The organism is Gracilimonas sp. B-17 (assembly GCF_056857935.1).
Map to the genome: position 1 here is coordinate 519,044 of NZ_JBSXOA010000012.1, position 922,746 is coordinate 1,441,789.

Here is a 922,746-nt window from a genome sequence, read left to right on the forward strand (position 1 = left end):
GGTCACCGGATGGAAAACACATCGCTTATTGGAGCGATGCGGATGGAGAATATCAGATCTATCTGCAGGATCCGAATGGATCGGAAGCTCCCAGAAAATTAACCTCCAGGGAAAAGGGGTACGGATATTCATTATTCTGGTCGCCTGACAGTAAACACATCGCCTTTATTGACGAGACCAATACGATCTACAGTATCAATGTTGAAAATGGGAATACCACTGAAATTGGTAATACCCGGTGGAATGTTGGTCATGGAGGAAGAGATGGGTATCCGATCTCCTGGTCGCCGGATTCCAGATGGATCGCCTTTACCGCCGGACTGGATAATGCAAATTATGCCATCATGCTGTATGATACTGAGGAGCAGGAATTGCATCAGGCTACAACCGGATTCTATACTTCCTCAAACCCGGTCTTCAGTAAGGATGGGCAGTATATGTACTATACCACAGACAGAAATTTTGATGCGGTTTATTCTGATTATGACAATACCTGGGTCTATCCAAATGCCACACATTTGGTTGCAGTCAGCCTCACGGAAGACGCCCCATATTTGTTAGAACCAAAAAATGATGAGGCTCCGGCAGATGAGACAAATGGAGAGGAAACTGAAGAGGAAGAAAAAGAGGAGGAAGAACTGAGGGTTGAGATCGATCTTCAGGATCTTGAAAAACGTTTAACGGTTCTTCCTGTCAGTCCCGGCAATATTGGGTCCATCCTTGGTGAATTTGGGGAGGGAATGATCGTTTACATGCGGTATGCCAATACGGGCTCTGAAGGTGGTCCACCCAAGCTGGTGGCTTATGATGTAGATAAGCGGGAAGAAATTACCATCATGGAAGGGGTTGGTGCCGCTGTACCAACAGCTGACGGTAAAGCGATCCTGGTTCAAAGCAATGGGCAGTATGGGGTTATTCAGCCTCAACCCGATCAAAAAATTGAGAAGCCGGTGCCAACCGATGGACTGATCATGGACCTCATTCCAAAAGAGGAGTGGAGGCAGATCTTTACAGACACATGGAGACGTCACCGTGATTTCTTTTATGACCCAAATATGCATGGTGTGGACTGGGATGGTTTAAGAGATCAATACGGAGCCCTTATCGAGGATGCGCGCACCCGCTGGGATATTTCCAATCTTCAGTCAAATTTAGCAGCGGAACTGAGTGCCGGCCATACTTACACCTTTGGTGGAGATGCAGAAAGCGTGGATTATCGGGGTACCGGTTATCTGGGAATTGATTGGGAACTGGAAAATGGGTCATATCGGATCGGAAAGATCATTACCCCGGCTGTATGGGATACAGAGATCCGTTCGCCGTTCGACCGCCCCGGAAGTACAGTTAATGAAGGTGATTATATTCATGCTGTGAATGGTGAAATGCTTGCCCCGGATAAAGACCCTTATGCAGCCTTTGAAGGATTAAGCGGCGAGACCGTCGCTCTGATGATCAGTTCAGATGGCAATGCTCAGAATGCAGAAAAAGTAGTTGTGAATACCCTCAGTCAGGGAGAAGAGGTACAACTTCGGTACCTGGCCTGGATAGAGAATAACCGAAAGATGGTGGAAGAACTATCTGATGGGAAACTGGGATATATCTATATGTCCAACACCTCTTCACAAGGACAGCTGGAACTCGTGCGCATGTACTACGGTCAGCTGGATAAGGAAGGGTTCATCATCGATGAGCGATTCAACGGCGGTGGTCAACTGGCAGACCGCTTCCTCGAACTGATGCAGCGCCCGGTGGTTTATAACCTGCACTGGCGGCATGGAAAAGATCATACGCAGCCTATTCATACGAACACCGGACCCATGGGCATGCTGATCAATGGCTGGGCCGGATCAGGTGGTGATGGCTTGCCGTGGGCTTTTCAGGAACTGGAAGCAGGGCCGATCGTAGGTGAACGAACGCTTGGCATCCTTGTGGGACCGGCCACCGGACATCAGCTGATCGATGGCGGCGGGATCACCGTGCCCGGCGCTCGGTTGTACGATAACGATGGTCACTGGTTCTGGGAAGGAGAAGGGGTAAGACCTGATATCCCGGTTTGGGATAACCCAAATATGCTTATGCAGGGGCGTGATCCTCAGATGGAACGTGTGGTTCAGGAAGTCTTGAAGATGGTTGATGAATCATCGAATGAAATGACACCGGCACCGCCTCTTGAGGATCGCTCTGCTCAAGGATTGAAGGAAAACTAAGTTTGGATCATTTTAAGTTTTGTCCGGGAGTGACATTGCACTCGGGCCGGGAGTTCCGGGCAGTCGTTCCCAACCGGGTGGTTGGGAACGAGTACGAATAGGAAAAGCGAGTCATCCTGATCCGCCGGCTGGCGGATCAGGATCTTGCCTATTATTGGCAAACTGTACACAATTAAATTAATGTTTCTTCAGCGTTAATTTCCGAAAACTTCATTAATAGTTCATAGCAAGAACCGTTATTAGGTTTTGGTCAGGAACACTTTACCAGATAAAATGATCGAGCGGTTTAGTACAATATTTGGTAAATAACCGATCCTCGATCCGGGATAGTTAACTGGCTAAAGGTCTTAATCCAAAGGTTCTGAAACGATGATCAATAAAGGAAAAATTGGGCCTCGGGTATTTTGGGGAATCTCTCTATTAGTTATCCTATTGTGGCTTACAGCGTATCCTGAGACAACCGTTAAACACAGTGCCAAAGGTTTTTTTATCTATTCCAGTCAGATATCGGCACTTCTTGGGTTTGCTTTATTTGCAGTCACTTTTATTCTAGCGGCACGGATCAAATGGCTGGAACCGTACTTTGGCGGATTGGATAAAATGTACCATACCCATCATCAGATGGCAAAAGTGGCATTCATATCATTATTACTGCATCCGATCTTATTAGCAGGCAGATGGATACCTGAAAATGTCTCTAAAGCACTATGGTATTTCTTTCCGGTACACCGGCGCTTAGCCATCGATCTCGGCAGCTGGGCATTATGGGGGCTGATCATACTGATGGCGCTGACCCTGTTGATCAAGCTGCCTTACGACAAATGGAAACTATCGCACAAATTTATGGGAGTGGTTTTCATTGTAGGAGTTCTCCACCTCTTCTTACTGGATAACCTGGCGACGGCTAGTCCGGTATTATTTGCCTATCTGCTTTTGATATCAATGATTGCTGTAGCAGCATGGATCTATAAATCATTCCTGCTGGAACATGTATTGAACAAGCATAAATTTAAGGTAGTGAATGTTGACAGGTTGAGTGAACACGTAATGGAAATTACGCTAGAGTCAGACAGGGCGGTAAATTTTATACCCGGTCAATTTTTCTTTTTCACCTTTATATCTTCCGGTATAACACGCGAGTCTCATCCCTATACGGTTTGCAGTAAGCCGGGGCAAAATACAATTAAAATAATGGTAAAGTCCCTGGGTGACTATACCCGAGATCTTTTTAAGAATTTGGACAACGGTGCAACAGCATTGCTTGAGGGGCCTTATGGCCGGTTCGACTTCAAACATGAGATAAATGATCAAGTCTGGATAGCGGGCGGTGTTGGTATTGCCCCTTTTCTGAGCTGGGTCAGAAACCTTAAAGGTCAGTCATCCGATGTCCATGTAGATCTATATTACTGCGTAAATACCATGAAAGAGGCGGTCTACTTAGATGAGTTTAAAGAATTTGAAAAACTAACCACAGGCTTCACTATTCATCTGGTCTGTGCTGACAAAGAGGGTTTCCTGAACGCCGCTGATATCCCGGATCTGGGTGAGAAAGCTGTGTTCATTTGTGGCCCCAAAGAGATGAGGCAAAAATTATTAAGAGAATGCAAAAGCAAGAATGTGCCAAAGGAAAAGATCCATTTTGAGGATTTCGATTTTATTTAGGGGCTAATATCTTAATTGCGCTCAAATGGGGAACGAGTCATCTCAAGGGATCTTACCATTTATAGTTCACAAGATAGTTTTGCACTCGGACCGGGAGGTCCGGGCAGGCGTTCCCAACCGGGTGGTTGGGAACGAGTACAAGCGAGTCATCCTGATCCGCCGGCTGGCGGAGAAGGATCTTAGCTATTAAGGGCAATTTGTCGGCAATCAATTCAAGTGCCTGATTCTACCTCAGCTCGCAATGATAGAGCATTAAACCCCGGTACTATACCCGGGGTTTTCTATTTCATAACAATAGATTAATCCATTCAGCAAGATTTTTCCTTATCAATTAATTAAGTTTTCGGTCAATCCGGAATCAACCATTGTACTATGACTTTTCGATCTATTGCTTTCCTCCTGTGCGTTGGCTTTTTACTTCTATCCCAAAATACGCATGCTCAGCTTACGGCAAGTGGCGTGGTATATGAGGATGCAAATCGCAATGGATCATTTGATCAGGGTGAAACAACGCTTAAAAATATTGCGGTTTCCAATGGGGAAGAGGTGGTGCTAACCAACAAAGATGGGCGGTATACCCTGAAGATAGATGAAAAAGATGCCACGGTTTTCGTGATCAAACCGGCGGGATATGAATTCCCTTTGAATCGGCTGAATCAGCCTCAGTTCTTTTATATCCACAAACCAAACGGTTCCCCAGATCTTGAATTCAAAGGAGTGGAACCGACAGGACCATTACCTGCAAGCCTGAACTTCCCGTTACACAAAAGTGAGTTTAGCGAGGACTTTAAAGTACTTTTATTTGGGGATCCACAGCCCTATAACCGACAAGAAGTGGATTTCTTTGATCGCGATATCGTCAATGAACTGGAAGGAGCTGAAGGCTATGAATTTGGCATCACACTGGGGGACATCGTCGGGGATGATCTTAACCTGTTTAAGCCATACAACGAGTCAATTGCCAGGATCGGGACCCCCTGGTTCAATGTATATGGCAATCACGACATGAACTTCGACGTGGATTCGGATTCACTGGCAGACGAAACCTTCGAGGCTACTTTTGGTCCGGCTACCTATTCATTTGATCACGGGAATGCGCATTTTATTATCCTGGATGATGTGGTCTACCCCAGAACCGATGGCCGTTCCGGCTATATTGGCGGGCTTACTTCCAAACAGCTGACTTTCATAGAAAACGACCTGCAATATGTCCCCAAGGATAAACTCGTGGTAATTGCCTTTCACATTCCGATATTTACCCCGAACACTCCGGATCAAACCTTCCGTATTGAAGACCGGAGCCGATTGTTTGAGTTGTTGAAAGATTATCCGAATACCCTGTCGCTTTCGGCTCATACCCACCTGCAGCGCTTTCATTTCTTTGATGTTGAGGAAGGGTGGCAGAGGCTGCAACCACACGTGCATTACAATGTAGGCACCACCGGGGGAGACTGGTGGTCGGGTGAGTTCGATGAACGAGGTATTCCGACCACATTGATGAGAGATGGTACTCCAAACGGATATGCGATCCTGAATATCAGCGGCAATGACTTCACCATAGATTACAAGGTGGCCAATGCTGATGAAAATGATCGAATGAGTTTGTGGGGGCCAAAAGTCGTTCCCCAGAACCGATGGCACGGAGCTCAGCTTTACGTCAACTATTACCTTGGCAATGAATACACAAAGGTTGAATACAAATTACAGGGCAGTGATGCCGAATGGAGAACCATGAACCGGGTAGCTGAACAGGATCCCTTTGTAGCTAAACTGCGGCAAAAATGGGATACGATGGAGCAAATGCCTGAGCAGGGTAGGAGGCCTTCTAACCCGGTGGAATCCGATCATTTGTGGAAAGTGAATGTACCGAATAATTTGTCTATTGGTACCCATGTGATCAGTATTAAAGTTACGGATATGTTTGGACGGATCTTTCAAGAACGGTTTAGTTATGATGTAGTTGAGCCAACCTATGCCAGGTAGTTACCTGAGCGATCTGTTTAAAGCGGAAGCAATTCTCCGTCATTACTTTTACATTGGGTGACTTAAACCTGAATAAGATCACATCATTATGGCAAACTTCCCAAACCCTTTCTTCCGATGGAGGCCTCATCCCTGGCATGGTCTTGAAGTTGGTGCAAATCCACCCGAGATCGTAAATGCATTCATTGAACTGACACCTTTTGATACCATCAAGTATGAGGTGGACAAGAAGACGGGCTATATGCGTGTAGACCGCCCACAAAGAAGTTCATCATTGCCGCCATCTTTATATGGGTTTATTCCGAGAACCTATTGTGGTGATCAGGTTGGAAAATTATCCAAACAGGAAGTTAAAGGAGATGGAGATCCCCTTGATATCTGTGTATTGAGTGAACGACCCATAGATAGAAATGAGGTTATTTTGAGTGCACGGGTGATCGGTGGTTTACATATGGTGGACCATGGTGAAGCAGATGACAAGATCATCTCCGTTTTGGATAATGATATCTATTATAAGGATGTGACGGATGTAAATGACCTTCCTCCGGTACTGATCGAACGACTTAGACACTATTTTGGAACGTACAAGTTGATCCCCGGTCGTGAGACCAACGATGTATTTGTGGAAGGTATCTATGATGCCGGTCATGCCAGTAAAGTGATCCAAGCCTCTATAGAAGATTACGAAACGATGTTTGGAGAATGATGCAACTGTTTCTCAAAAGGGAATGATCGTTTGGATACTACATCCGTGAATAAAGGAAGGGAAAACATCCGGGTACAGAAATTCATTGTACTTGTGGCCGTGGTGTTATTTGTGCTTAAGATGGCGGCCTGGTATTTCACCGGCTCGGTGGCGGTACTCACTGACGGCCTCGAAAGTATCGTGAATGTGATCAGTGGATTCATTGGGTTGTACAGCTTATATCTTTCAGCAAAGCCCAAAGATTCGAATCATCCCTATGGCCATGGTAAAGTTGAATTCATTTCTGCAGGGATAGAGGGAGCCCTTATCACGGTTGCCGGTTTACTCATTATCATGGAGGCCATTCAAAGCTTCATCGATCCTGAGCCGCTTCGGAGCCTTGATCTGGGGATCATTCTGGTAGCTATTTCAGCTGTTATCAATTATGCCTTTGGGTATTGGGCCTATGAGACAGGAAAACGAAATGATTCTTTGGCATTGCAAGCCAGCGGAAAGCACCTCCAAACCGATACCTATACGACCCTTGGTATCATAGCCGGTTTGGTATTCATTCGTTTCACAGGTATTGAATGGTTTGATGGGGTAGTGGCCATCTTTTTTGCACTATTGATCATGAGGATGGGCATCAGGATCCTGAGGCAAGCTGTTGCCGGCATCATGGATGAATCGGATGAAGATCTTCTGGAGGATATGATCGATTATTTACAGCAGAATCGGGATCCTAAATGGATAGATCTGCATAATCTCCGCATCATAAAATACGGGCGTATACTTCATGTAGACTGCCATCTTACATTGCCATGGTATCTGACTGTTAAGCAAGCCCATGCCGAGCTCGATAAGATAGAAGAACTGATCGCAAAAAAATTTGGGAACCGTATAGAGATCTTTATTCACACAGACTATTGTATGGAATTTTCATGCAGATTATGTCAGGTCGAAAACTGTGAGGTGAGGCAACATGAGTTTGAAGAAGCCATTACCTGGACGGTTGAGAATGTGGCATCAGACGGAAAGCACCATTTGCCAAAAGAATAGGTTGAAGCAGCATATAGTTGTGAAATTGGAAATTTAAGGGGCAGTTAAAGTTCAAACTATAGGATTCCCGTTTTCACGGGAATGACCAAAAAACAGTTCTTTGAGCTTACAACCTTTTCCAATAAATAAACTGACTTGATCAGAATTAAGCTCTGATCAAATAAATTCACTGAGATCCAGCTGCAGTTCATTTGAGTATTTACGCAGCAAGCTGATCTTATAATCGGGCATCAGCTCAGTTTCACCTGCTACGATCTCCTTGGCTAATCGGTTGGGAAGGATGAATGATTTTGCATGTGTCCCAAAATCCTCGGCTATTTTATTTTGAATGGGTTTGATGAGCCGGTCCTTGAGGTCGTTTATCCTGCTTTGCTCCCGGCGCATTGCCAGATAATCATCCTTGCTCATGGAATAGGAAGCTTTCTTGTCTTTCGATAAATTCTGATCTTCAGCTTCCTGAATGGCCGTTTCTATAGCTTTGATCAGGTCAGCTTTGAAGTTTTTATTTTTGATCCTGCCAAAAATGCCTTTGGTATTTTCCCAATTGTCAGCTTTCGATGGATCCATTGCTATTTCCTGGATCAGTTTTTTATTCGCCAGATGATATACCGGTTTATTGTATGACCTGGCAACTTCATCAAAAAATTCCATCAGTTTCTTGTACAGGTGCCACTCAAACATGGTCAGGTTATTTTTATCTTTTTCCTTGATCAGGTTGTTGTGGTCTTCATCACTATAATCCAGATGATTGAATATCCTGTTTTCCTGATGGATCCACTCCAGTATTCCCTGTTTCTCAGCAATGTTGTTCAGTTCTTTTTTGAACTCAAGGAGATATAAAACATCATCAGCTGCGTAATGAAGCTGATCGTCAGATAAGGGCCGGCGAAACCAATTGCTTTGCTGAGAGCTGCTGTTAACCTCAATATCCAGTACTTCTTTGATCAACTTCGTCAGTGATGCAGGCTGAAAGTTTAGAAGACTGGTTGCCGCATCCAAGTCATAGAGGTTTTTGGGGAAGCAGCCCATAGAGTGAAAGAGTCTCAGGTCTTCCCCGAAAGCGAACACTACTTTTTGAATATCAGGGTCTTCGATCACCGGGTAGATCCCCTGAATATCGATATCACTGCTCAGTGGGTCGATCACATAGCATTCATTGCCATCATAGACCTGCATCAAACACATATTGAAACCATAGCGGTATCGGTTGCGGTCGAACTCCAGGTCGATGGCAAATTCGTCAGTTTTTCCTAACTCGTTTACAACTTCATGTAAAGCATTATTATCTGCGATATATTGAATAGCCATAAATATTATCTGATTTTTCCTAAAGATATCAGAATTCAGGAAGAACTGTAGTTTATCTGTGATTTTCGTACAAATTGGGTTCAAATATATCCGATAGTTGATCTAATTCTGCCTCTGTAACAGATCTATGGCAGGCATCAAGAATTTCATCGAGTTGTGATTCCGTTCTTATTCCCAGTACTGCAGAGGCTACTGCCGGATGCCGAAGCACATGATCTATGCAGGCCCTGATGGGTGAACCGGTTCTATTTACGGCTTCTTTCATTTTTTCCACCTGTTCTGCAGTATATCCGAGATGATCCTCTCCGGGCTTATCTATTAGCATTCCTTTGGCCAGAGTTCCCCGGGTGATCACACTGATATCATGTTCAGCCAGCAGGTCCAAAACTTCCTCCTCAGGCCTTCTATCCAATAAGCTGTACTGCATCATCACCACATCCATATTTGATCGATTTACCCATTCCCGGATGGTATTGGGACGGATTGAGGAAATTCCATAAGCTCCGATCTTGCCCTGTTTCTTAAGGGATTCAAAGGCCTCAACGGCTTCATCAATAGGGTCGGCAATGGTTCCTCCATGCAGCATATACAGATCGATATGATCGGTCTGTAACCTTCTAAGACTTTCATTCACGCCATTGAGGATATGTTCTTTAGAGGGATTCCAATCCCAACCTGAGCCATCTTCACGCCAAACGTTACCAACTTTTGATGAGATAAAGACCTTATCCCGAACGGGTCCTAAAGCGGTTCCCACCATTTCTTCGTTCATACCTTTATCATAAAGATCAGCCGTATCAAAGAAATTGATACCACCGTCAAAGGCTTTCCGGAGCAAAGTATTGACATACTGTTGTCCCTTTTCTAACTCAAGCGACATACATCCGAAAGAGATCTCGCTGACTTCAATATTTGAAGTGCCTAAATTGTTATGCTTCATAGTTTTGTCCTGTTAGTATTCAATAATATAAACATAAGCCATTCAGAAAGATTCCTGATTTGATTCATTGCTTCAAATGATGCATACTTATCCGGAATAAAAACCTATGGAGGTCACAAACATATGTCGGAAAGGGATTTAAAAGGCTATTGGAAGAAGAATTTAAAGTATCTGGGAGTCCTTCTCAGTATCTGGTTCATCGTCTCATACGGATTCGGGATCCTGTTGGCACCCACTCTGAATGAGATACAGGTTGGCGGATTTAAGCTGGGATTCTGGTTTGCGCAACAGGGATCCATTTATACCTTTGTGGTGCTCATTTTTGTGTATGTGTATCTGATGAACAAACTGGATCAGCAGTTTAAAGTGCGGGAGGACTGATCATGGATGTGCAATTATGGACCTATATTTTAGTCGGATTGACCTTCGCCATTTACATTGGAATTGCGATCTGGGCAAAGGCGGCATCCACCAGTGATTTTTATATTGCAGGGGCTCATGTGAGTCCACTTACGAACGGAATGGCCACAGCGGCCGACTGGATGTCTGCGGCTTCCTTTCTATCCATGGCCGGACTGATCTCATTCATGGGCTATGACGGTGCCGTGTACCTGATGGGATGGACCGGAGGATACGTATTACTGGCGCTACTGTTAGCGCCGTATCTCAGGAAGTTTGGTAAGTTTACCATCCCTGATTTTATAGGAGACCGTTATTACTCCAACTTCGCCAGAACCATTGCGGTTATCTGTGCAGTCATTGTTTCATTTACGTATGTAGCCGGGCAGATGCGGGGAGTGGGATTGGTGTTCTCCAAATTTCTGGAAGTGAATATCGATATCGGTGTTTTGATCGGGATGGGTATTGTTTTTTTCTACGCCGTTCTTGGCGGAATGAAGGGCATAACCTACACGCAGGTGGCTCAATATTGTGTGCTTATATTCGCCTTCATGGTGCCGGCCTTTTTTATCTCATTTCAGCTGACCGGTAACCCTATACCTCAGCTAGGATTCGGTTCAACACTCTCCGATGGAAGCGGACAATTTCTCCTTGAAAAGCTGGATGAGTTGCATACCGAACTTGGGTTTGCAGCCTACACAAGCGGGACCAAAAGCATGCAGGATGTTTTCTTCATCACAGCGGCCCTGATGATCGGTACGGCAGGCCTTCCACATGTTATTGTGAGGTTTTTCACGGTACCTAAAGTTCGTGATGCCAGGATATCTGTTGGGTATGCACTTATCTTTATTGCCATTCTGTATACTACAGCTCCGGCCATTGCGGCCTTTGCCAAGTATAATCTGATGGAGACCGTGAACGAAGAAGCCTATACGGAAATGCCGGAATGGTTTGGCACCTGGGAAGAAACAGCGTTATTGACCTGGGTCGATAAAGATGATAATGGGATCATTACTTATGCTCCGGGTGCTGCCATTGAAGGATTGCCGGATATACAAAGAAATGAGGCAGGAGAGATCATACGTGGTGAACATGGAGAGGTGAAGGTCAATAACCAGATCACTGAAGGATCAAATGAACTGTATGTGGACCGGGATATCATGGTGCTGGCCAATCCGGAGATCGCAAATTTACCGGCATGGGTGGCAGGACTGGTAGCTGCCGGTGGTCTTGCAGCAGCTTTATCAACCGCAGCCGGACTTTTGCTTGTGATCTCCACGGCCGTATCTCATGACCTCATCAAGAAACAGATCAAAACGGATATCTCGGATAAGAGTGAATTGATGTGGGCCAGGATATCTGCTGGAGGTGCTGTGCTGGTTGCCGGATATTTTGGTATCAATCCCCCGGGCTTTGTTGCTGAGGTGGTGGCCATTGCCTTTGGGCTCGCAGCTGCATCTTTTTTCCCTGCTATCATTCTGGGGATCTTTTACAAGAAGATGAACCTGCAGGGAGCCATTGCCGGAATGATCGCCGGATTGCTTTTTACCCTGGCTTATGTGGTGTTCTTCAAGATCGCATTCCCTGAATATAACACCCCGGAATATTGGTGGTTTGGAATTTCACCTGAGGGAATCGGAACGCTTGGAATGCTGCTTAACCTGACGGTTTCCTTTGCTGTGGGAATGATATTCCCGGAGCCCCCTGAGGATGTGCAGAATATGGTTGAAGAGATCAGGTACCCTCAATAAAAAGCAGATAAATAAAAAGCTCCTGCATTGATGCAGGAGCTTGGTTTTTAAAAATTTCTTCAGGAATAGGTTTTAGAACCAGCCAGATCCTAGACCACGGAATGGCCATGGGATGGAAGCGATCATGATCAGCAATGCAATACCGTAGGTGACAGCCACTCTTTTGTGTTTAGCAAGCGAGGCCTCCATTCGTTTGGCAGAGCTGAAACCAAAGGTGATCAGGGCAATAGCCACGATCATCATCGTGATATGTTCAACGGTATAGAACCGAAGTACGGAACTTTCCATGACGCCTGATTCAAAAGATACTTTAGGACTGATAAAATAAAGGACTAATCCGATAAGCAGCTGAATATGGGTAAAGATCAATGCCAACAGAGCAGAAATTCGATCGGATTTTTGATAGTCCTTCTGTCCCATCCATCCTGAAACAGCTTTGATGATCGCCCAAACGATCAGTACCAATAAGATCCATCGAAGACCTGAGTGAGCGTGTAATAGTCCGTTGTACATAGTTAAGTAATTGAGTTAAAATTTTTGGTAAATATAGCGAAGTATTAGTTCTTAATCTTAGTCTGCAGTTTGTTGAGGATCTTTCGAACGCGGCGCTTGTTTACACCCAGGTCATATTCACCAACACGACTTGCACTGCGTATATAAACCACGGTTTTCCCATCATTTTCATTAAGGATCACATTTACATCATCCTTAAAACCAAACACCGGGATCCGGTAAACAGCATGTATTTCAATTCTTTTAGGGTCTTCGATATCAAATTCATGTGCATCTTCTTCAAAGATCTGTGACAGATACTCAAAAACCATTTCCATACCTGCATCAAATGCTTTATGAGTTCGGATACAATTGGGTGAATCGGGGCATTCAGGAAGAGGATTATTATTTGGATATTCGGCCATGATGACAAAAATAAATAAACGATCAATTGTTGGCTAAGAAAATCAATCCAGCTCAAAAAATCGTTCCATTTGACGCATAAAGTCATCCACATCTTCACAAACGGTAAATAGAGATAAACTTTCTTTATGGATGAAATCGTGGCTTACTGCTTTATTTGTGAATTGAAGCAACCCATCGAAGTACCCGTCTGTATTTATGATAAAGATGGGCTTGTTGTGGATACCAAGCTGTCTCCAGGTCAAGATCTCGAAGAATTCATCCAATGTACCAAATCCACCGGGAAGCACCAGGAAAGCATCTGACAGGGATTCCATAAGTGCTTTTCGGGTATGCATGTCCTGCGTTTCGTGCAGATCGGTTAGTCCCTTGTGAGCTACTTCTCTTTCTTTCAGCTGTGTTGGGATCACACCAACTACATCACCGCCTTCGGTTAAGGCTGCGTTAGCGACTTCGCCCATGATGCCAACACGTCCACCACCATAAACGATACCCCAGTCGCGACGGGCGATCTCCCGTCCGGCTTCCATGGCAACTTCAGGATACTTAGGGTAGTTTCCTTTTCTGGAACCGCAATAAATACAGATGTGTTTTTTCATCAGGCAATGGTAAACATTCGCTTCAGAACCGTATCCAGTTTATCAACAAAATAAGTGATGTCTTCCTCGGTATTTTGTTTACCTAAACTGACTCGGATGCTGGAATTGGCCAGATTTGGCTCCATTCCAATACCAGCGAGCACGTGAGAAGGCTCTACTGCACCCGAGGTACAAGCCGAACCGTTCGACACACATATGCCTTCAATATCCAGGTTCAGCAAAAGCATTTCACCGTCAATATGGTTGTTGTCTTCATCGCTGAAGGAAAGGTTGATAATGTGAGGGACCCCCTCATCCTGAGGTCCGTTAACAGTAACTTTCACGGGAAGCTTTTCTCTGAGTTGATCTAGCAGAATTGAACGCAGTTTTTTAAAGTGAGCAGTGTGTTCATCCATTTCCTCAATGGCCAGTTCCAGTGCTTTTGTGAAACCTACTATGCCGGGCACATTCAGGGTTCCTCCACGCCGTCTTCTTTCTTGTGAACCGCCGATCATCCACGGTACCCATCGGGCTCCATTTCTAACGTACATGATACCGGTACCTTTGGGGCCGTATATCTTATGGGCACTGCCACATAGAAAATCGACTCCGAGATCTTTCACGTTAACAGGCAGTTTACCCAGACTTTGAACGGTGTCTGAGTGAAAAGGTACATTATATTCCTTGCAGACTTCTGCGATCTCTTTAAGTGGATTGATGGTACCGATCTCATTATTGACGTGCATTAAGCTGACTAATGCTGTATTCTCATTGATGAGTTCTCGAACAACGCTGGCTGTGATCTTGCCGGTTTTGTCAGGTTCAGCAAATACAGGTTTGATACCATGCATCTTTTCCATTTCCACCGTATGAAGAACAGCATGATGTTCGATCCCGGAAGTGATCACTTCTTTTTTATCACCCGATACTGCAAGCACGCCTTTGATCACAGCATTGTCACTTTCAGTGCCACCGCTGGTAAATACGATCTCTGATGGTTCGGCTCCAATCATAGTAGCTACTTTTTCGCGAGCATCCTCGACCACTACTTTGGTCTTTTGACCAAGATGGTGAGCGGAATTAGCATTACCGTAATTATCTTTCAAATAAGGCATCATGGCTTCTAAAACACGCTCATCCAAAGGTGTTGTTGCTGCATGATCGAAGTAAACTGTTTTCATCAATTCGAGATATTTTCAGATTAGAATTCAGTGGGTTAAAAATATTCAAATTGACGATGAAAAGCAGGGGGTAATCCGGGTTCATGAAAACTTCATTTCATGATCAGATCTTGGTACCTTTAGGCAATTAAGAAACTTTAAATGACCAAATAACTCATGGCTAAACTCACTCTCAACGATGTCGAAGTAAAAGGTAAAAAAGTACTGATGCGCGTGGATTTCAACGTGCCGATCGAAAATGGAAAGATCACCGATGATAACCGTATTGTTCAGGCTTTGCCATCTATAAAGCATGTGATCGAAAATGGAGGCCTTCTTATCCTGATGAGTCACCTTGGCCGACCTGCCGGAGAATTCGATCCTGAATTTTCTCTCAAACCGGCGGCAGATCACCTTGCAAAACTGATCGACGCTGAAGTGCATTTTGCTGAAGATTGTATTGGAGAGAAAGCCGAATCTGTGATCAGTAAAGCTGAGTTTGGAGACGTGATTGTTCTGGAAAATGTCCGTTTTCATAACGAAGAAAAGAAAAATGATGAAGAATTCAGCCAAAAATTAGCGGCTCATGGGGATCTGTTCGTAAATGACGCCTTTGGAAGTTCACACAGAGCCCACGCCTCGGTTGCCGGAGTTACGCGGTACCTTCAGCCTGCAGTCTCCGGTTATTTGCTTGAGAAAGAGATCAAGTATCTGGAGGAAAGTATCAACGATCCTGAAAGACCATTTGTGGCGATCCTGGGTGGAGCCAAGGTATCTGACAAGATCGGTGTGATCGAAAACCTGCTCTCGAAAGTGGACACGATCATTGTGGGTGGAGGTATGACCTACACCTTCTACAAAGCCAAAGGTTGGCCAATAGGAAACTCACTGGTTGAGGAAGACAAAGTAGGCCTGGCAGGTGAGTTACTTGAAAAGGCTGAAAAAGCAGGCGTCAAGTTCATGTTACCCATGGATTCTGTGGTAGCCAAAGAGTTTAAAAATGATGCTGAACATAAGGTAGTGGATGAGGATGGGATCGAGGATGGCTGGATGGCCCTCGATATTGGACCACAATCAGCTTTAGCGTTTGGTAATGTGATCAAAGGAGCCAAAACCGTGGTTTGGAACGGACCAATGGGGGTATTTGAGATGGAGAACTTTGCAGACGGAACTTTTGCCGTGGCAGAAGCTCTTGCCGATGCAACTAAATTCGGTGCTACCACGATCATCGGGGGTGGTGATTCCGCTGCTGCGATCAAGGCTGCCGGATTAATGGATAAGGTATCGCATGTTTCGACAGGCGGTGGAGCCAGTCTCGAATACCTTGAAGGCAAGGAGCTACCAGGTGTAGCTTCATTGACAGATAAGTGATCTATTTAGAAAAAAATATTTAAGGCCGGTTCAGAGAATCGGCCTTTTCTATTTGGTTAAGATGTTTAAATTGCGATTCTTAAATCACACGTATGACCAGAGTTCCTGATTAACCTGATGAATCAATACCCACTTTTATTGAGAAGCACCATCCGGCTGGCATTTGCATTCCTGCTTATCGCTGCATTGATCCTTACGCGTCAGCTTTTGGTTCCGCTTTTTCTAAGTGTGATGCTGGCTTATCTGTTATTTCCCTATGCAGAATGGCTTGAGGAAAAGAACATTCCCCGAATTGCCACAAACCTGATCGTGATCCTTGGGTTTGGTATCTTTCTTGGTGTAATTGGCAGTGCGATAGGGATATTAGTTTCCAATTTTACCAGCGATTTTCCGCAAATACGGGTACAGTTTGAACACAACCTTCAGAATATATTAGGGTCCATTACCGGTTATACAGGAATTTCAGAAGACGGTATCAATACCCTGGTTAGGGATATTGGTGAAACAGGGCAATATCTCTCCGAATTCTTTACGGCCACAACCAACACGCTTTTAACATTGGGACTGTTGCCTGTTTATACGTTTCTGCTGCTTTTCTATAGAGACAAATTCAGGGATTTCGTATCTATGCTCATCAATGATGAACACGAGGGTGTCTTCCAGAATATCATTGTTCAGGCATCGGAGGTGGTACCAAAATACCTGAAAGGTCTTGTCATTGTGTGTTTTATACTAATGGGTTTGAATTCATTGGGATTTTACCTGATAGGACTGGAGTATGCCCTTCTTTTTGGGATCATTGCGGCCTTGTTCAATTTGATCCCTTACCTCGGGACCATTCTGGGATATGGGGTCGTACTTTTATTTACCCTTGGAACACAGTCACCTTCTCTGGCACTGGCTGTGATCATACAGTTTGCGATCGTTCAATTTCTGGAGAATAACATCCTCACACCAAACATCACAGGATCTTATGTGGAGATAAATCCTCTGGTGATCATCTTTTCTTTGATCGCAGCCGGAATGATTTGGGGACTTCCCGGCATGTTGATCATAATTCCTTATCTGGGATTATTCAAGATCGTATGTGAGAATGTGGAAAGTTTAAAACCGATCGGTTTCTTATTGGGTACCAAAGGAACAGAAGGACATTCTATTACCATAAAATCTCTTCAGAAACGGTTTGGATGGATGAATGATGATTCCAACTGACTGAAGTTTTTTAGCCTACACTGTTAAGTACTTTTGCTACATTTCATGACTTATTCAATCAAATAATGCCACATTATGTCGGACCAAATAGAGGACATTCGCAAAAAACTGGACGATATAGACCGTACGATCTTAAAAGCACTGGCTCAGCGACAGGGTTTGGTGAAAGAGGTTTCAGAACTTAAACTTAGAAACGATAAGGGGATCCGAGATCTGGAAAGAGAGGAGCAGTTGTTGAACCGTATTCGGGACATTGCTCATGAGGTTGGTTTAGATCGTTACTATGCAGAACATTTATTCAGGGAGATCATCACCAACTCGGTGCGTTTTCAAACACAATCTCTTGTGGATCATCAGAATGCAAGATCCGGCGGTGATATGATCAGGGTTTCCTATCAGGGGACGGATGGTGCATATAGTCACCTTGCGGCAACCAGGCATTTCAGTGAACGGTATGCTCAGGTAGATGCTATCGGCTATGATACCTTTCAGCAAGCTGCGCAAGCCCTGATGGATGAAAAAGTAGACTATGCGATCTTACCTATCGAAAACACGACGGCCGGTTCCATAAATGATACCTATGATATTGTTGGCAATGAAAACATCCATATTGTGGGTGAGGAAATTCTGAAAGTGGTGCATTGCCTGATGTCGGTTGAGCCGGTGGAGCTTTCAAAGATCCGGCGTATTTTATCTCACCCTCAGGCAATAGCCCAGTGTTCTTCCTTTTTATCCGGTCTCCCCAGATGCAAGGTGGAATCCTATCTAGATACAGCCATGTCAGCCAAAAAAATTCTGGAAGATGGTGATATAACCCAGGCAGCCATTGCCGGAGCCCATGCGGCTGATCTTTACGGTTTACATGTATTGGAAAGTGATATTGCCAATCAAATTGATAATTTTACCCGTTTTGTTGTAGCAGCCAGACAACCGGTAAAAGTTGATAAACAGATCCCCGCAAAAACATCATTGATGATGGTCACTTCGAATGAGGAAGGTTCATTGATCGAATGCCTGAATGTACTGCATAAGCATAAGATCAATATGGCGAAACTGGAATCGCGCCCAAGAATGAATGAGCCTTTCAGGTACACTTTCTATCTGGATATTCATGGAAATATTGAGGATCGGGAAGTTGCCACCGGGCTTGAGGAGCTGGGTAATAAAGCTGAAGAACTGAAGATATTAGGATGTTACCCAAAACAGCAGAATTAGGTTTGTAGAAGAATCGGACAATCTGACAATTCTTGGGTTTGATAAAGGAGATACTCAGGAACCAAACACGATGAGTTGTGATATAAAGCCTCACAACAAAACCTCCAAGCAGCTTTATCATCCATGAATTCACGTATAATTAAGAATCTGCTGTTCATTTCTATAGGCATCATTGGCATGAACTCCTGCGATGTTATCGGCTCTGATAATGAAGAGGGATGTCTCATACAAACCGGAATTGCCAGTTGGTATGGGCAAGATTATCACGGCTCACAAACAGCCAATGGTGAGATCTACGACATGGAATCAATGACAGCCGCTCACAAAAGGCTTCCGTTTAACACAGTTGTTGGTGTGAAAAACCTGGAAAATGGCAAAAACGCCATCGTGCGGATCAATAACCGCGGACCGTATGTTGAAGGGAGGGTGATCGATCTGTCACGGAAAGCAGCCAGAGAGATCGGTATCATAACTGTAGGTTTAGCCGATGTTGAACTTTACCTGATCAGAAAAGGAGAGGCTGAAGTACCTGAAGATCTTAATTGTCAGTGAATTGTAAAGCCCTATTGTTCAAAATGTGGTTCAGGTTTTCTATTAAAGTTCAGGGTTCACACCCGTTGTGTTGCTTCCACATTTCCGCATCGTGACCTACGGGAATTTTTTCACAAGGGTCATTGGTCGTATAACCACGTAATTCATTGTAATGTTGCACCTGCTCATCCGTTAAAATTGAGACCATTTGCAGGTGGGTTTTCAGGTGCGTATATCGTAGTTCAGCATAGATTTCAGCACTTTTATTAATGAGTTCCTTTAGTGAATCATCAGTTACGTTTTTTTCTTTAAATGCGTTATCGATCTGCGTTTCCAATGCTATGACCTTTTCCCCAAGTGGAATAGCTGTTTGCTGCATATCATCAAATAATTTTTGAATGATATTTAATTGATCGTCAGTGAGCTCAAATTCACCTGCTTCGTGGGCATCAAGAACATGTCGTGGGCCGGGGTAACCATTAAGTTCTGCCGGTTTAGCCATACCATTAAATGGAGTACCGGAACCGGATCTGAGTCCTTTAATATCCTCTGGGGTTAGGGATTTTATTGACTGATGCTGTTGACCTGCATATTGTGAATGAATCGAACCTTGATGTTCATGTTGAGCCTGAACACCAAAACTTACCAAGAGCAGGAATGTTATACTTGTGATGAAAGATCTGATCATGGAATTCTGTGAAATTGTTTTCGACTCCTTATTCAAGGCACAAGATATCGAAAGCCACACAATTATAATCAATTAAAAATATGTCAGTCTAAGTTTATAAAATAGGAGTTTAACTCACTACCAGGTATTCTAATTCAGGATACATCTCATTCAGGTCCAGTGAACCTATCAATTCCTCAATACCATGTTTATTCAGCAGCTTATGTGTGAGAAAATGCCCATCCATAAATACACCGAATGTACCGTATGGAGATCCTGATCCTCTTGCTTGTTCAGGTGTCTGCACTCTATGCAATTCTACGTTAAAACCCATGTCCTCAAAGATCACCTTCATTTCGTGGATGTAATAATTCACAAAGGCACTTTGGTCAGCATAGCTGATCTTGATACCGTGTAAGTTCCGGGAGGATTTTGTTTCCGAAATTGGGATGGAAAAAGCCGGAGCCGGAATTTCTGTTTTGAATCTTTTGACCAGCATGGTAAATCCGGGAATATGTGCATGTTCGAGATATCCCCGTTGTATAAAGAAATCACGGTCTTTATTAAAAACCTCATTTTCCAGCATTATGACCATACCATTAGTCTTACTGCTATTGGTCTCTGCGGTTTGAAGTAACTCTGATTTCAGCCATTGTTCGGGGCCATCTTCTGCCACATACACATGATTGATCAATGTGTAGCCCGGAGCATATATTGGTTTCCAGGCAAACTCGGCAGGTACAAATTCTATAAAGGCATCTTTTGGGGTGTCCAATTTAATGATGACCATACCTTCCTCAAAACGGTCCAATAACCAGTCACGGTTGTAAGTAAACAATTCGGAACTGTTTGGATTTTTAAGATCAACGCAGGGCAGGGTACCCTTTTCAATGGTTTCAGCATTAAGTTTGATGAGTGTCATGGCAGCCTCCTGAGTTTTTTGGATGCTACCCTAATTTCTTAAAGAACGTATGAAGAATTGTAACTTTTAGATCTTTTTGGAGCCGTCTGCCCACTGCAACTCAAAAGATTCATTTTCTGAAAAGGATTCAGACTTACGGATCCATTTCTTGTTTTGCCAGACCCTGACAAAACCTTTTTCAAGTGGTACGTTTGGATCCTGTTTCTCAAGAGCATGAGAAAATGAAGTTAAAAGTTGCTGCCTGCTTTTGAGCTGTATTTCAGTTTTATGGGCAAGTTTTTCTCTTAAATTCTGTATGGTTATACGAGCAGAGTTCATTTTCTGTTTAACCACCTGAAGGGCATGCGATTTGGCCAGGTTTGATACCTGATCTTTGTACAATTGTATGGCTCCAATTGTGTGCATTTCAAGTTTCTTTGCTTTGTCTTCCACAAGAAATCGGATCTCATTGATGTCAGGAACTGCAACTACAGCCGCCTGGGTAGGAGTGGCTGCCCTTGCATCAGCTACAAAATCTGATATGGAGAAATCCACCTCATGACCCACGGCACTTATCACTGGCACTCTGCTGTCGAAGACGGCACGGGCAACGGATTCTTCATTAAATGGCCAAAGATCTTCGAGTGAGCCGCCACCTCGCCCAATGATCATCACATCCACACTATTGCTGGATGAAAAATACTCGATCCCTTTAACGATCTCAGGAGCTGCATTCACTCCCTGAACCGAAGCATGATACAGTTTAACGTTTGCAAGAGGCCAGCGTTTTTCCAGTGTGGACCTGATATCCTGAAAAGCTGCCCCGGTGGCTGACGTTACAACCCCAATGGTTTGGGGAAACTTGGGAAGAGGCTTTTTGTGATGATCCTCAAACAAACCCTCGGCCTTTAGCTTGGCTTTCAGCTTCTCAAAAGCTTGCTGAAGTTTTCCGATTCCCGCCTGTTGTACCAAACTTACGATCATTTGATATCGCCCGTGAGGGGCATAAACCTGAATATCACCGCCAACTACTATTTGCTGCCCGTCAGTTAGGTTCAGGTCCAGGCGCTGAGCCGTACTTCTCCAAATCACACAGGGAAGGGAAGCATTCGAATCCTTAAGTGTAAAATAATAATGACCGTTTCTGCTCTGATTTACATTGCTTGTTTCCCCTTCAACCAGAATGTCAATGAAGTTCTGCTCAAGTACATTTTTGATCTTATCAGTTAGCTGAGAAACACTTGGAATATCAAATAAAAAAGGGATCTGATTTTCAGACATAGTAATTATAAGGGATCGTTTCAGATTTGAATGACAAGGTAAGAATGATTTCAATCCTTCAATAAAAAATCCGTGCTGGAATGGAATTTAAATAGTGTGTATATTTATACACACTAAAATTCACACTTTTGAACTAAAGTATTGTCAGAGAAAAATATATCTATTTCCGTGATCTGGGATAAATTGGGGCTGAGTTTATCAGCACTTTGTGCCATTCATTGTTTATTTGTTCCGGTTGTTATCGCCCTGTTACCATTAAGTCCGGTTGCACTTTCCATCGAGCATTGGTTACACCCGATATTTGCGGTATTGATCGCACCAACGATCTTTTATGCAGTAAGGCGGAGTCATTTTAACAAACATATTGTATCCCTTTTATCGATCGGATTTTTACTCATCATTGCAGGATGGCTAATAGGTGACTATTGGCTGGGACATGAATTTGAAACGGTAACTACTTTGATCGGTAGTATATTTTTGATACTTGGGCACTGGCAAAATTACCGTCACCACCAAACCTGCAAAAACGATACACACCATCATCATCCACTTGAAGAATCGTTCTTTAATCAGGAGGAGGCACATGAAACGACTTAATTTTACCTTAGATGATGCTACTGTAGAGTTGTTGAATAAGTTATCTGCCAAGTTTTATGGTGGTAATAAATCCCAGACTGTTCGGGCAGCTCTTGAGAGCCTGGCCGCCCATCAGGGGCATGATGGCTGGGTGATCACAGGCTATACCATGGCTCAAACCGACCATAATGTGAATTGTCATTCTTGTGGAGCTGAACATCAGGAAGGCAACATTGTTTTTAAGCCGGTTTTTGAAAAAGGAAACAGTCCTGCCGCCATTAGTCATATCCCCAAAGAAGAATGGGTGGAATGTTCGGATTGTGTGGAAAGCAGATAAAGCTCCTTTATTATGACAAAAACACAGATCGAACAGTATCTTTACAAACACATTCCAATAACCAAGGCGTTGGGAGTGAAAGCCATCTCTTTCTCAGAGAATGATGTGAAACTAAAGGCTCCTTTGTTCAATAATATTAATCACAGGTCTACGGCATTTGGCGGTAGTATAAGTAGTTTGTTGATCACCACGGGGTGGTCGTATTTGCGGTTATTGTTTGATGATCATGACCCTGTTCCTGCCATAGTGATAGGCAGAAGTTCGACAGAATATCTTAAACCGATCAATCAGGACTTCGTAGCTGAACTCTTGATCCCGGGAGAAGAGCAAAAAGAGAGATTTCGTGAAATGTATGATCGTTTTGGTAAGTCGCGGATCACTCTGAAGGCTCAAATAAAAGTGGGTGAACAAATTCAGGCTGCATTTGAGGGAGATTTTGTGGTGATGAAGCATCGGAAGCAATAAAACTGTTTTTGGCTTTTGTGCATTGACCGTTAAAGACGGTATATTTGCAGGCAAATTAGAAAGCCAAAAATTAGATATATGCTCCTCAAAAATGTAAAACCAGTAAGTAATTCCCATGACGGTAAAGAGACCATTGACATCCGCATTGAGGGGGATGTGATCACAGAGATCGGAAGTGGCTTGAAGGCCGGGAAAAAGGAAGAAACCCATGATCTGGGAGGGGCCTATGTATCCCCGGGTTGGATGGACATGCATGTTCATTTACGTGAACCGGGTTTTGAACATAAGGAGACTATTAAGACCGGTTGCGATGCGGCTGCTTTTGGTGGATTTACTGCAGTTGCATGCATGCCAAATACCAAACCTGCCACACACACCCGTGATGTGGTCGAATATATCATAAAGAAGGCACAGGACCTGCCGGTGGATGTTCACCCAATTGCCTGCGTTACAAAAGACCGCGCGGGTAAGTCGATTGCCGAAATGGCTGATATGAAGGAGGGAGGTGCTGTTGCTTTCAGTGACGATGGTGACCCGGTATATGATTCACAGGTCATGAGAGTAGCATTGGAGTACTCATCAATGCTTGAAATGCCGATAATCAACCATGAGGAAGACCTTGCTCTGTCGCGACCCGGCCACATGAATGAAGGGAAAGTGGCTACCCGGCTTGGCTTAGATGGAACGCCCGGAATTGCAGAAGAGGTCATGATAGCAAGAGACATCATGCTGGCAGAGTATACCGGAGGTCATATTCATGTAGCTCATATCAGTACCAAAAATGCGGTTGATCTGGTTCGTCAGGCTAAGAAAAAAGGCATCAATGTGACCACTGAAGTTTGTGCCCACCACTTTGATCTAACTGATGAGGAAATTGAAAGAACCAACTTCAATACAAATTTTAAAATGCATCCGCCACTCAGAACTCAGGAAGATGTGGATGCCATGGTAGAAGGCCTGGTAGATGGTACGATCGACGCGATCTGTACTGACCATGCTCCCCATGCCATTGAAGAGAAAGAAGTAGAATTTATTTATGCACCCAATGGGATTATTGGTCTTGAAACGGCCTGGTCTATCACCAATAAGAGGCTTTTTCAAACAGGTAAACTGAATCTTCAGCAATTGGTGGATAAACTATGCACTAAACCCCGTGAGATCCTTAGTCTTGAGGTACCAGAGATCAAAGAGGGAGCAAAAGCCAATCTTACTTTCTTCAATACGAATGAAGAATGGACTTTCACTCCAAAAAATGTACGATCCAGGTCAAAAAACTCACCTTACCTCTATGAGAAGCTGGTAGGCCGTGCGGTTGGAATTTTCAATAAAGGTCAGCTGGTACTAAATGAGCTTCGGTAAGATCCTTGCCATAGAAACGTCCACCCAGATCTGTTCTGTTTGTTATCAGGATGAGAATGGTGTGATACAAGAAAAAAGAACGGAAAGGAAGGGTTCACATTCTGAATTACTCTTTATTTTTATAAGGGAACTGATGCAGGAACATGGTTTTAAGATCAGCGACCTGAATGCCGTGTTGGTAAGTATCGGTCCGGGTTCCTATACAGGGTTACGAATAGCAGCCAGTGCGGTCAAAGGTTTGCTATTCGGGCAAGATATTAATGTTTATGCCGGAAACACGTTGGCGGGTTTCGCACAAATGGCAGGAAAAGGCAGGATCCATGCGGTGATAAATGCAAGAAGAAAGCATCTTTACCATCAGTTGTTTGAAAAAAACGGTGGGATACAGCCCATATCAGAGCCAAAAATTCTTGAATTGAAAGAGATCGAAGCTAATCTTGAAAGTGGAGATCAGATGATCGGCACAGGAATTGATCGGTTGAATGAGGATTTGGTTAATAGCCTGAATATATTGAATCCCACTTCGATTTCTGCCAAAGGATTGATAGAACTTTACCACAGTGGGTCAAAAGATGAGTTTTTCAGTAAAACGACGCCTGAAGATCTGGAATCAAATTATTTAACGAGCAGTCAGGTAAACAATACAAAATTGAAAGAGGCTAATTCTAACTAAAACAGATTCAGAATTAAGCATTAGAATCTTTATTTTTAATGCCTCAGAATCATAAAAAACTGCATATGTCCTGGTTTAAAAGAAAAGACGAAAATATACAGACCAACACACGTAAGGAAATGCCTGAAGGTGTTTGGATCAAAGTACCTACAACAGGCGAAACCATTCATAAGCGGGAGCTTGAGGATAATCTTTGGGTTGATCCGCTAAGTGGGTATCACTTCAGGATCGGAAGTGAGAAATATTTCGAGATCATATTTGATAACGGGAAATTTAAAGAGTTGGGACAGGAGATCCAGCCAACAGATCCATTAAACTTTGAAGACCGGAAAAAATACAAGGACCGCCTGAAGGAATATCAGGATAAGACGGGGCTTTCTGATGCCGCTCGCGTAGGCGTTGGTAAAATGAATAAGTTGGATCTGGTTGTAGCTTGTATGGATTTCTCTTTTATAGGTGGAAGTATGGGGTCTGTAGTTGGTGAAAGACTTGGTATTGCAATAGATCATGCCCGGGAGAATAAGATACCCCTGATGATCATTTCACAGACCGGCGGAGCCCGCATGATGGAAAGTGTTTTGAGTTTGATGCAAATGGCCAAGACATCAGCCAAGCTGGCCCAGCTTGAAGAAGAAAAAATACCGTATATCTCATATATGACCGATCCGACAACTGGTGGAGTAACAGCAAGTTATGCGATGCTTGGTGATTTCAATATTGCAGAGCCGGGAGCGTTGATCGGATTTGCCGGCCCGCGTGTGATCAGGCAGACCATTGGTCGTGATCTTCCGGAAGGATTCCAAACCGCTGAATATCTCCTGGAACATGGTTTTCTTGACTTCATTGTACCACGAAACAAGATGAAGTCTAAGCTGACTAAATTACTTAAGATCATTCAGCACAAGAATTAAAACACTCCATTTTAGAGTAAAATTCACAGAAAAGAATGCTTAATGCGTTCTTTTCTTGTTTTAACCCAACCTAACATCCTTATGACAAAACTCAGGTTATCACTTCTCTTTGCGTTATTGTTTACAGTTACAGCCGTAGCACAGGATCAGGTTAATAAACCGATCGAATTCGAGCACTTGCTTGACGGTACGTTTTCACCTCAAACAGTTCAAAATGTTCGCTGGATGAATGACGGGCAGTTCTACTCTGCTACCCGTGATAACAAAGTGATCAGGTACGACATCATTGATGGCACTGAAACGGTTTTGTTTGATGGGAATGAGTACAGCCTCAGTAACGGAGATTCTCCATTCCCAATTCAGGGATATCAATTTTCCGCTGATGAGTCCAAGCTGTTGCTTAAAACTGAGGTTGAGCAGATATGGAGAAGAAGCACACGTGAAAATTATTACGTATACGAAATTGAAACGGGTGCTCTTACTAAATTGACAGCAACAAGTGAAAAGCAGCAGTATGCTGAACTCTCGCCACAAGGTGACAAAGCTGCATTTGTAAGAAATAATGATCTTTTTTGGGTCGATCTCAATAGCGGTGAAGAAATTCAGATCACTGATGATGGTGAATTTAACAAGATCATCAATGGTGCAGCTGACTGGGTATATGAAGAGGAATTTGGTTTTGCCAAAGCATGGTTTTGGTCACCTGAAGGGGATAGAATTGCATTTTACAGGTTCAATGAAGAGCGTGTCAGAGAATTCTTTATGACCGATTGGGGTGGGTTATATCCTGAACCGATCCGCTTTAAATACCCAAAGGCCGGTGAACAAAATTCTATTGTAAGTATTCATGTCTATGATCTGGAAAACGGTGAAACCACAACAATGGATATTGGTGAAGAGACCGATCAATATATTCCCCGTATAAATTGGACCAGAGATAACGATCTACTGGCGATCAGAAGAATGAATCGTCTTCAGAATGAACAGGATCTTTTGTTTGCGGATGTTCAAAGCGGCACAACCGAGTTGATCTTGACCGAGAAAAGTGACACATGGCTGGATGTTCATGATGACCTGTATTTTCTTGAAAATGGTGTGCAATTCATAACGACGAGCGATCGAGACGGATATAATCACATTTACCTTTATGGAATGGATGGAGAACTGGTCAAACAGGTAACTTCAGGTGAATGGGATGTTACAGATTTCATCGGGCATGATGACAGAAATTATCGATTGTATTATATCAGTGCTGAAACCTCACCACTTGAAAGAAACCTGTACAGTGTTCGGGTGGATGGACGTCGTAAAGAAATGTTGACCAATGGGGAGGGATGGCATAGTATCAATATGAGTCGTGATTTTAAGTATTTCATTGACACCTACTCTGACCATAACAAACCCCCCGTTATTTCTCTGAACAGACAGGATGGCCGGCAGATACGAATACTGGAGTCTAATGAAGCATTGGTAAACAGGCTAAATGAGTATAGCTATGTTGAGAAAGAGTTTATGAACATTGATGTAAACGGAGCAACTTTAAATGCTTATATGCTTAAACCGGCGAATTTTGATTCAACAGGATCATACCCGGTTTTAATGTATGTATATGGTGGTCCGGGAAGTCAGACCGTAACAAAAGCCTTTGAAAGCGGGATCCGCCCCATGTGGCATCAATTCCTGGCCAATCAGGGGTATATAGTAGTATCTGTGGATAATCGTGGAACAGGAGCCCGGGGCCGTGATTTCAAAAAGCAAACGTATAAGAAATTGGGACAGTATGAAACTGAGGACCAAATAGCAGTTGCCAATTACCTGGCAAACCTGTCTTTTGTTGATGAAGACCGAATCGGAATTTGGGGATGGAGTTACGGAGGGTATATGTCATCTCTGGCACTTGCAGAGGGTTCGGATGTATTTAAGACAGCTATAGCAGTTGCACCGGTCACAGATTGGAGGTTCTATGATACTATTTACACGGAACGTTTTATGCAAACGCCACAAATGAATCCGGAAGGGTATCAAAATGGATCACCCCTTGAAAAAGCCGGGCAGATCAAAGGAAATTATTTATTGATCCATGGTACCGGAGACGACAATGTTCACTTTCAGAATACTGTCGAAATGATCGATGCATTGGTCGAATCTGATGTGGATTTTGAAACCATGATCTATCCGAACAGAAATCATGGTATATATGGTGGAAATACCAGACGACACCTGTACCGACTGATGAATGACTTCATCCTGGAAAACCTGTGATCGTTTTAAACCGAATCTTTATTCATTTTTAAATTCATAATACAAGCATGCGCTTTGCTGATTACGCTAAAATTTATGTAACTGCCGGAAGAGGAGGGGATGGATCCCTTCATTTCAGGAGAGAGAAGTATGTTCCGAAAGGAGGGCCTGATGGTGGCGACGGTGGAAAGGGGGGCGACGTAGTACTTGTAGGCAATGAGCAACTCAATACGATCCTTGATCTTCGTTATCGAAAATATATCAAGGCGGCAGCCGGAGAGAATGGAGCCAAACAAAGAAGTTCGGGTGCTGATGGACAAGATGAGATTCTGGAAGTACCCTTAGGTACAGTGGTCTTTGACGCTGATACAAAGGAACGTCTTGGTGAGATCACTGAACATGAAGAGAAACTTGTGATCGCCAAAGGCGGGAAAGGCGGGCTTGGTAACTGGCATTTTAAGAGCTCCACAAATCAAACTCCTCAGTATGCTCAGGAAGGCAAACCAGGTGAAGAACGTGTGGTTGAGCTTGAGCTGAAATTGATCGCAGATGTAGGATTGGTTGGCTTCCCCAATGCAGGAAAAAGTACTTTGCTTTCGGCCCTGTCTCATGCGAAGCCGAAAATCGCTGACTACCCTTTTACCACCCTGGAACCAAATCTTGGAGTCGTTAAATTCTCTGATTACCGCAGTTTTGTAATGGCTGATATTCCGGGCATCATTGAAGAAGCTCATGAAGGCAAAGGGCTTGGAATTCAATTTCTTCGACATATTGAACGCAACAATGTATTACTATTCATGGTGAGTGCAACCACCGATATTGAGTACGAATACAAGGCCTTACTCAATGAGTTAAAGTCGTATCGTAAAGATCTGCTTGATAAACCCAGGGTTCTAGCCATTACAAAGATGGACCTGAAAGAAGGGTATGAGTTGGATCAGGAACTTCACTTTGATGATGAAATTCCCGTTATTCCTATTTCGTCGGCTACCGGTCATGGTATCGATGAGCTTAGAGAGAAACTTTGGGAATTGATTCAAGATGTTAAAAAACAAGAAGAAACTTAGGGTACTATTAGCGCTTAGCATCATACCGGGGTTTGGTTGCCGGCGCGTTTTTAATCTGCTTAAACAAACTGAAGATCCGGAAAAGATCTTTCACCTGGGTAAGCGTGAACTTAGAGCTGTAGAGGGAATTGGTGAGGCCTCAGCTTTATCTGTTTTGTCATTTGACGACTGGGAAAAGGTTGATCATATCTTAGAGAAAACAGAACATGATGGTTCGGAGATCATTTCACTGGCTGATCCAGAATATCCGGACCTGCTAAAGCAGATCTATGACCCACCCATACTTTTTTGGTTAAGGGGGAATGCAGAGGCTTTGAAGCAACCCGGTGTTGCTGTAGTTGGCACCCGTAATACTTCACCATATGGAAGAAAGATGGCCGGGAAATTTACCGGAGAACTGGCAGAAAAAGGCTTATGTATTTTCAGTGGGCTGGCGCATGGTATTGATGCTATTGCTCATAAAACTGCACTGGAACACAATGCAAGAACGGTCGCTGTACTTGGTTCAGGCATAGATAATTTATATCCCCGGAAAAATGCGGGTTTAGCTAATGAGATCGTCAGATCAGGTGGGGCTGTGATCACAGAATACCCGCTTGGAACAAATCCGGATGCCGGTAATTTTCCGGTTCGTAACAGGATCGTAAGTGGAATGAGTTTGGGTGTGTTAGTGATCGAATCGGGAGTGAAAGGTGGCAGTATGATAACAGCTGATCTGGCATTGGATCAAAACCGGGAGGTATTTGCTGTTCCCCATCCTGTTTTGAGCCCCTCAGGAACAGGTTGTAATTATCTGATCAAGAGAGGTGCCGCAAAACTCATACAAACAGTGGATGATATCCTTATGGAGCTGCCTGTTGGCATGGATTCAGGAACTCAAATAGGATCCATTCAGGAAAGCAAAAAAAGTGATTGGCGCAATGAAGACCTAGACCAAAGATCGCAAAAGATCTGTGAAACACTTGAAGAAAAAGCTTATCAGATAGATGACTTAAGTGATATAGTGGGGATAGAAACCAGTCAACTATTAGTGGCTCTGTTACAGCTTGAGATGGAAGGGCTTGTTAGCCAGAAAGCAGGCAAGATATTCGAGTTAAAATAAAAAATACCGATCCCATTGTAAAAACTGCTACAACGGAACCGGTTATTTATTTACGTTTTATATCGATAAATGGCTGCCAGGCCGGAGTTTTCCGGCACTTCCTTTTGAGGAAGTCCATATAGCGTGCTGCCATTTCGTATCGCCGATATGGCTGCAAAATTGATCAGGTCAATGGTTTTGCCATTCATCTTATCAGAGATCTCAACCTGATTTTTCTCTGGGTCAAAAATACCGTACTGATGAAATCCCATTGGAACAAATAAGGTGTCCACTTTTCCAAAGTAGGCACTCTTGATCACATCACCAATATCAGTTGAGATGAGTTCACTGCCTTTCAGGTTATTAAAGCGTTCAATATCACTGTCGATCTCCTCACGGAAATACTCTTCAACGATCTCCCATGATTCATCCTCGATCTCTTTAACGCTTTTGTTATCACAATTCCCGGCAATATTATTCTCCAGTACATTAAAGTACTTATTAGCTTTCCGGTAGTAAGAAACCATTTTTTCTGGCCCAGCCAATACCAAAGGACCATTCACCTTTTTGAGATACTTAGTGACCTTATTCTCTATATGCTTAAGGAATAGCTCCAGCTCTTTATTGTTCTCGTCCATTTCACTTCCCTGACCATGGAATACGGCTCCACCGCCCCGGGCACCGGAGTGATGTTGAACTGAGCGTTCGTGTACATGGTATTTCAGGTGATCTTCCATGCTCGTTGGCACACTTTCAAAAGTGATCTGTTTGGTCTCATCAGGCTCAATCTTGAACATTTTTGTCTCATTTTGGCTAAGAACCAAAACATGATAGGAACTATGATGGTTTTGGAGTTCCAGAAGAGGGGTGATCAGGAAGTTTTCCGAGATGTAGTAATTTTCTTTTGGTGAAACAGGGATCTTGAAAATGTCGAAATAATCTTCGTTTGCATAGATCGCCAGACCTTTATCCTGATGCAGCCAAAACTGATTTTCTTCAGTTTTGTCAATTACAGGCTTAAAGAGATCATCCACCTTATTTTCTTTCCAGCCGAGATCGATGAGATCCATTTTGGCTTTTTGTATCAAATTTTTGAGCCGTATAGAATCTTGTTTAGCCTCTTCTCCTGTTTTATGGGTTGGCAGGAAGATCGTGACATTCAAATCTTGGGTTTGACCAAGTAATTTTTCAATAGTTTCTCTTCTTACTACACTCATTTATAACTCCTCTTTTATTTTAGATGTAGTTGTATATCTATATATCACAACACATTCTGGGACTCAGTGTTCCCGAAGTATGCGGTGATCACTACACGCAATTAATGAGGTTTGGCAATTAAAGTAAAGCGGATTTACTGCCCGAAAGATATTTTATAGGATCAGGAACTTAAAGCCTCTATCATGACGTCGATTTTTTTGTCAAGAGTGGCAACAGCGGGGCCATAATCATCCGCACTCATTAGGTTTACATTGACGCTGCAATAGAATTTGATCTTAGGTTCTGTTCCGGATGGCCTAACGGATACCATACTTCCATCCTCAGTGATGAACTGAAGTACATTGGATTTAGGTAATTCAATGTCTGTGATCTCACCGGTAGCAATATTCTTCTCTTTAGAACTTTGATAATCCTTGATGGTCACAACCTGAGAACCGGCCAGTTTTTTGGGGGGATCTGACCGAAAGTTCATCATCATTTTCTTGATCTCTTCCGCTCCCGATTTCCCTTTTTTATAAACTGATTTGAGAGCTTCCCGGAACAGGCCGTATTCCACATACATATCAAGCATGGCCTCATAGAGACTACTTCCCTGATCCTTGTAATAGGCCGCCATCTCTGCGATCATGGCGCAGGATATTACTGCATCCTTGTCTCTGACATGCTCCCCTATGAGATACCCATAGCTTTCCTCACCGCCGGCAATGAACTGCTTCTTACCTTCCAGTTTGGTCATGAGTTCACCGATATATTTAAACCCGGTAAGTGTATTGAAACACTCCACACCTTTATCTTCGGCAATTCGATCAATGATATAGGAGGTTACGACCGTTTTTACGATATATTCATTTCCTGTGATCTTTCCTGCTTTTTCCCAGGCATCAAGCATATAATTTATCAGAAGGGAACCTGTTTGATTACCGTTCAAAAGCACTAATTCTCCTTCAGTATTACGAACGGCAATTCCAACACGATCGGCGTCAGGATCGGTTGCCATGACAAGGTCAGCTCCTACAGCTTTGGCTTTTTCAAGAGCCATGTCGAGTGCTTCTTTTTCTTCTGGATTAGGAAAGACCACAGTTGGGAAATCACCATCCGCGGTCATTTGTTCATCAACTAAGATCACATTCTCGAATCCAAAACGTTCTAATACCTCAGGCACCAGTTTTCGGGAAGTACCGTGAATGGGTGAAAAAACGATCTTCATATCCTTTTGACGGCTGATGGCATCTTTTGATACAGATAGCTTTTCAAGTTCTTCAAGGTATCGTTCATCGATCTCTTTGCCGATCACCTCGATCAGGCCATCATTGCGTTCAAAATTAACTTCATCAATTGAGTTGATGTTCTGAACTTCTTCCATCACCATTTTATCGTGAGGAGCTACCAGCTGGCCGCCATCCGCGCCATAAGCTTTGTATCCATTATATTCTTTAGGGTTGTGAGAGGCGGTCAACATAACGCCACTGTGACAGCTCAGTTCACGAATAGCAAAGGACAATTCAGGGGTTGGCCGCAGTGCATCAAAGAAATAAACTTGGATCCCATTTGCAGAAAACACATTGGCCACAACATTGGCTAACTCAGTGGAGTTATTACGGCAATCATGAGCAATAACTACTTTTATATCTTCATTGGGATATTGCTTTTTCAGGAAGTTCGAAAGGCCCTGTGTGGCCATACCAAAAGTGTATTTATTTACACGGTTTGAACCGACTCCCATGATCCCGCGTAATCCTCCGGTTCCAAACTCCAGATCTTTGTAAAAGGCATCGGTCAGTTCATCAAATTTTTCATCATCCAATTTCCTACGGATCTCAGTCTTTATGTCTTCATCGTAACTGCCGGAAAGCCATTGATCAATTTTGTTTTGTACAGCCGAATCTAATGCGTCCATCTTTTGAAAATATCTGTGTTTTTGGATTCTTTATTTAGAGCAGTAAATATAATTAATTAAAGCAGGGGTTTCATTAAAACATTATTCATTAGATGAGGTAATGTTAGATATAATTGAAGCCTCATTTCCGCTCCGACGCTGAGCGTCAGGAGCGAGTGAAGTAGAAAATCGTTAAGCCCAAGTAATACTACCTGACAAAATTCTCAATAAAGCGTCCCCTTCGACTGGTTCCACACGCTCTGCGTTGTAACCAAAATGGGGCTTATTTTGTAAGACGGCCTCAACTGGGACCCATCCTTGTTCCTTCCCTCCGTGACGTTGACGCTCCGCAAGGAAGGAGACGCTTGTATGATTAGTGATATTGTTTTACCGCTAAGCTTAAATTACATTACCTGACAAAACCCTCACCAAAGCGTCCTCTTGCCCTGCGGCTGTGAAAAGAGGGGATGGTTTAATTCTATGTGCCGTAGGGAAAGGGCCAGGGATAGGGTCCGTTAAGACATGGCAACCAAACTTGATCTGACCGATAACCGGTCTGTTCGATAGTTAAGGTTTGGTAAGTTGAATCAAACCATCAGTCAGACGGGCATGGAGTAGTCAGACCGGGATACTGAAATGTTTTGGGTACTTACGATACCATGGGATGGAATGATCCGTCAGACCGAAAAGTCGGTGCTATTTCTTCTCTTCTGAAATATCCAGATCCTTCAAAGAAAGTCCGTCCATCAGTGTTTCATAATTTGAGATGTCCTTAGGCAGTATAACCTGATTCTCATCCCGCCCAAGGCCGGATAATACTTCGATATATTTTTCAGAAAGTTGAAGCTTCATGGCTTCTTTTCCTTTTGGCTGAGATAGAGCAGAAGCAACCTCTTCAATAGATTTTGCTGTAGCTTCAGCAATTGAAAGTATTTCCTGGGCATAACCTTCAGCTTCATTGATGCGGCGCTGCATCTCTGCTTCCGATATGTTGATGATCTCTGCTCGCATACCTTCCGCATCATTGACCTTTGAACCCTTCACTCCCTCAGATTTCGCTATAATAGCCCGGCGATCCCGTTCTGCGGTCATCTGACGCTCCATGGCTTTCTGAACCGTTCGGGGTGTGACAATATTCTTGATCTCATAACGGTGCACTTTGATCCCCCACACTTGTTCAACTTCACTAAGTACATTGACTACTTCACGACTCATGGAAGCTCGCTCTTCAAAGGTTTCGTCCAGATCCATATTACCTAGAACTGATCGGGTAGTGGTTTGGGCCAGCTGAACTGCAGCATACCTATAATCCGTGACACCATAACTTGCGTTCACCGGATCGACCACACTAAGATAGATCACGCCATCCACTTCAACCTTAACGTTGTCTTTGGTAAAACATTCCTGAGGCTCTACCTCTATGGTCTCTTCCCTAAGATCCTGCTTATAAACTACTTTATCTAAAATAGGGATGAGTGCATGAAAGCCTGGTCCGAGGGTTTTGTGATAATTCCCAAGACGTTCAACGATAAAGGCAAACTGATTGGGTACCAACCTCAGTGAACGGATGAATTGATACATCACGTAAATGGAGAAGAGTCCTAATAATACTTTACTGATTGTTTCGATGATTTCCATTGTACTTCTCCTTATTTACCTGTTTGGGTTGATGTATCTTTAGTATGATCACTGATCTGACTGACTCCTTCAAAGAAGGTCTTCAGGTTAGCAGTTTCAGTAGGGAGGACGGATACATTCGATTTTTTGATGATATTCCCAAACTGTTTGATGTATTGCTCCACCAGTTTCGTTTTAACAGCCAGTTCACCCCCCGGTTTTTCAATGGCCTCTGCCACACGGCGAATTCCTTTAGCCGTAGCCGTGGCAATGAGTTCAATTTCTTTTGCCCTGCCTTTGGCTTCGTTGATACGTTTTTGACGATTAGCCTCAGAAACCAGCACCTGACTTTGCTGCTCACCTTCTGATTCATAGATACGTGCCTGACGATGTCCCTCTGAATTGGTGATCTCGGCACGTTTTTCACGTTCGGCCTCCATTTGCCGTTCCATGGTATCCACGATCTCATTGGAGGGGTTGATATTCTTTAACTCATATCGCATCACTTTAACGCCCCATGGATCGGCTGCTTTGTCGATTTCACGAACAATATTTTCATTCATTTTATCTCGTTCCGAAAAGGTATCATCCAGGGTCATCTTACCGATCTCTGATCGCATGGTGGTTTGAGCCAGGTTTACGGCTGCTGCCTGATAGTTCGAGATCCCGTAACTTGCTTTGTAGGAATCCATTACTTTCAGGTAAACCAGCCCATCTACGGATACCTCAATGTTGTCTTTAGTGATACAGGTTTGGCTGGGAACATCGATAACCTGTTCACGCATTTCCTGACTGTAAGCCGGACGGTCAACGAACGGAATTAAGAAGTGAAACCCGGGTTTCAGAGTTTTTTTGTATTTACCCAGGCGCTCCTGAATAACTTCTTCCCGAAACTCCACGATCTGGAATAATCGGGTTAGTATGAAATAAGATAAAACGATAACGATCAGTATTGTGGTCCAAATCATGTCAGTTTTTATTTGATTCTTTGAGTTGATTTCCTGTTTGGTCAATGAGGTCAACAGGTTCCACGATCCATGTGGTATTGTCACGGTATTTGATGCGGACCTGAACTCCGGCCGGAATATCCCCCTCCATTGAACGGGCCTGCCACGATATTCCCTGGAAGCGAATTCTGCCATCATTATTGAATTCGTTGATCGGCTCGGTCACTTCAACAACCTGATCCATGGCCTCAAAATCTTCATCAGCTAATTTGTATGAGCTTTCACCTTTGAAATATTTATTGATAAATGGGCGAATGGCAATGGTCATGACAGTTGATGAGAATAACCAGATAAAAGTGGCGGTCAAAGGATCCTCTAAAAAACCAAAATATCTCAGGATTCCGACTCCCAAACCACTCAAACCAAGTAATATTGCAACACCGCCGGGTAGAACCGCTTCAAGTAATATCAGAAGTATGCCCCCGATAAGGAAGATCCAAGTAAGAATTTCACTATCCATTTGTAACACCTTTTTAATTTGTATGATAGATAGGGATTTGAGATCAAAAATACATATCAGATTTTGATTTATTTTAAGTTAAAATAGGTTAGGACAAATAAGGATCAATTATTTTAGTTAGAAGGAGATAGTGCAAAAAGAGAATAAATCCATAAAATCGCTTTGGCTGACCCTGAAGCAGATCTTTGCTTTGAGCAAACCTTACCGGTTACGTTTTTATGCGGCCACGGTAGCAGCCCTGATCGCGTCAGCTGTATGGCTTACAGTGCCATTGGGTTTGCGTGAACTGTTAGACGCTGTCTTTGAATCCGGTAATAACGAATTACTGAATTGGCTGGCTGTTGGGTTATTCGGGCTGTTCATCTTGCAGGCCGCATTTTCATTTTTTGGGAATTACCATTTGGAATGGGTTGGTGAGAGGGTTATCACTGATCTGCGTAAGAAAGTTTACGAACACCTACACCGGCTCGGATTTAAGTTCTTTGCTGAAAGACGCCTGGGGGAGATCACCTCACGACTTACCAATGACGTCGGATCGATTCGTACAGCCCTGACGGATTCACTACCTCAATTACTGACGATCACATTTTCCTTGATCGGTTCTGTTTCTCTGATGGTTGTTCTGAATTGGCGCTTGAGTATGGTGATCTTTGTGACGGTTCCTTTTGTGACCCTGGCTACAAGATATTTTGGCCAAAAGATCCGGCATCTGTCAAAAGATATTCAGGATGAGTTGGCTGACTCTACTGCTGTGGCTGAGGACGCTTTAGGGGCTGTTCGCCTGGTAAAGGCATTTGTTCGGGAAGATTACGAAGTAACGCGATATAAAGAGGCTGTGGAGAAACTGTTTACCACGGCGCGACGGAAGGTTGTACTTACTCAGTTTTTTTGGTCCGGAGTAGGGATCATGTTCATGAGTACACTGGTCATCATCTTTTGGTATGGTGGAAAGGAAGTTTTAGCTGACCGGCTTACTGCAGGTGACCTTGTAGCCTTTATCATTTATGCGTTGAATATTTCAAGATCAATCAGTCAAACTTCCAGACTATATACGGCTGTTAATACTGCAGCCGGTGCATCAGAACGTATCTTTGAGCTACTTGAAGAAACACCCGAGATAGAGAATAACCCAAATGCGGTAGAGTTAGATTCAGTAACAGGGGAGGTTATGGTTCAGAACCTATGGTTTAGTTACGAAGGGGAAAAAGATGTCTTGAAAGGGATCTCATTTACAGCTGAAGCCGGTAAAACGGTGGCTCTGGTTGGGCCAAGCGGAGCCGGAAAGACCACACTTCTCAATCTGATCCCACGTTTCTATGATCCTCAAAAAGGATCGATCAGCGTGGATGGAATAAATATTCAAAATGTGAGGTTTAAATCTCTCAGGCATCATATTTCTATTGTACCTCAGGAAGTTCACTTATTTGGAACCTCCATTCGAGAGAATATCATCTATGGGAAATTGGATGCCACTGAAGAGGAGATCATTCAGGCGGCTAAAGATGCCAATGCACATGAATTCATTCTTGAAACAGAACAAGGATATGAATCATTGGTTGGTGAAAAAGGTGTGAAACTGAGTGGCGGACAACGACAACGACTGGCTATTGCCCGGGCAATTCTTAAAGATCCTGCCATTCTATTACTGGATGAAGCAACATCTTCATTGGATTCAGAGTCTGAGGCTCAGGTTCAGGAAGCATTGAACCGGCTCATGGAAAACAGAACCACCTTTGTTATTGCACATAGGTTATCTACCGTTCAGCATGCAGATAAGATCCTGGTCATGGATGAAGGGAAGATCGTAGAAGAAGGTACTCATCTCGATTTACTCGAGAAAAAAGGATTATACAGCCACCTGTATGAACTTCAGTTCAGGGATCTGGATGAACCAAAAAGTATGATTGGAGACAGATTTTAGTTAGTTGTCAGCCTCAAATGCGTTTACAACATCCGGAAAACTCATTTGCTGCAATAAACCGTTTTCATTAAGCTGATCCAGAAATTCTGGAGTAACACCGGCTTCGTAATAGGCAACTACGGCAGGAAATGATGAGATCTGCAGGTAACCTGCCTGATTTAACTCATTAAGGTACTCCATAGTAACTCCGCTCTCATTAAAAGCGATGACAGCTGGGAATGATTGGGTTTGTAAAAAGCCTGCTTCATTCAAAGTGCTTAGATAATCCATGCTAACCTCACTTTCATAAAAAGCGATGACTGCAGGAAAAGATTGGTCAGTGATCCCGGCATCAGAAAGCTGATTCAGGTATTCAATTGTAACACCGGCTTCGTACATGGTTTGAAGACCTATATTACTATAATACTCATTTAATCCACTCGCATTGGCTGCGGCAAGAAATTCTACAAAGCCTTCTCCTGCAACTTCACCCGGGGCCATGGGGTTTTCCGGTATGGCGGGAATTGTGGGAATGTCAACGGATGGCACTTCAGGTGCGGTAACGAATGTGACTTCGTCATTGCCAAAGATGTTATTCCAGGCCTGGCCTATGCTCCAATCATTGATCCACAGATAAGAAGCTGCAAAAACCAGAAAAATGAGTACAGCGTTTTTGAATTGGGATCTGTCATCCTCCTCCACAACTGTATGAGTTTCAGGAATTTGACCTTCACGACTCATCCTGTTTATGTATTCATCTAAATTGAAATTTGGGTCATAGTCGGCATGACCATCAATTTCTGATTCGAAGGAGTAATTGTTGTGCTTATTTTTTTGTCCCATGAGCAAATGTTTTCACTTAAGACGTTAAAAACAAGGCAAAAGTTTCACATTGTTAAATAATTACCAGGGTAAATTATCAAGGTCCACATTTCCGCCTGTAATTATGATACCAATTTTTTTACCCTTGGTCTCAATTTTTTTATCGAATACAGCAGCTACAGGAACAGCACAAGAAGCTTCAATGATCATGTTCATACGCTCCCAGATAAACCGCATTGATTCAATGATAGATGTCTCACTGACCGTGGCTATGTCATCTACTTTTTTTGTGATGATGGAAAAAGGCAACTGTCCCAACGAGGTTCTTAACCCATCTGCTACCGTGTCAGGATCTTTGACCGGAATGAGTTTTCCGGCTTTAAAAGATCGATAGGCATCATCAGCCATTTCAGGTTCAGCACCTATCACTTTAATATCATGTTTAATAGCTTTAGCTGCAATAGAGGTACCGCTAAGTAGTCCTCCGCCACCTACAGGGGTGATTATCATATCAAGGTCAGGGTGCTCTTCCAGGAACTCAATGGCTGCAGTTCCCTGACCAGCAACAACCCTTGAATCATCGTAGGGATGAATAAAAGTGGCGTTGGTTTCCTGAACCACTTTTTCTAACGTGGATTCTCTTGCTTCAAGCGTTGATCTACAGAAAGTAACGTTGGCTCCATACCCTTTTACAGCCTTTACTTTAACTTTCGGTGCATTTTCAGGCATTACTACGTAGGCCGGGATGCCTCGCATTTTAGCAGCCAGGGCAACCGCCTGGGCGTGATTGCCGGATGAATGCGTTGCGACTCCTTTTTCAGCTTCTTCATCGCTCAATGAAAATATAGCATTGCATGCCCCCCGGAATTTAAATGCACCCACTCTTTGAAAATTCTCACACTTGAAAAAGATGCTTGTCCCGGCTCTTTCATCCACACTTCTGCTTGTAAAGACAGGAGTTCGATTAGCGTATTTCTTTATTTTTTGGTGGGCTGTTTTAACGTCATTAAAATCTGGCTTAGTTAGTAATGGCTTCATAAATACGAGTACTACAAGAAGTTTCGGGTGGCCTTTATCTCATTTGGCAGATAAACAGGCTTATTTAAGGTTACAAAGAATTATAAAATTGAATTTATAAGAGTGATGTTTGTAAGACATTAATAGGCATCTCAAAATACGAAAATAGGTGGCAACTTTATTTTTAAAGAATCATTTCAATTAAGGTTGATAAAGTCTGAATATTCAATTCTAAAAAGTTACACATCAATTTTATACCCTGCATTTTCAATGTTTAACAAACCTTTTCCCATTATTAGAAATATCAGTCGTTTATTTGACTGAATTATTAAATACTGTCCTCGTTAGTTGTTGAGTCACAACGCAATAAAAAATTTGAGTCTATAAATGTGGTGTAAAGTTATCTGTGGTTGTTTTATAACGTTGATACTGACCGGAAAAAGTTTTTCACAGTCTGCAATTAAAATTCAACGGTTATCGGAACCTATTACACTTGACGGTATCATCGATGAATCGGTTTGGAATGAGATCCAACCATATCAAATGTACCAATATGAGCCTGTCTATTTAGGGGAGATGAGTGAGCGTACAGAGATTAGAACTGCTTATGATGATGAATTTTTATACATATCAGCTAAAATGTTTACTCAAGACCCAAATACCATTACTGCCAATAGCTTGTACCGTGATAGATACAGTGGGGACGATGTTTTTGCAGTGATCTTGGATCCATTTAATGATGATCAAAATGGGATGCGCTTTTTTACCACTCCAGCCGGAACTAGGTTTGACCAATCAATTTCAAATGATGCAAATACCATTGGAGGGAACAGACCAATAAACAGTAGCTGGAATACGCATTGGGATGTTGAGACAACGCAAACGGAGGAGGGATGGTTTGCCGAAATGAGAATCCCTTTTTCCAGTATTGGGTTTCAAAGTAACGAAGGAATTGCGGAGATGGGTTTGATCGTCTATCGATGGTTGTCTCATCATAATGAAAGGCATATTTATCCAAAGATACCACCCAATTGGGATGAAGGTAAGATAAAACCCTCCAAGGCAAGGGATATTATCCTGTCCAATGTAGATGCTCCAAGACCGGTATATTTCACCCCTTATGCATTAACAGGATTTCTTCAGCAAAACACGAACACTTTAAATGATTCAGGCACTTCATTTAAGTATGATGAGGATTTTAAAAATGAGTTTGGGTTCGATATCAAATACAACGTTACCAATAACCTGACAATGGATCTCACTGTCAACACTGATTTTGCACAGGTAGAAAATGACGAACAGCGTTTAAATTTGACGCGTTTTTCAATCTCTTATCCGGAAAAAAGGCAATTCTTTCAGCAGCGATCATCAATTTTTGATTTTAATTACGGGGATACACGTCTTTTTTACAGCAGAAAGATTGGTCTTGATAATGCCGGTAATCCGGTTAGAATACTTGGAGGTGCTCGCCTGACTGGAAGAGTCGGAGACTTGGACGTAGGTTTTTTGAACCTACAAACTGCGGCAAGCCCGGCCTTGCCCTCTGAGAATTTTGGTGTGCTAAGATTGAAAAATGGTGTGCTAAACCCCAGTTCATATGCTGGCGGTATCTTCACCAGTCGCGTTGGTGCTGATGGCAATTCAAATATTGTATTAGGCCTTGATACCGACCTGAATTTATATGGAGATGATTACTTTACATTCAGAATGAGCCAATCGGTAGACAGCGATGTACCGGAAGGTAGAAGAAATAATTTCAGTGATAACAGCATATTCAGAATTGCCTGGGAACGAAGAGCAAGTACGGGGATATTTTACCGATTTTTTATAAACCGCACAGGACAGGATTTTAATCCCGGCATTGGGTTTTACAAGACTATTAATACTTCAGATTATTTCTATCTATTGGGATACGGATGGCGACCGGGGGAAAATTCTACCTTCAATCAGCATTCATTGAATATTGAAAGTTATAACATTTTAGAAAATGATACTTATGATCTAAGGAGTCGCTTCATTGCTTTTAATTGGAACAGCAACTTTAAAAATAACGGATCTATAAGGTCTGAAATTAAGTATAATCAGGAGCATTTACTATCTACAGAAGCTTTTAATCTGGCAGGTAAGATTTATATTCCAGTCTCAAATTATGAATTTTATGAAGGATCGATCAGTTATAGTTCCCCGCGTACAAGAAGATTTATGAGTCGTGTAACCTTTGAATACGGAGAACTTTTTGATGGGACCCGTAAGCAGTATAGAATCGATCCCCGTTGGGTGGCAAACCTTCACCTCGAGATCTCAGGCAGCTACCAATTAACGATGCTGCGGTTTCCTAAAATTAACGAGCGTGGTCAAACGGAATTTGACGCTCATGTTGGGCGGTTGAAAAGTGAATATGCGTTCAATAAAAAGATATCAACCAGTGCATTTGTTCAATACAGTAACTTAGCTGATTTGATTGGGGCTAACTTTAGATTTCGTTATAATTTTCGAGAAGGACAAGATCTTTGGATCGTTTTTGACCAAACTATAAACACTTTACTTGATGGCTCCCGATATGGTTTAAATGATTTACCAAGGAATGAAAATCGATCAATTCTAATCAAATACACGCATACTTTTAAAATTTAGAATGTGATTTATTCTAAACGAAATACCTTTATTTTAAATATCAAATTAAGCGAACCGGCTTTAACAAATCCCTTTTCAATATGAAATACTTAATGACATTTCTCACATTAATGCTTACGCCTGCACTTGCTTTCGCTCAGCAAGATGCCTTCGAACGTTTTCGGTTTCATCCGGACCTGAACTATGATCAGGATATTACGTCTCCACAGGATTTTCTGGGATATGAGGTCGGGGCTGAATACACTTTCCATCATCAGGTTATGGATTATTTCAAACTTTTGGATGAAGAATCTGATAAGATCTCTCTTCATAAGTATGGCACAACCTATGAAGGTCGGGACCTCTATTATGCGGTTATCAGTTCTGAAGGGAATATGAGTAATATCGAATCTATAAGAACGGCCAATGTTGAACTGGCAAATGATCCGGAATCCGGTTCAATAGATGGTAAGCCGGTTGTGGTTTGGATGAGTTATAATGTGCATGGTAATGAAGCCTCCAGCAGTGAGGCTGCCATGCAGACCGCTTTTCGACTGGTTGCATCAAATGACAGTGAAACCTCAAGCTGGCTTGAAAATTCCGTGGTGATCATAGATCCAATGATCAATCCGGATGGTCGGGATAGGTATGTGTATTGGTACAAATCATCCCGGGCCAATATCCTTAATACAGAGGCGAATGATCTGGAACATGATGAGATCTGGCCCGGTGGCCGTACCAATCATTATTGGTTTGATCTGAACCGTGACTGGGTTTGGTTGGTCCACCCGGAATCACAGGGGCGTATTGCGGCCTATCAGGAATGGATGCCACAAGTTCACATGGATTTCCACGAGCAGGGTTTCAATAACAATTACTTTTTGATGCCGGGAACCACACCTCGCAATAAAGAATTACCGGATGCTTATGAAAATTGGGCCGACACGTTTGGAAGAGGAGCCGGAGAAGAATTTGATGAAGCCGGTTTGAATTACGCAACGCGTGAGTCCTTTGATTTCTTCTATCCTGGATATGGTTCTTCCTATCCAAGTGTTATGGGAGGCATTGGAATGTTGGCTGAACAGGGCGGTCATAGACGAGGAGGACGTGCAGTTACCACTGATGACGGGTATATACTGACCCTTAGACAGCGTGTTTTCGATCATTACATCAATGGAGTATCGATCGTAGAGACTGCAGCTGAGAATAAAGAAGGCCTACTGGGATATTTCAGGAACTCCGTTTCACAGTCAACTCAAAGAGGTAATACCAAAGCATATATTCTAAAGAACAATGCCAATGACTATACCTATCAGGTCATCAATATGCTACAAAAGCATAATGTGCGGATCGAGCGGGCTACAGAGGACTTCGATCAGCGAAATGCCTTCAGCTATTGGAATGGAAGTTCTACGAACCGGAGTTTTGAAGCCGGTGATTTTATAATCAAAACCGATCAACCAAAGCATCTTTTTATAAACACATTGTTCAGAAACCAATTACAGATCGAAGATTCTGTGATGTATGACATGGCTACCTGGTCAGTACCCCTTGCATATAACCTGGACGCTGCCTGGACAACCAATGGAATTGGCGTTTCGACTGAACCGGTAACTGAAGAACTCAGGTATCCCTCAGGCATTGAGAACAATGATCCACGGTATGCTTATGTCATTGACTGGAATCAACGGCATGCTCCGAAAGCCTTGGCGAAACTCTGGGATATGGGTTATAACGTCCGAAGTGCAGGGCGAACCTTTTCCTATCAGGGAAAAACTTATACAGCAGGGAGTTTGATCGTACTTGTTGGGCGTAACTATGAGAAGAGAAATGAAATAAATTCAGACATGAGGAAGTTGATCAACGAAGTGGATGTGGTGGTTGAGGGTTTTGATACCGGCCGCATGGATTCGGGGATGGATCTTGCTTCAAGTGACAGTGAACCAGTCAAAAAGCCCAGGGTAGCCTTGATGATCGATTCTCCTTTCAGTTCTTATACTGCAGGTCAGCTATGGTTCTTATTTGATCAGTGGACTGAATTTGGTATTGACCGCATCCGATCAGGCAGCTTCAACCGTATCGATCTGGCTGAATATGATGTGATATTGATGCCGGGTGCCTGGGGTGGTTTGAATGATGTTTGGGGTGAATCTCAGATCGAGGATCTTAAAACATGGGTAAGAAATGGAGGTGTACTGATCGGTACCGAGGGCAGCGGCTCTTGGCTCACAAAAGACCGCTCCGGTTTTACCGATGTGGAACTTTTTGAAGCTGAAGAAGAAGACAGTACAGAGATCGATGAAAAAGCATATACACAATACGAAGATCGCGAAGATGTATTTGGACTCGAAAGAATTCCAGGATCTGCGTTCAAAGCCATAGTTGATAATTCCAATCCGCTGGCATTTGGATTACCGGATCAGCTTTACTCGTTGAAATTTGGAAACGATGGGATCATGCCTTCCAATTCACTACAAACGGTTGGTTATTATGTGAAAGAAGGTGAAGTATTGGCTTCGGGTTATGCATCAGAAGAGAACAGGGAAAATGCCAAAGGAAAAGCATTTGCAGCTGTTCAAAATATGGGCAGTGGTAAGGTGGTATTCCTGCTGGATAACACTCAGTACCGCATGTTCTGGGTTGGCCCAAGTCGTATGGTACAAAATGCGGTGATGTTGCTTCCCGGTTTCTAAAAAACCTGATAGTTCAGATCGCGGCTTAATAACCACAGAGTTACACGGAGGCGATCTCCCTGTAACTCTGTGTGTTGTTTAATATATCAGCCTTTAGCCCTTCGTTCTTCCAGTCTCTTTTTATTTCTCTTTTTGGCAAAGTAGGGAACAAAGAACAGATATATCCCGGTGATCCAAAGTATGGTCACTACGATACCCGAGGGCAGAAAGATCCACAGTTTGGCTGAATCATGAAACCATGAGCCATCGTGCAGCGATTCAAGTAATTCGGATCTTCGATATGCTACCTGCAAAACCTCGGCAGTTTCGGTATCGATCTGAATTTCCCATCGGTTCACAGCCCTTACTTTAACAATTCCTTTATCAGGGCGGACATCCAAACGGTCAATATCCTCCCAGGCAGATATTTCAGCCTCAGGGATTGAGCTGGAGACTGATAAGACCTCATCGAAACTGATCGATGGTATAGTGGAAACGCCTGTTTGTGAAGGAGGTTGTATCCAGTTGACCTCTTTTTTGACCTGCAGAAATAATCCTGTGATCAAAACTAAAAGAAAGGGGAGGGCGATAAGTGCGCCTCCCCATCTGTGAATTTTTCTAAGGTCCCGGCGTGAATTCCAGCTCATTTCTCACGGTTTAATTTTATTTACCAATCCAATCCGGGTTGGGTGATCTTATCATTTCCTTCTGCTTTAGCTGCTTCAACCATGTCAGCTACATCCTTTAGAAGGTCTTTGGCGTCAAAAACAATACCGTCTTTGATTGTGTATCGGACTCCACCTTTGCGAACAGGAACATTATCCTCATTCACATAAATAGCACCAGTTCCGTAAAGTACTTTTAGATTTTTCATTGGGTTGGCATCCACGATGACCATGTCGGCCAGTTTACCTACTTCGATGGTTCCAAGATCATTATCCACTCCAAGCACTTCAGCTGCTTTAAGTGATGCAGATTGAAAGATCTCAAGGGGATGGAAACCGGCTTCACGCATCATTTCCATTTCCTGAATGTACCCGAATCCGTAGAGTTTATAGATATAACCGGCATCTGAACCCAGGGTAACACGCCCACCTTTATTTTTGTATTCATTGATGAACTTCATCCAGAGCCTGAAATTTTCTTTCCAGGCAATTTCCTGTTCCGTACCCCACTCCAGCCAATAGGATCCATGGGAGATCTTACTGGGCTGGTAGAATTCCCATAAAGAGGGCAGCGTATAACGTTCGTGCCATTCGGCTCTTCGTTGCGCACTCAGGTCACGATTGGCTTCATAGATGGTAAAGGTGGGATTCATGGTCAGATCCAGGTCTATCATTTCATCCATAACCGAATTCCATGTTTCAGATCCGGGTTCTGCAGCTTGTTTCCACAAGTTACCTGCTTCCTCAAATCGATGTTGCTCATTATTGTAGTTGTAATCCAATGGATAATCCTGAATCACCCTGTCCTCAAAGAGTGATTCCGGGAGTCCGTACCAATGGGTGAGTGAGGTTAGTCCGTATCGGGCAGATTGCAGGGCATTATTGTAGACCACACGGGTTTGGGCATGATGAGTCATCGTTCCCAGGCCGCGTTTATTGGCTTCATCAATGGCTGCTTTGTAAACCTCAGGCGAAGCCCCAAAAAATTTAATACCATCGGCGCCTGCCTCATCGATCATCTTTACCCAATCACGAGCTTGTTCTGCTGTTGTTATTTCTTGTTCAGCACCCATGCCAAAGCCGATCCAGGCTGAGATCCTTGGTGCCGTGATCTCATTATTTGAGCTGAGTTCTTTATGACGCAGGGTCCAGTCCATGCCATTAAATGAACCCGGTTCCCGAATCGAAGTGATACCATGTGCCAGCCAAAGTTTGTACACGTATTCAGGAACCGTACCCTGTGCACCTCCACCGGTATGCGCATGCATGTCAAAAAAGCCGGGTAACATGAACATACCTTCAGCATCCAACACCTTTGTATTTTCATCAGCACGGGGTCGTCGATCTTCGTTGATCGGAAGTCCGGGATATCCAACCGTGTTGATCGAAACAATTCGATTTCCCTCTACCACAACATCAACCGGTCCTGTGGCCGGTGAACCGGTACCATCTATCAAATTAACGCCACGAATGATCAAGCGTTCGTAGGGACCATCGCCTTCGGATCGCTGTGGAGCATCCGGCATTTGAGCAAAAAGGCTGACACTTCCTATAGTGAAAAAGAATAATAGTAACTTCAGGGATCTCATAAGATTGGATTGGATTTAATTGTGAAGTGAATGATCGGAATGTACCACTATCGGTACATTCCATCCGTAAAAATTAGTTAGATAAGCAGGGCGCCTTCATGTTTCAAAAGCCATTCTTTTCGATCCAGTCCACCGGCATAACCGGTTAATTTGTTGTCTGAACCGATCACTCGATGGCAGGGAATCACAATGGCGATCGGGTTTTTGCCATTGGCTCTGCCAACAGCCTGTGAGGCTTTAGAATCACCGATCTTTTTGGCGATGTCTCCATAACTGCAGGTTTTTCCATTGGGTATCTCCAATAGTTTACGCCACACAGATTGCTCAAAATCAGTTCCCTCAGGCTCCAGTGTTAGCTGAAAATTATCTCGTGTTCCCTCGAAGTATTCACGAAGCTGTGTCCTGGCTGATTCAGTATGGGCATCAGGGTCTTCCGGGCCATCAGTGTCTATGAACCTGATCTCCTTGATGGCTTTTCCATTTGAAAGAATACGGATGAAACCGATCGGACTATCTAAATAACTAACGTAGGTCAAAGTGGGAGCATTTAGTTTTGGTTTACTTTAGGATATCGACTGAACCTGATTTATCAAAGTCAAAATTTGATTTTTTGAAGTAGGGAAGGTCAGAGCCTATAAGGGTAGAACCGGTAAGCCTGTAATCAAGATCTTCATCATTGTTCAAAAGGCGATAAGCCGCCATTCCCGCATTCAAAAAACTGATATTGAACGGTAATTGTATGGTTTGAGCCGATTTTCCATCAATGTTAATATCATCTTCGATAGTGCCGGAAAACGATCTCAATCCATTGACCTCCAAATCAAAATTAAGGTCATCTATCATTAACTGAAAGGCATTGGGATTCTGAATATTGAGTTCAACGAGTAAGTCGGCACCAGTCAAGGATAGGTTTTCAACAGAAAAGCGGTTAAGTGAAACACCCGGTTTTTTAACAACCGGTATCTTGCCGTTATACTGAACCGGAACATTGACCGTACCGAGTACAGGCAGATCAAAGCCAAAATCAGCAGAAAAACTATAGTCTGACTCATCCCGGTCTTTCATACTTTGAAAGGTTTGAAGCAGTTCAGTATAAGTAAGTGTGACCGGCACTTGAATGATACTTCTGTTCTTAGCTTTTATGGTCATTCCACGCTGTTCATCCCCAGCTGCAAAATTCGTGTTATTGATATCCAAAGCATAGCTATATGAGCTCAGATCTATTCCCACATTATTTGGATTGTTTATCTCGACGTCAGCAGTCAGTTCAATATCCTGCAAAGTTAAGCCTGTGATATTCATATCCACTACGGATAAAGAGGGTTTACTGATATTTGCCAGCTCACTGATCTGCGCACATGAATGAATAAACCCCAGCAATAATACCAATGAAATAAGTTTAATTGTCCAACGAAACTGTGATCCAGTTGCTTTCATGCTCATATCAGTTTACAAATTATGTATTGTGATGCCTTGGAATAAAGGTATATAAATGTTGCTTTCAACCCTAATCCGTGACTCTGATGATATAAAAAATGCCTCAGATGGCGTAAATATGGGTCTTTAGAAAAAAGTTGTAACAAAATGGAAAAACCTCACTCTTGTATATAGCTTTGAAGTTGAGATTAATGTTTATACCCTAACAGTTAGTCGATTCTAACTCCTTAAAGCTGAAAACTAAAGCCCCGGTCCTGAACCTTCCGGGGCTTTTTCTTTATCTGTAATTTTTAAAAATAAACCCTGTAGAGTAAGCTAACATTGATCCCGGGTTCAGGTCGAAGGTCCTTTATGCGGGAAAGGTGATCGTAATATTCCTGATTCAGGAGATTATTGGCATTGAGTGAAAAGGTATGGAGTAATTTACCTCCCTCTAAGCGATACTGAGCAAATAGGTCAAGAAGGGTATATCCCTCAGTTGGAGTTTCAAATTCACCGGTTCGATCCTGTTCAGCTGCCAGACGAACGCGTGATCCCAACTCAATACCGTCCTTACTGTATTTAATTGATACCTTGGATTTCAGTGGAGGGATCATTGGTAGCGGCCGGGTATCACTGTTATAACCGGTAGTTTGCTGTTCACTTTCAGATACATTTCGTTCTGCCAGTGTATAACTCATAGAGGCGTTCAGTACAAAATTTGACCTCAATATAAATTCGCCTGATAATTCAGCACCATAAAGTACGGCTTCTTCACCCACAAATTGATAGTTATTCAAGTCGGGTCTGCTATTATTAGGTTGCCCTGTGTCCCTGGCGTACAGGTAATTATCAAAACCGTTATGAAACACGGTGAATTCTGCATTGGCTTTAGCCTGCTGATATCGCAGAAATATTTCTTTGGCCAATCCTCTTTCGGGATCCAGTTCAGGATTTCCGATCTCGTAGGAATATGAGGCGAGGTGTGGTCCTTCTGAATACAGTTCTTCGAGTGATGGAGCCCTGAACGAGTGGAGAAAGCTTGTTCCAACAGATAAGGTGCTGTTCAATGAATAAATTGCGGCGAAAGAACTTGAAAGTGCCGGAAACGTTCGTTGCCGGATATTACCGATCACAGAGTTTGGGTCATCTTCTACCGGTTTGTTCATAACCCAATCGAACCGCAGTCCTGCCTCAAGATGCAGCTTATTGAAGTCTGTTTCCTCGACTAAATAGGCAGCCATTTTATAACTGTTGGCATCCGGTGTGCTAGCTCCTATGATGGCATAATCCTCCATTTCTGCCCAAATGCCAAACGATCCTTTATCGATGAAGCCGATCTCGCTGTGCCTGGCTTTGATCTCAGCATTTGTAGTCACCAATCCGAACTGAGTTCCAAGGGCTCCACTGGATTCAATTTCTCTGTGAGTATAGTTTTTAAGGGAAAAGCTTCCTTCCAATACACTAAAGAGATCATTATTCAGGATGATCTCAGATTTCAGGTCGTATTGAAATTTTTCCATTTCAATATCTACACCATTAGGATGTCCTTGCGGATCGGGTGGAATTCCGTAATGATTAAAATAACTACTGAATGCTCCTCCAATATATCCCCAATCTTTTACCCAGCTAAGACCCAATGCATTGTTCGTGGATCTATAATAGGTGTTGTCTGTTTGGCCGATAGGAGTGGAAATATCCTGAGCGGAACGTCCATTGAGACTAAGGCTAATGGCAAGATCGTTGACCGGTGCGGTCAGATCCAGTGCTCCGGAAACTCCCCGATTCACCGTTTCTCCGTTCAAAGTAAAATTTCCGGTGGTTCTTGATGGGGTATTTGTAGCGATCTGATTTCGTACAACATTTATGACTCCGCCAATGGCATTGGCTCCGTAGGCCAAAGCTTGAGGGCCTCGAGCGATCTCAACTTCCTGGGCTGAAATGGGATCGATTGTAACGGCGTGATCTGAGGACTGTGAGGATACATCGCCTGAACGCATCCCATCCTGTAAGATCAAAACCCGTTCACCACCGAGTCCACGAATGACAGGTCTTCCGGGTGCCCCGCCCATTTTACGTTCATCAAATCCGGGTAAATTAGCGAGGGTTTGAGAAAGTGTGTTTCCCAGATTTTGCCTGAGATCTGAGCCAAAGACTTTCTTTGAGGCATGCTCCAGATTAGAGCCTTCAATATTTCGGTCGTTTTGTCCGACAACCTCCACCGATTGAGAACCAAGCACAGTGGGGGAAAGAATAATATTGACCGTCTCATCAGCTTCCTTGATAGCGATCTCTTTGGTTTGAGTTCGGTATCCGATCCTGTGAATAGTAAGCGTAAAGTTACCAGCCGGTACATTTTTCAGTTCATAATAACCGTCGGTATCCGCAACGGCTGTACGATTGAGTTCTTCAATGTGGACATATGCAAACGAGACCGGATCACCCGTTTCAGCGTCGGTTACAGTTCCGGATAAAATGTATCTGTTATCAGCTAGAGCTTGCTCGTTAAGAGAAGCTCCGGCCAATAACAGAATGGAAATCAGTAGAGATCTCAATTAATTACCTGCTTGTGATTTTGCTGGCGGTGAAACAACTGATATGTTTATAGCCGGGCTCTCAAAATCAGGGTGGTCATCATGCATAAGTAATAGAGTGAGATCCGCAGATCCTTCCTGAAGTCCCTTCACGTGGAATTCCCAGAGTTCGCCATCATGCTGTTCGATCTCTATGATGTTGGCGTCTGATACCTCGAAACCGAGATAGACTTCAGGTTCATCAGGTATGAATTCGTTTCCGTCATCGTCAATGAAGAAGATCTCGATCAGAGCAGTTTCATCGTTGACTTCGATCTCAGGAAAGTTATTGACAAGATCCTGATTTGGATATTTCTCAACAATATTGTCTCCGTTAAGTTTTAAAACAAAGCCTTCTGCATCTTGATGAACTTCTTCCTCAGTAGAGGCAGAATTAGAACATGAAATACTAACGGATGCAATTATTAGTAATACAAAAACATTCTTAAATACCGAATATAGGTTATACTTTTTCATTGGTGTATATGATTTAATAGTGAAATAATAAATTTTGATCCTGTTTTTAAAGGTGAAACAGGTAGGCTTTCAAGTATTAGATCACAGAAGGAGGGGCACGTCCAAGAAGGGAATTATGAACTTCAGTGCTAAGAAGTAACTCCTGTACATCTATCAGGGTTTGCTGATATTGAAGCAGGAGATTGTAATCAGATGGGGTTTCATCAACCTGAACAGCGACTAGTCCGGCAACGGGACATAGAAGTTCATTGTCAGTATAGTGTTGTTCTTCAGCGTGATGTACACAAAGCAAACCCTCACTATGATAATGCATCATAGATAGCATGATCCCGAACACACCGAGTGTTAGGAATAGAGCAGCAATGTAATTTTTAGACCTCACGCCGATCGATTATATATCAGGTTTATGTGTATAAACTAATAATCGTAATAAAATAGTTCATTATTGTGCCATATATCAAAACTATTACACTTTTTTAAATACTCATTTTAGAGCTTAATTGATTTGTATATAAAGATATTAATCAGGTTTGAAAGCGCTTTTCAGGGCTACATATTTACTTCACATTAGAATTGCATTTTTTGGACGTTCAGTTCAGGGTCCGGCAGGATGTAACAAATGGATCTGGATCTGATTCTCAATAATACTAACAAAATGAGGTGATGACATGGGTCTTTCAGACAAATTTGTGTACCGCTTTGGAAAGCTGCACACAGACGGTAACCGTAAAATGAAACAACTTCTTGGTGGGAAAGGTGCTAACCTCGCTGAAATGAGCACTATCGGGATTCCTGTACCACCGGGTTTTACCATATCCACAGAAGCCTGTAAAGCTACGATCGATAATAAAATGAATTGGCCGGAAGGTCTTGATGATCAGATCAGAAAAGGGGTAGAACACGTTGAGTCTGAAATGGGGCTAAAATTCGGGGATGAAAAAGATCCTCTTCTTATATCTGTGCGATCAGGAGCGGCAGTTTCCATGCCGGGTATGATGGATACTATTCTGAACCTGGGAATCAATGATAAGGTGGTAGAAGGTATTATCCGTAAAACAAATAACGAACGTTTTGCATACGACAGTTATCGACGTTTTATTGATATGTTTGGTGATGTTGTGATGGGAGTCAGCCATGACCATTTTGAGGAAGCTATTGAGAATATGAAGAATGAGGTAGGGGTCGAAGATGACCTGGACCTAAAAGCAGAGCACCTCAAAGAACTAACTGAGCGATATAAGGCCATCTACAGGAAGAATACCGGCCACATGTTTCCTGAAGACCCGATGGAACAACTTAAATTTGCTGTTAATGCAGTCTTTAATTCCTGGAACAGTGCCCGGGCTGTCAAATACAGACAGATCAGTAATATTCATGGGTTGATCGGGACAGCTGTGAATGTTCAGGCTATGGTCTTTGGTAATATGGGGGAAACCAGTGGAACCGGTGTGTGTTTTACCCGGAACCCTGCCACAGGAGAAGCAAAACTTTACGGTGAATACCTGATCAATGCCCAGGGTGAAGATGTGGTTGCAGGTATCAGAACACCAAAACATATCGAAGAGCTGGAACAGGCAAATCCAGAGAAGTACAATGAACTTCTGAGTTATACCAGAAAACTGGAAGCTCACTATAAGAATATGCAAGATATTGAGTTTACCATTCAGGATGGAGACCTTTATATCCTGCAAACAAGAAATGGTAAACGTACGGGTACCGCAGCTGTAAAGATCGCCGTTGATATGGTTAATGAAGGTGTTTTAACCAAAAATGAAGCCATTAGAGACCTTGTTGAACCGGAGCATATTGAGCAGTTATTGCATCCTCAGTTCAAGGACCTGGACGATGCGACCAAGATCATTGGTAAAGGGTTACCCGCTTCGCCCGGTGCAGCTGTCGGTAAGGTTGTATTTGATTCGGCGAAAGCAGAGAAATCTGATGACCCTGTGATATTGGTTCGTATTGAAACTAGCCCTGAGGATGTTGGTGGTATGTCTTCTGCTGAAGGTATCCTGACCTCTAGAGGGGGAATGACCAGTCACGCTGCGGTGGTAGCTCGTGGTTGGGGTAAACCATGTGTAGCCGGATGTAGTGATATTGTCATCAATTACAAAAATGGATCATTCACAAATGGGAATATTACCGTTAAGGAAGGGGATTATATTTCCCTGGATGGTAACAGCGGTAATGTTATACTGGGCAAAAAAGAACTGACTGAGCCTGACTTTGGTGAAGAATACCAAACATTCATGAACTGGGTGGGCGAAGTAGAAGAGATGAAAGTTCGGGCCAATGCAGAGACACCGGAAGATGCTGAGGCAGCTCGCGGACATGGAGCTGTAGGTATAGGACTTGCAAGAACAGAACATATGTTCTTTAAGCCGGGTCGTGTTAACTTCATGCGCAAGATGATCATCGCCAATGACAGGGATGAAAGGGTAGCGGCGCTGGATAACTTGCTACCATTCCAAAAACAGGATTTCATCGAGATCTTTGAAGCAATGAAGGGGCTGCCTGTAACGATCCGTTTATTGGATCCACCCCTTCACGAGTTCCTTCCACAAGAAGAGGATGAGATCAGAAAAGTAGCAGCCGAATTAGGAGTAACAGCCGAAATGTTGCAGAATAAGGTGAATCAGCTCAAGGAATTCAACCCTATGTTGGGGCACCGTGGTTGCCGATTGGGGATTACCTATCCTGAGATCACTGAAATGCAGGCACGTGCAATCATAGAGGCAGCCATTGAACTCAAAAAGGATGGTAAGGAAGTCCTCCCGGAAATCATGATCCCATTAGTAGGGGGCATCGAGGAATTCAGGCATCAGCGTAAAGTAGTTGACAGCATTGCTCAAGAGATCTTGAAAAGAGAAGGTGTTTCTGTTGATTACAAAGTGGGTACCATGATAGAAGTGCCAAGAGCTGCCATTCTTGCTGATCAGATAGCAGAGGAAGCAGATTTCTTCTCCTTTGGCACAAATGACCTGACTCAAATGACCTTTGGTTACAGCCGGGATGATGCTGTTAAATTCCTTCCAGCCTATGTTGAGAATGGAATTCTAAAACAGGATCCTTTCCAGGTTCTGGATGAAGAAGGGGTTGGCCAGCTGGTGCAAGCCGGTGTAAGGTTAGGTCGCATGGTCAACAAAGATCTGAAGATCGGTATTTGCGGAGAGCATGGTGGTGATCCAAGCAGTATCAACTTCGCCTATAATACAGGTCTTGATTATGTATCCTGTTCACCTTTCAGGGTTCCCGTTGCACACATAGCTTCTGCACAGGCAACTTTGAGAAAGCAAGCTGATACACAGGAGCAAGAAGCACCAAATGCCCTTGAAGTCTAAATTAGACTATCAATCATAATTCAGGAAGCAGGCAGGGTCATTACCTTGCTTGCTTTTTTTATGGGAGAATTTACGCACAACACGTTCCGACGCAGAGCGTCTGAACGAGGTGGAGAGAGTGTATAATAGAAATAGTGTGTATTGTGGCGAAGTAACTTCAGAAGGTATAATCTCGAAATAGGGGAGAATCTAAGTTTCGACGCAAAGCGTCTGAACGAGACACTGATGTTTGCATAATTTGAGAAAAAATTGCGGGTAAATAAGACAGTAAACGAGATCTTACAATACAGCAACAAGAGAAGATCTGCCCAAACAACCACCTCGCTCAGACGCTCTGCGTCGGGGCGAAACAGGTTAAAAAAACTGTAAGGAATTACCATCATACTGCTCTAACTCTGAAAAAGGGAATGTAAAATGGGCAGAAGCAGATTCAAAATACTGGATGAGAGGTATCCTTATTTCATTACTTCTTCAATAGTAAATAGGTACCATATTTTTAAGGATAAGAGTTGTTGTGAAGTAATTATCGATGGGTTGAATTTTCTAATAGGAGAAAGAGGGATAAGAATACATGCCTATGTCATTATGCCTGATCACATTCATATTATCTCACAAGGAAAAGATCTTGGGAAGCATATTTCAGGCTTTAAATCATATGCAGCCCGCCGGATAATTGACTTACTGGAGGCACAAAATAACGAAGCTTGGTTACAGAGATTTAAGTACAAAGGGCCAAGATCCAGAAAGGACAGAGAACATCAGATCTGGATGGAAGGATTTCACCCAAAACAAATTATGTCTGCTAAAGTAATGGAGCAGAAAATTTATTATATCCATTATAACCCGGTTAAAGCAGGTTTAGTGGAGATCGATGGATTCCGAGGTTGATATTACGTTCCGACGCAGAGCGTCTGAACGAGGCCAGAGAGTAGGCACATAGGTTAGGTTAAGTTAGAGTGAGATAATAGTAGAATGTAAAGTCTTAAGACAAGTGTAGTACCTAAACATAATATTTAGGTGGATGTGATCAAGATGCAGCAATTTTAAACTTCCCTCCGTCTCGCTCAGAAGCTCAATCCAAACAACCACCTCGCTCAGACGCTCTGCGCCGGGGCGAATGTAAAATTATAAAGTCCATTTTAGGAAATATTCAGTTTGATTTATCAATTTTTTAATGTCAATAGAATAACAGACACCCTCGTCTTGCTCAGACGCTCTGCGTCGGAGCAAATAAAGTCTACTTTGGCGGTCCTGCCTGTATCTCATCCAATTTGTTCATGGCACGATCGCGCAGGTTATTGAATTGGTCTTCCGGAATATGTCCGGCAGTGAATTCAAAATAAAGCCAGACAATATAGGTAGCCATTACATCCTCATAGCAGTAATGCTCTATCAGGTCAAGTTCCCCGCGTTTATACATGGCAAATACTTCATTGCCTTCTCCGGTTTGTTTAAAAGGTATACCGATCAGCTGACCAAGGTGCTTAAGTTTGGGCCAGGAACTTGCCCCATAATTACTGAATTCATCTACAAGATCTACATTATGTTTGCTGTAGCGGTAGCGAATATCATAATCATTCATCCGAACGGGCATTTGGAGCCCATGTTTCATGGCACGGTATGTGAGAACAGGGATATCAAAACCTTTGCCATTGTGATGGATAAGCCCGAAATCCTTATAAGTTCCAATGGCATCGAAGATCTTCAATAATCCTTCTTTTTCATCCTCTCCGCTCCACGCAACTTTTTGTTTGGGCCCTCCGGTATTCTCGATCCAGAGTCCTACCCATGAGACCATCCGGTGGTACATTGGCGGAAGGAAGCCTGAGGCATTACGGGCTAATTCCTCACTGGCTCGGTCAAGTAATTTATCCTCATCCATTTTCGGTTCATTCAACACCTGACGAATGAAATCGATATCAGGAATGGTCTCAAGATCAAAAATGAAAAACATCAATTAAGGTTTTAGGTGTTAGTAATGAGGTGTTAGGTTTTTAGTGCAATACTTTTCTAAACCCTTGCACCAAAAACCTAACACCTGTATTAAAGTTCTCCAACTAACGACTTCTGGAATAATGCCTCAATATCGGTTTTGGAGTTGTAATGTGCTAATAAAAACATAAGCTTGGTAAGAGCTGCCTCAAGGGTCATATCGTTTCCGCTGATGGCTCCATGTTCAAGGGCTGCACGACCGGCCGTGTATTGGGTGAGGTCAACGGAATCAAAATCGGCTTGTGACACTATTGATACAACCACATTATGTTCCCGGCATTTATCCAGGAAAGGAAGAAGGCTATATTTTCCTTTTATGCAAAAATTACCGCTTCCAAAGCCACGTATTATGACTGCCCTGATCTTGCCCAGATTCAACCCATTCAACAATTCCGGGTTTAAGTTAGGGTGAGCTGTTAGTACAAATACCTCATCAGAGTATTTTGCTTCGTTTCTTAAATTACCGGAGCCAAATTGCTCAAGTACCCTGGATTGTATTTGAATACCAATATCTGCCAGTGGGGTAAAATTAGGTGAGCCAAAAGCATCGAAATCTCCAATACTCATTTTGGTCGCGCGGTTGCCACGATAAAGCGCATCATTGAAGCAGATGCCCACTTCCTTGAAATCCATTGTGGCAAGCTCGATGGCATTAACCAAATTTCGTCTGGCATCACTGCGGATAGAACTCATGGGTAGCTGACTTCCCGTAAAGATGACCGGTTTGTTGAGGTTTTTAAGCCCAAAACTGAGTGCAGAGGCCGAGTAGGCCATGGTGTCGGTTCCATGCAGGATCACAAATCCATCAAACTCGTTGTATTTATTTTCGATACAATCGGCCAGCTGAATCCAATGGGAAGCATTAAGGTCTGAACTATCTTCAAAGAACAGGGGAAAGGTGGTGATCTCAGCTATTTCACTGAGTTCAGGAATTTCTTCATAAAGAACCTTTGACCAAGCTTCAGGATCAAGTTCCACCCCGGCTCCCTTTGCATTCATGGCGATGGTTCCACCTGTTTGTATCAGCAGTATCTTTTTCATGTTGATTTATTCGAGCTTCCGATTATTTTATTTCTTCACATACTGTTCAAGAAGTATGGCTACTGTTCATTGGCATGGTTGTTAACCAAATGCATTCAGAAGTTAAAATCTGTTTCCATCAAAACACACTTTAATATTTACTGTTCAGAGCTTTGGTTCCGGTACAGAGCTGTCGGCATCAGGTATTCAGAAACCAGATCTCGTTTCTATCGCTTTGTATTTGTACGAATGTGATGACCTTAAGACAGTAAGTGGATAAGTGCTAAAAAAGGAGATCCTATGAAAGTTTACGATCCAACCCGTATCCGAAATGTTGTACTGTTGGGCCATTCCGGCTCCGGAAAAACAACGTTGGCTGAAACGATGCTTTTCGAAGCCGGAGCCATAAATCGTCGCGGTTCAGTTGAAGAAAAAAACACAGTATCAGACTATCATCCTCTTGAAAAGGAAAAAGGAAAATCAATTTATTCTTCATTTTTAAACCTGGATTGGAGGGGCCACAAGATCAATTTGATCGATACCCCGGGTACCTCTGATTATATTGGTGAGGTAGCAGGAGCCGTTCGGATTGCCGATACGGCTATTTTTGTGCTTAATAGCGAACAAGGTGTGGAAACAGCCACCGATTCCCTCTGGAATTATGTGCAGAAGTATAATGTGCCATCTATGTTTGTTGTAAATAAACTGGATACCGATCAATCTGATTTCTGGAAGACCGTTGATGAAGCCCGTGACCATTTTGGCCGTGAAGTAACGGTAGTTCAGTTCCCATTCAGTGAAGGGCAGGATTTTCATGCGATCATAGATGTTTTACGCATGACCATGTACGAGTTCCCCAAAGAGGGTGGAAAACCCGATAAATTACCGATACCTGATTCCATGAAGCCCCAGGCTGAGAAACTGCATCAGGAACTTGTAGAGACCATAGCAGAGAATGATGAAACATTAATGGATATCTACTTTGAGCAGGGTGAACTGGATGAAGAACAAATGGAAAAAGGGCTTCATATTTCTCTCGTAAACGGGCAGATCTTCCCTCTATTTTGTTCAACAGCGTCCAAAAATATGGGAACCGGCAGGGTGATGGGCTTTCTGGATGATGTGGCTCCAAACCCGCTTCAGGGCAATCCACCCAAAACCGTTGATGGCGACGAATTCAAACTTGACCCAGATGGAAAGCCTGTGATGTTCCTCTTCAAGACGCACTCCGAATCTCATGTGGGGGATCTGATCTATTTCAAAGTATATGGAGGAAATATCAGGCCTGGAATGGACCTGGTAAATAGTTCAAATGATACGTCTGTTCGTTTAGGCAGCTTATTTATCACAGAAGGTCAAAAACGATTGGAGATCGGTGAAATCAGAACGGGTGATATTGGCTCGGTTGTGAAACTCAAAGACAGTGATGTAAATGACACCCTTCACGAAAAAGGTCACGAGATAATGCTTCAGTCAATCGAGTTCCCTCCAACAACTATAAGAACGGCAGTGAAGCTGAAGAAAGAAGGAGAAGAGGATAAGCTGGGGCATGCACTCCATCAGATCCACAGAGAGGACCCTTCAGTAGTTATCGAACACAGTCAGGAGCTGCGGCAGGTCATCATTCATGGACAGGGTGAAGAGCATCTAGCGGTTATTGAAGATCAGCTCAAGAATCGATTCAATCTTGATGTTGAATTTATAACCCCTAAGATCCCCTATCGGGAAACCATTACGAAGGGTGTCCGCGCAAACTACAAGCATAAGAAACAATCCGGTGGTGCCGGGCAATTTGCTGAGGTCCATTTACTGGTGGAACCTTACGAGGAAGGCATGAGTACGCCGGACGACCTGAAGGTCCGCGATGTTAAAGAACATGATCTTGACTGGGGCGGTAAGCTGGTTTTTCAGAACTGCATTGTTGGCGGTGTGATCGATAATCGGTTTATGCCTGCTATCCTGAAAGGTGTAATGGAAAAAATGGAAAATGGTCCAATGAGCGGTTGCCGGGCACGAGATATCCGGGTGTCTGTTTACGACGGTTCCATGCATTCTGTAGATTCAAATGAAGCGGCTTTTAAAACAGCCGGTCTGATGGCCTTTAAGGATGCGTTCATGCAGGCAGGACCAAAACTAATGGAACCTGTTTACGAGATCGAGGTGAGAGTTCCTGCCGATTACATGGGAGATGTGATGAGTGACCTGAGTTCCCGAAGGGGACAGATACAGGGTATGGATGGTGAGGGTTCCATTCAGAAGATCAAAGCGCATGTACCTCTGGAAGAACTGGACCATTATTCTACTAAACTAAAGTCAATGACGCAGGGTAGTGCCACCTATACCAGAAAATTCTCTCATTATGCGCCGGTGCCTCACGATGTTCAGGAACGGGTTGTGAAAGAGAACCTTCAGGAAGCTTAATTCTGACAAACCACGGCTCAAAGAGCCGTGGTTCTTTTGAAGTTAAATTCAGGTGTCGAATTTCCCACTGAAAAGATCCGGATTCCATTTTCTGCTGCTCTTCAGAGAGGTATTTCTCATTTAAGTCCAATTTCATCACACGGATCTACTTAAACACAAAATGAACCATGCAGAGGTCATCGGGAGAATAATTGCTGAAAACTCCGGACCAATATAAGGTAGCAGACCATGAACCAATTACAATTTAATCACTGAACTCACTTCAGAATATTCCGTCAATTTGTATCTTTAAAGTGTAATCTATATTCATCAAATCAGAGAAAATTTTAAAGATGAGCGCAACCGATTCAACCAAGGAGAAGTCGAATACAGGTATCCTTATCATGGCGCATGGAGGAGGTACCACCTGGAATAATATGGTGAAGCAAGCGGCTAAACCATTGTCTGAAACCTACCCGGTGGAATATGCCTGGGGGATGGCCAATTATGTTTCCCTTCAAAAAGCAGTGCAAAGACTGGAAGCAAATGGCGTAGAACGTATCATAGTTATCCCATTATTTATATCAAAGCATAGTCCGATTCTGAGGCAAGCTGAATTTTTGTTGGGTGTGAGAGATGAACTGGAAGATCAGCCCATGCCTGTTATGCATTACACGGATGAATTCGCAGAACAGGCCGGGGTGGAATTAAACGAGTCAAATTTCATGCATAACATGATCTTTCCACCAACACTCAATCAAATTGAGATAAATACCCCGGTTCAGTTTACAGATGCATTAGATGATCACTCCAGTGTAGCTGATATCCTGAGAAGGCGGATCTTATCGCTGAGTGAGGATCCTGAAAACGAGACGGTGGTATTGGCCGCTCATGGACCTAATGGTGAAGAAGATAATATCGGTTGGGTGAAAAGCATGGAGTCACTTTCGAGACAGGTACAACAAAAACAGAAAGAGGAAGGGTTATTACTTTTCAGGAATATTTTATCACTTACCGTTCGGGATGATGCACCGGAAGATATTCATGAACAAGCCAAACAGCATTTGAGGGCAGTAGTAAGGCAGGGAAATATTTCGGGTCAGGTTATCGTAATACCGGTATTCCTTTCACCGGGTGGAAGGGAGAAGTCTGTGGCTCAGCGTCTGGAGGGACTTGATTTCAAATGGAGCGGTGAGACATTACTCCCTGACGATAATCTTACATCTTTCCTGATCAATTCAGTTGAACAGGCTATTGGATGAGATATTGTTTCAGGAAAAAAGGAAATCCACAAAGTATAGAACCTGTGGATTTCTTCATTAGAAATGATCTAATAACTGGATCAGTTCGCCAATTCCACTTCCTTGCTTGAAGTAAATGGATTCCAGCTAACCGCTTTAGCTTTCTCTAATATGGTGTCGGCTGTAACATAGACCACCGGAATAAATACCAGGGTCACAAGTGTGGAGGCTGTTAATCCGCCGATAACCACCCGTGCAAGGGAAGCTTGAATTTCGGCTCCGGCACCAAGCCCAAACGAGAGGGGAAGTAATCCCAAAACGGTTGTCAGGGTAGTCATTAAAATTGGCCGGAGTCTGAGCCTCCCGGCTTCAACCACAGCTTCAAAGACCGGCAATCCTTTTTCACGTCTCATAAGGTTGATGTAATCAACCAAAACAATTGCATTATTTACTACAATACCTACAAGCATGATCATTCCCATCAGGCTTTGAATATTGATGGTTGTACCGGTGAGAAGGAGGGCAGGGATCACACCTATCATAGCCAAAGGAACAGAGAACATGACGATCAGTGGATCCAGAAAACGCTCAAACTGTCCGGCCATAACCATATAAATAAGGATCAGAGCCATAATAATAGACATACTGAAATCAGCAGCTGCCTTTTGCTGTTCCTCATATTCACCACCGTAAACAATACTGAAACCTTCAGGAAGTGGGAAATCAGCGAGTTCGGCCTGTATGGTCTCAACAGCCTCACCCAAAGCCACACCCGATTCAAGGTTGGCAGTGATATTGGTCACGCGCTGTCCATTGATCCGATTGATGTCTTCAGGGCCACGTCCACTTTCTTTTACGATTACAGCCGAAACAGGTATAACCCCACCATCCGGCAGGTTTACTGAAATATTGTTTATATCTAGAGTTCCAAGTCGATCTTCAGGTCGCAATCGTACAGTGATCGGATATTCATCACCACCTATGCGGTATGAACCGGCGCGGCTCCCGCCAATATTGGTTTGAATGACCTGTGCCACCTGCCTGACAGAAAGACCAAGGTCTGCGATCTTTTCACGATCAAATAATATTCTTTCTTCAGGAGTACCTTCGGACTGTCCGGACCGAACCTCAACGATACCCGGGAGTTTTTCTACCCGAAGTTTGATCTCCTGAGCAAGTTCATAGGCTCTTTCAAGATCGTAACCACGCAACTCAAACTGTAGATCCTCAGCTCCACCTCCTCCGAAGATCCGGCGCATGATCCATAGGCCAGATTGAGCACTGACTCTGATATCGGCACCCGGAATTTGTCCCTCTAGGTTTTTACGAATGTCCTCCGCAAGTTCTGAGGTGCTTTGAGAACGTTCAGACTGGGGTACCATAGCGATCTCAACCTCTGCACGCCCATCCCGAACCTCCGTGGTAAAGTACTCAACGTCATCCATAGGTAAGGTAGCCCTTACTATATTTTCCAATTCTTTGAGATAGATGTTCTGAACGGCGATGTTGGTTCCATCTGCCATCTGGAGATCGATATCAATTTCATCGGCATCGGTTTGGGGGGCCAGCTCAACAGGGATAATTGGGATAGCCAGAAAACTTCCAATGATCAGAAACCCGGTGACTCCGAAAACAGCAGGTTTATGGTTGAGAACTTTTTCCAATCCCAGAGAATATCGTCCTTCCATCCGGGCAAAGAATTTTTGAAAACGCCCTTTTTTGTTATCAGTTCCTTTTTTTACTGTCAGGAACCGACTTGAAAGCATCGGAACAAGTGTGAGGGCAACCAGAAGGGAACAGGCGAGAGCAAAAACTACAACAAGAGCCAGTTCCTGAAACAGAAGTCCCGATACGGTTTGCATGAATACTACAGGTAAAAAGATCACACAGGTTGTTAGGGTTGATGCAACAATTGCACCTGCAACCTGTTTGGTTCCGATCAATGCACTCGGTTTCAGGTCTTCACCTTCTTCTTCCCGCAGTCTTATGATATTTTCGAGTACAACAATAGCATTATCTACAATTAGTCCCACACCAAGGGCTAACCCCCCAAAGCTCATTTGATTCAACGTGAGGTCACTAAAGTAGAGTAATGCAAAGGTGGCAATAATAGATATTGGGATGGACACTGCAATAATGAAGGTTGAAGATCCATTCCTGAAAAAGATATAAAGGATAAAAACTGCCAATAACGCTCCCCATAAGGCAGAATTTTGTACGTTATCGATGGAGCTCTGAATAAATTCACTTTGATCGGTTGTGACAAAAAGTTCAAGATCATTTCGTTCTTGATTTATCTGCTTCACTTCCTGCCTGATATTCTCAGCAACGGCGACTGTATTTGCCCCTGTCTGTTTACGTATACCAAAGCGAGCCATTGGTTGCTCATCAATATATACCACTCGGTCAAGATCCTGATAACCGAATGAAACTTCAGCAACATCCTTAACACGAATTGGCTTCTGATCAATGGTTGTAATGACCGTGTTTGCGATCTGCTCAATAGAATCATACTCACCAAGTGTTCTAACATAAAGCTGTTTCACACCTGAATTAACATTACCACCGGGAAGGTTGGCATTTTCACCTGCTATCGCCTGTTGTACGTCAGCAGTTGAAAGTCCACTTGCTATCAAACGATCTCGTCTGATATTGACTTTAACCTCTCTTTCGATACCACCCCAGATATCTATAGAACCAACGCCATTTATTTGCTCAAATCGTTGTAAGATCTCGCGATCCAACACCGTAGTAAGTTCCGCAAGGTTCATGTCAGAATTAGCCCCAATGATAACGATAGGAAAGTTATTGGGATCGAATTTCCAGATCCTTGGAGGGTCAGCTTCAGGAGGGAGGTTGTCCCTTACACGATCTAGTGCTGCACGAACATCGTTTGAAGCCACGTCAACATCCACGCTTTGGGCAAATTCAAGAGTTACACGGCTGCTTCCCTCGCTTGAGCTGGAACGCACACGCTCAACTCCGGGAACACCGGCTAAGGCATTTTCAATAGGTTCAGTTATGATCTGCTCCATTTCAGCAGGCCCTACATTAGCGTAGTCTGTTGAAACGGTTAGTTGTGGATATTCGATTGGGGGTAGCAGGTCGACCGGTAGAAATCGAAATCCGATAACACCAAGTGTGATGATGATCAAAAAGACCATCGATGTAGCAATGGGTCGCTTGATCGAAGTTTCTGTAATTGGCATGATGTATCAGATTATAGATTCATATTGTTGGCAGACCGATCACGCTCCTGCATGATCTGTTCAAGCAGATCCTCGCGTTGGAGATTTTGCAACTCATAGATTCGTTCCCATCCCATACTTCGAACTCGGGCCTGTTCCCTTCCTTCAGCTAGAAGGTCTTGACCGATCGTAACTACCCACTGTCCGCTTTCAATACCGGTAACTCCCAGTTCCATCCTTCCCTGTGCAATAACGTTAATGGGTACAAATTCAACAGGTGTTGGGGCAGACATAGCTGCAGGCCTGGAGGAGTTATTTGAAGAACTGTCACTAACCGGTTCGATCTCAGACCCAAGAGAACTGGCCAGGAAAACACCGCTCTCACCGGTCTGAGTATTAGTATAAAGAGCACTAACCGGTATGAGGGTCGCCTGTTCACTTTCGCCAAAAAGGATATCAACCGGCACGAACATACCGGGCCTTAATAGCCCTTGTTCATTATTGACATCGATCTCTGCTTCGGTGCTTCTGGTGACTTCATTTAAGAAAGGTGAGATCCGAGAGATCTTTGCATCGATGGCTATTTGCTTTCCTTCGTTGTTGTTAACAAAAACCCTCGCCGTTTGCCCCACATTTATCTGGTTGAGCATTTCTTCAGTCAAAACGATCTCGACTTTAAGTTTAGAGAGATCACCGATCAGGAATAATTGTGTACTGGTGTTGGCCTGCATGCCGATCTCTGCATTCCTTTGCCCGACCGTACCTGATATTGGAGCTTTGATAATTGCCTTACTTAGTTCTTCTCTTCTCTGTTCAACCAACGAAGCGGATTGGTCTCTCTGTGCTTCAGCTAATTCAACATCCGCTTCGGCTGAAAGTAATTGTCCTTCGATCTGATCAACTTCAGCCTGACTGCTCAGGTCTTTTTCTTCAAGTTGTTTAACTCTGCGATACTCGCTTTGTATTTCGTTTAACTGAGCCTGCGCCTGTTTTAACTGTGCATTACTGATCTTGAGATCTGCTTCAGCTTGCTGTAATTGCTTTTCGAGTATGCCTGTATTTAGTTTAACGATCGGTTCACCCTGTTCTACAAAATCACCGTTCTGTACATACACTTCCTGAACCACACCTGATATCTCTGGGTAGAGGGCTACCTGATTTTCAGATCTTACATTACCACTGAAGCGCTCTACAAGTGGCAATGAGCCAAATCGTGCCTGAACTGCTTCGACAGATGGGATCACACCCGATTGATTTTGTTGTTGATTGGAATTGCTTCCTTCATCTCCAGAACAGGCAGTGAAACCTGAAAAGAGAATGGCGACTATAATTTGTCTGATCAATTTTGAAGAATTTTTCATTTGCTCGATTTGTGTGATTTGACCCTTTAACCTGTTTTACGACAAAAGCTCTCCCAATAAATTGTTAAATGCTATTAAAAGGCTTTACAGATGGTAAACGATCCTGATACCCTTTAAACTTTTAGAAGTGAACCTGCATTCCCTCTTATATGTAAAAAGTATCAATAAAGCTTTGTTAAAAAGCTTATTTGATTTGGAAGGAGGGGTTTTTGCTTTGCTTGAGGCGTTCCTGATTCAGTTTATCCTTAAATAACCTTTCAACGTCTTTGAGGGTGTCCACATCATCCGGTGAAAGATCCCAGCGAATAGCTTTGAACCGGGGAAATCGCAGGGTATAATTGGCTTTAGTTCTTTTATTGATCTGAATGTCATCAAACTCAAGTTCCACAACAATGTCAGGATAAAGGCCTAATGTAGGCCCATACTTTTCTGCTACGATCTCTTTGATCCTGTTATTGAGTTTTTTTAATTCTTCATCAGTGTACCCACCATAAGCCTTTCCTATGGGGATGAATTCTTCTTCATATCTATCATCATCTTTTACAGAAACTCCCAGGGTGAAATCTGAATAGGTACCACCACGTTTGCCACTACCTGCATGAGCATACATCATAATGGTATCAATGGAACCACCCGGTTTCTTGACCTTTAGCCACGATTTTCTTCTTTGGCCATATTCATAAGTGGAATGTTTGTGTTTTAGCATTAAGCCCTCGTTTCCATGTGCCAGGGCACGTTCAAAGAGAGTTTTGATCTCATCTTTGTGATTGATCGTATGCTGGGTAGTGACCGGAAAATTATGTTGCCTGGATAATTTCATCAGCAGGTTACGCCGTTCGATCAGAGGAAATTCAAAAACGGGATTTCCATCATGAAATAATATATCGTAAGAGATCAGTATGGTTGGATGCTGTTCCTGGATCTTTTTTGAGGGACTTTTCAATCCCATTCGCTTTTGTAAATGCTGAAAAGGCATAATGGTGTCATCCTTGAATACGCAGATCTCTCCATCCAGTACCATGCCGGGTAAATTACGTTCTGTAAAATATGAGACGATCTCAGGAAAGGAATGGGTGACCTTGTTAAGATCCCTTGAAAAGATCTGAACCTTTTTATTTTTTATGTGGATCTGACACCGCATACCATCAAATTTTTCTTCAGCCAGGTATTCTGAATAATTTTCAACAGATCTGCTTTCTATCGGTGAAGCCAGCATAAAAGATATGGGCTGAAACAGATTGAATTGTGCTTCATCAAGTTGACTGTTGCGTGCAAGTACGGCAGTTTTACCAATGCTGCCTGTGATCATGTGAGCATACCGAACATCCTCCACCTTCTTTTTAAATGCCTTGGCAATAGATGAGACGATACTTTTTGATTCAAACCCTATTCGAAGCGAGCCCCTACCCATGATGCGAAGAAAATATTTTACTTCAATAGGAGTCATCCTTATCCAGGCGTTGGTAAGTATTTGCTGTTTATCTGCCCTTGAAGAAACAGCCTGCAGATCTTCAAAAAAACCTTCTATTTGTTTGAGCGACAGGTTTTGTGGCTGCCACTTCTTTCTTGCTTCGGGGATGTTTGTGAAGAGTTTTTCTATGGTTTCAGATGAACTGCCCAATGCCGTTTTACTGGGTTTGAATACCTTATCATAATCGATCTCACAGATTTCTGCTGCCAGGGTAGAGTAAGTTCGGCTTCCTACAGAAGCCCGTTTACCGGAGAGATCTGAAAAGGCCCCTTCTCCAAGAAATTGTGCTGCCAGCCTGAGATCATCGTCATCATCGAGCGATCTGAAGTAATCTGCACAGATCCTGATCTTAGCGTTACTGCCACGAGTTTCATTTATTTTCTGAGCCGTTGTGGCCAGTTGCAGGAAGGTATGGTTTTTCGATCTACTCACGTGTTTATGGCCTTGTGCAATTCAAAATTAGAAATGAAAAATTTAAAATTGGTGCCAATGCTATTAAAGCAGATGAAGTTGTTTTAAGTATCTCAGATGGAAGAGCAACCAGTGCCTCATTTTTCATTTCTAATTTTAAATTTTGAATTATATCAAACATCCTGTTGGACCTCCATGTCTAAAAACCGTGCCGGAATATTCCTTTGATCCAGGTAGTGCTTTACAACATTGGGATTGGGTGTGTGCGTGATGTACGTCATTTTGGGACGAAGTTGTTCGCAGAGAGAAATGAGCTCAAAGAAATCAAGATGATCCGAGATCGAGATCAATTTATCCACGGTAAGTTGTGACCGCCTTGATTCCATCGCTGCCCAGCCGCTGCAATAGGCAATGCGTTTCCTTCGCACGTTGGAAGCAAAACCGTTATTAATAGCCGAGCTTGGGCAAACCAGGATCTTTCCTTCACAGGTCTCGCGATCATAGGTTTGGTAATTGCCCAGGTCGATACCTTCCTCTTCGTAAACATCACAAAGCTTGAAACCGGCACCGTGAATTTGAATGGGGTGTTCCAGGTCTTTTACCAGATGCATGATCTCTTGCGCCTTACCCAGATTATATGCCAGGAAGACCGGTGTGTAATCCTCTTCTAAAGCAGACCTGGCAAAGTCCATGATATCCGCTTTCAGTTCCTCATAATCGGCCCAGCGGTACACAGGAAGGCTGAAGGTGGCCTCGGTGATAAAGTTATCGATCTCGGCATCGGGGAGCTCAAAGCCCTCTGTGGCTGGAGATGGTGGAGTTCTGTAATCACCGGTATACAACAGATTCCCAAATTCGCTTTCCACAAAGGTCATGGCTGAGCCGAGAATATGTCCCGCCGGGTAAAAGGTGATTTTGGCGTTTTCGGTTTCTACAGATCGCTTAAAGGGAAGTTCCTGCACCTCGTATTTGGCGCCCCGCCGGTTCATAAATTTTTTGGTAGGGGGAGTGGCGTACACCACTTTGGCTTTGGAGCTCCAGGGAATGTGATCGGCATGCCCATGGGAGACAAACACGTGTTTTGCCTTTTTTCCGCTATAGTCTAGTCCAATACCTAATTGGGGCAGCAGTATTCCATGATTTCCGGCCTTTGTGATCTTGAGCATGTGAGTATCTTATTGGAGTCATTCTGAGGATACTTCCGAAGAACCTTCACAAGTGAATACTTTGTAGGTTCTTCGTTTTCGCTTAGAAGGGTTTTTCAATTCCTATATACCCTAAACTAAGAAGAGAGGGTGACAGTTCGTGGCATGCCAAATTCGAAATTTTAGATTTAAAATTTTGAATTGGATGGATTCACATATTATCAAGAACTAAAAATTGCAATTTAAAACCTTCCACTCCCGGTGTACAATTGCTTATTGCGCTTGTTTTCTAAAATTCTTAGTTAGGTGACACCCTAAATTAATATGGATAATATGAAACGAACGATTTCTATTGCACTTCTTATTGCCGGTGTGCTCCTTCTCTATTTTGGATACCAGGAATACAACTCACTGGGCTCAGAGATTGACCAGGCCTTTGGCGGGGCAGGTTCTACCGAAGCCATCCTGATGCTCGTTGGCGGAGCTTTATGCGTTGTTTTGGGCGGATCCGGGTTGTTAAAGAAAAAGTAGCTTCAGATTAACAAACCGTCAATCAAGCTGTTGAAAACGATCGGGGCAAGTAAGCTTTGTTCCCTTACTCAATTACCATCTTTTCTTCCTGGGTACGCAGGTCTTCCGGGATAGAATCTTGTATAACTTCTGCAAATGCTTCGATCAGATTTTTTTTCAGGAATTCACGGCTGTATACCAGGCGAATCTTTCTGGATGGAATGGGATCATTGAAGTTTTTGATCACACCATTGGCACATCGTTTGTCAATATCATTAAGGGCCAGGTAAGGCATCAATGTGACCCCGAAATCTTGTTCAACAAGACGCTTCAGGGTCTCAAGATTTCCGCTTTCAAAGATGATGGGAGACTTATTGAGCTTCTCGTTGTTTTTCTTGCATAGCTTTATCGTTTGATCACGAAAACAATGCCCTTCGTTCAGTAACCAAAGGTCTTCCTGATACAGATCGTCTATGGTGATCCGGTCTTTTGTGGCCAGTTCATGATCTTTACTGACGTACCCCATAAATGGTTCAAGGAATAGGTCTTTCTCAAATATATTCTGATCGGTAGGTGTAGCTATGATCCCCACATCAAAATAATCCTCGTTAAGACCTTTGAGTACTTCAGCAGTCAACGCTTCTTCAAAGATCAGCTCCACATCCGGATATTTGTCAATAAACGGTTTTAGAAATAATGGAACCAGGTAGGGGGCTATGGTTGGTATGATGCCAACCCTGAAAGTACCCTTCAGTGTATCGCCCTGAACGGCCACCATGTCCTCAATGTGTTTGGCTCCACTTAATATTTGCTTGGCTTCCTCAATGATCTGTTCACCCATAGCCGTTGGCACAACGGGAGATTTTGACCGGTCAAAGATCAAGACACCGAGTTCATCCTCCAGTTTCTGTATCTGCATACTGAGAGTAGGCTGTGTGATATAGATCTTTTGTGCAGCAGTAGCAAAGTGACGATATTTATCGACTGCTACGATATAAGAAAGTTGAGTTAAGGTCATTTTTCTGGATATTGGTGAACTCTAAAGGTAATGATTCCTTTGTATTAAATAGAAAAGGAAAATAGAATTTAAATTGTAAAAAGTAAGCTGTCTGTGAAAAAACATATATACATAACCGGTAGGGTGCAGGGTGTTGGCTTCAGGCATTTCACCCGTAAAAATGCCGAAAGACTGGGCGTTAATGGATGGGTGAAGAACCTGCAGGATGGCAGGGTGGAAGCTGTTTTTCAGGGATCTGAAGATAAAGTTATGGAACTCATCGAGCGCTGTAAGGATGGACCAATATCAGGCTACGTCAAGGATATTGAGGTCAGGGATTCAGAAGAGTCCAAAGACCACAAATCTTTTGAAGTGATCCTCTGATATTTTGGCTATTAATTTATTTGATCGTAGTAGTTCAATAGTGCTACCACATCCTCCTCTGACCTAAGACGAAGATCGCTGGATTTGATGAAGTCATTCAGAGCATCCTTATGATCGCCAATATCGCGTAGAATATTTCGTTTTCGTAAACGTGTTTCGGTCAGTTTGCCGTCTTTCAGCAGAAAATAAGTTTTGGTCTCATCGTATTCACTGTATCGTTTATTAGTGACAATATCACGACCTCTGTTTCGGATAAAAATTGTTTCGTGCCGGGCAAAGAACTTAGTATCACCATTGTAGATCACGCGGAGCAGGTCATATGGATCTATTCCATGTTGTCGGTCAGAAATACCGGTAACAAATTCCTGAGTCTTATTTCCTGACTCATCCACAAATTGAAATCCCCTGACCTGACTGGGATCATAAGCTTTCATAACATCACCGTCTCTGAAAATGATCTTATCCTCGTAGGTATTATAATTGATGTCATGAATTTCAGTAATGCTGTTGTCCCGTAAAATAACCCTGCCGGGTGTCCAGTCTTCCCGGTACCACTGTGTCCCTCTAACTTCCTCATTGCTTCCCTGCACGATCGGAGTTTCGCTGTTCCATATATCAACATGGACATTGGTGCCAACAGTAGACTGGGCAACTAAGCCATGCGTTGATAGAAGCAGAAAAAGAGTAAAAAGTAATGGTTTAAATGGTGTGGATAGGATCAGGTCTTTCATGGTGGCTAACGTTTATTGGATACGAAACTCGATATATAAGCTACAATGTAATAAAACTATGGTAGATGAGAAATTGTATTGCGGCATGCAGGTTGGATCCAAAATGTGGATAACTCGTGTGGAAATAACTTCGACATGTAGGGGAATGAATAGTATATTCAATCTTCGAAGTTTTATTCAATGAAAGCATCTATATGTATCTGATATTTGATACCGAGACGACCGGGTTACCTCAGGATTTTTCAGCACCAATTTCTGACCTGGATAACTGGCCAAGGCTCGTTCAGCTTGCCTGGCAGCTGCATGACCATACCGGGAAGCTGATCAACAGCGGAAATTACATTGTTAAGCCCGAAGGTTTTACCATTCCATTTAACTCTGAAAAGATTCATGGAATTTCTACAGAGCGTGCTCATGAAGAAGGAGTAGAACTCGATTTTGTGCTGAAAGAATTTTCCAAGGATATAGACCGTGCTTATTTTTTGATCGGTCATAATGTCAGTTTTGATGAAAAGATCATGGGGGCAGAATATCTCAGAAAGAAGATATCATCTGCTATCCTCGATAAACCCAAGATCGATACCAAACTGGACGGAACAGATGTAGCCAAGATCGAAGGAGGTCGGGGTGGAAATTATAAGTGGCCTTCCCTGGGAGAACTTCACCATGCTTTATTTGATGAGGGGTTTGAGGATGCCCACGATGCCGCTGCTGATGTAGAGGCAACGGCGCGTATTTTCCTTGAGATGGTTCGTATAGGTGCCACCAATATCAATTTCCCGATGGATGCCAGGTTGTATGAATCGGCACAAAGTTATATGAAAAGGGATGAATACATCGATCTAGTTTCCCCATCCCGGTTCAAGACCAAGCAAACAGACGAGCAGCTTGAGGCTCAAAAAAAAAGTGGAAACAAAGAAGAGACAATTGGTAGTGAGGTAATTGAGAAGGCTACTTTTACTCACCTTCATAATCATTCAAAATTCTCAGTACTTCAGGCTACCGCCGGGATAAAGGACCTGGTAGCCAAAGCCAAGGAGGAGGGCATGTCTGCTGTAGGCCTCACCGATCTTGGAAATATGTACGGAGCTTTTGCTTTTGCATCGGCGGCGCATGCTGAGGGAATCAAGCCGATCATTGGATGTGAATTGTATGTGGTAGAAGACCGGCTCCAAAAGAAATTTACCCGTGATAACCGGGACCGCCGGTATCAGATCCCGATCTTTGCTAAGAATCAGAATGGATATAAGAATCTGTCTAAGATCAGTTCAGTAGGATTTACTGAAGGTTATTACTACAAATATCCACGTGTGGATAAAGAAACGATCGCCAAATACTCGGAAGATCTGATCTGTCTGAGTGGTGGAGTAAGAGGCTGGCTGGCTGACCTGATCCTGAACAAGGGACAGGAATTTGCTGAAGAAGAGTTACAGTGGTGGATCGATACATTTGGGGATGATTTTTACCTTGAAGTACTAAATCACAGGCTTGAGGAAGAGAAGAGGGTCAATGAAGTGTTCAAGTCATTTTCTGAGAAATATGGGGTGAAACTTGTAGCCTCGAACAATGTGTTCTACCTGAATGAAGAAGATGCCAAAGCCCATGATGCCCTGATCTGTATAGATGATGGCGAATTGATGAGTACTCCAAAGGGTAAGGGACGTGGTTATCGCTATGGTTTCCCAAACGATGAGTTTTATTTTAAAACTCAGGATCAGATGAAGGAGCTGTTTGCAGATATGCCTCAGGCTATTACAAGCACTCAAGAGATCGTGGACAAGGTTGAGCCGATCAAACTTGAAAGGGATATACAGTTACCGAGATTCGAACTCCCTGAAGGGTTTGAGACCGAGGACGAATATCTGAAACATCTGACCTATGAAGGTGCTAAGCCTCGTTATAATGAAATTGATGAAGAAGTCACTGAGAGGATCGAGCTGGAGCTCGGAATTATTCGGGAGATGGGTTTTGCCGGATATTTTTTGATCGTTCAGGACTTTATTGCCGCCGCCAGGGATATGGGGGTTTATGTAGGTCCCGGCCGTGGTTCTGCGGCAGGTTCGGTGGTAGCCTATTGTACGGGTATTACCAATATTGACCCATTGAAATATGACCTGCTCTTTGAGCGTTTCCTGAATCCTGAACGTGTATCGATGCCTGATATCGATATTGATTTTGATGATGACGGCAGGCAGCGTGTCATAGAGTATGTAGTTGATAAATATGGAAAAGATCAGGTTGCCCATATTATCACGTTTGGTTCGATGGCTGCCCGTTCTTCCGTTCGTGATGTAGCCCGGGTACTCGACCTTCCGCTTTCAGATGCTGACCGCCTTGCAAAACTGGTGCCTGAAAAACCCGGAACATCATTGGATGATGCATTTTCTGAAGTGAAAGAACTCAGGAATATCAGAGATGGCGAAGGTCTTGAAGCAGAAACACTGAGAATGGCTCATGTATTGGAAGGGTCGGTACGCAACACCGGGATCCATGCGGCAGGAGTGATCATTGCTCCTGACAAACTCACAGAATTCATTCCGGTCAGTACAGCCAAAGATGCTGATCTTTATGTGACCCAGTTCGATGGCAGTGTGATCGAAAATGCCGGTATGTTGAAAATGGATTTCCTGGGGCTTAAAACCCTCTCCATTCTAAAGACCGCCATCGGTTATGTGAAAGAGAATTTTGGGAAGGAATATGATCTGGATGATATTCCCCTTGATGATGAGAAGACCTATAAACTCTATCAGCATGGTGGTACCTTGGGTACCTTTCAGTTTGAAAGTGAAGGAATGCGTAAACATTTGCGCAACCTCAAACCCACAGGCATCAATGACCTGATCGCTATGAATGCCTTGTACCGTCCCGGTCCAATGCAATTCATTCCAGATTATATTGAACGGAAACACGGACGGGAAAAGGTTGAATACGATCATGAAGATCTGAAAGATATTCTTGAACCGACCTTCGGTATCATGATCTATCAGGAGCAGATCATGAAGGTAGCCCAGAGGATGGGGGGATACTCACTTGGAGAAGCGGATGTGCTTCGCCGTATCATGGGTAAAAAGAAGCCTGAATTACTGCCACCTGAGGAAAAGAAATTTGTAAGCCAGGCTATTGAAAAAGGCTATGATGAGTCTACCGCTAAAGCGGTTTTTGAAAAGATGGCGATGTTTGCGGGCTATGGTTTCAATAAGTCTCACTCTGCTGCTTATTCTGTTGTAGCCTACCATACCATGTATTTCAAGGCAAATTACCCGGCTGAGTACATGGCTGCAGTGATGACGCACAATATGAGTGACGTTAAGAAGATCGCGTCTTTCATTGAAGAGTGTCAGCGTATGAATATTCCGGTTGATCCGCCAAATATAAATACAGCTCGTGGAAAATTTCGGGCCAAGGATGGCAGGGTACAATATGGAATGTCTGCCATTAAAGGCGTTGGTTCATCAGCCATTCAGCATATTGTTGAAGAGCGGGAGGATAATGGGGATTTCGCTTCCATTTTTGATTTTGCCACACGTGTTGATCTCAGGGTTTGTAATCGAAAGACCTTCGAAAGCCTGACCATTGCCGGCGCCTTCGACACTCTGAATGATAACCGTGCCCAGCTTCACGAATCACTCGAAGATATTTTATCGTATGCCGTTCGTAAGCAGGAGGAGATCCGATTAAACCAGGGTAATTTGTTTGGGGGTGAGAGTGGCGGGCCCGGATCGCAAGAACCAAAATTGCGTGAAGTGGTCCGGTGGTCACAGATCGAAAGATTGAATAAGGAACGTGACCTGATCGGACTTTATCTGAGCGGGCATCCCCTGAGTCGTTTCAAGGAAGAGATCAGGCTGTTTGGTAAACAGGACCTTAGTGATGATGTGATGAGCCGGATGTCGGACCGGGCAAGTATACGGTTCATAGCTATTGTTACCGGCATCAAAAGAGTGACTGATAAAAAAGGGCGCCCTTTTGCATTTTTACAGGTTGAGGACCTGAATAGCTCATCAGAGGTGATCGCATTCAGTAAGACATTTGATCAATATGCAAACCTGTTGCAAACTGATAATGTATTATACATTGATGGCGTTGTGGATAAGCGGGGGGGTGAGCCAAAAGTGATCGCCAACAGTTTTGAAAGGGTGGAAAATCTCAGGGAAAAATACCAGGAACAGCTGAATATCAGGATCGATCTTAAAACCTCAGATATTGACAAGAATGACCTGAAGCGTGTGGAAACCTTGTTTTCGTTAAATAAAGGAAGTTCACAGGTTCGGTTGCAGATTCACAGTGAAGAGGCTAATGCCCCCATCCGCATGAATGTGAGAAATTTTGTGGTTGAACCTAACGACGAATTGATTCGGGGATTAAGGGAAGTATTGGGTGAAGAAGCGGTTCAACTGATACATGGTAAGTAAATTATGACTGACAACATCCAATTAATTAAAAGGACAATATTCAGTTACTATAAAGGTCTGCTATGGACCCAATAACTTAAAAGAATGTGATATCTTGAATGATTTATTCCGATATTTGTTCAGAATTTAAAGAAACCAATAAATCAATAAATACAGCATTATGGCTAAACCAATAGAATTTACAGACTCAAATTTTGAAGACGAAGTGCTAAAATCGGATAAACCGGTATTGGTAGATTTTTGGGCTGAATGGTGCGGACCTTGCAGAATGATCGGACCGATCGTAGAGGAAATGGCTGAAGAGTATGATGGAAAAGCCAAGATCGGTAAAGTTGATGTTGACAGCAATCCTGAAGTATCTGTAAAATATGGGATCAGAAGCATTCCATCACTTCTCATTTTTAAGGACGGTGAAGTTGTAGACCAGATCGTAGGTGCGGTTCCTAAATCACACCTAACTAAGCAACTTGAAGCCCAGGTAGCCTGATCCTTATAACATATTGATCGTAAAAGCGGTGTTTGGAGACAAATGACCGCTTTTTTTATGCACTTTTACAATGCTTTTCATCAACAAAGAATTCTTACTGCTGCTTAGTAGTTATCTTTGAACGAAATGAAATAATTCAACATAACCTGATACATGAAGCGAGTATTAATAATAACCGGTGTAATTGCGGTTCTTGCACTGCTGGCCTATCCAAAATTAACAGAACAGTCTGCAGGTGAAGGGTCTTCATCTGCTCAGAATTCGGGAAATGATCCACTTTCTGTAGATGTCCATGTGGTTGAACCGCAGATCTTTGAAAATAAGATCTTTACAACCGGAACATTAATAGCCAATGAATCGATTGAACTGAGGAGTGAGATCTCAGGTAAGATCGTTGAATTAAAACTTGAAGAGGGCAGGCAGGTTAAGGCCGGTGAAAGGCTAATCAAAATAAATGACAGTGAACTTCAGGCTCGTCTTGAACAGTCTGAATTTAGAATTGGGTTAGCTGAAGTCCGTGAAAGACGTCAACTGCAACTGTTGGAACGCGGAGGTATAAGCCAGGAAGAATATGATGCAACCCTTAATGAACTGAATATCCTGAAAGCCGAAGCTGAATTGATCAAAGCTCAGATCGATAAGACTGAGATCAAGGCCCCATTCAATGGGGTTGTAGGCTTGAGATATGTAAGTAATGGGAGTTATATAAGCCCGACAACAAATATAGCCAACTTTCAATCCATTAATCCAATAAAGGTGGAATTTTCAGTTCCGGAAAGATATGCCGGTGTTGTTGAAGTTGGAGACCGAGCTGTATTTAATGTTCAGGGTCAGGATGAAGATTTTAAGGCAGTGATCTATGCGATCGAGCCTCGTATAGAAACCCAGACCAGAACCATCCGTATCAGGGCCAGGGCCAATAATGACAACAGTAAATTACTGCCCGGTGCTTTCGCGAATATTGAATTGATCCTTGAAGAGATCAATGATGCATTAATGATCCCAACCATAGCGGTCATTCCTGAATTGCAAGGGCAAAAAGTATTTGTTCTAAGGGATGGTAAGGTTGCTGAACAGCAAGTTACTACCGGTATCCGGACTGAAAGTGATGTTCAGGTTGTGGAAGGACTTGCTCCCGGAGATACGGTATTGACAACCGGTTTGCTACAGGTGAGAACTGGCATGCCTGTTCGCGTTGATCAGGTTGACAAATATGAGGAGGGAGAATTGTGAGTCTGTCATCATTAAGTATTAGAAGGCCGGTACTTGCTACTGTTATGTCTTTGGTTATTCTGATTCTTGGGATCGTAGCTTTTACTTTCCTTGGAATCAGGGAATACCCGGCGACTGAACCTCCTATTGTGACTGTTAGTACATCATACACGGGTGCTAATGCTGAGGTCATTGAATCACAAATAACGGAACCGCTTGAAGAAGAGGTGAATGGTATTGCAGGTATTAGAACCATTACCTCAACCAGTCGTGAAGGCCGCAGTACCATAACTGTTGAATTTGAACTCGAGATAGACCTCAATGATGCCGCCAATGATGTTCAGTCGAGGGTATCACGTGCTGTCAGAAACCTCCCGCCGGATGCTGACCCACCTGTTGTTTCCAAGGCTGATGCCGATTCGAGTCCCATTGTGTTTTTGAATGTAAGAAGCGATAAGAGAAGTTTACTGGACTTGTCGGATGTTGCCTTCAACGATTTTAAGGAACGGGTACAGACCATTCCGGGGGTGAGTAGCGTACAGATCTGGGGTGAAAAGGAATACTCAATGCGCCTTTGGATGGATCCGCTAAGGTTAGCTGCCTACAGGCTTACACCGCTTGATGTTCAGCGCGCACTTCAACGTGAGAATGTGGAACTGCCATCAGGCAGGATCGAGGGCAATTTAACGGAACTCACAGTTAGGACCCAGGGAAGACTTTACGAACCAGAGGAGTTCAATAACCTGATCATTGCAGAGTCTGATGGTAATGTGATCCGCTTCAGGGATATTGGCAACGCTGAACTGGGAGCAGCTAACGAGCGGACCATCCTGAAAAGAAATGGTGTGCCTATGGTGGGGGTGGTTATTGTACCACAACCCGGAGCTAATCAGATCGAGATTGCCGATGAATTTTACAAGAGAGTTGAACAGATCAAACAGGACCTTCCGGAAGATATCCAAACGGCTGTTGGTTTTGATACCACAGAATATGTACGGGCATCCATCGATGAGGTACAGCAAACTATTTTTCTGGCCTTGGGATTAGTAGTACTGATCATATTCCTATTTCTACGTGATTTCCGGACCACCGTTATTCCGATCATTGTAATTCCAATAGCTCTTATTGGAGCATTCTTTGTGATGTACATTGCCGGATTTTCAATTAATGTGTTGACCTTACTTGCGATCGTACTGGCAATTGGATTGGTAGTGGATGATGCCATTGTGGTTCTTGAGAATATTTACGCTAAGATCGAAAATGGAATGGATGTGATCGAGGCCGGTATTCTTGGCTCACAGGAGATCTTCTTTGCGGTTGTTGCAACATCACTGGCTTTGGTTTCTGTTTTCACTCCGATTTTGTTTCTTGGTGGCCTTACCGGAAGACTCTTTCTGGAATTTGGTGTTGTGATGGCCGGGGCCATAATTATTTCATCTTTTGTGGCCCTCACGCTCACTCCGATGCTTTCAACAAAATTTCTGAGATCGGATGCTAAACATAGTTGGTTCTACAAAAAAACCGAACCTTTCTTCATCAGGATGAATGAGGTTTATAAATCCAGTCTAGAATCCTTCATGAGGAAACGCTGGATGGCATTTGTGATCACGGTTCTGTGTATTGGTGGAATATGGGTGTTTTTTAACAATCTTCAGCAAGAACTGGCACCGCTTGAAGACCGTGGCCGTCTAATTGTTAGTTCAACAGCCCCGGAAGGCGCCACCTATGACTATATGGATCGGTATATGAATCAATTGACCAATTTTTTACTGGATGAAGTTCCTGAAACTGAGGGGCTCATCACTGTGACATCTCCCGGATTCGGTTCTTCAGGGTCAGTCAATTCCGGTTTTGGCCGACTTATTTTAACCGACGCCTCAGAAAGAGAAAGGACTCAGCAAGAGATCTATAATGACCTTTCTACGAAGATTCAGGATCTAAGTGGTGCCCGTACCTACATTGCTCAGGAACAAAGTATTGGCGGAAGCAGGGGTGGACAACCTGTGCAATATGTATTGCAGGCTAATACCATTGATAAGTTGAAAGAGGTTATTCCTGCCTTCATGGAAAGAGCGAGCCAGGATCCGACATTTGCTTTCGTGGATGTGAATCTGAAATTCAGCAAGCCGGAAGTTGAGGTAAGTATTGACCGTGACAGGGCACAGGCTTTGGGTGTATCAACAAGGGATATAGCGGAGACGCTTCAGCTGGCTTATAGTGGACAACGTTTTGGATTCTTTTTAAAGAACGGAAAACAATATCAGGTGATCGGGCAAATGTCCAGAGAAGACAGGAATGCGCCGATCGACCTAAGGTCACTCTATGTGCGAAATGATGAAGGAGAGATCATTCAGATGGATAACCTTGTGACACTAAGAGAAACAAGTAGTCCACCTCAATTATATCGATTCAATCGATATGCATCTGCAACTGTATCGGCAAGTCTTTCACCTGGTAAGACCATTGGTGATGGAATCAATGCAATGGATGCTATTGCTGATGAAGTGTTGGATGCTTCCTTCACAACGTCGCTGTCAGGTCCGTCCAGAGACTTTGTTGAAAGCTCTTCAAGTTTGATCTATGCATTTCTGCTGGCACTGATACTTGTCTATCTGGTGCTTTCTGCTCAGTTTGAGAGTTTTCGGGATCCTTTGGTGATCATGTTTACTGTTCCGCTGGCACTGACGGGAGCATTACTCACCCTTTGGTATTTCAATCAAACTCTGAACATTTTTAGTCAGATCGGTATGATCATGTTGATCGGTTTGGTAACCAAGAACGGAATATTGATCGTTGAGTTTGCCAATCAAAGACAAGTTCAGGGATTATCAAATCTTGAGGCGATCAAAGAAGCTGCCGTAGCTCGGTTCCGGCCTATCCTGATGACAAGTTTTTCAACGGTCTTGGGTATCCTTCCAATAGCCCTGGCCTTGGGGGCAGGAGCTGAGAGCCGGAAATCAATGGGTATTGCGATCATTGGAGGACTGATTTTTGCCAGTATCCTGACTCTGTACGTAATTCCGGCTCTTTACAGTTATATCTCGGCCGAGCGATCTGAAAAAGGAGCTGTAGATGATGATAAATTGGAGAAAATAGACAACATGGAACCCGCAAAAATATGAGATCAGTTACATCGAAGAAGACCGATTTGGTAATGAAAGGTATTGCACTCATTCTGTTCATTGTAACAGGTTTTTCAACACAAGTGCAGGCACAGGTTCTTCTGGAGCTTGAAGATGCAGTGAGAATCGGTCTTGAAAATAACTTTTCAATTCGGATATTTGAAAATCAGGCTCGTATCTCAGAGAACAATAATTCGATAGGGAATGCAGGGTTTTTACCGGTTATTTCAGCTGATGGCTCTATAAATGAAAGGGTACAGGATAACGTGACCGTTTTTGGAAACCCGAATATTGCAGACCGAAATGATGAAGGAGCAGTCACCACTGTCTACGATTATGGTGTAAATGCAACCTGGAGGATCTTTGATGGGTTGACCATGTTTGCAACACTTGACAGGCTTTCAAATGAAATGGAGATCAGTGAGGCTGAAGTACAATTACAGGTTGAAAATGTATTAGCTGAGATAATCTCCGGATACTACCAGATCGCCGGGCAACAAAAAGCAGCCGAAGTACTTGAGAATACAGTTGAGATCTCAGAGGAACGCATCCGTATTGCTGAGACAAAACGGGATCTTGGTTCCGGTTCAGAATATGAATTACTTCTGGCTCGAGCCGACTTTAACACAGATCGTACGGCTTTGATCCGTGCCAATACAAGTCTGAATCAGCTTAAGGTCATGTTAACATCTGTTCTTGGAGATTCAGTTAGGGTAGAATTTTCTGTACAACCTGATATAAAATTGAATGAGCGACTTGATTATCAGAAACTTCTAAACGAGGCTCTTAAGGAAAATCAGGAACTCAAGATCGCTCGTTTGAATGAGCAGGTTGCTGAGGCTGAGATCCGCGAGATCCGTGGTGACTGGCTGCCAAATATAGATGTAACGGGTGGATATGGCTACTCCAGAACAGAGGCCAGTTCCGGGTTTTCTGAGTTTTCTGAGTCCAAAGGCTGGCGTTATGGGATCAGTGCTTCGATCAATCTGTTTGATGGGTTTAACAAGAACCGGCGTATGCAAAATGCACAGATCAGGCTTAAAAATCAGGAGCTTTCAAAACAAGACCTTCAATTACGGATCACAGCTGAAATAAGCAGGATATATGCACAGTATACAGATGCCCTGGATCTAATAGATCTTGAGCTGGAAAACCTGGAGATAAACAAAGAGACGGTAAGTATTGCATTAGAACGTTTTGAGCTGGGTACGATTAATTCATTGGAATTGCGGGAAGCACAACAGAGTCTCTTGAATGCAGAGAACAGACTCATTGAAGCACAAATAGCAGCTAAATCAGCAGAAACAGAGTTACTCAGACTTAGTGGCAGACTCATTCAAAAGAATTAGGGAAAGCTATACATCCAGATTAAAAGAAAGGGTGAGTTTGCTTCCATCGTCTTCAAAAAAGACCTCATCCGCATATTCTTTCATTAAATAAACGCCACGGCCACTGGTATTGAAAAGATTTTCTTCAGCAATGGGATCTGGCAGTTCCTCCGGCTTGAAACCCTCGCCTTCATCTGTGGTGATAAATGTTAGTTTATTGTCATCAAGATAAGCAGCCACTATAGCATTTTTTGATTCGTCCAGTTTGTTGCCATGGACTATTGCATTTGTTGCTGCTTCACTGACAACTAACATCAGACGGGCATAGAATTCGTCATCAAATCCCAGCTCTTCCTGTAGTTTGTTCAGCAGTCCTTCAAGTCTTTCTACTTCTTCGAAGGCAGATCTAAGAGTAAGTTTATGTAGTAATTTCATTGATTATGCATAAATACCACGCAATTTCAGCGTTGTGGCAACACGATCGATCGCGTACACATACGCCGCCTGTCTTAGCGTAATACTATACTTTTCACTTACCATAAACAAGTTGTCGAAAGCTTCACGCATCATACGGTTGAGTCTTCGGTTTACCCGTTCTTCAGTCCAGAAATAACCGTGTCTGTCCTGTACCCATTCGAAGTACGATACAGTGACTCCACCGGCGTTAGCCAGGATATCAGGAATTACCATAATGCCATTTTCTTCGAGGATCTTATCAGCGTTGGCCGTAACCGGTCCGTTAGCTCCCTCGGCGATGATACGAGCTTTAATATTGGGAGCATTATCCTTATTGATCTGATCTTCTTTGGCTGCAGGTATCAGAACATCACACTCCAATTCGAGTAGTTCTTTATTTGTGATCTTTTCCGCCCCATCAAATCCTTCAAGTGAATTATTATGGGTCTGGGAATAATTCAGTGCTTCAGGGATATCGATGCCATCTTTATTATAATATCCTCCACTAATATCACTAATGGCCAAGATCTTGGCACCCTGTTCATACATAAGCTGTGCCGAGACAGACCCAACATTGCCAAATCCCTGAACCACAACTGATGTGTTACTTGGGGAAATTCGGAGTTTACCTAAAGCAGCTAATGTACAAGTCACAACTCCGCGCCCGGTTGCTTCCTTACGACCTTTGGAACCACCAAGAATTATAGGCTTACCGGTTACAACAGCTGTTTCAGTTTTTTTCTGTTTCATGCTATATGTATCCATGATCCAGGCCATTACCTGTTCGTTGGTGTTCATATCAGGAGCAGGAATATCACGGTCAGGTCCAAATACATCCAGCATGTTGGCTGTATAACGACGGGTCAGTCTTTCCAGCTCATTTTGGGAAAGTTCTTTGGGGTTGACACGTACGCCTCCTTTAGCTCCACCAAAGGGAACGTTGACAACAGCGCATTTCCATGTCATCCAGGCAGCCAGGGCTTTGACTTCATCGATCGTTACATCCTCTGAATATCGTATTCCACCTTTTGATGGGCCTAGAATACTGTTATGTATCACACGATAGCCGTCAAAAACTTCAATACGTCCATCATCCATAGTTACCGGAATAGAGACCATGATCACTTTCTCAGGACTTGATAGATATTTGAAAATACCTTCATCCAGATCAAGAATTTCTGCTGCAAAACGAAATCTTTCCATCATCGATGCGAAGGGGGAGTCGTGCGCGATGTGAGGAGTTGGTTCTTTATAATAGCCGCTGGAAATAGAGTCTTGTTTAGACATTGAAATGTGTTAATAAAAATGTTGTGATTTTAGGTCAAAAAAGCGGTTCCAAATATAATGGTAAAACTTAAAACTATCGCTTTTTTTGAATAAATATCAGGTAATTATAAACTTTTTCATTAAGTGTGAGGATGAACAGATTTGTATCCGGTCTTTCGGGAGTATGATGTTATCTAATTGTTAAGTATGGCGGGAAACACCTTATCGTAATACTGTCTTAACATTTACTTTTTACACTTGGGCTCAAATCAGCACACATACAAAAGTAAATGTCAGAATCTTCTAATAATAACGGCACAAGTCCAATCGAAAAGTTTATTCCAACCGGTTTTTATGACGTCATAAGGCAAGAACGAGTTTTTATCGGACTCATTGGTGTTTTCTTTTTTATTGCGGGAGTAGCTTTTCCCTATGCTGAACTAGCCATGTGGGTAGGTTTTTTCTTTGCAGGCTATTCGGCAATTGCAAATGATAGCATACAAACCATAGGTACCTTCCTCGCTTCCAACATGGATAAAAAGTGGTGGGTCTTATGGCTTTGGATAGGTGGTATATTTTTAATAACGGTAACAGCTAGTTGGTATATTTATGATGGGGATGTAACCTATCAGCGATTGACCTCCAAAGGATTCTCTGAAGCGCCTACCAATTTTTCATTTTTACAGGTGGCTGCACCGATCTTTCTTTTGATACTGACTCGAATGAGGATGCCGGTTTCCACCACTTTCCTACTTTTAAGTGCGTTTGCCACTTCTGCTGAAGGCATTACATCAGTTCTCGGAAAGAGTTTGTCCGGTTACGGCCTTGCGTTGATAACTGGGCTTGTGGTATGGTTAGTGGTCACAAAAACAGTTGAAAAGAAATTTAATGGGGAACCAAAAAAATATTGGCTTCCTCTACAGTGGATCATTTCCGGTACCTTGTGGGCAGTCTGGGTGATGCAGGATGCTGCAAATATCGCTGTTTATCTTCCAAGGACTCTTGATGTTAGCCAATTCCTTGGATTTTCACTCTTTATATTCTTCGGGTTGGGATTACTTTTCTATCTGAGAGGAGATAAGATACAGGAGATCGTAACTGAAAAATCCAGAGTCACCGATATCAGATCAGCAACCATCATTGATTTTGTGTATGCAATACTGCTTGTTTATAAATTGACCGTAAGTACCGTACCTATGAGTACCACCTGGGTATTTTTAGGATTACTGGCCGGTCGTGAACTGGGGATCAGTATCATGGATAATAAAGAAATGGGACGTCCGCTGAGTAAAGTGTTTATAATGGCCTTTAAAGATCTTAGTTATGCACTCATTGGTCTGGCAGTATCTATCATTCTGGCAGTTTCAATTAACGATGAAGTAAGGAGGGAACTGCTCCAATTCATTGGCTATTGATATTTTGAGCCAAATATCTCATACTAAGGCGTCCCGTTTGAAGGTTTTATAAACGGGACGCCTTTTTTGTTTTAACAACTGCATTCTCCATGAAAGAGTTAAATATTGACATATCATCAACAGAAAATAAAATGGATGCTCTATGAATGCGAATGTTTTGGTCTTAAATCAGGATTACCAGCCTTTAAGCGTTTGCTCCGTGCAACGTTCCATGAAACTGATATTTTTAGAGAAAGCAGAGCTTTTGCATGATGATCCTGAAAAGGAGTTAAGGACAACCCGAAGATCCTTCCAATTTCCATCGGTTATTAGGCTGAGAAATTATATTCGGGTTCCATACAGTAAGATCGTCCTATCCAGAAGGAATGTGATGAGAAGGGATGATTATACTTGCCAGTATTGTGGTAAGAAATCTGATCTTACTATTGACCACATCATGCCTAAAAGTCGGGGAGGAAGGGACACATGGGAAAACCTGACTACAGCTTGCGATCGGTGTAATGTTAGAAAAGGTAACCGTACCCCAAAAGAAGCAAAAATGGAACTTAAGAGTAAACCTTACCGGCCTGTTCCAATTACTTTTTTCAGGGACTCCAACGGTGGCGTGCAAGAGCCGTGGAAGCCATACCTTTATATGACCTGATCTTTCAGTATCAGTTGAAAACCAATGGTACGTATCCATTTTGAACATGCGTAGTAAATACCGTAAGCATGGATAGCCCCAATGCAACCTGATCATAGATCTCAGTATATTCATATTCTCTGGCAATTAAAGATTGCCCGCAAACAAAAATTCTGAATCCTGCTTTATGCAGTTCGTTGATGAGTGCGATGTTTGGATTATCCATCTCATATCTTTTTTGATAGGCTTGGTGGGTCAGGGTTACGTCAGTTGCACCACCATGAATGACGACACTCACATCCAGCTTGTCATGTTCAACGCCTCCTAAAGCATGTAGGTTGACCAGTCTGGCCACGTTATTTAGCCCCGGGTTGATACTTGACTTATCTCGTTGAAGGGTTTTCAGGTCTATCACGATCTTGTAATCACGGTCACTTTCTGGATTGATAGAATTCGGTATATCATAAATTCCACCATGGTTTTTGATAATGGGAAATTTTGCATCCTGAGCTTGAAGGGTACTTAGAAAAAGTGGGGAAAAGAGGAAGATGGCGAGAAGCAATTTCTTGGTCATAGATCAGTTATTAGTTAGTCTGTATCATGAGATTGCTCCATATATAAGAGACTATTGGTCAAATAGCCATTAACAATTATCGATCATCGTCCTTCACCTAAAAAAACCTTATCTTTCAGTTTGGCTTCTGCCATAAAAAGTTTCAAAAATAGTACTATGAGTAAAAAAGGAAGAGTTTTAGTAGCCATGAGTGGTGGCGTGGATTCGTCAGTCGCTGCCGTAATGTTGCAAGAACAAGGCTACGAAGTAATTGGAATTACGATGAAGACCTGGGATTACCACAGAAGTGGTGGGAATTCAGGGAAGGAGACGGGTTGTTGTACCGTTGAATCTATGAATGATGCCCGGCATATTGCAGTCAATCATGGCTTTAAGCATTTTATTGTGGATATCCGTGAGGAATTTGGTGATTGGGTTATCGATCGTTTTGTAGATGATTATATGGGTGGGAGAACGCCCAACCCTTGTGTACTATGCAACACGCACATTAAATGGGCTGCTTTGCTTAAACGGGCTGATAACCTTGGGTGTGATTATATCGCTACCGGACACTATGCTAAAGTTCGTGAAGAAAATGGCCGTCATGTGATCTCCCGAGGACATGATCCCAAAAAAGACCAATCCTATGCATTATGGGGGGTCGATCAAAAGCACCTGGCCCGAACCATATTTCCACTGGGTGAGTATCCTAAAACAGAAATTCGTCAGATAGCAGAAGATCACGGACTGATAAATGTAGCGAACAAACCTGATTCTTATGAGATCTGCTTTGTACCTGATGATGATTATCGAAGATTTTTGAAGGATCGTGTAGACGGTCTGGAAGAAAAAGTTTCTGGAGGTAAGTTCGTCGATCAAAAAGGGAATATTGTTGGAGAGCATGAAGGATATCCTTTCTATACTATTGGGCAAAGAAGGGGACTTGATCTTGCTATGGGTAAACCTGTATATGTAACACATATAGATCCCATATCCAATACCATAACCATCGGTGAGAAGGAGGACCTGGTAAGTTCCACACTTATTGCCGGTGAAATGAATCTGGTGAAATACGACAAGATCCCGGAAAACGAGATGGAGGTCACAGGGGCTATTCGTTACAATGATGATGGGGCTATCGGGCATCTTACTCAAATAAGTGACACTGAAATGAAAGTACACTTCCCTGCGGGTCGTGAGGCGATCACACCGGGACAGGCAATTGTATGCTATGAAGGTGATGATGTCCTTGCCGGTGGGTGGATCAAGAAAGTCAGTGTTGGAATGGAAGATCTAATTCCTGCATGATTGTAACAATTACTTCCTGCCAACGTTAAAGTTTAGACTCCCAACATCAAATTAATCTAATTATGCTATCAAAAAAATTTTCTATTTCAGGGCTGTTGCTCATATTTAGCCTTGTCTTTACAACCGGAACAGCTTTTGCTCAATTTGAAGGGCAGATCACCATGGATGTGTATTCTGATGAAGATGGAAAAATTGAAGTAAGTCAGATCAATTTATTTGCCACATCTGACAGAATTATGCTTCAGGGGGAAGAAAATTTTTCAGTGATGGACCAAATGAGTACCGATGGACTGTTGATCAGAAATGATATGAAAGACTTTGTGATCATGACCGGAAAAGATCAGGCTCTTCAGGTTACCAAAGTGGAGATCGAGGGATTGATTGAAATGCTAAGCAGTTGGGGAGGTAGTTCATCAACGAAGCAGCAGGACACTCCAAAAACTGAATATAGTTTTTCTGACCGAACTCAAAACATACTTGGTTACGAAACCGCAGAAATGATCGTTACTGATGCTGAAGATCCAAATAAACATCTGTCTATATGGCTGGCACCTGAAATCGATATCAATTGGGGAATGTTAGCTGAAAGATGGAATAATATGCCGGAAAGTATTGATTCAGAGATCAATGGGGTAGCTCAGGATGTCGTATTCAAAGGGAAGAACTTTCCTCTATTGATCGAAGCAGTTGAAGGAAATGAGCGTAAGACCATCATGAAAGTGAATAATGTAAACAGGTCTTCTGTGGCTAAAGCCATGGTTGAAATTCCTGCAGGAGTCTCACTGATGAGTTTTAAGGATTACGTATTCAAAATGATGATGGAACGTTAGGCCGAAAGATATACTCCGATTCAAAAGCTCTCCTTTAACGAGGAGAGCTTTTTTTATTGATGTAATGTGTTAAGCATTTCTTCAAGGTCGTTGATAGGCTGTTCACAAGTGAAATTTGTGCATACGTAAAGGGTGGGTTTACCCTCTTTTAGATCCTGATCCTTAGTATAAGATGCAATCTCAGAAAGTTCAGAGGCATTATCAGGGTGTTTCACATGCACTACGCTGAATGGATCGAAGTTATCTCTGAAAACAGGCTGAATAAGCTCATCTTCATTTGCAGGCGTAACCAGGGTAATTTCTTTTGGATCTGCATGTATGAACTGAATAGCCTGCATGCTTTGTGTGATACTTGAACCGGACCTGATGAGGTCTGATGAAAAAGCTTTGCCAATTTCGTTGGCTTTATCTTCCAGCTCTGTATTGCCGGTCAATCGACTCAATCTGATGAGATTATTCAGTGAAACTGAATTTGAAGACGGGACCGCTCCATCATAAAGTTGTTTCTGCGGGCCATAGACCTGGTCCTGATGGTGTATACTGAAATAGTACCCGCCATTTTCTTCATCCCAAAATGCTTCAGAAAATTCAGAATTCCACTTCAAAGCCAGTTTCAGGTATTCTGGCTTGAAGGTAGCTTCGTAACATTCTATACATGCCCAAATAAAAAATGCGTAGTCATCTGCCATAGCTTGTATACCGGCTTCTTCATCCTTGTATCTGTGCAATAACTCTCCGTTTTGGATGAGGTTTAAACGTATAAACCGGAGGCCTTCTTCAGCCGTTGAGATTAACTGCTCGTCATCAAAGATAGCTCCGGCCTTTGCAAGTGCAGCGATCATCAGACTATTCCAGTCAGTCAGGGTCTTGTCATCCAAAAGTGGTTTTTCACGGCGCTCTCTTTCAGTAAACAGATGTTCTCTAATAGAACGGAAATCATCCATTTCACTTTTATTGAGAGTGGAATTCAAGTGTGGGATATTGGCACCCGTCAATTTTTTGGTAGCTTCATCCTTGAAGTTACCTTCATCTTTGATATTGAACCTATTGGCAATGAATTCATATTCATTCTCTTTTAAAAGATCATTCAGTTGTTTAGAGGTCCAGACATAGAATTTACCTTCTTCACCCTCACTATCCGCATCCTCGGCTGAATAGAAGCCTCCCTCAGGATGGCGAAGCTTTCGCTTTACGTAATGGATGATCTCGTAAGCGGTGTTCTTATAAAGCGGGTCCTTGGTCACCTGCCAGGCTTCTGCGTAAGCCATCAACATTAGCGCCTGATCATATAGCATTTTCTCGAAATGGGGGAGAAGCCATTTATCATCGGTTGAATACCGGTGAAATCCATATCCTATATGATCCCACAAACCTCCCAATCGCATGTTGGTCAATGTTTTGGTTACGATGTCAAGGAAACGTTGATCGTTACTAATCTTCCATTGACGAAGTAAAAACATTAGGTTGTGAGGACTTGGAAATTTCGGAGCTGATCCAAAACCACCATGTTCTGTATCAAAACTCTTGGCAAGCTGTTCAGCTGCAAAGTCAGTAGCTTCGGTTCCCGGAAAATTTCCTCCTTCAAATTTCTGAGATCTTTGGAAGCCTTCTTTTATTTTCTCGGTAGCTTTTTTCACCCTTTTAGGTTCATTCTTCCACATACCGGTCACCCCGGGAATCAATTGCCTCAATCCGATCCTGTTGAACCTTGCATCCTTTGGAATGTATGTACCTGCAAAAAATGGTTCCTTATCAGGAGACATGATTATCGTCAAAGGCCAACCACCCTGGCCGGTTAACATCTGGCATACGGTCATGTACATATTGTCAATATCCGGCCTCTCCTCACGGTCAACTTTGATATTCACAAAGGCTTCATTCATCATTTCAGCTATCTCGGGATCCTCAAAGCTTTCGTGAGCCATAACATGACACCAATGGCAGGTAGCATATCCAATAGAGAGAAATATTGGTTTATTTTCCGCCTTTGCTCTTTCAAAAGCTTCATCACCCCATGGAAACCAATTTACAGGGTTGTCTGCATGTTGTTGTAAATATGGGCTTTTTTCCTGGGCTAATTTATTCGACATCGAAATCTTTTTTGAATCGTTGGCTGTAGTCTACGATGAACCGGTCATATTTTGAATTCATAAGGGGAGAGGTGATCAAAAAGTCTGCTGAAGACCTGTTACAGGCCATAGGAATGTTATACACTATACTTATGCGCTGCAAAGCCTTAACATCCACATCATGAGGCTGAGCCTGAAGCGGATCCCAAAAAAAGATCATTACATCGATCTCATTCTGTACAATAGCAGTTCCGATCTGAAGGTCTCCACCCAATGGTCCGCTTTTGAATCTGAATACAGGAAGGCCTGTTTTTTCTGACACCAGTTTTCCTGTTGTTCCGGTTCCAAAAAGGTTATGGTCAGACAGTTTTTCACTGTTGTATTCAGCCCAGTCGAGAAGGTCCATCTTGCGATGATCGTGAGCGATAAGTGCAATATTTTTCTTAGGCTTCATAGGCTGAACGGTGTCAGCTATGGATGGATGCATTTTATTTGCAGGCATTATGTTATTCTTTGAGTGAGAGTTGTCCTGAAAGATGTAAAGGTAAGGACTATTATAAAAACAATTCTAAGCTGAGTCCTAAAATGAGAGGGGGAGCAAACGAGTATCTTAAATAACCAATCGCATGGGGGGACGTTCGAGGCGGATCTGTTTAACCTTGAATTCTTCTTCACTGAAGCCCTTGAGTTCTTTCGAACTATCTTTTACGAAGAAGGTCTTGGAATTTTTATCCAGATACAGCTTAATGTCAGGATGCTCATAGAGGGCTTCTGAAAGCATGATCTCTTTCTCAGAAGCAGCATCTACAAGGCGGGATGCCAGATTTACGGTAGTACCAAAGTAATCGATGCGCCCATTGAGGTTCACGGCCGTACAATCCCCAAAATGGACCCCGGCTTTAATTTTGAAAGCATTACCTACAGCAGAAGAATTGCTGAATATTTGCTGTATTCGCTGAACGGCTTTTAGGGCAGATACAGGTTCCCAGAAAACAGCCATGACCGAATCCCCTATAGTTTTTATAATGCCACCCCGTTCTTCAGCAATGATCTGTTGAATAACCCTGAAATGTCCCATCACGCGTCCGATCGCTGTTTCATCCCCTTCCTTCACATAAAGTTCAGTTGAATTCATCAGATCTGTAAACAACATGGTTACCTCTGAGGCCTTTACCTTACTGGTTTCCTTAAGTGTTTCATTAGGAAAAAGTGAATTGAAGTCTACATTAGAACAAACCTCAGTTGCGTAAATTGCTTCTTCCTTCCAATTTAATTTATCAAAGAAACAAACCATTGGTTGCGAGGAATGATTGAATATCCCAAGGTTCGGGTTTTTAGAAATGGTGATACTCTGGCTGTGAAATTCTTCATCTGTAACATAAATATTTACGTTATCAGTACCATTTTCCCGTACATGGAATACCAGGTGTCCCTCATGGTTATGAGTTCTGAAAAGATAAGTTCCTTCCTCAAGCTGTAATTCCGGGTAGCGTTCATCTCCGATCGCCAGATTTTGTTGAACCACTCGATGAGGTTTACTGCCCGGCCCACCCAAACAGTAGGTTTTGTCCGAAATATTACGGATTAGGGGATGTGGTTTAAACACGAGGTGCGTGTTCTTGTTGAAATCCATTATGTAATCGTCGTTGCAGTCATCACAATACAGGTGTCCACGTGTGTCTTGGAGTTTTCTGAAATTGTTTTTGGGGCTTTTGCACCGGGGGCAGCAAATATCCCAGCTGAAGTCAAGCAGATCCAGATTGGTGGCGTGTAGAAACACATTCAATACAGAGTATTTCTTTTCACCCCAATACTCAGCTAAACTGTATGGATGAATACGTTCCAGGTCTTCATCTTCAGCTTTACGTATCAGTTCAATGAGGTGACGAACGATCCGTTTACGTTTGGTCTTTTCAACCAGTTGTTTAGAGATCCTTTCAATTTTATGGTCAGCCCCTCTTATAAGCGTTTTGGGTTCATTCAATTCATACGGATGTAATCCCTGACTGACAGCTTTGTCTACGATCTTTAGGTAATCGGCCAGTTTCTTTCTTAAAACATGGTTCACATACAGCTTGATAGGATAGTAAAGTAAGGAGTTAGAAGGATCTACAGTGACGTTTACGATCAGTTTAGTTCCCTCATCCGTTTCAATGCATTCCGTTAGTATGGACATGTGTTCAAGAAACCCGACTTTATAATTCCGGGTGACTTTAAATCGAAAGGGGATCTCCCATGAAAATGGTTCTTCCTGCCAGGTAACCTGAGAATTCAGAATACTGTGGGAAAGTTCTAGGTGTCCTTTGGGGGTATTTCTGGATAGGGGCATTTCTTGAACCGGGGGAGCTCCAAGAATTCGGAATATACGGTTGGTGTCAGACACATATGGCCATAACCTGGCAGGGGGGGCTGCCAAATTAAAAACCCAACGATGTATTTGTTGTCCTTCCTTCATGAAAAATAAATAACAGGATTTCTTAGCCCAAAAAGTACTAAAAGTTCGAAACTTGATCTACGAACCCGTATCTTCAAGGTAAAGAAATAGAGTATCTCTATAACTAAATGTTACAAAAATATAAGACACAATAATAATGGCAAAAGAAAGAACACTGACTATTCTAAAACCTGATTGCGTAAAAAAAGGGCTGATCGGAGAGGTAACCAAACGAATTCAAGAAGCCGGATTTAATATTCTGGCGATGAAAATGACCCGCTTGACCAAAGATACTGCCGGGGGATTCTATGCAGTTCACAAAGAAAGACCATTTTATGATGAGCTTTGTGAGTTCATGAGCAGTGGTGCCTGTGTACCAATGATCCTAGAAAAGGATAATGCGATCGCAGATTTCAGAGAATTGATAGGAGCCACAAATCCTGCCGAAGCTGAAGAGGGAACTATTCGCGCTGACTTTGCTGATAGTGTTGGAGAAAACATTATCCACGGGTCTGACTCAGTCGAAAATGGCAAGATCGAAGCCGCATACTTCTTTGCTGAATCTGAGGTAGTTGCAAATCAGGCTTGATCCAAGTGGTATTTTGAATACTTTAAAGCCTCGTTTAATTATTTTAAGCGAGGCTTTTTTATTTCAATGATAAAATGACAATGAGAACATCACCCCTGATATTAATTTCAATTTTACTCCTGCTGAGTTGCAACGATACCCGGAGTCAGTCTGCAAATGTGGTTAAAACCGGAGCTGAAGTTTTACTGGATCATCATATTGATGAGCTTAAAGGACGCAAAGTGGGATTGATCATGAACCCAACATCGATGGTGGATGGGGTACATATGCTTGATACATTAATAGACCTGGGAGTAGATGTTAATGCATTATATGCTGCAGAACATGGCTTCAGGGGCGAGGCAGGGGCAGGAGAGGTTATTGAAGATGGTGTGGACCAAACCACAGGCTTGCCTGTTTTCTCTTTATATGGCAGTACAAAAAAACCGACTCCAGAAATGTTGGAAAAAGTTGACCTTCTATTGTTTGACCTGCCGGATATGGGGGTTAGATTTTATACCTTCAGTGCCACATTGGGACTGATCCTTGAGGCTGCCTGGGAAAATAATATAGAAGTATGGATCCTGGATAGGCCGAATCCATTGGGCGGAGACTTTATCGCCGGCTGGACGTTAGAAGACGAATACAGGTCTTTTGTCGGTTACTATCCTATGCCAATTGTATATGGGCTTACAATGGGGGAGATTGCAGGTATGGCTATCGGTGAAGGCTGGATCGAAACCGGAAAAGGACTGAACTATAAAGTTATCAGAATGGCCGGTTGGGACCGAAGTATGATCTGGCCAGAAACCGGGTTACCGTGGATCGCACCGTCTCCAAATTTACCCTCGTTTGATCATGCCTTTGCCTATACCGGAACTGTGATCTTTGAAGGAACAAACCTTTCAGAAGGGAGGGGAACAAAAGATCCATTCCTCACTATAGGTTCTCCCGGGTTTAATTTTGTGCCATCAGAAATAAATGAGATAGAAGATAAGTATCAGGTTCAGCTTGCTCCGATAAATTTCACACCGCGATCAATTCCCGGAAAAGCCATGAGTCCAAAATTGGAAAATGAGCCTTCAAAAGGTATAAAGATCAAATTCCCAAATGGATATAAAAATATTGATCCACTGAATTTAGGGTTGGAGCTATTGCTGTATGCAAGAGATCATACAGATAACTTTGAGATCACCGACTTTGCCAACAAACTATTTGGTATAGACCTGAAGTCGGTCATTGAAAACAAAGAACCAATTCCGGGCTGGGAGGATGATGTGCAAAGTTTCAGAATAAAGAGAGAACCATATTTACTGTATTAAACAGTTTTCAGAGCTTTCGTCTTCTCTTCCATTCATATGAAACCAAGGCTGCACTTACTGATGCGTTTAATGACTCCACATCATTTTCCATGGGGATCTTAACCAAAGAATCACATCTTTTAAGGTTCTCAGGCAGAATACCCTCTCCCTCGTTTCCTATCATGAAAGCAACGGGTCGGTCAAGATCTGCTTCCCAGAGTTCTTTGTTTGCACTGCCATCTAAACCAACGATATCAAAACCTGTTGCTTTGAGATCTTTTATTCCCTGATTTAAATTATGCACCCGAATGATGGGAATTCGTCCTGCTGTTCCTGCAGAGGTTTTAAAAACGGTAGCATTAACAGGGGCTTGATTTTGCATTGGGATGATCACAGCATCAATTCCGGCTGCTGCAGCCGAGCGAAGGATCGCTCCAAAATTATGAGGATCCTCGATCCCATGGAGTAGTAAAACGGCAGGATTCTGACTGAGGATCAAAGTTTCAGCCCAATCATAGAATTTCGTGTATCGTGCGGCACTTATCTGGGCTACAAACCCCTGATCGTTTACTTTCCCCACAAGCCCATAAATTTTGGCACCGGGAACTTTTACAAGGGGAACTTCATTTTGATCTGCAAGCTCTGTGATGTCCTGGTAAGTAGAAGGTTTGATATTATTTTTTACAAATATCTTATCCACCTCATGCGGCCTGTCTTTCAAGGTTTCTTCAACTGGATTACGACCGTATATGAAAAAGTTATCAGTATTTGGCATAAATTATTTTAAATCCATCTTACTTTCATTATAATGAATGAAGGAATAGATTAGTTATGGGTTAATAAGTTAGCAAGAAAGATAAAGGTTATGTTTGAAGAAGAAGAATTTAAAAATCCTACCGTAAGCAATGATCTTCAGGATCGGATAAGATCAAACAAAACATCGCGAATCTCGGTATTTATGGATAAGGTGCATTCGGTTGATGGACTTTATTTTGTATCTGCACTTTTGCAATTATTTTTGGGGAGTGCTGTGGTAGCGCTTTCCCTGGTTGGCAGTATTCAACCTGTTTGGGTCGCAACTCTAATGACTGTTTTTGGTTCCATTACACTGATGAGTGGATTGTTTATGCTTCACCGGACCATAGTGTATGCAGGTACATTTGATTCACTGCTTCAAAAAGCGATCAAACGGGTCATCAACAATCAAAATTGAAAATTCTGAATAGCAGATGCCACTTAAGCCCCTATATCGGTAAAGCGGGTTTAGGTTGCTTTGTGTTCCTTTCCCTACTTCTTCTAAATATTTCAGTTAATGCACAGGTGAATGATATGCCTCTTCCTGTATCATTGTATTCAGACAATAAAGATAATTTTGTGATCATAGGGCACCGGGGGGCAAGTGCTTACTATCCTGAAAACACAATGAGTGCATTCAGAGCTGCTTATGAAATGGGTGCAGAGATGATCGAGCTGGATATATTACTGAGCAAGGATGGAGTTCCCGTTGTAATACATGATGAGTCATTGGAGCGGACGACAAATGGCACAGGTAAGGTAATGGAGTACACATATAAAGAGTTGAGCAAATTGGATGCCGGCTCATGGTTTGGGGATGAGCATACCGGTGAGAGGATCCCATCTCTGGAAGAAGTTCTACAGTTTGCTAAAGGTAAGGTCGCGGTTAACATTGAGATAAAGACGGAAGCCGTTTCCAATGACCTTAGGGAGGGAATTGAAGAAAAGGCTTATGAGATCGTAAAAAAATACGATATGCAGGAATACGTGTTATTCTCAAGTTTTGATTATCGGGCCATTGCTCATTTAAAGGAATTAGATGTGAATATCGCAGTTGCATTGCTGTACGAGAAGCAACAATCAAATGATAAAGACCCAAAGGAATTGGTAGAAAACTATAATGCCGATGCCTTTAATTGCAGTTATCGTCAATTCTCAAAAAAGTGGGCTGAAGTGACTTCAGAAGCAGGAATTCCGGTTTTTGTGTATACAGTGAACAACCGGAGAAGAATGAAGAAAATGATAAAACGGGGAGTAAACGGAATATTCAGTGACAAACCGGATGTATTAAAGCAGCTTGTGGATAACATGTGGAAAAGTAAGGGCGGTTAATTCCTGTTTTACATTGAATGAGGATAGGGAACCCCCTATATTTTACATCCATCAACCATACTCACATCCCGCATGTCCACTAAATATATTTTTGTAACCGGAGGGGTTACGTCTTCATTAGGTAAAGGTATAATCTGTGCTTCTTTGGGCCGTCTACTTGTCGCTCAGGGGCTTAAGGTAACCATTCAGAAACTCGATCCATATATCAATGTCGATCCGGGTACGATGAATCCATACGAGCACGGCGAAGTATATGTAACCGACGATGGAGCCGAAACAGATCTTGACCTGGGCCACTACGAACGGTTTCTGGATATTCAGACCTCTCAGGATAATAATGTCACCACGGGTCGTATTTATTATGACGTGATCACTAAAGAACGTCAAGGGGCCTATCTTGGCAAGACCGTTCAGGTCATTCCTCATATTACAGATGAGATCCAATCTCACGTCCTTAAACTCGGACAGTCAGGAGACTATGATGTTGTGATCGTGGAAATAGGTGGAACCGTGGGTGACATCGAGAGTCTGCCTTACATAGAGGCTGTACGTCAGCTTCGGTATAATGTAGGCCGGCACAACACACTCTCTATTCACCTTACATTGGTCCCTTACCTTGCTGCTGCCGGTGAGTTAAAAACAAAGCCAACGCAACATTCTGTAAAAACATTATCTGAAAGCGGACTTCAACCGGATATTCTGGTTTGCAGAACAGAACACCATTTGGATGAAACGATCCGCAGAAAGGTTGCACAGTTCTGTAATGTGGATCTGGAAGATGTGATCGAATCGATCGATGCCAGCAGTATTTATGAAGTGCCGTTGCTGATGCAAAAAGAGGGGCTGGATAAACGGGTCATCGAAAAGCTGAAACTGGAAACGAAAGAGCCGAATCTGGATAACTGGCTAGGTTTTGTGGAAGCTGTTTGTAATCCGTCCGGACAAATTGAGATCGCTTTGGTTGGGAAATACGTTGAGCATCACGATTCATATAAATCGATCGTAGAAGCCTTTATACATGCCGGTGCTGTCAACGATTGCAAAGTAAAAATTCGTTGGGTTCAGTCCGAGGAATTATCCGGGGATAATGTATCAGACCACTTGAAGGATGTTGCCGGTATTTTAGTTGCTCCGGGCTTTGGCGGACGTGGAATAGAAGGTAAACTGGCAGCTGTAAATTTCGCCCGGGTAAACAAAATTCCATTTTTTGGGATCTGTTTAGGTATGCAATGTGCTGTAATTGAATTTGCAAGGAATGTTTGTGGCTGGGAAGATGCAAACAGTTCAGAGTTTAATGAGGATGCCGAATATCCAATTATCGATATCATGCAAGACCAAAAAGATATTGAAAATATGGGTGGAACCATGCGCTTGGGTAAATACACCTGTAAACTCGATAAAGACTCTAATGCTTACAAAGCGTATGGTCAGGAGATCATAGAAGAACGGCATCGCCACAGGTATGAGGTCAATAATAACCTCCGATATAAGCTAACTGAAAATGGGATGAAGCTTTCAGGAATGAATCCCGAACGGGACTTGGTAGAGATCGTTGAGATCCCTGATCATCCTTGGTTTGTGGGTGTTCAATTTCATCCGGAATTGAAGAGTACGGTTAACAATCCCCATCATCTGTTTGTGGATTTCGTCAAAGCTAGTCTTCAGAATGCCAAGGAATCAAACCTCTACAGTTCTTTAAAAGCAAAAGAAGTTGCTAAGTAACCATAATGGGCAGGAATAAATATTCCGGTAAAATCAGAATTCGTTCTTGTGGAATTCTGATCGAGGAAGAAAAGATCCTGCTCGTAAAACTTCATTCTCCTGTCACAAATGAACTGATCTGGATACCGCCAGGTGGTAAAGTAGAATTTGGTGAAAGTCTCAGTGAAGCTCTTAAAAGAGAATTCAATGAAGAAACAGGGGTGGAGGTATCTGTCCGCGAACTGCTAAATGTGAATGAGCTGATAAAGAATGACATTCATGCCATCGAGTTCTACTATCTGGTGGAAAAGACCGGAGGGGAATTGAAAATGGGGTCAGACCCTGAGGTCAGTGAACAAGATCAGATCATTAAAGATCTGAGATATTTTACTAGGCAACAGCTCAAACACATTAACACTGTTCCCGATTTTATTTCGGAAGGCTTGTGGGAAATGATAAAGGCAAAACAAGCTAATTAAATTACTCTGGACCATATTCAGGTCAACTTTTGTAAAATTGCCTTCTCTAAAGGCATAAATTTGGTGCACATTTATCATATCTGCATTCAATGCTTATATTCAGTAAAATTCTAATCAAACTATGAGTATGAAAAAACTAATAATTTCTGTTTTTGTGTTATCTGCGTTGCTTACAGCCTGTTCGGATAATACGGATGTGAAGACCTTTGTTAATGCGAATGGGTATACCTTTTATAACGACTCATTGATCACTTTTCAAAAAATGATCATCGAAAATGGTAAAGTGAGACAAGTTGGTGGCGATGAGCTAACTAGTCTGGGTGATGTAATTGATGTTGAAGGAAAAACTATTTTACCCGGATTGATTGACGCCCATGCCCACGTTATGGGACTTGGGTTTCAGGAGTTAAATATTAATGTTGCAGGTATCGAGTCTCTCGAAGCTACTTTGGATTCCATAAAAGCATATGCTGAAGCAAATCCGGAACTTGAATGGATACAGGGGCGTGGTTGGAATCAGACTTTATGGCCTGAAAATGAATTTCCTACGGCAGCAGATCTTGATAAAGTTGTCTCTGATCGACCGGTCTGGTTGACCAGAGTTGACGGTCATGCAGGCTGGGGGAATACAAAAGCCATGGAGATAGCGAATATCAGTCAGGATACACCTGATCCCCAGGGTGGAAAGGTAATTCGCGATAGAACCGGTAAGGCTACAGGAGTTTTCATTGATGCTGCAGAGAGCTATGTGACTCAACACATTCCTGAACCAACTGAAGAGGAGAGAAAGCTTGCACTCGAAAAAGCACTCGAAAAAATGTCGAGTGAAGGAATTACATCTGTACATGATGCAGGTATACCGACACAAACCTGGGAATTATATAAAAATTTCGCTGATGAAGGTAAGATGATCACACGGATCTATGCCATGATCGGTGGTACCGGAGATGATTTTGATGAACTATCTGAAAATGGACCTATTAAGTCGTATGCTAATGACAGGCTGGCACTGAGAAGTGTTAAGATCTCTGCTGATGGAGCCCTGGGGAGTCGTGGAGCAGCAATGAAAGAACCATATTCTGATGATCCCGGCAACCGGGGTTTATTGTTCTATGAACAGGATGAATTGAATGCAATGGTAGATAAATCTATCTCAAATGGTTATCAAACCAATATTCATGCAATTGGTGACAGAGCAAACGATGTAGTATTAAATGCATTTGAACAAGCCATTGATGAGTTTGGTGATCAGGGACTTCGCCACAGAATAGAACATGCACAGATCGTTTCACTTGAGGACATTCCCAGATTTAAGGAACTTGATATCATTGCCTCCATGCAGGCCACACATGCTACCAGTGATATGAACATGGCTGAGGACCGTGTAGGATCAGAACGTATAAAAGGAGCCTATGCCTGGCAGAAATTTCTTGATCAGGGCACTGTGATAGCCAATGGTTCAGATTTCCCGGTTGAGCATGTCAATCCTTTCTTTGGACTGTATTCTTCTGTGACCAGACAGGACCATGAAGGGAATCCACCGAATGGTTGGTATCCGGAAGAAAGACTAAACAGAGAAGAGACGCTCAGGTCTTTTACTTTAGATGCAGCCTATGCAGCCCACCAGGAAGAAGTGCTTGGAAGCCTTGAACCCGGAAAATGGGCTGACTTCATAATCATTGATCGTGATTATTTTGAAGTGCCAGCAATAGAGATATGGCAGACCAATGTACTAGAAACCTGGGTTGCAGGTGAAAAGGTATACAGTGAATAATATTTGAATTGACGGTTTAAAAAGGCACAGATCTGTGATCTGTGCCTTTTTTATTTTCTGTTTGTATTGGGCTGATATTGATGATCATCTTACATATATTATATGTGCAATATATGTAAGGTAATTATGATTTCAGAAAAGAATGCTATAAGAGGACGAGGTGCATCCGATAATCCAGTAAATAGGTTTGAAGGAAACTATGTGGATTATGAATTGGATGAAGAAACCGGAGAGAAACCGGCTCCAAAAACCCAACTAATACGGGATGCATCAAAATCATTGATCACATATAACAAAAGTCCGGACATTGGTTTTAATGCCGGCATCAATCCATACAGAGGATGTGAACATGGTTGCATATACTGTTATGCCAGGCCTTACCATGAATACCTGGGGTTTTCATCAGGGTTGGATTTTGAGAGTAAGATCATGGTCAAATATGATGCCGCCTCGATCCTGAGAAAAGAATTACGGGCTGATAATTGGAAACCTCAGGTCATTGCCATGAGTGGAGTGACGGATATCTACCAGCCTATCGAGAAAGAACTGGGAATAACCAGAGAATGTTTAAAGGTATTGTCTGAGTTCAGAAATCCTGTTGGGATGATCACCAAAAATCATTTGGTAACCAGAGATATCGATCTGCTTGTTGAACTCAGCCAGTATAATTGCATTAGCGTGACGATATCGATCACGAGTTTGGATAATAAACTTACCGGTGTAATGGAACCCAGAACCTCACGTCCGGCCAAAAGACTTGAAGCTATACGAAAACTCTCAGAAGCAGGAATTCCTGTAGGAGTGAATGTAGCTCCTGTCATTCCCGGTATTACAGATCATGAGATGGTATCTATACTTGAAAAAGCGAAAGAGGCAGGGGCAGGTTTTGCAGGATACAGTATTGTTAGATTGCCATATAAGGTCAAGGATATGTTTGTAGAATGGTTGGAACAGCATTATCCGGACCGCAAGAACAAAGTATTAAACAAGTTACTCGATATCAGGGATGGAAAATTGAACAATGGTAAGTTTGGAGAAAGAATGAAAGGTAAAGGATCGTATGCTAAGCAGATACGAGATATGTTTCATGTTCAGGTAAAAAAACTGGATTTGAATAAACGAAATCTTGATCTATCAACCGATCATTTTATCAGGGATACAGGAAAGCAACTCAGGCTGTTTTAAATAAATGTTAAATAAAATAGAAAAATGAAACTCTTCGGTAAAAATTTACGTCCTTTAGGTGTTAGATGAGCCCGATATCACTACACAAGAATTTTAAAGTAGCTTTTTTAGTTCTTGGTCCTCAGACAAGTAGATATCGGGTTTTTTTGTAACCGGCTGATCCCCAATTCACTCAATCTTCATTTTGAGATCGTATTTCTAATTTGACATTTGATTACTTGAAAATTACAATTCAGGTGCCAATCTAAATACTCAGTTGAGGAGGATACGTCATGAATAATGAAGCATTTCTAGAAGCCGCAGAAGCCGGCGACATCGAAACAATTTCCCGATTACTTAACGAGGGAATAAATGTTGATACTAAAGATAGCCATGAAAGAACCGCGCTTTTAAAAGCGGCTAAACATGGACATATGGATATTGTAGAATTATTAGTTAAAAATGGGGCAGAGGTAGATCACAGGGATAACAGAGGAACGTCGGCTTTGTATTGGGCTTCGACAAACGGACATTTTAAAATCGTACAGTTTTTGATAGAGCACAGCAGTGATGTGGATGTCCATGATGACAGAGGCTGGTCAGCAAAAGATCAGGCTATAACACATCATCACGATAACGTTGTGGAGTTATTAAACTCTGCAGGAGCTCATTGAGCTTTACACATAATATTTTTAAAACAATAAAAAAGCAGTGATAAGTACTTATCACTGCTTTTTCTGTTTTAGGCTTTAGGCCATTCTCAATTAGTTATCAATTGGAATTGAACGTTGTTCAATTTCCTGGATCAGGTTAGGCAGCTCACCCTCAAAGATCGGAGCAACTTTTTCTAACTGTGCATCAACTTTTGCTGCTAGGTCAACATACACTTCGTACTGTTGTTGTGTAGGTCTGCCGTCACCGGTTGCAACTGTACTGGCAAGTGATGCTAACTTGTTGTTTAGCTTGATCGGGAAATTAAGAACATCCTGATATGACTCCGCTTTAGTTTGCATGAGTTCACTTTCCACTTCTTCAAGGACTTTCAGCATGGCATCGGCCCTTTCCTGAATTTCAGTATTGCCGGAAAAGTCTGATTTCACATCATTGATCTGAGTCCGAACATCTCTGATTCGGTTGATCGTCTTATGAGTGGTATCGAGTTTGGCAATAATGGTTTGATGCAGATCGAACTGTGCCTGGAAATCTTCCTGTGTGGTTTCAATTCGAGGATCTTTTGTGACCTCAAAATTTTGAGTTCCAACTGTTTCTCCATCAACTATGAGGCGAACCTGATAGGTTCCCGGAATGGCTCTCGGTCCGGACGTATTACCGGCCCAAAGTATCTGAGTTCCATCAATATCGGTAGCACCGGGGTATCTGAGGTTCCAATCGAACGTATTATTACCCATCTTTGTGGTCAGTACATCACCGGGCACATTATGTTCTTCCTCATAGAAGTCCTGTGATTCTTTAACGGGTGTTCCGTCAAGTCTTTCTTTATTTGAGAAAGTTCTGATCACAGATCCATCATCTTCAAGAAATTGAAGTTGTACTTCAGATTCAGGCAGTTCATTGAGGTTATAGTATACAACTACACCTGTTTTTGGATTTTCGCCAAACGTTTCTCCCGGTGCAGGTTCAGAGTGTCGTCCGAAGAGGTAGGTTGTTTCAGGCTTATATAGATAATGATCAGAATTTTTAACCTCATCACTTAATTGATGTAACACAGTTAAATCATCGAGGATCCAGAAGGAACGACCCTGAGTGGCAATGATCAGATCTTTATCTCTTTTGTGAACTGTAAGATCCGTAATTGGAACTGCAGGCAGATTCAATTGAAGAGGTTGCCATTTTTCACCATCATTAAATGATACATACACTCCTGTTTCGGTTCCTGCATATAGCAATCCTTTTCTGTTAGGATCTTCACGAATAACGCGAGTGAAATCCCCTTCAGGTATTCCATTTGTGATCTTGGTCCAGCTTCTTCCGTAATTGGTAGTTTTATACAGCATTGGTGAGAAGTCATCAAACTTATACCTGTTTGCTGCAAGGTAAGCCGTTGCAGGATCATGCGGTGATGGGTCAATGATACTTGCCATAGCTTCCGGCATTCCGTCCGGGGTCACTTCTGTCCATGTTTCACCATTATCACGGCTAACGTGGATCAAACCATCATCGGCACCGGTCCATAAAACGCCAGGCTCAACAGTGGATTCTGCAAACGTAAATACTGTATTGTAATACTCAACACTGGTATCATCTTTGGTAAGCGGTCCACCTGATTCACCCTGTTTGGATTTGTCATTTCTGGTTAGATCATCACTGATGGTTTCCCAACTCATTCCTTCATCAGTTGATCTGTGCACATACTGAGAGGTAGCATATAATACATTAGGATCGTGAGGGGAGATGTAGATCGGGAAGGTCCACTGAAATCGGTATTTCAGATCTTCCGCTCCGGCACCCATGGGGTTGTCCGGCCATACATCAATACGGTCACTTTGATCAGTGAATTCATTGAATTTGTTGAAATAACCACCGTAACTGCCACCATAAGTTACATTAGGATCTTCAGGGTCGGGAGCAATGTAACCACTTTCACCACCTGCAACAGGGGCCCAGTCTCTTTCGGTAATGCCTGAACCGGATGTGCGGCTCAAAATTCCTACGGTACTGTTATCCTGTTGGGCACCATATATCCGATATGGAAACTGATTGTCTGTAATTACCTGATAGAACTGTGCAGTAGCATATTTGTGGTAAGAAGACCAGCTTTTTCCACCGTTGTAACTGACCTGTGCTCCACCGTCATCAGCTACTACCATTCGGTTACCATCCTCAGGTGAGATCCATAGATCATGGTGGTCACCGTGTGGGGTATTTAATCTTTCAAAGGATTTACCACCGTCAATCGACTTATGGAATCCTACGTTCAATACATAAACTTCGTCTTCACTGTCAGTTCCGGCAACAACATGAGTATAGTACCAGGCACGCTGACGTAGATTTCGGTCAGCAGTGGTTCTGGTCCATGTTTCGCCACCATCGTCAGAACGGAAAAGGCCACCATTATCAGCTTCAATGATCGTCCATACACGGTCTGAATTCAGGGGTGATATAGCCACTCCGATCTTACCTTTCATACCGATCGGTAGTCCGGGTCTCTGTGAAATGTTTTCCCATGTTTCACCACCGTCAACACTTTTGTAAAGGCCACTTCCTTCACCGCCACTAGACATTTCCCATGCGTTACGATAAGCTTCCCACATAGATGTATATAGTATGCGCGGGTTATTAGGATCGATCTCAATGTCAACGGCACCTGTTTTATCATTGTGGAATAGTACTTTATTCCATGTTTCACCGCCATCGGTGGTTTTGTAGACGCCACGTTCAGAGTTTCCTTCCATGCCAAATGCATGACCCAGAACGGCAACCCATACAACATCTTCGTTATCAGGGTGAACAACGATCTCTCCAATAAAATGAGAATCACCTAAACCAATGTGTTCCCAGGTTTTTCCACCATCAACCGAACGATACATTCCGTCTCCGGCTGACATGTTTCCCCTGATACAGGTTTCACCCATACCGGCATAAATGACATTATAGTTTGAAGGGGCCACCTGGATGGCACCGACAGATCCTGTTTTGAAATACCCGTCAGATACATTGTACCAGTTATTTCCACCGTCGGTAGTTTTATAGACACCACCACCGGTAAAGCCTCCATAATAAGTGTGAGGCTGATCAGCATGTCCTGAAACAGCAACTGAACGGCCGCCACGGAAAGGGCCAATATTTCTGTATTCTAATTCCTGCATGATGGAATGTTCATAATCGGGATTATCAATATCCTGACCATGCCCAAATATCTGTGCCTGAGCAGGTGTAATGCCCCAAACAAACAGAGCAGCTACACATGCAAATATGTAGGCACTGACTTTAAATTGTAAATTATTCGGTATCATAGATAACTAATTTTATTGAAGATTTATGCTAAGCGCATGTAGCCCAATGTATAAAAAATAAAATGAGAGCAGCGTAAAAAGATGTGAACCTCAATTGGTTTCACAAAAAAATTAATTTGTTTAAAAAAAGCCCCGATTACTCATCGGGGCTCTGTTTTTAGAATCGCCTAAGTATTAGTTATAGGCAGAGTTCTGCACCATGTTTTCGTTTGAATCCATATCCCGGGATGGAATAGGAAACACCTGACGACCGGGGGTTGTCAGAGAAACCGGGTCACCATTCAATCGGTCAATTCCGGTTAATGTGCTTAAGGCATTTCCGGTTCTTGTAAGGTTAAACCATCTGTGGCCTTCCATGATGAATTCGATCCCACGTTCAAGCTCGATGGCTTCGAGGATTTCTGCTTCAGTGTCAACTCCTGTACCTGTTGTGTCAGCCATGCCTGCACGGTTGCGAATCTCATTGAGATCAGCAAGTGCCCCTGGAATATCAGAAGGCGTTTTACGTACACGGGCTTCGGCTCGGTTAAGATACATTTCGGCTAAACGAAGAACCTGTATGTTATCATCACCACCGGCTTTGGCATATTTCGTTGGATAGTAAGCTCCAACATTTGCATCAAATCCGATGAGATCACCTCGTTCATCATTTGCACGGGATGTAGCCAATGCTTGCATTTCATCGTGAAGAGCAATATCACCACGTCCACCGGCACTTGATGGGAAATACCAGAATCTGATATCGTTGCCATCGGTTGTAGTGTAAGTAAGCTCAAAGATGGCTTCATCTGTATTTTCATCTCTGAAAATGCTTTGGAACTCCGGTACAAGCTGAAAACTATAATTATCGATCACATCAGTAGCATAGGTTTCCGCCATACCAAAATCTTCGATATAAAGTCCAAGTCGGGATTGAAGCGCTTTAACGGCTGCTTCGGAAACCCGGTTTGGGGAATCAAATCCAGATAACAGGCTCTCTGCCATGTCAAGGTCATCCTGTACCTGTTGATAGGAATCAACAATGGAAGCCCTGCTTGGGAAACTGTTTTCGTTGATCTCTCGCGATGGAGTCGTAACAAGAGGTATCCCAAGTTCGCCGTAAACGCCATCTACACCACCAAAGGTTCTGGTCAGATCAAAAAAGGCAAGAGCTCGTATGAAGTAAGCTTGTCCTAATATACGATCTTTTGCAGCCTGTGGGATCTCATCAATTGTTGGTACGTCAGCGATAAGATTATTTGCATGATTTACAGTTGAATAGGCCTGAGACCAGAGGTTCCTGTTCTCAAGGTTTCCGGCTGAAGTAACGTAGGTATCCATCTCTCGATAGAAATCCCAGGTACCAATACTTTGTGATACGTCAGCAGTTACATCTGCCATGATCAGTAGATTACTGCCATAGTAATCCGTTGATTGCAATTGACTATAGAGACCGTTCAGTGCAGCTTCTGCACTTTTCAGGTCCCGGATAGCTGTTTCATCCGATATTGCCGTTTGTGGCTCCTGATCGAGAACGTCGCACCCGACTGCCACCAGCAATGTTATGAGTAATATGTTTCTAAAGTTTTTCATAGGTAATAATATTTTCAATTAAAATGAGATATCAATTCCACCGAGAATAGAGCGGGCTTGCGGCATAGTGTAGAATTCTATACCACGTGTAAGTGATGTAGAAGCAGTTGCCGTAACCTCAGGATCAAGTCCACTGTAGTTTGTGAACGTGAGGAGGTTTTGTCCACTCAGGTAAATACGAGCTCTTGAAATTCCAACTCCAACTTTGTTTAGAATCTCTACAGGTATCGTATACCCGATGGTTGCATTTTTGAGTCTCATATAAGATCCGTCTTCAACAAAACGTGATGGTCGCAGGTTACCCGCGTAATTTGAACTCGTCATGCGAGGCACCATGGTGACATCACCGGGTTGTTGCCAGCGATCAAGCTGTGAACTCAGGTATCCGGTATTTCTGGTTCCGCCATGCTCCTGGAAGAATCGGTTCCAGTTCAGCTGGTCGTTACCATAACTATACTGGAAGAACAGAGACAAGTCAAAGTTCTTGTAGTTCACTTTGTTTGTGAAACCACCAAAGAAATCAGGGTTGGCGTCGCCAACGATCTTACGGTCAACATTTGGATTAAAGGTTCCATCACCGTCAACATCTGTAAAGATCGGTTCACCCGTCTGAGGATCAACTCCGGTCTGCTCGTGGAAATAGAAGGAGTACATTGGGTATCCTTCCTGATATCGGTAGATATCACGATTGTATACGTTAAATGGAGCCGCAAGCTTCAGGATCTTATTTCTGTTTCCTGAGATGTTAAGACTCAGATTCCAGTTCAGATCTTCTTTTTGGATCACATCTGCAACGATCCCGAATTCCATTCCTTTATTCTCAACTTCACCGAAGTTTTGAACGAGCTCTTCAAAGCCTGTTGAGAATGGTACCGGTACTGCTAACAGAAGATCTTCGGTTTTCTTGTAATAGTAGTCATATACAAAGTTCAGACGGTCGTCAAACAAACCTAGATCTACTCCGATATCCAATTGCTTGGTGGTTTCCCATTTTAAGTTAGGGTTACCAAGCTGGTTTGGACTGGTTCCGGGACTGTCACCGTAACTTTCACCACCCCACAGACCGCGAGATTGGAAGTCGTTGATACCACTTTGGTTCCCTGTGATTCCATAACTGGCACGAAGCTTAAGTTCTGAGATATCATCGAAGTCAAAGAAATTTTCCTCTGACACAACCCAGCCCAAAGCAACGGATGGAAAGGTACCCCAGCGGTTGTTGGCACCAAATCGGGAAGACCCATCATGCCGTACTGTAACAGTGGCCAAATATTTGCTGTCATACTCGTACTTAACTCGTCCAAAGAATGAGGCAATACCCCAGCTGCTACCCGTAGAGGAAGCCTGCTGTACCGCTGCATCCTGAATGCGACGAAAGTCATCACTTGGAAATTGTTCACCTTCTGCAGTAGTTCTTTCAAACTCTGATTCCTGTACGGAAGTACCTATCAGTGCACTTACATCATGATTACCAACATTAAATAGGTAACTCAGTGTGTTTTCAGCAGTCCAGTTACGAATTGTAGCTACAGTGGAAAGCGCACTTCCGTTAACAGCTGCCCCGTTATTAAGTAAGGTGTTGTCGTAACGGTCTTCCTTGATCTCGTTATAGTCAAGACTCCAGCTTGTTCTGAAGGTAAGACCCGGGAAAAACTCATAATCAGCAAATACATTACCGATGATCCGGTTTGTATCCATGTTGAAGTCCACTTCATTGGCAGCTGCAACAGGGTTTTCAAAAATACTGAATTTGGTATAGTTACCGTTTGAATCATATATCGGAAGGTTTGATGGCAGGAAATAAACACCTCCAAGAACCCCTGTAATATTATCATTATTACGGGCACGGTTACGATTTGAAAAGGAATAGGTTGAACTGGTTCCAAATGTCAATTTTTCAGATGCCAGTATATCCAGATTCAGTCGGGCACTGCTTCTTGAGAAGGTTGCAGGTTTGACCACACCATCCTGACCATAATTGGAACCTGAGACAGAGTATTTAACATTTTCGTTACCACCGCTCACAGTTACATCATAGTTCTGAACAACACCTGTTCTGAAAACGGTATCAGCCCAATCAGTATCAATAGCATTTTGTGGATTGGCATATGGTTCAGGTTCACCATTGTTTGCTGCTGCCTCGTTCATAAGCATTTCAAATTCGGGACCGCTTACCAGGTCCGGTGTGTTTACGGGCTCTTCATACCCACGATAGATATTCACGTTTACTCTCGGTTCAGAGAAGCTACCACGTTTTGTTGTAATCAAAACCACACCGTTAGCCGCACGGGCTCCGTAAATAGCTGTGGCAGAGGCATCTTTCAAAATTTCGATCGATTCGATATCTGAAGGATCAATATCAGCAAGGGCACTTGTGGTCTCACCGCCAAGTCCAAGCCCATAATTTCCTGTTTGAATGGGGATACCATCAACGACATAAAGAGGATCACTTCCACCTGAAATCGAGGAGGTTCCACGGATCTTTACGAAAATTCCGCCACCGGGAGTACCGGAGTTAGTACTGATCTGTACACCCGCCGCTCGACCCTGCATAAGCTGGTCAGTACTGGCTGAAGGTGTATTTTGAAGTTCTTCAGAACTAATAGAAGAAACCGCACTGGTTAATGTTTTACGGTCTTGTTCACCGTAACCCACAACAACTACGTCCTCTAAAAGTTGCACATCTTCAGAAAGTTGAATGTTGATCGTGGTTCTGTCTCCAACAACAACTTCCTGTTTGACAAAACTGATATAACTGAATTCCAAAACGGCGTCTTCAGTTGAAACTGTGATCTCGTAATTACCATCTGCATCTGTACTGGTACCATTCAATGTTCCTTTTTCCAGAACATTTACACCTGGAAGTGGGTTGCCGTCCTGTGCAGATGTTACGGTTCCTGTAACTGTTATCTGAGCATAGCCCAGTGTACTAATTCCAAACATGAGAAGTAACAGGCAAGCAAGTTGCCGGGCCGTACTCCGCAATTTTTGGAATTTACTGTTTGGGTTGGGTGCATTTATCCCTGCACCTATATTGTATCTGTAGGTCATATTATACCTTCTTTATTGGTTAGTGATTTGATGTCAGGAGCCTGTTTATTTAATGTTATTGAATAGGAGAGTCAGGCTGTTGACTTGTTACATTTCTTGCAAGTGACTATCTCACAAACATTAATGTCCTCTAATAATTAGCCTTAGGCTACTTAATCAGAGTGATAAGTTCAATTTTTTAAATTGATTATATATGTGAGGTAAAGGAGAGGTTAAGTAAAATAAAATCTGACTTATACAGATATAATGTGAGTAAATGGAATAGTAAATCTTTGTAAACAATCAACTATCCTTCACAATAATTTAACATTAGAACCAGCAAGACAACCTGTTATTTTCCGTATAACAAAAAGATAGTAGGCCGCTTATGAAGATTGGGTAATGGCTTAGAATTCCACTCACTGATATAGGCAGTTCGGATGTCTTCTGAGGGTAGTGTGATATCCGTTGCAGTACATAAGCTTGTGGTTGGAGAGGCCGTTTTCAGGATGTCTTTCAGTAACTCATTATTTCGGTAGGGTGCTTCCATAAATATCTGAGTTCTGTCATGGCGCCTTGATTCTCCATCCAGTTGTTTGATCATGGATCTCCGTTTGTTTTGATCCATAGGCAGGTAACCGTGAAAAGCGAATTGTTGTCCGTTGAAACCTGATGCCATTAAGGCGAGTAAAATCGAAGAAGGGCCAACCAGTGGCACCACTTTGATCTGGTACTGATGAGCTAGTTTGACCAGTCGGGCTCCAGGGTCAGCAACACCGGGTGCTCCTGCCTCTGACAAAACACCGGCATCCCGGCCATTCAGGATCGGCCTGAGGAAAGAATGAATTTCCTGGTCCGGTGTGTTCTTATTGAGTGGGTAAAAGTCGATCTCGTATTCAGGGACAGTATCTCCAACCCATTGCAGGAAAGAAGAAGCAGATCTGATATTTTCCACCATCATAACATCCAGATTTCGGATGATCTCTAAGGTGTATTCAGGTAGTGTATTGTTTTCCGGTGTTTTACCGAGAGTTGTTGGAATAAGGTATAAAGTGCCTGACATTAGTCTACCCGTTCAATTTCAAATTCGTCGGCATGTTCGTCTGCAGAACGCCGCTTCACAAACCTGTTTAGAAGTATTCCGGCAATAAAAGTCACGATCAGGCCAATTCCGGCCACGCTCATGTTGAATAAGGATGTACTTTTTTGAATTTCATAAGTGGGGAAGAGAACGATCTCCTGAAAGGCTCCTTTTTGGTACCTGATAGGGATAGTGGAGGATTCCATCAATTCCTGAGCCATCTGTACAGATAGTGAAAGCCTACGTTCTATGATCTCACCATCCACTTCAAATCTGATATCAACATAGCCGTTACTTTGGGCAGCAATTTGTTTAATATCAAAATCTGTTACTTCTGCCAGATATGATTCGCCATTATCAAAGGTATCAATTGATCCCTTGTATACCATACCCTGTTGGAAAACAAGAAATAACAGGTAAGCAGGAACAAGCCAGTAGGCGTACAAAAATCGGAATTTACTCATCTTCAGGTGTTATTGCTTTAAGGGTAGTTTCATAAAGAGCCGGATCCCATATCAGGCGTTGCTGAAAATCTTCCTGCATATAATTGGCTGACATGTGAACCCAAAACCCAACAGGCAATCTATCAAAAAAGACAGCCTGAACCGAAGTGTGGCCGTCATACGCGGAAGTGCCAAAATCGATTCCTACCAATAGCCCCATTCTATTGTCATATATAGCTCCATAATCTTCAAAACTGCGGGCAATAGGTTCAGAACCCATTGGCCATCGCAGCTTGGTTTTAACCCGTTCAGAGATCTCTTCACTTAATATATTATCATTCCATAGGCGTAGCATCAGGTCAGTCAACTCTCTGGTTGTTGCCTGGGGGAAATATTCTAAAGCATCACGTTCTTCCATAAAGGTCAGAGAGAGCCTGTCTTTATCGAACTGTTCCTTGACCGAACGATTGAAATCGGGATCGTTTTTAAGTTGTTCAGCGATCCTGATGACTTGTTCAGAAAACTGCTCAAATGAGATAGAACTTAGATCTGATGTGTCATTTAGAGAAGGATTGATCCGAGAATACATTCCGCTGAATGGGAGAGGGAGCAAGTATTCAGAGACATCCAAAGAATCCATTAAAGTTCGGATATTATCCTCACCGAGTTTGAACCAGATGTAATCAGCGGAAACCAGATCACTGTTTTCTAGCATAGCCTTGATGACATCATCAAGCGGAGCCGTTTTATTTTCAAATTCATTTATCAGTTGATCGTGATTGTTTTCGCTGATCTCAGGCAAAGCAAATTTATTGATCTCTTGCAGGGTGATCTCCTCGGTTGGATCCAAAATGCCCTCAGCCACCTGACGTTCATATTCGATCAGCAGAAACAGATTTGCTGTGGCGCCTAAGGTTCTTGGTACATCAGATTGATAAAAAAATCCTGAATCAGGATCATTGACGTTGTATGAAGTGATAGAAACCCATTCGGGGTGATCACCCACAAATTCGGCAAGGCCTTTGAGAGAATAGGTACTTTCAATGAATTCACTGCCTTCGGCCATACCTTCTTCATTCTGAAACAGGGTTTTGAAACCGGAATAGTTCAACCCTATAACCATTGCAAAGACAAGGGCGGCCACAGCTAAAAAGACGAATAGAAACTTTAGTGCTCTCTTCAAATAGATCAAATTTGTTACTGAGGTTAATTTCAGTCCCAAAGATACAAAGAAGAAAAGAGCTTATCCCGAATTGTTAATGGTAAAATCCTATGTACTCAATTGAGACAACAATAGCTGGAAAGGCTCAAAATCCTGAAACAATGCGCATCATTTCTGCACTCAACCAGGCTCCATAGGTACCAAGGGCATATCCCAGTACAGCTAGCAATACTCCCACCGGGGCCAGTGCTGAGTGAAAGGCAGAAGCCACGATCGGAGCAGAAGCCGCACCCCCAACATTTGCCTGACTTCCCACTGCAACGAAGAAGAAAGGTGCTTTTATAAGTTTTCCGACCAATAGTAGGATAATAACATGAATGAGTATCCATACAGCACCAATAACAAAATATCCGGGGGCATCGAGCATGGAAGCTATGTTCATCTTCATACCGATGGTCATCACGAGTATATAGAGGAACAGGCTTCCCATTTTTGATGCACCGGCACCCTCAAGATTTCTAACCTTCGTGAAGGAAAGGATCAGTCCACCGGTGGTTGCAACAACAATGATCCAGAAGAATGATGAATTAAGACTAAGTTGCGAAAGGGTCGGGGCATTTTCTGTGATCCACGGAGCAATGGTATCTCCGGCAAGGTGACCTATGGCAACCAGGGAGAAAGCAACCGCAATGATCTTGGTAAAATCGACCAGGGTTGGAACTCGGGCAATGCTTGCCTGATAATCAGCAATATTGTGTTTCAACTCATCAATAGCTGATGAGTCGGCTTTGAACCAGGTATCCACACGATCCGAGATCCCGGCACCATAGAGCAGGAAGGCCATCCATATATTAGCCACAATTATGTCGACAGTGACCATTGCACCAAACAGGTCCGTACTTGGTTCATAGATCTCCAGCATGGCTGTTTGATTGGCTCCGCCACCGATCCAGCTACCGGCAATAGTTGCCAGTCCACGCCATACTTCCTCCGGTCCAGTTCCACCAATGATCTCAGGGTTGATGGTTCCTACGATGAGGATAGCGATAGGTCCGCCAAGCATGATACTAAAGGTTCCGGCCAGAAACATGATCACCGCTTTCGGGCCAAGGTTAAGAATACCTTTTAAATCGATACTTAAGGTTAACAATACCAAACTTGCCGGTAACAGATAACGGGATGCCACATAATAAAGGTTGGAGTCAGCCTCTGAAACTACACCAAAAGTTGTCAGTAATGAGGGAATGAAATAGCAAAGAAGCAATGAAGGGACAAACTTGTAGAATTTTTTCCATTTAGGACTATCACTATGGGATGTGATGAAGATCCCGGCTAAGATCGCCATTAGAAGACCAAACGTTACGGCATCGCTTGTGATAAGAGGTGTTGATTCCATGCTTCAAATTAATTTCATTCTTATTGTCGAAAGAGAATACAAAAAACTGAGCTTTCCATCATAGGAGTTTTACAGTGAAAAAAAGTGTTTAAAACATATAAATAGAGCTTTTCTATAAGGGATTGGTCTGGAGTGTGCTTATTTTCAAGACTTCACTCAACTCAATTTCAAAGTTTAATTTTTTATAAATGATCGTTTCGAAATTTGGCGGTACAAGTGTAGGCACGTATGAGGCTATGCAACGCAGTGCCGAAATTGTAGCTGCAGAACCTGAGAGAAAAATTGTGGTGATCAGTGCAACCTCAGGAACCACCAACGATCTTGTGGCTCTTTCGGCTTCTGAACTTGATTCCACTTCTAGGGAAGAAATTCTTGGAAGGCTTGAAAAACGGCATATCGATATAATCAAACGGTGTGATAAGGCGGAATTCCTTGAAAAAGAATTTTACTCACAACTTTCTGAACTCAGAGAGCATCTTGATTTTGTAGGGCGTGATAAACGCTGGAAAGACCGATTATATGCTTTCGGTGAACTTATGTCCACTAAGATCTTTGTAGAAGTTTTAAATGAGAAAGGTATTGGTGCTGAATGGCTGGATGCCCGGGATGTGATCAAAACAGATTCAACATTTGGAAATGCTGAGCCGGATCGTGAGGTTATCACCAAGAAGGCAAAAAAACTGATCGACTCGAATAAGATCTATCTCACCCAAGGATTTATTGGATCTGATATCTTTGGAAATACGACAACTTTAGGCCGTGGGGGGAGTGATTTTTCAGCCTCACTCTTTGCTGAGGCTGTGGGTGCGGATACCCTGGAGATCTGGACCGATGTTGCAGGGGTATATACAACAGACCCAAGAATCGTTTCAGGGGCTTTCCCTATTCATGAAATATCGTTTGATGAAGCAGCTGAGCTTTCTGTTTTTGGAGGAAAAGTTCTCCATCCGGCTACTTTAAAACCTGCGATAAGGGGAGGAGTGAATGTACGGGTAGCCTCAAGCAGTGATCCGGACATGCCGGGGACACTCATTGTTAAGGAAGCAACTAAAAAGCCAGCTATCAGGGCAATTTCACTTCGAAAGGATCAAACATTGCTTACTGTAAATAGTTTACAAATGCTTCATCAGCATGGTTTTTTGGCACAATTATTCAAAGTACTGGCCGAACACAGGATTTCTGTTGACCTGGTTAGTACCTCAGAAGTAAGCGTGGCTCTTACATTAGATACCGCTGTTAACGCTTCAAACAAAGTGGAACTCACTGATAAAGTTCTTGAGGAGTTGCGTGAATTTGCAGAAGTATCTGTAGAAAGCGACCTGGCCTTGATCGCCTTGATCGGAAATGACATGCAAAAAACATCCGGCTTAGGTGGTCCATTGTTTACCGCCTTGGAAAAATATAACATTCGGCTGATATGCCATGGGGCAAGTTCAAATAATTTATGTTTTCTGGTCGATCATGATGAGGCTGAGCATATTGTACGTAAGCTGCACGATAAATTTATCACAGAATAAAGTATGGATAAGAATATGAAAATTTCAGTAATAGGAACTGGTAAGACAGGTGGAAGAGTAGTAGAGCTCCTTGGAGATGAACTCTGCGAGGCTTTTGATGAAGGTAATCCGCCAACCGTAGATAAACTAAAAAATGCGGACGCTGTAATTATTTTTGTTCCCGGAGATGCCGTACCCGAAATAATAGATGATGTGATCGAATCAGGGGTACCGGCAGCATGGGGCAGTACCGGTTACGATTGGCCTGAGGACCTTGAAAAAAGAATAAAGAGTAATAACTCCAAATGGGTATTGGCATCTAATTTCAGTCTTGGAATGAATATCATTCGTAAAAGTATTGAAGCCATTTCAGCCGGTTCAGATATACTGAAAGATCCGGAATTCCATATTCATGAAGTACACCATGTACACAAAAAGGATGCCCCAAGCGGAACAGCACTTTCGTGGAAAGAATGGCTAGATAAAGAAGCTGAGGTTACTTCAGCAAGAGAAGGCGACGTGAAAGGTATCCATGAACTAACATTGAGAACAGGAACGGAAGAGATCACTCTAAAACATAAAGCTCTTGACAGAGCCTTATTTGCAGAAGGAGCAATTTGGGCTGCAAAGCAATTGATCAACAATTCGAGTATAGAAACAGGAATTTGTACCTTTGGTCAATTATTTGACCAAGTAATGGAGGAACAGTAATTATGGAAAATTTTCCACTTTGGACCGCAATAGTGACCCCGATGAATACTGACGGGAGTATCGATTATGGTAGCTTTGAAAATATTTTGAAAAAACAGGAAGAAGCCGGAAATGGCGTTCTGGTTTTGGGCAGTACCGGTGAAGGATTGAACCTGAATGAAGAAGAAAAACGTGAAGTGGTCACCTTCACTAAAGACCTTGATCTGGAAGTTCCGATGATGGTTGGGGTTGGGGGATTTGATCTTCCGGCTCAGGCTGACTTCATTCATTTTTGTAATGAAATTGAACCGGATGCCTTACTTCTGGTGACACCACTTTATGCCAAACCCGGAGCGGAAGGACAATTTGAGTGGTTCAGTGAGCTGATGGGCGAAACTGAGATACCATGTATGTTGTATAACGTTCCATCAAGAACCGGAGTGAAGATGCATCCAAGTGTTCCTGCCCGGTTAAGCGAGGAATTCGATCACTTAATGGGTGTAAAAGAAGCAAGCGGAAGCGTTGAAGAATTCAAGGAATTCCGTAGGCAGGCACCAAAAGTTAAATTTTACAGTGGTGATGATGGACTGACACCTGCATTTTCAAAAGAAGGTGGAGTCGGACTCGTTTCGGTTGCATCCAATGTATGGCCCAAGGCGACTCACAAATACACGGAACTATGTCTCAAAGGTGAAACAAATGACCTTTTCCCACTTTGGAAAAATGCTACTGATGCTTTATTCAAAGCTCCAAATCCGGTTCCAGCTAAAGTTTTACTGAACCGAAAGGAATGGATCGCAAATGATACGGTTAGGTTACCGCTCTCACTTGGGGATATTTCTGATGAAGTGGAACAGGAGTTATTAAAAGCAGACAAAGAGATAACAAACTGGTTTTCCGGAAAATAAAGAACATTAACTGAATACTGAATTAAACAGATACATGAATTACGAAGAAGTTTTAGATAAACTGGAAGAAGGTACGCTAAGAGCGGCTAATAAGAATGAAAACGGTTGGGAAGCCAATATTGAGGTTAAAGAAGCCATTCTTGAATCCTTTAAGAATGGCGAGAATACCTCTTATGAAGGTATTTACGAAGGTTTTGTAGATAAGCATAATTTACCTCCTCGCTTTTTTGCACCTGAAGATGGTGTAAGATTGGTTCCCGGTGGTTCTTCTGTTCGAAGAGGAGCCTATGTAGCCCCAAGTGTGATCATTATGCCACCGGCATATATCAATGTTGGTGCCTATGTGGACGAAGGATCAATGGTGGACAGTCACGCACTTGTAGGCTCATGTGCTCAAATAGGAAAGAATGTGCACCTTTCAGCCGGTGTACAGATAGGTGGAGTATTGGAGCCGGTGGGCATGAATCCGGTGATCATTGAAGATGATTGTTTTATTGGTGCAGGCTCTGTGGTTGTGGAAGGGATACTGATCAAGAAAGGGGCCGTGATCGCACCCGGAGTGACCTTATCAAAAGCTGTACCTGTCTATGATATTGTTAACGAAAAAATGCTTGAAAGGGGAGCGGATATACCTGAAAACGCAGTGGTAATTCCCGGAACCCGTCCTGTAAATAATGAATGGGCCAAAGAAAATGGCTTGAGTATGGCATGTCCTATCATCGTAAAGTACAGAGATGAAGGTAGTAATGCCTCGCTCGAACTAGAGAATGCTTTGAGGTGAGTGGAAAAGGGATAAGGGATATGGTGTAAAGGTTGATTAAATAGATATTGGGAGAGCAATAGAATTACTTTTTATAGTTTTTCTTTTGTCTCTTTTGGTAATTGATAAATCCGTTCACTAGTTTTTTTGCTTCTTCAATTAGCGGAAATCCCTTATCCAAAACTTCTCTACCCACATAGTTAAAATCATAGCATGATATTAGATGATCCTTTAGTTCATAAAGGGATCCTAGGGATATTCTGTAATATTGAATTCCTTCCTGAAAATGGAATCGCCCATAAACTTCTGCTATGTTTGCAGTTGTACTTACAGATGCTTTTCGAATTTGTATATCCAAATTGAATTTTTCTTCAGAAGGTAAATTTGGAGGAACATCCTTATAGAAGAATAATTTAACTTCTCTACACTTTATCCAAGCCTTTAAAGTGGTAAAGTCTTTATCAGCTGATTATTCCTCACCAGATTCATTCACTGAAATAAATATATCATCCATAATAGTTAAGCGTGTAGTTTTAGATACTTAAAACAAGAGTATGGCCTAACCCCTTATCTCCATATTCCCTATACAGCCAAAGCCTTATTTGCTACGGCAAGGCCTTTCACAAATGCCTGTATAACGGCTTCCAGGGTATCAGGTGAAGCACCTTTAGAGGTAAATTTGTGACCCTCTTTTTCGAGAGTGAGTGTCACAACAACAAGGGAATCAGTATCAGGACTCAGTATCTCTACTTCATGATTTATCACTTCTAGCGGTAAGAAGGCATCGGTTTCAGCTTTAATGGCTGTAAGAATGGCGTCAATTGGGCCTACACCCTGATCCAGTGATATTACTTCATCCCGATCCTGAATCTTAAGTTTTACTGCGGCACTGACTAATCCATGTTTGCGCATGGTCAATTTGTAATCAAGTACCTCCACAGGATGAGTGAGATCTGTATCCTCATTATAGACCAACGACCGCAACACTTTGATCTCTTCCTCTTTTAGAGTTTTACCTTTACGGTTGATGTTGTGGACATACTCATCATACAATTTGCTATGCCCTTCGTCCATGTTCACGTTCTCAAAACCATTGTTCCGTGACTGTCCCCAGCTGTTCTTTTGCATTTCTGTAAAGCCGGATTCGATATACTGCTGTATTCTGTCAAGATTTGGAGGTAGTACCGGTGAGGAAAGTGAATATTTTGCTACGATATGTGCACTCTTTAAACCGGTACCTGTGAGTACAAAAAGGCATTTTTTGTCTTTAAAGGTGTCCAGATTATTCTTGAATGTTGCAAGGGGAATGGCACATGCTGGTTCAGTGAAGTAACCTTCCTCAACCGTCATTTCTTTCATGGATTCAAGCAGCTCATTCTCAGTTGCTGTAAAAGCCAGGCCATCGGTTTCTTCAATTCCCCGAAAAACCTTATAAAAATCGAGAGGGTCTGCAACAGCTACGGCATCCGCCATTGTATTTACGTGATCTTTCACGATCTTATCTTTTTTGAAGATTCCCTCTACCACCGGAGAACTTTGCTCGGGTTGAACCGCTACAAAACGAGGGATCCTCTCGATGAGTCCTGCAGCTTTAAGCTCTTTGTATCCCTTATAGATCGCGGCAAAATTGGTTCCGGCGCCAATTGGAACAAAGATAAAATCAAAGTCTGTCAATCCCTGTTCCAGCAATTCATAGGAAAATGACTTTTGACCTTCCTGCCGGAATACATAATCCCCTGCCAGATAATAATTTCCGGATTTAGCAAATTCACGGCAAAGCTTTTCACACACCATGAAATCACCCTTGATCTTGATGATAGTGGCATCATAGATGGTTGCCTGTGCCAGTTTGACCTCAGGCGTTTTTTCCGGCACAAATACAAAACATGGGATCTTGAAATAGCAGGCATAGGCAGCAACGGATGCGGCCATATTTCCGGTTGAAGCAAGGCAGATCGCATCTGCACCCAATTCAAGTGCCTTTTGTACCTCTATATAACTTCCACGGTCTTTAAAACAACCCGTTGGATGTTCAAATTCAAGCTTTCCATACAGTTCTGCATCATATGTTTCAGAAAGCCGGTTAAGTTTCTTAAGTGATGTAAAATGGTTTTTAAGCGGATCCGGTTTGATCTCCTTAAGTGGGTACTGGATCTCTTTCCGGGCTTCGTTGTACTCTATTTCAAGAACACCTCCACACTCCGTACAATATGTACTCGTTTCGTTCTCATCGTTGATCTTGCCGCACATAATGCAGCTCATTGTATATCCGGAATTGGTCGCTTTCATTAACAAGTTGGTTGTGGAATTGCTTTGATTTTGAGTTTCAAATGTATCAAAAATTTAAGAAAAAAGCGCTTTTTTAACGATTCAGATCACAATGGAAGTAATATGATCTCTTCAAAATCAAGGTCAAGCTCAGAAAGTACCGGCCCAGCAATTTCCTCGATCTCACCTTCAGTGTAATCGTTAAGTCCTTCCAGTTTAACATAAAGGATCTCATTTTGCTCGTCTATGAAAAATTGAGCATCAGTGGATTCAAAGCTTTCCTTCAGGGTATTGATCAAAAACTCAACATCCTCAACAAATGCTTTGATTTCGTCTTCGGTAGGTTCACTCATTTTTATTAGGTTCTTACTTAAAAGTTAGACCTGAAACTATGAATAAATACATCACAAAACTGAGTGAAATTTCATCAAAAACTGAACGCATGATCATTGGGTTGATGTCCGGTACATCATTGGATGGATTGGATATTGCCTTATGCAAATGTAGAACGGATGATATTCAAGTGATCAATTTCCGTTCTATTCCATATTCGGATGAATTAAGAAAACGTATATCAGCCATTCAGTCGCGGGAATTAACAAATACGCGTGAAATGACACATCTCCATTCAGAGCTGGGAGAATATTATGCTGAAGCCTTAACAAAGGCTTTAATGGATTGGACCATTCCGATGGAGGAAGTTGATCTCATCGCAAGTCACGGGCAAACGGTCTATCATGCCCCAGCTCAAAACAAAACCGGCACCAATGCCACATTTCAGATCGTGGATGCTGATCACGTAGCTCAGAAAACAGGTATCATTACGATATCGGATTTCAGGCAGAAACATACGGCGGCAGGAGGCGAGGGAGCCCCATTGGCTGGCATTTTTGATGAAGCCGTCTTCAGACATGATACCCGGCATCGACTACTTATAAACCTGGGAGGGATTGCGAATCTCACCTGGTTACCTTCCAAAGAAAGTGGCAATGACATGGTAACCGGCGATACCGGCCCGGCAAATACGCTCATAAATGAAGCCATGCAAAAGTACTTTGACAGGCCCTATGATGAGGGAGGTAAAGTGGCTGCATCCGGCATGGTTCATTCAGAACTGGTCAGATACATTTTGTTGGAACCGTATTTCAGGAGATCATTTCCAAAAACAACCGGACAAGAATTATTCCGGCTAACATACATTGAAGAATTGATGCAGGGGCATGGTATTGAATGTTCTGATGAAGACCTGGTTGCTTCACTGACTTCACTTACAGCTCAAAGTATCTCTAGAGCAATAGATGAGATCTCTGACGATAAGCCGTTTGAATATTTTGTGAGCGGAGGGGGCGTTCATAATAAAACTCTGATGAATGAATTGAAGGAGCGGTTAACTAAGGGTGAATTTAAAAACTTTGATGAATTAGGCCTTCCTCCCGATGCCAAAGAAGCTGCCATGATGGCTTTTTTCGCCAATGACCTTTTGGCGGGCGATGGATTTTCCATTCCCGGAGTCATGGACCAGAACATTCACTTTGGAAAGATAAGTTTGCCGTGGTAGGGTATCTTAGAGTCTTAATTTGAAGTCTGCTCTAAGGCCATTACGAGTACATCCACGATCTTTTCGATCTGTTCTTTGGTGATCACAAGTGGAGGTAAAAATCTTACGACTGTTCCATGGGCGGCATTACCCAAAACATGATATTCAAACATCTTATCAACCACAGGGCGGGCGGGCCTGTCAAGTTCAACGCCGATCATTAGCCCTTTACCTCGTATATCAATTACTCCTGGAATTTCCTTTAGTCTTTCTTCAAGTAGTTCCATCATGAATAACCCTTTTTCGGCAGCTTGTTCGGTTAGTTTTTCCTCTTCAATGGCTTCGATAGCTGCATTGGCAACATGGCAGGCAAAAGGATTTCCGCCAAACGTCGTACCATGGTCACCAAAGCCAAATGCGGATGCAACGTCTTCTTTTGCCATGACAGCACCAATGGGAACTCCACCGGCCAATGCTTTTGCAGAGGCCACGATATCCGGCACCACATCAAAGTGTTGATAGGCATAAAATTTACCGGAACGGCCAACACCGCACTGCACTTCATCAATGATCATTAGGATATTGAGTTCGTCACATAAAGCCCGTGTTTTCTGCATGAAATCAGCATCGATCACATTCACACCACCGGATCCCTGAATGGTCTCAAATGCAATTGCAATTGTGTCTTCATTGGCTGAAGCTTTTAGGGATTCAAAGTCATTGAAAGGCACTTGCTCAAATCCTTCAGGAAGGGGATCATAACCTTCGGTATATCCCGGCATACCCATGGTAATGGTTGCCAGGGAACGCCCGTGGAAACCTTCACTCAGCGTGATCAGATTTCCGGATTTGCCATGTTTCTTACCCCACTTGCGAGCCAGTTTTATTGCGGCTTCCATGGCTTCCACACCGCTGTTACAGAAAAATACACGATCCAAGCCTGATACCTTAGCCAGTTTTTCAGCCAGGAGGCTTTGAGGCTCGTTATAAAAGAAATTGGAGGCATGCAGTAGCTTCTCCGCCTGCTCCTTAATGGCTGCTACGATCCTGGGGTGGCAATGTCCCAGGTTATTCACGGCCAGTCCGCCAAACGCATCCAGGTATTCGTTACCGTCGGTATCCCAAACGAGAGCGCCTTTTCCATGAGATAAAGTGACCGGGAGTCGGTTATAAACCTGAAAGTGATACTGCTTTTCGAGCTGCTGTGCTTTGTTCATGCGTGAGGTGATAATTTATTTGTTATTAATGTCAACAGAATGGAACCGGCGGTTCCGTCATGCATTCCGAACGGGCCGTTCGGAACGAGCATTTCTAAATTCAAAAATTGAGAATGCTCGTTACCAACCGTCCCGGTGACTCGGGAGTAATGCATGCGTGAAACTCTGGTCAAAATGGTTCTATCCGTTAACTAATTTCAATCCAATTCGTCCTCGTTCAAGATCCAGGGTAATAATTTCAATACTTATGATATCCCCAACACTAATCACATCATGTGGGTCTTCCACTTTCTTTTTGTCACTCATGTTGGATATGTGAAGGAGGCCGTCCTGTTTCACACCAATATCCACAAAAGCACCGAAATCCACCACATTTCGGACGGTTCCTTCCAGTTGTTGACCTTCTTTGAGGTCCTCCATCTTCATTACATCGGTTCGGAGCAATGGTTTTGGCAATGATTCACGAGGATCACGGCCTGGCTTCTGCAGGTTTTCGATAATGAGCTCTAAAGTTGGAACACCTACGCCTATTTGCTCAGCGGTGTCTTCCAGGTTCACACCTTTGAATTTACCGGTGATCTTATCTTTTTCTTCCGATAAATTATCCAGATTGATACCGAACAGGTTACATAGCTTCTCAGCGGCTTCGTAACTCTCGGGGTGAATGGCTGTATTGTCCAATGGGTTCTTGGATTCGGGAATTCGCATGAAACCGGCGGCCTGTTGGAATCGGAAATCGCCTACACCATCTATATCTCGAATTTGTTCACGGTCAATGAAAATACCCTTTTCTTCCCGGTGTTTCACGATATTTGTAGCTACCCGCTTGCTCAGTCCTGATATATGTGACAAAAGTGGAGCAGAGGCAGTGTTTAAATTGACTCCAACTTCATTTACACAACTTTCCACAACGTCATCCAATTTCCCAGAAAGTTGATTTTGATTGACATCATGCTGATATAAACCGACCCCGATGGATTTCGGATCGATCTTCACTAACTCTGCCAGTGGGTCTTGTACCCTTCTGGCGATAGAAATATTACCTCGCTGTGCAGCATCGAGTTCAGGAAATTCTTCACGAGCTACCTTAGAGGCAGAGTAAACGGAGGCTCCGGCTTCATTAACTATCAGATAGTGAAGATCCTCGTCAGGATGTTTCTGCTTTCGTTTTTGAAGAAATTCAGCTACGATCTGTTCTGTTTCACGACTGGCCGTGCCATTTCCAATAGCGATCAATTCCACACCATATTTGTCAATGAGTGTTTCGAAAACAACTTCAGCTTCGGCTACCTTGTTTTGAGGAGGTGTGGGATAGGTGGTTGTACCTTCAAGGTACTTTCCGTGCTGATCCACTACTGCCACTTTACAACCGCTTCGGAAAGCCGGGTCAATGCCCATTACTACCTTATTATCCAGTGGGGGCTGCATAAGCAGGTTACCAAGGTTAGTGGCAAAGGTTTCGATAGCGTGGGCATCGGCTTTGTCAGTGAGTTCATTCCGGAGTTCCCGTTCCAGTGAAGGGAAGAGAAGCCGCTTATAGGCATCTTCGACGGCATCCTGTAAGTATTCAGTGAAGATGCTCAGGTCATTGGTGATAACCGTATCATCAATATTTTCCAAAGTTCGTTCTTCCCACAGATCTACATTCACAAAGAGGATATTCTCTCTTTCACCACGATTGATCGCCAGGATCTGATAGGGTTTTAATTTGTTGGTTTTGGCAGAAAAGTCGTAGTAATCTTCAAAATTGGTTCGATCTTTAACCGTGGGATTTTTCTTGGTAACAATGCTAGAGTGTTCTGAAAAGACCTTTCTCAGCATCTCTCGAACCTCAAGGCTCTCGTTTATCCATTCTGCAACAATATCAGTGGCTCCGCTAAAAGCATCCTCCACAGATTCCACCTCTTTTTCCGGGTTGATGTATTCCTTAGCGTATTCCACAGGATCTCCGGATTTGATTTCCTGTTCCCAGATCAGCTTCGCAAGAGGTTCAAGGCCTTTTTCTTTGGCTTTATCGCCACGGGTTTTACGCTTTTGTTTATATGGCAGATAAATATCTTCCAGCGTTTTTAGATCGGTACAGTTCAGGATCTGTTCTTCAAGCTCAGGAGTCAGTTTCTCCTGTTCTTTGATCGATTTTAGGATCGTATCCTTACGGGCTTCCAGAGTACGCTGGGTTTCAAGTCCATCGCGAATGGCACGGATCTGTTCTTCATCAAGACCATCAGTTGCTTCTTTCCTGTAACGTGCCAGAAAAGGAACGGTTGCCCCTTCATCCAAAAACTTGGCAACGGTGCTGATCTGTTTGTTTGAAAAATTAAGTTGTGATGCTAAAAAGCTAAAGATCTTGGTATCGCTCATTGATGATATTCAGTTGTAGTAATTATTTTTCAAGGGAATGAAAATAAGGAGACGTAAGGGAAAGTTTGAATATTAAATGATGATTTTTTCAGATCATTTAAATCCGTCTTCATAAGGATGATGACCATAACGACAAGTGAACATCAGTTGTGGAAAAAATTTTATGTAACCTTTTTCCTTCTAATCAGTGTATAAGAGTGAAAACACTAAACAAGGGATCTGAGTGAGATCAAATTCAGATAAAACATTAATGATGAAGGTAAGGAACGGTGATCTTGATAAGCTTGGCTTATTGTTTGAGCGTTATCACCGTGGGCTATACGGATATTTTTTTCGTATGTGTAAAGATCAGCAGACCAGCGAAGATCTGGTTCAATCTGTTTTTGAGAGACTTTTGAAGTATCGGCACAGTTATTCTGGAGATGGCAAGTTTTCAACCTGGCTTTTCAGTATAGCACGTAATCAATTTATTGATCACTATCGCATGGTCAAAAGAAATGGTGTTCCTGTTCAAATTGATGAATCTCGAATTGAGATGCCTGAAAGTGTGGATGAACCAATTCATCAGAAGATGAAAAAGAGAGATATCCTTGAAATGGCGATGAATGAATTACCTTCTGATAAAAGAGAAGTGATCATATTGAGTCGCTTTGAAGGACTTAAATACAAAGAGATCGCAGAGATCCTGGAAACAACAGAAGGAGCTATAAAAGTTAAGATGTTTAGGGCAATGAAAGAACTAAAAGACCTTGCAGCGTCTTTTGAAAAGGAATACAGTTATGAATGAAGAATATGAAAAACTGATAGCCGACTACCTGGCCGGTGAGCTGAACAATGAGGGCAAGGAAAAACTGGAAACTCTTATTGCAGAAGGAAAGATCGATTTTGTAGAGTTTAGGGAAGTAGAGGATATTCACGATAGACTTTCCGAACAAACAGTACCCAAAGCCACTGAATCGGTTAGAGAACGTTTTTACACGATGCTTGAGGATGAAAAACGATCGAATCGAATCGGTCTGAAACAATGGATCGAAGATCAGTTATCCCGAGTCGTTGAGTCGTTCTCGTTACCCAGAATGGCCTATGCCTTTGTCTTATTGTTCATTGGTGGATTCATTGGTTCCTATATAGATCAGGATAAAACTGAGATCGATCAGTTGAGCCAGGAAATGCAAACATTGAAGGAAATAATGATGGTAAATATGCTGGAAGGTTCATCTGCTACAGATCGCCTGAAAGCAGTGAATATTAGCTCAGAGTTGCCAAATGCTGATCTGGAGGCTATTAATGCGTTGCTCTTTACCCTGAATAATGACCCCAGCGTGAATGTGAGAGTCCAAACCATTGAAGCCTTGAGACGATGGGGAGATAATGAACGGGTCAGGCAAGGATTGGTGAGGTCTATCGCAACTCAAGAATCTCCGATCGTTTTGATCGAACTGGCTGATGCCATGACGGAACTTGAAGTGAGATCATCCGCCAGAGAGTTTGAAAAAATATTACAGGAGCGGGAGCTCGATTATAATGTTCAACAAAAATTACAAAGCAGTATTGCTGTACTTATGTGAGGAATGAGACCATGAAAAGAATATACCTGATACCATTAGCCCTTTACCTCTTAACTATAGGGGTTGTGGCTCAGTCCAATATAATGACTGAAAGAGTTACAGAAGATGTGGAGATGAGGATCCCTGCATCTGAATTGACGCGAGAAACCCTGTTTCATTTCAATAATATCAACGGAGACCTGAATGTAGAGGGTTATGATGGGGATGAGATCCTGATCACCGGCAAAAAGATCATAACAGGGAAGCCAAACGTAAGGCGGAGTTTTAACCCTGAGGACTTTTATCTGGACAAAATATCAAATTACGGACACTTGTTTGTATTTGTTCGTCACCCCGGGCTTGAAGTGGAAATTGAAGATAATAAATTGAACTATCGCTCAAATAGGCAAAATGATTGGGAGGAGAGAATTCAGGGTTTTGAATTTAATATTCAAATGAAGGTGCCGCATTATTTGATGTCAGAGATATCTACTATCAATGCGGGTGAGGTGGTTGTTGATGGAATGAGTCACGGTTTGGATGCCAGTAATATCAATGGTAGTGTAATTATCAGAGATATTTCAGGTGGTGTGATAAATGCAGAGACCGTAAACGGAAATATAAAAGCGGTGTTTAGTGAGAATCCAGTTGAGGATGTAGAACTTCATACGGTCAATGGAAATATTGAAGTATCAGCATTAAAAAGTTTTTCAGCTTATGTAACCTTTAAAAGTTTACAAGGTGAACTATATACTGATTTTGACGATAAAAGCTTTCGTTCAGATCGGTCAGGAAAAAAGGATGGGATGAGCCGGTTCGGCATTGGAAGTTCTGAAACCATTCAGTTCGGACAAGGTGGGCCAAAGGTGCTGCTTCGTTTACTTAACGGAAATGCATATATCAAACAACTGTAATCAAATAATATAATACCATGAGAAGTATCAAGATCAATTTATTTACAGCATTATTTTTATGCATCCTTTCCGGTCCTTTATTTGCCCAGAATACAATCGAGGTTCCATTGACGGATCCGGGAGAACCGGGCAAACTAAGCATCAATGCCATGTTTTCAGATGAGATCACAGTAAGAAGTCATGATCAGCAAAATGTGATCATTAATTATAGCGGTGATGGAATTCGAGAGGATGAAAGTGAAGCTATGAAAAATGGTATGAAACGCATATCCGGAGGCGGAATGGGCCTGGAAGTAGTTGAAGACAACAATGAAGTGGAGATATCAACAGGTCCGTTCCCAACCGATGATCTGGAGATGACCGTATATGTACCCCGTAACTTTTCTATCAAACTTAGTACGGTACAGGGTGATGTTAGGGTATTTGGTGTGGAAGGAGAATTGGAGATCAGCGCCGTTAATGGAGATATTGAGCTTGGCGATATCAGTGGGACAGTTCTTGTTAATTCTGTAAATGGTGATATGAATGTGGACTTTAACAGGGTCACACCGGGATCGCCCATGTCGTTTACAGGTGTGAATGGCGATATGGATATTGCTTTCCCGGCTGATGCCAGGTTCACCGCTAAAATGAAGACTGAATGGGGTGATGTCTATACTAATTTTGATATGGATATCGATCGTGAAGGTACCAGGTCAGAGTCAGATAGCAACGAAGGTTTTAAGATAGCTATTAACAAATGGATCATTGGGAAAGTGAATGGAGGAGGACCTGAATTTTTATTCAAAACTCTTCATGGAGACATTTCCATCAGGAAAAAGTAAAATAAACAGTAACTTTTTCTTTTACTCTTCGTGTAAGACCTAAACCTAACCAAGGAGCCGTAACATGAAGCTACATATTGTGTTGCGGGGATAGGACTCCTTTTAACAAAATCAAATTTACTATGAGATTCGTATGTCTAACCCTGGGATTACTATGTCTTGCTGTCGGAGCAAATGCCCAGAATTCTTATCAGGAAAGTAAAGTTATTAACGCGCTAAAGGAGCAAAATATCCGCTCGGGTAGAGTGGCTTCCCCTTCACTCACCGCCATCAAATTAACTGACCTGTCAAATTTACAACTGGATGGCCTGGTTAACGAAAGTGTTTGGAATAATATCCCTACTGCGACACAGTTCACACAAAGGTCGCCTGACGACGGGGCACCGGCAACCCAACGAACCGAAGGCCGCATATTATACACCGATACACATGTGTACATTGGGATAAAGGCATATGATTCTGCTCCGGACTCAATAGTTGCTCCATTGTTTAGGAGAGATGGTACCGAATCAAGTGATTGGGTAACAATAGGCTTTGACAGCTATAATGATAAGCGAACGGCCTTCATTTTTGCTGTAAACCCCCGGGGAGTACAAAGAGATTTTATGATCATCAATGATACCAACGAGGATGATACCTGGGATGCCGTATGGGAAGCAAAAGCACAAATAACCGATTATGGTTGGTCGGCTGAGATGAAGATCCCTTTATCACAGCTCAGGTTCGATTCCAAGGCTAATGAACAGAGATGGGGTATCAATTTTCAGCGCAGTATAGCAAGAAGCGGTGAAGAAATGTTTTGGAAACCCACTTCGCAGAATGCCTCAGGAATTGTATCTAATTTTGGAGAACTAAGTGGTATCAAACAACTGTCTGAACCCAGAAGGCTTGAGATCATGCCTTACGTTTCAGCCGACTTTACCCGTATTCCTGAACAGTCTACCTCTGATCCTTACTATCAGCGAAATGATCTCTCGGGGAGGGTAGGAGCCGACATCAAGTATGGAATAACTTCAGATCTGACCCTTTCTGCTACCATAAACCCTGATTTTGGTCAGGTGGAAGCGGATCCTGCAGTTATAAATCTGACAGCTAATGAGAATTTCTATTCAGAACGACGTCCTTTCTTTTTAGAAGGAAGAGATATTTTTCAATTTGGTCAAACCAAAACCTTTATCAGATATAATTCACCCACGCCATTTTATTCCAGAAGGATAGGGCGTTCGCCACAAGGATCACCGGGACGTGCCGGGGTCAATTCTGAATACAGTACCATTCCTGATCTCACTACGATCGCAACAGCTGCAAAATTGAGCGGTAAAACCAAAAATGGGTGGTCGATTGGTCTGATGGATGCTTATACCCTTCAGGAAAATGCAGATTATACTTTGGGTAATGGTAATGATGGTTCTATTGCAGTTGAACCGGCAACAAATTACCTGGTGGGCCGGGCCAAGAAAGACTTCAACAAGGGAAACACCTATGTGGGTGGATTTGCAACAGCTGTTAATCGTTCTCTGAATGGGCGCTACTTTGAAGATTTCCTGCATAGTTCGGCTTATGTGGGAGGAATCGATTATGAACATCAGTTTGCTGATCAGAATTGGGTAGCGAGTGGTGCTTTCTCAATGAGTAGTGTTCACGGTAGCAGTGAGACAATAAGTAGAACACAGCGATCACCGGTAAGGTATTATGATAGAATAGATTCTGATGTTCTTTCTGTTGACCCCACAAAAAACTCATTACAAGGATTTTCAACTGAGATGAGTATCAAGAAACAGAGTGGCGATGATAACTGGCTTGCTGCGTTGACCTATTCGCAAACATCACCTGGTTATGAGATCAATGATCTTGGATTCCAAACACGTGCAGATTTAAAATGGATTGGAGGAGTGGTGGTCTATCGTGAGATCGACCCGGAATTCGTAAGATACTATGAGTTCTTTGGAGGATATGATTCCGGCTGGAACTATGACGGTGATCAGATCCGAAACAGTATTTTAAATGGGGGATATGTATCCTTCGATAACCAGTGGTCATTCAATTACAATTTTGGATATAACTTTAAGCAATATTACGACCGGATAAGTCGTGGTGGGCCGGTGTTAGAACGACCAAAGGACTGGAATTTGATAGCTAACATTAATACCGATCGAAGTAAAGATATCAGCTTCAATGTAGGTGGAAATTTGCGTCGTGAGGTTGCCGGAGAATATGACAATGCAGTTTGGTTTGGAGTAAATTATAGACCGACCAGTTTTATTCAGCTAAGTTTTGGCCCTGAGTACAGGCATCAGGTAGATATCGATCAGTACATTACGGCTGTTGCGGATGTAAATGCTACACAAACTTACGGTAATCGTTATGTGTTCTCTGATATTGAACAACACACCATTATTGCAAACCTGCGTTTGAACTGGACCTTCAGCCCAACAATGAGTCTTCAAACCTACATAAGACCATTTGTATCAACCGGGGATTTTTCAAGATTCAAGGAAGTAGCAGAACCATATTCGTATAATTACGACGTATATGGCGAAGACATCGGTACCATAACTGAACAGAATGGAACCTATTCGATCGATCCGGATGGAAATGGAAGTTCATCTTCTTTCACAATTTCTGATCCAGATTTTAATTTCCGTTCACTTCAGGGCAATGCTGTGTTCAGATGGGAATATACCCCGGGTTCAACTCTGTACTTTGTATGGCAGCAGCAACGAGAGGACTACTCGCGAATTGGAGCATTTGATCTTGGTGACCAGCTAAATGACATGTTCAACGCTAAACCAACCAATGTTTTTCTTGTCAAACTAAGCTATTGGTTTGGAAGTTGATAATATTAACCTGGTTATAGCTGACATGAAAAAGGGCATATTTAATTATATGCCCTTTTTTATTTATTAAGTTCAGACCTGGTCAGGCATCTGTTTTACAGGTACTCAATCCAAAAGGAGCATACAGCGGACAAAAACTTATCAAGCTTGTCAGTACAAAAACGGCAGCCAGTACCAATAATACAATGCCTAAGGTTCCGCTTACTGTACCGGTAAAGTAAAGTATTACGAATATTGCTGCGAGTATAAACCGAATGATCTTGTCTGTGGAACCCATATTCTTTTTCATAAAAACCTCAACTTAATTTTAGATTAAAGGAGCCATTCAAATAAATAAACTAAACCCGTAACTATGAGAATACATAGTATACAAACGCCGATGAATTTTAGTATTTTATTCATGCAATATTTGCAGATTATCGTGGTTTAGTAATTTTATTCAAACACGCTCAATTTTAAACTAATTATTTATCATTAAGAAATAATGAATACACAGCAATTAACAGCAGAGCAGGTAAAATCGATTCAGGCTACCTTTATAAACAAAGTCTATGGCTGGATGGCTCTTGCTTTGGCAATAACCGGATTTGTAGCACTCAGGGTGGCGAGTTCAGAATCACTTGTTAATACTATAGCAAGTAATCAGATCCTGTTCTTTGGGATTATCTTAGCCGAATTAGGTCTTGTCATATGGTTGTCGAGTGCTATTGAAAGTATGAACGCCACCCGGGCAATTACCTTATTTTTGCTGTATTCAGCATTGAATGGCCTTACATTCTCTGTACTATTTTTGATCTACACAGCTGCCTCAATCGCTTCTACCTTTTTTGTGACAGCAGGTACTTTCGGTGTGATGAGTGCCTACGGTTATTTCACCAAAACAGACCTTTCAAGTTGGGGAAATATTCTCTTTATGGGGTTGATTGGAATCATTATCGCCAGCATCGTAAACATATTCTGGCACAGTGAAATGCTGTATTGGGCAGTTACATACATAGGTGTTCTGGTTTTTGTAGGACTAACCGCATACGACACTCAAAAGATAAAACGCATGAGTCTTGAAATGGATGTGGAATCGGATGAGGGAAGTAAAGGGGCTATCATGGGGGCATTGGCTCTTTACCTTGATTTCATCAACATGTTCATATTCATGCTGAGAATATTTGGGGACCGAAAGTAAATAACGTATCAAAATTAATTGAAGATTTAAGCTCTTGTCTTAATCGACAGGAGCTTTTTTATGGATTGAATTCTATGTGAGAATTGTAGTATTCAAAAACTATTTACTATGAATAATAGAGATACTTTATCTAAGGTCGATAAAAGCAGGATCATTGAAATGGCATGGGAAGATCGCACACCCTTCGATGCTATTGAGTTCCAGTTTGGATTGAATGAGGAGGAGACTATAGAACTGATGCGTTCTGAAATGAAGCAATCTAGTTTTAAAATGTGGCGCAAACGCATGTCGGGCAGGGATACCAAACACCGAAAAAAAAGAAAGAATTCTGTGGATCGATTTCTAAGCCCAAAAAAGTATTAAAAAGAAATATTTAAAGGGAGATTTTTAAATGCCGCACAGGTTCTTCAATAAGAGTCCAGAAACTTATTCAGGAATAATATATTTGATCTAGCCATTGTTCGAATCTAAAAGATCGATCACTTTTTGGGCACAACCCCAGCTTAATGTAACTCCGGCTCCACCATGCCCATAATTATGGATCACTAACTTATTTCCAATTTCTTCAGCCTCAATTCTAAGCCCGTCACTATCAGAACGAGTGAAACGATAACCCAATTTTGATTGCATTTTTGAGATAGGAGGTAGATCAAAATCAAAAGAATTCTTTAGAATTTTTTTATGAAGATCAATGATCTGAGAAGGTAATTCCAGTCCATTTACTTCGGTAGTCGGACGCATATTTTTTTCACCCATCCACCGGCCATCTTTATTAAGGTAACCCTTTTGTCTGCTTCCTCCCAAAACCAGGCCATCCTGACGCGAGTAGCAATAAACGTCTTGCTCAAAGCCTTGTTCAGTTTGATAAACTTGTTTACCGGGAGAGTAGTTATAGGTTACAATATTATTTTGAGGATCTTTCATTGACGGTGCACCCGGAAGGTTGATCAGGTGCCCACGGTGGATCATGATCCCAGAATTATCCTCAAAAAGTTCAATGCTTCCAATCTCCGTACAATTTATAATAATATCAAAAGGGAGGTCATTCAGGTCTTCTTTCTTTAATCTCCTTATCTCAAAACCTGTAACATTTGTAAGAACTTTACGGGTCAGGGCTGGAAAATACACCGGCCAGTCAGCAAAATATGCGTTGAACCTCCATCCATTTTTTACTTTATGAACGGGATGCTCAGGGTAGAACCCGTTCCTGAATTCATCCAGGGTCTGGAATTGATCCATTTCAAAAGCATATTTCGGTATCTTTTTTTCATGTGAAAAAAGCTCGAAATGCTGAGTTGTCCTGACGCCCGGGAATTGCTCAGAATGAAGTCTCTTAAAATGAGCTTTGCTTATCCTGAATATTTCAATGAGTTCATCTGAGTTAACAGCATGAGGAATGATAGATGCAGCAGGAAAAAGACTGGAGAATTCGGGCTTCAATGTTGTCGTTCTTGGATCCTCTTTTGTTATGATATGTACCTGATAACCTAGCTTTAACAATCGTAAAGCTGTACTTAATCCACTAACGCCGGCACCCAGTATACAAATGCTCTTTTTGTTGGTCATGGTAAAATATATGAGCTTTTGAATTTAATCACCTGCCGAAATGATAGTTATCACTGTTGTTTGACCGTACTTAAATTGGTACTTTATGTCATCATCAATTAGGTATCAAAGGCGTGCAAAAAATCATTCCAATCTTAATAGTGGCAGCAGGACTTCTTTCAATTTCTGCCTGTGATATGCTTACCATCAGTGATGATGCCCTCGAATATCCAACAGTATATTCCAAGGTAGAACTTGGTGAACTTCAATCGTTGAACGAAGAATATCATGAACTTAACAATGGACGATTGTGCTCCACACTCAATGAGTATGGATTCACCGGATTCAGTGAGGTTTTGTTTATTGATGGGCAGAACCCATGTGAACGCGTTAACCGTAATGTAGTTCGGGTTGAAATGACCAATACCGATACATTGCTGAGTGCTGCAAAACGGGTGTTGTATAAAAATCGAGAGTTTACGGGAATCCAGGATACTAATCTGCTCAGACTAAAATCAATGTCTCCACAACCCGGTTGCATAAATTGTGGTCGCCCTGATGAATACAGTGCCAATATAGAATGGAGTCTGACCTTTGAAAATCAACTCGTTGACTCTGCCGAAGTACTAGGTACTGAAATAACCGTGTTTTTAGACGCACTTGGTGTGAACCGGATCTGGGGCAATTGGTACTCTAATTTCAAGGTACCTGATTTTATCAATTTTGGATATGTGGATGTGAAAGAGGAAATGGCAGGTATGGAAATTGAACTTCAGGGCTATACCGGAGTAGATTCCATTTATACTGTACAGGCCCGGGACTTGCAGGAAATTCCAACTAAAGTTCATTATCCGATCGAAAGTAATAATGGCCAGGAATTAAAAATAAGAACCTGTTGGGCAGTGCCGATCAGTTACGGAATCGATGAAACATTCCCTGGCTGGATCGCATATGTAGACATAGAAGAGGGAATAATGGTAGATCTTGTAACCAGGTTTTCAAATGAAGAAAACTTTTTCTCAACTCAGCAAAATAAAAGTGTAACATTTGACCACCTTTCTCCTCTTTAGTGTTAGGGTAAACAAGATTAATCTCAAGCTTTTTAAGGAAATACATTGGCAGAACCAGTAAAGAAAATTCTTATCGTTGAAGATGATATGATTATTTCACTTGTTGTCGAAAACATGATCAAAAAATTAGGTCATGACCTTGTTGGTAAGGCAGCTTCAGGTGAAGATGCGATCAAACTCGCTGAAGAACACGAACCGGATATAATTTTGATGGACATCAGATTAAAGGGAGATATTGATGGTATTGAAGCGGTAACGCGGATCAAAGAAAAGATCGATACGGCTGTTATATATTTAACCGGTAATTCTGATAAGGTTAACTACGACCGAGCCAAGGCTACCAATTGCGTTGATCTCATATCTAAACCATTTACAATAGGGGAACTGACCCGTTCGCTGGATCTGGTCGATTAAATTTCTAACGTATCTTTTTAGAACTATTATCGTAGGTTCCCACATAACAAATGGGTATCACTATGAGTACAAAGTTTAAAAATCTGAAAAATGACCTGAAGGACCTGGAAGAAGGCGGTGGATTTCAAACCGTTGAAAGTTCGACCACACCTGAAGGAAACTCGGGTTCAAAAATTGCTAATTACATTCTTCTTATTGCATTCATTGCAACACTGGTTTTTTATGCCGGTTCGAAAATTAATTTTCCCACTTTCGATATTAATCCGATCGAATCAATAGTACAGGAACTCAATCAGCCGGATGAAGATCTGCTAAACCGTATGGGAGCCTGGATGGAAGAAATGGGATATGGAGCTTTGACCCATGAAGAACTAATGGAGCTTCGTGAGGAAGGAGTTACGGCAACCTATACTTCTCAGATCAGAGACATAGGGTACACTGATGTAACCCTTGACGAACTGATAGCTCTGCAAAATGCTGACGTAAGTGGCACTTTTGCAAGAATGATGAAGGAACTTGGTTACGATCTGAATATTCAGGATCTCATCGATCTCCGAAATGCTGATGTTACAGCTTTCTTTACCAGCAACATGCTTGACCTTGGTTACACCATGGAAGACCTTTCCAAAGAAAACCTCATCAGGATGAGAGGTATCGGAGTGACTCACCAACAGGCTGCGCGATTGATGAACGAAAGGGGAGAAAGGCTATCTATTGATGAACTGATAAGAGATCGTATCAGTAATCAGTAATATGAGGAATCGGAACAATTAAGGCTGAGATCATTAAAAGTAGTGAAGTTGAATCAAACACTACAATAATGAAAAAGTTAATTGCAATTGTATCAGTAATAGCGTTCACAAGTCTGTTCACCCAGGCCTTTGCTCAACAATATATAATAGAGGATGGATCAGGAATTGGCCCAAAAATAGGGTATTACAAAGCCCCTGATGCTGAAGATGGAACCATGTTTATTGGTCTTCAATCCCGTTCAAAAGGAAAATATCTGGGCGGTGAATTCTCGATTGAATATAGGGGTGAACAAACGTACACTACTACCGGCGGTGAATTATCCGTTAAGCAAGTGCCTATTACCGGCTCATTAATGCTTTTTGCCCCCCTTGCAAGAAATTTTTCACCCTATGGTTTAGCAGGTCTGGGAGCTTATTACACTTTTTATGATTATGACGGTGGTTTTGTTAACCCAGGGGATGACACAGAGGTAAAATTTGGATACCATCTTGGTTTTGGAGCCGATGTCGCGATATCAGAATCAGCAGCTTTCAATTTTGATTATCGTTACCTGTTTCTTGATGGAAGTGAAGATCTCACAGAAAAAGAATTCAGTGGTAATGTCATATCAGCCGGACTTACATTTTATTTCTAATTGAGAATAACCTATTTTCAAAGCCTGCATCTGAGAAGGATGTGGGCTTTTTTTATTTGAACCAAATCACCGAATTAGAATATGGCGGAAATAACTCTACCTGAAGTTGAACTGAATATCTATTCTCCCAAGGATCCGACCGAGATCACAGTCGTTGAAAATTATATTTGCACCAAGGAAAGCAGTCCCAACTTTGTCCGTCATGTGACTTTTGATGTTTCGGGAACCGACCTTGAGGGAAGAGTGCGAGTTGGGCAATCGATCGGTATTCTGCCTCCTGGTGAGGATGAAAGAGGAAAGCCCCACAAGTTACGTCTATATTCGGTTTCATCACCAACGGTAGGTGAAAATGGTAAGTCGAATCTTATCTCAACAACAGTAAAAAGAACTATAGAAGAATTAGACGGGAAATTATATACCGGTGTGTGTTCAAATTACCTTGCAGATCTCAAGCCCGGTGATAAAGTTAAAGCCACCGGTCCTAGCGGTAAGCGGTTTTTACTGCCTGAGCATCCGGAAGATTTCAATTTTGTTTTTTTTGCGACAGGTACCGGTATAGCTCCATTCAGAGGAATGATCATGGAAATGCTCGAATCCGGTTATAAAGGAAGTATCGCACTTGTTTTTGGCGCAGCCTACCGTACAGACCTTATCTATCCCGATTATTTCATGGAAATGGAAAAAAAGTATGACAATTTTCATTACATCGCCAAGATCTCCAGGGAAGATCGCCGGCCTGACGGGTCGAAGTACTATGTGCAAACAGCAATTGAAGATGAGGCAGAAATTCTGGATCCAATTTTCAGTCAGGACAATACATTGGTCTACATCTGTGGTATCAAAGGAATGGAATCGGGTATCTACAAAGGTTTGGCCAAGAAAGGGTATCCTGAATACCTGCTGGTTAAAGGAGATTATGTAGATATGGATCCGGATGAATGGGATTGGGAAGACATGCGCCGAAAGGTTAAGCCCGGCGCACGTTGCTTTGAGGAAGTTTACTAAGGCATCAGGTGTGAATTTTAGTTACACCTCCGGATACCACAAATCGCATGAAGTTGGTTGGATCGGTCTTGATGGGAGTGACTTTATCTCTAGGAACAATATATAGGTTGCCGGAAACATTATAGGAGTGTGGGCAATATACGGCTACTTCATTTTCCAGCCCAAAATGGGAGAGGGAATCTTCCGTTATAAAACCAAAACGCTTCATGCCAACCGGTTCACTGAATTCCACTACCACCGGTTTTGTGAACTTCTTTCGTTCTCCCACAAATGCTTCCGTAAGATCCTTAAGTGAGTTATATACTATGTTAATGAATGGGGTTTTGGTCATAAGTTTTTCAAACAGGTAGACAATCGGCCTGGCAAAAGTCCTGGACATCACGTAACCAAAAATAGTAGTTAAAGTGAATCCTGTAATGATACCTAAACCCGGAATTTCATAATCGAACCAGCTGAACAGTAAGTTATTGAAAAGAGAATTTGTCCAGATAATGGTGGAATAAGCGAGGTAGGCCGTAAGGGCTACCGGAAAAATGATAAGTATGCCACGGAAGAAATAATTGAGGATGGTTTTCATAATTGGATCGATTAGTTGATTTGATAAAATCTAAATGTAAATCACCAAAGATGTTGAGAACTTGTGGCCTTAATTTAAATTGTTGCTTAGTCACTACTTTTGATCTTGTCAAAGATATGATAGGCACTGTGAATGGCACCCTCCATGTAACCGGGGGCGATCTCCGATGTTTCAGCTCCTGCAATAAATAATTTATCATCTAAATAAGGTTCCCGGAAGATCTTGTGCCCATTATTTTGGTGTGGCAACACGTGGTTGCTATAAGGTGTAAAAGTGAATGGCTCGTTAGTCCACACCATTTCGAAATATTCCTGGTAATTATTTACCACAGTACCATAATACTTTCTGAGTTGTTCAAGTATCATGTTCAGGCGCTCATCTTTTGAAATTGAAAAGTAGCTGCCATTCAGAAATCCTTTTATGGCATGTCGGTTACCATCACTTGTGGTATGATCATACATCTCATTGATCGGCCCTACATTACTGAAAACTGTTCCACTGGTGTCTTTCTCTAGCCAGAAAGGTTCATTAAATGTAAACCCAAATTTGATGGATTCACCCATCCAGGTATGTGTGCCAGACAAAACCTTCAAGATGCTTTCAGGTAGTTTCGGTTCGATCTCAATCTTTTCAGCCAAAAGCTTTGGAGGAAGGGTGGAGACTACCTGATCTGCTTCAAATATGGTATTGGAAGATTCCACAAGCATTTTGTTAACCCTACTTATTATCTTGTTTACCTGTTCTCCAACGACGAGTAATTCATCGTCTAAATAGGAGACTAGGGTATTGATCAGGGCTGAGGTCCCACCCTCAATTCTATAACTTGCCTGCTGTTTCTTTGGAAGAGTAACCAGCTGATGCGGACTCATGGAAGTTGGTTCATAAATGGCTTTACTTCCCAATTTTTGTTGAAAGGTATTCAGACCTAATTCATTCAATAGTGCCTTGAGATTTGAGTGAGCCTGACTGAGCCATGTAGCACCCATTTCAACAGTTGCCTGATCCTGACCACCAACGGTCAAAATTCGTCCACCTATTCGATCCCGTGCCTCAACTACTATCACTTTTCGGCCAGTATTCCTGAGTAAATACGCAAGCGTTAACCCGGTTAATCCACCACCTATGATGAGAATATCAGTCTTAATCATTCTGTGATGAGCTCAATGCTGTCAATAAGGAGTTTAAATGACTCGGACCTGTTGTTACCGATCAGAAACCGAATTTCTTCAATAGAATCATGATCAAAATCAGGACGGTCCAGTTTCCTTCCACGAAAGGTTGGATAAAGATCTCCAAGCCGGAATTCAACATCCTGCCATTCTCCGGTTGTTTCGAAATAGCTGGTGTAGGATGCATAGTCGCTGACTTCGTGCTTAACTCTAAACTGATATCGTTTCCCATCCCCTTTAAGCCGGATACGTATCAACTGATCATTGTTGACGGTAATAGAAGGAAACTCGTAGCGAACCGAAGAAAATCCACCATTATTCTCAAGAGAGATATCTCCTGAAAAAATGCCGTGTCCTTCAGGGTTTAAAGCCATTGAACCACTTGAGCGGCCACCCATGACCACATCATCCACGATAATCCAATTCTTAAGGTCCGAGCCCTCTTCAAAATTGAATATAAGTTGAGTATTCATAGAAAGAGTGAAAAATAATATTCCGATTACAAACTTCATCGTTTATTTAATAATGTACGATCATTACATGGTGAACTAAACCAAGAGGCTCATAAATCGTTCCTGCTTATCTGATTTAAGATTGTTCACCTGATCCCTTTTCATCGGCATATTTGAATAGTAAAGCAGACACTATAAACCACGTGATAAAGAAGCCGTTCACGGCAATGATCTCCGAAACGGAACTGTGTGGAAGTTCAGCCATGCCGGTAAATATTGCGATAATAGTCAGAATCAGTTGTGTGGCAGCCATAGCAAAAAGGGTAAGGAATAACCTCCAGGCTTTTAGTTGTGAGGCAAATAATCCAATGATCCCCACAAAGATCACCAAAAAATAAAGGATGTTGAAGTCGTTATTCTCAGAACCGATGATTCCAACGGCACCATTGGCCCAGATCAAAAACAAGCCACTACCTAAAGCACTGGCAGATGCTATCTTAAATAGGTTTGAAGAGGCATTCCGGGTCACGATCTTAAAGGTCAGCCCGGTTCCAAAGAGGAGGGTTCCGGCAAATAGGAAATCTGAAAAGGTCCAGTTGACCTCTGTACTGAATTGCATGGCAATTAAGGGGATCATAAGTAAGAGTATGGTTGCAATGGCAATATAGATCAGGTGTCGGGATAATTTATTCTCAGTTGTCATGATAGGGTCTCCGTTTAATTCATGTGTTGTACTTTGAAATACAAAGTGAAAGGTTAAATTTTTTATTTCTTTTTCTTGGCCATTCTAAATCGAATAATGGTAAACCAGATGGTTCCGCCGATAATAAGAGCCAATGGCAAGGCTCCCGGTTCATCTTCTACAATGATCATGTAGGCCATGAGTGCAAGGCCCAACAGAATGATCAAAAGTGAGATTGTAAGTTGTGATCCTGATCTATCCATGCTTGCTTTGATCTATTTTTGAGTTTTTATGATCTGTTCCATCACATTCAGATGATCATTGAAAGCCTTTCTGCCTTCGGGAGTCATTGAATAGCTAGTGTTGGGCTTATTGTCTATAAAGGACTTCTGAACTTCCACAAATCCTTCCTGTTCAAGCTTCTTAATGTGAGTGGCCAGATTGCCATCCGTCACACTCAGGAAATCCTTGAGTGCTGTAAAATCAAGGGCATCGTTTACTGCCAGGGCTGACATGATGCCCAGCCTGACGCGGCTTTCAAATGCTTTATGTAGATCGTCAAAAGAGATTTTCAATACAGATCACCGCTCATACCTAAGGTGCATGAAAATTCCATAAAGAATGTGTACGAGGCCAAATCCCAGCGCCCAGAAAAGGAGTCCATATTCCATGAAGGTAAGGTTCAGCAGGCCAAGAAGCATTTGTATCAGCCCCATGATCCTAACTTCTTTAACGGTATAAAACCCGGCGTTAAATAATGAAAGCCCATAAAATAAAAGGGTCAAAGGAGTGATCAAACCGAGTAAACTTCTGGAGATCAGGATCACGATAAGGAATCCTCCCGCGAAGAGGGGGACAGACATTGCTGACAACATTTTGCGTGAAGTAGGATTCCATGCTTTTTCATCTCGTTTGCCTGCTTTTTGGTGAGAATCAAAAATGGCCCCAGCCAGTGCAAGAATTAAAACACCGAGAGAAAGAAGTATCAGATCAGTGAGATCAGGGTAGGGATATAAGATCTCATCCGGCCTGAAATCCATAACAAAATGAGCAATGGCTGCCCCTGCTAATGCAGCCATACCGGCTATGATACCTGCCCATCCGGAAAGGGACAAAAATTTGGAAGATCGCTCCATCATGGAACGGATCTCAGCAATATCCTGAATGTAGTCTTGTTGATCTTTCATGCAAAGTACTTTTTATTTAAAAGTACAATTGAATTTTATGTATTGCAATAGTGGCATAAAAAATAATTGAATGGAACGCGGATGAGGCTGATGTTGCGAATGATCGCAGATTTGGTGGATTTATGGATTGCCCGGATTTTTAAGGCTCCCCGACTCCATAGGAGTCAAACTTAAATAGCCCCGGGTTTCAACCCGGGGTAAATGATGGAGAGGAAAATTTTTGCCCGGTGGGTTTTTGTGCAGAGATCGTTAACCAAAAATTAGGCTTGGTGCTAGTTTCAACGCATTTGGACCTGGTGGTCCATAGTTGCATTCCCAACGGGGTCGTTGGGAACGAGGTTAAATTATTAATCGATAATTCGGTCCATCGGTCCATCGCAAATCCAGCCCCATATATTTTCGATGAACCGATTTGCGAATAACGACCAACGAATCACAATCCAAACATGAGTTCAAACCATATTTTTCCTATCTTTAAGGCTCTGTAAAATTCAACACTCACACATCGTAATTAATGTCGCACAAGACTTCCGCCCAGATCCGTCAGGAATTTTTCGATTTCTTTGCTGAAAAAGAACACGCCATTGTTGACAGCGCTCCTGTTGTTCCCAAAAACGATCCCACTTTATTGTTTACCAATGCGGGGATGAACCAATTCAAAGCTATTTTTCTTGGAGAAGAGGATGCACTCAAACACGACGGAAAACTGTGGAAGCGTGCGGCCGATACTCAAAAATGTATTCGGGTAAGCGGCAAGCACAATGATCTCGAAGAAGTAGGTCATGATACCTATCATCACACGCTGTTCGAGATGCTGGGTAACTGGTCATTTGGTGATTACTTTAAAAAGGAAGCAATAGGTTGGGCGTGGGAATTATTGGTAGACAAATGGGGACTCGATCCGGATCGTCTTTATGCTACTGTTTTTGAAGGTGATGAAGCAGACGGTCTGCCCGTTGATGACGAAGCAATTGCGTTGTGGAAGAGTGAAACAACTATTAACCACGATCATATCCTGAAGTGCAGCAAGAAAGATAATTTCTGGGAAATGGGTGAAACCGGTCCGTGTGGTCCTTGTTCTGAAGTACACATCGATCTACGCTCGGATGAAGAACGAAAACAAAAACCCGGTCGCGACCTGGTGAATATGGATGATCCTCGCGTGATGGAGATCTGGAACCTGGTTTTCATTCAGTTCAATCGTAAGCCGGATGCTTCTCTTGAAAAATTGCCTGCACAGCATGTAGATACCGGGATGGGTTTTGAACGAATTTGTGCGGTATTGCAAGATAAGACCTCCAATTACGATACAGACGTTTTTACTCCGGTGATCGATGAGATCGCCGAATTGGCCGGATTGACTTATGGGGAGGATGAGGAAAAGGACATAGCCATGAGGGTGATCGCAGATCATATTCGGGCTGTGACGTTCTCCATTGCAGACGGAGCTTCTCCCGGAAATGAAGGGCGAGGTTTTGTGATCCGCCGAATTTTACGACGTGCTATCCGCTATGGCTGGGACGTGCTGGATTTCAAAGAGCCATTCTTCTATAAACTGGTGGATGTATTGGCTGAGCAATTCAAGGATATCTTTCCGGAGATCAAAGCTCAGAAAGAATACATTGTGAATGTGATCCGCTCGGAAGAAAAGAGTTTCCTTAAGACATTGGGGCAGGGGATTGAGCTATTCAACGAAATGGTGGAAGGTAAGAAGAAGCTTTCCGGTGAAGATGCTTTCAAGTTACATGATACCTATGGATTCCCGATCGACCTTACTGAATTGATGGCTCGTGAGCGCGGGGTGGAGGTGGATACAGAAGAATTCAACAAACACATGAAAGCCCAGAAAGAAAGAGCTCGGGCCGCCGGTAAGTTTTCGGTGGATCAGAGTAATGTTTTAAAATTTAAAGCTGTATATCACGAAAACACCGATTACACGTCTGAATTTGTAGGATATGACAATGCGGAAGTAGAGACTGAGATTCTAGGTTATAAAAAAGAAGGTGATAAATTTGCTATTCACCTTGCGAAGACTCCATTCTATGCTGAAAGTGGTGGTCAGATTGCTGATACTGGGACCATATCGAATGGTAAGAAGTATTTGAAAGTTTTAGATGTTCAAAAGGGGATAGATAATTTTCACATTCATTATGTGGATAAACTTCCCGAAGACCTTTCAGGTACCTGGACTGCATCCATTGATCTTGATAGACGCATAGAAATTCAAAAACATCACTCAGCCACACACCTGGTTCATGCTGCACTGCGCGGTATTCTCGGAGAACATGTGGCACAGAAGGGATCATTGGTGGATGAACACCATTTGCGGTTTGATTTCTCTCATTTTGAAGCCATGACGGATGAGCAGCTGGATGAAGTAGAGCAGTTGGTAAACGAGAAGATACAAGAAAACATCCTGCTGCAGGAAGAGAGAAACGTTCCCATTGATGAAGCCAAGGAACGAGGAGCCATGATGTTGTTCGGTGAAAAATATGGTGAAACGGTTCGTGTGATCACTTTTGATGAAGATTATTCGGTAGAATTATGTGGAGGAACCCATGTTGGCGCCACCGGTGAGATCGGGTACTTCCGGTTCACCAATGAAACCTCGGTGGCAGCCGGTATTAGACGAATTGAAGCGGTTTGTGGAACCCAGGTAGATGAGATCCTTCGGAGCGAAAAGCGATTATTGCAGCAGGTGAAAGGAGCTATAGGTCAAACAGAGGATCTGGCTGCCGATGTATTGAAGCTGATCGAGGAGAAAAAAGCTCTCGAGAAAGAACTCGAAAAAGTGCAGATGCAAAATACCGGCGCCAAATTGGATGAGCTCATCCAGGGAGCCGGTGAGCTCAATTCAGGTATCAATTTAGTCAAAGGTGAGATCCCGGGCGCAGATATGGATGCATTGAAACAACTTGGGTACGATGGTCTTCAGAAAGTGAAGAAGAATTCGGTGATCGTTTTAGGTGCTAAAGATGAAGAAGAAGGGAAAGTATACCTGATGGTGGCAGTTACAGAAGATCTTATCAAGGATAAAGGATTAAAAGCCGGAGCGTTGGTTGGTCAGCTTGGACGACTGGTTGGCGGAGGTGGAGGTGGCCAGCCAAACCTGGCAACTGCCGGTGGACGCCAGCCTGAAAAACTCGCTGAGGCCCTCGAAAAAGTGAATGAAATGATCGAGGAAATTATTCAATAAGTGACGGTTGGACAGCTCGAAAGGGTGTCATCCTGAACGCATGATAGGCTATATAGATTGAGGCTGTATTCCGCGAAGGATCTCAAATTTGAAATCTTAGCAGTAGTTAAAATTGAGATCCCTCGTGTTAGACACATTGGTCACACTATGTTTTAAGGCACTCGGGATGACAATCTAATGCCAGTTTTAGCAGCTGGAATCAAATCACAAAATCTTCATAAAAAATGGATATATTTGCAACCTTTGATGCAAAGAATGATCTCAAAACAATATTATGGCTAAAAAGAAAACAGACGAAATTAATTTTGCCCCACGGGGAATAGGAAGTGAGAAAGAAGGCGCTGTCCAGAAAGGTGTTGATCTCCCCAATCCCACTAAGAAAAAGCATAAATCACTAGGCTTGAGTGAGGATAACCTCAAAGCCATGTATGAGCAGATGTATCTTCAGCGACGATTTGAAGAACGTGCCATGCAGCAGTATCAAAAAGGGAAATTCGGTGGATTCTTGCACCTTTATATTGGTCAGGAGGCTGTTTCGACCGGAACAGTGTTTGCACTGAATGATGACGATGATATTATCACGGCTTATCGCGATCACGGCTGGGGATTGTGCCGTGGCATCACTCCTAATGAAGGAATGGCCGAATTATTTGGGAAGAAAACCGGATGCTCTAAAGGCAAAGGTGGTTCTATGCACTTTGCCAAAACTGAAAACCATTTTTGGGGCGGTTATGGAATTGTTGGTGGTCATATTCCGATCGGTGGCGGGCTTGCATTTGCAAATAAGTATAACCAGAATGGTAGAATTTCCGCGACTTTCTTTGGGGACGGCGCAGTGGATCAGGGGGCTCTGCACGAGACCTTTAATATTGCGAACCTTTGGAAATTGCCTGCCATATTTGCGGTAGAGAATAATGGATACTCTATGGGTACCGCTGCTCGCCGACATACGGTTACCGAGATCGTTGACCGTGCCAAAGCGTACGGAATGAAAAGCAAGGTTGTTAATGGGATGGATGTATTTTCAGTCTATGAAGCTATGAAAGAGGTCTCTGAAGAGGTTCGGAAATCATCAGAACCATACTTCCTGGAGATCAGAACTTATCGTTACCGTGGTCACTCAATGTCAGATCCTCAGAAATACAGGACCAAAGAGGAACTGGAAGAATATCAGAAATATGATCCTATTGAGCGATTGAAAACATATCTGAAAGATGAGAAGATCCTCAAGGACAAAGAAATTGAGGAAATAGAAGAAAAGGTGGAACAAGAAGTATTGGATGCCGTGGAATTTGCTGATAACTCGGACTTCCCGGATGAGTCGGCCCTTTACGATGATATGTTTGCCGAAGACGAACCTTATTTCCATAACTAATTTTTAAAACTGAGCACATAAAGTAATGGCTGAATTACAATTTAGAGAAGCAATACGAGAGGCAATTGACGAGGAAATGGCCCGTGAAGAAAAAGTCTTCATCATGGGTGAAGAAGTTGCCGAATACAATGGCGCATACAAAGCCACCGAAGGACTTTTAGATAAATACGGTTACAAGCGTGTGATCGATACCCCGATCTCAGAGCTTGGCTTTGCCGGCATTGGAGTGGGGGCTGCAATGAACGGTCTTCGTCCCATTGTGGAATTCATGACCTTTAATTTTGCGGTTTTAGCTGCTGATCAGATCATCAACCACGCTTCCAAAGCAGGCTATATGACAGGCGGACAAATTACGATGCCTATCGTATTTCGCGGACCCAATGCCTCCGCTGGTCAATTGGGTGCTACGCACTCCGTGGCTTACGATTCCATGTACGCCCACTTCCCCGGCCTGAAAGTGATCTACACTTCCGAGCCGGATGATGCCAAAGGGCTCTTAAAATCCGCAATCCGTGACGACAATCCCGTATTGTTCATGGAGTCGGAGCAGATGTATGGAATGAAAGGCGAAGTTTCAGAAGAAGAAGATTACATTATTCCCATTGGGAAAGGTAAGATCAAGCGAGAAGGAAGTGACGTTACAGTTGTTGCTCATGGTAAAATGTATCATGTCGCAAAACAAGCTGCAGCTCAGCTTGAGAAAGACGGTGTGGATGTGGAAATTATTGATCCAAGAACGGTAAAACCACTGGATCTGCCTTTGATCGTGGAATCGATCAAGAAAACCAATCGTTGTGTGGTTGTGGATGAAGCACATCCATTTGCCGGTTTTGCAGCTGAGATCGGGTTTTTGATCCAGCGTGAAGCTTTCGATTATTTGGATGCTCCCGTTCAGCGTGTTACACTTCCGGATGTGAACGCACCATTTGCCAAGAACCTGATGGATGCCTGGCTTCCGGATGCAAAGCAGGTGATCGAAGCGGTAAACCAGGTTACCTATAGAAATTAGGTGAAAAGTGAAAGGTCAAAAGTGAAAAGTATTAGACACACATTTCACTTTTGCATTTTGCCTTTTCACTCCAACACCCGTTAAATTAGACGAAATATAAAATTAGGAACAACTCACTCAACAGTTTAGAAATAAGATTATGGCGATTAAGATTGAAATGCCGAAGCTCAGCGATACCATGGAAGAAGGGGTGATCGCTTCGTGGAATGTAGAAGAAGGTGATAAAGTAGAAGCCGGTGATATTATTGCCGAAGTGGAGACTGATAAAGCCACGATGGAAGTAGAAGCTTTTGATGAAGGAACTGTACTTAAGATCCTTGTGGAGGCGGGTGATGCCGTACCATTGGGTGGACTTATGGCCGTTCTGGGTGAGGAAGGTGAAGATATTTCCGATATCCTTGAAGGTGCTGGCTCTTCAGACTCTAAAAAATCTGAAGATAAGTCAGAAGCCAAAAAAGATGCTTCCGGTGGCAGTGCAACACTGACTTCCCCAAGATCTGAAACTTCATCTGATAAAAGTAAGACTTCTTCAAAAGCGGATGATGGCAGGATCAAAGCTTCTCCATTGGCTCGTAAAATGGCCGAAGATAAAGGTATTGAACTCTCTCGTGTAGATGGGTCAGGACCAAATGGTCGCATCATCAAGGCAGATATTGAAAATTATAAAGAGACAGCTCAACCTGCTGTAGCCTCAGCTTCAACACAAAGTTTCGAAAGTCTGGAAAGCAAAGAGGTGAAGATCTCTCAGATGAGGAAGACCATTGCACGCCGCTTATCTGAAAGCAAGTTCACGAACCCACATTTCTATGAAACTATCGATATTGACATGAAAGCGGCTATTGCAGCACGCACGTCAATGAATGAAGCCAATGATGTTAAGATCAGCTTCAATGATATTGTCGTGAAAGCTTGCTCAGTTGCGTTAACTCGCCATCAGGCAGTAAATAGTTCGTGGCATGGAGATGTGATCAAAGAGCATGGCGATGTACACGTTGCTGTGGCAGTAGCTATAGACGAAGGATTGATGACTCCGGTTATCCGTCATTCAGACAAAAAAGGCCTGCTGCAGATCTCATCCGAAACGAGAGAGCTGGCCGGATTGGCACGTGACCGGAAGTTACAGCCTGAGCAAATGGAAGGCAGTACCTTCACGATCAGTAACCTGGGGATGTTTGGCATTGAGGAATTCACGGCCATCATCAACCCACCTAATGCTTGTATCTTAGCCGTTGGAGCTATCCGTGACGTTCCGGTTGTTGAGAATGGAGAAGTGGTTCCCGGCAAGCGCATGAAAGTGACGCTTTCCTCCGACCACCGTATCGTGGATGGAGCCAAAGCTGCAGAATTCCTGAATACCGTTAAGAATCTGCTGGAAAATCCACTTTCGATGTTGCTGTAATAAATACTGTAATCAAAGTTATTGAAAGCCCCGCATTTGAATAAAATGCGGGGCTTTTTTGTATCTGGTTGAAGCAATTGAATGGAACACGGATTGGACGGATTATCACGGAAAGATTTGTTTTTTAGCTACTATCCGCAAGATCGGCGTCATCTGTGTTCCGGTTGGATGGCAACTAAGGAATGGTACATGGATAGAGCGGATGCTTACCGGTTATTAATTATCAGGTATTGTCAATCATAAAAAGGATCAACCCCAATGAGTGTGCCTAATAACATATCCACCTTATTCTGACTTTTAAATTCAATTACATCTTCTTACAAACTTCTCAGATTTATTTACGTAATTGTGGCTGAACCATTAACCATGAAAAAATCTTATGAGAATGAGACTTCTATTACTATCGGGCATACTGCTTATGAGCGGAATGCTCCAATTCGCAAATGCACAGACTTCGCAAGAGATCGAAGTACAGGAAACCATAGACCGGCTTTTTGTAGGGATGTCAGCAAGTGACAGCAGTGTTGTCGCTTCAGCTTTCAAAAGGGATACCATCATGCAGACCATCAGAACCCATGAAGATGGCAGTGTGAGTGTTGCGGGCGGAGATCTGAGTCAATTCCTGTCTGATATTCATCGGGCTGAACCCGGTGTTTTGAATGAAAAACTGAACGGATATGAGATCAAGGTAGATGGCGATCTTGCCTCAGCATGGACACCCTATGAATTCTATGTAGGTGAGGAATTCTCTCATTGTGGGGTGAATTCCTTTCAGTTGCTTAAAACAGCTGATGGATGGAAGATATTTCATATTGTAGATACCCGTCGCAAAGATAATTGTGTGGAATAAGCGTCGTCCCGACTTTAGCTCTCGTACAAGTAATAACCCCAAACATAATTAGAAAATTAGATGAAAAAACTAAACATACTATTGTTGATCATCCTTTTTGGAGTACAACATATCAATGCTCAGGTAAGTGAAGCGCAACGGGAGATAGATGTGCAAAGCATCGATAATCTAATGGAAGCCTTGTACGCTTCAATTTCCGGTGAGAAAGGTGAACCCCGGGATTGGGATAGATTTCGTAATCTGATGTTACCCGGTTCAAGGCTCATACCAACGGCGAGTGGCGAGAGTGGAAAAAATACTTATCAGATCATGACTCCTGAAGAATTCGTTCAAAACACGGATCCCTATTTTGTTGAAAACGGATTTTACGAGTATGAGATCAACCGGGAGGAGCATCATTATGGGCGAATTGTGCATGTGATGAGTACCTACGGCTCAAAAAGAAGCAAGATGGATGCAGAGCCGTTCAACAAGGGAATAAATAGCATTCAGCTGTTTGATGATGGTGAACGCTGGTGGGTAGTTACGATATACTGGGCTCATGAGTCAGAAGATAATCCAATTCCTGAGCGATATATGGGAAAAGATTAATCAGCTGATTTCAATAGCTGATCGATCAATTTGGCTTTATCAGGATCCACATAAACGCCATATGAGAGGATCAAGACCCCATTAACGCCCTGGTCAGACTCAATAGCGTGAACGGTGGATTCACTGCCGGGATCAGTACCCTGGCCAAAGCTGTGTGATTCAACTATACTGAGTTGATCAGGTGTATACTTAGCATTGGTAGTGCTGCAGGTAATGTGGTCTTCTCCCAATTCAAATACATGATCAAATCCTTTCTCTTTAAGCGATTCAACGGCGTCGGCTAAGTCTTTGTACATAAGTGTATTAGTTGATTTGTTTACTATAATATACAAAATAAAAAAGCCGCTCGTTCAAGCGGCTTTATACTAAAAATAAAAAGCTGTAATGAATCAGTCTTTATTCTTGATGTCCTGGATCTCAAGGCGAATTTCCTGGGCCAATTTCTTTAGTTCTTGTAGGCCTTTACGTGCACGAGTACCTGCAGCTTTGTTGCCTTTGTCGTAGAATTTTTCCATTTCAACTGCGGTTTCTTCTACGAGATTTTTGATTTCTTCAACTCTGCTCATTAATAGCTCCGTTAAATTATTATTGGTTAATATTTTCTGTTTTCAGAAAGTGCGTTGAAGCTATTCAATCGGGGGTATTGAGTCAAATTAAAAGTGCAGTTTTTTACCTAAAAGTGAACTTTTTGCACTTTTATCTGAACTATCCCCGAAATTTCAGGCGAACTATGCCTGACTTTTAGCTTTATTTCTGATTTTATGGGAAAATATAAGAAGGAAGTTAGGCGATTAAATTAGAAATAGAACCCGAATTTATTTTTTCAGGGAGTCGGAAGTGAAATTAAATGGCAATAGGTCATTCATGAAATGTTCCGATATAGTCTTGTCAGCATGGTGGAGCACGATCTTACTGGTTGGCATGAATTCCGCAATAACCTGCCGGCAAGAACCACAAGGGCTGCTTACCTGACCTTTTTTCGTAAGGATCTCAAAGCGTTTGAATTCTGTGTGACCTGCTGTGACGGCCTTTGCGATAGCCACACGCTCAGCACATAGGCCTTTGGTCCATTCACTTACTTCAATATTCACTCCTTCGTAATACCCATTATCAGTAAATAAAAGAGCTGCAACCTGGAAATCAGAGTTAGGAACCACAGCTTTTGAGAGTAATTCCTGCAGTTTACTCGAGGCTGTTATTTGATCAGTATCAGGTTGTAAAAGGTATTCTAAGTTATCTGTGGGTAGATCTGTTTCAAATATGACCTCAAGTTCAAACTCGTTTTTCCAGAAATGGAGTTGTTCGTAGTTAGACTCATTTAAGTATAGCTTGGACGGGGTATCACCCTCGCTTAAACAGATGGTACAGGCTGCCTGAACGGCCGGTATGGTCAGGGGATAAGAGATATTTTCTATTCTGACTCCGGCATAAAACCTACCTGAGCTGCCCTCAACTACACAGGTTCTTGGGTTTTGAGAGTATGGAACATAGGAATGGGTTGTGAAAGTATCTGGCATAATTTATCAATTCATTATAGCTGAGTAGGCTGCATCTGCCACCCGAGCTCTGATCCTGCTGATGCGACCGCCATACGAACGGTTGGGGTATGTGCGATTGGTCAATAGAATGACCGCCATATTTTTTTCACGATCTATCCAGAAACTGGTGCCGGTAAAACCAAGATGTCCGAATGTGTCATCACTGGCATTACTACCTGCAGTCGTGAAACCGGTAGAGCTTTTGCGGTCAAAACCGAGTCCCCGGCCACTAAGTTCAGATTGTTTGGACGTGAAGAGTTGAACGGTCTCGGGTTTCAGGTATTGTTGCCCTGCATAAGTACCATTGTTAAGTAACATGGTGCTGAATTTGGCCACATCAATAGCAGAGGAAAATAAACCGGCATGGCCGGCAACACCATCCAGGTAATAGGCCCGTTCGTCATGTACCTCAGCCTGAACCAATCCGCGCTCATAAACTGTATCAATTTCTGTCGGTGGTATTCTGCGTGTTAACCAGCGGCTGTTCTTACTTGGATTGAAGAAGGTACTGTACATGTTCATTGGAAAATAAAATTCACTTCGCGCATACCGGTCAAGCGGTTGGCCAGATACATCCTCTATGATCTCAGCCAACAAGATCATTCCAAGATCACTGTAAACGTATTGAGTACCCGGTTCGTAGGTCAGGGGTTCATTCTTTATGGCTTCAATGATCTCACTGCGGGTTTTCAAGGAGTCTACATATACCCTGAAAGGGGGTAGTCCTGTTTGGTGAAGGAGGATATCCCGAATGGTAATGTCTTTTTTGTCAGGAGTGTTGAATTCCGGAATAAATTTAGCGATTGGGTCATCCAAATTGAGTTTGTCTTCATCGATAAGCTTCATGGTGGAAGCGGTGGTAGCCAATACTTTGGTAATGGAGGCCAGGTCATATACATCCGTGTTCTTGATGGCATTGGTTTTCTCATAGGTCTGATAACCATAGGGTTCATTGTAAGCCAAAACGCCATCTTTAACCACTGCAACCACTGCTCCCGGAAATACCGAATCACGGATAGCCTCATTTACGATCTTGTCGATCTCAAATAACTTATTATGGTCCATTCCCACTTCTTCGGGGGTGCCGAATCGAAGAGTGGTATGTGGGATCTCAATGCCCTCACCAAGGTCATAGAGTCCGGGGATCTCAATGGGTAAGCGGGCTTTTACTTCTGTTGCGCCAAAGATGGCAGGAACCACACCGCTGATCTGTTGTGAGGAATTATACCATCCAAGAATATGAGCGTCCGCATTTTTGAGGTCACTAAGTACATAAGGATTTCCGAATGATACCAATATGGAAGGTTTATTGGTTCTGAGAACGCGATTCAGGAATGAGATCTGACTGTCTGACAAATGAATGGATTGTGCAAATCGCAAATATATAAATGAACTGATGATAACAAGGTCCACGTCTTTGGCTTTTTGAAGCATCTCACGTTTATCCTTTTCACCGGTGCGTTTGTCATATACATGGAAAGAGACATTTGGGTGGTAATCTCTGATCTGACGGGCAAATGAAGAACCGGTATCCCCATCACTGTCATCGGCTACTGAAATGACCATGATCTCAGGATATTTTGAAGGAAGAAGAGGGATCAGGTCTTTTTCGTTCTTCAAAATGGTTGTGGATTCACGGGCAATACGATCGGCCTCAGCCCTGTGGAAAGCCGTATTGATCTTCAGGTCCAAAGAAGAGATATCCACCTGGTTAGTTTTATTCAATAACCCATACTGTTGCTTCCAGGCCATGAGCTTACGGAAAGATTTATCTATGCGTTCTTCAGTTATCTCACCATCTTTAACCGCTTGCTCCACTTCATTGATAGCTGTAAAAACATCCGGACTTATGAGCATGATATCGGCGCCGGCATTCAGAGCCTTAACAACAGCCTGTCCCGGTGAATACTTGGATGATATCCCATTCATTTCCAGTCCGTCTGTAACCACCATGCCATCAAAGTTGAGAGAGTCGTTCAATATCTCTTCAAGTATAAAAGGACTGAGCGTTGCCGGTGTATACGTTCCTCCATTTAGTTTCGGAAATGCAATATGTGCACTCATTACGCTGCTGATACCACCATCGATAGCCGCCCTGAAAGGTTTCAGCTCTAAAGAATCAAGCCGCTCGTAGCTATGATTGACCACGGGAAGGTCGGTATGAGAATCTGTGTCGGTGTCGCCATGGCCCGGAAAATGCTTAGCGGTTGCTACAACTCCCTCACTCTGGACTCCCTGGATGAAAGCAGTTCCAAAATCAGAAACCATCTTTGGATCACCTGAAAAAGAACGAACGTTGATAACCGGATTATCCGGATTGTTGTTCACATCCAATACGGGGGCATAAACCTGATGAACCCCAAGAGCCTTGGCCTCAAGGGCCGTTATTTTGCCCATCATAAAGGCATTGCGTTTGTTACCGGTGGCAGCCACCCCCATTGCAGGTGTGAACCGGGTAGTGCCCGATATACGCATTGCTGCTCCGAACTCCATATCCTGTGAGATCCACAGCGGAAATTTAGCCATTCGCTGCAGTTTATTGGTAAGTACAGCCTGACCATAAATATCACCGCGCATGAAAATGATGCCACCAACATTATAATCTTCAACCAGTTCTTCCAATAGCTTGAAATTTCTGGAATCACGATTGGTAAATCGGCCTTCAGCAGGAACAAAGAATAACTGCCCGATCTTTTCCTTGAGAGGAGTATTAGCGATAACAGAATCGAGGTATGCCTCAGAGTTGACGTCGAGTCCGGGATCTGAATAGGACTTATTTACTCTTTGACCGAATAGAAATTCAGTCAAGCTTTGCGCACTCAGTGAGGTACTCATTGTAAGTGCAAAGAAAGCACAAATGGAAATGATCTTAATAAAAACCTTCATAATGACGTCTGTAATACTATCTGAATTCTTTGGAATATATTCTATCGAAATGTACATGTTAGTAACAGTCTAAACCAATTGATTATTTTAAGAATAGTTAAACTGATACTGTATCATCTTACCAATATATACACTCGAAAGTGGATAAGGATCCGATTCAGAAAAAATCAGCATGAATTCATAATTTTACTTTATTCCGAGCCATTAAATGCTCATTATTAAGTATGATAAGTGACGATAAAAAAGAGGAAGTACGGGCGGCTGCAGATATTGTAGAGGTAGTGCAAGACTATGTGAAGCTGAAGCGGTCTGGCAGCGGTTTTGTGGGGCTCTGTCCTTATCATGATGAAAAGACACCTTCTTTTAATGTGACGCCCAGGTTGCAGATATTCAAGTGTTTTGGATGTGGAGAATCAGGGGATGTCTTCAAGTTTGTCATGGATCAGGAAGGTATAGGATTCACAGAGGCGGTAAGGCAACTGGCTGAACGCTATGGAGTCTTTATTCCTGAAGAAGATAACGAAGAGCATACCGAAACCACCCAGCTAAGGGAAGGGATCCTTCATGCCCTTAAATTTGCAGGGGTCTATTTTTACAGAAATCTGATCGAGAATCCCGAAGCAGAGAAAGCTCTTAAATACCTTGAAGATAGAGGGTATAACAGGGAAGTTTTTAGAAAATATGGCCTCGGTTATGCTCCGGCAGGTGGTGATGAATTGATCAAAGCTGCCAGAAATGCGGGTATCGATGAAAATTATTTACTGGAAGCTGATCTCATAAAACCGAGTAATCGGGGAGATGGTTATTACGATACTTTCAGGGGTCGGTTAATGTTCCCGATATTCAATCCCACCGGTAAGGTGATTGCTTTTGCCGGACGGGTATTGGGCACCGAAAAGACGGCGAAGTACATCAATTCCTCTCAGACCAAGGTATATAACAAAAGTGAGGTTGTTTACGGCGTGAATTTTGCGAAGAATGAGATCCGTAAGCATAAAGAGGTGTTACTGGTTGAAGGTTATACCGATGTGATCACCCTGATGGAAAACGGGATCGGAAACGTGGTGGCAAGCAGTGGTACCTCTTTGACGCCCGGACAGTTGAAGATCCTGCATCGTTATGGAGACCGTATCGTGATGATCTATGATTCCGATGATGCAGGTCAAAATGCGATGAAGCGGGGCATTAACATTGCCCTGGCGGAAGGTATGGAAGTCCAGCTGTTGGAGTTGCCGGACGGACAGGATCCGGATTCTTTTGTGAAGCAATTTGGTAAAGAGTCTTTTGATGATCTTAAGAATGAAGAAGCCGGTGATTTTGTGGATTTTCTTCTGCTAAAGGCCGGTGAGGAAGGGCGATTGGATAAACCAACCGAAGTGCCGAAAGTTATAACAGAGATCCTGGAGTCGATCGCAAGCATTCAGGATTCCATTCAAAGGCAGGTCTATGTTCAGTACCTGCATCAAAAGATACAGAAATTCCAGAAGGTCAAGGAATCGGATCTCTATGATCAGCTGGAGCGGGTAATGAACGATAAGCGCTGGGAAGAGAAACGTTCTGAAAGAAGAGAGGAAGTTCGTCAGCGTATTCAGAATCAGGAAGGACCACAGGATGATGCACCGCCGATCGGAGAAAAAAGGCTTTCGTCATCCAAAGACTCGGGGAGATTCAATGCTGCATCCAGGAAAAAACCCCATTTTGAGAAAGAACTGATACGTCTGATGATCACTTATGGTCGCAATATGGTGGAATACATTTGCTCATTCACGAATTCCAAGCTATTTGAGGATGACGAACTTCGGATGTTCTATAATGATATCATTGAGCGGTATAAAAGTGAAGAAGATTTTTCGATGAATACATACACCGGCGAAAAAGAACCCTTTCCAAGATTGGTAGGGGATGTTTTGTTGGAACAACACTCTGCCAGTGACCGTCACGAAGAAAAGATCGGCCTGAAGTATGAGAAGGATAAAAATCCATATAAGACAGCGAAAAGTTCAATTCGGGCGTCTCAGATCAGTTTTTATCGCAGAAAACTGAATGAACTGGCAGACCGTATAGGAGAAGCTGAAGGAGATGAAAAACTGAAACTGATGGAAAGGCAGAAGGACGTGAAATCGAAGTTAACCCGCCGTGAGACCACCGATCCTGACGATCTCTATCCTGATCCCGAAAAAGGCGTTAGTAACGAAGTCAACGAAAAGGTCTTTACCTACAAGATGAAGAATGAGAAGTAGGTAGTGATTTAGCTATATATCATGATTTAGTCACTCCCGTGCTGACGGGAGTCCATTACCTGCCAAAAATTCAAGACTTGATTCAAGATCAACCCATCAGATTTCGGGCCTGTTTCTGTCGGCAGAAAGGCATTCGCCGCGAAATGTTTTCAAACCATCTTCAAAAGTAAGGGCTTTGTCCAGCGTGATCAGTTTTTAGTGAGTGCGAAGACTAAAATATTGGCCCCCATTTGAAGGGCTCTCTGCCTCAGATCCTGTGGGGTATTGTGGATCTCAGCGTCCGCCCAGCCATCTCCCAGATTGGATTCGTAGCTGTAGAATACCACTAATCTGCCCTTGTAAAAGATACCAAAGCCTTGTGGTGGTTTTCCATCATGTTCATGGATCTTGGGAAGACCTGAATTGAACTCGAATATCTGGTCATATATGGGGTAGTTGAAGGGGATCTCTACTAATTCTTCTTCAGGAAAGATCCGTTTTAATATTGGCTGGATATACTCATCAAGCCCATAATCATCATCGATATACAGGAAGCCTCCATTTACTAGGTATTCCCGGACGTTCCGAATTTCTGCATTATTAAGCGTGATGTTACCGTGACCGGTCAGAAACAGAAAGGGATAGGAATGCAATTCGGCACTTCCAAGATCCACATCGTTGTAGGAATCTGAAATGCGGATCGGGATATTATTCTTGGTGAACTGAATAAGATTTTCGAGTGCCGAGGGGTCATTATACCAATCGCCACCCCCGCGGTATTTTGCCCGTGCGATCTCGAATTCTCCCGAACTCTGAGCCAGGATCGGCTCAGCCCAAAAGCAGGTTGCTAAAATTATCAATAATATCCTTGAGGTCATATCAGGAACCGGGACGTTTAATGTATACTTGTACCGTATCGGAAGCTAAGGCTCCAAACACACCAATTCCACCTTCGATATTATAAATTACATTTTGGATCTCTCCCGGCGAAAGGGTTGATCCGCCAAGTTGTGTTTCCTGCGAACGAATGAAATCATAGACGTTATCATCTATGGTGTTGGCAACGATCAAGTTGTCTTCGTAAAAAGCCACCCCTATCCACGGATATTGCACGGTGGCGCTTCCATCAGGGTTAAATTCAAAACCGCTTTCGTTGATGATCCCCGAGCTGTTGTTTGCAAATTCCTCAAGGTCTTCTTCGGGGTCATCGCTATTAGAAAGTAACTCAGCATAAAAAGGGGTGAGATTTTTAGAAAACGGCTGCAGGCTCACAGCATTAAATACATAGATATTCTGTCTTCCCGGATAGGAACTTTCACTGAGGGTGAATTCAAGCTGTTCGGTGGATTGATAAACGATAGAGTCCTGCACCTCTCCGATGATCTCGAAAGCCTCCGGTACGGTTGTCGTGGAGGTAATCCGTTCTGAAGTAACGGGCAAGGTAATATCAAGTTTGTAGGTTCTGCCCGGGATCACATTATGATCGGTCTCGGGTAAATAGATCCCGGGGGTATCAAGTCGATATACCCAACTTTGTACAGTAGCACTTTCCGGTCCACTTTCAAGTAACTGTATTTGAATGTCTGCATCGCTGATGGCAGCATTCTCAAAATCATAAAAGGCATCTGCCGGTACGGTGGTTGAAAGCCGGACCTGTGGAAGCAGAGCATTAGCGATCAGATATGACTCCACGATGTAGTATTCCTCGTATTCGTCCTGTCCATAGGGATCGCAGGAAGATAAGATCAATACAAGAGCGATTAACGGTATGAACAAATAATGCTTCATATTCTAAAAATTAACAGTGTATGATATGGATGGCAATATGGGCAGCATATTAACCTCATTGATCTCGATCGGATTTTCATTGAAATCGAAGTTATAAAACCATGTGTTGCGTCTTGAGTAGACGTTGATAAGCTGCAGCTGAAGTTCGGAATCACCCAGGTCAAAGAACCGTCCGGTTCTGGAAAATGAAATATCAAGTCTATGATAATTAGGGAGTCGTGAGGCATTCACTTTGCCAACGGTAAATGCATTGCGGTCTTCATTGGTCCATGGCAGATCGTATTGTACATAACGCCCCAGTACCTTAGTATAAGACTGACCGGTGGCAAAATTAAAGGAGGCCGTAAATTTCCAGCGGTCATTGAGCTGGTAGTTGCCAACGACATTAATATCGTGCCGGCGATCATATTTAGGCGGATAAAATCGAGCCGTTTGCTCCTGATTGGAGATCTCAGCATTAAAGCCGGGGAACTTACGCCATGTAAAGGCCAGCGTATATCCGAGGAAGCCGGTAAACCGTCCGGCTCTCTTTTCAAAAAACACTTCGGTTCCGTAGGCATATCCTTCCCCAAACCTGAATACATCCTGGTACGGTAATCCGCCCACGTCCGGAAGGAAGGGGTCCAGTTCGAACAGGTCATTCATGCTGCGATAATAGAGTTCTATATCGAGTCCATAATCTTGAAATGGGATAGTTTTAGCCCCAATCACAAATTGATCACCGTAAGCCGGTGAAACCCCCTCAGCGGAGGTCAGCCAGACATCAAAGCCGGAAAAAGCTTCGTTTGAAATAAGGGTAATGAACTGGTTGTAACGGCCATAAGCTCCCTGCAGGCGTATGCGGTTGGTTGGACGGTATTCGACAGCCACTCTCGGTTCAACCCGAATATATTCTCCATCTGAAAAATAATTGAATCGTGCACCGGGAGTCAGGATCCAGCGGTCCGAAGGCCGCCATTCGTCCTGAACATAAAATGAGGCATACTGATTTTGAATGCGACTTTGAAAGGTGGTTCTGTCATCGAAAATATCATTTAATTTGAACGTAAAAATACCTGACCAGAATCCCAATTTCAGGCGGTGATCATTATTTGGAAGATACTCCAGGTCCGATTTGAGAGAAAAATCATAAATATTATTTTCCCGGCTGAAGGGTGTACCGGCCAGATCAAAATCCGGATAGTTGAAATAGCGGGAACCGGTTAAAACGGTGTTGGCAAAAAGTTTTTCGGAGAAGATGTGTGTCCAGTTTCCGCTAACCGTCTGGTTGCCATAATCCAATTCAAACACAGCATCATCAGTAAAGGGGAAGGTTACCCGGTCTTGCCCGGCATAGAAAGCCAGGGAGAATTTGTTGTTGGCATTAGCGTCGAAATTGATCTTCCCATTCACATCATAGAAATAGAACTTTGATGGGATGTTATCAACAGACTGACGAAGACCCGCAAGCAGGGGTTCGAGTGTTGAGCGGCGAACGGCCAGCATCCATGACCCTTTCTTATAAGGACCTTCAATACTGGCACGCGATGCCAGCAGTCCTATGGTGGCAGAGCCAACCGTTTCTTTACGGTTTCCATCCTTGTTATAGATGGTGAGTACCGAACCGAGTCGCCCACCATATTCAGCAGGATATCCTCCTTTATAAAGCCTTACATCCTTTATGGCATCGGGGTTAAAGGTGGAAAAGAAACCAAAGAAATGACTTGGGTTGTATACCGTGGTCCGGTCGAGCAGGATGAGGGTCTGGTCCGGACTTCCGCCACGTATATAAAGTCCGCTTGAGAAATCAGAGGCAGCTTTAACACCCGGTAAAAGCTGCACGGAACGGAATACATCGGCTTCAAATACGGAGGGCAGTTCCTTTATAAGTTCGGTATTAACCTGTGCGGTTCCAATGTTCTTTTGTTCCTCAAGTTCGGCCTGAGAGCGCACTTCGATCTCTTCAAGTTCTATACTTTCGGGGATGAGTCCGATGTCGAGACGGAGGTTCTCGCCCGGTTCCAGGGAGATCTGACGACTGTAGCTCTGGTAGCCAATATAACTTCCGACCAATGTATAGGTGCCGGGTTCGATGTTAGTGATAGTATAATAGCCAAGAGTGTTGGTGGAAGCCCCGAGTCGTGTTCCCTGAAACCCAATATTGGCACTGATAAGAGTCTCACCGGTCTCAGAGTCAGTTACGTAGCCGCTGACCGAGGCCGTTTGTTGTGCGACCACTTCGGTTGTACTCCAGATGAATAGCCCCAATAAAATTAGAATAATGCGATGCATTGATGACTGAATAACGATGAATAGTTTATGACCGACTTACACGAATAATAACAATGAAAGTTATTGCAATGGTATTTTCTTTTCAGGGATGAAAACTATAGTTACATTTATTGCCAATTTAAAATTCCCGGAACCAAGATATGTGCGGCAGATACGTCCTTTATGAAGAACTTGATGAGATCGATCACTTTTTGGGTGTGATGGAAAGGCATGGGGAATATCATCCAAGTTATAACATTGCTCCGTCTAACGTGATGCCGGTAGCTTTTACCGGAGAGGGTGGAAGGCGCATGCTGGAGTCCATGCATTGGGGATTCATGGGATGGCAGCCCAAACCCGGCGAATCTCCTTTTTTGCCCATCAATACGCGGGATGATTCGGTGGCTAAAAAGCCCATGTGGACCAAAGCCTTTGCCGAGAGGCGGTGCATCATCCCGGCCAACGGTTTTTATGAATGGACGGGCACGAAGGGCAATAAAACGCCTCACTATATCTATCCTAAGGGGGAACCGCTCTTTGGCTTTGCAGGACTTTATTCTGATCTGGCACCTGATAACCGTCCCGCTCGAAGGTCGTATTCCATCATTACAACCTCAGCCAATCAGGTGATGGAGAAGATCCACGACCGTATGCCGGTGATCCTGCATCCCTCAGAATTTGGCAAATGGCTGGACCCGGCGCAACATGATCCCGGGTATCTGCAGGAATTTCTGCAACCCTATCCCGATGACGGCCTGCAGGAGCATATAGTTCCCAAAGCGGTGGGGAATGTCCGGAATAACGAGCCGGGGCTCATTGCCAAAGCAGATCTGTTTGGATAGTGAGAGATCACTATCGCACAAAAAAGAATTCCTCATCCACTTCCTGTATCAGGCGCCAGTCCATTTCATCGAGGATGTATACCAAATGGAAAAAACGCTGAACATCGGTTTCCACCACATAGTGCAGCTGCTTGGTGATCATGACATTCTCCATATGCTTGGTGGGAATATTGGTGATCTGTGCTGAGTTGATCTTTCCCGACTGAAACCGATAGGGCTGCATGCGCTGAACCAGGGGCAGTTCAATGCCCGGCTGTTCCTGTTGTATCTGTGACCTGGGAATGATCTCAAACCGGTAAGGCACAATACGATGCGCCCGGGAGGGCAGATGTTTATGCCGCTGTATCAGCGCCAGCATACGGTCCACGACGTAATCTTTCATCTCCGAATTGGGATCCAGCGACCACAGCAGTTCTTCCTCATTAAAAATCAGTTCCAGTATAGGTCCTTCTTTAGTTTCCACACTGTAGAACGACTTCCGGACCCCACCATCCACCTTACTGTGGCAGGAGCGTACCCGTGCCAAATGTTTCACATATGGTTTCCTCCAGTCAGGCTTTTGAGCCTGCGAATAACGGCTGAAAAAAGCGATCATCTCGACCAGTGGAAATTTGTTCATGACCAGTGATTTGGTTTGGTCGTTTTAAACTATACACATATTTTATACATATCAATATGTAAAGCAGAAAAATGTCGAAACATAAGCCCCATCCATATCAACCAGAGCAGGATCTCCATCGGATCACCCTGTACAACACCGTATATCCTGAGCATCAGCATACCTCGCGGAAAGAGCGGCTGTATCTGCATTTTGACTTCGCTTGTTTTTACGCACAAGTGGAGCAGCTGCGGAAGAATATCTATGGGATACCGCTGATCATAGGCGGGTGGCGCAAGGAAAACGGACAGGTCAAAGGTATTGTGGCTACCGCCAGTTACGAGGCCCGGAAGATGGGGATCAGTACAGGGATCAGTGCCTTTGAGGCTTTTCAGCTTTGTCCCTACGTATGTATGCTTCAGGTGGATTATGATGCCTACACAGCCATTTCCAAACAGGTGCATTTCATCTTTAAGGAGTTTGCCCCGGTGGTGGAGCGCTATTCCATGGATGAGTACTTCATGGAGATCGATTTTCTGAAGGACCGCTCGCGCAGGGAGATCGATGATTTTGCATTGAGGCTGCAGAAGCGGATCTACGAAGCCACGCGTTTGGTGGGAGCCGTGGGGGTAGCCCGGTCCAAGACCTACGCCAAGCTCTCAAGCAGCCTGAATAAACCCAAAGGCCGAACGCTGATCCTGACGGATGAGGATGAACGCAATGAGATATGGCCGCTGCCGCTGAAGAAAGTGTGGGGCGTGGGCCGCCGCCGGCATGAGCACATCCTGGCTGAAGGCTACAAGACCATCGGTGATGTGGCCGAGCGGGGAAATAAACAGACCTTTATTCGGCTGTTCGGGGCGAACTTTGGAAAGATGCTATATGAAACCATTACAGGGCAGGATCAGGGCAGAGTAATGGAGGAGATCTCTGAGGACTATAAGCCCAAACAGGGGGTCAGCTATGGACACACGTTTTCTGAAGGTTCAACGGAAGTGGACCGCATCAAAGGGGAGTTTGCCATCGCCGTACAGAAGGTCTGTTACCGGATGCGGGCGTATGGTATCCGGGCCAGCAGTTATTCGGGGATGTTCGGCTTCAATGAGCAGGGTAAATCGGGCGTGGGCTTCCGGTTCGTGACACCGGCTCACACCAATATCGATGATTATGTGTATCAGGCCTGTATGGATGCGATCCTGCCCTCTATAGAACAGGCCTGCCGGAACGGTCAGGAGATCCGCAATATCGTGTTAGGCACGCACGATATTGATAAGACGAGCCAGCTAAATGTGTTCTTTCAGGATGATGAAGAGAAGGCTGCGAGGATCAAGGCAATGGATCAGATCAAGAACCGGTTCGGGCAGCAGTATATCACCCGGGGAAACACCCTGCACCGGGTGACCGGGAATACTCATTTTTTAAGCCGGAATGCCTGATCGCACAATAAAAGGCAGGGTTATTATGTTATAACAGGGTTAAGAGATGAGCGTAAAATTTCGTATATTTAAAGTAGTTCATTGACGTATTGGGGGTGTTCTGGATTCGACGGGTTGAGTATCACCGTTGGTTGCGTGTCGAGATTGTCCAATGATTCTCGTAATAACAATCATTATGGATCAAAAGTAATTGACAATAATTACTCATACCGCTTAGCAGCTTAAACTGTTGAGCCGTCCCGCTGGTTAAGTGCCTATCATTGCCAGCCCGGACGTCATACAAGATAGGATAGCGTAAGTGTGCTTTCTGTCGCATTTACGTAAAACTTTAACAGAATAGTTTGAAGTCGCTTAGGTACTGGGCTCGGCTTCAGGCGAATGTCAATCAGTACCTACACATGTAGATGCTAACAGGTCTACCTTCCCGGACCGGGGTTCGACTCCCCGCACCTCCACCATACAGTTAAAACATAAGCCAAAGTGCCTTCAAAGCGCTTTGGCTTTTTTATTGGGCTACATTTTGAGCGAATGTCAGTGAACCATTCGGTGACCATTACACCACGAAGCAGAGTTCCGGAACGAGGACAGGCTGCCATATATCGTACCTACGGCGCGAGGGTAGACTGGGGTACATGGTGGTTACAAACGTGCTGCTCCGATGGAGCAGGGTTAGTGTGCTTGACGTTCTCATAGATGTGTTAGCGGGGCCGGGCTGACCGTTTGGTTCTCATGATGAAAAGGGTGTATAGCTTAAAAGCTTTTTAGGTTTGAAAGTACTCTGATCCTGTCCCGCTAGGGACAACATGTTTATAAAAAAGGATATGAGATTCCAAAGCCACGTCCCATAGGGACGTTATGTTGAGTTAAATTAGGGCTTTGCACCTCATCACGGAGCTCTGCTCCGTGATCCTTAATGGAGGCTCTGCCTCAAGTTGAAGTTTTAAGAGGATTCGTTTCTATTAACTTCCATGGTATGATGCGGAGCCTCGGCAAGGCATTTTGGAGCAGAGCTCCAAAACGAATTGGGGAAAAACCGGTTGTTTTTATAGATGAGGTTTAGCTAATTACTCAGGATCAGTTAACCTAATCCATAGCTATGAAACGCATCATTATTCCTCTTGTATTAGTGTTTATCCCAATGATGTTACTCAGCTGTAAACCTGAGAAACCAGTTCCGGCAGATAACCCGGAGATACAGGCATTTCTCGAAAATTATTACCAAACCTTCAGCGATAGGGACTGGGAAAGATTTGAATCATTATTCACCGATCAGGCCGTTCTGACAACCATCTGGCAAAGTGAATCAGATTCGGTGCCTGTATTATTTACCAATACGATCACTCAGTTTCTGGAGCAAACAGGATCGGGGCCCGATAGTCAGCCGATCTTTGAGGAACGCATGATAAGTTCTGAGGTCTCCGTCAGAAATGGACTGGCCAGTGCCTGGGTGGAATACGATGCAAGATTTGGTACTGAAGATAACTTAATGGAATGGAAAGGGTATGATCTGTTCGCTCTCATACAACATGAAGATCGCTGGTATATAACTTCATTATCCTATATAGCTCAATAGTAAAATATAGCCTTACTGAGATTATATCTTATCAAGACCGCTTAATATGTTATGGCAGGCTGCATGCATTCGATAGATACCAATAGAAAAATTAAGGGGTTCATTTTTTACTAAGTATTCAGATTATGCATACTGATCCTTAGGGTTGAAAATCAGTTTTGATGCTCAAAAGAGAGAAAAGAACAAGGTATAAAGGAATTGACATGAACTCATTTATCGAAAAAAAATGTAAATGGTTCCAATTTTGAACTATTTGAAGAGTTGCAAAATTTCGGAAATACAGAATAATTTCAAATGAAATAAAAGCTAATACTTAGTGGCTAAATTTTATCACTCGACAACGGCTTATCCCAAAAACTTATTTTGTAAAGAATAGTTAAAAGCGCTTCCAATTGAGCTGATCGTCTCCAAACGTATTTTTTCAACGAAATAGTTTCTACATATTCTACAGCAACGAGTTACAAGAAATTATTTAGTTGGATCATATTCTATGAAGCTTCCATTTGTACTAGCCAAAAAATTCGTTGCCGGAGAATCCTTTTCTGAAGCAAAACCTGAGGTTAAAGTACTTAATGAAAAACAGATCAAAGTGACCCTTGATCTGCTGGGTGAAAATGTAAGTGATAAAGAGACGGCAGATCTGACCGTCCAAAGTTACATTGATCTCATTGATGAAATTCATGATGCTGGTTTAGACAGTAGCATCTCCATCAAACTTACCATGTTGGGACTGGATATTGATCGGTCATACTGTAAAGAAAACCTATTTAGACTATTGGAAGTAGCCAGGAGGAACAAGCAGTTTGTTCGAATAGATATGGAGGGGTCAGATTATACAGATGTTACCATCCAACTATTTAAGGAAGCATTCAGTGAATTTGGCGAACATGTTGGTATAGTTATTCAGGCTTATCTCCATCGTACCAAATATGATATTAATGAGCTGGCTGGTTTAGGTGCTGATGTAAGGTTATGCAAAGGAGCGTATAAGGAACCCGCCGAAAAAGCTATTCAAGACATGAATATTATAAGAGCCAAATTTAAAGAGTATGCGGAAATATTATTTGAGAAAACCAATTACCCAAGAATAGCTACCCACGATGATCAACTCATAAACTGGGTCAAAAATTATACTCAGGACACTGGAATATCCAAAGAACAGTTTGAATTTCAGATGCTTTATGGTCTTAGGCAAGAAACCATGGAAGACTTTGTCAGGGATGGATACAATGCCAGGGTTTATGTGCCATACGGTACTATGTGGTTTCCTTATTACAAGCGAAGGCTAATGGAGCGCAAAGAAAATGTTTGGTTCATTCTTTCAACAATATTTAAAAATTAACTGACCGACCAATTTTCAGATACCAATTCATCAACCATACCATATCATAACAAAATCAGAAACATGTATACCTCTATCATTAATTATAAAAATAGCACGCTCTTAGCTATCGTAATTGTTTTAATATCATCTTCTATTTCTGTAAAAGCACAAAAAAGGGCATTACCTGCTGATACCACGATCATATCTACAGATGAAGTAACGGTGAAAGGACAAAAAGTTCCTTACAGAGTTACAGTTGGTACTCAACCTGTATACGGGGAGGATGGGGAAACTGATGCCGCTTTATTTTACACATACTATGAAAGGACTGATGTAAGAAACAATGAGAACAGACCTATTTTTATTTCTTTCAATGGTGGTCCGGGAGCAGGCTCATTATGGATGCACCTTGGTTACACAAGTCCAAAAAGGCTGAAAATAAGTGATGAAGGTTACCCTGTTCAGCCCTATGGTGTTGAAGACAATCCACATTCAATTATTGATGTAGCTGATATCGTCTATGTTAATCCTGTTAACACCGGGTTTTCAAGGATATTGAATGATGGTGAGCCTGAACAGTTTTTTGGTGTTAACGAAGACCTGGCGTATCTGGCTGATTGGATCGATACGTTTATCTCACGGAATGAGCGTTGGAAGTCCCCAAAATATCTCATTGGTGAAAGTTATGGTACCCCACGCGTTTCTGGATTAGCTGGCCAATTACAAGGAAGGCATTGGATGTTCCTTAATGGAGTTATTTTAGTGTCGCCAACAGGATTGGGACTCGAGCCAGAAGGTCCTATGCCACGTTCGTCTGTACTGAAATTGCCTTACTATACAGCCGCCGCATGGTATCATGAGCAGTTAACCCCGGAACTGCAAAATAAGGATCTAACCGAGATACTTCCTGAGGTTGAGCGATTTACCATCGAAGAATTGTTGCCAGCTTTGTCTTATGGTGGATTTATAAGCCAAAATAGAAAAGATCAATTAGTTGGGCAGATTGCACGGTACTCAGGGCTTTCTGAAGAATTCGTAGAGGATTACAATTTAGCAGTGCCTTCCAATGCTTTCTGGAAGGAGTTATTAAGAGATGAAGGCCATACGATCGGTAGGCTTGATTCGCGTTACATTGGGATCGATAAAACAGATGGCGGGGAAAACTATGATTATCCGGCGGAATATTCCTCCTGGAAGCATTCGTTCACACCTGCTATCAATCACTATGTTCAGGATGTACTGGGCTTTAAAACAGACCTTCAATATTACGTTTCAGGACCTGTCAGGCCATGGAACAGAGATGGAAACGAAACCGGTGAAATGTTGCGTGGCGCAATGGCAGAAAACCCAAATCTTAAAGTAATGGTACAAGCCGGATACTATGATGGGGCAACTGATTACTTCTCGGCCAAATATACCATGTGGAATATTGACCCAAGTGGCAAAATGAAAGACCGTTTTAGGTTCGAAGGCTATAGAAGCGGACATATGATGTATCTGAGAACTGAGGATCTGGAAACATCAAATCAGCATATCAGAGAATTTATAGAAGAATCATTACCCGAGATAGGTGCGCCTGCAAAGTATTGATTTAAACTGATGTCAAGAGAAATAAAGAATAAGGACAAATTAAATGTGCAACAAAACTCTAACCATTAACAACTAACCACAACTCAAATGAAAATACAGATACCAAATTTCATAATTATGGTTGTTCTGATGTGCTTGCCAGGAATGGCTTTAGCACAAAGCGGAACAATAGAAGGACAGGTTACTGATCAATCAGGAGAAATTTTGATCGGTGTAAACGTAACGTTAAGGATCGATGGAAGAACTCTGGGAGCTTCAACTAACGTCGATGGAAATTACCAGATCACAGGAGTTCCTGCAGGTACCCATGAAGTATCCGCTCGATTTGTTGGATTTAGAACTGAAGTAGTGGAGGTAACTTTACAGGCCGGACAGACCTTGGTTCAGGACTTTATTTTATCTACTTCTACTCTAAATCTTGATGAATTGGTTGTGACCGGTACTGGTGGAACAGTGCAAAGAAAATCGTTGGGCCACACTATTTCGTCGGTTGAATTTGATGGAATTGAAAATGTGGCTACCACATCCATTCAGGATGCCCTGACCGGGAAAATTGCCGGTGTAAATATCAATGCACAAAGTGGTGCTATTGATCAGGAACCTAAGATTCGAATCAGGGGTACATCCAGTTTATCTATGACCAATCAGCCTTTAATTTATGTTGATGGGGTTCGCGTGAATGGAGGAGGAGGTTTTGCTCCTGGTTTCGGGGCCGGTGGTTTAGGTTCTCCATCAGGTTTGTCTAATATTAACTTTGATTCTATTGAAAGGGTTGAGATCCTGAAAGGGCCTGCAGCTGCTACATTATATGGATCACAAGCAAGTTCAGGGGTGATCCAGATCTTTACCAAACAGGGAAGTCAGGAGTCTGAGCCACAATTTGATGTAGAGTACGGTACTACATTGTATCAAATGCCTGATCGCTTTAAGAAAAATGCCGGTTTTGCAGAAAATGCTACTGAGCAGCAGAATATCAGTGATATACTCGGTGTGAATGTAGATCTCTATGAACCGTTTGAAACCCCGATTAACCTCATAGATCTTTATGATGTTGGTGTTGGACAAGAGATTTCTGCCTCTGTGCAGGGAGGAGGTCAGTCTATGACATACTTCTCAAACCTAAGATATACATATACAGATGGTCCATTTAACCCAAAACCTTCTGTATTTAACGGAGGTGAGGTTGGGGAAGCTTCTGACATATATAAGAAGTTATATTTTACCGGTAACCTAAATTTCATGCCTAGTGATAAGCTTACATTCAGAGCTCAAACCTCTTATACCAATTCCGATATAAGTATTTATGAAAGTGGTATCACTATATATACACCTACCAGTACTTCTAGATATGCAAAACCTGAAAGGGTTGGCCAAGCTAGCCAGTATGATACTTTTGGTATTCCATTTTTTGCAACCACTCGAGAAGGTACTTATCCAACGGTAACTGACCTTACAAACCAAGGTCGTGTTGTACTTACTATCGATTATTTCCCATTGGATGGGCTTTCTTTTGATGCCTCATTTGGATTGGATTACAGAGATCAAAGAAGTGCAAACTTTCTTCCCTTTGGTTATAACGTAGACGGTGTAGCACCAACTGGTGACGGTCAAATTCAGATCGGAACAAGACAGCAAATGGTAAAGTCTCTGGAAACTAAAATGAACTGGATGAAGGATATTAATCAAGATCTTCGTTCAACATTTGTAGCAGGTTTTCAGGCCTATCAGGAAGAGCAAAATACAGCCAATTCAACCGGTACCGGTTTTTCTGGCCCCGGTCTTGAGGTTTTAGGCGCAACTGCTGCTCAAACATCAGATTCCTACTTTCAGGAAGTAGTAAATGCAGGAGCTTTCTTGCAAGAGCAACTTGATTACAAAGAATGGTTATATATGACTGTAGGATTAAGAATGGATGCAAGTAGTGCTTTTGGTGAAGATTTCGACTACGCTACTTATCCTAAGTTTTCAGCTTCATTCATTCCATTTTCTGCGCTTGATCTAGAAGTTAATAATGTTTCTTCTTTTAGAATTCGTGGAGCGTGGGGACAATCCGGGCAACAACCGGGTGCGTTTGATCGGTTTACAACCTTTGTGCCGGTTAATTCAGCAGAAGGTGCCGGTGTATTACCCGGAAACCCAGGAAATCAAGACCTGAAACCGGAAGTAGCAACCGAGTGGGAGCTTGGTTTTGAAGTAGGTTTATTTGAAGACCGGGTTGGTTTTGAAGCAACCTATTGGGACAGAATTGTTGAAGATGCCTTAATTGACAGAACTTATGCACCATCAGGTGGATTTACCACAGCACAGTTAACAAATGCCGGTAGATTGGCCGCAAATGGTTGGGAATTTGGGTTGAACAGTAATGTTGTTCAAAACCAAAACTTCACCTTAAATGTATTTGCAAATGCAGCTTACTTGAGTGAAACAGTTGAATCACTTGGAGGTCAGCCACCGATCAAGATAGACGCCTCATACATACGTGACCGTATGTTTATTAAAGAGGGCTATGCCCCGGGTTCCTATTTTGGAACCATGCTACCAGCGGGTATCGCATTTCCATTTGACAGTAATCAGGATGGAATTCCTGACAGCCAGGCGGAACTGGAAGCATTCTTTGCCAACCCTGTTGATCCGGGAACATTTAACTCGGCTATAATGGTAGCGGGTGCTAATGGGGATGCATTACCTGGTGGCTCAACTTACCTGGATCACTATTTAGGTAAACCAACTCCTGACTGGGAAGGATCATTTGGATTTACAGCAAATATCCAACAGAATATAACAGTGAGCAGTAGGTTCCAGTATGCATTTGGAAATTACTACCATCATAACCTGACGGATGCGTTCCGTAGAGTTAACGGGGCAATTGGCCGAAATACACTGAGCTCCTCAACTTTAGAGTCCATTCTTAAAAACCCTGCCAGTACTGTTCAGGAAAGAATTGATGCCGCACAGGAGTGGGTAACCAACAATGTTTCCCTGTCTCCTTTTGATGGTTTGAATGAGATCGAAAAAGCTGATTATTTAAGATGGGCTAATTTAAGTGTCTCTTATCGAATACCATCCGATCTGGTTGAAAGAGTTGGATTAAATAATGCTTCACTGACACTTTCAGGAAATAACCTGGCACTTTGGTCAAAATATGGTGGTGTTGATCCATTAGCGACGGGTGAGGCAAGTTTGGGTCAGGGAGCTTCACTGCAAGAAAACTTTGGTGGAGGAATGGATACTTATGGTACTCCTCTGCTTAGAACCTATGCATTGACTCTGAAGTTTGATTTCTAATCAGAGAATCCAACAAAGAAATTTCACTCAAAAATATTTCAGTTATGAAAAATACAAAGACCAATATAGTAATTAGATATGGCTCCTTATTTATGCTGGGAGCACTCCTTTTCTTCATGGGGAGTTGTAATCTACTCGAAGTAGAAAACCCAAACAGCCTGACAGTTGAAGATGTAGGTGCACCTTCATCAGCAGAGGGCTTGAAAAATGGCCAACTCAGTGCCTTGATGTCAGGTATGGGTTGGACTTTTGCTGCAACATCAACAATTAGCGATGAAATATATTGGACAGGTTCATATGAATCGTACAAGATATTTAATGAAGGAAGTGTAGCATTCGATGCCAATGAGATCTTGGTTGCGGGCTTTCCTGAGATTAGTCAGGCAAGATATATGTCAGATTTTGCGATCGAGAAGCTCGAAGAATTCGATTCAAATGATGAACTAACCGACCGATCAATACTAGTCAAAAGCTACATTTATGGAGCTTTAACGAGAATAGTTATTGCCGATTCATACGATAACTTTGTGTTCTCAGATGGAATAGAAACATCATCGGCAATTGGTGAAAGTCAGATGTCAACACTATATGACCAAGCCATTTCGATGTTGGATAATGCACTTCCTATAGTTCAATCTCTAAACAATGACGTACTTGAAGCTCAGGTACTTGGTTTGAGAGCAAGAGCTAAACATGCTAAAGGCGTTTGGAATAAATTGAATCCAAAAGGAACCATACCTGCTAACCCACTGGTATCTGGTACAGGTGCTGTGCAGGACGCTGAAGATGCTTTGGCTTTAATGTCTCAGGACTATAAGGCTACTATTGACTATTTAACACCCAATGTGACCAATTATTTAGCCGGACAGGTTAACTCACGTGGTGAACTTACTTTGTCACCTCCGTTCAATGACATTGTGACTGGTAATACAGATCCAAGGGCAGAGGCAATAATAAATGATTTCTATGATACTCAAACGTATACAGAAAACTACTCGCCATTTACTTGGTTATCTGCCCGAGAAATGCATTTGATCATTGCAGAAGAATTAGTTGGATCAGATGATATCAGAGCCAGAAACGAGATCAATGTTGTCAGGGACCTGGATGGATTACCTAATATGCAGCCGGGCGATGATTTTGAGTTGTTTATCGAGCACGAAAGAAGAGCAAACCTTTTACTTCAGGGAAGACGCCTAAACGACTTATATCGTTTTGGCTCTCAATCATCTAACTGGCTACCTAATGAAGATGCTGTTACAACTCCGGGCATCTTACTTCCAATTCCAAGAAATGAGCAGTTAGCTAACCCTGACCTCTAATCTTTAAATAATTAAAAACATTTAGCTTATTATTATGAAAAAATACAACTTAAAAACACAGTTATTAACCATGGGGGTTTTGATACTCTCCATGGTTGCTAACATAGCGATTGCACAACCTTCAGATCCGGCACCGGATCGATCAGAGGGCGAGGGACCATATGAGCGCCTAATAATCAGGGGCGCAAATTTGATCGATGGCACCGGGGCACCTATGACGGGTCCTGTGGATATCGTAATTGAAGGAAACAAAATTGTTTCTGTACATAGGGTCGGATATCCGGGGGTTCCTATAGACGAGGAAAGACGTCCTGACGGAGCAACCAAAGAATTGGATGCTTCAGGAATGTATGTGATGCCCGGGTTTATCGATATGCACGTTCATACCGGTGGTAAACCTAAAGTGCCTAATGCGGAATACACCTATAAGCTTTGGATGGGCCACGGTATCACAACTGTTCGTGGAGTACCGTTTGATAATCTTGAATCTTCTTTGAGTGAAAAAAGAAGAAGTGAGAGAAATGAGATCACTGCTCCAAGAATGTTTAGTTACCACCGTATAGGTTCAGGATGGGATAAGCCTGTTAATACTCCAGAAGAAACCCGGGAATGGGTGAGATGGGCAAAGGATCAAGGTATTGATGGGTTAAAAGTTGGTGCTCATGATCCGTTAATTATGGAGGCGTTACTGGATGAAGCTGAAAAATTAAACCTGAATAGTACGGCTCACCTTGATCAAATTGGCGTGGTTCGAATGAACACAGCTGATGCGACAAAGTTAGGTTTAGGAGCTCAGACCCATTACTATGGCCTGTTTGAGTCAATGTATGATGACCATGACCTGCAACCTTATCCCAATGATTATAATTATCAGAATGAGCAGGACAGATTCGGCCAGGTCGCGAGACAATGGAATAAGATCGTTGAACCGGGTGGCGAAGAGTGGAACGCACTCATTGATCTGTTTCTTGAACATGATCTAACCATGGATCCAACCATGACTATCTACGAGGCGAGTCGTGATGTAATGAGAGCAAGAAATGCAGATTGGCATGAAGACTATACACTTCCAACTCTGTGGGATTTCTATAAGCCAAACAGGCGTGCTCACGGATCTTACTGGTTTGACTGGACGACAGAAGATGAAGTGCAGTGGAAAAACTTCTATCAGCGTTGGATGCAATTTCTTGATGACTACAAAGATGCAGGAGGACGTGTGACCACCGGTTCTGATGCCGGATTCATATATAAGCTATATGGATTTGATTACATTCGAGAACTTGAATTATTGCAAGAGGCAGGATTTCATCCATTAGAAGTCATCAGATCTGCTACTATGAACGGCGCTGATGAACTTTATAAAAAACTTGATGAAGAACCTCCTTTTGGAATTATTCGCCCCGGCAAACTTGCCGACCTGATAATAGTTGAAGAGAATCCTTTGCAGAATTTGAAAGTCCTATATGGAACAGGGGCGATAAGAGTAGAAGGCGTAGATGATATAGTACGTGTTGGTGGTGTTAAGTATACCATCAAAGACGGAATAGTTTACGACGCAAAGCAACTTTTGAAGGATGTGCGTGATATGGTTGATGCCCAGGAAGCAGAGCTTGGCAAGAAAGACAAATACTAAATCTGTTTATAACATATAAGTAGCTTTATATGATAACATACAAACCCCTGTTCAAAGCAGGGGTTTCTTTTTAAAAATAATTTTAGGTGTAATTATGAAATGTATCAAAATAGCAGCGTTACTTACCTTAGTGGCGTTAATGGGCTTTAGCTCAAGTTTGATGGCTCAGAAACAATTTGGAGATCTTGCGGAAGGTCCCTACGATAGACTTGTGATTCGAAATGCAATGGTTATTCCCGGTCATGGCGGACCTCCGGTTGGTCCTTATGATATAGTGATCGAAGGAAATATGATCACTGAGATGATCCCTTTTGATCCGGTGACAGCAGAAAGAAGAGGTGACAGTAACAGGCCTACCGGAAACAGAGTAATTGAGGCCAATGGGAAATATGTAATGCCGGGTATGATCGATCTTCATATGCACCTGCGTCAGGATCCAATGGAAATTGAATATGTATATTATACAAAGCTTGCACATGGTGTGACCACCATGGTACCAGCCCCTGATAGAGGTTTGGATAATGCCATGAGTGAAGCCCGAAAAAGTGAAAATAATGAGATTCTGGCTCCAAAAATGTTCCCAATTTGGGGATGGGGAACAAATACCGGTTTTGATCGTGAGTTTATCGAAAATCCGGAAAATGCTTCACGGGTTGCTGAAGAAATGTTTCGGAAAGGAGCACATGTAGTTAGCGTTGGAAGCCTGGGCTGGAATCAGGAATTATTAGGTGCTGCAACTAAAGCAGTAACCGATGCAGGAGGGATTACTACCTATCATATTCCACCAAACACTACTTCAGTTACACAGGCCGTGGATGCCGCTAGATTGGGAGTAACCATGATAGAGCATCATTATGCATATGCTGAGTCTTCACTTGACAGATCCGTTCAGGATTACCCGCGTGATTATAATTATAACGATGAGAATGCCAGATTTCGACATGCCGGTAAGGTTTGGACTGAAGCTAACAAAGAAAGATTATTGGGTGAAGTGGCTGACTCATTATTTGCCTATGGTGTTCATATGCTGCCCACAAGAGTTGTGTATGAAGCAAATAGAGACATTTTAAGAGCCTCAAGTTTGCCATGGCATGAAAAGTATACCCATCAATCCCTGATCAATTGGAATTTACCAAATCCCGCTTATCATGGTTCTTACCATTATGATTGGACTTCTGATGATGAATACTATTGGACATATGCATTTGACCTTTGGGGTGACTTGATCTATGAATTCAATAAACGAGGTGGCCATGTTTCTTATGGCACGGATGATAACTATATCTGGGCAACACCGGGTTTTTCTAATGTGAGAGAATTACAGCTCATGCGGGAAACCGGTATGCATACCTTAGAAGTGTTAAAGGCGGCTACTCATAATAGTGCTGTTACTTTAAGACAGGAAAAACTTGGCCTTGTCCGACCGGGATATATCGCTGATTTGATCATAGTAGATGAAAGTCCTCTATATAATCTTAGAAATATGTATTCATTTGGTGCTGTTAACACCGATGAAAATGGTGACATGTATAGAACAAAAGGGATTATTCACACTATCAAAGATGGTGTAGTAATAGAAAATGCTCTTTTAATGAAAGAGATCGAGCGAATGGTAAAAATGTCGAAAGAAGGAGTTGATCCTGAAAATATCATGACCTCGCCCTTTTTAGTAGACTAAAAACAGTTTCTATGATCAGGTCTTTTCAATCTGTTGATAGGACCTGATCCCTTATTATTCATCTCTTCCAAAATATTATGATCATGGTTTTTACAAAGTACACCCCGGGTTTTTTAATCCTGTTTCTGTTGATCGGATTATTCAATACCATTTCAACAGATCTAATAGCTCAAAAGAAATTCGGAGATCTTGCCGAAGGCCCATATGACAGATTGGTTATTCGCAATGCAATGGTCATACCCGGGCACGGTGGTCCTCCGGTTGGGCCATATGATATTGTGATTGAAAAAAATATGATCACTGAGATGATCCCTTTTGATCCGGTAACAGCAGAAAGAAGAGGAGACAGTAACAGACCTACCGGTGACAGGGTTATTGATGCTGAAGGAAAATATGTGATGCCGGGATTAATTGATCTCCATGCTCATTTACGACAGGAACCCATGCCTTTGGAATATATTTATTATCTGAAACTGGCGCACGGTGTTACCACACTTGGTCCTGCATCTGATCGGGGAGTAGAATATGCGATGGATGAGGCCAATAGGGCTGAGAAAAATGAAATACTTGCTCCAACCATGTACCCATTGTGGTCATGGGGTTCTACTTTAGGTTATGATGAGATCTTTCTGAATGATCCAAAGAATGCCCCTCGTGTTGCAAAGGAAATGGTTGAGAAAGGTGCTCGTCAGGTCTATTTAAATGGAATTGCCTGGAATCAGGAATTATTTAAAGCGGCTGCGAGATCTGTCTGGGATAATGGAGGTGTTACCGGTGTGCATATTCCACCATCATACACTGCTGTTATAGATGCAGTGGATGCCGCCCGTCTTGGTGTTACATTTATTCTTCATCATTATGGGTATGGGGAATCTTCACTTGAAAGATCTGTTCAGGACTATCCAAGAGATTACAATTTTGATAATGAAAATCATCGTTTCAGAGAAGCAGGTAGAGTTTGGCAGGAAGCGGATAAAGAAAAATTACTTAATGAAGTTGCTGATTCTCTGGTTGCCTACGGTGTTATGATGCAACCCACACAAGTGGTTTATGAAGCAAATCGAGATATTTTAAGAGCTCAAAACCTTCCATGGCACGAAAAATATACCCACCAATCATTGATAGAATGGAACCTTCCAGATCCGGCTTACCATGGTTCATTCCATTACGACTGGACTTCTGATGATGAACAGACCTGGTATGAAGCTTATGATCTTTGGGGTGATCTGATCTATGCATTCAATAAAAAGGGGGGAACTGTAGCCTACGGAACCGATGATAACTATATCTGGGCAACCCCTGGTTTTTCGAATATTCGTGAACTTCAGCTATTACGTGAGTCTGGAATGCATACCCTTGAAGTTTTAAAATCTGCTACACATAACAGTGCTAAAGCATTAAGAATAGAAGATAAAACAGGATTGGTTCGTCCGGGATATGAAGCGGATCTGATCCTGGTTGATGGCAGCCCATTATATAACCTTCGGTTTCTATACTCATTTGGTGCTGTGACTTTAGATGAAGACAACGAGATGTATAGAACCAAGGGTATCATCCACACCATAAAAGACGGGATCGTGATCAACAACGATAAATTGATGGAAGAAGTAGCCAGAATGGTTAAAGAATCCAAAAAAGGAATTGGTTCAAACATTGCTGATGAACCATTTCGTATTCATAATTAAATTGTAATAATTGATACCAGAATTTTTAGAGTTCATATCTATGACCACACAGAATATCTTCTTCAAATTTCAAATAAGAATGAATAAATATTACAGGTTTAAACTCATTGGATTGCTCTTATTATCTATTATTCTAGCCTCCGCTTGTGGTAAGAATGCACATAATAATGCTGATAACCTAACCACAGCCACCCAGCAATTAGCGCAACAACGAACCCAAACCCTGCAGGTGCTGGAACAAGGGGTGACCCATAATGATGTTCAGAAACTTGTGGAACTTGGTTTATGGGATGAGGCAGAGGGTTACCTGGATGATTTGGGGGATTCTGACGAGACGAAACTGATTAGGGCCGGTCTCAACTACAAGAAGCACCGATACGAAACGGCAGAAACATTGGTGAATGAAGTTCTGGAAGGTAATCCCTCAAACAGGGAAGCCCGTCTATTGAAAGCGGATCTTGAGATTCAGGCATGGAGATTGGATAATGCCGGGGAGATCGCTGATGCAATATTACGTGAAAATGAATCTGATGCAAAAGCAGGATATGTGAAGGGCAAGGTTGCACTATTGAATCGTGATTATGATGAAGCCCTTAAGTGGGCACAGGATATTCAGCAATGGGATCCGGCTCTTGCTGAAGGATTCCTATTGGAGGGAGAGGTATTATTTTGGGATCAAGACCCCGCTGCAGCTGAGCCTGCGCTGCAGAAAGCCCTGGAGGTCAACCCATTTAATGCAGATGCTCGTTTCAGTTATGGATATGCCGTTTGGAGAAGGGTTGACGCCACTCAGCTTGATAATATGGCCGGCCATTGGAATCTGGCTTTTAAGGTAAACCCTTTGCATTACCTGACACACTGGCATTTTGGAAACGGACATACAAATCTGACCTATGCTGATTACACCCATGAATCGGATGAGGCCGTTCGTGAAAAACTAGAGAAAGCTGATGCTTTACTGGCACAGGACCGAGTGGAGGAAGCGATCGAATTGACGCGTGAGATCGGTGAAGATCATCCGGAATCTGTACTGCCTGAGATGATGAGAGGATCATTCTATTATATGTATTACAGCATGGATAGAGCCGAGCGACTCGATTCTGCAGAGGTACATTTCCGCCGTATCCTTGAGAGAAAACAGAATTATGGTCCGGCGCATAATGCATTGGCAGCTGTCATCAAACAGCGGCAGTTTCAGTATCTGGAGGAATATGAGGAGCTTGAACAGATCATAGAGAACACTGAGATCCCTGAGGAAGAGTCTGTATTTTATGATGTCTTTAAGGATGCAGAGTATTATCCGGGTAACAGGGTTAAAAGGATGATAGCCCAGCAGATCGGCCCCAGTAAAGCCTATCTGGAAATGATCCGGAAATTTGATTCGGATTTTGCCATTCCTCCGCTGCATATTGATCTGGCCATAGCCATGGATCGTAACTATTTCAGATTTGGAACCACCTTTGATAACCGGCAGTGGATGGATATCCGGGGTGTGGGAAGCGGGGCTACCGGGATCGAGTATCTGGAAAGGGGGGCTCATTTGGAAAGGAATGTTCTTGCCCATGAGTATGCCCATTTATACCATGGAAGGATACTGACAGATGCTGAAGACCGAAAGATCCGGGCCTTGTATCATGAGGCAATGGCCAATAATAAAACCCTGGATTATTATGCCTCTAATAATGAAAGTGAATTCTTTGCACAGGGCTACGCAGGATTTCTGGCAGAGAAAAAGGTTCATCCCTTGAATCACAAATCCATGAACACAAAAGAATTTATTCAGGAGAAAGATCCGGACTATTATGCATTTCTGGAAGAACTTTTGAAGAAGCAGGAAGAGTATCTTGCCGGCAATGAAAGCGTATTGGCTGAAAATTGGTCACAGACCTATCTGACTCTAGCTGAAAGAGAAAGTAATGACCACACTCTTGCAGCATCCTATCTTGACACAGCATTGACCTACAGCCGGGATTATGTGCCTGCTATACTGGAATATTCGCAAGTTCATGCCCGACAGGGAAATTACGAAGAAGCTTTTACATACATTCAAAGGGCAAAGAATATTGATGAGACATATGCCCCTGTTTATATCAATGAGGCAAATATCGTTCATTATCAGGCTCTAAGTGGCGAGGTTGGTTTTGATGAGGCACTTAATAAACAGGATGGACTGCTTGAACAGGCTAAGATATTGGAAGAAGATCTGGCTGAGGCTGCACAATTAAATCGTTTGATGCGTCAACGATATCTTGAATATGGAAGAATTGCCAAGGCTCTTAATACCGCAGAAGCCTATGTTGCCACCGCCCCAACCATTTCTACCTATCTGACTGATCGAAAGGAGGAAGCAGAAACCTTTACCAATGAATTGAAGAGTCAGCTTGGATACTCGGCTGATGTTACCCCGTTTTTCAGGGATTTGTTAGATCAGAATCCACAGAATTTTGATCTTCGTTCAACCTATGCTGATGTATTAATGCGACAAGAACTCAATGATGAGGCTCTGGGAGTTCTGGAAGAAGGTCAGCGTATACTGGAATCAGCGGGTAATAATATATCAGGATATCCTATCAGGATCGCCCGGATCCATGTCCTTAATGGTAATAATGAACAAGCCAGGGAATTTCTTGATAAAATTGAAGTTGAGGGGCTTAACAGTCGGGACAAAATGCTACTTGCTGAAGTTCACGGGTTACTTTCTGAGGTTGACAACGGAATGGAGATCCTGAATAAGCTGGAAATGGAGGTAAAACTGCCTCTTCATAGGGCTGAGGTATTAGCCTTGAAGGGAAAGTTAGCTCATACACATGGTGATACTGATGACTCACGAGGCTTTTATACGGAGGCACTTGAGTATAATCCATATCATCTTCAGGCTAGATCTGCTTTGGTTGTTTTATTGGATCAAGCCGGTGAAACGGAAGCAGCCAACCAACTGATCGAAGAAGCCGGTGAACTGGAAATACCATTGGGACCTGATCTTTCCGCAGATATCAACTAACGGTTAATACTACACTACATACTTTATGAAAAACTTATTGAACCTCACTTTATTTCTTATTCTATTTGTTAGTCTGAATCATTGTACATCAAAAACTTCTCAGGAGAAAGCAGATCCTGAAACTGAGGTCACAGTACAAAAGGTCTATGAAAATGAAATAATGGAACTGACCGATCATGATAGGGTCCAACAAGCTTTGGCACATATTGAGGCTGTAGATGAAATTACTGTCAGAAATCAGATCCTGATCACTGAGATCCCGGCTCCGCCGTTTTTGGAACAGCAACGTGCGACAAAATTTTCAGAAATGATGGCAGAACTGGGGCTAAAACAGGTTAGAGTTGATAATGAGGGTAACGTGATCGGTATTCGGCCAGGAACAGAAGGAGAGCGAAATATTGTGATCTCGGCTCATTTGGATACCGTATTTCCCGAAGGAACAGATGTTGAAGTTGAAGTCAGAAATGATACTTTATTTGCTCCGGGTATTACCGATGATACCCGTGGCTTAGCTGCACTACTTACTTTGGTCGATACCTATGAGACCCTTGGGATCTCGACCCGGGATAATATCTGGTTTGTAGGCACCGTAGGTGAAGAAGGTATTGGAGATCTTAGGGGTGTGAAGCATCTGTTCGAAACAGAAGGTGAAAATATCGATGCTTTTATTTCCATTGATGGAAGCAGTGATTCCAGGATCGTTAATCAGGCACTTGGTTCACATAGGTATCGTGTGACTTTTAAGGGGCCCGGAGGACATTCATGGGGAGCCTTTGGGATCGGGAATCCGGCTCATGCATTGGGCAGAGCTATTGCGATCTTTGAAGATATGGCTTCTGATTTCGTCAAGAATGGAGCAAGAACCAGTTATAATGTTGGAAGAATTGGAGGGGGAACGTCAGTTAATTCAGTTCCCTTCGAAAACTGGATGGAAATAGATATGCGATCCGAAAGTCAGGAAAGCCTGAAGCAGATCGATGCCCTTATGCATGAAGCGATCGATAAAGCTTTGGCGGAAGCGAATAGCATCAAAACGGAAGGACCTGATCTATCTGTTGAAATTGAGATGATAGGGAATCGTCCCTCCGGAACCATTGATCCATCCTCACCTTTTATTCAGAGAGCTATCGCGGCCACAAGATTTTTTGGAGAAGACCCGGAACTGGCTCGTTCATCAACAGATAGTAATGTTTCGATCTCTATGGGCATTCCTTCTATGACCATAGGTGGAGGTGGAAGTAGTGGAAACTCACATTCACTTGATGAGTGGTGGTTCAATGATGAAGGCTACAAGGGAATTCAAAGAGCTTTTTTGATCTTAACGGCAGAGGCAGGTTTAGCAGACTGATGAAAAGGCAAAACTATAGCTCCGGAGCGGAGTGGGAAAAGAAAGTTGGTTATAGCCGGGCTGTTCGTGTAGGTGATCAGGTGTTTGTTTCAGGAACCACGGCTATAAATGAAGAGGGCAAAATAGTGGGAAAGGGTGATCTCTATACCCAAACGGTTCAGTGTATCAAAAATATTGAAAAAGCTCTATTGAAAGCGGGTGCTTCACTGAATGATGTGGTCAGAACCCGAACATTTGTGACCAATATTGAAGATTGGGAAGCCTTTGGTAAAGCCCATGAAGAGTATTTTGGATCAGTCAAACCGGCGGCTACACTGGTTGAGGTCAGTAAACTTATAGACCCGGAATTGATCGTTGAAATGGAAGTGGATGCCGTGGTTTCCGAATCAGATCAAAACCAAACCTGAGCACTGAAAGAAGGCTGAAAACCCAGATCATAGACATCCACAGGTTGTGAGGTAAGGCGTCGCTCATTTTGAGGGACCGAGGTATCGATCACCAGATTCAGTTCGCGATACCATGTGTTTTTTCTATCCAGAACATTAAATACTGATGCTTTAAGTTCAATTTCCGCCCGCCCGATAGCTCCTGAGTATTCAATGCCCACATCCAGCCGCTGATAATCAGATAGCCGTTTCTGGTCTTCAACCTGCAAAAAATACAATCGATTAGGGGATCCGGAAGCATAGTTGAAGCTAAGGAAAGTAGTGAGATTCGAGGTAATGCCGATATCTGCAGAGCTGTTAAAACTATGAGTCTGGTCCCACTGGGCATAGAATTCCTCGCCGTTAAGGATATCAGGGTTGCTGAAGGTAGCTTCCGACAAGGTATATGAATTCGTGAGGGTTACCGGTCCCAAACGGTTTCTGAGCAGTACCTCAAGGCCTTTCGAAATACCATCGTTATCATAAAGCCAGGGCAGGGCTTCAAAACTGTTGGTAAGTGTTTGAGAATTGATCTCAAACAATCGGGCATTATCAAGCATTTTGTAATAGCCCTCTACCTGAAGCAGTGTATTTGAACCCATGCGGGCATAGATCCCGGCTGTAAAATAATCTGATGAGGTTGGTGGTTGCTGATCGGTACTGATCACCCATATATCGGGACTGCTTACGTTGTAGAATGATAACCGATGCATGAATTGATAGTTTTTACTATAACCAACGCCAAGTGAAAGTGGTCGCTTATCCAAAAATTTTAGTTTGATGCGCGGGGAAAAGTATACTTTTGATACATCAGTATAGTAATGCAGGCGACTTCCCAGGTGCAGGTCTAACAGATCCCAATTGGTAAGGTCCAGTTGCCCGTACACATCAATAAGATTGGATTGGAATTCATTGAGTAAACCTGGACGATCAAACGATTCCTCAAAATATTCACCAAAGAAATATTGATAGGATGCACCAAAGGTCCAAAACCCTGAAGGCATGCTAAGGTCAAAGCTCTGATCGAACTTGATCTCGTTGAATACACTCTTATTCTCCAGTGGAAAAGTAAAGACCTGTATACCTGTTCCATCAGAATTCACCCGGTTGTAAACAAAATCATCTTTTTTGAATTCGGTATTGTATATACTGACAGCTGTCAGGGTTTGACTGTATAATCGGGTTGACAGCGGAGATTTATAGGAGATGCTTGAGCTGAAGTTACCCCATTTATTCAGAGTTTCAACCTCTTGTAAACTAAAGCGTTCAAGAGGTTGATTCGGGTTGAACCTGCGCACCAATCGTTTGGCATCCTGAGAAACATTATCTGCACCGTAATATGCCCCAAAGGTCAACCGGCCTCCATTCTTATTTTCAAGATAGATCTTACCATGCAGATCATAAAAAGCAGCATTATAGTCGCCCGGTGTTACCAGGCGTGACTGAAGTTCAGTTAAATTATCGGCTATGACCTCACTGGGGCGGTCAATATTCAACCCATAGGCAATCAGCTCTTCATTACCCAGCCAGTTGACGGTATTCATTGTGGAAGTTCTGCCTGAAAAGAGAAAGCTGCTGCGTCCTTTTTTCAGTGGGCCTTCGACTGTAGCATTAAAAGCAGTATTACTAAGTCCGGCTGAGCTGTTAAATTGATTCAGGGAACCGGATTTGGTTAGCATGGAAAGGGTACCACCTGGAGAGGAGGGCAGTTGGGCCGGTGTTACATCATAGAAGAAACCGGATGTTTGAAGAGCGTTGGGGTTGAAGCTGTCCAATAATCCAAACAAGTGACTTTGGTTATAGATGGTGATGCCATCAAGGAGGATCTGTGTGGCATCAGGTGAACTCCCTCTTACAGTGATTCCATTGTTGACAGCCGGTCCTGTAGAAACTGAGGGAAGGGATTGCAAGGCGCGTGTGGTATTGTTTTCCCCAAAAGGACTCAAAACACCGGTATTTATAAAACTTCGATAGATACTGTCAGAACTTGATGGAAAGGTGATACCGGTGATGACAATATCCTGTCCCTGAACTGCGGTTGGGGTGAGCCGAATGGTCACATCCTCGAATGAGGTCCCATCGCGAAGGTCAAGTTTTATTTCGTTGGTTTCGTAACCCAGGTAGGAGCTTTGAAGCGTGAAATCAGGACTTCGAACCGTTGTATTGATATTGAAAACTCCAGAAGAATTACTTGCTACCCCATACGTTTTACCGTTTCCTTTCCAGAATATAGTGGCGTATGGGAGCCGTTCACCGGATTCATTGTCTACTACCTGCCCACTGATCGTTAAAGTAGGTGTTTCACTGTTCCTTTTGCGATATAAAACGATCTGTTTTCGTACCTCATCAGATTCTATAGAGATCTGGTAAAAGGCCAGTTCTGTTTTCAGATCCTGTATGAAATCATTACGGTTCGTTTCAAGTGTGACCTTTATACCGGAGACCTGTGATTCTCTGTACAGGAACCTGTAATCAGTTTCATTTTCTAAGGTGGTAATTACATCGATCAGCGGTGTTGACTGAAAACTGAACTGAGCTATGGCAGGAGAAGATAATCCTGACAAAATGATCCCCAAAAAGGCCGAACAGATTAAGTTTTTGATCATTGATTAAGAATCGGTGTTAAACTCGTATGAATTGCCGTCAATTTTTGTGAAGCTGCCACCCAGTACCAGTTCGAAATCACGCAGTACAGCATCAATTTGGCCTAGCTCTATCGAACCGCTAAGCGTTTCATTTTCGATGGACTCTGAACTCTGAATACGAATATTGAAATGTTGTTCAAGTTCATTGAAGATATCTCGAACCCGATCATTATCAAATATAAGTTCATTGTTCAACCAATCGGTGAATATTTGAGGATCTTTCTGAGAAACAACTGGTGTTGAGGTCGTGTTATTAATTCTGGATGACTGGCCCGGTTCAAGTACAACTGAACTGCCTGAGTTCAACGATTCAAAACTTATACGGCCTTCTTCCAGATACACATCCGAGGAATTACCCCATGCACTCAGAATGAACTTAGTTCCAAGAACCTGCACTTTGGATTGCCCGGTTTTTACTGAAAATATTCTTTGGGGATTCGAAATAACATCAAAATAGGCTTCTCCCTCAAGTTTATAAGACATCTCACCCTCATGCTCATCAACCAGATAGATCCTGGAGTAGGGGCGGAGGCTGACGCTTGAGCCATCTGTTAATGTGACTCTTGAAATAGTAGCAAAGCTTTCACCGATGAGGGTTGGCTGCATTTGTTGCTGAAACATATAACTTCCAACAATGGCAGCTATCAGGATAGAAGCTGCAATAGCAAAGCGTTTTATAGCAGGTGAGAAGTTCAGGATCCTGCTTTTGGATTTTACAGAGCCTGAATCAATAATGCTATTTTCTATGGTATCCCAAATGGCATTAGAATCAATGGTATCCTTTACGTCTGCTTCTACTGATCTCTTATAATTGAATAGTTCGTTGAGCAAAGGATCTTTTTCTGGATCTAAGGTATACAGATCAGGTAAAGAATTGCCTATTCTTTTAGCCAGGATCAGATCAGGATCATTGGGAGGTAATATGTTATTGTTGTTTGCCATAGAAATAACCGGGTAAGAGTTACTTACCCGGTGTTGTGTTGTTCTTTCTTATGATTTAGTTGTCACTGTCATCATCATCATCATTGTCATCGTCGTCATCGTCACTGTCTTCGCCTTCGTCATCATCCTGATATTCGAATTCGATCTCATCTGCGATGAAACGTGAGTTATCCTGAGGACTGATATAACCTTCAACATCAGCATAAACGGTGGTTCCGGCTGCTAGTGCGGCGGCTACTTCTTCCAGGGTTTCGATGCCATCATCGCCTTCAACTTCGGTTCGGCCTGTAACGATCACTAATATATCATTGCTAAGTAAGACCGTACGTTCAACAGTATCCACTTCACTTACAAGAGCTTCCATTTCATCTTCATCGTCAGTTACTATACCAGATTTAAGATTTACTTTGAAAACTTTCGTTAGATTTTCGAATCGGAGTAGGGCAGTTCCATCACCATCCATCTCAATGGTTCCTGAAACAGTTTTGGTTGACTCATCACCATTATTGTTCTTATAAAGACTCATTTCATAAGTGAGAGTTCCGGTTACACCTTGCTCGAGGGATCCATAATACGCTACGGTATCCTTATTGATCTGTACATCGAGTAAATTGATCTCGTTTACAAACGAACGTTCAAAGGTATCGCCGTTTCCTCGTACTCCTTGTATGGAGCCATTACCGGTGTGCTTACCATCCAGAGTAAGGATAGATGAAGCGTTGCTCACGCCGGTGATCGCAAAGGTATCAGCTCTGCTGAATTCAGAAGAACGGAAGTTACTGGTTTTGTCTCCGTTTCTGTTTGCGGTAAACTCAATATTTTCGATTCGCTCTTTATTAGCGCGTGGAAAAACGATGAATTGATCATCCACGTCTGTAAAGATATAGGTCAGCAGGGCCGACATATTTTTCTCGAAATTTGGTTTTACCACACTACGTTCGAAACTTAGAGTATGAGTACCTGTGGCAGGGTCGTATTCATAGCTGAAGTTGCGCTCATTACCACGTCCTGAGTAGTCGTCGTCATCATCGTCATCACTTTTGAAGGCGGTATTGCCTGCGGAAAAACCATCACTTGAAACGGTAGAAAGGGCGTCATTCAAACTCGAGAACACCCCATCGTTATCATCAGAAAGGGCTTCTCCCATGATCTGACTGGCTGCTTCAATTTCTTCCGGGGTTAATTCATTATTGTTTAGTTCACTGGATACATCTCCAAGACTACAAGCTGAGAAGATCAGTGCAGAAGCCAGAAATAATCCCGTTGCTTTTGATAGGTGAGTAATTACTGTTTTCATATTTTTGTTATTTGTTGGTGTTCAATGGTATTACACTTCACATTGCACAAACCCCTAACTGATAGTAAAAATAATTTAGTTCAATTAAATAAAAAAACCCTGCCACGTTTCAGGTGGCAAGGTTTATGGGTTATGTTTAAGTATTAATTATGATGATCAGTCATCGTCATCGTTATCGTCGTCATCATCATCACTTTCATCATCATCGTCGTCATCATCATCACCTTCTGCATCAAATGATTTTTCGATATTATCCTCAATGATCTCTTTGTTTGAAGGATCACTTGGATCTAATGCATTGCCGTTGGAGTCAACAAACCAGCCCGCAGGATCAATATTGATAGCAACTGATGGTGAACCACTGGTTTCACTGATCTCCAGAGGTGGATTCAGGTCCATTTCGATCTCGAAATCAGTATCTGTTCTGAACATGAAGTCCTCACCGTTATAAGATCCCTTAATAACCATGGAATAGCCGTCATCATCACCATCTTTTATGAAATCCGGGTCGCTGACATTGTTACCGTCATCATCATGTTCGATCTCCATTTCGAACTCATCATAAAAACCGGATGGAATATTCTGGGAGGTTAGTTCTATTACGCTTCCATCTAAAGGCAGGTTTACGATCAGATCTTCGACCTCAAAGTCAGCGGAGTCATCTGATACGCTTTCCAATTCCAGTTCTTCAACCAGAAATTTGATCTCTGTGAGTGAGTCGAGTGAAACAGCTTTATATTTGGCAGCAGTGGAGCTTGTATTCAATTGCATTTTGACTGCCACATTTTTAGGGCCGTCGTTCCCGGAATTTGCGAGGTCACATCCCGTGGTAATTAACAAAGCAGCAATTAGTAGCGTTAATGGGGTAGTTAATCTTGATAAATTCATTGTATTGATCCTTTCATTTGCAATTAATTGGTTAAGTGGACAGTATCATCTGTCTTGTTTTCACCATTATTACACTTGCAAAGGAAAGTACCCCTAAAAGAAATTATAAATAATCTTTGGCTACCTGGGAAAGAGAAGCTCGAAGGTCTTTTAAAGCCAGCCCCATATGATTTTCAATGGTTTTGACTGATACCTCCAGGGTTTCAGCAGCTTCTTTATAGGTGAACTCCTGAAGAAAGCACAGTCTGAAGACCTCTTGCCTTTTGTCGGGCATGGAAGAAATCGCTTTTTCAATGGTCCGGTTCAATTCTTTCCGGTTAAGTGGAGCATCTGCGGAATTGTTAGACTCTGCCACATCAGGGACTTCCTGATTTTTATCAAACTTGGAATTGTCTCTGAATAAATTAAGCATTCTGGTATAGGCGATACGGAAAAGATAAGCCCGCAAAGATCTGGTCTCATCAATGCTGTCACGGTTTTCCCAAATATAGACAAAGGCTTTTTGTATCAGATCCTCAGCTGCTTCTTTAGCCAGTCCTTTTTGTTTTAAATAGCGATACAGTTCATCATGATGATCATCAAAGAAGGTTTTGAATGCTTTTTGATCCCCATTTTTTATTCTGAGGTAGATCTCAGAATCAGCGGAACCCTGATCGAGAGTTGCACCTAACAGCAGTAAAATTTGAATTAGCGATAATTCCATTTAAGATGATATCTTGTTTTTTTCGATATTTATGAAGTCAATTTCAAAAAGAAATGCATATGAAAACGATCTTGTTCCTTTTGATATTCATGGTCACCGGCCTGACCCAAGATAACAGTTCGGTGAATGTTTACCGAATTGAAACAGAGACCGGTATCGAAATTTATGCAAAGAATTCGAACTTGTATCCGGTTACGATCGAATATATGGTGGATTATAAGAACCTGAAACCTAGTAAAGAACTTCCGCTTGTTCAGGTCCTTCAACCAAATATTGAAGAAAAGCTCATGGTGTTTGAATACACGGATCTTTCAGCAGGGTGGGATTACAGTTCCCGATACCGTTATTATATGGGGAACATAGGCGTTAGTCACAACGATTCCTTTGCGTATCGATTACCGTTTCCGATCGGGGAAGAGTATTTACTTACACAGGGGTTTAATGGATCATTCTCTCATCAGGGTGAGTTACCTCATGCCCTTGATTTTGCTATGCCGGAGGGTACACCTATTTATGCAGCACGCCATGGAAAGGTAGTTATGATGGAAGGTGGGAATACAAAGGGAGGGCCAACCGCAGAATTTATGGAATATGCAAACTTCATAACGGTTATGCATGATGATGGTACCTTCGCTGATTATTCTCATTTAAAACATCGGGGGGTGAATGTTCGGTTAGGTCAAAATGTACGAATGGGGCAGCTTATTGGATATTCGGGTGCCACCGGGTTTGCCACCGGACCTCATCTCCATTTCGTTGTCAAAAAAGCAAAAAGAGGAGGCGGATTTATCTCAATTCCGGTCAAATTTGCCACCCGGCGAGGTATCAAAGAGCTGCAGGCTGGAGAAACCTATATAGGCTATTAGAGGAGGAATAGATGTTAGACGTGAGATTTTAGACATAAGAACACATCTAAAAACTAACACCTAAAACCTAACACCTAACACCTAACACCTAATGCCTAAAACCTATTCCCCCTCTTTAAAGTATTCATTCACCAAAATAGGTTCTCCAAAACCCAGCTGTTCAAGACGGTCCATCTGAGTTTCTGCATCACCTACTACCAGCCAGATCATTTTGTTGGGATCTGCATAGGTTCGGGCCATTTCCTGAATTTCGTCTATTGTGATCGATTGAACGGTTTCCTGACGGTCTCGCACATAACCAGGTTCCCATCCATAAGAGCTAATGTTTGCCAACATGTTCAGTTTAGAACCGGATGTTTCAAACTGACGGGCAGAACTTTTAATAAGATAGCTTTTGGTATTATCCAGATCTTCATCCGTAAAGGTTTCCGGATACTCTTCCAGGATCTGTTTTACCAGGGCTGCAGATTCATAGGTAACATTTGTTCTCACCCCACTGGAGATGCTAAATGGGCCGGCGATATCAGAACCCGAGAAACCGGAGCGAATGCCATAGGTATAGCCTTTGCCTTCACGTAATTCCTGGGTCAATCGTGAGGCAAATCCGCCTCCGCCAAGCTTATAATTCATGATCGTGGCCTTATAGAAATCCGGATGGGTCTCAGGCATTGCAAGGTATCCAAACCGTAAGACAGATTGTTTGGCATCGGGAACATCGTAAAAGTAAACGGTGGATGATTCAGGGGCACCCGGTATATCAAATTCGGGAATTTCGACAGCTTTGCTATTCCAATTCTCTTCTAATGGAGCTAATGAAGCAACGACCTCATTCTTGCTAATTGCACCAACGATATGCATATCTGCCACAGAAGGAGAGAAATTGGAACTGTAGTATTCCTTCAGGTCTTCCAGTGTGATGTTCTCAACGGTATTTGTAGTACCGATAGGATTATAGGATAGAATGTGATCTTCACCGTATAAGAGCTTATTGAAGGTATTGGATGCAATGCTGTTAGGGTTGGCACTTTGCTGTGCGATCTGGCTGAGCGTACTTTGTTTGGCAAGTTCAAACTCCCGTTCATCCCAGCGAGGTTCCAACATGATCTCTTCAACCAATGCCAGGGTTTCTCCATAATTTCTGGCAAGCGAATTTCCCCGTATGGTGATTGATTGTCTGCCTGCATAAACATTGATGTTAGCTCCCAAAAGGGCGATCGCTTCTTCAAGTTCTTCAGGGGTTCTATTGGCGGTTCCTTTGGTCAACAGATCAGCCATGAGATTTGAAATTCCGATTTTATTTGGTTCCTCAAGCATCAAGCCGCCTTCCAACGTGATTTCGAACTCTACCAGGGGCAATTCATAGCTTTCTATTCCATAAACGTTCATGCCGTTCGCCAGTTCTGTCTCCCAGACTTCAGGAATGGCAGGAACCGGAGTCTCACCGTAAGGTGGCTCCACAGAACGGTCAAAGCTGGACGAGGTGCGTTCGTATGCAGTTTCTTCAGGTAATTCAAACTGTTCACCACGACCTTCAGCCACGATCTGCTCTTCAACTACTTCAGCTTCATTGGATTCTTCCAAGATCAGGTCAGTTTGACCGCGAGGCACAAAACTAGTGGCTACAAATGGCTTGTCCTTGATATATTTTTCATAGACACGCATCACGTCATCTTTGGTGACGGCCAGTGTTTTTTGAATATCTTCATTTATATAACCGGGGTCGTTTGCAAATATGTTGTACTGAGCCAGCTGAAAGGCTTTTCCGAGCACACTTGAAAGGCCGTTGTAGAAATTCGTTTCAATACCTGCTTTGATCCTTTTTAGGTCATCATCCGTGAATCCTTCTTCCTCAAAACGTGCAAAAGCCTCATTCAGACCTGACTCAACCTCGTTAAGGTCGGTGCCGGGGTATGCACGGGTTATCAGTGTTATCTCGCCGGCAATTTCTGAATTACCATTACGCATGAATACATTCGAGGTAAGCTCTTTTTCTTCAACCAAAACCTGGTAAAGCGGTGCCTTTTTCCCATCAGAAAGAAGTTGGGTGAGAATATCCAGGGCATAGGCATCTTCATGATACAGATCAACACCCGGCCATACCATACGAAGCTCTGGCAGACGTGCAAAGTTATCCTCATAGTACAGCTTCTTAGTTTCATTCAGGGAAGCAGGTTGGTCGGCCAACGGTTCAATTCCCTCACCACGGGGTATCTCATCAAAATATTTATGTATCCATTCCTTAGCCTGCTCACTGTTAAAATCTCCGGCAATCACCAGTGTAGCATTATTGGGTACATACCATCGGTTGTAGAAATCTTTAACATCCTGCAAGGTGGCATTTTGGAGATCCTCAAGTGAGCCGATCACTTGCCAGCTATATGGATGTCCTTCAGGATATAGATTTTTATCTATTACATAACTTGCATGTCCATAGGGCTGATTATCTACGCCCTGACGCTTTTCATTCTTCACTACCTGTTTCTCTTTGGCAAGAACTGCATCGGTCACAGTGTTGATGAAGTAACCAAGTTTATCCGCTTCAGCCCATATCATCTTTTCAAGCGCATCATTGGGTACTGTCTGGAAATAATTGGTTCGGTCACGACTCGTAGAGCCATTAGCTCCGGAGCCGCCGATACGGGAACTCATCTCATCCAATCCGCCTTTTCCAAGATTTTCGGATTCCAGAAATAACAGGTGTTCGAACAAATGAGCAAAACCGGTTCTTCCTTCAATTTCCCTTGCTGAACCCACATGGAATGTTAAAGCTACTGCAGTCACTGGATCAGAATCATCTTTATGGAAAATAACCTCGAGCCCATTGTCTAAAGTGAATTTCTCGTAATCGACTGAGAATTCAGCTTGTTCTTGCTGAGAGCAGGAAGTGGTTAGAAAAGCCAGGAGGAGAAAAGAAGAGAGGAAAGAGAAAATACGTGATTTCATACGAGATTGATTTGGGATAATTTTCATCAAATATAACAGCACAGCCTGTACGTGTTTGTAAATGTTTTGTTGCTATTTACGGGACCCTAACCCTGTCCCTTTCCCTCCGGCTCGCCAGAAAGATTGACTTGGCCATGGCGTGGCCGCAAGGAAAGGGGACGCTTTGAAGACGATCTAGGTTAGATAAAAGAATCTGATTATGAATCGGCACCTATTGAAACATCACAGGATGAATAGGTAGCTGTGCAAGCTAAGGCGTCTCCTTCCTTGCGAAGCGTCAGCGCCACGCAGGGAAGGAACAAGGAAGGGTCCCGGTGGGGCGAGCTTGCAGTTTTTCACAAAATGAAGCTAATTCAGGAATGAAACTAACGTGGAAATCCATAACAGAAATAGCCAGGGAGCTAAGAAGTAACCCAACATCCTCAGAAAAACGTCTTTGGAGATATTTGAGAAAACGTCAGCTTGGTGGATACAAATTTCTTCGTCAAAAACCATTTGTCTATGAAAAGCGTGATAATCAAAAATATTTTTTTATTGCCGATCTTTACTGTGCTGAGCTAAAACTGGTGATCGAGATGGATGGCAAAATTCATGATTTCCAAAAAGACCATGATTATCAAAGAGATCTTGTATTGAGTGGACTGGGATTGAAAGTGCTTAGGATAAGGAATGAGGAACTCAAAAAACCTGACGAAGTTTTGGATAAGATCAAGGAATTTTCAGGAATTTAATTGGTTTTCCTATCCCTGCCTCTTTTGACCCTAACCCTGTCCCTTTCCCTCCGGCTTGTCAGTAAGGTTGAATTGCCCCTGGCGTGGCCGCAAGGAAAGGGGACTCATTTATGACGATATCGGTTAGATCAATAACCTGATATTGCATCGGCACCTATTGAGACATCACAGGATGAATAGGTAGCTGTGCAAGCCAAGGCGTCTCCTTCCTTGCGAAGCGTCAGCGTCACGTAGGGCAGGAACAAGGAAGGGTCCCGGTGGGGTGACCTCATTCTTTCATCACACCTACTCACCGGGTACCAAATGCATCGTTTTAACATCAGATCCCTCAAATAATGCCGTTGAATCCTGGTAGAGCCATCGGTATTCACCATTAAGCCACATGTTGGTCTGATTACCAAAGTGATCTGAAAGTGGGTTACCGGACTGTCCGGTCGGAAGGATGCTTTTGCTCTTACTCATATCAGAAAGATCAGAGATACGTCTGATCGAAGGACCAAGGACCATCTCGAAGGGGGCATCCCAGTTATACTGACCATTGTTGACGCTCATACCATGGCTTTCTACCTCATAAGGACCTTTACTTAAAACATTATTTGAGATCAATCTGAGTGCTGTGGGAGCATCAGGGTCTTCAGCTGCCTGTGAGAATAGAGGGGGTTCAAAGGTGATGGTATGAAGCTGTTCCCATCGCCATTCATAGGGTTCACTACCCAGTGAATCACTAAGAAACAGAATGGCATCCTGCATGCTTTTAACGACCATCTCATCCCTTGTTTCAATTATATTTGTTGAAATATCATCAAAGAGTGAGCTTTCGGTTTGAATGAGTGAGCTCATGGTACGGACCGGAATCGTTTCATGGTGAATGAAATTATTATAGGCCACTTTACCAAAATCATCCTGAAGTGAATTCTTACTGAGGTTCAGGAAAAAGACATCGAATATTGAAGCCGCTGTAGAACTCAGGCTATATTCAAAATTCCAGTTTTCGAGGTAGGATATAGGGAGCTCAAAGTTGTAGGCATCCTGATCACGCAGGATCTCCAGTATAATAGGGGTGATCTTAGCAGCAAAATTAGAATAGGAATCATTTTGAAGGGACTCGAAATCCTGGTAAGTAAAATTATCTTCATTTAACAGGATCTGTTCGATGCGTTCAATTCTGCTGGGTGGTTCCCAGAAAGTTGCAATGTAGTAAGGGTAGTTATCCGTGGTCAGTTTGTTGTTGGCATTGGCGATCCACCCATCTTCAGGGTTAATAACTCTCGGTAATTGCTCGAACGGTATGAAACCCTGCCAATTGCTTGCGGGATCCCAACCTGCCCTTAAAGTAATTGGGTCACCGGTTCTTAAGGGTAGTTTTGCTACTGAATACATGGCAATATTTCCTTCAACATCTCCATACATGAAATTCAAACCCGGAACCCCAAAAGTGGGAAGGGCCTCTTTGAATTCCTGAAAGTTATCAGCCCAATTGATGTTATAGAGAGTTTTCATCTCATTTGTGAGCTCAAATCCAGTCCATTGCATCGAGATAAGTTTACCATCAGTCAGTTCAGGAACAGGGTAGATGTCTGAAATAACCGGACCGTGCTGTGTATAGCGTATTTCTATAGACCTATCATCACCGCCCTTAACTTTGATGATCTCACGAACCCGTTCAAATGATTCGAATGCAACCTCTCCACCGGATAGAGAGTCCACGACATATCGCCCACGATCCTGAGGGTCCTGTTGTTCAAGGAAAAAATCGGTGTCATCACTCATTATTGAAGTGAAACTCCAGGCCATATGATCATTCTGCCCAATTATAACAGCGGGCACACCGGCCAGGGTAGCTCCGGATACGTTCTTGTCATTCAGATTCAAGTGTACCTCATACCATTTGCCGGGCATGTCCAGTCCGAGGTGAGGGTCTCCGGCTAATAATGGGTATCCGGATTCAGTCAGTGAGCCATCCACAACCCAGGCATTGCTACCAACATGAGTTCCTTCCATTTCAAGCAGCTTTCTCTTCTGCATCTCCTGTTTAAGCATGGGTAATAGGGCAGAGGAATACCCCAGGGATTCTGAATCATCTAACGAGGTGGGGGCATTTTCCGGAAAACGAAGCTGAAGTTGATCGAACTGCTGAGCAGGAAGATTTTCCTTGAGATATTGGTAGGTGACTTCACTCCACCATCCCATATTTAGCTCCCAGCCCATCAGTCGGCTTACAGCTAAGGAACGAACCGGGGTCCATTCCAAAGGCTCTACTTCAGCCAAAGAGAACTCAACAGGAAGTCTATTTGAATTATTATCAATAAAAGCATTTACACCGTTTGAATAGGCATTGAGTACTCTTCGTTCATCCTGCCCCAAAGTGTCGACCAACTGTTGTGCGATCTTCCAGAAACCAAGGGTCCGCTGATATTTATCAAGTTGTATGAGTTCTTCATCCTCTCCAAAGAATTCCGCAAACCGACCTTCCGCCATGATCTGTGTCAGGGTCATTTGCCATAACCTGTCCTGAGCATGAACATACCCCAGGGCATAATAGAGGTCCTGCTCATTTTTGGCATAAATATGAGGTACACCGAATTCATCCCAGTGGATATCAACCGCATCATTTAATCCATTCAGGGTGATGGTTTCCTCATAGTCGGGCAGGGGTTTGTAGAAGGTCCAGTAAAAAGCGATTCCGGCAAAACCGATGAACAGGATCAGGAAAAAGATCAGCAGTTTGAATATGGTATTCATGTGGCAAATTAATGGATGAACGGTTACAGCTGAAATTAATCATTCTGAAGGGTTTATAAATGAATTATTTATGTTACAAAAGTACTCCCCCCCTAGGGCTGTCATATCGAGCGTAATGTAAGGAGCGAATGCGAGTGAAATGCAGTCGAGAGATCTTCGGGGGTGGAACAGGCATTGGTAGTGTTGTCACGCCTCGAGGATTTCTCCGCTCCATTCGTTCGCCTTGAGGGCGCTCTCATTCCGGTCGAAATCACAAGTGGGAGTGAATGTAAGATCTCTATTCGCTATAATTACATATGCCATATTATACCTACATAGTCACAAATTCCTCCAAAACTACATTGTATGTTGGTATGACAAACAACTTGCCATCCAGAATTTTAGAACATGGTCTAAATGCAGGATACTCGAAAACATTCGCAGGTAGGTATCGGTGTTATTTTGTGTTGTGGTATGAAGAATACAAGTATGTTCAGGATTCAATAAACAGAGAAAAGCAGATCAAGAGATGGAGTAGAAAGAAAAAGCTTGAGTTGATCAAACGTTCAAATCCAGATTTAAGGTTTTTAAATGAGGACCTAGGGTTGTACCCATTCGGGGATTTTGCTGATCAACGGAATATTCGGTTGAGTAAGAGGGGAAGGCAATAATAATTGCCCCCAGAGCCTGTCATCTCGAGCGAAATGTAACGAGCGAATGCGAGTGAAATGCAGCCGAGAGATCTGCGGGGATTGAAATGGAATGTGTAAGCTTAAATATACCCCGTGGATTTCTCCGCTCTATTCATTCGCCTTTGGGGGCTCACTCATTCCGGTCGAAATGACAAGTGGGTAGAGAGGGAGTAAGATATTGACTCAGTAACATACAAACCCCCTTTGCCTGTCATCTCGAGCGTAGTGAAGCGAGCGAATGCGAGTGAAATGCAGCCGAGAGATCTTCGGGGGTTTAAATGGAATATGGAAGCTTAAATACACCCCGTGGATTTCTCCGCTCTATTCGTTCGCCTTTGGGGCTCTCTCATTCCGGTCGAAATGACAGATAGAAGGAGTAGACTAAGAAATTATCTTTGAATGATTCTCGCACAACACGTATCTATAGGGTGAACCAATCAAAGAATTATATCATGGAAGTAAATTCACATCGTATCACAAGAGAACAGATCGTACAGCAGCTGGAAGGGGGGCAAGCATTTTTGAAGATCGAAGAGTTGCTGGAGGAAATAGATTTCGATGATCTTGGCAAAAGACCGGCCGGCTTACCCTATTCATTTTATGAACAGTTTTTCCATATGCGTGTGGCTCAGTTTGATATCCTGGATTTCACCCGAAACGCATATTACGAACCAAAGGACTGGCCTGAAGAATACTGGCCAGTAGAAGCTGCTCCGGATTCCAAAGAAGAGTGGGAGGAGCTTAAAGCCTCCTTTTTAAAGGAACGGGATGAAATGATGAATTTGGTCCTGGATGAGTCAAATGGCCTGAATAAACCATTTAATCACGGCGATGGCCAAACCCTGTTACGTGAAGTCTTGTTGGTGTTGCAGCACAATGCGTATCATACAGGACAGCTTGCCATTATTTACAGGTTGCTGAACAAGGATCAGGATCATTCTTCAGAATCGCAGGGATAAGCAACTCAGTCCACCATCCAGTTTTTCAAACTCGGTCATTTCGATCTGAATGGTATCATAACCGGCTGCTTCTATTTTTTGTTTGGTTATTGGGAACCCGGCTGGAACCAGAACGGTACCATTGATCCAAATACCATTTGCGGCATAGGCTTCTTCATCAGGTACAATGATCGTTTTAAACGATGAAAAAAGATCAAGTGCATTCATTTCAGCAGTTAGTAGGAGAGTGTTATCCTCCAAATATGAAAGACCGGTCTTGAGGTGAAGTATATCACCCAGTGGAACCTGAATTACTGAATAATCATATTTCTCCATAATACAGCGGAACTGATCAATTCCTGAGGTATTGGTACGGTCAGATAAACCTACATAAAACGTGGTGCCCACCATCATTACATCGCCTCCTTCAAGGGTTCCGGGTTCCTTTATCGATTCAACGTGATCAAAGTTAGACCGGATAACATCTTTGATGAGTGTTATTTCATTCCTTCTGGAACCGGCTCCGGGCCTGGTGATCACCCCAAGGTTTCCTGTACATACAGCGACATCCTCCACAAATACGGAATCAGGAAAACGATTATCAGCCTCCAAAACCGTTACCTCTAGACCAAGGTCCTTTAGCGCGTCTACGTATCTGGAATGCTGTAACAGAGCTTTATGATAATCAGGTTTGCCAAGATCAGCTGTGGTGATTCCAGATACCAAATTCGGACAGGGTTTTCGAACAATGGCTTTTTTAAACATAGATTGAGTGCTAATATTTATGGGAAAATGTGGGTACCTTCAATCTTATCATTTGAAAGCCACATAGCAAGCTAATTAATTTGAGCCATATCCATCATAGAGTTGATGCAAAAATTTAAACTGACCATTGAATACGACGGAACCGACTTTTCAGGATGGCAGATCCAGCCCAAAGACAGAACCGTTGAGGGGGTGTTAGAGAGTGCATTTTCCAAGGTTCTACAGCAGGATATCGATCTGATCGGGCAGGGACGTACAGATGCCGGTGTGCATGCCAGGGGACAAGTAGCGGACGTCCTGTTACCTGAGGACACGGATATTGAGAAGTTGCTAAACGGAGTCAACGGGTTGGTGGGAGATGAGGTCCAGGTGACAGACTACGAGCAAGTTCCGGAATCATTTCATTCCCGGTTCGATGCCATAGGAAGGGAGTATGAGTATACCATTACGACCCGCCCCATGCCACTGATGCGTCACAATAGCTGGGCATTGCGGCATCCGGTAGACCTAAATCTTTTGGAAGATTGCGCAGCCCTTCTAAATGGAGAATTTGACTTTGCGGGATTTTCAAAATTCAATGAGGATAACTTTACTACGCTTTGTGAAATACACAGTTCGTTGTTTGAATCAGAAGGAGAGGTGATCCGATATCGTATCAGAGCCAATCGCTTTCTTAGGAATATGGTGCGCCGATTAGTGGGTACCATGGTGCGGGTCGCACAGGGAAAAATGTCGATGAATGAATTTAAAACGGTACTTAAAGAACCCGGTTCAGATATTCCAACTTATACGGCTCCGGCGCGGGGATTAGTGCTTCAGAAAGTTTTCTATAAAAAGTGAAGAAAAGTGTTGAAAGTAGGTGATGAATGTCATTATATTTGTCGCCCCTTCAACAAGGGAATTCACTGATATTCCTCGGTAGCTCAGTGGCAGAGCAGTTGACTGTTAATCAATTGGTCGTAGGTTCGAATCCTACCCGGGGAGCTAAAGCCTGATTCGCGAAAGCGGGTCAGGCTTTTTTCTTTTGGGAATGCCCCGTTCTCCAGTCTGCCCCATCATTGCGCAGTTCTCATCTTAAGTCCTTTTTGGTAGAAAGATTCGGGAGAAGCCGGGGCTGAATTTCCTGAGCATTCCACAGAATTGACCGAGTGGGAAGTAGGGGTTTTACGTTTAATCATTGAGGAGTATACAAATCAGAAAATAGCCGAAGAGCTGTACATAAGTAAGCTTACCATGGATACTCGTTGAAATAATTTGTTAAATAAAACGGTTTCTAAGAATACAACAGCTCTAGTCAGATATGCCCTTAGAAATGACTTAGTTTAGCGTGAATTTGAGACCGATCTTTATTGTCACTAATCTATTGTTATGATAAAAGGATAGGGGTAGTATCTTAGGACCTCAAACAATTTGTCTTTGGCAATTTCCATTTGTGTAAAGTTTCCCACAATGCACTTGTATAGTTGATCCTTCTCATTAAATAATATTTTGACGGATTCACCGATAATTTCAGAAGCAGTCTGAGCAAATTTATCAGCATTATTTTGCTTTTTGAACGCGCCAATTTGAATGGCAAATAATCGATCCGGTTGTGGAGCTGAGATTTCTTTATTTAAGTCGCTAACAGTGAAGTTTATTTCTTGAACAATGTCTCCATCCACGGTGGAGGATACTTTAAACAAAATGGAATCCTCTTCCACTGCCAATGAGCGATTTTGTAATTGTTCCTTATCCAAGGTTGCTATATAGCGTCCGGGCATCAATCCTAAATAATAATAATGCCCCCCTGTGTATGTTTGAGTTGTCTCTGAAGCACCGCTCTCTTTAGAGGTGATATTGACAATCAAACCATTTACATCTGTTGATTGTCTGTCACTATTGACCACACCACTGACCTCTCCAACAACAACTACAGGTATATTTAGAGTATTTACCATATTCGGCAATACCTGAATAGATGATGAAATATCTTTAATCCGATAGAAAGGATCATTCAAACTTTCCGGATTAATATTTACAGTATAGTATTCATAGGGTACCAGGTTTTCGATAAGACGATCTTTAGTTTGTAATTTCTGATGTCTGGATTCCCGAGTTAATGTGGCTGATATTTCATCCAAAACCTGTTCTTCGGCATCTTTTATGCCATTATTATTTTTATCTAAAAAGGGATTCAACACAAGAGATGCTCGCCCAATTTTACGGCGGTCATCAAAATTAATACCTGTTTGTGAATTTAATAATATGGAGCCGCCCGTATTTTGATTTAAGGTGATTGTCCCGTTTCTTTCACTTACATATGATGTGTGTCTTGCAAATGGCATATCCAGCCTAAATCTTAGCATAAATTGATTCGTCTTAAATAGATTATTCCTTTGCATGGATGCGTCAAATCGAAATTGCGAATTTATACGGTAATCGAGCTTGATCCCCATATTTATAATATCATTATGCGAGTGAGAATATTTGGCGTTAGCCCGGAGAAATGCTCTTTTTAGAATACGTCTTGAAATTTGTACATCGATCATTGATTGTTCCGGCATAAAACGTTCTATATTAACGTCAGTGAATTTAAACCGGCCATTAACTCGAAAATTTAATTGAAGGGGTAGCAAAGCCGAAATTCCACTGTTTATGCTCAGTTGTTGACGGGAGTTTACGTATTCTATATATCCGCTGTTTACGTATGTTGAAAATTTTAAAAAGGGAAGGTCAACCGGAATAGAAGTATTAAAGGAGGCCTCATGGAGTTTTCTGCTCCTGTTAAGCAAGTTGTTTTGTTCATATTTTTTGAAACTGAAATTTATTGTCTGCGACTTAGGCAGAGTATACCTAATAGTACCTGATGCCAGATGATTAAACATGTAATTTCCCGTCAATAACATTCTTTTGCCTACCCGAAACCAAGTTTGGATATATGGATATGAATGATCATCAACGGCATTATCCAAACCTTGAAATAGGCCGCCTCCAATAGTTAAACTTGAGCTCAGCCCTGCCCGGATATTGGACCGGGCATATTTATATCCCGACAATGAAGCGTATTCACCGGCTGAAATACCATATTCTACTTTTCCCGGCTGCAAAAATTCATAGGGAATTTGGATTAGATATTGTTTTTGGTGATGAAATCCTTTGGCATCATAATATTTTAACTGCACATGATTTGCACCATACAAAAGGGGGGAAGTAAAATTGTAATCCCCTTGCCGCTCCCCCAATTCATAGTCCATTAAATTTCTGTTTAAATAAAATTCAACATCCCAGTCATCCTGTAAGTTCCCTTTAAATATTTGGTCATTAAAATACACAGGTCTCAGGTTCGGCTGATTACTTATTAAAAATCCTCTAAAGCCCGACATAGATGGCTCCATAGTACCTGACTGCTGTATATCTCCAATTTGAATCTGCTGTATCAGGGGTGCTGAATGGATCGGGTAGGTCCAATTTCCTCGCATGCTTCCCCAATGCATACCATATTTTTTGGAGGCTGAACCATTTACGTTAATACTCCCTCCCAATAATTGCCCGCCTAATCCAAGGTTTCCCGAAATATTCGGCTCTCCCTCAAGGTTAAAACTATTATTAATGTTCCAGTCGGCTAAAAGACCATTAATGAGATACCTTCTGCTGTTAACTTTTTGACCGGTAAAAATTGAATTGTCTTTTTGGTTAGGATTGCTATCTACATGGTTATAGCGCTTTTTTCTGTTCAGTTCGTCAATCAAGGGGATATTATAGCTGGAGCTGAGGGTAAGTGACATTTTACGAAAGTCAAAATTGAACTTGAACCCAAATGTTTCTTCCAGGAATGAAGTTGCAAGATAAGCATCCCCTTCTGCCCATATTATTTCAAGAGAGTCATTTCTGCCATCTATTGAACCTGGTCCTGTTTTTAAGTCAACAGGAACAGGATTATTCTCATTTGGAAATTCAACATTGTACCCGGTACCGTATTCTTTAACGGAATACCTGATTTTTAGCAGATCAAAAATATAAGGGGCAGGGACAAAAATATGTTCACCTTTCATGTAGGCGTCAATATCGTAACTGACTTTATTTTCAATAATCAGTCGGACTAATATTAACTCCCCATCGGATTCATTAGCAGTATAGGGTTGGCCGAATATTGCATTATTTACCAAGAGTAAGGGTACAATTATCAGCCATATTTTTATCTGCCCCAAAATAATCATTAGTGAACAGTAACTGTGGCAGATCCGGTCGTCTTGCTGGTTGGTAATATTTCTTTGTTCTTCTCTTCTCTGTTTTCAGAATCTAATGTAAGTGTGATTTGGTAGGTTCCTTTCTCAAGATTCTTGCTTATATCAAATATGCGAACCTGATCTCTATAAATCGCAATTTCTTGTCTTTGTCGATGCACCTCCTGGCCGTTTTGAAGAACCGTTATAATGGCTTCTCCTAAATAAGCCGCGTTTCCTGTGCGCTGAATACTTGCTTTTATTAAGATTTGGCCATCATCATTTGTGGAAGCTTCAATATCTTCAATATCGATACCGGTGTGCACCCTTCCATGTCTATAATTAAGGGATAGAATGGTTCTTTGTGTCAGGTTAAATTTTGTGGATATAGTTTGCCCCCCATTTTCTTCATCTTCTTGTTGTACCGGGCTACTTGAAATAGCAGGCCTTGCCCAATATTCCCCGGGTTGTAAATGGGAGGGAGGACGGACTAAAAACCTAATAATTTGTTGTTGATTTGGCGGGAGAATTAATTGTCGTGGATAAATTCGAGTGAATTCAAGAGCAGAGGGGGCTCCATCCGGTATATCATCAAAAATGTTCAAATATACTTTCCCGTTTTCATCTGCATCGGGATATCCGTATAACAACTCGATATTTAACTCCTGGGGCTGTTCCGAGGAATTGTGAACTGTAATTTGTCCTGAAGTATTGTTGTTGTTTAAATAAATTCCTGTGGGGGCGATATGCACCTGTGCATTAGCTACAGGATTGCATATAAGTAGAATTACAAATACTAAAAGTGTATTTGATTTAAAAGTTAATTGAGTTCTAAACATGAATTATTTAATTAATTTGCGTAGCTGACATCAAGGATCAAACTGCCTTGATATGGATTACCCGATTGGGTATGCAGAGGAATAACAGTAGCTCCTATCCATACATAAAGTTTACCCTCGCTATTCAAAGTAGCTGTTGCTCCGTTGTTTGGATTAAAGACCGTGGCATCCATAGGATCAGCTGAATTTGAATTATAGCCTGCATCGGTTGAATTAAAGTCAATATCCAGAGAGGTACCGTTCTGATCATTCAAAGCGGGTGGAAGTTGAAATAAAATGATCACTTGCCGGTTGGAATCACCTGTAATTTCGAACTCGGCCGCATTTAGATCAGTAAAAAGGACGGTTTTTTCTACTCCGGGAAATATTGAATCACCAAAATCTATCTCTTGTATCGTATTTACAGACAAGCTTTGCGAAAAAGCAATATTGGTTGTCCATAAAAGAAGCCATAAAAGTATATATACTTTATGCACCGTGAACTTCCATATTTTAAATCACTGAGGAAAGAAAATTAAAAACAGGATACTGGTATCAGACCAATATCCTGTTTCAGAATTATTGAAGTTGCATACTGATTATTGGCCTGTATAGGCAACATCTACTTGCAGGTTGCCTGTATATGTACCTGCAGCTTGATTAACGGTTGGAGTTACTTCAGCACCAACCCAAAAGTAAAGATCACCTGAAGTAGCTTCCAGATTTGCGGTAAGCTGAGTACTTGTGTCATGATTACTTGTTCCGGTTGGAGAAGCAGAGGTTCCTGATTCACCTGAATATGTTACATTTATTGGATCTCCAAGACCTGTAATGGAAGGATCTAAAGTAAAATCAAGAGTAACTTGTTTACCGGGTTCACCACTGATAATAAATTCAGCAGCTCCGGCATCATTAGTAGCTATGGTGGTGGTTATTTCTTGTATCATTTCTCCTAAATCAAGAGCTGATACAGTAGTTGTAATTGGGGTAACAACCGTTCCTGAAATAGTGGTGGTTTCTGTTACTTGTGCTGTAGCAATGGTAGAGACGGCTAAAAAGGCAAGTATGCCAACCGCTGTTTTAAATGTTTTCATTGATTTATCTATTTGTTTATGTTTTTATATACACAAGTCTTCTAAATGAAGAGAGTGTGACCTGTGAAATTATTAGTAATTCTTAATGTTAAGAATTAAGAATATCTCCAATGCCCCTTCTAATAACATCGGTGTTAATACCTAAAATTCAGATTACGACTAAAGACGTATTTCAATATCCAAAGCCTGAAAAGAGCGGGTAACCTTCAAGTATGCTACGAAGTAAGGAATCATTTTGCCTTAAGTAATGAGGCTGAAAAATTGAGGCAGTAAACGTTTTAAACTATAAGAAACCCAGAGGCAAGGATTGAGGAGTAGGAAGTGATTGTAATGGAGAGACCTTTGATGTTGGTTCTTTCAAAATTAAAGTAATGAAGCAAGTAACAACTCAAAACATCAGTAACCCAAGCTCGACTAACCCCAAACTTCCTGGCAAGAGCAGCCTTGTTTTTTACCTTCCCGGAGTCTAGTAATTTCTGATACACTTTAGCTAGCTCAGCAGAGGAGAGCTTCTTCTTTTCTGGTGGCTTTTGGTTAACAGAAACACGTGGTTTTCCGCCAGCCGGCGAATCACATGATCCAAAAAAGGGTAGATTTCGAGCAATTTTTCCCAGTCAATTTCAAACTTAATTCCGTTGCGACCTCTGTTTAAAGCCTTAAGAGGCCATTTTATGGAGAAGAAAATTCGCAAGTCTGCTATTTCCGGGGAGCTAAAGCCTGATTCGCGAAAGCGGGTAAGGCTTTTTTAGTTTTTAATGGGTGAATAAAGTTCTCCAGTTCCCTGTGTTGGAAATAAAAGTCTTGCTTTAAAAGTACTTTAATATTTAATTAGATGGTCTTTCGGGTTATATGAGGTGCGGAATATTAATTTATGAGGGAAAAGTGCAAAAGCTGACAAGTGAATATCTGAATTTCGAAAAAGTAGGGTTTCTGGAGTCTTTTGTAAAAAAAACATTGGCCCTGGATCAGATATCAGAAAGTTTTTCTTGCCTGACCTGGCTCTTCCAAAATGAGTTTATTTATATTAGCAGGGGTATTGAAACGGTGTTGGGGCATCCTCATAAAAACTTTGAACGCTATGGTTTGGTTCGATTTCAGCACCTTATTCCTGACGATCAGATCCAGCGTATTTATTCAGGGTTAGATAAACAATTATTGGAAATGGAAAAAAGTGATGAATCCATATTCAGTGATATTATTTTCAAAATAGACGGTGCGATACTGGATGTCAATAAAGTAGCAAGGAAGGTATTGTTTCATGCCTCTTTAATGGATGTTCGCTACACTGAAATACCAAGCTATCTGATGATCGGAACATGGACGGTGGTTGAAGGTAAGTCAGATCCGGAAGTCACTGATCTTTCTAACATAATAAAGGAAAAGTTGCTGGAATTGAAACGGATATACATGAAGGCTAAGCCCGATCATTTCAAAGTGTTGAAGATCCAGAAACAGATCTCGGCAAGAGAAAAAGAAGTTGCCTGTCTTATTGCGGAGGGACTGAGTACCAAAGCTATCAGTGAGCGTCTACATATTAGCTTCAACACGGTTGAGACCCATAGAAAAAACCTGCTGACCAAGCTGGAAGCCAAGAATTCAGCGGAGCTGATCTATAAGGTGGGTAAGTTCATGAACATTAATTAGCATATGAGAATCCCTGAATTCAGGGATTGACTTAGCGGGTATGGAGTTGGAAGTTCATCTGATCTATTCATCCAAATTCATGATATGAAAAAAACACTGCTCTTCCTCCTTCTTGTAATCTGTTGTCATGGAATGGTCAATGCACAGAATACGGAATCGCTCTATTATCAGGGTATCGTTGACAGTCTTTATTCGGAGATCCTGAATGAAACCCGCTACTTTTATATATACGAACCGCAGAGCACAAGACAGCTGGAAATGGCTAAAACAGAACACCCCGTTCTGTATTTACTGGATGCCAACAGTCAGTTTGCATTAACCTCTCAGATCGTTAAGAATCTGAGCTTTGATGCCATCCCATCGATGCTCATTGTGAGTATACTCAACACTAATCGAACACGGGATCTTACGCCCACACATGTGCCATCTGATCCCTCAGGATTTGATCTTTCTCAGTCGGGAGGAGGAGACCAATTTCTGGATTTCATCGAAAATGAACTTATTCCATATATCGATCAGAAATACAAGACGACTCCTCACAGGACATTTATCGGACACTCGCTGGGAGGGTTACTTTCGGGTTATACGTTGGCTAAAAGACCTCATTTATTTAATAATGTGATCTCACTTGATCCGACTTCCACCTGGGATAATGAGCTAATGTTTAGAAGTTTGAAAGAAGCCGGGGATAAAGGCAAACTAGCCGGAATAGGGTATGCATTGGCTGTGGCAGATCCGGAACCCACAGGTAATGAAACTATCGATTCTCTGTTGGCGACCTTTCGGATTCCAAATGAAAAATTGGCCAATTACCTGGATCAAGTGGAAGGATTAAATTTTCAGTTTAAAAATTATCCAAATGGCAATCATACTGACATGGTCATTCCCGGCACTTACGATGCATTAAAGTTTCTTTTTTCCTGGTATGCTGATCTGAACCAACAAATGATAGATGCTGCAGATCCATTTATCAGTAAAGATCTGAGTGATCAGGAACTGATAGACCGGATCGAAGAGATCCACCATCAAATGTCTGAACATTTTGGGTATGAGGTTAAACCAAAAGAAGGGATGATCAATGCATTAGGATATTGGGCTATACAGGCCGGAGATATGGACCGAAGTAAACTTCTGTTCGAAATGAACCTCTCCAATTACCCTGAAAGCGCCAATGTGTATGATTCTATGGGGGATTATTATATGGCTGCAGGTAATTCGGAAGAGGCAGCCAGATATTTCAGGGAAGCATTAGAACGGGATGAGAACCCGGGTACGAGGGCAAAGCTGGATCAGATCGATAACAAGGATTAAGGAGGGTGAACAACCAGGTATTTTATGTGCCCATTCTTTTTTGGTCTATAGAAATGATTTCAGGGTATAAAACGGGAACGGAACACACAGGGCGATAAGTGTGGTAGAAGTTCTCATGAAAAAGAGCTTAGTTTTTTACCAATTGATGATGGCGCTCGATCTCAGCCTGTGATAATCCCAAAAATCGAGCGGCATTGTTATACAGGATATCTCTTTTCTGGTCATCGCTAAGCCAGTCGATATCCAGGATCACCTGCAGGTGTTGCTCCACGGTACCGAAATAGTCTGAGCCAAACATGAGCCTGTTGCCCAGGCCGGCTTCGTACAGCTTTTTGAGGTTGGGTTCCCACACACCTTTGGGCATAAACAGACTAACGGCTGATATTTCTGTATAGATCTGCGGATAGGCTTTCATGAGATCAATAGCCTCATCGGAGTATTCGCCACCAAAGTGCATCAGGTAGATCTTCAGATCCGGGTATTGCTCCAGGATCGGTTTCAGTAATTCGGGGTTGGCGTAGGCGGGATTGTAATTGGGATGTTCCTTTTTATTCACCCGCTCCATCGGGGGACCGAGTTCAGCATGAATGCCCACCGGCAGATCAAACTCAGCCGCGATCTTCCAGTAGGGAGCCAACCGCTTGTCCGTGGGAGGGATGCCATAGTAGTTGAACATTGATTCCCCAAGAATTTTTAGGTCGCCCTTGCTGTAGATCTCCCTCACTGAAAAATTCGCTTTCACAGGGTTGGTCCTGTTTTACGAGCTTGTTGAAAGGAAAAATGAGTCCGGCAGCAAAAAGGTCATCTGCTTCCGCGTACATCGTGGCGTATTTCTGATTGCCGCCTCCCAAAGCAAGCACCATATTATTTTCGGTGAAATTCTGCACCATCCATTCCAGCTTTGCCAGGTCAATATCCGGGTGCAGATCGCGGTACGATTCATTGTCTTCATACCCCTTGGTAATGTGAAAATGCATGTCGATCACGGGCTGGTTTTTGAGGAAAGATCGGAGGGAATTCTGTGGAAAAGCACTATTTTGTACAATTATCCATAGAAATGCGAGATAGAGGTATTTGTTCATTGTCTGGAATTTAAACTGAATAGCCGGGTGAATCTAGTTCTCAGGCTTAGTAAACGGTGGTTCAGCAATGTACTCCACGTCAAATTCCGCAGCCAGCTCGGCGATGGGTTTTCCGGGGTCTCCGGTAGCCTCTCTTTTTTCTCCTCTTGCAAACATGGCTTCCCAGAATTCAATGACATTCTTTCCCTGATCAAAAACATGCACCCATTTAGTGTTCCGGTCAGGAGCACAACTACAATAAGCCACCGGGGTGTTTGCAGGTACAAACGCAAATGAACCTGGGACCAACCGGTGGACTTCATTATTTATGAATAATTGAAACTCACCTTCCAGGACATAAAAAGACATGTCTGAATTTCTTTGGTGCACCGGCGTTCTGAACCAAAAAGGTTTTTCAGTGATGGTAAACATATATTCCCCGGTTGTGTTCGGTGTAGCTTTGAGTTCGGCTTTAAAGCCTCGTTCTTCTTCCACACCCTGATCCGGGGAAAGGATGTATGCTTTATGTTGTCCCAGGGCTGAGGAAAATCCTGCCACAGTCAATAGTAGGGTTATGAATATGGTTTTCATGGTTTGTTTTTATTGGTTTAAAAAAATTATAGTAAGTAAGCTATAAGGAGGGTTCAATCTCTGAATTCAGGTACTTGCTAATCCCTCGCTACAATTCCAAAAGCCGCCAATATTTTCTCAGGATCATAGACAGCTCCCTCTTTCACAACAAGTGTGATCTTTCTGATATCACTGATATTCTCCAGTGGGTTTCCATCAACCAGAATCAGGTCGGCTGTTTTTCCCGTTTCGATGCTTCCCAGCTTTGTATCCAGGTTCATAATTTTTGCGGCTCCGAGGGTCGCAAGTGAAAGCACATCCGCAGCAGGAATACCGGCCTCCACAAAAAGCTCTAGTTCGCGTGCCAGTTCAAATCCACCAAAAAAAGCATCACTGCCTACAATAAGTGGTACGCCGTTATCATGGAGGGATTTCAGTATCAATGGTCCGTTTTGCATCCATGTTCGATAGGCTTCTTCACTTAGCGGCGGGCGTATAACCGGCCCCCTATTAAAACGAACTTCTCTCGACACTTGGGCAGGTAATTGGTAACGAATGTGTTCTGCATATGGGAAGGGGAGCACTCCCATGGCTTCTTCCATCACCATGGTGGCATCGATCGCAATGTTGTGTTCTTTAAGTTTAGATATAGAATCACTCCAACCCGATTGGCTGGGAGCCACTTCTGCGATTGGAGATATACCTTCTTCAGTAAACCATTTGGAGGGAGTCATGGTCTCATTGGTCATTACAACCCTTGTGTACATCAAATGCTGAAACTCATCAAAGCCGGCATCAATAGCTTCACTACCGGTGATCCCATTTGGTAAATGGCCGCTAACCCTCATTCCGGCACTCCGGGCTCCCTGCGCAATGATAGGAAGGATACTGTCAGCTACACTGTTGTATATTTTGGCTTGTACATAGCCCATTTCACTATATCTGGCTATAACATCCACAGCTTCTTCCCGGGTTCGTATGTTGGCTCCCAAAAGTGCCGGTCCGGGATTTCCATACAGGATCACGGACTGAAGTATATTTGGAGCTATGGTTTTACCCAGAGATGTTTGTTCCCTGAGGTGAGAGGTCAGCCAGTCTCTGCCGCCCAGATCTCTGACGGTGGTAATGCCACGAGCCAGGAACAACGGGGCGATCACCTGATCACTTTTTCCGGGATGAAAATGCACATGCATATCCCAAAGACCGGGAAGTACGGTTTTTCCTTTCGCATCAATTCGTTTTAGACCAACGGGAAACCCATCCGGTATCTCTTTTTCTGTGGATTCGATCTTTCCGTTTCGGATCCAGATGCTGGTTTCCTGACTTACTATTTTGTTCTCCGGGTCAAAGATCCGTGCGTTTTCAATGAGCATATATTCACCGGGATTTCCTGTTTTGATCAGGGGATCAAGTTTTCGGGAGACATATCGGGATATTTCTTGCTGTGTGATCTGATACAGCTCCATAAACTGATCTTCCCAACCTCTCTGAATGGATATGCGATCGGCAAAAACCCGATTTTCAGCATCAACCCAAACAAATTCCGGACCTAAGCTAAGGCCATGAATGGCAAACAACCGAACATCTGCTGTAGCTTGCTCACTTACCACCCGGTGGTCCCTGACATATTCAAGTGAGGCTTCCCCTGCAGGAAGGAGTGGAATTGATGTATCACCGGATAGGTGTAGGGCTTCGAAGATGATGTCCAGGTAGTACGGTTTTTCGATGGCCACATAGAAGCTTCCCCCGGAATAGGCGATGGAGTCGGTTTCTCCGGGATGCTCCCACCGGGCCCTTCCGCTTTCAGAAGTAAATGTCTCATTCCATGGAAACCCATCCGTTGAAAAACCTGAGATCTCAATTTTAACGGGTAATCCCTTCGAGTCGGTTTTTACCCGAGATTCAAAGGCACGATTCCCCATCGGGATAACGTGATGATATCCGTCCGCTGTTTTGATCGCAATGCGCTGGCCAACGGGGATGCCCTCAATGATGGCCGTGTAGATCAAAGTATCAGAGGTTGCGGCTTGAAACTCATCAATAGCGAATAATTCTGTGGAGCAACAACTAAGCAGTAATAAAATAATGGCTTGTTTCATGAGGTATTTTTTTAAAATAATCTTGGGTTAAACCTCATCAATATCAATCCCTGAATTCAGGGATACCTAAAGTTCAATCTCATCAAATTCTCTCCACAAACTGCAGGAAATTTCCATCCGGATCTTTAATGTTAAATGCCTTGATCCCCAGTTTCTTATCTGTCGTCAACTCGAAATATATATCTACATCCATAGCTTTTAGGTATTCATTAAAACTTTCAATGTCTGTCACCTCAAAAGAGATCTTATAGTATCCCCGAATCGGTTTTGTTTGAATATTATACCCATCGACCAGTTCTTCAGGACGGTAAAATGACTCCCTTCCAACCAATTCAAAGCGTAAACTTTCATTGGCCAGGATATTCACCCGCATGTTGTCATATTCCGGGAATGAGAATTGCTGTTCCAATTCCACATCAAATATTTCCTGGTACCATCCGGTTGCTTTTTCCAGATCAGTGACGATGATCCCAACCTGATAGGGTAGAATTTTTACTTGATTCACGACATTTTGAGCCAAAAGACCAAATGGAAAAATGGACAGGAATACGATAGTAAAGTATGGTTTCATAAGTAAAATGGTTTCGGGTTAACGCCAGAGTTTCTTTACATAATTTATTCTCATTCACCAAAAGTGCACCTCATTCTATAGATCCACTATATTACCCGCCTTAAGCACTGTGTGTACGTCCCATATATTAAAAATTCTATCCACCGGGTTTTGGTTAAGAATGACCAGATCAGCTCTTTTGCCCACTTCAACCCAACCCGTTTGATTGTCTATTCCTAACAGTTCTGCATTAGTGAGTGTGGCTGCTTTCAGTGCCTGAAGGGGAGTCAAGCCTAGTTCTGTCAAAAAGATGATCTCATCCTGTATCCATTTTATTAGAACGGTTTGGTCTGTTCCCGCCGAAATGTTTACACCTTCTTCAATGGCTCTTGCCGTTATTCGGCGGTTCCAATCCACAATAGCTTGTCGGTCTAATTTGCTTGCAGCTCCTTCGATGTTTGCAGGGGTGGGCGTCCTGGTAGCCGGCCGCTGATGATCTGTATGCTCCCAGGCAGAAATAGTAGGTTCAAAAATGATCCCCCTTTCTTTCATTTGTTCAAATATTCTGGAAAATCTCTCATCCTGCTCATCAACTTCGCGGATCTCATTTTGAGGCAGCCAGTTGCGAATTGCGTCGTTGAATTCATTCGGCACATCTTCATACACTTCAAAAGCAAGGGATAAGGCATGAGTAATTCCATCAGGGGATGCTTGTACAAAATCGGAAGGTTTGGAGGGAAAAATGGTGGCATGCCCCCATATCATTAACCCTTGTTGATTCGCTTCTTTGGTTATGGTGATAATTTGTTCAGGAGTAATAGAAGAATAGAGTTTTATCCCTGTGGCTCCCGCTTTTTTGGCGTCCGAAACGATCTGTTTGATGTCTGAGTCAGGCTCAATAAGTCTCATCCAGGGTGATTTTCCGGGCTCATGGGATCCCGCAGCAAACTTCACACGCGGATCGATCATATAGGAAGGCCCAAAAACGGTCGCCGAAAAATAGATGTCCGGAAGCCGTGTTCCTTCAGCATCTGCATCCGACTGCAGTTTTTTATAGACCATGGCATTTCCACCCATATCACGAACGGATGTAATTCCTGATTTCAGCATTGCCTGAAGGTCCTCTTTGCGGTTCTGGTTTGCAGATAAATGGGTATGGCCGTCAATGAGCCCAGGCAGCACATATTTGCCGCTACCGTCTATTTTCCGGTAATGTTCTCCGGCAGTTATTTTATATGAGTAATCAATATCTACGATCAGGCCTTCACTGATCAAAATAGATTGTCTCGGATTAACGGAAAGATTTTTAACATCAATAATTGAAATATTTTCTATTAGCAGGGTATCAGGTTCTTGGGCATATAAAGATTGAACCCAGATCAGAGAAAGCAGGAACAGATAAAAGAAGCGGGATAAGAAATGTACTTTTATGTTCAATTGAGTGATGATCAATATAAATATGTGGGTTTGAAGGTCAATCTTCATTTAGCTGAACTAAAAAGTTTTTCAAAGGGTCTATGATTAATTCCGGACTATCTCGATAGGCATAATCAATGACAATGGGTATGTTCAGCTTAATGAGGTGAAGATTATCGCCAAATGCTTCTTTCATCCGGTTCTGAGCGGCAATTAAAGTTGGATAAACTGTCTTAATTTGAAAATCCAGCACCTCACGCTGCATCACGGTATCTGCGGCCAGTTCGAAGAAAAAGGCTCTGGCAGTGGAGTCCTGAATTATGTTGAATTGTTGCTCCCGATACTCTTTATCATAAACTCTGCGGTCTAAATCATCTCGCAGCGGCGATGGTGGAAAGGCTTTTCTGACTTCATCCATCAAAGGAGACCCTGCGACCAACAGTGCAGCCACATCCTTTTCATATCCTAGTCTTCCATCCTTATTGGTGAAGAACAGGGCTGGGACCTCAATCGAAAATTCTCGGATAAAATGTTCAGGCCTGTAGCTTGCTCTTGCTTGTAAGATTTCCTCAGCTTTGTCCTTCCGTGAGTTGGTTTGGGAGCCGTCTTCATTTAGTTCCTCGATTGGGTCTTCCGAATAGGCTGATCGGGCATACATTTTATTGGTTTGATGAGGATCCCTGGACGTAACCATTTCCCAGGCCCAAGGTGTGGAAAGTCCGGATAAGTAAACGGCACCAGCCACACGATCAGGATAGTTTTCGGAGAGATAAGTGATCTCTGAAGTGGCAGAGGAGTTACCGGCAAAGATTGCCTTATCAAATTCCATAGCATCCAAAAAACCAATCAGGTTATCACCCTGACTCGGTACATCATAGGTTTCACCTTCAGATTGGCCATAACCGGGCATGGTAAGGGCAATTACCCGATTGTTTTCTGTTAATAGTGGGCCAAAATCTTTATAAACTGAAGCCGCCCAGGTACCTGAGGGGATCAAGATTAAGGGCATTCCTTCACCTCCAAAATCGAGATAGTGTACCTTAAGGCCATTTAAAGTGATAAAATGATCTGTAATACGATTTTCTTTCTGGATTTGCACTCTAGCAAATGATTGGAGCCCAACACAGAAGGTGAAGAATAAGAATAAACCTAACCTCATAAGTATATTTTTTTAATCAATCTGGACTTTGTTCACCAGAAAAACAATCCCTGAATTCAGGGATTGCATCTCGTTGTTTTTAGAGGTAATTCAACAGCTAAATAAGTTTCGGTGGTACATTCGATATCATCAAAAGTAAAACTGCACCTATGAAGAGCCTCTTCTTTTTCCCATTAGTTCTATTTGTGTTCAGCTGCCAGGTATCGGCACAGGAACGTGTTTTTTTTAGTTCATTTTCGCCGGAGACCTGGGAGGTGTATCTCTCCGAAGATGACGGCAAGACCTTCAAACCTATTACGGATCATCCCGCTCTCGATTACGATGCTGTGATCTCGCCGGATGAACAATGGGTGGTTTTTACCTCTGAACGAAGCGGACTCCCACAGCTTTATGTTCAGCCTTTGGATGGAAGTGGACCTGCCCGGAAACTGCTCCATTCCGATTCGTTTCAGGATCAGGGAGCATTTTCTCCTGACGGCTCCAAACTGGCTTTTGTCGGATCTCATGAAGGAAATGCGGAGATCTACCTGATCGATTTTCTGCCTGAAACGACCCAGGATATATCTCGGGCAAAGAATATTACAGAACATCCGGGAGGAGATTTCCGACCCAGTTTTTCACCGGATGGAAAATATTTGGCCTTTTCAAGTGATCGGGGACACGATATCGGTCCCCATAGGGCTTTCCCTTTTGCCATGGATCGCATTGGCGATATTTACACCCTGAACCTGGAAACAAATGAGCTCAAGCGTTTGACTGAGGAGGATGAGTGGGATGGAAGTCCCATTTGGTCGAAAGACGGAGAGGAGATCTATTTCTATAGCCTTCGTCACGGTAACCAAGCCGCCGTCTTCAAGATGAATGCTGATGGCACATTCCAACAGGTATTGTCTGATACTACCCATCTTGGTATTTCTCCGGTATTGATGTCAGAGGGTCGGTTGAGTTACACGACCCTGAATCTAGGTGATGACCGTGTTCATAACCTTGTCCTGGATATCAATTCCGGCCGTTTGGATACACTGTATAAAGGGGAGCTTGACCTGTTTAATCTGCATAGAAGTCCCGGCGGTCTTTGGGTAGCTCATGGTGCGGTAACGGCAAAGGAAGTTTCCAGTAATCGGGGTGGATTTGCCGGGGGCTTGATCGGTGCCGGTTTTCCGTATGTGTGGAACGGGGATTCTCTAAACGTAGAATTGACAGCGATTCGACGGGCATTTGCTGCTCCGCCGGATCCCAACGGTCCTTTTCTGATATTTGATTTTTTGGATCAAAGGGAGCCTCTTCAGTTCTTACTAGAATTTTCTACGCCTTTTATATGGCCTTTCCTGCTTTTAGTTCTCTTATCGATATTTATGGTTTTAAGAGGGTTTTATTTGGGTTTCAGTTATCGAAAGCAAATAAAAATGTGGAAGTTTCTATTGGCAGGATCTACTGTTTTGGCCGGGTTGATAGTAACTTTAGGTGTCTTTATTAATTTTTTCCTGATCAGTTTTGAATCCTTTGATTTGATGCTGCCGGTAATGGCAATCCTTATGATCTTATTTTTATTGATGGGAGTTATGTTCAACAGGAAAAAAACCCGGGTCAAAATGACGGTTCCAGCTCAGTCCACACTTTATAAATATCTTACAGGCAGTTATGCACTATTGAGTGGATTGGCCTTTTATCTGGCCTTCTTTTCAGCAAACCTGGTGCAAACTCAATCCGAACTGGTACGGGTAAATTATGAGACGCTGGAAACGGAAACGATCCATATACTTGATAAAAATTATGGTGTACACCCCGCTTTTAGTACCATCATAGATATGAAATTTGTGAAAGACGGCTCCGGCCTTCTGATCACAACGGGACCATTCAGAGGGGGTGAAGGTACTAAAGCCACGGTATGGCAATACGATCTGGAGTCAAAAGAGCAGGTTGGACTTACCAATTCAGACCATAACAGTGGGTTTGGAGATCTATCCTTATCCAAAGAAACCTTCGTGTTTAGAAGTAACAGGGATGGCGATCAGGATATATTTGTAAAAGAGAACGGCTCGTTGATCAACCTTACGAACAATCCGGCCAGGGATAATTTTCCGGTCATTTCACCGGATGGAAATACCATTGTATATGTAAGTGACCAGAATGGAAAAAATGTTGGACAAGGCATAAAAACTATGAACCTGCACATAATTGAGCGTACCGGTGATGGGTGGTCGAAACCGGAGCAACTTACTTCTGGTCAGGGACAAACCGGGCATCCTTATTTCTCACCCAATGGGGAATGGATCATGTACACCAGTGAGGCATATGGTATCAATGATGAACAACCTATTTCTCAGAGTTTTATATTTTCTCCCCAAATGTATGGTGAGATCGTTGCTCTTCGGCTAAAAGATGGAAAGCGGATTCGTGTGACTCATAACAAATGGGAAGAGGGAGCCCCTATCTGGGTGAAAGCCCTCGATCAGAAGTCATCTTTCTTTAGGTAAATAAGAATGATCATTTATAAGAGCTTTTGATGGTTTTAAGATATCCTGTAACACCAATCACATAATTCTTACCAAGAATATGTTACAGTTGTGACAGATCGACTGCAGGTTTAAAAAATAAAATTGCACCCCAAAAGAACCCGGTCTCAAAACAAAAAGCCAACGATTTCCTTACGCCGGAATTGTCCGGTTCAAGTAATGGAGGTTCGTTCTCAGCCCTGCTATGCAAAGCACCCTCAATCGCTGGCCAAATCGCCGACACCCTGTTAATGTCAACAAAACCGACCGTTGCACACATATAAGCCTTCGGGATGGAGGGTGTATATGAAGGTTCGGTCAATGATTCAGACCTTATCACCACAAGTATCGTAATACCTATAGCGACCGTGCAATGTCATTAAGTCAAAGGTTCTCTCTTAACACTTATTAAAAATATAAGCTCAAACTGATCAGGGTTGTCAGGAAATGATTCATTGTTATGTAAAACATTTACCTACAAACCAACCGGGTCAGGTTCTTAATCTTCTAATACAAAGGTTACTTTTGCATTCACCCGATATTTTTGGATCCGATCCTTAGAGACTATACCCTGAATATTTTCACAGTTAACGCTCTTAATATTGTGCACGGTCTTAGACGCCTGCTTAACGGCATTTTCAACGGCCTCTTCCATGGAATTACCTTCGGCAATAACTTCAATGACTTTTGCTAGTGACATAATGCGTTCTCCTTTTTATTCTATTCTACCAGAATTACAATTTCTGTTGTTTTACAGAATACTGAACAGAATAATCGGGTCTTGTCGGTTTTTACCTTGATCCTGTGTAGGAGATTCTCTTTATCTGAAAGATGATATGATCGATCAGAGAGCAAAATTCTTACACCTGTTTTATCATTTGGGGAATGAAAAGGGAAGAATGGTCAATTATTCATCATGTCTGCCAAGCAGCATATGCAGGTACGCTCTTCTGATCTCATGACCGGTGTCCCGATAAGTATCAAAGCTTACATGATTATTAGGCTGGGTTGAGTCTATAGTAATACCCCATAAGGGAGATAGCGTGGTTGGCAGCATGGAATACCGTGCATCGCCTATTACGTCGGTATACTTTGGATGTTTGATAAGCCATCCGTCAGAAAGTTTGGAGAATCTTTGAATATCATCGTACAGGGTTGTGTTTTCAAAATCCGAAAATGCATCTTTCCAATTCAACAGAGGAGCCGACTCACCGGTATAAATTTTTGGTTTTGAAAAAGGCATTAAACGCACGCCATAACTATATACGGTATCATCACTTATATACCTGACATTCCAAAGTAACTGGTTGGCGATGGTCGGTTTCGCCACAATCTTTTCCAAAGGATGCGTAAGGTTGGCTGTGATCGATTCAATAGAGTCTGTGGCTCTGTTTTGTTGAATGAAGCCAAGGGAAAGGTAAACAACTATCTAGATCAGTGAATACCTGGCAAATCGCTTTTCATAATTATAAAAGGCAATAACGGTAAGGGTGAGGATCCCAAGGGTAAATACAGGATCAAATACTGAGATGATGTCAAGTGAATATCGTTCGTCAACAAAGGGCAAGAACAAATGCACACCATAGCTGGTCACATAATCCATTAGAACGGCGGAAGTATAACCGAGTAAACTTAAGAGATAGGTTTCCATGAACGTGAGTCTTTTTCTCACCAAAAACCAAAGTAAAACTGAAGCAACGAGTGTTCCAACCGGTGTGAACAAAAATGAATGCATAAAATGACGGTGCATCTCAATATTAAACAGGGGATCGGAAGATGACGATATAAACACATCTGCATCTGCAAGTAAAGCTGATGCAAAGCCTGTCAATGAAGCAGCACGAAACTTACCTTTATCTGCAAATGATTGAGAAAAAGTAGCTCCAACAAGGCCGTGTGTTACAGGATCCATGGTTTGTTTATTAGCTAATGATATAAATTAAGGCAATCTTAAAATTAAAGATATCAGATCGATCTGAATGCAGATCGGTAATTCACCGTTCATTACCAATAGGTTTGCATGAGTCATCATCTATCATGGGACATGTGTTACCTGTAGCTCTGAAGTATCATATAATTTAGTGTTTATGTGTATGATAACCACTTAGAACCTTTGTAAGAAATTAAAGTAAAAGAACGTCTGTGATAATAACGAACAAAAATTTATTGACAGGATCTGTATGGAATTAGAACTAATAAACGAATGGTTGATGGGACTTTCAGCTAACTATAATGTAAACCCGTACATATTTGCCGGGATCTACGTCGGAGCTATTCCATTTTTCACACTTTCTGTTGCCTGGTTGATACGCAATAAGAAAAAGAACAGATCTATAGCGCTTCCCGTCATCTCAACGGGATTCTTCTTGTCCTCTGCTTATCTTTATTTGATGGTAGCAGGTGAGAATGTACCCGCATGGGTTTATGTGCTCATGATCGGGCTACTTGGATATGGGATCTATTCTACAATTAAAAAGATAAGATCAACTCAAAAGGACAAGGTTACAGGATGAGGTATCAATATGATTTTATTGTGATCGGAGGCGGAGCTGCAGGATTAACGGCAGCAGGTATGGGAGCCAACTTTGGAGCCAAAACCCTGATGATAGAATCCAGTAAACTTGGTGGGGATTGTACGTGGCATGGATGTGTTCCGAGTAAAACATTGCTGCATATCTCAAAACTTGCAGCCGGAATCAAAAAAGCAGAGGCCTTCGGACACAAATCAGCGGAGACCCTGGATTTTGATTCAGTTCTTGAACATGTCAGGTCGGTACGAGAGGATGTCTACGAAGAAGCAGATGATCCGGACATATACAGGGATATGGGCATTGATATTGAATTCGGTAAAGCTCGCTTTAAGGATGATCACACACTTACTATTCAACATGATGATAATACAACTCTGAAAGAAGTTACCGGACGAAAAATTCTCATTGCCACTGGGAGCAAGCCTTTGATTCCACCTATTAAAGGTTTAAGTGAAGTGGAATACCTGACAAATGAGACCCTATTCGAGCTCTCCGAACAACCTAAGAAATTATCTGTTATTGGGGGAGGTCCGATTGGAATTGAAATGGCTCAGGCATTTCAGCGACTGGGTACTCAGGTAACAGTATTTGATATACAAGATCGAATATTATCAAATGATGATAAAGAACTGACCGATATGCTGAAGAACAGGCTGGAGAGTGAGGGAGTGAATTTCCATCTTTCTTCTAATGTGAGTCAGGTTGAAACGTCAGGTAATGGATCGATCCAGATAAAAACTGTTGTTAACGGTGAACAAGTCACAGTTGAAAGCGATGCTATATTGGTGGCGGCAGGGCGAACTGCAAATTTGCAATCCCTGGCACTGGATAAAGCCGGGATCACTTTTACTTATAAGGGTATAACGGTTGATGATAGGTGCAAAACCAATAAGAGTCATGTCTTCGCAGCAGGTGATGTCACCGGAAGATATCAGTTAACGCATATGTCGGAACATATGGCTAAGGTTGCAGCAAGTAATGCCATATTGAAAGCACCCATGAAAATTGATGCCAAACATGTTCCATGGAGTACCTATACCGATCCGGAACTGGCCGGTATTGGCGCCACAGAAAAGCAATTAGAGGAATCAGGTACAAAATTTGAAACCTACCGATTCCCATACAGCAAAGTAGACCGGGCTATAACCGATGGGGATACGGATGGTATGATCAAGATATTTGCCAGGAAATGGAATGGAAAAATTCTCGGGGCTACCATATACGGAAAGCAGGCCGGGGATCTTATCAGTGAATACGCGCTGGCTATGAAACACGGCATAACACTGAGAAATATTGCTGATACCATCCATCCCTATCCTACCTATGGTTTGGGTGTACGCCGGGCTTCAGACCAATGGTATGTTAAAAATCAGGCAGAATGGATGAGCAAAGTGGTTAAAAAGGTATTTGGCTACCGGGGAGAGATACCGGATCTGTCAGATAAGGACCGGATCGTTTGAAATGTTACCAGGTTTCAACTCAAATTAATGGGAAGTAGAAAAGCATGGTTTCTGATATGATGGAAGTTCCTGATAGCTAAAAATAAAACCTGAAGCAGAGGGCACTACTATCGATGAGTCAGTGGGTAGCTGCATTTTGATTATTGACAGTTTTCTAACCATGCTTCAGGTTTGTTCATCTAACCATAACTGGCTCAAAGTAAAGCATCGTTGATTACTGCAATGTTAAAATGCTGTTATGAAAGCATCATACTTTAGAAACGAGTAAAAGAGATCTTGAGGTGCACTTGTCAAGTATTCATATGTGCACATTTAAATAATATGCTGAATTATTGTTCACTCAAAGCCTTATTCATAGCCTCATAATAAACTGTGCCCATGATACTGTACCCCTCACTATTCAGGTGTACACCATCCCCGGATAAATGTTGGCCCGGATCCATTGCTGCTTCCATATCTGCAAGTATAATTTTATCGCCCTGAGACCGTCTGTTTTCTATGTGATCTCGTAGCGCTGCATTATAATGTTGTACCAAAACAGCACGGTCTCTTATCTCCATTGTAGATTTACCTACGTTACTGGAACTAACAGGGGGGATAGTTGCGGCAAGAATGTAAGTTCCCTGCTCTGAAGCCGAAAAGATAAGGTCGATCAGGTCATTCCACCGATCGGCTATTTCCTGCCCTGTTTCATCAAAATACCAAGCGATGTCATTGGTACCCACCATAAGGGCCACATATTTAGGTTTGTGAGTTTGCATCAGGGATTCAGCCTTGTCCATGATACCTTCGATCTTGATACCGCCAACACCTTCATGATCGGGGTCGGGAATAGAACTGCTTTGTTGCTGGTTTCCTACATAATCTAATTCATGTCCATCACCCTCCAGTAAATTCCAGAATTTAACTCTGGGGCGTGAGTCATTTGTCATACTGTCACCCAATGGCATGATGACCAGTGTTTCATCAGAAGGTGGAGGATTATAGGTAATTGGTTCGATCCGGTAATTTAGTTCAGTTTCCAGGGTCTGGTCATCAGAATTCATGACAACCACATCAATAATATGATCCCCTGAGAGGTCTTCAGATTGGCTCAATACAAAATGATTGTTTCCGACAGGCTCAATTGTAATTGCATCAGAAAACATCTCAACTGAGGTGATCTGGGCCTCACTTTCAAAGTAGTTGTCTATGTTAATTTCAGTACTTGTTCCTTGCTTACCATCAATATTATTCCTGATCTTGAAAATTTGAGCAGGTTCATCTGTATTAGTTTCGGGTTCATTGACTGCATAAATAAGTTCACTCTCAAGAGTATAATCATCTTCATTAGTCACCTCGGCATTTAATAGATAATGACCAGCCGAGTCATTTAATTGTGATACGCGAAATGAATCATTAGGTAGGGCTGTGACCTCTAAATGGTCACCATAAAATTCTGCAAACACAAAAGGTGCATCGCTTTCGAAATAATCTGTTAGATGAAATTCATAGACTTCGCCATTCTGGGCATATAAGGTATCAGCTAACAGCGTAATAATTTCGATATCATCATCCTGCTGCTTTTCTGAGGCCGGTTCATTAAACAGTTGATCGCAGCCGATCAACATCATTGCTGTGGCAAACAATATTGTTAACATAAGTTTTTGCATGAGTGTCAGGGATGATTTAAACCGTGGTTAAATGTACTAAAATGAGGATCAGATAACTGATTTGTTACATTTGTGAGATCTCTTTAACCATGTAACACATTTTCCGGGATTTTGTTCCTCTATAAACGCTTAACTTCGTATCCTATGCAAATTTTTTGATTTATCAAACCTTAACATTGACTTTGTATTTAGCAAATTGATCGGGTTGTAAAGATTTTTGAACCAGATTCTATCGAATTTTAATTTTTATCATCAATAGTTTTCATGTCTGACCCATTTTTTTCTCCAAAAGGTGTAGCAGTAATCGGAGCTTCTCAGGATGCCCACAAACTGGGCCATGGTGTGCTCAGAAATCTTATTCAATACAGATATAAGGGTGGCATATATCCGGTGAATCGGAAAGCGTATGAGATCCTGGAACGGCCATGTTACAGTTCTGTCAGTGAAGTTCCGGACCCGGTGGATCTTGCTATCATCGTGGTTCCGGCTCGTTCAGTGGCTGATTCTCTCAGGGAATGTGGTGAAAGGGGGATAGGTCATGCCGTTATCGTAACCGGAGGTTTCAGCGAAACGGGTGAGGAAGGCAGGGAACTTGAAGAAGAGTTATTGAAGATAGCAGATTCGTACGGGATGAAGATCATAGGTCCTAACTGTATAGGCACTATAGATACGCATACCCCGGTAAACACGACCTTTGTGGTGGGTATGCCTGAACCCGGTGAGATCGGGTTTATTTCTCACTCCGGCGCCATGGTGGCGGCTATCATTGACTGGGCCAGCGGGAGCGGAATAGGATTTTCAAGGATCGTAAGTCTCGGAAATCAGATCGATGTCAATGAAACAGACATGATAAGGTCCATTGCTGAGGATCCAAATACCAAAGTGATCACCGGGTATATAGAAGGGGTGGCTGATGGAATTAAATTCATGGAACAAGCAAGAAAAACAGCGAAAGAAAAACCCTTTCTCATGCTGAAGGGAGGTAAGGGAGAAAGCGGTGCAAAAGCCGTAGCCTCCCATACGGGTGCCCTAGCAGGAAGTTCAGAAGCTTTTCGAACAGCATTCAAATACAGTGGGATTCAGGAGGCTGAAACCATTGAGGAAATGTTCGAATGGGCTCGTGCCATGGCCTGGCAGCCCCTGCCAAAGGGTAACCGGGTGGCAGTGCTGACCAATGCCGGAGGCCCGGCCATTTTAGCAGTGGATGCTTTGGAAAAACAAGGATTGCAGATCGCATCTTTATCCGAGGATACAAAGTCGTTTTTGAAAAAGCGCCTTCCAAAAGCGGCCAGTATCAATAATCCTGTGGATGTATTGGCCGGATCAGGACCGGGAACCTATACGCTTGCCCTAGAGGCTTTGCTATCTGATGATAATGTGGATTCAGTAGTGGTCATTCAGGCTCCTCAGGACTGGTTTCTACCGGTTAGTCTTGCTGAGGTGGTTGGCGAGGTGGCATGGTCACACGATAAAACGGTGATCACATCCATTATGGGGAAAGCTTCAGTGGGTGATGCCCTGAAGATCCTGCAAAAACGCCGAATTCCAAATGTTGCATTTCCGGAGCGATCGGCCTCGGTACTGTCTGCAATGATAGAGCGCCGTAACTGGCTCCAAAGTGTAGAGAAGGAAACCGGTTCAACCTATGATGTAAATGTGGATGAAGCAGATCATGCTGCTAAGGAGTTGGATTGGAAAAAACTCCTTGAATTGTATGGTGTGAGATTTCCGGAAGAATTCATGGCAGAAACGATCAATGAAGCCGTTGATCATTCAAATAAGATCAAGGGGCCGGTTGCCGTAAAATTGGTTTCGGATGATATCTCCCACAAATCAGACATTGGAGGGGTGATATTGGGGGTGAATAATGATGAGGAAGTCAGGTCAGCCTGGAATAAGATCGAAACAGCAGTTAAAGCCCATGACGGGTCTATGAAGGGAGTGATCGTTCAGGAAATGGTCCCGAATGCACCGGAGGTGATCACCGGTTTTGTCAGGGATGATCAATTTGGGCCTATGGTATTATTTGGGTCGGGTGGTACAGATGTGGAATTATACAAAGATGTGGATATGGGTATTGCTCCATTATCTGAATCGGCCGCTTTGGATCTGATCAAACGTACACGGATCCATAAAAAGTTAACCGGTTGGCGACAATATCCTGAAAGTGACATCAAAAGTGTGATCAATGTATTAATGGCATTGGGTCAGATCGCCATAGACTACCCTCAGATCAAAGAGCTTGAAATCAATCCATTATCAGTTTTGCCTAAGTCAGAGGGGAGCAGGGCATTGGATGTGAGAGGATCACTAAAATAAAAATGGGAGAAAGCCTTTCAGACCTCCTCCCATGTCTTTATGGACCTAATGTGTCTTACGACTCATTTTACAGATGAGTTGAGTACAATAATTCTTACTTCCTGAATCGTAGTTTATAAGGATGTGGTAGGTGGTTTATGGTATCGTATGTCCAGATCTTAGAGGTGCTTGGAATTATTTATCAATCGGATATATTGATTTAGTAAGAACATCGAACATCATAACGTCTGTTTGACTGAATAATGACGCATCAATTATGGATACTACAACAACTCCCAAAGATCAGGAACCACAGGTTACTCATGCAGCGCAGTTTCGTTTTACGAAGGAACAGCTCATTTCAAAGTTCAAAAAAGTTCGGGCATTTACAGAAACCATTACCGAACCGCTTGAGATTGAAGATTATGTGATTCAGGTTACAGAAAATGCGAGTCCTGCAAAATGGCATCTGGCCCACACCACCTGGTTCTTTGAGACCTTTTTGCTGGAAAAGGAACTTGAGGATTATGATCCCATCCATCCACAGTATAGCTATCTGTTTAACTCCTATTACTTACAAACAGGAGTTCCACACTGCCGTGCACGCCGCGGAAATATATCACGGCCAACCGTAAAGCAGGTATTTGAGTACCGTGACAGTATTAATGAACATGTAGAGGACCTGATCAGTAATGCCACAGATAAGCAGTTTCGAAAATGGGGTCCCATTGTTGAAATAGGAATACATCATGAGCAGCAGCACCAAGAGTTGTTGATGACAGATCTTAAATATATGTTCTCTCAGAACCCGCTGGATATAGCCTATAAAAAAGTTGAACGACCACGTGTGAAATCAGTTCCGGATCTCAGTTGGACCTCATTCCCGGAAGGTGTTTATGAAATAGGTCATGAAGGAGACGATTTCGGTTATGACAATGAATTTCCAAGACACAAGACCTACATACATGATTTTGAGTTGGCTAACCGCCTGGTGACCAATGCTGAGTTTATTGAGTTTATCGAATCAGGTGCCTACAGGGAGCCAAAATGGTGGCTGGATGAGGGCTTTTCTACCGTACGTGATGATGGTTGGCAAGCCCCGCTGTACTGGAAAAAGAAAGATGGAGCATGGTGGCAGTTTACCTTGAGTGGGATGCAGAAAGTTGACCCAAATGAACCGGTTACACATGTAAGTTATTTCGAGGCCGATGCCTACGCTAGATGGAAGGGATTCAGGCTACCAACCGAGCAGGAATGGGAGGTGGCTGCTCAACCTTTACCTATTGAGGGCAATTTCGCAGATAAGGGCCATCTTCAGCCTGTAGCACAACAAAATGCAGAAGGCGGTTTGCAACAAATGTTTGGCGAAGTTTGGCAATGGACTCAAAGCTCCTATGCTCCTTATCCGGGATATGAGCCCTTACCAGGGGCATTGGGGGAGTATAACGGAAAGTTTATGTGCAACCAATACGTTCTGAGGGGTGGATCTTTCGCAACATCAAGATCTCATTTCAGAAAGACTTACAGGAATTTCTTTCATGCAAATGAACGCTGGCAATTCAATGGAATACGCCTGGCCAAATAATTCAAACAAAAAAGAAAATCATGATCCCAGCGGTACAAATGGAAGAAAGTAGCCGGAACATTCTCAATGAGGTAATAGCCGGATTAGGTAAAACACAAAAGACTCTGCCAAGTAAGTACTTTTACGATAAAATAGGTTCAGAGCTGTTCGAGAAGATCTGTGAACTGGATGAGTATTACCTGACAAGAACAGAGCTTTCCATTATGCAAAGTAACATAGAGGAGATCAGTGATGAAATTGGGAGTGATGTCAGTCTTATTGAGTTAGGAAGTGGCAGTAGTCTGAAAACCAGATTGATACTTGATCATGCAGATAATATTCATTCTTACATTCCGGTGGATATATCTGAAGAATTTTTAACGGATATTGTAAAGGATCTGCAAAGGGAATATCCCAATTTAAAGATCCAGCCCGTTGCAGCAGACTATACGGAAGGCTTCTCAATACCGGGAAGCCCTGAGAGTGGAAGCCGGAAGATCGCTTACTATCCCGGTTCAACGATCGGGAATTTTACGAGAGATAATGCCAGGAATTTTATTGGGTCGATCTCTCAGTTAGTAGGTAAGGATGGTGGTTTATTGATCGGTTTTGATCTCATTAAAGATCGCAAGACATTGATCGAGGCCTATGATGATTCTGAAGGGGTGACAGCCGCTTTTAATAAGAATATTTTAAACAGGATCAACAGAGAACTTAATGCTGATTTTAACATTGATCGATTTGAACACCGGGTACTTTTTAATGAAACAGAAAAACGCATTGAAATGCATTTGGTTAGTACCAATAACCAGAGAGTAACGGTTGCCGGAAATGAGTTCTATTTTGAAGAAGGGGAAACCATTCACACTGAAAATTCTCATAAGTATTCAATGCAATCATTCCGGGAATTAATCCGACCATATTTCAAAAAAGTAACCTCATGGACTGATGCAGAAGATCAATTCTGTATACAATTTCTACATAATGACGCTGCTATATCCTAACATCAAGAAATAAACTAAAAAATAATGATACGTATGTATGAATAGCCGAAAGATAAAATTTAAGGGGAGTCAGGGAGATCTTCTTTCTGCCAGGATCGATGAGCCTGATAATGGAATAAGTAAAGGCACCATTCTATTTGCTCATTGCTTTACCTGTAGCAAAAATTTAAAGGCCGTAGGTCATATCAGCAAGGCTTTAACAAAAGAAGGTATTGGCGTTTTTCGATTTGATTTTACGGGCCTTGGAGAAAGTGAAGGAGACTTTTCAGACACTAATTTTTCTTCGAATATTGAGGATCTGGTAGCTGCTTCTGAGTACATGAAAGATGAATGGGAATCGCCCCGAATGTTAATGGGGCATTCGCTGGGTGGAGCTGCGGTATTACAGGCTGCTCACCTTATCGATTCTGTGGAGGCTGTGGTGACCGTTGCAGCACCGTGTAATCCGGAGCACGTTACACAGCATCTTTTGGATAAAAAAGATGAGATCGAGCGAAAAGGAGAGGCGACCGTTCAGCTTGCAGGGCGCCCGTTCACCATCAAGAAACAGTTTTTGGATGATCTGGAAGAGCAGAACATGGATAATATTATTAAAAGTCTGGATAAGCCACTGCTGATCTTTCATTCACCCATCGATAAAACAGTTGGCATAGACAATGCTGCTCACATCTATAAAATGGCCAAACATCCGAAAAGCTTCATTTCTTTGGATGATGCTGACCATTTACTGACCAATGAAGAAGACGCCAGATATGTGGGGTCTGTAACGGCTGCCTGGGTGCATCGGTATTTTCAGGAAAGTTGAAATCGGTTTTAACTTTTTTCAATGCGCATCATCACAAATCAGTTAATGTGCCAGAAGTCACCTATTTACAGCTACGGTTGATGTCTTTTCATAGTTGAGTTTACGATCATATTATTAATAAAATCAGCCATGTAAGCTCACCGATTAAAGTGAATACTTCAGGATTTTTTAGTTCCCTGCCATTGGCTCATTGAAAATTATTTTGAACTTTTTTGACCTGATACTGAAATGTTTCTCGTAAGTATAGGTGAGTGCAACTATCAACTTTAGAGAAACTGTATCATTTTGCAGGGGAAAATCACTTTATTTATGGGGGTATTGTTGATCTTTGGGGTCAGCGGATTTGCGGTAGCCCAAACAGATCCGATACTGGAAGGAACGGATATTAGACCGTTTACTGCATCTGGAAGTATCGGTTTTAAAGCAAACGGTTATACAGCCAGTGGTATACAAAATCGAAGAGCACCGGCATCTTTACAAACCACTGCAAATCTTAATTTTTCCCTTTTTGGGTTAAGTTCTGGATTAAATCTTTTGTACTCAACAGATCAGTCAAGTTTGAGGCAAAACATGAATAACCTGAGTTTTAATGCTTCATGGGAATGGGTAACCGTTCAGGCAGGAAGTGTAAGTCCGAATTTCTCAGAATATGGATTGAATGGAACTGCGATCAGAGGTGGATATGTTTCGGCCACACCTGGAAATTGGCTCATTGAATTGTCAGGTGGTCAGGCAAGAAGGAAGGTTGAGTTTCAGTCAGAACAAGGATTCAGGGATCCGGCTTTCGAACGCTGGACTGCAGCCGGTAAGATCGGATACAGCGGAGATAATAATTCACATTTCTATCTAAGTTCACATTACTCAATAGATAGGGTCAGTGATCTAAACAGTGGGAGTAATGCTCTTGAGATCACACCTGCTGAAAACCTCACTTTAACTCCAGATGCTCAAATAGCCCTGTTTGATGATATTCTGACGGTATCAAGTCAGGTTACAGTATCAGCTTATACCAGAGATCTAAAAAGTGCCTCCCTTCCGATCGGATCAGCAGGTATCCCTTCTTTTTTAAATAATATTTTTACACCGAGAACCAGTTCGAGGGTCAATTTTGCAGGAAATGCAGCTGCAAATTTAAATCTTTCAAAATTCGGGTTACAGGTTGGTTATGAGCGAATTCAACCCGGTTTTAGGTCGCTTGGTATTGGGAGAATGAGAGATGATCAGGAAGAGATCCTGATAGCTCCAACCGCAAGGTTACTGGACAATCGATTATCACTTCAAGGTTCATTGACATTGGGTAGGGATAACTTACTGGGTACTCGTTTACAAACAAGGAGAAATACAGCTGTAGGGACCAATGTTCAGTATCAGTTGACTGATATGATCATGTTGAGTGCCAACTATAATTTAATGGTCAATGATTTTTCTTCCAGTGCAGAAGCTGATTCGCTACAACAAGCTGGGTTAGGGCAATTACAGGTTTCACATACCTTTATGTTACAACCTAATTTTACGGTTCAGCAAGGTGATCTGATGCACAATTTTGGTGTTTCTGGTTCATATTTCAAGATGGATAATGAGTTCAAAGCGACATCAAACCCGAATCAAAATAATTTTTCATCTGATACATATTCGGGATCACTCAATTATTCTCTGAGTTTTCCATCAGGTTTTTCAGTGAATGCGATGGGTAACTACCTGGTGTACAATTCCGCCCGAACAGATAATACAACACTTGGCGCTAATGCCGGAGCTACTTATTCCTTTTTTGATAATAAGCTGAGTATGAATTTAAATCTGGGTTTTAACCAAAACACTAATGAGTTGGATCGAAGCAGTCAGAATATGGCTGATGCGATCTTTAAAACCCGGCAAATGATGGTCAATTTATCATCCAATTACAGGCTTTATGAAAAGGGGACGCTTTCTCTCAACCTAAGAAGCAGAACAAATAATGCGATAGAGGGGGCAGGTACAAGATATACAGAGCTTGAAGGGACCATAAATTTTCAACACCGGTTTTAATACAAGGATCTTAAATCGAGGTTATGTTTAAAAAGTCAATCAATAAATCAGGGTTAGTAGCTTTTATAACAGTTTATCTGTTATTGTTAGGATTAACACCCGGATCCACAGAAGATGTCAATGCTCAGGGAGTTGCCAATATAAATGTAACCGGTATACCAGGTGTCATAAGCGAACCTTTCACCGATCAATTTGAAGAAAATTTCAGGAATGGTCGTTATCAGGTCATCTTCACTTATAATAATACCAACACACAAGCAGTAGATTTTCGGTTCGAATTCAGTTTGTTAAAAGATGGAAGAGAAGTCATTGAAGTTAATTCTGAACCTCAAAGTTTTGCACCGGGTGCCTATGTTTTTACTTCTGTGTTTGATGAGCTATTGTTCAAACAGACTTTTGATGATGTGTTGAATCAATTAACCAGTGAAGAACGAAATCAGGTTATTCAAGGGGGTACCATACCGGAGGGGAGTTATGTGTTGAATATTCAGGCAATTCCTGAAGACAATTCCGGGATGATCTCTTCAATGCCCTCAGTAAATCCCTTTACGGTCATATATCCGGAGGCTCCTATTTTAATTAATCCTCCGAATGAATCAAATCTTGCCCTTGAAACACCGGTGTTTAACTGGACACCTGTGCCATTATCAGGTTACAGCATAGACTATAATTTTTTATTGGTTGAAGTATTGAAACAGCAAACTCCTCTTCAGGCGATCAAGAGTAACAGGGCACATGCTGAAGCAAGACTGACTGGTCAAAACACTTTGATTTATACTCCAGAGTACCTCCCACTTGAAAAAGGCAAGGAGTATGCATGGAGAGTAGCGGCAACAAGCCCGAATGGTGAACTGCCAATAAAGAATGAAGGAGAAAGTACTATAAACACCTTTATCTATAAGCAAGGAATCGAAGCAGAAACACTCGCTGAGGTCAGGGAATTAGATGAATTACAGTTGATACCAAATTTTGCAAGTCTTGTAGACCTGAGCAGTATGGACGTTGAGGAAGGTACCAACTACTATTCATTGAATGGTAAGGCCACTTTGGAACTGGACTTTTCTGCTAAAGGGGTTCAAACCTTTGATATTATTGCCAATGATATAAGAATTCAAAAAGGCTCATTGGACTCTCCCATATTAATGGGTGGATCCCTAAGTGGGGGCGGAAAAGATCTGGGTTCAGTAATTGGTATAAATGATGAATTATTGGGTTTCAGTGATATTACCTGGAAAATGGGTGAAGGTGTCACTGCTGGTGCCATAGTATCGATACCTGATGGGGGGACGATTAAAGCACAGGGAAGAATCGTTTTGGACTCTCAGGGTGCCAGAGGCACAGTAAGGGCCTCAGGAAGTCCATTGTTTTCTTATCAGGATGAACTGATCGATGCTGAGATAAACACCATTGCGGCATCTTTTCCAGAAGGAACGGTTCGTGGAGAAGGGTCTGTGAAAGTATTAGGTAAAGAAACCGGGTGCGAAGTTAGCCGTTTTGCATTTGTAAACGGGGAATTGTTCACTTCATTCAGATGTACCTCACCGATGGTCATTCCATTGGTAAAAGATAGTAATCGATTAACCATGATCGCAGACCGTTTGTATGGTGATCTGATCATAGATACAGATACAGGATCAATGGACTATGACCTTGATCTCAATGCATCTATAGGTTTGCAAACCGATGATGGCCAGGCTTGCTCTGCTGATGCCAATATTAAGTTAAATAGTGAGGAAGGTCTTTCAGTAAATGACATTTCACAAAACAGTACGTGTAAGTACATAAAGCCAAAGGTAGATCTCGGTTTTTTCACACTGGAATTAAGTCAGAGCCGGTTGGACCAGCTTAGTTATGATCCTGAAATAAATGATTGGGATTTTGCACTGACACTTGGGGCTCGTTTTGAAATACCGGATTTTGGCAAATGGGGATCTCAGGAGATCAGAAACCTGAGGCTTACTGACGAAGGATTGCAAGTTGACGATATAGACTTTTCTGAGGAAATAGCTGACCTTCCACAATTTGGCATCAACTCATATAATATTGAGCTGGAAACACTGGAATTGGCTGAAATGTTATTTCCAATATTTGATTGGGATCAGACCGGACCAGGGCCGTGGGACCTTAGTTTTTCAGGAAAGGTGGGAGTTCCAAATAGCCCGGATTACCCTGAATGTATAAGAGGACAGCAATTAGGGTTGAGAGCCGGAAATGTAAGTGGCGATGAAGTTTCAGCATCCATCGTACCGCAAAATTTTGAAGGATGCAGTTTTGAGTTCGGTGCCGGTTATGCTTTCAATATTGATGAGCTGGCCGGTAAATTTGGAGTCCGGTTTACAGATAGCGGAGAAGAGCCCATTGGTCGCCTCGATTTTGGTGGAAGTCTGACACTCGGTCAGCCTTTTGCCTGTGAGGTAAATTCGGATCTGGACATTGGCAGCACTCAGCTTTCAATTACCACCGGACTGGTTGGCGAGATCGAAAATATCATCCCAAGTTGTGATGTACGGGTTGGGCCTTTTATGGCAAATATAACCTCCTCACAACTAAGTTTTGATCACACACCGGAAACCGGACAGGAGGCATCGTTGATAGCCTCAGCAGATCTGGACCTGAATGATGGGCAGACCGCATCGGGTAGTTTTGAGCTCAATTTGATCACCGGTCGTTTTAATTCATTGGATTTCCTGATCGATGAACCATTCGACTGGAATATTCCGGCTGAAGATCCGGTATTGAGTTTCCGACTGAATGAAGCCCGGTTAACAGAAGAAGGTTTCAGCGTGGATGGCCGGCAGCAGTTTAACCTGGGTTCAGATCAGGTAATGGGAACGACTTTTGACAGTTTGCTGATCGATATTGAAACCCTTCAGATACAACGTGGGCGCATATTGTTCGATAGTGAGTTTGGGTTTGCCGCCGGAATTGATCCCAACGACCAAAGTCTGAGTTATCGGGCCGTGCCATTAGATTCTGAGCTGCTACAAGACCCTGGTATGTATTTGGGGATGTCGGGACAGATCCAGATCGATTCACAAGGCATTCAAACAGAAGGACAAGCCGATGCAACCCTCAGGTTCAATGGTGAGGATTACGACCTGGCTCAGGTGGCCTATTCCGATGGTTTCCGGTTCAGATTGTTCCCTTTTGAGGTTGGCAGTGGTCAGGCTGATATCATGTACGGAGACAGCCGCATAGCCTGGCTGGATGAGGATGGTTTCCATCCCTCGCCGGGATTTTTTGCGGACCTGTTGATCCCTGAACATCTTCCATTACCAACGATGGATATTGCCTATCTGACACTTAAGGAAGAGGGTGAATTATTGGTAGAGATCACAGAAAATGAGGATGGAAATTATGCGATGTCAACCTTGCCCGGCAAAACACTGACTCTAACAGCTCCATATTTTGATCCGCAGGGTAGTCCTTCACTTTCAAATGTAACCCTGAATAACGTGGTGATCTCAGGAAATCCGTCAAATCCGGAGATCCTTGAGGGGAGCATCGAAGTGACCATACCTCAGGGCGATCCAATGTGGCAGTTAAAAGATCGTCAGGTTCCGATCACATTAAGAAAACTTCAATTCGGATCCAGGCCGGTAAATGGAACCCCATTGACGGCATTGCATTTAATGGGCGACCTCCATTTGTTTGAAAATGACCTGCCTGATGCCCAACAGGAATTTGGCTTCTTTATTCAAAGTAATGGGGTGTTACAAGCCGATCTGAATATCACCGGTATGGATGCTCAGGTGCCTCTTTTACCTGAAGACAAAGCCTTATTAAAAGTGGACGGGATCAGCGGAACGTTCACATTACTTGAAGGGGCTAATTCACCCGGTTTCGACTTCACCATAGACAGTGGTTTTGAACTGAATACTGAAACCGGGATCTCAACCGGAGCGGAATTTGACCTGAGATTGACCCCCGGAAGTATGAGTCTTGAAAATTTGGTTACTGAAGACCTCGAGGGGTTACCTGAATTTGATTTTGGCGTGTTTGGCCTAAAACTGAATACGATCGAGAGTATACCCCAGTTTGATTACACTCCGGGAGAAGGATTTGATTTTGCTTTTGCTCTGGATGCCGATATTCGGATTCAACCTGAAGGAGCTGAGGAGATCATATTCCCACTTCAGGGATTTGAGATCAGAGATACGGGTATTCAGATCCCAATACAGGACATCAGTTCGGCAAGTATTCCGGGCTTGAGTTTGCCGGAATTTGATATTGCCAGTTTCAACTTTAAACCGTTATCGCTTAAAACTACGTCTCCGTTCTCGTTCAACTGGGGAGAAGGACTTGATTTCAACCCGGATGTGAACATGAGTTTTGAAGTGGATCTGCCAGAGTTTGAAGGTACGGGTCTGAATCCACCGGATGGTCTCACATTCAATGATGTAGGGCTGGTTGATGGATTTTTAACCGGTTCCATTGAACCTTTTCAGCCATTGGGGGGAGCAGAAATAGATCTGATTCCGGGTATGCCGGATTCACCAACTCTAATGATCAGTGAATTATTTGGATCACTGGATGCGGGACAGGATGAAAATGGAGATCTCTTTCAGGCCGTCAATATCGACCTGAACGGTGAGTTGGGTAACCTGCCGGCTTTTAACATTGACGATCCGAATGCTTGTGTGGAAAACGGATCCTTTACATTGAGTCTGGTTCAAAGTAAATATTTTGAAGGTACGGTGAGTGGTATTCAGCCTTGTGGTTATCTGGAACTGGGTCCCGCCCAAATTGCGGTCACCAATGCAGATCTTAACTTCAGCGTTTCTGCCGATCAGCAAATGGCAGAACTGGATGGTGGGGTAATGGTCACCTTACCTGCAACGGATCAGGGTTCTGAAGTGACCGCCAACGGAAACCTGGTACTCGATCTGATCGAAGGTAAGATCAATAATGGTTCAGTAACGATCAATCAACAATTTGGTTTGGAATTCCCTCACGGGGCAAATGACCCTCTGTTTACCTTTGGGATCAATCAGGCTGTGCTGAGTAAAGATGGTCTACTGGTGAATGGAGGCGGAAATCTATCCGCAGACGGAGTTCAGTCTACCGTTCAGTTCAACGACCTTTTAATTGGGTTTAATCCGTTCGGGGTACAATCCGGTAATGCCTCCATAGCAACTAACTTTGCTATGGAGGTTGGAGTACAACCTTTGGCTCTCAAGCTAAAGGACCCTGCTACCGCAATGCCGGCAGACAATGCTATCGAATTAGGACTGAACGGCGATATCATTCTCGATAACAACGGTTTGAATCTAACCGGAAGTTCTACTGCTACCATCAGATTTCAGGGAGAAGAATATGCCGCACTGGAAGTTGCCTATGAAGATGGTTTTGCCCTGAATGCGGGTGGATTTGCCGTAAATCAGGGACGTGCTTTATTCTATGAAATTGAAAATGGAGTTCGGTCTCAGGATCCATTGGCTGTGCTCAGTCAGAATGGGTTTGATCTTGGGGAATTCATAGCCTCTTTGTTACCGTCCAGGATTCCATTACCATCAGAGGATATCGCTTATATCGACATAAAGGATTCCAACGATAGCCTGCTAGTGGATGTCACATCCAATGAACAAACAGGTGGCTATACTATCACCACTAATCAGTCCACATTGCCGATGGTGATCGCAGCACTTAAGGATCAAAATGGAGACTCCACGGAAGTCAATGTCGGATTCAGTTTGACCACGGACGGTTCTTATAATATCACGGGTGGATCACTTTCACTGGAAAGCAACTATTCTCTGGAATCTCAGTTAGACATTCCGGTCAGCATCACGGAATTCAGCATTGGAAATGATGGCAATGGCATGGAACTCAAAACCGGTTTGAAGGTCGATCTTCCGGGACCACTTAAAGGTCATGACGCCATTGCAAACGCTGTGATCGATCAGAATGGGTTATCTCAGGCCACAGTTTCGGTAGGGACACACTTGACAGCCTATCAAGACGGTATCACTCCGCTATTTGCCTATGAACACTCAGGCAACATAGATGGAAGTCAGGAGACGGATGTCTTTGAGGCCGAACTTTGGGGAATTGAAGCAGAGTTTGGTGGAACCAACAGTGTTGCCGTATCAGGAATATTGAATAGCAGTCTGATCTTTGAAGTAAGTGGAGGAACGGATCCGATCTTTTATACAGCATCGTGGTCTGATACCGGCTGGGATTTTAGCATAGACCCCGGATCAATCGGAGACCTTTCCATGGGAGATGCAACACTTGCTCTCAACCAGCAAGATGGAATTGACGTGGTAAGTACTGATGAGGCATTTTATCTGGTATTGAGTGGCCAGGTATCCATGGAAGATGTAATCGGCGAGCCGCTGGATGTTTCGGTACAGGATCTTGAAGTGGGGGTTGATGGGCTTGGTTCAGATCCCGCTCTGCATTTTGCTATTGCTGGAGCCTCAGGGACAATGGATCATCAATCCTTTAGCTTATTTGAAGGGGCCTTTACTGGTCAGATCAAAAACCCAACTATTACTTTGAATGGGAGAAATGTCGCAGTCAGTTCAGATTCCGGTCACGTAAACTTTTTAGATCGTGATATAGAATATCTGGGGCTTATGATCAATACTGATGGTGGATTTACTTTCTCAAGTTTTGAGGCACAGAATATTGAGTTGATCCCAGAGTATGTAATGATGAATTCATTGACATTATCCGGTGATGATGGACTAAGGCTCGACAGTGAGTTAGCTATCACTTTACCGGCACCTGTTGATCAAACCTCATCCTCTATCATTAGTATTTATCGGGATGATCAAAATGTGGTACAAATAGAAGCGACCGCTCCTGCCTTTGATATTGATCAGCAATATGCTCTGGGTGACTTTGGATACTTCCAGCTGAACGAACTACAGGCCGATATTGACCCTTATGATTGGGCAAAATCAGGCATTTATGCCAACGGGGATCTCTACAAATCGGGAGATACATCTCCCATCATAAGTTTTGGGGAATCCGGACAGATCACGCAAAATCCGGGAATTGGATTGTCTGCTGAATCACCGTATGTGCAATTCAATGCTACCGGGAATGTCGGTTTCGATTATGATTTCAGTGTATTCAGGGTAGCCGTCAATTTTGATGAGATCTCAACCACACCAGATGGATTTGAATTGGAGTTGAGTGGAAGTTTAAGAATGAGTGATGACGTTGATGCGTTGACAGTACGGAGTTCTATCAATTACGAGAATTTTGTAATAGACCATACCGGGGTTAAGAATTACGGAAATATTGATGGGTCCGGAGAACTCGAAATGGATGGAATCGGTAAAATTGGGATCGGTCAGTTCATTTATGAAAAATATGAGAACGGCAGAGATATTGAGATCGCAGATGCTTCTGAAAAGAAACCGAATGAAATTGATGGTGACCAAACTGGAATACCTACCCGCACAGAGACAGGAGTGACCGAATTACTGTGTTTTGGACCTTGTCCGGTTAGCACCAGTCAAGGAAGTGTGTCTCAAAGTGCACTCACGGTATCTATTGGAGGAGGCACAGACAGTGAAAGCGGAGGTTTTACAGGAGGTGTTAAAACCATATTCTTCATGAAAAAATCCACAGGAGAATATGAACTATTGATAGATAGTTTAAATGTTTCACTGATAGATAATTTTACCATCACTGCCAATATGCATTATCTGAATACAAATGACGGATTTCTGTTAAGAGCGGCAGCTAGTGGAGATTTTACTTTTGGCAATCAAAATGTTTCAGCAGCGGTAGCCGGTAAATTTGCCAACATTGGTGGAGAAATGAGTTATGGATTGTTTGTGGCTGCACAGACAAGTGTGGGTATTCCGATCGTTCCGGGCGTGATAGAATTAACAGGAGCCGGTGGAGGATTTTTCTGGAAGCCAACTGAGAAAGACCTGGATCTTGTTGTAACAGCTGTTGAAGGTATGGGGCACACGATCATCAAAAAAGACAGGTTTTCGCACAGTGATGATCTGTTATTTGCTGCTCAACTTTTCGGGAGTTTTGGTATAGCAGGCTCGGGCACAGATTATGTGATCGAAGGAAGTACTTTTTTACAGCTTACTGATGAAGGATTTTATATGGATGCCAGTGGGGTGGTCTTAGGTATGGATGGTACTTCAGAGGCTCCTGCAAATACGTTATTGAACGGTGGTATGTCACTTGAAGTACAATGGGATCCAAAAATGTTCATCAATGGTACATTCTTTGCGAATGCCAATGTACCGGCCATACTTACTGGTGATGGTGAAATAGAATATTTTGCTGCAGATAACAACGGAGAAACGGTTTGGGGAATAATGGGTAACGCTAACTTCTCCATTTACTCCGGAATTATGACAGGAGGAGGAGAACTCTTAGCTTCAGGTTCGGGCGTACTATTGGAAGTAAATGTTGGCTTTGATGTTGATATTCCGATCCTTGAAGTCAACAGTAATGTGACCGGCTCCATCTGGATGATCGATGATCCGGATTTCAGTATGCCATTTGGAGCCTATGTGGTATTCAGTGCAGAAGCCTGTCTCGGTTTTTGTATCACAGCTGATGCTAAAGCTGCCTTTGTAACAAAGAGATCGGGTGGTTTCCAGCTATATGGTGCTGTGAGAGGTTGTGTAGACCTCCTGATAGATGAAGCCTGTTTATCTGCTTGGGTATCACTGACTGAATCTAAACTGGATGGTGGATTTGGACAAGGTGATCATAACGATCTGATTGCTCAGGCTCAGGAACAGAGAGATCAATTCCGGCAGAGTATAGAAGCAATGAAAAATAGTATAGAAGATGCTAAAAATGCACTTTCAGAACCACCGGTATTCAGTGGTCCGGCATACTCAGAAGAGGATGTTTATAAAGCAGGCGCTAATATCTACTCTCAGGATCATCAGGCAAGAAGGAGCCTGGCAACCATTATCGAAGGTCAGGTTGAGAATAACCGATACTATTCACAAGGCGGGAACTTACCAACGTCATTGCAAAATATTCTAACAGATATGATGGTGAGACCAAAAGTGTATAAGCTGTATGACTTGTTTACGTCTCGGTCTAATGCCCGACAGGAACTTCAAACGGCAGTCAGTAATGCTGAGACAATTTCTGATGCCGTTACAGACAAGTTGAATAATAGTGTTGAAAAAGCTATTGAATTCAGTAATGATGCTGAAACAGCATTTGAAGACATGATGACAATGATGAGTCAATCTCCTGTTTCAAATGTGGTGAAGCCGACACCAAGCAAAAACACAACAGATTCTGTTTCCTTTACTGTAAATGAAACAATGGCTGAAAACCAGGCAAATAGCACAGAATCCTTAAGGGAAGAAGTGGATCAGCTGGATCAACAATTCAGAGAAAGTATTGCACAGGTAGAGGAAAATCTGGATGATATGCAGGATTTGCTTGCTGCGGAATATGATTTCAACTACCGTTCACCTAGTCAGAGTTCACAACTTTCAAGCCTCAATGCTCAGATAAGTGGGGGAAGCAGCAGTACAGAACCTGCTCTTAGTATTACACCAAGTGTTAATGCCCTGGCAAAAGCCTACACTGATGTGTACGAAAAATTTGAAAAGTATTTTGCATTAGAAGCAAATATTAATTGGATGGAATGGGAATGGGCCTATAACCTTAGGGAAGAGTACATCAGTAGTAGAAGTAGCATTCAGAATGGAATCGGAACGTTGAATTCACGATTTAACAATCGTTTAAATTCCCGGAATAGTGGTTCAACCGGTTTAAATGCTTACAGAAACGAAGTCCACAAGGTAGCACAACGTAATCAGGCCATTTTACGCTTCAGTAACTCAAATTTTGATTCCAACTTTCCAGACCCATCATCCAGTAGTGCTCCGTCTGCAGTAAATGATCTCTATTCCGAGCTATTAAATCCAAATTGTGATGGTAGTGGATTAGATTGTGTTCGTGATTCTGTATCAAATATGAATCAGGATTTCTGGTATAACATGCATGTTTTGGGACTTGAAGAACATGGAGATAAATCGGCTCAGGTAGTTGTAGATGAGGTGGTCCCAAATATGAACACGGTTCAAAGTACACTAAGGGAGGGTCACAAGGGAATGACAACTCTGCTTGACTCTTTTTACAGCAATAAGGCACAGTTAACTACCATTCTCTACAACATGATAGACAATTATGTGAATTGGAAAGCAGGTATCAATTTTTCTTCAGATGGGGAAACATTAACTACTTCATCTGATACGTCGAATACCGATTACAGAAGCCGTATACAAGAGTTGTCGAATGACCTGAGACCCCCTCAAATTTCAGATATACTGGCTGAAACGTCTCGCCATTCTGCAAGTGGAAGTACAGTTAATTTTAACACGTTCTTCAATGATACTGAGATTTCCTGGTCGGCTACTCATCCCGTTGGTGTTATAGAGAATAGTGTAAACGTTGAATTGAGTGATCTGGAGAATATGCAGGACATCAATAACACGTCTGTTGCGTTTGGCGATGACAATTACCTGTCGTTAGGGGAGGAAACCTCGTTAAACATATATCCATTTAAAACAGCATTGGGTACAGGTAACGCTGTAAGTGAAACTAAGATGATAAACCTGGGATTAAGAGTCAGAGGTAATGCCGGTAATACAGCTACCAGAAGAGCTCTGTTCTGGGTAGACGTGGGTCCAGAAGGTATTAACTTTTCTGACTCAGGATTCCTGGGTACAGACGGCGATCTTTCGGTATTGAATGAGGATAATTCCAAACCGGATAAGCCTGTTATTAAACTGGGAGATATTTATGGAAGTTCTTCCCGGTATGTTTCTATGGGTAAAGGATATTACGGAACTTATGTTTCAACATATTGGACCAAAGATCCATCAAATCTCACCCTTAAAATTCAAGCTTATGATCCACAATCTGATATCGCCAGTTATGAGTATGCAATCGGTACTTCTAAAGGAGCTACGGATGTGGTTGATTGGACAACCTTACAAGGTACCAGAGAGTTTATATCTGAAATCCCAACTTCCCAGATCACCGGAGAAACTCGGTTAATAAATATGAGTGAGGGTGTTTCCTACTATGTAAGTGCAAGAGCTATAAATGGTGAAGGACTAGTCAGCGATGTTACTGAAAGTTCCACTGCTATTAAACTGGATACTGATAAGCCATCAAAACCGGGAACGGCGTATATTACGGCCCCACTGATTATGACTATGAGTACGTTTGGGTACTCCACTCCTGTAGATCCAATGGTTACAACTGCACCCGACCTAAACATCAGTAACTCTGATAAAGATGACTGGGAGAATGCTCAGGTTCCAGAAATTTCGGCAGCATGGACTGAATCAAATGATTCAGATTCAGGACTGGATAGATATGAATATGTTGTATCCACTTCTGAAAATGTTGCAGTAGCTCAGTTTACTGATACGGATAAATTTACAACCGATGATCTGAATATGACCTACACCGGTGCAATGAAGAATTCCGTATTAGAAGACTTTGATACGGAAGTATTTGTACACGTGAGAGCTGTAGATGTAGCCGGGAATGCGAGTGATATTCATACCATTGGATCAATAAAACCTCGTGACCCAACTCCACCAAAATCCGGAAGGATGCGAGCTAAAGTAAATCCAACTGACGTAAAACTGTACTTTACCGAGTTACCATACGACCCTGAAACAGATCTAAATGGAATACAATACTCAATAGGTACTTCTCCTGGATCTGATGACCTAAGAGCCTGGCCCGCAGATGGAGAGGTAGGTTTTGGATGGAGTCATTATAACAATTATTATTTGTTCAATTCTAATACTCAGTCCTCGGGAACAGTACAAGAATCTTCAGGTGGATTTTATTCCGGTGTTAGTTCAGGTACTACATATACCTCAACAAACATAAATTATGTTTCCAACACCAGTAACTTGAGTGCCGATTTATCACCTGACAGATATTTAACATTGTCCAGATCAGAAATTCCTGAAGGTACAAGCATATACATCAACTACAGATCTGTAAATGGTAACAATAAGGTTTCCTCTGTAAGGTCAACGGGACCGTTGGCAATTGATGAAAGTATTCCGGAAATGCCATCATTGGATGTTACTTATAAAGTATCAAATAACAGGTTGCATATTGAATTAGATGACATAGAAGATCCTGAAACAGGAATAACATCAGTTCGGTATGCAGTATATAAATCAAAAAACCCTCTTCCACTGAAATCATGGGCTGATTTTGAGACTATATACGGTATTAACCATAGTAGTTTTGATGCAGACAGATATGTGTATTTTTCTGATGGGGAAGTTCCTGACTTTACAGATCTTGTTGTTAAGATCAAGATAACTAATGGGGCAGGGATGCAGAGGATCATTAACAGATCATTATCTTATTCGGATTCTTATACGGCCAAGAATTTTCAACCAAGTACAACCTATACGTATCCTAAAATTGGGTTTTAAAATAAATGTTTAAAATAGTTTACATGTCATATTTAAGAATTGGGTTAATCTGTTTGTTGATGATTGCATTATCTCTACTTAAAACAGGTGAATTGAAGGCTCAGTTAAATAATGACCGACAGATCATCGGTATAGCAAGCGAAGAAGGCCAGGCTTATATCTATCATGCACAGCAAATCCCGCTGTCTCACGGCTATAATGTTTATAGAAGTGAGAATGGAGATAACTGGACCAAATTAAACAGCGAGGTCATTTATCCTGCCCGCGATGGCTATGACCTTGAGTACCGTTTGCAGGATCAATTTGAACTGGCGCAGCAGTTAACGGGGCGGCAGGATCCGCAAGCAGTGTATCTGATGCTGAGAAGCGGTACCGGAGCCGGTATCATCGCAAATTTTGCATCACCCGAAATTGCACAGAATATGGGCCGCTTATACATCGATGAGGATGCCCCCATAGGTGAAGAAGTACATTATCGCTTCGAGATCATGGATGACCTGGAACGTTCAACCGGACAGACCATAGAAGGGGAGGTCGATCTCGATGTTGTACAACCACCCGCTCCCACAGAACTTGAAGTAACCAACCGCGGCAAAGTCGTTGACTTCAACTGGAACTATGTGCCGAATTCTGACCGAGATTCAAGATATGTGATCCGTTTTCAGATCTTTTACAGGAAAACAGGTGAGGAAAACTGGCTTCCCTTTCATGATCAATTCCTGGCGAGAACCACACAGACCACAGAATTTAAATTTACCGATGAAGTACCGGTTCTGGGTGAAGAGTATGAATTTGTAGTGCATGCCGTAGATTTCACCGGTGCAATTTCTGATGAAAGCAACAGGGTAACGTTAGATGTGGTAGAGAATACGGCTCCAGATCTTGTCAGAAACGTACAGGCTACTGATCTGGGGAATTACAGAAGTCGTGTGACATGGGCTGTTTCAACGGAATTGGATCTTGGGGGATATCACGTATATCGGGCGAGAGATGATGAGGAGGAATATGACCGTATTACCACGGAATTACTCCCTCCGCTTCAAACGGTTTATGAGGATTCCGTTACAGAACCGGGACATCAATACCGGTATAAGATCACGGCTTCTGATACTATGGGTAACGAAAGTGATCTCAGTAATCCGGCACATATTTATTTTGAAGATGAACGAATTCCTGACCCGATCACAGCTATCGAAGCCACATTGATCGATAATAAAGTTGCCAGGGTTGTCTGGGAGAATGGTGAAGTGCCAGGTGGGTTAAGATCTTATCAGGTGCTTCGGCGGGAAAGAGAGCGCGGGGCGGAGGGACTTTGGAGTTTATTGAATAGCAATGCCCATACTGAGACATCTTATGAAGATACCGGTTTTGGTGGAACCCGCTTTGTTGAGGGGACTACGATCGAATACGGGATCGCGATTGTCAGTGAAAACGGCAACATCAGTGATACCGTAACCACTGCTCTTAAGATACCTGATATCACGCCACCGGGAGCTCCCGGTTTACTGAAATTAACTATGCAGGAGGCCCGAAGAGTAGGGATCACATGGAATGCATCCTCATCTGGAGATGTAACGAATTATCGAATTTATAGACGAGAGTTAGATTCCGGTAATAACGCTGATACCTTGCTTACTGAAATTGGTAAAGGAGACAGGTATTTCAGGGATGAAAATGTACCACTCCATAAAACGTACATTTACTCGGTTTCAGCCGTTGACTCAGTGGGTAATGAAAGTGTTTCTGCCATATCCGATACACTCATCACACGTAACACCCATGCCCCTGACAGGGTGCGAAATGTGCAGGCCGTCAAATTGGATGAGGGCGTTGTATTAGCCTGGGAAGCCGGTGATGAAACAAAACTGGATGGGTATGTTATCTATAGGTCCGGTATTGCAACGGGTGTTTATGAAAAAGCAGGTACAGTGGAACCCTCAACCACACGGTGGACTGACAGGTCAGGTGAAGCCGGTACCTGGTATAAGGTCCATGCTATGGATAAGACCGGTAGGGAGTCAAGAACAGCCAAAGCCACTCAGGCTGTAGAAAGAAATTGATGTTCAGGGTTTATTTCAGAATCTTAGAGTTCAAGTATTTACAGATCTATTAAAGAGTCTATGAGGGCAACCCGAAGTTTGTTGAAGTTATTATTGTTGGTTTTCGCGTTCCTATCGGTAACAACCTTTCCGGGGTACACACAGTCGTTTGAACTGTCAAACGGGATCGCTTTATATCAGAATGGCGAGTTTGAAAAAGCCATTTCCCAACTTGAAAAAGCGGTCGACAAAGATCCCTATAATACGGAGGGATATTACTACCTTGCAGCCAGTCAGATGGGTTTGAAGATGTACGAAGCGGTCTTATCAACTTCAGATAAAGCATTGAAGGTGGCTCCTGAAAATATTCAGATTTTGATTGTTAAAGCCGAAGCTCTGTATCACCTTGATTATCCCAAAGCCATTCCGGTCTATCAAAAAATAACTGAACTTGCCGGGCAGAAGGGCGGGGATGTCATCAATAAAGAACAGGCAGAAGCTTATCTGGGATACCTGTATAAACGTAAAGCAAACGATGCCTTTTTATCAGGAAATGTGGATGGAGCTGTACAGGATCTTAAACGTGCCAGAAATTTAACACCGGACAGCCTGACTGTTCATAATAATCTGTCTTATATACTGATCCAGCAGGAAAGATGGGAAGAAGCAATTGAGGCTCTCGAAATTGGACTGGATAGGTTTCCTGCGAACGAGCAACTGTTGTTCCTTAAAGGACAAGCTTACCGGGGAGTTGGCAACAGTGAAGAAATGGTACAAACTTTTAAGGTTCTCTACGAATTGTATCCTGAAAATATAAATTACGGGGTGATCTACGGGCAGGCCCTGATGGCTGCCAATCAGGCAAGAAAGGCTAATGAACACATGAATCAGTTGATCGAAAAGTACCCCGAAAGTGAGCAATTGTATGAAGCGTTGAAATCAATGAGTGAGCAGCGTTTTGACATGGGGTCAAAACGCAATGTCCTGAAACTTCAAAGACAAGCCTTTCCGAAAAATCGACTGGTAGCCCATGAACTGGCTGATACGCACATCCTGCTTAAAGAATATGAAGAAGCCCGGGAGATTTATGACTCCCTCTATACTGCAGATCCAACCCCTGAACTGGCATTGCGCTCAGCTCGAACATGGATCTATGAGGAGATTGATGAAAATGGAATAGAAGTATACAGACAGCTCGTAAACGAATGGCCCAATAATTTTAACGTGATAAATGAAACAGCAACTGTTCTCAGGGAAGCAGGACTTAATGAGGTAGCTCTCAGGCTTTTTAAAAATGCTTATGAAATCAAAAAGGAGCCCAGAACCGCGATCCATATAACAGAAATCGAGAATCAAACCAAGGATCTGATTTCTGAAAATTACGTTAAGGATCTGATGGGTTCACCATATTATGCATTGGGGGAATATTTTGATTTAAAACACCTGATTCCATCAATCCAAAGGTCTTCAGAAATTAAACAATTTGTGTCATCTATCACCGGAATACTGGATCTGTATTCTGAATCCAGTTCAGCTCTCACCTCACAGACGGAGAAGGTGCTTGAGGGAGAAGTTTCCCCTATGCCTGAAATATTACAGGCAAAACGGTTCACTGAAAAATTGAGTACCTATGTGGATGACTGGTACGACTTGCTTAAAATTAGCTTCAATGCCGAAAAACAGGTTGACATTCTTGATCAGGCACTGAAAGAATATCCCCGTAGTTCACGTCTGTTGTATTTTAAGGGGGTGTCTATGTTAGAATCGGGCAATTTAGCAGAAGCTAAAACCATTCTTGAGGATGCCATTCGAAATGGTGCGAGGGATGAAACGATATTTATTAAGATTGGAGATATCTATTCTACTCATGAAGACCCTGCAAAAGCTATTTTGTTTTATGAGAGAAGCCTTTCTCTGAATGACCGGAATAATGAAGCTTACCGAAAGATCATTGCAATTGCTGAACAAAATAATTCACTGAATGATGTTTGTGATCGTTGGATGCTGAGATTTGAGACTAACAGTGACAATGAAATTCTGAAGAACCATCTCATCGCTGCCCTTCATAAAGCCGATCGTTTTGAAGAGGCCAGAAGAGTCATAGAAGAAGAATAAACTCTCTTCAAATACCGTCAGGGAAAATTTAAGCTAATTTGACCTGTTATTGCTTTCCTTTACGTAAGTATTAAATGAGGGGTACCCCATTTCCGGATAACAACTATTTATTTTAATACTTACATGAAGAAATTAACCGTTTATTTTTTCGCCATGGTGGCTATGCTGATACTGTTTAAGGCAGGCTGCAGTGACATAAACAGATCAGGGTTACAGGAACAGGTCGATGGCATTAAATCTGTAGTGCCGGCTCAGGGACCTTATGGTGCGAGGGTATTGATAGGGGGTGACGGTTTTACAAGTGATCCTCAGGTATTATTTAACGGGGTTGAAGCAGAAATTGAATCGGCCAGTGATTCAACAATTCTTACCAGGGTACCTCTAAATGCAAGTTCAGGGCCTATTGAAGTTATTGCGGGACAAGATATTCTATCAGGACCTGATTTTACAGTAGATTCAACGAAAACACTGTTTCTTTCTATCGATGAAATCAGACCTGAAACCGGAAGATATAGAGATACGATCTATATTGCCGGATCAGGATTTGATCCGATTCCTGAAGCTAATGAAGTATATTTCAATGAGCTTAGGGCTTCGGTGCAAAATGCTTCTGATTCTTTGCTATTAACAACCGTTCCGGTTGGTGCGTCATCCGGTTTGATCACAGTGATCGCGAATCAGGATACAGCGATCGGACCAAATTTTGAACTCTTACGCCACCAAATAGTTGAGATAGATCCTACATCGGGTAGAATAGATACACAAGTCAGAATAACAGGTTCAGATTTCAGTGACATAAGTTCTGAAAACAATGTGTTTTTTAATGGTGTACGATCTGAGATACTGGAATCATCTTCTAGTCAGATCATTACATCGGTTCCGGCTGAAGCTACTTCTGGGCCGGTATCTGTTGCAGTGAGACGCGATACAGTGGAAGGACCAGCATTCAGCGTACAGGAATTACAGATATTGGAAGTAGCTCCTATAAGTGGTGAAGTTGGAACTGATGTGCTGATCTCAGGTAATGGTTTTAGCCCTAATACTAATGAGAATTCTATAGAATTCAACGGTGTGTCAGCCCCTGTGATCAGTGCTTCCGAAACAGAGCTTCAAACACAAGTTCCTGAGGGTGCTACTAACGGACCAATCACAATATCAGTCGGTGGGTTAAGTGTGACCGGTCCGGAATTTACCATAGAGGCCGGAGCACCTGTTATAACTTCAGTTGAACCACTTAGTGGTGCCATTGGTGATCAGGTAACCATATCAGGTAGTAATTTTAGTGCCGATACATCGATAGTCACTGTGTTATTCAATGAAACTGAAGCTGAAATTATCGATGCCACCGAAACCGAGATCTTAACCCAGGTACCACAGGGAGCTGTAAGTGGGCCGATCACAGTTAGTGTGAACGGCAAAACAACAACAGGTCCTGAATTTGAGGTGATAACTACCGGAACCCTTATTGTAGATATTTCAACTACTGGTTCGGATATTGATGCGGATGGATATTTATTGACGATAGGTGCCGGGGACGGAATCAGAACGCAAGTGAATGATACTGTCAGCAGATCAGGACTTAAAGAAGGGACCTATGACATCCTATTAGGAGATATTGAAACTAACTGCTACCTGAATCAGGACCTGCCGAATCCAAGAACGGCTACTATTGAGGCCGGTGCAGCTACGACCGTTGAATTTTTCGTGACCTGTGAAGGGGTTAATGAACCACCGGTAGCTTCTTTTACCGTTTCATGTACCAACCTCACCTGTGACCTTGATGCTTCTGAGTCCACAGATCCCGATGGCAGTATTGCTACATTTGAGTGGATCTTAGGAGATGGAAATACAGGTACAGGTCAATTACTCTCACATACCTATGAAACCTCAGGCACTTATAGTGTAGATCTGAATGTAACAGATAATGAAGGAGCTACAAACTCCATATCACAAGAGGTAACGGTTAAGATACCGGAGATAACGAGTGTATCTCCGCTTTCCGGTGTTCCTGGCTCTATAGTGACAATTTCAGGAAGCAATTTCAGTTCAATAGCTTCTGAGAATAACGTTCAATTCAACGGAGTACGGGCTGAGCTTAACAGTGCATCGGAAACGGAGCTGAGGGCAATAGTACCATCTAACGCAACCACCGGCCCGATAACGGTGACTGTAGATGGGTATACGGCTCAAGGTCCGGAATTTACCGTTGAAGAGGTGCAGCAACCAAAAACTCTTGAAGTGGTAGTTAGTACCCAAGGCACTCTTCAGGATGAAAATGGGTATACCCTTTCAGTTACAGGGCAGGATGATCGAATTGTGAAACCAAATGACAACGTGATGTATAGTGATATCCTGGAGAATTCAGTTCAGGTTGAACTTACCGGGGTAGCTGAAAACTGCGTGGTCGAAGGAAATAATCCCCGAACAGTAGACCTGAATAATTCAGATAATGCAGGGTATACAGAATTTACGATAACCTGTTCTGCCCCTGAGCCTTCGATCACATCAATAGATCCAACTTCAGGAACAACCGGTACTGAAGTGGTGATTACTGGATCCAATTTCAGTTCAACGGCATCTGACAATATTGTGGAATTCAATGGAGTGAGAGCTGAATTGAATGGAGCTACCGAAACTGAACTGAGGGCATTAGTTCCAGGTACCGCAACAAGTGGCCCGGTTACGGTTACAGTAAACGATATAACAGCTAATGGTCCTGAATTCACAGTTATTCAAACCGGATCGATAGAAGTGAACACGTTGACATCTGGAAGCGACCTGGATACGGATGGTTATACCTTAAGTATCGAAGGATTGTCCGATCAATCTATAGGAATAAATGACACTAAATTGTTGAATGCACTGCCTACAGGAAGTTATTTAGTTGAATTATCGGGAATTGCTTCAAATTGTCAACTAAGTGAAGAGTTGCCAAATCCAAGAACATTGGATGTAAGCGCAAATACAACGACGAGAACGACCTACAGTCTGTCATGTTCAACTCCAAATGATCCACCGGCCGCTGTTATTGAATCCTTTTGCCTGGCGTTAGATTGTGGATTCACAGGTACATCCTCAAGTGACCCTGATGGTACCATAGTTGGTTATGATTGGAATTATGGTGATGGAAACGTTGCTTCAGGTGATTCAGTCACACATTCTTATACATCTGAAGGAAGCTATGAAGTTGAGTTAACAGTAACTGATGATAATGGAGCTACTGATACCGCTGTTAAAACTATTGACGTCGTGCTGCCAAGAATAACCGGCATTGACCCAACAAGTGGCCCGGTCGGAACTGAGGTCACGATCACAGGAACAGGCTTCAGTGACATAGCAGGAGGGAATACTGTTGGCTTTACCAGTGGAGAGACCATAATAGCTGCAGAATTGATCTCTGAAAGCACAACAGAACTGATAGCTACGGTTCCATCGGATGCTACTACCGGACCGGTCTATGTGGCTGTTGGAGAAGACTATGTTACTGAAGGACCGGTCTTTACAGTAGAACAACCACTGGAACCCAAAACGCTTGAGGTTTCTGTAACTACAGAAGGCCCAACCGGTGATGGATATACATTACTAGTTACCGGACAAGATGCGAGATTTGTACCAGCTAATGGTTCAACTACCTATACTAACATTCTTGAAAACGAGGTTTCAGTTGAATTAAGTGGATTGGGGGACAACTGTACAGTTGATGGTGAAAATCCACGATTAGTAAATCTCAATAATACAGATAATGCGGGCTTTACGGCCTTTAATGTAACCTGTACAGGGCCGGCGCCGACCATTGAAAGTATTAACCCGACATCAGGCGGATATGGATCCAGTGTTATAATTACCGGGACTAATTTTAGTACCACTTTCAGTGAGAATAACGTGCAATTCAACGGTACCAGGGCTGAATTAAATAGTGTTTCAACTACAGAAATTGATGCAATTGTTCCATGGGGAGCAACTTCAGGTCCTGTAACAGTAACAGTAAATGGTCAAACGGCAACCGGGCCTACATTTACAGTCGTCACCACAGGTACTGTCGAAGTCAACATCACAACGACTGGAACAGATCTGGATCCAAACGGTTATGAACTGTTCCTTGACAAGGATGGTCCAACTCAGGTAGGAATAAATGATAATCATATTTTCTCTGCCGTTCAGGAGGGCAATCATACTGTTGAATTGACCGATATTGCTTCAAACTGTTCAATTAGTAATGCAACTGCTAATCCGTTTCCGTTTAGCATTTCAGCCGGTGAAACACAGCAGATCAATTTTGAGATAACGTGCGATCAAATTGCGTCAGTTGAGAAGATCCTTTTCAGGGGAGGCCTCAATGATTCAGAAATATATATGAATAATCCCGACGGATCAGAGGTCGTGGCATTAACAAAATCAGGTTCCACTTCAGTATATAACCCTTCAATCTCAAAAGATGGAACAAGAATTGCCTACATACTAGGCGGCGATATACCATCATTGATCGTAGCTAACTCAGATGGCTCTGATCCAAAGTCTATTACCCCTGAAACTATAACCGGACCTAGATACCCATCATGGTCACCAGATGGAAATCAGTTGGTGTTTGTTGAGGATAAAGGGACAACAAAGGATCTATTCATTATTGATGCCGACGGATCAAATTTAACCCAGATCACCAAGACAGAGAATCTTGCAGAAGATTACGTGCATTGGTCGCCTGTTAATGATCAAATTCTCTTTAGCCAGAGAGCCCCATCAACGGGTAATAGAGTTTTAGTGGTTATGAATATTGATGGGTCTAACGAAAATGTTATTACGAGTACTCCAAGGTTTTATGGCTATGGACGCATATCTCCATCCGGAAAAGAAATAATATTTACTGATAGACCAGGAGATTGCTTCCAGATATTCAGGGCAAATATTGACGGTACAAATGTGAGAGAACTTACTTCAGAGGCAGAACTGGACTGTGCTGCTATAGATGTAATTGATTGGTCACCAGATGGTAATCAGATCGTATTTCAAAGTCGCTTGGGAGCCTCAACTTACAGTATCAGAACAATGCCGTCAGATGGGACTGCAACTTCAGTTATCATTTCAAATACTCCTGGACACCCTTCTTATTTGTATTCACCAACCTGGGGAGAATTAAAACAATAAGAATTTTTGATCTCATTTTCTCCAGTAATAGGTAAGTCAATAGATTAGGTGTCGATGTATAACTGGGTTTAACTTTAAAGAAGTTATTGGCAATATGAACTGATTCTGATCTCAGTTTCGTATCTAATATTGAGAGAGCGTATAAAGTAAAATAAATGAAAATCACTACCTATGTTAATAAAGCCAGGTTAAGAATTGAAATTTCGTTTCCTATGATATTTATAGGGATCAGGTAGGTATGATGTGTATATCGAATTTTATGTTAGTTTAAAAAGAGAAAATATGCGTTTTGAGTCAACTAATACTCAATGTCATTTATCTTGTCTGTAATTTCCAACGTGGTTATTAAATAAGCAGTAAGAATATATGACTTTGGGTTTGAAGCCATTATCTGAGTAAATCCAGCTCGGTTAATGGCTTTTATTATTTAACGAAAGATCCTGGTCTGCTATTCAACAAAAAGATACAATAAAGTAATTATTAGGAATCCTTCAATAAGTAAACCTGCTAAGAATAGTTGGTCGATCAGCTTTAATTGATCTTCTATTAATTAAGTGAGATAGATAGAGAGAGTATTTCTATGATCTGTGTTTGAGTAAGTAGGTACACCAGGGCAGTAACAGAAGCCACAGTATGTAAAACTGCTGTTATCATAAAATAGATAAGTTTTTCGGGCCCAATATTTCTGGCCGTGTTAAAAGCGGTCAGATAAAAATTAATAAAACCTATGAGTACGTAAAATGTAGCTAATGTAATTACAAGTGCTGTACTAAAGTCTGTCAGATAAAATGAGATCAGTAGGGTCAGGGTCATGTAGTCAGTATATAGTAAACCTGCATACAGGTTGGCGATCTGGCTGACATGATCTAAGTTTTTAGCCGGCAGGTAAAGCCAGAAAACACTTACGAATTGCAAGACGATCAAGGTGATAAAGGCCAATATTGAAATTGAGTAGTAACCGCTGCCAAATATTTCAAGCCAGGGAAGATGGTAATAAAGTGCTTCTAAGCCGGATTCGCTTAATAATAATGCTGATAAAACATAAACAACAATGCCTCCGGCGAATGCGTGAATTACCATCATGATGATACTTTGTGTAGCATATCTTTCCCGGTAGTGTAAAATATCATCCACATAAAAACGGTGTGCAAAATAGTATCGAAGGATCATTGCCCTTGCATTGGGAATAAATTTCACCTGAACAGCAAGTACGATCCAAAATAAAATTAATGCCAAAACAAGCCAGTTTGCTTCCAAGCTAGTTGATCCCTGATGAGGCAGTGGCATCGACCATGAACCTTCATGGCTATACATAGTCAGTGATGTTCTGAATTCAGGAAACTCTCTCACAGCAGTGATAAGCCAGGCGGAATGCATAAACAGGATCTGTTCTTCTGAGCTTTCAACAAACACCTTAAACTGACGATCAAATTTCGTCAGTTCTCCGGTTTCATAATCAGTATCAGTCAGTAATTGACCAAAGGGAAGGTCGGGGTTATCCAGTGAATACCATTTATTATTTAAAAAATGGTAGAGTGTTTTATCAGTTTGGGATGAGAATTGTTCAGAAGCTGAATAAAAAGCTGAAGAAAATTCAGAATTCTTAAAGTGGCTTTGTGAAATAATACCTAAACCGGCTACCCTGGAATAGGGTTTGTAGTCAGCCATTAGTTGATAGACATTTTCCTGAAACGAATTTTTATTGGAATCAAAGGATTCTAAAGTGTAGAATCTATTTTGAGATCTTATGAGAATTGAAAAGTTGCTGTTTTCAAGTTGAGTGAGCAGTTCTTCGGATACCGGATTCTTGATCTCAAGATGCGTGACTCCAAGTTTTTCGAAAAGATGAAGTTGCTGTTCTATACTTTGGCTGTCATTTGGTATATCCCATACTATACCGAGCGTTGGTTGGGCTTGAACAAATTGGCCAAAACTGAACAACCAGAACAGGAGACTAAAAACAAACAGATATGTTCTTTTCAGTCTCACTTATGCTACAACTTCAGCTCCGTAATATTCGGTCAGGGTTGTTTTCCGGATAGGAGTGGCGATCAGAGTAGCTGATGTAGTATCTGTTACTTCTACTTCCACATAATCTCCTGGGGCGTAGTCTTTTCGATCAAACACCACCATTTTATTGGTATCTGTTCGGCCGCTTAATTGATCTTCAGACTTTTTACTGGTGCTTTCAACTAGAACCAGATGTCGTCTTCCGACTTCTTCCTTATTTCGACGCTCTTGAATATCACGCTGTTGAGTGATGATCTCGGACAGTCGTCTCTTTTTGACCTCTTCAGGTACATTATCCTCGAATTTACGGGCTGCCAGGGTACGTTCACGTTCAGAATAGGCAAACATATAGGCCAGGTCATATTCAACTTCTGCCATCAGCGACAGTGTTTGCTTATGTTCCTCTTCAGTTTCATCACAAAAACCGGCGATGATATCAGTCGATAATGATACTCCGGGTATGATCGCTTTCATTTTATCGATCAGTTCCAGGTAACCTTCTCTGGTATATGGCCGACGCATTCTTTCGAGCATACTGTCGCTGCCTGCCTGTGCCGGGATATGTATATAATTACATAAGTTAGGCCGCTCTGCAATCAAATGAAGCAGGTCATCCGGAAAATCTTTAGGATGTGGAGAGGAGAAACGAAATCTCATTTCAGGATCTACCTTGCTTGCTTCATCCATTAGTTTCGTAAACGTGTTTTCTCCATCCAGGTACGAGTTTACGTTCTGGCCCAGTAGTGTGACCTCCTTATACCCTTCATCAGAAAGTTGCTTGATCTCTCGAATAATCGATTCCAGAGGGCGGCTGCGTTCACGCCCCCTTGTAAATGGCACCACACAAAAAGCACACATATTATCACATCCACGCATGATGGATACAAAGGCATTTACGCCGTTGCCGGTTGTTCTGACAGGGGCGATGTCAGCATAGGTTTCTTCAAGTGAGAGAAGCACATTGACTGCTTTTCTTCCATCATCAACTTCTTTGAGTAGTCTTGGTATGTCTCTATAGGCATCAGGACCCACTACAATATCTACCAGGTGTTCCTGTTCAATGATCCTGTCTTTGATACGTTCTGCCATACAACCAAGAACACCGACAGTCATTTCTCCATTTTCTTTTTTTATGGAGCGAAGTTCCTTAAGCCGATTCCAAACCTTGGTTTCTGCGTTTTCCCGTATCGAACAGGTATTCACCAATACAACATCTGCACTCTCAGCTTCATGAACCGGTTTCATGCCATCTTCCAATAGTATGGAATTCACGATCTCTGAGTCAGCAAAATTCATCTGACAGCCGTATGTCTCTATGTAAAAGGTCTTTTGTGCCACTTTATAAATTGTTTTTTGTATTAGATAGCCTGTTAATCTTCTTCAGGTGAATTAGGCCAAATATCAGGATGTTCTCGCCAAGATGAAAGGAGATCCAGATCATCACCATCAATGGTTCCTTTTTCAACCGCTACATTAACCAGCGTTTTATAATCTGTGAGTGAATAGAGGGGTACACCTGCTTCCTTAAAGCGATCACCGGCTTTATCAAAATCGTAGGTAAAGATGGAGAGTACGGCATCAACATTGGCACCAACAAACTTCAGTGCTTCAACGACAGAAATTGCCGAACCACCGGTGGAAACGAGGTCTTCAATGACTACAGTATGCTCACCCTTTTTAACCCCACCTTCGATCTGATTACCCATTCCATGTGCCTTAGCCTTGGCGCGTACATAAGCCATCGGTTTATTCAGGTTGGCCGCAACCCAGGCCGCATGAGGAATACCAGCTGTGGCGGTTCCGGTTACCACATCAATATCAGAAAACTTTTCTTTGATTATGCGGGTGAATTCGTTCTCGATCTTGTTTCTTATCTCAGGATAACGCAGCGTTAACCGGTTATCACAGTAAATCGGTGAATTCCATCCGGAAGTCCATGTAAATGGATCGTTTGGCTTTAAAACTACAGCGTTTATTTCTAATAAATGAGCCGCTAACTCACGTGCAAATGAGGTGTCAAGTATCATCTTAAATTAAATTCTTTTATTTGGTTGCCGTAACGATGAGTGAGATCATTAAACCATCCCGAATATTTTCGGCCACAGGAAAATAAGGGTTTTTAAAGAGATAAGCGCATATAATCCTGCAAGTAAATCATCAGCTAAAATTCCGGTTCCCCCTTTAAGATCCTGAACTTTTTTTATTCCAAGGGGTTTAAGAATATCAAAAAACCTGAACAGTAAAAAACCGGCCAAAAGTACAGAGAGATCGGTTGTGAGCGTCCCGGTAACACCAATTGTCAGGAAAACCAGACTTTGACCGGCCCATTCGTCCATGACTAGTCTACCTGGATCCTTGCCAAATTCCTGCTCAAAATGGGGCGAAACCCATAGTGAGATGAGACTGCATATCACTGAAAAAATTATAATGTAGTACGGGTTCTGTGCTTGCAGGACCGGGTAAAGGAAAACAATAGATACCAGGCTTCCAAAAGTCCCGGGAGCTTTTGGAAGAAACCCAGAATATAGCCCGGTTCCCAGTAAGATCTTCAGCGTATCCAAAATGTATTTACCTGCTAAAGAGTTTTCGGTTTACCCATAAATATTCAATTCCGGAAAAGGCAGTAAGGGCCGTCACAAATAACATTGCGTAATAAAGTACCCCGGAGTTAAAGAATTGTGAGGCTTGATCCGCGAAATCGATATCTGCTTGTTTAAAGACACCCAGAAGTAAAACGGCGTATAAAAAAACCATTTGGACCATCGTTTTGGCTTTGGCCGTGAATCGGGTTTGCATGGTGATATTCTTCCGGCTGGCATATAAACGAAGTGTGGTCACCAGGATATCTCGAATCAGAATAACTGAGATAGCCCACCACGGAAATTGGTTCATATCTAAAAATGGAAGGCAAAGAAATCCTGCAAATGTGAGAAATTTATCAGCAAGTGGATCAATAAAAACACCAAAATCACTCTCAATTTCATAGTATCGGGCGATCTTTCCATCCGCAAAATCAGTAACAGCGGCTACAGCAAATACTGCGATACTCAGCGAGCGCCATATTAATTCATCCTGTATATACATGAACAGGAAGATTGGTGCCAGGATCATCCGGAGTGTACTCAGTATGTTGGGTATGTTTTTCATACGATCGATTCAACTTTATTGACCAAACTTACTAAGTAATTCAATTCATAACATGATTGATTTTTTAGGCTTTTACGGGAGATATATTATCTATACAGAAATATCAGTAATAACTTATTTAACTGTGGAAATTGGACAGGGTATTACGGAATTTATACGCCATGAAAGCACAGATTATCTCGGTCGGAAATGAATTACTTATTGGTGATACTGTAAATACTAATGCCTCCTGGCTTGGAGACTATCTCACACGTGCAGGTTTTGAAGTTACTTATATCCATACTATATCGGATGATCTTGAGCAGATCAAAAGTACGCTTACTTTCGCACTTGAAAATTCTGACCTTGTAATTTCAACAGGGGGGTTAGGGCCCACTCACGATGATATGACCAAGAAAGCTGTGGCTGATCTTTATAAAGTGGGCTTTAAACTAAATGAACCAACCCTCGATTATATAAAAAAAATGTTCAAGGAGCGGAATATTCCTTTTTCCAGTTCCAATCATGCACAGGCAGAAGTGCCGGAAAATTGTGAAGTTTTGATCAACAAAGCAGGGACCGCTCCCGGCATGTGGTTTTATGAGAATGAAACAGCCTTAGCAGTCTTGCCCGGTGTACCTTATGAGATGAAATATCTGATGAAGGAAAGGGTATACGAAAAGATCAGAGAAGTTTTTAGTGAATCAGAATACCTGCTGTCACGATACCTGAAAACTGCTGGAATTGGCGAAAGTACACTGAGTGATGAGGTTCTCGGAGATTTGAGTGAGTATTTCAATAATGGGGTCAGTATGGCTTTTTTGCCGGCACCGGGAGGTGTTACCCTTCGGTTGAATGCTAAAGGGGCTACAAAAGAAGAAGCTGAGGATCACCTTCACAACATTACTCAGGTGATTTATGAAAAGGCCGGCAGGTATATTTATGGTGAAGGTAAACGGTTTCAATTAAGTGAGGCAGTGGGGGCATTACTTCAGGAATCTGACCTCTGCTTAGCCACAGCCGAAAGTTGTACCGGAGGTTTGGTTTCAAATAGTATTACAGATAAATCAGGCAGTAGTGCCTATTTTAAAGGTGGTATTGTCTCATATGCAAACTCAGTAAAAGTTGAACAGCTTGGAGTTCAACAGGAATCCCTTGATAAATATGGCGCAGTAAGTAAGCAAGTAGCACTTGAAATGGCAAAGGGGGTCTCAGAGCGACTAAAGGCCAACATTGGAATATCAACTACTGGAGTAGCCGGTCCAACCGGTGGAACAAATGAGAAGCCTGTTGGTACCGTTTGGATGGGATATTATCAAAAAGGTGGTCCTCATTTTGCTGTAAAGGCTATGTTTACCAAAGACAGACTCATCAATAAAGAACGAAGTAAAATGGTATTGCTGGAAATCACAAGGCGTCAATTAATGGGAATACAAGAAATGCCCTATGACCTAAAAAAGCACTTTTCTTGAGTCGTATTATAGCTATTCATATCGTTTTATTTTTCTCCACCGGTCATGTATTGGGGCAGGTTGTGGATACTATGAAGGTAGCTGAACCTTCAGATTCTATTTCTATTGTGCCTGACACAACTGTTTTTCAGGATACGACAATAAATAAATCAGAACCTGAGGAATTGGATCCACTCATTCCATGGAAAGAGAAATTTCCTGAACAGGCTGATCTCATTACAACAGACAGCTTATTAAGGTGGCAAATTTGGCCAAACTGGGGCGATCATCAGGCATATAGAGATGATGTCATTTCCTTCAGACAGGGAACCATTGGTCGAGTTGATGCCTATCATATCAATGGCTATCAACCTTACGAACAGGAGATCTATTTGGATGGACTTATTATAAACGATCCGGTTACAGGGCTTCCGAATTATAATCTAATCCCTCACAGAAAAATTGGTAAAGCTGTAGAATATTATGGAGGCACATACCGATCAGATATCAGGATCAGGGATTTCTATCTGCTGAAACCACGCAGTTATCTGATCTATGATGAAGCAGGAGGAGCATACCGAAACCTTGAGTTTTTGGTTTCACGCAATTTCTCTCAAAGTACCAATATCGAATTATCTTATTGGGATAGAAGAGGAGGCGAATATTATCCAAACAGCAATGTAAAGGGTAATCAGATCACGGGTAGATTATATCATCATCTTAGTGATAAGTTTTTACTGAGGGCGATGTATTTGAGAAATCAGTACGACAGGGGAGAGTCGTTTGGGTACATAATTGGTAATCCGGCTGAGTTTCCATTTGATGAATTCAGATCTCAACCCAGGAATAACAGTGCCAACTCAGAGATAAGTCGCTGGGATCTTAATACCGGAATTTATCATCGTAAGGATACATCCTCAGCTGAGGATGCGGGTTTAGAGATCTCATATACAAAAAACAGCAAAGATCTGTTTTTTGTGATCGACACTCTTACACAAAACATTCGTTCAATTAATCCAAGAGTATTTAAAAGAATAGAACTTGGGAGCTTGGATTTGGAGTTAAGGGGTAATGCGGCATTCCACAGCGTTGATGAAAAAACCTCTTTGTCGTTGTCGGACTGGTCGGAATATTACGCCGGTGTAAATGTCAGTCTTGGTGTGTCAGATAACGTGTCCATTTTTGGAAATGCAGGAGTTCAATATGATTCCAATGAGAACTCAGGTTATGAAACTGTATTAGGTATGGATATCGGGGTACTGAATTGGGCAAAACTAAAAGTAATTGGCGCCGGATTCAGTAATATACCTTCAATACAATCTCAATTCTGGGATGGAAACAGGTATTCCGGAAATCCTGATCTAGAGAATGAAATGGGTTATTCAGCAACAGGCGACCTGCAACTCATCCTAAACTCAAAACTTAGGTTTGGATTAAAAGGGCGATATAAGATTTCAGAAAATTCGGTATGGATTTCCTCTGACACCACATTTATCAACAGTTCCGAGTACGATCAGATGACCGGTACGTTCTATGGTAATTTTGAGAATCAATTATTTGAATTCAGCAGTTCAGCAACCATTCAGCAGTTCAACTATTCAGAGGCAGATCCATTAAATTCATCCATCAATGAACAGGATCAGGTTCTGTGGGTACGTAACTCAGCCTTTGTGAAAGGATACGTATTCGACCGTGCGGCTTATCTGAAAATGGGATTTAAAACACTTCTTTCACCTTTAGCCTATGGAGCCAGAACTTATAATACGGAACTTGGTATCTGGCAAGGAAATAGCATGGAACAGGATATCCCTCCGTTTTTTAGACTGGATGCTGAATTATCAGCTAGGATCCGGGGAATCATGGTTGTAATGAGATGGGAAAATGCCCTTGACGGATTTGGTCAGGCAGGCTACTTTGAGGCGGCCGGTTTTCCGATGCCACCTCGACGTTTATTAGTAGGAATTAGAGCACAATTCAGAAATTAATATGAGTATAAAATACATTGTTAGGGAAGGTATTTCAGGTATCAAGCGCACGAAACTTGCGGCCACCACATCCATTTTTTCATTGTTTGTCGCTGTTTTGTTGCTTGGTGTGCTCTCGCGCATTGGCTTCAATGTATACAGTCAGGCCATGTCTATTAAGGAACTGGTAGAAGTGGAAGTGTTCTTATTGGATGTTGATGACAGAACAATGAATCAGATCCGTCAAGAAATAGAGGCAGAGGAACTGGTAATTGAAACCACCTATATTTCCAAAGACAGTGCATCTGCTATCATGAGGGAAGAATTCGGAGCAGGTGTGGAAGAACTTGCTGAACTTAATTTTCTGCCGGCCTCGTACAGACTCAGCGTAAATACTGATGCCGGAGCCGAAAGTATTGAAACCATGGTCTCAAGGCTTCAAAATATTCGCGGAGTGGATGAGGTTGAATACAATGCAGCCTTATTGAGAGTGATGGAATCAAATCTGAATACCTTTACATTAGTGGGGGGAGGAATCGGGATACTGATTTTACTGGCTGCCCTGGTTTTGGTTTATAATACCATTCGCCTGACCATATACGCTAAAAGAGACTTGATCAGGGCCATGAAATTAGTAGGAGCTACTCATAAATTTATCAGAAGTCCGTTTATAGTAGAAGGAATACTACAGGGCCTCATTGCGGGTTCCTTAGCTGTTCTCAGTGTTTTCTTTATCTTTGAATTGGCAACGCCTTACTATCTGCCGGATCTGGGTGTTTTGGAATGGCCGTTCGGAAGGTGGTACTTCCTGACAGGAGCCATGTTACTGCTTTCAATGCTCATGGGTTGGTGGGGAAGCCGCTGGGCCGCCCGTAGGTTCATAAAGGAAACCTATATTTCTGAATGACCTTTAGAAGAGTTTATTGGAGTCTAAACCTTTCTATGTGGGTTGAATAAGAGTTTTACTCCTTAACTGAAGCCAGCTTATTATTATTGGCTTTTTTCCGCTCCGCACATGCTTCTTTGTCTGTACAGGTTCCGAAGAAGTGCAAAGAGTGTCCGTCAATATCCATGTCATGTATTTCAGATAACATTCTCTGGATCTCTCCGATCCTGGGGTCACAAAATTCAAGTACATGTCCGCATTCACGACAAATGATGTGATCGTGCTGTTGATAGGCATAAGCACGCTCGTAGTAGTATTGACTCTTTCCGAATTGCTGACGCTGGACCAAACCGCATTCCACAAGTAGGTCAAGGGTATTGTAAACCGTCGCTCTCGAAACCCTGGTTCCACCTTCTTTCATCCTGAAAAATATATCATCGGCATCAAAATGTCCGTCGGCCGTATAGATCTCTTCCAGAACCATAAAACGTTCAGGGGTTTGTCGTTGATTTCTTTCCTTTAAGTAAGAACGAAATATCTCCTTTACAAGATTTACTGTATCTTCGTGTGCTGGATGTGCCATAATACTCTTTTGGTTTGCGTAAATATACAACTTGTAAACATGCATATGAAACTCATGCTTTTGATTTTAAGAGTATTATATTTCAGCGGAGTTAGACCAGGAATAAATTTGTGAAATATGCCAACTGTAGTCCCTTTTGAAACACTGACAGAACTATTTTTGAACCTATCCCACAAGTACAACGGGACGGATAAAATGCCTTTTTACTATAAACCAAACCCTGACCAGCCTTATGAGCCTATTCTCTGGGATCAGGTTACGGATGATGTTTATTCTATTGCTACCTATCTTATGGAGAGAGGTATACAAAAAGGTGACCGGGTGGCCATTCTAAGTGAAAACAGGTATGAATGGGTTGCAGTTGACCTAGCCATACAGTTGGTAGGGGGGATTAATGTATCTCTGTATACCACTTTACCGGCTCATCAGTGCGAATATATTCTTAAGGATTCGGGATCTAAGATCTTCTTTGTGTCGACTGGACTTCAGCTTAAAAAAGCCGTGGAAGTTTTTGAGAATTGTAAAGAATTGGAACAGATCGTGGCTTTTGATGAACCGACTCTGAAGCACTTAATGGATAATGATTTTGTACAAATGTATGATGATATGCTTATTGAAGGGGGGAAGTATATTGAAAAGCATAAAGAAGCCATTAAAGAGCGAAATAAAATGGTTGAGCCCTCTGATGTAGCTACTTTGATCTATACATCCGGTACTACTGGTCAGCCAAAAGGCGCTATGCTGACTCACAGTAATATTGTATCGAACGTTAAGGCAGCTACCCAGCATATTTATTGGGACGATACCGACCGTTTACTTTCATTTCTTCCTCTTTGCCACTCATTTGAAAGAACTGCAGGTTATTATGCAACACTCTCAAGTGGAGTCGAGATCTATTATGCTGAAAGTGTGGATACGGTTTCTCGCAACATGCCGGAAGTGAAGCCAACGATCATGATCAGTGTGCCACGGTTATTCGAGAAGATGTATAACCTTATAGTAAAAAGTGTGGAGGAGGGTAGTGATACCAAGAAAAAGATATTTGATTGGGCAGTAGAAACCGGGAAAAAATATGCCGAAGGAAAACGAGGACTTGTTAGCATTCAGAAGAAAATTGCTGACAAATTGGTTTTCGATAAGCTAAAAGAACGAACGGGTGGCCATGTCAGATTATTTGTTTCCGGTGGGGCTGCTTTACCGCCTGAGATCGATACCTTTTTTCAGTGTGCGGGTATGAATATCCTTCAGGGTTACGGACTTACAGAAACCTCTCCGGTGATGGCTGCTAATCAGCCGGGTAAGGAAAAGGTTGGAGCAGTTGGAACCGTTATTCCGGGGGTTACAGTAGGTATTCAAAGTCTTGAAAACGGAGAAATGCTTGCTGCGATCAGCGGTGAGGACTATCCTACTGATCTTAGTTCCGGAGAAGGAGAGATCCTATGCAAGGGACCAAATGTGATGAAAGGATACTGGAACAATGAGGAGGCAACCAAAGAGATGATCGATAACGACGGTTGGTTGCATACCGGAGATGTGGGTAAATTCGAAGACGGGTTTCTCAAGATCACGGATCGAATCAAGCATATGATCGTAAATGCCGGTGGTAAGAATATTTATCCAGGTCCGATAGAGGATCTGTTCAAAACCAGTAAATGGATCGACCAGATCGTTGTGGTGGGTGAGGCTCAGAATTATATGGCAGCTATCATTGTCCCCGATTTTGAGGCAGTAGGAAAATGGGCCAAAGAACAGGGGTTATCATTTAAAGACAATGAAGAACTTATTGAATTGGAGGAGGTAAAGGATATCTATAAAAAAGAACTGCGGTCTTTCTCCAAAGAACTGGCATCACATGAAAAGGTTCGAGATTTCAGATTAGTGCCAAATGAGTTTTCAGTTGAGACCGGTGAGATCACGCCAACGCTAAAAGTAAAAAGGCGTGTGATTGCGGATAAATACGGTCACCTCATTGAAGATATTTTCAAAGACGATGATTGATCAGACCTTTAAATACGTGAGATTTTAGAATAGATAGAAATAAAAAAGGCCTCAGATGAGGCCTTTTTAAGTGGATAAATTATTAATGCTAATCTTCGTTATCGGTACCTGAGAGGTTTCCGATCGCAGATGCTTTGGAATTTCCATTTGCCAGTTCCTCAAGCTTGGCAACAGCATCCCATAGAGTCATAGCTTTCTTAAGCGTGGTATCAAATACATCATTAACAACAGGGTAGAAGTATTTCATACCCCAAACCTGACGTGCAAGTTCAGCTTTCATTCTGCCTTCAAGTAGCCATGAAATTTCTTCAAAATGTCCTTTTGGTACAAATAAGGTATCATTTCTGAAATCAGGCGTTTCAACTGTATCTGAAATAAACATTCCTCTTTCAACGAGTAGAGATCTTAGTCCTTCAACATTTGTTTCATCCCAGTTAAAATTCTCTCTGAAGTCCTCAAAATCAGATTCCCATTCTGCTCTAAATGTATCACCATTGTCATCAAGGAAATTACGAACATAATCAAATGAAGCTTGTTCACGGATGGCAAAGTTAAATATATAGGCAGATGTAGAGGTATCCGATGGTACAATATAATCAGGTACAATACCGCCTCCACCATAAACCGTTCTGCCACCATCGGTTTTGTATTTGAGTGAGTCCGGTATATGATTAATGAATTCTGAGGCATCATCCATGGCATCATCCCGCCGGTAGATCTCGTAAGCATATTCTTCACCACCCTCAACAAAAGGCTTTTGAATCAATCGACCTGATGGGGTATAATATCGAGAAATAGTTACGCGTACGCTGCTTTTGTCCACCAATTCATACTGTTGCTGAACCAATCCTTTACCAAAGGTGCGTTTACCCACTATCAGTCCACGATCATGATCCTGTATTGCTCCACTTACGATCTCACTGGCTGATGCGGCTCCTTCATCAACGAGAATAATGACCGGTTTGTTTATGTAAGCCCCATCTTTCCTGGAAAAATATTCACCGTCAAACCGCTTGTGTTTACTTTTAGTAGATACCAGTTCAGTACCTCTTGGGAAAAATTCTTCAGCAATGGCAATGGCCTGGCTAAGATATCCGCCCGGATTTCCCCTAAGGTCTAATACAAGGCGATCCATACCTTCTGACCTGAGTTCCCGGGTGGCTTGCATAAACTCATCGTGTGTAGTGGCTGCAAAACGATTGATCTTGATGTAACCGGTTCGTTCATCCAGCATATAAGAGGTATCTACGGTGTAAAGCGGTATATCATCACGAGTTATCGTAAAATTAATGGGTTCCCTCACATTGGGACGTTTGATCGTAACGCCTACTTTGGTGCCTTTTTCACCTCGCAACCTGCGAAGTACCATTTCATTCGTGAATCCCACTGCCGTGGAATCCTCGATCTCGATGATGCGGTCACCTGAGCGGATGCCAAGTTGCTCACTGGGTCCACCGGATATCGCAGTGATCACGGTTATTGTGTCCTGTATGATCTGGAACTGAACACCTATACCCTGAAATTTACCGGCAAATTCAGCCTGTATCTGTTCGTTATCCTCTGCTTCAATATATACCGAGTGGGGATCAAGAGTCGAAAACATACCTCTAATGGCAGCCTCAGTTAGCTTGCCCATATCTTCGTCTTCTCGGTTATTGGCTACATAAAGATAGGCTCTTTCGAAATTCCTGAAAGAATCTCTGATCGTGGCAATATCAACCCCTTTGAATGTGGTGTCGATCGGTGTATCATTGATCTCTAAAGTACTGTCTTTGATGGCTTTGACCATGTATTTGATACTAGAGCGATACATCTCATTGAGATCAGGTTCCCTGAAGTAATTTGTTAAAATACTCCGCTGTGCCTGGTGGTACTTGGTCAGGTTTTCAGTATCGTTATTTTCTGATTGTATGACCGGATCTACCCCTGTAAAACGAAGGGCAGCAAGCAACAACAGTATTAATATGTTTGGGAACAATATCTTTTTTAAATGCATGTAGATCATATTACGTCTTTACTTATAGATCAAAACCAATTCTGGCATGAAAAGTTTCTTTCAGAACGAGTGTACTAAATAATTAAGTATCCCACAATTGTGTGTGTACTTTCATTTAATAACACTTAACATGCTCTTATAGTATATAGTGGCTCAGATCCTTGTCTTTTACAATGTCTGTTAATTGCTTGTCCACATAGGCTTTATCAATAGTGATCTTACCTGAACTGATATCATCAGGAACTGCAAATAGCAGTTCATCAAATAATGAGGACATAATAGTGTGCAATCTTCTTGCACCGATATTCTCAACAGAGGAATTTACCTCAGCGGCAATTCGGGCAATTTCTCTGACCGCATCGTCTTTAAATTCTATTTCAACCCCTTCTGACTTCAGCATGGCAATATACTGTTTGGTCAGGGCATTTTTGGGTTTGGATAATATGTCGACGAAGTCATCTTCAGTCAGTGAGTTTAATTCCACTCTGATCGGAAACCTTCCCTGAAGCTCGGGTATCAGGTCAGACGGTTTTGAAACATGGAATGCCCCGGATCCAATGAACAGAATATGATCGGTCTTGACGATACCGTGCTTGGTGTTTACCGCACTGCCTTCCACAACCGGAAGCAAGTCACGCTGTACCCCTTGCCGGCTTACATCGGGACCACCTTTGCCGCCACCACTTGAAGATTCTGCGATCTTGTCGATCTCATCAATAAAGACGATACCTTGCTTTTGAACCCTCTCAAGGGCTTCCTGAACGGCTGATTCATGATCGATCAGTTTTTCAGCTTCTTCTTCGGTCAAAAGTTCACGTGCTTCACTGATGGGCAGTTTTCGCTTCGATTTTTTATTCCCTTTACCAATATTACCCAGCATATCCTGAAGGTTGATTCCCATCTCTTCCATGCCCTGCGGGCCAAAAACCTGCATCATTGGGCTTTTGCTGGATTTTACTTCGATTTCAATTTCTCGGTCTTCTAATTCGCCGTTCTTAAGTTTTTCCCTGAAGCGTTCCCGTGTACGCTCGTTCAATTCTGAGTCACTGGCATCTTTAGGATCAAAACTTTCGTTACCGGATGTCGAGCTGTTAAAACCAACCCCGCTCTTCTTAACAGGAGGGATGAGGATATCCAGTATCCTTTCTTCCGCTTTCTGTGCTGCTTTCTCTTTCACACGATCCTGCATCTCCTGTTTAACCATGCTAATGGCCACGTCGGTCAGGTCACGGATCATGGATTCTACATCACGGCCTACATATCCAACTTCTGTGAATTTAGAGGCTTCCACTTTCATGAAAGGGGCGTGGGCAAGTTTAGCCAGTCTTCTTGCGATCTCCGTTTTACCGACACCGGTTGGCCCGATCAATAAAATATTATTAGGCACGATCTCTTCACGGATCTCTTCTTCGGCGTTCAGTCTTCTCCAACGGTTACGGAGTGCAATAGAAACCGATCTCTTGGCAGATTGCTGGCCTACTATATATTTATTCAGCTCAGATACGATCTGCTGCGGTGTTAAATTCTTTTCTTCAATAGTTAGCATATCAATCGTCAATTTCTAAAATGGTAATATTATGATTGGTGTATATATCAATGTCAGCAGCAATGTTCAGGGCATCTTCAACGATCTGTTTAGATGTTAATCCCGAAGCATGTTTTACCATGGCACGAGCTGCCGAAAGGGCATAGGAACCACCGCTTCCTATAGTGGCAATTTCATCATCGGGTTCAATGACGTCACCCTGACCGGATATGACCAAAGATTTTTCGTTGTTCATTACGATGAGGAGGGCCTGAAGTTTTTGAAGGAACTTGTCCTTTCGCCATTCCTTGGCAAGTTCAACAGCGGCCCTTTCCATATTACCGTTGTATTCATTGAGCTTTTCCTCATATTTCTCGAAAAGGGTGAATGCGTCAGCAGTGGAGCCGGCAAATCCTGCCAGTATTTTACCATTATATAACTTGCGCACTTTCTTGACGGTGCTTTTCATGACGGTCTTGTCCATTGTTGCCTGACCGTCACAACCAATTGCAGCTTTCCCGTTGTGGATCACACCCACAACGGTTGTTGCATGTAGTTCAGATAAATTCATAAATAATATTTTGGTGAAAGAGTTTAAGAGTTAATCACAAAAACCAAGCCAAGGTCTAATTTGAAGACTTATAGTACTTGGAATTTCCTCTTCCGTTCGAATTGTCATTACGACCTGACGAACTGTTCTCTTTCTTGGATATATCCAGATTATCTTTGTCAGCTTTTCCACTCTCGAGCTCTATAAGCTCTCCTTCACGGTCCAGGACCTCTTCAATAGATTCGTCTCTCATTACAATGTCAGTGATATCTATATCAGAACCAACAAGAGTTGCTCTGAACTCATTCATTGAAACCGTCTCATCTCCGATGAGGGAGATCTTGATACGGAAACGTGCCATCCATTTCCAGCGAGTGCTGATCATTCCTCTGGTTAGAACAGAACGCAGATAAGGATTTACATAGATATCAACTGCACGATAATTAGTGTTGTGCTTGAATTTACTTAACCAGGTTTCGAGGTCCGTCAGGATGGTATCTTCCGTGACCACACTTCCGGAACCACCGCAGACAGGGCAAACCTTAGAGACTGAATTTACTACACTTGGTCTGATGCGTTGTCTTGTGATCTGGACTAATCCAAAATCACTCATACCAATGACATTGGTCTTGGCAGGGTCTTTTACAAATTCTTTCTTGAGCTCATCATAGATCTTCTTACGGTTTTTATCATCCCGAAGGTCGATGAAATCAACAACGATAATACCACCAATATCACGTAATCTAAGCTGTTTTGCGATCTCTCTGGCAGCTTCAAGATTGGTTTTAAGGGAATTATCTTCCTGCCGTTTTTTAGCGGCATAAGGTCCTGAGTTAACATCCACTACATACATAGCTTCCGTTTGTTCAAAAATGAGATAGCCGCCTGATTTCATTCTTACACGGGGGCTGAAGATGGAATTAACATCATGAGCAATCTTCATGTAATCAAAAATATGCTCTTTGCCTTTGTATAGCTGAACATTAGGTACCATCTGGGGTGCGATCTGACTTACATACCCTTTGATCTGTCTGTAAAGTTCAGGATCATCGATCAGAACCCGGTCATAATTTTTAGCAAAAAGATCACGAATGAGACTTTCTGTCATGTTCAGGTCACGATAAAGCAGGGAAGGGGGCTTCGCATCTTCTAACTGGTCGACGATCTGTTCCCACTTCTTAAGAACGTTTCGAAGGTCATCTTCCAGTGATTTCTTGTCCTGACCCTTGGCCACGGTACGTACGATCACACCAAAGCCATCAGGTACCATATTATTCAGAATGCCCTTCAGACGTCGTCGTTCTTTATAGTGGCCTATCTTCTTGGATACTGCAATGTAGTCACCCATCGGGATAAGTACCAGGAAACGCCCTGCAATGGTGATATCAGTAGAGATACGGGGACCTTTTGAACCAATGGGTTCCTTAACGATCTGAACCAGAAGCTTTTGTCCGGTGCGTAACATTTTACCGGCCATGATCTGTTTCTCAATGTTAGAAAGATTGTCTTTGTTAGCGACATCCTTTTTAACATTGTTCGGTATAGCGTCCGGACCGTTTAGTTTGGTTATGTATTCATCAAGGTGGTCACCTGCATCAGAGAAGTGAAGAAAGGCATCTTTAGGGGTGCCCATGTCAATGAATGCGGCTCTGATTCCGCTCAGCACTTTATGAACTCGTGCTACATAAATATTACCAACAGTACGCTGGTTTTCTTCTGATTCTATGAATAACTGCGCTAATTCGTTGTTTTCCAATAGCGCAATACGGGTCTGATTGCCCGAAGAGTGAATAATAATTTGATTCTTCATTAAAATTCTTCCTTTCCCAAATGCCACTGCTTCCCTTGCAAACGAACCATCTGATTAATTTACGATGCAAATCGATTAGGGTCTCATTAGTGAGAGCACGGTTTGAAGCAATCGGTCGAGCGGCTGCTTTGGGTATAATATCTGTTAAAATTGTTTTTTGAGTTGATCCCGTTTCGGAATCTGAAAAGAGTTGCTGCGTAAGATTTGTAAGTAATAATCCGCAGAAAAAGAGAAAATCAATGAGAGCATCTTCAATACGTGTAGACATTGATGCCGTCATAATTTGATTTTGATATGTATTCTGTGCGTTATGCAATCGAAAATTGTTTAAAAAAGCTTTTTTAGGCTGATTTTCTCTTCAATTAATATACATGGGAAAAGCCATTAATGTAAACGCATCTGTAAATAAAAAATATAGTTTTACCAGCCTAAAATGGATCCGACCTTTGAACCCGGGAAGAGGTATAGATCTTTCTTGATAAAAGAAACCGATGCGGTTAATTATTCCTCGTCCACGCGCTGTATCGTTGCACCTACTGCCCTTAATTTATTTTCAAGAGATTCATAACCGCGGTCCAAATGATAGATACGTAGAACCTCGGTCGTGTTTTCAGCGACCAAAGCAGCCAGAACCAGGCTAACACTTGCTCTGAGATCAGTACTCATGACTGATGCTCCTGCCAGTGGCGTTTTCCCTGAAATATGAACACTATTTTTTTCAACATCCAGGTCAGCCCCCAGGCGCGTAAGTTCTGGTACGTAGCTGAAACGGTCAAAATATACGGTGTCGGTCACTTTAGATTCACCATTTGCCTGCGTCATCATGGTTGCCCACTGTGCCTGTAAGTCTGTAGGGAAGCCGGGATAGATCTGTGTTTTGATAGATACCGGTTTAAGGGCATTTGGAGCTATTATATCAATTGTGGTGCCATTGATATCAACGGCAGTTCCAGTTTCTTTAAGTTTTTTAGTAAAGCTTCCAAGATGTTCCGGGTTACAACCGGTCAGCGTTAGTTCCGATCCGGGTAACATAGCACCAAGGATCATGAACGTACCTAACTCGATCCTGTCAGGATCATTGGAGACTTCAATACCTTTTAATTCATCAACCGCTCTAACGGTTAGCGTTTCGGTACCAATACCTTCAATGTGGGCACCCATTTTTACAAGGTGTTCACACAATTGGACCACATCGGGCTCCCTGGCTGCATTTTCTATAGTAAATTCTTTAGCCTTTAATACGGATGCCAGGAGCAGGTTTACGGTGGCCCCAACTGAACTTGGTTCCAGCTTGAAGGTTCCACCATCAACTTTGTCAGGAGCCTTTGCGATCACATATCCTTTCTCAAGTGAGATATCAATGCCCATGGCTTCCATACCTTTCAGGTGAAGGTCAACAGGTCGGGGGCCCCAAGCACAACCACCTGGCAGGGAGACCTTAGCATATCCATATTTACCAACCAAAGCTCCCAGCATATAGAATGAAGCACGCATCTTCCGAACAAGATCATAGGGTGCTTCAAGGTGATTCACATTTTCAGGGTCAATGATAAGGGTATTCTCATCTTCCCTGAAAGTAACCTGAGCACCAACTACACGGATCACGTTGTTGAAGGTGTAAATATCTTTTAGCCGTGGAATATTTTTTAATGTAGATGAAGAACTGCCTAACAGTGAAGCGGCCATCAAAGGAAGTGCGGCATTTTTTGAACCGCTGATAGGAATTGTGCCTTTGAGAGGGGAGCCGCCCTTAATAACGAATTTATCCAATGGTTTCTATCTCCAATATGGGTGAATTTTTTTCTAATGACTGACCAACCACAGCTGAGATCGAGGAGATCGTGCCGCTGATCGGTGCTTTGAGTTCGTTTTCCATTTTCATGGCTTCAAGAATGGCCAAAGGCTGGTCTTTCTCAACCTCATCTCCTTCTTTGACCATGATCTCGAGGATCTTTCCGGGCATAGGAGCATTCAGCAATCCTTCGGCAGCGGCAGCACCGGTTTTGAATCCTAACCGGTCGAGCAGAAGCTCCTGCTCATCTTTCACAGAGATGCTGTGCCAAACACCATTCATGGAAAATTCAATGTTTGAACCTTCCTTACTGATATTATCGATCTTGTAAGTTTTTGTTCCGGTTCTCAAAAAGTAACGGCCATTCACATGTTCAAATGTATAGGAGCCATTCAAATTTCCTGATTTGAAAGTTCCATCCTTGGGGGATAATTCAATATCAAGTTCATTTTCTCCAATCGTTGCCTGAAATTTCATGATTGCCTTTTCATTAGGTTAATGCCTGAGTTGGTGATCCTGTAAGTTGATTCTTTTACGTTATCAGAATCAAAAGAACCGGTCGTATTAGCGTTAGGGTTATCCGGGTCTACGGTTTCTATGAGACGTGAATTCATAAGATTGATAAGGTCATCCCTGATCTCACCATAGGCTAACTGTGTTTCCTCCTGAATAACCTCAAAAGGTTCAGGATACAAAAGCCGATCCAATATTTTTTTCTCTGATGGTGATAATTTTCGCATAGGCTATGAAGATAGAGCCGATCGGAAATTATCACAAATATTATGGCGGTTTATTTATAGTTAACTTTTCCATTTTATTTCGTCTAAATGAGATAATGAAAAAGGTTTCATCGAAAATAGTTCTGTTGATTGTTATCTTGCATCATGTTCAAAGTAAAAAATACCATTTTATCAGATGACATTGCCACAGCCCAGTTTGCCTGTGATCTTCCCAGATGCAAGGGAGCCTGTTGTGTGGTCGGTGATGCCGGAGCTCCGGTTTCGAAAGATGAGATACCGGTACTTCATAAAGCTTATCGGACTCTCAAGGATGAACTAATGCCTGAATCAGTCGAGGTGGCTGAACGCGATGGTGTGGTCATTGGTTCAGAAAAGACAGGTTATGAGATCTCAACGGTCAGAACTGAGGAATGTATCTTTGTAAAATATGATGACAATGACGTTGCTTATTGTGCGATACAAAAAGCTTATTACGAAGGGCGGTTTAATTGGGAAAAACCCATCAGTTGCCATTTGTTCCCGGTCAGGCTTAAGCACATTGCAGGTTTTGATTATGCGAATTTTGAATATGTACCAAAACTTTGTTCCGTTGCCTGTGAAAAAGGAGAAAACGAGAATACCTATTTGGCTGAATTTTTAGAAAAACCTTTGGTTCGCAGGTATGGAAAAGAGTGGTTTGACGAATTCATAGAATCTTGTAAATCATTAAGAGAGAATAAATAGTGCTTCGAAATAAGCAAAATATTGGGCAAAAGCAGCAACAGAGCCTGCAACAAAAATTATCGCCACAGCAGCTACAGTATATTAAATTATTGCAGCTGCCTACTATAGCTCTTGAGCAGAGGATCAAGGAGGAAATGGAAGAGAATCCGGTGCTCGAAGAGGTGGACCCAATGCAAACTGAGATCGATAGTTTAGAGGAGCAGGATGCCCCTGAGGAGGATCAGGAAGAGGCACTTGAAAGTCTGGATGACCATGAAGTCGACTGGGATGAATTCGAGAATAATACAGAATACGATGGTGAGAATTTCAGTACTTCCTATAATCCTGATATAGAAGAGTGGAAAGAACTTCCAAATCCCTATCACGCAACGCTTCTCGAAGAACTTGAAGATCAGGTAGCATTGCTGGACCTTTCAGATGAAGAAGAATTGATCGCAGATCAGATACTCGGTTCATTGGATGAAGATGGGTATTTCCGCCGCGAGCCGGAAGCCGTAGTTGATAATATTGCCTTCAATCACGGTATTCTTCTGAATGAAGAAAAAGTAGAAGAGGTACGCAAGAAGATCCAGCAACTGGAGCCAACCGGTATTGCTTCACGTGATCTGCAGGATTGCTTATTGGTACAGCTTATGGCTTCAGAAAAGAAATTACCGGCAAGGGATCTTGCGATCAGGATCGTTAGGGATGCCTGGAAACAGTTTGAAAAGAAACATTACTCCAAACTGCTTCAAAAATTCGATATAGACAGGGAAGAATTGCAGGATGCCGTTGAGACTATCAAACATATGGATCCAAGACCGGGAGCTGTCTCAACAGGTATGGAACAGTCTCAAAATTATATTGAGCCGGATTTTGAAGTATACTGGAAAGGAAAAAGCAGTGGAGAGACAGAACGTGGCGAGTTTTTAATAACCCTGAATCAGCGGAATGCCCCATCTTTGAGAATATCTCCTGAGTACAAGGAAATGTGGGAGGGTATAAAGGCCAAAAAGAAAAAGAACACAGATTCCGAGACGCGAAACTTTATGAAGCGGAAGATCGACTCTGCACAGTGGTTCATTGAGTCGATCAGGCAAAGGCAGAATACGCTTATGAATATCATGAAGACCATTGTGGCACTACAGGAAGATTTCTTCAAATATGGTGAAAACCTAAGGCCAATGATCCTAAAGGATGTAGCTGAAAGGATCGGAATGGATATCTCTACGGTATCGCGTGTGGTAAACGGGAAATACGTACAAACACATTTTGGTGTATATGAACTTAAATATTTCTTTAATGAAGGGCTTGAAACGGACAGTGGGGAAGAAGTATCGAACCGTGAAGTGAAGAATGTACTTCAAAATATTATTGATAAAGAAAATAAAAGAAGTCCATACAGCGATCAAAAACTTACAGATATGCTTAATGAAAAGGGATATAAAGTGGCAAGGCGAACTGTAAGTAAATATCGTGAACAATTAAATCTACCGGTGGCGCGGATGAGAAAGCAGGTGATTTGAAACCGGGTCTTTACTGATTCTTAATTTCAACCATCAGGATGACCGACTCTGCTGAAACACCTGAGTTTATGACCCGACCTTTAAGCTCATTGATCCGGGACCAGCCCTCCATTAATTCCGAAGTAACAAAGTAGGTTTCCTTGTTTTCATCGAGTAAGACTTTTGTATTGAGCATGAGGGTACTTTCAACCTCACGGCTATATTCAAATGCCTGTTCTTTGGTAGTAAACCCATGAAATAGTAAAATAAACTCAAAACTAAGGTCTGTGGTCTTTACAGGAGGGGCATATCTGCGGATACTTGCATCAGCATAATTATCCAACTGTCCTCTTAGTTCTCTAAGTCTACCTGCTGCTTGCCTCTCAGATCTAAAAGGCCCTATACCAACTCTGACACCAAATCTGTCGCCCGGTATCTCGAGGGCTTTAATGTTACTTACGTCATTCAGGTCACGAATATATCTCAGGGCATTTTCTTCTGTTGCAAACTCTGCAATTTGAATATAGTAGGTCGTGGTTTCCGGGTTTAGGTCAAGATCTGCATAACACTGACTGACAACGGCAGCATTGAAATCATAAACCCGATTTAGTTCCTTCGTAGCTGTGGTTACTCTGCCAAGACTTTGATACTGTATCTCACGAAGTCCATATAACTGATAGGGTGTATTATAAATAGTAAACGTAAGGTGATCTTCTTCTAATCTCCTTGAAAGATCGTCAGCCTGACTTTCCTGAGAGTAGGAAGCAAACTGGATCCCATAGATACATCTACCCGGTGTCAATGATTCTATAGACTCATTGGAACTGAAAGCAGAAGGAATGGCATCAGTTACGTTTTGGACAGGAGTGAATTGATCTGTTGTCATTGTCTGTACAGAATCAGCTGCTTCTGTTTGTTGAAACGGTGGCTGTGAAACTGCAATATCCTCATCTCCAGTGATGTCGTGTTCCATGACGGTTGAATCAGCAGGGATAGACTGAGTAGTATCTCCATCTGCTATTTTGGGATCAGATACTAATGGGAGCTGAACTTCCTCTGCCCCTTCATTAGCTACAACATCAAGTGAATCCACCGTTTGTTCGATATCTTGCTTATTTACGGCGATAATGCTGTCAGCTGAAACTTTTGCTTGATCATCGGCATCACTTAAGGTTGAATCCGCTCCCTGAATAGTTTCTTCATCGATCAACTCTGCTACGGGTACCGATACCTCAGTTTCTTGCAACGAATCAGCTCGAACTGAATCTACAGGAAGGTCGGTTAAACCGGTAACCGGTGGGTTGACAAGGGGAATCACAGGAGGGATGTCGGTATCAATATCTATAGCATCCTGTTCGTCAGTTTCTTGTTGAGTATTCGTCTCTTCTCCGGTTTCGGTTTGTTCTGTATTTTCGTTCGTTTGCTGTGTTTGAGTTAAAGTGTCAGTAACCTCTTCAGTGTTGATGGTTTCATTTACTACGATCACACCTGATGAGTCCGGTATTATGATAGTTTCTGGCTGTATAGGAGTATCGGTAATACCAGTAGTATCAGTAGTAATGGTAGTATCAGTTTCGTTAACCGGTTGTTCTGGAATGTCCTTAACTACTGCAACTTGTTCTAATTCCTCTCGGGCCATTCCGGTTGGAACCAGTTCAAATGAGAGTCCTTCTACGAAATCACCATCTGATAGCCGTTCAACCTCGAAATCAATATTATCAGGTACAGAATAAACATTAAGAATATCAAGCTGAGCTGAATCTACCTGAAGTACATAATTACCCGGCGGGACCTCATAATCATAAAAGCTCCCATCACTGAAGGTCCGAAGTTCTTTACTGTAAGAACTATTTTCATTGGACAGTGATAACTTCAATCCTGCAACACCGGTGGTGTTTCCACTTTCAAGTAAACGCTGAACCGATCCCTCAATAACTCCGGACATATAGAAAGGAACTTCAACTTTTTTGAACCTGTTCGGGTCTGTGATCAAACCGAATTTCTCAAATTCGGGAACCAGCATTGGATTCTGTATTAGGGATTTATTGAGCTCCATATTGTAGTAGAAATATGGCTGCATTTGCGTGTAGTAGATAACCCCATTTTTGACCGTACTGGTGGCTCCCGATCGTTGAATTCTCAGGGCATTCCCGGCTATGGGGTCGTCATCATCTCCAAAATTGCCGTCCGCATTATTATCTACAAAGAGTTTGACCGCTGTTCCGGAACGTCCAACCTGATCCCGGCTTGTAAATATGAAGTTATCATAGTTGGTGTCGTAACCGATCGATCCACGTATATTTTGTGTGAGGTTACCTGCCCCGCGTATATTGCTGTAAGTGGTACTGGTCCGGATCTTGTCGAAGTCCACCACGAGATTGAAGCGAAGGCTGTTATAGTCGCTTGCAAAATTCCGGCCATAAGAAAGCTGAAGGCGCCCCTGTTCAAAAACATTTTGGGATAGCAGGACTTCGGCTGATTCCAGCTGGTTCAAACTTGGTTGATATCTGAATTGCCCCCTTAAAAACACTCCTCTGAGATACACAGGCAGGTTTCGGTTTCTTGATACATTATAAGTAGCAGAGGTTTCAAGGAATGCAGTGTTAGTTGGGTTGAATGGATCAAAACTACCTGTGAATCGATCGGTATAGCCAACTCTGAGATTTAGCTTACTGATCCTTGAGTTCAGATCGAGTCTGAAATTGGTTGAGCTGGAAGAGGTCCTATACCTTGAAAACACTGAAGTTCTAACGTTAAAAGGGACTCCCCAAAAAATAAAAGGGTAGAAAGCACTGGCAACCAGTCGCTGTTCATCATTTGAAGGATTATAGATACTGAATCCCTCATTGTAATTGGTATAATCCAGGGTGAAACTGGCAGAATTTGGGTAGATCACATTTAGTAAACCCCGGTAATAAGCTTCACTGGCAGCTTCCAGGGTCAGGATATAGTTACTTTTGACGCGTGAGGAAAGAGAGGTTGTGAAAGTTGGCAGTGATTCATGATAGCCCTGGTAATATTCTACCCCCGCCTTGGCAGTTAACCATTCATTGATGCCGTAAGCACCGGCCCCCTGTGCAGTAAAATCCTGCGTGGTTTGCCCAAATATTGGATTATCGAGCCGGCCTGCATTGATGGTATAATTGAATACACCGCTTGGTTGAAAGGTGAAAGGAACCTGAAGTCGCTCAGAGCGCTCAATGACTTGTCCTGTGGGACCATAGATCCTCAGATCAAGTTGAGAGGAACCGTAACTGACCGGTGTCAGGAAGCGATAATTACCAAGTTCATCCGCTTGTTGGAAATCTATGAGAGCGTTATTTAAATAGAGTTCGACCTCAGATTGGGGAATGGTTGTTCCCTGAACTTCGAACTCATCAAAAAGGCGCCTGGGTTCAATGGGTTCATTGGACAACCTGATACCGGTGTAAGCATTGCGGGCAAAACCATCTGTAGTGGTTTGTCCAATGGTCAGTTTAGTTAGCCAGGGCTGATCGCGGTACATATAGCGCCATCTGAGATTGTCAGTGGCAATGTTAGAGAAATTCTCCGAATAGCTCCCAAATATTGACCCCTGAAGGTCCCCGCCATATACCTGAAGGCCCAGGTTGGTATTGAAGTTATAAACGTTCTGATTGGCATTTACATTGGCAGAGAGATTGTAATCCACAAAGCCACCATCCAAAAAGGGACGTTCCCGATCATATCTTAAAGGGTACCTTTCCTGTTGCAGCCTGTTTTGATCAGCCACCTGACGCCTTTGTCTCCTGATCGCTTGCTGTATTGCAGGCAGTTCACGCTGGGTTTCCAGGTTAAGGCTTAGGTTATTGAAGTCGATAGTGAAATCCAGCCCAAAAGCCTCATAAAAGATATCTGCACGAAGGTAGGAATCTATTTCTCGAAGGATATAGTCCTCAGTTGTGATCTCTATCCGGTCCTCTCCAAATCGGATCTCGCCCGATTGAAAGTTAATACGATAGGGGATCTGTTCGATACCGAACCGGCCGTCAATAACAAGACCGTTAATTGTGTGGTCGATATTGAAAAGTGAGAAAAGCTCGGAGACCGGCAGGTAGAATTCATCGTTCTTATAGTAAGAAATGATGACTGAATTAATGACGCCACGGTGGCGAAAATCGAGATAGACCTCGATCTCTTCTGTATTATTGCTTTGTGCAGAAAGTGGGCCGGTCATTGAACCGGCGCTCAAAACAATAAGAAATATGATGAATGTTACCGTGAGCCAATTTTTGCACACCTTATGGGATAGTTACAGTGGTTGTTGCAGTGACAGGATCCATTTGTATGATATCACGTGATGACACGTCATTTCTCTGTGATTCAAATTTTACTTCAATAGTGTATTCTCCGGGGTCTACACCTTCAATATTAAGCTCCTGACGCTGGGTACCATCAAAATAGAGGCTGGTTGAAATAAAACCGGATTGAACCACCGAACCGTTTGAATCTTTCAGGTTAACAGAGATGGTACCAAGAAAAGGAGCATTACCGGTACGGCTGTAATCGGTCAGTACGGCCATAATATTATCATCAGTCATTTCCGTTCTGATCTCATCTACATCAATTCCCGTACTGACATCACCGTTTTTATAAAATAGACCGGTTACCTGGTTGATCACAATTCCAACCTGAGCCGTCACGGACTGATCGTTTGAAAGTTCAATGGGCGGACTCTGCGGAGTAGAAGACGTTTTAATTCGGGACCAGTACACACCATCTCCAAGCGTATTGGGTGGGGTTATCCTCAGTCTCACGATCTGCCTCTGATTCGGACTCAAAACAAAATTTCTTGGGAAGGCCCTGATATTTTCAGCGATAGAGTGTTCGTCTGCGATCTCAGCGCTGTCTTCAACTGTGGTTCGGTTACCGTTTTCGTCCGTTTGGGAATAACCAAAAAAGAAATCGATTGAGACTTCCTGGGGGGTATTCGAGTTATTGATCACCATATAAGTCCCAAACTTAGACTGGCTGTCAATAAATAAATTGGTTGGGGCAATTGTTACCTGGGCTACTGAATATATAGGAAGCAGTAAAGCAATTGCTAGCAGTATGTTACGTATGGCAGTCATCTGAGATGATTTAATTCACATTTGTCCAAATTTAGTAAAAAACGAACCAACCTTTGAATTATTTGTGGAAAAAGGAATAGCTAAAAAAAAAGCCATGGAGTTAAACTCCATGGCTAACCTAATACCTAACTTGCTTTAGTTGTAATCAACCGTAACAGTGATAGTGTTACTGTACGGATCACCAGGTACCGCCTGAGAGGCATCTGTAATTTGTCCTCCAACATAGATATACATTGTGTTAGCTGTTGATGTAAATGATCCAGTTAATTGAGTTCCTGACACTGTACCAAATGTTGTTGACCCAGTTGCGTCATTGGTACCATCGAGTCTATAAGATCCTTCGTAATTTCCAAAAACAAGATCATTAGTAGCGTCAACATCTGCGTTATCAAGAGTTGCAGGGTAATCAATAGTCACATCCATCAGTACTCCAGATGAGGCTCCAACGATATCAACTGCACCAGCATTTGCATCTGTGGCAGATATTGTTGGGGTTTCAGTAGTGGTAATTGTACCGAAAGAAAGGTCATTTACATTATTCATGGTAAATGCACTTTGGACAGTTGCACTAGCTGTAACATTGGCATTTTCTTGAGCATAAGCAGTTGTGCTAAACAATGCTACTAAGGCGAAAAGGGTAAGTGTTTGTTTTAAAACTTTCATGTCCGTGAGATTGAGTTTGTTGTTTTATTAATTTCTGATTCAAAATTATCGAACATCTTCATTCTGTCCAATTAGATAGTCTTAATTAAAGCCGGTTAACGTTTGAATTTTGAAGCAGGTAGATGGTGGTATCACGCAGGAATGTAACGACTGAGTCACACATTAAACTTTAGAGTTCTTTAATATTCAGGCACAAAGCCTATTCAGGTCAGTCGTAATCAAGGTTTAAGATAATATCCCCTGTGTATATCCCATTGGGGATGTTCCCGATCACAATAGAACCATACACATAAATATACATTTGTTTCCATACGTCGGCGTCAGTTTCAGGAGTGGTATTTTGAGTGATGGAAACCAGGCCTTCGTTCAAAGGCAGAGGTGTGCTATTTTGCGCGTTGTCGGTACCGGAATTGTTAAAGGACATTCCCAATTCCAGTGGAATATCAGCGGTAACCCCGGGTTCATTGTTTTCCAGGGCATCAGGGTACTGAAGATCGATAAAGATATTTTGAGTATGATAGGCTCTAACACTGAAGATTCCCATATTGGCATCGCCCAGTTCAATACTGGTACGACCAGAGTTGGTGATCTGGGTTCCAAAATCCAGGGGCTGGATCACGGTTGCTCTGAGTTCAGGTTCTACGGTGAGACGGAGGTTGATGAATTGAGCCGAACCAGCAGCAGTGATACCAAGGTTGAACAGAATGATCAGCAATATGTAGGAAAGAGGCTTAGTCATATGTAACAGTCACATTGATCTGACCACTATAGGTACCGGCATTCACATTTCCGACATTGATCGAGCCATAGAGATATAAATAGGCAGTCTCGTTAAATAAGGCCGGATTATAACCTTCAAAAACGGGTGTTGGGGGCGGACCCGGAGGGCGATTACCCCGTGCCAAAACTGGGAATTGAGCACTTGCCACATTGGAAGCCACCTGCATAAGCACGGCCTGATTGGTGTTGTTGCTTCCTCGATTGGCATAGGCAGCCTGCAAGGTAAAGGGAATGCAATTCGAGTTCGTGCCATTGCAACTCACATCATTATCAAGAAACAGGTAATTATCGGCCGTTATGTCGACGATCACATCCAGGTATTTAACGCCCTCTATCATCAATACCTTGGCATCCAGAAGGTCTATGGTCTTTAACCCTTCATTTTGAATTACCATACCAAAGGCCAGATCCTCAGCTGGTATAAGTTCTGTGATCGAAACGGAGTATTTGCTGCTGAAATCACCAAAATTGATCTCCTGAGCTTTTAGAAGGGGGGATGAGAATAAGATGATCACACTAAATACCAGTGAGGTTCTTAGTGACCCTAAAAGCTTTTTAGTAAAAGGATTATGTGCTCCATGTTTTATCATATGTAATCGATCTCGATGGTGAAATCACCTTCGTAATTTCCGGGAGCTGCATTACTGAGGTCAATAAGGCCGCCCACCCATATAAAAAACTGCCCTTCTTCATTAAAACGCAGATTGCGGTTCTCCAGGTCAAGTAATTCGGATGTAGCCTGGTCATCCTCAGAGTTACCGGATATCTGATAATTGAAGATCAGAGAACCGTTGCCGTTAATTTGTGTGAGAATTCGGTCCGGAAGATAATTCAACCTGAATTCTGCTTCAGGATTTCCATTTGCGATCATAAACCCGGCGTTGAGGCTGGTTATGGGGTTGATATAGATCTGTCCGTCCTCAGGCTGAGTATTTCCAAACTGAATGGTGTTGACTGTGATCAGCTCAATTGAGTTCTGAGTTGAGCCTATAACCGTAGCAGAAACATTTATTTCAGCATTGTCATTACTTTGTGCCTTGAGGTAACAGTTCCCTAAAACTAAAAACAGAGCTATTAAAAGCGTTCTCTTCATAACCGATATCGAGTGCAAAAAGTCTTGCTTGTTTATACCACTAAAATATAGTGACTATGATAATGGTTTACCTGTTAGTTTATTTTAACGTCATTTCGATATAAGATCTCGGAAGGTGTCATCCTGAGCGCCTTAAAAGCTATCTGAGTACAATTTGTTGAACGCGAAGGATCTCAAACGATAATGCAACCCAATTTTTTAGACCCTTCGCGGAATACAATATGATCCTAATTCTATGTTTAATACGCTCAGTGTGACAACAAAGGATCAATTTTATCTAGAACTGACGTTTTTTTGTTTTTGAACAGTAGTTACTAATTAGATTCCCGTTTTCACGGGAATCATCAAATCCGTAAGTGTTGGTTAGATTTAGAAAAATATCACCAAAATGATGAAAAATTTAAAAAGAACCGGGAAGGGGAAGCTATTGCAAAATAAAAATCTCCTTTTACCTCAGCCACCGGGCAAAGATAAAAGGAGATAGGGGTAAGCTAAATAAGAACGACTAACTTCTTATTCGTATGTACTAAGTCTTTTATAACGGTTTTGATTGAGCATGCCAGCTGCAGCTGCTTTGGCCGTTTCTTCTGCTTCACAATCATAGCTGACAGTGATATTACCGTTTAGATTTATGTCTATATCATCAAATGAATCGTCTGTTTTACCAACCAGGACCGAACCATTAATATTTACAGTACCTTTTCCATCCATATTATATGCATTTTCAAAGATCACCAGACCATTGAAAGTAAATCCACCTTTAAGATCTAATGACCCGGTGACCTCATCGATCAAACCAGTGGTGTCACCTGATACAGTTCCATAATTACGAACTACCATGATCCCAAAACCTTCTGTATTTGACGCAAACTTAGTGTCTCCCTCTACAAAAAATACGCCAGGATCATCTGCTGACCCTAGATCCTCTTGATATACCCCATCTGGTATTCTGGTAACGCCGTCCATCTGTCCCAAACGGGCAACTAGTTGATCGACCGGTTGGTACGATAGGTCTGGGTCCAGATTAAGTTCTCCACCTTCACCCACTAATCTTGAATAAGTATCAGCATCCCCTGAAATAGCATCATAAGATTGCTGATCTTTAACAGATACAGCTGGTTTAGCAGGGCATGTTCCGCTGTTATCATCCCCTGAAATTATAGAAGATCCCTGTGCGGAAAAAACAAAATCATCATAATCAGCAGCAATTGAAATGGCAGACTGGAATTCCGGCACAAAATGCAGTGCTTGTTTTACGTATGATGTTATAATATCTAGATCTCTTTCTTGACCGTTGATAGGATCCCGATACCATGAACGGGCGTGTATTTCAACCGTATCACTATCCAGTATGGCATAGGTTCCTCCTCCTGAAGAAGGTTTTAGGTCATAATAAAGCGAGATAGAATCTCCATCGATCTCTTGAACCCAGGGGCTGGTACTGGTAGGATGCCAGGTTCCACCACTTTCATTTATTCTTTCCATTGAAACCTGAGCAGCTGTAAAAGCTTTGTTTCTGATCTGAACTTCATACGCATCAATTGCCGAATTTTGAGCAATACCAGTGCGTTTACTTTGTACACCCAGCTGTAAAATTCCTACCGCAATAATGGCTCCGGCAGCGATAATTAACATTGCACGTCCCATATTTTATCTCCTAATCTTTTCTAAGGTTAACCGGCGAAAACCGCTTCTGCCAGGTTGTTGTTACATATCTATCAGGATCTGAAGCCCGATAGTTCAACGAATAATCGTTTTGCATTTCGAATTCGATCTCAATTTGTAGGATATCATCAAAATTAGAGCTGCTGACCGGTGTACTCATTGGAGTACTTGATCCGTACTGATTGTAGTACCTTACTTCAAAATCAGTGATTCCAACCGGTATTTCAGTTGAAACTCCGTCAACGGTTCTGGTAAGCATATCCACGTGTGGATTGTTTGCATGATCCGGAGCGTTGTCGGGATCATACGTCCAGGTTATTATTTCCACATCACCACTGTTGTCAAGATCACTATAAAAAGAAATTTCATGGTCATCGGCTTTTATGAACTTTGTAGCGATAACACTGTCTTTTTGATACCCAATTTTAGGTATATCGTTTATGATCATCTCCTGTACGGCCTGAGAATGTGTTTTCTTGATCAGTGTGGTGGTCACTTCCTGATTACTGAATCCCACGTTATAGTTGATCGTGAAGATCATGATCATTAGAAAGCCCGCAATCACATAACTTATAATGAGTCCAAAGTTCATAATCTAATCCGCGTAATAGCTTCTGATAAAGCTGAAGTTATAATTTGTGTTATCAGATCCCGGGTTCTTATTCAGGAATTCTGATTGTACGTTTACTGTAATTCGTTTGAGGGTTGATTTACTGCCTGAAACGGAAAAAGTATTGTATTGACTATCATGATTTAGGTAATCGACCACTACGTTAATGTCATAGTCAATACCGTTAATTGTCACTGTTTCAGTATACCCGTGAAAGTCATCGAAATCATTGAATGTCGTACGGCCACTTTCACCATCTGGACCTAATGTTGAGAACCCACCTGGTATATAAACCGGAACTACACTATTACCACTACCATCATCTGAAGTTTCTTCATCAAAGGCGAGCGCCCTGGATTCTTCAATGATATCCTGAGCATAGGCGATCACCTGCCCCTCAAGTTGTCCTTCGATCATGGACACATTGTTCACTTGTATCACACGGTTGGCATTGAGCGCCATGGTGGATACAATGACCATAGCAAAAATCACATAAAGTACTTCCGAATATCCTGACATGGCTTATTTCTTTTGTTTGTGTTGCCTATACAAAATATTAAAAAATCTTAATATTTGATAGCTCTTCTAACAACAAGAGCTGTCGTTCTCTCATTTGTTACGATTTAATATCACTACAGCGTGAATCAATACAAATTAGATTTTTTTATGGATACGAAATGAATGGGGGAGTGGATGGGCTATTTGACCAGGGTCATTTTCTTGGTTAGTACTCCGCCCTCGGTTGATAGACGATAAATGTAGACTCCACTGGCCAGTCTATTGGCATCAAAATTGACCTCATGGAAGCCGGCCTGATAATTTTGATCGACCAGTTGTGTGACCTTTCTGCCAAGGATATCATACACGTCTAACTGAACGGGGCCTTCAATTGGAACCGCAAAGCGAATAGTCGTTCTTGGATTGAAGGGGTTAGGGTAGTTATTGTAGAGCTCAAACTGATCCGGAAGTCCATCAGCATCCTCACCCGGAGCCAGAATAAGCACAAACCTTGATTCAAGATCAGCATTTGTTTTTGACCTGGAGGAAGAATTGGTCAGGCTGAAGTTTTGTACGGTATTTGTAGCAACCTTAGCGGCTTGCTGTGACAGATCAAAGGTATAGGTTACCTGATCGATCAGGTCTACGGATTGACCTGTCTGTTTGTCTTTAAGGGTAATAGACCAGCCTTGTGGCAGTTCTTCCAGGTCATGAAGTTGAATGGTATATGAGCCATTTATAGGAAACCCGTTTACATAACCACCAACATGAAGGGGAATTTCGATCTCTTTACCGAAATCACGAGCCAGGTTATTGATCGCCAGCTGAGTTCCATCGTCTAAAGTTGTGAAGAACTCGAGATAACTATTGGTCTCAAATGGAAGCAGGCGAATGGCATCCCGGTCATCTTTTCGGGTTTTGCCACCCGGCGATAGGGTGATGTGGGTCGGTTTGGAATGTTCACCCGTGGAAAGTTCAAGGGTAATTACCTCGGGCTCCTTATTATTCTTGCTCAGAAAGGTGCCACCGGTGGTACGGGCGCTTTGGTCGACGCTCAGTATCGGGTTATCTGCATTGGCCTTTATCCAAAATGCCTGGAAAGGCCGGATGATCCCGTTTCCTAATTTTGTACCGTCCAGATTACCGCCTCCAATGCCATTCCAGTAAAAATAATCGTTGTTTACCGGATCCCACACGTAGAGTACATTATCAATATTGGTTTTAGTCCAACCCGGATTATCCCAGTCAAGGCTAGAAGCAAATGGATTTCCTACAAGATTCCAGCCATCTGAATTCTCGTTGTAGGCTACCTCAGAAAAATTGAATGTACCTGTAGCTGCCGGATATTCCGTTCCTTCTATATCCAAAGTAAGCGGGAGAGGGGTATTGTACCTGGAGTCTGAAGCGATGTCACCAAAGAAGTACACAAAGTATCCGCGACCTGCAGTTGGAGTATCTGTGGCATTGCCGGGAGCTCTCCATCGCTGATTGTCAGTGGTTCCGAGTTCACCTTCAGCTACTTCAAAAGTTGTATCATACCACAGTACATTTGGCTGAAGGGAGTCAGCCGGGTCGTCACCCAAACTGGATCCTGTAAAGCCCTGAGTAACGGTCTTATCTAAAAAGTCATTGAAATCACTTTGAAATGGAGCCGAGATCATCCTCCAGCCACGAGAGGAATTTATATTTCTCAGCATTCTAAGTGTACCATTTACATATGAGATATTTGGTGCGATAAGGCTGTTTCCTGAGCTCAGTATCAAAGGACCGTTTTGAAGGGTCAGGTCACCGGAAATGATAATATCATCAAAGGTTCGAACCCCCTCAGTATTATTGATGATCGCGTTTTGCATCTCGGTGAAATTGGATATCTGCTGTTGTTGAAGATCAGGGTAGTCCACGAAATTTTCATCTAGCCTTATCCCAAAGATCACCGTTCCATCACTGGCATCAATATTTTCCAGACTTGCGTTACCTCTTAATACAAAAGTGTTGTTATTCAATAGAAGGGTGCCCTGACCGGTTAGCTGCTCTGTAATATCAAGAGTCATACCGGCACCGGCCTGTAGTTCAAAGGTGTTTCCACTTGCAATATTCAAAGTATTTACATCAAGAAGATCACCGCCAGTGTTATATGTCACATCATTTTCAATATTCAGGTTCTGAGCAAGAAAATTTGGTGTGGAGATCGTTTGTGGGCTTTCACCATTTAAGGTAATAATAGCTCCCTCATTACGGGCAAGGAAACTGCTAACAGTAATATCCCCACCGACTTGAACATTTGTTTGAGCACCGGCTGTAAACGTACCAGACCCTCCAAAGCCACCTACGGTCGTAAGGTCTGTATTATCTTCAATGTCAAGAATCCCATCCACGATCAGGGCTCCGCTAACAGTAATGGCATTACCTCCAAATAATGTTAAAGAGGCCCCGGTTTGAATTTCAAAAGTTCCCAGGTTGATATTCAGGTCCAAAATAGGCAGGTCAGCGACATCAGGAATGATCACATAGTCATCACTTTGAGGAACGGTTTGTGGATTCCAGTTTTCTGCATTGGTCCAGTCAGTTCTATTCCCTGCAGGGCCACCGGCACCGGAAGTCCATACGATCGGGTTCACAATGTCCACTGTTGCTTTTTGATTGATCTGAGTTGTTGGACCGCTTCCAAAAGCACCTGATATTTCAACGAGTTCGACGGTGTTGCTGGCAGTTAAAGTAGCAATATAATTTTGTTGGGTAGCATTCCAGGTCGGAGCAGACAAACTGGCATTGGCTACACCATCTGGTGATGGATTTCCATTTTCTTCAATTTGAGTCATACTGATTGAGACCGGAACCTGTTCCAATACCCTGTTATTGAAAGCATCACGAAGTACAATGGATATAGTAGACTCGCTGCTTCCCTGGTTTTGTAAGACACTTGGGTCAGCCACTACTGCAGAGGTCACCGGATCCGGATCATTTGCCTTGACAACAAATTCCTCACTTGTTGTTTCTACATTAAAAAGGTCATTGGCCGTAAGTGTGATAGTTGCAGTAGTGTTGCTTAGAGTCAGGGTAATATCATGGCCGATCAATTCACCATTATTGAATGAAGCATTGTTACCGGCGGTGATATTTGAATTAGAACTGATGGTTACATTTCCATTAAAATCAGTAACTACGTTTCCGTAGGCATCAATAGCCTGAACATTGATCGGGAATGGAACACCGGCTGTTTGCGTATCTGGACCTGAACCGGATGAAGGAAGACTGATATTGAACCCCGCTACTTCACCCTGGGTGAAATCAACAGTAGCGTTATCTGGAACCGAAATGGAGTTTACCTCTGCCGTGATCGTAGCCGTTTCAGAAGCATTTTGAGAGGAAGTCAGTAGAGCCGTATAAGTGCCGTCACCCTGATCCACAGCCATAAAAGCAGTGGTATTGCCTGTAAATGTACCAAAATCAGTAAAGACCTCTACCGAATCACCTCCTGATAACAGGTTATTGGAATATTCATCTCTCAACTGTACCGTGATGTCAGATGTACTGCTGCCATTTGCAAGTATCTCAGTTGGATCGGCAGTGATGAGGGTGGTCAAGGGATCAAGAGCACCGGGCAAGATATTGAATTCATTACTCTGACCGGAGCGGTTTAGATCTTCATTCTCAACACTTATCGTAGATAAACCTGAAGTGGTTAATGTAATGGTGGTATCGAGAACTCCATTTTCAAAGGGCAGTGAAGATAATCCTGAAACAGGGGTTCCATTAACTGTGATCTGCGAATTGGAAGTGATTCGAACCGTATCTGTAAAGTCGGTATAAATTTCATTATTACCGTTGATGGCTTTGATCCTGATATCAAAGGGTTGACCTGCTGATTGTTCCGAAATTGGAGTGTCAGAGGTTGATTCGATATCAAATCTTGCAAGAGAATTAAGACTGATAACCTCAAAGATGTTACTGATCTGTGAGTATGATCCGCCTGAATTTTGAACTCTGAGAGTGGCATTACCCAAGTCAGCGGTACTTCCAATTACAATATTATCAAAAATAGCTTTACCGTCTACATTCGTATTAGTTGAGGTTGTGCTGCTACCATCCAAGACTACGCTAGCGTTAAGGTCTATGGTCACGCCTTGTACGTCTGCAATATTTCCAAAAGCATCAACCAATTGGACTTCAACCGGTGGGGTGATAGTTTGATTTTGAGCTGTATTTGCAGGCTGCACAAGGTAAGTAAGTCCGGCCGGTACGTTATGATCTACTACTACTGAGGATGTAGTAAGTGAATTTAAACCACTGCTAATGATAGAAAGATCAATGGTGTTGGCAATATCGGATGAAAGGTCATCAAATGTTATGACCCCATTGACTGCTGTACGGGTGAGTGTTCCGGTTAGCGTACCATTTCCACTGTTGATAGAAACCGTAGCTTGGGTTGAGTTATCAGTGGTTACCAGGTTTCCAAAAATATCCTGTACATGGACGAGAAGGCTGTTAGTAAATACTTCTCCGGCAATGCCCGTAGCAGGTGGTTGTGTATCTATGACGATCCGATCTGCATCCCTTGGCAGAACGGTTATAGTACCGGATGGAATGTTGGTTACTCCTGAAAGTGAAGCCTGAATACTGGCCGATCCTGTCAGCTGAGAGGAAAAAGTGGCACTTTTAAGATTCACAGCAGGATCCAGCGCCGTTGATGGAATATCACCTGTTACATTTATTAGGGACCAGTCGTTAGCATTGGCCAAAGCTACGTTCTCTACAAAATTACCGCCTGTATCTCTTCCAATGGCATAAACGGTCAGATTGTTGCCAGCCAGGATATCCTGGTCAGGGACGACTTGCCCGGTGCCATCTGCAGCTGTTTCCACAGATATTTTTGTTATTGAGCCGGCGACCTTGCTCAAGTTTCCGTAGTTGGCACTTGGCCCGGTGGTTCCGGTATTTGAGATTGTACCGGTATCCGGCACAGTGGTGGTTGCCGGTCTAAGTTGCAAGCCCGAAATCTCTATACGCCCCGGGCCCTGACCATTTCCTTTGGTTTCACTTTCTCTGTCTATAGTAAAGACAGCTTCCTGGGTATTATTGAATCCTGTGAAACTTGCAGCTAATTGTGTATTTGCCGCACCGGTTGGGGTTATTGTCAAAGTGATGTCAGCCCCGGTCAATGCTGTATTCCATTCGTACCCGTTAGGCAGGGTAAGGATTATGGTACCATTTTGAGAGAGTTGCCCGGTGGCTGTTTCCCGTATTGTAGGACCGGTAATGGTGACATACTGACCACTTGAAATGAGATCAATGGACAGATCTGTTCCACCCGAAGCACGGATCACATCCTGTGCTTTAGTTAAGCCGCTTGCTGATAAGATCAGCAGAAAAACCGTAAATGATAATTTTAGTGCTTTGATCATATGCATAATTCCTGCATATAAATATAATCAGTATTCCAACTCTGAACAGGTAAATTAATCAATTCTAACTGCCTGCAGATCATTCATATGATTGGAAGGTAACTCCAAAATATTGATTTCAAATTCATCATCAGAAAGTTTAGTTTTAACCGTTGATTAATAGCACTCACATACTCTTATAAGCAATGAAAGGCATTATACTGGCAGGTGGCACAGGCTCAAGATTGTATCCCCTTACAAAAGTAACCAATAAGCATTTGTTGCCGGTTGGTGATAAGCCCATGATCTATCATCCAATTGAAAAACTAACCGAAGTAGGCATTGATGAGATCCTGATCGTGACAGGTACCGAACATATGGGAGCTGTTGTGAATCTTTTGGGATCCGGAAAAGATTTTGGTTGCCGTTTCACTTATAAAGTTCAGGATGAAGCAGGGGGGATTGCCCAGGCTCTTGGATTGGCTGAGAATTTTGCCGGAAATGATCCGGTTTTAGTGATCCTTGGCGATAATATTTTTGAATCATCTCTAATAAAAGCAGTTGAAGACTATCCAGGTAAGGGGGCTCAGATCCTGATCCAGGATGTTCCGGATCCAAAACGCTATGGAGTGGCGGAGTTAGACGGTGATATGGTGGTCTCTATAGAAGAAAAACCAGAGGAACCTAAGTCAAATTATGCTGTCACAGGGATTTATTTCTATGATCCTTCTGTATTTGAATGCATCAAAACATTAAAGCCTTCCGGCCGCGGTGAACTTGAGATAACGGATGTGAACAATCATTATATTCAAAAAGGCGAGATGAAAAGTTCAATTTTAAAGGGTTGGTGGACCGATGCCGGTACCCCTGAATCCTATCAGATCGCAAACGAATTAATTCGGAGTTGAGCATGAGAATTATGATCACCGGCGGTAATGGTCAACTTGGCAGTGAATGGGTATATTATTTGAATAAGCAGGGAGTGGAGTTCATTGCTTTACCATCATCCGACCTGGATATAACAGATCATTCTGATGTTAGGCGGGTTCTGAATAACTTACGACCTGACCTTATCATTAATTGCGCAGCTTACACCAAAGTAGATCAGGCAGAGGATGAAAGGGAAAAAGCTTTTGCTGTAAATGCAGATGGTGTGAAGAACCTGGCTGATTATTGTGCTGAACATAAAATAAAACTAGTTCATTTTTCTACAGATTATGTTTTTGAAGGAAGTGAGCAAGATATAAAACGCTTACCGGATGGATATCCGGAAGATCATCCTGCAAAACCTATCAGCGTTTATGGAGAGAGTAAATTTGCAGGGGAGGTAAGTATTCAAAATTCCGGTTGTGACTATTTGATCGTCCGTGTATCATGGTTATGTGGCAGGTTTGGAAAGAACTTTGTTAAATCCATGGTACGGTTGGGGAAAGAGCGGGATGAATTAAAAGTCGTGAACGACCAATTTGGCAGTCCAACTTTTGCGGATAACGTAGTAGAGAATTGCTGGCACCTGATCGATCAAAATATTTCCGGTCTTTACCATATAACATCAAGAGGCATGATCACCTGGTACGACCTTGCTCAGGCTATTTTTAAGAAGACCGGAGAGCAGGTTGTAGTGAAGCCGATCTCAAGTTCAGAGTTTCCAACCAAAGCCAAACGACCGGCTTTTTCGTTGCTTTCCACAAAAAAGATCGCAGCGGTTCCGGGTATAACCATAATGGACTGGCAGGAGGGTTTACATAACCTGCTGGCAAACATTGATACATGAATATTAAAGAAACCAGAATTCCAGATGTGAAGATCATCGAACCCAATGTGTTTGAGGATGAACGCGGTTATTTTTTTGAATCCTACCGCCAGTCAATTTTGAAGGATGCAGGAATTAACGAGCATTTTGTTCAGGATAATGTATCCAGATCGTACAAGAATACAGTTCGGGGATTGCATTATCAGATCGAAAATCCTCAGGCCAAATTGGTTCAGTGCCTGAGCGGCACCATTTTGGATGTGGCTGTTGATATCCGTCAGGGTTCCAAATCTTTCGGCAACTATGTGGCATTCAAGCTTTCCGATGTGAGTAAAAGAATGTTGTACATTCCAAAAGGGTTTGCCCACGGTTTCTCAGTGTTATCAGATGAAGCCATTGTAGCTTATAAATGTTCGGACTACTACAACCGAGAAGGAGAAAGAGGTATCAGATGGGATGACCCAACTATTCGCATTAACTGGGATATTGACCGACCGATCCTATCTGATAAGGACCGAAAGTTACCTTTACTGACATCAGTACAGGATAAAGATCTTTTTACGATATGAGAATAATAGTAACAGGCGGAGCCGGATTTATAGGATCAAATTTGATATTGAGGTTATTTGAAAAATATCCTGACTATGAGATCTTTAACCTTGATAAACTGACATATGCCTCAGATCAGTCCTATTTGAAACCCTTGAAAGATTCCGCCCGGTATTATTTTAAAAAAGTGGATCTGGTGAACCGTAATGAAGTTCATGATGTGATCAGGACTTTTCGGCCACAGGGCGTATTTCACCTGGCGGCTGAATCCCATGTGGATAACTCTATAAAAGGCCCTGAGCCATTTATACAATCTAATATTGTGGGAACCTTTAATATACTTGAAGAATGCAGGCAACTCTGGAAAGAGAATGAAGAAAACTGGATCAACAATCGGTTCCTGCATGTATCGACCGATGAAGTATATGGGGAATTGGAGGATGACGGTTATTTTACAGAAAAAACACCTTATGCTCCAAATTCGCCCTATTCTGCCTCCAAGGCAAGCAGTGATTTCATTGTTCGTTCATATTACCAGACCTACGGTATGAATGTAGTGACCACAAATTGTTCAAATAATTATGGACCGCATCAACACGATGAAAAACTAATTCCTGTGGTGATCAGGAATGCCATCGATCAGAATGAAATTCCGGTTTATGGGAAAGGTGAAAATGTACGCGATTGGCTTTTTGTACACGATCATAATGATGCACTGGATGTGGTGTTTCACAAAGGTAAAGCCGGAGAGACCTATAACATTGGCGGCAACAACGAATGGAAGAACATTGAACTCGTACGAATGATCTGTGATATCCTGAATGAAGAGGTAGGTGAGGGCCCCGGCGGTGATTACAAAAACCTGATCACTTTTGTGGAGGATCGTCTGGGACACGATTTCCGTTATGCCATTGATGCCTCAAAGATCAAGAATGAACTGGGATGGAAACCCTCTCAGGATTTTAACGGAATGCTTCGACAGACAATTTTGTGGTACGTAAATAAATACAATTCAAAGTGAAAAATTAAAGATTAAAAATGGAGTTACGATTTAACGGCAATTTTTAATCTTTAATTTTAAATTTTTAAATCTAAAGCGAATAAAATGAGCGATAGAAAATACTGGCTAATGAAATCGGAACCGGAAGATTACAGCATCGAAGACCTGGAAAACGATGGGGAGACTCCTTGGACCGGTGTAAGAAATTATGGGGCTCGTAATTTTATGCGTGATGATATGAATGTGGGTGATGGCGTACTCTTTTATCATTCAAATATATCCACTCCGGTTATTGTAGGAACCATGGAAGTATCAAGTGATCCATATCCGGATCCGCTTCAGTTCGATCCGAGCTCCAAATATTTTGATGAAAAAAGCACTGAGAGCGATCCAAGGTGGCAATTGGTGGATGTGAAATTTGTACAAAAGTTTGATGAGCCTGTCACCAGAGATGCCATGAAAGAAGAAGCAGCGCTTGATGATATGGAATTATTCCGGTTAGGCCGCTATTCCATTACACCGGTCACAGAAAGCGAGTGGAAGAAGATCCACGAAATGGCTGGAGCAGATCCAAAATAAACCGATTTAAAAAAGCTGAGATCAGTTTTCGATCTCAGCATTACTATCATCTCTAAAGCGTTCAGTTCCGCGCTCCTCTTCCAACTCCCTGAATTCCTTAATGGTGATCCCATATCCGATCAGGAAAAGTAAGGTTGTGAAAATACCTGCAAAAAATATTACTGAATCATCCATTTGAACCTCCGTAAATATTTTTTATGTACATGCCAAATCCCAGTAAAGAGGGTACCCAAAGTCCTACAAATAAACCGGCTTCTTTATCAACGGTAAACCAAAGATAGATCGATAGGATCATGGAAATAAGGGCCGAGCCCAAAATGAAATAGTCTGATGTTTTCATAATATCAATTTGATTGATTTTGATATTTAAATGGGTTGAGAATGAGAATCATTCCGTATAGCCTCAATTGCCTAGCCTTTTAAATGATATCGCAGGAAATGGATGTATCTAGCGTTCACCCGTTTGGAACTTTCATTTGAAATTGAAAGTTATGGATCTAACTATTCAACCTTAATTAACGGAGACGCTATGTTGGAGCAACCAACCTTAACCTTTGGAGAGTACACGCTAGTGTACAACATGCTTTCTTTTGCAATAGCAGCCATGATCTTTTCAGGGCTCTTTTTTGTGCTGGCAAGAGACAGAGTAGCACCTAAGTATAGAATTTCGCTTGTAGTTTCAACCCTTGTAGTTGGAATTGCAGCGTATCACTACTTACGAATATTCAATTCCTGGGAAGCAGCTTATATACTGAGTGATGCAGGAAACTATATTGCATCAGGAAAACCATTTAACGATGCTTATAGATATATAGATTGGCTCTTAACTGTACCACTGTTGGTCGTAGAACTGGTTCTTGTTATTGGTTTAGCTAAAAACAAACAAAGCAGCATGCTCACAAAGCTTGTTATTGCTTCGTTTCTGATGATACTGCTGGGATATCCTGGAGAATTATTAATGGATGATTCCATGTTTTCAATGAGAGGACTATGGGGTTTATTGAGCACCATTCCATTCATTTACATAGTATATGTACTTTGGGTTGAATTGGGATCAGCCATGGCAGACCAGTCTGGCAAAGTGCAGGTACTGTTCAGAAACATCAGACTGCTGCTTCTTGCTACCTGGGGTTTCTACCCGATCGTTTATATGGCACCATTCTTTGGATGGACTGGAGCTGAGTCAGAGATAGCTATTCAGGTCGGTTACTCAGTAGCTGATGTGCTTGCTAAAGCAGGATATGGCGTAATGATCTATGCCATTGCAAGAGCTAAATCTGAAGACGAAGGATATGAAGTTGGACAAAGTGCTGTTAGTGCCTGATCCAATCTGTTCATGAAGAGAGCAATCAGCCCCGTCGATAATCGATGGGGTTTTTTATGCAAACAATATTTCAATATCTGCGATACATTATCTCAACTATAAAGATATGAGGTAAGGTAAGTACACTTATTAATATGAAGAGGAGGGCTATCAGTAACTTTTCATTGCCGAAAGCCTGTGTTGCAAAATATAATATAGCTAGTCCAACATAAGACATCACACTTAGAAATAATGTCTTTTTATAGAACCATTTCATTGAGACATTTAGGTCTCTACGGTTAAGGTAGTTCAGCATGGTTTTAGCATGGTTGTAGGAGTGCCACCCTCCGAAATACACAGCAAATGCAAAAAATGGATCTGCAATGGCAAACAAGGACGGTACAACAAAAGCATCAGCGAGGTAAATAAAGGGTGGATTTGTATCAGCTACAAAAGAGATAACAAATAAGTATGCAATGGGATAAATCAATGAAAAGGATAGAGGGATAATGAAATAATTATTTACTGAAGCGATAAGGTTCAGGGAGTCATAACCGGTTATAACTTTAATAACCTCAGAGATATAAATGGGGTCACTTCCATAGACGATCAGTCCAACGATTGTAAGACCCCTGGAATATTGTAAGATCTTTTTGGCTGTTGAGCTCAAATTAAAGCGTTCTGCGTCAGCCTGGCCAAAATGATAAAGGGTAATAGCCAAAAAGATCAGAAAGCTTAATAAAGGCAGCCAAACCCATAGGATTGCATATGCAACCATGATAAAAGTATAGTAGCTATAGAACAAGATCTTTTTTTCTTTCTCTGATTTGTCAGGGAATGAATAGTAAGATATAATGTGGTCAAGAGCCCCGTGAGGCATGCCGATGATCAAAATGATAACGCCAAGAAACCAAAATCTTATAGACTCAATAAAATTGGGGAAAAATAGATTTATTAAGAGTGCAAAAGCTCCAAAGGTAACTTGATGGACAGTGTGTCTAGAATATGTTTTTTCCAAAGTGAAAGCCTGTTTATGTTATCCATCCGGCAAAACTTTAATGATTTGAGATCAGTTCCTTAGTGTATGCGAATAAAAAGAAAATTAATTACGACCTTTCTGGGCATCATATTTCTGCTATACTCAGGCATCTGTGTTTATTTCTATTTCATCCAGGAAGAAATCATCTTTTATCCCAGGGTATTGGATGAAGCTGCAGAGTATGATTATGACTTTCATTTCACCGAACGTTGGTTTGAACCGGAATCAAACGTTCGAATTCATGCAATTCACGCTTTTACAGAAAGGGATTCTGCCAAAGGTTTGGTATTATACCTGCATGGCAATCGTGGTTCCAATCGTACCAGTAGTGACAGATATAAGTTATTTCTGGAAAACGGATACGATATGATCTACCCTGACTACAGGACATTTGGAAAGAGTCGCGGAAACCTTGAAAATGAAGATGATCTGGTTGGAGATATCCAATTTGTATTTGAGGAATTATCAAAAGAGTATGGTCAAGAGAATATCACAATTGTAGGGTACTCTTTGGGTTCAGGTGTTGCTGCACAGGTAGCTAAATTATTTGACCCCAAACGACTCATTCTATGGACTCCCTTTTATAGTTTGGTCGATGTTAAAAATACAGAATTCCCTTTCCTTCCTGATAGACTTTTGAAGTATCCCCTAAGAACGGACCTGGCACTTAAAAAGATTGAAGAACCGGTACATTTATTGTATGCTTCTGAGGATGAATTGCTGCCGGTTGAAAGATCGATCAATCTGACTGATTATCTTAAAGAAGGGGATACGCATACAGTTATCGAAGGTCAGGGGCATGGATGGTTTTATCGCAACAAGATCGTACAACAACATTTAAAGATGATCTTATCAGAATGAATAAAACGAATATGGAATACAGAAAATGTAAGCGATTTGACAAACCTATTAGCAGAATTGGGTTTGGTGCCTGGCAACTTGGGAACAATCAGGATTTTTCCGGGATGTCTGAAAAAGAAGGCATAAAACTTGTTAAAAAAGCGGTAGATGAGGGTATTACATTCTTTGATACGGCTCCAAACTACGCCGGGGGTAAGAGTGAAAAGATCCTGGGAAAAGCGTTGGAAGGTCTTGATTCAGATATATTTATAAATACAAAAACAGGTCATCATCCTAATGGGAATATAGATTTTTCAATAGACAGCATTACAAAGTCCATCTACCGGAGCATCGATGCATTAAACCGTGATAAACTGGATTCAGTGATACTTCACAACCCGGTTCAGGAAGTACTGAAAGGTGAGACGGAGCATTATTCTCGTTTAATCTCGCTGAAACAGCAGGGGGTGATCGATGGTTATGGGGTAAGTATTGACACTCCTGATGAACTGAAATGGGTATTGGACAGCAGTGATGTCGATGTCATAGAGATCATGTTCAACATCATTCACCAATCCCCTAAGGCCTGGTTTGATGAAGTCAGGAAAAGAGGCATCCTTTTAATTGTGAAAATACCATTTGATTCAGGATGGTTGACCGGGAAGTATGACAGAAATAATAAATTCGAAGGAATCAGGTCGCGCTGGACCAGTGAAGACATTGAGTTGAGAGCCGAACTCATTGAAGAGATCAAAGACATAGTTGGGACGGATGACCTGGTACCTTTTGCCTTATCATTTATTCTATCCTTTGAAGCGGTCACAACAGTTATTCCGGGAATCAGGAATATAAGACAGTTACAGTCGAATGTTGACTCACTGAATCACCCACTCAATAATGAAATGAAGAAAAAACTGGAGGATTATTATCAATCCAGATTATCTGGCCTTGAAATTCCCTGGTAAATAGTCACCAACGATTCAATTTTTATTAATGATGCATGAAGTGTCACGATATGTCACTCATCATTATTATATTTTTGTATTCGAAAATACAGATATAATTAATTTTTTAGGTGTTACATGGATTACTTACTGGCATTGGCAGGAATTATATTAGGGGGGATTGCCGGGTTTGCAATTGCTCACTTTAAATCAAGGTCTGAAACATCGAGGTTGGAGGAACGGAATCAGAACCTTAAGGAGCAGCTGGAAGAAACTGAAGCTGACTTGAGCCGTATTCAACAACAAAAAGAGGAAGACCTGAGAACCGAACGCAATCGTGCCAATGAGCTTGATAAACAGCTGGCAGAACGAAATGCAGATTACCGAAACCTTCAGGAACGGCTCAATGAACAGAAGAAGGAGCTGGCGGAGATGCAGGAACAATTAACCACTCAGTTCGAGAATCTGGCAAATAAGATCCTGGAAGAAAAATCAGAGAAATTCACGAAGCAGAATAAAGAGCAGATCGATCAGTTGCTTAACCCGTTGGGAGAAAAACTCGAAGCCTTTAAGAAAAAAGTAGAAGAGACACATAAGGACGAGGTGGAAGCCAGGGGCTCCCTTAAACAAGAGCTAAAGCATCTGATGGAGCTTAATAAGACCATGAGTGAGGACGCCAAGAATTTAACTAAAGCACTGAAAGGAGATAACAAAGCTGTGGGCGATTGGGGTGAGGTCATCCTGGAAAGGATCCTGGAGCGATCAGGTCTCACAAAAGGACGTGAATACGAAACTCAAAAAGGTTTTGCAAAAGAGGATGGTATGGGGCATAATAAGCCCGATGTAGTAGTGTACCTGCCGGATGAAAAGTATATGGTCATCGACTCCAAAGTATCATTGAAAGGGTATGAAAAATTCAGTTCCTCAGATGATGAAGCTGAACAGCAACGATACCTTAAAGAACACGTGAATTCTATTCGTGCCCATGTTAAAGGGTTGAGTGGAAAAAATTATGAACAGATCCATGGGGCAAAAAGTCCGGATTTTGTATTACTATTCATTCCCATTGAACCGGCCTTCAGTTCCGCTTTACAATATGATTCTGATCTTTACTATGAGGCCTTCGATCAAAATATAGTGATCGTGAGTCCATCCACATTGTTGGCTACACTGGCAACTATTGACAGTGTCTGGAAACAGGAATACCAAAATAAGAATGCCATGGAGATCGCTAAAAGGGGAGGCGCCTTATATGATAAATTTGTTCTATTTGTGGAAAGTATGGAAGATATCGGGCAGCGTATCCGGCAGACCCAGGATAGTTATGATGAGGCAATGGGACGACTTTCTACAGGTGCTGGAAATTTGGTTCGTCAGGCAGAGATGATCAGAAAGTTGGGGGCAAAAGCTTCAAAACAGTTGCCTAATGGCCTTACAAATGAATTTGATGATGAATTATTGGAAGATACTACGGAATCTGAGTAAATATTGATGATCTCACTGATTCGAGCATATGGGTAATACTTGCTAACCAATTAATGAATTACCCTATATAGTAAGAAGCTACTTCATAAACTCTTATACAGAAAACTGATCATATAGAAACAATTTCATCCGATCAAAGTATCTCTTTCTTAAAATTGATACCATTGGCTTATGGAAGAACAACAACAAAAACCGATCTCCTGGATTAAATATGTTAAAATAACCGGTGGTGTTATACTTGGCTGGTCTTTTTGGTTTTGCATGCTGATACTGGCTCTTCGATGGGTCGATCCTCCATTTACGGCATTTACATTGCAAGAAGATTGGGATAAAACAGGACGTGAAAGGTATAATTTGAGACAAACCTGGTTACCTGACAATGAGATTCCTGATCACCTTAAATTAGCTGTTGTAGCATCGGAAGATCAGCGGTTTTATGAACATTGGGGTTTGGACCTGGCTGCCATTGATAAAGCACTTGAAGAAAAAGAAAAAGAAGGACGCATTCGGGGAGCAAGTACCATAACGCAACAGGTAGCCAAGAACCTGTTTTTATGGCCGGCTCAAAGTTATATCAGGAAAGGTATTGAGGCTGCAATTGCCGTATCGATCGAACTATTCTGGACAAAGGAAAGGATACTGGAAGTATATATTAATATCGCTGAATTTGGTCCCGGCATGTTTGGTGTGAACACAGCATCAGAATATTATTATGGTAAATCAGGTTCAGGGCTTGATCCGATAGAATCTGCTCGAATGGCTACTGTGCTTCCCAACCCGAAACTCATTGAACCTGAACCACCTTCCGAATATGTGTTGGACAGAAGTCAGTGGATCCTTCGAAATATGGAGCAACTGAGTGGATATTCCTATTTACCTAAGCCGGAACCGGAATCATTTCCTGACTCCATTGGATTTCGTTCAGACTCACTGATCATGATCGATTCTGTTCCGGACATTCAGTTAACAGATACTCTGAATTCTATTGTCTTAGACAGTATTAGACGCTTCTAAGCATTATCACGAAATACTATTCTTACTTTAGCCCTCCGTAGATCCATTTGAGAACCTATTACCATATTTAAAATTACCGGTTTTATGGCAAACCTAGATACTAAAGAGCAGAATCGTTTAGAAACACTTCGTAGTTATGATATTATTGATTCTCCCGAAGAGGAAGAATTTGATCGTTTGATCCAGCTTGCAGCTGAAATTTGTGAAGTACCTTTTGGCAAAATTAATTTTATTGATGAATCTAGAACCTGGAGTAAAGCCAATTTTGGAAACGACATTAAAGAAACGCCGAGAGAGATATCGTTTTGTCATCACACCATTCAAAATGACTCACATCTGATCGTTGAGGATACCCTCGAAAATGAAAATTTCAGGGAATTACCGTTCGTTATTGAAAATCCTAAGGTTCGTTTTTATGCAGGTTTCAATATAAAATCCAAAGGACACAATTTGGGTACTGTATGTGTATTGGGCACTGAACCAAAAAAGCTTTCAGACTCTCAATTCAATGCTTTGTCGATCATAGCCAGTGAAATACAAACCAGATTGGAGCTTAAAAAGAAGAACAAAGACCTTGAAACTCTGACAGCCTTTTTGGAAGCCTCTGTGGAAGCTATGTTGATCGTGGATCCCGTCGATTTTAAAATTCTGCATACAAATTCAAATGGGTCAGACCTGCTTAACCGAATTCTGCCTGATGGAAGAAGCAAAGGACTTTTTAAAGCGCTTCCAGGATGGAATTTTGTTGAAAAGCTTAAAACGTGGAATAAAAATGGAGCTTCAGATCCATTTAATATCGAAACTCAAATTACTGTTCATTCGGGTGATAGGGTTTTCATGGAGGTAAACGCGATCAGTAAATTTGGAAAGTGGCTTATTACTTTTCAGGATATCACCAAAAGAAAATTGGCTGAAGAGGGACTGATCGAAGAAAAAAAACTTAGTGATGCCATCATAAATGCCCTGCCTATTGATTTTTATATGTTTGATGAGGAGATGAATCTTAGCCGGTGGAATAAGAATCTTAGGAATAATACAGGCTATTCAGATGACGAGTTAGGCAAGTTAAAACCTACCGACTTTTTTATAGGAAAAGATGTAAAACGTATACAAGAACATATCCAAAAGACTTTGAATGGCGATGCAGACTTCATTCAAGCAGATCTGGTCAGAAAGGACGGGGAGAAGATCCCATTTTTGTTTAGCGCAGTTAGCTTCAAGGATGGAGATAAAACCTATTTGCTTGGAACCGGTCAAAATATTTCAAATCAGATCGATCAACAGGGCAGACTGAGAAATTTATTAAATGAAAAAGAAGTTCTATTGCAGGAAGTTCACCATAGGGTTAAGAACAACCTTGCGATCATTTCAGGATTCCTGCAATTGCAAGAAGTAGTTTCAGAGCACGAAAGAACAAGATCGGTATTGAGGTCAAACTATAGACGGGTAAAATCAATGTCACTGATCCATGAAGAGCTATACAAAGCAAAAGATTTTTCCGGAATAGAATTTGATCATTACTTGAATCTTATGCTTGAAGAGCTAAAAAATTCTTTTCTTCATTCTGATAAAAATATAGATCTGGTTATTGACTCAGATGCCTTATATATGAATTTGAATCAAGCTGTACCACTTGCTTTGATCATTAATGAACTTGTCTCCAACGCGTTTACTTTTGCATTCGAGGGAAAACATCAGGGAACCATTTCAGTTCAGGTCAAAGAAGAGGATGATATCATTGAGGTCTGCGTAGCAGATAATGGAAATGGTTTACCTGAAGATTTTAAATTTGAAGAAAGCCCAACTTTGGGTACTACGATCGTCATGTCCTATTCAAAACAGTTAAAAGCAGAAGTGGAAATAGAATCAAAAGAGGGAACAAATATCTATTTAACCTTCAAAAACAGACTGGATACCAGGGGAACTTCATTTAAGGTTGAAGTTTGAGATCCTTTTCAATCAGTCAAGCGAAGCTTATCTAATATTCTGCAATTGATAATTTTCGAGTGCATTTTGTTACACTTCCGCAATTTCACACAATGTTCACAATTATTAACTAGTGTGATTTATTCAAAAAGTTAAGCGGTGTGAAGCGTTAAAGACAATTGATCACACAATAACTTATTCAAGGATTCTGAAAAAGTTAGTGTTATAGTAAAAATAGGTTAGTTGTCAGCATTGTGCTTCTATTTAAGAATTAGGCGGATTCGGATATGCGAGACACTGTTAAGGAGTTGTTAATTAGTAAAAATGTAAGGCTTCAATTCGAGCAAATAGAGAGTGTTGATAAATTAGAGAGCTATGTCAGGCCTTGGAATAAACTCTCAGAAAAATTCAGTAACCCTCTGCTTGATGTAAACTGGTATCTCGCTGGTTCAAAAGGTTTTTCAAGTTCCAGTAAACCGGCTATGATCATGCTTACAACCGGTGAAGGGGAATTAAAAGCCATAGCTCCTCTGGCTTCCAAAGGTAAGTTTCTCCCACATCTGGAAATATTGGGTACATCCATACTCCGTGAGCCTTCTGGTCTTCTATATGATTCGGAAAATTCACTAAAGATCCTGCTGAACTCTATTCTGAAACTTCGCAGACCTTTATACCTTAGAGGTTTATATGAAGATTCCCCGGAAGTAAGAATACTGAATAATAAACTTGAGATGAGAGATTCAGAGTTCTACTCCAGGGAAACTTCAAAAATTCCCTATGTGAATACGAACGGTGACTGGTCTTCTTTTGAAGCAGGCTTGTCTTCAAGCAAGAGAACTAATATTCGCAGGTTACAACGTAAGGCCAAAAAACAGGGTGAGGTTTCTTTTGAAGTAATTACTCCTACAGCTTCAAATTTGGATCATTATTTAGATGTAATGTTTAAAATCGAAGCTTCCAACTGGAAAGGGCGAATGGGAACTGCGATTGGAAAACACGAGGCACTTCATGACTTTTTCAAAGAGTATGCCTATCTGATGGCTTCTGAGGGGAAATTGAGATTAAACTTTATGTATCTCGACAAAAACCCCATTGCAGCTCAATTTGCAGTTGAATATGCTAACAGTTTATGGTTATTCAAGATCGGTTATGATGAAATATATAGGTCAATATATCCTGGAATCTTACTTATGAATTATGTTGTCAAGTATTGTTATGATAGTGGATTGAATAGCTGTGAGTTTTTGGGAAACAATGATAAATGGCTTCATCATTGGGCTACAGGGGTCCATGAATTAGTTTCATATCGAATTTATCCCAACTCATTGTATGGTCGTATGGTCAATAGCTGGGATCACATAAACCGTTATTATCATGACCTGAGAAATACTATAACTTACAGATGGGCCCAATTTAAAGAGAGGTAACAATGTTTGATAAGGTACGGCATAATATTGTGTCAAGGATAGCTTCAAGGCATGTAGCGGGTAAAGATTTATCAAAGGCATTGGAAGTATGTCAGTGGGCTGTATCTAAAGGTAACAATTATATACTATCTCCCTGGGTTGATGGTAATAATAGGGATCTCAATGAAGCTTCAAAGGAAAAAAATGCGAATAGTTTTATTCAGGCTCTTAAAGCAATGGAAAAAATTGAAGGCGATGGCTATCTATCCCTTAAACTTGATGCCATAGATTATGACTATGAGCTTTTTATCAGGATTCTTGATGTTGCAAAAAATGGAGGGACACGAATTCATATTGACTCACTAGCACCTGATACCACTGATTTGAATTTTGATTTTTTAGAACGTGCATCAGGATATCAGGATTATCTAGGATGTACATTGCCATCGCGTTGGAGGCGAAGTATTGATGATGCTGAGCGGGCCATTGACTTGAACCTTCCAGTAAGAATGGTAAAAGGGCAATGGGAAGATCCAGAGCACAAGGTCGATTCTCGGTCAAATTATATCGCTATAGTAAATAAAATTGCTGGGAACGTACCTTATATTGGGGTTGCTACTCATGATAAAAAATTAGCAGACACCTCTTTAAAAATATTAAAACGTGCACAACACCATTTTGAATTAGAGCAATTTTTCAGCCTGCCTCTAAATGGTATCGCATTAACAAAGAAATACCACTGTCCGTATAGGATATATGTATCCTATGGATATCCGGCTATACCATATAATTATCGGTTCGCTATGACGCGTCCGATATTAGGCGTTTGGATGGTATCTGATTTTGCTTTTCGTTTTAAAAAGCCCTGGGAGAATTCTTACTGAATATTCTAGAGAATAGATTGATGATCAATACTCAAACATATTCCATGGCTGACCTGTAGGTTTGGGAGCCTTGAGGATCATTAATTCTTTTGTGGTAGGGTGTTCCAGCTCAAGCTTAACGGCCCTTAAAGCTATATCTTTATCACTAGTACCCTTCGAATTACCGTATTTAAGGTCCCCCCAAAGAGGATAGCCTTCTTCTGCAAACTGCACTCTGATCTGATGAGGGCGTCCGGTTATCAGATCTACTTCAATGACACTGTATTTGTCATTGGTCTTAATGGTGATGAATTTCAAACGAGATTCCTTAGCTTTTCCTTTTGGAGATGTAAAAGCCTTCACTGTATTTGTACGGTTGTCTTTCTCAAGAAAGTGGACAAGTTCCCCGAAGACCGGAGTTTGTCCTTCAACCAATGCCCAATAGGTCTTGTTGATAGTTCGTTTTCGGATCTGATAGGAGAGTCGTGAAGCCGCTTTGGATGTTTTGGCCAATACCATTACTCCGCTCACCGGACGATCTAATCTATGCACCAAACCGAGGTACACATTACCCGGTTTGTTATATTTTTTCTTGATGTAGGCTTTACAAAGGTTCAGCACATCCGGATCACCGGTATGGTCTTCCTGTGAAAGTACACCTGCCGGCTTATCAATAACCAACAGATGGTTATCTTCATAAATAATGGGGATGTTGGGGGAAGTTTGAGTTGTTTCCATGAATCAAAATTATGAATTCTAGGAACCAATAATGAATGAAATTTCCCGGAACTGACCTAAGTTGTTAGATCAAAACAGGTGAGATCTTATAACTCCTTAAAATCAAACAATGGAATTGGCCTATATACACAATATATCCTGAACGATGGGATCTGGAGTATTGAATTATAAGGTGAGTACCTGGGGAAATTATATGAGGATTTTATATGTACGAATTTTCGCTTGCCATTAAACCATGATCAAATTTCTCTTATCTTTGAGCTATGAGTAATGAAGGACAAGTTAAACTCTCGGAAAAAGTCGCCAATTTACCCACATCTCCGGGGGTTTATATATATAAAGATACCAACGATTCAGTCTTATATGTTGGAAAGGCAAAAAGACTCAGGAACCGTGTTCGTTCTTATTTTCAGGAATCACGGCCGGTGGATGGTCGCATAAAGACCATGGTGTCGAAGATCGATAACCTGGAGGTGTTTGTAACTGATTCTGAAGCGGAAGCACTTATACTGGAGAATAATCTCATCAAGCAGTATCAACCGCGCTATAACATCATGTATCGGGATGATAAGTCATACCCATACATTTGCATCACTGATGAGACCAAGCCTCGTGTGTATCCCACCAGAACCGTAGTAAAGGATGGCAGTAAATATTTTGGTCCTTATGACAATGTAGGAGCCATGAAAAGAATGCTGGAAACGATCCGAAAAGCATTTGGTCTATGTACATGTGCTGTCTCTCAAAAGAATATTGATAAGACAAAAAGTGTTCCAAACTGGCATTCTTGTTTTGATGATTACCTTGAGAATTGTTCAGGAGATTGGGACGACGAAGTGTATCAGACTACTATCAAAAAAGTAGAAAGAATGTTGAATGGGCAGACCGATCAGCTGATACGTGAGTTGAAAGAGGAAATGCAGATCGCATCAGACGCCCTGGCTTTTGAGGAAGCAGCTCAACTGAGAGACAGCCTTGAAGCCGTACAGCACTACAGTCAAAAGATGAAGATGGTGGTCTCCAAAAAAGTAGACCGCGATGTATTTGCCATCCGAAAAGATGAGGAAATTGGAGAGGCTTGTGGAGTTCTATTCAAAGTTCGGGAAGGAAAGATGATCGGGAAATTCCATCGGTACCTTAAAAATATTGAAGGATTGGAAATGGGGGAGATGCTGCAATCATTTGTTGAAGATTATTATACGGGTCAGTACATGGCCGCTATCCCGGATGAGGTATACCTGAGTCATAAGCTGCCTGAAACGGCACCATTGGAACAATATTTACAGCAGGAACGAGGGAAGATCGTTCCCGTTCATGTGCCACAGATCGGGGAGAAAAAACAGCTTATCAAAATGGCACAAGCTAATGCGAAATTACATCTGAACGAACGGGCCCTGGAAAAGGCCAAAGCAGAACGAGATCGTATACCGCATGCGGTAAAAGAGTTGAAAGAGCACCTGAAATTAGACCGGTTGCCACGAAGAATCGAATGTTTTGACAATTCAAACCTGCAAGGCAGTGACCCTGTAGCCTCGATGGTTTGTTTTGTAGATGCCAAACCCAGAAAGAGTGAATACAAACGGTTCAACATAAAAACGGTGGAAGGCCCGGACGACTTTGCCTCCATGAAAGAGATCCTTACCCGCCGATACTCGCGCGTCATGAAGGATAAACTACAGATTCCAGATCTGATAATTGTAGATGGTGGGAAAGGTCAGTTGAGTTCAGCTGTGGAAGCTTTGAAAGAAATAGGTTTTTACGGGGAATGTGAGATCATAGGTCTGGCCAAGCGACTTGAGGAAGTATTTCTCCCGGGAATGAAAGACCCAATCATGATCCCCAAAAAATCGTCTGCCTTAAAATTATTACAACATGCCCGTGATGAAGCTCACAGATTTGCCATTACATTTCATCGGCAAAAACGAGCAAAACGTACGGTAAAAACAGAGTTGCTTGAAATTGAAGGGATTGGAGAAAAGACAGCTCAGAAACTTCTGACTGAATTAGGGTCAGTGAAGGAAATTCGCAAAAAAAGTCTGCCCGAAATACAAATGGTTGTAGGTGAAAAAATTGGGAAAAAAGTGTACAATTATTTACAGGATTAAACGTAAACGCCCTGATGGGAATTTGCTCGCATTATCATGTTATTTGAATGGGCTGATGTAAGTGTTAGAATAGATATAGCCGAAAGGTTGTTCGTTCAGCTTTAACGTGCTATACGTTCTGACAAAACATATTGAAACATTTAACCGTCAAAATTGTTTGACATGTTAAGAGCAAAATCCCAAATTTAGGGTGACCATTATGAAATTAATTAAAAGACACGTAGATAAACCGGATTACAAGGGTCTTAAAGACCGTGAGCTTGTAAAGTATTTTAGAAAGAATGGGGATGAATCTGCATTCAATGAGCTTATGAATCGACACCAGCAGAAAATTTATTCTTACATCTACAGTATGGTGATGAACCCTGAGATTGCTAATGATCTGTTTCAGACAACCTTTACTAAGGTTATCACAAAGATGGATGATACTTATAACGAGCAGGGGAAATGGATCGCATGGGTTATGAGAATTGCCCATAATGCAACAATAGATTATTTAAGAAAACAAAAACGATATATCGACGTTAGTGGATGGAGTGATGAGGACTCTTCAACCGATTATTTTGATCGTATGGAAGATGAAAGCATTGTGGATGCAGACGAACAGCTGGTGGAAGATGAAACCCGCTCAAGTTTGATGAAACATATTGCTAAACTTCCAGAAGAGCAGCGTTCAGTAGTTCTTTTAAGACATTATTATGAAATGCCTTTTAAGGAGATCGCTGAACTTACCGGTGTATCCATCAATACGGCTTTAGGTCGTATGAGATATGCGCTCATAAATCTGAGAAAATACTTCGAGGAAGAAAGAGAAAAAGAAAAACATGCACAACACGGATGATCATAAGGCTATTCGGTATCTGATGAGGGAAATGGATCCTTCTGAAGAACTGGAATTTGAAAAACTAATGCGGGAAGATGAAGATCTTTTGATCGAAGTTGAAAGTCTGAGAGCGACCAATAAAAAGCTCTCAGCACTTCCCGACCTGGAGCCACCAGAAAATATTGTTGAAAACATATCTAAAGAAGCAGAACGGGCAGCAAGGCAAAATTCTGGATACAACTATAAAAATGTATTTGTGAGGGGGGCTGCTGCAGCGGTTCTTTTTGCATCACTGGCCGGAGGCTATTTGTATTACAGTTCAGTGCCTGTTGAAACAGAGGCAACAAATATTGCGAATGGCCAAACTATTGAGCCTTGGGTAGATCGTAATAATATACTTCGATATGCCGGCGAGGAACCTAGTACTTCTGAAACCACAATTCACCCCGATCTGCTTAAAAGTTATGATAAGCTTCAACTTGTAAGTGAACCAATAGGTAATTCAAGCTCTACAAATCGGATATTGCTAACTGGTTCATCCAACTAAACGATTGCTGGCCAATACATTAAGTATAAAATGTGGAAAACTTCACCTTTAAATGTGAATAAGTATTTTTGTATGGCAGTAGACCTCGCTTTATATTGGAATTTATCATAAAACTATTACAAGCATAAAGCAGGATTTAATGGGAAAAGTAATTTCAATTGCCAATCAAAAAGGTGGAGTAGGAAAAACAACTACGGCAATTAACCTGGCTGCCAGTTTAGCAGCTATTGAACATCCAACACTTGTAATAGATATAGATCCGCAGAGTAATACCACGAGTGGGTTAGGAATTGATACGAAAACAGTTTCAAATTCCGTCTACGAAGTAATGATCGGTAGTACGGAGATCGATGAAACGATCAGGCAAACGGAACTGGATTTTTTGGATCTGGTCCCATCTCATATAAATCTGGTTGGTGCAGAGATCGAGATGATCGACCGCGACCAGCGAGAAAACATATTGAAACGTGCTATAGAAAGTGCCCGTGAAAAATATGATTTTGTAATTATTGATTGCCCGCCTTCTTTAGGACTCCTTACTATAAATGCTTTAACGGCTTCAGATTCTATTGTTATACCTGTTCAATGTGAATATTTTGCACTGGAAGGGTTAGGCCAACTCCTTAACACTATCAAGATCGTCCGGCAACATTTAAATCCTGAACTGGATATTGAGGGTGTTCTTCTGACCATGTATGATACACGAACAAGATTATCGAATCAGGTAGCTGATGAAGTTAAGAGATATTTTGATGACCGGGTATTTAAGTCAGTTATTGCCAGAAATGTTAGATTGGCTGAAGCTCCAAGTTTCGGGAAACCTGCCTTGCTTTATGATTCAACCAGTGTTGGTTCAAAAAACTATCTGGCTTTAGCCCGTGAGATCATAAAAAATAATAAGAAACTATTCAAGAACAGTCCGGTCCTTACTGATTAATACTAAATAATTATGGCTACTAAGAAAGTTTTAGGGCGAGGTTTAGGAGCTTTTTTCCCTGAATACCGAGATGAAGATAACGCTGGTGCAGGTGAAGGATCATCTGATGGGGAAGGTGTAGAAAAGAGTTTTGTCAAACCGGAAGAAAGAGTAAATATCGTACTTTTTGTACCGGTTGATCATATCAGAAAAAACCCACATCAGCCACGCAAGGAATTTGATGAAGAAAGACTCGAAGAGCTTGCTGATTCAATTAAAGAACATGGGCTTATTCAACCCATTACGGTTCGGTATATTGGTGAAAAGAGATTTGAATTAATAAGTGGAGAACGCCGACTCAGAGCGGCCAAGCTCGGTGGGCTTAAGGAAATTCCGGCTTTTATCCGTGAGGCCGATGATGAGCAAAGTATGGCATTTGCACTCATTGAGAATATTCAGCGAGAAGAGTTGAACCCACTTGAAGTTGCCTTGGGATATAAAAGACTCCTTGAAGAATTTGATTATACACAAGCTCAGGTAGCAGAAAGAGTGGGTAAAAACAGGACCACTGTTACCAATATGCTTCGTTTGTTAAATCTGCCTGATTTTATTCAATCAGCTCTTAAAGCGAACAGGATATCGATGGGTCATGCTCGTTCATTGATCACAATTGAAGATGAGGATGTACAAAAGAAGATCCTGGATAAAGTGGTTGAAGACGGTATCTCTGTACGTCAGATCGAAGAGGAAGTTCGAAAGATCAGCGCTCCTTCAAAAAAATCAGGTAGTAATTCTAAGACGGCAAATGATACCACGGATGATCCTTTCTATAAAGATATTTCTGCCCGATTGCGGCGTACATTCAGTACTAAAGTGAACGTGAAACCTAAAAAAGAAGGTGGCGAAATAAGGATCGAATATTATTCAGATGACGACCTTGAACGTATATTGGCAATCCTTGATACGGTCGATTAGTATCGTATTATTTACGTTGGTTATGATACCTATACATGGTATTTCCCAACCCGTGAAGATACAGAGTAACGAACAGTCAATAGTATCGTTCGTTCCTCAACAAATAAATTCAGAATCTTCAGGTGAGGAATACCCGGATCCCAAAAAAGTATTAAAACGATCGCTTATGATACCTGGATGGGGACAGGTGACCAACAAACAACTTTGGAAAGTGCCCATTGTTTATGGACTTTTGGGTGGGCTTTCATACTATAGCATTCAACTTCACAGTGATTATAAGGATTACAGGGCGGCTTATTATAACCTAAACCCTAATACACCTGATGATCTGAAGTTTGGGCCTACACCGGGGTACATTCCCGAAAACTCAAGTCTTGAAGCTTTAAGACAAAATAGAAATTTTTACCGAAACCGGCGTGACCTTGTTTTCGTTTTCATTGGACTATCTTACGCACTGAATGCAATAGATGCCTATGTGTTTGCACATTTAAGGTCTTTTGATGTAAGTGATGACCTCTCGTTGCGTACTGACATTGAACCGGTGCTTATAGCACAAAATTCATATAGATCAGTACCAACTGTATCTTTTTCAATAAATTTTTAGAACAGAACGTATGACCAAAGAAGAAAGAGAATTTCAAAATCAGCACCAATCCAAGGGCTTTGACCGGGATATTTGGAGTGTATTCAAGATCATGGGCGAATTTGTTGAGGGCTATGATAAGCTCTTCCAGATCGGTCCGTGTATATCAATTTTCGGATCAGCAAGAACAACCCCGGAAAACGAATACTATAAGCTGGCAGTGGAAACCGCAGATAAAATTACGAAAAAAGGATTTGGGGTGATAACCGGTGGAGGTCCCGGCATAATGGAAGCTGCTAATAAAGGGGCTGAGCTTGCCAAAGGAAAATCAGTAGGTCTTGGTATTAGTTTACCGTTTGAACAGGGAATAAATCAACATGTTGATCCAGATTTTATGATCAATTTTAACTATTTCTTTGTTCGAAAAGTTATGTTCGTGAAGTATGCACAGGGATTTGTAGTGTTTCCAGGTGGATTTGGCACACTTGATGAATTATTTGAAAGTCTGACCCTGATCCAGACCAGAAAAATTGATCAAATCCCTATCATATTATTTGGCAGCTCTTATTGGGAAGGGTTGGTTGACTGGATGGAAAAGACCATGAAAGAATGGGGGACGATCTCCGATAAGGATTCAGATCTGTTTCATGTAACTGATTCAACCGAAGAAGTTGTGGATATAATTTGTGATTTCTACAGTAAAAAAGAGCCAATGCCAAACTTTTACTTTTAAAAGGGAACATTCTGTTCTCATTTTTGATAAAAAATACTAAAACATTAAAAAAGCAGTTATTAATTTAATATCAGTGTCATTTTTTATTAAATTCGGCGCTGCAACTAACGATAAAACTCAATATAGATATGAAGGTTTTTAAAATAAGTTTATTTGCTTTGGTCTTAGGGCTAACAGCAACCTCTATTCATGCTCAAGACAGAACGCAAGCAGTACAACTGTATAATGCAGGCCTTGAAGAAGCGCAAGCCAATGATTATGAAGCTGCTATCTCTTCGTTTGAACAAGTTATTACTATGGCTAATCAGTTGGGACCTGAGGGTGAGGATCTCAAGCAAAATGCCGAGAGTCAGATTCCTAAGATGTATTTTGCAAAAGCACGTACCTCTTACCAGAACTTTCAACAAAGTAAGGATCTTGCTGATCTTGAAGAAGCGATCAATGACTTTAGAGATGTAATAACTGTAAGTGAAGAGTATGGTGATACACGATACGCGCCAAGTGCTGAGGGTGCAATTCCTCAGTTATACTACAGTAAGTCTGTTCTACTTTACAGCCAGAATGATATGACAGGTGCACAAGAAGCTGTTGACCGCGCATTGAACCTGAATTCCAATTATGCAGCTGCCTACTTTCATAAAGCAAAGATCTTTAAGAAAGTGAATGATACCAATGATGATGGTATCATTGATCAGGGAATTGACGAGATGTTGGAATGGTATGACAGAGCTATTCAAGTTGGTGATGCAACCAATAAAATGAATATTTCGAACAAGGCAAGAGAAGCCGCTCATGATGAGCTTCTTGCCGTAGGATCAAAGGCTATTACAAATGGCGAGATCAACACTGCCGTTGAGACTTTGACCAAGGCTCTAAATTACGATAACAGTTCTGCTGATGTGCATTATCGTTTAGCTGAAGCTTACAATAAGAACAGTAATGCACAGCAGGCTATTGAACATGCAAATCAGGCACTCGAGTTTGAAAATGGCGGTAGAACTGATAAAGCAAAGATTTATTTTGAATTAGGCTTTGCTTACCAAACTTTGGGCAACAAAGCGAATGCTTGTGATGCATTTTCAAATGCACTTTACGGCTCATTCAGAGCTCCGGCTGAGCACAAAATGGAGTTTGAGCTCAAGTGTGATTCAACAGCAGAATAGTATTCTGGTGTAAATGAAATTAAAGCCACGTTCTTAATGGACGTGGCTTTTTTTATGCAATAAATTCAAGAATCCTTTTCTTCCAAAATCCTTAATTGGTATCTTTGGGACCTTTCTCAATCCAATATCCTCAAAATTTAATTACAGCCTTTTATGCCTGCTTCTAAACTAGATCAATTATGTGTCAACACAATCAGAACTTTATCTATCGATGGGGTTGAAAAAGCCAACTCAGGACACCCCGGAATGCCTATGGGGATGGCAGATGTAGCTTACGTTCTTTGGACCAAATTTTTGAAGCATAATCCTGTAAACCCGAAATGGTATGACAGGGATCGTTTTATTTTGTCTGCCGGCCACGGTTCCATGCTTATCTACAGCTTGCTTCATTTAACGGGTTATGGTCTAAGCCTGGACGAGATAAAAAACTTCAGGCAAATGGGAAGTAAGACACCCGGTCATCCGGAATATGGTATGACACCGGGGGTGGAAACAACCACAGGCCCATTGGGGCAGGGATTTGGTACAGGAGTAGGAATGGCGATGGCTGAACATTTTCTGGCATCAAAATTCAATAAAGAGGATCACAAGGTGGTGGATCACTACACATATGCAATAGTGAGTGATGGAGACCTGATGGAAGGGATCTCCCATGAGGCTGCTTCTATGGCCGGTCACATGGGGTTAGGTAAACTAATATATCTTTATGATTCAAACCGGATCTCAATTGAGGGTTCAACGGATATTACCTTTACAGAAGATGTATCAAAAAGATTTGAAGCTTACAATTGGCATGTAATTGAAATAGATGGACATGACCACGATGAGATTACGGATGCTATTGAGAAAGCTCAAGCGGTCACCGATAAACCTTCTCTCGTTGTATGTAAAACTCATATTGGGTTTGGGAGTCCTAACAAACAGGATAGTGAAACATCTCACGGTTCACCTCTCGGAGAAGAAGAGGTGCGCCTAACGAAGGAAGCATATGGGTGGGAAAGTCAGGAACCATTTCATATTCCGTCTGAAGCTTTAAATAAATTCCGAGAAGCCCTGGATAAAGGAAAAAAAGCCGAAGAACAGTGGAACTCAGAACTGGAAAAATATGATAAGAATTTTTCTTCTGAGGCGGAGCTTTTTAAGAACTGGATGAGCCGAACCTTATCAGAGAAACTGGCAGAAGCTCTGCCAGTTTTTGAAACAGATGCAAAAGGTATGGCTACCCGGGCAGCTTCAGGTAAAGTTATAAATGCGATTAAAGATATTGTCCCTAATTTATTCGGAGGGTCAGCTGATCTTGGCGGAAGTACCAAAACGGATATTGAAGGTTATGGATCGTATATTGAAGATTCGCCAACGGGCAGAACCGTTCATTTTGGAGTAAGAGAACACGGAATGGGGGCTGCTGTGAATGGTATGGCTCTACATGGGGGGATGATACCTTACGGAGCAACTTTCTTTGTCTTTACGGATTATATGAGACCTGCGATCAGACTTGCTGCGCTCATGAAAGTACCTTCGATCTTTGTATTGACCCACGATAGTATTGGTTTGGGTGAAGATGGACCTACTCATCAACCTATTGAACATCTAGCCAGTTTAAGGGCTATGCCGAATATCACAATACTCAGACCGGGTGATGCCAATGAAACATCATATGCATGGAAAACGGCCATTGAAAATGAAGATGGACCGACACTGCTCGTTTTAACTCGTCAAAACCTGCCGACCTTGGAACGATCTGATTCAAACAGGGCGGAATTGGTTGAAAAAGGGGCGTATATCTTTTCAGATTCTGAAAGTAAAACCCCGGAGGCTATCATCATGGCTACGGGCTCTGAATTACAATATGCAGTTGAAGCAAAACTAACATTGGATGAAAAAGGAGTGGACACACGTGTGGTAAGTATGCCAAGCTGGGAATTATTTGAGAAACAGGATGCGTCCTATAAAGAAGAGGTATTACCAGGTTCAGTGACAAACCGTGTATCAATTGAAGCAGGGTCCGTCTTTGGATGGGAAAGGTATGTTGGCCCTAAGGGTAAAGCAATTGGAATGCATTCTTTTGGAGAATCTGCACCGTATGAAGAGCTCTATGAGCACTTTGGAATTACATCTGAAGCAGTCGTTGAAGCTGTACTGGCTAATAAATAAACAAGCCAGGCAAAAAGAAGGCTTATTTTGTCATTGGGCGGTGAACACAGGTAAATGTGATATCGTCCAATGGGTCTTCTTCACCTATAAAAGCTTCAAGTGATGATTGTACTTTTCCGATGATCGTTTTTGAATGAAGAGACCCGTAGATCTCCATAAGAGATTCGATCCTCTCCTCACCATATTCCTCGCCATGGACGTTGCGAGCCTCATTCAATCCATCCGTATAAAAGAAAACAGAATCTCCTGGTTTAAAATGAAATTTCTTGACCTCCATGTTTTGATCAAGAAGCTTAGTTGAGGTCATTCCCAATGCAAAACCATTTGACTTGAGCTTATAAGTTACATCGCGGTCTTTATTATAGTAAATAGGGATATTATGGCCGGCTCTTATGTATTCAAAATATTCCTCATCATTGGGGAAATAGGCTACACAACCTGTGACAAAAGTCTTGTCACGACTATTACTTTTAATGTAGTTATTTAATTGAAGGAACAATTCTTTTGGGGACGGTTTTTCCTTTTCAATGATCATACTTACCAATGCCTGTAAACGAACCATATAAAGTGCTGCACTCAAGCCTTTTCCTGAAACATCGGCTATAATAACGTAGGTTCCGTCATCCGTTTCGATGACATCCAGATAATCTCCGCCAACCTCTTTAGCAGTGTGGGCAAAGGAGTAAACCTCAAGGTTCTTCTTATTCAATGATGTGCCCGGTAAAAGACTCAGTTGGATCTCACGGGCAAGGTCTATCTCTTTCTGAACATCTGATTTTTCAAGAAGTTCGATAAGCAGCAACATGAACATGGATATAAATCCAAAGGGAAGAAGAAGGTCTCCAATAAAAAAGTAAGGAAGGAGGCCAAAGAACCCCAGAATGTAGTGGGATAGAAAACTGACGGATCCCAACCCGAATATCAGTCGCCTGGTTGGGTTAAGCCGTTGTGTAAGGTCTGAAAATAACCGGAGAAATTTTACATGACCCGGAAGTTGTTGACCCTGCTGTCTTTCAATATCCTCAACAGCCTCTTTATAGACCAGTTTTAACCGTTCAGTATCGGCACTTAATTCTTTAGAAAACCGCTCCCGGCTCATACCGGATACATATTCCTTATAGAATTTTTTTGTTCCGTATCCGGATTGTGCTTCGTTCTTTAAACCCAATGTTGCCTATGGTTTGCTTTAATTCGTTTACTTGTTCGTAATAATACACAAAAAGTTGAGTATTAATTACCAAGATTTATGCGGGTTCAAATGTAGAAAGAAAAAGTGATCTATCGATCTTCCTTTCGGATCAATTCAATGTTTGCAGTATCTGCAGGTACATTACCGGGTTTGACGTTGTCATATACTACCCACGCATCCTTAAAAAATCTTTTAACGATGTTTGAGAATTCAATCGCCTTATTTCTTTCGTGAAAATCGCCTACATGAACCCTGTAATAGGGGGTTTTGAAGAAGACATACGTTTGAGGCTGATAACCAGAAAGCGTTGTATCGGCCCAGGCTCTGAAATTACCGGCTGTTGTATCAGCACCAACCACATCTTCGCCAGAAAAGATCTGCACTCTGTATCCTTCGTAGATATTTCTTTCATCTTTCCTTTGAACCTTTGTTCGGTTAAAAGCTTCAGGTATATCATTTTGTTTACTTGAGTAAGAGTCTGAAAGAGTGGTTCTCAAAGATTCAAGTTTCAGCATTTTGAATTCTTCACTCGAGGTATAATTACGCTCGATCTCATCCATAGTTTCTTCCAGTGTCTGTTCAGTTGATGAGCATCCAGACAATAACAAGAGTACGTATGGTAATAATATGAGTAATTTTTTCATTTGATCCTTAATATCCTACCGGGTGCCAGGTCGTTTTTACTTCCTGAAAGTCAGTAACAAAATAGGGGGATTGGGCTTCCTTTTCGTACCAATCTTTAATTTGTCGTTTAACAACCCTTTTAACGTTCAGTGAAGCATTTTCATCTATTAATTTTTTCATTTCCTGCGGAAGTTCATCTGTGTAACACATAGCATTTACATCCATATGGGAACTAAAATGTTCCCCTAATTCTTCACGGGAACCTGTGAGGATATTCACAACCCCGCCTGGAACATCAGATGAATTTAATACTTCAGCAAAACTGATAGCAGGAAGTGGAAATTCTTCTGAGGCCAGTATGACACATGTATTTCCTCCGGCAATGATCGGTGCCACAACTGAAACCAATCCAAGTAGTGGGCTCTTTTCAGGTGCAAAGGCAGCGACAACCCCTGTAGGTTCTAGCATACTGAAATTGAAATGAGAACTTGCAACCGGATTGATCGCCCCAAAGACCTGTTGGTATTTATCGGTCCAACCGGCATAGTATATCAACCTATCGATAGAAGCATTAATATCGGCTTCGGCTTCAGCTGTCTTGAAACCTATTGGGCCAAGTTCTTTCATGAATTGATCCCTGCGATCTTCCAGCATTTCAGCTATACGATAAAGGATCTGGCCCCGATTGTAAGCACTTCTGCTACTCCAGTCATTAAATGCAGATCGCGCTGTCTTCACTGCGTCACGAAAATCCTTACGGGAACCCTGACAGGCATTAGCAAGCAGTTTTCCATCTGCATTCAATGCCTTATAAGTTCTTCCTGATTCACTTCGGGGAAAGTCACCGCCGATATACATTTTGTATGTTTTCTTGATGTCAATTCTGTCTTCAGCCATTATTCAGATCTTATTTAATTCTTAATGTATGCTGCCAATCCATGCATTCCGCCTTCCCGGCCAATACCACTTTCTTTATAACCGCCAAATGGGGAAGTTGGATCAAATTTATTGTATGTATTCGCCCAGATCACCCCTGAACGCATTTTACTTCCTACCTTGAAGATCTTGGATCCCTTGTCTGTCCAGACTCCGTTAGCAAGGCCATATGGGGTGTTATTGGCTTTTTCAATACCTTCTTCAGCTGTCCTGAAAGTTTGAACTGTCAGAACAGGGCCAAATATCTCCTCCTGAACTATTAAGTTTGATTGAGAGACATTTGTAAACAGGGTAGGTCGAATGAAATAACCACTCTCTGGAATTTCACATTGACTTTGATAAATGTCTGCTCCTTCTTCAACACCCAGTTCCAGGTACTTATTCACAGTTTCGAACTGTTCTTTGGAATTAATGGCTCCAACATCTGTATTCTTATCAAGTGGGTCGCCGACAATAAGTGTTGCAAGTCGGTCCTTTAATTTTTGAATGACCTTATCTGCTATTCCTTCCTGAACCAACAATCGTGAACCGGCACAGCAAACATGCCCTTGATTGAAGTAAATTGCATTGATAATTCCTTCAACAGCCTGGTCAATAGGAGCATCTTCAAAAATGAGCATGGCTCCTTTACCGCCTAATTCAAGTGTGTACTTTTTATCGGTTCCGGCAAGGGAGCTTTGAATAAGTTTGCCCACTTTTGTTGAACCTGTGAATGCGACCTTGTCGATATCCTTATGGTTAACGATCTCAGCTCCCGTCTGGCCGGCTCCCGTAACAATATTCACAACTCCATCCGGTAGTCCGCAATCTTTGATTAATTCAGCGAATTTAAGGGCTGTCAGGGAAGTAGTTTCAGCCGGTTTTAAAACAACGGTATTACCTGCAGCAAGGGCAGGAGCGATCTTCCAGGCCAGCATCAGCATTGGGAAATTCCAGGGAATGATCTGTCCACAAACACCATGAGGTTCTGGTTTTTTTCCGGGAAACGCATATTCCAATTTATCAGCCCATCCCGCATAATAGAAGAAATAGGCAGCTACCAACGGTATATCAACATCACGTGATTCCCGGATCGGTTTTCCGCCATCCATACTTTCAAGCACGGCAAATTCCCGGGCTCTTTCCTGAATCATTCTGGCGATGCGGTAAATATACTTACCTCGTTCCTTTGCTGAAATTCGTGACCATTCTCCTTCGTATGCTTTTCGAGCAGCCTTAACGGCTTTATCTACATCCTTCTGCGTAGCCTCTGCAAATTCAGTGATCACCTTTTCTGAGGCCGGGTTGGTACTTTTAAAATACCGCCCCTTTGATGGTTTGACGAAATTTCCATCAATGAAGAGATCGTAACGTTCTTTTACTTCAGCAAAGTCTGAATCTTGTGGTGCGGGGTCATACTCCCAGACAGAAGCAAAATCCAGTTTTGAGTTAGGAGAGGTTGGTTTAAAAGGAACTTCTTTAGTTTCAGTGTTGGACATGGCAATAGTAATCTAAAATTGAAAATCTATTATAAGGAGTTTAATCGTTGCTAAAGTAATTCAAGGATTGATATCGACCTGTTTCTTGCTTAACGATCTGCATCAGTATATCATTAGTAAGTGAACTAGCCCCAAATCGAAAGTAATCTTTATTCAACCAGGCTGAACCAAGGGTTTCTTTTACTAATACCAGATATTGGATCGCTTGTTTCGCAGTTCTGATACCTCCGGCAGGTTTCATGCCGATCATTTTGTCTGTGTCATAATAAAAATCCCTGATGGCTTCCAGCATCACCAATGTAACAGGTTGAGTTGCAGCCGGGCTAACTTTACCGGTCGAAGTTTTAATAAAATCAGCACCCGCATGCATGGCAAGATCACTTGCTTTTCGGACATTTTCTAAAGTTTGAAGCTCTCCGGTCTCGAGAATAACTTTTAAGTGAGCTTCACCGCAAGCTTCCTTAACAGCGGCTATCTCATCAAAAACTAAACTGAATTCACCATTAAGGAAGGCACCACGACTGATCACCATATCTATCTCATCTGCTCCTTCATTGACTGCAAAACGTGTATCATCCAATCGGTTGGAAAGAGGAACCTGGCCGCTAGGAAATGAAGTGGCTACACTTGCAACATGAATGTCAGTACCTTTTAGCTCCTTTTTAGCCACACTGACCAATCGTGGATATACACAAACTGCTGCAACTGTTGGCAGTTCAGGTATGGCAGGATAGGGGTGCTTTGCTTTTTTGCACAACTGTCTGACCTTGCCGGGGGAATCACTGCCCTCTAAGGTAGTATGGTCTATCATACTGAGTGCAAGTTTTAGAGCCTGTACCTTTGAACTTTTCTTAATACTGCGTGAGTTTAACCGGGAAACCCGTTCATTAACTCCGATCTCGTCAATTGGTACAGTCTGATTAAAATCAGGATACGTCATAGTGTGTTTTTTTCAGATTTAATACAGCTTTAAAGGTAAGAAAATTAATACAAAAGCTGTGTTAATTACTCATTTAGTACAGCTTTATTTACGGTGTATTGTAGAAGCCGTCCTTTTTTTGTTAATTCCTAATGAAGTGAGGGTTCAATTTGTGTTAATAAAGCGCATAACTACCTCTTCGACAATAAATTAACGGAGGATGTAAATGGAAGGTGTTACAATTAACTGGTTAGCAATTATTGCTGCCTCTCTTGTGGGTTTTGCTGTAGGATTTCTTTGGTATGGTCCTGTATTCGGAAAAAAATGGATGGAAGCTACTGGACTTACAGAAAGTGATATTCAGGGAGGAAATATGGTCAAGATCTTTGGGTTTACCCTGATCTTTCAATTCATAATGGCTTACTGTCTGGCTATGTTCTTTGGAAATGAAGTAGGATTGCAGGAAGGAGCCATTTACGGATTCCTGGCCGGATTTGGATGGGTAGCCATGGCTATTGGAGTTAATGCCCTTTATGAAAGAAAATCTTGGAAATATATTTTCATAAACGGGGGATTCTGGGTGGTCGTCTATACGCTGATGGGGTTGATCCTTGGAGCCTGGAAATAAGCCGTAGCCAAAAAAGAGATATTACTTCAATGTAGCTTTCAGTACGACTTTTTTGTCATTTTTGATGGAATTGTCATCTAGGTCTGTGTTTTCCTGCTTAACAGTTTCTTGTACTGCTTCCGGTTGGTCAGCGAGGGTGGAGGTAGATTTTTGAGGAATTTGAGGGGTAATCAGAAAAATAAAAGCAAAAACTAAGATGCCGAAGGATAATGCGATAAGATCATTCGGGTTTTTATCAAAATATGCTTTGATGGCTGCATTTACCTTTTGTATGAATGAAATAGGTGCTTTTTTCATAACAGGTGATTTAGTTGAATACATAAGTAAGTTAGTAAACTCTAATATTAAAAAAAATTAATATTTATCACTTACATTGCTTTATTTCCTATTAAGAGACATCAAAACCTGATTTGTTCCACAAAGATTTGTAAAAACATTTCAAATCGCACTTAACGCCCTGATTATAGATGTGAAGTGTGAAACTTATATGAAGAAAAATAACATCGATATAAAATAAAGATTATTAAGAGCATAAGTAGATCAGACCTCTTTCAAATCATCTGGCATATTTTTTTCACGGAAGATCTCTGCTGCTTCTGCGAAACGATCGGCAAGCCCAACCATGATGAGCCTGTCACCGGGTTTAAGGGTAAATTCGCCGGCAGGGTTTCCAAAATTATTATCACCCCGATGAACTGTAAGAACAGTGATCTGATACTTATTTCTTAACATGAGTTCACCAAGTGATTTGCCAGCAGCAAAAGATCCTTCACGGACTAATACAGCACGTGTGTGTAAGCCTTCATCGTTCAAGCCCTGAAGTACCATAAGATGAGCTTCTTCAATACTTCCTCTAATTATCTGATAATCTTCTTTTCGCAGTTCGCGTATGTGTTGTTCTATCTCTTCATCAGGGATCATATATGATTTTAACACATTAGAAAAGAGTCTGACCGTAGTCTCCATTTCAGCAGGGACTACCTGATGAGCTCCAGCTTCTTTAAGTGATTCAGCCTCTGACATGTACCTGGTTCTGGCAATTACCTGTATGGTAGGGTTTAGGTAGTTGGCAAGTTTAATGATTCGTGGAGTGACTCTTGGATCATTGATGACAACCACACAGAGTTTAGCTTTGTAAACCCCTGCATGTTCAAGAATGTGGGTTCTGGAGGCATCACCATAAATAGCATTAATGCCATTCTTACGCATTTCATTAACAGATTGTGGATTCATCTCAATAACCACAAACGGAATTTCTGTCTCACTGAATACTTTTGCGAGGTTACGTCCGGCGGGTCCGTAGCCTACCAGGATGACATGGTCTTCAAGGTCGGTGGATTGAACCTCATCCGTTGAATCTTCCCGATTTGACCCCAATTTTCTGAGGGGCGTTTTTGAAAGGAGTTCCCCTACATTTGGGCTCACTTTTAACATTAGTGGAGTGAGCAGCATGAGTAGTACAGATACTGCGATAAAAGTTTGGGAGCCAACTTCGCCAAAACCTCCGGGAGTTAGGCCTGCAGCCCGACCTGCCCGTTCCAGTACGAATGAGAATTCACCGATCTGAGCAAGAACAAGTCCGGTAGCTGCGGCAACCCTGACCGGGTATCCCAAGACCAAAATACTGGCTGAACTGATAATGAATTTGAGAAGTAAAATACCGAAAGCAACTCCGAGTAAAAGCAGAGGGTTATCGAGTACAAACTGAAGGTCAAGAAGCATGCCGACAGAAACAAAGAATACAGCGTTGAAAATGGTTTTCAATGGGAGGATCTCACTGAGGGCATGGTCACTGTAATGGCTTTCACTCACAACCAGACCGGCAAGAAAGGCCCCAAGTGCAAGACTGACATCGGCTAAGTTTGTAAGGGCAGCCGTTCCAAAACAGATAGCCATAACGGTTAAAAGAAAAAGCTCCTGACGACGGGTTTGAGCAACTTTTTCGAGGATCCAGGGCACGATCTTTCGGGCCGAAAATACTACTAATGCGATCAAAGCAATAGCTTTTCCTAATACCCAGAATACATCCGAAATGGAATCACTTTGGCCGGACAAAATTGGTACCAGCAACACCATCGCTATGATGGCAAGATCCTGGAAGATCAGTACTGCCAGTGATAACCGGCCTACAGGAGTATCGGTTTTACCTTGCTCACTTAATAATCCCAAAATAATGGCTGTAGAGCTTAAAGCTACCAGACATCCGGTATAGATCGCGATCTTATAATCAACCTGAAACAACAGCAATATCCCAACGACCGAGGCAATTGTAAAAATTACCTGAAGTCCACCACCTACTAATATGGCATTTCGGATACGAGCCAGTTTTTCCAGGCTGAATTCAATACCAATAGTAAATAACAATAGGATGATTCCGATCTCAGCCAGCATATCCACCAGTTCAATATCCTGAACAAGAGCCAGCGCATTGGGACCGATGATCACCCCGGCAATAAGAAATCCGGCAATGGGAACCAGTTTGATTTTATAGCAAATGTATGCAATGACAACGCTGACCAGAAACAGAGCTACAATTTCATTCAGAAATGGAAGGCTTACCGCAAAGAGCATTCAGTTAGTTTTTGGATGGATATTCATTTTCGAAAAGATATCGATTAGGAACTGTTTTAAGAAGAAAATTTTAAGAGAAAACAATTCTACCCCTAAAAATAAAAGAGTCAGTTCACTTGGTAGCCTGAACTGACTCTTATAAAACTTAAAAAGTTAGATCATAATGAACCTTACGGGAAGGTCATTGCCATAGATCTAATTTTTATACCTGTCGAACCATCCAACAATATAACCAACCTTGCGGATCAGGTTACTTGGTTTGCCGGCAATACCATGACCGGATCCCTGAATTCTAACCATTACGGCATCAATGTCCTGAATTTTGAGTGCAGCATAATATTGCTCAGTTTCACTCATTGGTGTTCTGTAATCCTGTTCACCAGTTAATAGCATGGTTGGGGTTTTTACGTTGCCTACAAGAGAGATAGGGGAACGCTCGAGGTATTGTTCGGGATCTTCCCAGGGTCGTTTAGAAAACCAGTACTTACTGTAAAAAGCAGCACCATCTGCTGTGAGGGCAAAACTATACCAGTTTATGACCGGTTTGGCTACAACGGCAGCTGCAAAACGATCGGTCATCCCAATCGACCATGCGGTAAGTACACCACCACCGCTACCACCGGTGATAAATAAATTATCTTCGTCAATATAACCCTGACCGATCACATGATCCGTTGCATCCATTAAGTCGTTATAATCTTCACTTGGGTAATTGAGATTGATGTAGGAAGCGAAATCCGGACCATAACTGGTGCTGCCACGAGGATTCGTATAAACCACTACATAGCCTCGGCTTGCCATAAGTTGTAATTCGGGCGTGAACTGAGGTCCATAGCTCGAGTATGGTCCACCATGTATCTCAAGGATCATGGGATATTTCTTATTTGGGTCAAAATCAGGAGGAGTGATGATCCAGCCCTGAACTTTGAAATCATCCACAGAAGAATCCACCCAGAATTCCTCGACAGCGCCGAGCTTGTTTGCTTTCAGAAATTGTTCATTCAGGTTCGTCAGAGTTTTAGGTGCCATCCGTGTTGGGAAGTGAGCCACACCCAGTTCGGCCGGTTTTGTGGGGGATCCAACTGAATAGGCAATGCGTCCGTTCTTTGCAATAGAAAAAGAGCCACCGCTGTATGGCCGGCCAATAGTGGCCCCACTCAGGCCTGCCACAACGTTTGAATATTCGCCATTCAATTTAATGTTACCAACTTTACTATCACCTTCCTCAGTGTATCCAAAAAAGATGGAGCGACTATCTGAGGCCCAGTTAATGGATGAAATATCCTGTTCGAAATCATCTGAGATCTTTCGGAGGTTTGAACCGTCCCGGTTCATTATATAAAGATCGGTAAGTTGGTATCCCACAAATTCATCCTTGTACCCGGTGTACGCTATCAGTTTACCATCTGGTGAGATCCTTGGGTTGCTGTGCGGGCCTCGTTTATCAGTGATCTGTGTCATCTCACCAGTTTCAATGTTCATTTCGTAGACCTGCTCATTATTTGGGTCCAGTTCGGCATTTCCTGTTCGATCGGCTGTAAAAATAATATGATTGCCATCAGGAGCCCATGAAGCAGAACCGTGGTCGTAATCACCATGCGTAAGTTGACGGGGTGAACCGCCTTCTGCAGAGATCACAAATATATGATTATACCCCTTCTCAGCATATCCACCTCCATCTCTTCTGTAAACGACATCATCAATGACCTGTGCCGGTTTTTCCCATTCTGCACCTTCCGGAGGTGAAGGTAGTTGTGCTATTCTTTGAGATGAATTAGCCGGAACAAATTTTGAAAAGAGTAACATGCTTCCATCGGGTGACCACCTAAGGTTACCTGGACTTTCTGTTAGATTAGTGAGAGAAGCTGAAATTCCGGAATCCATCCATCGCACAAAGATCTGACTGGATCCTTCCTCACTTGATGTGTATGCGATCCTGTTGCCATTAGGCGACCAGACCACATTACCATAACCTGATTTTCCGGATGTAAGTGGTTTATGATCCTCACCGTTGAACCCAATGGTCCAAAGATTGACCATTCTGCGGTCTGTCATCACATCAAACTGATGCCTTTGATATACAATGGTGTTACCATCTGGTGAGATCTGGGGACTTGCGACCATCTGCAGGTCAAAGATATCCATGTAATCGAAGTAGGATTCATCAACCTGTGCATGTGCATAACTGAAACCGGTTAATAGGACCGCCACAAGTGTCAGAATAGAACGTTGTTTTGTAAGCATAAGTGGGCAATTGGTTAGAGGTTTTGGCTATTATAAGTTCAAATCCTCAGTTCTGAAAGAAATAGGGACCGTTCTTATTATAAATAATGTGAAAAGTAGAGAGTTGTATTACAAATAGGTTTTGTCAGATTCCCCTTTGAAAGGGCCGATGATCTCTTTAGTTACCCAACCACCATAAAATTTTCCCGGTTGAGGCTGTACATGTTCGCCATTCAGATAACAATATAATTTCGAGGGGTAGAAGGCAAAGTGGCTCATAATTTTATTGAATTCTTTTTTGGGCTGAGGATAACACCACGCTGCTTTTTCAGCTACTTTATCATCCACAATTACATCCCAATAAATTGCCTCACCTTTCCACTCACACCTGGATACCCCCTGAGTTTTCTTTAGGTATTTATTATTAAGGTCTTCTTTGGGTATATAAATAGATGGGGGGCTTGCTGTTTCTTTAACCTTAAGGGCATTGGTACTTCTGGCAATGATCTTATTTTCAAAAATGATCAAAACCTCCCGTTCTTCCTTTTCGATGATCGGCGGCCTGGGATAATCCCACACCGATTCCTGACCTTCTTTTGGCACAACTGCAAAATCCGGCCGTTTTTGCCCATAATACTTCAAACCCGATGTATTGGGATCTGCCCCATTGAACTTTGTACTCATTTACCCATAATAAGATTAATATTCATTTCTTACCCATCACTTACATATCGGTAATGTTACAATAAATATATTACTCTATTGTAAATTTTCTTAATCGTCTACCCATTAAAATGAATCACTTTAATTTAGGGTATAGATGGAAAAATTGAGGATGGATGCAAAGCTTACCCACAGTAGATAGGGGATCAACAGCCAGGCAGCCAGAGGTTTGAGTTCTTTGAAGCGGAGTATCGTTAGAATGATCATACCGAGTAAAAGCAGGATCTCAATGAAAGCAATAAGAGGACTTTGAAACCCAAAAAACAGATAAGACCAGATCCCGTTGAGCATAAGCTGGATACCAAAAACAGATAAAGCATGCTTTACATCCTGTCGGTTCATACCAATTTGCCAGATCATAGCAGCTGAGATCCCCATCAGAATGTATAAGGTAGTCCATACGGGGCCAAATAACCAATTTGGAGGATTAAATGATGGTTTGTTGAGAGATGCATACCAGCCGGGAATGGCATCAATGGTAACGGTACTTGCTGCCAGCCCAACCAAATTACAAATAACAATAGCTATAATGATCTTTAGCCAGTAGGGTGGACGATCTGCATTCATATCTTGTGATAAATAATTCAAATAATGAATACAGTAACGTAACTATTTAGTTGGAAAGCAATAGCAGAAAGATAACGGATAGCACCAGAAGAGAGACCTTTATTCTGTACTTGATCTCATCATTCTCGTGCTCCTGTTCCAGGTAATCTTGGATTATTTGTTCACTGATCATAACGGTTGTCCTTTTTTATTTATTTAAAAGAGACACAGAACAGCCGATTGTTACAAAAAATTAGGCCTTAACGAGTTGGAAACCAGACATAATTACCGGATCTATCGATATATCCATAGTTTTCTTCGATCTCATCTTCCACCGGTTCGTAAATGATAACACGGGCTAAACCATTGTAAAATGGTTCAACTTCATCAAATTTTGGTGAAGTGATCTGATTGCCCGATCTATCAATAAATGTCCATTTATCATTGATGAGTACAGGCGCGCGTTCTTCACTAAAAGTTCCGGCCTGTTGGAACTGTTCTTCTATAACAAGTTCACCTGATCTATTGATGTAACCGAAAGAATTTGAGTTGATCCTCGCAGGGGCCAAACCATTTCCAAAGTTTCCAACACTTATAAATTGAGGGGAAATAGTGACATTACCGTTTATCCCAATAAAACCCCATCGGTCACTCACTTTAACGGCAGCCATCTGATCAGAAAATGGTTTTGCCTCTGCATATTTCAATTCAACCACGGTTTTTCCTGATTTATCAATGTAACCAAACAGGTCATTGTCACGAACCAGAGCTCTGCCATCTCTAAATTCACTTTCTTCCACGTAATCAATATTATTAGGTAATCCAATGGCTTCAATGCGGTTACCGTTTTCGTCTATATAGTAATAATTGGAGTAGTCAATACTGCGAACGAAAGCACGACCATCGGAGAAATGAGAGGCATCCCTAAATTTAGGATTTATAACAAAATTTCCTTTTTTATTGATGAATCCCCATCTGCCTTCAAACTGTATAGCAGCTTTACCATCAGAAAAGCGTCGAATGTTACTGAAATTGCCCTCGATGCTTATCTCACCTTTCTTGTTTATGTATTTCCAACCCCAAGAGTGCCTTACGGTAGCCATGCCTTCATGAAAGGCACCGGCATTTTGAAACTCAGGTTCCAGGATGATCTTTCCGTCTTTGTTGATATAACCCCACTCACCGTCGATGCGAACAGGGTATAGGTTGACGGTGTCATCATCGCTTCCTGTGATATTGTCTACAACATCGCAGGATGAAATTAAAAGTGCTAATAATGTGATCGTAATTAATAGTATGTATCTCATGATGTCTAAAATTATTGAGTTGGGTACCAAATGTATTCACCTTTAGTATTGATATAGCCATATCGGATATCATCATCGTTGCCAATACGTACCCTTGCAATACCATTTTTAAAACTATCTGCCTCTTCGTGTGGTTCAGCTATCGATAGCAGTTTGCTGTTCTTATTTATGTAGAACCAATCATTTCCCATCTGAACAGCAGCCATATTTTCTGAAAATGACTTCACTTCATTGAACTGCGGCTCAATGTAGATCTCGCCATTTTTATCAATAAAACCTACGTAGTCACCATCCCTGTACCAGGCCAATCCCTGAGAGAAGCGACCTGCGTCCTGAAAAGAGGGGGTAATTACAGGACTCCCGGACTTATTGATGAAGCCCCATCCGTCACTTGTTTCAATTGGAGCCAGGCCGTCAACAAATTCTCCGGCACTTGAGATCTGAAAAGTAGGGTTTATAATTTCATTGCCTGACTCATCTATATAAACCCAGCCATCAAAGGTCTCCACAGCTGCAAGTCCGTCCGAAAAAGGTCTGGCATCACTATATTTTGGTTCCACAATGGTATTTCCATCTGAATTAATAAATCCCCAGAGTCCATCTATTCTTACTGCCGCTTTGCCTTCTGAGATCGGTTGGGCAAAATCATACTGAGCTTCGATCACAAAATTACCTGACTCATCTATAAAACCATATAGTTGTCCGGGTAACTGTACAGGGGCAAGTCCATCGAAAAAATCACCGGCACTGGTAAATTGAGGTTCTATAGAAAGTTTGGGGGGGGAGGTTTGAATATAACCCCACAATGTGCCTTCACGTACGGCTGCCATTTTCCCGGATTCATCCCTGGCAAGGTCGAATTGTGGGTCCATAACAATATTTCCGGAGGTTGATATATATCCCCAGCTGCCATTAAGGAGTACAGGATGGATCATTTCATTATTATTGTCATCATCATCTCTGCCAAGAGCGGAATCTACTATATCACACCCTGTTAAAAGTACGATCCCAAATAATGCGATCAGCAAAAGTGATAGCAGCTTGGGTTTGAGTCGTTGTTTATGTGAGTAGGTCATTTTATTAAAGTCATTTTTTTAGTTTGAACCCCATCGGGTGTATTCAATTTGTAGAAATAGATCCCGCTAGAAAGATTTGATGCGTCGAACCGAATGCTGTAATCACCGGATGATCGTCGCTCATCGATCAGCGTTTTAACCAGACTTCCCTTCATATCATAGATACTGAGTTTGACATCGGCGGCCTGAGCCAGTGAAAAGGATATCGTGGTAGTAGGGTTGAACGGATTTGGATAATTTTGTTCCAATTTAAAAGACCTTGGTGGCCGCTGTGATATGTCATTGCTGGTAGCCAAACCATCTACAAACCCAAGGTTTTGATAGCCGCTACCTATGACGGCTCCGGTTTCCGTTCCATCCAAACCAAACCAGTCTTCCAGAATGGAAGTATAGACAGAACGATAATCGGTACTGAATACGGGATCTCCTGATCTATCGAGATTAGTCAGATCAGAATGATTTCCATATAGCCCACCGTTCACCGGACCAAAGACCATAACTGGTGCAGAAGAACCGTGATCCGTACCGTTGGATGAATTTTCATCCAGCGTGCGACCAAACTCTGAAAATGTCATAGTGAGAGCACGGTTATCAAGATTATCAGACTCGAGGTCAGAGTAGAATGCTTGAACCGAATCGGCAATATCAGACAGTAGATTTGCATGCCCTCCTTCAGTTCCCCCCTGATTGTTGTGAGTGTCAAAACCACCTTTAGAGACCAGAAATAGTTTGGTATTCAATCCACCCCTTATCAACCGTGCTACCACAGCCAGGCTGCGTGACAAAGATGAATTGGGATAAGTTACCAGGTTGGTGGCATTGTCGGCAGCCGTTTGGATAGATTCAAGGTATCTGAATGAAGAGTTCGCAATTTTACGCGCGAACGAGAGCGAGTTACCAAATTCGTTTTGGGGTACGTTATTTTCGTTATAAAACCCACCTTGTTCGAGAAATGTGGTAAACTGATTCGCTCCGCCAAAGGTGACGCCAAGGTTGCCGAACTCACTTTGAAATACGGTGGCCGATCCTCCAATTCGAACGCCAAGCGGGAATTCGGGTGGATTCATTATGAAATCTGGGTTGTCCTCAACCAAAAAACGACCTGCCCACCCTGAGTTTTCGACATTATTACTGCCGCTCCCGGTGGTCCAGATATCTGTGGCACGGGCATGTGATCGATTGGTGTCTGCATAACCTACATTGTTGATCACGGCCATATTCCCATCACCCCAAAGTGGCTCAAGATTTGCCATGGCCGGATGCATGCCGATCTCATCACTTAGCAGAATGGAATTTTGTTTTCTAATCCCAATGGTTGGCCTTTTTTGATAATAGATGTCGTTTTCAACGGGGATGATGGTATTAAGTCCGTCATTTCCTCCACTAAGTTGGATCATCACCAAAATGCGATCATTATCTGCTCGCGAAAGACGATTAAAGAATTTCGAACGTGCAAAGGTACTCACAGGCATCCCCCCAAGCATCATTGACGAGCCAATGGCTCCAAAGCCAAGTGTACTTAGGAAACTTCGCCGACTCCAGCATTCATGATCATGAGAGTGGGCTTCTTTGTCCTCAAGGCTTGCACCCTTTCGGTCATGAGATAGATCCGGATTTTTATGTTTTTTGCTATTGCACATAAGGCTGAGGCGGTCATTAAAGTTTAAATTAGCTGATATGCCGGTAGTTGTTGCAGATAGGATATATACAGTCTGATATTTTCAGCAAACACCTCCTGGTAATACAAATTACCGTCCTGATCTGTATCTGCATAGAATTCATACCAGGGTATGGTGCCAAGCAGGATCTTCGTCAGGTTGATCTTGTATTCGGGAAAATTGGAGTACCCTGAGACGTTATTGCTTGGATGAAAACTTGGATCACCGGCAAAGTCTTCCTCTACTTCACGTATACCTACCGTATTTAGTGGGGGAGACAACAGGTGTTGGGCCAGATCCTCAGCCAGTGTGAAGGGATTTGAGGGGTCTGAGATCTTTTCTGCTATTCTAATGGGGTCATATCTGTTACCGGAATCATTATACCCATATATGATATCGGTCAAATTATCCCATCTCGAGGGTAATAGATTGGTATTTAGCCATGAAAAATGCCCCGGGGTGCCGTCTGAATAAGGGGGATTGTAACCGGCCCAGCCAAATACGGTTTCAGGCCTGAGTAACTCTTCATTCAGTTCCTGCATACGCAATCGAATATATTCCTTAAGCTGAGAGGTTGGTGTGATCTCAAGTTCTCTCAGGTAAGACATGAAGACTTCAGTAGGGCTTTTGATCCTGCAACCCATGAACTGAGTTTCATAAAAGTGAGCACTGCTCAGTAATTTTTTTAACACAGCAGCTATATCAAAATTCTGGGTCACACAATAATCAGCCAGTTCTGATATCACTGTTTCGTTTGGGGTGGCAGAGACAAAAAAGACATATAATTTTTTTGAAAGGAAATAGGCGACTTCCTGTTCTTTGTTGGAAAAAATAAGATCGATAACCCCATCAAGATCATAATTGGAGGTAGTGCCAAATATCGTTTTAGCAGTACTGTCATGTCGGCTCTCATCAAAATAACCACTTAATGTGTCATTGTTGACTCTCCAACCCGTAACTGCCCTGGCTACTTCAGCAACATCGTTTTCAGTGTAATTATCACTTCCGGTTTTATCTTTTGGCCCCAAAGTGAACAATTCCATGAGTTCCCGGGCAAAATCTTCATTGGGTTGGCCAACCACATTATTGTAGTTATTCAGATAGTATAGCATGGCTGAGTTTTTACTCACTGCCGTTACGAGGTCTTTAAAATTTCCAAACCCGGAACCGTAAAGAAGTTTCCAGTACTTATACATATGACTGGCATAGCTGTTGCTTGCCTTAACCGTAAGCTCGTTCATATTACTGTATGAAACTGCGAAATGATTACTCCAGAATAAGGTCATTCTTTCCAGAAGGCCGCCATTGTACATTTCATCCATCCATCTAAACTGAATGTCATAGACATCATTTACATCTCCTGAGTTGCCACTTGTATACCATTGCGGGTCATCCGGAAGGGGAGTCGAAACCGCATTGTCTACAATAGCATTTACTGCATCCGTTGCATTACTGAAACTGCGCGCATAGTTCAGGTGGTTGATCTTTAAACCAAGGTGTGTACGTCTAATCAAATGTGCTGCCTGGATCTTACCCCATGAACCATTGTAGGATTCTAAACCAGCCAGACTTGCCTGATTGCTGGCAATGGTTACAGAACTACTAAGTTCCTCTTTCATATTATTGTTGATCATAGGTTCCGGATAAATTCTTACCGCTTGTTATTGCCTACAAGAGAGGTATTAGAGCCCAATTGTTACAATAATGTTTTCTAACGCATATAGGCGGTTTAGAACAAATGGTTCCCCAAACCTTTGGAAGTTTTTTTGATACAACGACATGCAGATGAGGCTGAAATGAATAAGAAAACTCAATTCTAATCATTAAGTATGACTTAATGATTGACTGTTTTTTTAAAAATTTTTGTAAGGAATTCCTCTGAACTAACTCTTACATTGCAAACAAATAACAAAAAAACAGGATACGACATGAGTTCACTTAACAAAGCAATGATAATAGGGAATCTGGGTCAGGACCCGGAAGTACGTTATACACAATCGAACACAGCCGTGGCTACATTGAATATTGCCACGAGTGAGAGATATAAAGACAGTAATGGAGAATATCAGGAAAATACGGAATGGCACCGCGTGGTTGCCTGGGGCAGAACTGCAGAGATCTGTCAGCAGTACCTGACCAAGGGTTCAAAAGTATATATTGAAGGACCGATCCAAACCCGCCAGTGGGAAGACAAGGATGGTCAGAAACGCTATACCACTGAGATCAAAGCTCTGCGTATGGTTATGCTGGATAGCAGAGGTGATGGTGGCGGAGCTCCACAAGGTGGAAACCGTCCGCAAAACCAGAATCAGAATCAAGGTGGCGGAAAACCGATGAACAGTAACGTTGAACTGGATAGTAATTTCGACGATATGGATGATGATCTTCCATTCTAGACAATCCATCAGATAACCTAATTAAAGCGGTATGGAGCCCTCTCTATGCCGCTTTTTTATTTGTAGCTACCGTATGCATAAAGTTTTATATTTTGCAGTGCGCCATCACCAGAAACATTAATTAACGAAACTTATTCATTGGATTTACAAGAAGACCCATTTAGTTTGGTTCAGGATTCCGTTCTTAACCTGCCCGTTGATATGGCAATACCGGGTATAGATCCGATGGTACTTGGAATTCAGCTTCTCTTTTTATTTATCGGTCTTGCATTGTCCGCCATCTTTTCGGGATCAGAAGTGGCTCTTTTCTCACTGGCCAACCGAATGGAAGAACTGGATACCAACGGTGGAAACAAAGCAGACCGCCGCATATTCAGAATGCTTGACAAGCCAAGGCGTTTGCTGGCTACCATACTTATTGGAAATACCTTTGCAAATATTGTGGCATCCGTACTTGCTGCAGTTATCACCGGAGATATTGTTGAAGCGTATGGATTATCGGAAGTGGTGGTATTCACGGCAGAAGTTCTGGTTCTGACCTTTATGATCCTGATCCTGAGTGAGATCACCCCCAAGATCATTGCCATCAATAACCCACTGAAGGTATCACGTACGAACAGTGCGTTTATTTATACCATTTTTATTTTACTGAAGCCCTTCGCCAAGCTGATCGCGGACAGTACCATCAGTCTGGAACGTTATCTTCCAAAACCCGCCAGTAAGATGACCTCTGAAGACATCAGAACCATGGCAGAGGTAAGTGAACAGGAGGGATCTATTCATGAGGATGAACGGGAGATCATAGAAAATGTGATCGGATTTGGGGATATCATGGTAAGGGAGATCATGACCTCCCGTGTGAATATCGTATCGGTATCACTGAATGAGACTCTTCAGGAAGTACTGGCTAAGATCAGGGAAAATGGCTTATCCCGAATGCCCCTTATTGATAATGACCTTGATAATATTCAGGGTGTTCTCTATGCAAAAGACGTTCTTCCCTACCTGAATGCCGAAGAAGAGGAGCCTATACTGAACTGGAAGACTATTTCCCGAAAAGCACTCTTTATACCGGCCACCAAGAAGCTGGATGACCTGTTAAGGGATTTTCAGCAGGAAAAGACCCACATTGCCATTGTGGTTGATGAGTATGGAGGAACCGAGGGGATTGTAACCATGGATGACATCCTGGAAGAGATCGTGGGTGATATCACGGATGATTCAGGAGAAGAGGTCAAATTATATACGCGTTTCAAAAGCGGCATCTATATCTTTGATGCAAAGATCGATCTGGATGATATGGAAGAGATCCTGGATCTTGAGATCACGACCGATGACGATGAATATGAAACACTGGGTGGACTGATCTATCACCTGACCGAAAGCCTGCCTATGGTTGGTGAGCGCATCAAGTTCAAGAACATGGAACTCACGGTTCATTCCGTTAAAAACAACCGGATCAAAAAGGTAAGAGTTAAGTTAGAAAACCCGGAAGAAGTAAATACACCCGCTGAATAATTATATGTCCGACGCACCTGAGGTAAAAGAACATTTCGATCTCACTGAATATAATACGATGGGGGTTAGTGCCAAAAGCCGGTACTTTGCTTCCGTGACTTCAGCAAATGAACTCAGACAGTTATTATTGAAGCCGGACTATAAACTGTTGCCCAAACTGATGCTTGGCGGAGGCAGTAATATCCTGTTTGCCAACGATTTTGAAGGCCTCATTATTCACCTGGATATCAAAGGCAGAGAGGTGCTCGAGGAAACTGATGAGCACGTCTTATGGAAGCTTGGGAGCGGAGAGAACTGGCATCAGGTAGTATTAGGAGCTATCGAAAATGGTTGGGGAGGTATAGAGAACCTGTCCCTGATACCCGGTTCAATGGGAGCTGCTCCCATACAGAATATTGGTGCCTATGGCGTGGAACTGGTACAGGTGTTCGATTCACTTGAAGCGGTTAACCTGGATACCGGAGTACTCAAGACCTTTGATCATAAGGACTGCAAATTTGGTTATCGGGACAGTGTATTCAAAAATGACCTGAAGGGGCAGTATGTGATCACATCTGTTACCCTGAAGCTGAGTAAAGAACCCAGGCTAAACACGGCTTACCGGGCTCTCTCTGAAAAACTGGAGGAAAAAGGAATTGGTGATCCATCCATCAAAGACATCAGTGATGCCGTTATTGAGATCAGGCAGAGTAAGTTGCCGGACCCGGCCGAGATCGGCAATACCGGTAGTTTCTTCAAGAACCCGGTTATCCCGGAGTCCGAATTTGAACGTTTGAGATCCGATTACCCGGACATTCCTAACTATCCCGATAAAGAGGGAGTCAAGATCCCTGCTGCCTGGCTGATCGATCAGTGTGGATGGAAAGGGGAACGAATCGGCGATGCCGGAGTACATAAGATGCAGGCTTTGGTGATCGTGAATTACGGAAAAGCTACCGGGGCTGAGATCATTGCACTGGCCGAAAAGATCAGAAAGTCTGTGCATGAGAAGTTTGGAGTCGCTTTGACCCCCGAAGTAAATATTGTGTAATAAGGCTGCATACACTTATTTTATATAGTCTGTCAATTGAGAACTAGACCGTTAAAATTTTAATACACGGAATACCATGAAGATCAAAAAGAAGTTACTCACGCTCATACTAATAGTATCCGTTGGTTTAGGAGGATGTGTTACGCTTGAGCAAAATCCTATCTCGGGAAATAAAAGGGCTTATGGGTACAGTTGGGAACAAGAGGTTCAGATCGGTAAGGAAGCTGATTCTGAGATCATTGCCCAGTACGGATTGTATGAGAATGAAGAGCTTTCCGATTATGTATCTCAGCTGGGACAGGCCCTGGTGGAAGTCAGCCATATGAGAAGAGCGGATACCCCTGAAAAATTCAAAAACACAGAATTTACTTTCAGGGTGCTCAACAGTCCTGTTGTGAATGCCTTTGCCTTGCCCGGTGGCTTTATTTATGTGACTCGTGGACTGCTTGGCCATTTGAACAATGAAGCTCAGCTGGCGGTGGTATTGGGTCATGAGATCGGCCACGTAGCGGCACGGCACGCCTCTCAGCGAGCCATGCAGCAGCAATTTGGTCAGCTTGCCGTGATCGGTGGAGCGGTGCTTGGTGAATCTCTCGGATATGACGGACAAAGCATTCTACAGCTCAGCAGTCAAACAGCCCAACTCATGTTTTTGAAGTATGGACGTGACGACGAACGCGAATCCGATGCGTTGGGAGTTGAGTATGCAGCCATGAAACAATATGAGGCAGCTGAAGGGGCTGATTTCTTTACCTCATTAAAGAGAATTTCTGAAACACAAGGTGGAGGGATCCCAACCTTGTTATCCAGCCACCCGGATCCCGGTGAAAGGGAAGACCGTATTCCTGAACTTGCACGGGAATGGGCTGAAAAAGGATATGAACAGACGATCATAGACAAGCAGGAATACCTCAATATGATCGAAGGTATTGTCTTTGGGAATAACCCCAGAGAGGGATTTGAAAGAGATGGCATGTTCTATCACCCGGATCTGCAATTCCAGTTTCCGGTTCCCAATGGCTTTCAGCTGATCAATCAAACCTCGGCTGTGGTCATGGTGAATGAGGCTCAGGATGCCATCATTCAGTTTACCATCGATAATCAAAATGAAACCCCGGAATCGTCTGTGCGAACCTTTTTGGCGCAGGAAGGTATCACCGTGCTTGAACAGCAGTCATTTTCTACCAATTCACTGAACGGTTATCAGGGCATCGCAACAGCACAGGCTCAGGATGGTACTGAACTTAAGTTGAAGCTATCGGCTCTGAGTTATGGCGGAAATGTATATCGATTCCTGAGTTATACTACCAGTGCCCAGTTTGATACCTACCGTGCTGATTTTGTCAATGTTGAAAACGGTTTTGATCAACTTTTCGATGACAGCATTTTGGATATTGAACCGGTCAGGCTGGATCTTGTGACTGTTTCAAGAACCGCTCCATTCAGTTCATTTTTACCTAACGAATTGCCGATGGATATTCAGGCCATTGATATAGCCATCATCAACCAGGTGGAAATGGATCAAACCATACAGGCGGGAACCGTTCTTAAATTACCGGTTCAGTAAAAGGGTGAAAGAACCGCAAATACGGGCTTAATCTGTTCATTTAAAATCCTATCTTTGGGCCGAACTTTTAATCATCCAAAGTAAGATTACATGATCTCCCGATATTCCCGCAAAGAAATGTCCGACCTGTGGACCGACGAAGCTCAATTTCAAGCCTGGCTGGACGTAGAACTCGCCGCCTGCTGGGCCTGGGCCAAACTCGGTAAGATCCCGATGGATGACGTGGATAAGCTCTACGAAAATGCGGGTTTTGATGTAGATCGGATCAAGGAGATCGAAGCCAAGACCCGCCATGATGTGGTGGCTTTTACAAGAGCCGTTTCCGAAACGCTGGGCGATGAAAAGAAATGGGTGCACTATGGACTTACCTCCACCGATGTGGTGGATACCGCCTGGGGCGTGCGGCTCAAGAAAGCCAATGCCATCCTGCTTGAAGGACTTGAACGTATTGTGGATGTACTCGCTGAAAAAGCCAGGGCTCATAAGTACACCATCATGATGGGGCGCACCCATGGTATTCACGCCGAGCCAACCACTTTTGGATTGAAATGTGCGCTCTGGTATGCGGAAATGAACCGTAACCTGGAGCGATTCAAACAAGCCGCCGCTGATGTGGAGTTCGGTAAGCTGTCCGGATCGGTAGGCACCTTTGCCAACATCCCGCCGGAAGTGGAAGAATATACCTGCGAGAAATTAGGACTGAGTCCGGCGCCCATATCCACCCAGACCCTCCAGCGCGATCGTCATGCCTATTACCTCTCTACACTGGCACTGATCGGCTCCACCATGGAGAAGATGGCTGTGGAAGTACGCCACCTGCAGCGCAGTGAACTGAGGGAAGCCGAGGAGGCCTTCCGCAAAGGGCAGAAGGGATCCTCATCCATGCCGCATAAACGTAATCCCGTCAGTTCGGAAAATATCTCCGGTTGCGCCCGGGTGTTACGAGGGTATATGGTCACCGCCTATGAGAACATTCCGCTTTGGCATGAACGCGATATCTCACACTCCTCAGCCGAACGGATCATCCTGCCCGATGCCACCACGTTATTGGATTATATGCTGAACCGCTTTGCCGGGGTGATCGAAAACCTCGTGGTGTTTGAAGACAATATGGAAGCCAACATCTGGAAGACCCAGGGACTGGTCTTCTCCCAACGCCTCCTCCACAAGCTCATCGACAAGGGCATGCCTCGTGAGCAGGCTTACGATACCGTTCAGCCGCTGGCCATGAAGTCGTGGGAAGAACAAATCCTTTTCAAACCCATTGTAGAATCTGATGAAACTGTTACCGAAGCCCTGACACAGGATGAGATCGACGAAGCCTTCGACCTCGATCACCACACCCGAAATGTGGATGTGATCTTTAAGCGGGTTGGACTAGGGTAGTTTTGAGTTTTTAGTGTTGAGTGTTTAGTTATTCTAACTTGTCTCGGTCTGACGGATCGTTGAATTCGAGTAATACAGCCTTAAGCCATCCATCAGACGGGTGGTCCGTCAGATGTATTTCGTGCTAAAGAGTAACCTTGAAGCGTGCGAAGCTCCTTCAAGCGTTACGGGACTGAGGCCAACACCGAACGCTCCGAGGACCGCTGGACGCTCGGAGGTTCTCAGCTTCAATCCCCTCAAATTATCTTTTCAGTCTTGAGCGTAGCGGAGACTGGAAAGTAGTTGCTCAGGAAGTCTCCGACTTCCAATATGGGCAACGTACTCTATTCTATTTAATACCTGGCTGCCAGTATGCAAATCAGAGACTTGCTCAGCAAAGACTCTTAAGTCAGCGCTCGATAGGTTTGGGATAACGGATTATAATTGTAAGGCTCGCTGTAAGACTTAAGAGATGCTAGAAATTATATTTCGAAGAACGGAAGAACCTCCGAAACCATCTTTTCGTCCGGTCTTAACCAAATGATCATTCTGCAAAGGAGAGGACGGGGTGATGGATGGTGGCTTAAGGTCACAACGGATGGACTTTGGTAAAACAAAATGCTGTAGTGCTTTCCATCACCCGGCTCGTTTTGTAATCAAAGTGTTTTTCCTATTCAGACTGAGCCGAATGATGGGGTGGGTAGGTACCTTTATCATTTGGCTCTACAGATCACAACTTTCGAAAGACTGATTGTCTTCAAAATAGTAGAAAGTGGTTTATTGAAGGGCATAGAGAATATTGTTATATAGAGAAAACCCTCCAAAAATACCGTTAAATGATGATTTCTGAATTAAAATGGAACACAATACGTTTTTATAACTACGAATAATAAATACAAACTAAAACATACGGACATGAAAAAATTAGTGTTATCCTTGACTGTTATTGGTTTAATTGGGTTAGTGAATCCATTGAAAGCTCAGCTTACGGATGGTCATGAGAGATTAAAAAAACACGTGAATACGATAGTAAATGAAGTGGAAGAAACTAAAGACCCGATCCAAAAAAGAATTATATTGGATGAATCGCTTGGCGAGATGATAACCGCCATCGACCGGGTCAGTGAAAGAGGATCGGTTTCAGAAACAGATAAAAAGGGCTTGGCAAAGTTCAAAGAAAAGTTGAATAACCGTAAAGATGAACTAAACGGTATCAATGGCTTTAGCAAAGTTCCCAATAATCAGTTGAACAACTATGCTAATTTTATTCAACAGGAAATAGAGCAGGCAGATGCTGTAACAATTAGCGTAACGACTGCCTTATTGATCATTATCATATTATTATTGCTCTGATCCACCGTTATTTTAAGCGAAAAGCGTGGTTAGTCCCACGCTTTTTTTATGTTTGAGACATGAATAAAATCCTTTCATTTATCTTATTATTCGTGTTGGCCGCTTGTTCAACAGTGGATAAAACAACGCGACAACTTATACCTGAGGCAGACTACACCCTGGTTTTCATGGTACATGGGGATGCCAATTATACTTACCACGAAAACGGTGAAAGGTATCGGGCGGATGAACGGATGATCGATGAAGCCATTGCAAGAGGGAAAGCTTCAGCCAATGGGGAAGTTTTTATCTTTCATCAAAAACCGGAACACAAGAGATTATTCTTATTCCCGAAGAAAGATCGGGTGTGGTATCACTTTAGGGGAGGTAAGCTGACAGGAAAAGGGGCCTATTCACCGAAGGGTGGAGGTTTTGAAGCTGAAGCTGAAATATATAAAGGCATGGCCTCAGAACAGGGGCGAAAAATGTTTTTATATTTTGGACATGAAATACCATCACAAGCTTCTTTTACCTACCACAATTCTCAGCCGAAACAACTGTTCAATACCCGCATCTTTACTGAGGATATAACCTTATTCGAGGCTATGTTTGACCTGGTAGTACTTTCTACATGCAATAATGGAAATCCGCTGATGGCCTCGGAGCTTACCGGTAAAAGCAGATATTTGGTTGCTTCACCCCGGGATCTTCACTTATCTTATCTGAATACGCGGGCATTGCAAGAATTAGAGGAACGCCCATCCATAACAACCGGAACCTTAGCTGACTCTTTAGCTAAAGAGTCATTTAAAAGACTGAGTGAAGAGCTTCAAACCCTGGTAACTGTGGGTATCTATGACCTTGATGTTGTTGATACCTATATTCATTCATGGGCTGACATTTACTCATCCTATCTTGAAAAACTTGATCAGGAATCCCTCTTTCGAGATAATACTGAATGCAGTAAGCTGGATATATTTGCCGATAATAGTATTCCGGAGAGTGGGACTAGCTTATATTTCGAAGCCCCGGCTTTTGGCAGAGAAGCAGCCAGGAGTACACATTCTGTTTGGGGATGTAAGAATTAAAGAAAGGTCTTTTATAAGATTATGGAAGTCATAAAGTACTTAAATAGTAATTTTCCAGAGGCCATGTGCAAAAGGTCTGTGATACATAATATTAGCCGGGAGATGCTAACCTTCGTTTGGCAGGCAAACCAGGGTTAATTGAAAACCTAACCGGATCCGTAAAACCGGGGACGTTAAAAGTCAATGAATTATGGGAATAGATGAATTGTCGTATTGGTTTACATCGGAATTTGATCTTCAGCTAATTCTGAGCAACCTGACACTGCTATTTGTGGCCTTTCTTTTCGCTTTACCCGTTGCGTGGAACAGGGAAAGGACAGCCCGTTCTGCAGGATTACGCACATTTCCATTGGTATCTATCGCATCCTGTGGATATATGCTGATCGGGATATCCATCTTTGATGCAGATGGATCCGTGGCTAGAGTGACCTATGGTATCATTACCGGAATGGGTTTTATAGGGGGAGGGGCCATTCTGAAATCAAAGGGAAATATCATGGGAACGGCCACAGCGGCCAGTATCTGGAACACCGGAGCGATCGGTGTCTCGGTGGCTTTTCGCATGTATGAGATAGCCCTGGTATTATCCCTGGTTAATTTTCTGATCCTTCGTTTTGCCGAACCCATTAAGAACAAAAAACTAAGAAAGGATCAGAAAGGGCAAACTGAAGAGGATGTCGGTTGACTGAAATGAAAGATCAGAAATAAAAATCACCTAACACCTTTTAAAATATAGCGCTTTGATAAACTTTAACGCCCAAAAGTAATAACCTTTACGGGGTCGGTATTGGAGGCTACACGTGCAGGAAACCAGGAGGCTATACCGGATAATAGGAAGGTGACAAGTGTAACGATCACAAAGTCGATAAAATGGGGTTCCACCGGTGCATAACTCATATAATAATTCTCCTGAGAAAGTGGGATAAGCTGATAATTGATCTGTAAGTAATAGAATAGCAGAGATATGAAGACCCCAATGATCAATCCAACTCCTGCTACCAATAAACCCTCAATGAGGAAAACCCTGCGGATTGCTTTAGATTTACTGCCAATGGTTTTTAGGATCCCGATATCACGGGTTCTTTCCAATACCATCATCAGAATGGCACCAATAAGGTTGAAGGCAGCTACAATGATCATTCCGCTGATCACCAGCGGGATCATATTCTCCTGAAGCTCAACCCAGGCAAATATATTTCCGAAGATCGTAAAGATCGTTTCTATGAAGAAGGGAAATATGATGGTTTGTCCAAGGGTCTCTTTAAATACTGCAATATCCGTATCCTCATTAACCCTGATCTCTACCGCATCAGCTTGTGTGTCAGAGTATTTGAATAGGGTACGGGCATGTTGCCTGTCAACCAGCGCAAAGACCCCATCAAACATATCTATACCTGTTTCATAGATACCTGAAAGCCGGAATTGTTTGATCTCGGGTGAATTTATTAGAGAAGGTATACCTTCTATCGTATACACTGTAATTACGGATCCAATATCTGCCTGAAGTTCATCAGCCAGTTCTCTTCCGATCACGATACCGGCAAAACCGGATTCATCCTCACTGAGATCATATTCTCCTTCAGTCAGATAGTTGGCGACACCATGATTTGGAACCTCTTGATCTACGCCTTTTAAGGTGGTTCCGGTTACATTATCACGGGTCTGTATCATAACCTGACCCTGAATAACGGATTGCTTGAAGGTGATCTCAGGGTAACGCTCCAAGTGAGTCAATAAGGTATCGACACGCTCGATAGGACGATTAACAAAAGAATTGATGGTCACGTGAGGCGCAAACTCCATGATCTTACCATTGATCGTGGATTTAAATCCATGAACGATCGACAATGCGATCAAAAGGCCTGCTGCTCCAACGGCAATTCCGGCAATAGACATATATTTGATAAAGGAAAGAAATCCCGAACTTTTTCGGGATCCCTTGAAATATCTAAGTGCGAGATACCATTCAAATTTCATGAAATGATCCCGTTTTCGACATTCTCTATACCTTTTTCAAAATCCAATATTTCCTACTCCGGTTTCATTTGTGGGAAAAAGAGAACGTCACGTATAGAATCCGAGTTGGTCATGATCATAGCCAGCCTGTCAATACCGATACCAATTCCTGCCGTGGGAGGCATGCCGTATTCCAGGGCACGGATAAAGTCCTCATCGATGGTCATAGCTTCCTCGTCGCCACCTGCACGCAGTTTAGCTTGTTCTTCGAGGCGTTCTCTTTGATCGATAGGGTCATTGAGCTCTGTATAGGCATTAGCGATCTCTTTTCCGTTACAAATAGCTTCAAATCGTTCTACCAGACCCTCCTTGGAGCGGTGTTTCTTTGTAAGCGGACTCATTTCGATCGGATAATCCGTGATAAAGGTCGGCTGTATCAATTTGCCTTCCACATATTCACCAAAGATCTCGTCAATGATCTTGCCGGCACCGAATGAATCATCAAGCTCTATATGAAGTTCTTTAGCGACTTTTTTCAATTCATTCAGGTCTTTGCCATACAGATCATGACCGGTTTCTTTTTCAATGGCTTCAAATAGGGGAATTCGTGGCCATGGAGCCTTGAAATCGATCTCATGCTCACCCACCTGTACCTTGGTTGAACCATGAAGTTCGAGGGCTACTTTCTCAAGCATATTCTCGGTGAATTCCATCATCCAATTGTAATCCTTATAAGCCACATATAGCTCAACCTGAGTAAATTCAGGGTTATGGAATCTTGAAAGACCTTCATTTCTGAAATCCTTTGAGAATTCATAGACTCCATCAAACCCACCTACAATCAGTCTTTTGAGATAAAGCTCGTTAGCAATACGAAGGTACAGATCCATATCCAGGGCGTTGTGATGCGTCACAAACGGTTTGGCTGCAGCACCTCCATATATGGGTTGAAGGATAGGGGTTTCTACTTCCAGGTAACCTTTATCATTCATGATATTACGCATGGCCTGAACCATCTGGGTTCTCATCTGGAAAGTTTTACGCACATCCGGATTTACGATCAGGTCAACATACCGCATGCGGTACCGCTGCTCTTTATCGGTGAAAGCGTCATGGATTACGGTCTCTCCATCCTCATTTTCAACTTCTTTCGGGGTTGGGATAGGATGGATGGTCTTTGATAAAAACTCAAATTCCTGGGCATGAATGGTAGTTTCACCGGTTCGGGTTTTAAATACGAATCCTTTGATCCCGACTATGTCCCCGATATCTGCCAGTTTTTTGAATACCGTATTGTATTCTTCAACCCCCACATCATCGCGACGGATATATACCTGGATAGTACCTTCAGAATCTTGAAGATTAAAGAAAGATGCCTTACCCATGATACGTCGCGTCATAATCCGTCCGGCAACACTTACAGAATCAGTGTTGGGATTGGTTTCTTCATCCCGGATCAGTTTCTCATTAGCTAAGATCTGTTTTGAGGTATGGGACACATCAAAAGAATAGGGATATGGATTCACTCCCATTTCTTCTAATTGTTCAAGTTTTTCCCGGCGAATTTCTTCCTGTTCAGAAAGACTTAATTCCTGGTCAGACATCTAATATTTTTAAATTTTATTACAGGTTTTTGATAAGCACCAAAAATACCGAATTATGCTGAGAATTGTGAGTATTAGCATCAATTAGTTTGACATTCAGAAGTATTTACTGTTTAAGAATTATAGACATAGAATTTTTTAAAGCATCCTAACGTAAATTCCGTTAATGCTTTACTACTTTTTAGCCGATAAGTAAGTATCAAAGATGCTATCTTTTCAGGATCGTAAATCACAAACAGTAAAAACCCCACTATGCGTAAAATAATTTTTTCGTTTTTGATGGTTTTTGGAATGTTGTTATCAGGATGTGAAATGCCCGATGAACCAAATTTCAGAACATCACATCGAATCGAAGCTCCTGTCATGTATAATAAGACATTCCAGTTTATGGGGCAGGGTTCAGATGTATTTATTGATACGACCTCTTCAGATTTTGACTCACTCTTTTCTGTTGATGGAGATAACTTTATAACTATTTCTAAACAAGAAGACTTTGATTTTGGCGATCTTAATGATGCCATTCCTGAGGTCAATTTCACACCCACTTCATTTTCAACTTCAGTAGGAGAGATCGAGGTCGGAAGTTTTTCATCGGGAGCAGGTGGTAATTTAGGTGAGGCAAGTTTTCAGGATATCACCGGGCTAGATCCGGCTTTATTTCCAGCAGGAACACCTATACCTGGCGGGCAAACTCCAACACCGGTTAATATTCAGGTTGGGTCAAATACTGACTATTTTGTAAGCGCCGTCATTAAAAGTGGATCGGTTGAACTGACGATCACAAATGATCTCGGATTTGATATTGATGCAGCAGATATTGACCTGAAATCAGGAAATACGATCGTTACTTCAACAACTTTAAACAATGTGACCCATGGCAGTACGACGATCGGGCATTTTGCCTTTACAAACGGTGATGTGCTTCAAGACCTGAATGTAGATGTGTCCGTAACATGGTCAGCCCAAACTTCTCAGGATAACCCCGGAAGCCTGATCGTGGAAAGTCTTGAAGGTAATAACCTTGTTGCTTCACAAGTTGAGGCGGCTGTAGCTGCACAGACCTTTGAGAGCAGTGATGTGACTAATCTTGATAACACTGAATTCCAGTTTACAACCTCAGGTCATTATGTTGAATTGCAATCAGGTGATATGCAGATCTCTGAGATCGTTAATTATATTGATATCACAGTAGAGAATATGTCAATATCCTTTCCGGACATTCGTTCAGCTCCTTATGGAGCAGGAGATTCACTTATTATTAGTTATAGTGGAGTGACTGAGATCACGAGAAATGGAACGGCTCCGGCCAGAAATATTAACCTGAGTGGATATCGAATATATGCGGAAGGAAATCAGGTTGAGTATAATATTTCGGCTTTAACTGAGAATACCCAAACAGGAAGTGGATCAGAAACACGCATAATATCAGAAACCGATAATGTTGCAGCCACCGTTTCGATCAATAATCTACAGATCTCAGAGGCCTTTGGGATCATTACACCAAAGACCGTTTTATTAAGTGATGATGACCCAAATAATGGTATTAATGAGCTTGACCTCTTCAATAGTACAGAAGCTGAACTGACTGAGATCGACGGACTCTCAGATCTTTCTGGTAAACTTGATGGACTGGAGTTCACAGAGCCGACCATTAGTGTGGATTACATTACAAATTTATCTGTTGGGGCCACTATTTATGGAGCGTTTTTGGGGATTAATTCAAAAGGAGAGGAAGTATACCTGACCGGAAATGCAGGAAGTGAATTTGAAGTGACTTCACCTGTGTCTGGTTTAATGGTAAACGGTACTGCATTAAATGAATCTGAGCTTATCAAGTTTGAGATCGATTCTAACACCGGAAGTGGATCCATTACATTTGATGAAACTTCAACAAATGTAGATGATTTTCTTAATAACCTGCCGGACGAGATCCGATTCATTGGTAAGGCTGTGGTCAATGAAAACAATGGGGAGGGCACCGTTACCACTCCAATTCAATTTGACCCAACAATAAATGTGAACATACCGCTCGCCTTCAGAACTACGCAGGCTGCAACGTTCACTGACACAACAGAACAGGATATGGGTGACCTCCCGTCACCTCAAAAAGGAGATGACAGCCGTCTGACAGAAGGTCGAATCATCATTGATTATACCAATGGTATTCCCCTGCAGGTAGATCTTGCCGTTACCTTTTTGGATTCATTGTATAATCCAATAACCAGCATACCGGTATCAGGAGATGAGATCTTGTTAATGGCATCGGGAATCGATCCGGGTACTCAATTCGCTGATAATCCATCCAGCAGTACCATGCAAATAATTCTTACTGAGAATCAGCTGGAGCAACTTTATCAAACACGATATCTGGAGGTATCCGCCTGGCTTTTGACCACCGACACTGATAATGATGGATCAGGCAACGAGGTAAAGATCAGAACAACAGATGCGATCACATTATCCGTGAGTGCAGACCTTAGCATTGAAACGGAGGTAAACTAATGAAGACTTCAGGATATATGACTAAAATTCAGAGATCAGCTCTTTTAGTGATCCTATTTGCAGGATTATTGACAGTCAATACCTACTCACAATCCCGCCATTTTAATGCTCAGTCAACCGGTATGGGTGGGGGAGGTACAGCCTACATAGATGGGTTCAATGCTAATTTCGTGAACCCTGCAAACCTTATGCTGGATACCCATAGAGGAAGAACACAGATAGGTATCGCAAATACAGGGGTTAAAGCTGGCGGAACATTGGCAAATTTGTCGGTTTATAACGATTACCTTACAACCGGTTTATTGATTTCCGGAGATACCAGGGAGAATATGCTTAGCGATTGGTTTGGGGAAAGTTCAGCCAACACCAGGCAAATGGCAGGAACCGTGAATGTTTCTCCTATCGGAATATCACACCGTCGATCAAAGCAGGCTTTCAGTTTAGCAACACGGTTTAGGTTCACCGAAGACTTTAGTGTCAACAAAGGACTGGCAGAATTAGCTGTTTACGGTCTTGATGCCGATAAATTTTCGGATCCAACGCCAATGAATTTTACATCAAGTACGGTTGCTTTTGCAGAGATCTCATTTGGCTATGCCAGAAAGATCATTGAGATCCCGAATTTGCTGTTTGCAAAGGATGTAAAGCTTAATGCCGGAGTAGCTCCGAAATATTTGTATGGTGTATATGCTGCAGATGCAGATTTTCAGTCAACCTTTCAAATGACCAGGGGTGGGCAGGGGTCGCCGTTTACTGTAAATCACGATTTCAGCTATAGTGTAAATACGGTCGGTCAGCTTTCTCAGCAGCTTCAGGCTTTTGAAGCGGCCTATAATCAAGACAGCGATGCAAACATAGAAGACTATGTTGATTATGAGGGAGATGACGTGGGAGATGTTGATGCCACCGGTTTTGGTGTCGATCTGGGTGCTACATTAGAAATGGATGTATCCTACCTGCCTATTCCACTATTTGTTAATAAGGACAAAATACTCAGAATCTCCATGTCTGTGACCGATCTTGGATCCATCAGTTACAAGAAAACCCCGTCACGTATTTTTGCTGAAGGAGAGTTTACATATCAGGGAGCCCAAAACGAGGATTCTTTTAACGATTATTTTGACAATCTGGGCGACAGCCTTAAAACAGATATCTACGGTAATTTCAATGCGGAAGAAACCGAGGGTATAACGCATACTTTACCTGCTATGTACAATTTCGGTGCTTCACTTGAGATGGGCAAATTATTGGTAGCTCTTGATTATGGATTTGGTTTCAATAATGAAGGGGTCAATTCCAGAAGAAGCGTATTAAACTTAGGTGCTCAGTATCGATTATTTGGGTTTGTACCGATACGTGCTGGTACCAGACTTGGGGGGTATTCATCTGTTGCCTACTCAGCCGGAATCGGACTGGATTTTGACTTCCTTGAATTTACTGTTGGAGCGTCAACAGTGGCAAACTCCGCTAATTCAGGAAGTTCAGCAGCAGCAGCCTGGAGTGGATTCGTGATCAGGTTTTAAAGATCTTAAAGTCCCTTTCAGCGAATTATTTGTTACAAAAGCTCGTTATGTGGATCAGATAAAATTGATCTGTATGGCGAGCTTTGCAATTTATGAATTCGTTGCCCTCATCCTGGCATTACCGCTGAGTTATGCTATGGCTTGGCTGGCAAAGAAGTATACTTATGCCACCTATAGGGACGAAGTAGATAGACTTTATACTGCCGTATGGAATGGGGATGAGGAGGATGAACTTAATGCGTGGCTAAAGGTATACCGTATTTATTTGAATAAAAAAGCTCCAAGAAAGAAGAAGTATATTTTAAATAAAATTGAAACGCTGAATAAACAGCCTATTTATAGTTCGGTTATAGTTGATGCCAGTGGTCATCTAAAATACCATTCTGCACCAAATGAAATGGATTCAGGGAATATCTAGATCTCTGAAGAAGAGACCATATTAACACCGGCTTCCTTCATTTCTTTCATTGCGGTCTCTACAGAACCATCGATATCTATACCCTTTACGGCATCCGTGATCAGGTTCACTTCATATCCAAGTTTACGTCCATCCAGGGCTGTCCACTTTACGCAAAAGTCAGTTGCAAGACCTGCTACAAATAACGCATCCACACCACGAGCCTTTAGATAACCGTGAAGACCTGTAACTGTGGACTGATCATTTTCGAAGAAAGCTGAATATGAATCGATTTGTCTGCGGAATCCTTTTCTAATGATGATCTGAGAAGGTTTATTCCTTAGATCAGTATGAAATTCTGCTCCTTCAGTACCCTGAACACAATGATCAGGCCACAAGACTTGTGTGCCATATTCCATTTCAATCGAATCATAAGGTGATTTTCCCTCATGATTAGACGCAAAGGAGAGATGGTCACCCGGGTGCCAGTCCTGGGTTTGTACGATACAATCGAAAGAATCTGTTAACTTGTTGATAGGTTCAATTACCTCATCTCCATCAGGTACCGCCAGGGCGCCGCCCGGGCAAAAATCATTTTGAACATCAACTATAATAAGTGCTTTCATGTTTTAGCTATGCTTTTTTGAGTAATTCAATTTTAAGTTCGCGCAGGTTGTTACTTAAACCAACCTTATAAACGTGTGGATTATCAAAGCGTTTGTGTTCGTCGTTTAGTTTCTTAAGTCTTGATTTTGCGTAGTCAGCACTTTCTGTCAGCCTTGGTTTTTCAATGATCACTTTACCATTCTCTACAACTTTCTTCTGTAATTCTTCGGACTTTAAATGCCCAACATTAGCCGATCGGTGAGAGATATAAGGGTGATAGATCACTTCAGGAGTTTTTTCATTGGCGAGGGCGATACCATCACTATGAAAACTGCCGTCCTGATTATAGTACCTTATAACTTTCTTAGCATCCGGCAGTGTGATCTTCTCTTCATTCTCGGAGATCTTTAGAGTCGGTTGTCCATTTATGGAACTAAGCTTGTAAACCCCATCAAGGGCAGGGTCATCGAAGGCAGTAACCAATTTGGTGCCAACACCAAACATGTCAATTGGTGCTCCCTGATCAAATAAACTTTTTATAAGGTATTCATCCAGCTGATTGGACACTGCGATCTTTACATATTCCAGACCCGCTTTATCCAGCATTTCGCGACTTTTTCGGGCAAAGTAAGCCAGGTCACCGCTATCAAGACGGATGCCCACCAATCTATGACCTTTTTCCTCAAGCTCTTTTGCGACTTTTATGGCATTGGGAACACCGTATTTAAGCGTACTGTAGGTATCTACAAGCAAAATGGATGAATCCGGGTAATGCTGAGCATAGGTTCTGAATGCTGTCAGTTCATCCTCAAACGATTGTATCCATGAGTGAGCCATCGTACCGTTAACAGGGATGTCGTTTTGCATGCCGGCTAAAACGTTAGAGGTTCCCTGGAACCCACCGATCATAGCCGCTTTTGAAGCTTGTAGCCCACCTAATCCCTGAGACCGTCTTAAACCAAAATCTACGACAGGATTCTCACCGGCTGCTTGTTTGATACGAGCCGCTTTGGTTGCGATAAGGGATGAGAAGTTAAGTGTATTCAACAGAATGGTTTCAAGGATCTGGGTTTCAACAAGATTGCCATCAACTCTCAGAATAGGTTCATTCGGAAATACGACCTCACCTTCGTTTACTGAGTGAATGGTAACCTTCAATTCAAAATCCTTGAGATAGGTCAGAAATTCTTCCTTAAAACCCTGAGATCTTAGGTAATCAATTTCATCTTCATGGAATTTAAAATCTTTGATTATCTGGAGCAGATCACTTAAACCTGCAAAGATCACAAAGCCTCCATCAAAGGGAAGACTTCGAAAGAAGTAATCAAAGGTAGCGGTTTGTTCATGGCGACCGGAGAGGAAATATCCCTGTGCCATGGTCAGTTCATAAAGATCGGTGTATAAGGCTGGATTTTTTAAGATCATGCACACAAAATAAAAAGGCTTTCCGTAAAACAGAAAGCCTTTAATGGTTTTAGGAGAAATTAACCCCTGAAATTTCTGCGTTCTACAATTTTCTTGATCTTCTTGTTACCGATCCACACTTTTTGATTGGTTTCAACATTGATCAATTCCATGTTTACGGTATAGAAAACTGAAACCGTACGCCCGCTAGGTGTTTCATCAACAATTGAACTGATATTACCTATCAAAATGAAATCGGCGCCAAGTTCCTGTGCCATTGCCTTCATGGTTTCAGTGGAAGCATATTGTTGTTGCTCCATGCGTTCCTGACGTATCTCTCTGCGCTCATCACTGCTTGCTACGATACTAACTGAGCCGGAATTGACAAAAGCACGTTCGATCTCTTTTGTGATCACATCTGTATCAATGTGTTCCATGCTTTCATTTCTGACATTACCGACTATGACAACAGGTTGCTTCTGGTATTCTCTGCTGTACTGATTTAGCCATGGCTTGGTCATGGCGTCGCTTATCATTTCTTGAGATACCATACGGGCATCGGTTTCATTCCATCGGCCTGAGAGGTCCGTTGTTTCCTGTGGATCTGTACGAGTTACTTTTGCTGTTGGCCTGCACCCCGTGAAAAGGATAACAACGGCCATGGTTATTAATATTGCGTGTTTCATGATTTTAATGGTTGGGTTGATTAATTAATGTGAGTAAATGGATTCTACCAGTAACAACTCATTGGTTCCGGAAACGTTGATTTCATAGGTTTCGGAGTAGAGAAGGGAGTTATTAGCAGATAAATATTCTATTTCAAGTTCATGGGTACCTTCCGGTAATTTCAAAGTATTGACCCAGGCTTTTCCCGGAAGGGTTTGCCAGCCGCGTAGGTCCGCTTTTTCTGTGGTCTCCTGTCCGATCATACCCAATACTTCGAGCAGAAATCCCCAGTTCTTATGTTTCTTCTTAACGCTTGAACTTATCAGGGTTGATCCGGTTGCTTTTACTGTAGCTCTAAGTAATGAACGGGTGTAAATAATGGGTTTCTTAGCTTGATATATCTCAGCCGAAACTTCATCCATTTCCTCAACTAGATAGAGAGGCGAGGAAAGGGTATCAGTTCTTACACGTATCGCACGCACGCGGGAGTTATACATCAATAATTTGGGAAGGGAGAATTTAACATAAAAACTGTCATCATCCCCATCATCGAGCCATAGGCGAAAATCTTCCTGCACTTTAATGGGTGCTTGTCCAGAAAAAGCAGTGATCAATACATTGTAAGTCTGAGGTTCCTGTATATGGCTCAAATGGTCCGGATCAGACTTTAGCAAACTGCCAATGGTGTCTTGTTCCTTAATAGCGGAAGAAAATTTTTCAAATTCTATCCTTGAATCATCAAATTTACCGGTTTTGGCAAACAGTACTGATGATAAGAAATGACTGAAGGCACTGTTCTGTATATTGATCTCGCCTGAACTCCAGGCCTGTCCCGAACTGTCTGATTTTGCAAAAGCATCAACCAACCCTTTTAAACGGATATCAAGTCTCTCCATTTTATAGGACATTCTTCTGGCCTCGACCAGGGCAGATTCAAGATCCTGTTGATGCATGAAGTTGAGGCTTTTGAAGGCGTTCAGGTAAACATCTTCATAAGGTTCGCCATCATAAGTGAGAGTGTTGTCGTTGTTAAGGAAGGAACCAATACCACGGCTGACACTTTTTGTATAGGCGTCTTCGATAAGATATTCAGCATTATTCAGGTAAGTATTTGAACTATCATAATCACCGGCAAAATGATAGATCATCCCACCTTCGAGATTCTTCAGAACAGCATCCTTAGAGCGATAGACTTCATCACTCTCAAATTTCTTCATAAGCTCGGATGCGTTTTCGTAATTACCCGCTGTAAACGTATTTCTGAGATCGGCCTGGGCATCATCCAAAACATAAGCGTGACATCCACTAAGTAAAATGATCACCCCAACGTAAAATAGATGAATTCGGGCATGATTTATAGTTATCTTGGCAGCCATTAAGAGCAGATGAATTTTGAATCAGACAAACTTGAGTTATTAACTGTAGTGAATGTACGTGAATAATAGCCGATTGTTATATCACATGTTGGTGTTAGCTATATTTTTTGGATTTTGGTCCTGTGCAACGCCAATTGCCCCAACTGGTGGGCCACAGGATAAGGCCGGACCGGTTATTGTGAATACCATACCTGAAAGTGGAACCGTAAATTATGATGGCAGTAACTTTGAGTTCTATTTTGATGAATTCGTGAACCGAAATAATGCCAGAAATGCGATCACCATTGAGCCTGATCTGGGTATAAGTTATGAGGTATCCTGGAAGAGGAAGATGATGAGTATTGAATTTAAAGATGAATTTCCTGATTCCACAACGGTGATCATAAAACTGGGGACTGAGATCACAGATACCCGAAATAATAAGATGTCTAAACCATACACTTTAGCTGTTTCAACCGGTGATGAGATAGATAGTGGTGAAATTATGGGCAGAATCAGGCTGGCAGATACCGGAGAACCGGCTGAGAATACAAGAGTGCTATTATACCGTCAACCATTTGACCTGGCCCAGCGTGCAACCTATCAGGCACAGACCGATACCGGTGGAACTTTCAACTTTTCTTATCTGGCAGAGGGAAGTTATAAAGCATTAGTAGTGGATGACAGAAACCGAAATAAGATATGGGACCGGGGAAATGAATCTGCCTATCCGTTTTACGAGGAGATAATCAGGCTTCAGAAGTCTTCATCAGACACCCTGGATGTTGTGTACGTCGCCCAACCTGATACCATAAGGCCGGATTTACAAGGTGTAGGGCTATTTTCTCAAAACAGGATGCGTTTAAGGTTTAGTGAAAATATCACCACGAGTAAAGAAATTTCACTCACCATTGCGGACAGTCTGGAGAATCCCTATACAACAGCTTATCCTTTGTACATTTCAGAAAGTGATCCTTTTGTGCTTTTTGCCCAAAGTGAGGCGCCTTTACTGGAAGATGTTACTTATCTGATAGATCTTCGGGGTGTCACAGATCTTTCCGGAAATTCTCCTGATTCAGGATATGTTGAATTTACGGGCACAGCACAGGAAGACACCACAAAACAGCGCATTATTGGTCGTGACCTGAATAAAGACCTGTTGGTGAATGAGCCCATCACGATAATTTATGCTGCACCGATCACACAGCCGGAGATCGTAGATTCCCTGGTGGTGATAGAGGGCGAAATTGATTTTGATGACTGGCCTGAAATCAAAACAGAAGGCAATCGCTTGATAATAAGTCCTCAGGGAGGGTGGATCGAAGGGGTTGATTATCAGTTCCTGGCGTGGAATCCGGTCACGATGAGAAGGCAATTGTTTGAGCCGAATATCTGGGATTCCACTGAATTTGGTGATATTGATATCAGAATTCTGGATACTGATACAACGCAGACACACATCGTAACTCTTCATGATCCTTCAGGAAGTGAAATAAGATCATTAAATTTCAATGAGCAAATATACATAACTGACCTTCCCCCCATAAGATATACACTGAAAGTGTTTAGGGATGAAAACGGTGATCAGCAATGGAATATGGGAAATGCGGATCCCTATCGTACACCTGAAAAATACTATATCCAACAAAACGTCAATGTTCAGGTTGGTTTTACATCAGAAGTGCAAATTACCTTTGATTAGACATTTATGAGTGACTTATTATCAAATTATATCGATCAAACCTGGCACCTGCCCATTCTGGTAGGGGTGATCATTTTATTGACCATTATAATCGCCTCGGTCACTACCCGGATCATCAATCTGATGATAAAGCGAACCAAGGCAGCAGACGATAACGAGGATGTGACCAATCTTGTCTTTTTTAAACGATCTGTCATAGTGTTGATCTATTTGACAGGGTTCAGCTTTGCGATCTATATGATCCCGCAGTTAAGAGTAATTGCAGCTTCATTGCTGGCCGGTGCCGGTCTATTGGCCGTAGCCGTAGGTTTTGCCTCTCAGGCTGCCTTATCGAATGTGATTGGCGGACTGTTCATCGTGATCTTTAAACCCTACAAGATCGGAGACCGAATATTAGTTAGAATGGATCTCAACGGAGTTGTAGAAGACATAAATTTGCGTCATACCGTGATCAGAAATTTCGAGAACAAACGGATCATCATACCCAACTCTGTTATCAGTAATGAGGTTGTGATCAACTCTAATTACGAGGATAATCAGATCTGTAAGTTCATTGATATGGGAATCAGTTACGACTCTGATATTGATCTGGCTAAAAAGATCATGAAAGAAGAAGTTCTTGCCCACCCACTATTTGTTGATGTTAGAACTGAAGAACAAAAGGAAGCCGGTGAAGATATCGTCCCGGTCAGGGTTATTCTTATGGGAGAATCTTCAGTCAATTTAAGGGCATGGAGTTGGGCCAATAATCCGCCTGATGCTTTCGTTATGGGGTGTGATCTGCTTGAAAGCATTAAAAAACGCTTTGACAAGGAAGGTATAGAGATACCGTTCCCTCACCGAACGCTGGTGTATAAAGAGCCCAAAAATAAGGACTCAGGGCCTGCTATTTGATTTGCCACCTGGTTTAATAAACATCGTAAACAAGCATCGAAAATCCCTAAACAAATCGTTATCTTTTGGAACCGCTTCCAATTATCAAGAATTTAAGTTATGTCTGTAGAAACGAAGTCTAAGTCATCAAAGAAGAAAACTGCTGAAGAAAACGGAACTGTGAATCAACAGCCGTATCAATCAAAAAATAAGATCCGATTTGTTACGGCCGCCAGTTTGTTTGACGGTCATGATGCCAGCATAAATATAATGCGTCGGATTTTGCAGAGTAGCGGTGCGGAGGTCATTCATTTGGGACATAACCGATCTGTTCACGAGATCGTGAATTGTGCCATTCAGGAAGATGCACAAGGTATTGCAATAAGTTCTTATCAGGGTGGCCACGTCGAGTATTTCAAATACATGATCGAGCTGCTTGAGGAAAATGGAGCCGGCCATATCAAAGTATTTGGCGGTGGAGGCGGTGTTATCGTTCAGGAAGAAATTGAAGACCTGCACGATGCCGGAGTGACCCGTATCTTTTCTGTGGAAGATGGAAGTAAGATGGGACTTCAGGGCATGATCAATTTCATGCTTGAAGAATGTGACTTCGATCCTATTGAGGTGAGCAAACCGGATATAAAGAAAGTATTGAAACGTGAAAACGGACAGCTTGCCAGAGCCTTGACGGCCATCGAAAATGACCATACAGATATCCTGACTTATAATGATGGGAAACTGATCGATGATAAGGATAACGAAATCAAGACTGGTGATAAGACCATCCCATTAGTGGGAATCACAGGGACAGGAGGAGCCGGTAAAAGTTCACTGACGGATGAAATTGTTCGAAGATTTCTGACAGAATTTGAAGAAATGACTATCGGAATAATCTCTGTTGACCCTTCCAAGGTAAAAACAGGTGGTGCCTTACTGGGTGATCGTATCCGCATGAACAGCATTGACACTGAAAGAGTGTATATGCGAAGTATGGCAACCCGGGCCTCAAACCGGTCGACCAGCAAAGGATTATTAGGTGCCATCGAATTATACAAAGCTGCAGGTTTTGACCTTATCATCGTTGAAACCTCAGGAATTGGTCAGAGTGGAACTGAGATCGTGGAATACACCGATATTCCAATTTATGTAATGACCAGTGAGTATGGCGCTGCTACACAGCTTGAGAAGATAAATATGCTGGATCTTGCTGAGTTGGTGGTTCTGAATAAATTTGAGAAGAAGGGATCACTTGATGCATTGCGTGATATCCGTAAGCAAATGATCCGTAATTCAGGCAGATGGCATGCCAAGCAGGAAGAGACGCCTGTATATCCAACCATCGCGGCTCAGTTCAACGACGAGGGTGTGAACCGGTTATTCAAAGCTATAGTGGATTACATCAACGACCGATATGATATTGGCTGGAAAACAAAGATATATACCAATCCAAAACCGGCAGAGGATATTCAGGCACAAGCTATTATTCCTGGAAAGCGGGTTCGTTATTTGTCTGAGATCTCTGAAACCGTGCGTGATTATCATGAGTGGGTTGAGGAACAGGTAGATGTAGCTTCAAAACTGGATCAGGTATCGGGAACCATCGATCAGCTTGAGAATTGGAATCCGGATGAAAAAGAGGTCATGAAGGAGAATCTTGCCAAAATGCGAGAGCATTGGTTGACCAAGCTGGATGTACTGCCTAAACGCATCATTGAAGGGTGGGATGAACTGTTCGAGCAGTATCAACAGGAACACTTTGAGGTTAAGATCCGCAACAAGACCTTTAAAAATAAATTGTATCGGGAATCTCTTAGCGGGTTGATGATCCCTCGTGTTGCACTTCCTAAGACCAAGAACAAAGGTGAGCAGCTCAAGTTTGCCCTGAAAGAAAACCTTCCCGGATATTTTCCATATACGGCAGGCGTGTTTCCTTTTAAACGTGAAGGAGAGGACCCAACCAGAATGTTTGCCGGTGAAGGAACACCTGAGCGTACGAACAAGCGTTTTCATTATGTAAGTGAAGGCATGCCCGCTGCCCGGTTATCAACGGCATTTGATTCAGTTACCTTGTACGGTGAAGACCCCGGCTATCGTCCGGATATTTATGGTAAGATCGGTAACTCAGGCGTGAGTATTTGTACACTTGATGACATGAAGAAATTGTACTCCGGATTTGAGCTGACCTCTCCCAAAACCTCAGTATCCATGACCATCAATGGGCCGGCGCCTATGATACTCGCCATGTTTATGAATACGGCCATTGATCAGGAAGTAGAAAGGCACCTGAAGGAAAACGGAAAATGGGAGCAGGCTAAGAAAAGGATAAAAAAATACTTCAAGGAACGAGGAGTTAAGCCTCCTGAGTATGGTATCGAAATTCCAGCAGGCAGTGATGGATTTGGACTTGGTCTGCTGGGAATAACCGGAGACGAACTGGTTGATAAGGAAACCTATGATAGGATCAAGGAAGATACATTAAATGTGGTTCGGGGAACCGTTCAGGCTGATATTCTAAAAGAAGATCAGGCTCAAAACACCTGTATCTTCTCCACTGAATTTGCCCTGAAGATGATGGGGGATATACAGACCTACTTCACCGATCATAAGGTCAGGAATTATTATTCAGTATCAATATCCGGCTACCATATTGCTGAAGCCGGTGCAAATCCGATCACTCAGGCTGCCTTTACCTTAGCCAATGGATTTACCTTTGTGGAATACTATCTGGCTCGCGGTTTGGATGTGGATGATTTTGCCCATAATCTTTCGTTCTTCTTTAGTAATGGACTAGACCCTGAATATGCGGTCATCGGGCGTGTAGCCCGCAGGATCTGGGCCGTTGCCATGAAAAATAAATATGAGGCCAATGACCGATCCCAGAAACTGAAGTATCATATCCAAACAAGTGGTCGTTCATTACATGCTCAGGAGATTCAGTTCAATGATATCCGAACTACCTTGCAGGCATTATTGGCTATCTATGATAACTGTAACTCTCTTCATACCAATGCTTATGATGAGGCCATTACAACACCGACAGAGGAATCGGTTCGCCGTGCCCTTGCTATCCAGATGATCATCAACAAAGAGCTGGGAACTGCTAAAAATGAGAATATCAATCAGGGTTCCTACTTCATAGAAGAATTGACCGACCTTGTTGAGGAGGCTATTCTTACTGAATTCGACCGTATCACCGAACGAGGTGGAGTATTGGGAGCCATGGAAAATATGTACCAACGCGGTAAGATCCAGGACGAGAGTCTCTATTATGAATCCAAAAAGCATTCCGGCGAACTGCCGATCATTGGTGTTAATACCTTCCAGAAAGAAGATGGAGGGGAGGAAGAAGAGAAAACGATCGAGCTTATCCGTTCAACAGAAGAGGAGAAACGACAGCAGATCGAAAACCTGGAAGCCTTTTGGAAACGCAATGAAAAAGAGGCGGAACAGGCCATCGCAAGACTTAAGGAGGTTGCCCGGAACAAAGGAAACTTATTTGAGGAGTTGATGGAAACCGTTAAGGTGGCTTCACTGGGACAGATATCACATGCACTCTATGAAGTGGGCGGGCAGTACCGGCGCAATATGTGATCGCTGATTATATAAATGCAGAAAAACTTTTCGGTCTTAGGCGAAACTAAGATTGAAAAGATCGTGCTCAGGAAGTCTCTGATTTCCAATACAGGTTTTGTGTTTTCTTTAATACAATTCCTGTTATTCTTTATGCAAGTCAGAGAGTTGCTAGAGTTGAGCTCTTAAGTCAGCGTTCGATAAGTATTGGATGTAGTTAATACTTTTTTGGCTCGCTTTAAGTCTTAAGAGATGAAATATTTTCTAGAGCTCTTCATATCATCTTTACATACGAAAAAATGATAGTTACTAAGCATTTCGTAAGATCATTTTAGTAAGTGATGAATAGAGTTAAGCCCACCATTAAAATTCTATTCATAAGTGTAAAAACACAAGATCCTACCTATAATTCATATATACAGTGTAATTTTTCTTAACAAATTAGTAAAGATTTGTTGACATCAAATAGATTGCTTAAGAAACCATAAAAGGGCTTTTTAGGGGTAGAAAAGCGGTTCCATAGGTGGTGTATATACATTGTAAATATTGATATTCCACGTGTCTGATGTTAATGTCTCGAGTGCTGAGTTGATTATAACTGAATTGATGTCCTCTCAGGTACAAATGAACGAACACGACTAAACAAATCAGATATGAAAAAGCCCGTCTTTCTACTCATTGTGTTACTGGGTATTTCCACTGCAATAATGGGTCAATCAGAAGAGGTTACCGTTGAGAAAACGCCAGAGGGTTGGCAACTACTTGTTGATGGTGAACCAGAAATCATTAACGGTATGAACTGGGATTATTTTCCAAGGGGTACCAACTACGCGTACAGTTTATGGAATCAGTCACCGGAGTTCATTCAGCGAGCCCTTGACTATGAAATGTCCCTGTTGAAGAATATGGGTGTCAATGCTATTCGTGTATATACCGGCATTCCAAAACGTTGGATCACCTATATCTATGATAACTATGGTATCTATACCATGCTGAATCATTCATTTGGACGCTATGGTCTAACAATAGATGGTGCCTGGATGGCAAATACTGAATATTCTGATCCAAGGGTTCGAGAACTACTTTTGAGTGAGGTTACTCAGCTTGCAGAAGAATACCAGGATACTCCGGGCTTACTGCTATTCTTATTGGGTAATGAAAATAATTACGGATTATTTTGGGATGGTGCTGAAACAGAAGACATCCCGATGGAAGACCGAAAGTCAACAGTTCGGGCACGGGCCATGTATGAGCTTTTCAATGAAGCTGCCGTCCAAATGAAGAATATCAACGATAGTCGACCAATTGCCTTTGCGAATGGGGACCTTCTGTTTATGGACCTTATCGCTGAATTGGTACCTGACATGGATATCTTTGGAACCAATACCTATCGCGGTATGACCTTTACTGATCTTTATGAAAGAGTAGAAAATGAATATGGTAAACCGGTTTTACTGACTGAATTCGGGTCAGACAGATTTAACGCCAGAACTCTTCAGGAAGCCCAGACCGAACAGGCAAGTTACTTATTCAGTAACTGGAAAGAGATCTACAGGAATGCAGCCGGAATGGGGGGTAATGACAACTCAATTGGTGGTTTTACCTTTCAGTTCAGTGATGGTTGGTGGAAGTTTGGGCAAACAGAAGGCCTTAACACGCACGACACCAATGCATCATGGGCAAATGGTGGGTATCAGTTTGATTTTGCAGAAGGTGAGAATAACATGAATGAAGAGTGGTTTGGTATCATGGCCAAAGGCCCAACCGATCTGGAAGGGTATTACAAATTATTCCCTCGTACCGCTTACTATGTCTTAAAGGATGTTCACCAGTTCAATCCTTATCAGCAAAATACAAGGCCTGAAGATCTTGAACGTTATTTTGAAAATATATCGATTATTGATGCTGACCTTAGGGCAAATGCCGGTGGTGGGCAAGCAGAAGGAAGCTCAGATCTGATCACACTAAGCAGGTTCTCTGCCACATTTGAAACTTTCAATACCGGAGGGAGTCTGATCACAACACCTGAAGATGCAGATCCCGGTACCGTTCAATATCCGGACGAGCAAGGTTTTGATCACATGCAATCCTATTTTATTGGGGTTGAGGCCAAGCCGGCACCCAATATGAGAGCAGAAGTAGTTACCAATATTTTGGGGAATGTGGCCGAAAATCCGATCGATGAGATCTTTTATGAGAACAGAGGTCGTGCGGTAGAATTACTGGGTCAGAACGGAAATATCACGGCTGAATCACTTAACAGAGTAGAAGTTTACAGCGCCAGTTACTCCTGGAATCAGGAATACTTTAATTTGGATGGTTTCTACCGTACAGGCCATTACCACTGGGGTTACGAAGGTGATTTCTTTGGGCTTTATCCCGAAGCCAATTACGGTGAGCAGATCGATATCTATAACGGTATCGCTCCTTTTGGCTTTGAAGCAGAGGGTAAGAAGATGTTCGACGGATTTAAGCTCGCTTTTGGTCCACAACTATGGTGGGGTGCTAACCCGGCGGTTCTGCTGAAGTATTCTACCAATGTAGGACAAACTTCATTGACAGGAATTTACCACGAAGATATTGAGAGACAAGGGTTGACCGGTAGTTCTTTTGCTATTCCTCAACCAAAAACAAGGCGCGTAACACTGGCCGCCGGCCGTGATTTCGGAAACTTCGGTATTGAACTCGGAGGTATTTGGGCAGGTGAGCCATTGAATGGCCGTGAATTCCAGCTGGTACGGGAGCAGGCTGATGGCAGCTACAATGTGTATGTGGATGAGATCAAACCCGAGGATAACTGGGGTGGAAAGGTCAAATTCACTTATACAAAAGGGCTGTTCAACTGGTATGCACAATCGTCTGTGATGGGGCTTGTTGCCAATGGTGGTGTAGACCAAACCATGACCTTTACCGGATGGAGACTCAAAGACAGTGGAAGCGGAAATCAGTATAACGTCCTATCGGGCTTTACCTACAACATCGGTAACATACAGGTTGCTCCAAACTTCCTTTGGCAAAAACCGATCGAAGGACCAATTCCATCTGATCTGGATGCTCCAGCCAGACCCCGTAACATCCTGGATGACCCATTTGTTGTGGGAGGAAACCGAGAGCAAGTAGCCGGTGAACTGCTGTTGACCTATGATCCGACACCGGGTACATACATGTATGAATGGAACAACGATATGGCTGAAGACGCTCGTTTTGCTATGAGCCTGGGCTTTGTGTTCCGTCATCTGCCGACCACCCGTGATGCTGCCATAGGTATTCTCCCGGATGGACGTACCTTCTTCCCATTCCCGGGTGCACCACCCGCAGAAGATCTTTGGGAAGTCCACACAAGGATCGTATCCAAGGTTAACAGAGACCTCGGTATTATTGCAAACCTTTACGGTGGAGATGCACAAGCCAATGGCAGTGATCCAAGACTGATCAGCCGATATGGCGGCGATTTGCGTATGATCTACAAGAAGATGAAATTCAGCGGCTTCGTTAAAGTAGACGATTGGGGGCCATATGACTATCACCGAGATTTCAACCTGACCTTCCCATTACAATTGATGACTGATTTTTCCACTGACCTTGGCACACCAGATTGGTTCGATCTGCCATCCACGAGAATTGGAGTCAGAGGCACATGGAGATCACTCGATCAGTATTCCCCACGGTATGCTCCAACTTATATGATGGATCCAAGTGGTGAAATGGTTCCTGATCCAACAGCTCCCGGTTTTGACAACGGTACTGAGTGGGAGTTCAGAACATACATACAAATTGACATTACGAATTAAGAAGAGGCTAGAAACATGAAAAGAATGGTTTTAAAAAATACCGCACGTACGATACTGGCAGGTTTGCTACTCATGTTCATTGTGCAGGGTTGTGAACGATCTGTAGACGGCCTCGAAGAACCCGGTTTCACTGAAAATCCGGATGTTTTTATTGACGGATTCAGCTCCGGATTAGAATATTATCCTTTTGAAGGATCCAGGCTGGATGCTTTCAGCGTGGATGAAGAAGATACTTACGATAAAACTGCATTATCCATGCGCTTTGATGTCCCAAATGTAGGAGATCCTCAGGGAGCCTACGCAGGAGCCATTTTCAGAGATGATAACGGTGGAAGAGACCTGACATCCTATAACGCCCTTACTTTTTATGCTAAAGGGACCATCGCAGGAACTATAAACGAAATTGGATTCGGTCAGGATTTCTTTGGTAATGCATATGTTGTAACGCGTAACAATCTTAAGCTTACAACCAATTGGGAAAAGTACGTTATACCCATACCTGATGCTTCCCTACTTACTTCGTCACAAGGGTTGTTCTGGTATGCTGAAGGCCCTGAAGACGGTGATGGATATTCCTTTTGGGTTGATGAAGTAAAATATGAGAATCTATCAGGATTAGCTCAGCCAAGACCGGCTATTCAAAATGGTGAGGATGTTGTTGAAACCAGTTTTATTGGGTCAACGACGCAGGTTGTGGGTTTAGCCTATACTATCAATCAGGCCAATGGAATAGACGTTACTGTTGCCGCTGCTCCATCTTACTATACTTTTACATCCTCAGATCCGAGTGTTGCAACTGTTAACGAAGATGGTATTGTATCGGTCGTTGGTCAGGGTACTACCGCGATCACAGCTTCACTCGGTGAAAATCAGGCAAATGGTTCACTAACGGTTGAATCTATTGGAAGCTTCACACCGGCTCCTACGCCGACAGAGGCACCGGAAGATGTGATCTCTATATTCAGTGATGCATACGACAATGTGCCGGTAGATTTCTACAATGGATATTATGCACCATTCCAGACCACAACATCAAACGACTTTGCTGTTAATGGAAATAGTGTGCTGAATTATGAGAATTTCAACTTTGTGGGTATTGAGTTCAATCAAAATGTCCCGACCATTGATGGAAGTGATATGACCAATCTCAGCGTGGATATTTACTTGCCAAATAATGTCCCTGCCGGTTCAGCTTTCAGCGTAAATTTACGAGATTTTGGTGCTGATGACTCATTTGATGGCGGTGACGACACCATAGTATCTACTACTGTTTCAACCTCAAGTAACCCTCCACTGGAATCAGGTCAATGGATCAATATAGATCTCGATATTTCAGGTATGACCAACAGATCAAATCTTGGACAAATTGTATTTGACTCAGATGCAGGGCCTGCGTTGAATGGAGCCACCATTTATGTAGATAACATCTATCTCTATAAGGATGCCACGACTATATCAGAAGCTCCATCAGTCCCAATTTCATTTGATGATCCCAATATTGATTACTCATTTACGGTCTTTAATGGAGCTACTTTTGATGTAGTGAGTAACCCTGATCCTTCGGGTTCGAATGCAACTGCTTCTCAGGTTGGTGCAATCACTAATGCAGGAGTCGCTTATGAAGGAGCCTATGTGGACCTTGAAAACCCACTTGACCTGTCAAATGGATCTAATGTCACTGCAGATGTGTATTCCACCAGTGCCATTCCGGTACTCATGAAGTTTGAGGCCGGGGTAGGAGGAGCTCCTGACATTCAAGTAGAAGTTAACCATACAGGTGGTGGATGGGAAGAACTTACCTGGTCTTTCGGTTCTTCAGATCAGTATGGAAGGGTGGTGTTCTTTATGGATGGCCCCGGAACAACTGCCGGAACATTCTATTTAGATAACATAAGCCAAAACTAAGATTTAGCGGAACAGAAATGCATATCAGGAGGCTAATCTTTTCACTTTTCAAAATGCTCATTTTCGCATCCTTCATTATGGGGTGCGATAGTAATAATGAGCCTGAGAAAACTTATACCAAAGTGGTTTGGCAGGATGAGTTCGATCAGAACGGGAGTCCGGATGAAGATAACTGGGTCTATGATATAGGAACCGGCGTCGAGATATTCGGTCAGCCAGGGTGGGGAAATAATGAACTCCAGTACTATACCGATCGTCCGGAAAATGTTGTGGTTGAAGATGGTATGCTTCGGATCACAGCCAGCCAGGAATCTTTTGAAGGATCTAATTACACTTCCTCCAGAATTCTTACACGAACTAAATTCGAGAGGACCTATGGACGTTTCGAAGCTCGAATCCAATTGCCTTTTGGGCAAGGAATCTGGCCGGCCTTCTGGCTTCTTGGGGATGATTCAGGTGGAACCGTAAGCTGGCCTCAGATCGGTGAGATCGACATCATGGAATACAGGGGGCAACAACCAATTGTAGTACATGGCAGTGTTCACGGACCGGGCTACTCAGGTGGAAATGCAGAGACAGATAGTTACACACTGCCCAATGGCAGATTTGATACAGAATTTCATGTTTTTGCCATTGAGTGGGGGCCGGATTTTATCAGATATTATGTTGACGATACCCTATACAACACCATTACACCTGAAGATGTAAATGGAGAATGGGTTTTTAATGACAACACTTTTTATATCATATTAAACGTAGCTGTAGGTGGTTCATTTGTTGGTCCACCTAATTCCAGCACACCTTTTCCACAAACCATGCTCGTTGATTACGTAAGAGTTTTTGATGAGTGATTTGTGATAGTAAAGGCAAACAACCAATTAATTTCTAAATAAAACTTACTTCAGTATATCGTGCCAATATCACTAAATAAGATCAACGAAGAAGACTGGTTCAAGATCTCAGATTTTGACGAATTGAGACCTTTTTTTATGAGCATCGTAAGTGATTCAAATCATTGGATGTTTATTTCAAGTAATGGCGGGTTAACTGCCGGTAGAAAGAATGCTGAGTATGCACTCTTTCCTTATTACACGGATGACAAGATCACCGAACTTGCTCATACCACCGGAAGCAAAACTATCTTTCAGGTGCCTGTGAATGGGGAAAAGCTGGTTTGGGAACCTTTTTCTGAACGTTATTCTGATCGGTATAAGATCACCCGAAATCTGTATAAGAACAGATATGGAAACAAAGTCATGTTTGAGGAGGTCAATCATGACCTTGGACTTAAATTCAGCTATCAGTGGAATTCGAGTAATTTATATGGTTTCGTCAAGAAGGCTGTACTGACCAATCTCTCCGATCAGGCTAAACAAGTAAGTATGCTTGATGGTATACAGAATATCATGCCATACGGTGTCAGCAGTGATCTACAGATGAGATCCAGTAATCTGGTTGATGCCTATAAACGAAATGAACTTGAAAAGGATTCTGGACTGGGCATATATGCCTTAAGTGCGATCATTGTTGATAAGGCTGAGCCTAGTGAAGCCTTAAAAGCCAATATTGCCTGGTCACTTGGGCTGGATAACCCAAAACATCTGGTATCATCACTTCAGCTCGATCGTTTCAGAAAACTGGAACCGATCAGTGAAGAACAGGATGTTAAAGGAGAGAAGGGCGCATATTTTGTAAGTAAGGATCTTAAAATAGATGCTAAGGCTGAAGCTGACTGGTCAATTATTGCCAATGTGAATCAAAGTCAGTCTCAGGTAATAGAATTAAGTAAAGCAATAAATTCTGACAATGACCTTAGAAATAAGGTGGAACAGGATGTTTTTCGGGGTACCAATAAATTAGTCGAATTGGTAGCCGGTGCTGATGGTCTGCAGCATACAGATGATGAACTTCAGGACGCCCGTCATTACTCCAACACACTATTCAACATCATGAGAGGGGGTACTTTCGATCACAATTACAAGATCGAAAAGGATGATTTTTCCAAATATCTGAAAAACGCCAGTAAAAATGTTTTTCAAAGAAATGAGAGTTTCCTGAATAAATTGGGTAAAGACTTTGATAAGTCAGAACTAGATCAGTTACTGGACCTATCTGAGGATGCGGATCTTATCCGCTTAGGGAAAGAGTACTTACCATTGAAGTTCAGCCGGCGGCACGGTGACCCAAGCCGACCATGGAATAGGTTCTCTATTAATACGCATAGCGAAGAAGACGGGTCTAAGATCCTGGATTACGAAGGTAACTGGAGAGACATCTTTCAAAATTGGGAAGCACTGGCTCATTCATATCCCCGCTTCATTGAAGGTATGATCTTCAAATTCCTGAATGCCTCTACTTTTGATGGTTACAATCCATACCGTGTCACAAAAGGAGGTTTCGACTGGGAAACGATCGAACCTGATGATCCATGGTCATACATTGGATATTGGGGGGATCATCAGATCATTTATCTGCTCAAATTCCTTGAATTCTATGAAAGCCATGTTGAAGGTGGTTTGTCGGAACTGTTTGATCATGATCAGTTTGTGTATGCCAATGTTCCATACCGCATAAAGTCTTATGAAGACATTGCAAAAGATCCGAAGGATACCATTGAATTCGATGACCATTCTGATGCTATAATTCGCGAGAGAGTTGAAGAAATTGGTGCTGACGGAGCCTTGTTAAACAATTCAAAAGATGAGATCCATCATGTAAACTTTACGGAGAAGATCCTTGCTACGGTATTGGCTAAGGTTTCCAATTTTATTCCGGAAGCTGGTATATGGATGAATACACAGCGGCCTGAGTGGAATGATGCCAATAATGCCCTGGTAGGTAACGGGGTTTCAATGGTTACACTGTATTATTTGCACAGATTCCTCAAATTCCTGGAGCCGGTCGTAGAAAACCTTTCTCAAACAGAGCTAAAGATATCCGATGAACTGAAAGATATGTTTGAAAGTATTCTGCACGTACTCCAGAAACATGAAGGTTTGCTCAAAGAAAGTTTTAATAACTCTGACAGAAAAGCCATTACAGAAGGGCTGGGTCAGGCAGGCAGTGATTACAGAACTAAGATATATGAGCAGGGCTTCAGCGGTCAAATGTCTGATGTGAAGGTAGATGATATATCAAAATTCATTTCTACTGCATTGGATTATCTGGAGCATACAATTCGTGCCAACAAGCGGGACGATGAACTGTATCATGCATATAACCTGATGAGCTTTGAAGGTGACGGAATTGAGGTTTCTTATCTCGATGAAATGCTTGAAGGGCAGGTTGCTGTTCTGAGTGCTAACTATTTATCGGCTGAAGAATCATTGAAGGTTCTCAATGCTCTGAGAAACAGTTCACTATACCGTGAAGATCAGAATAGCTACATATTGTACCCTAATAAAGATCTTCCGGGATTCCTTGAAAAGAATATTATCCCTAAAGAGCTGGTTGAAGGATCAGAATTACTTAAAACATTGATAGCTGATGGTAATCAGAAGATCATTAATCAGGACATCGAGGGTGGTTTTCACTTCAATGGTAATTTCAAAAATGCCAGAGACCTTAAACAGGCACTAAATAAGCTGAGTTCAACACCTTATAAAGAACTCGCAGAGAAAGAAGAAGACCTGATACTCGAGATCTTTGAAGAGGTATTTGACCACAAGGCCTTCACCGGTCGTTCAGGAACATTTTTCGGATACGAGGGATTAGGTTCTATTTACTGGCATATGGTGTCTAAACTGTATCTGGCAGTGGAAGAGGTCTTCGAATCTGCTGAGAAGTCTGATGCTGATAAAAATACTCTTGAGGAATTAGCCAAGCATTTCGATGAGATCGGTGAGGGGATCGGTATACATAAATCACCGGAAGTATATGGCGCTTTTCCAACCGATCCATATTCACATACTCCAAATCACAGAGGGGCCCAGCAACCCGGCATGACCGGTCAGGTGAAGGAAGATATCCTGGTTCGAATTGGAGAATTAGGCCTGGATGTCAAAGATGGGGTCATACATTTTAAGCCAACCCTTCTGAAACGGCAGGAATTCACTAAGAGTGGTGCTACGGTAAAACTGGTATCTATCGAAAAAGAGGAATACGAAATAACTACTCCTGATAATTCTCTGGTATTTACCTGCTGTCAGGTTCCGGTTATTTATCAAATTGGAGACTCTGCCAAAGTCGAAGTCATGCTTACGGATGGTTCATTGAAGACCTTTGATGAACCTGAACTGGATGAACAAACCTCCCGTCATATTTTTGAACGTACGGGAATGGTGAAACAGGTCAATGTATCAATCAATAAAGAAAAACTACGGTAACCAAATCAGGAATCATGAAATACTCATTCACTCATCGTTTATTCACTTTTATGATCCTGTTTGGTACCGTTTTTATGATCGGTTGCAACAGTCAAACCGGCAATAACCAAGATAAAACCAACGTGACCGCAGAAGATATACTTAAAGATCCTGTTAACTATCCTGCTATATCATATAGCGGATACAGAGAACTTACACGAGACAGTGTGCCGTGCGTACCGGAATTAAAGGAAGACATGGAGATCCTTTCAGCCATGGGCATCAAGATCGTACGAACCTATAATGTCTACCTGGATGCGGTTCCACGGTTATTGCAGGCTATTCGTGAAATGAAGGAAGAAGATCCGGATTTTGAGATGTATGTAATGATGGGAGCCTGGATCGATGCCAAGAATGCCTGGACAGAAGAACCTGAGCGAATTCGGGATGTAGACAGTCCCCGTAATTCAGAGGAAATTGACCGGGCAGTGGCGTTAGCCAAGGAATATCCTGACATCGTAAAGATCATAGCTGTCGGTAATGAAGCCATGGTACACTGGCAGACCGAATATTATGTTGAGCCGGGAATCATTCTGAGATGGGTCGATCACCTTCAGGATCTAAAAAATTCGGGTGATTTGCCTGAGTCCCTATGGATCACAAGCTCAGATAACTTTGCCTCCTGGGGCGGTGGCAGTGAAAGTTATCATAAGGACGACCTGAATAAGCTGATACAAGCGGTGGATTATATTTCAATGCATACCTATCCGATGCATGATACTCATTATAACCCTGATTTCTGGGGAGTGAGAGAAGACGAGACCGACCTGAGTGATATGGATAAGATCGAGGCAGCTATGCAGCGTTCGCTGAATTATGCAACCTCACAATATCAAAGCGTGGTTGATTATATGAAAAGCCAGGGGGTAGATAAACAGGTTCATATCGGTGAGACCGGCTGGGCCACGGTTTCTAATGAATTTTATGGGAGCGAAGGAGCCAGGGCAACCGATGAATTTAAATCAGCCCGTTATCATGAGTTGATCCGGAATTGGTCAGAAGAAAATAATGTGTCTGTTTTTTATTTCGAGGCATTTGATGAAAAATGGAAAGACGCTCAAAACCAACTCGGTTCAGAAAATCACTTTGGGCTCATTAATTTGCAATCACAGGCTAAATATGTGCTTTGGGATGAAGTGGATGCCGGGGTATTTGACGGCCTTACCCGTGATGGTATGCCTATCACCAAGACATTTAACGGTAACCTTGATTCACTCATGAAAACCGTAAAAGTGCCACCAACAAACACCGAAATACAAGATAGAATAAATGAGGAGGCTCAGTAATAAATATGACTTCATCAATTCGATATATAATCCTGTTAGCTTTGGTTTTTCTAATATCAAATTGCAGTGATATGAACACCCTGAACATTGAAGTATATGAAACTTCTGAAAGCGGCAATAAGCTTACAAAAGTTGAGGAGTTCACACCTTCTGAAACAACGATCAATGTGACTCTGGATCCTGCTGAGACATTTCAGGAGATCACCGGCTTCGGAGGATCTTTTACAGAATCTTCCGCATATTTGTTGAATCAGCTGAGTGAAGAGAACAGAAACAGGATCCTTAAAGCCTATTTTGGAGAATCCGGAGCACGATATTCCCTAACCCGGACACACATGAATTCAAGTGATTTTTCATTGGGTAATTACTCATATGCTCCGGTTCCGGGAGATACAGCCCTTCAGAACTTTTCGATTGAAGAAGACCGAGATGATATCATCCCTATGATCAAAGACGCCATGGCTATTTCAGAGGATGGTTTTAAGATCATATCATCGCCGTGGACCGCTCCACCATGGATGAAAGACAATAATGACTGGAGAGGTGGAAAACTTCTGCCCGAATATTATGATACCTGGGCGCTGTTTTTTTCAAAATACCTAAAAGCTTACCAGGAAGAAGGCATTGACATTTGGGGTGTTACAGTTGAAAATGAACCTTTGGGTAATGACAGTAATTGGGATAGTATGCATTACACCCCTGAGGAAATGAATGAGTTCGTTAAGAATCACCTTGGTCCACAGCTGGATCAGGATTGGCCGGAGGTCGTATTGCTGGGGTATGATCAAAACCGTCATGAAGAGCTCATTGAATGGGTAGACGCTATGTATGACGATGAGGAGGCTGCCAAATACTATGATGGAACCGCTGTTCACTGGTACGCCAGTACTTTCAAGATCTTCGCAGAAGAACTGCAGTATGCCCATGAGAAGGCTCCAAACAAGTATCTGATCCAAACGGAGGCAACGGTAGATGCCGAGGTTCCCAAATGGAGGGACGATGACTGGTATTGGTCAAAGGAAGCCACTGACTGGGGCTATGACTGGGCTCCGGAAGATCGTAAGCACCTTCATCCCAAATATGTGCCGGTTTACCGCTATGCCAGGGATATGATCGGAACCCTAAATAATTGGGTCGATGGCTGGATCGACTGGAATATGGTCTTAGACAGGCAAGGTGGGCCAAACTGGGCTCAGAACTGGTGTGTGGCCCCGGTGATCGTAGATCCGGATCAGGATGAGGTGTATTTCACCCCATTGTACTACACAATGTCTCATTTTAGCCGGTATATAAGACCCGGAGCTAAACGCATCGGATTTGAAAGAACGGGAGATGAAGAACTTTTGCTTACAGCCGTTCAAAATCCGGATGGAACTATTGCCGTTGTTCTGTTAAATCAGGGTGAGTCAACAAAAGGGATCGAATTGGGTTTGAATGGAAACAAAACCTCATTCCAAATACAGGGCAAAGCTATTCAAACAGTAGTTATCCCTGCCAGTGAATGATCAGTTATGAAATTTTAAATAGGTAAAAGATGTCACAGGCTAATGCAGAAAAAAAGATGGTACCCTATCGCCACAAGATAGCATTTGGGATGGGTATGCTCGCCAATCAGATGTTTCCTGCAACATTGGGAATATTTATGGTGGTTCTCGTTCAGAATCTTGGGTTTCCGGGTTGGATGTGGGGTATTGTCTATTTTCTGCCAAGGGTTCTTGATGCCGTCACCGATCCCATAATGGGGTTCATATCCGACAATACACGCTCAAGGTGGGGACGAAGAAGGCAATATGTGATCACGGGTGCGGTGATCATGGGCATCGCGTTCACCATCATGTGGCAACTCTATGCTGAAAACACAGTCAATTATAATTTTGGCTACTTCTTATTCTGGTCCTTTGCCTTCTATATTGGCTTAACCATATTCAGCGTGCCTTATGTGGCGATCGGATATGAAATGAGTGACTATTTCCACGAGAGAACCGAGATCATGGCCATTGCTCAGTGGATCGGTCAATGGGCATGGGTCATTGCCCCCTGGTTCTGGGTGATCATGTATGACCCTGAATGGTTTCCTACGGCTGAAGTAGCTACACGTGAGCTTGCCATCTGGGTGGGGATAATTTTTGCCTTTTGTGCTATGATCCCCGGTCTATTTATCCCCAGTAAATCCACGGTAAATGAGGATTATGAACCACTCACACTGCATAACATTGGCCGGAGCCTGAAAGAGATATTCCGAGGTTTCAAGGAGGCATTTTCATCGGTCCCTTTTAGAAAGCTCTGTATATCAACCTTCTTTATCTTTAACGCTTTTAATACGGTTGCAGGATTTTCCTTCTTCATCATTGTCTGGTACTTATTTGGTGGAGACGCGGGTGAAGCGGGTATTTGGACCCCGCTATTTGGGAGTGCCGGAGCATTGGTCACCACTTTTTTGGTTATTCCAATTGTAGCCCGAATGTCCAGAAAACTTGGTAAGAAAAATGCCTTCATGATCGCTCAAACGATCGCGTTATTTGGGTATGCCAGTTTGTGGTTCTTGTTTGTTCCCGGAGAACCATGGATGTTCTTGCTGGCCTTACCGTTCCACTCTTTTGGGATCGGTAGTTTATTCGTTTTGATGATGTCCATGACAGCTGACGTTATAGATCTGGACGAACTTAAGTACGGTAAAAGGCGAGAAGGAATATTTGGAGCGATCTACTGGTATATGGTCAAATTCGGCTTTGCGATCGCCGGGGGCTTAAGTGGAGTAATATTAACCGTAGTTGGTTTTGATGGTAATCTGGAAGTTCAGCCTGAAGGAGCGATCACAGGTTTAAGAGTATTCTTCTCTGTATTACCAATGGCCGGAACATTGGTCGCACTTTGGGTAATGCGTGATTATGATGTTACTGAAGAAAAAGCAGACGAGGTTCGGGAAATTTTAGATGCCCGTAAAGCAGAAAAAGAAGCTGTTGCTGTCCCATACTCTTATCAGAAAGACCGGTTACTTTCAATGACTTCAGTGGATCCCGAAATTACGGCCATTGATGCTGAGATCAATAACCTCAGTTTGAATAAATTGAGAAGAGCATTCAAAGAGTCTTTGAACAGTGGCATACATGGATTTTGTTTTAGCCCTTACCTGGAAGGCCAAAATCTTAGTGACCAGCTATCAAGAGAACAGATTGAGAAGAGAATGAAAGTAGTGGCCCCTCATACCAAATGGGTGCGCTCATTCTCATGTACTGATGGTAATGAATTGATCCCTGAAGTAGCCAAAGAAATGGGATTGAGCACCTTAGTTGGAGCCTGGATCGATAATAACCTGGAAGCGAACGAAGTAGAGATACAGAATTTAATTAAAGTAGCTAAAGCGGGACATGCAGATATTGTTTCAGTAGGTAATGAATGCTTATTGAGGGAAGAACTGAGTGAAGATAAGATCATAGCATATATAAACCAGGTTAAAGAGGCTTTGCCCGGTGTGATGGTAAGCTACGTAGATACTTATTATCAGCTCCATCAGAGCCCGAAAGTGATCGACGCCTGTGATATTGTGCTAGCCAATTGTTACCCATTTTGGGAAGGCTATGACGCTGACCATTCATCGGTGTATTTGACCAAGATGTATGAAGTAATTAAGGAGGTAGCCGGTAATAAAAAGGTCATTATCGCAGAAACAGGTTGGCCAACATATGGGAAAAGTGTTGATCAGGCTGAACCTTCCATCGAGAATATGATGAAGTATTTTGTCCGCTTAAAGAAATGGAGTGAGCAGGAGGAGATTGAAGTCTTCTACTTCTCTTCATTTGATGAATCCTGGAAAGCCCGACATGAAGGTGATGTGGGTGCCAGATGGGGACTTTGGAATAAAAATGAACAGCTTAAAGTAAACTAAAATGTCTTTCAGAGAAGAAAAATATCTAACCTATAAAAGATCAAGTGATGTAGCCGCATTGAGCTACATTGAGAATGAACCTGATGTTGATCTCAAGCATTTATTCAGAGAGGTATTGAATGATGGTGTTCACGGACTTTGCTTTAGTTTGTATGAAGAAGGACAGGCTCCCGGTGATGTGATCCCGGAGGTACAAATTCGCAAAAGAATGGAAATTATAGCCCCCCATACCGAATGGGTGCGGTCATTTTCATGTACGGAAGGAAACGAAAATATACCGATGGTTGCCAAGGAATTTGGTTTAAAAACCATGGTTGGTGCCTGGCTGGGAAATGATAAAGAAAAAAATGAAGAAGAGATTGATAACCTCATCAAACTGGCAAAAGATGGCTATGTAGATATTGCGGCCGTCGGAAATGAGGTATTGTATCGGGAAGACCTTACTGAGGAAGAACTCCTTAGATATATGCAAAGAGTTAAAGCTGAGATAGGTGAGGTACCTGTGGGATATGTGGATGCCTACTATGAATTCAGTCAGCGTCCGGCGTTGGTCGAAAACAGTGATGTGATCCTATGTAATTGTTATCCATACTGGGAAGGGACAAGTTTTGAACATTCATTCCAGCATATGCGTCAAATGTACCATCAGACTAAGAATGTAGCTCAGAACAAACAAGTTATAATTTCTGAAACCGGATGGCCAAGTAAGGGTGAAACCCTGGGTGGAGCGGTTCCGTCAGAAGAAAATGCCCTTAAATATTTCATAAATACCAATCTCTGGGCTCAGGATGAGGATGTGAATGTGTTCTATTTTTCATCATTTGATGAGTCGTGGAAGAAGAGCAGTGAGGGGGAAGTAGGGGCCTATTGGGGCATCTGGGACCATAAAGGAAAGTTAAAATATTAGCATGAATACATTCAAAGACATAGGCATTTTGCCTGGAAACGCTATATGCTATTCAGGCTACAGAGATGGTCAGCAGCCCGGAGGTGATTTTCCAACCTATTCAGAAGTTAAGGAAGACCTTACCTTACTGAAGGATCACTGGAAGTACCTGAGGTTATTTGACTGTGATGCGCATGCACAAACGGTCATAGATGTCATTCAGAATGAAGGGTTCGACCTTAAGATCATGCTCGGGGCCTATATTGTGGCTGAAGAGAATAATTTCAATTGCCCATGGCAGGGAGGGGTTTATACTCCGCCACAGCTCGAGAAAAACCGGATTCAAAATCAGCAAAAGATCGATCGTTTGATCGAATTTGGAAACCGTTATTCGGATATCATTTTTTCTTTGTCAGTAGGGAATGAAGCCTGTGTAGACTGGACCGATCATTATGTGCCAGAACAAAAGGTACTTCAGTATGTAAATCAGGTGAAGGAAGGGGCCGGGCAGCCGGTCACTTTTTGCGAGAATTACGCTCCATGGCTGGGTAAACTGGAAGAAGTGGCTGGGGCCGTGGATTTTATATCCATTCACAGCTACCCGGTTTGGGAATATAAACCCATTCATGAAGGATTGTCATATACCCAGGAAAACTACCATTCTGTAGCTGATAAATATCCTGATAAACCGGTTGTCATTACAGAGGCTGGGTGGACCACCCGTTCAAACGGCAAAGGAATTGAACCGGCATTGGTCAATGAAGAATTGCAAAAGATCTACATTGAGAATCTGTTAGAATGGGTTTCCAACGATAATATTCTAACTTTTTTCTTTGAGGCTTTTGATGAATATTGGAAGGGGGCACCCGAACCACTCGAACCTGAGAAGCACTGGGGGTTATTTAATATCGACAGAACGCCTAAACTGGCTGCAAGGCAACTGTTTAGATAGAGAGACTACAAATGAAGACTTACCTTAACAAATCAATAATATTTCCAAACAACACAAATAATAAGCTCATACTATCGAGAAAACGCTACAACTCATCAACTCTTTAATTATAAAATCATGAAAACTACAATATTAACGACGCTTTTAATGGCAATATCATTTGTTGGCTTTGCACAACAAGTAGTTGTCCAGGATTTTGAATCTTCTCCTACGGTTGCAGGTTTCGAAGGTTTAACATCAGCTACAATAATCACTGATCCAACAACAGCAGGAAATGGATTGGTTTTCGAATTAGTCACTTCACCAGCTGGTAATCCCTGGCAAGGTGCAGAAGTTATTCTTACTGATGACAGCTCGCTGGATTTAACCTCAGATCTTACAGTTAGTGTAGATGTATGGTCTGATGTTGCCTTCTCTCCAATGTTAAAGGTTGAAACTACTGGAACTGCAACTGCTGCACCATTTGCAGCTAATACTCAGAATCATACCGGAAGTGGATGGGAAACTCTAACATTTACTTTAAATACAGGTGATGATGGAACAGCTACAGCTAATGGGGTCTATAACAAAGTTGTATTCTTCCCTAACAGAAGCTCAGACGGTACAGCCTGGAATGACCCAATAATAGATGGGACTTTTTACTTCGATAATATTACAGGCGTCAAAGGGACTATAAGTGCTGCTCCAACTGGTACACCGCCAAGTACGGCAGCACCAACACCTCCAGCAAGAAATGCCGCAGATGTGATCTCTTTGTTCAGTAACGCATACACTAATATTACTGTCGACACATGGTCAGCTACTTGGGATGATTCTAGTATTGAGGATGTGGTAATTGAAGGAAACGATACTAAAAGAATTACCTTCACCAACTTCTTAGGTGTTGATTTTGCTACGAATCCTTTTGATGCATCTGAAATGACCCATTTCCATATGGACTATTGGACTTCAGAAATAGATCTGGTTGGTAAAGTATTAAATCCGAAATGGTCTAACCATCTTGGCGGTGCTGGTGAAACCAATGCATTTGACCTTACTAACCCAGTGCCTGAAACCGCAACCGGACAATGGGTTTCTGTTGATGTACCTATATCTGATTTTACAGTTGTTACTAATGCAGATATGAGTGCTTTTGCACAATTTTTGTTAACATCGAATCTTGGAGAAGTTTATGTAGATAATATTTACTTGTATAAAGGCGAATCTACTGGTGGAGGAGGAGATACAGCTCCTACTACAGCAGCTCCAACACCTCCTGAAAGAACTGGAGAATTGATCTCTGTTTTCAGTGAAGCATACACTGATATCTCAGGAACTAATTTTAACCCTGACTGGAGTCAAGCCACAGTCGTAACAACTGAACAGATTGAAGGTAATGCAACCCTCAAGTATGCTAACCTCAATTACCAGGGAACAGAGTTTGCAAGCCCGCTTGATCTGACAAATGTGGATAATATGCATATTGATGTTTGGACAGGTGATGCAACTTCTATCAATCTCTCATTGATAAGTGGTCCTGCAGGAAGTACCGTTGAAACAGCTTACTCATTACCTGTAGTACAAAATGAATGGGTAACCTATGATATACCGTTAACAGAATGGAGCAATGTAGTCGATCTGTCTGATGTTGTTCAGCTAAAGATCGATGATGCAGGTGCCGGTGACTCACCAACACTTTTCATTGATAACATCTATTTTTATTCAGGTGTTGCCACTAGTATAGATGGCACGGATGAATTACCTAATAACTTTACATTAGAGCAAAACTATCCGAATCCATTCAACCCAACAACCAATATTTCTTACACACTTCCGGCCAATGCTGAAGTGACTTTGGAAGTATTTAATGTTGCGGGTCAACGAGTGGCAACATTGGTAGATGCTTTCCAAAGCACAGGTTCATATGATGTGACCTTTGATGCTTCTAACCTGGCATCCGGACTTTATACATACCGACTAACGACCGGTAACTCTGTACAAGTCAAGAAGATGATGCTGATCAAGTAAGCATGTGATCGTTATTTTAGATCGAACTAAGCCGGTTCCTTAAGTGGGGCCGGCTTTTTTTGTTTAATGAATATGCATTTCAAGATTCCATAGCTTACATTCAGAACCGACACTATTGCCCAATGAGCAGAACCAATTGGAATGCAGTGCTGAAAATAAACATTGCAGATATTTGTTAACTGAAAGCCAACAGAATTTGGATAATTAATAATACGGCTGATCTTAAAACCGGAAAACCTGATACGTTCTTGCACTTTATCCTGACCTACATATTCTTTGCTTTAACCTTTATTCAGAATCCTACTGTACAGGAACTGCCGGAAAAAGGAGTTCCATATTTAAAGAATTACTCACCAACAGATTATGAACACAATGGTAAAGTCTGGGATATTGGTACAGCAACAAATGGCTTGGTTTATATGGCATCCAATGGAGGGTTGTTAGAATATGATGGAAGGCATTGGAAAAGCTTTGAAGGGAGTAAAGGCATCACCCGCTCTGTTGAAGTCTCAAACGATTCATTGATCTATACCGGCTCTGATCTGGATTTTGGGGTTTGGAAAAGAAATAAGTATCAGGAATTCGAATATACATCTCTGTATCCATTCAGGGAAGACCTAAACCAGATCAGTGAGGAATTCTGGAATGTGCATTCCATTGGTAATAATGTGTTTTTTGTGTCAGCCAGCAATATCTATGTTTATAATGATGAAAACCTGACTAAAATACCGGCTCCCCATGAGATACAAAATAGCTTTGACCTGAATGGTACGCTTTATTTTGTGGATGAGATGAACGGGCTTTTTGTATTGCAAAACCTGTCTCCAAAAAAGGTTTCTGACCTTAATTTCGATCCTGTTCCTGAAATAGTTGGTTTATATGAAGATCAATCCGGTTTGATCCTTGTTTCTCAAAATTCCGGACTATATCGATATGCTCAGGGAGAAGTGAGACCTTTGAACACCGATCTGTCACGTACCCTCAGAGAAGCAAATGTATTCAGTTTTGAGCCAATTGGTGATTCTAGTCTGGCTTTTGGGACCATTTTGCAGGGGGTACTTATAAGTGATAGCGAAGGTAATATCACCCACCATGTAAATAAAAACAAAGGCCTTCAAAATAACACCGTACTCAGTATCCATTATAACTTCAGGGGAACGTTATGGATGGGCATGGACTATGGGATCTCTTACCTGGATCTCGATCATGAGTTCACTTTCTTTTATGATTACCATGGTGATTTTGGTACCGGTTATACCGCTGTTTTAAGAGACGATGTATTTTATCTGGGGACGAATCAAGGATTATATACCACAGCCTGGGAAGAACTGGACGATTCACATGAGGGTTTTAACAATTTTCGTTTGATCCAGGGATCTGAGGGACAGGTATGGAGCCTGAATATCATTGATGGCTCAATTTGGGTAGGCCATGACAGGGGTTTATTTACACTCGAGAATGGAAGACTAAACAGAATTGGAGATCAGCGTGGGATCTGGACCATAGAGCGTTATAAAGATTATATGCTGGTTGGCACCTACAATGGTATTTCGATATATCAAAGGTCGGAAGGGCAATGGGTGTTCTGGAAAAAAATGAGCCTAATTGTCGGATCCTGCAATCAGATCATAGTAGAGGGGGAGAATACAATATGGGTCAATATACCTACGTATGGAATAATTAAGGCAACTCTGGGGGATGAACTGGAACCGGAGGAACGGAGTATTTACCTTACGGACGAGTTTCAGGGAAATGACCATATGCTTGTTAATAATAATGAAGGTGTTCAGGTCATTACAGGGAATAATAAATATGTATTTAACTCTGCAACTAATTCATTTAATGAACCAATTGAATACAATTTCGGTCACGGTTTGGAAAACCTGATGAGGGATAATGCCCACCCTCAATCCCTCACATCAGATTACGAATTTTACCCGATCTACAATGGGTTTGCCCTAAGACATCACAACCTGAGCAAAGAAAGTGTTCCGGAGGAATTTCAGTTAGTTTTCAGGGGTTTAGAGGCATTTAATCGTAATGAAAGCATTAGATCTCATTTTGGAGCAGAGATCCCGTATAAATTAAATAATGTGAGAGTGAATGCACTGGTACCTAATGTACAGAACATCAGTTACCGGTATAGGATGGATGGGGCAGGCCCATGGATAGACATGAATGGTGAAAGCCATATCAACCTGGTAGGATTGGCTCATGGCGATCACAGAATTACAGTAAGAGCCCTAATAAATGATACGATAGTTGCTGAAAACTCAGCGGGTTTTAAGATCGCTGCGCCATGGTTCTTATCATGGTATGCCTACGTGATATATTTGTTACTGACTGTAATATTGATCTGGATAGTGTATTACTGGCAGGACTTGAGCCTGAGAAAACAGAAAAAATATTTACTGACCGATAAGAGAACATCCCTTCAAAAGCAGGAAGAGAAATATCGTCAGCGGCTCAAAACAGCTGAAAAAGCCCGGCTAAAGGCTCAAATTGAACAAGTCAAGGAACAACTTAAAACCAAGACCATTGAACTGGCAACCAAAGCCAAAGAAAATGATGAAAAGAATAAGGTCCTTTCCTCACTGAATCAGAAACTGGAAAGTATAGAAGAAAACCCTGAATCGCTGAAAAGACGGTTGAATGAGATGAAACGGATCATTGATTCCCATATCAATTCTGATGATAACACCTTCGAAATTCAGATCGACCAGCTTCACCAGAAATTTTATGAGACCTTAAGAAAAGAATTCTCTGACCTGACCAGGTATGACCTGAGACTTTGTGCTTACATTAAAATTGGATTCGATTCTAAAGAGATCGCAGATCTTTTAAATATAAAACCATCAAGCGTGTATATCAGTCGTTCTCGGCTAAGAAAGAAATTAAATATTGAGACGGATGAAGATCTGCATAGTTACCTGAATTCGATCTAAAAATTGAAAAATAATCATCAATGAAAACATTACTGCTAACTGTATCGCTGATCCTGTTTGCCGCTTCCCCTTTATTTTCTCAAACACCAAAATCAGGATCATGGAAAGGGATCATTGAATACAGCAATACTGAAGTTCCATTTAGTTTCGAGCTTGAATATCCGGATCAATCCCATGTTCCGATTTTAACCTTCATAAATGGTAAAGACCGTGCTTCATTAGAGGCAACAGTTGAAAATGATAGCCTTATCATTCCGATGTTTGCTTTCGATATCACACTCAAGATGGCTATGGGTGAAGAGCAAATGAATGGCACGCTTATCAAGCACTACAGTAATAGAAGTTATCCGTTCAAGGCAGAATATGGAAAACCGCGTTATGTGATAGTGGAAGAAGAAGATCCTATACAGGTTGGCCACCGTTGGGATATGATCGTTAATGCCGGCCGAAGGGGAGAGTATCCTGCTGTTGGACTATTTGAACAGACTGGAAACAGAGTGACTGGCACCCTAATGACTGAGGTGAGTGATTATCGCTTTTTTGAAGGTAAAGTAGAGAACAATGAAATAGTGATGTCAGTTTTTGATGGAGTGCATTCGTTTGTACTGCAGGGCAGCTATGATCGATCAAAAAACAGTTGGAGTGGGGAGCTCATACTGGATGATGGATATTCCAGGCCATGGGTTGCAACCCGGGATGATAACGCCGAATTACAGGATCCGTTTGAAGTTATAGACCTGAGTGATCGGAAGATCAAACCGGATCTGGATAAGCTTGCTGCTTTAACTGAGCAAAGAGTTAGTTCTGAGCAGTATGAGGGGAAAGTGCTGATCGTACAGCTTATGGGAACATGGTGCTCCAACAGTCAGGACCAAACCCGTTATTTGACCCAATGGATCAAAGAACACCCTGAACATCAAGTTGAAATTCTGGCAGTTAATTATGAAGCCAATTATTCAGTGCAGTATGGATTGGATAGAATTGAGACCTATAAAAAGCGATTGAATATTCCATATGATATAATTCTCGGAGGACCGCTTTCCAAGTCTAAGGCAGCCGAAGCGTTTAGTTTTATAGATGAGATCATGGCATTTCCTACGTTGGTCTTCATTGACAAACAGGGACATGCCCGATATGTACACAGTTATTTCACGGGGCCGGCAACCGGGGAATTCTATGAAGATTTTGATCGCCGGTTCAATACCATTGTAGATGAGCTTTCGGCAGAGTAATTCAGGAATCTCTTGAAACAAAAAAAGGCCTCATTTCGAGGCCTTTTTTAAAATCATTTATGGTCTAAGGGTCAGTTAGCTGCGATCATGCCTTTAAGTTTTTGCGATTCAGCAAACTGATTGCTCTGCGGATATTCTTCAATGATCTTTGTCACGAGTTCATTGGCCTTTTCAGTGTTTCCGGCTCGATAATAGGCCTGAGCCGCTTCAAACAGACTAGAAGGAGTGGTAACCTCATTCTCATTCCAGTTGGCTGCCTCAACGAATTTCTGCCCGGCCGCTTCATAGCTTTCGTTGGCCATCAGCAGGCGCGCATGGAAGGTAAGTGGTCCAACTCCCATAATGCCATCAGGTACATCAAAAGATCCCATGTAATTCAGGGCATTTTCAACATCACCCAACTCAAAGCTGGATACAGCAGCGTAGTATACTGCAATATTACCGGCATTGGTTCTTGGAAATTCGTCTGCAATTTGATCAAAGCCATAGGTCAATTCAAACTCATTGCCATAAAGCGCATTTTCGTAATCACCTTGTGAGTAGTAATCTTCTGCAATGGCCAGTAATTCCTGAGCCTGATTTTCCTGAGAGGTTGAGTAATAATTATAGCCAACAATACCACCGATCAATACAATGAGGGCAATGGCAGTGCTGAGAACCGTAACTCTGTTCTCAAAATAAAAGTTGGCCGCACGATTGTAATTCTCAATTAGCGGATCGGATTCTAATTCTTCTTTTGAAAGCCTTTTCGACATGATTTTTAAATTAACTTACTTTGATTTATTAAGAGTGTAAAAATAGGACAGTTTGAGCTTTTACCAAAACATTAAAATGGCTCAAGTACGCCTTTTTTAAGCTGTAGGATACGGTCTGAACGTCCTGCAATTTCTTTCTCATGGGTTATGAGCAGAACAGATACGCCCATGGCATCTCTGAGTTCAAAAAGCTGATCCAGAATGATGTCTGTATTTTCGGAATCGAGGTTACCTGTGGGCTCATCCGCCAGGATCACCTTCGGATTATTCATCAGGGCTCTGGCCATGGAAACACGTTGCTGTTCACCTCCTGATAATTGGGTCGGCCTGTGATCAGCGCGGGCTTTGATGCCAAACAGATCCAGAAGTTCCTGCGCACGTTTGTAGGCTTCTGAAGAGGATGTGCCGGCGATCAATGCAGGCATGGCAATGTTTTCAAGTGCCGAAAATTCAGGAAGGAGATGATGAAACTGGAAAACAAACCCGATGTATCGGTTTCGAAATTCAGCCAGCTCGTCTGATTTAAGTTCAGTTATATTCTTGCCATTCCAGAATACATCACCGGAATCCGGTGTATCAAGGCCACCTAAAATATGAAGCAGGGTACTTTTACCACTGCCACTTGAACCAATGATGGATGTAATACTTCCTTCCTCAACATCAATGTCCATGCCCTGAAGCACGTGAAGAGCTTCTTTATCCGGCCCACCGGGAAAACTTTTGTGAAGGTTTCGAGCCTTTAAAACGATCTTCTTGGATTCTTCCATCAGTCCTGAATAGAATTATTTAGCCCGGGATAGGTCACGGGTTCAATATGTACACACTTTCCGGTTTCAACATCTACTTTGGCTAACACACCGGAGAGCTGATTATCCCCTTTGGCTTGTTTATACTTTTGATGGACACCGGTCATGAATCGTTTGATCGCTACTTTCTTATCCATGCCAAGGCACGAGTTGTAGGAGCCGGTCATCCCTGCATCTGTGATATAGCCAAGTCCCTGTGGCAGTATCCGGGCATCATTGGTTTGTATATGCGTATGGGTCCCGGCAAGAACTGAGGCTTTTCCATCGATGTGCCAACCCATTGAAACTTTTTCGGCAGTAGCTTCAGCGTGGAAATCAACGAATATGATATGAGTTTCCTCCCTTATCTTTTCAAGTGCCCATTCAGCCGTGGAAAAGGGATCGTCAATGGCTTTCATGAAAGTGCGCCCCTGAATGTTGAGCACGCCTACCTTAATGGATTCGTTACTTTTTAGCGGAAAGATGCTGAAACCCAGACCGGGATTACCCTTGGGGTAATTGAGAGGGCGGAGGATATGATCATGCTCTCTCATATAATCAAATACTTTCCATTTATCGAAAGAGTGATCTCCTCCGGTAACAACATCAACTCCCAACTCCAGGAGGTTCTTAATGATCTTTCGGTTGGTTCCAAAACCCTCATGGGAGTTCTCGGCATTGGCTATCACAAAATCGGCGTTATACTTGGTGATCAGGCTGGGTAAAAAAGTATTGGTCATCTCAAGACCTGCGTCTCCAACAATATCACCTACAAAAAAAATGCTGATGGTATCAGCCAAAATAGTCTCCTGAAAATTAGTCCGTAATTAAGTTTCTTTTATCTCTTTGAGTAAACGCTCGAGGCTGTGGTTGACACGCTCCATCAGAACTTCTTCGCTGTCTTCCAGATCGCTGTTGGTACTTCTCATTTCAAAGAGTTCTTCTGCGATGCTGAGAGCCGCAAGGGTCATCACGGTAGATTCCGGCTGTTTGACCAATTGCTCACGGTAAGTCTTGAATCTTTCATCCACAAAGCGGCAAATACGCAGCATTGCTTCTTCCTCATGATCCTCCACTTTAAGTGGGTATTGCTTACCCATAATGGTCACTTTGATTGATTTCATGAGTCAGCTCCCAGATGATGATCGATCTTGGATATCAGGCCTTTTACATGCTGTCTTAAGGCAAGGCGTTCACTTTCCGTTATGGCCGAGAAGATATCGGTTTGTTTTTCGTGTTCTTCCTCAAGCTTTGCCTTAAGTCTTGCATTATCACGTTTAAGCTCGCGAATCTCAGTCTTAAGGTCATTCACCTCCGAGCCGACTTCGTCTAAAAGCCGCCTGAACTTATCGGTTTGTTGTGCAAGTTTATTCATTTAAGTATCGTTAGAACTAACCTCTCAATACAGCTGAAAATTCTTTTTCGAGGGATTTAACTATTCTCTGAATAATAGGTTCTACTTCTTTGATATTCAAGGTCTTGTTACGATCAAGGAAATGTAGTCTGAAGGCCAGGCTTTTGTTCCCTTTTCCGATCGATTCCCCTTCAAAAACATCAAAGATGCTTATGTCTTCAAGCTGATCACCGGCTTTCTTTTTGATCACGCTCATCATCTCGCCGGCGGTAACTTGTTGGGACACAATCACTGCAAAATCAAACTCAAACGACGGAAATTTCGGAACCGGTTTGAATTTATTTTCGGTAACGGCAGCCAATACTTCAGCAATAGCAGTTACTGATAACTCGGCAACAAAAGTTTCCTGTTCAAAGTCATAGGCTTTCTTGAGCTTATCAGAAGGTAAAAACAGGCTTCCGACTTTTTGGTCTTTCCAGAAATATTCCAGCGTATCGCTATCCAAAGCCTTTGAACTGATATGTTCAGACAATCCCATTTTCACAAAGAAAGCATTTACCAAAGATTTGAGGTCAAAGACCGAATATGGTTGTGCTTCCTCAGACCATGAATCCACATTCCTGAGTCCTGCCAATCCAAACAACAGATGAACTTCTTCCTTGATGCCTTCATAGTATGTTCCTTCTTTGTCGGCATTAAAAACATGTCCCAGTTCAAAAAACCGAACCCCGTATGCTTTACGATTGAAGTTATAAGAGGCAGACTTCATGAAACCATGAAGAAGGGAAGGGCGAAGTGTACTGTTGTCCTTATTCAGGGGATTGAGAGCATTGATCATTTGCTCATTATCACCATACAGGGCAGCATCTTTTTCAGCGATAAGCGAGTTGGAATAGATCTCACGTAAACCCAGCTGCTGTGCGGTTTCTCTAACCTTCTGATTCAGTTTTTCCCAGTCGTTGATGGCTTCTGATGAGACAAATATTCCGTGTTCAGGAGAGGGGATCTTATTATAGTCAAATAAGCGGCCCACTTCCTCGATCAGATCCACTTCGCGCTCCAGGTCAGGTCGGAAGGTCGGGATCTCATACGTAATAGTATCCTCATCCTTTGAGATCACTTTAAGTTCCAGGCCATCTAATATTTCAACAATGCTTTCAGTATCGAAATCAGTTCCTAATAGGCGGTTGGTATAACTTTTTCTGAGAGTCAGTTGATGTGTATCCGTTTTGGTAGGATATATATCGATTGTTTCTTCTGAGATATTTCCTCCGGCTACTTCAGCTATGAGTTGTGCCGCTCTTTCGGCAGCAATAGACTGCAGATTGGGATCAATACCTCGTTCAAAACGGTAAGATGCATCGGTTTGCAATGCCTGCTCCTTTGCTGTTTTACGGATCGAACCAGGTTCGAAATAAGCACTCTCGATAAGGATATCGGTTGTGTTATCGCTAACCTCAGAATCTACACCACCCATGACACCTGCAATAGCTACCGGACCTTCTCCGTCACAAATGAATAATGTGCCGGGAGAACACTTTCGTTTCACATGATCCAGGGTCTCAAAATCGATCTCTTTATCAAAATCTTTTACGATGATCTCTTTGCCTCCAATGGTTGCATAATCAAAAGCATGCAATGGTTGTCCCATTTCATACATCACGTAATTGGTTAAATCCACAACGTTATTTACCGGGCGAACACCAATGGCTTTCAACTTATTTCTGAGCCAGCTTGGTGACTCTTTGATCACGACACCATTGACCATTTTTCCCACATAACGATGACACTTCTCGGAGTTTTCAATGGAAATCTTGATGTCGTCCGAATTTACGGCTGTTTTGCCTGCTGGTACCTCTGGTTTTTTCAATTCCAGGTCCAATGCGGCTGCCAGGTCACGAGCTACTCCAAGGTGACAGGTTGCATCCGGCCGGTTAGGGGTGATGGCAATATCAATGATAGTATCCTCATACAGATCAAAGATCTCAGAGATCGGTTTTCCGATATCCAAACCATCATCGAGTACCATGATACCTGAGTGGTCGGTACCAAGTCCCAATTCGTCTTCGGCACAGATCATTCCTTCTGAAACCTCGCCCCGGAGCTTGGCTTTTTTGATAGTGAGGCTGGAACCGTCATCCAGCTTGATCGGGAGGGTGGAGCCAACAGTGGCAACGGGCACTTTCTGTCCGGCCGCTACATTTTTTGCACCACATACGATCTGAGTTTTGGAATCACCCAGATTCACGTCACAGATCTGAAGCCGGTCGGCATTCGGGTGTGCCCGGACATTCAAAACCTCACCCACGATCACTCCTTCAAGGGAGCTTCCAAAAGCTTCGATCTCCTCAACTTCGAGACCAATGAGTGTTAATTTTTCAGCCGTTTCCTCCGGCGTTAGCGGAAGGTCAATAAATTCTTTAAGCCAGTTGTAAGATACTTTCATTAAAGTAGAGGAGGTATTTAGTTAAACTGTTCTAAAAAGCGAATATCATTGTCATAAAAGGTTCGGATGTCATCAATTCCGTGGCGTAAGATGGCGATACGCTCCACGCCCATGCCCCAGGCAAAACCCGTGTATTTTTCGGGATCAACGCCGGCATGTTTGAAAACGTTGGGATCTACCATACCGGAACCAAGTATCTCCAGCCATTTGCCGTCTTTCTCAGAGCCCCACCAAACATCCATTTCCAAACTGGGTTCGGTAAAAGGAAAAAATCCCGGTCTCAGCCGGTATTTCACATCAGATCCAAACATCAGCTTGGCAAAAGTGATCAGCGTTTCTTTGAGGTCAGCAACGCTTACATTCTCATCAATATATAAAGCCTCAACCTGATGGAACAGGAAATAAGATTTTGGTGAAACCGCCTCATTTCGGTAAACACGTCCAGGCATGATGGCCCGGATAGGCGGCTCTGTGTTTTCCATCAATCGGATCTGAACAGGAGAGGTATGGGTTCTGAGAACGAGGTCCTGCATATTAGGATCATCACTCTTTCGTATGAAAAAAGTATCCTGCTCATCTCTTGCAGGGTGATTGGGAGGGAAATTTAGAGCTGTAAAATTATGGAAATCATCCTCTATCTCAGGACCGTCAGCAATGGTAAAACCAAGACGGTAAAAAATAGACTTCATTTCTTCCAGAGTCTGGGTAAGAGGGTGCAAAGATCCAATGGGATAGGATGGAGGAGTTAGGGTGATATCATCCCTGGCGCTGAGGTCTTTACTTTGGTCTTGTTCCAGTGCAAGTTTAGCATCTTCAAACTTGCCTTCTGCCAGGTTTTTCACCTGATTCATAGCTTTACCAACTTCAGCCCGGTCTTCTTTTGGAACCTTTCCCATATTCTTGAACATGGATTGAACCCGTCCGTTTCTGGATAGAAACTCCAGGCGGTACGCTTCAAGCTGATCTTCATCAGCAATTTCAAATTGCCGAATATCTTGTTCTAATACTTTTATGTCATCAAGCATATGATGCTTTTTCTATGTGATTTAATCATGATTTAATTCCCACAAATAAATGGGAGGACCAATATACAATTCGCTACGACGCTGAGCGTGCGTAGCGAGGAGGTAAATCTGTTACTAATAGGTTTTTTGATGTAAGTCCAGGTCTGGTTCTGACGCTCTGCGTCGGAACCAGGGCTAATGATCTGATAATGTAGCGGCAATTCATGAATTGCCGCTACATTATCAGGATAGCTAAATAATAGTTCCCAAAAATAAAAAAACCGGTAAACCTTATGAAAAAGATCTACCGGTTTATATCATAAATTATGCAATTAAGCAGTGGCTTCCTTTACAATAGTAGCAAACGTGTCAGCATCGTGTACGGCTAGATCAGCAAGAACCTTACGGTTGATCTGCATATCCTTCTGCTTCATCGCGTGGATGAGCTTGGAATAGGTAGTACCGTTTAGTCGTGCAGCCGCATTGATGCGGGTAATCCATAATCGACGGAAATTACGTTTACGATTCTTTCTATCGCGATATTGATACAGAAGACCTTTCTCTACTGCATTCTTCGCAATGGTGTAAACGTTTTTACGCTTGCCCCAGTAACCTTTCGCTTGATTTAAAATCTTTTTGCGACGGCGACGGGAAGCCACAAGGTTTAATGAACGTGGCATTTTGTCGTTAGTTTAAAGATTAAAATTTATAAGGGATCTGCTTTTTAATAGACTTCTCATCGGCTTTGTCAACCAATGTAGCCTTTCCAAGCTGTCTCTTAGTTTTACTACTTTTCTTAGTCAAAATGTGACGCTTAAAAGCTTTCTTACGCTTAATTTTACCGGAACCGGTAACTTTAAACCGCTTTTTAGCTCCACTGTTACTTTTCATTTTTGGCATGGAAATCCACCAACTTTTGTGAAAATTTAAAGACTTATAAAATAGGGAGATTTATAGCCCTTCGCAATGAAGGAATTAACTTTTCGACGGGGTTAGCATCATGATCATTCTGCGGCCTTCCATGTTGGGTTTTGATTCGATCTTACCAACGTCAGATAGGTCTTTAGCAAGCTGCAGAAGCAATAATTCGCCTTTTTCAGTGTATAGCATATCACGCCCACGGAACTGAACTGTGGCTTTTACTTTGTCACCGCCTTCCAGGAATTCGCGTGCGTGGCGTGTTTTAAATTCCAGATCATGATCATCCGTATTTGGACGGAAGCGAAGCTCTTTAACCGAAACAGTATGCTGCTTCTTCTTGGCTTCTTTTTCTTTTTTCTTTTTTTCGTACATGTATTTACCAAAGTCGATAACCTTGCAAACCGGAGGTTTGGCTTTAGGTGCGACTTCTACCAGATCCAGGTTAAAGGATTCGGCAATTTTTATGGCACGATCAACAGTTGTGATCTCATGTTCTTCGTCCGGTTTGATGACTCTAACCTGGGACGCATTTATTTCGTCGTTAATTCGGGGACGATCCTCATTTTGTGGTCGTCTCTGAAAGTTTCTTCTTGCGATAGTAACCTCGTTGTTTTGTTAGTCTTTAGGTAAAGTTTTTGTGTTAATTTCTTCTTTAATGTCTGAAAGAAAATCAGAAAAATTGAAAGTTCCAATATCTCCGTGCTTATGACGGCGTACCGAAACTGTATTATCTTCAACTTCTTTCGCACCAACTATTAACATATATGGTGTCTTGCTCGTTTCAGCATCACGGATCTTTCCTCCGATCTGCTCACTGCGTTCATCTACCGAAACTCTGACACCAATATTCAGTAGCGCAGTTTCAAGTTCTTTGGCGTATGAGATCTGATCATCCGAAATAGGAAGGATCCTGACCTGCTCTGGTGATAGCCACAGCGGAAAATCACCGGCAAAATGTTCGATCAATATACTAGTGAATCGCTCCATGGATCCAAAAGGCGCCCGGTGAATAATAACCGGACGGTGTTTCTCATTATCAGAACCCACATAAGTGAGGTCAAAGCGTTCCGGCATCACATAATCTACCTGTACAGTACCAAGTTGCCATTTTCTTCCTATAGCATCACGGATAATGAAATCGATCTTAGGTCCATAAAAGCTGGCTTCTCCGGGAGCGATCTTGTAATCCAATCCCATTTCATCTGCTGCTTCACGGATCTCAGTTTGGGCGCGATCCCAATACTCCGTATTACCGCCATATTTTTTATCGTTGTCATCACGATACGAAAGCCGGATATCCACAGGCATGCCAAAGGTATTGAATACCAGCTGTGTCAATTCTATGGTGTTCTTGATCTCTTGTTTCAGTTGATCGTGTGTACAGTAGATATGAGCATCATCCTGCGTAAATCCGCGCACGCGTGACAATCCACTCAACTCTCCTGATTGTTCATAACGGTAAACGGAGCCAAACTCAGCAAGCCTGAGTGGCAGGTCCCGGTAACTTCTCATCTCATTGGAATAGATCCTGTGGTGATGAGGGCAGTTCATTGGCTTTAGCATGTATTCCTCATCATCAACCTCCATGGGGTTGAACTGGGAATCCTTGTAATAAGGATAATGCCCTGAGGTTTTATACAATTCGATGTTTGCGATGTGAGGAGTGATAACCTCCTTATATCCACGTTTCTTCTGCTCATCTCTCAGAAAAGCTTCAAGCGTTCTTCGTAAGATGGTTCCGTTAGGTAACCACATCGGCAGGCCACTGCCCACCATGTTATCGATCATGTAGATACCCAACTCTTTTCCGAGCTTTCGGTGGTCACGTTTTTTTGCTTCCTCAATTCGGTTGAGGTGCTCACCCAGCATTTTTTGTTTTGGGAAGCTGATCCCATAGATACGGGTCAGTTGCTTGCTGTCAGAATCACCGCGCCAATAGGCTCCGGCCAGACTGGTGAGCTTCACTGCTTTCACATCACCTGTGGAGGGGATATGAGGGCCACGGCAAAGATCCGTGAAATCACCCTGCTCATAAAAAGTGATAGTTCCGTCCTCAAGATCTTCGATCAGATCGACTTTATATTCATTACCTCTTTCCCTGTAGAAGGAGAGAGCCTCTTCCTTACTGACTTCTCTGCGCTCGAATTCAGATTTCTTTCGAGCCATTTCAATGAATTTCTTCTCGATCTTGGGTAGGTCTTCCTGTGTGACCTGCTTATCCCCAAAATCAATATCATAATAAAATCCACTTTCTATGGGCGGTCCAATACCAAACTTGGCCTCAGGGTATAATTCCTGAATGGCTTCAGCCAGAAGGTGAGCCGATGAGTGCCAAAACGTATATTTACCATCCTCACTATCCCAGGTGTTGATCGTGATGTTCGCATCTTCGGTGATAGGTCGGTCAAGGTCTATGATCTCTCCGTTCACCGTAACACTGAGTGCAGCACGGGCCAGTCCGGCTGCAATAGATTGTGCGACTTCCAAGCCGGTGACACCTGATGAATATTCTCGTTCGCTTCCGTCCGGTAAAGTTAAAGTAATTTTTTGGTCAGCCATTCAATATTTAATTCTCAAAATTCTTAATGTCCGTAAGATAAAAAAAATGGAATGCACACACAGCCTTATTCCTTAGATATTTTCTAATGAAATGTAATTGGAATTGCTAGACTATTAATGTGATATTCGATCGGCACATAACTAAGATACTGTAGCACAGAAACTTCATGATTTTTAACTCCGAAGTAAGTTTCTTTGACGCTCAGCCTATGTTCGTATGCGAACAGGCTACGTTGAAGATCTTGGATGTAAACAAAGCAGCAACGGACCTTTTAGGTTATTCCCGAAAATATATGGTCGGAAAAAAGATCCTGAAGCTTGGTTCAAAAGTGGAACCTTCTGCCCTGAACCTGAGTGCCGGTGCTCAAAAAAAGCTGAATTCAAATGACATTTGGGAGTTTGGCTGTGAGGACGGAGGGCTAAAATACTTTCAGCTGTCTGCCCATATGATCAAATATCAGGGAAACCCATCTAAACTGGTAATTGCGCATAATGTCACCGATCTCATCTCTAAAAAGTTTGTAAGGGGAGAGTTGCTTTCGAGTCAGATCAGCTTTAATAATTTTCCGCTGGCTGAGATAGAATGGGATGCGAACATGAATGTCAGCCGGTGGTCAAAAAAAGCCGAGGAATTATTTGGTTACACTTCTCAGGAAGCGGTTTCAGAAAAGGGATTGATCAGTGAGTTCATTCACGAGAACGATCTGGAGTATGTGATCCATCAGGTAGAAAGAACGATCGATGAAGGAGGGAAGGAATTCACGGTGATTTGCAGAAATGTGACCAAAAATGGAAAGGTCATATATTGTGAATGGTATAATTCCCTGCTATATGACAGTCATAATGATCTGGTCTCTGTGTACTCTTTGACCCATGATGTCACAGACCGTGAAGAGGCACTCCTGGAAACCAAAAGGAGTATGATGAGTTATCAGGACCTCTTTAACTCCATTAGTGATGCCATTTATCTGCTGAATAATGAAGGGCATATCATTGAAGTAAATGAAGGACTGGAGCAAACCTTTGGGTATAAGCGGAGCGAAATTGTTGGTAAGCACAACAAGCTACTTGCCGCTCCCGGTAAATATGATGAAGAACGTATAAACGAGATCATTGAAAAAGCAGAAGAAGGACGAACTTATAAATATGAAGGCTGGGGACGCAAAAAGAATGGCGAGATCTTTCCAACCGAGTTCCTGGTGAATTCAGGTAACTATTTTGGGGAAGATGTACTCATCATCATTGAACGGGATATCAGTGAACGTAAAGCCTCTGAAGAAGCACTTAAGCAGCGGGAAGGGTTATTGAGTAAGTTATTCAATTCTACACCGATCGGTATAACTTTGTTGAATGCCCACCGTGAAGTTGAGATGGTGAATGATGGTTTTGAACAGATGTTCGGATACAGGGAAAGTGAATTAAAGGGCCTGGAGCTTGATAAGCTGATCGTCCCTGAAAGTGAGCATGATGAGGCTGTTAAATTAAGCGAAAGTGAAAAGGTCAAACAGGTGACCCAAAAACGTATCCGTAAAGACGGCACCGTCATTGACGTGATCATATATGTGGTGCCGGTAGTGGTGGAGAGAAACATTGTTGGTATCTATGGTTTATATGTGGATATAACGGACCGGATCGAGGCAGAGAGTAAGATCTATGAATCTCTGCGTGAAAAGGAAATGCTGCTGGCCGAGATCCATCATAGGGTAAAGAATAACCTGGCTGTTATTACCGGGTTACTCGAATTACAGACCTACTCGGCTGAGAGTGAGTCGGCTAAGCGGATCCTTCGGGAAAGTCAGATGCGAGTGAATTCCATCGCGCTGGTACATGAAAAATTATATAAGAGTGAGGATTTCTCTGAAGTAGATCTGGCCCAGTATTTTGAAGAACTGAGTAATGTGATATACCGGACGCTCAAACTAAAGGATAAAGAAATTAAGATCAGCCTGGATGTAGAAGATGTAAAGCTGCCAATTATTCAGGCCATTCCATGTGGCTTGATACTAAACGAGCTGTTGACCAATAGCATGAAGCATGCTTTTGAGGGAATTCCGGAGGGGCAGATCTTAATTAAACTGAGACAAGACCAAAAAAATATCTTATTTGAGATGTGTGATAACGGGGTGGGAATGCCGGAGGAAATGAAAGCTGATATCAACAGTTCCATGGGGATGACGCTGATCAAAACCCTGGCAAAGCAGCTGGGAGCCTCTTACGATCTTAATACTGATAATGGCACCTGCTTCCGGTTCAGTTTTGAAAAGAAAGAGAATGAGAAATTCGACGGCCCGGATAAAGAAAGGCTGTCGAGGGTGGTGTAGATGAGTAGGGATATATTGTAAAGTGCGTCCTACTGGATTCGAACCAGTGACCTCTGCAATGTCAATGCAACGCTCTAACCAACTGAGCTAAGGACGCATTTTATTAGAAGAAAGAGCCCCAAATATAGGCACCTTTTCGGGAGGATTACAACGAAAGTTTTTGAGTTTTATCAGTGGAGCCAGATTCGGTCCATCGGTGAATCGTTATTCAATGCATATGAATTGCGAACGACCGATAGACCGAATCACCGAACTACTTCTTTATAGTGATAAAATTTCCCATCACAGTACACAATTGTTTAAACAATCCCGTATCTTTGGCGCTCATTAAGATTAGTTATTTGGCATGATAAAACGCAGACAAGTTAGAGAAACTGTTCTCAAAGCAATTTACGCTTACCAGCTGAGCAAGGATAACACTCAGCATATTGTGGACACGCTTATCAAAAAGGAAGATTTTAACAAAGATAAAGAGCTGCGGAGATTTGCTGAAAAACTCTTCTTCAGAACGCTGGAGCATGAAGAAGAACTCGATGAGGTCATTATCGAACATATCAAAAACTGGGATATCAAAAGGCTCGCCCTCATCGACCGACTTATACTGAAGATGGCGATCTGCGAGTTATTATATTTTGAGGAGATCCCAACCAAGGTTAGTATCAATGAAGCCATTGAGATCTCAAAACGATACTCAACAGCCAAGTCGGGTCGTTTTATAAATGGAATTTTAGATGCGGCTTTGACCGACCTTAATGAATCAGGACGTATTAATAAAAAAGGACGAGGACTGATTCAAAAAACGTTGGGATCATAAATAATGCAGAAAGACAAAAAGATCATTGCCATTGGGGATATTCACGGTTGTGCCAAAACCACTGAGGTAATGCTTGAAACACTTGAATCCGAGTTTGGTAATCATGTATTCTATGTGTTTTTGGGAGACTACACCGATCGTGGCTCCAATTCAAAAAAAGTGGTAGATCACTTACTCGAATTCAACCAATATCACGATTGCGTTTTCCTGAGGGGTAATCACGATCAAATGTTACTGGATGCCTATGAAAAGGGGGAATGGGATCTCTGGTTGAGTAATGGAGGTGAAACTACCCTTAAGGACTATAATTCAACCCCCGGTGATTTCGATCTGCCTAAGGCACACTACGATTTTTTCAACGAGACTCAGTTATACTGGGAAACGGAAGATTACTTCTTTGTTCATGCCGGTATTTCACCCGATATGACCATACAGGAAAATCTGGACAGTGAATATGAGAGGGAGCAATTCATCTGGCAAAGAAATCATATTTATACGAATAACAATGAGTGGGAAAAAACGGTCGTGTTTGGACACACACCGGTTGAAGAACCATTGATCAAAAATAATATGATCGGTATAGATACCGGATGTGTGTATGACCGACCGGGTTTTGGTGTGCTTACAGCGATCTTACTTCCCGACAAAAAGATATTTCAACAGAAAAGTTTAGACGTTTAAAACAGAATTAGAAGATGAGTTTAAGATGTGGAATCGTTGGTTTGCCCAACGTTGGTAAATCAACTTTATTTAATGCCCTGAGTAATGCAGGAGCGGAATCTGCTAACTTTCCATTTTGTACCATTGATCCCAATGTGGGAATGGTGCCTGTACCTGATGAGCGACTTCATAAGCTGGCTGAACTGGCTGAATCGAAGAACGTACTGCCTGCCAGCATCGAGTTCGTGGATATTGCCGGACTGGTAAAGGGAGCCTCTGAAGGAAAGGGAAAGGGTAATGCGTTTCTGTCACATATCCGTGAAGTAGACCTTATCCTGCATGTGGTACGGTGTTTTGATGATGATGATATCATTCATGTGGAAGGCAGCGTGGACCCTGAGAGAGATATCACTATCATTGAAGAAGAGCTGATCCTGAAAGACCTTGAAAGTGTAGAAAAGAGAGTTGAAAAGCTCAAAAAGGAAGCCAAAAGCGGGGACAGAAAGATCGTTGCACAACTGGATGTGGTACAGCGACTGGCTGATCATTTAGGTGAGGGAAACTCAGCACGTACCTTTGAGGTATCAAAAGAAGAAAGAGAAGCCTATAAAGATCTTTTTCTACTTTCAGCCAAACAGGTACTATATGCCTGTAATGTTGGGGAGTCAGACCTGGAATCGGGTAATGAGTATGTAGATACCGTCAAAAAGATCGCCTCAAAACATGATGATGAAGTGGTGATGTTCTGTGCCAAGATCGAAGCAGAGATCGCTGAACTGGATGAAGACGAAAAGGAGATGTTCCTTGAAGAACTTGGGGTTGAAAGTGCCGGACTTGACCGGTTGATCAAAGGGGCATTCAGGGAGCTTGGCTTGATCACCTATTTTACAGCAGGACCAAAGGAGGCTCGTGCCTGGACCATCAAAGAGGGGACCAAAGCCCCTCAGGCCGCCGGAGTGATCCATACTGATTTCGAGAAAGGATTCATTCGTGCAGAAACCATTGCCTTTTCTGACTATAAGGAACTCGGTTCAGAAAAAGCGGCCCGTGATGCCGGAAAAATGCGGCAGGAAGGAAAAGATTACGTCGTAAAAGACGGGGATGTGCTGTTATTCCGTTTTAACGTTTAAAATACCAGTAGGGGCGTATCGCAATACGCCCTACGTATTTTTAAACCCTTCTATTAATCTTTTGCGTAATTTGTCTTTAGTAGCATCATCACAAAACGCCGCATTAATGGCGTAATGGTTGACCTTCAGGAAATGCTCATTTTGCCAGTCAAAGTGCCGGTTAAGTTTCTCGTATTCTTCGGAGAGGTTTACATTAGAAATGGCCCGTCCGTCAGTATTCACGCTAAGTGAATTTCCATTCTCGTAGATCTCATTTATGCGGTGTTGAGCCACATTTTCATAGATCCCGGTTTGGACATTACTGGTGGGGCATACTTCCAGGTGAATATTCATTTCTTTCAGATCATTCAATAATTTTCGGTCTTCGATACTTCTGACCCCGTGTCCAATGCGAGCGGGGTGAAAATACTCCAGCGTTTCCTTTACACTTTCTGGTCCGCGTGCTTCTCCGGCATGTGCAGTACATGGAATGTCATGTTCCTTAGCATATTCAAAGGCTTTGATGTGATCATCGATAGGAAGCGTTTCATCAGCTGCAATATCAAACCCAACTACATTGGTATTCTTGAATTCCTCAGCCAGTTTAATGGTCTGCATGCTTTGTTCTTCAGAAAAATGACGCAGTGTGCAGAGAATGATCCGGCCTTCCACCCCGGTTTTTTCTATACCTTTGGATGTTGCTTTATCTACGATGTCAACTACTTCCCGGGCCGTTAATCCCTGTTCGAGGTGTTGAAGGGGGGCAAAACGGATCTCGGCATAGATCACATGATCAGCTTTCAATTGCTTAAAGAGGTCGAGTGTGACAGCTTCAATCTGTTCCTTGGTCTGCATTATGGCAATGGGAGCAGCGGCGCACTTGAGGTATTCTTCCAGACTGGCACAATTTTTAGGAGCTATGAAATCCCGTTCGTAGTCTTCTCTTGTGGTTCCCGGACGAAGTTTTTGTACAACATCAAAGCTCAAGGAGCAATCAAGATGGAGGTGCAATTCAATTTTCGGGAGTTCTTGGATGTTCATATAAATTTATTTCCAAACTCCGTAGGGGTAATTCATGAAATACCCCTACGGAGTTTGATCAAGTTCGAATCTTCATTCGTATTTCGGGTCAAAAAAAATTAGTTTCCATCAGAAAATTAAGGCTCTAAACTTAACCAAATTCATGTCGAAAAAACTGCTTTATTTATTGGATGGTATGGCCCTGGCATACCGGGCTCACTTTGCATTTATCAACAGCCGGCTTAAAAATTCGGAGGGAATTCCAACCGGACCTGTTCTCGGTTTTGCCAATACCCTGCAGAAGATGCTGGATGAAAAGGAACCAACCCATATAGCCGTTGCCTGGGATACACATGCTCCCACCTTTCGCCATGAGAAAGATGAGGAATATAAGGCTCACCGCCCTCCACAACCGGAAGAACTTAAGATCGGGATCCCGCTGATAAAAGAAATGGTGGAATCATGGGGGATACAGAACCTGGAACAGGATGGATATGAGGCGGATGATATCATTGGCACGATAGCTAACGGAGCTAATGCTGATGATGTGGACGTCATGATGGTCACACCTGATAAGGATTTTATGCAGCTGGTGCATGATCATATCCATATGATGAAACCGGATAATAATAACGGTGGATTTGATATTATTGACCGGGAAGGGGTGATGGAATACTTTGGGGTTTACCCTGAACAGGTGATCGATGTGCTGGCTATGATCGGGGATACCGCTGATAACATTCCCGGTGTGCCCGGGATCGGTAAGAAAGGAGCCCCTAAGCTCATCAAAAAATATGGGTCACTGGAAGCAGCTATTGAGGATGCCCCAAATATCAAGGGGAAAAGAGCCCGTGAAGGTTTAACGGAGTTTGGAGATCAGGCATTACATGCCAAGGAAATGGTTACGATCAAGACCGATGTGCCTGATACAGTTGAGTGGGAAGAACTTGAATGGACCGGTCCGGATAATAAACAGCTGGGACTCTTTTTCAAGCGCATGGAATTCCGGACATTGACCAAAAAATACCTTGGGGAAAAAGGTCCGGTCGCCAATAAGGAAGGAGATCAGGTGGATCTGTTCGGTTCTTTCAAGGAGGAAGCTCCCAAGCAGGAACTGGATGAGGAGAAGGTCAATTATGCTCTGCTCGACACCCTTGACAAGGTGAAAGGCTTAGTGGATGAATACAAAGACGAAGATCATTTTTGTTTTGATACTGAAACGGATAGTGCGGATCCTGTCACGGCCTCAATGGTTGGTATTTCACTGACAGCTACCCCGGGCACGGCTTACTATATCCCGGTAAATGTTGAGGGTGGGCTGGATGAAAGTGAGGTCATTGAGACCATTACACCATTGTTTGAGGACGATCATATTCTTAAGATCGCCCATAACTATAAATTTGACTTTATGATCCTTAAACGGGCCGGCCTGGAAGTTAAAGGCAACGCTTTTGATACCATGATCGCGGCCTATCTTATCGATGCTAATCAGAGGCTTAAAATGGATGAATTGTCGAAAAGCCTCTTGAATTACAAACCGGTTCCCATTGAAGACCTGATCGGGAAGGGAAAGAAACAGAAATCGATGGCCGACCTGAAAGTAGAGGATGTGTATCTCTATGCCTGCGAGGATGCTGATATTACTTTGCGTCTATATGAGATCCTGAATGAACGGCTTAAAAATGATGAACTTCTTGAGATCGCATACAAGGTAGATTTTCCACTGATGGAGGTATTGGCTGATATGGAATTGAAGGGTATCAAGCTGGATACCGAGATGCTTAATGAGTTCTCAAAAGACCTGGAGACGGACCTTAAGGAACTTGAGGAACAGATCTATGAAAAAGCAGGAGAGGAATTCAACATCAACTCACCCCAGCAGCTGGGTACTATCCTGTTTGATAAAATGGGGTTGCCTGCCGGTAAAAAGACTAAGACCGGACAATATTCCACCGCTGAATCAGTACTTACAAATCTGGCTCCAAAATATGAGATGCCTAGCCTGATCCTGGATTACCGTCAGCTCACTAAGCTCAAATCAACTTATGTGGATGCCTTACCGGACCTGGTGGTTGAGGAAACCGGCCGTATACACACTGAGTTCAATCAAAGTGTGGCTGCTACAGGCCGACTCAGTTCCTCAAATCCCAATCTGCAGAATATTCCCATTCGCACAAAAAGAGGCCGCGAGATCAGAAAAGCTTTTGTGGCTGAAGAAGGTTTCAAGCTCATGTCTGCTGACTACTCACAGGTTGAATTAAGGGTTATTGCTCATATTTCGGAAGATAAGGCCATGATAGAGGCCTTCAAAAACGACGAGGATATTCACGCCAGAACAGCCAAGGAAGTCTTTGACCTGGATAGCCTGGATGATGTAACAGGTGATCAGAGAAGAAAGGCCAAGGAAGTGAACTTTGGGATTCCTTACGGGGTGAGTGCTTATGGTCTTGCCTCACGTTTAGGGATCGAGAACGATGAAGGGAAACAGATGATCGATCAATATTTTGAACGATTCCCAAATATCCTGAAGTACATCAACGACACCAAGGAGTTTGCCCGGGAACACGGGTACGTAAAAACGATGCTGGGTCGCCGTCGTTACATACCGGATATTAAAGCAAGTAACTGGAATGTACGTGGATTTGCCGAACGTACGGCCATCAACATGCCTATTCAGGGTACAGCGGCTGATATCATCAAACTGGCGATGATCGAGATCCACCATTGGCTGATCGAGAATCAGAAGAAAAGTCGAATGTTGCTTCAGGTACATGATGAACTCATATTCGAGATCCATGAAACCGAACTTGACGAAGTGCCTGACAAGATCATCGAATTGATGGAACAGGCTGTAGACCTGGATGTTCCTCTCAAAGTGGAAGCCGGTATAGCGGATAACTGGCTGGAAGCACATTAGCAGTGATCAGTTAGCAGTTAACAGTGATCAGTATTCATTCATGATATTCCATCATTCCGTTTCCTGTGATTCGATCTTTAGGTGTTATAAAGAAAGAAACGGGGTGATGGAGTGTGGCTTTGTTGAGTTATTAACCTTGAAGAAGTCAGGGTGCAATACCTAGATCCATCCATCACCCGGCTCACCCATTTTTAACATCTATTGCTAAAGTAACCTGAGCCGAATGATGGATAACGGATCAATGACTGAAATACGGTAGGATAAACCCTCCATCGCTCAGACGCTCTGCGTCGGAGCGAAAAGGGGTTATGTAATAACAATGCCGTACTTATCCAGTAAACCCGGAAGTCCCTGTAGCGAAAATTTAGCTCCCTCGACCTTATTAAGTTCCGGATCGATGGAGTAATTGTAAGAGGTGGTCAGGTCGGCATTTTGAAGCAGAGTGGCGGAAAAAGTGGCTTTGGCAAGATCACAATTTTCCAAGTCGGTGCCTTTCAAATTAGTTTGGGTGAAATCGACTTCCTGAAGGGTGCAGTCTTTAAACGATCCATTATTCAGTTTCACACCAAAAAATGAAGAAAGGTTGAGGTTGCAAGCTTCAAATTCGGCCGAAAATGAAAAATCATTACAGGTATCAAACTGAAGCCCGATCAGCTTACACTCCCTGAATATGCAATCCCTGATGGATGTACCATACAGTTTGGCCATAGAGAGGTCACATGCCTCGAATTCACATTCAATAAATGCACATTCAGAAAGTTCAGTTTTTGGGAAGTTACAACTGATGAACCGGCATAACTCATAATCACCGATTTCAAATGTCTCTTTGGTGAAATCGATACCGGTGTATGTTTCTTCGAAGGAATAAGCTTTACTCATGCAAACATAGTTTTTTGGTGGAGAATATATGCATAGCATGGATGGAATATTAACACTGAACACCGCTTGATCCAGCTATCCATCATTCCGTTTTCTTTGATTCGAAATTTTGGTGTTATCAGGAGAGAAACGGGGTGATGGAGGGAGGTTTTGTTGAGTTGTCAACTCGGAGCTAGAGCAAATATAGGGTGCAACAGCCTGATCCATCACCCGGCTCAACCCATTTTAATATCGATTGCCCAAGTCAACTGAGCCGAATGATGGATGATTGACGAATCCGCGAATGACCTAAGGCAAGCCCTCCCTCGCTCTGACGCTCTGCGTCGGAGCGAATTGTCCTGGTTTGATGTGATCTTTACATCAATGACCATCCGCCGGATCTGTGTCATCTGCGTTCCATTCGGCGGGAACAATTAGGCCACAAATTCATGTTACACCAACATGAAAATAAATACAGACTACGACGCTATTATAGTTGGTTCAGGTATGGGAGGTATGAGTGCCGGAGCTATGCTTGCCAGGGATGGATACAAGGTACTGATCCTCGAAAAGGCTCATGCTCCCGGGGGGTGCTCTTCCTCATATTACAGGAAAGGATATGTCTTTGAATCAGGAGCAACCACGCTTATTGGTTTTGATGAACACCAGCCGCTATGGAAGCTGGAACAGGAAACCGGCATCAAGATTCCCCGTGAGGAGATCACTCCAAGTATGTCGGTTTGGATAGATGGCGAACAGATCACTCGTTACAAAGACCGTGAAAAATGGATCAAGGAATGCGCTCGCGTTTTCCGAAATGAGAAAGCTCAAAATGAATTTTGGACAGAGGCCTTCAGGGTTTCTGACCTGGTATGGAAGGTTTCCCTGAAAAATCCATTCTTTCCTCCGCAAAAAATGAGAGAGTGGGGCCGGCTTGCCATCAATAACAGTCCACTTGATGTGTGGGTGTTAAAATATGCCTTCAGGTCGGTAAATACAGTAATGAAGAAGTTTGGAGTGGATACCCCCAAATTCAAACGTTTTGTGGACGAGCAGTTGATGATCACAGCACAGGCTAGATCAGAGGAAACCCCCTTTCTATTTGGAGCAGCAGGTCTCACTTATACCAATTATTCAAACTTCTATGTGCCGGGCGGTCTTCTGGAAATGATCAACACAATCAGGGCTTATGTACAAGGCAAAGGCGGAGCATTGCACACAAAGGAAGGGGTTGAGCAGATCATTAAAAATGAAAATGATTATACGGTTCATACCAAAAATAAACGGAATGAGACGTTTACATATCGTGCCCCGATCGTAGTTTCTAATGTTCCGGTTTGGAATATACAGAATATCACTGACGGTGAGATGAGTCAATACTTCAAGTCTGAAGCCAATGACTTTGACGAAGCCTGGGGAGCGATCACTATAGGTATTGCTACCAATGACGTTTATCCGGCCGACCTGCCATTGCACAATCAGATCCACTTGGATAATGGAGAAACCGTGCCCTATACAAACTCTGATTCCATATTTGTGTCGATGTCGAAACCGGGGGATGCCTCGAGGATCAAAGAAGAGGGCATGAGGACATTGAACGTATCAACACATGCCTCTCCTGAAAAATGGTATGCGCTGAACGGAACATACGAAGAAGCCAAACAACAGGTTCAGGATTTCGTCGTTGAAACTTTGCGAAACAAACTTCCAGGTTTTTCGAACGCACAGATCGATGTGATACATACGGCCACACCGGTTACCTGGGAAAACTGGGTATACCGTAAAAAGGGCAGAGTGGGTGGCATACCTCAAAGTATGGCACGAAGCTTGCTCAAGTGGACCCCGAACGAAACTCCATTCAAAGGTTTGTATCTTTGCGGAGATACCACCTTTCCCGGACAAGGAATTCCGGGCGTAACTTTGAGTGGAATCAACGTATATTCACGCATCAAAAAGAATCATCATTAAAGCAGATATTTTTGGATAATTTTTCACCTAATACCCAATTTACTTTATTTCCCCCGGTCATTAAGAACTTGTTGATCATTAATGGTTTGGCTTTTCTTTTGACTAAACAGATCTTTGGAGCCGGTTGGACTCCCATTGGAGCCGCGATAGCACCATACCTGGTACTGAATCCTTTAGGAGAGGGATTTATGCCCTGGCAATTGGTAACCTATATGTTTTTGCATGCTAGTCTTGGTCATATTTTCTTTAACCTTTTTGCCCTCTGGATATTTGGCCAGGCTATAGAGAATCTTTGGGGCTCCAAACGATTTCTGCTTTACTATCTATTAACGGGCGTCGGTGCAGCGGTCATTCATATGTTCTTAGGTGGGTACTTTACGTACACACTGGGAGCATCGGGTGCGGTGTTTGGTATCTTATTGGCATTCGGGATGATGTTTCCGGACCGCTATATCATGCTGTTGATACCGCCCATACCCATAAAAGCCAAATACTTTGTGATGATCTATGGAGCTTTCGAATTGTTCCAGGGTCTTTCCATGCCAAACAGTGGCATCGCTCATTTTGCTCACCTTGGAGGATTGGCTGTTGGTTACGCACTCATTAAATTATGGGGACTGAAAAAACCGGATAACTATGGATAGAGGAAGAGGTTCATTTAATTTTGGTGGCGGTGGTGGCAATATGCGCAACCAGATGCCATTTGATTCTTTTTGGGGAGGCATAAAGTATGGCTTCATGCGCATGCCGGTGGCTATCCGCACTATTATTCTGGCAAATGTCGCGGTATTTATCGTGCAGATCTTTGGCGGACAAAGCCTGAATAACTGGCTGGTAAATTACCTTGGTTTTGACCCCGCTTTCCCAACCTTTTTGACCCAGCCCTGGCGATTGATCACCTACATGTTCCTGCATGGCGGATTCCTCCATATCCTGTTCAATATGTTATGGCTTTGGTGGATGGGAAGAGCCGTCGAAGAAACCGTTGGTCCGCGCACCTTCACGGTGATCTATTTTGGAGCGGGTATTCTGGGGGCTTTACTTGATGCTGCTTTGGCTCTTGTATTTGGCAATGCGCTGGTGATCGGGGCCTCCGGTGCTGTTACCGGTATGCTGGTAGCTTTTGCAATGTTGTATCCAAAAGCACCTATCATGTTATTTCTATTCCCACCGATCGAAGCCCGCTATTTTGTAGCCGGGTGGATAGCGATCGATATTTTATTTGTAGGAGCCGGAGACGGAATTGCCCGGTTGGTTCATATCGGAGGTGCCCTGGGTGGATACCTACTGATCAAAGCCCATAAGAATGGAACTGACCTGAGCATGATCATCCGGTATTTTGAATACCTCTTTGGAAAAGTGAAACCCAAAAGTAAGGGTAAAGGATCGAAGGGAAGGAATAAGAATATGCACATCGTTCAGGATGCAGAGATCGTAGAAGAAGTGGATCAAACAGAACTGGATGCCATTTTAGAAAAGATATCCAAAAGTGGTTATGATGCGCTCACTAAAGAGGAAAAGAAGAAATTGTTTGAACTGAGTAAAAAAGATCAATAATGGCTGATATTCAGAGACGTAAATCCATTCAGGTGATGGTCGGGAATGTGCCGGTTGGTGGTGGTGCCCCGATCGCTGTTCAATCCATGACCAATACAGATACAGCAGATATTAATGAAACGGCCGATCAGATAGAGCACCTTTACCGTTCCGGTTCTGAATTGGTTCGGATCACAGTTAATAATGATGAGGCAGCCAAAGCAGTTCCATATATAAAAGAAAAATTGTTGAAAAGAGGGATCCCTGTTCCCGTTATCGGGGACTTTCACTACAATGGCCACAAACTGCTGACCAAATACCCTGAGATGGCGAGGGCTCTTGCAAAATTCAGGATCAACCCGGGAAATACGGGAACCAAGACCCGTGATGAGAATTTTACAACCATTGTGGAGCAAGCCATTAAATATGATAAACCGGTAAGAATAGGGGTGAATTGGGGCTCACTGGATCAACAACTTCTGGCACAGCGTATGGATGCCAATAATGAACTCGATAAACCAAAAACGGCCAAGGAAGTGATGCTGGATACGATGGTTGAAAGTGCCAAGCGTTCCTCCCAACTGGCAGAAGACGTGGGTTTGCCTTCAAATAAGATCATTATCAGCTGTAAGATGTCAGGTGTACAGGATGTGGTAACGGTTTATAAGCGGATTGCTGAGGAAGTAGATTATCCACTGCATGTTGGTCTGACCGAAGCCGGAATGGGAATGAAGGGCATGGTGGCGAGTGCTTCTGCTTTGGCAGTGATCCTTCAGCAGGGGATCGGGGATACGATCCGTGTTTCACTGACCCCTGAACCGGGAGCCGACCGTGCCCTTGAAGTTCAGGTTGCGCAGCAGATACTGCAATCGCTGAAGATCCGAAGTTTCATTCCACAGGTAACCGCCTGCCCCGGATGCGGAAGGACCAAAAGTACGTACTTTCAGGAACTGGCCCAGGAAATTCAGGAATATATAGTTGAGTCCATGCCGGTATGGAGAAAGGCCTATCCCGGGGTAGAAGAGATGGATGTAGCCGTAATGGGATGTGTGGTGAACGGTCCCGGTGAATCCCGCAATGCCAACATAGGGATCTCATTGCCCGGTACTTTCGAGGAACCGAAAGCCCCGGTATACATCGATGGAGAACATTCCACCACTCTCAGGGGAGACCATATTGGAGAAGAATTCAGAACTATTCTAAATAATTACATCAAAGAAAAATACGGCAGGAGTTCAATTGAACAGTGATCCCTGCATGATGTAAGCCCTTACATAAAATATTTGCCTGCAAGCATTTACAGGGTGAATTATTGAGGTTGATAGCCCGGTCACCATCAATTAAATAAGCCATTCTAGGGTTGTTAGTAATGTGTTAATTGCATAAAAACAATCACCTACCCCAAAGTACTATCAAAATCTAATATCTGGATTAGATTAATGGGTGTTACGGTTTTGTTAAATCTTTCTTGAAAAAATGTAAGCGCTTACATACCTTAATTGGAGAAATGAATTTTAACACTTCAGCCAATTAAAAAACCAACATTGGAGATTTAACATGAAAAAAACAGCGATACCGATATTAGGATCTACTGTCGACTGGTTTAGCTTCAACGCATTCAAGATGCTTGCAGTTATTCCGTTGATGGCCGGATTGCTATTTTCGGAGATTGGAAATACGGAAGCAACAGCGCAAAGCAGGACCACAATTACTGGTACTGTTATTGATGGCGAAAACGGAGAAACTCTTCCGGGGGTAAATATCTTAGTGGTAGGAACTACGATCGGGACCACTACAAACCCGGATGGTTATTATGAATTAGCAGTCCCAAGCTTACAGGATACTCTTGCTTTTTCATTTTTAGGTTTTCAGCGCCAGCTGGTTCCAATTAATGGAAGAACAGAAATTAATGTACAATTGAGATCCCAGACCATTTCCGGAGAAGAGTTGGTTGTAATTGGTTATGGCACTCAGGAACAGGGTGACAACACCGGTTCGGTCAGTAACATCAGTACTGCTGACTTCAATCCGGGTAATATTACATCTCCACAGGAACTTTTCCAGGGTAAAGCAGCGGGTGTAAGTGTTACCTCCGGTGATGGTGCTCCCGGTAGTGGTGCCACCATTCGTATTCGTGGCGGTTCTTCACTTTCAGCAAGTAATGAGCCACTTTTTGTAGTGGATGGTGTGCCTTTGGATGGTACAGGTGTTTCAGGTATGAGAAATCCTCTTAACACGATCAATCCGAATGATATTGAATCGATCAACATCCTTAAAGATGCCTCAGCAACAGCTATTTATGGGTCGCGCGCATCTAACGGTGTGATCATCATTAATACGAAGAGAGGCCGAGAAGGTCAGGCTCTTCAGGTTAATTATTCTGCCAAGGCCTCTTACCAGATCTACGGTGATGGGGTAGACATGCTTGACCCGGATCAATTCCGACAGGTAGTGGAAGATCAGTTTGGCACCAACGGAACACAGCGCTTAGGTAATGCTGAGACTGACTGGCAGGAACAGATCTACAGAAATGCTGTCGGCCAGGATCATAACATAAGTGTTTCAGGGGCTTACAAAACCCTTCCGTATCGTGTTTCATTAGGATTTTCAGGAAACGAAGGTATCCTGTTAACTGACCGTAATGACCGTCTTACAGGATCTGTTGCCCTGAACCCGTCTTTCCTTGATGACGCCCTTAAACTGGACGTTAATTTTAAAGGAACACAGGTTCAAAACAATTTTGGTAACCAGGGAGCTATTGGTTCCGCTGTTATTTTTGATCCAACTCAACCGGTTAAACCTGGTGGAGCTCCATACGACCAATATGGTGGTTACTTTACATGGACTGATGTTAATGGAAACCCAAATCCATTGGCACCTGATAATCCACTGGCGTTGCTTGAGTTGAGAGATGATGAATCAACTGTTTATCGTGCCATTGGTAATGTGAAACTAGACTACGAACTGCCATTTGTTGACGGCCTTAATGCCGTGGTAAATGCCGGTTTTGATTATTCAGATGTCTCTGATGGTAACGTTGTAGTACCTGATTTTGCAGCTTTTGAATATTCAGGTAATCTTTCGACATCAGGTCTTAGATCAAACTATGATCAGCGCAAAGAGAACGAATTGTTAGATCTGTATGTGAACTACGATACAATTATTGAAGACTGGGAAAGTGAAATTGATGTATTGGCAGGGTATTCCTGGGAGCACAGATTCTCAGAAGGATCCAATTATGTGACCAATTTCTACAGACAGGGTACTCTGGATGTTCGTGAAGACACCGATTATGCCACTGAAAACTATATTGTGTCATTCTTTGGTCGCTTGAACTACACATTCAAAGACAAGTACCTGTTGACAGCAACTCTGCGTCAGGATGGTACTTCAAGATTCTCAGAAGATAACCGCTGGGGTCTATTCCCGTCGGCAGCTCTGGCCTGGAAGATCCACGAAGAAAGCTTTATGGATGACTTTGAAGGCTTGAATCAGCTTAAATTGAGAGTAGGATATGGTGTTACCGGTCAGCAACAGATCGGGCAGGGTGATTACCCATATTTACCACAATACACCTACAGTCAGCCTACCGCGAGATATCAGTTTGGCAATGAATTCATTACCACGCTGAGACCGGAAGGATACAACGCCAACCTGAAGTGGGAGGAAACAACCACTTATAATGTAGGGATTGACTACAGTATCCTGAACGATCGCATCTTCGGTAAGATCGAAGGTTACTATAGAGAAACAAACGACCTTCTGAATGTTGTGCCGGTTGCTGCGGGATCTAACTTTACCAATCGCGTTCTTTCTAATGTTGGTACATTGGAAGTGCAGGGACTTGAGTTTGAGATCGCCGGCCGTATCATCAATACACAGGATACGTATTGGGAACTAGGTGTTAACGTTTCGAAAAACACTGACGAGATCACGAAACTCACTACCGTTGATGATCCTAACTATATCGGAGTTGAAACCGGTGGGATTTCAGGTGGTGTAGGTAACACGATCCAGATCCACAGTGTAGGCTTCCCAAGAAATTCATTCTTCGTTTATGAGCAGGTATATGATGCTAACGGAATGCCGATCGAAGGACTGTATGTTGACAGAAACGGTGACGGTGTTGTAAATGATGCAGATAAATACCGTTACGAAAGTCCTGCAGCTGATTATGAATTTGGATTCTCTTCCAGAATGGAATACAAGAACTGGGATGCTTCTTTTGCAGGGCATGCAAGTCTTGGAAACTACGTTTACAATAACGTAGCCTCAGGTAATGCTTTCTACAGTGAGATGCTGTACGAAGGATACCTCAGAAATGCTCCTGCATCAGTACTTGAGACCGGTTTTATGAACTCACAATTCTTCTCAGACTACTATGTAGAGAATGCTTCATTCCTGAGACTTGATAATGTTAACGTTGGCTACACATTCAATGATGTATTTGATGTACTGAACAGCCTGCGTATTTCAGCAACGGTTCAAAATGTATTTGTGATCACAGATTACAGTGGACTCGATCCTGAAGTCTTTGGGGGTATTGATAATAATATCTACCCAAGACCACGAACCTTTGTTCTGGGCTTGAACCTGAACTTTTAATTGAAACCATTTAATAACCAAGATCATGTTTAACAAAACATATATAATATTATTTACTGTACTCTTGGGTTTGACGATGGTGTCGTGCGTCGATGATCTGAGCACCACACCGATCGATGATGATGTTGTTACATCAGAAACGATCTACGAAACCCCGGAGGATTTTAAGCAGGTATTAGCTAAGCTATACGCCGGTTTTGCTACAACAGGACAGCAAGGTCCTGCCGGTAATGCTGATATCCAGGGTATTGATGAAGGCTTTTCCAGCTACATTCGTCAGTATTTTACACACCAGCAAAATCCAACTGATGAGATCGTGATAGGTTGGGGAGACGAAGGTCTGCCTCAATTCAATACCCTGTCATGGACCGCATCCAATGATTTTATCATGGGGATGTACAGCCGCATCTTTTATGAGATCGCGATGACCAATGAGTTCATCAGAAATGCAGAAGGCCGTAACGAAGCTGAAATTCAGGCATATGTTGCCGAAGCTCGTTTCTTGCGTGCTCTCAGTTACTGGCATGCACTTGATCTATTCGGTGGTAACGTACCATTCGTGACAGAAGAAGATGCTGTAGGCGCTCAGCCTCCAATGCCAACCAATGCAGAAGACCTGTTTGGCTTCATTGAAAGTGAATTGCTAGAAGTGGCGGGTCAACTTCCTGCTCCGGGTGATAACCAATATGGACGTGCTGACAGAGGAGCTGCCTGGATGGTACTGGCCAAGCTTTACCTGAACGCAGAAGTTTATATCGGACAGGATCGCTATGACGATGCATTGACTTACGCTGAGAACGTTGTGGACGCACCGGCTTATCAGTTACATGATAATTATGCTGAACTGTTCATGGCCGATAATCATACGGCTGACGGTATTATTTTTCCGATCACTTTTGACGGGATCAACACCACCGGATATGGCGGTACGACTTTTATCGCACACGCACAGGTTGGTGGAAACATGAACGCAGCCAACTTTGCCCTTGACGGTGGCTGGGGTGGTAACAGAGTGACTCCTCAATTTGTTGAGAAGTTTGCTATTGAGGCCCCGGGTTATCAAACACCTAATCCCGACGGTGATGATGTTGTATATGTTCCCGGAGGTTATCAAGGAGCCAGTGGATATACAAGTGACTGGACTCCACTTGAAGCTGCTACGTTAGTTTCTGACAATAATGACGGAGTCTATTCCGGTAATGTTTACTTTGACAGTGGTGCTGAATTCAAGTTCACTGAAGGTGACTGGGGAAGTGCAGAATACAGTAATGACAACGGTAATGTAGTTGCCGGTGGCGGAGGAAACTTCTCTGTTGAGAACGGTGGTATTTACTACATGGAACTGAATACTAACACACTGACTCTGACTATTGAATTGGATATTAATCCTGATGACGGCCGTGAAATGTTTTTCACGGATGGTCAATCACTAGAAGTGGAAGATATCACTAGTTTCGATAATGGGTATGCGGTTGAAAAATGGACCAACAAGACCTCTACCGGGGCTGATGGCAGCGACCTGACCTTCGTTGACACGGATTTCCCAATGTTCCGTTTAGCTGATGCTTACCTGATGTATGCAGAAGCCACTGTTCGTGGAGCATCAGGCGGAGACCTCAATAAGGCTGTTGGTCTTATAAATGATCTGAGATTCCGTGCTTACGGAGATAACTCAGGGGATATTACTTCCGGTGAACTGACTCTTGAGTTCCTTATTGATGAGAGATCGAGAGAACTGTACTGGGAAGGTCACCGCAGAACTGACCTGCGCCGATTTGGACTCTATACCTCAGGCGATTATGTATGGGCCTGGAAAGGTGGTGTTCAGGAAGGTCAGGCTGTGAATAACATCTATGAGATCTATCCGATCCCATCATCAGATGTGAATGCTAACCCGAACCTGACTCAAAACCCAGGTTATTAAAAACCGAGAATATCTAGGATAGTATTATGAAAAAATTAAACCTATTTACACTAATGATCGTCGGTCTGATCGCATTTGCTTCTTGTGAAGAGGCAAATGTGGGACCGAAGCTAAATACAAGCGTGGAACCACCTTCATTTACAAGTTCTTTATCCGGGCAGTCTTATGTGCTGACTGAAGAGAATGCTGATGAAGAGGCCTTTGAGCTATCGTGGAGAGAACCCGGATTGGGTTTCAAAACTGAAGTAAGTTACACTGTTGAGATGGCTGAATCAGGTACTGATTTTGCTGATCCAAAAACATTGGTTCAAACTACGGCAACTTCAGCTTCGATGACGGTAGGGGAGCTTAACAATAAAATGTTGGCTTCAGGATTCCCATCCAACGTGGAAAACAACATAGACCTAAGGGTAAAAACAGAAATCAATGATGATGTTGAGGATATGTATTCTGAGCCTATGTCAATCATGGTAACTCCTTACTATGTGGATGTTTCTTATCCACAGATCTATGTACCAGGAAGTTACCAGAGCGCCAGTGGTTATACGGCTGACTGGTCACCTTCTGATGCGCCTCCGTTGTTCTCAGCTAACAGCGATGATGTATACGAAGGATATGTTTACATGGCCAATGGTTCAAACCAATTCAAGTTCACCCCAGAACGTAACTGGGATGCTGATTGGGGAGATACCGGTGCTGATGGAACATTGGAACCGGGTGGAAATAATATAGAATTGGCAGATGCCGGATATTATAAAATGAATGTTGATATCAATGATCTGACCTATACTGTAACTAATACAACCTGGGGATTGATCGGTAGTGCTACTCCGGATGAGTGGAATTCTGATCAGGATATGACCTACGACCCGGTTGAAAAAGTATGGACCATTACGCTGACCCTGACTGCAGGCGAGATGAAATTCAGAGCTAATAATGCCTGGGATCTTGACTACGGTGACAACGAAGGGGATGGATTCCTTGAACAGGGAGGCGGAAATATTCAGGTTGCATCCGGCGGCACATATACTGTGACCCTGGACCTGAGTGATTATCCATATTCATACAGCGTAGAATAGACACGCAAAAAATTCAATAGAGACTGCTAAAACAGGCAGTCTCTCATTGTGATCAAACAACCCAATTATATTTGAAATTTTGATTCAGGCTGTGAAAGGTCTGTCTCATATCAAAACGACAAGATTTGGCAGCAACAATATACGATATCGCAAAAAAGGCCGGAGTTAGTATTGCAACGGTATCCCGCGTTTTCAATAACAGTGGGAAAGTATCGGATAAGGCACGGGAAAAAGTGCTGAGTGTAGCCAACGAAGTGGGATATCACCCACAAGCTTTTGCACAGGGACTTGCCAGTCGTAAGAATAACACGATCATGGTAGTGGTTCCGGTTATCTCCAATTACTTCTTTATGGAGATACTTGGAGGTATACAGGATAAACTGAGTGAAAAAAATTATGAACTCAGCATATTTAATATCTCACCCAATAAAGACCTGAAGAAACAGGTTGAGCATGTATTAAAACGCCGACTGGCAGAAGGGTATATGTTCATTTCAGTCCACCTTGAAGATAAGGATTGGAAGAGCCTGCAAAAATATAATGTACCCATCACACTCATTGATGAATACTTTGATGGATTTGATTCCGTCAGTGTGGATAACAGTCAGGGTGCCTACAGAGCAGTTAAGGCACTGACAGATTGTGGTTACAAGCACATAGCGATGTTGGGGGCCCTGGAATCTTCGAAACCGATCCGGGACCGGCTTGAAGGCTATAAAAAGGCTCTTGAGGAAGCAGGTATCGAATACGACAGGGATCTCTTTGTGACTGGAGACCTGACCAACCGTGATGGATTTACGGAACGTGCAGGCTTTGAAGCTATGAAGAAGATACTTGAAATGGATCCCATGCCGGATGCCTGCTTTTGTTCCTCTGATATTCAGGCGGTAGGTGCGTTAAAAGCCATGCAGGATGCCGGTAAACGAATTCCTATTATTGGATATGACGATATAGAACTGGCAGAGTATATGGGACTTTCCACCATACGTCAGCCTATGAGAGAAATGGGCTTTTATGCTACTCAGAATTTGATAGACCGGATGAATAACCCGGCAAAAGCCATTTCACAAACAATTTATACTCCTAAACTAATTTCACGGAATTCCACTGCATTGAACGGCAGAAAAGTGAACGCTTGATCTCTTAAAACCATGAAGATACTAAAAACCATTATTCTGACCCTTGTACTTAGCCTGTTTGTATTTGTGGCTTCAGCGCAGATCATTGTAACCGATCCGGCTTTTCCCACAGCAAATGAGTCAGTGACGATCACTTATGATGCTACAGAAGGTAATGCAGGGCTGGAAGGCTTTACAGGTGATGTATATTTGCATACCGGAGTGATCACAAATAACAGTACTAGTAGCAGTGACTGGAAATACGTGAAATTTGACTGGGGCGTAAACGATCCTTCGGTACAAGCGACCTCACTCGGTAACAATAAATGGGAGTTTACATTTTCTCCCAATGTACGTGATTTTTATGGAGTCACAGATCCTAGTGAAGAAATTGAACAGATCGCAATTGTTTTTAAAGGGGTAGAAAACGGTACGGTTGTAGCAGAAGGTAAGGATACCGGTAATTCTGATATTTTTGTGGAACTGTATAATGCTGAAACCAACGCTCAGTTTATTACGCCAAGTGAGGATTTTGAGATACTGGAAGAAGGAAATTCCCTTGAAATGGTTGGGGTTGGTACGGTCGGTGAAGGAACCCTTTCCCTCAGGTTGTTGAAAGAAGGAACGGAAGTCGCAAGTACCACCCAGGACACGTTAAGATATACCTTTACTCCTGCTGCCTCCGAAAACGATGTTCATTTCTCACTGATTGCTGACAATGGACAAAATGCAGCCGATACGGTTTCAGCCTTTGTAACCATTCGCGATAATGTGGGAGAAACGATTGCCCGTCCTTCAGGACTCGAAGACGGCATTACTTTATCAACCGGCTCCATGAGTCTATCCCTGTTTGCTCCCGAGAAAGAGTACGTGTATGTGATCGGTGATTTTAACGATTGGACTCCGACCTCAGAATATCTAATGAACAAAGAAACAGCCGGAACCGATAGTACCTGGTTCTGGATCGAAAACATCAGTCTGAATGCAGAGCAAGAATATGCCTTTCAATACCTGGTGGATGGAGAAATACGCATTGCAGATCCGTATTCTGAACAGGTTTTGGATCCATTCAATGATCAGTATATCCCGGAATCTACCTATCCCAATCTAAAACCCTATCCACAGGACAAAACAAGCGGGTGGGTGAGCCTTGTGAGACCGGGAGCTCCCGCATTTACCTGGGAGGCCACAAGCTATCAGCGACCTGAAAAGACTGAACTTGTCATCTATGAATTGCTGATCCGGGATTTTGTGGAAGCCCGAAATTTCCAGACCCTGACCGATACCCTGGATTACCTGGAAAACCTGGGTGTGAATGCCATTGAACTGATGCCGGTAAGTGAATTTGATGGAAATCTGAGTTGGGGATATAACCCAAGTTTCCATCTGGCACTGGATAAATTCTATGGAACCCCGGAAGCCTTCAAACGATTTGTAGATGAAGCCCATAAGAGAAATATGGCGGTCATACTGGATGTGGTCATGAATCATGCAACCGGGGCAAGTTCACTCTACAGGTTGTACGATTATGGATCTAATCCATATTTCAACCCAACTGCGACGCATGCCTACAATGTTTTTAATGACTTTGATCACTCGTATTCCGGTACTCAATATTATACCAGAAGAATGATCGAGCATTGGATCAATGAATATAATATTGATGGATTCCGGTGGGATCTGACCAAGGGATTCACGCAAAATTGTACCTCTACAGATGAAGCATGTACAGGCAGTTATCAGGCTGACAGGGTAGAAGTCCTGAAAAAATATGCAGATCACCAATGGGCTGCCGATCCTGATTTTTACGTAATATTTGAACACCTTGGCGGAGAACAGGAAGAAGCTGAGTGGGCTAATTACCGACTGAGTGAAGGTAAAGGCATCATGCTTTGGGGCAATATGAATGGTCCTTATAATGAGGCCACAATGGGATTCAACAGTAATGGAAGATCGAATTTGTACGGAGTTCTTTCAGAATCGCGAAGCAGTTTTCAGGCACGACACTTGGTTGGTTACATGGAGAGTCATGATGAAGAACGACTTATGTATAAGAACCTGCTATATGGGGCATCGTCGGGTGATTATAATATCAAAGATTTTTCAACGGCCCTGGATCGGCAAAAAATAGCCGGAGCCTTCTTTTTTACTTTACCCGGACCTAAAATGCTTTGGCAGTTTGGTGAACTCGGATATGAAGTAGGGATCAACACCAATGGCAGAACCGGCGAAAAACCGATCAGGTGGGAATATTTTGATGATACCGATCGCCGAAAACTCTATAAAACATGGAGTGCCCTGTTAGATCTGCGACATTCAAGTCCCGCTTTTACACAGCCGGAAAATGCTACTTATGATCTGGTCAATGCTGTAAAATATATTACCCTGGAACATCAGGACTCGGATGTTGTCATAGCCGGTAACTTTGGCATTGAAGAAACGAATATCACACTGGAATATACTCAGAATGGGACCTGGTATGATTACTTTGATGCATCAACCGTGGATGTTTCCAATTTACAAAGAGACCTGACCCTGAGACCCGGTGAGTTCAGGATCTATACGACCAGGGAATTTACGGCTCCTGATGAAGATATCGTGGTATCCAATGAAACACCGACAGGGGAAGGGGTTCCTCAAAAGTTTGGATTGGGACAGAATTACCCGAATCCCTTCAACCCCACAACTTCATTTACTTTTGATGTGTCCCGAGCCGCGGATGTGAAGCTTGAAGTTTACGATATGTTGGGAAGAAAAGTGAAGGAACTGGTCAATGAACGAAAAGCGGCAGGTACGTATACCATTTCATTTGATGCCAGCGAATTAAGCAGTGGAATGTACATCTACCGCTTGCAGGCAGGTGATATGGTCCTTTCAAAAAAAATGACGCTGATCAAATAATGAAGTTGGAAATAAAATGAAATCATATTTAAATAAGCTATCAGGTTTATTTTTAGCAACGATCATTCTTGCAGGTTGTACGTCTCCTATAGATGCACCAAGGGAATCAGAGATCATTGGGTTGGCTTCACCGGTCACGCTACAGAACGATACTACTGAAATTGTTACGGCCGATTATTTCAAGTCTCACTCACTCATCGATTCAGTTCAGGCACCGTCCGGACTGAATGTAGAATTGAGCATTAACGATTCACTCATAACCTTAACCGGTTCAATTAACCAGCCACTCGGGGTTCTTACCGTTTGGGCTGAAGGCTATGCCTATGATCTTCTGCTAAAGTCATCCAGTAAGAAAATGATCACGATCACTTATGATCCAGACGGTAACAATGTTTCATCCGTGAAGCTTAAGGGAGAAATGAATAACTGGAATCCCAATGCCGCCATTCTGGAAAAAAGCGGGGATATCTGGGAAACTACCATGACCGTGAATGAGGGGGTCTACCAGTATGTATTTGTTGTGGACGGGCAGGAAATGCCTGATCCCGATAATCCCAATACGGTTTCAAATGGAATGGGGGGAACCAATTCTGTTCTGAACGTGGGTGATCCTGATGCTGAAAAACTATACCTGGATACTTATGATCACTCCGGTCCATCTGTTTACTTAAAAAGTGAGGCTGCAGAAAACACCATCGTATTCTGGGAGAATCATCAGTTGGAAACAAAATACCAGGATGGTATTGTAAGTTTTGAGATCCCATCCAATGCCCGGCTCAGGGAGCGCTCTCACCTAAGGGCATGGACCTTTGAAGCGGATGGCAGGGTATCAAATGATGTACTTATCCCACTTAGCAGTGGATGGGTCATTGAATCAGCTGAGGATCTCACCCGTAAAGATAACCACAACTGGAACATGTACTTTGTGTTGATCGACCGTTTCAAGGATGGCAATCCTTCCAATACAAAGAAAGTGGATGATCCGGACATTCATCCTAAAGCAAATTACTATGGTGGTGATTTTGCGGGTATCACTCAAAAGATACAGGATGGTTATTTCGAAAAGATCGGAGTGAATACACTATGGTTATCACCCATAACCTTAAATCCTGAGGGTGCTTATGGTTTATGGGACCGTGGGGGAGTAACGACTAAATTTTCAGGTTATCATGGGTACTGGCCTATCTCGTCCTCAAAACTGGATTATCGTTTCGGTACCGAAGATGAATTCAGGGAGTTACTGGATGTAGCTCATCAAAATGGGATGAGTGTCATACTCGATTATGTAGCCAATCATGTACATGAAGAACATCCGGTATATCAGAAAAACCCGGATTGGGCCACAGATCTATATTTACCTGATGGTACTTTGAATACTGAGAAATGGGATGAATATCGCCTGACTACCTGGTTCGATACATTTATGCCTACCCTGGATTTTTCCAAGGAAGAGGTGGTTGAAACCATGACGGATTCAGCATTATTCTGGGTCAAGGAATTTGACCTTGATGGATTTCGCCATGATGCCACCAAACACATTCAGCTGGAATTCTGGAGAACACTGACCAGAAAGATCAAAGATTCAGTCACAATTCCGACCGGGAAACAGATATTTCAGATCGGGGAGACTTACGGAAGTCGTGAGCTCGTTGCCAGTTATATCAACTCCGGTATGTTAGATAGTCAGTTTGACTTCAATATGTATGATACCGGCCTCAACACTTTTGGGCAGGGAAACACCTTTGAAAACCTGCAGACCCAACTTCAGGAAAGTTTCAACTACTTTGGATATCATAACCTGATGGGCTACATATCCGGAAATCATGACAAAACCCGATTCATAACCCTGACAAGTGGAGAAGTGAGCTGGGATGAGGATGGAAAACTGGCCGGCTGGACACGGGAGATCGAAGATCCTCAAGCCTTTGCCTACGATCGATTAAGCATGTTTCATGCTTTCAATCAAACCATACCGGGCATTCCGGTGACCTATATGGGCGACGAATACGGCCAGCCTGGTGCCAATGACCCTGATAACCGCCGGTGGATGGAATTTGAAGAAAATGAACTTACAGAACCAGAGATCAAAAACAGGAATATCTTCAGAAAACTTACCGATCTCAGAAATAATGAAATGGCGCTCACTTATGGAGATTTCAGGTTCCACACCACCGATGAGGATATCATGGCTTACTCCAGAGCTTACTTTGAGGATCAGGTCATTGTAGTTTTCAATAAAGCCGATACAGACCGTGAGATTGAAATAGAACTTCGTGAAGAATTCGACTATTCGACCCTCTCGGCTCAGTTCGGCAATGATTTTGAAATTCAGGGTGATAACCTGATCATTACTCTACCATCAAATAAATTTGAAATTCTAACACTATAAATCACACTCATGTTTAAACTACCAAAACACCTTCTCACACTGTTTGCGGGGATTCTAATTGTATTTGCTTCATGTGCAGCTCCTGAAGTTGATACTGAAAATGTAACCATAGATGCTATTACAGCTCATCCTGAATGGAGCAAAGATGCCAGTATCTATGAGGTTAATATCCGACAGTATTCTGAAGAGGGAACATTCAATGCTTTCCGCGAAGACCTGCCAAGACTGGAAGCCATGGGAGTTGATATACTTTGGCTCATGCCTATTCACCCGATCGGAGAAGAAAATCGCAAGGGGCCTCTAGGTAGTTATTATTCCGTACAGGACTATAAAGCCGTGAACCCAAACTTTGGTACTGAAGAAGATTTCAAAGCTTTGGTGAGCGAAGCTCATGAATTAGGCATGAAAGTGATCATTGACTGGGTAGCTAATCACACAGCATGGGATAGTCCATGGACTGAGAATAAGGATTGGTATGAATTGAATGAGGAAGGAAATTTCATTCCACCAAGAGGGACTGACTGGACCGATGTGATACAGTTGGATTACGAAAATGAGGAAATGAGAGTTGCTATGACCGATGCTATGGAGTATTGGGTACGTGAATTTGATATCGATGGGTACCGATGTGATGTAGCCGGTATGGTTCCGCTTGATTTCTGGAAAAATGTGAGAACCAAACTGGATGAGATCAAACCGGTCTTTATGCTGGCAGAGGATGAAGGACCTGAAATGCACGAAGCCTTTGATATGACCTATGCATGGAGTTATGCTCATATCATACGTGAAATAGCAGCCGGTAACGATGATTTTGGGACTCTTGACAGTTTGATGAATGTAGAGGAAACCAAATTCCCTGAAAGTGCCTACCGTATGTACTTCACAACCAATCACGATGAAAATTCATGGAATGGTACAGATCCGGGAATGTACGGTGACAACTTTGAGAATTTTGCTGTATTGTCGGCTACTATAGATGGAATGCCACTGATCTATAACGGTCAGGAATCCATATTGGATAAACAGCTCGAATTCTTTGAGAAAGATGAAATTGAGTGGAAAGAATACGCTTATCAACCATTTTATACTATGCTCCTGGATCTTAAGGAAGAAAATAAAGCGCTTTGGAATGGACAGTACGGTGGTGACCTGAATATTTTTGAGTCACCTGACAATACCTTTGCCTACAAAAGAGCGAAAGGGGATGATTGGGTCTTTGTTTATCTGAATAACAGCTCAGAATCTATAAATGTCCCTTTTGAAGACTACGAGATCCCCACGGATGAATCTAGCTATGACATATACTCAGAGCAGTTACCTCCGACCGAGAATAATTACTTTGAAGTTGCTCCAAATTCATGGTTATTGATCGCAAACAGATAAACCTTGTCTTAATTGGCTAAATAATAAAATTACAGGTACCCTCTATGTCTCAAGAACTACTTAATAAACGGCCTCGACTCAGTTTCTGGGAGATCTGGAATATGAGTTTCGGTTTTCTGGGAATTCAGTTTGGTTTCGCCCTGCAAAATGCAAATGTGAGCCGGATCTTTGAGACATTGGGAGCCAATGTAGATGATATCCCAATTTTGTGGATCGCAGCCCCTTTGACTGGGTTGGTGGTACAGCCGATCATTGGTTATTTCAGTGACCGCACCTGGACAAGATTGGGCAGAAGGCGGCCATACTTTTTATTTGGAGCGATCGCTGCATCAGCTGCATTGATCATCATGCCTAATTCACCGGTTCTCTGGGTAGCTGCCGGTATGCTTTGGATCATGGATGCGTCCATAAATATATCCATGGAACCATTTCGGGCCTTTGTGGGAGATATGCTTCCTTCCGAACAGCGTACAAAAGGATTTGCGATGCAAAGCTTTTTCATCGGAACCGGTGCTGTGGTTGCCTCAGCTTTACCATGGATGTTGAATAACTGGTTTGGAGTTGCTAATACTGCACCTGAGGGTATTATCCCGCCATCTGTGAAATGGTCATTTTACCTGGGAGCCCTCGCCTTTATCGGAGCTGTTATTTGGACGGTGGTTAAAACGAAAGAATATTCTCCAGAGCAACTGAAAGCATTTGAGGATGCTGAAAAGGAAGAAATTGAGGATAAAAATGCCCTCAGGGAAGTCCCGATCGAAGCCGGTGACGGGCAAAGAAAGATCGTTATGGGTATCCTGTTTGCAATATTTGGTGCCATTACCACCTGGCTGACCTATGAGTACAGCCTTGACAAAGAAGTATTTGTTGCAACCGGTGGTTTGACTGTGGTTGGGTTGGTTATGATGGTTGCCGGAATGCTTCAAAAAGCAGGGAAAACAGAGCAGGGATTGGTTGTTGTGATGCATGATTTCATTCATATGCCAAAGACCATGAAGCAGCTGGCTTTGGTTCAATTCTTCTCCTGGTTTGCGCTCTTTGCACTTTGGATCTATACAACGGCAGCAGTTACATCTCACATCTATGGAACCAGTGATACCACATCAGCCTTGTATAATGAGGGTGCAGACTGGGTCGGGCTGATGTTCGGTGTTTACAACGGTATAGCAGCTCTCGTGGCTTTTGGATTGGCACCTATGGCGAAATTGCTGAGCCGAAAATGGGTTCATTCCATTTCACTTATGTTAGGAGGGGCAGGACTCATACTAATATACTTTATCTCAGACCCTGTGATGATGATCGTATCTATGGTTGGTGTGGGTGTTGCCTGGGCATCAATTTTAGCCATGCCATATGCTATCCTTGCAGGATCAATTCCGGCCAAAAAAATGGGCCTGTACATGGGCATTTTTAACTTTTTTATCGTTCTTCCTCAGCTTATAGCAGCAACTGTTCTCGGATTCGTAACCAGAACCTACTTTGGTGGAGAGGCTGTTTATGCTTTGGTTTTAGGTGGAATTGTACTCTTTATTGCTGCAGCAACCATGTATTTCGTGGATGATGTGGATGACGTCGACTGATCGATCTTATATGAAACACACAGGCCTATTTATATTATTAGCTTTTATTTTGATAGGCTTGCCTGCGTGTTCAGGCTCAGGCTCTGAGGTCAAAGGGTCTTACAATTCGCCCGAATGGGCCAGAGGTGTAGTTTGGTATCAAATATTTCCGGAACGTTTCAGAGACGGAGACCCGAATAATCAACCTGACAGGTTAAGGGCAAGAGGACCAGAAGGGTGGTTCATTACTGAGTGGACACAAGATTGGTACAAACGGGATAAATGGGAGACAGATCAAACTAACGATTTCTATGCGATCGTCAGGGAAAGAAGATATGGTGGTGACCTGAAAGGTGTTATTGATAAGCTCGATTACCTGAAAGAACTTGGAGTGGGGGCGATCTATTTTAATCCGGTGTTTGATGCCCAGTCCATGCATAAATACGATGCATCATACTATCATCACATTGACAGGAATTTTGGTCCCGATCCGGATGGTGATGTTGTGAAGTTTAAATCTGAAGATCCCGGAGCCCCCCAATCCTGGGAATGGACCTCCGCTGATTCTGTTTTCTTCGAACTCATTGATGAAGCCCATAAAAAAGGTCTTAAAGTAGTCATAGACGGTGTTTGGAATCATACAGGAACCGATTTCTGGGCTTTTCAGGATCTGATCCAGAATCAGGAAGAATCACCTTATAAAGACTGGTACATTGTGAATTCATTTGATGATCCTTCTACTCCGGATACCAATGAATTTGATTATGAAGGCTGGTGGGGATTTAAAGGGTTACCGGTATTTAGGGAAAAAGATGAAACACTTATCAAACCGATCCGGGAACATATTTTTGCTGTGACCAGACGCTGGATGGATCCAAACGGTGATGGAGATCCTTCAGATGGTATTGACGGATGGCGCTTGGATGTAGCTGAAGAAGTTGGTATCAATTTCTGGAAAGAATGGCACGAGCTGGTAAGGTCTTTAAATCCTGACGCTATTACCGTTGCTGAGATCTGGACGGAGAATGCCAAAGAGTACATATCAGGTGATCTTTTTACATCCGTAATGAACTACCGGTTTGCGCATGCAGCTAAGGATCTGCTCATTGATGATAAGATCAGCACTGAAGAATTTGTAAACCGACTGAAACAGATCGAAAGGGATTACCCGGAAGGAGCAGGACATGTACTCCAAAATCTAATGGATAGCCACGATACTGCAAGGCTCGCCTCGTTCACAGTTAATCAGGGAATTGACTATGAAGGGGAAAGTCACCCGCGAGATGGCTTTAAAGTACGCAAACCCAACGAAGATGAACGCCGGTTACAAAAACTCGTTGCCCTATTTCAGTTTACCTGGAAAGGAGCTCCAATGATCTATTACGGAACTGAAAGTGGAATGTGGGGGGCAGATGATCCGGATGACCGAAAGCCGATGGTTTGGGCGGACATGGAATATGAACCTGAAACCCATCATCCTTTTAATGAGGAACGGCCGTCAGATGACAATAATTTTGATCAGCAATTATTTGAGTATTACCAACAACTTGCTCATTTACGTAACAACTCTGACATATTAAAATATGGAGAAGCTGAAATTCTTCATCACAATAATAACAAGAAGATCGTGGTATTCTCACGTTTCCTGGATGATGAGAAGGTCTTTGTTATACTGAACCGCTCTCAGTCTGAAGAAACTCTTGATCTTACAGATTGGTCAAATGAACAAACCATGCAAAATATGCTGGAGGATATTACCTATCAAACTTCCTCTGTTCAAATAAATCCGGTTTCTGGTATCATTTTGAAGTAGAATCTTCTCTATCTTCAAAACAAAAAATTTATGCGTCTAAAACAAGAGCAATTTGTTCCATTCATGATCTCCATAGGTGTGATCACGATGCTCGTAATTATCTATTCATCCTTTCATTTTAAGAACAAACAACAGGAACGTTTCAAAACGAATTTGATCGAATCCGATTCACTGACCATGAAGTTTATGAGGATCATAGGGGAGTCTGATTCATTGCGTATCAGTGACCTGAAGGGCAAGAGATCTGTGGTAGTTTTTTGGGCCAGTTGGTCAGAAAAATCAGAGTTAATGATGGTAGAGATCGAAAAAGCTCAGTTTGAGACAGATTCTCTTCAGGTTGTAGCTGCTCTGGTCAAAGATGCTGAGGAATCACTGCCTGAAGTAAAGACCTATCCCACATTTATCTATACAGATGGTACAGAGATCTTCAATGACCTGAAAGTACCGGGATATCCAAGTTATATCGTATTCAATGAGAACTCTGAGGTGATCAACTCACAGGTTGGATACCGAAAAGGTGTGGGCTATGATTCTCTGAAAGTTTATTTAAATGACTGATGATTCCTATATATCGTTAAATGGATCTCTGACCAAGTCTAACGAAGCTTCAGTAACACCGATTAACCGTGCAATGATGTATGGTGATGGCTGTTTTGAAACTCTGAAAAGCTATCATGGCAGGTTTTTGGCGTGGGATGAACATTACATCAGGCTAATTGGGGGGCTATCCTACCTGGAGTTGGAGTCACCCGTTAACTCAGATGAACTGAAAATGGAGGTCATAGAACTTCTGCATGCAAATAACCTGAAGCATGAAGAGGCTATGGTCCGTATTCAGTTCTGGAGAGAAGGTGGGAGAGGGTATAACACATCCTCACATAAAACCTCTCGTATGGTGCACGCCAGCTCTTATGATTCACCAAAAGGCCCCTTAGACCTGATAACTGCAAAAACGCGCTGTATCCCTTCAGAATCGCTTGAAAGAAAATATAAGCTGACCAATGGCCTAAACTATATTAAGGCCTCACAGGAGGCTGTGAAGCACCGAAAAGACGATGCCTTGATGCTGACCGTCGCTGGTTATGTGAGTGAGACCACCATATCCAATGTGTTTTGGTTCAAAGATGGAAAATTCTTTACACCCTCACTGGAATGTGACCTTTTACCGGGCATCACAAGAAGTATTGTACTGAGGATCATAAAGGAGAATGGATTTGAGGTTGAATTAGGTGAATTTGAACCTGATTCAATATATGATTCGGATGCTGCTTTTTGTACGAATTCACTTATTGAGATCAGGGAAATAAGATCCATTGACGAAACCCATTTCAAAACCGGTTTAGAACCTATTATAAAGATCCGGGATTCATTTATAAACTATAAGCTGGACGCTCTTAAGATATGAAAGCTTTCACGCATATAAGTGATGTTTGGGCCTTCCTTGATAATATTCCAAAATTTCAGGATTCAGGAGTTTCTGCTGCCAATTTTTCCTTTGATAATATCACTGAGTTCCTCCGGCGAATAGGGAACCCGCATCATGAACTTCCTGCTATCCATATTGCAGGAACAAACGGAAAAGGAACTACGGGATATCTGCTTGAGAAAGTATACCATGACGCAGGATATGTCACCGGTTTGTTCACTTCTCCGCATCTTATTCGCTATAACGAACGAGTCAGGATCAGTATGAAGGAGATCCCTGATCAAGATTTGTTAGTTTTTTTCAATCAGTGGAATGATCTTCTTCAGGAAATTGGGCTTAGCTATTTTGAGATCAGTACAGTTTTAGCCTTCTGGTACTTTAAACGAAATGAAGTGGATATCGCTATTTTAGAGACGGGCCTTGGGGGGAGACTGGATTCGACCAATATCATTGAGCCACTATTGAGTATCATAACAAGCGTGGGGCTGGATCATCAGGATATACTGGGTGAAACTATAGAGGAGATAGCCGGTGAAAAAGCGGGCATTATTAAGAAAGGGACCCCTGTTGTTTTAGGCAATATGCCTGAAAACGCAGAACTTGTTTGCAGGAAGTATGCTCAGGGTTTGAAAGCACCTATTACTCACGCAAGATCAACTCATCCTGAATGGAATAATGGAGTTATCACGCTCAAAAAAATGGGATTATCCTTTCAAACCTCATTTAGGGAAGCGGTAAATATGTGGAATGTTGCGATGGTTTGTCAGGCTATAAAGACTTTAAAAGATAGATATCCGATTACTGATGTGAGCCTCAAAAACTCAATCGATGAATTTAAAGGAGCCCCCGGGCGTTTCGAAAAGTTACATCCGGTTTATGAATGGTATTTCAGTGGTTCACATAACAAAGAAGCACTCTCATCCTCGCTGGAAGCGGTAAAAGGATTAAAATCGCCGGAGGCTACGGTGGTTGTTTTCTCAGCAATGAAGGATAAGGTAAGCCCGGAATTTCTGGATAATTTCAGGCATTTTGGAAGCCGATATTTTGTGGAACAAAAGGGTGAAAGAGCAGCAAAATTTAAGGATATCAGTCAGGAGATGACCGTTGAATTGATGGATGAAACCAATGCAGGAATTATTTTAAATGAATTGAAGTCTGAGTTAGTAATTTTTATGGGAAGTTTTTACTTTTATCCCATCGTTAAGCGATGGACAACAAACGTATCATAACCATCATCGCTATTATCCTTACCTGATTGAATATCCATTATAGCCGCTTTGAATGACAGACGGTACGATGTTCACCCCAAATTCAGTAAGAATCATATATTTATAACAGCCACAATTTATGTCAGATAATCAAACTGCCGGAATCTCGGCCGGGGAGTTGGAATCCTTAGAGGGGAAAAAGCTTCACGAATTACAGACTATTGCAAAATCCATTGGTATCAAAAGGGTTACCGGAATTCGTAAAGTACAGCTTATCGAGAGTATTCGGGAAAAAGCTAACGAATTGAAAAACTCCGACTCTTCCAATAATAAAACAGACAATCAAAAGAATGACTCCACCCAAAAGGATTCAGAAATGAAGTCTTATGGAAGTCAGGATCATATTGTGTCTTATAAGAAGAAGGACGAGAACGATAATAAGAAGTCCAAGAAAAAGCATCAGCATAAGAACAAAAAGCGAAGAGCCGGGCATGAGCATAATAAGTTACCGGAGTCTGATGCGAATACCCTGGAAGAAAGGATCAAAGAACTTGAACCCGACCTTGGACCTTACCTTTTTAATGAAGGAACCCTGGAAATACTGCCCGACGGTTATGGTTTTCTTCGGTCAGTGAACTACAACTATAAAGCAAGTCCGGATGATATTTATGTATCACCCTCTCAGATCAAGCGTTTCCGTCTAAAACAGGGAGATTGTGTGATAGGAGTGATCCGCCCTCCTAAAGTAGGAGAGCGTTATTTTGCTTTGTTGCGTATTGAAGGTGTTAATGGGCGTATTCCGCACGATATGGATAACCGTCAGGATTTCGAGGACCTTTTGCCTATACATCCTGATCAACGTTATCGCCTGGAGTTTGAACCTACGGAACATACAACCCGTTTGATCGACCTTTTTGCCCCCGTTGGTAAAGGGCAGAGGGGATTGATCGTTGCACAGCCCAAGACAGGTAAAACCACCATACTGCGTAATATCGCAAATGCAGTGGCTGCAAATCATCCTGATACCAAGATCCTGATCGTTCTGGTGGATGAGCGACCTGAGGAAGTTACTGAAATGGAACGTACCGTTAAGAATGCCGAGGTTGTGGCTTCTACATTTGATGAAAAACCGGAGAACCATATCGGTTTGGCTGAGATCGTTTTTGAAAAAGCCAAACGCCTCGTTGAAAGCGGACATGATGTATTGATGCTCATGGATTCCATCACCAGACTTGCCAGAGCCTATAACGTTGTAGCTTCCAACAAAGGCCGCACAATGAGTGGCGGTGTTGATTCAGAAGCACTGAAGGCTCCAAGACAGCTATTTAGCTCTGCCAGAAACATTGAAAATGGTGGTTCTCTGACCATTATGGCTACCGCTCTAATTGACACAGGTTCCCGTATGGATGATGTGATCTTTGAGGAGTTCAAGGGAACCGGTAACATGGAGATCTACCTGGATCGCAGGATCTCAGAAAGACGACTCTATCCGGCTATCGATATCTTCAGAAGTGGAACCCGCCGCGAAGAATTGCTGGTTTCAGAGGCTGAGCGTGAGAAAGTGGTTCTGCTTCGTCGATACCTGACGAACATGAGTCCGTATGAAGCCATGGACTTCCTGCTCGAGAAGATCAAAGGCACCAAGAACAACGAAGAGTTTCTGATCTCTATGAATAAGTAGTTTACAGTGATCAGTAAACAGAGTTTAGTCGTATTTAGAGCGGTCTGTAAGTTTTAAGCTTGTCAGACCGTTTTTCTTTTCACAGTATTTTGTTGGGTGATGCGACTGTGGAATGAAATAATAGCCTATCAAACAGAACGAGACACTATCCACTTGATCAAACCTCCAAGAAGTAATCCTGCAAATAAAGATAGGATGAATAACATAACGTAAACAATGAGACGGTTTGCTAATTCAAGAGTGCTATATTCAAAGGGATCAGTAATAAAGATCAGTAAAAAAATTATGAGGGAGGGTATACCGATTATAACGGCATTAAAAATAGTGGGATGATCATCTAGAAAAGATTTCAGCATGTCGGTTTTGTATGATAGGGTACTTATTGGTCTTTTTGCAAAATGTACATATTAGCAAGGTCACCCGTTACACGGTGTCCATTTGAGTCCAGTTTTGCGATATAATTTTCCCCCACAAAATACTGATTTGGGACTTCTTCATTTTCCAGAGTGATGGTGTTTCCGGCTTCGTTCCAGCTGAAAGATCCTTGCGTTTCAAACGTATTCGGTTCACCTTCACCAAGGTAGTTCAAGTTCAGGGAATACGAGCCATCTGCTTTCAATACAAGAGTAGTTTTGATGCCTTCACACGAGGCACAGGGTAACATGCCTGAATAGCTGCCACGCCAATCCAGGGAGTTTTGTGATGTATGGCCATCAGGGATGGATTGTGGGGCTTCAGGATCCGTTTGATGTTTCTTTTGAACACATCCTGAAAGCATCAAGGAAAGTATTATCAATATAAGTTTCTTCATATACCAAGATCTTTTACCGATGATCAAATATTTATACTGAGTGAAATGATAAAGTTCCTCCCGGGAGCTGAAACCCCTGAACTGTAGGGTCGGTAACGCTGGTCTGTGATATTTTCAAGTCCCGCGGTAATGGTATAGTTTGAATTCAATTCGTAAAGGGCCTTGAAGTTGAGTGTATACCAGGCCGGTGCGTAAGTGTTGCCATTTTCATCGAGGGCGTATATTTCGGTTTTTCCCTGTTCACTGACTGAAAGATCATTGTGAGCCTTCTCACCCTGATATTCTGAATTCAATTCTAATACCATATTCTGAAGTTCATAGGTAAGCCTGGTTACCCCAAACCAGGGAGCTGCATGCCTCGATGGACTCGTACTTCCATCATCCAGTTCCTCTTCACCTTTTTGAAAGTTTAGATCAGAGATAAGTTCCAGTTCAGGTGAAAGATTGGCTTCCAATCCAAACTGTATTCCATAAACATGTGCTTCTGCTGCGTTTTGAAGGGCCTGAACCCGACTCATAACTCCATCATACATTAAACTGTCGGAACCATTCAAGCTAAAGTTTCTTCGAACAATGGCATCCTCTAAAATGGTGTAGTAGCCGGTAACATCTGTTTTTAGAACATTACCGAAGGTATGGGCGATCCCCAGGTCGGCATTATAGGCATATTCAGGTTTCAGGCCCAGATTGGGAACCACGACTGCACCTGGCTCAGAGTCAAAGATCTTGCCAATATCATCTACGTTGGGTGCTCTGAAGGCAGTTGAAAGATTTGTACTAATGATCCAGCTTTCTGAGGGCCTGTAAACAGCTCCAATGCTTCCTGTCAGCGAACCGTTATTGATATTGGCCTCTTCAAATGGAAAAGGGTAGAAACGGGTATCAAATTCAGCATCTATAATGATCCTATTATACCTGAGGCCACCTTGCAGAGTAAGGTGATCTGAAACTTCGAATTCATCATTGATATAGGCTGCAAGTGATTGCCAGGTAGCCTGCGGATAGCGGGAGGGACCTTCTTGTTCAACACCTGTAAATATCACCTCATTCAAACCTGCAGAGTTTACATCATTGAGTACATATTCAAATCCATAATACAGGGTATTACGTTTTCCTGTGATCTTCAGGAAATCAAGGTTGGCAGAATACGCCTGAACTTCCTCCATTCTGATCTCGCGGTTTGTGCTATTCAGGTCACGGCTGATCCGGCTTTCTTCAAAATATTGATGAGCCAGGTTCAAGCTAAGATTATCATATAGAACAGATGGATTCACTAATTCTGTTTTTAGATGGTTCATCATCCATTTTTGAGGACCATAGTTCCATTCTGCATAACGTGGAAGATCATTTCTGATTCTGTTGTGACGGTCATAGCGGCCGTAAGGTGTGGTTTCAGACAGGTGGAATCCATAGTTGAATTCGAGTTTGTCTGAAGCCTTATAACGAACTTTTTGAATGGCATTCAGTTGGGAATAGGCAGTAGGTATTTGCTGAAGTGGATTATCCTGTAGAATGATATCATCATTGTTGAGCCCCGGTTCAACATAATAAGCCTTCAAGTAGGCTTCAGGTCCATTGCTTCCCTGCCGTAGGTGGCCATAATCAAAATAGGAAAGAGAGCTTAGAATGGCCCATTTTTCAGCACCCACACTAAGGTCAATGTGGCTTGTTTTCTCCTTGTTAGCAGAGGAGTATCGAACTGTTGCTCCCAGATCGCTCTGCAGTTTCTCAGTAGTTGAGTAAGCAGGAGTTAACGTGTTGAAACTCATGACTCCACCAATAGCATCACTTCCGTAGATCACTGAACCGGGACCAAAAAGAACCTCGGTGTTCCGGATAGTGAATGGATCGAGGGAGATCACATTTTGAATGTTACCCCCTCTGAATATGGCGGTATTCATGCGGACACCATCAATGGTATACAGTAAACGATTTGTTGCAAAACCACGGATCATGGGGCTTCCGCCACCTTGCTGACTTTTTTGTATAAATACCTCACCTGAGAGATCCAGAAGATCAGCCGCTGTTTGAGGGTTTTGCAGTCTTACTTGTTCAGGACTTACCGTGGTAATTTTTGAAGGTACGTTTGAGGCACTTTGTGACCACCGGTTAGCTGATACAACCATCTCATTTAGGTCAAATGCTACAGCCTGCATAAATATTTCAAAGTTATCAGCCTCAATTGAGGAATAACTACGAATAAGAGTACGGTAACCCAACATACGAATCTGTATCCGATTTATGTCTTTAAATCGGGAGATCGATGCCTGCCCATTTTCGTCGGTTGTAATGAAGTAAGTTGGGTTTTCACTGCTTATGGTAACTGCTGGTAAAGGCTCACCGGTTTCAGCATCTTTGACAGTCACAGTTTGTGCTGCCGTGAAAAAAGGTATAAAAATTAAAATGGCAAGAAATAAAACGTACTTCATTAACCGGGATGTCTTGAGATGATAAATATTTGATCCTGATATTATCGAAAAGAGAATAGGATATTTATCAAATCTTGAAAAAGATATAGGCAGTTAATGCGATAGGAACTGCTAACGAATATCCCTCAGCGCAAACTTTTTATCCTTATTCAATACCAGCTTACCTGCCTTGGCATGTAGTGAATGATAAAATAATAACACCGCATTTTCTTTGAGAGCCTGTCGCAAGATCAAAGTTTTTGCCTTTTTCGATTCAATGGAGTTCACATCCATTTTACGCATGGCATAATGGTTGAGATGGAATTCGCTGGGGACCAGATCTCCCAAAAAATAAGCAGTTTCACCGGCATCCTGTATTTTAATGATCTGATGCCCGGGCGTATGCCCTCCGGTGCGAATGATCTCTATACCCGGTAACAGCTCAAATTTTTGATCTGTGATAAAAACCAGTTTATCCTCGGCAGCCAGCTTATAGAGTTCATCAAGTTGGTAACCTGCTCCTGGCCGTTGATTTCCCTTGGCTGTTTCCTCCAATGCAAAGTACCATTCCTTTTTTTGCAAAAAGTAGTTGGCGTAAGACATGGTTGGTTGGGTAGTTGTATTATGATCCACATAGGTTGATCCGGCGGCATGATCGTAATGAAGATGACTTAACACCACATGAGTGACATCAGCAGGGGTGAGCCCAAAGATATCGAGATTGGTAAGGAGGTTAGAAGTGTCTGTATATGAACTCTTATGATCCAGTCCCCAGCCAAGTCCGGTGTCAACCAATACGTTATGCTTTCCATCTTTTATCAAAAGCGGATTTATGCCGATGTATTGGGAGGTTTCCTTGAGTCCCGGAAGGTCCGGATCTTCCTTGATCTCTGAAAGGGTTGATTTTTGGATCAACCCATCTTCAAAGATCTCAAAAATTCCTTCACTTAATTGTTCAATTTCAAACCGCCCGATATTCATTGTATCACCTGACTGAGATATCCGTTGGTAAGATCAACCAGTTTTGACCTGCCGGCTGGTCCATCAACATTTTTAGGTTTCTGATTTCTTCATGATTCGTAAATGGGAACCAACTGTTAATGTAGCTGTAAATTTTTGCTTCAGTTCCAGACATCAATACTTCAAATAATCCTTTCTGTTTAGGATAATTTTCAATTCTATAGTCCTCCATATTGGCCATTTCGGCAGCTATGGCAATGGCATCATCAATAGAACCGAGTTCGTCAACCAAACCGACTTCCCGGGCGGCTGCTCCTGTCCAAACCCTACCCTGAGCAAGTTCATGTACCTCATCTCTGGTCATACCCCGAGCTTCTGCCACTCGACTTAAAAATACCTCGTAGCCATTCTCTACATTTTGCTGGATCACTCTTTCCTCAGTAGGGGTAAAAGGAGTTGTAAGATCCAGAAGGTCTGCAAATTGGTGAGTCTTGACCACTTCAAAGTCGAGCCCGATCTTATCTTCTGTAAGTTCTTTTACATTAAACAGCAGGTTAAAGATCCCGATAGAACCGGTAATGGTATTTGAATTTGCCACAACCGTATCGGCACCCATCGCTATATAGTAACCACCGGATGCAGCCACGCTACCCATGGATGCAACAACAGGTTTCTGTTCGGAGGCTGTTTTCAGGGTATTCCAGATCAGGTCGGAAGTTGTGGCAGAACCGCCCGGACTGTTAATATGAATCACGATCGCTTTCACAGACGAGCTGTTTAGGGCTTCATCAATATGTTTTTTTATGTTATCTGAAGTGATAGTTGCTGAATTATCAAAAGGTGTTTCAGATCCCAGTTCAGGCATGATCGGTCCGTCTGCATAAATAACGGCGATCCGGTCAAAGGTTGATGGAGTACTCACACCGGCTGTAGCAGCAGGGATCTGTCCGTATTTTTTGAAGGAGATCGTGTTAAGTTTGTCTTCAGGATTTATCCCAATTCTGGTCTTGATCAGGTCTTCAACATCGTTTTCAAAGATCAAGTCATCAATCAATCCAAATTCTTTAGCTGCTTCTAATCGGTTTATCGGTGCACTGTTGAGAAATTCTGTGATCTCTTCCACGGAACCTCCGGTTTTTAAGGCTACAGCTTCAGTAAAGGTTCCCGTTGCAGCATCCAGGATCTCTGATATTTGTTGCCTGCTTTCAGGTGATGCTGAGGTCTCCAAAAACGGTTCTACTGCTGATTTATATTTTCCAACCCTGAATATCTCAGGTTCAACCCCAATTTTATCGAGCATATCAGTATAAAAGGTAAACTGTGAAACAAAACCGTCGAACTCGAAATTTGTGTTAGGGGGGCTGAAAACACTGTCAGCAACGGTTGCCAGATAATAGGATTGTTCATTCATTCCAATATCATCAGTACTGAAGTAAAGAAACTTACCGCTCTCCTTGTATTCTTGCAGATAATCATAAGCTTGTTGTAGATTAGCCCATGATGCACTCATCAGGTTAGCTTTTACCCATACTCCTTTGATCTTGTCATCTGCAGCAGCTTTGGTCAGGTTTTCTTTAAGGGTTACCAATGATAGCCTGTTACCGGCTGCAGGATCAAAGTAAGTTTCAAAAGGACTCGGGAGTACACGAGCAGGTAGTGTTCCAGTCATCTCAATGGTGAGAATACTGTTATCTTTAACTTCGGGCAGGGGTTGTGAGGAACTGGATACCAAAAAGATAAAGAATACCAGCATCAGCAAGAGGAAACTTACAAATATGCCCAGGCATGAAGCTAAAAAGGATTTAAAAAAAGTCATGATTGTCTATTATTTAAAGTACTTTAGAGAATTGTTCATTGGAATGAATACAGGGGATAATCCTGTTTGCTCAACTTAGTAAAAGTTCCACTTCATTCCATCCAAAAACTCATAATTATATGTCAACATTTGATACCATTGTTATTGGTTCAGGCCATAATGGACTTGTAACCGCCTGTTATCTTGCCAAGAACGGACATAAGATACTTGTACTTGAAAGAGATACCACCATAGGCGGGGCTGTTCGAACTGAGACCATGTTTCAATCTGACGAAAATCCTAATGGTTTTCGGATGGATGTGGGATCATCGGTTCATATTATGATCCATCAAACAGGGATCATTGAAGATCTTGAGCTTGAGAAATATGGATTGGAGTACATAGATATGGATCCGATCATGTCCTATCCGGTTCCGACCGGTAAAGGGGTGATCCATTTCTGGAAAGATGTAGAACGTACCCTTGAATCTATTTCGAAAGTGGCCCCCGAAGATGTTAAGAACTATAAAGATTTTATAGATTTCTGGGGCAAGATCAACAAGGGGGTTCTAAAGGCTTTTATGACAAAGCCAACCACCGGTGGTTTATTTGCTGAAATGACCAGGGCGCAGATCAAGGAAGGCTCAATGTTCAAAAAAGGAGAACAGGCTGCCGGATTGCAAAAGATCTTATCAAGTTATGGAAAGGTGGTGGATGATGCCTTCGAAAGTCCATATATGAAGGCGGCAATTCTTTGGTTTGCTGCACAATCAGGACCCTTGCCGGATCATTCTGCCACAGGAGATTTCGCCGGCTGGCAATCCATGTTACATGAAAGTGGTGCTAAGCATCCAAAAGGAGGTAGCGGGATGCTGACTCAGGCTATGAAGAATATGATAGAGGCTCATGGTGGAGAGGTAAGGGCTGGTCAACCGGTTAGTGATATAATCATAGAAAACGGAAAGGCCATTGGTGTCAGAACTGAAAAGGGGGAAGAATTCAGAGCTGAGACAATCGTCTCTAACGCCCACGTTCAAACTACCATGATGAAGATGGTTGGCAGGGAACACCTGAATGATTCATTGTTCACTAAAGTAGAAAATATAAATGTAGGGAATGGGTTCGGAATGGTGATTAGGTGTGCTGTTGAAGAACTACCTGATTATACAGCTGCTCCGGGTGATCCTGATATACACAATGGAATACAGCTTTTGGCGCCTTCGGTTCAGTATATGAACAATGCGATCGGGGATTACACAAAAAAACTACCGCCGGAAAAACCGGCTGTTCTTTGCATGACCTTTTCCAAAATAGATCCCGAGGTGGCAAAGGATGGGAAACATACATTATTTGCCTGGGCACAGTGGCATCCGTATGAACTGGCAAATGGGTTGCATTGGGATGACATTCGTGAGCGGGAGGCTCAAAAGATCTATGATGTGGTCACAGAATATGCACCAAACATGAAAGGAAAGCTCATCGACTGGTACATTCAATCTCCATTGGATATTGAACGTAAACACGGTTTGTTGAGAGGGAATGTGATGCATGTTGAAATGAGTTTTGACCAGATGTTCATGTTCCGACCAATACCTGAAATGAGCCGCTATGAAACCCCCATTCAGAATCTCTATCTTTCAAGTGCTTCTTGTCATCCTGGAGGTGGAGTATTTGGTGCTGCAGGACATAATGCAGCGCAGGTGATCCTTAAGAAAAAACGTAAAAAATTCTTTTCATTCAGTTAAAGACAGATTTTGAGTTCTACTCTATACATACATCTCAGCAACATCCTCAATAACCTGAACGCTGTTAAAGATAAGGTTGGAAAAGAGGTTAAATGCATGGCGGTCGTAAAAGATGAAGCCTATGGCCATGGTATGTTGCCGGTGGCAGATTTCCTTAAGGATAAAGTAGATTGGTTTTGTACTGCCAGGCTTGAAGAAGCCGTAGAGTTAAGGAATAGTGGGATAGAAAATGAGATCCTGGTTTTTGAGATCCCACCAGAGGGAAGTGAACCAAAATATTTGGATCATGATCTGACAGCCAGTATTTCTGACCTTTCTGTGTTTAAACGACTGAAAGCCGGAACGAAAGCGCATCTTCATTTTGATACGGGTATGTTCAGGCTAGGTATGTTAAAGGATCAAGTTGGTGAGTCTCTTGAAATGATGGAGGCCCATGACCTGAATTACACAGGTATTTACACACATTTTGCCAACTCTGATGTAAAAGGACATCCAAGGGTCAAAGAGCAATTGAAAATATTCAGGAATATTCGTTCTGAATTTCCGCAACATCTTATGACACATACGGCAAACAGTGGGGCCATATTCTATTACGGTGATGAAGACCTTTATTTCGATGCCGTTCGTCCCGGGGTCTGTCTTTATGGGTATGCACCAGGTAAGGATGAAATAAGGGAGCTTGAACCGGCAGTGGAATGGAAATCTAGACTGGTTCAGGTCAAAAAGATCATGAAAGGAGAAATGGTTGGATATGGAAGCCGATGGAAAGCTCCGGAAGATGGCTTGATCGGAGTGGTACCGGTTGGATATGCTGACGGCCTCTTCAGAGGGTTGAGTAATAGTTTTCAGGTAGAAATTGATTCCTCTAAGGTTGACGAAGTAGGAACCATCAGCATGGATTACTTTATGATCTTCACTTCTACATCTAATATCGCTTCAGGAGATGAAGTTACCATCCTTAGAAATAATGATCTGTCTGCAAAAAGCTGGGCACAAAAACTGGGGACCATACCCTATGAGATCACAACGGCTATCTCCCCAAAAGTTAAACGAGTATATCTGAATGAGTGATAAGATCAGTCACTTACGATCTCAGCCAGCTCCACATCGAATCTAAGGGTATCATCACTGAGCCTTGAAGAAGGAGAGTTGCCGTAGCCAAGATCCGGCGGAATAATTAATACACGTTTACCGCCTTCCTTCATGCCAATCAGTCCTTCTCTGAATCCTGCAATGAGGTTTTCAAGTGATGCAAAACTGGTTGGTGTGGTATTTCTGTTTCGGTAAGAGCTGTCAAAGATCTCTCCGGTATTATTGATACGTCCGGTATAAAAAACCCGAACCTGATCGCGACGTTGAACCTGAAATTCACCAGTACCTTCCTCCACAATATAATAAACCAAGCCGGTTTCGGTCTCAACTCGTTCTGCACTGCTGATATCAAAAGGTTCAGGTACGGCAGAATAATCTACTTCAAATGGGTCATCATTATCACAGGACAGTAGCCCAAGGGTCAGGGTTGATAGAAATAAAAGTGAAAATATTCGTTTGCTGATTGTCATTATGAAAATTGAGGTGATTATTTTTTTATATCGCTCTGTTAACTATCCGATAGCTAATTTAGTATGATTGAAGATAAGGCTTAAGGATCATAATACCATATGATGACTTCAATCCTATCCAAAATTTCATTTAGGTTTTAGAGACACCTGTGATAGCTTCGTCAAGTTCTTTTTTACGCTTTTTGTTTGCATACCGACTCACCCAGATCGAGATCTCATAAAGAATGGTAAGTGGTAAGGCAATTAGTATCTGGGATATGGGATCAGGGGGGGTAAGCATGGCCGAAACGATCAGGCACATAACTATGGCATGCCGCCTGTAAGTTTTTAATAACTCTGGGGTTAATAGTCCAATCTTTGAAAGTGAGTAGCTAACAACAGGAATTTGAAAGATAAGACCACAGGCTACCACCCACATAGATACCGAACTGAAATATTCGTTTATGTCAAAATCATTACGGATGATATCCGATATTTGAAACTGAGCAAAGAATTGAAGGGCAAAGGGGACAAGGATCAAATATCCGAAAGCGACCCCCATGAGGAAAAAGAGAGTGATGAAGAATGCACTGAAGAATGTTTTTTTCTTCTCCTTACGCTCCAGGGCAGGTTCTATGAACGACCACATCTGAAAAATGAAAAATGGAGAACTGATGATAAAGCCCATAACAAACAACGTGCCCCAGAATGTGAAGAACTGTCCGGGCAATCGACGACTTTGAAGCTCGAAATTCTCAGCTTCAACTCTGAGTATGTCGTACATGAAAAAGTCTGCCCGGGTAGGTCCAAGCATCACATCTTCCACAAAGAAATCAGAAAAAGCAAAAGCGATCGCGATCCCAACCAAAACACCCACCAAACCTTTGATGATCCTCCATCTTAGTTCCTCCAGGTGTTCGAGGAATGACATAGTATCTGTGCGATCAGCCGGTTTTTTAGCCTCAGGTGGTTTGCCTTGCATTATCTGCCGTTGTTCCAACGCTTCTGATCCTTAAGTGGTTACAAAATCATAAAGTGGGAATTTGTCACAAAGATCTCGTACTTCCTGCTCCACTTTTTTGTGATTTATTTCATTTTCCGGCTTCTGTAATACGTTGTCGATCAGAACTGCTATCTGTTCAAACTCCGCTTCTTTGAGTCCGCGGGTCGTCATTGCTGGAGATCCGATCCTGATACCTGAGGTTACAAATGGACTTTCAGTGTCAAATGGAACCATATTCTTATTGACAGTGATCGCAGCTTTGCCAAGTGCTTCTTCCGCGATCTTACCGTTCAGTCCTTTATTTCGAAGGTCGATCAGGATAAGATGGTTGTCAGTTCCATTGCTGACAATATCATATCCAAGCTCTATAAATTTGTCTGCCATGGCTTTAGCATTCTTCTGTGTCTGGGTCTGATAAGCTTTAAAGCCATCTTCAAGTGCCTCGCCAAAGGCAACTGCTTTAGCTGCGATCACATGCATGAGTGGCCCTCCCTGAGTTCCGGGAAATACCGCTGAATCAAAGATCTCACCCCAGTTCTTGGTACGTCCGGATTTTCTTGCTGTTACACCAAGTGTATTCTCGCCATCTTTACCCACCAGGATCATGCCGCCTCTTGGGCCTCTTAATGTCTTATGTGTGGTTGTAGTGACTACATGGGCATGTGGAAGAGGATCCTTTAAGTTCTTTGTTGCTATTAATCCTGCTGTATGAGCCATATCCATCCACAGGAGGGCACCGACTTCGTCCGCAATACTCCTGAATGCCTCGTAATCATAATCCCGTGGATATGCAGAAGCACCTATTGAGATCATCTTTGGTTTCACCTGTTTGGCTTTATCACGGATCTTGTTCATATCAAGCCGGCCTGTATCCTTTTCAACCCCATAAAACTGAGCATTATAGGTAATACCTGAGAAATTTACGGGTGAACCGTGAGTCAAATGCCCGCCATGAGACAGATCAAAGCCCAATAATGTATCACCGGGATCCATACAGGCAAGATAAACCGCTGCATTAGCCGTGGCTCCAGAATGAGGTTGAACATTGACCCAATCTGCTCCGAAAAGTTCTTTAGCACGATCTCTCGCCACATCTTCGACCACATCCACAACTTCACAGCCACCATAATAACGTTTACCGGGATAACCCTCGGCATACTTATTGGTAAGTACACTCCCCATCGCAGAGATAACTGCCTTGGAGGCAAAGTTTTCAGAAGCGATCAATTCCAGGTTATAATTCTGACGATCGGTTTCTTCTTCAAGTAGCTTAAAGATCCTGGGATCCTGATCCTGTAATGACTTCATGTAAAGCTTTTATTTTGTTAGGGATTCAATTTTATCGATACGGCGCTTATGTCTGCCACCTTCAAATTCCGTGTTTAGCCAGATCTTAACAAGTTCTTTCATCTGTTCTTCGTTAAGTTCACGCCCAGGTAAACACAAAACATTGGCGTTATTATGCAGTCTGGTCATTTTTGCAGATTCCGTTGAGTAAACCAATCCGGCTCTGACCTTGGGAAATTTATTTGCTGTCATGCATACACCCTGACCGCTGCCACAAATAACAATACCCAGTTCATATTCTCCATCATTTACTTTTTGAGCCACCTGCACGGCATAGTCAGGATAGTCTACAGAATCCTCTGAATGCGTGCCATAATCAACAATATCATGGCCCATTTCCTTCAGGATCTTAATTACTTTTTGTTTGGCCGGATATCCGGCATGGTCACTGGCTATTGGAATGATCATTGGAATAATATTTGGATAAGAAATTGGGCTGTGAATATCTTCATTTTTTGCATGATATTAAAGGAGGAATAGGGAATTAACTGCATTAATTGGGATTGACTGCCATAGCGTGATATCTTTGAGATAAACCAATCAAAATAGGGAAGCACCTTGAGTTATAAGAATGAGTTGGAAGTAGCGACAAACGCTGCAAATGCAGCAGCAAAGATCATCCGGAAGTATGCCAAAGAGTCATCCTTTAATGTCTCATTGAAAGGAAAAAATGATCTTGTTACGGATGCTGACCTGGCTTCAGAACAAAAGATCATAGAATGCATCAAGCAGTCTTTTCCCGATGATGAGATCCTTGCAGAAGAATCTGAACAGAAAGATAAATTACCAAACGGTCGGGTTTGGATCATCGACCCTATTGACGGAACCACAAATTTTGCACATGGATTTCCCGCTTATTGTATCTCGATCGCTTTATGGGTTAACAAGGAGCCGGCAGTTGGGTTGGTTATGGAAGTAGCCAATGACGAACTATTTTACGCAGTTGAGGGAGAAGGGGCTTTTAGAAATGGAGAACCTATACAGGTCTCCTCTCAAAATGACCCTGCTTCATCTCTTATAGGAACTGGATTTCCATATAAAGAACTTGATCTGGTGGATAATTATTTGAAACTATTCAAGAGAATGATGGAAGTAACACATGGTGTGAGGAGGCCGGGAACTGCCGCCTGGGATCTCTGTAATGTGGCTTGTGGCCGATTTGAAGGGTTTTATGAATATGGTTTGAGTGCCTGGGATGTGGCCGCAGGTTCACTGATCATAAAAGAGGCAGGAGGAATGGTTATGGACTGGAATGGAGATAATAATTGGTTATATGGAAAAAGGATCATAGCAGGCAATATTGCGACCTGTGAGTTCCTGCTCAGCGAAATAAAACAGAGTTTCAATGACAGTGAACTTTCGATGTAGATAACATCAATATTTATTATTTCATGCAATAAAACATTACTGAACTGAAATTAAAATAAAAGTGATATCATTGGATCTTTAACAATAATAATCACGATATGGATATAAATATCCGACGGGGTACATTAGATGATCTTGAGGCGATCCTCAAGATTGAAAGTAGTACGTTTCCGTTTTTTCAACAAAGTTCGAGAAGGACCCTGCAGCTCTCGCTTAGAAGTAATTTTCAACAGGTTTGGATCGCCGAATGCAAGCCAACAGATGAAGAAACTGAGATATGTGGTGTTCTGATCTTATATGCCTATAAAAGAACCCTGAGGATTTACTCTATTGCTACTCCTCAGGCATATCAGGGCAGGGGAGTTGGTGATGCATTGCTGAAGTATGCGGAAAGGATCGCGGGTTTTAGTGGTATAGAGCGGTTAAGCCTGGAAGCAGAAGCCGGTAATAAGAAGTTGATCGATTGGTATAAAAAAAGGGGATTTGATGTGATTGAACTGATCAAGGATTATTACGCAGAAGGCGTGGATGCTTACAAAATGATCAAGATCATACCCGGAAGCACTTCGTTCGGCAGGATCAGGAACATTATTGTTACGGATACCCCAGATTCCTTGAAAATTGATGTTGATAATCTGGAAGTTATTTCGTCCAAAGATTATATCACCAATAAGGGATTATATTCGGAGAGAGCACTCAGAGTATTCAATCTGTGCAATTCATATCGTTACCAGAGTAAAGGATATTATGTATCGTTATTGGCGTCAGCAAGGGAGCATAGAGCTATTCCAAATGTTACAAATATCAGAGACCTGCAAAATATCTCCTTGATACGATCACTGACAGAGGATATTGATGAACTGATTCAATCCTCACTTAAGACACTTGACGCAAACCTGGTAACCTTAAAAATTTACTTTAGTAATACTTCAAATGATCGCTATAAGTTATTGGCTCACAGTTTATACAATATATTTCAATACCCTTTATTTCAGGTAGAATTTGAGAAAACTGACAAATGGGAGATACGGAAAGTCAGATCTTTGAGCCTCAATAGAATTGATAAGAATGAGATTCCTGTAATACAGGAGATGGCTGCTTCATATTTTAAGGCCAAGCGATATCAAAAAACCAAGATGAAGGCCTATAAATACTATCTGGCTATTCTAACTGACCCGGAAGAACCTTACCCGCCATCAGATAAGAAGGCTTTGAGAAAGCTAAGAAAAGTGGCTGAAAAAATGGGGGTTTATACCGAGTTGATCACCAAAGATGATTTTAACAAGATCACAGAGTTTGATGCGCTTTTCATTCGTGATACGACCAATGTGAACGATTATACATATAAATTTTCCAGGAAAGCATATGCTGACGGTTTGGCGGTTATTGATGATCCATGGTCCATTTTAAGATGTTCAAATAAGGTGTTTTTGCACGAATCGCTGAAATTGAATCATATACCAACACCGGCAACTAAAGTTTTTATGAAGGGGATGGTTACAAAAGAAGACCTGGCTTCAACTCCGTTGCCAGTTATTCTTAAACAACCTGACAGTTCGTTTTCTAAGGGAGTTATTAAAGTTAAAAGCCTCAATGAACTAGATAGTTCACTGAATGCTATGTTCAAAGAGTCGGATTTGGTGATCGGACAGGAGTTCATGGTATCTCGGTTCGACTGGAGGATCGGAGTGCTGGACCATAAACCCTTATTTGCATGTAAATACTACATGGCAAAAGGTCACTGGCAGATCTATAACTGGAAATCAGAATCAAAGAATATGGAAGGGAATGCTGAAACCTTACCGCTTGATCAGGTTCCGGAAAAAGTGGTAGGTACAGCTTTAAAAGCTTCCAGACTGATGGGTGATGGTTTGTACGGGGTTGACCTTAAAGAAGTAAATGGTGAAGTATACGTAATTGAAGTAAACGATAATCCCAATATTGACAGAGGAATTGAGGATAAAGTATTAGGTGATGAACTCTACGAAAAACTCATAAATTCTTTTATTAAGCGAATAGAAGTGGCTCGCAATATTGACCGCTACACCAGCAGCGAGCCGGATACCAGGGCTACCTATAAACTGTAACCCTGAAGTCTTTAAGCATCAAGTAGGCCCCTAAGCAGGATAAAATTAATAACATTGGTATGATGAATATCACCGGTATGATCTCATAACCATTTGCTCCCATGAATAGGATCTTGGATAATAAGGCAGTCATCATAAAGATCAGGAAAACGAGGTAAGCTGTTCCAAATACATATCCCTCAGGTTCTTGTTTATATAGCAAGTAACCAAATAAGAATGATAGAGGAAGTAATAAACTAAGGTCCAATGCCTGCACGATCAATGTTGTATAATGCTCAACACCGGCTGGATAAATTGACCCATCCAAAAGTGGGGGTAAAATAACCCCTAACCATAGAATGGTAATGGCAGTACCATTGACTATCAAAAAAATTCCACCAAATGATGTTTTTGCTTTACTTGAAAAGGCATTTTTAACTTCAGTGAGGTTTAGCGGATATAAGGTCAAGATCAGTACAAAGAAGGATGATCCTGTTAAAAAAACATATACCAGGAAAAGCTCGTTATACATAGCCATTAATTGATACATCAGGTAGCCAACAAAAAAATAGAATGCAGTGCCTGTAAAAATAATGCGTGCTCTCAAAGAACCTTTTAAAGAGTATATAAAGCTGATGATCAAAGCAGGGATGCCAATTATTAGCGTTATCAGGTCTTGAGCAATTCCCTGTATAGCCACTTCATGCGACATATGTTTATAAATTCCTGAGCCGTATATATTAACAGTTTGATCACGTATGGACTGATACTGAAAATTATCCGTGCCTCCGGAGCTAAAAAGGCCGGATAGAGCTGACACAGCACTAGCGACAACTATTCCGGTAACAAGAAATGCAAGGGCCTTTTTATATTTCATTTTGATCAGTAATTGTAACAGATCTTACTGAATTCAAATGAAGTGAATGTGAAGTACCAAAAAAACCGATCGCTTACCGTTTTGGAGCATGTTCAAAGAACACATCCATCGAACTTAAAGGCGTAGGAGAAAGATAGTATTGGAAAGCCTCACCATAGGTGAATCCTGCAAGATGCCCCAGATATCTGGCCCTGGCTTCTAATTGCTTGAAGTAATTCTCAGATGATATATAAGTTTCCGGCTCGTTTCCGTGCTCATCAACATTGAACTGCGTCTTAAATGCTAGAATTGCTTCTTTTTTAGTTTCCCAATGTTCTGAAATATCATAAACAAAATCGGTTTCAATGGGGCGGTCTTGCATATAATGAAGAATGTGGGAAGGCCGCCAGGGCTCTTGAGGGCCACCTGCCTCATTTGAGGTTGGGATCTTTTTCAGGCCTGAATAAAATAGGGCATCTAAAACAAGTTTTGTACCCTTACCATGATCTGGATGGCGATCAAAGGGGGCTCCGGTTATACAAATGTGAGGTTGTGTCTTGCGAACCTGCTCAATGATCTTGATCTGATTTTCGCGGGTGTTGGGTAAAAGGGAGTCGCCCAGGTCAAGATTCACTCTGTAAGAGACCCCCATTACCTCAGATGCTTTTTCTACTTCTTTGGCACGTGTTAATTCGGTACCACGGGTTCCCATCTCTCCTTTGGTGAGATCAACGATACCTACCTTTTTCCCGGCTGAGGTAAGAGAAGCAATGGTGCCTCCACAACCCAATTCTGCATCATCAGGATGAGAAGCAAAAACAAGTACATCTACTTTCATGAGCTAATATTTAGTTTTAAAAAGTTAGCGAAAAGATAACAGATAATGATGTGAGGTTCGTAAATAAAAAATCAATTTTAAGTGCAACGATTTATTATTAATTCCGTAACCTTAGTCTGAACCACTGAATATTTCATATGAGATTATTAAATAGTTTTTCTGAAGGGGCCAGGATCGCCTTTATTGCTCTTAAAACAAATAAGATCCGGTCAACACTTACAGCATTATGTATCATCATAGGTATCACCATGGTTACTGTAGTAGATTCTGTTACTACAGGCATGGATATTACCTTTGAAAAAAGTATGTCGATGCTGGGTCAAAATGTGGTATATGTTGAAAAATGGCCATGGGGTATGGGAGGAGAGTATAAATGGTGGGAATACAGAAATCGAAAGGAAATGGATCTTGATTATGTAGAACAGATCCGTGAATACAGTGAATATGCAGCAAATGTGGCGGCTTCGGCCAGTCGGGGAGTGAGCGTCAGGTATAAAGAAAAAAGCGCGGAATCTGTTGGGTTAGACGGTGCCACAGCAAATTATCTGGAGATACAAGGACTGAATATTGAGGAAGGCCGTATGTTTGTGGATCAGGAGGTCAGGTCTGGTTCTAATGTAGCTGTGATCGGAAATACCCTTAATGAATCACTCTTCGAAATGGAGACACCATTGGGTAAACAGATACGGCTGGGAGGGAAACGATTTACAGTGGTTGGGGTACTCGAAAAGCAGGGTAAATTCATGGGGCTCGAGGATACGGATAACCGGATCATTATACCCATTTCAGCTTATCAGAATATTTATGGCTTAAGAAGTGGCCTTCAGATCGGGGTCAAATTTGAGGATCAACAGGCTCTGAAAGAAGGTGAATATGAACTTGAAGGAATAATGAGAAGAATCAGGCAACTGGATGCGACAGAAGACAATGACTTTTCATTAAATAAGCCTGAGGCTTTTAAGCAGCAACTTGCCGGCATGAAAGCTGGAATTTATGCAGTGGGTTTTATTTTAAGTGGTTTGTCCCTTCTGATCGGCGGCATCGGCGTGATGAATATCATGTTTGTATCAGTTCGCGAACGAACCAAAGAGATCGGGATCAGAAAAGCTGTTGGCGCAAAATCATGGGAGATACTTTTGCAATTCCTGTTGGAAGCCATTGCTATTTGTTTGTTGGGAGGAGTGATAGGAGTAGCTTTAGCGGGTGGCCTTACAATTCTTATTAACCAGGCATTTGTGGCAGTAATGAATGTGAGTGTTGTAATACTTGGGTTCAGCATCTGTACGGCTGTTGGAGTGTTGTTTGGTTTCATCCCTGCATATCGTGCAGCAAAATCAGATCCCATTGAATCCTTAAGGTTCGAATAATATGCAGATCAAAGAAACTATTAGTCAGGCTTACGATTCTATAAAGGCCAATAAACTCAGGTCAGGTTTAACTCTTCTGGCTTTGGTCATTGGTGTGTTTTCAGTGATCGTATCCACCACAGCAGTGGCAGTACTTGATAATTATTTTAAGAATACGATGAGCATCATGGGTAGTAATGTGATCGTCGTAACAAAAACCCCTGCGGTTCAGATGGGGTCGCTTGATGATGATGTTCGCAACAGAAAAGACATTACCTTTGAAACAGCCGAACAGCTGGATGAACAAATGCAACTTGGCCGGGGGATGAGTCCGGATGAATTCTTTGATATTACAGAGGTCTCTTACATGGATCAGGAAACTGAGCCAAATGTTGGCATACGAGGGAGTAACGAGAATTACCTTGATAACAATTCATATGAAATTGAGGATGGCAGGAACTTCAACAGCGATGATATTCAGTATGGAAGAAATGTAGTGATCATTGGTAAGGATGTAGCCAATGTTTTATTTGAGACTCAATTTCCAATAGGGAAAGAGGTCCGTTTTAAAGGCAAACCATTTCAGGTAATTGGTACCTTGAAAGCGAAAGGACAGATCTTTGGCCAATCGTTCGATAATTTTATACTGATCCCTTATACCACGGCTATGAACATGTACGGTAAAAATCGCAGCATTGCCGTTCAGGTTAAAGCTCCTGAGATCGACCTGATAGAACGTACCGTGGATGAGATCACCGGAATTTTGAGGGTTATAAGAAAAGTAGGGCCCGGTGAGAATAATGATTTTGAGGTCTCAACAAATGAAAGTCTGGCCGGGACCTTTGACACATTTACCTATGCTTTGTATGTAGGAGGGTTTGCCATTGGCTTTATTACCCTGTTAGGGGCAGGAATAGGGGTCATGAATATCATGTTGGTTTCAGTTTCGGAACGAACCAGGGAGATCGGTATCCGAAAGGCTGTTGGGGCCACCCGTAAAGCTATAACCAATCAATTTCTCATGGAAGCAGTTTTTATTTGTCAGATCGGAGGAATTATGGGGATGATCTTTGGGATAGGAGTAGGAAACCTTATGGCTGTTTGGATCGAGACTGAAGCAGTGGTTCCAATATGGTCGGTTGTTGGGGGATTTTTGGGGATGCTTATAATCGGTTTACTTTTTGGTGTCTACCCGGCATTCAAGGCAGCAAAATTGGACCCGATCGAAAGTTTAAGGTACGAATAACTTTTTGCAAACGAATGATTTAAGCATCCGTTTCATTTTATTATATTGAAAGAAAAATAGGGCAACATTATGAATGAAGAGATCCTCCAAAATTTGAATGAAAGACTAGATAATGCTATAGAACGGGGACGAGTGATCCTGGAAGATGAAGAGCTTCAGATGAGACTCGATGAGATCAAAAACAGGACGGAAGATACTATACGTCGTAATCCGATAAAATCGGTTGTATTGGGTCTTGCGGTTGGGTTTGTGGTCTCGAAAATTTTCACCTCTGAAGATTAGAAGTTATGGATGACCTTGGAAAACGAATCAAGCATGTTACTCACGAGCTTAAAGAGTATGTAGAAAAGAGGATGGAGCTCACTATTCTGAATATCAGTGGTGGGATCACTTATTGGGTTGGAAGGTCCGTTCAAAGTCTTGTTGGATACACCATATTAGGCCTTGGTCTGGTTTTCGCCCTTATAGCTATATCCATCTATTTAGGAGATCTGGTTGGAGAACAGTGGGCCGGGTTTGCTATTGTATCAACACCGATCATAATTGCCGGCTTAATCTTGGTGGTTGTAAAACCAAAATCGATGGTCAAAAAAATTCAGGATCAAATGCTTGACGAACTTCTGACCTCACTTGAAAAAAAGGAATTGGAAGAGAAAGCACTGCTTACCGAAAAAACTTCAAACAAAGAAACTGAGAACAATGTCTGAAGCAAAATTGTCTAATCTGGAAAAAAAGAAAAAAGAACTTGAAGCCGAATTGGCCAATATCCAAACTGATCTGGATAAGTCAATTGACGATGTGAGAGAGGGTGTATCAAATAATATGGATCCTAAGAATATTATTCGACGGTATCCGCTGCCAATGGTAGGAGCTTCGGTAATTCTGGGGTTTTTTCTGGGTAAAGAGCGAAAGAAATCATCCAGACTATCATCAAATACTCACAGCGGGAGCAGTACCTCTGATTCAGGTATTTCGCGTGAGATCAAAAAAGTACTTGCACGAAAAGGCCTTAGCTTACTGTTAGATTTTTTGGATGAAAAAATTGCTGAATTAAAGCATAAAGACACTTCTGACAGAAATTGACTCGGGGCTAAAAACCGTTCTCTCCTGTAAAAGGATATAAATATCAAAAATAGGGCAACTATTGTGTAACTATTTTTGTCCAAAATCGTGTACCAACCTGTCAACACAAATCGAATACTAATCATGAAAAGATTCATATCATCATTATTTCTTATTGCCCTTCTGTTAGTAACCAATAGCGGCTATGCGCAAGAATCGCGCACTATTACTCTACAGGAAGCGATCGACATCGCGCTGGAAAACAATTATCAGCTGAAACAAGCTAAAAATAACCTGGATCTTTCAGAATACAGGCTAAAAAGTGAGTATGCTGATTTCCTCCCAACAGTAAATAGTAATATAAATGGTTCAAGAAGAACCGGTCAGCAGTTTATTTCTGATCGATTCAGTGAAGGACTTGACCCATTTGTTGATATAACTTCAAAATCTATCTCGGGAAGTATGAGTGCAAGTATTCCTGTATTTAACGGATTTGAGAATATCAATTCATTACGTGCAAGTCAGCAATCAAAAATATCTGAGGAAGAGAGTTATCAAAGGGCAAAGGAGCAGGTGATCTTCAATACGGCTTCTAACTATCTGCAGGTTTTGTTGGATATGGAATTACTCGAGATCAGAAAAGAGAATCTTGAGAATTCCCGCAAACAATTGGAGCAAGTTCAGGCTCAGGTAGAAGTTGGTTCACGCCCGACTGTTGATCTGTATAATCAGGAAGCACAGGTAGCCAATGATGAATTGTTGCTTACTCAACAAGAGAATAGCCTGAAGTTCAGTAAGCTGCTATTGATCAGACAGTTACAGATCGATCCTCTAGGAAATTATGAATTTGAGGTTCCTGAGATCGAATCCCAGGTTTCTTCAGCCAGTATGCAAACCTATTCACTAAGCGAATTGATCGATCAGGCATTACTAAGTCGGTCTGACCTAAAAAGTTCGATATCTAATATTCGAGCATTGGAGTATCAGTTAAATATTGCGAAGGGAAGTTTATATCCTTCAGTATCAGCAAGTTTTGGATTGTCAAGTTCTTATAGTGATCAGTATTCAGTTCTGGGAGAAAATGTTGGATTCGGCGATCAGTTTTTCGATCAGCGAATCAACCGATCATTAGGGTTTTCAGTGAATATCCCAATTTTCCAAAACTGGAACCGGATGACCAATATTCAGTCGTCCAAAGTACAACTAAAGAATGCTGAGTTGAATCTGGATAACTCAAGGTTGCAGGTTATTCAGGAAGTGACTCAAGCCTATAATGACTACAGCTCATACGTTCAGCAGTTATCTGCATCTGAGAAATCACTGAAAGCCAGTGAGCGTGCCTTTGAAACCCAACAGGAACGTTATAATGTAGGTTCAAGTACCTTGATCGAGCTCAGTCAGGCTCAGGCCAACTATGTAAGTGCACAATCTGATTATACACAGGCCACTTATAACCTCATTTTCCAGGAAAAATTACTGGATTACTATTTGGGTAAACTCAGTAGTGAAAACGTAGAATTTTAATAAACGAATAAGATTAGATAGGGTAGGTACACAGAATGGCGAATAAGAAATCATCTGCTAAGAAACCACTTTTTTGGATACTTGGAGCATTGGGCATCATAGTAGCGGTGGGATTAACGCTTCGATTTACCGGTGTCATTGGAAACACTGATGAAGGTAAAGAAGTAGAAACGGCTACCGCAAAATTGAAAACAATTACTCAGCTGGTTTCAGCCTCCGGTAAGGTTCAACCGGAAATTGAGGTGATCATCAGACCTGATGTATCCGGTGAGATCATTGAACTTGCCGTAAAAGAAGGAGATTTTGTTCGTCAGGGTGAACTTTTGGTTCGTATCAAGCCGGATATCTATCAGGCTCAGATCGATAATCTGAATGCAGCACTGCTTACACAACAGGCAAGGTTGGAACAAACCAAGGCTTCCCTGATCCGAGCTGAGGCAGCGTATCAGAGAGACAAGCAGTTGTATGAGAAGGATCTAATTTCAGAGATGGAATATATTCAAACGAAATCGGAGTATGATTCACAACAGGCTAGCCTTAAAGCTGCAGAGTATCAGATCCAAAGCGCTGAGGCCCAATTACGTCAGGCCCGTGAAGAACTTGAGCAAACCGTGATCAGAGCTCCTCAGAACGGTACCATAACCGGCCTTGCGGTTGAAGAAGGGGAACGGGTTCTCGGTAACTCACAAATGGCTGGTACTGAAATGATGAGAGTTTCACTTCTCGACCGGATGGAAGTATTGGTTGAGGTCAATGAAAATGACATCGTAAACGTGGATTATGCCGATACCGCACGGATCGAAGTAGATGCCTATCCTGAAAGGATGTTCAAAGGAGTAGTTACCGAGATCGCTAATTCTGCTAGAATCACCGGAAGCGGGACAAATGAGCAGGTAACTAATTACTCCGTTAAAGTTCGAATTACTACTCCACATAATCTTGACAGCAGTCCAGACCAGATGGTACGAACTGAAGCTTCCGAGGATCCCGAGGAGATGTTTGTACCTAACTTCAGACCTGGTATGTCTGCTACAGTTGATATTGAGACTCAGACTGCTGTGAATGTAGTTTCTGTGCCAATTCAATCAGTTACAGTCCGTGACTTTGCTCTAGACAAGGATTCAGAATCTGATACCACTGATAGTTCTCAGGATGAAGCAGATATTATAATGGCAGCCGATCAGGACAGTGATATTATGATCGAGCAGGAAGATATTCGTAAGGTTGTTTTTGTAGTTGAGGATGGTAAAGCCGTTCGTAAAGAGGTTGAAACCGGCATCAGTGATAATACCCATATACAGGTTCTATCAGGTGTTAAAACCGGAGATGAGATCGTAACTGGAAGTTATCGTATGTTATCCAATCAACTGAAAAATGGTGATAAGGTTACAGTAAATAATTCAAAATCGGCTAATAATTAATCAGGACTTCGTTATGTCAAAAAAAGCAATCATTCAAATATCTGATCTTAAAAAAGTATATCAAATGGGACAGACGGAAGTTCATGCACTTGCCGGTGTCACCTTCGATGTTCTTGAAAACGAATATATTGCTATAATGGGACCGTCCGGTTCCGGTAAATCCACGCTTATGAATATGATAGGGTGCCTGGATACCCCAACTTCCGGAGATTACATCCTGAATGGAAGTAATGTCAGTAAAATGGATGACGCCGAACTGGCTGAGGTAAGAAACCGTGAGATCGGTTTTGTATTTCAAACTTTTAACTTATTACCAAGAACCTCATGCCTTGCCAATGCTGAACTCCCGTTGATCTATTCTGGAATGAAATCAGCAGACCGAAAAGCCCGGGCCAAAGATGTGTTGACAAAAGTAGGTCTCGGAGATCGGATCGATCACAAACCTAATGAACTGTCGGGTGGACAGCGCCAGCGAGTGGCCATTGCAAGAGCCCTGGTTAACAATCCCTCCATAATATTGGCGGATGAGCCTACCGGTAACCTTGACACCAAGACTGGTGAAGAGATCATGATGCTATTTGAAGAGTTATACCGACAAGGAAACACACTGATCGTAGTAACTCACGAGCAGGAGATCGCAGATCATGCCCGGCGTATCATTCGCTTGCGAGATGGAGTTATTGAATCTGATACTCAAGTTGAGAATCCGATTCTTGAAAATCTGGAAGTAGCTGTTTGATCTGAGCAACTTCCAGCTAGAATTGTTTGCAATAAAAAAGGCGCTTACTAAGCGCCTTTTTTATTACTGATAAGATACTAAAGATCATCTAAAGCTCAGTCCCACACCGGCATTAGCAGTAAAATAATTAGCGAGAGTTGCTTCTCCGTAGATCGCAAGGAAGCCTAATTTAAATCTAAAACCGGCCAGGGCATGAACAGATGTTTCACTGTCTAAAGAAAATGAAATTGGGTCTGAGACCACAACATAATCATCACCAGGGGTAAATGGGTTATATGAAGGAACAGGATAATCACCATTCATACTTAGGTCAAAAGTGGCTTTTTGATATCCTAATCCACCGTAAACACTTACCAAGGGGAGCGACTTACCTACTATAGCGTTTAAAACTAAAGTTTCAGTATTTGTCACTACTTCCTGGGAGCTAAAGTCAGGGGTTGGATTTGAGGCGAGGTTAGGATCGTTTGGATCTCTTGTACCTTCTGCATTTAATTCTAAACCAGCATCAACATCAATCTTATTATATCCTAACATTATTGATATATCAACAGGCAATGCATTTCCTGCCGGTATCCATTGTGTTATGTCGTGTTTGATAGCTCCACCTAATACACCGAAACTTCCAAAATCACTTATATCTGTTTGAGGAAAGTATCGCACGGTTATGTCGGTATTTTTGATCAAACCAATACTTGCCTGAATGGTTGGTGCCGGTACAAAAGCGAATCCGGTTCCTTCCGGCATATTGAAGCGAGTCAATTCGTTTCCACTGTCATCAGTTACGATCATTTCCGGGCCCGGAGAATCATTACCCGCAATGGTTGGGGTGATGGAGCTGTTGCCCGGGGCAACTTCCATATTGGTCAGGCCTAAAGTGGATATATCAAATTCCTGGTCTGAAGACGGAACCAGTGCCAGTGAGGACCGGATCTGTAAACTAAATCCAAGTTTCTTTTTTGGAGCGGCTTCTTCATTCCAGCCGGCATTCAACCCGGTACCAAATCCGGTTGGAAAAGGCTTGAGATATTCTTTGGTTAGAATGGTAGCATCATCGGCACCGGCTCTCAGAAAGGCACCGATATCACCCAATTGGGCATACACCGATCCTGTTGCAAAGAAAGCGATAATTATAAATGATAACCCGATTTTTAATAAACGTCTGTAGTTGTTTAACATAGAATCACCTGATAGTTATTATTAGTTGAGTGCAATATCTGTAATTATTGATACAGACAACATTAAGAGTTTAAAATGAACAAAACGTTACGACTTTATTATAGAGACTCCAGCATATTAAGATAAGACTGATATCTGCTTGCAGCAATCTCTCCATTTTCAAAGGCTTCAGCTACACCGCATTTTGGTTCATGATTATGTGTGCAGTTATGAAACTTGCAATGTTCCCTTGGTTCAAGCATTTCCGGAAAGAAAAGGGAAAGTTCGTATGGTTCAATATTAACCAAACCAAATTCTCGGATTCCTGGAGTATCAGCAATATAACCACCGAAGGAGAGTGGGATCAATCGGGCAAAAGTTGTCGTATGTTTTCCCTTATTTGAAAAATCTGAGATCTCCCCGGTTTTTAGGGCATAATTGGGATCAATGGCGTTGATCAGGCTTGTTTTTCCAACCCCGGATGGGCCAATAAAAGCGGATGTTTTATCTTTTAATTGGGTCTTCAGTGCATCAAGTGATCTTTTATCCTCTATACTTGTCTGCAAAACAGTATATCCGAGACCCGAATACAGTTCTTGAAGTTCGTTCGCAAAATCTTTTCCGCCTTGTCTTGCAAGGTCCATTTTATTTATGATGATCACAGGTTTTACTTCGTAAGCTTCACAGGTGACCAAAACCCTGTCAATAAATCCCTCTTTTAAACGCGGTTTCTTTATGGATTGAACCACACAAGCCTGATCCAGATTTGATACCAGGATCTGCTCCCCCCGTTTACCGTGTGTAGCCTGCCGGGTAATATAATTTTCCCGGGTTTCAATGGTTTCGATCGTTCCGGTCCCATCATCATTAATGGAAATGTCCACAAAGTCACCGACAGCTATCGGATTTGTGACTTCTTTCTCATCCAGACGGAAGCGACCCGGTAACCGGCTTTCAACGATACCATCACCGGTATCCACTAGATACCAGCTCCCTGTTGATTGTATGATACGTCCTTTTTGCATGCGCCAAAAATACGGAAGAAGAGGGGATTAACAAGAACAAATCATTACTAAATAATGAGAAAGTGCTTAACTATGGACTATTGAGCTAAATTGGGGTAATTTTAGTTATGATCCATATAGTTCTGCATTTTTTGGTACCCCTTTTGATCGCTTTGATATTCTACAAAAATAGGTGGGTTTATGCTCTATTATTCATGATCATTACCATGCTTGTTGATGCCGATCATTTATTGGCTGATCCTATTTATGACCCGCTGAGGTGCTCTATAAACTTTCACCCATTACATAGCTACGGTGCCATTTTTATTTATGGTTTACTATTTTTTCTTCCTTTTGCATTCAAAGGAAGAACATCCATGAAGACCATTCAAAAGCGGTTAGATGCCATTCAGCTTCTGGGGCTTGGCTTGTTAATACATATGGCTTTGGATGCCATTGATTGTTGGTACTGAGGTGAGATAATAATTGAAGAGTGATCTTTTCATCATCAAGGAAAAAGCACAAAAGATATTTGGGTAGGAGAGGAGGGTAAAATACCTAAGATATTAGCCACAATAATAAAAAGGCAAGCTCATATAAGCTTGCCTTTCTTTAGTTCGTTTATACCGACCAGGTAATTACTTATCCTCATCGGTATCTCTGCTGGCTACCTGAACATCATCCGGAAGTTTTCCATTATTACCGGATACAGCCGCCTTGTGGGCGTCACTGACCTTAAAGAAATCTTTAGGTTCGATCTCAGGTTTCTTCTCCAATACGATATCCAATAAGGGGTCCATACGCTCAAGGTATTCAACTTCAAGATTACCGAGTACATCCTCCTCGATCTCCGCCACATCTTTCTCGTTCTTTTTAGGAAGGAGTACTTTTTTAATTCCAGCTCTTTTAGCAGCCAAAACTTTTTCCTTGATACCTCCGACAGGAAGTACAAGTCCTCGCAGGGTGATCTCACCGGTCATGGCAATGGTGCCTTTAACTTTACGCTGGGTAAAAATGGATGCTATTGCAGACATCAGCGATACACCTGCTGAAGGTCCATCTTTGGGTACCGCCCCGGCGGGTACGTGCACGTGAAGATCCCAGTATTTAAAAGCTTCTTCAGGAATTCCAACCTCTTCAGAGTGTGCCTTCAGGTATGAGACAGCCAACATAGCCGACTCCTTCATGACGTCGCCCAATTGGCCGGTGATATTTAGTTTACCTGATCCTTTTGAGACGCTGGCTTCAATGAAAAGAATGTCACCACCATAAGGTGTCCAGGCCATGCCAGTTGCAACGCCTGGAACGGTGGTTCTTTCGGCAGCATCACTAAAGAATTTACGCTTACCTAGAAATTCTTCGACATCTTCTATACCGACATCGAATTTATCAATTTCATTGGAGGCGATCTTGGCAGCTACTCCGCGACAAACACCAGCTATCTGTCGTTCCAGATTACGGACACCAGATTCACGTGTATACTGATCAATCAAACGCTCTATGGCTTTGTCAGTGAAGGAGATCTGTTCTTCCTTAAGACCGTTTTCCTCGATCTGTTTCGGAATAAGGTATTTTTTGGCTATCTGAGTTTTCTCTTCAAGCGTGTACCCGCTGATATTGATGATCTCCATACGATCTTTAAGTGGAGCCGGTATGGTATCCAGTGAATTCGCAGTGGCAATGAACATTACTTTAGACAGATCGTATTCAAGCTCGAGGTAATTATCAGTAAAAGTATCGTTTTGTTCTGGATCCAGAACCTCAAGCAGGGCAGAAGTGGGGTCACCACGATAATCTGCTCCAACTTTATCGATCTCGTCCAGCATGATTACCGGGTTTCCTTTACCAGCTTTTTTCATAGACCGGATAATACGACCAGGAAGGGCACCGATATAGGTTCTTCGGTGGCCACGCACCTCTGCTTCATCCCTAATTCCACCCAGGCTGAATCTTTCAAATTCACGATTTAATGCTCTCGCAATAGATTTACCAAGTGAGGTCTTACCAACACCGGGAGGACCGTAAAAGCAAAGGATAGGAGCTTTCATATCCTTCTTTAGCTTTAGGACGGCCAAATATTCAACAATTCGTTTTTTGACTTTTTCGAGGCCGTAATGGTCTTCATCCAATACCTTGCGGGCGAATTCCAGATCCAGTTTATCTTTGGAAAATTCATTCCATGGCAGGTCCAGGATCCATTCTACATAGCTATATATGATGCCATAGTTTGGTGAGGCATTTGGCGTCATTTCCAATCGTTGTAATTCCTTTTCGGCTGTTTCTCGTGCCTCTTTCGGTAATTTTTTCTTAGCTAAGCGATCCCGCAATTTTTCTATATCCTGCTGCTCAGCATCCTCACCAAGTTCTTCCTGTATGGCTTTCATTTGCTGACGAAGGTAAAATTCCCGCTGTTGATCATCAATATCCGATTTTACTTTGGTGCGGATCTTTTCACTCATGTCCAGAACCTGAACCTCTTTCTCAAGAAATTCCATGACTTTATCCAGGTTATCGGAAAATTTCCTGATCTCGAGCAGTGTTTGTTTTTCATTTACCGAAACATTCAGGTTCGAAGAAATGAAGTTCAGTAAAAAGGAAGGGCTATTGATATTATCAACGGCAATAGAAGCTTCCGAAGGAATATTCGGAGACATATTGATGATCTTGGCCGCAGTTTCCTTGATGTTGCGAACGGACGCGTCGAGTTCAACCCCTTCGATATCCATCTCTTTTGCATAAGGTTCGACCTTAGCCCTGAAATACGGGTTACTTTGAGTAAAGTCCTTGACCTTGAAATTTGATTTACCCTGGATGACGATACTCTTGCTGCCATCCGGCATTTTAATAAGTTTGAGGATCTGTGCTACGGTTCCAACGGTATGAAGGTCCTTATATTCCGGCTCCTCAATATCTTCATTCTTCTGGGTCACTACGCCAATGATCTTGTCGCCTTCGTAGGCTTCTTTGACGAGTGCCAGTGAGCGGTCCCGGCCTACGGTAATAGGTACAACAACTCCCGGGAACAACACAGTGTTTTTGAGAGGTAAAATAGGAAGGGATTCAGGGATCTCTGCTTCAGTGAGTTCTCGTTCTTCCTCCTCAGACATTAACGGTATAGCTTGTTCAAAATCATCAAAGTTGTCATCAGAGTCACTTAAATTTTGAAATAGCTCAAAACGTTGTTTCATAGGATGTATATTCTAAAAAAGTTTTTTTGTTTTATTAATTAATGGCAAATACAAAGCCATTTACAAAGTTGGAAACAAACCGTCATATATACCCGCTGCCTGTCAGGAAAGTAGGGCAAAGTGTCAGTCTTTAAAAATGAATTCGAAGTGCTGAGACTACAGCTCCTGTTAAAGATGGACGCTCTGACAGCGAATTTGGTTTGAACATTGCTGCTATAGAAATATCAAATCGGTCTGTTTCAATGGCGGTTCCTGCACTTATGAAATCGGGTCTTTGTGCCTCGAATCTGATCCCACCTCTAAGCGGTATATATGATATTGGGCGTACCTCCACGCCAAAAGAGGATACAACCTTGGTTGAATTAAATGCATTATTGGTCAATCCCACACTTACATCACCCATAAGCTTTAGCCAGTTTATTTCCAATAATGCACCACCATGCAATGCCATTGGTAAAAGGGTTGAAAACGTATTGTAATCAACAGTTGTGTTGGTGTTAAATGGATCTGATTCCGCAAAAAGATCAACGAAATGAAGATATTGTCCCTTTGAACCACCAAAGGATTCTGAGGCAGTAGTAATTGGGAGATCTGTACTTTGAGTGGTATCACTCTGTGATGTAACCGAAAGGTCATTTGACCGATAGGATACAAGTCCGATATCCGTCATCGAGAAGGATAGGCGCAATGATCGCCGGGTTGGTTGCCCGTCGCGGCGGATCGCAGAAAGGTCATTGCCAAGGGTAACCAGGTAAGTGATACCAATGTCCAATCCAGCACCGATTCCGTTAATATCAAAAGGATCTTTTGAAAATACCTGATTTGATTGAGTTACTGAGTTTCCGTTCAGGTACCGTGTGGTTGCGGATGCATGCTCACCTGTGGCACTGTAATTAAAACTTTGAACTCGTTCTGCGGTAGGTGAACTATCCTCTGAACGATACACATTTTTCCATTCTGCATTTTCGTATTCAGTCCCAATGATCACCTTAGGTGCAATGCCAATGATGAAATTATCAAGGCGAGAAGTTAAACCGGTCAGGAATTCAAATGATTCTGAGTACCCAAATGAGATCTCATACATACTTTGCCTGCGGTAAATCAATGAACGATCTACAAGGTTTTGTCCGGAAGAGTTGGTTTTATAATTGAGATCGTACCAGCCCAGCCCCACACGAAATGAATTTGAGGTTCTGCTTCGCAATGCAATGGAATATGACCTGTCGTTACGATGCCATTTCACACCGGCAAGGGTAATATCAGATCGAACACGGTTATCAGAAAGCGTGTTACGTCCCGGATAATTATCTTCAATGATACGTTCTCTAAGAGGGTTATCTATGGTGAGATCGCCGGGACGGTAAATATCAAAATGATCTCTGATGCTGTTTATCTGTGAGCGGAATGAAGTGTAGTTGAGCAGGCGGTCTGAGTAGATGCCCGAAATCCCAAGCCCAATCGTCAAACTGCGTTCATTATCTAGAATGAGGAGGTTGGCGGGGTTATAAAAGTTGGCATTGAAATCTGTGATGTATGTACTTCCTCCACCACCCAAAGCCATATTTCGGGGTGTTAAGGCAGGCTGGGCATTGCCCAAAGTATATCCTGCAAAAATAATAAGCAGTGTCGCTATAACCTGCTTCATTTAACCTTCCTTCGCTGAAAAAAACTAATCTATTACTTGCAGAGGCGCTGCTCTTAACATAAGTTTCTTTTGCCCTCTGTTTTTGAAAAATACAACAACTTTTGCATCTGTGCCTGTTCCGGTTCTTGAAATGATCTTACCCGGCCCAAATTTATTATGAAGTACTTGTACGCCAACCTGAAATGGGTCTTCGCCATCCTGATAATCATAATGAATGGTAGCTGAAGGAGACTTATAAGTTTTCTTGGTTTGATCCTGTTTCCAGTCATAATCAACCTCATAATTAGAAGAACCGGATTTTTCGTCGTTGTTAAAACGATCTTTTTTCTGAGTAATAGTAGCCCCCGTCTCAGTCTGTACGACGCCGGCATCCACTTCATCCAGAAATCTTGATCGAGCCTGCCGGGTTTCTTCTCCGAATTTAAACCGGCTCCTGCAATGGCTGAAATACAACCGTTCTTCAGCACGGGTTATTGCGACATAAAACAAACGCCGTTCCTCTTCAATATCTACATCAAAATTGTTTCTTGCGCCCATAGGGAAGAGGTTTTCTTCGAGTCCAACAATGAACACGACAGGAAATTCCAATCCTTTTGAGGCATGAACCGTCATAAGAGTGATAGCCGGCTTATTTTCATCAAATTTATCCTGGTCAGTGATCAGGCTTATTTCCTGCAAAAATGCACTTAAAGAAACATTCGACTTTCCTTTTTCGAAATAAGAGATCGCATTTTGAAGTTCAATGATGTTATCGCGGCGCATCATGGATTCGTGAGAGTTTTCTTCTACCAATGCTCGCATATAACCGGATTGCTCCAATACAGCCTTAGTAGTATCTGTAAGAGCAGCACCGTTTTCGAGGTTATGTCGCAGGCTATTGATCATATCCACAAATTCACGCACCCGGGCTTTGGCCGGTTTGTACACATCAAGCTGTTCCACGTTCTGAATAATGGTCCAGATAGACGACCCTTCTTCCCGGGCTTGTTTTATCAGGTCCTGAATGGATTTATTACCGATCCCTCGACTTGGTTCATTGATGATCCTTAAAAGATTGGTTTCATCATGGGGGTTTACCAAAAGGGTCAGGTAGGCTAACACATCCTTGATCTCTTTGCGCTGGTAAAAGGAAAGCCCACCGACCAGCTGATAGGTCAGATCTTTGCGTCTGAGAGCTTCCTCAAACACCCTGGACTGATAATTTGTCCGGTAGAGAATGGCAAATTTATTATTCTCATAACCTTCGCGCATTTTGAGATTCTGAATATGACTGGCAATCCGGTTCGCCTCATCACGTTCATCAAAATTTTCGAGAAGGGTGATGCGTTCACCATAATCCTGTTCGGTCCAAAGGGTTTTATCGAGCTGTTTGGTGTTTTGCTTGATAATGGAATCGGCACACTGGAGGATGGCCTTGGTCGAGCGGTAATTCTGTTCCAATGGGACCTGAGTGGCATTTTCGTAATCTTCCTTGAAATTCAGAATATTTGAAATATCAGCTCCACGGAATGAGTAGATGCTTTGGGCATCATCTCCAACAACACAAATATTTTCGTATTTGTCAGCTAGCATTTTGGTTACTTTATACTGAGCATGATTGGTATCCTGATATTCATCAATGAGGATATATTTGAATCGGTCCTGATACTTTTCAAGGATCTCCGGGTGTTTTTGAAATAATTCTATGGGTTTCACCAACAGATCATCAAAATCCATAGCGTTACTTTGCTTCAAACGCTTATTATATATCTTATATACACGAGCAGTAATATCATCCAGGGTACTGCTAATGAATTTTTCCTGAAAGGTATCAGCCGTGATCAGCTGGTTCTTGGAATCACTGATCTTGTTGTGGATAGTCTTAGGCTTGATCTCTTTCGGATCGAAATTCAACTCCTGAAGGATCTGCTTAACCACGGTCTGGGAGTCATTAGAGTCATAGATCGTGAAGTCAGATCCGTATCCGATCTTATCGGCTTCAAACCTCAGGATCTTAGAAAATATTGAGTGAAAAGTCCCCATCCATAATTTAGCGGCCTTATCACCGATCAAATTCTTGATTCGTTCTTTCATTTCCCTTGCAGCCTTGTTGGTGAAGGTCAGGGCAAGGATCTGTTCAGGGGCTGCCTTATATTGCTGAAGTAGATAGGCAATGCGATAGGTCAGAACCCTTGTCTTACCCGAGCCGGCTCCGGCTACGATGAGCAGGGGACCGTCAGTATGTGTTACAGCTTGTTTTTGCTGCTTATTCAAAGTGGACAGGAAATCCGGCCGGCCTTTAGGTTCTTCTGATGGAAGTGAAAATGTTTTCATAAAAAATATTTTACCACTCAGTTGGAAAGCTGAAGTGGGTTTTACAACTCATAAGTTAAATTTATTTCTGACGCACATCCCTCTGCTTTGGCTGCTGAAGCAACAAAACGGTCTCCCTTCAAAGGGAGAATTATATCAAACTATATATCTGTGGATCAAAAGTCATTGTCTAACATCATATCAGTAATTCTCAAAGAGAATTCCCTCTTCGAAGAGGGATCGGAAAATCAGCTTGCTGATTTTGCAGGGGGATGTGAGTGGTGCTGTCAGTTCTGATTTTCTCCAACTCACCCCTCAAAATCCTTCAGCTGCTCCCTAAGTTTTGCTAGGCTTTCCTCAGTATCTGCTTTCTTTTTCTTCTCTTTTTCAACGACGGCCACCGGTGCATTATTAACGAAGCCGTCATTGTTTAATTTGCCATTGATGCCTTTGAGGAAACCTTCAAGTCGGTCGATCTCTTTTTGTATCCGATCGCGTTCTTTTTCAAAATCTACGAGCCCTTCCAAAGGAACATAGATCTCATTGCCATCCACCATTGAGGAGGAATAAACTTTTGGTTTTTCAACCTTTGTGCCCACTTCGAGACTTGAAATACTTTCAAGTTTCTCCAGTACAACCCGGTTGGCTATAATAGAATGAGCCGTAGTGTCATCTTTTGTATTGATGAAAACGCTCAATTCTTCTTTTGGTGATACATTGACTTCCGAACGGATATTTCTCAATGAGGAGACCATTTCCTGAAGAATGCCAAAGGTTTGAATGTCTTTTTGGTTCAGTTTGGATTCATCTGCTTTTGGCCATTCTGTGATCAGTAGAGCTTCTTCTGTTGAACGCTTCTGAATGTGCTGCCAGATCTCTTCACTGATGAACGGCATGAAAGGATGGAGGAGCTTCATCAGCTGCTCAAAAAAACCGAGTGCGGTGTTCAATTTTTCCTTCGGGATATTTTGTCCGTACTCCTCAGGCTTAGCCAACTCAATGTACCAGTCACAGAAATCATCCCAGATGAGTGAGTAGATCTTCTTGATGGCATCATTCAGTTTGTAGTTGTCGAAGTCTTCATTCACTCCATTAATAGTTTCCTGAATACGGGCCGACATCCATCGGTCAGAAATATCATCTTCATTAATGTCGGTAGTGGGCTTGTATTCCACACCATCTTCCATATTCATGGTAAGGAACCGGAAGGCATTCCAGATCTTGTTACTGAAATTCCGGCCCTGCTCGCACAGCTTTTCATCGAAGGGGAGGTCGTTTCCTGCAGGAGTAGCAAATAGCATTCCCATTCGGATGCCATCGGCCCCGTATTTATTAATGAGTTCCAAAGGGTCAGGAGAATTTCCAAGACTTTTACTCATCTTACGGCCTTTCTTATCTCGTACAATACCGGTGTAGTACACATTGTCGAACGGTTTGTCGTCCATATACTCATAACCGGCAATGATCATTCGGGCTACCCAGAAAAACATGATCTCAGGGGCAGTTACGAGGTCCTTGGTCGGATAGTAATAATCTAATTCCTTATTCGGTTCCCGCTCCTGATATTCTCCGATATATTTCGGGTCAAATACAGAGATCGGCCATAACCATGATGAGAACCAGGTATCGAGTACATCCTCATCCTGTTGTAAAATTTCAAATTTTAAATTTTGAATTTTAAATTTTTCACGGGCTTCGTTCTCAGTTTTTGCAACTACAAAGTCTCCATCTTCATTATACCAAGCCGGAATTCTATGTCCCCACCAAAGCTGACGGGAAATACACCAGTCACGCACATTCTCCATCCAATGGCGGTAGGTATTTTTGAATTTTGCAGGGTGAAACTCAACCGTGTCATCCATAACGTTTTCAAGGGCAGGCTGTGCCAGCTCTTTCATGGATACCCACCACTGTAAAGATAGTCGTGGTTCGATTACGACATCGGTTCGTTCCGAATAGCCGACTTTGTTTTTATAATCTTCTACTTTCAGCAGGAGTCCGGCTTCATCCAGGTCTTTGGCTATTTGCTTTCGAACCTCAAAGCGGTCCATACCAATATACAATTCACCTTCTTCACTGACGGTTCCATCTTCATTTAGCATATTGATGGTTTCAAGGTCATGCTTCTGGCCGAGATTATAGTCATTCTCGTCGTGAGCCGGTGTCACTTTCAGGCAACCGGTTCCAAATTCCATATCCACGTACTCATCCTGAATGATCGGAACTTCACGATCTACCAGGGGAACGATCACTTTTTTTCCGTGAAGGTGTGTAAAACGTTCATCCTCAGGATTTATACAAACCGCAGTATCACCAAGAAGTGTCTCTGGCCGGGTAGTGGCTATCGTGACAAAGTCATCCTCGCCAACGATCTTATATTTGATATGATACAGTTTGGAGTTGACTTCCTTATGAATAACCTCCTCATCACTGAGGGCTGTTTTGGCAGCCGGATCCCAGTTGATCATCCTTGCACCGCGATAGATCTTTCCTTTTTCGTAAAGATCAATGAACACATCGATCACGCCTTCTGAGTATTCGGGATCCATGGTGAAATTGGTTCGGTCCCAGTCGCAACTGGCACCCAACTTCTTGAGTTGCTCAAGGATGATGCCACCATGCTCGTGCGTCCAATCCCAGGCGTGCTCAAGAAATTCATCCCGTCCGAGATCGCTTTTTTTGATGCCTTTCTCACGAAGTCTTCGAACCACTTTAGCCTCAGTAGCAATGGAAGCGTGATCTGTTCCGGGCACCCAGCAGGCATTGTAGCCCTGCATGCGAGCTCTTCTTACCAACACATCTTGAATGGTGTTGTTGAGCATGTGTCCCATATGCAGCACACCTGTTACATTGGGAGGAGGGATGACGACGGTAAAAGATTCTCGTTCATCCGGCTCAGAATGGAAATAATTGTTTTCCATCCAATGCTGATACCATTTATCCTCAACTTTGGAGGCGTCGTATTGTGCGGGAATTTCTTTACTCAAAACTTCAGATTTGTTTAAACAACTTGGTTCCGACGCAGAGCGTACGGAACCAGTTTATTTCAGTTGAATGTATTAATAAAGAGTAGCTCCTTAAATCAAGAGCATAAATTAATTAAAGATCTCGCTACATACGCTCTGCGTTGTAGCGGATAATGTGGTTAATTACTTAACTCGTTTCAGCAGTACACCAAAGTGACCGTCACAGCCATGCTTATGAGGAAGTGTTTGATAAGACAGTTTGTCTTCAGCAAGTACCTCTTCAGGTAAATAATCTTCTAATGGCTCCAGCTCAAAGTTGTCATACTTCTCGAGGAACTTCGATATTTGTTCCATATTCTCCTCCGGTTCCAGGGAGCAGGTACTGTATACCAGTCGGCCACCACGTTTTACCATGTTGGCAGCTTCTTCCAGTAATTCTTCCTGAAGGGCAACGGCATTTTTCAGGCCTTCTTCATCACGTTGCCAGCGAAGGTCGGCACGTTTACTTAAAACACCTGTTCCTGTACAAGGGGCGTCCAGTAATACCGCATCGGCCAGTCCAAGGCTGACTTCTCTCACATCACCACCGCGGATCTTAATATTTTCTGCACCGTAATTCAGGGCACTTTCAGCCAGTTTTTGCAGGCGTTCTGTTGAAATATCTACTGAGGTGATATCACCTTCTGCCTGCATCAGGTCGGCCATCATAATAGATTTGGTGCCGGGCGCTGCACACAGGTCAAAAACTTTTTCACCGGGTTGTGGATCCAGAATAGTAGGAGCAAAACCGGCAGCAATATCCTGTACCAGGCAAATGCCTTTACTCAATAAACCTTTTTCTATGAATGGTTGAACTGAATCAACTTTGTAATAGAAGGGTAGCCAGTCACTCGCTTCAAAATCCACGTCCATTTTCTCCATTCGCAATTCGAAGTTCTCAGGCTTGGTTCTCAGGCTGTTAACACGAACATAATAGTGAGGACGGGAATTATTGGCTTGCATGAGTTGAAAAGCCTCACGCTCTCCAAATCGTTTTCTCCAACGGGCTACCATCCATTCCGGGTGAGAGAAGGTAGTGGCCACTAACTTATTTCTGTCTTTAAAAGCTGGTTTGGGTAGTTTTTCGCGGTCTCTTTGGAGGTTACGCATGATGGCATTGACCAGGTCACCGGTCTTGGAACCGAGTTTCATCTTAGCGATCTCAACAGCTTCATTTATGGCCGCATAATCCGGTGTGCTGTCCATGAACAGCATATCATAGATGGAAAGTCTCAGGATATTTTTCAGTCCCGGTTTCATTTCCTTGACCGATACACTTGAAAATTCATCGATCAAAAAATCCAGATAACTTCTTTTTCTTAAGATGTTCTGAACATATTCACGCACCTGTGCACGTTCACGGGTTTCAAGTTCATCCGCTTTAGAATAATTCAATCGACCATTTTCGTCGAAATCAATGAGAATGTCTACACTTACTGAGCGTTCTGATAATTCAGTTTCCAAAGGAGTCAGATTTTTAAATTTGTGGTTGCCTGCTATAAAAAAAGGTGATTGAATTCACCTTCTGCACATAGTTCAATTCTTTCCGTGAAACCAATATTCATATTTGGCTTCTATAGCTTGGAAAGATAAAATTTTAACAGGGGAGTTGCTAATGTAAGTGCACTCTTTTACCATAAATTTAGTATCTGATTCGTTCGCCGGATGGATACTCTACCTGATAGTCGAAACGTATAGTATGCGTTGCATTGGGTTCGATATGGATTTTCCAGGTCACAATACCTGTTTGTTTATTCAGAATACCGCCTGAGAGTCGTGTGGCCTCCACATTTATATCCTCATTTCGTGATAGGGGAATTTGATCCTGCACTGATATAGATATGGATTCTGATTTGGTATTTCTGATACTGATCTCCCAGGCATTTTTTTCACGTACTTTATTCCCAAAGAAGTTTCGTTCCTCAAAATCACGAAGTTTATTACGTTCTATAATGATGCTTTCATCCCGGCCGAGTGAAACTGACAGGGTATCATCAAAAGAACTAGGGTTCAGCCTGGTAGTTCCAATAAAATTATTTTCAAAATAAACATTGCCATCACCGGCAATTAAATTCAAATTGTCCCAATTTGACATTTCCCCGATCAGGTAAGCATGGTTGGATAGTTTAGGAACAGTTGAGTACGAATAAGCCGTTTCAACTTCAGTACGATTGACTTCTATAGTTTTAGCCTTTCCATCTGAGGGTATGGTATATGATGTGCTTATCTTATAGCTAAAGGAAGTTTGATTCTGATTGAATTCGGTTATCGGTGCCTCAGCCTCCAATGCCATTTCGTCTTGTTTTGCTGACTCGGATTTGGAATAAGCTGTAACTACAATCTCCCTCAATGCCTGAGGATTTGCACTGATCGGATCTCTGCGAATAAAATCTACATAGGATGGACTGAGGTCAGGCAGTATAACATTTACCGATGGATTTCCTGAGTTGATCGTGATCTGCACATCATTCCAATCGATCCCTGTATTCTGATAAACGTCAGCCTTGTAACTGATATTAAGTGGTTTTGTGATGTCTTCAGAACGAATGTCATAAGAAGGAACCCAGCCGGCTGATCCTGCCAAGTAACTCAGTGTAAAAGTTAAGGTCTGAGGTTGTTCTGAACTTACCTCAGCTATTATTTCTGAGAATCGGGATTGTTGGTTCCCTTTCAAATCATTGATCTGAGATAAGACCTTGTTTAGCTGGTGATTTTTCTTTTTCAATGATTCATTAATCGATATTTCATCTCCTTTAAGTATGCCGGCTCGTTTTCGGTAGAGATCCAGAAACTGGGTCAGTTCTGCAGCTGTCAATTCCTTGTTATTGATATTGGAAACGGTGCTTTCCAATAATTGAAGCTCATTTTGCAGAACGTTAAGATCTGATTCCAGATAGGTTATTTGGTGTTTTAACGAATCGCGTTGACTCTCAAGTAATTGGATCTCAGGTGTGATTCGTTGATCTGAAAAATAATCATACCGCTGGGTTATTGAATTAACCGTGAATTTCCCACTGGCTTTAAGTTGAATACTCTTCTGATCGAGTGTGGGAGTGAGTCGTTTAAAAACAATGATATTCTTTCCTTCTTCTAAATTTACCTCAGCTTTTCTTTCAATTTGAGCCTGTTGCCTGAAAACCGTTACTTCATTTATTGAAGATGAAACTGTTATGGAATCGGTTGGGGTAAGTATATTTGCAGAAAGAAATAGGGTTAAAAGAAGAAAGTTCATAATGCATTTTCATGATTTGTGGTTGATCAAACATGAACATAGCATAAAAGAAATAAACCCGCATTTTGATGTTATGCTAAAATATTGATCAACTATTTTTGAATTTAGATCATATGCCACTCATTTTGGAATAAACCTAAGAATTTTGATTGCCTCTCTTTATGTATCTCCCTATCTTTACCAGCCTTTGCAGTAGTGCATATATTTGCTGCCAAATCAATAAAGCTAAATAAACAAAATCGCGATTTACCACATGAATAAAGGAACGATAGCGCAGGTAATTGGACCTGTAGTTGATGTTGATTTTTTAGAAAGTAAAACACCGCCTGTTCTCAATGCTCTTGAGATCGAGATGACAGACGGATCCACATTAACCCTTGAAGTTGCGCAACACCTTGGTGAAGACCGTGTGCGTACAATTGCGATGGACTCTACTGATGGACTCGTTAGAGGGATGGAAGTGATCGATACCGGCAAGGCTATATCAATGCCTATCGGTGAAGATATTCGTGGTCGCTTGTTTAATGTTGTTGGTGAGTCAATTGATGGGATTGAAGCTCCTGAAGGAAAGGATTCCTATCCGATCCACCGCGATGCACCTGCATTTGATCAACTTGCAACTTCAACGGAGATGCTTGAAACGGGTATTAAAGTAGTTGACCTGCTTTGCCCGTATGCAAAAGGTGGTAAGATCGGTTTGTTTGGTGGTGCCGGTGTAGGTAAAACGGTATTGATCCAGGAGCTTATTAATAATATTGCGAAGCAGCACGGTGGTTTATCCGTATTTGCCGGTGTTGGTGAGCGTACCCGTGAAGGAAATGACCTTCTGCGCGAGTTCATCGAATCCGGAATTATTAACTACGGTGATGAATTCAAAAAATCTATGGAAGAGGGAGAGTGGGATCTGTCTAAAGTAGATAAGACCAAATTAAAAGAATCTCAGGCAACCCTGGTATTTGGCCAGATGAACGAGCCTCCGGGAGCACGTGCTCGTGTAGCCCTGTCAGGATTGACGGTGGCTGAGTATTTCCGAGATGAAGTATCCCGCGATATCCTTCTCTTTATTGATAACATTTTCCGATTTACTCAGGCTGGTTCTGAGGTATCGGCTCTACTGGGACGTATGCCTTCTGCGGTAGGTTACCAGCCAACTCTGGCTTCTGAAATGGGTGATCTACAGGAACGTATTACCTCTACTAAAGATGGATCAATTACGTCTGTTCAGGCCGTTTATGTACCTGCTGATGACTTGACGGATCCCGCACCGGCAACAACTTTTACTCACCTTGATGCAACAACGGTACTTTCTCGTGCATTGACACAGATCGGTATCTACCCGGCGGTGGATCCTTTGGATTCTACTTCCACGATTCTTGATCCTAAAGTTGTAGGGCAGGAGCATTATGATGTCGCCAACCGCGTGACACGCCTGCTTCAGAATTATAAAGATCTTCAGGATATCATTGCCATTCTTGGTATGGATGAACTGTCTGATGAAGATAAGCTGGTTGTTAGCCGTGCACGTCGTGTTCAGCGTTTCCTTTCACAAAACTTCCACGTGGCCGAGCAGTTTACAGGTCAGCCTGGTGTGTATGTAAAAGTTGAAGACACGATCAAAGGCTTCAAAATGATCCTGGATGGTGAATTGGATCACTTGCCTGAAAATGCATTCTATATGGTAGGAGATATTCAGGAAGCCATTGAAAAAGGTGAGAAACTGCTGGCTGAAGCTGAGCAGGAAGAAGCAGCATAATTTAAAAATAAGAGCTGATCATGAGTACTTTTAACGCACAGATCCTGACACCCAACGGTTCCCTTTTTGAGGGTGAAGTAACCGGTGTCAAACTTCCCGGATCAGAAGGAAGTTTCGAAGTCAAGGCCAATCACGCGCCTATTGTATCAACATTGGATAAAGGCAGTGTGCTGGTTCGAAAATCAGACGGAGAAGTGACTTACATTATATCAGGTGGTTTTGTGGAAGTGAATAACAATAAATTAACGCTTCTCGCGGAATCAGTCAGCGAATCATAAGCTGTTTCCATTTAACACTTTTAAAGCCGTTACCTAAGAAGGTAACGGCTTTTTTTATATTTTATATATTCGTCAATACCATCGCAACATTATACGGATGACAATGAAAAGACCCACTTATATCCTGATTATCTTTCTTTTGAGTACCTCTGGGATCATGGCTCAACAAAGACCTGATACCTCATTTGTGGCTGAATTTAGTGATCCATTATTTGAAAATGGGGAAGGCCCAACAATTTGTATTGATGCTGCACATAATAATTTCCATACAACCGAGACCGGTTTTGCAGCTTTTGCAAAGGTCTTAAGGCTTGATGGATACGTGATCAGATCTGTGGATGAAACAATAGATAAAGAAACCACAACACTTGATCGTTGTCATGTCTTTGTAGTCGCTAATCCACTTCACGAAAGTAATATCAATAACTGGAGGCTGCCAAATCCCTCTGCATTCACACAAAATGAGGTCGATCGAATAAATGATTGGGTAAGTGAAGGAGGTAGTCTATTTTTGATCGCAGATCATATGCCTTTCGCTGGGGCAGCCAAAATGCTTGGAAGTTCATTTAATTTCGAATTCATCAATGGGTTTGCTTCCCTTGAGAAGAAACAGAACGAGCCGGATCTGTTCAATCAGGAAAATGGAAGATTGGTCAACGAGAATTTAACTGATAGGAGTATATCAAGTGTCACAACCTTTACGGGGTCAGCATTTAAATATCCTTCCGGGGCAAAACCGATCCTATTATTTAAAAAAGGAGATTTTAGCCTGGAACCGGAGATCGCATGGCAATTCAATGAAGATACCAAGTCTACTGATCTAGAGGGTTATAGCCAGGGTGCTTTAATGAATTACGGTGATGGTAAATTGGCTGTATTTGGGGAGGCAGCCATGTTTACGGCTCAGGTCATAAATACCCCTCAGGGGGAATTCAAAGTTGGATTGAATAATAAAGAAATGGCTCCCCAGAATATTGAGTTTCTAAGGAGCCTTATGAAGTGGTTAGCCGAATAAATGATCACATTTGGGCTGTTACGTGATACTACCAGCCAATTCTGCCTTTATTCTCATCTTTGATCAATTCATTACGGGTCTTTTCCGGATCCTCAGGCATCACAAATCCGGGGGGTGGCTCAAAGGCATCATATTTCCAGTAAGCCTGCTCATCGGCCGTGGCATAATTAATGAATTCACCTACAATCGGCAGGGCGGTTCTGGCACCCTGACCTATGCTATACGATAAATCCTGATTGAACCTAATTCGTCTATCCTCACCACCAACCCAGGCTCCCATTACAACATGAGGCATCATGGCCACAAACCAGTTATCTGCAGCCTCATTGGTTGTCCCTGTTTTGCCGGCAACATCCTGACGGACGCCATAAACGTTCCGTAATCGGACTCCGGTTCCATAAAAATCTTCACCGCCTCGAATGACTCCTCTTAACATATCGGTAATGATATAGGCTGTCTCCGGACTGATCACCTCAGCTGTTAGTTCCGGATGGTATTCTTTAAGGATATTGCCTTCTTTATCTTCAATTCGCGTGATGGCGATCGGCTCAATGTGTACCCCTGCATTGGCAAAGGTTGTGTAAGCACTTGTTAACTCTAACAGGGAGACATTGGCCGTACCTAATGCGATCGAAGGATAGGCAGGTGTATTACTCATATCGATCCCCAGTTTGGAAGCCATATCCTTGATCTTTCTGGCAGCAGGATCCAGTTCCCATAATTTATTGGTACCGGGCGCTCCGGCGATCTCAGGAAGTAATCGAACCGTAACATTGTTCATACTTCTTGCCAGAGCTTCTCTCAAAGGAACTTCAACCGGTCCTTCAGCAACCGTCTCATCTTTGGGAGTCCAGGTTTTTCCGTCACGCTGACGAAAAGTAACAGGAAACTTAGAAAACTTATGATAGGGCTTGTATCCGTTGTCAATTGCTACGGCGTATACAAATGGCTTGAAGGTTGACCCAGCCTGTCGTTTAGACTGATACACATGATCAAATTGAACGTTGCCATAATCGGTACCGCCAACCCATGCCAGGATATTACCGTTGGTGGGTTCAATAGCCACAAAACTGGCCTGAAGCCGGGTTCGTACTCTTTTAACGGAATCTACAAATGCGGTATCAGCAAAAAGGGAGTCAAAAACCACTTTTTCCTGATCAGTATCAAATTTTGAAAAGCCGTTTTTATAGCGATCGGTCTCACGAACGAAGCTTCTGAAAAACAGCGGAAACTCTTCCCAGAGCTTATCCATGTATTCATCACTGCCGGGTGTGGTCCATTCCTGTTCGAAAATAGTTTGAAGTGAATCCAGCTTGGTCTTTACAGCTTTTTCTGCATGCTGTTGAAGCCTTGAATCGATGGTGGTATAAATGACAAGGCCATCCTTGTAAAGATCGTATCCATTTTCCTCCAGCCAGGGGGTTACCTGCTGGCGTACGTATTCACCAAAATACCGGCTTTGTCGACCCGCCTTGGAAGGAGGGTGGTAGTCTAATTCAATTGGTTCGGAAGCAAGAACCTGAAATTCACTGTCCGTCAAAAAGTTTCGTTTATTCATCTGGCTCAAAACAATATCACGACGTGATTTAGAACGCTCAGGAAAGATGCGGGGGTTAAAGTAATAAATAGCCTGAAGAGCACCGATCATGGTTGCGGCCTCAGTAATATTCAATTCTTTAGCGGGTTTTCCATAGTGCGTTTGAGCCGCTGCCTCAATACCGAATGTAGAATTCGGAAATTCAACAGTGTTCAGATACATCTCGGTTATCTCACGCTTGGTATATCGTCGTTCGAGCTGTATGGCTGTGATCATTTCCCTGAATTTCCGTGTCACCGAAAATTCCTGCCCGATCTTTTTATACAGGTTTCTGGCAAGCTGCTGACTGATCGTCGAAGCTCCTTGCCATCTGCCATTTATAAGATGCCAGGGAATTGCAAGAGTTGCATAAGTGTCAATACCCCAGTGATTATAGAAACGATGATCTTCAGTAGCTATGAGTGCATCGATCACGTGTGGTGAAATATCCTCGTACCGTACCCAGTTTCTGTTTTCTACAAAGTATTTATCAAGAGTGACTCCGTCCCGGCTTTTGACCTCTGACGCAATGGCCGTTTCCGGGTTCTCAAATTCATCGGCAGAAGGTAAGCCTGAGATCAAATAGATCACATAGCCAAGAATCAACATCATTAATACTCCGGCAATTCCGCCGCCCCATTTCAGCGCCTTTATAACATAAGGATTCAACCCTTTGGAGTTGCTTTTGCCTTTGGCTTTGCGATCTGCCAGTACTTTTTTACGGTATTCAGGATCACTGAAATATCGCTTGTTATCAATAGGTCCGTTGTGTTCTTCGCTCATAGTTTACTTTGTTTGCCAGAAAATGGGGTAAATAAGTTCGATTCAGCCTTCCATTTAACGAGGTTCAACCCCTTATTGTTATATAGTGCAAGGGTTCTGTTATTAAAGAAGGCACCAAGGTTTATATAGTTTCCTTGAGAAAAAGTTTCTACACGGGGTACGTGATCATGACCACTTATAATATAATCTAAATTATGCCTATCAAATATCTTTTTAGCCTGCCTGTTAAGGGGTGCAGGATTATGATTATTCCTTCGTCGGGTTAGGTTCGAGAATGCCTTCATGGTTGCCAGGCCACGTTCGGGTGTAAAGATCTTCTGATAGACATTGATAAAATTTGGATTACGTAACAAACGATGAAAAGCGGCTCTAGGAAAATCAATTTTTGATGCAGCTACACCGTCACCATGCATCATGAGTATTCTCGCTTCATCGAGTTCAAGCAACCTGAAATTTTCTTCAACATCGAAACCACGGTCTTCAAAGTGCCCAAATGTCCAGTTGTCATGATTTCCGGTTATGTAAAGTGCAGGAGCAACTTTAGTGTTATATAGTTCAAATACTTTTAGAACTTCTGACCCAAGGGTAGGTACAAAATTCTTTTCAGGGAATTCCATCCAGTAATCAAAAAGGTCTCCCAGGATGTTGATCCTGATCCTGTGTTCTGTACAGTATCTTATCAGCCTGATAAGATCTTGTTCAATCCGGCTGTTGGTTTCCTGTGAAAAGGCCCCTAAATGGACATCAGAAATGAAAATATGCTCAGTGATCATTCACTTACTTTTTTCTTGTGATCACAAACTCTATAAGATCTACAAAGTCATTTCTAGCATCTGAAGGCGGTACAGACTTAAGTTTGTCAATAGCTTTGTTGGCATGATCGTACATAGCTTTTTTGGCATACTCCATACCTCCATTTTCGTGTACAAAATTTACGATCTCATCCACATTACCGGATGATTTTTTCCGTTTTTTCATCAAGGCTCTGATATGGGCCGACTTGCCCTTCGGAGCATGTTCCAATGCTTTGATCAGGGGAAGGGTGACCTTTCTTTCCTGAATGTCGTTTCTGGTTGGTTTTCCAATATCATAGACGCCGTAATCAAACAGATCATCACGGATCTGAAATGCAATTCCAATGTTTAAGCCAATATCTCTCATTAATTCATGTACAGCTTCATCTTCACTTACTGAAACAGCTCCACATTCACAGCAAGTTGAGATCAGACTGGCCGTTTTCTCAGATATGATCTGAAAATAACGTTCCTCGGTCATATTGAACAAACCGGCCGTTTTAAGTTGCCTTAGTTCACCTTCACTCATAGCCTGTACCGCCCTCGATTGAACTTCAAGAAGCTGATATTCTTTATTTTCGAGCGCAATAAGTAATCCTTTCGAGAGAAGGTAATCACCTAAAAGGACACCGGCTTTATTTTTCCAGATCTTATTTATACTAACAAAGCCCCGGCGACTATTTGCCTCATCCACCACATCATCGTGTATCAAAGTTGCCGTATGCAACAGTTCTATCATGGTTGCAGCTATATAGCTTTTATGTGTGGCGCCACCAAATAAATTGGCCGTCATAAATACCAGGGTAGGTCTTAATTCCTTCCCTTTTTGACGCAGTAAATACTTGATGATCTGATCCAGCAGATAAACATCAGACTTAATGGTTTGCTTGAAAAAACTCCTGAATTCCGAAAGATTATCTGAAACCGGAGCCGTGATCTCTTTTAAAGATTTTCTGGAAACGGTTTCAGAATTTATCTGTTCTAAGTCTTCGTTATCTGTCATCAATTGTGTTGAAATTTTCTTAAACTTGGCCGTGTAATAATTTACTGATAAAACAGAACAATTATTTACTCACAATCACTCACACTCATTGAAATTTATGACAGACGAATTAATTAAAGTTAAAACGATCGGCGTTTTGACCAGCGGAGGAGATTCTCCGGGAATGAACGCCTCAATACGGGCTGTAGTCCGAACCGCTGAGAAGTATAATATTAAAGTCTATGGTATTAAACACGGGTATTTTGGCCTGATTAATGATGAAATTGTAGACCTGGATACACACGATGTGTCCAATATCATCCAAAGGGGCGGTACGTTCTTGAAATCAGCCCGATCTGACGAGTTCAGAACAGAGGAAGGAAGAACAAAAGCTGCCAAGAATCTCAAAAAATATGATATCGATGCGTTGATCGTGATCGGAGGTGACGGAACATTCACCGGTGCAAACAAGATCAGTAAGGAGCATGATATCAATGTAGTAGGAGTTCCTGCAACTATTGATAATGATATCATTGGCACGGATGAAACCATTGGTTATGATACAGCTCTAAACACTGCTCTTGAAGCCATCGATAAGATCCGTGACACCGCCGATGCACATGAGCGCATGTTTCTTGTTGAGGTAATGGGTAGAGACACCGGTTTTATTGCTTTGGAGACTAGTATTGCCAGTGGGGCCGAGATCGCACTTCTGCCCGAAGAGCTTACCAATGTTGAAGAAGTTAAAAGGCAGCTTCACGATATGTTACAGGCTCAGCGCAGAAGCAGTCTTGTAGTAGTAGCTGAAGGTGATGAAACCGGAGGTGCTCTTAAGCTCGCTGAGAAGATCAAGGATGATTTTGCACAATATGATATGCGCGTCTGTATCTTAGGGCATACCCAACGGGGCGGTGCGCCATCTGCACGTGACAGAGTACTGGCAAGCCGACTTGGGGCTGCTGCCGTTAAGGTATTGCAAGAGGGGCACAGTGACGTTATGGTCGGTGTTGTTAACAATGCTCTCAAATTGACGCCAATGCGCGTTGCGATATCCAAGAAAAAAGATATCGATCACACTTTAATTGATTTAGCCAAAACACTGAGATAACCAATGATCAGAAGTGACATTAGTTTAGCACGAAAATTCATCGATGATAATTCATATCTGCATTCCAGAAAAAAAGCAGATGAAGCCCTTAAACAATTAAAGCATAAAACAGGCCCCGGTTCTGAATGGCTCGGCTGGAGGGATATTCTTGCTGATCCAAATGATGCAGAATTAGAACAAATATCCGAATTAGGAGCTGAGATCCGTTCCAAGGCAGATGTATTTATAGTTTGTGGAATTGGGGGATCTTATCTTGGGGCTAAGGCAGTTATTGATGCGTTGTCTGATCATTTCGATCATGATGGCCCTGAGATCCTGTACGCAGGCCATCATATGGGCGGTAAATATCTTGAACAACTGCTTTCGTATCTAAAAACCCCTAAGGCCGATGGTACACAAAAAAGTATATACCTTAATGTGATCTCAAAATCGGGTTCCACCCTGGAAACAGCACTTTCTTTCAGAATGCTTCGTGAATTAATAGAAGAGATGTACGAAGAAGATGCATCTGAGCATATTATTTGTACTACAGGAAAAGAGGGCGGGTTACTCAATAAAATGATCGATGCCAAGGGATACAGAAAGTTCATTGTTCCGGATGATGTTGGTGGTAGATTTTCAGTACTCACTCCGGTTGGACTCATTCCCATAGCCATTGCAGGGATCGATATACGCACATTATTTTATGGAGCCGTTACTGCCTTCAACCAGTATGAGGAAAATGCAGAGGATCTACTAGAATATGCAGCCCTTAGACATGCTATTCATGAGTCAGGCAAGACTATTGATGTATTTGCTAGTTTCGAGCCTGAGCTTACTTCGATCGGAGGTTGGATCCAACAGCTTCTTGGTGAAAGCGAAGGAAAAGAAGGAAAGGGGATCTTTCCAACGGTTGCCAGTTTTTCTACAGACCTTCACAGTCTGGGGCAGTTCATTCAACAAGGGCAGCGAAGCCTGATGGAGACATTTATCATTATTGAAAAACCATTCTCGAAACTTAAGGTCAATGAGCTGAAAGGGGATGACGATAAACTGAATTACCTTTCGGGTAAATCATTCCATGAAATTAATGCTAAGGCCAGGGAAGGTACTATTGAGGCACATAGTGAAGGGCATGTTCCCATCGTGAAAATATCTATGGAAGCTTTGAATGCAGAAAATATTGGTCAGCTCATTTATTTCTTTGAATTATTGACCGGCATATTCGTATATAGCCTGAATGTGAATCCCTTTAACCAACCCGGAGTGGAAGACTATAAAAAAGCCATGTATCGCTTACTTGGTAAATAAATATTATCTATGGATCAGCAGAATAAATCAAAGTACATCGCAGTAGCCGGAAATATTGGGGCAGGTAAATCATCTCTGACCGGCTTGTTAGCAAAACATTATAATTGGCAAGCCTTTTATGAATCGGTTGACGATAACCCATACCTGCAGGATTTCTATGAGGATATGCGACGATGGAGCTTTAATCTTCAGATCTACTTTTTATCCAGCCGGTTCCGTCATCAAAAGGAAATGCTTAATGATGATGTTAATTTGATACAGGACCGTACCATATATGAAGACGTTGAGATCTTCGCAAAGAATCTGCATCAGATGAATCTCATGAGCGACAGAGACTTTGTTAATTATGAGGCCCTATTCAATGAGATGAGTTTTTATTTGCGACCGCCTGATCTTTTGATATATCTGCGTGCGCAGGTTCCCACTCTCGTCAGGCAAATTCAGCAAAGGGGCAGGGACTATGAGAACACCATCCGCATTGAATATCTAGAGCGACTCAACAATCTATATGAGGACTGGATCGGCAGATATCCGCATGATAAGCTGATTATCGACACCGATGACCTTGATTTTGTTAATGATGACGAAGATCTGGGCAAAGTAATAGACCTGATTGATCAAAGGATGTTTGGTTTATTTAATTGATTGAACCACAGATCAATAATCCTTATTTTAGGTAGCTATTGAGGAGAAGTTCTATGTTAAAATTTAAGATCTTTGAAATACCTGAAGGCCAAAGCGAAAGAACCGTGGATCTCGGATCTGATGATCTGGATCTTGGTGACCTTGCTTTTAAAGGTGGTAAAATACATATAGATTTTTACCGTACCCTTCAATTTGTGAGAGCTCAGTTCAATGTTGTAGCTGATGTTGAATTGACTTGTGATCGTTCTCTGGATACTTACGATCATAAGGTGGATCAGAAATATGAAGTGCTTTTTAAGGCCGATGAGGTTGAGGAATCCGCAGATGAAAATGGAGCCGTAAGAAATTACGACCATGCATCTAAACAAATAGACCTTGAGCAAGATGTGAGAGATACAATCTTGTTAAATCTCCCGACAAAAAAATTACATCCCCGTTACCTTGATGAAGATGGAAATCCCAAAGAAGTTCTACATGAACAATTTGGGGATATACCTGATGAAGATGAGGAATCCATTGATCCAAGGTGGGAAAAATTGAAAGACTTAAAAGAATAACGATAAGGTAAAATTTAATGGCACATCCAAAACGAAGAACATCAAATGCCCGTAAGAACAAGCGTCGTGCACATCACGCTATTTCTGATGTAACATTGGCCAAATGCTCAAATTGCGGCGCATTGCATCGTTACCACCATGCCTGCTCAGAGTGTGGTTACTACCGTGGCCGTCAAGTAATGAAAGCTGCTAACTAAAACACATTTATATGATTGTTGCAGTAGATGCAGCCGGTGGAGATCACTATCCAAAAAATCCTGTCGAAGGGGCGCTACAAGCTGTTGATGAAAATGATGAGCTGACTGTTCTATTGGTTGGCCCTGAAAAGATCATCAAATCTGAGCTTGAGAATCACGATTACGATGAAAGTCGAGTTTTGATACATGATGCCCCTCAAGTCATTGGTATGGAAGAGTCACCTACTCAGGCTGTTAAAACAAAGCAACAGTCATCTATTGTTGTCGGGTTGGGCCTTCACAAAGCCGGTAAGTGTGATGCTTTTGTGAGTGCCGGTAATACCGGAGCTTTACTGGCAGCTTCAATGTTTATTTTAGGTAGACTTGAAGGTGTGATAAGACCAACAATAGCATCTTATTATCCTACATTAAAAGGATTCAGGCTTTTGGTTGACGCAGGTGCTAATCTTGAGATCAAACCGGAAACAGCAGAACAATTTGCGCAGATGGCAAAAATTTACTGCCAGGAGATCTTAAAGATTGATACTCCAAAGGTTGGTTTGCTTAATGTAGGTGAGGAAGAAGGGAAGGGAACTGAAGATATTAAAGAGATTCATGATCACCTCAGATCATTACCAAATTTCATAGGCAATGTTGAGGGCAAAGATATCCTTCCTGGTAAAGCTGACATATACATATCAGATGGATTCGTCGGAAATATTGTACTTAAATTTGGGGAATCTATACCTGAGGCCCTGGAAAAGATGATTGGAAAAGCAGTGATGGATATGGATCTTCCCGGAGATGATCTTAAAAAGGTCACTAAAATACTTAGAACAGCACTTGCACCATTTAATTATGAAAATGTAGGTGGAATCCCTTTCTTAGGCGTTAATGGCGTAAGCATAGTAGGGCATGGTGGAAGTTCTCCACTGGCTATTAAGAATATGATCAAAAGCGCCGTTAAGACCGTTGAAAATGATGTAAACGGTAAAATTGTAGCATCTCTAAACTGAGCAAATAATAGTTAATGGAAGTTAAAAGAGCCAAAATTACAGCTGTAGGTCACTACCTGCCTGAAGATCGTATGACCAATAGCGATCTCGAAAAGCTGGTAGATACCAACGATGAATGGATCAGAACTAGAACTGGAATTGAAGAACGCCGTATTCTCAAGGACCCTGATAAGGCAACAGCTTTTATGGGTACTGAAGCAGCAAAAGAGGTGCTCGAAAGAAGAGGTATCTCTGCTGAAGAGATCGATCTTATCATTTTGGCTACTGTAACCCCGGATTATTTTTTTCCTGCCACAGCATGCCTGGTGCAAAAGAATATCGGGGCTAAAAATGCATTTGCTTTCGATCTGTCTGCTGCGTGTTCAGGATTTTTGTACGCGTTGAGTACTGGGTCTATGTATATTGAATCTGGCAGGGCAAAAAAGGTGTTGGTTATTGGAACTGACAAAATGAGCTCGATCCTTGATTACAGTGACCGAACAACCTGTATCCTTTTTGGTGATGGAGCTGGTGCTGTTTTACTGGAGGAGTCTGATGACGACACCGGTATCATCGATCAAAAACATTATGTTGAAGGTGATACTGAATGTAGCTTATATCAACCGGCCGGCGGAAGCCGAAATCCGGCATCCGAAGAAACTGTTAAAAACAAGCTGCACTACCTGCAACAAGATGGAAAAGCTGTATTTAAAAAAGCTACTACAGGTATGGCAGATGTTTCGCTAGAGATCATGAAGCGAAATGATCTGGAACCTGAGGATGTAGCATGGTTGGTACCGCATCAAGCTAACCTTCGGATCATAGACGCTACTGCCAGAAGAATGGGACTTTCAACTGAGAAAGTCATGATCAACATCAATAAATATGGAAATACTACTGCAGCAACCATACCATTGTGTTTGTATGATTGGCAGGAAAGATTGAATCATGGTGATAATCTAGTACTTGCAGCCTTTGGTGGAGGATTTACCTGGGGTGCGATCTATTTAAAATGGGGGATTAAGTAATATGAATACTGCCTATTTATTTCCCGGACAGGGATCACAATTTGTTGAAATGGGAAAGGCTATTTACGAGACCAACCCGGAAGCAATGAAATATTTTGATCAGGCTAATGAAATTCTGGGGATCGATCTGAAAAAGATCATGTTTGCAGGACCAGAAGAAAAGTTAAAACAAACCGAATTTACACAGCCTGCCATATTTCTGCATTCGGTCGCCTTATTTAAGACTTTGGGTGTTAAGCCAGACATGGTGGCCGGCCATAGTCTGGGTGAATTCTCTGCTTTGGTTGCATGCGGCACAGTATCATTCAAAGATGCCTTGAAGATCGTACGTAGAAGAGGGCAGTTGATGCAGGAAGCAGGAAATTCCAATCCCGGTACCATGGCTGCTGTGATCGGTATGGATGATGAAGATGTTGAAAGTGTTTGTAAAAGAGCCACTGATGAAACCGGTAAGGAAGTGATCGCGGCTAATTTTAATTCACCCGGTCAGGTTGTTATCTCAGGATATATTGAAGCAGTGGAAAAAGCCATTGAATTAGCCAAAGAAGAAGGTGTCAGACTTGCTAAAACCCTTCCTGTTAGTGGCGCTTTCCATTCTTCACTTATGAAGCCGGCATATGATGGTTTGAAGAAACAGTTAGAAGAGCTGGACATCAAAGAACCAATTTGCCCGATCTACAGTAACTATACAGCTGAAGCAACCACTGATGTTGAAGAGATCAGATCCAATGTTTTGAATCAACTATTGAACCCGGTGAGGTGGACCCAAACTATGATCAATATGAAAAATGATGGTGCTGAATCATTTGTTGAAGTTGGACCTGGTAAAGTATTGCAGGGCTTGGTAAAACGAACATTGAAAGACGTAAAAATTTCAGGATATCAATAAGAAAATCATGAGTCTTACTTTAGAAGGAAAAACCTGTTTGGTAACCGGCGGTAGCCGGGGAATTGGTAAAGCAATAGCTATCAGGCTTGCGGAATTTGGAGCTGATGTAGCTATAACCTATGCACGCTCTGCTGATGCTGCTGAGGAAGTTAAAAAGGAAATTGAAGGTTTTGGCAGAAAATGTAAATCAATTCAAGCCGATGCTGTTGATTTCAGTAGGGCAGAAGAAGTCATAGCTGACATTGTTGATGACTGGGGCAAGATCGATGTGATCGTAAACAATGCCGGTATCACTAAAGATAATCTGATCCTGCGGATGAGTGAAGAACAATGGGATGATGTTATTACTACCAATTTAAAGAGTGTGTTTAATTACTCAAAAGCAGCCGCAAAGCCCATGATGCGAAATCGGGGTGGATCCATTATCAATATTAGTTCCGTTGTTGGTATTTCAGGTAATGCGGGTCAAAGTAATTACTCAGCTTCCAAAGCAGGAATAATCGGTTTTACAAAATCATATGCTAAGGAACTAGCATCCAGAAATATTCGAGCAAATGTGGTAGCTCCGGGATATATTTTGACCGATATGACCGGAGAACTGGATGAAAAAGTATTGCAGGGGATAAAGGATGAGACGCCACTTGGGCGAGCCGGAAACCCTGAAGAAGTAGCCGATGCGGTCACATTCTTGTCATCTGATATGAGTTCATACATTACAGGCGAAGTTATTCGTGTTGATGGTGGAATGGCGATGTAATTGACATATTGCAGATACTATACTGAATCTTTAAGTTGAAAAACTTATTTTATCAAAATTATAACTACTAATTAATCACTGAAAAGGACACAAAATGTCACAAGACGTAGAATCAAAAGTAAAAGCTATCATTGTAGATAAACTAGGCGTTGATGAATCAGAAGTTGTTGCTGAAGCAAACTTCACCAATGATCTTGGAGCTGACTCTTTAGATACAGTTGAACTGATCATGGAATTTGAAAAGGAATTCGATCTTAGCATTCCTGACGAAGACGCTGAAAACATTGCAACTGTTGGAGATGCTGTATCTTACCTGACAGGAAAACTATCGTAAATAACATAATTTAATTCATCACCTATGAGCACTCGTAGAGTTGTAGTAACGGGTATCGGTGCTTTTACCCCGATTGGTAAAAGTGCGCCTGATTTCTGGAACGGTTTAGTTTCCGGTAAAAATGGCGTTCGCAATGTCGAACATTTCGATACTTCCAATTTTGCCACAAAATTTGCTGCTCAGATTGAGGATTACGAACCTACTGATTACTTCGATCGCAAAGAAGCCAGAAGATTAGATAAGGTTGCACAGTATGCCCTTATTGCCTCTGAGGAAGCGATCAAAGATAGTAAGCTTGATCTGGAAAAAATTAATAAAGATGAAGTTGCTGTTTTAGTAGGTACCGGTATTGGTGGGATGGAAACATTCTATGAACAATCGGTATCCTTTCATGAGCATGGCCCAAGAGGTGTATCTCCTTTCTTCATTCCTATGTTGATCCCTGATATTGTTTCAGGTCAGATCTCTATCAGGTATGGATTCAGAGGTCCTAACTTCTGTGCCGTTTCTGCTTGTGCTACTGGCTCGCATAACATTGGTCTGGCATACGATTCAATTCGTTATGGCCAGTCTGACTACGCTGTGGCCGGTGGAACCGAAGCTCCTGTAACCAGGATCGGTATCTCAGGCTTCAATAGCATGAAGGCAATGTCTACCCGTAACGACTCTCCTGAAACAGCCTCAAGGCCATTTGATATTGACCGTGACGGTTTTGTATTGGGTGAGGGTGCCGGAATCTTTATTCTCGAAAGCCTGGATTCAGCTCTTGAAAGAGGCGCTCGAATTTATGGTGAGATAAAAGGATATGGCTTCTCGGCTGATGCCTACCATATTACTGCTCCGGATCCAGACGGGAATGGAGTTACTCTTGCTATGTCAAGGGCTATGGAAGCGGCCGGTATCAAGCCAGAGGATGTGGATCATATCAATATGCATGGAACTTCAACTCCACTTGGTGATGTGGCTGAGACCAATACCATTAAAAAAGTATTTGGTGATCATGCCAGAAATATTAATTTGAACTCTACCAAAAGTATGCACGGACATACTCTTGGGGCTGCGGGTGCCATTGAATCGATAGCTACGCTTTTAGCGATCTACCATGGTACTGTTCCTCCAACCATAAATATTGAGAATCAGGATCCTGAGTGTGATCTAAATTACACTGCAAATGAATCCGTGGTTCGAGATGTAAAATATGCGCTTAACAATGCATTTGGTTTTGGCGGACACAACTCAACCTTAGTGTTCAAGAAATACAAGGACTGATACCGCATGCCTAAATGGTTTAGATCACTTTTTACAAAAAAAGAGTCAGATCTTAGCCCTGAACTTAAAGGTAGATTAGAGAAATTAGAAAGGATCGTTGGTTTTGATATCGACGATCCTTCTCTATTTCTAAAAGCCCTAAGACATCGCTCAACCTTGTCTCAGGAGAAATATGAGACCTATGATTCATACGAACGTCTCGAGTTTTTAGGAGATGCTGTTCTTGACCTTATCGCAGCAGAGATCCTTTTTAATGATTATCCGGAAAAGGATGAGGGATTTCTTACCAAGGTCAGGGCAAAACTAGTCAGAGGAGACACTCTTTCAAATCTATCTGTCAGGCTGGGGTTAGATGAACTTATGGAATTAGGTGAAAGGAATGGTAACAGTGCTATTTCAAAGAGTATTCTGGCAGATGCTTTTGAATCTATAATTGCTGCTATCTATATCACTAAAGGATATCAGAATGCGTATGATTTCGTACATACAGTTATTCGCAATAATTTAGACCTATCCAAGCTTATCAACACGACTGATAACTATAAGAGCGCACTGCTGGAACTTGCCCAATCCCGAAAACAACCGATCCCTTATTACGAGCTTGTAAAAGAAACCGGGCCTGGTCATAATAAAACCTTTGAAGTAAAGGTAATGATAGGGGATAAAGAACTTGGAACTGGTAAAGGCAAAAGCAAGAAAAAGGCTGAACAAAGAGCAGCAAAAGAGGCATTGGATGCGTTTGAATCTTAAATGACTCTCTATAGAATCCTTTAAGAAGGGAGCGATTATATTTATTGATTTAATAATTGCATACATTTGTTTTTTGTTCGATTATCTCCGATTCTTAGCCCATCCCAACAAGGAAATTTCATCCGGACAGAATCATGTTTGTACAGCTAATAAAACCAGAATTTGAGGAGCTTATTGCAGCCAAGGACTGGGTTGCTCTCAAAGAGGTTTTAAATGATGTTCCATCAGCTGATATTGCTGACCTGCTACTGGAACTGCCCGGAGAAATAGCCATTGTTGTCTTCAGGCTTTTAAAAAAGCCCATCGCTGCTGATGTCTTCGCCGAACTGCCTACCACTAAAGGGGTAGAGTTGCTTGAGCTGTTCAATAAACAGCAGCTGAGTGATGTTATGGGTAATCTTGAACCTGATGAGCAGGTTTCTATTCTAGAGGAATTACCCGGTCACCTGACCCAAAGGGTCATGAATTCCATCGATCTGGAAGATCAAAAACAACTTAAAAAGTTACTGGGATATCCTGAAGAAAGTGTAGGTCGTTTGATGACCCCAAGGTATGTGAGGGTCAAATCTGACTGGACCATCCGCCGCAGTATGGAACATATCAGGATGTATGGAAAAACAGCTGAGACCATTAATGTTATTTATGTGGTTGATGATAAAGAACACCTGATCGATGACCTTAGGTTAAATCATTTGATACTTGCAGATCAGGAAGATCTAATCGAAACTTTAATGGATCGTAGTTTTGAAGCTCTTTCTGTTTATGATGATCAGGAAGAAGCAGTTAAAATGCTTGCTAAATATGACCGTGTGGCACTGCCAGTAGTTGATTCTGACGGAGTTTTGGTTGGTATTGTAACGGCCGATGACGTGATCGATGTGGCTGAAGAAGAGACCACAGAGGATATGCAGAAGATGGCGGGTATGGATGCCCTTGATGATTATTATTCTCAGTCATCTATCTTTGATCTGGTTAAGAAACGCCTTTGGTGGCTGATCGTGCTTTTTGTTGGGCAGATCCTGACAGCCATAGCCATGGGAGGTTATGAAGAAATTCTTCAGAAAGTAGTGGCTTTATCATTTTTTGTGCCGTTGATCATATCCAGTGGCGGTAACTCGGGTTCACAGGCTGCAACATTGGTTATACGAGCTTTGGCAACTGATGATATTAAACCGAATGACTGGTTACGGGTATTTAAACGTGAATTCACATCCGGTCTCATGCTGGGTGGACTTATCGGAATGCTTGGATTTGTCACATTAGTTGGTTGGGATTATATGATGGGCTTACCTTTGGTTACCACCACATTTCTAACTGCAGGAGTGGTCGGGTTAAGTTTATTTTCCATCGTATTATTTGGTAATTTTACGGGTGCGATGTTACCATTTATACTATCCAAACTTAATCTGGATCCTGCAGTATCATCAGCACCTTTTGTAGCAACTATTGTAGATGTGAGCGGTATCATCATTTACTTTTCAATTGCTATACTACTATTAAGCGGAACACTCCTTTAAACACATATTATTGATTTATGAAACAGTACCATGATCTTGTGAGAAACGTTTTAGAAAATGGAGTAAGAAAAGAGAACCGAACAGGTACCGATACGATCTCTAATTTTTCGGAGTTCTATAAGGTCGATCTGTCAGAAGGATTTCCATTGCTGACTACCAAAAAGGTATATTTTAAATCAGTTATTATGGAGATGCTGTGGTATTTAAGGGGAGAGGACCATATCCGATGGCTACGAGACGAGAATGATGTGCACATCTGGGATGCCTGGGCTGATGATGATGGTCATGTTGGACCGATTTACCCCGTTTTGTGGAGAAAATTCCCCTATTTTGAAAAAGAGTCAGTCCGGTTCGAGGGAAATGGTTCTGCTATAGATAAAGATTGTTGGGTTCAAAAAGAATTTGATCAGGTTCAACGTGCTATTGATATGCTCAAGGATAATCCAAATAGCCGTCGAATTGTGGTGAGTGCATGGCATCCCGGATTGTTAAGTGAGATGGCACTTCCACCATGTCACATCATGTATATTTTTAATGTCCAGAATGGAAAACTAAATTGCCACTTAACCCAACGTTCCGGGGATATCGCGCTCGGTATTCCTTTTAACATGGCATGCTACTCTGCTTTGACGATGGCGATCGCTCAGGAAGTAGGGCTGGAACCGGGTACTTTCGCACATACCATTGTGGACGCTCACATCTATGTAAATCATATTGATGGACTGAAAGAGCAGCTAAAGCGTGAACCAAAAGAACTTCCTACCTTAAAGATCGCAAATAAACCGGTAGATGAACTGACATACGATGATTTCACGTTAGAAAACTATGATCCAGATCCGGTAATAAAGTTTGAGGTTGCGGTATGATCAAAACGATAGTTGCTGCCCATGATCCAAACCTGGTCATAGGCAAGGAGGGAGGACTGCCCTGGAGATATCCTGAAGATCTGAAACACTTCAAGAAAACTACACTGGGACACACAATCATCATGGGTAGAGGCGTATTTGAAGAACTTAATGAGATTCCTTTACCTGGCCGCACAAATGTTGTCTTAAGTACAACTAGATCCTATGAAAATGTAGCTACATACAATTCATTGAGAGAAGCCCTTGATGCTTGTGATGAAAAAGAAGTATTTATCATTGGGGGAGGCGTGCTTTATCGTGATGCAATGGATATAGCCGATAAAATGATCATAACCGAGATTCACAAAGAATATGAGGGAGATACTTACTTCCCGGAGTATAGGGATGATATTGATACCGTATGGAAGGAAATTGAGAGAGACGATAGTGAAGAGCTATCCTTTATAACCTATCAACGTAAGTAACTGATCATTAGTAAAAGCTAATTAAGAAAGCCTAACCTGCTTGCTAACAATCATTATGATAGTTTTAGCCAACATTATTTGAGTAAATATAAAACTCACTGTTGGCTACATACCTTAACTATTAAATCATCGGTTATTATCCAAATACTCTAATGAAATGAGTATTTATAGGGATTACCCTTATCATTATACAGGTAGGAGTATTTAATTTAAATGAAGAATAACATACAATTATCTGAGATAGTTGATAAACTGTCTCATGAATTGCGAACACCTCTCAATATCATTTTAGGGTATTCTGAACTATTAGGTAAAAGTGATAACCTGACTGAAGTTCAAAAGTCGCATATAAGTAATATTTCAGAAGGGGGACAACAACTCCTGAATTTAATAAATGAAATCATTGAGCAAAATCAGGTTAAAACCGGAAAGGATGGATCTAGCAGCAACAATAGTCTGAAAACTGCAGCTGATCTCAATCAAAAAAAACGGCAGCAAGCCATGAGCCTCATCAAGCATGATGTTGCTATACCGGAAACTGAAAATACTCTAAATCCTCCAAAAGCTCTGATCGTAGATGATCTGGTAATGAACCGGACATTGGCAAGGATCATGTTGGAAACAAGAAATTTTCAAACTATTGAAGCTGAAAATGGAGAGGAAGCTGTTCAACAGTTCATCAAGGCTAAACCGGATGTGATCCTTATGGATATATCAATGCCTGTTATGAATGGAATAGATGCAATGCACCATATACGGAAAAGCAGTGATTCAGAATATTCTTCCATGCCGATCATTGCCATAACTGCAGGGGGGCATGCAGGCAGCCGATCCGAATTAATTGAGAAAGGGTTTTCAGAATACATACAAAAACCTTTTCGGGAAGAAGAGCTGATCAATAAAATATCAATGTTCATGCCTGTTCCAGAGCAGAACCTAAGTGCAGTATCTGAAGCTTAAAACGCGGGGTCAATTTCTTTCAGGTGAACACAATAATGTTTGATAACAGGTTCAGTAAGTGCAATGATGTTTTTGGTTTCTGCTGCTTTTGAGAATTCTATGGCTTTTTCATTTTCAAGGATCCAGATACTTTCATTCTTATATTTGTAAGCTTCCGAATAGCTGTTTTCAAAACCAAGGTAGTACTTAATATTACTTTCTGGGTTTGGGATCTTATTCTTTTTTAGCTGTTTCAGGGTCTTTTCTTTGACCTTACTGATTGAGGATTTGCTGAATTTACGATCTGAAAATGTAGTCCTGAACAATCCTCTGTTCAAAAACCTGAAGCTTAGATCAGAAAGCACTTTATCAGGGTGATTCAGCCATAATTTGATCGAAAGGTAAACATCATGATCATCGAGTTGGGTATAATGATCGATCACCTCAGGTGAGATCATCTTTTTTGCGGATGGTTGTTCTTCCATGAAATATTGAAGAGCAGGAGAAGCAAAATTAAGTTCAGATCCGGAATCGATCAGAAAACGTACCCGTTCAAAGATCTTTTTCAGTAAAAAATCTGCACTTAATACAGTTTTATGCTGATACACCTGCATATACATCAATCGTCGTGCGATTATGTAGTTTTCAATGGCATAGATACCCTTTTTTTCAATAACGATATTGCCTTTAAATACACGCATGGTTTTCAGGATCCGGTTGATGCCTACTGAACCTTCTGATACCCCTGTAAAAAAGCTGTCTCTTCGCAGGTAGTCTAATCTATCCAGGTCCAGTTGTGAAGAGATAAGCTGATGCAAAAACTTCTTTTTATATTGGTTGGTAAAAATTGAAACGGCTGTATCCAGGGCACCATCAAATTCCTGATTCAATTTTTTCATGATCGCCAAACTCATCATCTCATGATTGAAATCTTTAATGAGTGAATGCTCAAGTGTATGAGACAATGGACCGTGGCCAACATCATGAAGCAGAATAGCCATCAAAGTGCCATCGTATTCTGGCTGACTGATCGTAGTATCTTTTTCCTTTAGATTATTTAGTACCCTTTGTCCGAGTTCAAGAGCTCCTAAAGCATGTGAGAAACGTGAATGTTCTGCTGCAGGGAATACAAGGTAACCAAGACCAAGTTGGCGTATCCTGCGAAGTCGTTGGACATATGGATGATCAATAAGTTTTAGGATCGGGCCCTTGGGAACGGTGATAAATCCGTGTATAGGGTCATTGAATATTTTATACCGGGTGCTTTTATCCATTGATCATGATAGAATTAGATTTTGAAGCGCTTGAAGATATTTAAATTTGAACACATAAATGAGATATCTATGTATTATTTGAATGCCCCTTCAACCATCATTTTTTCAATATTATCAATGTCAGGAAGTCGGGTCGGTCTTTGTTTAGTGATATCAAACCAGACACCCTTGGTTTCAGCTACACACAACAGACCTTCAGTATCTTTGTTATAGATAGCCTGAAGTGCTGTAATACTTGAATTTCCGATCTTTCCTACCCCGGTACCTACCAAAACACTCGAGGGATATTTGATCTGATCAAGGTATTCAATAGTCGATTTAACAAGTACAAAGGTTTTTCCATCTGTAAATTCACTTTGCATTTTGCCTACTTCTCCTAAAAAACTGATCCTTGCTTCTTCAAGGTAGGTATTGAATAATGCATTATTTACATGATTTAGAGGGTCAAGGTCTCTGAATCGTACAGGGATCTCTTTCCAATGATAAAATAGGTTCTTATCGTATTTGGGTCTGAACATGTATAATATTCTGTTTTGAGTAAAGCTTCAGATTTAAATGAATGATACAATTGTCGTAATCTGCCTTACATAATTGTTATATTTGTAAGAATGAAATTTAACCAAATAAAGAAGTAGATGAGTAACAAAAAAGAGCGAGAATTTTTAGAGGAATTACTGATCACACCAAGTCCTACTGGATATGAGAAAGAAGGGGTTCGGATTTGGAAAGATTATGTATCTGTATTTGCTGACGAAGTGGTGACAGATGCATATGGATCCTGTGCGGCTAAGATCAACATGAGTGGAGATGTAGCCACCGTAATGCTGGAAGCACACTGTGACGAGATAGGTATGGTGGTTCAGCACATAAATGAACAGGGGTTCGTCTATATCAATAAACTTGGTGGCAGTGACTCCACTATTGCGCGCGCCAAGAAAGTTTACATTCACAACAAAAGGGGACGTGTAGTTGGTATTACAGGTAACACAGCAATACATCTTCAGGATAACAAGAACGGTGGTGGGAAGCAGCCATCCTGGAAAGATATTTATGTTGATATCGGGGTATCCTCAAAAGAAGAAGCGCTTGAATTGGTACAGGTTGGAGATCCCATAACCTATGCTACCGATACAGAGTTTTTAAATGATGACCTACTTTCTGCTCGGGCCATTGATAATCGAATTGGTGGATATGTGATCGCTGAAGCATTGAAGAAGATCAGTGCAAGAAAAAAGGATCTTAAAGTAAATGTGATTGCCCTGAATTCAGTTCAGGAAGAAGTTGGTGGTTTTGGTGCACGTATGATGAGTTATAGGTTCATGCCGGATGTAGCTTTGGTAACAGACGTTACACATGCGACCGATACCCCAGGAATTGATCAGAAAGAACATGGAACGGTTGAATTGGGTAAAGGCCCGACTGTTCAGCATGGTGGAGCTAATCACCCAAAAGTGGTTGAGTTTATCGAAGAAGTTTGTGCCAAACATAAGATCGAAGTTCAGCACGAGGCTACCAGTGTGAGAACCGGAACAGACACTGATAGTATTTTCTATCAACAGACAGGTATTCCTAGTGCTTTGCTTTCCACGCCACTTAGATACATGCACTCACCGGTTGAGATGGTTTCGATGAATGATGTTGAGCAACTGATTGACATTATGGTTGAGACTGTGTTGGCGATGAGTCCCGATCAGACATTTTCTGTGTTTGGAGATGAGAAATAATTCAAACTATACATAGCTTTCAATAGAAAAAGCCTGCTCGATATGAGCAGGCTTTCTTTTTGGATCAAATTTGACTTTAGAAACTAAAGTCGCAGATAAGATCTTAGTTTGCAGTATAACTTGGTGGTAACAACACACCATCAATGATGTGAATAACACCATTTGTTCCTTGTAGGTCAACAGTGGTTACACTTACACTGCCATTCAGAGTTACGTTGCCTTCAGCATCAACAGCTACAGTTATATCTTCTCCCTGAGCAGTTGTGACTGTTGTTGAGTTACCGGGAGCAGGTAGATCTCCTGAAAGTATTTCCTGACCCACTGCATGGTACAGTAGTACTTCCTCAACCTGTGCTTCGGAAAGTGTTCCGAGAGTTTCACTTACAGCATCAAATGCAGCGTTGGTTGGTGCAAATACTGTGAAAGTACTATTTTCATCAGAAAGAGTACCAGCTAGTCCGGCATCAGATACCAGTGTCACCAGAGTACTTAAGTCGTAATTCTTAGATGCGATCTGAACGATATTCAGAAACTCATTTGGAAGGATCACTTCGTCGATGGCATGGATGGTACCATTGTTGGTAGCAATATCAGCTTCTATAACACTGGCAGAACCATTGACTGTAACATTTCCATCAGCAGCTGTTACATAAACAGCTTCATCAGTTAATGACGCAGGTGCTTGCTCTGCTGCGAGATCGCCGGAAGCTACTTCAACAGGTAGTACATGGTAGCTAAGAATAGTTGCCAACTGTTGAGTAGTAAGACTACCTAACAAACCTTGTGGAAGAGCTGCAAAAGCATCATCAGTTGGTGCAAATACGGTATAATTGGCATCAGTATCACTTAATGCACCGGCTAAACCGGCATCAACTACAGCACTTACCAAAGTTTCGAAGTTATAGCGCTTGGAAGCAGCATCAACAACCGTTCCATATGCATCTGGTAGAATTACCTGATCAATGGCATGGATCACACCATTTGATACGTCCACATCAGCTGCAACTACTGAAGCTGAACCGTTTACAGTAACATTACCGTTACCATCTTTGGTTACAAATACTTCTCCGCCTTCCAGTGAAGCAGGGGCTTGCTCAGCGTTTAACTGGTCAGCAAATACCTCACCTGAAAGAACATGATAAGTTAGGATCTCAGTAAGTTGAGCATCGCTAAGGCTTCCCAATAATCCCTGTGGAAGAGCAGCGAATGCATCATCGGTCGGAGCAAATACAGTAAAGTCGCCTTTATATTTCAATGTAGAAGTCAATCCAACTTGCTCAATTGCTGAAGCTAGAGTTGTAAAGTTACCAAGTTCAACAGCCTGGTCAATTACATTAGCGTCTCTGTAACCTTCCGGTAAAAGTACAGCATCTACAGCATGAATTATACCATTAGAAGCTTCTACGTCTGCTGTAACTACATTAGAGTATCCGTTAACAAGTACGCCACCGTTAGCTTCTACAAGAATTTCTTCTCCAAGAAGTGTTTCTACATCCTGAGTTGCTGCAAGATCCCCTGATTCAATTTCACCATTTACCACGTGAAATTGTAGGATCTCAGCTAATTGCTCTGGAGTTAAACTTTCGAGCGTTCCTTCCGGAAGGGCTTCAAACGCCTCATCAGTTGGGGCAAATACTGTGAAAATTGGTCCTTCTTGCTGAAGGGTTTCTGCCAGTCCGGCATCTTGAATAGCTTGTACCAATATATCAAAGTTGCCATTTTCAGCAGCTACTTCAACAATGTTTGCTTCAGGTGCAGGACCTAAGCCTCCGCCGTCTTTATCATTACCACATGCCATAAAGGTCATGGACAACACAAATAAAGAAGCAACGAATAATGTAAATCTCGATGAATAGTAATGTGATTTCATTTTTTTCGATGTTTTTATAGTTAGGGTTCAACATATATACACATCGGAATTGGAGTATGACTATTCAATCACAGAAAAAAATCAAAAAGATATCTCTAAAGCGAGAGAAGGGGTAAAACCAGGTAGAGTTTTTCTATTTCTGTTGTAGGAAGTATTGTTAGACGACAGAAGCTGGGGACTTAAAGTATAATAAACAGGGTTAGCACGGTCCAGCATATTTACAAGATCAATTTTCGTCTCAAGTTGAATACCTGAACTGAGCATGACAGAGTAATTAAAACCGATGTCTAATCTAAGGAAATATGGTAAAGTTGTATTCTCCGGAGAAGAAAGATCATAACTTCCAAAATTTGTCTCTCCATGAATGCCCAGGTAATCGTAATAGGCTTTGTTGTATGCCCAATACCTAACAGGAGTCCATTCGAGATTTAAAAGGGCATTGAAATTATTGAAAGCGTTCCAATTAATGAATGAAGACAGGGAGTAGGGTTCACTCCATTCTGTATGAACCATTTCCTCATCGAATCGATCATCGATCCTTTCTTTTGATATATTGACCTGATGGGTCAGGTTTACAGTAAGTTTGGGCTCTTCAAAAACGAATTTTGTTGATAAGGAAATACCATATGCAAAGCCTTCAGATCTTGAAAAATAAGAATTCTGATCTTCAAGGATATTACCAGGCAGTACCTGTGGTTTAAGAAGTTCATGATAATTCAATCGCCAGTTTACAGGTTTCCACTTATAGTAAGATTCAATACTTAACATAAAATAATCTGAAGCAGAAACGGACCACGAAAATGCCGTATGATAGGCTTTTGGAACCTCAGTGGTTTGATCGTTGGCCTGCCAAAACTTATAGGAGGGAACTAATGCACTTGGACCAAAACTGGCAAGATCGAATCGATTGATAAATTGACGGTAAACACCGGCTGAAAATTTAAATGCCTGGTAACCTATTTTCGTCTCTTCTGTCAGAAACTCTGCTGAAAACCTTGGCTCAAAATAGAATGACCTATTATTAGCTAAAAAGGTGCCACGAGCCCCCAGATCAATTTTCGTGTGATTAGTGAAATTATGGGTCAGATTCCCAAATGAACTTAAGATATAAGAGGTCTTCGAAGTAGTTGTTGGAAAGTAAAACAGGTCAGTCAGGCTAAAGTCGTAAGTAACTACTTTTGGATCTAAACCAATTTTGAATACACTATTTGTATTAATGTTATAAGTTAGACCGGTTTCCAGACTATACTCAGAGATATTGTTTTCATTGGCACTTACGCTGTTCATTGTATTTAGGTCCGAGAAATACTCAAATGCAGCCTTTGGGCCAATGCCATTCTGGGAAAGGGAGTCATCACCGATCATCCTATAATCGTTCTCAAATCTTGATAAGGTGTAATATACTTTTATCCAATAATCTGAACGGGCATTTAAGACACCTCTATGCTCAACATTGATCATGGCATTATTTTGATCTGAAAGGTCTTCAGAAAAAACATAATAAGGTTGTTGGGAAACAACATTGCGTCTTTCTGAAAGAAGGCGTGTATCGATGTAGCTTTTACCAATATATGCTGAGATATCAGTGTTGGAATATTGGGCTTTTCTATTTATTGCAAAATGTATGTCATAGAACAGAACGTCAGAATCCTGAACCATTGAATTATAATGTGCAATATCATTTGTGCTACCCATAATGAAGTTTTGGAGAAGTGGGTCTAATTGATTCCATTGATCGAAGGTGTTGTTCAATTCTGGGGCTTCATACACATCCCATAGGTTGATACGGGCAGCAGTCATTGAGCTCCATTTACTATCCGAAGAAAAAGGTAATTCAAGTCGTGTGTTTACCGCGTAAGGGTCGGCCTGAAACGTTGTCAATGAGTTTTTACGGTCTTTGATATCATGGCTAAAATCCACAAATCCTGAAAGTGAACTTCCCTTGTCGGCACTAAATCCTGATTTTGAAATATTTATTCTATCAATTGCGTATGGACTAAATATTCCAAAGGTGTTTCCAGCAATAGTTGAATTATAGATGGGAACACCATCCAGTTTAACAGTATGATCTCTTGAATCGCTTCCCTGGATATTGAAATTCTGTTGTCCTGCTGAATAGGATATACCGGGAAACGCCTTAAGTGAACGAACTACATTTCTGTCTGTTCCAACATAATTGTCTTCAATGGTGCTATAACTGGTTCCCTTTTGCTTGTTACTTGAACCCATTACAGGAGAGTAAGAGCTTACAATAAGAGGTTCCATCAAGTAACTTTTGGGTTGTAACTCAATAACAGTAAGCCCTTCTGAATCCGGTCCTATAATAACGCTGCTTTGTTTGGATTCGTAACCAATATAAGTGGCTCGAACTTCATATTCTCCCGAGATCAATGACGAGATATTAAAATAGCCATTTCGATTTGTTGAAGTTGCACCTCTTGCATCAGTTAAAAATATGGTAGCATTGACCAATGGTTCTCCGGTTTCTGCATCCCTAACATAACCCGCAAGACTCCCATAGTCGGTTCTTTTGTTGGGAGAGGAGGTTATGACATATGTCCCGGTTGAAAGAATGACATAATCAAGATTTGAAAAGGAAAGGATCTTTTTAAGGATCTCATCCACCGGTTTGTTGCGTTCATCCAGATAAACAGGGGCCTGAAGATCGATCTTGGAATCGTAAGCTATATCAATATGTGAAATATTAGATAACTCGATAAGTGCATCCTCAATACTTACATTTCTCAGTGTTAAGGAATATAATCTTGAGTCTTCACTGGCAGATTGTGCAAAAGCAGTCTTAGAGATAAACAAAATTGTTAGTATGAGAAAAAATGTCCTCATATTAACTTTCAGTGATCTTGAACCCATTATGAGTTTTTTGATAACTCAATCCTTTGATCGTACAAATATCCTGTATAATTGACTCAGGGTCTTTTGGATCATGGTAAAAAGCAGTAATACTTTCTTGATCAGCAGCAAAACCTTTATCAAGGTCGATCGTTACGTCAAATCGTCTTTCAAGTATCCCAAATGCATTTAACAGAGTCTCATTTTGAAATGCTATGTTGTTAGACAACCACGCAAGCCTCTTATCAAGTTCAAAAGTAGAAGAGATAATCTCTGAAGATTCATTAATGATGGCACTTTCATTTCCTTGTAGGATCATTGATTCACTGCCACTCTTTTCTTTGATTTCAACAGAACCTTCAATAACGGTCAGTTTAACTTTTGGACCGGTCTTTTCATCCCAGTCAGATAAGTTGAATTCTGTTCCTAATACTTTAATTGAACTATTAACAGTATTTACTGTAAATGGTTTATCAGGATCACTTTCCACATCAAAATAACCTTCCCCTGAAAGGGTCACTTCTCTGGCCATATAGTTATATAGCCTTGAGTAGCTAAATTCTGAACCACTATTAAGTGTGATAGAGGTTCCATCAGGTAAATTTACTGTTGCAAATTCTGCATTTGGAACTTCGACAGTTATCGGAATGGATAAAAAGAATAACATTCCAATAAAGGTGATAGATGCTGCTATAGACATTAACTTCCAATTAAAGGAATAGCCTTTATCAGGTTCTGTATCACGTTCAACATCATCATCTAGTTGTTGAAGAACGTTTTCCAGGGCACCTTCAACTTCAGATTCAGAAAGGGATATCTTCTTATTTTCAGAAAGACGGTAATTCTCTAAGTCATCACTGAGTTCATCCGGTAGGGACTCATTGTCCTTACCTCTTGAACCGTCGTGTTTGTGTATATTCATAAAGCAATTTCTATATCACGTCTATTAAATATCTCATATTCTTCCCGTAATGTATTACATGCAGAAACAATATGATTGTTAACTGTTCTGGCTGAGATATTCATGACCTCAGCTATCTCATCGTGTTGCAAACCGTCAAATCTGCTCAATTCAAAAGCTTCCCGTTGTCTCTCAGGAAGTTTTTTTATGAGTTGTTCTATGATCTGTACTGTTTGCTCAATGTAAGAGTCATTCTTGTTTTGTTCTTGATGAATAATCAGGGCATTCAAAGAGCGATCATTATCGTCAAGCGATTCAAATCTGCTCATGTGATCTCTTATATGATTTAGGCTTAGATTGCGAACGATCGTAAACATATAGGATCTCAATGATTTTGAAGGATCCAACTGTTCACGATTTTTCCAGAGCTTGATAAAAGCTTCCTGAACTAAATCACATGCCTGATCTTTGGATTTAACATATCGATAAGCAAATCGAACGTAGTGCTCGTAACAGGCTCGAAAGAACTCAGAGTAGCTTTTTTTACTCCCATCTTTGATTGCATTACTCCACTCGGTAAACTGATTATCGGTGATGTCTTCCATATTTGTACAGTTAATACACGTGAAAATAGTCTTATGACTATGTCGAATTAACTGAAATGAAAAAAAAACCGTTCTGTTTATCCCAAAGTTTTTCTAATACGATTGATCAAAGCCTCATAATAAGCGGGATATTCTGCTTTATGATCCTCGAATGGTTCAATATGGATACGTTTATAACCTAAATGATCAGCTTGGCGAAAACGGTCATATAATTCTTTTGAAAATCGTTTTAAATCACTATGATAACAGATCACATTGTCTTGATTTATGTCAGGTGCTGATTGCATTAAATACATAGTATGATCATTAAAGGCACTTACACCTTTGTATACTACATGTGCTTCCGGTTTATAATGTGAATACTTCTGGCCGGGGCTTTTAGGTGTCTCATCATTGGTTGAATACTCTTCAATCACCTTAAATCCTGAAACAGATTCGAGTTCATCAGTACCTATCTTACCGGGCCGCATCACGGTAATATGATTTTCATCAAAACCAATTACAGTAGACTCCAGGCCTACATTTGTGGATCCGCCGTCAATAACCGGAAAGTCATTCCCAAAATCTTGCTTTACATGTTCAGGGCGGGTTGGACTTGGTTTACCGGAACGATTAGCGCTGGGGGCAACCAGGGGACCTGTCTGTCTTATAAAATCAAGTGCTAAGGGGTGGGAGGGAATCCGAATTGCAACCGTTTGTAATCCTGCAGTGACAGAATCCAGAACCTCGCTCTTTTTCGCTAATACAAAAGTGAGAGGGCCAGGCCAGAAATGTTTCATAAGTAATTTTGCAACTTCAGGTATTTCCTTGACAAATGTTTCTGCCTCTTCAATGTTTGCAATGTGAACAATTAGGGGGTTGTCGGCAGGTCTGCCTTTGGTCTCAAAGATCTTTTGTATAGCCTCAGGATTCCATGCATCTGCTCCCAGCCCATACACAGTTTCCGTAGGGAAAGCCACGATACCGCCTTCTTTTATGATTTTTACAAATGGAGAAAGATCAGACATGGGCTTCCGTTTTATTTAAATGTTTAAGAAATAATAAAGCTTCTTTAATATCGGGTATCTCCTGAACCACAAAGCGTACAGTATCTTTCTTTTGAATGACCTGAAATTTATCCTGTTTGAGATGCTCAATACTTTCAAGGATCTCCTGAAATTTACCGGAATCAAAGAAGTTTTTTCCGGCATCGGAATCTTGTTTAGGGCAGACCATCCACATCCTATCGGCTCTGATCGTTACTTTAGTGAAAAAATTGAGCGAAGCAAATAATTTAATTTTACTGGCTAGTATCAGATAGTTTGTTTCTTTTGGTATGGGGCCAAATCTATCCTTGATCTCTTCCTGCCATTCGTCAATTTGTTCGGGGGTATCAGCTTTTGAAAGTTTACGGTAAAGGTTAAGTCTTTCTACATTATCTGATACATAATCCTGAGGCAGAAGGGCTGTTTCATCAAATTCAACGGTGGTCTCCGGCCGCTCGATCTCAATATCAACATCATCGAACATATCACTGAATTCTGTTTGCTTCAGTTCGTTTACCGCATCATTGAGGATCTTGGTGTATAGGTCAAAACCAATATCGTTGATAAAACCGCTTTGTTCTGCACCTAGAATATCTCCGGCTCCCCGAATATCAAGGTCACGCATTGCAATGTTGAATCCGGAACCAAGGTCAGAGAATTCCTCAAGTGCAAGTAGACGTTTTCTCGCTTCAGGAGTTAAAGTATTGATTGGAGTCGTGAATAGGTAACAGAATGCTTTACGATTTGATCGCCCCACACGCCCCCTAAGCTGGTGCAGCTCAGCCAGCCCGAAGTGATTGGCATGATTGATGATGATGGTGTTAGCATTGGCTATATCGATACCATTTTCCACAATATTCGTTGAAACGAGTACATCAAATTTATGCTGATAAAAGTCGTTGATGATCTTTTCAAGCTGGGAGCCACTCATTTGTCCGTGACCAAACCGAACCCGAATATCAGGTACGAGACGGCGGACCATTTCAGCTATTTCTTCAATATTCTTGACTCTATTATGGATGAAGAAAACCTGACCGCCTCTTGAAACTTCCTGAAGTATGACATCACGGATCAATTCTTCATCAAAACTATGAATTTCGGTATAAACAGGCTGTCGGTTGGGAGGAGGGGTATTGATCACGCTTAGGTCACGTGCGCCCATCAGTGAAAACTGAAGAGTTCTGGGTATGGGTGTGGCTGTTAATGTAAGTACGTCGACAGTAGCTCTGAATTTTTTAAGTTTTTCTTTTGCGGAAACTCCAAATCGCTGTTCCTCATCCACAATGATCAAACCAAGGTCTTTGAACTTAACATCCTTGGAAAGCAGTCGGTGGGTTCCTATCACGATATCAACTTCACCATCTTCAAGATCATTGATCACCTTTTTCTGTTTCTTTGAACTTCGGAACCTTGAAAGGGATTCGATCCGTACAGGAAATTTCTCCATCCGCTTTATGAATGTCTTGGCATGCTGTTCTGCAAGAATTGTTGTAGGCACGAGAACAGCTACCTGTTTATGATCTAAAACAGCTTTAAAAGCAGCGCGCACTGCCACTTCTGTTTTGCCAAAACCTACATCTCCACAGATAAGCCGGTCCATGGGGTGTTTGCTTTGCATATCTGATTTTACAGATTGAATAGCCTCATACTGATCCGGGGTTTCTTCGTATTCAAAATTTGCTTCTAACTCTATTTGCCATTCGTTATCTGGTGAAAAGTCATATGCTTCCTGAGCTTTTCGTTTGGCATATAACTGGATCAATTCTCTAGCTATATCCTTGACCTTCTTTTTGGTCTGAGCCTTTTTCCGGGCCCACGAGCCTGATCCCAATTTAGTGATCCTCGGAGCTGTGCCTTCCTTACCGGAATATTTTTGCAGCTTATGCAAGCTTGTAACATTAACATACAAAGTGGAATCATCCTTGTATTGAAGTACAACCACTTCCTGCTCAGTATTCTTAACATTGATCTTTTTAAAACCAAGGAACTTGCCTATACCATAATCAACATGAACCACGAAATCTCCCATGCTGAGGTCCTTTAGTTCCTTAAAGGAAATACCGCCATGAAATTTCCTTCTTTTTGTTTTGGGACGGTGATATCGATTGAATATCTGGTGATCTGTATAAGCCGCAATGCCTGCAGGTGGATAAACAAACCCTTCATGGAGAGTCTCAACAGTCAGTATATAATTGAAGTCATCGGAAGCTTCTCCTAATAGTTCTTCAAAACGGTCCTGCTGTCCTTCATTGTCACAAAGAATGACCGTTGTCAGGCCATTCTCTGTGTTTTTCGTGATCTCTTCCCGAAGCAGCTTGAAATTACCATGGAAATCCGGCTGGGGCTTTGCTTCCAGTGTTACGGTCTTTTCATCTTTTGCAGACGCATTTACATCAGCAACGTATAGTGAATCTTCAAAACGGTCCAATTCATCTTCAAATAACTCCATTGACATAAAGAGCTCTTCCGGAAGATCAAGGGAACCGTTATCGCCGTACTCTTCATATGCATTCTCGGCTTTTTTATATAGATCATCGATTCTTGAGACGATAAAAGTTCTGTCTGAAGTGATCAAAAGGGTTCTCTCATCAAAATAAGAGAGAAAACCGGCTTTGGTTTTATCCGGAAGATTGGTCAGATCAGGAATAATACGGGCTTCATTCAAAAAAGCGATCGATCTTTGTGAATCAGCATCAAATTCCCTGATGGTATCCAGTTCATTCCCAAAGAATTCAAGTCGGAGTGGGTATTCACCTGAGAATGGGAACACATCAACTATCCCTCCGCGTACTGCAAATTCACCGGGTTCATCCACAAATTTTACGGGATCATAGCCTTGTTCGACCAGGTCTTCACGTAGTTTTTCAGGGTCGATCTCTTCACCTTTTTTAAGTCTGATACTGACTTCATCAAGGGCAGAGGGTGGGGCTACTTTTTCAAAGATGGCTTCAGCTGATGTAATAACGATCTTATGGTTATTTTCAGTGACTTCTTGAAGGGCCTCAGATCGCTGAACCAACAGGGCTGTGTCCCTTAGCTGTTGATTATCATAGGGTTTGTTATTCGAGGAAGGAAATAATATTACTTTCTTATTTTGTGTGATAGCATTCAGATCGGCATGCATAAAACGAGCACCTTCATCCGATTCTGATATTACTATGATATTGTCATAGTATGCATATAAGGCATCGATAAGAAAACTGTTCAATGCTCCTATACTTTTCTTTAAAGTGATGGAAGAGTCAGAACGTAACCTGGAGTAGATATTCTTAAAAACATCTGACCTTTTAAGTTGCTCTCTTATGAATGAAATGCTCATCTAAAAAGTGGTGGTGACTTTATAATTTTGTTTATTCAACAAAGATAAAGCGAAAGGAATTAGTATGTAATCTTAATTCTTTAAGATTACAATCGATTATCAGAAAGAAGAAAACCTAATCGAGGGGTGTGATAGTCTGTGTGTATGTTATTTTGATCATAAATGACAAGCCAAACAGTATTAAAGACATTCCGAGATAAAAAGGGTATTTATCCTCATAATCGGTATAGATAAGTTCTTCTACTTCGGTTCTCTCAAGTTCATCAATTTCATCATATATACTCTCAAGTTGTTCGCTGTCCGTGGCCCTGAAATAACGGCCTCCTGTCAATTCAGCAACTTGTGTAAGCATCTCTTCATCAATATTGACCTGTACATTTTGGTAACGACGGCCAAATATCGGATCCTGAATAGGGTAGGGAGCTGTTCCTCTGGTTCCTGCACCAATGGTATATATCTTGATGCCATAGGTCAGAGCAAGGTCTGCAGCTGTAACAGGGTCGATCTCTCCGGAGTTATTTTGACCATCTGTCAGTAAGATCACAACTTTACTTTCTGCCGGACTTTCTTTCATTCTATTCACAGCCGTTGCGATGCCCATTCCAATGGCGGTGCCATCCTGAATTTCACCCATTTCAAGGTCATCGATCAGCCTCTTGAGTAACCGGTAATCAAGGGTGGGGGGGACGACCGTAAAACTTTTCATTGCAAATGTAACCAACCCAATTCTGTCTGTTTCACGTTTATCTACAAAATCTTTGGCAACTTGTCGTGCAGCTTCAAAACGATTGGGTTTCAGGTCTTCAGCAAGCATAGATGTTGACATATCCAAAACCATAACGATGTCAATGCCTTCTGCATTACGCTCAACCGTGGTGAGTCTTTCCTGCGGCCGGGCAAGGGCAACGATCAGGAATACTAAGCCTGTCCATTTTAATAATGATTGTACCCAGTGCAAGTGCGCTTTCCAGTTGCCGGGAAGATCACCAAGCAGTTCAAGAGAGGAAAATGAAAATGTAGATTGTTTACCTGTAAAAAAGCGGTATATGTATAACCCTATTAAAACAGGTATAATGATGAGTGCCCAAAACCAATATGGATTTGCAAATTCCATTAAATTTCCTTTTTGCTATTCGGTTCTTCTTCATCAGCTGATGCGTATTTGCTATCATATTCAGCTTTCATCCTTCCCACACGAGACGCATCAGTGAGTTTAGCTCTTTCTAAAAACTCATGAGCTTCATGATATGTTTTCCAGGCATCATCAAGGGTAGGGGTGAATTTAGCAAATTTTACAAGGTCCGCTTTGCTAAGTATACTTCTTGTTTTTTCTGTCAGAATATCGTCAACTCCATACGCATCAAGATATCTAATCAACTCACCGGTTGTGGATTCAAGTGCAGGGATCTTATAAAGTTCTTCAAAATAGGTTCTAATGGCATCACCGATCTGACTATAGAATAACTTGAAGTCTTTAGTCTGTTCAACTTTCGTTTCTTTTTTGATTAGAAAAAGATCTTTTTCAAGTTCTTTGACCGGATCATAAAAGATGGGAATCACTGGCTTTTGAGTCTTAATCTCTTCAGTACCTTGCTCTCTAATTTTAAACCACCATATAAGGAAACCTGTTAATGCAATAAGCGCCAAGATCCATGGCCACCATGGGCGTGGAAACTTATAATTTGGCTTCATTGGTTTTAATGTGCTATCACCCTCGGCAACAATGGTCCTGAAATATATAGTAACAGGATCTGTGTACAATGTCGATGTATCAGATTCACTGATTATTGTCAATGGAAGGGAGGGGATCTGAAGATCTTCATTTCCAAAAAATTGAAGTTCGTATATCAAACTATCTGAAAATTCGGAAAGTTTGAACTGTTTTCGGTTTAGGACCTCAACTGATGATGGGAATGAGTTGGTGTCCGGAAACTGAACGCTTTCATATTCTTCATCTAGTTGTAAGAGTAATGAATAGTTGAAAGTGTCGCCAATTCGAAGAGAATCAGTATCAACTTGTGTTCGTACTGATTGTGCCTGAATATGTCCTGAAAATAAAATAGATAGTGCGACAATTAAGAACGATGCACATCGGTTCAACAGGAGTTTTTTCATTTATGGTAATAGCGACTGATTAATAATTAATGTGGTCAGAAAATATCACTTTGAGATGTAAATATTTTACAAAACTAAAAGTATACATCTGTTTATGAAAGTACCCTATTAATTCTTATTATTTTCTGCGACAATTTAAAAAAATCTACAGTACACGTTGAAGGAAAAGATCAGATCTAAATGGGGGCTCAGTGCGTTAACGCTATGTTTGGTGGTTATATCCGTATTGATCCTTAATTTTACCGGTAATGAACCTGCTCCCGATTTTACCATCACAGAAAATAATGTAATTGAGATCAAGGAAGATGTTCAGCTCGATTCCTATGGTTTTAATATTATTGATGCTGAACTAGAAGAAGGTCGGGTTAAACGTAACCAAAGTTTATACCTTATTCTTCGAGACCTGGATGTTTCTCCCCAAACCATTTATGAGATCAATAGAGAATCAAAAGGGGTGTTTCAAAGTAACCGTGTGAAACCGGGTCAGCGATACATTGTTTATAAGGATGCTGATACATCTCAACCTTACCGCCTGATCCTACATGATGATGCTCTCAATTATGTCATTTTTGAATGGGAAGATGATATAAGGGTCAATTCTGGACAAAAAGAAATCACCAAGGAGATTTCTGAAGCTTACGGAGTTATAAGCTCATCGCTGTATGAGTCTCTTGTAGAGCAGGATAAGAATATTCTTATTGCTAACCGTTTGAGTGAGATATTTGCATGGCAAATAGATTTTTTCAGGTTATATCCCGGTGACAACTATAAATTGATATACGAAAAACAATTCGTTGATGGAAAACCATACGGTATCGGGGAGATCCTTGCAGCTGAATTTGAACATAATGGTAGAAAATATGATGCTTTTTACTTTAATAGTGATGAAAACAATGGCTTCTACGATAGTGAAGGCAATGGAGTTCAAAAAGCATTACTTAAAGCTCCGTTCAAATTCTCCCAAAGAATAAGTTCTTCTTTTAACAGAAATCGTTTTCACCCGGTTTTAAAAAGAAGAATGCCACATAATGGAGTGGATTATGCAGCTCCGATAGGTACCCCTGTATTATCTGTTGGTGATGGTGAAGTAACAGAGGCACAGTATAGAGGGGCAAATGGAAACATAGTCAAGGTTCGACATAATGGAACTTACACGACGGCCTATCTTCATTTAAATGGATTTGCCAGGGGAATCACACCCGGTACCAGGGTAAGACAAGGACAGGTGATAGGATATGTTGGCAAAACCGGCCGTGTAACGGGCGTGCACCTGCATTATATGGTTTATGTGAATGGCCGGCCGGTAAATCCCATGAACATTGACCTTCCACCATCTAAAGCCATAGGTGATTCAGATAGAGATGAATTTGAAACCTTGGTTGAACACTTGAAACAGCAACTAACAGGTATTGACGAGTCAGAGAATGTAGCTGCAGTCATGTCAAAAGATTGATTTTGATTAGATAAGATCAGTAACGGCTTCCTCGTCTCTGGAAAAAATTCATTAAAGGCTTTACATAAGATTCATTGGTTTTCACTTCAACTGCATCGATCTTCATTTTTAGCATCATATCGTGCAGATAGGCTTTTTGTTTCATCCGATTGATCTTATAAGCTTTTCTTACTTTAGTACTTGAAGTATCCACGATCTTTTCAGCACCGGTTTCAGCATCTTTCATTTTAACTAAGCCGAGATCAGGTAGCTCATCCTCATATTGGTCGTTTATGATAATACTGACCAGATCATGCTTTTGATTTGTGATCCTTAGCTGTTTATCAAAATCTTTGTCCATAAAGTCGGATGCCAGTACAACAATGGCTCTTCTGTCAAGTAAGCGGTTGATATAGGAAAGTCCATCTGCTATATCTGTCCCTTTGCCAGTTGGTTTAGTGGTGTACATTTCTCGGATTAGTCTCAATACATGAGTTCTTCCCTTTTTAGGAGGGACGACTTTTTCAATATGATCGCTAAATAATACAAGTCCTACCTTATCACTGTTTTTAATAGCACTGAAAGCCAATACCGCGCAGATCTCGATAGCCAGGTCCATTTTACTTTGGTTTATGGTACCAAAGGTCCCACTTTGGGAAATATCAATGCAAAGCATCAGGGTTTGCTCTCTTTCCTCTTCAAAGATCTTTATAAATGGGTCACCTGTTCGTGCGGTTACGTTCCAATCGATTTGGCGAATGTCATCACCGTAGGTATAAGCCCTGACCTCAGAAAACTCCATTCCACGACCTTTAAATGCAGATTGGTATTCACCACCAAAAAGAGAGTTTACTATTCCCTTGGTTTGGATCTCGAGTTTTCGAATTTTTTTTAAAATTTCCTTTGGGATCATATCGTGTGTTTTATAACCGCACCAAATATAATAAACGGTAGCTTTAATAGAGAATCATAAAAAGTAAAATCTACCCTTAGTTTGATCAAGTCTGAGCGTATTTGATCTACCTCTAGGTCTGATGGCTCCCAGTCCATCTGACCGATTGGTGGATTCGAGCTGCCAAAACTGTCATGCATTCATGTCAAGGCTCCCAAACCTAATTCATCGATCAGACCGATAATCGGTCAGATCGAGTTCGTTGTGATTTCACCTTTATAGACTTGGCAGTTTAATCCGGTTTTTATTAATCTTTTGTATGGAATTTTATCCGGGGCATAGCTATCACGTGTACAATCAGGGTAATAACAAGCAAAAGATTTTCTTTGAGACAAAAAATTACCTGTATTTCATTGAGAAAATGGAATATCACCTAACCCCACATGTTGAGATCTTGGCATGGTGCCTGATGCCAAACCATTTTCACTGGTTAGTGAAAGTAAAAGACAGTTATCCAAGTCCAGCAATACTTGAGAATAAATAGAAAGCCGTTGATCCACTTAATCGCAGCATTGGTTCACTGCAAAGTTCCTATACGCAAGCCATAAATAAAAAATATGACCGAAGCGGGTCGTTATTCAGAACCAGGACGAAAGCTAAATCCTTGAGAGAAGATGTAAAAGGAGCAGATAATTACGGGATAAAATGCTTCTTCTATATTCATCAAAATCCATTACGGGCGGGATTGGTAAAGAGGTTGGAAGACTGGAAATTTTCTTCTTTCCGGGATTATGCAGGTTTTAGAAATGGGAAATTATGCAATAAGGAATTAGCAATGGATTTGTTCAGTCTACCCAAAAATACACATGATTTTTTTAAAGTATCACAACAGACCATTCCTGAGTATTTCATCCAAAAGTTATTCTAATCTCACGGTCTGATTGCTTCAAGCCGTTAGATCGGTATCGAGATTGTTCAACTTGCACCTCGGTCTGATGGCTCCAAGTCCATCTGACCGATTGGTGAATTCGTGCTACCTAACCTGTCATGCACTCATGTCAAGGCTCTCATGCCTAATCCATCGATCAGACGGGCAATCCGTCAGATCGAATCCGAGTATGTTTAAACTAGCCTCTGTCTGATGGCTCTTAGTCCGTCTGACCGATTGTTGGATTATGCCTTCAAGCTGGACCTTTAATCTCCTCATGTTGAAGCTCCTAATCCTGTTTCATCGTCCTGCCAGATGATCTGTCATTTCTGCTAAAGATCATTTAAATAAAAGTTCATAGATCCATCTCAATTTCTGCGTATTCATATCTTTTGCGTTCAAATAGAGGATAAAGTAAGAATAGTATTAATGTGATAATCCCGATCCAATACATACTCCATGCATAGGCCATGTGATCACTTAGTACTCCATTCATAGAAAATAAATTATAAAAATCATGGGCAGATTTTGGCAGGTCACCGATCAATGGCATTCTTCTCGCCATGGCATCGGCTGCATAAGCTGATGATTCGATCCACGCAAAGGCAGTTAACAGAAGGCCGATCTGAGCGGTAAAATGTTGGCGTTTCCACCATCCGAAAATAGCAATGGTAAAGGGCAGGAGTATCTCAAAAAGGGTGCCGCCTAATATGGCTATATACCTGGATCCAAATATGCCAAAAAAAGTGTGACCGGCTTCATGTACGATCAACAGGAAATTATCTATAAGGAAGAAAAATGGCGTTAGAATAAATGGGTAAGTGTAGATCCATGAAAAAGAGATCTCCCATTTCAGAGCCATCCAGTACTGTTCGGTTAGCACCCAACAAAAAGGAATACATACCACTGAAAACCACCACTTTTTGATGTGTGGCAATGAAAGGTCTAAAAAGTTTTCGAAATCGATCTTCTTCATTACGGGTGCCGAGAATAAGAACGTAGTGTTAAATGCTTTTTCACGTTATTTATTAAAGAATTGCTATTTTTCCGGAAGATCGCTCCAATTTCTTATACCCTTTACGAAGTACTGCCAAGCGATACTCAAATTGTACATCGTTTCAGGATCTTTTGGTTCGATCCTTTCTTTTTGAAGCTTTTTCCTCTTTAGATGAATTCTGGGCAGTTTCTTAGCAAAGTGAAAATGAGCATTCACTACCGCCATCCATTCTTTTGGTTTTCCCTCGAACAGAGCTTTCCAGGCGGCCACAGTATCTAAAATAATACGAATAGGTATTCTGGTTAACAGACTTGAGGTCGAATAATTTTTCCAAAGCATAAATAGACTGTTACGAAAATTATAAAATACTTTTCGTGGTGTATTCATTGGCAGGGAACCACCCCCTAAATGGTACACAGTGCTATCAGGGGCATATCCGATGTTGAATCCCTTATTTTGTAATCGCCAACACAGATCGATCTCCTCCATGTGGAACTCAAAATCCTCATCAAATCCTCCACAGTCTAAAAAAAGGTCTTTACGGATAGCCAAAGCAGCACCTGAAGCCCAAAATAGGTTAGTGTCTTGATCATACTGACCAACGTCTTCCTCAACAGAATCAAATATTCTCCCTCTGCAAAATGGAAAACCATATTTGTCGATATATCCTCCCGCGGCACCCGCATATTCGAAATGATCTTTTTGATTATAAGCTCTCAACTTGGGTTGAACTGCTGCAACAGAGCTATCATTAAAGGCCTCATTGATGCCATGAAGCCAGTTTTTATCGACTTCAACATCATTATTCAGGAAGAGTAAAATTTCTTTTGTCGCAAAGGGAACGGCTCTGTTATTTCCGCCACAATAACCGTAATTTCGATCAAAGGTCGCAATTTTTACATCAGGAAAATTTGACCTGACCCAATTTTTAGAACCATCATTAGATGCGTTATCAGCTATGATGATCTCAAAGTTTGGATAATCAGTTTCATATACGGATGGCAAAAAACTCTTGAGGTGTTCAAGAGCATTCCAGGTTACAATTATAATACTGATGCCTTTCAACGAATGAATATAATTTTGTGAGTGTTTTAAGATCAGGCCTTCCAGCTTAAATGTTGGCGGCCATATGAATTAACGTCAGATGATACAAAAAGTATGATCAAAATAGGGCTTATATCTGATACCCATAATTATCTGGATCCCCAGATCTTAGAATTTTTTGATGGGTGTGATGAGATCTGGCATGCTGGTGATTTCGGTAATATTCAGATAGCTGAACAACTAAAAAAGGTTGCTCCTGTTATTGGTGTTTATGGAAATATTGATGGAGAAGATATTAGGAATGAGTTTCCACTTCATCAAAGATTTGAAAGGGAGGGTTTACGGGTTTGGATCACTCACATTGGGGGTGTTCCGGGACGTTACTGCCTTCCTATACGGCAAGAATTGGAGGATGACCCACCTGAATTATTTATCTGCGGACATTCCCACATTTTAAGAATTTCCAGGGATCAGGAACTTGATAATATGCTCTATATGAACCCCGGTGCAGCAGGTAAACAGGGGTTTCAATCGCACCGTACCATCATAAGGTTTCAAATTGACAGTGGAAAGATCCATAATGTTGAGGTCATTAACCTTGATATTGAAGAAGAGGAAGCTGCCGAATGATCTTTGATTATGGAACTAGATCTGTTCGTATCGATTGATCAGCTTCATAGCATTAAAAGCGGATTGAACTACTAAAGGGATACCACCACCGGGGTGCGTTGAGCCACCTACCATATATAACCTTTCAATATCCCGGGATTTATTTCTAGGCCTGACAAACGCTGAAAACAAATTATTAGAAGAAGTTCCGTAAATACTGCCTTTGTTGGACAAATATTTTTCATAGAAGTCGAATGGCGTGATCTGTGAACGATATATTACATGATCAGAAAGAGAATTCAGCCCGCGTTTTTCCAGTTCACCTATGATCTTATCTCCATATAAATACTTATTATCATTCCAATTATATTCTTCACTTAGGTAGGGGGCATTCACTAATATAAATAAGTTGCTGCCATCATCTGGGGCATGTTCGGGATCAGATTTGGAAGTATTGGCAATATAGATTGTCGGATCCTCGGGCATCACTTTCTGTTGGAATATTTGCTTAAACTCAAGCTCATAATCTTCTGAGAAGAATATATTATGATGAGCTAGCCCTTTGTATTGTTTATCTAAGCCAAGTAATAGTACATAACCGGAACAAGAAGGTTCTATGGATCTTGCTTTGTTCTTTTTTGAAGCTCGAATGCACCCATCGGGAATGAGATTGGCTATGGTTTCAGTGGCATCACTGTTTGCTACAATTAGGTCCGCACGTAATGTTTTGTTGTGAGAGAATTCGAGTCCCGCAGCTTTTCCATTTTCAACAATCAATGACTTGACCATACTGTTGAAATGAAACTCAACACCGTTTTTCAGGGCTATATCAAAAAGGCATTCTGCTACTTTATACATGCCACCTTTCACATAATATCCGCCCTGATTCAGTTCAACATGAGGTATCACGTTAAGTGTGGCAGGAGCCTGAAAGGGAGATGATCCGTTGTAGGTTGTAAAACGTTTAAAGAACTTTCTTAGGTATTTAGTTTCGAATTCTCTGTCCACTTTATCTGAAACCGTGCTGAAAGCATCAATACCAAAAAAGCTAAGTATATCGAGTTGTTTCAGGTCTCCAAAGTTGTAAAGTGGATTGAAGATGAAAGCATCTGCTGTCTTATCATATAACTTAGCTGCATGATCCAAAAAATTTGAGTAGGACTGTGCATCTTCCTGAGAAATTGATCTGATCTCCTGAATGGATTCTTGTCTGCTTTCATAATTATTGAAAACAGTTCCATCCTGATAAAAATACTTACAAACAGGATCCAGGGGAATAAGATCCAAATAGTCATTAAGGTTTTCTCCACACTCCAGAAACAGTTTTTCAAGTAGAAAAGGCATGGTCAGTAAACTAGGGCCCGTATCGAATCTGAACCCATCTGACCGGATCTCGTTCATTTTACCGCCTGCAGTTTCATTCTTTTCGTAAACGGTAACATGGTGACCTTTAGCTGCAAGTAAACAGGAAATTGAAAGTCCACCTAAACCTGCACCAACTACTGCAACTTTCATTGTTAATATAGTTTATGATTGAATTTTATGATCTATTGACCTAAGTGTATCCCGGATATCTTTCAAGAGTTCCGTTGTGCTTTCAGTTTCTTCCGTTGCAGTAGACATTTCTGTGACCTTATCCCGTTGCTCAAAGACCAGATTCCTGAAGGCAACCGCATTAACAATTCCGATCAATGAAAGGTCGGCTGAGTTTTGGCCTGTATTTCCCGCAGTTTCAATTTTAAGAATACTAAGCCCAAAAAATTTTAAAAGGGGGCCTTCCTTGAAAGTAAGATCCTGGATCTTATCTAAAGGGATAGTTCGTTCGGTTTGAAAGATATATCCTTTTTTAAAACGTAAAGAGCGTGTTGTTAACTCACACTCTAATCTCTCGAAGTATCTGTTCAAATAAATATTACCTAGAATAAGCCAAAAGGGAAGGAGAGGGATTAATACAACGGAAAGTACCAATATCAGCGAGCCATACCATAAAATATATGATTTGATTCGTGGATTGAATTCAGCTTTATGGAGTACCTTTGCTTTTGAGGTCATATTTCCGGATCTAAGTCTAGTTGGTATTCATACCTAATAATCTCACATCCCTCTAAGACTAGCAACTCAATTATTCGCTGATTGTTCAGTTTGATCTTCAGGGATGAAATTCATTGCAAGTGAATTCATACAATATCTTAGTCCGGTGGGTTCAGGTCCATCATCAAAAACGTGCCCAAGATGACTACCACAATTTGAACAAACGATCTCGGTACGGGTCATAAACCAACTGTTATCCTCTCGTTCACCAACCAATGAATCTGCAAGAGGGCGCCAAAAACTGGGCCACCCGGAACCACTTTCATACTTATGTTCAGAACTGTAAAGTTTTTGTCCACATGCCCCACACACGTAAATACCATCTCTTTTATTACTATTGTATTCATTTACAAAAGGTAGTTCCGTTCCGCGATCCCTTAGGATCCTATATTCTTTTTCTGTAAGAATTTCTTTCCATTCAGCCTCAGTTTTTTGAACAGGATATCTATCCTCAGGTAAAGTATCGGTGTGTGCAATATGCAAAGAGGCAGTTTCAAGTTGTTTATTGACTTCCGGTGAATCCCCATTATTTAACAGGTATAGACTGAAGATTATAAAAGATAAGGTAACAATAGCTGCAACAGTTAACTTCATAGTAAATTCTCGATAAATTTGGATGTATTAACTAAACAACACCTGGAAATGACATTTAGTTTGCACCTTAAGATATTTATTTATACAACTACCATTCTATATCCCAGTTGTTGAATTCATCCTTTAATCTTTTTGGAGCCTGTTGCTTGAACAATCGTATGCCTGCTGTAAAACCAACCCAGAAACGATATTGTCTTCCCTTTGTTTCAGGTGACCATAGGCTGTACCAGGTGTAATCATTAGCGTCACTAACCCTTGTTACCTGGGCATTAAATGATGGTCCACCATAGATAGAGAGGCCATTGGAAAGTCGTTTTCCTAATAAAAATTTATATGAATAGATGAGGTTGAGATCTTCCCTCCATTCATCCTCAAAATGATGAAGTACAGAAAATTCCTGATTTACATACATTGTCTCATTTTCCCATTTTCTAAAAGAATCAGAGATATTCTTTTCTAAACCTACAGCTATCCCAACTCGGTAAACGTCTCTGTCTAAGAGGGGGTTGTATCCAAATATAGCTGAGTTATAAACCCGGTGCGTACCAAGGGTTATCCCAAGGTCTGTAAAACCGCCATCAGAAAATCTTACATCAATGTTTTTACGTCCGTTACCATAGTAACTAATGAAACCAATAGGTACTCCATCAAATTCTTTTGCAAAGTTGATCAAGCCTATTTGTAGTCCTGTTGCTTTTTGCGAAGCATTTAATAGACCCGCGAATTGAAGTCCGGTCATTTCTTTGGCAATATTTGCAATACCTGATACTGATGCCCCTTCAAGGTGTCTTGCATAGTTTAAACCACCGGTTACCAATAATCCACTGGCTGATCCCTTTGCGAGGTTGAAACCACCTGAAACCATTAACCCTTCAATATCACCAATAGCTGCATTACCTCCACCCGAGACCTGCAAACCTGAAGCCTGAGACCCTGCAAAATTTAATAAACCGGTTACTTGCAGACCTTCAATATCATCTCTTGCTACGTTAGTGATACCTGATACCTGAAGTCCGGATATATCTCCATAGGCAGCATTAAATAGTCCAGCTCCCTGTATTCCTTCAATATCCCCTTTAGCAATATTGGCTAAACCAGCGATCTGAATTCCACTTGAATTCTCAGCAGACAGGTTTCCGAAACCGGCAAATTGTATACCTTCAAGTTCCCCCATCGAAACATTAGTGACACCCGAAAGCTGTATACCTGTCATGTCTTTACCGGAGAAGTTCCCAATTCCGGCCAGATTTATACCCTTAAGATCTCCGTTAGTAATATTGGCTACACCCGCCAATTGAAAACCTGAACTATAGTGTTTATTGTAGTTTATCAATCCACCAATCTCTCCGCCATCCAAGCCACCGTGATACCCCCCAAGAATATTGATCGAGTATCTGGCGGTATACCTGGGTGCTTCAACACCATTTGTGCTTAGGGGAGGGAAAAGTGTGATTCTCCATTTTCTATATTCCAGATCTTCGTGATTTTGATCCTGGGCTTTTAGAAAAGCAGGATAAAGATTTAATCCTGCTGCTACGAGTAGTACAGTTAGTAGGTATTTAGCCATGGCCTGAATTTATTCTTAATTATTATGAATTCAGAAACCCATACGAATAGAAGAAAAAAAGGTTATAGTTAAATAACCGAGATCATTGAAAATGTAAAAAATTCAAACTATGGAATCTTTCAGATCTGGGAATTCCTCATCAAGTACTTCATTCCAATTTTCTACTTCACTTATACTTAATAACAAATCTCCAACTTCACCTTCAATTTCGACCGTTTCTATCTTATCACCCTGAACTATCTGATTGACTACTTCCATGTCATTATCAGATATGACTTCGCCAAATACAGCGTGCTTTCCATCTAACCAGGGGGTCGCTGTATGTGTGATAAAAAACTGACTCCCATTCGTATTTGGTCCTGCATTAGCCATCGATAATTTGCCCGGAGAATCGTGGATCAGCTCTTCATGAAACTCATCATCAAAACGATAGCCCGGGCCACCACGACCGTCTCCATTCGGGCAGCCACCTTGAATCATGAAATCATTAATAACACGATGAAAAAACAGGCCATCATAGAACCCTTGTGTAGCTAGATTTACGAAGTTTGCAACCGTTTTTGGAGCTTTTTCAGGAAATAATTTTATGTTGATCTTTCCTTTTGAGGTATTGAAAGTGCAGGTTAAGTCCATAATTATATTAGTGTACAGATAGTTTTAAGAATAAAAAGTTTGAATCAAGGCCGGGATTTTGATTTCCGGTCTGGGCATTTGAAATGTGATGAAACTTATACCCAAATGATAAATCAGAGAATGAATTGATTTGAATGATATTTCCAAAAATGATATCAAAAGTGAAGTTAAGCCTTCTGGCTTCGTCAGTAGGGAAGAAATCATCCATAAAGATGATCCCACCTGTGGTTTGTGCAAAAGGTGTGAACCATCTTGATTTATGATTTTTTACCATAAATCCAGCAGGAGAGATCCCAAAACCACTGTTAGTAGTACGCATATCATTGGCATCTCTTTTAGGATAATCAAAACTGATATAGGGAATGACACTGGCAGTGTACCACAAGGATAAACCTTTTTTCAGATCCTTAAGATGTCTTTGAAAACCAATCCGGAGTATTTGAGTTTGTGAATTATCGGTTTTACCTAAAAACTGTATTGATTGTGCAGAATAACCACCCCAGATTGTATAGCGAGTCTCATATGTTCCAATATTGGGTCTATCCTGTCCCGAGATCTTTGTATTTATAAATAGTAGCAGTAGGCCAGTAAGTATAAAATGGTAAAGAGTTTTATCAATGCCGAAAATTTTCAAGAGATACTTCAGGATTTAGATTTGCTGGTTTTTTGAAAACTTATAACCGAAACAACCCAGATCACGATCCATGCTCCACCTAAATAGAAATTTTCTGCATAGAAAAGTATACCTACTGTCAACCCGTAAATGATATGATAGAATAGGGAAGGAGCAGACGTTTTATTCGCCTTACTATTAAGTGTTGGCATTACAAAGGTCAATAACTTACTAATTAACAGCAATGCTGTGTAAACCCAAAGAATGATGCTCAGTACATCATTGGGATAGACTGCGTATGATGCAATAATAAGAAGTACAACTATGTCGAGATAGGCGTCTTTAAGCCATTTCATCAATATTATTCTGCCTGATCTTGTATTGGATTAAGTGAGACCACTTCTTTAGCATGAAGGCCTTTATCACCTTCGTCAAGAAGAAATTCAACTTCTTCTCCGCGTCTTAACTTTTTAAACCCATCGGCCTGAATTTCTGAGTAATGAACAAAGGCATCTTCGCCTGTATCAGTACTAATAAAACCATAACCTTTGGTATTATGAAACCATTTCACTGTACCCTTTTGCTTGTCTGACATAAACCCAAAAAATTTATTAAAGTTGACTAAACGAATAACTAACTAAAGTTACCCATAACAGCAACTAAAATAATTTTTGGAAACAATACAATCAACAGCAACCTGTAATTAGTTTATACTATCGAATTCTGAGTTCTTCGATCCAGATCGCCATACCATCTGAATTCTTGGTTGAAGTCAGTTCTGTTTCTGAAGTGAGTATTTTATCGCCTTCAGTTTCTACCTCAACAATTAGACCTTTAACATGTATTATGTGTCCTTCGCGAAGAGTCTTTAACTTTTCACTGATATCAGAAGTTGAGGGCATAAGATGCCATAGATCGCTTTCGCCATAAATAGTGTTTAGAGGCAGTGGAGGACGGGTAAGGTCCAATTTAAAAGATCGGTCTTTCAGTGAGTAGAAGATATAATCCAGATTACGTTCATCGGAGAGCTGATTCCAACCAACCATTGCATCAGTAGGCGCATATTTTGTGATATTGTCAAAGAAATAGCGTTTTCGTTTTATGATCAAAACTTCACCCTCTATGACTTTTTTGGGCGTTATTGTAGCTCCTTTAAAAGTAAACGGCTCTTGCCATGTTAACCTTTCTATTTCTGGAGCACTTTTAACCATAACTCCCGGACCACGATCCACTGGAAATGTTGAATAAACTATGTAGCTGGCTGCTACAAATACACAGAAAACTAAATACTTTACCATAACCTTCACCTTGATTTATTTTCTTACAAGAGGGCGCTTAATCATTATCGTTACAGATTTATTATGATCTTATAATATTTACAGTCAGGAATGTTCCGGATTTCTAATGATCAAGCCATTAATTTTGTAAGAATTATTTGTGTAAATACGCTTTGTTATTTACTGATAGGAAACCTTATCTTTGTAGTCTTCAAAAAAGCCAAAGTGGCGGAATTGGTAGACGCGCGCGACTCAAAATCGCGTTCCTCCGGGAGTGTGGGTTCGAGTCCCACCTTTGGTACATAAAGCCTTGCAGAAATCTGTAAGGCTTTTTTTATTTTATACGCTATCGAACTTGGCAATAGTTGCTGAATATCTTCTTAAACAGTCAGTTATTTATAGCATCAGTTTCATTTATTATTATTTTAAGTGAAAACATTAATTAGATCCTAATCAAGTAGGTGTTATGAGTAATTACCATATCAAAAGTTTAGAGGAATATTTTAAAGTTTATCGGCATTCAGTCAGAGAGCCTGAGGTATTTTGGTCTGAGATCGCTGAGGAACATTTTACCTGGAGGAAGAGTTGGGATAACGTTTTGGAATGGGATTTCAAGAAACCGGAGATCAAATGGTTTGACGGGGCAAAACTCAACATCACTGAAAATTGTATTGACAGACACTTACTTACCAAAGGTGATAAGACAGCTATATTATTTGAGCCGAATGATCCCGAAGAAGAGCCAGAGCATATTTCCTATACCGAACTTCACAAGAGAGTCAATAGGTTTGCCAACGTCCTGAAAGAACAAGGGGTTGGTAAAGGTGACAGGGTATGTATTTATTTACCAATGATCCCGGAGCTGGCAGTTTCAATGCTTGCCTGCGCCCGAATTGGAGCCATTCATTCGGTAGTTTTTGCCGGTTTTTCTTCTAAGGCACTCTCAACAAGGATAAAGGATTGCGATGCTAAAATTGTGATCACCTCCGATGGATCATACAGGGGGCAAAAAACCATTGACCTGAAAGGAATTGTTGATGAAGCGTTGAAACAATGTCCGGATGTGGAAAGTGTATTAGTTGCTAAGCGCATTAAATCTGATGTACAAATGGTGGATGGTCGCGATTTATGGTTACAGCCACTTTTAGATGAGGCCTCAGATAAATGTGACATTGAGATCGTGGAAGCTGAGGACCCATTATTTATTCTGTATACTTCCGGGTCAACGGGTAAGCCAAAAGGTATGGTTCACACTTCAGCAGGTTATATGGTGTATACGGCTTACACCTTTAAAAACGTGTTCCAATACAAAAATGATGATATCTATTGGTGTACAGCTGATATTGGGTGGATCACCGGACATAGTTACATTGTATATGGTCCCTTATTAAATGGAGCTACAACCGTAATGTTTGAAGGCGTTCCGAGCTACCCTGATTTTAGCAGATTCTGGGAAATAGTTGAAAAACATAAAGTGAATCAATTTTATACTGCGCCGACTGCCATAAGAGCCTTAGCAAAAGAAAACCTTTCATATTTAGAAAAACATGATCTGTCATCCCTTAAAGTGTTAGGAACTGTGGGTGAACCGATTAACGAAGAAGCTTGGCATTGGTATAATGACAACGTGGGGAATAAAAACAGTCCCGTTGTGGATACCTGGTGGCAAACAGAAACAGGGGGTATTATGATCTCTCCAATTCCGTATGTAACACCAACTATTCCAACTTTTGCAACTATGCCGCTTCCTGGGGTGCAGCCCGCCCTTATGGATGAAAATGCCAAAGAGATAAAAGGGAATCAGGTTGAAGGCAGATTATGTATCAAATATCCATGGCCGGGAATGGCACGTACGATCTGGGGGAATCACGAGCGTTTCAAGAATACTTATTTTTCAGCATACGAGAATATGTATTTCACCGGTGATGGTGCCAGGAGGGATGCCACAGGATATTATAGAATTACCGGTAGGGTGGATGATGTAGTGATCGTATCAGGACATAACCTGGGAACAGCACCGATCGAAGACTCTATCAATGAGCACCCGGCAGTCGCAGAATCGGCTATTGTTGGATTTCCACATGAGATCAAGGGTAATGCCTTGTACGGGTTTATTACACTCAAAGAAACAGGTGAATCACGCGTTCAGGATAATCTGCGAAAAGAGATCAATCAGATACTGACAGAACATATAGGCCCGATCGCCAAGCTGAATAAAATTCAGTTTTGTGAGGGATTACCCAAAACCCGTTCGGGTAAGATCATGAGACGGATCCTTAGAAAGATCGCTTCAAATGAAACAGATAACTTAGGGGATGTGTCTACATTGCAGGATCCTGAAGTTGTCGAAAAGATCATCAAAGGGCGCATTCAATAATATATTTGAGCCAAATAAACTCATTTTTATAAGCCTTCGGCAATCGTCTTCCGAAGGCTTACTTATTATGACATGTTGTGTTTGATCATTCATACTGTTTCATTGGGTTAAACAAGTATGGAGTCTTTACATGAGACCGTTATTAATTTTACTAACATCAGTAATTCTGTTTTCATCTCTAATCTTTGTTGGGTGTGGCGGCAACAATGAAGGAAAAGGTAAGGAAGTGACTATAACAGAGACTGAACGAAACGAATACATGGAAAAAGGCCAGCAACTAGCCATTGAAACCCAAAAAGTTCTCGGTTCAAACCTGGTAAAAGCCATAAATGAAGACGGACCGATCAATGCTCTTGTGTTCTGTAATATTCAGGCTCATCCATTAACCGATAGTATGGCAACGGCTCTGAAAGCTCATATAACAAGAGTGACTGACCAACCCAGGAATCAGGACAATGCGGCCAATGAAGATCAGCTGACATACATCTCTGCAGCCAAACAAAAATTAGCGGTGGGTGAAGAGCTCAGACCTGAGATCAGTGTGAAGGATGGTAAAGTAACGGGATATTATCCCATCATTACTAATCAGATGTGTATGCAATGTCATGGCAGTGAAAACGATCAGATCACTCAAGAAACTCTTGCCAAGATCAATGAGCTTTATCCGAATGATAAGGCTACAGGGTACAATGTGGGAGAGTTACGAGGTATATGGGTCGTTGAAATGGATGGAGAATGAGATCACTTATAGCCCTGTGGGTTTTGTGATTGCCATCGCCAGGTATCCTCACACATTTGTGTGATATTTCGCTTTGCTTTCCAGTTGAGCTCAGTTTCAGCTTTCGTCGGATCAGCGTAGCACTCGGCAATATCGCCGGGACGCCTGCTCGTAAACTCATAAGGTATTTTTTTACCTGATGCTTTTTCAAACGCTTTAACCATATCCAACACACTCGAACCTTTACCGGTACCAAGATTATGTATGATCAATCCTGGATTAGTCTTAAGCTTTTCCAAAGCTTTAAGGTGACCAACAGCAAGGTCAACTACATGAATATAATCTCTTACCCCGGTTCCATCTGCAGTAGGGTAGTCACTGCCAAATACTGACAACTTATCGAGTTTTCCGACAGCAACTTGTGAGATATAGGGCATGAGGTTATTAGGAATATCATTCGGGTCTTCACCAATTAGTCCGCTTTTGTGAGCCCCAACCGGGTTGAAATACCTAAGTATTGAAATATTCCAAGAACTGTCTGCCAAATGAAGATCCTTGAGTATGTACTCGTTAAATAACTTGGTTCGGCCGTATGGATTTGTCGCAGAAAGAGAGGAGTTTTCTGTAATAGGTACGGATTCCGGATCACCATATACCGTTGCTGAAGAGGAAAAAACAAGGTTCTTCACCCCGTATTCATTCATAACGTCACATAATATGAGAGTACTCGTGATGTTATTATTATAATACATTAAAGGCTTTTGAACAGATTCTCCAACAGCCTTGTAGCCTGCAAAATGAATAACAGAATCAATATCGTGGCTTTCAAAGATACCCCTGACAGCTTCTTTATTCAGAATATCTTCCTCATAAAAGATCACTTTCTTATCTGTGATCCTCTCTACACGTTTAATGGCTTCGTAGCTGCTATTGGATAAATTATCTATCACAATTACCTCATGGCCCGATTCCAGCAGCTCCAAAACGGTATGACTTCCTATATACCCGGCTCCACCCGTTACAAAAACTTTCATATAATCTCGCTTATTTTATCTGTAGTTTAAGCTCTTCTATGACCTTATCACATAATCTGTTGACCTTTTTTGCGGAATTTTCGAGATCTGTATCCGGTTTTTCATCCCACAACAAGGTCTTAGCATGCTCATATTCTTCAACGATCTGATCTAACCCCAGCATTTGAGCGACTGGTTTGATTTTATGGCCGGCTTTTCTGAAACTGGTTTCATCACGGATCAACAGGAACTTCTTATAGTTATTGCTGAATTCAGTAAACGAATCTACAGCAGCCTCAGAAAATTCACTAATATATTTCTCTTCGCCGTATAGCATTTCTGACAGACTACTGAAGTCTACCAATGTATTTTTATCTGTCAATTTATTCGTCGTTTACTGGTTCCTTGATATTGTGAGGAGTGGGCTTACCGAATTCGTTGAGATGAACAAAAACGATCTTATCAATAGTAATGATATGTTCTTTAGTAAATTTATTGCGTACCAAGCATTTAACCGTTATTGAAGTTCGTCCGAATTTTACAGTTTCCATACCGATCTCAATAACCTCGCCCAACTTTGCAGAGTTTACAAAATTGATCTCAGACATATATTTTGTCACAATGTTTCCCTTACCCAATTGACAAAGCACATATATCGCTGCTTCCTCATCGATCCAGGAGATAACGGTACCGCCAAAAAGAGTGCCGTGGGCATTCAGATCTTCCGGTTTTATTAATTTCCTGCTGAAAAATCTCATATTATCTTAATTGATTATTAGTACCTTAAAGATAAGGGATAATGATTTAATCAAATAATTTGATTTAAGAATGTTAGAATTAATATGTTCTATTAGATTATCAATAGAAGTTATATTATTGTAACAATTGGTTCTATTTTTACTCTCTATGTAAAAGAAATATCACGGCTAAAGAAATTATGAAGACAATAGCACTGACAAATCAGAAGGGTGGAGTTGGTAAAACCACAACAACGATAAATTTAGGAGCGGGTTTAGCAAAGCTTGGAAAAAAGGTCCTCCTTATAGACCTTGATCCACAAGCGAACCTGACTTACTCACTTAGAACACATTCTCACCGGTTGGATAAAACTATATACCATGCTTTGAAAGGTGTTGCAAGTGTTAAGGATATCCTTGTGGAGCACAATGGGTTCGACTTTCTTCCCTCATCCCTAGAATTGTCCGGTGCAGAGCTCGAACTGGCAAGTGAGCCCGCCAGGGAAGGGTTGCTGAAGAATGTAATAAAAGATATCGAGCGCAATTATGATTATGATTATGTATTGATCGATTGCCCTCCAAACCTAGGTCTTTTAACCTTAAATGCGTTTACTGCAGTTGAAGATATTTTCATTGTACTGCAATCCGAATACCTGGCACTTCATGGGTTATCAAAACTATTGGACCTGGTCAAAATTGTTCAGCAGAGATTAAATAACCAGCTTGAAGTTGGAGGTATCATTTGTACGTTATATGATAGCCGCAAAAATCTTAATAAGGAAGTTGTAGGCCATATCAAAGACTATTTTGGTCCTAAGGTTTTTAAGACTATTATCAGGGATAACGTGGCGCTGGCAGAGGCTCCAAGCCATCACAAGACCATTTTTGAATATGACGGTAACAGTGCAGGGGCCGAAGATTATTTTGCACTGGCAAAAGAAGTTAAAAACGGACAATAGACCGATGAGTAAGAAGAAAAGCTTAGGGCATAACCCGTTGTCTTACAGCACACGGGCACATGCCTCATTCGATTTCATTGCTCCTTCCTATAAGCAAGAGGAAGAACAGGAAGAGTCTGCCCAAAAAGAAAAAAAAGTAAATAAAGTTACGGCCAGTTATTATCTGGAGGAGCTTGTGGTAGATAAAGTCAGAGACCTGGCCGACCAAAAAGAAACTTCATACTCTGCATTAGTTAATGATATTTTAAAAGATTCTCTCCGGGATATTACTTCAGAATCTTAGAACAACATTTTTACGCTTTTCTTTTAATTAATAAGTCCATATTTAATGGACTATGTTTTATAAATATCAATCACATTCAATTACTGATCTTGCGGGGAAATTAGCGGATTTATCCGCTGTTCAGAATAACAATCCAATGATGCCAACCTGGGTTGTTGTACAAAATAACGAAATAAAAGAATGGTTATCCCTTCAGATCGCTGAACAAAAGGGTATCGCAGGGAATATCAGGTTCATCTTTCCTTCTGAGTTTGTCTGGATGATCTACAGACTCAAACACTCTGATATTCCACAAGCTCTTCCCTCAGATCTAAACGCTTTACAATGGACCTTATTTGAGCTTTTTGGAAACGAACCGGAAATACTACGTGGTATTCCGCATGTAGAAGGAGTTGAGGTTTCAAAATCCAAACAATTTCAACTGGCAGGACAAATTGCAGATGTGTTTGACCAGTACCAGGTTTACAGGCCAGAAATGGTCTACAAATGGAAGCAGGGGGAATTAACTACCAATCATGCTGATGAACGATGGCAGTTAAAACTCTGGAGGACCCTTGAAACATTTTGGGCCGGTAAACCAGAAACGAATAATATTCCGTCTCGGGCTTTGGCCCATAATGAAGTTAAAGAATGGTTGTTAAATGGAGATCAAGAGATCCTTGTCGGTTTACCTGAACAGATCTTTGTTTTCGGTTTATCCCACCTAAGCAAACCTTTTATGGACGTAATTGTTGGGATTTCAGGTCACAAAGACATTCACTTCTTCAACAGGAATATTGAAACCGATCAACCTTATGAGGAATGCAAATTATTACTTGAGAACTGGAAGGAGCCTTATGAAGCTCAGGATCAGCTTCTTAACAAGCTTATTAAGGAAAGCGGATACAAGTTTGAGGAAATTGAGATTGGAACACGATCCGAAAACCTGTCAAACATAGAGCTTCACTCTTGTCATGGTAATAGAAGAGAAATTGAGGTCCTTAAAGATGAGGTTCTACGGTTTTTGGATAACCATCCGGATGCTGAAGTTTTTGACATATTGATACTAGTGCCTGATGCTGATGAGTATGCTCCTCTACTGGAAACACATTTCAGTGAAAAAAACACTTCTGAAAATCAAAGTTTACCGCTTTCGAGGTTACACCGAAAACAATCACAGTTAAATGAGCACAGCTTGATATGTTTATTGGATCTTCTGAATTCTTCCTTCAAACCAAGTTCGGTGGTTGATGTGATGAGCCTTGAACCGGTCAAGACGCATTTTGATTTCAATGATGATGATATTGACCTGATCGAAGATTGGATCCTCTCTAATCGAATATACAGAGGAATGGGAGATACATTTAACGGACCTTTCAGTTGGCAAAAAGCGGTAAATCAGTTGATAGCAGGAGCGGTGATGGCCCCCGATTACCTTGAAAGCTTCAGTGGTCTTGTTCCGGTAGTTGAACTATCTACCGGAGATGAAATGGCGCTGGCTGCCAAATTCTCGTCATTCATTCATGCTTTAAAAAATGTGACCGAAGAAATTGAGACCGATGAAACCCCGGAAAAGTGGTTAGCTTTGGTTGAGAAGATGTGCAGGGAGCTTATTATTGATCCTGAAAATGAGAATAAAGAACCTTCAATTTTCAAGACCTTAGCCAGACTCAAAGAGCATATTGCGTATTCAGAGGGTAAAGAGACCGTGCCGTTTTCATTATTCAGGAATTGGTTAAAAGAACAGGTTAATACTTCTAATTCCTCTTCAAGCCGGTTTGGACAGGGAATCACTGTGAGTACATATATTCCGTACAGGTCCGTGCCTTTCAGGTTAATCGCTATTCTAGGATTGAATGAAGGCGTATTCCCCCGCAGGGCTGTAAGACCTGAATTTGATCTGATCTATAAGGAACCTAAGACCGGGGATAGAATTCAAAGCGATGACGATACCTATTTATATTATGAAATACTTTCTTCTGCTTCAGATCACCTGCATATTAGTTATAAAGGGCAGGACCTGAGAAGTGAAATGGATCGCCTGCCCTCCATGCTTGTTCAGCAATTGAAAGAATCTCTCCCTGAGGATCACATCTCTCTATACCGGCATCGACTCCATTCCTTCAGTACGAGTTATTTTAACGACGAAAATAAAATTCAGCAACCAAAGCTTCATAGATCATATAACGAAAAACAAAAATTAGTAGCCGAACAGGTCAGTTCACCTGTTGACAACACCTTTGATTTTAAACTGGACAAGATTAGATCACCGGATGTTTTTAAGGTGTCAGATCTGGCAATAGGTGACCTAATAAATTATTTTACTAATCCCACTAAATATATGATGAAAAGTGAATTAGGGGTTAACTTTGATTTATATAAGAATGAGATCCAGGACAGGGAGATGTTCGATCTCAAGGGATTGGATAAATATAAGATTGATGCCTTACTTTATGAATCGATCCAGAAAGAGATCCCAGATTGTAAAATATTCGAGTATACTAGCACTGCAGGCTATATCCCAGATATGCTAAAAGGCAAACAGGTTTTTCAAAATGAATACGATAAAACCTTAGAGTTACTGAATGAGGTATCAGAACTGACAAAACGGGAAGAGAAAACTCACGAGCTGCGATTTACTTGTGAGGGAGTGCAGGTTTATGGAAGTATAAATGGATTGTATGGGAAGTCCCTTGTTCTGCATCGTGTGGGTCAAAGAAGGGAAAGACATGAAATTGAACAATGGGTGTTACATAACGCATTACTGTCTAGTGGTTACCCGATCAATAACAGTTATTACATATCCTTTGATAAAAATAATTCGATCGAACTAAACAGAATTGATACTAAGTTTATTGAAGAACATGTGTTTAAAATGCTTTTAAATTGGTTTCTGGATGATAAACCGATTTTAGACAAACTTAATTTTTTCCCCAAAACAAGTAAGATATACGCAGAAGTGGTAAGAAAAACCGATGACGAGAATAAAGCTTTGAATAAAGCTCAAACGGCCTACACTCCTGGCAGGTACAACAAATATGCAGAGGGGGGTGAGGAATCCAATAGAGTCGTTTGGCGAGGAATTGATCCTGTCATGAAGAGATCATTTAAACATAATGCTGTTCAATTTTGGGAGCCATATTTAAAGGCATTGGAGAACTCCAATGAGTGATTTGAAGACTTTGGATGTTTTTAATGTCCCACTTAGGGGTATAAGTTTGGTTGAAGCCAGTGCGGGAACAGGAAAAACCTATAATATTGCTTCACTATACGTGAGGGCGCTATTAGAACTGGATCTGGAACCATCCCAAATTCTTGTTATGACATTTACGGAAGCCGCAACTGCAGAATTAAAATTAAGGTTGCGAGATCGTATAAAAGCATCTCTTGCTATGTTAAAAGGAGAAAAAACTCCGGATGATGAGTTCTTTGAATCACTGATTGCCGCAGATTATGAGATGGCCGAAGAAAAACTGAAAAGATCACTCGATACCTTTGATGAAGCAGCAGTTTTTACCATCCATGGCTTTTGTAACCGTCTACTGACTGAATACAGTGTTCAGTTCGACGTTCCTCCTAATGTAGAATTACTGACCAATTCAGATGAGTTATTACAGGAATGTGTTGATGAATATTGGATTGAATTTAACCAAAATGCAGAAGTGGATACCCTGCAATGGTTTACATTGAATTATTTGATCGATAGAGGATTTGGACCGGATGAACTGAAAGATGTTGTAGGGAAGGTCATGGGCAAAACCAAAGCCAGGGTTGTTCCTGATATCAGATTACATTCACTTAAGCCCATACTTGATGAAATGATGGAGGTGTATTTCAGAACCAGGGATCAGTGGAAAGTAGATAAAGAATCACTCAAAGAAATTTTGTTTAGTGGGCATTTAAATGGCAATAGGTATAACAAAAATAAACTGAACGAATATTGGAATGACCTAACCGAATGGATCGAATGTGAAGAATTTACCTTTGAGTACCCGGCAGAATTGTCAAAATTCAGCCTCTATCTCTTTGAATCATTCAATAAATCAGCTCCGGATTATGAAGTCCCCGATGTATGTAGGTCTATAGAAAGGTTCCTTGAGTTGGCAGAAAACCTATCCTCGTTAAAAATAGCGTTTATCAATGAGTCAGTAATGGCTATTCAAGATCGGTTCAATAATCTGAAAAGCAACCGACAGGTATTGAGTTATGATGACATGCTGACAAAGGTTGAAGAGGGGTTATGCTCTGAATCTTCTGCTTCACTGAGACTTCGTCTGGCTGATAAGTACCCATTCGCCCTGGTTGATGAATTTCAGGATACCGATAAAATTCAGTACAACATTTTAAAATCCATTTACCAAAACAGGCCATCTACGGGATTGTTCATGATCGGTGACCCCAAGCAGGCCATCTACAGTTTCCGGGGAGCAGATGTTTATACCTACCTCGAGGCAAAATCTGATGTCACAAATGATCAGGCTTATGGATTGACATCCAACTTTCGTTCAAATAGTAAAATGATTGAGGGCGTTAATCAGCTGTTTTCGGGTTCACAAAATTCATTTATTGAAAAAGATATTCATTTTCAAAAGGCTACATTTCCAAAAAGCAAAGCTGATGAAAATTATCTTTATAATAAATTAGGTCATAAAATTAACCCATTGCAGTTCATTGAAATAGATGAAGAAAGTTATTCAAATAAAACCCAATTAAAAGATGACATCTATTCAGCGTTGACGAGAGAAATTCTGGACCTTCTTTCCGGTGATTACAGGCTAAAAATTGGGGATTCCAAAGAACTGATCAAGGTTAAAGAAAAAGACATTGCAATTTTGGTTTGGAAAGGAGCAGACGGCGAAAAAATACAAGAAGTTTTACGGGAAGCCGGTATAAAAAGTGTACTGCGATCGAACAGCAGTGTATTTTCTACTGAAGAATCGAAAGATCTGTTCCGCGTATTAAATGCTATTCTAAACTTGAGCCATGAGTCAGGAATAAAGGCGGCATTGGTTAGCCCATTGATTGGATATGATGCATTGGACCTGTTGAGTCTGGATGAGGACGAAAATATATGGGCGGGGCTAATTTCCCGGCTTACGGATGTTAGGGATGAGTGGAACAGAAATGGCATTGAAAGTAGCTTGAATTTATTTTTTGAGACATTCAAAGTATTAGAAAATCTGTCTACCCTAAAGAATGCTGAACGAAAGATCTCAAATCTGCTGCATCTAACAGAACTGTTGTCTCAGGAAAGCAGGATCAATCGATTTAGCCCCAAGGCATTATTGAGATGGTATTATTCTAAATTAAATGAAGAGAATAATTCAGGTAAAGCCAAAGATGAAGAGCAAATGCGCCTTGAAAGTGATGAGGATCTGGTGCAAATAACTACTATGCATTCTGCCAAGGGATTGCAGTATCCCATTGTTTTTTGTCCTTTTCTTTGGAGTTCTAAGGTTATTAAAGCGAATGAATCCACTATTAGCTTTAAAAAAGATGGGGAAACATTTATTGATCTTAGTGGCAGTATGGACCACAGAAACAAAGACGAATTTGTTCAGTTAGCCCGGGAACAGAATATGGCAGAAGATGTGCGCCTCGCCTATGTTTCATTGACCCGATCCATTTCTGCCTGTTATGTATTTCTGCCGGAATATAATAAAATTGAGAATTCACCGATTTCGTACATAATGAACGGTAAGGAGGTTTCCCCCTCAGTAGATTTTGACACAATAAAAACGCAGTTAGAAGCAAAGGATCAAATTGATATTAGGCAACCAGTCATTGAGATAAAAAAGAAAAAGGCTGAGGATGAACTAAACAAAATGATCCTCAGGGCTGAATCCTTAAAGCGAAAGGATCTGTTTGATTATCCGAGGATGCTGAGTTATACGGCATTAGTAAGTGGTCACGGAGATGATTTCTCCGGTAAAGATCACGATAGGGCATTTTTTGGAACCCACAATGGATCTGAGGATGCTGTTAAATCATTAAACCGGTTTTCCTTTCCTAAAGGTGCAAATGCAGGGTCATTTCTTCACCAAATATTTGAGGACATGTCCTTTCAAAAAGTGCAAGAAAGGTCTGAAATAATTCGACATAATTTAGATCGATTTGGTTTTTCTGAAGATTGGGAAGGGGAAGTGAGGATTTGGGTTGAGGAAACGTTAAATCAGAACCTAAGCACACCTGATATATCTCTCATTGACCTGAATGAGGATCAAGTGATCAAGGAAATGGAGTTCTTTTTCCCGGTGAATGACCTGCAAGTTCGTGAAATATGGAGGCTGATCCGATTACGTCACAATGAGGAAACAGTACATGAATCCTTTCGTGGATTTTTAAAAGGATATATCGATCTGATCTTTTCCTGGAAGGGTAAGTATTATATACTGGATTATAAATCGAATCATCTTGGTAATAAAATTGAAGATTATACAACTCCAGCTTTAAAGACTGCAGTTAAAGATGCTGGTTACGACCTTCAATATCACTTATACACCCTTGCCCTTGACAGATACCTGGCATCGCGATTAAATGATTACAACTACGAAGATCATTTTGGTGGAGTTCTGTACCTGTTTCTGAGAGGTATAAACCCGGAACAACCTGGTTCTGGCGTGTTTTTTGATAAACCGGATGCTAAGCTAATTCAGAAGTTGAATGAAGTGGTGAAGGGGGGCAATCCATGAACGTTCATGAAAATTTAGTTCGGTGGAAAAAACAAGGAATTGTTGATGACCTTGAGGTTGAATTCGTACGGTTTATAAGGCAGGTAGCCCCTGAGACAGATGATGATGTGCTTTTAGCTGCTGCATCTTGCTTAAATGCCCAAAAACAAGGTCATATTTGTTTTGACCTCAGACAGTGTAAAGATGATTTTCTGTTTGGTGAAAGGAAAACAGAATATGGTCTTGATAAAAAGATCTTAGAGAGATGGGAAGCAGCCTTGATGAATTCTGATCTGGTTAGTCAGAATGGAAAGTTAAAACCATTGGTATTGGAAGAAGGACGTTTATACCTACACAAATACTGGAAATTTGAAGAAGAATTTACTCAGTGGATCCTTAAAAGAGCATCAAAAACTCATCTTGTAACAGAAATCCAAAATGAAGCGATTCGCTATTTTATAAAAGCACGGAAAGACCTTTTTGATGTTAATTGGCAGGAAATTGCACTTTGTCTAAGTTTTATTAAAGATCTGGTTGTAATATCCGGTGGCCCTGGTACGGGAAAAACGTATACCGTATTAAATATTATTGCCGCCCACACCGTTGCTGCTAAAAATGAAAACAAAGATCTTAAAGTGGCATTAGCGGCTCCTACTGGGAAAGCTGCACGAAGACTAGTTGATTCCATTAAGGAAGGCAAGGCAAGTCTCCCGGATAAATTCAAACACCTTTTAGAGGATTCCACAGAAGCCCAAACGGTTCATAAGCTATTGGGGGCAAGTTATCGCGGTAACACATTTAAGTTCGATCAGAACAATCATTTGCCTTATGACCTGATCATTGTGGATGAAGCCTCCATGCTTGATATCAATATGTGGGTGAGACTGATTCGAGCTATTGGGCCAGACACAAAATTAGTGGTCCTGGGTGATAAGGATCAGCTTGCTTCGGTTGAAGCCGGTTCAATTTTAGGGGATCTATGTGGAGGAGTAAATTCCTTTTCTAAAACGATAGTGGAAACTATGCAACAGCTGACCGGAGTATCGCTTCCACAAGCCCCTGCTAAGTCCCCATTCATTAACGATTGCGTTGTCTTTTTGACGAAAAGTTATCGTTTTAAAGAGAATAGTGGTATCCAAAAACTGGCCAGTGCTATAAACAGCCAAAATGGAAAAGAGGTTATAGAACTTCTTGAAAGCAAATCCTATCCTGATCTTCAATGGTTTGAACCGAATGACGCATCATTCGATAAAATTCTGCATAGATATGGGATAAGTCATCACAAGCATTACGAGGGATTTCAGGATGGCAGAAGAATAGAGGCCTCTCACAAAAATAAGATCCTCTGTGCGATCCGAAAAACAAAGCTTGGCGTCGAATCAGTAAATAATGCGGTAGAAATAGGAATTAAAAGAAAAAATAGTTTAATTAGTTCAAATGAGTGGTATGATGGAAGGTTGGTAATGGCGACAAAAAATGATGTCGCACTTCGAATAAGGAACGGAGAAATGGGTATTTACAACAGTAAAGAAGGCAAGATTCAGTTTGAGGGTGAGCATAATGTCTTGATATCTCCATCGAGGTTATCTGACTATGAAAGTGCGTTCGCAATTACTATCCATAAAAGTCAGGGCTCAGAATTTGAAGATGTTGCCATAATACTGCCTGAGGTATACTCTAATGTACTTTCTAAGGAAATTCTGTATACAGCTGTAACAAGAGCCCGAAAAAACACTCTTGTATTTGGAAGTAAAGATATAATACGTAAAACAGTTGAGCGTTCGGTAAACAGACAGAGTGGGGTAAAAGGTAAAATTTGGAGCCCTTAAGACATCTATTTAACAAAGTCGGAACTTTTTTAAAAACAAAAGCTACAATGCATTACACATTGTAGCTCGATTTTATACCCCAAAAAGCCAACGTATCAGGGGGAAACAGTTGATAGCTGTTTCCCCTCATTGCTTTCCTAAATATGTACAACTCCAGGTTAAATCCCGCTTAGATATTTTTAATCGGGATTAAAGAATTCTTATTGTTTTATATGTCTTGATCTGGCTTTAAATAAAAAAAAAGCCTGTTTTACTTAAAAGAAACAGGCTTTTATAATAATAGATCTTCACTAAGTATCAGTTAGAAGCAGGGGCCTCTTTTACTTCCAGTAGTTCTACTTTAAAGATAAGCGTTTCGTTCGGTCCAATTGGACTGCCTTGAGGGGGGCGGGCACCATACGCTAATTCCGATGGAATATAAAACTCATAAGTTGCTCCCTCATTCATTAACTGAACACCTTCAGTCCATCCCGGAATAACCTGATTCAACGGAAACTCAGCTGGTTGTCCTCTATCGTAGGAACTGTCAAATACTTCACCATTGATGAGGCGACCTTCGTAATTAACACGAACAATATTTTCAGCCGAAGGAGATTCACCGTCACCTTCTTCAAGAATTTTATACTGAAGTCCGGATTCTGTCACCATTACACTGTCTTTTCCCTTGTTTTCTTCTAAGAATGAGGCTCCTTCTTCACGATTTTGTGTGCTTCTTTCTTCGTTCAGACGTTGTATATAGCGGTTTACCACAGCATATACTTCTTCCTGGGTCAAAGCTCCTTCTTCAGAGCCTAAGCCGTTGGTCAAACCGGCTGCATAATTACTCATGTCGATATCTGTGATACCTTCTCTGGCTAAAAAAGTACCATTCTGAAATCCAAGGGCATAACTTACACTGTCAATTTCTGTAGATAGGTCTGCTTTTCCGGCATTTCCCATATCCTGATTGCATCCTGTGATCGCAATTGCAGAACATAGTAACGCAACTAAACTTATATTTTTAAAATCCATGTCTATTCTTAGGGTTATTTTTTTTAAATGATTATCGAAGGTCTACAAAATAGGGGAAATCATGGCAAAGTGGAATAAATAATCATTTAATCTGTGTATATTAAAGGATCGATAAAAAATTTTCATTATAGACGAATACATTGACATTTAACGACTTTGACCTAAAAGACGAACTGAAGGCCGGCTTGAGAGACATTGGATATACTGAGCCAACTCCAATTCAGGAGCAATCAATACCCATCATTTTAGATAAGAAAGATCTGATCGGAGCCGCACAAACAGGAACGGGTAAAACCGGTGCGTTTGTGATACCAATTTTGCATCAGATACTTGAAAATCCTTCAGAACATACACAAGCTTTGATCCTGTCCCCAACACGGGAACTTGCTCAACAAATAGACGAACAGATATTTGCTCTTGGATATCATACCGGAATAACATCTGCCACAATCATTGGGGGAGAAGACTTTTCTAAGCAAGCCAAGGCGATCAGATCCGGAATAGATATTATTGTAGCCACCCCCGGACGTTTGATAGATCAGACGAAAGTACTGGATATTGATTTCAGTCATGTTAAGTTTTTGATACTTGATGAAGCTGATCGTATGCTTGATATGGGTTTTCTTCCTGATGTGACGAAGATCATAAAAAAACTTCCACAGGAACGGCAGACATTACTGTTTTCTGCTACCATGCCAGATCAGATCAAGAAACTGGCTAATGATTTCATGAAAGATCCTGAAAAGATCGAGATCGCCATTGAAAAACCTTCAGGAAGTATCACTCAAAAAGCTTATTTCGTTGACCAAAAAGATAAGCTAAAATTGGTTCAGGATGTGTTGGATGAAACCGCCTGGGAATCCTGCATAATTTTTTGTGCAACCAAAAGAGGAACGGATGAGTTGGAACGGCTATTGATTAAAAAAGGTATCAAAGCTGGAAGTATTCATGGCGATAGGGATCAGGACGAACGAAATAAATCACTCCATGATTTTAAAAGTGGAAAGGTTCCAGTAATAGTGGCTACGGATGTCTTGGCTAGAGGAATTGATATTGACAATATCTCGATGATCATCAATTACGATGTGCCACGGCAGGTCGAAGATTATGTTCATAGAATTGGACGAACTGGCCGATATGATAAATCAGGGATAGCTGTCACATTTGTCAATAAAAAAGACAGAAGGGCCTTTTCTGCTATACAAGATAAAGTTGGTGATCAGCTCGAAATTCTTGAAATGGACAAAAAGAGAAGTAAAAGTCCTTCAAAGCCTGATGAGCCAAAGACTAACGATAAATCGTCCGGTAAGAAATCAAATAAGCATGGTGATAAGACGCCGGATCAGGCCAAGAAGGATCAATCTTCATCGAAAGAATCAAAGGCAAAGAATCCTTCAAAAAATGATAAGGAGCCAATAAAAAAGCTTTCGAAAAAAGAAATTGCTGAGGCAAACAAAAAAGTAGAAAATCTTGACAGTGTTGAGGTAGTGCTGAAAGGCAGTCAGGATGGATCATCCAGTAAATCAGATACGACGAGTAAGAAAAATTCAGGAAAGGGTAGATCGAAATCTGAGAAGTCGAAAACCCGAAGGAAGTCATCTGATACTGGTAAAGAGTCGAAGAGTAATGCACCCGTTATACCTGCTGAAAGAATAAAGAAAGCGACCAAAAGGAATCAAAAGGCACTTAAACCGGCGAAGGGGTTATGGGGACTTATAAAGGCCCTATTCTCATAACAGACTGGTTATATAAGCTTAACATTATTCTCTTATTTAAGTTTTAAGTTAAAAATAAAAGACATGAAAAAGTTTTTAGCATTTCTACTGATAACGATCTCATTTACTGCCACTCAGGAAACCAAAAATTATAAGACTGAGAGACTTGAGGTGGCGAAGGAGAATGCCACTAAAGATATTCTGCCATTGGTAGAAGACAGAAAGATCAAAAATGTGATCCTCATGATCGGTGACGGAACGGGCTTGGCTCAGATCTCTTCTGGGCAAATTGCTATTGCAGGTCCTGATGGCCTGTTGCATATGCAAACCATGCCGGTTACCGGGTTTGTGAAAACTCACTCATCAGATAACCTGATCACTGATTCAGCTGCAGGAGCCACTGCATATTCCTGTGGACTTAAAACTTATAATGGGGCCATTGGTGTAACCCCAAAAAAGATGTCGTGTAAAACGATTTTAGAACTTGCTGAAGAGCAGGGACTGAGCACCGGTTTAATTTCAACTTCTTCCATAACCCATGCCACACCGGCCAGTTTTGCATCTCATGTTGTGCAAAGAAGTATGCAGGAAAAAATTGCAGAAGATTTTCTGGATTCCGGAGTAGAAATATTTCTTGGTGGGGGAGTTAAATGGTTTGCACCAGACCAAAGGTCTGATTCCCTGGACCTGATCGGTAAATTCAATAATGAAGGATACGAAATTGTGTTAAATGAGGATCAACTAAATATTACAACCTCTGAAAAATTACTTGGTTTATTTGCAGAGGATGGCTTAGAGAGAAATGAAGGCGAACCCTCTTCAACAACGATGGTTGATAAAGCAATAAAGATCTTAAATAAGAACGATAATGGATTCTTTCTAATGGTAGAAGGCAGTCAAATTGATTGGGCCGGCCACGGAAATAATGTTGAATACCTCAAACGTGAGATCAAGGATTTTGATGAAGCTGTAAAAGAGGCTCTTGAGTTCGCTCAGAATGACGGGGAAACTTTGGTTGTTTTAACGGCCGATCATGAAACAGGTGGAATGACGATGCAAAGACAGGTTGCGAACGGGGATTCACTTGAGATCTTCTGGACTACCGATTACCATACTGGAGTCCCGGTACCTTTAATGGCTTATGGCCCAGGGGCAACTGAGTTTATGGGATGGAGAGATAACACTTACGTTGGCATCAAATTGGCTGAACTCCTTGGATTAGGAGAGCTTCCGGTATTACATTGATAATTATCTTTCAAATGTAAGTCTGAATTCAGTACCGTTTTTACCCTTTCTGTAAGTGTATTGCCCATAAATCTGACTTGAGATCTCTCTGATCAATTGCATTCCAAGTGATTGGTTATTTTCAAGATCTGTATGTTCTATACCTTTGCCATTATCTTGTATGATAATTTCCACTGATCCGTTTCTATCACTTATCTTAAAACTGATCTTTCCCTGTTTTTTGTTGGTAAAAGCATGTTTATAGGCATTAGTAACTACTTCGTTGATCACCAAGGCTGCAGGTATGGCCTTATTGATATCCAGATTAATAGGATCGGTATCATAGCTGATCTCGACAGGTATAGTAGTTTGAAGGGTTGAAGAAATATTTTCAACTAATTTTTCGACCGTTTCTGAAAAATTTAGATCTGAAAAACTGTTTGATTGATATAAAATCTCATGAACCGAGGCAATTGACTTTATGCGAACCACACTGTCAAAAAGTTTACCTTGCAGGGTCTCGTTGTCCGTTTCGAAAGCCTGAAGCTGCATCATTCCTGATACCACGGCTAGGTTATTCTTAACGCGATGATGGATCTCAGCGAGAAGAATATTCTTTTCCTTCAGTGATGCCTCAAGTTCTTTTTCCTTTTCAATCCTATCAGAAATATCATGAACAAGGGAGAATATTGATACGATCTCTCCACTGGAATCAAACATAACCGAATTGTACCATTCGCAATGCAAAATTATTCCATCTTTTGTGTAATTACGATTCACACTAAGATTTCTTGGTATATCTCCCCGTGTAAGTTCGCTTATTTTTTCGTTAACATGTGTCTGGTCATCTTTATGGGTAAATTCCCATTCCTCATTATTCATTTGGAGGACTTCCTTTTCCGTCCAACCAAATAATTCTTCCGCACTTTTTGACCACTCTTTAACTTTAAAGTTCTCATCAGAAACTATGACAGCCAAAGGAGAATTTTGCAAATGAAAAGATAACTGTTGATTAGCAATGTGTGCCAGTTCTTCTGCTTCTTTTTGTTGTGTTATGTCAGTCAAATAACCCTCTATTTGGGTTAATTCTCCCTCGTCATTGTAAATACCTATTCCTGTTTCAAGAACCCACTTCCATTCGCCGGACCGATGCCTTATACGATAGCTCAACTGAAAAGACTCTTTTCTGGAAATCGCTTCATCAACAATAGAATAGATACGTTCTTCATCTTCCGGGTGATAAAGCTCAACAAAGCTAACTTTATTATTGATAAATGCTTTTGAGGGATAACCAGTTAGTTCTTTTACCTGATCATTGATGAAATTCATAGAATAAGTCTCATCATTTTCACATAGATATATAACACCCGGTGTATTGTAAGCAAGCGTTTTGAATCTTTGTTCACTCTTTTTAAGAGCTTCACGTTGGGCTAAAGTCTCAGTTATGTCACGCATAATTACAACAGCACCAATTTTATTCCCTTGTTTGTCAAGAACAGGAGATCCTGCAGTTGAGAGATAACGGATTGGCTGCCCAGTGGCATTAATAGCTATTTCTTCGTTATAGATGGTTTCTCCCTCAAAAGCCCTTTGAAGCGGTATTTCGTGCGGTTCTAACGGGGTCTTTCCATCAAAGTGGTAGAGATCATATGGCTCAACTGCTTCTTTTACAGATATTGGCTTCATATCCTTGCCATGCCACCTCTTAGCGGCTTGATTAAATAAAACAAGCGTTCCATTTTCATCGCATGCAATGATACCGTCAGTTGCAGTCTCTAAAAGTGCCTCATTGAACTTTTGCTCTCTTATAAGTGCTTTTTCAGCTTCTTTTCTGACAGTAATATCAACAGAATTACCAACGATCGTATGAACTTTTCCATCTGGACCAATAACAGGCGTAAGAGTGGTAAGGTAGGATCGCTCATTAAGCCCCGGCATTTCTACATTTTCTTCGTAAGTGATCTGGGTACGTTTTTGTAAACAACGATTATACTGACTCTTAACTTTTTCTGTAAGTTCATCCGGAAATATTTCATGAAAAAATTTCCCCTGCACCTCGTTTCGTTCCATGTTTAAATAATCAAGCTGAGTGCGGTTAAAATCTATGATCTTGAACTCATTTTGATCAGTAACCTGGATCACAAAGATACTTTGAGGCAGGTTATCAAACACAAAATTCAGGTTTTCTATTTGTACATCATTGCTTTTTTGTAGTGCGTTAGATCCGTGATCAGCTACTGTAATTAAGAGTTCGACCGTCTTCGTACGATCAGACCATAACTGAATATTCAATTCTTTATTAAGTGAACTGAAAAATTTGTTATAAGTTTTAGTTTTGCCATTACTTAGTATCTCGTTAACCAGATCACTCCAGTATGCATCTGCTTTAAGATCCGGAAACAAATGGGAAACCGGTTTATTTATGATCTCAGATCGAGATTTACAAGAGAGGTCCTCTAACCTTTTATTAATGCGGGTCACTGTAAGATCAACGCCGGAATGTTTTTTTACGGGTCCAACACTAAGTTCAGCATAACCAATGATTGGGGAGTTGTAAATTTGATCTGTGATTGCCATTAATTGTAAAAGAAACTATAAAGAGGTTAAATGGTGGATCCCAATATCCCTAATGAAATTGGAGAGGTTCATATTTTACTTAAGTAACTGATGAACTGCCAATACCTTTTTTGTCGTCTTGTTTTGCAAATTTGATTTTAAACAGTGTGCCCGCTCCATTTTCATTATTTCCATAGACTTTATCAGCGTTTACCTGATCTGATAGCAAATTGATCAAATGGAAACCTAAAGATGATTCTTTTGATGAGCTGATATCATCAGGCATTCCTGTTCCATTGTCAATAATCGTGATAGAAACGTCTTCACCACTCTGGTCAAGGGTTATGGTTATTTTACAATCCTTGATCCCTTTAAAGGCATGTTTAAAAGCATTTGTGATAACTTCATTGACGATCAGCGAAGTTGGTATTGCCTGATTGATATTCAGTTTAACAGGAACGGAATTAAATTCAACAGTTACCTCTTCTTCAGATTGTAGTGTATCGGTTACGTTTTGGACCAGTTTTTTAAGAGTGTCAGAGAAATCAAGCTGAGAAAAGCTATTTGATTGGTAAAGTAGCTCATGAACAGTGGCCATGGTTTTGATCCTCACAACACTATCATATAATTGTTCCTGAACTGAACTATTATGAGATTCAAAAGCCTGAAGCTGCATCATGCCTGAAACAACGGCAAGGTTGTTTTTCACTCTATGGTGGATCTCTGCAAGAAGTGTTTCTTTTTCTTTTAAAGAGGTTTTGAGTTCTTCTTCCGTGAGTTTCTGTTCAGTTATATCACGTAAGGCTCCGATCATTCTTAAAGCTTCACCATCCTCATTTCTTACTATATAACCATTTTCAATGATGTTTGCGTAGGTCCCATTATCTCGTTTGTATCTGTATTCAATGGTCCACTGATTCATTGATGAGTCATTTAATGTGAATTCAAGGTCCTGTTTCACATCTAATAAATCATCGGGATGAACATGCTGTTTCCATAGATCCAGATTTCCATGGGATAGGGGATCATAACCGAATAGGGCATTGAAACCATCACTCCAAATGAGCTGGTCATTAGCAATATCCCAGTCATAAATTGCGTCTCTTGTGGCTTTTTTAACAAATTCAAACCTTTCAAGACTTGCTTTAAGGTCGTCTTCAACACGTTTTCTGTCAGTAATGTCTGTAAGCGACCCGACAATACCAACAACTTGTCCTTCTTCCTTGATCGGTGCTTCATGCACTTCAACCCAGATGAGCCGATCATCACCGGTAAATAATTCCAGCTCGTAAGGCTCCTGTATCTCTCCGGTTTCGATGGCTTTCAGTGTTTTTTGTTCACCAATAGCATTTAGTGGATGATCCGTGATAAACTCGGTCCACTTTTTCTTCGCTTTATTGGGAGGGTATCCCAGAAACCAGCTGCTTTGTGGACTGACATACGTCAGAACTCCCTGGGTGTCGTGTTGATAGAACATGTTGGTTGAATATTCTACTACATTACGGTATTTATGCTGTACAGACTGAAGTTCTTCCTTTTTCAGTATCTGACCAATTTTTTGGAACAGCTGATAAATAACGGCCTTTAAAAGGTCTTTTTCCTCTTTAAGTATTTTAATATCCTCTGGAAGATCCTTGGATTCAGGATAACCAACCGTAATTCCTAAATTTGATCGTTCCCCCAAAACCTGCTCTGAAATTATATGGGTTGATCCGAAACCTTTAAAGTTAAGGGAAGTGTGTTCAGTTTCATTCCAGGTGATCCGCACCTGAGCAAGTTCTGTTTCCCGCATACCCATTGGAAAGATCTTAACGGCTTGTTTCAGTAGCTCATTAATCTGAAGCTTATTTTCATCCAGATTGGAAATCTTGTATAAACATCGCTGTTCTTTGATCCTCTCTGTGAGTGCTTCGTTTGTTTGAGTTAATTTGATCTCAGTCGTTTTTCGATCAGTAATATCCTGAGTACTTCCATACACCCGTATGCACTTGCCATCTACAAATTCAGGTCTTCCGACAGCTCGTATCCATTTTTCGTTGTTCTTGGCAGTAATGAGGATCAGTTCTTCATCAAAAGATTTCTGTTCATTAATGGCTGATTCAATTGCCTCAGTGATCCGTTTTTTGCTCCAGCCATCCTTATAATAATTTATAGCTGTTTCAAGGTCGGGAGTATGATCATCCGGCACTTCATGTAGTTCCTTTACATAATTAGACCAGATCAGTTTATCATTCAATAGATCTAATTCCCATGTTCCGATCTTAGAAAGCCGGTAAGCATCCGTAAGTTTTCTCTGTAATTCTTTCTCCTGAGTGATATCCATCATTAGCCCCCGTATCAAACTCGGAGTCTCATCCTGTACTTTTACCGTTATCAGGTCTCTAATCCATACATAATGTCCATCAGAATGCCTGATTCTATATTCTAGTTCATGATTTTTCCCTTCTTCTATTCCTTTATGATATTTTTCCAGAGTGGCCTCAATATCATCAGGATATAGTAGTTCTGACCAGAAATCAATGGTATTCAGCCAATCTTCCGGTTTATAACCTAGAATCGCTGATATTTGCTTGCTTATATAGGTAACAGCCAACGATTCAAAATCTACTTCCCAAATGATGCCATCTATGGTATCTATAAGGGATTCATATTTTTCTTTTGATTCGGTTACTTTCTTTTCAGCTTCAATACGCTCCGTGATCTCTCTGAAATTATCGACAATTCCTTCTATAGCCGGATCATGTAGCATATTTGTAATAGTACCATGAAACCAACGCCATTTACCATTCTTATCCTTTAAGCGTGCAGGGGCTACGTTTATTGGTTCTCCGGGTTTATTTAAACATTTACTTATTTCACTTTGAACCATCTCTACATCTTCAGGATGTACTGAACTGAAGATGTCTAATTTCAATATTTCTTCCTGAGTATATCCCAGAACATTCTCTGTAGAAGGGGACGCATATTTTGGATTTCCATTTGGGTCAAGGATCAGAACAATATCATTCCCATTTTCAACCAAAGCCCTGAATCTTTCTTCATTTTTCTTGACCTCTAAACGTGCAACTTGTTCATTGGTTTTTTCCAGTAATGAGATGAAGACCCCTACAATTTCACCATCGTCAATAGCAGGTTTATTTTTGACGGTGAAATACCGTTTTCCTTCGATGACATCTTCAAGTACGGTATCATATTCAATGGTTTCACCTAATAGGACCGATTTATAAAGTTGGGAGAGTTCTTTTTTTCTGTCAGAGGGTACATGATCCAGAATATTTGTGTTTCGTTTTATCTCTTTATCAAAGATGTCTTTATAATTCAAAAAGAATTTAGAATTATAGTCAACGATATCCAGATTAAGGTCCAGGTAAACAAAACTATCTTCAGTATTATTGAGCATGAGATTTCTGGCTCTCTCACTCAATACCTGTTCGGTTTTTGGTGTAGCGGAGTTAATGATGAATTCAACGTTACCCTCTTTATCCAATACAGGAGTGTTGATCACCTTCCAATATATTTCATTGAATCTATCACCATCCAACATAATGTCATATCTGATGGTATCGATCTTATCCGTTTTTTTAGTTTCTAAAACCTTTTCAAAAGAACTTAAAAGTCTTGATGGGCCATGTGGTTCTGCTTCATCCGGATTTGCAGGGAATTTCTCAAATAGACCGGATCCAACAAGTTCCGAGGCTGTTGTTTGAGTCATTTCACAATAAGCATCATTTACCTGAACGTAAATGTAAGCCCCATCTTTTGGTTGAAGAATAGAAGTAGGGGTAGGGGAGGCCTTGAATATCTCTATTATTTTTTTCCGATCAACCATATACTCTCAAAATGCCTTCCTTATTAGATGATAAACAAATGAATTGAGTCCCCTGTTATTAAATTTTGAATAAAATTATTAACCAGCCAATTCATTAAAATACTTCAGGATAAAATAATTCTTATAAATATTGAAGCAAATAAAAAAAGCCACAGAAATACTGTGGCTTTTCCAGGGATCTCTAATATCTGTTTCAGAAATAGATAGATGCTGATACTCTTGCTAAAGTTGATATATTTGTATCACTGTCACCAAACCGTGTACCCAGATTTGCGTCCGTACTTACACTAAATTGATCAGAAAAAAAGTATTCAGCTCCATAACCAATGCCCAGATCAAAATTGGTCACAGAATTGATGTTATTATTACTGAAGGACGTATTTGAAAAACCGAGAGCACCAGTTACATAAGTTGCCAGCGCTCTATCCTGGCTTACATAATAACGAGGCCTCACCCCAAGTGAGAAATTAGTGGATTGGTCTTGGGTTGAATTAATTGCGAGATATGGTGCTAATGAAAGATTATCATTTAGCATGTAAGGAAGCTCGATACTTGCTTGTCCTGTAAAGTTAGCTCTTAGTCCAATTGAACCTGATTCAGGGAGATTCTGAGCTTGTAGTGAAAACGAAGTAAGACTTATGATCGCTGCTAGTATAAAACTCAGTTTTAGTGTTGAATTCATAGGTTTCATATTTATTTATTGAATTAGGATTGAATTTGATCTTTTGTATTAATGTAAGATCATTGGATATCATCTAGTCCATATAACTCAATAACTTGTTGATAGTTCCTGTAATCAACGCCTTTTCCTCGTACAATAGCAGAAGGAGGTATAGCGATAACTCTAAGTACGTCGTTATGAAAGAGGTCAGCGTTTGCCTGGTTGTTGCCTGCAACCTCACCTTCCAGTATGAGATTGAAGCTCCCTATATCAAATTGATACCTGAGATTTACGAGGTCATTCTCAAATGGAACTGAAAAGGGTAGGGCATGCCATGCAGTTGTTCCTTCGAAGCGGAGGTATCCGTGAACCAAACCAAAGTCAACCATCTCTTCATCTAAGTTATCCCACCCATATTCAGCCATTGTTATATAATCATCAACAAAAACAAAATCGTTTGCACGGATATTAATGGTACTTGAATAAACCAGATCAGCTTCACCTTCAACATCATTATCATAAATGGTACAGGAACTCATGGCTAACAGGCTAATAACGAGTAGAAATAATTTCAGAGCTTTCATAATGCCCTCACGCGTTTGATTAATAAAAATTACTTAACTGATACTACCATTCATTTTAATTGCAATGTATCGCATGTTAGGATTAGGCAGTTCATGCGATAGGGCTTTAGTTATTTATCATGATGGTTGTAGGGAAGGAAAGAATCCTATTTATTCATACAAATGAGGTATTTATAAACAAACGGAATATTATACTGATTGGTTTAAGACTTACAGAAAAATCATTAACTTCATAAAGTCAATTTTAAGCAAAAAGAGTAAAGCTTTGAGTAAGATTCTAATGGAGATACTTGGACTATCAACCAGTCCCAGTAGTGGTGGTGCTTATGCCCTGATATTAAGCGAGGCTGAGGGAAACCAACGTCTACCTATAATTATTGGTTCTTTTGAAGCTCAGGCTATTGCATTGGAATTGGAAAATATCAAGCCACCCCGACCAATGACCCACGATCTGCTCAAGAATTTTGTTCTGAATTTCGATGCTGAGATCAAAGAGGTTTACATAAATGAGCTCAATGAAGGAACATTTTTTGCCAAGATTATTTTTGAAAAAGAAGAAGGTGTTGTTGAGTTAGATGCCAGACCAAGTGATGCTATTGCGCTTGCTGTTAGATTCAACGCACCAATTTTTGTGGATGAAAGTGTATTGATTGAGGCTGGTATTAAAACAGAACCTGAACAAAAGACCATCGAAGAAGCTTTAAACAGTGATGAAACCTCACCGGGTCAAAAAGAGTTATCACAACTCGAAAAACTTGAGGCAGAACTTAAAACTGCTATAGAAACCGAAAATTATGAAAAAGCGGCAAAGATCAGAGACCGTATTTCAAAAATGAAAGGATAAGATTTGGATATTTCCGGCTGTTCATTTAGTGAACTATCGTACTCAAAATTATTCACTACCTACCTTAATGATTTTGATAAACTAAAATCTTTTTACCCCTATGATCCATTCTCTGAAGAGGATGTATTAAAGAAAGCAAATAAAGCTTCCATAACAGTTGATAGAAAAAAGATGGTTAAAGCACTGTCTGACTATCACGATAAATTGGGTATAGCTGAAGATCAATCAGTACAACTTGAAAAGTTATCCCAAGATAATGCCCTTGCAGTTGTAACCGGCCAGCAGTTGGGTTTATATGGCGGACCGGTCTTCACCATTTATAAGACATTAAGTGCCATAGCTTTAGCTCAAAAATTTGAAAAGGAAACAGGTAAACCTGTTGTTCCAGTATTCTGGATGGCAGATGAAGATCATGATTTTGAAGAGATCTCATGGGTTGGTATATCCGGACGCGATGATTTTAAAAAGATCTACCTTCAACAACAGGGTAAAGATATACCGGTTTTTAAGGAGGTTTTGGACGATACCCTGGAACAGATCAAAGAGAATTTAAGATCTGAAATGTTTGATACAGATTTTTCAGATGAACTTTGGGATATCCTTGATCGCCATTACAAACCGGGTAGAACACATGGGGAAGCTTTTGCCGGTTTTATCAATGAATTGTTTGCTAAAGAGGGATTGTTGATAGCCGGTAGTAATCATAAGGGATTGAAACAGCTTTTGTCAGATGAACTCGCTAAAAGCATTTCTTCTGCTGAGACGATCTATGATGCCATTGAAGAAAAGAGTGCAGAACTGGAGTCTTTATTTCATAGACAGGTTTTGAATGGTGATTCAAATCTTTTTTATCTGGATGAAAATTCAAAGCGAGTTAAGATCCACAAAAGTGGAGATAACTGGACTGCTCAGGGAAAAAATTGGTCAACCAGTGAATTGGTCAATGATATCAAAGACAAACCTGAGGCATTTTCTCCAAATGTATTCCTGCGCCCAATAATTCAGGACAAACTACTTCCAACGCTAGGCTATGTGGCAGGTCCTGGAGAGTTAGCTTATTATGGTCAAATGCGTTCTCTATATGAAGTGTTTGGACTTGAGATGCCATTGATCCTTCCCAGATACACAGCAACGATCATTGAATCAGGTATTTCCAGGATCCTTGAGAAGTTGCCTTTCAAGGTTTGTGAGTATGATCAGCGTATTGAGGATCTTGAATCAGCTTATGTTGAACAAACCGACAATGTTGACCTTGAAGAGATATTTAGTGAATGGAAAACCAAACTCGAACAAGCTGCAGAGAAACCTCTTAAAGTTATTGATGAGATCGATCCGACTTTGGATGGTACAGTGGGTAAAACAGTTGCCGGTTTCGAAAATGAACTTAATAAACTGAAAGGCAAGGTTTACCGATCTATAAAGCAACAGGAAGAAACGCAGCTGAAAAGGATAGAAAAGATCAAGATCAATTTGTTTCCGGATGGGGGGCTTCAGGAGCGGTCAGTTTCTCCGATCTATTTTATGAATAAATATGGGACAGATATTTGGCACAAATTGCTTAAAGAGATGGATGAGCAGGGGATAGACCTTACTAAACATCATTTGATAGAGTTATGATATGTCTGATACCGGAAATAAAAAATCTGAACTCAGAAAAAAGATACTGAAAGAGAGAGAACAGTTTGACTCTCAAACCTGGCAAAGTAAGTCAGACCTCATTATTGAAAAGGTTCATGAATTAGAAGAATTCAGGAAGGCCCAGTTTATTCACCTTTATGTGTCAATGAACGATAGAAATGAGGTGGCAACAGATTCATTGGTTGCAGAATTATTGGCATCAGGCAAAAGGCTCATCGTACCGGTCACGAATTTTGAAGACGGAACACTTATTCATTCCTTACTAACGGATGTAAACGATCTGAAACACAATAAATGGGGCATAAAGGAACCGGAGACCATCAAGGAAATTGATATATCAAAGCTGGATTTGATCATTGTTCCCATGGCAGCAGCCGATAGGTCTGGAAACAGGTTAGGGTATGGAAAAGGGTTCTATGATCGGTTTTTAAGTGAAAGTGATGCATTTAAAGCAGGACTGGTTTTTAGTGATTTTATCTTCAATGAAATACCCACGGAATCATTTGATGAAAAATTAGATGCAATTATTACTGAGAAAGAAGTGATTTACACGTAACATTATTACTTTGGCAACGTAGTGGAAAACAAAGAAAAAATTATGGCTGAACAAACGAAACAAAGAGCGGCATCCAAAACGGGAACGGCAACGTTGGAATTTGACGAATTTGAGTTAAATACAACCATGCAGGAATTCCTCAAAGATGAAGAAAAAGATACCGGTAAAAGTATCTGGAATATTGCTACGATTTCGGGAATGGTTATGATCTTCCTTGCCTTCACTTTTATCATACAAACCATAGGGTTACCGACTGGAGGATTTCTTTCTGGACTGACAGAAGGATTGGTTGGTTCATCTGTATTGCCATTAGTAGGTGGAGCTTTGATAACCTTAGTTGGGTTTGGTTTTTTAGTGGGAGATAGAAAACGAGCCCGAAAGATCAAAAAAGCCAGAAAAAAAGCCCATAAAGGTAAAAATATCAGCAATTACAGCGATATTCATGGGTCTGAAGATGAAAGTATGAGTTCAGGTTCTAGATTAAATAACGCACTCGATCGTGACCAAAGCCGATCAGCTACTGCTTCATCGTCCTATAGTCTGGATTCTTATGGCTATCGGCATTCAAAAAAATTAATGAAATCTCGTTCTGACAAGAAGGTTTCAGGAGTTTGCGGCGGGTTGGCCAAATATTTCGGTATTAGTTCTACTGTAGTACGATTTATTTTTGCGGCTGCATTTATAATGGGTTGGGGAGCTAGTTTGTTAGTATATATAGGATTGGCTATTGCAATGCCTAAAGAACCTATAGAACTAATGGACGATTTTGATTTTTAGGTCATAATTATTCTGGTTCCGATCTTAATAATGACTTTTTAAAGACATCCCTTTTATAGAGGTGTCTTTTTTAGTTTATTCAGTACTCCTAAGTATGAAGTATATACTTATTAGGAAGGATAATAATATCATCTATAACCACACATCGGCACATGTCTGATATCAAAGATAACCTAATTCTCATTGTTGATGATACAGTTCTCAATTTAAAACTGTTATCGCATGTTCTGGAGAATGGAGGATATAAGCATATAAAGGCTCAAAATGGAAAAGAAGCCATTGAACTTGCTGAGAAAAACCATCCCGATCTGATTTTAATGGATATCATGATGCCTGAAATGGATGGATATGAAGCAGTAAAGCAGATAAAAGCACGGGATGGTCTTGAGGATATTCCAGTAATATTCCTAAGTGCTTTGACAGAAACTGATGATAAAATTCAAGCTTTTAAATATGGTGGTGTCGATTATATCACAAAACCATTCCAAAAAGAGGAGACTTTAGCCAGAATCGATACTCATTTAAAGATCAGAAATTTACAGAAACAACTGAACGATCGAATTGATATACTGAAAGATCGTGAAGTTGAACTTAGCAGGCTTAATAAGAAAAAGGATGATCTTGTTAGAATGGTGAGTCATGACATCAAGAATCCGCTTACCGGTATAATTGGCTTAGTGAAGTTAATGCGAGATACTGATGAGATCACGACAGATGAAAGAAAACATATGCTTTCAGTGATCGAGAATAGCGGCAACAACCTCCTGAATATGGTACGTGAAGTTCTCGATAGGGAAAGTAAAAAGAAGGTACCTGAGTCAGTAGAATTGGCGAATGTTGAGGTAACCGAGGTCATTGAACGTATCATCTCAATGAATAAGGCTAAAGCAATGCTTAAAGATATTGATTTGAAATACAATGTTGAACCGGAAGATCTGCGAGCTAATCTTGATCAAAATAAAATTGAGATAGCTGTAAATAACCTTGTTTCGAATGCTTTAAAATTTACACCGGCCCGTGGTACTGTTTCGGTTTCTGTGAGTCAGATTGATGAGAGCAAATCGATCCTATTTGAAATTAATGATACAGGTATCGGAATCCCTAAAGGTATGAAGGATGATCTGTTTGATAGTGAGATCCAATATTCCAGAATGGGAACCGGAGGAGAAGCCGGTACAGGATTAGGATTGGATATCGTACACCTGTATGTATCAATGCATTCCGGTGAGATATGGGTAGAATCAGAAGAAAATATTGGAACTACTTTTTTTATAAAGTTACCTGTTGACCCTAATATTGAATAATATGGTAACCAAAAATAAAAATGAACGTATCCGTTTATGACCGTAAAAAAATTAAAGAGACATTTGGAATGGTTTGTCTTTAGTCTGGGGCTCATACTATTGGCTGTAATGAGTCCAGATAATGCCGGTACCAGTCTTTGCCTATTTGACTGGGTAGGAATAGATTTTTGCCCTGGAGAAGGTCTCGGGCACTCTATATCATATACATTCAGAGGCAATATAAACGCTGCTTTAGAGTCCCATTTAGCAGGACCTGCAGCGGTAATCATATTAATTTTAAGGATCGTATTTATTTGGAAAAATATGATCACAACTAAACTAACAGAAAAGAAGGAAAAACATGGCTAATGTAATCGACTATTTACCTGAACTGGAAGGGGACGAATCATTATATATTGGAAAACTGATCACTCAGTTAAATGAGGAAGAAGCCGAAAAATTTGCCAATGTGTATCGAAGCAGAAGAAAAGATCCACAAACTATTTTGATCACATGTTTACTCGGGTTCTTTCTGATTGCTGGTGTTCATCGCTTGATACTTAATCAAATTGGTATGGGTATACTATATATTTTAACAGGTGGATTATGTGTAATAGGTACAATCGTTGACCTGATCAATTATAAAGACCTTACGTTTCAGTATAACAGGGAAGTTGCTAAAGAAGTACACTCATACATCAAATGATCATGGACAGGAAAGACTCTATCAATCTATTAAAGGAATACATTGAAAATGAAAACCTTATAAAGCACTGTGAAATGGTGGCAAAAGCCATGGAGGCTTATGCCGAGCACCTTGGTAAGGATAACGAGGAGGTCGAACACTGGTGGCAGGCAGGGCTTCTGCATGACATCGATTGGGAAAAATTCCCTGATGAACATCCAAATAAAGCCGTTAATGAGATCTTACCTGAACACGGGTATACAGAAGATGTTATTGAAGCAGTAAAAGCCCATGCACCGGAACGAACCGGTAAACAGCCTGAAACAGAGCTGGAACGGTATTTGTTTGCATGTGACGAACTTTCAGGCTTTATGAATGCAGTGTCACTTATGAGGCCAAATGCGTTTGACGATATGAAGTTAAAGTCAGTTACAAAGAAACTAAAAGACTCAAAATTTGCAGCCAGTGTCCCAAGAGACGACATTAAAAAAGGGGCTGAGTTGATAGGAGTTGAGCTTAGAGAGCATATACAGTTCCTGATCCAAGTTTTTAAAGCATGATTATGCGATTTTTATTATTCTGTTAGGGTGTAAATTACTCGGAGGTACAAACATCAACAAAACAGGATAATATGAGAGTACTATACTATGCAGTTATCATAATTTTGAGCTATTCAATTAGCGTTGATGCCCAGCATTTAGAGAACAAACTTCATTACTCAGTAGATCTGTATGAAGGATTAGACACTGAATTTTACACAGAAAGTAATTTTGGTGTTAAAAACCCAATTTATTCCGCTTTTCCCGTCACTTCCATGCTACGATATAACCGTGTAGATGGATTATTCATTGGGTATCAGGAAGATAAAATGGACTGGAATAACTCCAATTTTCTGAATGTAGAAAATGTAGATCTGCACGGTCTGGTCGGTTTTTCTACAGCAATGGGTGGCATTCAATATTCACTTGGTGCAGAGAAAAGTATTGGAGATCATCGCAAGTGGTGGTTGATAGGAGGAGAGTTATACCATACCACATCCACCGAAGATTATTGGCGTACGGGGATCTTTGAAAATTCTGTTAGTTCCATTCTCACCGGATTTGATTACATGGATTACCAACAAAGTGAAGGATTTGGAATCTATACCATGTTTAAACCATTGAGAAATGTTGAACTTGGATTAGCCTACAATAATCAGACAGTTAGTTCTGTGCAACAGCAAACAGAATTTTCAATTTTTAGTCGCTATTCAGAATGGAGGCCAAATCCGGCTATTGATTCACAATTTGATGAGATCGGGCAACAGAACCTCACAGTTGGTGTGACACTGAACCCGTACGGAATCAGAAGCAATGCCACATTACAAACCACACTATCGGCAAAAGCTGAATTGGCAAATATAGAAAGCTTCAATAATGATTTTCGTTATAATTCCTACCAAGCTGAAGCTAAATCTTTTCTTCGTTTGGATAGAAGTACCTTACTTAAATGGCGAATAATGGGTGGAAGTATTACAGGTCTAGCACCTGATTATAAAAACTTTGCTTTAGGTGGAATTGGTAGTTTAAGAGCCTTTGGCTATAAAATGTTGAAGGGGAATCAAATGCTATTAAGTAATCTTGAACTTGAATTTGGAAGCAGTAGAGAACATGGCAACTCGTGGCCGGATCTGAGTAACACTACTATCTCAATTTTTATGGACTCCGGTTATTCCAATTATAATTCCAATCTCGAAATGTCGGGCAACCCGTTAGATCATTATGATATTTCGTTCAGTGATCTTTCTCATAATATAGGAATGGGATTAGGGTTGGGATTTTTAAAACTAGAAATTGCAAAGCCTATCTCAGGAACAGGAGGCCAAAGTGTGTTCTGGCTCCGTTTAAATCCGACATTTTAGTCAATGTTTATCAGATCAATAATAAAAAACCCGAATCGTTCAAGACCCGGGTTTTTTCTTTAGGGCATTTGGTGCTTATGCAGCATCCAAAAGCTCTTTGCTCTTCGAAACGTGTTTACGTTCAATGAATCGAATTGTTACAATTCATGTTGTTTAGATGAAATAATGAACTTTATATGAGCTAATTTGGGTCAATTTTAAGACCATTTGTTATCTTTGGGCATGAACATTCAACACTTGACATCCATAAGTAAGGCAGAGCTGATCACAGCGATTACAATATTTCTATTTGTATTGGGAACTGTGATCACTTCCAGGTTAACAAGATTGACCGGTAATGATGCTATTGTATTTAATTCGAATACTTCTATTACATTCACCGGTCTTTCTGATCTGAATGACCTGGAATATAAACTTGATTCACTGGAGGTTAAATATGATTCGGATGAATTGAAATGGGCAGCTAGATTGCTTGGTTGGCGTAAATTTCAAAGAGGCAGGTATGAATTTGAGGGGGCACTAAGTTATAATACCTTCCTCTCTAAAATGACGCGCGGAATTCAAGATCCGGTAGAGATAGTTATACTACCCGGCATTACCGTTGAAAGATTTTCATCAGTTCTTGCAGAAAAATTGCATTTTAGTGAAAGTGAGCTTTTACAGGTATTCTCTGATAGTACTTTTCTGTCTCAAAAAGGATTTACCGAACAGGAATTGTTTGGACGAATGTTACCAGATACATATCTGACTTACTGGACACGGTCACCTAAAGAAATTGTGAATCAGATATTGAAAGAGTTTAACGAGAGAGTTGCTAAACCATATCAAGATCGTATCGATGAACTAAAATTCACTGCTGATCAGGTCGTCACTCTTGCATCAATTGTTGAATGGGAGGCAAAGTTCAACGAAGAAAAGCCAAGAATAAGTGGATTGTATTGGAACCGACTTCAAAGAGGAATGCGTTTGCAGGCAGATCCTACCGTTAATTATGCTTTAGGAGAGAGAAGAAGACTGTTGTTTGAAGATTATCTGTACGACCATCCCTATAATACGTATGTCAACTCTGGTTTGCCTCCGGGTCCCATCACAAACCCAAGTTTAAATACAATAGAAGCAACCCTATATCCGGAACAACATGATTACCTATATATGGTAGCAAACCCGGAGGGAGGGCATGTTTTCACTAAAACCTTTAGTGAACATCAACGTGAGAGTGAAAAATGGAGAATTTGGCTACGGGAACAATATCGAATCAAAAGGCAGATGGAAGCCAAGCAGAATAGTGAAATAGAGTCTGAGAGCTAATCTTAATTATCGTTATAAGTTGATTTCCTGATCTTAACTTCCTGATTGATGTGGGATCCATTGAAACTTACGCGTGTGATCAAGCCTCTATAATTATCAAAAGATTTTAAACCATCTTTCAGATATTCAGGGTTCTGTACTCTGGTCAAGCTTTCAAGCAAAACATTAGCCGCATCATATCCTATATATGCGAAACGATTTGGCTGAGTATCAAACCTTAACCTGAACTCACTTTCAAAATCGTTTACAGCTGAATTAGTAGAGTCTACTTCGAATGTCTTTGTATAATAAACATCAGTTTCAGGCAGCCTGGATGCATTAATATCTGCAGTTTCCCATTCCTCTGAACCTAAAATGGACATTTCGCTTCCCATAGCTTCAAGGTTGGTGATCAAAGCACTCATTAAGGTTTGTGCTATGTTACCAGTAAATGGTGCGTAGACAGCATCGATATTATAATTGTATACAGTATCAACCTCAGGATCAAAGTATTTTACATATTCACTGATATCATAACCTTCTGATGCCAGGTCTTCTACATAGAACCTGACTACTTCTCCGCCGAGTCTTCTTACTTCGTCAAGGAATGCATAGGCTGAAGCCTCACCCAATGAACCTCTTTCAGCAAGTACCGCAAGGGTATCGTACCGGAGCGTTTGTATGGCATACTGAGCCATTTTTTTACCCTGAACGGCAAAGGTCGGATTTAGTTGAAATGTATAGTTCAGATCCAGATTTATATCATCCGAGTTGGCCAATGGGGTTAACAATGGAGTACTATAAAGCTCTGCATATTTAGATAGCTCAAAAGCAACTTCAGAAAATAATGGACCTATGATGGCATCAACATCCTGATTCCAGATAAGGTCGTTGGCAATAAATGGAGCATTATTTACGCTTGCGTCCGTATTACGATAGGTGAGGAAAGCTTTTTGACGAGTATTTTGAGAGTTAAAATTCTCAATGGCAAGTTGTATCCCGAAATATAAATGTTGGGTGATCTCAAACTCATCTGATTCCAATTCAAACTCAGGCAATGCAACTCCAATATTGTAAGATAGACCGGAAGGTGCTTGGGTGTATTTATTGGGATTAAAACGTTGTGCATAAGAAGCAGAATCTTCCATGACACTGAATATATTTTGGTACCGGCTTGAATCAGATATATTAACAGTGTTTGTATAAGCTTCAAAAAGAGATTTTGCAGAAGGATAATCTAAGACCCCAATAACTGCTTCTACCAGGTCAAGCCTAATTTGATCGTAAGAAACGGCCCTGAAAGCTTGGTAACGCTGTTCTAAGGTTAAGAAATTCAACAAGTCTCTATAAAAATTGAAAGCATCTCGTTTTATACTACCTTGCATCGAGAATTCATTAATCTCAAATAATGCATCAAGTGAAGCAGCAAAATTTTCAAGCTCAAAATCGGCCAAAGCTTTTGTGTATTTGGCTTCAGAATACAGATCAGAATAAGTACTGTCTATTTTATTGAGTGATTTTTTAGCCTTGAGGTATTTATTGAGGGCAAAGTAAGTTTTACCAGCATATAAATAGGATGAAGGCTCTTCAATTTTTTCAAATATTCGAAGAGCTTCCTCATAATTACCTTCTTCATAGAAGTTTATACCTGTTTGCAGTGTTTGTGCATTAACAGATACAAATAGGAAACAAAGCGTGAATAGCAGAGAAATTCGTTTCATTATTTCTTTTGGTTTAGGATACATTAAGTTGATACTTAATTGAGACCTAATTGTTCTCGAAATTTTATTCCCACTCAATTGTAGCAGGTGGTTTAGAGCTGATATCATAAACAACACGGTTTATTCCCTTTATTTCGTTTATGATCCGATTTGATACATCAGCTAAAAATTCATAGGGCAGGTGCGCCCAATCAGCAGTCATACCATCCAGGCTTGTAACTGCTCTCAATGCACAAGTAAATTCGTAGGTTCTTTCATCGCCCATAACCCCAACACTTTGAACAGGTAATAGAACGGCTAAGGCTTGCCATACGTCATGGTATAGATCTTTCTTTTTGAGTTCTTCCACGAATATATAATCGGCTTCACGAAGCAAATTTAGACGCTCTTTTGAGAGATCTCCCAATACCCTGATTCCAAGCCCGGGGCCGGGGAAAGGGTGCCGGTCAATGAAATGATCAGGTATGCCCAATGTACGCCCCACATTTCTTACCTCATCCTTAAACAATTCTCGAACCGGTTCTATCAGATCAAGTTTCATCTTTTCGGGAAGTCCACCTACATTGTGATGAGATTTTATGGTAGCAGATGGCCCCTTAAAAGACACGCTTTCGATAACATCAGGGTATAGTGTTCCTTGCGCCAGATATTTAAAATTCGTGTCATGGCCGATCTCTTCATCAAATACATCAATAAAAGTATTACCAATGATCTTTCTTTTTTCTTCAGGATCAGAAATACCCTTAAGGCGTGATAAGAACAGTTCTGAAGCATCAACACCCCGGACAGGTAAATGAAGGTCTCTTGTGTAAAGATGCATCACAGAATCAAACTCATTTTTACGTAGCAATCCATTATCTACAAAAACACATTCAAGCTGGTCTCCAATTGCCTTGTGGATCAAAGTAGCAACCACGGTCGAATCAACACCACCTGACAGAGCACAAAGAACCTTATCATTTCCAACTTTTTCCCTGATACTTTTTATCTGTTCATCAATAAATGATTCAGATGTCCAGTCACCTTTAAGGCCACAAATATCGTAGGCGAAATTCTGGAGTAATTGTTTTCCATGGTCAGTATGGGCTACTTCCGGATGAAACTGAACGCCAAAAATATGGGCACTCTTATGACGTACTGCTGCGACTTTAGCATTGGAAGTATGACCTATGATCTCATAGGAGGAGGGGAGTTCATGTATATGGTCTCCATGACTCATCCAAACCACGCTTTCATTAGGAATATCCTTCAGAAGATCCTCTTTGTTGTCAACTAAAAGATTAGCACGCCCATATTCCCGTTTTTCCGCCTTTTCGACGCTACCGGGAATTTCTGTATGTGCCAAAAGCTGTAAGCCATAGCAAATTCCCAGGATCGGGACATCCCATTTCAGGATCTCTTTTTGAAGGGCAGGAGCATCTTGATCATTAACACTCTTGGGGCCACCGGATAAAATTATACCACCCGGATGAGGCTCCCTTACTGAGTCAAGTTCAACATTGTAAGGATGAATTTCACAATAGATATTCAGCTCTCTAAGCCGACGTGCGATAAGTTGTGTAAATTGTGAACCGTAGTCTAGGATCAGGATCCATTCAGAATGTCGGCTGTGCATGAAATTGTATTGTTAAATAATTTAAGCGATGACCTCTTCGTATTCTTCCGCAGTAAGAAGATCTTCAAGCTGATTAGGATCAGACAATTTGATCTTTACCATCCATCCATCGCCATAGGGGGCATCGTTGACAAGTTCAGGTTCGTCTTCTAATGCTTCATTTATTTCTATGATCTCACCGTCTACAGGAGCATAGAGGTCTGAAACCGTTTTTACAGCTTCAACGGTGCCGAATGTATCATCTTGTGAAAACTCAGTTCCTTCCGGCTCGAGTTCTACAAAAACTATATCTCCCAATTCACCCTGAGCAAAATCAGTTATTCCCACAGTGACTGTTCCATCACCGTTGTCTTTGATCCATTCATGCTCTCTGGTGTATTTTAAATCAGCAGGTATACTCATCTCAGTCTTTTTTAGGTATATATTTAAATTCTCTTTCGAGGTATTTCGTATCGAAGGTTCCTTTTATGAAGTTCTCATCATCCATTAACTGAATATGAAACGGAATGTTAGTTTTTATTCCTTCTATTATGAACTCTTTTAAGGCTCGCTTCATTTTTTTGATCGCCTCTATTCTCGTAGGAGCACTTACGATCAACTTAGCTATCATTGAATCATAAAAAGGAGGGATCCTGTAACCGGAGTAAGCATGTGTATCTAAACGTACACCGTGTCCACCTGGTGGATGAAATACAGTGATCTCACCGGCTGAAGGCCTGAAATTATGCTCAGGGTCTTCCGCATTAATTCTGCATTCGATTGCATGATTTGTAAAATTGAGTGGGTATTCTTCGATCTTTTCGCCAGCTGCCACTCGAATTTGTTGTTCAATAAGGTCAATACCGGTTACTTCTTCTGTAACGGGATGTTCAACCTGAATTCGGGTGTTCATTTCCATGAAATAGAAATTATGGTCATCATCAACCAAGAATTCTACGGTACCGGCACCTTCGTAATCAACTGCCTTGGCAGCATTTACGGCTGCATTGCCCATGCGTTCTCTTAGTTCTTCGGTCATAAGCGGTGAGGGAGATTCCTCTAACACTTTTTGATGACGGCGCTGAAGAGAACAATCTCTTTCACCGTAATGAACAGCTGTACCATGCTGGTCTGCCATGATCTGAATTTCAACATGATGAGGATTCAGAACAAATCTTTCGATATAGACAGCAGGGTTATTGAAGGAAGTTTCAGCTTCCTGACGGCACATTTTATAATTCTTCTCCAGATCTTCCGGTTCCATAACCATACGCATTCCGCGACCACCGCCACCGGCAGAAGCTTTAATGATCACTGGGAAACCGATCTCATCACATATTGTTTTAGCTTCATCATAGCTCTCAACCACACCGTCACTCCCGGGTACTACCGGTACATCATTTGCGATCATGGTAGCTTTTGCTACGGCTTTATCACCCATAGAATTGATAGCTTCCGGAGACGGGCCGATGAATTTGATATCATGTTCACGGCATATGCGAGAGAATTCAGCATTTTCAGAAAGAAAACCATAACCCGGGTGAATAGCTTCAGCATTTGTTATCTCAGCTGCTGCCAATATACTAGGGATCTTTAAATAACTGTCTTTACCAGCAGGAGGGCCAATGCATACGGCTTCATCCGCAAACTTAACGTGAAGGCTATCGGCATCCGCTGTAGAATAAACTGCAACGGTTTTAATACCCATTTCCTGACACGTACGGATTATACGCAGTGCAATTTCACCTCTATTGGCTATCAGAATTTTTTTAAACATGAAAGCCGCTTAGTCTTTTTTAATGATAAATAATGGTTGGTCAAATTCTACAGGTTGTGCATCTTCGACCAATACCTTTTGAACGGTTCCGCTGAACTCAGCTTCGATCTCATTCATGATCTTCATTGCCTCAACAATACACAATGTATCTCCTTTGGAAATATGATCTCCAACTTTAACAAATGGATCAGAATCGGGATCCGGTGCAGTGTAGAAAGTACCAACAATAGGTGATTTCACAGTTTCACCGGCAGGTTGGTCGTCTGAGGTAGAATCAGAAGATTCCCCTGCACTTTGTTGAGGTTGTGGGGCTGCAGCCGGTTGTACCGGAGCTTGAGGGGCAGGATGTGAATAGCTCACCTGCTGAACTTCACCTTGTTTTTTTACTTTGATCTTAAAATCACCTTCTTCCAGTGATACTTCATTAACATCACTTTCAGAGATAAGTTCTAAAATGTTTTTTATGAGTTTTAAATCCATGATTTGTTTATTTAGCTCGTTCTATATATTCGCCTGTTCGGGTATCAACTTTGATCTTTTCATTTTCGTTGATAAATAAAGGTACCTGTACGGTTGCACCTGATTCCAGGGTTGCCGGTTTACTGCCGCCCTGAGCGGTATCACCGCGAAGGCCGGGATCAGTCTTTTCAACTGTTACTTCAATATGGTCTTTAGGTTCTGCATATAATATTGATTCTTCATCAGCATTTACCACAACAGTACAATTTTGACCTTCAACAAAATAACCTTTCCGCTCAACCTGAGAGGCATTTACCGGCACTTGTTCATAGGTATCTGTATGCATTAGGTAGTACAATTCTCCATCATTATAGAGATATTGATAGTCTCTTGTTTCAACACGGACTGATTCAGCATTTTCACCTGAGCGCCATGTTTTATCAATGTTTTTTCCATTCATAATCCCCTTGAGCTTAGTCCTTACAAATGCAGGACCCTTGCCGGGTTTAACATGCTGAAATTCAGTAATTGAATACAATTCACCGTCCAGATCCAGAACCATTCCGTTTCTGAAATCCGATGTTGATACTTTTGACATCCGTTAGTTTCTCCTTAAAATTAAATTCATCCAAAAATAGCACCTGCCTTTATGGATAACAAACGTGTTTAGATGAAATTAGAGATCAAATTATAAAGTATAGCTGCAGGGCAAATGTACTTAATAAATATTGGCCATACTTTTGAGAATAGTGTCTGTTTGATTCCGGCAAATCCGTACTCCATTTCATTGATGGCGTTATCAGTAGTCCAAACATATCCTACGAATAAGCAGATCAGGAACCCACCGAGAGGGAGGCCTATACTGCTAAAGAGATAGTCAAACCATCCGATTAGTACAGGGAAGAAAGCCACACATATAGAAACAGCGAGAATTCCTAATCCCACAGACCAGGCAGCTTTTTTACGTTTTACCTCAAATTCATCTATCACATAAGATACCGGCACTTCCAATAAGGAAATTGTGGATGTCAGTGCAGCAATACTTAACAAGAGGAAGAAGGTAACACCAAGTAACATTCCAACACCTCCACCGATGGTATGAAACAGGGCAGGAAGGATCTGAAAAACAAGATCCGTACTGGAGGCAAGAGAACCTCCGGCATTAATGTTAATACCTTGACTCTGCGCCAGATACATTGCTGGTACAATTAGAAGTCCTGCAAGGAAGGCAATACCTACATCTGCAAGAGTTACAAAGGCAGCTGCTTGCGGAATGTTTTCTTTTTTATTCAGATAGGATCCATAGGTAATAAGTGCACCCATACCAAGTGAGAGTGAGAAGAAAGCCTGTCCCATAGCTGAGAAGATCAGTTCGGCATTGATCTTTGAAAAATCGGGCAAAAGATAGGTTCGAACACCTTCGGCACTGCCGGGTTGCAGTAGTACATATATGATCATGATCACAATAATACTAATGAGCAGAGGCATCATAGCCTTCGTAGCACGTTCTATACCATCGCTCACACCACCTGTGATGATCTTTATAGTTCCCAACATAAATACAGTTGCGATCAGCGCGTTCTTGAATCCATTTCCGGTATCTGTGAGCCAGTCAGCTGCTGCGGCCCAACCGAAGAAGTAAAAGATCTCTTCGAATGCAAAACCAAACGCCCAGCCTGCAATTACGGTATAAAATGATAGGATCATTACACCACAAATCACACCCCAAAGTCCCACAAGGGGAAAAAACTTATTGGATGTTATGGCTTTGAAAGCACCAACAGGGTTTTTGCCAGACTTTCTCCCAATGGCGATCTCTGCCGCCATTACCGGAAAACCGATAGCAAAAGTACATAACAGATATATGATCAGGTAGGCTGCCCCTCCCTGAGTCGCTACTTTTGTTGGGAAAGCCCAGATATTACCCAGGCCAACCGCTGAACCCGCTGCTGCGAGTATAAATCCTAATTTTGAATTCCATGAACCTCTATCAGTGGTGGTTGTTCCAGCCAAGTTTGTTCCTCCTAAGGATGTTTATTGTTGAGACGGCGTAAAATATTTTAAGGATTGCTTACACGCAACTTTCTTAGAATAATTCCGGAGCTTGCCGGCACCATATACTTATTTTTAACGCTTTTTAAAGTTTTATTTCCGGAATGCTGATCGTTTGTTACCAATTCCCAATACCCTTCTGGGAGTATGATCTCATATTCCTGCTCCAAACTTGCGTTCAATGATACAAAGTAATTATACACATCACCTGAACTTTTTCCGTCAATTGAGAAAGTTATATGAAGTGGATCATTGTAAACTTTGAAATTGATATCCTCAGGCTTTGCTTTTCTTAAAGCAGGTGCATTTAAGCGTAAATTAATCAATCCTTTATAGTAATTAAAAAGGGTTTTATTGATCTCAATCTCATTAAAATTTAACCAATTTGTCTGATCATCTTTGTTATATGTGTCCCTGTCAATTTTACCTTTTTGCCGGTCAATATTGTCTGGATCACGGATGATCTTTGAGCGTGCCCATTCTTGTCCGGCATGCATCATTGTAATACCCTGAGATACAAATAAAATAAGAGCAGCGAGTTTAGAGATCGATGCTTCCGTTTCATTGAGATCAACTATATGGCTTACGTCATCAAATATTTTTTCTGACCTGTCTGGATCTAAAGCGATTCTGATATAATCTCCAAGGGTATATCCATCATGACTTTCAAGATAGTTTACTGAATGCCCTGAATACTGAAATAATCCGTCTGCTTCAGATCTAATTGTACCGCGTATCAAGTTCTCAATGGCAAACCTTGTTTTATCTCCAGTGCTGCCAAATATTAATCCCTTGTCTTCCTTTGGGTTATATCCCTTTATGGTATTTCTATATCTATCATTCCAGGAGGGCCAACCATGGTCTGAAAAACCATCCGGTTTATACTCTTTTCCCCATGGTTCAGCAATTAGAAGAACATTTGGATTGATCTTTCGTGCTTCATCTTTGATCAGATCCACTGTTTCCCAATCAATAATGCCAGCAAGGTCAAACCTAAACCCGTCTATGTGATATTCTTTCATCCAATATTTAACAGATTCTACAATTATCTCCCTTGAATATGCAGAGCTTGTATCAATATCATTACCGGTCCAGCTATTGTTAGTGAAATTACCACTATTGTCCAGATCGAAATAGTGATCCTTGGCAGTATATTTAAGTGGGTTAAGGTCATAGTGGGACGCATGATTATACACTACATCCATGAGCACCGAAATATTTTCTTTATGAAGAGCTTTTATAAGTTCTTTAAGTTCATATTCAGCAGCCATCGTTTTACCGATTGCATCGCCGGGATCAAGGGTGGCGTCAGAAGCATATATTGTTTCCGGTGCAAAATGAAATGATGTCATATATCCCCAGTAATTTCTGGAGTAGGGATTCCAGGTATTCCTGATGCCATTTGAAAGTGCTTCACCATAAGGCGGTTCGAAGTAGGCAAATTTTTGTAGAGGTAAAAACTCTACAGCATTGACACCCAGTCTTTTAAGATGATTTATACCTCCGACATCCGCATTTTTAAAATCATTATAGATTCCCTGAACATCTGTCTTTGCTGATGGGTGAGCGACCAAGTCCTTGATATGGGCCTCATAAATAATGAGATCTCTTGGATCCTCGGGAGCTACAAATGTATCGTCTTCCCAGTCAAAATCAATGGAATTACAGATCTTGGTCTTTGGATACTGCAGGTAATGATTTTTTGAGGTTACATGACGGCTTCTTGGGTCTGCTATGTATTCATCGGTGGAAAGAAAGAAGTGGTCAATTTCAGGTCCATCAATTTTATAGGCGTACCATTTTTGATCAAAATGTTCCTGGATCATACAGTTCCATATGCCTTCCTCATCTTTTTCCATTTGAAAACTGAGGCCTGATTCATCTTCATAGTGTTCAAATATCACAAGCTGTACAGAGTGGGCTTTGGGTGAAAATAGCCTGAATATACTGGCAGTATTTGTGACGGTTAACCCAAGGGGATATTCTTCAAGACCAGTAACACTGCATTGTAAATTAGAAGTACTATGCATTAAGTGATCGGGCTTCCCGGTTCTGCATCCGTTTCAACAAATTTGAGTGAGCCATCAGGATTCTCTGCCATCAGTATCATGCCTTTACTTTCCACTCCCATCAGTTTTTTAGGAGCCAGATTGGCAACAACACTCACTTTTTGTCCGGAGAGTTTTTCTGGGTCAAAATATTTGGAAATACCTGATACGATGGTTCTCTTCTCCAAGCCTATGTCAACTTTGATCTCAAGGAGTTTATTGGTCTTCTCGATCTTTTTAGCTGATAAGATCTTTCCGGCTCGCAGGTCCAATTTCATAAAATCCCCAAAATCAATATTTCCCTTTAGTTCTGGAACATCGGGAGTTGGATCTGCTTTCTTTGCTTTTTCGTGTAATTTTTGAATTTGTTCTTCGATGATATCGTCCTCAATTTTATCAAATAAGATGTCTCCCTGTATCACTGATTCACCAACTTTAAGCATTGAATTGGTGATATCTGACCAGGAAAATGTATCGGCAAGTCCTAGTTGCGCTCTAAGTTCCTTCATTGTGTCCGGAAGTATAGGGTCAAATAAACAGGAGAGTGCTGCACTAATTTGTAGGCTTACATGAAGGGTGTTACCGGCTTTTACTGGTTCCGTTTTTCGGGTTTTCCAGGGTTCCGTTTCGGTGAAATATCGATTACCAATACGTGCCAGGTTCATGGTTTCTGAAATAGCTTCTTTAAACCGAAAATTCTCGTACGCCTGAGTGACCTTATCTTTTTGGTGTTCAATAGCTGTGAGTGCTTCAAGGTCTGTTTCAGAAGGTTCAATCAGTTCAGGCACTTTCCCCTCAGCATAATTAACCGTAAAAGAAAGTGACCTATTCGTGAAATTCCCCAATACATCAGCCAACTCAGTGTTGACATGCATCTGAAAATCTTTCCAGGAAAAATCCGAATCCTTGGACTCAGGTAAGGTGGTCCCCAAAGCATAACGAAGGAGATCAGGTTTAAACACCTCCAAATATTCATGTAACCAAACAGCCCATCCACGTGAAGTAGACAGCTTTTTCCCCTCAAGATTCAGGAATTCATTTGCAGGAACATTTTTAGGAAGCACATAGCCCCCGTGCTCCATCAATACCACAGGAAACATAATGCAGTGAAACACGATATTATCTTTTCCAATAAAGTGATATAACTCAGTATCCTCATTCTGCCAGAATTCTTTCCAAAGTTCAGGTTCTCCCTGATCTATAGCCCATTCTTTTGTTGCTGACACATAACCTATAGGGGCATCAAACCAGACATAAAGCACTTTTCCTTCAGCCTCTTCAAGTGGAACCGGAACTCCCCAGCTAAGATCTCTTGTTGCTGCTCGATCAGCTAGTCCGTCGTTAAGCCAGCTTTTGACCTGACCCATGACATTTGGTTTCCAGTTTTCCCGAGTTTCCAGCCACTTTTCCAGTTTTGGCTGAACATCACCTAAAGGCATATACCAATGCTCTGTCTTTTTTAACTCCGGTTTTTCTCCGGTTAATGCACTAACAGGATCGATCAATTCAGTAGGAGAGAGTGACGTTCCACATTTTTCACATTGATCACCATAAGCTTCCTCATACCCACAATTAGGGCAGGTTCCCTTCACATATCGGTCAGGTAGAAACATATCAGCTTTAGGATCATATAGCTGCTCTTCGGTTTTCTTTTTGAAAAAACCTTTATTATTAAGGTTCGTAAAAAACTCTTGTGATGTTTCTCGATGCACTTTTGAACTTGTGCGACCGTAGTAATCGAATGAGATACCAAAATCCTCAAATACCTTTTTATTCATCTCGTGATATCGGTCCACAATATCCTGGGGCGATACACCTTCCTTTTCTGCAGCGATCGTTATTGGCACTCCATGTTCATCAGATCCACATATAAAGGCTACGTCGGCATCAGTTCGGTGTTTGTAACGCACGTAAAAATCAGGGGTCAAATAAGCTCCGGCCAAGTGACCGAGATGTATAGGTCCGTTGGCATATGGAAGAGCCGAGGTTACAAGTATTCGTTTATTTTTGGGCATTAGAGAGAGTTAGTCTGTTTTTTTTCGAAGATAAGAAATGAATGTCTCAATGTTTAAAATGATAGGACAAAATTTGAAGAAGTTCAGTTTTTGAAGGATCAGGCACAGATCTTATTATAATCACTTAAACGAGTTCCTCCATCTGCTTCATCTAATTTTCTTAAAGCTGCTTTCACACCATCATGGACCGTATTATGAAACCGATTTGATTTAACGAATGTACTGATATCAGATTTTCTGATCACATCTCTAACTGGTCCTATCAGTCCCGAAATGTACAGTTCGATACCTTGTTTATTCAATGTCTCTATGATCATCAGTAGAGAATCCATTGCGGAAACATCAAGGTCACCAATAGTTGTTCCGTCTATGATCACATACTTGGGAGCTTCTGACTCATTCATACTTTTATCCAGTATATAGTTTTTAAAGAACTCAGCATTGACGAATGAAAAGGGAGCGTCAACTCGTAGTATGAGTATCCCGGGAATGGTTTTAACTTCTGAGAACCGTTCTTTGTTTTTAAAATCCCTTGTTTCAGGAACAAGCCCCAGTTCTGCTACAGTAGGTTTACTCATTTTCATTAAAAGAGCCAGGACAGAGGTCACTAATCCAATTATGATTCCTTCCTGAATTCCAATGGCTAATACACTGATAAAGGTAATGAAGGCGACAAGGGCATCTCTGCGTTTAGTGTTAATAAGGAATTTTAATTCTTTTATATCCACCAGGCTGCTTACAGAAACCACAATGATTGCACCAAGTAAAGGTTTTGGAAGGACCTCAAAGAGAGGGGTAAGGAATAAAAGGGTAAATAGGATAAGTAATCCGGCAAATACATTATTCAAGGAGGACTGGGCACCAGCCTGCTCTGCTATAGCTGATCGGGTGAAACTGGATGAGACCGGCAATGATTGGAATAAACTTCCGGCAATATTACTGGCACCTACCGCCATTAATTCCTGGTTAGGATTAACGGTATACCCGTGTTTTCGTGCAAATGATTTTGAAAGTGAAGCGACGGTCATGAATTGAATGAGGGCAAGTGTAAAGGCATTAGGGGCTATTTCCCTGATTGCTTCAGTATCAAAGGCTGGCAGAGCAAAATCAGGCAGCCCAACGGGAATGGCACCTATTTGTTCAATACCCCATTGGGAAATACTGATAAATGAAACAATAATGATCGTAACCGTAACTAAAATAACAGATTCCGGTAATTTCGCATAAAACCTTCTCATTAAAACCAGAAAAAGAATGAAGAATACAGAAAGGCCAAAAGAGGGAAGATGTATATTTTCAATATGCTGCCAAAGATCAATAAGGATCACATGGATATACTGAGAGTTTTGGATATCAATTTTCAGTAATGTACCCATTTGGCTGGCTATAATGATAATTGGGGCTGCAATAGTGAATCCAGAAATTACCGGGCGTGAAAACAAATTAAAGACGAATCCAAGTTTCAATAATCCCATAATGATCTGAAAAGCCCCTGTCATTACTGCAATAAGTATGGCAAAGGTGATTTTCTCTGTTGGATCATTACCGGCTAAAAATCCAAGCCCTGCTGCCAGTATTAACATATCTATGGCCACAGGCCCAATTGAAATATGCCTTGAAGTACCAAACAAGGGATAAATAAATAACGGTATCAGCCCGGCATATAAACCATAGATAGGAGGTAAGCCTGCAATAACCGCATATGCCATTCCCTGTGGGATCAAGACAACACCTACAGTTGTGCCAGATATCAGATCAGATTTAAACTTAGATAGGTTATAATTTCTGAGTACATCAAGAATGGGTAAATATTTAAACAGAAAGTTCTGCATTTGTCAGTTTAAAATGGCCAGAAATATGGAATTGCAAAGGTACCAATAATCCAGAAAAGAATGTTAAGAGGAGTTCCAACTTTCACAAAATCCGCGAATTTATATTGTCCCGGACCAAAGATCATGGTATTCGTTTGATAACCAATAGGAGTCATAAAACTCAATGAAGCAGCCATTGTTACAGCCACAAGTAATGGTGTGGCATCTATTCCAATTGTAAGGGATGCCTCGATGGCTATTGGGGCCAGAAGTGCTGCCGTAGCCTGATTTGATATTAAATTTGTTAGCATCATAGATAAAAAGAAAAAAGCTGATAATACTGCCGTAGGCCCAAGGTGTTCAAAATGAGTAATAATTCCATCAACCATCAATTGTGCCGCACCGGTCTTTTGCATGGCAATACCTAAAGGAAGTACCCCTCCCAAGAGAAAGATCACTTTCCAATTGATAGATTGATATGCTTCTTCATTAGACAGGCACCCTGACAGAACCATAAGTATAACCCCGCAGATGGCAGTAGCTACGATAGGTAATACACCAAAGGCTGCAAATCCTACAACTCCGGCAATAATAGCTATTGCCACTGGGATCTTTGAGGTATCGTGATCTGGAAGGTTGATCTCTGTCGCAAGAACAAATTCTTCAGATACCTTTATGTCATTGACTCGTTCCTTTTTTACATAAAGCAGGAGGGAGGTACCGCTTTGTAAACGAATATCAGATAAATGCTCCTGCTCTATTTTACCTTTTTGCCGAATTGCCAGAACTATACCCTCAAAATGGTGATAAAGGCTAAGTTGATTGAGTTTCTTACCTTCATAGGATGATTCCGGTGCCACTACAGCCTCAACAAGCTGGGCATTTCCAAGTTCAAAATCTTTATCTTCCCACGCCTTGGTTGGTTTGATAAGCACATCTTCCCGGTTAAGCAATTTATTAAGCTCTTTAACACTTCCCCGAATTCGGAGCACATCATTGGATTCAAGAGTGATGTTTTCCCGATCAGGTTTGGATTTCATCTTGGCATCAAAAACCTCAAAAATGTCCAGGTCAAGATCTTTAATTAGTTCAGTATTCATCAGAGGTGTACCAACAAAATCTGAATTTGGCTGAAGTACAACGTCGGTAAGGTAACTTTGCATTTCAAATGTGTCAGTAAGAGATTCGTCCTTACGACGTTCAGGGATTATTTTAATGCCAACCGTAAATAGGTAAATAAAACCTATCACAAAAAAGATAGATGCAACGGGAACAAACTCAAACATTGTAAATCCGGTCAGGTCGTTATCTTTGGCGATCGAATCAACAAGAAGGTTTGTAGAAGTACCTATCAATGTGAATACACCGCCAAACATGGCTGCGAATGAAAGTGGCATTAAAAGTTTGGATGCACTTTGTCCAAGATCTTTTGACAAACTTATGATCACGGGAATAAATATCGCTACAGCTGCTGTGTTATTGATGAAGGCAGAGATCACACCGATCACAAGCATGATGATCAATATGGCTACTCTGAAGTTAAGTTTACTTAATTTGTAAAAATATTTACCTACTATATCCAGAGCACCGGTCTTCCTGAGTCCTTCACTCAAAATAAACATGCAGGCAATGGTCACTGTTGCCGGATTACTGAACCCCGACAGACCTTCTTTGGGAGTGAGAATTCCCGAAACCACTAATATGGCTAAAATTATCAGTGAGGTTATGTCAAAAGACACCCGCTTGTTGACAAATAAAACTACAGCCAAAAGAATCAGACCGTATATAAAGAGTATTTCGGGTGCTATACCAAACATTCAGTATTGATTTGATTGAGCTCAAATATCAAGATTCACATGCATTTATGAAAACGTTTTATGAGAATTGCTGAATAAGAAAACAGGTATGGAAATCCATCAATTAAGCTCTTATTTTAAGTCAGAATGCAAATGTAAGTAAAAGCTGCCTGCCATCAGTAGGTTGCTTTTTTTATTTTTAGAAACCGATTAAAAAAAGAGATTATGAGTAAAGTTCAATATCTGACCCAGGAAGGCTATGATAAACTTGACGCTGAGTTAAAAGACCTGAAAACCAGGGGACGTAGAGAGATCGCTGAGGAGATATCTGAAGCCAGAGCAAAGGGAGACCTAAGTGAGAATGCCGAATACGATGCCGCAAAGGAAGCTCAGGGACATCTAGAAGATCGTATCACAAAACTTGAGGATGCCCTTGCCAATGCAAGAGTATTGGATAAGAAAGATCTTGATCTCTCAAAAGTCAGGGTACTTACTACTGTTACCATTTTAAATAAGAAAATGGATAAAGAGATGAAGTACACCATTGTATCACCAAATGAAGCCGATTTCGCAGCTGGTAAGATCTCAATTGAGTCTCCCATTGGAAAAGCACTACTTGGCAGGGAACAAGGTGAAGTAGTAGAAGTTGATGTACCTGCAGGTAAGCTGGAGTTGGAAATTATGAAAATCGAGATCGACTGAGCTCAAATTAAGTAAGACAGATGAAAAAACTCATCGATGTTTACCCTTATAAGATCGTTAATGACAAGGTTCAATTCCTCATATTAAAACGATCCACCAAAAAGATCTATGCCAAGCAATGGAGGATGATTGGAGGCAAGGTTAAACCCGATGAGAACAGCTGGGAGGCAGGATTACGAGAACTGAAAGAAGAGACAGGGAACAGCCCCACTAAATATTGGGTCGTACCTTCAGTGAATCAATTTTATGAACATAAGACCGATCTGATCCACTCGATCCCTGCTTTTGCAGCAGAAATGTCAGAGCAGTTGAAGATAGTACTGGATGAAGAACATACTGACTTCAAATGGATCACAGCTGATAGTGTAGAAGAATTTATAAAATGGCCCGAACAACGACGTTTGATTAAATTAATTGATGATCTTTTGACAAATGAAAATGACGAAATACTACCAGAGTGGATCATAGAAACCTGATACCTTTCCTATTACTGCTTTTTGTTCCATTTGTTATTCAGGCACAAGCAAAGACAGATGAGTATGAGATATCATTTGCTCCTGATGCCTGGTATAACTCAGTGGATGGTGTAAGGCTTGGTTTACGGATGGCAGGTAATATGCAGGGTGAATTCAGAAGTGGTCCTCACCGGCTTGAAGTCGGTTTTTGGGTAGGAACTGCATTCCCTGATAAGCCATTTTCATATTTTGTTTCCTACACAGAGCCCTTACCGGTCATAACATCATATGCAAATGAGGGGAATATTCAACTGATCTCAACGGTTAGAACAGGCTATAGTTTTCATGAGGTCTCTTTCAATAAACGATGGCAACCGGGGTTTGATGAGTTAAGATTCAAAGAATTATCACTTGGTTTCAGTCAGGAGAGAATGATCGATTATGTGTATCGGCCATTTCCTCAGCTGTGGCAAGATAACTGGAAATCCATTCTTGGTTTAGATCTATGGATCAGTGAGAAATGGGAAAAACAAAAATTTGATCTACAGTTTACACTACTTCAGAATGTAAACGAAGCGTCCAATTATTTTACAGTTGGAACTGTTGAGGTCACTGAACAGATATTTTTAAGTGACATTTTTAAAATTCGAATGCGGGGGTTTGGTGGTTATGTAACTGAAGATGGAGCCCCTGAATATTTGTTTGGCTATAGTTTTGGTTTGCCAATGGACTGGCTCAATAATGGTATCTCACGAGCGAAGGGCACCCTGAATGAGACATGGTTAAGTGATGGTTTGTTTAGCATTGCCAGTGGCCCTAACCTAAGGGGATATACCCGGCATGATTTTGAAATCTTAAGTAATGGGGGTATTCCTCAGTATAGGTCGATAGCTGCATTTAACACAGAATTTGAATTCCCAAATTTTGTCAATAAAAAACTTGATAACACTATTTTTGGGGATTTTGTTGAACTGCGATCATATCTGTTTGGAGACGTTGGTCGTACTTTTGACAAAGAAAATACTACGAATTTGCCAATGGTAGAAAATCCAACCTGGGTGGCAGATGCAGGTGTTGGTTTACAGTTTTCTATAAATATACCGGACTACCTCGGAAAAGACCGTGGAGTTGCAATTAGATACGAAGTTCCTTTTTGGATTTCTGAACCTATGGGGACAGAAAAGCATTTTAAATTTCGTAATTTAATAGGAATCGGAGCAGTAATCTCATTTTAACTCACTCATGAAAATTTTAGTCATTAATTGTGGCAGCTCATCAATAAAATATCAGCTTATAAATACAGAAAGTCACGATTGTTTGTGCAAAGGACTTGTTGAGAGAATCGGGGCAGTCACCTCTATCATCAAGCAGGAATTCAAAGGGGAGAAACCCTTTAAAAAAACGATGGTCATTGAAAATCATGCTTCAGCATTAAAAACCATAATGGAGTTGTTGGTTGAGGCTGATAATGATCACCTTCAATCATTGGATGAAATTGAGGCTGTTGGGCACAGGGTTGTTCATGGTGGCGAAACATTTAAGGATTCTGTTTTAATAGATGAAGACGTGGAAGAGGCAATACAACAGGCCTTTGATATTGCACCACTCCATAACCCTCCAAATCTGGATGGAATTAGAGCTGCAAAAAAGCATTTACCGGACGTACCTCACGTAGCTGTGTTTGATACAGCTTTCCATCACTCAATTCCTAAGCATGCATTTCTATATGGAATCCCAAACCGTCTTTACAGAAGATATAAGATCAGAAAATATGGTTTTCATGGCACCTCTCATTACTACGTAAGCCGAAAATACTATAAGGTAACCGACAAAGATAAGGAAGGATCAAAGATCATAACTTGCCATCTGGGCAATGGTTGTTCAGTTACAGCTATAAAAGATGGAAAATCGTACGATACCAGTATGGGCTTTTCACCTTTAGAGGGCCTTGTAATGGGAACAAGAAGTGGGGATATCGATCCCTCCATTTTGTTCTACCTTATTGAAAAAGAGGAATTATCTCTGGCAAATGTTCATGCCTTGTTAAATAAACACAGTGGACTTCTTGGACTCAGCGGATACGCAGCAGATATGCGTGACCTACTTGAGGAAGCTGATAACGGAGATCGAAGATGTATAGAAGCAGTTGATGTTTTTTGCTATAGAGTGCGAAAATACATCGGTTCATATATTGCAGCCCTGAATGGTGTAGATGCGATCATATTTACTGGGGGAATTGGTGAAAATGCGGCTCCAATTCGAGAAAAGATCATGGAAGACATGGACTTTGCAGGTGTTAAACTGGATCTGAACAAGAATAAAGACCGAGGTGATTCAACATTGATCACTACAGAAGACTCAGCCACTGAAGTACATGTTATACCAACCAATGAAGAATTAGTGATCGCCATTGATGCGGCTAAAATTGCAACGGCTTCAAAACAAACTCCATGGGCCTAAAGCATAACATATGGGAATATGCTATTTCTAAGACAGTCTGTTGCTATAGACTGTTTGGCAGGGCATCCTATACTTTATGTTTACTAGCACTTTTACTGCTTACTGCTTCTTGCTCAAGTACCAGTTGGGTAGTAATAGAAGAGGATGCGACAGATATCAACGATTATGAACTTATCGATTCTAAGTTTTTCCTTGATCCAAATGACACAATAACTCCCCAGGCTCCAATATATGATGTAGACCTGATGGCAGTTAACACATATGAATACGCCCAAAGGATCAGAACGGAACGTTATATTCAACGATACCGCCCAAGACTTGGTTATGTAATGCTTGGGGTTGCCGGTGCCGGTATCTCTTATTATGCTGCTTTTTCAGATCAGTTATTACAGCAACCTACAGACCTTCAAAGATATTCTTTGGTAGGTGCTGGTACTCTACTGACGGGATTATCCTTTCTGAATATGAAGCCAGTTGATGAGCCAACTAAAACAGGGGAAACCAGATTACTGCGAAAAACCGGTACAGTAATGGTTGCTGATACTATAGAGACCTTACCCTATACTGAAAAACTCGCTAAAGTTTCCATTTCATTAGGCGATAGTCTGTTGATCAGTAGTAAGAATTATGCATTCAATGAAAATAATATATCCATAAATCTTGCAGAAGAAGTCAACTCAAATCTGTTTGGTGAAGACCCTATTTATGACATTAAGATCACCGTTGAATATGATACTTTAACTACTGTCAAAAATACTCCGGTAGAGTCAATATTTGAACAATTTGTGGTAGTTGACACGGAAGTCACACCTTTGCGTAATGCACCTGATGTGAATTCAGATAATGTATTAACAGACCTTGCAGAAGGCAGTCAACTAAAGCTTGTTGGAAGGGAGGGGGAATGGTTTAAAGTATTATATGGCATATCTGAAACATGGATCTCAGCGAGTGATGTGTACACGATTTGGCGCCCGTCTGAGTTTTCCTCAGATCTGACGGTTGTTACCATACCTAATATTCCTTTTGGGTCAATTGATGTAGAACGGGATATTCCGTTATTAGGAGACTTATCACAAAGCACGGCTGCATTGATAATTTCAAACGATCAATACAAGGGCCAATATAGTGAACGTACTTATGGTGATCGTGATAGCAAGTTAATGGAAGAATATTTCACCCGAGCGCTTGGTATACGTTCAAATAACATTATTAAAAGTTATAATATTGATACTGATGAGCAAATGCATAATGCTACTGACCGACTGGCTAATTTGCTAACAGGAAACCGGGATAATGTGATGGTCTACATGAATGGTTATGCTGTAGTTAAGAACGGTAATTTATATCTGTTTGGCACAAACTACAGTGGTGAAGGGTCTGGTCTTATTGATGTAAGGTCCTTATTTGAGAAAATCTATGAGTCCCAGCCAGCAAAGTTTATTGGATTTATAGATCTGGATATAATAGAGACTGATAATTCGGATCTCAATTATGGTAGTTTGGTATCAAATCTATCAAGTAATGGAACCCCATCATCTATTATCTTTTCCAGCACATTGACCCAAAGGTCCGGTGTTTTTTCTTCTCCAATTGGTGAAAAGAATCGCCATAGTATTTTTACCTATTACCTTGCGGAAGCCCTCAAACAAAATAAAACCGGCATCGGTCAGATCCTAGATCATTTACAGCGTAATGTTCCTTTCAGGTCAAGAAGTATATACGACCGACCTCAAGACCCGGTACTAATTGGACGACTTGATCTTCAATTAGTTGAATAATGGCTTATTTATTCATTTTTCTCAGTATTTGTTGCTCACTTAGTATTGCTCAGATCTTAAAGATCGCGGAGAATAATAAGATGAGAGTGATGAGTATACTTGTTATAAACTATCTGGCGGGAGCAGTAATAAGTTTGATCAATTCGTCAGAATTCGGCACCGGTAATTTGATACAGATTGATCATGGCTTGATCATTAGTATTATGATGATCCTGCTTGGCCTGATCTTTATTGGGAACCTGATCGTTTACAGTCGTTCTATCGATCGTGTTGGGATGGGGGTGAGTATTGCAGCAATGCGGATGTCACTAATTTTTCCAATTGCTGTAAGTTTGTTTGTATTTAATGAAGAACTTGCAACTGTTAGATATTTAGGAATCATACTGGCTTTAGGAGCATTACTTCTGATGGTGCCAAGAATTAAAAAGAAAAAGATATCAGGCTTATCGGATACATGGCTTCCGGTTTTGATCTTTTTGATGACTGGTGCAGCTGATACAGGGTTAAAAGTATATGAACAGTTATTTGAATCTGAGCTGTCTGAAGATCTATTTGTGTCAGGGATCTTTATAATATCATTTTTGACCGGATTGGGGATCTTAATCAAAAGGGGTGAACTTCATTTTACCTTTAAAGAGATTGGGTATGGTATAGCTACAGGAATCGTAAATCTATATTCCTCTATCTTTTTGATCTATGCATTAAAAATGATGCCGGGATCCGTTGTTTTTCCAATAGTTAACGTATCACTGGTTATCTTAGGCACTTTAATTGGAGTTTGGATTTGGAAAGATAGACCATCTAAAAAGCAATGGTCAGGATTGGCCGTAGCAGTAATTTCAATCATATTATTGATAGGATAATGAGTTTTATAAAAGACATAAGAAAGAGAGCCGCATCAAAGCCAAAACGGATCGTTCTTCCGCGGTCATCGGATGAACGGGTAATTAAAGCGGCCGAGTACCTAAAAGAACATAGCCTCGCATTACCGATCTTGATACAGAATGAAGGAGCTTCTATACCCAAACATCTTGATGTAATTGATCCGGTATCCGATGAAAGGCTCAAAGCTTATGCAACTTCATTTTACGAGAGGAGGAAACATAAAGGGATCACTGAAGCCGATAGTATTGAGATCGTTAAGGATCCATTATTCTTTGCGGCCTCTATGCTTGCTGCAGGTGATGCAGATGGTGCTGTAGCCGGTTCTGTGGCAACGACAGGTGATGTACTGAGAGCAGCTATTCAAACCATTGGGTTGAAAAAAGGGTCTAATGTAGTTTCGAGTGTATTTATCATGAGCTTTCAGGACGGAAGGGTATATACTTATGGAGATTGTGCTGTGGTGCCTTACCCAAATGAGGAACAATTGGCTACAATTGCTATTGATTCGGCTCAAACGCATGAAAAAGTAACAGGTACAGATCCCAAAGTGGCTATGTTATCATTTTCAACAAAAGGAAGTGCCAGACACGAACGTATCGACTTGGTGAGAAATGCATTAGAGATCGTTAAAACTCACAATCTGCCATTTCCTGTAGATGGGGAACTGCAATTTGATGCTGCAGTAATTCCGGAGATCGGAAAACGCAAGGCACCCGGATCAGAAGTGGCAGGGCATGCAAATGTATTCATCTATCCAAATTTGGATGCAGGTAATATTGCTTATAAAATCACGGAAAGATTGGCAGGTGCAACAGCAACAGGTCCTGTTATCCAGGGATTAGCAAAACCTATGATGGATCTATCAAGAGGTTGTAGCTGGGATGATATTGTAAATACTGCTTGCGTTTGCGCGCTAATGAATTAAATAATCATAAATAGTGGACTCAGGTCCCATTATTATACCAATATGTTAATCACATTTGAAGGAATTGATGGAAGTGGAAAATCTACTCAGATAGAATTACTGCAACAGTATCTGAGGAATGAAGGGTATGAAGTACGTGTGTTCAGGGAACCGGGGGGTACTGATGTATCTGAGATGATCCGGGGCATGTTATTGAATCCTGAGATCGAAATAGATCCCATTACCGAATTGTTGTTATTTTCGTCAGCAAGATCACAATTGGTGGCAGAAAAATTACTCCCTTTATTAAAAAAGAATGTTGTAGTTATCCTCGACCGGTTCTTTGATTCTACAACGGCCTATCAGGGTTTTGGCAGAAGAAGTATTCCCATAGAGCAGATCAAACAGATCAATGAGGTTGCTACTCACAAATTGATCCCGGATATCACCTTTTATCTTCGTTTGAGCCTGGTAGAAGCGACGGAACGAACAAAACGTTTTGAAAAAGACCGAATGGAACTTTCAGGAGATTCTTTTTTTAAACGTGTTTTTGAAGGATTTGAACAGTTATCCAAAACTGAGGATAGATTCAAAATAATTGACGCAGAGCGGGAAATACAGGTTATTCATAAGGAGATCGTAAGTTACCTGAAAGAACAGTTGGGATAATGCACGGTTTTTGACAACAGATTTTCCGATTAAAGCCTTTTTAATACAAAAAGTTAAAGAAAATAAATTTTTATACCTCTGGATAATTGAGGCTTAGTCATATTATCCGTAAATTTAGAACAATCTGGATGAGTCCTGCCTTTTTCCATGACGACCAGTTCATCATAAGAATACAATTCTAACGATCATAACTACCAAGTATTAAATTATGGCGCACGAAAGAATCGAAATTGATCTACCTCTTGCCAAAGTCTACGAACTCTTAAGCAACCCAGTTGAATTTCCTAAGTTTCTGGAACGCATCGACAAAGTGGAGCGAGTGAACTCGCAAACTTTTGAGTACAAAACAATGATAGGGGACGAAGAGTACAGTTGGACCACTAACTTAATTGACAACCTACGCAATACCCGTTTTGCCTGGATTACCATTAGCGGTAACCTCAATCAAACCGGTACAATTCGTTTTACTCCTCTTGATAACGGAGAACGCACCCGCGTTGAGTTTTCATTAGACTACCGAACATTCTTCGGTGAGCCTGAGGAAGAACTCGCTTCTTTTATTGAAGATTCACCTGCACAGCTTGCTAAAGACCTTAAAAAGTTCAAAGAATTGGCTGAAGGCGGAACTTTCAAAGAAACTCCGATCGAGAACGATGAAGAGAAAGAAGAAGTTACTGCATAAGCAGATCGATATATAAATCATTATTTGATGCGCATCCGAAACGATGCGCATTTTTTTTGTCAATAGATCATTTCTATGAATTTCAGTGAGTTTCTGGCTTCAGAATCGAGCCAATATCCGCATTATTTATTAATTGGGAGCCCCATCAGTCATAGTGTTTCTCCTTTGATGCATAATACCGCGTTGCAGCACTATGGATTAAAAGCAGAATACCACGCGGTTGGTGTTCGACAGAGTGAAATTTCCAGTTTGATAGCACATTTTAATAAACTTGAATTTCTTGGTGCCAACGTTACAATCCCTTATAAGGAGACGATGTATGGAGTTATGGATACACTTGGAATGGAGGCCGCTCAGATCGAAGCGATCAATACGATCGTGAAGCGAGACGGCAAGATAATTGGAGAAAATACGGATGAATATGGTTTCAGAGTCCCCATTGAAGATCATGCAGATGAACTCTATGGGGAACAAGCGATCATATTTGGAACTGGGGGAGCAACTAAAGCTATCTGTTATGCCCTTAAAGAACTAGGTCTGGAAGAGATCATCATGGTTTCGAGAAGACCCGGACAATACGATCCATCCGGTAACATCAAAATGTGTAATTACGATAACTGGACAGCTTATGCAGAAAATGCTTCGATCATAATTAATGCGACCCCACTAGGCATGACACCAAATGTGGATGCTTCTCCTGTTGCAGATGATCAAAAGGAGATTTTATCTGGAAAAATTTGTTATGATGTCGTTTATAACCCACAGGAAACTAAGTTTTTAAAACAAGCCAAAGAAGTAAAGGGTATTCCGGTAGGCGGTTTGGATATGCTGATCCATCAGGCCGCTAAGTCATTCAAAATGTGGACCGGACAGGAATTTCCACTTGGTTTAGTTAAAATGAAATTAGAAGATGTCTTCCCAAATTGAATTTATTCAGCCTGAATTGCTTAATGAGCAGGGTATTTATAGTTGGTTTACACTTAGAAACCATAAGAATGTAAATCGAGATAATAAAATACCCGGTTTAAATCTTGGGTTGAATACAACAGAACCAAAGGATGTAATAGAGAGTAATAGGAACCTCCTTCTTAAAGAATTAGGCATCAATGAAGGTCAGTTGGCTTTTGCAAAACAGGTTCACAGTACAAATATCGAAACGGTTAGTATTGGAGGCCAATACCCTGACACTGATGGATTGGTTACAACCAATGAAGATCTCGTACTTGCTATTCAGGTTGCTGATTGTGCCGCTATTTTATTGGGAGATAGCACTAATCGTGTCATTGGTGCAGCACATGCCGGATGGAGAGGTGCGGCCGGAAATATTTGCGTCAAAATAATTGAAAGAATGAAAGAACTTGGGGCTGATCCTAAACATATCAAAGCTTTTATCAGTCCGTGCATATCATTAAAGAACTTTGAAGTAGGGGAAGAGGTAGCAGTTCAGTTTCCATCCCGTTATGTTGACCTCACATCGTATAAAAAACCACATGTTGATCTAAGTGCATTTATCAAAGGCCAGTTACAAGAACAGGGAATAGTAGAAGATAATATTGAATTAAGTACCTCTTGTACCATTGAAAATGAGAATCTTTATTCTTACCGCAGGCAGAAAGATCAAAGTGGAAGAATGATGGCAATGATAAAATTAGGCAGATAATTTTGAGAGTCAGTTACAGTCCCGGTTATGTTGCGGATATTCCTGATGGACATGTCTTCCCAATGAAAAAATTCAGCGGTTTACACAGCTATTTAGTAAACAATGGCGTCATAACCGAAAACGAAGTAGTGCTGCCATCTTTGGTAGAATTTCCAAGTCTTATCACGGTGCATTCCGATCGATATGCAAAAGCAGTTTGGACCGGTGAACTAAACAGAAAGGAGATCCGAAGGATGGGATTGCCATGGAGCAAATCACTGGCTATTCGTTCAAGATTGGCCGTACAGGGCACCATTAATGCCGGTTTAATGGCTTTACAGGATGGTTTGGCCGGCAATCTGGCAGGAGGAACACATCATTCCATGCCAGATCATGGAGAAGGGTTTTGTGTATATAATGATGTTGCCGTTGCCATAAAAGTGCTTCAACAATCGATGTGGGTTAATAAAGTACTTGTCATAGACTGTGATGTTCATCAGGGAAATGGTACTGCTCATATTTTTGAAAGGGATGATTCTGTATACACATTCTCAATTCACGGACAGAATAATTACCCCTTCAAAAAGCCACCATCTGATCTTGATGTGGGTCTGCCTGATAAAACTAATGATAGAGAATATCACAAAGCTTTGATAAGAGCCCTGGATAGAATTAAAATAGAGTTTAACCCCGACCTCGTATTTTATCTCGGTGGTATTGATCCACTTGAGCGGGATCATTTCGGAAGATTATCACTTACATTAAACGGCTTGAGAGAAAGAGACCGCATCGTAATTGAAATGATAAAGCAATGGAATAAACCGATCACGTTATTACTTTCCGGCGGATATGCACCATCTTTAACTGAAACTGTAATTGCACACGCTCAGATGTTCGAAGTCGCAAAAGAAATGGGGTTTTGAGCTTTCATTCCTTACCTTGAAAGCTGTTAAAAGGGAATTACAATACAATAATATTCATCGTAAAGAGTGGAAAAGAAAAAATTAGTTATTCTCGGATCCACCGGATCCATTGGCACGCAGGCGCTTGAAGTGGTTAGGCAACATCCGGGTCGTTTTGAAATTGCAGCCCTTTCAGCTCATTCAAACTGGGAATTACTTTTAGAACAGATCTATGAATTTTCACCGAAGTACGCATTGATATGTAATTCAGATCACTACTCAAATATTCGGAATCAGGTTGCATCTTCTGTTAAGATCATAAGTGGGGAAGAGCACTTAACTGCATTAGCAACCCTTGATGAGGCTGATATCATTTTAAATAGCCTTGTTGGCTTTGCAGGTTTCGAGTCAACCTTAAAAGCTATTAAAGCCAATAAAAAAGTAGCTTTGGCCAATAAAGAATCCCTTGTTGTTGGTGGCCGGATGATAATGGATGAGTTGAAGAATTCGAATGCTGAACTTATCCCCGTCGATTCAGAACACAGCGCAATGCTCCAGTGCCTGGCCGGTGAGGATAGAGACGATATTGAAAAGATCATTATTACTGCAAGCGGGGGGCCTTTCCGAAATCATAGCCGTGAACAATTACAAACTGTGACGTTAAAGGAAGCTCTTGATCATCCAAACTGGGATATGGGGGCAAAGATCACAATAGATTCTTCAACGATGATGAATAAAGGGCTGGAGATCATTGAGGCACATTGGTTATTTGACATAGATGTCGAGGATATTGAACCTGTCATTCATCCCCAAAGTATCATTCACTCTATTATTACGTTCAAAGACGGTTCAAGCAAAGCTCAGTTGGGACTGCCGGATATGAAGGTACCGATCATATATGCTTTTGGTTATCCTGAACGCCTAACTTTGGATTCACCAAGAATGAATTGGAATAACATACATGATCTAAGGTTTGAACCTGTAGATTTTGAAAAATTTCCCTGTGTACAACTGGCTATGGAAAGTATAAGGAAAGGAGGCTTTGCTCCAGCAGTACTGAACGCTTCTAATGAGGTGGCAGTTGAGAGATTTTTGAATGGAGAAATTGGTTATATTCAGATCCCAAAAATTGTGAAACAAAGTTTGGCGAACATAGATTTGAATGATAGTTTGAGTCTTGAAAGAATTAAAGAAATAGATAAAGAAACGCGAGCATTCGCAGCATCAATATTTAAATAAGTTACATGGATTGGTTTTTAAGTTTATTAAACACATTACTCATTTTTGGCGGGGCTATTATGATCCTCGTTTTTGTACATGAGTTGGGTCACTTTTTAGCTGCTAAATTATTTGGCATGAGAGTGGAACGCTTCTCGATCGGATTTCCGCCAAGAGTTTGGGGGTTCCAGAAAGGAGATACTGATTATTGTATAGGAGCAACCCCATTGGGTGGTTACGTAAAGATCTCCGGAATGATCGATGAAAGCATGGATACGGAACATTTAGAGAAAGAGCCTGAAGACTGGGAATACAGAAGCAAACCGGTTTGGCAACGTATTATTACCATTACGGCCGGAGTTATCTTTAACATGATATTGGCCTTTTTTATTTATTTTGGAATGACCTATTCCAATGGTAAAGCCGTTCTGCCTATACAGGAATCTCAGGGTATTTATGTGCCTGAAACCTCTATACTAAACGAAATCGGTTTTAAAACCGGAGATAAAATTGTAGGTGTAAATGGAAAAGAGGTTACTTATTTCAGTGACCTGGTTTCAGCTTCTGAACTCACTTCTGATAATCTGAATTATACTGTTTTACGGGATGGGCAAAACGTCAACGTTCCGGTAACACCAAATTATCTTGATAGCCTGCAAACGCGGGGATTTCTGGATATAAGTTATATGCTGCCAAGTGAGATCTCATCAGTTCCAGCCGGAAGGCCAGCAGCTGAAGCCGGCCTCAAAGCCGGTGATAAGATCGTATCAGCCGATGGAGAACCCGTCAGCTATTGGGTACAACTGGTAGAGATTATTCAGGAAGCTGATACTGCAATAAATTTCGGTGTGATGAGGGGAGATTCATTATTCTATGCCTCCGTTATGCCTGATCAGGAAAGTAAGACCATAGGAATTGCTTCTCCTAACCCACAATCGTTAGGGTTTGAGAGGATTGAATATGGATTCTTTGAATCTATTGGCGAAGGTTATGACCAAACGATCGAGCAAACAACCGGCATACTTCAGGGATTTGCAAGAATGTTGACGGGAGATATTTCAGTTACACAAAACCTTGGCGGTCCCATTGCTATAGCAAATATTACCCGTGAAGCTACTGACCAGGCAGGTTGGATAGGGTTTTGGAATATCACAGCATTATTAAGTATCACATTGGCCATTTTGAATATTCTCCCAATTCCGGCATTGGATGGGGGGCACCTGGTATTTCTGCTTTATGAGGGTATCACACGAAGGGAACCTTCCGAAAAAGTAAGAATGGTGGCACAACAGATCGGTTTTTTCCTGATGATAGGCCTCTTTATTTTTGTTATGTTTAATGATGCATTCAGGTACTTCGGACTCTAAAATATGATCTCCAGAGAAGGTTACGGTACTATTGGTTTTGTTGTTCTCGTCTCGGTATTGATAAGCGGTTTCGCCGGTTATTACCTGCCGCAATGGATAGCATATAAATTATATGCAGTATTTTTTGTGCTTACAGTGCTTACCATCTTTTTCTTTCGAGATCCGGATAGAACCACTCCCGCCGGGGATAAACTGGTCATTTCACCGGCAGACGGTAAAATAGTGTTTGTAAAGGAAATTGAAGAAAATGTTTATATCAAGGGTAAAGCAACTCAGATCAGCATTTTTCTTTCGCCACTCAACGTTCATGTGAACAGAAACCCGGTTTCCGGCAGCCTTGAGTATGTTAAATATCATCCCGGTGAATACCTGATGGCCTGGACCGAACATGCTTCTGAATTAAATGAAAGAGCTGATTTTGGAGTGTTGCATCCTTCAAATACAAAGATCTTTTTCCGACAGATCACTGGATTCCTGGCACGTCGTATTGTTTACAATATCAATGAGGGAGATGAGTTGAATGCCGGAGAACGATTTGGAATTATGAAGTTTGGCTCAAGAATGGATGTCGTGGTTCCTGAAAATGTAAAGATTCAGGTCAAAGAAGGAGATAAGACCGTAGCCGGTGAAACGGTTCTTGGAATTATAGAATGATGAAATATCCGATACAAAAAAAATATCACTCATTTAAACAGCGTCAGAGACGACGTAAAGAGACAAAACCACCTGTAAATAAGCGTATTGCCGTTCCAAGTTTTTTCACCCTGATGAACCTATTCAGTGGTTTTTTAGCCATAATTTCAATTTCAAATGAGGATTATGTTTTGGGTGCCTGGTTGATAGCTCTGGCAGGTTTGTTTGACGTTTTTGACGGTTTGATGGCACGTCTAGCCAACGCTACCAGTGACTTTGGAATTGAGCTTGATTCGATCAGTGATATGGTCTCATTTGGTGTGGCACCAGGATTTCTGATCTACAGTTGGAGCCTGCATGAGCTTGGTTTTGTAGGGATCATTGTGAGTGCCTTGCCACCATTATGTGGAGCCGTAAGGCTAGCCCGGTTTAATGTGAATGCCCGACTTCAACCTTCCCAGGGGTTTTTCATTGGATTACCAATTCCTGCACAGGCTATTATTTTGGGTTCTTTCTTTTTGACCTTCAAAGATTCTCTACAATTATTTACGTTTCTGGAAAATGGCGTCAATTCAGCCTTGATACCAATAATTGTAGTGATCTCTTTTTTAATGGTGAGTACGCTTCCATTTGATAAAATTCCGAGATTTGACAGAAATACGATCCGTGAACAGCGTGGTACCTTCATTTTGTTTATTACTTACCTGATTCTGATACTTGCTTTCAAGGAGTATGGGTTGATGATCGTTTTTACAATATTTGTACTTAAAGGGATCACGATTGGAGCAATTCAATTCTTTACAGACGACTACGGTCCGGAGGGTACGGATGAATTTCAGGATTACAGCTGACCAATTATAAAATCACGGATCCTTTCAGAAGCTTTTCCATCTCCGAAAATATTTTGCGCTTTAATATCCTTTCCGGACTTCAAAAAACTGGAAACGTGATCCACAATTTGGTCTGTATCAGTTCCTGTCAGTTCTCCGATGCCTGAGTCTATAAGTTCTTGACGCTCGGTTCTGTTTCTCAGTACAAATATTTTCTTTCCTAAGGCTGCGCCTTCTTCCTGTAAACCTCCTGAATCTGTTAGAATGAGGTCGGAGTGTTGTATAAGCCTTATAAACTTATCATACGAAACAGGAGGGATCGTTTTAAATCTGGAATTAATTAACCCATGTTCACTGATCCTTTTCTGAATTTCAGGATTAGGGTGAACCGGCATTAAAAAATTGAGCTCAGGGAACTCATCAAGTAGCTGTTCAACAGCTTTCAAAATATCGTTAATTGGTTCACCAAGATTTTCTCTTCTGTGCACCGTAAGTAATACTGATCTATGGCCTTTTGAGTTGTCAGAATATTCACCGAAGGCATCATTCATATTAGGTCGATGCCTTAAGATCGACCTCAAAGCATCAACTACGGTATTTCCTGTTACCAGAATTCGATCCTTATCAACTCCCTCATTTAACAGATTTTGTTTATTAAGTTCCGTTGCGGCAAAATGATAGCTCGCCAATACCGAAATTTGCCTGCGATTCATTTCCTCAGGAAACGGTTCATAAATAGAATGGCTTCTAAGACCAGCCTCTATATGCAATACCGGGATCCGCAAATAAAAGGCTGAGAGTGCTGCAAGATAGGAGGAGTTCGTGTCACCCTGAACAATAACGTAGTCAGGATTAATTTTAGCTATTGCAGACTTCAACAATGGTAATAACTTTGTCGACAGGTCAAATAGATCCTGACCCTTTTCCATGACTTCAAGGTCAAAATCTGGTTGTATATCAAACAATTCAAATAAAGGATCTGCCAGTTCTCTGTGTTGTCCTGTATGTAGGATCGTCAAATTTGTGACAGGTTTTAACTTATTAATCACCGGGGATAATTTTATGATCTCAGGGCGGGTACCAAATACGATCAATATCTTTTTCATTTCAGCATCTCCCGATATTGATCAAATGTTTTTTCTGCAACTTTTTCCCAGGTGTAATTATTGAGTATATGAACCTTCAAATCCTGATCTACGTCTTGAGATAATGCCTTATTTATTGAATCAAGGATCGATCTGTCTGAACCTGGATCCAAATAAAAACCATACTCTCCAAAATATTCCCTTGTACCTCCAACATTGGTAATTACAATATTTGTACCAGCAAGTCCTGCTTCTAAAGCTGAAATACCGGGGGTCTCATAATGTGATGGAAGAACAAACACTTTAGCAGCAGCATATGCAGAAGACAACAGCTCTGAATTATGATCCAATGACTCAATCAGCAGTACATTATCAGATCTACTAGCCAGATCTAAGCACCTTTTACTGTATTCACTATCATTAAAAGAACCGATTATCACCAGTTTTGATCGTAATTTTTGAGCAACCCTTAATAAACTAATTACATTCTTCCGCTCAGCACTAGCCTGCCCAACGAAAAGCACAAATTCTTCCACCCCATATTTTTCAACAAACGGAGTTTTAACAGCCTGACTGAATCGTTCTTCAACCCCATTAGGAATTACATTCAGTTTAGAGGGTGATATACCAAACCCATATTGAATAAGATCGGCTTCCCGGCCTGTATTTGGCAAGATCAAATCTGCCAGATCACACAAATCCTTTTTTATTCCAAAATCTAACCTGATTCCACTTCCAAAAGCCGATAACAGTTTCTCGATTCTAATTGATACTTTAATATGATTTGAATTCCGATTTGAGTAGAAAACAGGTGAAAGTATGAGAGGCACACCCAAGTTCGAGATCTGTGGAAATATCCCTGAATTCTCTACGGTGGCACCAAATACATGGATGAGGTCTAACTGACTCCGTTTGATGCTATGATCCCAGGGCGAGATCTTTATTGGTTCAACACCAAACCTCTTAACATGCTCAATGGTCATATTTACTTGAGTTCGAAGGCCACCATTGACTGCAGAAATGCTTGCCGGGGCAATATATCCAACTTTCATAAACGCTCCCGGTTTCTGTGATCCATAATTGAGGTTTTAAGCAGGCTTAGCTTGTTAAAAATACCCTGACTATGATCTTGAACTTCGGATGAATAATCTAAGTCATAATGAATATCCTGTTCATATGTGATATCAAAGCTTGATCTTTTGGAAGTTATCAACTGAGATGATCCACGCTCAAAGGAAACTTCAAATAATTGTGAGTTATCTGATACATTATCAAGGTGGACAATATCTTCCATGTTATAGGCTTCGAATGTACACTTTTCTCGTTTATGCCAGAATTCAGCATATTGCTCAAAGGTCAAATTAGTAAGCCCTTCTTCAATTATCTTCTCAAATATTGTGTTAAATAAATATAAACCGGTCTGTAAAGGATGATGGTAAAAGATGATCGGTTCATGTCTGGATAATTTTCTATTCAATACCTCATTAAAATATGAAAGCATATCTGAGGTTGTATATCCTTTTCGATTCAAACTGCCTGTACAGATAGGATGGATTGGTATTTGAAGCCCATTAGAGTTGAAATTAATAGGATATGAATCATAGGCAAAAGTAAATTCCGAAGTGTACATGAAGTCAAATTTTTGAAGGGAATTTTCTAAAGCCCGATTATAGATACCATAGGGGGCACAGAAACCTTTAACTTCAAGGCTCGATTCATTTAACTTTTTTAACCCCTCTGATATATTTTTGGTTACTTTTCTCTCAGATCTGCTGGTTCCATGCTTGTACCCATGTAAAGCCATTTCCTGACCCTCTAACTGATCGAAATGGGATAACCAATCTTCATGGGCTTTTACATGTAAAAACCAAGTGGCACTTATCTGATGTTCATTTAATAAGGAATAAACGTCATTGATATGATCCTTATCACTAAAATCTGAATCAATACGAAAGCAAAAAACAGGTTTATATTCAGGTGATGTCCATTTACGAATAAACGGCAATTTAGCCTTAAAATGGATCTCCCTTAATATTTGAAGAAAAAGATCAGAGATTTGTCCCTTTGATACTTTACTAACTATTTCATCCGGTTTCTTGCCAACCGAACTTTCAAACTGTTTTCTGGAATACTCAGTTCGAAATAAAAGATCTGCCGGATTAAAACCAATTAATGCGATGTGACCACTCATAACCTGTTTAAACGTAATCAGATCCGAAAGTTTGGACCCTCCTTTGGTTTTAACATTAGTAAAAAGGTCTAAGTAGGGGATATGGTGTAAGCCTTCGATCCTGAGATCATTGTAAACCCTTTTTAAAAATATACGTTTGAATGTTTTGTCAGGTATAAACCCATGATCATCATTTATGAAAATTACATTGCCCCCTTGTTTCAGGTAACTTTTTATTTGATGAACGTGATCTCTTTGTGCAGGTTTATTCGCAATGATCAGGCTGAAACTTTTATAATGATCGGTCTCTTTAGAAACTTCCTGATACCACACTCCCAGTTGATCCAAAAGAGAGATCCAGGCAGGGGTTAGATCATAAATACCGATACAAAGTGATGTATTCATCAGAAAAACCTTGTTTTAAGCCATTTAATATCACCTTGAGTCAGTAAGTTGAGTCTGATCATTGCAAAGATCAAAAGAATAGAAGCCAGTAATCCATTTATAACAGGTGGTAAGGGTAGTGACTGAATAATAATATACAAGAAGAGAGTTAAAGATATCACGTATAGAAAAGGTTTTGAATAGTTTAGAGGGAATACCTTTTTGAATGGCAAAAAAACAAATCCCACTATGATCAACTCAGACAATACTACTGAAATGGTTACAAAAACCAGGTTACCAAAATAGGTTGATATTATTAGTAAAATGGCTGAAAGACTGCCCCCTTTTAATGTTGCTTTGAAAAATTCTGTGTCATGATTTGTGGCTATAAGACCAAATGAGAACAAACTGTTTATAAATGTAAGTCCAATAAATATTGATAATATCTTAAGCAGTTCAATAGAGTCGTTATATTCGCCACTAAACATCCATAATATGATCTGATCGGAGCTTAGGGATGTGAAGAGTGCAATTACAGACCCAACGCACAATACGAATCTGAAGATCATAGAAACTTTCTCTCTTGTATCACTTTTTGAAACCGCCCAATGTGATGAAAGATTAGGTATCAACAACTGGACAAAAACTCTGTCGATCATCATTGCAAGGATCACGACTTTAAATGCTACCCCATAGATACCGGCTAGTTCAAAAGACATGAATAGCCCTAGGAGTACGGGGGGTAATAATTGAATAACCTGTGCAGATAATTGGCCTAAGCCTATGACTGAACTGCTTTTAAACAGGTCGGGATAGATCTGTTTTCCCCTCGAAGGTAACGAAAAAGGTTTATCCCTGAAAGCAAAGTATCCCAGACTGACAGAGGCTAATAATACTCCAGCAGTGTAAAAAATAGGAACCAGTTGAATATCCTTTTCTGACTGTACCAATAACACGATCAAAATTAAATATACACTTCCTTGTATAGTTTTTGATAGAGTTATCTTTCCGAAATCCTGTTTACCGGCATAAAACCATTCCATCAGGAACATGTAGGGAACCAGCGAACACATAAACCCCAGGAGTACCTTTTTTTGAATCACTTCGATATTAACTATGTACAAAATAAAAGCTGAAGCCAATATAACTGAAGCTCCGAGTATAAGCCTCAGATTGAATATCTCGATGATCCTATATATGCGCTTTTCTGGGGGTTTAGCTTTTTCTCTGGTACCAATTTGAAATAAACCCATGTCGGAAAACCAATTGGCATAACCGAGGATCGAAATTGCGAAAATAATCAACCCATAATATTCTGCACCAAGTGTTCGAGCAAGATAGATCGAAGCTACAAACGACATTCCCCGACCAAGTAAATCACCTGTCAGGATCCACAAAGCATTTTGTTTATGCCTTGTCATTTTTCCCTATTTCAGAAATGTGAAGTTTGATCATTTCCTTCAACTCGTTCTGATCATTAAATAAATGAATATTTGATTTACCAGTTTCCTCACTCAAACAACCAATATTTGGTGCTATGATGGTTTTGTTAAATGCCAACCCCATATGAAAACTACCGGAAGAAAGGATCTCTCTGTAATTAAAAACCGCGATATCTGAAGCAGAATAGAACCAGCTTACATGGTCTTCTTCAATAAAATGGGGTATGACCAGTATTCTGTCATCAGATTCTTCATAAACCCTCAACTTCTTGTACAACCCTTCATTTCCTTTTTTGATAGGACCTACGATCAAAAGTTTACATTTCAGGTCGTATTCAATGATCAAAGATGCGACAAGGTCCATTCTCTTATACCGGCTGATATTTCCAAACATTAATAAAATGGGGTTATCATCTATTCTTTCCAGTTTGTATTGAGATCTAAGATGTTTCCTGGCTTCGATCTTATTGATCGATTTAAGCGGATATTCAGGATGGGGTATTACATGAAATTTATCTTTCCCACACATCAACCGACTTGCCATAATATCAATTGCTTTATGGCAATGAACGTGAAGAGCCTTAGACCATTTGGCCATTTTACGATGAAGATACAAATGAAGATCTAAGTATTTTCGGTCGTGTGGAAATTCATTGTGTATGGTCCAAATAACCGTTCCTCCCAATTTCTGAAAAACGTAAATACAAAAGACCTTCCAGGGCATGCCTAGCAAAGATTTGAAGTCCTGAAACTCGAACCAGTGGTAATGTAAAATCGAATTTCTATTCGAGAGAATGGCAGCGATCAGTTTAAAATGATCGAAGATGCTTATGGACCTGATCTTATAGTCATTTCCGTCTATCAAATCCTTATAAAGCAAATATAAATAATCGGTTTTTTTATGAGTGAACCGAATGAGTGGCACTACATAGATCTTTTCAGCATCAGGGTTCACAGATCGATAGAGTTCTTTTAATGATGCAGAATTACTCATATGCTAAAAAGTATATTTTATACCTAACGAATGCGCTGTTCCAAATCCGGTTTCAAAAGGAAGAAATGAATAATTGAAATTCAGGTTACCTGTAAATAACGAAACCCCAAAAGAAAAGGGGCGGGCTGTTTCTCCGGTTCTATATCCCGAGTTTAGCTCAATGGTCTCCGAAACGGTCATTGATAATGCAACGTTGAAGTGATCATCAGTAAATTCATTCGAACTCCCGGCAGTAATATTAACTGAAGAGAGTGGATGAACATAGTCTGCTGCAATAGAAATGTCTATTGGCAGTGATTCATTTTTAGGTAAAGTAAAGCTAATCACATCACCGGAAGCCCCAAATTTAAAATGTCCGGGAATATTTGTTGCTTCTGCGTTTAGTTTCTCCATTTCACCCAGGTTATTGAAAGAAAGTCCCAGGTTTAGGCGATTATTAATGACAGATGTTGCTAACCCCAGGTTAAAAGCGTAACCGTTAGCTGTGTAAGTGAATACTTCTTCTCTAAGATATTGAGCAGATGCGCCCATGGAGATATTCCGGATCCTGTACGCGTAAGCAGTGGACAGAGAGAGATATTGTACCGAAAAATTACCGTTACTGGGTCCGGGACGGTTATATTGTTCGTAATCATCTGCTCCTGAATTATAGAAAGAAAATGCGAGGGCGCTGTTATCTCTTAAAATATTGAGACCCCCAAATACATTCTTAATATTTGCCACCCAGAATGTGTAGGACAGATCAAGGGAAGAGGTGCCATTAAGTACAAGTAAGGCTGGATTACTATAAATAGAATTGGAACCATCAGGTATGGATGTAGTTGCCCCTGCTTTAGACAGTGCATATGAGGAGGGGCTGATGGTTAACCATTCCATACCTCCATTTTGAGCTCTTAAATCCTGGGGGAATCCAACAAATATTAGCAAAAACAAGCTTAATATCCTCATATTTTCAGCCTCAAAGTAAACATGTGTATATTTGAAATGCGATATGGTTCTTTAACAAAAGCATAATCAATGGTTGGCTGGAGGTAGTCAAAAGGTAAATGGATTGAAAATCCTGCACTTAGATTCCAGCTATCTGCATTTTCAAATGAGGGCAAACCCCATCCACCAAGAATGGAAAATCTTTCATGCAGAACAATTGAGGTCCCTATTCTTAGTTGAGAAAGGGTAGATGTCACTTCTTCAGTTATTGCTTCGTAGGTAGGTTTACCTTCAATAAGTATGATCTGATCTGTTATATAATCTGTTTTACTGATCACATACTCATACTCAGCTGAAACAGTCCATTTTGAAGCCTCATATGATGAACCTAAAGTCAATCGTGTCGGAAATTCATCAAGCGTATTTTGAGCCTGATCCAGACCGTATAAACTTTGAGAGTTCCATTTATATCCTGCAAACAGATCTTTTATGGTAAAGGCAAAATTAAGATCTGATTTGGTTTTAAGAAGCATTCCAAGGTCAATACCGAAACTTGTAGCTTTATTTAACTCTGGGTGATAATCAGCAAGGCTGAATTTCAATCCAATGCCACCATAAACTATTTCACTTAACCTGATTCCAAAGTCAGCTCTGAGTTGGAGATCCGCGGCATCAAAACGCCCCGTGGGATAACCACTTATACTTCTACCGTCAATATCTTGTATTCCAGAATGGATTATCATGATTGACATTCCTGCACTTGGTGGTAACTGAAAATGAACACCGGCTGTTTGTAAATAGCGATCGAACTCAAGAGATGCAATGGATAGATCAGTTTGTCTAAAATCTGTTTTGGAGGCAGCTAAAGCGGGATTATAGAATGAATAAATTCCTTGCGAAGTGACAGCCGACATGGAATTTCCCATTGCCATTCCTTTGGCACTATATCCCATATGGAATGCCCCACCAGCGAATCCTCCATCCTGCGCATGTAAAATGATAGGGGTGAAGAGCAGTATGAAGAGGTTGATCCACAACTTGAAAGTGGATTGATATGTGGTGTGAGATCTTATCATCCGGCCAGGAGTATTTTTCCTGTGATCTGTTTATCACCTGATTGTATTACGTAAATGTATGGTCCATTTGGAAGAGATCTTCCAAGTGAATCTTTTCCATCCCAAATAGCTTCATATGTGCCCGGATCTAACATTGAACCACCAATTTCTTTTATCAAATTCATGGAGGTATCAAAAATCCTGACCTTTATATTCACTGATTCTGCTATATCAAATTTTATTCTAACGACATCATGTATACGTGGTGAAAATGGGTTTGGATAAGCATATGAGTTCACATGACCTGTGTTAGGCTGATAAACATTACCTCCGTTTAGTGGGAAATCAACTCGGGTAATTTCCCAATTTTGCCCATAATCATCTGATGAAGCAAGACCATCTTCTGTTCCTATCCATATTCTGTTTGTTGTTGAGGCCACAGAATAAAACAGTGCGCTATTTTTTATGAAGGTATTGGGACTTTGTATTTGTGGTGATCTGATCCATGAATTGCCACTATCTTTGGATATAAATAGACCATTATCACCTGCTGCGAAAACATAGTTATCTTTAAAACCAATGTCGTTGATGCGTTCTCCAATTAGGGGCTGTACAAATGTATTACCGCCATCATCTGTAAAAACCAGTCCCTGATCTTCCTGTGGATCTGCAACCCAATTTGTCATCCATATCCTTCCGGAATTAAAATCCTCTCGTATTCGAATGACCCAGTTTCCAAGCAGACCATCAGATAGATCGCTAAACCTTATGTGCTTCCAACTGATACTGTCGACAGGGGCGGTCAAGGCGTTAGTTGATATATTTAATCCACCAGCACTTCCAAACCAAACCTGTCCTTTGGAATCAATCAGCAGCCCAAATCCAAGAAGGTTATTATCAAATCTTGGATCATAGCGGTTAATTTCCTGCCCATTTACCCTTGAAGTCCAGTAATAGGTGTTTGTAGGTAACAATTCTTCAGTTGTATATGGGGGAAGAATGACCCTTTGCCAGGTTTCTCCGAAATCCACACTTCTCAATAGGCCGGATGCCCATGACGCAGCAAATATAACGTCACCTTTGTGAGCAATTGAATATGGTGGTGATTGCTCCCTTACAGTATTCCTGACTCTATTGTAGGTTCTACCACCGTATGTAAAAGTGATGTCACAATCTGGATCATAAGCTTCTGAGTTTTGATCACATTCAGAAGTGGGGAGAGGATCAGTCGGAAACGTTTCAAATCGCCAGTTATCACCTCCATCTGTACTAATGTAAAAACCATAACCTGATGGTACCGAGCCGGAAGCTGTATTTGATGAAAACCCCAAACCGGCAATAACCGTGTCCTGACCAAGTGATAATGAAAAGACTCTGCCAATCCCATTATTAACGCTGTCAGCATTTGGTGAGTTAAACCAACCAGCTTCATTTGCAATGTTTCTGTTGAGTGCCGGACTGATCCATAAAGTATCCCCAAAAGCAGCTATTGTGCTCACACCGTTTTGTCGAATACTGTTAAAGTTATCTTTATTTGGATCCTGAGGCCCATAAATTTGTGCACTGCCGATCAAGGGCAGCAGGACAAACAGAGATATGAATGGAAGTTTCCTGATCATTCGATTAATGAGAAGCTTGTTTTGACTGTATCACTACTAAGACCGCCCCTGTCTGTAGCAAAGTAATGAATATCGTAGGTATCAGGTTGGTTGTCAGAACTTACAGGGAATGTTAGGGTAAACACAGAGTCACTAGCTACCTGATCACCTAAAGATTGCCCGTCATCATATAATTCAAATGGGGAACCTGATGCTTCTCCGGTAGTTCTGCTGATCAATCTTAAAAAGACACCCTGAATGTTATTTTGACCATCTTCATCAATTACTTTGGCCGTAAATCGGATATTCTCAGTTTCTGATTGAGGAATGACATATTCAGTCGGGTTATCAACTTCAATGATCTGAGGTGCGGAGTTTGAGATCCCTTTGATCTTCAGGACACTCTGAGCATAATTGCCATTACCTTTTTTATCTGTTGCAGTAACTACTACTAAAAAATTACTGAATGTTGAAGTCGAGACTTCTATTATAATGTTTTTATCAAAATTTCCGTTTAGTGGAGAAATTGAGGTTAAATTCAAATTACCTTCCTCAACTTGCACATTGTTTTGAATATCAGTTACTGAAAATACTAGGCGGGTATCCTCAGTAATTTTTTTGACCTGCCCCGATATATTAACATTTATCGTTGTATCAATGATTTCAGTTGTGAGGTTATCAAAATTGATATCTTCTGGAGAAATACTAAACTCTGTAATGAAGGGAAGGTCATTGCTAATATTATTGTCAAAACTTGTTTCACAGCTTATGAAAATAATTAAGCATAGAATAAGGCTGCCCAGAAAATTTTTAATCAAATCCATGTAATAAATAAGTGAGTTCTCTTTAATGTTAAGCAATGAAAAAACCTAAGTCCACTTTATCATAAAATGAAACAAAACTGAATTCTGTATTGCATAAACCTGATCAGCCCTTTATATTCGGTGCGTTATGAAAAACCGAATTGCAGAATTACATAATTGGTGGTGGCCTGTTGTTGAATATAACAGTGGGACTGCTATGTAATTGAGTAATTGAGTAAAGAACTTTAAGAAACCCGCTGTTCATTCGAATGGCGGGTTTTTTTGTTTTAAGACGTGGGCTTAGGGGGTTGATATTCGTGTATTGACCCGCATTAACTAATTCCCTAAATGAATTATTAGATGAATAAAGATCAGTTTTTAGAGCTTAGTAAAGAGTATACGGCGATTCCTGTTTACAGAAGATTATTAGCTGATGTTCTCACACCGGTATCACTTTTTATGAATATTAGGGAGGGAGCAGAATTTCCTTTTTTATTGGAGTCTGTAGAAGGAGGGGAACAGCTGGCACGTTACTCTTTTATTGGAAGGAATCCGTATCAGATCCTGAAATTTGATGGAAATGAAACCACGCTTGCTAAAAATGATGAATTCCAAAAAGTAACTAAGTCTTATTTCGAGTTACTGAAAGAACTCACAACAGCCTATTCTGAACCAACGCTACCTGAATTACCAAGGCTAAAAGGTGGGGCTGTAGGTTTTTCTGCTTATGATACATTTAGACAGGTTGAAGATCTCCCTAATGTACCCAATGATGACCTAAACCTTCCAGAAGCTATCTGGGCATTTTATGATGAAGTCTTCGCTTTCGACCATGTGAAACATCAGGTTATTCTGATTAAAACGGTATTTGTGGAAGAGGTAGATGATCTGGAGGAAGGTTTTAATAATGCGCAACTCAGCCTTGATAAAATGGAAGAGGCAGCACTTAGTTCAAATTATGATAATCGCCCGTTCAGTATCGATACAGACTCACTGTCCAGCAATATGAAACAGGATTACTTCGAGCAGATCGTAAATATAGGAAAGGAGTATATATATGAAGGCGATATATTTCAGGTTGTTCTATCTCAACGTTTTGAAGCTGATATGAGCGGGGATCCGTTTATGTTATACAGAGCACTCAGAATGGTAAATCCCTCTCCATATCTGTTCTACTTGGATTTTGAGGATTTTCAATTGGTTGGCTCATCACCGGAAGTTTTAGTCCGGGTTCAGGAAGGGGAAACCAGAGTGCTTCCCATCGCTGGAACTCGACCCAGGGGAAGAACACATGAAGAAGACATCGCTTTTGAGAATGACTTGAAGAATGATCCTAAAGAAATTGCTGAACATATCATGTTGGTCGATCTTGGTAGAAATGACCTTTCCCGGGTATGTAAGCCGGGCTCAGTGAAAATGGAGCGAAATCAGGTCATAGAGCGTTACTCTCACGTGATGCACATTGTAAGTGATGTGGTGGGTGATTTGCAAGACGATCAAACCTCAGTTGATGCGCTCATGCAGTGCTTCCCGGCAGGCACAGTGAGCGGAGCGCCTAAAATTAGGGCCATGCAGATCATTGATGAGTTAGAACCAATCAAACGTGGTGTTTATGCCGGAGCTGTCGGTTATTTCGATTTTTCAGGTAATATGGATACCTGTATCGCCATCAGAACAATGGTTGTAACCGGTAACAAAGCGTATATTCAGGCCGGTGCCGGAATAGTCGCTGATAGTGATCCAAAGAAAGAATTTGAAGAAACTCAAAATAAAGCTGGAGCCCTTATTCAGGCCCTCAGTGTAGCTCTAGATATTCAATAAATATTATTTAAATAAGATCAATGAGTAAGAAAAAAACAATTTTGTCAGGTATTCAGCCTTCAGGTAAACTGCATATTGGTAACTATTTCGGAGCGATCCGGCAGCATATTGCCATGCAGGAGGAAGGGGAGGCCTTTTTCTTTATAGCAAATTATCATTCACTCACATCTTTGAATGATGGCAAGCAACTCTATCAAAATACGATAGATGTAACACTCGACTATTTAGCATTGGGCCTGGACCCAAATAAAGCAACTTTTTTTGCCCAGTCTGATGTACCTCAGGTAACAGAACTGGCCTGGATACTTGGAACTTTGGCCCCGGTTTCTATGATGGAAAAGGGAGTTTCGTATAAGGATAAGATCGCAGCAGGACTTAATCCGAATATCGGTCTTTTCACTTATCCTATACTTCAGGCTGCCGATATTTTGATATACCATTCTGATATTGTACCAGTTGGCGAAGATCAAAAACAAAATATCGAGATCACCCGTGACCTGGCCGGGAAATTCAATCATACTTACGACGGAGAGTTCCTCAAGCTTCCCGAAGAACATATTGTTAAATCAGTTGCGGTTGTCCCCGGTATTGACGGGCGAAAAATGAGCAAAAGTTATGATAACACCATCAATATATTTGCCGAAGGCAAAGCCTTAAAGAAACGGGTGATGTCTATACAGACGGATTCAACAGCGCTGGAAGATCCCAAAGACCCTGATAATGATAATGTATTTGCTCTTATAAAGTTGTTCGCCGACAAGGAAACTCAGGATGAGATCGCTGATAAGTATCGTTCCGGAGGCTATGGATATGGTCATGCCAAAAAGGAACTCCTGGGGATGATAGTAGATCATTTTGAAGAAGCACGAGAAAGGCGAAAAGAACTGGAGACCGATCTTGATTATGTTCATGATGTATTGCGACAGGGCAGTAAAAGAGCCCGTGAACGCGCTGAGGAAGTCATGAAACCTATAAGAGAGGTAACCGGAATTGTACGGCACTTTTAATGATTGAATAACCCCCAGACCATATAATCTGAATATTTTTTAATTAAACCCCTGTGATCTTAATAATCGATAATTACGACTCTTTTACTTACAACCTCGTTCACCTTGTTGCAGCAGAAACGGAAAACTATAAAGTGATTCGCAATGATGCTATGACCCTTGATGAAGTTCGTGATTTGAATCCCTCTAAGATAATGATATCACCTGGTCCCGGTCGGCCACATGAGGCAGGAATCACTGAAGAGATCATCCGTAAACTGGGAAAAGACATTCCTGTACTAGGTGTTTGCTTGGGGCATCAGGCAATTGGTGAAGTCTTTGGTGCTAAAGTTATTCATGCTCCTAAGTTAATGCATGGCAAGGTATCTAAGGTGTCACATGATGATCAATTTATATTTTCCGGTGTAGATAAAGATTTTATTGCAACACGTTATCATTCTCTGATCCTGGATTCCGATTCTATACCGGATACCCTTCAGATCACAGCTTACTCCGATGACGGAGTAATACAGGGTATACGACATAAAGAATTCCCTATTCAGGGAATTCAATTCCATCCAGAAAGCATTCTTACAACAGAAGGACCAAAAATTATTTCAAACTGGCTAAATCAATAATGGATTTTAAATCTATACTAAACAAATTATCATTTTCAGAAGACCTGACACAAGTTGAAGCGGAGACCGCGATGAATCTTATCATGTCAGGTGAGGTTTCAGAGCCAAAAATTGCTTCATTTCTTACTGCAATGCGACTTAAAGGAGAATCAGTAGAAGAACTTACTGCCTTTGTTAAAGTAATGCGCTCAAAGGCTGTCAAGGTAAATGTGGATGTTACCGGAGCCATAGACCTGGTTGGTACAGGGGGGGATCAGTCCGGTACTTTTAATATCTCAACTGCTGCCTCGTTTATCACCGCTGCGGCAGGTGTACCTGTTATCAAGCACGGAAATAGAAGTGCCTCAAGTAAATGTGGCAGTGCTGATGTATTGGAGCATTTGGGAGCCTCTATCGAACTTGGTAAGGATCAGGTAGAGCATGTATTCAACGAAGTTGGAATGGCTTTTATGTTTGCCCCAATGTTTCATCCTGCAATGAAATACGTCATGCCTTCAAGACGAGAGATCGGGTTCCGTACATTTTTCAATATTTTGGGACCTATGGTCAATCCTGCCGGAGTACAAAGATACGTTATTGGTGCATTCAGTAAAGATGTTGCAGAAAAAATGGTTCATATCCTGGCTAATCTTGAAACTGATTTTGCCTATACATTCAATGCACACGATGGTCTTGATGAAGTAAGCCTAACCTCACAATCTGAGATCTTCGAACTTAAGGATAAGGTGGTTTCAACTTCAATAATATTCGATCCTGAATCTATTGGGTTTAAGAAGGTAGAAATGAAACAGCTGATGGGTGGAGGAAAGGAAGAAAACGCAAAGATCCTTACTAATATCATAGCAAATAAAGCTACTGACGCCCAGAAAAATATTGCTATTTTAAACGCTGCATTTGCGATTCAGGCTTCCGGAAAGGTTGAAAAACTTGAAGAAGCCAAATTGATGGCTGAAAATGCATTGGAATCCGGGAAAGCACGTAAATTATTTAATGATTTTGTAGATGTAACTAACGACGCTATGGGAACCTTTAAATTCTAATTTAATTGTTACAGACAGATCTAAGCGACCACCAAACCATTTTTATAATTTTAGATAACATCAATGAGTAACATTTTAGATCGCATAATTGATAAAACAGCAGAGGATATTTCTAAACGTAAGAAAAACGTTTCCTTTTCTGATTTTGATTCATTTGAAGGTTTTGAAAAAGAACGCAGGTCATTCAGGCGATCACTTAGAAAGACCGATTCGGTATCGATCATTGCTGAAGTAAAAAAAGCCTCTCCTTCACAAGGTATCATACGTACTGATTTCGATCCTGTTGATATAGCTCTTAGATATGAAGATGGAGGAGCATCAGCTATCTCAGTACTAACAGATGAGCCATTTTTTAAGGGTGATCTGAAATACCTTGATGCTATATCAAAACGTGTATCATTACCGCTTTTACGCAAAGACTTCATAATCGACCCATATCAGATCAAAGAAGCAAGAGCATATGGAGCTGATGCAGTATTGATCATAGTTGCTATTACAGAGGGAGAACAACTTTTTGAATTGCAACATGCAGCTAAGGAGTATGGATTGGATGCTTTAGTAGAGTGCTATGATCAGAATGATTTTGACCGCTTGGATTTTGAGCAAACCAAAATTTTGGGTGTCAATAACCGTGATCTTAAAACCTTTGAAGTGGATGTCCATCGCGGAATTTCTATTTTACAACAATCCCCTGATGAGACGTTGCTTGTATCTGAAAGTGGGTTATCAAGTGGTAAAGACCTCGCCTTGCTGAAAAATAACGGTATTCATTCTGCATTGATAGGTGAGTATTTTATGCGAGAGACAGATCCGGGGCAAGCAGTCAAAGATCTGATTGAGAAAACTGAAGAAGAATTTGAACGTTTACTGAATAAATGAAACAGAAAACCGATAGAACGAAGATCAAAATTTGTGGAATAACCAATCTTGAAGATGCCCGATTTGCTTCCGGAGCCTTAGTAGATTATCTCGGATTTATCTTTTATGAAAAATCACCAAGATATATCGAACCTGCAGAGGCCGGGGCAATAATCAATTGGCTCGAAGGGCCTGAAAAGGTTGGTGTATTTGTCAATCAACCTCTGGATGATGTCAATCGTACCGCAAGACAGACCGGATTGGATTATGTTCAATTACATGGGGATGAAACACCGGAATACTGTTCATTAGTGGAAAAACCGGTTATTAAAGTCATTCACATTGAAGAAGAATCAGTAGACTATTTGTTAAAGCATCAAATTGAGCAATATTCTGATGTCGCTGATTTTCTTTTATTCGATACCAAGATCGATGGTCTTTGGGGCGGCACAGGAAAACCTTTTGATTGGTCTATGATAACCGATCTGGAAATAAATATGCCATTTTTCCTTTCAGGAGGGTTAAATACCGAAAATATCAGAGAAGCGATTCAAACGGTTCAACCCTATGCAGTTGATGTTTCCAGCAGCCTGGAGCAGAAACCCGGTCTCAAGGATTTTGAAAAGATCGAAGTATTTATGAATGAGATCACAGAATTAAAAGAAAATTAAAATTTAATGACATACTGAGTGATCATGAAGTTCCTTCGACATATCACTTAGTATGACACACGTACTTTACTACTATGAGCACACAGATCAAAAAGAAGACATATAAATTTCCGGACGAAAAAGGATACTATGGACAGTTTGGCGGTAAATTTGTTCCTGAGATTCTGATTCCTGCAATTCAGGAATTGGAAGCTGAATTCAATAAGGCTAAAGAAGATCCGACATTCAACCAGGAATTAGCAAAATTACTTGATGAGTATGTTGGAAGGCCAACTAAACTTACTTTTGCCAATAGACTCACCAAACATTATAAGAAAGCCAAGATATACTTGAAGCGTGAAGATCTTTGCCATACCGGTGCTCATAAGATCAATAATGCCATAGGGCAGGTTTTATTGGCGCGAAGAATGGGTAAAAAAAGGATCATAGCTGAAACCGGTGCCGGACAACATGGAGTGGCTACTGCTACTGCTTGTGCCAAATTTGGCCTTGAATGTATTGTCTATATGGGGGAAGAGGATATGGTTCGTCAAAAACTTAATGTTGACCGGATGAGATTATTAGGGGCTGAAGTACGATCTGTTACAAGTGGATCGAAAACATTAAAGGATGCCACTAATGAAGCAATACGGGACTGGGTGACCAATGTAGATAACACCTTTTATATAATTGGATCAGTTGTTGGGCCACATCCATATCCTATGATGGTAAGGCATTTTCATGAGGTTATTGGTATGGAAACCAAAGACCAGATCAATAAGATCGAAGGTCGTAATCCAGATTATCTGATCGCCTGTGTTGGAGGAGGTTCCAATGCCATTGGATTTTACTATCCGTTTATAAATGATGAAAAAATAGAGATCATAGGTATAGAAGCAGCTGGTTTTGGAGTAGACTCCGGAAAGACAGCTGCAACTATGAGTAAAGGAACCCCGGGAATACTTCATGGTTCCCTTAGTTATTTACTTCAGTCAGATGAAGGCCAGATCGAATTAGCTCATTCCATCAGTGCAGGTTTGGATTATCCGGGCGTAGGACCTGAACATGCACATCTTAAAGATCTAGGCAGGGTCAACTATTATGCAGTCACTGACACAGAGGCTATGGATGCAGTCAAGTTACTTTCAAAAACTGAAGGAATCATACCTGCCCTTGAAACAGCTCATGCTTTTGCATGGCTTGAAAAGCTAATGCCAAACACTTCTGAAGATGAAATTGTGATTCTGAATCTTTCAGGAAGAGGGGATAAGGATATGGGTACCATTTCAGATTATATTCGGGAAAATGAATAAATGACCTAATTTCTATAAACAATTGGCTATAAAGGAATCATTACCAGCAGATATTAATAAACAATTTTAAATGAACCGAATTCAAAGCGCATTCAGGAAAAAAGGAAAAGATGAAAAGCTGATGAGTCTTTTCATTACAGCAGGATATCCAGATATTGCATCAACTGTGGACCTTATTTTAGGATTTGAGAAACACGGAGCGGATATCATAGAGTTGGGGATGCCATTCAGCGATCCCCTCGCAGATGGTCCAACTATTCAATATTCAAGTGATGTAGCCATAAGAAATGGCATCACCATGAATAAGATCTTTGAAATAGTTCAAGAGGCTAGAAAACAGTCTGAAATACCCATAATCCTAATGGGTTATATGAATCCGGTCTTGCGGTATGGTGTTGATGTATTCTGCCAAAAGGCCGCAGAAGCCGGTGTGGATGGCCTTATAATTCCTGATATTCCATTGGAGGAAGATGGGATCATAAAAGATCATGCGAAAAACTATGGATTGGATGTCATTCACCTGGTAACACCGAACACTTCCGATGAACGCATGAAAATGGCCGATGATAACTCTCAGGGATTTGTATATTGTGTATCTGTTACTGGTGTTACCGGTGCGCGAGATGGTGGTGAGGTATCCCGGTCAGTAGATCGGTTCATAAACAGGGTCCGCAATAATATTAGCCAAAATCCTGTCATGGTTGGGTTTGGGATCAAATCTTTTGAAGATGCTCAAAATATCGCATTAAATGCCGATGGATTTATTGTTGGAAGTGCCTTAATTGACAATATCAAAACACATTACCCGAAAGAAGGCTGGCAATCTGAATTGTTCTCCTTCGTTCATTCACTGAAATTTGGAAATTAATATCTTTTTATGATGAGATTTTTACTGATTAGTTTAACCACAGTTTTGGGGATTATGACCATTTCATGCGATGGTGATTACAGACCCCTTGCAGAGGGGAATACCCGTGAGGTTGTGGTTGTAATGGATTCAACTAAATGGGAAAGTGAAACTGCCGAGGCTATTCGCGATGTCTTCGGGCAATGGGTACTTACCGTGCCTAATGGTGAACCTTTTTATGATCTTCAATTCACACAGATCAGGTCACAGGATCAGCTTGAACGTTTGAAAAAACAAAAAAATCTGATATTTGCAGCACCTATTGAAGAAGATTCCAATGTTGGACGACAAGTTCGCGGATTGTTGGATGAAAATATTGAGAATCGCGTCCGTCAGGACGAAAGTTTTGCATTTCCGGTTCAAGATCAGTGGTACAGGGATCAATATGTACTAATTCTCACATCAACCTCTGATTCATCACTGGCTCAAAAGATCCGTAACACTGAAAACTCGTTACTTTCAAATATGCTGGATAAGGAGCTCAAACGTTGGGAGTATTTTGTGTATGAGAAAAAGGAAGTAACTGAATATTCCGATTCATTATGGCAGAACAGGGGCTTTAAAGTTCGTTTTCAGCACGATTATATCAAAAATATTGATACGTTGAATTTTATAAGTTATCGCAGAGCTCTGCCTCAGAATGATCGCTGGATGTGGATCTGGTACCAGAATGATGTCGAAGATATTTCTTTTTTGGATAGAGACTGGATCATATCAACCAGAGATTCTCTTCAAAAGGAATATATCAAAGGAGCCAGAGATTCCATGTATGTGCAAACCTTTGAACGGCCTGACCTTAACAGACCTGTAGAATCAGAATCATTTCAGAAAGGCCGATTACTGGCCTATGAAACAAGAGGAACCTGGCATATGGTTAATGGCTTAATGGGTGGACCTTTTGTGAATTTCACATACTATGATCCTGATACAAACCGGTTATTTATGGTTGATTACAATCAGTTTGCACCGGGAGTCCGTAAAAAACTTCCATTTGTACGTCAATTCAGAGCTATGGGAAGAACTTTTGAGTCAGATTCATCATGGACATCTGAACAAAAGGATCTCACTAGCTAAGTTAACTCTGATAATATAAGACTTAAGAAGATTGAGTTATCACAAAGGAATAAGATCCACGTTTGACCAGGCTGCAGAATCATACGATAAAAATGCTGAGATACAACAGAAAGTGGCTGATGGGCTCATTGCTTCATTGATACCATGGAAAGAAGCCATACCGCCCGAACCAATACTTGAGGTCGGATGTGGAACCGGATTTGTTACAAAAAAACTTATCGATCTATTCCCTGAAAGAAAGATCATAGTTACTGATCTGTCAGAAAAGATGCTTAATAAATGTGAGAATAATTTGATCAAATCCGAATGTAAGCTCACAAATATTTCCTTTAAGGTTTTAGATGCTGATGACTTGCCATCAAATGAGGAGTCTTTTGGTTTGATCATCAGTGGTTTTACACCTCATTGGTTTAAGGATACTTCATTGGCATTGCAGAATCTATCCGAAAAACTAGTGCCCGGTGGTATTATGCTTTGTTCATTTCCGGGAAACCATTCTTTTCCGGAATGGTATGAAAATTGTCTCGAATTGGGTCTGCCACACACTGCAAACCCATTACCTGATGTAGAGGAAGTGGTTGTTAAAATGTCGATGGGGCCTATGCAGATCGATTATTACGAGAACGACCTGTACAAAGAATTTGAAAGTTCTTTGGATTTCTTTCGGTATCTGAAAATGACAGGAGGATCTTATTCCATGCTGAATAAAACTCTGGGGTATAAAAAATTTAAACTGCTTCTTGATCACTGGGATAATAAAGGAAACCTCAAAGTGAAATGGCATATGGTATATATTGCAGCCAAACGCGAATTTGAGTGAGTCTAATTCCTTTTTTGCTTAAAGAACTCTTTCAATAAGTATTCGGATTCAGATTCCATTATACCTTGGATCACTTCGATCTGATGATTCAATTTCCTATTTTCTACAATATTAAAAACACTTCCACAACCACCTGACTTCGAGTCCTGAGCCCCAAAGACAAGTCTACCTAGTTTACTCCAAACTGCAGCTCCCGCACACATAGGGCAAGGTTCAAGCGTAACATAAAGGGTACAATCACTTAAATATTTTTCAGAGATCGTTTCACATGCTGCTGATATGGCAATCATTTCGGCATGTGCGGTAGGATCATTCAACATTTCAACCTGATTATAACCTTTTCCTATGATCTGACCTTTATAAACGACAATAGCCCCAACTGGAATCTCATCATTTTCATAGGCTTGTTCAGCCAGCATAAAAGCTCTTGCCATGAACTTATGATGTTTTTCCATTAACGGAAGATCTGCAATACTCATATATTTTTGTTTGACTGCATTTATTCTAATTACCTTGGTACGAACTTAATCCAATATTGATGAAAAAAGTAGAGAAAAGTATAAAAGATTACATTTCTGAAACTATACGTACCATACCTGATTTTCCAGAAAAAGGTATTCAATTCAAGGATATCACTACCTTATTACAAGACGCACGTGCACTTGAACTAACGTCATTCATGTTACGTCAACCTTATCGTCATATTGATATTGATTTTGTAGTAGGACTTGAATCCAGGGGGTTTTTATTTGGAACCAATCTGGCTCAGGATTTGAATGCCGGATTTGTACCGGTTCGTAAACCGGGAAAATTACCTTCGAAAACCCTTTCAGAAACTTACGCTTTGGAATATGGAGAAGATAACATAGAGATACACGAAGATGCCATATTTGAAGGAGCCAGTATTTTGATACATGATGATCTTATAGCCACCGGAGGGAGTGCTGCTACAGCAACGAATTTGATCAATAGGATAGGGGGTAAAGTGGTCGGATATTCATTCATAATAGAGCTTTCATTCTTAAATGGAAGGGATAAATTAGCGGATGGTGTGCCTGTTGAAAGTATAATTATAGAATAATGGAACATATCTCATTTTGACTACTACAAGTTACTGAACCGAAAATTTCAGTAATAAAACACAAAATGAGTATGAACAAATTAACTCACGCCTTTCTGGGTTTGCTGATTATAGCAGTTGCATCTGCCTGTAATTCCTTTGTTGTGGAAAATGTAGATTATTCCCAACAATTGGAGTCAGTATTAGTCCCTGATGAAAACGGAAATGTGACCGACGTCAGGCATGGAATTTCCTTTAATGTAAACTCATTCAAAGAACAGGAATTCGGAGCTACAGACTCCACCAAACAGATCAGAGAGATCCGTTTGATTCGAAATGCTGATGGATTTTATTTCATCACTGCAGATCAGTTTACAAATGTATATGTGATGGAACCCGGTAAAGGTTCACTAAAATTAAAGAATAAGATCAATGTATCAGAATCTCCTCTGAAAGATCCTGCATTCAATTTAAGAGACTCAGGTGTACAACTCGTTATGAGAGATACAAACGAGATTGTTGAGATGAATGAAAGAGGAATTCTGGAAAATACTGAGGAGGACCAATCATGAAAAAGGCATTAAAAATTACCGGTACGATATTACTCATAATTTGTACTACAACAGCCATATTTGCTCAATCATCAGATTATGAGATCACAAAAGAATTTGAGAATACGTATAGATCACTGGAAGCTTCAATAAACAATGCTACTACATTAGAAGCTGCTGATAGTCTTAATAAAGAGGTAGTTAATCTCAGGGATGCGTATGCCGACCACCAGGAACTATTGGATCATGCATTGTATCCGAGAACCTTTGAAGACTCCATTCAGGACCTCATTGCTGAAGCAAATGAAACTGAAGAGATCCTAATGATCTTGGAGAATCAGGGTGAGAGACTTACTGCAATGAATAAACAGATCTCTGATTATCAGGCTGAAATTGCTTTTCTCAATAATGAGACTGATTCACTCAAAACTCTGATCGCAAAATCTGAGAAAAGTGAAAAGAACCTGTCACGCTTGGTAGAGCAGTACAGAGAGCGTATTGAGAAAAGAGATGAATTTGTACTCAAGATGATGGATTCACTATTCGTAGCTTATCGTGAACTTGAAATGCAAACAGGAGGCAATAATGAAATCGCCTCAAGTGCCATTGCTATTCAGCAAGGAGATAATCCCTTAGAATTCATTGAAGCAACCATTGAGGAAAATATCCAGGTACTCAAGGCAGGTTCTTCAGAACTAAGCACTGAAGATTTCCTGAAAATGCATACCGTTCAAAAGCGTTTTGCAGATACATGGAATAAAGTTGGAAGTGATCTGAGTCAGGTTTACGGTGGTGAGGAATCACGCCAGTGGAGAAATAAGATCGACACTCAACTTAAAGATTGGAAGGCGAGCACATCCAAAAATATGTGGGATTCCATCAATAATTCACTTGAGCAAAACAACGTGGATATTGGTGCTTTTGACAATAACCAAAGCTTTTATACGGCCATAGAGACCTTTATTAACAGCTCTGTGGATAGCAGTGAGGATAAGCTCATTGCGAATGAGAACCGAGAGGAATTCAAATCCTTTTATAACTTCTGGACAAACAAGGTCAAGAACGAATGGGGTAATTACATCCAGGATGGGGAAGTACTTACCATGAGCCAGATCTCAACTATTGATGCCGAGCTCATCAACTGGAGAGATGAAACTCAACCAACTTCTTTTGTAATTCCAATTTTGCTTGGGCTTAGTCTTTTGACTATTGCAGGACTTATCATCGTTCTTACCAGAAAAGATTGATGAATTAAATAATCCCCCATGATACCCATAGGCCGGACAATTTCATTGTCCGGCTTTTTTTGTTGAAACATATTGTACGTACATTCGAATCAGTTTTACATATTTCTCAAAATACAATCTGATACTGAAGCACCATATGAAGACTATATTAATCATAATTCTATCATTATTTATTTCTGCAGATGCAGCAGCTCAACATGATGATAAAACCAACTCAAAAAATGAAACTGTTCTGATCTTTACGCGACACGCTGAAAAAGAAAAGGGCGATGATACGGACCCATCATTGAATGAAGCCGGCCGTAAAAGAGCCATAAAGCTTATGATTCTATTGAAACAGTATGATAGTATAAATGGGATCTACTCAACCGATTTCAATAGAACCAGAGAAACGGCTCAACCTGTAGAAAAACATTTTGAGTTGCCTGTCACAATCTACAACCCGAAAGAACTAGATAATTTTAAAGATCAGTTATTGGAGCTACATCGGTCTGAAACCGTGCTCATTGTCGGTCATTCAAATACAACACCGCATTTGATCAATTTGGTAATGGGGGAGAAAAGGTTAAAGCAATTTGATGAAAATGACTACAGTAATTTGTACATCATCAAAATTGTAGAAGATGGATCACCAATTCTACAGCATTATATTTATTGATCTGCTCTTAATTTCTTGATAATAATCAGGGCAGGGAATAATATTTTCTCAGGAACCACTCAGCTCCAAGAATTAGTATCAATAACAGAAACCAGTATATGGTTCTTACAGGAAAAATATAATTCTCTATAGTTTTAGAATCCTTTGAAAGTATACCGGCCTGACTCAGCTCATCCCAAAAACCATTCAATTCATCATATACATAGTAGAAACCACCGGAGTTATTTGCAATTGACTTGAGTAGTGCTTCATTGCGATTCGTATCACTAAATTCACTACTGGTATTTGAAACAAGGAATTCACCTTTCTGATTTTCTATCAGTCTCCCAGATTTTCGGGCAGTGGCAGTAAAAGTGTAGAGTCCTTCCGAAAGCCTTGGAAGCTCTAGTTGATAACTGCCTTCACCTTTATTTTCCATATTATAGGTTCTGGAGGATGAATTATTGCCTTCGACCTGAATCTCTATCACGGCATTTGATTCAGGTTCACCACGTTCATTTCTTACAAACCCATTTAGCACAGGATTAACAGAGGTGTTGATGATCCGGTTCTCGGGAATAACCCTAAGTAATCTATCATCCGGATTGTTCGAGGTCCATGATACAAGATTAGTGAACAGATCAATGTAGAATTCTCTTATGGTCGGATCTGTACTTTGTGCCATTTTAAACCAACCCCAGGGCAAAACATGGCCACGCCTGACATTACCTAACTCAAATACTGAAATACCCGGGAGGGTTGTCTCTACACCATTAAAAACAAGATGGAAGAGGACTTCGGCTCGTGGATCATTAATGGAACTTCGCCTAGGACTAAAAAGCGGCGGTAAATCATCAGTATTAATTTCCTGAAGCTCGAGAATTGAGTGCTCAGTTCTGTTTTTACTTTGTTTTAATTGAGTTTGAAAAACAGGGGTAAGATTGGAATTTATCAAACGAATAGAATTCCAATCATTTGCAGAATTTTCCTGCGTATTAGATCTCCCCAGGTCAAGAAATAGGGTGGGTGTATTAGACAGATCATTCAAAAGTGGCAATTGAATATTGGAAGTTGGAACTCCATGTACAATTAACAGGTCAATTTCTCCTTGATCCAGATCCGGTATTTCTTCTACATATCGGTTGTTTCCTGCCCACGTTAACGTATATAAAATATTGTTTCTGTCAGACTCAATTAATCCTCTTAATGCTTTCACGTCAGGATGAATGGTATATGCTACATGCAGGATTCTAACCCGGCTATCTATGACGTCAATTGAAACCAAACCTGAGTTATTATCTTGTGTCCATTCGTCCTGTAACGGTTCAGACCGGACCTCATACTGTTTCAAGCCCGGTTCTTTCAGTGGGATTTCGAATGAAACAGGCTTTATTTGATCATTCGTCTCAAAGGAAACTCTCTGTTCGTTTATAAGTTCATCTCCATTAAATAATTGAACATTTACCGCAGAACCTTCAAAACCGGTTTGGGTAATTTCGGCTTCTATCACATGATTGGTATTGGTATATCCGGTCGTATTTGTTGTTAGGTTGGAAACCGCAATATCACGTACATAGGATGTATCACCTAAACCTATAGTATAAATTGGTATTGATGAGTTAAAAGAATTGACTACAGGATTTCGCCCAAATGTAATTATACCATCTGTTATCAAGATTGCTGCCTTTATATTATCATTCATCTCTAAAATCGATTCCACAGGGCCGGAAATATCCGTCATAGATTCTGTCCCATTCAATGAATCAAAACCGGACGAGTGTACTTGTTCACCAAAAGAATAAATATCAAAATTGACATCTGGGATATTTTCAATATTCAACTCTTCAATAAGTTTTTGGTAAGATTCTAATCCGCTATAATCGTTTTTAGTGATGGTGATGCTTTCTGAATTATCATAGAAAATGGCTATTTCAGGGGATATGTCTACCTGACTAGACGAATAGAAATATGGATTTAAAAGAAGTACGAGTATCAATAGAAAGGCAGAAGAACGTAAGGATATTAGGCCCCACCTTACAGTTTCGGATACATTCTTTAGTTTACTGTACGAGAACCATGCCAGGAGTATCAAACCTATAGCAAGAATAATAGCCAGAATTGAAGGAAGGGAGTTTTGAAAACCATGAAATTCCATTTCAAATCCTCCTCAGGTAACTGTTAACCTTCGTCCAATAGCATATTGATAAGCTTAACTGTCGTAAAACCCTCAGCTTCAGCGGCATAGTTATTAACAATACGATGCCTAAGAACCGGGATAGCTAAAGCTTTGATATCCTCTTCCGTGACATGATACCTTCCTTGCGACAAAGCCCTGGCTTTACCTCCTAAAATGAGATATTGAGAGGCACGGGGGCCGGCACCCCAACTCATGAATTTATTGATATAATCAGGAGCAATGGCTGTATTGGGGCGGGTTTTGGAGACCAATTCAACAGCAAAATCCAAAACGCTATCAGGAACTGGAACTTCTCGCACTAAAGCCTGTAATTGTTGTATCTTTTCTTTCGTCAGCAGTGGCTCTATTTGGATATCCTGATAAGCAGTTGTTTTGCTTACGATCTCTTTTTCTTCTTCTAACGAAGGGTAATCCACCCAAATATTGAACATGAAACGGTCAAGCTGTGCCTCAGGAAGAGGGTAGGTGCCTTCCTGCTCAATAGGGTTTTGAGTAGCCAGTACAAAAAACGGCTGGTCCAGATCATAAGTTTTACCTCCGGTGGTCACGTGATATTCCTGCATACCTTCAAGTAAGGCTGCTTGTGTTTTTGGTGGTGTACGATTGATCTCATCCGCCAAAACTATATTCGCAAACACGGGACCTTTAATAAAAGTAAACTCCTTTCTTCCGGAATCTTTGTTTTCTTCTATGACTTCTGTACCGGTGATATCTCCTGGCATCAAGTCGGGAGTAAACTGAATACGATTAAATGTTAAATTCAATGATTCTGCTAATGTTCTGATAAGCAATGTTTTAGCCAGACCCGGAACACCTACTAAAACACAATGACCTTTGGAAAACAAACTTATGAGCAGGAGATCTATGATATCTTCCTGTCCAATAACTGCTTTATGTATCTCAGCCTTGATCTCATGAAACACCTGATGAAAATCATCAGCCAGTTTCACTGAGTCCTTTACATCTCTGTTCATAGAGAATTCTCCAGATCTACGTTGGTATCAGGCCTGTCAATTTTATACTCTATATAAACATCATTTCGAAGGTCATTTAACCATTGTTGCATAACCCTGTTTTGTTTTTGCTGCAGAGCAATATTTTTTATGCGTTCGTAATCCTGATCAAGATTTGCAATATGTTCAGGTATTTGTTGATCAAGCCTCACAATTCTATATGCCTTACTATTTTTACTCTGTAGTGTGAATGATCGAGGTTCAGATATATAACCTTCTTCATCCATTAACAATACGATACGATACATCGCAGGATCGAGCCTGTTAAGTGGTATAAGTCTTTCTCCGGTTTGAGGATCGAAGATCTTACCGCCGTATGGTTTTGTATTTGGATCTTCACTGAATTTTCGAGCCACGGCAGCAAATTTGACATCATCATTTGTCATGATACTGTCTCGTAAGGAATTCAACCTTTCGATCGCAAATTCCTCATCCAATTGCTCTGAATCAACAGATATTAAAATGTGATTTGTCTCTATTCTGTCACCGACTCTGCGATTCAGTTTAATAATATGAAATCCAAATTGCGTTTCAACAACCTTAGAAATGCCACCGGGTTGAAGGGCAGAGGCTGCTGCAGAATATTCAGAAACCAATTCATCAAGTCCCATCAAAGGTAATGCGCCTCCATTTGTCGCTGAACCTCTGTCATCGCTATGGCGACGTGCAAGCTCTTCAATAGATTTTCCGTGTACCACAATTGAATCACGTAACTGTTGTGCAAAATCAAAAGCTGCTTGCTTGGCATCTTCTTTAGCAGGAGGGACGATGACAATTTGAGATAAAGCAACCTGTTCAGGTATGGTAGGCAATGAATCGGTTGGGATCGCATTAAAAAACTCTTCAACTTCAGGTCGCGTTATGCTGATTGATTGGATCTTTTGTTGCTGAACCCGCTGTGCAACCATTTGTTCTCTGAAATCTTCCTTGAAATCAGCACGAAGCTGTATCAGTGATTTACCAAAAGCCTGCTCCAGGGCACGTTCACTTCCTGCTTGTGATACTAACTGTCGGATTCTTTGATCCATTTGGAGGCTGACCTCATCATCTGTGACCGTAATGGAATCGATCTCAGCTTTTTCGAGCATAACATAATTGTTAATGGCAGATTCAAGGAAACTAAACCATAATTCCTTACTGAATTCTATATTTTGTCCTGAAACACGGGCCTGCCTCATATAATCAGCCACACTTTGATCTATGTCTGATTTCAGAATGATATTATCATTCACATGAGCAACAATACGATCAGCCAGAACTGGTTTTTCCTGAGCTTTAAGGTTTAAATGCGTGAATAGGATGATTAAAAGAAGGGGTAAAAATAAAAGCTTATTCTTCATTAGTTATTTGTCTCAATGAAACGGTATCTGCAAAAGCACTTTTGCTTTCGTCAGTATTGTTATAAATTTTAATTTCGTTATTTGCCTGCGCCTGAAGATAAAGATTCTTTACATATGTGTTGAATGCTCTTTTACGTTTTTCCAACGTCAACCATTCACGTATTTGTTCGATCAACCAATCCAGGTCAGGATGGTCGCCCTCAGGTCGTTCCTCTATTAACTGTACAAAGTGATATTCATTGCCCGATCGATAGATCGGAGAAATTTCGGAAGGCCCTATAACGCGTAAGTAACGGTTCAACATATTTACATCACCACCTGATATCGATATAGGCCAGAATTTTTGCGATTCCCTGATCTTTAGATCCGGATACTTCGAGTACCGCTTTGCAACAGTTTCCCAGTCAGTTCCTCTCATTAACTCACGCTTGGCATTTTGAGCTTCCGAGATAGATTCAGTAATGACATGACGATACTGCACATACTGCTCTTCAAGGGTGAATTTTTCTTTATTTTGCTGATAGTAGTTTCTTGCTTCCAGTTCACTTACGCTTAGGTCATCCTCAAATTCACTGATAATATAATCCTGAACAGCTTGAAGTATAAATTCATCCTGAACACGCTGCATGCGCTCTCTAACATCTCTTCTGTTAGTAAAATTAAGGCGGTTTGCTTCCTGCAAAATAACCTGCCTTCTAACCCAGTCTTCCGTGTATTTTTTTAGAACAATTGAACTATCAGTTTCCATGGCATTTACCGGAATGGAAGCAATAGCTTCAGATCGAGTTAACACCTGATTGCCAACCTCCGCCAATACCACCGTGTCACTGCCGTTCTTAGTCTGGCAACCCTGAAATAGGATCAATGTGCATGTGATGAACAGTAAATATATAGTCTTCATATCTAAAATTATAGCTATTTTAGGCTTGCTCCAAGTTATGATAATTCTCCTTCACTTAATAAGCCTGTTCTAAATACTCAATAAAGCTAATTTCTTATTTAGAAAAGCGGTAACTGATTAATTTGTCAAACGCTTCATCTAATGGTCATATTTCGTTATTAAGAGGATCAATTGAGAAGAATGTTTCAGGATATCGGGTCCTGTGATCAACATCAAAATAACATTCCTGCAAAAGTAGCGGTCATTAGATTTGCAAGAGTACCCGCAAATACGGCTTTAATACCAAATTTTGCCAGGTCCGATTTCCTGCTTGGTGCCAATCCTCCAATACCTCCGATCTGAATGGCAATAGAAGAGAAATTGGCAAAACCACACAAAGCAAACGTTGCCATAGCTATGGTTTTGGGAGAAATATTGGCAGCACTGACTTCTTCGGCAAGCTGTAAATAGGCCACAAATTCATTTAACACGATCTTAGTGCCAAGCATGGATCCCATATTGACGGCATCAGCCCAGGGTACTCCGATCAGCCAGGCAATAGGAGCAAATACCCACCCTAATAACATTTCAATAGTCAATGACTCCCCTAACAAAGAAGTAACTCCAAATAGATCACTTCCCCAGCCTAAAATTCCATTGAACATGGCAAGTAACGCGATGAAGGCCAATAACATAGCGCCAACATTCAAGGCAAGCTTAAGACCAACTCCGGCTCCCGTTGCAGCCGCATCAATACCATTTGCGTCAGTTTTTTCCACGTGCATGGAAACTTCACCCTTGGTAACCGGTTCACCATCTTCAGGAATTAGGATCTTAGCGATCACAAGTGCAGCAGGAGCAGCCATCAAGCTTGCACCCAACAATCGCTCAGCAAATAATTGTTGTGCTACTGCAATTTCCAATCCATTAGCTTCTGCGAAGGGAGTGCCCAACATTGCTACATAAGCTGCCATTACACCACCGGCAATAGTAGCCATACCACCGGTCATAACTACCATAAGCTCAGATTTAGTCATTTTTTCAATAAATGGCTTGATAACCAAAGGAGCTTCTGTCTGGCCCACAAATATATTTGATACTACTGAAAGAGTTTCTGCTCCTGATGTACCTAAGAGTTTCTGTATTCCCTTTGATACCATTTTAACTATAAATTGAAGAATACCATAGTGGTACAAAATAGCAGTCAGTGACGCAAAGAATACAATGGTTGGAAGTACCTGGAAGGCAAAAAAGACGCCTAAACTCTCAGGATGCTCAGGTCCCTGTCCCAGGCGCCCAAATATGAATGAAGCTCCTTCAGTAGTGTAATTCAAGACTACCACAAAGAAACTGGCCACTTTTTGGAAAGCCAGCATTGGCCAGCCAAGAGGAGCCCAGAAAGAAGCAAGAACATCTGCTTTGAGAATAAAAATGGCCAGTAAAAACTGAAACCCAATTCCTATTACTACTAGTTTCCAATTGATATTCTTTTTGTTTTTACTAAAAATGAAAGCAAGCCCAAGCAGAGCTACGATACCAATAATTCCACGAATTATATCCATAAGGGTAGTTTAGGTTAATTCTTTTATTCTTGTTTTTCGGGCTGATTTTCCGGTTTATCAGCGTGAGGGTTTCTAAATGGCTTTATAGGCTTTCCTCTCCGCTTATCATGCGGGGGCCTGAAACAGTGTCTGGCTCTAGGTTCATAAGCATCATACTCCCCAACCAACACCTGACCTTCTTTTTCAACTACTCGCTGTGAATAGTGCGCCATGGTTCCACTTTCTGCACAAACAGCATGTAATTTAGTTACATATTCAGCAATGGCAAGTAAATAGGGCATAGGGCCGAATGGTCTTCCTTCAGAATCCATATCTAAACCGGCTACGATAACCCGTTTCCCATCATTAGCTAGAGTATTTGCAACTTCTACCACACGGTCATCAAAAAATTGAGCCTCATCAATACAAACAACTTTTGCATTACTGGTCAATAATACGATCTGGTCAGCGGTATCTACAAGAATTGAGGGTAATGCAGTTTCATTATGAGAAACCACCTCTTCATCGCTGTATCGTTTATCCAATGATGGTTTAACTACTACAACATGCTGTCCGGCAATATGAGCTCTTTTGGCCCTTCGAATAAGTTCTTCAGTCTTACCGGAAAACATTCCGCCACAGACCACTTCGATCCATCCAACTTCTCGTGGAGCCAATGAAGGTTCGTTGATCATTAAGTTCTAATATCCTGTATTTGATCCTTTTGATTTTTGAGGTTGGAATATATCAGGCGACAGGGAGAAAAGGAAAGTTTAAAACAACTGATTTCAATTTCTTGTATTGTTTTGAGAGACCTGCCAAATAAGGTAAATTTTGAAGGGATACATAATTATTACATATACCATCAGATTAGTATCTTGGTGTATGAAAAAATTTATACTGCAGAAGGATGAGCCGTTAAAAAGGCCTGAAGATTATTCGATCGAATATAATGAACTGCTGAATGAGCGTCAGTTTAAGGCTGTATTCCACGACAATGGTCCTGCTTTGGTTGTTGCTGGAGCCGGAACCGGGAAGACCAGAACTTTGGTCCACCGAGTGGCCCGATTAGTGGAAAGTGGCGTTGATCCATCTAGCATCCTATTACTGACCTTTACCCGGCGAGCTGCAAAAGAAATGCTCAATCGTGCAAGTAATATTCTGGATGAACGGTGCAAGCAGGTACAAGGAGGGACCTTTCACTTTTATTGCAGCATGCTTTTGCACAGATATGCTGATGCAATTGGTTATCCGTCAAACTTCACCATTATTGATACTGCAGATTCACTAGAAGTTATTCAATTTGTTAGGACTCAATTGAACCTTCATAAAAAGAAGAAGCGTTTTCCTAATAAAAATACATTATTGAATATCATTAGCACCGGTAAAAACAAGAATCTTGATATCAGAATGGTTCTGCAAGCAGATTATCCTCAATTTCTTGAGCAAGAGGAAAAGATCCTTGAGGTTTCAGACGCGTATCAGAATTACAAAGAGAAGAACTTTGTGATGGATTTTGATGATCTGCTGATCAATACGCGAGAATTGCTTAGCAAAAATGATGACATACGTATTAAAGTGGCTTCTGGAAATAAATATGTTATGGTTGATGAATTTCAGGATACCAATAAATTACAAGCTGACCTGACCGAATTATTTTCGAGTGTACATGGTAATGTAATGGCAGTTGGTGATGATGCCCAAAGCATCTATTCCTTTAGAGGGGCAGATCATCAAAATATTCTCGAATTCCCAAAGCGTTTTGAGGGAACCAAACTTATAAAACTGGAGGAAAATTATCGTTCTTCACCCCAGATCTTACTGGTGGCCAATAATTTATTGAAACAGGCTAACTATAAGTTTGATAAAGAACTTTATTCAAAAAATGAGGGGGGAGAACTGCCTGCACTTGTTCAATCACCGAGTGAACACGACCAAAGCCGATTCATTACTCAAATGGTGTTACAATTACGTGAACAAGGTCTGGATCTGAATGAAATTGCCGTGCTTTTCAGAAATGGAAGAGATTCTTTTGACCTTGAGGTAGAACTAAATCGAAAAAATATTCCGTTTGTAAAATATGGCGGTCAAAAATTTACTGAAGCAGCACATATCAAAGATGTGCTGGCTCATGTAAGGGTATTAGTGAACCCAATGGATACGATAGCCTGGAACCGGGTGTTGATGCTACTTGATGGCATTGGCCCAAAAACAGCCCAGGATATGTTCGAATGGATCCGGCTAGCCAAAAATCCGTATCAACTTGACCTCTCTGATACTACCAGTCAGTCGTATATTGATCAACTGAAAGAGCTAAGCAAATTGCTAGTTGATATAAAAGAAAACGATCACTCGATCCCTAAGGTCATTGAGCTCATTACGAATTATTATAAGGTCTTCTGTAAAAAACGATATGATGATTATCCTAAGCGTATCAAAGACTTAGAGGCTTTTATAAACGTTTCAGAGAGCTTCACATCATTACCTAAAATGCTTGAAGAACTGGCTTTGGATCCAATTGCTGCAACAGCTGTTGACACAGAACAAAAGACAAAGGAAGAATCGCCCTTGATCTTAAGTACGATACACTCAGCCAAAGGCCTGGAGTGGAAGCATGTGTTCATTATCCAATGCCTTGACGGTATCATTCCATCGGCCTATTCGGTTGAAGATGAGAAACAGCTGGATGAGGAATTAAGATTGCTTTATGTGGCGGTGACCAGGGCAGAAGACATGCTGTATTTTAGTTTTCCTGTATTGGCTCAGTCTTCTTATGGGGATTATTTTACGCAGCCCTCTCGCTTTTTAAAAGAGATGAATGATGAACTTGTTGAGGAATGGAAGCTTATTGAAGAAAAGGCTCCCCAACAGTTACCCAAGTCCGCACAGGATAGACTGGAAGAGTCGGGCGGTTGATCATATCACTTATCTTTCATGTACTTTCTTTGCATGTACATATCAAATATCAACCAGGCCACAGGGTAGATAGGTACAAAAACCGCGAGTGCGATTTGCCAGTTGTGTCCTTTCTTTCGGCCTCCATCATAGGGTAAAGTTATACCGGCCATGCCTGCCATCCAGAATATGAAAAATATAAACATAAATACGGCCAGGAATAGAGTACCCAGGAATCCGAAGTTTTCGTAAAAGCTTTGAAGCATAGTATTTTGTGCTGAATAATGCGTACCTTTATTGCTTGTTTTAATCTAAGAATCTAACACTTAAAATGCTTCCAGTAGTTTCAATTGTAGGACGCCCAAACGTTGGTAAATCCACCTTTTTCAATAGAATGATCGGAAAACGTAAAGCTATCGTTCACGATGAATATGGTGTAACACGAGACAGACATTACGGTGAAACGTTTTGGAACGGCCGTGAATTTAGTGTGATCGATACCGGTGGTTATTTACCGGATGATATGAATGTAATGTCTGTTGGTATCAGGGAGCAGGTTCATATAGCGTTAGAAGAATCTGATGTCATTCTTTTTGTTGTTGACGTGGAAACCGGTGTAAATACTTTGGACAAAGCCGTAGCATCATTACTCAGGGAAGAAGACAAACCTGTAATTGTTGTCGTAAATAAAGCTGATAATGAAGAGCGCAGGCTCAATGCCACTGAATTTTATGAATTGGGCTTTGAAGACCTTTATCCTATATCATCCATAAGTGGAATGGGAACCGGCGATCTCCTGGATAAAGTTGTTGAACATCTACCTGAAGCAGAACCGGAACCGGAAGTTGAAACACCAAAACTAGCTTTTATTGGACGCCCGAACGTAGGCAAAAGTAGTTTATTCAACGCTTTACTTAATGATCAAAGAGCCATTGTAACCGATATTGCCGGTACTACACGTGATTCTTTGAATAGTCATCTGCATTATAATGGCAGGGATTATATTCTAGTTGATACAGCCGGCTTAAGAAGGCGAACCAAGGTAAAGGAAAACATAGAGTTTTACAGTACTGTAAGAACTGAAAAAGCAATACGGGAATGTGATGTGGCAATATTAATGGTAGATGCCATGCAAGGGTTTGATGCCCAGGATAAGCGGGTTTTGAAGGAAGCTGAAAAGTTTAACAAAGGCCTTGTGATCGTATTGAATAAATGGGATCTGGTGCCTGAAAAGGATACCAACACAGTTAAAGAATTCGAGGAATATATTTATACTTCTGTTCCTCAATTATCATATATACCTATAGTGACAATATCTGCTCTGAATAAGAAAAGGGTACATAAAGTGCTGGATATGGCACAAACTGTGATAGACGAACGAAAAAAAGAGATCTCAACCTCTGATTTCAATGATTTTATTGAGAATATGCTGGGTGAGCGCCCCTTACCAATGAAAAGAGGACAACAACTTAAGATCACTTACGGAACTCAGGTCAAAAGCAATCCTCCGGTCTTTAAATTTTTCATGAATAGTCCACATGAGTTACCACCAAACTACCGCAAGTTCATAGAAAGTAAGATCCGTCAAAGATTTGGATTTACAGGAGTACCTATCACTATGGTATTTCGTCAAAAATAATCGGCAGGAACTAATAATAATCTTTGATGCTATGACAACAAAGAAGTATTTTCTTCGCAATCGCTCGTGGTTCAGAGCATTCATGGTATGGCTAAAATCAATCAGAATTAATAACAACGATTTAACTCCCGCATCTAACAGCCGGTTTTAGAGGTTTCATTTCGAATGGAGATAAAACAAAGCCAAATTGACTCATTAATTAATGATGTTGCATATCTTGAACATGAGGCTGAAGCCTTAAAATACGTGATCGAATCTGTTCCGTATAACAAAACACCTAGAGAAGGCAGGTCTATTGCTGAAATTCTTCATTTCATAGACCATGCTCAGCAAAAGTACTACCGCCCGGTTATTGAGGATACATTCAGAAATAACAGGCCTATCAACCTGAATTCTTACGTCAAACCTTCAGAAAGTTATGAAAGGGATGAGGAGCTGCTTCAGGATATTCAAAAACTACTTTATAAGATATCTAAACACAGGGTTGCACTACTTAACCTTATTAAAAATCTACAATTGATAGATTGGGAGAGGGAGATTTCTGAAGGCAGGTCAACCGTTACACTGTATGAATTTACCCTGGGTATGGTAAATAACGAAAGGAAAACCTTGAAAGAAATCGCTGACCTTGTATTGACTTATCAAAAACCGGATGAGTCAAAACAAGAACTTGAAAACTGAAACAAAAGTAGTTAATGGAACCAATACAGTGGATTGATCTTGTTGTCGCAGTGACCTTGCTGATAAGTTTGTATGCTTTATTTAAGCAATTCATGCATAGAAGGTCACTGGTAGATCTTTATTTTGGGTCTTCAGCTTTGATATTATTTATTGCTTATTTAATACATCTTCTAGATCTGCAACCCAGGCAATTTTTCATGAACTGGGGTAAACTGATATCCGTTACTTTTTACATAAGCGGTTTACTTGTACTTATAAGAGAATCCAAACCGCTATTTGCACGTTTCCCGTTATATCTGACAGCATTGCCATTCATTAGTTTTCTTTTTTTCCCTTTGATCATCGATTCTATTGTGATCAAAGACCTCGTCAATGGGATATATCAGGGGGGAGCTTTGATCGTAACAATACTTGTCTTTACAGTAAATAAAGTAAAAATAACCGGGCGCAGATATTATATAATAGGACTAACACTGGTAAGTATAGCCTTCACGCTCTATTGGTTTATTTTTAACCGTGAAATGGAAGAAAAAATATGGATCAGTGAAATTTTATTCTCAGCGGGAATTTTATTGGTTCTGTATAGATTTATTCAATCAAACATAACACGAACTGATAATTAGGATATAAGAGATTGAAAGCAATAGATTTTACTTTAAAAGACACTAAGCTTAATGATGTAACACTGAGCACATATGAAGGAAGAAAGAATGTCGTATTACTATTTTTCCCATTGGCATTCAGCAGCGTATGTACAACAGAATTATGCACAACAAGAGATAATATGAAGTTATATGATTCCCTGAATGCAGAAGTTCTTGCCATTAGCGTTGATAGTACATTCAGTTTAAAAGCTTTTAAAGAGGCAAATAATTTGAATTATAAATTGCTAAGTGATTTTAATAAAGATGTGAGTGAGGCATACGGCGTACTTTATGAAGATTATTTTGGAATGAAAGGAGTCTCAAAACGCTCTGTTTTTGTGATCGATAAATCAGGAGAGATCATACACAAGGAGATCCTTGAAAATTCAGGTGACATGCCAAACCTGAATAAGGTTCAGGAAGTACTAGTTGAACTTAACTAATTTGTAAGCATAGGGAAGAGTATTGAATATTAATACACTTAACTTTACATAATATAAATTATAAGAAGTTTGATATAATTATTTAATCACATGGATAAAAATTTTCTTATTATCTGTCAGCTTTAATAATTACTTATGACGGTTGGTTAACTAAATAAATACTATTAAGAATGAAGATAATTGTTGTCGAAGACGATAAAGTATTATCCCTTCTGTTGTCCAAAATGATAGAAAGACTTGGGCATGAGGTTTCATCTATTGTCACCAAAGGATCTGAAGCAATCGATCAAATTCAGAAATTGGCTCCTGATCTCATTTTGATGGACATCATGCTCGAGGACAATATTGATGGTATCACGGTTATGGAAACGATACGGAAAAAAGAACTGCAGTATCCTGTTATATATATAACCGGTAATTCCGATCCAATAAATTTAGAAAGAGCCAAATCAACCAACTTTAAGGAATATCTCATCAAACCGGTAAGTTTTGATGAGCTTAAAAAGAATATTGATTTAGTAGACAAAAATAAGCCTTGAAACTTAATTCAAGGCTTATTGTCTTATTGAACCTTACTTTGACAGAATGGCTAACTATTCTGGTCTTTTAATGTAAAGTTTATTGGCATACTGTATCTGACCAAAACCGGTTTGCCTCTCTGCATGCCCGGCTTGAATTTGATCTTTTTAACGGCATTCAGAGCTACCTCATCACACCCACCTCCAATGCCTCTGATAATTTTAGGATCCATTACATTTCCTTCCTTATCAATAATGAATTCAACAATAACTCGACCTTCGATCTGAGCTCTTCGTGCCATTTCTGGATAAATAATATGCTTATTCAGAGACGCTAAACCTCCGATCAATTCAGGCATTTGTTCAACTACTATGAAGATCTCTTCCTCATTAGAATTATCTTCTTCAACCGGAGGTGGCGGTGGCGGTAATTCCATAAAAGATTCATCCAGGTCTAATTCTGCATCAAGGTCAATAAAATCATCCACAATGATCTCATCATTGGGCACTTCTACAGGTACCATTGGTCTTGGCGGCGGCGGCGCTTTGATCTCTTGTTTTGTTTGCACAATCTCTTCTACAAAAACCTCTTCCTGCCTGTCAATAACCAGATTTTCATCTGGTGATTCAATGTTTATATCTAATTTGAAAGCAGAAATCATCAAAAGAAGAGCTAAAATAAAACCGATCTCCATACGGATCAGGTAACCTCTTTTCAGGTCATTTTTTCTTTCAATAATCTTTACCGGGCCTCTCATAGTAACCTCCTGTTGGTTTTAGAAGTTACATGATGATAAAACCTACTGATGAAGATATTATGAAGCCTTTCGTATCATATGGTCACTTAACGATGACTCTTAAAGCCCCTTGTTTTATCTCGAAACCATATTGTTTCTGCTTTCCCATTTGTTCCCCATCGCTGTGTGCTCTGACGTATTCTGAGCAGTTTATGGACAGATCTTCTCTTAGATCAAATATCTCAATGATTTCCTCTTTAAATGGTATGCCTAAAGAGAGTTTAATAAACTCCAGTATAAGCGATAACCTGGGAATTCCTTTTACAATAACGATCTCTGCCTTACCATCTCCATTATCAGAGGTGGGAGAAATTCTGTATCTCCCTCCTTCAGTTTTTCCATTGGCAACGGCGATCATCCATATGGAATTGAATATCATTTGTTCTTTATTATCAATTCTTAACCCTATATCAAAACGAATAGCATTTATAAGCGCTCTGAGTCCCCCAAAAAAGTACTTAAAAAAGCCGCTTTTGAATATTGACCTTGATGCATAGTAATTGGTTAGTCCATCAACACCAATTCCATATGTATTTATAAAAAACTCATGGTTAGCCTGAATAGCATCAATATTCTTGATTTTACCCTTCAACAGGATCGAAAAATCGTGTTCAAAATCACATTTTAACCCTATATTCTTAGCAAAATCGTTACCGCTGCCCAATGGGATCACTCCCATAACCCTATTCATTTTACCTGCAAGTGAATTTGCCACCTGATTAACAGTTCCATCACCACCACAAGCTACAAAATGAGTGAAACGGTGGAGATTACTATTTACATAATCCTGAATGGAATCTTCAGGCTGAATATATTTGAATACAGCCTCGGGAAGTTCATTCCTGATCTTGTTTTCATGCTTTCTGAAAAGCCCTTCAGAAGCAAACGAATTTGAAGCGCAATTAATTATAAAACAGTATGTGGAAGCATCTGTCAACTATTCTTAATCAAAATGTTTAATATCCAATGAATACTTTCCTTCTTTACTGGATTTTAAAACGATCTTGTCGATCAGTGCATCTTTAGTAATCTCTCCAAGAACTTCCACATACTCGATACCATTTTCATTAATATGTTTGATCGGTGCTTGAATTCTTAGTGGATCCAACACGATCAATAATAATGGCTCACCTGAATACACATTATTTAATATAGTTTCAGCAACCTTACCTGTAAACGTTTTAGATTTTCCATTACCACTAAATTCAGGTGAATAAATGTACTCACTTTGAGCTATTTCACGCCAGTCTGATTTCTTTACCGCAACAAAAAGTAGATCTATTTCCAATTTTCTAAATATTTATTTGTTATATGCATAATGAATAAGGGCATCCCCTTTATTTACTACAGGACAATTATTTAAGCCAATTACCATACCATCATATGGGGCAATGACCCTGGAATTCAGCTCACCGTATGGATCTTTTAACAGCCCAAGAACTTGCCGCTTATTCAGCTCTTCTCCTAATTCTGTTTTTGAGATAAATAAACCAGCATTTTTTGTCCGGATCCAGGTTGATTGATTAAAAACACTCGTTCTATTTGCATCAGGAGCACTTTTGATCATGCCCAGGTGCTTCATTAAACGACGGGCACTATCTATACCTTCTTCAATGCCATATTCATCATACCTGAGTGATTCACCGGTCTCAAATACCATAATTTCAACTCCCTTCTTATGTGCTGCATTTCTGAAGGATCTTGATATCAAACCGGAATGCATCATTACAGGACTGCCCATGGCTTCAGCTAATTTTTTTGCTTTATCGATCTTGAATGAGCATCTGACCTGTGGATAGTTAGACCTTGAGGCACCACCGGTATGATAATCGATACCACAATCAACCATTGGTATTATTTCTGACATCAATGTATAAGCCAATAATTTGGCAAGAGAACCACCACGTGCCCCTGGGAAACTCCTGTTGATATCTTTTCCATCCGGTAACCCGCGAGAGTTCTGAATAAATCCATAAATGTTTACAATCGGTATTGCTATCACCGTGCCTTTATCAGGGATCACAAGCTCCCTTTCGATCATTCTTCTTATGATCTCCACGCCATTAATTTCATCCCCGTGTAAACCTCCTGTGAGTAGTAAAACCGGCCCATCAACAGGTGCCCGGTAAACCAAGACAGGCAGGTCGATATTGGTATAGGTCGGCAAGCGGGCAATATTCAGATTCACTATCTTTTGTTCACCTAATCCGATCTTTTCCTTATTGATCGTTATTTGCTTAGGCATGTTTCTTGGCCTTCTTTTTACGAGCCGGATTCTTTTTACGCTCTTCCACAGCCTTTTCAATGTATTTAATGATTGAGCCGGCAATATCTTTATTTGTGGTCTTTTCAATTCCTTCCAATCCAGGAGAAGAATTAACCTCAAGAATTAACGGGCCACGTTCTGACTGGAGCATATCTACCCCAGCAACCTGAAGGTCCATAGATGAAGCTGCTTTAAGTGCAGCAACTCGTTCAGCTTTGCTTAATTTGATCAATTCGCCGGTTCCACCCTGGTGAAGATTAGATCTGAACTCTCCCTCCTTACCCTGGCGCTTCATAGCTCCAACTACTTTTCCATCTACAACAAAAGCACGAATGTCTGCCCCTTTCGATTCTGAAATGAACTCTTGTACGATAACCCTGGCTTTCATAGCATGAAAGGCTTCGATTATTGATTCTGATGCCTTCTTAGTTGGTCCGAGTACAACACCATGACCTTGTGTGCCCTCAAGTAATTTAACAATAAGGGGAGCTCCGCCAACTGACTCAATGATCTTTTTTACTTCTTTTGAATAGTTAGTGAATACAGTTTTAGGGAGGCCAACTCCGGAACTTGCTAACAGTTGAAGGCTTCTAAGCTTGTCTCTGGAACGTACAAGTGCCTGAGAATGAACCACGCTAAAAACGTCCATCATCTCAAATTGTCGTACAACAGCAGCACCATAAAACGTAACCGATGCCCCGACTCTTGGAATGATAGCATCCAAATAGTCTATTCTTTTACTTTTAAAGTAGATTTTGGGATCATCCTGTTCAATAACAATATCACATTTGAGATGATCAATAACCTCTACCTCATGGCCATGTTCTTTAGCGGCTTCAATAAGGCGTTGGGTTGAGTACAAGGAAGAATTTCTGGAAAGGATTCCAATGTTCATTATATAAGACTCCGGGTCTTTACTTTAAGATTTTATTAAGGTTTTCTTTAGTTACATCCACGAGAAACGGTCCTTTCTGAAGGAATTTTCTTCCAATTAGCAGTGGATACTTCATGGCAGAGCGATCTGTCAGTGAAAATTCTATATCATAGGCCTTATCAAAGAAGATAACCTTAGTTTTTATAAAGTATCTCAGTTCGGTTTCACCGTTTGAAGATTTTACTTCCCGCTGATCATGAACGGGCATGAGAATTTCCTGTTCATTATATGCTTCATGATCAGGATCCAATAAGTAGAATTTTATCCAATTCTTTCCGTCTTTTTGAAAAGCTTCGATATCATGGCAGTGCAGACTTGAAGTATAAGCACCGGTATCAATTTTTGCTTCCAGATCATTGAAATTCCATTCAGGAAGATCAACAAGCTCATTCCGACCAATAATTTTTCGTGCTAAATTTGATTTCATAACATTCAAAAATAAAGGTTTATTCGGGGAATAACATTCTCTTTAAAAATTAATTAGCTAAAGTATTGATTTCATATCTTACGAGTGAAATTAAACCGAATAATTCAGTTTTATATGAAACAATTAGTCTACCTATTTTCAATTTTATTCATCACTTCCTGTGCCACTTCTCAATCAATTAGTACCGATAATGAAAAGAGTCCTGATGATCCGTCTCTACAGGCATCTCTTTGGGTGCAAAATGCCTCTGAATATGACGCACTGAATTATCAGGCTTATAAATCAGCTAAGAGAGTCCTCCCCTTACCTCTTGAAGATTCCTTTTGGTCTGCCTCAGTAAACCAAACAAATGAATCGGTCTATCGTAAACTCCCTCCTGCTATTATTATGGATATTGATGAAACCGTTCTGGATAATTCACCTTTTCAGGCACGAATGATCTTAGAGGATAAGTCATATAATACAGAAGACTGGAACAAGTGGTGTAAGGAAGCAAATGCTAAAGCTGTTCCCGGTGCCCTTGAATTTGCACGATATGCCGACGAGCAGGGAGTCACGATCTTTTTTCTTAGTAACAGAAGCTATGAGGTTGAGGAAGCGACCCGAAAGAATTTGAAAGATCTTGGGTTCCCTGTTTCATCTCGAATTGATAATATTCTTACGAATGGTGAGCAACCAAACTGGAACTCGTCTAAAATTAATAGACGTAAAATGATCGAAGATAATTATAGAGTTATCATGATTTTTGGTGATGATCTTAACGATTTTTTCCATGCTAAAGAGATCAGTCAGACCCAAAGAGACGGGAAAGTATCAGAATACGCAGAGAACTTTGGAAGAAAATGGTTTATCCTTCCTAATCCAATTTATGGTTCCTGGGATGCTGTATTACAGTCAGAAATTGAAGAAGGTAAGTCTACTGACCATGGGTTAGATCCTGTTTATAAAAATTAAGGGGTATACACAAAAAGAATGAGTTCAATGTATCCAACACTTTATCTGGACCTAGAGATAGTTAGAAATAACATCCAAAAGATGGCAAAAAAATGTGAACGGTCTGAAATTTCATTTAGGCCACATTTTAAAACACATCAATCTGCTGAAATTGGGCGAATATTCAGACAATTTGGTGTAACAGGTATAACAGTCTCATCTCCAAAGATGGCAAATTATTTCGAAAATGATGGCTGGAAAGATATAACCATTGCATTACCGGCCAATGTTTTAGCCTCTTCAGTTTACGATGATATCTCTTCCCGTGCAGAACTTAAGACCTTAGTTATTTCTGAAGATGTTGTCAGAATGCTGGATACAAAATTAACTAATGAATTAGGCTTATACATTGAACTAGATCCTGATTATGGCCGAAGCGGAGTACCAATAGGTGACCTCACCAAAATTGATAACCTGCTTAGAACAATTGATAATTCAGACCATTTGTATGCTGCCGGCTTCTATTGTCATGCAGGTTTTACCTATAAAGCCCGTTCTGCTGAACAGATCATAGATCTTATAAATCCAGTTATGGATAAGTTGACAAGCATTAAGGGTAAGTTTCCTGATCTCCCTATTTGTTTTGGAGATACCCCCTCCTGTAGTGTACTAAATGATTTTGGTCCCATAGATCAACTAAGTCCCGGAAATTTCGTTTTCTATGATTGGATGCAGGTTGAAATAGGTTCCTGTACACCTAATGAGATCGCGGTATATATGGAGTGTCCTGTTATAGAAAAATTTGAAGATAGAAATGAAATTTTGATCCATGGTGGTGCTGTACACTTTTCAAAAGAATTTCTTGAGGTCAGTGAAACAAAGAGTTTTGGTGAACCACGTCTTAAGCATTTATCATTAGAAACATATTTGAAAAGTCTATCCCAGGAACATGGGATCATAAAATGCAGCCCTCAGGTATTTAAAGAGATCAATATTGGAGAAATGGTCCAAATTTTCCCTATTCATTCCTGTCTTACTGCTGACCTGATGCATTCATATGTTACAACTGATGGTAAATTGATCGAACATATGTCCGGTAAGAATAAATAACCGGCATAACTACTTACTTAAAACGGCATGTTCTTTAAAATAGAATAGCATATTATCTGCATCCATTTCTGCTTTTATTGCAATAGGAATCGTTAGGTTATTATCCTCGTGACTTATCATTGCCCCGTAAAATGCCGGAATTCCATATGGTTTAATATGGTATTTAAGTACTTCATCAAGTTGAAGACTGTTTGAGCCTGAACTGCATTCTGTACATTTTCCAAATATCAATCCATTGATCACATCCAGAATACCGGCCATTTTTAAGTGAGTTAACATCCTGTCAACCCGATAGACGCTTTCTCCAATATCTTCAAGAAATAAAATGGCTCCTTTAAGGTCAGGTAAATATTCTGTGCCGATCAATGTGGTCAGTACAGAAAGATTACCACCGAATAATTTACCAGTCACCTTACCGGAATTTATTACAAATCCATTACCCATTTCTTCTTCAGGAATGCGATGTTCTACAGATTTAGGTGACATAACTGTGTTTTTGAAAGCTATGGTCGTGTATTCATTCCAAACAGATTTACCAACCGGACCATGAAAAGTATAAAGTCCTGAGTATTTATTAATTGCCATATGAAGTGAGGTAATATCACTAAAACCACAAAATACCTTTGGATTTTTTCGGATCAGGTCATAATCAATTTTCGGCAAAATCCGATTACTTCCCCATCCTCCACGAATACACATGATGCCATTCACCTTGTCATCCTCAAACATTGTCATAAGGTCATTCAGGCGTTCTTCATCTGTTCCGGCCAGGTAACCATATTTCTTTTGGACTGACTTTCCTAATTTGAGATCAAAACCAAGCCCTTCCAGATTTTTGATCATTTCTTCAAATACCTCGTCCTCATAAATGGGACTTGCAGGTGCCACGAGTCCAAGAGTATCCCCCGATTTCAAGGCCCTCGGTTTGATCATATCCGGTTTATTGTCAGAGGCAGCTTTTTCACTGAATAATGTTGAGCCTGTAAGCGTTAAACCTGTGGCCATCATGGAATTACGGATGAAACTCTTTCTTGAAATTGGCATAGATAATTCAGTTTTAAGTAACTTTACTGATAAAGATCATTATCCATAATATACTTATAAACCTTCGGTGGCAGTAAATGATCTACAGCATCCCCTGAAGAGATTAATGATCTTATGGTTGTTGAAGACACCTTAACCGGTTCATGTTTAACGAAATGCACTTTATCAATGATCTTCTGATCAACTTCAATGTGAGAGACACCCGGCCGTTCTGCCACCAAAAGGTCACATTTGGAAAGGATCTTATGATGGTCTTTCCATGTATTAAAGTTTGCAAGGCTATCTTCCCCAATACACAGGTAAAAGTTCATCCCTATATACATTTTTTGAAGATACTCTATTGTTCTAACGGTATAAGATGGTTTTGGAAGCTTTTGCTCAACCGTACAGATCTTTACATTGTTATGATCAATGAATGCTAGGTCAAGCATATGCTTTCTATCTTCATAGGATATATGCTGTTTATCCTGTTTATGAGGAGGAAATGGTGTGAGTATTATCCACAGTTCATCAATTAGTTGGGACTTCAAAAATGAATCTACAATGGCAATATGTCCTGCGTGGACCGGATCGAAAGTCCCCCCAAATAATCCTATCCTCTTAGACATTAGTTATCAGCTGTTTCACTGATCATATTACTTCTCACATCAGATAATTTATTTTGAGCCTCATCGTGCATGTTTTCAACATCGCTCCTGTACTCACTTTCAGGAAAAAGTTGAAGGAATTTATCATAGGTATCCACAGCCTTTGAATATCGCTCTTCCTGCCGCTCGGGCACACTATTATCCGCATAGGTTATATACGTTTCTATGAGGTCTACCAGTGCTTTTTCAGCCCATTCAGATTCAGGATATTGGTCAATTGTCTCTTCCAGATAAATGGTTGCTGCCAGGTACTGATCCGTTCGAACGTAAAATTGCGCCGCCTCATAAGATTTTCGCGCAAGCTTATTTCTCAGTTCATCAATTTTCTCAGCAGCTTCGGTAACTAACTCAGAATCAGGATATCTGTTGTTGAAAAGTTGAAAACGCTCAATGGCATTTCGAGTGGCAGATTGATCCAATTTATATCGGGGGCTTTGATGGTAATAAGACATTGCAGCTTTAAATTCAGCATCCTGCCGTCTTTCCTCGTTTGGATAAAGGCTGATAAAACGATCATATTCTGATGCTGCCAATAGGTACTGTCTGTTCTTAAAATAACTTTCTGCTAGATAAAATTGTGCTTCCTGGCCGTAGTCGGTTCCACGTCCAAGTCGTGTTACTGTGTCAAAGGCGTTTGCGGCTTCAGTGTAATCCTCAGACATATAAAATGCCATAGCTTTCTGATAAGCAACCTGTAGGGTGTCTCCCCTTTTGATCAATTTATCGTTTTGACAGGCTGAAAATATGAACAGCAGTCCAAATACCATTAACAATTTATTAAGCATCGAAATTTTTGATTGGTTTTTAATGATCACGTTTACGTAAAAAGTTAAGAAGTTTTTCTAGCTCTAATTTGTATTCCGAAGATTCAAATTTATTCAATAAATCTAAGGCCTTTTGATAGTGTTCGTCTGTTTGACTTGCCACATCCTTCAAGACATCCAGTTCTCTCATAATGTCAAGAACCTGTTCAACGGCTTCTTCATCAGGATCAACATGTGCCAGTGTGTCACTGATTATCTTTTTCTGGGCTTCATCTGCACGTTCTAACGCAAGAATGGTAAGATATGTTTTCTTTCCTTCATAAATATCTCCACCGGGCCTCTTACCAAATTTTTCGGGATCAGCCACAGCGTCCAAAAGATCATCCTGAATCTGAAAAGCTATACCCATTTCATATCCGAGTTCTGCTAATTCTGCCCTTTTATGGTGTGTTGCATGGGCTGCGACAGCTCCCATCTCAAGTGAACCACTTAATAAGGCGGCCGTTTTTCCGCTTATCATCTGTAAATATTCCTTGTCAGTAACTTCAGATCGATCAACAAATTCCATATCAAGGGCCTGACCTTCGCAAACTGTTATGATTGCCCTTGAAAATATATGGTGCATAGCTGCAAATTCCTGTTTTGAGAACTTATCAGACTCACCATAAAAGTGAAGTTGCTTGTATGCATCAGCAAACATCACATCACCGGTTAGTATTGCTGTATTTTCATTCCATTTCTTAAATACGCTAGGTTCTCCTCTTCTGGTACCTGCACTATCCATGATATCATCATGAACTAGTGTAAAATTATGAAGTATCTCTACAGAAAGTGCTGCAGGAAGAGCATCATTCAGATCCCCGTCACAAAGGCCACATGCCATTAAGGTCAGTATTGGTCGGATCCTTTTGCCGCCTACAGCCATGGCATACCTGTATGGTTCATAAAGAGAAACCGGCATTTCCGGCAGGTCTATTTCCTGTAGCGCCTTCTCGATCTTTTCCAGTAAGATGTGTTGTAATCCGTTTTTGCTCAATGCTCTTTTAATGTGGTGAGTCTGTAAATATAAGGAATATCTTAATGCTTATGGGCTAAGCTTTCATTCTAAGATCACTCTTCTTTAATTCCTTAATATTAGTATGACCCAAGAGTGTCAAAATAGTTTTGAGGTCATTCATCCAGCCCCTATATAATTCATCCAGCCCTTTATAACCATTTTCTTTGATAGCTTTTATGACCGGCTGCGCTGTGGCAGAAAAATGTGCCCCCAAACATAATGATTTGGCAATATCAAAAGCAGAGCGTATTCCACCAGACGCTATCAATTCAAATCCTCGCTCCCATTCAAGATCACTTAGTTCAGTGATGCAGTTAACGGTGGGTATCCCCCACTCATCAAAAGAATGATTAGCCTTTTGATTTGTACTACGGAAATTTTCAACCTTTGCCCAGCTTGTGCCACCGGCTCCGGCTACATCTATAACTTTTACACCTACATTCAATAAACGTCTTGCAGTATGTTCTGAGATCCCGGCTCCTGTTTCCTTAACAATGACGGGTAACTGGGTACCTGAAACCAATTGTTCAATTCCATCTAAAATTCCACTGAAATTTCGGTCACCCTCAGGCTGCATTAATTCCTGTAGTGGATTCAAGTGAACGATCACGGCATTCGCACTAATCGAATCAATAAGTCTTTTAAGTAAACGCTCATTTAAACCTCCGATCAATTGTGCACCGCCTATGTTTGAAGCGATAAATGCAGTAGGAGCTTTTTCCCGAACAATTGAAAATGTATCTGTTAACGATTCATCCTCCAGCATTGCACGCTGGCTGCCGACTCCAAATGGCAGGTTCTCCGCTTCGCAAAATTGAGCTATCACAGCATTTACTGGGCCCGCATCAGCATAGCCGCCCGTCATAGAAGAAATAAAAAGCGGAAAATTAAATGTGCGACCTAACAATTCAGCTTCAGTGGTAACCGAGCTATGGTCTAATTCAGGAAGGGCATTGTGATTGAAATAGTACTGATCAAACCCGGTCAGCGTATTATATTGGGTCCCATCTGTAACTGTTAACTCTACATGGTCTTTTTTGCGGTCTCTAATATCTGTCATACCATAAATTCCTAAAACATTCGGCTAATTGCCATATTAATGCGCATTATTTTAACGGTCAGATAAGATAGGAACCTGAATTAATATGAAATGTTTGACCTGTGGCATGGGGCAATTTACCTTCTGCCAGCAAATTCACAATGTTTGCGATCTGTTCGGGTGGAGCAATGGATTTCAAAGCGAGATCCTTGGTAAGGTAATCTGCTCCATACACTTCAATGGATCCCTGAGCCATGTCCGTATCTACAAATCCGGGAGCAATAGTATAAGCCGTAATACCATATTTACCAAAACTGCGGGCAATACTTTTGGTGAAAGCAACCATCCCTCCTTTACTGGCAGCATAACTGGCATATTCGCCCGTATCTCCCCGATAACCGGCTCGAGATGAAATATTGATCAGCCTCCCTTCAGTTCCGGAGTTAGTCCACTCATTCAAGGCCCACTTTGAGATCAATGCCGATGAACGTAAATTTACCTGCAGTGTCTTATCCCAATTCTCCAGCCAATCTTCGTCAGGGATATCAAACTGTGCCTCTTCAAACATGCCGGCGTTGTTGATCAGTACCTCTGGTATTTTAGTTTCCTGAAAGACTTCTTTAAGCTTCTTTAAGTCATCATTTTCTAAAAGGTCGCATTTTATGTGCCGATAGTTTTCATTTTTTGGAAAATCGTGATCTGTTGAACGGGAAGTACCAATTACTTCATGTCCCTTATCGAGTAACTTTTGAGCAATGGATCTTCCAATTCCGCGGGAGGTTCCAGTAACTAATACCTTCATTTTTATTACTTAAATCATTTTTATTTGAATTAGAAAAGGAAATATAAACTAATCAGTCTAATCATTGAAATTTTAACGAAGTTCTTTTGAAACCTATTCACTTATGCTTCGTAATTCCGGAAAATTAATAATAACAATATTATAACTATGAGCAATTATTTACCTATGACAAAAGTGATGATCATTGTCATCATTACAACATTTTTTTCTATCGACGTATTTGGCTCCGACAAAATCCATACTGATAAAGAACTCCCTATTTTAGTTAGTGACAATCGACTTATTGTTGAAATAGAAATTCAAGGGCTTGGTAAGCAGCATTTTATTATAGATATGGCTGCAAGCGGAAGCGTAATTTCTCCAACCTTAAAAGATCAGATTGATTTGAATCCTAGTGATATAAAAACTGACACAGTTCGCGGAGCTAGCGGTTATAGATTAATGGAATTTATAAAGCTTCCCGAAGTTAATTTTGCCGGATTTCCATTTTCTGGAATTGATGCAGTGGTTTTCGAATCAGGCATTTTTAAGGAATATGAAGGCAAAAATGTACAAGGTATACTAGGTGTTGATGTGCTTCAGAATTTTGATCTATCTCTAAATTTGAAGGACCATACAATCAAAATATCCCCTATCAATGCAGAAAATAATAATGTCGAGACTGAATCAGGAAGCATTTCTTTTCAGTCTAGAGCCATGCCAGGATTTGTAGAGTTTGAAATTACTGTAAACGGCAAGAAAATGAATGCATTTTTCGATACAGGTGGTAAACAATCTATAATAAACTGGAAAGCTGCTGAGATCTTAGGCATTGATAAGCACAATTCATCACTTCGTGTAAAGGAAAACGGAACGAGAGGAATTGACGGAGGTAAAGAGGAAACTTTTCTTTATACTTTTGAAGAACTGAGGATAGGACCTGCCACGTTAAAAGAAAATGAAGTAAAAATAGCCAACCTACCTGTATTTGATCATATGGGATATGGTGATACACCGGTTATTCTTATCGGTATTGACTTTTTGAAGGAATGTACGGTCGATATTAAATACAGCTCTAATACAATTCTGTTATGCCGTAATTGAGTAGTTTGGAATTGAATGAAGTCTTTTAATAGCCATCTTCTTTTACTAAAAGATGGTTATTAAACCTTTTAGATTTTAAAAGCATATATAATTGAATGATTTTTAAATATGCCTCCCTAAAATTTCAGGGATTCAAAAAGCGGTTTCAGCTCCTCCAAACCGGTACATTAGAGCAGGCTTCCCCGTACATTATTTTTTTAGCTCTTTTCATTAACTTATTGGTAGCCAACATATAAATAGAGTCCGGAACGTGCACTTTTCCGCAGCCTTTCAGCAACACGAATTTGCCTTTGTACTGATCCCAGTCATATTCTTCTAATCTTCGTTGATAGAGTTGATGTAGAAAAGCTTCTTTCTTGCCGAGGAAAACTTCGTTGGCAAATGGGCTGGCGTATGAGGTGAGTAACATCCAGGCCCAGGGTGCAATGATGGCATCGGTGCTACAGTACACGCATAAGTTCTTACCTTCATACTGTGACCAGTCAAATTCTTTCAATTGATCCCGAAAATCCTTCTCCTTCAACAATAATTCCTGAAACAAAAACTGTTTTATATCCAGCTGTTCAATCGGAGTATCATCATGGAATTTCTGAAGGTCAAGCGTAACCAGCTTGTTGTTTTGTTGAACCTTATTTACGATCACATCTTCTGACATGGGTAATGTTTATTTTATGTTTAAATGTTAAATGCCTCAAGGACATATAACATTTAGCATTCAACATTTAAAATTATATAGAAAATGATTCACCACAGGAACACGTTCTGGTTGCGTTTGGATTCTTAAAATGAAATCCCTGCCCATCCAAACCATCGGTATAATCTAATTCAGTTCCAGCCAGATATAGAAAACTTCGCATATCGATCAGGATTCTGACTCCATCTATATTGAAAAGCTTATCATTTTCCTGAACTTCTGAATCGGAGTCAAAATCGAGGTTATACGTCAAACCTGAACAGCCACCGCTTACTACACCAACGCGCAGAATCGCTGATTCCGGCACTTTTTTTTCCTGCCGGATCTCATTGATCCTGTTAATGGCTCTATCTGTAACCGTGAGTTCCATGTAACCTTCTAAACCTAATTACTGATCAAACTGAAATAACTTGTATTTCGGGATCGATGCGTTTTACCATGCTTTCAATAGCATATAATGTACCTGTAGTTGCCGTAGGGCAAGTACCGCAGGCTCCCTGGTAATGAACTTTGAGCCGGTTATTCTCGAGACCGAGTACTTTTAATCCTCCACCATCAGCCAATAAATATGGGCGAACCTGTTCATCCAGCATTCTTGTGATCTCCTGTAAACGGGGATCGTCAGATCCTTGAACTTCTTTACTCAGGTGTACGTCTGTATCGTCTTCTTCATCTGTAATCGGCTTAGCTTCACGAATGGGTGGCGCAAGTTTCCTTAGTAATTCTGACCATACAGCCTTTCCATCCTGAGTTACGGTGATATACTTGTCCACATAATAGACGTTGATCACATTATCGACAGCAAACAGTGCCGATGCTAATTCATCGCCTTCGGCTTCAGTCGCATTTTCAAAAGAACGGGTGGTTCCATTGGTCAGCGGTTCAGCCAATACAAATCGCATAGCATCAGGATTCGGTGTGCGTTCTATTTCTTTTATCTTAGCCATCTCTATTCTCCTTGTTAATCAAAAAAATTCTTTTACATATTTAATTCCATCCGCAAGACGATCAATATCTTCCTCGCTATTATAAAAAGATATGGAAGCTCGGGCTGTACCTGGAATCTCAAACCTATCCATGATGGGTTGAGTGCAATGGTGTCCTGTTCTGACTGCAATGCCTTTCTGATCCAAGATGGTTCCAGCATCTGTTGGATGAATATCTTTTAAGAGGAACGAGATAACGGATGCTTTGTTTTCAGCAGTGCCTATGATATTAAGACCATTTATCTGATTTAATTTCTCAGTTGCATAATTTAGCAGTTCCTGTTCACGAGCTGCTATATTTGACATGCCAATTTCTTCCAGAAAAGCGATCGTTTCTGCAAAACCAACCCCGGCTGATATCGGCGGTGTACCGGCTTCAAACTTGTGTGGAAGGTCATTCCAGGTTGTTTTCTCAAAAGTGACTTTATCTATCATATCCCCACCACCTCTATATGGGGGCATATCATTCAATAATTCTCGTTTACCATAGAGAATTCCAAACCCTGTAGGACCGCACATTTTGTGTGCAGAGAAGGCATAGAAATCAGCATCTAACTCTTGAACATCAACTTTCATATGGGGAACAGCTTGTGCCCCATCTATCAAAACCGGAATATTCCTGTTGTGAGCAGCTTCAATGATTTCTTTAACCGGATTGATGGTTCCGAGTGTATTTGAGACATGAACTACGGCTACCAATCTGGTTTTTACTGACAGTAATTTATGGTACTCATCCATCTTCAATTCCCCGTTATCCTTCATGGGAATTACCTTAAGTACAGCACCTGTCTGTTCAGCGATCATTTGCCAGGGAACTATATTGGCATGATGTTCCATTGCGGAGATGAGGATCTCATCACCTTCATTGAAGCTCTTACGACCATAGCTTTGAGCCACAAGGTTGATGGAATCAGTAGTCCCAGTCGTATATATGATCTCTTCTTCGTAACGTGAGTTAATAAATTTATGCATGCGTTTACGAGCCAATTCAAAAGCATCGGTTGCTTTTTGGCTTAGGGTGTGAATACCCCTGTGCACATTCGCATGTTCTTTGGAGTGATAGTCGTTGATCCTATCCACCACTCGTTGTGGCATTTGCGAAGAAGCCCCATTATCCAGATATACCAATTTTTGCCCGTTTACTTCTTGTTGAAGTACAGGGAACTGACTGCGGACTTTATCCCAGTCGATATTGGTTTTGGTATCTGATCTCAGGGTTTCTTGCATAATGTTTTTTATTGTCATCCTGAGACTATTGCCGAAGGATATTGCCTATAAAAGCAAGATTCTTCGATTTCACTCAGAATGACTCTTTTTGGCACTACTCTTTACCTACCGCAACAAATTCTTCGTCGCGAGAGGTGTATTTAACCACTTCGTCCAACAATAACTTGTGAACGGATTCAACTTCCATCGTTTCAATGCTTTCGAGCGTAAAAGCGTAAACCAAGAGCTCACGGGCTTTCTTTTTGGTCAAACCACGACTGTGCAGGTAGAATACCTCATCTTCATTCAAGTGTCCAATGGTTGCACCGTGAGAACACAATACATCATCAGAAAAAATCTCCAGCTGTGGTTTTGTGTGAACAGTTCCATCCACAGAAAGTAATAAATTCCTGTTTTCCTGGAATGAATCGATCTTTTGAGAGTCCTCTCTTACAAAGATCTTACCATTGAAGATAGAATGTGCTTCATCATTAACCACAACTTTATGCAATTGGTGACTTTTTGCATGCCAATGCCTGTGATCGATAGCTGAATGGGTATCCGCTATTTGATCTCCGTCGATCAATACCAATCCATCTATAGTAAAATCGACTTCCTGGTCATTCTGGACCACCCTTGGATCGTTACGGAATAATTTAGCACCTAAACAGATCGTGTATGAATGATATTCAGCAAATTTATCCAAATGCGCTATCGGGCGGGAAATATGGTTCGCCTTTTTACTGTCGCGCTGTATCCGTGCATGATGAACGTGAGCACCTTCAAATAATTTGAATTCATTCACAGTCACATTGAGGTACTCATTTTGAGTCAAAGCAACATGCTCCTCAACAATGGTTGCCTTAGAATACGCTTCACCTACAAAAAGTACGCGGGGTGTGGCATAAAAAGCTTTTTCTGCATCCGTGAAGATATTCAGAATATGAATTGGTGCTTCAACCTTTGTTTCTTTGGGAACATAAATGAATCCGCCATCTTTGAAATTAGCATCATTCAAAGCAGCAAATACATCCTGATCATCATCGTAATTAGTGTATTTACCCAAATGTGTCTCAATGATCTTATGATCACTGTACGCAGCCATATTCCCAACAATTACATTATCAGGAATATCTGATGTTGAGGACAGATCGGGATTGAATTCACCATTCACAAACACCAATCGACTGTTAGTCGCTTCAGGCAGGTAATATTCACTGATATCACCTACAGGATTTGCTCCGGCTTCTGAAACAGGGACAAAGTGATTACGGCTTATGGATCTAAGGTCCGTGAATCTCCAGTCTTCATCTTTCTTGGTTGGAAAAGGAAATTCATTAATATTTCCGGCTCCTTTCTCATTCAATCCTGCAATTACGGGAATGTTTGAAACGGTCCCAAAATCGCCGTCCAAAAAGTTTAATATGGTTTCTTTTTCTTGTACTGCTGTACTCATTACTGAGCCTCTCCGTTTACAGAAAATTCTCTTTCAAGTTGTTCGTATCCCTGATCTTCCAGCTCCAGTGCCAGTTCCTTGCCTGCAGACTTCACGATCTTACCATTCATCATCACATGCACAAAATCAGGAGTTATGTAGTTCAGCAATCGTTGATAATGGGTGATCAGAACGATCGCATTTTCAGGGCCTGCGATTTTATTGATACCGTCTGAAACGATCTTTAAGGCATCAATATCCAAACCGGAATCGGTTTCGTCCATAAAGGCCAGTTTTGGATTCAATACAGCCATTTGGAATACCTCGTTCTTCTTCTTTTCACCACCTGAAAAACCGGTGTTGATGCTTCGTTCAAGAAACTCATCCTTCATGTCGATTACTTCAAGACGTTCCTTCAGGTAATCATCAAATTCAAGCGGATCCAACTCTTCCCGTCCATTTTCACGAGCAATGGTATTATATGACTCTCGAAGTAAGGTTCTATTGGTTATTCCGGGAACTTCAATAGGGTACTGAAATGCCAGAAACAACCCAAGGTGTGCACGTTCATCGGCATCTAATTCAGTGATGTCTTCTCCTTCAAAAAGGATCTCCCCTTCAGTGATCTCATACTCAGGATGACCTGATACTACTTTGGCCAAGGTACTTTTACCACTACCGTTCGGACCCATTATAGCATGGATCTCTCCTTTGTTGATGGTGAGATTTACACCTTTAAGAATCTGTTCGTCTTCGCCTTCAACCGAGGCATGTAAGTTTTTGATCTCTAACACGTTTCTGTTCTTTTTTTCTTTTTTGATTATTTAATTTCGTTTATTTGCCTCTACGTCTGGCGATATACGCTCTGCGTTGTCACCAACCGCTACGACGCTGAGCGTGCATAGCGAGGCAAAAATGTTAAATGAGTACTACTTCATTTAACATTCAACATTTAGAATTACTTATCCTACACTGCCTTCCAGTTTCACGTCAAGTAGTGCATTTGCTTCCGTTGCAAATTCGAGTGGTAACTCTTTCAGCACTTCTTTCACAAATCCGTTGATGATCATGGAAATTGCATCCTGCTCACTGATCCCACGCTGCATCAAATAAAAGATCTGCTCTTCTCCAACCCTGGAGGTCGATGCCTCATGCTCAACACTGGCTGTTGGATTTTGAGATGATATATATGGGAAGGTATGCGCACCACAGGTTTGCCCGATCAACATCGAGTCACAAACCGAGTAATTTCGAGCACCGTCAGCCCCCTTCGCAATTCGTACTTCTCCACGATAGCTGTTATTCGACCTTCCGGCAGAGATACCTTTTGAAATGATCGTACTCTTGGTATTCTTGCCCAGGTGGATCATTTTGGTTCCAGTATCGGCCTGTTGTTTTTTTGTAGTTACAGCCACAGAATAGAACTCACCGATAGACCCATCACCCTGTAAGATCACACTGGGATATTTCAAGGTTACTGCAGACCCTGTTTCTAGTTGAGTCCAGCTAATTTTGGAATTTTTTCCACGGCAAGCTCCTCGCTTGGTTACAAAGTTATAAATTCCGCCTTTACCGTCTTCATCACCAGAGTACCAGTTCTGAATCGTGGAATATTTGATCTCAGCATTATCCATAGCTACCAATTCAACCACAGCAGCATGCAGCTGATGTTCATCGTACATTGGAGCTGTACAACCTTCCAGATAGCTTACATGAGAATTATCCTCCGCAATGATCAATGTTCTCTCAAACTGACCGGAATTCATATTATTAATACGGAAATAGGTAGAGAGCTCCATCGGGCAGATAGTATCTTTAGGTACATAACAGAAAGAACCATCAGAAAACACAGCTGAATTAAGTGCCGCGTAGAAATTATCTCTTACGGGAACCACAGAACCCATGTACTTCTTAACGAGGTCCGGGTGATTCTTAATAGCTTCAGAAATTGAGCAAAATATCACCCCGGCTTCTGCAAGCTTTTCCTTGAAACTCGTAAATACGGATACACTATCAAATACAGCATCGACTGCCACTCCTGCAAGAGCTTTTTGCTCCTCAAGTGGTATACCTAATTTGTCATACGTTTCCCTGATCTTTGGGTCAACATCATCAAGGCTGTCCAATTTAGGTTTATTCTTTGGAGCTGAATAATACTGAAGAGAATCAAATTTAGGTTTCTCATATTCAGCATTGAACCAATCCGGCTCTTCCATTTCGGTCCAGGCTCTGTAAGCCTTCAAACGGAATTCGAGCATCCATTCAGGCTCCTCTTTTCTGGCCGAAAGTTCCCGGATGATATCCTCATTCAGTCCTTTGGGAAAGTCTTCATATTCAATATCCGTAGAAAAGCCATACTTATACTCTTCTCCGATCATTGATTCTAAGGCTTGCGTCTCGCTCATTAGCTGTTTAGTGTTTTAAAAGTTTGGTCTTTACTGCTCCCGGAAAAACAACCTTGTATTGTATTGCGTTCGTTGTTTTTGGAGCCTATTTAGAACGAGTACAAATATACGAAAACTCCCTCTCTTAACTAAACTGAATTGATTGAGAATTTCTATGACATCAATTAAACCCCTTCAAAACATTTCTGGGTTATGATTTGATGAAAAAACAATCCTATTTTAAACTCAAATGATGAAAAATAGTTTAAAACGATAAATCGTATTGAATAAGTTAACAACAAAACAAATTCTGGAAGAAAACCTTTCGAGGAATGCCCCGGATGCCCTTCAAAAATTGAAGATCATCGTTCCTAACATCCGCAGTCTTCATAATGTCGGGTCTATATTTCGATCTGCTGATGCTTTTGGGATCTCTGAGATCATCTTATCTGGTTATACTCCAGCCCCTCCCCGCCCTGAGATCAACAAAACAGCTATTGGTGCCGAAGAGTTTGTTCCCTGGAAATATGTAAATGAACCCATTAAAACTTTGAAACACCTGAGGTCTCTGAATTACTATATTGTAGGATTGGAACAGACCGATAATAGTACTGACCTGCCTGAATTTAATGCCAATGGACACAAAAACCTGTGTATTGTATTAGGAAGTGAAGTTTCAGGAATTGATGATGAAATATTGCCATATATAGATGAATTTGTTTCTATTCCACAATTTGGCAGGAAGCATTCACTGAACGTATCTGTTGCCGCCGGAGTAGTTCTGTATGCCATGCTCGAAAAATTATGGAACAATAATAATTAATAAGCCCATACTTTTAAGATTTAATGACCTATAGATACATTTATTTTATATTCTGGTTATAAAACCCAATTAAATAGATTTCATTTTGCCCTATCCAAAAGAATTGATAGAGAAAGTCGAGCGTTTTTTAAAACAACAAAAAGATACATATGGTGAATTTTCCATTCCTGTAACTGATCCTACAGAAGATTTCAGCAAAACAATGGGCGGGCAGTCGAATATTGATAATGAGTCAACTGGAAATGTAGAAGGGAAACCCACCCCAGTCCAACAGGAAGCGGTTCAGCCGGCAGAACAAAATGAACTCAGTACAGCAGATAAGATCTCAGCGTGCAGCACCTTAGACGAATTAAGATCATTATGTGTGAGATCAGCTGAATTACGAACTGACCTTGAAGGAACAAACCTGGTATTCGGAGTGGGGAATCCGAAAGCTGATCTCATGGTGATCGGTGAAGCCCCCGGATACAATGAAGATCTACAAGGCGAACCATTTGTTGGAGAAGCCGGGCAGTTACTGGACAAGATCATTGGAGCGATAAATTTCGGCAGAGATGATATTTATATAGCCAATATACTTAAGCATCGCCCTCCAAATAACCGGGACCCAAAAAATGAAGAGCGACAACGCAGCCTCCCCTATTTATTGCGCCAGATAGAGCTTGTTGACCCAAAGTTGATCTTATGTGTTGGCAGAATTTCAGCCACTACTCTTTTGGGTAAAGACACCTCCCTTAGTAAACTAAGGGGTAAGTTTCATTCGTTTCATGGCCGGGAGTTGATGGCTACCTATCATCCTGCTGCACTGCTCAGAAACCCCCAATGGAAACGCCCGACCTGGGAAGATGTTCAAAAATTAAGAAAACGATACGACGAGTTAAATGGTCAGTAAATGATTTAAACTGAGGTCAGGGGCTCAATAAAATTAATTAATAGACAGAATTATGTCTGATTTTAGAACTATAATCAGTAAGTATGCCTTTTGTCGGCTAAACTTCAGCACAAGTAAAAGCACAGTGTCCAAATTACCTGATGAACATAAATTCATGGATCTGTCTGATTATGGCAGGCCAGTAGCACGAGTCATTGCCAATTCTCTGAAAAAGACCAAATTCACCCCCATTGATGTCACTATTTGGTTTATTATTTCCGGACTGTTTGCCATCCTTTGTATCCTTAACGGTTACTATTATCTGGCTGCAGTATTCCTTGTTATAAAATCTATCCTTGATGCCGCTGACGGTGAATTGGCACGGGTTAAGAAAACGCCATCCTATACCGGTAGATATCTCGATTCCATTTCAGATTTTATTCTTAACCTCCTGATCATAATTTCTATATGGAGTATTACAAATTTACCTTTTTATACTGCGATCATAGCGTTCTTTTGTCTGCAACTTCAGGGCACCTTATATAACTACTATTACGTGATCCTAAGAACCAATACAAATGGTGACAAAACCAGCCAGATCTTTGAGAGCAACGCACCAAATGCTTTAAAAGGTGAAAAACAAAAGCATGTGAATATTCTTTTCAAGACCTATAAAGCTTTATATGGAATTTTTGATAAGCTGATCTATGCACTGGACCGTAAAGCTTCCAGTTCCACAAATTTTCCAAAATGGTTGATGTCACCTCTATCAGCCTATGGGTTAGGATTCCAGCTTTTACTGATCAGTATTTTTCTGATTACCGGCTTAAAAGAAGTTATCATACCTTTTTTCATCTTTTATTCAGTATTAATTCCTTTTTTTATTGGTGCTCGAAAACTGCTCCTGAAATAGTGAATTATTGTGGATAATGATGTTTAAAATTTGTTTAAAAAGAATCCACATTCGGTCTGTTTTTATACCTATTTTTGATTTCTGAATTTGCACACGATTATTAGGTTTCAGTTTCAAACATGGCGAAAAAATCAGGGTCTTACAATAATAAGTATCAGCAAAACGATACCCAGGAATTAGAAAAAGGTGGGCGCGTACCTCCTCAGGCAGTTGAAGTTGAGGAAGCGGTCTTAGGGGCAATGCTAATTGAGCATGGTGCAGCCACCATTGCCCTTCAAATGTTAAAGCCCACTGATTTTTACAAAACCGCGAACCGCCACATATTTGAAACCCTATCAAATCTTTATGAACGTGACAATCCGCTGGATCTGCTGACGGTAGAAAATGAGTTGAAAGACAATAATCTTCTTGAAGTGTGTGGTGGTACAACTTACCTCTCTGATCTCACCCGCTCTGTTAGTTCGTCAGCAAATATTGAATATCATGCTCAGATCATTATTGAAAAGGCTATCAAAAGAAACCTGATACTTGCAAGTAATGATGTCATTAAGGAAGCCTACGATACAACATCTGACGCCTATGATGTACTGGATCATGCTGAGCAAAGTATCTTTGATCTCTCTAATCAGAAAAGCCGTAGTTCTGCAGTTCCTGTTGAAAAGCTTTTAAAAGATACTCTCTCTTACCTGGAAGATCTTAGAGGTAAAGATTACGGTATTACAGGTGTTCCGTCTGGGTTAGCTGTTGATGAGATGACAGCCGGTTGGCAAAAAGGTGACCTGGTAATTATTGCAGCACGTCCTTCCATGGGAAAAACGGCCTTTGTACTTACGGCTGCTCGAAATGCCGCCATGCACCCGGATGAAAACCTGAGAACCCCTATTGCCCTCTTCAGTCTTGAGATGTCTAATCAGTCTCTTGTTCAGCGTCTGTTGACCATGGAGGCAAGAGTTAGAGCTGATGAAGCTAGAAAGGGTACCCTTAAGGATGAAGACTTCAGAAGGCTTATTGATGCGGCCAGTCGTTTGTTTAGTGCTGAAATTTATATCGATGATACACCCGGTATCAGCCTGATGGAACTTCGAACCAAATGCCGCCGCCTTAAAAGTGAAAAGGACATTGGGTTGATCATTGTGGATTACCTTCAGCTCATGCAGGCCAACTCAAAAGATATCGGTAACCGTGAACAGGAGATCGCTACTATATCCCGTGGACTCAAAGGTCTTGCCAAAGAATTGGATGTTCCTGTAATAGCATTGGCTCAGCTATCACGTGCTGTGGAACAACGCGGTGGTGATAAAAGACCACAGCTCAGTGATCTGCGTGAGTCAGGATCCATTGAGCAGGATGCCGATATTGTCATGTTCCTCTACAGAGCTGAATATTATGGTATTACCACTACAGAGGAAGGTCAGTCTACAGCCGGTCTTGCAGAGGTGATCATAGGTAAGCAACGTAATGGGCCGGTTGGAAGCAAGATGCATTATTTTGTGAAAGAGTATGCACGGTTTGAGAATCTCACCTCCGCAAACAGTAATGCTTTGGGTGGTGGCGAAGGCGGAAATAATGGAAGCAACGGTCCTCAACTGAATAACGGAGATGGCGGTGCCCCACCTATGCCACATAATCCGGCTCCTGATGAAGATGCTCCTTTTTAAAGTATTGAAGACCTTCGAATGAGCTAGTGTTCGAGGAACTTATCTATGGTCGGACTCTGTATAACTTTACCTGAATTTGATCCAAAATTCACTGTAGCAAAGGATCATTCCAAGTATAGCCTGAAGAATTCTGACGGCTTTTTGATTGTGACTTATCGTTCAGGTAAATCCGCACTGCTTTATATGGAATGCATGAACTTTCACTCAAATATGCATTACCTACGGTACGGCTCAACACATCGGTTAAAATGACGGGTCAATTGTGTACCATCTCTTCAAAAAGCTTATCAAAATGTTTGATCCTCTTAGACCATTCCAGGTGTTTATTGATATTCTGAAGGGAAGACTTCGGCAAGGGTTTGGTTTTTCCAGTCAACAGGTCCTTAAGGTGATGGAAAAGATCATCTTCAGTTTCATACAATACATGAGCATGCAAAAGTGGGTCATGCAGGCTTTTTGGGATAAGCTCAGGATAATGCAACGTATTGGGTACCAATGGATGACAGCCACAATATATCGCTTCCATTATAGCCACACAGAAGAATTCATAACTTGCGGTTGAAACAACTATATCACCAGAGTGAAGTAACTTGCTGTAATTCTCTTTATCGTCAACATAACCAAAGTGAGTGATCTGCTGACCGAAGCGCTGCCATGCCTTTTCAAATTCCTCAGGTTTCTCATGTTGCGTGTCACCTGCCAGGATCAGGTCAAATTTCAGGTCAATATCATTTAAGCGATTAAGCACCCTGAAGAACATGGCTGGATTACGGTCAAATTGCCACCTTTGATTCCAAACAATGACAGGTGTTTCATTATTTTCCCTGGTATCAGGCTGAGCATCAAAACTGCTTAGATCTAATCCCGGGTACATAACCACACTTTTTTCACGGATCTTTTCTATCGTGTTATATTGTTTGCCATCAGGGAAGTTATCCAAAAACGAAGGAAGGGCACCTAACAGGTCATCAAGGTGAAATTGAGAAGAAAACACAAGTTTGTCTGCAACCAACATACTTAAATAGTTTATATAGCAATAGGTCAGGTCGCGGCTCTCTCCTTCGGGAATAGGCCTTGTAAATTGATTTTCATGCATATACATGATCACCGGTGTGTGGGCGAACCTTGGGTTTGTAAGCGCCATAAACGCAGGAAGGTTGGTCATACTGCTGGTTAGCAACAGGTCAATATCATCCTGAACCTGATTGGTCATTTCAGTAAGCGTAACAGAATCACCATGCATTCTCCATTTCCAGCCTTTGTAATTTAGCTTAATTGGGATAATATTATGACTAGAGTGCTTCTCTAGACCTTTTAGAAATGCTTTATGAGAACCACTGTAAAAAGGTTCAACCGCCAGGATGTTCATAAATGAATTAGTTTATCGCTAAAATGATATGATCAGGCTTAGTATAGGGAATTTTGCAATGAGCGGATAAAAATATAAATGTTCTTATGGTGAACAAGATCTTAAGTTAGTAGGTTACCTAAATCGCGCCTGCAGTTCGTCCAATGGTATATAGCTAATGGTAGGCTTTTTAAGTGGATCAAGGTAAGGTTGCTCACACGCAAATAACTGGTCAACTAAAGATTCCATTTCCTCCTGTGAAAGCTTCTTACCTCTTGGAATGGCTGCCTTGGAAGCAAAAGCTATAGCTAGTTTTTCACGGGCTTCAAGCTTGATCTTCTGCCCCAGTTCCTGGTATTGGTGCAACATAGAAACCAGGACTTCCTCTTCATTTCCGATCTCGATATCAGCCGGAACACCATTAATCATAGCAGTGTTACCGCTCAGTAGCTGCACTGAAAAACCCATCCTTTGTATGATAGAGTGCAACTCCTTTAATAAAGTATAATCAGAGGCCGATAGTTCGAGAGTTTGCGCAAATAACAGTTGCTGGGTACTTGGCAATGCTTCTTCTGTGGCATTTATCGCTTTCTCAAATATGATACGTTTATGGGCCAGATATTGATCAATGACAGTTAGACCAGTTCTTGTCTGAGTAAGGATATAAGTATTATGCAGTTGCCAGAATCCTTTATCCTGCGAAACGGCATTTTGATCATTTGAATCAAGGTCAGTATCAGATTGTTCAGAAAAATTAAAATTTGAAGAACCCGAAGTTCTATTTCCATATACCTGATCCGCAAACTCATTTCCACGTCCCTTCACGGGATCAGTTCCTTTATTTATCCGCGACGATATCTGAAACCCACTATCTGTTTTACGGCCGGTTGCTGTATTACCAAAGCTGAAACCGGAGTCAAACCCTTTAGTTTGTTCACCGCTTAGAAATACATCTTCATCCGGTTGAATATCGGGTACCTGGAAGTGTTTATTCAAAGCTCTGTTAACCACAGACCGGGCTAACTGTATCACACTTCTTTCATCCTCAAATTTCACTTCCATTTTGGATGGGTGAACATTCACGTCTACTTTTGAGGGATCAATATCAAAAAATAAGGCATAAAAAGGATATTCATTATTGCGGGTCCAGGCATCATATAAACTTAAAATGACATGTGTTAAATACCGGTGCTGAAAAGGGCGACCATTCACAAATAAAAACTGTTCCCCCCTGCTTTTCTTAGCTAGTTTTGGATCGGAGGCAAAACCGTGGATCTTTACATAACTGGTTTCTTCCCCAAATTCGATCAGACTGGCCTTATATGAGCTTCCAAAGATCTGTGTGACCCTTTGTTTAAGATCCTGAACAGGTAAGTCATAGATGATATCTCCATCCGCTTCAACATAAAAGGCCACATCTGTGCTAGCCAGTGCGGCATACTGAATGGTGCGAAGAATGTGGCGTAGTTCCGTTACATCAGTTTTTAAAAATTGACGTCGGGCAGGTACATTGAAAAAAAGGTTTCGAACAGCAATGGTTGTGCCATCTTCAGTAGCTGTTGGCTTTATTTCACGCTCCTCCCCACCCCATACTTCAAACTCCCAGCCATTTTCATCTTCGGCTCGTTTAGTTTTTACAGTTACCTGTGATACTGATGCGATAGAAGCCATGGCCTCTCCCCGAAATCCAAGGGTCCTAATTTTGAAAAGGTCGTCAACGGAATTGATCTTTGAGGTAGCATGGCGTTCAAAACAAAGAGGGAGATCTTCCTTGCTCATTCCGCAACCATTATCAGATACCTGGATCAGGGTTCTTCCGGCATTCTGGATAAGGATCTTTAGTTGGTCTGCTCCTGCATCAATGGCATTATCAAGTAGCTCTTTTACCACCGAAGCCGGTCTTTGAATAACTTCTCCTGCTGCAATTTTGTTACTGATCTCAGGAGGTAACTGATGAATAATTGAATCGCTGATATGCGTGTCGCTCAATGGGTTAATTTATTGATTTTATAATGATATTAGATATACGACCAAACTTAATAAAGCAGCATAAAGAAGAACCCGGGTAAACTGAGCAGGCCTTCTTCGATTATGCGTTTCGAACTTGATACGTTTTTTTCTTTTTTCTCTTTCATCCTTCTCAGGATCATAATACCTGTATTGGTAATCGAATTTCTTTGGCTTTGGCCGGAAGCCGAACATGGGTCGGATCATAACAGCACCTCAAATTTATTGGCTTTGAATGGCTAACGAAGTGAGCTAACCTATCGTGCCTTAATATAGGAAATTCAAGAGGTGAATATCGAGTTTCGAATTCGTTATTAAGTATCCATCGAATATTAAAGATCCTGAAAAGCGACTTTGAATATCATTATCCCATTGATCGATATTCATTATTCAATCTGATGTCCTTTTGCTACGAAATTTTGTAAACTCAAGGCCTTGTCATTCCCTTTTGTATAGCATTGAGGAAGATCAAATTAAATCTTAAACCGATATCAATTTCTTAAAGATGAGCACTGATAAAGCCAAAATATTTTACACTATCACAGATGAAGCTCCTTACCTTGCAACTCATTCTTTCTTACCCATTGTAGAAGCTTTTACAAAAGCAGCCGGCGTGAATGTTGAAACCAAGGATATATCACTGGCAGGGCGAATTCTGGCAAACTTTCCTGATTATCTCAAAGAAGATCAAAAAGTTTCAGATGATCTTGCAGAATTAGGTAAACTGGCCAAAAAACCGGAAGCAAATATAATTAAGCTCCCAAATATCAGTGCATCAGTCCCACAATTGGTAGCTGCGATCAAGGAATTGCAAAACAAAGGTTATGATCTTCCTGACTATCCCGAAGAACCTAAGAATGATGAAGAGCAGAAGATCCAGGACCGATATAATGCCGTTAAAGGAAGTGCGGTAAATCCTGTTTTACGAGAGGGTAATTCAGACCGAAGGGCTCCTAAACCCGTAAAGGAGTATGCCAAAAAGAACCCCCATTCAATGGGTGAATGGAGTTCTGATTCCAAAACACATGTCTCTACGATGGATGATCACGATTTTGCTCATTCTGAACGCTCGGTTACTTTGGATACGGATGATGATGTAAGAATAGAGTTTATTGGAGAAGATGGAAATACTAAGGTTTTAAAAGATAGTACGCCTCTTTTGAAAGGCGAAGTTATTGATGCCGGTAACCTCAGTAAAAAAGCATTGATAGAATTCCTGCAAGAGCAAGTTAAAGATGCCAAAGATAAGGGGGTGTTATTCTCATTGCATATGAAGGCAACCATGATGAAGGTCTCAGATCCGATCATATTTGGCCATGCGGTGAGAGTCTACTTTAAAGATGTTTTCGAAAAACATGGAGAAACTTTAAAGGAACTCGGTGTGGATCCTAACAATGGGTTTGGAGACCTTGAATCCAAGATCCAGGAGCTGGACGAAGCAAAACAGGCAGAGATCAGAGCCGATATCAAAAACTGCTATGAGAATGGACCTGATCTTGCAATGGTAAATTCCCATAAAGGGATCACTAATTTGCATATACCAAGTGATGTCATTATTGATGCTTCAATGCCTGCTATGATCCGTACTTCCGGACAAATGTGGAATAAAAATGATGAAACTCAGGATACAAAAGCTGTTATACCTGAAAGCAGTTACGCCGGCATTTATCAGGAAGTGATCGACTTTTGTAAGGAAAATGGAGCCTTTGATCCAACAACAATGGGTAGCGTTCCAAATGTTGGACTCATGGCCAAGAAAGCGGAAGAATATGGTTCTCATGACAAAACATTTGAAGTACCGGGTAAAGGTATTGTCCGGGTGGTTAACAAAAGTGGTGAAACCCTTCTGGAACATGATGTAGCTACAGGCGATATATGGCGAATGTGCCAAACCAAAGATGCTCCCATTAAAGACTGGGTTGGACTTGCCGTTCGAAGGGCACGAGAAACGGGTGTCCCTGCAATATTCTGGCTTGATGAGAACCGGGCACATGATGCAGAATTGATTAAGAAAGTAAATGGATATTTACCTGAATTTGATACTGATGGATTGGATATTCAGATCATGTCTCCGGAAAAAGCCATGCGCTATACACTGGAAAGAACCAAAGCCGGCAAAGATACGATATCAGTAACCGGTAATGTACTGCGAGATTACCTGACAGACCTCTTCCCTATTCTGGAACTTGGAACAAGCGCGAAAATGCTTTCAATTGTGCCTTTAATGAATGGTGGTGGTTTATTTGAAACAGGTGCCGGTGGTTCGGCTCCAAAACATATTCAGCAGTTCCTGGATGAGGGGCATCTGAGATGGGATTCTCTTGGAGAATTCCTTGCACTGGCTGTTTCACTGGAACATCTTGGTAAAACTTTTGACAATGACCGGGCACTTGTCCTTTCAGATGCACTCGATGAGGCAAATACTCAGTATCTTCAAAATGACAAATCACCATCCCGAAAAGTCAATGAACATGATAACCGGGGAAGTCATTTTTACCTTGCAATGTACTGGGCAGAAGCTTTAGCTCAACAAAGTAAGGATAAAGAGTTAGCCGATCATTTCAGATCGATTGGAGAGGATCTTAAGTCCAATGAAGATCAAATTAATAATGAGTTGATAGGAGCACAGGGTGAACCAGAAAACATTGAAGGTTACTACTGGCCTGATCGAGAATTGGTTTTTGATCGCATGAGACCTAGTAACACATTAAATAAGATCATAGATTCTATTTGATCTGACATTAATCTGCCAGGAATAAATATTTAGTCCGGATACCGTTTGTGTCCGGACTTTTTTATGAAATTGATTTTCTGTTATTAAAAAATGATTTCAGTTTATTCCACAAAAGACGTCTTCCCGCTACGGTTAGTAACAGTGGCAGCACCTTATAAAATCCTATCAGGAGCCCAATAAAAAGTATGATGAAAGGAATAGCAAATTGATCATATGCTTCATACATGTAAAAGATCTCCTGCCCTGCCAACATAGATAACCAAACAAAGATCGGAGTCCAGATAATAACAGTCAGGCCAAAATACAATGTAAACTTCCAGAATCCGGTGCCTAAAATTCCTGCTGTAAGATAGACAGGTAATCTGCTTCCGGGTATGAACCGACTTAAGAATAGAATAAATGGGCCTTTTTTATCAAACCAAATAGCCGAATTTTTAATGCTCTCTTCTTTTATAATCCATCGTAATGGGGCTTTGCCCAACACTGGCCTCCCTAAATATCTTCCAAGAAAATATAGCGAGTAATCTCCAAACAGAATTCCAAGTATAGCACCTAATGCAGCATACCAGAATGGAATAAGATCATTGGCTGCCATAATTCCTGCACCAATTGCAGCGAGATCCTCACTTATCAAAGATGAGGCAGCGATAGCCATAACATATAGTACATTTAGGTCCGTTTGGGAATCTCCTTTTACCTCATCCAAATATGGAAGTAATTTATTCAGGCTGTCTTTAGAAACGGTCTTATCTTCAATGATCGAGACAGAATTTGAATCAGTAGTATCCTGAGCATATAATTTCCCGGTAGAAACTATTGTCCAACAAACGAATAACAAATAGAGTAAGAATGATCTCTTCACAGTTTAAATCTTAAGGGGTTCAAACTCCCCATGTCTTTGATTAAATTCATTCATTTTAACTGTCGGCACCAACTGTTTTGATACCGCCCTATTCAAAGTTTCTGTAAGCTCTTTACGATCACTTCGTGTAATAGTTTCCTCCCCAAATCTCATATTACAGGTAATGGATCTCAGCTTCAGTAAATTATAGAAATGAACAAAGAATGGAGTATCGTCCCACCAACAAACAGATCGATAAGCAGGTGCTTCACCTTCGGGCGTTAGGTAAGACAATGCAACATAAGAAACAGGGAAGCTTGTACTGGCCGGATATTCAAGCAAAGGAGCTCTGAAACGGAGTACGTCTGTCCCGGGGCTGGTTGTGCCCTCTGGAAATACAATGATACCCTGGTTCTCGTTTATGTTTTTAGAAATATTATCATTCACTCTTGTTATATCCCTTTTCCTTTGTCTGTCAATAAATAAAATACCACAGGTCTTTACAATAAATCCGATCAATGGCCAATGTTTTACATCACTTTTTGCTACAAACAAGCATCTTAACTGAGAAAATAAAACAAAGACATCAGCGTAACTGAGATGATTTGATACTAGAAAAAAGGGTGGTTCAGGAACCTGCCCACTTATCTCAAATCTTACCCTCATGATAAAGCAAATACATTTACCCCAATAATTGAGTAAATAACCTCTGTATCTTTCATAATTTACACCGATCAGGGAAAGCACAAGTATGACCATGATAAGTGAATAGAAAAACAATGTAGCTAACAAAAATGCAATCATTTTGATTACAGCCGCAATATGCCTCATAATAATCGAAAATCTTTATCAGGTAATGTTATGATAACAAAAATAGCAAAGCCAACGTAAACTATAATTGTTTCCAAACTGTTAATATGTTTGTTAAATCTTCTTTAAGTATTTAAATAGATAAAAATTATTGCTAAGATTGGTTAATGCTTTATTATAAGAAATATAATTCATCTGAGGATAAGGATTGGGTAGTATTTATCCATGGTGCCGGCGGGAGTTCCTCGATCTGGTTTAGTCAATTACGAGATTTTAAAAAGCATTTTAATGTACTCCTGATAGATCTGCGGGGTCATGGAAAATCTAAGGATCTGTTGCAGAAATATTATGAAGAAGACTATTCTTTCGAATTCATCAGTCAGGATGTGATCGATGTTTTGGATCACTTAGAAATAGAAAAGGCCCATTTCATTGGGGTTTCATTGGGAACCATTATCATCAGAACAATTGGTGAGATAGCCCCTGAAAGAGTTAAGTCAGCTGTTTTATGTGGAGCTATAACCCGATTGAATATTCGCTCTCGTATCCTTGTATTCCTGGGTCACACTTTTAAACGTTTTATCCCTTATATGTGGCTATACAAGTTTTTTGCCTGGATCATAATGCCTAAAAAACGTCATGCTAAATCCAGGAACCTTTTTATTCGGGAAGCCAAGAAACTTTACCAAAAAGAATTTTTAAGGTGGTTTAAATTAACTAATGAGGTTAATCCACTCTTGAGATATTTTAAAGAACGGGAAGTCAAGTCACCTATGTTATACGTCATGGGAAGTGAAGATCATATGTTCCTTCCCCCTGTCAAATCTATTGTCAGGGATCACAAGAATTCCACTTTGAAAGTCATTGAGAATTGTGGACATGTTTGTAATGTGGAAAGGCCTGGAGCATTTAACAGACTTTCAATTGAGTATTTAAAAACTCATTCTTAGTCACCTGATTCATCTGTTATAGCTTATCTAAAGAAATTATCAGTAAAGCAGCCCTTAACTTTAACTTACTTTGTTACCTCTTCAGTATTATCCCTAAGGGTAAATAACCAGGCCTCGCTGTTAAACGAACCCCTTACTTCATAAGTTCTGTCAACTGCCTTATCAAAATCAGCATAGCCTTCATAGGCAACATAGTTGAATCGCGTTTCAGGGTTGAAAAGGATCCTAGTGTCATAACCTTGCTCATCAAGGAGTTCTTTAAACCTTTGAGCGTTACCTGGAACAAGAAACGATCCGCCTATGATGAAATATTTTATATCCGTATTAATATTATTCTCAATGATCTCTTCTTTACCACCATTGGCTTTATATTCCAGATACTCCTCTAAACTGAAGGCCTTGGGTACAACAACCATTAACTCAGGCTTTTGAACCGGCATACTAAGTTCTTTAGCAATTTCTTGCTGTTCTTCAGTTAGCTCTTCATCTACCTCATCAGTTGTATCCTCTTCTTTAGGCTCTTCTGCCTTTTCAGTATCCTGAGGCTCATCTATTATAACTTCTTCAGAGGTATCGATTGCTTCTTCATCAGGACTTAAAAACCGTCCTTCTTCCATAGAAAACACTCTATCAAGATCTGCTCTCATGCCATCTCGGGTCTCATTGAGAATATCCCGCTTCGTTTTCCTGATGTCATCAAACCTACTTCGAACCGGCTCTACTAATTCTGCCTGTACGATAATGATCAATTCATTCTCAAGATAATCCTCTGAATTAAATCCAAAGAGGTATTTTAGAATAGGTACATCCTTCAGTATTGGAATACCCCGGCGTACTGTCGTCTCTTCTGTTCTGTAAAGTCCGGCAACATAGGTTGATTCGCCATTTAACAGAATTGCAGACGTTGTAGCCTCTTGTTTGTTGATAATGGTACTTACAACATCAGGCTGTGCAGTTGATCGTTCCACTTCAAGGTTCAGATATATAAATGAGGTATCTTCCTGAGTTATGATCTGAGGTGTCACTGTTAGAATCGTACCGGTACTCACAAAATTATCAGTCACGTTACCGGCAATATCACGCTGTTTAATGGAAAAATCCTGACCAACCTGGATATTACCCTCTTCACCATCAACAACTTTGATAGAAGGAGTGGCAAGTACTTTACCAAGGTTATCAGCCTCAAAAGCACTGAATAGTGCCTGTACGCTTATTCCGGGACCAAATTCTCCGGTATTGAATATTGCATTGAAGGCATTTTGTGATACGTTTTGCGCATTAAATGAATTCACGGCCACAAACTGATCATTGAATTCTGTATTGGGCAGAGACTCATTACCCTCACCGGCCACGAAATCATTTAATTCATCAGGTACATCACTGGTTAAGGTAGACCAGTCAACACCGATCTCCTGCAGAGCCCGTTTGTTACCTTCAAAGAAAGTGGCATTTATCCTAACTTCTCGAGTTTCAGTGGTAGGCAGTACTATGCCGGATCCACCCTGACCTCCTGCTCTTGCACCACCTGTAGATTGTGTGGTAGCAGCAGTGGTTTTTTGCTCAGGAACAACGATCTCATAATATTCTTCGAATTCTTTTAATTCCAGATTTTGGAACCGCATGATGTATTGCAGGGCATCTTTCCAATGCATGGCAGGCAAATTAACACCAATGGCACCACTATACCCTGAATTATCTACGATAAATTTATTCTCATACTCCTGAGCAAAAGTATCAATGATCTCGATAGCTTCATTGTATGTGGTACTTTTGTTGAAAGTAACTACTTCGTCCGGATTAGTATACTCCCTAAGTGGATCCACGATCTGGGCTGTGGCAAACTGAGGCACTGCATTTAACAGCAATACCGAGAAGAAAGTGAATAACAAACAGTATTTTTTAAAAAGTGCTTTCATTGTGTTCATCGCTCTATCTCCAAGGTAACTAATTCCGTGATGCCACCTTTATTTAAATTGAAAGTGGCAGATTTATTATTGATGTCAATAGATTGAAGAGAGCCAAGATATACATCATCCCCGATGGTCAGCGACTGTACATTTCCTCCCTGATCTACTATAAAGATTCTGGACGCTGTCATTCCAATTATCCTGCTTTGCTCTACGTTGATAAGATTATCGGTGTTTGGCGGTACCGTAGGCTGAATGAGCGGGTAAAATGGATTAAACGTAGATACCTGTTGGTTTCTGGTTAAGACATTAGTTCTGGACGCATTTTCCTGAATAGGAATCCGTTCGTAGTAACTTTCAAGAGTGAAATTGAAGGTGATATCTGTTATTTCCTGTCCCTCATTATTTCCGCCCGGTGGCACCATAGAAAGTGCGGTAACTTTATTAAGTAACTGACTATTTTCTATGGTATTTATAAAGTTAACTACATTTACAAAGTTTCCATAGCCATTCAAATTAGACCGTATGATCCCATATTGATCCTGAGCGGTGGAATCAACAAAATTAAAATCGAAATAGACCCTAAGGTTTTCTGAGCTGTTACTTATATAGTTCAAATAATCAAATACATCATCAGGATTGGGCGTCTTGTAAAGAGATTTATCATAGTTCTCAATGATCGATAATGCATTCTGATAATTCTCATTTAACTGAGGAAAGGCATCACTGATCGCTTTTTTATTATTATAGTCCTGTTGTTTTTCTTGCATACTGGTTTCCAATCTTTCGATCTCAGGAACCTGCACAAACTGGATATAGGCAAAGGCCCCGCCCCCAAAGAGTAAGAGGGCAACTAACAGAATTATGGTATTTCTAACGCCGTATGACAATTTTATTCCCCTATTATTTCTTGGATACCCTGAACACTTTCAGGTGTATAGATATTATCGTCCTCAAAGAAGCTTCCTACCACGTACCTGAATTCAAAAACTTCCTCAGACCTTATCACATTTGTACTCACATTCAACAAAGTTGCATTATTAAACAGATCTGCAAGCATTGGGATCCTATTTCTGTATCTGGCCACTCCCGCTAACTCAATTGCATCATTTTGGTTTTGCCGCATGGCAGTGATCCAAAGTGAGTTAATATTTCGAACACCGCTATTTAGTTGATCTAAGTTAGTGGACCAAGTTAAGGTACCCTGATTAAGTTCACTCAACAGAGCCAGTTTTGACTGAATTTGATTAAGCTCATTAGTGATCTCATTAGATCTTTGAACTGTAGCTTCAAGTGAACGGATCTGAGCATCCAGAGTACTGATATTTCCTTCCAGCCGATCAATTTCAGCTGCGTTCATGGTATAAAAATGATTAGCTACGATCGGTGTAATAAGTATAAGGAACAATAATAGGAAACCGTGCCACTGTAACTTGAAGATCTTTTGACGGTCATCTACATACTTCGGCAGGAATGAGATCTTTGGCAGGTTTTCAGATTGAAAACCGGAAGCTGCCCAGGCCGCACCAATAGCGGTTGTAAAAGAAGAAATAGAAGATTCGTTGATATTTTCAGCATCGAGGAATTCATCCTGAAAATTAAACTCAGAAACATCAACATCCTGAAATCTTTCTTCAAAAAATTCAATAGCTGTATCACCCAGTGAATTGTTACAGATGATAAGTCTATCAAGGTTAGGAACCTCCCCTGTGTCTAACTGAAACAAGATCTTACTGAATACAGTATTCAAAAACTTCTTACTCTGAACTCCTTCAGTTATAACCGGCGAGACGATCCACAACTGGTCACCTCTTAAAAAGATCACTCTGCAAAATTCCTCACCAAACTGTACAACCCCGGAAATACTGTTCTCTTCCAGCTCATAATTGGCCCTGATCAATCCCAGCAGTAATATTTCTTCAGGCAGAACCTGGTTTATGAACAATTTACCTCTATAAAGGTCCTGGGTTTTGTTCAATAAGGTTAATAGTTGAGGCTCATCGTCAATTGATGTAAGTAACAAAGCCCCGTCGTCTCTTACCGTATAGGAATAAAAGTCATCCCCTTTAGGAACGCCATGCAAGGCCTCAAGTCTGTCATCAACTATGACCTGTAAGTCTTTTTTCTTGGTATCTGAAAAATCTGTGTCTTTGAGTATCTGAAATATTGTTTGACCGGCAGGGATACTTATTCCAAGATCAACCCTTTCTGAACTCGTGGAACTTAAAAGATTGTAGAGCAATAGCTCATTCGATGCCGGTGTACCTGCCTCATCCACCATATCGGTGTCAATGATGTCATCTGATGACTCATCTTCAAGGTCGTCAAAGTCAAGATCATTCAGGTCATCATCAAGGTTTTCAAGGTCTAACCCGTCATCTTCTTCCTCATCAGATTCCAAACCAAATATGATCTCTTCATCATCAAGGTCCTGATCCATATCTAAATCGTCAAAAACAGGATCAGCTTGTTGCTTTTGGAGGCTTTTTTTGGTCTTAAGCGGCTCTATCAGCCTGACCTGATCAAGACTTAGCAGCTCTAATTTTTTTCCGGCTACTTTGAGTTTGGCAATCTTAAGTGAATCACCTTCTACAACAATACCTGTATATGTCTTGTTTTGGAACATGAACTATCCGTTAGTAATTAATTTCACTTAGTAATTGCAAGATCTTGGTCTTATTGTTGGCATGATTCACAGCCGTCTCTTTTGAGATAACACCCTGAGTATAAAGCCTTTTTAGGTCTTGTTCCATAGTATTCATACCGCGCTCACTGCCTTCCATCAACATCTGGTAGATCTCACTGATATTATTATTACGTATAGCCGCACGAACGGATGAATTAACGATCAAAACCTCTTTAGCCAATACGCGTTTACCGTCAAGGCTTGGAACCAGCTTCTGACTTATTACACAAGTAAGTACATCAGATAGACGCGTTCTAACGCGATTCTGTTCTTCAGTTGGCACCTCACCTAAGATACGTTCGATACTCTCCATTGCTGAGGAGGTATGAAGTGTTCCAAAGGTTTTGTGGCCGGAGTCAGTGATCTCCAATGAGGTCATTATGGTTTCAGGATCTCTCAACTCACCAATAACGATGATGTCCGGATCCTGACGCAAAGATTGAATAGCTCCTTCTTTGAATGATTCAACATCTCTACCAACCTCTCTGTGTCTCACAACAGACTTAACGGGCTTATGGATCAATTCCACTGGAGAGGCTATGATAACAATATGAGAATCAACAGTACGGTTATTGGCATCAATGATGGTATCCAGTGTTGATGACTTACCTGAACCGGTAATACCTGTGATAAGTGTCAGCCCATATTTATAGTATTTTAAACTTAAAGCTTTGGCTACTTCACTGTGTACACCTAAACTTTTAAAGGGTCTGATCGTATTATCGATCTTACGCATATTCAATGCAAGATGTTCTAGATCAAAATACATATCTGCACGGAAACGCTGATCTTTATCTTCATCCAGCGGAATACTGTAAGAAAAGTCGAGGTTTTTATCTGCTATTAACTTTTTCCTTTGGGTAGGAAGAATGATGTTATGAAGTAATACGTTAGTTTGATCGAATGTCAGGCCGGTTGGGTTTTTGGCAGGGCTTTTATCACCATATATACGATACCATACCATACCGTCACACCCGGGTCCTCCCAAATCAATATCAGATGCCTCATTCTTAAGCATCCTAACCAATAATGAGTCAATAACTTCAGTCAATTTAGACCGGTGCTCATCATCCAGGCCGTCAATAACCTTTCCAATAGCAATATGCCGGTCAACCCCCCGCATTGATCGCGGAACCTGATCTATGACTGGCTGAACTAATTCATTAATTTTATCAGAGATTTTAGCCGTCTCCATATACAAGCCAATAACATTTTAAGATGACACAGTAATAGATGTTTTTGTAGATGATATGTTACAAACTAAATTAATTTAATCTAATAAAACAACATTAAATTAAATACACCCACGAATTTAGCTGTAATTCAAAGATCTATTACCAACTATTACCAATTGGTATCGTTTAACAGACGTTTTTTTAGATTTAATAGCTGAACGTTCATGTTGCTGATCTTTCTTTGCTGTATTTCAATAATGTTCTTGGTAAAAATATTGAACAGTTTTTCAGGTTTTTTACGAAAGAAATTAAGCGCTTCATACCTTTCATACCTTAGCAGTACACAGTCCCCGTCAGCTGTCACCTTAGCCATTCTGTTATTTTTACTGAAAAGAAAAGCTTCACCCAAAAAATTACCTTCCCCTAAAGTTGCCATCTGAATATTGTCTTTCCAAATACTCACTTTACCTTCAGCAACCAAATAAGCTGAATTCACATACTCAGATTCATTCAGTATGACCTCGTCATTCAAAAACCGCTCCTCAACGCCCAGCTGTAAAAATTCCAGCACGTCCTCATAGTGGAAGTTCTTCAGAAGCAAAGGAGGCTCCTTCAGGAATTTCTTAATATAGTCCGTCATTAGTTCGTCACTGGAATTTGAATTATCACTGCTCATAGTAAACCCCTATAATAGTTACCGCTGACAACAAACTGTCGCTTTCCGTAAAGTTAATATTAATTTTCAATTTTTGCCTCTTATTAATCCTCAATAGTTGCTGCTATAACTTCTTCTATTGTTGAAATTCCTTCCTTGATCCTTTCACGCCCTGAACCACGCAATGTCAACATCCCCTGAGACATTGCCAGATCCTTGATCGCACCTTCATCAATATCACCTCCGGCATCCAGGATCATTTGCTTGACTTCTTTTGAGAAATAAAGTGCCTCATGAATACCGGCTCGTCCCTTATACCCTGTATTATTGCATTTTTCACAACCTACAGGTTTATAGAAAGTAGCTGTTTCAAGCTCTTCATCTGTAAATCCTATCCCCTTAGCCATTTCAGGATGGGGCTGATATTCTTCCTTACAGTTATTACATAATCTTCGTATAAGCCTCTGAGCCACAACAAGATTCACGGCATTAGCAATCAAAAATGGCTCCACTCCCATCTTGAATAAACGTGAAATGGCACTTGGGGCATCATTGGTGTGAAGGGTTGAAAAGGTAAGGTGACCTGTGTTTGCAAGTTTGATAGCGATCTCAGCTGTCTTCAGATCACGCATCTCACCCACAAGTACAATATCCGGGTCATGACGTAAGATACCCCTAATAGACTGGTCGAAGGTCATGTGATTACTGATCTTTAACTGCCTGGCCCCTTCAATGATATACTCAACCGGCTCCTCAACTGTCAAAACATTCTTTGTGGGATCTATTACATAATATAAGGCAGCTACAAGTGTGGTTGACTTACCACTACCGGTCGGACCGGTGATGATCACAATACCCGAAGGCTTCTTGATCGATTTAATGAAATTTTCCTTAGCATTCGTCTGGAGACCGAGCTTATCAAGATCACGAATTACATTTCTGTCATCCAGGACACGAATTACAATTGACTCGAACTTACGGTCAAATTGCTTCCCAACAATTGGCATAATTGAGACTCGATAACGAATTCCCACACCATCTATCTGTCTCTGAATGAAACCATCCTGGGAGGCGTCTCTTTCAAAGCGATCAACATTCCTGGTCTTATCCTTAATTACAGCTGAAATTGCCTCAGGTTTAACATTCTTTTGTTGGTACCAAAGCTGAAGTTTACCATCAATTCGAAAACGAATATCTGTAGTTGTTGGCGAGCTTGGCACGATGTGCATATCACTAACTCCCTGCCGAACTGATTCCACTAACATACCTTCAACCAAAGAGTTAAGCATACTTTGGTTGATCTCAGCATCGATCTCTTCTTCGTCAACTTCTTCCTGATCCTTTTCCAGGTCAGGTTCTTCATAATCGATCTCTTCGAGCAGATCCAGGAACTCATTCTTTTGCTCATAGACCTTAGAAAGGATCTCTTCAACCGACTCATACTTACAATAAACAAGTTCGGTTTGTTTGAAATTGATCTTGTTCAGAATATTCTGAATGTTTGGATCGGATGGGTCAGCTGCTGCAATAATGATCGCATCCTGTGTCTTCTGATACGGAACCGCTTTATGATGAACCAACTCGTCTACGATCTCTTTCGACAGTTCATCAATATTTTCTTTAATATGATCTAGAACTTCTCCTGGAATCTCTTCCACATCCTTGAGCACTTCACGGAAAGCATAGATATTGGCGATCTCCTTCATGATCGTATGCCGATTCAATCCGAGATCCTGAGACAGTATTTGCCCTAGCCGGCGATTACTCTCCTTTGGTTCCTCAGATAATATCTGCAACCCTTTCTGAAGCTGTTCATCCGTAATAACCCCTTTGTTGACAAGGATATCACCTATATGTCTGCGGATGTTAATTTTACCCATTTATCACTTCTGATTATTAAACGCCCGTATTTGGTTGAATGATCGCTGACTCAGAGGATACGATCGTAATTGCGATCAAGGCTACCATAATAAATAAATTTATGAATAGATTTATCACGTCAATGACTGACTGCATCTTATAGGTGGTCTGGATCTCATAATATTCTGCCAGCTGTTTGGCATTCTCACGCAAAGCCCCGGACTCGGCACCAAGTCTGAATCTACTTAATGCAGTATTCGTAAATACCCCCGTCGCTTCCATCGATTCGATCAATCCTGCCCCATCCTTCAGCATTCGCTTGATAGCCACGTCTTTGATCTGTTTTTCCATGTACTTATTACGGCAAGCCTCTGCTGCAACCTTAATAACTTCAATATTCTGCCCGGAACCACTGTAAAGCGTGAAAAATACGCGGGCAAAGATCTCAATACTTGTTTTATGTAACAGATCTCCCACTACAGGTATACTGATGATATACTTATCCTTCAGGAGTTCACCTTTAGGTGTTTTTATAAAATAAATGAAGGCCGAGATCGGGATCAGGAAAGACATGACTATGAGAACCCAGTTATCGCTCAACCAATAACTAAGTTCCAGGGTAGCCGCCGTCATAGGCGGAAGTTTAATATCAAACTCGAGGAATAATTCGGCCGTGGCAGGAAAAATATATCCTACATAAAATAAGATAACCCCAATTACAGCCAGTACTGTTACAGCAGGCATCATTAAAGCGCGACGCATATTTTTCTTGAATTCAGCATCACGTTCCAGGAATTTGGCCGTACTTTCAAATACCAAAGCCATATTACCGGAAGTCGACGCAACACTTAACATGTACGAGGCAAATTTTCCAAACACATCCTCGTGCTTGCCATAAACCTCATCCCCTTCTTTACCATCTTTGAGGTCTTTCTGAATGGTCTTAATAACCTCCTTCATCCGCTTGTTCTGAGTATCTTCATAGAGAAGATTCAAGATCTCATCGTAAGGTAACTGCTGTTTAAGGAGATCAGCTGATAAACTAATGAAGGTCACAACTTCCTGGTTCGGGACACTCCCCTTAAAGTCAAAAAGCTTTTTATTGATGCTTTTGACCTTATAGCCTAGCTTTACCAGGGCTTTTTCAAGTTCTTCCTTACTGTAGGCTTCCTGCTCACCGCTAACAACGGCTTTCCCGGCACGCTGTGCTTTGTACATGTATACTTTCTTCTCATCAAGTGCCTGGATCTTTAATCCATTCGTTTTTGATAAGCGGTCAACTTTATTTTGAGCTTCTTTTTTATTGTCAGCTTCAAACTCAGTTTGTACAACTTTACCTTTTTGGGAAATAGCTTTTAGCCTGAATTGTGCCATAGTAACTTTCTCTGCTGCTTATGGGTTCTATATAATTGTAACCCGATTGATTACCTGAAATAAAAAAATATTTGCACAGTGAACAAATTATTTATTCTTCACGTAACCGAAATCACTGTAAATATCTATAGATGATGTGATAAACTACATTATTTTGATAAATAAGCATAATCAATTTGTCACAATTTTGATTTTAAAAAGAAAAACACCTGCTAAATTATTTCGGAAAAAGAGAACTGTGAGAATATGCTTATAGTTACACGAACAAATATTTACTGCTTTTTAAACTGTTGCGGTATATCTTGTACAAAAATCATCCTATGACCAAAAAACAAGACGGCAATCCATACATTATTATATTTGCCTTATGGCTACTGGTATTTGCAGCCAGCAGTCAGGTCATGATCATCTCTCCTATTTTACCGCGCATCAGCGAACAACTTGGCACTCCCCTTGAAATTCTTGGGAACCTTGTGACAGTCTATGCCGTCATGGTTGGTATCTTTGCGATCATCATGGGGCCACTCTCCGATAAAATTGGACGCCGTAAAATTCTTTTGATCGGAACGGGTGGCATTACAATTTCCCTATTCTTGCATGGTTTTGTTGATTCATTTTGGGGGCTGATGGTTGTTCGTGCATTAGCCGGAATGGCCGGTGGTGTTCTCAGTGGAGCCGCAGTTGCTTATGTAGGAGACTATTTCCCTTATGAAAAAAGAGGATGGGCTAATGGCTGGATCATGAGTGGGATTGCCATGGGTCAAATTCTGGGTATCCCCCTTGGTACTTTATTAGCCGATATTTCAGGGTTTCGTATCCCATTCGTTTTATTTGGCGGCATCATGGGACTCACTTTCATACTAACCTATATGAAAGTACCACAGCCTAATGTAGAATTATCGCAGGACAGGATCACGTTCAAAGGAGCTTTCAATAAATATTTAAAATTGCTTAAACGCAGTGATGTTCGTGCCGTAGCATTGGCCTACGTAGTCATGTTCTTAAGCGTATCAGTTTATGTGGTTTATCTTCCAACCTGGCTTGAAGAAACTTTTGGTGTGAGTGGAACCGCCATTGCCTCTTTGTTTTTTGTTGGTGGTATTGCCAACGTTATTACGGGACCCGTTGCTGGAAAGATCTCAGACCGAATCGGGCGTAAGAAGATCATTATCATTTCGTGTATTGGTTTGGCTTTTGTCATGCTCATTACAACCTATGTGATCAAAGATTTTTGGGTAGCTTATGTGATCTTCTTCCTGACCATGGTACTCATAGCTATGAGGATCAGTCCTTTTCAGGCTCTGTCCACTCAACTTATCAAATCAGACAACAGAGGTTCGCTCATGAGCCTGCTGGTAGCCATTGGACAGGTTGGGTATGGTGTTGGCGGATCCATTGCAGGTCCTTTTTATGTAGAAAGCGGCTATGTCAGCAATACGATCATCGGAACATTGATGATCCTGGTAATGGCTTATATTGTATGGCGCCATGTTCCCGAACCGGAGCTAAACAGTCAAAAAAATGAGGCCCACTCTCCTGCCTGATACGACACACTAAAGATCTAAGCAATTATCTCACCTGATTTTATCTTTTTCTAACTTGATATCGATAATATTGTAACTTAGTATCGGCTATCAACTCTATTAAAGAAAAAACTATGCGTAAAATATCACTACTATTTTTTTCGGCACTACTATTAGGTTTCTCATCAGCCTGTACAACGGATGATGATAATCAGGTTCTAATTCAAGGCGTTGTCTCTGACGGGCAGACCGGGGACGGAATTGCAAATGCAACCATTCAGGTTACTTCCCCCCAGGAATTTTCGGATGTCTTTACCCGAAGTGATGAAAACGGAGCCTACTCACTTGCGGATATCGAGGCAAGTGAATTAACATCCATATCCATCACAGCTTCCGCTACCGATTATAATTCCCAAAGCAGAACGGTTCAGGTTGCCGGTGGAGATAATTTAACCAATTTCGATTTTGAATTATCACCGGAAGGTGGCGGTGGTGGCAGTGATGATGGAGGAACCGGCGTTTCCGGCCCATCAGCAGGTGCAGCCGCTATTATTTTAGAAGGAATTACAGAAGAAACCATTAATATTGCTGAAACAGGCGGTATTGTAAACACAAGCTTTACATTTCAGGTACAAGATTCAGCCGGACGAGCATTGGACCTGGATAACTCGGAAGAAGTGGAGTTTTCAATTCTATCAGGCCCCGGCGGCGGTGAAGGGATCACCCCTCTTACTGCAACAACAAATGCCAATGGTACTGTGACATCAAACCTTTTTAGTGGAAATCTGGCCGGTGTTGTTCAGATCCAGGCTGAGATAGTTCGTGAGGATATTGGACTTACCATCCGTTCTAAACCGGTCGCCATTACTATTCATGGTGGTTTCCCGGATCTGGATCACTTCAGTATAGCAGCTGATGCATACAACTTTGAAGGATGGTCAGTCAATGGAAACAGGAATGGTTTGACGGTGATTTTAGGAGATCAATTCGGAAATCCGGTCAAACCCGGTACGGCTGTATATTTTTCAACCACCGGTGGTATTATTCAGGGTTCGGGCCAGGGAAATACAAATGAGGACGGTGAAGTTACTGTTGATCTCATATCTGGAGATCCAAGACCAAATGATGCCGTGGCAGGAAGCGGTGGCCGACCAGGTTACGCAACGGTAACGGCTAAAACCATCAATGGAAATAGTCAAGAGATCGAGAAAGATGTAGTGATCCTATTTACCTCATCTGAAGCATTGATATCCGCGACTCCAACTACTTTTGACCTTCAGCCTAACGGAGGAGAAAGCTTTACTTATACCGTGACGGATATCAATGGAAATCCTATGCCGGCCGGTACTCAATTCAATGTTGAAGCCGGTGAAGGCATTGAAGTAACCGGAGCAACTGATTTCACTTTGGGTAATAGATTATTCCCGGGTCCCGGTTCAACAGAATTCAATTTCTCTATAAGGGATACTGACGAAGAATCATTAGACCCTGCCGATCTGACCATCAAGATCACGGTTACCTCTCCTTCCGGAGAAGAAACGGTTTACGACCAGATATCAGGAACACGGAGAAAAACGGCCAATTAGGTAAGCCAAGGTCGGAATTTATATTCTGAATTTTTGTACAAAGTCCGTTCGGTTCATTCCGGCGGACTTTTTGTTTTAATTGCCCCTTTACATCTGTTACCTTCCTGATAGAAAATCTACAACGAAATTTTTAAAGGACTATTTATGAAAGTAAGTGTAAAAATGGAAACAGCCGGCCGAAGAGGCAAACAAGTTTCCGTTATTCGAGGCATTACCCATAATCCTCAGGTCATCGAAAAGCTTGAAAAGAAACTGAAATCCCAATTGGGGACAGGTGGAACCATCAAAGGAAAGACCATTGAGATTCAGGGTGATCACGTAGAAAGAATCAAGAAGATCCTCGAAAAAGAGGGATATGAGGTGAGTTAGGTACTAGGTTCAAGGTGTTAGGTGCAAGGTGTTAGGTGCAAGGTGTTAGGTGTTAGGTTTTAGGTGTTAGGTTTTAGGTGTTAGAGCTTACAATTTGGTTAAGATCTAATTTTTGGAGCTTTTATTGTAAGGAATATGAATTTCATCGCTCTTACTTCAAAATTATATTTGAATTAAACGAGTGAGGAATGAAAAATTTCAAAAAGTTAATTGTATGGCAAAGAAGTATAGAACTGACTTCAGAAGTCCGTCAAGTTGTATCAAAATTACCAAAAAGTGAACAGTACACCTATCGTGATCAAATAATCAGATCATCTATATCAATTCCTTCAAACCTAGCTGAAGGTAGCAGTCGGGAAAGCAGAAAGGATTTTAAGCGGTTTTTAAGAATTTCTCTCGGATCCAGCTTTGAACTCGAAACTCAGTTGCTATTACTGAAACAAGATGAAATCATTGATCCAACTCATCTTTCAAATGCGCTAAATTGCAACGATGAAGTTCAAAAAATGATACACACTTTACTTAGGAAATAAACTAACACCTAAAACCTACTCCCTAACACCTATAATTTCACCTTACTCTCCTGTTTTGGATCAAGATCATAAAGGGACGAAGCTGTGGCCTGAATGGTTTTATACCACTCGTTGCCGTATTTGTCGTTGATCGTGTAGAAATCAGCAAAATCAGGCTTCCGGATCGTCATTTTCCATTCCTGAGTTTTTGATTTGAAGGTTGGATCCACGTGCAGAAGCTCATGGTAAAGCATCATTTCTTTGGTATCATTATCCAGCATATCCCACAGCTCTCCGGAGATCTCGATCAGATAATCGTTTCCGGAATAATGCTTCACTTCGCGACTGGCCTTCATACACTTGGCTGCACGCTGTTTTGAAAGGTTTGGATAAACAAGGAAATACCCTATTTCAGCCGGACCAAATTCCATTTTATGTTTTTCGATCACCTTCTTGGCAATAGCCTCCACCTCAGGTGATTCCATGAGTTGCTTGGTTGAGTGTATGGTTGGTTCGGCATTAAGAAAATCGTTCTCTGGCATGAATAGAATGTAGTTTATTAATTAAAATTTCTCTTGTACATGAATTTAGTTAAGGCTTGGGAACAAGTATCGTTGTGGCCACAATGGAATATTCTTTTTGTGGTCCTTTTATCAGCTCAGGATCTTGTCCGGCATCTTCAGCATAATGTTTGGCTTCCTTTTCGGTGAGTTCCTTAACCTCAAAGTTGCCGATCAGTTTAACTGTTTTGCCTTTTGAATCGGTTGGGATGAAAAATCCATAATCCTTGAAGGTGATACGAGCAGATACACTTCCGGCATTGGCCACAAAGAAGCATCCCTTTTTCTCGCAAACTTCAGCGATCTCAGTTTCGATCGTAACAACTTTATCCGTGAAATTTTCAGGGGCATTGATCAGATCTTTGAGTTCAAGTGTTGTATCCCATTCATCCACTGGAGCTCCAAACACTTCATAATCTTCAGTTTGTTGAACCGGTTCGGATAAGCGAATGACTTCAGCATCCTGAGCAATAACACCGTTTGAGATAAAAAGAGTACATACAGCTATCAATATCGTTTTCATAGGATATCTTGTTTGATTTTAAGGGAGCCCAAACATACAAATAAGTTTGGGTAAATCTCATCCGATATCTTCTGATAATTATAATTATTGATCTTGTTTTTGTCTGTTCTCACAATAATAGATTTTCCGCCCACCGGTCTTCATTTCAATGATTTCCTTACCACATTTATAACACGGCTTTCCGGTCCGGCCATAAGCATAATGACGATATTCTTTACGAGAACTTCCCTCCCGCTTTAAGGCTTCAACCAGTTCAGGTTCTGTTGTAATACCACCGGTTTTATAAGAACGCCTGGAGAGCTCAAGAGAGTAATGGGCCAGATCCTTGATCTGATCTTCCGAACAATCTTTAGGACGATGTTCCGGGTCGACTTTAGAACAAAATAAGATCTCACTTCGCAGGTAATTTCCAACTCCACTCAGGAATCCCTGATCAAGTAAGAGTGTGGCTAACTTTCGATTTTTGAAATTATCGTCCTTATACCTTTCCAGAACTTGCTCGTAAGTCGTTTCAGGATGTACTACATCAGGACCAAGCTTCTTAATATATGGATGATCTTTGACTTCATCATCTTCCAGCATTTCGATCTCGGAAGCCGAGTATAAAAAAGCCGAACCTTTTTTTGTGCGGATCGCTGCACGCAACGAGCGATTGGTATCAGGCTCCTCAGGGGTCTTGCTGATCAACCATTTCCCATATAATTGATTGTGTGAATAGAGATTCATTTCATTATCGAACGCCGTAATGATAGCTTTTCCCCTTGGCGTGACGGATGTGATCTTTCTTCCTTTCAGTGATTCTTCGAAAGGTTTTAGTTCATCAAATGCAAAAAACAGGTCAACGATCTCTTCTCCTGCAACGGCCTGACTGATCTTATCGGCTGCTCTCCAAATTTCCGGTCCTTCTGGCATTTTTTTCTATGGTTATTGGTTTATAGTTAATAGTTTAGCACTCTTTACAAATCGCATACAAAATACGTTCAATGAAAGCCATCATCACCCTGATCTCAGGTTTTTTTGGAATCCTCTTTTTTGAGGGGTTCGCCAGACTAATCATCACCTTCTATCATCGGGTTGAGTTCAATTTTTACGGGATCTCTCACCTGCCTGCTGATGTTTGGACCTATGTGATCATGGCCTCTGTCCTTGCAAGCACCTGGCTGGCGACCATGCTTGTACTCACGGTTCTAAAAACCAATAGTAAACGCTATGCCCTATTATTTGGAATTATTATCCTTCTCTGGCGAGGCATTGAGATCGCAAATTCCTATAAAATGGAATCCATATTTTATTTTATAGCGGTGATCACCCTTCATCTGATCGGGGTTTATCTGGCATACCTGGTTTATAGCAGACAGGAGTTCGTTTCCTGACTCACATCCCCCTGTCATTGAGCTGAAGCTCAATGCCGGTCCCTCTTCAAAGAGGGAATTTTTCCTGATCAACTAAGTAGATTTACTAGACACCTTTCATAATACTAACAACCCAAGCCGTTAAAGAGAATTCTCCCTTTGAAGGGAGATAAATTATGAGCTTCAGCTCATAATCAGAGGGATGTGAATAAATTGATCTAACCCAAACTATGAGCTAATTGCATGATCCCAATGCACCCATCATTCAGGATGATCATTTTTAGGTTTGATTGGCTTACTAAAGCAGGCAGAACAAAAAACAAATCCATCATTCGGCGCAGTAACCAAGTGATAGATTGTTAGATTCACAGTGAGCCGAGTGATGGATTGGGCTAAGGTTACCATAATTAACACTACATATATGCTGATATAAAACCATCCATCACCCCGTCCCTTCTTTTGAAACTAACTGGACAGAATGATGGAGTACTCAACACATTTAAGCTGTAGAAACAAAGTTATCTCCTGAAAATTTAATGGCAAGCATAATTCCCTCTTTGAAGAGGGACTGTAAATGATCCCCCGATCATTTACAGGGGGATGTACGTTTGCTCAATATCTTGTACATTCATCGCAATGTTCAAAACCAACCATAAGTACATGAAATATTTCGGCCTCATCTGCCTGACCACTACTTTTATCTTAGCAGCCTGCACTACAACCCCTGAAACCCAAATTAAAGAGATCCCCTCTCCCGCTGCAGATAACAGCATCTACCCCCGGCTCTTTACCGATAACACCGGAACTATATTTATGAGCTGGATGGAACAGGATGAAAATTCCATTACTAAACTAAAGTACGCAACATTCAAAGATGAAAATTGGAGTGAACCGGTTGAGATCGCTTCTGACTCTACCTGGTTTGTAAACTGGGCCGACTACCCCGCCATCATTGCCCGTAATGGTAAACCAATGGCAGCACACTGGCTCGATAAGGTAGATGGAGGCACTTATGCCTATCACATAAAGATGAAAGCTTACAATGAAAGCTGGAGTGAATCCTTCACACCTCACACTGACAATACGCCCACAGAACACGGGTTCGTCAGCATGACCCCGGCAACGGATTCCACCTACATGGCCCTTTGGCTGGATGGACGGCAAACCTTAGATCGTGTGGTAGATGATTACGCCAATATGGATAAAGCCATGACACTCAGAGCCGCTCAAATTTCTACCACCGGTGATATTCTGGCAGATTACCTGATCGATGAAATGGTCTGCGACTGCTGCCAAACGGCAATCGTTAAAACCGAAATAGGCTACGCTGCCGCTTACAGAAACCGAACCCCTGATGAAATTCGGGATATCTATACGACAACCCTGATCAATGATGACTGGTCAGAACCAAAAGCAATTCACGATGATAACTGGCAGATCGCAGCCTGCCCGGTCAATGGCCCGGCCATAGATGCTCATAGCAATACCGTAGCCGTTGCATGGTTCACGGGAGCCAATGATGAGGCCCTGGTTAAAATGGCTATCTCACAAGACCATGGACAAACCTATGGAGACCCCATCCTCTTAGATGATCAAGCACCGCTTGGTCGCGTAGATCTGAATATGAGCGATGAATCTCTTTGGGTAAGCTGGCTAAGACCAAATAATGAAGATGCTGAACTGTTGATAAGGAAATATGATCTGAATGGAGAAATGATGGAAGAATACTCAGTTCCGGGAATGTATAAAGATAGAAGCAGTGGGTTTCCTCAGATCACGGTAAATGAAGATGGATTGATGATAAGTTATACGGATTTAACAAATATAACATCAACAGTTAAAATTCGGTTTTTAGAATAAGAAATATACTATTCCTCAGGATTTACAAATTCTATTCTATCTCTGTAAATTACACCCACGATATTTTCACCACCAGCTGCAGGAATAGCCGTAAGAGTGAATGAATCCTGATTTTGTTCTGATATACTAAAATCACCGTGTAAATTACCTTCCTGAATACCTATATGATCAAGTGTGATATTTTCATATGACCTACCACCACCACCAAACATTTTTGATTTATTATAAAACCCCTGTGCTTCGGCCGAAGCATCTAGCATAACCTGCCGAACAGCATCATGATTAGCATTTAATTGGCTTTCTTCCATGGTATTTATGGCAAGCATTGTGGCAACGCCTACCAAGATGGTGACAAGAAGTATTAATATAAGCTGTTGTTGTCCCATAACATTACTTTTTAGACAAAACTATATTAACCTGTCAATAAATACAGTTAAATTTGCTTAATTATAGCTTTTCAAGTCCAAACAAGCCCTGATCCCAAAATCTCGGGTATAAAACTTTATCCGGATATTCTTCGACATACTTATAATAGCCTTCACTTAGGCCCAATATATCGTTGTAAGCTAATGCAACAATGCAAACTATCAGAGCAAAGGCAATATATTTTAAATATTGAAAAGAGTTATTCTCAATTAATGAACAATGTCTTCTATTGATATAGCTTAAAAACCAAGCTAAAATAATAATAAACCAAACCTGGCTCATCGGTGAAATCATAATTCCACTAAAAAAAGCATGAGTGGTGGCCGATAACAAAGACCACAATAATGACAAGTAAATTAATGAATTCTTTTCATTGGAAGTTTTCAAAACTGTATTAGTGTTGGTGTAGATATACTTTATTGTAATTATTAGCATCACTAGAAGTGCAACAAATGCAAAGATTCCCCACTCAGACAGTATCTGTAAATAAAAATTATGTTGACTAGCAAACGTAGGCTCTGAAGTGACATGAGCAAAATGCATAGGGCCTACCCCAAATAGAGGATTTTCTAACCATAAATTTAGAGCTCTTTCCCAAATATCAAACCTTCCACTGTCAGAAGTCCTTAAGATTGGACTTTCGGCCGTATTTGATGGGATTAGCTTATAGAACATAATGTAGAGAAATACCCCTGATAAAAAGGTATAAGTATAGGTCTTAAATAATTTTATAACTTCTTTGCGCCATAAGACTAATAATATTACCAACGCAAAAGTTACAGATATTGTAGTTCCTCTTGCCCCAGATGCAATCACTAGTAACCACCAACACGATACCAATAGGAAAAGTAAAACTCGATGTAAATAGTTTTCCTTTTTAGGTTTAATAAGGGCAAATAAACCAATAATAAGTGGTAAGCTCCAAGTTTGAGTATGATTGAACATTCTTTTGTGTGAAAAGAAAAGTATGTCCCGACCCTTATATTCCACCCCACCATAATTTATGGTGAAATTTAGCTTTTCAGGCCACAGTACTATCATTGGATCTAGGAATGAAGTTATATAGTTTCCCCAAAATATTATCAAGTAGAGAACAGCATAAATAACTGCAGTTATAAAAATAACCTTACCTAAAACAAAATGTCCTCTTAAGGTTTTTGCTGATAACAAAATTGTTAACAACACAATAAGAAGGTAAATGAGGTGTTCAATGAAAGCATATTTTGGAACCTCACTAAATAAGGCAGAAATCAAACCAAACGAAAATAATAATGTTATTGAAATCACGAATGGTTTCATTAACAGTGTACTTGTTATACTAATATTTTTTATACGGTCTTTTCTAAGTACTAAGAATAGTGAAATGAAAAAGAACAGGGTCAGTTCTAAAATTCTTTGACTATCAAAAAATCTTAGAGACGAGATTCTAAGGTAAGGTGCAGCAATTAAATAAAAAGACGTTATTAAGAGAGGTAATCTATATATCATATTAATTTTTAAGATAAAAAAAAGCCTCTCAGTCTAAGATTGAGAGGCTTTGTAGTTTTCAATATTTATATATTTGAATTAACCTGATGTACCAGTGAAAGTCACAGGATCCGCGTCATTAGGTCTTACTTCTGCAGTACCTTCTGAAGTTCCATTTGTACCTCCTGTCAGAACACCATCAGCATCAACTGCACCTGGCGCATAGCCTTCGCCACTAGATGGATACGCATTAACTGTAAAGGCTTGTGCAGCAGCAGGAACAGCTGTACCACCATTTATAACATATCTTCCATTCTCATTTTGGGCAGTCAAACCATCAGTAGTTATACCAGTTGCTGCAAAAGCAAAATCGTTGAACGTTATTCCTGCAAATGATCTACCACCACCACCAAGCATAGTTGGTTTCATGTAGTAGCCCTGAGCAGCAGCAGCGATCTGTGCAACATCCTGACGTACAGCGTCAAGGTTAGCTGAATCTGCAGCAGCTCCGAAGGTGTTAATAGCTACCACGGTTGCGATACCTACGATGATTGTTACGAGTATTACGAGTAATAATTGTTGTTGACCCATGATGATCTCCTAGTGTATTGTTTGTTTGTTTATTTGTGTTGTTAAACTTTTCAATTTCCGTCTGATGCAAATGTTAAGATTTAACGCAACAAAGAAAATTAGAAATTATTTAGTGTTTTAGAATTTGTTTCCGAACACAAGAGGTATGGTTTACCGTCCTGTTACAAAAAATAAAATATTAAAAAATTTTAATATTCCACAATTAATGTTTAAAGCAGTACGTCAATGATCAACCTCTGTGTTGTTTGATCTGCCTCATGATAAACAAAGGTGCAAGACAGTTACTATTAAAATAATCTTAAAATCATATTTCATTGTCTGTCAGGCCACTAGAGCAATATTTATTACATTGGAGGGACTTCACCACCCTGCGGCATCAAGTTTATTTCCTCAACAACCGATCGTTTAGATAGTTGAGAGAAACTTAATATGAGCCTCCCCACATCTTCGGGATCAATGAGATTTTGAGGATCAATGTCCACTCCATCCCAGGATGTTGAGTATGTTTGACCCAGATTTATGGCCGATACCGCAATATTAGACTTCATTAATTCCTTGCGCAGTGACTGGGTGTATCCCAAAAGGGCATGTTTAGAGGCTGAATAAGCCCCGCTTCCTTCCAAACCTTTAAGTGCCCCCATAGAGCTTATGTTTACGATCAGTCCCCTGTCCAACTTATATAAGGAGGGTAAAACGGCCTGGGTTACATTAAAGGCTCCAATAGTGTTTACCTCCAACTGGGACTTGAATTCATCGGTGGTTGTATCCCGTGTGGGTTTATATAAAAAATGTCCGGCGTTGTTTACCAGTATGCCTATTTCATGGTCCTTGATACCGGAATCTTTCAATTGCTTTTCATCGGTTATATCTGCGGCAATGGTATGAACCGTGTTGGCACCTTCCTTCAAACAGACCTCTTTGGCCTTTTTGAGGTCTTCTTTATTCCTTGCCATCAATATAATAGGCCGGTTGGTTTCCCTGGCAAATACTTTAGCAATAGAGAGACCTATCCCCTTACTCCCACCTGTGATCAGTACCGCTGCATCTTTATATGCCATAGATGATAAAAATTAATTGTACTGTCGCAAGGTAACTCCATCATTTGGCTCAGTCAAAGTATTGATGGAAAATATATTTGGGGTTGAGCCGGGTGATGGAAAATTTGTTAATGAAACAAAAACTTGAAATGGGTCATCCTGATCCGCCAGTCGGCGGAGAAGGATCTTGCCTATTTAAGGCACTTAGTGTGATCTATTAAACTATTCAGCTACTTTCTAGTTGGTAAATCATTCGTTCTCCCACGCTCCGCAAAAGGCAAGGTTCTTCGCTCCGCTCTGAATGACTCTTTAGCTGGTTTTGGGGATTAGATTCAATTACCGCATTAACCGCAGAGAGTGCTATGGGTTCGCAGAGTTCACGGTGCTTTTACGTAGCATAATTTACGCTTAATTCAACCAATCCATCACCCCGTTCTCTCTTCGCAAAATCATTGAACAAGTGCCTACCGAACGGAATGATGGATTCTGAGATTGAAAAGCAATTCCATCATTCGGCTTAGTCAAATTTGAGCTCGAGATCTATTTCAACAAGAGCCGGGTGATGGAATGGTAGATTTTACCCACTCAATTAATTTCGGTCATCCTGATCCGCCAGTCAGCGGAGAAGGATCTTGCCTATTTAAGGCACTCAGTGTGATCTGTTTAACTATCCAGTTACTTACTCGTTGTTAAATCGCTAATTCTCTCATGCTACGCAAAAGGCAAGTTTCTTCGCTCCGCTCTGAATGACTGCAATATTAGCCGTTATGGCACCTTCAGGAATTTGTGGGTTTGTAGGCTTATGCCCCACTCCGGGTTTTCTTTGACATAATCCACGATAAGTTCTATGGATTTGGGGGTGTCCCATTCCGGTTGAAGAAGCAATCGGGTTCGTTCCGGACATTTAGCGGCATTCTCTTCGGCCCATTTCAGGTCTTTGTTGGTGAGTACCACCACTTTAAGTTCATCCACATAGGAAAATACTTCCTCAGTTGGTTTCTTGAACCTTTTTGGGGAAAGCGTGATCCAATCCAAAGAACCGGATAATGATGAGGACCCACTGGTTTCAATATGAACCTTCAAGCCGGCTGATTTTAATCCTAAGGTCAATGGCAGCAGATCATGCAGCAACGGTTCACCCCCGGTGATAACCACAAATGGGGCTCCGCTTTCACTGGCTGATTTCACCAATTCTCGTACGGTCAATTTTGGATGCCCTTCTTCCTCCCAGCTGTCCTTAACATCACACCACCAGCAGTTCACGTCACAACCGGCTGTACGGATAAAATAAGATGCACGCCCGGTATGAGCCCCTTCTCCCTGTATGGTGTAGAAATGCTCCATCACAGGATATACCACATCCAGGTACTGCTCGGTTTTCTCTTTAGTGATCTGTGTATCTGTCTTAAACATCCTGATCTGTATATTCAACCCAACTGGTATCTGTTTCCCATACCGTTACGGTCAGGTCGATGCCTTCCGGGATCCGGTTTTTGGTTTCCTTATGGATGTATTCAGCAATTCTCTCTGCCGTAGTATTTTCTGAGATCAGTTCGTTTAAGACTCCGTGATCGAAGCCACCTTTTTCTGAATCTTTGGCAGCCCATTTCAACTCCTTGAAATCGCATACCATGTCTGGGGTATCCAGGTATTGTGAAGGATTGAGTTTATTCGATTTCGCGGTCATCTTCACTTTATAAGAGTGTCCGTGCATTCTACCACATTTCCCATCATAGCCGTCAATGAAATGAGCTGCGTCGAATTTAAACTCGGTGTGTAGTGTCCAGGTTGGCATTATCCGTAATAAATTTTATGATCGTTATCTTGCCTCTTGATGCAATAAAAAAAGCCACGTTTGTGGCATGACCAAAATTACGGTTTTTTTTGGATAATTACTCAGATCGCTTGATACTGCATCCAACGATGCGGGTTTGCTGAGTTTGCACCGGTTCACCACTGATCAGGGCATTCAAAACATCCATCACGTAGGATCTTGAGACTGAAGCTGCGTTATTTGGATTATCATCAATTGCTCCGTGATAGACCAACTGCAGATTCAGATCGAATACAAATACCTCAGGCGAGTACTGAGCCCCAAATGCATCAGCGATCTCGTGGCCCGCATCCAAAGCATAAGTAAAATTATAATTCTGCTTTTGAGAACGCCGATTCATGTCCTCCAAAGACTCTCCCCGATCACGAATTCGTTCATTGGAATTGAGTGCGATCATACCAAAATCATTATTGGAAGCAAAAGTTGAAAGTTCCACCATTCTGTCCTCCCATTTTGCCACCCATGGACAGGTATTTGATGAAAATATCACGATCAGGCCATTATTATCAGCAGCTTGCTGTAGAGAAATATTCCGACCGGAAATATCTTCTACCTGCTTGTCACCTAAGGGTAATGATCCACCAATACTCAATCGACCCTGACCAAAACCGACTACAGAAATAATTAATGAGACTAAAACGGTAAGTGAAAAATATTTGATCAAAATAATCCCTGTTGCGTACTATAAATTTTCATTTATCCGACACCATTATACGTAAAGCCGGTTTAAAGTTCACTCTGTTGATCGATCAGAAAGTAATTCATTTAATCTGTGAAAAGAAGAACTATCGGTATTCTCTAATTTTGAGATCCTCAATGCCTCTCTTCCAAGTGTTTTATATAAATTCTTTAGATCCGGTTCATCCGAAAGTAATTTTAAATGTCCAGAAACCGTATTTACATCCCCCCTGGCTATAGGTCCGGTCAAAGAGTCGGTTACACCCTTTTGTTCAATGTTATCCAGGGTATTACGCATTAACGGGATCAATGCCTTTAAGGACTGATCCTCAGCTATTCCTCCTTTATCTGAAACTCTTGTCATGAGATCAGCCAAGACCACCAGATAATTTGAAGCTATAACAGCCGAAGCATGTAAGTATGATTTCTGCTCAGCCTCTATCTCAATAAGTTTAGCCCCAAGGTCATCGGCGATCTTCCTGAATAATTGAATGAGCTTTTCATCTCCTTCAACATCAAACCATGTATTCGTAAAATCACTTGTTGAATCAGTTATCGACCTGTTCGGATGAAAGGACGCCGTTTTGGCCCCCTTTGCCTTGAGTGCTTTCAGGATCTCAGAGGCATGGGTTCCGGAGCAATGAGCTACCGCTTTACCATTTAATCTGCTAAAATTACGATCCAGATCTTCTACAACATCAATTATGGCATCATCTGGTACGGTGATCAGAATGAGATCCCCAAGATCATTTGCTTTATCAGGGATCGAGCCAAAAAAAGATATATCCGAATACTCTGTTTTTAACGCATTGGGAGCTGAGCCCTTATAAACGGCTGACACAATTCTATAATCGTTGTGCGAAAGCACTTTAATGAGAGCCATACCCACTTTGCCAAGACCGATAATGGAGATCGTAGGCTTGTTCATTTTATGCGGTTTGCAGCTTACTGCGCTTGGCATAACCACAGATATTTGTTGCCGACTCCAGGTGATCCAAAAATGTAACATCATATCCCCAGGAACGGGCAACCAAAATACCGCTCATAAAAGCACGGGCTCCATTTACGGTCTTATCATTGCTATTTAAATAGTGCATGAGACCCGATTCATTGTTCTTTACTACCAGTGACCTAAGATGCTCCAATTCTTCCGGACTATTGGCCGGTACATCACAGCAATAAACAATAAGGGCATTTTTATTCAAAAGAAGTTCATCCAGTGTATAGGCAAGTTCCCTGATAATGGCCGGATCATAATCACCGATCTGCAAACTGACGACATCAAAATCATCAAAAACAGATTGCAGAAAAGGTAACTGAGTATAAAGGCTCATTTCCTTGCTGTAACCTTCGTCTGCAATAAAAAAATCGTCCTCTTCATCACAAAACTCGTTTCGCAGGTAATCGTTGACCTGAACTTCACCAAAGCGGGATTCAAATGTTGTATTGGATGGCATGGCCAGTTTCTTCTGCAGAAGTCCCGTATAAGATTCGATCACCACTATGGTTTCAAACTGCTGCCCTAAGACCGTCTTATAGGTTGTGCAGATCTCACTGAAGTTATCCTCATCAATATGATTGGGTACGAACAGCATCCTGACATGCTCCGAACCGGCGTTCAATTCTCCTGCTTCTTCAATGTGCTTTCTGATCTCTTGTTTCGAAAGGGTTTCAATATTCATAATGCCGCATGCCATGATTTAATTTTCCGTATACAGAAAAAGCCCGAAGACACCATTCCTGTACCAACACAAAATGGTTTCTTTAGGCTTTCCTACTCTATCAAATATGTTTGCTGTGATAAGCTAAGGCTATCTGATGATCTGTTTCCCTAAAACTACAAATTTCAATGAATTTATCATTGTTAAATCTTGCAGAAATTTCTCCATTCTTTTCAATGGAAATATTGACTTCATTTAAATTGGTTCGCAACCCGGTACCAAGGCATTTAACAGCTGCTTCTTTTAAGGTCCAGATCTCAAGTGGCTCAAGGTCTTCCAGTACCTTTCTTTCAGATCTATCTAATACTCTATCCACTACACTTGTAGGAATTATTCTACTCAATAACTCAGTATCAACTCCAATATCCATTGTTTCAGAAAAAGCGCAAAAGACCAACTCCTGACTGTGTGAAAAACTTACAAAAAAATGTTTATCTCCATAGCTGGCAAATGGCTTACCTCCTTTTTCTTTATCCAACTGCACCTTATCCGTATCAATAGATAAGTGTTCCATCATATGTCGAAATAAATACCGGGCAGTCAAATATTCAGCCTGCCTTCCCGGGTTTTTAAAATTTCTGAATTCTGATCTTTCTTTATCTGAGAGAATATGTGTGGTGTACTCTTCTGAGATCGAAGCATAACCCAGTGTAACTTCTTTGGGAAACCTTTTGATCTGTGAAGTATCGATGATCTGCATAACTAAAATTGGATGTGCTGAAGGATACAGAATTTGGTGAATAAACTTAAACAGGAGGGCAAAAATGCGGAGAGGGAGGGATTCGAACCCTCGGTATCCCGTAAAGGATACACTCGCTTTCCAGGCGAGCCCGTTCGACCGCTCTGGCACCTCTCCGTTTTTAGTTTCGATGATAGTCCGTCGAAGGGCGCCTAAGATATAAGTATTTGTATCTTATATCAATGAAATTAATGCCGGTTTTGGTATTTATTTAATGGTGATGGAAATGTAATATTTATTTAATCCATAATTCCGTTCAGTAAGAATCAAAAGTAAATGGTTACAATGAGAGAACGAGGTGATAGATTACCCAATATTTCCCAATTTATATTAATTCTACCCACCAAAATAAATAAAAGAGTCATTCAGAGTGAAACGATGAACCTTGCCTTTTGCGGAGCATGGGTGAAAGTACGAATTAACAACTAGAAAGTATCCGGTTGGTTAAGTAGATCACACTGAGTGCCCTAAATAGGCAAGATCCTTCTTCGCCGACTGGCGGATCAGGATGACCGAAATTAATTGTATGAGTAAAATCTACTTTCCCATCACCCGGCTCGGATAGAAATGAATATTAATCCTGAATTAAAGTGAGCCGAATGATGGAGTTGCTTTGGAAACTCAGAACCCATCATTCCGTTCTGTGATAATCGATACGAGAGGTAGGCAAGGAGAGAACGGGGTGATGGATTGGTTGACATCCCCCTGTCATTGAACTGAAGTTCAATGCCGGTCCCTCTTCAAAGAGGGAGTTCATATCTTCGGATCTTATATTTGATGCAAGTTCAAAGTGTAGTATGGTATTATTCTGAAGGTGGTTGAAAAAATTTAATGTAAGCCAAGAGAAAATCTCCCTTAGAAGGGAGACGGATTTAGAGCTTCAGCTCTAAATCAGAGGGATGTGAGTCAGTTCACTCGTCTACTAAATTACTTACCACCAACCGGCTCAACCCTAAATATATTTTTCTTCATAACTTTGAATGAGCCGAATGATGGAGTGACAACAATTGTCGGTCAAAACCCAATGTTGAAACTGTTTTCCACATAGGTTCTAACCGGTTCACCATCCTGCCTGGCAGGTGAGAATCTCCATTTCAGGGCTGCCTCAATGGTTGCTTCTAACAATCCATATCCGATCTGTTCCACAACACGGTATGAATCACCTTCATACAAACGGATCTCTGAAATAAAGGCATCTTCCACGCTCCCATCGGCGCCAACTAAAAATGTAACATCGATCTGTGCTTTGATATTCTGATCTTTCACCGCTTGAGGTATGGTAGGCTCCACGATCTTTAGCAGCATGGGAGGTGATTGTGGATCGCCTACAAGCTGGGCCTTTCCGAAAGTCTCACCCCTGCCAGGCATTTCAGAAGCGGATTCTTTTGATGGTATGTCGTCAATATCGGGGAATTCAATGTCTTCCGGTATGATCTCATCATTGGGAACCGGAATAGGGACCATAGGTTTTGGAGGTGGCGGCGGAGAATCGGCTTGCTGTGTTATGATCGTGTTGTCAATAAGGATCTCTTCATCGGAATAGAAATCCTGGAATTCTGACTTTTCAGGGGCTGAAACTGGCCAGAGATTGAAAAATGCCAATATAATGATGAGTGACCCGATCAAAGCGATCATATATCTTTGAGCATGATCAAGATCATTCATATATATATTGACAAAGCGTCTTATCAAGTTTCTTTTAATTTCTGCAATTCATCTTCCATTATATGATAGGTATGATCCTTTAGAGATCTCATATCCTCAAAATCATCAGACTCTATCACATCCAAAACTTTTAATTTGAAGTTAACATTCGGATTCAGATAACCGGAACCTGGAGGCATTGCATGATACCCGCCATCGATCACCATTGGCTGAATTCTGAAGCCATGTTCTTTTGCCAAAAGAAAAGCTCCATTCTTGAACGGTTTCAATTCACCATCCATTGTGCGGGTTCCCTCAGGAAATATCATTACCGGAATCAGATCATTTAATGGCGCAACCAGGTTGTCTAACTTTTTGAGAGCGCTTTTACTGCTCCTGTTTATCGTAAGGTGGCCTGTAAGCCAAACCAGCCAACCCATTACCGGAATGTAAGTCAGGCTTCGTTTCGAAACCCATTTCATCTTCCATGGCAAATGATAGATGAATGCCATATCCAAAAAGCTCTGGTGATTACACACAAAAATAGTGGGTTTAGAAGGATCAAATTTTTCTTCCCCTTCAAACGACATCTTCCAAAATGGACTCGCTTTCATCATGAATCTTGCCATGATCGATAAGGTGAAATTGGGTGCTTTCCGATACTTATCAAATGGAAAAGTCAGCAAAAAAACGAGAGATATAATGATAAAGAAGATCAAAAACAGAAAGCTGAAATAAGTAAAAACAAAGATACTGAACAGTAATCGCATAATATTACAGACTTAGAAGTGCTTTTCGTACAAATCCGTTGTGTTGGTTTAATAATTCTTTAGAGGTTGAAAGGTCAACTTTTCCAAGCTCCATCAGCAAAGCCGTTTTAACATGTCCTTCTGCCTCATCTAAAAGTTCAGATGCCCTCTTATAATCGACGCCTGTGAAGATCATAAGGATGCGTTTTGCCCGTTCAATCAGTTTTTTATTGGTAAGCATGAGGTCGACCATCACGTTCTCATACACCTTACCCTGCCTGATCATAGCACCGGTAGTAAACATATTGAGAATCATTTTTTGAGCTGTTCCACTTTTCATTCGGGTACTCCCCATGATCACTTCAGGGCCAACCGGAATGGCTATAAGATGGTCAACGTCAAGATCAATTTGATCGGCAGGTACTGTGGTGACAAGGATGGTCTTGCATCCCCTGGAGGCAGCCTCTTTGATCGCTCCATGCACATAAGGAGTTCTTCCACTGGCTGCAAGGCCACATACAACATCCGGGGGAGCCACTTTCGCTTTCTCAATATCAATTGATCCGTTTTCTTCAAAATCTTCGGCACCCTCCTGAGCCACAAACATGGCCTCCCTCCCTCCTGCAATAAAGCCCTGAACCTGTTCGGGGGAAGTCCCAAATGTTGGCGGACATTCTGCGGCATCCAAAACCCCTAACCTACCACTGGTTCCGGCTCCAAAATAGAGCAACCTGCCTCCCATCTGGAATGCGTCCGCAAGCAGGTCAATTACCGGGGCGATCTCATCCAGGTTTTCCTTGATTTTAAATGCGACCGACTGGTCCTCATTATTGATCAATTCAGCTATCTCAAAGGAGGAAGCCAGATCGATCTCCCCGGTTTTTGGATTTCTCTGTTCTGTAGAAAGCTTCTCAAGTTGCTTATACAACTTTTTTTTATCAGCCTCTGAACTCAATTCAGTTACTCCCTGCGGTTTTTCCACCACATACTTTCAGATATTCCATTTGAGCTAACTACTGTATTGGATGCCTTGTTATTTAAACCTTTCAGGAGAGATGCGGCCAGTGCGGCAACTTCTTCATCACCTGATCGATCCTGCATAAGTTCAGGGGTAAAATGGTCAGGAACGAAATGTGTATCATATTTTGCTGATATGAAGGCAGGATGATTCAGTGTAAACTCACAAAATGGAATGGTCGTTTTGCACCCTGCAATTTCGTATTCATCCAGTGCACGCAGCATTCTCTTTCGAGCCGTATCCCGGTCAGGTCCATGGACACTTAATTTTGAGATCATAGGGTCATAGTTGATGGTAATCTGCTGTCCCTCTTCCACCCCAGCATCAACCCGGATCCCGGAGCCGGTAGGCACTCTGTGCTTTTTCAACAAACCGGTACTTGGTAGGAAGTTATCAGCGGGATCTTCAGCATAGATTCTGCATTCAATAGCATGACCATTGATCTTCAGGTCTTCTTGTTTGAATGGTAATTCTTTACCCTCGGCAACCAGAATTTGCAAAGCTACCAGGTCGACCCCTGAGATCATTTCAGTTACCGGATGCTCCACCTGTAAACGGGTGTTCATCTCCAGAAAATAGAAGTTCATGTGTTTGTCTACCAGGAACTCTATAGTTCCTGCCCCAACATAATCGCAGGCTTTAGCTGCTTTTATCGCGGCTTCCGCCATTTCAGCCCTAAGTTCATCAGTCAATAATGCACAGGGCGCTTCCTCAATAACTTTCTGATGGCGACGCTGAACAGAGCATTCACGGTCAAATACATGCAATACGTTACCATGTGTATCTGCCATGATCTGAAACTCAACATGGCGAGGTTCTTCCAGGTATTTTTCAATGTAGATTCGGTCATCACCAAAAGCATTTTTAGCCTCAGATTTGGCCCCTTTGATACTCGCCTCAAATTCTTCCTTTTTATGTACGATCCGCATCCCTTTACCGCCTCCACCGGCAGCTGCCTTTACAAGTATGGGGTATCCGATCTCATCTGCAACTTTACGGGCCTCCTCTATATCCTTAAGTTCACTTTTTAGTCCCGGAGGGGTCGGAACATTATGTTGGCTCATAAGCTCACGTGCTTCGGTCTTATCACCCATCAGACTGATCGCTTTAGGCTCCGGGCCAATAAAAATGATCTTTTCTTTCTTACATCTTTCTGCAAAGGCTGCATTTTCACTAAGAAAACCATAACCGGGATGAATGGCATCGGCCCCTGTCTTTTGAGCTGCATCTATGATCTTATCGATCACCAGATAACTCTCTGAGGAAGCGGCTTCTCCTATAAATACCGATTCATCTGCGTGTAATACATGAGGCGAATGAGCGTCAGGCCGTGAATAGACGGCTACGGTCTCGATACCTAATTCTTTACATGTATGAATAACTCTGAGTGCGATCTCGCCACGATTGGCGATCAAAACTTTCTTGATTTCAGCCATAGAATCCTGTGTATGAATTTTTGCCTAATGATAGGACTTTACAGCAAGATTCTCCAAGTGAAACCTAAATTAACTTGCTGATTTCATGTCAATAAGAATACGCGGTAATATAGAGAGTTTTTCTGTGTAATTGAGATAGGCACGCGTATCAAATACGTTGAAATCATTCTCTTCGATCTTGTTAAGGATACGACTGTAGTTGTGGCGGGCAAGACAAACAGGAAGTCGACTATCGCTGTTCAGCATAGAAATACCTTTATCAGACATTTCGTAATAATTTCGGGCACGGTCGATCTGAAACTTGAGCATCCGTTTGAACTTATCATCCAGTTTTTTGGAAAACAGTTCTTGTTCTGAAATATCAAACCTCTCGAGGTCTTCCTGTGGCAGATAGATCCTATCCCTATCCAGATCCTCTCCCACATCTCTCAATATGTTGGTAAGTTGCATTGCAATTCCAAGGTCTACAGCATATTTAAGGGCATCCTTAGTAGTATAACCGAATACTTCAGATGTCATCAAACCAACGACAGATGCTACTTTATAAGAGTAATCATATACTTCTTCAAAGGTTTCAAAACGGTCTTTTACCAGATCAGTCTTAACACCTTCCATCAATAAAAATGGAAGATCCATTGAGATGTGATACTTTTTGAGAGTATCTGAAAAAGCTGATAAAATCGGATCATTAACGATCTTGCCGTCATAAACATCGATCAATCGTTGTTTGAATAACTCCAGTTTTTCATCAATCTGATCGACCGTGATCTTTTTATAATGTATCAGGTCTTCTGCTTCATCCACCAGGTCATCCAGGTATCTACACAGTCCATAGATTGCAAAGATACCTCTCTGCTTCTCATTAGGCAGAAAACGCGTAGCCATATAAAAAGTTTTGGCATGTTTCTTAGTAATGGAACGGCAATGGGTATATGCTTCCCTCAGAGACTCATCCTCTACATCATCAATAACAGATGTATGAAATGAGGTTTTCTCGTACAGAGGTCGGAACATGTGGTATGGATATCGAAGTAAGTTTGTCATTGTATCACCATTTCATCCTATAAAGCTTTAAATGGATGTAAATAGTTCCTGAAGAATTCAAATTAATAAACTTATTAGCGCTAACATTTTTAGTATTTGATGTTTATAATTGGAACTTGAAATTGATTATCTTCATGAGGTCACCATGGGTAAAGATATTAGCTTATATTTAAATTCCTATTAATTTTTTCAGGTATAATGAATAAAAAAGTCACAATTTATGAGGTTGCCAAGAAGGCCGAGGTAGCTATATCAACTGTATCGAGAGTTTTGAATGGATCAGAGAATGTATCTGATGCCACAAAGAATAAGGTGGAAAATGCAATAAAGGAGTTGAATTTCAGGCCCCAGGTTAGCGCACGGAAACTCGCGAGTAAGCAGCCGCAAATGCTGGCCATTGCTGTCCCCTCTTTTACAACCCCTTATTTCAATGAAGTGTTAAAAGGGGTGAAAGATGAGATCAAGAAAATGGACCTGGATATCATTTTATATAATACCGGTTCGAAAAACCCGGAGGAAGGTGTACAGAACTTTTTTGACAGAGGCACTGCAGATGCTGTGATCCTGCTCTCTATTGATGTGAGTGATGATGTGCATGAGCGCCTTCAAGCCACCCAAACACCGGCTGTGTTGGTTAATTCCTCCCATCCTGCATACAACTATTTAATGCTGAATGATTATCAAGGCGGTTATATGGCAGGTGAGCATCTCGTAAAACAAGGATTTGAACGAATTGGTATGATCCAGAGTATTGTGACTTCAAATACCTCAAAAGAAAGATTAAGGGGCTTCAAGGACGCTCTGAAAAATTATAAAATGCCCATCGATGAAAATCTTTTCAAAAGCGGAGATACTACCAAACATGGAGGTTTCACGGAGGAAGCAGGATTTGAAGCTATTTACAAATTTGATAAACAAGGCGATTTTCCTGATGCAATATTCTGCTCAAATGATACACAGGCTGTCGGCGCCTTATATGCACTTTCAAAATTAGGCATGAAGGTACCTGATGACATTGCTATCATGGGTTATGATAATATCAAACTGACCAAGTACCTTGATCTGACAACCATTGATCAAAAAATGTATACCATTGGTGTTGAAGCTACCAAGAGACTGGCTGATATTATTCAGAAGCCTGATCATGACCTATATCAGACCACAATAAACCCCGTTCTCATACAAAGAGGTTCAACCGAAAATAAAAATAAGAAGTGAAGTTAGATTTTTCAGCTGAAGAAGCATTAAAACACTGCATAACAGATACTAACGTACCCGGGTTTCCTAAACCTTACAAAGGCAAGGTCCGGGATGTCTATGAACTTGGGGATGACAAACTTGGAATTGTGGTCACTGATCGAATTTCAGCCTTTGATCACATCATGAATCAAGCCATCCCCTTCAAAGGACAAATACTCAATCAGCTCGCTGCATTTTCTTTTGAAAAGGTGAAGGACATAGTGCCTACTCATATTATAGAAGTGCCTCACCCAAATGTCACCATTGCCAAAAAATGCGATACCATCCCAATAGAAGTGGTAATGCGTGGTTACCTGACCGGGCATGCCTGGAGAGTGTATAAGTCTGGTGAGCGAAACCTTTGTGGCGTGGAACTTCCCGAGGGTCTGAAAGAACATGATAAATTTCCCAGCCCAATTCTAACCCCTGCTACCAAAGCACAGGAAGGTCATGATGAGGATATCTCTGAAAAAGAAATACTAAACAGAAAGATCGTATCACCTGATCTCTGGAATATGATCAAGGAAAAAGCCTTCAATTTATTTGAACGAGGAACTGAGATAGCTGCCCGACAGGGTCTTATCCTCGTTGATACCAAATATGAGTTTGGATTATTTAACGGTGAACTTACCCTAATTGATGAGGTCCATACCACTGATTCTTCCCGGTATTTTTATTTTGATGGATATGAGGAACGTCAGAACAAAGGAGTGGAGCAGAAACAACTATCCAAAGAGTTTCTGCGTGAATGGCTAATGGACAATGACTTTCAGGGATTAGATGGACAGATTTTACCGGATCTTCCGGATAAATTCAGAATACAGGTTTATGAACGATACGCTGAATTGTTTGAAATGCTGACCGGTAATACGTTCAAACCCCAACTTGAAACAAACCTCAATGAGGTATTAATCTCAATTTTTAAAGATGCTCAAGGCTAATCTAAAAGCAAAATTCGATCTCTTCGATGAGTATTGGACACCAAAGATCATTGCTGAACTTAACGATCAATATGTAAAGATCGCTAAGTTAAAAGGTGAATTTATCTGGCATGATCATGAACATGAAGACGAATTATTTTATATCGTGAAAGGCTCTCTTTTGATCGAATTCCGCGATAGGAATGACGTTTTACTCAATGAAGGTGATATGTATGTGGTACCGGCCGGAGTTGAGCATAATCCTGTTGCGGAAAATGAATGCTGGGTCATGCTTGTTGAACCTAAAACCACTCTGCATACCGGTTCATCTCAAGATCAAAAATCTGTAGCTGTTGAAGATCAGGAATGGATCTGAGTTAATGTATGAGTGAGCCAATCAACTTCAAACGTATCCGTCCAAGGATATATACTGAGACTCTTTTGACACCTGAGGAAGTGAATCAGCGTATTCGTAAACAACTTAGAGAGGAATGTACGCTATGCAGTGGAGAATCCACCAGGGGTTATGCCACCATTTGCCCTCCTGAGGAAGATCAACACTTCTGGTCACCACAACTAACTATTACCCTAGACACGGATGAAGACAATAAAACACGCATTCGTGGTTTATATGGACCTAAACCTTCTGTCTGGACCATGTTCGTTTTTTTCTATGCCGCAATAGGATTTGCCATCATGATCATTTCCATGATCGGCCTTTCTTATTGGTCTTTGGGAAAACCTGCAACCATACTTTGGCTGGTCCCCATATTGCTTCTGATCTTTCTAAGTCTATACCTGGTGGCTTATTTTGGACAACGCCTGGGTCACAAACAAATGACCAATTTGCACCGCTTTATCGAACGCTGCTTGGATAATGAGATCGATCATTACTGATCAAAATAACTCGCTGGCCACTTCATATACCGAAGCTGACTTACCCATCGAGTAATAATGTAAACTCGGAACCCCAAATTTCATCAATTCCCTTGATTGAGCTATAGTCCATTCAATTCCAACCCTTCTCACTTGATCGTTATTTTTACATTTCTCAAGCTCTTCCGTCAGGTCCATAGGCAGATCAACATGAAATAACTGTGGCAGTATAGTTAGTTGCCTGATAGACGTGATCGGTTTCAAACCGGGAATAATAGGTAGAGTGATCCCATTTTTGCGACAATTTTCAACAAAATCAAAATAGTTTTGATTGTCAAAAAACATCTGAGTCACAATATAGTTAGCCCCTTTTTCCTGTTTCAGTTTCAGATATTTCAGATCGGTTTGCATGTTCGGAGCTGCAAAATGTTTTTCAGGATAGCCCGCTACTCCTATACAAAAATCTGAAGGCTGGGCATTTTCCAGTTCTTCATCCAGGTACACCCCATTGTTCAGTTCCACGACTTGCCCGATCAATTCAGAGGCATAAGCATGACCATCAGGTTCCGGAACGAATTCTCTCTCCGGCTTTCGGGTATCCCCCTGAATAAGCAATACATTGTCAATACCAAGGAAATTGAGGTCGATGAGGGCATTTTCAGTATCCTCTTTGGAAAAACCACCACAAATGATATGAGGAACCGCATCCACTTTATAATGATTTTGAATGGCGGCACATATGCCAACCGTTCCCGGACGTTTACGGACGGTCTTCCGCTCCAATAACCCGTTTTCCCGTTTTTTATAAACATACTCCTCGCGATGGTAAGTAACATCCACGAACGGTGGTTTGAATTCCATTAGGGGATCCATATGATCAAATAAGGATCTGATATTTTGCCCTTTGAGTGGCGGAAGTACTTCAAAAGAAAATAATGTACTGCCATTAGCTTTACTTATATGTTCAGTAACTTTCATTGTGATCCTGATTGATATTCTATAATTGGAGAAAGCCACTTTTCAACTTCCTCTTTTGAAACCGATTTTCGTTTTGCGTAATCTCTTACCTGATCCTCCCCAATATTACCTACCCTGAAATAGCGGGATAGAGGATGGGAGAAATAGAACCCGCTGACAGAGGATGCCGGATACATAGCATAAGATTCGGTTAGCTCTATCTGTACCTCCTCTTCCACATTCAACAAGTTAAACAATGTTCGTTTTTCAGTATGATCCGGGCATGCAGGGTATCCCGGTGCAGGGCGAATGCCGGTGTACTTTTCTGCAATAAGATCCTCATTGGAATATCGCTCTTCATCAGAGTATCCCCAGAATTCTTTTCGCACGCGTTCATGCATTCGTTCAGCAAATGCTTCCGCTAACCGATCTGCTACAGCCTTCACAAGTATGATGTTATAGTCATCATGTTTGGCTTGGAATTCTTTGATGAGAGCTTCGATCCCGATTCCGGCAGTCACCGCAAAGAAGCCCATATAATCTTTGATACCTGTTTCCTTTGGCGCTATGTAATCAGCCAGTGAAGAGTTTGGCTGACCTGTTCTCTTTTTGTTCTGTTGTCTAAGAAAGTGGAAAGTCGAATTATACTCAGTTGAATTTTCTCCTTTAAGAAGCTTAATGTCATCGCCATAAGATACTGCAGGATAGAAACCTACCACTCCTCTAGCTTCTAAAATATCTTCGTCAACTATTCTATCCAGAAGCTTTTGGGCATCTTCATATAATGAGGTTGCCTGAGGTCCAACTTCACTATCTTCAAGAATATTCGGATATTTACCTGTCAGCATCCATGTTCTAAAGAATGGTGACCAATCTATATAATCTCTTAACTCTGATATCGGGTACTCCCTGAAAACCTTCTTACCCAAAAATGCGGGTTTTACTGGATTATATTCATTCCAATCAATTTTTACCCTGTTAGCTTTTGCCTCTTCAAATGAGATGAGTTTCTTATTGGTTTGCCTGCTTTCGTGTTGTTTACGCAGGTCCGCATATTCAAGTTTTATAGTTTGTTTTACGGTTTCCTTTTTCTTTGGGTTGATGACATCTCCGGCCATGGTAACGGCTCTTGAGGCATCCAATACATGGATTATTGAACCATCATACTCCGGATCGATCTTAACTGCTGTATGAAGTCTTGAAGTGGTAGCCCCTCCTATCAACAAAGGAAGGTCCATATTTCTTTTTTTCATCTCACGAGCCACATAGATCATCTCATCCAGTGAGGGGGTGATCAAACCACTTAAACCGATCGCATCAACATTATGTTTCACTGCCTCATCCAGGATCTTATCTGCCGGTACCATGACCCCAAGATCTACAACCTGATAGTTATTACAGGCCAGAACAACGCCTACGATATTCTTTCCGATATCATGAACATCCCCTTTTACAGTAGCAAGCAGAACTTTCGGTTGCTCACTGGTATCTTTGTTATCTGCTTTTTCCTGCTCAAGGTACGGGGTCAAGTAAGCCACAGCCTGTTTCATGACCCTGGCACTTTTTACCACTTGCGGAAGAAACATTTTCCCCGATCCGAAGAGGTCACCTACTACATTCATCCCGTCCATTAAAGGTCCCTCAATGACCTGTAACGGGCTTCCATATTTTTGTCGTGCTTCTTCAGCATCCTCTTCAACAAACTCGTTGATGCCCTTCACTAGGGAGTGTTTAATGCGTTCTTCTACGGATTTACTACGCCATTCAAGGTCAGTTCTGCTTTTGGCAGAAGAGCTTTCTCCCTTATACTCCTCTGCAAGTTCGAGCAATCGTTCGGTTGCATCATCCCTGCGATCAAAAAGGACATCCTCAACCCTTTTTAATAGTTCACCGGGTATATCATCGTAAACCTCCAACTGAGTGGGGTTAACGATACCCATATCCATACCATGCTCAATAGCATGGTACAGAAATGCTGAGTGAATAGCCTCCCTTACCCGATCATTACCTCTAAAAGAAAAAGAAACATTGCTTACTCCTCCAATGATATGAGCACCCGGCAGGTTCTCACGGATCCACCTGGCCGCCTGAAAATAATCCAAAGCATTTCGACGATGTTCATCCATGCCGGTTGCAACTGGAAAAATATTCGGGTCAAGGATGATATCTGATGGGTGAAAGCCCGCTTCATCAGTTAAAAGGCTATACGCACGACCGCAAATTTCTTTACGGCGTTCAAACGTATCAGCTTGCCCATCTTCATCAAAGGCCATACAGATAACAGCCGCGCCAAAGCGACGTATGATCTTTGCTCGCTTCAGGAATTCCTCTTCACCATCTTTTAGGCTTATGGAATTTACAACGCCTTTACCCTGCAGGCACTTCAAGCCGGCTAGTATTACTTCCCATTTTGAGGAATCGATCATAATGGGAATCTTCGCAATATCCGGTTCTGAAGCTATGAGATTGAGAAAGTGCGTCATTTCTTTTGCACTATCCAGCATCCCTTCATCCATATTCACATCCAGGATCTGTGCTCCTCCCTGCACTTGATCCAGAGCAACTTTCAGGGCTTTATCATATTCCTGCTGTTTAATATAATTAAGAAAAGTCCTTGACCCCGTAACATTTGTGCGTTCTCCAACATTTACAAAATTGGAGTCTTCAGTGATGATGAGAGGTTCAAGTCCGCTTAGTGTAAGTGGTAGTGTTTTCATTTAGCTACAACAATATTTAAAATTCCAGCTCATCATTTGTCGACTCCCAGTTCATCCGGCGAATGGTTGTCAACGCTCATGCTTTTTGGTTCATCGGACGACTTAGAAATCTGTTTATAGTTTATAAGGTTAACTTCAGTCGTCAGATAATGTATTAGATCAAATTTCATATCACTTCACCCCTATTTGAAGCTTTCTGGGTTCATACTGAGCTGCGAGTTCAGCCATTTTAGAGATATGCTTTGGAGTGGTTCCGCAACAACCACCGAGAAGATTTACTATACCTTCTTCCAGGTATTTTTTTACTTCATTGGTCATCTCTTCCGGTCCCTGATCGTATTCCCCAAATTCGTTTGGTAGTCCGGCATTAGGATAAGCACTAATATAAAACGGAGAACGATTCGCCAGTTCTTTCAGATAGGGAAACAATTGTTCAGCACCCAGTGCGCAATTAAATCCTACACTCAATATGGGAGCATGAGAAACGGAGATCAAAAAAGCCTCAACAGTTTGACCTGATAATGTCCTGCCTGATGCATCTGTAATAGTTCCTGATACCATCACAGGTATAGGCATCTTAGTTTCATCAAAAAGTTCCTGAATAGCATAAAGTGCCGCTTTAGCATTTAGAGTATCAAATATCGTTTCAACCAATAAAGCATCTGCTCCGCCATCAACGAGACCTCGTGCCTGTTCCTTATAGGCTTCTGCCAATTCATCAAAGGTAATAGCGCGGTACGCAGGATCGGTGACCTCAGGGGAAATTGAAGCTGTTCTATTAGTTGGGCCCATTGAACCGATCACAAATCTTGGTTTATCAGGGTTCTTGATGGTGAATTTATGGGTGGCCTCTTTGGCTATCTCTGCCGACCTTTTGTTTAGTTCATACACAATCGATTCAAGGCCATAATCTGCCTGTGCTACGCTGGTTCCACTGAATGTATTGGTTTCAACCAGGTCTGCACCGGCTTCCAGGTATTCTTCATGAATTGCCTGAATAATATCCGGTTTCGTCAGACTAAGCAGATCATTATTTCCCTGAAGGTCATCAGGATGATCTTTGAAGCGCTTTCCACGAAAATCGGCCTCATCCAGCTTATACCTTTGTATCATAGTGCCCATTGCACCGTCAAGGATCAAAACTCTCTGTTGTAATGCGTCTTCTATATTCACTCTTTCCTAATTAGATTAACTTATACAGAAAGAGTCGGTGAGTGATCAGCTCGCTTATCTTTCTCCTAACATAATGCTCTATGTTTGGAGTGGGAATTGGCACCTGCCTCCTATTTAAAAAAGTGGTTGCCAAGACGTCATCGGGCCCATCCCTCAGTCTTTCTCTATAAGCATTCAGTAAATTCTAATTTAATATAATGCTCTTTGAGCCACTGAGCAACATGTTATAAAGACTGATCCCGGAATTTGAATTGAAACTTAATATGCGGGTGTCAATTGATGGTCTAAGGTTAAATTTTTAAACCAATTCATAGACAAATGAAGCACCAGAATAATCCACTTTAATCTACAACTCCGTTCTGACCCCAAAGTGTACTTTGCCATTGGTAAAATTCTCTTCAGGTGAGATAGCATAGGTAAATTTGAGACGCCCTATTCGAGTTTGATAACTCAAACCAAAACCTAAGGAGTACAACTTACCTGTGCTCATGAAATCGTTGTTGGTTTCATTGAATAATATTGGACGTTGGTAGGCACCATAAGCTCCAAATGCGAATAGGAACGACTGCCTGTCCAATAGAAACTGATATTCCACATCACCCCATAGTAACTGTCCCGCCCGGAATTGGTCTTCCGCATATCCGCGAAAGGAATTGCCCCCACCAAAACGAGTCAGATCATTTAGCGTTACACGGTCAGCCTCCAGTATAAACCCATGCAACGAAAGTGCGATCACACTACGATCAAACACCGAGAAATATTGCCGGGCTTCCAACTCCAGAATATTTTGTGCAAAAATTCCTGTTGAATCATCCTGAAGATCTTTATGTGCAATACCATAGCTTATGGATATGGAATTACCTTTTGTGGGCACATCGTATCGATCAAGGTTCGTGTATTCGAAACCAAGACGAGCCGTGCGCTTACTACCATCCGGTTCCACAACTACCGGTAAACCAGAACCCGATATTGATGACTGAAATTGGATACCACCGATAAGTTTGAAACCCCCTGAGACTCGATAAGATCCTTCTAACTGAAACTGTCGCGATTGATAGGTCGTATCGTTCTGATAAATATTAAAGCCTGCTGAAAGACCAATGGGAAAACTTCCGATCCAATTCTGCCAAATACCCACATCCAGCTCACTGGTTTCGGGTCTTAATCTTTGATATTGAAAACTGAGTCCACTACCCTCTGTTAATACATTCCAGAAAGATAACTCCAAATCACCCACTATCTGCCCATTTCCCTTGGGATTAGGAACGTAACCAAGTAATCCATCCAATTGATTCAGCGTACGTTCCTGTACCTTAAATACGATCACCGGCTCTCCACCTCGTAATAATATCTGTCCTTCTTCAACATCATTAAACAACTCACTGGCAACCAGGTTGGCTCTTAAATATCGAAGATAATCCGGGGTAATGATTTCCCCTGCCTGAAATCTGGATATTTTCCTCAGATACTCTTGTGAATTAGATCGATGTCCGGAGAAATAGATTCCCGCAGCTTCAGATCTTTCTCCTGGATCCAATTGCAGAGTAATAGATATGGTACATTCATGGTAATCGGGTGAAAAACGTTCTATACCACTTTTAGCAAATGGATAACCATCTTGATTCAGTTCAACGATCAACCTTAGTATCTCATTTTGGAGTACGTTTTGGGTATAATCGATCTCCGGGTAAATAGTGCGTACCGAATCCGTTTCCCCTATATATTTGATCGTTATTTTTTGAAGCTGAAATTTGCAATTACGCGTGATCACAGCACAGGTACTCCCAATTGAATCAATTTCAGCATTCAAATAACCTTCTGCGGCAAGCCATTTGATCAAAATTTCACGACTTGTGGCTATTCCCTCAGTTATTCGATTCTCCAGGGAATCCGGATACGTGATCTCGATCCCATTTTCATAGATACGATAATTGGTTTCCTGAGCATTTAAATTGGCCGTGGATAAAATCATCACACAAATAAATAGGAAACCTTGCTTGCTGTACATGTGCCAAATCTACATTGATTTTTGCTTTAGTGCAGAATGAAGGAAGGAATATCCAACACCCAGGGCCCATAGAGTAAAATGAGCATTCGTTATTCTGGGTTTGTTCATGGGTATTCAGAAAAAACATACATAAAAAAATCAACGGCTTGTCAAACCATTGCAATTAACTCGTATATTTGAGTTCTTTTTATCCCGTTATCCCACTAATTAATTACGACGTGCACCCTGCCTAATGAAGAATAACTATTTCGACCTCATTGACCAAACCTACCACTTTCCTCAAAACGGTTTTGAGCTGGTAGATGGTACTCTACATTTCAATGGTGTGGATCTCCATGAACTCATTCAAAAATACGGAACCCCTTTTAAAGTCTCCTACCTCCCTAAGATCAGGGAAAAGATCGCACAGGCACGGCTTTGGTTTAATAAGGCAATCGATGAAAATAATTACTCCGGCAAGTATGAGTTCTGTTACTGTACCAAATGCTGCCATTTTAATCATGTGGTTCGCACAGCTTTGAAAGAAAATGTTTCATTGGAGACTTCATCCTCATTTGATATCGATCTTATCCAAAACCTATATAATAAAGGGGTATTCAATTCGGATAAGATCATTGTACACAATGGATATAAAACTGATGATTATGTCAAAAAGATAGGCCGTTTGATCAACAGTGGTTTCAGGAATTCAATAACTGTTCTGGATAATGCCAGGGAACTCGATAAACTGTCAGAATTAGAAACTGAGCATCCTATTAAGATCGGATTACGAATTTCTATTGAGGAAGACCCACAAGCTTCCTACTATACTTCCCGGTTAGGGATCAATAAACGTGAGATCATTGATTTTATAAAGGATAAGATACTCGATAATAACAACGTAGAGCTGGTGATGGTACATTTCTTTGTTGATTCCGGAATCAATGATACTATGTATTACTGGAACGAGTTCAAAAAAGCGTTGAGTCAATTTACCAGGATCAAGCAACTTGTCCCAACCGTTAAAGCCTTGAATATTGGCGGTGGGTTTCCGATCCAAAACAGCCTGAATTTTGATTTTGATTACGAATATATCACCGGTGAGATCGTAAGGAACATACAGGAAGCTTGCCAGGATGCAAATGTTGAGGAACCGGATATTTTCACTGAATTTGGTAAATATACAGTTGGTGAAAGTGGTGCAGTAATCTTTCAGGTACTTGAACAGAAACAACAAAATGATACCGAGTTATGGTATCTGGTTGATAACAGTTTGATGAATACGATCCCCGATGCCTGGTCCATCAACGAAAAATTCATATTGCTTCCACTTAATAAATGGGAAAACCAATATAAGCGTGTAAATATTGGTGGTATCAGCTGCGATCATTCAGATTATTACAATTCTGAAGAACTCAACCAACAAGTGTTGTTGCCCGCTTATTCCAATGATGAGAAAGAACCACTCTATATTGGATTCTTCCATACCGGGGCTTATCAGGATTCCATTAGCGGATATGGCGGTATCAAGCATTGCCTCATTCCCTCACCAAAACATATTGTAGTTGATAAGGATGAGAATGGCCATATGTTTGATTACGTATATCGTGACGAACAAACCGTTGATAACATGCTTAATATTTTAGGATACAATGACTAACCAAGATCCAGTTTATGCCGGCATTACCGGCGATCATAACAAATTTGAGAACGCATCCGTCCTTCTTCAGTCCATTCCCTATGATGGTACCAGCACTTGGGGAAAAGGAGCCGATAAAGGTTTTGATGCATTTTTGGATGCATCGGAAAATATGGAGATCTACGATATTGAAACAGATAGCGAAGTCTATAAAAAAGGCGTTCATATTCTGGAACCGATCAAAGAGAATTCATCTCCCGAAGCAGTGTTTAAGGCTGTTTATGACCATACAAAAGAACTTTTAAAAACCGATAAGTTTCTGACCTTTTTTGGTGGCGAACATTCGATAAGTATTGGGGTTATAAAGGCTTATTATGAAGCCTACCCGGATGTAACCATCCTGCAGCTAGATGCACATACCGACCTTAGGCCGGAGTTTCATGGATCACCATATAATCATGCCTGTGCTGTTTTTGATGCCTCACAGCATACAAATCTGATCCAGGTCGGTATAAGAAGTATGGATTCTGTTGAACTCCCATATCTGGACAGGAATAAATGCTACTTTGCAGAAGACATGTACGGGCAAACAGACTGGATGGATGATTCCATAAGTAAAATGACCGATCGGGTTTACATCACCCTGGATCTGGATGTATTCGATCCATCTATAATGCCGGCTACCGGCACGCCTGAACCCGGGGGACTGAATTGGAACACGTTAATCAGGTATTTAAAAAAGGTATTCGATCAAAAGGATGTAGTTGGTTTTGATATTGTAGAACTTGCCCCGATCGAAAATTTTACTGCCCCTCAGTTTCTTGCCGCCAAATTATACTACAAAATGCTAAGCTATAAATTTGCTAACTCATGAGTAACAAAGGACCTATTTCAGATTTCATAACTCATCATTACAGACATTTTAACGCAGCCTCATTGGTTGATGCTGCAAAGGGTTACGAGGATCAGCTAATTTCAGGATCAAAGATGATGATCACCCTGGCCGGTGCTATGAGTACTGCAGAATTAGGCCTCTCTCTGGCTGAAATGATACGACAGGATAAGGTACACATCATTACCTGTACCGGAGCCAATTTAGAAGAAGACGTCTTTAACCTGGTGGCCCACGATTACTACAAACGTATACCAAATTATAGAGACCTGAGCCCCGAAGATGAGCAGGAATTACTGGATCAGCATTTTAATAGAGTGACTGACACTTGTATTCCTGAAGAAGAAGCCATGCGGCGCATTGAAGAACATCTTGTAAAACGATGGGTTAAAGCCACTGAGAATGGAGAGCGTCATTTCCCGCACGAGTATTTTTATGATCTCTTGTTAAGCGGTGACCTTGAAGATGACTATCAGATCGATCCAAAGAATTCATGGCTCCTCGCTGCTGCTAAAAAAAATATTCCGGTCATTGTACCTGGTTGGGAAGACTCAACTTGTGGTAATTTCTTTGCATCTCATTGCATTGAAGGCAGAACCATCCCTTCGGCAACCAAATCAGGCATTGAATACATGATGATGCTGGCTGATTGGTATAAAAATAATGCTAAAAACGGAGTTGGTTTCTTTCAGATCGGTGGTGGAATTGCCGGTGATTTCCCTATATGTGTGGTTCCGATGATGGAACAAGATCTTGGTTTAACGGATACACCTCTTTGGTCATACTTTTGCCAGATCAGTGACTCTACAACAAGCTACGGTTCATACTCAGGAGCTGTCCCAAATGAAAAGATCACCTGGGGAAAACTTGGAATAGACACACCAAAGTTCATTATTGAATCTGATGCCACTATTGTGGCTCCGCTAATTTTTGCTTACTTATTGGGCTGGTAAAACTTAACACAAATCAGACCTTGGCGTGGCAATTACCGATAAAAAGATATCCTCAGAAACGGCATTATACATCTATAAAAATCTTCTTCTACCCCGGCGAATAGAAGAACGAATGTTAATGCTGCTTAGGCAAAATAAGATCAGCAAATGGTTCTCCGGAATTGGACAGGAAGCGGTTGGAGTTGGCGTAACCCTTTCAACAGAGCCTGAAGATTACATATTGCCGATGCACCGTAACCTTGGTGTTTTTACCTCCCGTAAGGTGCCACTCTATCCATTATTTTGCCAATTATTTGGTAAAGCTGATGGATTTACCGAAGGAAGAGACCGTTCATTTCATTTTGGCATTCCCGACCATAAGATCATTGGAATGATCTCTCACCTGGCTGCCATGATGCCGGTTGCTGATGGTTTAGCATTATCCAAAAAATTGAAACAGGAAAAGGCAGTGGTATTTTCCTTTTGTGGTGATGGTGCTACCAGTGAGGGGGACTTCCACGAAGCACTGAACTTAGCCGCCGTCTGGAAACTCCCTGCGGTTTTCATCATTGAAAATAACGGATACGGACTCTCTACTCCCACTTCCGAGCAATATGCATGCGAAAATTTGTCTGATAGAGCCAAAGGCTACGGTATGCACGGTTTTAATATTGATGGCAACAATATTTTTGAGGTAATGGAAACGGTCGGTAAAGCAAGGGAACTTGCTCTGAATGGTGAACCGGTACTTATAGAAGCAAAGACATTTCGAATGCGGGGTCATGAAGAAGCATCCGGCACACATTATGTCCCAGATATTTTGTTTGAGAACTGGGCTGAAAAAGACCCTATCCATCGGTTCGAGAATTACATGGAATCGGAAGGTTTATTTAATACCAAAGATTTTGAAGAGATCACAAGGGAGATCGACAGATCCTTCAAAGATGATCTTAACAAAGCTTTGAAGGCTGCAGATCCTGAATTTGATGAATCAAAGGAGTTAAACAGGGTCTACGCCAAGGAACCAGATGAGATACCTGCTCATAAAGATGGTGTGACATACGAACACCGATTCGTAGATGCTATTCAATCTTCTCTCAGGCAGGCATTTGAGGAAGACAGTAAATTCCTGATAATGGGACAGGATGTAGCCGAATATGGCGGTGTTTTTAAGATCACAGAAGGGTTTTTGGATCAGTTTGGAAAAGATAGGATCCGTAATACCCCCATTATTGAATCCGGTGCATTGGGTGCTGCAATGGGATTGGCGCTTGAGGGGTTTAAACCTGTGGTTGAAATGCAGTTTGCGGATTTCATCTCCTGTGGTTTTAATCAGATCGTAAATAATATCGCAAAATCTCACTACCGTTGGGCTCCACCTTTGAATATTACCATACGTGCCCCACATGGCGGTGGCGTTGGAGCCGGGCCCTTTCATTCACAATCTGTTGAAGGGTGGTTCATGCAAATACCCGGCTTGAAAGTAGTGGTTCCGGGTACAGTAGAAGATGCCATGAACCTGCTCTACAGTTCTTTATATGATCCCAATCCGGTTCTATTCTTCGAGCATAAAAAGCTATATCGAAGCTTAAAAGCCCAGATCCCAGACAAGGCTAATTATGAGCCTTTAGGTAAGGCCAAAATTCGCAGAGAAGGCACAGATGCCACGATCATCACCTATGGCATGGGAGTTCAGTGGGCTTTGGAAATCGCTAAAGAATTCGAAGAAAAAGACATTTCTTTGGAGATTCTCGACCTCAGAACTTTGCTTCCCTTAGACAAAGAATCCATTCGTAAAACAGTTCAAAAAACTGGCAGAGTTCTGCTTTTACAAGAGCCCTCACTCACTTTAGGTCCGTTAAGTGAGATCTCGGCTATCATCTCAGAAGAATGTTTTGAGTGGCTTGATGCTCCTGTAATGCGCTGTGCTTCCATGGACACCCCTATTCCTCATGATAAGAATCTCGAAAATGAGTTTATGGCCGATGCTAAACTTCAATTGAACCTTCAAAAACTATTAGATTATTGATGCTTCATTATGGGCCAGAGCCTTACTAAATCGAGAGAATAACTTGGAAGTAAGAAGAGAGGTCTTCAAAGTTTTTTTGGAAACACTGTTTTTAATAACTGACTGATTAACAGGGTATCCTCATGTGGTAATAAATAGCGTTCGGGACTCTAAAGATCGGGCCCCATTTTCAAAAGAACAACAAAGTGTTGAATGATTATTTCCTGATCGGCAAGTATGTTTTGCTTCTTACCGCTATTAGATTTGCAGTCATTACAAAGGAATTAATTCTCAGAAGAAATTCGGGTATTTAGTCTTTCAATGAATCCGTCCCTGGCTTTGATCTCACGATACTGGTCTAGAAGTTTCTTTCCTTCTCTTGCAGAAAATGCGAGTTCCCGAAGATCATCGTCGTTGACGAGTACTTCTTCGAAAGTAGATCTCTCAACAGGATCTAGTTTATCATCTACGTATTCAATGACATAGTTTTCTATGACTGGATGGTACTCTTTGTCTAAAAAATTCTTCATAAAAGGGAGTTTGCTAAGTTATTCCTTACTCCCTTTTATTTCGAAAATTTTAATTTGTTCCCAACTGTACGTAATTCTCTATAAGAGCCTGAATTTGTGCCCTTCCACGGTTGATCCTCGATTTTACGGTCCCCATTGGAATATCAGTGATCTCTGAGATCTCTTCGTAGGAAAGCTCTTGCAGATCTCTAAGAACAATAACTTCGCGAAAATCTTCCGGTAACTCCATCAATGCTTTTTCAAGCTGCTCCATACATAATTTCTCATGGAGTGCATCATCCTGAAGAATTCGCGTATCTTCAATATGCATTTCTCTATCATCAGGATCAGATTCGTCTTTATGGATCGATACCTTGTACATACGTTGCTTCTTTTTATAAAGACTCTTGGCAAGATTCAAAGCAATGGTATACATCCATGTAGAAAACTTTGCGATTCGTTCGTAAGAATGCTTGCTCTTATGAACTCTCAGAAAAGTTTCCTGAACCAGATCTTCACAGTCCTGATGATTGTGAGTATAACGATATAAAAAATTGTGCAAGCGATCCTGATATCGCATCACCAATTCATTAAAAGCTGATTCCTTGCCATTTTGGAAATACTCCATCAAATCTTCATCACTATACTGTTTTACAGATGCAGCTTGAAATGCATTCATCGTTAAACTCCACTTTTATCTTCTGATTAACTATGTGATCGCGAATCGGATTATCCGATGATTCGCTTAACCAGGAAGAATAAAATCGATGTGGAGTCCAGTGTGCTGAAACCTTTTATAGAGCGATCTGCATCTAAAAGAGCTTCGAATATCCGGGGCATTTCAGTATATCGAAAATTTGAGGCATCATCCCAAAGTTTGTTAAAGTACCAGCTACTGCCGATACCCAACTCATTTTGGATCTGATTCTTAGCAATCCCCTTTTCAGAGAGTCGTAAAATTTGCCAGACATTGGTGAACACACTTGTAAAGAACCCCACGAGACGAATTAATTCTCCCGTGTCTGATTTAGTGTGTTGCAACATCTGTTCCGAAATATAAAGTGCCTGTTCCATATTTCGGGCAATGATGGCGTCTTTAAGCTCTATGGCCGTAAATTCGCGGTATGAACCGATAATTTTTTTTACATCGGCTTCAGTTACCGTATCAGAAGTGTCTACAAAAGTGCACACTTTATCTATTTCAGTAGACAGTAACTGTAGATTATTACCGACAAACTGAGATAGTAATTGAGCAGCTGCAGGTTCAATATTTTTGGAATGGTGACTTCTAACCCAGTCAATGACCCAGTCAGGGATCAAATAGTCGGCCATTCTTTCAAATTCATAGAATCCACAATGTTTACTGCTTTTCAAGGATTTACCAACCTTGGTATTACCGGCCGGTTTCTTTTCATCAAAAAGAACAAGTAAAGTTGAAGGATTCGGATTTTCGAAATATTCCACAAAATCATTTATATGACCAGTGGGAGAACCATCTTCTCCCCCTCCCTTATTCAGCTGCATGAAATTGCGAATAACCAGGATCCGTTTTTCAGCCATCATTGGAAAGCTCCGGGCAATGGATATGCCTTTTGCCGGAGTTATATCCTGCCCATATAAAAGATCGAAGTTAAAATCTTTTTGTTCAGGTGGAATTACTTTAGAAAATTGATCCAGTAATTGATCCAGATAAAACTCTTCTTCGCCGCAAAGAAAATACACCGGTTTCGTATTACCGGAATTAATTTCTCCCAGTACTTTCTGATAGATCTGATTACTGTTCTGTTTTCTTGCCATCGGTGGCTAAGATAAGGAATGTTAGTTTTAATGAAATGTATTATTCCTCTGAATTTCTTTGGAACAAAATCATTTCAAATTAGTTTGCCATAATATGATGTTAAATAGAAAATCAACCAACGTGAACACTGAAGTGAGTAACCAATCCCCTGCCATTTCATTTATCAATAAACCCACCAAGATCACCGGCGATATCAATTGTAATGAAGATCTGAGAATTGCCGGTACAATAGAAGGTGAGGTTCATTCAAAAATGAAATTTATCCTTAACGAAACCGGCATTATCAACGGGAAGGTAAATTCTCAACAAGCCGAAATTGCCGGAACCGTGAATGGTGATGTCCGGGTTAAGGACAAACTGACCCTAAAATCCACAGCAGTTATAGAAGGAAAGATCTATACTAAAAAGATCTCGATCGAGGATGGCGCTCAAATTAAAGGCTCCCTGCATGTCGGTCCCAATGTATCGATTGAAGAATCCAGCAGTACAACGAAGTCATCATCTGACTCCAAAGACTCTTCTGATAAGGATAAATCCAAGGACAAGGATGAAAAGTCCGGATCAGGTAAGATCTTTTCAAAAAAATAAATCAACCTGATCCGTGTTAAATTTAGGGTTTAAGGCGTCCCATCATACGAGGGAATGGAATGGTTTCTCTAACGTGTGAGAGCCCGCATATCCATGCCACGGTTCGTTCCAGACCTAAGCCGTACCCTGAGTGAGGAACAGATCCATATCGCCTGAGATCCAGGTACCACTCAAAGATCTCCTTATCAAGTCCTTCTTCAGCTATGCGTTCTTCAAGAACTTCAAGATCATCCTCACGTTGTGAACCACCAACGATCTCCCCATAGCCCTCTGGTGCGAGTATGTCCATTCCCAACGCAAGTTTATCGGTTTCATCCCGCTTCATATAGAATGCTTTGATCTCAGCCGGCCAGTGAGTCACGATCAGCGGTACGTCAAATTGCATCATAAGCACTGTTTCATCACTTCCACCAAAATCATTCCCCCATTCAAAATTACGGGCAGACTCCTTCCAGCTCGGGATGTTTCGCAGATCCTCATCAATCTGATCGACACGGGCATGAATTTCTTTTATACGTTGGTCTATCTGGGCCTTTCTCCATTTCTTTGCTGAACCATGTTCCTTTTTGATCTCCTCTTCTTCTTTTTCAAGATCAATTTTCTCTTGTCTTCTGGATTCAGCCATCTTTTCCAGCATTGAGGCAGTTTCATCACTGATTAGGATCTCAACCGCATCCGTATAGGTCATGCGCTCAAAGGACTTTTCAGCTACTTTCTCAAGAGAGCTCACATCCCTTTCAAGAATCTCAAGCTCATTCCTGCAGTTCTCCAATACTCTGCTAACAATTGCTTTGATCATATCCTCAGCCAGGTCCATGTTCATCTCCAGATCATAATATGCCATTTCAGGTTCTATCATCCAGAACTCGGTCAGGTGCCGCCGAGTTTTTGACTTTTCTGCTCTGAACGTTGGCCCAAAAGTATAGATCAATCCATGAGCCATGGCCATGGCTTCACCGTATAGCTGACCGGTTTGAGCCAAATAAGCTTTATCATCAAAATAATCCGTTTCAAATAAAGTAGTACTTCCTTCAGCTGCATTTCCGGTAAATATCGGGGAGTCCATTTGTACGAAATCATGTCCCTGAAAAAAAGTATGGATAGCAAAAATGATCTCATTTCTAACTCTCATAGCCGCCCATTGTCGCTGACTTCTAAGCCATAAATGACGGTTATTCATAAGAAATTCCACGCCATGCTCTTTAGGCGTGATCGGATAATTTTCCGCGATCTGAATGACCTTAACATCAGAAACATGGATCTCATGGCCTCCAACGCTGCGATCGTCAGCTTTGACCGTTCCTGTGACCTCTAAAGAGCTCTCCTGCTTGAGTGAGGAAGCCGCTTCCCAGGCATCTTCAGAAACATCATCTTTTGCAATTACGCATTGAGTAAGGCCTGAACCGTCTCTCATTTCAACAAACACCAGGCTTCCACTGCTTCTAAAATTATAAACCCAGCCTTTAAGTGTTACTTCTTGATCTACGTGTTCTGAAAGTTTCTTGATGTAAGTCATTGCTAATTTTAAATGCTTTAATTCTTAATGTTAAATGGATTATTAGAAAGATTATACTTCCGGTAAGAGAATAGCTTCCATAAAGTTATCTTCCTCAAAGAAATCCTGTACAAAATCTCTGATCTGATCAGGAGTTACAGAGTCTATATTTTCAACCAGTTCATCCAGGGTTACGAACCTTCCAAAATATAACTCACTTTTTGCCAGCCGAGTCATTCGGTTACTTGTACTTTCCTGAGACAAAAGTAATTTACCCTTCAATTGTGATTTTGCTTCTGCCAGTTCTTTTTCAGGGATACGATCATTTTGCATGATCTTAAGTTCTTTTAAGATCAATTCCCTGACATGGTCAACATAATCCTTGTCAGTACCTACATAAATACCCCATAATCCGGTATCCGTATAGGACTGATTAAAGGTCTGAATTGAATAACAGTAGCCATATTTTTCTCTCACATTTTGATGTAACCGAGAACTCATACCTCCACCTAAAATGGTATTTGCCAAAAGAAGCAGATATTTATCTTTATGATCGTAATTAAGCCCCCTGCGACCATAGATATAATGTGTCTGTTCAATAGACTTGGTCAGCCTGAGGTCTTCTTTTTTAAATTCAGGTAATGGTTGCTCGTTTTCTTCGCGGGATTCTTTTTCCAGTTTATCAAAATAACCAGAAACCAATTCCACAACTTTGTCATGGTCAACATTACCAGCAACAGAAATTAGCAGATTGCCTGCATAATACCGTTCTTTCATGTAATCATAAAGATCTTGCCGACTAAAAGCAGAAACAGTATCCTCAAAACCAAGTACCGGTCTGCCAAGCTCATGTCCTTCAAATATCTTACTATTGAAGGCTTCAAACAGGTAATCGTCCGGTGAATCACGGTACATTTTCATTTCCTCTATCACCACTTTTTTCTCTTTCTCTATCTCCTCTTCAGGAAATGAAGGGTGAAGTACCATATCAGATAAAACATCAAGAGCTTTGTCCAGTTGTGTGTTTACACACCGTGAATAATAACAGGTATACTCTGATGAAGTGAAGGCGTTCAAATACCCCCCAACGGACTCCATACTTAGTGCAATATCATATGATGAGCGGCTTTCAGTGCCCTTGAATAACATATGTTCCAGGAAATGTGTCACTCCCGCCTTCGACTTTGTTTCGTGGCGCCCTCCGGTTTTGACCCAGATACCAACTGTGACACTCTTTACGCTCTCAATATGCTCAGTCACAATCCTGAGCCCATTTGATAACGTGCTTTTGTTTACAAAATCAATTTCTTGTGCGTTTTCCATCTTCATGAATAATCTTTAAATAAAAAAGCTCCGCTCATTGTTTATGAGCGGAGCAAATATAATAAGCTTATAGCCTAAAGACTTACTCTTCTTCGTCTTTAGATAATAATGCCTTTCTGGATAATCTGAGTTTGTTACCCGGCTCAATTTTGAGCAGTTTAACTTCGATCTCATCACCCACGTTCATGTAATCTGTTACATTTTTAACGTGAGAGTGATCGATCTCAGAAATATGCAGTAAGCCATCTCTTCCGGGAGCGATCTCAACAAAAGCACCGAAATCTTTTATAGATTTCACTTCACCTTTGTAGGTAGCACCTTCTTCAAGCTGCCCAGTAATAGCTTTAATTCTATTTTGTGCATCTTCTGCTTTTTCAAGGCTATCAGCTGAAATGGTGATCTTACCTTTTCCACTTTCATCTTCTTCGATCCAGATCTCAGTATCTGTTTCTTTTTGAAGAGTTTGGATCACTTTACCACCAGGTCCAATAACGGCTCCGATCATGTCACCATCTATGGTCATATTGATGAACTGAGGTGCGTATTCAGAAAGCGTTTCACTTGGTGCCGAAATGGTTTCAGCCATTTTTCCAAGAATGTGCAAACGACCTGTATGAGCTTGTTTAAGGGCTTCTTCCATAACCTCAAAAGAGATTCCTTTAACTTTCATGTCCATCTGGCAAGCCGTGATACCATCAGCGGTACCGGCTGTTTTGAAGTCCATGTCGCCCATGAAATCTTCTTCACCACGGATATCAGAAAGCACAACCGAGTTGTTATCTCCTACGATCATTCCCATTGCAATACCTGCAACCGGCTTTTTGAGGGGCACTCCGGCACTCATAAGCGCCATTGAACCACCACAAACAGAAGCCATGGAGGATGATCCATTAGATTCTGTAATATCAGAAATAATTCTGATCACATAGCCAAAGTCATCAAATGATGGCATCATCATTTTAAGGGATCTTTCTGCCAAGTGACCATGACCGATCTCACGACGTCCGGGTCCTCTAAGGAATCCGGCTTCCCCAACAGAATATGGAGGAAAGTTGTAGTGCAGATAGAATTTCTTGTCTTCTTCGTCAAATAAGGTATCAACACCCTGAGCATCTTTCTTGGTACCGAGAGTTACAGAAACCAGTGCCTGAGTCTCGCCACGGGTGAATATCGCTGAACCGTGAGTTCTGGCAAGATATCCAACCTGAGTCCAGATATCACGAATATCTTCAGGATTACGACCATCGATACGTCGTTTTTTCTCAAGGATCATGTTTCGAAGTTCTTCTTTCTCTATATCACCAAGAATATCCTTGATGGTACCTACTTCTTCTTCGTATTCTTCCTCAAGTTCTGCAACTACTGAATCTTTCGCTTCGTTAAGCTTTTCACTGTATTCTTCTTTTCCAAGACCAATGTTTACAACTTCTTTGATCTTGTCAGTCGCCAGCTCACGAACTTTAGATTCAATTTCCTCAGGATAACCTTCAGGTACAAATTCGCGCTTTGGCTTACCGTATTCTTCTCTCAGTTCTTCCTGAAATTCACAAAGGGTAATGATAGAAGCATGAGCGGCTTTGATGGCTCCGAGCATTTCATCTTCAGAGATCTCTCCCATTTCACCTTCCATCATAAGAACAGAATCGGCTGTACCACCTACGATCATATCAATATCACTGTTCTCAAGTTCAGACAGTGTCGGATTGATCACATACTCGCCATCAACACGTCCGACCCTTACTTCAGCCATTGGGCCATCGAATGGAACATCTGACATATGAAGAGCAGCTGAGGCACCAAATCCACCTAGAACATCCCCATCATTTTCTCCGTCAGATGAAAGTACACTTGAGATGATCTGAGTTTCACATAAATATCCTTTAGGAAACAAAGGACGCAAGCTACGGTCTATCAAACGACTCGCTAATACTTCTTTTTCAGAAGGACGTCCTTCCCGTTTCATAAAACCACCGGGGAAACGACCACCGGCTGAAAAACTTTCTCTGTGATCAACAACCAGCGGGAAAAAACCTTGACCCGGTTTCGGTTCTTTTGCACTCACAGCGGTACATAATACCTGGGTATCTCCCATTCGAACCACTACAGCGCCATCGGCTTGCTTGGCAATCCGGCCTGTTTCTACTGATAGCACCTTACCCGGTGCAAATTCTACACTTCTTATTTCTTCTTTCATTTGTCTTCTTTGTCTTTTGGATTTACTGCATCCCGCCAACAACAGATAAGAAATGTAATAGCGGCAGGATAAATTGAAAAAGGCTCCAACATCAGGAGCCTTTTGTAACGTATAAACTTACTTACGGATACCGAGTTCTTTGATAAGTTCTCTGTATTTCTCGATATCGTTCTTCATTAGGTAGTTTAACAACCTTCTTCTTTTACCAACCATTTTCAAAAGGCCACGACGTGATGCGTGATCCAATTTATTATCTTTCAAATGCTCAGTCAGGTCATTAATTCTTTTGGTTAGAAGGGCGATTTGTCCTTCTGTGGAACCCGTATCGGTTTCACTTTTACCAAATTTCTTAAAGATTTCTTTCTTTTCTTCTGCGGTTATGCTCATTGCAATGGTTTAATTAGTACTTGTATAAATCGATTTATAGTTTCGAAAGATAGGGGTTTTTACCGTAATGGACAATCCTACTCCCTATTAATTATTCAAAGTTCACATTGATTTAACTCATAAGTTCCAAAGTCATTTTTTTGTCTTTGGCCAATTGATCTTTTAATTCCTCAATTCCACTAAATTTCATCTCATCCCGAATTCTATCCATAAACCGAACCTGTATGGTCTGTCCGTAAATATCTTCATTAAATGAAAAGATATTCACTTCAAGAGTTCGTTCTTGACCTTCAAACGTTGGCCTGATACCAATATTCATCATCCCACCATACCAAACTCCTTCTACCCTGACCTTCACAGCATATACTCCATTCTTTGGAATAACCTTATTTTCATGTTCGGGTTTTAAATTTGCTGTTGGAAACCCAATAGGTTTTCCTCTTTGATCTCCATGAGTCACAATGCCATTCAGTAAATACCTGCGGTTCAGGTACTCAGCCGCTTGTTTGACATTACCCTCCTCTGATAGTGTTTTTCGTATCAGCGTACTGCTTATGGTAACATCCCCCATTTCTTGCTTCGAGACCACATGTGAATCAAATCCTAACTTTTCACCTAGTTTTTCTATGGTTTCTATGGTTCCTTCTCTATCTCGACCAAATTGATGATCATAACCGATCACAAATTCCGATACACCAACTTTTTTATATATCACATCTCGTACAAACTCTTCGGAGGTAAGCAATGAAAAGTCACGATCAAATGGGATCACAAGTAAAACATCCACACCTATATCTTCCAGCAGCTCACATCGTTCTTTTAGAGTTGTAAGCATCTGAATACCACTTTTACCGGGATTAATGATCTCCCTTGGATGTGGGTCAAAGGTCACGACAACGCTACGTGCATTACGCTGTCGTGCTTTATCAACCACAGTTTCAATAAGAGCCCGGTGACCTCTGTGAACGCCATCAAAAGTACCCACAGTCAACACTGTGTTAGGTACATGATCAATGTTTTTGAGTTCGATCAGTCTAGCCATATTTCCTTAAGTCGGTCTCCCATTTCATGTGGTGTCAAAGCATCGTCTACCAAATAATGTCCGATAGCTGTTCGTTCCAGTTTACTCAAATAAGCCTTTGAATTTAAAGCTTCTCCAAGATCTCTGGCAAGTGAACGTATATAAGTACCTTTACTGCATTTTACTTTGAGAGTTAATTTCGGGTTTTCAAAACCAAGTATCTCAAATTCATGAAATGTAATCTGTCTGGGGGGGCGATCAACAGTTTCACCTTTTCTGGCCAGCTCATATAATTTCTTACCGCCATATTTAAGTGCAGAATACATAGGAGGTATCTGATCGACCGTACCTTTGAAGTCAGAATCAAGGGTCTTCATGATCAATTCCTCACTGATATGATCATAATCTGCCTGTTCATCCACATCACCTTCCGCATCATAGGTAGTGGTCGATTGCCCAAAGGTAATTTCGGCCACATAGGTTTTTGGGAGGTCCTGGATCATTGAAATTGATTTTGTGGCTTTGCCACAGCAAAGGATGAGCAAACCGGTTGCAAGAGGGTCTAAGGTACCCGCGTGGCCTGTTTTCTTGACCCGAATGCGTTTTCTTAAAAACTTAACAACATCAAAACTTGACCATTCAAGCGGCTTATCTATAAGAAAAATGGCCCCCGCAGTAAGATCTGTATCTTTATCCGGTAAATTATGTTTACCAAAAACGGGTATATTCTCTAAAGGAAGTGCTTTCGCCATTTATTCAGAATCAGAGCTATCCTTATCCTCTTCAGGGATATCAATTTTCTTGAAGACTTGCTCGATCTTGTTAACATATTCAGCAGTATCATCCTGATAGAAGTGTAATTCAGGTATTTTACGAACCTGATTCTTTATTTTGGATGCCAGTTCGTACCTGATCTCAGGTATCTTCTCATCCAAAAATTCATATACAGGCTTATCATCTCTTCCGGGAGCAAAAACACTAAGATATACTTTCGCTATTGAAAGGTCATCAGTCATGATCACATTGGTGACGGTCACAAAAGTGCCATCCGGTTGATAGGACCTTTGAATGATATGACCCAAGTCTTTTTTGATTACTGCAGCTAGTCGTTCTGGCCTGAATCCCATTACTATTGTATTAAGTGAGTGATTCGAATGAAATGAATTGAAGGATCCGATCTTTACCTAAAGACAGATCCTTCATGATAATTAACCGGCTGAATCTTCCAGTGTACGTTTCTGTTCGGTGATCTTGTAACTTTCGATCTGATCACCAACTTTGATATCGTTATATCCCTTGATACTGATACCACACTCGTAACCGGAAGTTACTTCTCTTACATCATCCTTGAAGCGTTTCAGAGCATCGATCTCTCCGTCATAGATCACGACACCATCTCGAACCAGTCGGATCGGATTGTTTCGCTCGATCTTACCTTCGGTGACATAACAACCTGCAATGGTACCAACTTTGGATACTTTAAAGGTCTCTCTAACTTCAACTACACCCATCATTTGTTCCTTGATCTCGGGTGAGAGAAGTCCCTCAAGTGCATCCCTAACCTCATCAACGGCATCGTAGATCACGCTGAACAATCGAATATCGATCTCTTCTTCTTCGGCAAGTTTACGTGCCTGTGAAGTAGGTCGTACCTGGAATCCAATAATAATGGCGTCTGAGGCAGATGCTAACAGAACATCGGATTCTGAAATAGCTCCGGCTCCAGTGTGAATGATATTTACTGCCACCTCATCGGTACTCAATTTCTGGAGTGAACCTGAAAGTGCCTCAATAGAACCATCCACATCAGCTTTAACAATTACATTCAATTCTGAAACTTCACCAAGTGCCAGACGGCGTGATATATCGTCAAGGGTCATATGCTTGGTCTTACGCATGGCCTGCTCTCGTCGGATCTGCATACGCTCGTTGGCAACTTCCTTGGCTATCTTCTCATCTTCTGCGACAACCAATTTATCACCGGCTTGTGGCATATCATCAAAACCCATTAGCTGAACCGGTGTTGAAGGTCCTGCCTCCTGCACTCTTTGCCCAAGGTCGTTCTCCATAGCACGAACACGACCAAAACATGGGCCGGCGACAAATGGATCTCCAACTTTAAGTGTACCACCCTGAACCAATACGTTAGCTACAATTCCTTTTCCTTTATCAAGACGAGCTTCAAGAACAACACCATCTGCACGGCGGTCAGGGTTTGCCTGAAGTTCAAGTAATTCTGATTCTATCAATACCTTTTCAAGCAAGTCTTCAATACCCTGCCCGGTGTGTGCCGAAACTTCAGCATACTGAACCTGACCTCCGTATTCTTCAACGATCACATCATGCTCAGCCAATTCGGCCTTAATTCGGTCCGGGTTCACCCCTTCTTTATCCATTTTGTTGATGGCAACAACAATTGGTACACCGGCTGCTTTGGCGTGATTGATAGCCTCAATGGTTTGGGGCATAACGGAGTCATCACCGGCAACAACCAAAATCACAATATCCGTTGCCTGAGCACCACGAGAACGCATTGCCGTAAAGGCCTCGTGACCCGGAGTATCCAGGAAGGTGATCTCATTTTCATTATGAACTACCTGATAAGCACCCACGTGCTGGGTAATTCCACCAGCCTCACCGGCTGCGACCTTTTCTTCACGAATATAGTCAAGTAATGAAGTTTTACCGTGATCGACGTGACCCATTACCGTGATAATTGGGGCGCGCGGCTTAAGATCTTCATCATCATCCTCAGGAATAGTGAGTTCTTCATCGATCTCTTCAGCATCAATAAATTCAACTTCCTTACCAAATTCCTCAGCTACAAGTTCAATGGTTCCAGCATCTAAACGCTGATTAATGGTGATCATCAATCCGATGGACATGCAAACGGAGATAATATCATTAACGCCTACTTCCAGAAGGTCGGCCAATTCATTGGCAGTAATGAACTCGGTCGTTTCAATAATATCAGACTCGAGTTCCTCCATTTCCTGCTGTTTCTGCAGTTCTTCCTCACGTTCCTCTTTACGTTCACGACGACGCTTAGCTCGTTTACTTCCAACCGTTTTAGAAGATTGCATCTTCTTCATGGTTTCACGCATCATCTTATCGACATCGGTCTCATCGATCTCAGTTTTGCGCTTACGTTTTTTCTTGGTTTTCTTCTTAGAACTGCTATCGTCCTTCTTAGAGGAATCGTCGTCTTTTCTGTCCTTTCTTCTTTTTCGTTTCTTACGGGGTTTTCTTTGAGCAATGTCTGACGTGAAGGAAGCCTTACCTAATACTTTTGTTCCTTTGAGTTTTCCAGCTGACCCTCGGATGATCTCTTCTTCCTCATCCTCTTCTTTTTCTTCGTCGTCGTCGTCTTCGTCATCATCTTCCTCCTCGTCATCGTCGTCTGCTTCTTCCTCATCATCCTCTTCATCAGATTCTGAGTCGTCTTCTACATCATCATCTTCTTCGTCCTCGTCCTCATCATCCTCAGAGTCATCACTTTCTTCATCAGCATCAACTTCTTCTTCGTCAGAGGCAGCAATTTTGTCATCCTCATCTTCGATCTCTTCTTCTGCAGGCTCTGATTCTTTCTTTTCATTCTTTTCAACTACAGAGTCATCAGAAGTGTCTTCTGCTTTTTTATCTTCCCCTGAATCTTCTTTGCTATCTGCCTTTGCTTCTTTTGGCGCCTCAACCTCTTCTTCAGGTTCAAGTTCCAGATCCTCTTCAGATTCAAGGTCTTCCTCGGGTTCAAGGTCAGGAGTTTCATCTTCAGGCTCCAAGCCAATACTGTCTTCAATCGGCTCCAGAACATTGTCAATCGTAACACTGTCGTTACTTTTGTTCATCATCTGGTTTCTGCGGCTCTCGTACTCTTCCCTGGCTTTCTCGTGATCCGCACTTTTAGCCTTATCGTCTCCATAAACCTGATCAAGTACCGAGTACATCTCAGGTGTTACCTTGAAGTTTGGACGATTTGTTGCATCAAACCCATTATCTGTCAGAGTATCCACGATTGACTGCGTGGCTACATTGAATTCAGATGCAACTTTAAATAATGGTTTAGGTCTTTTAGACGTCATATATAATTTTTAAATGTGAGCTTAATAAACTAAGAATTTTTATTCGGAATTGCCGATTTAAGCCTCGTCCTCAAATTCGTACGCAATTACACTCATAATTTTCTCAGCAAGCTCTGGATCTATTTCTTCGTTCGTTCTGCTAACTAATTCATCTGCACTCAGTTCAAGCACTGCTCTTGCAGTATCACAACCGATCTCATGAAGCATCTTAATCACATCTTCACCGAAATCAATAGCAAATTCATCAATATCAATGTCATCTTCAGCTTCAACCTCTCGATAAACATCAATTTCAACACCGGCTAATTTTGAAGCGAGTCGAATGTTGACTCCTCCCTTACCGATAGCTTTTGAAACCTCATCTGCAGGTACTAATACATTGGCATGCTTATTCTCTTCATCAAGTTCTACTTTTAAAACTTCAGCAGGTTGAAGAGCTCGTTTTATAAATTCGTGTTTGTCCGGAGTAAAATTGATCACATCTATATTCTCATTCTGTAACTCACGAACTATAGCATGAATTCGGATACCTTTCATTCCAACACAGGCACCAACCGGATCAACGCGTTCATCATGGGAAAGCACAGCTACTTTTGATCGATCTCCCGGTGCACGGGCAATGCGCACCAGTTCAATAATACCATCAAATACTTCAGGGATCTCATTCTCAAAAAGTCGTTCAAGAAATAGCTCTGATGTTCTGGAAATTATGACCGTTGGATTACCATTTTTCATTCGAACTTCTGTAACAACGGCACGAATGGTATCACCTTTGCGGTATCTGTCCTTGTAGATCTGTTCACTCTTTGGAAGCAACAGCTCTACACCATTGTGGTTAACCAAAATGTCTTTGTTCTGACGAACCTGATATACATCACCAAGTATGATCTCACCTACTCGGTCGGTATAATCTTCATAAATATTATCTTTTTCGATCTCTCGAATTCTTTGGGCAAGTTGCTGTCGCGCCATGGTCACTGCACGGCGTCCAAAGTCGGTTATCTGAATTTCCTGAGCCAACTCATCATATAGTTCAATATCAGGATCGATTTTTTGGGCATCTTCAAAAGTGATCTCAGCCACAGGATCGGTCAATTCATCGGCAGGCACTACCTCCTGTACGTGAAGGATCTGAATTTCTCCCCGGTCTGCATTCAGGATCACCTCAAATGCATCATCAGACTCATATTTTTTTCTGATCATCGTTCTAAATACATCTTCCAGTATGGAAAGCAACATATCCTTGTCGATGCCCTTTTCATGAGCTATCTCAGCAAACGAGGAGATGATCTGTTTTGATAATTCGTTCTGCATTAGTCTTGTATAATTAAATTACGGGGATAATTTTGGTTTCAACAATTGCTTCAAACGGAATATTAGTTTCAGCTTCATCTTCATCCGTTATGGCAACCATTTCATCCGTGATGCCGGTAATAACACCTTCTATTTTCTTGTACTCGCCATCTGTATTCTTGAATTTAATTGTTGCAACACGACCTTCGTTCTTACGATACTGACGTATGTCACTCAGCGGCCTGCTTAATCCTGGTGAGGAAACATTTAGCCTATAACCGTTATCGAACAGGTCATGTGCTTCGATCAAAAAACCAAGTTCTTTACTGATTTCGGAGCAGGCATCTATATTGACTCCGCCTTCTTCGTTATCAAGAAGAACCCAGAGTTCTGCCAGACCACTTCCGGTTTTAAGCTCAACATCAACTACAAAAAGACCCTTCTCCTCTGCAAGAGGTTCGGCTAAGTCTTTAATATTTTTTATGATATCTATTTGCATTTACACTAAATTCTGAAACAAAAAAAAGCGAGTGCCTTCCGACGCTCACTGCTCCTCAAAGGTAGGCTTATTTCGCCTAAATTTCAATGAATCAACGAGATTGAGAATATAATGATTTTATTATGATTCTGTTTTAATCTAATTTGTAAACTCTATTATGAAATAAGATCACATCAAAAGGAATGAAATCACCTATGAAAACAAATTATGCTCCCATTATCTTTCTATCAATGATCATATTAATTGGGACCTCCTGCACAACTGAAAAGGAAAAAAATAATGAAACTAAAACCGGCCGTATTCTGAATTTCACGGATACTGTTACTTTTCTTGACACCTCAAATAATGAAATATCTGCCGTAAGAGTTGCAATAGCGGATGATCAGGATGAACGAAATCAAGGCTTGATGGATGTAAATGATCTTCCAAGTGACGCCGGTATGTTATTTATCTTTCCTGAGGAAGAGCCACTTAGTTTTTATATGGCCAATACTCCACTCCCACTTGATATCATGTTTGTAAACTCAGACAGTGTAATTGTACGTATTCATCATAACACTGCACCGTTTGACAGTAAACAACTTTTATCTGAAGCACCTGCCAAATATGTTGTAGAAACTAATGGCGGGTATGCCGTTTCAAAAGATATTAGAGAAGGCCATAAGATCAGATTTTGAGCCTCACTTATTGTCGTTCACGTCTGTTCAGCCTCTTTGTATTCCTCAAGGAACTCCGTGACCTTATCCACATTTTCCCTGGAGCCAATATAGATCGGGGTTTGCTGGTGAATAGAATTGGGTTCAATTTCCATGATCCTTTTGGAGCCATCAGTGGCTTTCCCCCCGGCCTGTTCAATGATAAAGCTCAGTGGATTACACTCATACATCAATCTTAGCTTACCATTTGGATATCTGCTGCTATGTGGATATATAAAAATACCCCCTTTAATTAGAGTTCGATGAATATCCGCAACCATCGAACCAATATATCTGGCCGAGTAAGGCCTGCCTGTTTCCTGGTCTTCTTCCTGGCAATATTTTATATATTTTTTAAGTCCCAGATCCCAGGAGTTATAGCTGCCTTCATTTATACTATATATTGAACCATGCTCAGGCATCTTGATGCTACGATCACTTAAAATGAACTCGCCAATGCTTGGGTCAAGAGTAAATACGGAAACTCCCAAACCGGTCGTGTAAGCCAGTATTGTACTCGATCCATATAATACATAACCGGCCGCTACTTGTTTAACACCGGGTTGAAGTGCGTCATCCTCTCTGAGATTTCCATTAAACCTGGCTTCCCGCATATAAATCGAAAAGATGCTCCCAATTGATACATTCACGTCAATGTTAGATGAACCATCGAGCGGGTCAAGGTAAACGATATACTTACCTCCTTTGCTGCTGAGTTTGACGATACCATCGTTCTCTTCAGAAATTACCATACAAGTGATCAAAGACCGATCCAAAGCCGATATCAGTTGCTGGTCGGCAAAAAGATCCAGTTTTTTAACAGCCTCTCCATGGATATTGGTGGATCCGTCCACACCCAGAATATTTGTAATCCCTGCTTTATTAACCTCACGGGAAATGATCTTAGCTGCCAAACTGATATCCCTCAACAATTGAGACAACTCTCCGGTTGCCCCCGGAAACCTGTTTTGCGATTGAATTATATATTCTTCTAAGGTTTCAAGCCTTTTATTTTTTGAACTGACCATGAATCATTTAATTTTTGGAAGCGCTTTTCTAAGAATATAAGAATGTTTTTCTGACAAAATCTTCTAAGAAATCCTAATCATTAAGAGCTAACTCTTTTAGCTGCTTAAAGATAGTTTGAGCTTTTACTTTTAGTTCCCCTTTGGTTCCATCATTATATACGACAAAATCAGCCAAATGGGTCAGATCCTCAAAATTGGGCTGCTTGCTGATCCTTTCGGTCACCTCTTGTACTTCTGAATTATCTCTTGCTGTTGTTCTCTTTACCCTGATGCTTTCATCTGCAAGTATCAGGATCACATAATCCAGGTCCTCAGGACGTCCGTTATTCAGTAAAATAGCGGCCTCTTTGGCAAAGATATCGAGTCCTTCTTTTTCTTTTTGAGAGGCAAGTTTATCAATTTCCTTCCATAAGATCGGATGCACGATCTGATTTAGTTCATTTACCCTTCCTTTTTGGAAAGCTTCCCGGGCAAGAAATGACCGGTTGAGATCTCCATTTTCAGAGTATGCTTTGTCCCCGAATTTATCCCGGATCTTTTTTTTAAGATCCATGTTCTCTGACATGAGTTTTTTTGCAAAGTCATCTGCATATAGAACATAAGCTCCAAGATCTTCCCATTCCTTACAGAAGGTTGTTTTTCCTGAACCGATACCGCCTGTTATCCCAACCTTGATCATACCATCAGTTCCTTTGGATGTTTAGCTCTCAACCCCCTGAAGAAGATAAGCTTTTATGAATTCATCGAGATCTCCATCCATCACTCCGTTCACATCACTTGTCTCATAATTTGTACGATGATCCTTGACCCTTTGATCATCAAAAACGTAGCTTCTGATCTGTGATCCCCATTCGTTCTTGCTTTTAGAACCTTCCAATTTAGCCTTTTCAGCTTCTCTTATTTCCTTTTCAAGTTCATAGATACGTGATTTCAGAAGAACCATTGCTTTTTCACGATTCTGTAATTGTGAACGCTCCTGCTGACATTCAGCCACTACTCGTTCAGTACTTCCATCAGATAGCTCACCCTCCCAGATCAGTCGAACCCCGGTTTCTACTTTATTTACATTCTGTCCACCGGCTCCACTTGAGTGAAATCGCTGAAGTTCTACCTCACTTTCGTTGATATCAACCTCTATTGTATCATCGATCAGTGGGGCTACAAAAACTGAGCAGAAGGATGTATGTCTTCTGGCATTACTGTCAAAAGGTGATACTCGCACAAGGCGGTGTACACCACTTTCAGCCTTCAGAAAGCCATAAGCGTTATCTCCGGATACCTCTATGGTGGCGCTTTTCAGGCCGGCAACATCTCCGTCTTGATAATCTACTACCGAAACTTTGAATCCTGATTTCTCTGCCCACCGAGTATACATTCGATAAAGCATCTGGCCCCAATCCTGGCTCTCCGTTCCTCCTGCACCCGGATTAAAGGTAACGATGGCATCACGGTGATCATCTTCCCCACTGAGCATATTACGGAGTTCCATTTCCTCCAAAGCTTTATCCAGCTTTTTGTACTCAGCATCCAGATCACTTTCAACATCTTCACCCATTTCCTGAAATTCAAGGAAAACGTTAATGCTTTCCCTCAGGTCATTAAGCTTATCCCAGCCTTCAACCAGACTTTTCTCATGATCAAGTTCCTTCATTATAGATTGAGCCTTTGATGGATCATTCCAAAATTCCGGATCCTGAGTTCGTTCAGTAAGTTCTATTATTCTGACTTTCCGTTTTTCATAGTCAAAGATACCCCCTGAGCGCATCAATTCGCTCATAGAGTTCGTTCAAGCGATCTGTATTTATTGCCATCTGTAATTTTTAAATCAAATTTTTATCTGCGAGTAAGTAAAGCGCCTAGTACCAATCCGGCTACAAAAGCAACACCGAGCCCTTGCTCAGGATGTTTTCTTACATATCGGCGGGCATTTCTATACTCGTGTTTGAGTTCTCTTTCCAAACCATCACGTTCATATTTGAGTCTGTTAAGCAGAGCGTCATATGTCTCTTCAGCCTTATTTTGCAGGGCTTCGGTAGTATCGTAGATGGTTTCTTCGATATCTTGTCTTGCTTTGGAATTCTTTTTTGTAGTAGCCATGATTCCTCCTTTTTGAGTTACTTCAAAATACAAAATAGCAGCCAAAAAGTGTAAGTCTAGTTAACTGATTTATCCTTAATTCTGCATTACATTTACAGCATTGATCAATCGGCTACCAACTGATCCTTGTACTGTAACTCATATAACTTTTTATAGATACCATCCTCTTTCAGTATAAGCTCCTGGTGACTTCCAATTTCACGAATAACCCCTTTGTGCATAACAAGGATCTTATCAACATGTTGAATGGTTGAGAGCCGATGGGCTACCACAATAGATGTTCTGCCCTGCATCATCAAACGACTTGACTCTGTAACCAGGGCTTCCGTTTCTGAGTCAACACTCGATGTGGCTTCATCAAGTACAAGGATCTCAGGATTGTAAACCAAAGCACGGACAAAACAGATAAGCTGTCGTTGCCCCATTGAGAGAGAAGCCCCCCGTTCCTTTAATACATAGTCGTAACTACCCGGTAATTTTTCGATGAACCGATGAGCCTCTACTTTATGAGCGGCATCGATCACTTGCTCCCTTGTAATATCTGGGTGTCCAAGAGTGATATTTTCCAATATAGTGCCTGAAAATAGAGCATTATCCTGAAGCACTAAGCCAAAATGAGAACGAAGATCTTTTAGGGTCAGATCCCTGATATCTACTCCATCGATCTTAATACTTCCTTTTTCAATGTCGTAGAATCTCAAGAGCAGGTTTATAATAGTTGTTTTACCTGCTCCTGTGGCTCCTACTATAGCAATATCCTCTCCCGGTTCGGCTGTAAATGAAATATCTCTAAGTACATATTCCTCTCCTTCATTATACTTAAACCACACATTTTGAAATTCGATCTTCCCTTGCGGATCCTTTATGGTCTTAGGTGTATCTGTTTCGATTACTTGAGTCTCTGTATCCAGTACGCCAAATATTCTCTCAGATGAGGCCAGAGCAGATTGCAGGGTATTGAATTTTTCAGATAAGCCTTGTATTGGCCTGAAGAATTGACGGGCATATTGAATGAAAGCGAGTAATACACCAAAGGTAACGCCATCCATTAGTGCTCTTGCACCACCATACCAAACGATAAGAGCCATTGCCAAACTTGCCGTTATTTCTACGATAGGCCAAAAAATAGCAAAATAGAATATCGTATCAATGTATGCATCCCTATGACCGGCATTGATCTTTTCGAATTTTTCACGCTGCTTTTTCTCCCGGTTAAATAGCTGTACCACATCAATACCATTGATATGTTCCTGAACAAATGAGTTCAGCTGCGCGATCTTATCTCTAACCTCCAGAAATGTTACCCGAACCTTGGCCTTGAACCAGAATGTGGCGTAGAAGAGTATTGGAAGCACAGTCAGTGTGACCAAACTCAGTTCCCAATTCATGCTAAACATGAAATACAGGATGAATATGATCCTGAACATATCCCCAATAATGGCAACCACTCCATCCGATAGTAATTCACTCAACGCTTCGATATCACTGGTTGTCCGGGTGATCAGTTTTCCAATGGGATTCTTATCGAAATATTGAACATTAAGGGTCTGGATCTTCTTGAATACCGTATTTCTTAATGAATACAGAGCATTCTGCCCGAACCATCGAGTGATATAGGTATTGAATACAAGCAGTATGAACTCACCAAGCAAAGCACCGGCCAGCAAGGTGATGATCCACCAAAGTCCCTCAAAATCATCAGTTGCAATATATTCATCAACTGCGATCTGTGTCAGTTTTGGACGGATCGTTCCTAAATAAGAGGCCGATAAGGTAAGCCCAATGGCTAACAATATGAACCACTTGTACGGTTTTAGAAAAAAATAAAGCCGCCGAATCAGTGTGGTATCGACGGCTTTTGAATCTTTAGTGTTACTCACTTATTTACTTCATTAAAATCTATCAAAATCATCATAAGATGACCTTGGAGTAATATTTCGATGTGATGATTCAGAATCTGAATCATCCTTCTTATCTTTTATCTTAGCACTGTACGTACTACTTCCGTAGGTCTTGCGTTTGTAATTATTGCTTCCCCGGCTATCTGAACGACTTGAACTGCTGTTTCGGTTCCCACGATAATTACTTTTTCCTTTGTTTGGGCCTCCTCTTCTGGAACGGAATTTCTTCTTCCCGCCCTTGTGGTTTTTCTTACCCTTATAATTCTTTCCACCAGATTTATCATCCAGTTCATTGATCTCGACTTTTGGAGTTATGATACCTCTTTCGTGCATTGGATCAGTGAAAATTGGTCGAAGTTCATTCGCCAGCCAAGCCGGGTAGAACCCTTCTCTGGCTTCTTTGAGTAAGTCATGGGCATTGGTGTATCTGGCTGAGAAGTGACCGATCACCAATAATTTGGTTTGAGCTTCAGTTGCCACACGGGCTGCATCTGCAGTAGATGAATGACCGGTTTCACTGGCTTTATCATCCAGATCATTTCCAAAGGTTGCCTCGTGATACAGAATATTGGTATTCATAGCCAGCTTAACAGCGTTTGGCGTATACTCGGTATCTGTAACATAGGCAAAACTGTCACCCGGACGGGGATGACCAACAATATCAGATGATTTTACAATTGAACCATCTTCAAGGGTAACATCATTACCGGCCTTGAGTTCTTTGTATTGTTCGTCTTTGGAGATACCCATTTTTACTGCCTTGTCTGCATCCACTTTCCCAGGTTTGTCCTTCTCCTGAAACCGATAGCCAACACAGAATTTTGTATGCTTCAGAGGGCGTGCTTCCACATAAAATTCCTCATCATCCATCACACGATCAACATCAATATCATCCTTGATCTCGTGAAATATGATCTCATAATTTGGCTGGATATCAGCAAATTTAAGATTCCACTCCACATATTCTTTAATGCCAACCGGACCTGTTATGGTCAACGGTTTTTCCCGTCTTTGCAATTGAAGGGTTGCCAACAAACCAAGAAGGCCTGAAAAGTGATCCACATCAAAGTGAGTAATAAAAATACCCTCGATCTTGGATCTCTTAATTCCCGCTTGCAACATGCGCATTTGTGCATTTTCGCCGCAATCAAAAAGAAAGACACTCCCTTCTCTCCATAAAGCAACTGATGGTAAATGCCTTACGGCTGTTGGGGTTGCCGACGCTACTCCTAATGGTACTACAATCATTTTAATTCTCCCGTGAGATATGATTTAAATGGGCATTGCTTTCATACAAATAGCCCTGATTTATTTTATTGTTTTAGATTTCTGCCAATTCCTGTTCAAGAATCTGTTTGTTGTACATGGCTGTATATTTACCATTTTCAGCTAACAATTCTTCGTGCGTACCGGTTTCAGTTATTTTCCCATCCTCAAGATAATAGATCCTGTCCGCATCTTTGATTGTTGAGATACGGTGACTTATCATAATGGTTGTCCTTCCGCTAAGCTCTTGCCTTAAATGTTTTAATATTGCGTCTTCTGTTTTCGTGTCCACAGCACTTAATGAATCATCAAAGATCAAAATTTTCGGGTCCTTGATCAGTGCTCTTGCAATAGCTGTTCTTTGTTTTTGTCCTCCGGAAAGAGTTATTCCTCGTTCTCCGAGCATAGTCTGAAATTTTTTCTCAAAATCCAAAATATTCTCTTTAACCTGAGCCTTTTCAGCAGCCTCTTCAATGATATCTTGAGAAGCGTTATCTACTCCAAATGCAATATTATCGCCAATTGTATCCGAAAATAAGAAGGTTTCCTGAGGGACGAAACCAATGGACTCCCTTATTTTATCCAACGACCAATCTTTAAGATCATGGCCATCAAGCAATACCTGACCTTCTGATGGATCAAACAATCTTGGTATCAACTGTACCAGGGTGGTCTTACCGGCTCCAGTTCTCCCTACCAATGCCACATTTTCACCTGCGTTGATTTTAAAGGATACATCATTTAATACATATTCTTCAGAATCAGGATATTTGAAACTGACATGACGGAACTCAAGATGCCCCTGAATATCATCGTTGATTTTATCACTTTTACTCTCAATTTCGATCGGTTCATCCAATAATTCCCTGATCCTGTCCCACGATGCTAATGACCGCTGAAACCTGTTTGTCGTATAACCAAGTGCGGCAACCGGCCAGGTCAGATAGGCTACATAGATCAAAAACTCTGCAATATTACCTACGGTAATGGTTCCCTCGATCACCATTTCACCACCTTTCCATATCACTATGAGCAGTGATATTCCTATTAGAAAATTAAGTCCTGGATGAAACATCGACTCGATCATATCAAGTCTAAGTTTTTTCTTTCGATAATCCTCACTCTCATTTTCGAACAATTCCTGTTCGTGCTCAACTCTGTTAAAGGACTTGATCAGACGAATGGCCGAAAATGTTTCTTTTGCTCGCCCGGCCATTCTGGAATACTGCTCTTGAATGATCGTGGAGTGCTCATGGATATAACCTGTGATCCAGTAAGCAAAAATAGATATAAACGGTAAGGGTAATAAAGCCCAGAATGTAAGTTCTGTATTTACAATGAACATCATGGCTAGTACAAATCCGGCTCTTGTTACCGTATTAACGCTATACATGATAACAGGACCATAATAATCTCTGACCTTCCCTACATCCTCCGTCGCCCTTACATATATTTCACCTGATGAATTTTCAGTAAAATATCGCTGAGGCAGGTCCATCAGTTTTTTCACAATATCATTTCTGATATCAAACTCGACCTTTCTGGAAGTGACAATGAGTGTTTGCCTTGTTGCAAATAACAGTATGCCGTACAGTACAACTGTCCCGATCAAGATCAATGAATTCTGAGCCAGAACAAGTGAGGCCTCTGTATTAAAAAGTGTTTTTATGATGTTATCAGGGATCTGAAATCCGGCATCAGAAAGGGATTCCACTTCATCCATAGTCTTCCGGATGAGTACCGGGATCCATATCAGGAAAAAGTTAGAAGCTGTTAAAAACAGAACACCCCAAATCATGGTGCTCTTATACCTCTTCAGGTATTTATTTAATTCTTTTATTGCGCCCAAACCGTTCAAGGTGTTTTGGCTTTAGAGTTATTATTTTTTTCAGAAAACTTTTTCTCCCAATGCCTTGAGAGTTTCAGTCCCGACAGGTAAGCTGATTCAACAGTTTTACCTTTCATATAAGAACCAACCAATGCTAATGGAGTGTCGTTTCCACTGATCTCCATAAAGTCATAGGGTAACCAATTCCTGGTTTGACTATATCTCCACAAATGAGTCTGTTTCCACTCAGGGTAATCTGCCCACTTGCCAATTAATGAAATTAGTCTTTCCAGCATCAAATCCGTGACCTTTTCTCTGTCCTTATCTAAATACTTGGTTGCAAAGTCAGGAGATGAATGAACAATTATTGCTGTCTTATCAAGATCACGTTTTTTAGACTCATATGAAATAAAATTTATGATTTCATCATCCACATTCATCATCCCCCAATCGGGTTCATCCTTATGGTTATAAGTCAGCATAAGAGCGAATTGAGGAGCATATTTAACTTTATCCAGTTCTTTGATCATACTTTGGGCGTTAATACCTTTACCTGCAGTACTTAGTAATTCTAACGCTTGAGGAGCCGGAGCAGAAATTATCAGAGCATTGATCTTTTCAATTATACCTGATTCAGATATTAGTCTCCAGTTATGCTGTTTTTCATCAATTGCCAGTCTTTTTATTCTCTCACTAAATCTGATATCGAGATCGTTTCCCAGAAATTTACCGATCGAATTCATTCCATTTGGTGCATTAAATCTCTTAATATCCTGGTTATCAACTTTTTGTTTACCATTCTGATCTCTAAATATGAGCTTACCCTTCCACTCTTTCAATATATTCTTTGCAGAGAGTTTCTCAATGAGCTTACCGAAATCATCAGACTCTGAAATTATGAACGGTACACCATGATCAAGCTTTAAATTCTTATCATTCTCAGCATACCGGGTAGCCATTCTGCCCCCATATCCCCGGCTTTTTTCAAAAATAATTACTTCATGACCAGATTTCTTTAACTCAATACCGGCCGCTAAACCGGAGATACCCGCTCCAATGATCGCAATTTTCATGAAATTATGGGTTTCTCCTTATTTAACGGTCCTCGTAAAAAGATCAATCTATTTCGAAAAGGGTAACACGTGGTTTAACCGCTTTTTTATCAAGCAATGCCGGCCAATAAGCAACAACATCACTGGCTTTAGGCCTGCCCCCTGCAAAACCGGTTACCCCACTTGGGCCCGTAAGGATCAAAGGAGCTATCTCCATCCCGAATCTATTAAGATCTTTTTTACTTTTGCCGGACAAAGATACCCGTAACTGTATCTCATCAAACTCTTTTTCAAGGGCTTCCTCGGTTACAGGTATTTCCGAATTACCATTATATCCTATGTATTCGCTGTGAAATGCATCAAATTCAAGCTCAAGCAGTTCAGCGCGACTCTTTAAGATCTCAGCACCTTTTACTGCTTTTTTAAGAGCATCCGGCCAGCAATAAACCAGGGTGGCCGATAATTTATAGCCGTCATTATAACTTGCGGAAACTTTATAAGTGGGTGTATCAGGGTGCCCTTTTATTCCTGAAATCTTAACTCTGTTCTTATCCGTTTCTTTAACCTGTATTGACGTAAAGTCAGCAATCACATCCGGAGTAATATATTCTGAGGGGTCACCAATTTCGTAAAGGAGTTGTTCTTTTACTGTCATTTCACTGATCAGACCACCGGTATTCTCATGCTTCGTAACATAAAAATCACCATTGGGATAAGCCTCTATGATCGGAAATCCGATCTCAGTAAAATCTTCTACTTTTTCCCAGTCCGTAAAATTCCCGCCGGATACTTGAGCACCACACTCAATAATATGACCTGCTATAGTACCCACAGCCATTTTATCAAAATCATCTGATTCCCATCCAAATTCATGGATCATTGGAGCCAGTGTTAACCCTGTATCCGTCACGCGTCCCGTGATGATCACATCCGCTCCTGTTCGAAGCGCTTCCACAATTGGCCAACAACCAAAATAAACATTGGCGCTAAGCAACTCATCCTTCACTTCAGATATAGGCTTTCCATTGTCCATGTTGTTCAAAGTATGATCATCCTCAATCAATTCGTCAATTTGTTCCAGGATATCATCACCATCTACAACAGCTACTTTCAGATCCTTATATCCCTTTTCCCGGGCTACTTTGAGGATCTCATCTTTACAGGCCATGGGATTTACTCCACCTGCATTACTAATAACCTTGATGCCATCATTTTTGATCTCAGGAAGCACCTGTTCCACTACAGATACAAAATCACGAGCATAGCCCCATTCCGGATTCCGCATTCGTTGTTTTTGCATAATAGACATAGTAACCTCGGCAAGGTAGTCCATAACGAGATAATCAATAGGCCCTTTTTTAGCCTGATTAACGGGAGCGTTTGGCAGGTCGCCCCAGAAGCCTTGTCCTGACGCAATACGAATAAAATCTTTCATTTAAATACTTATTTATAACAACTTAGATTTGAATTGAATATCGGGATATTTTCACTGCTTGTGAAATAAAAAACCCTGCTTATTTATAAAGCAGGGTTTAGTTTTAGAACGTACTAAATCATCTCTGATCATTCGTTGACCGCATCCCTGTCAAGGAACTCATCATATAATTGAGAGTGACGGCTTTGCATTGGGATCTTATAGCCTTTAATAAAAACCTGCTCAATTTTTGTCAGTGGTTCAAAGGGATCTCCGTCAGAGATAAACAAGTTTGCCTGTTTACCCTCTTCAAGTGAACCGATCTTATCAGCTACTCCAAAAAGTTCCGCCGGATTAATGGTCACTGCTTTAAGAGCCTCTTCGGTTCCCATACCATAAGTGGCCGCATACCCTGCTTCAAAAGCAGTATTTCTGGAGTTTTCTGTATCATCAGAAACAATAGCCACCTTAACACCGGCATCAGTCATTAGTCCCGGATTTTGGTAAGGTCGCTGGTAGTTATCATAATCACGACTAGGTGTATATAGCGTAGTGGTAAGTACACCCATACCGGCTTCAGCGATCTCATCAGCCACTCTCCACCCTTCGGTAACTCCGGCCAGAATGAAGTTCATTCCTTCATATGCTTTGGCCCATTCAATGGCATCCAGAATTTCCTGTTCACTGTCTGCCGAAATAACAACGGGAACATCTCCACTTAGAACTTCTCGCATAGCTTCCATTCTAGGATCATGGTCCGGTTTGGTCTTTCCGGAAGGATCATCTTCATAGGCTTTCATCATATTATCATAGAAACGTGCTTTAGCCATAAAATCGTTGATCTCATTGATCTGACGATCATATTGTTTTTTGATCTCTTCCTCGGTGCGGTTATCCCACCAGCCTCCACCTGTTGATGATGGAAGATTCATAACGAGTGCGCCACTCTTCTTAACTGCCATCGAATCGGGTGAATATCCCCATAGATTCATAACAGCAGCTTTTCCTGAAATACTACCTGATCTTGGCTTAGCAAGAACAGTAGTGACACCGCTGACCCTGGTCACCGGAATTGAGGCACTATGTGGGTTGAAGGCTGTGAATGCATACATATTAGGGTTGAACTGACCGACTTCGGCATCATCTACCGTTACCGGTACTGCTGAGATCTCAACCAATCCAAGCCCTGACCAACCATCAATAAAACCAGGATATATGTGCTTCCCGGTTGCATCTATGCGCTTATAATCACCTGTTACACGGATATTATTTCCAACATAGGCGATCTCTTCACCTTCTATGAGTATCACACCATTCTCAATGGTACCATTGGTAACTGTGTGGATAGTGGCACCAGTAATGGCAAATTTACCAAACTCCGGTTTTTCCGTAATTTGAGCCTGAGTTGTTGCTGTTAAACCAAACAGCAGAGCAATGGCTACAATAAAAATATTTAGCTTCTTCATGTTCTGTTCTCCTGTTTAGTTTTGAGTGTTATTTTGCATCAATATAAAAGCATCCTGCAGGCACGCATCTTCTTCACGCCGTGTGACGATCTCTCTAAAATTTGCTCCGTCTTCGAAATCAGTACCCGGATCGATATCAATACGCATGTCATCAGGATCGCTGGAACGGTCGAAATATTTTTTACCGTCAACGAAGGTCATTTCTGCCATACTGTAAATACTTAAAGGGTGTCCGCTCCATACAACCACATCACCGTGTTTCCCTTCTTCAATACTTCCTACATGATCATCTATTCCAAGCTGCATAGCCGGATGCAAGGTGATCATTTTGATGGCATCATTCACAGTGGTATTTCCATATCTCACCACTTTGGCTGCTTCGTGATTCAATGTTCTCAGTAGCTGATTGTTGTCACTGTTGATACTGTTGATCACTCCATTTGCATTCAGAATTGAAGCATTGTAAGCCGTTGAATAGTATACCTCAAACTTGTAGGCCCACCAGTCGGAGAATACTGAGGTCATGGCTCCATTTTTAGCCAGTTCCGGTGCTACTTTAAAAGCCTCATTGGCATGCTGAAATGTGTAGTTTTTGATACCGTAATCGTTGAAGACACGCATCAACATCAGGATCTCATCAGCACGGTAAGAGTGACAGTGCACATAGATCTCTCCTTCAATGATATCATTGAGTACTTCATACCTCAAGTTTTCTGCAACAGGCACGGGAGGAGTTCCACGTCCCCTGCGATCATACTCAGCTTTGGCACTCAGGTAAGCCTCACGCTTACGTTTGTAATCCAGGGCTTCATCAAAGTGATTTCTGACTACCTGCTCAACTCCCATTCGTGTTCTGGGTTGAATGCCGTTACCTTGACCGTGTACCCTTGTTGGGTTTTCACCCAATGCAAACTTAATGGTACGCTTGGCACCTTCAAATCGCATCCCATCCTGAGTGGTACCGTATCGTAATTTTAGGGTTTCACCCTGACCACCGATCACATTTGCTGAACCGTGCATAAGATGAATAGTGGTAGCACCGCCGGCAAGGGCATGATAGATACCAACATCATTCGGATCAACGGACTCTTCCATGGTTACTTCTGCAGTAACCGGATTTCTTGCTTCGTTGATATCTACCCCATTCAAATGAGAATGAGCATCAATAATACCGGGCATCACATACTTGCCGGTTGCGTCTACTGTTTCAACTCCTCTTGGAGCCCTCAGGTCTTTCCCAATTTCTTCGATGATCCCATCTCGGATCAATACGTCGGTATTTTCCAGGTCACCGTTTGTCACAGTGATAACAGTGGCATTCTTGATCAGTACAGAACCTTTATCCTGTGCATGGACAGAGACAACAAAGGCAACTGCGATCACACAAAGTGTTATTAATTTCTTCATTGTGTTACTCTCCATTAAATTCGTGAATAATTCCATTCGTAATGTTGTGGTAAACCTTGGCATCGTCTTCAGACATTTGCTTATCAAAAACTGAAAAACTTGCGTTTTTGCCCCTTGCTATGCTCCCGTGAGTTCTGCTTATTCCCAAAATATCAGCTGTGTTTCGTGTCATAAGCTGCACAAGGTTTTGCTCTGTCATTCCACCTTCATCAAGAAGGGTTTTGAGTTTGCCGTTAAGGTCTTTAAGATCCAGGCCGGAAGAGGCATAACCCACATTTACTCCGGCATCCATCAATTTTTTGATATTTGAAACTTCAGCCTTCCAGGCTTCCAGTTGCTTGGCGCGGTATGCTTTTTCTTCCTCTGAGATCTCTTCTTCAGTCACTTCAGTTTCTGAATCCTCAGAATCATCATTTTCTTTCTTGTCTTCTTTATACCAATCAGGAGCATCGGTAAAGTCTACACTAGCCAATACCGGAATATTTCTACGCTTCAACTCTTCTGCTTTAGCATAGGCTTCCTTTCCGGATACGATCACAAGGCCGAAACCAAATTCGTCCTGTAATTTAAGCAGACGCTCAATATTCTCTTTGGAGTCAACTTCAAAGAAAAGTGGCGTTTCTTTATTTATTACCGGAAACAATGCTTCCAGAACCTGATCCCTGTCAGGAGCCGGCATTTCAGGATTTTGAGAATAGTACTTGATATGTTGCTGCAGTGCAGTAGCATCAAACATCACTTGTCTGAATTTAGCCATCACTCCCATGAGTGTGGAAGGATATGCTCCGCTGCTCCAGCCACCGGGTGCAGTATCAAAAGATCCTGCCATACCAATGTTGTCAGAAATCAATTCTACTTTTTCATGATCATCTGAGAGATAGAAAACCTCAACACTTCCAGGAAGCATATGACCATTAGGATACAATGCAGCCGTTGTGAAGCCTGCTTTCATAGCTGCTTCAAAGTTTTTGTCTTCAGTCAGTAAGTCTGAAGGATCTCTTTCAGTTTGAATACCCGCACGATCATAAGGAGGATTACCAGGGTCATCTAACTCCGGAAGATCAGTAGGGAGATCAGGACTTCCCCAGATCGAATATCCATCAATAAATCCTGGATAGACGTGGAGGCTGTCACCTCCATCTATCTCATAGGCATCAAATGGGATGTTCACGTTTGTTCCAACAGCTTCTATCACACCATCCCGCCAAATTATGGTGGCGGATTCCATGGCAGAGCCATCGGCATTATGAATAGTCACGTTCTTAAGCGCATGTGCCGGTGTGGTTTGTGCAACAACTTGCTGCACTCCCAACCCCAAAAATAACAGCGCTGTCATTAGAAAAGTTTTTCTCATAGCAGACGATATAGTTAAAGTTTTGAATCGTAGAAATAACTGCAATAATTTGATAGTAATAAAGGATATGCTATCTAAATTTTGTAAATATTGTAAGCAGTCTGATCCATACAGCTATCAAAGTGTGCAGCGGATCAAATAATTATTGAAAAATAGACAGAAGAACTACTATCTACATTGCCTCATGCTAGAAGCGCATATCCGGTTATTCGAAAACAGACTCTGAACTGAGGATATTCCAGTATTCCGGATTTGCTTCAAAACCGGAATTAAGTACATTTCGTGCATCCGACCTGGAGATCTTAACTGTCACATATCCCCTGAAATATCCATCCTTTTTGATGGCCGTTTTGTTGGTAACTGATCCCTCATCCTGAATAGTCTGACTGGCATTACGCAGCATAATAAGAAACTCCGGCTTACTTACTGTTTCATTCCCACCTTCTAACAAGCTGTTTCGGGTTTCCTCTACGATCTCAGATACACCGCTTTCAAGGTTGACCCTTGCCTGTACTTCTGCATTTTCAATGGCCATAATGGAATCTGAGGCAACCGCTTCCCCATAACCGGTAAATGATGTAGAATCAGTTTGAAAAGCCGTTTTCTGATACCATGAAGGAGTATTTGAAGCAGCTGGATCAGCAGATCGTTTTGTTGTCGTTTCCTGTGTGGCAGAACAACCGAAAATTCCTGTTGAAATTACTGCTGAGATAACAAGTACTTTGATAGTTTGCATCATTGATGTTTTTCTAACCGAACATATCCAGTTGCCCCTTCTTCATTTATAAATTGAAGGGTGACCGATCTGTTTGTATTTAAATTTTGGGTCAGAAGTTCTTCTAATCTTTCGAGATTCTCAACCTTTTTTCCATCTATTTCAGTGATCTGCTGATCTTCTCTCATTCCTCTATTCCAGGCTTCAGAATAACGATAAACCCGATGAACAAATATATCGTGGTTTTCTGGATTTTCGGGATTTGCTATACCAACCAATCTAAAACCAAGATCGAATTCTTTATATTCTATACCCCCATTATTTCCTTCAGGGATCTCATCCGGGACTATACTTTCTTCATTTGCATCGATCTCGGGTACTTCATCCGGTTCCTGCATTTTTAGGGGAACCTCCCTGTCAAATATGTCACCATCTCTTAATATTGTTAGCAGTACATTTTCGCCAGGACTCAAGACAGCAACCTGCTGCTGTAACTCGTTGGCTTCATTTACCTCTACTCCATTTACCCGGAGCACCACATCACCAGATTCCAGCCCAGACTCGGAAGCTGCTCCATCCCTACTAACTGATATGATCTCTACCCCTCTCACGGTTTCCATTCCTTTCTCTATCGCCCGGTTATAATCAACTGCAGCTATGGATACACCTAACAGGGCACGCCTGACCTGTCCATATTCTATAAGATCGCGGGCTACTTTGATCGCCAGGTTACTTGGTACTGCAAATCCATATCCCTGATAATTTCCGGTCTGCGAAGCAATGGCTGTATTGATCCCAACCAACTGTCCACTGGTGTTAACCAAAGCGCCACCACTGTTTCCTTTATTGATAGCCGCGTCAGTTTGAATAAAACTTTCGATCCTCATTCTGTCATTTATGATCTGAACATCCCGGCTTAAGGCGCTTACAATTCCGGCGGTCACCGTAGATCTAAGTCTGAATGGGTTTCCAATTGCAAGTACCCATTCACCTACATCTATCGTATCTGAATCACCAACGGTTACTTTAGGCAGCTCCGAGCCATTGATCTTTATAACCGCAAGGTCAGTACTGGTGTCGTAACCGATAACCTGTGCAGGATATTCTCTTTTATCACTCAGAACGACATTCAATCCGTTTTCAACCGCTCCTTCAATCACATGGTGATTGGTCAGTATATATCCGTCTGATGTAATCAAAACTCCTGAACCAACCGTGCGAGCTCTTTGTGGCATCAGCCGGTCCCAGATACTTTCTTCATCATCAAGGTCTTCTTCCTCAAACTGGTGATTCTCATCATTGGGAATTGTTCCCTGAATAGGGACGATCGCTTCAATATATACAACCGTTGGTGTCACTTCTTCAGCAATCTTTCTGAATAGAAACCGGGCATCTGCATTTTCAAGGGTCTCATCACTGATGAATGGATCCGAGCTGCGATTAATTTCTGTGACACGAACCTCCGATAAAGGAGCAAGTTCTTTGTTGATAGAATATAGCGCTACCAGAGTACCTATGGTCACTCCTATCATCAGTAATAATATCCCGGTAAGGATCAGATCTTTTCTTTTCATAATAAATCAGATTTATAGCATCTGCTCAAAGATGGAATCAGACTTTCGCTCCTGATAACCTTCAATATGATATTTAAAATATACATCAAGATGATGAACAAGTTGTTTCAATTCACCGTTGCCGAAATGAACCTCAAATATTTTGCTGTTTCTGCCGGCCATAGCCAAAACCATGAATTGAGTTTGAGCAACTGTTAGTTTATAAGATAATTCATCTTCAGAATGTTCCGAAAGGTTTCCACTCGAGATATTTAAATAAGCATTATCAGGAATGTTTTCCATGTTACTAACCAAACCAAATCCAATGATATCCGCTAACCTGATCTGAACGTACGCAAAAAGGCATGGATATGTTTCCTTAGAGTTACCAAGCCATTTTATAAATGTCATAACAAAATCAAAGACCGGTTCATTTACCTCATGCTCATGTACGATCTGTGTTATTAACTCTAATGTAGCATATAAAATTGCAGTCTTTTCCAGGTTGGTTCTGAAGCTATGGTCAGAATAGTAAATGGAAGCCTCAGATAAAGTTTGAACTCCCCTTGACTGTTTATAATAATAAACGACATCAAGTACCGCTCCCGTCTCTAGGATTCCTGAGAGTTTACTCTTGGGCTTTTTTGCCCCTTTAGCAATGAGAGCTATTTTTCCATGTTGTTCAGAAAGAACCGTGAGGATCTTACTTGATTCCTGAAAATCGATGACTTTTAAAACTATTACTTTCGTGTGTACGATCATGATTCAATGAACTCAATCCTGAACCTAAAGTAAATATCCATTCTCTCTTTCAGAACCTCAAAAATCTCATAAATGTCATCCAATTCTTCATTATCTGCTCTTACCATGCGGATGTAACCGTTTTGAGTGATAATATCCAAGGTAAACCATTCGGTCTGCTCCATGCCTTTTCCAAATAATGCTTTCCCACTATCATAATTTGATAATAATATTTCATCTATCTCACCGTAGCCTACTGTTTGGATCCTGAGCCTGAAATAACCAAAGAACTTATAATATTTGGTAATTGTGTAAGTATCAGAATCGAACTCAAATTCGTACCGGGAAAATATCTTCTGTAGCACCGCAAATGCGAATATGAAAAAGAAGAGTGCAAATACAAACCCAAGGATGAAACTCGAAAAAAATAAAAGAAAGTCGATCAGTGTGAAACTGGATTCGACTCCCAGAAATACAATATTTCGGTCTTTATATAGGTCGTAATTCAAAGAATGGGGTTTCTCTTGGTCACTTTGCTTTAGGTTTGGATCACACCGGTTTTGAATTCCTCGATCTCAGGATTCAAATTCGCGCAGCTGATCGCTTTAGATATTCGATCTCTCGTTTCAAGTGGATTGATGATCCCATCCACCCAAAGCCTTGAAGCTGCATATCTGACATCCGTCTGATGATCATATCTGTCACTGATCTTTTTCATGATCTTTTCCTGCTCTTCCTCACTCACTTCTTTGCCTTTTTTCTTCATAGCAGCCACCTGTATCTGCATCAGTGTTTTGGATGCTGAGGCCCCACTCATAACAGCGATCTTTGCCGTGGGCCAGGCATACATGAAGCGTGGATCATACGCCCGGCCACACATCGCATAATTGCCTGCTCCATAGCTGTTACCCACAACGATCGTGATCTTTGGCACCGTGCTGTTACTCATTGCATTGACCATTTTGGCCCCATCTTTTATGATACCACCATGCTCACTGCGTTTACCGATCATAAATCCACTTACATCCTGAAAGAATATCAATGGGATCTTTTTCTGGTTACAATTCATAATGAACCGGGCAGCTTTATCAGCACTGTCAGAATAGATCACTCCCCCGATCTGCATTTCGCCTTGTTTGGTTCGGTTTATATTACGCTGATTGGCAACAATTCCAACACTCCACCCATCGATACGGGCATAGCCTGTAATAAGAGTTTGTCCATACCCTTTTTTAAATTCAGTAAAACTACCTTCATCAATAACGCAGTCGAGAAGATCATAGGTATCGTAAGGACTGGTTCTTGATTCCGGCAAAATATCAAAGATATCACTTGAAGGTCTTTCTGGGTCCTTGGGTTCTTTCCTGTTGAATCCGGCTGTTTCAAATGGCCCAAGTTTATCTACAAGATCTCTGATCGTGGCCAAACACTCTTCATCATCTTCCATTTTATAATCAGTGACCCCCGAGATCTCAGTATGAGTAGTTGCTCCACCCAAAGTTTCGTTATCCACATCCTCACCAATGGCTGCCTTCACCAGGTAGCTTCCTGCCAGGAATACACTACCGGTTCCATCAACGATCAGAGCTTCGTCACTCATAATTGGTAAATAAGCACCACCTGCTACACAGCTCCCCATGATGGCCGCGATCTGTGGAATTCCCTTGGCTGAGATCACAGCGTTGTTCCTGAACATGCGTCCAAAATGATCTTTGTCCGGAAAGATCTCATCCTGCATTGGAAGAAATACACCGGCCGAGTCAACCAGGTAGATCAGTGGAATATGATTTTCTATGGCTATTTCCTGCGCTCTCAAATTCTTCTTAGCTGTGATAGGGAACCAAGCTCCGGCTTTTACCGTGGCATCATTCGCCACGATCATACATTGACGGCCACTGACCTCACCGATACCTGTGATCACTCCACCGGCCGGGCAACCGCCCTGCTCTTCATACATCTCATATCCGGCCCATAAACCCAGTTCATAAAACTCAGAGTCTTCATCGGTAAGAAGCTCAATACGCTCCCTGGCAGTCAGTTTGCCCTTGCCATGCTCTTTATCGATGCGTTTTTGCCCGCCTCCAAGTTTGATCTGGCCTTCAATTTCTCCAAATTCTTCGATTAGTTGACTAAGCCAGTTCTTGGTAGCGCTTCCGGTTGATGTACTCATAAACAGCTGAAATTTACTTTTATAATGATTAATGAAATGGTGCGTTGAAAATAGGGATTATATTTAATCAGTAAACCCCGATATTCAATAAATTCATTCAAAAAACCTTTTAAAGTATGTATAAGTTTTTGGCAGTTCTGTTGATCTCACTAGGGATCACACATTCAGCGTTTTCACAAAGGGTATCCTATCCACAATTGTTAAGTCGTTCTGAGATGCCTCAGATATTTATTAATGATATTATCATTCCAAATAGCGACAGCTCTTCCACCCTTGTGTTTTCTTTTCGTTTCAATAACGATTTCATCCCTTTCAGAAAACTTCAGGCCTCAGAGTTGGATCAAGTACCATCAAACGCTGAATTTTATTCAACCCTAAGGTTCAGTGCCGAGGTATTCGAGGGAAAGATCCGGCGAAGAAACGACCCGGGGACGAATACAGCTGCCAGGGATACATGGACTGATACTTTATATGCAGCCAATTTTGAAGATACCCAAACCAATACAAAGTATGCATCGGGAGCTCTTACTGCGAATCTTGCTCCGGGCACCTACAACTATGTTCTCCAATTATCCATGCTTCAAGAAGTGAATGAGCGAAGCACACAACGCAGGGAAATAAAAATTCCCGCACTCAAAGAAAAAAACAAAGGTGAGATCTACCTGATCAATTCTGTAGATGAAACTTCAAATGGCACAAGTTATACACTGATGAATCTGGATGATAACATCATCTTTGGCAAGGATTTTACTGCTTTGATCCGCATACCGGATTACAAAGAAAACAACACATACAAAGCTGTGATTAATAGATCAGCCGAAAATGGATCAGATAAAAATAAATCAGAACCGGTTTACAATTCTGAAATTTCCAATGATTCTTTCATTAGAAATGCTTCTTTAAGTGTCAAAAAGCAATCTGAACCGGCACTCCATTTCACCAATATGGGCAATTTTACCTATGCCGTTATCAGTGTGCCTTCGAGTAAATTTGATAATTCCAGTTATACACTCACCATTAAAGATTCTATGACTGACAGTACGGTTGCTGAAAGGAACTTCCATACGTACTGGCGGGATATGCCGGCAAGCTTGTATAATTTGAATATTGCAATTGATATGATGAAATTTATTGTATCAAATGAAGAAATAGATAGGATCAAGCAGGGCTCTGATAAAGAGAAGGAAAGAAAGTTCCGTGCATTCTGGGATCAAAGAGACCCTACCCCTAATACTGTTTATAATGAGTTAATGGCAGAATACTATCGAAGGATAGATTATGCGTATAAGGAATTTGGAAGCCAACAGGAACCTATGGGCCATGAGAGTGACCGTGGCGAGATCTATATAAAATTCGGTCCTCCAAATTCAACGGAACGTGTCTTCCCACCCGGTGGAAAAACACGTGAGATCTGGAAATACCCCAATCAATCATTTGTGTTTGAGGCGGTTTCAGGGTTTGGTGATTTTAAACTGATCGGAAAGCAGTAAGGTTATGGATTACAAGCTTTAAATTGTAATTTCAGGTACTTATGCAGACTAAACCAATAATTTCAATTTCTATAGGGGATTTCAACGGGATCGGGCCGGAGATCATACTGAAAGCTCTTTCTGCTCAGAATCTGCAAGGGTCTACCCCCCTCATTCTTGGTCCTGTCGAGGTCATCGAGTATTATTCAGAACTGTTAAAACTGGATATTGACCTCAACATAGTAAAAGATACTAATGAGGTCAGAAACGGCGAGATCAACCTCTTACCTATTGAAGAAAATGATATCAAAATAACACCCGGTACATTATCTAAAGACAGCGGCAAAGTTGCCATGAAAGCAATTGAAACCGGTATAAAGCTATGTATGAGTCAAAAGTCTGATGCGTTGGTGACCGCTCCTATATCAAAAGAATCGGTGAACCTGGCCGGGTATGATATCCCTGGGCATACAGAGTTTCTGGCTTCCTCAACCAACACAGATGCTGTACTCATGATGCTGGTCAGCGGTTCTTTGAGAGTAGCCCTGGTTACAGGTCACATTCCTGTGAAGGATGTTTCAAAAACGATATCCCCATCCCTGATAAAAAGAAAAACCAAATTACTTGCTGATAGCCTGATCAATGATTTTGGTATTAAAGAACCAAAGATCGCTGTATTTGGGCTGAATCCTCATGCAGGAGACGGAGGAGTGATAGGTATGGAAGAAATTGATACGATCATCCCTACCCTTCAAGAAATAAATGATACGACCGGCAATATTCACGTATCTGGGCCTTACCCGGCTGATGGCTTCTTTGGCCAAAAATTGCATGAAGAATATGATGGAATACTGGCGATGTATCACGATCAGGGACTTGCCCCTTTCAAGCTCCTGTCATTCGGTAAAGGTGTTAATTTCACCGCCGGTTTACCGATCATAAGAACCTCACCCGATCATGGTACAGCCTTTAATATTGCCGGAAAGGGCATTGCAAATCCATCCTCATTTAAACAGGCATATAAACTTGCTGTAGAACTTTCAAATAAGAAACTGCGTGAAAACTGATACGACTCCAATTTATACAGCACTGGCTGAATTGTATGATACTCTGATGGATGATGTAGATTACGAGATGTGGGCTGATTTTATAGACGAAGTCATACAAACACATCACCCCAATCCTATCGATGTATTGGAACTTGCTTGTGGAACCGGGGCTATCTCTCTTTGTCTGGCCCGGTTTGATGAATATAATTTAACGGGCACCGATCTTTCACCTGCCATGGTTGAAAAGGCACGTCAAAAAGCGGCTGAGCAGGAACTCAATGTACAGTTTCAAAGTATGGATTTTATGGATATTGATATTAACCGGAAATTCGATATCATTTTCTCAGTTTTTGACAGCGTAAATTATTTACATGATGAAACCGAGATCCTGAAAATGCTACGGGGATGCTATAAGATCCTGAACCCCAACGGACTTTTGATCTTTGATTTCTCAACCCCCCAAAATTCACTTGAAGCCGTAGATTATCTGAATAATGAAGAAGGCAGTTACGGTTCATACCGTTATTTCAGGAAAAGTAAGTATGATCCACATAGTAAATTTCACTACAACATTTTTGATATTGATCTAATGGACCGTGACGGTAAAACCGTTTTGGAAAGTTTTCATGAAGTTCATGAACAACGTGTATATTCACTTGATCAAATGTTGTCAATTTTAGATCAAACGCCCTATCATCGGGTTGCCAAATACGAAGATTTTGATTTGGTTGATGCAGACGAAAACAGCGCACGCGTAACAATGGTTCTTAAATGTCAGAAACAGCAGTAATTGAACTTAAAAATGTGACCCTGAACTTTGACAAGAACAGGGTTTTGGACGATGTTAACTTCAAACTCCATAATGGTGAATTCGCCTATCTTATTGGGCCGACAGGTATCGGAAAAAGCACTTTTTTAAAACTTCTATACAGAGATGTTGTCCCCGATGCGGGCACCGTTCGGGTGACTGAATATCCGGTAAATAAGATCAGTGAGCGGGAAGTTCCGATGCTTCGCCGAAGGCTTGGTATTGTTTTTCAGGATTTTCAGTTACTTAAAGACCGCAATGTGTTTGATAATGTTGCCTTTTCTCTTCAGGTAACGGGGGAAAAACCAAAATTCATCAAAGAACGGGTGCTTGAGGTTCTGACGATGGTTGGACTTAGTCACAGAAGGAAACATCTCCCTAGAGATCTTTCCGGAGGTGAACAACAACGTGTGGTGATTGCGCGTGCACTGGCAAATGAGCCTCGTATATTATTAGCGGATGAACCAACCGGTAACCTCGACCCCAAGGCTACAAAAGAGATCATGGAGCTCCTCAGAACTATCAACAACCGAGGCATGGCTGTACTAATGATCACCCACGATTATGCCGTGGTCAAAAAGTATAAGGCAAGAACCGTACGTATGGTTAATGGTAAAACACAGGATCTTGTATGGAAAGGCGATAAACTGGTTCCAGTCAAATAATTATAATCCCCTTCAGACCTAATTTAAATGATGGTCGATCAGCAACAATTGACGGAGCAGATCAGAGCTTATGCTTTGGAACTGGGTTTCGATGCCTGTGGTTTTGCCAGGGCTCAACATCTGCCACATGAGGAACGACGTCTTTCTGAGTGGTTGAACCAGGATCGAAACGGCACCATGACATGGATGGAGAACCACTTTGAGAAACGCGTGGATCCCACTCTTCTTGTTCCCGGCTCAAAGACGGTTGTTTCAGTTCTGGCCAGTTACTGGCATCCATCCCATGCCCGCCAGATAGGTGATACCAACCATCCACTAATCTCCAAATATGCTCAGGGGCGTGATTATCACAAGGTCTTGAAAAAAAATCTGAAAAAGCTGTTTCATTTTACGAAAGAAAAATTTGGTGGATTGGAAGGCCGAATTTTTACCGATTCAGCCCCGGTGCTTGATAAAGTTTGGGCACAGCGGGCAGGCTTAGGATGGATCGGTAAGAACTCCAATTTATTGAATAAAGATATTGGTTCATTTTTCTTTATCGGGGAGATGATCATTGATGCTGAATTGAGCCCGGATACACCTCAAACAGACCATTGTGGGACCTGCACGCGCTGCATTGATGCTTGCCCTACGGATGCCATATATGAACCATACCGTGTGGATGCCACAAAATGTATCTCCTATCTAACCATCGAGCTCAAAGAAGAAATTGATGAATCTGATCAGGAGGGGATCCAAAACTGGCTTTATGGGTGTGATATTTGTCAGGATGTATGCCCATGGAACGGCAAAGCAACACTAGCCTCTTTCACTGACCTTCACCCCAGAGACTACGTAGTCGATAATGATCTTAATTTCTGGCAAAACCTGACTCAAGAACAATACGATTCCATTTTCGAGGGCAGCGCCATTCGTCGGGCCAAATTTGACAAGTTCAGCCACAATGTATCCGTGGTTTCAGAAAACCTGAGTGTTTCCGATCACAGAAACTGATAGTCCTCAATTCTGATCTTTCGGTCTACCTTATCAATGGAGAGCCCTTCCATTATGAATGTATCCCCACTTTCCTTTTCAGTGACCTCCATATAAAGAACTGAGGCATTCTGCATATCCTTTGGATAATCGTAATCCGGGGTTTTTTCATTATTGTTGAACGATGGAAACATGCCGGAAAAGCTCATATTGATCTCATCAGTATAGTACATAATGACCGTTGATTCGTCCGTTTCGATCTGTTTACCCTCTGCTTCATATCCTAAAATTGTTTTTGAAGGAAGATCCGTAATAATCATGTCTTCATTTTCCATGTCTGAATCATCCTCAGAGCTCATTTCATCCGGAAAGGAATACGTTAATGCCATCTTGTTTTTTTCTTGCTCTATAAAAGAAATGGTGCTTTTAATATCCCCATCCATTACCATGAACATTCCCTCAGCTTCAGGCATCTCATACCCAATATAATTACCATTTGAGGTCATATAATAATCAAGATACATCTCATCACTCATCCCGGCATTTGTGATCTTCATCTTGAACTTCCAATCAAAAGAATAACTTTCAGGAAGGTTTTCGGGCTTCTCTGACCTGATGCTATTTCCATAGGGATTGTTCGGTGATCTTAGTTGAACATCCATCTTTTCCACTATAGCATTAGCTATTCTTTCAGATATCTTATCAGACACCCTGTCCTCTACCTTGGATTTCGTTTTATCCTTGATCTTTTTCCAGATCTGAGCCTCAGCTTGAGTTGCTCCAAACAAACCTGTGATAAGTACTATAACTATTGTTTTGATTGCTTTCATAACCCTCTTTTTTAATTGTATTGCTATTTATGCTACCTACCCTACTTATATAACTGCGTAGAATTTAGCTAAAACAGGTCATTTATTAAAAAAAGAGTATGCTGTGTACTTTACACACTCTTTTTGGATTCAGGTTTTAGTTTCTAAAAGCGTATTATTGCGCGACATTATCTCCCTATTAAAGGTGACCTAAGCCCTTTTTAAAGTGAGTCATTTTATTCATCTCAATCCCGATTGAAAACTACTTCTTGAATATCAGATCTGACTGACCTCATCGAACCATCACCTAACTGCCCAGTATCATTCCTTCCCCAGGCAAATGGTATTGCTCCATTTTTTGACAGTGCTAATGAATGATTTTTATTGGCGTTTAGTGCATAGAAACCAATTTCTGAAGGGGTTTCTAATAACGTAGGTTGAGAAACCGTAGCTGACGTAAACCCTGGACCTAAACTACCGGAACCGGCAGACCCCCAACCCCAAAGTTCATCAGTACTCGCAATTGCTAAGTTGTGAAAATTACCTGCATCAATAGATTCTATCATCAACCCAACAGGCAGGTCAGCTTGTACAGGGGTTGCACTCGAGTTGAGCATACTGCCTCCAAGTTGACCGATTTCATTGCTTCCCCATGTCCAAACGTCACCGGTTGTGGTCAAACCCAAAGAATGATCCTCACCACCTGATATTTCTTTGAATTCAACTCCGGTTGGCATTTCGATCAGGGTAGGTTCAAGTCTGTTTGTTGTGGTTCCATCACCTAACTTACCATCTCTGTTGTTACCCCAGGCCCATACCTGACCGACTTCATCAAGTGCCAAAGAATGAAACAGACCGGCATCCAAATCTGTGAAAACAGTATTTTCAGGTTGCAAGACCAATAATGGTGTCAGACTATTCGTTTCAGTTCCGTCACCCAATCTACCTGAACTGTTTAACCCCCATGCCCAGGCCTGCCCATTTTCATCCAGAGCAAGTGTATGAGCAATACCAGTACTTATTTTAGTGATTGTAATTCCTTGAGGCAGTGCAGCCTGAACGGGTACATTTTGGCCGGTTGTAGAACCGTCCCCGAGCTCTCCTGCAGAGTTATCACCCCAGCCCCATACCTGTCCAGATTCATCGATCGCTAGCGTATGGTATCTGTTAGCGGTTACAGAAGAGAATTTAACACCGTCAGGAACGTCTACGGCTACAGGATATGGACTGTCTGTAAACGAATTATTCCCTAATTGCCCAAATTCATTATCACCCCAACAATAGGCGTTGCCTTCCAAAGTAATAGCACAACTATGAAATTCGCCCGTTGCCACAGACTTTATTCGAAGAATATAGAAATCATTATAGATCTGTGAGGAGGTATTATTGACCATAACTTCTACATCAATGAGGCCTGTATCTCCCTCCGGATTAACCACTTTAGCTACTATCAAGGAATCACTGAACTGAACTACGTTAGCTGTAATATTGGAGATGATCACCGACACTTCGGTGGAATCTACTCCAAAATTATTCCCCCTGATGGTGATCTCCTCCCCAACAAAAGCTGTGTCGGGAGTAATAGATGAGATTTGTGGAGTGGGTTCTTCAACGGTAAACGAAGGACCATCGATCGTGGTACCGCGAACTGTTACAGACACTACTCCTGATGTTGCTCCTTCAGGTACTGTAGTTTCTATACTGGTTAACGTGGCGGATAATATATCAGACTCCGTCCCATTGAATGTAACTGACAACTCTGATGATTCACTGCTCAGATCTGTTCCTGAGATCGTTACATTGGCTCCAACTGGTCCACTTTGAGGTGAAATACCCGTAATTTGGGGATCAAGGTCATTGCCTGTTGGAACCGGATCACTGCTCTTATTACAGCCCGTCCCAAGAATGGAAACCATTATGATGATTATTGTAAATAAATATATCGAATGTCTCATAGTTCTGTTTTTGAGTTCTTAGTATAAATTCTATTCTGCGGTAAAGTTTATTTTTACAGGTAAATAACGATCCGTTCTGGTACTGTCTCCGATCTGTCCGTCATTATTGAATCCCCATCCCCAAATTTCATCATTTCCACTGATCGCCATGGAATAATCCAATCCTGCACTGATCATTTGAAATTGTTCTCCGGATGGCACCTGTACCATAACAGGGGTCGTTTCATCTGCATCAAAGTTTCCATTGCCTATGGCTCCAAAATTATTATTTCCCCAAGCCCAGACCGACCCGTCTGAAGCAATAGCCAGGTTATGTCGCCTTCCGGCTGAGAATGATTCAACAGTTATATTTGACGGCAGATCTACGGGCATCAGTTTAGAACTGTGATCTGTTGTACCGTTACCTAATTGACCATCCCCATTGAAGCCCCATGCCCATAGTTTACCACTGGTGTCGAGGCCTAAGTTATAAGTATCACCAACACTTAATTCAGTCAATGTCACACCACCTGGGAGGATACCTTTCACAGGAACCAGCTTATCTTCAGTAGTGCCGTCTCCGAGCCTTCCATTGCCATTAAATCCCCAACTCCAGTATTCGCCTGATGCCGTCAAGGCCATAGTTCTGCCACCTGCTGCATATACATCGGTGAAGGTCACACCTTCAGGCATTAGAACCTTGACCGGAGTCAAACGATCGGTAGTTGTACTGTCCCCCAACTGTCCACTTCCATTATGTCCCCAGGTCCAAACTTCTCCATTCTGGTCAAGGGCTACTGTATGCCTTCTCCCAGCTTCTACTTTTGTAAAAGTTAATGCTTCAGGGAATACCACCTGTTTCATGAATGGAGAGTATTGAGTTGTACCATCCCCAAGCTGGCCGTCAAAATTAGCTCCCCATACCCAAATATTTCCAGTCAGGTCAATTGCAGCCGTATGATTAAGACCCACACTGATCTGTTGAAATTTTGATCCAAACAACATTCGAACTGCCTGTGGCTCATCTCTTTTGCCACTGGTTACACCGGTACCCAGTTGTCCTTCTGTATTATTACCCCAGCAATATGCATCAGACTCCTCATCCAGGGCACAAGTATGATATCCTCCTGCATCAATTGTCTGTGGAATCAGTGCCGCTTGCTCTACAATAATATCAAACCCGGTATAAGTTGCCGTAATGCTGTTGACCGTAACGGTAATATCAATGGTGCCACCAGACACCCCTTCAGGTATTGAGGTTTCTATAGAAGTATCAGAAATTGAACTTACAGTAGCGGGAATATTATCAAACTCAACAGTAACCGATGAAGGTGAGGTGCCAAAGTCTTCACCACTTATTACTACCTGATCACCGACTTTGCCACTATCCGGTTCAACAGAAGAAATTCCGGGAGCATCGGGCAGGACTTCAAATGAAGGCCCGGTCACTGTTACATTCCTTACCGTAATCGAAATTGGTCCGGTTGTTGCATTTTCAGGAACCCTTGTTTCAATACTACTCAATGTCGCAGAAACAACTTCAGATATCGTACCGTTGAATTCCACTGAGATATCATCTGTATCCGTACTGAAATCAGTACCACTGATTATCACCTGCGTCCCAACTGCCCCTTGTTCAGGGTTTATCCCTGTAATTTGTGGTTCCAGCTCTTCCTCTCCACCTCCTGACCCTGTCCCACTGTTCTGACAAGCGTACATAAAAAGAGATAAGATCAAAATAATGAGCCACTGTATTCGACCATGTAATAGTTTTGATTTGTTCATATCTGACACCCTTATTTATAAAATAATTGAATTGATAGTCTGCCCCGTACATAGGATAAAGCGGGCTTCAATTACTAAGGCGAGATATAATTCAAACAGGGGTCATATTATTTTCACGTTCCCTATAAATGACTGTTATTAGGATTATTTAGTTTTTTTTATAAGATTAGGTCTTGATATCAATGGGTTTGTACAAATATTAGGATGAGCGATAAAAACAATATTACTGCACTTCTGATCGAGGCCGGTAAAGACAACCCAGAGGCATATGATCGATTAATGCCTCATGTTTATGATGTATTAAAAGACATTGCATGCCGTCAATTATCGAATGAGTACAAAAAAAATACCTACTCTAAAACAGACCTCGTACACGAAGCTTACCTGAAACTGATTAACTACGATGAGATCTCCTGGGAAAGCAGGGCTCACTTTTATGCCATTGCCTCTACCTGCATGAGGCAAATTTTGATAGACCATGCACGTAAAAAAATGGCTGAGAAGCGTGGGGGATCCGAACGTGATCTGACTTATGTTGATGCATTTATGCGTCAAAAGGAACAAGCAAAGAATTTGATAGATATTGATGCTGCTTTAGAAAAGCTGGCCACTTTTGATGAAAGGATGGCCAAAGTTGTGGAGTACCGCTATTTCGGGGAAATGAGCGTTGAAAATACCGCGGAGGTGCTGGGAGTTTCACCCAGTACAGTTAAACGAGAATGGTCCAAAGCTCGGGGTTGGCTGCATAAAGAACTGAAAGAATAAATATGAGCTCTTTCTTATAAACTTTACGCCTTTCGGAATAAAAACCTGCTAATACATTACTATGGATAAAAAACGATGGGAAACAATTCACCAGATAATTGATACTCTTCTCACCTTACCGGAAGACAAAAAAGATGATTATTTAAAAACCACCTGTGGAGACGATGAGGACCTGATCAGGGAGGTCCGGGAATACCTGGACCATATCTATGAATCTGAAAAAAGTGGTTTTTTATCTGACATGGCTGGGGAAAACTCTGACCTGGTCAATGATCTATCCAGGCAACAAAAGGAAACTGAAACAGACGGCACCCATTCACTAATTGGGAAAAAAGTTGGTAATTATCAGATCTCAAAGCTTATTGATGAAGGCGGCATGGGTCAGGTATATTTGGGAGAACGCGTGGATGGTGAGTTCGATCAAAAGGTGGCTATCAAGTTCCTGAATCAGAGAAGCATGTCAAAAGACATCAGGTTAAGGTTTAGTCAGGAGAAAAAGATTCTGGGTAACCTGAAACATCCGAATATTGCCCTGCTTTTAGATGGTGGTGTTCTGGATAATGGATCTCCCTACCTCATCATGGAATATATCGATGGGACACCTATCGACGAATATTGTAACAAGAATAAGCTGAATATAAATGAGCGTCTTATTCTTTTTAAGGAAGTTCTGAAAGCGATCGATTTTGCCCATTCAAATTTAGTGGTCCATCGGGATCTTAAACCCTCAAACATCTTAATAAATAAGAACGGAAGGGTTAAGATACTTGATTTTGGTATAGCTAAACTAATGCAGGATGATTCTGCTTCTGACATAAAATTAACAAAACAGGGGCAACGCCTGTGGACTCCCCAATATGCAGCACCTGAACAGATTCTTGAAAAACCGCCTCTTATACAGACAGATATCTACGCCCTGGGTACCTTGCTGCATCTTTTATTAACTAATGACACGCCATTTGACCTATCAGATAAGAGTATTCATGAAGTAGAAAAGGTCATATTGAATGAAACTCCGAAATCACTTACGGCATCACTTTCAGAGGTCACTGAAAAAGAAATTCAAGGTCACTTTAGTATCTCGAAAAAATCTTTGATGAAGACCTTAAAAAGAGACCTGGAAGCCATCGTTTCAAAAACAATGAGGAAGGAACCTGAAGAGCGGTATCATAGTGCACAAGCCTTCCTAAATGACATAGAAAACTATGAGTCTGACTACCCTGTACTCGCCACTAAGGGAAACAGAAAATATCGACTGAAAAAATATATCAAGCGTAATAAGAAATACCTGACCCCCACCCTTGCTATGCTTATTGTTATAACCGGTTTAGTAGCTTTCTATACCTATCAGTTATCAATAAATGAACAGAAAGCACAGTTGGAATCTCAAAAAGCCACTCAAATATCCAGTTTTCTAACCGGACTGTTTTCACAGAATTACCCGGAGATATCACAAGGTGAAGAAATTAGTGCAAGGCAGCTTCTGGATGAAGGACATAAACAGGTTTCAAACCTGAACAATCAGAAAGATGTACAAATTTCGATGCTTAATTTATTCGCAAATATATATCATAGTCTGGAAGTTCTTGATATCTCAGATAGCCTGGCTCATGAAGCTATAAGGATCAATGAAGAACTTGATGATCAGGATGAAATTGAGTTAGCCAGTTCAAATTTCATATTGGCTTTGGTTAATCGTGATAATGGAAATTATGATGAATCATTAAAACACTTTCGACGGTCATTAGAGTTACAGCCACTGACCGGAACAAAGGCCGATACAAGCTACGCAGCCAGACTAAGTGCTATGGCATACGTTCTAAGGGTCAATGATCAATTGGAGGAAGCTGTAGAAGCAAATAATGAGGCCATTGAAGTACAAAAAAGGTTATATGGCGAGTCGGATATCCGATTAGCTGAGACCTATTATATTCAAGCTTCCATCCTTAGAACTTTAGATAAGTATGAAGAAGCACTCGACTATCAAATGATGTCCTACAATATGGTAGACAAGCTTATAGACGGTCCTCATCCCGGTTTGGCCGCTAATTTATCTAATCTTGCCCTGCTCTACTCACAAACTGGTGATCTGATCAAATCGGAGGAGTATAACCGGCAGGCTTTGGAAATGACCAAGGAACTTTATGGGGAATCACATTCTGCTGTAATTACATCTACCAGAAATCTTGGAGCTGTACTAGAAGATCAGGGTAAATACGATGAAGCATTAAAGCTTTTCAACCAGGCCCTTGATCTCACCATAAATAACTTTGGTGAGAATCATATCAATACTGCTTTTTCCTATCGTAATCTTGGAAATCTTTATGTGGGAATGAGCAGGTTTAAAGAAGCTGAAGAAGTGTTATTTAACGCCCTAGATATCCAAAAAGAAAAAGTAGGCGAAAAACATTTATATAATGCAGTGGTTTACAAGATCCTGGGGAATCTGGAACTTAGAAGGAATAATACTGAAACAGCTCGCAAGTACTACAACCAAAGCCTTGACATTAGAATTGAAATATTAGGCAGCGATCATTCTGAGGTAAAAGAAATTCATAAAATTTTGGATCAGATGAATTCCTGAATTAAAAAAACCGACCCTGGACTAGTCGGCTTTTTAAGTCATTTAAAAAGTTTATTTTAATAGAACAACTAAATCAGATCAGGCGCCACAACTCACGTCCTGAAACTGACTATCCCAGCAGTAACGGTTATTTGGGTCATCACCTATCTGATAATATCCTGTTTCAGTGGCACTATCCCAATGGACCAGTATAGTTTCAGTACCGTATACATAGGTTATATCAAAGGAAGTACTGTTTTGCGTAAAGGTATAGAACTCTTCTCCCTGAACACCTTCATCATAGAAATAGGCAGTCAATTCATATTGGTCATCTCCGTTTCTCTCCCACTCGGATATCATGAAAGGTTCTTCAGAGTTAGTATCCGGATTCAGGGAATTGAAGGTCCAGTTTCCGGATGAACCGTCTTTGGCGGTGTTTCCTTCCACCATGGTATAGTTCTCAAACGAGTTGCCCTGACCATCATCAAAAGACCAGTTCATCTCCCATCTTATTGAATCAACTAATTCTTGTGCCGTCAACTCAATTGAGACAGATTGTCCTTCAAACGCATAAGAGTAGGTCCATGTCCAAACTCCGTCATTGAATTCAGCTCCATTTGTACTGGCCGAACTAAAGAATGAACCATAGATCTGACTGAATTGTCCGAACATAGCAAGCCCCAGGGCATAAGATTTCCCTTCATAGAAATTATCTGTGGTCTGGATCTTGGGATTATTATCCATAAAATAGGAAAGATCAGGTTCTATCTCCTGGAATTGCGGTAAAGCTGGAGGGTCTCCTTCCATTCCGGAAACGGGATCATCACTGCCGCAGGATGTCCAGACAAATAAGGACATTATAAAAATAGCTGAAAACAGTCTTAGGCTATAGTTTTTCATATTAAAATTGGTTTTTGATTAAAAGTTGTACCCTTATATGCGAAAAAATAAATAAAACAGGCTCAGATAAAGTTTTTAAATTTTATCTCTCTTATCAATGAGTGCTTTGTATAATAACTCACGAGCCCTGAAAATATGAGCTTTTACAGTCCCTAATGGCAGATCCAGTATCTCTGCGATCTCCTGGTAGGTTTTCTCTTCCATATGCCGCATTTCGATCACAAGCCGATATTTTTCAGGAAGATCATCGATGGCCTCCTGTACAATAGCCTTTCGCTCTTTCTTCATCACCGGTTGATCTGTAGAAAAGCTTTCATCCGGCAGCTGCATTTCCATATCACCATCCTTGGTTTTATAGGGCTGATCTATGGACAATGTCTGAAGTTTTTTCTTTCTCAGATAATCGATGGTATGGTTTGTCGCGATTCTGTAGATCCACGTTGAGAAGGCATACTCATTGCTGTAGGAATTGAGATTATGAAACGCTTTCATAAAGACCTCCTGAACAAGATCATCAACCAGTTCAACCTCTTTTATCATTTTCCGGATATGGAAATAGAGCGGTTTCTGATACTTATCTACAAGTTTGCTGTAGGAGTCTTCCCTGCCTGCCAGAGCTTCACTGACTAAAGCATCATCCTCCAGACTACTGGCAGAGGCATTTTTTCGCGGTGAGTTATTTTCTAATTCTGAGTTTTCTTCTGACATATCTGAATTAATTCAGCCCTTAAAATACAAACACTACAATAAATGAAAATGATTTTTTTAAGTATAATTTTAAATATGAACCTTTTTTAGTACACTTTACGCATTAATAGTTGAAGCAGAAATGTATCAACTACAATTTGAACAAAATTAACTACTCATGAAAAAATTAACTACTTCTATATTCTTGGTTCTTTTCTCAATTTTGGCTGTAGAAAGCGCACAGGCTCAATTCAAAGCCGGTGTCGGCCTAATGTATGGTTCCGAGGTTGAACAGCTTGGAATTCGAGTTGACGGGGTCTACACGATCAACGAACAATTCAGGGGTGTTGCTGATTTTGGCTATTATTTTCCCGAAGATGTGAATGGTGGCAACATCAATTACTGGGAACTTAACATTAACGGAAACTATATGTTCTTTTCTGATCCTGACCAGGGATTGAATGCGTATGCGTTGGCCGGTTTGAACTTCTTTAATGCATCTGTTGAGATCGATGGATTTGGAAGCAGTTCAAATAATGAAACAGGACTGAATTTAGGAGCAGGTCTGGAATATAATTTAGATTTTGCTGAACTCTTTGCTGAAGCAAAATTTGTGATCAGTGATGCTGATCAGCTGAATATTGGTGCCGGACTTCGATTTCCGTTCTAGTATTTAACTGTTATCAGGACTCTAAAAAGCGTTGCTTAATGAAAGTAACGCTTTTTTATTTTGTATTTAAAATGGCCCCATGTCGGATACCACCGGTTGAGACCGTCAGCTCTTTTCGTTCGAATCGTTCCATAAACCCATCCAGGATCAACAATCCTGCCAAAAAGATATCAACCCTTCCCTTCAGAATGTTTGGATAAGATCTCAGCATCTCATCTGAAGGCCGGTCAATAAATTTTCCTATCACTTCCCGGAGCTCATCCCGGTAAATGATCACGTCGTTCATTTCTGATGGATCATAAGCATCCAGTTCCATGATTATTGCAGCCAGTGACGTAACGGTACCTGCTACCCCTACGGCTTTAAAATAGGAATTGTTATGGAAGAACCGGTTCCTGAATGTTGTCTTAATGATCGCACGACAGGACTCAATTTCCTTTTCCATCGGGGGATCATTTTTTAAAAAGCGTTCTGTAAAACGAACAGACCCCATATCGAATGAATATTTATCGATTAGATATTGATCTCTGACATGTGCGACCTCTGTACTTCCTCCACCAATATCCAGAATAAGATATTCACCCCTTCCATTCTTTGGTTTCTCGATCATGGATAAGGCACCGGCTGCCGTCCATTTAGCCTCCTCCTTTCCAGATAGCAACCGAATTTCGTACCCGGTCTCTTCCCTGACCTTTTGAATGAATTCATCCCGATTGTAAGCATCCCTGACAGCACTGGTGGCTGTTACAACCGGTTGACCGGCTTCAGGGTAAGATTCTTTAAGCAAGGTCTTATATTCCAGCAATACATCGATCACTCTCCCGGTAGAAGCTTCGTTGATCACCTTTTGTGCATCCACACCCTTGCCCAGCCTGGGCAGTCTCTGAACTTCGTGTACAGGCTCTATGATTCCTTTTTTCTTCTTCTCAGCCACCAAAAGAAGAACTGAATTTGTTCCGATATCAATTGCAGATCTCATCATTTTGAAAACAGAATTGCGATCCACTCTCCGTGTTGACGAGTACCAACGTATCTAAGGCGGCTTACAGAATCGAGACTTCGAATAGCCTCTTCATCCTCTTCGAGTAATCCGGAAAGCAGGATCTTTCCATTAACTGATAAGCGAGTTACCAGTTCAGGCAATAACTCAATCAAAGCATTACGATTAATATTAGCCAGGATGAGATCATAGTTTTCACCCTTTGGGATAACCTCAGTTGAACCGAGTTTGACTTCAAAATTATCTACTTCATTCAGCAGAATATTTTCTTTGGCATTGGTCTCACTCCATTCATCAATATCAAATCCAAATGCACTCTGAGCTCCGAGTTTCAGGGCAGCGATCGCTAAAATACCAGTTCCGGTCCCGGCATCCAGAACCTTATCATTATTTGAGACTACCTCGGGCAGCCATTCAAGCATGACCCTTGTTGTAGCATGATATCCTGTTCCAAATGCCATCTTAGGATCTATCAGCAGGTCGATCTTATCTCCCAGATCCCCATCAAAACTTTTCCATGTGGGATGAACGTAAAACTTACCGATGGTTTGCGGCTGTATGGTACGCTCCCATTCCTCATTCCAATTCTGTGGACCGATCACTGTTTCTGACAGAATAGATGATTCCACTCCAAGAGCCATGACAATTCTCTCGATCTCTTCTCTCTTGGAGTCATCAAAACGGGTAGCGGGAATAGTAGCAATAAGCAGATCATCATCTTGTTCGAATCCCTCAAAATCCCTTTCAAATAGCTCAGCGATCAGTAATTCATGAAAATCATCTTTGACTGAGATACGGAGTTCAATATAATCCATTACAATCTATTGTAAATTAGTTCTGCCATGACATCACCGACCGCCTGCAGAGTTTCTTTGCTAATGATATCCATATCATCAGCTTGAGTATGCCAGTACGGTGGAAATTCAGCTACCCCATTACTTTTACGGTAATGATGTATGATATTAATAATGGGAATTCCGGCTTGTTCATTCACTATCACATGATCATCTGAAACAGCAGCCCCTTGTTCATTGAGAAAGAGTTCTCCATACCCCTTTTCTGCGGCAATATTCCATACCTCGTTTACAAGATTTGGGGCATAATTGACTGAGTATTGTTCTTTGGGAAACTGTGCCACGATTCCACCTACCATGTCCAGTAATATACCAAAGCGCGGGTTGTATCCGGGAACCGGTGGGTTTTGAGACCAATAACGTGAACCAAGGAAATAACGGGCAAGATCACCTGACTCACCATAGTCTTCTCCGTCAAACAATACTATATCAACCCCAACGGGTGGCGGGTTATCCCTGAACATTCTTGCCAGTTCAAGTAAGACCCCAACACCACTGGCTCCATCATCAGCTCCTAATATGGGGTTCTCAGTATCCGTTGAATCCATATCTGCCCGTGGCCTGCTGTCCCAGTGCGCACTGATCATGATACGGTCAGGTGAACTCAGGTTGAATGCTGCGATCACATTTCCGAGACTCAGGGTTTCATCATAACCTTCTGCTTCAAATCGCTGAACATAAACAGCATTGTTACCCGCATATGATCTTAGCTTTTCCTGAAAATAATTCAGTGCTTTTTGATGAGCTTCTGAATTTGGAACCCTTGGCCCCATTTCAACCTGTTCATTTACAAAATGGTAGGCGGAATCAACATCAAATGCCGGAACTTCCCTTCCCTTTTCTGTAAAGGAAAGACCCGTATTCTTTTCTTCACTACATCCACTGAGGATCAGAACAAATAGCAGGTATAACCACTTATTCATCCCGGTGTACCATGGTGGATGAAGATTGATCGACCGGAAATACAATGGTATCCATGATGTTCACATGATCTGGGCGGTTTGCGATAAAAAGTATGATCTCGGCAATATCCTGAGCCACTAATGGCTGCATCCCTTTATAAACCATATCCGCTTTCTCTTTGTCCCCACGGAAACGCACCTCACTGAATTCCGTTTCCACAAGACCGGGAGACACCATACTGACTCTCACTTTTGTCCCATGGAGGTCTTTCTTGGTCGCTTCAGTAATTGCTTTAACAGCATGTTTTGTGGCAGTATAGACCACACCACCGGGATACGATTCATGTCCCGCGATGGATCCCACGTTTATGATATGTCCTGCATTACGATCTTTCATTTTGGCAGATATCAGCTTAGACAAATACAACAAACCTTTGATGTTGGTATCGATCATAGCATCCCAGTCATCAAAAGAAGCCGAATACACTGGATCAGTTCCTTTTGCCATCCCGGCGTTGTTCACTAAAATATCAACGGGCTTGTCAATGGATTCTACAAATTTGGTGCAGGCATCCGGATCTTGAATATCAAATGCAGAAACAGTGACTGTCACTCCGTATCTGTCTTCCAGATCTTCCTTAAGCCGAAGCAGCTTTTCTTCTCTCCTTCCGGTCACGTACAGATCGACACCGGATTTAGCCATCTGAATAGCAGTGCTCATCCCTATTCCGGCGGTTGCACCTGTAATGATCGCTGTCTTTCCCTGTAGTCGATTCATCATGTGATCTAAACTTATTTTGTGTGAAGTTCTGCCAGTCGACCGGCATTAATAACTTTTTCTTCTTGAAAACTATCGGCCATGAACTGAATCCCGTAAGGCATGCCATCACTATGGGTCCCGGCTGGAACACTGATCCCGCAAATACCGGCAAGATTGGCTGTGATCGTGTAAACATCGTTCAGATACATTTGTACCGGATCATCCAGTTTATCACCGATATCAAATGCGGTGGTTGGAGCTGTTGGACTCACAATAACATCTACCTTTTCAAAAGCTTTTTTATAATCATCCTGAATGAGTCTCCGAACTCTCTGGGCTTTCCCATAATAAGCATCGTAATACCCTGAGCTGAGAACGTAGGTCCCAAGCATGATCCTTCGTTTTACCTCTTGTCCGAATCCTTCGGTCCTGGATTTCTTATAGAGACGTATCAGTGCTGAATCCATTTTTGCCAGTTTTTGCTGAATGGCGATCTTTTCCTCACCGGAAGCTAATTCGAACTGTTCCTTCAGGGCTAATTCTTCTTTCTTCAATTCATCCAGTACCTCTTCCTTATCCGCACGATGGCCATATCTGATGCCATCATAGCGGGCCAGGTTACTCGAGGCTTCAGCGGTTGCCAAAATGTAATAAGTGGCAATGCCATATTTGGTATGAGGAAGGTTAATAGGTACCAATTCAGCACCGTCGGCTTCCAGTTTACCCAATAAGCTATCAATGCCTTCCTTGATCTCAGGATCCAGCCCATCACCAAAAAACTCTTCCGGTACTCCGATCTTTATATTCTTATTTGGGGTCAGTGCTGCTTCCACATAATTTCCGGTCTCAGTCTGAGAAGAGGTATTATCCTTTTCGTCAAAACCTGCGATCACTTCGAGGATCCTGGCAGTATCTTCAACTGAATGCGCTAAAGGGCCGATACAATCGAATGATGACGCAAAAGCCACCAGTCCATAACGTGAGACACGACCATAAGTTGGTTTCAGTCCAACAACTCCGCAGTAAGAAGCCGGTTGCCGAATGGAGCCGCCGGTATCAGAACCCAATGTGGCCATAGCCATATCAGCGGCAACAGCAGCGGCACTTCCACCTGAAGATCCACCGGGCACCTTATCTGTATTATGGGGATTTTTGACCGGACCGAAGTTGGTATATTCATTGGCTGAGCCCATGGCAAATTCATCCATATTAAGCTTGCCTATAAGTATGGCATCCTCTGCCAATAATCTCTCTATAACTGTTGCATCATACACGCTTTCAAAGTCCTCGAGCATCTTTGACGCACAGGTTAGCTTCTTTCCTCGCTCAGCAATTACATCTTTTATACCCAAAACCACACCGGCAAGCTTACCGGCTTCACCATTTTCGATCTTTTTCTGGATCGATTCTGCCTTCTTTCTGGCCGCCTCAAAATCGGTGGCTACATAGGCATTGATGACCTTATTCTGGGATTCAATTTTTGAGATGTAATGTTCTACAATGTCAAGAAGCTGTACTTCTCCGTTTAAGACTTTTTCGCGAGTCTCTGAAATAGTCATGTAATTCAATTTCTGCTTTTAATTGCTTTTAGAGGTGGTTTCTTCGTGATTAGCAGCGTCATTGATATCTCTGGAACTATCCTCAATTTCCTTTTTGATATCTTTTGAAGCCTGTCTGAATTCCTTGATCCCTTGTCCCAAACCACGGGCCAATTCAGGAATTCGCTTAGCTCCAAATAAAACCAAAACCACTATGGCAATGATTAGAATTTCGGGGGCGCCTAAACTGTTAAACATAAAAATAATCCTCTCAGGATTTAGTTGATGTATTTGTGCGAAGATAACAATATTTTCGGCACGAATTTGGAACAAAAATTTAATTTATTCACTTGTGTTTTATTCACACTTGTGTTTATTACACTCATTCATTCTAAAATAATTACATACATATGATTTGGACTGTAGAATTAGCAGCCGCACTTGATGACGCTCCCTTTCCGGCAACCCGTGAAGAACTGATCGAATGGGCTGAACGAAATGGCCTGCCTAATCAGGTTATTGTGAACCTCGAGGAACTAGAAGAGATCGAACAGGGCGAAGAGCCTGTGTATGAGGGTATCGAAGATATCTGGCCTGATTACATTCGTAAAGAAGACTTCTTCCATAATGAAGAGGACGAAGGTTTCGATTACGACGACGTATAAATGTTAAGCTCCTTCAGCAGAAGTAGCGGTTGCATTTTGTAGCCGGCCTGGTCCGACCTTTGTAACCCCTGACTCTGTAATGCCTTGCAAACATCTGATCCCCGAAATCTCATATCAGCATTTCTGCTGTGTTTTATAACATGGGTTGGAATACTTTACCCGCAAAATACGGTTGCCCAGAACATTGAAACCGATGAAAACACTGAAGATGTTGTCCGCAGGGTTCGTTTTTCGGGTAATGAGGATATCAAAGATCGTACGCTCACTACCCTGGTCCGAACCCGGACCAATCGTGAGTTTTTGAGTATTCCTCAATTTACACCATGGTATACCATTTGGAAGATCTCAGGAGGGCGTTTCGGGGAAGAACCAGCCTATCTGGATCGCCAGGCTGTGGCTAACGACATGGAACGGATCACTCTTTATTATGAATCTCTGGGATATTTTGATGTATCGGTGGATACCACGATCGTGGAATACCGTACAGACAAGATCGAAGTTTCCTTTATCATTGAGGAAGGACCGCAATACCGGATCAACTCTGTCACTTACAGTGGGTTTCCGGGATTTACTGAACCCAACAAACGGTTTGAGTTTCTGCAAGGCGGTCCCTTTACCCGGGGAAGGATCAACGATACCACTTTCACCGTGAACCGATCCTATAGTTCGCAATCGCTTAGTAATGAGCAGCAGCGTATCATCACCTTCCTGAAGAACAATGGGTATGCCTCGGTTCAGCGTGACTCGGTCATAGCTTTGGTAAAAGAGGATACCACAGCCTCCCATTCCCTTGACATCATGTATCGCATCAGGCCGGGCAGGCAATATAGATTTGGTGATATCAGAGTCAGTTTAAGTGACACGGAACCGCCCGTCAATTTTGATGAAACCGATACCTTGAGGGGGCCACCCCATACCGTTGATTCATCCTACACTATTTCATTACTCAAGGAATCAGGAGCCCGATCCAAGTTTAAACTGCTTTCGGAACAATTATTATTCAAGCCCGGAGAATTGTACGATCATTCACTGTATCTGGAAACCGTTAACGAATTCCAGAACCTGGGAATGTTATACATTCAGCGGTTTAGCCAGAATGAAGATCAGGTACAACCCGATTTTACCCGTGAGGAAATACCAGCCTACTTCGATCTGCAAACCCTGACCAAACACAGTGTTTCTACCGAATTATTTGGAATGAAACGATACGGCTACGGTACCGGTTTTGGCGTGGATTACACCAATAATAATGTATTTGGCAACGCAGAGAACCTGACGATAGGAGCTAATGCCAGTTTTGAATTTGTGAGCCCTTCAGTTCTTGAGCAGATCGATACGACCGCCACACAGTCTTCGGTATTCAGAAGTTATGAACTCACGGCCGATTACTCCGTACCCCGATTGAATTTTCCATTTTCATTCCTTGATAACAGGCCGGGATTCACCAGTGGTATCACCAGATACCTGTTAAGCTACAGCCGTTCTGATCAGCTGTTGTTTGATGTCAATTCTGATGTGGGTTTCAACATGCGTTATGAGGTCAATCATACCTCTAACTTTTCAAGTTTCCTGGATCTGATAGAACTGGATCTTGTGGATAATAACCCATCCTCTGCCTATATCCGAAACCTTAGGAATGAGTTTGGAACGGACACCTTATCGGATGGCACCATTGTAGATGCTTTTGAACTTCAGCGAATTCTAGAGGATTTCAATCCCCAGATATCCTCCACCATCCGCTATACTTTCAGAAGCCAGAATACGGACCTGATAAAAAGAAATCGTGGTTATTACAGTGAATATTCGGTCGCTGTTGGCGGTAACATCCCCTATCTGATCGATAATTACCTGACCACACCCGGTACTCTCGAGGGCAACCTCCCCTCCCTGTTTGGATTAAGTGAAAACAGCCTTAGCTACAGCCGATACGTCAAACTTTCTGCCGATTACCGTAAATACTATCCAATTTCTGTGGATGGCGTATTTGCCTGGCGTTTATTTGGTGGAATTGCTCACCCTTACGGTAGTTCCACTTCAATCCCCCTGAACCGGAGGTTCTTTGCAGGAGGAAGTAATGACATTCGCGGTTGGGCTCCTTTTCAGCTTGGCCCCGGCGATATTTCAACAGAAAATGTGAATATCCCCGGCGGTGAAATAAAACTCGCTGCATTTACCGAGATCAGACAGCCTTTTATCAGGAATTTCCTGGGAGCCAACTGGTTTGCTGCCCTTTTCGCGGATGCCGGAAATATATGGTATGGCCCCCGAAACGACTTCAGGGATGAAAACAACCAGGATAGGCTCGAACAGGGTCGATTCCGTTTTGATAACTTCTACAACCAGATCGCCGTTGCAGGTGGTCCCGGGCTTCGCCTCGACTGGGAATATGTAGTGGTTCGGTTTGATTTTGCCTTCCGCCTGCACGACCTTCAGTCTGGTTGGTTAAATAATAAGCAAGTATATTTTAACTTCGGTATTGGTCACTCCTTCTAAACTCAATCCCTGACGCTATGTTCGACAAACTCAAAAGGCTGAAAGATCAGTCTAACATTGTTTTCAAGTCAAAATTCCTGGCGAATCTCAATCCGGCAGAGCGCTATGAATTTCTACAGTTATGCCACCGAAGAAGCTATAAGGAAGGAGAATATGTGTTTTATAAAAATGACCCCGGCACAGGCATGTATTTCATTGAAGACGGGATCATAGAGCTAACGGTAGGTGAACCGGAAGATAGTTCCGCAGAAGATAAACCAAATTGCCTTGAACTGACCTCTCCTGATAGCTTTGGTGCTCTTTCCATCGGCTACAATCTAAGAAGAAAGACATCAGCACGGTGTGTAACAGATTGCGAACTCCTTGGTTTTTTTAAACCTGATTTTGAAGTTCTCAGAGACCGTCATCCCAAGATCGCCGTTAAATTCCTGCAAACACTTACCAATAAAGCCCTCAAGCAGCTTCAGGTGACAACAAGAAAACTGTCTGAGGTCGCAGACGAACAAACAGCACTTAATTTACAAATTCAATCCTATTACGAAGATACTTCAGAGGAATCCGTTTAATTTATGGCACTAAAGAAAGGTCAGGAAGTAGAATTAAATATCATTGACGCAGCTTTTAAGGGCAAGGGATTAGCCAAGGTAGATGGTCTGGCCGTATTTGTTCCCGGCACTACCCCGGGCGACAAGGTTCGAGCCCGTATCATCAAAAAGAAAAAGAAACACCGGGAAGCCAAGCTTTTGGAGATCCTTGAGCCGAGCGAGCATCGTATTGACCCAAAGTGCAGGCATGCCAATGTATGTGGAGGCTGCAGCTGGCAGCACATCCCCTATTCAAAGCAGGTTGAATACAAGGGGCAGCAGGTCAGGGATCATATCACCCGTATTGGCCACATGGACGGTGACATCGTGAAACAAGCCATTGCGTCCGATCAGGAGTTCTACTACCGGAATAAGATGGAATACAGTATCAGTTCACGGCGCTGGCTTACTGAAGAAGAGATCAAGAGTGATGAATACGTAGATGATTCTGCGTTTGCAGCCGGTCTTCACGCCCCCGGTCGCTTTGATAAGATCCTGAACCTGAAGGAATGTCATCTGCAGGTGCCTGAATCATTTCAAATACTGGATTTCATTAGAAATTATTGCATTGAACAGGGCATAGAACCCTATGATACCCTTGAGAATACCGGATTCATGAGACATATCATGATCCGGAACTCCCATTACACGGACGATTTCATGGTCAATCTGGTGACCTATCAAGATGATCAGTCGTTAATGGAAAAGCTGAAGGACGCCCTGTTGAAGGAGTTTCCATTTATCACAACAGTGGTCAACAATGTGAATGATACCAAAAGCCCAACTGCTGCCGGCCGATATGAGAAAGTGTTGTATGGACCGGGTTTCATTGTAGATAAGATCGGTGAGTTCTCCTTCAAGATCCATCCGAATGCCTTTTTCCAGACCAATACGGCACAGGCTGAAAAGTTATATGATGTGGCCAAAGACTTTGCTGAGATCAAGGACAATGATATTGTTTATGACCTTTACTGTGGAGTTGGCACACTTAGTTTGTATATGAGCCGAAAAGCCAAACACGTACTTGGCATCGAACTGGTGGATGTAGCAGTTGAAAATGCACGCTTCAACGCAAAGGAAAATGAAGTGGATAATGTCTCCTTTATCAAAGGTGATATGAAGGACGTGTTTACACAGGAAATTGTGGAAGAGTATGGAGCCCCGAATGTATTGATCACAGATCCGCCCAGGGCCGGTATGCACCCTGATGTGGTTAAACGACTCTGTGAGCTCAAAGTGCCGCGCATTGTATACGTAAGCTGTAACAGCTCAACCATGGCCAGAGACCTTAAGGAACTTAAGGAAGTATACGATATCGAGGTAGTGCAGCCTGTGGATATGTTCCCTCAGACCTATCACATAGAAGCTGTGGCCAAACTTACGCTAAAGAATTAAAGGCGGTTAAAAAGGAAGAGTCCATACCAGACTACCGGAATACTTTCAACCCAAAAAGAAGCATAATAGGTATGCTGCTCTTCTTTGGCTTTCCAGATCGCCCAAAGAGTGATCACTGCGATCAAAGCAGTTTGGGAGAGTTCAAGTTCAGTTATGACCGGATTCAGGAACTGCAATGACAAGAATACCAACAGCAATCCTGAACCAAGCAACCTGCTTTCCCTGACACCTAACACCTGAGGTAAAGTACCAAGCTCCGGTTCATCGAATTTCAGGTCTCTGATCTCAAAAGGGATCGTCAATGCGATCACGAAAGCGAACCTTGAAACCATTTCAATGATCGCAGCCGGCTGTACCACATTCACCGAATGTATGAGCGGTAAGATTACCGTGACCCCTGTCCAAACAGCAGAAATAACAAAGATCTTCCACCCTTTCAGCATCCGCATGTTCCTGCCCTTAAAGACAGGGATTGCATAAATAAGTGTCAGTATTCCAAAACCCATCCCATAATAAATAACGGTATTGGGGAGCTGAAACCCAATATAGATCAACCCTATCAAAGCTACGGTTGTAAATATCCTCAAACCCTTGATGTTGCCGGTGATCGAAAGGTGATGTTTATTCCCTAATCCGGAATATTTAACGAAATTATATCCTACGACCGTACCCAGGAAGACAAAACCAAGAACCCATAGATCAGGAAGCAGTTCGAATTCATCGTAAGTAATGGCGGCGAGTGCTGTTACCGCAAGAGCTACATGTAAACTGCTTTGAATATAGAACCGGAATAATCTTTTCATATATGTACTGCTCTGCTATTTTGACTAATTAAATAAACATTATGATTGGATAGTTCACTTATTTTGGTAATTTAAGCGGCATTGTATAAGTAGTTAATATACAGATAGATGTAATTGATTAATAATAGATACGTCGATTAAGGATGGGGACAGATTCTCTAAATCTCTCAAAAAGGGTACACAGATCAGAGAATGAATTCAAAGATCTGAAAAATTCATGGAACAAACTTGTAGGTATTGCCGGAGCGGATGTTTTTCAGCTTCATGAATGGCAGTATTCCTGGTGGAATGTATTTGGAGCAAATAATGACCTTCATATCATCACCTATTGGCTGGAGGATGAACTTGTAGCAATCCTCCCGTTTTTCATTGAAAATAGAAAGCTAAGCAGGTTAAGGTTTATCAGATCGTTACAGCTGATCGGCTCACATATTACCACAGCCAAAGGAGGAATACTCCCGGTCGATAAAGCTTTTGGCGGTTATCTTGACATCATCGTGCATCCTGATCATGTTTCTGCTATTCAAACAGAGGTATCAAAATTATTTGAAGAGATGAGCCTTTGGGTTGATCAGATCGTTTTGGATGAGGTACCGCAACACAGCCTTCTTGTGCACCTTTCTTCTAACCTGAAAGATCAGGATACATGGTCATTCAAACTGATAAATGCCTCTTCTTGCAGTCATTGCCTGATAGACTCAGACTGGGATCTCTATTTAAGCACCCTAAGCCGGTCAACCCGAAAAAATATCAGGCGGGGCCTTCGAAGTGTCTACGACGACAAGATCTTTGAGATCAAGGAAGCAAAAGACACTTCTGAATTTGAGTATATATTTGACGAGCTGGTCAGGCTGCATCAGGACAGATGGCACCATTGTAACAAACCGGGTATTTTCGCAGACCCAAGACTAAAAGAGTTTTACCGCTCAGCAAGCCTGCAGTTATTCATTACTGGTTCCGCAGCATTGAATTGGGCTGAAAAAGATGGGAAAGTGCTGGCGGTTGAACTTACTTACAAATACAATCACACCATCTACGCGGTTCAAAATGGCTTTGATGATACCTCCGAATACCGTAAATACAGTCCCAGTAATTTGATCATATACGACATTATGAAAAGAGGTATTGAGAATGGATACCTCGTTTTTGACTGGCTCAGAGGCACTGAAAGCTATAAATCGAGTACTGCAAATCTGGTATTTCAAAATCAAAAACTAACTCTTACATCCTGTAAAAGACTTTCCCGATCAAAAATATTTCTTTCCAGCACTTTGGGAGGCATGTTGACCAGATCAAAACATGAACGATTGGTGTTATCGGTTTATAAGGAGAACCACAACATTTGGGGAGGCATTAAAAACTATGTGAAAAGAGTATTTGAAAAAGCCCCTATTATATCCAAATAGATCCCTCAGCTTCAAAATTTCGATACATACTCATTACATTGCATGGCATATACCAAGAATCACACTCTTTTACTTGATAGAAACTTACTATTCTATATATTCGCTCATTGCTAATAATTAAATCAATTTCTATGACATTCAGGATACCACTCTTTTTCTCATCCGTACTGATAGCCTTAACCCTTTTCGGTTGCTCCTTTAGTTCGGAACAGGTCACCGATGATGACTACAAAAGAGCTGAAAGAGCTCTTTCCTCCCATACTTCCGATCTGGTTTATGGAACTATCTCCGGGCAACGCTGGACGGACGATGACATCCTCCTATACCAACACACCATAAAAGAAGGCACAGAGTTTATAAAGGCAGATCCGGCGTCCGGGAACGCAGAACGTGCTTTTGATCATGACCGCCTTGCAAAAGTATTATCCGGTATTCTGGATAAAGACGTGGATCCCCTTAACCTCCCTTTTCGAAGTTTTGATTATACAAACAACGGGGATGCTATCACATTCAGTGCAAATGGTGAGACCTTTGTGTGTAGCCTTATCGACTATGAATGCACCTCCAACGGTGATGCAAGCGGACGAAACTGGAATGAATCAGTTTCCCCGGATGGCAGCAAAGCGGTATTCATCCGTGATAACAACCTATTCATGCGAAACCTTGAAACTGACCGGATCACCCAACTCACCTACGATGGCGAAGAGAATTTTGGATATGCCATCAACAATGCCGGCTGGGTTAAAAGAGATAGCCCGGTGGTATTATGGTCACCTGACTCAAAACGCATTTCCACCTTCAAACAGGATGCACGGGGTGTGGGTGAAATGTACCTGGCTTCAACCAAAGTGGGACACCCGGAACTGGAAGCCTGGAAATATCCCCTTCCGGGCGACAGTCTGATCTTTCGCCTGAACCGTGTGGTGATCAATCTTGAACCTTCACCACAAGTGGTTCCCCTGCAGAAAAGTCCCGACCCACAGCGTTCTACCATCACCGATCATGTGGCTGACTGGTCCGGGAAATTCCTCGATAATGAATGGAGCGCAGATGGCAGTACCCTTGCCTTCGTATCGGTCTCCCGTGATCATCAGGATGCGGAACTCGTTGTAGCTAACCCAAATACCGGCTCCGTCCGATCGGTCTATCGCGAAGAAACCGATACCTTTTTTGAATCCGGTGTGGAAAGTATCAGCTGGAGAATGCTGGAAGACAGTAACGAATTTATCTGGTTCTCACAACGTGACAACTGGGGACATCTGTATCTGTATAACTTGCAAACAGGGCAACTCAAAAATCAGATCACATCAGGGGACTGGACCGTACTTGAGATACTGAGAGTGGATGAAGAAAACCGTACGATTTATTTTACCGGTGGCGGCCGGGATGGCGATAATCCTTATTTCAATTACCTGTATCGCATCAATTTTGATGGATCGGGCATGGAACTTCTAACACCTGAGATCGCTCATCACCAAATAAACATTTCGGGATCAGGAGAATACTTTGTAGATACTTATTCCACACCCAACACCCCTCCCGTTTCTGTCCTGCGTTCGATGGATGGGGAGATCATTACTGAACTGGCGGAGGCCGACATCACCGAGCTGCAGGCTGCCGGTTGGGTTGCACCTGAACCATTTACGGTTAAAGCCCGTGATGGCGAGACCGATCTCTACGGATTAATGTATAAACCATCCAACTTCAATTCATCCAAAACTTATCCCGTATTGAATTACCTGTATCCCGGACCGCAATCAGGCAGTGTGGGCAGCCGTGCATTCCGCGCCTCACGCTCCGACAAGCAGGCCCTGGCCGAGTTGGGCTTTATAGTAGTTGAAGTGGATGCCCAGGGTACGCCCGGCCGATCCAAAGCCTTCCACGATTTCTATTACGGTAATATGGGCGATAACGGCATTCCTGATCAGATCGCCATGATACGGGAATTAGGTACACGTCATTCATGGATGGATACCACAAGGGTTGGCATATTCGGTCATTCCGGTGGTGGATTTGCCTCTACCCGTGCCATTCTGGCCTATCCTGACTTCTATGATGTGGCGGTATCAGGAGCCGGTAACCACGACAACCGTAACTATGCTGATCCATGGGGTGAAAAATGGCAGGGACTGCTGAAAGGCACCAATAATGATGGCGTTACGGATGATCAATCCACTAACTATGACAATCAGGCCAACCAGCTGCTGGCTGATAACCTGAAAGGTAAGCTTCTGCTGACACACGGTACACTCGACAGCAACGTCCCCCCTTACAACACCTTGCTGGTCGTAAATGCCCTTATCGAAGCCAACAAGGATTTCGATATGATTATGTTCCCGAACCGGGGTCACGGCTATTACAGTGAAGATTATATGATGCGCAAGCGATGGGATTACTTCGTGAAGCACCTGAAGAATGTGGATCCGCCTAAACAATTTGAATTCGGGCAACAGGAGTAATTTGGACCGATGACGGAAGACGGTGGACCGGGGATTGGTAATAACGACATGACCAATTCCCCAGGTTGTCATTCTGATCCGCCGGCTGGCGGAGTAGGATCTTCACGAGTATCCCCTTCCTACACGTTGTCGTCCTGAGCGAAGTGGGGTTTGACATAATTTTGAAAAGCCTACCGCGAAGGATCTCACATTCAGACATGATTGCCAGTGCTTACTTTGAGATCCCTCATGTTCTACTAATTGATCCTCCACTACCCGGTACGCACTTGGGATTGTAGATGTTAGATAATTCGTGGACAATGTTGGTTAAGATGAAAGCCCTGAAGGGGTCGTACAGGAACATGTTTAATATTCTGTCCTCGAATTACCTGACATCTACAGGGATGACACCATATTTATTAGATCGGCCTTAGAAAAAAGAGCGTTAAGAAGGTGGCGGAATGAAGCGTTAAGAAAGAAATCATACCGCATGGCACTAAGGTACTGGCAAGCCCAGTGAAGGAGCATTGATTTCTTTTAGTGAAATGAAGTCAACTTTAGCTCATTTTTCGCAGCCGAGAGCTTTTGTTTCTTTTGTCGGTACAAAAGAAAGAGGAAAACGACGAAGGTAAGGTGTTAAACCCTGGGAAAAAGCCTTCAGGTACACAAGCATAGGTTGGGCAAAATGCCTGTAAAGCTTCATGGCCTAAGCTTCGAAATACCATCCAGCCTTTACCTGTTTAAGGGTGAAGCTTCATTATCTCGGCTCCTGATCTCCATGTCCCAGCCTCCCCGCCAGGCAGTCTCGTGGTTTACTAAGCGCCCTTCCCTGACTGGTTCGTACCCGCTATGACAACCCAGGATCACTGTTTACTGATCACTGTACTCTGCAAAACTAGCACACGTGTTTACCTCAAAAAACACACGTGATTTCTTAAACAAACACACGTCTTTTTCCCGAAAAAGACACTACATTTTTTGAACAGTCACGGCACCTACCTCTCTCCTTCGCCTAAAGTCTTAAATTGACTTTACTTCCAAAGATGGTATTTTAGGTAAAATGTTTTTCGGGGTATAAGCGATCAATAATTCGTATTACCTCCAAAAAATACTTAATACGAACATAAGGGGTATAGATTACTTGTTTGTACGGTATCAACTTGTAAGCCCTAAAATTACCTTAGTTCGGATAATATTATGTTATAGAGCATCTAAAAAAGAAAGATCGAACACTACTTAATTTGAAAAATGGTATAAATGGCCAACAAAAAAAAATACTCACATTGGCAAAAAATTGATTTACACATTCATACGGATTGGAGTAAAAAAACCAAGGAAAATGACTATAAAGGTAAGTTTTCAGTCGAAACCCTAAAATCAAAGTTAAAAGTGAATGAAGTGTCCGTATTTTCATTGACAGATCACAATATCATTAACATTGATGCCTATACAGAATATTATGAAGATTATGATTCGAATGAAGATCCATTGCTATTAGTCGGTGTTGAACTTGACATAAATGTTAAAATTGAAGAAAGAGAAAAAATTTACCATTCATTACTCATTTTCAACTTTTCAGATATAGATGGAGCAAAAAGCATTTCGGATCGATTAGAAGTAAAATACTCTGAAAAAGGGTTGGCTGAAAAAGAAAGAGTTTTAAATATAGATGAAGTAGTCGAACTTTTTCCTGAAGATGATTTCTTTTTTATTCCACATGCGGGAAATACTAGAAGCATAGTTAATAGTTATCGGAATAATATAGAAGACGCTCAAAAAATGGTATTGTTAATGCAAAGCGCTTTTGAAAAAGTACCTCAAAAGGCAAGGCATATTTACAATGAAGGATTTGATAAAGTTCTAGAAGAAAAATTTCGCAATAAAAATGACCATGCCTATATAGAGTTTTCCGACAATCATTATATCGAAAACTATCCGTGTGCAAATAAAGGAGAAGATGACAAAGTCCATAGTTTCTACTATGTAAAGGGCGGAAAAAATTTCGAGACGCTTAGACTTGCATTTATTGATCCTCAATCACGAATAAAATCAGAACCAGAATTAGCAAAGTTACACACTACTAACAACTATCTTGATAAAGTTAAAATTACTGATGATGGTTTTCTAAAAGATGGTGAGGTGTCCTTTAGCCCTCACTTAAATGTTTTAGTCGGTGGTCGATCCAGTGGTAAAAGTTTAATGATGTCTTTGATTGGTGATAAAATTGATAGCATTAAAACCAATAGAAAGAAATATGAAAATTTGAATTATGATTGTGCACAACTTAAAACGACCAAAGACACAAACTTTAAGGAAACTGTATCGATATCTAATGATGATATAATCTATTTGGAGCAGGGTTCAATAGTAAGGTATTTCGAAGAAAACAAGCTTTCTGATTTAGCAAAAGAGTCAGATAAATTTGATGAATATTTAGCCGCAAAAGAAAAATTTTCAGAGAAAAGAAAATTTTTAGAGAATAAAGTAGAAGATCTTCTCAATAGCTATGAAAAGTGTTTAGAGCAAGCAGATAAACGATATGTACTACATGAGAGTGATTTAGACCATATTCTCAGTGAAAACTTTGTCTTCATTTGCGATTTGGAACAAATTAAAAAGACTTATGATATTGCAGAATTAATCGGTGAAAGTGTTGCAAACTTCCAAAGATTGATTTCTGATGCTAATTATTTCTTAAGAAATAAACTATTTGAATTAGACGAAGAACAAAAAAAAACCATCACAAAGTTTATTTCATTGGTTAAAGAGAAAGAAAGTCTGTTAATGTCAATGACGGATATCCATGGCAAAAAGATGAAGTTTTTAAATTCAATTGAACAAGTTATCTCTGATGTAAATGGACAATTGAATATTGAGTCACAGCAAAAAAATCAATCATTAAATGATATAAAAAAACTCAAGCAAAGCATCCTCAATAAATTTCGACTTTCCAGAATTTTAAAACAAAATTCTTGTAAAGTTGAAGATTTTGACTTTACAATTGAAGAGTCAATTAAAATCAGTGAAAATGTCAATCTCAACTTAGAGGTTGGTTTTATTGAGGAAAAGAATATTAAGAATTCGATTGGTGAGGGAATTCACGATTTTAAATTTAACGATAGTTTGTATCTGAATTTGTTAGCATTGAGCAATCAAATTTTGACGATTAAAAATTATTCAGACAACTCCTCTGAAAATTTGGATAAGAAGATTCAAAAGGAACTTGAAATTATTTACAATGCACTAAATGATCCGAGAGATTATTTATCCTATGGTAGTGGTGAGACTTCTAAAAATAACAGCCCAGGTTATAATTCAGAAAAATATTTAGAGGTATTACTTAAAAACCCTAAGTCCAAAATAATATTCATAGATCAACCTGAAGATAATTTAGGTAACAAGTTTATTTCTGAAAGATTGGTAACACTAATTAGAAATATCAAATTCAGTAAGCAATTAATTTTGGTCACACATAATCCTTCAATAGTAGTTTATGGTGACGCTGAGAATATTATAATTGCGAGAAATGAAAATAATCGAATTAGCTATTCCCAAGTTGTTTTGGAAAATCAAGAATATCAGAAAGAGATCTGCAAAATATTAGATGGCGGGGAATATATCTTTGACATGAGGTCTAAAAAATACAATATAAACAGACTTATTAGAGGAGGAATTAATTGACATGAATAACGTGACAGTCACTCTTGACGAAGAAAATGAAACAATAAAACTAAGTAGTATTTCCGACACTGTAATATCTATTGACTACTCTGGTGATGTAGATTTTACTGAACTTGTTTCAATGCTTACTAAAAGTATTGAAAATGAAAATGAAATACGCCTGTCAATCCCAGACATTGAAGATGAAAAGCTTAAAATGGTACTACAAACCGTTGATGATATAGTCGAAAACTATAATAAAGCATTAAACGAAGAAATCGATTCAGATATAAATATCCAAGACATTAAAGATAGTTCTAATGACGAACTAGATGATGATCTACCCTTCTAAAGAATAGTTTTATCAATGCTCTATAACAATGGTTTCAACGCGGACTTGGTCGTTTTGCCAATACTGGCCGCGACTTGTAGCAACACATAATATCAAACCAAATAAGAAATCATGTGGAATAAGATATTTAGCATCCTTGTATCGTTTGTTATCATCATCACCATGAACAGCTGTACCGAAGAGCGTAGCGGAGTCATTGATGTGAAATTCACTACTGAATTAACAAAAGGTGATCTTAGTTTGATCAAAGCAGATTTAGCATCACAGAATATTGACCTGACTTATGATCATCTTGAGTTCGATGAAGATGGGACATTAAAAATGATCTCTGCTTCTATCGACTACAATGACGGACACAAAGGTAGCTTTGAGTCAAGGGTACTCAAACCGACGGAAGGCCCTGGTTTCTACAGAGACTTCTCAAAAGAATAACCCTCCGCATCACTGCATAAAAAGCGGACTCGAACGCGGTTCGGGTCGTTAATTTTAATAGCCAGACTCGCCGCTTACACGATGAGTCGTTAGTTAAACCAAATAGGACAATTGAGAATGACTGATAATGATGAATTAAATGGGCTAAGTGGATGGCTAATTTTGGTTGGACTCGGCGTTGTAATAAATCCTATCAGATTGCTTGTTACGCTTATCCCAACATACAAGCCAATTTTTGAAAATGGCACTTGGGAAATGTTAACTACAGAAGGATCCGAAGCTTATACCCCATTTTTTAGTACTTTATTGGTTGGTGAGATCGCATTTAACACTATTATGGTTGCCGCTTCCATCTATCTGATATTTTTGTTCTTTTCTAGGCATTTTCTATTCCCAAAACTATATATAGGCATTGTAGTGGTATCATTGATATTTATACCTCTGGATGCTTGGATTGTTACTAAAGTTTTTCCTGGAGTGCCAATGTTTGATCCAGACACAACAACAGAGTTTTTGAGATCACTTGTAGCTGGTATCATATGGATCCCTTACATGCTTTTTTCTAAAAGAGTCCAAGCGACATTCATAGAAAATATGCCTGTCAAGCAAATGCAGCCGACCGTTGAAAGCATCGGTTGAGTTGAGCGTTATATTGCTTAAAATTCAGTTATGAGATTTATTCACTAACCTCAGATGGGCAATACCAAATGAAGATCAGCAGTTAACTTTAGTAAATAGATAAATGACCAAAGATATCCATAAATGGGACACTGCTGTGGGAAACAATATCTTTATTGTTTTAATGATCATGCCTGTCATGATCTTAATTGGTCCAAAAGAGGTTTCTGCCCAATCATCGTGTAATGATTACTTAGACTTTATGGATAATACTGTTATCGAACTATTTACTTCTGAGCAAGTTCGATCTAGCCGTGAAAGTGCATTTCCATCATTCGGTCATAAGGTAATCGAGTCAGAAATTCGACGTTTGAATTTTCCGCAGGAGCAATCGATCTGTGATGGGGTCCTGAAAGAGATCTATAAAGGCGAACCTGTTAAAGGTCCATCTACCCAACATGCGCTTTATAAAATTAAGGACCATTATTTTATGATCATTTATAAATATTATACTGCCAGTGATGGATCACAATTAATTGAAGATCCGACGGTTGGTGCTTTGTATGATCAACAATTTAATCGCCTTGGCTTTATTGCTATGTAAACTTTATTTACTACTATGATTTATCGCTGGGTTGTTATTTTATATGAATTTTACTAAAATACTTATAAGGGTACTTCAATATATCAATAAACTTTTCTTAATATGAAGCTATTTTCTTTCCTACTTGTCAGTGCAATATTTTTGGCAAATTGCACGAGACCAATAAACCCAGATACTGACGAGCTTTTAGACGGAACATTTACTGCAATTGTTGAAAATGGAAATGATTTTGATGGTGATGCTCTATTTCAAATTGGTATCCCATCAAAAGATGGAAATCAGAACATTTCAGAAGATTCAGTTTTATTCTTAACTCTAAAAACCGGAGAGTTTACAAATGAAAGAGAGATCAATGGTGAAATTACTGAATACACTTTTAATATTGGTTTAACTTTAAATTCACTTTGGAAGACAGACATAAATAGTTTGGAGCTGGGATCAACTTTGATCCAAAATTTATTTATTCAGCCAGTAACTCTCGAATCCCACGGAATCAGATCTGGGACCATTACTATTGATTAAAAAACAAATGATCTTTTAGTTGGGCATTTTGAGCTTATAGCAGTAAATAATCTAAATGATGAATTTGATGTAACCGGAGAATTTCGAGCAATTATTAAAGAATAATTTACAATTATATCATTGTAACCTCGTACCGAAAGTCACAATCCTGTAAGCCCTTTGTGACATGTCTATCTTACCACCTTCTCCACATACATTTACATTTAGGAACACCGTAGATCCATATGAAAAATTCACTAATCATACTCATCTCCTTCCTGGCACTTACCTCTGTTCATGCACAAGAGAGAATCACTGAAATTATTCAATCAAAGGTGGAATTTAGCTGGATCACAGACACGCCAACATTTACTAAGACATCCGCGTCATTTTTTAATAAGCAAAACGTTGATTCATACCATATAGGCGAACTACAGATTAGCGGATTTAACAAACCATTCGCATGGGACTCTGACCTTACAATGCTGGAATTTATCTCATCCCAATTAAAATCATATAAATTATTAACCGGAACAGATGCTGATGAGAATTATCTTGGTCAAAAGATAATCTGGAATAATAATCTCTCTACCATGTTATGGTTCCGGGATGAGATCTACAAGACAAAGCTAAGCCATTGGTATCTCATTGGCAGAAGCGATTGTCGGGGAACAATAAATTTTCCACATATTCAGTTTGAACAAACTCTTCAAGTTAAAAACCCTCGTTTAAATAGGGAAACTGGTCTTTTTATCATTCCTTATGACAGTAGAATCTCATCTATTTCAAAAAATGAGACGGCTCTCAAAACCACCGGAGGAATTACCATTTCAGGCGAAGGTTTTGATCTTGATACGGATGGGATTAATGATGCCTTTATTTACTATGAGACCGTTGACCCTTCTGCAGATCTTCCATCAACCTATAAAAGGTTATTAGTGAATGTTGGAGGTGAGTGGATTTTAAAGTGGCAACATCTGGACGAATCGTGTATATAACCTTGTTTTAATACCTTGCCAAGTTAATTCTGTATAACATAATTATTAAACAGTTTTTTTATCAAACCAGGATCTGTACTGCTGAAATATCTTAATACATTTCATTACTTAACCTAATGCTAAAAAGAGCCTCAATTCTCATCATTCCATTATTTATCCTTTGTACGATCACATTATCGGCACAAGACACGAGCCATGTTTCTGAAAGTGATACATCCGTGAAATACTCCAAACTTGGTTTGTTAAATACCTATGCCCAGGCCGCAGGTGTTGAGATGCTAAGCGATAATGAGTACTCAAACATAAGGCGCTTGAGGCTGTGGATCCCCCTTTCCCACAACATGGCTGCTCGTTTCCTGGATATACATGTTGGGTCCGATCAGATCGATGGAAAGTGGTACGCTTCCTGGGCGAATTCTGAGCCTGAAGATGATTCAAAGCTCAAAACAAAATGGAACTGCATTTCTGACATAAATACTGTTTCTACTGCTTATGGATCAACATCCGGTTGCTTAATTGCCGTGGCAGATCAAGACGAGATCGAAGCCATTCAAGACCACCTTTTACGACCCGGCTTCATTGATCTCCTTCATCAACCTATTGAAGAAAGATCTCAGTTGGATGGGAAAAGCCTCATGGTTGAATGGCTTGACCGGGATGGATACAAATTTGTGAGATTTATGAGTTATCATATTGAAAATCACCCACAAAAAGAGATGATCCAGCAAGCCCGGCAAATTTTAGGAATGTGGCGAAAGTAAACCATTTAGTCACAGTAGACAACAAGTCATTAATTCCGTACAGCTAAATTATTATCGTTTCCCATTAAGACACGAATTCGGTTAACAAAACAATTCCAATTATTAATGCAGAAAGTTACCCAACATAGCTTGTTATTATTTTGCTGCATCATTTTATTTCAATTGCAGGCAATAGGTCAGAATGCTTCAAATTCTGTCACCTTAACCGGTAAGGTAGAAGCTGTTGTCGACACCAGTGGTCTTTTCTATTCACCACCGAATAAAATTAAAAATGACCCCTACGCACTCCCCGGTGCTACTGTCGTTGTAATGGACTTAGACTCAACTATAATTACAGGGTCTGTAACTGATCAAAAAACCGCGACCTTTAAAATTGAAGGGCTGACTCCCGGTAATTACCTTTTAAGTACATCCCTTATCACCTACGAAACTAAGTATGAAAGTTTAGCTGTCACTAATAGTGACTCTCTATTTATTGAGATAACTTTAGGTACAGTTTACGACCCTTCAGACTTACCGTTTAATGGCAAAAATGCTATTTCTGACCTGAATTCCGGCATCATAAAATTGAAAATATGGGGAGAGGTTATTGGTGGTAAGCATCCCTTTTACGATCCAGACAGACAAGAGAAGTTTGGGTATGACATTGAATACGTTTACAAAAAATATGAAGGTGTTTTCGACCAGCAATGGGAAAAGCTAAGACAGGCAACAATTCGGTATAACCGGGTTGTAGATGAATACCTGTCTGATGAGTATGGTGAGAAATGGGAAGGTTTAAGTACGTATTGGTAACTATTTAGTCAACTCTATACCACCGGAAGCATCTGCCCCTAACCCATCATTTAGGTAAAGGTAGTTCGCCAAAGGTGAGACCCTAAAATGATCGGGGAGTTCGGTTACATAAAAGCGGATCGAACTGTCATTGATCCTGCTGATCCTGGCTTTTCCCCTTCCGGGTATGTAACCTGAGATGAAATTGAATTCCAGAGTATTCGGACTGATTATTTTTGAATTGGTCAGAGTATATTGAGGAGTCTCACCTGAAAAGTCAGTGCAATCACTGGCGCCTCCCAGGATCCTTCCATCAGTCATGCAATGCCAGCCTATATATCCATTTCCGTCCTCTGTGAGCTCCAGAGACATCACAATGTCGCCCTGCTCGTTTCCGTTTCAAACGACCATTTGCCTTCCCAGGTAAAAGAAGAGGTAAGTTTCTCATCATTCTGAGAATTGCTTGATATTTGAGACGTTTGCTCTTCCAAATACAGTCTACCCATCAATGTGACTGTCATCAGTATTATAATAAGGCTTACCTTCATGGTATATTATTTAATGTCGTTTATTCCGTTACGATTAGATCTCGTACAAAAGTAAGGTTTCTTTTAAAAGAAAAGGAACTTAAGCTCGTTAAGTGTAGGCCATCTCGTGCCAGATCTATAATTGAAATACGAAATCATGCTTTAAACCAGTGATCAAAACACTCACAATCATACTTTTCATATCATTATCATTGCTCGGGTGTAATGAGCCTGTAGCGGTCATTGATTCCCCGCCCCTGCCCAGGCATGATCTTCAAATAGATGGAGACATGACGTTTCAGGGTGAGATCACATGGTCGGCTCGGGAAAATAGTATAGACACCCGGATTTGGACTGAAAATGTCGGTACGAATTCGGCAAGGATCGAAACCGGTACCTGTGCCTTCAATATCATTGCCTACAATGCAGACGGGGAACCCGTTTGGTATAATCGTATGCAAGAAAACTATATCTGTTTTGATGAACTGTTAGTGTATAGGATCGCTCCCGGGCAAAGGCTGCCGTTATCCGATCAATCTTACCTAAGTGGTACCAAATGGGCTAATCCCATACCTGCCGGTAACTGGACATTTAAAGCCCGGGCATTTACAGCAGAGGGTGATACTGTTGCATTTGAATTGAACTGACAGGATGTTTTAACTACTTCTTGACATAGGCGTATGCACGGTTATGATGGAAACTTGTTTCTTTGATATTAATTTCGCTACTTCAAAGGAATTATGATCCCTTTGTTCTTTGAGTGGTGGTACTTGTTCTAATTTATTTTTATGACTTTCTGTGGGAAAAAGAAAATGGATAGAAATTTTCCCTCTTCAAGGTTCCTGCATTTATAACAACCTATTAAATTTTAGTGAAGCTAATTTGGATTTATGTTGCTTCACACCAAGTAACCTTTCCCAATACTATTATGATGGGTGTAAAAAATAATCGGGTAAGAACTCTACTCTTTTCATCAATACTGGTCATATTGATCTTTACTCCTCTTGACTTGTTTTCACAATCCGGGAATGCAGTTCAAGAAGCTCCGAAAAGTGTTGATGAATTGCTCGAACTAGTCGATAAGTGGATCTTCAATGATCCGGTACAGGCAAAGAATTATGCGGAGCAGGCTTTGGAACTAAGCAGGGAAACCGACATCCCGGAAGACGAGATCAAGTCTCTTTATGTAAATGGCGAACTTCTGATGCGTGCTTCAAACCGAACCGAAGCACTCCCCTTTTTTGAAGAAGGCATTGAAAAGGCAGAAGCTTTAAATATCCAATCACTCATAGCCAAAGGACACTATCATCTGAGCCGCTATTATGAAAGTAATGCCAATTTTTCAGAGGCCATTAGCAGGTCACAGAATGCACTAATATTATATAAAGAACTTGGGCTTGAACCGAATGTTGCAAATACGAATAATTCACTGGGCCGCATTTATCAAGAGTTAGGAGATTTCACTACATCCCTAACTTACTTGTTTGAGGCCCTTAGAATTAATGAAAAGTTGGGCCGTAAGACTAGTACTGCAGTATCTCACACTATTATTGGCAATTTATATTTGAAAAACGGGAACTATGATGAAGCCACCCGTCACTTCCATCTGGCTCTTGAGATCGATGAAGAAATGGAAGACAAAACCGGGATAATGATAAGTAAACTAAATCTAGGTGCTGCCTACCAGAGAAACGAGGATTATGATACGGCCATGAGATACCACGAGGAAGCTCTTGAACTGGCGAGGGAACTGAAGTACAAAAATGACCAAGCTGTTATACTGGCCAATATCGGCACTACTTACCGAAAGCTGGGTTTAGCTGAAGAGAGCCTTCCCTACATGTTCGAGGGCCTTGCCATTAAACGTGAAACCGGATCCAATATCACTCCGACACTGAATGGTATCACAGAGGCTTATCTTGCACTGGAAGATCACGAGCAGGCATTGGCTTTTGCAACCGAGGCCGAACAATCGGGGATTGACCGTAGTGATCTGGATCGCCTTCGCTATACCTATCTGAACATGGCTTCGGCCAATGAAGGGCTTCGGGATTTTGAATCAGCTAACCGTGCTTTACGAAAGTATATCGAGATCAGAGACAGTTTGTTTACCATAGAAAGAGAGAAACAGATAAATGAACTGGAGATACTCTATGAAACTGATAAACAGGAACAAACCATCTCCATGCTCACCCTCGAGGCGGAAAATGCTTCATTTCGCCGGAACACTTATCTGGCATCCGGTATCCTGGTTTCAATGATACTGTTGCTACTCTATTCCGGTCAAAGATACAAAGCCAGAAAAAACAGGCAGCTGCTTGATAAAAGCGAAGAGGTAGCCAGAATGAAATCCAATTTCTTCTCCAACATTTCGCATGAATTCAGAACCCCTCTCACGCTGATATCAGGCCCTATTGAGCAGATCAAAGCTTCTACAGATGATCCCAAGATTCACAAGCAACTCAGTATCATGCAAAAAAACAGCCGCCGGCTTTTGTCACAAATCAACCAGCTTCTGGATCTGTCTCAACTTGAATCTGGGAACCTGACATTAAATGTAAACAGATCGGATATTATTTCATTGATCAGGGGTGTAACCATGTCTTTTCAGTCTTTGGCTGATATGCGGCAGATCAGTCTTACAACCGAAGCCGAAGCAGAATTTCCGGAAGCATGGATCGACCGCGATAAGATCGAAACCATTCTGATCAATCTTCTAAGTAATGCCATCAAATTTTCCCCCGATGGTAGTGAGGTGAGTGTGAAAGTTTCACAACAGGAGAGATCTAATGAGCTTACATGGTGCAGGCTTGAAGTGACAAACAGCGGTGAAGGCATTTCTGAGCAAGATCTTGACCATATATTCGACCGCTTTTATCGGGGATCTGAAACAGAATACTCCGGCACTATAGGATCCGGTATAGGCCTGGAACTCACAAAAGAGTTAGTTCAGCTTCACCATGGCGAGATCCGGGCTCAAAGTTCGCCTTGGCAGGGCACTGTATTTATCGTAGAACTCCCCATTTCTGAACGGTACTATAGTGATTCGGAAAAAGTCACGGTTTCATCGAGCGAGATCAATAAAAAGAAGACTAAAGATGTTACAGGAGATGAACAACCTAATGACGAAACACTGCCTCAATCTACAGCCGATGCTGCGGCTCCTCTCCTGCTACTTATCGAAGACAACGAGGATGTAAAAAACTACCTTACGGATATATTGAATAAAATGTATCGCCTCATCACTGCACCCGACGGTGAGGCGGGTGTTGATCTTGCAATCAGGGAAATTCCGGATTTAATAGTAAGCGATGTAATGATGCCGAAGATGGATGGATATAAGGTGGCAAAAACGCTGAAACAGGATGAAAAAACCAGCCATATTCCACTTATTCTTCTTACCGCAAAGGCATCGCATGATGACAAAATACAGGGGCTCAAAACCCATGCCGATGATTATGTTACAAAACCCTTCCGTCCCGATGAGCTTCTGATCCGGGTTGAAAACCTGATCACCTCCCGAAAGAAACTAAAGGAAAAGTATAACCGGAAGATCGAGATCAAACCAGAAGCGCTTTCCACAAAATCCATGGAAGAAGCGTTTCTTCTGCGGGTAGTGAATAGTATTAAAAAACATATAGTTGATGAAGATTTTTCTGTAGATCATCTTGCCAGGGAAGTGGGTATGAGCCGATCGCAGCTTCACCGAAAGTTGGTGGCCCTTACTGACCTGTCAGTAACAGATTTCATCCGTTCCTACCGCCTAAATCTGGCCAAAGAAAAAATCGAAAACCATACAGGAACCATCTCTGAAATAGCATATGAGGTTGGTTTCAACAGCCCTTCTTATTTCAGTAAAGCTTTCAAAGAGAAGTTTGGGGTAAGCCCAAGTAATTTTAAGAGCGATAATGATGATAAAATTTAAGTTTTTGAATACAAAAGTACCTTCTCTTGTTGGCCCTTTTTCTCTATCAACTGCTACCACAATTCATTTGTGATTTGTTGTTTTGTAGCCTCATATACCGTTTTTTGCAACTACAGTACTACACTTTGCAACGTGAGTTACAGCGATGAATGACTTCGGAAATTAGTTTGCCATTGCAGATTCGGGTTCTCAAACCGGAACTGATAAATCAATGGTAACTAATAAATCCGGGTATTATGAAAAAACTAAACTATTCCTACCTCTTATTTCTTGCAGGCATTTTAGCCGTACTACTAACATTAAGTTCTTGTGGAGATAACTCAACAGGACCTGATGTCGATCAACCAAATGAACCCGTGAAACCCACAGAACCCATAGATCCTCCACCATCTGATAATTTTAAAATAATTTCAGATGATGTAACTGAGACCGACAATGGTTACAGGTTTGAAGGTACTCTAGTAGGTATTAATGGAAATGGTGCCGAATTTTCAATTGGCGAAGGTGAATTTGAAGTAGAACTTGATGCCAATGGTGTGATCATTTCAATTTCAGGTACCGGTTTACCCGAATTTCCTGACATTGGGATTTATAAGGAGATTCTTAAAGATTTCGCATGGGAAAAAATCGAATCGCACATTCTTTACAAAAAGGGAAGTGAATTCCTGGAAGAGTTCAATACTCAGGTACCGCTTAACCCCGACAGGTTTTACATCACGTACAGGGTATTTGACGAGAGCAAAGACGGCGACTTTGAACTGAGGGGGATCGGAAATAGCATCATTCACAATTTCAACGAGATCTATATTGACCTGGAAGATCCCGCTATCTTCCTGAAATTCCAGCTTTGGAAGCCCTCCGGCAAGGACGCCACCAAAGTAGCTGAAAAATTCTGGCAAAAAGCGATGCAAAATGCACAGGCACTCGGTCAGAATGTGGCAGGTTACGCGGGAGCCCCCAATATGATTCTTGGATTATCCAATACCGGAACCTTTCTGACACCGGAATATGAACCAGGTATTGAAGATTCTGAGGTGTTTGAAGAATTGTATGGTTTTCAAGGTATAGAGAGCAAAGAGGCAAATATGTATCTTGGGTTATCTGGTGTGCCGATTCCCGGAACATATGTATTGCGTCTCAACGGAGAAGTTTATGTTCATTCGCCCCTGATCGAATCCGTTGACGGATCCGGAAATATTGACAGCGTACTCGATTGGCTTAATGAGTTGGAACAGGCCCCCGCAAGGCAATCATACGCCGGTTCCATGGATTTTGGCGGAAAGGGTATCGGCCTAATTCTGACAGGTCTTCTTCCTACTGTAAATGACGTTGTTGGAAGAGATATTTTTAGTGAAGATATCAACATAGATCTTATCGATGGATTCTATCAGGAAGAGTTCCTACCTGAACAACCCGGCAGTTTCAAACTTGGTGGCGGTATCCAAAAACCGATAGTCTTCGATATCTTCGGTCCTGATATTCAACAGTATCTTGTTTCTCAACCCGATATAAATGGATATATCTATCTGGATGTACCCGACAATCTCGATGAAGCATCACTTTTCATAGAGCAGGCACAGCAGATCATCGTTCCAACCTATGGTGAAATTGATCTGAGTGACAGCCATTTCAAAATTGACAAGAATGGGTTCAATTTCTTCGCACGAACCGGATTTAATGTAGGCCCGATAACACTGGAAAATGCACTGGAAGGTATGTTTTCGGGTGATGGGTACTCCCTATCCACACTGGTTGAACGGGATATCACGCTGGCAAATGATGTCATCCTTACTAACAGAGAACTGTTCATGAGTATATCCAGCGATTCGGGGGCTACGGTGTATGGTCAGATCATTCTTCCTTTCAGTATCGGAGAAGCCCGTGTTAACGGACAGGTATCGACCGAAGGCTTAACGATGAGTGGAATGTTAAGCCAGGGATCACAGCTAGCCATTAACACCGGATTAAATTTGCCCACACGTGATTTTGAGATGACTGTATCTACAGATCCGAACCGCATACTGGAACTGTATGGTGAGACTCAGATCCCCTTTGTCGGGTACAATCAGGTGACAGGCATTATCAGTCAGAATCAATTCCTGTTCGAAGGTGAAGTCGACAGAACTTTGACGTTTGGGGCGCTTGAAATCCCGGTTGCCAATGGCAGTTTATGGATCGACAGCAATTCGGGTGTATTTTTGGATGGATCATACGAAATACCCTATTTGGGATCCCGAATGGCAGAAGGTGAAATCACAAATGAGCATATCTATCTTGCCGGTGCTGTGAATGAAGATCTCACATTCAATGCCGTTGAATTGCCTATGGCAAATGGTAACGTGACTTTGAGCAACTCCGGAACTTCACTGAACGGCACACTCACATTACCCTACAATCTCAGAACAACTAACGTCAGTGGATCGATAACTCAAAGTGCTATGAATCTGACCGGCAGTATGGCCAGTGCACTAACTTTTTACGGCCTAAATTTTCCTGTAACAAATTCGACCGTTACAGCAAGCACAAATTCAGGGGTAACTGCAGCATTTAACATTAGGCTTAACAATAACCTGAATGCTCGGGTTACGGGCACAGTTAATCAAAGCGGTTATGTTTTTACCGGTTCCAATAACTTTGTCAGAGGTGCAACCTATTTAGGAGTATCAGCATCAGTTAGAGGTAGTATTACAACCAGGTTAACCCAAAATGGAATATCGTTAACAGCGAATGGTTCACTCACCTATACCGGTGCATTGGGTAATACTATTACGGTTCACAGCGGAAACCTGAATGTTCAAACTGACTGGCAGAACCGATCGGTCAGAGTCTGTGTACCAGGCACCAATGTTTGTGTAAACATTTAAAAACTATGTTTTATAACATCAGTGAGAATCATTAATACCTGAAAGCCGGTCGGCTGATCGCCACCGGCTTTCATTTATTTCATTAAGAACAATATGGAGTCTTTTCAGCATGGAGGAACGGAAAGGTATAAACCATGTATCATCTGATGGAAGAAAGGAATGTTATTGTACCATCAAAGACACGGATACCCTTCTACTGCCACGGATCTCCCTCATCATCCGTAATTTCTTTACCAAGCAGGGTCAGGTCTGATCTCTTATAATGATCAATAGGAAATATATTACACTGCAATATAATATTATATCCGTTTCTATATTATTCTAAGGACAACTTGAATTATTACTTCTTATGTGACAAGTTAATAAATGTAGTTTTAATAAATATCCAATGTCATGAGAGCTTCTATTCTAATATTACCCATGATCATATTTGCAGTGGCAGGTTGTGTCAGCAGCGCCTCATTTGAACCTATACCACCAAAAAACGGGGAAATTATACAGGATCAGGAAATTGCATCCCAGATACGATCGTCCTCCTCTTCAACTACGATCGGAGAAGTTGAATATAGGATCGAATCATACACCTGGAGAGATTTTATGCCGATCGTGGATCCACCAATACAACTGATCTTAAAAAATACCCTGATTCGAACAGATGAAGGTCCTATCGATAGCTCCATAGAGGTTATACAGCAATATGTGGTCAAAGGAAGTGAGATCTGGCGTCCCGGTGATCTTGAGGTCAGGCATCATCAAAGCGATCCTGGGCGGCTTGATATAGTATCAAGGGAAGGTCCGACCTGGGAAACCGGTTCAAAGGTTAGTGTTGGGCTAAAGATCCGGGATCAGCAGACAGGTACACTCCACTGGTTGTCAAATGAAGGGATTGAGATCGTCAGAACGGATTAAAGGATCGGGCAGAAATCCTTACTCTTTCTGAAGCAGGTGGAGCAGGTGGAGCAGGTGGAGCAGAAATTCATGGGTTTGAAAGTAGAGAGCAAGAAAGTCATACCCCATTCAGATTTATACTTATCAAATATTTAATCCTGCAGGGTTTTTTCTGTCCTGAATGATCAACTTTTAACTACATGATCTATTTATAAAAAAAAGTAGGTTAAAACGAACCTAATGGAAATCTGATATCCGGTCCATTACTATTAAAAATGGAATTTCCTCATGAATATCGTAAATATCAGCGGTACGAGCAGATCATATCAAGCAGCAATACGCATTGTAAAGGCGATCATGGTTTTAATGATTTTCCAATTTATCATTAACATTAATTTATCAGCTCAGGAAGTCAGTACAATCCCATCTAAATCAGCTGCGACTGCAAGTACGATAGCATTAGCTGGATCGGTTATTCCGATCATGACCGGGATAGCAGTAAAAGAACCGGCCGGAATATTTTTGATACTAGGAGGGCTAATACTTGGCCCTACTTCAGGTTATGTTTATATGGATGAACCCGGGCTCGGTTTAAGATATGCCGGAATGAGGTCCTTGATTATGGGAGGATCCATTAGCTCTGTATTTTTGATCTGTTCCCTCGGTGATTGCAATTGGGGATTATTCAACGATGATACTGGCAGTGAATTTGATGTTGCAGTGATGATCATGGTATTTGGCACGGTTACCACGATGATTCACAATTTAGTTGACGTTTTTAGCGTCAAAAGGCGTGTCGATTCTCATGTGAAACGGCTCGCCATCTCTCCAACCTATTTTCCAGAGAACAAAACACCGGGTCTGAAAGCTGTATGGAAATTTTAATTAAGCATTTATCGGCTGAATTAGTCAATTACTGGGCATTTACTGCAAGTTTTTTTATCGGTCAATTATCAATAATGAGGCTGATCAAAATGATATGATGCAATTCATTCCAATATCTTTAAAAGAGAAACTAAAAGACCATTACCTCGGGAAATAAGATGTTTGATAAAAGCTACATATACGATTTCGGGGTATCACAGGATGATACAAGGAGTGAACTGAGAGCCCTGGATCTTAAAGAAAATGACCGGGTCCTTTGTATTGCCAGTGCAGGTGAGATTCCCCTGGAGTTGTTGGTAAACAGCCCCGGATCGGTCAAGATCGTTGCTTCTGATATAGCCATCTCACAGCTTCACCTGACACGGCTCAAGTTAAGTGCCGCTATTCATTTGGAGACTGATGAAGCCGCCCGCTTTTTGGGGTTTATGCCGGCTGGAACATCAGAAAGAGAAGCATGGTTTCAAAAGGTCAAACCCGGAATTTCAGTTGCTGAGATCAAATTCTGGAATGAGCACAAGTCCATCTTTAAATATGGACCGGTCAATCTAGGAAAATATGAGACCTATATGCGCCGATTCTCTCCATTGGGCCGCTTACTGCTGGGAGGCCATAAAAAACTGACCGGCCTCTTCGAAACCAACACCATTGAGGAACAAAAAAGCTATTTCGATAATGTATTGAGAGCGGGGCTATTGAAAAACCTGTTTAAGATCATGTTTCACCCAAAATTCTATAAAAAGAGAGGTATATCTGAACAGGGATTGATCCACTGGAAAGATCAACCACTGGCACTTCAATTCTATGAACAATTCAGAAACTTCTGCACCAATACACCGGTGAGAGAAAACTGGATGCTGCAATTTGTATTGTTCAATCGTGTGTTATTCGAAGCATCCCTCCCCGATTATTTGCAACCGGATGGCAGATCACGCTTACGGGAAGTATCAGAACGACTCCGTTTTACTGAAAAGTCTGTGACGGAGTGTATGCTTGCATCCGAAACAGGCTACTATAACAAGTTTGCCCTATCCAATGTCAGTGACTGGCTGACGGCAGAGGATTTTACGGAGCTATTGCAGTTGATAGCCCAACGAGCCGGACCTGATTCCCGGGGGCTGATCCGCTACATCCATTCTGCGAAGGTTACGGATCCTGACCTGGCAGATACTCTGGGTTTCGATAAAGAGGCCGGACAGATCCTCTTAGCAGAAGATCGTTTTCCATTTTATCGATTGATCCCTTTCAGTTTCTGATCTCATGAATAAAAATAAAAACATAACCCAGGAAACGAAAGATCTTTCAGGGTATCATGTGGAGGTGCTTTCGACTTCATGGAATGATAGGCTCCTTGAAATGTGCCGCCAATCACCCGTAAGAGCCGGTAATCTGAACATTCATTTCGACCGGTCGCCTGATATCTTTACCATACCAAGGATCACGTCATATTTCTACAGACCACTGGGTTTCTTTAACGGTGAAAAGCTGATCGGGTTTGCCATTGCCACCTACCAAAAAAGAAATATCAAGGGTACTATAACAGATGTGATTTACCTGGGAAATATGCACGTCACCGAAAGAGGGACGGGGCATATCTTCCTGAAAAAACTTACTGAAAGGGTCGTACAAATTGTGCAAGATCGGCCGGATGTAAAATATCTGTATGCCTATGTCATGGAAGGTAACAGGTCAGCCAAAAGACTGGCCAATATGGGACAGCTGAGCTCAAAACCGATGGGATCCATATCCATGTCAACTATCTTTACACTCAAACCGGTTGCACTGAATGACAGGTACCTGATCCGTAAAGCTACCCTGTCGGATGTTGATACGATCGTCGAATTGCTATCAAATGAGCACAAAAGGCATTTTCTATCCCCTGAAATAAACAGAGAGGTATTTCTCAACGAGTTGGAAATCAGGCCGGGTGTCAATATTGAAGATTACTACCTAGCCACCCGGGATGACAAGGTCGTGGGACTTTGCCTGGCATGGAATATGACCTCCTTTAAGAAGAACCGTATCAGGTACAATGGTAATAAAATGAAGTTACTTCGGCAGCTTTATAATCTTGTGGCACGATTGACCGGCAGCCCTCAACTTCCGGGATCCGGAGAAGCCTTTAAAGATATTACAATTGCCGAACATGCCGTATTGAACCGAGACCCCGAGATCCTGGAATCCCTTCTGAGATATATTTACCGTGAATATCGTGAAAAGGGATTTCAAACCATCATTATCGGGTGCAGTTCTGATGATCCGATCATACAGGCAACAAGACCATTTCTTTCAAGAGAGGTTCGGTCTAAGGTTATTATCGCTCCACTGCAAAAGGATTCAAAACATTGCTTCCGGTATGTTCCTTATATCTATGCTAATTCCATTCAGATCTGAAAACACCTTTATCTACGACTCTGAGGAGTCACTCCCCTTTAGCATTTGCAGTACCTGCACTCTTACCATCACTCTTCTGGATCTTTCCTCCCGAATCGCTTTTCATCAGTCGCTTACGGAAGAACCATACCAATGCGAGGGCAATACCCCACTGTACGACCACGGTCATCACTGAAAATGGGCTTAAAGGGTTGTACCAGGTATCAGGGGCATATTCTGCGGCAGAAAGGTACATCCACCATCCAAGCAGCGTCACAACCTCAACAGGCACCACATATTTGATGATGATCTCCCACCACTTTCCTAATGTGGCAGAACGCTCTTCTGTATTGATCAGCTCTTCACGGAACCTGGTGGTTCCATACTTGATGACCGCATAGGATATCAGAGCACCGGAAACCATGAGTCCCACACCCCATACAAAATCCTGATTAGCAAAGAAGTCCAGGTTGAGTGCTGATGGCATCCCGAAACCAAATCCGGCCAGGCAAATCACAATAGTCGCTCTTTTTCTTACAGCACCCATATCCACGAATACCTTAACAGCCAGTTCGATCATAGAGATCAGTGAACTGAAAGCAGCGAAGGTAAGTCCCAGGAAGAACAGGATGGCAAAGATCCCCCCGCCTCCCATGGTGGCAAACAGCTGTGGCATCCATATAAAGGTCAAACCGGTAGAAGCAGGTCCTGAGGTCTGCATGACTTCAAGGATCTCACCGCTGCCCATCGTTGGACTTAAGGTTCCGAAAACAGTAGAGAAAATGATAATAGCTGCAACCAGTGAGACTATGTTATTACCAATACCCGTTTGAAAAGCACTGACGGTCACATCATCACTTTTACGCATATAGGCCGCATAGGTCAGAATCAAACCCCATGCCGCACCGGTATCCCATGCATTTTGTGTCAAAGCTTCCAGCCAGATACCCGGTTTTTTCAGGGTTGACCAATCAGGCGTAAATAAATATTCGACCCCAAGGCCACTGCCTTCCAGTGAAAGTGCCTTGAACAGTGAGATCACCAACACCAATAGTAGGGATGGTATAAGCACTTTATTTACCTTTTCAATTGAAGAAATACCTTTTATGACGATGAAACCACCTACGCCCATGACTAAGGCATGACCTATCAAGGGCCAATTAGATCCCTGAAATCCCTCCCATATGGCGTTGGCCTGCTGGAGGTCGCCGGGCAGGGCCGATGTGATGGAAGTGATCAGGTAGTATAAACACCAGCTGGCCACCACACTATAGTAGAACATAATGGCCGTAGCTACAAAGCCAACAAAGCCACCCAGCCATCCGCGCTTTTCGCCAATAAGAGCCACGAAAGAACCAACAACGCCCTTTCGCCCATTTCTTCCCATTCCATATTCAGCGATGATGAGTGGAATTGACCACAACAAAAGAAAGCAAACCCAGGCAAACAGGAAGGCTCCGGCTCCCTCTTCCCCACCATTTTGAGCGGCAATTCGGGGGAACCGCCAGATATTACCGGTTCCAACGGCAATACCGAGCACACTAAGTATCATTCCCAGTTTCGAGGAAAAACGTTCTTTGGTTGGTTCTGACATAGGATTTAATTTTCAATTACAATACAAAAGCTATTCATCTCGTTTTGGCTGCGAGAAGTTTAAAATCTTCTGTATCTTATTTTGATTAATATGAGGCTGTGCTTATCATTGCGAGCCAATCATAAAGTGTATTCAACAATATTCCAAAACCTTTTTGAGCCGTTAACCTTTTTTTATGTTTTCAGATCACAAGACAACGAACAAGTATTTAGCACTTTTAGCATTCTTCGCCTCTCTGATCATCTATACACTAACGCTGGCTCCCACTGCGAGTTTTTGGGATGCCGGTGAGTTTATAGCGGTTGGCCACGGCCTTCAGGTCAATCACCCTCCGGGAGCCCCTTTTTACTCCCTGTTGGGCAGGGTCTTTTCCATGTTCATGCCTACGGCTTATGTGGCTGTGAGTATCAATTTTATCAGTGCCCTTTCATCTGCCTTGACCATCATGCTGCTTTATCTCATCATCGTACGCCTGGTACGCGAATGGAAAGGCGAACCTGATGCAATGAATTTCTTTGATCAGCTGGGAATGTATGGCGGCGCGTTTGTAGGAGCCATGACCTTCGCTGTGACCGATACCTTCTGGTTCAATGCGGTTGAAGCGGAAGTTTATGCCCTGTCCATGTTTTTTACGGCTATTGTAGTGTGGCTGGCTCTCAAATGGGCGGAAAACTATGACAAGGACTATAATGAACGCTGGCTGGTATTGATCGCCTACATGTTTGGATTGGCTATCGGAGTTCACCTGCTGAACCTGCTGGCCTTGTTCTTTGTGGCCCTGATCGTGTACTTCAAGCTTTATGATTTTGAATGGAAATCGTTCCTGATCATGGGAGCCATATCTGTGGTCTCTTTCTTTGCTATCTATCCATTCACCATCCAGAATATTCCAACTATTGCCAATGGTGTGGATGAAGCCACTTACGGTTTGATCGGTCCTATCACTTTTATATTCCTGATCATGGTGGTTGTGGCCTTTGCGATCTACTACACGCATATCAAGAAAATGCACCTGGCAAATATCATTGCCATCAGTTATGCCATGATCCTGATCGGTTTTTCTTCTTACTCGGTTATCATGATCCGGTCTATTGCCGATCCTCCCATTGATGAGAATGATCCTGAAACCACTGAGGCCTTCATCAGTTATCTTAAGCGTGAGCAGTATGGGGCAACTCCTATTCTGAAAGGCAATTATTTTGACGATAACACTCAGCAGATCACCAGAGATGCCGAGAAGTTATTCCCGCGCCGATACTCCCCTGCCCCAAATCATATCGATTACTACTCCCGTTACAGTTCTGACTGGGATTTCTTCTGGGATTATCAGGTGAATCACATGTATATCCGTTACTTCAACTGGAACTTTATTGGTCGTTCGGCTGATATTCAGGATGCCGGTTGGCAATCAGGATTCAGTGCCCCGGCTTACCCCAGCAATAAGGCAAGTAATGCTTATTTCTTCATACCCTTTCTGATCGGTCTATTTGGGATGATCTACCACTTTAATTCGGATTGGAAACGGGCTTTTGCCGTCCTGGCTTTATTCATTGTCACCGGGCTTGCCATTATTGTGTTCCTGAATCAAACCCCCTATCAACCCCGGGAGAGGGACTATGCTTATGTGGGATCCTTTTTTGCCTTTTCCATTTGGATCGGTTTGGGGGTGACCGGATTGATCGAAATGGTTGGCAATTCATTGAAAAACCGATGGGCCGGTGTTGGTGTCCTTATGCTTACGATGCTGGCTTCACCCGTTTGGATGGGGTACCAGAACTGGGACGATCATGACCGAAGTGGAAGGTACGTGGCTCCCGATTATGCAAGAAATCTCCTTGAATCTACAGCCCCTAACTCTATCATATTTACCAATGGAGACAACGATACCTTCCCTCTCTGGTATTTGCAGGAAGTTGAAGGTGTCAGAACCGATGTACGTATCGTTTGCCTGAGCCTGCTGAATACTGACTGGTATATCAAGCAGTTACGGGATCAGTGGTCACATGAATCTGCTCCCCTGCCTATTTCATTGACGGATGAACAGGTCGAACAGGTCACATCGGGTCTTTCCCAGTGGCAACCGCAACAGATCCAAATTCCGGTCAACAAAGAGATGCTGAAACAAGCGTTCTCTGATGACAGAAACTATAAGGAATCCATTGGTGTACCACAGGATACCTCGCTTCAGGTGTTGAGAAAAGGCATTGATTTTGAGATGCCGGTAGACTCTCTTGATGACGTGATGACCTGGCAGCTGGATGGCCGCCTTTATGGTCAGGATCAACAGGGCAACCGGATCTATTACCTCCAAACACAGGATCACCTGATTCTGGATATTTTAAAGACCAATAACTGGCTCAGGCCGGTTTACTTTGCAAATACGGTCTCCACACAAAGCCAGCTCAACCTGCAGGACTATTTCAGGACCGAAGGTAAAGCCTATCGTGTGGTACCAAAGAATTTCGGTGCCGGTCAGGATGGGTATATTGACACAGATATCTTCATTGATCGCCTCAATAATTTCCAGTTCCGTGAGTGGAATAACCCTGACGTGTATTTGGATGAGAATATCAGGCGGATGATGAGTAATTATCGGTTTAATTTCATGTCCTTAGCCATGAAATTCATGGAAAAAGGCAAACCCGACAGTGCCGGTTACTGGCTTAAATGGGGTGAGGACAAGATCCCATTCAGGCCGGATGAGACCAATGAATCCATTAAACTCCTGTACTCCGTTCGGTATGCTCAAGTTGGTTTGGGCGAGGATGCAGCCAGATTAGCTGATACAGCTGATGATCCCCTGCTGAATGATCTTAATTCAAGCTTAGATAATTTTGTTGAGGTTGAAACAAAATTCAACGAATTACGAAATGAATTTGAAAGCGCGAGAAGTCAGGGCAATATAAGCCGACAGCGCGAGATACGAACCGAATTGAATCAATTGAATGAAGATGCCCAGCAATACCTGACCCAGGTACGAACGGTCAGACAATCGCTGACGCTTGTTCAATACGCCTATTATATGGCCGGAGAAAATGAAAAGGCTGAGCAGTTAGCCCTGGAAGTTGACACTCTGATGGGGCCTGATTTCCCTGCCATGCCGGCCAGTAAAGAGGAAAGTGAGTCAGAGATCGGCCGTTATGGTTTAGGCATTTAACAGTAAATAGTACCTGTTTAATTATTTACCGCGGTATATTATATTAAAAGCATACTAATAAGCAGTTATGATCCACAAATTTACAAAAGAGAACATCGATGAGATCGCCAAGGTTCTTGGAACTTCTCCAAAACCACTAGGCAATGATGTATTCCGTTTTGAGGTTAAAAATGAGGACGACCCTCGTAAACTTGCACTCGAGATCCATCTTGGACTTCAGGTTGACGGTGAAACCATGAATATGGTATCCGTTTACGCCTACAATACCTTTCTTCAGTTGCATAACTGTACTGCATTCGTAGCCAGCGAAATGTTGCAACAGGTTACCTTCTTTGGAAGATCCGGTGAAAAAACCTCCGGACTTATAGTTGAGAAAACAGCCGGATGCAGTTTATATGCCAACGTTGATCAAGCCATTCTAAGCGGTGATTTCACCCAACTTCCCGAAGATCTCATGATGTGCGGTATCGCATTATCACTCACAGAGTCTATGGATGATGACTTTTCATTCTAAACTCACTAATTCTAACTATGAGTGAACCGTCTCTGCAGATATTCAACGAGAGTTCGGTCAACATTCCACTAGAACTAGAGACCGCCCAGCAGGTCCTATCTTTGATCGAGGACCAGGAAGAAGTTAGTTACAATTTTGTTGAGCTGGTTTATGTGGATGAAGACGAGATCATTCGGATCAATAAAGAGCATCTTGACAGAGATTACGTAACAGATATTATTTCTTTCAGGTATGACGAGGGTCCGGAAACAACAAATGAGATCGAAGGCACCCTCTTTTGTTGTGCCCCTCGCATTATGGAACAAGCCGGTGAGTTCAATGAACCTGCCGAGCGAGAATTCAGGAGAATATTTATTCACGGACTTCTGCACCTGATCGGGTATGATGATCAAACAAAAGAAGAAAAAAATGAAATGACCGGCCTGGAGGATAAATATCTGAGCCGGATCGATAAGAACAAATGAGTTGATTTATCGTACATCACTCCAAAAAAGTGAATGAGCACTGAGAACAAACCAAATATCATCAAGGATCAAACCAAGGCTTTTGGAATGCAGCTTTGGGATTTGTTGCATAAACAGATAGATAAACACAGTGCCAGGGACCTGCCTTCAGATCAACGTGATGTCCCTCCCAGAAAGACCTCGGAACACCGTTGGTTACTGAATCTTCTGTTTGGGATCCCTTATCTCCTCCTTGGGATCTTCATATTCTCATTCTATTGGGATTTTAGCGGATATGAAGCTGTGATCTTTCATCATACCTTCAATTTTGAGGGTATATTGAGGATAATCAGTATCAGTGGTTTGATCGGATTTCTGACCAACTGGATCGCCATTACGATGCTATTCCGGCCCACACACAGGCGTCCGGTGCTCGGTCAGGGTTTGATCCCGGCTCAAAAAGACCGCATTGCTTACCGGCTGGCACGGGCGGTTTCCGAAGACCTGATCAACCCTGAGATCATCAAGCAAAAGATCCATGAATCGCAGGCTATAGCTAAATACCGAGAGAAGGCGACCGTCTACATCAAAAAGATCATAGATGATCCTGATTTTCGGTTCAACCTGAAGCAGATCGTAGTAGGCTATGTGGATGAAATGATCGCCGATCCGGAGGTCAGGTCCAATATCGCAAAGAAACTGATCGAACAGATTGATGAGGCGGTGGATGAAAAATCGTTTGAGAAAGTAGCACTTAAAGCCTACAGTTTTTTTAAAGGTCAGGAAATGCAGGACCTGGTTGAAAGTGCCCTCCTCAAACTGCCGACCGGTATAGAAAACAGCCTCAATAAGATGGATACTTTTCTGGATGAGCTACCCGAAAAGCTGGATGAAAATGGTTCAGTGATCGAAGAATTGGTTACCAGGATGTTATATAAGCTTATAAATCAGCTTGATGTTCAGGCATTGGTCGAGGATAATCTAAGACAGTACGATGAGAAAAAGCTGGAAACCCTCATAAAGAATGCCAGTAACGACCAGCTTCAGTATATTCAGTATTTAGGTGCAGTTTTAGGTACTTTCGGTGGGCTTATTATCTGGGAACCAATTGCCAGCTTACTTGTTATTTCTGTGATAATTGGTATTACCCTTTTACTAGACGTTATATTGATCAAGATCAAGAGTTCCAACTAATTCAAATTATCAGCTAATTATTATGAACAAATTATACAGGGCATTTTATGTAATGGCAGTTCTATTCCTGACAGTGAGCTGCAGCAGTTCCAAAAATGTGACCAATGATAGCAGTAGATCAGGTTCGGTCAGTAGCACCGTCATCAACACATTCAAACCTACAGCTGAATCACCAAGTGAAACATGGCACCTCACTCCTGCCGGAAATGAATACTATACAGGAACCGGTGTTGAACAAGCTTACACTGACATTCTATCCGGCAGATCTCCAAAACAGAAAGTGATCGTTGCGATCATTGACTCCGGAACTGATATTGAACATGAGGATCTTGCTGATAAGATCTGGGTGAATGAGGATGAGATCCCTGGTAATAATAAGGATGACGACAAGAATGGGTATGTTGATGATATCCATGGTTGGAATTTCATTGGCGGTCCGGATGGAAGCCATGTGGATAAAGATACCTATGAGGTCACACGACTTTATTCTGAAATGAGAGATGAGTTTGAAGGCAAGGATCCCTCTGACATCACTTCTGATAAAATGGACGATTACCAATATTTTCTGGACATCAAAGAGGCTTATCAAACCCGGGTCAACAGAAATACACAGGAACTTCAGCAGATCTCACAGATCAGAATGGCCATACAGTTTGCAAAACGGGCCCTTGGAATCAGAAGTATCGATGATATTTCCCAGGACAGCCTGCAAATAACAGGTAATGAAGACCAACAAACATTTCAGGCTAAACAGATCATCAGCAGTCTTAGGGCAAATGGAGCCACTGAGAAAGATATTGAAGACCTGGATGAATATAACCAGCAACTGAATGACTTAAATGAATATGGCCTAAATCCGGATTTTGACCCGCGCCATATCGTAGGCGATGATTATGATGACCTGAGTGATCGATACTACGGCAATAATGATGTAAAAGGTCCCAGAAGTGATCATGGTACACATGTAGCCGGGATCGTTGGAGCCATTCGTAATAACAACCAGGGTGCTCAGGGTGTAGCGGACTATATTGAGCTTATGATCGTCAGAACCGTCCCTGATGGTGATGAGCGTGATAAGGATGTGGCTAATGCCATTCGTTATGCCACTGAGAATGGAGCTAAGGTCATCAATATGAGTTTTGGCAAAGGATATTCTCCAGAAAAAGAATATGTGGATGCGGCAATTAAGTTTGCTGATGAACAAGGAGTCCTTTTGATTTCAGGAGCCGGAAATGGCAGTGAAAACGTTGATAAGATCGACTCATACCCCTCCCGTTTCTATGAGGATGGTGGCCAGGCTGCGAATTTTCTGAGCGTTGGAGCCACCTCCTGGAAAACAGACTCTACCCTTGTTGCCGGTTTCAGTAACTATGGCAAAAACACCGTTGACCTATTTGCCCCCGGTGTTGATGTTTATTCCACATATCCTGACAATGATTATGAAGTTAACAGCGGAACCAGTATGGCAGCTCCGGTTGTATCAGGTATTGCTGCCCTAATGATGTCATATTACCCGGAATTAACAACCACACAGATCAGGGGTATCCTGTTAGATACCGTAACTAAAATTAATCTGACTGTTTACAGACCGGGAGACATGAGTGCCGTTTCTTTTTCAGAGTTATCTTCAACCGGTGGGATCATAAACGCATATAATGCTATTAAAACCGCAGAAGCACTTAGCAGGTAACTTAACTTTATGAGTGAACCAAACCAGGATTATGATGCAGTCATCATTGGCTCAGGTCCCAACGGGCTAAGCGCGGCCATACGGTTGTCGCAGGAAGGATTGAAGGTGCTGGTCCTTGAAGCCAAGGATACCATTGGCGGTGGTACGCGGACCATGGAACTGACCGAACCCGGATTTTTGCATGATGTGTGTTCAGCAGTTCATCCCACTGCTGCCGGTTCTCCTTTTTTAAGTACGTTAGATCTCGATAAATTTGGACTTGAATTCATTCAACCTGAAGTGGCTTACGCACATCCTCTCGATGATGGAGAGGCCGGTTTAGCTTATCAGGATCTTAATAAAACGGCTGAAAGACTAGGGGTTGATAAAGAAGCCTATATCAAACTGTACAATGAATTTGTAAATGACTGGGATTATTTATCTCAGGATATCTTTGGCACCTTACGTATTCCGAAACATCCGTTGCTTATGGCAAAATTTGGATGGTATGGGATGTTTTCAGCTAAACTTTTGTGTAACTCATTATTTAAAACTGAAAAAGCACGTGCCCTTTTTACGGGTTGTGCTGCTCACAGTATTGTTCCGCTCACGCGTTCTTTCACCGCATCTTTCGGGATCGTGCTTGGAGCCTCTGCTCATTCAGTGGGCTGGCCCGTGGCTAAAGGCGGCTCAGCATCTATAACCAATGCCATGGCAAAATTGTTTAGGTCTTTGGGCGGTGAGATCAAAACTGGATACAGAATTAAAACACTTTCCGATCTCCCTACCTCTAAAGTCATCTTATTCGACCTTACTCCTCATCAGATCGCCCGAATTGCTGAAAATGAGCTTCCTAAAAGTTACCTGAACAAGCTCAGAAATTATAAATACGGTCCCGGAACCTTTAAACTGGATTGGGCTTTATCTGAAGCTGTTCCCTGGACCAATGAAGAAGCACGCAAAGCAGGAACACTGCATTTAGGAGGAACCTTTCTTGATATATCAAAAGCCGAACAGGCTGTCTGGGATGGAGAACACCCTGAAAATCCCTATGTTTTGGTCTCTCAGCCATCTGTTTGTGACCCATCAAGAGCACCTGAAGGCAAACACACTTTATGGGCTTACTGTCACGTACCAAACGGTTCAGAGCAGGACATGACAAAGGTCATTGAGGATCAAATAGAACGTTATGCTCCGGGATTCAAAGATATCATCATCAGTAAGCATACGATGCATGCAATGGAAATGGAGCAATATAATTTTAACTATATAGGCGGAGACATTAATGGTGGGGCACAAACGGTGACCCAGCTATTTGGGAGGCCGACCTTAAAATGGGATCCATATAAGATACCTGCCAATGGTTTATATATTTGCTCATCATCGACCCCACCCGGTGGTGGTGTTCACGGAATGTCGGGTTTCCATGCAGCTCAATCAGTATTAAAAAATGAGTTTAACATCTCATAAATTTTGAATTGATATAAGCTTATCTTTCGGCATGCTAAAAGCGCTGCATACAACTATTCAAAATTTGAGACCCGACAATAATCGACCTGAGAATCGATCCAGAAAGTGGACCTATCTGAGCCTTGGAGTGGCCCTTCTCATATCAATTCCAATTTTAACGGTCGTTTTTTCCGTATTCACCTCAGCCGGGGAAGTCTGGGAACACCTGGCCTCTACGGTATTGGACGATTATATCAGAAACTCCCTGCTTCTGATCCTCGGAGTTTCCACCGGTGTAATCCTCATAGGTGTTTCAACTGCCTGGCTGATCACAATGACAGAATTTCCTGGTCGCCGTATCTTCGAATGGGCTTCCATCCTGCCCTTTGCCATCCCTGCTTACCTGCTTGCATATATCTATACCGATTTCCTGGATATAACCGGCCCCCTCCAAAATATGATCCGAAATATATTTGGTCTGGGTATTGATGAATACTGGTTCCCAAATATTCGTTCAGTTGAGGGGGCTATACTCATCATGTCTCTTGCCTTCTACCCTTATGTATATATGCTGGCGAGGTCATCATTTCTCGAACAATCCACGACCTTGCTCGAAGCCAGCCGGATCATGGGATACTCAACATGGCAAAGCTTCTTTAAAGTAGCCCTGCCGGTAGCACGTCCCGGTATTGCGGCCGGATTGGCACTGGCTTTGATGGAAACGCTGAATGATTTCGGGACCGTACAATATTTTGGAGTTCAGACCTTTACCACCGGAATTTACCGAACCTGGTTTGGACTGGGAGAACGACCTGCGGCAGCTCAACTAGCTGCATTTTTGCTGGCATTCATAGTGGTACTTCTCATTCTTGAACGATGGTCTCGAAATAAGATCAGCAACGAGAAAGCAAATTCTACACGCTTTAAACGACTGAACCGGTTTGAGTTAAAAGGAATGAGGTCAGCTTTGGCCTTTATAGTGTGTTTTATTCCTGTACTCATTGGTTTTGTGATTCCGGTGATCCTGTTATTGGAAATGTTTTTCTCGAACCTCGAGGTACTTGACTTTAAATTCATTGAACTTGCATTGAATTCGTTTACTGTCTCAGCCATAACCGGTTTCCTGGCAGTTCTGCTCGCTTTGTTAATGGCGTATTCGGCCAGATTAAATCCAAACAGATACGTAAAGATCTTCAACCGGATAAGTTCTCTCGGTTATGCTATTCCTGGCTCAGTGATCGCGGTAGGTGTACTTATTCCCTTTGGCCTTTTTGATAATACGATTGATGGTTTCTTTAGGGAACAGTTTGGATTCTCAACCGGATTACTGCTGAGTGGTACCATCTTTGCCATGATCTTTGCCTACCTGGTTCGGTTTCTATCAGTTTCATACGGTGGTGTGGAAGCCAGCATGGAAAAGATCACGCCTAATATGGATGAAGCCGCCCGAGGGTTAGGTTTTCGCTTCTCCAAGGTCCTGAGAAAGATCCATATCCCTATGATGTCAGGCGGCTTGCTTACAGCTGCTCTCCTTGTATTTGTAGACGTGATGAAGGAGTTGCCTGCTACCCTGATCGTTCGCCCATTTAACTTTGATACTCTGGCTGTACAGGTATATCGCTACGCGTCGGATGAAAGACTTGCGGAATCTGCCGGGGCTGCATTAATGATCGTCCTGGTTGGAATTATTCCGGTGATCATTATCAGCCGAACCATAGCACGTTCCAGAAAGTCAGAAACAGAATAAACCCTTCTAACATTTAAGGTACACTTACCTTCTTGCTTCTGTAAGGTGCATTCTGATCCCAAAATTTTGGGAGAAGATTCGCGCATTTAGTATTGCTCAGATAACCTAAATGTATTGCTGACCGTCATTATTCCTGATGTCCTGATATCATTCGAACTCACTCAAACAGCAAAGCTTCAATGTTTCATCTCAATGTCTCCAGACTCAATAATTAGGCTATAAAATAAAAGCCCCGATGAGTCTCACCGGAGCTTTAGTATCAAAATATTTAATCAAGTCATTTACTTCCAGCCTGCGCGATCCATGATCCTGATAGCTTCAGGGTTGTTACTTCCCAATGCAGATACATTGACAGCATCACTTTTGTATTCCCCAAATTGCTGAAGAACCGGAGCGATCTCGGCATTGTCATTGATCGGATATTCATTGTTGCCACTGATGAAATATTTTTGCGCTTCTGTAGTGGTTAGGTATTCAAGAAAACGAATAGCGTTTTCTTTATTTGGTGCATTTTTCAGAATTCCGGCACCACTGATGTTCACATGAGCTCCTCTTCCGTCTTCACCCTGATTTGGGAATACAAACTGAACCCTGGATGCGGCTTCTTTATCAGCCTCATCATCCCCTGTTATCATAACAGCCAGATAGTAGTGATTGGCAACTGCAACATCACAAACTCCTGCTGCTACCGCACGGATCTGATCTCGGTCGCCGCCTTGTGGTTCACGTGCCATATTTGCAACCAATCCATTGGCCCATTCCTCAGTGGCTTCTGCACCGATCGTTTCAACCATAGAGGCTACCAATGATTGATTATAGATGTTATTGGACGAACGGATACAAACTCTTCCTTCAAATCTTGGGTCAGCCAGATCCTCATAGGTCAGTTCTTCATAATTCTCCACTGCATCAGGATTCACGACCAGGCCACGAACTCTTTTCGACAATCCGATCCAAAGCCCGTCCGGATGCCTGAATGAAGATGGAACGCGTTCTTCAAGAGTTTCTGATTCAAAAGACTGAAGAATATCAGCTTCTTCAGCTCTCCATAATCGTCCCGCATCAACTGTGATCAATATATCGGCAGGAGAATTAAGCCCTTCACTCTTAACACGTTCAATAAGTTCATCTGATCCGCCTTCGATCAGGTTAACCGCAATACCGGTTTCTTCAGTAAACTGAGAATATAAGGCCTGATCAGTATCATAGTGTCGTGCAGAATAAACATTAACCTCTTGTTGGCTTGAACAAGAAACAAAGAACATTGCAAATGCAATGATCGCATAAAGAAAAGATTTCATAGTATAAGCTTTAGTTAAAATTACCTTCATTGTTTAGAACGATTCAAAACTAAAGCTTTATTTAGATAGAATCTAAATTAAATTTCAGGGTTTTGTAAAAAAGGATATCACCCGGTATGATTGGCCGGATCAAGCCATCTTAGTGTTTTCCACTGATACATCCCTGAATTATGGCCATCACCCCATGTTATCTTGATCGCATGATTCCCCACCTGCTCAATATTCCGGATCTCAATTCTTGGAGGGGTCTCTTCAAAAAAGGCCTCCGGTTCAAAATCTCCCATCTTGCCATGCCCCCCTCTGCACATCACGCAGGGACAATTTACCCTTAAACCATATAAAGGATAACTTGAAACCTGACCATCATTCCATGTAATTTCCAGAACCTGATCTTTATTACTAACTTCGATACCTGTCGGTCTTATACCTTCATCCATTGATCAACATCTAATTGAATTTTAACTACGCCAAAATTAACCAATGCTCTGGATAGTTGTTTCGACATTTATAGTATCACTCACCAGCCTTTACCTGGGACATTCCCGTCTTTTGCATATTGATCAGATCACGGTAAGGCGTTTGTCAATCTCACTTCTTCTTACACTAATACTATTCCTGCTATTACAGTGGTTACACAGGATAGGATATTTTCCTGAAGCAGTTGCCGGATTTAGTATGGCGAATGTGTATGCTTCTCTCTTTGGATTTTTCTTTGGAGCTGCCATACAACAGTACAATCAAAAAAAGAACTCCGGTAAGATCTTGTATGTAAACCGTTCTTTCTGGACTGATATTCTACCTAATGTGATCGCTCTTGGTGTGATCCTGTTCGGGGTTCAACGAAGCTCAATTCTATCTGACCTTCCAATAACTCCCATTCGAGTCACTTCAGGCCTTTCCATTATTGCGGTTGGGCTTTATGGACTTACCATTCGTTTAGTTCCTGAATTCAGAGATAAAGGATTGATCCTACTTGACCGCAAGATCGAATGGGACCACTTCATTTCCTATTCATGGTTTACAGAAGGTGTGATAGAGATCGAGTACAAGCATAATGGTGCGATAAAAAGTTTTAAAACCATGGTTCCTGAAGAGGATGAACTTTTTGTGGAAAAAACATTATCTAAAAAGATTGCTGAAAAACTCGAAAATGACGAATTTGATGAATATAAAGAGCTTGATTGAATTACAATAAAGTGAAGACGGTGATCTTTTGAGTTCCAGTATTTTAATACATACACCCCTATTTTTAATTAATTAAATATTGAATACCCAATGGCCTCTTTTGATATCGTAAATAAAGTTGATGTACAGGAAGTAGATAATGCAATTAATAATACTCTGAAAGAGATCAGTACCCGTTACGATTTCAGGGGCTTACACACTGAAGTTGAGTTTCATAAAAAAGAGAACCGGATCCATTTAGTAGCTGCCGAAAGCATGAAACTGGAAGCCGTTAAGGATATGCTCATTAAGAATTTTATCAAAAGAAATATCAGTCCTAAAGTATTGGATTTCAATGAACCACAGGGAACATCTCAAGGGCATTTAAAGATGGATGTATTATTAAAAGAAGGCATCGATAAAGACACTGCTAAGAAGATCACAAAAGAGATCAAAGGGCTGAAACTGAAAGTGCAGCCTCAAATACAAGACGATCAGGTACGAGTTACCGGTAAGAAGATCGATGAGTTACAAGCGGTTATAAAGCACCTGAAAGCAAAAGATATGGGTGTACCACTGCAGTTTGTTAATATGAAGTGATCATTTAAAGTTTCGATCCCATTCTACCATGATGCATCGGTTTTTGATATAGGGAAGCTCATTCATCTCGGCTGTTTGTTCTGCTTCAGGTGATGATACATCCAGCTGAGTCCAGATAACTGGGTTTTGTTTGGTCATTTTCTTCCATTCTGCCACTTCTTTTACCGCTTCAGCAGAGTATCGCGAATTCCTGAACACATTTACGATATCGATCTCAACCTCATGAGGGATGTCAGCCATACTATCATAGGATGGTTCACCATAAATCCTATCGGCTTCCGGATTCACAGGGATCACCCTAAACCCTTTTTCCGTGAGGTATTTGGCCGCATAATTACTGGTTCTAAATTTATTTGGCGAACATCCTATCATAGCTATGGTTTTAGCTTGTCTTAGAATGTTTTTGATCTCTTTGTTATCACTGATCATGTTTATAGGTGTTTACGATCCTCATCTGTCTCGAATTTTACGTATATTTGTCAGCACAATATATTCACAATTAAAACAATAGTTATTTTGTCTAAAGTAAAAGACGGTGACACCGTAAAAGTTCACTACACTGGAAAATTAGAAGACGGATCTGTATTTGATACCTCTGAATCCAGAGATCCGCTGGAAGTTACACTTGGGGAAGGAAAATTGATCCCAGGTTTTGAAAAAGCTGTAGTAGGTCTTGAAGTTGGAGATAAGACCACAGCAACCATTGAATCAGGCGACGCATACGGCGAGCGCAGAGAAGACCTTGAATTGTCAATTGAGCGCAATCAGCTTCCTGAAGATATTGAACCTGAAGTTGGCATGCAGCTGCAATTAAATCAACCTAACGGACAGCCTGTACCTGTTCAGATCACTAATGTGGAAGAGGAAAACATCACTATTGATGCTAACCACCCCCTTGCAGGTAAGGACCTGGTATTTGATATCGAATTGGTTGAGATCGTAAACTGATCATTCAATAATCCAATTTAACATGGAGTTCTTCAAAAGAGGAACTCCATTTTTTATTTCTGAAACTTACGCTTTTATCATAATGGCCGATTTTGACTCCAAAAGTACTATTTCCATAACCTGCCCGAAACGGATCACTCCTTTTCTTAAAAATGAACTACAGGAACTTGGTTTTCCTATAACTAAAGAAAGACTGGCAGGTATTGAGACCGAAGGCACCCTCAATGATTGCATGCTGTTAAACCTTAGCCTCAGAACCGCTCACCGGGTGCACTACAGGTTAAAGGATTGCAGGCCACAAAATGCTGAAGAGCTTTACAATGAGCTTATCAAGACCCCCTGGGAAGAATACATCGATAAGCATGGGTATGTCAGTGTCACCTCCTTCATAAAAAATAAAACAGTAACCAATACTCAATTTGCAAATTTGAAGGTCAAAGATGCAATTGTTGATAGAATCCGTAAAAAAACCGGGGTCAGACCGGATTCAGGATCAAACCTCAACAAAACGGTGATCTTTGTATTCTGGAAGAATGACCGTGCCCAGATCTACTTAGATACATCCGGAGAATCTATATCACGTCGTGGTTACCGTACGGAAACAAGCGTAGCACCTATGCAGGAAACACTGGCAGCCGCTCTCATCATGGCCAGTAAATGGAAACCGGGTCAGCATTTCATCAATCCAATGTGTGGAAGTGGGACAATTGCTATAGAAGCAGCCTTACAGGCATTGAATAAAGCACCCGGATTGCTGCGCCCTAATTATGGCATTAAACACATCCTGGGCTTTGATGAGACAAGGTGGAATGATCTTCGGTCAGATCTGAACAACAAAACAGAAAAATCATTCAAAGGCAGGATCATTGCAACTGACCATGATATAAGAGCCGTTAACGCGACTCGCAAAAATGCCCGAACTGCAGGACTGGATCATCATATCGAGATCAGTAAATGTGATTTTACGGAGACAAAGATCCCATCAGATAATACCGGTGTGATCATGCTTAATCCACCCTATGGTGACCGAATTGGAAATGAAAAAGATCTGGAGCCAACGTATGAAGGAATCGGTGATTTCTTTAAACAAGAAGCTACCGGTTATTGGGGTTATGTGTTTACCGGAAACTTTGACCTGGCTAAGAAGATCGGACTCAGAACCAACCAGAGAATGGAGTTTTACAATTCAACCATTGATGCCCGTTTACTGGAATATGAGCTGTACTGATTTGTATATACCTCACCTTTTATTGAGTGAAACATCATGCATTCTTAGCTTCGATCCATTTGCTCAAATACCGGGTACTTGCCGCCGTATGATGATGTAATATAGTTCCTATAAAGTTTTGCTGGCGATGGATTTGTAAATTATCAAACAGGCTCTCTAATCGATTTTTTAATCTTGAGCCAAGTTGTTCTTTTGAATACAATCTGTTGATAATTACAGGTCCCTGGTCCCGGGCCACCTTCCAATCATCAGGATCTTCATAGATCCGGACTGCTGCCTTGGCAAATAACTCCGGATCATCTTCAATGGCTCCCGGCCAAGACAAACTACCACTCATGGCTTCCGCACCAACGGTGGTGGTTACACTGGGAGTCCCGCATTGCATAGCTTCGATCAACTTTCCCTTTAGTCCGGCTCCAAATCTGATTGGGGCTAACAGCACTCTTGCTTTACCAACCACTTCTTTTGCCGATTCAGCCCTGCCTTTGACCACGAAACCCTGTTTTATATTCTGAAGTTGCTCAACTTTCTCTGAAGCATAGGCACCGTAAATGTGCAGCTCAGTTTTCGGAAGTTCTTTTCGTATAAGTGGCCAGATCTCCTCCTTCAAATATTGCACCGCATTCCAGTTTGGCTCGTGTAGAAAGTTTCCAATGGTAATAAAGTGTTGACGTTTATTATATGGCTTCCATTGCTTTACATCATTTTCCCTAACCGGGTTTAACATGAACGGAAGATGCATGATAAGGGATTCATTCACCCCAAATACATCTTTAAGTAACTGCATTTCATAAGATGATATCACCAGGGAAAGGTCACAGCGAAAAATACTTGCTATCTCTCTTTTGGCAATATCATTCATTACATCTGATTCTTTGAAATCCACCTGACCTTTCCACGCTTCCTGCCGTGCCCTTCTGAGACAATGAAGGTCTTCCGTATCAAGAATTCTGATAGCATCCGGACACTTCTCAGCCACTCTCCAACCAAATTGCTCCTCGGTCATAAACCGATCGAATAAAACCAGGTCCGGTTCCAGATCAGATATAAATGCGTCAAAAGATTCATGATTCAATCTTATCTGTACTGTCTCGATTCCTTCTGACTTCAAATCAGCCGCAAATATACTCTCAGAAGCAGCTGAAGCAAAGGTGATCTCTGCCCCATGCACACTAAAGAACTCGATAAGCTCCATCATGCGAGTCCCAGCCGCGGAGGAATCCGGTTCAGGCCAAACCTTACCAATGATAAGAACCTTAATTTTATGGAAATCAGGTATTTTATTTTCCTGCATACGATCGCTGGGTATTAAATTTTCTATTACTTCGTAAAGGTTGATCAGCACCAACATAAAAACCCATATTGGGGTCATTTGGCAGGATCATGAAATTGGAAATAAGATAAGGTTCTTTATAAGGTTATTTAAGAAAATTAACTTCCACTTCTACAGTCTTGACATACCGTGTATATAAATTTAGTTGACCATCAATAGTGGTCAAAATGGTTTCCTATCGGCCAAATGGAATGGTAACACCAAGCCATGGCACACCAATAAAACCGCCTCCTATACTTTCCCCTACAACGTATGGACGGAATAATCCAAAATCGACCGCAAAACTTTCAGGTGCCCAACGAATCGCTGCTGAGAGAAATCCTGCTGTTTCACCCCCAACAGATATTAGATAATTCTCTGTGATCAGGTATACGGTACGGTTCAATCTTGTCATACCGCTGAAATTGAATAATGGGACATCCGACCACTCACCATCTCCATAACCGAAACCCATACCCAGAGTAAAGTTATTATTCAGATCCCCAATTGTAATAGCTCCAAATGCTAATCCTAATCCAAAGCTTTCACCCCCACCGACAACACCGCCAAACATCCCTCCCGCTGCCAAATGAAGATTATCTTTAGCTAGAGGAATTGAAACTTTTGGGATCAACCAAATAGGAGTCGCATTACTGCCAAATAAAAAAACAGGCACCAGTCCGGCTCCCATTGAAAAGTTATTTGTAAGACCATAATTCACATTATTGAATAAGATCCAGGTGTTTTGATAATAGCCTTCACCCTTTCTAAGACCAATAGCATTGGTACTGAACAGGTATCGGGTACCGTGAGGATTATCGAACCAATATTCACCATCTTTGATCTGGTCAGGTTCCACTTCCCTGATACTCTTGATACTCTCTCTTGGAATAGTGATCTGCCCTAGCTTATTATCATTAAAAACGATCTTTGCCCCATCTTCAGACACTAATGTCCCTATGTAAACATTTCCATCTGATGTGACTATACGATAGACCGTATTGTCTTGAGCATATGCGGCTTGATTCACCCCTGTCAAAACAAGAACGGATAATAAGCAGCCCACAAAAATTTTCGATAACGTCATATTTATCTGATTCAAAATCTTTATTTGACCAATACTAAGTAAAATTCAATATACATTATTAAAGGATCTAAACATCTTTATGAATGCAAGAAGAGCTTGTGCTCCCTCACCCATAAACGTTTAATTACTACATTCATCTTATTTTTTTCGGATCAGGGTCACCCCATCTCTCACCGGTAACATAACTTGTTCTACCCTATCATCTTTCGCGACCTTCCGGTTGAATGCATCCAGTGCCTCTGATTTCGGATCTCCCGGCTCTAAAACTGTACCATCCCATAGTACATTATCAACCACTATGATTCCCCCGTGATCAAGTTTATCAATCGTGGTATCGTAGTAGAACTCATAACTGAGTTTATCAGCATCAATAAAGATCAGGTCAAATGATCCCTCCAGGGCACCTACCAACTCTCTGGCATTTCCCTTTAATAAGGTGATCTTCCTGCCTGTATCATATACTTCAAAGTGCTTTGAGGCTATTTCCTGATAGCGCAGGTTCATTTCAACGGTAATAACCTCACCATTATCGGGCAGCGCTTCTGCCATGGTCAGAGCTGAGTAACCTGTAAAGGTTCCTATTTCCAGAACGCGTTCTGCTCCACAAATACGGATCAACATTTTCAAGAGCTGACCGACCAAATTTCCGCTCAGCATGTCGATATACTCAAGCTCCTCATCAGAAGACGAAACCACGGACCGGAGAGCCTCAGACTCCAATGTGGTCATCTCCTGAGCATATTTCTCTATACTTTGATCTGCAATTTGAACGGACATGGGATCTTTGCGCTTTTTCATGGTGATTGAAAGATAAGGTGCAACCCCCTATTATAACCAAAAAAGATTGCCTTGAATTTTATACCCGCCAGCGAATCAACCTTTTACATTAAGTTCTTTAGTCTCTATACCAAATGGAAACTCAAAAGAACCTTTCATCAGGTTTGGATCAAACAAGAATACACCCCATCAGACTCATCCAAAACTGTGTATTTCCTCAATCACAATTCCTGGTGGGATGGATTGATACCACTTTATCTTAATGAAAATTTCTTCCATCAAAAGGCCCGGGCCATCATGGAAGACAAACAAATGAGAAAGTATGCATTCTTCAGTAAGATCGGTGCCTTTTCAATTGATATCAAAAACCCCAGGTCCACACTCACTTCTCTTCGTTATGCTCTGAAATCATTAGACAGAGACAAAGCATGCCTCTTCATTTATCCGGAAGGCAAGCTCACACCGGTATCTCAAACTGAGCCCGTATTCAAAAAAGGACTGAGCTGGCTTTACAAGAAATCAGACAATATTGACTTCGTTCCCATTGGTATTTACATGCATACCTTCAGATCGGCCAAACCTGAACTTTATATATCAATAGGAAGTTCAGTTGTTCCTTATAAGAATATGGGCAATAATGAATTAACTAATTTTTTTCAGCATAAATTATATAAGAATTTAACCGAAATGAGAGGTGTTGCCGGTTATTCTGATTCAGGCTTCGCTCCTCAATTTTAGCCTAAATAATTTAGGTTACCATGTCCAGGGATACATAAGAGGTGATTTTTGCACCCAATGCTCCTTTTGATCCGTGTAATTAAGCCTCATATGGACCAACGGCCAGAATATTTTATGATATATATTTTTAGGATAAATAAACTCTGACACCCCTTGCGCCACTTGTATTTGCCCTTTATACTTAATTATAGAATTACCTAAAAATCGCTGATAAAAAGGACCGTTGTCAATCTTATCCCTTAAATTAATATTTACAGTTACTTGAGCCGACTTTAATTCGATTTTACGGGCAGATCTGAGTCCAAACATATTGGATGAAATATAGTCCAGTTCAGCTTCACTCAAATGTTCAAGAACCATGGAATTTTCCTCGTTAATAAGCCATGCTTCAAACTGTCTTTCATCATGTTTATTCATCAGGTAGTAGATAAGTGTGAAATCCTTGAAGTGGTACCTTCCCCAATACCAATCCTCAAAACTTTCCTTCATGGGTTCATATCCGATATTATGATCGTGGTAACCCATCCCCTCTTTTTTGATAAGTTCTTCCCCGTTGATGCCCACTAATCTCAAATCTGTTTTGAATTGTAATCTTGGGAGTATCAAATTCCATAAATGCCTGTCTTTACTCTTTGACTCTAGTAAGGCTTTATCAGGCAAAGCCCCCCTCCCAATTATGGAGCCCTTCAAACTATAACCCGACGGCAGGGTTTGATCCAGTTTCAACTCATAGGTAAACTGTTCGTTTACCAGGTTATAATGAAATATATTGTTCTCAACTTTGAGCAACAGTAATTCCGGGTCCCAACTAAATGAATTTTCATCAAATTCCAGGAAACTATAGTACACCGGCTTGCTGTTGCGGTAGATCGATACACTAACCGCCGGGTGAACATGATATTCATCCGGCCGGCTTTGAAGTTCTTTGATCTTCTTCGTTGAAAATGGATTTTCATGATAAAAGATGATCACAAAAGAAAATTCACCATCATGACTTATGCCATCAAAATACCACCATTCATACCCTTCCGGGGGTTTTCCCTGATCCGGAGAAACTTGATCTAAATCAGTTGTTATATTCATAATAAATTTTTCTGAGTCTTAGGCTTAATTTAAGGTTCTGCCACTTATATTCATCTATGGACATTTTACTTATTGTAGCTGCATCCTATTTGCTTTACACGGTTACCGTATTTGTACGCAACTTGTTTGAATTTCGTTCTCTCAATGATACTTCAGAGACAACTGATGATCAGAACCTTGTAAGTATTTGTATTCCCGCACGAAATGAAGAATACGTAATTGAACGGTGTGTATTATCTGCCGTGGATCAGAATTATAATAATTTTGAAGTGTTGGTTCTGGACGACAATTCGACCGATAAAACACCGGATATTCTGTCCAAACTAAGTAAAACCCATTCTTCACTTAGAATCATACAGGGCAAACCTAAACCGGATGACTGGCTGGGGAAACCCTGGGCATGTCATCAGCTAAGTGAACAGGCGCGGGGAGATACTTTGATTTTCATCGATGCTGATGTTTGGTTAGAGAGAACAGCCATTTCCAGATCCTTAAATGCCTTGAAAAATTCTGATGCTATAACGGTCTGGCCTAAACAAGAGATCCAAACCTTTTGGGAAAAACTCATCATCCCTATGATCTATTATGGGTTATACAGCCTTCTGCCAGCAAAATACGTTGAAGAAAATCCCAAATGGGTTCCTGCACCCTTCCGTAAAAGAATTGGGGTTCAGTTTGCAGCAGCGTGTGGACAGTTTATTGGCTTTAATCGCGGTGCATACAATAAGATCGGTGGTCATTCATCCGTAAAACAGCAGGTTGTAGAGGATGTGGAACTGGCTAAAGTTATAAAACGGAATGACCTTAAAATCACCATGTATGACGGTCTCAATACGGTTAATTGCAGGATGTATAGATCACACCATGAGATCTTTGAAGGGTTACGTAAGAATTTCTTTGTGGGATTTGGCAGAAACACCCTGCTGTTCCTGTTTATGTCAGTAATGCAATTTATCGTATATATCGCTCCTGTTTATATTTTAATAATGGGAACTCCACATCAGCAAATTTATGCTGCCTTTATATTAATGATCATCCTTATTCAGCGATGGATCCTTGATATCAAGTTCAAATGGGATCCGGTGATGAGTCTTCTTCAGCCTCTGACCATTTTGTGGTTTGAAGGTCTTGGAATCAGGTGTCTTTGGGATCATTACACCGGTAAAAAAGCAAAATGGAAAGGCCGTGAAGTTTAAGTTTAAATTCATCTCACCTTCACGAATAATTGTTTTCTTTTTTGCAGATACATAGACATATTCAGGCATATGAAAGCATTGATCGAGAAATACCTGAAATACCTTTCCGTAGAACGAAATGCTTCTGAACATACCATTACTTCTTATCGAAACGACCTGGAAACTTTTCTTAAGTTCACTACTGATGTTGAAAACGTATCTCCTGATGAGGTTAACCTTTCAAAAATAACCAGACTATCGATCAGATTATGGCTTGGTGACCTTTCAGAACAGGGAATGGCAAAAACTACCATAGCGCGAAAGGTAGCAGCACTTCGGTCTTTCTTTAAATACTGTTTCAAACGTGGTCATATTGATAAAAATCCTGCACACCTGTTAGTTGTACCCAAAAAAGATAAAAGTTTACCTAAAACGGCAACTGTTGAAGATATCGAACGTATGATGGATGCTGTTAATACAGAAACTACACGCGGACTTCAAAACAGGGCTATTCTGGAATTATTTTATGGAACCGGGATGCGCCTTAGCGAGTTAACAGGATTAAACCTGACAGATATCGATCTTAAACAAAATCAGGTGACGGTTAAAGGCAAAGGCAATAAACAACGAATAATTCCATTAGGTAAAACAGTATCTGATGTTCTTAAGGATTTCATCAAGAAAAGACCGGAGCTTTATGGTGACAGAACGGATGCAGATGCTAAAAGAGCTCTGTTCATTGCCGCAAGCGGTCAACGACTATATGACAGGGCCGTTGGACTGATCGTTGAAAAATATTTTAAAATGACCAGTGAGGTCACGCAGAAAAGTCCACACGTATTGCGGCATAGTTTTGCAACCCATATGTTAGACAATGGAGCAGACATTAGAATCATTAAGGAGTTTCTTGGGCATGCTAATCTTGCAGCTACGCAGGTTTATACTCATACCAGTATTGAAAGACTCAAGAATGTGTATGAGCAAGCCCATCCAAGAGCTAAAACACAATAAATCATAATTATTTACTATAATTTAGGAGTAGAATAATGAAAACTACATTCACAGCACGCCATTTTGAAGCCAGCGCAGATCTTCAGCAACACTGCATAGATAGTGTCGAAAAATTAGAGCAATTCTACGACCGAATAGTAATGTGTGATATAATCTTGCAACCTACTCCTTCTGATGAAAACCCCCATCAGGCAGAATTGGTCATTAAAGTCCCCCGTAAGGTTCTGACTGTAAAAGAAGGTGCAAAATCTTACGAACAAGCCGTGCATAATGCCGTTGACACTGCTTCCCGGCAATTGAAGAAATACAAAGATAAAATGCACGCAAATCAATAATCAACACATATGCCTTTTAAACCGCACGATCCAATCCCCCGAAAGGATAAAATTTCGGTAGACTACCTGGTTGAAAAACTAAGAGAACGAGTCAACATAAAGATCGACTCCTGTGTTGCTGAAAACTGCAGTACAGACAAATTTGTTACCGAAGCAGATCTTCACAGGCCGGGATTGGCTCTTGCCGGTTATATTGAGCTGTTTACTTATCAGCGCATACAAATAATTGGCAATACTGAAACTCAGTTTCTAAGCCACATGGGAAGTGATAAACAGCTTGAAGCTTTCCGAAATCTTACCCAATTCGATATTCCCGTCATTTTTTTGACTGATGGCAATGAACTGCCTGAACCTTTACTGGAAGCAGCCAAAGAAGCCGGGATACCTGTATTCTCGACCCCTCTTGAAACTACCCGTTTCATGTATCTTCTTAGAGATTTTATGGAAGATCAGTTTGCAATTCAAACAATGGTCCACGGATCTATGATGGATGTTTATGGAATCGGAATATTGGTTGCCGGAAGATCGGGGATCGGAAAAAGTGAAGTCGCCCTCGATCTGGTTGAACGAGGGCATCGGTTGGTAGCTGATGATGTGGTCATGCTGACCAAGAAGAACAATGTATTGATGTCCTCCGCTACCGAAATGAGCAAACACTTCATGGAGATAAGGGGACTTGGCATTGTGGATGTCATGTCCATGTTTGGGATCCGTTCGATACGGTACCAAAAGCGACTTGAAGTGGTGCTGGAGCTTACTCTCTGGGATGAGGCACAGGAAGTTGAAAGGACAGGGTTAAATCATGACTCTGTAAGTATACTGGATCTGGACATCCCACTCATACATTTACCGATCACACCTGGTAAGAATATTACCGTTATCGCAGAAGTTATTGCCATGAATTATTTGCTCAAACACTATGGGTATGATCCTGCCAAAGCATTTCAGGAACGGATCAAATCCAGTATAGGTGATAAAGCCAAAGGCGGAAATATGACCCCTAAGAGGGCTATTGAATATTTTGAAGGTGATATTGAATAAATATAGTGTAACATTAGAGTTACTCACTACTCTTTGATAAAGACCATGAGGTCTGTATCTTTAGCACGTTTTGTAACAAGGATAATACATGTCTTTAAAAAATCATTATTACTACGACGAAACCAAGTGTGAGTTTGTACCAATAACATACAAGCGAACCGAGCAGGTCATCTACAATTTATCAATTTGGATCCTTTCGGGTGTAATACTTACCGGTATTGGGATCATCCTTCTCTCTAATTATATCGGAACCCCGGCAGAATTGGCCTTAAAAGCTGAAAATGAGGCCTTATACGAGCAGCTGGAGTCAACACGTACTTCTATTGTGGATCTTGACAACCAGTTAACCGAGATCGCCCAAAAAGATAATGAAATGTACCGCTCTGTATTGGGCATGGACAAGATCTCGTATGAAGAACGTCAGGCCGGTATTGGTGGTTCTGATCCCTATGAAGATTTTGATGTATTTTCTGAATCCACATCTGAGCTTTTAAAATGGACTGCTTCCAAGGTTGATAATCTTGAAAGAAGAATTGGCATTCAGCAACTGAGTTTTGAGCAGATCAAGAATCAATACAATGTGAATAAAGAAAAGATGAGTAATATTCCGGCTATCAAACCTACTACCGGAATTTTATTAAGTGGTTTTGGAATGCGTAACCATCCGATCTTAGGTTATCCCCGACCACATAACGGCCTTGATTTCAGAGCTGATGTTGGTGACCCTGTATTAACCACCGGAGATGGCAAAATTCGTTTTGCCGGTAAGAAAAGCACTCTCGGCAATGTTGTGATCGTAGATCATGGCTTCGGTTTTGAGACACTTTATGCTCACCTTTCAGGTTTTGCTGATGGGATCCGTTCTGGAGTAGAAGTTAAACGAGGCCAACAGATAGCGATGGCCGGAGATTCAGGCCTTTCTGAAGGCCCACACCTCCATTACGAGGTTCACTATAACAGACGACCCGTTGATCCCATTTACTACCTGTTTGCAGACACCTCTCCTGAGGAATACGCGATGTTCAAAGAGATCGCTGAGACCAATCAGAACTCAATGGATTAAAACAGTTTCAACTTATCAAGATCATTTCAAACCCGGCCTTACTGGTCGGGTTTTTTTGTGGAATTCAAGTGATCTTTTCATTTAATTGAATCAATTTTTAATTCTTAATATTGATGATGAAACATATCCTAATTACCACCCTACTTTGTTTTTTGGGGCTCCCCCTAACTCAGCTTCATGCTCAGAATGCATTATCCCCATCAAACACGGAAAATATCAATAGATTGATCAAGGATGCTGTCTCAAGTGATATTGCCTGGGATCGATTGAGCTATATGGCAGATACTTTTGGTCCCAGATTCAGCGGTTCACAGAACCTGGAGGATGCCATGGACTGGATCATAAAGGAGATGAAAAAGGATGGGTTTGATAATGTTTGGGGGCAGCCGGTCATGGTTCCTCATTGGATACGAGGAGAAGAAAGTGCTACCCTTATTTCACCACGCAAGCAAGAACTGCCCATGCTTGGGTTAGGAGGAAGTGTTGCTACACTGGAGGGTGGTATCACTGCTGAAGTGATCGTCGTGAAAAGCTTTGAGGAACTTGAAAAGGTAAAAGACCGGGTAAAAGGAAAGATCGTATTGTATAACGCAGAATTTACCTCCTATGGCCGTACCGTACAGTATCGAATGAATGGGGCTGTTGAAGCAGCTAAACTCGGTGCAGTGGCCAGTATCATTCGTTCTGTTGGGCCATTTTCTATGCAAACACCTCATACCGGTACCATGAATTATGAAGAAGGCATTGAAAAGATACCACATGCCGCGATCACTGTTGAAGATGCCATGATGATCCAGAGAATGTATGACAGAGGTAACAAAATCGAGATCCGCCTTGATATGAATGCAGAAACACGGCCCGATTTCGAGTCACGTAATGTCATAGCTGAAATAAAAGGTTCTGAGTTTCCGGATGAGATCATTGTACTTGGTGGTCATATCGATTCCTGGGATGTTGGACAGGGCGTGATGGATGACGGTGGTGGAAGCATTGCTGCGTGGGAAGCTGTTCGTTTGATGATCAAGAATGGTATCCGGCCAAAACGGACCGTTCGGGTGGTTCTATGGACCAATGAAGAAAACGGCCTGAGAGGTGCGAATGAATATCACCGGTGGGTAAAAGATGATGAGAGATCTCTTGACAACCATGTATTAGCCATGGAGTCGGATGCCGGAGTTTTTGATCCGATCGGATTTGGTTTCACCGGAAGTGACCGTGCATTTCAAATATTATCAGAGATCGGTAGAACCCTACAGCCAATTGAATCAGGAGTTGTAACAAAAGGTGGAGGCGGTGCAGATATTGGTCCCCTCATGAATGATGGTGTACCCGGAATGGGATTAGTTGTAGAAGGTGAAAAGTATTTCTGGTACCATCATACAGGTGCCGATACCATGGATAAACTGGACAGGGATGATTTCAATGAATGTGTGGCAACAATGGCTGCCTTTGCATATGGCGTAGCCGATATTGACGAGAGACTACCCAGATAGGCGATCAACCTTTATTTAATTATTGAACCCCGATCTAACTCAATTCATATCGGGGTTATTTTTAAGCCATTGCTTTTCGAGTTCTTCTCCGGCTTTGATAGATCTTTTCAGCCATTCGTATTTAAGAATGTCGAGATCATCATTGTTTAGTTGCCAGTCAATGCCGTTTTTTCTCAGACGGAGCGTTAGGTCATATAAACAGATGGCTGCACTGACCGAAATATTAAAGCTTTCACTAAAACCCGCCATTGGTATCTTTACAAAACCATCCGCCATTTCTTTCACATTTTCACTGATACCATCAAGCTCGTTCCCAAATACAAGAGCCGTTTTATTATCAATATTCAGGTCATTTAATTCGGTATCATTTTCATGGGGACTTGTAGCTATGATCTTATAATTTTGTTGTCTCAGTGCATCCAGGCATAAGGTTGTATTATTGATACCCTTATTGTTGTAGCGATGGATACTGAGCCATTGATCTGCTCCTATGGTAACCTGACTGGAAGCATCGAATTCATTATCGTTTTCAATGATGTGGACATCCTGAATGCCAAAACCATCACAACTTCTAAGGACTGCACTTGCGTTATGAGGCTGATATATATCCTCGATCACTACCGTGATATGCCGTGTCCTTTTGTTTGCAACCTCTGTAATAGCTTTCCACCTGTCTTCAGTCGCAAATTCTTTCAGGTATTCAGTAAGTTCTATTAAGGTCTTATGTTCCATTACAGGCAAAAAAAAGTCCCTCAAATAAAAATTTGAAGGACAGATCGAATTAGATTAAAATGAAATATCATTCACACCGGAATGCAAAACCTTTCTTACGAATGGTTTCGATATAGTCCACTTCTGTGTGTTCTCTTATCTTCTTTCTCAGGTAGCTGATATACACATTTATATAATTAGTTTGCGTATCGAAATGTATATCCCAAACCTTCTCAGCCAGTTCTTCCTGTGTGATCACCCTGTTTCGATTTTTCATGAAATAGACCAACAAGTTGAACTCATTATTGGTCAGCTGTACCGGTTCTTTGTTAATGGTAAACTCACGTTTGAGCAAATTGACTTTTAGCTCACCACAAGATATCTGCTGCTCCCCACCCGATTCAGTTCTTCGTTTAATGGCGGTCATCCGGGCGATCAGCTCCTCGGTATTAAAAGGCTTGGTCAGATAATCATCAGCCCCCACTTTCAGCATCTTAACTTTAACATCGGTCTCTTGTTCTCCGGAAAGTATCAGAACGGGAGTTTCTACATTTTGATCCCTGATGTTCTTACAGACTTCATACCCGTCTCCATCCGGCAAGCCAAGATCGAGTATGATCATATCATAGTCATTGTTAATGGCATGAGATTCTCCATCGGTTGCATTGTCAGCGGTTGATACTGAATTACCGTTATGTTCCAGTACAGCCTTAACCAAGGTACGTACTGATGGATCATCTTCTATTACAAGTATGTTCATTTTTTACCTGAAATTATTTAGTGATGATATGGCGAAACCATACTCTTGTTCACCATATTGACCGCCTTATTATAATTGGATTAAAATAACTTAACAAACATTAGAAACAAAGTATAACAAAAAATCACCTTTCGGAATAACCTATGGATCTCAACCAATCAATGGATTCATGCACGAAAACACTTTCCAGCTTGTGGCCGGCATCAACCAGCCTGAATTCTGCTTTAAATCCATCACGTAACAATTGTTCCACACATTTTTTTTGAGGTTCAGGATATACGCTTGAATCATTCTCACCATGCAATGCCAGTACTCTGATGTGATTGGCTTTTTCCCTTTTTCCCTCGAACGCTTCTGTTTTGATGCGTCCCCCAATAGTTATCAGTTCATTTATGGTATCAGGGCGTGAAAGTGCAAAGTAGCCACCTAAATAAGCCCCCATTGAATACCCGAAAATACAGACCCTGCTTATTGGAAGTTCACTGGACACGCTATCAAGTACTTCATTAATGAATACAGAGGCTCTTTCCATTGACTCAATAAATTGGTTCTGATACCCATCATATAAATACCAGGCTCTTCCCCAGCGGGCTACTTCAAGTTTTCGGGTCGTATCATATACGGGATATGGGGCCTGAATAAACAGATGATAGGCATTCAACCTCATCATCTTTTCAACTTTTTTTTCAAAATATTCAATGTTCTGCTTAAACCCGTGCAAATATATGATCAATGGTTTGCGGGTCTCAGAGCCGGTTTCCTTTAATAGATAAGGAACATCTATACTGAAAGAAGAAGTACCTTTTTTTAAAGTTTCAGACATATAAATAAAATATAAATTGCATCAGAAAGGCCATCGGTCAATCACAACTTCAACCGCAGACCTTCTCTTGATAACTGAAGTAATGCAAAGGATCAGAATAGCCACATGAACAAAAGGACTTAAAACTGAAAAAAACTCAACAGTAAATCCAAGGGTCATATTGTTGGTAAGGTTTCTTATCAAAAGAAACAGGAGCTCAAAAAAGAAAAGAGTTGAAAAGAAATTCATTGCCCCTATCACATAGGGGTTTCTGTCTTCATAGAACTTTTCCAATACATCAATTCTGGAATATTCACTGTTAAGTTCTCTATGAAGATCTGATTCCAGTTCTTTTTCATCCAGCTTTTGTTCTATCTCATTCATTTTTCTCATAGAAATACTCGATCATATTGCCATCAGGATCTGAAATAAAGAGAAAACGGCCTTTCTTACGATTTGCCGGACCACTCATGATGGTCACTTCTTTCTCTCTGAAGTATTTTGCCAATTCATCTACCTGCTCGGGGCTGTCCACATAAAATCCGAAATGGTCAACCCTGAAATCCCTTGAAGTTGGGTCATAGCTTGTTTCCGCTTCAACGATCACGAGGGTATCTTCTTCACCGATCTTATAAACGGCCATACTTTGCCCCATGGTCCTAACAAGCTCAAGGTCAAGTATATCACCATAGAATTCCTTTGAAGCGTCAATACGATTGACCCTGATGGTAATGTGGTTAAGACCTGTTGGTTTAAAATTCATATTCTACCGATAATTGATTTTATTTTTTATTTCTGCGCTAAACATACAACCAACTGCTTAAATTCCAAACCAAAACATGAATTGCAGTTTGGTTTTTGATATCTGTACTTTGATATTTGCAAAGCTTTAAATAAAAACAGTCTATTGTCTACATTATATATCGTTGCCACACCTATTGGAAATCTTAGCGACTTCTCCCCTCGTGCTGTTTCTGTGCTGAAGGAGGTGGATTATATCGCCTGTGAAGATACACGCACTTCAGGTAACCTGCTCCAGCATTTTGGAATTCAGAAACCAACCTTCTCTTTTCACCAATATAATGAGCACAGAAAAGTCGGGCATCTAACTAATATTCTTGATGCAGGTCAAAATGTGGCTCTTATCAGTGATGCAGGAATGCCCGGAATTTCTGATCCCGGTTTTCTGGCCGTACGAGAAGCTCAGAACCTTGGCCATACCGTCAGTGTGATCCCCGGCCCCGACGCTGCCACAACCGCTTTAGTGGCAAGCGGTCTACCATGTGACCGATATGTGTTCGAAGGATTTCTGCCACATAAGAAGGGCAGACAAAAACGTCTGGGGCAACTTGCAGAGGATGAACGTACCATCATAATCTATGAAAGTCCTCACCGCCTATTAAAATTACTCGGCGAGATAGAAGAGCATTTTGAAGCTGAAAGACTTGCAGCCGTAGCCCGGGAACTCACAAAAAAATTTGAGGAAGTGGTTCGTGGTACAATAAATGAACTTAAAACAGAGTTTGAATCTCGTGACAGTATCAAAGGTGAGATCGTTGTGATCGTAGCCGGAAAAGGATATTCAGAATGAAGCATTTTTTTAAAAATTACTGGGTTATCTCAATTAGTGCGGGAATTTTATTGGGATTGAGCTTCCCTCCCATTAACCTGTCTTTTCTCAGCTTTCCGGCATTTATATTAATGTTTCATCTGGTTCATAAAACAGATTCCTATAAACAACTGGCTTATTACAGTTATGCCGGGTTTGTAGTATGGAATCTGATCGGTACTTATTGGTTGATGATGGCTAGTCTGCCCGCAGGTATTGCCGCCATTCTTGCCAACAGTGTACTTATGACCATTCCCTTATGCCTTGCAAAATTCTTTTCTGAAAAGAGTAAATCTCCCATTCTGATAGCTTTACTGCAAACCTCAGCCTGGGTTGGGTATGAGTTTCTTCACCACAACTGGGACCTGTCCTGGACGTGGCTGGCCATTGGTAACGCCTGGTCAAACTGGATCGGGATCATACAATATATTTCTGTGACCGGGTTTTTAGGCATCTCATTCTGGGTGGTCCTTACATCGGCGCTCATATATCAATTGCTTCTTAAAAACGACAGGAGACTGCTTTATACAATTTTAGTTGCATTTATACTGTTCCCGGTTTGGTCTATGGTCCTGTTTAACTTAAATGAGGTTGAAACTGATCCCAAAGATAAAGTTGAGGTGGCTATCATTCAGCCTAATCATGACTCTTATCAGGATTTTGGGGGCATGAGTGGTTTAGCAGAAGTCATAGACAGTTTGATGAGCCTTACCGAGAGTACCATTACTCCTGAAACAGAGCTTGTGATCTGGCCCGAAAATGCCATAGATGGTGCCATATTCTCAAAATCAAGAACAGCAAATAGACTAACTGATTCTGCCCGCTCCTGGAATACAAATTTTATTGTAGGTACAGGCCTATTTAAAACCTATGATTCAACTACAAATGAGCTTTACAGAGGTACGGTTCAGGGCTCCGGACTTCCATATAATTATTTCAATGCCACACTTTTTGTTGGGTCGGATGGAAGCATCTCTGATTATGAAAAAGCTAATTTGGTACCAATGGTTGAACGCATTCCCTTTGTTGAGCAATTGGCGGCTATCGATGTGTTTAACTGGGTTGATTGGGGAAGTATTGCCGGTTTTGGAAAAGGAAGAACCCCGGATATGCTCGAAACTTCAACTTTTTCCTCCCCGGGGCTCATTTGTTATGATTCTGTATATCCTACATGGATACGTAAATTTGTTCTCAATGATGCTTCCTTTATCACCATCATCACCAACGATGGCTGGTGGGGTAACACATCCGGTCATTTACAGCATTTTGCCTATGCCCGCCTCAGAGCTATCGAATTCGACCGATGGATCGCAAGAAGTGCAAACAATGGGATATCAGGTATTATAGCGCCTAATGGTAAAGTGGTTACCAAAACAGATTATTGGGTCAGAACCGGTTTTACTTCACCTGTTTATAACAGATACACTGAAACTCTTTATACCCGATTTGGTAATTGGCTCCCCATTTTCAGTCTGATTTTAACCGGGTTATTTTGGTTGCTCTTTTTACTCAGAAAGAGTACTGACTAACCTATCGGGACTGAATTGCGATCCTGAAGTTGAACCTGATATCATGGTTTGTTCTTGGAGGAAAAGCTGAGGACTTTGGTGTCACTTTTGTATATGTGTACTCAAAATTTGATGTAACCGTTTGTGAGAACCGATACCCTAATACAATGGACCCGTTGATCCTTCTCTGCCCAGTCGTAAACGGATCCGTGAAATCATATAGGCCCACATTCTGAACTGGATCAGGGTCGCTTAAAGCTTGACTGAGATCCTGATTCAGATAATATTTCTGTTCGGTATCATCTGCAAAACCTCCGTTTATGGTCACATCAATATTATTCTTGATGCGTGGCAAGAATGGCAGGGTGACCCTCCTGAAAGTATAATTAATTGAGCCCGTAAGCCCTTCTGATAACCTGTCCGTAACCGTTTTACTTGACAAGGCAAGACTACTGGTCTTACTGCGGTCGAAACTGATCTGGGTTCTCAGATTTGACTCCCAGGTCACATTAAGTTGTAAGAATGGGGAGAATCGTTGTTCAATGTTTATTGAATTTGGTTCAAACAGGTCTCTTCGGTCTATCAAATTAAATGCACCGATTCCCTGCTCCGATTGCAAACCGGTGATACTGTTCAGGTTCCACCCCAGACGATAACTGCCGCTGTAACTATGCGTTATTGTAGCACGCCTCATGTTATCCCCGATAAATGGGATCACATTCTCCACACCGGTCCATGTAAGCCTCCAGTTTGGCCTCGGAATAGGTGTATAGCCCTTCTTCCCAATGGAACTTACTCCACCTCCGAGGTAAGCTTTTCTAAAGTCTTCTTCAAGGGTATTCCGGTTCAAAACAATACGCCCATCCCCGTTTCCGCTTTCATCACTAATGGTGTTAGTACCATCAAGATCATCAAAAGCGGTTTGAAGTTGCCGTTCAAACAAGTCTCTGTATCCGTTTCCAAATGCCCAGACTGAAGAACTGATATTTCCACTTGCCGAGATGGTTGAATTAATATCACCACTTGGATTCAAGGCCAGGTTATCTGTTTTACGTTCATCCCATTTGGTATCCCATGAGAGGTCCAAACTCAGGTTAGAGAGGATATTTAAGGTTGTACCAAGGGTGATGTTGTCAGAATAAGTATTATTCTGTGGTAGTGTGATAGTTCTGCCTTGCGGACTTTGCCTGATAAGTTGTGATCTTGGAATATCATCCTGTAAGCCGATCCGGTATCCAAATGGTGGAGAGAAGTGATCTGATCCCGGGCTGCTGAACGCATAATATAACTGAGAATCTCCACGGTACCCTGACTGGCTTGAAGTCTTGTTATCATTATAACTGATATCAATGCTCCGCATGCTAAATAGCGCGAGAATGAACTTTCGGCCAACATAGCTAACATCCTTTGCCAGATCGGGTTCTGATTCATCTTCATCCCTCTTTCTAAGTTGAGTTTCTTCCCTGTTCTTGTCTACCATATTATTATAGAATGGTATTTTTTCGAACAAATCTTCAACTTCGAATTTCAGGGTATGATCAATACGAAAGCTGTTTGCCACACCGGCACCAAGCTGCGAACCCCTTGGACTGTTTGTCCAGTTATAACCACCGCTGTAGGAGGCGGTATAACTCATCCAGTTCAATGGATCAATATTATTTAACCTGGGGCGCCAGCTAAGCGTGTAACTTTCCTCATAATTCGATCGCCGGGCAGACAGAGAATCTGTAATGATCTTATTAAGGACTTCAAATGTTGGGACAACTCTATAGGATAAACTATCAGCTTCATTACCCGTGACATTTACATCTTCCCTGCCGACTCGTGATAGATCATAACCGGTACTGCTTCTGAATGAGATAGGTATACTTGGCGTCAGGCTGTAGTTAAAACCAAAGGTCGACCTCTGATTGAAGGTGTGACTTTGTTGAAGGGGCTGGAGGTCTTCCTGCCCATTTAACGATGTGAAATTCCGGCGTCTCCGTTCAGAGTAAGATCTGTTCAGATTAGCAGATGCGTTGATCGATGAAGGCATATAACCTAACCTGATTCCGGACAGTACACTCAAAAGAGGGACTTCCTCTGTAAAACTGAAAGGGCGTAATAATCCTACATTGTTAAATGACAGGTTATACTGAACGGATGAAGTGAAATTCCAGTCATTCTGAAATAATGTTTCCGGGTTTTTTGAACTGCCTTCGTTGTAAACATAACTAAGTTTGGTCCTGTCAATGGTATATTGTGCCAGCTTACCCTTGGAATTTTGTTTAGAGATGTTTGCGATATTGACTGAAAAACTATTTTGAACCGTTTCAATTTCATCAATGCGCCGGTCAATGATCTCTTCCTTCTCTGTTTCGGACAACTGTGAATTATTGTTTGTGGCATTCTTGAAATCTTCAAGTCTGATATCACCCTGATTTGGCAGGAATTTTGGAGTTGATACATTCCTTCGGGTTGAAACGGTAACAGGGAAATTCCAGCCAAAACGATCTGGAACAAGTTTATGTAAATTAACTGTAGAACTCAGATCATATCCGATGTCATCGGATACACTTCTTTGGCCTAACCGAGACTCCAATCCCCCAAAACCATTTGTGGAACGGGTAAAATTGGTATTGACAGTAGCAAAATCAGCCAGTTTAAAACTGGCTTTGGCATTGGCTTTCCACCCAGTCTCATTATCAAATCCTGATACCCTTAACTCATTAAGCCAGAATTCAGCAGTAAGATCAGGCACCCCTTCTGAATTCACATCAGTTGGATCGAAAGGGTTTCTGATACCCATTGCAAGCTCAGATATTCTTCCCAAAGATGGATTTCCCTTTATAGCAATCACAGCACCCGGAACAGCCTCATCTTCTTCTGTTGACAAGGGTAATTCAAATTTTTGATTAAGGTCTCCCGTACCCTGCTGATCTCTGAGCTGCTTTAATTCGTTAAAAGCGGATAATATCACGTTCATGCTATTTTGTTCATACTTCCATACCTCTTCAGCATCCCCCTCAAGACTCCCTGCCGCATCAGGACTATAGGCAGAAAATGGAAAATTTGGATCGGAAGGGGTAACTGGCTGCCGGTATTCATAGTAATTGGCATTGAGATCAGTCCCCATTCTGATCACAAGTTCAGCATGATTTCTTTCTTCCTGTCCGTCTCCGTATCCCTCACCGTGAACGAACATCCGCATATTGGAATAATTCAGAAGATTCAACCCTCCCGGATACACTTTTTTTACCATTTGTAATTGACCCGCTCCCAGATTCTCAACCCCGAGTATAATAGACTGCTCATTTTGTAAGGTCTGTACCTGTACTCCCCTATCTAATGCTCTGATCGCTCCATCCGGCTGACGATACGGTATGGGCGTCCGATTGGCATTTTCCTCAATATTGATGGTTGCGACACTAAAATCTCCGGTTGCATTCTGGGTTTCCTCAATGTTATCCACCTTTCTCCACTGACTCCCGATAAATTCGAAACTGGCAAACCTCAGTGTGAATGGTTTCTCGTAGCCTGACATCCACATTCTGATGTGGCTTATGTTCTGAAAGCCATCGATATCCCCCATCTTTCGCGTAAACTCGGATAGTGGTATACGTACCAGATGCCATCGATCCTGTTGCCTGTCTCCCGGCACTTTATCTACAATATAGGTACCCGGACTCCCTATCTGCAGGCTACTGAAATCGGCCGGATTAAAATCGATCTCATATTGGTAATAATTATTATTGGTCTCGATATTTGCGCGGCTTACCAAACCTTCTGAGTCGGGTCTTGGGGTGATGGCTCTTGTATCTCCTCCGGCAGTTGGGGTATTTCCCTCATGGTATCCAAGCAACCGGTGAAATCGTTTATGTAGGGGTAAATTCTGGACCTTTGATTCCCCATAAAACACATAATCATCATTGGATGGATCAGCCAGAATAGATTGATATTCATCACTGCTAACGCCGTATGCAACCCTCATTGAATCAATAAATTGAGAAAAGAGAGCCGTTTCGACTTTTTGGGCATCAAATCCATTGGCACTTGGAACACCGTCAAACCCAACATCTTCAAGGGATCTGTTTTCGTTGGAGAACTGCCCTTGTGGCGCGGTAGGATTTGCCGGTACATAAGAACGGGCATTCTCCCCAAAACTGTCCAGTTCCAGGTTTTGTAGGTTATTTGCGAGGCCATCCTCAGAGTTCAGGTCAAAGTTAGGTACTACATCCTCTGATATGGTTCCTACATCGATATAGATCTTACCATCATAACTTTGAATATCACCTGCGGTTGGATCCTGACCATCAGGTAAAATTGGCTGAACCCAGAATTCTATGAATTCAACGTTATTTTGGGTCAGATCTTCCTGTCCTGATGGTACAGCTGCAGTCATCCCACCCCATTGATTTTCAGGAGCATTTTCAAGGTTATCTTTCAAATTCAAATTGTAGTTATAAGGACCGCGAACCGTGGGATCGTAGTAAATATCGAGGGTGTTGATGACTTCATCCTGAGCCAAATTTGTCTCACGGCCCGGAAATACATTCTCGGTCAACACGACTTCTGATTCCGGTGTAACCTGAACACCGCCCAGAATACTGCTGATATTTCTGGGAATTGTATACCAGGCAAATTGGCTACGAAGATCTGAACGGTCAATTTTGGATTCAAGGGTATTCAATGGGGTAACCAATGGATCAGTGAAATAACCCTGATCAGGTGTGTAACCCGGTATAGCGGCCGGAGCTGCTGCCAAATTCCATCTCGTTGGACTCATAAATGAAATGGTAAGCTCAGAATCCTCAAAATCATCTATGAATACGAGTCCATTCTCCTCATCACTAAAAAGATTCCCCTTATCTATAGCATCCCTTACAGCATTTGTTTGGGAAACACCCGGTCGGAGCTGGGCAACCTCACCACTAACCTCAATATTGGAAGGTTCCTTGGTTTGAAGCAGAGGCACTTTATCAATGACCCGTGTTAACCAGGGTGTATCAAAAGAAGCCTGGGCATCCAGCCCAAGTATCGTATTATTTATAGTTTCATTTCCAATCCTGATCTTATCAGACAGAGGCTGCTCTTTAAGTTTAAAATAAGTGCTTCCAATGCTGATATCATCGGTAAATTCATACTCAGCACGTAACCCCGTAAAATTCTTTTGACCTATCACATTCAGCTGATTATTCTCATACTCGATCCTGATATCCTGCCCCGATGCGAGGTATCTCTCATTCAGGATGGTAATATTACCGAATGAGTAGTCTACCTCATAATCCACTCCTTCTATCAGCTCCGTACCGTTGGCAAATACATTTACTGACCCTTCAACCAAACTTATTCCCAAAGAAAAATTTCCGGAAACCCCGCCGCTTGATACACCATCTATACGATAGAAATTATTCTTATTTGATTGATCTGCTGTATTCTGCCGTTCGTTATATAATTCAGTGTACGTGACTGATTCGATCAGTGAATCGGAAGCTCCGGTCTCTTCAAGCAATGATCTGATTCGGTTGCCAAAAGGCTCTAAGTATGGGAACATGATACTCCCGTTCCTTGCATTCAATACGATCCCGGAGAAATCAATAAGATTATCCGGATTAACCGATCCCTGAGTATCTGTACGGTCCAAACCCAGATCCTGAAGCAATGTTTGGTTTCGGCCGGGTAGATTCGTCTCATCCACATTCCCGGTTGTGTAGTTTATCTCAACCTCCAGTCCATCTTGTGTAAGGTTTGATACTCCCAGAGAGTAAATATTTCGCATGGTTAACGGCCAGGCTTTTAGATCCGGTGTTGGGTTGTTGGGCCGGATCAGCTTTAAGTAGGTTAATCCTGTTGATTGTGGATTGATGTCGCCAACGACTACATTTTCTATGCCTTCACCTGGAACCCCTTCCCTCACAAAAGACACTGCCAGATACGACCCGGCATTAAGATTTCTGTTAAGACTGATGTAACCCAGCGTTTTATTTACAGAGTAATCACTTCCTTCATTCAGGGGCCGAAAATATCCATTGTAAAAATCATTACCATTTACATTGAAAGATTCTGCTGAAGCACTGTTATTTCCCCGGTTGGCATCTAAAAGAGCATCATCAATGCTGTCATTAGCCGAATTGGGTAATCCATAAGTTCCATCCCCGTTATCTACCACTCCAAGGTCCACAAAAGCAGCAGCCCTTACGGCTTCCGGGTCGGTTGTATTAACCTGTGGTTCAGATATCCAGACTTTCAGGTCAGATATTTGATATGCCTGTCCCAGTTGCTGAGGATCAGACACATTGTTTTCGAATTCCTGACGATTATAAAAGTCTATGAAGAAATGCCTGTTGTTCTGATATTGAGCCGGCCTGATCGAAAATTGGGTTTCCTGTGCACCACCCGTTATAGTCTGGGTCTGACTCTCACCTTTTTGCTGAGATATTACAGAGGTCATCTTCAGCGAACCGATCTCTGCAACAGATTTGATCCCAAATAATGAGGCTCCACCTCGTATCAATGAATTACCTGTCTCCATTGATACGTTACCCAATTCAATAGACTTAATGATCTCATCCTCATACCCTTCATATATTATGTTAAGGCGGTTCTGAAAATCAAAGGCACGTTCTGTATCCCAGTCAGTGGCTATGGTCAGCTTATCTCCGATAGTACCTTGGATATTAAGCTGCAGATTCTGATTGAATGTCGGATCTATTCTCCTTTGGAGGTCAGGATCAATGGTAGGGTCGTCAATATTCTGGATCGAGACTCCCACATTCATGTTGGCCGTACCGTTTACCGTCAGATTTACTTCCGGTTTCCCAAAGATCGAACTGAACACGGACTCCTCTCCTCCTGGGATCTGAAGGCTGAAGTCCAGCAACCCTCTCTGTTCAGAGGTAAATTGCTTCCCCTCTTCTATCAGCTGATACCTGACCTCCCTTTTATGTTGCACTCTTTTATATTGTACATAATCCTCAAATGACAATCTAATTGGCACTGTGATCACCTGATCGCCAATGCGGTGATAGATCTTGTAAGTTGAAACAGAATCCCAGGTTACATCAAACCGTTCTCTTTGTGTTTTGATGTAATATAATTTTGGGCGAGCAACGGCCGTTGGATATCTGCCGGTCGGTTTAAAAATAAGGGAGTCTGTTTTATCGAGTGTATCTGTGGCAGTCGTATCCATAGACATAGCAGTACCGGTACGGCCCTGTGCAAAAGACGTACCAATAGACAGCACCCCATTCAAAAGGCAAACGAATGGCAAAAAATAGACTAACTTTAAAAAAGAATACACCGGATGATTACTGACTCGGTTATTACTTATTTTCTGTAGCTTTAGGCGATAGGCAGAAGTGTTTTTCTTTCTTAATTAGCAGATGAATGGTTGCGAACGATAATACCATATATTTGAGTATCTTGAAAATGTTATCACAAATGAATTTTTTTTCATTCATTCATAATTCAAACGATATTTCTGCGGTAATCCCAAAAATCTGACACACCACTGTGCCATCAAAAATAAATAAATTACAGATAGATCTTCTCAAAAGGCACGTAAACCCCTTTTTGTTCTGTTTCTTTACACTGATGTTTCTTTTGTTGATGCAGTTCCTGATCCTGCATATCGACAATCTCATCGGCAAGGATATCCCTCTCTCTGTAATTTTTGAACTTATTATCACCAATTTGGCCTATATGGTAGTTTTGGCAGCGCCAATGGCTGTTTTGGTTGCTACACTGATGGCTTATGGCAAGTTCTCTGAATTAAATGAACTGACGGCCTTACGGGCTTCAGGTATCAACCCACTCAAGATCATTCGACCGGTTCTTGTGACCTCTATCCTTCTGTTTGTGGGTTTGGGCTGGTTTTCAAATAGCGTACTTCCTGAAGCAAACCAAAAAGCCCGATCCCTTTTTATAGATATCAGGGTCAAAAAACCGGGTTTCGACCTCAAACCGAACATCTTTTATGACGGTATCGAAGGTTATACATTCTTAGTGGAAGAGATCGATGGAACAACTGACAGCCTCTATAATATTACCCTGTTTCAGGAACCTGAAAATAACAGAGACCGGATGATCATTACGGCTGAGAAAGGGTTATTGGTCAGCAAGGGTGATCAGGCACTTGATCTTCATTTGATAAACGGTAATAGCCTTAAACACACTCAGGCCAGAAGAAATAATAAAGAAATTATTGAGCGGAATACATTCAGCAAGCACATTATGACGCTCGACCTATCGGATCTTTCGTTTATGCGATCCGATCCGGACGAGAGAAATAAAAGTGACCGTACAATGAGTTCACGGGCTATGCTGGCTGTGGTTGACTCCCTGAAGAAAGAGATAGACCAGCAGCTTGGAATGCTGATCTCTGACAAGCCACTTTATCCATCTGAGGTCTATAAAGGGGAGGAATCGTTTTTCTCTTCAGATCTTGTCATACCTTCTCGCCTTGACACCATTCCTGGCTCTCAGTCTGAATTTGTAATGGTCAATCATTTTGATAAGGCAGATCTTCAAAGAAGGTTGGTTGAAGAATCCACCAGAAAAATACGAGAATATCGCGGGCGCATTGAATCCATCAAGGCCAATGTGGAATGGCGAGAAAAACGGATCGCCCGTTATTTGGTCGAGATCCATAAAAAATTATCCATACCATTTGCCTGCGTGGTCTTTATTCTATTTGGGGCACCGGTGGGAATAATGACCAAACGCGGTAATTTTGGATATGCAGCTTTAATAAGCACGGTAGTTCTAACATTCTACTGGGTCTCATTGATACAGGGAGAAAAACTGGCTGACCGGCTCATGGTGTCCCCCTTTATTGGTATGTGGACCTTTAATATCTTGTTATCCACGGCCGGTATATATTTGATCATCCATCTCTCAACGGGCTTCAGTTTTAAAGACATATTCCGAAAACAGTGATAAACAGATTTGATCGTTACATATTTTTCCGGCTTCTAAGCATCACCGTTTTTGTGCTGGTCATGCTGATCTTCATATTCATCATGATCGATTTTTCAGAAAACAGTGATGACTTTGCGGATCAGGGTGCTGAAATGGGGCAAATATTTGAAAGTTATTATCTTAATTATATACCGGAGATGACTCGTCTGGTGATTCCGGTTGCTGTTTTTGTGGCCTGTTTGTTTTTGACGGGGCAGTTATCTGATCGACTTGAGATCACAGCCCTGAAAGCAGCCGGGGTAAGTTTATACCGCCTGATCATACCCTATCTTGTTTTTGCAATACTTTGCGCAATTGGGATAAGCTACCTGGATGCTTATGTGATCCCTAAATCAAATGCCGAAAGGATCGCCTTTGAGGAAAGATACCTTAAAAATAAATCCGAGCAGATCGACCAGAATGATATTTTCAGGCAACCGTCACCAAATACAAAACTTCAGGTCAATTATTTCGATAAAAACAAAAATATAGCTTACAGGGTACAGCTACTTGAATTCGAGGGAGACAAGATCACTCACACGACCAATGCTAACCGTATGGTTTGGATCGATTCAACTCAAAGCTGGCAGATGGAAGTAGTCAAAGAACTGGTATTCAACGAAACCGGCTATACTGAGGAATCTCACACAACTAAAGATACCGTGATCAATGTATTTCCACGAGACCTGGCAAGGACCACTTCCGATATATATCAACTTACCTATGCAGAAGCCCTTGATTATATAGACTCCATCGAACGCAGCGGTGCCGGTGGTATAGAGATACCTCAGGTTCAGCTGTTTGGCAGGATGGCTTATCCATTTTCCATTATTGTGGTTATCATCGTAGGGTTTTCTTTTGCCAGTGTGCGCCGCAGAGGTGGCAAAGGAGCTTACCTGGCTGCAGGATTAACTATTAGCTTCCTCTACCTTGCATTCATGAAGATCATAGAGCCATTCGGATATTATGGCGCGTTATCTCCTGAACTGGCAGCTACCCTGCCTCATATATTTTTCTTCCTGCTGGGTATTGGTTTATTACTGCAAGCCAAAAAATAATCTCAACATTCAATATTTATTGGATGTATGATATCCCAAATTCCTAAGCTTCCGGCTGCGGCCCTCTATACATATGCATATCCACCTTATCCTTGGAATTGATAGCCCCATGCTCATTTTCATACCTTGAAACGTTATCGTTAAGGGCATTGGCTAAACGTTTTGCATGATCCGGGGTTAGGATCATTCTCTTGACTACTTTTGCCTTAGGAAGGCCGGGCATAACGGCAATAAAATCCAGAATAAACTCAGATGGAGAATGAGTGATCATGACCAGGTTTGAATATGTTCCGGTAGCTTCCTCTTCCTTGAGTTCAATTTCCATTTGCCCTGGATTCATTGTTTGATCTTTCTTATCCATTTATTCGGTGTTTTAGAATTTATAGTCTTTCTACTGATATTATTCGTCGAGAAATCCTTGCTCTTTCATCCACTCATCATTATACACTTTATGAATGTAACGTGTACCACTATCAGGCATTATAATTACTAAAACATCATCTTCCCCCAGCGGGTTTGCTTCAATGTAATCTAAGGCTCCCTTTGTAGCAGCCCCGCAAGACCACCCCACCAACATTCCTTCCTCTCGAGCCAACCTCCTGGTAACAAGAGCTGAATCCTTATCATTGACCTGTATAACATCATCTATATAATCAAAATCAATGGTACCCGGAATAATGTCCTCCCCTATTCCTTCCGTCATATATGGTTTGATCTCATTCTTATCAAATTCTCCCGTCTCAAAATATTTTTTATAAACAGAACCATAACTGTCTATTCCAATTACCTTAATGTCAGGATTTTTTTCCTTAAGAAATTTACCAACACCGGAAATAGTTCCTCCTGTTCCCATACCGGCTACATAATGTGTGATCTTACCTTCGGTCTGTTCCCAGATCTCCGGGCCGGTTGTTTCGTAATGAGCCAACAGATTACTTTCATTATCATACTGATTAGGATAGTATGAGTTCTCAATTTCCTCGCTCAGCCGTTTGGCTACTGAATAGTAACTGTCAGGATGATCCGCCTCCACATTTGTTGGGCAAACGATCACTTCTGCTCCCAATGCCTTCAGGAGATCGACTTTGGTCTTGCTTTGCTTATCTGTGGTCGTGAAGATACACTTATAGCCCCGGGTCACTGCCACCAGTGCCAAACCCATTCCGGTATTACCTGAAGTTCCTTCAATTATGGTGCCTCCTGGCTTGAGAAGTCCTTTATCTTCAGCATCATCTATCATTTTGATAGCTATGCGGTCTTTTATACTGTGACCCGGATTGAAATATTCTACTTTGGCCAGCAAGGTGCCTTTTGAATTTCCATTAACATGATTCAGCTTGATAAGCGGGGTATTTCCAACCGCTTCCAAAATGGAGTTCAGATACATACGTTTATTTTCATTAATTAAATTTTATGCGCCAAAACTAAGAAATAATTAGTCCACTCACTTAAGAATATTCTTTGACATAGTTTCAGATCCCGACAACTATTTTAATTCAGATATTATTTACATATATGTGTTTTAACACTTATTTTCGGTCTGAAATAAAACTTATCCTATCAAATGTTCATACACCAACAAAAACCTAAAGACTTTGACTGCGGCTATAATCTGGACCTTATGATCGCGGCTTTGCCTCGCATTGAGGATACTGAAGAGCGTGTGTCATATGCAAAGCGTGTGGTCGGCCTGATCAAACAAAGTCATCCAACATGGGTAGACAAAGGCGGTAAAAGTGAAGCAGCCTGGGAACACTTTTTTAAACTGGCTGAATATGACCCCACCGAATATGGTATATATAATCCCTATTCCAACGGACAAGAAGACGACGCTGAGTAATAGACTTTACTGATCTTCTAATTATCACCATCCCAATGGTTTATGCTTTTCTAAGTTACCGGGTTGATTTGTCTGTCTCTGAATAATCGGAATTAAAAATAGTTTAACATTGCTATAATATTCCGTACTTTCATTTTATATTGAAACTTAATTAAGTAGCATATGGATTCAGAGGATCCCCTTGTAGGAAATATTGAAGCATGTTTCAGTGAGCAGATTTCTACCCTTGCACTGAAAGAAGCCATTCAACTAATCAGTAATGGCGCAAATGGTGCATTCAAATATCTTTCTTTTTCAATTAAGATACCGACAGTAGATACACTTGCCGTACTGGAGCAAAATGGTAATACACACGCCTTTCAATATTTCTGGGAGAAACCGTCTGAAAATTTTTCAATGGCTGCAGCCGGCTCTGTTCACCGTATAAAAACTACGGGTGAAAATCGTTTCAGAGAGGCCTCTGACCATGGTAAACGACTACTTGAACAGGTCTATCATTTATCAAACCTAAAGCATTCTTTAGCCTCTGTTCATTTACTTGGAGGCTTTTCTTTCTTTGATCATAACATCGGTAAAGAATGGAGAGACTTCGGTGCCGGTTCCTTCACCCTGCCCGAGTGGTTGCTGGTGAGAAAGAATGATCTGACGATCCTGACGATCACTAAAGAGATCGATACTGATCAAAACATCGAGAATAATCTTGATGCCTTTTCGACTTGTCTAAAAAAACTTGAGAAGATCTGTGATGCCGGTACTTACGGAACCAATACTGAAGATCCTTTTAATTCCAGGATCAAAGTTCCTGAAAAAGCATCCGATGAATATAATAAGTGGGTTCACTCTGTTGAAAATGCCACAGATCTTATCAAATCAGATTATTTCAAAAAGATCGTTCTGGCAAGACAGCTGAAAATTGAGCTTCATCAACCGGCTTCCGCGACCAGAATATTAAATCAGCTAAGAACCCAATATCCTGACTGCTATACGTTTATGGTCAGTCAGGATGGTGAAAGTGCCTTCCTGGGTTCCACTCCTGAGAGACTTGCATCTTTCAATGACCGTGATATTGAAACGGAAGGACTGGCCGGCAGTATATCAAGAGGAAAAACGGCTTCTGAAGATGCCGCCCTTGAACACCGCTTGCTTCATAGTCAAAAAGACCTCAATGAGCATGCCTTTGTTCTTGATGCCATTGAAGAGAATCTCCAGAAGTATTCTGATGTATTTGAACACCCTGTTTCACCCCGGATCAAGAAGCTCTCGAATGTTCAACACTTATATACCCCGGTACACGCTACCATTAAAGCCGGAGTTTCAAGAACTGAGGTCTTGTCAAAATTGCATCCTACCCCGGCTGTTGGGGGATACCCGCGAGATGCAGCCATGCCATTCATCAACAAACTGGAGCATTTTGACCGGGGCTGGTATGCGGCTCCCATTGGATGGATCAATGCAGGTGGAAATGGAGAATTTGTGGTCGCCATCAGAAGTGGCCTATTGAAAAATAATGAGGTGAGATTTTACGCAGGATGTGGTATTGTAGAGAACTCGGATCCCCATAAAGAATGGGAGGAAACAAATTTGAAATTCATACCCATGTTAACTGCGTTGGAATATGCTAGAAAATGAACCTCAGAATTCGGCTTTTTACTGGAGTACAACTTTTGTCAGGGCTCTTTATGAACAGGGCATAGAACATGTCGTTATATCTCCCGGTTCACGGTCTACATCATTGACCCTGGCATTTTCAGCTCACTCGGGTTTTAACAAGCATGTAGCCGTCGATGAGCGTTCTGCGGGTTTCCTTGCCATGGGTATCGCTAAATCTACGGGTATGCCTGCTGTATTGGTCTGTACTTCGGGTACAGCCCTTGCCAATTATTATCCGGCTGTGATCGAAGCTACTCACTCCGGGGTTCCTCTGATCATACTTAGTGCTGACCGCCCACCCCACTATCGGGGATTGGGTGCCTCTCAAACCATTGATCAACAAAAGATTTTTGGCACTTACCCGGTATTCCATCACGATGTGGGTGAACCGGATTCCAGCGACCGAAACCATAAGAGATTAAAACTTGCAGCTATTCAGGCAGTACAGATGTCGGTTGAACGTTCTGGCGTTTCACATCTAAACTTTCCCTTTTCAAAACCATTTGAACCTGATCCGGATTATCTCAGACAGGTTGAATTTGAGAATGAAAAACGAACCCGAAAACCACTTCCCGGATATACCTTTGAAACGGGTTCCATGAAAATGGGTGAGACATTTTGGTCTGACCTGATATCCTCAGAAAAACCATTGATCATAGTTGGACCAACTTCCAAATCAGATCATCTCGATTTCATTACTCCTCTTGCACGATCCCTGAACGCACCTATTTTAGCTGAACCGGGTTCTATGGTTCCGTCTTCCCGCCAAACAATTCAAGGTTTTGATGGTTTTTTAAGAAACCCGAAAAACTGGAAAGACCTAAAGGCAGATCTTATCCTGAGATTTGGGCAACAGCCTGTCAGCAAGGCTTTGAATAATTACCTGGATAAGCAATCTGATATAATGCAGATCAGCTTTATGAATCCCAATCAGTGGATCGATGGGAGTTTGTCTTCTTCTAAGCAAGTTATTCTGAAGGCTCCACTACAGACCTCAAATATTTCAGGTTCTGCCAGTAAAGCCTGGCTGAAGACCTGGAAAGATACCGAAAAGGCTTTCAAGGCCTATCGGGAAGATCAACTGCATCCCTCTACCCCGATCTCAGATGGTTATGTATTTTCCAAGATCCTGGAAACACAACCCAAGAAATCATTTATCATGGCTTCGAATTCCTTTCCTATACGGGATATATCATTGTTCGGGGAATTTGATGGCAAGGAGATCTACGTAAACCGGGGGGCCGCCGGAATAGACGGGATCACATCAACGGCCATTGGGTTGAGTATTGTTGAAGATAAACCGGGAATTCTTTTTACCGGTGATATCGCTTTCCTTCACGATTCTAATGCCCTCATGCATGCAAAAAAAGTTAAGCAACCACTTGTGGTGGTAGTTCTGAATAACGGGGGCGGTACCATTTTTAGAATGCTGCCTGTTTTTCAGCTTAAGGATAAATATTCTCCTTATTTTGAAACTCCACATAGTGTTAAGATCGCAGCTTTATGCAGGGCATATAATGTGGACCATACGCTTGTATCACGCCCCGAACAGATCATATCTACATTTGAAGATCTTATCAACCAAAAGGGACTTCACGTCATGGAGGTTATGACCGGTCCCGATGAGTCAATGACACAGCGGCATGCACTTTGGAATTTCAAAGCTAAGAACTGAGCATGATTATCAAGGTTCGCGGCGTTGCTTATAATTTTGAGATCCATCAGAACAACCCCTCATTGCCATACCTTGTTTTACTGCATGGCTTTATGGGTAGCGGGAACGTTTTTGACCATCTTATTGAGGATCTAAAAACATTTTGTAATCCTGTGACCATAGACTTACTTGGACACGGACAAAGTGAAGGTGCTGAACTGCATTATCGTTTTTCGACCAAGGAACAGGTAGCTGATCTCGGTAAGCTGATCTCAGAACAACTCAGTATACCCCTCTTTATTTATGGTTACAGTATGGGAGGCCGATTAGCACTACAACTTGCTGTTCACCGACCTGATCTTTTCAAGGGCCTCATATTGGAGAGCACTACCTTTGGGCTCGAAGGAGAAACCGAACGGCAGGCCCGTCAAGCACTTGATGCCCGACGTGCAGATGCCATAACCGGTAATTTTGAGGGATTTCTGGCTGAATGGCAGCAAAAACCTATGTTCCGTTCAGACAAAATTGACCCTTCTCTCATAGATAATATGATGCAGATCCAGGTACATCAGAATGCATTCTGGCTATCTAACTCCCTGCTAGGATTTGGAACAGGAACCATGCCGTGCGTCAAGAATAGGTTGTCAGAGATTTTGGTCCCGGTTCAGCTTATTGCAGGTAAAAAAGATTCTAAATTTCTCCACATCAATAATCAGATGGAGAAAGAACTGATGGAAGGATCACTTATGGTAGTTGAAGATGCCGGGCACCGCATCCATTTGGAACAACCCGAAAAATTGAATAGAATTCTTAAAACATTTATACAAAAACATACCTGATCATGAACTGGAAAACGGTCAAAGATTACGAAGACATCACTTATAAGAAATCAAATGGTGTGGCACGGATCGCATTTAACCGCCCTGAGATCCGAAATGCATTCCGTCCAAAAACTGTATTTGAATTATATGAAGCATTAAGTGATGCTAAAGAAGACAATAGCATCGGTGTGGTTTTGATCAGTGGTGAAGGACCTTCACCCAAAGATGGTAAATGGGCATTCTGTTCCGGGGGTGACCAGAATGTACGCTCCAAAACCGGTTATAAAGGTGATGATGGTATTGCTCGGTTAAATATTCTTGAAGTTCAGCGACTCATTCGATTTATGCCAAAAGTTGTGATAGCCGTTGTTCCGGGCTGGGCTGTTGGTGGCGGTCACAGTTTACATGTAGTATGTGATCTAACCCTTGCCAGTAAAGAGCATGCCATTTTTAAACAAACCGATACGGATGTTGCCAGTTTTGATGGCGGATTCGGTTCAGCACTCCTGGCGCGTCAGGTTGGGCAAAAACGGGCGCGTGAGATCTTCTTTCTTGGTGCTAATTATTCCGCTCAGGAAGCGTTTGAGATGGGAATGGTCAATAAAGTGGTTCCCCATGATGAACTTGAAAAAGTAGCTTACGAATGGGCTCAGGAGATCCTGACTAAGAGTCCGACCGCAACCAAAATGGCTAAATTTGCATTCAATGCCATAGATGACGGTATGGTTGGTCAGCAGGTGTTTGCCGGAGAAGCTACGAGACTGGCCTATATGACTGATGAAGCTGAAGAAGGCCGGAATGCCTTTCTTGAGAAACGTAAGCCGGATTGGGATAAGTTTGACCGTTCTCCTTCCTGATCCCGATCTAAATTTACTTAGTTGGGGTTAATACATGATACCTCTTACAAATAATTATAATCTAATTACACATAATGGAGATTCAACATAATTCAACAGATTCCAAAGGTGAGTTCTTTATTGAAAAAGATGGGGATCGAATTGCGGAAATGACCTATTCAAAAGCTGGTACAGACAAGATCATCATTGATCACACTCAAGTGTTTGACGACGGACGAGGTAAAGGATATGGAAAGAAATTAGTTAAGCATGGGGTTTCTTTTGCCAGAGAGCACAACCTGAAGGTTGTACCCCTTTGTCCATTTGCAAAAGCTATAATTATGAAAAATGATGAGTTAAAAGACGTACTCTAAGATCATTCATGCCTGATGGCATCCACAGGGGTTAAATTTGCTGCTTTCCAGGCCGGATAGGTTCCAAATATCATTCCCACCATTATGGCTATGGTCAGGATCACCAGGACCGTGCCAAAACTTAAAGCTGCCTGAAAAGTACGGTCGGTAAAACGGTTTATAAGCTCCACGATTCCAAATACACCAACAACCCCAACTACCCAGCCTAAAGCGCAACCAACGATCGATATCGTTACGGATTCTGATAGAAATTGCATGACAATATCTTTTTTACGAGCCCCCGTAGCTTTTCTGATTCCGATCTCTTTGGTACGTTCTGTTACTGATATCAGTAATACATTCATAATACCTATGCCTCCTACCAATACTGAGATCCCTGTTATGGCACCCATTACCAGTTTAAATATCAGAATGCCCTGGCTCAATTGTTCAACTCTTCCTTCATAGGTAAATATTGAAAAAGCCTCTCTTCCCTCCTGATATCTTTCATCCAACCAATTCTCTATAGTACTCTTCATTTCAGGAATATCCTCCACATTCTTACTTTTAAAGATCATGTTTGGGGGATTAGCATTCCTTAGATTCATTTGATACGCAGTTATTGGGATCAAAGCCAATACTTCATTTGGATCATCTTCCAGAATACCAATGACCTCATACGAATCATCTTCAAAAGTCAGGGAAGCACCAATAAGTTTCTCAGGTGACTCAGTCCATTTTTTTGCCAGAAATTTTGTAATGACAACTTTATTGGCATTTTCTTCGACATCCCTTTTACTAAAATAACTTCCAGTGATATTGGCATCGGCAAACCTGGGTATATTCTCTAAAGAACCTTGTATGTATATCGCTACAGATGAATCTTTATATGTAGCCATTCTGGAGCTTTTTGCATGCAGATCTGTGTAACCCCATTCCATTAATAGTTCTTCAACAGTTCTGGCTTCCTCGATCCCAAAACTATAAACCGTATCTCTCGGAATACGTACTCCATCTACCATGTCGATCGATTTGGGTGTAAGCGTCATCATTTGAACTGACGTGGTAGTCTCGATCTGCTCCCTGCCGGTCTGCTCCAGGCCATCCCCCAAAGCTAATATTGCCACTAACGAAGCGACTCCAATGATGATCCCCAGTGTGGATAAAAAAGTGTGAAGGGGATTGGCTTTAATATTTTGAAGGGCAATTGTTATTGATTTTAAGATCTGTTGCATGGGCTCCTTTTATTTCACCGATGCACTTACGCAGGTATTGTTTACATGTTGCACGTGAACAGATATAGAAACCTTCACAAATTCAAAACCCACCTCAGAAGGAATAGATTATTGGCAGCGCTAAGTAAATGCTTCCGAGGAAAATAATGAACCGAAAAATAGGATCATGAAGATCAGATAGAGGACGGTAAATAACAGGTAGATCATGAGAGTAGCTCGCGCCCAATTACATTTGTTTGGATTAATTTGGCTGCTTAAGGACCAGATGATCAACATGATCAACCCTATCAAAGGAAGAAAGGAAATGAAAACAGTCAGTACCCATTCACCCAGATCCATTACATTTTGTTGTGGCTCCGAGGCTTGAACGCTATTTAATTGCTCTTCCATAAAATCATATTGAACTTTCTGTTGTGGTGCCTGAAAAAGTATTAAGATCTCACTTAACCTGTATTGACATGCTACTTTTTGGCTCACTTATCCTAAAATGAGCCTCTTTCCAGGAAGCCGGCCCAAATCTTCCCCGTGCATTATTTGAAAAACCATATGCTTCTTTTGGAATACCCAGAAAATTCGAATCTAGTTTACCATTCACATTTTTATCGTGGTATACGGCAATGGCATATTCGCCAAATGGCAGTTCTGCCTCATCCCAGACAACCGTATCACTTTTAACATCAAGTACTACAGCATGTAACGGATCTTCTTTTTCTCCATACTTTTCCTCTGAATTGAAAAGTGCAATCCGAACTTCCCCTTTTAGATCAGAGATTCCATAGATCACTAACTCAAAATTTGAGACCTCAAGCTCTTTTTCAGGATATGATATCTCCTGAGCTGATGCATTCAACGCTAATAACAAAGAACCAACAATGATTATAACCGATCTCATCAATTAATTAGATTTTTGAATTTTACTTTGCACTGATAGGGAACATTGAATAATACTAAGTAAGTTCAAAATAGTTTCATCCCGTTTGCAACCTGTTTGTCCGGTACTGCTAAAACAACATTACCTTTACTATCCGGAAAACCGGTAACAAGACATTCAGATATAAAAGGCCCGATCTGTTTAGGTGGAAAATTTACGACTGCAAGCACCTGTTTTCCAACTAGATCTTCTTTTGTATATAAATCGGTTATTTGAGCTGAAGATCGTTTCAATCCGATCGGCTCCCCAAAATCTACCGTCAACTTATATGCCGGTTTATGAGCCTCAGGAAAATCCTCTGCCTTTGTGATAGTTCCTGTTCTAAGTTCTACCTTTTCAAAATCATTCCAACTGATGGTATCCATACTACCTCATTAAATTTAAAAAGCCCTGTCTTGTTGAAAAAGACAGGGCTTTAATTTAACCATTTAATAGAAACCAAAAAGGTTACTTGATGAATAACATCTCACGATACACCGGCAATGGCCAGTAATCATCTGCAACGTAACGCTCAAGGAAATCGATGGCATCCCGTATCTCATTCATAACTGGTAATACTTCAGATTCAACTTTTGCAGCATGCTCAGATGTATCTTTGTACTTCAACTTAGCTTGCACATCTGCAAGTTTATCTAAAGCTGCACCAAGTTTATTCAACCCATCGTTGACTTTAGTAAGCATGGATTTTGATCCTGAGTTATCAATACCAAGGTTACCAGAATGCTCGGCCGCTTTACTGAGCTCTCCGATGTATCTCACTGTAGCAGGGTAGATCATAGTCTTGGCAATGGACTCTATTGTATCTACTTCTATGGTGCGTGTGGTAATATACTGCTCGGTCCAGATCTCCTGACGGGAATGAACTTCCTTATCATTAAGGACTTTAAATTTTTTGAACAATTTAATGTTCTCTTTGTTGCTCAGATATGGAAGAGCATCCGGCGTGGTCTTCAGATTCAGTAACCCACGTTTTTTAGCTTCTTCTTGCCATTCATCTGAGTATCCATCACCATTAAAGATCACAGATTTACATTCTTTAAGTCTGTCAGATAGAACCTTGCCTAAAGCCTTTTCAATTGAACTTTTTTTGCTGGCCTTTTTCAGGTCTTCTGTCATATCCTCTATGGCTTCAGCTACAATAGTGTTAAGAACTACGATCGGGAATGAAGGCGACTGATTTGAACCAAGTGCACGGAATTCAAATTTATTACCAGTAAAAGCAAAGGGTGAAGTACGGTTTCGGTCCCCTGCATGTTTTGGCAGATGCGGCAGTACTGGGGTTCCCAATCCCAAAAGGCCTCCTTGTTTGGAACTTTTGGCTCCCCCATTAACAAGCTGTTCAATGATGTCATGAAGCTGTTCGCCAATAAATGACGAGATTATAGCCGGCGGGGCTTCGTTGGCTCCCAGCCTGTGATCATTTCCGGCATGTGCCACAGAGATCCTGACCAGGTCCTGATGGCGATAAAGTCCTAAAAGGACCGCAGTAAAGAAAAAGAGAAACTTCATATTCTCATGCGGGCTCTCGCCGGGCTCAAGTAAATTATCCCCTTCTATAGTCGATAAAGACCAGTTCAGATGCTTACCACTCCCATTCAGTCCATCAAATGGTTTTTCATGAAGCAGACACTCGAGTCCATATTTTTTGGCTGTCTTCTTAAGGACCATCATGGTCAATTGTTGATGGTCAGCTGCCACATTCGCCATTTCAAAGATCGGTGCCAGTTCATACTGACTTGGAGCCACTTCATTATGACGGGTCTTGACTGGAATTCCAAGCTTATATAATTCCTTTTCAGCTTCCAGCATAAAAGACAAAACCCGTTCAGGAATAGAACCGAAATAATGATCATCCAGCTCCTGCCCTCTAGGCGGTTTGGCTCCAACCAGAGTTCTGCCTGATGTCAGAATATCCGGTCGACGATATACGAATTCCTGATCGATCAGAAAATATTCCTGCTCACAACCAACGGTCGACAGGGCTCGTTTGGTTTTAACACCAAATAGATCGAGTGCCCCTTTGGTTGCTTTATCAAGAGCATCATTTGAACGCAGTAGCGGGGTCTTGTGATCAAGGGCTTCCCCTTTCCATGAAGCAAACGCAGTTGGGATGCAAAGATAAGTTCCATTTTGATTCTCGATGATAAAAGCCGGAGAAGTAGGATCCCAGGCCGTATAACCGCGAGCTTCAAATGTTGGACGAAGACCACCACTCGGGAAACTTGAGGCATCCGGCTCACCTTGTATCAATTCCTTTCCTGAAAAAACAGCCATAGCACCACCACCCTGGTTTGGTGTAATAAAACTGTCGTGTTTTTCAGCGGTTGATCCGGTTAGAGGCTGGAACCAGTGGGTGTAATGAGTAGCTCCTTTCTCGGTTGCCCAATCTTTCATGGCTAATGCCACTGCATCAGCTACATCAATGTTCAGGGTCTGCCCCTCATCGATCGTCTTTTGGAGATCTTTCCAGGCGGCTTTAGGAAGTCTTTCCTCTAACTTGTCTAAGGTGAGTGTATTCTTGCCGAAGATCTCAGGTATATCCATGGATGAACTTCTTGCCTCACCCGGTCTGAAATTCCTTGCGGCTGCTAAGTTATCGTATCGTTGAATAGCCTTCGTCATGTTTTTCTTAAAAAGTTTGGTTGGTTGTTTAAATGACGACCAAATATAAAGCTATATTTCTGTTTTACTCAACTTTTTTAATTATTTATTTATCAACAAATAACTTTAAGAGGCAGAACAATGATGCTACTTAATTTTATTAATATTATTGGCCCGTAAAAACGCTTTCTGCCTAAATTATTTTTCTGCTTTGATATATCTCTTCACTTTTTAAGCCACCTGTAAAAACCGTATCTTTTATACTCACTTTATCCACAACCATTCCTGAAAACTTTTTCAATTGAATACATCAAAATTGAGCCTTTGGATCGAAGCTGCCCGTCCTCAAACCCTTCCCGCTGCTGTAGTTCCGGTCGTTGTTGGAGCATCATTGGCTTATAAAGCTGACCTCATCAATTGGAGTAACTCAACCGTAGCTTTGATCTGTGCACTGCTCATTCAGATCGGAACTAACTTTGCCAACGATTATTTTGATTTTATAAAAGGATCTGACACTGACGAACGGATCGGCTTTCGGAGAGCGACAGCTTCCGGACTGATCACCCCTGAGCAAATGAAGCAAGCAACTATTTTGACCATGCTGTTGGCTTTCATTTTTGGACTTTACCTGGTTTGGTCTGCAGGTTGGGTCGTTTTGGTCATAGGCATTCTTTCGCTCATTTTTGGAGTTCTTTATACAGGAGGGCCTTTTCCCTTAGGGTATAATGGGCTGGGTGATGTTTTTGTTTTCATTTTCTTTGGCTTTGTTGCCGTTATGACCACCTATTATGTAAATGCCCTTGAATGGTCTGAAGCCTCTTTCTGGGCCTCTATTGCTGTAGGAGCTTTATGCGTGAATATTTTGGTGGTAAATAATCTTCGGGATGTGGAACAAGACAAAAAATCAGGAAAGAGAACATTAGGCGTACTGCTTGGGGAAAATGCCCTTAAGATCGAGTACGTGGTCATGGCTATTCTTGCCTACTCTATTCCACCTCATTTTTACTTCATTTTGGGTTACGACCTTTGGATCTTTTTACCGGTATTAGTGGCACCCTTGCTTATATTTTATTGTTATAAAATTTGGATGGAGCAGGACAAAAGTAATCTGAATGGAATGCTTGAAAAGACCGCTAAATTTATGATATTGTATGGCTTTCTGTTATCATTGGGAATACTCATGAACTAATGCTTAAACACTATAAATATCATCTTCCATTTACCATCCCTTTACAGGTGTCGGGGAATAAGTTTTTTCATCGGGATGGAGTGATATTAGCCTATGAGGATTCAGAGTCAGGTAATACCGCCTATGGTGAAATAGCTCCTCTGCCGGGATTCTCCAATGAAGATCTTAATGAGGTTATTGAAGTATTGAGAGCAAACAGGGGGTATATCAACTCCTCCATCAAAGAAAACAATGGAGAAGAAGCATTGACGGTGCTCGACCGGATCCATCGCTTTCCCTCTTTAAGCTTTGGCCTGGATACTTTACTGCATGATCTGTCAGCAAAAAGAGAAGGCAAATCCCTTGCCGGTTACCTCTTCAATGATTTCAATTCAAAAATAACTTGCAATGCCACACTTGGTATTCAGGAAGTTAAAACAGCTCTGATGAAAGCAGAAGAATACATTGAGGAAGGATATGACACGCTAAAGATCAAAGTTGGATATCAGATCACCCGCGAATACCGTATCGTCAAGCAGCTCAGAGAAAAATACCCTGACCTGAAAATTCGTTTGGATGCCAACCAAGCCTGGTTACCTGACGAAGCGATCAAACATCTTAGATCTCTGGAAAAATTTGATGTAGAGTACTGCGAACAGCCCGTTTTAAAGGATGACATCTATGGTATGAAGCGCGTGACCGATGCTGTTAAAATTCCCATAGCTGCGGATGAATCTATTCGGAACAAAAGGTCGGCAAAGGAACTATCATTTGTGAAAGCCATGGATATGGCGATCATTAAACCAACGCTGATGGGGAGCTACAAGGATATTTTCGTAACAAAACAGATATTAGACACTCATGTAATTGAAACTGTTTTGACCACAGCACTTGAATCTGCAGTTGGTCGTGCAGCTATTGCAGCCCTTTCAGCAGGCTTAGGTGATCCTAAATATGCTCAAGGCTTGGCAACCGGATCGTTCCTTAAAGAGGACCTGTCTTCGGATAGTTGGCTTAACTCATCAGTTGTTGAGATCCCCGAAGCACCCGGTTTAGGAATTAATATTGATATAGAAGGACTCGAAGAGCTTTAACGGTATATGTTTAAATCAAGGCTACATAATTTTGAATTCAATAAAAGCGATAAGCAGGATATCTTCTTGTCTTCAAGGCACGGGATGTATACTTATTCTGATCTGGATCGCTTTGCGGCCTATTTCAAGGATCTTGTTGAAGATAATGGGGATTCCCTGAAATGGCCGGTAGCTTTTGTGGCCGAATCGTCTGACGTACTGGTGTTTTGTATCGCAGCCTGCTGGAAATTGGGCATCCCTTTTATTCCCATCGACCCAAATGCTAAAAATGGGGACCTCGAGCGATACCTTGATGAACTCAAACCCGCCCTTATTTTTTGTGACAGTAACAACCGAAACCGGTTGGGATTTGATAATGTCATACAGATAGATGATAATTTTTTCCTTAATTCCTTTAATTTCGACGCCCGCAACGTAGATCTTCCGGAAGCCGATGAAGTGGATGAAGAACTTATTTTCGGATATTTCTTTACTTCTGGCACCACCAGTGAACCCAAGATCGTCCCGTTGAAAAGACGACAGATATTAAGTGCTGCCATTGCTTCCGCTGAGAATTTCAAACCCGATCCCAACCATTTCTGGCTGCTTTGTTTACCCCTGAATCATATCGGAGGCATATCCATTATTCTGCGATCGCTTATCTATGGGTCGGCTATCTTCCGGCTTGGTAAATTTGACGAGGATATGGTAAGAGAATTTCTGGAGGATAATAAGCGATTTCAGGCTGCCTCTTTGGTTCCAACCATGCTCAAGCGCCTGATGAACGACTCCCTGTTTAAAACTCATCGCGAGTTCAAATCCATACTGCTTGGAGGCGGACCGGTTACCCAACAATTACTGAGAAAAGCCGCTGAGCGGGGTATTCCTATCGTATCAAGTTACGGCATGACGGAGACCTGCGCACAGATCATAGCAAATCCGTTACTGGCTCCGTCCGGTATGTACACCCCCTTGAAAAGCGTAGGCAAGCCATTCCCTCCCAATGAAATGCAGATCAGGGATGAAAACGGAAAAGTATTGGGCAAGAATCAGTCAGGCCTGTTATGGCTCAAAGGACCCCAGGTCTTTGACGGTTATTACAACAGCTCAGAAAATGATATCAAATTTGATGAGGATGGATGGTTCAATACGGGTGACTATGGGCATATGAATGGGTTTGGCCACCTCTTCATTGAATCCCGGCGTACTGATCTCATCGTAACCGGTGGTGAGAATGTGAATCCTACCGAAGTGGAAGAAGCCATGATCAAGCTTCCACTTATTAAAGAAGCCATTGTGATCGGCTTGCCGGATGAGGAATGGGGTGAGCGGGTTACAGCTGTGGTTACTTTAACCAACGGCAAGACCCCACAGATCGAAGAGATCAAGGAACAGCTCAAAGACCGCCTAAATGACTTCAAGATCCCCAAAGAACTCAAGATCGTGAAAGAATTTCCTATGACCGAAACGGGAAAGGTCAAACGCTGGGAACTGGTTAAGAAGTTTGGGTAAGGATCTACCCAATCCATCATTCGGCTCAGTTTATTTCCGCAACACAGTCTGATACCAACAAGAGCCGGGTGATGGAGTGAGTATACTTTATTCTCATCCCTAAGCTCTGCTGCTGGACGAGATTAAATAATAAACAATACTTTCAGGGAATGTTCTTTAAGGGTACAATAATACAGGTATTAATATTTTTTATGCTATCAGGCTATTCTGTAGCTCAGTCGAATAGGCATATAAAAGGTATGGTGATAGATAGCCGGACCAATGAACCCATAGCTTATGCAAACATTGGATTCACAAGTATAGGAAAAGGCACTTCCACGGATGAATACGGAATGTATGAACTCCGATTACCAAATAATGGTGATATTGATTCTTTACAGGTTTCTGCCATTGGATATTTTAGTGCAAAAATATCGGTTTTGGAAGCATTGCAAACTGATACAATAAGACTAAAACCTCGAACTTATGAATTTAAGGATATAAGAGTATCAGGCCATAAGCCAAGAACTAAATGGATCGGTAAAAAAATACGTCCGATCATGCCGGGAGCATTTGGCGCCAGCGGACCGGGAAAGACGATAGGAGCAGCTTTTGCATTTAAAGTAGAATGGCAAGATAGACTTCCGTTGAGGCCTTTGAATGCAAGGTTATACCTCAGTGAGAATCTTAATGACAGTCTTCGTATTAGATGCAGATTTATGAATGTTGATGATTCGGGGGAGCCCGGAGAAGACCTAATTCCATTAAACTACATTCTGACCACCGATAAAAAGAGTGGTTGGGTAACGTGTAATTTTACGGACGATCTATTGCTCATAAATGAGAAACAATTCTATGTGGTTTTTGAATGGCTCAAAATGAGTAACTCGAAAAATGTAGCACCTCTTTTTAGTAAATCAATTCATATGGATGTAAATCCATTGGTAAAAAGACAACCATTTGGTAAATGGAAAGAAATTGATTGGGCAAACAACTTAGTCTATGGCCTCAAAGTAGAATACTAAAAATTCGAACTCGGTGTTCTTGTTTCTGCAACCAAAGGCAAGCTTCCCGAATTGGCAGTTGAAGATGGTATTTCGGAAGGAAATTAAGATATCTCGCCAGAGTCTGGTTTAAAAGGTGAGGAAGGACCGGAACTACTCCATCATTCGGCTCAGTATTATTCTGGAACAGATTCTGATACCAACAAGAGCCGGGTGATGGAGTTACTTTTAGCATCTTCCGCTTTGTCTGGGGTTATGTGACTCATTTAAGACACCATCCATCACCCCGTCCTCTCCTTAGCTGATGAACATTCGTATACGACCGGACGGAATGATGGTTTATTAGAACGCTATGATTTTTTGGAGAAGATCCGTGAGAAATCACCGGATTTAGCCCCGTCCTTCAGGGCGGGGTAAATTAGCACCATGACGTATAACCTCCGCCCGGTTGGTATAAAAGCCACTGATGTTTACCGGAGGTTGGGCTTTGTGGCTTTTAGAAAACAATGTACGAGCATGGCATTCTTATTTTACAGGAAGCAGGAGCTTCCGGGACTGTGTTCCGAAGATGGACCTTCGGAACAAGTACAAAAAACTGCTCCATCGGAGCACACTGTTTGTAACACACAGTACCTCCCGGTATGTCTCCCGCGCCGTAGGTGCGATATGCTGCCGAGGTACCCAGGAAGCACAAGACCAACTCTACATAACGTCCCTAAGGGACATGGTTTTGGAGGGCTGCCATCTTTTTACAAACAGGTTGTCCCTAACGGGACAGTTTCTAATTATGATTAGAATGTCGGCCTGCCCAAAAACTATAAGTTTCTATACGCAAACCGATATTCCAATAAGGTGAACCGGGCAGTCGAATCCGTCTTCCTAACCTGTCAATGGTAACAAGATAAACACGCAACCTGCTCCATCGGAGCACCATGTTTGTAACCCAACAAGCCCTTGTATACCTCCGCGCCGTAGGTGCGGTATGTTGCGGAAGTAATAAGGAAACCCGAGTCCAATTCGATATTCAAAACTTTAAACTGCTTTCCTCATTTTACGATATCCGGGTTGAGGCCGGATATTACTTAATTAACAATCGGAATTCGGTCTCTCTCTTCCATTTCAGATTCCTCATTTTTCGTTGTTAGCCTGTACTTCTTGATCAAAAGATCACTGCTGAATACTGAGTAATAAAAACCATCTTTATCTCTTACGCCCAAACTTCCCAACCCTTCTACAAGATCTGAGTCCTCAAAGGTATATAACAGTTCGTGATCAGCATTGTACACATCCATAAAGTGCTCATAGATCGGAGATTCCGTTTCTCCGGTTGAAGCCCGGCGGGCATAAGCATGCGGATCATCAATATTGACCGGGTGTTCAAGCTGTACGAGGTAATGACCGCTGTCTAAAAAAACAGGAGAATTAATATTCCCTAAACCATAAAGACTGACACTGTTTTCATTTGCGTATATGCCCGGCCCTAAGATGCCGTCAAACTCTCTGTGAACCTCTGTTTTGAGATTCCCTGCATAATCATAGACCTGATGCCGATATCCTGTATTGAATGAGTAAATAAAATCTTCATCCCGCATTTCTATTCCACCACGGATCGTTGCCCTGCTGTATTCTTCATCTTCTGTTTCAATGATGTTAATATTTTCCTGTACCCTCAAGCTGTCAGTTAACTCCAGGGTGTAAACCAAAGCACCAACAGTTCCAAAATTTGCGCCGCTCATCAATATCAAGCCATCATCACGAATATCGACCAGGCTGGCAAAGCGTATATCTTCAGGCAAGTCGTAGGTCTTGATAAAGGTACCGGACAGATCGAATTCGTCTAACCGGGAGCCCTGTATGTTGGCCACATAGAGTCTGTCTTTATGAAGGACCATCCCAAAGGGACTTTCAAGATCACCCGGGCCTTTGCCCTCTTCTCCGGTCGCCCATCGGAGATTGCCTTCAGGATCCAGAGAGATCAGCTTGCTCAACCGGCGGTCTATGAAATAGAAATTACCCTCGTCGTCAATTTGCAAATAGCCGACATTGCTAATCACCGGTTCTTCGATCATTGAAAGATCAATGGTCTCAACCAGTTCAAACTCAACCGGTGCCTCTTCATCCTGCAAAAGCCCCACAGAGGGATTATAGATCACCCCGTTTTCCTTTTTGATTGCAGAGGTATCATCCCCACCATTTCCGCATCCAAAGCCGGTTATCATTAGTACTGATACTAATAAGCCGGTAAAAATTTTATGTGTTATGTAGTCCATTTATCCGATTGTTTTATTTTTATTAAATGAATGCCATATATGCTCTTAAGTTTACCTATATAGGGTGTGAGGAATATATATCAGTTATCAAAAGGGTATGTCCAAATAAACAATATAATTGTGATAATCTTCCATATAAGGCGCTACTCCCACTATTCTGTTGTTAAGTTTATCAAATGATATTGCTGATAAATAGGAATCCGTAACCATTTTAAAAACTGGTTCACCGTTCCAATCAAAAACATGAATTTCACTCTCCTTTAAATTTGAAGTATCACCATAAAATGCGTTTTCTAAATCGTCATAATTATTACCTGAATACAACAAGAAAATGTAGTTATCAGAGATCGTAATATTGGAGTAGTGTATTACTGTTTCACCAGTAGCTATTGAGTTTTCATCTCCAAGTATTGTAACCGGATTCTCATCAAATCTTGTATCTGAAATCAGATTCAAATCGTAGTCATATATTTCTAAGGTTTTAAATCTTTGAGTAGTTACGGCGATTCTTTCTTTGTCCTCATTCGGAGCAATTTCCCCTGCATAAATATACCCAGCTGACCTATTTCCCAATTCCTCTTTTAGAACTGGCGTAAATGGAGTTGAATTGATAATCGAATCTCTCCTTGTATCAATTTTAACCAATTTATCTTTCCTCATACCACCTGAACCAACGATATAATTATCATTTAAAAGAAAAGCTCTTTGAAGCATAATAACATTAGATGGAATGGAGTACTCATATTCGGGTAAAGGTCTCTCGCTATATAAAACTGAATCAACTTTAAACCTTTGAAGGACTCTTCTACCCCAGTCCAGATACTCAAAAATACTATCTGCTTTAAATGCACCCTGATTAACAAATGCTGGCGAGCTTACTTCGCCAGGACCTTCTCCCTGATCACCAAATGAACCAATAAATTTAAAATCAGACACTCTAAAAAATTTAAATATATCATTGTCAGTATTTCCATCTCGTATTAACATGAGTGAGTCTGAAATGACTATAAACTTTGGATTGGATAATTGAGTATCAAGAGACGCTATTTTGTTAACCTCAACATTAAAAGTTTGGCTAAACGATTCATTAGTAATTAATAACAACCCGTTTTCCTTTTTGACAGCAGAAGTCTGATCCCCACCACTTCCGCATCCAAAACCGGTAAAAAAAAGCACTGATACCAGTAGGCAAGTAAAAACTCGATGTGTCATATAATTCATTTTAAATTTTTCATTTTGAATTTTTCATTATTCACAGAAGAGCTCTTCACCCTCAACCCCGTCATCACCAACAAAAGGATCGTACTGATCGACAGTCCCCAAATAACCACAATGGCCAGGTTTTCCCAGAATTCATTATTGCCAAAGATCATCATTGGGATCAATCCGGTGATGGTGGTTACCGTCGTGATCAGAATGGCACGGATGCGTTTTCGGTACACATGCATCCAGCAGCGCAACCCAAAGATACCATTATCATTTTCCAGCTGTTTCTGATGATAAATGAGGATCGCATTATTCACCACCACTCCGATACATAACAATGAGCCGGCAATAGCCCCGCGGTCAAAAGCCATATCATTGGCCAGCGTACCCAGCATGATACCAACCAGACTGAAAGGAACCGCCATAATCACAAAGATGGGATACTTCACGCTTTCAAGCAGGGCCGACACGATCATCCACACGCTTAACAGACTTAACAGGGCGATAAAAATAAAATTCCGGCTGCTGTCATCGTTGCCAAAGCCAAAGAATCCGCGTCCAAAATTGATCTCAGCCCCTACCGGAACCGGTGTGGTCTCGATCACCGATTCAATGAAATCCCGTCCCATGCGGTAATTCCCAAGATAATCCACTGTTACCGTTCGTTCATAAGATTGATTATTGCGGCGAATCTCTGTCAAACCTCCTTCCTGCACGATCTCACCGATCCGGCTGATATTGAAGTTCACGTCCCCAAACTTTCGCGTCCGGTTCATCATGTCTTCCTCGAAGGCTCTATCCCGCTCACTGCGCCCGATCAGATACATTTCCTGCCCCCCAAACTCGACCTTCCCAACGGTATTCTCCGGGTTCAGGTCCAGCATCAGTGTTGAGATGACCTCCCTTCGGTTCAGGTCATTGGCAAGTATGCGCTCTTCATTCAACCGCAGTATGTATTGCTGAAAATCATCCCGGCGATAGTAATAGCTTGAGTTGATATCCACCTCCCGCACTCGGCGACTGGTTTTCAATCTGCGTTCTATGTCCTTGGCCAGGTTCAGTAATTCATCGTATGAATAGCCTTCCAGGCGAATGGAGTGGTTGGAGGAACCTCCTCCAAATCCGGTACTGATCCCCTGAAGATTCAACCCCGATACAGACAAGGCAAAATTCCCGGTTCTTGCACCCAGGAATGCGGCCTCCCCAAAAAAGGTGTAGGGTTCGGTCTCATACAAGTACTCCGGATCGACTACAAACCGCATTCGGGCTCCAAAATATTCAGACAGGTTGGCCTCATAATACTTTAAGGCATGGGCGTAAGGCTCCACGATGGTTTCATAATTCTTAACGATCTTGTCGATCTCTGACAAAGGCGTACCCTGAGGGGCCTGAATGTACACATTGATGCTTTGCTCATTCCCACGCCTCCAGGGACTTCCAAAATAAGTATCTTCAGAAAACCGCTTGGTCAGTCCGCCAACCCAGTCGTCTATGGAATCCCGGTTATCAAAATAGACCTGAGTGAATTCCGGCCACCAGGTTCCCTCTTCAGAATCCCATTCCGGCTCTTCAATGGCAAACAAAGGCAAGCCAATCACACCGATCAGGACTACCGGCAGTACCCATCTGAGTTTTGACTTCAACAGGAAGCTTTTCATAACTAAACGGTTCAGCCAGCCTGAGACCCGACCGGATCTTTTCTTCTCTGTGATCTCTGGGGTGAGCCATACCAGTGCATAGGGAATCCAGGTAAAGGCGATGATAACTGAACACATCAGCGTGACTGTAAGAGCCACCGCCAACGGAACCAGGAAAATGCGGAGTTCATCGAGGGCAAACAGCAGTGGGATGAAGATCCCTACTGTGGTAAAGGTACTTCCCAGTACCGGAACCACCGAATTACCGATCTCCCTGAGTATATGATCAATACGGTCAGATTTTTCAACCGGCAAACCGGGATTCAAATGCTCAAACACCACCACGGCATTATCGATCAGCATACCCAACGCCACTGTAATTCCCGCCAGCGTGATGATATTCAGACTATATCCCAACAAGTATAGCACGATCAGGCTCAGCAATACGGAAAAAGCCACACTGCCCATGATCACAAAGGGGGCCCTGAGCTTACGGATGAACAGGATCACCACAAAGAACACCAGGATGCCACTTACGATGGCCTGCAGCTGAAGGTCATCAAACTGCTGACGCAATTCCTCAGTAGAATCAACAGTGAGCATAAGGGATAAACTTTCCGGGAGCTGGTCTTCAATATCGTCCATCGCCTGAAGTACATTTTCAGCCAGTGTAAAGGCATCCGCTCCCGATTCCTTCACAAATTCTATGGTCAGGGCCGGGTCGCCGTTTATTCGCTTGATGGATTTTGCCGGGTAATCCTGAACGGATATTTCTGCAAGGTCATCCAGTACCAGTTGCTTTCTGGAACCGGGAAGTTCAACTTTGAGTCCGGCAATATCGGCTATGCTGTTGAATTTTGGAGGGATGATCAGACTGTAGCGGGAAATGCCCTCTTCCAGAAACCCGGCAGAACGCCAGCTTAACTGCTCACGAACCTGCAATAAGATCTGCCGGGGTGACAGATCGTATTTTTCAACCTCATCCACATTGAATTCAATAACCAGTGCCGGATCCTGAACGCCACGGATAGACACCTCGGCAAGACCCTCAATGGAGAGTAACTTTGGGCGGATGTTGGTTCGTGTGTACTCCAGCAGCTGTCGCGGTGCCATATCCCCATTCAGCGTATAGACGATAAAGGTTTGCTGATCTTCTAGCTCATCGGGAACCTGACGGGTGATACTTGGCGGTGACACACTTTCAGGAAGATTCTCATCCAGCGTAAACAGGTATTCCCTCAGCTCAAGCACGCGGTAATCAACCGGGGAATCCTTGCGGAAAGTAATGGTCACTGAAGATCTTCCCTCCTGTGTGATGGAACGAATATCAGTCACATCCCGAAGACGATTGGCTTCTCTTTCCACCTTTCGGGTGATCTCCATCTCCATGATCTCCGGAGACGTACTGCCCCAGTTATAACTGACCGTTACAGAAGGTAAATTGAGTTCAGGAGTGCTCTCAACCGGTAACACACGCCATACCGCTACCCCTATCACACACACGATGATATAGAAAAAAGAAACGAGGTATTTTCGGTTTAGGAGTTCGCGCACGATAATTAAAAGTGAAAAATGAAAAATTTAAAATGCTCATAGCATCCATTCTTCATTTTAAATTTTGAATTTTTAATTCACCAAAAGCGGCACCACTTTCTGCTGATGGCTGATACTAAAGTGCTGATCCACGGCCAGCGTATCTCCGGGTTCAATTTCGGGATGATCGATCAAGACCCAGTCGGAATTCATGGCTACAGGGCTCACATAGATCCATTCAACTTCTTCATTATTCAGTAAACGGAATACAAGAGTTCTTCCATCACGCTCCAGCAGGGCCTCACGCGGCATGCGGACCTTACTTTCCTGACTACGCACAAACACACGCCCATCTACTGTCATGCCCGTTTTCAGGCCAAACTCACGGTTATCTACTTCCACCAATACCTGTCCGGTTTTAGTATCCGCATTGACCTCCGGGGAGATAGCGATGATCTCACCCTCATATCCGTTGCCCCCCGGGCCAAACAATTCTACCTTCATGCCCTCATCCAGATTGTTGATCTCCGATTCAAGCACATCAAATCGTACCCTTACGGTTGAGGCATCGATCAGTGAAGCCAGTTCCGTACCGGCCGAGACATAAGAGCCTTCCGATATAAAACTTTGATTCGTAACTACATTCTGTAAAGAAAGTCGCCCTGAAAACGGGGCTCTCACTGTGGTATAGCTCAGGTTCAGTTTTGCCCTCTCGTAGGCCACCTCGGCATCCGCCAGTCCACTGTTGATCCGGATCATTTCATCGTTGCTTTCGCCGGTGTAACCTTCCCGAAGTCGTTTGTCGATCTCATACTGATTCTCAGCCTTCACATATTCCTGCCGGGCCTGCTCGACCTCATATTCCCATTCATCATCCACAAATTGCAGCAGGACTTCTCCTTTATCCACTTGCCGGCCTTCTTCAATGATATGCGACTCCACATACCCGCTTATCCTTGGCACGACCTTGGTCTGCCTTAGCGGTTCCACTACCCCGCGACTCTCGATATAGAAATTCAACGGTTCATCGTCCACCACATCAAATACCACCTCGGGGCGGATCTCCACACTGTCCATATCCGGAGCCTCCGGCGTCTCCCGCTCATTCTTACAAGCAGAGATCAACATTACAGTGATCAGTAAACAGGGTAGTAATTTTGGCATCATTTGTCGTTTCATAATACTTGATCTATTTAATACTCTGAGTCACATTGTGGTAATTAAAAATTCAAAATGAAAAATTTAAAATTGGTAGTGATTCTGACATCCTTTTAAATTTTGAATTTTTCATTTTGAATTCCTCCCATTCGTCCATTTAAACACCAATGGGATCAAATATAAGGTCAAAAAGGTACTGGTGATCATCCCTCCCATCAGTGCAATGGCCAGTGATTGCCGGAAGATATATCCATCGCCAAACGGGATCAGCATTGGGATCAATGCCAGGATCGTCGTCATACTTGTCATGACCACCGGCCGGAACCGATTGATACCCGCCTGTTTGATAGCTTCCTCCAGGTTCCCCGTTTCCTCAAAATAGCGACGCATGAAATCGACCTTCAGGATGGAATCATTTACGGCAATACCGGTCAGGATCAGGATGCCCATGAACGACAGTGCATTCAAACTTACGCCTCCGATATACATGGCAAAAAAGGAACCTATCCACGCAAATGGAATGGCCAGAATGATAATGAACGGATATTTCAGGTTTTCATACTGTATGGCAAGGATAAGATAGATCAACAACACGCTGATCATCAGCAGCCACCCTAATTCTTTCAGCAGGCTAATGACCTGCAGGGCTGAACCGCGCACCTGTATCTCATGCCCCGATTCCTGCATAAATTGATTGACCAGCTGCTGGATCTCTCCTCCATCCCACCACCAATCCATGAAGGTCAGATCGGAATTAAAGGTGAGTATCGGGGCCTGACGGATACGCTCCAGCTGTTCCGCTTCATCAATGCGGGAGATCTCCGCCACATCGGTTAACGGTATGATCTTATTCCTGATATCCAGGGTGATCTCAGTGGGATCCAGTGATCGCCCGCGCTCTCCTATCAATCGGATAGATATCTGTTCATCCTGACGATTCCAATCGGTGATGAACGCCCCGCGGGTCAGCGATTCCAGGTAACGGATCACTTCTGCCTCGGTCAGCTCAAAGGCCAGCATCTGCTCCGACCTGAACCGGATCTGATAGGCCTGTATCCGCTGCGGATATTTTAGTTCCAGGCTTGTTTCACCATACTGTTGACTCATGAAATCTGAAAAAGCACCGGCCACGCGGTTACTGAAAGCCCGATCGGTGCCAACCACACTGAACTGCACCGGGGCATCCTGTCCAACTGCAACCACACCCGTGGCATCATCTGATATTTTTTGAAAGGTCCAGTTAGCATAGGTCCGGGCGATCCCTTCCATGATCCGCTCCACTTCCCTCGCCTCATCAAAACCCGAAACGGGAACGGATATGGTAAATTTGTTAAGCCCCTCATTGGTTATAGAGCTTAGATTCGTATTATCGGTGTAGCCTCCAAGGGAAAGAATATTGGTCTGTCCGGTTCGCTCCAGCAAAATGTTGGTCACATCCGCAGAAGCCTGTTTGGCAGAACGCAAAGCCGTGTTTCCGGGCATGGAAACCAGGTAATCTACTTTAGAGGGCTCATCAGGGGGAAGTACGGCTTTTTCAGTGGTCATGAATGCAAAAGCTGCACCGGCTAATAGTATGACCGCCGTAAGGATGATGGGCAAAGGCTTTTGAATGACCCGTCCAAGATTTCGCTCATAAGCCATCACTACATTATCAAGTCCCTTGGAGACTTTACTGAGGACGCCTTTGGATTTCGACTGCCTGCTGATCTGCGCCACAAAGACCGGTAGAATGAACAGAGCCACTAACAGTGAAGCGATCAAACTAAAAGACAGCGTGGCGGCCAGGTCCCGGAAGAAAGCTCCTTCAAATCCACCCAGAAAAATAAGCGGAAGGAATACTGAAATAGTTGTAAAGGTAGACGCCGTTACCGCAAGACTGATCTCTTTGGTTCCTTCCCGGGCGGCCTCAAACCGTCCCAGTCCTTTTTGGCGATAGCGACTGATGTTCTCCAGTACCACAATGGCATTATCCAGCAGCAGACCGATCCCGAGGGTGAGTCCGCTGAGGGATATGATATTGAGCTGAATATCGAACAGGAACATCACCACGAAGGTGAGGAAGATACTGACGGGAATGGAGATCCCGATGGTGAACGGACTCCGCGCATCATCCAGGAACAGGAACAAGACAAGGAAGGCCAGCACGCCCCCGATCAGCAGGGTTTGCAGTAAATTGGAAATAGAGTTCTCGATATAGCTCGCATCTTCCTGTATCACCTCGATGAGGATATCCGGATTTTGGTCGCGGATCTCCTCCAATACATTTTCCAGCGTCTCAAAGACCTCCACCGTGTTGGAGCCATATTCCTTTTTTACGAGTACATTTAGCACCTCTTCTCCATCCAGTAAGGCAAAAGACGTCGGGTCGGCCTCGGCCATACGGACCTCCGCCAGTTCCTCCAGCAATAGTACACGTCCGCTGGCCAGGGAAATAACAGGCGTTTTACGAAGATCCTCCAGCGACTCGATCCGGCTTTCGATCTTCAGAGCATAGCGGTACCAGCCGTCGCGGAGCTCGCCGGTAGATGAAAACAAATTGGCATCCTGCACGGATTGTTGAATTTGGGACAGCGACAATCCATAACGATCAATAAAGCGCGGATTGAACCGGATCTGTACTTCAGGCTGCACTTCCCCAACCAACAGGGCCTGGGCAATGCCCTCCTGCTGTTCCAGCCGGCGGGTAAACACCTGATCGGCCCAGCGTTTCAGGGAAAGCCTGTTTGAAAATTCCTGGTTCGATACATTGGCCAGTTGTAAGGCAATAGTAGCGATGGGCTCATCCGAAGCCGAAGAGTACACCAGCTGTGGCCGTTCGGCCTGATCAGGAAGCATATACCGGGCCTGATCCAGTTTCTCCCGTACGTTCAGGAAGGCAATATCCATGTCAAAGCCCCACTCAAAAGTGAGGAAAATGAGACTTTGTCCCTGCCGTGAAAGGGATTCCAGTTCCTGCACGCCGCGAACCCCGGAAAGCATCCCTTCCAGCTGCTCGGTAATACGGAACTCCACTTCAGAAGCCGGTGCCCCGGAATAGTCGGTACGCACCAATAGCGTAGGCCGGTCAATATCCGGCATGAGCTCGATTGAGAGCCGATCCAATGCAATACCCCCGAAAATGAGTACCGCCAGAACCAAAATTACAGACGCTATAGGTTTTTTAAGCAGCAAATAGAGAATTTTAGGTTACTTAGCAGAGAATAGTAAAATAAATTGGGATATGGAAACTATGAATTTAGTAGTTAGTGGTTTTCCTTATATAAAGTCGAGTGAACTTTGGAAATAGTTTTATATAAACTCGTTCCGGTGCATCCAACCATTGTGAATATCGCATAACAAAGAACCTGCTCCATCGGAGCAGTATAATTGTAAAACCGTACATATGGCCCGACTCCCGCGCCGTAGGTGCGGTATGTTGCCGACGAAACTTACAAACCAGAAACCAACTAAACATAACGTACCTATGGGACGTAGCTTTCGGTGCTGACATTCTTTTTACAAGCATGCTGTCCCAAACGGGACAGGTTTTACAGTAAGAATTACTGCTCCTACTCCACCGGCTTAAAAACATATCTTTCATCGTAATCCACTTTAAACTGTTTTAGAAGTTCGAGGTATTCATCCCTGAACGTTCTCTTCCGGTGATGCTCTTTTTGATTTTGGATGTAATGATAAACCCGATCAATCTAACTCCGGCTGTGTGAAAAAGCTCCATATCCCTCCTGCCACTTAAACCGGCCATGCACCAATCCCCGGTCCTTGATCCACTTTGAAGACTCGCCTTTTACGACTTTGATCAATTCTGACATGGCTCCTTTTGGCTGGAAACCTATAAACATGTGGAGATGATCAGGCATACCGTTAATAGCAATCATTTTGTGGGTTTTGTTTTGGATGATACCTGTTATGTAACTATAGAGTTCTTCCTCCCACTCGGGTTGGATCAAACTGATTCTGTTTTGCACCGCAAAAACAAAATGAATATAAAGTTGAGTGTAGGTGTTCGCCATTTCTCTTTTTTTAGTTAGAGCGATTACAAAGCAATTCCTTACAAATTATTTAATAAAAAATACCTTCTCCTCCTGATCCATCGGAGCAACATGTTTGTAACCTACCGTATCCCACAACATGCCTCCGCGCCGTAGGTGCGGTATTTGGCAGATATATCCTGGAAGACATCAAATTCTTTATTATTAGACATTTGCTAAGAATTATGTGTACAAGAAATCATTTTGAGACCCTCATTCTTCATATTTATATGAAAATATAGTTAGATACATTTCCCCCCTTTCATCCTCCCTGAAAATTGAAATACTTTCTTCATCTATTACGAATTCTCTAAACTCAAAGGGCAGTTTAATTGAGTGCAAATATTGTTCATCAGTATCCGAATAAACATCTATATACCTATATCGGAAATTTTTGGGAAGTCCTGAATAGCTTACAAACAGCTTATCATTCAAATAATAAATATTACTACTATAGCGTGGAGCACTTGGATTTAACGCATAGAATTTACCATTTACAATATCAATATCTTCATACTTTTCTGTGTCGAATACCGGAATCGTATATACCTCTTCACCTTCATTATTAAATTTAAGTATATCATTAACATAGCGTTTTGCATAGTATACATTTCCTTCGTTATCACAAGCCAACTTCCCATCTGTAAAGTATGGTGATCTTTCTTTTTTCCCTTCGATCTGATGAAATGATGTTTTCAAATTTCCAGATTTATTATATCTGTGTAAAAGTCCATCTTTTCCGTATTGGGAAGAAAGCACATACATGATATTTGAGCCTTTGCATAATGAAAATCTTGCCGGCCGTATAAAGCGCGAACCAACTGATACTTCTTCACGGTAATCACCTAAATGATGCCATTTTACTATTTTATTGTTACCCGTATCTAAAAGGTATACAACGCCATCTTCATCCACCTTTAAGTCAAATATTTGACCAAACTCCATTGGCCCTTTACCTCTATTGCCATAGTAGTTAAACTCACCGCTATTCATATCAAATACGATTAAATTGTAACTGGCAAAATCAAAGAATATGGCCTTATCTCCCTCATATATATCCAATAAATTAGGCCGGTAGATTTCAAAATCAGAAAGCAAGATATCTTGAACAATTTCTAGTTTGTAATCAGGATAGTTGCGTCTGTCTTGTGCTGCTGTATTAATGGATAAAAAGACAATCGTTATCAACAAAACTGAGCGTTTTATTTTTATCATAATTCGCACCTATTTAAAAATATACAGGGCATACATTATTAGTTTAATTTTTAAAAACTTTCAAAATATGCCAACAACTTTACCAATTATTTGGTCTTCATGGATGAAACCCCAGAACCGGCTATCCATACTTCTATTGTAATTATCACCAACAAGAAAATAATATTCAGATGGAACAACCAAATGATCTTCATTCTTATAAGCAAACATGAATGTATCATGATTTGCTTTTGTATTTTCGAGCAGGTAATCAAAATAAACATTTTCTTTAGTTGAATCTTTTAAACTGACTTGAAGTAAATCATATACCGTATCGTGAGGAATTTCAATCTGATTAATAATCATGGAGTGTTTGTTAGCGAATAATGTATCACCAGGTTGACCAACAACTCTTTTAATAAAAACGATGGGTTTGGTATTAAATATTTTAGTAAACGCAACAATGTTATTTTGACGAATGCTTTTCCCTAAATCATAATTTAATACTATTACATAGTCCCCTTTCTTAATTGTTTGAGACATAGAATTACTTTGAATCTTATAAATTGAAAAGCTATATCGGATAGAAATTGTAATTAATGTTACCACTATAAAGTATATGAGTAACTTTTTCATCTATGTAAACAGTTAAAATTGCTGGCTACTTTACTGTAATCCTTCAATATTATAAATTTTCAAATCGTGCCCTTCTTTAGGATTAAATTCTATTGATATGAGTTTATTATTTTGGATATAAATTTCTTTAGCAGGAAAAGGTATCTTAAATGTAAACATATAATCACCAGTGATTAATGAGTAGACATCTACTCCATATATATCCCTATCTGTATTTCTTGATCTACTTACTAATAATAAATCAGAATCATTTAGAAAAACTTCACCATTTATACGAGGTGCATCCGGATTAAACCTTGTCATTCCATCATTTAAATTAATGAACAATGGTTCTTCAACTAGTACGTCAGATGCGGTCCTAAAAAACTCTATGTTACCGGCTCTATCATATTTCCTCAAAGTCCCTGTAAAGTCTCCAGAATAAATTAAATCACCTTCATAATTACAGATTATATCTCCTGTAAGCACATAAGGATATCTTTCTTTGTCTTTTGAAATTTTTTGAAATGTATTTGATAAAATTAACTCACCATTTTGAAAATCATATTGGTGAAGAATTCCTTCCTTATTATCGTATCCGTTACCGTATTGCGTTGAAAGGACATATAAAATCGTATCATTTGAGTTATTAACACTGCAACTAGCTATCTGATCAGGTTTAATAAATCTATTATTTAGGCTATATGTATACTTCAATTTTTTACTTTTTAAATCCCAAATATCAATTTTTCGAAGATCGATATCTGCAACCCATAGCATATTATTTTCTCCTAAATACATATCGAATGGTGATTCATATTCTCCTGGTCCTCTCCCCCTACTGGTATTTATCTTCATGCTATTATTTAATTTACCACTCTTAAAATAATAGACCTGTCTAGTTCCCCATGCCATCATTGCAATATCCAATTGCTTGTTAACTGTCATAGCATGTGGATAGAAAATACTGTGATCGTCTAGATACGTAGAATCTTCCAGAGTAAACTTTATGGATTTCCAGTTACTATTATCTTCAAATTTTTCTTGTGAAGAATTTGTAAGTATAGTTTCTGAATTTTTTTGTCCCATTAATGTTACAGGTAGAAATAGAGCTATTACGAAAATTATATTTTTCATTTGCTTAAAATGTTTGAGTGCTCAATTATATTGAGCACTCAATTAATATTTATTTACTCAAGCTTGGAAAATCACCTTTTTCACTACCTACACAATCTTTGGTAATTCGCCAACCGAAAACTTTAACAACTGTAGTTGTGCCACAATATCCGGGATTACCATCACATCCGGCATCGCCACAGGGACCCGCATATGCTTCTTCAATACCTACAATATTCTCAAGTGAACGTGTTTCTGAATCTGTAGATTTTAGTTGAAATCCACTGACTAAAAAAACTAAGGTTAACATTGCTATAAATTGACTTGTGTAATTTTTGATCTTCATGATATTACCCATTTTATTTTATGTTTTATTTTACCCCGATAGGAGTTTCTTTAGATTTAAAAACTGCCCCAATAATAGTTGTGGCCATCCCGAACAAAAATGTATTTCTTAATACCATAACCCCATCGAAATTTCCGTAAGTAAATTCACCGAGGCACCCACATACTAGCTCCCAGTTATTTAAATACCCCACTATGCTGATCAATAAAAATATTGAACATAAGGCACCTACAAGTGTAGCAGTCAGCCGTGGTTTATAACGAGCGATTAGATTCACCCCAAGCACAATTTCTATTGCTGAAGCTATGTAAACGAAAATGGTAGCGTTGTTTTCACTTAGTAGATCGAAAAATAGAATTACTTCTATAAGATTATCCGGTGAATATATTTTTAAAATACCCGCAATAAATAAAACCCCTCCCAGTATCCATCGAAAGTACTTAATAATTGACATTTTCATCTTGACCATGAATTAATTTTAAGTTCCACTCTTATTCTAAAATCCTAGGATATAATAGACAAGTACTTCTATTCCCTATTTTTACTCGTAAATTTTACTCCCCGTTTTTACACTTTCTTGGTGCTTTACCTGTATGACGAACTATAAATTTATTTAAGGCTTTTTCGTCCCTTAACCCTATCTCAAGTGCCAATTCAAAGCAACTGATGTTGAGATCTTCTTTGATTAACCACTTAAACCTGGCAACTTTTAAATTGATAAGAGCTTGCTTCGGTCTGACTTTATAATGGTTTCTAAAAACTCTCGAAAAGTATTTGGCAGATGAATACCCCAACTTATCTGCCCACTCTGTTACCGTTCTTATTTCTTGTAAATTTTCCCGAGCAATTTCAATAGCCCGATCCATTGGTACCTTCATTGACCCATTTATTTTGTTCCCGTTTTTATTAAAGTTTGCTCACACAAACCACTAACCCAGTCCTTCCAATGGTTGAGGGCTGCATTCCTCAAATAGCGCATCATTGCCAGTGGTATTTTCCACTACTTGTAAGAGAAACAAGACTGCGAAATGTTACACTTTACTAAATATTATTTTTGAGTATTTGATAGTAGCTACAAAATCAGCCAAATAAATTCTACATACCATCATTCGGCTCATTCTGTTTAGGAGAAACACTTTGACTACAAAACGAGCCGGGTGATGGAAAGCACTACGGCATTTTCTGATTTACCAAAGTCCATCCGTTGTGACCTTAAGCCACCATTCATCACCCCGTTCTCTCCTTTGCTGAACGATCATGTGGTTAAGACCGGACGGAATGATGGATTTGGAGGTTCTTCCGGTATTTAAATTGCATTCAGGTGTCCACCCCGCACCTTGCATCTCTTAAGTCTTAAAGCGAGCCTTAAAATTATGATCCGTTATCCAAAACCTATCGAGCGCTGACTTAAGAGTCTTTGCAGAGCAAGTCTCTGATTTGCATACTGTCAGCCAGGTATTAAATAGAATAGAATGCGTTGCCCATATTGGAAGTCGGAGACTTCCTGAGCAACTACTTTCCAGTCTCCGCTACGCTCAAGACTGAAAAGATAATTTGGGGGACTGAAAAGTTCCCAGGGAATATTCAATATTCCATCAACTTTAGAAAAAAGAGCGTTAAGAAGATAACGGAATGAAGCGTTAAGAAAGAAATCAAACCGCATGGTACTTAACTTACCTGCAAGCCCGTTTATGGAGCATTGATTTCTTTTAGTGAAATGGAGTCAGCTTTAGCTATTTTTTCGCAGTCGGGAGCTTTTGGTTCTTTTGTCGGCACAAAAGAACAAGGAAGGTGAAAATGGGAAATTAGTCTTTCCAAGGCATTGGAAGCTTGAGCTTCCAGGACTGTGTTCCGAAAGTGGTAAGGGAATTTTATTCGCAGATCGATCTATCGGTCCTCGGAGCGTTCGGTCTTGGCCTCAGACCCGTAACGCTTGAAGGAGCTTCGCACGCTTCAAGGTTACTCTTTTCGCGCCGAATTCAACAATCGGTCAAACTGACTTTACCCCTCAAACCACATAAATAAACTATCCAAAACAAAAAAACCCGATCATCATAGATAACCGGGCTTGAATCTATTAGTGATCAGATGTTCAGTTCAGTACTGAATCCACATCTTCCCAGGCCATGTCGAACGCTTCGGCCACATCTTTATAGACGATAGAACCATCCGCAATATTCAATCCTTTCAGTAATTCAGGATCATCCTTGAGGGCTTGCTTCCAGCCTTTATTAGCCAGTTGTACCGCATATGGCAGGGTTACGTTTGTTAGCCCCATGGTTGATGTGAAAGGAACCGCACCGGGCATATTTGCCACACAGTAGTGTACAATACCATCCACTTCGTATACCGGATCTTTGTGTGTAGTTGGTTTTGAAGTTTCAAAGCATCCGCCCTGATCGATAGCCACATCCACGATAACCGTACCAGGTTTCATGAGCTTAAGCATATCTCTAGTGATCAAATGTGGAGCCTTGGCACCCGGGATCAACACGGCACCGATCACCATATCCACCTGTGGCAGCATTTTGCGGATGTTGGCTTCGGAGGAATACATGGTGGTCACATTCTTTTCCATCACATCATCCAGGTATCGCAATTTAGGCATGCTGATATCCATGATCGTGGTCCTCGCTCCCATACCGGCGGCGATCTTAGCGGCATTCACACCTACAATACCGCCTCCCAATACCAATACATTTGCCGGAGGTACACCGGGAATTCCTCCCATCAATACGCCGCGGCCGCCTTTAGGTTTTTCCAGATATACGGCCCCTTCCTGTGCGGCCATTCTGCCTGCTACTTCACTCATTGGAATAAGCAATGGTAATGACCGGTCAGCTTTTTCTACCGTTTCGTAAGCAATGGCTATGGATTTGGATTCAACCACGGCTTTGGTAAGGGCTTCCTCAGCGGCGAAGTGGAAATAGGTAAATATGATCTGTCCCTCTCTCATTCTTGGATACTCAACAGCGATGGGCTCTTTCACCTTCATGATCATCTCTGCTTTTTTCCAGACTTCCTCTACATCATCAATGATCCTGGCGCCGGCATCAATATACTGCTGATCCGAAAAACCGCTTCCAACTCCGGCACTTTTTTCGATCAGAACCTCGTGTCCGTTTCGTTTTAACTGCACTACACCGCCCGGCTGAATGGCAACTCGATTCTCGTGTGTTTTGATCTCTTTTGGGACTCCAATAATCATGATATTAGATTTAATTAGGCTGTTATTTTTTGGGACGCAAAGGTAGGTATTTTTCAGGAAAACTGGTTAATGAAACTTTCAGTTCACCTCAAATTCAGAGGAATGTTATTTCATGTTAAAGCTTTTATCCTTTTGTTAAATACTCCTACATTTACCTCCTATAACTTTTAACCAATGAAATTAACTATGCCAAGATCCTCTTTTAAATTTTTCGGGGTAATGCTGCTGTCAATAATATTTATTTCAGCATGTACCGGCTCCAAACAAGCAACTAACGGTAATTCAAACAGTAAAAGGGCCACTTCTTCAGGTAATGGAGACAAAGCCTATTCCAGCGTTATAACCAAAGATGCGGAGACCGATAAAGGACTCTTTGATGTACACTGGGTAGATGACAAACTTTATTATGAAATACCTGATTCCCTTTTAAATCGTGAAATGCTATTGGTGAGCCGAATTGCTGAGGTCCCAACCGATTACTTTGGGTTTTTCTCCGGGGGATCAAAAACAGCGGAGCAGGTCATTACCTTTGAGCGTCAGCGAGATAACATTCTTCTAAGAAAACAATCCTACAATGCCGTAGCTGCTGACACGCTGCCAATTTACCAGTCGGTGAAAGCCAATAACTTTGCTCCTATCCTGGCTTCTTTCCCAATCGAGGCCATGAATGATGATTCTACCGCTATGGTCATCGAGGTCACGGATTTCTTTACTTCTGATATTGAGGCGATCAGTGGAGCCATCAGCTTTTTGAGACGACAGTATCAGGTGCGCCGATTGGATAGCGACCGAACGTACATCGAAAGTGCGAAAAGCTTTCCGGAAAACATCGAAGTTCGTCATGTGCTCACCTACAACGCGGGAAACCCTCCTTCTGATGAGCAGACCGGCACCCTGTCTATGCTGATGAGTCAGTCGATGGTATTGCTTCCCAAAGAACCGATGCGACCCAGGTATGAAGATTATCGCGTGGGCTGGTTTACCGTTGATCAGATCGATTATGGGTCAGATGCCCAAAAAGCTGAGGAAAAAAGTTATATTCGCCGCTGGCGTCTGGAACCAAAAGATATGGAAGCTTACAAACGAGGCGAACTGGTTGAGCCGGTTGAACCCATTGTGTATTACCTTGACCCTGCTACACCTAAGAAGTATGTACCCTATGTAAAACAAGGGGTTGAAGACTGGAATGAGGCGTTTGAAGCCGCGGGATTTAAGAATGCAGTGATCGCCAAAGAAGCCCCGACCCCGGAAGAAGATCCGGACTGGAGTCCTGAAGATATTCGATACTCCACCGTACGCTGGGTTGCGAGTACAATTCGAAATGCGGTGGGACCAAGCGTGAGTGACCCCCGAACCGGTGAGATCATTGAAAGTGATATTGTATGGTACCACAACCACATGCGGTCTTACAGAAACAGATTGATGATCGAAACAGGCGCGGCCAACCCGGCTGCACGTCAATTACAGCTGGAAGATGACCTTATCGGTGAGACCATGCGCCGGGTTATATCACACGAAGTAGGTCATGCATTGGGATTACCCCATAACATGCAGTCCAGTTCAGCTTATCCGGTGGATTCGCTACGCTCCGGTACATTCACACAGAAGTATGGTATTGCCACTACCATCATGGAATATGCCCGTCAGAATTATATTGCTCAGCCCGGAGATGAAAACATCCGTTTCATTCGCAAAATCGGCCCCTATGATAAATACTCTATCAACTGGGGATACCGTGTAATACCTGAAGCAAAGACTCCTGAAGATGAAAAACCGATCCTGGACAGCTGGATCATGGAGAAAGCCGGCGATCCGGTCTATCGTTTTGCCTCTTCTACGGGATATGATCCCTCATCTCAAACCGAAGACCTGTCCGATGATCCGGTTAAAGCGAGTACTTACGGTCTCATGAATCTCAAACGCGTGGTCCCAAACCTGATCGAATGGACTTCCACACCGGGTGAAGGTTATGATGACCTGGAAGAGATCTATGGCGAACTGGTATTCCAATGGGCGCGCTATGCCGGTCATGTTTCGACCAATATTGGTGGTGTATATCAGAACAGAAAGAGTTCTGATCAGGAAGGCTATGTTTATACGCCCGTTACAGAAAGTTACCAGGAAAAGGCCATGGCATTCCTGAATGAGAATGTCTTTAGCACTCCTGATTGGCTGCTTGATAAAGAGATCCTTCGACGTATCGAACATAATGGAGCTCTTGAACGCGTCAAGAACCTTCAGGCCAGGATCCTGAATGATGTGATGGCCGCCGATGTCATGATCCGTCTCAATGAGAATTATGCCTTTGAAGGTGAAGAGGCCTACTCTCCATTGGAGATGCTTTCGGACCTCAGACAGGGTGTTTGGAGTGAGATCTATGATCACGAGGCTGTAGACCCTTACCGAAGAAATCTTCAGCGCATGTACATCAATAATATTGCAGCCGCTTTCGAGAATGATGAATCAGGTCGGGTGGATATTGAAACCTCTGATATTCGTCCCTTGCTGAGAGTGGAATTGAATACACTCAATGAAGACCTCGAGCAGGCCAGCTCCCGGATCTCAGATGCACTGACGAAAGCTCATATTGAAGATATTCAGAATCGAATAAGTGATGTTCTGGATTCAGAATAAGTAGCAGATAATTTTACATGGAAAAGCCTCTTTTAGCGAAGAGGCTTTTTTATTTTTTCTTCAAAATTTTATGTATCCCTTTTTCTGTGATCTGAATATGGCCATATAAAAACGGTCCCCCAATGGATGCAATAGTTATCAGATCACGTCCTTCAAGATATTGTAACAGATTTTTTAGTTCAGAACGATCCGATCCCATTTCCTTCACCAGATCTTCAACCGGGATTTTGGTATCCGTATCATTATCACACAGATCTGACAAGATCGCCAGTAATTGTTTCGCTCTGTTATTAAAATCTCCGCCTATAAGCATAACTGAATGTATTAGGTTGGTCAAGAATCACCATCCTAGCTAAAGAAAAGGTTAAGAGAATGTTATGCATTTGTTAACAAGTAGAATTCGGCTTCATTTTCCCAACATTACAAAACCTTAATAAAGTGATCGATTATTTAGTTTAAATGATCTTTATGTATTAATATTAGGCGATTATGCTTAACAATCTCACACTCAGGAAGCGGATCTTCATATTCTCTTCCATGCTGCTGTTATTGGCTTTTACCCTGATATGGATCTTTGTGCGCCCGCAATACAAAGAAGCCATCATCAATGAACGCACAACCATTGTGTCGCAGCTTCAGGAATATTCTCTTCAGCGGTCCGATCAGATCATACGAAACTGGCTTAATGCTTCCAATTATATGACGGAGCAGATAAGTGAAGATCCCGGTCAAACGCAGGATATCATGTCAAAGACGCTGAACCTGACCCCTGGCCTGATGCGTATAACGATCACCGAAGAGGGCTCCACAGAATCCGTTGACATACGGAGATCCATTTACGATGAGATCGATTTTACTAATGTGACATACGAGTGGATGCCATCTAAACTTGATCCCGGCATCAATGTGAGTTTTAGTAGCATCACTGATTCGGAAAAATTCTTTTTAGTGGCACGCCAAGCTATTCAGATCAGTCAGATCATCTATTTTGTTGACATGTATTTTGATGCCACAGACATTGTGAATGATCTGATCCAAATTCCTCTGGGCGGTAGTTATTCAGCAAACCTGATCACAGAAAATGGTCTGTCCCTTTTACCCTCAGTCAATTTGACCATACCTGAAACTGCATTGAACGATGTAGGGTATTCTGACCTTAGCACATCCAATATTGATGATAAAGAGTGGTTCATTCTCAGTTCCAGGTTTGAGACTCTACCCTATTGGCATACTGTAGCCGTTGAGGATGCTTTCATCCTGAAGCCGGTATATGACCTGATCACCTATTCTCTTATTACGGGGGCCGTAATTTTACTGATATTGTTCTCGTTTAGCTGGTATGTAAGCCGAAGAGTGAATCAACCTGTCGAACAGATCATCAGTGACGTTGAATACATGAGCACCCTCAATTTTGAACATCCCATTCAACCTGTGACCCTGCCCGAATTCAGCCTCATGCAGACCACGCTTGAGAATATTCGTCTCACCCTGGAGCGCTACCAGCGCATTAATGTGGAGAAGATCATCCTTGAGGAATGGAAGAACCGGTACATGATGACCTACTCCGATGACCTTATCGGTATCCTTGATTCAGAAAAGAAGTTCAGTTTCCTGAATAATAACTTCAAAGAGTTGCTGGAATCGATGAACCTGGATCCTGACGATACACACCTCGGAGATCTTCTGGTACATAAGGAGGTTACAATGAACAAGCTCGAGCAACGGGTTCATAATCCTGATCCCTATACGGTCAAGATCAATATCTCAGAATTGGCCCATTATCAGAATGAGAATAAGAGTGATTATTATGATTACCAGTATGTTTCCATCATCGACCAGGAGGATAAAGAGCAGGCTGCCCTGATCATTCTGCATGACAAAACTGAAGATCGCCTCAATGATATGAAACGCAATGATATGATCAATATCATTGCTCATGAACTCAAAAACCCGATCACCAGTATCATGGGGCTTTCGGAAGTGCTACAGGATACTACTTTTACTGACCCAAAGGAGCGCAATAACCTCATCAACGAGATCCTGTTGTCAGGACAACGTATGAAAACACTTGTAAACCGCTTTCTCGATATACAGAGGATCGAATCGGGCCGTGCAAATATTGAGTTCAAAGAAGTTGATATGTATATGATCGCTGAAGAAGTTAAAAGTGTTAACCGTCCACTCCTTGCCAAGAAAGGGGTTGATGCTGAGATCGTTCGTGAAGGACGCGGTTTCAAGGTAAAAGCTGACAGGGATCTGGTTTTTGATGCCGTTCAGAATTTATTGAGTAATGCCATTAAATACGGTGAACCCGGCAGAACTATTGAATTAAAAGTATCGAACCGTCCCGATTCAGTAAAATTAAGTGTAACCGACTTTGGATATGGTATTAGCCTTGAGGAACAGAAGAAAATATTTAATAAATTCTACCGGGTTAAATCAAATAAAAAAGCCGCGCGTGAAAACGGGACCGGCCTTGGGTTAGCTTACGTTCGTGAGATCATAAATATTCACAACGGGGAGATCGAACTTGAATCAAATGAAGCTATTGGCTCACGATTTACGTTGATCTTCCCGAAGTAATGGGTAGAAATGAAACTGAGATATATTAAAGTCATTACCGGCTTTATTGCTGCCATGGTTATTGGTAATGGGTTTGCCATAGCCCAGGGTAACTCTGTCTCTTTTAAAGCCAATGAACTGCAAAAGATCGCCGAGGAATATACGGGCAGTACCGTCAACTGGCCACTTGTGGTTTCACTCGCAAGTCATGATACGGATGCGAACGTATTCAGCATTACCCCCTCACAGATACAGGAATTACAAAACTTTTCTCAAATACACGCTACAATTTCAGCACAGAAAGAGAGAATAGGTGTTTTGATAACCAACGGTGCCACGGTTTTTGCTTCTGAACAATACCAAAATGTTCAACAACTATTATCTGAGTATAACAAGGCCGTTAACGATGGGGATGTTGAGCAAGCATTTTCTACTGGCCGAAGCATCCCTGCAGCTGTAGATGACATGGAAATTGCCTTAAACGAAAACCGGGTCGTGGATGTTCAAGCTCAACTATCCCAAAAAAGAGGACGCGTTGATAAACGCACAGGGTTACTGGGATCTTGGGTTGATGCTATGAGAGGAGACCTCTTTGCTCAGTCGGATGGTATCAGAACCTTTTCTGAAAGCTATGCTCAACTTTCTTTTGTAGATGGAAGTGATATTCAGGTTGAACCGAATACTGTGGCTGTGATCAGAAAATCGCGCATCGATCAGTTAAATAATGCTACCGATACTGAGATCACCCTGGAAGATGGCGGATTGCTTGCCAAACTATCTGCTGCCGGAAAAGATAAAAGTAAATATGTGCTTAATGCGGGCTCTTCTGTTTCAGAGCTTCAGACGCAGAATTTTTATGCTGAAACGGAGGAATCGGGACTCGTAAAACTGACCAACTATGACGGGCAAGCGATCGTAAATTCAAATAACGTTACCGTTACCATTCGGCAAAATGAGGGAACCGTTGTTGAGCGTGGTAAGGCTCCCTTGAACCCTGTCAAATTACTTCCTTCTCCGGAACTCGCCTGGAGTACTACAGATTCTGTGGTCAGTGACCTGCCGGTTGTTTTTGCATTCAGAGCTATTCCGGGAGCTCAGTCATATAGATTACAGTATGGCTCTGATCCAAGTTTTACCGATGATATAACTGAAATTAATACAACCAATACCTCCATCCCATTTGATAACCTCCCGATGGGTATGACCTATGTCCGTGTTCAGGCGATTGATGACCTGGGGTTGCGAGGTCCATTTTCCAAAACTGCCCGTATCATCAGAACCGAGGATAAAGTACCTCCACCGATCTTCATTGATGAAATGAATAATGAGCTGCTGTTCGCTGTAGATAATACTATAATCATAAATGGTGCCACAGAACCTGAAGCCCGATTTATGATCAATGGTAACCGAATTCCTGTACAAGCTACCGGAAGGTTTTCATATCAAACCAAAGTAAATGGCGATGAAACCTCCCTTCAGTTATCATCAACAGACCCATCCGGAAATACAACCCGCAAATCAATTAGGGTTGTTAATTTAACTGAGGAAAGGGTATTTAACTTTAAATTAAGAAGTGCGTCAGGAAACAACTTGTCTTCTATCCGTTCCGGTTCTACAACATTTTCAGGTAACTTATACCCTGGCCTTCAGGTTATTTTAAGAAATAACACATCAACCAGATCCGTTAAAACTGATTTTAACGGGAATTGGGCTGTTACGTTAAGCCTCGACCCCGGTGATCTTGAGATCGAGTTTAAAAATGCCGTAACCGGTGAATCCTATTTTTCGAATTCATATTCTGTCGAATAATTCTATGACGAAAATTTCCATCAGATTCTTATTTATCCTTTCAGCAGTTTTATTATTATCTGCACCTGCTTTACAGGCACAGGACCTGTTTGTTGCCGTTTCAGGAGATCAAAGTGATAATACCCTTTCAAACATAGATCTGTGGATCCAACCGGAAGAAAATGCCTCACAGGGGGAACTCCAGATCTTTGACGCATCAACCGGCAGCCGATTCGATCAACTTAACGGTAATGCCAATACCCTGACTACATTCGAAGTATATAATTTTAATGATCTTTACAGACTTGTAGATGGGCACCCTGTCAAAAGAGATATACCTGGAACTCCGCTCCTGTCTCTGGATGTACGAAATGAGCCTGCTTACACTAATACCTGGCAAAAACTGTATGACATTTCAGGTGGGAGAAACGGATATATTTTACGAACTAAAGTTGATGCCGGAAATGACCTCAACTCTTATAAAATCAGAGTCGTTTCCTCAGCGGGTATTCAGAATACAAACTGGAATTTACTAAGTCTCGATCTCTCACTCAGAGTTTTTGATCTTACAAATGGTCGCGCTCTACAATTGAAGCCATTTGTAATGACTGATGACATATCCGGGCTCAAGCTGAATTCACATGATGATCTGAATATAAATATACTGGATAATTCTGGGCGACCTTATAAGTTGACCGGTACAGGAACTGTTGAGTTGCCATTACAAGCCCAAAATGAATGGGTTCTTTCAGTTGGAGGAAGTGGACAGACATCTTCGGTATTTTCTTTGATTAATTCTGATGATCCGAATATCTGGCTATTGGACCCCGTGTTTACTCCCTTTCAGGATCCGGAGATAACGATCCAACAAAACCCAACACAAACTTGTACGGAGAAATCATTTGAACTGAAGAGTTCTTTTCTCAATTCCTCTGATTTCAGAAATACACGGTGGCAGGTCAATAGTGAGACCATAGCTACAGGTGTTAATCCTACGATTTTATTTCGAACCCGCGGTGAAACCAACCTAACCGTCAGAATACCCAACAACATTTTTTCGTTTCCAAAGGAGTGGGTTCTGCAAAAAACTATTCAGGTCAACGAACCACCTATAGCTCGTTTGAACGTTCCTAAAACAAATATTGCACGTAGCGAGGTAGTTACACTCTCTGCAGCTCAGTCCTACGACCTTCAGGGTAAAACCTTGAATTATTTTTGGTTCGTCAATGGTGAACTGCAGGCGACTTCCTCAACATTCAATTTTTCTGCCACACAGCCCGGCAGTTATATCATCTCCGTTCGTGTAAATAACGGCGGCGATGTCCCAAACTGCAGTAACAGTCAGAGACAAGTTCGCATAGAGGTTTCAAATGAGTCCGTTGTGACCGATCAGGCTGATCCGTCAGGTCGTCAAATCGTAGCTCCCAACATTACCTCTACCGGAAAGATAACCCTCAGCTATAATAATGGTGAAACCCCTCTCCCATCAAATTATAACTATACCTGGAACATGGGAGATGGTACAATTCTTACAGGGCCGGAGATCGACCATACCTATCTGCAACCGGGGACTTACGAGGTCACTCTTACATTGGATGATGGCAGAGGTCAGGCAAACAGTGCCCGGGTTAGAACCCATACGATCATCGTTAATCAGTTTCCTGAAGCTGTATTTAACTTGTCGGAGATCGTACCGGCCGGAGTTCCATTTAAACTCGATGGAAACAATAGTTTTGATGAGGATGGTATCATTACCAAATATGAGTGGTTTCTGGATGGCGATGCTTTTGCTAATGGACCAGAACCTGAGGTCATCATCAATGAACCGGGAGACCATGTCATCACACTAAAAGTTCAGGATAATTCCGGAAATAGGATCGCACAGAGTCTGAAAAGCCGGAATGTGTGGGTAAACCATGCTCCGGTTATCAGGTGGGGTGTTGAACCTGAAATAATAGCTCCCGGTGCCGAGATCACATTAGACGCCTCAAAAACCTACGACCCTGATGGAGAAATAGAACGTATTGAATGGACTTTTGAAGATGGGAGAACTTTTCAGGGGCCTGAAGCAAAAATAAGTTTCCAGGAAAGTGGTATTCACTACTTCACAATTTCGGCAACTGATAATCAGGGTATTGCGAATTCCACAAAGACCGTTGAAGGTACCATTAACGTCAACCATACCCCATATATCGTTACGGAGTCAGTGATCCGGTCGAATTCACTTGATGTAACACTTGATGCCACTTCAACCTACGATGCAGATGGTGATCCCCTTAATTTTGAATGGACACTGCCTGATGGATCAAAACGTTCTGAAGCCAGTTTTAGCTGGAAAGCCCCTGAATTCGGAGTCCATATATTTAATTTGAAAGTGAATGATGGATCTGGCCTTGAAAATAGTCAGGCCCAAAAAACTATTCGTGTTCTGATCAACCGTCCGGTTCAGGCCGTGGCTGATTCTGTGGTTATCTCGTGTGCCGGACAAACCATATTATTTAACAGTTCACAAAGTTACGATCCCGATGGGGATGCCTTTGATGTGCAATGGGATTTTGGCAATGGTGACATTTCTGAAAGTGCCAATCCATCTTATGTCTATGACCGTCCGGGAACATATGACGCAGTTCTGAGCATGACTGACGGTATCTCCAACCAAACGACGGTTACCAAAATACCTGTTATCATCGAAGGTTCTCCGGTTGCCAAAATGAATATATCAGACACCACAGTTTGTGTTGATACTACCTTAGAGTTCGACGGTTCAAACAGTGTAGACCCATCCGGTGCCCTGCCCTCCTTATTATGGGACTTTGGCGATGGAACCATTGAGACGGGTCCAAAGATTCGTCATGTCTTTACTGAAGCCGGTGTATTTCCTGTAACCCTAACTGTTGAGGGCTCTGGATCGGTCAATTGTGGAAATACTAATCAGGAACGGGCAGTGGTTAGAGTCATAGAAGGGCCACAAGCAAAATATGAGGTTCCTGAGTGGATAGAACCCGGAGAGACCGTGCGCCTCGATGGAAGTAATTCAACCTCAGAAGAAGATCTTGATGTTATTGAATGGCATATTCAAAAGGATGACAGCCTGGTCGAAAGATCCGGTTTAATAGCTGATCATCAATTCACTGAACCTGGAGAGTATCTGGTAACTCTTAACCTTCAGACAAGTTCGAATGCAACCTGTAATTCGGCAAGTCTGACCAAATCGATCAAGGTCAATGCCGCTCCCATTATTCAATGGGAGCTTCCTGAAAAAGTAGCAGCCGGAAGTGATATCGAGTTAAATGCAATGAATTCTTATGACCCGGATGGTTATATCAAAGAGTATAAATGGTATCTGGATGGCAACCTGATCAGTAAAAACGCCGCTCAACTCATCAAGGCTGTCGATTCAGGCCTTCATACCGTTCGGTTGGAGGTTACTGATAACAGTCCCACAACAAACAACCGAACTACTGTTCAAAAGACCTTCATTGCCAATAATGCACCCAAACCTCAGATCAGAACCTCAAGAGTAGGTTATATAGGTGAAGCGATCACGCTATTTGCCAGCCCTGACAGAGATGCGGATGGGCAGTCAGTGATAAACACCTGGAAAATTGACGGACAGCCGATCGAAAGTAACGTATTCACACCAACTGAAGCTCGAAAATATCTAATTACACTTTTACAGAATGATGGACAAAATGCTCCTAATTCAATTGATTCAGCCATAGTTCAGGTCACTCCAAAAGATATTCCCAGAATATTTCCAAATTACCCAAAATCGATCATTACCGGAAGTTCTCTTAGTATTAATGAACTCGGTATCAGCTCAGAGTGGAGGTTCCGGAATGGAAATGGATTTAATACTTCCTGGACAGCGAGAGATACCGGAAAGCAAGAACTTCGGTTATATTGGTTTAAAGAAGGCGACCCCATCTACTATCGCACATTTCCTATACAAGTGAAACCGGTACTGTCTTTTGATAATACTCGTTCTAACCAACGATTGAACTTCACACCGGCAAACCCTGAAGTTATAGTCGATGCCCCGGCTATTAATCGTACACTGAGTGAAGTCAGGTTTACCTGGCTCACAACCGATGACCGTGTAATAGGATACGGGCCAAAAATGGAACTGACTCTGACAAAAGGGGAAAACCGGTTCAAGGTCAAAGCAGAAGATATTGACACGAAGGGTTCACAGCCTGTTGAAACAACTCTCATCATTATTGCAGAATAGATCAATCAAGCCATATTAGAACGTTTCTATGTTTTTATAATCATTTTCTTTTGAACTTAAATCATGGTAACATTGAATGCTTTTTGAAAATGAAACCAACTGACTTTTGAAGATAGTAATTATTGGTGGCGGAGAAATTGGCTATGACCTGGCCAGTGTACTGTCATCCGAAAAACAAGATGTAACGGTACTTGACCGTGATAAAACAGCATTGTCAAGAGTTGCGGATTCACTGGATGTTTTAACTGTTGAAGGCAACGCTACTTCTGTAAAAGACCTGGTTTCTGCTTCTGCCGGAGAAGCAGATATTCTGATATGCGTTACTAGTATTGATGAAGTTAATATGATAGCCGGTATGATCGGTAAGCGACTGGGGGCTAAGATGATCATTGCCCGGATACGAAGCGATGAGTTCTCTGATGAAAATGCCCCCCTTACCCCCTCTGATCTTGGTATTGACGTCATGATCCATCCGGAACTGAGTGCCGCCCATGAGATCGCTCAATTACTTAAACGATCTTCAGCCAGCGATGTCATAAACCTTGCCGATGATCGTATGCAACTTATTGGGATCCGGCTTGAAAAGAATTCGCCTCTCATAAATAAATCGCTCACAGAATATGCCGCTTCATATCCTGAATTAACATTCAGGGTGGTTGCTATTGGCAGACGTGGCCGAACCATAATACCTACCGGTTCTGTCAAACTTCAGAATTATGACCAGATCTTTATTCTTGCTGAAACGCAGAACATTAATGAAGTCATTAAAACCACCGGAAAGAAAGAACGTGAACTCAATTCAGTGATGATAGCCGGGGGTTCGGGTATGGGAGCAATGATCGCGAAGCTTCTTGTGGAAGATCCTGCAAAAAACTGGTCTGTAAAACTGATAGAGCCTGATTATGATAAAGCCGAGCAACTGGCTATTGATATGAAGGGCATCATGGTGTTACACGGGAACCCAACGGACCCGGACCTTCTTGTCACAGAGGGTATTAATGAAATGGATGCGTTTATTGCTGTTACCGATGATGAGGAATCAAATATTATCTCATGTCTGATGGCCAAACACCTTGAGGTCAAAAAAACGGTAGCCCTTGTTTCAAAACCGGATTTCATACCACTAGCTCAGACCATTGGGCTGGATGCGGTCATTAATAAGAAAGTAGCTGCATCTAATGAGATCCATCGCTATGTGAGGCGTGGGCGAGTCATCTCAGTTACTGAGTTAAGAGGGATCAAGGCAGAAGTGATCGAACTGCAGGCTACCAAGAATTCAAAGATCACTAAAAAACCGATCAAGAAACAAAATTTACCGGAAGGTTGTGTGATCGGGGGCGTATTATGTAACGGAGCCGTTGAGATCGCAACCGGAGAAACACAGGTTAACTCCGGTGACCGCGTTATGGTATTCTGCCTGCCTTCAGCTGTTGATCGTGTAACCAAGCTATTTCAATAATGACCTCACTCTATAAAAGTAATGCACCGCGCGCCAAGATCGATTTCCTGGTTGTTTTAGGTGTACTCGGGGCTTTCATATTCTTTATGGGATTTGCATTGCTAACCCCTGCCATCATCGATCTTGTCTACGATCAGGATACATGGCATTCATTTGTCTTATCGGCCGGCATTGCATTTACAGTTGGGGGAGCACTATGGTATTTCTTTAAACCAACTCAGGAATTACGGATTCGTGAAGGTTTTTTGATCGTAAGTTTAACCTGGCTTTCTTTATCCCTTGTAGGAGCATTACCCTTTGTGATATCCGGGATCCTCCCCTCTTTTACAGATGCTGTTTTTGAAACCATGAGCGGCCTTTCTACCACAGGTTCAACCATTTTGGGAGGTACCACTTCTGATGGTTTCATGAACCCCCAGATCGAGGAAATACCTAAAAGCTTTTTGTTTTGGCGTTCACTGGCCCACTGGCTGGGTGGTATGGGTATCATTGTACTGTCTTTGGCTATTCTTCCTCTACTGGGAATTGGTGGAATGCAGTTGTTTCAGGCTGAATCTCCGGGGCCCACTGCTGATAAATTGACTCCACGGGTACAAGAAACCGCCAAATTGCTGTGGGGTGTATATGTGGCCTTCACAGCTGCTGAGTTCCTTTTACTTTGGGTTCACCCTTCCATGGATTGGTTCGAGGCTATCAATCATGCCTTTGCAACCCTCGCTACCGGTGGGTTTTCAACTAAAAATGGAAGTATCGCCTCCTTCAACTCAGCCTATATCGACTGGGTGATCATTTTATTCATGTTTCTGGCCGGGGTTAACTTTGCGATGCATTTCAGGCTGTTTAAAGGTGATACGGAATCCTTTTTCAATAACCGTGAAACAAGATTCTATACACTAATTATCGGCTTTGGTATCGTGGTTATCTCCGGTTCACTATGGCTGGCAGACAATTATGATATTTTGGAAGCTCTTCGTTATGGAGCCTTCCAGGTATTGGCCATCGTGACAACAACCGGATTTGGGACCGATGACTATGAACTTTGGAACAGTTTGGGGGCTTTTTTCTTATTTCTGTTATTCTTTACCGGGGGATGTGCGGGTTCTACCGGAGGTGGAATTAAGATGATCCGCTGGATGATCCTGATTCGAAACACAGGCCGTGAGATCAAACAGATCATGCACCCAAAAGCGATCCTTCCTGTTAGAATCGGTGATCAAACCATTAGTCAGAATATTCAGAGGACCGTATTAAGTTTTTTCATCCTCTATATCTTCATATTTGCCACAGGAGCCCTTATCATAAGTCTGTTCGGCTACGATATCATGTCTTCCATCGGAGCGAGTATAGCAGCCATTGGGAACATCGGTCCGGGCTGGGGAGATTTTGGACCAACCGATAATTTTGCCGGCTTACCCTATGCCGCAAAGTGGGTTCTCATTATGCTGATGATGGTGGGGCGACTTGAGATCTTTACCGTGCTGATCATCTTCTCTCCTGCTTTTTGGAGACAGTGATATTCAGTATACAGTTAGCAGTAAACAGTGATCAGGTTGTTAGTTGGTGCCTGAATCATCATTGGAGCCTTCTGAGAACCAGGTTTTTTCGATGAGCACATCACTGGCCGTTTCTGAACGGATGTATTTTCTGAATTCCCCTGAATTCTTTTGATCTACCTTGAGGTCGGTTCCTGCTGCGTCAAAATAATAAGAATTTCCTCCGGTTATGATCTCAAAATAGACCTCATACTCATCCACATCGGTGCGTTCGCTAATGTTTTCCACTGAATATTCCACTTCCACAAAGGAACTGTCACCACTTTGTGCATTGAACCAGGAATCAACGGTAGCACGCAGTACGTTATCCTCGGCCGGCAACTCCTCCTCTTCAGGTTCCAGTAAAATATCTGCCCGAACGCTTTTCCATCTTGGTACTGATACGCTAACCGAATTATTCAAATAGCCCGGTTTTCTTGCCTGAACTGTATAACTGCCAACCGGTGGTTCAGTTATTTTGAATGACCCATTATTTTCTGTAAGAATAGCTTGTGTAGGTGGTGTGGTGGTAATATTCACCCCAGCAATACCTTCCCCGGTTTCACTGTCTATTACTCTTCCATTAATTACACCATATTCATCGACCCCAACATTATCTTTTGCACAGGATACCAATAATAGAACCAACACTATCTGAATTAAAACTGCCTTCATACTTCGAAAATTTACGTCTGTTTATCTGTTTAAATGAGGTAATTAGTTATAGTTTTCAATAAGGATGCCCATGTTTTGCCCTGTTTGCTCAATCGACATTGGTATTCCATTGGTACCACGTATCTCCAGGCCAAGGCTAGACCCATTTTGGATGTATTGTCCCTGATAGCCGTCTGCAACTTTAAATCGGTTGAAAAAGTTATAATCACCACGCTGAATTAAACTGAATTCATTTTGATCCCCTATAAAGGTCAGGCCGGCTGCATTCCAATTCCCGTCCTGTTCGATACCGATATCATTTTGGTTACCTACAATATTTATAATCGCATAATTATTGCTTCCCCTTTGAGTGATACTCGCAATATTTTCATTGCCGATCTGATTGATTATTGCCAATTGATCTGCTTGTAAAATAGAGTTTATGAACGAGCCAACACCTGTGTTAAAATGACCGGCTGTCACGTAATCCTTACTGAATTTTTTCACCGCATCGTTATGCTCTATGGAAACTTGTTCCGGAAAAACATCAACCTCCCTTTCCACTCCCTGAGCTAACACTGCATTAGTGAGAAGACCGCTGAATAATAATGATATCAGTACTTTTTTCATGATCGTAACCTACTGTAATTGGTTAACTTCTTCCGTTAGAATTTGTTAGTGAATAGGCAACAACCCTATCAAGGCTGTTGCCAGATTAATTAATTGTATAAGTTACTTTATCAATTATTTTTTATTGTTGTGATATACTAGTTACGTTTCCATTACCTAATACAGTCGCATTTGCATAGTTAGAAGCACCAACTTGGCTTACATTGTACCAGTTACTATCTCCAGTAACCATTATATTGGCAAAGTTGCTATTACCTTCCTGATACAATTTACTTTGCGAAGCAGATGTTTCATTATTGGCACTTCCATCTACGTTAACTAAACCGATATTATCATTACCAATTTGTTGAGCATTGATACGATTAATGCCTCCGTTCAATAAACTAACTGTAAGATAATTCCTGTTACCTTCTTGAAGAATTCTGGCAACATTGCTATTTCCACCACCCTGCGTAACATTGGTAAAATTGCTATTTCCTAACTGGTTGGCGTAGATCTGATTATATTGTGAATATTGATTCACTCTGAGATCATTATTGTTACCAACTTGTAAGGCTCCTTCAGGATCTGCAGTATTATATGAATCGTTAAATCCTTTCAGTGAATTTCTATTCAATTGATCTATATCAGCATAATTACCATTTCCTTCCTGAGTTAATTCAGCATAGGCTGTTCGGAAATTCGCACGAGTATCAAATCCATCTTGGAATATACTGGCCACGTTATTGTTACCATCCTGTGTTAAGAATGCATCATTTTCGCCACCAATTTGTTCGATATCCGTCCAGTTTGAATTTCCAACTTGGTTTATATTTGTAATATGATCATCACCATCCTGATCAGTGGTTGCTTGATTATTATTTTGTGCTGCAACCGTACAAGTTGTGAAAAGTATAGCAGCAAGTATTGTAGTTAGTCGTTTCATATTCTTTCAGTATTAGTTTATTTTTTTTGTGAAGTAATAACCTGTGCAGTTTCTTAACTGCACAGGCAGAATTAATTAATTCAGTTGTGATCCTTGTGCTATAGTAGATGCATTTCCACTACCATTCTGTGTTTGAGAAGCAAAGTTTCCATTTCCAAACTGTGAAACACTACCCATGTTACCAGTTCCATTAGTCATTTGATATTGTAATGCAACATTATTATTACCAACAACTTCAAGTGATAATGAACTTCTAGTTCCAAAAGCTGTAGGTCCATATTGTTCCTGTATTGAATAATTACCATTACCTAGGATACCCACTGTAGCATCTGCGTACTGACCGTTTTGTGTTTGAGAGGCTGTATTACTGTTTCCATCTAGTGAGATATCAGCAACTTGTGATTTTCCACCAGTTTGGAATTGACCAGTATAGTTTCCATTACCATCTACTAGTGCGCTAGCAGAATTTGACCAGCCTGTTTGATCTTGAACTGAATAGTTTTGAACACCATCTTGATTGATTTCAGCAGTTTGATATTCCCTATTTTGAGTTTGAATGGCGATATTACTATTACCATTTTGAAATACTTCTGCTAGGCCCGCATTAGGGTATTGAGATAACCCCCTATTGGTTTGTGTCTGAGTAGCAAAATTACTATTACCAATTTGATTAATTGATACTTCAGCACTAAAACCCGTCTGATTTTGAAGTGCGTTATTTGAGTTTCCCGCTTGAGAAATACTTGCTTCTAAGTCATTTCCATCCTGAGCAGAAGTTGCACTATTGTTATTACTTTGCGCAAATACCATACCTGTCGTAAACAGAATGGCTGCGAGTAGTGTCGTTAGTCGTTTCATAGTGTATCCTATGTTTTGTTATTGTTCTTAAGTTTACCCCGCATAGGTACCAATACCCTGAAAGGAACCGGCCCAAAAAGCCGCGGGACCTCACTTTGTTTTAGTTGTGAGAATCATTAAGTGATAAGCAAAAACGCAAACATAGAATACGAGACATAAAATTTGTACCTTTCATGAATCGCATTGCGGCGTCGTGGTTTCCCAATTTACCGTTCGGTAAATACCCCCGGCGTCGTTTTGCGTTTTTATCTTATCTACGTTCTTTGTGTCATAAAATCATGTATTTGGGTTCTGTTGTTCAAAACAATTTTCCAATTTTAGTGAATATATTTGGCGCAAAGACCACCCCGGCCTTCACACTCCAAAACTGATCGTTATATCCTTCTTCGGTCACGCCATCCAGATCATCGGTCAGCATATACCGGTAATTGGCTGATAGTTTCAGACCTATACTGCGGTTGAATCGGTAATCGATCCCAGCTTTGAAGGAACTGGTGAAATACACCTGCCCGTTGAGAAAATCATGCTGTTTGTCATAAGCCATCGCCCCAAAACCGGCTGAAATGAACGGGGATATCTTATTCTCGGGTAACAGATATCCGTTCAAAAATAATTCACCTACCGTAATAGGCTCAGAAAAAGCATTGTAGGCTCCCACGGCTGTTCGTTCAATATTTGCCTGGGCACTCAATCCGGATACAATACTGCGCTCTACCATTAAATTAAAGCCTGCATAAGTGTCGGGATCAGCATAATTACCTATATGGCTGGCTATCAGGGCATTGGTATTCAGGAACCAGCCACTTCTCAAGTTTTCCTTTTCCAGTAAACCAAAGTAATTGCGGTTCATTTGCTCCTGTCTTTCCTTCTCAAAATTGAAGGTCATTTTGTAATCTTCCAAAGCCTGTGGGTCTTTTGGTGTCCATATACCTTCCTCAGCGCCTTCTACGATCAGTTGTTTAACGGCTTCATCTATGGCTTCCGTTACAGCCATAACCGGTGGTTCATTATAGGTGTACCCGGTTTCCGCTTCCAAAATTCGGTTCGTATCCACATACCGGAATACCCCGCTTTCAAGTTGCTGTGAAATGATTGATTTCGTGGTATGAACCGTTTTCAAAACCCGGCCGCTTTGAGTTGATACCGCACGCAGATAAATAGTGACCTGATCCTTTCGATAATTCGTAGAACCGCCTGTAGCCATGTATCTCACACCTGATCCACCTGTGATCACATTGGTATCATATCCAATGACTCCACCCTCTAATATAACCCCGGCAAACAACAGCGGCGGCAGTGGCTCAGGGCCATTTGGCCCGGCATTTTGATTTCTAATAGATTGTATGATCTGTCGCTCATTTAACAAATTCGAGATTCCCTCTCTTTCAATTGGAATGAACCATCCGGATTCCTCCATTGATTTGATCAGAATGGATGTAGCTCCCTGGGTCACAGCCGTTGACCAACTCGCAATGTTCTCGGATGGCTTATACTGACCGGTTTGATCCCTGAAGCGATATACGGCAGCCACCACCTTGCTTTCCGGTTCAGGAAGTTGCTTCAGATCTTCAAAAGATCGACTTACGATACCCCTTGAAGCTTCATCGGTATGCATGGGCATCATCGTACCCGTGCAGTTCGTCAGTACTAAACCGATAAATACAATAAACGTGATATATCTTATACTGTTATACATTAACTCCCGAAATTTGGTATGGTAATATTGGTCTCATCACCGGTCAGAATATTGAAAATGCGTATCTGTACTCCGTCTGAACCCGGGGTTAATTCGATCGTGAATTCACCGAATTCGAACCTTGAATTTTCTGACAGATCTGTATCCAGTCCAAGTTGATCTCCAACAATATTTCTCGTGATCTGTGAAAGAACCTGACGCTGCAGTGACTGCTCAAAATCGGCCAATGGGTCTCTTTCAAAGGCAGATCGGCCTGATTCACTGAATTTATTCTGGGTATTTGCCGAACTGTTCAACCATTGAAAGTTGATCGGATTTCCCCCGAATGCAGGATTCTTAGGCGTATAGACAAAGTCCTGTGCTTTTAAATTGCTCATTCCAAATACGAATACAGCAATGAATGTACTGACCAATATTTTACTTGAGATGTTATTCATAATGCACTGCCTAGTAAATAGTTAAACCTGTTTTATTTCTTTGAAGGTGGCTGTAGGAATACCTGACTGCTGCTTTCCCGGCTTCCTCAATAAGCTCATATCTTGGCTGCAATCTGGACTGATAGGTAAAGGTGTCATTCACTTTAACGGTTACAATTGTCCCAAGTGAAGGGGCCGGTTTTTCAGCAATCGTAATGGTATAATTGTACGCGTTTTCGGGACCTGACCAATACTGATAGAATACATTGTAAAAATCTCGTCCTATTTTACTGATCGTCTCATCTAATACCATTCCATCCACTTCCATCCTGAAAGGCTCAAGATCTTTCTTTTCAGCCGCCTTCTCTGCATCAACTAATTTTTGAAAAGCATTCCTGAATTCTTCCAAAGCTTCACCATCAACTGACTTTGAATCAACAGATGCCATGTCATTCGTTTTGACTTTGATCTTGCCCTGAGCCACCATTTCATCCAGATCCACTTTGACCAGATATTCTTCTTTGACCTTATTTACAGGAATGAGCTCATTTTCACAGAAAGGCGAGTCCAATATATCCCCAAAACCCAGCTGACCGTTTTTGTAGGCTACAACTTTTAACGGTATATCAATGGTTTGACCAGGAAAGATCAGATGTGGATTATTGATCTGAGAGGCGTTCAACATATACAAGTACTCCCAAAATCTATTATCCCCGAGGTTCTTACCGATCGTATAAAGATTATCACCTTCTACGATCTCGTATGAAACTGTCTGTGATCCACTGCATTGAAATTTATATGCATCAGCAACTACGGTACTTGAAAAAACTACACTAAACATTATTAAATACCCTAATTGCCTAACAACGTCTATTGTTTTACCCACGTATCAAATCCCCATTTGATTTAAGCCATCGTTAATTAAGCACTTTTAATTAACGAAGAAGTTTTGATAATTGAAAGCGGTTACAAACAAAAACGCCTAGGTGTTTTTACCTATATGATTTTATGCAAAGGGCTCAAATTCATACGATTAGAAGATTTTAAGCTGTTAATAAACAACTACAGGGAAAGATTAATTTTTTTTAATAATTGGATCCTATACCGCAAGATCTCTCTTTACAGCCTGAGCACATTTGATCCCATCCATGGCAGCAGACACAATTCCACCCGCATACCCGGCTCCCTCACCACAAGGAAATAACCCTTCTATTTGTACATGCTGTAGTGTTTTATCATCTCTTGGGATCTTAACGGGGCTCGAAGTTCTGCTTTCAGGTGCATGGACAACAGCATCGTTCGTCAAATACCCTTTCATACTTCGGTCAAATTGACGAAAGCCATCTTTAAGGGAATTATATATAAACTTTGGTAAAACACCTCTCAGGTCTACAGAGGTAATGCCCGGAGCATATGAGGTATTTGGAAGTGATCCAGAGACCTTCCCATCCACAAAATCTTTTAACCGTTGAGCCGGAGCAGTCTGCGTCTTCCCACCTGCCTCCCAGGCTTTTGACTCAATGGCGTGTTGAAACTCCATGGCTGCCAATGGCCCGAATTTTTCAAATGGTTTAAAATCAGACAGTTTGAGCTCCACAACGATCCCTGAATTTGCCGTAGAACGAGCCCGCCTTGAGGAAGACCACCCATTGGTCACTATTTCGCCAGGTGAGGTTGCACATGGGGCTATCACGCCACCCGGACACATACAGAAGGAATATACCCCCCGATCGCCTGTTTGCTTGACTATGCTATATGAGGCGGGAGGTAAATATTCCCCACGTGTGTCACAATTGTACTGAATGGAATCGATCAAAGATTGCGGATGCTCTACTCTGACTCCCACCGCCAAAGGTTTTAATTCAATATGTATACCTTTTTGGTGTAACAATCTGAAAATATCCCTTGCACTATGACCTGTAGCAAGGATTACATGATCTGCTTCATATTGGTCCCCATTCAAGGTTTTAACACCGGTAATCTTATCTGACGCAATATTAAGGTCAGTCACTCTAGTATTAAAATGTATCTCACCTCCACTTTGCAATATACATTCCCGCATGTTTGCAATGATGCCCGGTAATTTATTGGTTCCAATGTGTGGATGAGAATCAACCAAAATATCTTTAACAGCCCCAAACCCAACTAATCTCTCCAGCACTTTCATAACATTTCCGCGCTTCTTGGAACGTGTGTAAAGCTTTCCGTCCGAGTAGGTTCCGGCCCCTCCCTCACCGAAGCAATAGTTGGAATCTTCATTAACCTCATGCCTGACGTTAATAGCTTTGAGATCCTGTATGCGTTCCCTTGCATCCTTCCCTCGTTCAAGAATAATGGGTTTTAACCCTTGTTCCATCAGCTCAAGAGCCGCAAAAAGTCCGGCGGGCCCCGCTCCGATCACGATCACCTCCCTGGCAGTACTGACATTTGGATAGTCAGGTAAGCTAACTTCTTCCGGCTGATACTCTTCTCCTATATACAAACGAACTTTAAGATTGTAGTAGGCCTGTTTCGCCCTGGCATCAATAGAGCTCCTCAGAACCTCAACATGCCGTAAGTCTTCCTTTGATAATCCTTCCTGCTTCCGAAGGTGCTGATATAACCGATCTTTTTCCCCGGCAATTTCAGGTAATACCCTTATAACACATTCTTTCTGCATGGAATTAAATATCTAATAACCTTTTGTAATTCAATAGGTAAACGAGTTCACTTAAAAGTTCAACCAGTCCTTATCTTCCAGCCATTGGATCAGTGCAGGCATAAAGGTTATTGAAGTCAATAAGGTCATACCAATACCCAATACCGCCATGATCCCAATTGATTGCAAACCGGGATGATTGGTGAAAAGAAGCCCGGCAAAGCCTAGCATGGTAGTAACTGACCCCATGGTTATGTGTTGCCCGGTACTGGAGAGCACCTGCCACATACTATTTTTCCCTTCCTCTCTGTAACGATGAGCAAGGTGTACTCCACTATCCTCACCGATACCTAATATAGCCGGAAGCACTACAAGATTGTAGAAGTTGAATTGTAGTCCAAAGATCATCATGATCCCAAATAGCCATAATAAGCCTACCAGTAGAGGTAACATCGCGATCAACGACCAACGGAAAGACCTGAATGAGAATAGCATGAAGAAGTAAATAAAAATAAAAGTAGCAGCAACCATGTAGGGACTTTCAGTTCTCATCAGATCCAGCATAGAGGCTGCAACAATTGATGTACTGGAAGCATAGAATTCTGAACCATCGTCCAGGTTCACCACACTAACATCATCTTTAAAAGCAATAGATTGACGTCCGTCCGATAATCCAACTGAAGGATATATGATCACAAACCGGCCAATTTCACCATCTTTGGTAACAAACCGTGACTTCAGATAGTCGGGTATCTGATCTATAGTAACGGGTTCTGTGGTTTGAGCAGCCTGCCTCAAGCGGTCAAGATCTTCATCCTCCCTATCTACCAGGAATGGATCCTGAAGTAACTCTCTGACTTTAGCGATCTTTTCAAGTTTTTCCTGTTCTTCTGTTTCTGTGGAAGGATATCTTTCCTGAAGGGTCTCTACACTTTGAATGGTTGGTGAAACGGTATCCGTCTCTGCTCTATTCTTTAGAACCCGGGCTATTTCCTCTACCTGTTCATTGGTTTCGGCCACTATATATGCAGGATTCCGTTTATCAGAATCTTCAACCTGCCGGGCAAAAGACCTGAACTCTTCGTATTCAGGGAATTTTGGTTCAAGCTCACCAAAATCATATTGAAAGCTCAAGTTACCACTAAAAGCCACTACGATGGCAGACGCCACCAGTCCAACCGTTACAATGGTTCTTGCAAACGGATAGCGGTGGGTTCCTTCATACCTAACTTCCTCTTCTTCACTGATCAGTATCCAATTGAGGCGTTCATCCAGCACTACAAGAATTGCGGGTAAAATGTACAGCATCCCAAATAATGATAACAGTATTCCTGTGCCTGAGATGAAGCCAAATTCTGAGAACCCCCTGAAATCAGCGAACATCAGGATGAACAAAGCGGCAGCCGTTGTAAAGGCAGATACTAATATGGCTTCACCGGTCTTCTCATTAGTGGTTTTTATAGCTTCATGCACACTGAATCCGTGGTTTCGAAGCTCAATATATCGTGCATAAAAATGTATGCCATAATCAATTCCTAGTCCGAACAATATCACAAATAATACTGAGGTCATGGTATTAAGGATACCCAGATAGAAGTAAGTAATACCAAACGTCCAGACCAGACTTATCAGGAGTGGAATGCCTATCACAAGAACCGGTACCGGCATTCTAATGATATGTGACCAGAACGTATATCTACCCTGACCCTGCGTACCTTTACGGTAATGGAGGTATTTTTTGATGAAAAAGTAGAACATTACCAAAAATATCACACTGCTTATTCCGGTTGCGAAACTACCGATCACATCATCCATTATAGATGTGATCTCTTCTAAGTGTCTTTTGAGTCGCCCACCGAACTTAACCTCCATTTCCGGATGATAACTGGCAGGGTTCATAGAAGCGATGAGGGCATCATACTCCTCAAACATATCTTCCAGGTATTGAATATCACTTTTGGAACCGGTTGGAAAAAACTTGACCACCATAATGGTACTATCTTCATTTACCGGATACTCTGACGGTACTAATGTTTTGTAACTCTCTTCAAAATCTTCTGCTCGTGTGTCTTCTTCTTCCTCATCGTCTCCAAGATCAAAGTAAAAAGGGTTGGCTTCTTCTTTTGCCTGCTCAATTTCATCTTCCAACCAACCGATCACATCATTGAGTTCAGACTCACTTGCCAGATATAAGGCATTATTTCTGGTAAATTCTGTTTCCCTTTTGAATTCAGCCCGGTCAAAATAGTAATCCTCAAGTCTTGGGTAGTACAATTCAAGTGACTTCTTAATTAGGTCTTCCGCAAATCTTTTATTGGCTTCAAAACTTGGTGAGTTGATAACCACCTGCATATCGGTCTCACCACCAACGGTTTCATTGAGTTTATCCAATGCCACCACATTTGGATGATCTTCAGGTAGCAGATTGGCAATATCTGTATCTACTTTCAACTGTACAGCGAAAAAGCCGCTGACAATAGCCAACAGCAGGGTCACAGTTAATACCAGGTAAGGATGGGAATAATTGTAATTCAATAATGGTTTGAAGAGCTCAAGCAGCTTTGACATTTAATCTGTAAATGAGACGTTAAATTTTGGTGATTTCAATAACTAACAAAAATACGTATTTCTTTGTTCTATTTTGAGAATTTGTAACAAGTAACATCTTTTAAATCACTTAGGTTAACTTTTCATCTTTGATTTCATTGTTCACTTTGAACCCAAAGCTAAGGATCAGGATCTGAGTGCGACCAAACCAAGTTTTGTTGAATGAATTTCAATATCTTTAACACTTAATTTTAATCAAATTATCAAGAGTGGAATCTTTTAAAAAACATAAGAAGATCCTTTTATGGACACTTGTTGTGAATATTATTCTTGTAGCAACACATTTAGGTGAATTCTGGCCCTTTTCAATATTTCCAATGTTCTCTCAGGCTGGAAAGGAATGGTCACGCGGGGTTGTGGAACAGGTAAGTGATTCTTCAAGAGCTGATCTTTGGAAGACCAAATCTATAACAGAAATTGAAAACAGGATCCTTCCACTGAAAGATTACGGGATCCATGAGATCGATTTTGCCAACTTCATCACGAAAACAAAAGTGTGGGATGAAAAAAGATTGAATGGAATGCGTTCAACGTTTCAGATCGATCAATATCCCGGTGAAATGTGGCTTGCTTCCCGTGTAAGAGGTTATATGAATGATCAGGATAGCGTAGTGATCGAGGCTATCCCTATGATCCTATTTACGGCCGATACAACGATCAAAAATCCTCATCTTTTTTCAGAGTGACTATGAACATACTAAGTAATCTGTTTCAATTTGACCAACCGGAGTCTATTGGAACCAAGATACAATTAAGAGCTTTTGAATTTTTTACTGTTATTTATACCCTGATATACACCTGGGAATGGGCGTTCTATATTCCTCGCTTGAGTGATGTGGTGTTACCTCTTGGCCTGGCCAACTATATAGATATCAGTATATTCTTTTCCAACCATGTCTCCATCTATAGTGCCATACTGATCAGTGTCTTTACCCTTATCCCTTTACTGATCAAGAAAGGACGCTGGATGTATGCTTTGGCATTTCTACTGTTTCACTTACAACATGTGGCTCGGTTTTCTCAGGGTGAGATCCCGCATAGTGCCAACCTGGTTGGTTTCAGTTTAATGGGTTTAGGACTTGCCGCTATATTTTTTAAAGGTATGAAAAAGGAATTGACCTTTGCCTTTGGCTTTGCATTGTTCTTCATGGGTTTGGGATATACCTCAGCTGCCATCAGCAAACTCATAGCTACCGGTTTCACCTGGGTTGATGGGTACCATCTATGGTTATGGATGGGAGAAAAAAGCATAGATATACTATCTCTACAGGGGGAATTTCAATATAACTGGCTGCAAGAATTATCTTTCAATAGTCGTTTTCTCGCAACCCTTATTTTATCTTTTGGCCTATTGACTGAATTACTCGGTTTTACAGTATGGTTAAAAAAATTCAGGCCCTTTATCATCATTATGCTGATTGGTATGCATGTGGGTATTGACCTGACCATGAACATATTTTTCAAAACCTTCACAATCCAACTGATCATAATGGGTTTTTTCTGGAACCGGTACATAAATAAGATCCCCGGAGTTGAAAAGTGGAGTGATAATAAGATCATTGGTAAGATTTTACTCTATTAACATATCAAATTATAAAATGAAATTAATTACTCTGCAATTTGATTGAGTAGAGTTAGAGGCAATAATTGTTTTATTAAACGATTAATCACTTTTTTAGTGAGCTAATAATTATTACAACATTCACATATAATTTTTTGATCATTCATACATTTTATTAAGTGCTATCTGTCAACAGTTATCATTATATATTTGTAAAACTTTTAGATATTAATTTAATGTCATACAGGCTTTTAACGGTATTAATTTTATTTCTGACAACTTCCTCATTGATAGCTCAATCACCAAATGGCAGCTTCAGAGACACAACACCGGAGGATTTTGTTGCCAAGAATCTTCCTTCAAAATATTACAACGAATTATGGACCTATCATGCTGACCTAAATGAAGAAATTCAAATGGTTCTTACTTTTTCCATCAATGACTTCGGTTCTTCGTTTAAAGAACGGGTAACCGGCGGCAAACTGATGGTTGCCTGGAAAGACGGGCAGAGTTATGTAGTTAATAAAGAGTACTCTCCCTCTGACCTGATCAGTGAAGCTGAAGATCATTATCTCCGGTTGCACCCTGAAAGGAACTATTGGGCTAAGGGAAGTCTGGATGGTGAGCACCGTTTATATTATAAAACCGAGAAGAATGGCGTAAAATATGATGTAGATATCACGTTTTATGACATCTCACAAGGTAAAGCACTTGGTGACGGAATATATAAGATCGGATCTCATGAATTGGGGTTAACTATTCCCATCCCTCATGCAAGCGTTAAAGGCTATATTGCCATCAATGATGATACGGTTCAGGTAAATGGCACCGGGTATATGGATCACCTCTATCAGAATAATCTTACCACCGAACTCATTGATACCAGTTATAGAGTTAAACAGGGAAATGATATTGAGGGTTTTTACTTTCATTTCTTGAAGATAAAGACTGGCAGGTCCCAATCAACCATAGGATATGGGGTTGGGTATAATAACGGATTAGCCCATCTTATTTCTCCTTCAGGCATCGAAGTGAAGCGGTCAACCGATTATTTAGATTCGGAAGTAGTGTATGGGACCTATCAGGATGGAGACATCCTTGTTAAAGTGGATGATCTTTTGAATGAATACTCTTTGATCAATGAGCTTAGTTCCGTACAAAGGTTCTTCGTCAAAAAAGTGGTTGGTGGAGAACTTCTGGAAAAGCATGGAACGGCATATATTAACAATGAGAAAGCCGGATATTTCTACTATATGAAAGCCAGATAAACCATATTACAGCTAGCTACCCATTTTTATATCCTTTCCTTCCATTCTCTTAAAGTTAACCCTATATTTGTGCTTCTGTTCTAAAGAACCCCATAGCTGTAAACTTGATGAGACTACATTACAATGACTGAAACTTCTTTTGCCCGAAAAGTAGCTTCATCAGTGTTATACAGCGGAGCCAGTTCAGTTGTGGCCCGTCTTCTAAATGCTGGAGCTTTATTTTATACTTTAAAGATAATTTCAGAGGCAGAATTCGGGATCGCGGCACTGGCCATAGCTTTTTTCAATACTGCCAAGGCATTGACCGAGCTCGGTTTGGGTGCTGCCATCATTCAGGAACGCAAGATCGGGAGAACTCAGATCGATTCTCTTTTTTGGATCAGCTTTCTCATTTCCTCGGTTTTATACGCAACACTATACTTTATTGCCCCATGGATCGCACAGTTTTATGATACAGCTGTCCTATCACCTATGATTCGGGTTTACATGTTGGGTATCATTGCTTTTAGTTTCTATATGATCTCGAGTAAATTGCTTACCCGTGAGCTGGCCTTTAAAAAGATCGCTATCATTGATAATGTATCCCTGGCAGCATCTGCAGGCCTGATGATATACCTGGCATGGGCCGGCTGGGGAGCGTGGTCAATCGTTCTCGCCGAGTTGGCCCATAAGGTTGGTCAAATGATGTTAAGTCTTCTTTTTAAGCCCTTCTGGCCACGATTTCAATTCAAATATCATAAGATCAAACACTTGCTCAGCTTTGGCCTTTATACAGCCGGATCGCACACTCTCCAGAAACTCTATATAAACGCAGATTATCTGATCATCGGAAAATTCTTTTCGATGGAGTTGGTAGGGATCTATTCCTTTGCTTACCGACTTGTATTTGACACGGTACAAGAACTTTCCAGTGTCATAAATCGAGTAGCCTATCCTGCTTTTGCCAAGCTTCAGGATCAGACTGACAGGCTCCGAAACTATTTCTTCACCATGAGCAAGGCCAGTATGTTCTTAGTTGGCACCGTGATGATCATCATTGGGACCTATATTGACTGGTTTCTCCCAATGGTCGGTTATGAAAAATGGATGGATGCCGTGCCTTACATGAGAATATTCGTAGTGGTTGGCCTGGTTCAGTGCCTGATCACCCTTTTACCCAAGCTGATCAATGCGAAAGGTCAGGCCAGGTTCGTTTTCTACTTTACGCTTAGCAGTGCTATCGTGCTCCCTGCAGGTTTTCTTATCGCTGCTCAATACAGCATGCTTGCTGTTGCCTATGTCTGGTTAACCCTATACCCTTTGATTTCGGGTGTTATCTTCTATTTTGGAGCTAAAGTAACCGAAACCAACCCTTGGTATTTCGGATTTAAAAGCTTTTCGGCACTCTACATTTTATTACCGCTTACAGGTGTTGCAGTCGCCACCCGATATGGAATAAACTATTGGTTCGGGGGTGCCGATGTTGTTGGGTTAATACTGGCTTCAATATTTATATTTACCCTTTCGATTCTTGTGATCTGGTTCACAGAGCGTAAAACTATCAACGCTTTGAGGTAGAAACGGTTTGAGTTAATCAGCCGGCTTTAACATGATATCATCATAATCTGCAATTGCCTTACTATTCGTTTGATCAGCATCACTTAATAATAAAATGGCCATCGGAGTTTTGGGAGCTTCATCGCCAAATAACCGTTCATAATCCTCTTTGATATTACGCTCAAACCGGATCCATTTTCCCATCTCATCTTCTCCTGATTCAACCACTATGATCTTCTGATTCCCAAAAAATTTTGACATCTCCTTTCCTTCAGGTAGGGAACTGCTCCAGGTATATCGGATACTTTTAGGCACTTTCTTGAACAAAGCTACCCTTCCCATATTATAAGCGACATAAATACTGGCTGCCACGTCATTTGGTTCCTTATCCTCATTACCACCTTCCGGTATCTTATTCACCCTCCACTTCCAGGAAAGTATCGGGGTTTCGTGTATATTCACATTTTTTCTCTCAAGCAGCGGAAAATTAAGATGGCGGGCATCGGTATGTTCATAATGCAGGAATTTATTACCGTTTTCCTCTTCTATGGTATAATGATATTTCTTCGCTTCTTTGGGATCATTCGCGTTTTGTTTCATATCCCTGTTATACCATCGAGAAGGCAATTCACCAATATTATCTCCCTCAAAATCTTCCACAAGTAAAGCTCCTCCCGGTAATTCTTTTAGAGGAGTTTTTAACTTTTCCTTATTGATCTGGGCAAAAGTTGAATTTAATAATATTAGCGCCATTAAAAGTGTACCGGCAATTCTGTACATATCTGAGATATTAAATGTTGAAAGCCAACGTATTTATCTAACTAAAATGAGATTTACACCTCTGCAAATTTAACGGTATTTTCTACCAAATATTCCCCGCAAAACAAACTATTATAAATGCCCGATTCCAATATTAATTCTCCTAAGGTCAGCTGCCTGATGGTAACAGCCAACCGACGAGATCTGGCAAAAAGAGCCGTTCAATGTTTTCAAAACCAAACTTACCAAAATAAGGAGCTTGTCATTGTAGATGACGGTGAGGAAGATTACTCCCCCATTCTTGAGGAAATTCCGGCTGAACAGGTAAAGTATATTAAGCTAAAAAAAGAGCCCGATTTCGTATTAGGCAAATTACGTAATCGGAGTCTGAAAGAGTCTAATGGGGATTACCTTATCCAATGGGATGATGATGATTGGTATCACCAGGATAGAATAAAGATCCAGGCTGAAATTCTTGATCAGGGATATGATGCCTGCTGTCTGGCTTCATCTCTGATGCATTTGGATACCGAGGAGTTTATGATGCACCCGTACGTGGGTATCTTACCTGACGGTATACCGGGAAGCATCATGCACCGCAGAAATGATGACATTCGTTATCCGGAAACTAAACGATCTGAAGATACCGTGTATCTGGAAGAATGGATGAAATTGCGTTATCACAAACTGGATCATTCTTACAATTACTTATTTTTGCGGGCCTATCATGGTGATAATACGTGGGAACAGGAGCATTTCAGAAGAAGAATAAGAAACTCACCCAGTGCTCTTATTCAATATATCTGGCATGCCGTTATCAGGAATGACCTCTTTGGACATCCACGTTTTCAACTTAGTGATAAAGCTTCTGAAGCTTTTCAGAATTACCTTGAGGAATCAAGGCAGTTAAACCTGCTTTAGACTATGATGAAAAAGATCTTCATCGTTGGCTGTCCTCGCTCCGGCACCACCCTGCTTCAAAGTTTTCTTGCCTCACACAGTAAGATCGTTTCATTTCCTGAGACCCACCTCTACTCAAGAACGATCTCGATCAACCCTATAATACGAAGGGTAACCCTATACAGAGCAAAACACATTAAGATCGTGGAAGAGATCCTGACTGATCTCGGAGTTCAAAAAAATAAGGAGTTCAAAGAATTTGGATCTACATTCTATACCAGTGAATGGGTAAAGTTTCTTAACGGGCAGTTAAATCAAATTGGTGAACATTTCCGAAATGCTGAGGAAGAATTTTTACTGGAAAAAACTCCCCGGCACCTCCATTTCATTGACCAAATTCAGGGAACTGAAAATGAAGCCTTCTTTATTCATCTTATCAGAAATGGTGAGGATGTAGTAGCCAGTTTGAGTGAAGCCACCGGAAACAACCCGGAAGAGTGGTCTGGAGAGCGATCCGTTGACAAATCAATATTCTGGTGGAATCGCAGCATCAGGATATCTCAAAAATATATTGGGCAAAAGAATAACTGTCATGTCAGATATGAGAATCTGGTAAAATCACCTGAAAAGGTATTGAGATTTTTATTTGACAGGATCGGGTTACCATTTGAGGATGAGATCCTAAGTAATTATCACGAAACCGCAAACTCATTGATCGGTGAAGAAGAGGTCTGGAAAGTAAAAAACACTCGGGAGACATTGAACACCTCTGACAAGTTTAACCGTCTCTCACCCGATATCCAGGATCATATCAGAAAACAACTTGATGACTTTGACTACCAAAGTATAGATATCAACACTTTGACCTGACCTACCTATTTGATCAGATCGTATTCAATGTTGATACCGGCTCCAATCCTATCTCCATAAAGTTCCCCAAGATCAGCAGTAATGCTAATACCATATTTAACTCTTTGAAAACCGGGTATAGATGAATGTATTCCGGCCATGATCGAATGGTTAACTTTTTTTAGCTGCTCAAGCGGACGCAACTCAGCGCATACCCTGCCACCGGTTCCGGGACATTCTTCACGGGGCAACCGGGTGATGATCTGATCCTGTACCTCCCCATAATTACGAGAGAAGGTATATAGTAACTTATAATTGACGGCTTCAGATAATTGCCCGGATAATCCCAGGTGGTTAGCTATGATGATATTATTATAAACCGGACGTTCAGTGGTACCATCTGTCAATAACATCGGGTTACCGATCACACGGCCCTGATAGGTCCAGCCGGTTCGGTAAATACCATTATTGTAGTAACTTGCAGTTCCTGTAGGCTCCCAATCATAAGAGTCCATTCTCTTAGTATTGATATGTTCCCAAATGAGTTTTTGGATCACCTTAGTGTTTTTAGGTTTAACTGTTAAGCCCCAAATTCCATCCCATGGGCTCCTAAACCTGGTAGACACCTTATCCTCCAGGTAAAACAAACGATACGCTCTCAGGTCAAAATCATCAAACGTTAATCCCAGGCTGAAATCATATGCTGCTACTGCATTTCCAACTGCATTTGATTGCTCACCACCGGGGGCATTATCATCACTAGATCCTGTTGCTGTGATGACTTCCCAAAATGTTTGAGCTCCGGATGGCAGCTGTCCCCGGCTATCACTCACACCACCCCATTGAACATTGTGTACAATCCCCCCTCTTGCATCAAAAAAAGCATATTTGATGCTCAGGTAAAAATATTTCTCATGTAAATAAGCATTCTTTACATGACGTTCATTATCGAACCAGCCATGAGCAAATAACCCTTTATAGCGTAGAATCCCATTGGTTCCGGGAACTCCTACAAAACCATCAGTGGCAAATGCCACCTTTGGAATAGGTGTAGCGTTACGGCTATACATAAAAGATCCTGTAGAAAGTTCGTCTTCCTTCAATGCCAGCGGGTCAATATACCGCCCACCCATCAATTTGAAATTCCCAATATTGAGGTCAACATAAGCCTTATCAAAAAAAATGGATGAACTCTCAGAAATTCGTGAGGTCAAACTACCTCCTATTGTGAGGTCAATTAATGAGGTCTTGTACAAGTTTGCCCTCCAATCGATGTAGTTTATAACATTTGCAGAATTTTGGTCAACGCGTCCATCCTGATTCACATGTGACCAATAAGGAAGTCCTTCATTGAAACCATTCAGATTAGTCAGTAACGAAACCCCTGTTTTTAGATCGATATTATTGTTATCAAAATTGGTCAACTGGGCTATTGCAGTATTACTGAATATGAGGGTCAGTAATAATAAAACTGTTCTTTTAATCATTTTTATCAAGATCTATATCTTCTTTTGATGGTTCCAGATCGGTTTCCGTTCCCACATATTTGGAGACCAGATAGGATACGACATTCAGAATGCGCTTTAATATAAGATTCGCTGTTAAAATTCCTACCAAGGCTTCTTTTGGGACAGAGACCACACCAGACATTTCCAGGGCAACGTTAACAAATAAGGCATCTGTGCTTGGTAAAAATGGGATCCGTGATGCCAGTATTTGTACAGCTGAGAAGGTGAACCATACCGGTATAGCGATATCTGGCCTTGCCACATGCCACTGTAAGATCTGAATTACATTGATGAAGATGATCCTGCCGGCATGAAGCGAGAAGATCTTCATGCTGTCATATCGATTCAGTGCAAGTATCGCCTTTCTGAACCTATATATAAGTCCTAATGCCAGGATCAAACCAATAAAGATCAATATCCAGCTCCATCCATTGACCTCCCCTACATAGTCAGAAATATTGATATATCCCTTTGAAATAAAGAAAATGAGCAAGAAGATGGTAACAATACCTGAAGCCAGGGATGACAAAACATTATTGTCTTTTATAAAAATAAATACCTGCTTGGCCGGGTCTTTCAGGTATTTTTTTGCCCACATATATAAAAATAACTCCCCTGAATACCCAACTACATCGGTATTTAATACTTTCTTTTGGATAAATATCGGAAACGCATCCCTGAAAGTGATCGGCCATTTGATCTTATAAATGAATACCTCAGCCAATGGAAGAGAAAAGTATATGACAAAATATAGCAGATAAAAAGAAGGTATCTGAGGAAGCGATTCAAGGATCTGCTTTAGACCGATCTCAAAAAGCTGATAGAAAAGGTACCCGATGATAGAAAATTGTACTAAAACCCTAAGCGACTTTTTAATCAATTTTTTCCACTCATCACTAAGCTTCATTGGATGAACGATCTTCTAGTCCTGATGATGCTTTTGATGAACTGTTGGCAGAAACTAAGTTTTCCCACACTCTGTCCGAAAATTCAAAGAACGGTCCTTTTTCATGATACCAACCAAAGTGCAGGCAATACGGTGTTACCATCATATGGTCTCCCTTTCCAGGTATCACAGAAAACAATTTTATAAGAAGATTTTTGACCCAATCCGTTTTCAAGCCCCTAAATGAATACACAAAATCGTTGCAATAGTATTTACACTTCACATATTCGAAATCTTCATCGTGTTCAGTAAGGAATTTTATATAATCGAGCTGTGGACTGGTATGTCCCTGAAACCAGGCATAGACAGGAATATTTAGCTTAGACATAGCCATTGCCAGGCTCCATTCACAGGATTCTTCTGTGCGACCACGCTCCTTTTTGCGGCTTTGAAAATGAGTTTCTGCCTTCCTCTTCAACATTTCTTTTGCCAAACCACACACTTTTTTGGTAAGTGAATGATTTTTGGAATACATGAGACCCGTTTGTGCCCGACTGAGATAGGTCAATCCAAACCTCTTTAAGGTTCTCCTTCTTCTAAGCATTAAAATATCTTTTGCGACTCCAATACCCTTAGGTGCTCCAAAAAAGTTATCAGATACTATATTACCTGTAACTGTAAATTCATATGCATCAAACGCCTTCCATAGTGAATCCGGGTTTTTACACCACACGATATCACTATCCAGAAAAAGATTTTTATCAAAATAAAGGTAGTTGCAAAAATTGTGTTTGAAGCCCACAATGGAAGCATGTTCTTCCGGCAGGTCGATCAAATGATCGAACATCTGATGAAGACCATATTTTTTTATAAGGTCCTGATGTTTTTTGGTACAGGCTAAAGCAACGGGCCTTTTTGTATCATACCGTCTGAGAGTAGTGACTGAGGCTACAACATGCTTCAGATATTTTGGATGGCCATAACTTACATAGATGTAGCCTTCCTTGCCAATTTTGTCGTTCGATACCGGTTTTAGCACACTGTTTTATTTTTAAGGTAAAATATTTATCGAAACAATTTATGCCCGATCTGCCCTTTTTCGAAGGCTACTCATCAATGAATCAAAACCTTTTTGGTTTATGATACGCTGAAACTGCCGATTGTATGATCCGGCAGTTGATACATCATCAATTTCCATATCGGTAATGACCCATTCATCGTCTTTTTTTTCCATTTCGTAGTTGACCGGGGTTCGGACATCATCGAGCTCGGCAAGAGTTTCAACCCTGGCCTGATCTCCATCTGCAGAGATGTTGGTATAAGTGACTTTAGCCCTATAAATGTCAAGCTTATTCAATGATTGATCTCTAACTATGGTTGAAAAGAGGTCAACAAACTCAGTTCGTTGGTCTTCTGTAATAGTGTTATAGGTTTCATCCAAAGCTTCTTTGGCCATTGCTTCAAAATCAATGATCCCGTTTATGATCTCCTTTAGTTCGGCACGCTGTGCGTCAGTATATTCGGTGCCTTTAGGCCCCATAAGTTCCTTGATCTGATCATCTCTGCTTTCAAGTAATTCCCTTATTTGCTGATCTGCATTTTGTGCATATACGATATTAGATCCGATCAGAGTAATAATTAAAAAAAGTAAGGTTCTCATCATTTTCATAATAAATATAAAATTCAGTTTGTTATCAGCGTAGTTAACGGGATACCTGCCGATTTATTTAGCTTAGCTAAAGATGAATTAAATTCAAACACTCTTTGCTTCAATTGAAGTTTTAATTCAAGTTCTTTTTTCATGGCGTCAATAAGATCCTTTACATCACCCATACCAAAGTCATAGTCTAATTGTTCCTGTCTCAACCATTTTTTTGACGTAACAAGGGCTTGATCCGTCTGCTTAACCTTAACATCAGCCAGTGTAGCTTGTCGGTAATTATTATTCACTTCCAACAAAATACCATCTTTAGCAGCATTCTCGGCATAATTTATCTTTCTAAGCTCGATCTGATTCCTTTCTATATTAGCTTTGATCGACAAAAAGTTAAGATTCTGCCTTATGGTAAACCCAAATCCACCACTGAATAGGTTGGTATTATTCTGAATGAATGGATTCGATTGACGTGGACGGTTTGGTGTATCAGCAAAATTCAGATACCCCCCCAAAAACAATCCAGGAAGATTCTGCCGCTTAAGTGAAGATATATAAGTACGGGTGGCTTCCTGACCAATATCAAGAGCTTTTAATTCCGGGCGATTGCTGAACGCAGATTGTTGATAAAAATCAACAGGTTCAATTTCAGCAGAAACCGGATCCAGGAATCTGACTTCAGGCTCATAAACCATGTTTTCGTCATTTCTGAGTATATAGTTCCAGGTCTCCCGAACAAAATTCATATTCTCAGCTACTTCGGCTTTTTGGATCTCAAACTCAGATTTAAAGATCTCGAATTTGAATATTTCAGAATCATCAAGGCTTGTATCCCCCTCTTCCTGCATATCCTCAATTTGTGCCTCTATCTGGTCCACTTTATCCTGTGCCTCATCCAGCAATCGTTCGATCTCCATTGCCAGTATCCGACTATAATAAAGTTCAAATAATCTGATCTCTAGGTCATCTTTTTTCGCCTCAAAACTATATTGAGCAGCTTCTGCCCCAAGCCTGGCAGCATCAACTGCTTTATTGATCGCACCCCATGTAAAGACCGGTTGAGCCGCTGTTAGCTGAAACCGTGTAAATACAGCCCAATCTTCCCAGTCATTTCGTAGGTTGGGATCCAGGTAATACTCATCTTCAGGTAAACCCGGAACATCACTTTTAACCCCGGGAACAAGACCGTGTTGGCTGTTAAATTCAACACTTGGTAAAATTCGCTGAGCCTTAGCCTGATCCACCCTGTTTTTTGCTAATTCAACATTTTGTCGTTCATACTCAACCTGACCGGAGTTATTGAGTGCTTTGGACAGGAAGGTTTGAAAATCAATTCTTAATGTATCCTGCGCCTGAAGGGCTGTCGAGGAACACGCAAAAAGAAAGAGTAGCAAGTAGCTTATTCGTGCTGTCATAATTAGTTTTTGATTTAAGCCTTCAACGAATGCACGATGATAATATTTAAAACCAATGGTTCAAAACAAAAATAGCCCCATAAAGGGGCTATTTTAAAGCGGAGAGCGAGGGATTCGAACCCCCGGAGACCGTGAGGCCTCAATGGTTTTCAAGACCACCGCATTCGACCACTCTGCCAGCTCTCCTAATTTTCACTCAGTGCCTGAGCACCGGATACAATTTCCGAGATCTCAGTTGTAATTGCACTTTGTCTGGCTTGATTGTATTCAAGTCGCAGATCACGTTCCAGATCCTTGGCATTTTCAGTTGCACTGTCCATAGCGGTCATTCGTGCACCTTGCTCTGAAGCATTAGACTCAAGAACTGCTCTCCATAACTGCATGTTCAAATGCAAAGGTAACAGTCGGTCTAAGATCGCCTGTGAATTTGGCTCGTAAAGGTAATCAATCGTAGATTCAGATGCATTATTGGATTTAGATTTTCCAATACTTTCCGGATCTATCGGTAGTACCTTTTGGGTCTTTCTATTCTGTGCAATTACAGATTTAAATTCGTTGTAAGAAATATAAACTTCGTCATAATCACCCTTGATAAACTGCTCTATTGCAGTTTCCATGATATCAGAGGTTTTCTGGTATTCAATATTGTCAAAGAATCCCGGAAACTGATCCAAAACATTATATTTTCTTTTTTTGAAATAGGCAGTAGCCTTCTTACCTATAGTAACCAATGAGAGGCTTCCATTCTTTTCATGAGATGCAAAATTGTTATGTATTTTGCTTTCCACATCTTTAAAAAGGTTATTATTGAAACCGCCACATAACCCTCTGTCAGATCCAATGACAATAAACAATACATTGTTCACCTCTTCAGGTATACGCATAACAGGATTGGTGGCCTCATTGTTATTAGCAAGTCTGCCAGCTACCTCTTCTATTTTATTGGCATAGGGACGTGTACTCGTCATCTTATCCTGTGCCTTTCTCAATTTGGCAGCTGCCACCATTTTCATAGCCTTGGTGATCTGCTGCGTATTGTTTACAGAAGAGATCCTGTTTCGTATGTCTCGAAGATTCGCCATTGATTAAACCGGTATTAATTAGTTAGCTGTGACCTGATCAATTACAGAATTTGCGATATTGATCAATTCATCACCAAAACTGTCATCAAGTACGCCTGTTTCTGAAAGTGATTTCATTTTGTCTTCAAACTTAATACCAACTGTTTCGAGGTATTGTTTTTCGAACTCATTGATCTGTTCAACGGCAAGTTTATCTAGCAAACCTTCAGAATTGATTTTAAGCAAAGCGATCTGTTGTTCAACCGGAAGTGGCTGATATTCACCTTGCTTCAGCAGTTCAACAGTTCTTTCACCCTTTCTAAGCTGTGCCTGAGTTGATGCATCCAGATCAGAACCAAATTTTGCAAAAGCTTCCAGTTCACGGTACTGAGCAAGATCCAGTTTCAAAGTACCGGAAAGTTTCTTCATGGATTTCACCTGAGCAGAACCACCTACACGTGATACCGAAGTACCGACATCAATGGCCGGTCGAATACCTTGATTAAACAAGTCAGTATCCAGGAAGATCTGACCATCGGTAATGGAAATTACGTTTGTTGGAATATAAGCAGAAACGTCACCGGCCTGTGTTTCAATAACAGGTAGTGCTGTTAGTGACCCACCGCCTTTCACTTTTGGCTTCAGTTCTTCTGGAACGTTGTTCATTTTCTTTGCTACTTCATCATCATTAATGATCTTAGCAGCTCGCTCAAGAAGACGGCTATGTAGGTAGAATACGTCTCCAGGATAAGCTTCACGTCCCGGTGGTCGTTTAAGCAACAGGGAAAGTTCACGGTATGCAACAGCCTGTTTTGAAAGATCATCGTAGATAACCAGTGCATGACGACCGGTATCACGGAAATACTCACCAATAGCCGCACCGGCAAATGGTGCAATATAACGAAGCGGTGCTGAAGTACTGGCTGGAGCCGCAACTATAGTCGTGTATTTCATGGCCCCGTTATCTTCCAGTACCTTGCGAATATTCGCAATGGTTGACCCTTTTTGACCAACAGCTACATAAATACAGTGTACCGGCTTATCTGTATCCTGCGTTGCCTTCTGATTGATAATAGTATCGATAGCAACAGCTGTTTTTCCGGTCTGACGGTCTCCAATGATCAATTCTCGCTGTCCTCGACCGATCGGGATCAATGAGTCAATGGATTTTAGTCCTGTCTGAAGAGGTTCAGTAACAGGCTCACGATAAATTACTCCTGGAGCCTTACGCTCGAGAGGTAATTTAATGGTGTCGCCACTAATACTGCCTTTTCCGTCAATTGGAACCCCTAAAGGATTGATCACACGGCCTAATAAGCCTTCACCTACCTGAATGGAGGCAATATCATTGGTTCTTTTTACCGCATGACCTTCTTCAACAGCATTTACAGAACCGAAAAGTACGATACCAACGTTATCTTCCTCGAGGTTTAGTACCATTCCGGTTACCGGGTTGCCATTATCATCTTTGGAATCCGGCAGTTCAACCAATTCTCCGGCCTGCACTTTAGACAAACCGTACACACGGGCAATACCATCACCCACCTCAAGTACGGTACCTACATCGTAGGTATCTGCCTCGTTGTCGAAGCCTGAGAGTTGTTTTCTTAAAATGGCTGAAACTTCGTCTGGTCTGACTTGACTCATCTTATATATCTAGTTAAAAAAGTTTTATAATTTTATTCCATCGCTGAGCTGAGGAGTTTATCCTCAAGCTGCTCCAATTTATGCTTCACGGTACCATCAATAACTGTATCTGCGATCTTAATGGCCATTCCACCTCTAAGACTCTCATCCACTTGTTCATTGATCTGAACCTTTTTACCGGTAACATCTGCAATTCTGGATCGTACTCGTTCCAGTTGCTTATCAGTGAGCTTCTCAGCTACAGATATTTGGGCTTCTATGATGCCGGCATGATCATTATAGATCTCAATAAAAGAGTTTACGATCTGGTCGATCATGCTCTGGCGATTCTTCCGGGCAATCAGGGTAATGAACTTATGAACCAGCTCACTTACTTCTCCCCCAAAGATCTCTTCCAGTACAGCGACCTTTTTTTCAGGCTTGATGATAGGACTCTTCAAAAAAAGTAAGAGATCCCTTGATCCATCAATGGTTTCCTTAATAAATAAGACATCCTGAAGAGTTTGCTCGAGAACATCATGTTCTTCTGCAAGCTCTAAAAGTGCTTTTGCGTACCTTCCTGAAGCCTTAGATACCAGCATGAATTAAATTAGTTTTTAGATAGATCGGTTAAAAATTTATCTACCAGCTTGTTATTCTTTTCATTATCAAGCTCAGAATCGATGATAATAGAAGCTGATTGCACGGCAAGTTTTGCCACCTCGCTTCTCAATTCATCAAGAGCTTGTTTTTTCTCCTGCTCGATAGTAGCCTTGGCCTGCTCAATAAGTTGATCAGCCTCCTCTTTTGCTTTATTGATTCGTTCAGCACGGATCAATTCAGCTTCATTGACGGCTTCTTTTCGGATCTGCTGAGCTTTTGCTTCAGCTTCACGCAATGCCTTTTCATTATCTTTGGATATCTTTTCAGCTTTAGCTATCGCTTTCTCAGCTGCTTCCAAAGAATCTTTGATATTGCGCTCACGATCCGTGAGTGCCGTCATAATTGGAGGAACGGCGTATTTCATCATTACCAGAAGGAATATGATCAGGGATACTAAGATCCAGATCGCAAACCCGGTATTAAATGACAGTAAACCTCCTCCACCTGCTAATAGGAAAGTCATGATAGTTACCTACCTTAAATTATTGACCGATTCCAAGCGCAAGCAAAATACAAATAACGGCACCGAGCAGAGCAACACCCTCAATAAAGGCTGCGGTCAAAATCATAGCACCGCGAATGTCGCCAGAAGCTTCTGGTTGACGTGCAATACTTTCTGTAGCACTTTTACCGATCATACCAATTCCGATTCCGGCACCAAGTGCAACGATTCCAGCTCCGATACCAGCTGCTAATAATCCCATAGTTCTGTTTGTTTAGTTTTAATTGATGTTAGATTATGTTATTAAGCTGAAACTTCTTCAGCAATATGTTCTGTGTGATATCCTTCTTCATCATGATGATGATCTTCAGCCGCCATTCCAATAAATACAGCTGACAATAATGTAAAGATGTATGCCTGTAAGAGGCCAACAAATACTTTTAAGGCGTACAATACAACGGTCAATGAAACTGAGAATATACCAACTCCAAATCCGGCTCCGGCTCCAAAGAGGTCAGCAAAAATAAACACCAGCCCAAGTATGGCAATGATCATGATCTTACCTGATAACATGTTGGCAAATAAACGAATGGCCAGTGCAAATGGCTTGGTGAATAAACCTAAGATCTCAACCGGTGTAAGGATAAACCTAACCCATCCAGGCACTCCCGGAAACCAAAATACGTGAGCCCAGTGATCTTTAGTACCACTGAACTGTGTGATCACGAATGTCACTAATGCCAGAGTCGCAGTAACTGTTAGATCAGCCGTTGCCGTTGCTGCCCAGGGTAATAATCCAAATAAGTTCATAAAAGAGATACCCATGAACATGGTAAATAAAAATGGAACGTATTTATCTGCTTTATGATCATCTATATTATCACGAGCAACGTCATCCCGGATAAACACGAATAAAACTTCAAAGATGTTTTGCATCGCCCCTTTAGGCTCCACATCGCGGCCAATGCCTTTTCTATATCGACTCGCTGCCATAATTGTTAATAAGACAGCAAGGCCCATCCCAAGCCAAAAATAAACCAGGTGTGAGGTAATTGAAAAATCAACCTTAATACTTCCCCCACCTGCCGGAACTATAGCTCCTTCATCAGTCTCAATAAATTCATCCGAGGCCAGTGCTTTTTTAGTGGAAGCATATGCACTTAACTGTGCCTCCCCTTCTGCAGTCTCCCAGTAAAAGATCCTTGGCAGATAAAGCTTACCACCGTTGATAAACTTAGGTACTTTAAAATAGTCGTGATCAGCAACGGTTCCCATTACGTCGATGATAGGCTCTTCGGCCCCTTCAGCATCGTCGGCTGCGAATGTATTTGATGTGCTTACACTGAGAAATAAAAGAGTTAAGAAAACTCGACGCAGGGTTTGAATCATTGTCTTTTACTGCCGCTCTTTTGAAGAAATTTGTTGATTAAAATCATTTCCGTTACAGATTGACAAAGATAGGAAATAATAAAACTAACTGTAAAGTAGATTTCATCAATTTTTGTTGTTGCGAGCAAAATTCCGAATAAAAGCAGAACCACTATAAATCTTATAGCTATCGAAAAGATATAAACCTGTATAAAGAGGCTGCCATCAGCATTTTGAAAAGCTTCAAGGATCCAGCCACTACTAACCACAAAGACCGAACTAAGCAATATACCGGTCACAACTGCAATACCCTCTGCCTTCCCTAACCAAAAAAAAGTACTTCCGACCATTAAAAGCAGTGCGGAAAATTTGAGTGAATTTCCCAATACTGATTGGCTCAATTTAATCATCAGCGTCAAGTTTCTTAGTGATCCTGATGATCATAAACCCAAAGCCGATCATAGCCCCGAGAACACCTGTCATCAATATGATCGGTGAAGTCCCAAAGTATTCGTCCAAAAAATAGCCTGCCATTATTGGCACCAAAAGTGAAGCTGCTATTTCAGCCCCCAGGCCCAGGTACTCCATGTATTTTTTCGGAAGTAAATTTTTTGGCAATGAATCAGGGATGTCTTAACTGCTTATGCTGGGTTTTTCGGTTTCCTTGGAGCTTGTATAAGATTTAGCATCGGAGCCCATTCTGCATGATCCGTTGATCTGTGCACCTTCTTCTACAATTAATGTCTTTGTATAAATATTCCCATCAATTATGGCACTGGCTCTGAGAGTCAGTTTCCCGGAAACTTTGACCTCTCCATCTACCTTACCGGCAACATCGGCATCCGCCGAATTGATGTTACCCTTTATCTTGCCATTCCCGGTTACGATGATCTTACCTTTAGAATTGGCTTCACCCTCAATGGTACCTGCAATTCGAATATCAGAATCTGAGATCAGGTCCCCTTTCAGCTTGGTACCTTCACTGATGATGTTTACGGTTGGTGATTGTCTGGAGTTGTCTGACACGTTATTTGATGATTTCTTAGAGTTAAGCATATTCTTAATTAATTGATTAAATATAATTCCGGATTTTGAGGAACGCCATTCTTCCATACCTCGAGATGAAGATGCGGACCGGTACTTAAAACACCGGCATCGCCTGTGGAACCTAAAATATCACCTTTCAGTACGAGGTCTCCCTCTCTTTTGTTTAGCTTAGCTAAATGTTTGAAAGTAGTTACTACACCATTGCCATGCTGAATTGAGATCACATAACCATTATTGATGGTCCAGCTGCTGGTAAAAACCGACCCGTCTGCAATATTGATCACCGGTTCATCTATGCCAGTTGCAATATCGATACCATAATGTTCTTCATCCGGTAAATACCCTCTGGTCAACGACCCCTTGACCGGATACCGTCCGGGAAAATCGGGGATGGTCTTTGAGACATTGGAAAACAGGATCTCATTTTGCGAAAGCTTTTCAATAGAACCATACTGCTCCATTGATACAAATTCACCCTCCTCCATGCCTTGAGTTTCAGTAAATAACTGATCAAACCTTTGATCCATGGCTAAAGTTGTATCTACACTAAGTCGGATAATATTCTTCATTTCCTGGAGCTGGGTATCTCTTTTCTTAAGTGAATCTTCCAGCGCTAAGGTCTTATCTGTTATCTGCATGATCTGTTCTCGGATCTCAGCTTCATCAGAATTATATAATAACTCCCCCAACGGAGTGACCATAAAAGTAGCCGCAATTACTACCACCATGATCACAAAAATGGTCATGAAGATCCCGAAGATGCTGTTGGGATATAACTTATAGGAATTATCCTCCCCTGGCTGGGAATCATCTAAAAGCATGACCGTAATTTCTTTACGGCGTTGTTCAAATAATTTTTTTAACAGATCGATCATAGACCTTCAAGTTAAACAATACTTGTATAATTATTGAGATGATAATGTATCGAATACCATCGCAAGTTCTTCCGTTAATTTTTTCCGATCAAATTGTTCAATATATGCTCTGTCAGGTTGTTTCATATTCCTTTGTTTCCAATCAGATAAAATGGATAAAACAGAGGCTTTAACTTTATCAATATCATTAGGCGGTGCCATGTAGCCTGCTCTGTAATTAACCAGAAACTCAGATTCTGCACCGCTGTGGATCAAACCTAAAATGGGTTTACCTGAACCTACATATTCAAAAAGCTTTCCACTTTTAACCTGTTTATGAACCGGATCAAAATTTGAGATCATCCAAAGTACATCAGCCTTTTTCAAATTTGCGGCTGCTATACTATGAGAAACATATCCCAGATCTGTTACAGAATTTTCCAACCCAAGATCATCGATCAACTCATTAATCCTTGGTGACAAACCACCTTGAAAATGAAAATGAATGTCATTCAGGTTGATCTTTGATTCCTGAGCCAAATCCTTCACTGCATTTAACAAAATGTCAGGTTGGTTGGATTCATAAAATAGACCACTGTAAAGAAAGTTCAATTTCCCTGACTTATAGTCCAAAGTGGGCTCAACTGTTCCATCCAGATCTTCGGGATCAAAACCATGGGGTATGATCTTTATATCCACTCTCAATTCTGGATGATCCTGCTTAATTAAAGATCTCATATACCGGTCCAAAACAATGACCCTATCAGCATTTTTAAGGCAGGAGTATTCCATTTTTTTATGGATCTGCTTTTGCCACTCATATAGATCGTCCATGAAATGGTTATTAACCCAGGCATCTCTGTAATCCAGGACCAATGGGATCTTTAATTTATTTTTTAGTTTGGAAGCCGCAATATGGTCACTGAAAGGAGGTGCCGTACTGAATATCATATCAAAGGACTGTTCCTCAGCCAATTCCACTGATCTTTGTACAGCAGCTTCGATCCATCCCTTTTTATTATCGGGATACATGAACATCCTTAAAAGCCGGCGACTATATTCTATCACCTTTTCAGGAAGAGGCGTTTTAATATTTTTCAGGAAAGGAAGATGAAATGGTGTTTTTGCAGGCACTTTGTGAACGTCAACAGCCAGTCTATTCAACTCTTCAAGTAAGGAATGGTCATAATATGGGTAAGCTCCAGGTTCCGGACATACTACCACCGGGTTCCAACCAAATTCACGAAGGTACTTCACGAATTTAAGTGGTCGTTGAACACCACTTCCACCCAATGGTGGAAAGTAGTAGACCAAAAAGAGCACGTTTTTCATGCCGGGCAAGCCGTTTATGAAACCGAGTAGTTAGGAGCTTCTTTCGTTATCTGAACCGAGTGCGGGTGACTTTCTTTGTAAGCAGCAGCAGAGATCTGCACAAATTCAGCTTTTTTCATCTCTTCAATATCCGCAGCTCCGGCATATCCCATGGCAGCTCGCAGTCCACCGGTCATCTGATGCACAACTTCACTGAGATAGCCCTTGAACGGTACACGCCCCTCAATACCTTCCGGAACCAGCTTATTAATATCATCCTCAACATCCTGGAAATAGCGATCTTTGGACCCTTTGTTCATGGCTCCGATGCTACCCATTCCCCTGTATGACTTATATTTTCTTGACTCATAAATAATGGTTTCACCTGGACTTTCGTCAACTCCGGCAAACATGGATCCCATCATAACGGCATCAGCTCCTCCGGCAATAGCTTTTGGGATATCACCGGTTTGCTTTATACCTCCATCAGCGATCAATCCAATTCCATTATCTCTGGTGAATTCAGCTACTTCCATAACTGCACTTAGCTGGGGCACACCCACACCTGTCACAACCCGGGTAGTACAGATTGAACCGGGACCAACTCCCACTTTAACCACATCGGCACCTGCTTCTACCAAAGCCTCAGCTGCTGCTCTGGTAGCTATATTTCCACCTATGATATTCAGGTCAGGGTAAACTGATTTAATTTTTTTAATGGTGTCCAGCACCCCTTGTGAGTGTCCGTGTGCGGTATCTACGGTAATAACATCCACACTGGCCGCGACCAAAGCATCTACACGATCCATGGTATCAGCAGTAACTCCAACAGCTGCCCCTACTCTCAATCTACCCATATCATCTTTACAAGCGTTGGGGAAGTTCATTTTCTTTTCAATATCCTTAAATGTAATAAGGCCAACCAGCTTGTTTTTGCTATCAACAATTGGGAGCTTTTCAACTTTGTGCTGCTGCAGGATTTCCTCAGCTTGTTGAAGATTTGTTCCTTCCTTGGCAGTGATCAGATCCTCATGGGTCATGATCTCACCCAGTTTTTTATTCATAGCCGATTCAAACCTAAGGTCCCTGTTAGTGACGATCCCGATCAAGATCCCGTTATCATCAACTATAGGAATACCACCTATTTTCTGCTTTCTCATTAAAGCACGGGCCTCCTTGACAGTAGCCCCTTTTTTCAAAGTAACCGGATCCACGATCATCCCACTTTCACTTCTTTTCACTAAGCGGGCATGTTCAGCCTGATCTTCAATACTCATATTCTTGTGAAGCATGGCAATGCCACCTTCCCTGGCTAAAGCAATGGCCATACGATATTCTGATACCGTATCCATTGCGGCACTTATTATTGGAACATTGAGTTTTAGATTCGGTGTGAGTCTGACGCTTGTATCTACGTCGCGGGGAAGTACATTGGAATAATTGGGTACAAGGAGCACATCATCATATGTAAGTCCCTGGCGTGTAATGCGTTCAAATGGAGAGGCGTTATCAGTGTTGTGCATTAAGTAAAATATTTGGCTTGCAGTTTTTCAAAGATAAGTATATCTCTTTGGAAGTTCTGCATCGAATCTGAATTTTTGCAGTATTTAAATATTATTCCATTTAACCGATATAGCCTCATTTCATGATTTATAATAAAGAACAGATAAGTAAGATCATTGCTAAAGCTTCAGAAATTCAAACTGCGAGTGAGATGAGTCATGAAGAACAGGGTTTATCGGAGAGCGAGATCATTGAGATCGCAGAAGAAATTGGGATCAGCAAAGAATCTGTACTACAAGCCCTTCAAAATTTACAGGACCCAAAACTAACCGATCAGACATATAGTCTATGGAAAGGCACATCCAAAATTCAGCATGTAGATGTTGTAAGCAATGATTTTACAGAAGAGCAGTGGGAAGAATTAGTTCTTGAGATCAGAAAGATTACAGGAGGAATTGGCAAAATTCGAAAGACCGGAAATACCTATGAATGGGAGCAAAGAAAAACCGATTTTGGCTATAAACACTTTTCCCTGACTCCTTCAAAGAATAAAACGAAAATACAGATGGTCTCATCCTGGGGACCATTTAAATTAATTACAGGGTTCCTGGGCTTTTTCATTGTATTTATTTTAACATTTTTGACAGTTAAAGGTCTGACATACAAAGAATTAGCGCTCATGGTAGCACCTATTGCCGGCTTAGGTGGTTTTGCTATGAGCAGATTCTACCTGAAATATTATTTCCGGAAACAACAAACCATGCTGAAAAATCTTTCAAATTCCCTCCAAAAAAAGATCCTCTCGTTCCGGAAAGGATCAGCATCAGCTATACAGGTCGAATCTGAAGATCTATATAAGCAAGATTCAGGTCCTGAAATAAAGGATAACGATTCGTCTATAAAGACTTAACCTTTAAAGCAGTTACTGCAGCATCCAGACTACAAATGCCGTCCTGATAACAGTTAACCCAATAAGTAACCGTTTGTCTACGACGCTTTACAAAGGGGTCAATAGAAGAAAATCTGCCTTTCAGTTCTTCAACCATGAATTTCACATCATCATGGATCTCAACTTTTAGTCTATCAGGTAGATCAGCCCACCCCATTAATTCGAAGGCTTCCTGCATTTCGCTATAGTCTTGCTGACTTTCACGTTCGATGCGCTTTAGTATTGGAAGTGCGAATAATGCAGTTTCAGTTTGGTTTTGAGTGTAAGTAGATAATGCGTTATTCATCATGATCATTGAGTTTTGTTTTTTGATTTACTCAATGATACACACAGGCAGTGACAACATAGTGTCACCCTTGTTTCAAATTATATTTGCCCCATGCCAATTTCCATATTTGCGGCCATGGTCCCTTTCAGATCTTGCTTTTTAAACTCAATGGTATAGCTGGTTCCATCGTCTTTATTCACCTTAAGAGTGGCTCGTAACTGTTTAATAAAAGTTTGAATAAGAGTTTGACCTAATGATGAGCCATTATTCCCATCATCTGAAAACCCTACCCCATTATCTCTAACAGTAAGCCGAACTTCAGTGCCCGATTCTTCTAATCTTATATCGATACTACCTTTTTCACGTCCAACAAAAGCATGCTTAAAGGCATTATTGAGGATCTCATTCAATAACAGTCCTACAGGAAGTGCCTGATTAATATTTATGTGCACTTCTTCCAGATCCAAATCAAGATCTACATTTGCTGAATTGTTACTCTGGTACATGTTAAGCAATGTTTTTGCCTGATTTTCTATGTTTTCCTTCAAAGAAATATTGGCAAAACTTTTAGATTGGTAGAGCTGCTCATGAATCAAAGCGATCGACTTTATTCTGTTTACACTTTTATTTAACTGTTCTGCAGCTTGGTCATCTTCCGTTCCAAAGATCTGTAACTGAATGAGCCCGGATATGATCGCCAGATTATTTTTGACCCGATGATGTATTTCCGAGAGTAGTGCCCCACGTTCTTCATAGGCCTCTATGAGTTCATTTTCAGCCGCTTTGCGATCAGTAATATCCCGCCAGACAACATATCGTATACTTTCGCCATCATTATCTGTAAGATTAGTTACTACCGTCTCAACGGGAACAACCGTGCCATCTTTACCAAGGTGTTCCCATTCAAACTTTAAGCCTTTTTTATTGAAGTTTTTTATTTCATCAAGCGTGGTTTTGAATAGTTGCTCAGAATCCCAACCGTTGGACTGGGTGGCCGGGGAAATCTCTAACATACCCTTTCCGATCAGTTCATTTTTTTTCTCATATCCAAGCAGATCAAGGACGGCCTGATTACAATCAACTATATGCCCATTCTTTTCGAGCAAGCTGGGATCCGAAGAATTTTCGAATAGTTCCCGATACTTTCTTTCAGACTTTTTGAGACGTTCTTCAGCTTTCATCCACTCAGAAATATCAATATGCGTACCAACCATACGGGTTGGGTTGCCTTCCTCATCTTCTTCAAATATGGCCCCTCTGTCCCATACCCACACCCAACGCCCATCTTTATGCTGCATTCTAACCTTGACGTCATACATGGGGATATCGCCCTTAAAATATCTTTGCAATTCTTCTGCAGAACGTTCCAGGTCTTGTGGGTGAACAAAATTATTCCACGTTTCTATATATGTTGGTTCCAATTCACTGAGCGAGTATCCAAGGATTTGTGCCCATCGCTCATTAAAAATGATCTTCCCACTTTTAATGTCCCAATCCCATGTCCCTGCCCTCGTACCAATCAGGGAGTAATTTAAACGCTCCTTAAGGTCCTCCAGCTCTTCACGATAGCGTATTTCAGCCGTAATATTTCGTCCGACTCCCAGGAACCCTTCTCCGTCAGAATTAGTACCTTTTAGCTTGGTTAACTTGGTTTCGTAATGATTCCTTTTTCCGTCTTCATTTTCTATGAACCATTTGTAAGTAAAATGCCCTTCCTCCTTTGCGATCTGCAATGCTTCGAAGTGAGATTTACCGGCTTCTTGACCAAATATTTCTGTTGCTGTTTTTCCCAGCATCATAGTACTGAGCTCTTCATCTCTTGCCCACTTACCGTATAAATTGGTGTGCCTGCCTTCTTCATCAAGTGTAAATACTATATCATCAAAAGATTCCACTACCGTTTGAAATTCGGATTGCCTCTTTTTTAAAGCATGGAGAGTCTCAACCTCATCCGTTACATCACGGACTGATCCTACAACTCTAATTATCTCTCCTTCTGAATCTTTTATGGGTTGAGTCTTGGTTCTGACCCACTTTTTATTCCCCTTCAGATCTGTAAACCGAGCAGTGTAATCATATGGAATTCCTTCTTGAAGACATTTCTGATATAGTTCTTTTATCGTTTGCTGGTCAGTTTCACTATAACATTTCAAGCTTTCTTCTGCCAGGTTTCCTTCAAAGGGTTTTTTAAAACCATGGATCTTATACAGTTCTTCTGTCCAAAAGAAGACATCTTTTTTAGGATCATATTCCCACCCACCGGTCTCAGATAACTCCTGAATATTATTTAATAAACGTTCTCTCCTTTCAGATTTTTCAATATTTGCTTTTTCTTTGGTGATATCCTGCTTAATAGCCACATAATAAATGATGTCCCCTTCATTACTGAAGTATGGAGCTATAGACGCTTTCTCCCAAAAATAGGTGCCATCTTTTCTTACGTTTCTAATTTCTCCCCTCCAGGTCTTTCCTGAAGTCAGGGTATCCCACATTTCTTTAAAAAACTCCCGGGAATGCGTTCCGGAATTCAGGATATTTGGATTTTGACCTTTGATCTCATCAATAGAATAACCGGTGAGATCAGCAAAGAACTTATTCGCATATAAGATCTTCGGAGTTGGATCAGTAATTACAATAGAGACGGGAACCTGCTCCATAGCAGACTGAAAAATGACCGAATCCAACAGGGATTTAACCTTATCCATCATAGAATATTTTTATTACATGCAAATATCTTAAAGAAGTGTAAACTTTATATGAAAATATTCATGAAATAAATTCATGATGCTTTATTCGGGATAAATCGACTTTTTGGCCGCCAACAAGGTATTCTTCATTAACATAGCCACAGTCATAGGTCCAACCCCTCCCGGTACCGGGGTGATCCAGCTGGCTTTTTTTCTTACCGATTCATAGTCAACATCACCAACTAATTTATAACCTTTATCAGATGTTTCATCCGCAACTCGATTGATCCCAACGTCAATGATGACCGCCCCCTCCTTGATCATCTCCCCTTTGATCAATTCCGGCTGTCCGGCCGCTGCTATTAATATATCAGCTGATATAGTGTGCTGCGTCAGGTCTTTAGTAAATTTATGGCAAATAGTGGTTGTAGCTTTACCGGACGAGTTTTCACGCGACAGCATGATGGCCATTGGCGACCCCACAATGTTGCTGGCCCCCACCACAACAGCATGTTTTGATTTTACCGGTATACTATAATGTTTGAACAGCTCCATGATGCCGGCTGGTGTACAACTTCTGAAACAAGGTTCATCAACCGTTAATCGACCAACATTCATGGGGTGGAATCCATCAACATCCTTACGGTAGTCTATGGTCTCGATCACATCATGAGATGAAAGGTGTGAAGGCAAGGGTAACTGTACTAGGATGCCATCCACAGAGTCATCCTCGTTATAGGATTTAATAATTGATTTAAGTTCCTTTGCAGAGATCGTGTCCTGTAAAATTCGAGTATGGGTTTCTATACCAACATCTTCACAGGCCCTGGTTTTTGCACCGGTATATACCTTTGATGCAGGATCATCCCCAACCAGAATAACCTGAAGAAATGGAGCTCTGTTTCCCTTTTCCTTCCAGTCGTTTACATCCTCCCGAACCCTGTTTCTAACAAGTTCAGCTACTTTTTTCCCATCAATGATCTCTGCGCTCATGCTGCTATCTTTCTATATTATACTTATTCATTTTATTGTAAATATGACTGCGTTGAATACCGATCTCTTCTGCAGTCTTGGATATATTCCAATCATTCTTTTCCAGGCGTTTGATCAAAAAGAGCCTTTCTGCCTGTTCTTTAAACTCCTGAAAGTCAGGAATATCGTTAGCCAGTTCATCCAACCTATCTGAGGTGACCGGTTTTGAGGATAAGATATCATTGACCGTTTCCTGATCGATCCTGCCATCAGGAGCTAGAATTCCCAGGCGCTCAACCGCATTTTGTAACTCACGCACATTACCTGACCAATCACGGTTCCTAAGGGCTTTCAGACCATCATCAGTAAATGAAACCTTGGAAAAACTAATATCCCGATCTTTGAGAGAACTCAGACAGGCTTCAGCGATCAATGGAATGTCAGATCTTCGTTCTTTCAGTGAAGGCACTTTGATAGGGATCACATTTATACGGTGATACAAATCCTCCCTGAAATTTCCATTGGCTATTTCCTGCTCCAGATCCTTATTTGTGGCAGCTAAAATTCGAACATCAATTTGTGTCGCTTTATTACCACCTATTCGGGTGATCTTATTTTCCTGGAGAGCCCGCAATACCTTTGCCTGCGCATCAAGTCCCATATCCCCGATCTCATCCAAAAACAGGGTGCCTTCATTGGCTTGTTCAAACTTACCGACCCTTTGTTCAGTTGCCCCGGTAAAAGCTCCTTTTTCATGTCCGAATAATTCACTTTCCAACAGATCAGATGGTATAGCAGCGCAGTTTACTTCAACCATTGGCCCACCGCTGCGTGGACTTTTCTCATGTATCCATTTGGCTACAAGCTCCTTTCCGGTTCCATTATCACCGGTGATCAGCACTCTCGATTTGGTCGGAGCTACCTTATCGATCAGATCCTTGATCTCCTGAATAGATTCACTCTCCCCGATTATAGGCTGTAAGCTTGGAAGCTTTTTCTTGATCTGCCTGTATTCCTTTTCAAGGGTGGTCTGTGAAAGTGCGTTACGTACCGCTATAAGCAAACGATTCAGGTCCGGTGGTTTTTCCAGAAAATCATAGGCCCCGGTCTTAGTTGCTTCAACCGCAATTTCTATGGTTCCATGTCCTGAGATCATGATAACGGGAAACTCATGGCCACCCTGGCGGATCTGCTTCAGGGTTTCAATACCATCCATGCCCTGCATCTTGATATCAAGCAGCATCAGATCCACATTTTCTTCCTCCACAAACTCGAGGGCTTCTTTCCCACTCTCTGCGGTCGATACCCTATAATCCTCGAACTCAAGAATATCCTTAAGTGTATTTCGGATCGCCTTCTCATCATCCGTAACCAATATGTGTGCTTTCTGATCAGGCATTTAGTTGGGTTGAGATCAATATTTGTTATGAAGGTACATCAGAATTTTTTCATGAACAGCATCAATTGGTCTAACTTTTTCTGATATGTAGTTGTTTGTTGCTATACTTACAATGATCTGTTTTCCTGAACGGGTCTTCATATAACCACTCAATGTCCTCACACCAGTTACAAAACCGGATTTACCTTTGAAGTTATTGTAGAGAGGAGTGCCCTTCATCCTATGAGCTAAGGTGCCATCAATTCCTGCTATTGACATACTATTATAATAAGCATCAAATTCAGGATGAGATCGCATTTCCACAAGTAGTTTCGATAAATTCTCAGTGGTATTGAAGTTACCCCCTGCCATTCCTGAAGCATCATTCATTTGTATGTGTAAGGTATCTAACCCCATTTCAAATAAGAATTCACGGATATGTTTAATTCCATCTTCAAAACTGCCTTTACCCCCACTCTTCTGAGCTGAAAGGGTTTTGGTCATCATTTCCGTATAAAAATTATCACTTTCCTTATTCGTCCATTCAATCAGTTCAGAAAGGGGTTTTGATCTGTGTATTGCAAGTTGCTGTGAATTTGCAATATCTGAGGGTTCATGTGTTACACTCAGATCCCCATTAACAACTATTCCGTTTTCAGCGAGATAGTTTTTAAATGAGAAAAGAAAATATCTTGCCGGATCATCAACTGAAAGAGACTCATCTTCGTAATACCCCTTCGGAAGCGTACTCCCCAGGGTAATCGTATTTCCTCCGAGCTCTCTTCTGTAGTATTCATCATATTCTGTATTAGGATGAGTGATCACCTGCTCATTGATAAACGTGACATATTCGGTACTGTCCGGAAACCATGTGATACGTGGTGTATCACCAATGTTTCCATCAGCAAACACCTCAAGGTCTACTGCGTTGTTATTG

The 922,746-nt window shown here is 41.6% G+C and carries 764 protein-coding genes, 5 tRNA genes, 1 other RNA gene, 2 pseudogenes and 2 riboswitches (2 of these 774 only partly in view); of the genes and pseudogenes, 376 read left to right on the plus strand and 396 right to left on the minus strand.

Features of this window, described 5'->3' with window-relative positions; genetic code table 11:
* The 5 genes from AC13FX_RS10785 to AC13FX_RS10805 all read left to right on the plus strand — a co-directional run.
* Positions 1 to 2,207, plus strand: partial view of a S41 family peptidase gene (locus tag AC13FX_RS10785; RefSeq protein ID WP_482880618.1) — the 3' portion only. 1,057 nt of this gene lie to the left of the window's left edge; only the last 2,207 of its 3,264 coding nucleotides appear in the window; its start codon lies beyond the left edge, outside the window; the stop codon is at positions 2,205 to 2,207.
* A 369-nt stretch (positions 2,208 to 2,576) separates the two neighbouring features.
* Complete coding sequence (locus AC13FX_RS10790; protein WP_482880619.1) at positions 2,577 to 3,869, plus strand: ferredoxin reductase family protein; 1,293 nt, start codon at positions 2,577 to 2,579, stop codon at positions 3,867 to 3,869.
* 372 nt (positions 3,870 to 4,241) lie between these two features.
* Positions 4,242 to 5,852, plus strand: a complete 1,611-nt coding sequence (locus tag AC13FX_RS10795; protein WP_482880621.1) for a calcineurin-like phosphoesterase C-terminal domain-containing protein — start codon at positions 4,242 to 4,244, stop codon at positions 5,850 to 5,852.
* An 88-nt stretch (positions 5,853 to 5,940) separates the two neighbouring features.
* Positions 5,941 to 6,558 carry an inorganic pyrophosphatase gene (locus AC13FX_RS10800; RefSeq protein ID WP_482880623.1) on the plus strand — a complete coding sequence of 206 codons (618 nt, stop codon included), beginning with the start codon at positions 5,941 to 5,943 and terminating at the stop codon, positions 6,556 to 6,558.
* Positions 6,559 to 6,588: 30 nt separating this feature from the next.
* Complete coding sequence (locus tag AC13FX_RS10805) at positions 6,589 to 7,596, plus strand: cation diffusion facilitator family transporter (protein ID WP_482880624.1); 1,008 nt, start codon at positions 6,589 to 6,591, stop codon at positions 7,594 to 7,596.
* Positions 7,597 to 7,752: 156 nt separating this feature from the next.
* Here AC13FX_RS10805 and AC13FX_RS10810 read toward each other — a convergent pair whose 3' ends face one another.
* Together AC13FX_RS10810 and AC13FX_RS10815 are read right to left on the minus strand one after the other, a co-directional pair.
* Positions 7,753 to 8,904: a ribonuclease D gene (locus AC13FX_RS10810; protein ID WP_482880626.1), complete on the minus strand. Its 1,152-nt coding sequence runs from the start codon at positions 8,902 to 8,904 to the stop codon at positions 7,753 to 7,755.
* 52 nt (positions 8,905 to 8,956) lie between these two features.
* Positions 8,957 to 9,844: an aldo/keto reductase gene (locus AC13FX_RS10815; RefSeq protein WP_482880628.1), complete on the minus strand. Its 888-nt coding sequence runs from the start codon at positions 9,842 to 9,844 to the stop codon at positions 8,957 to 8,959.
* Between the two features lie 123 nt (positions 9,845 to 9,967).
* Here AC13FX_RS10815 and AC13FX_RS10820 point away from each other — a divergent pair, with 123 nt between their 5' ends.
* On the plus strand, positions 9,968 to 10,225 hold the full coding sequence (locus tag AC13FX_RS10820; protein ID WP_482880630.1) for a DUF4212 domain-containing protein: 258 nt from the start codon (positions 9,968 to 9,970) through the stop codon (positions 10,223 to 10,225).
* A 2-nt stretch (positions 10,226 to 10,227) separates the two neighbouring features.
* Positions 10,228 to 11,994 carry a sodium:solute symporter family protein gene (locus tag AC13FX_RS10825; protein WP_482880632.1) on the plus strand — a complete coding sequence of 589 codons (1,767 nt, stop codon included), beginning with the start codon at positions 10,228 to 10,230 and terminating at the stop codon, positions 11,992 to 11,994.
* Between the two features lie 72 nt (positions 11,995 to 12,066).
* On the opposite strand, the gene AC13FX_RS10830 is transcribed toward AC13FX_RS10825, so the two are convergent.
* From AC13FX_RS10830 to AC13FX_RS10845, 4 genes are read right to left on the minus strand one after another with little or no spacing between them, the layout of a single operon-like run.
* Positions 12,067 to 12,507: a cytochrome B gene (locus AC13FX_RS10830; protein WP_482880634.1), complete on the minus strand. Its 441-nt coding sequence runs from the start codon at positions 12,505 to 12,507 to the stop codon at positions 12,067 to 12,069.
* Between the two features lie 44 nt (positions 12,508 to 12,551).
* Entirely contained in the window at positions 12,552 to 12,911 is a 360-nt protein-coding gene (locus tag AC13FX_RS10835) for a DUF1499 domain-containing protein (RefSeq protein WP_482880635.1), read from the minus strand.
* Positions 12,912 to 12,953: 42 nt separating this feature from the next.
* The gene (locus tag AC13FX_RS10840) at positions 12,954 to 13,508 is read right to left on the minus strand and encodes an LOG family protein (protein ID WP_482880637.1); all 555 of its coding nucleotides are present in this window, start codon (positions 13,506 to 13,508) and stop codon (positions 12,954 to 12,956) included.
* A complete protein-coding gene (locus AC13FX_RS10845) occupies positions 13,508 to 14,668 on the minus strand; it encodes a cysteine desulfurase family protein (protein WP_482880639.1) in 1,161 nt (386 codons plus the stop codon). Before AC13FX_RS10845 ends, AC13FX_RS10840 begins: the two co-directional genes overlap by 1 nt.
* Positions 14,669 to 14,824: 156 nt before the next feature.
* On the opposite strand from AC13FX_RS10845, the gene AC13FX_RS10850 reads away from it, so the two are divergent.
* The 4 genes from AC13FX_RS10850 to AC13FX_RS10865 all read left to right on the plus strand — a co-directional run bounded on the left by AC13FX_RS10850 (position 14,825) and on the right by AC13FX_RS10865 (position 18,997).
* Complete coding sequence (locus AC13FX_RS10850; RefSeq protein ID WP_482880640.1) at positions 14,825 to 16,018, plus strand: phosphoglycerate kinase; 1,194 nt, start codon at positions 14,825 to 14,827, stop codon at positions 16,016 to 16,018.
* A gap of 117 nt (positions 16,019 to 16,135) precedes the next feature.
* Positions 16,136 to 17,230, plus strand: a complete 1,095-nt coding sequence (locus AC13FX_RS10855; RefSeq protein WP_482880641.1) for an AI-2E family transporter — start codon at positions 16,136 to 16,138, stop codon at positions 17,228 to 17,230.
* Positions 17,231 to 17,305: 75 nt separating this feature from the next.
* Positions 17,306 to 18,445, plus strand: coding sequence for a bifunctional chorismate mutase/prephenate dehydratase (locus tag AC13FX_RS10860; RefSeq protein ID WP_482880642.1), 1,140 nt, complete (start codon positions 17,306 to 17,308; stop codon positions 18,443 to 18,445).
* Between the two features lie 123 nt (positions 18,446 to 18,568).
* On the plus strand, positions 18,569 to 18,997 hold the full coding sequence (locus tag AC13FX_RS10865; protein WP_482880643.1) for a septal ring lytic transglycosylase RlpA family protein: 429 nt from the start codon (positions 18,569 to 18,571) through the stop codon (positions 18,995 to 18,997).
* Between the two features lie 49 nt (positions 18,998 to 19,046).
* Here the strand turns inward: AC13FX_RS10865 and AC13FX_RS10870 are convergent, their stop codons facing one another.
* The 3 genes from AC13FX_RS10870 to xseA all read right to left on the minus strand — a co-directional run bounded on the left by AC13FX_RS10870 (position 19,047) and on the right by xseA (position 21,825).
* Complete coding sequence (locus tag AC13FX_RS10870) at positions 19,047 to 19,664, minus strand: Spy/CpxP family protein refolding chaperone (protein WP_482880644.1); 618 nt, start codon at positions 19,662 to 19,664, stop codon at positions 19,047 to 19,049.
* 109 nt (positions 19,665 to 19,773) lie between these two features.
* Positions 19,774 to 20,565, minus strand: a complete 792-nt coding sequence (locus tag AC13FX_RS10875; protein WP_482880646.1) for a YoaP domain-containing protein — start codon at positions 20,563 to 20,565, stop codon at positions 19,774 to 19,776.
* A gap of 66 nt (positions 20,566 to 20,631) precedes the next feature.
* A complete protein-coding gene (gene xseA / locus AC13FX_RS10880) occupies positions 20,632 to 21,825 on the minus strand; it encodes an exodeoxyribonuclease VII large subunit (RefSeq protein ID WP_482880648.1) in 1,194 nt (397 codons plus the stop codon).
* 141 nt (positions 21,826 to 21,966) lie between these two features.
* On the opposite strand from xseA, the gene AC13FX_RS10885 reads away from it, so the two are divergent.
* From AC13FX_RS10885 to dprA, 9 genes are all read left to right on the plus strand, one after another.
* Entirely contained in the window at positions 21,967 to 22,422 is a 456-nt protein-coding gene (locus tag AC13FX_RS10885; RefSeq protein ID WP_482880649.1) for a MerC domain-containing protein, read from the plus strand.
* Positions 22,409 to 22,738, plus strand: a complete 330-nt coding sequence (locus AC13FX_RS10890) for a ribbon-helix-helix domain-containing protein (RefSeq protein ID WP_482880650.1) — start codon at positions 22,409 to 22,411, stop codon at positions 22,736 to 22,738. The genes AC13FX_RS10885 and AC13FX_RS10890 overlap by 14 nt, the downstream gene beginning before the upstream one ends.
* Positions 22,739 to 22,750: 12 nt before the next feature.
* Positions 22,751 to 23,203: a YiiD C-terminal domain-containing protein gene (locus AC13FX_RS10895; RefSeq protein ID WP_482880652.1), complete on the plus strand. Its 453-nt coding sequence runs from the start codon at positions 22,751 to 22,753 to the stop codon at positions 23,201 to 23,203.
* Positions 23,204 to 23,281: 78 nt separating this feature from the next.
* A complete protein-coding gene (locus AC13FX_RS10900; RefSeq protein WP_482880653.1) occupies positions 23,282 to 24,562 on the plus strand; it encodes a dihydroorotase in 1,281 nt (426 codons plus the stop codon).
* Positions 24,549 to 25,235: a tRNA (adenosine(37)-N6)-threonylcarbamoyltransferase complex dimerization subunit type 1 TsaB gene (gene tsaB / locus AC13FX_RS10905; RefSeq protein WP_482880655.1), complete on the plus strand. Its 687-nt coding sequence runs from the start codon at positions 24,549 to 24,551 to the stop codon at positions 25,233 to 25,235. The genes AC13FX_RS10900 and tsaB overlap by 14 nt, the downstream gene beginning before the upstream one ends.
* 65 nt (positions 25,236 to 25,300) lie before the next feature.
* A complete protein-coding gene (accD, locus tag AC13FX_RS10910) occupies positions 25,301 to 26,146 on the plus strand; it encodes an acetyl-CoA carboxylase, carboxyltransferase subunit beta (RefSeq protein WP_482880656.1) in 846 nt (281 codons plus the stop codon).
* 81 nt (positions 26,147 to 26,227) lie between these two features.
* Positions 26,228 to 28,408 carry a S9 family peptidase gene (locus AC13FX_RS10915; protein ID WP_482880657.1) on the plus strand — a complete coding sequence of 727 codons (2,181 nt, stop codon included), beginning with the start codon at positions 26,228 to 26,230 and terminating at the stop codon, positions 28,406 to 28,408.
* Positions 28,409 to 28,455: 47 nt separating this feature from the next.
* Positions 28,456 to 29,454: a GTPase ObgE gene (gene obgE, locus AC13FX_RS10920; protein ID WP_482880658.1), complete on the plus strand. Its 999-nt coding sequence runs from the start codon at positions 28,456 to 28,458 to the stop codon at positions 29,452 to 29,454.
* On the plus strand, positions 29,429 to 30,556 hold the full coding sequence (gene dprA, locus AC13FX_RS10925; protein ID WP_482880660.1) for a DNA-processing protein DprA: 1,128 nt from the start codon (positions 29,429 to 29,431) through the stop codon (positions 30,554 to 30,556). The genes obgE and dprA overlap by 26 nt, the downstream gene beginning before the upstream one ends.
* A gap of 50 nt (positions 30,557 to 30,606) precedes the next feature.
* Here dprA and AC13FX_RS10930 read toward each other — a convergent pair whose 3' ends face one another.
* The 5 genes from AC13FX_RS10930 to AC13FX_RS10950 all read right to left on the minus strand — a co-directional run bounded on the left by AC13FX_RS10930 (position 30,607) and on the right by AC13FX_RS10950 (position 36,713).
* Entirely contained in the window at positions 30,607 to 31,752 is a 1,146-nt protein-coding gene (locus AC13FX_RS10930; protein WP_482880661.1) for a baeRF7 domain-containing protein, read from the minus strand.
* A gap of 161 nt (positions 31,753 to 31,913) precedes the next feature.
* Positions 31,914 to 33,650, minus strand: a complete 1,737-nt coding sequence (locus AC13FX_RS10935; protein WP_482880662.1) for a phospho-sugar mutase — start codon at positions 33,648 to 33,650, stop codon at positions 31,914 to 31,916.
* Positions 33,651 to 34,325: 675 nt separating this feature from the next.
* Positions 34,326 to 35,267, minus strand: coding sequence for an SPFH domain-containing protein (locus AC13FX_RS10940; RefSeq protein ID WP_482880664.1), 942 nt, complete (start codon positions 35,265 to 35,267; stop codon positions 34,326 to 34,328).
* Positions 35,268 to 35,278: 11 nt separating this feature from the next.
* On the minus strand, positions 35,279 to 36,214 hold the full coding sequence (locus AC13FX_RS10945; protein ID WP_482880666.1) for an SPFH domain-containing protein: 936 nt from the start codon (positions 36,212 to 36,214) through the stop codon (positions 35,279 to 35,281).
* Between the two features lies 1 nt (position 36,215).
* On the minus strand, positions 36,216 to 36,713 hold the full coding sequence (locus tag AC13FX_RS10950; protein ID WP_482880668.1) for an NfeD family protein: 498 nt from the start codon (positions 36,711 to 36,713) through the stop codon (positions 36,216 to 36,218).
* Between the two features lie 130 nt (positions 36,714 to 36,843).
* Between AC13FX_RS10950 and AC13FX_RS10955 the strand changes: the two genes are divergently transcribed.
* The gene (locus AC13FX_RS10955) at positions 36,844 to 38,634 is read left to right on the plus strand and encodes an ABC transporter ATP-binding protein (protein ID WP_482880669.1); all 1,791 of its coding nucleotides are present in this window, start codon (positions 36,844 to 36,846) and stop codon (positions 38,632 to 38,634) included.
* Here AC13FX_RS10955 and AC13FX_RS10960 read toward each other — a convergent pair whose 3' ends face one another.
* Positions 38,635 to 39,456, minus strand: a complete 822-nt coding sequence (locus AC13FX_RS10960) for a hypothetical protein (protein ID WP_482880670.1) — start codon at positions 39,454 to 39,456, stop codon at positions 38,635 to 38,637. It abuts the gene before it with no gap.
* A 60-nt stretch (positions 39,457 to 39,516) separates the two neighbouring features.
* Entirely contained in the window at positions 39,517 to 40,473 is a 957-nt protein-coding gene (locus tag AC13FX_RS10965; RefSeq protein WP_482880672.1) for a pyridoxal-phosphate dependent enzyme, read from the minus strand.
* Positions 40,474 to 40,839: 366 nt separating this feature from the next.
* Here AC13FX_RS10965 and AC13FX_RS10970 point away from each other — a divergent pair, with 366 nt between their 5' ends.
* Positions 40,840 to 43,086, plus strand: coding sequence for a DUF5916 domain-containing protein (locus AC13FX_RS10970; RefSeq protein ID WP_482880674.1), 2,247 nt, complete (start codon positions 40,840 to 40,842; stop codon positions 43,084 to 43,086).
* Positions 43,087 to 43,178: 92 nt separating this feature from the next.
* Positions 43,179 to 45,758, plus strand: coding sequence for a M14 metallopeptidase family protein (locus AC13FX_RS10975; RefSeq protein WP_482880676.1), 2,580 nt, complete (start codon positions 43,179 to 43,181; stop codon positions 45,756 to 45,758).
* A gap of 86 nt (positions 45,759 to 45,844) precedes the next feature.
* Here AC13FX_RS10975 and AC13FX_RS10980 read toward each other — a convergent pair whose 3' ends face one another.
* The 7 genes from AC13FX_RS10980 to AC13FX_RS11010 form a co-directional block, all read right to left on the minus strand.
* Positions 45,845 to 46,384: a PepSY domain-containing protein gene (locus AC13FX_RS10980; protein WP_482880678.1), complete on the minus strand. Its 540-nt coding sequence runs from the start codon at positions 46,382 to 46,384 to the stop codon at positions 45,845 to 45,847.
* A gap of 20 nt (positions 46,385 to 46,404) precedes the next feature.
* Positions 46,405 to 47,991, minus strand: coding sequence for an amidohydrolase family protein (locus tag AC13FX_RS10985; protein WP_482880680.1), 1,587 nt, complete (start codon positions 47,989 to 47,991; stop codon positions 46,405 to 46,407).
* Positions 47,992 to 48,068: 77 nt separating this feature from the next.
* Positions 48,069 to 48,527, minus strand: a complete 459-nt coding sequence (locus tag AC13FX_RS10990; RefSeq protein ID WP_482880681.1) for a methylated-DNA--[protein]-cysteine S-methyltransferase — start codon at positions 48,525 to 48,527, stop codon at positions 48,069 to 48,071.
* Between the two features lie 22 nt (positions 48,528 to 48,549).
* On the minus strand, positions 48,550 to 49,428 hold the full coding sequence (locus tag AC13FX_RS10995) for an LEA/WHy family protein (RefSeq protein WP_482880683.1): 879 nt from the start codon (positions 49,426 to 49,428) through the stop codon (positions 48,550 to 48,552).
* 290 nt (positions 49,429 to 49,718) lie between these two features.
* Positions 49,719 to 51,962 carry a TonB-dependent receptor gene (locus AC13FX_RS11000; RefSeq protein WP_482880684.1) on the minus strand — a complete coding sequence of 748 codons (2,244 nt, stop codon included), beginning with the start codon at positions 51,960 to 51,962 and terminating at the stop codon, positions 49,719 to 49,721.
* Complete coding sequence (locus tag AC13FX_RS11005) at positions 51,963 to 52,457, minus strand: hypothetical protein (RefSeq protein ID WP_482880686.1); 495 nt, start codon at positions 52,455 to 52,457, stop codon at positions 51,963 to 51,965.
* 76 nt (positions 52,458 to 52,533) lie between these two features.
* On the minus strand, positions 52,534 to 52,839 hold the full coding sequence (locus AC13FX_RS11010; protein WP_482880687.1) for a hypothetical protein: 306 nt from the start codon (positions 52,837 to 52,839) through the stop codon (positions 52,534 to 52,536).
* A gap of 286 nt (positions 52,840 to 53,125) precedes the next feature.
* On the opposite strand from AC13FX_RS11010, the gene ppdK reads away from it, so the two are divergent.
* Together ppdK and AC13FX_RS11020 are read left to right on the plus strand one after the other, a co-directional pair.
* Positions 53,126 to 55,798 carry a pyruvate, phosphate dikinase gene (gene ppdK, locus AC13FX_RS11015; protein WP_482880688.1) on the plus strand — a complete coding sequence of 891 codons (2,673 nt, stop codon included), beginning with the start codon at positions 53,126 to 53,128 and terminating at the stop codon, positions 55,796 to 55,798.
* A gap of 414 nt (positions 55,799 to 56,212) precedes the next feature.
* Entirely contained in the window at positions 56,213 to 56,686 is a 474-nt protein-coding gene (locus AC13FX_RS11020) for an REP-associated tyrosine transposase (protein WP_482880690.1), read from the plus strand.
* A gap of 349 nt (positions 56,687 to 57,035) precedes the next feature.
* On the opposite strand, the gene AC13FX_RS11025 is transcribed toward AC13FX_RS11020, so the two are convergent.
* Entirely contained in the window at positions 57,036 to 57,752 is a 717-nt protein-coding gene (locus tag AC13FX_RS11025) for a ribonuclease H-like domain-containing protein (RefSeq protein ID WP_482880691.1), read from the minus strand.
* An 89-nt stretch (positions 57,753 to 57,841) separates the two neighbouring features.
* Complete coding sequence (locus tag AC13FX_RS11030; RefSeq protein ID WP_482880693.1) at positions 57,842 to 58,831, minus strand: asparaginase; 990 nt, start codon at positions 58,829 to 58,831, stop codon at positions 57,842 to 57,844.
* A 279-nt stretch (positions 58,832 to 59,110) separates the two neighbouring features.
* On the opposite strand from AC13FX_RS11030, the gene AC13FX_RS11035 reads away from it, so the two are divergent.
* Both AC13FX_RS11035 and AC13FX_RS11040 read left to right on the plus strand, forming a co-directional pair.
* Complete coding sequence (locus AC13FX_RS11035) at positions 59,111 to 61,231, plus strand: elongation factor G (protein WP_482880695.1); 2,121 nt, start codon at positions 59,111 to 59,113, stop codon at positions 61,229 to 61,231.
* A gap of 332 nt (positions 61,232 to 61,563) precedes the next feature.
* Positions 61,564 to 62,472 (plus strand): sirohydrochlorin chelatase, encoded by a 909-nt coding sequence (locus tag AC13FX_RS11040; RefSeq protein WP_482880696.1) that lies wholly within the window; start codon positions 61,564 to 61,566, stop codon positions 62,470 to 62,472.
* A gap of 80 nt (positions 62,473 to 62,552) precedes the next feature.
* Here AC13FX_RS11040 and AC13FX_RS11045 read toward each other — a convergent pair whose 3' ends face one another.
* The 4 genes from AC13FX_RS11045 to AC13FX_RS11060 all read right to left on the minus strand — a co-directional run bounded on the left by AC13FX_RS11045 (position 62,553) and on the right by AC13FX_RS11060 (position 70,048).
* Complete coding sequence (locus AC13FX_RS11045) at positions 62,553 to 65,660, minus strand: efflux RND transporter permease subunit (protein WP_482880697.1); 3,108 nt, start codon at positions 65,658 to 65,660, stop codon at positions 62,553 to 62,555.
* An 11-nt stretch (positions 65,661 to 65,671) separates the two neighbouring features.
* Complete coding sequence (locus AC13FX_RS11050; protein ID WP_482880698.1) at positions 65,672 to 67,000, minus strand: efflux RND transporter periplasmic adaptor subunit; 1,329 nt, start codon at positions 66,998 to 67,000, stop codon at positions 65,672 to 65,674.
* 184 nt (positions 67,001 to 67,184) lie between these two features.
* On the minus strand, positions 67,185 to 68,903 hold the full coding sequence (locus AC13FX_RS11055) for an ATP-dependent DNA ligase (protein ID WP_482880700.1): 1,719 nt from the start codon (positions 68,901 to 68,903) through the stop codon (positions 67,185 to 67,187).
* A gap of 152 nt (positions 68,904 to 69,055) precedes the next feature.
* Positions 69,056 to 70,048: a hypothetical protein gene (locus tag AC13FX_RS11060; RefSeq protein ID WP_482880702.1), complete on the minus strand. Its 993-nt coding sequence runs from the start codon at positions 70,046 to 70,048 to the stop codon at positions 69,056 to 69,058.
* Positions 70,049 to 70,360: 312 nt separating this feature from the next.
* Between AC13FX_RS11060 and AC13FX_RS11065 the strand changes: the two genes are divergently transcribed.
* Positions 70,361 to 70,558 carry a DUF3185 family protein gene (locus AC13FX_RS11065; protein WP_482880703.1) on the plus strand — a complete coding sequence of 66 codons (198 nt, stop codon included), beginning with the start codon at positions 70,361 to 70,363 and terminating at the stop codon, positions 70,556 to 70,558.
* Between the two features lie 64 nt (positions 70,559 to 70,622).
* Here AC13FX_RS11065 and AC13FX_RS11070 read toward each other — a convergent pair whose 3' ends face one another.
* Complete coding sequence (locus AC13FX_RS11070; RefSeq protein WP_482880704.1) at positions 70,623 to 71,555, minus strand: LysR substrate-binding domain-containing protein; 933 nt, start codon at positions 71,553 to 71,555, stop codon at positions 70,623 to 70,625.
* 93 nt (positions 71,556 to 71,648) lie between these two features.
* On the opposite strand from AC13FX_RS11070, the gene AC13FX_RS11075 reads away from it, so the two are divergent.
* Entirely contained in the window at positions 71,649 to 71,918 is a 270-nt protein-coding gene (locus AC13FX_RS11075; RefSeq protein ID WP_482880705.1) for an acylphosphatase, read from the plus strand.
* Between the two features lie 11 nt (positions 71,919 to 71,929).
* Here the strand turns inward: AC13FX_RS11075 and AC13FX_RS11080 are convergent, their stop codons facing one another.
* Positions 71,930 to 72,649, minus strand: a complete 720-nt coding sequence (locus tag AC13FX_RS11080) for a hypothetical protein (RefSeq protein WP_482880707.1) — start codon at positions 72,647 to 72,649, stop codon at positions 71,930 to 71,932.
* Positions 72,650 to 72,843: 194 nt separating this feature from the next.
* Here AC13FX_RS11080 and dnaE point away from each other — a divergent pair, with 194 nt between their 5' ends.
* The 5 genes from dnaE to AC13FX_RS11105 all read left to right on the plus strand — a co-directional run bounded on the left by dnaE (position 72,844) and on the right by AC13FX_RS11105 (position 83,231).
* Positions 72,844 to 77,061 (plus strand): DNA polymerase III subunit alpha, encoded by a 4,218-nt coding sequence (dnaE, locus tag AC13FX_RS11085; RefSeq protein ID WP_482880708.1) that lies wholly within the window; start codon positions 72,844 to 72,846, stop codon positions 77,059 to 77,061.
* A 160-nt stretch (positions 77,062 to 77,221) separates the two neighbouring features.
* Positions 77,222 to 77,548, plus strand: coding sequence for a thioredoxin (trxA, locus tag AC13FX_RS11090; protein ID WP_482880709.1), 327 nt, complete (start codon positions 77,222 to 77,224; stop codon positions 77,546 to 77,548).
* 153 nt (positions 77,549 to 77,701) lie between these two features.
* On the plus strand, positions 77,702 to 78,781 hold the full coding sequence (locus tag AC13FX_RS11095; protein ID WP_482880710.1) for an efflux RND transporter periplasmic adaptor subunit: 1,080 nt from the start codon (positions 77,702 to 77,704) through the stop codon (positions 78,779 to 78,781).
* Positions 78,775 to 81,882, plus strand: a complete 3,108-nt coding sequence (locus tag AC13FX_RS11100; RefSeq protein WP_482881670.1) for an efflux RND transporter permease subunit — start codon at positions 78,775 to 78,777, stop codon at positions 81,880 to 81,882. The genes AC13FX_RS11095 and AC13FX_RS11100 overlap by 7 nt, the downstream gene beginning before the upstream one ends.
* Positions 81,879 to 83,231 carry a TolC family protein gene (locus AC13FX_RS11105; RefSeq protein ID WP_482880711.1) on the plus strand — a complete coding sequence of 451 codons (1,353 nt, stop codon included), beginning with the start codon at positions 81,879 to 81,881 and terminating at the stop codon, positions 83,229 to 83,231. The genes AC13FX_RS11100 and AC13FX_RS11105 overlap by 4 nt, the downstream gene beginning before the upstream one ends.
* Positions 83,232 to 83,237: 6 nt before the next feature.
* Here AC13FX_RS11105 and AC13FX_RS11110 read toward each other — a convergent pair whose 3' ends face one another.
* Together AC13FX_RS11110 and AC13FX_RS11115 are read right to left on the minus strand one after the other, a co-directional pair.
* Positions 83,238 to 83,645 (minus strand): ATP-binding protein, encoded by a 408-nt coding sequence (locus AC13FX_RS11110; protein ID WP_482880712.1) that lies wholly within the window; start codon positions 83,643 to 83,645, stop codon positions 83,238 to 83,240.
* Between the two features lie 3 nt (positions 83,646 to 83,648).
* Positions 83,649 to 84,953: a Glu/Leu/Phe/Val family dehydrogenase gene (locus AC13FX_RS11115; RefSeq protein WP_482880714.1), complete on the minus strand. Its 1,305-nt coding sequence runs from the start codon at positions 84,951 to 84,953 to the stop codon at positions 83,649 to 83,651.
* A gap of 269 nt (positions 84,954 to 85,222) precedes the next feature.
* Between AC13FX_RS11115 and AC13FX_RS11120 the strand changes: the two genes are divergently transcribed.
* Together AC13FX_RS11120 and AC13FX_RS11125 are read left to right on the plus strand one after the other, a co-directional pair.
* A complete protein-coding gene (locus tag AC13FX_RS11120) occupies positions 85,223 to 86,347 on the plus strand; it encodes a hypothetical protein (protein ID WP_482880716.1) in 1,125 nt (374 codons plus the stop codon).
* Positions 86,348 to 86,558: 211 nt separating this feature from the next.
* Positions 86,559 to 86,990 (plus strand): HNH endonuclease, encoded by a 432-nt coding sequence (locus AC13FX_RS11125; protein WP_482880717.1) that lies wholly within the window; start codon positions 86,559 to 86,561, stop codon positions 86,988 to 86,990.
* 10 nt (positions 86,991 to 87,000) lie between these two features.
* Here AC13FX_RS11125 and AC13FX_RS11130 read toward each other — a convergent pair whose 3' ends face one another.
* Complete coding sequence (locus tag AC13FX_RS11130; RefSeq protein ID WP_482880718.1) at positions 87,001 to 87,543, minus strand: DsrE family protein; 543 nt, start codon at positions 87,541 to 87,543, stop codon at positions 87,001 to 87,003.
* Between the two features lie 156 nt (positions 87,544 to 87,699).
* On the opposite strand from AC13FX_RS11130, the gene mnmA reads away from it, so the two are divergent.
* Positions 87,700 to 88,830 carry a tRNA 2-thiouridine(34) synthase MnmA gene (gene mnmA, locus AC13FX_RS11135; RefSeq protein WP_482880719.1) on the plus strand — a complete coding sequence of 377 codons (1,131 nt, stop codon included), beginning with the start codon at positions 87,700 to 87,702 and terminating at the stop codon, positions 88,828 to 88,830.
* Positions 88,831 to 88,892: 62 nt separating this feature from the next.
* Positions 88,893 to 89,660: a hypothetical protein gene (locus AC13FX_RS11140; protein WP_482880720.1), complete on the plus strand. Its 768-nt coding sequence runs from the start codon at positions 88,893 to 88,895 to the stop codon at positions 89,658 to 89,660.
* A 53-nt stretch (positions 89,661 to 89,713) separates the two neighbouring features.
* Here the strand turns inward: AC13FX_RS11140 and AC13FX_RS11145 are convergent, their stop codons facing one another.
* The 3 genes from AC13FX_RS11145 to AC13FX_RS11155 all read right to left on the minus strand — a co-directional run bounded on the left by AC13FX_RS11145 (position 89,714) and on the right by AC13FX_RS11155 (position 94,145).
* On the minus strand, positions 89,714 to 91,750 hold the full coding sequence (locus AC13FX_RS11145; RefSeq protein ID WP_482880721.1) for a thioredoxin domain-containing protein: 2,037 nt from the start codon (positions 91,748 to 91,750) through the stop codon (positions 89,714 to 89,716).
* The gene (locus AC13FX_RS11150) at positions 91,740 to 92,183 is read right to left on the minus strand and encodes a methylglyoxal synthase (protein WP_482881672.1); all 444 of its coding nucleotides are present in this window, start codon (positions 92,181 to 92,183) and stop codon (positions 91,740 to 91,742) included. Before AC13FX_RS11150 ends, AC13FX_RS11145 begins: the two co-directional genes overlap by 11 nt.
* Positions 92,184 to 92,339: 156 nt before the next feature.
* Positions 92,340 to 94,145, minus strand: coding sequence for an adenylate/guanylate cyclase domain-containing protein (locus tag AC13FX_RS11155; RefSeq protein WP_482880722.1), 1,806 nt, complete (start codon positions 94,143 to 94,145; stop codon positions 92,340 to 92,342).
* A gap of 175 nt (positions 94,146 to 94,320) precedes the next feature.
* Between AC13FX_RS11155 and ndk the strand changes: the two genes are divergently transcribed.
* Both ndk and AC13FX_RS11165 read left to right on the plus strand, forming a co-directional pair.
* Entirely contained in the window at positions 94,321 to 94,752 is a 432-nt protein-coding gene (gene ndk, locus AC13FX_RS11160) for a nucleoside-diphosphate kinase (protein ID WP_482880723.1), read from the plus strand.
* Between the two features lie 80 nt (positions 94,753 to 94,832).
* Positions 94,833 to 96,053 carry an exo-beta-N-acetylmuramidase NamZ family protein gene (locus AC13FX_RS11165; protein WP_482880724.1) on the plus strand — a complete coding sequence of 407 codons (1,221 nt, stop codon included), beginning with the start codon at positions 94,833 to 94,835 and terminating at the stop codon, positions 96,051 to 96,053.
* 7 nt (positions 96,054 to 96,060) lie between these two features.
* On the opposite strand, the gene rlmB is transcribed toward AC13FX_RS11165, so the two are convergent.
* Positions 96,061 to 96,807 (minus strand): 23S rRNA (guanosine(2251)-2'-O)-methyltransferase RlmB, encoded by a 747-nt coding sequence (rlmB, locus tag AC13FX_RS11170; RefSeq protein ID WP_482880725.1) that lies wholly within the window; start codon positions 96,805 to 96,807, stop codon positions 96,061 to 96,063.
* Positions 96,808 to 96,897: 90 nt separating this feature from the next.
* On the opposite strand from rlmB, the gene AC13FX_RS11175 reads away from it, so the two are divergent.
* The 7 genes from AC13FX_RS11175 (at position 96,898) to AC13FX_RS11205 (ending at position 103,951) form a co-directional block, all read left to right on the plus strand.
* Positions 96,898 to 97,245, plus strand: a complete 348-nt coding sequence (locus tag AC13FX_RS11175) for a hypothetical protein (RefSeq protein WP_482880727.1) — start codon at positions 96,898 to 96,900, stop codon at positions 97,243 to 97,245.
* Positions 97,246 to 97,361: 116 nt separating this feature from the next.
* Complete coding sequence (locus tag AC13FX_RS11180) at positions 97,362 to 98,159, plus strand: glycerophosphodiester phosphodiesterase (RefSeq protein WP_482880728.1); 798 nt, start codon at positions 97,362 to 97,364, stop codon at positions 98,157 to 98,159.
* 72 nt (positions 98,160 to 98,231) lie between these two features.
* A complete protein-coding gene (locus tag AC13FX_RS11185; protein ID WP_482880729.1) occupies positions 98,232 to 99,881 on the plus strand; it encodes a CTP synthase in 1,650 nt (549 codons plus the stop codon).
* 5 nt (positions 99,882 to 99,886) lie between these two features.
* The gene (locus tag AC13FX_RS11190) at positions 99,887 to 100,339 is read left to right on the plus strand and encodes an NUDIX domain-containing protein (protein ID WP_482880730.1); all 453 of its coding nucleotides are present in this window, start codon (positions 99,887 to 99,889) and stop codon (positions 100,337 to 100,339) included.
* 127 nt (positions 100,340 to 100,466) lie between these two features.
* Positions 100,467 to 102,113, plus strand: a complete 1,647-nt coding sequence (locus AC13FX_RS11195; protein ID WP_482880731.1) for an amidohydrolase — start codon at positions 100,467 to 100,469, stop codon at positions 102,111 to 102,113.
* A gap of 126 nt (positions 102,114 to 102,239) precedes the next feature.
* Positions 102,240 to 103,298 carry a PA0069 family radical SAM protein gene (locus AC13FX_RS11200; protein ID WP_482880733.1) on the plus strand — a complete coding sequence of 353 codons (1,059 nt, stop codon included), beginning with the start codon at positions 102,240 to 102,242 and terminating at the stop codon, positions 103,296 to 103,298.
* Positions 103,299 to 103,570: 272 nt separating this feature from the next.
* Entirely contained in the window at positions 103,571 to 103,951 is a 381-nt protein-coding gene (locus AC13FX_RS11205; RefSeq protein ID WP_482880735.1) for an ankyrin repeat domain-containing protein, read from the plus strand.
* A 90-nt stretch (positions 103,952 to 104,041) separates the two neighbouring features.
* Here the strand turns inward: AC13FX_RS11205 and AC13FX_RS11210 are convergent, their stop codons facing one another.
* The 7 genes from AC13FX_RS11210 to AC13FX_RS11240 form a co-directional block, all read right to left on the minus strand.
* A complete protein-coding gene (locus AC13FX_RS11210) occupies positions 104,042 to 107,251 on the minus strand; it encodes a WD40/YVTN/BNR-like repeat-containing protein (RefSeq protein ID WP_482880736.1) in 3,210 nt (1,069 codons plus the stop codon).
* A gap of 174 nt (positions 107,252 to 107,425) precedes the next feature.
* Entirely contained in the window at positions 107,426 to 108,823 is a 1,398-nt protein-coding gene (locus tag AC13FX_RS11215; RefSeq protein ID WP_482880737.1) for a RagB/SusD family nutrient uptake outer membrane protein, read from the minus strand.
* An 18-nt stretch (positions 108,824 to 108,841) separates the two neighbouring features.
* Positions 108,842 to 111,871, minus strand: a complete 3,030-nt coding sequence (locus tag AC13FX_RS11220; RefSeq protein ID WP_482880738.1) for a SusC/RagA family TonB-linked outer membrane protein — start codon at positions 111,869 to 111,871, stop codon at positions 108,842 to 108,844.
* A 331-nt stretch (positions 111,872 to 112,202) separates the two neighbouring features.
* Positions 112,203 to 112,913 carry an SAM-dependent methyltransferase gene (locus AC13FX_RS11225; protein ID WP_482880739.1) on the minus strand — a complete coding sequence of 237 codons (711 nt, stop codon included), beginning with the start codon at positions 112,911 to 112,913 and terminating at the stop codon, positions 112,203 to 112,205.
* Positions 112,913 to 113,395 carry a hypothetical protein gene (locus AC13FX_RS11230; protein WP_482880740.1) on the minus strand — a complete coding sequence of 161 codons (483 nt, stop codon included), beginning with the start codon at positions 113,393 to 113,395 and terminating at the stop codon, positions 112,913 to 112,915. Before AC13FX_RS11230 ends, AC13FX_RS11225 begins: the two co-directional genes overlap by 1 nt.
* Positions 113,388 to 114,557, minus strand: a complete 1,170-nt coding sequence (locus AC13FX_RS11235) for a serine hydrolase (RefSeq protein WP_482880742.1) — start codon at positions 114,555 to 114,557, stop codon at positions 113,388 to 113,390. Before AC13FX_RS11235 ends, AC13FX_RS11230 begins: the two co-directional genes overlap by 8 nt.
* Before the next feature lie 124 nt (positions 114,558 to 114,681).
* The gene (locus AC13FX_RS11240) at positions 114,682 to 115,932 is read right to left on the minus strand and encodes a DUF819 family protein (RefSeq protein WP_482880744.1); all 1,251 of its coding nucleotides are present in this window, start codon (positions 115,930 to 115,932) and stop codon (positions 114,682 to 114,684) included.
* Between the two features lie 188 nt (positions 115,933 to 116,120).
* On the opposite strand from AC13FX_RS11240, the gene lysC reads away from it, so the two are divergent.
* The 4 genes from lysC to AC13FX_RS11260 are packed head-to-tail and all read left to right on the plus strand — an operon-like array spanning position 116,121 to position 119,807.
* Positions 116,121 to 117,449: a lysine-sensitive aspartokinase 3 gene (lysC, locus tag AC13FX_RS11245; protein WP_482880745.1), complete on the plus strand. Its 1,329-nt coding sequence runs from the start codon at positions 116,121 to 116,123 to the stop codon at positions 117,447 to 117,449.
* 15 nt (positions 117,450 to 117,464) lie between these two features.
* On the plus strand, positions 117,465 to 118,139 hold the full coding sequence (locus AC13FX_RS11250) for a dihydrodipicolinate reductase C-terminal domain-containing protein (RefSeq protein ID WP_482880746.1): 675 nt from the start codon (positions 117,465 to 117,467) through the stop codon (positions 118,137 to 118,139).
* A gap of 2 nt (positions 118,140 to 118,141) precedes the next feature.
* Entirely contained in the window at positions 118,142 to 119,026 is an 885-nt protein-coding gene (gene dapA / locus AC13FX_RS11255) for a 4-hydroxy-tetrahydrodipicolinate synthase (RefSeq protein ID WP_482880748.1), read from the plus strand.
* Between the two features lie 34 nt (positions 119,027 to 119,060).
* A complete protein-coding gene (locus tag AC13FX_RS11260) occupies positions 119,061 to 119,807 on the plus strand; it encodes a 2,3,4,5-tetrahydropyridine-2,6-dicarboxylate N-succinyltransferase (RefSeq protein ID WP_482880749.1) in 747 nt (248 codons plus the stop codon).
* A gap of 64 nt (positions 119,808 to 119,871) precedes the next feature.
* Here the strand turns inward: AC13FX_RS11260 and AC13FX_RS11265 are convergent.
* The 3 genes and pseudogenes from AC13FX_RS11265 to AC13FX_RS11275 all read right to left on the minus strand — a co-directional run.
* Positions 119,872 to 120,222, minus strand: a pseudogene (locus AC13FX_RS11265) (four helix bundle protein); the annotation flags it as partial.
* Positions 120,223 to 120,368: 146 nt separating this feature from the next.
* Complete coding sequence (locus AC13FX_RS11270) at positions 120,369 to 122,075, minus strand: pyridoxal-phosphate dependent enzyme (RefSeq protein ID WP_482880750.1); 1,707 nt, start codon at positions 122,073 to 122,075, stop codon at positions 120,369 to 120,371.
* Positions 122,076 to 122,161: 86 nt separating this feature from the next.
* Positions 122,162 to 122,407, minus strand: a complete 246-nt coding sequence (locus AC13FX_RS11275) for a hypothetical protein (protein WP_482880751.1) — start codon at positions 122,405 to 122,407, stop codon at positions 122,162 to 122,164.
* Positions 122,408 to 122,445: 38 nt separating this feature from the next.
* On the opposite strand from AC13FX_RS11275, the gene AC13FX_RS11280 reads away from it, so the two are divergent.
* Complete coding sequence (locus tag AC13FX_RS11280) at positions 122,446 to 123,612, plus strand: anhydro-N-acetylmuramic acid kinase (protein ID WP_482880753.1); 1,167 nt, start codon at positions 122,446 to 122,448, stop codon at positions 123,610 to 123,612.
* 14 nt (positions 123,613 to 123,626) lie between these two features.
* Here AC13FX_RS11280 and AC13FX_RS11285 read toward each other — a convergent pair whose 3' ends face one another.
* Positions 123,627 to 124,808, minus strand: a complete 1,182-nt coding sequence (locus AC13FX_RS11285; protein ID WP_482880754.1) for an acetylornithine/succinylornithine family transaminase — start codon at positions 124,806 to 124,808, stop codon at positions 123,627 to 123,629.
* A 180-nt stretch (positions 124,809 to 124,988) separates the two neighbouring features.
* On the minus strand, positions 124,989 to 127,169 hold the full coding sequence (locus tag AC13FX_RS11290; RefSeq protein WP_482880755.1) for a Tex family protein: 2,181 nt from the start codon (positions 127,167 to 127,169) through the stop codon (positions 124,989 to 124,991).
* Between the two features lie 250 nt (positions 127,170 to 127,419).
* Here AC13FX_RS11290 and AC13FX_RS11295 point away from each other — a divergent pair, with 250 nt between their 5' ends.
* From AC13FX_RS11295 to AC13FX_RS11315, 5 genes are all read left to right on the plus strand, one after another.
* The gene (locus AC13FX_RS11295) at positions 127,420 to 127,956 is read left to right on the plus strand and encodes an RNA polymerase sigma factor (protein ID WP_482880757.1); all 537 of its coding nucleotides are present in this window, start codon (positions 127,420 to 127,422) and stop codon (positions 127,954 to 127,956) included.
* On the plus strand, positions 127,949 to 128,737 hold the full coding sequence (locus AC13FX_RS11300) for a HEAT repeat domain-containing protein (protein ID WP_482880758.1): 789 nt from the start codon (positions 127,949 to 127,951) through the stop codon (positions 128,735 to 128,737). Before AC13FX_RS11295 ends, AC13FX_RS11300 begins: the two co-directional genes overlap by 8 nt.
* Positions 128,738 to 128,748: 11 nt before the next feature.
* Positions 128,749 to 129,630 (plus strand): DUF4097 family beta strand repeat-containing protein, encoded by an 882-nt coding sequence (locus AC13FX_RS11305; RefSeq protein ID WP_482880759.1) that lies wholly within the window; start codon positions 128,749 to 128,751, stop codon positions 129,628 to 129,630.
* Between the two features lie 17 nt (positions 129,631 to 129,647).
* Positions 129,648 to 130,454: a DUF4097 family beta strand repeat-containing protein gene (locus tag AC13FX_RS11310; RefSeq protein WP_482880760.1), complete on the plus strand. Its 807-nt coding sequence runs from the start codon at positions 129,648 to 129,650 to the stop codon at positions 130,452 to 130,454.
* A 122-nt stretch (positions 130,455 to 130,576) separates the two neighbouring features.
* A complete protein-coding gene (locus AC13FX_RS11315) occupies positions 130,577 to 133,291 on the plus strand; it encodes a DUF5916 domain-containing protein (RefSeq protein WP_482880761.1) in 2,715 nt (904 codons plus the stop codon).
* A gap of 82 nt (positions 133,292 to 133,373) precedes the next feature.
* Here AC13FX_RS11315 and AC13FX_RS11320 read toward each other — a convergent pair whose 3' ends face one another.
* Positions 133,374 to 133,580, minus strand: coding sequence for a YgaP family membrane protein (locus tag AC13FX_RS11320; protein WP_482880762.1), 207 nt, complete (start codon positions 133,578 to 133,580; stop codon positions 133,374 to 133,376).
* 195 nt (positions 133,581 to 133,775) lie between these two features.
* Here AC13FX_RS11320 and AC13FX_RS11325 point away from each other — a divergent pair, with 195 nt between their 5' ends.
* Entirely contained in the window at positions 133,776 to 134,471 is a 696-nt protein-coding gene (locus AC13FX_RS11325; protein ID WP_482880763.1) for a Bax inhibitor-1/YccA family protein, read from the plus strand.
* 108 nt (positions 134,472 to 134,579) lie between these two features.
* Positions 134,580 to 134,834, plus strand: coding sequence for a TIGR03643 family protein (locus AC13FX_RS11330; RefSeq protein WP_482880764.1), 255 nt, complete (start codon positions 134,580 to 134,582; stop codon positions 134,832 to 134,834).
* Positions 134,835 to 134,921: 87 nt separating this feature from the next.
* On the opposite strand, the gene AC13FX_RS11335 is transcribed toward AC13FX_RS11330, so the two are convergent.
* Complete coding sequence (locus AC13FX_RS11335) at positions 134,922 to 136,037, minus strand: FAD-dependent oxidoreductase (protein ID WP_482880765.1); 1,116 nt, start codon at positions 136,035 to 136,037, stop codon at positions 134,922 to 134,924.
* Between the two features lie 113 nt (positions 136,038 to 136,150).
* Here AC13FX_RS11335 and AC13FX_RS11340 point away from each other — a divergent pair, with 113 nt between their 5' ends.
* The 5 genes from AC13FX_RS11340 (at position 136,151) to AC13FX_RS11360 (ending at position 139,892) form a co-directional block, all read left to right on the plus strand.
* Positions 136,151 to 137,086 carry a hypothetical protein gene (locus AC13FX_RS11340; protein ID WP_482880766.1) on the plus strand — a complete coding sequence of 312 codons (936 nt, stop codon included), beginning with the start codon at positions 136,151 to 136,153 and terminating at the stop codon, positions 137,084 to 137,086.
* A gap of 45 nt (positions 137,087 to 137,131) precedes the next feature.
* A complete protein-coding gene (locus AC13FX_RS11345; protein ID WP_482880767.1) occupies positions 137,132 to 137,500 on the plus strand; it encodes a response regulator in 369 nt (122 codons plus the stop codon).
* A gap of 62 nt (positions 137,501 to 137,562) precedes the next feature.
* On the plus strand, positions 137,563 to 138,252 hold the full coding sequence (locus AC13FX_RS11350; protein WP_482880768.1) for a hypothetical protein: 690 nt from the start codon (positions 137,563 to 137,565) through the stop codon (positions 138,250 to 138,252).
* A gap of 68 nt (positions 138,253 to 138,320) precedes the next feature.
* Positions 138,321 to 138,887: an outer membrane protein gene (locus AC13FX_RS11355; protein WP_482880769.1), complete on the plus strand. Its 567-nt coding sequence runs from the start codon at positions 138,321 to 138,323 to the stop codon at positions 138,885 to 138,887.
* An 81-nt stretch (positions 138,888 to 138,968) separates the two neighbouring features.
* Positions 138,969 to 139,892: a ferredoxin reductase domain-containing protein gene (locus AC13FX_RS11360; protein ID WP_482880770.1), complete on the plus strand. Its 924-nt coding sequence runs from the start codon at positions 138,969 to 138,971 to the stop codon at positions 139,890 to 139,892.
* A 4-nt stretch (positions 139,893 to 139,896) separates the two neighbouring features.
* On the opposite strand, the gene AC13FX_RS11365 is transcribed toward AC13FX_RS11360, so the two are convergent.
* The 7 genes from AC13FX_RS11365 to AC13FX_RS11395 form a co-directional block, all read right to left on the minus strand.
* Positions 139,897 to 140,469, minus strand: a complete 573-nt coding sequence (locus tag AC13FX_RS11365; RefSeq protein WP_482880771.1) for a DUF502 domain-containing protein — start codon at positions 140,467 to 140,469, stop codon at positions 139,897 to 139,899.
* An 86-nt stretch (positions 140,470 to 140,555) separates the two neighbouring features.
* Complete coding sequence (locus AC13FX_RS11370) at positions 140,556 to 141,617, minus strand: flavin monoamine oxidase family protein (protein ID WP_482880772.1); 1,062 nt, start codon at positions 141,615 to 141,617, stop codon at positions 140,556 to 140,558.
* On the minus strand, positions 141,614 to 142,111 hold the full coding sequence (locus AC13FX_RS11375; RefSeq protein WP_482880773.1) for a CIA30 family protein: 498 nt from the start codon (positions 142,109 to 142,111) through the stop codon (positions 141,614 to 141,616). Before AC13FX_RS11375 ends, AC13FX_RS11370 begins: the two co-directional genes overlap by 4 nt.
* A 115-nt stretch (positions 142,112 to 142,226) precedes the next feature.
* A complete protein-coding gene (locus AC13FX_RS11380; protein ID WP_482880774.1) occupies positions 142,227 to 142,793 on the minus strand; it encodes a hypothetical protein in 567 nt (188 codons plus the stop codon).
* A 62-nt stretch (positions 142,794 to 142,855) separates the two neighbouring features.
* On the minus strand, positions 142,856 to 143,035 hold the full coding sequence (locus tag AC13FX_RS11385; RefSeq protein ID WP_482880775.1) for a hypothetical protein: 180 nt from the start codon (positions 143,033 to 143,035) through the stop codon (positions 142,856 to 142,858).
* Positions 143,036 to 143,047: 12 nt separating this feature from the next.
* Entirely contained in the window at positions 143,048 to 143,347 is a 300-nt protein-coding gene (locus AC13FX_RS11390; RefSeq protein ID WP_482880776.1) for a winged helix-turn-helix domain-containing protein, read from the minus strand.
* Between the two features lie 6 nt (positions 143,348 to 143,353).
* Complete coding sequence (locus AC13FX_RS11395) at positions 143,354 to 143,959, minus strand: hypothetical protein (protein ID WP_482880777.1); 606 nt, start codon at positions 143,957 to 143,959, stop codon at positions 143,354 to 143,356.
* A gap of 514 nt (positions 143,960 to 144,473) precedes the next feature.
* On the opposite strand from AC13FX_RS11395, the gene alaS reads away from it, so the two are divergent.
* From alaS to AC13FX_RS11425, 6 genes are all read left to right on the plus strand, one after another.
* On the plus strand, positions 144,474 to 147,155 hold the full coding sequence (alaS, locus tag AC13FX_RS11400; RefSeq protein WP_482880778.1) for an alanine--tRNA ligase: 2,682 nt from the start codon (positions 144,474 to 144,476) through the stop codon (positions 147,153 to 147,155).
* A 274-nt stretch (positions 147,156 to 147,429) separates the two neighbouring features.
* On the plus strand, positions 147,430 to 148,530 hold the full coding sequence (pdhA, locus tag AC13FX_RS11405) for a pyruvate dehydrogenase (acetyl-transferring) E1 component subunit alpha (protein ID WP_482880779.1): 1,101 nt from the start codon (positions 147,430 to 147,432) through the stop codon (positions 148,528 to 148,530).
* A gap of 25 nt (positions 148,531 to 148,555) precedes the next feature.
* Positions 148,556 to 149,539, plus strand: coding sequence for a pyruvate dehydrogenase complex E1 component subunit beta (locus AC13FX_RS11410; protein WP_482880780.1), 984 nt, complete (start codon positions 148,556 to 148,558; stop codon positions 149,537 to 149,539).
* Between the two features lie 139 nt (positions 149,540 to 149,678).
* Entirely contained in the window at positions 149,679 to 150,938 is a 1,260-nt protein-coding gene (locus AC13FX_RS11415) for a pyruvate dehydrogenase complex dihydrolipoamide acetyltransferase (RefSeq protein WP_482880781.1), read from the plus strand.
* A 385-nt stretch (positions 150,939 to 151,323) separates the two neighbouring features.
* The gene (locus AC13FX_RS11420) at positions 151,324 to 151,788 is read left to right on the plus strand and encodes a hypothetical protein (RefSeq protein ID WP_482880782.1); all 465 of its coding nucleotides are present in this window, start codon (positions 151,324 to 151,326) and stop codon (positions 151,786 to 151,788) included.
* Positions 151,789 to 151,848: 60 nt separating this feature from the next.
* On the plus strand, positions 151,849 to 152,379 hold the full coding sequence (locus AC13FX_RS11425) for a hypothetical protein (RefSeq protein ID WP_482880783.1): 531 nt from the start codon (positions 151,849 to 151,851) through the stop codon (positions 152,377 to 152,379).
* Here the strand turns inward: AC13FX_RS11425 and AC13FX_RS11430 are convergent.
* The 4 genes from AC13FX_RS11430 to AC13FX_RS11445 all read right to left on the minus strand — a co-directional run bounded on the left by AC13FX_RS11430 (position 152,376) and on the right by AC13FX_RS11445 (position 156,860).
* Entirely contained in the window at positions 152,376 to 152,675 is a 300-nt protein-coding gene (locus AC13FX_RS11430) for a hypothetical protein (protein ID WP_482880784.1), read from the minus strand. The two genes, AC13FX_RS11425 and AC13FX_RS11430, sit on opposite strands and share 4 nt — an antisense overlap.
* Positions 152,676 to 152,768: 93 nt before the next feature.
* Complete coding sequence (locus AC13FX_RS11435; RefSeq protein WP_411322692.1) at positions 152,769 to 152,945, minus strand: histone H1; 177 nt, start codon at positions 152,943 to 152,945, stop codon at positions 152,769 to 152,771.
* A gap of 249 nt (positions 152,946 to 153,194) precedes the next feature.
* The gene (locus AC13FX_RS11440; RefSeq protein ID WP_482880785.1) at positions 153,195 to 153,896 is read right to left on the minus strand and encodes a cytidine deaminase; all 702 of its coding nucleotides are present in this window, start codon (positions 153,894 to 153,896) and stop codon (positions 153,195 to 153,197) included.
* Between the two features lie 6 nt (positions 153,897 to 153,902).
* A complete protein-coding gene (locus AC13FX_RS11445) occupies positions 153,903 to 156,860 on the minus strand; it encodes a serine hydrolase domain-containing protein (RefSeq protein WP_482880786.1) in 2,958 nt (985 codons plus the stop codon).
* 167 nt (positions 156,861 to 157,027) lie between these two features.
* On the opposite strand from AC13FX_RS11445, the gene dnaG reads away from it, so the two are divergent.
* Positions 157,028 to 159,043, plus strand: coding sequence for a DNA primase (dnaG, locus tag AC13FX_RS11450; RefSeq protein WP_482880787.1), 2,016 nt, complete (start codon positions 157,028 to 157,030; stop codon positions 159,041 to 159,043).
* Positions 159,044 to 159,231: 188 nt separating this feature from the next.
* Here dnaG and AC13FX_RS11455 read toward each other — a convergent pair whose 3' ends face one another.
* The 3 genes from AC13FX_RS11455 to AC13FX_RS11465 are packed head-to-tail and all read right to left on the minus strand — an operon-like array spanning position 159,232 to position 163,081.
* The gene (locus AC13FX_RS11455; protein WP_482880788.1) at positions 159,232 to 159,900 is read right to left on the minus strand and encodes a DUF4159 domain-containing protein; all 669 of its coding nucleotides are present in this window, start codon (positions 159,898 to 159,900) and stop codon (positions 159,232 to 159,234) included.
* A gap of 1 nt (position 159,901) precedes the next feature.
* Positions 159,902 to 160,798 (minus strand): DUF4249 family protein, encoded by an 897-nt coding sequence (locus tag AC13FX_RS11460; protein WP_482880790.1) that lies wholly within the window; start codon positions 160,796 to 160,798, stop codon positions 159,902 to 159,904.
* 15 nt (positions 160,799 to 160,813) lie between these two features.
* Positions 160,814 to 163,081 carry a TonB-dependent receptor gene (locus AC13FX_RS11465; protein ID WP_482880791.1) on the minus strand — a complete coding sequence of 756 codons (2,268 nt, stop codon included), beginning with the start codon at positions 163,079 to 163,081 and terminating at the stop codon, positions 160,814 to 160,816.
* A gap of 140 nt (positions 163,082 to 163,221) precedes the next feature.
* Here AC13FX_RS11465 and AC13FX_RS11470 point away from each other — a divergent pair, with 140 nt between their 5' ends.
* A complete protein-coding gene (locus AC13FX_RS11470) occupies positions 163,222 to 163,902 on the plus strand; it encodes an SOS response-associated peptidase (protein ID WP_482880793.1) in 681 nt (226 codons plus the stop codon).
* Positions 163,903 to 163,912: 10 nt separating this feature from the next.
* Here the strand turns inward: AC13FX_RS11470 and AC13FX_RS11475 are convergent, their stop codons facing one another.
* Positions 163,913 to 164,521 carry a hypothetical protein gene (locus tag AC13FX_RS11475; protein ID WP_482880794.1) on the minus strand — a complete coding sequence of 203 codons (609 nt, stop codon included), beginning with the start codon at positions 164,519 to 164,521 and terminating at the stop codon, positions 163,913 to 163,915.
* 71 nt (positions 164,522 to 164,592) lie between these two features.
* Here AC13FX_RS11475 and AC13FX_RS11480 point away from each other — a divergent pair, with 71 nt between their 5' ends.
* The 13 genes from AC13FX_RS11480 to AC13FX_RS11540 all read left to right on the plus strand — a co-directional run bounded on the left by AC13FX_RS11480 (position 164,593) and on the right by AC13FX_RS11540 (position 184,782).
* Positions 164,593 to 165,936, plus strand: a complete 1,344-nt coding sequence (locus tag AC13FX_RS11480; RefSeq protein ID WP_482880796.1) for a Y-family DNA polymerase — start codon at positions 164,593 to 164,595, stop codon at positions 165,934 to 165,936.
* Between the two features lie 91 nt (positions 165,937 to 166,027).
* Positions 166,028 to 166,394, plus strand: a transfer-messenger RNA (tmRNA) gene (gene ssrA / locus AC13FX_RS11485).
* Between the two features lie 638 nt (positions 166,395 to 167,032).
* On the plus strand, positions 167,033 to 167,509 hold the full coding sequence (locus AC13FX_RS11490; RefSeq protein WP_482880798.1) for a nuclear transport factor 2 family protein: 477 nt from the start codon (positions 167,033 to 167,035) through the stop codon (positions 167,507 to 167,509).
* A gap of 490 nt (positions 167,510 to 167,999) precedes the next feature.
* Positions 168,000 to 168,851 (plus strand): proline dehydrogenase family protein, encoded by an 852-nt coding sequence (locus AC13FX_RS11495; RefSeq protein WP_482880799.1) that lies wholly within the window; start codon positions 168,000 to 168,002, stop codon positions 168,849 to 168,851.
* 63 nt (positions 168,852 to 168,914) lie between these two features.
* Positions 168,915 to 170,423 (plus strand): S10 family peptidase, encoded by a 1,509-nt coding sequence (locus AC13FX_RS11500; protein ID WP_482880800.1) that lies wholly within the window; start codon positions 168,915 to 168,917, stop codon positions 170,421 to 170,423.
* A gap of 144 nt (positions 170,424 to 170,567) precedes the next feature.
* Positions 170,568 to 173,708: a SusC/RagA family TonB-linked outer membrane protein gene (locus AC13FX_RS11505; RefSeq protein ID WP_482880801.1), complete on the plus strand. Its 3,141-nt coding sequence runs from the start codon at positions 170,568 to 170,570 to the stop codon at positions 173,706 to 173,708.
* A gap of 44 nt (positions 173,709 to 173,752) precedes the next feature.
* Positions 173,753 to 175,030 (plus strand): RagB/SusD family nutrient uptake outer membrane protein, encoded by a 1,278-nt coding sequence (locus tag AC13FX_RS11510; RefSeq protein WP_482880802.1) that lies wholly within the window; start codon positions 173,753 to 173,755, stop codon positions 175,028 to 175,030.
* Positions 175,031 to 175,064: 34 nt separating this feature from the next.
* Positions 175,065 to 176,663 carry an amidohydrolase family protein gene (locus AC13FX_RS11515; RefSeq protein WP_482880803.1) on the plus strand — a complete coding sequence of 533 codons (1,599 nt, stop codon included), beginning with the start codon at positions 175,065 to 175,067 and terminating at the stop codon, positions 176,661 to 176,663.
* Between the two features lie 160 nt (positions 176,664 to 176,823).
* On the plus strand, positions 176,824 to 178,341 hold the full coding sequence (locus tag AC13FX_RS11520) for an amidohydrolase family protein (RefSeq protein ID WP_482880804.1): 1,518 nt from the start codon (positions 176,824 to 176,826) through the stop codon (positions 178,339 to 178,341).
* Between the two features lie 83 nt (positions 178,342 to 178,424).
* Positions 178,425 to 180,026 (plus strand): amidohydrolase family protein, encoded by a 1,602-nt coding sequence (locus tag AC13FX_RS11525; protein WP_482880805.1) that lies wholly within the window; start codon positions 178,425 to 178,427, stop codon positions 180,024 to 180,026.
* Positions 180,027 to 180,066: 40 nt separating this feature from the next.
* Positions 180,067 to 183,027: a tetratricopeptide repeat protein gene (locus AC13FX_RS11530; protein WP_482880807.1), complete on the plus strand. Its 2,961-nt coding sequence runs from the start codon at positions 180,067 to 180,069 to the stop codon at positions 183,025 to 183,027.
* 25 nt (positions 183,028 to 183,052) lie between these two features.
* Positions 183,053 to 184,375 carry a M20/M25/M40 family metallo-hydrolase gene (locus AC13FX_RS11535; protein ID WP_482880809.1) on the plus strand — a complete coding sequence of 441 codons (1,323 nt, stop codon included), beginning with the start codon at positions 183,053 to 183,055 and terminating at the stop codon, positions 184,373 to 184,375.
* Positions 184,375 to 184,782 carry a RidA family protein gene (locus tag AC13FX_RS11540; protein ID WP_482880810.1) on the plus strand — a complete coding sequence of 136 codons (408 nt, stop codon included), beginning with the start codon at positions 184,375 to 184,377 and terminating at the stop codon, positions 184,780 to 184,782. Before AC13FX_RS11535 ends, AC13FX_RS11540 begins: the two co-directional genes overlap by 1 nt.
* Here AC13FX_RS11540 and AC13FX_RS11545 read toward each other — a convergent pair.
* The 5 genes from AC13FX_RS11545 to AC13FX_RS11565 all read right to left on the minus strand — a co-directional run bounded on the left by AC13FX_RS11545 (position 184,767) and on the right by AC13FX_RS11565 (position 191,275).
* Entirely contained in the window at positions 184,767 to 187,406 is a 2,640-nt protein-coding gene (locus AC13FX_RS11545; RefSeq protein ID WP_482880811.1) for a TonB-dependent receptor, read from the minus strand. The two genes, AC13FX_RS11540 and AC13FX_RS11545, sit on opposite strands and share 16 nt — an antisense overlap.
* Positions 187,407 to 187,409: 3 nt before the next feature.
* On the minus strand, positions 187,410 to 188,387 hold the full coding sequence (locus AC13FX_RS11550; RefSeq protein WP_482880813.1) for a FecR family protein: 978 nt from the start codon (positions 188,385 to 188,387) through the stop codon (positions 187,410 to 187,412).
* Positions 188,388 to 188,442: 55 nt separating this feature from the next.
* Positions 188,443 to 189,684: a hypothetical protein gene (locus AC13FX_RS11555; RefSeq protein ID WP_482880815.1), complete on the minus strand. Its 1,242-nt coding sequence runs from the start codon at positions 189,682 to 189,684 to the stop codon at positions 188,443 to 188,445.
* 156 nt (positions 189,685 to 189,840) lie between these two features.
* On the minus strand, positions 189,841 to 190,572 hold the full coding sequence (locus tag AC13FX_RS11560) for a hypothetical protein (RefSeq protein ID WP_482880817.1): 732 nt from the start codon (positions 190,570 to 190,572) through the stop codon (positions 189,841 to 189,843).
* A 103-nt stretch (positions 190,573 to 190,675) separates the two neighbouring features.
* Positions 190,676 to 191,275 (minus strand): RNA polymerase sigma factor, encoded by a 600-nt coding sequence (locus tag AC13FX_RS11565; RefSeq protein ID WP_482880819.1) that lies wholly within the window; start codon positions 191,273 to 191,275, stop codon positions 190,676 to 190,678.
* 59 nt (positions 191,276 to 191,334) lie between these two features.
* On the opposite strand from AC13FX_RS11565, the gene AC13FX_RS11570 reads away from it, so the two are divergent.
* Entirely contained in the window at positions 191,335 to 192,141 is an 807-nt protein-coding gene (locus AC13FX_RS11570; RefSeq protein WP_482880821.1) for a M23 family metallopeptidase, read from the plus strand.
* 102 nt (positions 192,142 to 192,243) lie between these two features.
* On the opposite strand, the gene AC13FX_RS11575 is transcribed toward AC13FX_RS11570, so the two are convergent.
* Positions 192,244 to 195,084, minus strand: coding sequence for a M16 family metallopeptidase (locus tag AC13FX_RS11575; RefSeq protein ID WP_482880822.1), 2,841 nt, complete (start codon positions 195,082 to 195,084; stop codon positions 192,244 to 192,246).
* A gap of 359 nt (positions 195,085 to 195,443) precedes the next feature.
* Between AC13FX_RS11575 and AC13FX_RS11580 the strand changes: the two genes are divergently transcribed.
* Positions 195,444 to 195,815, plus strand: coding sequence for an endonuclease domain-containing protein (locus tag AC13FX_RS11580; protein ID WP_482880823.1), 372 nt, complete (start codon positions 195,444 to 195,446; stop codon positions 195,813 to 195,815).
* A 285-nt stretch (positions 195,816 to 196,100) separates the two neighbouring features.
* On the opposite strand, the gene AC13FX_RS11585 is transcribed toward AC13FX_RS11580, so the two are convergent.
* Positions 196,101 to 198,557 carry a penicillin acylase family protein gene (locus tag AC13FX_RS11585; protein WP_482880824.1) on the minus strand — a complete coding sequence of 819 codons (2,457 nt, stop codon included), beginning with the start codon at positions 198,555 to 198,557 and terminating at the stop codon, positions 196,101 to 196,103.
* A gap of 296 nt (positions 198,558 to 198,853) precedes the next feature.
* Between AC13FX_RS11585 and AC13FX_RS11590 the strand changes: the two genes are divergently transcribed.
* Together AC13FX_RS11590 and AC13FX_RS11595 are read left to right on the plus strand one after the other, a co-directional pair.
* Positions 198,854 to 199,207 carry a GIY-YIG nuclease family protein gene (locus AC13FX_RS11590; RefSeq protein ID WP_482880825.1) on the plus strand — a complete coding sequence of 118 codons (354 nt, stop codon included), beginning with the start codon at positions 198,854 to 198,856 and terminating at the stop codon, positions 199,205 to 199,207.
* A gap of 473 nt (positions 199,208 to 199,680) precedes the next feature.
* Entirely contained in the window at positions 199,681 to 200,187 is a 507-nt protein-coding gene (locus tag AC13FX_RS11595) for a DinB family protein (RefSeq protein ID WP_482880827.1), read from the plus strand.
* Here AC13FX_RS11595 and AC13FX_RS11600 read toward each other — a convergent pair.
* A complete protein-coding gene (locus AC13FX_RS11600; RefSeq protein WP_482880829.1) occupies positions 200,170 to 200,931 on the minus strand; it encodes a dimethylarginine dimethylaminohydrolase family protein in 762 nt (253 codons plus the stop codon). The genes AC13FX_RS11595 and AC13FX_RS11600 overlap by 18 nt on opposite strands.
* A 105-nt stretch (positions 200,932 to 201,036) precedes the next feature.
* On the opposite strand from AC13FX_RS11600, the gene truA reads away from it, so the two are divergent.
* From truA to AC13FX_RS11615, 3 genes are all read left to right on the plus strand, one after another.
* Entirely contained in the window at positions 201,037 to 201,771 is a 735-nt protein-coding gene (truA, locus tag AC13FX_RS11605) for a tRNA pseudouridine(38-40) synthase TruA (protein ID WP_482880830.1), read from the plus strand.
* 72 nt (positions 201,772 to 201,843) lie between these two features.
* Positions 201,844 to 201,915, plus strand: a tRNA-Asn gene (locus tag AC13FX_RS11610).
* 156 nt (positions 201,916 to 202,071) lie between these two features.
* A complete protein-coding gene (locus AC13FX_RS11615) occupies positions 202,072 to 202,179 on the plus strand; it encodes a LuxR C-terminal-related transcriptional regulator (RefSeq protein WP_482880832.1) in 108 nt (35 codons plus the stop codon).
* Between the two features lie 107 nt (positions 202,180 to 202,286).
* On the opposite strand, the gene AC13FX_RS11620 is transcribed toward AC13FX_RS11615, so the two are convergent.
* From AC13FX_RS11620 to AC13FX_RS11635, 4 genes are all read right to left on the minus strand, one after another.
* On the minus strand, positions 202,287 to 204,962 hold the full coding sequence (locus AC13FX_RS11620) for an SPOR domain-containing protein (RefSeq protein ID WP_482880833.1): 2,676 nt from the start codon (positions 204,960 to 204,962) through the stop codon (positions 202,287 to 202,289).
* Between the two features lie 164 nt (positions 204,963 to 205,126).
* Positions 205,127 to 205,972: a fimbrial biogenesis chaperone gene (locus AC13FX_RS11625; RefSeq protein WP_482880834.1), complete on the minus strand. Its 846-nt coding sequence runs from the start codon at positions 205,970 to 205,972 to the stop codon at positions 205,127 to 205,129.
* A gap of 11 nt (positions 205,973 to 205,983) precedes the next feature.
* Positions 205,984 to 206,382, minus strand: a complete 399-nt coding sequence (locus tag AC13FX_RS11630) for a hypothetical protein (protein ID WP_482880836.1) — start codon at positions 206,380 to 206,382, stop codon at positions 205,984 to 205,986.
* Positions 206,383 to 206,550: 168 nt separating this feature from the next.
* Positions 206,551 to 207,045, minus strand: a complete 495-nt coding sequence (locus AC13FX_RS11635) for a DUF4402 domain-containing protein (RefSeq protein ID WP_482880837.1) — start codon at positions 207,043 to 207,045, stop codon at positions 206,551 to 206,553.
* 849 nt (positions 207,046 to 207,894) lie between these two features.
* On the opposite strand from AC13FX_RS11635, the gene AC13FX_RS11640 reads away from it, so the two are divergent.
* Together AC13FX_RS11640 and AC13FX_RS11645 are read left to right on the plus strand one after the other, a co-directional pair.
* Positions 207,895 to 208,689: a response regulator transcription factor gene (locus tag AC13FX_RS11640; protein WP_482880838.1), complete on the plus strand. Its 795-nt coding sequence runs from the start codon at positions 207,895 to 207,897 to the stop codon at positions 208,687 to 208,689.
* A gap of 84 nt (positions 208,690 to 208,773) precedes the next feature.
* Positions 208,774 to 210,000, plus strand: coding sequence for an alpha/beta hydrolase-fold protein (locus AC13FX_RS11645; protein ID WP_482880839.1), 1,227 nt, complete (start codon positions 208,774 to 208,776; stop codon positions 209,998 to 210,000).
* Between the two features lie 127 nt (positions 210,001 to 210,127).
* Here the strand turns inward: AC13FX_RS11645 and AC13FX_RS11650 are convergent, their stop codons facing one another.
* The 7 genes from AC13FX_RS11650 to AC13FX_RS11680 form a co-directional block, all read right to left on the minus strand.
* Positions 210,128 to 210,676 carry an amidohydrolase family protein gene (locus AC13FX_RS11650; RefSeq protein WP_482880841.1) on the minus strand — a complete coding sequence of 183 codons (549 nt, stop codon included), beginning with the start codon at positions 210,674 to 210,676 and terminating at the stop codon, positions 210,128 to 210,130.
* The gene (locus tag AC13FX_RS11655) at positions 210,609 to 211,082 is read right to left on the minus strand and encodes a hypothetical protein (RefSeq protein ID WP_482880842.1); all 474 of its coding nucleotides are present in this window, start codon (positions 211,080 to 211,082) and stop codon (positions 210,609 to 210,611) included. Before AC13FX_RS11655 ends, AC13FX_RS11650 begins: the two co-directional genes overlap by 68 nt.
* A gap of 33 nt (positions 211,083 to 211,115) precedes the next feature.
* Positions 211,116 to 211,652, minus strand: a complete 537-nt coding sequence (locus AC13FX_RS11660; RefSeq protein ID WP_482880843.1) for a cupin domain-containing protein — start codon at positions 211,650 to 211,652, stop codon at positions 211,116 to 211,118.
* Between the two features lie 77 nt (positions 211,653 to 211,729).
* A complete protein-coding gene (locus AC13FX_RS11665) occupies positions 211,730 to 213,730 on the minus strand; it encodes an amidohydrolase family protein (RefSeq protein WP_482880844.1) in 2,001 nt (666 codons plus the stop codon).
* A gap of 82 nt (positions 213,731 to 213,812) precedes the next feature.
* On the minus strand, positions 213,813 to 214,301 hold the full coding sequence (locus AC13FX_RS11670) for a VOC family protein (RefSeq protein ID WP_482880845.1): 489 nt from the start codon (positions 214,299 to 214,301) through the stop codon (positions 213,813 to 213,815).
* A gap of 75 nt (positions 214,302 to 214,376) precedes the next feature.
* Positions 214,377 to 215,765: an amidohydrolase family protein gene (locus tag AC13FX_RS11675; protein ID WP_482880847.1), complete on the minus strand. Its 1,389-nt coding sequence runs from the start codon at positions 215,763 to 215,765 to the stop codon at positions 214,377 to 214,379.
* A complete protein-coding gene (locus AC13FX_RS11680; RefSeq protein ID WP_482880849.1) occupies positions 215,755 to 216,795 on the minus strand; it encodes an alpha/beta fold hydrolase in 1,041 nt (346 codons plus the stop codon). Before AC13FX_RS11680 ends, AC13FX_RS11675 begins: the two co-directional genes overlap by 11 nt.
* Positions 216,796 to 217,004: 209 nt before the next feature.
* On the opposite strand from AC13FX_RS11680, the gene AC13FX_RS11685 reads away from it, so the two are divergent.
* On the plus strand, positions 217,005 to 219,332 hold the full coding sequence (locus AC13FX_RS11685) for a TolB family protein (RefSeq protein WP_482880851.1): 2,328 nt from the start codon (positions 217,005 to 217,007) through the stop codon (positions 219,330 to 219,332).
* 151 nt (positions 219,333 to 219,483) lie between these two features.
* Positions 219,484 to 219,580: riboswitch (TPP riboswitch) on the minus strand.
* A 269-nt stretch (positions 219,581 to 219,849) separates the two neighbouring features.
* Here AC13FX_RS11685 and AC13FX_RS11690 read toward each other — a convergent pair.
* The 3 genes from AC13FX_RS11690 to AC13FX_RS11700 all read right to left on the minus strand — a co-directional run bounded on the left by AC13FX_RS11690 (position 219,850) and on the right by AC13FX_RS11700 (position 221,262).
* Positions 219,850 to 220,050 (minus strand): dodecin family protein, encoded by a 201-nt coding sequence (locus AC13FX_RS11690; protein WP_482880853.1) that lies wholly within the window; start codon positions 220,048 to 220,050, stop codon positions 219,850 to 219,852.
* Between the two features lie 207 nt (positions 220,051 to 220,257).
* On the minus strand, positions 220,258 to 220,680 hold the full coding sequence (locus tag AC13FX_RS11695; protein WP_482880855.1) for a hypothetical protein: 423 nt from the start codon (positions 220,678 to 220,680) through the stop codon (positions 220,258 to 220,260).
* Between the two features lie 99 nt (positions 220,681 to 220,779).
* Positions 220,780 to 221,262, minus strand: coding sequence for a metal-dependent hydrolase (locus AC13FX_RS11700; protein ID WP_482880856.1), 483 nt, complete (start codon positions 221,260 to 221,262; stop codon positions 220,780 to 220,782).
* A gap of 268 nt (positions 221,263 to 221,530) precedes the next feature.
* Here AC13FX_RS11700 and AC13FX_RS11705 point away from each other — a divergent pair, with 268 nt between their 5' ends.
* Positions 221,531 to 221,863: a hypothetical protein gene (locus AC13FX_RS11705; protein WP_482880858.1), complete on the plus strand. Its 333-nt coding sequence runs from the start codon at positions 221,531 to 221,533 to the stop codon at positions 221,861 to 221,863.
* The gene (locus AC13FX_RS11710; protein ID WP_482880860.1) at positions 221,860 to 223,341 is read left to right on the plus strand and encodes a dihydrolipoyl dehydrogenase family protein; all 1,482 of its coding nucleotides are present in this window, start codon (positions 221,860 to 221,862) and stop codon (positions 223,339 to 223,341) included. Before AC13FX_RS11705 ends, AC13FX_RS11710 begins: the two co-directional genes overlap by 4 nt.
* 329 nt (positions 223,342 to 223,670) lie before the next feature.
* Here AC13FX_RS11710 and AC13FX_RS11715 read toward each other — a convergent pair whose 3' ends face one another.
* Positions 223,671 to 224,993, minus strand: a complete 1,323-nt coding sequence (locus AC13FX_RS11715; protein ID WP_482880862.1) for an SGNH/GDSL hydrolase family protein — start codon at positions 224,991 to 224,993, stop codon at positions 223,671 to 223,673.
* Positions 224,994 to 225,257: 264 nt separating this feature from the next.
* Here AC13FX_RS11715 and AC13FX_RS11720 point away from each other — a divergent pair, with 264 nt between their 5' ends.
* The 9 genes from AC13FX_RS11720 to AC13FX_RS11760 all read left to right on the plus strand — a co-directional run bounded on the left by AC13FX_RS11720 (position 225,258) and on the right by AC13FX_RS11760 (position 254,422).
* Positions 225,258 to 227,312, plus strand: coding sequence for an acetate--CoA ligase family protein (locus AC13FX_RS11720; protein ID WP_482880863.1), 2,055 nt, complete (start codon positions 225,258 to 225,260; stop codon positions 227,310 to 227,312).
* 256 nt (positions 227,313 to 227,568) lie between these two features.
* Positions 227,569 to 228,876, plus strand: coding sequence for an ergothioneine biosynthesis protein EgtB (gene egtB / locus AC13FX_RS11725; protein ID WP_482880864.1), 1,308 nt, complete (start codon positions 227,569 to 227,571; stop codon positions 228,874 to 228,876).
* A gap of 20 nt (positions 228,877 to 228,896) precedes the next feature.
* A complete protein-coding gene (gene egtD / locus AC13FX_RS11730) occupies positions 228,897 to 229,859 on the plus strand; it encodes an L-histidine N(alpha)-methyltransferase (RefSeq protein WP_482880865.1) in 963 nt (320 codons plus the stop codon).
* 37 nt (positions 229,860 to 229,896) lie between these two features.
* Entirely contained in the window at positions 229,897 to 230,664 is a 768-nt protein-coding gene (locus AC13FX_RS11735) for an alpha/beta hydrolase family protein (protein ID WP_482880867.1), read from the plus strand.
* A gap of 285 nt (positions 230,665 to 230,949) precedes the next feature.
* Positions 230,950 to 232,689 (plus strand): TonB-dependent receptor, encoded by a 1,740-nt coding sequence (locus AC13FX_RS11740; protein ID WP_482880869.1) that lies wholly within the window; start codon positions 230,950 to 230,952, stop codon positions 232,687 to 232,689.
* A gap of 23 nt (positions 232,690 to 232,712) precedes the next feature.
* Complete coding sequence (locus AC13FX_RS11745) at positions 232,713 to 245,126, plus strand: hypothetical protein (RefSeq protein ID WP_482880870.1); 12,414 nt, start codon at positions 232,713 to 232,715, stop codon at positions 245,124 to 245,126.
* A gap of 59 nt (positions 245,127 to 245,185) precedes the next feature.
* A complete protein-coding gene (locus tag AC13FX_RS11750; protein ID WP_482880871.1) occupies positions 245,186 to 247,186 on the plus strand; it encodes a hypothetical protein in 2,001 nt (666 codons plus the stop codon).
* Positions 247,187 to 247,246: 60 nt separating this feature from the next.
* Positions 247,247 to 249,280, plus strand: coding sequence for a tetratricopeptide repeat protein (locus AC13FX_RS11755; protein WP_482880873.1), 2,034 nt, complete (start codon positions 247,247 to 247,249; stop codon positions 249,278 to 249,280).
* Between the two features lie 123 nt (positions 249,281 to 249,403).
* Positions 249,404 to 254,422, plus strand: a complete 5,019-nt coding sequence (locus AC13FX_RS11760; protein WP_482880874.1) for an IPT/TIG domain-containing protein — start codon at positions 249,404 to 249,406, stop codon at positions 254,420 to 254,422.
* 546 nt (positions 254,423 to 254,968) lie between these two features.
* On the opposite strand, the gene AC13FX_RS11765 is transcribed toward AC13FX_RS11760, so the two are convergent.
* Genes AC13FX_RS11765 through AC13FX_RS11785 form a run of 5 tightly spaced genes read right to left on the minus strand, consistent with a single transcriptional unit; the run spans position 254,969 to position 259,579 of the window.
* Positions 254,969 to 256,411, minus strand: a complete 1,443-nt coding sequence (locus AC13FX_RS11765; RefSeq protein WP_482880875.1) for a hypothetical protein — start codon at positions 256,409 to 256,411, stop codon at positions 254,969 to 254,971.
* Positions 256,412 to 257,770, minus strand: a complete 1,359-nt coding sequence (gene miaB / locus AC13FX_RS11770) for a tRNA (N6-isopentenyl adenosine(37)-C2)-methylthiotransferase MiaB (protein ID WP_482880876.1) — start codon at positions 257,768 to 257,770, stop codon at positions 256,412 to 256,414.
* Positions 257,771 to 257,802: 32 nt separating this feature from the next.
* A complete protein-coding gene (pyrE, locus tag AC13FX_RS11775) occupies positions 257,803 to 258,459 on the minus strand; it encodes an orotate phosphoribosyltransferase (protein WP_482880877.1) in 657 nt (218 codons plus the stop codon).
* A 48-nt stretch (positions 258,460 to 258,507) separates the two neighbouring features.
* A complete protein-coding gene (locus AC13FX_RS11780; RefSeq protein ID WP_482880879.1) occupies positions 258,508 to 258,993 on the minus strand; it encodes a phosphatidylglycerophosphatase A family protein in 486 nt (161 codons plus the stop codon).
* Between the two features lie 7 nt (positions 258,994 to 259,000).
* Positions 259,001 to 259,579, minus strand: a complete 579-nt coding sequence (locus AC13FX_RS11785; RefSeq protein ID WP_482880881.1) for a CDP-alcohol phosphatidyltransferase family protein — start codon at positions 259,577 to 259,579, stop codon at positions 259,001 to 259,003.
* Positions 259,580 to 259,740: 161 nt separating this feature from the next.
* On the opposite strand from AC13FX_RS11785, the gene AC13FX_RS11790 reads away from it, so the two are divergent.
* From AC13FX_RS11790 to AC13FX_RS11800, 3 genes are read left to right on the plus strand one after another with little or no spacing between them, the layout of a single operon-like run.
* On the plus strand, positions 259,741 to 261,030 hold the full coding sequence (locus tag AC13FX_RS11790; protein ID WP_482880882.1) for a competence/damage-inducible protein A: 1,290 nt from the start codon (positions 259,741 to 259,743) through the stop codon (positions 261,028 to 261,030).
* Complete coding sequence (locus tag AC13FX_RS11795; protein ID WP_482880883.1) at positions 261,027 to 262,994, plus strand: putative porin; 1,968 nt, start codon at positions 261,027 to 261,029, stop codon at positions 262,992 to 262,994. The genes AC13FX_RS11790 and AC13FX_RS11795 overlap by 4 nt, the downstream gene beginning before the upstream one ends.
* 1 nt (position 262,995) lies before the next feature.
* Positions 262,996 to 263,880: a cell division protein FtsX gene (locus tag AC13FX_RS11800; RefSeq protein ID WP_482880884.1), complete on the plus strand. Its 885-nt coding sequence runs from the start codon at positions 262,996 to 262,998 to the stop codon at positions 263,878 to 263,880.
* A gap of 55 nt (positions 263,881 to 263,935) precedes the next feature.
* Here the strand turns inward: AC13FX_RS11800 and AC13FX_RS11805 are convergent, their stop codons facing one another.
* Positions 263,936 to 264,442 (minus strand): Fur family transcriptional regulator, encoded by a 507-nt coding sequence (locus AC13FX_RS11805; protein WP_482880885.1) that lies wholly within the window; start codon positions 264,440 to 264,442, stop codon positions 263,936 to 263,938.
* A gap of 117 nt (positions 264,443 to 264,559) precedes the next feature.
* Here AC13FX_RS11805 and AC13FX_RS11810 point away from each other — a divergent pair, with 117 nt between their 5' ends.
* Complete coding sequence (locus AC13FX_RS11810) at positions 264,560 to 266,440, plus strand: AMP-dependent synthetase/ligase (protein WP_482880887.1); 1,881 nt, start codon at positions 264,560 to 264,562, stop codon at positions 266,438 to 266,440.
* Positions 266,441 to 266,528: 88 nt separating this feature from the next.
* Here the strand turns inward: AC13FX_RS11810 and AC13FX_RS11815 are convergent, their stop codons facing one another.
* The 7 genes from AC13FX_RS11815 to AC13FX_RS11845 all read right to left on the minus strand — a co-directional run bounded on the left by AC13FX_RS11815 (position 266,529) and on the right by AC13FX_RS11845 (position 274,853).
* On the minus strand, positions 266,529 to 268,436 hold the full coding sequence (locus AC13FX_RS11815; protein WP_482880888.1) for a S41 family peptidase: 1,908 nt from the start codon (positions 268,434 to 268,436) through the stop codon (positions 266,529 to 266,531).
* Between the two features lie 136 nt (positions 268,437 to 268,572).
* Entirely contained in the window at positions 268,573 to 269,982 is a 1,410-nt protein-coding gene (hslU, locus tag AC13FX_RS11820) for an ATP-dependent protease ATPase subunit HslU (protein WP_482880889.1), read from the minus strand.
* Between the two features lies 1 nt (position 269,983).
* Complete coding sequence (gene hslV, locus AC13FX_RS11825) at positions 269,984 to 270,532, minus strand: ATP-dependent protease subunit HslV (RefSeq protein WP_482880891.1); 549 nt, start codon at positions 270,530 to 270,532, stop codon at positions 269,984 to 269,986.
* 55 nt (positions 270,533 to 270,587) lie between these two features.
* A complete protein-coding gene (locus tag AC13FX_RS11830) occupies positions 270,588 to 272,321 on the minus strand; it encodes an Rne/Rng family ribonuclease (RefSeq protein ID WP_482880893.1) in 1,734 nt (577 codons plus the stop codon).
* Between the two features lie 501 nt (positions 272,322 to 272,822).
* Positions 272,823 to 274,091 carry a UDP-N-acetylglucosamine 1-carboxyvinyltransferase gene (murA, locus tag AC13FX_RS11835; protein WP_482880895.1) on the minus strand — a complete coding sequence of 423 codons (1,269 nt, stop codon included), beginning with the start codon at positions 274,089 to 274,091 and terminating at the stop codon, positions 272,823 to 272,825.
* Positions 274,084 to 274,590: an acyl-CoA carboxylase biotin carboxyl carrier protein subunit gene (locus AC13FX_RS11840; protein ID WP_482880896.1), complete on the minus strand. Its 507-nt coding sequence runs from the start codon at positions 274,588 to 274,590 to the stop codon at positions 274,084 to 274,086. Before AC13FX_RS11840 ends, murA begins: the two co-directional genes overlap by 8 nt.
* The gene (locus AC13FX_RS11845; protein WP_482880898.1) at positions 274,587 to 274,853 is read right to left on the minus strand and encodes a hypothetical protein; all 267 of its coding nucleotides are present in this window, start codon (positions 274,851 to 274,853) and stop codon (positions 274,587 to 274,589) included. Before AC13FX_RS11845 ends, AC13FX_RS11840 begins: the two co-directional genes overlap by 4 nt.
* A gap of 144 nt (positions 274,854 to 274,997) precedes the next feature.
* Here AC13FX_RS11845 and AC13FX_RS11850 point away from each other — a divergent pair, with 144 nt between their 5' ends.
* Positions 274,998 to 275,576, plus strand: a complete 579-nt coding sequence (locus tag AC13FX_RS11850) for a DUF3109 family protein (RefSeq protein ID WP_482880900.1) — start codon at positions 274,998 to 275,000, stop codon at positions 275,574 to 275,576.
* Positions 275,576 to 277,081: an RNA polymerase factor sigma-54 gene (gene rpoN, locus AC13FX_RS11855; RefSeq protein ID WP_482880902.1), complete on the plus strand. Its 1,506-nt coding sequence runs from the start codon at positions 275,576 to 275,578 to the stop codon at positions 277,079 to 277,081. Before AC13FX_RS11850 ends, rpoN begins: the two co-directional genes overlap by 1 nt.
* 10 nt (positions 277,082 to 277,091) lie before the next feature.
* Here rpoN and AC13FX_RS11860 read toward each other — a convergent pair whose 3' ends face one another.
* The 10 genes from AC13FX_RS11860 to AC13FX_RS11905 form a co-directional block, all read right to left on the minus strand.
* A complete protein-coding gene (locus AC13FX_RS11860) occupies positions 277,092 to 281,255 on the minus strand; it encodes an SPOR domain-containing protein (RefSeq protein ID WP_482880904.1) in 4,164 nt (1,387 codons plus the stop codon).
* Positions 281,256 to 281,319: 64 nt separating this feature from the next.
* Positions 281,320 to 282,150: a fimbrial biogenesis chaperone gene (locus AC13FX_RS11865; RefSeq protein WP_482880906.1), complete on the minus strand. Its 831-nt coding sequence runs from the start codon at positions 282,148 to 282,150 to the stop codon at positions 281,320 to 281,322.
* Positions 282,151 to 282,285: 135 nt separating this feature from the next.
* A complete protein-coding gene (locus AC13FX_RS11870) occupies positions 282,286 to 282,813 on the minus strand; it encodes a Csu type fimbrial protein (protein ID WP_482880907.1) in 528 nt (175 codons plus the stop codon).
* Positions 282,814 to 283,021: 208 nt separating this feature from the next.
* Positions 283,022 to 283,552 (minus strand): hypothetical protein, encoded by a 531-nt coding sequence (locus AC13FX_RS11875; RefSeq protein WP_482880909.1) that lies wholly within the window; start codon positions 283,550 to 283,552, stop codon positions 283,022 to 283,024.
* Positions 283,545 to 284,183 (minus strand): hypothetical protein, encoded by a 639-nt coding sequence (locus AC13FX_RS11880; protein WP_482880911.1) that lies wholly within the window; start codon positions 284,181 to 284,183, stop codon positions 283,545 to 283,547. Before AC13FX_RS11880 ends, AC13FX_RS11875 begins: the two co-directional genes overlap by 8 nt.
* Positions 284,180 to 284,686 (minus strand): hypothetical protein, encoded by a 507-nt coding sequence (locus AC13FX_RS11885; RefSeq protein ID WP_482880912.1) that lies wholly within the window; start codon positions 284,684 to 284,686, stop codon positions 284,180 to 284,182. Before AC13FX_RS11885 ends, AC13FX_RS11880 begins: the two co-directional genes overlap by 4 nt.
* Before the next feature lie 513 nt (positions 284,687 to 285,199).
* Positions 285,200 to 286,333, minus strand: a complete 1,134-nt coding sequence (locus AC13FX_RS11890; protein WP_482880913.1) for a hypothetical protein — start codon at positions 286,331 to 286,333, stop codon at positions 285,200 to 285,202.
* Positions 286,334 to 286,343: 10 nt separating this feature from the next.
* A complete protein-coding gene (locus AC13FX_RS11895; protein ID WP_482880915.1) occupies positions 286,344 to 286,943 on the minus strand; it encodes a hypothetical protein in 600 nt (199 codons plus the stop codon).
* A 3-nt stretch (positions 286,944 to 286,946) separates the two neighbouring features.
* A complete protein-coding gene (locus AC13FX_RS11900; RefSeq protein WP_482880918.1) occupies positions 286,947 to 287,480 on the minus strand; it encodes a hypothetical protein in 534 nt (177 codons plus the stop codon).
* 179 nt (positions 287,481 to 287,659) lie between these two features.
* The gene (locus tag AC13FX_RS11905; RefSeq protein ID WP_482880920.1) at positions 287,660 to 292,861 is read right to left on the minus strand and encodes an invasin domain 3-containing protein; all 5,202 of its coding nucleotides are present in this window, start codon (positions 292,859 to 292,861) and stop codon (positions 287,660 to 287,662) included.
* Positions 292,862 to 293,046: 185 nt separating this feature from the next.
* Here AC13FX_RS11905 and AC13FX_RS11910 point away from each other — a divergent pair, with 185 nt between their 5' ends.
* The 5 genes from AC13FX_RS11910 (at position 293,047) to AC13FX_RS11930 (ending at position 296,721) form a co-directional block, all read left to right on the plus strand.
* Positions 293,047 to 293,748, plus strand: coding sequence for a sugar phosphate nucleotidyltransferase (locus tag AC13FX_RS11910; RefSeq protein WP_482880921.1), 702 nt, complete (start codon positions 293,047 to 293,049; stop codon positions 293,746 to 293,748).
* Positions 293,749 to 293,750: 2 nt separating this feature from the next.
* Positions 293,751 to 294,614, plus strand: coding sequence for a dTDP-4-dehydrorhamnose reductase (gene rfbD, locus AC13FX_RS11915; RefSeq protein WP_482880922.1), 864 nt, complete (start codon positions 293,751 to 293,753; stop codon positions 294,612 to 294,614).
* Positions 294,611 to 295,162 (plus strand): dTDP-4-dehydrorhamnose 3,5-epimerase, encoded by a 552-nt coding sequence (rfbC, locus tag AC13FX_RS11920; RefSeq protein ID WP_482880923.1) that lies wholly within the window; start codon positions 294,611 to 294,613, stop codon positions 295,160 to 295,162. Before rfbD ends, rfbC begins: the two co-directional genes overlap by 4 nt.
* On the plus strand, positions 295,159 to 296,163 hold the full coding sequence (gene rfbB / locus AC13FX_RS11925) for a dTDP-glucose 4,6-dehydratase (RefSeq protein WP_482880924.1): 1,005 nt from the start codon (positions 295,159 to 295,161) through the stop codon (positions 296,161 to 296,163). The genes rfbC and rfbB overlap by 4 nt, the downstream gene beginning before the upstream one ends.
* Before the next feature lie 84 nt (positions 296,164 to 296,247).
* Positions 296,248 to 296,721 (plus strand): EVE domain-containing protein, encoded by a 474-nt coding sequence (locus tag AC13FX_RS11930; RefSeq protein WP_482880926.1) that lies wholly within the window; start codon positions 296,248 to 296,250, stop codon positions 296,719 to 296,721.
* A gap of 21 nt (positions 296,722 to 296,742) precedes the next feature.
* On the opposite strand, the gene AC13FX_RS11935 is transcribed toward AC13FX_RS11930, so the two are convergent.
* Both AC13FX_RS11935 and AC13FX_RS11940 read right to left on the minus strand, forming a co-directional pair.
* Entirely contained in the window at positions 296,743 to 296,895 is a 153-nt protein-coding gene (locus tag AC13FX_RS11935) for a hypothetical protein (protein ID WP_482880927.1), read from the minus strand.
* The gene (locus AC13FX_RS11940; RefSeq protein ID WP_482880928.1) at positions 296,888 to 297,061 is read right to left on the minus strand and encodes a hypothetical protein; all 174 of its coding nucleotides are present in this window, start codon (positions 297,059 to 297,061) and stop codon (positions 296,888 to 296,890) included. The genes AC13FX_RS11935 and AC13FX_RS11940 overlap by 8 nt, the downstream gene beginning before the upstream one ends.
* 102 nt (positions 297,062 to 297,163) lie before the next feature.
* On the opposite strand from AC13FX_RS11940, the gene AC13FX_RS11945 reads away from it, so the two are divergent.
* The gene (locus tag AC13FX_RS11945; RefSeq protein ID WP_482880929.1) at positions 297,164 to 298,045 is read left to right on the plus strand and encodes a bacteriorhodopsin-like; all 882 of its coding nucleotides are present in this window, start codon (positions 297,164 to 297,166) and stop codon (positions 298,043 to 298,045) included.
* Between the two features lie 70 nt (positions 298,046 to 298,115).
* On the opposite strand, the gene AC13FX_RS11950 is transcribed toward AC13FX_RS11945, so the two are convergent.
* On the minus strand, positions 298,116 to 299,042 hold the full coding sequence (locus tag AC13FX_RS11950) for a Brp/Blh family beta-carotene 15,15'-dioxygenase (RefSeq protein ID WP_482880930.1): 927 nt from the start codon (positions 299,040 to 299,042) through the stop codon (positions 298,116 to 298,118).
* Between the two features lie 66 nt (positions 299,043 to 299,108).
* Here AC13FX_RS11950 and AC13FX_RS11955 point away from each other — a divergent pair, with 66 nt between their 5' ends.
* From AC13FX_RS11955 to AC13FX_RS11985, 7 genes are all read left to right on the plus strand, one after another.
* The gene (locus AC13FX_RS11955) at positions 299,109 to 299,924 is read left to right on the plus strand and encodes an alpha/beta hydrolase (protein WP_482880931.1); all 816 of its coding nucleotides are present in this window, start codon (positions 299,109 to 299,111) and stop codon (positions 299,922 to 299,924) included.
* Positions 299,921 to 300,868 (plus strand): aldo/keto reductase, encoded by a 948-nt coding sequence (locus AC13FX_RS11960; RefSeq protein ID WP_482880932.1) that lies wholly within the window; start codon positions 299,921 to 299,923, stop codon positions 300,866 to 300,868. The genes AC13FX_RS11955 and AC13FX_RS11960 overlap by 4 nt, the downstream gene beginning before the upstream one ends.
* 117 nt (positions 300,869 to 300,985) lie before the next feature.
* Entirely contained in the window at positions 300,986 to 302,332 is a 1,347-nt protein-coding gene (locus AC13FX_RS11965; RefSeq protein WP_482880933.1) for a DNA recombination protein RmuC, read from the plus strand.
* 171 nt (positions 302,333 to 302,503) lie between these two features.
* On the plus strand, positions 302,504 to 303,346 hold the full coding sequence (gene mtgA / locus AC13FX_RS11970; RefSeq protein WP_482880934.1) for a monofunctional biosynthetic peptidoglycan transglycosylase: 843 nt from the start codon (positions 302,504 to 302,506) through the stop codon (positions 303,344 to 303,346).
* 84 nt (positions 303,347 to 303,430) lie between these two features.
* A complete protein-coding gene (locus tag AC13FX_RS11975; protein WP_482880935.1) occupies positions 303,431 to 305,293 on the plus strand; it encodes a histidine kinase dimerization/phosphoacceptor domain -containing protein in 1,863 nt (620 codons plus the stop codon).
* Between the two features lie 266 nt (positions 305,294 to 305,559).
* A complete protein-coding gene (locus tag AC13FX_RS11980; protein WP_482880936.1) occupies positions 305,560 to 306,699 on the plus strand; it encodes a GNAT family N-acetyltransferase in 1,140 nt (379 codons plus the stop codon).
* 2 nt (positions 306,700 to 306,701) lie between these two features.
* Entirely contained in the window at positions 306,702 to 307,562 is an 861-nt protein-coding gene (locus AC13FX_RS11985; RefSeq protein WP_482880937.1) for a hypothetical protein, read from the plus strand.
* 24 nt (positions 307,563 to 307,586) lie between these two features.
* Here the strand turns inward: AC13FX_RS11985 and AC13FX_RS11990 are convergent, their stop codons facing one another.
* Positions 307,587 to 308,279, minus strand: coding sequence for an RluA family pseudouridine synthase (locus AC13FX_RS11990; RefSeq protein ID WP_482880938.1), 693 nt, complete (start codon positions 308,277 to 308,279; stop codon positions 307,587 to 307,589).
* A gap of 263 nt (positions 308,280 to 308,542) precedes the next feature.
* Between AC13FX_RS11990 and uvrC the strand changes: the two genes are divergently transcribed.
* The 9 genes from uvrC to tkt all read left to right on the plus strand — a co-directional run bounded on the left by uvrC (position 308,543) and on the right by tkt (position 318,278).
* Positions 308,543 to 310,384, plus strand: coding sequence for an excinuclease ABC subunit UvrC (gene uvrC / locus AC13FX_RS11995; RefSeq protein ID WP_482880940.1), 1,842 nt, complete (start codon positions 308,543 to 308,545; stop codon positions 310,382 to 310,384).
* 199 nt (positions 310,385 to 310,583) lie between these two features.
* Complete coding sequence (locus AC13FX_RS12000) at positions 310,584 to 311,225, plus strand: RNA polymerase sigma factor (RefSeq protein ID WP_103665065.1); 642 nt, start codon at positions 310,584 to 310,586, stop codon at positions 311,223 to 311,225.
* Positions 311,209 to 311,754: an anti-sigma factor family protein gene (locus tag AC13FX_RS12005; protein WP_482880942.1), complete on the plus strand. Its 546-nt coding sequence runs from the start codon at positions 311,209 to 311,211 to the stop codon at positions 311,752 to 311,754. The genes AC13FX_RS12000 and AC13FX_RS12005 overlap by 17 nt, the downstream gene beginning before the upstream one ends.
* Before the next feature lie 139 nt (positions 311,755 to 311,893).
* Complete coding sequence (locus AC13FX_RS12010) at positions 311,894 to 312,691, plus strand: ParA family protein (RefSeq protein WP_482880943.1); 798 nt, start codon at positions 311,894 to 311,896, stop codon at positions 312,689 to 312,691.
* Positions 312,692 to 312,703: 12 nt separating this feature from the next.
* Positions 312,704 to 313,645 (plus strand): ParB/RepB/Spo0J family partition protein, encoded by a 942-nt coding sequence (locus AC13FX_RS12015; RefSeq protein ID WP_482880944.1) that lies wholly within the window; start codon positions 312,704 to 312,706, stop codon positions 313,643 to 313,645.
* A 22-nt stretch (positions 313,646 to 313,667) separates the two neighbouring features.
* Entirely contained in the window at positions 313,668 to 314,249 is a 582-nt protein-coding gene (locus AC13FX_RS12020) for a DUF5683 domain-containing protein (RefSeq protein WP_482880945.1), read from the plus strand.
* Between the two features lie 10 nt (positions 314,250 to 314,259).
* On the plus strand, positions 314,260 to 314,961 hold the full coding sequence (locus tag AC13FX_RS12025; protein WP_482880946.1) for an LOG family protein: 702 nt from the start codon (positions 314,260 to 314,262) through the stop codon (positions 314,959 to 314,961).
* A gap of 128 nt (positions 314,962 to 315,089) precedes the next feature.
* Complete coding sequence (locus AC13FX_RS12030) at positions 315,090 to 316,124, plus strand: tetratricopeptide repeat protein (RefSeq protein WP_482880947.1); 1,035 nt, start codon at positions 315,090 to 315,092, stop codon at positions 316,122 to 316,124.
* A gap of 153 nt (positions 316,125 to 316,277) precedes the next feature.
* Positions 316,278 to 318,278, plus strand: coding sequence for a transketolase (gene tkt / locus AC13FX_RS12035; protein ID WP_482880949.1), 2,001 nt, complete (start codon positions 316,278 to 316,280; stop codon positions 318,276 to 318,278).
* 22 nt (positions 318,279 to 318,300) lie between these two features.
* On the opposite strand, the gene AC13FX_RS12040 is transcribed toward tkt, so the two are convergent.
* From AC13FX_RS12040 to deoC, 5 genes are all read right to left on the minus strand, one after another.
* Positions 318,301 to 319,446 (minus strand): PP2C family protein-serine/threonine phosphatase, encoded by a 1,146-nt coding sequence (locus tag AC13FX_RS12040; RefSeq protein WP_482880950.1) that lies wholly within the window; start codon positions 319,444 to 319,446, stop codon positions 318,301 to 318,303.
* A gap of 110 nt (positions 319,447 to 319,556) precedes the next feature.
* Positions 319,557 to 320,111: a hypothetical protein gene (locus AC13FX_RS12045; RefSeq protein ID WP_482880952.1), complete on the minus strand. Its 555-nt coding sequence runs from the start codon at positions 320,109 to 320,111 to the stop codon at positions 319,557 to 319,559.
* A 7-nt stretch (positions 320,112 to 320,118) separates the two neighbouring features.
* The gene (locus tag AC13FX_RS12050; RefSeq protein ID WP_482880953.1) at positions 320,119 to 320,988 is read right to left on the minus strand and encodes an aldehyde dehydrogenase family protein; all 870 of its coding nucleotides are present in this window, start codon (positions 320,986 to 320,988) and stop codon (positions 320,119 to 320,121) included.
* A gap of 14 nt (positions 320,989 to 321,002) precedes the next feature.
* Complete coding sequence (locus AC13FX_RS12055) at positions 321,003 to 322,505, minus strand: aldehyde dehydrogenase family protein (RefSeq protein ID WP_482880954.1); 1,503 nt, start codon at positions 322,503 to 322,505, stop codon at positions 321,003 to 321,005.
* Between the two features lie 40 nt (positions 322,506 to 322,545).
* A complete protein-coding gene (gene deoC / locus AC13FX_RS12060; RefSeq protein ID WP_482880956.1) occupies positions 322,546 to 323,445 on the minus strand; it encodes a deoxyribose-phosphate aldolase in 900 nt (299 codons plus the stop codon).
* 205 nt (positions 323,446 to 323,650) lie between these two features.
* Here deoC and AC13FX_RS12065 point away from each other — a divergent pair, with 205 nt between their 5' ends.
* Positions 323,651 to 324,052 carry a DUF1761 domain-containing protein gene (locus AC13FX_RS12065; protein ID WP_482880957.1) on the plus strand — a complete coding sequence of 134 codons (402 nt, stop codon included), beginning with the start codon at positions 323,651 to 323,653 and terminating at the stop codon, positions 324,050 to 324,052.
* 21 nt (positions 324,053 to 324,073) lie between these two features.
* Here AC13FX_RS12065 and AC13FX_RS12070 read toward each other — a convergent pair whose 3' ends face one another.
* From AC13FX_RS12070 to AC13FX_RS12115, 10 genes are all read right to left on the minus strand, one after another.
* The gene (locus tag AC13FX_RS12070) at positions 324,074 to 324,349 is read right to left on the minus strand and encodes a hypothetical protein (RefSeq protein WP_482880959.1); all 276 of its coding nucleotides are present in this window, start codon (positions 324,347 to 324,349) and stop codon (positions 324,074 to 324,076) included.
* A 243-nt stretch (positions 324,350 to 324,592) separates the two neighbouring features.
* Positions 324,593 to 326,623: a monovalent cation:proton antiporter family protein gene (locus AC13FX_RS12075; protein WP_482880961.1), complete on the minus strand. Its 2,031-nt coding sequence runs from the start codon at positions 326,621 to 326,623 to the stop codon at positions 324,593 to 324,595.
* 195 nt (positions 326,624 to 326,818) lie between these two features.
* Positions 326,819 to 328,867 carry a S9 family peptidase gene (locus AC13FX_RS12080; protein ID WP_482880962.1) on the minus strand — a complete coding sequence of 683 codons (2,049 nt, stop codon included), beginning with the start codon at positions 328,865 to 328,867 and terminating at the stop codon, positions 326,819 to 326,821.
* Positions 328,868 to 328,975: 108 nt separating this feature from the next.
* Positions 328,976 to 329,530: a DUF427 domain-containing protein gene (locus AC13FX_RS12085; RefSeq protein ID WP_482880963.1), complete on the minus strand. Its 555-nt coding sequence runs from the start codon at positions 329,528 to 329,530 to the stop codon at positions 328,976 to 328,978.
* A 120-nt stretch (positions 329,531 to 329,650) separates the two neighbouring features.
* Positions 329,651 to 330,136: a TspO/MBR family protein gene (locus AC13FX_RS12090; RefSeq protein ID WP_482880964.1), complete on the minus strand. Its 486-nt coding sequence runs from the start codon at positions 330,134 to 330,136 to the stop codon at positions 329,651 to 329,653.
* 46 nt (positions 330,137 to 330,182) lie between these two features.
* Positions 330,183 to 330,308 (minus strand): hypothetical protein, encoded by a 126-nt coding sequence (locus AC13FX_RS12095; RefSeq protein WP_482880966.1) that lies wholly within the window; start codon positions 330,306 to 330,308, stop codon positions 330,183 to 330,185.
* 67 nt (positions 330,309 to 330,375) lie between these two features.
* A complete protein-coding gene (locus AC13FX_RS12100; protein ID WP_482880968.1) occupies positions 330,376 to 331,422 on the minus strand; it encodes a WG repeat-containing protein in 1,047 nt (348 codons plus the stop codon).
* Positions 331,423 to 331,433: 11 nt separating this feature from the next.
* Positions 331,434 to 332,498, minus strand: coding sequence for a WG repeat-containing protein (locus AC13FX_RS12105; protein WP_482880969.1), 1,065 nt, complete (start codon positions 332,496 to 332,498; stop codon positions 331,434 to 331,436).
* Entirely contained in the window at positions 332,495 to 334,138 is a 1,644-nt protein-coding gene (locus tag AC13FX_RS12110; RefSeq protein ID WP_482880970.1) for a DUF1501 domain-containing protein, read from the minus strand. The genes AC13FX_RS12105 and AC13FX_RS12110 overlap by 4 nt, the downstream gene beginning before the upstream one ends.
* 23 nt (positions 334,139 to 334,161) lie before the next feature.
* On the minus strand, positions 334,162 to 335,790 hold the full coding sequence (locus AC13FX_RS12115; protein ID WP_482880971.1) for a DUF1800 domain-containing protein: 1,629 nt from the start codon (positions 335,788 to 335,790) through the stop codon (positions 334,162 to 334,164).
* A gap of 294 nt (positions 335,791 to 336,084) precedes the next feature.
* Here AC13FX_RS12115 and AC13FX_RS12120 point away from each other — a divergent pair, with 294 nt between their 5' ends.
* The 8 genes from AC13FX_RS12120 (at position 336,085) to AC13FX_RS12155 (ending at position 345,137) form a co-directional block, all read left to right on the plus strand.
* Complete coding sequence (locus AC13FX_RS12120; protein ID WP_482880974.1) at positions 336,085 to 336,552, plus strand: single-stranded DNA-binding protein; 468 nt, start codon at positions 336,085 to 336,087, stop codon at positions 336,550 to 336,552.
* Between the two features lie 138 nt (positions 336,553 to 336,690).
* Positions 336,691 to 338,070 (plus strand): hemolysin family protein, encoded by a 1,380-nt coding sequence (locus AC13FX_RS12125; RefSeq protein ID WP_482880976.1) that lies wholly within the window; start codon positions 336,691 to 336,693, stop codon positions 338,068 to 338,070.
* 4 nt (positions 338,071 to 338,074) lie between these two features.
* Positions 338,075 to 339,100, plus strand: coding sequence for a UDP-N-acetylmuramate dehydrogenase (murB, locus tag AC13FX_RS12130; RefSeq protein ID WP_482880977.1), 1,026 nt, complete (start codon positions 338,075 to 338,077; stop codon positions 339,098 to 339,100).
* A gap of 76 nt (positions 339,101 to 339,176) precedes the next feature.
* A complete protein-coding gene (locus AC13FX_RS12135; protein WP_482880978.1) occupies positions 339,177 to 340,667 on the plus strand; it encodes a M48 family metalloprotease in 1,491 nt (496 codons plus the stop codon).
* 90 nt (positions 340,668 to 340,757) lie between these two features.
* Positions 340,758 to 342,053: an adenylosuccinate lyase gene (gene purB / locus AC13FX_RS12140; protein WP_482880979.1), complete on the plus strand. Its 1,296-nt coding sequence runs from the start codon at positions 340,758 to 340,760 to the stop codon at positions 342,051 to 342,053.
* 894 nt (positions 342,054 to 342,947) lie between these two features.
* Positions 342,948 to 343,385 carry a hypothetical protein gene (locus tag AC13FX_RS12145; protein WP_482880980.1) on the plus strand — a complete coding sequence of 146 codons (438 nt, stop codon included), beginning with the start codon at positions 342,948 to 342,950 and terminating at the stop codon, positions 343,383 to 343,385.
* A gap of 59 nt (positions 343,386 to 343,444) precedes the next feature.
* Positions 343,445 to 344,452 carry a hypothetical protein gene (locus tag AC13FX_RS12150; RefSeq protein ID WP_482880982.1) on the plus strand — a complete coding sequence of 336 codons (1,008 nt, stop codon included), beginning with the start codon at positions 343,445 to 343,447 and terminating at the stop codon, positions 344,450 to 344,452.
* Positions 344,453 to 344,642: 190 nt separating this feature from the next.
* A complete protein-coding gene (locus tag AC13FX_RS12155; protein ID WP_482880983.1) occupies positions 344,643 to 345,137 on the plus strand; it encodes an MgtC/SapB family protein in 495 nt (164 codons plus the stop codon).
* A gap of 65 nt (positions 345,138 to 345,202) precedes the next feature.
* Here the strand turns inward: AC13FX_RS12155 and AC13FX_RS12160 are convergent, their stop codons facing one another.
* Both AC13FX_RS12160 and lysS read right to left on the minus strand, forming a co-directional pair.
* Positions 345,203 to 346,429, minus strand: a complete 1,227-nt coding sequence (locus AC13FX_RS12160) for an FtsX-like permease family protein (RefSeq protein ID WP_482880984.1) — start codon at positions 346,427 to 346,429, stop codon at positions 345,203 to 345,205.
* A 53-nt stretch (positions 346,430 to 346,482) separates the two neighbouring features.
* On the minus strand, positions 346,483 to 348,012 hold the full coding sequence (gene lysS, locus AC13FX_RS12165) for a lysine--tRNA ligase (RefSeq protein WP_482880985.1): 1,530 nt from the start codon (positions 348,010 to 348,012) through the stop codon (positions 346,483 to 346,485).
* Between the two features lie 252 nt (positions 348,013 to 348,264).
* Here lysS and AC13FX_RS12170 point away from each other — a divergent pair, with 252 nt between their 5' ends.
* The 3 genes from AC13FX_RS12170 to AC13FX_RS12180 are packed head-to-tail and all read left to right on the plus strand — an operon-like array spanning position 348,265 to position 352,455.
* Entirely contained in the window at positions 348,265 to 350,514 is a 2,250-nt protein-coding gene (locus AC13FX_RS12170) for a hypothetical protein (protein WP_482880986.1), read from the plus strand.
* 17 nt (positions 350,515 to 350,531) lie between these two features.
* Positions 350,532 to 352,037, plus strand: a complete 1,506-nt coding sequence (locus AC13FX_RS12175) for a DUF5723 family protein (RefSeq protein WP_482880988.1) — start codon at positions 350,532 to 350,534, stop codon at positions 352,035 to 352,037.
* A 49-nt stretch (positions 352,038 to 352,086) separates the two neighbouring features.
* Positions 352,087 to 352,455, plus strand: coding sequence for a hypothetical protein (locus AC13FX_RS12180; RefSeq protein WP_482880990.1), 369 nt, complete (start codon positions 352,087 to 352,089; stop codon positions 352,453 to 352,455).
* On the opposite strand, the gene pncA is transcribed toward AC13FX_RS12180, so the two are convergent.
* Genes pncA through AC13FX_RS12200 form a run of 4 tightly spaced genes read right to left on the minus strand, consistent with a single transcriptional unit; the run spans position 352,452 to position 356,486 of the window.
* The gene (gene pncA / locus AC13FX_RS12185; protein ID WP_482880991.1) at positions 352,452 to 353,060 is read right to left on the minus strand and encodes a bifunctional nicotinamidase/pyrazinamidase; all 609 of its coding nucleotides are present in this window, start codon (positions 353,058 to 353,060) and stop codon (positions 352,452 to 352,454) included. The genes AC13FX_RS12180 and pncA overlap by 4 nt on opposite strands.
* Before the next feature lie 7 nt (positions 353,061 to 353,067).
* The gene (locus AC13FX_RS12190) at positions 353,068 to 354,465 is read right to left on the minus strand and encodes a nicotinate phosphoribosyltransferase (protein WP_482880993.1); all 1,398 of its coding nucleotides are present in this window, start codon (positions 354,463 to 354,465) and stop codon (positions 353,068 to 353,070) included.
* A 59-nt stretch (positions 354,466 to 354,524) separates the two neighbouring features.
* Complete coding sequence (lpoB, locus tag AC13FX_RS12195; RefSeq protein ID WP_482880994.1) at positions 354,525 to 355,130, minus strand: penicillin-binding protein activator LpoB; 606 nt, start codon at positions 355,128 to 355,130, stop codon at positions 354,525 to 354,527.
* A gap of 24 nt (positions 355,131 to 355,154) precedes the next feature.
* The gene (locus AC13FX_RS12200) at positions 355,155 to 356,486 is read right to left on the minus strand and encodes a COG3014 family protein (protein WP_482880995.1); all 1,332 of its coding nucleotides are present in this window, start codon (positions 356,484 to 356,486) and stop codon (positions 355,155 to 355,157) included.
* Positions 356,487 to 356,538: 52 nt separating this feature from the next.
* Between AC13FX_RS12200 and AC13FX_RS12205 the strand changes: the two genes are divergently transcribed.
* The 15 genes from AC13FX_RS12205 (at position 356,539) to AC13FX_RS12275 (ending at position 385,864) form a co-directional block, all read left to right on the plus strand.
* Positions 356,539 to 358,167, plus strand: coding sequence for an Ig-like domain-containing domain (locus AC13FX_RS12205; RefSeq protein WP_482880997.1), 1,629 nt, complete (start codon positions 356,539 to 356,541; stop codon positions 358,165 to 358,167).
* A 6-nt stretch (positions 358,168 to 358,173) separates the two neighbouring features.
* The gene (locus tag AC13FX_RS12210; RefSeq protein WP_482880998.1) at positions 358,174 to 359,061 is read left to right on the plus strand and encodes a mechanosensitive ion channel family protein; all 888 of its coding nucleotides are present in this window, start codon (positions 358,174 to 358,176) and stop codon (positions 359,059 to 359,061) included.
* Positions 359,062 to 359,160: 99 nt separating this feature from the next.
* The gene (locus AC13FX_RS12215) at positions 359,161 to 362,631 is read left to right on the plus strand and encodes a methylmalonyl-CoA mutase family protein (RefSeq protein ID WP_482880999.1); all 3,471 of its coding nucleotides are present in this window, start codon (positions 359,161 to 359,163) and stop codon (positions 362,629 to 362,631) included.
* A gap of 632 nt (positions 362,632 to 363,263) precedes the next feature.
* Positions 363,264 to 366,401 carry a glycoside hydrolase family 2 TIM barrel-domain containing protein gene (locus AC13FX_RS12220; protein WP_482881000.1) on the plus strand — a complete coding sequence of 1,046 codons (3,138 nt, stop codon included), beginning with the start codon at positions 363,264 to 363,266 and terminating at the stop codon, positions 366,399 to 366,401.
* Positions 366,402 to 366,416: 15 nt separating this feature from the next.
* The gene (locus tag AC13FX_RS12225) at positions 366,417 to 368,306 is read left to right on the plus strand and encodes an Ig-like domain-containing protein (protein ID WP_482881001.1); all 1,890 of its coding nucleotides are present in this window, start codon (positions 366,417 to 366,419) and stop codon (positions 368,304 to 368,306) included.
* A 53-nt stretch (positions 368,307 to 368,359) separates the two neighbouring features.
* Positions 368,360 to 369,157, plus strand: a complete 798-nt coding sequence (locus tag AC13FX_RS12230; protein WP_482881003.1) for a glycoside hydrolase family 16 protein — start codon at positions 368,360 to 368,362, stop codon at positions 369,155 to 369,157.
* Between the two features lie 60 nt (positions 369,158 to 369,217).
* The gene (locus tag AC13FX_RS12235; RefSeq protein WP_482881005.1) at positions 369,218 to 372,631 is read left to right on the plus strand and encodes a hypothetical protein; all 3,414 of its coding nucleotides are present in this window, start codon (positions 369,218 to 369,220) and stop codon (positions 372,629 to 372,631) included.
* A gap of 14 nt (positions 372,632 to 372,645) precedes the next feature.
* Positions 372,646 to 373,956, plus strand: coding sequence for a glycoside hydrolase family 17 protein (locus AC13FX_RS12240; protein WP_482881007.1), 1,311 nt, complete (start codon positions 372,646 to 372,648; stop codon positions 373,954 to 373,956).
* 71 nt (positions 373,957 to 374,027) lie between these two features.
* Positions 374,028 to 375,461, plus strand: a complete 1,434-nt coding sequence (locus tag AC13FX_RS12245; RefSeq protein WP_482881008.1) for a glycoside hydrolase family 30 protein — start codon at positions 374,028 to 374,030, stop codon at positions 375,459 to 375,461.
* Positions 375,462 to 375,490: 29 nt separating this feature from the next.
* Entirely contained in the window at positions 375,491 to 377,842 is a 2,352-nt protein-coding gene (locus AC13FX_RS12250) for an MFS transporter (RefSeq protein WP_482881009.1), read from the plus strand.
* 1 nt (position 377,843) lies between these two features.
* Positions 377,844 to 378,749, plus strand: a complete 906-nt coding sequence (locus AC13FX_RS12255) for a glycoside hydrolase family 17 protein (RefSeq protein ID WP_482881010.1) — start codon at positions 377,844 to 377,846, stop codon at positions 378,747 to 378,749.
* 1 nt (position 378,750) lies between these two features.
* The gene (locus AC13FX_RS12260) at positions 378,751 to 379,680 is read left to right on the plus strand and encodes a glycoside hydrolase family 17 protein (protein WP_482881013.1); all 930 of its coding nucleotides are present in this window, start codon (positions 378,751 to 378,753) and stop codon (positions 379,678 to 379,680) included.
* 117 nt (positions 379,681 to 379,797) lie between these two features.
* Positions 379,798 to 381,687, plus strand: coding sequence for a T9SS type A sorting domain-containing protein (locus tag AC13FX_RS12265; protein ID WP_482881014.1), 1,890 nt, complete (start codon positions 379,798 to 379,800; stop codon positions 381,685 to 381,687).
* Positions 381,688 to 381,935: 248 nt separating this feature from the next.
* Positions 381,936 to 384,632, plus strand: a complete 2,697-nt coding sequence (locus AC13FX_RS12270; protein ID WP_482881016.1) for a LuxR C-terminal-related transcriptional regulator — start codon at positions 381,936 to 381,938, stop codon at positions 384,630 to 384,632.
* 20 nt (positions 384,633 to 384,652) lie between these two features.
* Positions 384,653 to 385,864 carry a TlpA family protein disulfide reductase gene (locus AC13FX_RS12275; RefSeq protein WP_482881017.1) on the plus strand — a complete coding sequence of 404 codons (1,212 nt, stop codon included), beginning with the start codon at positions 384,653 to 384,655 and terminating at the stop codon, positions 385,862 to 385,864.
* Between the two features lie 71 nt (positions 385,865 to 385,935).
* Here the strand turns inward: AC13FX_RS12275 and AC13FX_RS12280 are convergent, their stop codons facing one another.
* From AC13FX_RS12280 to thrS, 11 genes are all read right to left on the minus strand, one after another.
* Positions 385,936 to 386,619 carry a tetratricopeptide repeat protein gene (locus AC13FX_RS12280; protein WP_482881018.1) on the minus strand — a complete coding sequence of 228 codons (684 nt, stop codon included), beginning with the start codon at positions 386,617 to 386,619 and terminating at the stop codon, positions 385,936 to 385,938.
* 71 nt (positions 386,620 to 386,690) lie between these two features.
* A complete protein-coding gene (locus tag AC13FX_RS12285) occupies positions 386,691 to 387,386 on the minus strand; it encodes an ABC transporter ATP-binding protein (RefSeq protein WP_482881019.1) in 696 nt (231 codons plus the stop codon).
* Entirely contained in the window at positions 387,386 to 388,204 is an 819-nt protein-coding gene (locus tag AC13FX_RS12290) for a TIGR00282 family metallophosphoesterase (protein ID WP_482881020.1), read from the minus strand. The genes AC13FX_RS12285 and AC13FX_RS12290 overlap by 1 nt, the downstream gene beginning before the upstream one ends.
* Positions 388,205 to 388,231: 27 nt before the next feature.
* Positions 388,232 to 388,528 (minus strand): cell division protein ZapA, encoded by a 297-nt coding sequence (locus tag AC13FX_RS12295; protein ID WP_482881021.1) that lies wholly within the window; start codon positions 388,526 to 388,528, stop codon positions 388,232 to 388,234.
* Positions 388,525 to 388,779, minus strand: a complete 255-nt coding sequence (locus AC13FX_RS12300) for a hypothetical protein (RefSeq protein ID WP_482881022.1) — start codon at positions 388,777 to 388,779, stop codon at positions 388,525 to 388,527. The genes AC13FX_RS12295 and AC13FX_RS12300 overlap by 4 nt, the downstream gene beginning before the upstream one ends.
* A gap of 16 nt (positions 388,780 to 388,795) precedes the next feature.
* The gene (gene pheT, locus AC13FX_RS12305) at positions 388,796 to 391,204 is read right to left on the minus strand and encodes a phenylalanine--tRNA ligase subunit beta (protein WP_482881024.1); all 2,409 of its coding nucleotides are present in this window, start codon (positions 391,202 to 391,204) and stop codon (positions 388,796 to 388,798) included.
* A gap of 17 nt (positions 391,205 to 391,221) precedes the next feature.
* Positions 391,222 to 392,229, minus strand: coding sequence for a phenylalanine--tRNA ligase subunit alpha (gene pheS, locus AC13FX_RS12310; RefSeq protein ID WP_482881026.1), 1,008 nt, complete (start codon positions 392,227 to 392,229; stop codon positions 391,222 to 391,224).
* Positions 392,230 to 392,540: 311 nt separating this feature from the next.
* Positions 392,541 to 392,888 (minus strand): 50S ribosomal protein L20, encoded by a 348-nt coding sequence (gene rplT / locus AC13FX_RS12315; RefSeq protein WP_482881028.1) that lies wholly within the window; start codon positions 392,886 to 392,888, stop codon positions 392,541 to 392,543.
* Positions 392,889 to 392,907: 19 nt separating this feature from the next.
* On the minus strand, positions 392,908 to 393,108 hold the full coding sequence (gene rpmI / locus AC13FX_RS12320; protein WP_103663706.1) for a 50S ribosomal protein L35: 201 nt from the start codon (positions 393,106 to 393,108) through the stop codon (positions 392,908 to 392,910).
* 75 nt (positions 393,109 to 393,183) lie between these two features.
* Complete coding sequence (infC, locus tag AC13FX_RS12325) at positions 393,184 to 393,726, minus strand: translation initiation factor IF-3 (protein ID WP_482881674.1); 543 nt, start codon at positions 393,724 to 393,726, stop codon at positions 393,184 to 393,186.
* A gap of 18 nt (positions 393,727 to 393,744) precedes the next feature.
* A complete protein-coding gene (thrS, locus tag AC13FX_RS12330; RefSeq protein WP_482881029.1) occupies positions 393,745 to 395,688 on the minus strand; it encodes a threonine--tRNA ligase in 1,944 nt (647 codons plus the stop codon).
* A gap of 167 nt (positions 395,689 to 395,855) precedes the next feature.
* Here thrS and AC13FX_RS12335 point away from each other — a divergent pair, with 167 nt between their 5' ends.
* A complete protein-coding gene (locus AC13FX_RS12335; protein ID WP_482881030.1) occupies positions 395,856 to 398,009 on the plus strand; it encodes a PAS domain S-box protein in 2,154 nt (717 codons plus the stop codon).
* Positions 398,010 to 398,032: 23 nt separating this feature from the next.
* Here the strand turns inward: AC13FX_RS12335 and AC13FX_RS12340 are convergent.
* Positions 398,033 to 398,106 (minus strand) — tRNA-Val (locus AC13FX_RS12340).
* 249 nt (positions 398,107 to 398,355) lie between these two features.
* On the opposite strand from AC13FX_RS12340, the gene nusB reads away from it, so the two are divergent.
* From nusB to ychF, 3 genes are read left to right on the plus strand one after another with little or no spacing between them, the layout of a single operon-like run.
* Positions 398,356 to 398,823: a transcription antitermination factor NusB gene (nusB, locus tag AC13FX_RS12345; RefSeq protein ID WP_482881031.1), complete on the plus strand. Its 468-nt coding sequence runs from the start codon at positions 398,356 to 398,358 to the stop codon at positions 398,821 to 398,823.
* 3 nt (positions 398,824 to 398,826) lie between these two features.
* Positions 398,827 to 399,504, plus strand: a complete 678-nt coding sequence (locus AC13FX_RS12350; protein WP_482881032.1) for a metallophosphoesterase family protein — start codon at positions 398,827 to 398,829, stop codon at positions 399,502 to 399,504.
* A 14-nt stretch (positions 399,505 to 399,518) separates the two neighbouring features.
* Positions 399,519 to 400,613: a redox-regulated ATPase YchF gene (gene ychF / locus AC13FX_RS12355; RefSeq protein WP_482881033.1), complete on the plus strand. Its 1,095-nt coding sequence runs from the start codon at positions 399,519 to 399,521 to the stop codon at positions 400,611 to 400,613.
* Between the two features lie 30 nt (positions 400,614 to 400,643).
* On the opposite strand, the gene add is transcribed toward ychF, so the two are convergent.
* Positions 400,644 to 401,633 carry an adenosine deaminase gene (gene add / locus AC13FX_RS12360; protein ID WP_482881035.1) on the minus strand — a complete coding sequence of 330 codons (990 nt, stop codon included), beginning with the start codon at positions 401,631 to 401,633 and terminating at the stop codon, positions 400,644 to 400,646.
* A 142-nt stretch (positions 401,634 to 401,775) separates the two neighbouring features.
* Here add and polA point away from each other — a divergent pair, with 142 nt between their 5' ends.
* Positions 401,776 to 404,529, plus strand: coding sequence for a DNA polymerase I (polA, locus tag AC13FX_RS12365; RefSeq protein WP_482881036.1), 2,754 nt, complete (start codon positions 401,776 to 401,778; stop codon positions 404,527 to 404,529).
* Positions 404,530 to 404,835: 306 nt separating this feature from the next.
* Here polA and AC13FX_RS12370 read toward each other — a convergent pair whose 3' ends face one another.
* Entirely contained in the window at positions 404,836 to 405,408 is a 573-nt protein-coding gene (locus AC13FX_RS12370; protein ID WP_482881038.1) for a pentapeptide repeat-containing protein, read from the minus strand.
* 441 nt (positions 405,409 to 405,849) lie between these two features.
* On the opposite strand from AC13FX_RS12370, the gene AC13FX_RS12375 reads away from it, so the two are divergent.
* The 17 genes from AC13FX_RS12375 to rho all read left to right on the plus strand — a co-directional run bounded on the left by AC13FX_RS12375 (position 405,850) and on the right by rho (position 431,977).
* Entirely contained in the window at positions 405,850 to 407,355 is a 1,506-nt protein-coding gene (locus tag AC13FX_RS12375; RefSeq protein WP_482881040.1) for a phytoene desaturase family protein, read from the plus strand.
* 11 nt (positions 407,356 to 407,366) lie between these two features.
* On the plus strand, positions 407,367 to 407,999 hold the full coding sequence (locus tag AC13FX_RS12380) for a rhomboid family intramembrane serine protease (RefSeq protein ID WP_482881041.1): 633 nt from the start codon (positions 407,367 to 407,369) through the stop codon (positions 407,997 to 407,999).
* Positions 407,992 to 408,912, plus strand: coding sequence for a rhomboid family intramembrane serine protease (locus tag AC13FX_RS12385; RefSeq protein WP_482881042.1), 921 nt, complete (start codon positions 407,992 to 407,994; stop codon positions 408,910 to 408,912). Before AC13FX_RS12380 ends, AC13FX_RS12385 begins: the two co-directional genes overlap by 8 nt.
* Positions 408,912 to 410,141: a flavodoxin-dependent (E)-4-hydroxy-3-methylbut-2-enyl-diphosphate synthase gene (ispG, locus tag AC13FX_RS12390; protein WP_482881043.1), complete on the plus strand. Its 1,230-nt coding sequence runs from the start codon at positions 408,912 to 408,914 to the stop codon at positions 410,139 to 410,141. The genes AC13FX_RS12385 and ispG overlap by 1 nt, the downstream gene beginning before the upstream one ends.
* A gap of 307 nt (positions 410,142 to 410,448) precedes the next feature.
* Positions 410,449 to 413,496, plus strand: coding sequence for a SusC/RagA family TonB-linked outer membrane protein (locus AC13FX_RS12395; RefSeq protein ID WP_482881044.1), 3,048 nt, complete (start codon positions 410,449 to 410,451; stop codon positions 413,494 to 413,496).
* A 25-nt stretch (positions 413,497 to 413,521) separates the two neighbouring features.
* Positions 413,522 to 415,420, plus strand: a complete 1,899-nt coding sequence (locus tag AC13FX_RS12400) for a RagB/SusD family nutrient uptake outer membrane protein (RefSeq protein ID WP_482881046.1) — start codon at positions 413,522 to 413,524, stop codon at positions 415,418 to 415,420.
* Between the two features lie 26 nt (positions 415,421 to 415,446).
* On the plus strand, positions 415,447 to 416,499 hold the full coding sequence (locus AC13FX_RS12405; RefSeq protein WP_482881047.1) for a SusE domain-containing protein: 1,053 nt from the start codon (positions 415,447 to 415,449) through the stop codon (positions 416,497 to 416,499).
* 125 nt (positions 416,500 to 416,624) lie between these two features.
* Positions 416,625 to 417,638: a LacI family DNA-binding transcriptional regulator gene (locus AC13FX_RS12410; RefSeq protein ID WP_482881049.1), complete on the plus strand. Its 1,014-nt coding sequence runs from the start codon at positions 416,625 to 416,627 to the stop codon at positions 417,636 to 417,638.
* A gap of 12 nt (positions 417,639 to 417,650) precedes the next feature.
* Positions 417,651 to 420,518, plus strand: a complete 2,868-nt coding sequence (locus tag AC13FX_RS12415) for an alpha-amylase family glycosyl hydrolase (protein WP_482881050.1) — start codon at positions 417,651 to 417,653, stop codon at positions 420,516 to 420,518.
* 16 nt (positions 420,519 to 420,534) lie between these two features.
* Positions 420,535 to 422,907 (plus strand): alpha-amylase family glycosyl hydrolase, encoded by a 2,373-nt coding sequence (locus AC13FX_RS12420; RefSeq protein WP_482881051.1) that lies wholly within the window; start codon positions 420,535 to 420,537, stop codon positions 422,905 to 422,907.
* Between the two features lie 9 nt (positions 422,908 to 422,916).
* Positions 422,917 to 424,290, plus strand: a complete 1,374-nt coding sequence (locus tag AC13FX_RS12425; protein ID WP_482881052.1) for an alpha-amylase family glycosyl hydrolase — start codon at positions 422,917 to 422,919, stop codon at positions 424,288 to 424,290.
* Between the two features lie 44 nt (positions 424,291 to 424,334).
* Positions 424,335 to 425,870, plus strand: coding sequence for an MFS transporter (locus AC13FX_RS12430; protein ID WP_482881053.1), 1,536 nt, complete (start codon positions 424,335 to 424,337; stop codon positions 425,868 to 425,870).
* A 10-nt stretch (positions 425,871 to 425,880) separates the two neighbouring features.
* On the plus strand, positions 425,881 to 427,662 hold the full coding sequence (locus AC13FX_RS12435; RefSeq protein ID WP_482881055.1) for a glycoside hydrolase family 13 protein: 1,782 nt from the start codon (positions 425,881 to 425,883) through the stop codon (positions 427,660 to 427,662).
* Positions 427,663 to 427,692: 30 nt separating this feature from the next.
* Positions 427,693 to 428,220, plus strand: coding sequence for a TlpA family protein disulfide reductase (locus AC13FX_RS12440; RefSeq protein ID WP_482881056.1), 528 nt, complete (start codon positions 427,693 to 427,695; stop codon positions 428,218 to 428,220).
* Positions 428,213 to 429,067 (plus strand): aminotransferase class IV, encoded by an 855-nt coding sequence (locus AC13FX_RS12445; protein WP_482881058.1) that lies wholly within the window; start codon positions 428,213 to 428,215, stop codon positions 429,065 to 429,067. Before AC13FX_RS12440 ends, AC13FX_RS12445 begins: the two co-directional genes overlap by 8 nt.
* A complete protein-coding gene (locus AC13FX_RS12450; RefSeq protein ID WP_482881060.1) occupies positions 429,064 to 430,317 on the plus strand; it encodes a bifunctional folylpolyglutamate synthase/dihydrofolate synthase in 1,254 nt (417 codons plus the stop codon). Before AC13FX_RS12445 ends, AC13FX_RS12450 begins: the two co-directional genes overlap by 4 nt.
* A 118-nt stretch (positions 430,318 to 430,435) precedes the next feature.
* Positions 430,436 to 431,977 (plus strand): transcription termination factor Rho, encoded by a 1,542-nt coding sequence (gene rho, locus AC13FX_RS12455; RefSeq protein WP_482881061.1) that lies wholly within the window; start codon positions 430,436 to 430,438, stop codon positions 431,975 to 431,977.
* A gap of 379 nt (positions 431,978 to 432,356) precedes the next feature.
* Here the strand turns inward: rho and AC13FX_RS12460 are convergent, their stop codons facing one another.
* The 4 genes from AC13FX_RS12460 to sppA all read right to left on the minus strand — a co-directional run bounded on the left by AC13FX_RS12460 (position 432,357) and on the right by sppA (position 437,972).
* Positions 432,357 to 432,788 carry a copper resistance protein NlpE gene (locus tag AC13FX_RS12460; protein WP_482881062.1) on the minus strand — a complete coding sequence of 144 codons (432 nt, stop codon included), beginning with the start codon at positions 432,786 to 432,788 and terminating at the stop codon, positions 432,357 to 432,359.
* 23 nt (positions 432,789 to 432,811) lie between these two features.
* Positions 432,812 to 435,217, minus strand: a complete 2,406-nt coding sequence (locus tag AC13FX_RS12465) for a TonB-dependent receptor (protein WP_482881064.1) — start codon at positions 435,215 to 435,217, stop codon at positions 432,812 to 432,814.
* Positions 435,218 to 435,328: 111 nt separating this feature from the next.
* Positions 435,329 to 436,177, minus strand: coding sequence for an MBL fold metallo-hydrolase (locus AC13FX_RS12470; RefSeq protein WP_482881065.1), 849 nt, complete (start codon positions 436,175 to 436,177; stop codon positions 435,329 to 435,331).
* Between the two features lie 4 nt (positions 436,178 to 436,181).
* Complete coding sequence (gene sppA / locus AC13FX_RS12475) at positions 436,182 to 437,972, minus strand: signal peptide peptidase SppA (RefSeq protein ID WP_482881067.1); 1,791 nt, start codon at positions 437,970 to 437,972, stop codon at positions 436,182 to 436,184.
* A 119-nt stretch (positions 437,973 to 438,091) separates the two neighbouring features.
* Between sppA and AC13FX_RS12480 the strand changes: the two genes are divergently transcribed.
* Together AC13FX_RS12480 and alr are read left to right on the plus strand one after the other, a co-directional pair.
* Positions 438,092 to 439,696: a phytoene desaturase family protein gene (locus tag AC13FX_RS12480; protein WP_482881068.1), complete on the plus strand. Its 1,605-nt coding sequence runs from the start codon at positions 438,092 to 438,094 to the stop codon at positions 439,694 to 439,696.
* A 9-nt stretch (positions 439,697 to 439,705) separates the two neighbouring features.
* Complete coding sequence (alr, locus tag AC13FX_RS12485; RefSeq protein ID WP_482881069.1) at positions 439,706 to 440,767, plus strand: alanine racemase; 1,062 nt, start codon at positions 439,706 to 439,708, stop codon at positions 440,765 to 440,767.
* 5 nt (positions 440,768 to 440,772) lie between these two features.
* On the opposite strand, the gene AC13FX_RS12490 is transcribed toward alr, so the two are convergent.
* The 4 genes from AC13FX_RS12490 to rpiB all read right to left on the minus strand — a co-directional run bounded on the left by AC13FX_RS12490 (position 440,773) and on the right by rpiB (position 443,995).
* Positions 440,773 to 441,258 (minus strand): FKBP-type peptidyl-prolyl cis-trans isomerase, encoded by a 486-nt coding sequence (locus AC13FX_RS12490; RefSeq protein ID WP_482881070.1) that lies wholly within the window; start codon positions 441,256 to 441,258, stop codon positions 440,773 to 440,775.
* Between the two features lie 130 nt (positions 441,259 to 441,388).
* Positions 441,389 to 442,219 (minus strand): twin-arginine translocase subunit TatC, encoded by an 831-nt coding sequence (gene tatC, locus AC13FX_RS12495; RefSeq protein WP_482881071.1) that lies wholly within the window; start codon positions 442,217 to 442,219, stop codon positions 441,389 to 441,391.
* 30 nt (positions 442,220 to 442,249) lie between these two features.
* The gene (gene glyA, locus AC13FX_RS12500; RefSeq protein ID WP_482881073.1) at positions 442,250 to 443,548 is read right to left on the minus strand and encodes a serine hydroxymethyltransferase; all 1,299 of its coding nucleotides are present in this window, start codon (positions 443,546 to 443,548) and stop codon (positions 442,250 to 442,252) included.
* A gap of 9 nt (positions 443,549 to 443,557) precedes the next feature.
* Positions 443,558 to 443,995: a ribose 5-phosphate isomerase B gene (gene rpiB / locus AC13FX_RS12505; protein WP_482881074.1), complete on the minus strand. Its 438-nt coding sequence runs from the start codon at positions 443,993 to 443,995 to the stop codon at positions 443,558 to 443,560.
* Positions 443,996 to 444,145: 150 nt separating this feature from the next.
* Here rpiB and AC13FX_RS12510 point away from each other — a divergent pair, with 150 nt between their 5' ends.
* On the plus strand, positions 444,146 to 444,955 hold the full coding sequence (locus tag AC13FX_RS12510) for an inositol monophosphatase family protein (RefSeq protein WP_482881076.1): 810 nt from the start codon (positions 444,146 to 444,148) through the stop codon (positions 444,953 to 444,955).
* 98 nt (positions 444,956 to 445,053) lie between these two features.
* Positions 445,054 to 447,042: a GNAT family N-acetyltransferase gene (locus AC13FX_RS12515; RefSeq protein ID WP_482881077.1), complete on the plus strand. Its 1,989-nt coding sequence runs from the start codon at positions 445,054 to 445,056 to the stop codon at positions 447,040 to 447,042.
* On the opposite strand, the gene AC13FX_RS12520 is transcribed toward AC13FX_RS12515, so the two are convergent.
* Both AC13FX_RS12520 and bshB1 read right to left on the minus strand, forming a co-directional pair.
* On the minus strand, positions 447,026 to 447,898 hold the full coding sequence (locus tag AC13FX_RS12520) for a hypothetical protein (protein WP_482881079.1): 873 nt from the start codon (positions 447,896 to 447,898) through the stop codon (positions 447,026 to 447,028). The two genes, AC13FX_RS12515 and AC13FX_RS12520, sit on opposite strands and share 17 nt — an antisense overlap.
* Before the next feature lie 73 nt (positions 447,899 to 447,971).
* On the minus strand, positions 447,972 to 448,715 hold the full coding sequence (gene bshB1, locus AC13FX_RS12525) for a bacillithiol biosynthesis deacetylase BshB1 (RefSeq protein WP_482881080.1): 744 nt from the start codon (positions 448,713 to 448,715) through the stop codon (positions 447,972 to 447,974).
* A gap of 137 nt (positions 448,716 to 448,852) precedes the next feature.
* Here bshB1 and AC13FX_RS12530 point away from each other — a divergent pair, with 137 nt between their 5' ends.
* The 8 genes from AC13FX_RS12530 to AC13FX_RS12565 all read left to right on the plus strand — a co-directional run bounded on the left by AC13FX_RS12530 (position 448,853) and on the right by AC13FX_RS12565 (position 456,053).
* Positions 448,853 to 450,082 (plus strand): ABC transporter permease, encoded by a 1,230-nt coding sequence (locus tag AC13FX_RS12530; protein WP_482881082.1) that lies wholly within the window; start codon positions 448,853 to 448,855, stop codon positions 450,080 to 450,082.
* A 1-nt stretch (position 450,083) separates the two neighbouring features.
* Entirely contained in the window at positions 450,084 to 451,307 is a 1,224-nt protein-coding gene (locus tag AC13FX_RS12535; RefSeq protein ID WP_482881083.1) for an ABC transporter permease, read from the plus strand.
* Between the two features lie 69 nt (positions 451,308 to 451,376).
* The gene (locus AC13FX_RS12540) at positions 451,377 to 451,589 is read left to right on the plus strand and encodes a hypothetical protein (protein ID WP_482881085.1); all 213 of its coding nucleotides are present in this window, start codon (positions 451,377 to 451,379) and stop codon (positions 451,587 to 451,589) included.
* Positions 451,590 to 451,594: 5 nt separating this feature from the next.
* Positions 451,595 to 452,014 (plus strand): phage holin family protein, encoded by a 420-nt coding sequence (locus AC13FX_RS12545; RefSeq protein WP_482881086.1) that lies wholly within the window; start codon positions 451,595 to 451,597, stop codon positions 452,012 to 452,014.
* Complete coding sequence (locus AC13FX_RS12550) at positions 452,007 to 452,390, plus strand: hypothetical protein (protein ID WP_482881087.1); 384 nt, start codon at positions 452,007 to 452,009, stop codon at positions 452,388 to 452,390. Before AC13FX_RS12545 ends, AC13FX_RS12550 begins: the two co-directional genes overlap by 8 nt.
* A gap of 123 nt (positions 452,391 to 452,513) precedes the next feature.
* Positions 452,514 to 453,893, plus strand: coding sequence for a TolC family protein (locus AC13FX_RS12555; RefSeq protein ID WP_482881088.1), 1,380 nt, complete (start codon positions 452,514 to 452,516; stop codon positions 453,891 to 453,893).
* Positions 453,894 to 453,928: 35 nt separating this feature from the next.
* On the plus strand, positions 453,929 to 455,314 hold the full coding sequence (locus AC13FX_RS12560; RefSeq protein ID WP_482881089.1) for an efflux RND transporter periplasmic adaptor subunit: 1,386 nt from the start codon (positions 453,929 to 453,931) through the stop codon (positions 455,312 to 455,314).
* A 13-nt stretch (positions 455,315 to 455,327) separates the two neighbouring features.
* Entirely contained in the window at positions 455,328 to 456,053 is a 726-nt protein-coding gene (locus AC13FX_RS12565) for an ABC transporter ATP-binding protein (RefSeq protein WP_482881090.1), read from the plus strand.
* 84 nt (positions 456,054 to 456,137) lie between these two features.
* On the opposite strand, the gene AC13FX_RS12570 is transcribed toward AC13FX_RS12565, so the two are convergent.
* Both AC13FX_RS12570 and rsgA read right to left on the minus strand, forming a co-directional pair.
* A complete protein-coding gene (locus AC13FX_RS12570) occupies positions 456,138 to 457,229 on the minus strand; it encodes a DUF6588 family protein (RefSeq protein WP_482881092.1) in 1,092 nt (363 codons plus the stop codon).
* Between the two features lie 98 nt (positions 457,230 to 457,327).
* A complete protein-coding gene (rsgA, locus tag AC13FX_RS12575) occupies positions 457,328 to 458,233 on the minus strand; it encodes a ribosome small subunit-dependent GTPase A (RefSeq protein WP_482881093.1) in 906 nt (301 codons plus the stop codon).
* A gap of 107 nt (positions 458,234 to 458,340) precedes the next feature.
* Between rsgA and AC13FX_RS12580 the strand changes: the two genes are divergently transcribed.
* Entirely contained in the window at positions 458,341 to 458,685 is a 345-nt protein-coding gene (locus AC13FX_RS12580) for a DUF6122 family protein (protein ID WP_482881094.1), read from the plus strand.
* A gap of 165 nt (positions 458,686 to 458,850) precedes the next feature.
* On the opposite strand, the gene lon is transcribed toward AC13FX_RS12580, so the two are convergent.
* From lon to AC13FX_RS12610, 6 genes are all read right to left on the minus strand, one after another.
* Entirely contained in the window at positions 458,851 to 461,400 is a 2,550-nt protein-coding gene (lon, locus tag AC13FX_RS12585) for an endopeptidase La (protein ID WP_482881095.1), read from the minus strand.
* A 130-nt stretch (positions 461,401 to 461,530) separates the two neighbouring features.
* A complete protein-coding gene (locus AC13FX_RS12590; protein WP_482881096.1) occupies positions 461,531 to 463,045 on the minus strand; it encodes a DUF5723 family protein in 1,515 nt (504 codons plus the stop codon).
* A 24-nt stretch (positions 463,046 to 463,069) separates the two neighbouring features.
* Entirely contained in the window at positions 463,070 to 465,358 is a 2,289-nt protein-coding gene (locus tag AC13FX_RS12595; protein WP_482881098.1) for an ATP-dependent helicase, read from the minus strand.
* A 287-nt stretch (positions 465,359 to 465,645) separates the two neighbouring features.
* Complete coding sequence (locus AC13FX_RS12600; protein ID WP_482881675.1) at positions 465,646 to 468,258, minus strand: valine--tRNA ligase; 2,613 nt, start codon at positions 468,256 to 468,258, stop codon at positions 465,646 to 465,648.
* A gap of 228 nt (positions 468,259 to 468,486) precedes the next feature.
* A complete protein-coding gene (rsmB, locus tag AC13FX_RS12605) occupies positions 468,487 to 469,806 on the minus strand; it encodes a 16S rRNA (cytosine(967)-C(5))-methyltransferase RsmB (protein WP_482881099.1) in 1,320 nt (439 codons plus the stop codon).
* A gap of 178 nt (positions 469,807 to 469,984) precedes the next feature.
* Positions 469,985 to 471,574 carry a DUF4139 domain-containing protein gene (locus tag AC13FX_RS12610; RefSeq protein ID WP_482881101.1) on the minus strand — a complete coding sequence of 530 codons (1,590 nt, stop codon included), beginning with the start codon at positions 471,572 to 471,574 and terminating at the stop codon, positions 469,985 to 469,987.
* Between the two features lie 253 nt (positions 471,575 to 471,827).
* On the opposite strand from AC13FX_RS12610, the gene atpD reads away from it, so the two are divergent.
* The 3 genes from atpD (at position 471,828) to AC13FX_RS12625 (ending at position 474,620) form a co-directional block, all read left to right on the plus strand.
* Positions 471,828 to 473,327, plus strand: coding sequence for a F0F1 ATP synthase subunit beta (gene atpD, locus AC13FX_RS12615; protein WP_482881102.1), 1,500 nt, complete (start codon positions 471,828 to 471,830; stop codon positions 473,325 to 473,327).
* A gap of 20 nt (positions 473,328 to 473,347) precedes the next feature.
* Positions 473,348 to 473,605, plus strand: a complete 258-nt coding sequence (gene atpC / locus AC13FX_RS12620) for an ATP synthase F1 subunit epsilon (protein ID WP_482881104.1) — start codon at positions 473,348 to 473,350, stop codon at positions 473,603 to 473,605.
* A 157-nt stretch (positions 473,606 to 473,762) separates the two neighbouring features.
* Positions 473,763 to 474,620, plus strand: a complete 858-nt coding sequence (locus tag AC13FX_RS12625; RefSeq protein ID WP_482881105.1) for a DUF4350 domain-containing protein — start codon at positions 473,763 to 473,765, stop codon at positions 474,618 to 474,620.
* Between the two features lie 28 nt (positions 474,621 to 474,648).
* On the opposite strand, the gene AC13FX_RS12630 is transcribed toward AC13FX_RS12625, so the two are convergent.
* Genes AC13FX_RS12630 through AC13FX_RS12640 form a run of 3 tightly spaced genes read right to left on the minus strand, consistent with a single transcriptional unit; the run spans position 474,649 to position 478,776 of the window.
* Positions 474,649 to 476,979 carry a penicillin-binding protein 1A gene (locus tag AC13FX_RS12630; protein ID WP_482881106.1) on the minus strand — a complete coding sequence of 777 codons (2,331 nt, stop codon included), beginning with the start codon at positions 476,977 to 476,979 and terminating at the stop codon, positions 474,649 to 474,651.
* A complete protein-coding gene (locus AC13FX_RS12635; RefSeq protein WP_482881107.1) occupies positions 476,976 to 477,752 on the minus strand; it encodes a UDP-2,3-diacylglucosamine diphosphatase in 777 nt (258 codons plus the stop codon). Before AC13FX_RS12635 ends, AC13FX_RS12630 begins: the two co-directional genes overlap by 4 nt.
* Before the next feature lie 4 nt (positions 477,753 to 477,756).
* Entirely contained in the window at positions 477,757 to 478,776 is a 1,020-nt protein-coding gene (locus AC13FX_RS12640) for a polyprenyl synthetase family protein (protein WP_482881108.1), read from the minus strand.
* Between the two features lie 97 nt (positions 478,777 to 478,873).
* Here AC13FX_RS12640 and pfkA point away from each other — a divergent pair, with 97 nt between their 5' ends.
* The 16 genes from pfkA to AC13FX_RS12720 all read left to right on the plus strand — a co-directional run bounded on the left by pfkA (position 478,874) and on the right by AC13FX_RS12720 (position 492,360).
* Positions 478,874 to 479,863 (plus strand): 6-phosphofructokinase, encoded by a 990-nt coding sequence (pfkA, locus tag AC13FX_RS12645; RefSeq protein WP_482881109.1) that lies wholly within the window; start codon positions 478,874 to 478,876, stop codon positions 479,861 to 479,863.
* 3 nt (positions 479,864 to 479,866) lie between these two features.
* The gene (locus AC13FX_RS12650) at positions 479,867 to 481,153 is read left to right on the plus strand and encodes a glucose-6-phosphate isomerase (RefSeq protein ID WP_482881110.1); all 1,287 of its coding nucleotides are present in this window, start codon (positions 479,867 to 479,869) and stop codon (positions 481,151 to 481,153) included.
* A gap of 9 nt (positions 481,154 to 481,162) precedes the next feature.
* Positions 481,163 to 481,798: a deoxynucleoside kinase gene (locus AC13FX_RS12655; protein WP_482881111.1), complete on the plus strand. Its 636-nt coding sequence runs from the start codon at positions 481,163 to 481,165 to the stop codon at positions 481,796 to 481,798.
* Positions 481,799 to 481,851: 53 nt separating this feature from the next.
* Positions 481,852 to 482,355, plus strand: a complete 504-nt coding sequence (locus tag AC13FX_RS12660) for a YceD family protein (protein ID WP_482881112.1) — start codon at positions 481,852 to 481,854, stop codon at positions 482,353 to 482,355.
* Between the two features lie 17 nt (positions 482,356 to 482,372).
* Complete coding sequence (gene rpmF, locus AC13FX_RS12665) at positions 482,373 to 482,552, plus strand: 50S ribosomal protein L32 (protein ID WP_103663746.1); 180 nt, start codon at positions 482,373 to 482,375, stop codon at positions 482,550 to 482,552.
* A gap of 11 nt (positions 482,553 to 482,563) precedes the next feature.
* Positions 482,564 to 483,547 carry a phosphate acyltransferase PlsX gene (gene plsX / locus AC13FX_RS12670; RefSeq protein ID WP_482881113.1) on the plus strand — a complete coding sequence of 328 codons (984 nt, stop codon included), beginning with the start codon at positions 482,564 to 482,566 and terminating at the stop codon, positions 483,545 to 483,547.
* Positions 483,548 to 483,561: 14 nt separating this feature from the next.
* Complete coding sequence (locus tag AC13FX_RS12675; RefSeq protein ID WP_482881114.1) at positions 483,562 to 484,554, plus strand: beta-ketoacyl-ACP synthase III; 993 nt, start codon at positions 483,562 to 483,564, stop codon at positions 484,552 to 484,554.
* 1 nt (position 484,555) lies between these two features.
* Entirely contained in the window at positions 484,556 to 485,443 is an 888-nt protein-coding gene (fabD, locus tag AC13FX_RS12680) for an ACP S-malonyltransferase (protein WP_482881115.1), read from the plus strand.
* A gap of 7 nt (positions 485,444 to 485,450) precedes the next feature.
* On the plus strand, positions 485,451 to 486,200 hold the full coding sequence (gene fabG / locus AC13FX_RS12685) for a 3-oxoacyl-[acyl-carrier-protein] reductase (protein WP_482881117.1): 750 nt from the start codon (positions 485,451 to 485,453) through the stop codon (positions 486,198 to 486,200).
* Positions 486,201 to 486,294: 94 nt separating this feature from the next.
* Entirely contained in the window at positions 486,295 to 486,534 is a 240-nt protein-coding gene (locus AC13FX_RS12690; RefSeq protein WP_482881118.1) for an acyl carrier protein, read from the plus strand.
* Between the two features lie 24 nt (positions 486,535 to 486,558).
* Positions 486,559 to 487,803, plus strand: a complete 1,245-nt coding sequence (gene fabF / locus AC13FX_RS12695; protein ID WP_482881119.1) for a beta-ketoacyl-ACP synthase II — start codon at positions 486,559 to 486,561, stop codon at positions 487,801 to 487,803.
* 6 nt (positions 487,804 to 487,809) lie between these two features.
* Positions 487,810 to 488,553, plus strand: coding sequence for a ribonuclease III (rnc, locus tag AC13FX_RS12700; protein ID WP_482881121.1), 744 nt, complete (start codon positions 487,810 to 487,812; stop codon positions 488,551 to 488,553).
* A 134-nt stretch (positions 488,554 to 488,687) separates the two neighbouring features.
* Complete coding sequence (gene mgtE, locus AC13FX_RS12705) at positions 488,688 to 490,070, plus strand: magnesium transporter (RefSeq protein WP_482881122.1); 1,383 nt, start codon at positions 488,688 to 488,690, stop codon at positions 490,068 to 490,070.
* A 17-nt stretch (positions 490,071 to 490,087) separates the two neighbouring features.
* On the plus strand, positions 490,088 to 490,936 hold the full coding sequence (locus AC13FX_RS12710) for a thymidylate synthase (protein WP_482881123.1): 849 nt from the start codon (positions 490,088 to 490,090) through the stop codon (positions 490,934 to 490,936).
* The gene (locus AC13FX_RS12715) at positions 490,933 to 491,400 is read left to right on the plus strand and encodes a dihydrofolate reductase (RefSeq protein WP_482881125.1); all 468 of its coding nucleotides are present in this window, start codon (positions 490,933 to 490,935) and stop codon (positions 491,398 to 491,400) included. The genes AC13FX_RS12710 and AC13FX_RS12715 overlap by 4 nt, the downstream gene beginning before the upstream one ends.
* Positions 491,401 to 491,613: 213 nt before the next feature.
* Positions 491,614 to 492,360, plus strand: a complete 747-nt coding sequence (locus AC13FX_RS12720; RefSeq protein ID WP_482881126.1) for a response regulator — start codon at positions 491,614 to 491,616, stop codon at positions 492,358 to 492,360.
* Here AC13FX_RS12720 and AC13FX_RS12725 read toward each other — a convergent pair.
* Positions 492,357 to 493,613 carry an HD domain-containing protein gene (locus AC13FX_RS12725; protein ID WP_482881128.1) on the minus strand — a complete coding sequence of 419 codons (1,257 nt, stop codon included), beginning with the start codon at positions 493,611 to 493,613 and terminating at the stop codon, positions 492,357 to 492,359. The genes AC13FX_RS12720 and AC13FX_RS12725 overlap by 4 nt on opposite strands.
* Before the next feature lie 74 nt (positions 493,614 to 493,687).
* Positions 493,688 to 494,131: an acyl-CoA thioesterase gene (locus AC13FX_RS12730; protein WP_482881129.1), complete on the minus strand. Its 444-nt coding sequence runs from the start codon at positions 494,129 to 494,131 to the stop codon at positions 493,688 to 493,690.
* Between the two features lie 117 nt (positions 494,132 to 494,248).
* On the opposite strand from AC13FX_RS12730, the gene AC13FX_RS12735 reads away from it, so the two are divergent.
* Complete coding sequence (locus AC13FX_RS12735; protein ID WP_482881130.1) at positions 494,249 to 495,337, plus strand: M42 family metallopeptidase; 1,089 nt, start codon at positions 494,249 to 494,251, stop codon at positions 495,335 to 495,337.
* Positions 495,338 to 495,440: 103 nt separating this feature from the next.
* On the opposite strand, the gene AC13FX_RS12740 is transcribed toward AC13FX_RS12735, so the two are convergent.
* From AC13FX_RS12740 to AC13FX_RS12775, 8 genes are all read right to left on the minus strand, one after another.
* Positions 495,441 to 497,207 (minus strand): fasciclin domain-containing protein, encoded by a 1,767-nt coding sequence (locus AC13FX_RS12740; protein ID WP_482881131.1) that lies wholly within the window; start codon positions 497,205 to 497,207, stop codon positions 495,441 to 495,443.
* An 81-nt stretch (positions 497,208 to 497,288) separates the two neighbouring features.
* Positions 497,289 to 500,021: a carboxypeptidase-like regulatory domain-containing protein gene (locus tag AC13FX_RS12745; RefSeq protein ID WP_482881132.1), complete on the minus strand. Its 2,733-nt coding sequence runs from the start codon at positions 500,019 to 500,021 to the stop codon at positions 497,289 to 497,291.
* Positions 500,022 to 500,052: 31 nt separating this feature from the next.
* Positions 500,053 to 500,979 carry a FecR family protein gene (locus AC13FX_RS12750; RefSeq protein WP_482881133.1) on the minus strand — a complete coding sequence of 309 codons (927 nt, stop codon included), beginning with the start codon at positions 500,977 to 500,979 and terminating at the stop codon, positions 500,053 to 500,055.
* The gene (locus AC13FX_RS12755; protein WP_482881134.1) at positions 500,976 to 501,563 is read right to left on the minus strand and encodes an RNA polymerase sigma-70 factor; all 588 of its coding nucleotides are present in this window, start codon (positions 501,561 to 501,563) and stop codon (positions 500,976 to 500,978) included. The genes AC13FX_RS12750 and AC13FX_RS12755 overlap by 4 nt, the downstream gene beginning before the upstream one ends.
* 77 nt (positions 501,564 to 501,640) lie before the next feature.
* A complete protein-coding gene (locus tag AC13FX_RS12760; protein ID WP_482881136.1) occupies positions 501,641 to 502,570 on the minus strand; it encodes an L-threonylcarbamoyladenylate synthase in 930 nt (309 codons plus the stop codon).
* Positions 502,563 to 505,907: a transcription-repair coupling factor gene (gene mfd / locus AC13FX_RS12765; RefSeq protein WP_482881138.1), complete on the minus strand. Its 3,345-nt coding sequence runs from the start codon at positions 505,905 to 505,907 to the stop codon at positions 502,563 to 502,565. Before mfd ends, AC13FX_RS12760 begins: the two co-directional genes overlap by 8 nt.
* A gap of 115 nt (positions 505,908 to 506,022) precedes the next feature.
* Complete coding sequence (locus AC13FX_RS12770) at positions 506,023 to 507,021, minus strand: vWA domain-containing protein (protein WP_482881139.1); 999 nt, start codon at positions 507,019 to 507,021, stop codon at positions 506,023 to 506,025.
* Complete coding sequence (locus AC13FX_RS12775; RefSeq protein WP_482881140.1) at positions 507,021 to 508,022, minus strand: hypothetical protein; 1,002 nt, start codon at positions 508,020 to 508,022, stop codon at positions 507,021 to 507,023. Before AC13FX_RS12775 ends, AC13FX_RS12770 begins: the two co-directional genes overlap by 1 nt.
* 157 nt (positions 508,023 to 508,179) lie before the next feature.
* Here AC13FX_RS12775 and AC13FX_RS12780 point away from each other — a divergent pair, with 157 nt between their 5' ends.
* On the plus strand, positions 508,180 to 509,475 hold the full coding sequence (locus AC13FX_RS12780) for a peptidoglycan DD-metalloendopeptidase family protein (RefSeq protein ID WP_482881141.1): 1,296 nt from the start codon (positions 508,180 to 508,182) through the stop codon (positions 509,473 to 509,475).
* A 16-nt stretch (positions 509,476 to 509,491) separates the two neighbouring features.
* Here the strand turns inward: AC13FX_RS12780 and AC13FX_RS12785 are convergent, their stop codons facing one another.
* Positions 509,492 to 510,367, minus strand: a complete 876-nt coding sequence (locus AC13FX_RS12785; protein ID WP_482881143.1) for a DUF58 domain-containing protein — start codon at positions 510,365 to 510,367, stop codon at positions 509,492 to 509,494.
* A gap of 643 nt (positions 510,368 to 511,010) precedes the next feature.
* Here AC13FX_RS12785 and AC13FX_RS12790 point away from each other — a divergent pair.
* Positions 511,011 to 511,274 (plus strand): hypothetical protein, encoded by a 264-nt coding sequence (locus tag AC13FX_RS12790; RefSeq protein WP_482881145.1) that lies wholly within the window; start codon positions 511,011 to 511,013, stop codon positions 511,272 to 511,274.
* 355 nt (positions 511,275 to 511,629) lie between these two features.
* On the opposite strand, the gene AC13FX_RS12795 is transcribed toward AC13FX_RS12790, so the two are convergent.
* Entirely contained in the window at positions 511,630 to 512,250 is a 621-nt protein-coding gene (locus tag AC13FX_RS12795) for a hypothetical protein (RefSeq protein ID WP_482881146.1), read from the minus strand.
* A gap of 63 nt (positions 512,251 to 512,313) precedes the next feature.
* Positions 512,314 to 513,336, minus strand: a complete 1,023-nt coding sequence (locus AC13FX_RS12800) for a glycosyltransferase family 2 protein (protein ID WP_482881148.1) — start codon at positions 513,334 to 513,336, stop codon at positions 512,314 to 512,316.
* Between the two features lie 93 nt (positions 513,337 to 513,429).
* Between AC13FX_RS12800 and AC13FX_RS12805 the strand changes: the two genes are divergently transcribed.
* Positions 513,430 to 513,945: a metallophosphoesterase family protein gene (locus AC13FX_RS12805; RefSeq protein WP_482881150.1), complete on the plus strand. Its 516-nt coding sequence runs from the start codon at positions 513,430 to 513,432 to the stop codon at positions 513,943 to 513,945.
* A gap of 15 nt (positions 513,946 to 513,960) precedes the next feature.
* On the opposite strand, the gene AC13FX_RS12810 is transcribed toward AC13FX_RS12805, so the two are convergent.
* The 9 genes from AC13FX_RS12810 to AC13FX_RS12850 all read right to left on the minus strand — a co-directional run bounded on the left by AC13FX_RS12810 (position 513,961) and on the right by AC13FX_RS12850 (position 520,720).
* Entirely contained in the window at positions 513,961 to 515,439 is a 1,479-nt protein-coding gene (locus AC13FX_RS12810) for a phytoene desaturase family protein (protein ID WP_482881151.1), read from the minus strand.
* A 12-nt stretch (positions 515,440 to 515,451) separates the two neighbouring features.
* Positions 515,452 to 515,976 (minus strand): PH domain-containing protein, encoded by a 525-nt coding sequence (locus AC13FX_RS12815; protein WP_482881152.1) that lies wholly within the window; start codon positions 515,974 to 515,976, stop codon positions 515,452 to 515,454.
* Between the two features lie 66 nt (positions 515,977 to 516,042).
* A complete protein-coding gene (gene msrB / locus AC13FX_RS12820) occupies positions 516,043 to 516,609 on the minus strand; it encodes a peptide-methionine (R)-S-oxide reductase MsrB (RefSeq protein ID WP_482881153.1) in 567 nt (188 codons plus the stop codon).
* Positions 516,610 to 516,697: 88 nt separating this feature from the next.
* On the minus strand, positions 516,698 to 518,176 hold the full coding sequence (locus AC13FX_RS12825; protein WP_482881155.1) for a hypothetical protein: 1,479 nt from the start codon (positions 518,174 to 518,176) through the stop codon (positions 516,698 to 516,700).
* A gap of 102 nt (positions 518,177 to 518,278) precedes the next feature.
* Complete coding sequence (locus AC13FX_RS12830) at positions 518,279 to 518,809, minus strand: peptidylprolyl isomerase (RefSeq protein ID WP_482881156.1); 531 nt, start codon at positions 518,807 to 518,809, stop codon at positions 518,279 to 518,281.
* Between the two features lie 7 nt (positions 518,810 to 518,816).
* On the minus strand, positions 518,817 to 519,443 hold the full coding sequence (locus tag AC13FX_RS12835; protein WP_482881158.1) for an acyloxyacyl hydrolase: 627 nt from the start codon (positions 519,441 to 519,443) through the stop codon (positions 518,817 to 518,819).
* Positions 519,444 to 519,451: 8 nt separating this feature from the next.
* The gene (locus tag AC13FX_RS12840; RefSeq protein WP_482881159.1) at positions 519,452 to 519,778 is read right to left on the minus strand and encodes a hypothetical protein; all 327 of its coding nucleotides are present in this window, start codon (positions 519,776 to 519,778) and stop codon (positions 519,452 to 519,454) included.
* Between the two features lie 5 nt (positions 519,779 to 519,783).
* Positions 519,784 to 520,017 (minus strand): cold-shock protein, encoded by a 234-nt coding sequence (locus AC13FX_RS12845; protein ID WP_482881161.1) that lies wholly within the window; start codon positions 520,015 to 520,017, stop codon positions 519,784 to 519,786.
* Between the two features lie 118 nt (positions 520,018 to 520,135).
* Positions 520,136 to 520,720 (minus strand): hypothetical protein, encoded by a 585-nt coding sequence (locus AC13FX_RS12850; protein ID WP_482881163.1) that lies wholly within the window; start codon positions 520,718 to 520,720, stop codon positions 520,136 to 520,138.
* 198 nt (positions 520,721 to 520,918) lie between these two features.
* Here AC13FX_RS12850 and AC13FX_RS12855 point away from each other — a divergent pair.
* From AC13FX_RS12855 to AC13FX_RS12865, 3 genes are all read left to right on the plus strand, one after another.
* A tRNA-Leu gene (locus AC13FX_RS12855) sits at positions 520,919 to 521,000 on the plus strand.
* Between the two features lie 165 nt (positions 521,001 to 521,165).
* Positions 521,166 to 523,076: an acetate--CoA ligase gene (gene acs / locus AC13FX_RS12860; RefSeq protein WP_482881164.1), complete on the plus strand. Its 1,911-nt coding sequence runs from the start codon at positions 521,166 to 521,168 to the stop codon at positions 523,074 to 523,076.
* 130 nt (positions 523,077 to 523,206) lie between these two features.
* The gene (locus tag AC13FX_RS12865; RefSeq protein WP_482881165.1) at positions 523,207 to 523,815 is read left to right on the plus strand and encodes a Tll0287-like domain-containing protein; all 609 of its coding nucleotides are present in this window, start codon (positions 523,207 to 523,209) and stop codon (positions 523,813 to 523,815) included.
* Positions 523,816 to 523,817: 2 nt separating this feature from the next.
* Here the strand turns inward: AC13FX_RS12865 and galE are convergent, their stop codons facing one another.
* The 3 genes from galE to AC13FX_RS12880 are packed head-to-tail and all read right to left on the minus strand — an operon-like array spanning position 523,818 to position 525,565.
* Entirely contained in the window at positions 523,818 to 524,828 is a 1,011-nt protein-coding gene (gene galE / locus AC13FX_RS12870; protein ID WP_482881167.1) for a UDP-glucose 4-epimerase GalE, read from the minus strand.
* 10 nt (positions 524,829 to 524,838) lie between these two features.
* Entirely contained in the window at positions 524,839 to 525,189 is a 351-nt protein-coding gene (locus tag AC13FX_RS12875; RefSeq protein WP_482881169.1) for a taurine dioxygenase, read from the minus strand.
* Position 525,190: 1 nt separating this feature from the next.
* The gene (locus AC13FX_RS12880; RefSeq protein WP_482881170.1) at positions 525,191 to 525,565 is read right to left on the minus strand and encodes an acyl-CoA thioesterase; all 375 of its coding nucleotides are present in this window, start codon (positions 525,563 to 525,565) and stop codon (positions 525,191 to 525,193) included.
* Positions 525,566 to 525,744: 179 nt separating this feature from the next.
* Between AC13FX_RS12880 and AC13FX_RS12885 the strand changes: the two genes are divergently transcribed.
* The 5 genes from AC13FX_RS12885 to recD are packed head-to-tail and all read left to right on the plus strand — an operon-like array spanning position 525,745 to position 535,265.
* Positions 525,745 to 526,503: a ParA family protein gene (locus AC13FX_RS12885; protein WP_482881171.1), complete on the plus strand. Its 759-nt coding sequence runs from the start codon at positions 525,745 to 525,747 to the stop codon at positions 526,501 to 526,503.
* Between the two features lie 4 nt (positions 526,504 to 526,507).
* Positions 526,508 to 526,786 (plus strand): hypothetical protein, encoded by a 279-nt coding sequence (locus tag AC13FX_RS12890; protein WP_482881172.1) that lies wholly within the window; start codon positions 526,508 to 526,510, stop codon positions 526,784 to 526,786.
* 52 nt (positions 526,787 to 526,838) lie between these two features.
* On the plus strand, positions 526,839 to 529,937 hold the full coding sequence (locus AC13FX_RS12895; protein ID WP_482881174.1) for an exodeoxyribonuclease V subunit gamma: 3,099 nt from the start codon (positions 526,839 to 526,841) through the stop codon (positions 529,935 to 529,937).
* Complete coding sequence (gene recB, locus AC13FX_RS12900; RefSeq protein WP_482881176.1) at positions 529,930 to 533,457, plus strand: exodeoxyribonuclease V subunit beta; 3,528 nt, start codon at positions 529,930 to 529,932, stop codon at positions 533,455 to 533,457. Before AC13FX_RS12895 ends, recB begins: the two co-directional genes overlap by 8 nt.
* Positions 533,454 to 535,265: an exodeoxyribonuclease V subunit alpha gene (gene recD / locus AC13FX_RS12905; RefSeq protein WP_482881177.1), complete on the plus strand. Its 1,812-nt coding sequence runs from the start codon at positions 533,454 to 533,456 to the stop codon at positions 535,263 to 535,265. The genes recB and recD overlap by 4 nt, the downstream gene beginning before the upstream one ends.
* 297 nt (positions 535,266 to 535,562) lie before the next feature.
* Here the strand turns inward: recD and AC13FX_RS12910 are convergent, their stop codons facing one another.
* Positions 535,563 to 536,276 (minus strand): FKBP-type peptidyl-prolyl cis-trans isomerase, encoded by a 714-nt coding sequence (locus AC13FX_RS12910; RefSeq protein ID WP_482881179.1) that lies wholly within the window; start codon positions 536,274 to 536,276, stop codon positions 535,563 to 535,565.
* A 140-nt stretch (positions 536,277 to 536,416) separates the two neighbouring features.
* On the opposite strand from AC13FX_RS12910, the gene AC13FX_RS12915 reads away from it, so the two are divergent.
* Together AC13FX_RS12915 and AC13FX_RS12920 are read left to right on the plus strand one after the other, a co-directional pair.
* Positions 536,417 to 538,012, plus strand: coding sequence for a DEAD/DEAH box helicase (locus AC13FX_RS12915; RefSeq protein WP_482881181.1), 1,596 nt, complete (start codon positions 536,417 to 536,419; stop codon positions 538,010 to 538,012).
* A gap of 63 nt (positions 538,013 to 538,075) precedes the next feature.
* Positions 538,076 to 539,236 (plus strand): alkaline phosphatase, encoded by a 1,161-nt coding sequence (locus AC13FX_RS12920; protein ID WP_482881182.1) that lies wholly within the window; start codon positions 538,076 to 538,078, stop codon positions 539,234 to 539,236.
* Between the two features lie 3 nt (positions 539,237 to 539,239).
* Here AC13FX_RS12920 and AC13FX_RS12925 read toward each other — a convergent pair whose 3' ends face one another.
* The 4 genes from AC13FX_RS12925 to AC13FX_RS12940 form a co-directional block, all read right to left on the minus strand.
* Complete coding sequence (locus tag AC13FX_RS12925) at positions 539,240 to 541,792, minus strand: PAS domain S-box protein (protein WP_482881183.1); 2,553 nt, start codon at positions 541,790 to 541,792, stop codon at positions 539,240 to 539,242.
* Between the two features lie 79 nt (positions 541,793 to 541,871).
* A complete protein-coding gene (locus tag AC13FX_RS12930; RefSeq protein ID WP_482881185.1) occupies positions 541,872 to 545,600 on the minus strand; it encodes a PAS domain S-box protein in 3,729 nt (1,242 codons plus the stop codon).
* Between the two features lie 193 nt (positions 545,601 to 545,793).
* On the minus strand, positions 545,794 to 546,282 hold the full coding sequence (locus tag AC13FX_RS12935; RefSeq protein ID WP_482881186.1) for an outer membrane beta-barrel protein: 489 nt from the start codon (positions 546,280 to 546,282) through the stop codon (positions 545,794 to 545,796).
* A 59-nt stretch (positions 546,283 to 546,341) separates the two neighbouring features.
* Complete coding sequence (locus AC13FX_RS12940; protein ID WP_482881188.1) at positions 546,342 to 546,845, minus strand: hypothetical protein; 504 nt, start codon at positions 546,843 to 546,845, stop codon at positions 546,342 to 546,344.
* 265 nt (positions 546,846 to 547,110) lie between these two features.
* Here AC13FX_RS12940 and AC13FX_RS12945 point away from each other — a divergent pair, with 265 nt between their 5' ends.
* From AC13FX_RS12945 to mltG, 10 genes are all read left to right on the plus strand, one after another.
* Positions 547,111 to 547,689 carry a bifunctional nuclease family protein gene (locus tag AC13FX_RS12945; RefSeq protein WP_482881189.1) on the plus strand — a complete coding sequence of 193 codons (579 nt, stop codon included), beginning with the start codon at positions 547,111 to 547,113 and terminating at the stop codon, positions 547,687 to 547,689.
* Between the two features lie 3 nt (positions 547,690 to 547,692).
* Positions 547,693 to 549,306, plus strand: a complete 1,614-nt coding sequence (bshC, locus tag AC13FX_RS12950) for a bacillithiol biosynthesis cysteine-adding enzyme BshC (protein WP_482881190.1) — start codon at positions 547,693 to 547,695, stop codon at positions 549,304 to 549,306.
* 1 nt (position 549,307) lies between these two features.
* Complete coding sequence (locus AC13FX_RS12955; protein WP_482881191.1) at positions 549,308 to 549,883, plus strand: 5-formyltetrahydrofolate cyclo-ligase; 576 nt, start codon at positions 549,308 to 549,310, stop codon at positions 549,881 to 549,883.
* Between the two features lie 42 nt (positions 549,884 to 549,925).
* Complete coding sequence (locus AC13FX_RS12960; RefSeq protein WP_482881192.1) at positions 549,926 to 550,660, plus strand: PspC domain-containing protein; 735 nt, start codon at positions 549,926 to 549,928, stop codon at positions 550,658 to 550,660.
* A 152-nt stretch (positions 550,661 to 550,812) separates the two neighbouring features.
* Positions 550,813 to 551,964: a hybrid sensor histidine kinase/response regulator gene (locus AC13FX_RS12965; protein WP_482881193.1), complete on the plus strand. Its 1,152-nt coding sequence runs from the start codon at positions 550,813 to 550,815 to the stop codon at positions 551,962 to 551,964.
* A gap of 36 nt (positions 551,965 to 552,000) precedes the next feature.
* Positions 552,001 to 552,312, plus strand: coding sequence for a DUF2752 domain-containing protein (locus AC13FX_RS12970; RefSeq protein WP_482881194.1), 312 nt, complete (start codon positions 552,001 to 552,003; stop codon positions 552,310 to 552,312).
* A complete protein-coding gene (locus AC13FX_RS12975) occupies positions 552,305 to 552,649 on the plus strand; it encodes a TM2 domain-containing protein (RefSeq protein WP_482881195.1) in 345 nt (114 codons plus the stop codon). The genes AC13FX_RS12970 and AC13FX_RS12975 overlap by 8 nt, the downstream gene beginning before the upstream one ends.
* Before the next feature lie 2 nt (positions 552,650 to 552,651).
* Positions 552,652 to 553,188, plus strand: a complete 537-nt coding sequence (locus tag AC13FX_RS12980; protein ID WP_482881196.1) for an HD domain-containing protein — start codon at positions 552,652 to 552,654, stop codon at positions 553,186 to 553,188.
* 71 nt (positions 553,189 to 553,259) lie between these two features.
* Positions 553,260 to 554,528, plus strand: a complete 1,269-nt coding sequence (locus tag AC13FX_RS12985; RefSeq protein ID WP_482881197.1) for a BamA/TamA family outer membrane protein — start codon at positions 553,260 to 553,262, stop codon at positions 554,526 to 554,528.
* A 222-nt stretch (positions 554,529 to 554,750) separates the two neighbouring features.
* Entirely contained in the window at positions 554,751 to 555,836 is a 1,086-nt protein-coding gene (mltG, locus tag AC13FX_RS12990; protein ID WP_482881198.1) for an endolytic transglycosylase MltG, read from the plus strand.
* A gap of 2 nt (positions 555,837 to 555,838) precedes the next feature.
* On the opposite strand, the gene AC13FX_RS12995 is transcribed toward mltG, so the two are convergent.
* The 11 genes from AC13FX_RS12995 to AC13FX_RS13045 all read right to left on the minus strand — a co-directional run bounded on the left by AC13FX_RS12995 (position 555,839) and on the right by AC13FX_RS13045 (position 571,061).
* Positions 555,839 to 557,536: an ABC transporter substrate-binding protein gene (locus AC13FX_RS12995; RefSeq protein WP_482881200.1), complete on the minus strand. Its 1,698-nt coding sequence runs from the start codon at positions 557,534 to 557,536 to the stop codon at positions 555,839 to 555,841.
* 64 nt (positions 557,537 to 557,600) lie between these two features.
* Positions 557,601 to 559,151, minus strand: coding sequence for a glutamine-hydrolyzing GMP synthase (guaA, locus tag AC13FX_RS13000; RefSeq protein WP_482881201.1), 1,551 nt, complete (start codon positions 559,149 to 559,151; stop codon positions 557,601 to 557,603).
* 21 nt (positions 559,152 to 559,172) lie between these two features.
* On the minus strand, positions 559,173 to 559,553 hold the full coding sequence (gene gcvH / locus AC13FX_RS13005) for a glycine cleavage system protein GcvH (RefSeq protein WP_482881202.1): 381 nt from the start codon (positions 559,551 to 559,553) through the stop codon (positions 559,173 to 559,175).
* Position 559,554: 1 nt separating this feature from the next.
* A complete protein-coding gene (gene accC / locus AC13FX_RS13010) occupies positions 559,555 to 560,907 on the minus strand; it encodes an acetyl-CoA carboxylase biotin carboxylase subunit (protein ID WP_482881204.1) in 1,353 nt (450 codons plus the stop codon).
* Between the two features lie 9 nt (positions 560,908 to 560,916).
* A complete protein-coding gene (gene accB, locus AC13FX_RS13015) occupies positions 560,917 to 561,387 on the minus strand; it encodes an acetyl-CoA carboxylase biotin carboxyl carrier protein (RefSeq protein WP_482881206.1) in 471 nt (156 codons plus the stop codon).
* 7 nt (positions 561,388 to 561,394) lie between these two features.
* On the minus strand, positions 561,395 to 561,964 hold the full coding sequence (gene efp, locus AC13FX_RS13020; protein WP_103663813.1) for an elongation factor P: 570 nt from the start codon (positions 561,962 to 561,964) through the stop codon (positions 561,395 to 561,397).
* A gap of 68 nt (positions 561,965 to 562,032) precedes the next feature.
* Positions 562,033 to 563,379 (minus strand): sodium-dependent transporter, encoded by a 1,347-nt coding sequence (locus AC13FX_RS13025; RefSeq protein WP_482881208.1) that lies wholly within the window; start codon positions 563,377 to 563,379, stop codon positions 562,033 to 562,035.
* A gap of 47 nt (positions 563,380 to 563,426) precedes the next feature.
* The gene (locus AC13FX_RS13030; protein WP_482881210.1) at positions 563,427 to 565,448 is read right to left on the minus strand and encodes an alpha-amylase family glycosyl hydrolase; all 2,022 of its coding nucleotides are present in this window, start codon (positions 565,446 to 565,448) and stop codon (positions 563,427 to 563,429) included.
* Positions 565,448 to 567,481 (minus strand): methionine--tRNA ligase, encoded by a 2,034-nt coding sequence (gene metG / locus AC13FX_RS13035; RefSeq protein WP_482881211.1) that lies wholly within the window; start codon positions 567,479 to 567,481, stop codon positions 565,448 to 565,450. The genes AC13FX_RS13030 and metG overlap by 1 nt, the downstream gene beginning before the upstream one ends.
* Before the next feature lie 98 nt (positions 567,482 to 567,579).
* Positions 567,580 to 569,313, minus strand: coding sequence for a SulP family inorganic anion transporter (locus tag AC13FX_RS13040; RefSeq protein WP_482881213.1), 1,734 nt, complete (start codon positions 569,311 to 569,313; stop codon positions 567,580 to 567,582).
* A gap of 8 nt (positions 569,314 to 569,321) precedes the next feature.
* Positions 569,322 to 571,061 carry a sodium:proton antiporter gene (locus tag AC13FX_RS13045; RefSeq protein WP_482881214.1) on the minus strand — a complete coding sequence of 580 codons (1,740 nt, stop codon included), beginning with the start codon at positions 571,059 to 571,061 and terminating at the stop codon, positions 569,322 to 569,324.
* A 252-nt stretch (positions 571,062 to 571,313) separates the two neighbouring features.
* Between AC13FX_RS13045 and greA the strand changes: the two genes are divergently transcribed.
* From greA to pssA, 16 genes are all read left to right on the plus strand, one after another.
* Positions 571,314 to 571,790, plus strand: coding sequence for a transcription elongation factor GreA (gene greA, locus AC13FX_RS13050; protein ID WP_482881215.1), 477 nt, complete (start codon positions 571,314 to 571,316; stop codon positions 571,788 to 571,790).
* A 20-nt stretch (positions 571,791 to 571,810) separates the two neighbouring features.
* Positions 571,811 to 572,266, plus strand: coding sequence for an NUDIX domain-containing protein (locus AC13FX_RS13055; protein ID WP_482881217.1), 456 nt, complete (start codon positions 571,811 to 571,813; stop codon positions 572,264 to 572,266).
* Positions 572,248 to 573,480 carry a hypothetical protein gene (locus AC13FX_RS13060; protein WP_482881219.1) on the plus strand — a complete coding sequence of 411 codons (1,233 nt, stop codon included), beginning with the start codon at positions 572,248 to 572,250 and terminating at the stop codon, positions 573,478 to 573,480. Before AC13FX_RS13055 ends, AC13FX_RS13060 begins: the two co-directional genes overlap by 19 nt.
* Positions 573,481 to 573,487: 7 nt before the next feature.
* Entirely contained in the window at positions 573,488 to 574,705 is a 1,218-nt protein-coding gene (locus tag AC13FX_RS13065) for an acetate/propionate family kinase (protein WP_482881220.1), read from the plus strand.
* Entirely contained in the window at positions 574,696 to 576,483 is a 1,788-nt protein-coding gene (locus tag AC13FX_RS13070) for a caspase family protein (protein ID WP_482881221.1), read from the plus strand. The genes AC13FX_RS13065 and AC13FX_RS13070 overlap by 10 nt, the downstream gene beginning before the upstream one ends.
* Before the next feature lie 89 nt (positions 576,484 to 576,572).
* Positions 576,573 to 577,346: an EamA family transporter gene (locus AC13FX_RS13075; RefSeq protein ID WP_482881222.1), complete on the plus strand. Its 774-nt coding sequence runs from the start codon at positions 576,573 to 576,575 to the stop codon at positions 577,344 to 577,346.
* A complete protein-coding gene (gene pta, locus AC13FX_RS13080) occupies positions 577,346 to 578,293 on the plus strand; it encodes a phosphate acetyltransferase (RefSeq protein WP_482881223.1) in 948 nt (315 codons plus the stop codon). The genes AC13FX_RS13075 and pta overlap by 1 nt, the downstream gene beginning before the upstream one ends.
* 42 nt (positions 578,294 to 578,335) lie before the next feature.
* Positions 578,336 to 578,941, plus strand: coding sequence for a dTMP kinase (tmk, locus tag AC13FX_RS13085; protein WP_482881225.1), 606 nt, complete (start codon positions 578,336 to 578,338; stop codon positions 578,939 to 578,941).
* A 208-nt stretch (positions 578,942 to 579,149) separates the two neighbouring features.
* Complete coding sequence (locus AC13FX_RS13090; RefSeq protein WP_482881226.1) at positions 579,150 to 579,623, plus strand: SRPBCC family protein; 474 nt, start codon at positions 579,150 to 579,152, stop codon at positions 579,621 to 579,623.
* Between the two features lie 75 nt (positions 579,624 to 579,698).
* Positions 579,699 to 580,550 carry a shikimate dehydrogenase gene (aroE, locus tag AC13FX_RS13095; RefSeq protein WP_482881228.1) on the plus strand — a complete coding sequence of 284 codons (852 nt, stop codon included), beginning with the start codon at positions 579,699 to 579,701 and terminating at the stop codon, positions 580,548 to 580,550.
* Positions 580,534 to 581,283 carry a peptidoglycan editing factor PgeF gene (pgeF, locus tag AC13FX_RS13100; RefSeq protein WP_482881229.1) on the plus strand — a complete coding sequence of 250 codons (750 nt, stop codon included), beginning with the start codon at positions 580,534 to 580,536 and terminating at the stop codon, positions 581,281 to 581,283. Before aroE ends, pgeF begins: the two co-directional genes overlap by 17 nt.
* Before the next feature lie 2 nt (positions 581,284 to 581,285).
* Complete coding sequence (locus AC13FX_RS13105; RefSeq protein ID WP_482881230.1) at positions 581,286 to 582,185, plus strand: histone deacetylase family protein; 900 nt, start codon at positions 581,286 to 581,288, stop codon at positions 582,183 to 582,185.
* 66 nt (positions 582,186 to 582,251) lie between these two features.
* Positions 582,252 to 583,403, plus strand: a complete 1,152-nt coding sequence (locus AC13FX_RS13110; protein ID WP_482881231.1) for a 1-deoxy-D-xylulose-5-phosphate reductoisomerase — start codon at positions 582,252 to 582,254, stop codon at positions 583,401 to 583,403.
* Between the two features lie 5 nt (positions 583,404 to 583,408).
* Positions 583,409 to 584,749 (plus strand): RIP metalloprotease RseP, encoded by a 1,341-nt coding sequence (rseP, locus tag AC13FX_RS13115; protein WP_482881233.1) that lies wholly within the window; start codon positions 583,409 to 583,411, stop codon positions 584,747 to 584,749.
* Positions 584,750 to 584,752: 3 nt separating this feature from the next.
* The gene (locus tag AC13FX_RS13120; protein WP_482881235.1) at positions 584,753 to 585,403 is read left to right on the plus strand and encodes a phosphatidylserine decarboxylase family protein; all 651 of its coding nucleotides are present in this window, start codon (positions 584,753 to 584,755) and stop codon (positions 585,401 to 585,403) included.
* Positions 585,400 to 586,233 (plus strand): CDP-diacylglycerol--serine O-phosphatidyltransferase, encoded by an 834-nt coding sequence (pssA, locus tag AC13FX_RS13125; RefSeq protein ID WP_482881236.1) that lies wholly within the window; start codon positions 585,400 to 585,402, stop codon positions 586,231 to 586,233. The genes AC13FX_RS13120 and pssA overlap by 4 nt, the downstream gene beginning before the upstream one ends.
* On the opposite strand, the gene wecB is transcribed toward pssA, so the two are convergent.
* The 9 genes from wecB to AC13FX_RS13170 are packed head-to-tail and all read right to left on the minus strand — an operon-like array spanning position 586,224 to position 596,691.
* On the minus strand, positions 586,224 to 587,318 hold the full coding sequence (gene wecB, locus AC13FX_RS13130; RefSeq protein ID WP_482881237.1) for a non-hydrolyzing UDP-N-acetylglucosamine 2-epimerase: 1,095 nt from the start codon (positions 587,316 to 587,318) through the stop codon (positions 586,224 to 586,226). The genes pssA and wecB overlap by 10 nt on opposite strands.
* Positions 587,315 to 588,349 (minus strand): glycosyltransferase family 4 protein, encoded by a 1,035-nt coding sequence (locus AC13FX_RS13135; protein WP_482881238.1) that lies wholly within the window; start codon positions 588,347 to 588,349, stop codon positions 587,315 to 587,317. Before AC13FX_RS13135 ends, wecB begins: the two co-directional genes overlap by 4 nt.
* The gene (locus AC13FX_RS13140; protein WP_482881240.1) at positions 588,346 to 589,872 is read right to left on the minus strand and encodes a polysaccharide deacetylase family protein; all 1,527 of its coding nucleotides are present in this window, start codon (positions 589,870 to 589,872) and stop codon (positions 588,346 to 588,348) included. The genes AC13FX_RS13135 and AC13FX_RS13140 overlap by 4 nt, the downstream gene beginning before the upstream one ends.
* On the minus strand, positions 589,872 to 591,272 hold the full coding sequence (locus tag AC13FX_RS13145; RefSeq protein WP_482881241.1) for an oligosaccharide flippase family protein: 1,401 nt from the start codon (positions 591,270 to 591,272) through the stop codon (positions 589,872 to 589,874). The genes AC13FX_RS13140 and AC13FX_RS13145 overlap by 1 nt, the downstream gene beginning before the upstream one ends.
* Positions 591,259 to 592,287, minus strand: a complete 1,029-nt coding sequence (locus AC13FX_RS13150; RefSeq protein ID WP_482881243.1) for a glycosyltransferase family protein — start codon at positions 592,285 to 592,287, stop codon at positions 591,259 to 591,261. Before AC13FX_RS13150 ends, AC13FX_RS13145 begins: the two co-directional genes overlap by 14 nt.
* Positions 592,288 to 592,290: 3 nt before the next feature.
* Positions 592,291 to 593,235, minus strand: a complete 945-nt coding sequence (locus AC13FX_RS13155) for a PorV/PorQ family protein (RefSeq protein ID WP_482881245.1) — start codon at positions 593,233 to 593,235, stop codon at positions 592,291 to 592,293.
* Positions 593,232 to 594,290 carry a PorV/PorQ family protein gene (locus AC13FX_RS13160; protein ID WP_482881246.1) on the minus strand — a complete coding sequence of 353 codons (1,059 nt, stop codon included), beginning with the start codon at positions 594,288 to 594,290 and terminating at the stop codon, positions 593,232 to 593,234. Before AC13FX_RS13160 ends, AC13FX_RS13155 begins: the two co-directional genes overlap by 4 nt.
* Entirely contained in the window at positions 594,287 to 595,888 is a 1,602-nt protein-coding gene (locus tag AC13FX_RS13165; protein ID WP_482881248.1) for a FlgD immunoglobulin-like domain containing protein, read from the minus strand. The genes AC13FX_RS13160 and AC13FX_RS13165 overlap by 4 nt, the downstream gene beginning before the upstream one ends.
* Complete coding sequence (locus tag AC13FX_RS13170; protein ID WP_482881249.1) at positions 595,885 to 596,691, minus strand: hypothetical protein; 807 nt, start codon at positions 596,689 to 596,691, stop codon at positions 595,885 to 595,887. Before AC13FX_RS13170 ends, AC13FX_RS13165 begins: the two co-directional genes overlap by 4 nt.
* Before the next feature lie 339 nt (positions 596,692 to 597,030).
* Between AC13FX_RS13170 and trpE the strand changes: the two genes are divergently transcribed.
* From trpE to AC13FX_RS13220, 10 genes are all read left to right on the plus strand, one after another.
* A complete protein-coding gene (trpE, locus tag AC13FX_RS13175) occupies positions 597,031 to 598,491 on the plus strand; it encodes an anthranilate synthase component I (protein ID WP_482881250.1) in 1,461 nt (486 codons plus the stop codon).
* Between the two features lie 20 nt (positions 598,492 to 598,511).
* On the plus strand, positions 598,512 to 599,498 hold the full coding sequence (gene trpS, locus AC13FX_RS13180; protein WP_482881251.1) for a tryptophan--tRNA ligase: 987 nt from the start codon (positions 598,512 to 598,514) through the stop codon (positions 599,496 to 599,498).
* A 53-nt stretch (positions 599,499 to 599,551) separates the two neighbouring features.
* Positions 599,552 to 600,115 carry an anthranilate synthase component II gene (locus AC13FX_RS13185; RefSeq protein WP_482881252.1) on the plus strand — a complete coding sequence of 188 codons (564 nt, stop codon included), beginning with the start codon at positions 599,552 to 599,554 and terminating at the stop codon, positions 600,113 to 600,115.
* The gene (gene trpD, locus AC13FX_RS13190; RefSeq protein ID WP_482881253.1) at positions 600,115 to 601,155 is read left to right on the plus strand and encodes an anthranilate phosphoribosyltransferase; all 1,041 of its coding nucleotides are present in this window, start codon (positions 600,115 to 600,117) and stop codon (positions 601,153 to 601,155) included. Before AC13FX_RS13185 ends, trpD begins: the two co-directional genes overlap by 1 nt.
* A gap of 63 nt (positions 601,156 to 601,218) precedes the next feature.
* Entirely contained in the window at positions 601,219 to 602,034 is an 816-nt protein-coding gene (trpC, locus tag AC13FX_RS13195; RefSeq protein WP_482881254.1) for an indole-3-glycerol phosphate synthase TrpC, read from the plus strand.
* Positions 602,031 to 602,684 (plus strand): phosphoribosylanthranilate isomerase, encoded by a 654-nt coding sequence (locus tag AC13FX_RS13200; RefSeq protein WP_482881255.1) that lies wholly within the window; start codon positions 602,031 to 602,033, stop codon positions 602,682 to 602,684. Before trpC ends, AC13FX_RS13200 begins: the two co-directional genes overlap by 4 nt.
* Positions 602,685 to 602,758: 74 nt before the next feature.
* The gene (gene trpB, locus AC13FX_RS13205; protein WP_482881256.1) at positions 602,759 to 603,976 is read left to right on the plus strand and encodes a tryptophan synthase subunit beta; all 1,218 of its coding nucleotides are present in this window, start codon (positions 602,759 to 602,761) and stop codon (positions 603,974 to 603,976) included.
* Between the two features lie 70 nt (positions 603,977 to 604,046).
* A complete protein-coding gene (gene trpA, locus AC13FX_RS13210; protein WP_482881257.1) occupies positions 604,047 to 604,844 on the plus strand; it encodes a tryptophan synthase subunit alpha in 798 nt (265 codons plus the stop codon).
* A 54-nt stretch (positions 604,845 to 604,898) separates the two neighbouring features.
* A complete protein-coding gene (locus tag AC13FX_RS13215) occupies positions 604,899 to 605,957 on the plus strand; it encodes a DUF4837 family protein (protein WP_482881259.1) in 1,059 nt (352 codons plus the stop codon).
* A gap of 31 nt (positions 605,958 to 605,988) precedes the next feature.
* Positions 605,989 to 606,777 carry a methyltransferase domain-containing protein gene (locus tag AC13FX_RS13220; protein WP_482881260.1) on the plus strand — a complete coding sequence of 263 codons (789 nt, stop codon included), beginning with the start codon at positions 605,989 to 605,991 and terminating at the stop codon, positions 606,775 to 606,777.
* Positions 606,778 to 606,779: 2 nt separating this feature from the next.
* Here AC13FX_RS13220 and tadA read toward each other — a convergent pair whose 3' ends face one another.
* The gene (gene tadA / locus AC13FX_RS13225; protein ID WP_482881262.1) at positions 606,780 to 607,256 is read right to left on the minus strand and encodes a tRNA adenosine(34) deaminase TadA; all 477 of its coding nucleotides are present in this window, start codon (positions 607,254 to 607,256) and stop codon (positions 606,780 to 606,782) included.
* 59 nt (positions 607,257 to 607,315) lie between these two features.
* On the opposite strand from tadA, the gene AC13FX_RS13230 reads away from it, so the two are divergent.
* From AC13FX_RS13230 to AC13FX_RS13245, 4 genes are all read left to right on the plus strand, one after another.
* Positions 607,316 to 607,858 carry an adenine phosphoribosyltransferase gene (locus AC13FX_RS13230; protein ID WP_482881264.1) on the plus strand — a complete coding sequence of 181 codons (543 nt, stop codon included), beginning with the start codon at positions 607,316 to 607,318 and terminating at the stop codon, positions 607,856 to 607,858.
* Positions 607,859 to 607,929: 71 nt separating this feature from the next.
* Positions 607,930 to 608,409, plus strand: coding sequence for a hypothetical protein (locus tag AC13FX_RS13235; RefSeq protein WP_482881266.1), 480 nt, complete (start codon positions 607,930 to 607,932; stop codon positions 608,407 to 608,409).
* Complete coding sequence (locus tag AC13FX_RS13240; protein ID WP_482881268.1) at positions 608,406 to 609,635, plus strand: hypothetical protein; 1,230 nt, start codon at positions 608,406 to 608,408, stop codon at positions 609,633 to 609,635. The genes AC13FX_RS13235 and AC13FX_RS13240 overlap by 4 nt, the downstream gene beginning before the upstream one ends.
* A gap of 136 nt (positions 609,636 to 609,771) precedes the next feature.
* Entirely contained in the window at positions 609,772 to 610,293 is a 522-nt protein-coding gene (locus tag AC13FX_RS13245) for a SixA phosphatase family protein (RefSeq protein WP_482881270.1), read from the plus strand.
* A gap of 25 nt (positions 610,294 to 610,318) precedes the next feature.
* Here AC13FX_RS13245 and AC13FX_RS13250 read toward each other — a convergent pair whose 3' ends face one another.
* From AC13FX_RS13250 to AC13FX_RS13275, 6 genes are all read right to left on the minus strand, one after another.
* Positions 610,319 to 612,427, minus strand: a complete 2,109-nt coding sequence (locus AC13FX_RS13250; RefSeq protein WP_482881272.1) for a hypothetical protein — start codon at positions 612,425 to 612,427, stop codon at positions 610,319 to 610,321.
* A 23-nt stretch (positions 612,428 to 612,450) separates the two neighbouring features.
* Positions 612,451 to 613,443, minus strand: a complete 993-nt coding sequence (locus tag AC13FX_RS13255) for an AAA family ATPase (protein WP_482881273.1) — start codon at positions 613,441 to 613,443, stop codon at positions 612,451 to 612,453.
* Complete coding sequence (locus tag AC13FX_RS13260) at positions 613,440 to 614,822, minus strand: peptidylprolyl isomerase (RefSeq protein WP_482881275.1); 1,383 nt, start codon at positions 614,820 to 614,822, stop codon at positions 613,440 to 613,442. The genes AC13FX_RS13255 and AC13FX_RS13260 overlap by 4 nt, the downstream gene beginning before the upstream one ends.
* Positions 614,812 to 615,723, minus strand: coding sequence for a peptidyl-prolyl cis-trans isomerase (locus AC13FX_RS13265; RefSeq protein ID WP_482881276.1), 912 nt, complete (start codon positions 615,721 to 615,723; stop codon positions 614,812 to 614,814). Before AC13FX_RS13265 ends, AC13FX_RS13260 begins: the two co-directional genes overlap by 11 nt.
* A gap of 212 nt (positions 615,724 to 615,935) precedes the next feature.
* Positions 615,936 to 617,264 (minus strand): NupC/NupG family nucleoside CNT transporter, encoded by a 1,329-nt coding sequence (locus AC13FX_RS13270; RefSeq protein WP_482881277.1) that lies wholly within the window; start codon positions 617,262 to 617,264, stop codon positions 615,936 to 615,938.
* A gap of 23 nt (positions 617,265 to 617,287) precedes the next feature.
* Complete coding sequence (locus AC13FX_RS13275; protein WP_482881279.1) at positions 617,288 to 617,938, minus strand: thymidine kinase; 651 nt, start codon at positions 617,936 to 617,938, stop codon at positions 617,288 to 617,290.
* A 190-nt stretch (positions 617,939 to 618,128) separates the two neighbouring features.
* Here AC13FX_RS13275 and AC13FX_RS13280 point away from each other — a divergent pair, with 190 nt between their 5' ends.
* Positions 618,129 to 620,159, plus strand: coding sequence for an ATP-dependent helicase (locus AC13FX_RS13280; RefSeq protein ID WP_482881280.1), 2,031 nt, complete (start codon positions 618,129 to 618,131; stop codon positions 620,157 to 620,159).
* Between the two features lie 5 nt (positions 620,160 to 620,164).
* Here the strand turns inward: AC13FX_RS13280 and AC13FX_RS13285 are convergent, their stop codons facing one another.
* The gene (locus tag AC13FX_RS13285) at positions 620,165 to 620,404 is read right to left on the minus strand and encodes a hypothetical protein (RefSeq protein ID WP_482881282.1); all 240 of its coding nucleotides are present in this window, start codon (positions 620,402 to 620,404) and stop codon (positions 620,165 to 620,167) included.
* Between the two features lie 65 nt (positions 620,405 to 620,469).
* Between AC13FX_RS13285 and der the strand changes: the two genes are divergently transcribed.
* From der to AC13FX_RS13310, 5 genes are all read left to right on the plus strand, one after another.
* Entirely contained in the window at positions 620,470 to 621,777 is a 1,308-nt protein-coding gene (der, locus tag AC13FX_RS13290) for a ribosome biogenesis GTPase Der (RefSeq protein WP_482881283.1), read from the plus strand.
* A gap of 165 nt (positions 621,778 to 621,942) precedes the next feature.
* Positions 621,943 to 622,458, plus strand: a complete 516-nt coding sequence (locus AC13FX_RS13295; protein WP_482881284.1) for a hypothetical protein — start codon at positions 621,943 to 621,945, stop codon at positions 622,456 to 622,458.
* 14 nt (positions 622,459 to 622,472) lie between these two features.
* Positions 622,473 to 623,081 carry a hypothetical protein gene (locus AC13FX_RS13300; RefSeq protein WP_482881285.1) on the plus strand — a complete coding sequence of 203 codons (609 nt, stop codon included), beginning with the start codon at positions 622,473 to 622,475 and terminating at the stop codon, positions 623,079 to 623,081.
* Positions 623,082 to 623,092: 11 nt separating this feature from the next.
* On the plus strand, positions 623,093 to 623,545 hold the full coding sequence (locus tag AC13FX_RS13305; RefSeq protein ID WP_482881286.1) for a peroxiredoxin: 453 nt from the start codon (positions 623,093 to 623,095) through the stop codon (positions 623,543 to 623,545).
* 170 nt (positions 623,546 to 623,715) lie between these two features.
* The gene (locus AC13FX_RS13310) at positions 623,716 to 624,084 is read left to right on the plus strand and encodes a response regulator (RefSeq protein WP_482881287.1); all 369 of its coding nucleotides are present in this window, start codon (positions 623,716 to 623,718) and stop codon (positions 624,082 to 624,084) included.
* 50 nt (positions 624,085 to 624,134) lie between these two features.
* Here AC13FX_RS13310 and AC13FX_RS13315 read toward each other — a convergent pair whose 3' ends face one another.
* From AC13FX_RS13315 to AC13FX_RS13340, 6 genes are all read right to left on the minus strand, one after another.
* A complete protein-coding gene (locus AC13FX_RS13315) occupies positions 624,135 to 624,821 on the minus strand; it encodes an energy transducer TonB (RefSeq protein ID WP_482881289.1) in 687 nt (228 codons plus the stop codon).
* Between the two features lie 82 nt (positions 624,822 to 624,903).
* A complete protein-coding gene (locus AC13FX_RS13320) occupies positions 624,904 to 625,797 on the minus strand; it encodes a diacylglycerol/lipid kinase family protein (RefSeq protein WP_482881291.1) in 894 nt (297 codons plus the stop codon).
* A 6-nt stretch (positions 625,798 to 625,803) separates the two neighbouring features.
* Positions 625,804 to 626,148: a hypothetical protein gene (locus AC13FX_RS13325; protein ID WP_482881293.1), complete on the minus strand. Its 345-nt coding sequence runs from the start codon at positions 626,146 to 626,148 to the stop codon at positions 625,804 to 625,806.
* Positions 626,149 to 626,160: 12 nt separating this feature from the next.
* Positions 626,161 to 627,105 carry a succinylglutamate desuccinylase/aspartoacylase family protein gene (locus tag AC13FX_RS13330; RefSeq protein WP_482881294.1) on the minus strand — a complete coding sequence of 315 codons (945 nt, stop codon included), beginning with the start codon at positions 627,103 to 627,105 and terminating at the stop codon, positions 626,161 to 626,163.
* On the minus strand, positions 627,098 to 628,021 hold the full coding sequence (rimK, locus tag AC13FX_RS13335; RefSeq protein ID WP_482881296.1) for a 30S ribosomal protein S6--L-glutamate ligase: 924 nt from the start codon (positions 628,019 to 628,021) through the stop codon (positions 627,098 to 627,100). The genes AC13FX_RS13330 and rimK overlap by 8 nt, the downstream gene beginning before the upstream one ends.
* Positions 628,022 to 628,040: 19 nt before the next feature.
* Entirely contained in the window at positions 628,041 to 628,487 is a 447-nt protein-coding gene (locus AC13FX_RS13340; RefSeq protein WP_482881297.1) for an ATP-dependent zinc protease family protein, read from the minus strand.
* 114 nt (positions 628,488 to 628,601) lie between these two features.
* On the opposite strand from AC13FX_RS13340, the gene AC13FX_RS13345 reads away from it, so the two are divergent.
* Positions 628,602 to 629,441, plus strand: coding sequence for a 5'-nucleotidase, lipoprotein e(P4) family (locus tag AC13FX_RS13345; RefSeq protein WP_482881298.1), 840 nt, complete (start codon positions 628,602 to 628,604; stop codon positions 629,439 to 629,441).
* Positions 629,442 to 629,459: 18 nt separating this feature from the next.
* Positions 629,460 to 630,530, plus strand: coding sequence for an alanine racemase (locus AC13FX_RS13350; protein WP_482881300.1), 1,071 nt, complete (start codon positions 629,460 to 629,462; stop codon positions 630,528 to 630,530).
* Between the two features lie 9 nt (positions 630,531 to 630,539).
* On the opposite strand, the gene AC13FX_RS13355 is transcribed toward AC13FX_RS13350, so the two are convergent.
* Genes AC13FX_RS13355 through AC13FX_RS13380 form a run of 6 tightly spaced genes read right to left on the minus strand, consistent with a single transcriptional unit; the run spans position 630,540 to position 635,883 of the window.
* On the minus strand, positions 630,540 to 631,574 hold the full coding sequence (locus tag AC13FX_RS13355; RefSeq protein WP_482881301.1) for a S66 peptidase family protein: 1,035 nt from the start codon (positions 631,572 to 631,574) through the stop codon (positions 630,540 to 630,542).
* Between the two features lie 23 nt (positions 631,575 to 631,597).
* Positions 631,598 to 632,182, minus strand: a complete 585-nt coding sequence (nadD, locus tag AC13FX_RS13360; protein ID WP_482881303.1) for a nicotinate (nicotinamide) nucleotide adenylyltransferase — start codon at positions 632,180 to 632,182, stop codon at positions 631,598 to 631,600.
* Complete coding sequence (locus AC13FX_RS13365; RefSeq protein ID WP_482881305.1) at positions 632,182 to 633,006, minus strand: outer membrane protein assembly factor BamD; 825 nt, start codon at positions 633,004 to 633,006, stop codon at positions 632,182 to 632,184. Before AC13FX_RS13365 ends, nadD begins: the two co-directional genes overlap by 1 nt.
* Positions 633,007 to 633,025: 19 nt before the next feature.
* On the minus strand, positions 633,026 to 634,021 hold the full coding sequence (locus AC13FX_RS13370; RefSeq protein WP_482881306.1) for a polyprenyl synthetase family protein: 996 nt from the start codon (positions 634,019 to 634,021) through the stop codon (positions 633,026 to 633,028).
* 55 nt (positions 634,022 to 634,076) lie between these two features.
* The gene (gene fni / locus AC13FX_RS13375; protein WP_482881308.1) at positions 634,077 to 635,102 is read right to left on the minus strand and encodes a type 2 isopentenyl-diphosphate Delta-isomerase; all 1,026 of its coding nucleotides are present in this window, start codon (positions 635,100 to 635,102) and stop codon (positions 634,077 to 634,079) included.
* Between the two features lie 58 nt (positions 635,103 to 635,160).
* Positions 635,161 to 635,883, minus strand: coding sequence for an SDR family oxidoreductase (locus tag AC13FX_RS13380; protein ID WP_482881310.1), 723 nt, complete (start codon positions 635,881 to 635,883; stop codon positions 635,161 to 635,163).
* A 147-nt stretch (positions 635,884 to 636,030) separates the two neighbouring features.
* Between AC13FX_RS13380 and AC13FX_RS13385 the strand changes: the two genes are divergently transcribed.
* Entirely contained in the window at positions 636,031 to 636,966 is a 936-nt protein-coding gene (locus AC13FX_RS13385; protein ID WP_482881311.1) for a retroviral-like aspartic protease family protein, read from the plus strand.
* 145 nt (positions 636,967 to 637,111) lie between these two features.
* Here AC13FX_RS13385 and AC13FX_RS13390 read toward each other — a convergent pair whose 3' ends face one another.
* The 7 genes from AC13FX_RS13390 to sufB all read right to left on the minus strand — a co-directional run bounded on the left by AC13FX_RS13390 (position 637,112) and on the right by sufB (position 643,692).
* Positions 637,112 to 637,621: a DUF2480 family protein gene (locus tag AC13FX_RS13390; protein ID WP_482881313.1), complete on the minus strand. Its 510-nt coding sequence runs from the start codon at positions 637,619 to 637,621 to the stop codon at positions 637,112 to 637,114.
* A 73-nt stretch (positions 637,622 to 637,694) separates the two neighbouring features.
* Positions 637,695 to 638,030, minus strand: coding sequence for a HesB/IscA family protein (locus AC13FX_RS13395; RefSeq protein ID WP_482881315.1), 336 nt, complete (start codon positions 638,028 to 638,030; stop codon positions 637,695 to 637,697).
* 25 nt (positions 638,031 to 638,055) lie between these two features.
* Positions 638,056 to 638,607, minus strand: coding sequence for a NifU family protein (locus AC13FX_RS13400; RefSeq protein WP_482881316.1), 552 nt, complete (start codon positions 638,605 to 638,607; stop codon positions 638,056 to 638,058).
* An 18-nt stretch (positions 638,608 to 638,625) separates the two neighbouring features.
* Positions 638,626 to 639,873, minus strand: coding sequence for an aminotransferase class V-fold PLP-dependent enzyme (locus tag AC13FX_RS13405; protein ID WP_482881317.1), 1,248 nt, complete (start codon positions 639,871 to 639,873; stop codon positions 638,626 to 638,628).
* A gap of 94 nt (positions 639,874 to 639,967) precedes the next feature.
* Positions 639,968 to 641,308 (minus strand): Fe-S cluster assembly protein SufD, encoded by a 1,341-nt coding sequence (sufD, locus tag AC13FX_RS13410; protein WP_482881318.1) that lies wholly within the window; start codon positions 641,306 to 641,308, stop codon positions 639,968 to 639,970.
* Positions 641,308 to 642,081: a Fe-S cluster assembly ATPase SufC gene (gene sufC / locus AC13FX_RS13415; RefSeq protein ID WP_482881319.1), complete on the minus strand. Its 774-nt coding sequence runs from the start codon at positions 642,079 to 642,081 to the stop codon at positions 641,308 to 641,310. The genes sufD and sufC overlap by 1 nt, the downstream gene beginning before the upstream one ends.
* Before the next feature lie 168 nt (positions 642,082 to 642,249).
* The gene (gene sufB / locus AC13FX_RS13420; protein WP_482881321.1) at positions 642,250 to 643,692 is read right to left on the minus strand and encodes a Fe-S cluster assembly protein SufB; all 1,443 of its coding nucleotides are present in this window, start codon (positions 643,690 to 643,692) and stop codon (positions 642,250 to 642,252) included.
* 262 nt (positions 643,693 to 643,954) lie between these two features.
* Here sufB and AC13FX_RS13425 point away from each other — a divergent pair, with 262 nt between their 5' ends.
* The 4 genes from AC13FX_RS13425 (at position 643,955) to dnaB (ending at position 647,936) form a co-directional block, all read left to right on the plus strand.
* A complete protein-coding gene (locus tag AC13FX_RS13425; protein WP_482881322.1) occupies positions 643,955 to 644,494 on the plus strand; it encodes an RNA methyltransferase in 540 nt (179 codons plus the stop codon).
* 85 nt (positions 644,495 to 644,579) lie between these two features.
* Positions 644,580 to 645,386: a uracil-DNA glycosylase gene (locus AC13FX_RS13430; protein WP_482881323.1), complete on the plus strand. Its 807-nt coding sequence runs from the start codon at positions 644,580 to 644,582 to the stop codon at positions 645,384 to 645,386.
* 124 nt (positions 645,387 to 645,510) lie between these two features.
* A complete protein-coding gene (locus tag AC13FX_RS13435; protein WP_482881676.1) occupies positions 645,511 to 646,278 on the plus strand; it encodes a CDP-alcohol phosphatidyltransferase family protein in 768 nt (255 codons plus the stop codon).
* 119 nt (positions 646,279 to 646,397) lie between these two features.
* Positions 646,398 to 647,936, plus strand: coding sequence for a replicative DNA helicase (gene dnaB, locus AC13FX_RS13440; protein WP_482881324.1), 1,539 nt, complete (start codon positions 646,398 to 646,400; stop codon positions 647,934 to 647,936).
* A 256-nt stretch (positions 647,937 to 648,192) separates the two neighbouring features.
* Here dnaB and AC13FX_RS13445 read toward each other — a convergent pair whose 3' ends face one another.
* Entirely contained in the window at positions 648,193 to 649,305 is a 1,113-nt protein-coding gene (locus tag AC13FX_RS13445) for a tRNA-queuosine alpha-mannosyltransferase domain-containing protein (protein WP_482881325.1), read from the minus strand.
* 114 nt (positions 649,306 to 649,419) lie between these two features.
* On the minus strand, positions 649,420 to 651,273 hold the full coding sequence (gene mutL / locus AC13FX_RS13450; RefSeq protein WP_482881326.1) for a DNA mismatch repair endonuclease MutL: 1,854 nt from the start codon (positions 651,271 to 651,273) through the stop codon (positions 649,420 to 649,422).
* A 523-nt stretch (positions 651,274 to 651,796) separates the two neighbouring features.
* Here mutL and AC13FX_RS13455 point away from each other — a divergent pair.
* Positions 651,797 to 654,025, plus strand: a complete 2,229-nt coding sequence (locus AC13FX_RS13455) for an NADP-dependent isocitrate dehydrogenase (RefSeq protein WP_482881327.1) — start codon at positions 651,797 to 651,799, stop codon at positions 654,023 to 654,025.
* Positions 654,026 to 654,086: 61 nt separating this feature from the next.
* On the opposite strand, the gene AC13FX_RS13460 is transcribed toward AC13FX_RS13455, so the two are convergent.
* Positions 654,087 to 654,887, minus strand: a complete 801-nt coding sequence (locus AC13FX_RS13460; protein ID WP_482881329.1) for a DedA family protein — start codon at positions 654,885 to 654,887, stop codon at positions 654,087 to 654,089.
* A 3-nt stretch (positions 654,888 to 654,890) separates the two neighbouring features.
* Positions 654,891 to 655,697, minus strand: coding sequence for a lysophospholipid acyltransferase family protein (locus AC13FX_RS13465; protein WP_482881330.1), 807 nt, complete (start codon positions 655,695 to 655,697; stop codon positions 654,891 to 654,893).
* Positions 655,698 to 655,843: 146 nt separating this feature from the next.
* Between AC13FX_RS13465 and AC13FX_RS13470 the strand changes: the two genes are divergently transcribed.
* Complete coding sequence (locus AC13FX_RS13470; protein ID WP_482881332.1) at positions 655,844 to 656,626, plus strand: alpha/beta fold hydrolase; 783 nt, start codon at positions 655,844 to 655,846, stop codon at positions 656,624 to 656,626.
* 65 nt (positions 656,627 to 656,691) lie between these two features.
* Here AC13FX_RS13470 and AC13FX_RS13475 read toward each other — a convergent pair whose 3' ends face one another.
* The 7 genes from AC13FX_RS13475 to AC13FX_RS13505 all read right to left on the minus strand — a co-directional run bounded on the left by AC13FX_RS13475 (position 656,692) and on the right by AC13FX_RS13505 (position 666,283).
* The gene (locus AC13FX_RS13475) at positions 656,692 to 658,542 is read right to left on the minus strand and encodes a type II secretion system protein GspD (protein WP_482881333.1); all 1,851 of its coding nucleotides are present in this window, start codon (positions 658,540 to 658,542) and stop codon (positions 656,692 to 656,694) included.
* Between the two features lie 5 nt (positions 658,543 to 658,547).
* Positions 658,548 to 659,423, minus strand: coding sequence for a hypothetical protein (locus tag AC13FX_RS13480; RefSeq protein ID WP_482881334.1), 876 nt, complete (start codon positions 659,421 to 659,423; stop codon positions 658,548 to 658,550).
* Between the two features lie 2 nt (positions 659,424 to 659,425).
* The gene (locus tag AC13FX_RS13485; protein WP_482881336.1) at positions 659,426 to 661,159 is read right to left on the minus strand and encodes a hypothetical protein; all 1,734 of its coding nucleotides are present in this window, start codon (positions 661,157 to 661,159) and stop codon (positions 659,426 to 659,428) included.
* 10 nt (positions 661,160 to 661,169) lie between these two features.
* The gene (locus AC13FX_RS13490) at positions 661,170 to 662,414 is read right to left on the minus strand and encodes a type IV pilus twitching motility protein PilT (RefSeq protein ID WP_482881337.1); all 1,245 of its coding nucleotides are present in this window, start codon (positions 662,412 to 662,414) and stop codon (positions 661,170 to 661,172) included.
* 149 nt (positions 662,415 to 662,563) lie between these two features.
* Positions 662,564 to 663,070, minus strand: a complete 507-nt coding sequence (locus tag AC13FX_RS13495) for a Crp/Fnr family transcriptional regulator (protein WP_482881338.1) — start codon at positions 663,068 to 663,070, stop codon at positions 662,564 to 662,566.
* Between the two features lie 83 nt (positions 663,071 to 663,153).
* Positions 663,154 to 664,929 (minus strand): GspE/PulE family protein, encoded by a 1,776-nt coding sequence (locus AC13FX_RS13500; protein WP_482881339.1) that lies wholly within the window; start codon positions 664,927 to 664,929, stop codon positions 663,154 to 663,156.
* Positions 664,930 to 664,945: 16 nt separating this feature from the next.
* Positions 664,946 to 666,283, minus strand: a complete 1,338-nt coding sequence (locus AC13FX_RS13505; protein WP_482881340.1) for a type II secretion system F family protein — start codon at positions 666,281 to 666,283, stop codon at positions 664,946 to 664,948.
* Between the two features lie 320 nt (positions 666,284 to 666,603).
* On the opposite strand from AC13FX_RS13505, the gene AC13FX_RS13510 reads away from it, so the two are divergent.
* From AC13FX_RS13510 to AC13FX_RS13525, 4 genes are all read left to right on the plus strand, one after another.
* The gene (locus AC13FX_RS13510) at positions 666,604 to 667,827 is read left to right on the plus strand and encodes an MFS transporter (RefSeq protein ID WP_482881342.1); all 1,224 of its coding nucleotides are present in this window, start codon (positions 666,604 to 666,606) and stop codon (positions 667,825 to 667,827) included.
* 113 nt (positions 667,828 to 667,940) lie between these two features.
* Complete coding sequence (locus tag AC13FX_RS13515; protein WP_482881343.1) at positions 667,941 to 669,392, plus strand: carboxypeptidase regulatory-like domain-containing protein; 1,452 nt, start codon at positions 667,941 to 667,943, stop codon at positions 669,390 to 669,392.
* 144 nt (positions 669,393 to 669,536) lie between these two features.
* Complete coding sequence (locus AC13FX_RS13520; protein ID WP_482881344.1) at positions 669,537 to 669,761, plus strand: translation initiation factor; 225 nt, start codon at positions 669,537 to 669,539, stop codon at positions 669,759 to 669,761.
* 188 nt (positions 669,762 to 669,949) lie between these two features.
* The gene (locus tag AC13FX_RS13525; RefSeq protein ID WP_482881345.1) at positions 669,950 to 670,294 is read left to right on the plus strand and encodes a four helix bundle protein; all 345 of its coding nucleotides are present in this window, start codon (positions 669,950 to 669,952) and stop codon (positions 670,292 to 670,294) included.
* A 29-nt stretch (positions 670,295 to 670,323) separates the two neighbouring features.
* Here AC13FX_RS13525 and AC13FX_RS13530 read toward each other — a convergent pair whose 3' ends face one another.
* The 3 genes from AC13FX_RS13530 to nei all read right to left on the minus strand — a co-directional run bounded on the left by AC13FX_RS13530 (position 670,324) and on the right by nei (position 672,268).
* On the minus strand, positions 670,324 to 670,815 hold the full coding sequence (locus tag AC13FX_RS13530) for a putative metallopeptidase (protein ID WP_482881347.1): 492 nt from the start codon (positions 670,813 to 670,815) through the stop codon (positions 670,324 to 670,326).
* Positions 670,816 to 670,864: 49 nt separating this feature from the next.
* A complete protein-coding gene (locus AC13FX_RS13535; protein ID WP_482881348.1) occupies positions 670,865 to 671,356 on the minus strand; it encodes a DUF4920 domain-containing protein in 492 nt (163 codons plus the stop codon).
* A gap of 84 nt (positions 671,357 to 671,440) precedes the next feature.
* Positions 671,441 to 672,268, minus strand: coding sequence for an endonuclease VIII (nei, locus tag AC13FX_RS13540; RefSeq protein WP_482881349.1), 828 nt, complete (start codon positions 672,266 to 672,268; stop codon positions 671,441 to 671,443).
* Positions 672,269 to 672,339: 71 nt separating this feature from the next.
* Between nei and AC13FX_RS13545 the strand changes: the two genes are divergently transcribed.
* Together AC13FX_RS13545 and AC13FX_RS13550 are read left to right on the plus strand one after the other, a co-directional pair.
* Positions 672,340 to 672,729 carry a hypothetical protein gene (locus AC13FX_RS13545; protein ID WP_482881350.1) on the plus strand — a complete coding sequence of 130 codons (390 nt, stop codon included), beginning with the start codon at positions 672,340 to 672,342 and terminating at the stop codon, positions 672,727 to 672,729.
* A 639-nt stretch (positions 672,730 to 673,368) separates the two neighbouring features.
* Entirely contained in the window at positions 673,369 to 674,568 is a 1,200-nt protein-coding gene (locus AC13FX_RS13550) for a hypothetical protein (RefSeq protein ID WP_482881352.1), read from the plus strand.
* Between the two features lie 8 nt (positions 674,569 to 674,576).
* Here AC13FX_RS13550 and AC13FX_RS13555 read toward each other — a convergent pair whose 3' ends face one another.
* The 16 genes from AC13FX_RS13555 to AC13FX_RS13630 all read right to left on the minus strand — a co-directional run bounded on the left by AC13FX_RS13555 (position 674,577) and on the right by AC13FX_RS13630 (position 688,922).
* Positions 674,577 to 674,954, minus strand: coding sequence for a hypothetical protein (locus tag AC13FX_RS13555; RefSeq protein ID WP_482881354.1), 378 nt, complete (start codon positions 674,952 to 674,954; stop codon positions 674,577 to 674,579).
* Positions 674,955 to 675,015: 61 nt separating this feature from the next.
* On the minus strand, positions 675,016 to 676,293 hold the full coding sequence (locus AC13FX_RS13560; protein WP_482881355.1) for an O-antigen ligase family protein: 1,278 nt from the start codon (positions 676,291 to 676,293) through the stop codon (positions 675,016 to 675,018).
* Between the two features lie 267 nt (positions 676,294 to 676,560).
* Positions 676,561 to 677,052: a hypothetical protein gene (locus tag AC13FX_RS13565; protein ID WP_482881357.1), complete on the minus strand. Its 492-nt coding sequence runs from the start codon at positions 677,050 to 677,052 to the stop codon at positions 676,561 to 676,563.
* Between the two features lie 344 nt (positions 677,053 to 677,396).
* A complete protein-coding gene (locus AC13FX_RS13570) occupies positions 677,397 to 678,110 on the minus strand; it encodes an SDR family NAD(P)-dependent oxidoreductase (RefSeq protein ID WP_482881359.1) in 714 nt (237 codons plus the stop codon).
* Positions 678,111 to 678,854: 744 nt separating this feature from the next.
* Positions 678,855 to 679,502: a 7-carboxy-7-deazaguanine synthase QueE gene (locus tag AC13FX_RS13575; protein ID WP_482881361.1), complete on the minus strand. Its 648-nt coding sequence runs from the start codon at positions 679,500 to 679,502 to the stop codon at positions 678,855 to 678,857.
* Positions 679,495 to 679,884 (minus strand): 6-pyruvoyl trahydropterin synthase family protein, encoded by a 390-nt coding sequence (locus AC13FX_RS13580; RefSeq protein ID WP_482881363.1) that lies wholly within the window; start codon positions 679,882 to 679,884, stop codon positions 679,495 to 679,497. Before AC13FX_RS13580 ends, AC13FX_RS13575 begins: the two co-directional genes overlap by 8 nt.
* Before the next feature lie 97 nt (positions 679,885 to 679,981).
* Positions 679,982 to 680,587, minus strand: coding sequence for a redoxin family protein (locus AC13FX_RS13585; RefSeq protein ID WP_482881365.1), 606 nt, complete (start codon positions 680,585 to 680,587; stop codon positions 679,982 to 679,984).
* A 69-nt stretch (positions 680,588 to 680,656) separates the two neighbouring features.
* Positions 680,657 to 681,529 carry a Rossmann-like and DUF2520 domain-containing protein gene (locus AC13FX_RS13590; protein WP_482881366.1) on the minus strand — a complete coding sequence of 291 codons (873 nt, stop codon included), beginning with the start codon at positions 681,527 to 681,529 and terminating at the stop codon, positions 680,657 to 680,659.
* Position 681,530: 1 nt separating this feature from the next.
* Positions 681,531 to 682,298 (minus strand): AmmeMemoRadiSam system protein B, encoded by a 768-nt coding sequence (gene amrB, locus AC13FX_RS13595; protein ID WP_482881368.1) that lies wholly within the window; start codon positions 682,296 to 682,298, stop codon positions 681,531 to 681,533.
* An 85-nt stretch (positions 682,299 to 682,383) separates the two neighbouring features.
* The gene (locus AC13FX_RS13600; protein ID WP_482881370.1) at positions 682,384 to 683,022 is read right to left on the minus strand and encodes a 4'-phosphopantetheinyl transferase family protein; all 639 of its coding nucleotides are present in this window, start codon (positions 683,020 to 683,022) and stop codon (positions 682,384 to 682,386) included.
* Between the two features lie 67 nt (positions 683,023 to 683,089).
* Positions 683,090 to 683,178: transfer RNA gene (locus tag AC13FX_RS13605), tRNA-Ser, on the minus strand.
* A gap of 897 nt (positions 683,179 to 684,075) precedes the next feature.
* Positions 684,076 to 684,753 carry an energy transducer TonB gene (locus tag AC13FX_RS13610; protein ID WP_482881372.1) on the minus strand — a complete coding sequence of 226 codons (678 nt, stop codon included), beginning with the start codon at positions 684,751 to 684,753 and terminating at the stop codon, positions 684,076 to 684,078.
* Entirely contained in the window at positions 684,750 to 685,475 is a 726-nt protein-coding gene (locus tag AC13FX_RS13615) for a lysophospholipid acyltransferase family protein (RefSeq protein ID WP_482881373.1), read from the minus strand. The genes AC13FX_RS13610 and AC13FX_RS13615 overlap by 4 nt, the downstream gene beginning before the upstream one ends.
* A 4-nt stretch (positions 685,476 to 685,479) precedes the next feature.
* The gene (murQ, locus tag AC13FX_RS13620; RefSeq protein ID WP_482881375.1) at positions 685,480 to 686,436 is read right to left on the minus strand and encodes an N-acetylmuramic acid 6-phosphate etherase; all 957 of its coding nucleotides are present in this window, start codon (positions 686,434 to 686,436) and stop codon (positions 685,480 to 685,482) included.
* Positions 686,415 to 687,908 (minus strand): acetyl-CoA carboxylase biotin carboxylase subunit, encoded by a 1,494-nt coding sequence (accC, locus tag AC13FX_RS13625; RefSeq protein ID WP_482881376.1) that lies wholly within the window; start codon positions 687,906 to 687,908, stop codon positions 686,415 to 686,417. The genes murQ and accC (AC13FX_RS13625) overlap by 22 nt, the downstream gene beginning before the upstream one ends.
* 69 nt (positions 687,909 to 687,977) lie before the next feature.
* Entirely contained in the window at positions 687,978 to 688,922 is a 945-nt protein-coding gene (locus tag AC13FX_RS13630; protein ID WP_482881378.1) for a phytoene/squalene synthase family protein, read from the minus strand.
* Between the two features lie 228 nt (positions 688,923 to 689,150).
* On the opposite strand from AC13FX_RS13630, the gene AC13FX_RS13635 reads away from it, so the two are divergent.
* From AC13FX_RS13635 to AC13FX_RS13650, 4 genes are read left to right on the plus strand one after another with little or no spacing between them, the layout of a single operon-like run.
* Complete coding sequence (locus AC13FX_RS13635; RefSeq protein ID WP_482881379.1) at positions 689,151 to 690,170, plus strand: LacI family DNA-binding transcriptional regulator; 1,020 nt, start codon at positions 689,151 to 689,153, stop codon at positions 690,168 to 690,170.
* Positions 690,167 to 691,132: a phosphoribosylaminoimidazolesuccinocarboxamide synthase gene (locus tag AC13FX_RS13640; RefSeq protein ID WP_482881380.1), complete on the plus strand. Its 966-nt coding sequence runs from the start codon at positions 690,167 to 690,169 to the stop codon at positions 691,130 to 691,132. The genes AC13FX_RS13635 and AC13FX_RS13640 overlap by 4 nt, the downstream gene beginning before the upstream one ends.
* Positions 691,119 to 691,487, plus strand: coding sequence for a cupin domain-containing protein (locus tag AC13FX_RS13645; protein WP_482881381.1), 369 nt, complete (start codon positions 691,119 to 691,121; stop codon positions 691,485 to 691,487). Before AC13FX_RS13640 ends, AC13FX_RS13645 begins: the two co-directional genes overlap by 14 nt.
* Before the next feature lie 8 nt (positions 691,488 to 691,495).
* Positions 691,496 to 692,008 carry a hypothetical protein gene (locus AC13FX_RS13650; RefSeq protein WP_482881382.1) on the plus strand — a complete coding sequence of 171 codons (513 nt, stop codon included), beginning with the start codon at positions 691,496 to 691,498 and terminating at the stop codon, positions 692,006 to 692,008.
* On the opposite strand, the gene AC13FX_RS13655 is transcribed toward AC13FX_RS13650, so the two are convergent.
* The 4 genes from AC13FX_RS13655 to AC13FX_RS13670 form a co-directional block, all read right to left on the minus strand.
* Entirely contained in the window at positions 692,009 to 692,965 is a 957-nt protein-coding gene (locus AC13FX_RS13655) for a methylenetetrahydrofolate reductase (RefSeq protein WP_482881384.1), read from the minus strand.
* Positions 692,962 to 695,661 carry a methionine synthase gene (gene metH / locus AC13FX_RS13660; RefSeq protein WP_482881386.1) on the minus strand — a complete coding sequence of 900 codons (2,700 nt, stop codon included), beginning with the start codon at positions 695,659 to 695,661 and terminating at the stop codon, positions 692,962 to 692,964. The genes AC13FX_RS13655 and metH overlap by 4 nt, the downstream gene beginning before the upstream one ends.
* A gap of 171 nt (positions 695,662 to 695,832) precedes the next feature.
* The gene (locus AC13FX_RS13665) at positions 695,833 to 696,834 is read right to left on the minus strand and encodes a homocysteine S-methyltransferase family protein (RefSeq protein ID WP_482881388.1); all 1,002 of its coding nucleotides are present in this window, start codon (positions 696,832 to 696,834) and stop codon (positions 695,833 to 695,835) included.
* Positions 696,835 to 696,885: 51 nt separating this feature from the next.
* Positions 696,886 to 697,007, minus strand: a riboswitch (SAM riboswitch).
* Between the two features lie 173 nt (positions 697,008 to 697,180).
* Entirely contained in the window at positions 697,181 to 698,842 is a 1,662-nt protein-coding gene (locus AC13FX_RS13670; protein WP_482881390.1) for a BamA/TamA family outer membrane protein, read from the minus strand.
* Between the two features lie 232 nt (positions 698,843 to 699,074).
* On the opposite strand from AC13FX_RS13670, the gene AC13FX_RS13675 reads away from it, so the two are divergent.
* The 4 genes from AC13FX_RS13675 to AC13FX_RS13690 are packed head-to-tail and all read left to right on the plus strand — an operon-like array spanning position 699,075 to position 704,313.
* Positions 699,075 to 700,481 (plus strand): type III PLP-dependent enzyme domain-containing protein, encoded by a 1,407-nt coding sequence (locus AC13FX_RS13675; protein WP_482881391.1) that lies wholly within the window; start codon positions 699,075 to 699,077, stop codon positions 700,479 to 700,481.
* Positions 700,474 to 701,334, plus strand: coding sequence for an agmatinase (gene speB / locus AC13FX_RS13680; protein WP_482881392.1), 861 nt, complete (start codon positions 700,474 to 700,476; stop codon positions 701,332 to 701,334). Before AC13FX_RS13675 ends, speB begins: the two co-directional genes overlap by 8 nt.
* Complete coding sequence (locus AC13FX_RS13685) at positions 701,331 to 702,305, plus strand: deoxyhypusine synthase family protein (RefSeq protein WP_482881393.1); 975 nt, start codon at positions 701,331 to 701,333, stop codon at positions 702,303 to 702,305. The genes speB and AC13FX_RS13685 overlap by 4 nt, the downstream gene beginning before the upstream one ends.
* 25 nt (positions 702,306 to 702,330) lie before the next feature.
* Entirely contained in the window at positions 702,331 to 704,313 is a 1,983-nt protein-coding gene (locus AC13FX_RS13690; protein ID WP_482881394.1) for an alpha-ketoacid dehydrogenase subunit alpha/beta, read from the plus strand.
* 263 nt (positions 704,314 to 704,576) lie between these two features.
* Here AC13FX_RS13690 and AC13FX_RS13695 read toward each other — a convergent pair whose 3' ends face one another.
* Genes AC13FX_RS13695 through holA form a run of 3 tightly spaced genes read right to left on the minus strand, consistent with a single transcriptional unit; the run spans position 704,577 to position 706,598 of the window.
* Positions 704,577 to 704,822, minus strand: coding sequence for a hypothetical protein (locus AC13FX_RS13695; protein WP_482881395.1), 246 nt, complete (start codon positions 704,820 to 704,822; stop codon positions 704,577 to 704,579).
* A gap of 49 nt (positions 704,823 to 704,871) precedes the next feature.
* Positions 704,872 to 705,480: a sigma-70 family RNA polymerase sigma factor gene (locus AC13FX_RS13700; RefSeq protein ID WP_482881396.1), complete on the minus strand. Its 609-nt coding sequence runs from the start codon at positions 705,478 to 705,480 to the stop codon at positions 704,872 to 704,874.
* Positions 705,481 to 705,530: 50 nt separating this feature from the next.
* A complete protein-coding gene (gene holA / locus AC13FX_RS13705) occupies positions 705,531 to 706,598 on the minus strand; it encodes a DNA polymerase III subunit delta (RefSeq protein WP_482881397.1) in 1,068 nt (355 codons plus the stop codon).
* Positions 706,599 to 706,731: 133 nt separating this feature from the next.
* On the opposite strand from holA, the gene AC13FX_RS13710 reads away from it, so the two are divergent.
* The gene (locus AC13FX_RS13710; protein WP_482881399.1) at positions 706,732 to 707,187 is read left to right on the plus strand and encodes a bactofilin family protein; all 456 of its coding nucleotides are present in this window, start codon (positions 706,732 to 706,734) and stop codon (positions 707,185 to 707,187) included.
* 22 nt (positions 707,188 to 707,209) lie between these two features.
* Here AC13FX_RS13710 and AC13FX_RS13715 read toward each other — a convergent pair whose 3' ends face one another.
* The 10 genes from AC13FX_RS13715 to AC13FX_RS13760 form a co-directional block, all read right to left on the minus strand.
* Positions 707,210 to 708,703, minus strand: a complete 1,494-nt coding sequence (locus AC13FX_RS13715; RefSeq protein WP_482881400.1) for an asparagine--tRNA ligase — start codon at positions 708,701 to 708,703, stop codon at positions 707,210 to 707,212.
* A gap of 51 nt (positions 708,704 to 708,754) precedes the next feature.
* A complete protein-coding gene (locus tag AC13FX_RS13720) occupies positions 708,755 to 710,005 on the minus strand; it encodes a M16 family metallopeptidase (RefSeq protein WP_482881401.1) in 1,251 nt (416 codons plus the stop codon).
* An 82-nt stretch (positions 710,006 to 710,087) separates the two neighbouring features.
* Positions 710,088 to 712,199 carry a polyribonucleotide nucleotidyltransferase gene (gene pnp / locus AC13FX_RS13725; RefSeq protein WP_482881402.1) on the minus strand — a complete coding sequence of 704 codons (2,112 nt, stop codon included), beginning with the start codon at positions 712,197 to 712,199 and terminating at the stop codon, positions 710,088 to 710,090.
* 117 nt (positions 712,200 to 712,316) lie between these two features.
* Positions 712,317 to 712,586: a 30S ribosomal protein S15 gene (gene rpsO, locus AC13FX_RS13730; RefSeq protein ID WP_411322251.1), complete on the minus strand. Its 270-nt coding sequence runs from the start codon at positions 712,584 to 712,586 to the stop codon at positions 712,317 to 712,319.
* Between the two features lie 112 nt (positions 712,587 to 712,698).
* Positions 712,699 to 713,628, minus strand: a complete 930-nt coding sequence (locus tag AC13FX_RS13735; protein WP_482881404.1) for a bifunctional riboflavin kinase/FAD synthetase — start codon at positions 713,626 to 713,628, stop codon at positions 712,699 to 712,701.
* Entirely contained in the window at positions 713,616 to 714,359 is a 744-nt protein-coding gene (gene truB, locus AC13FX_RS13740) for a tRNA pseudouridine(55) synthase TruB (protein WP_482881406.1), read from the minus strand. The genes AC13FX_RS13735 and truB overlap by 13 nt, the downstream gene beginning before the upstream one ends.
* Positions 714,360 to 714,734 (minus strand): 30S ribosome-binding factor RbfA, encoded by a 375-nt coding sequence (gene rbfA / locus AC13FX_RS13745; protein WP_482881407.1) that lies wholly within the window; start codon positions 714,732 to 714,734, stop codon positions 714,360 to 714,362.
* Positions 714,735 to 714,815: 81 nt separating this feature from the next.
* Positions 714,816 to 717,686: a translation initiation factor IF-2 gene (gene infB, locus AC13FX_RS13750; RefSeq protein WP_482881409.1), complete on the minus strand. Its 2,871-nt coding sequence runs from the start codon at positions 717,684 to 717,686 to the stop codon at positions 714,816 to 714,818.
* A 57-nt stretch (positions 717,687 to 717,743) separates the two neighbouring features.
* Positions 717,744 to 719,000, minus strand: a complete 1,257-nt coding sequence (nusA, locus tag AC13FX_RS13755; RefSeq protein ID WP_482881411.1) for a transcription termination factor NusA — start codon at positions 718,998 to 719,000, stop codon at positions 717,744 to 717,746.
* 13 nt (positions 719,001 to 719,013) lie between these two features.
* The gene (locus tag AC13FX_RS13760) at positions 719,014 to 719,478 is read right to left on the minus strand and encodes a ribosome maturation factor (protein ID WP_482881412.1); all 465 of its coding nucleotides are present in this window, start codon (positions 719,476 to 719,478) and stop codon (positions 719,014 to 719,016) included.
* 194 nt (positions 719,479 to 719,672) lie between these two features.
* On the opposite strand from AC13FX_RS13760, the gene AC13FX_RS13765 reads away from it, so the two are divergent.
* Positions 719,673 to 720,155: a DUF192 domain-containing protein gene (locus AC13FX_RS13765; RefSeq protein ID WP_482881413.1), complete on the plus strand. Its 483-nt coding sequence runs from the start codon at positions 719,673 to 719,675 to the stop codon at positions 720,153 to 720,155.
* Between the two features lie 17 nt (positions 720,156 to 720,172).
* Here AC13FX_RS13765 and fbp read toward each other — a convergent pair whose 3' ends face one another.
* The 17 genes from fbp to AC13FX_RS13850 form a co-directional block, all read right to left on the minus strand.
* Positions 720,173 to 721,201 carry a class 1 fructose-bisphosphatase gene (gene fbp / locus AC13FX_RS13770; RefSeq protein WP_482881414.1) on the minus strand — a complete coding sequence of 343 codons (1,029 nt, stop codon included), beginning with the start codon at positions 721,199 to 721,201 and terminating at the stop codon, positions 720,173 to 720,175.
* Positions 721,202 to 721,274: 73 nt separating this feature from the next.
* On the minus strand, positions 721,275 to 721,880 hold the full coding sequence (gene coaE, locus AC13FX_RS13775; protein WP_482881415.1) for a dephospho-CoA kinase: 606 nt from the start codon (positions 721,878 to 721,880) through the stop codon (positions 721,275 to 721,277).
* Positions 721,881 to 721,901: 21 nt separating this feature from the next.
* A protein-coding gene (gene prfB / locus AC13FX_RS13780; protein WP_482881417.1) for a peptide chain release factor 2 occupies positions 721,902 to 723,012 on the minus strand; the annotation gives its coding sequence in 2 pieces (ribosomal slippage) (positions 721,902 to 722,945 and positions 722,947 to 723,012; 1,110 coding nt in all).
* Positions 723,013 to 723,034: 22 nt separating this feature from the next.
* Positions 723,035 to 723,298, minus strand: coding sequence for a glycine zipper domain-containing protein (locus AC13FX_RS13785; protein ID WP_482881418.1), 264 nt, complete (start codon positions 723,296 to 723,298; stop codon positions 723,035 to 723,037).
* Positions 723,299 to 723,402: 104 nt separating this feature from the next.
* The gene (locus tag AC13FX_RS13790; protein WP_482881419.1) at positions 723,403 to 725,178 is read right to left on the minus strand and encodes an ABC transporter ATP-binding protein; all 1,776 of its coding nucleotides are present in this window, start codon (positions 725,176 to 725,178) and stop codon (positions 723,403 to 723,405) included.
* 12 nt (positions 725,179 to 725,190) lie between these two features.
* On the minus strand, positions 725,191 to 726,447 hold the full coding sequence (rnz, locus tag AC13FX_RS13795; protein ID WP_482881420.1) for a ribonuclease Z: 1,257 nt from the start codon (positions 726,445 to 726,447) through the stop codon (positions 725,191 to 725,193).
* Between the two features lie 73 nt (positions 726,448 to 726,520).
* The gene (locus AC13FX_RS13800; RefSeq protein WP_482881422.1) at positions 726,521 to 728,263 is read right to left on the minus strand and encodes an ABC transporter ATP-binding protein; all 1,743 of its coding nucleotides are present in this window, start codon (positions 728,261 to 728,263) and stop codon (positions 726,521 to 726,523) included.
* 56 nt (positions 728,264 to 728,319) lie between these two features.
* Positions 728,320 to 729,366: an NAD(P)/FAD-dependent oxidoreductase gene (locus AC13FX_RS13805; protein WP_482881424.1), complete on the minus strand. Its 1,047-nt coding sequence runs from the start codon at positions 729,364 to 729,366 to the stop codon at positions 728,320 to 728,322.
* Between the two features lie 43 nt (positions 729,367 to 729,409).
* On the minus strand, positions 729,410 to 730,780 hold the full coding sequence (locus AC13FX_RS13810; RefSeq protein ID WP_482881426.1) for an acyclic terpene utilization AtuA family protein: 1,371 nt from the start codon (positions 730,778 to 730,780) through the stop codon (positions 729,410 to 729,412).
* A gap of 128 nt (positions 730,781 to 730,908) precedes the next feature.
* On the minus strand, positions 730,909 to 732,225 hold the full coding sequence (locus AC13FX_RS13815) for an amidohydrolase family protein (protein WP_482881427.1): 1,317 nt from the start codon (positions 732,223 to 732,225) through the stop codon (positions 730,909 to 730,911).
* Positions 732,226 to 732,240: 15 nt separating this feature from the next.
* The gene (locus AC13FX_RS13820) at positions 732,241 to 733,632 is read right to left on the minus strand and encodes an amidohydrolase family protein (RefSeq protein ID WP_482881428.1); all 1,392 of its coding nucleotides are present in this window, start codon (positions 733,630 to 733,632) and stop codon (positions 732,241 to 732,243) included.
* Between the two features lie 4 nt (positions 733,633 to 733,636).
* Entirely contained in the window at positions 733,637 to 734,968 is a 1,332-nt protein-coding gene (locus tag AC13FX_RS13825; protein WP_482881430.1) for an amidohydrolase family protein, read from the minus strand.
* A 223-nt stretch (positions 734,969 to 735,191) separates the two neighbouring features.
* A complete protein-coding gene (locus tag AC13FX_RS13830) occupies positions 735,192 to 735,725 on the minus strand; it encodes a hypothetical protein (protein WP_482881432.1) in 534 nt (177 codons plus the stop codon).
* Positions 735,722 to 737,275, minus strand: a complete 1,554-nt coding sequence (locus AC13FX_RS13835) for a S1C family serine protease (protein WP_482881433.1) — start codon at positions 737,273 to 737,275, stop codon at positions 735,722 to 735,724. The genes AC13FX_RS13830 and AC13FX_RS13835 overlap by 4 nt, the downstream gene beginning before the upstream one ends.
* A 12-nt stretch (positions 737,276 to 737,287) precedes the next feature.
* Positions 737,288 to 738,016: a DNA repair protein RecO gene (recO, locus tag AC13FX_RS13840; RefSeq protein WP_482881434.1), complete on the minus strand. Its 729-nt coding sequence runs from the start codon at positions 738,014 to 738,016 to the stop codon at positions 737,288 to 737,290.
* Positions 738,013 to 738,504, minus strand: coding sequence for a hypothetical protein (locus AC13FX_RS13845; RefSeq protein WP_482881435.1), 492 nt, complete (start codon positions 738,502 to 738,504; stop codon positions 738,013 to 738,015). The genes recO and AC13FX_RS13845 overlap by 4 nt, the downstream gene beginning before the upstream one ends.
* A 29-nt stretch (positions 738,505 to 738,533) precedes the next feature.
* On the minus strand, positions 738,534 to 740,165 hold the full coding sequence (locus AC13FX_RS13850) for an acyl-CoA carboxylase subunit beta (protein WP_482881436.1): 1,632 nt from the start codon (positions 740,163 to 740,165) through the stop codon (positions 738,534 to 738,536).
* Positions 740,166 to 740,281: 116 nt separating this feature from the next.
* Here AC13FX_RS13850 and AC13FX_RS13855 point away from each other — a divergent pair, with 116 nt between their 5' ends.
* Genes AC13FX_RS13855 through queG form a run of 5 tightly spaced genes read left to right on the plus strand, consistent with a single transcriptional unit; the run spans position 740,282 to position 745,149 of the window.
* The gene (locus AC13FX_RS13855; RefSeq protein WP_482881437.1) at positions 740,282 to 741,655 is read left to right on the plus strand and encodes a GWxTD domain-containing protein; all 1,374 of its coding nucleotides are present in this window, start codon (positions 740,282 to 740,284) and stop codon (positions 741,653 to 741,655) included.
* A gap of 41 nt (positions 741,656 to 741,696) precedes the next feature.
* Positions 741,697 to 742,701 (plus strand): 4-hydroxythreonine-4-phosphate dehydrogenase PdxA, encoded by a 1,005-nt coding sequence (gene pdxA / locus AC13FX_RS13860; protein ID WP_482881438.1) that lies wholly within the window; start codon positions 741,697 to 741,699, stop codon positions 742,699 to 742,701.
* Positions 742,691 to 743,473 carry a class I SAM-dependent DNA methyltransferase gene (locus AC13FX_RS13865; RefSeq protein WP_482881440.1) on the plus strand — a complete coding sequence of 261 codons (783 nt, stop codon included), beginning with the start codon at positions 742,691 to 742,693 and terminating at the stop codon, positions 743,471 to 743,473. The genes pdxA and AC13FX_RS13865 overlap by 11 nt, the downstream gene beginning before the upstream one ends.
* Complete coding sequence (gene ftsE, locus AC13FX_RS13870) at positions 743,455 to 744,156, plus strand: cell division ATP-binding protein FtsE (RefSeq protein ID WP_482881442.1); 702 nt, start codon at positions 743,455 to 743,457, stop codon at positions 744,154 to 744,156. The genes AC13FX_RS13865 and ftsE overlap by 19 nt, the downstream gene beginning before the upstream one ends.
* Before the next feature lie 27 nt (positions 744,157 to 744,183).
* Positions 744,184 to 745,149 (plus strand): tRNA epoxyqueuosine(34) reductase QueG, encoded by a 966-nt coding sequence (queG, locus tag AC13FX_RS13875; RefSeq protein WP_482881444.1) that lies wholly within the window; start codon positions 744,184 to 744,186, stop codon positions 745,147 to 745,149.
* Here the strand turns inward: queG and AC13FX_RS13880 are convergent.
* From AC13FX_RS13880 to AC13FX_RS13890, 3 genes are all read right to left on the minus strand, one after another.
* Positions 745,137 to 745,958, minus strand: coding sequence for a hypothetical protein (locus AC13FX_RS13880; protein ID WP_482881447.1), 822 nt, complete (start codon positions 745,956 to 745,958; stop codon positions 745,137 to 745,139). The genes queG and AC13FX_RS13880 overlap by 13 nt on opposite strands.
* A 224-nt stretch (positions 745,959 to 746,182) precedes the next feature.
* Complete coding sequence (locus AC13FX_RS13885) at positions 746,183 to 747,892, minus strand: RCC1 domain-containing protein (protein ID WP_482881449.1); 1,710 nt, start codon at positions 747,890 to 747,892, stop codon at positions 746,183 to 746,185.
* Positions 747,893 to 747,922: 30 nt separating this feature from the next.
* Entirely contained in the window at positions 747,923 to 749,656 is a 1,734-nt protein-coding gene (locus AC13FX_RS13890) for an RCC1 domain-containing protein (protein ID WP_482881450.1), read from the minus strand.
* A 204-nt stretch (positions 749,657 to 749,860) separates the two neighbouring features.
* Between AC13FX_RS13890 and AC13FX_RS13895 the strand changes: the two genes are divergently transcribed.
* Both AC13FX_RS13895 and AC13FX_RS13900 read left to right on the plus strand, forming a co-directional pair.
* Positions 749,861 to 750,421 (plus strand): sigma-70 family RNA polymerase sigma factor, encoded by a 561-nt coding sequence (locus tag AC13FX_RS13895; RefSeq protein WP_482881451.1) that lies wholly within the window; start codon positions 749,861 to 749,863, stop codon positions 750,419 to 750,421.
* 61 nt (positions 750,422 to 750,482) lie between these two features.
* Positions 750,483 to 753,005 carry a tetratricopeptide repeat protein gene (locus AC13FX_RS13900; RefSeq protein WP_482881453.1) on the plus strand — a complete coding sequence of 841 codons (2,523 nt, stop codon included), beginning with the start codon at positions 750,483 to 750,485 and terminating at the stop codon, positions 753,003 to 753,005.
* Between the two features lie 78 nt (positions 753,006 to 753,083).
* Here AC13FX_RS13900 and AC13FX_RS13905 read toward each other — a convergent pair whose 3' ends face one another.
* Both AC13FX_RS13905 and AC13FX_RS13910 read right to left on the minus strand, forming a co-directional pair.
* On the minus strand, positions 753,084 to 753,842 hold the full coding sequence (locus AC13FX_RS13905) for a hypothetical protein (RefSeq protein WP_482881455.1): 759 nt from the start codon (positions 753,840 to 753,842) through the stop codon (positions 753,084 to 753,086).
* 117 nt (positions 753,843 to 753,959) lie between these two features.
* Complete coding sequence (locus AC13FX_RS13910) at positions 753,960 to 754,592, minus strand: RNA polymerase sigma factor (RefSeq protein WP_482881456.1); 633 nt, start codon at positions 754,590 to 754,592, stop codon at positions 753,960 to 753,962.
* Positions 754,593 to 754,749: 157 nt separating this feature from the next.
* Here AC13FX_RS13910 and AC13FX_RS13915 point away from each other — a divergent pair, with 157 nt between their 5' ends.
* A complete protein-coding gene (locus AC13FX_RS13915) occupies positions 754,750 to 755,241 on the plus strand; it encodes an outer membrane beta-barrel protein (protein ID WP_482881457.1) in 492 nt (163 codons plus the stop codon).
* Between the two features lie 55 nt (positions 755,242 to 755,296).
* On the opposite strand, the gene AC13FX_RS13920 is transcribed toward AC13FX_RS13915, so the two are convergent.
* The 6 genes from AC13FX_RS13920 to AC13FX_RS13945 are packed head-to-tail and all read right to left on the minus strand — an operon-like array spanning position 755,297 to position 760,553.
* The gene (locus AC13FX_RS13920; RefSeq protein WP_482881458.1) at positions 755,297 to 756,223 is read right to left on the minus strand and encodes a Ppx/GppA phosphatase family protein; all 927 of its coding nucleotides are present in this window, start codon (positions 756,221 to 756,223) and stop codon (positions 755,297 to 755,299) included.
* Complete coding sequence (prmA, locus tag AC13FX_RS13925) at positions 756,220 to 757,056, minus strand: 50S ribosomal protein L11 methyltransferase (RefSeq protein WP_482881459.1); 837 nt, start codon at positions 757,054 to 757,056, stop codon at positions 756,220 to 756,222. The genes AC13FX_RS13920 and prmA overlap by 4 nt, the downstream gene beginning before the upstream one ends.
* Positions 757,056 to 758,018: a M28 family peptidase gene (locus AC13FX_RS13930; RefSeq protein WP_482881460.1), complete on the minus strand. Its 963-nt coding sequence runs from the start codon at positions 758,016 to 758,018 to the stop codon at positions 757,056 to 757,058. Before AC13FX_RS13930 ends, prmA begins: the two co-directional genes overlap by 1 nt.
* Positions 758,011 to 758,778, minus strand: coding sequence for an SDR family NAD(P)-dependent oxidoreductase (locus AC13FX_RS13935; RefSeq protein ID WP_482881461.1), 768 nt, complete (start codon positions 758,776 to 758,778; stop codon positions 758,011 to 758,013). Before AC13FX_RS13935 ends, AC13FX_RS13930 begins: the two co-directional genes overlap by 8 nt.
* Positions 758,779 to 758,789: 11 nt before the next feature.
* Positions 758,790 to 760,316, minus strand: a complete 1,527-nt coding sequence (locus AC13FX_RS13940) for an amidase family protein (protein ID WP_482881462.1) — start codon at positions 760,314 to 760,316, stop codon at positions 758,790 to 758,792.
* 18 nt (positions 760,317 to 760,334) lie between these two features.
* Positions 760,335 to 760,553, minus strand: coding sequence for a Sec-independent protein translocase subunit TatA/TatB (locus tag AC13FX_RS13945; RefSeq protein WP_103664871.1), 219 nt, complete (start codon positions 760,551 to 760,553; stop codon positions 760,335 to 760,337).
* A gap of 152 nt (positions 760,554 to 760,705) precedes the next feature.
* Between AC13FX_RS13945 and AC13FX_RS13950 the strand changes: the two genes are divergently transcribed.
* From AC13FX_RS13950 to rlmD, 4 genes are all read left to right on the plus strand, one after another.
* On the plus strand, positions 760,706 to 760,960 hold the full coding sequence (locus tag AC13FX_RS13950) for a DUF2795 domain-containing protein (protein WP_020402200.1): 255 nt from the start codon (positions 760,706 to 760,708) through the stop codon (positions 760,958 to 760,960).
* Between the two features lie 84 nt (positions 760,961 to 761,044).
* Complete coding sequence (locus AC13FX_RS13955; RefSeq protein WP_482881464.1) at positions 761,045 to 763,453, plus strand: BamA/TamA family outer membrane protein; 2,409 nt, start codon at positions 761,045 to 761,047, stop codon at positions 763,451 to 763,453.
* Positions 763,454 to 763,470: 17 nt separating this feature from the next.
* Positions 763,471 to 764,019 carry a cyclic nucleotide-binding domain-containing protein gene (locus tag AC13FX_RS13960; protein ID WP_482881466.1) on the plus strand — a complete coding sequence of 183 codons (549 nt, stop codon included), beginning with the start codon at positions 763,471 to 763,473 and terminating at the stop codon, positions 764,017 to 764,019.
* Positions 764,020 to 764,022: 3 nt separating this feature from the next.
* Positions 764,023 to 765,432, plus strand: coding sequence for a 23S rRNA (uracil(1939)-C(5))-methyltransferase RlmD (gene rlmD, locus AC13FX_RS13965; protein ID WP_482881468.1), 1,410 nt, complete (start codon positions 764,023 to 764,025; stop codon positions 765,430 to 765,432).
* Here rlmD and AC13FX_RS13970 read toward each other — a convergent pair.
* Positions 765,429 to 766,235, minus strand: coding sequence for a UbiA prenyltransferase family protein (locus tag AC13FX_RS13970; RefSeq protein ID WP_482881469.1), 807 nt, complete (start codon positions 766,233 to 766,235; stop codon positions 765,429 to 765,431). The two genes, rlmD and AC13FX_RS13970, sit on opposite strands and share 4 nt — an antisense overlap.
* A 143-nt stretch (positions 766,236 to 766,378) precedes the next feature.
* On the opposite strand from AC13FX_RS13970, the gene AC13FX_RS13975 reads away from it, so the two are divergent.
* The 11 genes from AC13FX_RS13975 (at position 766,379) to AC13FX_RS14025 (ending at position 778,800) form a co-directional block, all read left to right on the plus strand.
* Positions 766,379 to 767,641, plus strand: coding sequence for a GNAT family N-acetyltransferase (locus tag AC13FX_RS13975; protein ID WP_482881470.1), 1,263 nt, complete (start codon positions 766,379 to 766,381; stop codon positions 767,639 to 767,641).
* A 131-nt stretch (positions 767,642 to 767,772) separates the two neighbouring features.
* Positions 767,773 to 770,100, plus strand: coding sequence for a S9 family peptidase (locus tag AC13FX_RS13980; RefSeq protein ID WP_482881472.1), 2,328 nt, complete (start codon positions 767,773 to 767,775; stop codon positions 770,098 to 770,100).
* A gap of 1,236 nt (positions 770,101 to 771,336) precedes the next feature.
* Entirely contained in the window at positions 771,337 to 773,760 is a 2,424-nt protein-coding gene (locus AC13FX_RS13985; protein ID WP_482881473.1) for a hypothetical protein, read from the plus strand.
* A gap of 1 nt (position 773,761) precedes the next feature.
* The gene (locus AC13FX_RS13990) at positions 773,762 to 774,091 is read left to right on the plus strand and encodes a hypothetical protein (RefSeq protein WP_482881474.1); all 330 of its coding nucleotides are present in this window, start codon (positions 773,762 to 773,764) and stop codon (positions 774,089 to 774,091) included.
* A 111-nt stretch (positions 774,092 to 774,202) separates the two neighbouring features.
* Entirely contained in the window at positions 774,203 to 774,523 is a 321-nt protein-coding gene (locus AC13FX_RS13995) for a hypothetical protein (RefSeq protein ID WP_482881475.1), read from the plus strand.
* Between the two features lie 117 nt (positions 774,524 to 774,640).
* A complete protein-coding gene (locus AC13FX_RS14000) occupies positions 774,641 to 775,162 on the plus strand; it encodes a DUF2569 domain-containing protein (RefSeq protein ID WP_482881477.1) in 522 nt (173 codons plus the stop codon).
* Positions 775,163 to 775,265: 103 nt separating this feature from the next.
* Positions 775,266 to 775,745: a hypothetical protein gene (locus tag AC13FX_RS14005; RefSeq protein ID WP_482881478.1), complete on the plus strand. Its 480-nt coding sequence runs from the start codon at positions 775,266 to 775,268 to the stop codon at positions 775,743 to 775,745.
* 102 nt (positions 775,746 to 775,847) lie between these two features.
* Complete coding sequence (locus AC13FX_RS14010; protein ID WP_482881479.1) at positions 775,848 to 776,267, plus strand: hypothetical protein; 420 nt, start codon at positions 775,848 to 775,850, stop codon at positions 776,265 to 776,267.
* A 224-nt stretch (positions 776,268 to 776,491) separates the two neighbouring features.
* Positions 776,492 to 777,244 (plus strand): hypothetical protein, encoded by a 753-nt coding sequence (locus AC13FX_RS14015; protein WP_482881481.1) that lies wholly within the window; start codon positions 776,492 to 776,494, stop codon positions 777,242 to 777,244.
* A gap of 116 nt (positions 777,245 to 777,360) precedes the next feature.
* A complete protein-coding gene (locus AC13FX_RS14020) occupies positions 777,361 to 778,005 on the plus strand; it encodes a hypothetical protein (RefSeq protein ID WP_482881483.1) in 645 nt (214 codons plus the stop codon).
* A gap of 105 nt (positions 778,006 to 778,110) precedes the next feature.
* On the plus strand, positions 778,111 to 778,800 hold the full coding sequence (locus AC13FX_RS14025; RefSeq protein WP_482881485.1) for a carboxypeptidase-like regulatory domain-containing protein: 690 nt from the start codon (positions 778,111 to 778,113) through the stop codon (positions 778,798 to 778,800).
* Here AC13FX_RS14025 and AC13FX_RS14030 read toward each other — a convergent pair whose 3' ends face one another.
* Positions 778,801 to 779,151, minus strand: a complete 351-nt coding sequence (locus AC13FX_RS14030) for a hypothetical protein (protein WP_482881486.1) — start codon at positions 779,149 to 779,151, stop codon at positions 778,801 to 778,803.
* A 325-nt stretch (positions 779,152 to 779,476) separates the two neighbouring features.
* Here AC13FX_RS14030 and AC13FX_RS14035 point away from each other — a divergent pair, with 325 nt between their 5' ends.
* From AC13FX_RS14035 to AC13FX_RS14065, 7 genes are all read left to right on the plus strand, one after another.
* Entirely contained in the window at positions 779,477 to 779,953 is a 477-nt protein-coding gene (locus tag AC13FX_RS14035; RefSeq protein ID WP_482881487.1) for a hypothetical protein, read from the plus strand.
* Positions 779,954 to 780,234: 281 nt separating this feature from the next.
* On the plus strand, positions 780,235 to 783,231 hold the full coding sequence (locus tag AC13FX_RS14040; protein WP_482881488.1) for a tetratricopeptide repeat protein: 2,997 nt from the start codon (positions 780,235 to 780,237) through the stop codon (positions 783,229 to 783,231).
* A 236-nt stretch (positions 783,232 to 783,467) separates the two neighbouring features.
* Positions 783,468 to 786,095 (plus strand): autotransporter outer membrane beta-barrel domain-containing protein, encoded by a 2,628-nt coding sequence (locus AC13FX_RS14045; protein WP_482881489.1) that lies wholly within the window; start codon positions 783,468 to 783,470, stop codon positions 786,093 to 786,095.
* Between the two features lie 393 nt (positions 786,096 to 786,488).
* Positions 786,489 to 787,004: a hypothetical protein gene (locus AC13FX_RS14050; protein WP_482881491.1), complete on the plus strand. Its 516-nt coding sequence runs from the start codon at positions 786,489 to 786,491 to the stop codon at positions 787,002 to 787,004.
* Between the two features lie 267 nt (positions 787,005 to 787,271).
* Positions 787,272 to 787,868, plus strand: a complete 597-nt coding sequence (locus AC13FX_RS14055; RefSeq protein ID WP_482881493.1) for a hypothetical protein — start codon at positions 787,272 to 787,274, stop codon at positions 787,866 to 787,868.
* 158 nt (positions 787,869 to 788,026) lie between these two features.
* Positions 788,027 to 789,121, plus strand: coding sequence for a DUF3419 family protein (locus tag AC13FX_RS14060; protein ID WP_482881494.1), 1,095 nt, complete (start codon positions 788,027 to 788,029; stop codon positions 789,119 to 789,121).
* A gap of 4 nt (positions 789,122 to 789,125) precedes the next feature.
* Positions 789,126 to 790,259: a hypothetical protein gene (locus tag AC13FX_RS14065; protein ID WP_482881496.1), complete on the plus strand. Its 1,134-nt coding sequence runs from the start codon at positions 789,126 to 789,128 to the stop codon at positions 790,257 to 790,259.
* A 28-nt stretch (positions 790,260 to 790,287) separates the two neighbouring features.
* Here AC13FX_RS14065 and AC13FX_RS14070 read toward each other — a convergent pair whose 3' ends face one another.
* Positions 790,288 to 791,832 (minus strand): sodium-dependent transporter, encoded by a 1,545-nt coding sequence (locus AC13FX_RS14070; protein ID WP_482881497.1) that lies wholly within the window; start codon positions 791,830 to 791,832, stop codon positions 790,288 to 790,290.
* Between the two features lie 175 nt (positions 791,833 to 792,007).
* Between AC13FX_RS14070 and AC13FX_RS14075 the strand changes: the two genes are divergently transcribed.
* The 7 genes from AC13FX_RS14075 to AC13FX_RS14105 all read left to right on the plus strand — a co-directional run bounded on the left by AC13FX_RS14075 (position 792,008) and on the right by AC13FX_RS14105 (position 802,005).
* A complete protein-coding gene (locus AC13FX_RS14075) occupies positions 792,008 to 794,989 on the plus strand; it encodes a glycosyltransferase family 117 protein (RefSeq protein ID WP_482881498.1) in 2,982 nt (993 codons plus the stop codon).
* Positions 794,990 to 795,056: 67 nt separating this feature from the next.
* Complete coding sequence (locus AC13FX_RS14080; protein WP_482881500.1) at positions 795,057 to 795,503, plus strand: hypothetical protein; 447 nt, start codon at positions 795,057 to 795,059, stop codon at positions 795,501 to 795,503.
* Between the two features lie 17 nt (positions 795,504 to 795,520).
* Positions 795,521 to 795,967, plus strand: coding sequence for an rRNA maturation RNase YbeY (gene ybeY / locus AC13FX_RS14085; protein WP_482881501.1), 447 nt, complete (start codon positions 795,521 to 795,523; stop codon positions 795,965 to 795,967).
* Between the two features lie 33 nt (positions 795,968 to 796,000).
* Positions 796,001 to 797,140, plus strand: a complete 1,140-nt coding sequence (locus AC13FX_RS14090) for a DUF445 domain-containing protein (RefSeq protein ID WP_482881502.1) — start codon at positions 796,001 to 796,003, stop codon at positions 797,138 to 797,140.
* A gap of 22 nt (positions 797,141 to 797,162) precedes the next feature.
* The gene (locus AC13FX_RS14095; protein WP_482881503.1) at positions 797,163 to 798,830 is read left to right on the plus strand and encodes a S8 family peptidase; all 1,668 of its coding nucleotides are present in this window, start codon (positions 797,163 to 797,165) and stop codon (positions 798,828 to 798,830) included.
* 9 nt (positions 798,831 to 798,839) lie between these two features.
* Positions 798,840 to 800,279: a phytoene desaturase family protein gene (locus AC13FX_RS14100; RefSeq protein WP_482881504.1), complete on the plus strand. Its 1,440-nt coding sequence runs from the start codon at positions 798,840 to 798,842 to the stop codon at positions 800,277 to 800,279.
* Positions 800,280 to 800,310: 31 nt separating this feature from the next.
* The gene (locus AC13FX_RS14105; RefSeq protein ID WP_482881505.1) at positions 800,311 to 802,005 is read left to right on the plus strand and encodes an ABC transporter permease; all 1,695 of its coding nucleotides are present in this window, start codon (positions 800,311 to 800,313) and stop codon (positions 802,003 to 802,005) included.
* Between the two features lie 281 nt (positions 802,006 to 802,286).
* Here AC13FX_RS14105 and AC13FX_RS14110 read toward each other — a convergent pair whose 3' ends face one another.
* Positions 802,287 to 803,306, minus strand: coding sequence for a Fe(3+) ABC transporter substrate-binding protein (locus AC13FX_RS14110; RefSeq protein ID WP_482881506.1), 1,020 nt, complete (start codon positions 803,304 to 803,306; stop codon positions 802,287 to 802,289).
* Between the two features lie 107 nt (positions 803,307 to 803,413).
* Entirely contained in the window at positions 803,414 to 803,743 is a 330-nt protein-coding gene (locus tag AC13FX_RS14115) for a DUF971 domain-containing protein (protein ID WP_482881507.1), read from the minus strand.
* Between the two features lie 43 nt (positions 803,744 to 803,786).
* On the opposite strand from AC13FX_RS14115, the gene AC13FX_RS14120 reads away from it, so the two are divergent.
* Complete coding sequence (locus tag AC13FX_RS14120) at positions 803,787 to 804,491, plus strand: hypothetical protein (RefSeq protein ID WP_482881508.1); 705 nt, start codon at positions 803,787 to 803,789, stop codon at positions 804,489 to 804,491.
* Positions 804,492 to 804,581: 90 nt separating this feature from the next.
* Positions 804,582 to 805,070 carry a YajQ family cyclic di-GMP-binding protein gene (locus AC13FX_RS14125; protein WP_482881509.1) on the plus strand — a complete coding sequence of 163 codons (489 nt, stop codon included), beginning with the start codon at positions 804,582 to 804,584 and terminating at the stop codon, positions 805,068 to 805,070.
* Here AC13FX_RS14125 and AC13FX_RS14130 read toward each other — a convergent pair whose 3' ends face one another.
* On the minus strand, positions 805,071 to 805,499 hold the full coding sequence (locus AC13FX_RS14130; protein WP_482881510.1) for a CoA-binding protein: 429 nt from the start codon (positions 805,497 to 805,499) through the stop codon (positions 805,071 to 805,073). It lies immediately after the preceding gene.
* An 87-nt stretch (positions 805,500 to 805,586) separates the two neighbouring features.
* Between AC13FX_RS14130 and AC13FX_RS14135 the strand changes: the two genes are divergently transcribed.
* A complete protein-coding gene (locus AC13FX_RS14135; RefSeq protein ID WP_482881511.1) occupies positions 805,587 to 806,018 on the plus strand; it encodes an FKBP-type peptidyl-prolyl cis-trans isomerase in 432 nt (143 codons plus the stop codon).
* 22 nt (positions 806,019 to 806,040) lie between these two features.
* Positions 806,041 to 807,246: a THUMP domain-containing class I SAM-dependent RNA methyltransferase gene (locus AC13FX_RS14140; protein ID WP_482881512.1), complete on the plus strand. Its 1,206-nt coding sequence runs from the start codon at positions 806,041 to 806,043 to the stop codon at positions 807,244 to 807,246.
* 34 nt (positions 807,247 to 807,280) lie between these two features.
* Here AC13FX_RS14140 and AC13FX_RS14145 read toward each other — a convergent pair whose 3' ends face one another.
* From AC13FX_RS14145 to AC13FX_RS14155, 3 genes are all read right to left on the minus strand, one after another.
* Positions 807,281 to 808,618 (minus strand): glycosyltransferase, encoded by a 1,338-nt coding sequence (locus AC13FX_RS14145; protein ID WP_482881513.1) that lies wholly within the window; start codon positions 808,616 to 808,618, stop codon positions 807,281 to 807,283.
* A 136-nt stretch (positions 808,619 to 808,754) separates the two neighbouring features.
* A complete protein-coding gene (locus AC13FX_RS14150) occupies positions 808,755 to 809,645 on the minus strand; it encodes a hypothetical protein (RefSeq protein WP_482881514.1) in 891 nt (296 codons plus the stop codon).
* Between the two features lie 138 nt (positions 809,646 to 809,783).
* Complete coding sequence (locus AC13FX_RS14155) at positions 809,784 to 810,443, minus strand: O-methyltransferase (RefSeq protein ID WP_482881515.1); 660 nt, start codon at positions 810,441 to 810,443, stop codon at positions 809,784 to 809,786.
* Positions 810,444 to 810,494: 51 nt separating this feature from the next.
* Between AC13FX_RS14155 and AC13FX_RS14160 the strand changes: the two genes are divergently transcribed.
* Entirely contained in the window at positions 810,495 to 811,160 is a 666-nt protein-coding gene (locus tag AC13FX_RS14160; protein ID WP_482881516.1) for a lysophospholipid acyltransferase family protein, read from the plus strand.
* A gap of 15 nt (positions 811,161 to 811,175) precedes the next feature.
* On the opposite strand, the gene AC13FX_RS14165 is transcribed toward AC13FX_RS14160, so the two are convergent.
* Complete coding sequence (locus AC13FX_RS14165) at positions 811,176 to 812,243, minus strand: hypothetical protein (RefSeq protein ID WP_482881517.1); 1,068 nt, start codon at positions 812,241 to 812,243, stop codon at positions 811,176 to 811,178.
* A gap of 56 nt (positions 812,244 to 812,299) precedes the next feature.
* Between AC13FX_RS14165 and AC13FX_RS14170 the strand changes: the two genes are divergently transcribed.
* The 6 genes from AC13FX_RS14170 (at position 812,300) to AC13FX_RS14195 (ending at position 818,361) form a co-directional block, all read left to right on the plus strand.
* The gene (locus tag AC13FX_RS14170; RefSeq protein WP_482881518.1) at positions 812,300 to 813,439 is read left to right on the plus strand and encodes a glycosyltransferase family 2 protein; all 1,140 of its coding nucleotides are present in this window, start codon (positions 812,300 to 812,302) and stop codon (positions 813,437 to 813,439) included.
* Positions 813,440 to 813,508: 69 nt separating this feature from the next.
* The gene (locus tag AC13FX_RS14175; RefSeq protein ID WP_482881519.1) at positions 813,509 to 814,429 is read left to right on the plus strand and encodes a tyrosine recombinase XerC; all 921 of its coding nucleotides are present in this window, start codon (positions 813,509 to 813,511) and stop codon (positions 814,427 to 814,429) included.
* 35 nt (positions 814,430 to 814,464) lie between these two features.
* Positions 814,465 to 814,764: a ribosome hibernation-promoting factor, HPF/YfiA family gene (gene hpf, locus AC13FX_RS14180; protein ID WP_482881520.1), complete on the plus strand. Its 300-nt coding sequence runs from the start codon at positions 814,465 to 814,467 to the stop codon at positions 814,762 to 814,764.
* Between the two features lie 9 nt (positions 814,765 to 814,773).
* Positions 814,774 to 815,805 carry an HPr(Ser) kinase/phosphatase gene (gene hprK, locus AC13FX_RS14185; protein WP_482881521.1) on the plus strand — a complete coding sequence of 344 codons (1,032 nt, stop codon included), beginning with the start codon at positions 814,774 to 814,776 and terminating at the stop codon, positions 815,803 to 815,805.
* Between the two features lie 88 nt (positions 815,806 to 815,893).
* The gene (locus AC13FX_RS14190; protein WP_482881522.1) at positions 815,894 to 816,868 is read left to right on the plus strand and encodes a M23 family metallopeptidase; all 975 of its coding nucleotides are present in this window, start codon (positions 815,894 to 815,896) and stop codon (positions 816,866 to 816,868) included.
* A 113-nt stretch (positions 816,869 to 816,981) separates the two neighbouring features.
* Positions 816,982 to 818,361, plus strand: coding sequence for a M28 family metallopeptidase (locus AC13FX_RS14195; protein WP_482881524.1), 1,380 nt, complete (start codon positions 816,982 to 816,984; stop codon positions 818,359 to 818,361).
* A 39-nt stretch (positions 818,362 to 818,400) separates the two neighbouring features.
* Here AC13FX_RS14195 and AC13FX_RS14200 read toward each other — a convergent pair whose 3' ends face one another.
* The 5 genes from AC13FX_RS14200 to AC13FX_RS14220 all read right to left on the minus strand — a co-directional run bounded on the left by AC13FX_RS14200 (position 818,401) and on the right by AC13FX_RS14220 (position 821,397).
* Entirely contained in the window at positions 818,401 to 819,117 is a 717-nt protein-coding gene (locus AC13FX_RS14200; RefSeq protein WP_482881525.1) for a TrmH family RNA methyltransferase, read from the minus strand.
* Positions 819,118 to 819,160: 43 nt separating this feature from the next.
* Positions 819,161 to 819,832, minus strand: a complete 672-nt coding sequence (locus AC13FX_RS14205; protein ID WP_482881526.1) for a response regulator transcription factor — start codon at positions 819,830 to 819,832, stop codon at positions 819,161 to 819,163.
* Between the two features lie 124 nt (positions 819,833 to 819,956).
* Positions 819,957 to 820,655 (minus strand): alpha/beta hydrolase, encoded by a 699-nt coding sequence (locus AC13FX_RS14210; protein WP_482881527.1) that lies wholly within the window; start codon positions 820,653 to 820,655, stop codon positions 819,957 to 819,959.
* A gap of 21 nt (positions 820,656 to 820,676) precedes the next feature.
* A complete protein-coding gene (locus tag AC13FX_RS14215; RefSeq protein WP_482881528.1) occupies positions 820,677 to 821,018 on the minus strand; it encodes a hypothetical protein in 342 nt (113 codons plus the stop codon).
* Positions 821,011 to 821,397: a VOC family protein gene (locus tag AC13FX_RS14220; protein ID WP_482881529.1), complete on the minus strand. Its 387-nt coding sequence runs from the start codon at positions 821,395 to 821,397 to the stop codon at positions 821,011 to 821,013. The genes AC13FX_RS14215 and AC13FX_RS14220 overlap by 8 nt, the downstream gene beginning before the upstream one ends.
* Before the next feature lie 144 nt (positions 821,398 to 821,541).
* On the opposite strand from AC13FX_RS14220, the gene rsmI reads away from it, so the two are divergent.
* Positions 821,542 to 822,225, plus strand: coding sequence for a 16S rRNA (cytidine(1402)-2'-O)-methyltransferase (rsmI, locus tag AC13FX_RS14225; RefSeq protein ID WP_482881530.1), 684 nt, complete (start codon positions 821,542 to 821,544; stop codon positions 822,223 to 822,225).
* Positions 822,222 to 823,772 (plus strand): apolipoprotein N-acyltransferase, encoded by a 1,551-nt coding sequence (gene lnt / locus AC13FX_RS14230; protein WP_482881531.1) that lies wholly within the window; start codon positions 822,222 to 822,224, stop codon positions 823,770 to 823,772. Before rsmI ends, lnt begins: the two co-directional genes overlap by 4 nt.
* 1 nt (position 823,773) lies before the next feature.
* On the opposite strand, the gene sov is transcribed toward lnt, so the two are convergent.
* Entirely contained in the window at positions 823,774 to 831,000 is a 7,227-nt protein-coding gene (gene sov, locus AC13FX_RS14235) for a T9SS outer membrane translocon Sov/SprA (protein WP_482881532.1), read from the minus strand.
* Positions 831,001 to 831,242: 242 nt separating this feature from the next.
* Here sov and AC13FX_RS14240 point away from each other — a divergent pair, with 242 nt between their 5' ends.
* Both AC13FX_RS14240 and AC13FX_RS14245 read left to right on the plus strand, forming a co-directional pair.
* The gene (locus AC13FX_RS14240) at positions 831,243 to 832,667 is read left to right on the plus strand and encodes an LptF/LptG family permease (protein ID WP_482881533.1); all 1,425 of its coding nucleotides are present in this window, start codon (positions 831,243 to 831,245) and stop codon (positions 832,665 to 832,667) included.
* Complete coding sequence (locus AC13FX_RS14245) at positions 832,664 to 833,746, plus strand: LptF/LptG family permease (protein ID WP_482881534.1); 1,083 nt, start codon at positions 832,664 to 832,666, stop codon at positions 833,744 to 833,746. The genes AC13FX_RS14240 and AC13FX_RS14245 overlap by 4 nt, the downstream gene beginning before the upstream one ends.
* A 43-nt stretch (positions 833,747 to 833,789) precedes the next feature.
* Here the strand turns inward: AC13FX_RS14245 and AC13FX_RS14250 are convergent, their stop codons facing one another.
* Both AC13FX_RS14250 and AC13FX_RS14255 read right to left on the minus strand, forming a co-directional pair.
* Positions 833,790 to 834,107 carry a DUF3467 domain-containing protein gene (locus tag AC13FX_RS14250; RefSeq protein WP_482881535.1) on the minus strand — a complete coding sequence of 106 codons (318 nt, stop codon included), beginning with the start codon at positions 834,105 to 834,107 and terminating at the stop codon, positions 833,790 to 833,792.
* A gap of 39 nt (positions 834,108 to 834,146) precedes the next feature.
* Positions 834,147 to 835,133 (minus strand): PLP-dependent cysteine synthase family protein, encoded by a 987-nt coding sequence (locus AC13FX_RS14255; protein WP_482881536.1) that lies wholly within the window; start codon positions 835,131 to 835,133, stop codon positions 834,147 to 834,149.
* Between the two features lie 177 nt (positions 835,134 to 835,310).
* On the opposite strand from AC13FX_RS14255, the gene AC13FX_RS14260 reads away from it, so the two are divergent.
* The 6 genes from AC13FX_RS14260 to AC13FX_RS14285 all read left to right on the plus strand — a co-directional run bounded on the left by AC13FX_RS14260 (position 835,311) and on the right by AC13FX_RS14285 (position 840,921).
* Positions 835,311 to 835,586 carry a DUF4290 domain-containing protein gene (locus tag AC13FX_RS14260; protein WP_482881537.1) on the plus strand — a complete coding sequence of 92 codons (276 nt, stop codon included), beginning with the start codon at positions 835,311 to 835,313 and terminating at the stop codon, positions 835,584 to 835,586.
* A 162-nt stretch (positions 835,587 to 835,748) separates the two neighbouring features.
* Positions 835,749 to 837,215 (plus strand): isochorismate synthase, encoded by a 1,467-nt coding sequence (locus AC13FX_RS14265; RefSeq protein WP_482881539.1) that lies wholly within the window; start codon positions 835,749 to 835,751, stop codon positions 837,213 to 837,215.
* On the plus strand, positions 837,202 to 838,911 hold the full coding sequence (gene menD / locus AC13FX_RS14270) for a 2-succinyl-5-enolpyruvyl-6-hydroxy-3-cyclohexene-1-carboxylic-acid synthase (protein ID WP_482881540.1): 1,710 nt from the start codon (positions 837,202 to 837,204) through the stop codon (positions 838,909 to 838,911). The genes AC13FX_RS14265 and menD overlap by 14 nt, the downstream gene beginning before the upstream one ends.
* Before the next feature lie 2 nt (positions 838,912 to 838,913).
* Entirely contained in the window at positions 838,914 to 839,729 is an 816-nt protein-coding gene (gene menH / locus AC13FX_RS14275) for a 2-succinyl-6-hydroxy-2,4-cyclohexadiene-1-carboxylate synthase (RefSeq protein ID WP_482881541.1), read from the plus strand.
* Positions 839,729 to 840,568 (plus strand): 1,4-dihydroxy-2-naphthoyl-CoA synthase, encoded by an 840-nt coding sequence (locus tag AC13FX_RS14280; protein ID WP_482881678.1) that lies wholly within the window; start codon positions 839,729 to 839,731, stop codon positions 840,566 to 840,568. The genes menH and AC13FX_RS14280 overlap by 1 nt, the downstream gene beginning before the upstream one ends.
* Before the next feature lie 74 nt (positions 840,569 to 840,642).
* Complete coding sequence (locus AC13FX_RS14285; protein WP_482881542.1) at positions 840,643 to 840,921, plus strand: GNAT family N-acetyltransferase; 279 nt, start codon at positions 840,643 to 840,645, stop codon at positions 840,919 to 840,921.
* A 2-nt stretch (positions 840,922 to 840,923) separates the two neighbouring features.
* Here the strand turns inward: AC13FX_RS14285 and AC13FX_RS14290 are convergent, their stop codons facing one another.
* The 5 genes from AC13FX_RS14290 to AC13FX_RS14310 all read right to left on the minus strand — a co-directional run bounded on the left by AC13FX_RS14290 (position 840,924) and on the right by AC13FX_RS14310 (position 845,688).
* Positions 840,924 to 842,135 carry an ABC transporter permease gene (locus AC13FX_RS14290; RefSeq protein ID WP_482881543.1) on the minus strand — a complete coding sequence of 404 codons (1,212 nt, stop codon included), beginning with the start codon at positions 842,133 to 842,135 and terminating at the stop codon, positions 840,924 to 840,926.
* Positions 842,136 to 842,255: 120 nt separating this feature from the next.
* The gene (locus tag AC13FX_RS14295; RefSeq protein WP_482881544.1) at positions 842,256 to 842,525 is read right to left on the minus strand and encodes a hypothetical protein; all 270 of its coding nucleotides are present in this window, start codon (positions 842,523 to 842,525) and stop codon (positions 842,256 to 842,258) included.
* Positions 842,526 to 842,574: 49 nt separating this feature from the next.
* Positions 842,575 to 843,027, minus strand: coding sequence for a DUF2141 domain-containing protein (locus tag AC13FX_RS14300; protein WP_482881546.1), 453 nt, complete (start codon positions 843,025 to 843,027; stop codon positions 842,575 to 842,577).
* Between the two features lie 65 nt (positions 843,028 to 843,092).
* Positions 843,093 to 843,431, minus strand: a complete 339-nt coding sequence (locus AC13FX_RS14305) for a tRNA-binding protein (protein WP_482881547.1) — start codon at positions 843,429 to 843,431, stop codon at positions 843,093 to 843,095.
* 82 nt (positions 843,432 to 843,513) lie between these two features.
* On the minus strand, positions 843,514 to 845,688 hold the full coding sequence (locus AC13FX_RS14310) for a glutamine synthetase III family protein (RefSeq protein ID WP_482881548.1): 2,175 nt from the start codon (positions 845,686 to 845,688) through the stop codon (positions 843,514 to 843,516).
* A gap of 280 nt (positions 845,689 to 845,968) precedes the next feature.
* Here AC13FX_RS14310 and AC13FX_RS14315 point away from each other — a divergent pair, with 280 nt between their 5' ends.
* From AC13FX_RS14315 to AC13FX_RS14330, 4 genes are all read left to right on the plus strand, one after another.
* Entirely contained in the window at positions 845,969 to 846,856 is an 888-nt protein-coding gene (locus tag AC13FX_RS14315; protein ID WP_482881549.1) for a 1,4-dihydroxy-2-naphthoate polyprenyltransferase, read from the plus strand.
* On the plus strand, positions 846,856 to 847,929 hold the full coding sequence (gene menC, locus AC13FX_RS14320; RefSeq protein ID WP_482881551.1) for an o-succinylbenzoate synthase: 1,074 nt from the start codon (positions 846,856 to 846,858) through the stop codon (positions 847,927 to 847,929). Before AC13FX_RS14315 ends, menC begins: the two co-directional genes overlap by 1 nt.
* Positions 847,930 to 847,935: 6 nt before the next feature.
* Positions 847,936 to 849,420: a class I adenylate-forming enzyme family protein gene (locus AC13FX_RS14325; protein WP_482881552.1), complete on the plus strand. Its 1,485-nt coding sequence runs from the start codon at positions 847,936 to 847,938 to the stop codon at positions 849,418 to 849,420.
* A gap of 191 nt (positions 849,421 to 849,611) precedes the next feature.
* Complete coding sequence (locus AC13FX_RS14330; protein WP_482881553.1) at positions 849,612 to 850,424, plus strand: carboxypeptidase-like regulatory domain-containing protein; 813 nt, start codon at positions 849,612 to 849,614, stop codon at positions 850,422 to 850,424.
* A 1,061-nt stretch (positions 850,425 to 851,485) separates the two neighbouring features.
* Here AC13FX_RS14330 and AC13FX_RS14335 read toward each other — a convergent pair.
* The 12 genes and pseudogenes from AC13FX_RS14335 to AC13FX_RS14390 form a co-directional block, all read right to left on the minus strand.
* On the minus strand, positions 851,486 to 852,673 hold the full coding sequence (locus tag AC13FX_RS14335; RefSeq protein ID WP_482881554.1) for a hypothetical protein: 1,188 nt from the start codon (positions 852,671 to 852,673) through the stop codon (positions 851,486 to 851,488).
* 87 nt (positions 852,674 to 852,760) lie between these two features.
* Positions 852,761 to 853,885, minus strand: a complete 1,125-nt coding sequence (locus AC13FX_RS14340; RefSeq protein ID WP_482881555.1) for a BF3164 family lipoprotein — start codon at positions 853,883 to 853,885, stop codon at positions 852,761 to 852,763.
* A gap of 5 nt (positions 853,886 to 853,890) precedes the next feature.
* On the minus strand, positions 853,891 to 857,070 hold the full coding sequence (locus AC13FX_RS14345; RefSeq protein WP_482881556.1) for an efflux RND transporter permease subunit: 3,180 nt from the start codon (positions 857,068 to 857,070) through the stop codon (positions 853,891 to 853,893).
* Between the two features lie 72 nt (positions 857,071 to 857,142).
* Positions 857,143 to 858,228, minus strand: a complete 1,086-nt coding sequence (locus AC13FX_RS14350) for an efflux RND transporter periplasmic adaptor subunit (RefSeq protein WP_482881558.1) — start codon at positions 858,226 to 858,228, stop codon at positions 857,143 to 857,145.
* A 108-nt stretch (positions 858,229 to 858,336) separates the two neighbouring features.
* The gene (locus tag AC13FX_RS14355; protein WP_482881559.1) at positions 858,337 to 861,378 is read right to left on the minus strand and encodes an efflux RND transporter permease subunit; all 3,042 of its coding nucleotides are present in this window, start codon (positions 861,376 to 861,378) and stop codon (positions 858,337 to 858,339) included.
* A 377-nt stretch (positions 861,379 to 861,755) separates the two neighbouring features.
* A pseudogene (gene tnpA / locus AC13FX_RS14360) lies at positions 861,756 to 862,217 on the minus strand (IS200/IS605 family transposase).
* A gap of 231 nt (positions 862,218 to 862,448) precedes the next feature.
* Positions 862,449 to 863,450: a 6-bladed beta-propeller gene (locus AC13FX_RS14365; RefSeq protein WP_482881560.1), complete on the minus strand. Its 1,002-nt coding sequence runs from the start codon at positions 863,448 to 863,450 to the stop codon at positions 862,449 to 862,451.
* A gap of 60 nt (positions 863,451 to 863,510) precedes the next feature.
* Entirely contained in the window at positions 863,511 to 864,065 is a 555-nt protein-coding gene (gene lepB, locus AC13FX_RS14370) for a signal peptidase I (protein WP_482881562.1), read from the minus strand.
* A 30-nt stretch (positions 864,066 to 864,095) separates the two neighbouring features.
* A complete protein-coding gene (locus AC13FX_RS14375) occupies positions 864,096 to 865,181 on the minus strand; it encodes an NHL repeat-containing protein (RefSeq protein ID WP_482881563.1) in 1,086 nt (361 codons plus the stop codon).
* A 49-nt stretch (positions 865,182 to 865,230) separates the two neighbouring features.
* A complete protein-coding gene (locus tag AC13FX_RS14380) occupies positions 865,231 to 865,506 on the minus strand; it encodes a hypothetical protein (RefSeq protein ID WP_482881564.1) in 276 nt (91 codons plus the stop codon).
* Positions 865,507 to 865,531: 25 nt separating this feature from the next.
* A complete protein-coding gene (locus tag AC13FX_RS14385; RefSeq protein WP_482881566.1) occupies positions 865,532 to 865,960 on the minus strand; it encodes a MauE/DoxX family redox-associated membrane protein in 429 nt (142 codons plus the stop codon).
* Positions 865,961 to 866,060: 100 nt separating this feature from the next.
* Entirely contained in the window at positions 866,061 to 866,372 is a 312-nt protein-coding gene (locus tag AC13FX_RS14390; RefSeq protein WP_482881567.1) for a helix-turn-helix domain-containing protein, read from the minus strand.
* 294 nt (positions 866,373 to 866,666) lie between these two features.
* On the opposite strand from AC13FX_RS14390, the gene AC13FX_RS14395 reads away from it, so the two are divergent.
* Positions 866,667 to 866,816, plus strand: a complete 150-nt coding sequence (locus AC13FX_RS14395) for a hypothetical protein (protein ID WP_482881569.1) — start codon at positions 866,667 to 866,669, stop codon at positions 866,814 to 866,816.
* A gap of 137 nt (positions 866,817 to 866,953) precedes the next feature.
* Here AC13FX_RS14395 and AC13FX_RS14400 read toward each other — a convergent pair whose 3' ends face one another.
* On the minus strand, positions 866,954 to 867,169 hold the full coding sequence (locus AC13FX_RS14400; RefSeq protein ID WP_482881571.1) for a hypothetical protein: 216 nt from the start codon (positions 867,167 to 867,169) through the stop codon (positions 866,954 to 866,956).
* Between the two features lie 429 nt (positions 867,170 to 867,598).
* The gene (gene ald / locus AC13FX_RS14405; RefSeq protein ID WP_482881572.1) at positions 867,599 to 868,714 is read right to left on the minus strand and encodes an alanine dehydrogenase; all 1,116 of its coding nucleotides are present in this window, start codon (positions 868,712 to 868,714) and stop codon (positions 867,599 to 867,601) included.
* Positions 868,715 to 868,933: 219 nt separating this feature from the next.
* Here ald and AC13FX_RS14410 point away from each other — a divergent pair, with 219 nt between their 5' ends.
* Positions 868,934 to 871,348, plus strand: a complete 2,415-nt coding sequence (locus AC13FX_RS14410; RefSeq protein WP_482881573.1) for a zinc-dependent metalloprotease — start codon at positions 868,934 to 868,936, stop codon at positions 871,346 to 871,348.
* Between the two features lie 49 nt (positions 871,349 to 871,397).
* On the opposite strand, the gene AC13FX_RS14415 is transcribed toward AC13FX_RS14410, so the two are convergent.
* On the minus strand, positions 871,398 to 871,685 hold the full coding sequence (locus AC13FX_RS14415) for a hypothetical protein (protein WP_482881574.1): 288 nt from the start codon (positions 871,683 to 871,685) through the stop codon (positions 871,398 to 871,400).
* Between the two features lie 152 nt (positions 871,686 to 871,837).
* Between AC13FX_RS14415 and AC13FX_RS14420 the strand changes: the two genes are divergently transcribed.
* From AC13FX_RS14420 to AC13FX_RS14440, 5 genes are all read left to right on the plus strand, one after another.
* Positions 871,838 to 873,931 carry a sensor histidine kinase gene (locus AC13FX_RS14420; RefSeq protein WP_482881575.1) on the plus strand — a complete coding sequence of 698 codons (2,094 nt, stop codon included), beginning with the start codon at positions 871,838 to 871,840 and terminating at the stop codon, positions 873,929 to 873,931.
* A 9-nt stretch (positions 873,932 to 873,940) separates the two neighbouring features.
* Positions 873,941 to 875,719 carry a FecR family protein gene (locus AC13FX_RS14425; protein WP_482881576.1) on the plus strand — a complete coding sequence of 593 codons (1,779 nt, stop codon included), beginning with the start codon at positions 873,941 to 873,943 and terminating at the stop codon, positions 875,717 to 875,719.
* Positions 875,720 to 875,723: 4 nt separating this feature from the next.
* The gene (locus AC13FX_RS14430) at positions 875,724 to 879,929 is read left to right on the plus strand and encodes a PKD domain-containing protein (RefSeq protein ID WP_482881577.1); all 4,206 of its coding nucleotides are present in this window, start codon (positions 875,724 to 875,726) and stop codon (positions 879,927 to 879,929) included.
* A 106-nt stretch (positions 879,930 to 880,035) separates the two neighbouring features.
* Entirely contained in the window at positions 880,036 to 881,388 is a 1,353-nt protein-coding gene (trkA, locus tag AC13FX_RS14435) for a Trk system potassium transporter TrkA (protein WP_482881578.1), read from the plus strand.
* Positions 881,388 to 882,902: a TrkH family potassium uptake protein gene (locus AC13FX_RS14440; protein WP_482881579.1), complete on the plus strand. Its 1,515-nt coding sequence runs from the start codon at positions 881,388 to 881,390 to the stop codon at positions 882,900 to 882,902. Before trkA ends, AC13FX_RS14440 begins: the two co-directional genes overlap by 1 nt.
* 39 nt (positions 882,903 to 882,941) lie before the next feature.
* Here the strand turns inward: AC13FX_RS14440 and AC13FX_RS14445 are convergent, their stop codons facing one another.
* From AC13FX_RS14445 to AC13FX_RS14485, 9 genes are all read right to left on the minus strand, one after another.
* On the minus strand, positions 882,942 to 883,595 hold the full coding sequence (locus AC13FX_RS14445) for a carboxypeptidase regulatory-like domain-containing protein (protein WP_482881581.1): 654 nt from the start codon (positions 883,593 to 883,595) through the stop codon (positions 882,942 to 882,944).
* A 42-nt stretch (positions 883,596 to 883,637) separates the two neighbouring features.
* The gene (locus AC13FX_RS14450; protein WP_482881583.1) at positions 883,638 to 884,204 is read right to left on the minus strand and encodes a hypothetical protein; all 567 of its coding nucleotides are present in this window, start codon (positions 884,202 to 884,204) and stop codon (positions 883,638 to 883,640) included.
* A 121-nt stretch (positions 884,205 to 884,325) separates the two neighbouring features.
* The gene (locus tag AC13FX_RS14455) at positions 884,326 to 885,129 is read right to left on the minus strand and encodes a hypothetical protein (protein WP_482881584.1); all 804 of its coding nucleotides are present in this window, start codon (positions 885,127 to 885,129) and stop codon (positions 884,326 to 884,328) included.
* Positions 885,130 to 885,204: 75 nt separating this feature from the next.
* Positions 885,205 to 885,987, minus strand: a complete 783-nt coding sequence (locus AC13FX_RS14460) for a hypothetical protein (protein WP_482881585.1) — start codon at positions 885,985 to 885,987, stop codon at positions 885,205 to 885,207.
* Between the two features lie 298 nt (positions 885,988 to 886,285).
* The gene (locus AC13FX_RS14465) at positions 886,286 to 887,683 is read right to left on the minus strand and encodes a CsgG/HfaB family protein (protein ID WP_482881586.1); all 1,398 of its coding nucleotides are present in this window, start codon (positions 887,681 to 887,683) and stop codon (positions 886,286 to 886,288) included.
* A complete protein-coding gene (locus tag AC13FX_RS14470; protein WP_482881587.1) occupies positions 887,683 to 888,120 on the minus strand; it encodes a curli assembly protein CsgF in 438 nt (145 codons plus the stop codon). Before AC13FX_RS14470 ends, AC13FX_RS14465 begins: the two co-directional genes overlap by 1 nt.
* 10 nt (positions 888,121 to 888,130) lie before the next feature.
* Positions 888,131 to 888,940, minus strand: coding sequence for a CsgE family curli-type amyloid fiber assembly protein (locus tag AC13FX_RS14475; RefSeq protein WP_482881588.1), 810 nt, complete (start codon positions 888,938 to 888,940; stop codon positions 888,131 to 888,133).
* A gap of 258 nt (positions 888,941 to 889,198) precedes the next feature.
* Positions 889,199 to 890,758, minus strand: a complete 1,560-nt coding sequence (locus AC13FX_RS14480; RefSeq protein WP_482881589.1) for an NAD(P)/FAD-dependent oxidoreductase — start codon at positions 890,756 to 890,758, stop codon at positions 889,199 to 889,201.
* Between the two features lie 51 nt (positions 890,759 to 890,809).
* Positions 890,810 to 893,305 (minus strand): efflux RND transporter permease subunit, encoded by a 2,496-nt coding sequence (locus AC13FX_RS14485; RefSeq protein ID WP_482881590.1) that lies wholly within the window; start codon positions 893,303 to 893,305, stop codon positions 890,810 to 890,812.
* 248 nt (positions 893,306 to 893,553) lie between these two features.
* Here AC13FX_RS14485 and AC13FX_RS14490 point away from each other — a divergent pair, with 248 nt between their 5' ends.
* The 4 genes from AC13FX_RS14490 to AC13FX_RS14505 all read left to right on the plus strand — a co-directional run bounded on the left by AC13FX_RS14490 (position 893,554) and on the right by AC13FX_RS14505 (position 897,730).
* A complete protein-coding gene (locus AC13FX_RS14490) occupies positions 893,554 to 894,030 on the plus strand; it encodes a hypothetical protein (protein WP_482881591.1) in 477 nt (158 codons plus the stop codon).
* Between the two features lie 2 nt (positions 894,031 to 894,032).
* A complete protein-coding gene (locus AC13FX_RS14495; protein WP_482881592.1) occupies positions 894,033 to 894,926 on the plus strand; it encodes a hypothetical protein in 894 nt (297 codons plus the stop codon).
* A 215-nt stretch (positions 894,927 to 895,141) separates the two neighbouring features.
* Positions 895,142 to 896,173, plus strand: coding sequence for a hypothetical protein (locus AC13FX_RS14500; RefSeq protein ID WP_482881594.1), 1,032 nt, complete (start codon positions 895,142 to 895,144; stop codon positions 896,171 to 896,173).
* Positions 896,174 to 896,296: 123 nt separating this feature from the next.
* Positions 896,297 to 897,730 (plus strand): lipopolysaccharide biosynthesis protein, encoded by a 1,434-nt coding sequence (locus tag AC13FX_RS14505; protein ID WP_482881595.1) that lies wholly within the window; start codon positions 896,297 to 896,299, stop codon positions 897,728 to 897,730.
* Positions 897,731 to 897,742: 12 nt separating this feature from the next.
* Here AC13FX_RS14505 and AC13FX_RS14510 read toward each other — a convergent pair whose 3' ends face one another.
* Entirely contained in the window at positions 897,743 to 898,462 is a 720-nt protein-coding gene (locus AC13FX_RS14510) for a DUF3047 domain-containing protein (protein ID WP_482881597.1), read from the minus strand.
* Positions 898,463 to 898,606: 144 nt separating this feature from the next.
* On the opposite strand from AC13FX_RS14510, the gene AC13FX_RS14515 reads away from it, so the two are divergent.
* Complete coding sequence (locus AC13FX_RS14515) at positions 898,607 to 899,389, plus strand: glycosyltransferase family 2 protein (RefSeq protein WP_482881599.1); 783 nt, start codon at positions 898,607 to 898,609, stop codon at positions 899,387 to 899,389.
* A 3-nt stretch (positions 899,390 to 899,392) separates the two neighbouring features.
* On the plus strand, positions 899,393 to 900,238 hold the full coding sequence (locus AC13FX_RS14520; protein WP_482881600.1) for a sulfotransferase family protein: 846 nt from the start codon (positions 899,393 to 899,395) through the stop codon (positions 900,236 to 900,238).
* Between the two features lie 5 nt (positions 900,239 to 900,243).
* Here the strand turns inward: AC13FX_RS14520 and AC13FX_RS14525 are convergent, their stop codons facing one another.
* The 18 genes from AC13FX_RS14525 to guaB all read right to left on the minus strand — a co-directional run bounded on the left by AC13FX_RS14525 (position 900,244) and on the right by guaB (position 915,575).
* On the minus strand, positions 900,244 to 901,704 hold the full coding sequence (locus tag AC13FX_RS14525; protein ID WP_482881601.1) for a capsule assembly Wzi family protein: 1,461 nt from the start codon (positions 901,702 to 901,704) through the stop codon (positions 900,244 to 900,246).
* A complete protein-coding gene (locus AC13FX_RS14530; protein WP_482881602.1) occupies positions 901,697 to 902,632 on the minus strand; it encodes a hypothetical protein in 936 nt (311 codons plus the stop codon). The genes AC13FX_RS14525 and AC13FX_RS14530 overlap by 8 nt, the downstream gene beginning before the upstream one ends.
* Complete coding sequence (locus tag AC13FX_RS14535; protein ID WP_482881604.1) at positions 902,622 to 903,650, minus strand: glycosyltransferase family protein; 1,029 nt, start codon at positions 903,648 to 903,650, stop codon at positions 902,622 to 902,624. The genes AC13FX_RS14530 and AC13FX_RS14535 overlap by 11 nt, the downstream gene beginning before the upstream one ends.
* Before the next feature lie 39 nt (positions 903,651 to 903,689).
* A complete protein-coding gene (locus AC13FX_RS14540) occupies positions 903,690 to 904,274 on the minus strand; it encodes an MlaC/ttg2D family ABC transporter substrate-binding protein (protein ID WP_482881605.1) in 585 nt (194 codons plus the stop codon).
* Positions 904,275 to 904,294: 20 nt separating this feature from the next.
* On the minus strand, positions 904,295 to 905,680 hold the full coding sequence (locus tag AC13FX_RS14545; RefSeq protein ID WP_482881606.1) for a TolC family protein: 1,386 nt from the start codon (positions 905,678 to 905,680) through the stop codon (positions 904,295 to 904,297).
* Positions 905,681 to 905,779: 99 nt separating this feature from the next.
* Positions 905,780 to 905,866: transfer RNA gene (locus AC13FX_RS14550), tRNA-Ser, on the minus strand.
* Positions 905,866 to 906,762 carry an ATP synthase F1 subunit gamma gene (atpG, locus tag AC13FX_RS14555; protein ID WP_482881608.1) on the minus strand — a complete coding sequence of 299 codons (897 nt, stop codon included), beginning with the start codon at positions 906,760 to 906,762 and terminating at the stop codon, positions 905,866 to 905,868. Before atpG ends, AC13FX_RS14550 begins: the two co-directional genes overlap by 1 nt.
* An 18-nt stretch (positions 906,763 to 906,780) precedes the next feature.
* A complete protein-coding gene (gene atpA / locus AC13FX_RS14560) occupies positions 906,781 to 908,388 on the minus strand; it encodes a F0F1 ATP synthase subunit alpha (RefSeq protein ID WP_482881609.1) in 1,608 nt (535 codons plus the stop codon).
* A gap of 32 nt (positions 908,389 to 908,420) precedes the next feature.
* Positions 908,421 to 908,969 carry an ATP synthase F1 subunit delta gene (gene atpH / locus AC13FX_RS14565; protein ID WP_482881611.1) on the minus strand — a complete coding sequence of 183 codons (549 nt, stop codon included), beginning with the start codon at positions 908,967 to 908,969 and terminating at the stop codon, positions 908,421 to 908,423.
* 8 nt (positions 908,970 to 908,977) lie between these two features.
* Complete coding sequence (gene atpF, locus AC13FX_RS14570) at positions 908,978 to 909,493, minus strand: F0F1 ATP synthase subunit B (protein WP_482881613.1); 516 nt, start codon at positions 909,491 to 909,493, stop codon at positions 908,978 to 908,980.
* Between the two features lie 19 nt (positions 909,494 to 909,512).
* A complete protein-coding gene (atpE, locus tag AC13FX_RS14575; protein ID WP_103665798.1) occupies positions 909,513 to 909,734 on the minus strand; it encodes an ATP synthase F0 subunit C in 222 nt (73 codons plus the stop codon).
* Positions 909,735 to 909,775: 41 nt separating this feature from the next.
* The gene (atpB, locus tag AC13FX_RS14580; protein WP_482881615.1) at positions 909,776 to 910,861 is read right to left on the minus strand and encodes a F0F1 ATP synthase subunit A; all 1,086 of its coding nucleotides are present in this window, start codon (positions 910,859 to 910,861) and stop codon (positions 909,776 to 909,778) included.
* On the minus strand, positions 910,858 to 911,259 hold the full coding sequence (locus tag AC13FX_RS14585; RefSeq protein WP_482881616.1) for a hypothetical protein: 402 nt from the start codon (positions 911,257 to 911,259) through the stop codon (positions 910,858 to 910,860). Before AC13FX_RS14585 ends, atpB begins: the two co-directional genes overlap by 4 nt.
* Positions 911,243 to 911,458 (minus strand): AtpZ/AtpI family protein, encoded by a 216-nt coding sequence (locus AC13FX_RS14590; RefSeq protein ID WP_482881617.1) that lies wholly within the window; start codon positions 911,456 to 911,458, stop codon positions 911,243 to 911,245. Before AC13FX_RS14590 ends, AC13FX_RS14585 begins: the two co-directional genes overlap by 17 nt.
* Positions 911,459 to 911,473: 15 nt before the next feature.
* A complete protein-coding gene (locus AC13FX_RS14595) occupies positions 911,474 to 911,896 on the minus strand; it encodes a bactofilin family protein (protein WP_482881618.1) in 423 nt (140 codons plus the stop codon).
* 8 nt (positions 911,897 to 911,904) lie between these two features.
* On the minus strand, positions 911,905 to 912,762 hold the full coding sequence (locus AC13FX_RS14600; RefSeq protein ID WP_482881619.1) for a M23 family metallopeptidase: 858 nt from the start codon (positions 912,760 to 912,762) through the stop codon (positions 911,905 to 911,907).
* A gap of 30 nt (positions 912,763 to 912,792) precedes the next feature.
* Positions 912,793 to 914,073 carry a glycosyltransferase family 4 protein gene (locus tag AC13FX_RS14605; protein WP_482881620.1) on the minus strand — a complete coding sequence of 427 codons (1,281 nt, stop codon included), beginning with the start codon at positions 914,071 to 914,073 and terminating at the stop codon, positions 912,793 to 912,795.
* Between the two features lie 14 nt (positions 914,074 to 914,087).
* Complete coding sequence (guaB, locus tag AC13FX_RS14610) at positions 914,088 to 915,575, minus strand: IMP dehydrogenase (protein ID WP_482881622.1); 1,488 nt, start codon at positions 915,573 to 915,575, stop codon at positions 914,088 to 914,090.
* Positions 915,576 to 915,697: 122 nt separating this feature from the next.
* Between guaB and AC13FX_RS14615 the strand changes: the two genes are divergently transcribed.
* The gene (locus AC13FX_RS14615; protein WP_482881623.1) at positions 915,698 to 916,465 is read left to right on the plus strand and encodes a hypothetical protein; all 768 of its coding nucleotides are present in this window, start codon (positions 915,698 to 915,700) and stop codon (positions 916,463 to 916,465) included.
* Here the strand turns inward: AC13FX_RS14615 and AC13FX_RS14620 are convergent.
* The 5 genes from AC13FX_RS14620 to dacB all read right to left on the minus strand — a co-directional run.
* Complete coding sequence (locus tag AC13FX_RS14620; RefSeq protein WP_482881624.1) at positions 916,452 to 916,793, minus strand: hypothetical protein; 342 nt, start codon at positions 916,791 to 916,793, stop codon at positions 916,452 to 916,454. The genes AC13FX_RS14615 and AC13FX_RS14620 overlap by 14 nt on opposite strands.
* Before the next feature lie 77 nt (positions 916,794 to 916,870).
* A complete protein-coding gene (locus AC13FX_RS14625; protein ID WP_482881626.1) occupies positions 916,871 to 919,480 on the minus strand; it encodes a PAS domain S-box protein in 2,610 nt (869 codons plus the stop codon).
* Positions 919,481 to 919,561: 81 nt separating this feature from the next.
* On the minus strand, positions 919,562 to 920,452 hold the full coding sequence (folD, locus tag AC13FX_RS14630) for a bifunctional methylenetetrahydrofolate dehydrogenase/methenyltetrahydrofolate cyclohydrolase FolD (protein WP_482881628.1): 891 nt from the start codon (positions 920,450 to 920,452) through the stop codon (positions 919,562 to 919,564).
* 4 nt (positions 920,453 to 920,456) lie between these two features.
* Positions 920,457 to 921,830, minus strand: coding sequence for a sigma-54-dependent transcriptional regulator (locus tag AC13FX_RS14635; protein WP_482881629.1), 1,374 nt, complete (start codon positions 921,828 to 921,830; stop codon positions 920,457 to 920,459).
* A gap of 15 nt (positions 921,831 to 921,845) precedes the next feature.
* Positions 921,846 to 922,746, minus strand: the 3' portion of a protein-coding gene (gene dacB / locus AC13FX_RS14640) for a D-alanyl-D-alanine carboxypeptidase/D-alanyl-D-alanine endopeptidase (protein ID WP_482881630.1). It continues 536 nt past the right edge of the window; the window shows 901 of its 1,437 coding nt (coding positions 537–1,437); its start codon lies off the right edge, out of view; the stop codon is at positions 921,846 to 921,848.

Bases quoted from the DNA above. Each gene is read 5' to 3' on its own strand.
- AC13FX_RS13530 (WP_482881347.1), bottom strand. From the start codon at position 670,815: ATGCCAGAGAACGATTTTCTTAATGCCGAACCAACCATACACTCAACC.
- greA (WP_482881215.1), top strand. From the start codon at position 571,314: ATGAGTAAAGTTCAATATCTGACCCAGGAAGGCTATGATAAACTTGAC.
- ald (WP_482881572.1), bottom strand. From the start codon at position 868,714: ATGATTATTGGAGTCCCAAAAGAGATCAAAACACACGAGAATCGAGTT.
- AC13FX_RS12550 (WP_482881087.1), top strand. From the start codon at position 452,007: ATGTCTGAAGCAAAATTGTCTAATCTGGAAAAAAAGAAAAAAGAACTT.
- AC13FX_RS11800 (WP_482880884.1), top strand. From the start codon at position 262,996: ATGAGTATAAAATACATTGTTAGGGAAGGTATTTCAGGTATCAAGCGC.
- hprK (WP_482881521.1), top strand. From the start codon at position 814,774: ATGCCTTTTAAACCGCACGATCCAATCCCCCGAAAGGATAAAATTTCG.
- AC13FX_RS11445 (WP_482880786.1), bottom strand. From the start codon at position 156,860: ATGTACATTTCGATAGAATATATTCCAAAGAATTCAGATAGTATTACA.
- ndk (WP_482880723.1), top strand. From the start codon at position 94,321: ATGGCAAAAGAAAGAACACTGACTATTCTAAAACCTGATTGCGTAAAA.
- AC13FX_RS12640 (WP_482881108.1), bottom strand. From the start codon at position 478,776: ATGACAGATAACGAAGACTTAGAACAGATAAATTCTGAAACCGTTTCC.
- AC13FX_RS11805 (WP_482880885.1), bottom strand. From the start codon at position 264,442: ATGGCACATCCAGCACACGAAGATACAGTAAATCTTGTAAAGGAGATA.
- acs (WP_482881164.1), top strand. From the start codon at position 521,166: ATGAGTAATTACCATATCAAAAGTTTAGAGGAATATTTTAAAGTTTAT.
- AC13FX_RS12015 (WP_482880944.1), top strand. From the start codon at position 312,704: ATGGCTACTAAGAAAGTTTTAGGGCGAGGTTTAGGAGCTTTTTTCCCT.
- AC13FX_RS11475 (WP_482880794.1), bottom strand. From the start codon at position 164,521: ATGAACAAATTTCCACTGGTCGAGATGATCGCTTTTTTCAGCCGTTAT.
- AC13FX_RS10850 (WP_482880640.1), top strand. From the start codon at position 14,825: ATGGCTAAACTCACTCTCAACGATGTCGAAGTAAAAGGTAAAAAAGTA.
- AC13FX_RS12760 (WP_482881136.1), bottom strand. From the start codon at position 502,570: ATGTCTGATCTTTCTCCATTTGTAAAAATCATAAAAGAAGGCGGTATC.
- AC13FX_RS11440 (WP_482880785.1), bottom strand. From the start codon at position 153,896: ATGCCAGATACTTTCACAACCCATTCCTATGTTCCATACTCTCAAAAC.
- AC13FX_RS11030 (WP_482880693.1), bottom strand. From the start codon at position 58,831: ATGAAAAAGATACTGCTGATACAAACAGGTGGAACCATCGCCATGAAT.
- recD (WP_482881177.1), top strand. From the start codon at position 533,454: ATGAACGTTCATGAAAATTTAGTTCGGTGGAAAAAACAAGGAATTGTT.
- AC13FX_RS12470 (WP_482881065.1), bottom strand. From the start codon at position 436,177: ATGAATATCGGGCGGTTTGAAATTGAACAATTAAGTGAAGGAATTTTT.
- AC13FX_RS14155 (WP_482881515.1), bottom strand. From the start codon at position 810,443: ATGAAAAAGCGCAAAGATCCCATGTCCGTTCAAATTGCAGATCAAAGT.
- AC13FX_RS14145 (WP_482881513.1), bottom strand. From the start codon at position 808,618: ATGACCCCAATATGGGTTTTTATGTTGGTGCTGATCAACCTTTACGAA.
- AC13FX_RS13355 (WP_482881301.1), bottom strand. From the start codon at position 631,574: ATGCCAATTTCAAGAAAGAGTTTCATCCGTAATTCCATGATGGCCACA.
- AC13FX_RS13635 (WP_482881379.1), top strand. From the start codon at position 689,151: ATGAATAAAAAAGTCACAATTTATGAGGTTGCCAAGAAGGCCGAGGTA.
- menD (WP_482881540.1), top strand. From the start codon at position 837,202: ATGCTAGAAAATGAACCTCAGAATTCGGCTTTTTACTGGAGTACAACT.
- AC13FX_RS11270 (WP_482880750.1), bottom strand. From the start codon at position 122,075: ATGAAAGCGACCAATTCCGGATATACAATGAGCTGCATTATGTGCGGC.
- AC13FX_RS13260 (WP_482881275.1), bottom strand. From the start codon at position 614,822: ATGAAGAATAAGCTTTTATTTTTACCCCTTCTTTTAATCATCCTATTC.
- AC13FX_RS12005 (WP_482880942.1), top strand. From the start codon at position 311,209: ATGCACAACACGGATGATCATAAGGCTATTCGGTATCTGATGAGGGAA.
- AC13FX_RS13835 (WP_482881433.1), bottom strand. From the start codon at position 737,275: ATGAAAAGAAAAGATCTGATCCTTACCGGGATATTATTACTGATGATA.
- AC13FX_RS14005 (WP_482881478.1), top strand. From the start codon at position 775,266: ATGACCAAAGATATCCATAAATGGGACACTGCTGTGGGAAACAATATC.
- AC13FX_RS11365 (WP_482880771.1), bottom strand. From the start codon at position 140,469: ATGAAAACCATCCTCAATTATTTCTTCCGTGGCATACTTATCATTTTT.
- AC13FX_RS13390 (WP_482881313.1), bottom strand. From the start codon at position 637,621: ATGTCAGAAGATGTGATCGTAAATAAGGTTCAACAAAACAACAAGCTG.
- AC13FX_RS13330 (WP_482881294.1), bottom strand. From the start codon at position 627,105: ATGCCTAAGCAAATAACGATCAATAAGGAAAAGATCGGATTAGGTGAA.
- nei (WP_482881349.1), bottom strand. From the start codon at position 672,268: ATGCCAGAAGGACCGGAAATTTGGAGAGCAGCCGATAAGATCAGTCAG.
- AC13FX_RS11985 (WP_482880937.1), top strand. From the start codon at position 306,702: ATGTTTGATAAGGTACGGCATAATATTGTGTCAAGGATAGCTTCAAGG.
- AC13FX_RS13935 (WP_482881461.1), bottom strand. From the start codon at position 758,778: ATGATGAATCGACTACAGGGAAAGACAGCGATCATTACAGGTGCAACC.
- rseP (WP_482881233.1), top strand. From the start codon at position 583,409: ATGGATTGGTTTTTAAGTTTATTAAACACATTACTCATTTTTGGCGGG.
- coaE (WP_482881415.1), bottom strand. From the start codon at position 721,880: ATGATCAAGGTTGGGATAACAGGCGGTATCGGTTCAGGAAAAACAACC.
- AC13FX_RS11495 (WP_482880799.1), top strand. From the start codon at position 168,000: ATGAAGCTTCCATTTGTACTAGCCAAAAAATTCGTTGCCGGAGAATCC.
- AC13FX_RS12220 (WP_482881000.1), top strand. From the start codon at position 363,264: ATGAAAAAGCCCGTCTTTCTACTCATTGTGTTACTGGGTATTTCCACT.
- amrB (WP_482881368.1), bottom strand. From the start codon at position 682,298: ATGGCATGCGGCATTATGAATATTGAAACCCTTTCGAAACAAGAGATC.
- AC13FX_RS13915 (WP_482881457.1), top strand. From the start codon at position 754,750: ATGAAAAAATTAACTACTTCTATATTCTTGGTTCTTTTCTCAATTTTG.
- AC13FX_RS13490 (WP_482881337.1), bottom strand. From the start codon at position 662,414: ATGGAGACGGCTAAAATCTCTGATAAAATTAATGAATTAGTTCAGCCA.
- AC13FX_RS13270 (WP_482881277.1), bottom strand. From the start codon at position 617,264: ATGGATATAATTCGTGGAATTATTGGTATCGTAGCTCTGCTTGGGCTT.
- AC13FX_RS10840 (WP_482880637.1), bottom strand. From the start codon at position 13,508: ATGAAAAAACACATCTGTATTTATTGCGGTTCCAGAAAAGGAAACTAC.
- AC13FX_RS13685 (WP_482881393.1), top strand. From the start codon at position 701,331: ATGAGTAACAAAGGACCTATTTCAGATTTCATAACTCATCATTACAGA.
- trxA (WP_482880709.1), top strand. From the start codon at position 77,222: ATGGCTAAACCAATAGAATTTACAGACTCAAATTTTGAAGACGAAGTG.
- AC13FX_RS13345 (WP_482881298.1), top strand. From the start codon at position 628,602: ATGAAACAATTAGTCTACCTATTTTCAATTTTATTCATCACTTCCTGT.
- AC13FX_RS11060 (WP_482880702.1), bottom strand. From the start codon at position 70,048: ATGCTCAAGATCACAAAGGCCGGAAATCATGGAATACTGCTGCCCCAA.
- AC13FX_RS12595 (WP_482881098.1), bottom strand. From the start codon at position 465,358: ATGAAAACATTTTCACTTCCATCAGAAGAACCTAAAGGCCGGCCGGAT.
- AC13FX_RS14295 (WP_482881544.1), bottom strand. From the start codon at position 842,525: ATGGAAGAGCAATTAAATAGCGTTCAAGCCTCGGAGCCACAACAAAAT.
- AC13FX_RS13295 (WP_482881284.1), top strand. From the start codon at position 621,943: ATGGAGATAAAACAAAGCCAAATTGACTCATTAATTAATGATGTTGCA.
- deoC (WP_482880956.1), bottom strand. From the start codon at position 323,445: ATGACGTATCCTGATTTTAATCAGACTGTACCAATTGACGAGATCGGA.
- tatC (WP_482881071.1), bottom strand. From the start codon at position 442,219: ATGCAAGGCAAACCACCTGAGGCTAAAAAACCGGCTGATCGCACAGAT.
- AC13FX_RS11200 (WP_482880733.1), top strand. From the start codon at position 102,240: ATGATTTCAGAAAAGAATGCTATAAGAGGACGAGGTGCATCCGATAAT.
- AC13FX_RS12250 (WP_482881009.1), top strand. From the start codon at position 375,491: ATGTCACAGGCTAATGCAGAAAAAAAGATGGTACCCTATCGCCACAAG.
- AC13FX_RS11215 (WP_482880737.1), bottom strand. From the start codon at position 108,823: ATGAAAAACTTTAGAAACATATTACTCATAACATTGCTGGTGGCAGTC.
- AC13FX_RS13170 (WP_482881249.1), bottom strand. From the start codon at position 596,691: ATGGATTTGATTAAAAATTTTCTGGGCAGCCTTATTCTATGCTTAATT.
- AC13FX_RS11845 (WP_482880898.1), bottom strand. From the start codon at position 274,853: ATGCGAAAATTATCACCATCAGAGAAAAAAATATTGGATCGGCTTTTG.
- purB (WP_482880979.1), top strand. From the start codon at position 340,758: ATGATCTCCCGATATTCCCGCAAAGAAATGTCCGACCTGTGGACCGAC.
- AC13FX_RS11370 (WP_482880772.1), bottom strand. From the start codon at position 141,617: ATGATTAAGACTGATATTCTCATCATAGGTGGTGGATTAACCGGGTTA.
- tsaB (WP_482880655.1), top strand. From the start codon at position 24,549: ATGAGCTTCGGTAAGATCCTTGCCATAGAAACGTCCACCCAGATCTGT.
- AC13FX_RS10815 (WP_482880628.1), bottom strand. From the start codon at position 9,844: ATGAAGCATAACAATTTAGGCACTTCAAATATTGAAGTCAGCGAGATC.
- add (WP_482881035.1), bottom strand. From the start codon at position 401,633: ATGAACATCCAAGAACTCCCGAAAATTGAATTGCACCTCCATCTTGAT.
- AC13FX_RS13980 (WP_482881472.1), top strand. From the start codon at position 767,773: ATGACATTCAGGATACCACTCTTTTTCTCATCCGTACTGATAGCCTTA.
- AC13FX_RS14050 (WP_482881491.1), top strand. From the start codon at position 786,489: ATGAGAGCTTCTATTCTAATATTACCCATGATCATATTTGCAGTGGCA.
- AC13FX_RS13510 (WP_482881342.1), top strand. From the start codon at position 666,604: ATGACCAAAAAACAAGACGGCAATCCATACATTATTATATTTGCCTTA.
- rpiB (WP_482881074.1), bottom strand. From the start codon at position 443,995: ATGATCATTCCAATAGCCAGTGACCATGCCGGATATCCGGCCAAACAA.
- trpB (WP_482881256.1), top strand. From the start codon at position 602,759: ATGAGCACACAGATCAAAAAGAAGACATATAAATTTCCGGACGAAAAA.
- AC13FX_RS14020 (WP_482881483.1), top strand. From the start codon at position 777,361: ATGCTAAAAAGAGCCTCAATTCTCATCATTCCATTATTTATCCTTTGT.
- AC13FX_RS11195 (WP_482880731.1), top strand. From the start codon at position 100,467: ATGAAAAAACTAATAATTTCTGTTTTTGTGTTATCTGCGTTGCTTACA.
- nusB (WP_482881031.1), top strand. From the start codon at position 398,356: ATGATAAAACGCAGACAAGTTAGAGAAACTGTTCTCAAAGCAATTTAC.
- AC13FX_RS13830 (WP_482881432.1), bottom strand. From the start codon at position 735,725: ATGATGCAAACTATCAAAGTACTTGTTATCTCAGCAGTAATTTCAACA.
- AC13FX_RS10980 (WP_482880678.1), bottom strand. From the start codon at position 46,384: ATGAGCTGGAATTCACGCCGGGACCTTAGAAAAATTCACAGATGGGGA.
- AC13FX_RS12830 (WP_482881156.1), bottom strand. From the start codon at position 518,809: ATGGACTTAACCTGCACTTTCAATACCTCAAAAGGAAAGATCAACATA.
- dnaE (WP_482880708.1), top strand. From the start codon at position 72,844: ATGTATCTGATATTTGATACCGAGACGACCGGGTTACCTCAGGATTTT.
- AC13FX_RS11355 (WP_482880769.1), top strand. From the start codon at position 138,321: ATGAAAAAGTTAATTGCAATTGTATCAGTAATAGCGTTCACAAGTCTG.
- AC13FX_RS12225 (WP_482881001.1), top strand. From the start codon at position 366,417: ATGAAAAGAATGGTTTTAAAAAATACCGCACGTACGATACTGGCAGGT.
- AC13FX_RS11675 (WP_482880847.1), bottom strand. From the start codon at position 215,765: ATGAAGATTGACCTTCAAACCCACATATTTATATTGATCATCACTCAA.
- AC13FX_RS12115 (WP_482880971.1), bottom strand. From the start codon at position 335,790: ATGATCAACAATAATATGAAAGAGGAACTTAGTAGTTCTGTAACCATT.
- AC13FX_RS12515 (WP_482881077.1), top strand. From the start codon at position 445,054: ATGGATATAAATATCCGACGGGGTACATTAGATGATCTTGAGGCGATC.
- rplT (WP_482881028.1), bottom strand. From the start codon at position 392,888: ATGCCACGTTCATTAAACCTTGTGGCTTCCCGTCGCCGTCGCAAAAAG.
- aroE (WP_482881228.1), top strand. From the start codon at position 579,699: ATGAATTTCAGTGAGTTTCTGGCTTCAGAATCGAGCCAATATCCGCAT.
- AC13FX_RS10870 (WP_482880644.1), bottom strand. From the start codon at position 19,664: ATGATCAGATCTTTCATCACAAGTATAACATTCCTGCTCTTGGTAAGT.
- AC13FX_RS13090 (WP_482881226.1), top strand. From the start codon at position 579,150: ATGGCGCACGAAAGAATCGAAATTGATCTACCTCTTGCCAAAGTCTAC.
- AC13FX_RS11320 (WP_482880762.1), bottom strand. From the start codon at position 133,580: ATGAAAAAGAATATGGGTTCCACAGACAAGATCATTCGGTTTATACTC.
- AC13FX_RS11290 (WP_482880755.1), bottom strand. From the start codon at position 127,169: ATGAGCGATACCAAGATCTTTAGCTTTTTAGCATCACAACTTAATTTT.
- truA (WP_482880830.1), top strand. From the start codon at position 201,037: ATGCAAAAATTTAAACTGACCATTGAATACGACGGAACCGACTTTTCA.
- AC13FX_RS12755 (WP_482881134.1), bottom strand. From the start codon at position 501,563: ATGGAAGACATCACCGATAATCAGTTTACCGAGTGGAGTAATGCAATC.
- rnz (WP_482881420.1), bottom strand. From the start codon at position 726,447: ATGATTGTAGTACCATTAGGAGTAGCGTCGGCAACCCCAACAGCCGTA.
- AC13FX_RS14620 (WP_482881624.1), bottom strand. From the start codon at position 916,793: ATGATGAATAACGCATTATCTACTTACACTCAAAACCAAACTGAAACT.
- AC13FX_RS10960 (WP_482880670.1), bottom strand. From the start codon at position 39,456: ATGGGACAAAAAAATAAGCACAACAATTACTCCTTCGAATCAGAAATT.
- mnmA (WP_482880719.1), top strand. From the start codon at position 87,700: ATGAGTAAAAAAGGAAGAGTTTTAGTAGCCATGAGTGGTGGCGTGGAT.
- AC13FX_RS14460 (WP_482881585.1), bottom strand. From the start codon at position 885,987: ATGAAACGACTAACGACACTACTCGCAGCCATTCTGTTTACGACAGGT.
- AC13FX_RS14540 (WP_482881605.1), bottom strand. From the start codon at position 904,274: ATGATGAGAACCTTACTTTTTTTAATTATTACTCTGATCGGATCTAAT.
- AC13FX_RS12925 (WP_482881183.1), bottom strand. From the start codon at position 541,792: ATGGCAATCACAGATCAAATTTACAACTCCCCAATCATTGGTTATGCT.
- AC13FX_RS11300 (WP_482880758.1), top strand. From the start codon at position 127,949: ATGAATGAAGAATATGAAAAACTGATAGCCGACTACCTGGCCGGTGAG.
- mfd (WP_482881138.1), bottom strand. From the start codon at position 505,907: ATGAGCATTTCATTCATAAGAGAGCAACTTAAAAGGTCAGATGTTTTT.
- AC13FX_RS11790 (WP_482880882.1), top strand. From the start codon at position 259,741: ATGAAAGCACAGATTATCTCGGTCGGAAATGAATTACTTATTGGTGAT.
- AC13FX_RS13940 (WP_482881462.1), bottom strand. From the start codon at position 760,316: ATGACTATTTCAGAGACTCGCGAAAAAGTCTTAAACGGAGAAGTACAG.
- AC13FX_RS11990 (WP_482880938.1), bottom strand. From the start codon at position 308,279: ATGGAAACAACTCAAACTTCCCCCAACATCCCCATTATTTATGAAGAT.
- AC13FX_RS12555 (WP_482881088.1), top strand. From the start codon at position 452,514: ATGAAAAGATTCATATCATCATTATTTCTTATTGCCCTTCTGTTAGTA.
- AC13FX_RS13475 (WP_482881333.1), bottom strand. From the start codon at position 658,542: ATGAAAGCACTTTTTAAAAAATACTGTTTGTTATTCACTTTCTTCTCG.
- AC13FX_RS12825 (WP_482881155.1), bottom strand. From the start codon at position 518,176: ATGGCTAAATACCTACTAACTGTACTACTCGTAGCAGCAGGATTAAAT.
- AC13FX_RS11860 (WP_482880904.1), bottom strand. From the start codon at position 281,255: ATGACCGGCCCACTTTCTGCACAAAGCAATAATACAGAAGAGATCGAG.
- AC13FX_RS13655 (WP_482881384.1), bottom strand. From the start codon at position 692,965: ATGAAAGTTACTGAACATATAAGTAAAGCTAATGGCAGTACATTATTT.
- AC13FX_RS13030 (WP_482881210.1), bottom strand. From the start codon at position 565,448: ATGCATAGTACTTCTAATTTACAATGCAGTGTTACTGGTCTTGAAGAA.
- trpA (WP_482881257.1), top strand. From the start codon at position 604,047: ATGAACCGAATTCAAAGCGCATTCAGGAAAAAAGGAAAAGATGAAAAG.
- atpF (WP_482881613.1), bottom strand. From the start codon at position 909,493: ATGACTTTCCTATTAGCAGGTGGAGGAGGTTTACTGTCATTTAATACC.
- AC13FX_RS14335 (WP_482881554.1), bottom strand. From the start codon at position 852,673: ATGGACTACATAACACATAAAATTTTTACCGGCTTATTAGTATCAGTA.
- AC13FX_RS12775 (WP_482881140.1), bottom strand. From the start codon at position 508,022: ATGAAAAAACTCCTGTTGAACCGATGTGCATCGTTCTTAATTGTCGCA.
- AC13FX_RS13525 (WP_482881345.1), top strand. From the start codon at position 669,950: ATGAAAAATTTCAAAAAGTTAATTGTATGGCAAAGAAGTATAGAACTG.
- AC13FX_RS12265 (WP_482881014.1), top strand. From the start codon at position 379,798: ATGAAAACTACAATATTAACGACGCTTTTAATGGCAATATCATTTGTT.
- AC13FX_RS12275 (WP_482881017.1), top strand. From the start codon at position 384,653: ATGAAAACATTACTGCTAACTGTATCGCTGATCCTGTTTGCCGCTTCC.
- AC13FX_RS10865 (WP_482880643.1), top strand. From the start codon at position 18,569: ATGAATTCACGTATAATTAAGAATCTGCTGTTCATTTCTATAGGCATC.
- AC13FX_RS14060 (WP_482881494.1), top strand. From the start codon at position 788,027: ATGTTTGATAAAAGCTACATATACGATTTCGGGGTATCACAGGATGAT.
- metG (WP_482881211.1), bottom strand. From the start codon at position 567,481: ATGCCCAAAAATAAACGAATACTTGTAACCTCGGCTCTTCCATATGCC.
- der (WP_482881283.1), top strand. From the start codon at position 620,470: ATGCTTCCAGTAGTTTCAATTGTAGGACGCCCAAACGTTGGTAAATCC.
- AC13FX_RS13500 (WP_482881339.1), bottom strand. From the start codon at position 664,929: ATGGGTAAAATTAACATCCGCAGACATATAGGTGATATCCTTGTCAAC.
- xseA (WP_482880648.1), bottom strand. From the start codon at position 21,825: ATGTCTGAAAATCAGATCCCTTTTTTATTTGATATTCCAAGTGTTTCT.
- AC13FX_RS13280 (WP_482881280.1), top strand. From the start codon at position 618,129: ATGAAAAAATTTATACTGCAGAAGGATGAGCCGTTAAAAAGGCCTGAA.
- AC13FX_RS11295 (WP_482880757.1), top strand. From the start codon at position 127,420: ATGATGAAGGTAAGGAACGGTGATCTTGATAAGCTTGGCTTATTGTTT.
- AC13FX_RS12395 (WP_482881044.1), top strand. From the start codon at position 410,449: ATGAAAAAAACAGCGATACCGATATTAGGATCTACTGTCGACTGGTTT.
- AC13FX_RS12735 (WP_482881130.1), top strand. From the start codon at position 494,249: ATGAGTAACAAAAAAGAGCGAGAATTTTTAGAGGAATTACTGATCACA.
- AC13FX_RS11555 (WP_482880815.1), bottom strand. From the start codon at position 189,684: ATGAAAACAGTAATTACTCACCTATCAAAAGCAACGGGATTATTTCTG.
- infB (WP_482881409.1), bottom strand. From the start codon at position 717,686: ATGACGTCTAAAAGACCTAAACCATTATTTAAAGTTGCATCTGAATTC.
- AC13FX_RS12160 (WP_482880984.1), bottom strand. From the start codon at position 346,429: ATGAAATTTGAATGGTATCTCGCACTTAGATATTTCAAGGGATCCCGA.
- AC13FX_RS14420 (WP_482881575.1), top strand. From the start codon at position 871,838: ATGCTTAACAATCTCACACTCAGGAAGCGGATCTTCATATTCTCTTCC.
- AC13FX_RS14485 (WP_482881590.1), bottom strand. From the start codon at position 893,305: ATGTCAAAGCTGCTTGAGCTCTTCAAACCATTATTGAATTACAATTAT.
- AC13FX_RS11220 (WP_482880738.1), bottom strand. From the start codon at position 111,871: ATGACCTACAGATACAATATAGGTGCAGGGATAAATGCACCCAACCCA.
- AC13FX_RS11535 (WP_482880809.1), top strand. From the start codon at position 183,053: ATGAAAAACTTATTGAACCTCACTTTATTTCTTATTCTATTTGTTAGT.
- pheT (WP_482881024.1), bottom strand. From the start codon at position 391,204: ATGAAAGTATCTTACAACTGGCTTAAAGAATTTATTGACCTTCCGCTA.
- alaS (WP_482880778.1), top strand. From the start codon at position 144,474: ATGTCGCACAAGACTTCCGCCCAGATCCGTCAGGAATTTTTCGATTTC.
- AC13FX_RS14125 (WP_482881509.1), top strand. From the start codon at position 804,582: ATGGCCTCTTTTGATATCGTAAATAAAGTTGATGTACAGGAAGTAGAT.
- pgeF (WP_482881229.1), top strand. From the start codon at position 580,534: ATGTCTTCCCAAATTGAATTTATTCAGCCTGAATTGCTTAATGAGCAG.
- AC13FX_RS13735 (WP_482881404.1), bottom strand. From the start codon at position 713,628: ATGGCTAGACTGATCGAACTCAAAAACATTGATCATGTACCTAACACA.
- AC13FX_RS13055 (WP_482881217.1), top strand. From the start codon at position 571,811: ATGAAAAAACTCATCGATGTTTACCCTTATAAGATCGTTAATGACAAG.
- AC13FX_RS14000 (WP_482881477.1), top strand. From the start codon at position 774,641: ATGACTGATAATGATGAATTAAATGGGCTAAGTGGATGGCTAATTTTG.
- AC13FX_RS11975 (WP_482880935.1), top strand. From the start codon at position 303,431: ATGGCAAACCTAGATACTAAAGAGCAGAATCGTTTAGAAACACTTCGT.
- AC13FX_RS10845 (WP_482880639.1), bottom strand. From the start codon at position 14,668: ATGAAAACAGTTTACTTCGATCATGCAGCAACAACACCTTTGGATGAG.
- AC13FX_RS11500 (WP_482880800.1), top strand. From the start codon at position 168,915: ATGTATACCTCTATCATTAATTATAAAAATAGCACGCTCTTAGCTATC.
- fni (WP_482881308.1), bottom strand. From the start codon at position 635,102: ATGACAGATATTAGAGACCGCAAAAAAGACCATGTAGAGTTAACAGTT.
- AC13FX_RS12090 (WP_482880964.1), bottom strand. From the start codon at position 330,136: ATGAATGCAGATCGTCCACCCTACTGGCTAAAGATCATTATAGCTATT.
- AC13FX_RS13135 (WP_482881238.1), bottom strand. From the start codon at position 588,349: ATGAAAGTTGGATATATTGCCCCGGCAAGCATTTCTGCAGTCAATGGT.
- thrS (WP_482881029.1), bottom strand. From the start codon at position 395,688: ATGGCTGACCAAAAAATTACTTTAACTTTACCGGACGGAAGCGAACGA.
- AC13FX_RS13340 (WP_482881297.1), bottom strand. From the start codon at position 628,487: ATGAAATCAAATTTAGCACGAAAAATTATTGGTCGGAATGAGCTTGTT.
- AC13FX_RS12570 (WP_482881092.1), bottom strand. From the start codon at position 457,229: ATGTTAAACAACTACAGACGTTTATTAAAAATCGGGTTATCATTTATA.
- AC13FX_RS14525 (WP_482881601.1), bottom strand. From the start codon at position 901,704: ATGATTAAAAGAACAGTTTTATTATTACTGACCCTCATATTCAGTAAT.
- AC13FX_RS12085 (WP_482880963.1), bottom strand. From the start codon at position 329,530: ATGAGTACAAAGTTCAATGGGGCAGATCCCAATACATCGGGTTTGAAG.
- egtB (WP_482880864.1), top strand. From the start codon at position 227,569: ATGGATACTACAACAACTCCCAAAGATCAGGAACCACAGGTTACTCAT.
- AC13FX_RS11960 (WP_482880932.1), top strand. From the start codon at position 299,921: ATGAATAAAACGAATATGGAATACAGAAAATGTAAGCGATTTGACAAA.
- AC13FX_RS12690 (WP_482881118.1), top strand. From the start codon at position 486,295: ATGTCACAAGACGTAGAATCAAAAGTAAAAGCTATCATTGTAGATAAA.
- AC13FX_RS11735 (WP_482880867.1), top strand. From the start codon at position 229,897: ATGAATAGCCGAAAGATAAAATTTAAGGGGAGTCAGGGAGATCTTCTT.
- AC13FX_RS11525 (WP_482880805.1), top strand. From the start codon at position 178,425: ATGGTTTTTACAAAGTACACCCCGGGTTTTTTAATCCTGTTTCTGTTG.
- AC13FX_RS14475 (WP_482881588.1), bottom strand. From the start codon at position 888,940: ATGTTTAGTGTAGTTTTTTCAAGTACCGTAGTTGCTGATGCATATAAA.
- AC13FX_RS12285 (WP_482881019.1), bottom strand. From the start codon at position 387,386: ATGGAAGAATCCAAGAAGATCGTTTTAAAGGCTCGAAACCTTCACAAA.
- hslV (WP_482880891.1), bottom strand. From the start codon at position 270,532: ATGAATTTATCTGAACTACATGCAACAACCGTTGTGGGTGTGATCCAC.
- AC13FX_RS13825 (WP_482881430.1), bottom strand. From the start codon at position 734,968: ATGACAGCGCTGTTATTTTTGGGGTTGGGAGTGCAGCAAGTTGTTGCA.
- AC13FX_RS14120 (WP_482881508.1), top strand. From the start codon at position 803,787: ATGCTCTGGATAGTTGTTTCGACATTTATAGTATCACTCACCAGCCTT.
- AC13FX_RS11050 (WP_482880698.1), bottom strand. From the start codon at position 67,000: ATGAAAAATTCTTCAAAATTGATCAGACAAATTATAGTCGCCATTCTC.
- AC13FX_RS11865 (WP_482880906.1), bottom strand. From the start codon at position 282,150: ATGACTGCCATACGTAACATACTGCTAGCAATTGCTTTACTGCTTCCT.
- AC13FX_RS11230 (WP_482880740.1), bottom strand. From the start codon at position 113,395: ATGAGTAAATTCCGATTTTTGTACGCCTACTGGCTTGTTCCTGCTTAC.
- pheS (WP_482881026.1), bottom strand. From the start codon at position 392,229: ATGCTTGATGACATAAAAGTATTAGAACAAGATATTCGGCAATTTGAA.
- atpG (WP_482881608.1), bottom strand. From the start codon at position 906,762: ATGGCGAATCTTCGAGACATACGAAACAGGATCTCTTCTGTAAACAAT.
- AC13FX_RS13765 (WP_482881413.1), top strand. From the start codon at position 719,673: ATGAAAACAAATTATGCTCCCATTATCTTTCTATCAATGATCATATTA.
- AC13FX_RS11080 (WP_482880707.1), bottom strand. From the start codon at position 72,649: ATGAAAGACCTGATCCTATCCACACCATTTAAACCATTACTTTTTACT.
- tmk (WP_482881225.1), top strand. From the start codon at position 578,336: ATGTTAATCACATTTGAAGGAATTGATGGAAGTGGAAAATCTACTCAG.
- pyrE (WP_482880877.1), bottom strand. From the start codon at position 258,459: ATGATACTTGACACCTCATTTGCACGTGAGTTAGCGGCTCATTTATTA.
- plsX (WP_482881113.1), top strand. From the start codon at position 482,564: ATGATTGTTGCAGTAGATGCAGCCGGTGGAGATCACTATCCAAAAAAT.
- AC13FX_RS11715 (WP_482880862.1), bottom strand. From the start codon at position 224,993: ATGCAAAAACTTATGTTAACAATATTGTTTGCCACAGCAATGATGTTG.
- AC13FX_RS10825 (WP_482880632.1), top strand. From the start codon at position 10,228: ATGGATGTGCAATTATGGACCTATATTTTAGTCGGATTGACCTTCGCC.
- AC13FX_RS13695 (WP_482881395.1), bottom strand. From the start codon at position 704,822: ATGAAGAATTTTTTAGACAAAGAGTACCATCCAGTCATAGAAAACTAT.
- AC13FX_RS14090 (WP_482881502.1), top strand. From the start codon at position 796,001: ATGAGCACTGAGAACAAACCAAATATCATCAAGGATCAAACCAAGGCT.
- AC13FX_RS12560 (WP_482881089.1), top strand. From the start codon at position 453,929: ATGGCGAATAAGAAATCATCTGCTAAGAAACCACTTTTTTGGATACTT.
- wecB (WP_482881237.1), bottom strand. From the start codon at position 587,318: ATGAAAAAGATATTGATCGTATTTGGTACCCGCCCTGAGATCATAAAA.
- AC13FX_RS12890 (WP_482881172.1), top strand. From the start codon at position 526,508: ATGAGTAAGAAGAAAAGCTTAGGGCATAACCCGTTGTCTTACAGCACA.
- AC13FX_RS12590 (WP_482881096.1), bottom strand. From the start codon at position 463,045: ATGAAGCAGGTTATAGCGACACTGCTTATTATTTTTGCAGGATATACT.
- obgE (WP_482880658.1), top strand. From the start codon at position 28,456: ATGCGCTTTGCTGATTACGCTAAAATTTATGTAACTGCCGGAAGAGGA.
- AC13FX_RS14340 (WP_482881555.1), bottom strand. From the start codon at position 853,885: ATGACACATCGAGTTTTTACTTGCCTACTGGTATCAGTGCTTTTTTTT.
- AC13FX_RS14260 (WP_482881537.1), top strand. From the start codon at position 835,311: ATGTTCATACACCAACAAAAACCTAAAGACTTTGACTGCGGCTATAAT.
- AC13FX_RS11815 (WP_482880888.1), bottom strand. From the start codon at position 268,436: ATGCATTTAAAAAAGATATTGTTCCCAAACATATTAATACTGTTGTTG.
- AC13FX_RS11810 (WP_482880887.1), top strand. From the start codon at position 264,560: ATGCCAACTGTAGTCCCTTTTGAAACACTGACAGAACTATTTTTGAAC.
- AC13FX_RS14290 (WP_482881543.1), bottom strand. From the start codon at position 842,135: ATGCAACAGATCTTAAAATCAATAACAATTGCCCTTCAAAATATTAAA.
- AC13FX_RS14075 (WP_482881498.1), top strand. From the start codon at position 792,008: ATGTTTTCAGATCACAAGACAACGAACAAGTATTTAGCACTTTTAGCA.
- AC13FX_RS11520 (WP_482880804.1), top strand. From the start codon at position 176,824: ATGGCTCAGAAACAATTTGGAGATCTTGCGGAAGGTCCCTACGATAGA.
- AC13FX_RS13400 (WP_482881316.1), bottom strand. From the start codon at position 638,607: ATGGCTAAGATAAAAGAAATAGAACGCACACCGAATCCTGATGCTATG.
- AC13FX_RS11910 (WP_482880921.1), top strand. From the start codon at position 293,047: ATGAAAGGCATTATACTGGCAGGTGGCACAGGCTCAAGATTGTATCCC.
- AC13FX_RS12540 (WP_482881085.1), top strand. From the start codon at position 451,377: ATGAATGAAGAGATCCTCCAAAATTTGAATGAAAGACTAGATAATGCT.
- AC13FX_RS11490 (WP_482880798.1), top strand. From the start codon at position 167,033: ATGAAACGCATCATTATTCCTCTTGTATTAGTGTTTATCCCAATGATG.
- AC13FX_RS14325 (WP_482881552.1), top strand. From the start codon at position 847,936: ATGTTTAAATCAAGGCTACATAATTTTGAATTCAATAAAAGCGATAAG.
- AC13FX_RS11505 (WP_482880801.1), top strand. From the start codon at position 170,568: ATGGCTTTAGCACAAAGCGGAACAATAGAAGGACAGGTTACTGATCAA.
- AC13FX_RS14390 (WP_482881567.1), bottom strand. From the start codon at position 866,372: ATGGATCGGGCTATTGAAATTGCTCGGGAAAATTTACAAGAAATAAGA.
- AC13FX_RS13275 (WP_482881279.1), bottom strand. From the start codon at position 617,938: ATGATCAACGAACCTTCATTGGCTCCACGAGAAGTTGGATGGATCGAA.
- AC13FX_RS14175 (WP_482881519.1), top strand. From the start codon at position 813,509: ATGAAAGCATTGATCGAGAAATACCTGAAATACCTTTCCGTAGAACGA.
- AC13FX_RS14215 (WP_482881528.1), bottom strand. From the start codon at position 821,018: ATGAATGAGATAGAACAAAAGCTGGATGAAAAAGAACTGGAATCAGAT.
- AC13FX_RS13645 (WP_482881381.1), top strand. From the start codon at position 691,119: ATGCTCAAGGCTAATCTAAAAGCAAAATTCGATCTCTTCGATGAGTAT.
- AC13FX_RS11710 (WP_482880860.1), top strand. From the start codon at position 221,860: ATGAGGTATCAATATGATTTTATTGTGATCGGAGGCGGAGCTGCAGGA.
- AC13FX_RS11045 (WP_482880697.1), bottom strand. From the start codon at position 65,660: ATGCCAATTACAGAAACTTCGATCAAGCGACCCATTGCTACATCGATG.
- AC13FX_RS11895 (WP_482880915.1), bottom strand. From the start codon at position 286,943: ATGAACTTTGGACTCATTATAAGTTATGTGATTGCGGGCTTTCTAATG.
- AC13FX_RS11360 (WP_482880770.1), top strand. From the start codon at position 138,969: ATGGCGGAAATAACTCTACCTGAAGTTGAACTGAATATCTATTCTCCC.
- AC13FX_RS13905 (WP_482881455.1), bottom strand. From the start codon at position 753,842: ATGTCCTTATTTGTCTGGACATCCTGCGGCAGTGATGATCCCGTTTCC.
- AC13FX_RS14395 (WP_482881569.1), top strand. From the start codon at position 866,667: ATGGAAAGCACTACGGCATTTTCTGATTTACCAAAGTCCATCCGTTGT.
- AC13FX_RS13800 (WP_482881422.1), bottom strand. From the start codon at position 728,263: ATGATTTGGGGTGTTCTGTTTTTAACAGCTTCTAACTTTTTCCTGATA.
- AC13FX_RS11480 (WP_482880796.1), top strand. From the start codon at position 164,593: ATGTCGAAACATAAGCCCCATCCATATCAACCAGAGCAGGATCTCCAT.
- AC13FX_RS14365 (WP_482881560.1), bottom strand. From the start codon at position 863,450: ATGATAAAAATAAAACGCTCAGTTTTGTTGATAACGATTGTCTTTTTA.
- AC13FX_RS13155 (WP_482881245.1), bottom strand. From the start codon at position 593,235: ATGAGGATATTAAGCTTGTTTTTGCTAATATTTGTTGGATTCCCCCAG.
- AC13FX_RS13910 (WP_482881456.1), bottom strand. From the start codon at position 754,592: ATGTCAGAAGAAAACTCAGAATTAGAAAATAACTCACCGCGAAAAAAT.
- AC13FX_RS12150 (WP_482880982.1), top strand. From the start codon at position 343,445: ATGAATAAAATCCTTTCATTTATCTTATTATTCGTGTTGGCCGCTTGT.
- AC13FX_RS14110 (WP_482881506.1), bottom strand. From the start codon at position 803,306: ATGAAATCTTTTCTTTATGCGATCATTGCATTTGCAATGTTCTTTGTT.
- AC13FX_RS11885 (WP_482880912.1), bottom strand. From the start codon at position 284,686: ATGAAGAGAACGCTTTTAATAGCTCTGTTTTTAGTTTTAGGGAACTGT.
- AC13FX_RS12910 (WP_482881179.1), bottom strand. From the start codon at position 536,276: ATGGATTTTAAAAATATAAGTTTAGTTGCGTTACTATGTTCTGCAATT.
- AC13FX_RS11750 (WP_482880871.1), top strand. From the start codon at position 245,186: ATGATTGCATTATCTCTACTTAAAACAGGTGAATTGAAGGCTCAGTTA.
- AC13FX_RS12335 (WP_482881030.1), top strand. From the start codon at position 395,856: ATGATTTTTAACTCCGAAGTAAGTTTCTTTGACGCTCAGCCTATGTTC.
- AC13FX_RS10930 (WP_482880661.1), bottom strand. From the start codon at position 31,752: ATGAGTGTAGTAAGAAGAGAAACTATTGAAAAATTACTTGGTCAAACC.
- AC13FX_RS12975 (WP_482881195.1), top strand. From the start codon at position 552,305: ATGGCTAATGTAATCGACTATTTACCTGAACTGGAAGGGGACGAATCA.
- AC13FX_RS11425 (WP_482880783.1), top strand. From the start codon at position 151,849: ATGAAAAAACTAAACATACTATTGTTGATCATCCTTTTTGGAGTACAA.
- AC13FX_RS11690 (WP_482880853.1), bottom strand. From the start codon at position 220,050: ATGTCACTAGCAAAAGTCATTGAAGTTATTGCCGAAGGTAATTCCATG.
- AC13FX_RS14380 (WP_482881564.1), bottom strand. From the start codon at position 865,506: ATGAAGATCAAAAATTACACAAGTCAATTTATAGCAATGTTAACCTTA.
- AC13FX_RS13590 (WP_482881366.1), bottom strand. From the start codon at position 681,529: ATGAACAAGCCTACGATCTCCATTATCGGTCTTGGCAAAGTGGGTATG.
- ybeY (WP_482881501.1), top strand. From the start codon at position 795,521: ATGAGTGAACCGTCTCTGCAGATATTCAACGAGAGTTCGGTCAACATT.
- rnc (WP_482881121.1), top strand. From the start codon at position 487,810: ATGCCTAAATGGTTTAGATCACTTTTTACAAAAAAAGAGTCAGATCTT.
- AC13FX_RS11115 (WP_482880714.1), bottom strand. From the start codon at position 84,953: ATGTCTAAACAAGACTCTATTTCCAGCGGCTATTATAAAGAACCAACT.
- AC13FX_RS11410 (WP_482880780.1), top strand. From the start codon at position 148,556: ATGGCTGAATTACAATTTAGAGAAGCAATACGAGAGGCAATTGACGAG.
- AC13FX_RS11540 (WP_482880810.1), top strand. From the start codon at position 184,375: ATGAAAAGGCAAAACTATAGCTCCGGAGCGGAGTGGGAAAAGAAAGTT.
- AC13FX_RS13630 (WP_482881378.1), bottom strand. From the start codon at position 688,922: ATGTTCCGACCTCTGTACGAGAAAACCTCATTTCATACATCTGTTATT.
- AC13FX_RS10860 (WP_482880642.1), top strand. From the start codon at position 17,306: ATGTCGGACCAAATAGAGGACATTCGCAAAAAACTGGACGATATAGAC.
- AC13FX_RS14330 (WP_482881553.1), top strand. From the start codon at position 849,612: ATGCTATCAGGCTATTCTGTAGCTCAGTCGAATAGGCATATAAAAGGT.
- AC13FX_RS12725 (WP_482881128.1), bottom strand. From the start codon at position 493,613: ATGGATAAAAGCACCCGGTATAAAATATTCAATGACCCTATACACGGA.
- AC13FX_RS12445 (WP_482881058.1), top strand. From the start codon at position 428,213: ATGACTGATGATTCCTATATATCGTTAAATGGATCTCTGACCAAGTCT.
- AC13FX_RS10790 (WP_482880619.1), top strand. From the start codon at position 2,577: ATGATCAATAAAGGAAAAATTGGGCCTCGGGTATTTTGGGGAATCTCT.
- AC13FX_RS14100 (WP_482881504.1), top strand. From the start codon at position 798,840: ATGAGTGAACCAAACCAGGATTATGATGCAGTCATCATTGGCTCAGGT.
- AC13FX_RS12075 (WP_482880961.1), bottom strand. From the start codon at position 326,623: ATGCTCTTTGCGGTAAGCCTTCCATTTCTGAATGAAATTGTAGCTCTG.
- AC13FX_RS13230 (WP_482881264.1), top strand. From the start codon at position 607,316: ATGAAAAAAGTAGAGAAAAGTATAAAAGATTACATTTCTGAAACTATA.
- ychF (WP_482881033.1), top strand. From the start codon at position 399,519: ATGAGTTTAAGATGTGGAATCGTTGGTTTGCCCAACGTTGGTAAATCA.
- AC13FX_RS12785 (WP_482881143.1), bottom strand. From the start codon at position 510,367: ATGATCCCAAAGGAAATTTTAAAAAAAATTCGAAAACTCGAGATCCAA.
- glyA (WP_482881073.1), bottom strand. From the start codon at position 443,548: ATGAAGTCATTACAGGATCAGGATCCCAGGATCTTTAAGCTACTTGAA.
- AC13FX_RS14285 (WP_482881542.1), top strand. From the start codon at position 840,643: ATGGAGATTCAACATAATTCAACAGATTCCAAAGGTGAGTTCTTTATT.
- AC13FX_RS13550 (WP_482881352.1), top strand. From the start codon at position 673,369: ATGAAATATTTCGGCCTCATCTGCCTGACCACTACTTTTATCTTAGCA.
- AC13FX_RS13945 (WP_103664871.1), bottom strand. From the start codon at position 760,553: ATGTTTAACAGTTTAGGCGCCCCCGAAATTCTAATCATTGCCATAGTG.
- truB (WP_482881406.1), bottom strand. From the start codon at position 714,359: ATGGCGAAAGCACTTCCTTTAGAGAATATACCCGTTTTTGGTAAACAT.
- AC13FX_RS14480 (WP_482881589.1), bottom strand. From the start codon at position 890,758: ATGCAGAAAGAATGTGTTATAAGGGTATTACCTGAAATTGCCGGGGAA.
- AC13FX_RS13075 (WP_482881222.1), top strand. From the start codon at position 576,573: ATGAGTATACTTGTTATAAACTATCTGGCGGGAGCAGTAATAAGTTTG.
- AC13FX_RS14265 (WP_482881539.1), top strand. From the start codon at position 835,749: ATGGATTCAGAGGATCCCCTTGTAGGAAATATTGAAGCATGTTTCAGT.
- AC13FX_RS13245 (WP_482881270.1), top strand. From the start codon at position 609,772: ATGAAGACTATATTAATCATAATTCTATCATTATTTATTTCTGCAGAT.
- AC13FX_RS11065 (WP_482880703.1), top strand. From the start codon at position 70,361: ATGAAACGAACGATTTCTATTGCACTTCTTATTGCCGGTGTGCTCCTT.
- AC13FX_RS12985 (WP_482881197.1), top strand. From the start codon at position 553,260: ATGAGAGTACTATACTATGCAGTTATCATAATTTTGAGCTATTCAATT.
- AC13FX_RS11880 (WP_482880911.1), bottom strand. From the start codon at position 284,183: ATGATAAAACATGGAGCACATAATCCTTTTACTAAAAAGCTTTTAGGG.
- AC13FX_RS11840 (WP_482880896.1), bottom strand. From the start codon at position 274,590: ATGAAATTTCAGGCAACGATTGGAGAAAATGAACTTGATATTGAATTA.
- fbp (WP_482881414.1), bottom strand. From the start codon at position 721,201: ATGGTCAGTTCAAAAAATAAAAGGCTTGAAACCTTAGAAGAATATATA.
- AC13FX_RS10795 (WP_482880621.1), top strand. From the start codon at position 4,242: ATGACTTTTCGATCTATTGCTTTCCTCCTGTGCGTTGGCTTTTTACTT.
- AC13FX_RS12960 (WP_482881192.1), top strand. From the start codon at position 549,926: ATGGCTGAACAAACGAAACAAAGAGCGGCATCCAAAACGGGAACGGCA.
- AC13FX_RS13315 (WP_482881289.1), bottom strand. From the start codon at position 624,821: ATGAGAGGCCCGGTAAAGATTATTGAAAGAAAAAATGACCTGAAAAGA.
- AC13FX_RS12215 (WP_482880999.1), top strand. From the start codon at position 359,161: ATGTCTGTAGAAACGAAGTCTAAGTCATCAAAGAAGAAAACTGCTGAA.
- AC13FX_RS12805 (WP_482881150.1), top strand. From the start codon at position 513,430: ATGATCAAAATAGGGCTTATATCTGATACCCATAATTATCTGGATCCC.
- AC13FX_RS14385 (WP_482881566.1), bottom strand. From the start codon at position 865,960: ATGTCAATTATTAAGTACTTTCGATGGATACTGGGAGGGGTTTTATTT.
- AC13FX_RS12535 (WP_482881083.1), top strand. From the start codon at position 450,084: ATGCAGATCAAAGAAACTATTAGTCAGGCTTACGATTCTATAAAGGCC.
- AC13FX_RS13855 (WP_482881437.1), top strand. From the start codon at position 740,282: ATGTATAAGTTTTTGGCAGTTCTGTTGATCTCACTAGGGATCACACAT.
- AC13FX_RS11455 (WP_482880788.1), bottom strand. From the start codon at position 159,900: ATGACCTCAAGGATATTATTGATAATTTTAGCAACCTGCTTTTGGGCT.
- AC13FX_RS12245 (WP_482881008.1), top strand. From the start codon at position 374,028: ATGAACACCCTGAACATTGAAGTATATGAAACTTCTGAAAGCGGCAAT.
- AC13FX_RS14455 (WP_482881584.1), bottom strand. From the start codon at position 885,129: ATGAAACGACTAACTACAATACTTGCTGCTATACTTTTCACAACTTGT.
- AC13FX_RS14400 (WP_482881571.1), bottom strand. From the start codon at position 867,169: ATGCGGTTTGATTTCTTTCTTAACGCTTCATTCCGTTATCTTCTTAAC.
- AC13FX_RS14495 (WP_482881592.1), top strand. From the start codon at position 894,033: ATGAACATACTAAGTAATCTGTTTCAATTTGACCAACCGGAGTCTATT.
- bshB1 (WP_482881080.1), bottom strand. From the start codon at position 448,715: ATGAAAGTAGATGTACTTGTTTTTGCTTCTCATCCTGATGATGCAGAA.
- nusA (WP_482881411.1), bottom strand. From the start codon at position 719,000: ATGCAGAACGAATTATCAAAACAGATCATCTCCTCGTTTGCTGAGATA.
- AC13FX_RS12995 (WP_482881200.1), bottom strand. From the start codon at position 557,536: ATGAAACGAATTTCTCTGCTATTCACGCTTTGTTTCCTATTTGTATCT.
- AC13FX_RS11140 (WP_482880720.1), top strand. From the start codon at position 88,893: ATGCTATCAAAAAAATTTTCTATTTCAGGGCTGTTGCTCATATTTAGC.
- AC13FX_RS13065 (WP_482881220.1), top strand. From the start codon at position 573,488: ATGAAAATTTTAGTCATTAATTGTGGCAGCTCATCAATAAAATATCAG.
- AC13FX_RS11900 (WP_482880918.1), bottom strand. From the start codon at position 287,480: ATGTCAGGATATTCGGAAGTACTTTATGTGATTTTTGCTATGGTCATT.
- AC13FX_RS14605 (WP_482881620.1), bottom strand. From the start codon at position 914,073: ATGAAAAACGTGCTCTTTTTGGTCTACTACTTTCCACCATTGGGTGGA.
- AC13FX_RS12000 (WP_103665065.1), top strand. From the start codon at position 310,584: ATGAAATTAATTAAAAGACACGTAGATAAACCGGATTACAAGGGTCTT.
- rlmD (WP_482881468.1), top strand. From the start codon at position 764,023: ATGGCACTAAAGAAAGGTCAGGAAGTAGAATTAAATATCATTGACGCA.
- fabD (WP_482881115.1), top strand. From the start codon at position 484,556: ATGAATACTGCCTATTTATTTCCCGGACAGGGATCACAATTTGTTGAA.
- AC13FX_RS11830 (WP_482880893.1), bottom strand. From the start codon at position 272,321: ATGAAGAATCAAATTATTATTCACTCTTCGGGCAATCAGACCCGTATT.
- AC13FX_RS11165 (WP_482880724.1), top strand. From the start codon at position 94,833: ATGAGAACATCACCCCTGATATTAATTTCAATTTTACTCCTGCTGAGT.
- AC13FX_RS11005 (WP_482880686.1), bottom strand. From the start codon at position 52,457: ATGAAAAAGTATAACCTATATTCGGTATTTAAGAATGTTTTTGTATTA.
- AC13FX_RS11465 (WP_482880791.1), bottom strand. From the start codon at position 163,081: ATGCATCGCATTATTCTAATTTTATTGGGGCTATTCATCTGGAGTACA.
- AC13FX_RS13140 (WP_482881240.1), bottom strand. From the start codon at position 589,872: ATGAATACATCACTTTGTATCGGTATTTATGATCTAACCCCTGCCTGG.
- AC13FX_RS10900 (WP_482880653.1), top strand. From the start codon at position 23,282: ATGCTCCTCAAAAATGTAAAACCAGTAAGTAATTCCCATGACGGTAAA.
- AC13FX_RS13465 (WP_482881330.1), bottom strand. From the start codon at position 655,697: ATGAGGCATATTGCGGCTGTAATCAAAATGATTGCATTTTTGTTAGCT.
- AC13FX_RS13535 (WP_482881348.1), bottom strand. From the start codon at position 671,356: ATGAAAACGATATTGATAGCTGTATGTACTCTTTTTATCTCAAACGGT.
- accC (WP_482881204.1), bottom strand. From the start codon at position 560,907: ATGTTTAAAAAAATTCTGATAGCCAATAGAGGTGAAATTGCACTGCGT.
- dprA (WP_482880660.1), top strand. From the start codon at position 29,429: ATGTTAAAAAACAAGAAGAAACTTAGGGTACTATTAGCGCTTAGCATC.
- AC13FX_RS10890 (WP_482880650.1), top strand. From the start codon at position 22,409: ATGAAACGACTTAATTTTACCTTAGATGATGCTACTGTAGAGTTGTTG.
- AC13FX_RS12030 (WP_482880947.1), top strand. From the start codon at position 315,090: ATGAAGGTTTTTAAAATAAGTTTATTTGCTTTGGTCTTAGGGCTAACA.
- AC13FX_RS12970 (WP_482881194.1), top strand. From the start codon at position 552,001: ATGACCGTAAAAAAATTAAAGAGACATTTGGAATGGTTTGTCTTTAGT.
- AC13FX_RS14445 (WP_482881581.1), bottom strand. From the start codon at position 883,595: ATGAAGGCAGTTTTAATTCAGATAGTGTTGGTTCTATTATTGGTATCC.
- AC13FX_RS10945 (WP_482880666.1), bottom strand. From the start codon at position 36,214: ATGATTTGGACCACAATACTGATCGTTATCGTTTTATCTTATTTCATA.
- AC13FX_RS12400 (WP_482881046.1), top strand. From the start codon at position 413,522: ATGTTTAACAAAACATATATAATATTATTTACTGTACTCTTGGGTTTG.
- AC13FX_RS13040 (WP_482881213.1), bottom strand. From the start codon at position 569,313: ATGCAGAACTTTCTGTTTAAATATTTACCCATTCTTGATGTACTCAGA.
- uvrC (WP_482880940.1), top strand. From the start codon at position 308,543: ATGAGTAATGAAGGACAAGTTAAACTCTCGGAAAAAGTCGCCAATTTA.
- rpmF (WP_103663746.1), top strand. From the start codon at position 482,373: ATGGCACATCCAAAACGAAGAACATCAAATGCCCGTAAGAACAAGCGT.
- guaB (WP_482881622.1), bottom strand. From the start codon at position 915,575: ATGCACAACACTGATAACGCCTCTCCATTTGAACGCATTACACGCCAG.
- AC13FX_RS12490 (WP_482881070.1), bottom strand. From the start codon at position 441,258: ATGACAATCAGCAAACGAATATTTTCACTTTTATTTCTATCAACCCTG.
- atpC (WP_482881104.1), top strand. From the start codon at position 473,348: ATGAGTACTTTTAACGCACAGATCCTGACACCCAACGGTTCCCTTTTT.
- AC13FX_RS13120 (WP_482881235.1), top strand. From the start codon at position 584,753: ATGATCTCCAGAGAAGGTTACGGTACTATTGGTTTTGTTGTTCTCGTC.
- AC13FX_RS11655 (WP_482880842.1), bottom strand. From the start codon at position 211,082: ATGAACAAATACCTCTATCTCGCATTTCTATGGATAATTGTACAAAAT.
- AC13FX_RS12010 (WP_482880943.1), top strand. From the start codon at position 311,894: ATGGGAAAAGTAATTTCAATTGCCAATCAAAAAGGTGGAGTAGGAAAA.
- AC13FX_RS12885 (WP_482881171.1), top strand. From the start codon at position 525,745: ATGAAGACAATAGCACTGACAAATCAGAAGGGTGGAGTTGGTAAAACC.
- sufB (WP_482881321.1), bottom strand. From the start codon at position 643,692: ATGAGCGAGACGCAAGCCTTAGAATCAATGATCGGAGAAGAGTATAAG.
- pta (WP_482881223.1), top strand. From the start codon at position 577,346: ATGAGTTTTATAAAAGACATAAGAAAGAGAGCCGCATCAAAGCCAAAA.
- fabF (WP_482881119.1), top strand. From the start codon at position 486,559: ATGAGCACTCGTAGAGTTGTAGTAACGGGTATCGGTGCTTTTACCCCG.
- tkt (WP_482880949.1), top strand. From the start codon at position 316,278: ATGCCTGCTTCTAAACTAGATCAATTATGTGTCAACACAATCAGAACT.
- AC13FX_RS13970 (WP_482881469.1), bottom strand. From the start codon at position 766,235: ATGAAAAGATTATTCCGGTTCTATATTCAAAGCAGTTTACATGTAGCT.
- AC13FX_RS12065 (WP_482880957.1), top strand. From the start codon at position 323,651: ATGGAAGGTGTTACAATTAACTGGTTAGCAATTATTGCTGCCTCTCTT.
- AC13FX_RS14600 (WP_482881619.1), bottom strand. From the start codon at position 912,762: ATGATCGATCTGTTAAAAAAATTATTTGAACAACGCCGTAAAGAAATT.
- AC13FX_RS14015 (WP_482881481.1), top strand. From the start codon at position 776,492: ATGAAAAATTCACTAATCATACTCATCTCCTTCCTGGCACTTACCTCT.
- AC13FX_RS10940 (WP_482880664.1), bottom strand. From the start codon at position 35,267: ATGGAAATCATCGAAACAATCAGTAAAGTATTATTAGGACTCTTCTCC.
- AC13FX_RS11130 (WP_482880718.1), bottom strand. From the start codon at position 87,543: ATGACCAAGAAATTGCTTCTCGCCATCTTCCTCTTTTCCCCACTTTTT.
- rlmB (WP_482880725.1), bottom strand. From the start codon at position 96,807: ATGCCAAATACTGATAACTTTTTCATATACGGTCGTAATCCAGTTGAA.
- AC13FX_RS12230 (WP_482881003.1), top strand. From the start codon at position 368,360: ATGCTCATTTTCGCATCCTTCATTATGGGGTGCGATAGTAATAATGAG.
- AC13FX_RS12630 (WP_482881106.1), bottom strand. From the start codon at position 476,979: ATGAGCGAAGAACACAACGGACCTATTGATAACAAGCGATATTTCAGT.
- AC13FX_RS10835 (WP_482880635.1), bottom strand. From the start codon at position 12,911: ATGGCCGAATATCCAAATAATAATCCTCTTCCTGAATGCCCCGATTCA.
- AC13FX_RS13215 (WP_482881259.1), top strand. From the start codon at position 604,899: ATGACCATTTCATGCGATGGTGATTACAGACCCCTTGCAGAGGGGAAT.
- AC13FX_RS12025 (WP_482880946.1), top strand. From the start codon at position 314,260: ATGACCAAAGAAGAAAGAGAATTTCAAAATCAGCACCAATCCAAGGGC.
- AC13FX_RS13900 (WP_482881453.1), top strand. From the start codon at position 750,483: ATGGATAAAAAACGATGGGAAACAATTCACCAGATAATTGATACTCTT.
- AC13FX_RS14635 (WP_482881629.1), bottom strand. From the start codon at position 921,830: ATGCCTGATCAGAAAGCACACATATTGGTTACGGATGATGAGAAGGCG.
- AC13FX_RS13805 (WP_482881424.1), bottom strand. From the start codon at position 729,366: ATGAAAATTGCGATCATTGGAGCGGGTATCTCCGGTTTAGCGGCCGGT.
- AC13FX_RS11755 (WP_482880873.1), top strand. From the start codon at position 247,247: ATGAGGGCAACCCGAAGTTTGTTGAAGTTATTATTGTTGGTTTTCGCG.
- AC13FX_RS12675 (WP_482881114.1), top strand. From the start codon at position 483,562: ATGGAAGTTAAAAGAGCCAAAATTACAGCTGTAGGTCACTACCTGCCT.
- AC13FX_RS11585 (WP_482880824.1), bottom strand. From the start codon at position 198,557: ATGAATACCATATTCAAACTGCTGATCTTTTTCCTGATCCTGTTCATC.
- AC13FX_RS14220 (WP_482881529.1), bottom strand. From the start codon at position 821,397: ATGAATTTTAAACCAACAGGTCTTAACCACATTACCATCAGGGTCAAT.
- AC13FX_RS13785 (WP_482881418.1), bottom strand. From the start codon at position 723,298: ATGGCTACTACAAAAAAGAATTCCAAAGCAAGACAAGATATCGAAGAA.
- AC13FX_RS10830 (WP_482880634.1), bottom strand. From the start codon at position 12,507: ATGTACAACGGACTATTACACGCTCACTCAGGTCTTCGATGGATCTTA.
- speB (WP_482881392.1), top strand. From the start codon at position 700,474: ATGACTAACCAAGATCCAGTTTATGCCGGCATTACCGGCGATCATAAC.
- AC13FX_RS11600 (WP_482880829.1), bottom strand. From the start codon at position 200,931: ATGTTTAAAAAAGCCATTGTTCGAAAACCCTGTCCGAATTTGGTATCT.
- AC13FX_RS11935 (WP_482880927.1), bottom strand. From the start codon at position 296,895: ATGGATGATTCAGTAATATTTTTTGCAGGTATTTTCACAACCTTACTT.
- AC13FX_RS14165 (WP_482881517.1), bottom strand. From the start codon at position 812,243: ATGAATATAACAACTGATTTAGATCAAGTTTCTCCGGATCAGGGAAAA.
- polA (WP_482881036.1), top strand. From the start codon at position 401,776: ATGTCGAAAAAACTGCTTTATTTATTGGATGGTATGGCCCTGGCATAC.
- AC13FX_RS11940 (WP_482880928.1), bottom strand. From the start codon at position 297,061: ATGAAAACATCAGACTATTTCATTTTGGGCTCGGCCCTTATTTCCATG.
- AC13FX_RS10970 (WP_482880674.1), top strand. From the start codon at position 40,840: ATGTGGTGTAAAGTTATCTGTGGTTGTTTTATAACGTTGATACTGACC.
- AC13FX_RS11620 (WP_482880833.1), bottom strand. From the start codon at position 204,962: ATGAAAGGTGAACATATTTTTGTCCCTGCCCCTTATATTTTTGATCTG.
- AC13FX_RS11565 (WP_482880819.1), bottom strand. From the start codon at position 191,275: ATGGAATTATCGCTAATTCAAATTTTACTGCTGTTAGGTGCAACTCTC.
- AC13FX_RS12920 (WP_482881182.1), top strand. From the start codon at position 538,076: ATGAAAAAGTTTTTAGCATTTCTACTGATAACGATCTCATTTACTGCC.
- AC13FX_RS13520 (WP_482881344.1), top strand. From the start codon at position 669,537: ATGAAAGTAAGTGTAAAAATGGAAACAGCCGGCCGAAGAGGCAAACAA.
- atpB (WP_482881615.1), bottom strand. From the start codon at position 910,861: ATGATTCAAACCCTGCGTCGAGTTTTCTTAACTCTTTTATTTCTCAGT.
- AC13FX_RS14375 (WP_482881563.1), bottom strand. From the start codon at position 865,181: ATGAAAAATATAATTTTCGTAATAGCTCTATTTCTACCTGTAACATTA.
- AC13FX_RS11595 (WP_482880827.1), top strand. From the start codon at position 199,681: ATGGAAGTAAATTCACATCGTATCACAAGAGAACAGATCGTACAGCAG.
- AC13FX_RS13930 (WP_482881460.1), bottom strand. From the start codon at position 758,018: ATGAATAAGTGGTTATACCTGCTATTTGTTCTGATCCTCAGTGGATGT.
- AC13FX_RS12635 (WP_482881107.1), bottom strand. From the start codon at position 477,752: ATGATCACTGAGCATATTTTCATTTCTGATGTCCATTTAGGGGCCTTT.
- AC13FX_RS11965 (WP_482880933.1), top strand. From the start codon at position 300,986: ATGGATTACTTACTGGCATTGGCAGGAATTATATTAGGGGGGATTGCC.
- atpD (WP_482881102.1), top strand. From the start codon at position 471,828: ATGAATAAAGGAACGATAGCGCAGGTAATTGGACCTGTAGTTGATGTT.
- AC13FX_RS11420 (WP_482880782.1), top strand. From the start codon at position 151,324: ATGAGACTTCTATTACTATCGGGCATACTGCTTATGAGCGGAATGCTC.
- AC13FX_RS12280 (WP_482881018.1), bottom strand. From the start codon at position 386,619: ATGTCGAAAAGGCTTTCAAAAGAAGAATTAGAATCCGATCCGCTAATT.
- prmA (WP_482881459.1), bottom strand. From the start codon at position 757,056: ATGGATTATATTGAACTCCGTATCTCAGTCAAAGATGATTTTCATGAA.
- AC13FX_RS14450 (WP_482881583.1), bottom strand. From the start codon at position 884,204: ATGAAAAAAGTACTGATATCATTATTATTCAGCGGTCTTCTCACTAAT.
- rpmI (WP_103663706.1), bottom strand. From the start codon at position 393,108: ATGCCAAAAATGAAAAGTAACAGTGGAGCTAAAAAGCGGTTTAAAGTT.
- AC13FX_RS14065 (WP_482881496.1), top strand. From the start codon at position 789,126: ATGAATAAAAATAAAAACATAACCCAGGAAACGAAAGATCTTTCAGGG.
- AC13FX_RS14510 (WP_482881597.1), bottom strand. From the start codon at position 898,462: ATGGCGCTAATATTATTAAATTCAACTTTTGCCCAGATCAATAAGGAA.
- AC13FX_RS14205 (WP_482881526.1), bottom strand. From the start codon at position 819,832: ATGAACATACTTGTAATAGAAGATGATCCATCAGTACGTACCTTGGTT.
- AC13FX_RS14465 (WP_482881586.1), bottom strand. From the start codon at position 887,683: ATGTATAACAGTATAAGATATATCACGTTTATTGTATTTATCGGTTTA.
- AC13FX_RS11305 (WP_482880759.1), top strand. From the start codon at position 128,749: ATGAAAAGAATATACCTGATACCATTAGCCCTTTACCTCTTAACTATA.
- AC13FX_RS12295 (WP_482881021.1), bottom strand. From the start codon at position 388,528: ATGAAATCAATCAAAGTGACCATTATGGGTAAGCAATACCCACTTAAA.
- AC13FX_RS14190 (WP_482881522.1), top strand. From the start codon at position 815,894: ATGTCTTTAAAAAATCATTATTACTACGACGAAACCAAGTGTGAGTTT.
- AC13FX_RS10995 (WP_482880683.1), bottom strand. From the start codon at position 49,428: ATGAAAGCAACTGGATCACAGTTTCGTTGGACAATTAAACTTATTTCA.
- AC13FX_RS14115 (WP_482881507.1), bottom strand. From the start codon at position 803,743: ATGGATGAAGGTATAAGACCGACAGGTATCGAAGTTAGTAATAAAGAT.
- AC13FX_RS12850 (WP_482881163.1), bottom strand. From the start codon at position 520,720: ATGGTAAAGTATTTAGTTTTCTGTGTATTTGTAGCAGCCAGCTACATA.
- rfbD (WP_482880922.1), top strand. From the start codon at position 293,751: ATGAGAATTATGATCACCGGCGGTAATGGTCAACTTGGCAGTGAATGG.
- AC13FX_RS10950 (WP_482880668.1), bottom strand. From the start codon at position 36,713: ATGGATAGTGAAATTCTTACTTGGATCTTCCTTATCGGGGGCATACTT.
- AC13FX_RS13145 (WP_482881241.1), bottom strand. From the start codon at position 591,272: ATGACAAGGCATAAACAAAATGCTTTGTGGATCCTGACAGGTGATTTA.
- fabG (WP_482881117.1), top strand. From the start codon at position 485,451: ATGAGTCTTACTTTAGAAGGAAAAACCTGTTTGGTAACCGGCGGTAGC.
- AC13FX_RS13555 (WP_482881354.1), bottom strand. From the start codon at position 674,954: ATGGGACAACAACAGCTTATATTAATACTTCTTGTCACCATCTTGGTA.
- AC13FX_RS12930 (WP_482881185.1), bottom strand. From the start codon at position 545,600: ATGGTTGATCGGAAAAAAATAATAGAGATATTCAAGGCCTCCCCTACC.
- AC13FX_RS11380 (WP_482880774.1), bottom strand. From the start codon at position 142,793: ATGACAACTGAGAATAAATTATCCCGACACCTGATCTATATTGCCATT.
- AC13FX_RS11325 (WP_482880763.1), top strand. From the start codon at position 133,776: ATGAATACACAGCAATTAACAGCAGAGCAGGTAAAATCGATTCAGGCT.
- AC13FX_RS14010 (WP_482881479.1), top strand. From the start codon at position 775,848: ATGAAGCTATTTTCTTTCCTACTTGTCAGTGCAATATTTTTGGCAAAT.
- dnaB (WP_482881324.1), top strand. From the start codon at position 646,398: ATGGCGAAAAAATCAGGGTCTTACAATAATAAGTATCAGCAAAACGAT.
- AC13FX_RS13545 (WP_482881350.1), top strand. From the start codon at position 672,340: ATGAAAGCCATCATCACCCTGATCTCAGGTTTTTTTGGAATCCTCTTT.
- AC13FX_RS12770 (WP_482881139.1), bottom strand. From the start codon at position 507,021: ATGGAATTTGCAAATCCATATTGGTTTTGGGCACTCATCATTATACCT.
- AC13FX_RS12080 (WP_482880962.1), bottom strand. From the start codon at position 328,867: ATGCTTACAAAACAACGTTCTATTCTGACACTTGTGGCGGTCCTATTA.
- AC13FX_RS12810 (WP_482881151.1), bottom strand. From the start codon at position 515,439: ATGAAAGTTGCAGTAGTTGGTGCAGGTTTAGGTGGACTTTCAATTTCC.
- AC13FX_RS11545 (WP_482880811.1), bottom strand. From the start codon at position 187,406: ATGATCAAAAACTTAATCTGTTCGGCCTTTTTGGGGATCATTTTGTCA.
- AC13FX_RS12050 (WP_482880953.1), bottom strand. From the start codon at position 320,988: ATGGCTGAAGACAGAATTGACATCAAGAAAACATACAAAATGTATATC.
- rfbC (WP_482880923.1), top strand. From the start codon at position 294,611: ATGAATATTAAAGAAACCAGAATTCCAGATGTGAAGATCATCGAACCC.
- AC13FX_RS12070 (WP_482880959.1), bottom strand. From the start codon at position 324,349: ATGAAAAAAGCACCTATTTCATTCATACAAAAGGTAAATGCAGCCATC.
- AC13FX_RS14195 (WP_482881524.1), top strand. From the start codon at position 816,982: ATGATGAAACATATCCTAATTACCACCCTACTTTGTTTTTTGGGGCTC.
- AC13FX_RS12145 (WP_482880980.1), top strand. From the start codon at position 342,948: ATGAAAAAATTAGTGTTATCCTTGACTGTTATTGGTTTAATTGGGTTA.
- AC13FX_RS13920 (WP_482881458.1), bottom strand. From the start codon at position 756,223: ATGATGAGATCTGCAATTGATATCGGAACAAATTCAGTTCTTCTTTTG.
- AC13FX_RS12020 (WP_482880945.1), top strand. From the start codon at position 313,668: ATGATACCTATACATGGTATTTCCCAACCCGTGAAGATACAGAGTAAC.
- AC13FX_RS12045 (WP_482880952.1), bottom strand. From the start codon at position 320,111: ATGAAAAAATTACTCATATTATTACCATACGTACTCTTGTTATTGTCT.
- AC13FX_RS12720 (WP_482881126.1), top strand. From the start codon at position 491,614: ATGAAGAATAACATACAATTATCTGAGATAGTTGATAAACTGTCTCAT.
- AC13FX_RS13720 (WP_482881401.1), bottom strand. From the start codon at position 710,005: ATGGAAAACGCACAAGAAATTGATTTTGTAAACAAAAGCACGTTATCA.
- AC13FX_RS11510 (WP_482880802.1), top strand. From the start codon at position 173,753: ATGAAAAATACAAAGACCAATATAGTAATTAGATATGGCTCCTTATTT.
- AC13FX_RS13575 (WP_482881361.1), bottom strand. From the start codon at position 679,502: ATGTTTAAGACAGATACACAGATCACTAAAGAGAAAACCGAGCAGTAC.
- murB (WP_482880977.1), top strand. From the start codon at position 338,075: ATGTCCGACGCACCTGAGGTAAAAGAACATTTCGATCTCACTGAATAT.
- AC13FX_RS12465 (WP_482881064.1), bottom strand. From the start codon at position 435,217: ATGAAGTACGTTTTATTTCTTGCCATTTTAATTTTTATACCTTTTTTC.
- AC13FX_RS14025 (WP_482881485.1), top strand. From the start codon at position 778,111: ATGCAGAAAGTTACCCAACATAGCTTGTTATTATTTTGCTGCATCATT.
- AC13FX_RS13070 (WP_482881221.1), top strand. From the start codon at position 574,696: ATGGGCCTAAAGCATAACATATGGGAATATGCTATTTCTAAGACAGTC.
- queG (WP_482881444.1), top strand. From the start codon at position 744,184: ATGATGGTCGATCAGCAACAATTGACGGAGCAGATCAGAGCTTATGCT.
- rimK (WP_482881296.1), bottom strand. From the start codon at position 628,021: ATGAACATTGGAATCCTTTCCAGAAATTCTTCCTTGTACTCAACCCAA.
- AC13FX_RS10965 (WP_482880672.1), bottom strand. From the start codon at position 40,473: ATGAAGCCATTACTAACTAAGCCAGATTTTAATGACGTTAAAACAGCC.
- sppA (WP_482881067.1), bottom strand. From the start codon at position 437,972: ATGACTTTTTTTAAATCCTTTTTAGCTTCATGCCTGGGCATATTTGTA.
- AC13FX_RS13850 (WP_482881436.1), bottom strand. From the start codon at position 740,165: ATGAGTACATCAACCGGAAGCGCTACCAAGAACTGGCTTAGTCAACTA.
- hpf (WP_482881520.1), top strand. From the start codon at position 814,465: ATGAAAACTACATTCACAGCACGCCATTTTGAAGCCAGCGCAGATCTT.
- AC13FX_RS10895 (WP_482880652.1), top strand. From the start codon at position 22,751: ATGACAAAAACACAGATCGAACAGTATCTTTACAAACACATTCCAATA.
- AC13FX_RS12255 (WP_482881010.1), top strand. From the start codon at position 377,844: ATGTCTTTCAGAGAAGAAAAATATCTAACCTATAAAAGATCAAGTGAT.
- AC13FX_RS10935 (WP_482880662.1), bottom strand. From the start codon at position 33,650: ATGGACGCATTAGATTCGGCTGTACAAAACAAAATTGATCAATGGCTT.
- AC13FX_RS14140 (WP_482881512.1), top strand. From the start codon at position 806,041: ATGGAGTTCTTCAAAAGAGGAACTCCATTTTTTATTTCTGAAACTTAC.
- AC13FX_RS11315 (WP_482880761.1), top strand. From the start codon at position 130,577: ATGAGATTCGTATGTCTAACCCTGGGATTACTATGTCTTGCTGTCGGA.
- AC13FX_RS11530 (WP_482880807.1), top strand. From the start codon at position 180,067: ATGACCACACAGAATATCTTCTTCAAATTTCAAATAAGAATGAATAAA.
- AC13FX_RS12710 (WP_482881123.1), top strand. From the start codon at position 490,088: ATGAAACAGTACCATGATCTTGTGAGAAACGTTTTAGAAAATGGAGTA.
- AC13FX_RS12110 (WP_482880970.1), bottom strand. From the start codon at position 334,138: ATGTGCAATAGCAAAAAACATAAAAATCCGGATCTATCTCATGACCGA.
- AC13FX_RS11875 (WP_482880909.1), bottom strand. From the start codon at position 283,552: ATGACTAAGCCTCTTTCCTACATATTGCTGATCATTCTGTTCAACCTT.
- AC13FX_RS11720 (WP_482880863.1), top strand. From the start codon at position 225,258: ATGTCTGACCCATTTTTTTCTCCAAAAGGTGTAGCAGTAATCGGAGCT.
- AC13FX_RS13570 (WP_482881359.1), bottom strand. From the start codon at position 678,110: ATGGCATATAAAGATGCAGCGGTACTGATCACAGGTGGGAGTAAGGGG.
- AC13FX_RS12095 (WP_482880966.1), bottom strand. From the start codon at position 330,308: ATGATCAGTGAACAAATAATCCAAGATTACCTGGAACAGGAGCACGAG.
- AC13FX_RS13615 (WP_482881373.1), bottom strand. From the start codon at position 685,475: ATGCGATTACTGTTCAGTATCTTTGTTTTTACTTATTTCAGCTTTCTG.
- AC13FX_RS12210 (WP_482880998.1), top strand. From the start codon at position 358,174: ATGAGTGACTTATTATCAAATTATATCGATCAAACCTGGCACCTGCCC.
- AC13FX_RS13405 (WP_482881317.1), bottom strand. From the start codon at position 639,873: ATGCAAGAAACCCTGAGATCAGATACCAAAACCAATATCGACTGGGAT.
- AC13FX_RS13285 (WP_482881282.1), bottom strand. From the start codon at position 620,404: ATGCTTCAAAGCTTTTACGAAAACTTCGGATTCCTGGGTACTCTATTC.
- msrB (WP_482881153.1), bottom strand. From the start codon at position 516,609: ATGAAGTTAACTGTTGCAGCTATTGTTACCTTATCTTTTATAATCTTC.
- AC13FX_RS13985 (WP_482881473.1), top strand. From the start codon at position 771,337: ATGGCCAACAAAAAAAAATACTCACATTGGCAAAAAATTGATTTACAC.
- AC13FX_RS11280 (WP_482880753.1), top strand. From the start codon at position 122,446: ATGAATAAATACATCACAAAACTGAGTGAAATTTCATCAAAAACTGAA.
- AC13FX_RS13150 (WP_482881243.1), bottom strand. From the start codon at position 592,287: ATGAGTAATTCTGCATCATTAAAAGAACTCTATCGATCTGTGAACCCT.
- AC13FX_RS12055 (WP_482880954.1), bottom strand. From the start codon at position 322,505: ATGTCCAACACTGAAACTAAAGAAGTTCCTTTTAAACCAACCTCTCCT.
- ppdK (WP_482880688.1), top strand. From the start codon at position 53,126: ATGGGTCTTTCAGACAAATTTGTGTACCGCTTTGGAAAGCTGCACACA.
- AC13FX_RS12100 (WP_482880968.1), bottom strand. From the start codon at position 331,422: ATGAGATACATACTATTAATTACGATCACATTATTAGCACTTTTAATT.
- AC13FX_RS12600 (WP_482881675.1), bottom strand. From the start codon at position 468,258: ATGGAAAACAATTATTTCCATTCTGAGCCGGATGAACGAGAATCTTTT.
- lnt (WP_482881531.1), top strand. From the start codon at position 822,222: ATGAAGCATTTTTTTAAAAATTACTGGGTTATCTCAATTAGTGCGGGA.
- AC13FX_RS13810 (WP_482881426.1), bottom strand. From the start codon at position 730,780: ATGAAAGATTTTATTCGTATTGCGTCAGGACAAGGCTTCTGGGGCGAC.
- accC (WP_482881376.1), bottom strand. From the start codon at position 687,908: ATGGCTGAAATCAAGAAAGTTTTGATCGCCAATCGTGGCGAGATCGCA.
- AC13FX_RS13960 (WP_482881466.1), top strand. From the start codon at position 763,471: ATGTTCGACAAACTCAAAAGGCTGAAAGATCAGTCTAACATTGTTTTC.
- AC13FX_RS13670 (WP_482881390.1), bottom strand. From the start codon at position 698,842: ATGTACAGCAAGCAAGGTTTCCTATTTATTTGTGTGATGATTTTATCC.
- AC13FX_RS12375 (WP_482881040.1), top strand. From the start codon at position 405,850: ATGAAAATAAATACAGACTACGACGCTATTATAGTTGGTTCAGGTATG.
- AC13FX_RS11625 (WP_482880834.1), bottom strand. From the start codon at position 205,972: ATGTTTAGAACTCAATTAACTTTTAAATCAAATACACTTTTAGTATTT.
- AC13FX_RS11560 (WP_482880817.1), bottom strand. From the start codon at position 190,572: ATGAATTTATCAAGATTAACTACCCCATTAACGCTACTAATTGCTGCT.
- folD (WP_482881628.1), bottom strand. From the start codon at position 920,452: ATGAGCGCAGAGATCATTGATGGGAAAAAAGTAGCTGAACTTGTTAGA.
- AC13FX_RS13265 (WP_482881276.1), bottom strand. From the start codon at position 615,723: ATGAAGACTATATATTTACTGTTCATCACATGCACATTGATCCTATTT.
- AC13FX_RS11575 (WP_482880822.1), bottom strand. From the start codon at position 195,084: ATGAAATCACGTATTTTCTCTTTCCTCTCTTCTTTTCTCCTCCTGGCT.
- mltG (WP_482881198.1), top strand. From the start codon at position 554,751: ATGAACATTCAACACTTGACATCCATAAGTAAGGCAGAGCTGATCACA.
- AC13FX_RS12625 (WP_482881105.1), top strand. From the start codon at position 473,763: ATGGCTCAACAAAGACCTGATACCTCATTTGTGGCTGAATTTAGTGAT.
- AC13FX_RS14425 (WP_482881576.1), top strand. From the start codon at position 873,941: ATGAAACTGAGATATATTAAAGTCATTACCGGCTTTATTGCTGCCATG.
- AC13FX_RS13250 (WP_482881272.1), bottom strand. From the start codon at position 612,427: ATGGAATTTCATGGTTTTCAAAACTCCCTTCCTTCAATTCTGGCTATT.
- AC13FX_RS11785 (WP_482880881.1), bottom strand. From the start codon at position 259,579: ATGAAAAACATACCCAACATACTGAGTACACTCCGGATGATCCTGGCA.
- AC13FX_RS13700 (WP_482881396.1), bottom strand. From the start codon at position 705,480: ATGAATGCATTTCAAGCTGCATCTGTAAAACAGTATAGTGATGAAGAT.
- AC13FX_RS11640 (WP_482880838.1), top strand. From the start codon at position 207,895: ATGAGGTGCGGAATATTAATTTATGAGGGAAAAGTGCAAAAGCTGACA.
- AC13FX_RS10810 (WP_482880626.1), bottom strand. From the start codon at position 8,904: ATGGCTATTCAATATATCGCAGATAATAATGCTTTACATGAAGTTGTA.
- AC13FX_RS10915 (WP_482880657.1), top strand. From the start codon at position 26,228: ATGACAAAACTCAGGTTATCACTTCTCTTTGCGTTATTGTTTACAGTT.
- AC13FX_RS11430 (WP_482880784.1), bottom strand. From the start codon at position 152,675: ATGTACAAAGACTTAGCCGACGCCGTTGAATCGCTTAAAGAGAAAGGA.
- AC13FX_RS12170 (WP_482880986.1), top strand. From the start codon at position 348,265: ATGCGTAAAATAATTTTTTCGTTTTTGATGGTTTTTGGAATGTTGTTA.
- AC13FX_RS13200 (WP_482881255.1), top strand. From the start codon at position 602,031: ATGAAACAGAAAACCGATAGAACGAAGATCAAAATTTGTGGAATAACC.
- AC13FX_RS12520 (WP_482881079.1), bottom strand. From the start codon at position 447,898: ATGAAATATAAAAAGGCCCTTGCATTTCTTGTTACCGGAATAGTTGTC.
- AC13FX_RS14310 (WP_482881548.1), bottom strand. From the start codon at position 845,688: ATGACGAAGGCTATTCAACGATACGATAACTTAGCAGCCGCAAGGAAT.
- AC13FX_RS12405 (WP_482881047.1), top strand. From the start codon at position 415,447: ATGAAAAAATTAAACCTATTTACACTAATGATCGTCGGTCTGATCGCA.
- AC13FX_RS11275 (WP_482880751.1), bottom strand. From the start codon at position 122,407: ATGAGTGAACCTACCGAAGACGAAATCAAAGCATTTGTTGAGGATGTT.
- AC13FX_RS11930 (WP_482880926.1), top strand. From the start codon at position 296,248: ATGAGCGATAGAAAATACTGGCTAATGAAATCGGAACCGGAAGATTAC.
- AC13FX_RS11225 (WP_482880739.1), bottom strand. From the start codon at position 112,913: ATGTCAGGCACTTTATACCTTATTCCAACAACTCTCGGTAAAACACCG.
- lon (WP_482881095.1), bottom strand. From the start codon at position 461,400: ATGAAACAACGTTTTGAGCTATTTCAAAATTTAAGTGACTCTGATGAC.
- AC13FX_RS14430 (WP_482881577.1), top strand. From the start codon at position 875,724: ATGACGAAAATTTCCATCAGATTCTTATTTATCCTTTCAGCAGTTTTA.
- egtD (WP_482880865.1), top strand. From the start codon at position 228,897: ATGATCCCAGCGGTACAAATGGAAGAAAGTAGCCGGAACATTCTCAAT.
- AC13FX_RS14150 (WP_482881514.1), bottom strand. From the start codon at position 809,645: ATGACGTTATCGAAAATTTTTGTGGGCTGCTTATTATCCGTTCTTGTT.
- AC13FX_RS13365 (WP_482881305.1), bottom strand. From the start codon at position 633,006: ATGCTTAATAAATTGTTAATGGTATTTGGACTGCTGTTCATATTTTCA.
- AC13FX_RS11385 (WP_482880775.1), bottom strand. From the start codon at position 143,035: ATGGATAGATCAGGATCACAACTTACAATCTCACTTTTGATCATTCTG.
- AC13FX_RS12565 (WP_482881090.1), top strand. From the start codon at position 455,328: ATGTCAAAAAAAGCAATCATTCAAATATCTGATCTTAAAAAAGTATAT.
- AC13FX_RS12450 (WP_482881060.1), top strand. From the start codon at position 429,064: ATGAAAGCTTTCACGCATATAAGTGATGTTTGGGCCTTCCTTGATAAT.
- ftsE (WP_482881442.1), top strand. From the start codon at position 743,455: ATGTCAGAAACAGCAGTAATTGAACTTAAAAATGTGACCCTGAACTTT.
- AC13FX_RS11175 (WP_482880727.1), top strand. From the start codon at position 96,898: ATGTTTGAAGAAGAAGAATTTAAAAATCCTACCGTAAGCAATGATCTT.
- AC13FX_RS11945 (WP_482880929.1), top strand. From the start codon at position 297,164: ATGTATCTAGCGTTCACCCGTTTGGAACTTTCATTTGAAATTGAAAGT.
- AC13FX_RS11980 (WP_482880936.1), top strand. From the start codon at position 305,560: ATGCGAGACACTGTTAAGGAGTTGTTAATTAGTAAAAATGTAAGGCTT.
- AC13FX_RS14070 (WP_482881497.1), bottom strand. From the start codon at position 791,832: ATGTCAGAACCAACCAAAGAACGTTTTTCCTCGAAACTGGGAATGATA.
- AC13FX_RS11415 (WP_482880781.1), top strand. From the start codon at position 149,679: ATGGCGATTAAGATTGAAATGCCGAAGCTCAGCGATACCATGGAAGAA.
- accD (WP_482880656.1), top strand. From the start codon at position 25,301: ATGTCCTGGTTTAAAAGAAAAGACGAAAATATACAGACCAACACACGT.
- AC13FX_RS10855 (WP_482880641.1), top strand. From the start codon at position 16,136: ATGAATCAATACCCACTTTTATTGAGAAGCACCATCCGGCTGGCATTT.
- AC13FX_RS13715 (WP_482881400.1), bottom strand. From the start codon at position 708,703: ATGACTTACATCAAGAAACTTTCAGAACACGTAGATCAAGAAGTAACA.
- AC13FX_RS12545 (WP_482881086.1), top strand. From the start codon at position 451,595: ATGGATGACCTTGGAAAACGAATCAAGCATGTTACTCACGAGCTTAAA.
- AC13FX_RS12300 (WP_482881022.1), bottom strand. From the start codon at position 388,779: ATGAATAAACTTGCACAACAAACCGATAAGTTCAGGCGGCTTTTAGAC.
- AC13FX_RS12175 (WP_482880988.1), top strand. From the start codon at position 350,532: ATGACTAAAATTCAGAGATCAGCTCTTTTAGTGATCCTATTTGCAGGA.
- AC13FX_RS14055 (WP_482881493.1), top strand. From the start codon at position 787,272: ATGAATATCGTAAATATCAGCGGTACGAGCAGATCATATCAAGCAGCA.
- AC13FX_RS11705 (WP_482880858.1), top strand. From the start codon at position 221,531: ATGGAATTAGAACTAATAAACGAATGGTTGATGGGACTTTCAGCTAAC.
- AC13FX_RS12135 (WP_482880978.1), top strand. From the start codon at position 339,177: ATGAAGATCAAAAAGAAGTTACTCACGCTCATACTAATAGTATCCGTT.
- AC13FX_RS12845 (WP_482881161.1), bottom strand. From the start codon at position 520,017: ATGTCAGACAAGCAAAAGGGTACAGTGAAATGGTTTCATAATACCAAA.
- AC13FX_RS12865 (WP_482881165.1), top strand. From the start codon at position 523,207: ATGAGACCGTTATTAATTTTACTAACATCAGTAATTCTGTTTTCATCT.
- AC13FX_RS13255 (WP_482881273.1), bottom strand. From the start codon at position 613,443: ATGAACAGAGATGTAAAGGACTCAGTGAAACTGGCTGATGATTTTCAT.
- AC13FX_RS11870 (WP_482880907.1), bottom strand. From the start codon at position 282,813: ATGAAAGTTTTAAAACAAACACTTACCCTTTTCGCCTTAGTAGCATTG.
- rbfA (WP_482881407.1), bottom strand. From the start codon at position 714,734: ATGGGATTCAGGCCAGAACGACTAGCTGCAGTAATCAAAAAAGACTTG.
- AC13FX_RS13505 (WP_482881340.1), bottom strand. From the start codon at position 666,283: ATGGCACAATTCAGGCTAAAAGCTATTTCCCAAAAAGGTAAAGTTGTA.
- AC13FX_RS12155 (WP_482880983.1), top strand. From the start codon at position 344,643: ATGGGAATAGATGAATTGTCGTATTGGTTTACATCGGAATTTGATCTT.
- AC13FX_RS12105 (WP_482880969.1), bottom strand. From the start codon at position 332,498: ATGACCTACTCACATAAACAACGACTCAAACCCAAGCTGCTATCACTT.
- AC13FX_RS11375 (WP_482880773.1), bottom strand. From the start codon at position 142,111: ATGAATACTCAACTTATATTCAATTTTGAAGAGGGCTCGGACCTTAAG.
- dapA (WP_482880748.1), top strand. From the start codon at position 118,142: ATGGAAAATTTTCCACTTTGGACCGCAATAGTGACCCCGATGAATACT.
- AC13FX_RS12420 (WP_482881051.1), top strand. From the start codon at position 420,535: ATGAAATCATATTTAAATAAGCTATCAGGTTTATTTTTAGCAACGATC.
- AC13FX_RS11435 (WP_411322692.1), bottom strand. From the start codon at position 152,945: ATGAGCAGAGTTGAAGAAATCAAAAATCTCGTAGAAGAAACCGCAGTT.
- AC13FX_RS12580 (WP_482881094.1), top strand. From the start codon at position 458,341: ATGATCCATATAGTTCTGCATTTTTTGGTACCCCTTTTGATCGCTTTG.
- AC13FX_RS14105 (WP_482881505.1), top strand. From the start codon at position 800,311: ATGCTAAAAGCGCTGCATACAACTATTCAAAATTTGAGACCCGACAAT.
- AC13FX_RS14530 (WP_482881602.1), bottom strand. From the start codon at position 902,632: ATGAAGCTTAGTGATGAGTGGAAAAAATTGATTAAAAAGTCGCTTAGG.
- AC13FX_RS14255 (WP_482881536.1), bottom strand. From the start codon at position 835,133: ATGTATCTGAACTCCATTTTGGAAGCGGTTGGAAATACCCCGCTTATC.
- AC13FX_RS13515 (WP_482881343.1), top strand. From the start codon at position 667,941: ATGCGTAAAATATCACTACTATTTTTTTCGGCACTACTATTAGGTTTC.
- AC13FX_RS11250 (WP_482880746.1), top strand. From the start codon at position 117,465: ATGAAAATTTCAGTAATAGGAACTGGTAAGACAGGTGGAAGAGTAGTA.
- AC13FX_RS12350 (WP_482881032.1), top strand. From the start codon at position 398,827: ATGCAGAAAGACAAAAAGATCATTGCCATTGGGGATATTCACGGTTGT.
- AC13FX_RS14130 (WP_482881510.1), bottom strand. From the start codon at position 805,499: ATGATCAGTGATAACAAAGAGATCAAAAACATTCTAAGACAAGCTAAA.
- AC13FX_RS13235 (WP_482881266.1), top strand. From the start codon at position 607,930: ATGAACAAATTAACTCACGCCTTTCTGGGTTTGCTGATTATAGCAGTT.
- AC13FX_RS10875 (WP_482880646.1), bottom strand. From the start codon at position 20,565: ATGACACTCATCAAACTTAATGCTGAAACCATTGAAAAGGGTACCCTG.
- AC13FX_RS11040 (WP_482880696.1), top strand. From the start codon at position 61,564: ATGAGCGCAACCGATTCAACCAAGGAGAAGTCGAATACAGGTATCCTT.
- AC13FX_RS12440 (WP_482881056.1), top strand. From the start codon at position 427,693: ATGCGTCTAAAACAAGAGCAATTTGTTCCATTCATGATCTCCATAGGT.
- AC13FX_RS13445 (WP_482881325.1), bottom strand. From the start codon at position 649,305: ATGAACATCCTGGCGGTTGAACCTTTTTACAGTGGTTCTCATAAAGCA.
- AC13FX_RS11180 (WP_482880728.1), top strand. From the start codon at position 97,362: ATGCCTCTTCCTGTATCATTGTATTCAGACAATAAAGATAATTTTGTG.
- AC13FX_RS12650 (WP_482881110.1), top strand. From the start codon at position 479,867: ATGATCAGAAGTGACATTAGTTTAGCACGAAAATTCATCGATGATAAT.
- AC13FX_RS12935 (WP_482881186.1), bottom strand. From the start codon at position 546,282: ATGAATTCAACACTAAAACTGAGTTTTATACTAGCAGCGATCATAAGT.
- AC13FX_RS12795 (WP_482881146.1), bottom strand. From the start codon at position 512,250: ATGAAGAAGATCGATTTCGAAAACTTTTTAGACCTTTCATTGCCACAC.
- AC13FX_RS14545 (WP_482881606.1), bottom strand. From the start codon at position 905,680: ATGACAGCACGAATAAGCTACTTGCTACTCTTTCTTTTTGCGTGTTCC.
- AC13FX_RS10820 (WP_482880630.1), top strand. From the start codon at position 9,968: ATGTCGGAAAGGGATTTAAAAGGCTATTGGAAGAAGAATTTAAAGTAT.
- AC13FX_RS11745 (WP_482880870.1), top strand. From the start codon at position 232,713: ATGTTTAAAAAGTCAATCAATAAATCAGGGTTAGTAGCTTTTATAACA.
- AC13FX_RS13380 (WP_482881310.1), bottom strand. From the start codon at position 635,883: ATGAAGGTATTAGTTACTGGAACCTCCCGCGGAATTGGAAGATCCATT.
- AC13FX_RS13760 (WP_482881412.1), bottom strand. From the start codon at position 719,478: ATGCAAATAGATATCATAAAAAATATTAAAGACTTAGCCGAACCTCTT.
- AC13FX_RS11395 (WP_482880777.1), bottom strand. From the start codon at position 143,959: ATGAAAGATCAACAAGACTACATTCAGGATATTGCTGAGATCCGTTCC.
- AC13FX_RS13455 (WP_482881327.1), top strand. From the start codon at position 651,797: ATGAGCACTGATAAAGCCAAAATATTTTACACTATCACAGATGAAGCT.
- accB (WP_482881206.1), bottom strand. From the start codon at position 561,387: ATGGATTTAAAACTCATAAAAAACATTTTAGAACTTATCTCTGAAAGT.
- AC13FX_RS11850 (WP_482880900.1), top strand. From the start codon at position 274,998: ATGTTCAAAGTAAAAAATACCATTTTATCAGATGACATTGCCACAGCC.
- AC13FX_RS11635 (WP_482880837.1), bottom strand. From the start codon at position 207,045: ATGAAAACATTTAAAACAGCGGTTGGCATACTTGCCTTTTTAGCCGTC.
- mgtE (WP_482881122.1), top strand. From the start codon at position 488,688: ATGTTTGTACAGCTAATAAAACCAGAATTTGAGGAGCTTATTGCAGCC.
- AC13FX_RS12120 (WP_482880974.1), top strand. From the start codon at position 336,085: ATGAGTTCACTTAACAAAGCAATGATAATAGGGAATCTGGGTCAGGAC.
- AC13FX_RS11660 (WP_482880843.1), bottom strand. From the start codon at position 211,652: ATGAAAACCATATTCATAACCCTACTATTGACTGTGGCAGGATTTTCC.
- rsgA (WP_482881093.1), bottom strand. From the start codon at position 458,233: ATGCAAAAAGGACGTATCATACAATCAACAGGGAGCTGGTATCTAGTG.
- pfkA (WP_482881109.1), top strand. From the start codon at position 478,874: ATGACAGACGAATTAATTAAAGTTAAAACGATCGGCGTTTTGACCAGC.
- AC13FX_RS13990 (WP_482881474.1), top strand. From the start codon at position 773,762: ATGAATAACGTGACAGTCACTCTTGACGAAGAAAATGAAACAATAAAA.
- AC13FX_RS14520 (WP_482881600.1), top strand. From the start codon at position 899,393: ATGATGAAAAAGATCTTCATCGTTGGCTGTCCTCGCTCCGGCACCACC.
- AC13FX_RS13240 (WP_482881268.1), top strand. From the start codon at position 608,406: ATGAAAAAGGCATTAAAAATTACCGGTACGATATTACTCATAATTTGT.
- AC13FX_RS14030 (WP_482881486.1), bottom strand. From the start codon at position 779,151: ATGTCTCTGGAGCTCACAGAGGACGGAAATGGATATATAGGCTGGCAT.
- AC13FX_RS11190 (WP_482880730.1), top strand. From the start codon at position 99,887: ATGGGCAGGAATAAATATTCCGGTAAAATCAGAATTCGTTCTTGTGGA.
- AC13FX_RS11150 (WP_482881672.1), bottom strand. From the start codon at position 92,183: ATGAAGCCTAAGAAAAATATTGCACTTATCGCTCACGATCATCGCAAG.
- AC13FX_RS12425 (WP_482881052.1), top strand. From the start codon at position 422,917: ATGTTTAAACTACCAAAACACCTTCTCACACTGTTTGCGGGGATTCTA.
- AC13FX_RS12965 (WP_482881193.1), top strand. From the start codon at position 550,813: ATGTCTGATATCAAAGATAACCTAATTCTCATTGTTGATGATACAGTT.
- AC13FX_RS14515 (WP_482881599.1), top strand. From the start codon at position 898,607: ATGCCCGATTCCAATATTAATTCTCCTAAGGTCAGCTGCCTGATGGTA.
- atpH (WP_482881611.1), bottom strand. From the start codon at position 908,969: ATGCTGGTATCTAAGGCTTCAGGAAGGTACGCAAAAGCACTTTTAGAG.
- AC13FX_RS12895 (WP_482881174.1), top strand. From the start codon at position 526,839: ATGTTTTATAAATATCAATCACATTCAATTACTGATCTTGCGGGGAAA.
- AC13FX_RS11330 (WP_482880764.1), top strand. From the start codon at position 134,580: ATGAATAATAGAGATACTTTATCTAAGGTCGATAAAAGCAGGATCATT.
- AC13FX_RS11905 (WP_482880920.1), bottom strand. From the start codon at position 292,861: ATGATCAAAGCACTAAAATTATCATTTACGGTTTTTCTGCTGATCTTA.
- AC13FX_RS11580 (WP_482880823.1), top strand. From the start codon at position 195,444: ATGAAACTAACGTGGAAATCCATAACAGAAATAGCCAGGGAGCTAAGA.
- AC13FX_RS13350 (WP_482881300.1), top strand. From the start codon at position 629,460: ATGAGTTCAATGTATCCAACACTTTATCTGGACCTAGAGATAGTTAGA.
- mtgA (WP_482880934.1), top strand. From the start codon at position 302,504: ATGGAAGAACAACAACAAAAACCGATCTCCTGGATTAAATATGTTAAA.
- AC13FX_RS14210 (WP_482881527.1), bottom strand. From the start codon at position 820,655: ATGTCTGAAACTTTAAAAAAAGGTACTTCTTCTTTCAGTATAGATGTT.
- AC13FX_RS12660 (WP_482881112.1), top strand. From the start codon at position 481,852: ATGTTAAAATTTAAGATCTTTGAAATACCTGAAGGCCAAAGCGAAAGA.
- AC13FX_RS11645 (WP_482880839.1), top strand. From the start codon at position 208,774: ATGAAAAAAACACTGCTCTTCCTCCTTCTTGTAATCTGTTGTCATGGA.
- AC13FX_RS11025 (WP_482880691.1), bottom strand. From the start codon at position 57,752: ATGTTTTTCATTTTTGATCTTGAGACCATTCCTGATATCGATTTCATT.
- guaA (WP_482881201.1), bottom strand. From the start codon at position 559,151: ATGCACAGCCGACATTCTGAATGGATCCTGATCCTAGACTACGGTTCA.
- AC13FX_RS12190 (WP_482880993.1), bottom strand. From the start codon at position 354,465: ATGATCTTAAAAAATCCAGCCTTATACACCGATCTTTATGAACTGACC.
- AC13FX_RS13470 (WP_482881332.1), top strand. From the start codon at position 655,844: ATGCTTTATTATAAGAAATATAATTCATCTGAGGATAAGGATTGGGTA.
- AC13FX_RS13395 (WP_482881315.1), bottom strand. From the start codon at position 638,030: ATGGAACTCACGGTTACAGATAGAGCCATTAACAGGATCAATGAGATC.
- AC13FX_RS12260 (WP_482881013.1), top strand. From the start codon at position 378,751: ATGAATACATTCAAAGACATAGGCATTTTGCCTGGAAACGCTATATGC.
- AC13FX_RS14350 (WP_482881558.1), bottom strand. From the start codon at position 858,228: ATGAAACGACAAATGATGCCAAAATTACTACCCTGTTTACTGATCACT.
- hslU (WP_482880889.1), bottom strand. From the start codon at position 269,982: ATGCTAACTATTGAAGAAAAGAATTTAACACCGCAGCAGATCGTATCT.
- AC13FX_RS11470 (WP_482880793.1), top strand. From the start codon at position 163,222: ATGTGCGGCAGATACGTCCTTTATGAAGAACTTGATGAGATCGATCAC.
- AC13FX_RS14170 (WP_482881518.1), top strand. From the start codon at position 812,300: ATGGACATTTTACTTATTGTAGCTGCATCCTATTTGCTTTACACGGTT.
- AC13FX_RS11570 (WP_482880821.1), top strand. From the start codon at position 191,335: ATGAAAACGATCTTGTTCCTTTTGATATTCATGGTCACCGGCCTGACC.
- AC13FX_RS11650 (WP_482880841.1), bottom strand. From the start codon at position 210,676: ATGTTCAACTACTATGGCATCCCTCCCACGGACAAGCGGTTGGCTCCC.
- menH (WP_482881541.1), top strand. From the start codon at position 838,914: ATGATTATCAAGGTTCGCGGCGTTGCTTATAATTTTGAGATCCATCAG.
- AC13FX_RS13385 (WP_482881311.1), top strand. From the start codon at position 636,031: ATGAGCAATTATTTACCTATGACAAAAGTGATGATCATTGTCATCATT.
- AC13FX_RS12940 (WP_482881188.1), bottom strand. From the start codon at position 546,845: ATGAAAGCTCTGAAATTATTTCTACTCGTTATTAGCCTGTTAGCCATG.
- AC13FX_RS13650 (WP_482881382.1), top strand. From the start codon at position 691,496: ATGAGTGAGCCAATCAACTTCAAACGTATCCGTCCAAGGATATATACT.
- AC13FX_RS13300 (WP_482881285.1), top strand. From the start codon at position 622,473: ATGGAACCAATACAGTGGATTGATCTTGTTGTCGCAGTGACCTTGCTG.
- AC13FX_RS14080 (WP_482881500.1), top strand. From the start codon at position 795,057: ATGATCCACAAATTTACAAAAGAGAACATCGATGAGATCGCCAAGGTT.
- pnp (WP_482881402.1), bottom strand. From the start codon at position 712,199: ATGAAAGAAGAAATAAGAAGTGTAGAATTTGCACCGGGTAAGGTGCTA.
- trpE (WP_482881250.1), top strand. From the start codon at position 597,031: ATGAATAAAGATCAGTTTTTAGAGCTTAGTAAAGAGTATACGGCGATT.
- AC13FX_RS11145 (WP_482880721.1), bottom strand. From the start codon at position 91,750: ATGTCGAATAAATTAGCCCAGGAAAAAAGCCCATATTTACAACAACAT.
- trpS (WP_482881251.1), top strand. From the start codon at position 598,512: ATGAGTAAGAAAAAAACAATTTTGTCAGGTATTCAGCCTTCAGGTAAA.
- AC13FX_RS13995 (WP_482881475.1), top strand. From the start codon at position 774,203: ATGTGGAATAAGATATTTAGCATCCTTGTATCGTTTGTTATCATCATC.
- AC13FX_RS11515 (WP_482880803.1), top strand. From the start codon at position 175,065: ATGAAAAAATACAACTTAAAAACACAGTTATTAACCATGGGGGTTTTG.
- AC13FX_RS13880 (WP_482881447.1), bottom strand. From the start codon at position 745,958: ATGAAAGCAATCAAAACAATAGTTATAGTACTTATCACAGGTTTGTTT.
- AC13FX_RS11260 (WP_482880749.1), top strand. From the start codon at position 119,061: ATGAATTACGAAGAAGTTTTAGATAAACTGGAAGAAGGTACGCTAAGA.
- AC13FX_RS11205 (WP_482880735.1), top strand. From the start codon at position 103,571: ATGAATAATGAAGCATTTCTAGAAGCCGCAGAAGCCGGCGACATCGAA.
- trpD (WP_482881253.1), top strand. From the start codon at position 600,115: ATGGATTTTAAATCTATACTAAACAAATTATCATTTTCAGAAGACCTG.
- atpE (WP_103665798.1), bottom strand. From the start codon at position 909,734: ATGGGATTATTAGCAGCTGGTATCGGAGCTGGAATCGTTGCACTTGGT.
- AC13FX_RS11760 (WP_482880874.1), top strand. From the start codon at position 249,404: ATGAAGAAATTAACCGTTTATTTTTTCGCCATGGTGGCTATGCTGATA.
- AC13FX_RS13815 (WP_482881427.1), bottom strand. From the start codon at position 732,225: ATGAAGAAGCTAAATATTTTTATTGTAGCCATTGCTCTGCTGTTTGGT.
- AC13FX_RS12435 (WP_482881055.1), top strand. From the start codon at position 425,881: ATGAAACACACAGGCCTATTTATATTATTAGCTTTTATTTTGATAGGC.
- AC13FX_RS11185 (WP_482880729.1), top strand. From the start codon at position 98,232: ATGTCCACTAAATATATTTTTGTAACCGGAGGGGTTACGTCTTCATTA.
- AC13FX_RS14500 (WP_482881594.1), top strand. From the start codon at position 895,142: ATGTCATACAGGCTTTTAACGGTATTAATTTTATTTCTGACAACTTCC.
- AC13FX_RS11125 (WP_482880717.1), top strand. From the start codon at position 86,559: ATGAAACTGATATTTTTAGAGAAAGCAGAGCTTTTGCATGATGATCCT.
- AC13FX_RS14095 (WP_482881503.1), top strand. From the start codon at position 797,163: ATGAACAAATTATACAGGGCATTTTATGTAATGGCAGTTCTATTCCTG.
- AC13FX_RS11955 (WP_482880931.1), top strand. From the start codon at position 299,109: ATGCGAATAAAAAGAAAATTAATTACGACCTTTCTGGGCATCATATTT.
- rfbB (WP_482880924.1), top strand. From the start codon at position 295,159: ATGAGAATAATAGTAACAGGCGGAGCCGGATTTATAGGATCAAATTTG.
- AC13FX_RS12205 (WP_482880997.1), top strand. From the start codon at position 356,539: ATGTACGTGAATAATAGCCGATTGTTATATCACATGTTGGTGTTAGCT.
- AC13FX_RS11240 (WP_482880744.1), bottom strand. From the start codon at position 115,932: ATGGAATCAACACCTCTTATCACAAGCGATGCCGTAACGTTTGGTCTT.
- AC13FX_RS12955 (WP_482881191.1), top strand. From the start codon at position 549,308: ATGTCTGATACCGGAAATAAAAAATCTGAACTCAGAAAAAAGATACTG.
- AC13FX_RS14595 (WP_482881618.1), bottom strand. From the start codon at position 911,896: ATGCTTAACTCTAAGAAATCATCAAATAACGTGTCAGACAACTCCAGA.
- AC13FX_RS12240 (WP_482881007.1), top strand. From the start codon at position 372,646: ATGAAATACTCATTCACTCATCGTTTATTCACTTTTATGATCCTGTTT.
- efp (WP_103663813.1), bottom strand. From the start codon at position 561,964: ATGTCAAAAGTATCAACATCGGATTTCAGAAACGGAATGGTTCTGGAT.
- AC13FX_RS11035 (WP_482880695.1), top strand. From the start codon at position 59,111: ATGAAAGTTTACGATCCAACCCGTATCCGAAATGTTGTACTGTTGGGC.
- AC13FX_RS11120 (WP_482880716.1), top strand. From the start codon at position 85,223: ATGTCAGAATCTTCTAATAATAACGGCACAAGTCCAATCGAAAAGTTT.
- lepB (WP_482881562.1), bottom strand. From the start codon at position 864,065: ATGAAAAAGTTACTCATATACTTTATAGTGGTAACATTAATTACAATT.
- AC13FX_RS11670 (WP_482880845.1), bottom strand. From the start codon at position 214,301: ATGAAACCATACTTTACTATCGTATTCCTGTCCATTTTTCCATTTGGT.
- dnaG (WP_482880787.1), top strand. From the start codon at position 157,028: ATGATAAGTGACGATAAAAAAGAGGAAGTACGGGCGGCTGCAGATATT.
- AC13FX_RS11210 (WP_482880736.1), bottom strand. From the start codon at position 107,251: ATGATACCGAATAATTTACAATTTAAAGTCAGTGCCTACATATTTGCA.
- AC13FX_RS14300 (WP_482881546.1), bottom strand. From the start codon at position 843,027: ATGAGATCGGTTATAATCATTGTTGGTTCTTTGTTATTAGCGTTGAAT.
- gcvH (WP_482881202.1), bottom strand. From the start codon at position 559,553: ATGAGTATACCTGCTGATTTAAAATACACCAGAGAGCATGAATGGATC.
- AC13FX_RS12530 (WP_482881082.1), top strand. From the start codon at position 448,853: ATGAGATTATTAAATAGTTTTTCTGAAGGGGCCAGGATCGCCTTTATT.
- metH (WP_482881386.1), bottom strand. From the start codon at position 695,661: ATGAAAACACTACCACTTACACTAAGCGGACTTGAACCTCTCATCATC.
- AC13FX_RS12430 (WP_482881053.1), top strand. From the start codon at position 424,335: ATGTCTCAAGAACTACTTAATAAACGGCCTCGACTCAGTTTCTGGGAG.
- AC13FX_RS12370 (WP_482881038.1), bottom strand. From the start codon at position 405,408: ATGAGTAAAGCTTATTCCTTCGAAGAAACATACACCGGTATCGATTTC.
- AC13FX_RS10975 (WP_482880676.1), top strand. From the start codon at position 43,179: ATGACATTTCTCACATTAATGCTTACGCCTGCACTTGCTTTCGCTCAG.
- sufD (WP_482881318.1), bottom strand. From the start codon at position 641,308: ATGAGTACAGCAGTACAAGAAAAAGAAACCATATTAAACTTTTTGGAC.
- AC13FX_RS13485 (WP_482881336.1), bottom strand. From the start codon at position 661,159: ATGTTCCAAAACAAGACATATACAGGTATTGTTGTAGAAGGTGATTCA.
- AC13FX_RS13565 (WP_482881357.1), bottom strand. From the start codon at position 677,052: ATGGGTCAACAACAATTATTACTCGTAATACTCGTAACAATCATCGTA.
- tadA (WP_482881262.1), bottom strand. From the start codon at position 607,256: ATGAGTATTGCAGATCTTCCGTTAATGGAAAAACATCATAAGTTCATG.
- AC13FX_RS13890 (WP_482881450.1), bottom strand. From the start codon at position 749,656: ATGAACAAATCAAAACTATTACATGGTCGAATACAGTGGCTCATTATT.
- AC13FX_RS14045 (WP_482881489.1), top strand. From the start codon at position 783,468: ATGAAAAAACTAAACTATTCCTACCTCTTATTTCTTGCAGGCATTTTA.
- AC13FX_RS14440 (WP_482881579.1), top strand. From the start codon at position 881,388: ATGACCTCACTCTATAAAAGTAATGCACCGCGCGCCAAGATCGATTTC.
- AC13FX_RS12655 (WP_482881111.1), top strand. From the start codon at position 481,163: ATGGATCAGCAGAATAAATCAAAGTACATCGCAGTAGCCGGAAATATT.
- galE (WP_482881167.1), bottom strand. From the start codon at position 524,828: ATGAAAGTTTTTGTAACGGGTGGAGCCGGGTATATAGGAAGTCATACC.
- AC13FX_RS11590 (WP_482880825.1), top strand. From the start codon at position 198,854: ATGCCATATTATACCTACATAGTCACAAATTCCTCCAAAACTACATTG.
- recB (WP_482881176.1), top strand. From the start codon at position 529,930: ATGAGTGATTTGAAGACTTTGGATGTTTTTAATGTCCCACTTAGGGGT.
- AC13FX_RS13600 (WP_482881370.1), bottom strand. From the start codon at position 683,022: ATGCAGATCATCGATACTTCACAGATCAAAAGGTTTCCCAAAGAAGTT.
- AC13FX_RS11110 (WP_482880712.1), bottom strand. From the start codon at position 83,645: ATGAAATTACTACATAAACTTACTCTTAGATCTGCCTTCGAAGAAGTA.
- AC13FX_RS14305 (WP_482881547.1), bottom strand. From the start codon at position 843,431: ATGGATACCATCAGTTGGAATGATTTTGAAAAGGTAGAACTTAGAACA.
- pdxA (WP_482881438.1), top strand. From the start codon at position 741,697: ATGCAGACTAAACCAATAATTTCAATTTCTATAGGGGATTTCAACGGG.
- AC13FX_RS13165 (WP_482881248.1), bottom strand. From the start codon at position 595,888: ATGATCAGGAAACTTCCATTCATATCTCTGTTTGTCCTGCTGCCCTTG.
- nadD (WP_482881303.1), bottom strand. From the start codon at position 632,182: ATGTCTAAGAGGATAGGATTATTTGGGGGGACTTTCGATCCGGTCCAC.
- holA (WP_482881397.1), bottom strand. From the start codon at position 706,598: ATGGCAAGAAAACAGAACAGTAATCAGATCTATCAGAAAGTACTGGGA.
- AC13FX_RS12980 (WP_482881196.1), top strand. From the start codon at position 552,652: ATGGACAGGAAAGACTCTATCAATCTATTAAAGGAATACATTGAAAAT.
- AC13FX_RS10800 (WP_482880623.1), top strand. From the start codon at position 5,941: ATGGCAAACTTCCCAAACCCTTTCTTCCGATGGAGGCCTCATCCCTGG.
- AC13FX_RS11095 (WP_482880710.1), top strand. From the start codon at position 77,702: ATGAAGCGAGTATTAATAATAACCGGTGTAATTGCGGTTCTTGCACTG.
- lpoB (WP_482880994.1), bottom strand. From the start codon at position 355,130: ATGAAACACGCAATATTAATAACCATGGCCGTTGTTATCCTTTTCACG.
- AC13FX_RS12815 (WP_482881152.1), bottom strand. From the start codon at position 515,976: ATGACCTCAAAAGCAAAGGTACTCCATAAAGCTGAATTCAATCCACGA.
- AC13FX_RS12480 (WP_482881068.1), top strand. From the start codon at position 438,092: ATGTCAACATTTGATACCATTGTTATTGGTTCAGGCCATAATGGACTT.
- rpsO (WP_411322251.1), bottom strand. From the start codon at position 712,586: ATGAGCATAACCGCAGAAGAAAAGAAAGAAATCTTTAAGAAATTTGGT.
- AC13FX_RS13160 (WP_482881246.1), bottom strand. From the start codon at position 594,290: ATGATAAGATCTCACACCACATATCAATCCACTTTCAAGTTGTGGATC.
- AC13FX_RS13310 (WP_482881287.1), top strand. From the start codon at position 623,716: ATGAAGATAATTGTTGTCGAAGACGATAAAGTATTATCCCTTCTGTTG.
- AC13FX_RS13895 (WP_482881451.1), top strand. From the start codon at position 749,861: ATGAGCGATAAAAACAATATTACTGCACTTCTGATCGAGGCCGGTAAA.
- AC13FX_RS14410 (WP_482881573.1), top strand. From the start codon at position 868,934: ATGCTGCTGTCAATAATATTTATTTCAGCATGTACCGGCTCCAAACAA.
- AC13FX_RS11685 (WP_482880851.1), top strand. From the start codon at position 217,005: ATGAAGAGCCTCTTCTTTTTCCCATTAGTTCTATTTGTGTTCAGCTGC.
- AC13FX_RS11890 (WP_482880913.1), bottom strand. From the start codon at position 286,333: ATGGGACGTGCAATGTTAATTATCGCTGCCGGAGCCATTATTGCGGTA.
- pncA (WP_482880991.1), bottom strand. From the start codon at position 353,060: ATGAAAGCACTTATTATAGTTGATGTTCAAAATGATTTTTGCCCGGGC.
- AC13FX_RS14615 (WP_482881623.1), top strand. From the start codon at position 915,698: ATGATTTATAATAAAGAACAGATAAGTAAGATCATTGCTAAAGCTTCA.
- AC13FX_RS11020 (WP_482880690.1), top strand. From the start codon at position 56,213: ATGGGCAGAAGCAGATTCAAAATACTGGATGAGAGGTATCCTTATTTC.
- AC13FX_RS12200 (WP_482880995.1), bottom strand. From the start codon at position 356,486: ATGGCTGCCAAGATAACTATAAATCATGCCCGAATTCATCTATTTTAC.
- recO (WP_482881434.1), bottom strand. From the start codon at position 738,016: ATGATCGTACACACGAAAGTAATAGTTTTAAAAGTCATCGATTTTCAG.
- AC13FX_RS13885 (WP_482881449.1), bottom strand. From the start codon at position 747,892: ATGAGACATTCGATATATTTATTTACAATAATCATCATAATGGTTTCC.
- AC13FX_RS13820 (WP_482881428.1), bottom strand. From the start codon at position 733,632: ATGAAGAAATTAATAACACTTTGTGTGATCGCAGTTGCCTTTGTTGTC.
- AC13FX_RS11550 (WP_482880813.1), bottom strand. From the start codon at position 188,387: ATGGCAAACAACAATAACATATTACCTCCCAATGATCCTGATCTGATC.
- AC13FX_RS11335 (WP_482880765.1), bottom strand. From the start codon at position 136,037: ATGACCAACAAAAAGAGCATTTGTATACTGGGTGCCGGCGTTAGTGGA.
- AC13FX_RS12460 (WP_482881062.1), bottom strand. From the start codon at position 432,788: ATGAAGAAACTTATATTGATAATACTTTCCTTGATGCTTTCAGGATGT.
- AC13FX_RS12415 (WP_482881050.1), top strand. From the start codon at position 417,651: ATGAAGATACTAAAAACCATTATTCTGACCCTTGTACTTAGCCTGTTT.
- AC13FX_RS12715 (WP_482881125.1), top strand. From the start codon at position 490,933: ATGATCAAAACGATAGTTGCTGCCCATGATCCAAACCTGGTCATAGGC.
- AC13FX_RS11310 (WP_482880760.1), top strand. From the start codon at position 129,648: ATGAGAAGTATCAAGATCAATTTATTTACAGCATTATTTTTATGCATC.
- AC13FX_RS12385 (WP_482881042.1), top strand. From the start codon at position 407,992: ATGGATAGAGGAAGAGGTTCATTTAATTTTGGTGGCGGTGGTGGCAAT.
- AC13FX_RS11070 (WP_482880704.1), bottom strand. From the start codon at position 71,555: ATGACCTTAACTCAACTTTCTTATATCGTAGCAGTCGATAAATATCGT.
- AC13FX_RS14625 (WP_482881626.1), bottom strand. From the start codon at position 919,480: ATGATGGATAAGGTTAAATCCCTGTTGGATTCGGTCATTTTTCAGTCT.
- AC13FX_RS12610 (WP_482881101.1), bottom strand. From the start codon at position 471,574: ATGAACTTTCTTCTTTTAACCCTATTTCTTTCTGCAAATATACTTACC.
- AC13FX_RS11285 (WP_482880754.1), bottom strand. From the start codon at position 124,808: ATGAACAAAGCACAGCAGCTCGAAAAGCAGTATCACTTTCAGGTTTAT.
- AC13FX_RS12740 (WP_482881131.1), bottom strand. From the start codon at position 497,207: ATGAAATCACATTACTATTCATCGAGATTTACATTATTCGTTGCTTCT.
- AC13FX_RS11700 (WP_482880856.1), bottom strand. From the start codon at position 221,262: ATGGATCCTGTAACACACGGCCTTGTTGGAGCTACTTTTTCTCAATCA.
- AC13FX_RS14040 (WP_482881488.1), top strand. From the start codon at position 780,235: ATGATGGGTGTAAAAAATAATCGGGTAAGAACTCTACTCTTTTCATCA.
- AC13FX_RS12880 (WP_482881170.1), bottom strand. From the start codon at position 525,565: ATGAGATTTTTCAGCAGGAAATTAATAAAACCGGAAGATCTGAATGCC.
- AC13FX_RS14250 (WP_482881535.1), bottom strand. From the start codon at position 834,107: ATGGATAAGAAAGATCAAACAATGAATCCAGGGCAAATGGAAATTGAA.
- lysS (WP_482880985.1), bottom strand. From the start codon at position 348,012: ATGTCTGACCAGGAATTAAGTCTTTCTGAACAGGAAGAAATTCGCCGG.
- AC13FX_RS13675 (WP_482881391.1), top strand. From the start codon at position 699,075: ATGAAGAATAACTATTTCGACCTCATTGACCAAACCTACCACTTTCCT.
- AC13FX_RS13560 (WP_482881355.1), bottom strand. From the start codon at position 676,293: ATGAAACCATTCGTGATTTCAATAACATTATTATTTTCGTTTGGTTTG.
- AC13FX_RS11665 (WP_482880844.1), bottom strand. From the start codon at position 213,730: ATGAAACAAGCCATTATTTTATTACTGCTTAGTTGTTGCTCCACAGAA.
- AC13FX_RS11105 (WP_482880711.1), top strand. From the start codon at position 81,879: ATGAGATCAGTTACATCGAAGAAGACCGATTTGGTAATGAAAGGTATT.
- rho (WP_482881061.1), top strand. From the start codon at position 430,436: ATGTCAGATAATCAAACTGCCGGAATCTCGGCCGGGGAGTTGGAATCC.
- AC13FX_RS12730 (WP_482881129.1), bottom strand. From the start codon at position 494,131: ATGTTCAGACCCAAATACGATAAGAACCTATTTTATCATTGGAAAGAG.
- pdhA (WP_482880779.1), top strand. From the start codon at position 147,430: ATGGCTAAAAAGAAAACAGACGAAATTAATTTTGCCCCACGGGGAATA.
- AC13FX_RS14470 (WP_482881587.1), bottom strand. From the start codon at position 888,120: ATGAATAACATCTCAAGTAAAATATTGGTCAGTACATTCATTGCTGTA.
- ispG (WP_482881043.1), top strand. From the start codon at position 408,912: ATGGCTGATATTCAGAGACGTAAATCCATTCAGGTGATGGTCGGGAAT.
- lysC (WP_482880745.1), top strand. From the start codon at position 116,121: ATGATCGTTTCGAAATTTGGCGGTACAAGTGTAGGCACGTATGAGGCT.
- AC13FX_RS12840 (WP_482881159.1), bottom strand. From the start codon at position 519,778: ATGAAATGGCTTAAAGACGCCTATCTCGACATAGTTGTACTTCTTATT.
- AC13FX_RS11350 (WP_482880768.1), top strand. From the start codon at position 137,563: ATGAGTACAAAGTTTAAAAATCTGAAAAATGACCTGAAGGACCTGGAA.
- AC13FX_RS12750 (WP_482881133.1), bottom strand. From the start codon at position 500,979: ATGAATATACACAAACACGACGGTTCAAGAGGTAAGGACAATGAGTCC.
- menC (WP_482881551.1), top strand. From the start codon at position 846,856: ATGCTTAAACACTATAAATATCATCTTCCATTTACCATCCCTTTACAG.
- AC13FX_RS13495 (WP_482881338.1), bottom strand. From the start codon at position 663,070: ATGAGCAGTGATAATTCAAATTCCAGTGACGAACTAATGACGGACTAT.
- AC13FX_RS13975 (WP_482881470.1), top strand. From the start codon at position 766,379: ATGGGGACAGATTCTCTAAATCTCTCAAAAAGGGTACACAGATCAGAG.
- trpC (WP_482881254.1), top strand. From the start codon at position 601,219: ATGAGTAACATTTTAGATCGCATAATTGATAAAACAGCAGAGGATATT.
- AC13FX_RS13950 (WP_020402200.1), top strand. From the start codon at position 760,706: ATGATTTGGACTGTAGAATTAGCAGCCGCACTTGATGACGCTCCCTTT.
- AC13FX_RS14505 (WP_482881595.1), top strand. From the start codon at position 896,297: ATGACTGAAACTTCTTTTGCCCGAAAAGTAGCTTCATCAGTGTTATAC.
- AC13FX_RS10985 (WP_482880680.1), bottom strand. From the start codon at position 47,991: ATGAGATCCCTGAAGTTACTATTATTCTTTTTCACTATAGGAAGTGTC.
- atpA (WP_482881609.1), bottom strand. From the start codon at position 908,388: ATGAGTCAAGTCAGACCAGACGAAGTTTCAGCCATTTTAAGAAAACAA.
- AC13FX_RS13580 (WP_482881363.1), bottom strand. From the start codon at position 679,884: ATGCCAACCTGGACACTACACACCGAGTTTAAATTCGACGCAGCTCAT.
- pssA (WP_482881236.1), top strand. From the start codon at position 585,400: ATGATGAAATATCCGATACAAAAAAAATATCACTCATTTAAACAGCGT.